The sequence below is a fragment of the Sinobacterium caligoides genome, from assembly GCF_003752585.1.
GTDB lineage: Bacteria > Pseudomonadota > Gammaproteobacteria > Pseudomonadales > Sinobacteriaceae > Sinobacterium > Sinobacterium caligoides.
Window position 1 is genome coordinate 403,699 of the sequence record NZ_RKHR01000003.1, and the last position, 922,746, is coordinate 1,326,444.

Annotated in this window: 779 protein-coding genes, 10 tRNA genes, 1 other RNA gene, 2 pseudogenes and 4 riboswitches (2 of these 796 cut by a window edge); of the genes and pseudogenes, 267 read left to right on the forward strand and 525 right to left on the reverse strand. The window is 49.2% G+C overall.

Features of this window, described 5'->3' with window-relative positions:
- The 17 genes from cobJ to pepD all read right to left on the reverse strand — a co-directional run.
- On the reverse strand, nt 1-758 hold the 5' portion of the coding sequence (gene cobJ / locus EDC56_RS01975) for a precorrin-3B C(17)-methyltransferase (protein ID WP_123710851.1). Its footprint begins 19 nt before the window's first position; only the first 758 of its 777 coding nucleotides appear in the window; its start codon is at nt 756-758; its stop codon lies beyond the left edge, outside the window.
- A gap of 8 nt (nt 759-766) precedes the next feature.
- Entirely contained in the window at nt 767-1,588 is an 822-nt protein-coding gene (locus EDC56_RS01980; RefSeq protein ID WP_123710852.1) for a cobalt-precorrin 5A hydrolase, read from the reverse strand.
- Nucleotides 1,585-2,301, reverse strand: a complete 717-nt coding sequence (gene cobI / locus EDC56_RS01985) for a precorrin-2 C(20)-methyltransferase (protein ID WP_123710853.1) — start codon at nt 2,299-2,301, stop codon at nt 1,585-1,587. The genes EDC56_RS01980 and cobI overlap by 4 nt, the downstream gene beginning before the upstream one ends.
- Entirely contained in the window at nt 2,294-3,592 is a 1,299-nt protein-coding gene (gene cbiE / locus EDC56_RS01990; protein WP_211333527.1) for a precorrin-6y C5,15-methyltransferase (decarboxylating) subunit CbiE, read from the reverse strand. The genes cobI and cbiE overlap by 8 nt, the downstream gene beginning before the upstream one ends.
- Before the next feature lies 1 nt (nt 3,593).
- Nucleotides 3,594-4,232: a precorrin-8X methylmutase gene (locus tag EDC56_RS01995; protein ID WP_123711731.1), complete on the reverse strand. Its 639-nt coding sequence runs from the start codon at nt 4,230-4,232 to the stop codon at nt 3,594-3,596.
- 63 nt (nt 4,233-4,295) lie between these two features.
- A complete protein-coding gene (locus EDC56_RS02000) occupies nt 4,296-5,294 on the reverse strand; it encodes a sirohydrochlorin chelatase (protein ID WP_123710855.1) in 999 nt (332 codons plus the stop codon).
- A gap of 66 nt (nt 5,295-5,360) precedes the next feature.
- A complete protein-coding gene (locus tag EDC56_RS02005; RefSeq protein ID WP_123710856.1) occupies nt 5,361-6,104 on the reverse strand; it encodes a precorrin-6A/cobalt-precorrin-6A reductase in 744 nt (247 codons plus the stop codon).
- Nucleotides 6,101-7,198 carry a cobalt-precorrin-5B (C(1))-methyltransferase gene (locus tag EDC56_RS02010; protein WP_123710857.1) on the reverse strand — a complete coding sequence of 366 codons (1,098 nt, stop codon included), beginning with the start codon at nt 7,196-7,198 and terminating at the stop codon, nt 6,101-6,103. The genes EDC56_RS02005 and EDC56_RS02010 overlap by 4 nt, the downstream gene beginning before the upstream one ends.
- A 4-nt stretch (nt 7,199-7,202) precedes the next feature.
- Complete coding sequence (locus EDC56_RS02015) at nt 7,203-7,880, reverse strand: HoxN/HupN/NixA family nickel/cobalt transporter (protein ID WP_123710858.1); 678 nt, start codon at nt 7,878-7,880, stop codon at nt 7,203-7,205.
- Nucleotides 7,867-9,267 (reverse strand): cobyrinic acid a,c-diamide synthase CobB, encoded by a 1,401-nt coding sequence (locus tag EDC56_RS02020; RefSeq protein WP_211333528.1) that lies wholly within the window; start codon nt 9,265-9,267, stop codon nt 7,867-7,869. The genes EDC56_RS02015 and EDC56_RS02020 overlap by 14 nt, the downstream gene beginning before the upstream one ends.
- On the reverse strand, nt 9,264-9,857 hold the full coding sequence (gene cobO / locus EDC56_RS02025; protein WP_123710859.1) for a cob(I)yrinic acid a,c-diamide adenosyltransferase: 594 nt from the start codon (nt 9,855-9,857) through the stop codon (nt 9,264-9,266). The genes EDC56_RS02020 and cobO overlap by 4 nt, the downstream gene beginning before the upstream one ends.
- A complete protein-coding gene (locus EDC56_RS02030) occupies nt 9,854-11,653 on the reverse strand; it encodes an ATP-binding protein (RefSeq protein WP_211333529.1) in 1,800 nt (599 codons plus the stop codon). The genes cobO and EDC56_RS02030 overlap by 4 nt, the downstream gene beginning before the upstream one ends.
- On the reverse strand, nt 11,616-12,386 hold the full coding sequence (locus EDC56_RS02035; protein ID WP_123710861.1) for a CbtA family protein: 771 nt from the start codon (nt 12,384-12,386) through the stop codon (nt 11,616-11,618). The genes EDC56_RS02030 and EDC56_RS02035 overlap by 38 nt, the downstream gene beginning before the upstream one ends.
- Before the next feature lie 123 nt (nt 12,387-12,509).
- The gene (locus EDC56_RS02040; protein ID WP_123711733.1) at nt 12,510-12,692 is read right to left on the reverse strand and encodes a CbtB domain-containing protein; all 183 of its coding nucleotides are present in this window, start codon (nt 12,690-12,692) and stop codon (nt 12,510-12,512) included.
- A 32-nt stretch (nt 12,693-12,724) separates the two neighbouring features.
- Nucleotides 12,725-12,918: riboswitch (cobalamin riboswitch) on the reverse strand.
- A gap of 568 nt (nt 12,919-13,486) precedes the next feature.
- Complete coding sequence (locus EDC56_RS02050) at nt 13,487-14,074, reverse strand: TetR/AcrR family transcriptional regulator (protein ID WP_123710863.1); 588 nt, start codon at nt 14,072-14,074, stop codon at nt 13,487-13,489.
- A 607-nt stretch (nt 14,075-14,681) separates the two neighbouring features.
- Nucleotides 14,682-15,290, reverse strand: coding sequence for a Yip1 family protein (locus EDC56_RS02055; RefSeq protein ID WP_123710864.1), 609 nt, complete (start codon nt 15,288-15,290; stop codon nt 14,682-14,684).
- A gap of 298 nt (nt 15,291-15,588) precedes the next feature.
- Nucleotides 15,589-17,046, reverse strand: a complete 1,458-nt coding sequence (gene pepD / locus EDC56_RS02060; RefSeq protein ID WP_123710865.1) for a beta-Ala-His dipeptidase — start codon at nt 17,044-17,046, stop codon at nt 15,589-15,591.
- Nucleotides 17,047-17,290: 244 nt separating this feature from the next.
- Between pepD and EDC56_RS19365 the strand changes: the two genes are divergently transcribed.
- Together EDC56_RS19365 and EDC56_RS02065 are read left to right on the forward strand one after the other, a co-directional pair.
- Nucleotides 17,291-17,488 (forward strand): hypothetical protein, encoded by a 198-nt coding sequence (locus EDC56_RS19365; RefSeq protein WP_148059281.1) that lies wholly within the window; start codon nt 17,291-17,293, stop codon nt 17,486-17,488.
- A gap of 51 nt (nt 17,489-17,539) precedes the next feature.
- Nucleotides 17,540-19,360: an ABC transporter ATP-binding protein gene (locus EDC56_RS02065; protein WP_123710866.1), complete on the forward strand. Its 1,821-nt coding sequence runs from the start codon at nt 17,540-17,542 to the stop codon at nt 19,358-19,360.
- A gap of 138 nt (nt 19,361-19,498) precedes the next feature.
- On the opposite strand, the gene EDC56_RS02070 is transcribed toward EDC56_RS02065, so the two are convergent.
- Together EDC56_RS02070 and EDC56_RS19540 are read right to left on the reverse strand one after the other, a co-directional pair.
- Nucleotides 19,499-19,585: transfer RNA gene (locus EDC56_RS02070), tRNA-Leu, on the reverse strand.
- Nucleotides 19,586-19,602: 17 nt separating this feature from the next.
- The gene (locus tag EDC56_RS19540) at nt 19,603-19,758 is read right to left on the reverse strand and encodes a hypothetical protein (protein WP_162844051.1); all 156 of its coding nucleotides are present in this window, start codon (nt 19,756-19,758) and stop codon (nt 19,603-19,605) included.
- Nucleotides 19,759-20,278: 520 nt separating this feature from the next.
- On the opposite strand from EDC56_RS19540, the gene EDC56_RS02075 reads away from it, so the two are divergent.
- From EDC56_RS02075 to EDC56_RS02085, 3 genes are read left to right on the forward strand one after another with little or no spacing between them, the layout of a single operon-like run.
- On the forward strand, nt 20,279-21,415 hold the full coding sequence (locus tag EDC56_RS02075; RefSeq protein ID WP_123710867.1) for a Re/Si-specific NAD(P)(+) transhydrogenase subunit alpha: 1,137 nt from the start codon (nt 20,279-20,281) through the stop codon (nt 21,413-21,415).
- Nucleotides 21,415-21,693 (forward strand): NAD(P) transhydrogenase subunit alpha part 2, encoded by a 279-nt coding sequence (locus EDC56_RS02080; protein WP_123710868.1) that lies wholly within the window; start codon nt 21,415-21,417, stop codon nt 21,691-21,693. Before EDC56_RS02075 ends, EDC56_RS02080 begins: the two co-directional genes overlap by 1 nt.
- 10 nt (nt 21,694-21,703) lie before the next feature.
- Nucleotides 21,704-23,101, forward strand: a complete 1,398-nt coding sequence (locus EDC56_RS02085) for an NAD(P)(+) transhydrogenase (Re/Si-specific) subunit beta (protein ID WP_123710869.1) — start codon at nt 21,704-21,706, stop codon at nt 23,099-23,101.
- Between the two features lie 133 nt (nt 23,102-23,234).
- On the opposite strand, the gene EDC56_RS02090 is transcribed toward EDC56_RS02085, so the two are convergent.
- The 5 genes from EDC56_RS02090 to pflB form a co-directional block, all read right to left on the reverse strand.
- A complete protein-coding gene (locus EDC56_RS02090; RefSeq protein ID WP_123710870.1) occupies nt 23,235-24,200 on the reverse strand; it encodes a cytochrome-c peroxidase in 966 nt (321 codons plus the stop codon).
- A 341-nt stretch (nt 24,201-24,541) separates the two neighbouring features.
- Nucleotides 24,542-25,018, reverse strand: a complete 477-nt coding sequence (locus EDC56_RS02095) for a threonine/serine exporter family protein (protein ID WP_245980627.1) — start codon at nt 25,016-25,018, stop codon at nt 24,542-24,544.
- The gene (locus EDC56_RS02100; RefSeq protein ID WP_123710871.1) at nt 25,011-25,787 is read right to left on the reverse strand and encodes a threonine/serine exporter family protein; all 777 of its coding nucleotides are present in this window, start codon (nt 25,785-25,787) and stop codon (nt 25,011-25,013) included. Before EDC56_RS02100 ends, EDC56_RS02095 begins: the two co-directional genes overlap by 8 nt.
- A gap of 33 nt (nt 25,788-25,820) precedes the next feature.
- Nucleotides 25,821-26,558, reverse strand: coding sequence for a pyruvate formate-lyase-activating protein (pflA, locus tag EDC56_RS02105; RefSeq protein ID WP_123710872.1), 738 nt, complete (start codon nt 26,556-26,558; stop codon nt 25,821-25,823).
- Nucleotides 26,559-26,659: 101 nt separating this feature from the next.
- Complete coding sequence (pflB, locus tag EDC56_RS02110) at nt 26,660-28,930, reverse strand: formate C-acetyltransferase (protein WP_123710873.1); 2,271 nt, start codon at nt 28,928-28,930, stop codon at nt 26,660-26,662.
- Nucleotides 28,931-29,338: 408 nt separating this feature from the next.
- On the opposite strand from pflB, the gene EDC56_RS02115 reads away from it, so the two are divergent.
- On the forward strand, nt 29,339-30,046 hold the full coding sequence (locus tag EDC56_RS02115; protein ID WP_162844052.1) for a helix-turn-helix transcriptional regulator: 708 nt from the start codon (nt 29,339-29,341) through the stop codon (nt 30,044-30,046).
- An 88-nt stretch (nt 30,047-30,134) separates the two neighbouring features.
- Entirely contained in the window at nt 30,135-31,037 is a 903-nt protein-coding gene (focA, locus tag EDC56_RS02120) for a formate transporter FocA (RefSeq protein ID WP_123710875.1), read from the forward strand.
- Nucleotides 31,038-31,103: 66 nt separating this feature from the next.
- Here the strand turns inward: focA and EDC56_RS02125 are convergent, their stop codons facing one another.
- Nucleotides 31,104-33,647 carry a TonB-dependent receptor gene (locus tag EDC56_RS02125; protein WP_123710876.1) on the reverse strand — a complete coding sequence of 848 codons (2,544 nt, stop codon included), beginning with the start codon at nt 33,645-33,647 and terminating at the stop codon, nt 31,104-31,106.
- A gap of 465 nt (nt 33,648-34,112) precedes the next feature.
- On the opposite strand from EDC56_RS02125, the gene EDC56_RS02130 reads away from it, so the two are divergent.
- Both EDC56_RS02130 and EDC56_RS02135 read left to right on the forward strand, forming a co-directional pair.
- A complete protein-coding gene (locus EDC56_RS02130) occupies nt 34,113-34,961 on the forward strand; it encodes a hypothetical protein (RefSeq protein ID WP_148059282.1) in 849 nt (282 codons plus the stop codon).
- Nucleotides 34,954-35,574: a hypothetical protein gene (locus EDC56_RS02135; RefSeq protein WP_123710878.1), complete on the forward strand. Its 621-nt coding sequence runs from the start codon at nt 34,954-34,956 to the stop codon at nt 35,572-35,574. The genes EDC56_RS02130 and EDC56_RS02135 overlap by 8 nt, the downstream gene beginning before the upstream one ends.
- Before the next feature lie 240 nt (nt 35,575-35,814).
- On the opposite strand, the gene EDC56_RS02140 is transcribed toward EDC56_RS02135, so the two are convergent.
- Both EDC56_RS02140 and EDC56_RS02145 read right to left on the reverse strand, forming a co-directional pair.
- Nucleotides 35,815-36,432 (reverse strand): VPLPA-CTERM sorting domain-containing protein, encoded by a 618-nt coding sequence (locus EDC56_RS02140; RefSeq protein ID WP_123710879.1) that lies wholly within the window; start codon nt 36,430-36,432, stop codon nt 35,815-35,817.
- A 182-nt stretch (nt 36,433-36,614) separates the two neighbouring features.
- Nucleotides 36,615-37,637, reverse strand: coding sequence for an AraC family transcriptional regulator (locus EDC56_RS02145; protein ID WP_123710880.1), 1,023 nt, complete (start codon nt 37,635-37,637; stop codon nt 36,615-36,617).
- A 228-nt stretch (nt 37,638-37,865) separates the two neighbouring features.
- Between EDC56_RS02145 and EDC56_RS02150 the strand changes: the two genes are divergently transcribed.
- Nucleotides 37,866-38,942, forward strand: coding sequence for an AraC family transcriptional regulator (locus tag EDC56_RS02150; protein ID WP_123710881.1), 1,077 nt, complete (start codon nt 37,866-37,868; stop codon nt 38,940-38,942).
- Between the two features lie 9 nt (nt 38,943-38,951).
- Here EDC56_RS02150 and EDC56_RS02155 read toward each other — a convergent pair whose 3' ends face one another.
- Complete coding sequence (locus tag EDC56_RS02155; protein ID WP_123710882.1) at nt 38,952-40,625, reverse strand: amidohydrolase; 1,674 nt, start codon at nt 40,623-40,625, stop codon at nt 38,952-38,954.
- 322 nt (nt 40,626-40,947) lie between these two features.
- Here EDC56_RS02155 and dapE point away from each other — a divergent pair, with 322 nt between their 5' ends.
- Nucleotides 40,948-42,087 (forward strand): succinyl-diaminopimelate desuccinylase, encoded by a 1,140-nt coding sequence (dapE, locus tag EDC56_RS02160; protein ID WP_123710883.1) that lies wholly within the window; start codon nt 40,948-40,950, stop codon nt 42,085-42,087.
- 8 nt (nt 42,088-42,095) lie between these two features.
- On the opposite strand, the gene EDC56_RS02165 is transcribed toward dapE, so the two are convergent.
- From EDC56_RS02165 to EDC56_RS02190, 6 genes are all read right to left on the reverse strand, one after another.
- Complete coding sequence (locus EDC56_RS02165; protein ID WP_123710884.1) at nt 42,096-42,896, reverse strand: class I SAM-dependent methyltransferase; 801 nt, start codon at nt 42,894-42,896, stop codon at nt 42,096-42,098.
- A 168-nt stretch (nt 42,897-43,064) separates the two neighbouring features.
- The gene (locus tag EDC56_RS02170) at nt 43,065-43,712 is read right to left on the reverse strand and encodes a YiaD family glycine zipper/OmpA-like lipoprotein (protein WP_123710885.1); all 648 of its coding nucleotides are present in this window, start codon (nt 43,710-43,712) and stop codon (nt 43,065-43,067) included.
- 108 nt (nt 43,713-43,820) lie between these two features.
- Nucleotides 43,821-44,777, reverse strand: coding sequence for a hypothetical protein (locus EDC56_RS02175; protein WP_245980628.1), 957 nt, complete (start codon nt 44,775-44,777; stop codon nt 43,821-43,823).
- A gap of 36 nt (nt 44,778-44,813) precedes the next feature.
- Nucleotides 44,814-46,100 (reverse strand): hypothetical protein, encoded by a 1,287-nt coding sequence (locus tag EDC56_RS02180; protein WP_123710886.1) that lies wholly within the window; start codon nt 46,098-46,100, stop codon nt 44,814-44,816.
- A gap of 87 nt (nt 46,101-46,187) precedes the next feature.
- Complete coding sequence (gene ung / locus EDC56_RS02185) at nt 46,188-46,895, reverse strand: uracil-DNA glycosylase (protein ID WP_123710887.1); 708 nt, start codon at nt 46,893-46,895, stop codon at nt 46,188-46,190.
- A gap of 214 nt (nt 46,896-47,109) precedes the next feature.
- On the reverse strand, nt 47,110-47,403 hold the full coding sequence (locus tag EDC56_RS02190) for a hypothetical protein (protein ID WP_123710888.1): 294 nt from the start codon (nt 47,401-47,403) through the stop codon (nt 47,110-47,112).
- Between the two features lie 147 nt (nt 47,404-47,550).
- On the opposite strand from EDC56_RS02190, the gene EDC56_RS02195 reads away from it, so the two are divergent.
- Nucleotides 47,551-48,459: an alpha/beta fold hydrolase gene (locus tag EDC56_RS02195; RefSeq protein WP_162844053.1), complete on the forward strand. Its 909-nt coding sequence runs from the start codon at nt 47,551-47,553 to the stop codon at nt 48,457-48,459.
- A 182-nt stretch (nt 48,460-48,641) separates the two neighbouring features.
- Here the strand turns inward: EDC56_RS02195 and EDC56_RS02200 are convergent, their stop codons facing one another.
- Together EDC56_RS02200 and EDC56_RS02205 are read right to left on the reverse strand one after the other, a co-directional pair.
- Nucleotides 48,642-51,581, reverse strand: coding sequence for an HD domain-containing phosphohydrolase (locus EDC56_RS02200; protein WP_123710890.1), 2,940 nt, complete (start codon nt 51,579-51,581; stop codon nt 48,642-48,644).
- A 139-nt stretch (nt 51,582-51,720) separates the two neighbouring features.
- The gene (locus EDC56_RS02205; RefSeq protein ID WP_123710891.1) at nt 51,721-53,100 is read right to left on the reverse strand and encodes a DEAD/DEAH box helicase; all 1,380 of its coding nucleotides are present in this window, start codon (nt 53,098-53,100) and stop codon (nt 51,721-51,723) included.
- 311 nt (nt 53,101-53,411) lie between these two features.
- On the opposite strand from EDC56_RS02205, the gene EDC56_RS02210 reads away from it, so the two are divergent.
- Nucleotides 53,412-53,765: a hypothetical protein gene (locus EDC56_RS02210; RefSeq protein ID WP_123710892.1), complete on the forward strand. Its 354-nt coding sequence runs from the start codon at nt 53,412-53,414 to the stop codon at nt 53,763-53,765.
- 36 nt (nt 53,766-53,801) lie between these two features.
- Here the strand turns inward: EDC56_RS02210 and EDC56_RS02215 are convergent, their stop codons facing one another.
- From EDC56_RS02215 to djlA, 5 genes are all read right to left on the reverse strand, one after another.
- Nucleotides 53,802-54,125, reverse strand: a complete 324-nt coding sequence (locus EDC56_RS02215) for a DUF3301 domain-containing protein (RefSeq protein WP_245980629.1) — start codon at nt 54,123-54,125, stop codon at nt 53,802-53,804.
- Nucleotides 54,126-54,166: 41 nt separating this feature from the next.
- Nucleotides 54,167-54,448, reverse strand: a complete 282-nt coding sequence (locus tag EDC56_RS02220) for a peptidylprolyl isomerase (RefSeq protein WP_123710893.1) — start codon at nt 54,446-54,448, stop codon at nt 54,167-54,169.
- A 109-nt stretch (nt 54,449-54,557) separates the two neighbouring features.
- Nucleotides 54,558-55,157: a 5'-deoxynucleotidase gene (yfbR, locus tag EDC56_RS02225; protein ID WP_123710894.1), complete on the reverse strand. Its 600-nt coding sequence runs from the start codon at nt 55,155-55,157 to the stop codon at nt 54,558-54,560.
- Nucleotides 55,158-55,391: 234 nt separating this feature from the next.
- Nucleotides 55,392-56,201 (reverse strand): DUF3014 domain-containing protein, encoded by an 810-nt coding sequence (locus EDC56_RS02230; protein WP_123710895.1) that lies wholly within the window; start codon nt 56,199-56,201, stop codon nt 55,392-55,394.
- 122 nt (nt 56,202-56,323) lie between these two features.
- On the reverse strand, nt 56,324-57,139 hold the full coding sequence (djlA, locus tag EDC56_RS02235; RefSeq protein ID WP_123710896.1) for a co-chaperone DjlA: 816 nt from the start codon (nt 57,137-57,139) through the stop codon (nt 56,324-56,326).
- A 219-nt stretch (nt 57,140-57,358) separates the two neighbouring features.
- On the opposite strand from djlA, the gene EDC56_RS02240 reads away from it, so the two are divergent.
- Nucleotides 57,359-57,676 carry a hypothetical protein gene (locus tag EDC56_RS02240; RefSeq protein ID WP_123710897.1) on the forward strand — a complete coding sequence of 106 codons (318 nt, stop codon included), beginning with the start codon at nt 57,359-57,361 and terminating at the stop codon, nt 57,674-57,676.
- A gap of 27 nt (nt 57,677-57,703) precedes the next feature.
- Here the strand turns inward: EDC56_RS02240 and EDC56_RS02245 are convergent, their stop codons facing one another.
- Complete coding sequence (locus EDC56_RS02245; protein ID WP_123710898.1) at nt 57,704-58,246, reverse strand: glutathione peroxidase; 543 nt, start codon at nt 58,244-58,246, stop codon at nt 57,704-57,706.
- Nucleotides 58,247-58,347: 101 nt separating this feature from the next.
- Nucleotides 58,348-59,535 carry an acyl-CoA dehydrogenase family protein gene (locus tag EDC56_RS02250; RefSeq protein WP_123711737.1) on the reverse strand — a complete coding sequence of 396 codons (1,188 nt, stop codon included), beginning with the start codon at nt 59,533-59,535 and terminating at the stop codon, nt 58,348-58,350.
- Between the two features lie 278 nt (nt 59,536-59,813).
- Between EDC56_RS02250 and EDC56_RS02255 the strand changes: the two genes are divergently transcribed.
- A complete protein-coding gene (locus EDC56_RS02255) occupies nt 59,814-60,998 on the forward strand; it encodes a helix-turn-helix transcriptional regulator (RefSeq protein WP_123710899.1) in 1,185 nt (394 codons plus the stop codon).
- Between the two features lie 127 nt (nt 60,999-61,125).
- Here EDC56_RS02255 and EDC56_RS02260 read toward each other — a convergent pair whose 3' ends face one another.
- The gene (locus EDC56_RS02260) at nt 61,126-61,446 is read right to left on the reverse strand and encodes a protease inhibitor I42 family protein (RefSeq protein ID WP_123710900.1); all 321 of its coding nucleotides are present in this window, start codon (nt 61,444-61,446) and stop codon (nt 61,126-61,128) included.
- A 94-nt stretch (nt 61,447-61,540) separates the two neighbouring features.
- Nucleotides 61,541-62,029 (reverse strand): ubiquinone anaerobic biosynthesis accessory factor UbiT, encoded by a 489-nt coding sequence (gene ubiT, locus EDC56_RS02265; protein WP_245980630.1) that lies wholly within the window; start codon nt 62,027-62,029, stop codon nt 61,541-61,543.
- Between the two features lie 185 nt (nt 62,030-62,214).
- On the opposite strand from ubiT, the gene ubiU reads away from it, so the two are divergent.
- The 3 genes from ubiU (at nt 62,215) to EDC56_RS02280 (ending at nt 65,212) form a co-directional block, all read left to right on the forward strand.
- The gene (gene ubiU / locus EDC56_RS02270) at nt 62,215-63,210 is read left to right on the forward strand and encodes a ubiquinone anaerobic biosynthesis protein UbiU (protein ID WP_123710902.1); all 996 of its coding nucleotides are present in this window, start codon (nt 62,215-62,217) and stop codon (nt 63,208-63,210) included.
- A gap of 2 nt (nt 63,211-63,212) precedes the next feature.
- A complete protein-coding gene (locus EDC56_RS02275; protein WP_211333531.1) occupies nt 63,213-64,109 on the forward strand; it encodes a U32 family peptidase in 897 nt (298 codons plus the stop codon).
- A 170-nt stretch (nt 64,110-64,279) separates the two neighbouring features.
- A complete protein-coding gene (locus tag EDC56_RS02280) occupies nt 64,280-65,212 on the forward strand; it encodes a hypothetical protein (RefSeq protein ID WP_123710903.1) in 933 nt (310 codons plus the stop codon).
- Nucleotides 65,213-65,311: 99 nt separating this feature from the next.
- On the opposite strand, the gene EDC56_RS02285 is transcribed toward EDC56_RS02280, so the two are convergent.
- The 14 genes from EDC56_RS02285 to ffs all read right to left on the reverse strand — a co-directional run bounded on the left by EDC56_RS02285 (nt 65,312) and on the right by ffs (nt 78,878).
- Complete coding sequence (locus EDC56_RS02285) at nt 65,312-65,971, reverse strand: DsbA family protein (RefSeq protein ID WP_123710904.1); 660 nt, start codon at nt 65,969-65,971, stop codon at nt 65,312-65,314.
- 24 nt (nt 65,972-65,995) lie between these two features.
- Entirely contained in the window at nt 65,996-67,312 is a 1,317-nt protein-coding gene (locus EDC56_RS02290) for a Na+/H+ antiporter NhaC family protein (RefSeq protein ID WP_123710905.1), read from the reverse strand.
- 158 nt (nt 67,313-67,470) lie between these two features.
- Nucleotides 67,471-67,941, reverse strand: a complete 471-nt coding sequence (locus tag EDC56_RS02295) for a thioesterase family protein (protein ID WP_123710906.1) — start codon at nt 67,939-67,941, stop codon at nt 67,471-67,473.
- Nucleotides 67,942-68,506: 565 nt separating this feature from the next.
- Nucleotides 68,507-69,274: an enoyl-CoA hydratase/isomerase family protein gene (locus EDC56_RS02300; RefSeq protein WP_123710907.1), complete on the reverse strand. Its 768-nt coding sequence runs from the start codon at nt 69,272-69,274 to the stop codon at nt 68,507-68,509.
- 57 nt (nt 69,275-69,331) lie between these two features.
- The gene (locus EDC56_RS02305; protein ID WP_123710908.1) at nt 69,332-70,024 is read right to left on the reverse strand and encodes a nitroreductase; all 693 of its coding nucleotides are present in this window, start codon (nt 70,022-70,024) and stop codon (nt 69,332-69,334) included.
- Nucleotides 70,024-71,169, reverse strand: a complete 1,146-nt coding sequence (locus EDC56_RS02310) for a CaiB/BaiF CoA transferase family protein (RefSeq protein ID WP_123710909.1) — start codon at nt 71,167-71,169, stop codon at nt 70,024-70,026. Before EDC56_RS02310 ends, EDC56_RS02305 begins: the two co-directional genes overlap by 1 nt.
- Before the next feature lie 184 nt (nt 71,170-71,353).
- The gene (locus tag EDC56_RS02315) at nt 71,354-72,169 is read right to left on the reverse strand and encodes a crotonase/enoyl-CoA hydratase family protein (RefSeq protein ID WP_123710910.1); all 816 of its coding nucleotides are present in this window, start codon (nt 72,167-72,169) and stop codon (nt 71,354-71,356) included.
- A gap of 125 nt (nt 72,170-72,294) precedes the next feature.
- Complete coding sequence (locus EDC56_RS02320; protein WP_123710911.1) at nt 72,295-73,941, reverse strand: acyl-CoA synthetase; 1,647 nt, start codon at nt 73,939-73,941, stop codon at nt 72,295-72,297.
- A gap of 213 nt (nt 73,942-74,154) precedes the next feature.
- On the reverse strand, nt 74,155-75,339 hold the full coding sequence (locus EDC56_RS02325; protein ID WP_123710912.1) for a thiolase domain-containing protein: 1,185 nt from the start codon (nt 75,337-75,339) through the stop codon (nt 74,155-74,157).
- Nucleotides 75,339-76,397, reverse strand: a complete 1,059-nt coding sequence (locus EDC56_RS02330) for a thiolase domain-containing protein (RefSeq protein WP_123710913.1) — start codon at nt 76,395-76,397, stop codon at nt 75,339-75,341. The genes EDC56_RS02325 and EDC56_RS02330 overlap by 1 nt, the downstream gene beginning before the upstream one ends.
- Nucleotides 76,390-76,893: a Zn-ribbon domain-containing OB-fold protein gene (locus tag EDC56_RS19745; RefSeq protein WP_211333532.1), complete on the reverse strand. Its 504-nt coding sequence runs from the start codon at nt 76,891-76,893 to the stop codon at nt 76,390-76,392. The genes EDC56_RS02330 and EDC56_RS19745 overlap by 8 nt, the downstream gene beginning before the upstream one ends.
- Nucleotides 76,894-76,903: 10 nt before the next feature.
- Nucleotides 76,904-77,350: a Zn-ribbon domain-containing OB-fold protein gene (locus EDC56_RS19750; RefSeq protein ID WP_211333533.1), complete on the reverse strand. Its 447-nt coding sequence runs from the start codon at nt 77,348-77,350 to the stop codon at nt 76,904-76,906.
- A 379-nt stretch (nt 77,351-77,729) separates the two neighbouring features.
- Complete coding sequence (locus EDC56_RS02340) at nt 77,730-78,437, reverse strand: phytochelatin synthase family protein (RefSeq protein WP_123710914.1); 708 nt, start codon at nt 78,435-78,437, stop codon at nt 77,730-77,732.
- A 344-nt stretch (nt 78,438-78,781) separates the two neighbouring features.
- Nucleotides 78,782-78,878: signal recognition particle sRNA small type (gene ffs, locus EDC56_RS02345), an RNA gene on the reverse strand.
- A gap of 304 nt (nt 78,879-79,182) precedes the next feature.
- Here ffs and EDC56_RS02350 point away from each other — a divergent pair.
- A complete protein-coding gene (locus tag EDC56_RS02350) occupies nt 79,183-80,055 on the forward strand; it encodes an LLM class flavin-dependent oxidoreductase (RefSeq protein WP_123710915.1) in 873 nt (290 codons plus the stop codon).
- Nucleotides 80,056-80,107: 52 nt separating this feature from the next.
- On the opposite strand, the gene EDC56_RS02355 is transcribed toward EDC56_RS02350, so the two are convergent.
- Complete coding sequence (locus EDC56_RS02355) at nt 80,108-80,308, reverse strand: DUF2788 domain-containing protein (RefSeq protein WP_123710916.1); 201 nt, start codon at nt 80,306-80,308, stop codon at nt 80,108-80,110.
- Between the two features lie 367 nt (nt 80,309-80,675).
- Here EDC56_RS02355 and EDC56_RS02360 point away from each other — a divergent pair, with 367 nt between their 5' ends.
- The 7 genes from EDC56_RS02360 to EDC56_RS02385 all read left to right on the forward strand — a co-directional run bounded on the left by EDC56_RS02360 (nt 80,676) and on the right by EDC56_RS02385 (nt 85,877).
- Nucleotides 80,676-81,800, forward strand: coding sequence for a nitronate monooxygenase (locus EDC56_RS02360; protein WP_123710917.1), 1,125 nt, complete (start codon nt 80,676-80,678; stop codon nt 81,798-81,800).
- A gap of 10 nt (nt 81,801-81,810) precedes the next feature.
- Entirely contained in the window at nt 81,811-81,954 is a 144-nt protein-coding gene (locus EDC56_RS19545) for a hypothetical protein (protein WP_162844054.1), read from the forward strand.
- A 57-nt stretch (nt 81,955-82,011) separates the two neighbouring features.
- A complete protein-coding gene (locus EDC56_RS02365; protein WP_162844055.1) occupies nt 82,012-84,450 on the forward strand; it encodes an intermembrane phospholipid transport protein YdbH family protein in 2,439 nt (812 codons plus the stop codon).
- A 1-nt stretch (nt 84,451) separates the two neighbouring features.
- A complete protein-coding gene (locus EDC56_RS02370) occupies nt 84,452-84,634 on the forward strand; it encodes a YnbE family lipoprotein (RefSeq protein ID WP_123710919.1) in 183 nt (60 codons plus the stop codon).
- Between the two features lie 24 nt (nt 84,635-84,658).
- Nucleotides 84,659-84,982 carry a YdbL family probable chaperone protein gene (locus tag EDC56_RS02375; RefSeq protein WP_123710920.1) on the forward strand — a complete coding sequence of 108 codons (324 nt, stop codon included), beginning with the start codon at nt 84,659-84,661 and terminating at the stop codon, nt 84,980-84,982.
- A 200-nt stretch (nt 84,983-85,182) separates the two neighbouring features.
- Complete coding sequence (locus EDC56_RS02380) at nt 85,183-85,380, forward strand: hypothetical protein (RefSeq protein WP_123710921.1); 198 nt, start codon at nt 85,183-85,185, stop codon at nt 85,378-85,380.
- A 20-nt stretch (nt 85,381-85,400) separates the two neighbouring features.
- Nucleotides 85,401-85,877, forward strand: a complete 477-nt coding sequence (locus EDC56_RS02385; RefSeq protein WP_123710922.1) for a DUF2721 domain-containing protein — start codon at nt 85,401-85,403, stop codon at nt 85,875-85,877.
- 63 nt (nt 85,878-85,940) lie between these two features.
- On the opposite strand, the gene EDC56_RS02390 is transcribed toward EDC56_RS02385, so the two are convergent.
- The 3 genes from EDC56_RS02390 to EDC56_RS02400 form a co-directional block, all read right to left on the reverse strand.
- Complete coding sequence (locus EDC56_RS02390; protein WP_123710923.1) at nt 85,941-89,570, reverse strand: translocation/assembly module TamB domain-containing protein; 3,630 nt, start codon at nt 89,568-89,570, stop codon at nt 85,941-85,943.
- Nucleotides 89,567-91,330, reverse strand: a complete 1,764-nt coding sequence (locus EDC56_RS02395) for an autotransporter assembly complex protein TamA (RefSeq protein WP_123710924.1) — start codon at nt 91,328-91,330, stop codon at nt 89,567-89,569. The genes EDC56_RS02390 and EDC56_RS02395 overlap by 4 nt, the downstream gene beginning before the upstream one ends.
- Nucleotides 91,331-91,540: 210 nt before the next feature.
- On the reverse strand, nt 91,541-92,809 hold the full coding sequence (locus EDC56_RS02400) for a cytochrome P450 (RefSeq protein ID WP_123710925.1): 1,269 nt from the start codon (nt 92,807-92,809) through the stop codon (nt 91,541-91,543).
- A 619-nt stretch (nt 92,810-93,428) separates the two neighbouring features.
- Between EDC56_RS02400 and EDC56_RS02405 the strand changes: the two genes are divergently transcribed.
- The 4 genes from EDC56_RS02405 (at nt 93,429) to EDC56_RS02420 (ending at nt 98,059) form a co-directional block, all read left to right on the forward strand.
- The gene (locus tag EDC56_RS02405; protein WP_123710926.1) at nt 93,429-94,715 is read left to right on the forward strand and encodes an SLC5/6 family protein; all 1,287 of its coding nucleotides are present in this window, start codon (nt 93,429-93,431) and stop codon (nt 94,713-94,715) included.
- Nucleotides 94,716-94,839: 124 nt separating this feature from the next.
- Complete coding sequence (locus EDC56_RS02410; protein ID WP_123710927.1) at nt 94,840-96,240, forward strand: L-serine ammonia-lyase; 1,401 nt, start codon at nt 94,840-94,842, stop codon at nt 96,238-96,240.
- Between the two features lie 225 nt (nt 96,241-96,465).
- Nucleotides 96,466-96,900 (forward strand): hypothetical protein, encoded by a 435-nt coding sequence (locus tag EDC56_RS02415; RefSeq protein ID WP_123710928.1) that lies wholly within the window; start codon nt 96,466-96,468, stop codon nt 96,898-96,900.
- 4 nt (nt 96,901-96,904) lie between these two features.
- The gene (locus EDC56_RS02420) at nt 96,905-98,059 is read left to right on the forward strand and encodes a hypothetical protein (RefSeq protein ID WP_123710929.1); all 1,155 of its coding nucleotides are present in this window, start codon (nt 96,905-96,907) and stop codon (nt 98,057-98,059) included.
- 17 nt (nt 98,060-98,076) lie between these two features.
- On the opposite strand, the gene EDC56_RS02425 is transcribed toward EDC56_RS02420, so the two are convergent.
- The 5 genes from EDC56_RS02425 to EDC56_RS02445 all read right to left on the reverse strand — a co-directional run bounded on the left by EDC56_RS02425 (nt 98,077) and on the right by EDC56_RS02445 (nt 103,502).
- A complete protein-coding gene (locus tag EDC56_RS02425) occupies nt 98,077-99,963 on the reverse strand; it encodes a propionyl-CoA synthetase (RefSeq protein ID WP_123710930.1) in 1,887 nt (628 codons plus the stop codon).
- Nucleotides 99,964-100,157: 194 nt separating this feature from the next.
- Nucleotides 100,158-101,087 carry a M14 family metallopeptidase gene (locus EDC56_RS02430; RefSeq protein WP_123710931.1) on the reverse strand — a complete coding sequence of 310 codons (930 nt, stop codon included), beginning with the start codon at nt 101,085-101,087 and terminating at the stop codon, nt 100,158-100,160.
- 298 nt (nt 101,088-101,385) lie between these two features.
- On the reverse strand, nt 101,386-101,988 hold the full coding sequence (locus tag EDC56_RS02435; protein ID WP_123710932.1) for a class I SAM-dependent DNA methyltransferase: 603 nt from the start codon (nt 101,986-101,988) through the stop codon (nt 101,386-101,388).
- Nucleotides 101,989-102,083: 95 nt separating this feature from the next.
- On the reverse strand, nt 102,084-102,587 hold the full coding sequence (locus tag EDC56_RS02440) for a GNAT family N-acetyltransferase (RefSeq protein ID WP_123710933.1): 504 nt from the start codon (nt 102,585-102,587) through the stop codon (nt 102,084-102,086).
- 138 nt (nt 102,588-102,725) lie between these two features.
- Nucleotides 102,726-103,502 (reverse strand): GNAT family N-acetyltransferase, encoded by a 777-nt coding sequence (locus EDC56_RS02445; RefSeq protein ID WP_123710934.1) that lies wholly within the window; start codon nt 103,500-103,502, stop codon nt 102,726-102,728.
- A 544-nt stretch (nt 103,503-104,046) separates the two neighbouring features.
- On the opposite strand from EDC56_RS02445, the gene EDC56_RS02450 reads away from it, so the two are divergent.
- Nucleotides 104,047-105,372, forward strand: a complete 1,326-nt coding sequence (locus EDC56_RS02450; RefSeq protein ID WP_123710935.1) for a hypothetical protein — start codon at nt 104,047-104,049, stop codon at nt 105,370-105,372.
- Between the two features lie 45 nt (nt 105,373-105,417).
- Here EDC56_RS02450 and EDC56_RS02455 read toward each other — a convergent pair whose 3' ends face one another.
- From EDC56_RS02455 to rlmKL, 12 genes are all read right to left on the reverse strand, one after another.
- Nucleotides 105,418-106,869, reverse strand: coding sequence for a carbon starvation CstA family protein (locus EDC56_RS02455; protein ID WP_123710936.1), 1,452 nt, complete (start codon nt 106,867-106,869; stop codon nt 105,418-105,420).
- 172 nt (nt 106,870-107,041) lie between these two features.
- Nucleotides 107,042-107,752, reverse strand: coding sequence for a two-component system response regulator BtsR (gene btsR, locus EDC56_RS02460; protein WP_123710937.1), 711 nt, complete (start codon nt 107,750-107,752; stop codon nt 107,042-107,044).
- On the reverse strand, nt 107,749-109,449 hold the full coding sequence (locus EDC56_RS02465; RefSeq protein ID WP_123710938.1) for a sensor histidine kinase: 1,701 nt from the start codon (nt 109,447-109,449) through the stop codon (nt 107,749-107,751). The genes btsR and EDC56_RS02465 overlap by 4 nt, the downstream gene beginning before the upstream one ends.
- Before the next feature lie 136 nt (nt 109,450-109,585).
- A tRNA-Ala gene (locus tag EDC56_RS02470) sits at nt 109,586-109,661 on the reverse strand.
- Nucleotides 109,662-109,764: 103 nt separating this feature from the next.
- Nucleotides 109,765-110,070, reverse strand: coding sequence for an STAS domain-containing protein (locus EDC56_RS02475; RefSeq protein ID WP_123710939.1), 306 nt, complete (start codon nt 110,068-110,070; stop codon nt 109,765-109,767).
- A gap of 114 nt (nt 110,071-110,184) precedes the next feature.
- Nucleotides 110,185-110,619 carry a group III truncated hemoglobin gene (locus tag EDC56_RS02480; protein WP_123710940.1) on the reverse strand — a complete coding sequence of 145 codons (435 nt, stop codon included), beginning with the start codon at nt 110,617-110,619 and terminating at the stop codon, nt 110,185-110,187.
- Between the two features lie 78 nt (nt 110,620-110,697).
- Nucleotides 110,698-112,062, reverse strand: coding sequence for an HlyD family type I secretion periplasmic adaptor subunit (locus EDC56_RS02485; RefSeq protein ID WP_123710941.1), 1,365 nt, complete (start codon nt 112,060-112,062; stop codon nt 110,698-110,700).
- On the reverse strand, nt 112,025-114,316 hold the full coding sequence (locus EDC56_RS02490) for a type I secretion system permease/ATPase (protein WP_162844056.1): 2,292 nt from the start codon (nt 114,314-114,316) through the stop codon (nt 112,025-112,027). The genes EDC56_RS02485 and EDC56_RS02490 overlap by 38 nt, the downstream gene beginning before the upstream one ends.
- Before the next feature lie 232 nt (nt 114,317-114,548).
- Entirely contained in the window at nt 114,549-115,592 is a 1,044-nt protein-coding gene (locus EDC56_RS02495) for a GMP reductase (protein WP_123710943.1), read from the reverse strand.
- A 279-nt stretch (nt 115,593-115,871) separates the two neighbouring features.
- Nucleotides 115,872-116,618, reverse strand: a complete 747-nt coding sequence (locus tag EDC56_RS02505; protein ID WP_123710945.1) for a DUF481 domain-containing protein — start codon at nt 116,616-116,618, stop codon at nt 115,872-115,874.
- Nucleotides 116,619-116,744: 126 nt separating this feature from the next.
- Nucleotides 116,745-117,557, reverse strand: coding sequence for a mechanosensitive ion channel family protein (locus EDC56_RS02510; protein ID WP_123710946.1), 813 nt, complete (start codon nt 117,555-117,557; stop codon nt 116,745-116,747).
- A gap of 160 nt (nt 117,558-117,717) precedes the next feature.
- On the reverse strand, nt 117,718-119,925 hold the full coding sequence (gene rlmKL / locus EDC56_RS02515; RefSeq protein ID WP_123710947.1) for a bifunctional 23S rRNA (guanine(2069)-N(7))-methyltransferase RlmK/23S rRNA (guanine(2445)-N(2))-methyltransferase RlmL: 2,208 nt from the start codon (nt 119,923-119,925) through the stop codon (nt 117,718-117,720).
- Between the two features lie 378 nt (nt 119,926-120,303).
- On the opposite strand from rlmKL, the gene rmf reads away from it, so the two are divergent.
- Nucleotides 120,304-120,516, forward strand: coding sequence for a ribosome modulation factor (gene rmf / locus EDC56_RS02520; RefSeq protein ID WP_123710948.1), 213 nt, complete (start codon nt 120,304-120,306; stop codon nt 120,514-120,516).
- A gap of 33 nt (nt 120,517-120,549) precedes the next feature.
- On the opposite strand, the gene EDC56_RS02525 is transcribed toward rmf, so the two are convergent.
- Both EDC56_RS02525 and EDC56_RS02530 read right to left on the reverse strand, forming a co-directional pair.
- A complete protein-coding gene (locus tag EDC56_RS02525; RefSeq protein WP_123710949.1) occupies nt 120,550-121,566 on the reverse strand; it encodes a quinone-dependent dihydroorotate dehydrogenase in 1,017 nt (338 codons plus the stop codon).
- 309 nt (nt 121,567-121,875) lie between these two features.
- Entirely contained in the window at nt 121,876-126,729 is a 4,854-nt protein-coding gene (locus EDC56_RS02530; RefSeq protein WP_123710950.1) for an NAD-glutamate dehydrogenase, read from the reverse strand.
- A gap of 473 nt (nt 126,730-127,202) precedes the next feature.
- On the opposite strand from EDC56_RS02530, the gene EDC56_RS02535 reads away from it, so the two are divergent.
- The 7 genes from EDC56_RS02535 to hisC (EDC56_RS02565) all read left to right on the forward strand — a co-directional run bounded on the left by EDC56_RS02535 (nt 127,203) and on the right by hisC (EDC56_RS02565) (nt 135,632).
- Entirely contained in the window at nt 127,203-128,192 is a 990-nt protein-coding gene (locus tag EDC56_RS02535) for an AAA family ATPase (RefSeq protein WP_123711739.1), read from the forward strand.
- 3 nt (nt 128,193-128,195) lie between these two features.
- Nucleotides 128,196-129,155 (forward strand): DUF58 domain-containing protein, encoded by a 960-nt coding sequence (locus EDC56_RS02540; protein WP_123710951.1) that lies wholly within the window; start codon nt 128,196-128,198, stop codon nt 129,153-129,155.
- Nucleotides 129,152-129,661, forward strand: coding sequence for a DUF4381 domain-containing protein (locus EDC56_RS02545; protein ID WP_123710952.1), 510 nt, complete (start codon nt 129,152-129,154; stop codon nt 129,659-129,661). The genes EDC56_RS02540 and EDC56_RS02545 overlap by 4 nt, the downstream gene beginning before the upstream one ends.
- Entirely contained in the window at nt 129,654-130,670 is a 1,017-nt protein-coding gene (locus tag EDC56_RS02550; protein ID WP_123710953.1) for a vWA domain-containing protein, read from the forward strand. Before EDC56_RS02545 ends, EDC56_RS02550 begins: the two co-directional genes overlap by 8 nt.
- Nucleotides 130,663-132,759 carry a vWA domain-containing protein gene (locus EDC56_RS02555; protein WP_148059283.1) on the forward strand — a complete coding sequence of 699 codons (2,097 nt, stop codon included), beginning with the start codon at nt 130,663-130,665 and terminating at the stop codon, nt 132,757-132,759. Before EDC56_RS02550 ends, EDC56_RS02555 begins: the two co-directional genes overlap by 8 nt.
- Nucleotides 132,760-132,774: 15 nt before the next feature.
- On the forward strand, nt 132,775-134,493 hold the full coding sequence (locus EDC56_RS02560; RefSeq protein WP_123710955.1) for a BatD family protein: 1,719 nt from the start codon (nt 132,775-132,777) through the stop codon (nt 134,491-134,493).
- Nucleotides 134,494-134,573: 80 nt separating this feature from the next.
- Nucleotides 134,574-135,632: a histidinol-phosphate transaminase gene (gene hisC, locus EDC56_RS02565; RefSeq protein ID WP_123710956.1), complete on the forward strand. Its 1,059-nt coding sequence runs from the start codon at nt 134,574-134,576 to the stop codon at nt 135,630-135,632.
- 51 nt (nt 135,633-135,683) lie between these two features.
- On the opposite strand, the gene EDC56_RS02570 is transcribed toward hisC (EDC56_RS02565), so the two are convergent.
- Both EDC56_RS02570 and EDC56_RS02575 read right to left on the reverse strand, forming a co-directional pair.
- The gene (locus EDC56_RS02570; protein WP_123710957.1) at nt 135,684-135,968 is read right to left on the reverse strand and encodes a hypothetical protein; all 285 of its coding nucleotides are present in this window, start codon (nt 135,966-135,968) and stop codon (nt 135,684-135,686) included.
- 234 nt (nt 135,969-136,202) lie between these two features.
- Complete coding sequence (locus EDC56_RS02575; protein ID WP_123710958.1) at nt 136,203-136,508, reverse strand: hypothetical protein; 306 nt, start codon at nt 136,506-136,508, stop codon at nt 136,203-136,205.
- A 220-nt stretch (nt 136,509-136,728) separates the two neighbouring features.
- Here EDC56_RS02575 and EDC56_RS02580 point away from each other — a divergent pair, with 220 nt between their 5' ends.
- Nucleotides 136,729-136,938, forward strand: a complete 210-nt coding sequence (locus tag EDC56_RS02580) for a helix-turn-helix domain-containing protein (protein WP_162844057.1) — start codon at nt 136,729-136,731, stop codon at nt 136,936-136,938.
- A 246-nt stretch (nt 136,939-137,184) separates the two neighbouring features.
- On the forward strand, nt 137,185-138,213 hold the full coding sequence (locus EDC56_RS02585) for a hypothetical protein (RefSeq protein WP_123710960.1): 1,029 nt from the start codon (nt 137,185-137,187) through the stop codon (nt 138,211-138,213).
- A gap of 45 nt (nt 138,214-138,258) precedes the next feature.
- Here the strand turns inward: EDC56_RS02585 and EDC56_RS02590 are convergent, their stop codons facing one another.
- The 11 genes from EDC56_RS02590 to msrB all read right to left on the reverse strand — a co-directional run bounded on the left by EDC56_RS02590 (nt 138,259) and on the right by msrB (nt 148,658).
- Nucleotides 138,259-141,420: an efflux RND transporter permease subunit gene (locus tag EDC56_RS02590; RefSeq protein WP_123710961.1), complete on the reverse strand. Its 3,162-nt coding sequence runs from the start codon at nt 141,418-141,420 to the stop codon at nt 138,259-138,261.
- The gene (locus tag EDC56_RS02595) at nt 141,413-142,759 is read right to left on the reverse strand and encodes an efflux RND transporter periplasmic adaptor subunit (RefSeq protein WP_123710962.1); all 1,347 of its coding nucleotides are present in this window, start codon (nt 142,757-142,759) and stop codon (nt 141,413-141,415) included. The genes EDC56_RS02590 and EDC56_RS02595 overlap by 8 nt, the downstream gene beginning before the upstream one ends.
- Nucleotides 142,760-142,834: 75 nt before the next feature.
- A complete protein-coding gene (locus EDC56_RS02600; RefSeq protein ID WP_148059284.1) occupies nt 142,835-144,163 on the reverse strand; it encodes a TolC family protein in 1,329 nt (442 codons plus the stop codon).
- Nucleotides 144,164-144,315: 152 nt separating this feature from the next.
- The gene (locus tag EDC56_RS02605) at nt 144,316-144,630 is read right to left on the reverse strand and encodes a hypothetical protein (protein WP_123710964.1); all 315 of its coding nucleotides are present in this window, start codon (nt 144,628-144,630) and stop codon (nt 144,316-144,318) included.
- Between the two features lie 300 nt (nt 144,631-144,930).
- Nucleotides 144,931-145,018 (reverse strand) — tRNA-Ser (locus EDC56_RS02610).
- A 106-nt stretch (nt 145,019-145,124) separates the two neighbouring features.
- Nucleotides 145,125-145,955 (reverse strand): NADPH-dependent 7-cyano-7-deazaguanine reductase QueF, encoded by an 831-nt coding sequence (gene queF, locus EDC56_RS02615; RefSeq protein ID WP_123710965.1) that lies wholly within the window; start codon nt 145,953-145,955, stop codon nt 145,125-145,127.
- 79 nt (nt 145,956-146,034) lie between these two features.
- Complete coding sequence (locus EDC56_RS02620; protein ID WP_123710966.1) at nt 146,035-146,808, reverse strand: ABC transporter permease; 774 nt, start codon at nt 146,806-146,808, stop codon at nt 146,035-146,037.
- The gene (locus tag EDC56_RS02625; protein ID WP_123710967.1) at nt 146,808-147,740 is read right to left on the reverse strand and encodes an ABC transporter ATP-binding protein; all 933 of its coding nucleotides are present in this window, start codon (nt 147,738-147,740) and stop codon (nt 146,808-146,810) included. Before EDC56_RS02625 ends, EDC56_RS02620 begins: the two co-directional genes overlap by 1 nt.
- Nucleotides 147,741-147,888: 148 nt before the next feature.
- Nucleotides 147,889-147,964 (reverse strand) — tRNA-Gly (locus EDC56_RS02630).
- A 2-nt stretch (nt 147,965-147,966) separates the two neighbouring features.
- Nucleotides 147,967-148,042: transfer RNA gene (locus EDC56_RS02635), tRNA-Glu, on the reverse strand.
- 217 nt (nt 148,043-148,259) lie between these two features.
- Nucleotides 148,260-148,658 carry a peptide-methionine (R)-S-oxide reductase MsrB gene (gene msrB / locus EDC56_RS02640; protein ID WP_123710968.1) on the reverse strand — a complete coding sequence of 133 codons (399 nt, stop codon included), beginning with the start codon at nt 148,656-148,658 and terminating at the stop codon, nt 148,260-148,262.
- 179 nt (nt 148,659-148,837) lie between these two features.
- Between msrB and EDC56_RS02645 the strand changes: the two genes are divergently transcribed.
- A complete protein-coding gene (locus EDC56_RS02645) occupies nt 148,838-150,055 on the forward strand; it encodes a pyridoxal phosphate-dependent aminotransferase (protein ID WP_123710969.1) in 1,218 nt (405 codons plus the stop codon).
- Between the two features lie 62 nt (nt 150,056-150,117).
- Complete coding sequence (locus EDC56_RS02650) at nt 150,118-150,579, forward strand: hypothetical protein (RefSeq protein WP_123710970.1); 462 nt, start codon at nt 150,118-150,120, stop codon at nt 150,577-150,579.
- Nucleotides 150,580-150,581: 2 nt separating this feature from the next.
- On the opposite strand, the gene EDC56_RS02655 is transcribed toward EDC56_RS02650, so the two are convergent.
- The gene (locus tag EDC56_RS02655) at nt 150,582-151,535 is read right to left on the reverse strand and encodes a class I SAM-dependent methyltransferase (protein WP_245980631.1); all 954 of its coding nucleotides are present in this window, start codon (nt 151,533-151,535) and stop codon (nt 150,582-150,584) included.
- Nucleotides 151,536-151,667: 132 nt separating this feature from the next.
- Entirely contained in the window at nt 151,668-152,792 is a 1,125-nt protein-coding gene (locus tag EDC56_RS02660; RefSeq protein WP_123710971.1) for an ATP-NAD kinase family protein, read from the reverse strand.
- 186 nt (nt 152,793-152,978) lie between these two features.
- Here EDC56_RS02660 and EDC56_RS02665 point away from each other — a divergent pair, with 186 nt between their 5' ends.
- Entirely contained in the window at nt 152,979-153,308 is a 330-nt protein-coding gene (locus tag EDC56_RS02665) for a PA1571 family protein (RefSeq protein WP_123710972.1), read from the forward strand.
- Here EDC56_RS02665 and EDC56_RS02670 read toward each other — a convergent pair.
- The 3 genes from EDC56_RS02670 to EDC56_RS02680 form a co-directional block, all read right to left on the reverse strand.
- Complete coding sequence (locus tag EDC56_RS02670) at nt 153,302-154,483, reverse strand: 4-phosphoerythronate dehydrogenase (RefSeq protein ID WP_123710973.1); 1,182 nt, start codon at nt 154,481-154,483, stop codon at nt 153,302-153,304. The genes EDC56_RS02665 and EDC56_RS02670 overlap by 7 nt on opposite strands.
- A 45-nt stretch (nt 154,484-154,528) precedes the next feature.
- Complete coding sequence (locus EDC56_RS02675; RefSeq protein WP_123710974.1) at nt 154,529-155,149, reverse strand: elongation factor P hydroxylase; 621 nt, start codon at nt 155,147-155,149, stop codon at nt 154,529-154,531.
- 132 nt (nt 155,150-155,281) lie between these two features.
- A complete protein-coding gene (locus EDC56_RS02680) occupies nt 155,282-155,746 on the reverse strand; it encodes a gamma-glutamylcyclotransferase family protein (RefSeq protein WP_123710975.1) in 465 nt (154 codons plus the stop codon).
- 288 nt (nt 155,747-156,034) lie between these two features.
- Here EDC56_RS02680 and EDC56_RS02685 point away from each other — a divergent pair, with 288 nt between their 5' ends.
- Nucleotides 156,035-156,754 carry a hypothetical protein gene (locus EDC56_RS02685; protein ID WP_245980632.1) on the forward strand — a complete coding sequence of 240 codons (720 nt, stop codon included), beginning with the start codon at nt 156,035-156,037 and terminating at the stop codon, nt 156,752-156,754.
- 126 nt (nt 156,755-156,880) lie between these two features.
- On the forward strand, nt 156,881-157,627 hold the full coding sequence (locus EDC56_RS19550) for a J domain-containing protein (RefSeq protein ID WP_162844058.1): 747 nt from the start codon (nt 156,881-156,883) through the stop codon (nt 157,625-157,627).
- Nucleotides 157,628-157,691: 64 nt separating this feature from the next.
- On the opposite strand, the gene EDC56_RS02695 is transcribed toward EDC56_RS19550, so the two are convergent.
- Together EDC56_RS02695 and smrA are read right to left on the reverse strand one after the other, a co-directional pair.
- Nucleotides 157,692-158,555 carry a nuclear transport factor 2-like protein gene (locus EDC56_RS02695; RefSeq protein ID WP_123710977.1) on the reverse strand — a complete coding sequence of 288 codons (864 nt, stop codon included), beginning with the start codon at nt 158,553-158,555 and terminating at the stop codon, nt 157,692-157,694.
- A 22-nt stretch (nt 158,556-158,577) separates the two neighbouring features.
- On the reverse strand, nt 158,578-159,153 hold the full coding sequence (gene smrA, locus EDC56_RS02700) for a DNA endonuclease SmrA (protein ID WP_123710978.1): 576 nt from the start codon (nt 159,151-159,153) through the stop codon (nt 158,578-158,580).
- A 431-nt stretch (nt 159,154-159,584) separates the two neighbouring features.
- On the opposite strand from smrA, the gene EDC56_RS02705 reads away from it, so the two are divergent.
- Nucleotides 159,585-161,540: a VacB/RNase II family 3'-5' exoribonuclease gene (locus EDC56_RS02705; protein ID WP_123710979.1), complete on the forward strand. Its 1,956-nt coding sequence runs from the start codon at nt 159,585-159,587 to the stop codon at nt 161,538-161,540.
- A 47-nt stretch (nt 161,541-161,587) separates the two neighbouring features.
- On the opposite strand, the gene EDC56_RS02710 is transcribed toward EDC56_RS02705, so the two are convergent.
- The 8 genes from EDC56_RS02710 to EDC56_RS02745 all read right to left on the reverse strand — a co-directional run bounded on the left by EDC56_RS02710 (nt 161,588) and on the right by EDC56_RS02745 (nt 168,959).
- Nucleotides 161,588-162,241 (reverse strand): hypothetical protein, encoded by a 654-nt coding sequence (locus EDC56_RS02710; RefSeq protein WP_123710980.1) that lies wholly within the window; start codon nt 162,239-162,241, stop codon nt 161,588-161,590.
- Between the two features lie 367 nt (nt 162,242-162,608).
- The gene (locus EDC56_RS02715; protein ID WP_123710981.1) at nt 162,609-164,858 is read right to left on the reverse strand and encodes a patatin-like phospholipase family protein; all 2,250 of its coding nucleotides are present in this window, start codon (nt 164,856-164,858) and stop codon (nt 162,609-162,611) included.
- Nucleotides 164,859-164,956: 98 nt separating this feature from the next.
- Complete coding sequence (pqqC, locus tag EDC56_RS02720) at nt 164,957-165,709, reverse strand: pyrroloquinoline-quinone synthase PqqC (RefSeq protein ID WP_123710982.1); 753 nt, start codon at nt 165,707-165,709, stop codon at nt 164,957-164,959.
- Between the two features lie 18 nt (nt 165,710-165,727).
- Nucleotides 165,728-166,909 carry a pyrroloquinoline quinone biosynthesis protein PqqE gene (gene pqqE, locus EDC56_RS02725; protein WP_123710983.1) on the reverse strand — a complete coding sequence of 394 codons (1,182 nt, stop codon included), beginning with the start codon at nt 166,907-166,909 and terminating at the stop codon, nt 165,728-165,730.
- Nucleotides 166,887-167,141: a pyrroloquinoline quinone biosynthesis peptide chaperone PqqD gene (gene pqqD / locus EDC56_RS02730; protein WP_123710984.1), complete on the reverse strand. Its 255-nt coding sequence runs from the start codon at nt 167,139-167,141 to the stop codon at nt 166,887-166,889. Before pqqD ends, pqqE begins: the two co-directional genes overlap by 23 nt.
- A gap of 53 nt (nt 167,142-167,194) precedes the next feature.
- A complete protein-coding gene (gene pqqB, locus EDC56_RS02735; protein WP_123710985.1) occupies nt 167,195-168,109 on the reverse strand; it encodes a pyrroloquinoline quinone biosynthesis protein PqqB in 915 nt (304 codons plus the stop codon).
- 73 nt (nt 168,110-168,182) lie between these two features.
- Complete coding sequence (gene pqqA, locus EDC56_RS20050) at nt 168,183-168,254, reverse strand: pyrroloquinoline quinone precursor peptide PqqA (RefSeq protein WP_123711742.1); 72 nt, start codon at nt 168,252-168,254, stop codon at nt 168,183-168,185.
- 228 nt (nt 168,255-168,482) lie between these two features.
- Nucleotides 168,483-168,959, reverse strand: coding sequence for a DUF4124 domain-containing protein (locus EDC56_RS02745; RefSeq protein WP_123710986.1), 477 nt, complete (start codon nt 168,957-168,959; stop codon nt 168,483-168,485).
- 145 nt (nt 168,960-169,104) lie between these two features.
- On the opposite strand from EDC56_RS02745, the gene EDC56_RS02750 reads away from it, so the two are divergent.
- Nucleotides 169,105-169,359, forward strand: a complete 255-nt coding sequence (locus EDC56_RS02750) for an acyl carrier protein (protein WP_123710987.1) — start codon at nt 169,105-169,107, stop codon at nt 169,357-169,359.
- Between the two features lie 32 nt (nt 169,360-169,391).
- Here the strand turns inward: EDC56_RS02750 and EDC56_RS02755 are convergent, their stop codons facing one another.
- The gene (locus EDC56_RS02755; RefSeq protein WP_211333534.1) at nt 169,392-170,618 is read right to left on the reverse strand and encodes a pyridoxal-dependent decarboxylase, exosortase A system-associated; all 1,227 of its coding nucleotides are present in this window, start codon (nt 170,616-170,618) and stop codon (nt 169,392-169,394) included.
- Nucleotides 170,619-170,625: 7 nt separating this feature from the next.
- Nucleotides 170,626-172,206, reverse strand: coding sequence for an acyl-CoA ligase (AMP-forming), exosortase A system-associated (locus EDC56_RS02760; protein ID WP_123710989.1), 1,581 nt, complete (start codon nt 172,204-172,206; stop codon nt 170,626-170,628).
- Between the two features lie 219 nt (nt 172,207-172,425).
- Between EDC56_RS02760 and EDC56_RS02765 the strand changes: the two genes are divergently transcribed.
- The 3 genes from EDC56_RS02765 to yegD all read left to right on the forward strand — a co-directional run bounded on the left by EDC56_RS02765 (nt 172,426) and on the right by yegD (nt 176,405).
- Complete coding sequence (locus EDC56_RS02765; protein ID WP_123710990.1) at nt 172,426-173,859, forward strand: RIO1 family regulatory kinase/ATPase domain-containing protein; 1,434 nt, start codon at nt 172,426-172,428, stop codon at nt 173,857-173,859.
- Nucleotides 173,860-173,945: 86 nt separating this feature from the next.
- Nucleotides 173,946-174,893 (forward strand): ribosome biogenesis GTPase YlqF, encoded by a 948-nt coding sequence (gene ylqF / locus EDC56_RS02770; RefSeq protein WP_123710991.1) that lies wholly within the window; start codon nt 173,946-173,948, stop codon nt 174,891-174,893.
- A 132-nt stretch (nt 174,894-175,025) separates the two neighbouring features.
- Nucleotides 175,026-176,405, forward strand: coding sequence for a molecular chaperone (gene yegD / locus EDC56_RS02775; protein ID WP_123710992.1), 1,380 nt, complete (start codon nt 175,026-175,028; stop codon nt 176,403-176,405).
- A gap of 24 nt (nt 176,406-176,429) precedes the next feature.
- Here the strand turns inward: yegD and EDC56_RS02780 are convergent, their stop codons facing one another.
- From EDC56_RS02780 to EDC56_RS02825, 10 genes are all read right to left on the reverse strand, one after another.
- Complete coding sequence (locus EDC56_RS02780; protein ID WP_123710993.1) at nt 176,430-177,173, reverse strand: WecB/TagA/CpsF family glycosyltransferase; 744 nt, start codon at nt 177,171-177,173, stop codon at nt 176,430-176,432.
- Nucleotides 177,170-179,071, reverse strand: coding sequence for an alginate lyase family protein (locus EDC56_RS02785; RefSeq protein WP_148059285.1), 1,902 nt, complete (start codon nt 179,069-179,071; stop codon nt 177,170-177,172). The genes EDC56_RS02780 and EDC56_RS02785 overlap by 4 nt, the downstream gene beginning before the upstream one ends.
- A gap of 74 nt (nt 179,072-179,145) precedes the next feature.
- Complete coding sequence (locus tag EDC56_RS02790; protein ID WP_123710995.1) at nt 179,146-180,222, reverse strand: glycosyltransferase family 4 protein; 1,077 nt, start codon at nt 180,220-180,222, stop codon at nt 179,146-179,148.
- Nucleotides 180,223-180,258: 36 nt separating this feature from the next.
- On the reverse strand, nt 180,259-181,317 hold the full coding sequence (locus EDC56_RS02795; protein ID WP_123710996.1) for a family 10 glycosylhydrolase: 1,059 nt from the start codon (nt 181,315-181,317) through the stop codon (nt 180,259-180,261).
- Nucleotides 181,314-182,501 (reverse strand): hypothetical protein, encoded by a 1,188-nt coding sequence (locus EDC56_RS02800; RefSeq protein ID WP_123710997.1) that lies wholly within the window; start codon nt 182,499-182,501, stop codon nt 181,314-181,316. The genes EDC56_RS02795 and EDC56_RS02800 overlap by 4 nt, the downstream gene beginning before the upstream one ends.
- A gap of 3 nt (nt 182,502-182,504) precedes the next feature.
- Complete coding sequence (locus tag EDC56_RS02805) at nt 182,505-183,929, reverse strand: oligosaccharide flippase family protein (RefSeq protein WP_148059286.1); 1,425 nt, start codon at nt 183,927-183,929, stop codon at nt 182,505-182,507.
- 1 nt (nt 183,930) lies between these two features.
- Entirely contained in the window at nt 183,931-185,109 is a 1,179-nt protein-coding gene (locus tag EDC56_RS02810; RefSeq protein WP_123710999.1) for a glycosyltransferase, read from the reverse strand.
- Nucleotides 185,110-185,180: 71 nt separating this feature from the next.
- Nucleotides 185,181-186,383: a UDP-N-acetyl-D-mannosamine dehydrogenase gene (gene wecC / locus EDC56_RS02815; RefSeq protein ID WP_123711000.1), complete on the reverse strand. Its 1,203-nt coding sequence runs from the start codon at nt 186,381-186,383 to the stop codon at nt 185,181-185,183.
- A gap of 87 nt (nt 186,384-186,470) precedes the next feature.
- On the reverse strand, nt 186,471-187,607 hold the full coding sequence (wecB, locus tag EDC56_RS02820) for a non-hydrolyzing UDP-N-acetylglucosamine 2-epimerase (RefSeq protein ID WP_123711001.1): 1,137 nt from the start codon (nt 187,605-187,607) through the stop codon (nt 186,471-186,473).
- A 655-nt stretch (nt 187,608-188,262) separates the two neighbouring features.
- Nucleotides 188,263-188,982, reverse strand: coding sequence for a YebC/PmpR family DNA-binding transcriptional regulator (locus EDC56_RS02825; protein WP_123711002.1), 720 nt, complete (start codon nt 188,980-188,982; stop codon nt 188,263-188,265).
- A gap of 149 nt (nt 188,983-189,131) precedes the next feature.
- Here EDC56_RS02825 and EDC56_RS02830 point away from each other — a divergent pair, with 149 nt between their 5' ends.
- Nucleotides 189,132-189,461, forward strand: a complete 330-nt coding sequence (locus tag EDC56_RS02830) for a glutaredoxin family protein (RefSeq protein WP_123711003.1) — start codon at nt 189,132-189,134, stop codon at nt 189,459-189,461.
- Nucleotides 189,462-189,483: 22 nt separating this feature from the next.
- Here EDC56_RS02830 and EDC56_RS02835 read toward each other — a convergent pair whose 3' ends face one another.
- The 4 genes from EDC56_RS02835 to EDC56_RS02850 all read right to left on the reverse strand — a co-directional run bounded on the left by EDC56_RS02835 (nt 189,484) and on the right by EDC56_RS02850 (nt 192,247).
- Nucleotides 189,484-190,092: a YigZ family protein gene (locus tag EDC56_RS02835; protein ID WP_245980633.1), complete on the reverse strand. Its 609-nt coding sequence runs from the start codon at nt 190,090-190,092 to the stop codon at nt 189,484-189,486.
- A 45-nt stretch (nt 190,093-190,137) separates the two neighbouring features.
- Complete coding sequence (locus EDC56_RS02840) at nt 190,138-190,995, reverse strand: DMT family transporter (RefSeq protein ID WP_211333535.1); 858 nt, start codon at nt 190,993-190,995, stop codon at nt 190,138-190,140.
- Between the two features lie 14 nt (nt 190,996-191,009).
- A complete protein-coding gene (locus EDC56_RS02845; RefSeq protein WP_211333536.1) occupies nt 191,010-191,570 on the reverse strand; it encodes a nitroreductase family protein in 561 nt (186 codons plus the stop codon).
- Between the two features lie 200 nt (nt 191,571-191,770).
- On the reverse strand, nt 191,771-192,247 hold the full coding sequence (locus EDC56_RS02850; RefSeq protein WP_123711745.1) for a DUF2947 domain-containing protein: 477 nt from the start codon (nt 192,245-192,247) through the stop codon (nt 191,771-191,773).
- Between the two features lie 188 nt (nt 192,248-192,435).
- Between EDC56_RS02850 and EDC56_RS02855 the strand changes: the two genes are divergently transcribed.
- Nucleotides 192,436-194,028 carry an ABC-F family ATPase gene (locus EDC56_RS02855; RefSeq protein ID WP_123711746.1) on the forward strand — a complete coding sequence of 531 codons (1,593 nt, stop codon included), beginning with the start codon at nt 192,436-192,438 and terminating at the stop codon, nt 194,026-194,028.
- 90 nt (nt 194,029-194,118) lie between these two features.
- On the opposite strand, the gene EDC56_RS02860 is transcribed toward EDC56_RS02855, so the two are convergent.
- The 4 genes from EDC56_RS02860 to EDC56_RS02875 all read right to left on the reverse strand — a co-directional run bounded on the left by EDC56_RS02860 (nt 194,119) and on the right by EDC56_RS02875 (nt 198,318).
- Nucleotides 194,119-194,541: a VanZ family protein gene (locus EDC56_RS02860; RefSeq protein WP_123711005.1), complete on the reverse strand. Its 423-nt coding sequence runs from the start codon at nt 194,539-194,541 to the stop codon at nt 194,119-194,121.
- Nucleotides 194,542-194,575: 34 nt separating this feature from the next.
- Nucleotides 194,576-195,445 (reverse strand): SMP-30/gluconolactonase/LRE family protein, encoded by an 870-nt coding sequence (locus tag EDC56_RS02865; RefSeq protein WP_123711006.1) that lies wholly within the window; start codon nt 195,443-195,445, stop codon nt 194,576-194,578.
- Between the two features lie 24 nt (nt 195,446-195,469).
- Nucleotides 195,470-196,285: an FkbM family methyltransferase gene (locus tag EDC56_RS02870; protein WP_162844059.1), complete on the reverse strand. Its 816-nt coding sequence runs from the start codon at nt 196,283-196,285 to the stop codon at nt 195,470-195,472.
- Nucleotides 196,286-196,455: 170 nt separating this feature from the next.
- Nucleotides 196,456-198,318, reverse strand: coding sequence for a beta-ketoacyl synthase (locus EDC56_RS02875; RefSeq protein ID WP_123711747.1), 1,863 nt, complete (start codon nt 198,316-198,318; stop codon nt 196,456-196,458).
- Between the two features lie 203 nt (nt 198,319-198,521).
- Here EDC56_RS02875 and EDC56_RS02880 point away from each other — a divergent pair, with 203 nt between their 5' ends.
- The 4 genes from EDC56_RS02880 to EDC56_RS02895 all read left to right on the forward strand — a co-directional run bounded on the left by EDC56_RS02880 (nt 198,522) and on the right by EDC56_RS02895 (nt 206,078).
- Nucleotides 198,522-199,526 carry a GlxA family transcriptional regulator gene (locus EDC56_RS02880; protein ID WP_123711008.1) on the forward strand — a complete coding sequence of 335 codons (1,005 nt, stop codon included), beginning with the start codon at nt 198,522-198,524 and terminating at the stop codon, nt 199,524-199,526.
- 422 nt (nt 199,527-199,948) lie between these two features.
- Nucleotides 199,949-203,488 (forward strand): indolepyruvate ferredoxin oxidoreductase family protein, encoded by a 3,540-nt coding sequence (locus tag EDC56_RS02885; RefSeq protein ID WP_123711009.1) that lies wholly within the window; start codon nt 199,949-199,951, stop codon nt 203,486-203,488.
- A 117-nt stretch (nt 203,489-203,605) separates the two neighbouring features.
- Complete coding sequence (locus EDC56_RS02890; RefSeq protein WP_123711010.1) at nt 203,606-204,721, forward strand: Glu/Leu/Phe/Val family dehydrogenase; 1,116 nt, start codon at nt 203,606-203,608, stop codon at nt 204,719-204,721.
- A 181-nt stretch (nt 204,722-204,902) separates the two neighbouring features.
- The gene (locus EDC56_RS02895) at nt 204,903-206,078 is read left to right on the forward strand and encodes a thiolase family protein (protein ID WP_123711011.1); all 1,176 of its coding nucleotides are present in this window, start codon (nt 204,903-204,905) and stop codon (nt 206,076-206,078) included.
- A gap of 79 nt (nt 206,079-206,157) precedes the next feature.
- On the opposite strand, the gene EDC56_RS02900 is transcribed toward EDC56_RS02895, so the two are convergent.
- The 24 genes from EDC56_RS02900 to EDC56_RS03025 all read right to left on the reverse strand — a co-directional run bounded on the left by EDC56_RS02900 (nt 206,158) and on the right by EDC56_RS03025 (nt 253,112).
- Entirely contained in the window at nt 206,158-207,837 is a 1,680-nt protein-coding gene (locus EDC56_RS02900; protein WP_162844060.1) for a thiamine pyrophosphate-binding protein, read from the reverse strand.
- A 300-nt stretch (nt 207,838-208,137) separates the two neighbouring features.
- Nucleotides 208,138-212,607 carry a calcium-binding protein gene (locus EDC56_RS02905; protein ID WP_123711013.1) on the reverse strand — a complete coding sequence of 1,490 codons (4,470 nt, stop codon included), beginning with the start codon at nt 212,605-212,607 and terminating at the stop codon, nt 208,138-208,140.
- 398 nt (nt 212,608-213,005) lie between these two features.
- Complete coding sequence (locus EDC56_RS02910; protein WP_123711014.1) at nt 213,006-213,398, reverse strand: hypothetical protein; 393 nt, start codon at nt 213,396-213,398, stop codon at nt 213,006-213,008.
- Between the two features lie 178 nt (nt 213,399-213,576).
- On the reverse strand, nt 213,577-214,212 hold the full coding sequence (locus EDC56_RS02915) for a hypothetical protein (RefSeq protein WP_123711015.1): 636 nt from the start codon (nt 214,210-214,212) through the stop codon (nt 213,577-213,579).
- A gap of 275 nt (nt 214,213-214,487) precedes the next feature.
- The gene (locus EDC56_RS02920) at nt 214,488-215,912 is read right to left on the reverse strand and encodes a hypothetical protein (protein WP_148059287.1); all 1,425 of its coding nucleotides are present in this window, start codon (nt 215,910-215,912) and stop codon (nt 214,488-214,490) included.
- Between the two features lie 229 nt (nt 215,913-216,141).
- Entirely contained in the window at nt 216,142-219,132 is a 2,991-nt protein-coding gene (locus EDC56_RS19920) for a calcium-binding protein (RefSeq protein WP_123711017.1), read from the reverse strand.
- A gap of 341 nt (nt 219,133-219,473) precedes the next feature.
- On the reverse strand, nt 219,474-220,109 hold the full coding sequence (locus EDC56_RS02930; protein ID WP_123711018.1) for a hypothetical protein: 636 nt from the start codon (nt 220,107-220,109) through the stop codon (nt 219,474-219,476).
- A gap of 2 nt (nt 220,110-220,111) precedes the next feature.
- Complete coding sequence (locus tag EDC56_RS02935; protein WP_123711019.1) at nt 220,112-220,621, reverse strand: hypothetical protein; 510 nt, start codon at nt 220,619-220,621, stop codon at nt 220,112-220,114.
- Nucleotides 220,618-222,039 carry an HlyD family type I secretion periplasmic adaptor subunit gene (locus EDC56_RS02940; protein ID WP_123711020.1) on the reverse strand — a complete coding sequence of 474 codons (1,422 nt, stop codon included), beginning with the start codon at nt 222,037-222,039 and terminating at the stop codon, nt 220,618-220,620. The genes EDC56_RS02935 and EDC56_RS02940 overlap by 4 nt, the downstream gene beginning before the upstream one ends.
- The gene (locus tag EDC56_RS02945; protein WP_123711021.1) at nt 222,036-224,216 is read right to left on the reverse strand and encodes a type I secretion system permease/ATPase; all 2,181 of its coding nucleotides are present in this window, start codon (nt 224,214-224,216) and stop codon (nt 222,036-222,038) included. The genes EDC56_RS02940 and EDC56_RS02945 overlap by 4 nt, the downstream gene beginning before the upstream one ends.
- Nucleotides 224,217-224,535: 319 nt before the next feature.
- Entirely contained in the window at nt 224,536-225,765 is a 1,230-nt protein-coding gene (locus EDC56_RS02950; RefSeq protein ID WP_123711022.1) for a nucleoside recognition domain-containing protein, read from the reverse strand.
- Nucleotides 225,766-226,183: 418 nt separating this feature from the next.
- Nucleotides 226,184-226,579 carry a hypothetical protein gene (locus EDC56_RS02955; protein WP_123711023.1) on the reverse strand — a complete coding sequence of 132 codons (396 nt, stop codon included), beginning with the start codon at nt 226,577-226,579 and terminating at the stop codon, nt 226,184-226,186.
- 412 nt (nt 226,580-226,991) lie between these two features.
- The gene (locus tag EDC56_RS02960; protein WP_148059288.1) at nt 226,992-227,435 is read right to left on the reverse strand and encodes a hypothetical protein; all 444 of its coding nucleotides are present in this window, start codon (nt 227,433-227,435) and stop codon (nt 226,992-226,994) included.
- 184 nt (nt 227,436-227,619) lie between these two features.
- Complete coding sequence (locus tag EDC56_RS02965) at nt 227,620-228,612, reverse strand: transposase (protein ID WP_123711025.1); 993 nt, start codon at nt 228,610-228,612, stop codon at nt 227,620-227,622.
- Between the two features lie 1,359 nt (nt 228,613-229,971).
- The gene (locus EDC56_RS19925) at nt 229,972-230,163 is read right to left on the reverse strand and encodes an RHS domain-containing protein (RefSeq protein WP_123711026.1); all 192 of its coding nucleotides are present in this window, start codon (nt 230,161-230,163) and stop codon (nt 229,972-229,974) included.
- A gap of 392 nt (nt 230,164-230,555) precedes the next feature.
- Nucleotides 230,556-230,972 carry a hypothetical protein gene (locus EDC56_RS02975; RefSeq protein WP_123711027.1) on the reverse strand — a complete coding sequence of 139 codons (417 nt, stop codon included), beginning with the start codon at nt 230,970-230,972 and terminating at the stop codon, nt 230,556-230,558.
- Between the two features lie 21 nt (nt 230,973-230,993).
- Nucleotides 230,994-235,259 carry an RHS repeat-associated core domain-containing protein gene (locus EDC56_RS02980; RefSeq protein ID WP_123711028.1) on the reverse strand — a complete coding sequence of 1,422 codons (4,266 nt, stop codon included), beginning with the start codon at nt 235,257-235,259 and terminating at the stop codon, nt 230,994-230,996.
- A gap of 76 nt (nt 235,260-235,335) precedes the next feature.
- Nucleotides 235,336-236,307, reverse strand: coding sequence for a hypothetical protein (locus tag EDC56_RS02985; protein WP_123711029.1), 972 nt, complete (start codon nt 236,305-236,307; stop codon nt 235,336-235,338).
- Nucleotides 236,308-236,366: 59 nt separating this feature from the next.
- Nucleotides 236,367-237,311 carry a hypothetical protein gene (locus tag EDC56_RS02990; protein ID WP_148059289.1) on the reverse strand — a complete coding sequence of 315 codons (945 nt, stop codon included), beginning with the start codon at nt 237,309-237,311 and terminating at the stop codon, nt 236,367-236,369.
- Entirely contained in the window at nt 237,311-240,064 is a 2,754-nt protein-coding gene (locus EDC56_RS02995) for a putative Ig domain-containing protein (RefSeq protein ID WP_123711031.1), read from the reverse strand. Before EDC56_RS02995 ends, EDC56_RS02990 begins: the two co-directional genes overlap by 1 nt.
- Nucleotides 240,065-240,245: 181 nt before the next feature.
- Entirely contained in the window at nt 240,246-250,667 is a 10,422-nt protein-coding gene (locus EDC56_RS03000) for a fibronectin type III domain-containing protein (protein WP_162844062.1), read from the reverse strand.
- A 129-nt stretch (nt 250,668-250,796) separates the two neighbouring features.
- Nucleotides 250,797-251,720 carry a transglutaminase-like domain-containing protein gene (locus EDC56_RS03015; RefSeq protein WP_123711035.1) on the reverse strand — a complete coding sequence of 308 codons (924 nt, stop codon included), beginning with the start codon at nt 251,718-251,720 and terminating at the stop codon, nt 250,797-250,799.
- Nucleotides 251,708-252,457: a rhodanese-like domain-containing protein gene (locus EDC56_RS03020; RefSeq protein WP_148059292.1), complete on the reverse strand. Its 750-nt coding sequence runs from the start codon at nt 252,455-252,457 to the stop codon at nt 251,708-251,710. Before EDC56_RS03020 ends, EDC56_RS03015 begins: the two co-directional genes overlap by 13 nt.
- Before the next feature lie 445 nt (nt 252,458-252,902).
- Nucleotides 252,903-253,112 carry a cold-shock protein gene (locus EDC56_RS03025; protein WP_123711748.1) on the reverse strand — a complete coding sequence of 70 codons (210 nt, stop codon included), beginning with the start codon at nt 253,110-253,112 and terminating at the stop codon, nt 252,903-252,905.
- A gap of 385 nt (nt 253,113-253,497) precedes the next feature.
- Between EDC56_RS03025 and EDC56_RS03030 the strand changes: the two genes are divergently transcribed.
- Nucleotides 253,498-253,875 carry a hypothetical protein gene (locus EDC56_RS03030; protein ID WP_123711037.1) on the forward strand — a complete coding sequence of 126 codons (378 nt, stop codon included), beginning with the start codon at nt 253,498-253,500 and terminating at the stop codon, nt 253,873-253,875.
- A gap of 16 nt (nt 253,876-253,891) precedes the next feature.
- Here the strand turns inward: EDC56_RS03030 and EDC56_RS03035 are convergent, their stop codons facing one another.
- From EDC56_RS03035 to EDC56_RS03060, 6 genes are all read right to left on the reverse strand, one after another.
- On the reverse strand, nt 253,892-254,491 hold the full coding sequence (locus tag EDC56_RS03035; RefSeq protein WP_211333537.1) for a DUF502 domain-containing protein: 600 nt from the start codon (nt 254,489-254,491) through the stop codon (nt 253,892-253,894).
- Between the two features lie 92 nt (nt 254,492-254,583).
- Entirely contained in the window at nt 254,584-255,162 is a 579-nt protein-coding gene (locus tag EDC56_RS03040; RefSeq protein ID WP_123711038.1) for an NAD(P)H-dependent oxidoreductase, read from the reverse strand.
- A gap of 66 nt (nt 255,163-255,228) precedes the next feature.
- Nucleotides 255,229-255,570: a MerR family transcriptional regulator gene (locus EDC56_RS03045; RefSeq protein WP_123711039.1), complete on the reverse strand. Its 342-nt coding sequence runs from the start codon at nt 255,568-255,570 to the stop codon at nt 255,229-255,231.
- Nucleotides 255,571-255,908: 338 nt separating this feature from the next.
- Nucleotides 255,909-256,460 carry a hypothetical protein gene (locus tag EDC56_RS03050; RefSeq protein ID WP_123711040.1) on the reverse strand — a complete coding sequence of 184 codons (552 nt, stop codon included), beginning with the start codon at nt 256,458-256,460 and terminating at the stop codon, nt 255,909-255,911.
- A gap of 57 nt (nt 256,461-256,517) precedes the next feature.
- Nucleotides 256,518-258,245, reverse strand: coding sequence for a sodium:solute symporter family protein (locus EDC56_RS03055; protein ID WP_123711041.1), 1,728 nt, complete (start codon nt 258,243-258,245; stop codon nt 256,518-256,520).
- Nucleotides 258,246-258,254: 9 nt separating this feature from the next.
- Nucleotides 258,255-258,521 carry a DUF4212 domain-containing protein gene (locus EDC56_RS03060; protein ID WP_123711042.1) on the reverse strand — a complete coding sequence of 89 codons (267 nt, stop codon included), beginning with the start codon at nt 258,519-258,521 and terminating at the stop codon, nt 258,255-258,257.
- Between the two features lie 971 nt (nt 258,522-259,492).
- Between EDC56_RS03060 and EDC56_RS03065 the strand changes: the two genes are divergently transcribed.
- Nucleotides 259,493-260,332 carry a DUF3050 domain-containing protein gene (locus tag EDC56_RS03065; RefSeq protein WP_123711043.1) on the forward strand — a complete coding sequence of 280 codons (840 nt, stop codon included), beginning with the start codon at nt 259,493-259,495 and terminating at the stop codon, nt 260,330-260,332.
- Nucleotides 260,333-260,668: 336 nt separating this feature from the next.
- Nucleotides 260,669-261,712, forward strand: coding sequence for an NAD-dependent epimerase/dehydratase family protein (locus EDC56_RS03070; protein WP_211333538.1), 1,044 nt, complete (start codon nt 260,669-260,671; stop codon nt 261,710-261,712).
- Nucleotides 261,713-261,847: 135 nt separating this feature from the next.
- On the opposite strand, the gene EDC56_RS03075 is transcribed toward EDC56_RS03070, so the two are convergent.
- Complete coding sequence (locus tag EDC56_RS03075; RefSeq protein WP_123711045.1) at nt 261,848-262,096, reverse strand: GNAT family N-acetyltransferase; 249 nt, start codon at nt 262,094-262,096, stop codon at nt 261,848-261,850.
- 474 nt (nt 262,097-262,570) lie between these two features.
- A riboswitch (cobalamin riboswitch) is annotated at nt 262,571-262,739 on the forward strand.
- A gap of 140 nt (nt 262,740-262,879) precedes the next feature.
- Here EDC56_RS03075 and EDC56_RS03080 point away from each other — a divergent pair.
- The 5 genes from EDC56_RS03080 to EDC56_RS03100 are packed head-to-tail and all read left to right on the forward strand — an operon-like array spanning nt 262,880 to nt 268,271.
- A complete protein-coding gene (locus EDC56_RS03080) occupies nt 262,880-265,015 on the forward strand; it encodes a TonB-dependent receptor (protein ID WP_123711046.1) in 2,136 nt (711 codons plus the stop codon).
- Between the two features lie 11 nt (nt 265,016-265,026).
- Nucleotides 265,027-265,833 (forward strand): ABC transporter ATP-binding protein, encoded by an 807-nt coding sequence (locus EDC56_RS03085; protein ID WP_123711047.1) that lies wholly within the window; start codon nt 265,027-265,029, stop codon nt 265,831-265,833.
- Entirely contained in the window at nt 265,834-266,814 is a 981-nt protein-coding gene (locus EDC56_RS03090) for an ABC transporter substrate-binding protein (RefSeq protein WP_123711048.1), read from the forward strand. It abuts the gene before it with no gap.
- 3 nt (nt 266,815-266,817) lie between these two features.
- Nucleotides 266,818-267,855: a FecCD family ABC transporter permease gene (locus tag EDC56_RS03095; protein ID WP_211333539.1), complete on the forward strand. Its 1,038-nt coding sequence runs from the start codon at nt 266,818-266,820 to the stop codon at nt 267,853-267,855.
- 14 nt (nt 267,856-267,869) lie between these two features.
- Nucleotides 267,870-268,271 carry a hypothetical protein gene (locus EDC56_RS03100; RefSeq protein WP_148059293.1) on the forward strand — a complete coding sequence of 134 codons (402 nt, stop codon included), beginning with the start codon at nt 267,870-267,872 and terminating at the stop codon, nt 268,269-268,271.
- 68 nt (nt 268,272-268,339) lie between these two features.
- On the opposite strand, the gene EDC56_RS03105 is transcribed toward EDC56_RS03100, so the two are convergent.
- Entirely contained in the window at nt 268,340-269,551 is a 1,212-nt protein-coding gene (locus tag EDC56_RS03105) for an ankyrin repeat domain-containing protein (protein ID WP_123711050.1), read from the reverse strand.
- Nucleotides 269,552-269,891: 340 nt separating this feature from the next.
- Nucleotides 269,892-270,206: pseudogene (locus EDC56_RS19765) on the reverse strand (YunG family protein); the annotation flags it as partial.
- 129 nt (nt 270,207-270,335) lie between these two features.
- Here EDC56_RS19765 and EDC56_RS03115 point away from each other — a divergent pair.
- From EDC56_RS03115 to EDC56_RS03130, 4 genes are all read left to right on the forward strand, one after another.
- Nucleotides 270,336-271,394, forward strand: a complete 1,059-nt coding sequence (locus tag EDC56_RS03115) for an HlyD family secretion protein (protein WP_123711051.1) — start codon at nt 270,336-270,338, stop codon at nt 271,392-271,394.
- Between the two features lie 9 nt (nt 271,395-271,403).
- A complete protein-coding gene (locus tag EDC56_RS03120; protein WP_123711052.1) occupies nt 271,404-272,411 on the forward strand; it encodes a DUF2955 domain-containing protein in 1,008 nt (335 codons plus the stop codon).
- Nucleotides 272,392-272,838, forward strand: a complete 447-nt coding sequence (locus tag EDC56_RS03125; protein WP_211333541.1) for a MarR family winged helix-turn-helix transcriptional regulator — start codon at nt 272,392-272,394, stop codon at nt 272,836-272,838. The genes EDC56_RS03120 and EDC56_RS03125 overlap by 20 nt, the downstream gene beginning before the upstream one ends.
- 255 nt (nt 272,839-273,093) lie before the next feature.
- The gene (locus tag EDC56_RS03130) at nt 273,094-275,292 is read left to right on the forward strand and encodes a phosphocholine-specific phospholipase C (RefSeq protein ID WP_162844063.1); all 2,199 of its coding nucleotides are present in this window, start codon (nt 273,094-273,096) and stop codon (nt 275,290-275,292) included.
- 114 nt (nt 275,293-275,406) lie between these two features.
- Here the strand turns inward: EDC56_RS03130 and EDC56_RS03135 are convergent, their stop codons facing one another.
- The 3 genes from EDC56_RS03135 to EDC56_RS03150 form a co-directional block, all read right to left on the reverse strand.
- Nucleotides 275,407-277,017 (reverse strand): ABC transporter substrate-binding protein, encoded by a 1,611-nt coding sequence (locus EDC56_RS03135; RefSeq protein ID WP_123711054.1) that lies wholly within the window; start codon nt 277,015-277,017, stop codon nt 275,407-275,409.
- Nucleotides 277,018-277,460: 443 nt separating this feature from the next.
- Nucleotides 277,461-278,048, reverse strand: coding sequence for an LURP-one-related/scramblase family protein (locus tag EDC56_RS03140; RefSeq protein ID WP_123711055.1), 588 nt, complete (start codon nt 278,046-278,048; stop codon nt 277,461-277,463).
- 533 nt (nt 278,049-278,581) lie between these two features.
- The gene (locus EDC56_RS03150) at nt 278,582-279,421 is read right to left on the reverse strand and encodes a bifunctional allantoicase/(S)-ureidoglycine aminohydrolase (protein WP_123711056.1); all 840 of its coding nucleotides are present in this window, start codon (nt 279,419-279,421) and stop codon (nt 278,582-278,584) included.
- 279 nt (nt 279,422-279,700) lie between these two features.
- Between EDC56_RS03150 and EDC56_RS03155 the strand changes: the two genes are divergently transcribed.
- Complete coding sequence (locus EDC56_RS03155; RefSeq protein ID WP_162844064.1) at nt 279,701-280,186, forward strand: MarR family winged helix-turn-helix transcriptional regulator; 486 nt, start codon at nt 279,701-279,703, stop codon at nt 280,184-280,186.
- A gap of 85 nt (nt 280,187-280,271) precedes the next feature.
- Here the strand turns inward: EDC56_RS03155 and EDC56_RS03160 are convergent, their stop codons facing one another.
- From EDC56_RS03160 to EDC56_RS03175, 4 genes are all read right to left on the reverse strand, one after another.
- Nucleotides 280,272-280,679: a cytidine deaminase gene (locus tag EDC56_RS03160; RefSeq protein WP_123711058.1), complete on the reverse strand. Its 408-nt coding sequence runs from the start codon at nt 280,677-280,679 to the stop codon at nt 280,272-280,274.
- A 228-nt stretch (nt 280,680-280,907) separates the two neighbouring features.
- Nucleotides 280,908-281,129, reverse strand: coding sequence for a photosystem I iron-sulfur center protein PsaC (gene psaC / locus EDC56_RS20030; RefSeq protein ID WP_123711059.1), 222 nt, complete (start codon nt 281,127-281,129; stop codon nt 280,908-280,910).
- 15 nt (nt 281,130-281,144) lie between these two features.
- Nucleotides 281,145-282,236, reverse strand: coding sequence for a hypothetical protein (locus EDC56_RS03170; protein ID WP_148059295.1), 1,092 nt, complete (start codon nt 282,234-282,236; stop codon nt 281,145-281,147).
- Between the two features lie 305 nt (nt 282,237-282,541).
- Nucleotides 282,542-283,402 carry a LysR family transcriptional regulator gene (locus EDC56_RS03175; protein WP_123711061.1) on the reverse strand — a complete coding sequence of 287 codons (861 nt, stop codon included), beginning with the start codon at nt 283,400-283,402 and terminating at the stop codon, nt 282,542-282,544.
- Between the two features lie 123 nt (nt 283,403-283,525).
- On the opposite strand from EDC56_RS03175, the gene EDC56_RS03180 reads away from it, so the two are divergent.
- Both EDC56_RS03180 and EDC56_RS03185 read left to right on the forward strand, forming a co-directional pair.
- Nucleotides 283,526-283,888, forward strand: coding sequence for a hypothetical protein (locus tag EDC56_RS03180; protein WP_123711062.1), 363 nt, complete (start codon nt 283,526-283,528; stop codon nt 283,886-283,888).
- Between the two features lie 17 nt (nt 283,889-283,905).
- Nucleotides 283,906-284,400 carry a pyridoxamine 5'-phosphate oxidase family protein gene (locus EDC56_RS03185; protein WP_123711063.1) on the forward strand — a complete coding sequence of 165 codons (495 nt, stop codon included), beginning with the start codon at nt 283,906-283,908 and terminating at the stop codon, nt 284,398-284,400.
- A gap of 49 nt (nt 284,401-284,449) precedes the next feature.
- Here the strand turns inward: EDC56_RS03185 and EDC56_RS03190 are convergent.
- Both EDC56_RS03190 and uvrB read right to left on the reverse strand, forming a co-directional pair.
- Nucleotides 284,450-284,526, reverse strand: a tRNA-Val gene (locus EDC56_RS03190).
- A gap of 127 nt (nt 284,527-284,653) precedes the next feature.
- On the reverse strand, nt 284,654-286,708 hold the full coding sequence (gene uvrB / locus EDC56_RS03195; RefSeq protein WP_123711064.1) for an excinuclease ABC subunit UvrB: 2,055 nt from the start codon (nt 286,706-286,708) through the stop codon (nt 284,654-284,656).
- A gap of 219 nt (nt 286,709-286,927) precedes the next feature.
- Here uvrB and EDC56_RS03200 point away from each other — a divergent pair.
- Nucleotides 286,928-287,002, forward strand: a tRNA-Asn gene (locus EDC56_RS03200).
- A 67-nt stretch (nt 287,003-287,069) separates the two neighbouring features.
- On the opposite strand, the gene EDC56_RS03205 is transcribed toward EDC56_RS03200, so the two are convergent.
- Nucleotides 287,070-288,701, reverse strand: a complete 1,632-nt coding sequence (locus EDC56_RS03205; protein WP_123711065.1) for a long-chain fatty acid--CoA ligase — start codon at nt 288,699-288,701, stop codon at nt 287,070-287,072.
- Nucleotides 288,702-288,943: 242 nt separating this feature from the next.
- Between EDC56_RS03205 and EDC56_RS03210 the strand changes: the two genes are divergently transcribed.
- Both EDC56_RS03210 and EDC56_RS03215 read left to right on the forward strand, forming a co-directional pair.
- Nucleotides 288,944-289,018 (forward strand) — tRNA-Asn (locus EDC56_RS03210).
- Between the two features lie 146 nt (nt 289,019-289,164).
- Nucleotides 289,165-289,239, forward strand: a tRNA-Asn gene (locus EDC56_RS03215).
- 246 nt (nt 289,240-289,485) lie between these two features.
- Here EDC56_RS03215 and EDC56_RS03220 read toward each other — a convergent pair.
- The 15 genes from EDC56_RS03220 to gyrA form a co-directional block, all read right to left on the reverse strand.
- A complete protein-coding gene (locus EDC56_RS03220; protein WP_123711066.1) occupies nt 289,486-291,255 on the reverse strand; it encodes an SLC13 family permease in 1,770 nt (589 codons plus the stop codon).
- 55 nt (nt 291,256-291,310) lie between these two features.
- Nucleotides 291,311-292,270 carry a DHH family phosphoesterase gene (locus EDC56_RS03225; RefSeq protein ID WP_123711752.1) on the reverse strand — a complete coding sequence of 320 codons (960 nt, stop codon included), beginning with the start codon at nt 292,268-292,270 and terminating at the stop codon, nt 291,311-291,313.
- Between the two features lie 105 nt (nt 292,271-292,375).
- Nucleotides 292,376-292,669 carry a ComEA family DNA-binding protein gene (locus EDC56_RS03230; protein ID WP_123711067.1) on the reverse strand — a complete coding sequence of 98 codons (294 nt, stop codon included), beginning with the start codon at nt 292,667-292,669 and terminating at the stop codon, nt 292,376-292,378.
- A 121-nt stretch (nt 292,670-292,790) separates the two neighbouring features.
- A complete protein-coding gene (gene pyrF / locus EDC56_RS03235; RefSeq protein ID WP_123711068.1) occupies nt 292,791-293,492 on the reverse strand; it encodes an orotidine-5'-phosphate decarboxylase in 702 nt (233 codons plus the stop codon).
- Nucleotides 293,493-293,540: 48 nt separating this feature from the next.
- Nucleotides 293,541-294,743 (reverse strand): lipopolysaccharide assembly protein LapB, encoded by a 1,203-nt coding sequence (gene lapB, locus EDC56_RS03240; RefSeq protein ID WP_123711069.1) that lies wholly within the window; start codon nt 294,741-294,743, stop codon nt 293,541-293,543.
- Entirely contained in the window at nt 294,744-295,040 is a 297-nt protein-coding gene (locus tag EDC56_RS03245; protein ID WP_123711070.1) for a lipopolysaccharide assembly protein LapA domain-containing protein, read from the reverse strand.
- Between the two features lie 117 nt (nt 295,041-295,157).
- Entirely contained in the window at nt 295,158-295,454 is a 297-nt protein-coding gene (ihfB, locus tag EDC56_RS03250; protein WP_123711071.1) for an integration host factor subunit beta, read from the reverse strand.
- Between the two features lie 351 nt (nt 295,455-295,805).
- A complete protein-coding gene (gene rpsA, locus EDC56_RS03255; protein WP_123711072.1) occupies nt 295,806-297,491 on the reverse strand; it encodes a 30S ribosomal protein S1 in 1,686 nt (561 codons plus the stop codon).
- A 213-nt stretch (nt 297,492-297,704) separates the two neighbouring features.
- Nucleotides 297,705-298,427: a (d)CMP kinase gene (cmk, locus tag EDC56_RS03260; protein WP_123711073.1), complete on the reverse strand. Its 723-nt coding sequence runs from the start codon at nt 298,425-298,427 to the stop codon at nt 297,705-297,707.
- Nucleotides 298,417-299,760: a 3-phosphoshikimate 1-carboxyvinyltransferase gene (gene aroA, locus EDC56_RS03265; protein WP_123711074.1), complete on the reverse strand. Its 1,344-nt coding sequence runs from the start codon at nt 299,758-299,760 to the stop codon at nt 298,417-298,419. The genes cmk and aroA overlap by 11 nt, the downstream gene beginning before the upstream one ends.
- A gap of 92 nt (nt 299,761-299,852) precedes the next feature.
- Nucleotides 299,853-300,743 (reverse strand): prephenate dehydrogenase/arogenate dehydrogenase family protein, encoded by an 891-nt coding sequence (locus EDC56_RS03270; RefSeq protein WP_211333543.1) that lies wholly within the window; start codon nt 300,741-300,743, stop codon nt 299,853-299,855.
- Between the two features lie 2 nt (nt 300,744-300,745).
- On the reverse strand, nt 300,746-301,849 hold the full coding sequence (gene hisC / locus EDC56_RS03275; RefSeq protein ID WP_123711754.1) for a histidinol-phosphate transaminase: 1,104 nt from the start codon (nt 301,847-301,849) through the stop codon (nt 300,746-300,748).
- A gap of 75 nt (nt 301,850-301,924) precedes the next feature.
- Nucleotides 301,925-303,070 carry a prephenate dehydratase gene (gene pheA / locus EDC56_RS03280; protein WP_123711075.1) on the reverse strand — a complete coding sequence of 382 codons (1,146 nt, stop codon included), beginning with the start codon at nt 303,068-303,070 and terminating at the stop codon, nt 301,925-301,927.
- 108 nt (nt 303,071-303,178) lie between these two features.
- Nucleotides 303,179-304,258, reverse strand: a complete 1,080-nt coding sequence (gene serC / locus EDC56_RS03285; RefSeq protein WP_123711076.1) for a 3-phosphoserine/phosphohydroxythreonine transaminase — start codon at nt 304,256-304,258, stop codon at nt 303,179-303,181.
- A gap of 112 nt (nt 304,259-304,370) precedes the next feature.
- Entirely contained in the window at nt 304,371-306,995 is a 2,625-nt protein-coding gene (gene gyrA / locus EDC56_RS03290) for a DNA topoisomerase (ATP-hydrolyzing) subunit A (RefSeq protein WP_123711077.1), read from the reverse strand.
- Nucleotides 306,996-307,402: 407 nt separating this feature from the next.
- Between gyrA and EDC56_RS03295 the strand changes: the two genes are divergently transcribed.
- From EDC56_RS03295 to EDC56_RS03315, 5 genes are all read left to right on the forward strand, one after another.
- Complete coding sequence (locus EDC56_RS03295) at nt 307,403-308,737, forward strand: TRZ/ATZ family hydrolase (protein ID WP_123711078.1); 1,335 nt, start codon at nt 307,403-307,405, stop codon at nt 308,735-308,737.
- Complete coding sequence (ubiG, locus tag EDC56_RS03300) at nt 308,727-309,443, forward strand: bifunctional 2-polyprenyl-6-hydroxyphenol methylase/3-demethylubiquinol 3-O-methyltransferase UbiG (protein WP_123711079.1); 717 nt, start codon at nt 308,727-308,729, stop codon at nt 309,441-309,443. The genes EDC56_RS03295 and ubiG overlap by 11 nt, the downstream gene beginning before the upstream one ends.
- A 12-nt stretch (nt 309,444-309,455) precedes the next feature.
- Complete coding sequence (locus EDC56_RS03305) at nt 309,456-310,175, forward strand: HAD-IA family hydrolase (protein ID WP_123711080.1); 720 nt, start codon at nt 309,456-309,458, stop codon at nt 310,173-310,175.
- A gap of 29 nt (nt 310,176-310,204) precedes the next feature.
- Complete coding sequence (locus EDC56_RS03310) at nt 310,205-310,963, forward strand: YciK family oxidoreductase (protein WP_123711081.1); 759 nt, start codon at nt 310,205-310,207, stop codon at nt 310,961-310,963.
- Between the two features lie 267 nt (nt 310,964-311,230).
- Nucleotides 311,231-311,923: a VPLPA-CTERM sorting domain-containing protein gene (locus EDC56_RS03315; RefSeq protein ID WP_123711082.1), complete on the forward strand. Its 693-nt coding sequence runs from the start codon at nt 311,231-311,233 to the stop codon at nt 311,921-311,923.
- A gap of 114 nt (nt 311,924-312,037) precedes the next feature.
- Here the strand turns inward: EDC56_RS03315 and EDC56_RS03320 are convergent, their stop codons facing one another.
- The 9 genes from EDC56_RS03320 to EDC56_RS03360 all read right to left on the reverse strand — a co-directional run bounded on the left by EDC56_RS03320 (nt 312,038) and on the right by EDC56_RS03360 (nt 331,147).
- Nucleotides 312,038-313,441, reverse strand: a complete 1,404-nt coding sequence (locus EDC56_RS03320; protein ID WP_162844065.1) for a LamG-like jellyroll fold domain-containing protein — start codon at nt 313,439-313,441, stop codon at nt 312,038-312,040.
- A gap of 66 nt (nt 313,442-313,507) precedes the next feature.
- Complete coding sequence (locus EDC56_RS03325; protein ID WP_123711084.1) at nt 313,508-316,321, reverse strand: LamG-like jellyroll fold domain-containing protein; 2,814 nt, start codon at nt 316,319-316,321, stop codon at nt 313,508-313,510.
- Between the two features lie 134 nt (nt 316,322-316,455).
- On the reverse strand, nt 316,456-320,487 hold the full coding sequence (locus tag EDC56_RS03330) for a hypothetical protein (protein WP_123711085.1): 4,032 nt from the start codon (nt 320,485-320,487) through the stop codon (nt 316,456-316,458).
- On the reverse strand, nt 320,484-322,943 hold the full coding sequence (locus EDC56_RS03335) for a hypothetical protein (protein ID WP_123711086.1): 2,460 nt from the start codon (nt 322,941-322,943) through the stop codon (nt 320,484-320,486). The genes EDC56_RS03330 and EDC56_RS03335 overlap by 4 nt, the downstream gene beginning before the upstream one ends.
- Before the next feature lie 134 nt (nt 322,944-323,077).
- Entirely contained in the window at nt 323,078-325,981 is a 2,904-nt protein-coding gene (locus EDC56_RS03340) for a DUF6603 domain-containing protein (RefSeq protein ID WP_123711087.1), read from the reverse strand.
- Between the two features lie 107 nt (nt 325,982-326,088).
- Entirely contained in the window at nt 326,089-326,580 is a 492-nt protein-coding gene (locus EDC56_RS03345) for a hypothetical protein (protein ID WP_123711088.1), read from the reverse strand.
- Between the two features lie 425 nt (nt 326,581-327,005).
- Entirely contained in the window at nt 327,006-328,037 is a 1,032-nt protein-coding gene (locus EDC56_RS03350; RefSeq protein ID WP_211333544.1) for a potassium channel family protein, read from the reverse strand.
- A 199-nt stretch (nt 328,038-328,236) separates the two neighbouring features.
- Nucleotides 328,237-330,420 (reverse strand): PQQ-dependent dehydrogenase, methanol/ethanol family, encoded by a 2,184-nt coding sequence (locus EDC56_RS03355; RefSeq protein WP_123711089.1) that lies wholly within the window; start codon nt 330,418-330,420, stop codon nt 328,237-328,239.
- Between the two features lie 253 nt (nt 330,421-330,673).
- The gene (locus EDC56_RS03360; RefSeq protein ID WP_245980635.1) at nt 330,674-331,147 is read right to left on the reverse strand and encodes a lysophospholipid acyltransferase family protein; all 474 of its coding nucleotides are present in this window, start codon (nt 331,145-331,147) and stop codon (nt 330,674-330,676) included.
- A 310-nt stretch (nt 331,148-331,457) separates the two neighbouring features.
- Between EDC56_RS03360 and EDC56_RS03365 the strand changes: the two genes are divergently transcribed.
- From EDC56_RS03365 to EDC56_RS03380, 4 genes are all read left to right on the forward strand, one after another.
- A complete protein-coding gene (locus tag EDC56_RS03365; RefSeq protein ID WP_123711091.1) occupies nt 331,458-333,833 on the forward strand; it encodes a hybrid sensor histidine kinase/response regulator in 2,376 nt (791 codons plus the stop codon).
- Between the two features lie 470 nt (nt 333,834-334,303).
- Nucleotides 334,304-335,509 (forward strand): acyl-CoA dehydrogenase family protein, encoded by a 1,206-nt coding sequence (locus tag EDC56_RS03370; protein WP_123711092.1) that lies wholly within the window; start codon nt 334,304-334,306, stop codon nt 335,507-335,509.
- A gap of 10 nt (nt 335,510-335,519) precedes the next feature.
- A complete protein-coding gene (locus EDC56_RS03375; RefSeq protein WP_123711093.1) occupies nt 335,520-336,659 on the forward strand; it encodes an acyl-CoA dehydrogenase family protein in 1,140 nt (379 codons plus the stop codon).
- An 892-nt stretch (nt 336,660-337,551) separates the two neighbouring features.
- Nucleotides 337,552-338,955, forward strand: a complete 1,404-nt coding sequence (locus EDC56_RS03380) for a hypothetical protein (RefSeq protein ID WP_148059296.1) — start codon at nt 337,552-337,554, stop codon at nt 338,953-338,955.
- A 680-nt stretch (nt 338,956-339,635) separates the two neighbouring features.
- Here EDC56_RS03380 and EDC56_RS03385 read toward each other — a convergent pair.
- From EDC56_RS03385 to EDC56_RS03395, 3 genes are all read right to left on the reverse strand, one after another.
- Nucleotides 339,636-341,447 (reverse strand): hypothetical protein, encoded by a 1,812-nt coding sequence (locus tag EDC56_RS03385; RefSeq protein ID WP_148059297.1) that lies wholly within the window; start codon nt 341,445-341,447, stop codon nt 339,636-339,638.
- A gap of 228 nt (nt 341,448-341,675) precedes the next feature.
- Nucleotides 341,676-342,767, reverse strand: a complete 1,092-nt coding sequence (locus EDC56_RS03390; protein ID WP_148059298.1) for a DUF3089 domain-containing protein — start codon at nt 342,765-342,767, stop codon at nt 341,676-341,678.
- Between the two features lie 365 nt (nt 342,768-343,132).
- Nucleotides 343,133-343,855 carry an SDR family oxidoreductase gene (locus EDC56_RS03395; RefSeq protein ID WP_123711097.1) on the reverse strand — a complete coding sequence of 241 codons (723 nt, stop codon included), beginning with the start codon at nt 343,853-343,855 and terminating at the stop codon, nt 343,133-343,135.
- A gap of 141 nt (nt 343,856-343,996) precedes the next feature.
- Between EDC56_RS03395 and EDC56_RS03400 the strand changes: the two genes are divergently transcribed.
- Nucleotides 343,997-344,908: a LysR family transcriptional regulator gene (locus EDC56_RS03400; RefSeq protein WP_123711098.1), complete on the forward strand. Its 912-nt coding sequence runs from the start codon at nt 343,997-343,999 to the stop codon at nt 344,906-344,908.
- A 12-nt stretch (nt 344,909-344,920) separates the two neighbouring features.
- Here EDC56_RS03400 and EDC56_RS03405 read toward each other — a convergent pair whose 3' ends face one another.
- The 19 genes from EDC56_RS03405 to EDC56_RS03495 form a co-directional block, all read right to left on the reverse strand.
- Nucleotides 344,921-346,417: an aldehyde dehydrogenase family protein gene (locus EDC56_RS03405; RefSeq protein ID WP_123711099.1), complete on the reverse strand. Its 1,497-nt coding sequence runs from the start codon at nt 346,415-346,417 to the stop codon at nt 344,921-344,923.
- Nucleotides 346,418-346,587: 170 nt separating this feature from the next.
- Entirely contained in the window at nt 346,588-348,036 is a 1,449-nt protein-coding gene (der, locus tag EDC56_RS03410) for a ribosome biogenesis GTPase Der (RefSeq protein ID WP_123711100.1), read from the reverse strand.
- A gap of 115 nt (nt 348,037-348,151) precedes the next feature.
- A complete protein-coding gene (gene bamB, locus EDC56_RS03415) occupies nt 348,152-349,303 on the reverse strand; it encodes an outer membrane protein assembly factor BamB (RefSeq protein WP_123711101.1) in 1,152 nt (383 codons plus the stop codon).
- A gap of 3 nt (nt 349,304-349,306) precedes the next feature.
- Nucleotides 349,307-349,972, reverse strand: coding sequence for a YfgM family protein (locus EDC56_RS03420; RefSeq protein ID WP_123711102.1), 666 nt, complete (start codon nt 349,970-349,972; stop codon nt 349,307-349,309).
- 100 nt (nt 349,973-350,072) lie between these two features.
- A complete protein-coding gene (hisS, locus tag EDC56_RS03425; RefSeq protein WP_123711103.1) occupies nt 350,073-351,353 on the reverse strand; it encodes a histidine--tRNA ligase in 1,281 nt (426 codons plus the stop codon).
- A gap of 104 nt (nt 351,354-351,457) precedes the next feature.
- A complete protein-coding gene (gene ispG, locus EDC56_RS03430) occupies nt 351,458-352,570 on the reverse strand; it encodes a flavodoxin-dependent (E)-4-hydroxy-3-methylbut-2-enyl-diphosphate synthase (RefSeq protein ID WP_123711104.1) in 1,113 nt (370 codons plus the stop codon).
- Nucleotides 352,570-353,445 carry a RodZ domain-containing protein gene (locus EDC56_RS03435; RefSeq protein ID WP_123711105.1) on the reverse strand — a complete coding sequence of 292 codons (876 nt, stop codon included), beginning with the start codon at nt 353,443-353,445 and terminating at the stop codon, nt 352,570-352,572. Before EDC56_RS03435 ends, ispG begins: the two co-directional genes overlap by 1 nt.
- Nucleotides 353,426-354,211 carry a type IV pilus biogenesis/stability protein PilW gene (pilW, locus tag EDC56_RS03440; RefSeq protein WP_162844066.1) on the reverse strand — a complete coding sequence of 262 codons (786 nt, stop codon included), beginning with the start codon at nt 354,209-354,211 and terminating at the stop codon, nt 353,426-353,428. Before pilW ends, EDC56_RS03435 begins: the two co-directional genes overlap by 20 nt.
- 195 nt (nt 354,212-354,406) lie before the next feature.
- Nucleotides 354,407-355,585: a dual-specificity RNA methyltransferase RlmN gene (gene rlmN, locus EDC56_RS03445; RefSeq protein WP_245980636.1), complete on the reverse strand. Its 1,179-nt coding sequence runs from the start codon at nt 355,583-355,585 to the stop codon at nt 354,407-354,409.
- Between the two features lie 218 nt (nt 355,586-355,803).
- A complete protein-coding gene (gene ndk / locus EDC56_RS03450; protein ID WP_123711757.1) occupies nt 355,804-356,229 on the reverse strand; it encodes a nucleoside-diphosphate kinase in 426 nt (141 codons plus the stop codon).
- Nucleotides 356,230-356,504: 275 nt separating this feature from the next.
- Nucleotides 356,505-356,699, reverse strand: a complete 195-nt coding sequence (gene iscX, locus EDC56_RS03455; protein ID WP_123711107.1) for a Fe-S cluster assembly protein IscX — start codon at nt 356,697-356,699, stop codon at nt 356,505-356,507.
- A gap of 46 nt (nt 356,700-356,745) precedes the next feature.
- A complete protein-coding gene (gene fdx, locus EDC56_RS03460) occupies nt 356,746-357,084 on the reverse strand; it encodes an ISC system 2Fe-2S type ferredoxin (RefSeq protein ID WP_123711108.1) in 339 nt (112 codons plus the stop codon).
- A 6-nt stretch (nt 357,085-357,090) separates the two neighbouring features.
- Nucleotides 357,091-359,028 (reverse strand): Fe-S protein assembly chaperone HscA, encoded by a 1,938-nt coding sequence (gene hscA, locus EDC56_RS03465; protein ID WP_123711109.1) that lies wholly within the window; start codon nt 359,026-359,028, stop codon nt 357,091-357,093.
- 64 nt (nt 359,029-359,092) lie between these two features.
- Nucleotides 359,093-359,632, reverse strand: a complete 540-nt coding sequence (gene hscB / locus EDC56_RS03470; RefSeq protein ID WP_123711110.1) for a Fe-S protein assembly co-chaperone HscB — start codon at nt 359,630-359,632, stop codon at nt 359,093-359,095.
- Nucleotides 359,633-359,709: 77 nt separating this feature from the next.
- Nucleotides 359,710-360,033: an iron-sulfur cluster assembly protein IscA gene (gene iscA / locus EDC56_RS03475; protein ID WP_123711111.1), complete on the reverse strand. Its 324-nt coding sequence runs from the start codon at nt 360,031-360,033 to the stop codon at nt 359,710-359,712.
- A gap of 77 nt (nt 360,034-360,110) precedes the next feature.
- A complete protein-coding gene (gene iscU, locus EDC56_RS03480; protein ID WP_123711112.1) occupies nt 360,111-360,494 on the reverse strand; it encodes a Fe-S cluster assembly scaffold IscU in 384 nt (127 codons plus the stop codon).
- A 114-nt stretch (nt 360,495-360,608) separates the two neighbouring features.
- Nucleotides 360,609-361,823 (reverse strand): IscS subfamily cysteine desulfurase, encoded by a 1,215-nt coding sequence (locus EDC56_RS03485; RefSeq protein ID WP_123711113.1) that lies wholly within the window; start codon nt 361,821-361,823, stop codon nt 360,609-360,611.
- Between the two features lie 65 nt (nt 361,824-361,888).
- Nucleotides 361,889-362,386 carry a Fe-S cluster assembly transcriptional regulator IscR gene (gene iscR, locus EDC56_RS03490; RefSeq protein WP_123711114.1) on the reverse strand — a complete coding sequence of 166 codons (498 nt, stop codon included), beginning with the start codon at nt 362,384-362,386 and terminating at the stop codon, nt 361,889-361,891.
- A gap of 172 nt (nt 362,387-362,558) precedes the next feature.
- Nucleotides 362,559-363,326, reverse strand: coding sequence for an RNA methyltransferase (locus tag EDC56_RS03495; protein WP_123711115.1), 768 nt, complete (start codon nt 363,324-363,326; stop codon nt 362,559-362,561).
- 216 nt (nt 363,327-363,542) lie between these two features.
- Here EDC56_RS03495 and EDC56_RS03500 point away from each other — a divergent pair, with 216 nt between their 5' ends.
- Nucleotides 363,543-364,343, forward strand: coding sequence for an inositol monophosphatase family protein (locus tag EDC56_RS03500; protein WP_123711116.1), 801 nt, complete (start codon nt 363,543-363,545; stop codon nt 364,341-364,343).
- 228 nt (nt 364,344-364,571) lie between these two features.
- On the opposite strand, the gene secF is transcribed toward EDC56_RS03500, so the two are convergent.
- The 6 genes from secF to guaB all read right to left on the reverse strand — a co-directional run bounded on the left by secF (nt 364,572) and on the right by guaB (nt 375,482).
- Nucleotides 364,572-365,498: a protein translocase subunit SecF gene (gene secF / locus EDC56_RS03505; protein WP_123711117.1), complete on the reverse strand. Its 927-nt coding sequence runs from the start codon at nt 365,496-365,498 to the stop codon at nt 364,572-364,574.
- An 87-nt stretch (nt 365,499-365,585) separates the two neighbouring features.
- Nucleotides 365,586-367,442 (reverse strand): protein translocase subunit SecD, encoded by a 1,857-nt coding sequence (secD, locus tag EDC56_RS03510; protein WP_123711118.1) that lies wholly within the window; start codon nt 367,440-367,442, stop codon nt 365,586-365,588.
- Between the two features lie 243 nt (nt 367,443-367,685).
- Nucleotides 367,686-371,582 carry a phosphoribosylformylglycinamidine synthase gene (gene purL, locus EDC56_RS03515; protein ID WP_123711119.1) on the reverse strand — a complete coding sequence of 1,299 codons (3,897 nt, stop codon included), beginning with the start codon at nt 371,580-371,582 and terminating at the stop codon, nt 367,686-367,688.
- Nucleotides 371,583-371,705: 123 nt separating this feature from the next.
- The gene (tadA, locus tag EDC56_RS03520) at nt 371,706-372,242 is read right to left on the reverse strand and encodes a tRNA adenosine(34) deaminase TadA (protein WP_281273333.1); all 537 of its coding nucleotides are present in this window, start codon (nt 372,240-372,242) and stop codon (nt 371,706-371,708) included.
- Nucleotides 372,243-372,307: 65 nt separating this feature from the next.
- The gene (gene guaA, locus EDC56_RS03525) at nt 372,308-373,885 is read right to left on the reverse strand and encodes a glutamine-hydrolyzing GMP synthase (RefSeq protein WP_123711759.1); all 1,578 of its coding nucleotides are present in this window, start codon (nt 373,883-373,885) and stop codon (nt 372,308-372,310) included.
- 118 nt (nt 373,886-374,003) lie between these two features.
- The gene (guaB, locus tag EDC56_RS03530) at nt 374,004-375,482 is read right to left on the reverse strand and encodes an IMP dehydrogenase (protein ID WP_123711120.1); all 1,479 of its coding nucleotides are present in this window, start codon (nt 375,480-375,482) and stop codon (nt 374,004-374,006) included.
- Between the two features lie 83 nt (nt 375,483-375,565).
- On the opposite strand from guaB, the gene xseA reads away from it, so the two are divergent.
- The 7 genes from xseA (at nt 375,566) to EDC56_RS03565 (ending at nt 383,213) form a co-directional block, all read left to right on the forward strand.
- Nucleotides 375,566-376,951 carry an exodeoxyribonuclease VII large subunit gene (gene xseA, locus EDC56_RS03535; protein ID WP_123711121.1) on the forward strand — a complete coding sequence of 462 codons (1,386 nt, stop codon included), beginning with the start codon at nt 375,566-375,568 and terminating at the stop codon, nt 376,949-376,951.
- A 42-nt stretch (nt 376,952-376,993) separates the two neighbouring features.
- Nucleotides 376,994-377,374, forward strand: coding sequence for a SirB2 family protein (locus EDC56_RS03540; RefSeq protein WP_123711122.1), 381 nt, complete (start codon nt 376,994-376,996; stop codon nt 377,372-377,374).
- A 54-nt stretch (nt 377,375-377,428) separates the two neighbouring features.
- Entirely contained in the window at nt 377,429-378,328 is a 900-nt protein-coding gene (gene rdgC / locus EDC56_RS03545; protein WP_123711123.1) for a recombination-associated protein RdgC, read from the forward strand.
- 89 nt (nt 378,329-378,417) lie between these two features.
- Nucleotides 378,418-379,722 carry an ATP-binding protein gene (locus EDC56_RS03550; RefSeq protein ID WP_123711124.1) on the forward strand — a complete coding sequence of 435 codons (1,305 nt, stop codon included), beginning with the start codon at nt 378,418-378,420 and terminating at the stop codon, nt 379,720-379,722.
- Between the two features lie 4 nt (nt 379,723-379,726).
- Entirely contained in the window at nt 379,727-380,260 is a 534-nt protein-coding gene (locus EDC56_RS03555; RefSeq protein WP_123711125.1) for a response regulator transcription factor, read from the forward strand.
- Nucleotides 380,261-380,411: 151 nt separating this feature from the next.
- Nucleotides 380,412-381,830, forward strand: a complete 1,419-nt coding sequence (locus EDC56_RS03560) for a rhomboid family intramembrane serine protease (RefSeq protein WP_162844067.1) — start codon at nt 380,412-380,414, stop codon at nt 381,828-381,830.
- 30 nt (nt 381,831-381,860) lie between these two features.
- Nucleotides 381,861-383,213 (forward strand): hypothetical protein, encoded by a 1,353-nt coding sequence (locus tag EDC56_RS03565; protein WP_123711127.1) that lies wholly within the window; start codon nt 381,861-381,863, stop codon nt 383,211-383,213.
- A 53-nt stretch (nt 383,214-383,266) separates the two neighbouring features.
- Here EDC56_RS03565 and EDC56_RS03570 read toward each other — a convergent pair whose 3' ends face one another.
- Both EDC56_RS03570 and EDC56_RS03575 read right to left on the reverse strand, forming a co-directional pair.
- Nucleotides 383,267-384,622, reverse strand: coding sequence for a TrkH family potassium uptake protein (locus EDC56_RS03570; protein ID WP_123711128.1), 1,356 nt, complete (start codon nt 384,620-384,622; stop codon nt 383,267-383,269).
- Nucleotides 384,623-384,624: 2 nt separating this feature from the next.
- Nucleotides 384,625-385,278 carry a potassium channel family protein gene (locus tag EDC56_RS03575; RefSeq protein WP_123711129.1) on the reverse strand — a complete coding sequence of 218 codons (654 nt, stop codon included), beginning with the start codon at nt 385,276-385,278 and terminating at the stop codon, nt 384,625-384,627.
- A 269-nt stretch (nt 385,279-385,547) separates the two neighbouring features.
- On the opposite strand from EDC56_RS03575, the gene EDC56_RS03580 reads away from it, so the two are divergent.
- Nucleotides 385,548-385,715: a DUF3012 domain-containing protein gene (locus tag EDC56_RS03580; RefSeq protein ID WP_123711130.1), complete on the forward strand. Its 168-nt coding sequence runs from the start codon at nt 385,548-385,550 to the stop codon at nt 385,713-385,715.
- A 79-nt stretch (nt 385,716-385,794) separates the two neighbouring features.
- Here the strand turns inward: EDC56_RS03580 and EDC56_RS03585 are convergent, their stop codons facing one another.
- The 17 genes from EDC56_RS03585 to ffh form a co-directional block, all read right to left on the reverse strand.
- Nucleotides 385,795-385,962: a rubredoxin gene (locus tag EDC56_RS03585; RefSeq protein WP_123711131.1), complete on the reverse strand. Its 168-nt coding sequence runs from the start codon at nt 385,960-385,962 to the stop codon at nt 385,795-385,797.
- A gap of 151 nt (nt 385,963-386,113) precedes the next feature.
- Nucleotides 386,114-386,902 (reverse strand): type II secretion system protein N, encoded by a 789-nt coding sequence (gene gspN, locus EDC56_RS03590; protein ID WP_123711132.1) that lies wholly within the window; start codon nt 386,900-386,902, stop codon nt 386,114-386,116.
- An 89-nt stretch (nt 386,903-386,991) separates the two neighbouring features.
- On the reverse strand, nt 386,992-387,630 hold the full coding sequence (gene pdxH / locus EDC56_RS19725; protein WP_170162814.1) for a pyridoxamine 5'-phosphate oxidase: 639 nt from the start codon (nt 387,628-387,630) through the stop codon (nt 386,992-386,994).
- Complete coding sequence (locus EDC56_RS19730; RefSeq protein ID WP_170162815.1) at nt 387,631-388,482, reverse strand: alpha/beta fold hydrolase; 852 nt, start codon at nt 388,480-388,482, stop codon at nt 387,631-387,633.
- A gap of 33 nt (nt 388,483-388,515) precedes the next feature.
- Nucleotides 388,516-390,003 carry a lysine--tRNA ligase gene (gene lysS / locus EDC56_RS03600; protein WP_123711133.1) on the reverse strand — a complete coding sequence of 496 codons (1,488 nt, stop codon included), beginning with the start codon at nt 390,001-390,003 and terminating at the stop codon, nt 388,516-388,518.
- Between the two features lie 100 nt (nt 390,004-390,103).
- Nucleotides 390,104-391,202, reverse strand: a protein-coding gene (prfB, locus tag EDC56_RS03605) for a peptide chain release factor 2 (protein ID WP_123711134.1) whose coding sequence is annotated in 2 segments (ribosomal slippage) — nt 390,104-391,126 and nt 391,128-391,202 — 1,098 coding nt in all. Because the reading frame shifts where the segments join, the coding sequence is not laid out codon by codon here.
- 161 nt (nt 391,203-391,363) lie between these two features.
- Entirely contained in the window at nt 391,364-393,103 is a 1,740-nt protein-coding gene (gene recJ, locus EDC56_RS03610; RefSeq protein WP_123711760.1) for a single-stranded-DNA-specific exonuclease RecJ, read from the reverse strand.
- 63 nt (nt 393,104-393,166) lie between these two features.
- Entirely contained in the window at nt 393,167-393,766 is a 600-nt protein-coding gene (locus EDC56_RS03615; protein ID WP_123711135.1) for an SRPBCC family protein, read from the reverse strand.
- A 102-nt stretch (nt 393,767-393,868) separates the two neighbouring features.
- Nucleotides 393,869-395,263, reverse strand: coding sequence for a threonine synthase (thrC, locus tag EDC56_RS03620; RefSeq protein WP_123711136.1), 1,395 nt, complete (start codon nt 395,261-395,263; stop codon nt 393,869-393,871).
- Nucleotides 395,264-395,350: 87 nt separating this feature from the next.
- Nucleotides 395,351-396,658: a homoserine dehydrogenase gene (locus tag EDC56_RS03625; protein WP_123711137.1), complete on the reverse strand. Its 1,308-nt coding sequence runs from the start codon at nt 396,656-396,658 to the stop codon at nt 395,351-395,353.
- Between the two features lie 241 nt (nt 396,659-396,899).
- Nucleotides 396,900-397,685, reverse strand: a complete 786-nt coding sequence (locus tag EDC56_RS03630; protein ID WP_123711138.1) for a DsbC family protein — start codon at nt 397,683-397,685, stop codon at nt 396,900-396,902.
- Nucleotides 397,686-397,842: 157 nt separating this feature from the next.
- Nucleotides 397,843-398,748, reverse strand: coding sequence for a site-specific tyrosine recombinase XerD (gene xerD / locus EDC56_RS03635; RefSeq protein ID WP_245980637.1), 906 nt, complete (start codon nt 398,746-398,748; stop codon nt 397,843-397,845).
- A gap of 84 nt (nt 398,749-398,832) precedes the next feature.
- Complete coding sequence (rplS, locus tag EDC56_RS03640; RefSeq protein ID WP_123711140.1) at nt 398,833-399,195, reverse strand: 50S ribosomal protein L19; 363 nt, start codon at nt 399,193-399,195, stop codon at nt 398,833-398,835.
- A gap of 142 nt (nt 399,196-399,337) precedes the next feature.
- On the reverse strand, nt 399,338-400,105 hold the full coding sequence (trmD, locus tag EDC56_RS03645; RefSeq protein ID WP_123711141.1) for a tRNA (guanosine(37)-N1)-methyltransferase TrmD: 768 nt from the start codon (nt 400,103-400,105) through the stop codon (nt 399,338-399,340).
- A 3-nt stretch (nt 400,106-400,108) separates the two neighbouring features.
- Nucleotides 400,109-400,654, reverse strand: a complete 546-nt coding sequence (gene rimM, locus EDC56_RS03650; protein WP_123711142.1) for a ribosome maturation factor RimM — start codon at nt 400,652-400,654, stop codon at nt 400,109-400,111.
- A 21-nt stretch (nt 400,655-400,675) separates the two neighbouring features.
- Complete coding sequence (gene rpsP, locus EDC56_RS03655; RefSeq protein ID WP_123711143.1) at nt 400,676-400,930, reverse strand: 30S ribosomal protein S16; 255 nt, start codon at nt 400,928-400,930, stop codon at nt 400,676-400,678.
- Between the two features lie 257 nt (nt 400,931-401,187).
- Nucleotides 401,188-402,573, reverse strand: coding sequence for a signal recognition particle protein (gene ffh, locus EDC56_RS03660; protein ID WP_123711144.1), 1,386 nt, complete (start codon nt 402,571-402,573; stop codon nt 401,188-401,190).
- Nucleotides 402,574-402,914: 341 nt separating this feature from the next.
- Here ffh and EDC56_RS03665 point away from each other — a divergent pair, with 341 nt between their 5' ends.
- Together EDC56_RS03665 and EDC56_RS03670 are read left to right on the forward strand one after the other, a co-directional pair.
- Nucleotides 402,915-403,718: a cytochrome C assembly family protein gene (locus EDC56_RS03665; RefSeq protein ID WP_123711145.1), complete on the forward strand. Its 804-nt coding sequence runs from the start codon at nt 402,915-402,917 to the stop codon at nt 403,716-403,718.
- A 123-nt stretch (nt 403,719-403,841) separates the two neighbouring features.
- Nucleotides 403,842-405,116 (forward strand): HlyC/CorC family transporter, encoded by a 1,275-nt coding sequence (locus tag EDC56_RS03670; protein ID WP_123711146.1) that lies wholly within the window; start codon nt 403,842-403,844, stop codon nt 405,114-405,116.
- 47 nt (nt 405,117-405,163) lie between these two features.
- Here EDC56_RS03670 and EDC56_RS03675 read toward each other — a convergent pair whose 3' ends face one another.
- Both EDC56_RS03675 and EDC56_RS03680 read right to left on the reverse strand, forming a co-directional pair.
- Nucleotides 405,164-405,349 (reverse strand): DUF1289 domain-containing protein, encoded by a 186-nt coding sequence (locus EDC56_RS03675; protein WP_123711147.1) that lies wholly within the window; start codon nt 405,347-405,349, stop codon nt 405,164-405,166.
- A complete protein-coding gene (locus EDC56_RS03680; RefSeq protein WP_123711761.1) occupies nt 405,342-405,872 on the reverse strand; it encodes a gamma carbonic anhydrase family protein in 531 nt (176 codons plus the stop codon). Before EDC56_RS03680 ends, EDC56_RS03675 begins: the two co-directional genes overlap by 8 nt.
- A 409-nt stretch (nt 405,873-406,281) precedes the next feature.
- Between EDC56_RS03680 and EDC56_RS03685 the strand changes: the two genes are divergently transcribed.
- Nucleotides 406,282-406,623 carry a DUF3135 domain-containing protein gene (locus EDC56_RS03685; RefSeq protein ID WP_123711148.1) on the forward strand — a complete coding sequence of 114 codons (342 nt, stop codon included), beginning with the start codon at nt 406,282-406,284 and terminating at the stop codon, nt 406,621-406,623.
- Here the strand turns inward: EDC56_RS03685 and EDC56_RS03690 are convergent.
- From EDC56_RS03690 to queA, 3 genes are all read right to left on the reverse strand, one after another.
- Nucleotides 406,620-406,931: a YqfO family protein gene (locus EDC56_RS03690; RefSeq protein WP_123711149.1), complete on the reverse strand. Its 312-nt coding sequence runs from the start codon at nt 406,929-406,931 to the stop codon at nt 406,620-406,622. The two genes, EDC56_RS03685 and EDC56_RS03690, sit on opposite strands and share 4 nt — an antisense overlap.
- A gap of 72 nt (nt 406,932-407,003) precedes the next feature.
- Entirely contained in the window at nt 407,004-408,119 is a 1,116-nt protein-coding gene (tgt, locus tag EDC56_RS03695) for a tRNA guanosine(34) transglycosylase Tgt (RefSeq protein WP_123711762.1), read from the reverse strand.
- A gap of 151 nt (nt 408,120-408,270) precedes the next feature.
- Nucleotides 408,271-409,359 (reverse strand): tRNA preQ1(34) S-adenosylmethionine ribosyltransferase-isomerase QueA, encoded by a 1,089-nt coding sequence (gene queA, locus EDC56_RS03700; protein ID WP_123711150.1) that lies wholly within the window; start codon nt 409,357-409,359, stop codon nt 408,271-408,273.
- A gap of 234 nt (nt 409,360-409,593) precedes the next feature.
- On the opposite strand from queA, the gene EDC56_RS03705 reads away from it, so the two are divergent.
- Nucleotides 409,594-409,678: transfer RNA gene (locus EDC56_RS03705), tRNA-Leu, on the forward strand.
- Nucleotides 409,679-410,015: 337 nt separating this feature from the next.
- Here EDC56_RS03705 and EDC56_RS03710 read toward each other — a convergent pair.
- The 6 genes from EDC56_RS03710 to rhtB all read right to left on the reverse strand — a co-directional run bounded on the left by EDC56_RS03710 (nt 410,016) and on the right by rhtB (nt 417,479).
- Nucleotides 410,016-410,369 carry a hypothetical protein gene (locus EDC56_RS03710; protein ID WP_211333546.1) on the reverse strand — a complete coding sequence of 118 codons (354 nt, stop codon included), beginning with the start codon at nt 410,367-410,369 and terminating at the stop codon, nt 410,016-410,018.
- An 80-nt stretch (nt 410,370-410,449) separates the two neighbouring features.
- Entirely contained in the window at nt 410,450-411,037 is a 588-nt protein-coding gene (locus EDC56_RS03715; protein ID WP_123711151.1) for a DUF2589 domain-containing protein, read from the reverse strand.
- Nucleotides 411,038-411,065: 28 nt separating this feature from the next.
- Nucleotides 411,066-411,626, reverse strand: coding sequence for a DUF2589 domain-containing protein (locus EDC56_RS03720; RefSeq protein WP_123711152.1), 561 nt, complete (start codon nt 411,624-411,626; stop codon nt 411,066-411,068).
- Between the two features lie 511 nt (nt 411,627-412,137).
- Nucleotides 412,138-413,298 (reverse strand): ribonucleotide-diphosphate reductase subunit beta, encoded by a 1,161-nt coding sequence (locus EDC56_RS03725; RefSeq protein ID WP_123711153.1) that lies wholly within the window; start codon nt 413,296-413,298, stop codon nt 412,138-412,140.
- 93 nt (nt 413,299-413,391) lie between these two features.
- A complete protein-coding gene (locus EDC56_RS03730) occupies nt 413,392-416,211 on the reverse strand; it encodes a ribonucleoside-diphosphate reductase subunit alpha (RefSeq protein WP_123711763.1) in 2,820 nt (939 codons plus the stop codon).
- Between the two features lie 253 nt (nt 416,212-416,464).
- A riboswitch (cobalamin riboswitch) is annotated at nt 416,465-416,750 on the reverse strand.
- A 105-nt stretch (nt 416,751-416,855) separates the two neighbouring features.
- Nucleotides 416,856-417,479, reverse strand: coding sequence for a homoserine/homoserine lactone efflux protein (gene rhtB, locus EDC56_RS03735; protein ID WP_123711154.1), 624 nt, complete (start codon nt 417,477-417,479; stop codon nt 416,856-416,858).
- A gap of 163 nt (nt 417,480-417,642) precedes the next feature.
- Here rhtB and EDC56_RS03740 point away from each other — a divergent pair, with 163 nt between their 5' ends.
- Nucleotides 417,643-418,557 carry a LysR family transcriptional regulator gene (locus EDC56_RS03740; RefSeq protein ID WP_123711155.1) on the forward strand — a complete coding sequence of 305 codons (915 nt, stop codon included), beginning with the start codon at nt 417,643-417,645 and terminating at the stop codon, nt 418,555-418,557.
- 91 nt (nt 418,558-418,648) lie between these two features.
- Here EDC56_RS03740 and EDC56_RS03745 read toward each other — a convergent pair whose 3' ends face one another.
- Both EDC56_RS03745 and pdxR read right to left on the reverse strand, forming a co-directional pair.
- Complete coding sequence (locus tag EDC56_RS03745) at nt 418,649-419,035, reverse strand: hypothetical protein (protein WP_148059299.1); 387 nt, start codon at nt 419,033-419,035, stop codon at nt 418,649-418,651.
- Between the two features lie 210 nt (nt 419,036-419,245).
- Nucleotides 419,246-420,697: a MocR-like pyridoxine biosynthesis transcription factor PdxR gene (gene pdxR, locus EDC56_RS03750; protein WP_123711157.1), complete on the reverse strand. Its 1,452-nt coding sequence runs from the start codon at nt 420,695-420,697 to the stop codon at nt 419,246-419,248.
- A 96-nt stretch (nt 420,698-420,793) separates the two neighbouring features.
- Here pdxR and EDC56_RS03755 point away from each other — a divergent pair, with 96 nt between their 5' ends.
- Nucleotides 420,794-421,408 carry a pyridoxamine 5'-phosphate oxidase family protein gene (locus EDC56_RS03755; protein ID WP_245980638.1) on the forward strand — a complete coding sequence of 205 codons (615 nt, stop codon included), beginning with the start codon at nt 420,794-420,796 and terminating at the stop codon, nt 421,406-421,408.
- Nucleotides 421,409-421,476: 68 nt separating this feature from the next.
- Here the strand turns inward: EDC56_RS03755 and EDC56_RS03760 are convergent, their stop codons facing one another.
- The 5 genes from EDC56_RS03760 to EDC56_RS03780 all read right to left on the reverse strand — a co-directional run bounded on the left by EDC56_RS03760 (nt 421,477) and on the right by EDC56_RS03780 (nt 428,077).
- Nucleotides 421,477-422,340 (reverse strand): SdiA-regulated domain-containing protein, encoded by an 864-nt coding sequence (locus EDC56_RS03760; RefSeq protein WP_123711158.1) that lies wholly within the window; start codon nt 422,338-422,340, stop codon nt 421,477-421,479.
- 460 nt (nt 422,341-422,800) lie between these two features.
- Nucleotides 422,801-423,733, reverse strand: a complete 933-nt coding sequence (locus EDC56_RS03765) for an ABC transporter permease (protein WP_123711159.1) — start codon at nt 423,731-423,733, stop codon at nt 422,801-422,803.
- Nucleotides 423,730-424,710 carry an ABC transporter permease gene (locus tag EDC56_RS03770; protein WP_123711160.1) on the reverse strand — a complete coding sequence of 327 codons (981 nt, stop codon included), beginning with the start codon at nt 424,708-424,710 and terminating at the stop codon, nt 423,730-423,732. Before EDC56_RS03770 ends, EDC56_RS03765 begins: the two co-directional genes overlap by 4 nt.
- Before the next feature lie 64 nt (nt 424,711-424,774).
- A complete protein-coding gene (locus tag EDC56_RS03775; protein WP_123711161.1) occupies nt 424,775-426,328 on the reverse strand; it encodes an ABC transporter substrate-binding protein in 1,554 nt (517 codons plus the stop codon).
- Nucleotides 426,329-426,358: 30 nt separating this feature from the next.
- Complete coding sequence (locus tag EDC56_RS03780) at nt 426,359-428,077, reverse strand: ABC transporter ATP-binding protein (protein ID WP_123711162.1); 1,719 nt, start codon at nt 428,075-428,077, stop codon at nt 426,359-426,361.
- A 636-nt stretch (nt 428,078-428,713) separates the two neighbouring features.
- Between EDC56_RS03780 and EDC56_RS19770 the strand changes: the two genes are divergently transcribed.
- Nucleotides 428,714-428,977, forward strand: a complete 264-nt coding sequence (locus tag EDC56_RS19770) for a hypothetical protein (protein WP_211333548.1) — start codon at nt 428,714-428,716, stop codon at nt 428,975-428,977.
- A 171-nt stretch (nt 428,978-429,148) separates the two neighbouring features.
- Here EDC56_RS19770 and EDC56_RS03790 read toward each other — a convergent pair whose 3' ends face one another.
- From EDC56_RS03790 to EDC56_RS03800, 3 genes are all read right to left on the reverse strand, one after another.
- The gene (locus EDC56_RS03790; RefSeq protein ID WP_123711163.1) at nt 429,149-429,460 is read right to left on the reverse strand and encodes a BolA family protein; all 312 of its coding nucleotides are present in this window, start codon (nt 429,458-429,460) and stop codon (nt 429,149-429,151) included.
- A 233-nt stretch (nt 429,461-429,693) separates the two neighbouring features.
- Entirely contained in the window at nt 429,694-431,853 is a 2,160-nt protein-coding gene (locus EDC56_RS03795; RefSeq protein WP_211333549.1) for a 3-hydroxyacyl-CoA dehydrogenase NAD-binding domain-containing protein, read from the reverse strand.
- 124 nt (nt 431,854-431,977) lie between these two features.
- Complete coding sequence (locus EDC56_RS03800; protein ID WP_123711165.1) at nt 431,978-433,180, reverse strand: acetyl-CoA C-acetyltransferase; 1,203 nt, start codon at nt 433,178-433,180, stop codon at nt 431,978-431,980.
- A gap of 451 nt (nt 433,181-433,631) precedes the next feature.
- On the opposite strand from EDC56_RS03800, the gene EDC56_RS03805 reads away from it, so the two are divergent.
- Together EDC56_RS03805 and EDC56_RS03810 are read left to right on the forward strand one after the other, a co-directional pair.
- Nucleotides 433,632-434,072 carry a fluoride efflux transporter FluC gene (locus EDC56_RS03805; RefSeq protein ID WP_123711166.1) on the forward strand — a complete coding sequence of 147 codons (441 nt, stop codon included), beginning with the start codon at nt 433,632-433,634 and terminating at the stop codon, nt 434,070-434,072.
- Nucleotides 434,073-434,112: 40 nt separating this feature from the next.
- Complete coding sequence (locus EDC56_RS03810; protein ID WP_162844068.1) at nt 434,113-434,667, forward strand: fluoride efflux transporter FluC; 555 nt, start codon at nt 434,113-434,115, stop codon at nt 434,665-434,667.
- Nucleotides 434,668-434,865: 198 nt separating this feature from the next.
- Here EDC56_RS03810 and EDC56_RS03815 read toward each other — a convergent pair whose 3' ends face one another.
- Complete coding sequence (locus EDC56_RS03815) at nt 434,866-435,915, reverse strand: AraC family transcriptional regulator (protein WP_123711168.1); 1,050 nt, start codon at nt 435,913-435,915, stop codon at nt 434,866-434,868.
- Nucleotides 435,916-436,123: 208 nt separating this feature from the next.
- Between EDC56_RS03815 and EDC56_RS03820 the strand changes: the two genes are divergently transcribed.
- Complete coding sequence (locus tag EDC56_RS03820) at nt 436,124-436,858, forward strand: hypothetical protein (protein WP_123711169.1); 735 nt, start codon at nt 436,124-436,126, stop codon at nt 436,856-436,858.
- Here EDC56_RS03820 and EDC56_RS03825 read toward each other — a convergent pair.
- Nucleotides 436,841-438,310: a sensor histidine kinase gene (locus EDC56_RS03825; protein ID WP_123711170.1), complete on the reverse strand. Its 1,470-nt coding sequence runs from the start codon at nt 438,308-438,310 to the stop codon at nt 436,841-436,843. The genes EDC56_RS03820 and EDC56_RS03825 overlap by 18 nt on opposite strands.
- A complete protein-coding gene (locus EDC56_RS03830) occupies nt 438,297-438,974 on the reverse strand; it encodes a response regulator transcription factor (protein WP_123711171.1) in 678 nt (225 codons plus the stop codon). Before EDC56_RS03830 ends, EDC56_RS03825 begins: the two co-directional genes overlap by 14 nt.
- 375 nt (nt 438,975-439,349) lie before the next feature.
- Between EDC56_RS03830 and EDC56_RS03835 the strand changes: the two genes are divergently transcribed.
- On the forward strand, nt 439,350-439,964 hold the full coding sequence (locus tag EDC56_RS03835; protein ID WP_123711172.1) for a hypothetical protein: 615 nt from the start codon (nt 439,350-439,352) through the stop codon (nt 439,962-439,964).
- Nucleotides 439,965-440,039: 75 nt separating this feature from the next.
- Nucleotides 440,040-440,525, forward strand: a complete 486-nt coding sequence (locus EDC56_RS03840; protein WP_123711173.1) for an RDD family protein — start codon at nt 440,040-440,042, stop codon at nt 440,523-440,525.
- Here EDC56_RS03840 and lptG read toward each other — a convergent pair.
- Both lptG and lptF read right to left on the reverse strand, forming a co-directional pair.
- Nucleotides 440,522-441,583 (reverse strand): LPS export ABC transporter permease LptG, encoded by a 1,062-nt coding sequence (gene lptG / locus EDC56_RS03845; protein WP_123711174.1) that lies wholly within the window; start codon nt 441,581-441,583, stop codon nt 440,522-440,524. The genes EDC56_RS03840 and lptG overlap by 4 nt on opposite strands.
- On the reverse strand, nt 441,580-442,692 hold the full coding sequence (gene lptF, locus EDC56_RS03850) for an LPS export ABC transporter permease LptF (RefSeq protein ID WP_123711175.1): 1,113 nt from the start codon (nt 442,690-442,692) through the stop codon (nt 441,580-441,582). Before lptF ends, lptG begins: the two co-directional genes overlap by 4 nt.
- Nucleotides 442,693-442,982: 290 nt before the next feature.
- Here lptF and EDC56_RS03855 point away from each other — a divergent pair, with 290 nt between their 5' ends.
- From EDC56_RS03855 to EDC56_RS03880, 6 genes are all read left to right on the forward strand, one after another.
- Nucleotides 442,983-444,458, forward strand: coding sequence for a leucyl aminopeptidase (locus EDC56_RS03855; protein WP_123711176.1), 1,476 nt, complete (start codon nt 442,983-442,985; stop codon nt 444,456-444,458).
- Nucleotides 444,459-444,602: 144 nt separating this feature from the next.
- Nucleotides 444,603-445,028 carry a DNA polymerase III subunit chi gene (locus EDC56_RS03860; protein ID WP_123711177.1) on the forward strand — a complete coding sequence of 142 codons (426 nt, stop codon included), beginning with the start codon at nt 444,603-444,605 and terminating at the stop codon, nt 445,026-445,028.
- A gap of 63 nt (nt 445,029-445,091) precedes the next feature.
- On the forward strand, nt 445,092-445,661 hold the full coding sequence (locus EDC56_RS03865; protein WP_123711178.1) for a hypothetical protein: 570 nt from the start codon (nt 445,092-445,094) through the stop codon (nt 445,659-445,661).
- 204 nt (nt 445,662-445,865) lie between these two features.
- Entirely contained in the window at nt 445,866-448,721 is a 2,856-nt protein-coding gene (locus EDC56_RS03870; protein ID WP_123711179.1) for a valine--tRNA ligase, read from the forward strand.
- 99 nt (nt 448,722-448,820) lie between these two features.
- Nucleotides 448,821-449,039 carry a cold-shock protein gene (locus EDC56_RS03875; protein ID WP_123711180.1) on the forward strand — a complete coding sequence of 73 codons (219 nt, stop codon included), beginning with the start codon at nt 448,821-448,823 and terminating at the stop codon, nt 449,037-449,039.
- A gap of 732 nt (nt 449,040-449,771) precedes the next feature.
- Nucleotides 449,772-449,990, forward strand: a complete 219-nt coding sequence (locus EDC56_RS03880) for a cold-shock protein (protein WP_245980656.1) — start codon at nt 449,772-449,774, stop codon at nt 449,988-449,990.
- 62 nt (nt 449,991-450,052) lie between these two features.
- Here the strand turns inward: EDC56_RS03880 and EDC56_RS03885 are convergent, their stop codons facing one another.
- Genes EDC56_RS03885 through EDC56_RS03895 form a run of 3 tightly spaced genes read right to left on the reverse strand, consistent with a single transcriptional unit; the run spans nt 450,053 to nt 452,439 of the window.
- Nucleotides 450,053-450,301: a SlyX family protein gene (locus EDC56_RS03885; protein WP_148059300.1), complete on the reverse strand. Its 249-nt coding sequence runs from the start codon at nt 450,299-450,301 to the stop codon at nt 450,053-450,055.
- Nucleotides 450,302-450,330: 29 nt separating this feature from the next.
- Entirely contained in the window at nt 450,331-451,467 is a 1,137-nt protein-coding gene (locus EDC56_RS03890) for a serine hydrolase domain-containing protein (protein WP_162844069.1), read from the reverse strand.
- A gap of 9 nt (nt 451,468-451,476) precedes the next feature.
- A complete protein-coding gene (locus tag EDC56_RS03895) occupies nt 451,477-452,439 on the reverse strand; it encodes a D-2-hydroxyacid dehydrogenase (RefSeq protein WP_123711183.1) in 963 nt (320 codons plus the stop codon).
- A gap of 137 nt (nt 452,440-452,576) precedes the next feature.
- On the opposite strand from EDC56_RS03895, the gene EDC56_RS03900 reads away from it, so the two are divergent.
- The 11 genes from EDC56_RS03900 to EDC56_RS03950 all read left to right on the forward strand — a co-directional run bounded on the left by EDC56_RS03900 (nt 452,577) and on the right by EDC56_RS03950 (nt 462,481).
- Nucleotides 452,577-453,077: a 2-thiouracil desulfurase family protein gene (locus EDC56_RS03900; protein ID WP_123711184.1), complete on the forward strand. Its 501-nt coding sequence runs from the start codon at nt 452,577-452,579 to the stop codon at nt 453,075-453,077.
- 33 nt (nt 453,078-453,110) lie between these two features.
- Complete coding sequence (locus EDC56_RS03905; protein WP_123711185.1) at nt 453,111-453,461, forward strand: translation initiation factor Sui1; 351 nt, start codon at nt 453,111-453,113, stop codon at nt 453,459-453,461.
- A gap of 349 nt (nt 453,462-453,810) precedes the next feature.
- Nucleotides 453,811-455,229, forward strand: a complete 1,419-nt coding sequence (gene ccoN, locus EDC56_RS03910) for a cytochrome-c oxidase, cbb3-type subunit I (RefSeq protein WP_123711186.1) — start codon at nt 453,811-453,813, stop codon at nt 455,227-455,229.
- Nucleotides 455,230-455,241: 12 nt separating this feature from the next.
- Complete coding sequence (ccoO, locus tag EDC56_RS03915) at nt 455,242-455,850, forward strand: cytochrome-c oxidase, cbb3-type subunit II (protein WP_123711187.1); 609 nt, start codon at nt 455,242-455,244, stop codon at nt 455,848-455,850.
- A gap of 31 nt (nt 455,851-455,881) precedes the next feature.
- On the forward strand, nt 455,882-456,031 hold the full coding sequence (locus EDC56_RS03920; RefSeq protein ID WP_123711188.1) for a cbb3-type cytochrome oxidase subunit 3: 150 nt from the start codon (nt 455,882-455,884) through the stop codon (nt 456,029-456,031).
- A gap of 58 nt (nt 456,032-456,089) precedes the next feature.
- A complete protein-coding gene (gene ccoP, locus EDC56_RS03925) occupies nt 456,090-456,974 on the forward strand; it encodes a cytochrome-c oxidase, cbb3-type subunit III (protein ID WP_342770040.1) in 885 nt (294 codons plus the stop codon).
- 155 nt (nt 456,975-457,129) lie between these two features.
- Nucleotides 457,130-458,545 (forward strand): cytochrome c oxidase accessory protein CcoG, encoded by a 1,416-nt coding sequence (ccoG, locus tag EDC56_RS03930; protein WP_123711189.1) that lies wholly within the window; start codon nt 457,130-457,132, stop codon nt 458,543-458,545.
- Between the two features lie 8 nt (nt 458,546-458,553).
- The gene (locus tag EDC56_RS03935; protein WP_123711190.1) at nt 458,554-459,075 is read left to right on the forward strand and encodes a FixH family protein; all 522 of its coding nucleotides are present in this window, start codon (nt 458,554-458,556) and stop codon (nt 459,073-459,075) included.
- Between the two features lie 6 nt (nt 459,076-459,081).
- A complete protein-coding gene (locus EDC56_RS03940; RefSeq protein ID WP_123711191.1) occupies nt 459,082-461,487 on the forward strand; it encodes a heavy metal translocating P-type ATPase in 2,406 nt (801 codons plus the stop codon).
- Nucleotides 461,488-461,510: 23 nt separating this feature from the next.
- Nucleotides 461,511-461,672, forward strand: a complete 162-nt coding sequence (gene ccoS / locus EDC56_RS03945) for a cbb3-type cytochrome oxidase assembly protein CcoS (RefSeq protein ID WP_123711192.1) — start codon at nt 461,511-461,513, stop codon at nt 461,670-461,672.
- A gap of 32 nt (nt 461,673-461,704) precedes the next feature.
- Nucleotides 461,705-462,481 (forward strand): sulfite exporter TauE/SafE family protein, encoded by a 777-nt coding sequence (locus EDC56_RS03950; RefSeq protein WP_123711193.1) that lies wholly within the window; start codon nt 461,705-461,707, stop codon nt 462,479-462,481.
- Between the two features lie 276 nt (nt 462,482-462,757).
- On the opposite strand, the gene EDC56_RS03955 is transcribed toward EDC56_RS03950, so the two are convergent.
- A complete protein-coding gene (locus EDC56_RS03955; protein ID WP_123711767.1) occupies nt 462,758-463,429 on the reverse strand; it encodes an OmpW/AlkL family protein in 672 nt (223 codons plus the stop codon).
- Nucleotides 463,430-463,748: 319 nt separating this feature from the next.
- Between EDC56_RS03955 and hemN the strand changes: the two genes are divergently transcribed.
- From hemN to EDC56_RS03975, 4 genes are all read left to right on the forward strand, one after another.
- A complete protein-coding gene (hemN, locus tag EDC56_RS03960; protein WP_123711194.1) occupies nt 463,749-465,146 on the forward strand; it encodes an oxygen-independent coproporphyrinogen III oxidase in 1,398 nt (465 codons plus the stop codon).
- Nucleotides 465,147-465,267: 121 nt separating this feature from the next.
- Entirely contained in the window at nt 465,268-466,029 is a 762-nt protein-coding gene (gene fnr / locus EDC56_RS03965) for a fumarate/nitrate reduction transcriptional regulator Fnr (RefSeq protein ID WP_245980640.1), read from the forward strand.
- Between the two features lie 248 nt (nt 466,030-466,277).
- Complete coding sequence (locus EDC56_RS03970; protein ID WP_211333550.1) at nt 466,278-466,814, forward strand: hypothetical protein; 537 nt, start codon at nt 466,278-466,280, stop codon at nt 466,812-466,814.
- Between the two features lie 117 nt (nt 466,815-466,931).
- Nucleotides 466,932-467,309 carry a hypothetical protein gene (locus EDC56_RS03975; RefSeq protein ID WP_123711195.1) on the forward strand — a complete coding sequence of 126 codons (378 nt, stop codon included), beginning with the start codon at nt 466,932-466,934 and terminating at the stop codon, nt 467,307-467,309.
- A gap of 85 nt (nt 467,310-467,394) precedes the next feature.
- Here the strand turns inward: EDC56_RS03975 and EDC56_RS03980 are convergent, their stop codons facing one another.
- Nucleotides 467,395-468,228 carry an SDR family NAD(P)-dependent oxidoreductase gene (locus EDC56_RS03980; protein WP_123711196.1) on the reverse strand — a complete coding sequence of 278 codons (834 nt, stop codon included), beginning with the start codon at nt 468,226-468,228 and terminating at the stop codon, nt 467,395-467,397.
- A 603-nt stretch (nt 468,229-468,831) separates the two neighbouring features.
- Here EDC56_RS03980 and EDC56_RS03985 point away from each other — a divergent pair.
- Both EDC56_RS03985 and EDC56_RS03990 read left to right on the forward strand, forming a co-directional pair.
- Nucleotides 468,832-471,078, forward strand: a complete 2,247-nt coding sequence (locus EDC56_RS03985; protein WP_123711197.1) for a TonB-dependent receptor — start codon at nt 468,832-468,834, stop codon at nt 471,076-471,078.
- Nucleotides 471,079-471,398: 320 nt separating this feature from the next.
- Nucleotides 471,399-472,835, forward strand: coding sequence for an aspartate kinase (locus EDC56_RS03990; RefSeq protein WP_123711198.1), 1,437 nt, complete (start codon nt 471,399-471,401; stop codon nt 472,833-472,835).
- Nucleotides 472,836-472,908: 73 nt separating this feature from the next.
- On the opposite strand, the gene EDC56_RS03995 is transcribed toward EDC56_RS03990, so the two are convergent.
- Nucleotides 472,909-475,269, reverse strand: coding sequence for a hybrid sensor histidine kinase/response regulator (locus EDC56_RS03995; RefSeq protein WP_123711199.1), 2,361 nt, complete (start codon nt 475,267-475,269; stop codon nt 472,909-472,911).
- Between the two features lie 234 nt (nt 475,270-475,503).
- On the opposite strand from EDC56_RS03995, the gene EDC56_RS04000 reads away from it, so the two are divergent.
- From EDC56_RS04000 to EDC56_RS04010, 3 genes are all read left to right on the forward strand, one after another.
- Nucleotides 475,504-476,739: an aminotransferase class V-fold PLP-dependent enzyme gene (locus tag EDC56_RS04000; RefSeq protein ID WP_123711200.1), complete on the forward strand. Its 1,236-nt coding sequence runs from the start codon at nt 475,504-475,506 to the stop codon at nt 476,737-476,739.
- On the forward strand, nt 476,736-477,206 hold the full coding sequence (locus EDC56_RS04005) for a SufE family protein (RefSeq protein ID WP_123711201.1): 471 nt from the start codon (nt 476,736-476,738) through the stop codon (nt 477,204-477,206). Before EDC56_RS04000 ends, EDC56_RS04005 begins: the two co-directional genes overlap by 4 nt.
- A gap of 119 nt (nt 477,207-477,325) precedes the next feature.
- Complete coding sequence (locus tag EDC56_RS04010) at nt 477,326-478,210, forward strand: putative ATP-dependent zinc protease (protein WP_123711202.1); 885 nt, start codon at nt 477,326-477,328, stop codon at nt 478,208-478,210.
- Nucleotides 478,211-478,235: 25 nt separating this feature from the next.
- Here EDC56_RS04010 and tcdA read toward each other — a convergent pair whose 3' ends face one another.
- Together tcdA and EDC56_RS04020 are read right to left on the reverse strand one after the other, a co-directional pair.
- Entirely contained in the window at nt 478,236-479,066 is an 831-nt protein-coding gene (gene tcdA, locus EDC56_RS04015; protein WP_123711203.1) for a tRNA cyclic N6-threonylcarbamoyladenosine(37) synthase TcdA, read from the reverse strand.
- 88 nt (nt 479,067-479,154) lie between these two features.
- A complete protein-coding gene (locus EDC56_RS04020; RefSeq protein WP_123711204.1) occupies nt 479,155-479,766 on the reverse strand; it encodes a TetR/AcrR family transcriptional regulator in 612 nt (203 codons plus the stop codon).
- Between the two features lie 127 nt (nt 479,767-479,893).
- Between EDC56_RS04020 and EDC56_RS04025 the strand changes: the two genes are divergently transcribed.
- Nucleotides 479,894-481,930, forward strand: a complete 2,037-nt coding sequence (locus EDC56_RS04025) for an NADPH-dependent 2,4-dienoyl-CoA reductase (RefSeq protein ID WP_123711205.1) — start codon at nt 479,894-479,896, stop codon at nt 481,928-481,930.
- Nucleotides 481,931-482,076: 146 nt separating this feature from the next.
- Here EDC56_RS04025 and pyrI read toward each other — a convergent pair whose 3' ends face one another.
- The gene (gene pyrI, locus EDC56_RS04030; RefSeq protein ID WP_123711206.1) at nt 482,077-482,535 is read right to left on the reverse strand and encodes an aspartate carbamoyltransferase regulatory subunit; all 459 of its coding nucleotides are present in this window, start codon (nt 482,533-482,535) and stop codon (nt 482,077-482,079) included.
- Complete coding sequence (pyrB, locus tag EDC56_RS04035) at nt 482,525-483,460, reverse strand: aspartate carbamoyltransferase (RefSeq protein WP_123711207.1); 936 nt, start codon at nt 483,458-483,460, stop codon at nt 482,525-482,527. The genes pyrI and pyrB overlap by 11 nt, the downstream gene beginning before the upstream one ends.
- A gap of 257 nt (nt 483,461-483,717) precedes the next feature.
- Between pyrB and argF the strand changes: the two genes are divergently transcribed.
- Nucleotides 483,718-484,722 (forward strand): ornithine carbamoyltransferase, encoded by a 1,005-nt coding sequence (argF, locus tag EDC56_RS04040; protein ID WP_123711208.1) that lies wholly within the window; start codon nt 483,718-483,720, stop codon nt 484,720-484,722.
- 26 nt (nt 484,723-484,748) lie between these two features.
- On the opposite strand, the gene msrA is transcribed toward argF, so the two are convergent.
- The gene (msrA, locus tag EDC56_RS04045; RefSeq protein WP_123711209.1) at nt 484,749-485,375 is read right to left on the reverse strand and encodes a peptide-methionine (S)-S-oxide reductase MsrA; all 627 of its coding nucleotides are present in this window, start codon (nt 485,373-485,375) and stop codon (nt 484,749-484,751) included.
- Nucleotides 485,376-485,741: 366 nt separating this feature from the next.
- Here msrA and EDC56_RS19375 point away from each other — a divergent pair, with 366 nt between their 5' ends.
- Nucleotides 485,742-486,134 (forward strand): hypothetical protein, encoded by a 393-nt coding sequence (locus EDC56_RS19375; RefSeq protein ID WP_148059301.1) that lies wholly within the window; start codon nt 485,742-485,744, stop codon nt 486,132-486,134.
- 72 nt (nt 486,135-486,206) lie between these two features.
- Here EDC56_RS19375 and phaC read toward each other — a convergent pair whose 3' ends face one another.
- Both phaC and EDC56_RS04055 read right to left on the reverse strand, forming a co-directional pair.
- Entirely contained in the window at nt 486,207-488,105 is a 1,899-nt protein-coding gene (phaC, locus tag EDC56_RS04050; RefSeq protein WP_123711210.1) for a class I poly(R)-hydroxyalkanoic acid synthase, read from the reverse strand.
- Between the two features lie 97 nt (nt 488,106-488,202).
- The gene (locus tag EDC56_RS04055) at nt 488,203-488,610 is read right to left on the reverse strand and encodes a phasin family protein (protein WP_123711211.1); all 408 of its coding nucleotides are present in this window, start codon (nt 488,608-488,610) and stop codon (nt 488,203-488,205) included.
- A gap of 707 nt (nt 488,611-489,317) precedes the next feature.
- On the opposite strand from EDC56_RS04055, the gene EDC56_RS04060 reads away from it, so the two are divergent.
- Nucleotides 489,318-489,869 carry a hypothetical protein gene (locus EDC56_RS04060; protein WP_123711212.1) on the forward strand — a complete coding sequence of 184 codons (552 nt, stop codon included), beginning with the start codon at nt 489,318-489,320 and terminating at the stop codon, nt 489,867-489,869.
- Between the two features lie 68 nt (nt 489,870-489,937).
- Here the strand turns inward: EDC56_RS04060 and EDC56_RS04065 are convergent, their stop codons facing one another.
- Both EDC56_RS04065 and EDC56_RS04070 read right to left on the reverse strand, forming a co-directional pair.
- Entirely contained in the window at nt 489,938-491,068 is a 1,131-nt protein-coding gene (locus EDC56_RS04065; protein ID WP_148059302.1) for an acyl-CoA dehydrogenase family protein, read from the reverse strand.
- A gap of 8 nt (nt 491,069-491,076) precedes the next feature.
- A complete protein-coding gene (locus EDC56_RS04070; protein WP_123711214.1) occupies nt 491,077-492,264 on the reverse strand; it encodes an acyl-CoA dehydrogenase family protein in 1,188 nt (395 codons plus the stop codon).
- A 481-nt stretch (nt 492,265-492,745) separates the two neighbouring features.
- Here EDC56_RS04070 and EDC56_RS04075 point away from each other — a divergent pair, with 481 nt between their 5' ends.
- Together EDC56_RS04075 and EDC56_RS04080 are read left to right on the forward strand one after the other, a co-directional pair.
- Nucleotides 492,746-493,189, forward strand: a complete 444-nt coding sequence (locus EDC56_RS04075; protein ID WP_123711215.1) for a Zn-ribbon domain-containing OB-fold protein — start codon at nt 492,746-492,748, stop codon at nt 493,187-493,189.
- Nucleotides 493,190-493,279: 90 nt separating this feature from the next.
- Nucleotides 493,280-494,467, forward strand: a complete 1,188-nt coding sequence (locus tag EDC56_RS04080; protein ID WP_123711216.1) for a lipid-transfer protein — start codon at nt 493,280-493,282, stop codon at nt 494,465-494,467.
- 59 nt (nt 494,468-494,526) lie between these two features.
- On the opposite strand, the gene EDC56_RS04085 is transcribed toward EDC56_RS04080, so the two are convergent.
- Nucleotides 494,527-495,096: a VPLPA-CTERM sorting domain-containing protein gene (locus EDC56_RS04085; protein WP_123711217.1), complete on the reverse strand. Its 570-nt coding sequence runs from the start codon at nt 495,094-495,096 to the stop codon at nt 494,527-494,529.
- Nucleotides 495,097-495,557: 461 nt separating this feature from the next.
- Nucleotides 495,558-496,127 (reverse strand): hypothetical protein, encoded by a 570-nt coding sequence (locus EDC56_RS04090; protein ID WP_123711218.1) that lies wholly within the window; start codon nt 496,125-496,127, stop codon nt 495,558-495,560.
- A 320-nt stretch (nt 496,128-496,447) separates the two neighbouring features.
- Between EDC56_RS04090 and EDC56_RS04095 the strand changes: the two genes are divergently transcribed.
- Nucleotides 496,448-496,963, forward strand: a complete 516-nt coding sequence (locus EDC56_RS04095) for a DUF2489 domain-containing protein (RefSeq protein WP_123711219.1) — start codon at nt 496,448-496,450, stop codon at nt 496,961-496,963.
- Nucleotides 496,964-497,022: 59 nt separating this feature from the next.
- Here the strand turns inward: EDC56_RS04095 and EDC56_RS04100 are convergent, their stop codons facing one another.
- The 6 genes from EDC56_RS04100 to oxyR all read right to left on the reverse strand — a co-directional run bounded on the left by EDC56_RS04100 (nt 497,023) and on the right by oxyR (nt 507,961).
- Complete coding sequence (locus EDC56_RS04100) at nt 497,023-497,649, reverse strand: phosphoadenosine phosphosulfate reductase domain-containing protein (protein ID WP_123711220.1); 627 nt, start codon at nt 497,647-497,649, stop codon at nt 497,023-497,025.
- Between the two features lie 385 nt (nt 497,650-498,034).
- Nucleotides 498,035-501,166 (reverse strand): efflux RND transporter permease subunit, encoded by a 3,132-nt coding sequence (locus tag EDC56_RS04105; protein ID WP_123711221.1) that lies wholly within the window; start codon nt 501,164-501,166, stop codon nt 498,035-498,037.
- On the reverse strand, nt 501,159-502,442 hold the full coding sequence (locus EDC56_RS04110) for an efflux RND transporter periplasmic adaptor subunit (protein ID WP_123711222.1): 1,284 nt from the start codon (nt 502,440-502,442) through the stop codon (nt 501,159-501,161). The genes EDC56_RS04105 and EDC56_RS04110 overlap by 8 nt, the downstream gene beginning before the upstream one ends.
- Nucleotides 502,443-502,640: 198 nt before the next feature.
- On the reverse strand, nt 502,641-504,008 hold the full coding sequence (locus EDC56_RS04115; RefSeq protein WP_123711223.1) for a cytochrome P450: 1,368 nt from the start codon (nt 504,006-504,008) through the stop codon (nt 502,641-502,643).
- Between the two features lie 263 nt (nt 504,009-504,271).
- Nucleotides 504,272-506,896 carry a phosphoenolpyruvate carboxylase gene (gene ppc / locus EDC56_RS04120; protein ID WP_123711224.1) on the reverse strand — a complete coding sequence of 875 codons (2,625 nt, stop codon included), beginning with the start codon at nt 506,894-506,896 and terminating at the stop codon, nt 504,272-504,274.
- A gap of 165 nt (nt 506,897-507,061) precedes the next feature.
- A complete protein-coding gene (gene oxyR, locus EDC56_RS04125) occupies nt 507,062-507,961 on the reverse strand; it encodes a DNA-binding transcriptional regulator OxyR (RefSeq protein WP_123711225.1) in 900 nt (299 codons plus the stop codon).
- Between the two features lie 261 nt (nt 507,962-508,222).
- On the opposite strand from oxyR, the gene ahpC reads away from it, so the two are divergent.
- Together ahpC and EDC56_RS04135 are read left to right on the forward strand one after the other, a co-directional pair.
- Nucleotides 508,223-508,792, forward strand: coding sequence for an alkyl hydroperoxide reductase subunit C (gene ahpC / locus EDC56_RS04130; RefSeq protein ID WP_123711226.1), 570 nt, complete (start codon nt 508,223-508,225; stop codon nt 508,790-508,792).
- A gap of 421 nt (nt 508,793-509,213) precedes the next feature.
- Nucleotides 509,214-509,792, forward strand: coding sequence for a VPLPA-CTERM sorting domain-containing protein (locus EDC56_RS04135; protein WP_123711227.1), 579 nt, complete (start codon nt 509,214-509,216; stop codon nt 509,790-509,792).
- Between the two features lie 101 nt (nt 509,793-509,893).
- On the opposite strand, the gene EDC56_RS04140 is transcribed toward EDC56_RS04135, so the two are convergent.
- The 6 genes from EDC56_RS04140 to EDC56_RS04165 all read right to left on the reverse strand — a co-directional run bounded on the left by EDC56_RS04140 (nt 509,894) and on the right by EDC56_RS04165 (nt 520,342).
- Nucleotides 509,894-511,417 carry a hypothetical protein gene (locus EDC56_RS04140; protein WP_123711228.1) on the reverse strand — a complete coding sequence of 508 codons (1,524 nt, stop codon included), beginning with the start codon at nt 511,415-511,417 and terminating at the stop codon, nt 509,894-509,896.
- Entirely contained in the window at nt 511,414-513,528 is a 2,115-nt protein-coding gene (locus EDC56_RS04145) for a TonB-dependent receptor (protein WP_123711229.1), read from the reverse strand. Before EDC56_RS04145 ends, EDC56_RS04140 begins: the two co-directional genes overlap by 4 nt.
- Before the next feature lie 244 nt (nt 513,529-513,772).
- A complete protein-coding gene (locus tag EDC56_RS04150; protein WP_123711230.1) occupies nt 513,773-514,219 on the reverse strand; it encodes an excinuclease in 447 nt (148 codons plus the stop codon).
- 195 nt (nt 514,220-514,414) lie between these two features.
- On the reverse strand, nt 514,415-516,130 hold the full coding sequence (locus EDC56_RS04155) for a carboxylesterase family protein (RefSeq protein ID WP_123711231.1): 1,716 nt from the start codon (nt 516,128-516,130) through the stop codon (nt 514,415-514,417).
- 137 nt (nt 516,131-516,267) lie between these two features.
- A complete protein-coding gene (locus tag EDC56_RS04160; protein WP_123711232.1) occupies nt 516,268-517,542 on the reverse strand; it encodes an acyltransferase in 1,275 nt (424 codons plus the stop codon).
- Between the two features lie 328 nt (nt 517,543-517,870).
- On the reverse strand, nt 517,871-520,342 hold the full coding sequence (locus tag EDC56_RS04165) for a penicillin acylase family protein (RefSeq protein ID WP_162844071.1): 2,472 nt from the start codon (nt 520,340-520,342) through the stop codon (nt 517,871-517,873).
- Between the two features lie 126 nt (nt 520,343-520,468).
- Between EDC56_RS04165 and EDC56_RS04170 the strand changes: the two genes are divergently transcribed.
- Nucleotides 520,469-521,158, forward strand: coding sequence for a PadR family transcriptional regulator (locus tag EDC56_RS04170; RefSeq protein ID WP_123711234.1), 690 nt, complete (start codon nt 520,469-520,471; stop codon nt 521,156-521,158).
- On the opposite strand, the gene EDC56_RS04175 is transcribed toward EDC56_RS04170, so the two are convergent.
- On the reverse strand, nt 521,083-522,105 hold the full coding sequence (locus EDC56_RS04175; RefSeq protein ID WP_123711235.1) for a 5'-nucleotidase: 1,023 nt from the start codon (nt 522,103-522,105) through the stop codon (nt 521,083-521,085). The two genes, EDC56_RS04170 and EDC56_RS04175, sit on opposite strands and share 76 nt — an antisense overlap.
- A gap of 432 nt (nt 522,106-522,537) precedes the next feature.
- Between EDC56_RS04175 and EDC56_RS04180 the strand changes: the two genes are divergently transcribed.
- The 8 genes from EDC56_RS04180 to EDC56_RS04215 all read left to right on the forward strand — a co-directional run bounded on the left by EDC56_RS04180 (nt 522,538) and on the right by EDC56_RS04215 (nt 530,141).
- A complete protein-coding gene (locus EDC56_RS04180; RefSeq protein WP_162844072.1) occupies nt 522,538-524,502 on the forward strand; it encodes a transglycosylase SLT domain-containing protein in 1,965 nt (654 codons plus the stop codon).
- A 66-nt stretch (nt 524,503-524,568) separates the two neighbouring features.
- The gene (gene ppnN / locus EDC56_RS04185) at nt 524,569-525,927 is read left to right on the forward strand and encodes a nucleotide 5'-monophosphate nucleosidase PpnN (RefSeq protein ID WP_123711237.1); all 1,359 of its coding nucleotides are present in this window, start codon (nt 524,569-524,571) and stop codon (nt 525,925-525,927) included.
- A gap of 151 nt (nt 525,928-526,078) precedes the next feature.
- Nucleotides 526,079-526,561, forward strand: a complete 483-nt coding sequence (locus EDC56_RS04190) for a PaaI family thioesterase (protein WP_123711238.1) — start codon at nt 526,079-526,081, stop codon at nt 526,559-526,561.
- A 177-nt stretch (nt 526,562-526,738) separates the two neighbouring features.
- Nucleotides 526,739-527,017: a BufA1 family periplasmic bufferin-type metallophore gene (locus EDC56_RS04195; protein WP_123711239.1), complete on the forward strand. Its 279-nt coding sequence runs from the start codon at nt 526,739-526,741 to the stop codon at nt 527,015-527,017.
- Nucleotides 527,018-527,129: 112 nt separating this feature from the next.
- A complete protein-coding gene (gene bufB / locus EDC56_RS04200) occupies nt 527,130-528,068 on the forward strand; it encodes an MNIO family bufferin maturase (protein ID WP_123711240.1) in 939 nt (312 codons plus the stop codon).
- Nucleotides 528,055-528,942 carry an HvfC/BufC family peptide modification chaperone gene (locus tag EDC56_RS04205; RefSeq protein WP_123711241.1) on the forward strand — a complete coding sequence of 296 codons (888 nt, stop codon included), beginning with the start codon at nt 528,055-528,057 and terminating at the stop codon, nt 528,940-528,942. The genes bufB and EDC56_RS04205 overlap by 14 nt, the downstream gene beginning before the upstream one ends.
- 2 nt (nt 528,943-528,944) lie before the next feature.
- Nucleotides 528,945-529,424: an RNA polymerase sigma factor gene (locus tag EDC56_RS04210; protein ID WP_123711242.1), complete on the forward strand. Its 480-nt coding sequence runs from the start codon at nt 528,945-528,947 to the stop codon at nt 529,422-529,424.
- A gap of 93 nt (nt 529,425-529,517) precedes the next feature.
- Nucleotides 529,518-530,141, forward strand: a complete 624-nt coding sequence (locus EDC56_RS04215) for a hypothetical protein (RefSeq protein ID WP_123711243.1) — start codon at nt 529,518-529,520, stop codon at nt 530,139-530,141.
- 86 nt (nt 530,142-530,227) lie between these two features.
- Here the strand turns inward: EDC56_RS04215 and EDC56_RS04220 are convergent, their stop codons facing one another.
- Both EDC56_RS04220 and rarD (EDC56_RS04225) read right to left on the reverse strand, forming a co-directional pair.
- Nucleotides 530,228-531,157, reverse strand: a complete 930-nt coding sequence (locus tag EDC56_RS04220; RefSeq protein WP_123711244.1) for a pyridoxal-phosphate dependent enzyme — start codon at nt 531,155-531,157, stop codon at nt 530,228-530,230.
- Between the two features lie 69 nt (nt 531,158-531,226).
- On the reverse strand, nt 531,227-532,105 hold the full coding sequence (gene rarD / locus EDC56_RS04225; RefSeq protein WP_123711245.1) for an EamA family transporter RarD: 879 nt from the start codon (nt 532,103-532,105) through the stop codon (nt 531,227-531,229).
- An 88-nt stretch (nt 532,106-532,193) separates the two neighbouring features.
- Here rarD (EDC56_RS04225) and EDC56_RS04230 point away from each other — a divergent pair, with 88 nt between their 5' ends.
- Nucleotides 532,194-532,661: a DUF6164 family protein gene (locus EDC56_RS04230; protein WP_148059303.1), complete on the forward strand. Its 468-nt coding sequence runs from the start codon at nt 532,194-532,196 to the stop codon at nt 532,659-532,661.
- A 28-nt stretch (nt 532,662-532,689) separates the two neighbouring features.
- On the opposite strand, the gene EDC56_RS04235 is transcribed toward EDC56_RS04230, so the two are convergent.
- From EDC56_RS04235 to EDC56_RS04260, 6 genes are all read right to left on the reverse strand, one after another.
- Nucleotides 532,690-533,085: an MAPEG family protein gene (locus tag EDC56_RS04235; RefSeq protein ID WP_162844073.1), complete on the reverse strand. Its 396-nt coding sequence runs from the start codon at nt 533,083-533,085 to the stop codon at nt 532,690-532,692.
- Between the two features lie 220 nt (nt 533,086-533,305).
- Entirely contained in the window at nt 533,306-533,674 is a 369-nt protein-coding gene (locus tag EDC56_RS04240) for a YfeK family protein (RefSeq protein ID WP_162844074.1), read from the reverse strand.
- Nucleotides 533,671-534,498, reverse strand: a complete 828-nt coding sequence (locus EDC56_RS04245) for an endonuclease/exonuclease/phosphatase family protein (protein WP_123711248.1) — start codon at nt 534,496-534,498, stop codon at nt 533,671-533,673. Before EDC56_RS04245 ends, EDC56_RS04240 begins: the two co-directional genes overlap by 4 nt.
- 140 nt (nt 534,499-534,638) lie before the next feature.
- A complete protein-coding gene (locus EDC56_RS04250; protein ID WP_148059304.1) occupies nt 534,639-535,214 on the reverse strand; it encodes a hypothetical protein in 576 nt (191 codons plus the stop codon).
- Nucleotides 535,215-535,311: 97 nt separating this feature from the next.
- Nucleotides 535,312-535,584: a hypothetical protein gene (locus tag EDC56_RS04255; RefSeq protein ID WP_123711250.1), complete on the reverse strand. Its 273-nt coding sequence runs from the start codon at nt 535,582-535,584 to the stop codon at nt 535,312-535,314.
- A gap of 166 nt (nt 535,585-535,750) precedes the next feature.
- Nucleotides 535,751-536,548 carry an oxygen-binding di-iron domain-containing protein gene (locus tag EDC56_RS04260; RefSeq protein WP_123711251.1) on the reverse strand — a complete coding sequence of 266 codons (798 nt, stop codon included), beginning with the start codon at nt 536,546-536,548 and terminating at the stop codon, nt 535,751-535,753.
- 259 nt (nt 536,549-536,807) lie between these two features.
- On the opposite strand from EDC56_RS04260, the gene EDC56_RS04270 reads away from it, so the two are divergent.
- Complete coding sequence (locus EDC56_RS04270; RefSeq protein WP_211333551.1) at nt 536,808-537,281, forward strand: NYN domain-containing protein; 474 nt, start codon at nt 536,808-536,810, stop codon at nt 537,279-537,281.
- 41 nt (nt 537,282-537,322) lie between these two features.
- Here the strand turns inward: EDC56_RS04270 and phoU are convergent, their stop codons facing one another.
- The 12 genes from phoU to EDC56_RS04330 form a co-directional block, all read right to left on the reverse strand.
- Nucleotides 537,323-538,024 carry a phosphate signaling complex protein PhoU gene (phoU, locus tag EDC56_RS04275; RefSeq protein ID WP_123711254.1) on the reverse strand — a complete coding sequence of 234 codons (702 nt, stop codon included), beginning with the start codon at nt 538,022-538,024 and terminating at the stop codon, nt 537,323-537,325.
- A gap of 79 nt (nt 538,025-538,103) precedes the next feature.
- A complete protein-coding gene (pstB, locus tag EDC56_RS04280; RefSeq protein ID WP_123711255.1) occupies nt 538,104-538,988 on the reverse strand; it encodes a phosphate ABC transporter ATP-binding protein PstB in 885 nt (294 codons plus the stop codon).
- Between the two features lie 77 nt (nt 538,989-539,065).
- Nucleotides 539,066-540,349, reverse strand: a complete 1,284-nt coding sequence (pstA, locus tag EDC56_RS04285) for a phosphate ABC transporter permease PstA (protein WP_123711256.1) — start codon at nt 540,347-540,349, stop codon at nt 539,066-539,068.
- Nucleotides 540,342-541,574 carry a phosphate ABC transporter permease subunit PstC gene (pstC, locus tag EDC56_RS04290; protein WP_123711257.1) on the reverse strand — a complete coding sequence of 411 codons (1,233 nt, stop codon included), beginning with the start codon at nt 541,572-541,574 and terminating at the stop codon, nt 540,342-540,344. The genes pstA and pstC overlap by 8 nt, the downstream gene beginning before the upstream one ends.
- 81 nt (nt 541,575-541,655) lie before the next feature.
- Nucleotides 541,656-542,690 carry a substrate-binding domain-containing protein gene (locus tag EDC56_RS04295; RefSeq protein ID WP_123711258.1) on the reverse strand — a complete coding sequence of 345 codons (1,035 nt, stop codon included), beginning with the start codon at nt 542,688-542,690 and terminating at the stop codon, nt 541,656-541,658.
- Nucleotides 542,691-542,960: 270 nt separating this feature from the next.
- Nucleotides 542,961-544,346, reverse strand: coding sequence for a substrate-binding domain-containing protein (locus tag EDC56_RS04300; RefSeq protein WP_123711259.1), 1,386 nt, complete (start codon nt 544,344-544,346; stop codon nt 542,961-542,963).
- A 150-nt stretch (nt 544,347-544,496) separates the two neighbouring features.
- Nucleotides 544,497-545,111 (reverse strand): histidine phosphatase family protein, encoded by a 615-nt coding sequence (locus tag EDC56_RS04305; RefSeq protein ID WP_123711260.1) that lies wholly within the window; start codon nt 545,109-545,111, stop codon nt 544,497-544,499.
- A gap of 15 nt (nt 545,112-545,126) precedes the next feature.
- Nucleotides 545,127-546,173 (reverse strand): nicotinate-nucleotide--dimethylbenzimidazole phosphoribosyltransferase, encoded by a 1,047-nt coding sequence (gene cobT, locus EDC56_RS04310; RefSeq protein WP_123711261.1) that lies wholly within the window; start codon nt 546,171-546,173, stop codon nt 545,127-545,129.
- An 82-nt stretch (nt 546,174-546,255) separates the two neighbouring features.
- A complete protein-coding gene (gene cobU, locus EDC56_RS04315; RefSeq protein WP_123711262.1) occupies nt 546,256-546,777 on the reverse strand; it encodes a bifunctional adenosylcobinamide kinase/adenosylcobinamide-phosphate guanylyltransferase in 522 nt (173 codons plus the stop codon).
- Between the two features lie 35 nt (nt 546,778-546,812).
- A complete protein-coding gene (locus tag EDC56_RS04320) occupies nt 546,813-547,739 on the reverse strand; it encodes an ROK family protein (RefSeq protein WP_123711263.1) in 927 nt (308 codons plus the stop codon).
- Nucleotides 547,736-548,320, reverse strand: coding sequence for a 1,6-anhydro-N-acetylmuramyl-L-alanine amidase AmpD (gene ampD, locus EDC56_RS04325; protein WP_123711264.1), 585 nt, complete (start codon nt 548,318-548,320; stop codon nt 547,736-547,738). Before ampD ends, EDC56_RS04320 begins: the two co-directional genes overlap by 4 nt.
- A gap of 84 nt (nt 548,321-548,404) precedes the next feature.
- Nucleotides 548,405-550,759: a DUF1631 domain-containing protein gene (locus EDC56_RS04330; protein ID WP_123711265.1), complete on the reverse strand. Its 2,355-nt coding sequence runs from the start codon at nt 550,757-550,759 to the stop codon at nt 548,405-548,407.
- Nucleotides 550,760-551,119: 360 nt separating this feature from the next.
- Here EDC56_RS04330 and EDC56_RS04335 point away from each other — a divergent pair, with 360 nt between their 5' ends.
- The 3 genes from EDC56_RS04335 to EDC56_RS04345 all read left to right on the forward strand — a co-directional run bounded on the left by EDC56_RS04335 (nt 551,120) and on the right by EDC56_RS04345 (nt 553,548).
- Nucleotides 551,120-551,641 carry a retropepsin-like aspartic protease family protein gene (locus EDC56_RS04335; RefSeq protein WP_211333552.1) on the forward strand — a complete coding sequence of 174 codons (522 nt, stop codon included), beginning with the start codon at nt 551,120-551,122 and terminating at the stop codon, nt 551,639-551,641.
- Between the two features lie 80 nt (nt 551,642-551,721).
- Nucleotides 551,722-552,573: a carboxylating nicotinate-nucleotide diphosphorylase gene (nadC, locus tag EDC56_RS04340; RefSeq protein WP_123711266.1), complete on the forward strand. Its 852-nt coding sequence runs from the start codon at nt 551,722-551,724 to the stop codon at nt 552,571-552,573.
- 159 nt (nt 552,574-552,732) lie between these two features.
- Nucleotides 552,733-553,548: an MBL fold metallo-hydrolase gene (locus tag EDC56_RS04345; RefSeq protein ID WP_123711267.1), complete on the forward strand. Its 816-nt coding sequence runs from the start codon at nt 552,733-552,735 to the stop codon at nt 553,546-553,548.
- Between the two features lie 4 nt (nt 553,549-553,552).
- Here the strand turns inward: EDC56_RS04345 and EDC56_RS04350 are convergent, their stop codons facing one another.
- Nucleotides 553,553-554,794, reverse strand: a complete 1,242-nt coding sequence (locus tag EDC56_RS04350) for a uracil-xanthine permease family protein (RefSeq protein ID WP_123711268.1) — start codon at nt 554,792-554,794, stop codon at nt 553,553-553,555.
- Between the two features lie 301 nt (nt 554,795-555,095).
- Here EDC56_RS04350 and EDC56_RS04355 point away from each other — a divergent pair, with 301 nt between their 5' ends.
- From EDC56_RS04355 to EDC56_RS04400, 10 genes are all read left to right on the forward strand, one after another.
- Entirely contained in the window at nt 555,096-555,773 is a 678-nt protein-coding gene (locus EDC56_RS04355) for a YciC family protein (RefSeq protein ID WP_123711269.1), read from the forward strand.
- 126 nt (nt 555,774-555,899) lie between these two features.
- Complete coding sequence (locus EDC56_RS04360) at nt 555,900-556,253, forward strand: hypothetical protein (RefSeq protein WP_123711270.1); 354 nt, start codon at nt 555,900-555,902, stop codon at nt 556,251-556,253.
- 321 nt (nt 556,254-556,574) lie between these two features.
- A complete protein-coding gene (locus EDC56_RS04365; protein WP_211333553.1) occupies nt 556,575-557,402 on the forward strand; it encodes an ion transporter in 828 nt (275 codons plus the stop codon).
- Between the two features lie 115 nt (nt 557,403-557,517).
- Nucleotides 557,518-558,090, forward strand: a complete 573-nt coding sequence (locus EDC56_RS04370; protein ID WP_123711271.1) for a TetR/AcrR family transcriptional regulator — start codon at nt 557,518-557,520, stop codon at nt 558,088-558,090.
- Between the two features lie 75 nt (nt 558,091-558,165).
- A complete protein-coding gene (locus EDC56_RS04375; protein ID WP_123711272.1) occupies nt 558,166-559,272 on the forward strand; it encodes an NADH:flavin oxidoreductase in 1,107 nt (368 codons plus the stop codon).
- Between the two features lie 77 nt (nt 559,273-559,349).
- The gene (locus EDC56_RS04380) at nt 559,350-559,787 is read left to right on the forward strand and encodes an MAPEG family protein (protein WP_123711273.1); all 438 of its coding nucleotides are present in this window, start codon (nt 559,350-559,352) and stop codon (nt 559,785-559,787) included.
- 502 nt (nt 559,788-560,289) lie between these two features.
- Nucleotides 560,290-561,753 (forward strand): TolC family protein, encoded by a 1,464-nt coding sequence (locus tag EDC56_RS04385; RefSeq protein WP_211333554.1) that lies wholly within the window; start codon nt 560,290-560,292, stop codon nt 561,751-561,753.
- Between the two features lie 2 nt (nt 561,754-561,755).
- Complete coding sequence (locus EDC56_RS04390; protein ID WP_123711275.1) at nt 561,756-562,745, forward strand: HlyD family secretion protein; 990 nt, start codon at nt 561,756-561,758, stop codon at nt 562,743-562,745.
- Nucleotides 562,735-563,955 (forward strand): ABC transporter permease, encoded by a 1,221-nt coding sequence (locus EDC56_RS04395; protein ID WP_123711276.1) that lies wholly within the window; start codon nt 562,735-562,737, stop codon nt 563,953-563,955. Before EDC56_RS04390 ends, EDC56_RS04395 begins: the two co-directional genes overlap by 11 nt.
- Nucleotides 563,952-565,103 carry an ABC transporter permease gene (locus EDC56_RS04400; protein WP_123711277.1) on the forward strand — a complete coding sequence of 384 codons (1,152 nt, stop codon included), beginning with the start codon at nt 563,952-563,954 and terminating at the stop codon, nt 565,101-565,103. The genes EDC56_RS04395 and EDC56_RS04400 overlap by 4 nt, the downstream gene beginning before the upstream one ends.
- Here EDC56_RS04400 and EDC56_RS04405 read toward each other — a convergent pair.
- Nucleotides 565,041-566,138, reverse strand: a complete 1,098-nt coding sequence (locus tag EDC56_RS04405) for an AraC family transcriptional regulator (RefSeq protein WP_123711278.1) — start codon at nt 566,136-566,138, stop codon at nt 565,041-565,043. The two genes, EDC56_RS04400 and EDC56_RS04405, sit on opposite strands and share 63 nt — an antisense overlap.
- An 85-nt stretch (nt 566,139-566,223) precedes the next feature.
- Here EDC56_RS04405 and EDC56_RS04410 point away from each other — a divergent pair, with 85 nt between their 5' ends.
- From EDC56_RS04410 to EDC56_RS04420, 3 genes are read left to right on the forward strand one after another with little or no spacing between them, the layout of a single operon-like run.
- Nucleotides 566,224-567,945 carry an FAD-binding oxidoreductase gene (locus EDC56_RS04410; protein WP_123711279.1) on the forward strand — a complete coding sequence of 574 codons (1,722 nt, stop codon included), beginning with the start codon at nt 566,224-566,226 and terminating at the stop codon, nt 567,943-567,945.
- Nucleotides 567,942-569,510 carry a glycerol-3-phosphate dehydrogenase/oxidase gene (locus EDC56_RS04415; protein ID WP_123711280.1) on the forward strand — a complete coding sequence of 523 codons (1,569 nt, stop codon included), beginning with the start codon at nt 567,942-567,944 and terminating at the stop codon, nt 569,508-569,510. The genes EDC56_RS04410 and EDC56_RS04415 overlap by 4 nt, the downstream gene beginning before the upstream one ends.
- The gene (locus EDC56_RS04420; protein WP_123711281.1) at nt 569,503-571,083 is read left to right on the forward strand and encodes an FGGY-family carbohydrate kinase; all 1,581 of its coding nucleotides are present in this window, start codon (nt 569,503-569,505) and stop codon (nt 571,081-571,083) included. Before EDC56_RS04415 ends, EDC56_RS04420 begins: the two co-directional genes overlap by 8 nt.
- Before the next feature lie 88 nt (nt 571,084-571,171).
- Here the strand turns inward: EDC56_RS04420 and eat are convergent, their stop codons facing one another.
- The 3 genes from eat to EDC56_RS04435 all read right to left on the reverse strand — a co-directional run bounded on the left by eat (nt 571,172) and on the right by EDC56_RS04435 (nt 574,929).
- A complete protein-coding gene (gene eat, locus EDC56_RS04425; RefSeq protein WP_123711282.1) occupies nt 571,172-572,599 on the reverse strand; it encodes an ethanolamine permease in 1,428 nt (475 codons plus the stop codon).
- 105 nt (nt 572,600-572,704) lie between these two features.
- Complete coding sequence (gene eutC / locus EDC56_RS04430) at nt 572,705-573,523, reverse strand: ethanolamine ammonia-lyase subunit EutC (protein ID WP_245980641.1); 819 nt, start codon at nt 573,521-573,523, stop codon at nt 572,705-572,707.
- Complete coding sequence (locus tag EDC56_RS04435) at nt 573,520-574,929, reverse strand: ethanolamine ammonia-lyase subunit EutB (RefSeq protein WP_123711283.1); 1,410 nt, start codon at nt 574,927-574,929, stop codon at nt 573,520-573,522. Before EDC56_RS04435 ends, eutC begins: the two co-directional genes overlap by 4 nt.
- A gap of 199 nt (nt 574,930-575,128) precedes the next feature.
- Between EDC56_RS04435 and EDC56_RS04440 the strand changes: the two genes are divergently transcribed.
- The gene (locus EDC56_RS04440) at nt 575,129-576,145 is read left to right on the forward strand and encodes a helix-turn-helix domain-containing protein (protein ID WP_123711773.1); all 1,017 of its coding nucleotides are present in this window, start codon (nt 575,129-575,131) and stop codon (nt 576,143-576,145) included.
- A gap of 97 nt (nt 576,146-576,242) precedes the next feature.
- Nucleotides 576,243-577,382, forward strand: coding sequence for a cysteine desulfurase family protein (locus EDC56_RS04445; protein ID WP_123711284.1), 1,140 nt, complete (start codon nt 576,243-576,245; stop codon nt 577,380-577,382).
- A gap of 87 nt (nt 577,383-577,469) precedes the next feature.
- Here the strand turns inward: EDC56_RS04445 and EDC56_RS04450 are convergent, their stop codons facing one another.
- The 7 genes from EDC56_RS04450 to EDC56_RS04480 form a co-directional block, all read right to left on the reverse strand.
- Nucleotides 577,470-578,621 carry a histidine decarboxylase gene (locus EDC56_RS04450; RefSeq protein ID WP_211333555.1) on the reverse strand — a complete coding sequence of 384 codons (1,152 nt, stop codon included), beginning with the start codon at nt 578,619-578,621 and terminating at the stop codon, nt 577,470-577,472.
- Between the two features lie 80 nt (nt 578,622-578,701).
- On the reverse strand, nt 578,702-580,030 hold the full coding sequence (locus EDC56_RS04455; protein WP_148059305.1) for an amino acid permease: 1,329 nt from the start codon (nt 580,028-580,030) through the stop codon (nt 578,702-578,704).
- Between the two features lie 521 nt (nt 580,031-580,551).
- The gene (locus EDC56_RS04460; RefSeq protein WP_162844075.1) at nt 580,552-581,700 is read right to left on the reverse strand and encodes a histidine decarboxylase; all 1,149 of its coding nucleotides are present in this window, start codon (nt 581,698-581,700) and stop codon (nt 580,552-580,554) included.
- Between the two features lie 80 nt (nt 581,701-581,780).
- On the reverse strand, nt 581,781-583,109 hold the full coding sequence (locus EDC56_RS04465) for an amino acid permease (RefSeq protein ID WP_123711287.1): 1,329 nt from the start codon (nt 583,107-583,109) through the stop codon (nt 581,781-581,783).
- 490 nt (nt 583,110-583,599) lie between these two features.
- Nucleotides 583,600-584,139, reverse strand: coding sequence for an MAPEG family protein (locus tag EDC56_RS04470; RefSeq protein ID WP_211333556.1), 540 nt, complete (start codon nt 584,137-584,139; stop codon nt 583,600-583,602).
- A 242-nt stretch (nt 584,140-584,381) separates the two neighbouring features.
- On the reverse strand, nt 584,382-585,074 hold the full coding sequence (locus EDC56_RS04475; RefSeq protein WP_123711288.1) for an LrgB family protein: 693 nt from the start codon (nt 585,072-585,074) through the stop codon (nt 584,382-584,384).
- Nucleotides 585,074-585,472 (reverse strand): CidA/LrgA family protein, encoded by a 399-nt coding sequence (locus tag EDC56_RS04480; RefSeq protein WP_123711289.1) that lies wholly within the window; start codon nt 585,470-585,472, stop codon nt 585,074-585,076. Before EDC56_RS04480 ends, EDC56_RS04475 begins: the two co-directional genes overlap by 1 nt.
- 106 nt (nt 585,473-585,578) lie before the next feature.
- Between EDC56_RS04480 and EDC56_RS04485 the strand changes: the two genes are divergently transcribed.
- The 7 genes from EDC56_RS04485 to EDC56_RS04515 all read left to right on the forward strand — a co-directional run bounded on the left by EDC56_RS04485 (nt 585,579) and on the right by EDC56_RS04515 (nt 590,813).
- Nucleotides 585,579-586,463 carry a LysR substrate-binding domain-containing protein gene (locus tag EDC56_RS04485; protein WP_123711290.1) on the forward strand — a complete coding sequence of 295 codons (885 nt, stop codon included), beginning with the start codon at nt 585,579-585,581 and terminating at the stop codon, nt 586,461-586,463.
- A 145-nt stretch (nt 586,464-586,608) separates the two neighbouring features.
- Nucleotides 586,609-587,058 carry a hypothetical protein gene (locus tag EDC56_RS04490; RefSeq protein ID WP_148059306.1) on the forward strand — a complete coding sequence of 150 codons (450 nt, stop codon included), beginning with the start codon at nt 586,609-586,611 and terminating at the stop codon, nt 587,056-587,058.
- Nucleotides 587,055-587,273, forward strand: a complete 219-nt coding sequence (locus EDC56_RS04495) for a hypothetical protein (protein WP_123711292.1) — start codon at nt 587,055-587,057, stop codon at nt 587,271-587,273. The genes EDC56_RS04490 and EDC56_RS04495 overlap by 4 nt, the downstream gene beginning before the upstream one ends.
- A gap of 3 nt (nt 587,274-587,276) precedes the next feature.
- Nucleotides 587,277-587,777 carry a superoxide dismutase, Ni gene (gene sodN / locus EDC56_RS04500; protein ID WP_123711293.1) on the forward strand — a complete coding sequence of 167 codons (501 nt, stop codon included), beginning with the start codon at nt 587,277-587,279 and terminating at the stop codon, nt 587,775-587,777.
- Nucleotides 587,774-588,091 carry a nickel-type superoxide dismutase maturation protease gene (sodX, locus tag EDC56_RS04505; protein ID WP_162844076.1) on the forward strand — a complete coding sequence of 106 codons (318 nt, stop codon included), beginning with the start codon at nt 587,774-587,776 and terminating at the stop codon, nt 588,089-588,091. The genes sodN and sodX overlap by 4 nt, the downstream gene beginning before the upstream one ends.
- A gap of 485 nt (nt 588,092-588,576) precedes the next feature.
- Nucleotides 588,577-589,764 carry an endonuclease/exonuclease/phosphatase family protein gene (locus tag EDC56_RS04510; protein ID WP_123711295.1) on the forward strand — a complete coding sequence of 396 codons (1,188 nt, stop codon included), beginning with the start codon at nt 588,577-588,579 and terminating at the stop codon, nt 589,762-589,764.
- Nucleotides 589,761-590,813: an endonuclease/exonuclease/phosphatase family protein gene (locus tag EDC56_RS04515; RefSeq protein ID WP_123711296.1), complete on the forward strand. Its 1,053-nt coding sequence runs from the start codon at nt 589,761-589,763 to the stop codon at nt 590,811-590,813. The genes EDC56_RS04510 and EDC56_RS04515 overlap by 4 nt, the downstream gene beginning before the upstream one ends.
- Before the next feature lie 110 nt (nt 590,814-590,923).
- On the opposite strand, the gene EDC56_RS04520 is transcribed toward EDC56_RS04515, so the two are convergent.
- Nucleotides 590,924-593,428 (reverse strand): ABC transporter permease, encoded by a 2,505-nt coding sequence (locus tag EDC56_RS04520; RefSeq protein ID WP_123711297.1) that lies wholly within the window; start codon nt 593,426-593,428, stop codon nt 590,924-590,926.
- Nucleotides 593,421-594,113 (reverse strand): ABC transporter ATP-binding protein, encoded by a 693-nt coding sequence (locus EDC56_RS04525; protein WP_123711298.1) that lies wholly within the window; start codon nt 594,111-594,113, stop codon nt 593,421-593,423. Before EDC56_RS04525 ends, EDC56_RS04520 begins: the two co-directional genes overlap by 8 nt.
- Before the next feature lie 96 nt (nt 594,114-594,209).
- On the opposite strand from EDC56_RS04525, the gene EDC56_RS04530 reads away from it, so the two are divergent.
- The 7 genes from EDC56_RS04530 (at nt 594,210) to EDC56_RS04555 (ending at nt 599,178) form a co-directional block, all read left to right on the forward strand.
- Nucleotides 594,210-594,839 carry an arylesterase gene (locus EDC56_RS04530; protein ID WP_123711299.1) on the forward strand — a complete coding sequence of 210 codons (630 nt, stop codon included), beginning with the start codon at nt 594,210-594,212 and terminating at the stop codon, nt 594,837-594,839.
- A 286-nt stretch (nt 594,840-595,125) separates the two neighbouring features.
- Nucleotides 595,126-595,572, forward strand: a complete 447-nt coding sequence (locus EDC56_RS04535) for a GNAT family N-acetyltransferase (RefSeq protein WP_123711776.1) — start codon at nt 595,126-595,128, stop codon at nt 595,570-595,572.
- Nucleotides 595,573-595,848: 276 nt separating this feature from the next.
- Entirely contained in the window at nt 595,849-596,172 is a 324-nt protein-coding gene (locus tag EDC56_RS04540) for a hypothetical protein (RefSeq protein ID WP_123711300.1), read from the forward strand.
- Nucleotides 596,159-596,353 (forward strand): hypothetical protein, encoded by a 195-nt coding sequence (locus tag EDC56_RS19380; protein WP_148059307.1) that lies wholly within the window; start codon nt 596,159-596,161, stop codon nt 596,351-596,353. Before EDC56_RS04540 ends, EDC56_RS19380 begins: the two co-directional genes overlap by 14 nt.
- A 123-nt stretch (nt 596,354-596,476) precedes the next feature.
- Entirely contained in the window at nt 596,477-596,977 is a 501-nt protein-coding gene (locus EDC56_RS04545; RefSeq protein ID WP_123711301.1) for a nitroreductase family deazaflavin-dependent oxidoreductase, read from the forward strand.
- A gap of 394 nt (nt 596,978-597,371) precedes the next feature.
- Entirely contained in the window at nt 597,372-597,965 is a 594-nt protein-coding gene (locus EDC56_RS04550) for a LysE family translocator (protein WP_123711302.1), read from the forward strand.
- 385 nt (nt 597,966-598,350) lie between these two features.
- Complete coding sequence (locus tag EDC56_RS04555; RefSeq protein ID WP_148059308.1) at nt 598,351-599,178, forward strand: hypothetical protein; 828 nt, start codon at nt 598,351-598,353, stop codon at nt 599,176-599,178.
- A 124-nt stretch (nt 599,179-599,302) separates the two neighbouring features.
- On the opposite strand, the gene EDC56_RS04560 is transcribed toward EDC56_RS04555, so the two are convergent.
- The gene (locus tag EDC56_RS04560) at nt 599,303-600,229 is read right to left on the reverse strand and encodes a LysR family transcriptional regulator (RefSeq protein WP_123711304.1); all 927 of its coding nucleotides are present in this window, start codon (nt 600,227-600,229) and stop codon (nt 599,303-599,305) included.
- 101 nt (nt 600,230-600,330) lie between these two features.
- On the opposite strand from EDC56_RS04560, the gene EDC56_RS04565 reads away from it, so the two are divergent.
- Together EDC56_RS04565 and EDC56_RS04570 are read left to right on the forward strand one after the other, a co-directional pair.
- Nucleotides 600,331-601,236: a PhzF family phenazine biosynthesis protein gene (locus tag EDC56_RS04565; protein WP_123711305.1), complete on the forward strand. Its 906-nt coding sequence runs from the start codon at nt 600,331-600,333 to the stop codon at nt 601,234-601,236.
- 374 nt (nt 601,237-601,610) lie between these two features.
- On the forward strand, nt 601,611-602,198 hold the full coding sequence (locus tag EDC56_RS04570; protein ID WP_211333557.1) for a class I SAM-dependent methyltransferase: 588 nt from the start codon (nt 601,611-601,613) through the stop codon (nt 602,196-602,198).
- Nucleotides 602,199-602,228: 30 nt separating this feature from the next.
- Here the strand turns inward: EDC56_RS04570 and EDC56_RS04575 are convergent, their stop codons facing one another.
- The 4 genes from EDC56_RS04575 to EDC56_RS04590 all read right to left on the reverse strand — a co-directional run bounded on the left by EDC56_RS04575 (nt 602,229) and on the right by EDC56_RS04590 (nt 606,013).
- Nucleotides 602,229-602,771, reverse strand: a complete 543-nt coding sequence (locus EDC56_RS04575; RefSeq protein ID WP_123711307.1) for a chorismate mutase — start codon at nt 602,769-602,771, stop codon at nt 602,229-602,231.
- A gap of 122 nt (nt 602,772-602,893) precedes the next feature.
- A complete protein-coding gene (gene zigA / locus EDC56_RS04580) occupies nt 602,894-604,123 on the reverse strand; it encodes a zinc metallochaperone GTPase ZigA (protein WP_123711308.1) in 1,230 nt (409 codons plus the stop codon).
- 130 nt (nt 604,124-604,253) lie between these two features.
- Nucleotides 604,254-604,652, reverse strand: coding sequence for a hypothetical protein (locus EDC56_RS04585; RefSeq protein WP_123711309.1), 399 nt, complete (start codon nt 604,650-604,652; stop codon nt 604,254-604,256).
- Complete coding sequence (locus tag EDC56_RS04590) at nt 604,649-606,013, reverse strand: MFS transporter (RefSeq protein ID WP_123711310.1); 1,365 nt, start codon at nt 606,011-606,013, stop codon at nt 604,649-604,651. Before EDC56_RS04590 ends, EDC56_RS04585 begins: the two co-directional genes overlap by 4 nt.
- A 114-nt stretch (nt 606,014-606,127) precedes the next feature.
- Between EDC56_RS04590 and EDC56_RS04595 the strand changes: the two genes are divergently transcribed.
- From EDC56_RS04595 to EDC56_RS04605, 3 genes are all read left to right on the forward strand, one after another.
- Nucleotides 606,128-607,030, forward strand: coding sequence for a LysR family transcriptional regulator (locus EDC56_RS04595; RefSeq protein ID WP_123711311.1), 903 nt, complete (start codon nt 606,128-606,130; stop codon nt 607,028-607,030).
- 599 nt (nt 607,031-607,629) lie between these two features.
- On the forward strand, nt 607,630-615,474 hold the full coding sequence (locus EDC56_RS04600; protein ID WP_123711312.1) for a LamG domain-containing protein: 7,845 nt from the start codon (nt 607,630-607,632) through the stop codon (nt 615,472-615,474).
- A gap of 219 nt (nt 615,475-615,693) precedes the next feature.
- The gene (locus EDC56_RS04605) at nt 615,694-616,428 is read left to right on the forward strand and encodes a hypothetical protein (protein ID WP_123711313.1); all 735 of its coding nucleotides are present in this window, start codon (nt 615,694-615,696) and stop codon (nt 616,426-616,428) included.
- A 140-nt stretch (nt 616,429-616,568) separates the two neighbouring features.
- Here the strand turns inward: EDC56_RS04605 and EDC56_RS04610 are convergent, their stop codons facing one another.
- Nucleotides 616,569-617,552 (reverse strand): hypothetical protein, encoded by a 984-nt coding sequence (locus EDC56_RS04610; protein WP_148059309.1) that lies wholly within the window; start codon nt 617,550-617,552, stop codon nt 616,569-616,571.
- Between the two features lie 84 nt (nt 617,553-617,636).
- Nucleotides 617,637-618,956 carry a hypothetical protein gene (locus tag EDC56_RS04615; protein WP_148059310.1) on the reverse strand — a complete coding sequence of 440 codons (1,320 nt, stop codon included), beginning with the start codon at nt 618,954-618,956 and terminating at the stop codon, nt 617,637-617,639.
- Nucleotides 618,957-619,739: 783 nt separating this feature from the next.
- Here EDC56_RS04615 and norR point away from each other — a divergent pair.
- The 3 genes from norR to EDC56_RS04630 all read left to right on the forward strand — a co-directional run bounded on the left by norR (nt 619,740) and on the right by EDC56_RS04630 (nt 624,338).
- Nucleotides 619,740-621,269 carry a nitric oxide reductase transcriptional regulator NorR gene (gene norR / locus EDC56_RS04620; RefSeq protein WP_123711316.1) on the forward strand — a complete coding sequence of 510 codons (1,530 nt, stop codon included), beginning with the start codon at nt 619,740-619,742 and terminating at the stop codon, nt 621,267-621,269.
- A gap of 259 nt (nt 621,270-621,528) precedes the next feature.
- Entirely contained in the window at nt 621,529-623,193 is a 1,665-nt protein-coding gene (hcp, locus tag EDC56_RS04625; protein ID WP_123711777.1) for a hydroxylamine reductase, read from the forward strand.
- Between the two features lie 77 nt (nt 623,194-623,270).
- Entirely contained in the window at nt 623,271-624,338 is a 1,068-nt protein-coding gene (locus EDC56_RS04630) for an FAD-binding oxidoreductase (RefSeq protein WP_211333558.1), read from the forward strand.
- Between the two features lie 108 nt (nt 624,339-624,446).
- Here EDC56_RS04630 and EDC56_RS04635 read toward each other — a convergent pair whose 3' ends face one another.
- On the reverse strand, nt 624,447-625,388 hold the full coding sequence (locus EDC56_RS04635; protein WP_123711317.1) for a carbon-nitrogen hydrolase family protein: 942 nt from the start codon (nt 625,386-625,388) through the stop codon (nt 624,447-624,449).
- A 129-nt stretch (nt 625,389-625,517) separates the two neighbouring features.
- Complete coding sequence (locus EDC56_RS04640; protein WP_123711318.1) at nt 625,518-625,844, reverse strand: hypothetical protein; 327 nt, start codon at nt 625,842-625,844, stop codon at nt 625,518-625,520.
- A gap of 236 nt (nt 625,845-626,080) precedes the next feature.
- Between EDC56_RS04640 and EDC56_RS04645 the strand changes: the two genes are divergently transcribed.
- The 3 genes from EDC56_RS04645 to EDC56_RS04655 all read left to right on the forward strand — a co-directional run bounded on the left by EDC56_RS04645 (nt 626,081) and on the right by EDC56_RS04655 (nt 630,978).
- Nucleotides 626,081-626,506, forward strand: a complete 426-nt coding sequence (locus tag EDC56_RS04645; protein ID WP_123711319.1) for a nitroreductase/quinone reductase family protein — start codon at nt 626,081-626,083, stop codon at nt 626,504-626,506.
- A 147-nt stretch (nt 626,507-626,653) separates the two neighbouring features.
- The gene (locus tag EDC56_RS04650; RefSeq protein ID WP_123711320.1) at nt 626,654-627,838 is read left to right on the forward strand and encodes an efflux RND transporter periplasmic adaptor subunit; all 1,185 of its coding nucleotides are present in this window, start codon (nt 626,654-626,656) and stop codon (nt 627,836-627,838) included.
- A complete protein-coding gene (locus EDC56_RS04655) occupies nt 627,838-630,978 on the forward strand; it encodes an efflux RND transporter permease subunit (RefSeq protein WP_123711321.1) in 3,141 nt (1,046 codons plus the stop codon). Before EDC56_RS04650 ends, EDC56_RS04655 begins: the two co-directional genes overlap by 1 nt.
- 304 nt (nt 630,979-631,282) lie before the next feature.
- Here EDC56_RS04655 and EDC56_RS04665 read toward each other — a convergent pair whose 3' ends face one another.
- From EDC56_RS04665 to EDC56_RS04715, 11 genes are all read right to left on the reverse strand, one after another.
- The gene (locus tag EDC56_RS04665) at nt 631,283-631,966 is read right to left on the reverse strand and encodes a hypothetical protein (protein WP_123711323.1); all 684 of its coding nucleotides are present in this window, start codon (nt 631,964-631,966) and stop codon (nt 631,283-631,285) included.
- On the reverse strand, nt 631,966-632,424 hold the full coding sequence (locus EDC56_RS19775) for a hypothetical protein (protein WP_211333559.1): 459 nt from the start codon (nt 632,422-632,424) through the stop codon (nt 631,966-631,968). Before EDC56_RS19775 ends, EDC56_RS04665 begins: the two co-directional genes overlap by 1 nt.
- A 44-nt stretch (nt 632,425-632,468) precedes the next feature.
- A complete protein-coding gene (locus EDC56_RS04675) occupies nt 632,469-633,443 on the reverse strand; it encodes a transposase (RefSeq protein ID WP_123711324.1) in 975 nt (324 codons plus the stop codon).
- A gap of 617 nt (nt 633,444-634,060) precedes the next feature.
- Nucleotides 634,061-634,369, reverse strand: coding sequence for a hypothetical protein (locus EDC56_RS04680; RefSeq protein WP_123711325.1), 309 nt, complete (start codon nt 634,367-634,369; stop codon nt 634,061-634,063).
- 116 nt (nt 634,370-634,485) lie between these two features.
- Entirely contained in the window at nt 634,486-635,127 is a 642-nt protein-coding gene (locus EDC56_RS04685; protein ID WP_123711326.1) for a hypothetical protein, read from the reverse strand.
- A gap of 2 nt (nt 635,128-635,129) precedes the next feature.
- Nucleotides 635,130-645,194 carry a hemagglutinin repeat-containing protein gene (locus EDC56_RS04690; RefSeq protein WP_123711327.1) on the reverse strand — a complete coding sequence of 3,355 codons (10,065 nt, stop codon included), beginning with the start codon at nt 645,192-645,194 and terminating at the stop codon, nt 635,130-635,132.
- 98 nt (nt 645,195-645,292) lie between these two features.
- Nucleotides 645,293-647,038, reverse strand: a complete 1,746-nt coding sequence (locus EDC56_RS04695; RefSeq protein WP_211333560.1) for a ShlB/FhaC/HecB family hemolysin secretion/activation protein — start codon at nt 647,036-647,038, stop codon at nt 645,293-645,295.
- Nucleotides 647,039-647,393: 355 nt separating this feature from the next.
- Complete coding sequence (locus tag EDC56_RS04700) at nt 647,394-649,073, reverse strand: putative 2-aminoethylphosphonate ABC transporter permease subunit (protein WP_123711329.1); 1,680 nt, start codon at nt 649,071-649,073, stop codon at nt 647,394-647,396.
- 2 nt (nt 649,074-649,075) lie between these two features.
- Nucleotides 649,076-650,125, reverse strand: coding sequence for an ABC transporter ATP-binding protein (locus EDC56_RS04705; protein WP_123711330.1), 1,050 nt, complete (start codon nt 650,123-650,125; stop codon nt 649,076-649,078).
- A gap of 59 nt (nt 650,126-650,184) precedes the next feature.
- Nucleotides 650,185-651,198, reverse strand: coding sequence for a putative 2-aminoethylphosphonate ABC transporter substrate-binding protein (locus EDC56_RS04710; protein ID WP_123711331.1), 1,014 nt, complete (start codon nt 651,196-651,198; stop codon nt 650,185-650,187).
- A gap of 113 nt (nt 651,199-651,311) precedes the next feature.
- Nucleotides 651,312-652,022, reverse strand: a complete 711-nt coding sequence (locus tag EDC56_RS04715; RefSeq protein ID WP_123711332.1) for a UTRA domain-containing protein — start codon at nt 652,020-652,022, stop codon at nt 651,312-651,314.
- Nucleotides 652,023-652,207: 185 nt separating this feature from the next.
- Between EDC56_RS04715 and phnW the strand changes: the two genes are divergently transcribed.
- Genes phnW through phnX form a run of 3 tightly spaced genes read left to right on the forward strand, consistent with a single transcriptional unit; the run spans nt 652,208 to nt 655,558 of the window.
- The gene (gene phnW, locus EDC56_RS04720; protein WP_123711333.1) at nt 652,208-653,320 is read left to right on the forward strand and encodes a 2-aminoethylphosphonate--pyruvate transaminase; all 1,113 of its coding nucleotides are present in this window, start codon (nt 652,208-652,210) and stop codon (nt 653,318-653,320) included.
- Nucleotides 653,310-654,728, forward strand: a complete 1,419-nt coding sequence (locus EDC56_RS04725) for an aspartate aminotransferase family protein (RefSeq protein ID WP_123711334.1) — start codon at nt 653,310-653,312, stop codon at nt 654,726-654,728. Before phnW ends, EDC56_RS04725 begins: the two co-directional genes overlap by 11 nt.
- A 14-nt stretch (nt 654,729-654,742) precedes the next feature.
- Entirely contained in the window at nt 654,743-655,558 is an 816-nt protein-coding gene (gene phnX, locus EDC56_RS04730) for a phosphonoacetaldehyde hydrolase (RefSeq protein WP_123711335.1), read from the forward strand.
- Nucleotides 655,559-655,573: 15 nt separating this feature from the next.
- Here phnX and EDC56_RS04735 read toward each other — a convergent pair whose 3' ends face one another.
- The 6 genes from EDC56_RS04735 to EDC56_RS04760 all read right to left on the reverse strand — a co-directional run bounded on the left by EDC56_RS04735 (nt 655,574) and on the right by EDC56_RS04760 (nt 661,466).
- Complete coding sequence (locus tag EDC56_RS04735; RefSeq protein WP_123711336.1) at nt 655,574-656,776, reverse strand: FAD binding domain-containing protein; 1,203 nt, start codon at nt 656,774-656,776, stop codon at nt 655,574-655,576.
- A gap of 298 nt (nt 656,777-657,074) precedes the next feature.
- A complete protein-coding gene (locus EDC56_RS04740) occupies nt 657,075-657,968 on the reverse strand; it encodes a cation diffusion facilitator family transporter (protein ID WP_148059311.1) in 894 nt (297 codons plus the stop codon).
- A gap of 148 nt (nt 657,969-658,116) precedes the next feature.
- The gene (locus EDC56_RS04745; protein ID WP_123711338.1) at nt 658,117-658,458 is read right to left on the reverse strand and encodes a DUF805 domain-containing protein; all 342 of its coding nucleotides are present in this window, start codon (nt 658,456-658,458) and stop codon (nt 658,117-658,119) included.
- A 212-nt stretch (nt 658,459-658,670) separates the two neighbouring features.
- Nucleotides 658,671-659,420, reverse strand: a complete 750-nt coding sequence (locus EDC56_RS04750; RefSeq protein ID WP_162844077.1) for a TSUP family transporter — start codon at nt 659,418-659,420, stop codon at nt 658,671-658,673.
- A 116-nt stretch (nt 659,421-659,536) separates the two neighbouring features.
- Nucleotides 659,537-660,172, reverse strand: a complete 636-nt coding sequence (locus EDC56_RS04755) for a LysE family translocator (protein ID WP_123711340.1) — start codon at nt 660,170-660,172, stop codon at nt 659,537-659,539.
- Nucleotides 660,173-660,335: 163 nt separating this feature from the next.
- On the reverse strand, nt 660,336-661,466 hold the full coding sequence (locus EDC56_RS04760) for a hypothetical protein (RefSeq protein ID WP_123711341.1): 1,131 nt from the start codon (nt 661,464-661,466) through the stop codon (nt 660,336-660,338).
- Between the two features lie 244 nt (nt 661,467-661,710).
- On the opposite strand from EDC56_RS04760, the gene EDC56_RS04765 reads away from it, so the two are divergent.
- Nucleotides 661,711-661,935 carry a hypothetical protein gene (locus EDC56_RS04765; RefSeq protein ID WP_148059312.1) on the forward strand — a complete coding sequence of 75 codons (225 nt, stop codon included), beginning with the start codon at nt 661,711-661,713 and terminating at the stop codon, nt 661,933-661,935.
- Between the two features lie 182 nt (nt 661,936-662,117).
- Here EDC56_RS04765 and EDC56_RS04770 read toward each other — a convergent pair whose 3' ends face one another.
- The 6 genes from EDC56_RS04770 to EDC56_RS04795 form a co-directional block, all read right to left on the reverse strand.
- A complete protein-coding gene (locus tag EDC56_RS04770) occupies nt 662,118-662,474 on the reverse strand; it encodes a DOPA 4,5-dioxygenase family protein (protein ID WP_123711343.1) in 357 nt (118 codons plus the stop codon).
- Nucleotides 662,475-662,532: 58 nt separating this feature from the next.
- Nucleotides 662,533-662,955, reverse strand: a complete 423-nt coding sequence (locus EDC56_RS04775) for an ACT domain-containing protein (protein ID WP_123711344.1) — start codon at nt 662,953-662,955, stop codon at nt 662,533-662,535.
- A 118-nt stretch (nt 662,956-663,073) separates the two neighbouring features.
- Nucleotides 663,074-663,904, reverse strand: a complete 831-nt coding sequence (locus EDC56_RS04780; protein WP_123711345.1) for a CvfB family protein — start codon at nt 663,902-663,904, stop codon at nt 663,074-663,076.
- A gap of 148 nt (nt 663,905-664,052) precedes the next feature.
- On the reverse strand, nt 664,053-666,416 hold the full coding sequence (feoB, locus tag EDC56_RS04785; protein ID WP_123711346.1) for a Fe(2+) transporter permease subunit FeoB: 2,364 nt from the start codon (nt 666,414-666,416) through the stop codon (nt 664,053-664,055).
- A gap of 2 nt (nt 666,417-666,418) precedes the next feature.
- Complete coding sequence (locus EDC56_RS04790) at nt 666,419-666,688, reverse strand: FeoA family protein (protein WP_123711347.1); 270 nt, start codon at nt 666,686-666,688, stop codon at nt 666,419-666,421.
- A 106-nt stretch (nt 666,689-666,794) separates the two neighbouring features.
- Nucleotides 666,795-667,649 carry a phytanoyl-CoA dioxygenase family protein gene (locus tag EDC56_RS04795; protein WP_123711348.1) on the reverse strand — a complete coding sequence of 285 codons (855 nt, stop codon included), beginning with the start codon at nt 667,647-667,649 and terminating at the stop codon, nt 666,795-666,797.
- Nucleotides 667,650-667,953: 304 nt separating this feature from the next.
- Here EDC56_RS04795 and EDC56_RS20055 point away from each other — a divergent pair, with 304 nt between their 5' ends.
- The 3 genes from EDC56_RS20055 (at nt 667,954) to EDC56_RS04805 (ending at nt 669,259) form a co-directional block, all read left to right on the forward strand.
- The gene (locus tag EDC56_RS20055; RefSeq protein WP_425452452.1) at nt 667,954-668,109 is read left to right on the forward strand and encodes a DUF5993 family protein; all 156 of its coding nucleotides are present in this window, start codon (nt 667,954-667,956) and stop codon (nt 668,107-668,109) included.
- Nucleotides 668,110-668,122: 13 nt separating this feature from the next.
- On the forward strand, nt 668,123-668,674 hold the full coding sequence (locus EDC56_RS04800; protein WP_123711349.1) for a disulfide bond formation protein B: 552 nt from the start codon (nt 668,123-668,125) through the stop codon (nt 668,672-668,674).
- A gap of 105 nt (nt 668,675-668,779) precedes the next feature.
- Nucleotides 668,780-669,259 (forward strand): GNAT family N-acetyltransferase, encoded by a 480-nt coding sequence (locus tag EDC56_RS04805; RefSeq protein ID WP_123711350.1) that lies wholly within the window; start codon nt 668,780-668,782, stop codon nt 669,257-669,259.
- Nucleotides 669,260-669,269: 10 nt separating this feature from the next.
- Here EDC56_RS04805 and EDC56_RS04810 read toward each other — a convergent pair whose 3' ends face one another.
- Nucleotides 669,270-669,743, reverse strand: coding sequence for a YcxB family protein (locus EDC56_RS04810; protein WP_123711351.1), 474 nt, complete (start codon nt 669,741-669,743; stop codon nt 669,270-669,272).
- A 254-nt stretch (nt 669,744-669,997) separates the two neighbouring features.
- Here EDC56_RS04810 and EDC56_RS04815 point away from each other — a divergent pair, with 254 nt between their 5' ends.
- Nucleotides 669,998-671,230, forward strand: a complete 1,233-nt coding sequence (locus EDC56_RS04815) for a DUF711 family protein (RefSeq protein ID WP_123711780.1) — start codon at nt 669,998-670,000, stop codon at nt 671,228-671,230.
- A gap of 100 nt (nt 671,231-671,330) precedes the next feature.
- Here the strand turns inward: EDC56_RS04815 and EDC56_RS04820 are convergent, their stop codons facing one another.
- Nucleotides 671,331-671,774 carry an Lrp/AsnC family transcriptional regulator gene (locus EDC56_RS04820; RefSeq protein ID WP_123711352.1) on the reverse strand — a complete coding sequence of 148 codons (444 nt, stop codon included), beginning with the start codon at nt 671,772-671,774 and terminating at the stop codon, nt 671,331-671,333.
- Between the two features lie 109 nt (nt 671,775-671,883).
- On the opposite strand from EDC56_RS04820, the gene EDC56_RS04825 reads away from it, so the two are divergent.
- Nucleotides 671,884-672,480 (forward strand): LysE family translocator, encoded by a 597-nt coding sequence (locus EDC56_RS04825; RefSeq protein ID WP_123711353.1) that lies wholly within the window; start codon nt 671,884-671,886, stop codon nt 672,478-672,480.
- Between the two features lie 195 nt (nt 672,481-672,675).
- A complete protein-coding gene (locus EDC56_RS04830; RefSeq protein WP_123711354.1) occupies nt 672,676-673,458 on the forward strand; it encodes a VPLPA-CTERM sorting domain-containing protein in 783 nt (260 codons plus the stop codon).
- Between the two features lie 68 nt (nt 673,459-673,526).
- On the opposite strand, the gene aceF is transcribed toward EDC56_RS04830, so the two are convergent.
- From aceF to EDC56_RS04855, 5 genes are all read right to left on the reverse strand, one after another.
- The gene (gene aceF / locus EDC56_RS04835) at nt 673,527-675,455 is read right to left on the reverse strand and encodes a pyruvate dehydrogenase complex dihydrolipoyllysine-residue acetyltransferase (protein ID WP_123711355.1); all 1,929 of its coding nucleotides are present in this window, start codon (nt 675,453-675,455) and stop codon (nt 673,527-673,529) included.
- 89 nt (nt 675,456-675,544) lie between these two features.
- A complete protein-coding gene (gene aceE, locus EDC56_RS04840) occupies nt 675,545-678,184 on the reverse strand; it encodes a pyruvate dehydrogenase (acetyl-transferring), homodimeric type (RefSeq protein ID WP_123711356.1) in 2,640 nt (879 codons plus the stop codon).
- 724 nt (nt 678,185-678,908) lie between these two features.
- Nucleotides 678,909-681,794, reverse strand: a complete 2,886-nt coding sequence (locus EDC56_RS04845) for an insulinase family protein (protein ID WP_123711357.1) — start codon at nt 681,792-681,794, stop codon at nt 678,909-678,911.
- A gap of 21 nt (nt 681,795-681,815) precedes the next feature.
- On the reverse strand, nt 681,816-682,895 hold the full coding sequence (locus tag EDC56_RS04850) for an AI-2E family transporter (protein ID WP_123711358.1): 1,080 nt from the start codon (nt 682,893-682,895) through the stop codon (nt 681,816-681,818).
- Between the two features lie 76 nt (nt 682,896-682,971).
- Entirely contained in the window at nt 682,972-683,190 is a 219-nt protein-coding gene (locus EDC56_RS04855) for a sulfurtransferase TusA family protein (protein WP_123711781.1), read from the reverse strand.
- Between the two features lie 217 nt (nt 683,191-683,407).
- On the opposite strand from EDC56_RS04855, the gene EDC56_RS04860 reads away from it, so the two are divergent.
- Both EDC56_RS04860 and EDC56_RS04870 read left to right on the forward strand, forming a co-directional pair.
- Entirely contained in the window at nt 683,408-684,877 is a 1,470-nt protein-coding gene (locus EDC56_RS04860; protein ID WP_123711359.1) for a M48 family metalloprotease, read from the forward strand.
- A 328-nt stretch (nt 684,878-685,205) separates the two neighbouring features.
- Nucleotides 685,206-687,380 (forward strand): malate synthase G, encoded by a 2,175-nt coding sequence (locus EDC56_RS04870; protein ID WP_123711361.1) that lies wholly within the window; start codon nt 685,206-685,208, stop codon nt 687,378-687,380.
- 79 nt (nt 687,381-687,459) lie between these two features.
- Here the strand turns inward: EDC56_RS04870 and EDC56_RS04875 are convergent, their stop codons facing one another.
- From EDC56_RS04875 to EDC56_RS04890, 4 genes are all read right to left on the reverse strand, one after another.
- On the reverse strand, nt 687,460-689,151 hold the full coding sequence (locus tag EDC56_RS04875; RefSeq protein WP_123711362.1) for an NADPH oxidase family protein: 1,692 nt from the start codon (nt 689,149-689,151) through the stop codon (nt 687,460-687,462).
- A complete protein-coding gene (locus EDC56_RS04880) occupies nt 689,148-690,239 on the reverse strand; it encodes an ethylbenzene dehydrogenase-related protein (protein ID WP_162844078.1) in 1,092 nt (363 codons plus the stop codon). The genes EDC56_RS04875 and EDC56_RS04880 overlap by 4 nt, the downstream gene beginning before the upstream one ends.
- A gap of 203 nt (nt 690,240-690,442) precedes the next feature.
- Entirely contained in the window at nt 690,443-691,429 is a 987-nt protein-coding gene (locus EDC56_RS04885; RefSeq protein WP_162844079.1) for a porin, read from the reverse strand.
- A 1,103-nt stretch (nt 691,430-692,532) separates the two neighbouring features.
- Nucleotides 692,533-692,940, reverse strand: a complete 408-nt coding sequence (locus EDC56_RS04890) for a hypothetical protein (RefSeq protein ID WP_123711365.1) — start codon at nt 692,938-692,940, stop codon at nt 692,533-692,535.
- Nucleotides 692,941-693,362: 422 nt separating this feature from the next.
- On the opposite strand from EDC56_RS04890, the gene rarD (EDC56_RS04895) reads away from it, so the two are divergent.
- The 5 genes from rarD (EDC56_RS04895) to EDC56_RS04910 all read left to right on the forward strand — a co-directional run bounded on the left by rarD (EDC56_RS04895) (nt 693,363) and on the right by EDC56_RS04910 (nt 700,815).
- A complete protein-coding gene (gene rarD / locus EDC56_RS04895; RefSeq protein ID WP_123711366.1) occupies nt 693,363-694,259 on the forward strand; it encodes an EamA family transporter RarD in 897 nt (298 codons plus the stop codon).
- Nucleotides 694,260-694,427: 168 nt separating this feature from the next.
- Nucleotides 694,428-695,939, forward strand: a complete 1,512-nt coding sequence (putP, locus tag EDC56_RS04900; protein WP_123711367.1) for a sodium/proline symporter PutP — start codon at nt 694,428-694,430, stop codon at nt 695,937-695,939.
- A 95-nt stretch (nt 695,940-696,034) separates the two neighbouring features.
- Nucleotides 696,035-699,703, forward strand: a complete 3,669-nt coding sequence (putA, locus tag EDC56_RS04905) for a bifunctional proline dehydrogenase/L-glutamate gamma-semialdehyde dehydrogenase PutA (protein WP_123711368.1) — start codon at nt 696,035-696,037, stop codon at nt 699,701-699,703.
- Between the two features lie 314 nt (nt 699,704-700,017).
- Entirely contained in the window at nt 700,018-700,287 is a 270-nt protein-coding gene (locus EDC56_RS19385) for an FmdB family zinc ribbon protein (protein ID WP_148059313.1), read from the forward strand.
- A 156-nt stretch (nt 700,288-700,443) separates the two neighbouring features.
- Nucleotides 700,444-700,815 (forward strand): acyl-CoA thioesterase, encoded by a 372-nt coding sequence (locus EDC56_RS04910; RefSeq protein ID WP_123711782.1) that lies wholly within the window; start codon nt 700,444-700,446, stop codon nt 700,813-700,815.
- A 19-nt stretch (nt 700,816-700,834) separates the two neighbouring features.
- On the opposite strand, the gene EDC56_RS04915 is transcribed toward EDC56_RS04910, so the two are convergent.
- From EDC56_RS04915 to EDC56_RS04925, 3 genes are all read right to left on the reverse strand, one after another.
- A complete protein-coding gene (locus EDC56_RS04915; protein ID WP_123711369.1) occupies nt 700,835-701,314 on the reverse strand; it encodes an MEKHLA domain-containing protein in 480 nt (159 codons plus the stop codon).
- Between the two features lie 88 nt (nt 701,315-701,402).
- A complete protein-coding gene (locus EDC56_RS04920; RefSeq protein ID WP_123711370.1) occupies nt 701,403-701,633 on the reverse strand; it encodes a hypothetical protein in 231 nt (76 codons plus the stop codon).
- Nucleotides 701,634-701,648: 15 nt separating this feature from the next.
- Complete coding sequence (locus EDC56_RS04925) at nt 701,649-702,410, reverse strand: hypothetical protein (RefSeq protein ID WP_148059314.1); 762 nt, start codon at nt 702,408-702,410, stop codon at nt 701,649-701,651.
- 233 nt (nt 702,411-702,643) lie between these two features.
- On the opposite strand from EDC56_RS04925, the gene EDC56_RS04930 reads away from it, so the two are divergent.
- Nucleotides 702,644-703,489 (forward strand): sterol desaturase family protein, encoded by an 846-nt coding sequence (locus tag EDC56_RS04930; protein WP_123711372.1) that lies wholly within the window; start codon nt 702,644-702,646, stop codon nt 703,487-703,489.
- A gap of 69 nt (nt 703,490-703,558) precedes the next feature.
- Nucleotides 703,559-704,032 carry a BamJ family beta-barrel-assembly machinery protein gene (gene bamJ, locus EDC56_RS04935; RefSeq protein WP_162844109.1) on the forward strand — a complete coding sequence of 158 codons (474 nt, stop codon included), beginning with the start codon at nt 703,559-703,561 and terminating at the stop codon, nt 704,030-704,032.
- Between the two features lie 297 nt (nt 704,033-704,329).
- Here the strand turns inward: bamJ and EDC56_RS04940 are convergent, their stop codons facing one another.
- Both EDC56_RS04940 and EDC56_RS04945 read right to left on the reverse strand, forming a co-directional pair.
- On the reverse strand, nt 704,330-705,100 hold the full coding sequence (locus EDC56_RS04940; protein ID WP_123711374.1) for a glucose 1-dehydrogenase: 771 nt from the start codon (nt 705,098-705,100) through the stop codon (nt 704,330-704,332).
- Nucleotides 705,101-705,369: 269 nt separating this feature from the next.
- Nucleotides 705,370-706,143, reverse strand: coding sequence for a hypothetical protein (locus EDC56_RS04945; RefSeq protein WP_123711375.1), 774 nt, complete (start codon nt 706,141-706,143; stop codon nt 705,370-705,372).
- A 183-nt stretch (nt 706,144-706,326) separates the two neighbouring features.
- Between EDC56_RS04945 and EDC56_RS04950 the strand changes: the two genes are divergently transcribed.
- Complete coding sequence (locus EDC56_RS04950; RefSeq protein WP_123711376.1) at nt 706,327-706,644, forward strand: DUF2956 domain-containing protein; 318 nt, start codon at nt 706,327-706,329, stop codon at nt 706,642-706,644.
- A gap of 76 nt (nt 706,645-706,720) precedes the next feature.
- Here EDC56_RS04950 and EDC56_RS04955 read toward each other — a convergent pair whose 3' ends face one another.
- The 6 genes from EDC56_RS04955 to EDC56_RS04980 all read right to left on the reverse strand — a co-directional run bounded on the left by EDC56_RS04955 (nt 706,721) and on the right by EDC56_RS04980 (nt 715,703).
- Nucleotides 706,721-707,971: a cytochrome P450 gene (locus EDC56_RS04955; protein ID WP_123711377.1), complete on the reverse strand. Its 1,251-nt coding sequence runs from the start codon at nt 707,969-707,971 to the stop codon at nt 706,721-706,723.
- A 235-nt stretch (nt 707,972-708,206) separates the two neighbouring features.
- Nucleotides 708,207-709,685: a carbon starvation CstA family protein gene (locus tag EDC56_RS04960; protein WP_123711378.1), complete on the reverse strand. Its 1,479-nt coding sequence runs from the start codon at nt 709,683-709,685 to the stop codon at nt 708,207-708,209.
- Between the two features lie 254 nt (nt 709,686-709,939).
- Nucleotides 709,940-711,934: an Ig-like domain-containing protein gene (locus EDC56_RS04965; protein WP_123711379.1), complete on the reverse strand. Its 1,995-nt coding sequence runs from the start codon at nt 711,932-711,934 to the stop codon at nt 709,940-709,942.
- Nucleotides 711,934-713,025, reverse strand: a complete 1,092-nt coding sequence (locus EDC56_RS04970; protein ID WP_123711380.1) for an OmpA family protein — start codon at nt 713,023-713,025, stop codon at nt 711,934-711,936. The genes EDC56_RS04965 and EDC56_RS04970 overlap by 1 nt, the downstream gene beginning before the upstream one ends.
- Nucleotides 713,026-713,175: 150 nt before the next feature.
- Nucleotides 713,176-714,684 carry an MDR family MFS transporter gene (locus EDC56_RS04975; RefSeq protein WP_123711381.1) on the reverse strand — a complete coding sequence of 503 codons (1,509 nt, stop codon included), beginning with the start codon at nt 714,682-714,684 and terminating at the stop codon, nt 713,176-713,178.
- The gene (locus EDC56_RS04980) at nt 714,684-715,703 is read right to left on the reverse strand and encodes an HlyD family secretion protein (RefSeq protein WP_123711382.1); all 1,020 of its coding nucleotides are present in this window, start codon (nt 715,701-715,703) and stop codon (nt 714,684-714,686) included. The genes EDC56_RS04975 and EDC56_RS04980 overlap by 1 nt, the downstream gene beginning before the upstream one ends.
- A gap of 479 nt (nt 715,704-716,182) precedes the next feature.
- Here EDC56_RS04980 and EDC56_RS04985 point away from each other — a divergent pair, with 479 nt between their 5' ends.
- Together EDC56_RS04985 and EDC56_RS04990 are read left to right on the forward strand one after the other, a co-directional pair.
- Nucleotides 716,183-716,698, forward strand: a complete 516-nt coding sequence (locus EDC56_RS04985; RefSeq protein WP_123711383.1) for a hemerythrin domain-containing protein — start codon at nt 716,183-716,185, stop codon at nt 716,696-716,698.
- Between the two features lie 226 nt (nt 716,699-716,924).
- Nucleotides 716,925-718,211: an NnrS family protein gene (locus tag EDC56_RS04990; protein WP_123711384.1), complete on the forward strand. Its 1,287-nt coding sequence runs from the start codon at nt 716,925-716,927 to the stop codon at nt 718,209-718,211.
- A gap of 50 nt (nt 718,212-718,261) precedes the next feature.
- Here EDC56_RS04990 and EDC56_RS04995 read toward each other — a convergent pair whose 3' ends face one another.
- Nucleotides 718,262-719,620: an MFS transporter gene (locus EDC56_RS04995; RefSeq protein ID WP_123711385.1), complete on the reverse strand. Its 1,359-nt coding sequence runs from the start codon at nt 719,618-719,620 to the stop codon at nt 718,262-718,264.
- A 221-nt stretch (nt 719,621-719,841) separates the two neighbouring features.
- Here EDC56_RS04995 and soxR point away from each other — a divergent pair, with 221 nt between their 5' ends.
- The gene (soxR, locus tag EDC56_RS05000; protein WP_123711386.1) at nt 719,842-720,297 is read left to right on the forward strand and encodes a redox-sensitive transcriptional activator SoxR; all 456 of its coding nucleotides are present in this window, start codon (nt 719,842-719,844) and stop codon (nt 720,295-720,297) included.
- Nucleotides 720,298-720,332: 35 nt separating this feature from the next.
- Here soxR and EDC56_RS05005 read toward each other — a convergent pair whose 3' ends face one another.
- The gene (locus EDC56_RS05005; protein ID WP_123711387.1) at nt 720,333-720,617 is read right to left on the reverse strand and encodes a hypothetical protein; all 285 of its coding nucleotides are present in this window, start codon (nt 720,615-720,617) and stop codon (nt 720,333-720,335) included.
- Between the two features lie 198 nt (nt 720,618-720,815).
- Between EDC56_RS05005 and EDC56_RS05010 the strand changes: the two genes are divergently transcribed.
- Nucleotides 720,816-721,967 (forward strand): GNAT family N-acetyltransferase, encoded by a 1,152-nt coding sequence (locus EDC56_RS05010; RefSeq protein ID WP_123711783.1) that lies wholly within the window; start codon nt 720,816-720,818, stop codon nt 721,965-721,967.
- Here the strand turns inward: EDC56_RS05010 and EDC56_RS05015 are convergent.
- Both EDC56_RS05015 and folX read right to left on the reverse strand, forming a co-directional pair.
- Nucleotides 721,964-724,354 carry a hybrid sensor histidine kinase/response regulator gene (locus tag EDC56_RS05015; protein WP_162844080.1) on the reverse strand — a complete coding sequence of 797 codons (2,391 nt, stop codon included), beginning with the start codon at nt 724,352-724,354 and terminating at the stop codon, nt 721,964-721,966. The genes EDC56_RS05010 and EDC56_RS05015 overlap by 4 nt on opposite strands.
- 128 nt (nt 724,355-724,482) lie before the next feature.
- Nucleotides 724,483-724,845: a dihydroneopterin triphosphate 2'-epimerase gene (gene folX / locus EDC56_RS05020; protein WP_211333561.1), complete on the reverse strand. Its 363-nt coding sequence runs from the start codon at nt 724,843-724,845 to the stop codon at nt 724,483-724,485.
- A gap of 228 nt (nt 724,846-725,073) precedes the next feature.
- On the opposite strand from folX, the gene EDC56_RS05025 reads away from it, so the two are divergent.
- Complete coding sequence (locus EDC56_RS05025) at nt 725,074-725,469, forward strand: cystatin domain-containing protein (protein WP_123711389.1); 396 nt, start codon at nt 725,074-725,076, stop codon at nt 725,467-725,469.
- Nucleotides 725,470-725,568: 99 nt separating this feature from the next.
- Here EDC56_RS05025 and EDC56_RS05030 read toward each other — a convergent pair whose 3' ends face one another.
- The 3 genes from EDC56_RS05030 to EDC56_RS19390 all read right to left on the reverse strand — a co-directional run bounded on the left by EDC56_RS05030 (nt 725,569) and on the right by EDC56_RS19390 (nt 726,944).
- Complete coding sequence (locus tag EDC56_RS05030; RefSeq protein WP_123711390.1) at nt 725,569-725,967, reverse strand: limonene-1,2-epoxide hydrolase family protein; 399 nt, start codon at nt 725,965-725,967, stop codon at nt 725,569-725,571.
- Nucleotides 725,968-726,009: 42 nt separating this feature from the next.
- Complete coding sequence (locus EDC56_RS20035; protein WP_123711391.1) at nt 726,010-726,555, reverse strand: VF530 family protein; 546 nt, start codon at nt 726,553-726,555, stop codon at nt 726,010-726,012.
- A gap of 206 nt (nt 726,556-726,761) precedes the next feature.
- Nucleotides 726,762-726,944 (reverse strand): hypothetical protein, encoded by a 183-nt coding sequence (locus EDC56_RS19390; RefSeq protein ID WP_148059316.1) that lies wholly within the window; start codon nt 726,942-726,944, stop codon nt 726,762-726,764.
- Between the two features lie 76 nt (nt 726,945-727,020).
- On the opposite strand from EDC56_RS19390, the gene EDC56_RS05040 reads away from it, so the two are divergent.
- Entirely contained in the window at nt 727,021-727,377 is a 357-nt protein-coding gene (locus EDC56_RS05040) for a carbon storage regulator (RefSeq protein ID WP_123711392.1), read from the forward strand.
- A 119-nt stretch (nt 727,378-727,496) separates the two neighbouring features.
- Nucleotides 727,497-727,835: an FKBP-type peptidyl-prolyl cis-trans isomerase gene (locus tag EDC56_RS05045; protein WP_123711393.1), complete on the forward strand. Its 339-nt coding sequence runs from the start codon at nt 727,497-727,499 to the stop codon at nt 727,833-727,835.
- A gap of 34 nt (nt 727,836-727,869) precedes the next feature.
- On the opposite strand, the gene EDC56_RS05050 is transcribed toward EDC56_RS05045, so the two are convergent.
- Both EDC56_RS05050 and EDC56_RS05055 read right to left on the reverse strand, forming a co-directional pair.
- Nucleotides 727,870-729,222 carry a cytochrome P450 gene (locus EDC56_RS05050; RefSeq protein WP_162844081.1) on the reverse strand — a complete coding sequence of 451 codons (1,353 nt, stop codon included), beginning with the start codon at nt 729,220-729,222 and terminating at the stop codon, nt 727,870-727,872.
- A 310-nt stretch (nt 729,223-729,532) separates the two neighbouring features.
- Entirely contained in the window at nt 729,533-730,030 is a 498-nt protein-coding gene (locus EDC56_RS05055) for a GNAT family N-acetyltransferase (RefSeq protein ID WP_123711395.1), read from the reverse strand.
- A gap of 643 nt (nt 730,031-730,673) precedes the next feature.
- On the opposite strand from EDC56_RS05055, the gene EDC56_RS05060 reads away from it, so the two are divergent.
- The 6 genes from EDC56_RS05060 (at nt 730,674) to EDC56_RS05085 (ending at nt 737,732) form a co-directional block, all read left to right on the forward strand.
- On the forward strand, nt 730,674-731,462 hold the full coding sequence (locus tag EDC56_RS05060; protein WP_123711396.1) for a TauD/TfdA family dioxygenase: 789 nt from the start codon (nt 730,674-730,676) through the stop codon (nt 731,460-731,462).
- A 2-nt stretch (nt 731,463-731,464) separates the two neighbouring features.
- Entirely contained in the window at nt 731,465-732,223 is a 759-nt protein-coding gene (locus tag EDC56_RS05065) for a sulfite exporter TauE/SafE family protein (RefSeq protein ID WP_123711397.1), read from the forward strand.
- Nucleotides 732,224-732,499: 276 nt separating this feature from the next.
- Nucleotides 732,500-733,321, forward strand: a complete 822-nt coding sequence (locus EDC56_RS05070; RefSeq protein ID WP_123711785.1) for a lectin OAA family protein — start codon at nt 732,500-732,502, stop codon at nt 733,319-733,321.
- Nucleotides 733,322-733,551: 230 nt separating this feature from the next.
- Nucleotides 733,552-735,108, forward strand: a complete 1,557-nt coding sequence (locus tag EDC56_RS05075; protein ID WP_123711398.1) for an ethylbenzene dehydrogenase-related protein — start codon at nt 733,552-733,554, stop codon at nt 735,106-735,108.
- A complete protein-coding gene (locus tag EDC56_RS05080) occupies nt 735,105-735,731 on the forward strand; it encodes an Lcl C-terminal domain-containing protein (protein ID WP_123711399.1) in 627 nt (208 codons plus the stop codon). The genes EDC56_RS05075 and EDC56_RS05080 overlap by 4 nt, the downstream gene beginning before the upstream one ends.
- Nucleotides 735,732-735,860: 129 nt before the next feature.
- On the forward strand, nt 735,861-737,732 hold the full coding sequence (locus tag EDC56_RS05085) for a DNRLRE domain-containing protein (protein WP_123711400.1): 1,872 nt from the start codon (nt 735,861-735,863) through the stop codon (nt 737,730-737,732).
- A 200-nt stretch (nt 737,733-737,932) separates the two neighbouring features.
- On the opposite strand, the gene EDC56_RS05090 is transcribed toward EDC56_RS05085, so the two are convergent.
- The 28 genes from EDC56_RS05090 to EDC56_RS05220 form a co-directional block, all read right to left on the reverse strand.
- Nucleotides 737,933-738,811, reverse strand: coding sequence for a class I SAM-dependent methyltransferase (locus EDC56_RS05090; RefSeq protein WP_123711401.1), 879 nt, complete (start codon nt 738,809-738,811; stop codon nt 737,933-737,935).
- A 128-nt stretch (nt 738,812-738,939) separates the two neighbouring features.
- Nucleotides 738,940-739,536, reverse strand: a complete 597-nt coding sequence (locus tag EDC56_RS05095; RefSeq protein ID WP_123711402.1) for a DJ-1/PfpI family protein — start codon at nt 739,534-739,536, stop codon at nt 738,940-738,942.
- 410 nt (nt 739,537-739,946) lie between these two features.
- Entirely contained in the window at nt 739,947-740,180 is a 234-nt protein-coding gene (locus EDC56_RS19395; RefSeq protein WP_148059317.1) for a hypothetical protein, read from the reverse strand.
- A gap of 368 nt (nt 740,181-740,548) precedes the next feature.
- Entirely contained in the window at nt 740,549-741,049 is a 501-nt protein-coding gene (locus EDC56_RS05100) for a GNAT family N-acetyltransferase (RefSeq protein ID WP_123711403.1), read from the reverse strand.
- A 67-nt stretch (nt 741,050-741,116) separates the two neighbouring features.
- Nucleotides 741,117-744,173, reverse strand: a complete 3,057-nt coding sequence (locus tag EDC56_RS05105) for an efflux RND transporter permease subunit (protein WP_123711404.1) — start codon at nt 744,171-744,173, stop codon at nt 741,117-741,119.
- A 161-nt stretch (nt 744,174-744,334) separates the two neighbouring features.
- The gene (locus EDC56_RS05110; protein WP_123711405.1) at nt 744,335-745,033 is read right to left on the reverse strand and encodes a hypothetical protein; all 699 of its coding nucleotides are present in this window, start codon (nt 745,031-745,033) and stop codon (nt 744,335-744,337) included.
- Nucleotides 745,034-745,108: 75 nt separating this feature from the next.
- Nucleotides 745,109-746,272, reverse strand: coding sequence for an ATP-grasp domain-containing protein (locus EDC56_RS05115; RefSeq protein WP_123711406.1), 1,164 nt, complete (start codon nt 746,270-746,272; stop codon nt 745,109-745,111).
- Complete coding sequence (locus EDC56_RS05120; RefSeq protein ID WP_123711407.1) at nt 746,269-747,471, reverse strand: MFS transporter; 1,203 nt, start codon at nt 747,469-747,471, stop codon at nt 746,269-746,271. Before EDC56_RS05120 ends, EDC56_RS05115 begins: the two co-directional genes overlap by 4 nt.
- 8 nt (nt 747,472-747,479) lie before the next feature.
- On the reverse strand, nt 747,480-748,685 hold the full coding sequence (locus tag EDC56_RS05125) for an ATP-grasp domain-containing protein (protein WP_123711408.1): 1,206 nt from the start codon (nt 748,683-748,685) through the stop codon (nt 747,480-747,482).
- 44 nt (nt 748,686-748,729) lie between these two features.
- Complete coding sequence (locus EDC56_RS05130; RefSeq protein ID WP_123711409.1) at nt 748,730-749,953, reverse strand: ATP-grasp domain-containing protein; 1,224 nt, start codon at nt 749,951-749,953, stop codon at nt 748,730-748,732.
- A gap of 5 nt (nt 749,954-749,958) precedes the next feature.
- Nucleotides 749,959-751,197, reverse strand: coding sequence for an NAD(P)/FAD-dependent oxidoreductase (locus EDC56_RS05135; RefSeq protein WP_123711410.1), 1,239 nt, complete (start codon nt 751,195-751,197; stop codon nt 749,959-749,961).
- Complete coding sequence (locus EDC56_RS05140) at nt 751,188-752,543, reverse strand: M20/M25/M40 family metallo-hydrolase (protein ID WP_123711411.1); 1,356 nt, start codon at nt 752,541-752,543, stop codon at nt 751,188-751,190. Before EDC56_RS05140 ends, EDC56_RS05135 begins: the two co-directional genes overlap by 10 nt.
- A gap of 12 nt (nt 752,544-752,555) precedes the next feature.
- Complete coding sequence (locus tag EDC56_RS05145; RefSeq protein WP_162844082.1) at nt 752,556-753,995, reverse strand: FAD-dependent oxidoreductase; 1,440 nt, start codon at nt 753,993-753,995, stop codon at nt 752,556-752,558.
- A 2-nt stretch (nt 753,996-753,997) separates the two neighbouring features.
- Nucleotides 753,998-754,540 carry a GNAT family N-acetyltransferase gene (locus tag EDC56_RS05150; RefSeq protein WP_123711413.1) on the reverse strand — a complete coding sequence of 181 codons (543 nt, stop codon included), beginning with the start codon at nt 754,538-754,540 and terminating at the stop codon, nt 753,998-754,000.
- Between the two features lie 23 nt (nt 754,541-754,563).
- Nucleotides 754,564-755,517, reverse strand: a complete 954-nt coding sequence (locus tag EDC56_RS05155) for a PLP-dependent cysteine synthase family protein (RefSeq protein ID WP_123711414.1) — start codon at nt 755,515-755,517, stop codon at nt 754,564-754,566.
- A 1,494-nt stretch (nt 755,518-757,011) separates the two neighbouring features.
- Nucleotides 757,012-757,173, reverse strand: coding sequence for a GFA family protein (locus EDC56_RS20060; RefSeq protein ID WP_123711416.1), 162 nt, complete (start codon nt 757,171-757,173; stop codon nt 757,012-757,014).
- 117 nt (nt 757,174-757,290) lie between these two features.
- Entirely contained in the window at nt 757,291-757,515 is a 225-nt protein-coding gene (locus tag EDC56_RS19405; RefSeq protein WP_148059319.1) for a hypothetical protein, read from the reverse strand.
- 378 nt (nt 757,516-757,893) lie between these two features.
- Entirely contained in the window at nt 757,894-758,283 is a 390-nt protein-coding gene (locus EDC56_RS05170) for a VOC family protein (protein ID WP_123711417.1), read from the reverse strand.
- A 91-nt stretch (nt 758,284-758,374) separates the two neighbouring features.
- A complete protein-coding gene (locus EDC56_RS05175) occupies nt 758,375-758,854 on the reverse strand; it encodes a DUF6714 family protein (protein ID WP_123711418.1) in 480 nt (159 codons plus the stop codon).
- Nucleotides 758,855-759,425: 571 nt separating this feature from the next.
- A complete protein-coding gene (gene ilvN, locus EDC56_RS05180) occupies nt 759,426-759,923 on the reverse strand; it encodes an acetolactate synthase small subunit (protein ID WP_123711419.1) in 498 nt (165 codons plus the stop codon).
- A complete protein-coding gene (gene ilvB / locus EDC56_RS05185; RefSeq protein ID WP_123711420.1) occupies nt 759,920-761,653 on the reverse strand; it encodes a biosynthetic-type acetolactate synthase large subunit in 1,734 nt (577 codons plus the stop codon). Before ilvB (EDC56_RS05185) ends, ilvN (EDC56_RS05180) begins: the two co-directional genes overlap by 4 nt.
- A gap of 497 nt (nt 761,654-762,150) precedes the next feature.
- The gene (locus EDC56_RS05190) at nt 762,151-763,785 is read right to left on the reverse strand and encodes an AMP-binding protein (RefSeq protein WP_123711421.1); all 1,635 of its coding nucleotides are present in this window, start codon (nt 763,783-763,785) and stop codon (nt 762,151-762,153) included.
- The gene (locus tag EDC56_RS05195; protein ID WP_162844083.1) at nt 763,782-764,594 is read right to left on the reverse strand and encodes an HAD family hydrolase; all 813 of its coding nucleotides are present in this window, start codon (nt 764,592-764,594) and stop codon (nt 763,782-763,784) included. Before EDC56_RS05195 ends, EDC56_RS05190 begins: the two co-directional genes overlap by 4 nt.
- Nucleotides 764,591-765,322, reverse strand: coding sequence for an SDR family oxidoreductase (locus EDC56_RS05200; protein WP_123711423.1), 732 nt, complete (start codon nt 765,320-765,322; stop codon nt 764,591-764,593). Before EDC56_RS05200 ends, EDC56_RS05195 begins: the two co-directional genes overlap by 4 nt.
- A 16-nt stretch (nt 765,323-765,338) precedes the next feature.
- Entirely contained in the window at nt 765,339-766,355 is a 1,017-nt protein-coding gene (locus EDC56_RS05205; protein WP_162844084.1) for a phosphotransferase, read from the reverse strand.
- Between the two features lie 13 nt (nt 766,356-766,368).
- Nucleotides 766,369-767,292 carry a diiron oxygenase gene (locus tag EDC56_RS05210; protein ID WP_123711425.1) on the reverse strand — a complete coding sequence of 308 codons (924 nt, stop codon included), beginning with the start codon at nt 767,290-767,292 and terminating at the stop codon, nt 766,369-766,371.
- A gap of 15 nt (nt 767,293-767,307) precedes the next feature.
- A complete protein-coding gene (locus EDC56_RS05215) occupies nt 767,308-768,636 on the reverse strand; it encodes an aminotransferase class III-fold pyridoxal phosphate-dependent enzyme (RefSeq protein ID WP_211333562.1) in 1,329 nt (442 codons plus the stop codon).
- 69 nt (nt 768,637-768,705) lie between these two features.
- Nucleotides 768,706-769,710 (reverse strand): hypothetical protein, encoded by a 1,005-nt coding sequence (locus EDC56_RS05220; RefSeq protein ID WP_211333563.1) that lies wholly within the window; start codon nt 769,708-769,710, stop codon nt 768,706-768,708.
- Between the two features lie 1,469 nt (nt 769,711-771,179).
- Between EDC56_RS05220 and ilvB (EDC56_RS05225) the strand changes: the two genes are divergently transcribed.
- Both ilvB (EDC56_RS05225) and ilvN (EDC56_RS05230) read left to right on the forward strand, forming a co-directional pair.
- Entirely contained in the window at nt 771,180-772,850 is a 1,671-nt protein-coding gene (gene ilvB, locus EDC56_RS05225) for a biosynthetic-type acetolactate synthase large subunit (RefSeq protein WP_123711426.1), read from the forward strand.
- A gap of 57 nt (nt 772,851-772,907) precedes the next feature.
- Entirely contained in the window at nt 772,908-773,189 is a 282-nt protein-coding gene (ilvN, locus tag EDC56_RS05230; protein ID WP_123711427.1) for an acetolactate synthase small subunit, read from the forward strand.
- A gap of 207 nt (nt 773,190-773,396) precedes the next feature.
- Here ilvN (EDC56_RS05230) and EDC56_RS05235 read toward each other — a convergent pair whose 3' ends face one another.
- The 20 genes from EDC56_RS05235 to EDC56_RS05320 form a co-directional block, all read right to left on the reverse strand.
- Nucleotides 773,397-774,017, reverse strand: coding sequence for an HAD family hydrolase (locus tag EDC56_RS05235; protein WP_123711428.1), 621 nt, complete (start codon nt 774,015-774,017; stop codon nt 773,397-773,399).
- A 135-nt stretch (nt 774,018-774,152) separates the two neighbouring features.
- Entirely contained in the window at nt 774,153-774,713 is a 561-nt protein-coding gene (locus EDC56_RS05240) for an HD domain-containing protein (RefSeq protein WP_123711429.1), read from the reverse strand.
- A gap of 144 nt (nt 774,714-774,857) precedes the next feature.
- Nucleotides 774,858-775,229, reverse strand: coding sequence for an SDR family NAD(P)-dependent oxidoreductase (locus tag EDC56_RS05245; protein WP_123711430.1), 372 nt, complete (start codon nt 775,227-775,229; stop codon nt 774,858-774,860).
- 24 nt (nt 775,230-775,253) lie between these two features.
- Entirely contained in the window at nt 775,254-775,565 is a 312-nt protein-coding gene (locus EDC56_RS19415; RefSeq protein WP_148059322.1) for a Rossmann-fold NAD(P)-binding domain-containing protein, read from the reverse strand.
- A gap of 101 nt (nt 775,566-775,666) precedes the next feature.
- Nucleotides 775,667-776,293, reverse strand: coding sequence for an HAD-IA family hydrolase (locus tag EDC56_RS05250; RefSeq protein ID WP_123711431.1), 627 nt, complete (start codon nt 776,291-776,293; stop codon nt 775,667-775,669).
- A 91-nt stretch (nt 776,294-776,384) separates the two neighbouring features.
- A complete protein-coding gene (locus EDC56_RS05255) occupies nt 776,385-776,822 on the reverse strand; it encodes a GNAT family N-acetyltransferase (protein WP_123711432.1) in 438 nt (145 codons plus the stop codon).
- A 70-nt stretch (nt 776,823-776,892) separates the two neighbouring features.
- Nucleotides 776,893-777,282 (reverse strand): VOC family protein, encoded by a 390-nt coding sequence (locus EDC56_RS05260; RefSeq protein ID WP_123711433.1) that lies wholly within the window; start codon nt 777,280-777,282, stop codon nt 776,893-776,895.
- 92 nt (nt 777,283-777,374) lie between these two features.
- Nucleotides 777,375-777,854, reverse strand: a complete 480-nt coding sequence (locus EDC56_RS05265) for a DUF6714 family protein (protein ID WP_162844086.1) — start codon at nt 777,852-777,854, stop codon at nt 777,375-777,377.
- Entirely contained in the window at nt 777,838-777,969 is a 132-nt protein-coding gene (locus EDC56_RS19930) for a hypothetical protein (RefSeq protein ID WP_281273334.1), read from the reverse strand. The genes EDC56_RS05265 and EDC56_RS19930 overlap by 17 nt, the downstream gene beginning before the upstream one ends.
- A gap of 271 nt (nt 777,970-778,240) precedes the next feature.
- Nucleotides 778,241-778,567 carry a hypothetical protein gene (locus tag EDC56_RS05270; protein ID WP_123711435.1) on the reverse strand — a complete coding sequence of 109 codons (327 nt, stop codon included), beginning with the start codon at nt 778,565-778,567 and terminating at the stop codon, nt 778,241-778,243.
- 49 nt (nt 778,568-778,616) lie between these two features.
- Nucleotides 778,617-778,997, reverse strand: a complete 381-nt coding sequence (locus EDC56_RS05275; RefSeq protein WP_123711436.1) for a hypothetical protein — start codon at nt 778,995-778,997, stop codon at nt 778,617-778,619.
- 403 nt (nt 778,998-779,400) lie between these two features.
- Nucleotides 779,401-779,745 carry a hypothetical protein gene (locus EDC56_RS05280; RefSeq protein ID WP_148059323.1) on the reverse strand — a complete coding sequence of 115 codons (345 nt, stop codon included), beginning with the start codon at nt 779,743-779,745 and terminating at the stop codon, nt 779,401-779,403.
- 64 nt (nt 779,746-779,809) lie between these two features.
- Entirely contained in the window at nt 779,810-780,079 is a 270-nt protein-coding gene (locus EDC56_RS19420) for a hypothetical protein (RefSeq protein ID WP_148059324.1), read from the reverse strand.
- A gap of 111 nt (nt 780,080-780,190) precedes the next feature.
- Nucleotides 780,191-780,595 (reverse strand): hypothetical protein, encoded by a 405-nt coding sequence (locus tag EDC56_RS05285; protein WP_123711438.1) that lies wholly within the window; start codon nt 780,593-780,595, stop codon nt 780,191-780,193.
- Between the two features lie 325 nt (nt 780,596-780,920).
- The gene (locus tag EDC56_RS05290) at nt 780,921-781,325 is read right to left on the reverse strand and encodes a hypothetical protein (RefSeq protein WP_123711439.1); all 405 of its coding nucleotides are present in this window, start codon (nt 781,323-781,325) and stop codon (nt 780,921-780,923) included.
- Nucleotides 781,326-781,919: 594 nt separating this feature from the next.
- Nucleotides 781,920-782,129, reverse strand: a complete 210-nt coding sequence (locus tag EDC56_RS05295) for a DUF3565 domain-containing protein (protein ID WP_123711440.1) — start codon at nt 782,127-782,129, stop codon at nt 781,920-781,922.
- 88 nt (nt 782,130-782,217) lie between these two features.
- Nucleotides 782,218-783,513 carry a condensation domain-containing protein gene (locus tag EDC56_RS05300; protein ID WP_123711441.1) on the reverse strand — a complete coding sequence of 432 codons (1,296 nt, stop codon included), beginning with the start codon at nt 783,511-783,513 and terminating at the stop codon, nt 782,218-782,220.
- 12 nt (nt 783,514-783,525) lie between these two features.
- A complete protein-coding gene (locus EDC56_RS05305; RefSeq protein WP_123711442.1) occupies nt 783,526-784,830 on the reverse strand; it encodes a condensation domain-containing protein in 1,305 nt (434 codons plus the stop codon).
- 338 nt (nt 784,831-785,168) lie between these two features.
- On the reverse strand, nt 785,169-787,310 hold the full coding sequence (locus tag EDC56_RS05315) for a TonB-dependent receptor (protein WP_123711788.1): 2,142 nt from the start codon (nt 787,308-787,310) through the stop codon (nt 785,169-785,171).
- A gap of 44 nt (nt 787,311-787,354) precedes the next feature.
- Nucleotides 787,355-787,443, reverse strand: a riboswitch (TPP riboswitch).
- A 159-nt stretch (nt 787,444-787,602) separates the two neighbouring features.
- Entirely contained in the window at nt 787,603-788,970 is a 1,368-nt protein-coding gene (locus EDC56_RS05320; RefSeq protein WP_123711789.1) for a class II fumarate hydratase, read from the reverse strand.
- A 580-nt stretch (nt 788,971-789,550) separates the two neighbouring features.
- Here EDC56_RS05320 and EDC56_RS05325 point away from each other — a divergent pair.
- The gene (locus EDC56_RS05325) at nt 789,551-790,204 is read left to right on the forward strand and encodes a hypothetical protein (RefSeq protein ID WP_148059325.1); all 654 of its coding nucleotides are present in this window, start codon (nt 789,551-789,553) and stop codon (nt 790,202-790,204) included.
- A 61-nt stretch (nt 790,205-790,265) separates the two neighbouring features.
- Here EDC56_RS05325 and egtD read toward each other — a convergent pair whose 3' ends face one another.
- From egtD to EDC56_RS05355, 6 genes are all read right to left on the reverse strand, one after another.
- Nucleotides 790,266-791,306 (reverse strand): L-histidine N(alpha)-methyltransferase, encoded by a 1,041-nt coding sequence (egtD, locus tag EDC56_RS05330; RefSeq protein ID WP_123711445.1) that lies wholly within the window; start codon nt 791,304-791,306, stop codon nt 790,266-790,268.
- Nucleotides 791,307-791,329: 23 nt separating this feature from the next.
- The gene (gene egtB, locus EDC56_RS05335; protein ID WP_123711446.1) at nt 791,330-792,643 is read right to left on the reverse strand and encodes an ergothioneine biosynthesis protein EgtB; all 1,314 of its coding nucleotides are present in this window, start codon (nt 792,641-792,643) and stop codon (nt 791,330-791,332) included.
- Nucleotides 792,640-793,425: a PhzF family phenazine biosynthesis protein gene (locus EDC56_RS05340; RefSeq protein WP_123711447.1), complete on the reverse strand. Its 786-nt coding sequence runs from the start codon at nt 793,423-793,425 to the stop codon at nt 792,640-792,642. The genes egtB and EDC56_RS05340 overlap by 4 nt, the downstream gene beginning before the upstream one ends.
- A gap of 365 nt (nt 793,426-793,790) precedes the next feature.
- A complete protein-coding gene (locus EDC56_RS05345; protein ID WP_123711448.1) occupies nt 793,791-794,999 on the reverse strand; it encodes an EAL domain-containing protein in 1,209 nt (402 codons plus the stop codon).
- Nucleotides 795,000-795,336: 337 nt separating this feature from the next.
- A complete protein-coding gene (locus EDC56_RS05350) occupies nt 795,337-795,819 on the reverse strand; it encodes a cupin domain-containing protein (protein WP_123711449.1) in 483 nt (160 codons plus the stop codon).
- A gap of 157 nt (nt 795,820-795,976) precedes the next feature.
- Nucleotides 795,977-797,056, reverse strand: coding sequence for a phage tail sheath family protein (locus EDC56_RS05355; RefSeq protein WP_123711450.1), 1,080 nt, complete (start codon nt 797,054-797,056; stop codon nt 795,977-795,979).
- A gap of 694 nt (nt 797,057-797,750) precedes the next feature.
- On the opposite strand from EDC56_RS05355, the gene EDC56_RS05360 reads away from it, so the two are divergent.
- Entirely contained in the window at nt 797,751-798,983 is a 1,233-nt protein-coding gene (locus EDC56_RS05360) for a chitinase (RefSeq protein ID WP_123711451.1), read from the forward strand.
- Nucleotides 798,984-799,145: 162 nt separating this feature from the next.
- Here EDC56_RS05360 and EDC56_RS05365 read toward each other — a convergent pair whose 3' ends face one another.
- From EDC56_RS05365 to EDC56_RS05380, 4 genes are all read right to left on the reverse strand, one after another.
- Nucleotides 799,146-800,504: an 8-oxoguanine deaminase gene (locus tag EDC56_RS05365; protein WP_123711452.1), complete on the reverse strand. Its 1,359-nt coding sequence runs from the start codon at nt 800,502-800,504 to the stop codon at nt 799,146-799,148.
- A 233-nt stretch (nt 800,505-800,737) separates the two neighbouring features.
- Complete coding sequence (locus EDC56_RS05370; RefSeq protein WP_123711790.1) at nt 800,738-802,144, reverse strand: uracil-xanthine permease family protein; 1,407 nt, start codon at nt 802,142-802,144, stop codon at nt 800,738-800,740.
- Nucleotides 802,145-802,557: 413 nt separating this feature from the next.
- Complete coding sequence (locus EDC56_RS05375; protein WP_123711453.1) at nt 802,558-803,253, reverse strand: aspartate/glutamate racemase family protein; 696 nt, start codon at nt 803,251-803,253, stop codon at nt 802,558-802,560.
- A gap of 96 nt (nt 803,254-803,349) precedes the next feature.
- Nucleotides 803,350-803,652, reverse strand: a complete 303-nt coding sequence (locus EDC56_RS05380; protein WP_211333564.1) for a c-type cytochrome — start codon at nt 803,650-803,652, stop codon at nt 803,350-803,352.
- 334 nt (nt 803,653-803,986) lie between these two features.
- On the opposite strand from EDC56_RS05380, the gene EDC56_RS05385 reads away from it, so the two are divergent.
- Entirely contained in the window at nt 803,987-805,879 is a 1,893-nt protein-coding gene (locus EDC56_RS05385; RefSeq protein ID WP_162844087.1) for a BspA family leucine-rich repeat surface protein, read from the forward strand.
- 577 nt (nt 805,880-806,456) lie between these two features.
- A complete protein-coding gene (locus EDC56_RS05390) occupies nt 806,457-808,310 on the forward strand; it encodes a BspA family leucine-rich repeat surface protein (RefSeq protein ID WP_211333565.1) in 1,854 nt (617 codons plus the stop codon).
- Between the two features lie 227 nt (nt 808,311-808,537).
- On the opposite strand, the gene EDC56_RS05395 is transcribed toward EDC56_RS05390, so the two are convergent.
- Nucleotides 808,538-808,933, reverse strand: a complete 396-nt coding sequence (locus EDC56_RS05395; protein ID WP_148059326.1) for a hypothetical protein — start codon at nt 808,931-808,933, stop codon at nt 808,538-808,540.
- A 735-nt stretch (nt 808,934-809,668) separates the two neighbouring features.
- Between EDC56_RS05395 and nhaC the strand changes: the two genes are divergently transcribed.
- Nucleotides 809,669-811,141 (forward strand): Na+/H+ antiporter NhaC, encoded by a 1,473-nt coding sequence (nhaC, locus tag EDC56_RS05400; RefSeq protein ID WP_123711458.1) that lies wholly within the window; start codon nt 809,669-809,671, stop codon nt 811,139-811,141.
- Nucleotides 811,142-811,151: 10 nt separating this feature from the next.
- The gene (gene iadA, locus EDC56_RS05405; RefSeq protein WP_123711459.1) at nt 811,152-812,306 is read left to right on the forward strand and encodes a beta-aspartyl-peptidase; all 1,155 of its coding nucleotides are present in this window, start codon (nt 811,152-811,154) and stop codon (nt 812,304-812,306) included.
- Between the two features lie 93 nt (nt 812,307-812,399).
- Here iadA and EDC56_RS05410 read toward each other — a convergent pair whose 3' ends face one another.
- The 6 genes from EDC56_RS05410 to EDC56_RS05435 all read right to left on the reverse strand — a co-directional run bounded on the left by EDC56_RS05410 (nt 812,400) and on the right by EDC56_RS05435 (nt 819,644).
- Entirely contained in the window at nt 812,400-812,780 is a 381-nt protein-coding gene (locus tag EDC56_RS05410; RefSeq protein WP_162844088.1) for a hypothetical protein, read from the reverse strand.
- Between the two features lie 697 nt (nt 812,781-813,477).
- Nucleotides 813,478-814,113: a LysE family translocator gene (locus EDC56_RS05415; protein ID WP_123711461.1), complete on the reverse strand. Its 636-nt coding sequence runs from the start codon at nt 814,111-814,113 to the stop codon at nt 813,478-813,480.
- A gap of 66 nt (nt 814,114-814,179) precedes the next feature.
- On the reverse strand, nt 814,180-814,548 hold the full coding sequence (locus EDC56_RS05420) for a putative signal transducing protein (protein ID WP_123711462.1): 369 nt from the start codon (nt 814,546-814,548) through the stop codon (nt 814,180-814,182).
- Nucleotides 814,549-814,866: 318 nt separating this feature from the next.
- On the reverse strand, nt 814,867-815,892 hold the full coding sequence (locus EDC56_RS05425; RefSeq protein WP_123711463.1) for an acyltransferase: 1,026 nt from the start codon (nt 815,890-815,892) through the stop codon (nt 814,867-814,869).
- A 429-nt stretch (nt 815,893-816,321) separates the two neighbouring features.
- Entirely contained in the window at nt 816,322-818,436 is a 2,115-nt protein-coding gene (locus tag EDC56_RS05430) for a PDC sensor domain-containing protein (RefSeq protein WP_123711464.1), read from the reverse strand.
- Complete coding sequence (locus EDC56_RS05435) at nt 818,433-819,644, reverse strand: ABC transporter substrate-binding protein (RefSeq protein WP_123711465.1); 1,212 nt, start codon at nt 819,642-819,644, stop codon at nt 818,433-818,435. Before EDC56_RS05435 ends, EDC56_RS05430 begins: the two co-directional genes overlap by 4 nt.
- Before the next feature lie 327 nt (nt 819,645-819,971).
- On the opposite strand from EDC56_RS05435, the gene EDC56_RS05440 reads away from it, so the two are divergent.
- Nucleotides 819,972-820,889 carry a hypothetical protein gene (locus EDC56_RS05440; RefSeq protein ID WP_123711466.1) on the forward strand — a complete coding sequence of 306 codons (918 nt, stop codon included), beginning with the start codon at nt 819,972-819,974 and terminating at the stop codon, nt 820,887-820,889.
- An 86-nt stretch (nt 820,890-820,975) separates the two neighbouring features.
- Here the strand turns inward: EDC56_RS05440 and EDC56_RS05445 are convergent, their stop codons facing one another.
- From EDC56_RS05445 to EDC56_RS05455, 3 genes are read right to left on the reverse strand one after another with little or no spacing between them, the layout of a single operon-like run.
- Nucleotides 820,976-821,296, reverse strand: a complete 321-nt coding sequence (locus EDC56_RS05445; protein WP_123711467.1) for a hypothetical protein — start codon at nt 821,294-821,296, stop codon at nt 820,976-820,978.
- Complete coding sequence (locus EDC56_RS05450; RefSeq protein ID WP_123711468.1) at nt 821,293-821,871, reverse strand: alkaline phosphatase family protein; 579 nt, start codon at nt 821,869-821,871, stop codon at nt 821,293-821,295. The genes EDC56_RS05445 and EDC56_RS05450 overlap by 4 nt, the downstream gene beginning before the upstream one ends.
- Nucleotides 821,872-821,919: 48 nt before the next feature.
- Nucleotides 821,920-822,384, reverse strand: coding sequence for a hypothetical protein (locus EDC56_RS05455; RefSeq protein WP_123711469.1), 465 nt, complete (start codon nt 822,382-822,384; stop codon nt 821,920-821,922).
- A gap of 1,505 nt (nt 822,385-823,889) precedes the next feature.
- Between EDC56_RS05455 and EDC56_RS05460 the strand changes: the two genes are divergently transcribed.
- Nucleotides 823,890-827,999 (forward strand): glycoside hydrolase family 9 protein, encoded by a 4,110-nt coding sequence (locus EDC56_RS05460; RefSeq protein WP_162844089.1) that lies wholly within the window; start codon nt 823,890-823,892, stop codon nt 827,997-827,999.
- Nucleotides 828,000-828,107: 108 nt separating this feature from the next.
- Here EDC56_RS05460 and EDC56_RS05465 read toward each other — a convergent pair whose 3' ends face one another.
- Both EDC56_RS05465 and EDC56_RS05470 read right to left on the reverse strand, forming a co-directional pair.
- Nucleotides 828,108-828,734: a hypothetical protein gene (locus EDC56_RS05465; RefSeq protein WP_123711471.1), complete on the reverse strand. Its 627-nt coding sequence runs from the start codon at nt 828,732-828,734 to the stop codon at nt 828,108-828,110.
- 171 nt (nt 828,735-828,905) lie between these two features.
- Complete coding sequence (locus tag EDC56_RS05470; RefSeq protein ID WP_123711472.1) at nt 828,906-829,484, reverse strand: hypothetical protein; 579 nt, start codon at nt 829,482-829,484, stop codon at nt 828,906-828,908.
- A 338-nt stretch (nt 829,485-829,822) separates the two neighbouring features.
- On the opposite strand from EDC56_RS05470, the gene EDC56_RS05475 reads away from it, so the two are divergent.
- The gene (locus EDC56_RS05475) at nt 829,823-830,800 is read left to right on the forward strand and encodes a hypothetical protein (RefSeq protein ID WP_123711473.1); all 978 of its coding nucleotides are present in this window, start codon (nt 829,823-829,825) and stop codon (nt 830,798-830,800) included.
- 322 nt (nt 830,801-831,122) lie between these two features.
- Here EDC56_RS05475 and EDC56_RS20065 read toward each other — a convergent pair whose 3' ends face one another.
- The 7 genes from EDC56_RS20065 to EDC56_RS05505 all read right to left on the reverse strand — a co-directional run bounded on the left by EDC56_RS20065 (nt 831,123) and on the right by EDC56_RS05505 (nt 836,297).
- Nucleotides 831,123-831,242 (reverse strand): hypothetical protein, encoded by a 120-nt coding sequence (locus tag EDC56_RS20065; protein WP_425452457.1) that lies wholly within the window; start codon nt 831,240-831,242, stop codon nt 831,123-831,125.
- A 178-nt stretch (nt 831,243-831,420) separates the two neighbouring features.
- Complete coding sequence (locus tag EDC56_RS05480) at nt 831,421-831,816, reverse strand: VOC family protein (protein ID WP_123711474.1); 396 nt, start codon at nt 831,814-831,816, stop codon at nt 831,421-831,423.
- Nucleotides 831,817-832,555: 739 nt separating this feature from the next.
- On the reverse strand, nt 832,556-833,116 hold the full coding sequence (locus EDC56_RS05485; protein WP_123711475.1) for a VPLPA-CTERM sorting domain-containing protein: 561 nt from the start codon (nt 833,114-833,116) through the stop codon (nt 832,556-832,558).
- Between the two features lie 462 nt (nt 833,117-833,578).
- Nucleotides 833,579-834,001 carry a styrene oxide isomerase gene (locus EDC56_RS19425; RefSeq protein WP_148059327.1) on the reverse strand — a complete coding sequence of 141 codons (423 nt, stop codon included), beginning with the start codon at nt 833,999-834,001 and terminating at the stop codon, nt 833,579-833,581.
- Between the two features lie 215 nt (nt 834,002-834,216).
- Nucleotides 834,217-834,624 carry a GFA family protein gene (locus EDC56_RS05495; protein WP_211333566.1) on the reverse strand — a complete coding sequence of 136 codons (408 nt, stop codon included), beginning with the start codon at nt 834,622-834,624 and terminating at the stop codon, nt 834,217-834,219.
- Nucleotides 834,625-834,711: 87 nt separating this feature from the next.
- On the reverse strand, nt 834,712-835,206 hold the full coding sequence (locus EDC56_RS05500; RefSeq protein WP_211333567.1) for a DUF6037 family protein: 495 nt from the start codon (nt 835,204-835,206) through the stop codon (nt 834,712-834,714).
- Between the two features lie 335 nt (nt 835,207-835,541).
- Entirely contained in the window at nt 835,542-836,297 is a 756-nt protein-coding gene (locus EDC56_RS05505; RefSeq protein ID WP_123711792.1) for an arsenic resistance protein, read from the reverse strand.
- Between the two features lie 538 nt (nt 836,298-836,835).
- Between EDC56_RS05505 and EDC56_RS05510 the strand changes: the two genes are divergently transcribed.
- Both EDC56_RS05510 and trxA read left to right on the forward strand, forming a co-directional pair.
- Nucleotides 836,836-837,393, forward strand: a complete 558-nt coding sequence (locus EDC56_RS05510; RefSeq protein WP_123711477.1) for a hypothetical protein — start codon at nt 836,836-836,838, stop codon at nt 837,391-837,393.
- Nucleotides 837,394-837,946: 553 nt separating this feature from the next.
- Nucleotides 837,947-838,270: a thioredoxin gene (trxA, locus tag EDC56_RS05515; RefSeq protein ID WP_123711478.1), complete on the forward strand. Its 324-nt coding sequence runs from the start codon at nt 837,947-837,949 to the stop codon at nt 838,268-838,270.
- A 240-nt stretch (nt 838,271-838,510) separates the two neighbouring features.
- Here trxA and EDC56_RS05520 read toward each other — a convergent pair whose 3' ends face one another.
- The 3 genes from EDC56_RS05520 to EDC56_RS05530 form a co-directional block, all read right to left on the reverse strand.
- Nucleotides 838,511-839,212 carry a hypothetical protein gene (locus EDC56_RS05520; RefSeq protein ID WP_123711479.1) on the reverse strand — a complete coding sequence of 234 codons (702 nt, stop codon included), beginning with the start codon at nt 839,210-839,212 and terminating at the stop codon, nt 838,511-838,513.
- A gap of 547 nt (nt 839,213-839,759) precedes the next feature.
- A complete protein-coding gene (locus tag EDC56_RS05525; protein ID WP_123711480.1) occupies nt 839,760-840,239 on the reverse strand; it encodes a hypothetical protein in 480 nt (159 codons plus the stop codon).
- Nucleotides 840,240-840,719: 480 nt separating this feature from the next.
- Complete coding sequence (locus EDC56_RS05530) at nt 840,720-841,307, reverse strand: hypothetical protein (protein ID WP_148059328.1); 588 nt, start codon at nt 841,305-841,307, stop codon at nt 840,720-840,722.
- A gap of 539 nt (nt 841,308-841,846) precedes the next feature.
- Between EDC56_RS05530 and EDC56_RS05535 the strand changes: the two genes are divergently transcribed.
- Nucleotides 841,847-842,548, forward strand: a complete 702-nt coding sequence (locus EDC56_RS05535) for an ABC transporter substrate-binding protein (protein WP_123711482.1) — start codon at nt 841,847-841,849, stop codon at nt 842,546-842,548.
- Between the two features lie 142 nt (nt 842,549-842,690).
- On the opposite strand, the gene EDC56_RS05540 is transcribed toward EDC56_RS05535, so the two are convergent.
- From EDC56_RS05540 to EDC56_RS05565, 5 genes are all read right to left on the reverse strand, one after another.
- Complete coding sequence (locus tag EDC56_RS05540) at nt 842,691-843,161, reverse strand: MaoC/PaaZ C-terminal domain-containing protein (RefSeq protein ID WP_123711483.1); 471 nt, start codon at nt 843,159-843,161, stop codon at nt 842,691-842,693.
- A 430-nt stretch (nt 843,162-843,591) separates the two neighbouring features.
- Nucleotides 843,592-843,954, reverse strand: a complete 363-nt coding sequence (locus EDC56_RS05550) for a GNAT family N-acetyltransferase (RefSeq protein ID WP_211333568.1) — start codon at nt 843,952-843,954, stop codon at nt 843,592-843,594.
- A 701-nt stretch (nt 843,955-844,655) separates the two neighbouring features.
- Nucleotides 844,656-845,225, reverse strand: a complete 570-nt coding sequence (locus EDC56_RS05560; RefSeq protein ID WP_123711487.1) for a hypothetical protein — start codon at nt 845,223-845,225, stop codon at nt 844,656-844,658.
- 14 nt (nt 845,226-845,239) lie between these two features.
- Nucleotides 845,240-845,365: a hypothetical protein gene (locus tag EDC56_RS19935; protein WP_281273335.1), complete on the reverse strand. Its 126-nt coding sequence runs from the start codon at nt 845,363-845,365 to the stop codon at nt 845,240-845,242.
- A gap of 237 nt (nt 845,366-845,602) precedes the next feature.
- Entirely contained in the window at nt 845,603-846,190 is a 588-nt protein-coding gene (locus EDC56_RS05565) for a GNAT family N-acetyltransferase (protein ID WP_123711488.1), read from the reverse strand.
- Between the two features lie 452 nt (nt 846,191-846,642).
- Between EDC56_RS05565 and EDC56_RS20070 the strand changes: the two are divergent.
- Nucleotides 846,643-846,996: pseudogene (locus EDC56_RS20070) on the forward strand (ABC transporter substrate-binding protein); the annotation flags it as partial.
- Between the two features lie 405 nt (nt 846,997-847,401).
- Here EDC56_RS20070 and EDC56_RS05575 read toward each other — a convergent pair.
- Nucleotides 847,402-847,968 (reverse strand): VPLPA-CTERM sorting domain-containing protein, encoded by a 567-nt coding sequence (locus EDC56_RS05575; protein ID WP_123711489.1) that lies wholly within the window; start codon nt 847,966-847,968, stop codon nt 847,402-847,404.
- A gap of 520 nt (nt 847,969-848,488) precedes the next feature.
- Here EDC56_RS05575 and EDC56_RS05580 point away from each other — a divergent pair.
- Nucleotides 848,489-849,130, forward strand: coding sequence for a transposase (locus tag EDC56_RS05580; protein ID WP_123711490.1), 642 nt, complete (start codon nt 848,489-848,491; stop codon nt 849,128-849,130).
- Nucleotides 849,131-849,300: 170 nt separating this feature from the next.
- Here the strand turns inward: EDC56_RS05580 and EDC56_RS05585 are convergent, their stop codons facing one another.
- From EDC56_RS05585 to EDC56_RS05605, 5 genes are all read right to left on the reverse strand, one after another.
- Nucleotides 849,301-849,783, reverse strand: a complete 483-nt coding sequence (locus tag EDC56_RS05585; RefSeq protein WP_211333569.1) for an RICIN domain-containing protein — start codon at nt 849,781-849,783, stop codon at nt 849,301-849,303.
- A gap of 190 nt (nt 849,784-849,973) precedes the next feature.
- Entirely contained in the window at nt 849,974-850,441 is a 468-nt protein-coding gene (locus EDC56_RS05590) for a zinc-ribbon domain containing protein (protein ID WP_162844090.1), read from the reverse strand.
- Between the two features lie 824 nt (nt 850,442-851,265).
- On the reverse strand, nt 851,266-851,583 hold the full coding sequence (locus tag EDC56_RS05595) for a DUF4288 domain-containing protein (protein ID WP_162844091.1): 318 nt from the start codon (nt 851,581-851,583) through the stop codon (nt 851,266-851,268).
- A gap of 487 nt (nt 851,584-852,070) precedes the next feature.
- Nucleotides 852,071-853,387, reverse strand: coding sequence for a hypothetical protein (locus EDC56_RS05600; protein WP_123711493.1), 1,317 nt, complete (start codon nt 853,385-853,387; stop codon nt 852,071-852,073).
- A gap of 530 nt (nt 853,388-853,917) precedes the next feature.
- Complete coding sequence (locus tag EDC56_RS05605; RefSeq protein WP_123711494.1) at nt 853,918-854,328, reverse strand: hypothetical protein; 411 nt, start codon at nt 854,326-854,328, stop codon at nt 853,918-853,920.
- Between the two features lie 181 nt (nt 854,329-854,509).
- Here EDC56_RS05605 and EDC56_RS05610 point away from each other — a divergent pair, with 181 nt between their 5' ends.
- Entirely contained in the window at nt 854,510-855,484 is a 975-nt protein-coding gene (locus EDC56_RS05610) for a transposase (RefSeq protein ID WP_123711495.1), read from the forward strand.
- Nucleotides 855,485-855,733: 249 nt separating this feature from the next.
- Here the strand turns inward: EDC56_RS05610 and EDC56_RS05615 are convergent, their stop codons facing one another.
- The 24 genes from EDC56_RS05615 to EDC56_RS05730 form a co-directional block, all read right to left on the reverse strand.
- Nucleotides 855,734-856,771, reverse strand: a complete 1,038-nt coding sequence (locus EDC56_RS05615) for an arginase family protein (protein WP_123711496.1) — start codon at nt 856,769-856,771, stop codon at nt 855,734-855,736.
- Nucleotides 856,772-857,665: 894 nt separating this feature from the next.
- Complete coding sequence (locus EDC56_RS05625; RefSeq protein ID WP_123711498.1) at nt 857,666-858,277, reverse strand: hypothetical protein; 612 nt, start codon at nt 858,275-858,277, stop codon at nt 857,666-857,668.
- A 90-nt stretch (nt 858,278-858,367) separates the two neighbouring features.
- Nucleotides 858,368-858,736 (reverse strand): hypothetical protein, encoded by a 369-nt coding sequence (locus EDC56_RS05630; protein ID WP_123711499.1) that lies wholly within the window; start codon nt 858,734-858,736, stop codon nt 858,368-858,370.
- A 513-nt stretch (nt 858,737-859,249) separates the two neighbouring features.
- Complete coding sequence (locus EDC56_RS05635) at nt 859,250-860,356, reverse strand: HNH endonuclease (RefSeq protein ID WP_123711500.1); 1,107 nt, start codon at nt 860,354-860,356, stop codon at nt 859,250-859,252.
- A complete protein-coding gene (locus tag EDC56_RS19565; RefSeq protein WP_162844092.1) occupies nt 860,349-860,489 on the reverse strand; it encodes a hypothetical protein in 141 nt (46 codons plus the stop codon). The genes EDC56_RS05635 and EDC56_RS19565 overlap by 8 nt, the downstream gene beginning before the upstream one ends.
- Before the next feature lie 440 nt (nt 860,490-860,929).
- On the reverse strand, nt 860,930-861,217 hold the full coding sequence (locus EDC56_RS05640; protein WP_123711501.1) for a DUF6953 family protein: 288 nt from the start codon (nt 861,215-861,217) through the stop codon (nt 860,930-860,932).
- Nucleotides 861,218-861,265: 48 nt separating this feature from the next.
- The gene (locus EDC56_RS05645) at nt 861,266-862,882 is read right to left on the reverse strand and encodes an RNA-directed DNA polymerase (protein ID WP_123711502.1); all 1,617 of its coding nucleotides are present in this window, start codon (nt 862,880-862,882) and stop codon (nt 861,266-861,268) included.
- 334 nt (nt 862,883-863,216) lie between these two features.
- Nucleotides 863,217-864,218 (reverse strand): hypothetical protein, encoded by a 1,002-nt coding sequence (locus EDC56_RS05650; protein WP_123711794.1) that lies wholly within the window; start codon nt 864,216-864,218, stop codon nt 863,217-863,219.
- 423 nt (nt 864,219-864,641) lie between these two features.
- On the reverse strand, nt 864,642-865,844 hold the full coding sequence (locus EDC56_RS05655; protein ID WP_123711503.1) for a thiolase family protein: 1,203 nt from the start codon (nt 865,842-865,844) through the stop codon (nt 864,642-864,644).
- 206 nt (nt 865,845-866,050) lie between these two features.
- A complete protein-coding gene (locus EDC56_RS05660; RefSeq protein ID WP_123711504.1) occupies nt 866,051-866,845 on the reverse strand; it encodes an SDR family oxidoreductase in 795 nt (264 codons plus the stop codon).
- A 416-nt stretch (nt 866,846-867,261) separates the two neighbouring features.
- A complete protein-coding gene (locus EDC56_RS05665) occupies nt 867,262-868,464 on the reverse strand; it encodes an acyl-CoA dehydrogenase family protein (RefSeq protein ID WP_123711505.1) in 1,203 nt (400 codons plus the stop codon).
- Between the two features lie 13 nt (nt 868,465-868,477).
- Nucleotides 868,478-869,614: an acyl-CoA dehydrogenase family protein gene (locus EDC56_RS05670; protein ID WP_123711506.1), complete on the reverse strand. Its 1,137-nt coding sequence runs from the start codon at nt 869,612-869,614 to the stop codon at nt 868,478-868,480.
- 59 nt (nt 869,615-869,673) lie between these two features.
- Entirely contained in the window at nt 869,674-870,561 is an 888-nt protein-coding gene (locus EDC56_RS05675) for an SDR family oxidoreductase (RefSeq protein WP_123711507.1), read from the reverse strand.
- A gap of 234 nt (nt 870,562-870,795) precedes the next feature.
- Complete coding sequence (locus tag EDC56_RS05680) at nt 870,796-871,998, reverse strand: acetyl-CoA C-acetyltransferase (protein ID WP_123711508.1); 1,203 nt, start codon at nt 871,996-871,998, stop codon at nt 870,796-870,798.
- A 96-nt stretch (nt 871,999-872,094) separates the two neighbouring features.
- Nucleotides 872,095-873,150 (reverse strand): acyl-CoA dehydrogenase family protein, encoded by a 1,056-nt coding sequence (locus EDC56_RS05685; protein WP_123711509.1) that lies wholly within the window; start codon nt 873,148-873,150, stop codon nt 872,095-872,097.
- Between the two features lie 12 nt (nt 873,151-873,162).
- The gene (locus tag EDC56_RS05690) at nt 873,163-874,338 is read right to left on the reverse strand and encodes an acyl-CoA dehydrogenase family protein (protein WP_245980644.1); all 1,176 of its coding nucleotides are present in this window, start codon (nt 874,336-874,338) and stop codon (nt 873,163-873,165) included.
- A gap of 106 nt (nt 874,339-874,444) precedes the next feature.
- Nucleotides 874,445-875,209 carry an enoyl-CoA hydratase family protein gene (locus EDC56_RS05695; protein WP_123711510.1) on the reverse strand — a complete coding sequence of 255 codons (765 nt, stop codon included), beginning with the start codon at nt 875,207-875,209 and terminating at the stop codon, nt 874,445-874,447.
- Nucleotides 875,210-875,223: 14 nt separating this feature from the next.
- Nucleotides 875,224-876,333, reverse strand: coding sequence for an NAD(P)H-dependent flavin oxidoreductase (locus EDC56_RS05700; protein WP_123711511.1), 1,110 nt, complete (start codon nt 876,331-876,333; stop codon nt 875,224-875,226).
- 212 nt (nt 876,334-876,545) lie between these two features.
- Nucleotides 876,546-877,346, reverse strand: a complete 801-nt coding sequence (locus EDC56_RS05705; RefSeq protein ID WP_123711512.1) for a CoA-transferase subunit beta — start codon at nt 877,344-877,346, stop codon at nt 876,546-876,548.
- Nucleotides 877,347-877,392: 46 nt separating this feature from the next.
- The gene (locus tag EDC56_RS05710; protein WP_123711513.1) at nt 877,393-878,268 is read right to left on the reverse strand and encodes a CoA transferase subunit A; all 876 of its coding nucleotides are present in this window, start codon (nt 878,266-878,268) and stop codon (nt 877,393-877,395) included.
- Between the two features lie 272 nt (nt 878,269-878,540).
- Nucleotides 878,541-879,008: an Lrp/AsnC family transcriptional regulator gene (locus EDC56_RS05715; RefSeq protein WP_123711514.1), complete on the reverse strand. Its 468-nt coding sequence runs from the start codon at nt 879,006-879,008 to the stop codon at nt 878,541-878,543.
- Between the two features lie 36 nt (nt 879,009-879,044).
- Nucleotides 879,045-879,545 (reverse strand): Lrp/AsnC family transcriptional regulator, encoded by a 501-nt coding sequence (locus EDC56_RS05720; protein WP_123711515.1) that lies wholly within the window; start codon nt 879,543-879,545, stop codon nt 879,045-879,047.
- Between the two features lie 27 nt (nt 879,546-879,572).
- Nucleotides 879,573-881,279, reverse strand: coding sequence for a FadD3 family acyl-CoA ligase (locus EDC56_RS05725; RefSeq protein WP_245980646.1), 1,707 nt, complete (start codon nt 881,277-881,279; stop codon nt 879,573-879,575).
- Between the two features lie 117 nt (nt 881,280-881,396).
- Nucleotides 881,397-882,245 carry an MBL fold metallo-hydrolase gene (locus EDC56_RS05730; RefSeq protein WP_123711517.1) on the reverse strand — a complete coding sequence of 283 codons (849 nt, stop codon included), beginning with the start codon at nt 882,243-882,245 and terminating at the stop codon, nt 881,397-881,399.
- A 201-nt stretch (nt 882,246-882,446) separates the two neighbouring features.
- Here EDC56_RS05730 and EDC56_RS05735 point away from each other — a divergent pair, with 201 nt between their 5' ends.
- The gene (locus tag EDC56_RS05735) at nt 882,447-884,315 is read left to right on the forward strand and encodes a choice-of-anchor I family protein (protein WP_123711518.1); all 1,869 of its coding nucleotides are present in this window, start codon (nt 882,447-882,449) and stop codon (nt 884,313-884,315) included.
- Between the two features lie 77 nt (nt 884,316-884,392).
- On the opposite strand, the gene fabV is transcribed toward EDC56_RS05735, so the two are convergent.
- The gene (gene fabV, locus EDC56_RS05740) at nt 884,393-885,583 is read right to left on the reverse strand and encodes an enoyl-ACP reductase FabV (protein ID WP_123711519.1); all 1,191 of its coding nucleotides are present in this window, start codon (nt 885,581-885,583) and stop codon (nt 884,393-884,395) included.
- Nucleotides 885,584-885,884: 301 nt separating this feature from the next.
- Nucleotides 885,885-886,190 (reverse strand): hypothetical protein, encoded by a 306-nt coding sequence (locus EDC56_RS05745; RefSeq protein WP_148059329.1) that lies wholly within the window; start codon nt 886,188-886,190, stop codon nt 885,885-885,887.
- A 98-nt stretch (nt 886,191-886,288) separates the two neighbouring features.
- Between EDC56_RS05745 and EDC56_RS05750 the strand changes: the two genes are divergently transcribed.
- The 6 genes from EDC56_RS05750 (at nt 886,289) to EDC56_RS05780 (ending at nt 890,839) form a co-directional block, all read left to right on the forward strand.
- Nucleotides 886,289-886,525 carry a hypothetical protein gene (locus tag EDC56_RS05750; RefSeq protein ID WP_123711521.1) on the forward strand — a complete coding sequence of 79 codons (237 nt, stop codon included), beginning with the start codon at nt 886,289-886,291 and terminating at the stop codon, nt 886,523-886,525.
- 22 nt (nt 886,526-886,547) lie between these two features.
- Complete coding sequence (locus tag EDC56_RS05755; protein ID WP_123711522.1) at nt 886,548-886,823, forward strand: cysteine-rich CWC family protein; 276 nt, start codon at nt 886,548-886,550, stop codon at nt 886,821-886,823.
- On the forward strand, nt 886,820-887,680 hold the full coding sequence (gene cysZ, locus EDC56_RS05760; protein ID WP_123711523.1) for a sulfate transporter CysZ: 861 nt from the start codon (nt 886,820-886,822) through the stop codon (nt 887,678-887,680). The genes EDC56_RS05755 and cysZ overlap by 4 nt, the downstream gene beginning before the upstream one ends.
- Before the next feature lie 191 nt (nt 887,681-887,871).
- Nucleotides 887,872-888,516, forward strand: coding sequence for a thioredoxin family protein (locus EDC56_RS05770; protein WP_162844093.1), 645 nt, complete (start codon nt 887,872-887,874; stop codon nt 888,514-888,516).
- A 17-nt stretch (nt 888,517-888,533) separates the two neighbouring features.
- Complete coding sequence (locus tag EDC56_RS05775; RefSeq protein WP_123711525.1) at nt 888,534-889,133, forward strand: gluconate 2-dehydrogenase subunit 3 family protein; 600 nt, start codon at nt 888,534-888,536, stop codon at nt 889,131-889,133.
- Nucleotides 889,133-890,839: a GMC family oxidoreductase gene (locus tag EDC56_RS05780; RefSeq protein ID WP_123711526.1), complete on the forward strand. Its 1,707-nt coding sequence runs from the start codon at nt 889,133-889,135 to the stop codon at nt 890,837-890,839. Before EDC56_RS05775 ends, EDC56_RS05780 begins: the two co-directional genes overlap by 1 nt.
- Nucleotides 890,840-890,858: 19 nt before the next feature.
- On the opposite strand, the gene EDC56_RS05785 is transcribed toward EDC56_RS05780, so the two are convergent.
- The 3 genes from EDC56_RS05785 to EDC56_RS05795 form a co-directional block, all read right to left on the reverse strand.
- Nucleotides 890,859-891,512: a TetR/AcrR family transcriptional regulator gene (locus EDC56_RS05785; RefSeq protein ID WP_245980647.1), complete on the reverse strand. Its 654-nt coding sequence runs from the start codon at nt 891,510-891,512 to the stop codon at nt 890,859-890,861.
- Between the two features lie 162 nt (nt 891,513-891,674).
- On the reverse strand, nt 891,675-892,562 hold the full coding sequence (locus EDC56_RS05790; RefSeq protein ID WP_245980648.1) for an outer membrane protein OmpK: 888 nt from the start codon (nt 892,560-892,562) through the stop codon (nt 891,675-891,677).
- 428 nt (nt 892,563-892,990) lie between these two features.
- Nucleotides 892,991-894,169, reverse strand: a complete 1,179-nt coding sequence (locus EDC56_RS05795; RefSeq protein WP_123711528.1) for a pyridoxal-phosphate-dependent aminotransferase family protein — start codon at nt 894,167-894,169, stop codon at nt 892,991-892,993.
- Nucleotides 894,170-894,640: 471 nt separating this feature from the next.
- Between EDC56_RS05795 and xdhA the strand changes: the two genes are divergently transcribed.
- The 9 genes from xdhA to EDC56_RS05840 all read left to right on the forward strand — a co-directional run bounded on the left by xdhA (nt 894,641) and on the right by EDC56_RS05840 (nt 905,041).
- Nucleotides 894,641-896,122, forward strand: coding sequence for a xanthine dehydrogenase small subunit (gene xdhA, locus EDC56_RS05800; protein WP_123711529.1), 1,482 nt, complete (start codon nt 894,641-894,643; stop codon nt 896,120-896,122).
- Entirely contained in the window at nt 896,115-898,460 is a 2,346-nt protein-coding gene (gene xdhB, locus EDC56_RS05805; protein ID WP_123711530.1) for a xanthine dehydrogenase molybdopterin binding subunit, read from the forward strand. Before xdhA ends, xdhB begins: the two co-directional genes overlap by 8 nt.
- A gap of 3 nt (nt 898,461-898,463) precedes the next feature.
- The gene (gene xdhC / locus EDC56_RS05810) at nt 898,464-899,417 is read left to right on the forward strand and encodes a xanthine dehydrogenase accessory protein XdhC (RefSeq protein WP_123711531.1); all 954 of its coding nucleotides are present in this window, start codon (nt 898,464-898,466) and stop codon (nt 899,415-899,417) included.
- Entirely contained in the window at nt 899,414-900,790 is a 1,377-nt protein-coding gene (allB, locus tag EDC56_RS05815; RefSeq protein WP_123711532.1) for an allantoinase AllB, read from the forward strand. Before xdhC ends, allB begins: the two co-directional genes overlap by 4 nt.
- Nucleotides 900,791-901,015: 225 nt before the next feature.
- Nucleotides 901,016-901,516, forward strand: a complete 501-nt coding sequence (gene uraD / locus EDC56_RS05820) for a 2-oxo-4-hydroxy-4-carboxy-5-ureidoimidazoline decarboxylase (RefSeq protein WP_123711533.1) — start codon at nt 901,016-901,018, stop codon at nt 901,514-901,516.
- Nucleotides 901,513-901,857, forward strand: coding sequence for a hydroxyisourate hydrolase (uraH, locus tag EDC56_RS05825; protein ID WP_123711534.1), 345 nt, complete (start codon nt 901,513-901,515; stop codon nt 901,855-901,857). Before uraD ends, uraH begins: the two co-directional genes overlap by 4 nt.
- 2 nt (nt 901,858-901,859) lie before the next feature.
- Nucleotides 901,860-902,396: an ureidoglycolate lyase gene (locus EDC56_RS05830; protein WP_123711535.1), complete on the forward strand. Its 537-nt coding sequence runs from the start codon at nt 901,860-901,862 to the stop codon at nt 902,394-902,396.
- Nucleotides 902,393-903,739 carry a guanine deaminase gene (gene guaD / locus EDC56_RS05835; RefSeq protein WP_123711536.1) on the forward strand — a complete coding sequence of 449 codons (1,347 nt, stop codon included), beginning with the start codon at nt 902,393-902,395 and terminating at the stop codon, nt 903,737-903,739. Before EDC56_RS05830 ends, guaD begins: the two co-directional genes overlap by 4 nt.
- Nucleotides 903,740-903,850: 111 nt before the next feature.
- Nucleotides 903,851-905,041, forward strand: coding sequence for a urate hydroxylase PuuD (locus EDC56_RS05840; RefSeq protein ID WP_123711537.1), 1,191 nt, complete (start codon nt 903,851-903,853; stop codon nt 905,039-905,041).
- A 514-nt stretch (nt 905,042-905,555) separates the two neighbouring features.
- Here the strand turns inward: EDC56_RS05840 and EDC56_RS05845 are convergent.
- On the reverse strand, nt 905,556-906,515 hold the full coding sequence (locus EDC56_RS05845; RefSeq protein ID WP_123711538.1) for an HlyD family secretion protein: 960 nt from the start codon (nt 906,513-906,515) through the stop codon (nt 905,556-905,558).
- Nucleotides 906,515-906,874, reverse strand: a complete 360-nt coding sequence (locus EDC56_RS05850; RefSeq protein WP_123711539.1) for a DUF3302 domain-containing protein — start codon at nt 906,872-906,874, stop codon at nt 906,515-906,517. The genes EDC56_RS05845 and EDC56_RS05850 overlap by 1 nt, the downstream gene beginning before the upstream one ends.
- Nucleotides 906,875-906,973: 99 nt before the next feature.
- On the opposite strand from EDC56_RS05850, the gene EDC56_RS05855 reads away from it, so the two are divergent.
- The 6 genes from EDC56_RS05855 (at nt 906,974) to EDC56_RS05885 (ending at nt 917,897) form a co-directional block, all read left to right on the forward strand.
- Nucleotides 906,974-909,556: a response regulator gene (locus tag EDC56_RS05855; RefSeq protein WP_148059330.1), complete on the forward strand. Its 2,583-nt coding sequence runs from the start codon at nt 906,974-906,976 to the stop codon at nt 909,554-909,556.
- Between the two features lie 122 nt (nt 909,557-909,678).
- The gene (locus EDC56_RS05860) at nt 909,679-909,990 is read left to right on the forward strand and encodes an MGMT family protein (protein WP_123711541.1); all 312 of its coding nucleotides are present in this window, start codon (nt 909,679-909,681) and stop codon (nt 909,988-909,990) included.
- Nucleotides 909,991-910,506: 516 nt separating this feature from the next.
- Nucleotides 910,507-911,244 (forward strand): VPLPA-CTERM sorting domain-containing protein, encoded by a 738-nt coding sequence (locus EDC56_RS05865; protein WP_123711542.1) that lies wholly within the window; start codon nt 910,507-910,509, stop codon nt 911,242-911,244.
- Nucleotides 911,245-912,122: 878 nt separating this feature from the next.
- Nucleotides 912,123-912,509 carry a hypothetical protein gene (locus EDC56_RS05875; protein ID WP_123711544.1) on the forward strand — a complete coding sequence of 129 codons (387 nt, stop codon included), beginning with the start codon at nt 912,123-912,125 and terminating at the stop codon, nt 912,507-912,509.
- A 558-nt stretch (nt 912,510-913,067) separates the two neighbouring features.
- Nucleotides 913,068-915,659, forward strand: a complete 2,592-nt coding sequence (locus EDC56_RS05880) for a TonB-dependent receptor (RefSeq protein ID WP_123711545.1) — start codon at nt 913,068-913,070, stop codon at nt 915,657-915,659.
- Between the two features lie 99 nt (nt 915,660-915,758).
- The gene (locus tag EDC56_RS05885; RefSeq protein ID WP_123711546.1) at nt 915,759-917,897 is read left to right on the forward strand and encodes a hypothetical protein; all 2,139 of its coding nucleotides are present in this window, start codon (nt 915,759-915,761) and stop codon (nt 917,895-917,897) included.
- Nucleotides 917,898-918,042: 145 nt separating this feature from the next.
- On the opposite strand, the gene EDC56_RS05890 is transcribed toward EDC56_RS05885, so the two are convergent.
- The 6 genes from EDC56_RS05890 to tdh all read right to left on the reverse strand — a co-directional run.
- Nucleotides 918,043-919,056, reverse strand: coding sequence for a hypothetical protein (locus EDC56_RS05890; protein WP_123711547.1), 1,014 nt, complete (start codon nt 919,054-919,056; stop codon nt 918,043-918,045).
- Between the two features lie 260 nt (nt 919,057-919,316).
- Entirely contained in the window at nt 919,317-919,613 is a 297-nt protein-coding gene (locus EDC56_RS05895; protein ID WP_123711548.1) for a hypothetical protein, read from the reverse strand.
- Nucleotides 919,614-919,715: 102 nt separating this feature from the next.
- Nucleotides 919,716-920,345: a LysE family translocator gene (locus EDC56_RS05900; protein ID WP_123711549.1), complete on the reverse strand. Its 630-nt coding sequence runs from the start codon at nt 920,343-920,345 to the stop codon at nt 919,716-919,718.
- Nucleotides 920,346-920,542: 197 nt separating this feature from the next.
- Nucleotides 920,543-920,713 carry a hypothetical protein gene (locus EDC56_RS19570; RefSeq protein ID WP_162844094.1) on the reverse strand — a complete coding sequence of 57 codons (171 nt, stop codon included), beginning with the start codon at nt 920,711-920,713 and terminating at the stop codon, nt 920,543-920,545.
- A 241-nt stretch (nt 920,714-920,954) separates the two neighbouring features.
- Nucleotides 920,955-922,346, reverse strand: a complete 1,392-nt coding sequence (locus tag EDC56_RS05905; RefSeq protein WP_123711550.1) for an MATE family efflux transporter — start codon at nt 922,344-922,346, stop codon at nt 920,955-920,957.
- A gap of 104 nt (nt 922,347-922,450) precedes the next feature.
- Nucleotides 922,451-922,746: the final stretch of an L-threonine 3-dehydrogenase gene (gene tdh / locus EDC56_RS05910; protein ID WP_123711798.1), read on the reverse strand. It continues 730 nt past the right edge of the window; the window shows 296 of its 1,026 coding nt (coding positions 731-1,026); its start codon lies off the right edge, out of view; its stop codon occupies nt 922,451-922,453.

Below are 922,746 nucleotides of genomic sequence, written 5' to 3' on the forward strand. Positions count from 1 at the left end.
CCACGTGGGGTATAAAGCCATTGTTCAGTACCATTAATAATATGCCGAGACTCACTATTACCAACACTCACCATGGTAAACATATCAACATCTTTGGCATCTAATTCTGCCAGCGTTGTAATGGTAATTGTCTCGTCTGGACGACTGAGCTGACGGCCAATCAACACCGGGGTCGAGGCTGGTCGATACTGCAGCAACACATCACGAGCTGCGTTTAATTGCCAATCTCGCTTTTTTGAAACCGGGTTATAGAACGAAATAACAAAATCACCACTACCTGCAGCATGAACTCGCTTCTCAATGGTCTCCCACGGCGTCAGCAGATCAGACAGCGATACGGTACAGAAATCATGCCCTAATAAGGCACCGACACGACTTGCTCCCGCCTGCATCGCCGACACACCTGGAACCACCTCAATTTCCACATCAAGCCATTCTGGGTGCCTCTCTTCGCCCTGTATCTGCCGATCTAGTAACTCAAAAACCAGTGTTGCCATCGCATAAATGCCAATATCACCGCTGGAAATAAGCGCCGTCGCCTTTCCTGCAGCAGCAAGATCGAGGGCTAATCGCGCCCTGCCTATCTCTTCACCCAGAGGTAGGTCGTGATGTTTCTTGCCATCACAGACTTCGCCTAGAATGTCGAGATAAAGGCCATAGGCTACGAGGTCAGTACTCGCTTTTATCGCTTTCAGCGCCGCTGGAGCCACTAAGTCTGCATGGCCTGGGCCCGTACCGACTACAAATAATTTCGTCATAATATTTCTCAGTTACCGCTTTCGTTATTCTTAGAAGCAGACTTAAGCCACTCAGGTTCTTGCCCCGATTGCTGCAGTGGGAAACTACGTGCTATTGCACAAGTTGCCTTACTCGTTTTCTGTTTAGTTAGAATTAACTCCGCACTATCACCCGTTAGCAAACCAGCGCCATAAAGAGCAGCGGACTCCGCAACGCCATAAACACCCACAGTCTTAAACACGTACTCAGAACGACTATTCAGCAGATGATCAACCGTCGTTAGTAAGCGTTTATTCCAAGTACGAAAAGGTATGTCGAGACTCTTTGCTAAAGCAATCAAACCGACTTCATCAGCCTTAATATCAATACTGGTTATTTCCGTCACTTGAGATAAACCAATACCGGCCAGGTCAAGACAGCGGTCGAGGTGTGCGCGCAGGTGATCTTGTGTGCATCCACGTTCACACCCCATCCCCACACTATACACAGGCGCCAAATAAGGCTTGGCAGTGGTCACGACTAACTGAGCCTTTAATAACGTTGCGACTTCACATGCCCATTGGTTGGCGCCGCCCTCGTGTCCACTCAACAAAGGAATAACAAAATGACCAGATTCGTCCAACACCAACACGGCAGGGTCGACTAATTTATTATCAATAACAGGTGCCAACGTTCGCACCGCAATGCCAGTCGCCATGATCAACAACAGACGATCACCTTCAGTGAAGGCTTCTCTTAACCGATCTGTAAAAGGCTTTGGCCGATACCATAGTGTGCTCCCATCAATATGATCAACTAAGTACTCCGCCAGCCTAAGCCCAGTCTCCGTTAGCGCGACGATACGAATCATAATTCTTCTCGCTCGCGGGTAATGATGAATAACGAAAAGTACGGCCCCGCCTCATCCGTTAGCTCCTCAACCGACGAGCACAGCCACTGATTATCACGACCAATATACTCACCGTACCGAGCCTCATGCTTGCGCCCGGTCTTAGTTAGCAACGACAGAAGACGACGACGTGAGCGCCCCGCCTTCATAATAACAACGCTATCATGCTCTCGAAGTGCCTGTTCTATACGTGCATCGCTATGGCGACCACTAACGATAGCCAACGACTCCTGCTGTTCAATCAAAGGATGAGTAAAAGCAGCAGCCGAGGCATTTACGGAACTAATCCCCGGTACCACGCGACAGTTGAAGTCAATTTGTAAACGCTCGAGAAGATAGGCGAAGGAGCCAAAAAAGAGCGGGTCTCCCTCGCAGAGAAAGACAACAGTTTTTCCTCTCGACAAATAACCCGTAATCTCTTCCGCCGCCCGGTCATAGGCCTCATTAGCCGCTTGTCGGTCGTTGCTCATCGGCATCACAACGGCTAACTCTGGTACTTCCGCGGTAAGCTGCTTAATCGCTAAGCAGGCAATTTGCTTCGCCTGCGATTGGCCCTGCGTATTGCTCAAGTAAGCAATAACATCTGCTGCTAGTATTTCCCGTACTGCTTTCAACGTCAGAAGCTCTGGGTCTCCTGGGCCTACGCCGACACCAATAAAACAGCCTTTATTCATCAAGAGCCTCTACTTTGACTAATTTAAATAGTGTTACGGGTAGACTGGGTCGATACAACAGCTGACCAGCAAGCTCGCCTCCTTTACTGACAGCGAGTTGCAGCGTCTCACAACGTGCATCCACCATAGAGATAAACCTCAGCAATTGCTGTTTCGTCGTCTCAGTCACTGCACTCGCGACCAATACGCCACCTCTAGGCAGTCGCTGCCACTGGCGCTCAAGCAACGCAGGCAGCTCACCATCACTGCCCCCAATAAAGAGCTTGTTAACAGCTTCGAGGGACGGAAAAACATCTTCGTCAAGACAATCAGGAGCACGCCCAGCAATAATTTCTAGGTTATCGACGACGCCAAAACGCTGTCTGTTGGCCTCTAGACAAAGTAATCTCTCGCGATGGTGCTCAACGGCAATCACTTTACTATCGATGGCCCAGCGCGCGAGCTCAATCGAGACACCACCGCAACCGGCACCAATATCAAGAACAACATCACAGGGGGCTGGTGACAGCAAAGACAATATTGTTAGCCTCACCTCACGCTTACTGAGCAAGCCTCGCCCACTCTCTGCATCTGTAATAAAGTGCTCGTCAGCGATTCCTGGGAAACTCGGTAAAAACCCTGCATTAACACCGGTCTCAATCACACTGACATGCAGCAGGTTAAACGATAATTTTTCAGTAGGCGTGGTCAATAGCTGATCGATAGTAAAGCGGCGAACCCGCTCCTGCTCATAGCCAAGCTGTTCGCAGACGGTGATATTTGCTTGTTCAAAGCCTAGCTCACGACACTCGTGCGCTAAAGCGACAGGGTTAGACTTGGTATCAGTAAGAATGATTAACGTCTGCTGCGCCACCAGGTGTCGCCGAAGCAGCGCTAAAGGACGCCCGTGTAAGCTGACAACTTTTGCATCTTGTAGCGACAAAGCTAAGCGATGACAACTTGCTTGAATACTGGATATCGCCGGATGGAAGCAAAGACTAACATCATCACCTTTCTCGAGTGAGAACTGTCGCCCTAGCCAGCGACCGATGCCGTAGTAGAGTGGGTCTCCTGAGGCCAGTATCGCTATACGATCAATCCCGCGCTCCCTGTAAGCGTCAATACAAGAGCGCAGTACCATCAAAGGAGGTAGCTCAACTGCCGAGTCGTGCCTTATAAAGTCAACAACGGTTTCCAATTGTCTACTCGAACCTAAGACATAACTTGCAGACGACAGCGCGTCTCGGGCAGCACCATCTAACACAGCATGTGCGGAGACCCCCAAACCTACTACGTCGATTCTTAGCGTCATCTCAGTACCACTCACCATGATTACAACGTAGCAAGGCATTACAGCTTGCAGCTGAGACAGCACTCCCTCCCTGGCGCCCCAGCAGTGTAATACACTCAACGCCGAGCTGACGGTGCACATCCCACAGAGCCTGCTTCGACTCGGCCGCTCCGACAAAGCCAACCGGCATACCAATAATCAGTGCCGGCTTATCCGCTCCCTGAGCAATCATTTCTAACAAACGAAACAATGCTGTGGGTGCATTGCCAATCACCACGACACTCTCTGACAAGTGCTCACGCCACAACTCTAGCGCTGCCATTGAGCGAGTCTCAGCGTGTTGCTTCGCTAAACGTGCCACTACTGGATCGTTGAGAAAGCACAGCGGGGGGAGCTCGATCATTCGTTTAGTGATGCCTTGCTTGACCATCTCAACATCACAAAGAATAGGTTTTCCCGCAGCCAACGCCTTCATACCGCTATTACAGGCATCTTCGCTAAAGCGTACCTCACTCGCCACCTCAGGTATGCCTACACTGTGTACGATACGCATAACCACCTGCTGCTGAGCGGGACTAAGATCACCGAGATCCGTTAACAAGCGGATCTGCCGAAAACTCTCCTTCTCAATCTTCTGTGGATCAACCTGATAATCGAACATCACCATGACCTCATGATTTCGTGAAACACTTAAACTCAGCTACGACTTTTTTTACCGTCATAACTAACTTTCGCTCGTCTCAGCGACGTCATGGTGATGATGATGCCCATGATGATGGTGGTGACCGTGATCAGCATCTGTACCGATACCCTGTACATGATGATGGTGGCTTTCTTGTACCGCCCCCACTTTGTGCTCGGCCCCCACTATCTGCACGCGATATTGGCACAGTTGGCAATTCATATTTGGATTACCAACCTCTATCTCTTCGAGTTTATCGACAAAGGTATCGATAACCTTCTCGTGATCATTCAGGTATGACGCATTAACGACTGTGACATCAGGATGGGCTGTGGCGTAATCATCGGCCCACGCATAAATTTTCTTCACCAAACGGCCAGTGAAAAGAAAATAAGGAAAAATAATCACCTGTTTAAAACCGAGACCGTGGGCACGCTCTAAACAGTCAGGCACCAGTGGCGTAGTAACGCCGCTATAGCAGGTTGTCGCCCAGCCAAACCCCATACCCTCTTCAAGAAAGCGTGTAATCTTACAGATATTCGAATTGGCATCAGCGTCCGAGGCACCCCGCCCAACGACCACTAGCAATGTCTCTTTTCTCGAGTAGTCACCATCAATTTTGGCGGCCAACTCAAGCTCCGACTCTACTATTCGCGCCTCAGCCGCCTGCAACATCTTCGCATCCACGCCCAACTCTGCACCGTATTCAATCTTTACATCGTACTGCGCCGCCAAGGCATTGAGCTCACTTGGAATATCATTTTTCGCGTGGCCACCGGCCATTAACATGCCTGGAATAGCCAAGATATGCTTAGCACCTTGTTCAATCAGCTTTTCCAAGCCTGTCGCAATAATAGGCTTAACAAACTCTAGAAAACCGGTCTCAACCAAACGGTCAGGAAAACGTGCACGAAAGTGGTCAGCCAACTGATAAAACTCATTGACCGCATCCACGTCGCGCGAACCATGCCCCACAAATAAGATCGCTGGCTTTTCCTCACTGGTGACACAAGTTATTACTGACTCTGCTTCGACTGACATTATTTTACCTATTGCTTTTTTATGAATACATAAAGACGCTTATCTCACGCCTTAAATTTTTTAATTTTATGACGCCATTCTTTCTAAAAACTCAACACAACCATCAACCTCACCAAAGGTTTTACCGACAACAATCGGTGAAGGCCTTGCTAACATATACACTGGAATATTCAGGCTGCGCGCCGCGACTAGCTTAGCCCGTGTAAACTCGCCGCCGCTATTTTTGCTGACAACAAGACTGATTCTCTCTTGCCTTAACAGCTGCATCTCGTCACTAAGCGTGAACGGCCCTATGGCTTTTACCCAACGTAAAGACTTTGCTAGTCGATGTTGGGGCAAGACCGCAGTACGCAGCAGCTGTGACTGCCCGGCTTTATTATTTTCAATAGCCTCGCGCATTATGTTAGGCAGTTGCCCGCTACTAAAAAACACCCGGGCATCAACAGGTATCTGATCTTGTAGCGACGACCAATCTGGAAATTCATACCAAAGATCTCCCTCACCCGGGTGCCAAGGTGCTCTTAGAAATTGCACGTAAGGTATTTTCAACGCATCACAACTCTGGCTGGCAGCCTGCGTTATGTTGTTTGCATAAGGGTGTGTTGCATCCAGCACAACATCGATCGCCTGCAGCTTTAAATAACTTGATAAGCCACCCCGGCAACTAAAACCACCGCTGATCACCTGACACGGCAACGATGGCTGCCGCACAAGACCGGCCACACTGTAAATCACTGTTACATTGGACGACGTCAAGCGCATCGCCATCCTGCGTGCCTCTGTAGTCCCCCCTAATAACAGTAACCTCATGCTGCCCCCTCACTACAACCAATGATGTCGCCACGACGATTAATCGCAAACACCTCTACCAGCACTCTCAATGGCACAATTTTCTGTGCAACCTGCTGCGCCTGTCGACACACCGGGCGAACGATATCAACCTCCTCCTTATCGCAAAGCGCCAACACCTCAACGGTTGTATTAGCGCTAACAATTTTCTCCTGCAAGTAAGCAGAGGCCCCTTCAGCAGCCGCAATGACACGAAGCTGTTCAAAATCGATCGAAGAGGCACGGCTGTTCAAATCCAGCTTCCCATTGGCCAACTTGGTTAACTTACCAAAACCACCACAGAGAGTTAGGCGTGGGATAGGTACCCTCTTCATATGTTTCAAAACCGCACCAACAAAATCCCCCATTTCAATTAAGGCCATGTCACCCAAGCCGTAGAAACCGCGTATAGCAGCCTCACTACTACTGCCTGTCGTTGCTGCAACATGAGAAATACCATTGGCGTTTGCGACATCGATGCCCTGCATAATTGAGGCAATGTAAGCAGAGCATGAAAAAGGCCTAACCACACCTGTGGTCCCAAGAATCGATAGCCCTCCAACAATGCCAAGCCGTGGGTTCATTGTCTTCAACGCCAGCTGATCACCTCCCACCACACCAACAGCAACGACAAACCCGCCGCTGTAGCCATGACGTGCTGCAATCACCTGCAGATGCTCTCTCATCATCTGCCTTGGCACCGGGTTAATAGCAGGCTCTCCCACGGCAAGTAGCAAGCCTTCTCTCGTCACCGTACCAACCCCTTCTGCGGCGGTGAAAGCCACCCCTTTTTCACTGCGCAAACTCAGCGAAACAAAAACTTCTGCGCCATGAGTAACGTCTGGATCATCGCCCGCATCCTTGATTGTCGTCGTTGTTACCCGGCCTAAGTGTTGCTGCAATGTTGTTATATTTAACTCAACATCACGCCCACGCGGTAAGGTCACAGTCACCGTCGATTGCCGCTGTTCAGCAAGCAAAGCATTCGCCGCCGCGACACAGCAAGCTGTCGCACAACAACCGGTTGTCAGCCCGCTGCGAAGCGGACGTGGTTGCTCTGTACTCTCCGGCCACATGGAATTAAAGGGCCTGCGTCAGCCAATAGCCGCCAAATAACACCGAGAAGCTCGCAATTAAATAACGATTAACATTAAACAGACGAACATAATTTTTCTGCAGACGACGCTGAAGAAAGCCAAGGCCTGCACCAAAAAAACACATCGACAACATCACACCTAAAGAAAATACTAATAAATAGGCAGCCGCCAATACAAGATCACCTTGCGCGACTGCCGGTATTAGCGCCAACGCCGGCGCACTACCCGCCAGACCATGCAACACACCGACCATCAATGGCGCATGAGCCTTCTCTGTATCTTTTTCTGTGGTGTGATTTTCCTCATGCCAATGCGTGTGAACAACATCGCCGTGCTGGTGCTGGTGCAATTGAAGATTCTGTCGACGAAAGCGCCATAGTGATAATAGACCAATGAAAATCAGCACAAACCCCACAGAAGCCTCAGCAAATTTAATCAACACTTCTGGTAACGCAACACCAAAGGCAAATAACCCCATACCTGCCATGAGCAATACGCCGCCATGCCCTAGCGCCCAATTCATACTAAAGCGCAGTGTACGCCACAAGCTGGGCTTCTCATTACTCAACGCTGTCACGGCCATGACATGATCTGCATCTAAAGCATGTACCAATCCAAGGGTAAATCCTGCGCCTATCATCGCCGCACTAGTCGTTAACATTGATTACTCCGTTGCGCGCTATGGCGCTATCATTAGTTATTGTGATTTTACTGCTGAACAGTGCCGCAATGGCCTGCGGATTAGAAGCGAAAAATAAATGTAAATAACTCGCCGTTAGCCCCTTGCTACGATAAACCGCCTCGCCTGGAGCCGGGTGACGTTGGCGACGCCCATAACTCATCGGCGCCGGTGTATTTTCACTACGCGAGCGATGATGCGCATGGGCACGTACCTCGCCTTCAGGCAGTACCGCCGATTGCATCCCCTGGCAGCCACTACGCCCACGCATAGCGCCTACCCCCGACAACAAGCCCAGCATATTGAACTGATTCTGCTCTAAGTCGATTAATGTTTCGAGGCAATATAACAGCCCACCACACTCCGCCAATATCGGTTTAGACTCGTGATAAAACGCTTGTATCTGTGCTGTTAAATCATTGTTCGCCTGCAGCTTGTCTGCATGCAGTTCCGGATAACCACCAGGCAACCACAGCGCATCAGCGACAGGCAAAACGCTATCTCGTAGGGGAGAGAAAAAACTATATGTCGCGCCAAGGGCCGCCAACACTCTCAAGTTGGCCTCATAAATAAAGCTAAATGCTTCATCACGAGCGATGGCAATATGCTGCCCTGCCAACAGAGGCGGTACACTTGCCAGCGGCGCACTCACAAAGTCAACCGGGCGCGGCAGCTGCAACAAAGACTGCGTGTCACCTGATGCCTGTAAAGAGCTTGTTAGCCAGTCCGCTGCCGCCTCAAAACGTTGCTCAAGCTCATCTGCAACCTCCTCTGCTTGCACCAAGCCGAGGTGTCGCTCCGGTAAAGCAATCGATGGGTCACGTTTAAGTGTTGCTAACAGCGGTAGTGTTTCAGGTAGCGCGTCACGAATCAGCTGAGCATGACGCTCACTACCACAATTATTTGCGATTAAGCCCGCAATAACGCAATCATCGCGAAAGCTAGCAAGACCTGTCGCGACGGCAGCGGCTGTTTGTGCCATACCTTTGACATCCATAACGATGGCGATTGGGATGCCAAAACAAGCTGCTAAATCCGCGCTTGAGGGCTCACCGTCGAACATCCCCATAGCACCTTCAACTAGGATCAAGTCGGCAACCTCTGCCGCCTCAAATAGCTTTTGCCGACAGTAGGCCTCACCGGCCATCCATAGATCTAGCTGCTCTACCGGCTGCCTAGATGCCTGCGCCAAAATTTGCGGATCAAGATAATCAGGCCCTGTTTTGAACACCCTGACGAGCAAACCCTGGCGCGTAAAGTATCGCGCTAAACCCGCTGTAACCGTTGTTTTACCTTGGCCTGAAGCTGGTGCAGCAAGAAACAAGGCCGGACAACTTTGTATCTGATGCGCTCCCGTTAACTGGCTCAAAACTCTATCCCTGCTTGCGCTTTAACCCCTAAGCGAAAAGCATGGCGCTCATCTTGGATAACACTGATGGTGTCAGCAATATCTTGCAGCGGTAGCGCCATCGTCCTGCCCGTAATAATCACACTCTGGTCTCTGCTACGCAACTTTAAAGCTGCTACTACCGGCTCTACATCGAGGTAGTCATATTTAAACATGTAGCTCATTTCATCCAGCACAATGAGGTCGTAACTCTCATCTCTCAATAACTCTTCGGCCTTCGCCCAAGCCTGCTTCGCCGCTTCGATATCTCTTGTCTTATCTTGCGTCTCCCAGGTAAAGCCATGCCCCATCACGAACCAGTCAATCAGCGGGTGATCACGAAATAGCTTGTACTCGCCCGTCTCCATGCGGCCCTTACTAAACTGCACCACTGCGCACTTCTTGCCGTGCCCTACGCTTCTCGCCATAGTGCCGAAAGCCGAGCTACTTTTACCCTTGCCGCTCCCTTTCAACAAGATTAAAACGCCGCGCTGCTCTGTTGCCTGAGCAATTTTAGCATCAATAATCTTCTTGCGGCTTGCGGCTTTACGCTGGTGTTTATCGTCAATCATCTCTTTGCTCCAGTGATGTTTGCCAGACTCATGTAATCAGCCGCCAGCGCCTGCGCCAGAGACTCTGCTCGCCCTCGCTTCACGGGCGACTGCTCAATATCAACCACAACGCAATGAGCAGGGAGTGCCAAAGAAGAAAAGTCCTGCTGACTTCGCCCATCGGTAAATAAATAGCTCTGGCAGATTAGGCCCGGCTCTTTTTTTAACCATAGCGTTAATTGCGCAGCAGCCTGCTGCAACATCTTGCGCAACGGCGTACCGCCACCTGCTTCAATATTATCGATAAAATCACGGCATTTTTTTCGAGCTTTAGCGCGCCCGAGCAATGTCTCGACGCTCTCATTACCGAAACCAATTAAAGCAATCTGTTCTCGGCGTAGATAAGCCTTATCCATCACCGCTAGCGCAGCTTCTTTCGCAACAGCCAAACCCTGGCCTAATAATACGGAGGCAGAAGTATCAATTAATAAAAGGTGCAACTTAGACTGACCGCTACGCTGTGGTTTACATCGTAGTTTTGGTGGCCACCGCCCTGCACTCTTTCGTAAAGATCCTGGCCAGTCCACCCGTTTGCTTATAGCACGCCCCAATCTCTGACCACCAATAGAGGCGCCCTTTCCTCGCCCAACATAGTCAGCCACAGCAGCCGAGCTACGAGTGAAAGTATCATCGTTAATCCTAACTGGTACGCCTAGACTCACTTGTCGCTGCAAAGACATACTCCCCCACTCCCCACTTGCATCATCGCTCTCACCTTGTAGGTCACTACCATCAGGCTGACTCCCCGTAGACAGGCCTTGCTGTGGTGACTGTTGTAGAGATTGCTGTTGGGACTGCTGTTGGAGCCGCTCCTGAGGTCGCTCTTTCGGTTTGGAAAATGGAGGAGGGCTAGGGGGGCTGGGGGGCGTTATCACTTGACGACGATGACAAAGTACCAATTCCTCAACGGCCTCGATATCAACCAGCTCAACTAGACTTGATTTGCGCCATGCAGCATGTGCCATCGCCGCTCTACACCAAACAATATCAGCGCGTAGCCCATCGACCCCCGCTGCGATCGCTCGCTCGGCAATTTGTAAACGTAGAGCATCCGCACATTGCACATTGATAACCCGACTGCGAGCCTCGCTCAGACGCTCAGCCAACGAATACTGTTGATCGGCATAATGCGCAAGAAACTGCTGAGGATCACCATCAAAGCGCTCACGTAAACGGACAATTTCCACTCGTTGAGCCGGATCGTAGTCATTAGTTAATTCCACACATAAACCAAAACGGTCTTGTAATTGTGCTCGTAGTTCCCCCTCATCAGGGTTCATCGTACCAAGCAACATGAATTTTGCGGCATGCGAATGACTAATAGCGTCACGCTCGACCACATTGACGCCTGAGGCCGCAACATCCAGCAATAAATCAACCAATGGGTCCGCCAACAGGTTAACCTCGTCGACATAGAGCACCCCACCGTGCGCTTTAGCCAATAACCCCGGAGCAAACTTCACCTTTTTGTTATCTAGAACCTGCTGTAGATCGAGACTACCGACCAACATTTCCTCGCTAGCGCCCAGCGGCAGCGTCACAAAAGACGGTACTCGCTCATTCTGAGACGGCAAAATATCAGCGACAGCACGCGACAATGTTGACTTAGCCAGACCTCGTGGCCCACTAATTAAAACCCCACCAATAGCCGGCTCAATTGCAGCCAAAAGTAGGGCCAATTTAAATGGGGACTGCCCTACAACGGCTGAAAACGGGTAATCAGGCACGAGCTTCCAGTGCCACACTGGCTGATGCACTGACAATTCGCTTTACGGCCCAGGCCGCAGCTACACCAAGCACAAGCCAAAACACTAGGTTTGCCGCGCCACTAGCCCACAAGAATTCTTCATGCAAACTGTTGAGTGCAGCTAACGCAACAGGATCTGGGTGCGAGAACATCGGTGCATCAGCGTGCGGGGCTCCCAAGATAAAAGGCAGCGCCAGCAATAATGGCGCAATAAATTTACTAACAAACGGACCATAAAACAAAACAAGCAAAGCCATTGCACTGCACACAGTTGCCAACAGCCACCACGTTTGACGATTTTCTATCGCTGCCGCTTCTGCGCCTGGTATTTCTGGCGGAAGCCCCAAACCCGGGATAACAAACAAAGCAAGAAAGCCGCCCACCCCCCAAATCGCACCTTTGAGTAAATTAAGTTGAGCGACACCCTGTGCGCTTAACTGTGTCATCACGGCCATAAGGACGGCGGAAAAACCAACTCCAGCCAATACATTAGAGAGCAAGCTATAAAGAGTACGCTCGGTGCCATCTTCTGGCGCCCAAGCCTCTTCGTCATGATGATGACCTATAACAGCCTCACCGTGCTCATGCTCATGCTCATGTACAACAGCCGGCTCATCAGCCACCTCATAAGCTTCTGCAGCAAAAATAATAGGGGCAACACTGAGCTGCTGGACAATAGTTAAAACGAGACCCGCCAACAAACCTACCAAAATGGCATTAAAAATAATTCCACGAAATATCATGATATTTTTCCACTAGCAATCGCTCGCAAAACGCGAGACAAGAAATATTTAAAATTTTAAGCTCTCAACTAACAACGGCAAAAACCACCCGAAAAGGTGGTGAGCGCTATTGCAGAAAGTGACTTAATGGCAAGGAAAGGCCAAAGAGTGGCGCGTGTCATGCGCCGCATTATGGGCTGCATCCATGGGTGCAAAACCAACGGCAAACAATACTAGAATACCGAAAATAGCTGCACCGAAAGCTTGCGCTAGTGAAGAAGATTTTACTGAAGCAGCCGATTGCTGCTCAACAACATGTGAAGACATAGATATAGCCTCTGCACCCACCGTGCAATGATAAAGGAAAGAATTAACAGGCCGGTCTTCGGGCTCAAAAAGGTTATATAACGTCGCCTGTGCCTTCCCAGATTTTTTCCAGTGGCAGATACAGACTACTCTTTTTTACCGATGCGGGGGCAGCGTTGGGATTGTCTTACGACCACCAAACTTCCCGATTATCCCATCACTGGGCACCTATTATTGTATGATCCGGGAATTCTACTTAGGGTAGTAAGTATAATCAAGCACTAACATTGGGAGTGAGCGTCAGAGCCTATGCAGATAATAAATATTTTTATCCACCTTATTGCTCGAGTGTAAAATACCGACAGCCACCCCTTGCTTCGCCAAACGCTGGTTAAGCTCACTCGAATAAAGTACAGACCTAAAGTGCCGATAGCTTAACTCCTCCGTTGAAAAAAGCTGTCGATATAGAGCAGGCAAAGTGAATGATATGCCCTCTTCTCGCTGGTCAAAACCCTCTAAACGGCCACTTAAACCTGATTCAACCAGCCCCTCAAAAAATCGATAAATCCGTGCCTGCATAAAAAGCTCGAGTAAATTGGCAAGCGGGCATTGTATGTACTTCGGGAGCAAAAATACAACCACCAACTCAGAGCTTTCAGGGTCTCAGCCGCATAAAACAGTCGCCATACAAAAATTCTTTTTATACATCAAGACTCTATTTTTTGACTTTAAAGGCCTTACTTGTTGTTTCTCACCACATAGTGAAATAGCAAAACAAAACAAGCCCCCTAGTAAGAACCTCTATAAAAATAAACTCAACGCAATAACATTTTTAGCATCTGACGACAGCTTTCCTTTCTAATTTCTACCGACTGTACTTCAACGACAACAAAACCAAAGGCAGCAGTCATGATTCGCTTCAATAGCTGTGGCGCACTACACTCTGCCGTTAGCTCAAGGCTTTTTTGCGCCTCAGCTATATTCTCACACAAGAACACACAAACCTCGTTGTCATCCCAGCCCGTTTTAGCCGGGTGACGAAGCATGAAACCAAAGACCTCTCTCCTTAAGCGCTCAGGCGTTTGCTCAAGCAATTCGAAAACGGCATCGAGCATACGATAGACAAACTCAATACCTGTAGCATCGCCCGCATGCCTACGCATCAGGGTTAATGCTCGCCGCTGAATCTGCCACTCCAACTCACGAAGAAAATCCTCTTTAGTCGCAAAATTGGCATAGATTGTCGGCCTCGTCACACCAGCTTTTTTTGCCACTGTATCAATACGCAACTGCGACAAGCCAACCTCTGCAATCTCTTCCAGTGCCGCAGAGAATATCGCCTTCCTGGTCTGCAAGCGCTGCTGCTCGCGCTTAGAGAGTGCAGACACATCTCGATCCACCATGACTTCACCTCGAGAACATCATCAAATTCAAACGATGGCAAACATGATTTCACCACCCTCCCATCAATCACCTTGCAGCGACAGTGTTGACAGTTTACACATGTAAAGACCACATCCCAAACATCATCAACAAAAAATCGGCATATTTCGATAAATCAACCAATCAGCGCACAATGTAAAGGTCATCAACGCCGAACATCCTGAGCCACTATACCTGTAGCCTTCATAGCCTTCTGTTTACCTATAATAGATAGAGTACGACATTGCCATGCATAACGTCCGCATACACTGCGTGCCGAGTTAAGGGTACCGCTTCTGCTTCTATTCAATATTAGCTTCATCTTCATCTCCAGCGTCATAGTGGCGATCAGCCTTCAGCTTCAAACCAATCTTATTAGATCGTCTTAAAGCTACTCGACAAAGCACATCACTGAAAATTTTATTTCAAGATAACTCCATCACTTAAAAAAATAACCTTTTATTTCAACAACAAAGATATGATCAACCTCCAGCAAGAATAAAAGACACAACTAATCTCTCTGCTTTCACCTCAGTAGAGCAAAAAAAAGTGGCCAACAGGCCACCCAAAGGGGATCCCTATACAAGCTCAGCCCGACACATATTGCGGCCCAACACCCACCGACCAAAGAATGACGGTGCCGACACGCATCGTCACCAATAAAACCAAAGCGACCGTCACTACAGATGACGAGTACATAAAGGCGCGTTCCTTCTCAATCGCCATCAAGATTGGCATACCGCGATAAATCAAAAAGATAGAATAAGCACCTGCGACCATCATCATCGCTGCATTAAACCAAATTGATGGGTACACACCTGCAGCCCCCGCCAACATTATCGGCGTAGTACTATAGACAGAAAGCGCCATACCATGGTGACTATTAACCTCACCATCGGAGTAGGTTCCCGCCATCCAATTAATAAACATACCAAAGATCCAAATCCCCACAAGCGCCGCCACATAACTTAGACCACAGAGCACCAATGCGCTGCGCTCAGATAGCTGCACAACATCACCACCCGCTATCGACCACCCCACCTCTGTCACGCCATAATAAAAACACAGCGTAGGCACGATAACTAACAGCGGCACATGTGTCATGTATTCGGCCAGCATCGATCTATTTTGCTTACGGATAGAGTCCCATTCTTTAATGGGGTGAGTAAAAATACCAACGGTATGATCTAATATCATGGGCGCTCTCCAGTCTTATGGTGAGCTGTAGCTCCACACAATCCCCTTGTGCGACAACGTAGCGACAGCGAATACAAACTCTCACTTATTTAAGAAAAACGACAACAAACAGAAATCTACAATTACAGGAATGAAAGATTTATCAGGGTCGCATTTCAACCACCAGACCAATAAATCATCGTGCTATACAGTTTAGACCAAACCGTAGGGTTTGCGTATGAAGTGAGCTGCACACTGTAGTGCAGCCCTTAGCCATTCAGCTCCGTGAACGACTAAGGATTAAGACGTAGCTAGCGGGTTAGTTAAGCGATGCTAAAGTAGCGACTAATAGACGCCACATCGTATCAACTGTCGACACCTCTACTCGCTCTTGCGGAGAGTGTGCACCGGTAATATTCGGACCAAAAGAAATCATCTGCCAGTTTGGGTACTTAGCACCCAACAAACCACACTCTAAGCCAGCATGAATCATCTCTATCTTCGCCGGCTCACCCAGCTCAGCCAGGTGTATCGCTTCCATCTGCTTCAATAGCGCACTCTGCAGATCGGGCTTCCAACCCGGGTATTCATTTTCGCACACCACCGCGGCCACAGGACTTAAGTGAGCTGCGATCATCTCACACGTTTTATCTCGCGAACCGTCATCAAAGCTGCGCACTAAGATATTGATATCAATCTGATCCTGCTGCGTCTTAATCACCCCCATATTAGATGAGGTTTCGACACGCTCTGGCGCACCTTGACACATTTCAAGCGGGCCGTTAGGCAGAGCAACCAAAGTACGGAGCAGCTGCTTTTTCTGTTCCGAACTGAGTACCGCTTCAGGTACCTCACAGCCCTCTAACTGCAATGAAAACGACTCACCAGGGTGATTAAAGCGAGCGCAACACTCGTCACGAAAGCCTGCTACTAAAGCCTTAAGCACCGTTATGTCTGCCTCGGCCACAGTAAGAACTGCCTTGGCACGACGAGGTATGGCATTACGTACGGAACCTGAATCAACGGACGCCAACTCACACGAGGCCGGCAGCTTAGCCAATAAAGCGGTCAACAGTAACGCTGCATTACCTCGTTGATCGTTGATGTCGAGCCCCGAGTGACCGCCACGCAACCCATCGAGAGACAATGAATAAGCCACCTGCCCTGCTTTAGCAGGCTGAAGCTGCAGGCTAACAACGGCATTGACATCCTTGCCCCCGGCACAGCCCACATAGAGCTCACCCTCCTCTTCTGTATCGAGGTTCAACAAGTAATCGCCATTCAACGCACCAGGCTGCAAGCCATGTGCCCCTTCCATACCCGACTCTTCATTGATAGTGAACAACGCCTCCAATGGGCCATGCACCATATCATCACTCATCAAGACCGCTAGCGCTGCCGCAACGCCAATACCGTTATCCGCACCCAGCGTCGTACCATCAGCCATCACCCAACCATCTTGCTGCAGCAACGAGATAGGGTCACGCTGAAAGTCGTGAGAGGAGTCCGGACACTTCTGCGGCACCATATCTATGTGCCCCTGCAAGATAACCCCGGGGCGGCCTTCCATCCCCTCAGTAGCAGGCTTGCACGCCAGCACATTACCGACATCGTCCCGCCACACACGCAAGCCTTTACCTTCCAGCAAGTTAACAATCGTTTGTGCCAGTGCCTCTTCGTGATATGAGGGGTGGGGAATTGAGCAAATTAACTGAAAGTACTCCCAAACCTTATGGCTTGGACAGCTAGAGGCAAGCAGCGCGGGGTTTAACGACATAATAATCTCTCAAATTCTAAACAGTTTGATTCATCTTTCACTAGCCTGGCAAGTTGTGCCATGTGCAATATCAGAAATATTGTAATCATTAATAATTAGCAGCTAGGTTAAATAGCTTCCATATAAACACGCACCAAACAAGCACTACCTCAATCGCTATATTTCCCCATAACCTTAGTGCTATCATTAGCCTATAAGTCGCGCCGCTCTGCAGTCGCGCCACCATTCACATAGGGCTGTAGATATGACCGAATTGAGTAAAAAGTGGCACACGCCAGAACAAATGAAACCCAACAAGTTTCTCGATATCGTTCTTGTCATCGCAGACAACTTCGACCACAAACATCTTGGCACCTATAATGGGAAAGACTTTGAGGCCTGTATCGACGGCCAATGGCAAGTCGTAGAGAACGTCAGCCACTGGCACAAGCTAAAAAAATAACCCTCTCTCCAGCGCATCACCGACACAACTCAACAAATAACGAATCAAACCATGTTTGCATTTTTTGAACGTCTGGTTAACCCCTTCCCACCAGAACACCCCAGCGAACCCCCGAAAGGGCTCTACGCCTTCTGCCGACACTACAGCCGCGGCATGGAACCTCTGCTCATTATCATGGCAATACTCACGGCCTTCACCGCCATTGGCGAGGCTATGCTATACGCCATCTTAGGCCAATTGGTCGACTGGTTTAGCAGCCAAGATAAGCACAACTTCCTACAACAAAACTGGCCACTACTTGCCAGCATGGCCGTCTTTGTGCTCGTGCTCATGCCTTTGTCTGTTGTCGGTAAATCACTGATCGTGCACCAATCCCTGCTCGGCAACTACCCAATGCGCGTGCGCTGGCAAGCACATCGCTATTTACTCAATCAAAGCTACAACTTTTTCCAGCACGAATTTTCTGGGCGTATTGCCACCAAGGTCATGCAAACATCGCTAGCCGTTCGAGAAACGGTGATGAAACTTCTCGACGTGATGCTCTTTGCTACCATCTACCTGGCCACGATGATCATACTTGTCGCCAGCGCAGATTGGCGACTAGGCCTACCGCTGATCGTTTGGCTGTGCTGCTACATCAGTATCCTCCGTTATTTTCTACCGCGACTGAAACGTATCGCGACGACGCAGGCTGATGCACGATCACTGATGACAGGACGCATTACCGATAGCTATACCAACATTCTTACCCTCAAATTATTCTCGCACCATCAGCGTGAAGCCGAATACGTTCGTGAAGGCATGTCGAGCTTTCTCGACACCGTACATCCGCAAATGCGCCTTGTTACCCTGCTTAATGCCAGCGTATGGTGCATTAATATGCTGCTAATCTGCAGCACCGCAACACTAGGTATCTACTTCTGGCTCGGCAGCGGCATCACCGCCGGAGGCATTGCTGTTGCACTGAGTTTATCATTGCGACTGATGGGCATGAGCAACTGGATCATGTGGGAGGTCAGCAACTTATTCGAACAAATCGGCACAGTACAAGATGGCATTAACACCCTTGCTCAGAGTAACGCCGTGCACGACCAAAGAGACGCTTGCCCCCTAATCGTTAAGCAGGCCAGTATCGACTTCCAACAGGTGGGCTTTTCCTACAACGAACGTAATACCGTTTTCGAGCAGCTTAATCTGAGCATTCGCAGTGGCGAGAAAATCGGTATCGTTGGGCGCTCAGGCGCAGGCAAGTCCAGCCTGGTCAACCTGCTGCTACGCTTCTATGACGTCGATAGCGGCAATATCCTCATTGACGGTCAAAATATTCGCAACGTGCAACAAGAAAGCCTGCGCAGCCATATCGCCATGGTCACGCAAGATACTTCTTTGCTTCACCGCTCTGTACGTGAAAATATCTTATTTGGCCGTCCCAACGCCAGTGAGGAGGAGATGCTTGAGGCCGCCAAGCAAGCCGAGGCACATGAGTTCATCCTCTCGCTTGCCGACGATCAAGGGCGCACAGGCTATGACGCACACGTCGGTGAACGTGGCGTGACACTGTCAGGCGGTCAACGCCAACGCATTGCTATCGCGCGAGTACTACTCAAGGATGCACCGATTTTAATCTTAGATGAAGCCACCTCAGCACTCGACTCTGAAGTAGAAGCCAGCATCCAACAAAACCTCGACCAGCTAATGCGCGGCAAAACCGTAATTGCGATTGCTCACCGTCTATCAACGATTGCCGCCATGGACCGACTCGTGATTTTCGACAACGGCAAAGTCATTGAGCAGGGCAGTCATCAGCAGCTGATTGAAAAAGGTGGCATTTACGCGCAACTATGGAGCAAGCAATCTGGAGGTTTCGTTTAAGACAAAACAAAGGAAGATAGACCAAGGATGGTAGAACAAATATTGAGAGTTAGGCGCGAGTGCTTTGTCTTATCGACAGGGAGATTATAACGATTAGAGCGGGGAGCCCTACAATAGCAACTATATACCAAAATAAATTGGTGCCCAGAAGAGGACTTGAACCTCCACGGCCCGAAGGCCACCAGCACCTGAAGCTGGCGTGTCTACCAATTCCACCACCTGGGCAAGCGATGGTGGGGAATTTATAGGCTTTTTAACTCAGGGTCAATCTTTTCCTTACGATAATTACCACACTCCCCGCCTCTACCAAAGTAATCTAAACTCAGCCCTTCAATAGCGGAAGAGCAAGAAAACAACAAATCAACCTCATCGCCGGCCCCTCCTCTATCACGCCCCATCTCTTTGACATTTTATGCTCTTGGCAAGCCGACCATTAAGGAGAATAGTAATAGTTATCAATATCGATCAAGCTTTCTTTACTATACCCTGAACACAGTGGTGACATCTGTTGATTAATAGCTGCATTCGCTCAAAATACCTTAGCGAGCGATGATTTGGACTCAAACCGACATGGATTAGCCATGTATCGAAATTACAGAAAAAATAATTACCTTCTCTCCACAATCCCTAATGACTCCCCCTCCCCCCTGCTTGCTGCTAAAGAAACTCTATTACGGGGCTTATCGACTACCATTGTTAGAAATTTACAGGAGGTGATTTGGTAGTTTTTTTACAAGCACTTTCTAGCAAAAATAGCCTTAGGCATCTTCGCTGATGTTGGGTAGTCTATTTGAGTCTGTACGTTGTAGAACTCTAGTTTCTACCCCCCTACCAGACTCGAACGATGCTTAGCTGAGCCAACACTGATGCTCCAAACGCACTAAGCAACGCTACGACACATTACAACAGGAAGCAGCGATGATTATCGGTATCCCCAAAGAAACGCTGAGCGATGAAACACGCACCTCGCTCATTCCCAGCTCGGTAAAACGTTTAACCGACCAGGGTGCAGAGGTCGTATTCGAGGCCGGACTTGGCCTCCGTCTTGGTATAGAAGACAGCGAATACATTGACGCTGGTGCCAAAGTCAGCACTGATCGCGATCAACTACTTGCTTCGGCAGACATGGTGCTGCGCCTGCGCAAGCCTGCACTCGATGAGATCGCCAAACTTAAGAAGGGCTCTATTCACATCTCCTTTCTTGATCCCTTCAATGAGCACGAGCTCGTCGATGCTTTTGCTGCCCACCAGATCACCGCCATCAGCATGGAGATGATCCCACGCACCACCCGTGCACAAAAAATGGATGCACTCAGCTCTCAGGCCTCACTCGCAGGCTACGCCATGGTTATCTTGGCCGCCGAGCGCCTCGACAAGATCCTACCAATGATGATGACGCCCGCAGGTACTATCTCCCCCTCACGCGTCTTCATCATTGGCGCTGGTGTCGCCGGCCTACAGGCTGTTGCTACCGCCAAGCGCCTAGGTGCCCGCGTTGACGCCTTTGACACCCGCCCGGTCGTTAAAGAGCAGGTCGAGTCTTTGGGAGGAAAGTTCGTCGAAATTGACCTCGGCGACACAGGCCAGACCGAAGGCGGCTACGCAAAGGCGCTCACTCCAGAGCAAATCGAGCTGCAGCGACTCGGTCAGAAAAAAGTCATGGCGCAAGCCGATATCGTCATCACCACCGCGCAGCTGTTTGGCCGCAAAGCCCCTATTGTTGTCACCACCGACATGGTCGAGGCGATGAAGCCTGGCTCTGTGATTGTCGACCTCGCCGTTGAGTCCGGCGGCAATGTGGAAGGCTCCGTTGCCGGCGAGGAAGTCATTCACAACGGCGTCAAGATTATCGGGCTAACCAATATGCCTGGCCACGTTGCAATGAATGCCAGCCAAATGTATTCCGCTAACTTACACAATCTCGTACTAGAATACTGGGACAAGGAGCAAGCAAGCTTCGACCTCAAGCTAGACGACGACATCCTCAAGGGCTGCATCATCACCCACGATGGCGAGCTTGTGAATGACATGATTAAAAATTCGAGGGCCAAATAATGGACGCCATCTATCTCACCTTCATCTTTGCCCTGTCTGTGTTCCTCGGCTTTGAGCTTATTGCTAAGGTTCCCGCAACACTACATACGCCGCTTATGTCAGGCTCCAATGCGATCTCCGGCATCACCGTTGTAGGCGCCATCGTCGCCGCCAACCATGGCAGCGACAGCACCGCCATTTGGCTCGGCACTTTCGCCGTCTTCCTCGCCACCATCAATGTGGTTGGCGGATATATGGTTACCGATCGCATGCTCGGCATGTTTAAGAAGAAACAATAAGGACTAGACGATGAATCTTCCGTTATTAATTAATCTCGCCTATGTCGCTTCAGCCATACTGTTTATTCTCGGCCTGAAGAAACTAAGCTCTCCCGCTACCGCGCGTAACGGCAACCTACTCTCTGCTCTCGGCATGCTGATTGCGATTATCGCCACGCTTGCCTCAGAACTAAAACTTCCTTGGGGCAACATTGTAGGAGCTCTCATCTTGGGCTCGCTAGTCGGCGCCGTTGCTGCTAAGCGCGTGCAAATGACCGGCATGCCAGAACTTGTCGCACTCTTTAACGGCCTCGGTGGTGCCGCATCATTGCTTGTCGGCTGGTCTGCGCTCTATCCCGCCGTTGGCGTTGATGGCCTAGCACTAGCCCAAGGCATCTCCACATTTACCAGCATCACCATTGTCTTATCCATCTTAATCGGCGGTATCACACTGACCGGCTCTATGGTTGCCTATGGCAAGCTGTCAGAAAAGCTAAGCAGTGGCGCCATCCAATTTCCACGCCAACAAATAGTCAACGCCGCCATCGTCGTCGCCATTCTATTCTCTGCTTTCATGCTATGCCTAACCCCTAGCCACGACAGCTTCTGGCTATGCGCGATACTGATACTTTCTCTCGTCTTCGGCGTGATGATTGTTATCCCTATCGGCGGCGCCGATATGCCCGTCGTCATCGCCCTGCTTAACTCTTACTCAGGCCTTGCTGCCTGCGCCGCCGGCTTTGTACTGAACAACAATCTGCTCATCGTCGCCGGTTCTCTAGTCGGCACCTCCGGCATCATCCTGACCAATATTATGTGTAAGGCGATGAACCGCTCACTCAGTAACGTTCTCTTCTCCGGCTTTGCTGCCGCGAAAGAGTCGACCATGGTAATAGAGGGCGAGGTTAAACCGATTGTTGCAGAGGATGCCTACCTCATCTTAGAAGCTGCTCAACGCGTCGTTATCGTCCCTGGCTACGGCATGGCTGTCGCCCAAGCGCAGCACGTCGTCAAAGAGCTGATGACCCACCTTGAAAGTAACGGCTGTGACGTTCAATTTGCCATCCACCCTGTTGCGGGTCGTATGCCTGGTCACATGAACGTGCTCCTTGCCGAAGCCAACGTCCCCTACGAACAGCTCGTCGAAATGGACGATATCAACCCACAGATGAGCAATATGGATGTCGCGATCGTCATCGGTGCCAACGACGTTGTCAACCCTGCTGCCAACGAAGACGAGGGCAGCCCCCTCTACGGCATGCCAGTCATCAATGTCACCGAAGCACGTACCGTGTTTGTCTTAAAGCGCTCCATGGGTGCAGGCTTCTCCGGCGTTGAGAACCCGCTCTTCTTCGCCGAGAACACCCGCATGCTCTTTGGTGATGCCAAAGAGTCACTCGGTACCGTGGTTAGCGAGTTCAGCGAGTAACTGCCGCAGAGAGCGATAGTAACCCCTATCAATCTCAGCAACCAAAAGGCCGCAACGATGCTATTCGTTGCGGCCTTTTTTATCAACACAACTGCACTATGCCCTCCTTAACTCACAAGGAATGCCAGCGACATCATAGCTTGTCACTCAGACTGCCGAGAAAAGCCGTGATATCAGCAACCTCACCATCACTAAGCACCACACCCAACTGCAGCTCACCCATCTGACGCACCGCTTCTGGTAACGTGGCGACACTACCGTCATGGAAATAAGGCGCAGTCTCTGCAATATTACGCAACATTGGTGTCTTAAAGAGCATATCATCCTCGGCTTTACCGGTTAAATCCTTACGACCACGATCACTCTGATTCTTATAAGCTTTTGCTAAACCCATCTTCTGGTAAGCTTTGCCGCCTAACAGCGGCCCGTTGTGACATGCTGTACAGCCTTTCTCCGTAAACACCTTCAACCCACGCAACTCTTGCTCACTCAGCGCACTATCATCTCCCTTAAGGAAGTCATCAAAACGGTCTCGGGTGATTAGCGTTCGCTCAAATGCTGCGATCGCCTGGGCAATATTGTCATAAGTGAGCGAACTCGGGCCGAAGGCTTTTTCAAACAACAAAGGATAATCGCTTGTTGCCTGCAGCTTTTTCTCTACGGCCTCCTCACTGGGCATAGCCATCTCTATCGGATTCAAAATAGGCCCTTTCGCCTGCGCCTTTAGATTCGCGGCACGACCATCCCAAAACTGACTCACTTGGAAGCCTGCATTCAACACTGTAGGCGAATTACGCCCCCCTCTTTCTCCTTTAACACCCAGTGACGTGGGCTGATGATCAGCCCCGCCAGCCCCCTTTTCCAGACTATGGCAACTATTGCATGACTGACTATTATCAAGCGATAAACGTGTATCCATATAAAGCTTTTCACCAAGAGCCACCTGCTCGGGACTATCATTTTCTGCACTAGGCATCGCTGCTGGTAACACACCAAACACGGCATTGGACTGCTGGCGCAACACATCATCAGCCAAGCTATTCGCACTAATCGTTGCTGCAGCCAGGACTAGGCACGCACTATAATTACGTAATTTCATAATAGATCCATCTAATCAAAAATTATTGTTATCGTTCGGAGGCGTTGTTTTACAGCAAACAAACACCGCTTACTAGCACATCTATGTGATATCTGAGACGAAAAAAATAAAACAGTCAAAAAACAAAACAGGTTCAAAGTTTCAAAAAAACAAAAAAATTAAAAGCGTGACTTAAAAACACTATTACGCTATTAAAAGAAGGCTTATATTCATCCGCTTATGATTTTTTTATGACAAGATGAGTAATATAACAAGGGGACGCAGCGAAATGAGAATGACTATCAACTAGGTTTACAGGGAGGCCTCCCTCCCACATAAAATAATATTAAGCCAACAGCGAACTAGACTATCGCACGCTTTCTATACAGCAGTAACCCCGGCATCGCGAGACCGATAGCCAATGCAAAGACAACGAAAATCGCTGTCAAACCATTATCAACAAGCGCACTGAACAGCGCCTCAGAGTACCCTTGACGGTTAATCTCTACCATCGTAACCATCGCCTTAAAGACATAGACGCCAGGCACCATCGGAATCATTGAAGCAACGGTGAAGACTTTTGGTGGCACGCCGAGATTACGAGCCCAATGCACACCAATAAAACCAACAACCAAAGCCCCCACAAAGCTCGCCCAATCAATAGGCCAGCCCAGTTGCATCATCACAAACCGCATACCATGGCCGATAGCACCACCAACAGCGCAATACTTCAGCGCTTTAGGAGGCACGTTGAAGACAAGCGCAAAACCAACAGCTGGAATCATCGCAAAGAACATATCGTTAACGAGGCCCAGCAAAAAAACCATCCAACTAGACATGCATCGAACCTCCCCACAAACCGACGGCGGCGATAATACCAATACTGGTTGCCAATGTAAGCATGGTAGCAAACACCCAGCGCGCAACTCCCATGTCGATATACCCCTTCACCATATCGGACACCGCATTAATCAACGGAACCCCTGGCACCAGCAGTAGCACCGACGAAGCCATTGCAATATGCGGATCATTACCAATAGCGTAGCGAACCCCTAACAAACTGACAGAGGTTGCAACAAGAGCTGTCACGAAGAAGTTAACCAATGGATTAAAATGCAACAAGCCTAATCTTTGACGAACCGCCATCGCAACACTTGAGGCAACAAAGGTGAGCGAAAACACAGCCCAATCACCACCTGCAAGACGCGCAAAACACGCGCACGACAACCCAATCATGACCGCCACAAGGTGGCGATTATATTTAAAGCTAGACAGATTCTCGATCGCCTGCTCAAAGCCATCAATATCGAGCTTTCCACTTTCCGCCTGCAAGCAAAGCTGCTGAAGCTCGGTAATAACCGTCATGTTAATACCGGCATCGGGGCAACGCCGAGTCGTCGTCATGCACTCATCGCCGATGATCACAGTCGCAACCATAGAGTTTGAATTAAGTGATAATTCAACTGCGTCAGCCCCCAGGGCACGACCAACACGCTGCGCAAGATCAACCACAAGCTTGCTCTCAGCCCCATGTTGCAGCAAGCGCTGCCCCGTTCTAATCGCCAACTTAGACAAACGCCTGAGCTGCTGCTCATCATAACCCATCATGTACAACCTAATTTCTACAACCTATTTCTACAATTAATACTGAACGACAAAACCTCGTTCGCGCGCCATATTTGCCAATATTTCCATCTCTGAAGCCAGTGGTGGCTCCGTAGCGATTAACTCATAGGGCTGATTGACTGCTTCCCACTTGTGCACACCAAGCTGGTGATAAGGCAGCAACTCTATCTTCTCGAGACAGTGCTTCTGCTGGTCAATAATATCCAGCAAACGCGAAAAGTGCTCTGGATCCGTTGTCCACTCAGGAACAACAACGTGACGCAGCCAGTGCGGCTGATTACGCTCCGCCAAAAGCCTTGCAAACTCAAGTACCGGGGCATTTGACACCTTGGTTAACGCCAGGTGACGCTCTGGGTCGACCTGCTTCATATCAAACAACACTAGGTCTGTCGCATCCAACACGCGCGTGAGCGCCTTCGGTTCGACAACCTTCATAAAGCCATTGGTATCGAGACAGGTGTGTATACCTTCACGCTGACAACTCTCAAAGAGCTCTGCGATAAAATCTGCCTGCAATAAAGGCTCACCACCAGAAACAGTGATACCGCCCTTCTTAAGAAAAGGCTTCACCGAACGCAGCTTCTTCATTATCTGCTCAACAGTATAATCTGTCCCCCCTTTCGCACTCCAAGTATCGGGGTTATGGCAATACAGGCAGCGCATCTCACAGTGCTGCGTGAACACAACAAAGCGCAGGCCGGGACCGTCAACTGTGCCAAAAGAGTCAATCGAGTGGAGATGTCCAATAGTCATATCTATTTTCCTTAAATTCTCACGCCGTAAACAGTAAAAAGGCCCAGCCTTTGTTAGCTTTCGCTAACAAGAACCAGGCCGTTACCCGCTAGGGCTTGCTACTAGATTTTCGACGTAAAGGTACGAGAGATCACTTCTAACTGCTGCTCACGAGTTAGCGAGTTAAAACGAACCGCATAGCCTGATACTCGAATAGTCAGCGATGGATACTCTTCTGGGTGATCCATAGCGTGTACTAACGTATCACGATCCAATACGTTAACGTTCAAGTGCTGACCACCTTCCTTCTCAGCAGTGTGATGGAAGTAACCGTCCATCAAGCTCACCAAGTTATCGGTACGCATTGCCTTATCTTTACCGAGAGACTCAGGGATAATGCTGAAGGTATAGCTAATGCCATCTTTCGCTGAGCTGAACGGTAGCTGAGAAACTGAAGTCAACGAAGAAACAGCACCTTCAACATCACGACCGTGCATTGGGTTTGCACCCGGTGCAAACGGTTCACCAGCACGACGACCATCAGGTGTGTTACCAGTCTTCTTACCATAAACCACGTTAGAGGTAATGGTTAGGATAGACTGAGTAGGCTCAGCATTATTATAAATATGATTGCTACGAATCTTATTCATAAAGCGTGTCACGAGGTCACAAGCGATGTCATCAACACGAGAATCGTTATTACCAAACTTAGGGTATTCGCCAGACACTTCGAAGTCGACAGCAATGCCATTCTCGTCGCGAATCGCCTTCACCTTGCCATACTTCATCGCAGACAATGCATCGGCTGCAATAGACAGACCAGCAATGCCGCAAGCCATAGTGCGATGGATATCACGATCATGCAGCGCCATTAGGACAGCTTCATAGGCATACTTATCGTGGCTGTAGTGGATGCAGTTTAGCGCGCTGACATAAGTCTTCGCCAACCAATCCATCATGCTATCCATGCTAGCCATGACTTCGTCATAGTCTAGGTATTCACTGGTGATAGGAGCAGATTTTGGTGCAACCTGCTTCTTCTTCATCTCATCAACACCACCGTTGATGCTGTACAACATAGTCTTAGCAAGGTTGGCACGAGCACCGAAGTACTGCATCTGCTTACCGACAACCATTGGCGACACACAACAAGCAATTGCATAGTCATCGCTGTTGAAGTCTTCACGCATTAGATCATCGTTCTCGTACTGGATAGAGCTTGAGTCGATAGAAACTTTCGCACAGAACTTCTTGAAGCCTTCAGGAAGACCCTCAGCCCATAGCACGGTCATGTTAGGCTCTGGCGATGGCCCCATGTTGTATAAGCTATGCAGGAAGCGGAATGAAGTCTTGGTAACCAGAGTACGTCCATCCAAGCCCATACCAGCAAGAGACTCAGTCGCCCAAATTGGGTCGCCAGAGAACAGATCATCGTACTCAGGGGTACGTAGGAAACGCACCATACGCAGCTTCATGATGAAGTGATCAACAAACTCTTGCGCCTGTTCTTCAGTGATAAGACCGGCCTTAAGGTCACGATCAATATAGATATCAAGGAAGGTAGAGGTACGACCAAGAGACATTGCAGCGCCGTTATTTGACTTAATAGCCGCCAAATAACCCATGTAAGTCCACTGAATAGCTTCTTGAGCAGTATTCGCTGGGCGAGAAATATCACAACCGTAAGTCAGAGACATTTCAGCAAGGTCAGCCAATGAACGGATTTGCTCATTAAGCTGCTCACGGATAGTCATCACGTCTTGCGTCATTTCTGCATTGTCGCTTTCAGCCAGCTCACGCTTCTTATCGGCAATCAGACGATCGGTACCGTACAGAGCGACACGACGGTAGTCACCAATGATACGACCACGACCATAGGCATCGGGCAGGCCAGTCAGCACACCAGAAGAGCGACAAGCGCGGATGTCAGGTGTATACATGTCGAACACACCTTGGTTGTGTGTCTTGCGGTACTTGCTGAACGTCTCGACAACAGCTGGATCGATAGTGCGACCATAAGCCGCCGCTGAAGTTTCGATCATGCGGACGCCGCCGTAAGGCATGATGGCACGCTTAAGTGGCGCTTCAGTCTGCAGACCGACGATTGTCTCTAGGTCTTTATCAATATAACCCGCAGCATGTGAGGTGATTGTCGCAGGGTTCGAAGTATCGAAATCAACCGGTGCATGAGTTTCATTCTCAATGCGAATACCGTTTTGAACGGCCTCCCAAAGCACGTTGGTTGCATGGGTAGCCGGAGCCAAGAACTGATCGTCACCTAAGTAAGGTGTATAGTTATGCTGAATAAAGTCACGTACATCAACCGCTGAACACCACTCCCCCGCATTGAAAGTCTTCCAAGCACTCTGCATAATTTCTATTGCTGCATTCATAATGTCACCTCTTAGGTTATTTTGAATCGTTCATTCCCGATCACCAATCGATACATCGCTTAGTGATCGAATCATTAAGTAGCTTTGATGAACTGATTGTCTGCCTCTCGAAGCCATCTCACCTTGACGCAAATCAACCACAACACCTTCTCTCAACAGTTTTAACTAAACAGGTGTTTAGCAAGTAAAATAGTGGGTTGGCTACCGCTAGGTAATACTACCTAAGCAGTACTACCTAATAAAAATAGACCATGAAATCAGCGACTTATATAGCACAAAGTCACTTCATGTCGCATTTGATATTTATATCAACAGATGTTTATTTATTGATTTAGATCACGTTAATTATACCGGACAAGCTTTAGAATGCCTCCTGAAATCAACACGCAATGTAACAGGAATCAACAGATGAAATATGACGACCTAAAGTTCAACCGAGCTGAGAAGTTCACCGCGGCCGAACATGCCATCTTAGAATCCTTCTTCCCTGTTGTTGACGCTATCGGAAATTTATTGGGCGATACTTGTGAAGTTGTACTGCACTCTCTCGAAGATACCGAGAAGTCAGTCGTAAAATTTGTTAACGGCCACATCAGTGGACGCCAAATAGGCGCACCTATTACCGACCTATCTCTACACATGCTGCACAAAATGCATGAGAACGGCGCCCACTTTTCGGACAGCTACTTTACTCGTGCCAAAAATGGCAAGTTGATGAAGTGCACCACTATTGCCATTCGTAACCTCAAGGGCGAGGTGATCGCTCTACTTTGTGTCAACTTAAACCTCGACTCCCCACTCAGCGATTTTATCGCCGCTTTAACACCGAGCAGTCTCAACAAAATTACTGGCGAGCAATCAATTACCTTTAATGAAGAAAAATCACTCGACGCTCAACTTGAGCGAATTTCAGACCAAGTGATAAAAAATCACAACATCGCCGCCAAGGAAAAGGTACGTCAAATCATCTATCAGCTGTACCGTGAAGATCTATTTGAACTCAAAGGTGCTGTTAATACTGTATCGAAATACCTCGATATCTCACGCCACACTGTTTACCTCTACATTCGTGAGTACCGTAAGAAGCACACGACTCTCGATTTAACCCAACAGTAGAGCTGAACCTTCGTCAATCACTAAGCACTCCGTTAAGCGAGTGCTTTTACTTTTCTAACACCTTTATTTTTAGCGCAGGTTTTCAACTATGTCGCACTCTTCTAACGAACCACTCAGCCCTGCCGCCACGGCAAAGAAGGCCGAAGACTATGGAACCGTTAAGGCAACCCGCCCCAACGGCACCGCCTTCGCCCTTGCTATCAGTGCTGGCGCCTTCATTGCTATTGCATTTATTTTCTACGTTACGGTAACAACAGGTAATGCAGGAATGGGTTGGGGGATGCAACACCTCATTGGCGGCCTCTGCTTCAGCATGGGCATCACCATGGTGATCATACTCGGCGGAGAGCTGTTCACCAGTACAGTGCTTAGTTTGGTACCAAGAGCCAGCGGCCGTATTAACAGTAGCCGAATGCTAACTAACTGGGCTGTTGTTTATGCGGGTAACTTTGTCGGCTCAATCATCTTAGTCGCACTCATGATGTTCGCTAAACAATACATGGCTGACCATGCTCAATGGGGCATCACCGCAATGAACGTCGCCAACCATAAGCTACAGCATAGCTTCGGCCAGGCCGTGGTACTTGGCATGCTCTGTAATATTATGGTTTGTTTAGCGGTCTGGATGGCCTACTCTGCTCGAACTCTGATTGAGAAGGCCTTTATTGTCATGCTTCCTGTCGCCATGTTTGTTGCCGGCGGGTTCGAGCACTGCGTTGCTAACATGTTCATGATCCCAATGGGCGTTGCTATTCAGCACTTCGCGCCAGCTGAGTTTTGGGCAGCAGCGGGCGCTAGCCCCAGCGATTATGCCTCACTGACATTCAGCAACTTTATTACACTGAATCTAATCCCTGTCACTATTGGCAACATTTTAGGCGGTGGCGTCTTAGTTGGCATGAGCTACTGGGCTATTTTCCGTCGCCCAGAGCTAAAAGCAGAGAAAAACGATGCACAACAGGCCGCAGGCAAGCTAAAAGAGGCCGCCTAAGCTTAGATGCACAGCCTCTCGTACAGACGAGGGGCTGCTCTTACGCGAATAGTCGTATAACTTCTACTAATGGAAGTTGTACTGCATCTGCAAGGCTAACGTCCTACCCTGATCAAAAAAGCCATAGTAGGTTGGTGCAGCAAACTGCGATGCAGCTAGCGGCACATTATTAGCAAAGCCAATCGTGGTCTCATCGGTAATGTTTCGCCCCAATAGTGCAACATTCCAACGATCATCGGCATCCGCCAAACTTATTCTCGCATTGAACTTACCGTAAGCCGGCTGCTTCATATTAGGGTCAAGACTCTCATTAGCAAAATATTCATCAGTAAAGCTGTAGTCAACGTTACCACTAAAAACCATTGAGTCAAAAACGTCATAACGATAATGCAGCGAAATCAGGCCTGCGTAATCAGCCACGTAAATATTAGTCTCACCCTTCATGTCGGAAACATAGGATCTTGCATCGCTATTGTAAGTACAGTTACGCTGCAACGGCACATCCAGCTGATTTTTAAGAATCAACTCATCGCCTGCAATACAGGTTCCCTGGTCAAACTCCGTGAATTCGAAGTCTAACGTCGCCAACGAGGCGTTAAGCATCCAGTTTTCACTCAGTGCCGCACGAAACTCCAGTTCTATCCCTTGAGTCTTTGCTTCGCCCGCATTGGAAACATTGAAACCAACGCTACCATCAAAAGTACTGACTTGTAGCTTCTCTAGTTCGGTGTAGAAGTAGGCAGCATTTAGCTCAATCGCTTCTGTAATACGGTATTTGGCACCGAGCTCAAATGCCTCAATCTCCTCATCCTCAAACTCAAAGGTACCAGGACGTATTAGCCCAATACCCGCATCACTAGGTTGATTGCTTGCGCTTGTGGGTGCATTTGAGCGAACATCAAACCCCCCCGCTTTAAAGCCGTTAGTCATCGAGCCATACAGCATCAAGTCATCATGCAGATCCCACTCTGCAATCAGGTTGTAAGAAGTTTTATAACGTTCCCGCTCTCCTTCCTCTGTGTGCCGGTATGCATTAAAAACCAGACCAAACACCTGATCAATCGCGTCACGCTGAGAGTCAGCCGTACCTGACGAGGAGCCACTAGCCCCACTCAACGGGGTACCATCATCATTAGTAAAGTTCATGACACGCTCTGCCGACTTCTTATAATGAGAACGTCGCAGACCTGCAATAAGGCGAACACTATCGGTGACATTCCAAGTGGCCTGACCAAAAATAGCCTGCTGACTATTCTCTTGGTCAAAAACTCTAGGAACAGCAACACTCGCAACATCTGGCGCAAAGCCTGCAACAGTACCAACGCCTGCTGTTAACGTTTGTAAGGACGACCCGTCAGGCGGTATATTCAAAGAGTCAGCATAGTGAAGCTTATCGTTCTGTAGGTATAGCCCTCCAATGAAATCAAAACGCTCACCTCCTGGAGATGTCAGCCGAAATTCTAGGCTATTTTGACTGTAATCTTCCGCGGTATCGTAATCAAATAACAGCTGCCCACTGAAGTCACAGTCACAGTTTTCGTCGTACTCATAATCGAGATAACCCATCTTCAACATCGCCATATAGCCGCTATCAAAGTCCTTGTTAAAGCTCAGCGTAACATTATTCGTCGTATTTTCACTGCTATCGCCGTTGCTATAGCGAAAGCTGCCATCCGCACTGTAAAGAAGCGAATTACCATCTTCAGCTACGTTCTCAAGGTTAGGAAACTGGCTTCGATCATTATAGACATCAGCAAGCGTCATATTATCAGTCTTACCGCCCTGGGCGTAGCTTGAATTAGACGTACTACTGCCCTCACCAAAGGTGTTTTTTAAGCCTCCATAAACAGCAATCTGCCGCCCAGTGACATTAAATGTCGATCGCTCTACCTTTAGCTGACTTGTTAAGCTATCACTAAGGTTAAACTCAAACCCTACGCGCAACGTATCAAAATCACGTTGTGGGCCATCTTCTTGTAGTGTTCTATTCTCTACATAACCATCAAAATCAAACTTTCTATAAGCAACTCTTGCTCGAATATTATCCGTCAAAGGTGCGTTAGCGATGACAATATACTCTTGCTCATTATACTCAGGCTCATACATCAGCGAGATACTCGCTTCATACTCATCAGTCGGTGTCGCCGTATTAAATGACAACGCCCCACCAATGCTATTGTTACCAAACAATGTCACCTGTGGCCCACGTAAAACCTCGACACGATTCATATCAAAATAAGGAGAACGCGTTAACTGCGCACGCCCGTAATAAATTCCATCGACATAAGTACCGACAGACTGCTCAAAACCCTGATTGACTCCAGATCCAATACCACGAATAAACAACTGCGTACCAATACCCGTTTCTGACATAGTCAAGTTTGGCACATAACTAGACAGCTCTTCGACACGACTAATGCCTAATTCTCGCATTTGCTCGCCAGATACAACCGACACAGAGACCGACACATCCTGCAGCCCCTCCTCTCTCTGCTGTGCTGTAACAATGACCTCCTCTAACTGTTGTGCAGAAGCATTACTGACAGCCGCTCCCTGGGAAATCAAAGTGATTGCCATAGCCAATGGCACAGGCTTTATTATTTTCTTCATAGTTCAACCATGCTAGTTTTTATTTTAATTTATCAAGCCATCAACAATAAAAATAATCCCAAGCAAAATAAAAATATCGCGAACAAACCAATAAAACAAGGCAGGCAGTCATCTCGCGTCACTGGCATGACATATAGCCACGACATGCCTGTACCTTGCCGGGCTGCTCCATTAATGTAAAAACTAGCCAACAACAAATAAAAACCCAACAACAAAAAACTAAAAAATGCGCAGCTAGTCCCTACGCTTTATAACAAAAAAGGAAGTCGAGACATGGTCAGGGAACCATCAAAATCTAATGAGAGAAAAAAAATACTACTCTCATATTTAAAAATAATTACCATCATAAGCTTTAGCAGCCTCATCATTGGCTGCGGGGGTGGCGGGTCAAGCGACAGTGTTAGCATCAACGAGGAAGCCTCACCTCCTGCAACAGTACTTACAGGCACATTTATAGACAGCGAAGTGAGCAATATCGCATACAGCACAGAGACACGGAATGGGTTTACCAATGAGAAGGGCGAGTTTGAATACTTAAACAACGAAACCATTACGTTTTCTATTGGCGCAATACAATTACCAAGTAGCAGAGCTAAAGCTGTTATCACCCCGCTCGATATCGTAGGCACTCAACTCATAAACAACACAACAGTATTAAACATTGTTAGGCTATTAATCAGTCTAGACCAGGACGACAACCCTGAAAATGGCATACAAATTGATGATCAAGCACATGAAAATGCGCAGGGTGAAAGCGTTGACTTTAGCAGCTCTGATTTCGCTAACAGCGTTATCAATATCGTCGCTAACAGCGGCTCATCAACGACCGAGTTAAAGAGTGCCGAGGCCGCACTTCGGCATATAACCAGCACATTTAACACCCGCCCAGTGGCGGATGCAGGCCACAACCAGGTATTACAAGCAGGCGTAAACAGTCTAGACGCAACTCTCGATGGCGGCGACAGCTACGACCAAGATGAGCATCCATTAGAGTACCACTGGGAACTGCTTAGCCAGCCAGATTGCACGCTAGACAGCTGCCCAAGAGCTGTACTAATAAACCCTAGCAGTAAAACACCAACCCTCAGTAATATGTCCGAGACAGGCTATTATGTCGTTAGCCTCGTCGTCAACGACGGTTTTCACAATAGTGTCAATAAAGCAGAGGTTACCCTGACCCTCAACAAATCATTTCCTCAGGCCGCCAGTCTATTTGGTAGCGCCGTAGTCTTCAGCGCACTAGCAATCGGTCTCAAGCGTCGACGCCAGAAGTTGATCCAACTTATCTCCCTTAAGGAGCATAACCATGTTTAAATTTATTACCAAAGCAACTTGCCTAATCACTATGGCAATAGGCCTTACCTGCCAGGCCGAGAGCATAGAGTTATTCAACGGCAGCATTACCGACGCCAACGGCGCCTTGGCAAGCCTTACCCCCGTAGACACAACATTCAGCGGCTCATTTGATTATACTGAAGAGACTGAAGTCGCCACCTACGCCAATGTCATTCTAGCGGGGTTTTGTTTTAACACTACTGCCAATGGCGCACCACCCGCCACATCAGACTGCCCGGGTGACAAGTCAGCAGTCCCCTTTCTTGCTGACGGGCAAAACGATTACGACCCAGAGCCACTTGCTATCGGAACAAACTTCTTACAAGTTGACTCTGATATTGATCTCACCTACGGCGGTCTTGTTAAGTTGCTAGCCTACTCCCCCTCTTTTAACGTTAATATACTCATTGATATCGAACTTTTCGAAAACGGTAACGCCACCTTAACAGCCGATGCTGGCTTTCTTGGTTCAACTTCAGGCGTATTTACCTGGACGCCAAAGCCTCCTCCTGTCATTGTTCCAGTACCGGCTAGCATATGGTTGTTTATAACAGCGCTTGCAGGCCTATTTTCCCTACGAAAAATGAAGTAGATTTGATTTAAGAGCCTCAGTTTTAGGGCTCTATTTTTTCAAACAGCTGCTGTCTGATACATAATTCCGCCACCTCCTCCCACCTTTCACCCCCCTCCACCTGTCACACCCCTCCACCTGTCACACCTGTCACACCTGTCACACCTTTCACACCTTTCACAGGTTTTATTGCTCATTAGTTAAATACCAGACACAAAAAAGCCCCTGACTCGGGGCTTAAAGTTAGCAGTCTGCTATCGATTAGCGAGAAACTTGACGACGCCTTACCGCAGCTAGACCAGCAATAGCTGAACCAAATAGCCAGGCCGCCGCAGGTACAGGCACCTCTGGCGCATCGCTCTGCCAGTTCAGCGCGCCTTCGGCTGTTCCAAGAAAACCAGCATCCGCAACCAGGCTTCCGCTACCGTCTGCATTTAGCATTACATCAATCAAAATATTCACCCCAAACGACGGCGAAAAAGCGAGTAATTTCAGGGCGCCATCAACACCATCAAACGTCGTTCCAGCCTGCTGATATGTCGCATCCGGAGCTGCTACATCGCCGGTATAGGCTGAAGAGCCTGTGGTCAAAAATGGCACAACACTCTTGCTTGAAGGACAATCAGGGGTTGCTGGTGGCGCGCCACTTGCTGTCGAGTTAAAGCAGAACCCAGCCAAAATCACATTACCATAGCTTACATCACCAGCATCAAAGTCAAAGTCTCCTCCAAAATCGGTGCCACTAGGCGCCAAGGATGCTAGCGCTCCCGTAGAGGAATCGATAACCCCGTCTACAATTATCGTTGCTGCCTGCGCTAATACTGCGGCGGAAGATAACGTCAAAACAGCCGCAACCTGCGTAAACTTTCTTAACAACATAACACTCACCTTACTTATTATAATGGAGGAATTATTATCACCGAAAAAGGCTACAACAAAGAGGTTTAATAAAACCTCATAAAGGCAAGATGAACAGTTAAGACCGACAACAACAGAAGTACTGACACCATCAAATATGGTGCAACTAACAACAGACAAAACAAGTACCAAAAACTTAAAAACTACTCAATCAATAAGTATTTATTCTTCCTATAATCCGTAGGGGTCATTCCTGTCCAGCGGATAAAAGCACGCCTGAAATTTGACAAATCACTGTAGCCAACACTCTCTGCAATTTTTTCTAGACTACAAGCTGTTGATGATAACAGCTTGCAAGCATGCGAGCGTTTCTGTTCTTCTAGTATCTTCTGAAAGCCAGTTCCCTCAGAGCTTAAGTAGCGTCCCAAAGTTCTTGGAGAGAGATTTAAACGACTAGCAACTGCCTCGAGTGATAGCAGGCCAAGATCATTACTTTCAGCGAAGCAAGCCTTAACTTTTTCAGCGTAATCCATGCGACTACGATACTCATGCAGAGCACTCTCGCATGTCTTTAACGAGCGCTTATAAGCAACCGGGTTAGCAGATATTACAGCCTTAGAAAACAATTTCTCAGAAAAAACCACGCTGATCTCTTTACAGCCAAACTCAACTGGACACCCGAAATACTCACTATATCTTTCCGCATTACTAGGCTCAGCATAATCAAGGTAAATGCAGTCACATTGCACATTGGTCGCGGTGAGTGAATCTGCTCCATTTTTCCAACATGCCAAAAGCGCCTCAACGAAGAAAACTCTCACACTATTAGTGAGCCCTTCGTACTCTATATCGACATTCAAGCGCATTTGCCCGTTAACACTCGAAGCCTTATAGCGCATTGCCAAGCCTGTAATTGCATAATAGCGACCAATGACTGCAAAGACATCTCCTAATGTCGGCGCTGAAATCATCGCCAGGCCGACAGATCCTGCACAACTTGGGTGAAGGTTCTCGCCATAACAAAATGCCAGCGCCATAGAATCATCCGCGATACCCTTAACACATTGATTCAATAACAAAACAAAATCACATGGACTCTTACTGCTGCGCCACCTTTCAATAACCTTATTGAAGGCGTCATCTTCCCTATCCAAACCCAGCAGCTCGGCACTGTGAAGCAATAACTCACCATACATGGGATGAAGTAATGGCATTTTCTTATTCATAAATCCTCATTAAAAGAGCACTTCATATAAGTCACCATACCGAGACTTTTCACCACAAACAACTATGGCGATATATGACCCGTATATGTCGTGCTTCGACCTGTTGCTTCTCTGCTTTAAAGGTAAATTAAATCATATATCGGAGGTGGATGAGTAGTATGACTTTTAATCCCGCATCCGAAGCTGTACGAAAGTACCAATAAAAAAAATAATCAAGGAGGATTAACCATGAACAGCTACATTACTTCACGGTTTTCAATTGATGATGATGTGCTCAGCATCATCTATCTCGCAGTATTTAACACCTTGCTAGAAAAACATCAAAAGCCACTGATCGGCTACCACCTTTCACTAGCGAAACTGCAAAACCCAAGAGCTAGAATTAGCCCTAAACTATATTATACAATCCTTGAGAAATCCTTAAGCAACAGAACAGCTAAGTCGCTCGGATTCGAATATGGAAAAATGCTTAACATGGCCGCAGCTGGAACGGTCGGGCAACTGCTCATGTCCTGCAAAGATATAAGCGAAGTATTCCAGCAATTCATCAGATTTTACCCACTGCTCTCACTCTCTGTTAAAATCAATATGAGCAGTAAGAACAAAAGACACACTGTGAGTGTTGAGCGCTTATATCAAAAACATCTACCAATCGAGGTTCAGCAGTTTCTGTGTGAAACATTATTCTCATGCTGGCTCACACAAGCCCGCTGGTTAACCGGCAAACAAATCAACTTCAGCCGTGTTTACATTGCCTACCCCGCACCAGAGCATGCACAGCTATATCGACGATTTTTTAACTGCGAAGTAATCTTCGATAGCGAGCAACATGCTATAGAGGTAGATAATAATTTTGCCGAAACCCCTGTCATAACCGCAAACGAACCGGTTATGGCTATAAAACAACGTCATTGTCTGGAAGTTCTACGGAGCTGGGAGTGCAAGTTCTCAATAAGGGAGCAAATCTATACTCTATTACAGAGACAGCAGCCTGATCTTCCTAATATGGACGAGGCCGCAAGCATGCTGCACTTATCCCGTAGTAGCCTCTACCGCAAACTTCGTGACAGCGATACAAACTATCAACGTATTGTCGACGATTTTCGTCGTATAGAGGCCATTAACTACCTTAGAAAAAGTGATATTTCACTCAGCGACATCGCCTATAAGCTGGGTTTCAGCGATGCATCAAACTTCCGCCGAGCCTTTAAAAAATGGACTGGCGCTAACCCACTAAACGTCAGAAACGACCACCAACTCAACCTATCACAGCTAACCTCTACTCATCCATCACAAGCAATTTAACAACGATATCTAACCACGAGGGGGCTGACGCTTATAGACTACCTCCCCCTCTTTAATCGTCTCGACAACTTCTATAGTACGCAGACGATTTATGTTAACTCGCAATGGGTTAGCGGCCAAAATAACAAAGTCAGCCAACATTCCTTCTTTGATCATCCCTTTGCGGCGCTCCTCATGTAATTGATAAGCAGGACCTGAGGTTAAGCCCTGCAGTGCAGTATAAGCATCAATTCTCTCACCTCGCCCCAATACGACCCCACTCTTCGTTTCGCGCACCATTGCTGTCCACATCATAAAGAAGGGGTCTAGCGGCGTGCGACTAAAGTCACTGTAGTTTGAGTAAATCATACCTATATCGACAGCCGATCTAATGGGGTTTACTGTACTGGCCTCCCTCCTACCAAAGCGAGCTATATAATCATTACCTTGAAAGTAGTTTTGGTTAGATAGAAAGGCTGGCGACACCCCCATGCCGGCAAATTGCCTAAGCTGCCTGGCCCATATCGGCTGCGCTAGTAAAAGAACCGGGCGATTATCGTCACCTGCTTTAAATCCAGCCTCTGCTAACCCCTGGGCCACTTCATCGACTGCCGCGACATCCGCAATATGGATAAACAACTGCATACCGCTACCGGCAAATTGTTTTAAAGAAGCGTTAATTGTTAATTTTTCCAGACCAAACTCACGCCCTTCTCCTGTTTGTACCTCACTGCGCCTCTTCGCAGGGGTTCTCACAGCAGTATTTTCGGTAGCTAAGGCAAAAATCTTAACACCTTGCAATTTCAAGTGATTACGATATTCTCCAAAGTAGTAACCAGCACTAACGATATCATCTAGATCTTCCCTCCGCGTTAGCAGCGCGACATCAATCATTAAATATTTCTGTTGCGACGCCCTTGTTAAAAAGACAATATCACTAAAGGAAGCGAAGCCTTCCTGCGTATGTGTATAACCATGCCTAACGTACCGATTTTGCGCCTCCAGGAGCGCCATCATCCGCTCATGCTCAAGGCGACGAAACAACATAACGGAGATTTTCTGATAAGCTGCATCGCTCACCCTACCCTCAACGTCCTCAACCAAGAGCCCTTCATTTATTCTCACCCAAGCAAGGGACTGACTATTCAGTATTGCTCCACCTCCTGATTGTTCGATCAACACCACAGGGTTGTTTGGGAAGGCTTGATCCAACTCTTGACGAGTGATATCACGCCGCTCTGCAAGTCCTGCAGAATCATAGCCCCAACCAATAATGAAAGCGCCTTCAGTCAAGCTTTTATCAGCCTTAAACTGCCTCAACACAACTAATATGCTGGCTATATCAGTAGCAGGTCCCACTGGCGGGCTCGCTATATTCACCTGACCGGCCATCTGTACCGCTAACATAAAGTGGCTATGCGCATCGATAAACCCAGGCAACATAGTTTTCCCAGCCAGATCATATATCGGTGAGCGCACAAAACGATCATTGGCTTCTCGCTCGTTACCCACAAAGATAATTCGACCATTCTTTACAGCAACCACTTCGGCATAAGTCGGGACATTACCATTCATAGTGATAATTTCACCATTCTTATAGAGAATATCGACTCGTTCTCCGCCGAAAAAGCCCCTTTCATCAACACAGCTAGACAGACTGATAGTGATCAGCGTCAGCACGAGAAAAAGATAGTTAAACTTCATCTTCACCTCTGTCGTTACAAGCTATCGCACTAAATTAATTCACGATATTGTAAGCCGGCTGCCCCTCCTTTAACCCCCAGCAGCTCGATGACTCACTCTATAAAGCCCCTTATAAAGGACTATTAAGCCTAGCAGATACAGCTCTCATTACCGCCATCGCTGGTGAAACAATACATTGCCATCTCTCTCATCAGCTTTCTGCCTGTCAACCACTAAAGTTTTGTGATTTAGCACGCTTCATGCTGGGATTAGACACCCAATTCGGTATACTCGCTCCTTCATTAATCTTATTTCCTCACTTTGCTCGGTATCTACTTTCGCTATGACTTCGATCTCAAACACCATCGACCTCGCCTGTCAGCTTATCGCTATCGACTCCATCACCCCTGAGGACAAGGGTTGTCAGGAGCTCATGATAAAACGTCTCGAGGCAATCGGTTTCAATATCGAGCGTCTACGTTTCGGCGATGTTGACAATTTTTGGGCAGTGCACGGCGAAAGCGGTCCACTACTTGCCTTTGCTGGGCATACAGATGTCGTACCAACCGGCCCCCACAGCGACTGGCAATACAATCCGTTTAGCCCAACAATTGTCGATGGCATGCTATACGGCCGTGGTGCCGCAGACATGAAAGGCAGCCTCGCTGCGATGGTCACGGCCTGCGAGGCCTTCGTTGGCGAGCACCCCACTCACCCGGGTCGCATTGGCTTCCTAATCACTAGCGATGAAGAAGGACCCGCCGTGAACGGCACCGTCAAGGTCGTCGAACACCTGCAACAGCAAGGGGAATTTATCGACTGGTGCCTCGTTGGCGAGCCCTCTAGCACTAAACAGGTTGGTGACGTCATTAAAAATGGTCGCCGGGGCTCTCTAGGCTGCGTCTTAACCATACTCGGCACACAGGGCCATGTCGCCTACCCTCAACTGGCCGACAACCCAATTCACAAAGCAGTTCCAGCCCTTACCGACCTAAGCCAAGAGCATTGGGATGAAGGTAACGACTACTTCCCTGCCACCAGCCTACAGATATCCAACATCAACGGCGGCACTGGAGCCACCAACGTTATCCCCGGCAGCTTAGAGGTGGTCTTTAACCTACGTTTTTCTACCGAGCTGACACCAGAAGTCATCAAACAGCGCGTTGTTTCCATTCTCAAGAAGCATGACTTAGAATACAAAATTGACTGGAATCTCAGTGGCTTACCATTCTTAACTGAGAAAGGGCGCTTAGTCGATGCAATCAGCCAGGCAATCCAAAGCAGTACCGGCCGAAGCACCGAACTATCAACCTCTGGGGGGACATCAGACGGACGCTTCATCGCCCCCACTGGCACCCAAGTCGTCGAAGTAGGTCCTGTCAACGCGACCATCCACAAGGTCGATGAGTGCGTATCCGCCGAAGATCTTGACACTCTCCACGACATCTACCTGAAAACATTAGAAAATATGTTTTGTTCTTAGGTATTTAGTCAAGATTTAAATGCCTTGATTGGGTAAATGTCAAACCGCGACGATTTACCCATCAATTGATAGCCGGGCTCCACCCCCGGCAATGTCTCTCCCTTTCTCGGACGCTTTACAACCACGCGATACTCCGCTGCATTGAGACCCGCCAATAAAAGCGCCTCACCGTCCAAGTCCTTCCCCACTATTTGCTGAAAGGCTTGCATCTCTTTCTTCACAGCTGCCGACTTCTTGCTCGCAGGGTACATTGGATCCAAGTAGACCACGTCAGCTAACGGTGTTGTCGCTTGGGTCATTGCTTCTATCGCATCACCTCGCTGTAACGACATACGTCGCACGATCTCCTGCAACTCACCATCACCTTCGCTCAATGCTCGCGCTATACCATCAGCCAGTAACTCAGCGACAACCACTGAGCGCTCAAAGAGCTTCATCTTGCAACCCAACGTTGCCAACACAAAAGCATCTTTACCTAGACCCGCCGTAGCATCGAGAACACTGGGAACAGCGCCTTTGGAGAAACCAACCGCCTTCGCAATCATTTGTCCCTTACCTCCACCAAAATGTCGGCGGTGCGCCACTGCCCCTGAGGCGAAGTCGACCCTCACGCCTCCTCCCTTACCCCCAGCCGGCAACAATGTCAGCCCCTCGCTCGAAACCGACAACACATATTGTGCACGGTCTAAACACGATAAATCTTCAATCAAGTCCAGTTGCAGGTCAGAGGCAAGTTGTCGAGCACGTAACAAGCTTGCTTCATCAGCGACATAGATGGGAGGTAATAAACGACTAGCAGAAGAGGTCATAACATAATATCGAGTGTGATAGAGATAGCGCCAGTATAATCAAGGCAGCACTTAGATGACAGAAAGACTGCCACCAACAGCCAGTTAACAGCATCGCCTACTTAATCTATGCCAAAAAAAACCAGGCTAAGCCTGGCTTTCGAACAATTAATGATTAACTATCAAGCGCTAAATTGGCAACAATTGAAGCTCAACACGTCGATTCTGCGCACGCCCCTCAACAGTGGTATTCGAGGCAATAGGATAACGAGGACCATAGCCTTTGGTTTGTACTCGGCCCGCTTTCACATGCTCACGGATAAGGAAGTTACCAACACTATCAGCTCGCTGCTCGCTAAGCTTTTGATTCAGGCTTGCACTACCTGTTGAGTCCGTATGGCCACCAATGCGCAGCACGGTATCAGGGAACTCTTGCACAACAATAACAATAGACTCGAGCACCGACTCAAAGCTTGGGCGAATACTGTAGCTAGAGCTGCCAAAGGTAATGTTACCCGGCATAACTAGGCGAATATTATCACCCTCACGCTGAACTTGGACCCCAGACCCCTGCAACTTATCTCGTAATACTGCCTCCTGCTTGTCCATGCTAAAACCGACGCCACCACCAATGCCACCACCAACTGCTGCACCGATCGCAGCACCTTTACCACGATCTTTATCACTGGACAACGCTGCCCCTAGTAAGGCGCCACTAACAGCGCCAATACCTGCCCCCTTAGCTGTATTACTGACTTTCTGCTGCCCTGTAAATGGGTCTGTACTCATACAGGCAGTCAACATTAAGGCGCATAAGATGATCGTAAAACTTTTCATACAACTTCCGTTAAATAAAAGATAATTTTGTAATAACTTCACCAGAATCAACAGTGAAGCTCCCCCGTTAAAAATAATAAATTTGATCAGATCTATGTCTGATGAACATCAACAAATAGATGTGGCCAGTAATTCTATATCACCCTGCGCCAGCAAGCCCTCGAGGTGCTCACAATTATGTAATAATGCTTTCATATAAAGGTTTTCTCCACTGAAGTGGCACTCAGCATAACGATAGACACCGTCAAAAAAACCCTCTAGCCGTGTTTCAATTGCAGTGTGAACAAATTCAGGCGTTTTTGCCAGCAGGTCAACTGGCGAACTGTAAACTACGGTAATGTTACCGTCACTAGTATCACGAGCAATCCCTCCTTTCTCAAATTCATCATAAAGATAATCACGGCATTTATTTAAATAGTTAGCATCAGCCATTTGCGCGAGCAGGTCTGCAGTTCCAATAAGGTAACCAAGATTACGCTGAGTCGGATCACGAATCGCAATATCATCTGGGTTTATCTCATAACCGGTAAATTGCACCAGTCTTTTCCCAAGAACAATATCCTCTTGATAGCCCACCTCTGTAAGATACTCACCCAGGAAACGAGCACTTCGAGAAACATGTGTACGCGTATATTCCGCACCATCAAGATGACGTCTATCCCCTTTACGGCGTATATAGCCCGAATCATGGAATAGTGCCACTAGAATACCCAGTTCCACTTGTCGGCTCGTCAGACACAACGCTCCTGTTTGATGAGATTGTTGGTAACCATCTACTAAACGCGCCATCGCCAAAGTAACATCTAGCACGTGCAGCAAGTCATGATAGAGCGTTTCACAGCCATAATATCCATGCCGTCGACCACTATACAGCGCCTCAAGATCAAAGAACGCAGTACTAATTAAGCTGCAATCTAGATCATCGAAATGCGCAGACAATAGCCGAACAACCTCTGCGCACACTACCTTAGTATCACCGACTGCAATTTTATCAGTAACATCAAAGCCACTGCGATGGCGGTGTTGCAAGCGCGGTAAAGCTATGGCGCTATGTTGTTGTGTCATATCTGAGTTCCCTAACCAACTAGCCTCAAGCTTCGTTTAGGTGACTTTATCCAAACGAGCAACCCGAGACTGTTTCCGTTCACCGACTAGCCGCCGACGCTCACTTTCTAAACCCGCTTGACGACGCTCTTCAATGTTTCGACGCCGATCCTTCCAGCGCCGCTGCATCCCTAAGATAATGGCCTGGCCATTACGGGTATGGATATTGATACGTACATTATATGTTTTTCTACTTAAACCATGCTTGTCTGTTATCGTGAAGGTCTTCACAGTTTCACCACCCGAAGCACCCGTTTCGCCCGTGAGATAGCAATGTACCTTCTCAATGTTCTCACCAGACAGTGATAGCTGTTTTAACAGGGGTAATTGCTTACGTATTCGCTCAATAAAACGAGGGGTGTCAACATCAATAAGGTAAGCTCCCTCTCTCATCGAGGTCGGCACGGTCGTCGTGAAGTCACCCATGACAATTTGCCCTCGATGAGCACCATCCAACATGCGCGATAACTCAATCGTCACATCCCCAACGATATAACTAAACATCGTCGGGTTAAGCCCTTCCGCTTGATAAAACTCATAGTGACTGCCCATATGAAAGCCAGTACGAATAGCCGGGACAGTATTCCCTCTAGCCTTTCGCTGAGCAATAGCGTTATCCATCACGACTAACAACATAAATAAGTACAGATTAAGGCTTGCCTCCGCGCTATTGTCACGATTCCAAATATAAAAGCCATCACCAGTGGTAGTACGCGTAAAGTTCACCTCAATACCATGCTTTAGCAACTTATGATAAGAGGAATTAATCGAGTAAGAGAGGCTGTTCAATTGGCTCGTCTGCTCAAATGGCGTAAACAATGAAAAGTCAACGATATCAAAGAGAATCACGGCACGCTTATCAACATAGCTAATACTGTACCGATGCAATAGCTCTTCGGTCATGCGCTCTGCTGTACTATCACCTAAGACGGGAATAGGTAACTCTATGGCTATAGGCTCAAGCTGCAAACGCTTAGCCGCCCCCTGAAAGGCACGCGCAGACATCTGTCGGCGTCCGGAGATCAGCTTCTTAATAAAAAGACCGTTTAATGCCTCTAGTCGGCTTGCTACAGCGTCTTGGTTTAGTGCCGCGGAAAACTGCGCTAAGAAGTAGTGCGGAGCCAACAATAGCTCCACCCCCTGTTCACTTGCATGCCAGCAAAGAACTATATTTTGACCAAGGCACCAGTGTTCACGGATCTGACTCTCTAAGAATTTGAGGTTTCCACGCTGCACAATATTCAACGATGCTGCTCGTGTTATTTGCTTATCTTCACTGTCCATAACACATTTAACCTCTATGACACCCTTCGATACTTTGTCCAAGGATAGTTATTATTGTTAAACCACTTGTCGACACTTCAACTTACCTCAGTCTCGAATATTCCAATCTACCGCCTTTTTATCATTGCCAGCTAAATAATCGTTTGCCATCGAAAAGTGCTTACAACCAAAGAACCCTCGATACGAAGATAATGGTGACGGATGAGGTGCTTGTAAAACACAGTGGCGACTGTCGTCCACATTCTTCGCTTTCTGTTGTGCCGGCCCTCCCCACAATATAAACACCACCCCTTCACATTGACTATTAATAGTGTCAATAACCCTATCGGTAAACTGCTCCCACCCCAGTTTTCGGTGTGAGCCCGCCTGCCCTTTTTCTACCGTCAGCACATTATTCAATAACAGAACCCCCTGATCAACCCAGCTATCAAGGCAACCATGTGGTGGCAGTTCAATACCAAGATCGTCATGTAATTCACGAAAGATATTACGCAATGATGGCGGAACCTTAACGCCACATTCGACGGAGAAAGACAGCCCATGTGCCTGTCCTTCACCATGATAAGGGTCCTGACCAAGGATAACGACCTTTATCGACTTCAGCGGCAAAGCATCGAAGGCATGGAAAACCTTATCAGCAGGCGGATAAATCGTCGCCCCCTGCTTCGCTCGCGCCGATAGCTCCTTTGTCAGCTTACTCATGTAGGGCTGCTGCATCTGTGTCGTTAACAACTCCTGCCAACAACTTGGCAATCTTTTGATTGTCGATGAAAAATCGTAGCTAACGTCCGTCACACACCGCACCTTAAAATCAGTTATTACAGCAATACTAACAAACCTTCAAACACACCGGCTATCACATTTATCGCAACAATAGCGCGAACTATACATAAATAATGCGCTGTCCAAGGTCTCTACCAGTGAGGGAGTCGAGAATGTGCTCAAGCAACCGATATCTGTCCTCACCAATGTCGTACGCAACACTTCGAGCAGGAAGGGCTGCGCCTACTCAAAGCATGCCATCGTATTCTTTGCCGATAGACTTGAGGTGTGTTTTAACCAAAGACTCAAAAGGTTCCTGAGACATCAGCACCCACTGCCCCTCTGGCTTCGCCATCCACCATGCGGGGTTTATTCGCAAATAATGAAAAGAGCGGTCTTCTGGCAGCTCTATCACCACAAAAATCCCCTCCTCAAATTTCTCCATCAACGAGATAGCCGCAGCAATCAAGCTATCCGTCACTTCCAAGCCACCTGTATATCGCTCATCAGCATAAAGTGCACGTGCCTGTTCTAGATCCAATAGATTACCCTCTCAGCATTATTCATCGATATGCACAAATTATACCCTGCGCACCGTCAATCACCAGCCTCAGCCACTAGAATCAGTTGTTATGAACAAACTATTTGCTATAGTCGCCCATAGCCCTCAGTGATGAAACAAATAACAATGACCTTAAAACATCCACCCAAAAGCATTAACATAACCAAGCAAGACAGCAATCAATTACATGTGCTTGATTGGCGCCAACACTGTACCGACCATGAGGCTCCATACTGCCTCTTACTGCATGGCTTCATGAACAATGCGCACATCTGGCAACCTCTCGCTGAGCTGCTAGCTGGCCGCTACCGGCTAATCGGGCTCGACTTCCGTGGCCACGGAGACTCCAGCTGGGACGAAAGACACCATTACGGCCATCACCATTTGATTGAAGACATTATTACAGTAATACAACAGCTCAATATCTCTCAGTTACACATTGTCGGACACAGTTTAGGCGCACGTGTCGGGCTGCTGTACACCACGCAGGCCACAGCAACCATACACAGTCTAACGATTATTGACACCGGGCCAACAGCCAATAACAATGGCGTCGCCAAAGTACGACAGGATGCCGAAGCCATGCAGCAATCTTTCGCCGATCACAACACCTATCGTCGCTATCTACAGCGCTGTTATTTCTTCGCACAAGACAGCGCCATCGAAGCAATGACCCAACACGACTTAAATGTTGATGAGAACGGCCACTACAGAGTAAAAACAGATCCTGCCTTTACTCAAGCCTTATGGAAACAGGGCGACAATGGCGAGCATCGTCTTGCCGCCCCACTCAGTGAACAACTCTGGCAAGCACTGGCAGCACAGGAGCGACAGCAGCGGCCTTGCCACATTATTCGCGGTGCTATATCCGCCATATTGAAGAAACCTATTGCCGAAAAAATGGTGCAGCAGGTCATGCCTCAAGCTGGACAGCTGACAACGATTAAGCATGCTGGCCATGCCGTCATCTGCGATCAACCTGAAGCCTGCTGTCTCGCTATCGCACAGTTTCTTGATGAGCATAAACATCGATGAATTAATGCACACTATGAAAAAAGCCGCTTCTTACGAGGCGGCTTTCGTTCTTCCAACGATCCCTGTCACTGCTCAAGTCCCTGAGAGCACGTATCTTCCTGATACACCGTTTATTATCCCTAGCCTCATTATAAACAACAGGGGGGGTTATCGATTGTCAGCGTAGGAGATATCGCAAATCACTACTCGTCCGAGGTGTAGCGATAACTAAACTCATCAATATCAATTTGTTCTACGGTGAGAAAGCTTTCTGCATAACGCAGATATAACTTCTCAGCGACAAACAGCTCAAATACCTCACCGTCTATATGCTGACGATCAGCCATACCCGCCATAATCATTAGCGCCTGTGACAGTGTTTTTGCCACCTTATAAGGGCGATCACAGGCCGTTAGCGCCTCAAATATATCTGCGACAGCCATCATTCGAGCACTCACCGGCATTTGTTGCTTCGTTAGCCCCATCGGATACCCTGTTCCTAGCATGGTCTCATGATGCCCTCCGGCAATTTCCGGCACCTCTGCTAAATGCCTAGGAAATGGCAACTTCTTCAACATCGTAATTGTCTGTACCATATGCTCTTGAATCACATAGCGCTCTTCTGCTGTTAGAGTGCCGCTCCGCACCGATAGATTATAGAGCTCACCACGGTTGTAGTGCAGCGCTGGAACGAGCATATTAAACTCCTCACCTAAAGCCTGCCCCGAGACCCGCGAGACCCGGTGCCTTACTTTATCCTCTAATAACGACTCCCAGGCAGGTAGTGACGACGTCTCTCCCTCCGCTCGCCGCAACTCTTCCCAAGACAAGCCGATATTATCTGGCAGGGTACGCAACCAACGACGGCTTGCAATATTATGTAGCTGTTCGATGGCTTCTTCATCCATACGCTCCACCCCGAGATTACACTGGGCAACGAAGGCAAACTCCTTATCTAAGCGACACCATTGCTCAGCAAGGGCGGCAGAAAACTCAAGCGAATCAAGCTGCCCTTTACGTAACAGTTCGATTTCTGCATCTCGCTTTAATACCTCAAAACGCATTCTAATCTCATGCAAACGATCATAGATTGTCTCCAGTTTTGTCGCCTTATCAACAACAAATTCAGGCGTCGTTACCTTGCCACAATCATGCAACCACGCACCGATATGCACTGCTTCCCACTGCTCCTCCGTCAGTTGAAAATCAGCAAACACCCCCTCCTGACGCTCGCAAGCTGCGCGAGCAATCATCTTCGTCAACTCAGGTACTCGCTGACAATGCCCACCGGTATAAGGTGACTTCGCATCAATCGCCCCTGCAATGAGCTGAATAAAAGATTCTAATAGCGCCTTTTGCATCTGCAACATCTGCCCGGACTCTATTGAGACTGAGGAGAAACCCGATAAGCGCTGCAAAAAACTCACCTTCGACGCATTATTTCCCTGCGCTTGATCTACCGCCACAAATAACACACCGATACTATGGCCAAAACGATCCTTCAGCGGCATCACCACTAGCTCACCATCACCGACCAACCCCTCATCCAACAAGCGCCTCAGCAGTGGCCGTTCTTCCTGCACAGCACCAAGAGGGTAAACCACAACCTCACCACGATTAAAGGATTGAACCAGGGAGTGTTCTTTATCAGCCAATGACAAGTGACTTAACTCTTTGGAAGCTCTGATACGTTTCGACACTGGCGCATAATCCGCCCCCAACATCGACGCGAGCTCGAGCTCTTCTTGCTCCTCTTGATAGAGGTAAATAGCACTCAAACGTCCCTCAGTAGCTCGCATCGTCGCACGCATGACTTTCTCAAGCAAAGCATCGTAATTGTGTTCCGTCGCCAGAGACTCTGTCAGCTCGAGAAAGTGATTAACAGTACTCTTCACCTTATCAATCATACCGCCGAGCTCATTAATTTCAGTCACTGATGAGTTTCGTGGCGGTGAGGCCGTAAAGTCAAACGCCTCTAGGCGTTGGGTATCCCGCACCAGCTGACGAATCGAATAAGAGAGCTTCGCCGCCATCAACCAGCTCAACGGTATAATTAACACCAGTAAAAACAACAGCAGGAATAAGCCACGGTTACGCATTGTAATTAGCGGTAATAACAACTCTCGCTCAGGTGAGAGTATGGCGAAGTAGAGGTTAAATGAATCTCCTTGGTAAAATGAAAATACACTACCAAGCCACGCTTGTTCATTAAATTCAAACTGCAAAAGCTGCTCACCTGCCCTTAAATCAGCAGCAATACTATTGAGCAGCGAGCTATCAAGGTCTTCTAGGTAAGATATGCTGAATTTATCAAGCTTAGAGGGTGTATGCTCAGCACCTTTCACGTATGCCAACACCCTGCCCTCATCATCAAAAGCCAATAACTCACTATTCTCAGTTAACCGCTGTGTCGAAATACTATCCGTTACAGACGTCAGTGTAATATCCGCAGCGACGACAGCATCGCCCTGCACTGACTTTTTGGCCACCGTCAAACCAATCTGCCTAGAGAAGTAATACAGGTAGGGGGGCGAGACGATAACACCATCATGCTGACGAGCCTGCTGATACCATGACCTGCTGACAACATGATAATCAGTCGACTGAAGTGTTGGCTCGCCAATTAATGCGAGTGACTCGTCAAAGAAGTAACGTCGTAGACGTTGCGCGCCTTCTACAATACGGATGCTCTCTGCTAAGTAGCTTGCCGTCGAAGGCGCATCGAAAACAGCGAGAGAGTCTTTATGATGAAGATCCCTAACAACAAAAATCTCATCACGACCATACCCCACCTGTACCGAAGCAAGCGATACACTCTGCCTTAGCACCGCTGTAAACAGCGGCAAAAAAGCCAGGCGCTGCCGATCAGATTCCGCTAAGCCTATGCTACTCTCGGCAAGCAGCTCGACCCCCATCACGACAGGCTTATAGTCATTGGCGAACGTTAAGCCTGCCTCTTTTGCCACATTACTGGCAAATTGCTGGCTGCCACTAACAATCAACTCGCTGCCGCGCAGATAACTGTAACTACCTAAAGGCAATACGATAAGTAGAATCAAACCGATGGTCAGTGCAGTGATATGTCGGTGCAGTGGTTGTTGCCAACCCCTGCCCCTATCAACCCGCCTAGTATTGTTATTCATTGCTAAAATCTAGCATTTCACCCTACTACCGTCTATTGCCGGTAAACTATAGCGTTAATTGCTCGCAAATTCTTTGTCTCCCTTTCCGTGGGACTTCCACATAAGTTGAAAGCAATCTCATTACATGCTGAAAGTATACCTATAACTTCTTCGGCGGCGCGTCGCCAGACAAAACAGCACGTTTTCTCTTTACTGGAGGGCTATCACCACTCACTTTGTCTCGACGCACTGCCGAAGTCGCTTTGCCCTTCACCTTCTTCGCCGCAGTCTTTTTACTGGCAGCTTTTTTCGTCGCGACCTTTTTACCCCCTGTACTCTTGCCTGCAGGCTTACGCTTTTTGTTACTTGCGGCTTTGCCTGAAGCCTTGAGTTTTTTAGGTCCTTTGTACTCGACCTCAAAGCCATCAAGCTTGCGACGCTCAAAGCTCAAGTTGAGATAACGCTCAACAGAGCTCATCAAGTTATATTCATTAATCATTACAAACGAAACCGCTGTACCTGATTGACCTGCGCGCCCAGTACGACCAATACGATGCACATAATCATCACCACCACGTGGAAAATCAAAGTTAACCACTAGACCAACATTTTTAATATCCAGGCCTCGTGCAGCTACATCGGTAGCAACCAGCAACTGTGTTCGGCTATTGCGGAATTTATGGGTAACTTGCTTGCGCAGATCTTGTGTCATATCGCCATGCAACACCAAAGTATCAATTTTATGATAACGCATCAGGCCGCCCAGCTGATCGGCTTGCGTCTTGGTGTTGGTAAATACAACGGTCTTCGTAGGTTGCTCCTGTTGAATCAAGGCTGCCAACATTTTTGCTTTCTGTTTACTATCGTCAGCAAAGATAATTGATTGCTTAATCGCGCTATGATTATCCCGTACCGTATCAACACTAATGATCTTAGGTTCAGACAACACCTGCTCTGACATCGTCTTAATGCCACGATGATTTAGCGTCGCAGACAGCAACAACGTTTGGCGTTGCTCAGGACAGAATTTTACTATCTCCATCACCTCTTCTGCGAAGCCCATATCAAGCATACGGTCAGCTTCATCAAGAACGAGTGTCTCAATCTCTGTTAACTTAAGACTCCCCTTATGAATATGCTCAATTAAACGACCAGGTGTTGCCACCAATACCTCGGGGTTCTTCCTTAGCATAGAGGCCTGTTGACGAAAGCTCTCACCGCCAATCACCAACCCTGGCGTAACGCGGGTGTAACGGCCCAAGCTCTCGCAGTTTTTATAGACTTGGTTAGCCAACTCTCGCGTGGGAACCAGGACCAAAGCACGTGGGTTCAACGATGCCTTGGGCTGAGTAATACAACGATTGAGAATAGGAAGCAGAAAGGCGGCGGTCTTACCGCTGCCCGTCTCAGCACTGATCATCAGGTCATCACCCGCCATAATCGCCGGCAGCGACGCGGCTTGTACCTCAGTAGGACGCTCTATCTTCAATATCGATAGCGCCTTTAATAACGATGGGTGTAGCGACAACTCACTAAACAAGTGCTGGACTCCTCATGCAGAGATAAAATAATTAACTTAAAAGACAATAATGGGCGTTATTATAGCCGTATTGTGCGCAACTAGCTGCCGCTTTTTAACACCTAGCAAAGATGCCAATTATACTAAATCGGCACCGCCAGCCCCTCTTCATCGCCACAAGGCGTCAACACTCTCTACAGAGGCATCCCTAATCGCCCCCTCACTCTGACTAAAGCTGCTGCCCCCGGTTCGTAATAGGGTTAAATCACTACAATAAAATGGTAGAGTCTTACACTGACAAAAGCCTACCCTTAACGAAATAGGACCACATCATGATTACCTACCTCTATTGGGGCTGCGCACTCTTCGTCGCCGGCGCCGTTCTCTATTACATGTTCAAGGCAGGCTATAAGAACAAAAGCTCGTTCATTGTCACCGGTCTTATCCTACTGACGGCCTGGGCCAGCTATACCTTTTATCTACAACAGATCTTCGTCAAACGCTGGGGAGGCGTCATGAGTATCACAGTACCCAGCGGCCAGCAGTACATGGGCATGACGTGGAAAGAGGACAATCTTTGGCTTGAAACCTACGACCCGAAAAAGAATCAATGCCGCTTTGCCGAATACTCTCGCGGTGACTTATTGCAAGGACGGGTTATCATTAAAAATTGTAATCCTCGATAAGCCTCAACCTATTCATCGCCAATCAGCAGCCCTAGTTTAATGTATCCGATAGGGCTGCAACTCGAACAACTCAATTTCCTTCCCCAACGTAATTACACGGCCTAGATAACGCTCATCACCTGTTGAGCTAAATTCAAACTGATAAGCACGCCAAACTCTAATATTGCCCTGGCTGTCACGTTTAAACCACAATCGATGCAGCGCTACACAATCGTCTAATAGCTGCACACCTTCCGCCTCACAGTAACGCTTTGACTCACCAAAGACCCACTCACGCATCTTTCTGGCACTGGCCCAATACCAATAGCCAAATGCTGCAAGCAATAAGAGAAATAGATCCATCAGTTCAATATGAAACACGTTTGTTATCCTTATAATAATCGAGCAACGGCAGTAACAAGCTACCTATCACGGTATATCGTTTCGATAAGGTGGTAGCCAAATCGGGTCTTTACAGGCCCATGTACCGTCAATAGCGGCTTCTTAAACACCACATCATCGAAGGGCTTAGCCATTTGTCCACGTCTGAACTCGCCTAAGTCTCCACCACGCTTACGGCTGTTACACAGTGAGTGGCGTTTGGCCAGCTGTGCAAAATCGGCCCCTTTGGCTAGCTGTTGCTTTAGCTTTTCGGCCTCTGCGGCAGTTTTCACTAAAATATGTCGCGCACACGCAGTGGCCATAGCTTTACTCACTTCATTAATTGTCGGGGTGATTATAAACCAGCCTTCGCACACTGCTCACCACTCCCCCAGAGGCGAAGGTACATTTAGCAACGCTCTTTATGCCTTGTTATGGCCGCCTCTGCGGCTTCAACAGCTCATCGAGTGTTAATTGGTAGCTAGGCACAAAGGTGGCGAGAAAGTAGTCAACTTCAGGCATCGCAACCTCGCGTAAACGAAGGGCAATCTCCTCTGCTGCGATCGAGAACTCAGCATTGCCACTATTGATTTCTGCCTGACACTTGATATAAGCAGAGATCGTATCCGCAGCCTTGATCAGCCTCTTAACATCTTTATCCAGCTCCTCTTCTAGAAGAACCGAAGCATAATCATCGCGTAACTCTTCCGGCAGCAACCTTAACAGCTCTTGCTCCGCACTGCGTTCTATCGCCTTGTAAGCATCGGTAATAGCATGACTGTGGTATTTAATCGGCGTCGGCATATCACCGGTAATCACTTCGGTGCAGTCATGATACAGAGCCGCAGTCACAACAGCATGTGCATCGACACTACCACCGAAACGTCGATTATGCAGCAGCGCCAAGCAATGGCTTATGGTTGCCACCTCCCAGCTATGCTCCATCACGTTTTCATTGACCGTGTTACGCTTAAGCCCCCAGCGCTGTATCCAGCGAATTTTACTAATATAAGCAAAGAAATGGCTCGTCATAATACTCTCTTCTAGTATCTGATATCAGGCAAAGCTGATTTTATAATGTGCTCTTGTCATCGGTCACTCTAATTAAAGACCCTAGCACTCATTAAGGTTATAGACGGCCACAACAGCTTCCACCCAAACTTCAGCTATTACCTGTCGTCTCAAAATATCGTTCAATACAACTCGTGTACTCAGAGACAAAAAAACGCGGCATGAGCCGCGTTGTTCTATAGGCTACAGGCTCCCTTACTGGGAGGCGTTAGCGGCTCTAAACTCAACGAGGAAGGCCTGAATCTTTTCACGATTAAAGTCACCGAGACGCCATAGCCATTTAGCCACATCATTGCTTTGCTCCAGCGCTTCATCTTCATAGGCATAAAACACATTGGGCTGCGCAAGTTTTGCATTACTAGGGAGAGGTTGGACTGCCAACAGGTGATCGATCGCTTTTTGCAGTGTTGCATCAAAGCTACCTGGTTTACCCAGCTCACGATACGCCTCTTCAAGAGTTGGTTGCCAAGCACGATAATAGACCGCCACCGCTTTAGGGTCCATGGCAGTAACAGCGTTGATTAGACGATTCGCCCGCTGATAGTTATTCTGATTAGGGTGGAAATCAGTCTCATCACCCGTCACTTCAAACTTATCCATGTGGTAACTGAGCGGGCTATATTTCCCCGGTAGAGTATCACTCGCAAGATTATCGACCGCCAACACCCATTTCCGCAATTGTTCCTGCGAAATCAACCACTTCCCCAGCGACGGAGAAAGATCAGCTACTGCTTCCAACACCACGGCATCACTGTTATCAAGCTGGGCGGGGGGCAGGACTATATCGAGCTCAGGTTGCTGGACGACTACAGGCTCAAGTTCGGTTTGCTGCTCAGGGTCACTAGCCTCTGCGACCTGCGGGGGAATCTTAACTTCCTTTGCAGGTACGACGGCCGCGCTCACCGGCGCTTCAATAAGCGTGTTGTCTGCGGGCTTCATCCCCCACCAAACCGCAGCACCAACAACGCCTATTGCAACAATAGGTGTCACTATTTTCCAATTCATATTTCCCCCTCAACAAAAGATATCTGGAAATCATCAGCTATCAAAAACGAACCATTTTAGACCACCCAATTTAGCACCGTAAGGGCAGCCCAGTGAAATTAAAACCATTAAACTTCGCTTAACTAAGCCGTGGCCGCTCGGTGCTTTTTAATCAATTCATACGCCGTAGTAATTTCCTGCGAGCGCTCTGTAGCCATGCGTAACATATCATCAGGGACGCCCTGACCTCGCAGCTTATCAGGGTGGTTTTCACTCATCAATTTGCGATAAGCTTTTTTAATGCTCTTATCATCATCAGTACTAGCCACCCCCAACGCCGTATAAGCCAGCGCCAGCTCGTCCACAGAGGGCGCCTGACTGAAACCACCGGAGTATTGACCACCGTGCTGTTGAGAGAAGTTTGCTTGAGCCCTAATCATGGCCAGCAGCTGCCTAAACGCAAAGTCAGAGATACCCAGGCCACGAGAGATCTCACTCAGAATCTGTTGCTCAACATCGTCGAGGTGGCCATCCGCTAATGCCACACCAATGAGGTAGGCCAGCAGCATACGCTTCAAGTTAGCATAGGGCCCACACGCTGAATTGAACTCCATCATCACATCGGCGACACTGTGCTGCCCAGCAACACCTTGCTTAAATAAGGTAATAGCTTGTTGACGATTCTCTGCACTGAGCCCCATCTGACTCATCACCTGCTCAGTCTGCGACACCTCAGCCTCGCTGACACGGCCATCAGCCTTGGCCAACACCCCCATTAATTTGAACACACTCTCAAAGAATACCTGTTGCGCTCTCGCCTGCTGCTCAGGCCCCATACCTGCGTTGCCAAGGCCTGCGATCGAGCGGTCGAAATAACGACCAATAAAGTAACCGATAAAGGCGCCAATAAAACCAAATACCGAGAAACCCAAGACTAAGCCAATCAAGCGTCCAAACATCGTTATAACCTTTCTATCAAACCAAAGCGACTTACATACAAGCCGTAATATATCTATCTATACCGCCTCGCACACCGTAACTCAATAGCATGGGGTCGAAGTAGCGCAGTTGCAATAGCTACACCCCTAAACGATCAAGGAAATGCGTAGTTTGGCCGCACAGTGATAGAGAAAAGTGGTATTATGCATCGGTAAAATTCATTTAGGTGTATTGAATTTGTGAAAAAGCTACCCTCCAAAGCCGATATACGTGCCGATCTCGACGCGCAGATTAACGCCTATTTAGACGGCGGGGGTCAGGTAAACCATGTCCAGCGAGGCCTGAGCGGTAGAATCGACACCTCTAAACCACTCAGTGCCAACAGCATCGGCTTTGAAAAACCCAAAGATACTCGCACCTCACTCGGCAATGTTGTCTCAGAGATTGAGGCCCGCCGCAGTCCAGCAAAAGAGCCAGCTAGCATAAAGAAAAGAGTCCGCAAGAAAATCATCTACGATGACTTTGGCGAGCCTCTGCGTTGGGTCTGGGAGGAGTAAAGGCTAACAAGACTCTTCATCGCCTAATTATTGGTCTTGTGATAACGCCCGCTTTATTGCCTGTTCCAAAGCTCCACCCAACGGCTCAGAACGAGAATTAAACGCCTCGACATGCTTACCGTCCCTAGCCACCAAAAATTTATAGAAATTCCATTTTACCGACGTATCGCTTCGCTCAGAGAGCTGGCGAAACAACGGGTTAGCATCTCTCCCATGAACATTGCTAGATGCAAACATCGGGAAGGTCACGCCATAGTTAACATAACAGACTTCCGCGGTCTCCTCACTGCTATCATACTCTTGAAAAAAATTATCGGAAGGAAAGCCCAACACCACAAGCCCCTCCGCTCGATACCGCTGATACAGAGCCTCCAGCTGCTCAAACTGTGGCGTGAAACCACATTTACTGGCCGTGTTCACGATCAACAGAACCTTGCCACTATAACGCTCGCATAAGTCGATTTTCTCGTTCGAACGCAGCTGTTGATGACTATAATCCAACAAGTTATCACAAGCCGAAAATACAGACGACGACACAAACAACAGTGATATCAAAAAAAATCTAATCATTCTTCTCCCTCCCAGTAAAACCTATTATTCCGGTGAGACAAAAAAGCCCGCGACCATGATAGTAACGGGCTTTTAACAATAGCGAGACTAGCTATCTATTGCTAGATAAAGAAGTCTGTATTTGGCGCGCCCAACTCAACACCACCCAAGTTACGACCATAGTTACTTGGGTTATTTGCCACATGACCACGACCCGTGTTGATATCAAGGAAGGCTTGGTTCAATACATGGTTTTTAAACACTGCACTGCCGCCCGCGCACCCCATCAACTTTGTCATACCCTCAACACAGCGAGGCGAAACGAGCGATGAATTCCAACGCATCTTAACGCGCTCCTCAACAGTCAACGGCGGCACCTCGCCACGCGCTGCCGCCATCGAGTGCTCAAAGTCCCGCTTTAGAACCAGCTCCAACTCATCGACAATCTGCGTCACCTCAGCGATAACATACTGAGCTGTTGGGTTTTCTTTCGTTTTCTTACCGTCGTTCACACCAACACGCACCTTTGTGCTATCAACATAGCTAGCTAGAGCTCCACGTAATGCACCGATCGATGAGCCCGATACTGCACGCGGGAAAATTTGACCGAAGGGAATCTTGTATAGAGGCGCGTCATTCACTGCGTTGCCTGGGCTATTCAACCCAAAAGCATCGACACCGCGGTGCGTTCTGTAATCCGGCACAAAGGCACCTTCAACCACGATATCATGGCTACCTGTGGCCTGAAGCCCCATAACATCCCAATTTTCAACGATTTTATAATCGGACTTAGGCAACAAGAACGTGCGCATATCAGGCGCCTCGCCTGGCCCGCTTGGCGGGATCATGCCTCCTAAAAAGACCCAATCACAATGCTTTGAGCCGGACGAGAAGCCCCAGCGACCGCTAAATTTGAAGCCACCCTCTACCACCTCTATTTTAGCGACCGGCATATAAGAAGAGGAGATCAGCGTGGTCGGATCATCACCCCAAACGTCCTGCGCAGCGCGGTCATCAAACAAGGCCAACTGCCAGTTATGGATGGCAATAACACCCAGCACCCAGGCGCTCGACATACAGCCTTCTGCAACGGCCATCTGAACGTCAAAAAACGCCTGCGGGTCGAGCTCATAGCCGCCCCACTTAGCTGGCTGCACAATCTTGAAAAATCCTGCTTCCTGAAAGTCTGCAATTGTTTGATCCGGAAGGCGACCCAGTTTCGTGGCTTCTGCTGCCCTCTCTTTCAGTACGGGGATAAGCTCCCGTGCGGTGGCAACAAGCTGTGCATGTAGCTGTGCTTTATCGGTCATTTTCATCTCCTAAACTCACAGGGTCATGAGTTTCTTTTGCCACCCCGTTCGCGCGGGCAGAATCATTATTATTTATAAGGATTTTATTGTACCGATAGCATAAACAGTTTCATCACTTAAATGAGTTACAAATTATCAAGCATTTCCCCTCAGCTAGACTCAGTCAGCAGGCTAACTAGGCAGCCTAACCGTATTGTCATTGCCTTAATGATTCGTGTTTCATCAAAATCATTGTACAATGGGCTTTTAACACTTAAATCTAAGTAATAATTACCCAAATGAGTGTAGACAACAGCAATAACTTTGAACATTTATCCAGCTATGACCGGTTGCTAGACACCATCTATCAAGGTGCGCTAGACACCACGCCATGGCAGCATTTCCTCACCGCAATCTGCCTACAGCTTAAGGCTGATGGAGTCTCGCTGATTCTGCGCCCCCCTTCACAGGATATTAATGGGTTGATTCTCAACTACCGACACAGTCCTTCAGGAGGCAACCAGGTCAACAACGCCTCCAAGCCGAAAGATTGGGCCATTACAGCTTACCAGCAACACTTCTTTGCTCTAGACCCATTCACCGACATCCCCTGCGGCAAAGTCATCACACTGACCGAACTAATGCCTGACGAAGAGCTCACTGCCAGCGAGTTCTACAAACAGTATCTTGAGCCTGCCGGTGTTTTCCATATCCTCGGTGCCGATACGCGCACTTGTGATGGCTACTCGGCCCGTTTTCGCGCCACAAGAGGTAAGCAGGAGAGTGCATTTGCCGATATAGAGCGTCAACTGCTACAGCGCATTATGCCGCACCTCTGTCGTGCTGTTGAGATCCATAGCAAACTACAACGCACTAAGTCAGAGCGCGATCTCTACGCCGGTGCCGTATCGCAAATGTCCATGGGCACCATCCTGCTAAATGAACAAGGTGAAGTACTAAAATCCAACCACGTTGCCAAGCAACTACTTGAACAACAAGACGGTATTAGGGTTGTGCAAAAACAACTTGTTCTCGACGATAAAGAGGATGACGAAGCCTTTAAGAAGCGTCTCAATAAGGTCATCAATGCAGCCACTCATCATTCCATACAAATGGTTGAGGCAAGCCGGGTACAACGTCCCAGCGGTAAATCTGACTTAGGCATTGTCGTCCGCCCAGTCCCTCAATCACAATCTACCGATAGTCACAGTGGGCCCTCAGTAGCCGTCTTCATTAGTGACCCACAATCAGAGGCCACCACCACGAGAGACACTATCCAGCAGCTGTTCGGTTTCACCAAAGCCGAGGCCGCACTCACCTTGCAGCTCGTTCACGGCCTCACCTTGGCCGAAGCATCCACAGCTCTCGGTGTCAGCCAACATACTGCTCGAGCGCAGCTAAAGTCCGTATTCTCTAAAAGCGGTGTCAGCCGGCAAGCTGAACTTATACGTTTGGTGTTCAAATCTGTGGCTACACTCGCGTAACAGGGCTATTTACAACCACGAATTATAACAACGCCCCCCTCCCCCTTTCATTGAAGGGGGAGGTGTTGTCAGCACATCAATTCTACTGAATGCAAAGCTTTAACAAGTAACAGAAACTAGCGTTTAATTATTCGGCAACCACAAACCGTTGTTCTGAGGCAGAACGCTCAACAATAGTCAGCTCTGGGTGCGTAAACTTTATACGGTTAAAGTTTAACGCTCCTCCACCGGCCTTCACTGCAACAAATGTGAAGCGCCGGCGGCCAAACACCCCCACCCTTCTATCGCCATCAGGCTGCACCGGTTCATCGGCAACAAGGGCCAGGCACTCAGGCATCTCCATCAAGCAGACAGTGAAGCCTGTCGACAGGTTCTCATCGAGTTCAATAACAAATGGATGACCAACCTCTACCGCCAACGGCAATACCACACCCTCTCGATTGTCCATTTCTCCCCCCCCCCCAAACTCTTCATCAACTTAACAACGTAATGCTACCTAGAGCAGAATATTAGACTCGACAGTACTTTTTGCAAGCGACCGCCTAAGCGTACTGCTGCACCGCTGTACCCGCCTTATCGACCAACTTATTAAACATTGCCGGTAGCTCATCCCGATCAATGCTATCAACCAGGTTCTTCACCGCGAGACCTAATTCCGTGTCTCCCTCAATAGAAAGGCGACGATTGAAGAACAACGTGTCGGGGTCTTCTTTGCGACTCGCCATCAGAATCAAGTCGTTGGCTGCACCACTAAACGTCGCATCAGCCTCGCCCTCGTTAGGCTGCACGACGAGACGCGTTCCGTTAAAGCCTACATCCCAGCTCAGCGCCATATCTAACACCTGAATGCGTAGCCAGCGACCTTCTAAAAAGTCGAAAGCCTCATCCTCTATCGCTTCAGCAAATACTTTGTTTAACGCCAACTCAACGGGACGACACTGCACTGCTGCAGGCAGTAACGACAAAGGCTTGGCGAGGAGTCTCGGCCCCCTTCTAACAGCAAGACGCATAGCAGTAGACAGTAATGACATGATATTACCCGTAGAAATTAAACAATATAAAACTGATAGCTCAATAACCAAGAAAAACGCTCTGCCTTTGTCCTATCAGCGACCGTGCTAATTTACCCGAACAACCCCAAACTTCGCTGCGTTATATCAAACGGCCGCGCTTAGTTCGGCCGTAATATAGCCGCATATTACTAGGGAGTCCTTAAATGGAACTGCTATGCCCTGCCGGTAGCCTACCTGCACTAAAAACCGCCATTGACTGCGGTGCCGATGCAGTTTATATCGGCTTTAAAGACGAAACCAATGCACGCAACTTCGCCGGCCTTAATTTTTCTGACAAGGCCCTCGCTAAAGGCGTCGATTACTGTCACGCACACGGCAAAAAACTGCATATCGCCATCAACACCTTTGCCCACCCCGGCAAGTTCTCTTGGTGGAAGAGCGCCGTTGATAAAGCCGCTGAGCTCGGCGTCGACGCCCTGATTATTGCCGATATGGCCGTACTTGAGTACGCGCACCGTCAGTACCCGCATATCGAATTACACCTATCGGTTCAGGCTTCTATCACCAATCTATCGGCCATAGAGTTGTATCACCGACTCTATGATATAAAGCGGGTAGTTTTACCTAGGGTATTGTCACTCGCCCATGTTGAGAAGCTCGCGGCAGCAAGTCCAGTGCCCGTTGAAGTTTTTGCCTTTGGTAGCCTGTGCATAATGGCCGAAGGACGCTGCTACTTATCCTCCTATCTCACCGGCGAGTCGCCTAATACCGTTGGCGCCTGCTCACCCGCAAAGTATGTCGAGTGGAAGGAAACCGAGCAAGGTCGCGAAACTCGTCTCAGCGGTGTCTTAATAGATCGCTTTAAAGATAACGAGCGTGCTGGCTACCCGACTTTATGTAAGGGCCGTTTCGAGGTTGAGGGTGATATTTATCACGCACTAGAGGAGCCTACCAGCCTCAGTACGATCAATATGCTACCCGAGCTGATCCAGGCAGGCGTCGTTTCTGTGAAGATTGAAGGGCGTCAACGCAGCCCGGCCTACGTCGAACAAATCACCACCGTTTGGCGCCAAGCTATCGATAGCGCAGTACAAACTCCTGACACTTACCGGGCTCAAACCGAGTGGCACGACACACTCGCCAACCTTTCTGAAGGCAGCCAGACCACTCTGGGTGCTTACCACCGTTCTTGGAAGTAACCATGATGAAAGTTTCATTAGGCCCCGTACTTTATCACTGGGGAAGACAGTCCATGGTCGAGTTCTACGAGGCCGCCATCGACAGCCAGACCGATGTCATTTACTTGGGCGAAACCGTCTGCAGCAAACGCACAGAGCTAACACCTAACGAGTGGTTAGAACTTGCCGAAGGTCTTCAGGACCGCGGCAAACAAATTGTATTATCAACTCAGACGCTTCTCGAAACCCCCGCAGACCATAAACTGTTACAGCGCTACTGCGATAACGACAAGCTGCTGTTCGAGGCTAATGACATGGGGGCCGTCGGCATACTCAGTAACAAGCGCCTCCCCTTCGTTGTCGGTGCTGCGATTAATTGCTACAACGCTCATACCCTGCAGCAACTCCGCCAGCTTGGCATGCAACGCTGGGTCATGCCTGTCGAGCTATCACGACAATGGCTGCTCGATGTCATCTCCGAGGCAAAGCAACTAGGCTGTGACATGGGTTTCGAGCGCGAGGTGTTTGCTTACGGTTATTTACCACTCGCCTATTCTGCTCGCTGCTTTACCAGCCGTCATGAGAATCGTCCCAAGAGCGACTGCCAACAGTGCTGTATCCAATACCCACAGGGCTTAACCGTCAATAGCCAAGAGGGGCAAGCGTTATTCACAATTAACGGCATACAGACACAATCCGGCTACTGCTACAACCTCATCAACGACATTCCCAGCATGCAAGGCTTAGTCGATATTGTTCGCATCAGCCCGCTCAGCCTCAATAGCTTAGAAACCGCCGAACAGTTTAAACGTACAGCAGAGCTCGGCCTCACAGACAACATCGCGACTGGAGGCGAGTGCAATGGTTACTGGCACAACCTCACTGGCATGACAATGCTGAATACTGAGCAACAAGTTTAACAAGTCGCTCGCAAAGGGCTGAGCAAACACGCTACTATCATCGCACGCTCACATTTCTGGTATCGACTACTGGCCATTGCATAACAAACCATACGGCCAGTAGTGTTTTCAATAACAAACATCGATACCGGGATTACTACTCCGTTGACCTTAGGGAAAAGTCGCCTATCATGAGACAGCTCTGTCTTGTTGCAACATTAATAATCTGCGCTTTCGCGCCCTGGAGCCAAGCTGCTCAAGCTCAGAACGAGCTTCATGATATTTCCTATAGCCAGTTAGTCAGCAATCTCAATGGCTACAGCTTAGAACAACGTGCAGACTTCATTCATATTGCACTTAACCACCTCGCTGACAGTTTCCATCGTCAAGCACAACGCGCCAGAATGGCCGCTAAGGATAACAGTCCAAAAAGTAAGCGCGCTCGCCGCTGGGCCGCCTCTGTCGATCGCTACGCCAACAATCTAACAGCCCAAGCCAACACGCTCGACAGAGAAAAAGTAATTCAAATAAGCATTAATCGAGACAATAACGCTCAGATCCGCGTAGGTGAGCATGCCATCCTAATCACCAGTCCCAACCCCAAGGACCAAGGGCGGCTCGAACGCGCCATAGCAGAACAGTTCTGTAAACTACATAATTGCGATGTCGGCGTGATCTACGACCCTCTTACCCAGCTTGATAGGCAAACGAAAACCCGTTGGAGCTTTCAAGAATACGGCCCCGCCTGCCGAAGTGATGAAGGCATTTTACTGCAATTCAGCACCCTCAAGCAGTTAGGGCAAAAACGCAAAGTGTGTCAACAAGTAAGCAGTGAGTTATTGAATGTTGCTCATACTCTCAAACAGTTACAAAACCAAGGTTCCACAATAATCCCTGAATTACTCAGCATCCGTAACCGTACCTTGGAGGGAGAGGTGACTATCATCATTAATCAACAGGGCCAAAGTATTCAACTGTTACTACCCAGCTTATCATTGACGCCCACTCTCTTTATGCTCGCCAAGCCCTGGTTACGTGCGCGGCTGCAAAACAGAGAGGCCTCACTACTGATAGAAGACGCTGAGAAACTCACTCAACACCTCGTCGACCGAGTTGACCAGTAAGACCTCATTAAAAAACATTTTTTAGCCAAAAAAAACGGCAGGTACATTACTGTACCCACCGTTTTTGTTCCCCGCCCCGATCAGGTGCAAGAATATCAACTACTGAGCGGGATATTCTGCCGCCACTTCGTCTGCAATCAACTCCGCCAGCTGATCGTAACCAAACTGCGTTAAAGGCTTACTATTAACAAAGAAGCTGGGGGTTTTGTCCACGCCTAAACTCTGTGCATCCTGGCTCTCTTGCGCAATAATTTTGGCAATCTCGGGGTTCTTCATATCTTTTTTCAACCGCTCGATATCAATATCAACCTCTGCCAATAGAGGCAACAACTTATCAACATGGGCAGTATGATTAATCGCCCAGTCAGCCTGATACTTCAACGCGACATGTAACGCCTGCCAATACTTATCTTGCTGCTTAGCAGCTTCAAGCGCTGCAATAACCTGGTCGGAGTCCCGATGAAATGGTAGCAAGCGCATAACCAATTTCACCTGGCCATCATACTGTGCCAACTGCTGCTTAACAAAAGGATAAAAGGCGCGACAAGCTTCGCAGGCAGGGTCCATAAATTCAACGATGGTCACCTTAGCATTATCGGCCCCCAGGACAGGAGAAAAGTCACGGTACAAATGAGGCTCTACCATTGCAGCTGATGGTGCGGGGCGGTTCTTTGCTGTTTGCTCAAAGCTAAAAACGGCAAAAATGACTAGCAACAGCACGACGACTGCAGCAAAAATAATTACGGGTGGTTTCTTCATAGTATATACCTAATCAGTAAGACGCTACTTGCGTCGTTTTAACACAATAGAGCTTAACGCCACCAATGCTAGAAGCATGGGGTAGAAGCTGAATTCAACAACAGCTAATGGGGAGAGTGTAAAGATAGACCCCAGTAATAATGCTTGTGCGCCCCAGGGGATGAGCCCCTGCACAATACAACTAAAAATATCCAATAGGCTCGCGGCGCGCTTAGGGCTCACCTGTGCATTCGCCGCCATATCCTTAGCGACATTGCCCGTCACAATAATCGCTACTGTATTGTTAGCCGTGCACAAGTTGGTTAACGATACGCTGCTGGCAATACCTAGCTCAGCCGTGCGCTGATCATCTTTTCCACCACCGCTAAGACGGGCAATAATTGACGTCACGCTAGCTTCGATAAATGCCAAGCCACCTTGCTTTTCCATCAACGCGCCTAAGCCACCAATTAACAGCGACAGCAAGAAAATCTCTTGCATGCTGGTAAAGCCTGCGTAAATATCGCTGACGAAGCTAGCCAAACTATAATCATCGATTGTCGACATACCGACACCACCGGCCAGCAGTAGGCCTAACGCTAATACAATAAAGACATTCACACCGTAAACGGCAAGCGCCAGAATTGTCAGGTAAGGTAAAACGCTCAGCCAGGCAAAATCAGCTTGCTCCGGGGCAACGGTCTCACCACTCAAAACAAAGAACAAAAGAGCGGCAACCAGCGCTGCCGGAATTGCCAAGGAGACGTTCTCCCTGAACTTATCTTTCATCTCACAACCCTGAGTACGAGTCGCGGCAATCGTGGTGTCAGAGATAATTGACAAGTTGTCACCAAAAGTAGCCCCTGAAAGCACTGCACCAGCCATTAATGGCAACGGGATTCCTGCGCTTTCGGCCACCCCCAAAGCTATTGGCGCCACCGCTCCGATGGTCCCCATTGACGTCCCCATAGCAGTGGCAATAAAACCCGAAATAATAAAGATACCCGGCAACAAGAACCAAGCAGGAATAATCGACAAGCCAAGCGCAACGGTAGCATCAACGCCACCGGTCGCCTTAGCCACAGACGAGAACGCGCCAGCTAGCAGGTAGATGAGGCACATAGCAATAATGCTTTTGTCACCCACACCCCCGATAAAAGACTCAATCGTCTCGTTGAGTTTATCTCGGCTTAATAAGACTGCCAGTACAATCGCCGGCAGAATAGCAATAGGGGCTGGCAATTGGTAAAAGGCGAAATCAACGCCCTGCATACTCAAATAAGTACCGGTACCGACAAATAGAGCGACGAACAATAGAAATGGCAATAGAGCGATAGCACGCCCCTGACTCGATGTCTTCATCAAATGTCCCAAAAGTTGAATGCATAATTAGGCGCAGACTATGCCTTAAGTATAGTCACTCAGACCACATCTAAATCAACTTTTACCCGTTTTGAGTCCTAAGCCAGCATATATTTGACGCCACATCAGCAGCTTCCGTAACAAGGCTGCCAATCAGCTTAACGTAAGCCCAGTGGTCGACCGACAGTCACAGGCTTCTTTGCATCACGATGTAGCTCCAACAATGCCGCAATACGTTGCTGGGCGGCCGAGTCAAAGGCAGCCGCTCGCGTCACTTGCGGGTCTATACACATGACAACTTGCTCTGATGTCGCCCGCACTACGCTATCACCATCAACAAACATATATAACAAGAAATGCATCCGCCGAGAATCCCAATCGAGCAATTGCGCCCTGATACTCAATGTCGACCCCGCATGCACCTCTCGAAGATAACGTGTGCGCACGTCGAGCGTGAAGATGGTGCGCTGCATTTCATCTCGCCACTGAGCACCGAGCCCCAGCGCCTCAAATAAGCCTTCTCCCGCTAAGCTAAAGATCAAAGCATAGTAGCCGTCATTGAGGTGCGCGTTGTAGTCAACCCATTGCGGGTCGATCTCACAGCGATATACTTCTGTTAAGCTCTGCATGATGCTCTCTCTACACGGTAATTCGACGTCAACTTAAGCCGTTATTTTAACGTTCCAGGTCTCGTGCGTCATCACTTCTTACACAACTTATTATTCCTATTAATAGTAATGATATAGAACAAGCGGACATGGAAAAGTTTCCTTGGCCGTCGCCACTTAGTTATCAGTTAGAACATCTGTAAAAACAAACAAATAACCGACTAGCGCTATTTTCCACGCAGGTATTTCCCGAAGCTTACAACGCATATTAATAAGTATAAAAACGAGGTTATTCTTACCCACAATAAGCATATTGTCGGGGCATTAATTTTTACGAGACGGTTTGCCATGAAAAGGGTGATCAAACATTTGCTGAGCATTGCGCTTCCCATTGCCCTGGGAGTAGCAGTTATTTTCACCATCGGCTGCTTCCATCAACCTAGGGACACCGCAAGCGCTAACTACCATAGCGCAAACATTCAGCAGCCGTAAAAACAAAGCAGCCCTAACGAACAAGAAAAGCCGGCAAAAAACCGGCTCATGTCACAATCACTTTTCTCATGTAGAAAAAATTAATAGCTCTCTATTAACGAAACTGAGAGAAATCCGGGCTGCGCTTTTCTAAAATAGCCATGACCGCTTCAATATTTTCAGGCGACCCACCCAAACGCACCATCTCTTTTGCCTCTGCTTTCAATGCCGCTTCGAGCCCTGCCCGATGATCCGCCTTCAGTAACCGCTTAGTCGCGACAAGTGAGTTAATCGGCCACTGCGCCAGCTCCTTGGCCTTATCTAGAGCACAATCCAGCAACTTATCGTCACTGAAAGTTGCCGTAGCGAGGTCTAGGTCCATCGCACGCTCAGCCCCCATCCACTCCGCGAGTAACATGATTTCACCAGCTTTACGTGTACCGACAATCTGCGACAGTAAGTAACTGCTGCCAAACTCTGGCACCAAACCTAGATTGGTGAACGGGAACCGCATACGCAAGCTCTCACCAACATAAACAATATCAGCATGTAGCATTAGTGTCGCACCACCACCAATGCAAATACCCTTAGCCGCACAGACCAAAGGCTTATCAAAATTCATCACAGCTTCAGCGCAAGCTTCAAAGGGATGAGGAGCATCACCCTGCTCTTCTGTAAAATCATTAAGATCGGTCCCCGAAGAAAAATCATTTCCCGCCCCTGTAACCAATACTGCAGCAACAGCACTATTGTTATTCGCTTCTGTCATCGCATCAGCAAATGCTTGCCACTGCTCACGGCTAAACGCATTTTTTTTCTTTGGTCGGTTCAGCGTCAGTATTAACACGCCGTCCTGCAATTCTTTAAGTACGGTATCACTCATCTGATCGCTTCCTTTATGCCATTTGCATGATTTTTATCTTTACTAATGCCTTCTAACTTAACTGTAAAAAGTCGTCGTCTCAAAGAGCGGCGCTCTTTTACGTGACGACTCATTTATCGCGGAGCCCTGCTGCTCATAACCAAAAGAAATCGCTAGCATGAGCCGCTGACTATCGTCAGTCCCCAGCTGGTTAGCAATCAATTTCGAATATGCACAAAGCTCAGCTTGTACGACACAACCAATACCGTTAGCTTCCATCGCCAACATCAAGCTCTGTGCATAAATACCAATATCAAGCCCAACCAGGTCATCAAAACCAGGCTCAACAAAGATAAACACGCAGTGAGGCGCTCCGTAGAGCTGAAAGTTCTCCTCCGCCAGCTGATGACGGCAGTACTTGTTCGAGCCCTTGAAGCCAAAAGCGGCGTACAACCGAGCTAACAGCTGTTGCCTTCGCTCGGCATAAATAGAGCTTAAACGCTGCTGACGGAGCTTCTCCGGTGGGTACTGCTGAGTATCACGTACAGCCTGTAACAACTTGCTACGCACCTCCTGGCAACGCTCACCTGAGACGACATAGCTGCGCCACGGCTGCATATTACCCGCAGAAGGTGACCACTGAGCCAACTTAAACAATTTCTCAATAAGCGCCTGATCAATACACTGTGGTTGAAAGTGTCGCACCGATCGACGGCACCTAATCACCTCCTCTACAGAGCTCGACACTGCTGCAGCCGTTATTACTGTCATTAGCTTACGATACCAGCAGCACGTAACTTACCGATCTGTTCTGCATCCAAGCCCAACCCCTGTAATAACTCATCAGTATTTTCCCCCGCTGCAACAGCGGGCCCTTGCACCTCACTAACCGTTCGACTGAATCTAGGAGCTGGTGCAGACTGTTTAATGCCTTCGATATCAATATGGCTTTGACGAGAAACATTATGCGGGTGACTACTCGCCTCGCTCTGATTAAGTACTGGCGCGAAACAGACATCGGTTCCTTCCATGACCTCGCACCACTGTGCTTGCGTTTTAGTTTTAAACTTATCCGCTATGCGCTGTTTATACTTCGGCCAACTCGCCTTATCAAATTGCGTCTCAAACCCAGGTTCGCCGAGGTCAACTTCAAGCAACTTGGCTAGCAAAGCGTAGAATTGCGGCTCAATCGACCCCACCGAAACCCATCGACCATCACTACACTCATAGGTATCGTAATAGTGAGCACCACCATCGAGTATATTGTTCTCGCGCTCATTATCCCAGATCCCCATCGCCTGAAAGCCTGCCATCGTAGACATCAAGGAGATAACACCATCGGTAATCGCAGCGTCTACAACCTGACCTTTGCCACTTCGACTTGCCTCAAGTAGGGCCGCCAGCATCCCGGTGACCAGATACATAGAGCCGCCACCAAAATCTCCCACTAAGTTCAGCGGCGCAACAGGCCCGGACTCTGCGGTGCCAATCGCATCTAAAGCGCCGGTGATCGCAATATAGTTGATATCATGCCCCGCCGCCTTTGATAGCGGCCCAGTCTGTCCCCAGCCGGTCATACGACCGTAAACAATCTTCTCATTACGTGCAGCACAAACGTCAGGTCCTAGCCCGAGCTTTTCCATAACCCCCGGTCGAAAGCCCTCAAAGATTGCGTCGGCCGTCTCCACTAACCGTAAGACAGTCTCAATGCCTTCGGGGTCCTTAAGGTTAACCGCAATTGACTGCCGCCCACGCGCACAAATATCGGCAGGGTTGGCCCCCATTGACATCATGTTGGCACTGGTGCGATCAATGCGAATCACCTCCGCCCCCATATCCGATAACAACATACCGGCAAACGGGCCAGGACCGATGCCCGCCATCTCGATGATACGAAAACCTGAAAGTGGACCCATAGAATCTACTACCTATATCAATAGCGTCACATCTCTGCAGACGCTCGCTATTGTTAAAATTAAAGGTGGGGATATCAAATGGCCAATACCTTTGTATAAAAAACTCTTAGCAGTAATTTATACACAAGCATATTGACTAATAGCTGCTTGAATCAACGAGCAGCTGTCGCACAAAAGCAACGAATTACTTACCCTTAAAAACTGCAGGGCGCTTTTCTTTAAAAGCCTTCATTCCTTCTTTTGCATCCTCAGTAGCAAAAACTGGCCAGGCGATCTCATCGGATTTTGCCAAAGCTTCTGCCATCGGCATCGATTCATCGTGGTTCCGCAGCGACTGCATCACCGCTTTCACAGCTAGCGGACCATTAGCACAGATCTTCTCAGCAATTTCCATTGTCTTCGCCAAAGCTTGTCCCTTAGCAACGACATGATTGATCAAACCCCATTCAGCGCATTTCTGTGCCGACACATGCTCGCCGGTTAATAACACTTCCGCCGCCAGCGCATAGGGAATCTGTCGACGCAAACGAATCGTAGATGCCGACATTGGGTACAAGCCACGCGCCACTTCGGTGACACCGAAAACAGCATCTTCTGCCGCAACTCGAATATCAGTACCCTGTAAAATCTCAGTACCACCGGCAAGGGCGAAACCTTCAACGGCGATCAAAATCGGCTTATTTGGCACGTCTTCTCGCAGCAATGCCTGCCAATGTAGGTTGGGGACGGACTGCATCATTGCCTGAATTTCTTCCGCATCCTCACCGCCTTCGGTGCCCGCGCCAAGATCCATACCGGCACAAAAAGTGTCGCCATTAGCGGTCAAAACGGCGCAGCGAAGGTCGTCACTCTCATCCAACAAACGCCAAGCCTTGTATAAACCGACTAACATAGCCGGGCTAAAAGCATTTTTTTTCTCAGGTCGATTGAGGGTAACAACGAGTACATTCCCTTTTTTCTCGACAATGCAATTGTCAGTACTGATCGCAAGCTCTGTCATTATTATTCTCCTGCAACGCTATAACATTAAGAGCGAGGGCAACAGCGCCGCCCTTCGCTTTTTTGATTGTTTCTGAGCAAGCCACGCCTGTCTTACCCGTTACAGCTTCGTAAAGCCGTCTTTATTTAGCTGACGAGAAAATTTCCGCTCAGTGCGATCTCTTTCGCCTTAGGGTAGGCCGGCTTACCACTCGGCGCACGAGGAATCTCAGCCACAACATGCAGCTCTCGAGGTAGTTTATAACCAGCGATAAGCTTGCGCGCCTCTTCCTGAACACCTTTCAACGTCACATCAAAGCCTTCACGAATAGAGACAACGGCAGTCACCTTAGAGCCAAAACGAGGATCTGGTGTATCTACGACTAAAGCATCAAAAATTCCCGGATGAGCCTTTAACGCCTGCTCAACCTCTTCCGGAAATATTTTCTCTCCACCTGAGTTAATACAGTTAGAGCCGCGACCAAAAATAGTGATGGTATCGTCGTCCTCTAACGTCGCAGCATCACCTGTCAGCAACCAAATTTTACCCTTACCCTCAACGTCGATAAATGTCTTCGCCGTTTTCACTGGGTCGCCGTAGTAACCAGCAGGGATATAACCAGAGCGAGCAAAAATACCCTGTTCACCCGGCTTCGCGTGACGACACTCTTCCGGTGAATCACCCTCGATAATGACATCCATAAACTCCGAACGCTGAACATTGCCTAAACTGGAGTCACCCTCTTTCTTGTTGCCGTTATCCATGCCCATATTCCCCGACTCAGAGGAACCGAACGCATTCGTGATAAAGACATTGGGGAAGGCTGCTTTAAATTCGTCCTGCTTGGCCGGCGAGAACACTGCACCACCAGAGCCAATATTAAAAACAGGAGAAAGGTCCCAGCGATCTTCATTGCCCTTTAGAGCGTCGAGTAACGGAATTGCCATCGCGTCACCGACAATCTGAATAGAGTTAACCTTCTCTTCTGCCGCTACAGCCCAAATTCCCTCACCATCGAATGAGCGCAGCGGGTTCAAGACAAGCTTATTACCACAGAGAATCTGAATACAGGCATACCACCAGGATGCGCCATGCATCAGCGGCGCTAATGGCATACCGATGATCTGATTTTCACCGATACGGCTAGGGATTTCTTCTGGCTTCTCGATCGGGCCCAGCGGACTAAAGAAACCACCCCCGCCCATAGCTGCATAGAAAACGTTTTTGTGCGGCCACATCACACCTTTCGGCATACCCGTGGTGCCTCCGGTATACAGCACAAACATATCGTTATCAGAGCGCTCACCGAAATCGCGCGCCGTAGACTGACCTTGAAGCGCCGACTCATACTCAACCGCACCGATAATATCGAAGTCAGCATCACTGCCATCTTCGACAGAAATCAATGTCTTGAGCTTCGATAACTGACCACCGACCTCTGCGATCGCCGAGGAAAATTCACGGTGATGGATACAGGCCACCATGTCGGAGTTATCGAAAATATAAAGTAACTCCTCATTAACATAGCGGTAGTTAACGTTGACAGGTACAGCCCGTAGCTTAAAACAGGCCAACATACCTTCGATATACTCGTTACAGTTGTACATATAAAGGCCGACATGATCGCCTACCTTTACGCCCTTCTCTTTCATACTGTGGGCCAACTGATTAGCACGCTGATCAAGCTCCGCAAAGGTCGCACGGGCATCGCCACACACCAGGGCTTCACGCTCAGGAACACTATCTACGACCATTTCGAACATATCGCCGATATTAAAATGCTTGTCAGCCATCGTCTGTATCCACCTTTTTATTATGTCTGTTAAATACGCTGTATTTATTGTTTTTGCCACCCAGCTTACATGCCAAATGGAGAAATTCGTATAAGTCTCGAGACGAGTGTAGCAAACTCGCCCCAAGCGCGATTACCTTTAAAGGGTTAAAAAAGCACTCTCAATGGTTACCATCCCTATAGGCTTATCGTATTAGACTCAATACGCCAGCAGTTACTCTGGCTTCTCTGAGCTTACAATCCACATCGCATAGAACTGAGCACCACCACCATAGGCGTGTCCCATAGCCGTTTTGGCATTAGGCACCTGGTGATCACCACACTCGCCACGAACCTGCTGCGCTGCCTCTGCGAAGCGAATCATGCCAGAAGCACCGATCGGGTTTGATGACAAGACGCCACCGGATGGGTTCCATGGTGTATCGCCTCCCTCATGTAATGATGTTACACCTTCCATCGTTAACTTCCAGCCCTCACCTTCCTCAGCGAAACCGAGGTTTTCAAGCCACATAGGCTCATACCATGAGAACGGCACATAGATTTCAGCGCAGTCGATCTGCTCACGAGGGTTGGTGATACCAGCCTGTTTGTAAACGTCAGCCGCGCAATCACGTCCGGCTTGAGGGTTAACCTCTTCACGACCAGCGTACATAGTCGGCTCTGAGCGCATGGCAGTACCGCGAATCCACGCAGGCTGTTTAGTCGCCTTATCGGCCAGTTCCTCATTAACGATAACCATTGCACAGGCACCATCAGAGGAGGGGCAAGCCTCGAGAAAGCGCAATGGATCCCACAACATGGGCGACTCGGCAACCTGTTCTTCAGTAATATCAGGTAGCTGTAAGTGTGCTAACGGGTTCTTCGAGCCATGAATCCGATCCTTTGTCGCAACGCGAATACCGACATCCAATGGCGCACCAGAGCGGCGAATATATTCACGAATAATCGGCGCGAAGTAACCGCCTGCACCAGCGTTTAGGTGTGGGGAGAATGGCTGCGGGTTGGATAGCGCCCACATTGCATTCGACTCTGATTGTTTTTCAAAAGATACGGTTAACACACGGTCGTAGACACCGCTCTCAACATGAGTTGCCGCTACGATAGCCGTCGAACCGCCCACTGAACCTGCGGTATGCACACGCATCATCGGCTTACCGTTACAGCCAAGAGCGTCCGCCAGATAGAGCTCGGGCATCACGATGCCCTCAAACATATCCGGCGCCTTGCCAATCACTACGGCATCGATGTCATCCCACGTTAGCTCCGCGTCCGCCAAGGCATTAACCGCCGCCTCACGCACCATGCCTGCAATAGAGACATCACCACGTTTAGTTTGATATTTTGTCTGCCCCACACCGACGACGGCAGCGAGGACGCCCGCTTTATTATTATCTGACATTAGCTCGCCTCCAGTACGGTGACCATATTGTGTTGCAGGCAAGGCCCGCTCGTTGCGTGTGCGACACCGCGCTTAGCCTCACCCTTAATTATGCGCATTGCCACTTCACCAATACGGTCAAGTCCCGCACACATCATTAGGTTACCCGCTAACGGGCCGCCGGATAGATTCACCTTAGTCGTATCATCAAGACCTAGGGCCTTTTTAACGATCAGCTCTTGATGACTAAACGGCGCATGAATCTCGGCGATATCAATCGGTCCCTGGCTCACGCCAGCCTTCTCGGCAGCAAGAACTACAGACTCAGAAACAGCAAGATCACGCGCACCAAAGTTATGCGATTCTATACGATGCTCAATACCGCTAATCACTGCGTAAGGTAACCCCCACTCCTTTGCCTTCTCAACGGTGCAAATCACCATCGCCGAAGCACCATCTGAAACCGGTGGGCAGTCATGCTTGCGTAGCGGTGCAATATATTCCGGCTCTGCCAGCAGCTGCTCGACACTATAATCGCCCTTAAGCTGAGTGTTTTCATTATTCTTCGCGTTGCTACGGGAGGCCTGCACCACCTCGGCCATCTGCTCGGCGGTAAACTCCCCGCTATCAATGCCTGCTCTCGCCTGCATCGCCGCCAAACTCACACTATCCGCCCATAAGGGCGCATAGTAATAGGGGTCCAACTGCTGTGACAGTACAAAAGGTAGATCGCCCGGGCTGGATTTAGCAAAACCATAGATCAACGCAGAATCAGCCTGACCCGCTTTAATTTTCAAATATGACTCATACAGCGCCCAGGCTGCATCCATCTCGACATGAGACTCTTTGATCGGAGGAACCGCACCTAATGCATCGACACCGGCAACAAAGGCAAAGGATGCGCCCTGCAAATAATCGCAGCTACCGGAACAAGTGAAGTCAACCCCTTGAACATCTTCTAAACCCGCCGCATTCAATGCAGCGCTCACCACAGGCATGATGAGCTCAACTTCGTTCTGTGCACCCGCATCCCGTAGGATCGGTGACTGTGCGAAGGAAACGATGGCAATATCACGCATTTTTAAGTCTCCCTATCTCATCAATCGGCATATCTGGCTCGTCAAGTGGACGGAAATATTGAATATTCTCCATTGCATGGGTCCACTCCTCCTCAGCTTTCCATATAGCCTCAACACGCATACCAATACGTACATCCGCATTATCAACATCGGAGATCAGGTGCAGAAACGATTGATGGGCGCCATCTGCCATCAAATTGGCGATAACATACGGAGGTTTAATCGGGTTGTTAGGGATCGGTATATAAACGATAGTGAATGACTGCACTGTTGCCTTATTGGTCAACTCAACCTCGCGTACCGTCGGCACACCACAGGCAGCACAGGAGCCTCGTGGCGGGATATACACGTGCTGACACTTAGGACACTCCTGCCCCACCAATTTGCCATTGCGCAACTCAGCCAAAAAGCGTGTCGTTGCACCACCAGCGGTAAAGTTATATGTCAGATACATCGGCGCTTCCATGCCGGTAATCATCTCTTTTTCTTCACTCATCATAATCCCCCTAGGCTGGTTCAAAGCAATTGATATCAGTGACATGGCCACGCGTGGTTTCAGCCCAGCGCACCTTGACCTTCATACCTGTCTTCATCTTGTCGATACTACCGGCATCAACCATATGCAACATGGGAACATCACTGCCATCAAGTTGTACCAAGGCAAAGGCAAAGGGCTGCTGCAGCAAATGCTTCGATTGCGGCTCGGCAATCCAGCTCCACGTTTTCACCACGCCGGTCTCGGCAACCTCAACAAACTCAGTGATTTCCTCTGCCGTTCTAGGGTCAAATTCCATCGGGGGTACATAGACCGTTCCATCGCTCGCTTTATTGCCGACAACCTTGCGGTCACGCAATTCCGTTAAAAAACGGCCGACGACTGGACCGGTAGAGCGTGTGTAGGTAAAACCTAGCTCAAAGGCCTGGCTTAACACCTCAGACTCGGTACTAGACATACGTCGTTCTCCTAATTGTTATTATTAACCACTCACGCAATATTTATTGATTGCGCCAGGGGGGATTATCAATCGAATTTGTCAGTAAATAACTCTGCGAACAAAGCCTATAACGGGCAAACCCCGTCGCGGCAAAATAGGCTTATAAGCGCCGTAGGCAGTGTTTCTACCGTTATTTAGTATTTAATACCTAAGACAATGAGACAATGGCATTTCAACTCAATATCGCTGTCAAATATGATCAGGACTGCACATACTGTGCGCAAGGGAAACCAACATTAAGCGTTGCCACTAACGTAGACTTACACAGCCATTTACCAACTATAACTGGCGCCTTATAACGGCTGTTACATCAAGGTAAAGGTAAGTTGATGGCCGACTACAGCGACACCTCGACATAGCCACGCATCTGTCCGACACTCGCATCTACCGTCCTCATCGATTGGAACAGTAAACCCAGCGGCACCCAAGTCGCGGGGTATTTATGTGCCGCCGTATCCATGATTAATACGCTATCGGTCCTGCGATCATACGCCGCTAACGGTGAAATATGCCCTGAGCGTTTCTGCCCCAATACTTGCCGCTGATAATTTACCAGCAAGTAATCTCCCTTGGTTGATAAGTTTCTCTCAACAACGCGACGAAATTCTTGTTCATCAATATCGTCAGCATGCTTCACGACTACCTCGACATCATGCGCCGTGAGCAGTGCCGCTAAGCCCTCCAGCGACATCCCCGCAAAAGCAACCTGCTTAATCGAGCGCACATCATGGGTTTTTGTTGTAAAGAAACTAAACTGACTAACCTCTGTGCCCAATGCCTTGAGTACAGCCACACTGCTTGCAACACCACAAAAACTAAGCAGCATTTGCGGCTGATAGGTGGCCGATAAAGCGGGGTAATCAGCCGAGTCAGTCGCCCTTGATAAGCGCTTCTCACCTTCTTTGCTATCAACACTAATCAATGGCTTGACTAATGGCTGCGGGTTTTCATAGGGGTATAATTTCCATACAACGTAACCGCCGGCAGTGAGCAATAATGTGATAATGAAAAAACCACAAGCTATTAACGTCTTTTTCATTGTCATCCGACTTTCCTTTGTTTTATTTTTAGTTAAAGCTCTCTAGAAATAGTGCGGCAGATCATAGTACTCACCATCAAACTGCTCACCATCAAACTTCAGCAGCATCAAACTTCAGCAGCATCAGTGTACTCAAACCATGATTACTCGGCACCGACCTAAAGCCAAGTCTTTCGTATTTTTTGACCGCGATATCAGAAAACAAAAACACCGCTAAAGAACCACGCTACACAGGAAATCGACAACATGATGGAAAGGTAAGGAAAGTAAATCGTAAAGACAGTAGAAGCCAAGTGTTCATTGTCTAATGATAAAGAGGAAAGTAATGCAAGGGGGGGGGGAGTTGGGTGGGGTACCAGCCACATCCCGGCACATGAGTCGATAACTACCGTTGCTCCCTTCCAGGCCTGGCGGAGTTCGCTATCTATCATTGCGAGAGGACCGATACCCCATAACAAATGGCCCAAGCCTGTCGGCTCAAAGCGGGGACGATTATGCTCAAACCTCCCCTCCAATGCAAGGGTTGCTAGCAAGAAAAGAGCAATTTTTCGCTCCTAGACAAATAACAACTCAACACCGGTGCAATCGTTCACCATTACGTTGACCATTAAGTGGCTTATCAATCACGCTAATGGGGTTGTCGAACACCGCAAAATAGAGTGCAATGAACTGAAATGCTCTCGACATGCCTGCGCTGCAGCCAAGAGTGACAAGGATACAACAACAATAACTAACACAGAGTACTATCCCAATGCGTTTTGCCTACAATCCCTGCATGCCCGACCCACAACTCTATATACCGTTGGCTAAAACTGTTGAAGAAAACGGTTTCGACGCGATCAGCTTACCGGATAGCGTCTGCTACCCGAAAATAGCCGACACCAAGTACCCTTATAATGGTGACGGCTCTCGTAACTTCTTAGAAAACATGCCCTTCTTAGACCCGTTTACGGCCATCGCGGCAATGAGTGCAGTTACCGAAAACTTACACTTCACGACTAGCGTACTGAAAACCCCGATACGCAACCCCGTCTTGCTCGCCAAACAGATTAGCTCTCTGGCTGTTCTCTGTAACGAAAGAATATCACTAGGCCTCGGTCTAAGCCCTTGGATCGAGGATTTTGAAATCTGCAACGAACCATGGCCAAAGCGTGGCAAGCGCATGGATGAGATGCTCACCATCATTCGCCGCCTAATGACAGGCGAATACTACGGCCACGACAGCGAATTTTACCAAATCCCCGAGTGTAAAATCTGTCCCGTCCCCAATAATCAAGTTCCCTTGTTGATCGGCGGACACGCCGAGGCAGCACTAAAGCGAGCCGCTAGAGTCGGGGATGGCTGGATCCATGCGGGCGGCGATATTGCCACGCTAACACCGTTGATCAGCCGCCTGAAAGAGTTCCGCGAAGAATACGGCGTCGCAGATAAGCCTTTCCAGATACACGCCATAACTGCCGACGCGTTTAGCGTTGACGGCGTGAAAAAACTAGAAGAGCTCGGTGTCACGGAGTGCATCGTTGGCTTCCGCAACGCGTATAACGGCCAACCAGACACGGCAAGTCTTGAGCAGAAAGAAACTGAGATTAAATGGTTTGCCGACACCATTATCAGCAAGCTATAAGCACTAGGCTATAAGAAAGTCCGCGCTATAGCCTTAGTAAAAGGTTATAGCGTTAGAAATTGAGCGCATGAATTAAAACTTCTTTTATAACAAAACCCAACACCCCTAGCCCAAGCGCACCAAAGATAATAAAACCACCAAACTTACCCGCATTAGACTCCTTTGCCAGTTTATACATAATGTAAAACATATATAGAATCAAACCACCCACGAGGATAGTGACAGAATACGAGGCAAAAGCTTCCTCAGTCATAGCGCACCTTATATTGAGACTGCAAAGAGCGGCAATAATAACAGTATTTATCCCCCCAACCCAATAACAAGCCACTCTCCTCAGTCTTATACCACGGCAAGAGCAACCTACAGCGGCTTTCAACGTAAACGGACACCACAGAAACTAGCTGGCAGCCCCCTGCTCACAGCGCCCTATTGATCAGATATGACACTAACATAAGCTATTTTGAACATTGTCCTCTGCCCCCACTCTGTCGATACTTAAATCACAGTAATCATCCATGCCAACGGTGATGAGATCGGTCCCGGTCCTCAGCAATAAAGTTGGCTTGCTAAAAATCATAACCACGATGATCGACACACATTAAAGATTGATAGGGAATACTATGCGCACTGAACTCTGTAAAAAGCTCGGCCTTGAAAGCCCAATTTTTGCCTTCACCCATTGCCGCGATGTTGTCGTTGCGGTCAGTAAAGCCGGCGGCATAGGCGTACTGGGGGCGGTAGGTTTCTCTCCTGATAAGCTCCGCGAAGAGCTCGACTGGATCGACGCTCATATCGGCGACAAGCCCTACGGTGTCGATGTCGTCATCCCACAGAAATACGAGGGGATGGGAGAAATGGATCCCGCCAAGCTCGAGGAGATGGTCGCGAGCATGGTTCCACAGGAGCATCATGACTTCGCAGCCAAGCTCTTGAATGATCACGGCGTGCCCGAATGGCCCGATGAAGATGACAAGATGGGCCTTCTCGGCTGGAACGAAGCGATCGCGACTCAGCTAATCGACGTTGCGCTAGAGCGCCCAAATTGTCGTCTAATCGCCAACGCTCTCGGTACACCTCCTGCTGATATTATCAAACGTATTCAAGACTCTGGACGCCTTGTTGGTGCGCTCTGTGGTCGTGTTAAGCAGGCAGTCCAGCATCGTGAGGCTGGGCTCGACTTCATCATTGCCCAGGGCGGAGAAGGCGGCGGCCACAGCGGTGACGTCGGCTCCATTGTACTTTGGCCCCAGATTATCGAAGCTGTAGGCGACACCCCTGTTCTCGCCGCTGGCGGTATCGGTAACGGCAAGCAAATGGCCGCCGCTATGTGCTTAGGCGCTGCCGGGGTTTGGACTGGCTCTCTATGGCTCGCCGTCGAAGAAGCTGAGGCTGAGCCCGCACAGAAGCAGTCATACTTCAACGCCACCAGCGAAGATACAATCCGCTCACGCTCTTGGACCGGCAAGCCTTGCCGCATGCTCAAGAACGAGTGGACCGAAGCATGGTCTACCGAAGGCAATCCAGAACCACTCGGCATGCCAATGCAAGGCATGGTGACGGGAGATGCGATTCGCCGCACCCATCACTATGCCGCCAAAGGTGACTGCCAGAAGGTTGCCTTTAACCCGGTCGGTCAGGTTGTTGGCCAAATTAACAGCGTTGAATCCACACGCGGCGTCATCGAACGTCTACTGAATGAATACGCCGACAGCATAGAGCGCGTTAACGACCTACTGGAAGCATAAACACTTCCTGATGACGAAAGCCTTACAGCCAACAGCTGCAGGGCTTTTTCTCTTTCTAGCCCCCCCTCCTTACTTTTACCGCCCTGATCAAGGTCTTACCGGTATTCACTTCCCTCTTCTGCACCAATACGTCACACTGACGGTATCACTGTAACTCTGAAAAATGATACAGGCGCCTATCCATTAGCCAATGATGAGCTCCCTCTACACGATGAAGAAGCGACCCCCTCTATTAATCATCATAGCGCTCATAGTGCTACTAGCCCTGAGCCTGTCGTGGTGGTCTCGAGACCGTCTAGCAGCAAGCCTTGCCAATACCCTGCTGCAAAAGCAAGAAATCGTTATCGATCATTTGCGATGGGGTTACAGCTACCCCGCAACGCTTGTGATAAACACCGTGCAGCTTGAGCACCCCCAGGCCACCATCAACATGGCCAAGCTCAGCTATGACATGACAAGTAACGAGCTGGTCGTTGATAATATCGACATCCAGCACCACCCAGTCGAAAGCAGTGTTGACAATAAAACAACAAGTGGGAGCTGGTCGCTTCCTCAGTGGCTACCACAGCTCAGTGTTCATCAGCTTGCTATCTCATCGCCCTGGCTTAAAAAGCCCTTCAAAGCACGCCTATCACAACAGCGGAGCAATGAGCTCATTATCGATGCTGGCTGGCAGGCTAGAATCAGCCTTAAACAACATCAACTACACGGCGCAATACGCTGGCAGCTCTCCGACCTCGCACTCATGTTTGAACAGCCAATGCCGCTCAACGCCTTACTGGAAACCACCTTTGATTTCGATGGCCAATACTTTCAGAGCCAACATCATATCGAGTTGGCGGACACCGTTGAAGAATGGCCTTGCAGCCCTTTAGTTGAAGCCTCAGGGAACTTTGACTTTAACTACAACATCGCCAATAACCAAGGGCTCGCGCTACTTAACAAACTGCCGATCACTGTTACCCCAACCCCTCACTGCGCACTGCTCGATTCGGTTCCTGTCTCTTTAAGACCAACCAAAGCCACACTAAACATCGACACCCCTATCAGTATCGACGATCAGACAGTCTACCTTACACATGCCTCACTCCAACTGCAGGGCAGCGAGTGTCATTACCTGCTCGAACTTAAAAAGCTCGTCATGACAGAGATGAGGACTATAGAAAGTCATTATCAGCTGAGCATGAACGGCCCTCATACTACTCATCTTCAGTCAGAGGGCGAATTAAGCGCCAGCACCGACAACAGCAACAGCAACAGCAACACTCATTGGCAGATAAACAGCCCCAAAAACCATTTCGATACAGCACACCTTCACTTAAATGACATCAAGGCCGACAAGCTAAGCTCAACCTTTCATTTCTCCGCCGACGACAGTAAGGGCCTCAGTATCGGCGGCCAGTACAGCGCCGCCAGCTTGCAGCAGGGCAAAACACTTAAGCTTAGCGGCATCAGCGGCAACTTCGACCTCTCGGGAAGCCTTGCGGGGGAGCTCAAGGGCCTCGTTAATAATCGTATTGCCGATCTCACCGATTATTCTCAAGCCGAAACGACATCACTTCAAGCGGTCAACAGCAAGCTTAACCTAAACCTCAAAGCCAATGGCAGTGCCCGCTTCGATGGCAAGACGGCAATCCGCAGTGGCAAAATAATGGGCTACAAGCTTGGTTCACTGCGCATAACACACGCAGGCAGCTGGTCCGACAATCAGCTCGCCAGCAATCACCAGTTCACTACGCCAGCAGGACTTGAGCTAACACTGCAACAACACGAGCAAAAGCTACTAATCCAGCTACCGCGCCAAGGCATACTCGGCATCGAGCCATTTCTGAGCCAAATCGATAGCCAGTTCGACCTCAGCAGTGGCTGGATGGCCGCAAAAGCCAACGTCGACCTAGCCAGCATGCAGATAGATTCCTCTCTCAAGCTGGTTAACATCAATGGCCACTATCAAGACTACGAAATTGAAAACTTCAACTTTAGGCCAAAGTTCCAATTAAAAAATAACAAGTTGGATGTTTCACCATCCCCGTTATCACTCACTCGCCTCTCCGTTGGCGTCGATATCACCCAGCTGCACACAATCATTGGCAGCCGTGACGGCAATATCGAAGCGCGAAATATTATTGGCCAGGTTTTCGACGGTCACTTTCAAGTCCCACTGCTCACTATCGATAGCCACCCGCAACAGGCGATCATTGAGGCCTACCAAATTGACGCAAGCAAACTGATCAGTTTAGAACAGCAGTCCGGTATTACTGTCAGCGGCCGCCTACGTGGCCAGCTGCCTCTACATATCAGCCCCGCTGGTGTAGAGATCAAAGATGGCTACCTCGTCAACCAGGGACAAGGCAGCCTACGGATAGAGAATAATGCCGCTTTTGATGGCGTCAAAGCCCAGCAACAGGAATTAGGGCACATTTTATCACTATTAGAGCATCTAGATTTTACTGCAATCGATAGTCAGGTTAATCTAAGCACTGAGGGTTGGTTATCGTTGAAGATGCAAATACAGGGGTACAATGCCCCGCAAGCTCAACAAGTCAACTTTAACTACCACCACGAAGAGAATATCTTCACCCTGATGAAAGCCATGCGCATGGGCGACATCATCGAAGACCAAGTCATACAAGGCTTTGAGGATAAATAATATGAAGCACACTCTGGGTGTCACCGTCCTGCTGCTACCGCTAATGGCGTGTACACCAACGGTCCAGATCGCCGCAAAGGATCCTATTACCATCAACCTGAACGTCAAGGTTGACCATGAAATCCGTGTCAAAGTCGATAAAGAACTTGACGATATCTTTAGTGATGACAGCGGCCTCTTCTAAGCCTCCAACACAGGAGTTTACCTTATGAAAAACATAGCAATACTCAGCTTTCTCCTCACCAGCTGCCTCTATTTCTCCTCTGCCATGGCACTCGATATAGGCGAAGCCAAGACTCGTGGCCTCGTCGGTGAAAAGCCAGATGGTTATGCTGCGACCATTAAATCTGACCCCGAAGCCAAGGCGCTTGTCGATGAGATCAACGCCAAACGCAAGGCCAACTACCAAGCGCTAGCAAAAAAGAACAAGCTCTCACTCTCGCAGGTAGAAAGTCTAGCCGGCGATAAATCGCTAAAGAAAACCGCCAAGGGCCACTACATCTATCAAAATGGCCGCTGGGTGAAAAAGTAAGACCTCCACCGAGCAACTCCGTGGGCGAGACGGCATCATCGTCTCGCCCACATGATCCACCTCATCTTTTCTCCTAATTCCTCGACGATGTATGCCTCTGTGCCGCAAGGCATGTTATTAGTAAGGACTTGCACGAATAGTAATCAATCTCTTGTGCCCTATAATTTGCTTCCATACTAATGAGATAGCAGGGGTTACCAATGACTCGCTCTGTTTCCGAGCACACTATCCGGGCACTGACCGACGACCTAGAGCTCATAGAAAAGCACATCTATAACGGTCACTTAGAGCTTGCTCTTCGCCAGCTCAACCAGACCCGCCAAGTCGCCGAACAGAACATTCATCGACTGGCTGTAGACGAGCGATTAACGTCACTATTCAATAAGCACTCTAATTAGCCTCCCAAAGGAGTTACGCCTTGCTTGAGATCAGTACCATTGGACAAATCGTTCGACTTGCCGTTGCCCCCGTTTTCCTACTCTCAGGAATAGCCGCCCTCCTTGGCGTGCTTACCTCCCGCTTCGGTCGTATCACCGACATGGCTAGGGCTGTTGAACGCCAATACAACCTGATCAAAGACCACGAGGATGATGAGGTAATGCGTCACTCCCTGCACAATATGTGGAAACGCGCCAGGCTAATCAACCGTGCTGTCGGCCAATGTGTCACTGCTGCCTTACTCATTAGTTTTGTCGTTATATTGTTGTTTCTCGGACACTTGGTGCCGATGGATCTTTCGACCCCGATCGAAATGTTATTTGTTCTCGCCATGACCCTACTCAGCGTCGGCCTAATGAACTTTTTCCGTGAGATTCACATGGCAACAGACAGCTTAAAGATGGAACTGACCATCGCTGACGACAACCTTGCTCACATCGATCGATACAGCCAATAGATAGTAACAAAGACTCTATGAGCGGAGGCTGCACTAAAGGGCGCTCCGCGATAGCAAGCTAACTCATTCCGTCTCGAACGAATAAATCAAATCAAGCGCACTGGTCACACCGGATATTGCCTCTAAATACAGCTGTGGCCGTAACTTATAACGCAGCGTCAGCGTATTCACATCCTCAAAGACACTCATGCCATATTGAACAAAGAGATCAGGCCGCAGATAACCGCTAATCTGCACCTCGGTCCCTGAATCACCACTGCCTGTCGATAGTTGGAAATCACTGATACCCAATTTATCCGCCAAGCCGCCGACTCTCCCTTCACTACTCGCCAACGCCATCGCCAATGCAGCACTGCTCAACGCATTGCCCGAGCCCTTCTCGTCTGGACCGTGCCCCGTTAACAAGTACAGCAAGGCAGTATTCTCATCCATACTCGGCTCGGAGAACACTTTAACCTTCGGTCTTTCTGGTCGCCCCGTGACTCGCAGCCCGACAGTAATGTTCTCTCCGGAAATCTCCCGTATCGCCTCCAAGCTAATATCAGGGCTTGAGATAGGACCGTTAAACGCAAAACTCCCTTTACGCACTCGCAAGTCTTGCCCATAGGCCTGGTAGCTGCCCTCCGCGATACGTATTTCGCCAACGCCTCGTAAGTCGCCACTGCGACCGACACTGGCTTTTAAACCACCATCAAAGCGCAACTCAGCGCCGAAGCCTTTAAAGCGCACCTTATCGCCTAGGTGTACACCAACATGAATATCGTACTTCCATTTCGATGCCTCTGAACTCTCTTCATCGATATAGACCACATCACTACTCTCGCTGATCGCACTTTGCGGTAGATCCTTCATCTTAATATAGGCGCGCGGAACGTCCACCTTGCCCCTCAGCTCTAGATAGTGATCGCGAACGACAAGATGGAGCTCTGGTGACACACTCATATCCACCTCAGGCGGCAGCTGTAAGCGAAGCTCTTCACCCTCGACATTGAACTCAAACTGCCACTGATTATTCGGCCAAGTTAGCTTGCCATCGTAATGGGTCTTGCCCCCTCTCGTCGCTTCCAAAAAGCTGCCATCAAGGCTGGCTTTATTCGCGTCGAATGCAGCCACCAGCTTTAACTCCTTAATTGATACCGGCAACTTACGTCCACTGACGCGACCATCCGCCACCGATAGCTGACCTTTTAACAACGGCTTATCTAAACTACCCGAGAGGTCAATGCCGGCATTGATGTCCGCCTCAAACTCCTCAACCACAGGCGCCAGCCACATCAAGGGGGATAAGTTCAGGTGGGCTATCTCTAACCGCCCTTCTAACGACCGCTTATCGGCGAGGTCACGGACTTCGGCATTCGCCGTCAAGCGACCGTATTGCTTGCTCTGAAGGTTGAGATTCAAAGTGGCATTATTCTCTTTCACCAACAGCTGCCCCCCAAGGCGGTCTGCGACGAAATCAAGCTCGCCATCGGGCCTTTGCCACTTCGCCTCGGCGCCATCCATAACCAACTTAGCATCGATACCAAGCCCGCTTTTTACGCTCCTCTCAAGCTTGGCCTTAAAGCTGACCTTGCCGGATAAGTTCACCGTCTCATCCACCAAGTCATTGGCTCGAGCTAAATCGACACCTTCGACCACGACCTCGACAGGCTTTAATTCACCTCGATTAAAATCAACAGCCGTACTACATACGGATGTCGCCACCTCACCACTACGCTCTAGGCATAGTGGCGAAACAGTCACCACATCATGCGTCGAGGTCACACCAATCTTCACCGGAGCACGTAATCGCCATTGCTGCCTCTGCGACGTATAGCCATGGCTCAAATCCAGCTGCCGACATGCCCCCTGCCAAGCCAACGACTGAGTTAAGCTGCCATTACAAGCCAATCGTAAGTCAAGCAGAACGCTCGGCGGCTTATTCCCTTCATCACGCACCACATAATGCTGGTCCTGTGTTTTAGCCATCGAGCTCTTAACAGATAGATTATGTTGCGACCAGTTACCCGTTAAAATAACCTCACTGCCTTGAATAAGCTTCTCACCACTGTGAATGTTCTCAGCACTGATGCGTAGCTTGTTATTTCCCTGCTTCGCCAAACGCTGCAAGTGGCCTTCGAGTTTAAGCTTATCGACCATCAACTCATCGTAAAGTAAATTACTCACATTAATATCTGTAACGATATTTGGCTCCGCAAACGCCCCCGACAACTGCAGCGTCCCGTCAGCCTGCCCAGCCAACCCTGGCCACAGCTGATCCAACGCCGCCAGATTCAACTCCAACGCTAAATCTGTCACCGCCTGCTTAGGCTTGAAGTAATTCACCTTCCCCTTAAGGCCTGCTTGGTTATCACCCAATTTCACATTGAGTTTCGGCAACGTCAACAAACCATTATCGACCTGCTTCGCCTCAACGGCCAACGCAAAGGGCAGCTGATTAAACAGGCTGTCTTGCGCATTAGCCGTCAGGTCAAAGCTAAGCTGATCACCTTTAGGCAGAGAGCGATAACGCCCCTTACTTTGCAGTGTTAAATTAACTAACCCTGTATAAGGCTTACTATAACGATCCGTTACAACATCGTCAGCGTCACCCTCGAGCTGCCAGGAAAAACCTTTGGCAAAGCCCAACTGCCCCTTGAGTGCGACATTACCCTCTTCCGACTCCAACACAAGCTGCTCGACCTCCAACTGTTGCGTGCCGCCAAGCCAATGTAGGCGTGTCTGCAGAGAGGCTGGCACCCAATACTCACTCTCAAAATGACTGATTTGCAGCTGCATATCAATCTTCTCAAGACTTCCCGCGGCCTTTAACTTCGCATCACGCAACGACATGCTTGGAAGTGCTACTTTCAGATTTTGTTTCACCTCATCCGTCGCCAAGCTAGCTATACTAACCCCGACCTTAAAAGGTAGATGCTCTGCTAACGGCTCAATATCTCCGTTAAGATCAAGTTTGTAACGACCTGAAGAGCTCCCCTTCAACGCCAGCTTGCTCAGACTGCCCTTAGCATTCAACACCACCGCTGTCGCAAATGGGTTTTTCTCATCCAAGTCGAGCTGCAACGCCAATGGGTAGTCATCGTCCAAATTAATCTTACCCGATAGCGATAAGGGATAACCCCAGCCCTCTAGATCTAGGTGCTCAATATCAATACCGCTACCGAACCAGCTCGCTGCCAGCGTAATGTTGTTAATAGCAATGTTGGTCTCACCACGACGATAAACAAACTCATCCACCGCAAGTGAACGCAGTGTAATCGCTAACGGTGTGACGACAGCAGGTAAACCGCCATCTTGCTCAGACGCGGCTGTTTGCAATGGCTCGTTGGTCGCCGGTGTCAACGCCACAACAATACGCTCAGCCGCCAGTGACTTAATGTCCAACGCACCACGCAAAGCACCAAAAAGTCCCCAAGTGAGCTCGACCTTTTCGAGCAACACATTCACGCCATCGCTCTGCCACTGAATGTGATCAATAAAGGCACTGGTGCCGAGGCGCCCATGTACTCCAGTAATCGTCAGCTCATCCAGGCTGCTATCTGCGGCACTAAGGAGCGCAAGACTACCCGTTTCAGTTCGCAGCATCCAAACCACCAGCATCATAAGAACGATAACCAGTAATGCCAACCCTAAGGTTAATCTCCTCATCAAACGTGCAAACCACAAACTGTGGAAAACCACCTTCGCCATCATAGTGGCGGCCCCATGGCGATATGCAGCATCACTTGTGTATCAGGGTCATCAAGGGGGTGGGCAAGATCCACCCGAATCTGACCGATGGGCGACAACCACCTCACACCAAAACCCACCCCGGTACTAAACGGTTCATCGTTATTGGTATAGGCGCGGCCGGTATCGGCAAACGTGGCAATACGCCAGTTTTTCAGCACTCGATAGGATAGCTCAGCACTAAAAGTGTTCAGATAACTACCACCAACAATCACTCCCTTACTATCCCGCTCGGAAACGGACTCATAGGCATAGCCTCGAATGCTATTATCACCGCCGGCAAAGAAGCGCCTGGAGACAGGGACTTTAAGAATGTTATCGGTCTCGATAGCACCGAGCTCGCCCCTCAACAACAGCAACGTCTTGTGATTAATCAAAGGCATCAGCTGACGGTAGCTCACATACCCCTTCAGGAAAGCCACCTCGGCCCCTAAAGCACGAGAGCTGCCACGAAAATAGCTATCAAAGCGATGGCCACGAGCAGGATCTCTATTCTCCGGTATTTCACTATGCCCAAGGTTGAAGCCCGGCAACATATAGGCCGCATGATTGACATCTTCATCACCCTGGCGGTAATTTTCTAAATCAAACTCCCACGAATAACCGAACACCCAACCACTGTCGTGCTTATCGTAAAACGATATTGCCGAGGTCAACAACTCTGTCTCGCTGTCTTCAACATCCTTGACCTGATAACCGGTCGAAAGCTTAATATACTTATTCAACGGATGATGCCACGGGATATTGTAACTGGCCTCCAGCTCTTTCTTTGGCTTCGACCACTCAGAGTTAAAGCTGACACTGTGCCCCTTATTATTCACCAAACTCTTATCCCAACCGAAGCGCAGCCGGGTGCCATAATCAGTACTATAACCAACACCCACCTCATAACGGCTCTTGTTCGAGTCCTGTAATAAAACCCCCAGGTTTAAAGTGTGTGTCCCTCTAACAAGATCTCGCTCAATGTTCACTTCCTCGAAGTAATTCGTATCGAGAAGGTTTCGATTCACTTCCAGCAGTACGTCACGACTCACCAAGTCGCCACGTTTGAAAGGTATCAGTTGTTCCAACAGCTCATCGTCAAGCATGCTGCCAGCATAATTCACCTCACCAAAACGGTAACGCTGCCCAGACTCAAAAATTAAAACAGGCTGCCCGGTACCCGCTTCCCTATCGACCCGAAACTCACTCTTAGTGAACTTAGCATCGAAAAAGCCGTAATCATCGGCCAAAGATAACAGGTGCTGTTTATAGGCATCGTATTGCCGATGACTCAGTGGCTTCCCCGCCTTTAACTTACTGCGCTTTTGCGCCTTAGTAAAAGCCTGTATTTTCGCCGCATCGCCGTGAATCTCTAAGATAGGGTCAACAAACACCGCTCTTGGGCCGGGCCACACCGTCAGCATTAGCTTATGTTTGTGTTTATCGATGCGGTAATTGAATTGACTATGATAATAACCAATCGCACGAGCCGCACTGACGACTGCCTTCTCCAGCTGTTGTTGCAATAATTGGGGTTGCTCCAGCTGCTCCTCATTAAGCTTGCCAATATGAGCCAGTATATTGTCTCCGAGGGTATCACTCGTCCCCTCTATCGAGACTTTAACTTTATGTGTCTTTGCCTCACTCACTGGCGAAAAAGTCACCAACAGAGAAAGCAACAGAATAACCGGCCCAGATACCCACAGCTTCGCCAAGCTACAAGTCATTCGCGAGATGAGCATAGAACATAATTGGCGAGAACCCTTCAGCAAATAACCTACCCCTAATACATTTATCTAGCTCCATTATATGCCGGAAGTTGGCTCGCTTAATAGCGCTTCTCTACTATGGTAAGGTATTGATTAATTGCCTCATATCAACGTGGAGAATGTTTCCCTTGTCAAGCAGATAATTAGCCGCCAAAACCAGCTAAATGGAATCAACGAAAGAGACTAACAAGGCGTAAAACCTAGCTTGAAGTGATCTGGAAAAAAACCACCCTCAGTCTCAATCGGCGCCATCGCCCGCAGGTCCGGCAGTAGTAGTAGGTGCCGCACCATCACCGGCACCATCAAATCCGCAACCCTCTCCCCTACGCAACGATGCTGACCATACCCCATATGTAAATAGTGTTCGGCTGGGCGGTCAACACGAAAGTCACGTGGGCGATCCAACGCACGCCCATCATGCATCGCGGACTGCACAGCAATCAAAACCTTACTGCCACGATTAATGGTACGCCCTTGCGCAAGATGAATATCACTCGCACAGAAGCGAGTCACTACCGGCGACAAAGGCTGAAAACGCAGTGCCTCCCAGCAATACTTCAACAACAAGCTGTCATCCCCCGCCACCGCTACTCGCTTAGCCGCTGCGAAAGTCTTCGGCCGCAATAGCAGCTGATTAATAATGTGCACAACCGCCTTAGAGGATGTCTCCACGGTACCAATCAACATCCCCGCCATATTGCTAACGATACATTCGCGGTTGAAACCATTATCAAACTTCATCCGCAACAATCGGCTCAAGACATCTTCTGCCTGCCCCCCTGCATCAATCAACAGCTGCCGCTGAGGTATTAACTCACGCAGGTAAGCACGCAACTCCCTCCCTGCAACAACACTGCGCCGGTGTATTTCAGGGTCATTTCTATGATTAAAAAAAATGTCACGCTGAGTGTCTCGCGCCCAGCGAAACATCGATCGCTCAAGCTCCGCTGGTGGATATCTGGTCGTCGCAAAGCCAAAGTAACTCGCCGCCATCAACACCGGCACTCGACGTGAATAGCTAGGGACTAAATCTATTTCGCCTCGCTGCCGACACTCATCGATTATCTTGCGACACCGGTCCTCCACCAGCAGCCTGATTGTCACCGCGTCGTCACAGCGCATCACCTGCTGCATGATGGCCTTATCTCGATGATTCTCGACACAGTCATCACGACCAAGCATAAACGCCCCCACTGAGCGCTCTATTTTCTCCGCCGTTACCACGCGTAGCGATGAGGGCTGGCTTAACGCCTGCAGGACATCTTCATAACGCGTCACAACAACTAGGTTACTCCGCTTTAAATACAACAGTGGACAAACCGAACGCAACACTGCAAAAAAAGCGTTCGTTTTTTTCAGCAACAAGAACATAAACACTTTGTTCAGAATAGAAGCACGGTTTTGCTTCTTTACCTCGATACCGGAGGTAATATTTGTTTGCTCAACACTCATTTTATTGTTTTCTCAGTAAACCTGTTCCAATCGACCGAGCACCGTGCGCCAACAGCAGTATTAACCCAACTTACTCTTTTCGCCTGCCACAGGCCGACTCCATAGCGCTGATAATGCATACCTTTCCTCTTTATGGCTAGCACCACCGGGGGAGTAATACATTGCTTTTTAAAGACGGAAACCCAGTACTAATAACTGACGCCACTCACCTCAACAGTTGTCTAACCCCCTCTCAACAGACAAGCAACAAGCTTACTTACCAGTATACAAGAGAATAAAGAGGTACCGCGAAAAGACAATAAAGAGTGACTTTACAAGGCGCTAGCATAAACCAAAGTTTTATCAACCAAAGTGTTTACCAACTGACCAAAGGTTGAGCCACCTAGAGTTAACGCTTTTTCTATATCTCGAGTAGGTACAAGTACTTAGATGGCTAAACAGGTGTTTAGCGGCGACCAATAAACTATAGCTTTCTCAGCTAACGTTGAGGAAGATCAAGCTCAAACTTAATCAGGAGAGTATATTCACCGCCATTCCACGAGCCGCTTAACATTCTGTAAATGTTTACGGTAGCGAGATAGAAATTTTTAAACTAACTCGAAAGTATAGGAGCAGGTCTATGACGACTTCTGCTACAGCCTCCCCCGCCACTACGGCAGCAACATCAACCAAACTGGCTAAATGGAACAAGCGCGATTCCTCTTGGTTGCTCAGTCTATTTGGTACGGCAGTCGGTGCCGGTGTTTTATTTCTACCTATTAATGCGGGTCTTGGCGGAATCTGGCCGCTCATCTTCGTTACGATCTTAGTCGGCCCCATGACGTATTATGCTCACCGCGGCCTCTCTCGTGTTGTTCTTTCCGCTAGTAACCCCAACGGCACGATCATTGATGCCGTCGTTGAGTTTTTCGGGCCAAAAGCTGGCGCCATTATTACAATAGGGTACTTCTTAGCGATCTACCCTATCGTCATGATCTACGGCATCAGTATCACGAACACCGTATCAAGCCTCATGGTGCATCAGCTACATATGGCTGAACCATCACGCGCCATACTGAGCTTTGTCCTGGTCTTCGGCCTAACCTCTGTTTTAGTCGCCGGCGAGAAGCTAGTCCTCAAGGTCAACTCAATGATTGTCTACCCTCTCATTGTGGTCTTGTTCGGTATTTCTGTGTACCTCATCCCGCAGTGGACCAGCGCACAGTTTGATGTCACGCCTACCGCTAGCAGCTTCATCACTACTGTCTTCATCACTATTCCAATTTTGGTTTTCGCTTTCAACCACTCGCCTATCGTCTCTTCATTCTCTAGCGCCTACCGTAAAGAGCTCGGTGACGATGCTGAGGCCTATGCTTCTCGTGTACTAAAGCGTAACGCTGGTATCCTACTGATCTTCGTTATGTTCTTCGTCTTCTCTTGTGTTTTCACACTGAGCCCTAGCGACCTACAAGCGGCGAAGTCAGCAAACATTCCGGTCTTATCAGTCTTCGCTCAGAGCGCTGACAACCAACTCTTTGCTTGGTTAGCACAAATCATCGCAATCATTGCCATCACCAGCTCATTTTTTGGCCACTTCATGGGTACCGCAGAAGGTCTGAAAGGCTTCATGGTTGAACGCATCAAGGCGAAGAATCCTGAGGCACCAATCAATCACAAGAAACTCGATCGCATCGGTATTGCCTTCATTACATTGACTGTCTGGGCTGTAGCCTATGCCAACCTCAGCGTCATCGACATGATCAGCAACATCGTTGCACCGATTCTAGCGCTGATCCTGTTCATCATGCCGGTTATCGCGACACGCAAAGTACCAGCAATGGCCAAGTACAAAAGCGCCGCGGACATTTTTACCTTTATCATGGGCGGACTTGCTATCGCTGGCCTCGTAGTAACCACCTTCTTCTAAACCTAGAAACTGGTTATATACACGCAAGATAAAGTACTTAAGGCCTCGGTTAATACTCATTTTAATCGAGGCTTTTTTAGTAAACAATATGTAAAAACTTCTTCGTAAGTTACGGGTGAGTACAATGACTTTAAGCGTCTTCGATATTTTCAAAACCGGCATCGGTCCTTCCAGCTCTCACACAGTAGGTCCTATGTGGGCGGGCCACCGCTTCGTTAACGAGCTGCGTGACAAGGGGATTATCAATAGTGTCTCCTCTGTACGCGTTGGCCTCTACGGTTCATTAGCCCTCACAGGTATCGGACACGGCACAGATAAAGCGACTATTCTTGGCTTAGCCGGTTATCAGCCCGACCTTATCGACCCTGATGAGGCCGATCGTGTCTTTGAGGAGGTGAAAAATAGCGGCAAGCTATTGTTCGGCGGCGAAAAGGAGATGGCTTTTAACTACGACAGCCAGATGGTCTTCCATATGGGCGAAACACTGCCTGAGCACCCCAATGCTATGCGCATCTATGCCAGCGATCAAAACGGCATCGTCGTATACTACAAGACCTACTTCTCGATTGGCGGTGGTTTCATTGTCTGTGCCGACGGCCTTAACCCGAACCATGAAAGTCAACAGGACCAAGGGCCGAGCGTTCCCTATAGCTTCGCCAACGCAGAGGAACTCGTGCAACTCTGCAAAGATAACGAACTGACTATCGCAGAGCTAATGTATGCCAATGAACTGGCACTGCACGACTGCTCGCGTGAAGATATCGACACACGCCTCGACAACATCTGGTCGGTCATGGATGCCTGTGTCGAGCGCGGGCTAACACAGCGCGGCACCATGCCTGTCAGTGGCATGAAGCGCCGCGCCGCCGACATCCATGAGAAACTCGTCGCCCACCCGGAAGCCATGCTTAGCGACCACTTCGCCATCATGGACTGGGTGACTCTGTTTGCCATGTCTGTTAACGAAGAGAATGCCTGCGGCGGCCGCGTCGTCACCGCGCCAACCAACGGGGCAGCAGGTGTTATCCCGGCAGTTATCTCCTACTATAAGCGCTTCCTTAAGGGCGCCAACCAGCAGGGCATCCGTGATTTCCTGTTAACCTCCGCTGCAATTGGCACACTCTACAAGATGAACGCTTCGATCTCAGGCGCCGAAGTAGGCTGCCAGGGTGAGGTAGGTGTCGCCTGCTCGATGGCCTCTGCAGGCCTTGCTGCCGTCAAGGGCGGCACTATCGACCAGATAGAAAATGCCGCCGAGATCGGTATGGAGCATCACCTCGGTATGACCTGCGATCCGATCAACGGCCTTGTACAGGTGCCTTGTATCGAGCGTAACAGTATGGGGGCGATCAAATCAATCACTGCCAGCCGTATCGCGCTTCGCGGCGATGGTGAGCACGAAGTATCACTCGATAGCGTCATCGAAACGATGTACCGCACCGGCATGGATATCCAGGCAAAATATCGAGAGACCTCTCAGGGTGGCCTAGCCCTTTACGCCCACAAGCATAAGGTTGCCTGCTAAACCTGCACCGCAGGAGCTTGCTCCCCCACGACGCACGTAAGTGCTAGAAACCAGCCGTACTTTGTACCGCTGGTTTTTTTATGCCCATCGTTTTAGCACTCGACGAATTTGACTGCCATCACTGGCGAACGACCTGTTTTGCACCTAGCCTTAATCACATTGACAGCTGCAAAATAAATACACTATGCACTGCATCACTCAACATCGCCTCTGGCCGATCTCGCCATGAAAGCCTGCTTAACAATATGCATTGGCTTCACCCTTGCTTTTACGCTGGCCAGCAGCAGCCAGGCCGACGAATACGCCATCATCACACTGAACCAAAGCATTCCAAAAATCAGTCGTGCCAAAGCCAAAATGATCTACACAGGCAAGATTCGCGCAATCAAATCAGTCGGTCGTGTACAGCTGATGGACTGGCAGTACAACACTACAGAACGCGCCGCTTTCTACCGTAAGCTGACCAACAAATCGATGGCACAAATAAACAGTTTATGGGCTAGCGCTGCCTTTTCTGGTAGAGCGACGCCACCTATCCCATTGCAAGATACCAGCCCAAAGGCGATCGAGGCATGGCTCCTAAAACATCACAACGGCATCGCTTATGTCCCACGCAAAGACATCCCGACTAACAGTAAAGTTCTTCTAATTGTTGAGTGATCTTATGACTAGACAACATCTCATCACAACAACCAGCTTTATATTCGGGCTCCTGCTAGCCCCCTCTAGCGTCGCCATTGAATTTGCCGACGAACAATTGAGACTTTCAGGCTTTGCCACCTTCAGCCTCAGCACCAGCGACAACAAAACCCCCTATTACCCCAACCGCGCTATCGACGATGAGCGTTGCTACGACTGCGATGCCACGGTAGGACTACAACTTGACTTTCAAGCCCATAAAAACATTCAGCTCTCTGCGCAAGTCGTTAAACGCCCCGAGGACGATTACTCACACCCTGCGATAGAGTGGCTCTACGCCGACTGGCAAGCCACCGACCTATTCAGCCTCCGTTTGGGCAGGCTACGCACGCCCACTTATATGACCTCTGAATATTATTATGTTGGCAACGCCTACCCCTGGGTGCGCCCTACCTCCGAAGTCTATAGCCGCCAACTGGGTGTCACCTCATACGATGGCATTGAGTTACGTTACCTCTGGCAACCCAATGATCAAATCAATATCTCCTTTCGCCCTTTTTTCAGCCCACATAACAGTACTGACATCGACCTTATCAAACAGCGCTGGAATGTTCGCTACGACGACCTCATCGGCGGCGTCATAGAACTTGAAGCTGAAAACTTAACGCTTCGCTATCACCACTCAGAAACCACCGTTGGCATTGATGTTGAGTTCACGGCCTCCAATACATTCGTACAGTACCCTGACTTTTCATACAAAAACGACACCGTAGGCGCCATCTACACACTGGACAATATCGACTTCTGGGCCGAGTACCAGCGCGATAGAGACTATGACAGCTTTTATATTGCTACAGTCTGGCACCTGAACGACTTTAGTCCCTATATTAACTACGCGGAAGGCCGTGACACCGCACTGCACCAGAAAGCTTCTCGCAGTCTAACCCTCGGCTTACGCTACGAGCTTCCCTACAAGATTTCACTAAACCTTGAAGGCACGCGCAGCGAGAACCTCATCACGCCACAGGGCATTATGAGTGCGCCACGCGGTCAATTCGTCTACAGCAACTGGGCGTTTGTCAACTCACCCAGTACAGACGATCCCGCTGCCGGCGACTGGGTTGAAAACACTTCATCAACCGTCAACATACTGACTCTAGCGTTGAACTGGAACTTTTAATCAAGGCGATTCTATTATTAGGCGGTAGAAAATACCGACTTAATCTCGTCTAATATCACCGGATCGTCGATCGTCGCAGGAACAACATAATCACTACCATCGGCAATATGGCGCATCGTTGCACGTAATATCTTCCCTGATCGTGTTTTCGGAAAACGCTCAACGACCTTGAGGCTACGGAAACTCGCAACCGGACCAATCTTATCCCGCACCAGCTGAACAACCTCACTCTCTAGCTCTGCATCAGCAATTATCTCGCCAGCCTTAAGTACCGCAAGACCTATCGGCTGCTGCCCCTTGATGGCACATTGCACTCCAATGACGGCACACTCGGCCACACTATCATGACTGGCGATAACCTCTTCCATCGCTCCGGTCGACAATCGGTGGCCAGCAACATTCATCACATCATCAAGGCGCCCCATCACGTAAACATAGCCATCCTCGTCGATAAACCCCGCATCGCCTGTCGCATAGTAACCCGGAAACTCGCTCAGATAACCATCAACAAAGCGCTGATCATCTTGCCAAAGCGTCGTCAAACAGCCTGGAGGAAGAGGGAGCTTAATGGCCAGCGCACCACTCTCCCCTGCGGCAACGGGCAAACCATCGTGACCTAACACCTCTATATTGAAGCCCGGTACCGCTTTCGCAGAGCTGCCGTGTTTGATCTTTAACAACCCCAAGCCAAGACAATTAGCCACTTGTGGCCAGCTTGTCTCAGTCTGCCACCAATGATCAATTACCGGCACCTGCAGTATCCTTTCCGCCCATTGCAGCGTATCTGGGTCAGCACGCTCACCGGCGAGAAATAAGGCCCTCAGGCTTGAGGTGTCATAGCTCTGCAACCGCTCTGCACGAGGGTCTTCCTTTTTAATCACCCGAAAGGCTGTCGGTGCGGTGAAAAGCGTCTTAACTTGATGCTGCTCGATAACCCGCCAAAACGCACCGGCATCTGGGGTCCCCGTAGGCTTACCTTCGTACATGACCGTTGTATTACCATTGAGTAGCGGCCCATAAACAATGTAAGAGTGCCCCACCACCCAGCCCACATCAGAGGCCGCCCAATAGACCTCACCGGGCTCAGCACCATAAACGTTTTTCATCGACCAGTGCAGCGCCACCATATGGCCACCGTTATCACGAACAACCCCCTTCGGCGTGCCCGTGGTGCCAGAGGTATATAATATATAAAGCGGGTCTGTTGCCGCTACCGGCAAACAGTCACGCTCATCTGCCTCTGCCTGTAACGTTTCCCAACAATTATCACGCCCTTCGAACAACTCCGCTTTCGAATCCTCTCGTTGATAGATAACACAGTGCTCTGGAGGATGTTCGACTAACCCTATTGCCGTATCGAGTAGCGGCTTATAATGTACTGTCCTGGTCGGTTCAATGCCGTGCGAGGCTGATAATATGACCTTCGGTCTCGCATCATCGATACGTTTAGCCAGCTCCTCTGCAGCAAAACCACCAAACACCACAGAGTGAATCGCCCCAATACGGGCACAGGCCAGCATGCCTATCGCAGTCTGGGGAATCATCGGCATATAAATAACCACGCGATCCCCCTTCGTCACACCTAAAGCAGCCAACACACCAGCAAACCGTGAAACCTGCTCCTGTAGCTCTCGATAGGTCAAGGTTTGCACACGGCAGGTCACTGGGCTGTCATAGATGATCGCCGTCTGATCACCGCGGCCATTATTGACGTGGCGATCGACACAGTTATAACAAGTATTAGTCTCAGCACCGGTAAACCAGCGATTAAAAGGGGATTCACTAACATCAAGTACTTGATCCCAGCTTTTATACCAATGTAGATCTGATGCCGCCTCTGCCCAGAATTGCTCTGGCTGTTGCTGCCATCGATGATAAACCGACGAATAATCGCTATCTAGCATGTGAAAGTCCTTTTCATTTTCTATTTTCAAGCACGCCACATTCTACGCAGCCGATTTTACTGCCGCCAGTGTTTTCTCCCACACCCCCAGAACATCAACGGGCTATCATCACGGCACAGACGAAGCCTTCCTGTGCCGCCGCCTCTAAGCTATATATAGCGGACTCTACAATAGAAGACCCGCTACAAATCCCGTTATTTAGCCAATTGACTAATCAGGTAGTCTAAGCCGCCAGTGATGGCTGCGACCTGCGCCACAATACAGTTCTCATCATCAACACGAGGGCTATCCGGATACACCTCTGTCGTCGTGGTATAGGGCGCATCGGCTAGCCCTGTACACAACCCCAACGACTTCACGGCGTATTCAATCACACCCGCCTGGGAAATAGGTACATCAAGAATCATCCCCGCCTCATCAGCTGGCGCGATATGCGTTACCTTGCTCACCGAATCAATAATCGCCTTTTGGAACTCCGGCGTCGGCTGAGCACTGTTATCGACAAGATAAAAACCATCCGGTATGCCACCGTAAGTTACGCCCACCTTACCATCGCGGGCATCAACCGCGGGCCTAAACTCAGTATCATCCGTATCAGTAGTTTCATGCAAATCAATATGCGCAGTAATCTTGCTCTTGAGTGAGGCGACAAAGTCCATCAGTGCCGCCGACTCAGCCGCCGGGCTACCCTCGTAAAAAGAACGATTCGGATCGATCGCGTTAGGTGTCCAACGATTGATCGTTTCATACCCCCAAGGGCTCAGACAGGGTGCCACAACAATATTAAAGTGCTGACTGTAGGATTGAGCCTTCGTTGCCAAGAAACGCAGGGCACCCTGCACGCCACTAGTCTCATAACCGTGAACACCACCGGTCACTAATACGGTTTCCCTATCGGATTGCCACTGACGGCTTTTGAGCGCAAATAACGGATAGTCTTCATCGCTGTACGACAGCAGACCATACTGTTCGACATCGAACTCCTCTCTGAGCTGCTCAATCTTTTCAACCACTTCGGCCCGGTAGGAGCGCTTAACGGTTTGCTGAGTTAGCCAAGCCTGTCGCTCTGTCGCGCCCCATTTTTGACCTGGCACACCAACTGGATAGGTTTTTATGTCGTTCATTGTATTGCCCCTCAAGGGATAGAGAGTGATCGAGTCGCTTTGAGTCTGCTCCCAACAGCGCCCTCATAAACGCATCATACTACTCTCCTACTTCGACCTTTAGAACAGCTGAAACATGAGCAAATGATAATGACTTAGCGATCTAAAATCCCCACAAGCATCAACCCTGAGGCACAATCAAGGTGCAATATTGACGACAATCAAAGGAACAAAAAACAATAAAAACGTCATATCGAGCGACTCGCCGTTAACCTTAACCTTAAAAGAACACAACCATTCATCATCAGTGTTAGAATCATCACTTCCTCGCGGTTAATAAAAACACTGGATAATCGCCCTGCGGTTTTTTCACAACACTCACCTGCCTGCACGCAACCAGCTTAAAGCCCGCGCACTTTGCTAATTTACGAAATTTCTCTGGGTCGAATCCCGCATGAAATACCCCTGTATCTTCAGCATGAAAGCTACCATCTTCCGTCACTAAGTCAGCAATGGCGATAAAACCTCCCTCCTCCAACATCGAATAAAACTTCACGAGTACTGCTTCAACATCCTCAATATGGTGCATCGTCATAGAAGAAATAATGCCATCAAATTTCTGCGGACAATTAGATTGCGTTAAATCCAGCGTGACAATATCCAGTTCACAATCAATACGGCTTCGCTTGGCATCGAGCTGCTGATTCATTGCCACTGAGATATCCAGGGCTGTAATTTTTTTTACACTCGGAGCTACGCGTTCTAACAACAACCCAGTACCTGAGCCAAAGTCTAGTAGCTCCATATCACCCGACAGCTCTGTTGACGCCAGTATTGCCGCCGCAATATTGCGTACATTGTTGACACGATGACTCACCGTTTCATAGCTACCCGCTTTATTCTTAAAATAATCCCCCATCATTACTCCTCCATGATAATCGCCATCAATCCGTTAGACTTACCCTTCTTTCAAGTACAACACGCAATATCGTAGAGTGAAATAGATAAGTCAATAATTCAAGTTTCTGCCGCAACGGACTGATAACGAATAAAGTGCATCGGCAGGTCAACATCGACCTCTGTCTGATGCTGAAAATCACCGTCAGTGAGTTCAGCTATTACTTTCAGCCAAAAACCTAGCGCCGACTTATTCTCATGCAAAACGCGAGTCAGCCATGGCCCGGGATATAGAGCAACAGACTGTTTAAACGCTTCCCGACCAACCCCTTTGCCCTCAAACTTTCTCAAAACAAAAAACTGCCCGATATCATAGTTGGATTCTTCGTCTGGATAGCGTCTAAGCAGGGAAAAACCCGCGATTTCACCCTGATATTGAATCAGGTAAGGATGGTTATCAGGCTCACTCCAGTATTCATCTAACAAGGATAAATTAACGTCATACTCACCGTTTTTATTAACCCTCCAACCCATAAAAACAGCCATATCATAAAGGTAATAACGAAATAGGTTTTCAACGATCCCGCGCCCACTAACTTGAGCTGATATTAGCTTTACAGTCATCACACCCTCTTATTTTCAAGCCTCACAACAAGGCGACACCTTGTCTACTGTGTCGCCATCAAGGAAGTTTAAAAAGCACCCTTGAAACGCAGTTTTATTAATATGCCATTATAAAATGCCTAAACATTCTCTCGTCAATTAGTTCGCTTTCTCCCAAACGGTTCGAATAGTCTCCGTCAAAAAACCAACCGCCTTACAGTTGCTAGCACTCACTGTCTTCGGCATGACATCCGTTAATAGGTATCCCACACCTAGCTTTTCAGCATCCTGTATCCGCGCATGCAACAAGGCCGTTTGACACCCTCTCCCTCTATACTTCTCTTGAGTATAAGCATTGGCTAAGGTTGCTGTTTTTTCGTCAATAAATGAGGTTGCCCAAGCACAAGGAATATCACCGACAAACGCCACAAAGCAGCGAAACACCTCAGTACAATAGAGGTGTCGCTTTGCCTGCCAGGTCTCATCACTGCAACTCAAACCTGACGTTTTAAGCAACGCTAAAAACTCATCAGCCCTTTCAACTGACAACATTTCCACTCTAACGCCATCCTTAAAACCTACAGGGCTATATGTCCCTATATCCATAACCAAAAACTCATGCGAGTAAGATGGCCTATATTCACAACCTATCAGTACCTTAGAAAGGTTATAAGCAACAGCATCAGGCTCAACAGAGATTTCCGGCGGGGTATCTTCATGATAACATTCTAAAATATCTTCAATCTGCGCCGCGGCGCTTGAGCGATGTATGATCAACTGGTTATCATAGCGACGTGTCGGGTCAATATAAGAGGTTAACTCTGGAAGATCTGCTATTTTAAGCTCGCTAGGCAGATTCGTCGACAGTGTGCGAGCATTATTAAAACGAAAGTATGATGTATAAGCATTCCTTAATAAATCAGGGCTTTTTATCATTCATTATCCTTGTATCAATTAATTTAAATATCATTCATTTTTAGTATATCAAGCCTCCTTAGCGTACCGCACATCCCTTTAATAATCTTTCGTTTCCTACTAAATTCAAGGTTATGCACATATAAACAAGGTTTGGCTTAGTTACACAGTAGTACAGCGTTTCACTGTTTTTCTAAAGTAAATTTCTTTTTATTAAATCAATACACTTCAATCATCGTACTACTTAACAACACCACGAATTGCCTGCCCACCCCCTCAGCTTTTTCATGAAATAAACTATTCACCCAAGGAAAGGCCTAACTATACAGCGGCGAGTTTTCCCTGCGAGACTCATTACCTCCCATAAGAAAATTAAAAGCTCCCATAACACCATGAAAACTGAATAGCTGCCGCTAAAAGATGACACAAAGCCAACAACACCTACACCTGACGTACGTTTATAAACAATTATTGAGTGGGAACTTTTTCTGTTTCTCGACTATCTATTGCTCTATTATCAGCAGCAGAATATTACCCCTGTCAGGCGTAACAAGTACGAATGACAATGACGACGAGTAAGCAAACAATGCGTAACCCTATACAGACGACACTATTCCTTAGTGGCTTATGTAGCACGCTTTGGGGCTGTGGCAGCCTAACAGAGCAACAACAGCCAAACGAGGCCGGCAAAAACATCGCCGATACAACTACCTACAACATTACTCTATCAGCAGACAATCCTTATGCCGCCAGAGTAACCGCTGACACCTCAACACTAACGAGCTTCGAGCTACAACCTCCACGAAGCAACCAGCGCGTTGAGAATAAGCTCCACCCTACCTTCTATTGTGATGATAAACCTATTGCATTAGGCACACAGCCCCGCACCGTCAGCTGTAAACAGCTTCGCTGGTCGATCTTCTTTAAACCACGCCCAGAGCTCGGGGTTAACCCCGCAGCCCAACAAAATATTGTCTCGGCGACGTCTTCCCCGTGGTGGCTAATTACCGAGTGGGATAGCCTGCCTCGAATAGCCAACGTCAAAGGCACACAGGTATGCGCAACATTCGGCAAAGAGCAGCATTGTAAGCCCTTCCCTACAACTGACCAGCCCCCTCTCTTTATGAGTGTCGGCAATCAGCTCAAAGAGTACTCTCTCGGCACACTTGACGTCACACTTTACTCCGAGCTAGAGAAAGAAAAGGCAGACGAACTCATGCATAAGTTTGTCGAAATTAGCCAATACTTATATGAGGTGTTCCCTAGCAACGACTCGCCAAGCGACAACGATAACAGCTGGGAGCTAACTTGGCTAACTAAGGAGAAAAGCTCAGGTCATTACGGCGGTGCAGCCGGCTATCACAGCTTCATGGCCAACTATTTACAGGAAAACGGTCAGCCAACGGCAGAGAGTGATGCCATATTACTGCGCATATCCGCTCACGAGTCTGTCCATGTGATTTCTCGCTTGAAGTTACCGGGCTGGGCCGAAGAAAGTCTACCGCAATACTATGCCTTCAAAGCGCTCAATAAGTTGTCGGTTGATGATATGACCGCACTACAGTTTTGGCAGCAGACAAAGGAGAAAACACCACACTCGCAGGACTCTCTTTATCAAGCCGAACAGCAGATCGAAGAAAATCACGACATGTCATACTTCCCACTTGTCTACGGTAAGGGAGCCGCCTTCTGGAACGAAGTCGATAACGCATTACAGCGCAATGGAGAAGACTTAGATAGCTATATCAGTCAGCTAGATCAACAGGAGTTCAGAGAGGGTAAATTGCCTACTGCTTTTGAGACCAGCCTGCAGAATGGCATCGGCGTAAAAGCCTGGAAAAAAATAAAGAGCGACTACTTACTTGCTAACAGTGAGCCTGTCGCTAGCTAGCAGTCACTCACCGCCTAGGCTGTATTAAGGCCTAGGCGGCCTGCCTTAACTTGTCGCGTTAAGGCCATCATCAGAAGCGTCATCGACTAGCTTCCCCTTAGTACTATTCATCACCCAAGCCGTGACAACAATAGTACCAAGCACGCCTGCAATTGTTGAAATACCCATCGCCAGTCCTGCACCGAGTGTTTGCGAACTCAATAAGAAGCTAATCACCACGCACGTCATGAACATCGCCGGTACCGTACAGATCCAGTGAAGCTTATTGTGACGCAATAAGTAAGCGGAGGCTGTCCACAACATCATCATTGCAGTGATCTGATTGGCGACACCGAAATAGCGCCAGATAATGCCGAAGTCGACCTGGGTCAATATCGCGCCCAACACAAACAAAGGCGCTGCTAACATTAGGCGCTTAGGTAGTTTACGTTGAGAAACTTCAAAAAACTCTGCAAGAATTAACCGCGCCGAGCGAAAGGCTGTATCACCTGAAGTAATTGGCAGAATGATTACGCCAAGAATCGCCATAAAGCCACCGACAGTACCAAGCAGACCAGTCGACGCCTCATAAACAACGTTCGCAGGGTTCCCTGCCATGCCTGTATTAAGGTTTTCAACACCACCGAAGAATGACAGGGCGATAGCACACCAGATCAAGGCGATAATACCTTCTCCAATCATCGCCCCAAAGAACACAAAGCGACCATTAGATTCGTTTTCAACACAACGGGCCATCAACGGCGACTGTGTCGCATGGAACCCCGAGACCGCACCACAGGCAATCGTAATGAATAATGCAGGCCAAAGTGGCATATCATTGGGGTTCAGATTTGTCAGGAAGTCTTTAGCCTCAAAACCAGGCAGTAAGGTGTACTCACTAGAAACAACAATGGCAAGCGTTAGACCGACAGACATGAATAACAACAACGCGCCGAAAAACGGGTAAAATCTACCAATAATCTTATCAATGGGCACAATCGTCGCAATCAGATAATAAGCGAAGATAATACCGAGGAAGATAGAGACATCCCAACCCGTTAACTTGCCCAGTAGCCCGGCAGGGGCCGAAATAAAGACCACACCCACGAGTAACAACAGGATAATGGCAAAGATATTCATGAAGTGCTTTGCTCCCTTACCAAGGTATTTACCTGCAAGATTAGGCACTGATTGACCGTTGTTACGTACCGACAACATGCCTGAGAAATAATCGTGAACTGCGCCGGCAAATATACACCCAAAAACAATCCACAACATAGCCGCAGGGCCATAAAGCGCACCGAGAATAGGACCAAAAATTGGGCCAACACCAGCAATATTGAGTAGCTGTATCAGATAGGCCTTGCCTTGCGACATCGGCACAAAGTCAACACCGTCAGTCTTGGCCAAAGCTGGCGTCTGACGCTTTTCATTGATACCAAAAACCTTCTCAACAAAAGTACCGTAGATAAAGTAGCCGCCGATCAACAGGCCAACACAGATTAAAAACCACACCATAGTCTTTCTCTCATTTTAATTTTGCCCTAGCCTAAACAGATTAGTGGCGGAGAGAACTACAAATAAACTAAGCGGTCATTATCAATAAGTCAGCGGTGCTATATCCTACTAAGCGGTTACGTTTTATTAAGCTGACAAGCACTAACCATCACCGAAAGCCAATCACCCACAATCACTGAAAGCCAAACAGCTGCTTAAGCGGCTTCAGGTAACGCCTAGACACCGGTGCCTTGGCGCCTGAGGCGGTAGTCACTTCTGCTCCACGGTGTTGGGTGTCGATTTCTGAGATGGCATCTGGGTTAATCAGATACTGTCGATGGCAACGAACTAGCGGCGTTTTCTCTTCAAGCAGCTTCAGCGTCAAGTGAGTGTGCACATGCTCACTGGCTGTCACAACATGAATACCGGCATGATCACTGAAGACGAACTCCACCTCTTGCACCGAGACCACCTTTAACTTGCTGCCAATATAGCAAGGTAGTCGTGTTAAATCCTTAGGAGCTAAAACATCTAACGATTTAGGCGGCAGGTCTTTCCTCAAACGACATAGCGTCTTCTCCAACCGTGACTCATCAATGGGCTTTAATAAATAATCGAAAGCATGATTATCGAAGGCTTTGATGGCAAACTCATCGTAGGCTGTGACAAAAACCACACGCGGCATGGACTCCGGGTCCAACATGCCAATCAACTCCATGCCTGATATTCTCGGCATTTGTATATCGAGAAATATCAACTGTGGCTTCAGCTGGGCGATCTGCTGCAAGGCCTCAATAGCATTACTGCATTGCCCGATAACATTGATATCCTCACTGCCCTCCAACAGGTCAGCCAGCTCATCTCGAGCAAGAGGCTCATCATCTATAATCAGTGCGCTAATCACTCGATACCCTCCTTGTAGGGCAGCTGAATACTCACCCGCGTACACTCTCCCGGTTGACAGTCAACATCGAGACCAAACTCGGTACCGAACTGATTTTGAATACGCTTATGCACCAAGTTCATCCCCAAGCCCTCCTCGTGCCTCTCCTCATTGCCAACCTTACGGCCCTCAGGCTGATACAGCCCCGCATTATCGCAGACCTCCAGCAATAGTGTGTCACCACTTAATTTGCCAGTGAGCGTGATTTCCCCCGCAGAAAACATTTGCGAGGTGCCATGTTTAACCGCGTTCTCTATGATCGGCTGCAGCGTAAACGCTGGAAGCTTAAAGTTAAGGTAGGCCTCTGGAATGGCGATATTGACGTTCATATTGTCACCGAAACGAGCCTTCTCTATCGTGAGGTAGGAGTGGATATGCTCTAACTCATCCGCCAAGGTCACCAAGCCGGTCGTGCGTTTGAGGTTAATCCGTAAGAATTGTGACAACTCTTGGATGAGCTTTCTCGCCTTTAACGGGTCTCTTTTGATAATCGCCGCAATCGTGTTCAATGCATTGAAAAGAAAGTGCGGATTAATTTGCGCCTGCAGCAACTTTAACTCCGCCTGGGTGAGTAAGCTTTGCTGCTGTTCAAAACGACCAAAAAGTATTTGGTTAGAAAGCAGCCTCGCGATACCCTCGCCGAGCGTTCTATTAATATTGAGAAAAATTTTGTTTTTGAGCTCATACATCTTAATCGTGCCGATCACCTCGCTATCACAACGCAGGGGGATCACGAGACAAGAACCTAGGCCGCACTGCGCAGAAATTGAGCAACCATAGGACATATCCACCCCATCGGCGAACATAACGCAATTATTCTCGATCGCATCTTGTGTTAATTTAGACGAGATCAGTGTTCCCGGGACATGGTGTTCTGCTCCCGAACCAATAAAAGCGAGTAGCTTTTCCCTGTCTGTTATCGCGACGGCAGCAACGTTTGTTTCCTCGATAATAATCTGCGCCACTTGGGTACTACTGTGTTGGTCAAACCCCTTCGCCAGCATTCCCACACTGCGTTCAGCAATTTTTAACGCCTTCGTTGAGAAGGTCGAAGATAGCTTATCAAACATAGCTTTCTGATCTAGCACCATACTCATAAATAAAGCCGCGCCAATCGAGTTAATCAACAGCATCGGCACTGCGATCTGCTCAACAAGCTGCCAAGCCTCATCGAATGGCTGGGCCACCAGCAGGATGATGCTCATCTGCAACAGCTCCGCCACAAAGGTCACTAGGAAGACTAATCTAGGCGTATAAATTAACTCTCCCCGCCCAGATTTTTTCAGGTAGTAGCTGACGATTCCAGCCCCCAAACCCTCGACAATCGTCGATATGGCACAGGCCAGATCCGTAAAACCTCCCATGCTGTAGCGATGCAGACCGCCAGTCAGACCAACTAGGAAGCCTGTAATAGGCCCCCCCAACAAGCCCCCAAGCACTGCCCCCATAGCACGCGTGTTAGCTATAGCATCACTTGTCTGCTCACCAAAATAGGTTGCCATGATACAAAAGGAAGAGAATATCAGGTAGATAAATACTTTATGTGGCAGTCTCGTCGCCGTTTCAGCAAACACCTTAAATAGTGGTGTCTTACTGACAAGATAGACAATAACGAGGTAGAGACACATCTGTTGGGTAAGCAGTAAAATCAGAGACATGAGCAAACTTCTAAACGGATCATTAAAGAATGATGCAAGAACTTGGCTTCAATAGCAAAGGCTGCTGATTAAAGCGTACATAACCGACAGACGAAAAAAAACCAGAACCTATAATTAGGATCTGGCCTTTAGTATTTGGTGGAGCCTAGCGGGATCGAACCGCTGACCTCAACACTGCCAGTGTTGCGCTCTCCCAGCTGAGCTAAGGCCCCACATACGAACGAGTCACCTCGTTTGCGTGGCGAATTTTAGGGGTTTTCAGCGCAGAGTCAACTACTTTTTACTATTTCACGGTCAAATATCCGCACAATCGCCTTAAAGCCTGGCTTCGCCCTCGCGACCACTGCCGTGCAGCAAGCGCATGATCGGCTTAGAGCAATGCACCACACGCAAATACCCACCATCACACTGAATTTGCCGCTTCAACAACATCAATCCACCAATAGCCGCACTATCGATTCTCAGGGTATCGGAAAAATCGACAACGCAGCCATCCACACTCAACTGTCTACAGCGCATCAACTCTGGTAGCGAGTGATAATCGAAACACTCATCCGCGGTCAGGTAAAGCACTGACTCTGAAACCCCGTCGCGCGTACTTGATAAGATCGATTTGAACATCAGCTTCCTTCCCAGCCTAGAATTTTCTATCACTATAAAGAGCTTAGCCTACGACCTACGAATATCAAAAGTGCGTCACCTCTGACGCTTACAGCACAGCGTAACAGCGGTAACTCAGCCCCCCTGCTTCGGGGCGTCACCCTCTTCTAAGCCCCGATGCATATTATCAGCAATTGTACTCGCCAGACGCACTGCCCTATCCGCATTGGGGCCCTCGAACTCGAGCTGCACGGTAGTGACAAACAACTCCAGCCAACGCTCAAAGTGCTCTTTTGATAAGCGCTGCTGGTTATCTAGTGCCCGATGAATATTCATCGTATGTCGTTGATAGTCTTTAGTACCTAGCAACAGTTTCGACCAATAAGCTTTGATATGTGGGAGGTGTACAGACAGATCAATTTGAGCCGTATCGACAAAGATCGGCCTCAATACTGGATCCGACAGCACCTTCAGATAAAACAGCTCGACCATTTTCGAAACCTGCTCCGTACTATCGACATCTCCCCTGCATTGACCGTGTGTTTTAAGGCCGCTGCGTACTTCAGACATGATACCTCCTTCGTGTCACGCATTCCCCGCCATTATACGCTGACAAACACATCATGACTCATTAACAGTATCGCACCGCTATCGCTCCGTCAGGGCTGACATCTGCGCACGCTTGATTGGCTTGAGTAAGTAGTCAATCACACTCTTCTCACCGGTAATAATATCAACCATCGCCGTCATGCCAGGCATGATAGCCAATGACTCCCCACCTTTTGATAGGTCCACCTTGTCCGTTCTAACTCGAATCAAGTAAAAACTCTCTCCCCTCTCGTTAACAATCGTATCAGCGCTAATATGCTCCAGCCTCCCTTCTAAACTGCCATAGACCGCAAAGTCATAAGCCGTTAGTCTCACAACGGCCTTTTGATTAGGGTATAGGAAGGCGATATCGGCAGGTCTTACCATCGCCTCAATCAACAGCGTGTCATCGCTGGGCACTATCTCGATGATCTCTTTACCCGGCTGGATAACACCACCCACCGTATTGATATGCAACTTCTTTACCGTGCCATTGACGGGAGAGAGCACCTCTGTACGTAGCAGTCGATCATAGAGGGCAATATTTGCTTCCACCACCTGCTCATACTCTTCCTTAGTCGTTGTCAGCTCATCGCGCGCCTCAGTGCGAAAGTTCACCTCATGCTCTGTTACTTTATGCTGCAATTCTTGCTGCGCACTGATCCTTGTTTTTATGTCAGACGCTAATTGCCTCGCAATATTATCCTTCTCAAAGGCATCCCGCTCCAAACGAAGGATTTCGATTTTCGATAATGAGCCGCTAGCAACTAAGGGCCGACTTAAATTCAATTCATTTCTCGCATATTTGTATATTTTTTTTGCTCTTTCATACTCAGTCTTTGCTACAGATATCTCTTGCTCCGCTTGCTCAAGCTGCTTTCCGAACACATCGTTATTCGCAGCTAAAGATTTTATTCTCGACTGATAAAGCTTTTTTTCCGCTCGGTAGTTCTTCTCAACCTGATCATTTGGCAGCCCATCTGGGATCACAAACAGCTCACCTTCCGCCTCCGCCTCCAAACGTGCAACCTTCGCCTGCATGCCCTGCTGATTACGCAAACCCTCACGATACATTGAGTTAAAACGGGTGTCATCGAGGCGCAGTATCACCTGCCCCTCCGTTACCTTATCCCCTTCGCGAACCAGCATTTCCTTGACGATCCCACCCTCTAAATTCTGTATGACCTGCACCTGACGAGCAGGAATAACCTTACCATCAGCTCGCGTCACCTCTTCCAACTTGGCAAAATTGGCCCAGACGATAGCCGATACAATAAAGGCAACCGTTGCCAGTAACAGCACGTGATAGCGCATCGGTAAGGTGAAATAAGTCTGCGCATAAGGATCATTTAAATAGTTTTCACTCGCATGATGCTTATCCTGCACTTTAATGCTCCCTGCCGGCATCGATCGCACTCTGTCCATTTCCTACCGCCGCGAGAAAGGCCTCTTTGGCGCTGTCAGTAACAATCCTCCCCTGCTCCATCAATAGTACGCGATCAACCAGTGTCAAAAGACTCGCTTTATGGGTAATGAGAATTAACGTCTTACCCTGCTTTTTTACCAGTTCACTAATAACACGCGTAAAATACTTTTCAGTGCTGCTATCCATACTATGCGTTGGCTCATCCATCAACAGTATCGGCGGGTCCAGCAGCAATGCTCGCGCAATGGCGATCATTTGTCGCTGACCGCCAGAGAGGTTACGCCCTCCCTCTCCCACCTGCGCATTGAAGCCATGAGGGTGCTCCTCAATAAACGGCTGCAAACCCGCAAGGACCGCCGCACGATACATTTCTTCATCTTCTGCCAGTGGCGCGCCAATAATAATGTTATCTCGAACAGTGCCACTGACTAGGCTAATTTCCTGAGGGATATAGCCAATATGCTTGCGCAGCGTCGCCGGATGCAGCTTAGCAATATCAATACCGTCTATCGTGACACGCCCCTGCTCCGCTAAATAGAAGCGCATAATCAACTTTTCCAAGGTGCTCTTACCTGAGCCCACACGACCAAGGATCGCGAGTCTTTCGCCCGCCTTGATCTCCAAGCTCACCTTATCAAGCGCCTTAAGCGGCGCATCAGGGTAGCTAAAGTCCACCTCACCGAAGGCGATATTTCCCTCTATCGTGCTCTTGTTAAAATAGGGCGTATCAACATCATCCTCACACGGGCGAGCCATAATATCGTCTAACATCAACAGCGAGCGCTTGAACTGCGTCATTCGACCCATCATCCCCGAAAGCTGTCCAACCGGCATCAAAGACCTAGAGCTTAATAGCGAACAAGCAATCAAGCCTCCCATCGTCAGCTCGCCAGCACCAATCAAGTAGACACCACCAACCACCACAGCAACGGTCGACAGCTGCTGGGCAGTGGAGCAGAGTGTCGTGCTCAAATTAGCCAGCATCCTGACCCGATAACTCTTCTGGCTAATCGCACGAATGATACGCTCCCAACCCTGCTGAAACATCCCCTCAGCACGGTACGACTTAATCGTTTCTGCGCACAATAATGTCTCGATCAGCTTGGCTTGTTTCTGGCTCGTCACCTGCTGCAGATCGTCTATCGGTCCTTGTGCAGCTCGTTTTATAAAATACATGCACAATACCACCACACAAAAAACTGTAGCTGGCACCCATACCAAAGGGCCGCCAACTTGACCAATGATCAACAAGAAAATCAGTGTAAAAGGTAGGTCAACGATAAGTGTCATCGCATTCGAGGTGATAAATTCACGCAACGAGTCAAACTCATGCAAATGATTCGCCATTGCCCCCGCCTGTTTTGGGCGAGACTTCGTCTCCACCGACAGAACCCGTTGATAAATATGCGCAGAGAGAATGTTATCCGCGCGTTTGGCGCTTGAGTCGAGAAAGTAGCTGCGTATCGAGCGCAAAAAGAGATCAAAAGTAATAACAACAGCCATTCCTGTCGCTAACACCCAGAGCGAGTCCAGCGAGTTATTCGGTACGATACGGTCATAGACATTCATTACGAACAATGGCGAGGCCAATGCAAATAAGTTGATCATCAACGAAGCCAGCAACACCTCACTAAAAATAAAACGGTCTCGACGAAGGCAAGACCAAAACCAGTGCCCCGTCGTTTCGGGTATAAAGTTTTTTCGCTCAGCATCGTAGCGATAGCTCGGCTTTAGTAATAAACAGCGACCAAGATAGAGAGACTCCAGTTCGGCCAGCGGTATTTTAGTCACACCTTGCTTCAACTCTGCAAGTACCACATGGGCAATTTCACCCTGTACATCCATCAACACACAGGCGTGATTCTCACGCAACAACAACACGACAGGGAAGAGGTGCTTATTTAGCTTTAACAGAGGCTTGCGCAATAACTGGGACGAGAACTCATGCTGCTCGGCAGCACGAATAAACAAAGACGGCGTCAACTTGTTATCAACAACTGGCAGCCCCGCTGTCAGATCTTCCTCTGTAAGTGCAACACCGTAATAACGGCACATAAAATCAAGGCAATTTAACAACGGGTCAACATCAATTAACTGACTATCATAGAGACGCTTTAACTCACCGCTAATACGATCACTGGCTCGGCGACGATATACCGCTGGTTCACTCAAGCCAGTCTCTTCCGCGGGCAAGCCGGAGTTACCCATCTTTACGCTGCTTACTGCTGCATTGCCATCACTCCCTTCCCGCACCTGCGCCCTCCTACAAAAGACACGGGACTTACGTCTCGACACTCTACAGATATGCCCGCTACGCCGCAGAGAGGTGCAATCACCACCTAACATTGCCCCCTATTAAGCGTAGCAAAGCGGTGCTATATAGACAGTAAGCAGGCCACCCGAACGAGCCTTAGGATAGTCCTCTACTTTATATCGGCCAAAAAAAAGCGAGGCCAGAGGCCTCGCTTTTGCTTCAAATCAGCAACTATGCCTGACCGAAGACTCGGTTTTCCTGCTCTAGCACACGGATAAAGGTCGTTCGCTTAGAGAGCTCTTTCAGTCGTGCCGCGCCCACATAGGTACAAGTCGAGCGCAAGCCACCTAAAATATCGCTGACGGTTTCTTCAACCACACCACGGTAGGGAACCTCGACTGTTTTACCCTCAGAGGCCCGGTAACCTGCCACACCACCAGAGTGTTTATTCATCGCCGTCTCAGATGACATGCCGTAAAACTGTTTGTATTGCTTGCCATCACGTTCGACCAAAGCGCCACCAGACTCATCGTGGCCGGCCAACATACCACCCAGCATAACGAAGTCAGCACCACCGCCAAAGGCCTTGGCAACATCACCAGGGATCGCACAGCCTCCGTCGGAAACGACTAAGCCGCCGACACCATGCGCAGCGTCGGCACACTCAATCACTGCTGAAAGCTGCGGGTAACCTACACCGGTCTTAACGCGAGTCGTACAGACTGAGCCAGGACCAATACCTACCTTAACAATGTCAGCACCAGAGAGAATCAACTCTTCAGTCATTTCACCGGTTACAACATTACCCGCCATGATGGTCATGCTAGGGTATTGGCTACGCATACGACGTAGGAAGGTGACAAAATGCTCTGAATAGCCGTTAGCGACGTCAATACAGATAAAGCGCAGTTCAGGGTGACGACTAATGATCTCTTGGGTCTTATTGAAATCGGCTTCACCGGTACCTGTCGATATCATAATACGCTGATAAATATCAGCATCTTGGGCGTTCAGAAAGGCCGTCCAGTCATCGACAGTATAGTGCTTATGCACAGCAGTTAGCATCTTATGCTTCGCCAATGCCGCAGCCATTTCAAACGTGCCAACGGTATCCATATTCGCTGCAATGATGGGCACGCCGGTCCACTCTTGACCGCTGTTAACCATAGTGAAAGTTCGCTCAACACTCACCTGCGAGCGGCTTTTTAGTGTCGAACGCTTAGGGCGAATAAGGACATCCTTAAAACCCAGCTTAATCTCTGTTTCAACGTGCATAGTAAATCTCTGATTGTTTGCCGAATAAATAATAGTCGGTACAAGCAGCTTTGGTCCAAAAAGGCAGGTGACGCTGTGGGCTTATACAGGGGAAGTATCCTCGTTTATCAACGAATTCTCAAGCTCCGCAGCAAAAAAACGCATCAATTTTGTGCGGCAGGTAAGAGCCAAGGATAGGAAGCGCGAGCAGACAATCAGCAAAACACTGATAAAAAAGGAGTTTGCAAAGTTAGCAGAAGCTCAGATCAGCCTACAAGCTGACCTGAGAGTTAACTTTTATTAAAACTTATAACCAACGCTAACCACGGTCTTACGATCGTACTGATTAACGGTCGGCAATACTTCGCGGGTAAACTTAATCTCGTAACTCAGCTTCACCGCAAGAACATCTGTTAGATCCATTGTCAAAGAGGTAACCGAGCGATTGATCACATTCTCGTGCCCTGCTTCGGTGCTCGCCTCTTGGCGAAAGTGCGCTGTATCGGAAATATCCCAATTAAAGTCGGCTGCAGCACGTACCAATGCTTCACTTTGCGTTTCGCCGAGACTAGGGTCCCAAACCAAGTTGCCGTCATCATCCATGTAGTCTTGATCGTAAACGGAGTAACGATAACCAGGACCAGCTTCCAGGTCCAACGTCATATCATCGTTAAACAATAAGCGATGACTATAACCGGCAGTACCCGTTACCTGATAATCCCAGCCGTTGAAGCGATCGTCTTCGTACTCGATACGACCAAACATCGACTGCACTTCATTAAACTTGTAGTTCGACTGCCAGTTCGCATTATAACTTTCGGCACTACGAACATCGTCGTCTGAATTATTATAACCACTTAAATTTAACGCATGACGCCACTTCTCTCGATCTGTTTCTAACGAGAACTTGCTGGTCATCGTCGTGCTTGTGGTGTTACCCGAGGTATTGATATAGCCTAATTCGAGACTACCGTTCCATTGTGGATTCTCTTCAGCCATCGCAGAAGCGCTAACCAAGACCGCAGCAGCCAATATTGAAACTTTCACGCAAAAAACTCCTTATTTTATCGGCTCTTTTTATTGTCGGCCGAAATGAAAAAACACCGTCGAAGATGACGGTGCTTTCGTTTTGCCACACTTAATGTGGCGAGCATAAAACTATCTAAGACTAAATTAAGCCGCCTTCTCGATATGTAGATCCATTTGTGGGAATGGGATTGAGATACCAGCTGCATCGAGAGAAACCTTGACGTTCTCGGTCATGCTAAAGAAGGTTGGCCAGTAATCATCACTCTTCACCCAAGAGCGCATCACAAGATTAACAGAAGAATCTGCAAGCTCTTTGACCGCAATAGTAACATCGTGATCCTTCAGTACACGCTCATCGGCAGCAACAACATCGGCTAGAATCTTCTTTACTTCCGCAAGATCTGCATCGTAAGAAACGCCTACAAGAAGATCGACACGACGCTCAGATTTGGCCGAATAGTTGGTGATTGCGCCTGACATAACACTCGCATTAGGAATCGTAATGATTTTATTGTCAGGTGTGACCAACTGAGTAGAGAACATAGTGATCGCCTCGACCGAACCTGATGCACCACCGCAATCAACGTAATCGCCTACACGCATAGGACGGAACATAACCAGCAATACACCTGAGGCGAAGTTTGATAGCGACCCCTGCAGAGCAAGACCAACAGCTAAACCCGCGGCACCCATCATGGCTACCAGTGATGCGGTCTGTACGCCGACCTCACTCAACATCACCACAATAACCAGCGCCAAGAGAATGGCATGGACGATGTTCGAAACGAACTTGCTAACTGTTTCCTCTACCTCACGCTTCTCCATCGCTCGACGAACGACACCGGTAATCATCTTTGCAATCCATGAACCGACGATAAAGATGACGGCAGCCAGGACGAGCTGAATACCAAATTGAATAGCCTGCGACTGCAAGGCAACTGTATCGATGTTTTCCATATATTTATCCAAGTCTATTATTAACCGTAGATTACAAAAATCTCACAGAGGAGATTGATGAACCTTGATATTCATCAACGAGTCTTTCATTCTAAATAGATTCGATGCAAACACAAGAGGCATGCATGACATGCCTCTATAATAAGCGCCTCAATCGATTTTAAGCTTTTGCTTGCAGATGGAAGCACTGATGGATTTTTTTATTCCTAGCGAAGTCAGGGTCGAGACTTTGGCGACTAACATCCTTGACGCGATATTTCTCCTGCAATGACTCGTCGAGCTTAAAGCCTCGGTAATTATTCGAGAAAATCAACAGCCCCCCGGGCTTCAATATACGCATCGCATCTTCCACCAAGGCAACATGATCACGCTGGATATCGAGCGTGCCTGCCATACGCTTTGAATTAGAGAAGGTAGGCGGATCCAAAAGAATCAGATCAAAATCCTCTTGGCAATGTTTTAACCAAGCAATACAGTCCTGCTTAATCATCCGGTGCTCTGCCGACGGAGCATCACCGGCCTTGAAGCCATTGAGCGCCAAATTACGCTTGCCCCAATCAAGGTAGGTCGAGGACATATCGACGCTGGTCGTGCTCACCGCCCCGCCCTTAGCTGCGTGCACGGAGGCCGTCGCCGTATAACAGAATAGGTTAAGAAAACGCTTGCCCTTCGCTTGCTCCGCAATAAACTGCCGCACAGGACGATGATCAAGGAAGAGCCCCGTATCAAGGTAATCGGTTAAGTTGACCTCAAGCTCGACCTGCCCTTCCCGAACAGCAAAGAAAACCCCCTTACTATCCTGACGCTCATACTGCTGCTTGCCTTTCTGGATAGCGCGCTGCTTTACATTAATGGTCGATTGCTGCACCCCTAGGACGCTGGCAACGGCATCAATAGTATCTAATAAGCGTCGCTGGGCATCTTGTGCATCAATCGTTTGTGGCGGCTTGTACTCACTTATCTGTATTCGCTCGCCGTAAATATCAACGGCCACAGCGTACTCAGGCATATCGGCATCATAGAGGCGATAGCACTCAACGCCCTCACGCTTGAGCCACGAAGCAAGCTTCTTCTGATTCTTTTTAAGACGATTAGCCAGCATCTGAGCACCACTCGACAATACTGCCGACGAAGGCGCTTGTTGCCCCGGTGCTTTTTTCTGCTCAGCCACAGGCGCATTGCGATCATAAATAAAGTTATCACGCTCTAAGTCGAAGCAGAGAATCTTCGCCTCTAAAGGACCATTAAAGACCTTATACTTCTTCCGTGCTTTAACCCCCATACGCTTGCCAAGCTCAGGGTTCGAGGTAATCAATACCGCCTTCCAGCCCTCAAACTCCGCCTTAAAACGATCACCCAACTCACGATATAACGGTATCAGCTCGGTCACCTCGCCAATACGTTCGCCATAGGGAGGGTTGCAAGCAATCAAACCATGCTCTAGGTGAGTATGAGTCGGCTTAGTCAGCTTAGCTACCGGCTTCGCCGTCACTCGCACGGTGTCAGCGAGCCCCGCTGCGACAATATTTTGCTCTGCACGCTGGATGACATTTATCGCAGTATCGTAGCCACGAATTTCCGGCGGTATCCGCTCACGCCCCACTCTTGCCCGCTCAACCGCTTCCTGATAAACCTCGTGCCAAACGTCTTGTTTGTGGCCTCGCCACTGCTCAAAACCAAAATCTTCACGCTGCAGGCCCGGCGCAATATCTGCAGCCATCTGCGCCCCCTCGATCAACAACGTGCCAGAACCACACATAGGGTCGATTAGCGCCCCACCTTGTTGGGCGATAGCAGGCCAACCACCACGAATCAGAATCGCAGCCGCCAAATTTTCCTTCATGGGCGCCACACCAGTCTTCACACGATACCCTCGACGATGCAAGGGCCCCCCGGAGAGGTCTAAGGCGATGCTCACAAAGCCCTTTGCCAAACGTGCCTGGATGCGAATATCAGGCTCCCTTTTATCGACATTAGGGCGTACGCCATAGCTATCGCGAAAGTAATCAACGATGGCATCCTTGATCTTCAACGCACCAAACTGGCTATTATTAATCGAGCGGTTAGTCCCCGAGAAATCAACAGCAAAGCTCTGGTTGGCATTAAAGTGCTGCCCCCAAGCAATGTTGCGCGCGGCATTATATAGGTCATCGACTTCGTCGAGATAAATACGCTCTAGGGGTAGCAAGACACGGCTCGCCAAGCGAGACCAGAGCCAAACTCGATACATCTGCGCCAGATCACCTGTCGCCTTTACCCCGGCACCGCTCGTTGCCGCATGGCTTGCCCCCAAAGACAGCACCTCATCGCGTAGCAGCTCTTCAAGCCCCCGTGGACAACTCACAAAATATTCGATCGATTCACTCATGCCTATCTCAAAGATAAATCGAATCACTGCGGACTAAGTTAAGCCTCAGGCGCGGCGATCGATGAGAAAAAAGTAATAGATAGCAGGTAACCTATTTAGTCTAGGTTATAAAGCCATCTGAAACATAAAAAAATACGCTTTAATAACAACAAATTAAAAGATTATTGCCCAGCGAAATATAAAGTCACACATCTATAAGTATTTGTTCGTCGCCTATTAGGCGATGCCTGTGATGTACTTCAGCGGGTAGGATTTTACACACTCTACCGATGTAGTGCGAACCGTGACCCAATTTACCAGCATCACGGTAGCGAACGATTATCAGTTGATCTGTGTAAGCCATATCACACCGCTCTACTCGCTGCTTCGAGGTATTCGATGAGAAGACAAAAACGCGATATGAATGAACGAGCAAATCAACGGGGGTACCAAGCAGGCAGCTCTGGTCGCCCCAAAGATGGCTGCCCACACGCCGACGGTATTCTCCGCCAGCACTGGATGACAGGGTGGCGTGAAGGCCGCTGTGACAACTGGGACGCCCTAACAGGCGTCTCGGGTCTGCAGAACGCCTTCCACCGCGCAACACGCTAACTTATCAAAAGTGCAAACCTCGCCCCCTCACAATTAACGACGACGCAGAGCTTCCACACTGTTACGAACAAGGTCTGGGCCCTCGTAAATAAAGCCGCTGTAAACCTGTACAAGGTTAGCACCTGCATCTGCCTTATCGACGGCATCCTGTGCCGTCAATATGCCTCCAACACCTATAATAGGCATTTCATTGCCGACGGCCGCTCGCAACTCTCGAATGACCTCAGTAGAACGCTGTGTCACAGGGCCACCGCTCAAGCCTCCCGCCTCAGTATGCAGCGGATTATCCGCCACCGAACTCTTATCAATCGTCGTGTTAGTCGCTACCACACCATCCATCTTTGCATCAACCAGCGCCTTTGCAACTTGCTGCAGGTCTTCATGGCTCATATCTGGCGCGATTTTCACCGCCACTGGTATGTACTTGCCGTGCTGCTCTGCCAGTGCGGCTTGCTCTTCTTTCAGCCCTCGCAATAAGCGCTCCAGAGGCTCACCAAACTGTAGATCACGTAGCCCCGGCGTATTTGGCGAGGATAAATTCACCACAATATAGTGGGCATGCTGATATACCTTGCGCATACAAATGAGATAGTCATCCAGCGCGCTCTCATTCGGTGTCACCTTGTTTTTGCCGATATTGATGCCAATGACGCCCTTAAAAGAAGTGTTCTTCACCTGTTCAACAAGGTGGTCGACCCCCTTATTATTAAAGCCCATACGATTGATGATCGCGTTATGTTCTGGCAGGCGAAATAGTCGTGGCTGTGGATTACCCGGCTGAGGCAACGGCGTCACAGTCCCCAACTCAACAAAGCCAAACCCCATCGCCCCCATCGCTTCGATATAGTCACCGTTTTTATCCAGCCCCGCTGCAAGACCTACAGGGTTAGGAAACTCCACCCCCATTACCGTAAGCGGCTGTGGCTCGATTGATTTGGCCACTAAACGTAACGCACCCAGGCTGTTACCCAGCTTCATCGATTTAAGCGAGATGTCATGTGACATCTCCGGTGGCATTAAAAACAGCGCACTGCGCAACAATTTATACATAGACATGGCATTTTCCTAGCGAGATACGACGGTCAAAACAAGGGTGACTGGGGTTGTTTTGCGCTATATTTTCCACGCCCCACGGTAGAACCCAATAAATCGGGCCGGCAAATTATACTCGATAATAAATCAGCTCGCGACGCGTTCTTACGGATAACGACAGAAAGCGCATCAAAAACAGCTTCTCGACGCTATTTATTACAAAATTATAGATGACAACAAACAACATACCCTAGAAGCAAAACACCCCACGCTACAGCAGTAGCGTGGGGTGTCGGCAGAAGTTTCTATTGTGCGCGATCGCCTGCGCTAACAGTCCTTACTATGGCTTGCCGACTGTGCCAAATCGAGCAATTCACGAATCGCAACGGAGTACATCGCAAACTCTTGGTTCACCGTAGCATGCAACTCTGTCATCGTCGCGTGCCAACGCTCAACCTGGGCCGACTGCGTCTCCATCCATCCCTTAACCGCCTCATCGGCATTGGCGCATCGCTCCCCGCAGTGGTTAATAATACCCACCGTGATGGTACGCATCTGCCATTCCACGTCATCAAGCAACGCTTCCCGCGCTAACGCCTGCCAATGGTTATCACTACTCAGCGCTAACAAGCGCTGCGTAAACCAAGGGAGCTCAAGCTGCTCACCGGCCGCAAAGTACGTTTTTGCAACAGTTTCCAACGACATTTCGGTGCGCCCTGCAGCCTCAATTATCCCCAAGCAAGAATAAAGCATCGGCGTCGCCGCTACGTAATTTGCGAGCTCGACAGGTACTCCTTTATCAATAAAGTACTGCGTTGAAATCCCCCAGACATCTTCGAGACTCCCCTGTAGGTACTTGTGTATATCGACCGACAAAGCCCGCACCCCTTCAGCAAAGATGCCTATTTCTTGCTCCGGCTTGATCAGGCTGCGGCGATTACGCACAAACCAACGGCACGCCCTGCGCATCATGCCCATCATCATATCAAGCATCTGCATTTGCACGTCTGCATCAACCTGATGATCCAGCGCTTCGATTTGCTCCCTCACCTCATCAAGGCGGAAAATCGCCTTCGCCGTCATATAAGCGCGGGCAACATCACACGAGTCCGCCGCTGTCGACTGCACCAGCTTATGCACGAAGGTAATACCCATGGTATTAACCACATCGTTAGCCACCTGCGTCGCAATGATCTCTTTGCGCAAGCTGTGGTTATACATATTATCTCGATACTGCTCCAGCAAGCGGGCCGGAAAGGCCGACTCGATACTACCTGCGAGATAAGGGTCATCAGGAATGTTAGAGGTCGCCAACTCAGCCTTAAGAATCGACTTACTGTAGGAGATTAACACCGACAATTCAGGACGTGTTAAACCTTTACCCTGAGCCAAACGCTCCATCTGTAGCTCATCATCAGGTAGGAACTCGAGCTGACGATCAACCTGTCCCTCTGCCTCAAGCTGGTTGATGTAGCGGCTGTACTCAGCTGAACGCTGCAACACTTGTCGTTCCGCTAAACTCAGCGCCTGCACTTGCCGATAGTTATTTTGTAAAACTGATTCGGCAATACTTTCGGTCATCTCTTCCAATAATTGAACACGCTGTTTCTCGGTCATATCGCCGTTGGCAACGATAGAGTTCAGCAATATTTTAATATTGACTTCGTGATCCGAGCAATCAACACCGCCGGCATTATCGATAAAGTCGGTATTAGAGCGCCCACCTTTGAGACCATACTCAACACGTGCTAACTGGGTAAAACCGAGATTCCCCCCCTCGCCAATGACCTTACAACGCAAGTCTCTGCCGTCGACACGCAACACATCGTTCGCCTTGTCGCCAACATCGGCATGGGATTCGGTACTCGCCTTAGCATAAGTGCCAATGCCACCATTCCATATTAGATCGACCTCGGCCTTGAGTAGGATGGTCAACAGCTCGTTAGGGGTAAGCCTATCCTGATGAATGCCAAAGACCGCCTTGATCTGTTCACTAATACGGACGAACTTCGCCTGACGAGAGAAAACACCGCCACCCTCAGAAATCAACGACTCATCATAGTCAGCCCAGCTCGATCTCGGCATATCAAACAAGCGCTTGCGTTCCGCAAAGCTCGTTGCAGCCACTGGATTGGGGTCGATAAAAATATGCTGATGGTTAAACGCCGCCTTAAGCAATATATGTTCTGACAACAGCATGCCGTTACCAAAGACATCACCTGCCATATCGCCGATACCAATAGCGGTGAATTCGGTGCTCTGCACATCGATGCCCATCTCGCGGAAATGACGCTGTACTGATACCCATGCACCGCGGGCCGTGATGCCCATTTTTTTATGGTCATAGCCGATGCTACCACCAGACGCGAAGGCATCTCCCAACCAGAAGTTATAGCTCTTGGCGATATCGTTAGCAATATCAGAGAACGTTGCCGTGCCTTTATCGGCAGCCACAACCAGATAGACATCATCCTCGTCTTTACGAATCGTTTTCTTTGGCGGTACGACACTACCATCGACAATATTGTCGGTGATATCCAGCAGCCCCTGAATAAAGATTCGATAACAAGCAATGCCCTCGGCCTGCATGTCTTCACGCGAACCATTGAGTGGAAGGTTCTTCGCAACAAAACCACCCTTCGCCCCCACGGGAACAATCACCGCATTCTTGACCTGCTGCGCCTTCACTAGGCCCAGCACCTCGGTGCGGAAATCCTCGTAACGATCAGACCAACGCAAGCCGCCACGCGCTACTTTGCCGCCACGCAAGTGCACACCCTCGACTCTTGGCGAATAGACAAATATCTCAAACTCCGGACGCGGTTCAGGAACCTCGGGAATCGCCTGGGTATTAAACTTAAACGAGAAGTATGACTTCAGTGACTCATTAGCATCCAACTGAAAATAGTTGGTACGTAATGTCGCCTGAATTAAATCGAGATAGTGACGAATAACGCGGTCTTCACTGAGGCTATGCACGTCGTCTAGGGCCGCAATAATCCGACGAGTAACAATATCCTGCTTGGTCGCTCGCTGCTCACTACTCAGACGCAGACCAGGATCAAACGAGACCTTAAATAGACGAACAATGTCACGGGTTATATCGAGGTGACTGCACAGGGTATCGGCAATATAGCTTTCACTGAAGCTGAAGGCGACCTGTTTCATATAGCGAGCATAGGCGCGCAACAGAGCAATATCTCGCCAGCTTAGCATCGTCCCGAGCAACAGTTTATTAAACGAATCACTCTCGGCGCGGTTCTGCCAAATGCTGAAAAATGCCTCTTGAAACTTCTCTTTAACCGAATCCACATCCAGCGAATCAGAGAGGCTGTAAATTAAACTAAAGTCATGGATCCACACTTTCTCGCCATCACGGCGGGTAATGCCATAGGGACGCTCGGAAACCACACGCAACCCCAAGTTTTCCATGATCGGCAACATATCCGACAATGCCAACGGCTCGTGGAAATTGACCAAACGGAAGCGCAACATATTGTCGCGCTCTTCCATTACACGATAAAAGCTCATCTCGATATCGCCGATCTTCTTCAGCGACTGGACTTTACGGATATCGGCAATAGCCGTACGTACACTAAAGTCTTCTTGATAACCGAGGGGGAAGGCATTGGCATATTCACCGGCAATCGCCGTACCTCGCTCTTCACCAAATTCGTCGATCAGCACTTCGCGCAGCTGCTCGGTCCACTCCTTGGTTACCCGCATCAAGTCATGCTCAAGCTTCTTCACGTCAAAATCAAGCGCATCGGTACCCACCCGAAAAACAATATGTGTACGCGCAAGAATAGACTCAGAGAAATACGTGGTGAATTCCGACTCCTGCGCATTCAGTGCATCACAGATAGTCTTCTCAATACGTTCACGGAGGTTGGTATTGTAGATATCACGTGGGGTGTAGACCATCGCAGTAACGAACTTGCCAAACTTATCTCGACGCATGAACAAGCGCACAATGCGCCGCTCTTGTATGTGATTAATCTGGATCGCCGTATGATAAAGCTCTTCAGTGCGGCTCTGGAACAGCTCGTCGCGCGGATAAGTTTCCAATACCCTTAACAGCTCTCTGCCATCATGACTCTTAACATCAAGTCCAGAACGCGCAAGGACAGCCGCAGTCTTACGGCGAATAACTGGGATTTGGCGAGGGCTGATGGTGTAGACATTAGAGGTGTAAAGGCCGAGGAAACGGTATTCACCGATCACTCTGCCCTCTTCATCAAACCGCTTGAGGCCAACATAATCCGGATACACAAGACGATGCACCCGTGAACGAACGGACGACTTAGAGAAGGTTAAGATACCCTCTAAACAGGATGGCGAAACCGCACTGCTGGTCAGCTCATTATAAAGCTCATAGCTGCCCATTGAACCGCGCAATTTGGTCAGACCCAGCGCCGAATCTTTCACCTGTTCAACCAGCACTTTGCCGCCTTCGTAATTGACGGCGAGTTCCTCGTAACCAAGAAAGGTAAAGTGATTGGAGGCCATCCACTTAAGAAATAGCTGAACCTCTTTCTGATCGCTACTGCTGGCACCGGCAATCTGGCTATCTAACTGCTCAGCGACTGCTTCAATATGCGTTGTCATCGTCGGCCAATCATCGACAACACACTCGACTTCGCCGAGGATTTCCTTAATCGTTTCAACGAGAGCTGCAATTTCAATAACATCGCTGTGCTTAGCTATCTCGAGGTATAACAACGCCTCTTTACGTCCCTTTTCCTCACTATCCGGCGACACTAACCCCAATAACTGCTCGTCATCGTCACGGTGGGCGTTAATAACAAAGCTATGGATGGTATGAATAACAATGTTTCGACGATTGAGCTCTAAACGAACCGAGTCAAGCAGGAAGGGCATATCACGGCTGATAATAGACACAATCGTACGCTTCGATTGCCAACCGTCTTTTTCAAATTCAGGGTTAAAAACAGAGATCGTCGGGGTGTTCAAGGAGACCTGCTGAATGCTCCTCCACCAGGAATAGATTGTGCCGTAACTGTCGTTAATTTCACGGCTTTCTAGTTCTTCGACAGGGAAGTTGGCAAGGAAGTGGCGAGCAAAGTCGGCGACCTTCTCACTCTCTTCCGCAGTCACCCTGCGCTTAATTTCTTCTTCCAATACCGCGACGAATTTACGTTTGTCGTCCGTTAGAACCATTACAGTTCACCCTCTTTGATCATCAGATTGCTGGCTAGTGGCGTTGCCTGTTGTTATCAGAGCGAAATGTAGCGTTGTCAGTCGTTCTAATTGTAGTTCATATCGACGGGGAACTTAGCGGTTCCAACGTAGTCCAAACTTCAACAAACAGCCGTGGACTATCAACCTAGAAGTCGCTTCGAACAATGATATCAATCAACATCTGTCCCACATAAGGCAGTAATGCCCAAGCGTGAGTATTTTATCCAGAAACTGCAGCATTGTTTTTTAATTTCACACCCTTATATTAACAAAAAGATATCTTCATTGATTTTAGGCATCACAGCCATACATATAACAATGGCACAGCGATCCAGTATCTTAGAGGGCAGCTCAGCGGTACTTCACTGACATCAGTAAGCCTGCCGAGCTGCTAAAAAAACACATGATTGATGCCTGTTATGAGCACCAATCCGAAGAATTTGGCCGTAACCATGCAAACAACACCGACAACTTCCGTGACACCCTCTCCTCAGGATGCCCTCAAGCAATTAACCCAGCAACTCAGTCGAGAAGTCATCGGGCAACCGAAATTGGTGCAACGACTCATTATGGCCCTCCTCGCCGACGGCCACTTACTGGTTGAAGGCGCCCCGGGGCTTGCCAAGACTCGCGCCATCAAATCGCTTTCAGATTGCTTAGAAGGCAGCTTTCAGCGCGTGCAATTTACTCCCGACCTACTCCCCGGTGACGTTACTGGCACCGATATCTTCAGGCCGCAAGACGGTAGCTTTAACTTCCAACCTGGCCCAATTTTCCACAACCTCGTGCTCGCCGATGAAATAAACCGAGCACCGGCCAAGGTACAATCGGCCCTACTCGAGGCGATGGCTGAGAGACAGGTCAGTGTCGGCAGTCAGACTTACCCCTTACCCGAACTATTCCTCGTCATGGCGACACAAAACCCGATCGAACAAGAGGGCACCTATCCACTGCCTGAAGCTCAGCTCGATCGCTTTCTCATGCATGTCGTCGTCGGCTACCCGAGTCGCGAGGATGAAAAACTCATTCTTCGCCTGGTCCGTGGCGAAGCCAGCGGCGAAGAGAAAGAGCAACTACCGCATATCACCGAGCAAAACATTCTCGATGCACGCAAATCTGCACTAACAACGCACATGAGTGAGACCGTCGAAGACTATATCGTCGCGCTAATTGATGCCACTCGTCGGCCAGCTGCCTACGACGAAACACTCGCCAGCTATCTTGAGTTTGGCGGCAGCCCGCGAGCCACAATCGCCCTCGATCGCTGCGCTCGCGTGGCAGCTTGGCTCGACGGCCGCGACTTTGTCACCCCCGATGACGTTCGATCCATCGCTCACGACTGCTTGCGTCACCGCCTCATCCTCAGCTTCGATGCAGAAGCAGCAGGGATCAGCGCCGACCAAGTGATCGACCGATTGCTCGATCAGGTCGCGGCTGGCTAGACGATGACCAAAAACGCCGATACCAGCACACTACTGGGGAGCACAGTGGCTTGGTCACAACTCGCACAGCTGCGTTTTGCTGCCCGACAGCTAAAGCTGACCCCTAATCGTAAGCACCTCAGTCAACTCACCGGCCCTTATCGCACCCGTATTCGCGGTCGCGGTATCGACTTCTCTGAGGTGCGTAGCTACCAACCCGGCGACGACGTCCGTCACATCGACTGGCGAGTGACCGCACGCAGCAATCAGCCCCACACGAAACTCTTTAGCGAAGAGCGCGAACGTAACGTCGTCATCTTTACCGACCAGCGCAGCAATATGGCCTTTGGCTCTAAACGCTGTTTCAAGTCTGTGCTGGCCTGCGCCGCGCACAGCCTAATCGCCTGGTCGGCATTACACAGCAATGACAGAGTGGGCAGCATGATTGCCAGTCAGCAGCTGCATAGCCTCAAGGCCAAGCGCAATCAAAAAACGTTATTGCGCAGCCTGCAACAACTCGCCGACAGTAACCAACAACTTGGCCACGATAATTTTGACACTATCACTCCGCTCTCTCAGTGCCTCGTTGAGCTACAACAGATCTGCAAGCCTGGCAGCACCGTCTTCATCATCAGTGATTTTCATGACTTCGATGAGCAATGCTTTCAACAGCTTTATCGCATCAGCCGCCACTGTGAACTGCACGCGATTCAGATATACGACCCCTTAGAAGAACAGCTGCCATCCGCGGGAAACTATCGCATCAGTGACGGCAAACAACACACGACCATCAACACAGCCAACCCAAGGCTTCGTGAGCAATATCGTGAAGACTATCTAGACCGCCGACAACAGCTCAGCGAACGTCTTGCCAGCTTACACATTCCGTTGATGCCACTATCCACCGAACAATCTCCGCTAGCAACACTGCAATACTACTTCACTCCACAGTTGCTCACCCACCGTCATGGGAGGCGCTCATGAAAGAAGCCTTAAACTCGGCACCAAGCCTTCCACTTGCCGACCTACACAGGCCAGACGCTATCTCGGCATGGTGGCCTCTCGCACCGGGCTGGTGGTTACTGCTATTTCTCGGAGTCACGCTAGCTGCCATTGCTGTTGTATTGTTTCTACAACATCGCCGACGCAACAAATACCGAAAGCTTGCAACAAAAACGCTTAACACGCTCAAAGATCAGCAGCTCGACGATAGCCAATTAGCACAACAGTGCAGTCAAATATTAAAACGTACCGTACTAACAGCCTACGGCAAGTCAGCAGCCAATATTAGCGGCAGTCACTGGCAGCAATTTCTCACCGACAGCGCAGGCCTCAGCCAGCAAGATCAGAACTGCCTACAGCGGTTAGAGGAACAACGCTTTCGTGCCGACTGCCAACTCAACCAAGCCGAGTTAATTGCTACTTGCGAACGTTATATCCGACAACATAAGCGCCGCTATAAGCCCGTTTTTGGAGGCTGCAATGATTAACCTAGAATGGCCTTGGCTACTATTGCTACTACCGTTGCCATATCTAATTTTTCGCCTCTGCCCCGCCGCCAAACCGCAGAGCAGTGCTATTCGTATCCCTCATTACCAGCAGTGGGCAAGCTTGGGCGGACACCATCATGACGCACCTGGTCGTACCAATCGCCTACGCGCCGCATTGTTTAGCATTGCCTGGGGCCTCCTCGTGATCGCCTGCGCTAGACCAATCTGGCAAGGTGAACCTATCGAGCTGCCCAGTAAGGGCCGAGAAATCATGCTCGCAGTCGACCTCTCTGGCTCGATGGCCGAAACTGATCTACAACTTAATGGGCAAGCAGCCACTCGTCTCTCAGTGGTCAAAGCCGTACTCAATGACTTCATCAAGCGTCGTAAGGGTGACAAAATAGGTTTAGTCCTCTTCGGCAGTCAGGCATATCTACAGGCGCCACTCACTTTCGATCGCGCCACCGTCGCCACCCTGCTAAACGAAAGCCAACTTGGCTTCGCCGGTAAGCAAACGGCAATAGGCGATGCTATTGGTCTCTCGATAAAACGCTTACAACATCGCCCCGCCGAGAGCCGCGTCGTTATACTCCTCACCGATGGCGCCAACAACGCCGGGGAAGTAGAACCTATCGCCGCAGCAGAGCGTGCCAAAAAAGCCGGCCTAACGATTTATACCGTAGGCGTTGGTTCCAGCGAAATGACTCAAAGCAGCCCCTTTGGCGGGCTCTTTGGCAGCCGAACAGTTAACCCCTCTGCCGATCTTGATCGCAGCGAGGCAACACTGCAAAAAGTCGCCGAACTCACGGGCGGCCAATACTTCCGAGCTCGCAGCGCTGCCGACCTTGAAGCAATCTATGCCCAGCTCGACAAGCTGCAGCCAATCGAACAGCAAAGCCTCAGTTACCGCCCGCAGAAATCACTATTTTTCTGGCCTCTGGGTGCCGCCCTTTCCATTCTCTTAATGCTCTCTTTGAGCCAGCTATTCAGCGGAGGCCGTCGTGGCTGACTTTCACTTCCTAAGACCCCTCTGGCTATTGCTCATCCCCGTAATCCTTTTCCTCGGCTGGCAACTAAAACAACGCCATCAACGCGGCGACTGGAGCAGCGTCATCGACAAACCGTTGCTCGACGCCATGCTCGAGCAACAAACATTAGCGAAACGTCCACCCTGGGCTATTTTGTTCAGCCTCGCCGGTATTATCGCCTGCTTCGCGATGGCAGGACCCAGCTGGCAAAAACTCCCTCAACCGGTTGAGCGAAAGCAGGATGCCGTCGTCATCGCCCTCGACCTCAGCTTGTCGATGTATGCCGAGGACGTACAGCCGAACCGCCTAGCACGTGCTCGCTATGAGATACTCGATCTACTAAAACTACGGCACGAAGGGGTTACCGCTTTAGTGGCATATTCCGGAGACGCCCACGTCGTCGCCCCACTGACCGACGACACGGCCACGCTGCGCTCTATGGTCCCCTCCCTTGCACCTAATATTATGCCCAAATTTGGCAACAACCCCGCTGCCGCACTCGATGCTAGCAGCAAATTACTACGAGGAGCAGGCTTCACCAGTGGCACCGTCATCCTTGTCACTGACGGCATTTATCGGTCCGACCTAGCCGCCCTCAACGAGCAAGCTAAAAAGCAACATTTACGCATTTCTGTGCTAGCCATCGGCAGTGAGCAAGGGGCCCCAATCCCTCTGCCAGACGGTGGTTTTCTCCGCGACCAACAAGGCGCTGTCGCCGTGGCTAAACTTGGCTCAAAAAGCCTCAAGACACTCGCTTCACAAAGCGGTGGCATCTTCCTCAATAGCCAGGTTAACGAACACGACAGTCAAAAACTGATCGCCTCCATCGATCAAGATGATGCACAAACGATCACCAGCTCCCGACAGTTTGATCAGTTCCAAGATAATGGCTACTGGTTAGCACTGCTGCTCATCCCTTTCGCACTATTAGGGTTTCGGCGCGGCTGGCTATTACAGTGGCTAATATTGCCCATAGCCCTGAGTACTGGGCTCGGTATTTCACCGCAGGCTTCCGCCGATACCTGGGACAACCTATGGCAGACTCCCGATCAACGAGGAGCTGAGCTACTCAAAGAAGGCGAAGCCAAAAAGGCCGCCGAACAGTTTGAGTCCGACGCTTGGCAGGGGCAGGCCCACTATCAAAGCAAAGATTATGAGGCCGCAGCCAACGCCTTTGCACAGGGCAAAGACAGTGATAGCCACTATAATCTTGGCAATGCACTTGCTCAGCAGCAAAAGTACGACGAGGCTATCGAGGCCTATCAGCAAGCGCTAACACTCGACCCCAACAACAAAGACGCCGCGAAGAACAAGGCCATTGTTGAGCAAGCAAAAAAACAACAAGAGCAGCAGAAGCAGAACCAACAGAACAGCAGCGAACAACAAAACGAGCAAGACTCCGACAAGGATCAGCAGCAGGGTCAGCAGGGTCAGCAGGGTCAGCAGGGTCAGCAGGGTCAGCAGGGTCAGCAGGGTCAGCAGGGTCAGCAGGGTCAGCAGGGTCAGCAGGGTCAGCAGGGTCAGCAGGGTCAGCAGGGTCAGCAGGGTCAGCAGGGTCAGCAGGGTCAGCAGGGTCAGCAGGGTCAGCAGGGTCAGCAGGGTCAGCAGGGTCAAGATGAACAGCAGACCAATAATACACAAGCGCAAAATACACCCAAAGAACAGAGCAGCGCAAAACAGGCGGAACACAATCAAAGCCTAGAAGGCGATAACAGTCACCTGCAGAACCTCGACGCAACGAAAGAGCAATCCCCCGAAGATAAAATGCCGACTCAACAAGGGCAGGCAAAGACTGAAGACAAAGCTGAACGAGAAAACAGCGAGCATCAAAGCTCTGCCGCCAGCCAGACAACGACGGCACAACAGCAGGACGGCCAAAAAGCGCCCCATAGCGCTGACAATACAAAGCAACCACTCAGCCCTGATGATAAAGCCACGCAACAATGGCTGCGTCAAATACCCGATGACCCTAGCGGACTATTACGCCGCAAGTTTGACTATCAATATCAACTGCGCCGCCAGCAGCAGCGTCTCGACAAGCACAATAGCCAGGACGAACTCCGCTGGTAACTGCGAGGAATTTTTATGCGTATTTTTCATTTACTGACAGCCCGTCACGGGGCCACCCTACTAAAAGCCACCCTACTTTGGCTATTCTGTTTCAGCTCGGCCTGGGCCGCAACCACGGCCAGTGTCGATAGAAACCCTGTCGCCATCGATGAGACCTTCCTACTCACCATTAGCAGTGACGAGGCCGGTTTTTTTGATAGCTCACCCGACTTCAGTGCGCTGAACCATCAATTCAATATTCTCAGCACCAGTCAGCAGACTTCAAGTGTGAATGGCGACACCACTCGCAGCTGGAGCCTAACACTTAGCCCAAAGACTCAAGGGAAAGTCAGCATCCCTGCGATTGAAGTCGCCGATCAGAAAACACAACCTATTGTGATGAATATTCTCAGCGTCAAACAGGCCCCTCGTGGTGGCAGTAGCAATAGCAACAACCAGCTCTATGTTGAGGCCAGCGCAGACCAGAACACCGTTTATAAAGGCGCAGAGTTTATCTACACCGTGCGCGTCTATGCTTCTATTCAACTTGCTAGGGGGTCAGAACTGAACCAACCTGATTTCGCCGACGCCACCGTCAAAGAGCTCGATAACAATCAATTCCAAAAACGCATTAACGGCGTTGCCTATACGATTTTGGAACGTCGCTATGCTGTATTCCCGCAAAGCACTGGCGAGCTAGAAATCGCGCCTGCGGTGCTAAAAGCCAGAGTGCCCTACGGGCGCTCCTCTGTCTTCGGCCAAAGCCAAGTGCGCACCGTCACCCGCCGTAGTGAAATGACGACTGTTAATGTTATTGATCCACCCGAAAGCTTCCAGGGAGCTAACTGGTTACCAGCCAGCCAATTAACACTTCAGCAGCAATGGAGCAAAGACCCTAAGCAGCTCATGGTTGGCGACTCCATTACTCGTACTATTCAACAGCAAGCCTCGGGCCTCATCGCCATCCAACTCGCTCCCATACAGGAGCCCAAGATCGATGGACTTAAGTTCTATGCCGATAAGCCTAAACTCGAAGATAGCGCCACAGCCACAGGCAGCGTTGCCACGCGCAGTGACAGCTACGCCATCATTGCCACCCGGGCAGGTAGCTTTACGCTACCCGCCATCGATATTAGCTGGTGGAATACCAGCAGCAACCGCCTGGAGCACGCGACACTTCCCGCCACAACCGTCGTCGTGGCTGCCAACCCCGATCAAGCGATAACCACCATTGCGCCCACCGCCCCCAACAATAATCTCCAAGCCCCAGCGCCAACGAGCATACGGGGCGACACGCCGCCACCGGCCCAGCAAACGGGCACAACGCTTTGGCAGATATCGACGGGACTGTTCGCCCTACTCTGGCTAGCCACTCTCGCCTACTGTTTCAAACTGCGTCGCCCCCCCAGCAGTATGGCGACAACACCGCCGAGCAATAAGGCTGACGCTAACGAAAAAGACGCCTATGCCGAGCTAAAGAGCGCCTGTGATAACAACGACGCCCGCCAAGCCGAATCAACCCTCCTAAGCTGGGGAAAAACATTCTATCCTGGTGCCAGCATCAGCTCGGTCAGCGACATATTACTTGCCAGCCAAAGCGAGCCACTCAAGCACGCATGGCAACAACTGCAAAACAATATCTATCGAGATGACTCCACGACATGGCAAGGCGACAGCTTGCTCAGCGCCATTGACAACTGCCGTAATGCCACCAGTAAAAATGAAGAGGAGCTCGCCTCGCTTTATCCTCGTTAACCGAAAGGTAAACACACAAACCATGCTTAACCTATCTTTGTATTTAGCATACAATATGGGTTTTGCGTGGAAGAATAACAATGAGCCGTTTCTGGAGTCCGATTGTTCACAAGCTAACACCCTATGTCGCAGGCGAGCAGCCTAAACTGTCTAATCTTATCAAGCTAAACACCAACGAGAATCCGTACCCGCCTTCACCTAAGGTACTCTCTTCGATTAGCAGTACAGCAAAATTAGAGCTCTATCCAGACCCCAACTCCGACCAACTCAAAGACGCTATTGCCGATTATTATCAGCTAGAACGCAGCACCGTCTTTGTCGGAAACGGCTCTGATGAGGTGCTCGCGCACATCTTCCAAGCGCTACTCAACCACGATGACCCGCTGCTATTCCCCGACGTTAGCTACAGCTTCTACCCTGCTTACTGTTCGCTGTATGATATTCGCACCCAACCAATCCCCCTCGACGACCAACTCAGCATCGATCCAGACGATTATCGTATTGCCAATGGCGGCATCATCTTCCCTAACCCAAATGCACCTACTGGTAAGGTTTTAGCCCTCGAATCAGTACGTGAGATTTTAAATGCCAACCCAGACAGTGTCGTCGTTATCGATGAAGCCTATATCGACTTCGGTGGCGAAACTGCCATTAGCTTAGTGCAAGACTACGATAACCTCGTCGTTGTTCAAACCCTCTCTAAGTCACGATCTCTGGCCGGCTTGCGGGTTGGTTTCGCCATAGCACAAGCCCACCTTATCGAAGCCTTGGAGCGAGTTAAAAACTCCTTCAACTCCTATCCTATTGACCGTGTTGCCGAAGCAGCAGCATGCGCATCATTTAAAGATGTGGAGTACTTTGAGTTAACACGAAATAAAATAATTGCCAGTCGCGAGCAGTTGAGCGAGCAGCTCACCACACTGGGCTTCACAGTGATCCCTTCAAAAGCTAATTTTGTTTTTATTCGTCACAATGACTTCGATGCTGAGCAGCTCGCACAAAGCTTACGAACAGAATCAATCATTGTTCGTCACTTCAAAAAGCCACGTATCGAGCAGTTCCTACGTATTACTATCGGTACAGCAGAGCAGTGTCAAAAGCTTATAGCGGCACTAACGGTTATCTGCCAAAAGGAATGACAAAACTAGTAGTACTAGGTAAAGGCTGTTATAAAAATAATAACGCCTTTACTAATAGGTTATTTGTATCTGCTGACTGGATGCTTTCTTCTTAGCAAAGATTCTCATCAATAAACGCTTAGCTCTTGCCACCGGGTTACGATGGAAGTTTTGCTCTGCCATAATTTGATAAATAGGATCATCACTATGATCTACCCACGCGTTAACCTCTTCACCATTCTCTCGTTGAATTCCCCAAACGGCACGCTGTACATGCTCAGCAATAAAGCGTGAGCGCATGGGGCTGAGTTTATTAAGCCCTGTCACCGGGAACACATCAGACATATCCCAATCCATCTCTCTACCACCTATCCTAAGAGGAGTTTTTTTTGTTATCTAGGATAGTAAACGAGGGCAACCCTCTACGGCCACCCTCAACGAAAGTTTGTTTGCGCCAGATTAAATTTCATTACCATTCTAAACAAACTGTAACTATAGCAATGTAGTTCGCGGCATAGAGAAATACATTTATTAACAATATTTTAAGTTAAAAAGCAGAATAGAATAGCGAGAATTAGATACTAAAGATGATTAATGAAAAGCCCCATGTTGCTCAGCTTCTGCCAATAGCTGGCGCTGCCTTAAAAAATCGGTGAACTGCTCGTCTTTAGCCTTTGCTTTCGCGGCTAGGTAGAGCATTTTCCAATCATCGATTAAACCGCTTTCAGACACAGAGCTTGAAGCTACTGGTGTATGTTCATAAAAATAATAAACGCTACAAATATCTTTGAAGCTGAACATCACTCGTGTCTCGTCGTCACTGCAAATTAATCGATCCCCATCAACGTTGACGGTTAAACCTTCTGTTTGCAAATATTCTTTAATTTCTCGATACATGTCCGGATTCCTTGCCTATCATGATTTAACAGCAATGATAAAAAAGAACGCTGTATTGATAAATTCGCAGATACCACTAATGGACTAAGTTTTTGCACCAATAGTATAAATGCCTAAAAAAGATTCTGACCACGTGATCGTCATTAATTTTACTTCTGTCGTATTTCTGTCACAAACAATTGCTAACCTCTCCCTAGTGAATAATAAAGAGGATCATTTAATGCAAGAAGTCGAAAAAATAACTAAACCCGCTTTTCTCGAAGGCTGGCTCAGTAGCAATGAAGTCGCCCACGAGCTCGGCACGACACCCACGGTCATCCATCGCTGGGCGGAAGATGGCCGTTTACCTCCTCCAGAAAGGCTACATCAATGGCGATTCTGGCGTCAGCAAGACATTGAGTATATCAAGTCGGTAACCTATTGCCGCTAAACAGTGACAAGCACTGTAAGATTTACCGACACGGTCGGTGATATCTGCCCCCCCTCCCTACTCGCCCCCTTTCTTTCGCTCAAAAAACGACCAGTTAAGAACTGTAACTGTAAAGCTTTACGTCATCAGTTCACATTTTGGCTATATTTTCTTATTATTTTCTCAACTAGAGCAATTACAGAGGCTGATACCTTCTTCTATCTGCCGCTGCCTAGACCACTAAAATAAAAACATTAGGCCAATATTATGCGCATTCAAACTTTACTCCCTCTTTGTCTTGCTGCCATTGTTGCAACTGGTTGTGGTGGTGGCGGCGGTGGCGGTGGCGGTGGCGACCCAACGGATGCACCAACACCAACACCAACACCAACACCAACACCAGAGCAGCCTAGTATCCCAGCACCTTCAGATGAGGTTCTCACACTAGACTTAGACAACACCCCCTACCCACCAGTACAAGAAACTGCCGAGAATGACATCTCTGGACAGTGGCTATTTCTGGAGAAGTCTTCGGGAGGCGATACGTCAAAGATTGTTCGACAAATCGTTACCATTACCAGTGCAGCGACTCCCGGTGAGTTCAATGTACGCTATTGTAAGCCGGAAGTAGAACCTACTGAACAACAAATAGCTGCACTAGCTGACCCTACAGACCCCGATCAAATTGCAGCATTAAAAGACTCTCTCAATGTCGATATTGAAAAGGTCACACTGACCAACGACACCTTAACAGGTATCAACGTCGGTCCCTTGTCCTTTAACGGATACGGCACCGCCATCCACGGTGAGCTTTCACTAGCAGCAAGCGATAGTAACCCCGAAGTACATAACACCTTTGACGCCGTCAAACTGAAGAATGACTCCTCAATGTTAAACATTCAGGGCTTGACGTTATCCTCTATGTCCGGTGTCGATTCTTCAATTCAGCTAAATAGCGCCTGCTATCAATATCTATGGCTAACACAACCGGCCAATGACGACGGTAGCGAGGTTTTCAGAGCGGACGAGTTATATACCAATCTCGGCAATGGTGAACTCTCTTACAATCGTGAAATAACCACTCGTAAGAGTGATAACAAAGTTCTACACAATGAGGAAGACCTAAGCATACAGATCGAAGACATCACGATAAACTTAGTAGAAAATGACAGCGATGAAAGCGACACCATTGAGAATGATGGCTCTTTTGTCGGTCAAAAGTATCAAGGCACTATTACCGGACATAAATACGATAATGGCCAGAGCGTCACTCTCGAGATCGATTTAGCACTATAACACCCACTCCCTGCCTCCCGCGAGGCAGGGTTCCCTCTCTACATACTAACGCTCTTCTAAGTCATTCTTCACGACACTCTCACCTGCACTCTCTTCATTCGGCAGCCCACTGCGTCGCCAGCAAAAATAGAGACAGGGCAACACCACGAGCGTCAGTAGCAACGAAGTCACCATGCCACCGACCATCGGTGCTGCGATACGCTGCATCACCTCACTCCCCGTGCCCTCGCCCATCATCACAGGTACCAGACCAACAATCACTGTAATCGCCGTCATCACAATGGGACGTACACGCAAAGCCGCCGTATCACCCACCAGCTGCGCTAGCCCCTGTTGATCCGGCTCGCCAAATTGTGCTCGATACTCTTGCAAAGCTTGGTTCAGGTACACCAACATCAACACACCGATCTCCACACTTACACCTGCCAAGGCTATAAACCCCACACCGACTGCAACCGACAACTGGTAGCCTGCCAGGTAGAGGTAGAGAATACCGCCGACCATGGCGAAAGGCAGGCTGATCATGATTATCAACACCTCTGTCACACTACGGAAGTTAACAATCAGCAGCGCCATGATCAGCAGCAGCGTCACTGGCACCACCACAGTCAGCTTTGCCTTAGCTCGCTCCATATATTCGTATTGACCTGACCAATGAATAGAGTAACCTGCGGGAAGTTGTAACTGCTGAAGAACCCTTGCTTTAGCCTCCGCCACATAGCTACCCAGATCTCGGCCTTCTATATCAATTAACACCCAACCATTGAGCCGCGCGTTTTCGCTCTTGATTGCCGGTGGTCCTTCACTAACTCGAACCGCCGCCACATCGCTCAACGCAATACTACCCCCCGACTTTGTAACGATAGGCAACCAGCGTAGCTGCTCGGCAGAATCCCGATAGCGCTGTGGGTAACGAACATTCACCGGGAATCGCTCTTGCCCCTCCGTCGTCTCAGTGACATTAACGCCACCGATCGCCGTCGATACCACCTGCTGTATATCGGCAATGTTAAGACCGTAACGTGACGCCCGCTGGCGATCGATATCGACGGTGATATAGCGCCCACCCACGACACGCTCGGCATACACCGATGCAGTGCCCTCAACAGCAGGCAATATTGCCTCGAGCTGTTTAGCAATTGACTCAATCACGCTCAGATCAGCGCCGGCTATTTTTATGCCTACGGGCGTTTTAATCCCCGTCGCCAACATGTCGATACGCGTCTTAATCGGCATCACCCAAGCATTGCTGAGACCTGGAATATCGACCAAACGATTGAGCTCTTCCTTAATATCTTGCTTGCTCACGCCTGGGCGCCACTGTTCCTTCGGCTTAAATTGAATAACCGTCTCGATCATCGTCAACGGCGCGGGGTCCGTGGCCGACTCCGCACGTCCGACTTTTCCAAACACCGTCTTCACTTCTGGCACTGTCTTGATCAGCTTGTCTGTCTGCTGCAAAATCTGCCGCGCCTTACCAATAGAGACGGCGGCATAGGTTGTCGGCATATACATCAAGTCCCCTTCATCGAGCTCTGGCATAAACTCACTGCCCAGCTGCGTCATTGGCCACAAACCCGCTACCGTCAAGATCATTGCGACAAGTAGGGTCTTCACCGGGCGCCGTAAAAACCACGTTAACAGTGGTCGATAGGCTGCCATTAACAGGCGATTGACCGGGTTTTTCGCCTCACTGTGTACTTTCCCCCGAATGAGATAACCCATCAACACCGGAATCAAAGTGATAGCCAGTCCCGCCGACGCCGCCATGGCAAAAGTCTTGGTGTAGGCCAGTGGCGCAAACATCTTGCCCTCCTGAGCCTCCAGGGCAAACACGGGCAAAAAGCTCACCGTAATAATGAGTAGCGAATAAAACAACGGTGGCCCTACCTCTATAGAGGACTCCAAGACCAACTGCCAACGCTGTTTATCGCTCAAGTCATCACAGGCGGCCAACTTCTTGTGTACGTTTTCGATCATCACGATGGCACCATCTACCATTGCCCCAATAGCGATAGCGATGCCTCCAAGCGACATAATATTGGCGTTAATCCCCTGCCAATACATGACTGAAACCGCGACCAAAATACCGATAGGCAAGCTAATAATCACAATCAGTGCCGAGCGAAAATGAAACAGGAACAACGCACAAACCAACGCCACCACAATAAATTCTTCAAGCAACTTGCTGCGCAAGTTATCTAACGCCGACTGCACCAGAGTAGCCCTGTTATAAACCTCGACGACTTCAACGCCTTGCGGCAAGCCCTTGGCTAAACTCGCAAGGCGCTGTTTCACCGCTGCGATAGTCTGCTGAGCATTCTCACCCGAGCGCATCACGACGACGCCCCCCACAACCTCACCCTCACCGTTGAGCTCGGCAATGCCACGACGCATCTGCGGCCCCTCCACCACTCGGGCCACTTGCTTCAATAGGATCGGCGTACCTTCTTCACTGGCCCCCAAAGGCACGTTCTCAATATCCGTTACCGACTGCAAATAACCCGTCACCCTAACCATGTATTCCGCTTCCGCCATCTCAATAACAGAGGCCCCAGACTCATGGTTCGCCTGCTGGATCGCCGTTGTAATTAACGATAACGGTAAACCATAGGCACGCAATTTATTCGGGTCGACGACCACTTGATATTGCTTTACCATGCCGCCAATCGTACTGACTTCTGAGACACCGGAGACGGCTTGTAGCTCAAATTTTAAAAACCAATCCTGTAAACTTCTAAGCTGAGCCAGATCGTGACGACCACTACGATCAACTAACGCGTACTCATAGACCCAGCCAACACCAGTGGCATCAGGCCCCAGCTCGGCCTTCGCCTGCGCCGGCAACTTAGCACTGATCTGACTTAAGTACTCCAAGACGCGAGAGCGCGCCCAGTACATATCAGTACCCTCCTCAAAAATTACATAGACGTAAGAGTCCCCATAAAACGAAAAACCTCGAACCGTCTTCGCTTTTGGCACCGATAGCATGGCCGTCGTCAACGGGTAGGTTACTTGATCCTGTACCACTTGCGGCGCCTGCCCGGGGTAGCTCGTCTTAACAATTACCTGCACATCGGATAGATCAGGAAGCGCGTCGACCGGAGTATGCTTCAGCGCATACCCACCGACGACAATCAGGCAGGCCGTTGCCAATAACACCATGAAACGGTTAACCACAGACCAACGAATAATAGCCTCAATCATGATTAACCCCCTCGCGACTCATATCCATATCACCGCCACAACGCATCTCTGACTGCTTGCCTGCAGCACGCTTGCTGGCATCGGGCTTCATCTGAGGGCTGCCATCAACCTTCATCGCCCCGCCTGTCATTTCATGCTGTTCAGCGCCATTAATACGAGCAATTTCAGCGTCAATATTTGACTCCGAGTCAATGAGGAACTGTGCCGATGTCACGACCTTGTCGCCAACATCCAGCCCAGTCAATATTTCAACATAAGCACCAGCCTCGATACCGGTAGAAACAATTTCACTGCGATATTCACCTGCCTTAACCTGCTTAACCACCCGGTTAAATTGCGCACCACGAATAACGGCCTCTCGGGGCAGCAGCAATCGCTGCTGATGGTCCCCCGCCTTAATAATTAAGTCGGCAAACATATTAGGTTTCAGCGCGAAATCACTATTATCAAAACGTATCCGTACCTGCACCGTTCGTGTCTTTTTCTTTAACACTGGGTAGATAGTCTCGACCGCACCAATCCAACGTCGACCGTTGTCACTTATCGTCGTCATTTCAACAGCCTGCCCCGCTTTGAGCCAAGCCGCCTGTCGCTCAAACACCTCGGCGATTACCCACACTGAAGCCAAGTCACCTATCGCCATAATTTCACTGTCCGGCTTTACGTACATGCCCTCGCGGACCGCCAACTTCGTGATAAATCCATCATGATGCGCGTAGAAACTAATCTGCTGCTGCGCCTTACGCTGCAGCCTTAGCGAGGTAATGTCTTGTTCCGATATGCCCAGCGCCAACAACCGCTCCTTCGAGGCACTGAGCAACTTGTGGTTACCACTATTGAGCGCCACGAGATACTCCTCCTGTGCCGCCACCAGCGTAGGCGAATAGAGTTTAAATAACAGCTCGCCCGCTTTAACCCGGTCACCTACCGCCGTCGCCTTCAGCTGTTGGATCCAACCCTCTGCACGCACGTGCGCATGATAAATTTTATCTTCATCAAGCTGTACAATCCCCACCGTCTGAATAGGTATCGGAAGTATCCGACGCTCTACCACACCCAACCTAACAGCAAGATTTTGCTCTACTGCTGCAGAGATTAGCACTGTCTGCGGATCACTCACCTGCTCATACACCGGCACCAAGTCCATGCCCATCGGTGACTTACCCGGGCGGTCTCGGCGGTAATTAGCATCCATAGGTGCCACCCAATAGAGCGGCTTTGCTTTATCCTCCTTCGCGAGCTGACCTGCATCCCCGATAATTGTCCAGCGATTCTGCAGGGTAATACCAACTAACATACCAACAATGGCGAAAGCGCTATATATAAATAAAGATTTCATTTGTTCACTCCAGAGCTGCTATTTGTCAGCCCTATTGAATAATTCAAACCAGCTATACTTAGTTTTTCACGCGACTTATCGTCGGTAAGAAGCATCTATCTCAGGAGAAAGTGGTCGATAAAAATATTCGGACTGGCTCAAGCTAACAGCCAGATCGGTGCGTAAACGCGCATAGTCAAGTTGCACCTGCTGGTAAAATAAACGGCTTTTTAACACCTCTTGAAACCCACCTTGACCGCTCTGATAGGCATTTAAGTCGGTCGTCGCACTCTGTTTAGCCGTCGGTAATAGGCTCATTTTATACAGCGCAATACGCTGTTCTAATCGATCTATTTTCACCTTGGCAGCCGCCGACTGTGCACGCAATTCGCGTAGTAGCTGCCCACGCTGATCCAGTAACGCCGATAATTGATGCTGACTTGCAAGGTATAACGGGTCCTGTTTACTACGCGTAAACAGCGGTATATCAACACTCAGCGAGGCACTGAGCATATCAGGGAGTTGTTGACCTACTTGATCCTCCGCCAAGCGCTTGCCATATTCGACATTGACTGACCATGCAGGTTTATAAGCTTCCTTCGCCAAAGCCACTTGCTGGCGAGCAGCATCAAGCTGTCTATCGATGGCAATCACACTCGGGTGTTGTAGCAGTAAAGACGCGTTTTTTGCGACATAAACCGGTAACTCCAACACTTCTGTTAGAGGCCGGCGACTGTCAGGTTCGCCGATATACTGCGAAAGCGCCGCACGATTCACGGCTATCTCGGTATACGATTGCTGTAGTTGATCTCGTTGACGATCAATCTCCAGCTGAGCTTTTAGCACATCTGCTTGGCTACGCTTCCCCACGCGATATAGGGCCTGCGCCACCTGCAGTAAATCGTTAAATAGGCGCTGATCATGCTGGTAAATTGCATTGGCGCGCTCGGCGTACCAAGACTCTAACCAACTGATACTGCTTGCCACCCTAACCTTGAGTAAACGCTCCATCGCTAGCGCTTGCTGCACCTGCGCTTGATAATCGAAACCCTTGGCGATTATCGTATGGCTATCGCCACGAGGAATCGCTTGTGTTAAACCCAGTTTTAACTGAGTCATCGCCTCCTGATCAAGGTCGAAGCTGTCCGTCGGCAAATTACTGACACCAAGTTTCACCTTAGGGTCTTCCCAACTGTTACCCGCTATTGCTCGACTTGCCATCGCACGCGCATCGTTAAGCCTTGCCAGTGCACCGGGTTCATCCCGCAAGGCAAGTTCTATGGCCGCCGACAACGTCAATGGGTTGAGTTTTTGCTGCTTAGCTGCTTCAACAAACCCTAGACGCTGATCAGCCATCACATTGGCAACTGCCAGAACGCTGCAGCTCATCAGCAGCGAGAAAATATATATTCGTCGTATTACCACGATATCCTCCACGGAATATTCGCAAAATCCAATCGTGATGAGCGACTGTGTCAGCCGGACACAGACTGACGCTCATCACGTACCATCAATGGTGAACAGACACACAGAGTGACAAGACAGAGTCTCGCACCCTATTTGTCTTCAATGATTGGCTAGTGACGAAATACGCAGTTCAGGAGGTAAACAGGAGGGGGATAAAAACGGCGCTGATGGCGCACCGGATAGCTTATTTTTTTTGCTACACAAAAGATAGAAAGTAGCGCAACAGCCACATAAAGTGCTGCAATGAAACTATGCTCAAACAGCTGCACCAACAGTTCAGCAGTATCATCACAGACAGTGCTGAGAACATTAGCACAACAATCATGCTCTGACGTGGCCGTCATCGTCATCTGCTGGGCGGGCTCCATAATCATCAGTTTTACAGCAGGCTGTACGACCGACGACTCGCCAGCATCCATCGACATGGATCCCCCCACGCACAACCCAAGCACCCAGCTCACCACCAGCAAAAGCACTAGACTAGAAGCCCAATGTAAGCGGTTGCGCTGTAGTAAATGACGAAGGTTGAGAAGCAAAAGAGGTATCCTGTCTAAGTTGCAATAGGGTTATTTTCTGTCGAATAGACTACGACTCTAGCATATTTATCCCAATACACGCCGAAGAATACCAATTAAAGGTGGGCGTAGTAAATGGATAGTATTCTAAAAGTTGGCTGAGTAGCTAGAAACAAAAAAGCCCAGCACGGTGGCTGGGCTTTGAAATAATGGCGGACAGGGAGGGATTCGAACCCTCGAACGGTTTCCCGTTACACACTTTCCAGGCGTGCGCCTTCGGCCACTCGGCCACCTGTCCGCAATGCCACAAGGTCTCCCTCGCAAGCGGGCGCTACTTTAACCAAACTGCTCGATAATGGCAAGCTTTATAAGCTCCAACGACCATACGACGGAACAGAAAAGAGTTACTGGCGGCTGAGACGCTGAAAGCGCGGTGCCTCACGCACATTGCTGCGCCAAGGGTTGATATCAAGGCCACCTCGACGTAAGAAGCGAGCAAACACTGTTAACTCCTGCGGGGCACACTGTTCGCTTATATCTCTAAAGATACGCTCGGCACACTGCTCGTGAAACTCCGCCTGATCCCTGAAGGAGACCAGATAACGCAGCAGAGAGGCATGATCAATCTGGTTGCCACTGTAGCTAATAGCGATTGTCGCCCAATCAGGTTGACCAGTAACCGGGCAATTAGAGCGAAACAGATCGCTATAAACATCTTCACGTACCTGCTGCTCGGAGACTTGCAATAGGCTAGCCTCAGGAAGGTACGCCTCTAGCGTAATATCGTGAGCATCGATACAGGTCCCCTTCGGTGACTCAATACCGGCACGTAACATCTGTTGCGGTGTTAACAAAGTCACTTGCACTGGTGCGCCGGCAGCAGCGCTGATGTCCTTAGTCATCAGCTCTTCAACCACCCCCCAACCTTCAAACTTACTGAGATTGAAAGAGTTGAGATACATCTTAAACGATTTGGATTCGATAATATTTGGCGACATAGCAGGTATGCGGAACTCGGCAATAGCAATTTCAGGCTTACCTGACTCCGCAAGCCAAGAGATCTCGTAGCCGGTCCAAATATCACTGCCATTAAAGGGTAGCGTCTCCGCCTCAAAACCTAATTCTTTGCGCGCCATAGCACGCGGGATAGGGCACAGCAAAGACGGTGTATAGGTATAAATATTTTCTGTCGTCTTACCTAGTTGAGTATGCTCGGACAAATATTCATCAGACATGTTTGCACCTTTGCTTCAAGAGATCTATTTCATTTTAAATAATTAAACGCCCCGTAAAAAAGGGCGCCACCACGTTACTTTATTGGCGCAAGCGCTTGCCTGAAGATAGCAGGTGCAAGCAGAAAAACCATAACGCAACATTAAAAATACCCACTATAACGAAGGCGTAAACGATATTGATATCGCTGTAGCCCAGCACGCCATAGCGGAAGGCATTGACCATATATAGAATCGGATTCAACTGTGATAGCGACGCCCAAAAGTCGGGCAGCAAATCGATCGAGTAAAATACCCCGCCCAAGTAAATCAGTGGTGTTAGCACGAAGGTGGGAATAATCGATATATCATCAAAGCTATTCGCGTAAACAGCATTAACAAAACCCATCAACGAGAACAACATCGAGGTCAGCAATACAATCGATACCGTCACCCAGACATTGTGAATGGAGACATCGGCGAAAAATAACGTCAACACTGTCACAATCAACCCAACCAACAAGCCACGAGTGACTCCCCCTAAGATATAACCGGCCAAGATGACATGATTAGAGACGGGGGAGACCAACAACTCCTCAATCGAATGGTGAAATTTAGCGCTAAAAAAGGACGAAACAACGTTCGAATAGGAGTTGGTAATTACCCCCATCATAATCAGCCCGGGCACGACAAACTGCATATAGCTATAGCCGCCCATCTGACCAATTCGTGAGCCGATTAAGTGCCCGAAAATAACAAAGTACAACATCACTGTAATCGCGGGAGGTACCAGCGTCTGTATCCAGATGCGGGTAAAGCGACGAATTTCCTTACCTAGGATAGTTTGCAGTGCGATTAAGTTACCGTGAAAATCCATTATTTACCCTCCACTGCTGCGTGCTCGCCGGTCATCGAAATAAACAGCTCTTCAAGTCGGTTGCTCTTATTGCGCAAACTACTCACCTCGATACCTGCCACCGCCAACTCCCGGAACAGAGCATTAAGGTTTTCCCCCTTATGGATATCAACCTCTAAACTGTGATCGTCGAGGCGACGACATTGAATACCTGACAACTCAACCTGCTGAGGCAGTACCGCGATACTATCGAGCACCAACGTCTCTTTATCTAGGGTCTGCAGCAGCGCCTTAACACTGGTGTTTTTCACTATCTTACCGCCATCGATAATGGCAATGTTGCGACACAGCTGCTCCGCCTCCTCTAAATAATGCGTGGTCAGTATGATCGTGGTACCTTCGGCGTTAATTTGCTGTAAAAACTCCCACATCGAGCGGCGGATTTCTATATCGACACCCGCGGTCGGCTCATCGAGAATTAATAACTTGGGCTGATGAATTAACGCGCGAGCAATCATTAGTCGACGCTTCATACCACCGGAAAGTTCTCTCGCCTGGTTGAAACGCTTATCCCACAAACTGAGTTGCTTAAGGTATTTTTCCGCTCTCGGCAAAGCCACACTGCGCGCAATACCAAAGTAACCCGCCTGATTTAATACGATATCGATAACACGCTCGAAGACATGAAAATTAAACTCCTGCGGCACGACACCAATGTGCTTCTTTGCTTCGGCAAAATTCTCATCGATGTCGACACCAAAGATAGAAACTTGGCCAGCAGTCTTATTCACCAAAGAACAGACGATGCCAATCGTCGTCGACTTTCCAGCACCGTTAGGCCCAAGCAGAGCAAAAAAATCACCCGCCTCGACAGTCAGGTCAACACCCTTGAGCGCCTCAAAACCATTGCCGTATTGCTTCTTCAAACCTGAAATAGAAAGTGCATGCGTCATAGTGACCTCTTACATCGCTCTGCGCAGGAACAATTCATGCGAAAGCCAAGCGATAACATTGTGATTATATAAGAATTTTCAAGCTATTGAGGATAAAAGCAAAAGTTTCAGACGAGAAAAAGCCGGCTATAGAGCCGGCTTTTAAATTTGGAGCGGGAAACGAGACTCGAACTCGCGACCCCAACCTTGGCAAGGTTGTGCTCTACCAACTGAGCTATTCCCGCAATGGCATCCCGTAGGGGACTCGAACCCCTGTTACCGCCGTGAAAGGGCGGTGTCCTAGGCCTCTAGACGAACGGGACGCGATGCCTTGCTTGACGACCCTAAGATCATCTTGCTTCGAGGAGGCCAACTCCTCAAGACGGGGCGCATTGTATTTATATGCCGCCATAGCGTCAAGGACTTTATCGTAGAAACTGATAAGTAATTTTTCAGAGTCCCTACGACAGGCTTTATAAGCGGGTTCTACGCCCATCGCCAGCGTTATGCCACCGATTACTACCTGTAGCTCATTGTGTTCTAATCTGATGAGTCATCTTTAGCGAGAAAATCGAGAGATAATGAGTTCACACAGTAGCGCAGCCCTGTCGGATCCGGTCCATCGTTAAAGACGTGACCAAGATGACTATCGCAGCTGGCGCAAGTAATCTCTAAGCGCACCATGCCCATACTAGTATCTTCAGTAATATTAATATTCTCCATGGCCTGCTGGTAAAAGCTCGGCCAGCCACAACCGGCATCAAACTTCGCCGTCGAATGAAACAACAACTCGCCGCAACAGATGCAATGATAATCGCCCTCTGCCGTATGTGCATTAAACTTACCCGAGAATGGCTTCTCAGTACCCTTCTCTCGACAAACATAAAAGGTTTCTGGATCTAATATCTCTCGCCATTCTTGTGGCGTTTTCTTCGTCATCGTATTGACCTGCCTTATTTAAACTCAGTCATCATCATTATTTTATACAAGCTAAGCAGTAGTTGTCGCTTAGCTTCCGCTCACGAGCACGGAGGCATGTGTTCGGGGGGCCCCTTTTCGGCGCACCCATGATACACTTCCTGTCTTATCAAATAACTAGCAGCGATGAAGTATACCCCATGACGACGATCTCTAAATCTCACAAGCTCAACGCCGTCTGTTACGATATCCGCGGGCCTGTGCTGGCTGAGGCGAATCGTATGGAAGAAGATGGCCAACGTATCCTCAAGCTGAATATCGGTAACCCCGCCCCTTTCGGCTTTAATGCCCCGGATGAGATCGTACAAGATATCATTCACAACCTGCCTAACGCCGAGGGCTATTGCGAATCAAAAGGCTTGTTCAGTGCCCGCAAAGCCGTCATGCAGCACTGTCAACAGCTGGGCATCGACAACGTTGAGATGAACGATATTTACATGGGTAACGGCGTCAGCGAGCTAATCGTACTGACCATGCAGGCCCTGCTCAATAATGGCGACGAGTTGCTGATCCCCTCGCCTGACTACCCGCTGTGGACCGCCGCCGTCAAACTGGCCGGAGGCAACGCCGTCCACTATCGCTGTGATGAAGAAAATGGCTGGTTCCCCGATATCGAAGACATGGCGGCGAAGATCACGCCGCGCACCCGCGGTATCCTGCTGATCAACCCCAATAACCCAACCGGTGCCGTCTACTCGAAGGAGCTACTGGAGCAAGTCATCGAGCTCGCCCGTCAGCACGACCTGATTCTCTACTCCGACGAAATCTACGATAAGATTCTCTACGACGAGGCACGTCACATACCGACCGCCTCACTCGCTGACGACATCTTCATTGTCACTTTTAACGGCCTCTCTAAATCATACCGTCTCGCGGGTATTCGCTCTGGTTGGATGATCCTATCCGGTGCCAAGCATAAGGCAACCAACTACATTGAAGGCATCGACATGCTCGCCTCAATGCGGCTATGCGCCAATGTCCCGGCACAACACGGGGTGCAAACCGCCCTCGGTGGCTTCCAGAGTATCAACAACCTAATCGTCGATGGCGGTCGTCTGTATGATCAGCGGGAACTAGCCTGGCAAAAATTGCAAGCTATACCAGGCGTTAGCTGCGTTAAGCCACAGGGAGCGATCTATCTGTTTCCTCGTCTCGACCCCGAAATCTACCCCATCGAAGACGATGAGGCCTTTGTTCTAGAACTACTGCAGCAGGAAAAAATTCTACTCGTTCAGGGCAGCGCTTTTAACCTCAGCGACACCCAGCACGTACGCATCGTATTCCTTCCGCACCAAGAAGTCCTCGGCGATGCTGTCGATCGCTTTGCCGCTTTCCTCGAGCGCTACCGCAACCGCTAGCTCCGCTGGCCTAGGCTGAGCCCTAGGCCACGACCTCACCCACTTATTCGATAAGAGCGACCATGGCCGACCTACACATCCATGACTTCTATAAAGATTGCGGACTTATTTTAATTGCCCTCTACAACCACTTCCCTCGACCGATCACCCTCTACGTCGAAGATATCTCCGGGCCAGATAACATCGATCAATACGGCCTGCACAGTGAACGCCATCTCAGCTGCCTCGGGGCGATTTTATGGCTCGCGGAAGAGGGCTATATCCGTTACCAGCAACAGGTCAAACAAGAGGCTTTTGATGGCTGCGGCATAACCCACAAGACACTGCGTCTGCTGACCGAACCACAGAGAAGCTTACCCAGCAAAGACCAGCACTCAACCGAGAGCTCTCTCCCTCCTTCACAGCGTCAAGAGAGAAACAGCCGCATCAATCGCCTAAGAAGCGCCATCGAGGCGCGTGACTCAACGGCCACTGCTGCTATCGCTCGCGACCTATTGTTTCACGGTAGCGAGCACCATGATTAACTTTAAGCGGTCACCACTGCCTCGTTAATGTAATGCAGAAGTTTCAGGCCTCGGTCTCGCTCTGCCTCAGGATAGTCAGGGTGCTCCGGCAAACGCTGCACGAAACGTACCCCTGGCCACAGTTCATCGGTCAGTGAGGTGATAAAAGCAGGGCTCATCTCTGGTGCGTTTAAACACAGCAACACCTCAGCCGATGGCGCCAACATCGGCAACATCCTGCTCAATAACTTACGGTAGTGTTGCTCCGCGACAAAACTGCCCTTTTGAAAAGATGGCGGATCGCAGATGATAATATCGTAGGGGCCCAATTTATCGAGCTTGCCGAAGGACTTCATAATATCGTGGGCAAGGAACTGTACACCATGCTGCTTAGCCGGCAAATCATTCAACAAGTGATTCTGACGTCCGACAGAGAGCGCCGCCTTGCTCATATCCATATTGATCACTTCGGTAGCGCCAGTTCGCGTTGCCAGCACAGATAAGGCGCAGGTATAAGAGAAGAGGTTTAACACTTTCTTACCCGATACCCGCTGCTGTAACCAATCACGCCCCGGCGCCATATCCAAGAAAAAACCGATATTCTGCTTGCTCATATATTGCAAAGCAAAGACCGAGTCACCGATACGTGCAATCGCCGGCTCCGGCAAGACGCCACAAAACAGCTCAGAGGGGGTTCCCTCGAGAAAGCGGCGCTGAATGATCATCGCCGTCTGAGGCTGATTTGAACCATCAATACACCCCTGTAGCTCTGCCAGCAGCTCATCTAGCATCTCAAGCGGTGCAAATAAGGTCAGCATTACCGCTCCGGGGTGATAATCTATCGTGACTTGCTCCAGCCCCTCATAACAACGTCCGCGACCGTGTAGCAGGCGCCGACTTTGCAACAGTGACGACTCCACAACCGAGAGTATTGCCGAGAGATTAGAGCTAACAGATAACAGGGGAGGACTGAGCATGAAAATACGCCAATAGAAGTAGAGACAATTGACGCATTATACGGATTACAGCAACCAGGCAACAGTCACAGCGCAAACGAGCCGCCCCCACCTTCCCTCCTCTCATCATGGGTTTCTAGGCCGAAGAAGGCGTCAGTCGCCCGACAACTGATACATAATGTAGTCTCGATAACCGCAGATCACGCGATAGTATCCGCTATAGCGACGATCTATTTGCAGGTCTGAAGAGTCTATTCTTAGAGGACGCCCTTCCAGCTCTAACACTTTCGTTTTCGTTGCAATAATCATCAACGCCGAGCGATCAAGCTGAGCCAAAACCTGGGCACTCAGCTGCTGATTACCGCGACCGATCAAATGCCCTTGACCACCGGTTGCCGTGATAACCACCTTGATATCCCCGGCATGGGCTTCGACCGCCTGCAGCAGCTGTCGCTCACTCACATCACTCGCCAATAGTGCCTCATCGCAAACCAGATCAAACCCTAGAAGCGTGTTCGCTAACCCCAGCTGAGCCATCACCTCCGCAGGTGTAGTCCCTGGGCCAACAATATACAGCGTATCATCAGTCATCGACTCAATAACCTCTGCGGCAATGTCGGCAACCACTAACTCCTCAACTTCTCGTCCAGACACCTTTGTCGCCTGGATGAAACGTCCTGCCTCTGGCACTAGCAATTCGCCGTAATATTTTGACTGCACCCTGCCGCTGCGCAGCTGTTGCTCATCGATATCTCTTACTTCTCGCATCCCCAGCGTAACGAGCTTGCCCTCGAGCAGCATCTTCACCACCTCGGCACAGGCCTGAGGCGAGACAGCAAACACACCGGAGTGCATCTTCACTCCGCAGGGCAAGCCTAGTATAGGCTGCTCCTCACTAACCGCATCAAAGACATTACGTGCCGTTCCATCACCACCGACAAATATCAATAGATCAATGCCATATCGCTCCAGCGCCTTCGCCGCCACAACCGTATCGCTAGCTGTCGTCACCTCTGCTAAAGGCTCGCCAATAATTGTGCAATGCCAACCCTGCGATGCGAGATAGTCTCCCGCCAATACACCGCCGAACCCCACAAACTCGATGCGGTCACGATACTGCTCCAATCCCGCAAGCATAATCTGCAGCCTCGCTCCAATTTTTGAGACGGCCCCCAAGGCCAAAGCCTCTGCACGAACTTCCGCACCGTCACTCCCCTTCAGCCCCACGCTTCCTCCGAGGCCCGCATAAGGGTTAATCACCAAACCGATTTTAAACATTTCAAGATCCACGGTAGCTAGCAAGATTTAAACAACAAATTTGCCACTCACAAGCGCCAAATAAAGAAGTAAAACAGGTAAATTATCACACTGACACTAAACTGAAATAAGCCACCTCTATTCTATAGCCCTAAAGACTATTCTCACCACAGTAGAATAAACAGATTAACGGTATGGAGTAAGCCCATGGGAACTGATAACAAAACGAATATCTCCTCAAGCTCCCAACGTCATAGTCGTCGTGATGACAATGTTAATGACAAGCGTAATAACGAACACGACCAAAGTAGACAGCAGAAGACGAGCTTTGCAAAGAAGGAATACCCCTTACTCGACGAAAAATACCTGCACCATGCCGCGATCATCGACGAACAAGGCAACGAAGTTGAAATTACTGCACAGATGATCGACACTGCTTGCAATCAATTAATTGCCTCCGTCCCGCCCAAAAAACTTAGCTCTCGTCTACGCAGGCTATTGCAAGGTTACCTCAACCGCCGTCGTATCGCTCACTGAGAAACACCTGTCGCCTCTCCGGCCAGCGAGACACCTAAGGCGGCAAAGACGTGCCGCTCTGCCGCCGTCAAGGCCTCTGGCGTCTCAACAGCTAAGCCTCGCCATTGTCGTCGCTCGGGATAGTTCTTACGCAAGCCGTCAAATGCCACCGCCACCTCACCTCGTCGCTCAGCGGCCAGCAATGCCTCACGACAACGTCGATCATCCTCCAGCACCGGGTACACCCCCTGTGTTAAGGCATAGATAGCCGCATACAACCCTTCCGAGCAAGCAAGTACTGACTGTGCCTGATGACTCAGTGACGCCGCCCCGATCAACCCCTCCGCCCCTTTCCCTTCATCACAACTAAAATGCCGACAAGCTGCCTCAAAAATCATACTCGTCCCGGTCACCTTGCCGTCAAAACTGTAACCGGCAATATGCGGTGTGGCGACCTCCAGATAAGGGAATAGTCTTAAATCGATCGACGGTTCGCCTTCAAACACATCTAAAATAACGTGCAAATCTCGCTGGTGCTGTAGGTGAGCTAATAGCGCCTTATTATCGATCACACCGCCCCGCCCCGCATTGAGTAACACCGCCCCCTTGTTCAGTAACTTCAGTTCACTTTCGCCAATCATATGATAACTAGGATAATCACCCGTCGTCGTGAGAGGCGTATGCAGACAGACAATATCGCAGGCCAGTACCTCGGTCAGACTGCCCATATTATCAAAGCGATCTTGAGGAATCAGAGGGTCATAACCCACACAATCCACCCCCATCGCTTGTAGGCGACGGTATAGGCTGCCACCAACCATCCCCAGGCCAATAATACCGATACGCCTGCTTAAAAATTCAATGCCATGGCGCTGCCATAATTGTGCAAAACAAGACAGCACGTATTCGACGACAGACGTGGCATTACAGCCAGGCGCATTACTGAAACCAATACCCTGTTGACGCAGGTATTCAAGATCGACATGGTCCGTACCTATGGTACAGGTACCAACAAACTTCACCTGACTACCCTCCAGCAACGCCTGATTCACCGGCGTAACTGAGCGCACAATCAGCATGTCGGCATCAGCAACCTGAGCCGCTGTGACATCACGCCCGGCTACCTTAATCACCTCACCAAAAGAGGAAAAAAGCTCAGCGGCAAGAGGGATGTTTTCATCGGCAACGATTTTCATGGTTCTCTCTAATTAATAAGTTTATAGACTATGTAAAGCGTAACTTTAGCTCAGCTGGTCGAGCTGAAAGCGCTCAGCGGCCATGGGCTCTTTGACACCAAAGTGAGTAGAAAAGGCGTTGATTAGACACTGTGTTCGCTCATTGACTCCCGCTTGCAAATAACCTTGCAGATACTGGTAGACCAACGCTTTAAATCCCTGGCTATCACCCGCCTCGCCAGTCAAGTTATCAACTGAAACACAAAAGCGATAGTCACAGGCACTCGCCAATAACCACTCTATTGCCTGGGTACGTCCCTCGACACGCTCAAAAGCCTGTTGTTGTGCCGCTGTGCGACCGTCGGGTATATACCAATAGCCAAAATCTACTAGACAACGCCGCTCCTGCCCCGCGACACACCAATGCGCTAACTCATGCAACGCACTAGCAAAGAAGCCATGGGCAAAGATGATGCGATGATAATCGTGACCACTGTCTTCCTCAGGCATGCCAGCTGGATAATAAATTGGCTCACCCTGCCCACAGATGAGTCGCGTATTGCTGCCATCACGATAATCTCTCTCAGCAAAACAAGCATTAAACAACTCAATGAGCTTCGGGTAGTTATGTCGCCCTGTCACATCGGCCTGCGGCAACCCCGTAGGCTTATCTAGATCAACAGTCATGGAAGCCAAAGGCACCTCGAAAAAACATCAACAAATAGGGGAGTAAATATTATATCCCCGCGCACTTCACCCTGGCCAGTGACCTAGCGCACAGGTATAACTTGCCGCTCCTGACCTTGATGACGACAACGATTACACGACCTCATCAATGCAACGTGTTTTCGTTAGCTTGGCAAAATAGCTCGGGGTCAGGTAACTCTCCCCACACAGTAGGTGCTCCAGGTACCAACGCCTCGGCCGCAAACCAGCTTGTCGATGGCCTGGATTGGCGACATACACCCAAGCCGCAATCATCGTTCCACCCACTGTTTCGACAGGGTAGCATTCTCGGCTATAACGAATGGGGGTTCCCTCGAAATGATCGAGTAAGGCTATATTCGATACATCCACTAACTCGTGCAACACCCCCTCCACGATTCCACCTTGGCGATAGCCTATGTTGGCATAACTTGCACCAGGGTCGTTATGAGCCGCCTTATCGAATAACAACTCACAATCAGATATCTTACCCAGCTGGCTAGACACTACCGTCAATCCACGCTCACGCATACGCTCAACATTCATGTTCGAGCCATAAGCAAAGTAATAACACGTCATCAGTCACCCTATCATCATATTCGTCGTGGAGATCGACTCCCCCGCCATCAGTTATCAACACAGCATAACAATAAGCTAACAATGCAGTCATCTTCACATTCACCTCCCGCCACCGATGCAGTAACAGCCCCGAAACAAACACCCCAAACGAAATAGCGGCGAGAGATGAATGTTCTATACTGTAAATACAGAGGTAAGGTTAACTTTAACGCCACAATTGCATACAAAGAGAAGGGCTGCAACCAGTCAACTCATCCAAGGCCGTAGCACCGCCAGCAGGTTAGTATCATGCAGATGGACTCCCACAAAACAAAGAACTCCAATATTATTAGTATCTTTAGCGGGCGCCCTGTCCGCGAAGAGCAAGAGTCCCGAATCATTCGTATCGCGCCTGAGTGCGATGGCCTCAGCATGCTGTATACCAATAATGGCTGCAGCAATAAACTCTTCCGTATGAGCATTCTCTGTTGGGCGCTACGCGATAACGGTGAAATTGACGCCCTAGTTCCCTGGTTAGAGGAACTTCGCCCCTGCCAGCTCCTAAACGACCCCCTCGACGGGCGCTGGGAGGGCTTCTTTGAACCCTCTAATGAATACATCTTCGACGAAGCCCCTTTGCACCAAGTTAACAGCTTGCATCAATCAGCCGAATACTTTGCCACAGAAGCCGACTGCGACGATGTGATATTGCAGGAGTTTGCAGATACCATTGGCACACACGCACTACTCTGTGAAGAAAAGTCTCACTCAATCACTCTAACAGAGGTGCTTAGCTGGCGACTGTTGGCCGATGGCCGCATACAAGCAATGCTGATCGATGAGGAGAAAATCACCAGTACTCCGGTCCTACCTGGAGATCCCTGTTTATATCCATCAACTGAAAACCCGTCGTTTAGGTACTTTTTCCAACACCATATCGCCAACCAGATCAAAGACCAAGATCCCGATACCTTATCGGCAATCTCGATACTATTGACGCGTGCGGCGACGGATACACCACCACACTAAAGGACGAGTACAGCACTGCCCTTGCGTACATCGATAACAATAAACACCCTGTTGTTGTATATTACCTTCAAGCCTAACCTTAATATCGCTAGAGTATGCGTAAATCGTCCGCCTGGAGCTCCTCTCTTGTCTCGCTTGATTCTATTATTGGCCTTGGTTCTTGCCGTCTATATCGTCTACACCCTCTATCAGCAAGCATCACCTGCTGAAAGACGAAAATTACTCTGGCGCTACGGCCTTGGGGCAGTACTAATCATCACAATATTTGCAGCAGCCACTGGCAAAGCTTCCTGGCTCGTTGCTATCGCCACCGGCATTGTCGCTAGTGGCCGCCGCTGGCTACCTCTACTCATTCGTTACCTACCTACCCTGGGCAAACTTATCGGCAATAGCGGTATAAGCGCGGCAAAAATCAGCAGCGCCATTATTGAGCTCAGCATAGAGCCCAGCAACGGCACTGTCGACGGCGTGGTATTACAAGGAGAGTTTACGGGGAAAAAACTCAGCGAGCTTAACGAACAACAGCTCGACTTGGTCGCCAAAGACTGTGCCGCCGACGCCAAGGCACGCCGCCTGTTGGCAGCCTATCGACTTCGACGTAATGGCGGTGCAAAATATCATCATCATCAACAACAACAACAACAACAACAACAACAACAACAACAACAACAACAACAACAACAACAACAACCCAGAGCAACAGCCATGGATAGACGAGAAGCATTGGCGATATTGGGACTGCAAGAAGGTAGCGATAAAGAAACGATCATCAAGGCGCATAAGCGCTTAATTCAAAAAATGCACCCTGATCGTGGCGGCAGTGATTTCATCGCCGCACAGATCAATCAGGCGAAAGACACACTCATCGGTTAGAGCAGTCTTTTCCACCTTGGCTAATCAGCCAAACAAATAACTAAAGGACTATTTGATACCTCAACTACTCGGCATTATCGACATAAAATCGTGCCGCCGTTATTTTACCTGTATGCCGGCAGCACTCCGCAATCATGACACCAGGAAGACTCCGCTCGCCATCATGGTACTCAAAGCTCGCGCTACAGCTGTAACCAGAGCATAAGACCTTATCAACACTAAATCGGCCTGGATGCTTCAAAACAAAATGGCTGCTACTCATTGCCACGCCATCGGCACCGATGAAACATGGCCCCGACTGCTCGCTATCAACTAATAACTGTAGGTGGTTCGCATTTTGACTATTGAGAGCTGAAAACAACTCATCCACCAATACCTTGCCATTGTGACCAATACCACGAACCCCTGACATAAAGCCACACATACCTGAAAAGCCCATGTTTCTCAGCAGCCTGATGCCCATTTTTGTCATGGTCGAAAGACTGTCCAGACCGAAACTGCAGGCCTGAATAACCATCGGGAGAATCTCCCAATGTGCCGCCAAACGACTAATTTTCAGCTCTCCACCTTGCTCACAGAGTTGATAACTGAGATGCATAGGCACACTGACAACAACCCGTTTTGACATTGTAATTTCAATATTCAAGTCTCTGATCACAGTATCGCCGTTAACAATGTCACGCCGAACATCAAAGCGAATCGTATTAGGGGCGATAAATGAGTCGTAAAAACGTCCCAAAGGCCCCTTGCCCCGCCGCCCATCACGACGGTCAAAAACGCCGCTGATATGAGGTCTTGAGCCAACGGGATCCTCAACAATATTATAATCCGCAAATAGGGCCAACCAGGCACGCCTATCATGCTCTGCAACCGCTTTGGGCGAGGCCTGTACCACGGCTAACTTCTGCTCTGTCGTATAGTGTTGCACCGCTATATCCTTATGTTAAACATTATAAACCCTCAAACTCTTCTCGAGTCTTGTCTTTTCCCGCACGGCTCTTCTTCAACATGACGTAGACAGAACCTACGCCACCATGGCGAGGCTCTGCACTGTGATAGGCGATAACCTCATCGATTTGCTTCAACCATAACGCCGTACAGCTTTTGATAATCCCAGGGTTGTCCAAATTACGGTCACCCTTACCGTGAGTAATTAACACAGTACGCAACTCATAAGTTAAACACTGACGAATAAAGTCGAACACCTCTACTCTGGCCTGCTCAACCGTCATATTATGCAAGTCAACCGTCGCCTCTATCTCATAACGGCCACGACGTAACTTCTTAAAAACACCATGTTGCACGCCCTCACGCTGAAACTCAAGGACATCAAAAGGACCGACCTCCGGCACATGGCTACTGGTTAAAAAGTTATCATCTGCCTGCTCACAGCTCACCGCAGCCATACGTCGGCGTTCAGTCCCTGGTGTAGCCTTCGCCACCCTTTTCAAGTCTGCTCGCTGCTGCCCCTTGTACGGCTCGACATCTCCCATCTGTTGCAGGAAATCATTGAAATCATCGCTCATCTATTGTGCCTCTCACTCCCACGTAGCCAGTCTGTCGCTCTATTGCTGCACTACCCATTCATGGCATAACGTACCCAAAGATGACTGCCGAGCAGTATAAGACTATTCTCCCTACAGGAAAATACATAGTCCGACTAATTTGACCGCCTACTGTTGTTGTCGCAATAGCCGCAATGATAAAATGCGGCAAATTATTCACTATCGACTAAGAGAGACAAACTTGCCTGTATTTACTACGATATCCTTGTTGAATCCGGAAGCGCTTCCGGCAACAGAGCACTTACAGGTAGACGAACGTTTTATTACTCCCAACACAGATAACAACATCAGCAGCAGGCTCGATACACCCAAAACATGAGACTGGAACTTTAAAGACGCCGCGCGGCAACCTTCATTCGCGCTACATCGCTCACAATTTTATCGGTATTCACATGCTCGACAACAACATCATGTCTCAATTGGGACAGCTCAAGGCTGAACTAAAAGCTAATAAAGCCACATTTACAGCTACGGTCAAGGGCACGAGGCAGCGCTTCGGCTTCGCCATACTTGAGGATGGTCGTGAAATTTTCCTCCCCCCCGATGAAATGGACAAGGTTTTTGCTGGCGACAGCATAAAAGTCAGCCTCAATAAGGACAAACAAGATAAGGAATTTGCCGAAGTCGACGAGTTGATCCACTCTGAGCTCAACACTTTTCATGGCTCAATCGTCAAACGCGGCAAAACACTGTTCGTTAACCCTGATATCAACGGGTTCTCAAGGCTTATCTACATTCCCCCTTCAGAGCACAAAAAGGTACAGGCCGGTAGCTACGTCGTCGCCAAAATTAATCGCCACCCCATCAAGTCGGGTAAGGCACAAGCCAGTGTTGTTGAGCTTATTGGTCATGCCGACGACCGAGGTATCGAGCACGCCTACATCACCGCCAAATATCGCCTAACACCCGCAATCAGCGAAGACGTACGCGCTGAGGTCAACGCAATCGACCAAAGCACTATCGATGACCTCGCGTTACAACGGCAGGATCTACGTGACACTCCTTTCGTCACTATCGACGCCACCATGACAGAAGATATGGACGATGCTGTTTTTGCTCAGCCATCCGAGCAAGGCTGGAAGCTACAAGTCGCTATCGCCGACCCCAGCGCATTCGTCACCCCAGGCTCGGCACTCGACACTCTAGCCCAAAAAACAATGATATCGAGCTACCTACCCGGTGGGCTCGCACCGATGCTACCCAGTGAGCTCACCAACAACCTCTGCTCATTACGCCCTGACGAAGATCGGCTAGCACTGGTTCTAACCCTTGATGTCAGCCTCAGTGGTGAGGTTGTCGGGCAAGACTTTACGCTGGCCGTGGTACGCTCCCACGCCAAATTAAGCTACCAAAATGTCGGTCATTATCTCGAACAGGCTCACCATACACTAACGGAGCAACAGCAAGAGCTCATCGACAACCTAAGGAACGCTACACAAGCTATCCATCATTGGCGACAACAGCAGTGTCTCATCATGCCTGAGCGCAGTGACTTCCGCTTTCAGCTAAATGACGACGGCAGAATAGAAAGCATCTACGAAGTGAAGCGAAATGACGCCCACCGCCTCATCGAGGAATGCATGTTAGCCGCCAACCTCGCAACCGCCCGCTACCTCGATCTCCATCAGATCGAAAGCTTACATATCAATCACCTAGGTTTTAAGGAAGAAAAGCTTGGCGACGTAGAGAAACTCCTTAGCGAAGAGCTTGGCTACGAAGTAAAAGAGCTACACGAGCTTGATAATTACAAGAATATCATCCGTAAACTAGATGACCTCGAGCACGAGCTCCCCCTACGCCCTATCCTCAACCGTAGCTTGCAGCGATCAGAGGTCAGTCGCCAACCTGGGGCACACTTCGGCCTTGGTTTCGACCACTACGCAACGTTTACTTCGCCGATTCGAAAATATACCGACCTAATTAACCACCGCGCGATCAAGGCACACCTTAGCGGCAAGGTAGCAGCCTCTATCAGCAATGAGCTTCTTGAGCAGCTCAGCGTAGCCCTCAAAGGCAGCCGCCAGGCCAGTAACGAAATTGAACGTTGGTTATGTTGCCAATACATGCAAGCACATCAGGGTAAAGAGTTTACCGGTGTCATCAGCCATACTACCAGCAGCGGATTCAATGTACGGCTCGATGAGAATGGCATCGTTGGTTTTGTCAGCCTACGCAGTAAAGAAAAAGCTAAGCGTATGAGCCTAGACCAAACACGCTGGATATTAAGTAATGCCGAAAATCGCTTTCTACTCGAGCAAGCAGTTACGATCAAGGTATCCAACGTCGATACTGAGACCAGAAACATCGAGTTTGAGCTTGTTCCAACTAAAGCCGCTCCGTCTACTTAAAAGGCGTAGTCGACAAGAGGCGCGAATAGCGCCTCTTTAAAAGGACATCAATTAACAGTTAAGTTCGCTCGCAAACGCTGACGTTTTTCCAGCCGTAACAAGTGTCGACGAAGGTCCATATTACAGTGCTCACAACTCATAATACCGTGGGCCTGAAGATGGTTACAGCGGGGGCATTCAATCTTTTCAGCACTTGTAACCTCCGCTATATCGACACGCTCCACTTTGGCAGACGACGGCACAACCTCAGTAATACTATCTGATTCAACCGCTGACTCCTCGGCGACTAGCTTCTCCGTCAAAAATCTCGCCACCACCAAGCCATCTTCGGCCTTAGGGTTTTTATCCTTAAGTGCCTCAGTTCTGGAGTCTTCAATTGGAGCAGCGTCACTTTTAGAGGTTTCGTTCTTAAATTTTATCGCCGCCTCAGCCTCAACAGCCTTGTTAGTTGTCGGTACCTCTTCCTCAACAACCTCGTTCAATAAGGCCTTTGCGCCTAAGTCAGCAAAAATATCGATATAACGCTGAGCATCTATTTCAGACAAGTTTTTCTTAATTGTAATTAAACGTCCTGAAAATAGTATCGTAATACGCTTTTCGTCTAGCTTGAGCAGCTTAGTCAGCTCGTTTTTAACAACGTCCACATCAAAATCGGGAAGCGTCTGGCCTCTAAATAGAATGTTAAAACTACGTTGTGTCATGGTGGAACCTATATTTCTTATTGTTTTTGTCGTTTTAGAAGGCAAAGCACACCTTAAGTAACTCTAAGGCATAAGCCAGCAATACTCCACCCAATATATTCTATGCGCACTTTAATAAGTCGCCGACTGGTGATAAAGAATATTATAGCCTTACTGCAGACTCAAGCCCAGCAAGAGTCGAATAACACCATCAAGGATAGTCATAAGATAAGTTTTAGCTAGCAAAATACAGATATATATTAGCAACAGAACACCCCATTGGTACCGGGGCGCCCTATCACGGCAATCAACATAGCAACAGTATCGTCAGTGGCAAACCTAACTAGACAGCTATCTACTAACAGTTGATCTCAGCTAGCCAGTGAGGCTAGTAACTCTCACCAATACTCAGATAGAAGGCGCTTTGGCTGCCTTCAGCCCTACCATAAGCAAAATACATAGCTCCGATGGGGCTATCCAGCGCTAGATAGATGCTACCGGCGTGAATCAAATCATCGGTAGACATCATCGAACGCTGGTCCCAGACATTACCTGCTTCAAAGGTCGCGCCAAAATAGGCCGGAAAGTCGACGGGCAACATCGAACGATCTGTGAGGCGATAACGGTACTGTATTCGTCCCATCGCACTGTAAGCCCCAGCCAAAGCATCACTGGAATAACCTGACAAGCGGCGAAAGCCACCTAGAGTCGCCATATATTGCGGCTCCAAATCAGCGCTACGGTATTGTTCAGTACCGAGCTCAGCCGACAGGGTATGGTCACCTAAACTATAAGCACCACCTAGGCGAGCGATGATATGCTTGAACTCATCATCACTACCCATACTCTCTTTATTATCCTCTCCGACAAAGTTAAACCAGAAGCCTTTGCTAGGGAAGCTAACATTATCCATACTGTCGTAGCTCGTCTGTACACGATACCCCCCTTCATTGAAATGATAGGTATCCTCTGAAAAAACATCGCCATCAGGCTTAAACCCACCGGAGGCAGTAAACACACCGACACGCATATCAATCGAGTTAAGTAAGGTGCTGCCTAGGTCGAAGCCAAACGTTCCTCGCTTCACCCACCAATCCTGCTCCTTCCCATCGTCTGTCGCAAAGCCATCTACAGATCTGCCCCCCTCAAGGTTAAGCACATCAAACTCTCTGATAATATGCTTTCCTCGATACTTAAAATAGGGCTCAACATAGAAGTTTGAGCTGTAATCTAAAGGCTGATAAAAATTAGTTTCAAAGGCCATCTTGTTACCGATTTGACCAAAGACATATGCCTCTGCCCCCAACTTATTAATCCCCTTCAAACGATAGCTAATACCAAGATTATATTCACTCTTACCGTTAACATCGTCAGCGAAGTTCCCCCCTATACGAATATAGTTTGCCCCCCACTTTCGTTCTTTCGTAATTATCTTCAAACCTGTTTGATCACCTTTTTTAACCAGCTGGTAATCGATTAGCCGGAAGTAATCCAAGCTATAAATATTGGCGATATTCTCCATTAACAAATCTCGATCGAACGCCTCTCCAACATTCTGATCTAAGCGAGCACGTATCAATTTATCGCTAATTGCCGAGTTGTTATCTACCTCAATAAAATCTATTCTTGGTGCATCCTGAGTAATCACAAATCCGTGATCGATCGCCTCAGGCTCTGCCCACTGAGACAACTGTGGTTGCAGCGCCATCGTCGCCTCATAGCCCCTTTTAAAGGCCAACTCAATCTGATCGAAGGAAAACGTACTCACTTCCTCGAGCTTAGGTTGAATTAAAATATCCCCCTTACCCATACTAGCTATTGAGGCGGCAGTATTCTTTTGCGTCAAAATTGTCAGTACTTGATCCGATACAGCAAAAAAACTATCAATTTCATCTTTTTTCTTCAGCGGGGTTGATATGTCGACCACAATTAAGCGATCAACATTCATTGCCTGTGCCACTTCGACAGGTAAATTCGAGGCAATACCACCATCAACAAGCACGTGGCCGTCAAATTCAACGGGAGAGTAAACGCCTGGGATCGCCATACTGGCACGTGTCGCCGTCGACAAACTACCATGATTAAACACATAGCGATCGCCAGTGACGATATCTGAAGCGACGGCACGATACGGAATCGGTAACTGATCGAAATCTTCAATATTTTCTACATGCTGAAACAGTTCTTTCAGCATTAGATTTAAGTGCTGCCCCTGCACAGCGCCTCGAGGTAGCTTCACCTCACCATCTTTGACGCTGATGTGGTAATCTAACAACAACTTATAGTCTTCTTGCTTACGTCGCATCGGCATTTCCGAACGATCAGAAGAGTCAGTAAAGCCGCCTTTCCAGTCGATATGCTCAACAGTATCAGCCAACTCATCCGCCGTCATACCCGAAGCATAGAGCGCGCCAATAATTGAGCCAGCACTGGTGCCGACTACAGCATCAACCTTAATACCCATTTCTTCTAGGGCCTTGATCACACCAACATGAGCGATGCCGCGAGCACCTCCACCACTGAGGACCAAGCCTGTGGTAAGGCGCTTATTACTCTTTGTATTTTGCGTCGACTCACTCGGTGCCGCGTAAAGCGAAAAACTGCACAACATTATCAAGGTGCCAATAAAACAACGCATCAAGAGCTCCTAGGCTATCACAACAAACTTATCGAGTAGCTAACGCGAACAACACGCCACAACTCTCTACCAATCGGACAGCTTATCTTAACATTCTGTTAACAACTGTGATAGGGAGCTCGCTCATACTCATAAGCCATTGTCATCGCATCCAGCAGTGACCATAAAATATCTAGCTTAAACTTAACGATAGTCATAGCTCGCTGTTGTCGCTCAGCAGTATCAAAATACGCCAAAGTCACTGCCAGGCCATGCTCAACATCCCGCCTCGCCTCTGATAAGCGCTTCTGAAAATAACCGTAACCCTGCGCATCAATCCAAGGGTAGACTACAGGCCAGCTATCTAGGCGTTTCTGATGAATCGTCGGAGCAAACAACTCTGTCAGCGATGAACACACCGCCTCCTGCCAACAACTATTTCGTGCAAAGTTAACGTAGGCATCAACAGCAAAACGAACTCCCGGCAGCACGTGCTGCTCGCTAACAACCTCTTCTCGAGTCAACCCTACCGCTTCACCAAGGGTGATCCAAGCCTCAATCCCTCCCTCCGCGCCCGGCCGACCATCGTGATCAAGAAGGCGCTGCAGCCATTGCTGGCGAACAGCTATATCCGGCGTGTTAGCAATAACATTGGCGTCTTTCAGCGGGATATTGATCTGATAGTAATAACGGTTGGCTACCCAGCCTTGCACCTCTTGCCGGCTACAGCCTCCGCTATTCATCCTGACATGAAAAGGGTGGTGAATATGATACAACCCCTCCAATGAACGAAGCTGACACTCAAACTCCTCCCGCGACCAGCCTTCAGATGGTGGCGTCGGCAAATGATTTAACGCGATAAGATCAGACATAAGTTCCTCAAATAATGACTACTGTTCTGTACTGCGAACAATAACCGAAGAAGCTAAGCCTCGGCTATTTTGCGGATTCCTCTTCTCTATTACCGGAGCATCAACGCGCCCTATCAAAGCTGCCGCCCGCTCTATCTGCTGATCAACTAGATGACGATGAGGAGACTTCGAGCAGACCGGGTCAGTGTTTGCTGCCTCTCCTGTCAACAAATAAGCCTGACAACGACAGCCCGCAAAATCTTCTTCTTTTTGTTCGCAGCCTGCACAAGGCTGCTTCATCCACTGGTTACCACGAAAGCGATTAAACAGCTCGGTCCTCTGCCAAATATCAGCCAAGCTCTGCTGCCGGACATCGGGAAACTCCGTCTCCGGTAACACTACAGCACCATGACAAGGCAGTACCATGCCGTTTGGCGTCACGCTAATAAATGTCGTCCCCCAGCCGTTGCTGCACGGCTTAGGTGTATCGTTATAATAATCTGGGACAACAAAAAACAGCTCCATCGGTCGAGTTAAACGCTGGCGAAACTCGGCCGTGAGGCGCTCAGCCTCCTGTAACTGTTGCCGACTAGGTAATAAAGCGTCACGATTCTGCCAGGCCCAACCATAGTACTGGCAATTAGCAATCTCAACAAAATCTGCTGCCAAGCTGTCAGCAAGCAGCAACATCTCAGGCAACTGATCAATATTTCCACGGTGCAGCACAAAGTTAAGCACCATTGGCAGGCCGCTCTCCTTGATAGCTCTTGCCATCGCCACTTTATGCTCAAAGCACTCTGTACCAGCAAAATAATCATTAGTCGCTGCATTCGCCCCCTGAAAGCTCACTTGAATATGATCAACCCCTGCCTCACGGAGCCGCGTAACACGCTGCAGGTCCATACCAACCGTGGAGGTAATTAAATTCGTGTAATAGCCCAACCGTCTTGCCTCGGCAATAAGCTCTTCCAAGTCGGGGCGAAGTAGCGGCTCGCCACCGGAGAGCCCTAGTTGCAACGCTCCCAGCGCCCTTCCCTGGGTAAATACGTCGACCCACTCAGCAGTATTTAGCTCACCTTTCTTATAACGAGGATAGTCCACCGGGTTAGAGCAATAACCACACTGCAATGGACAAGCATAAGTCAGCTCCGCCAATAGCCAAAGAGGGATTGAAGACGTTTGCTTCGTCGCTACTTTGTTAGACCAGCCACTGCTTTTCACGAGCTATCCCCACAAATTCTCTCACATCATCTGCCAGCGCCTCAGCCTCAGGGAAACGCTCCTGTAGCAGAGCAATCAAATCAACGAGACTCTTAGGTTCCTGTAGGGCAAGAAGGATGGTTGAGGCCGTCTCATTCAGCTGTACCATACCTTCGGGGAAGAGTAGAACATGACAGTCTTGCGCTTGCTCAAACTGCAAACGGTATTGCGGGTTCAGTTGTAAAGGCTTCATCAGTAGTTACCTCAAAAAAGCAAAATATAGCTACGCTCAAAACAAAGCAATCGCTAGAGCTCGATCATCATGCCATCAAAGCTAACCTCTATCTCCTCTTCTGCTAGCAGCATCCGCTCAGGCGAATCCTCCAACAATATCGGATTGGTATTATTAATATGAATCAGTATCTTGCGTGCTTGTTTGTAATCACGCAAGACCTCTATCATGCCACCGTTACCCGATTGCGGTAAGTGCCCCATATCCAAGGCGTGCTTGGTGCCAACGCCCATATAACTCATTTCATCACCTCGCCAGAAAGTGCCATCAATCATTAGGCAGTCTGCCTGCGTGAAAGCAGCGGCTACCGAGGCACTAATTTCTGCTAACCCAGGCGCATAAAATAATCGCTTACCAGTGCGGCTATCTTCGATCATCATGCCAACATTGTCGCCTGGATGGGGGTTGTGGCGGTGCGGGGAGTAAGGAGGCGCTTTGCCATCGACTGCGATCGTTGAAAAGCGAAGGTGATCAATACCCTTAATCGTAAAACTCTCACCATCAATAGGCAGACTATGACGATGATTACCGCCATTCCAAGACTTCAACATTTCAAAGACAGGAAAGCCCGTAGAGAGGTCTTCAAACACGCAGTCGGTACAATAAACCGGCAATGGACACCCTTCACGTAGCATCAGCAACCCCGTACTGTGGTCGATCTGACTATCCATCAGCACAATAGCTTCAATGCCTGTATCACGGATGGATCTGGCCGGCTGTATTTGCGGAAAACGGGCCAGCTGAGTGAGAATATCTGGCGAGGTATTAAAAAGCACCCAGCGCTCACCATCGCCACTCACCGCAATTGAGGATTGTGTGCGCGCCTGCGCATTAATGGTGCCCTTTCGTAGCCCATCACAATTGGCGCAGTTACAGTTCCACTGAGGAAAGCCGCCGCCAGCAGCCGAACCGAGTACTCGAATATACATGGTAATACAACTTATAAAAGGCGGCTGCTAGGCAGCTTAGAGCACCCAGTCAGCCCAGATAAAGAAGCGGGGACTATCGCGTATAACGATACAAGGTTATCTCGAAACCTAAACGAATCTCTTTAAACTCTGGCTTGGTCCACATAGCACTCTCCTACGACATATTATTAATGTTAGTTTTATTGTTCGGCGTATCAAGTCGTCAAAATCATAGCATGAAGACGGCGTCCGCAGTCAACAGATCGTCGCCCCTCACGCATTACTCGGTCTTTTTTCCACCGTTAAGGTGATGTCGATACAGGCAACGAAAACAGGCAATGTATATTGGTAACAACACCGCTTTGCCTCCTTTCAGCCTTCCAATCAAATGATCTTACTTCGACTGAGCTTTACGTGCCTCTTTTAAGGCTTTCTTCGCCTCTTCCACTTTGTTTTCTAATTTACCGACACGGTCAAAATAGCCCTGACTCGGCTTACTACCATTTTTTGTATTGGTGCGATCGCCCTCACCAAAAATAGAGCCTTCACCTAACGCCTTCTTCGCTTTCTCCAGCTCTTTCTTCGCCTTCTTTATCGCATCATGCTGGCTCTGCTGATCCTTAGCCTGCTCCTCTCTCTCCGACTGATAATCATCAATCTGCTGCTTCGAGAGATCATCTAAAGGCTGTATATTCACCACTTCAGGCATTGGAATAGCCTCTGTTTTACCACCTTTGGGCTCCACATCGCTATAACTGACACTACCATCAGCATTTACCGTACGATAAATTTTCGCTGCGTAGCTGTTAGGAACCTGCAAAGTTACTGCTACAATGACCGCTACAAGAGGGGGCACGAACCGTTCAAACATAATTTCCTTCCTTATTCGCTCACAAATATGATGAAAGTCAGCATCTTTAGCCTCTTGCGTCACACAGACTAAACCCGTAAAGTGCGACGCGTCGCCGTCTCAGGCGTCTTTACTATCTTATATCCAAAACAGATGAGGGGCGACGATGTCCAGTGCCAAAACCATCCAAGCAGAGCAGCTAAAGAGCTTACTAGCCGACGTGCTACAAATCGACACGACAGGTTTTGATGCTGATACTGAACTCCTCGGCGCCATAGCGGAGTTCGACTCAATGGCCGTTATCTCTCTCATCACCGCTTTAGAACAACAACTTAACATTAATATCGCCGACGATGAAATAGACGGCGAAGCATTTGCCAACTTCGGTTGCCTATTATCGTTTATCGCCGAAAGACAATGAAACAACGCCTCCTTGATGGTAGCTCGGCGCTACTAAATTAATAGCTCCTCTACTTCCGGGTGACCTAAAAAGCGCTGCGGACTTGCCGTTGCACCGTAGGCACCCGACTGTAACACCGCAATTGTATCTCCGACATTCAGCTGAGGCAGCATAACCTTAGCACCGACAATATCTAGTGGCGTGCACAAAGGCCCAACAACCTCAACCGCCTCCAGCTGATCACTTTCTAAGCAATTTGTCGCGACCACCGGATAGTTCTTACGTATCACCTGGCCAAAATTCCCCGAATTCGATAGGTGGTGGTGCAAACCGCCATCTGTCATCGCAAAAGACTGCCCCCTCGACACCTTTATATCCGTCACCGTACACAAATATACCCCGGCCTCACCAACTAAGTAACGCCCCAACTCCATAATGAACTCGCAGCCTTGCAGCGAAGAAGGCAAATTCGCCAACAAGCGCCGCAAATTATCCATAACCGGTGCTATATCTAACGCCTGCTCCCCCGGAAAGTAAGGAATACCAAAGCCACCACCAATATTGATGTGTGTCGGCGCGCAGGGGCTGAAAGCCGCCAAGCGAGCCGCTAATTCGAAGGTATTATCATGCGCCTCAATGAGTGCCTCAGGCTTCAAGTTTTGCGAGCCACAAAATATATGAAAACCGCGAAACTCGAGCTCTATAGGCCAATCGCTTAACATTGCTTCTAACTGTTCTACATCGATACCAAACGGCTTGGCCCCCCCCCCCATCTTCATACCAGCAGACTTTAGCTCAAAATCAGGATTTACACGCAGCGCCACCTGAGGCCTGCGGCCGGTCTGCTGGGCAATATCGACTAACCGGGCCAACTCTAACGCTGACTCGACATTAATCACCACGCCACTCACCACAGCCGCCGTCAACTCGCCAACCTGCTTAGCGGGGCCAGCAAAGCTGATATCAGAAGCTTTGATACTACTCGCCAGAGCGACCTTAAGTTCGCCATGTGACGCTACATCCAGGCCATCCACTAGGCCTGCCATATGCTGTACCAACGCTGGCATCGGGTTTGCTTTAATAGCGTAGTGCAGCTTAATCGCCTCCGGCAGTTGTTTTCGCAGTGTTTCCACCCGCTCAGTCAGCGCCGCTTTATCGTAGATATAGCATGGGCTCTGGCCTGCTATAGCAATCAGCTCAGCGGCATTAAAGCCAGCGATAACCAGTCGATTATTAACACCTATAAGTCGACCCAAACGATCATGATTACTTCTTTTCATACGACTTTCATCCATTGCGATCTACATCTTGTACGCTGTGATAGTAGCTACGAATACCGCTGCGATCTAGCTTCCCATTGGCATTACGTGGTAGCGTCTGCATGAGTAACCATGCTGCCGGCTGCATGTAGGCAGGCAGCTGTCTGCGGCAATAATCTTGCAATACCTTCTCTTCATGACTCGTTGCCACAGCAACGACAATCTTCTGCCCCAGCAGTTCGTCCGCCACGCCAAAGGCCACGGCCTCACTCAGCAAATCGGATGCCTGCAGCGTTTCTTCCAGCTCACTAGGACTAACACGATAGCCAGATGTTTTAATCATCTCATCATCACGGCCGACAAAGTAAAACAGGCCATCATCGTCACGATAAACCTTATCGCCAGACCAAACCGCCAACTCTCCTTCATTCGCCTGCACGCCCTGTATACCGCACAACGGCCGGAAACGTTCTGCGCTGCGTTCAGCATCTGCCCAGTAGCCTTGCGCAACCAACTCGCCCGCATGCACCAACTCCCCCACCTCACCAGGTAAGCACTCTCTACCTTCCTCATTCACCACCCACAGCTTAGCCCCGGGGATCGGCAGCCCCATTGAACCAGGCTTTTCATCCAGCATTACAGGCGGCAAATACGTTGAGCGAAAGGCCTCAGTGAGCCCATACATCAAGTACGGTGTGGTCTTCGGCATCTGCTCCCGCAGTTTATTCAATACAGTCGTCGAGAGATGACCTCCGGAGTTGGTAAAATAGCGCAACTGCTGAGGCGGCCAGACCATCTCTGCTAACTGAGCCCATAACGGCGGTACCAACGCGAGGCCGGTGATGGCGTACTTCTCTACGGCCTTCAACACATCCCGAGGCAGCAAATACTCCAACAACACCACCTCCGCCCCTACCAAGAAGGCAGTCGTCAGCTGGCTAAAACCATAGTCAAAGCTAAGGGGTAATACTGCCAATAAGCGGTCCTCGGTACTATTTTGTAGATAAGTTGCCACACTCTCTGCGCCAAGTAACATATTCCGATGCGTCAACATCACCCCTTTTGGCCGCCCTGTACTACCCGATGTATAAAGAATCGCTGCCAGCTGCTCGTTGTCGGAAGGCTCCGCCCTCAAGGGCAAAGAGTTATAACGCCCTCGCAACAGCCCCATGTAATCATGCAGCTCTACCCCTTCCACATTGAGGCCATCACTGCCATCGATCACGACAATATGTTTTAAACTCGGCAGACTCGGTAAGACAGCTTGTAATGCCTTCAACCTCGCTCTCTGTGTCACCAGCCACTCAGCACCGCAGTCGGTAACAATATGCGCCAACTGCTCCGCCTTCAACACTGGGTTGATCGGTACCATAATCGCGTCAGCGGCGCTAACGGCAAAACTACAGGCCACCGTCTGCGGAAGTTTCGGTAAATAAATTGCGCAGCGACTACCTGCCTTCATACCAATATCGCACCAGGCAGCAGCTAATTGTTCAATTTCACTCGCCAATACGGCATAGGACCAAGCAGTATCACGATGCCGCAGGGCGATCGACTCAGCACGGTCAGCAAGTTGTGCGGTAATGAGGTGGTGCAATTTTGTGGGCATGAAGCAACTCTATTACAGGGCAATCGCAGAGCATTGTAACTGTCTGGGCTGTGCTGACTAGCGTTATCTATCTCTGACAAATAACTTTCTCTATTTCGTCAAACAAATAACACGCCGATGTCAATTTACTCAACAACTCGGTTATTAATCGACAGTTTATGCTTTACTCCCTGCCCCGGCAGGATAAAATCACTGCACTGTTTAGTATAGAATCACATCATGCCTGCCGCCTCACCACTACCCAGCATCGCCGCCTCCCGGCTCAAGTCAGCTAACCATGACTTAACGCCCCCGTTTCTACTCGAGCTCGATGAGTCACTCGAGCCCTGGCGCTGTACCGCCATATTACGTACCCTGCCCGAGCGACGCATAGTCCTGCTGGTTAACAAGGACGGAAAGAATGCTATCGCAAAGCTATTTTTCCGCGATAAAGATTATCATCGTGAACTAGAAGGCTACCAGCTCCTTCAGACTCAGCAGCAACCTTGCGCCGAGATACTCGCTCATGACGACACCAGTAGCTTTCAATATATTCTCTTTGAATATATCGACGCGCCTTCACTCGCGGCACTCTGGCAACAAGGGCGTGATCGCGACCAGCGCATTAACACACTCTGCCAAGCAATTCCCCGTATTGCCGAGCTGCATCGTGTCGGGCTGCGTCAGATGGATATTCATCTCGATAACTTCCTCTGTATCGAGGACCAGCTGGTATTGATCGATTATGCCAGCATTCAGCGCGACAGCGCGCCACTGAGTAGTCAGCTCGCCTGCCACAACTTCGCTCACCTGATCGCACAGTTGGCAGGTGATTACAGCGCCTACTACCCACAGCTGCTTAGCCTCTACCAGCAGCATGTAGCGATCAGCTTTAGCCTGCAAGACCTGACCACACAGGTCGAACAATTACGTGCAAAACGCTGGCGTCATTACGAGCGGAAAATTGCCCGCGACTGCAGCGAGTTTATCGCCGAGCAACAATTCAATAGCCGGTTAGTGCTTCGCCGGCAAAGTGACTCCTACGCGATGCGAAAGTTACTGCAAGCCCCTGACGCAGCCATGATGCAAGGCGTCACACTCAAGCAAGGCAATACCGCCACCGTCAGCCGTGTTTGCATCGATCAACAGTCACTCGTGATCAAGCGCTATAACATTAAAAGCAGTCTCCATGCGATCAATCGTGCACTGCGGCCCACCCGCGCTTGGGCCTCTTGGCGCAACGCTTACAAACTACGCTTCGAAGGATTATTGACCCCGCTGCCCATCGCCCTCTCTGAGCACCGTTTCGGCCCCCTGCGCAGCAAAGCCTATCTTCTCTGCGAACATATCGAGGGCAAAGACCTATGGCAGGTTTTCAACGATGGCGAAGACAGCCCACTACCGCTTGTAATGCTAGAAAAACAAGTCGTCGATATGTTCGAAGGGCTACTCGCTGGCAAGTTAAGCCACGGCGACCTTAAGGGCACCAACTTAATCGCTACCACTGAAGGCTTGCAAATCATCGACCTAGACGCGATGAAGAGCCATTCTAACGAGAAGAAGCTGAAAAACGCCTTACAACGAGACTTACAGCGCTTCCTAAGAAACTTTAACGAGCAGCAGCGCCAACGCTTCGAAGAATTACTGAGCACTTTTAGCGCGAAGCTTAAATAACACAACACGTACAACAGTTGGCCGCACCCTGCTGAAAGGCTAGAATAGCCGGCCTGATAGCGGTTACTCCAGCAAGTGAGATCACGATGGCGATAAATTGGTACCCCGGCCACATGCACAAGGCCCAAAAGCAGATTCGCGAGATTCTGCCCCTCGTCGATATCATTATCGAAGTCGTCGATGCCCGGCTGCCCTATAGCAGCGAAAACCCGCTAATCACCGAGATTCGTGGTGATAAGCCGGTCATCAAGGTGCTGAATAAAGCCGACCTTGCAGACCCCGAGGCCACCGAGCAATGGCTCAGCTACTTTGCCAAGCAGCGTACTATGCGCACCCTCGCCATCACCACAAAAGATCTCAGCGCCTGCAAGCAAATTCCAGCGATCATCCGTGAAATGATCCCCAACAAGGGCCACACCGTCACCAAGCCAATTAACGCGATGATTGCCGGTATCCCCAATGTGGGTAAGTCAACACTGATCAACATCCTAGCCGAACGGCAAATCGCCAAAACCGGTAACGAACCCGCTGTTACCAAGGCACAACAACGTATCAACCTCAAAGACGGCATCGTGCTTTACGATACACCAGGTATCCTGTGGCCAAAGATCGAGAACCCGAACAGCGGTTATCGTCTCGCCATGACTGGGGCCATTAAGGATACCGCGATGGAATATGAGGATGTCGCCCTCTACACCTGTGAGTACCTCCTCAAAGAATACCCAGAAGCCATCTGTAAGCGCTATCAGCTTGAAGAGATCCCTAAGACAGACTTTGAGTTGCTAGAGGCTATCGGCGCCAAGCGCGGTGCCAAACAGGCGGGCGGGCGAATCAACCTACACAAGGCCTCCGAGGTCGTTCTGCACGAGTTGCGCAGCGCTACGCTTGGACGAATTACCGTTGAAAAACCACAATACATCGCCAGCGAGGAAGCAGCGGTTGCCGCAGAAATACAGCGCAAGGCAGACGCCAAACAGGCACGTCTCGACAAAGCCAATCGCGGGCGACGCAACGCCAAGTCGCAAAAGAAATAACCACAGTCAACACCAAAAGCATCACGAGGGTGGTTTCGCGCCAAGCCGCCCCTGCTATGACCTAGCGACTTTATTCTGCAGGAGAGATGTGGTATTTTTCGCGACCTTTTCTAGCGATGTAATAGCATTATCATGATATCAGGATTCGATTACGGCACCTCGAACTGTGCCATTGGCGTATTAAACAACAAGGATAATCAGCACAGCGCTGTCGAACTATTACCGCTCGAGCGCGGCCACGCCTTCATACCCTCGGCGCTCTACGCCATCGAACGTGAACTGATTTGCGAGAATGTTGCCCGCCTAATCGGCAATAAAACGCTACAACCTGATTATCTCAACCTACGCAGCAACCAACTCAACCTCGCAAGAGCAGTGCGTAGCCGTGAGGGGATCAGCGCCGATGAACAGAGCCTTTTCATCGGCCTCGACGCCTTTGATGAGTATCAGGCGATGACCGGCGAGGGCTACTTCGTCAAGTCGCCAAAGTCCTTCCTCGGCGCAAGTGGGTTACGATCAGAGTTTCTCGCTTTTTTTGAGGACATCGTCACCGCGATGATGCAGGGTATAAAGCAGCGCGCCGAGAAACATCTTGGCGACAGCATCACGCATACTGTCATTGGCCGCCCCGTCAACTTTCAGGGCCGCGACGCCGAGGCCTCTAACCGCCAGGCAATCGACATTCTCACTATTGCCGCCAAGCGAGCAGGCTTCCAATCGATTGAGTTTTTATTCGAGCCCCTTGCCGCCGGTCTCGATTTCGAGGCAAAGCTCACAGAAGACAAAACCGTACTCGTCGTCGACGTTGGCGGCGGCACCACCGACTGCGCAATGGTTCGTATGGGCCCGAGCTTCCGTGATAACGAACTCCGTGAAAATGACTTTCTTGGACACAGTGGGGAACGTATTGGCGGTAACGACTTAGACATCCAGCTTGCCGGTCGCAGCCTAATGCCAGTATTTGGCATGGAGTCATTATTAAAAAATGGCCTGCCCATGCCCACCCAAACATTCTGGGATGCTGTCAGCACCAACGATGTAGCCGCTCAGACTGTATTCAATAGCATGCAGACTGAACAACGCATTCAACAGTGGCTACTCGATAGTACTGAGCCAGAACTCATCCAGCGTCTCATTAAGTTTCGCGCAGAAAAACAGAACTATCAGTTGGTGCGCAGTGCCGAGCAGTGCAAGATCAGTCTCTCGGATAACATGCTATGCGCTGTCGAGCTCTCATATATAGAAGAACAGCTGCGCTGCGATGTTAGTCGAGAACAATTTGCCAGCGCCATTGAGCGCCCACTCGCTAAAATGACCGAGCTAATGGATGAGGCAATACTACAGGCAGGACAACAACCTGACCTTATCTACATCACCGGCGGCTCAGCCAAATCCCCGGTCATACGCCAGGCCATACAACAACAGCTCGGAGATATTGAGGTCGTCGACGGCGACCACTTCGGTAGTGTCGCAGCAGGATTAACCGTCTGGGCAAACAAAGTCTTTAGGTAATTTCCGCCCAACAGTAATTAAGACCTAGGTTTTAACCAAGCCAATACGCGAGCGAATAACCAACCAAACATAAGCCGGTAAACGACTTTGTCGTAGAAAGCGCTGAGGCTGTGACAACAAGCGATATAGCCACTCCATATGAAAGCGCCGCCATAGAGCAGGCGCTCTTTTTACATTACCAGCCAGCACATCAAAGGTCCCCCCGACCCCTTGCTGAATGATCACATTAAGCTGCTCCTGGTGCCTGCTCATCCAGTATTCTTGCTTCGGGCTACCGAGCGCCACGAATAACAGCTGGGCACCAGAGCTGTTAATCTTCTCGATTAGCGCCGGCGTCTGCGCCTCAGATACATAGCCATTCTGCCGACCGACTACCTGCAAGCCCGGGTATGCCTCAACCAACTTATCGGCGGCATTTTTATTGACCTCTTCTTTGGCACCAAAAAGAAAAACACCGTAGCCATTCTTCGCCGCCATCTGACACAGCTTCGGCATTAACTCTGAGCCTGGTACACGCTCTCTAAATGCTACGCCGTGAATTCTTGACGCTAAGATAATGCCAATGCCATCTGCTATCAGTAAACCTGCTGAGTTCAGACACTCGTATAGCTCTGGATCCTCTCTTGCTGCGATCGCCTTCTCTGGGTTCATCGCAAATATCGTACACTTTTCCCTTTGCTGAATCATTGTTTCAGCATGACGCACAACGCCCTGCATATCGATATTATCGACCGGTGAACCGGCGACTAAAATTCGTGAATCACTCATCCCGTCAACAACCTCAGCTTTATTATTATTTGTTCAACAACCTGCTCTTGTTCAGGGTTCATTTGCCTTAAATCTGAACCAATATGGCTCAAAAACTCATGTGTTGTATTCCCACTATGACAAACTTCTATTGTCGTTATAGGTCTCTTTACTCCGTACTGAGGTGCATCCCAGCCGAGCCCCTGCTCCTCATTGGCAACATGAGTGACCAGCTTACCACCGGAAAACCTAAGCTGAAGCTGAGTACCAAGACGCCCCAAGAGCGAGAATTGGTTATCACCAGCATTAGCGCTAACCTCTCCTGACACGTGCCACCATAACGATAACTCTCGCTTATCATTGTTGAGTGGATCATGAAGCAACCTATCCCAGACTGATAAAACCCCGGCCTCACTGTAAATCAACGCCCTATAATGCACCACGCCTAAAGCCTGATAACCACTATGACACGCCAAGAGCACAGTGTAACCGGCAAAAGCTTCAGACACCTCAATCTTTCTAGCCTCGAAAGGCTCTGACCACATAAAGGCACTCTGCTGCATGGCCTGATCTAGTCTATTCACGGAAACCGTATTATGGGCTGTCGCGCCACGAAAATATCGCCGCCAGCGCTCATCGCCCGTATAAGTAAACGTTCCTGGGTCAATTAATAGCATCTCACCTTGTTCACGCCAAGTGACCGACAAACAGTCAGAGTGCCCGTGACCATAAGAAGGTGGCATACCCAGACAGCCATGATCGAAGATGATCGAGCGACTGGCAACATCTTTATCACGAAGTAGCGAGTAGCCACTTTCAGTAAAGGTCTTTACCCTTAAAAATTTATCGGCTCGACGATGAGATATTCGCAAATATGGACTTAGAGCATAACCATCATCACTATCGCCAATACTTGGCAGCAGCCACTCTTCACTAAAAAATTCTGCTAAGAAATCACACGCCGAATCAACAATGCCCTCTAAACGTGGTGATGATAAATCATGAGCAGCTAACAGTCGTGCCGATAAATTACACAGATCGGTGATAAACAAGTGATAGCCAAAAGCCTGCTCAACCCCACCGCCGTCCTCAAGAAATTGCCTCTGCGCCTCCTGCTCGAGCAACTCTTTACCCGTTTTCAACCAGCGGGCTGCACCAGCGAGCTCAGGAAAGAGTACACCGGCATAAATCAACCCCGCACACTCGGCGATAGTGTGGTTGCCCGCCGAGGAGTGCAGTGACAGACGATGAACGATCAGAGATGCATGAGAGTCCACTAGAGACACAACGCCTTGCCATATAGCCACGGGCTGCCTAAGGTAAGGTCTCATTAGATCAACGGCATGGCAAACCGATATAAGACGAAGGGCGCATTCCATTGCTGATATATAATGAATACCGCGGTAAGGAGGGTTGGCCTCCAACCAAGATAACAATAAGCGCTCGAATAAGATGACCGCACGCTCACGATAATTCTTATCGCCTGCGAGTAAACCCAATGCCACTAACTGCTGCAAGCGTGAAGGCTCCCAGGCGACACGAACATCACCAAAAGGGTTTCCTGCTCGATAGGAAATGTCGCCAAAAAAGTCTTTCGGCCAATATTTTTCCGTATCTGGGGCAAGGTGCCAATCACCCTGCTCCCGCCAACACCACTGATAACCTAAAGCCGGCCAACTTGCCGACAAGATAGCTTCCTTCCACTCTTCATTACTAGGTAACTCAAATAAAAGGTCTGAGAGTTTTGGCTCCACGCGTCGACAAAAAGCATAGTCAGTCACGTCATAGCGCAGCACCCCCTTGTCTCGCCCACCTTGTTCCAGACGTAGAAGCAACAATTTTATTTGCTCAAACAAACGATGGGCAACCTCTCGAAAGCCCATTACCTTGACTCTATTAAGATACCAGGCAAAGTTCACTATAAACCACCACTCTTACAACGAACGAATATCATTAATCACAACATATCATCTATCAGCTTTAAGCCTTCATTTTATGACAATATGCTTTCGTAGATACCATCTAAACAAGGAAATACAGAAGCAGGAGAGAAGTTATGCGTAAACTTATTTTTAGCTGCTTTAGCATAAGCATTACTCAACGTTGAGTCTGCTATCAAAGAACTTAAGCACTCAGCTAAAGCAAGCCTGTCTCCAGCCTCAATCAACAACCCCTCCTCACCATCTGTTATTGCATCAGGTATCCCACCAGCAGTTGAAGCGACTACAGGAATACCCGCAGACATAGCCTCTAAAACACCCATAGGGAAGCCTTCGTGATAGCTCGGAAGCGTGTATACACCTGCCCGCTGTAGCCAGGCTAATTTCTCTTCACCTGTTACCCAGCCTAAAAAAACAACATTTCTTTCCAGGCCCTTTGCTTTAACCTGTTTTCGGTAATAATCAACATCACCATTCCCACCCAGTATTAGCCTTGCCTCTGGGAATCTCTCTAAGACTAAAGAGAAAGCTTCGATAAGATCTCCCACCCCTTTGCTCTCACTTAACTTACCGAGAAATAGGATAACGTTGCGGTCAGCATCTTTCCTGGAAAGGTGCAAATCAGGCACAGCATTGTACACTACCTCAACTTTATCTTGCTGTAGTACAATCCCTCGAACCCAAGAAAGCCATTGACTGGAAAGGACAATTACTCTATCTGATAGATTGAAAATATCACGTATTTTCTCTTGTTGTCTTTCGCTACACTCATTCTCATAAAACTCACTAAAACCACCTGAATGCAGGTGCAGAATAACTCTCCCACCCAGAAACTTCACCAACCTAATAACAATAGCTTTCCGCAAAAAACTCCACTTTAAAGAAGCGTGGACATGAACCAAGCCAACATCAAAAAACAAATGATAGTAAATTATCATCAATAGACTTCTTGCAAAGGCGAAAACTCTCAGCAAACCAAAGAAGCGCCTATTATCAATGTGCGTACTGAGCAAAACAACATTCCATCTATCGAAAAAATCTCCATCTTTCAAAACATTTAGAACAGTTGCGATACCACCATTAGCCTTCAGGTCAGTGCCTACAGTGATATTGATAGACTTTCTTTTCATAGTAGCGACCACCTAACCAAACAGTAAACTCCAAGCTCACTTTAACGGCAAATTAACTCGAGAGAAATCATTGATCTGCCCTGGCGTAACAAACCTATATTCATACATTCCAACTGAGCCATTTGGCGATAGCTCTAGAGCCTCTCTGTATAACTTTGCAACAAGCTCATCCGACCTAGCAACGGAAGTCTCACCTTCGAACTTGAAATTACCCATAAGAACTATCATTCTCCATGGTTCTTCAAGCTGTTGATACGCCTTTTTGATGAAAGGTTTATTTAGAGTTTTGGTATAATCCATATGATAAGCAATATCGACCAAACCTTCATTAAGCCATGTTACTGCATCAGCACCAAACTCCCCCCAAAGGACATCATTAACGAGTGTATCCACGCTAATGATTAAGTCCGGATTATAGCTGCGAACCGAGCCAGATATTAATCTAACGGCATCTATCACAGCTTGTTTTTGCCAGCGCTCAATATTACGACGAGCCGCTGGGTTAACAGACTTCGTTAAAATATCTGCATGGAGACTTCTTGAGTACCTCTTTTCATAGTCATCTGCACAAGCAGCACTATCACAGACCTTCTTAGATCGAATATAATCTAGGTTTACACCATCAATATCGTAATTTCTTACAACATCCATAATGACTTGGTTTATTATCTGATGAAACTCCCTGTCATGGATATTAAACATTGCACCTATAGAAGGGTCTGTAAACTTTGGATAAATATCTGCCTGCCTTAAGAAAACCGTGAACCAAGGGTGAACTTCTATATCATTTTTATGTGCGATGCTTATAAGATACGACAAAGCATCATGGCGTTTTAAATCCACCTCTTTCAGCTTTGCATCCTTGCCTATAATACTAGAATCCCAGGAGGCCCCTCGGCCATGCCACACACAGGGGACAATAATATTAAACCCGGACGCTTTTGCCGTCTCAACCAACTTATCAGCCCCCTCCTTAGTAACCCAAAAAAAGTCCTCATCAAATAACACTCGAGGACCAAGAGGGACCTCATCAGATATTGCAGAAAGCGTAAAGAAAATCAATACAGTTAAAATAACACCCCTTAAGATCATCATGCTGCCTCACTAATTAACGTTTTTTTATAAGCCATTGCTTCCTTTCCACGCACAACGCTCAACAGCTGAATCCTTGCCTCCCCAAGCCCCAGCACACAAAAGAGCATATACGGCATAACACCGTGCATAACACCATTCATAAGACCATTGACGAACATAAACAACATGTAATAACTAGATACAACTAGATACTTATCGTTATAAAAAAATTTGGACACCCTATTAAAGTGACTATAAAAAACCATAAAAAACAATACATAACCAACAGCACCGCCAAACTCAAGCCACTCCAAATGAAAGTTATGAACTGTAGAACTGTTTTTAGCGCTAGAGAAGCCATTACCAAAAACTGGCTTATCAACAAACTTTTCAACCGAAGGTTCAAAGGTTTTTAAACGACCGTAAACGCCGTTTTTCCAGTAATCTATATTGGTGAGTCGCTCAAGAGAGTTTTCAAGCTTAGGATCCCAACCGGATGGCTTAAAAAAAGACGAATTAAATACAAAAAAGACACTAAAAAATAAAGTAACAATCATGAAAAGTGTATAAACACGGCAAACAGAGCGACCACTTACAAACCTATTAAACACTGGGCTAACGGCAACAGTAACCATATACGCTCGGCTCAGCGTCCCCATTAAAGACAACGAGTTTAATAGTATAAGAAACCATTTCACCCAGCCTTTGAATAAATTAGTATATAGAGAGAATACAATCACAAACACTGAGAAAGCGCCTACTGAAATTGCATCCCTATCAAAGACATCAATCCTCACACCAAACCCTGTCCTATATATTTCCAAAACATAAAAAACTGAAAAAACACTAAAACCAAAAACAAGTGCCCTCACCGAGCTAACATACCCTTTCTCCGTAACAACCATACCTTTCAACAAAAAATATGTTGCCATAGGTATAATCACACCATGAATAGCCTTATATGCTGAGGCAGAAACATCATCAACAAAGAAAAGATGTATCAGATAGAGAAAACAAATGGACAGAAGATAAAAGTCAACAGAGGTATTCATCCGGGTAACTCTTGACAAGTAAGAGATCATTGCGGTAGGCAGCAGAAAGGCAACACCAAGGATAAACAAGGTCCAGGTACCACCAACCAACTCAAAAGTCAGAACATCAACAGAGAAAGGTAACCAAAACAATGTCAAATATAAAAAAAACATAATTCACCTATAACTTATTAACCTTACGGCACGACGACCTTCTTTTAAAAACGGAACACAAACACTAAACACCAAAAAACAAGCAACAAGCACAGCATAAGAAAGCAAATCCCACTGCTGCCAATTTAAATATAAAACAAACAACAATGGCACATTCACAACAAGAGCCTTAAAAAATGGCAAAACAACAAGCGCCTGTTTAAGAACAAACCTATAGAGATAAAAAACCGCAAATAAATAAACAAAAATATTAACCAACGTAACGCCAACCACCACATATATCGCAGGACTATCGAAAAACACAACCAGACAAACAACCAGGAGCTTTGCCAAAACAAGAAAAACATCAAAGATAAAACGAACCCTTTGCCTACCATAAAGTTCAAACAATCCAGAAAACACCCTGTGGATAAGCATGAAATATGTGCCAGATATTAACACCGAGGCATACCACCCAGAAGAGCGCCAAAGCTCACCAAAAACAATAGAAAAAAGCAACTCACCAAAGCACAACAAAACCAAAGAGACCGGCACAAAAAGATATAAAAGAAGCACTGACACATCCAAAATAAGATTTGCAATCCCCTTTATATTACTGCGATTGTCTGATGAGTACTTTATAAAAGAGTTCGCCAGGCCATCCCCAAGTAGAACTATAGGCATATTCACCAACTGCATAGCCAAAAGAAAAAAGGCAGCATCCTCAGGCGTGTAGAAAAAGGCAAAGACAAGCACCGGCACATAACGCCCAAAAGAATCTAACAACAACGACGGTGTCGAATACAGTAAGTATGAGCGATATTTAGATAAAAGCGTTATCGCCCTTGAATAGGATAATAAAGTAAACGTTAAGGAAGCATTCACCTTTAGATAGATAATACTAACTAGAAATGAGGCCGTCGCACCAACAATCCTTGCCAACACCAAAAAGACAGCACTTACTCCCCCCGCAATAACTAGCGCCAAAACAATAGCTAGAAGCCTATCACTTATATTATCAACAATACGCGCATAGGCCATACCCTTAAACTTATTTATATAAATAAGCCTAGACTGGCTAGTCAAGCAAAAACCCATCACTAACAGGACGACAGGGACATAAAGATATTCAGGCTCTCCTAAGCCGAGAAAAAAATAACATATACAGGTTACTACCTGAAGAGCTACTACTGTTATCAGTACCGCAAGCCAAGACAAACAAAAAAGGCCTTGTGCATCACTATCATTATCACTAATAGTTATTGCTGCATTCAACCTCCAGGCAACGACAGGATAAATAATTAATACAATTGCAATAAATGTAGCGTAGACACCGTAATCCTCGGGCGAGTACAAATGAGTGATCACCGGCATCAAGGCGAACGATACTGCCTGCGATAATGCACTGGCCACTACCAACATCGCGCTATTCTGTAAAAAAGAAGCCACTTTAAAGCAGTTCCATAAGCTTCTTTTCGACCTGTGCCGCTATATGCTCATATGTTCTGCTTTTCATTATATAGTTCCTTCCTCTCTCCCCCATTTCCCTCAATTCTTCCTTATTAGCCAACATGCAGACCATAGCATTAGCAAAGTCTTCATGGTTATAGTTCACGCATACACCTGCTCCACTCTCCTCAATCAGTAGACGTTGATCTGGTATATTATTTACAACAACAGGCTTACCCAACGCCATATATTCCACCACCTTTGTTGGGCTTGAACACTCATACAACGGAATTTCAGGAACTGCTGCTACACATAAATCACAGCCCGCTACCACGGACCAAGCTTCCTTCTGATCTAACGCCCCTGTCATCTCTACTTTATCTGACAAGCCAAGTTCGGCAATAATCGACTCTATATACTCAAAGTCCCCGGATACTTCCTCCCCTCCTACAAGACACAATTTGGCCTCAATCCCGTAGTTCACAGCAGCAGAAAAGGCATGCACGATAAACTCAACCTTCCTAAGCCGGCTAATCACCCCTAAGTAAGCTATTTTGGTTACATCGTGTTGAGTAGGAATAACATTTTCTACACGCATACGATCAAAACCCATAGGGACAGCAGTAAACTTATCCTTATTCACCTCATTACAAAGTAAGTCTTTCATTCCTTCACTCTGTACAAACAAGTGCTTTGAATAAGGTATAATAATGTGATTCAACGTAGCTTCAGTGACTATCGACCTAAGCCTTGTAATAAGTTTGCCTTTATCTTTTGCTGCGAGATCATACTCTAAATGATATGGGTATGAGAGCCAATAAACAAAATCAACACCCTTTAATTTGCAAGCAAGCATAACAAAAGGCGCCGAAAAGAACTGATCTTTGTACACAACAAAATCATAACTTCTCTCACCAAAAAACAAAAAACGAAAATCCTTAACGAAGCTTTTTGACAAGTTCTTCAAGCGAGACAAAGCACCAGAACTATTCCTCGTCACCCATGCTCGACCACTGTAAAAGTCGGTTGAATAGCTTTTTTCTACAGGCTCTCTTGCCATCAAGAACCAATCAACCTTATGACCAAGCTCCTGGAACTCCTGACCAAAAAGAACTCTAACATCAGGCCTTAACGGTGGAAACCTATCTCTACTTAAATACGCCAACGATAAACTTTTCATCCCAACCCTACATCACTTGATAACACCAACAAAAACAGAAAGTACAATTCAACAGCAAATTAGAAGCTGCCTCACTTTATTATTCCACGTGTATCAATCACTACTTTCTCACCCAGTTCAGCCGCTTTAAAGTTTTTAAATTTTTTATGGTCGACCAAAAGCAAAACAATATCTGCATGCCTTATCGCTTCATCAACGGAGCACAATTCAAACTCACTTGACTCCTTTAAGTTAGGCTCGCATATCAACAAATTACCAACATCGTCGGCCTGTAAGCGCTTAACAATATCAAAGGCTGGAGACTCCCGAAGGTCATCTACATCTGCTTTAAATGCTAACCCTAAGCAGGCAATCACTGGATCCTTGAATTTATCTGCACACCTCTTTACACGCTCAATCACCCACTCAGGCTTAGCATCATTAACTTCTCGGGCAGTGCGAATCAGGTGTGAATGCTCCGGTGAGCGATCAACAATAAACCAAGGATCAACTGCGATACAGTGTCCACCTACGCCAGGGCCTGGCTTCAAAATATTCACACGCGGGTGGCGGTTTGCCAGCTCAATCACCTCCCACGTATTGATAGTTTCTGACTCGCAAATCATCGACAACTCATTAGCAAAGGCAATTTGCACGTCACGAGATGAGTTTTCTGTTAGTTTGACCATCTCCGCCGTTTTAGCCGTTGTCGATAGCACCTCTCCCCTAACAAAGTCCTCATAAAAATCGACAGCTTGCTGCGTTGACTCCTCATTAATACCACCTACGACCCGGTCATTCTCAACCAACTCAATGAGAATACGCCCGGGCAGCACTCGCTCAGGGCAGTGGGCAACAAACACATCATCGCGATGCCCGTCTTCCTTTAATATTTTCGCCACCACCTCATCAGTAGTACCCACTGGACTCGTTGACTCTAGAATTACCAAATCACCAGGCTTTACATATGACGATATTTTCTTCGTAGCTTCAGCTACATAAGTAAGATCAGGTTTCTTCCCTTCTTTAAATGGCGTCGGTACTGCAATAATAAATACGTCGGCAACACAAGGCTCTATATCTGCTTTCAAGTGACCACTCTGCACCGCCGACTTAACCATGATATCGAGATCAGGCTCTACAATATGAATCCGCCCATCATTAATCGTATCCACTACATCCTGCGAGATATCGACACCATGGACATCGTAGCCTTTAGTGCCTAATAATGACGCTGTCGGCAAGCCAATGTAACCTAGCCCCATGACACAGATTTTCTTTAGTCGAGCTGACATTCATTACTCCTTATTCGTTGCAGCTAGCAAACATTCACTGTTAACGCTTAATATCTTTTCAAACAACAATTCATCAACAAACAATTTTTAGCTCTGAGCCAACACTTCTATTATTCTCTGTGTTGCACGACCATCACCATAAGGATTGCTAGCCGATGACATCTTATTAAGTACCTTCTCATCTAATAACACCTGCTCAACGCCTTCGACTATTTTTTGTGTGTTAGTACCCACAAGCCTGACGGTACCGGCTTCAACAGCCTCCGGGCGCTCTGTTACATCTCGCATGACTAGAACAGGCTTTCCTAACGATGGCCCTTCCTCTTGAATGCCGCCAGAGTCTGTCAAGATCACATCACTCTGATTCATCAGCCAGACAAAAGGCAAATACTGCTGGGGCTCAATAAGACTTACATTTGCTAGCCCTGATAGGATGTCGTTAACCGGTTTTTGCACATTGGGATTCAAATGCACTGGGTAGAGCAATAGCCAATCAGGATGCTTTAATGCCAGATTTTTTATGGCAGTACATAAATCGACGAAGCCCTGACCAAAATTCTCCCGACGATGACCCGTTATTAAAATCATCTTACGTTTTTCATCAACGATCGAGCTGTAAAGTGCCTTACCAAATGTATTTTTCCAAAAACTCTTCGGCATTTTCTGCGCTTTATCTCGCACCATTAGCAACGCGTCAATAACTGTATTTCCTGTCACGTATATCGTCGATGGATCTACGTTTTCAGCTAGCAGGTTGTTCTTTGCGGTTTCTGTTGGAGCGAAGTGATAGCTAGCGAGGCGCCCCACTAGCGATCTGTTTGCCTCCTCTGGGAAGGGTGCCATCATATTGCCAGTACGCAAACCTGCCTCTACATGCCCTACTTTAATCCCTTCATAAAAAGCTGCTAGAGCTGCTGCAAAGCAGGTTGTTGTATCACCATGTACCAAGACAACATCCGGCTTTGATTGCCGTAAGACTTCACGCATACCGGTTAAAACTCTCGCCGTAATATCATATAAATCTTGCCCTGGTCGCATCAGGTTCAAGTCATAATTGGCTTTGATTGTGAAGATATCCATTACTTGATCTAGCATCTCACGGTGTTGGGCCGTGACACACACTTCACCATCCAATATCTCCGCTTCAGTAACACCCAATACAACCGGTGCCATTTTTATCGCCTCAGGGCGAGTACCGAAGACTGTCAGGATTCTTTTATTCATAGATCACCTAGCGACCAGGGAGCATGCAAAAAACACATATCAACACTCATCACAACACTCATCACCGATCCTTTTGCAGCCACAACCCCATGGCCTTAATTATTATTATTCAGGGTCGCCCACCCCCTTCCCCATAACCTTTTCAATCATCGTCAAGACAACAAGCTGATCAAATAACGATCAAAATAGCTAATCACGACAATATAGTTTTACACAGCTCCATTTGAAAAATATGACGAACAATCACAGCACAAAGAGTTTTTTATTTTCATTTAAATGTGGCAACAACGCACTGAATTATCAGTCACTTATCTATTCTTATAATTGTTTGTCGAGCATGACCATAAATCGATTACAACACATCCTGAGGACAAATAACACTTCCACTCACGATATGACTTAGCAATAGCCATGATTTTCTATAAGACTATGATATAGAAGGGTAATAATAGTGTAAACATCTTCGACAGATGCTTTCGACGAGCAACGCAGAAGCGTTAGCGTCCTGGGGCTTACTACTAAACTGTAGCAACACAAAGATGCTGACGATGAAACAATGGTAAAAGCAAGGCAAAAAAATACCCAGCACTTTCGAACTGGGTACTTACTGCAAACTACTTAAGCTTCGAACTAAGTCGTCGGCTTAACCTGCAAACTACTCAAACTCAGCGTTGTGGTAGACGCGCTGAACATCATCCAGATCATTCAACATATCGATAAAGCGATCAAACATCGCCACATCATCACCGCTTATTGGTGCAGGGTTCTGCGGTACAAACTGGATTTCATCGACATCAAAATCTATCTCTCCGAAGGCCTCCGCTAAAGCCGTTTTAGCCTTAAAGTAGTCGGTGTGCGGCGCGAAAATGGTCATTTTTCCGTCTTCCACTTCGATATCAGTTACATCAACATCGGCCATCATCAACGTCTCAAGCGCTGTCTCTTCATCTTCACCAGAGAAAACAAAAATAGCGCTGTGATCGAACATGTGACTAACAGCACCCTGTGTGCCGATCTTACACTTGGTCTTGGTAAAGCACTGGCGCACATCACCAAACGTACGGTTCGGGTTATCGGTCAAACAATCGACAATAACCATACAGTTACCGGGACCAAAACCTTCGTAACGAGCCGGAGAGAAGTCCTCACCACCACCACCCTTGGCCTTATCAATCGCTTTGTCGATGACATGAGTTGGCACCTGATCTTTCTTAGCACGCTCAATCAGGCTGCGTAGGGCTAGGTTTCCCGATGGGTCTAAGCCACCCGACTTGGCGCAAACATAGATTTCACGTCCATATTTGCTGTAGACCTTGGCCTTGGCATCTGACGTCTTTGCCATGGATTCTTTGCGGTTTTGGTAGGCTCTGCCCATTGCGCTATCCCATTTAACAGTATTGAAATCGTGAATGTTACAACTAAACGCTAAGCGATGGTAGGACTATGCTACTGCTTACACAGATGCTATTAAATTAACCATAAGTTTAAGGTAAGCTCTATCTATCTGGTTGAGGCTACGCTGCAATGAAAAAAATCATTCTCTTCGCACTGGTTGTATTGACGATCGAGATGCGTCATGACATCGCAGACCTCTTCGACCCGCCACCACCTTTCGACGCAAGTAAAACCAAAGTCGTGTTATATAGCGCCAGCTGGTGTCGTTATTGCGCTAAAGTTCGTGCCCTTTTTGATCAGTATGACGTCCAATATACGGAATACGACGTAGAGAAATCTGTGCGCGGAAAGCAAGGATACGATGCTCTAGGAGGCGGAGGCATCCCCATCACCGTCATCAATGATGGCGTGGTTAGAGGCTATGATCGAGACAAAATTAAACAGCTTCTCGGCCATTAGCCGTCTACGAGTAGAGCGACAGCTATTCAGCTTGCTGCAAAGATATCCCTTTACGCCCGGCCAAAAAATGCTGTAAATCAGCTTCAGCACTCAGCGGAAGGCTGACGACCAATCTCAGTTCTAGCCCATAGTCCGCCGAATCGATTGCTCCCCCCTGAGCATCAATAAAGCGTCTCAGCTCGGGCTCTGCGGCATAGTCGCTATGTAAGACAAAAACCGCCTTCGGCACTAGCGTCACTGTACTTAGACGCTCAATCGCCTGTTGTGTCGAACTGGAATAGGCCCTAACCAAGCCCCCCGCTCCCAGCTTAATACCACCGAAATAACGAATGATCACGACCATGATATCGCCGATGCCGCGATGATTGAGTACGTTGAGAATCGGTTTACCCGCCGTCCCCGAAGGCTCACCATCATCACTGAACGCAGCGCTGCTCGGCTGACGGGGGTCACCTAACAGGTAAGCCCAACAATGGTGTCTCGCATCAGGATAATCATGTTGCGCCAACGCCAACGCAGCCATCGCCGCGGCACGATCTTCGGCATGATAGACACGCGCAATAAACTTGCTTTTCTTCACCTCGTAACAGTGCTCTAGCATCGCTGCGGGTATTAGGTAGGGCTGCTTCAAAGCAAGGTTAACCTCGATATAGCTAGCTGGAATAAATACCGGGGATTAAGCAATACGCTTAGTCTCGGCACGAATATTATAAACGTTACCCAGCAACATCAAACCAGCACCAAACAATAAAAAGAGATCAATACTCTCCTGGTAGAACCAATAGCCCACAAGCGCGATCAACGGTAAACGTAGGAAGTCCATCGGGATAACCACCCCCAAGTCGGCATGGCTGAGAGCCGTTGCCATGGACCAATGCGCTAACAATGCAGAGAGCGCCACCACCACCAACCAGAACCAAGCAAGCGGGCTAGGTTGCTGCCATTGTATTGCCGCTGGGATAGAGGACAGTATAGCCTGTACCAACACCATGAAAAAAACGATAGCTATAGCGCTATTGTCAGCCGTCAGCTTACGCGTGGTCGTATGAGTAATACCAAAGAACACCGCACTGCCCAACACCACCCAGGCCGGCCCTGCAATCTGCTCAAAACCAGGTCGAAGAATAATCAACATACCCAGTAAGCCCAATACGATTGAGCTTAACCGCGGCAGCGTCATACGCTCCCCAAGACAGAGTACCGCCAAAATACCGGTCCACACCGGCACTGTAAATTCGATCGCAAAGACCTCTGCCAACGGGATCATTGCCAGACCATAGAACCAGCCGAACTGCGCAATGAAGTGACAGCTATTACGCAGGCCGTGCCAACCGAGCTGACCTCGATGTACGCTTGACCAACTGCCTCGCCAGTGCAATATCCCCACTATGATCACCAGCCCGATAAGGCTGCGTACAAATAAGATCTGCGAAATCGCGAGACTCGCAGTTAACTCTCTTCCCGCTACGGCCATCAACATGAACTGGCTGAGTGCCAGCAACATCCACAGCGCTGCTTTAGCAGTCGGCTTCATGGCTACCACCGACATTAAGACCAATCACTAACGAAGTCATTCACCGCCAGCTCTGGCAGCGCTTTTGGCTCGCCCAAGCGAGAACCCACATAAACAAAGCCGATCACTTGCTCATTGTCCGCCAAACCTAGGCCACGAGACACCTGTTCGTTCGTTGCCATGGGCCCTGTCCGCCAGATACCGGCAAAACCCAGCGCCTCTGCTGCCAACAATATCCCATGCACACCACAGCCAGCGCTCAGCACCTGCTCCTGCATCGGCACACCATCATGCTCGGTCAACTGAGCGATAGCGACAATGATTAGCGGTGCTCGCAGAGGCTGATTGCGCAGGCGCGTGAGCTTCTCCTCCGTCGCATCGGGGTTGGTAGCAAGCTCGGCTTTGGCATACAAGTCGCCTAACTTGCTTCTGGCCTCGCCGCTCACCTGCAGATAGCGCCAGGGCCGAAGTCGCGAATGATCCGGCGCACGTAAGGCGGCACGAAACATTAGCTCACAGTCGGCCGCTGTTGGACCCGGCTCCTGTAATCGAGGTGAAGAGTTGCGGTTGAGTAAAGCATCCATAATGACAGACATAGAGGGGACCCATTTATTATCGTGACCACGGCCATTGCTTCAACGACCCTCCTCTTTATTATATAGAGGCTGTTTGATCGGTAAATTTCACAGTAAACCAGTGAGCCATCAAGATAGCTCGCAGCAACCTTGGCGAGAATGATTATCAGCGGCGGATATTATAAAGATTCGACCCTACTGTCGAGGGCCGAGATAACGCTTTAGTCTTGGCGCTCACCGACTTTGACGTTACCGTTTTGCAGGAACTGCGCTACTTGGCGGCGCTTGCGGCCTAGCAGCAGTGGGCCGTCATCATAAAAGAGAAAATTCTTCCAGTTTCGGCGATACACTTCCCAGGTCGTCTCGATAATATGGTCAGACTCATAGCAAAAATACACTACGGTATTGCCCTCCCAGTCGAGATGTTCCGCTAGGACTTCCGGCAACGCCATATCGTCGCTGTCCCAGGCCTCTTGCCAGCGCTCTAGCTGCTGCCAAGTTTTCTTGTTGCCCGCCCAGTCACCGTTGGTAAAATGATCGGGTTCCGTGCTCATCTCACTAACTAAATGGCGCCAAACCTCGTCGCTGCGAGAGGCAGTCATCGGCTTGATCTGCGCAAGATCTTCTTCAGTCACAGGTAGGTCGCGGTGACGAAAGATCCACGCCTTCTTGTACTCATTCATGGGGATGTAGTTCATTGTGCTACTCAATGCAATTGACGCCGCCATTGTAACAGAGTGCCACTAGCCTCCACAGCAGCTATTTTCCCGCCATCAACCACCGCCCTAAGGTCGATCGACATTCTGCTAACTTTGCTTATCGCTGCACAACCCCTTATAATTCGCCCTCCATTTTTTCTATCGCCCATTCAGCGCAGGATTTGCTCTTGATTTCAACAGCTAATGTCACCATGCAATTCGGCAGTAAGCCGCTTTTCGAAAATATTTCCGTCAAGTTCGGTGAAGGTAACCGTTACGGCCTAATTGGTGCCAATGGCTGCGGAAAATCAACCTTCATGAAGATCCTCGATGGTTCGTTAGAGGCGACTGCAGGTAACGTCTCGATCACGCCCAACGAACGCCTCGGCAAGTTGAGCCAGGATCAGTTCGCCTTCGAAGAATTTAGCGTCATCGATACCGTGATGATGGGTAACCGCGAACTATGGGCGATCAAAGAAGAGCGTGATGCCATTTACGCCAAGCCAGAGATGAGCGAAGAGGACGGCATGCGCGCCGGTGACCTCGAAGCTGAGTTTGCCGAGATGGATGGCTACACCGCAGAGAGTCGTGCCGGTGAGCTATTATTGGGCGCCGGTATTCCACTGGACCTACACTGGGGCCTGATGAGCAACGTTGCTCCAGGTTTAAAGGTTCGCGTACTTCTCGCCCAGGCGCTGTTTTCCAACCCCGACATCCTGCTGCTTGATGAGCCGACCAACAACTTGGATATCAACACCATCCGTTGGCTGGAAGAGGTGTTAAATAGCTACACCTGTACCATGATCATCATCTCGCACGATCGTCATTTCCTAAACTCTATCTGCACCCACATGGCCGATATCGACTACGGCACCATCAAGGTTTACCCCGGTAACTACGATGATTTCATGACCGCCTCTACCCAGGCACGTGAACGCATGCAGAACGAGAACAACAAGAAGAAGGCCGAGATCGCCGAGCTGAAACAGTTCGTCAGCCGCTTTAGCGCCAACGCCTCCAAGGCAAAGCAAGCTACCTCTCGCGCCAAGCGTCTGGATAAGATCGAACTTGCTGACATCAAGCCTTCAACGCGTATTAACCCTTATATCATCTTCAAGCAAGAGAAGAAGTTACACCGTCTCGCCCTCGAGGTGAAAGGCTTAGGTCACCGCTACGAAGGCGGCGAGCAACTCTTCCAGAACTCCGATCTACTGGTCGAAGCTGGCGAGCGCATTGCCATTATCGGTGCCAACGGTGTGGGGAAAACCACCTTCCTAAAGTGCTTGATGAACGAGGTCGAACCTACCGAAGGTAGCTTCAAATGGGCTGAAAATGCTCAGGTTGGCTACTATGCTCAGGACCACGCCCGCGACTTCCCCAAGTCAGAGAGCCTATTCGAGTGGCTGAGCAACTGGCGCCAGGAGCACCACGAGGACCAAATCGTCCGCGCCACCCTCGGCCGCTTACTCTTCTCTGCTGACACGCAGAAGAAAGACGTGAAAGTCTGTTCCGGTGGTGAGCAGGGGCGCATGCTATTCGGCAAGCTGATGATGCAAGATAACAACGTCTTGCTGATGGATGAGCCGACCAACCACATGGATATGGAGTGTATCGAATCACTCAACCTAGCGTTGGAAAACTACCCCGGCACACTGATGTTTGTCAGCCACGACCGTGAGTTCGTCTCCTCACTGGCGACGCGAATTATCGAGATCAAAGACAACAGCATCGTCGACTTCCACGGTAACTATGAAGATTACCTGAAGTCACAAGGCATCTAAACGGCCACGATTTCGTCGCCAATAGCGCCAAAAAAGGGAGGTAAGCTTTACAGCTACCTCCCTTTTTTTATCTGCATGATACGGGGCTTATCACCACGGTTTGCGTCGCTGCAAGCCACTTAGCCGCTGCTGCCACGGCAACGGCACCCAACGCTCCAACAGCACGATAGCAAGCACAGCCAACAGGCAGCCTAGCCCATTGGCCAACATATCGAGCAACGAGAAAAAACGTCCAGGCACCCACAGCTGTCCACACTCTACGAGGACGGCATAGGCAAATACCGCCAGAATGACTTTCAACCCCCTAGAGTGGTAACCATAAGCCAGGTAAGCCGCGACCGAGACGCCAAACCAAGCAGTGAAATGTAAAGCTTTATCCCAGCTATTCTCAAAGACCTGCGCCGGCTGCGGCACCAGAGACTGTTGGCTGACAAAGAGCAAAATAAGCCAAAAGCACAGACGATAGAAATTCAAAACATAACGCTGTTGCACATTAAAAACCTTCATCATCATAAACACCGCTCAACAGCGGCCGACAGTAAACCGCCTATTTTAACACCAATTTTTCCGACAGGCTGCGAAGATCGAAGCGCTCTATACGCCCACTGCGCGCCAGCTGACAAGCCTCAGGTTCTAGCTCAGCACTGGTACAGATATAGAGAAAGTCACCCGCTGCATCGAGCACACAGGCAAAGCTCTTTTGCGATAAAGCGATACGATGGCTGATCTGCCCACCTTCCAACACGCGCAACACATAACAATCAACAGTCGCCACCCAAATGCCACCACAGCCATCGGAAGCAATACCGTCAGGCATCACTTCACCTAAGTCAGCCCAGAGGCGGCGTCCACTCAGCAGCCCGTCATCGCCGACATCAAAAGCCGTTAGACAGTGGCCAAGCGTCTCCGCCACCACCAGTACCTTGCCGCCATCCAGCAAGACACTGCCATTAGGGAAGGTCATCTCCTCGGCAACCACTTCAAAAGCACCATTATGTTCAAGCTTGACTAGCTTTGAGGCCTGTATCGGCTCACCAATTTCAAAGCCAAAACTCCCTACATAAGCCTGCCCCTGCGTTGTAACGACCATGTCGTTGAGTGGCCCCATCATCACGTCACTGACATCGGCAAATTCATTGAGCTGCTCACCATCGAAACGCAGTACCCGCTGATCGCACATCGACACCACCAACATATCGCCATTGGGTAGCCAGCCTAGACCCGATGGCCTGCCCGCAACCTCCACCACCAAATTCAACTGTTCGCCCTTCAGACAATAGACACTATGGCTGTAGAAATCGGAAAAATACAGCGCGCCATCATGCCAACGCGGCGCCTCAGGAAAGGTTAAACCCTCCGCTACAATGGTTGTCGGGTGGTCGACTACTACCGTGTCTGTACTCTCTTCTTTTATCATTATGAGCCTCCTGCTACTGGCCTGTTATATGCTGTTTTCGAGTAACAAGTTGAGAAATCCCTCATTGCTTGCATCATTATTTAAGTCGTCGATCCAAGGCCTTAAATCGGCTTCTGTTGCGGGGATTAGCCGGTTGTCGATCTGGTCGATGATAAAAATCGACAACTCTAAAGCCAGCAGCCAATCCAGCAGTTGGTGTGCGTTACCGCCGGCATTAATCAGTCCACGCGGCCAAAACTCAATGACGAGGCTCAACCCCTGACGCGAGCGCTCAACCAGCTTAGCCAACCCCGTCAGCACCTCGATCTCGGCTCCCTGAGTGTCGACCTTGATCACCCTTGCCTTAAGCTCCGGATCAATAGCGTCGAAATAACTATCGCCATGCAGCAGCTCGATCGCCGTCTTATTGCGCCCACGTCCATCATCGTAAATCTGGTGATCGCCTCGATTGGCCTCATTCAAATACAGATACCCCTGCCCTGGTTGAGAGGCCAGCGCGGCATTCACCGCCGTCACATTATCCCCGTAGTCTGCACCGCTGAGAGCCGCATTCTGGGCAAATAAAGCATAGTTAAGTGGCTCCGGCTCAAAGCCAAAGACATGACCGCTACGGTCAACACACTGTGCTGCCAGCGCCGAGTAATAACCAATATTGGCACCGACATCGATAAAAACATCACCGGCCTGCAGGCGCTCGACAATCAGCTGGGTTTCATATTCTTCCCACACACCGTCACTGGCAATAAAACGTGAGACATGGGTGTCGTCGGCATGCTCGTGCACCAGCATCGACACCGGCACTTGCAAGCCGGCAACTTTTAAGGGGTAACTCTTAGCCATACTTCTCATCTCCCGACACGGTCAGCACCGCTAGGTATTACTGTTTTTTATTCACTATAACGTAAGAGCGTCAGGGTATTACACAAAAAGGGAGGAGGACGAACAATTCTTCACAATAGATCGAGCAAGATAGGAGGGCGTCCACTGCCCTCCCAAAATTTTAACCGCCCTTAATCACACATTTCCGCGTAGGGATTGGTCATCTCAAGGCTGATCGAGGCGTCGTAGCCCTCGATACGAATCTCGGTATCGCTCAGACTGATATGCTCATCACCACGCACTTGGTGGTCGAACCAGTACTGCGGGCTAGTTTGCCCTTGCAGCGTCGCCTCATCATAGGCCGCCGCCTTAGCAGCGACGGCGATATTCTTCGCACGATAGGCCGTCATTGCTTCAGCACCATACTTCTTGCTGAGCATTTTCTCGACCACGTGCGGTGCCAGCAGATAACCTGTCGCGTTGTTCCCACCAAAGCCCTTGGCGTTAACAAAAGCCACATCCATTGCCTGACAGCCGACCGACTTGTGCTCTGGGCTGATATTGAGATGATCCTGGTGCACATCATCGGCCACACTCTCGATGGTCGCGATACCCGGAATGATACCGTGCTGCCAAACGCCCAGTGCACTGGCGATTTGGTCTCCGGCAGCACAACCGATGCTATGACCGAGATAGCACTTCACCGCTGCGACCGGCCAACGGTCAATAGCGAAGGCCTTTGCCGTCTCGTTGAGAATATGTGATTCGGTGGTCCGGTTTTTCGGTGTGCTCGTGCCATGCGCATGTACATAGCTGCGCTGACTGATGCTCTCGGCACCCACAACACTCTTGGCTGAAGCCACCGCCTTGGCGACGGTAATATAATTGCCGACACCGGGTGCTGAGATCGATTTTTTATTACCATCGGCATTGATAAACACATCACCGGCGGCAGCAAAGATTGTCGCCCCAGTCTCCATCACCAGCGCATCATCCATCAAAATAATAAACTGGGCAGATTCTGCAATGGTAAAGCCACAATTTTCAGCGAAGGGGCGACAGGCACGACGATAATCCGGGTCGGCTAACGCCTTAGCGGCATCGAGAGCCAGCAGCGCCTCATCGGTCGCCAGCGCGCCCATCGCGGAATACCCTTCCATGATGTCGGCATTGATCGGCGCCTCGCTGTTGCCAATTACCGCGATTCGGGTGCGACCACTGCGAATATCATCGATACCGTGACGCAGGTTGTAGAGGAAAGAGGCACAGGCACCCATGGAGGTCCCGGTCGTGCCCATGCTGCCGAGCACATAGGCATTAACGAAGTCGGCTGGCATCTCCGCAAAGCCCAATGCACACTGCTTCGAAGTCACCCGCTTACCGAGCGCCCGAGAATTCAATAGGCCGCCGTAGCCATTGCCATCCAGCTGCCCCATGGCGCTGCCGGCGTAGACGCTGATCTGATCGGCCGGCACCTGCTGTTGCAGCTCCGACCAATCAATACCCAGTGAACCCAGCGCATCGCTAGCAGCAAAGACCGTCATCTGCAGCCCGCGAGGATGATTACGCGATTGGTAGAGTTTACCGGGCTCAAAGCCCATCGGCAGCTGCCCTGCCGCCTGTACCGGCACCTTGCGATAATCGCGCACCAACATCTCAACGGCTGCGGTCACAGTCACCAACACCGTCTTCTTGTCGATAGGCTCTACACGCCAGCCCGGCGGTAATACCGCCGGCATGTTACGCACAGAGACAGTAAATTGTAGATCCCCTTGAGGCGTCAGAGGCAGCTTCTTATTCCAAGAGACTGCATCGACGGGAAAGTGCTGATGCTCGATGCGACGCACAAGCGTGTGCGCCAAGATCTGCTCATCGCTCATGGTCGTATCATCCTCTTCACCCGGCACCATCAACTGTCTGAGACTAGCCAATGTACGGCGTTGTTCGGACTCATCAAGGGCACTAAAAACCGTACGACAATAGCCGTGGTGAGCAGAGCTACGACCCGATGAGTTGATACCACCAAAACCGACGATAATAGGAAGAGCTGACATAACAAGCCTCTCAAAGAGCAACGCAAATTGGCGCTGAATGGGGTGAGCAGGAGCTGGCTCTTCGACAAAAATTAGCGTCGCGCCAGAAAAAACGGCGGCCACTCCTAAGTGATGCGCAAAGTGTAATGCATGTACCAAGCATTAATCATGGTAATATGGCCAAGGCTATGGCCAATTAAGCCAAAATTGATTAGGCTCACCGAATGAAACAGATCAACGTTGCCCTGCTCCTCTACGAACATGCCCTCGCCAGCAGTCTCAGCCTGCCTGCTGAGATGTTATCGGCCGCCGATAACTTCAACCGCAGCCGTAAGGGGCCTAGCACTCAGCTGACGATTACCCTCGCCGGCCAGAGCAAAGAGGCCGTTTCCCATAGCGGTGGGATCTTGATTCAACCGCACTGTCGTTACCAGCAACTCGACAACATCGACCTGCTGATCCTGCCGGCACTATGGCGCAACCCCATTCCCGTGGTCAGGCGCAATGACGAGGTCAGTCAACTGCTCCGCCTCAGCTACCAACGTAAGACACAGATTTGCTCCGTCGGCACCGCCAGCTGCTTCCTTGCCGAAGCCGGCCTACTGGACAACAAACCCGCCACCACACACTGGTATTTTATGGATGCCTTCGCGCACCGCTATCCAGAGGTGAAACTGCAACGCGCACACCTGATCACCCAGGCCGATAACCTCTACTGTGTCGGCAGCGTCAACTCGGTGGCTGACCTAATGATTCACTTCATTGAACAGTTTTACGATCGCGCCACTGCCCGAGAAGTTGAGAGTCACTTCTCACCAGAAATCCGGCGCACCTATAAGGAACACAGCTTTGTCGAGGGAGAGGTCAGTAGTCACGGGGATGAGTCCGTTATTCAAGCGCAGCAGTGGCTACTCGAGCACTACCAGCAGCACCTCGATAGCACGCAACTCGCCGCACACTGTGGGCTGAGTGTACGCAGTTTCAATCGACGATTTCGCGCCGCCGCGGGGATGACACCGGGGGAGTATCTCGCCAAGGTGAGGGTCGATATCGCTCAGGGGCTACTCAAAGACAGCAACCTCTCCATTGCGGAGGTTGCTTTTGCTGTCGGCTACCAAGATAGCAGCCACTTCTCACGGTTATTCAAACAACTACTGGGGCAGCCGCCAAGCAGCTACCGGAAATCAGTACGTGGCAAGCTGTTCAGCTTACCCGAACAGACGCCTTAAAGCAGGGTAAAGCTCGCTAACACCAATAAGATTAATAAGTTGCCACGGTGTGTCGCCTGCACATGGTCTTCTAAAATGGCGCTAAATCGGTTTGTTAATCGTGTCATCTCTTTTCTTCCTAGTCGCGCGCTGTCGCTACCTGCTATAGGTATTTCTGGGCGGGTGTTTCTGAGCGGGTATTTCTGGAGGGATTTTATGGCGAGCATTCTAACCAGTATGGGAGGAAAAAAACATAGGTAAAGGCCGACAAATGTAGAGAAATATCGTTATTTCTTATGCAAAAGCGCCGATCTGTCGAAACCCTCGTCCACGCCTCTTTCGTCATAATAGCGCTTCTCTCTGCACGAGCTAATTCCTACCGGCTATACTCACAGCTATACGGCACCTCATCCAGTCCGCATCACCTGCAAGGAAATACTGGCATGACGAATAAAATCCGGTCCATCTCCGCGTCGCCCACCGAATCTACCCTGAGCGACAAATTTCAACAGCACGGCACAGTGCTGCTCAGCGGCATCGAAGCCCTCGCCCGCCTCGCTCTGCTGCAAGCCGAGCTCGATCAACAGCACGGCATCGACAGCGCCGGCTTCATCTCGGGTTACCGCGGCTCGCCGATCGGCGGTCTCGACCAGGTACTGTGGAAACAGCAGACATTACTCGAACAACACCGCATCTACTTTCAGCCCGGTCTCAACGAAGATCTCGCCGCCACCGCGGTCTGGGGCAGTCAACAGGCCGGCATTATCGGTGAGGCAAAATATCAAGGTGTGTTCGCTCTCTGGTACGGCAAGGGACCCGGTGTCGACCGCAGCATGGACGCCATCAAGCACGCCAACGCGGCGGGTACCGCCGCCTACGGAGGTGTTCTCGCCCTGGCCGGCGACGACCACGGCGCCCGCTCCTCCACGCTACCGCATCAGAGCGAACATCTATTCATCGCCGCCGGCATCCCAGTACTCAACCCCGCTGGTATCGAAGAGCTCATCGACTTCGGGCTCTATGGCTGGGCGATGTCACGCTACAGCGGCTGCTGGGTAGCGCTTAAGGCGATCACCGAGAACATGGACAGCCGCGCCAATATCGACATCGATCTATCCCGCATCAACATCGTCAACCCCGACCTCGAGCTGCCTGCCGACGGCCTCCACCTGCGCTGGCCTGACACCCCCGTCGAACAGGAATTTCGCCTACAGCGCCACAAGATCTATGCCGCTCGTGCCTTCTGCCTCGCCAACCAGCTTGATCGTATTGTCGTCGACCCGCCCAACGCCCGGCTGGGCATCATCACTACCGGCAAAGCCTATCACGACGTACGCCAGGCGCTGCTCGACCTGGGCATCGATGGTGACCAGCAGGAGCACTCTATTCGCTTGCTGAAAATCGGCATGAGCTGGCCGCTGGAACCCAATATTGTGCACCGCTTTGCCAAGGGGCTCAGGGAGATCCTAGTCGTCGAGGAGAAGCGCTCGATCATCGAAGACCAGCTCACCGGCCAACTCTATAACTGGCCGGTCGATGAGCGCCCCACCGTTGTCGGTGAATTCGACGAACAGCAACAACTATTGCTCGGTAACACCGGCGAGCTCGACCCCGCCATCGTCGCCACGGTCATCGCCGCTCGTCTGGCCCCCTTCTACCAGTCGGCCGCCATCGAACAGCGTGTGCAATTCTTGCAGCAACAATACCAAGCCTTACAACAGGCCCACTTTTCGCTCATCCGTAAACCACACTATTGCTCTGGCTGCCCACACAACAGCTCCACCGTCGTGCCCGAAGGCAGCCATGCCATGGCCGGCATCGGCTGCCACTACATGGCCACCTGGATGGGGCGCGACACCCTCACTTTCACACAGATGGGTGGCGAGGGCGTCACCTGGATTGGCCAGGCCCGTTTCACTCAGTGTGATCATGTCTTTCAAAACCTCGGTGACGGCACCTATCTGCACTCCGGCAGCCTCGCCATCCGCGCCGCCCTCGCCGCCAAGGTCAATATCACCTACAAGATCCTCTTCAACGATGCCGTCGCCATGACTGGCGGCCAACCCTTGGATGGCAGCCTGAACGTGCCGCAACTCAGTCAGCAACTCTACAGTGAAGGCGTTAAGGTCATTGCCCTCGTCACCGATGCTCCGCACCAGTACGATAAGTCAGCGGATTTCGCCCCGGTCGTCGAGATTTTTCATCGACGCGAACTCGACAATCTACAGCGACGACTGCGTCAGACCAAGGGGGTGAGCTGCCTGATCTTCGACCAAACCTGTGCCGCCGAAAAACGTCGCCGACGCAAGCGCGGGGCCTACCCCGATGTCGCCAAGCGGCTGTTTATCAACCGTGAACTCTGCGAGGGCTGTGGCGACTGCTCGACTGCCTCCAACTGCCTCAGCATCGTCCCCGTCGAAACCACCCTCGGCCGCAAACGCGAAATTGACCAGGAAGGCTGCAACAAAGATTACAGCTGCCTCGAGGGCTTCTGTCCCAGCTTCGTCTCTCTCGAGGGCGCTCGCTTGAAGCGGCAGGTACGTGACCTTAGCGGCTTCCCTCCCCCTGATGAAGTCGGCGCTATCGACTGCCGTGAAGGCTACAATATCGTGCTGACCGGCATCGGCGGCACCGGCATTGTCACCGCCTCGGCGTTACTGTCCATGGCCGCCCACCTAGAAGGCAAAATCACCAAGAGTATCGACATCACCGGCTTGGCACAGAAGTTCGGTGCCGTCACGAGCCACGTGCGTATCGCCGAACGTCCTCACCAGCTTTTCACCGCGCGCATTCCTGCGGGCTGCAGCCATCTGCTGCTAGGCTTCGATCTCGCTGTCTCCAGCATGGATGAGAGCCTAGCGCTACTCGATAAGCACAGCAGCTTCGGCATCATCAATGAGCACCAAAGCATCACCGCTGACTTTATTCACGATGTACAACACCCCTTCCCGAAACCGCCGCTGCTAAATAACTTATACCGCTTGCTCGGTGACAAGATCAGCTGCTTCAATCCTTATCGGCTCTCCCAAGAGTGGCTGGGTAGTCCTCGCTACTGCAACACCGTCCTGCTCGGTCACGCCTACCAGCTCGGCAAGCTGCCAGTCAGTGCCAGCAGTTTGCAGCAGGCTATCCGCCTCAACCAGACCGACCAAGAGGAAAACCTGCTGGCCTTCACCCTCGGCCGACTCAGCGTCACCGTTAGCGAACACCTGAGGCAAAAAATCGCCACCCACGCGGCGCCGCCAGACACCCTCGCCGAGTGCCTCGAAAGCTATTGCCAACGTCTCACCAACTACCATAATGCACGCTATGCTCGTCGCTTCCAGCAACGTATCGAGCGACTCTCCGCCATCGAGCTGGCAACTCACAGCCACGACTATCTTGCCATCGCAGCGGCACACAGCTACTACAAACTGCTCGCCTGTAAGGACGAGTTCGAAGTCGCCCGCCAACTGACCAGCTCGGCGTTCACAGAGCAGTTGGACAAAACCTTTAGTGGCGATTTCAGTATTCACTACCACCTCGCCGCCCCCTATCTGCGTCACCACCACAAGCGTCATCACAGCGGCAACAACAGTACTGATAACAACACTGATCACAACACTGATAACAACACGACGGGGGTGAAACGTCATTTCGGGGGATACTTCCGGCTGCCACTGCGTCTGCTGGCAAAACTGCGCTGGCTGCGCTTTACGCCGCTCAACCCTTTCCGCCTACAGGCTGATCGACGCCTCGAACAGCAGACCTTGACCGACTTTGAAGCAGACTGTCAGCTCATCGAGCAGCACCTGCAGGCGCGTAATGTAGACATCGCACTTGAGCTACTACAGCTGCCTCTCGAGTATCGTGGCTATGGCCACATCAAACACGCCAACATCACCCGGCTCAGCGCTCAACGCGAGCAGTTAAGAGGGCAGTTATCGACTATTATTCAAACGGATAAGGAAAGCTCAAGGCAGTCGAGCCGGCCGCTAAAATAACGCTCGACTATAAGCCGTAAACTAATTCGTCTTTGCCTCGTCATGTTGATAACCCTACACTGCTAGCGGTATCCCAGTCCGGCAACGACACCCTCATCGAGCAATGGCAGGCGTGTGATGAAAATATTTGATAACCCACACGATAATCAGCACGAATATCTCGCCTTCTGCAATGATCGCGACAGCGGTCTGCGCGCCATCATCGCCATTCATAACACCACGCTCGGCCCCGCCGTCGGCGGCTGCCGCATGTTCAACTACGCCACAGAGCAAGACGCCATCGACGATGCCCTGCAGCTCTCTGAAGCCATGACCTATAAGGCCGCCATGGCCAACCTGCCCTACGGTGGTGGTAAAAGCATCATAATCGGCGACCCTAGCTGCGACAAAAGCACCGCGAAATTCCATGCCATGGGTGACTTTATCGAGCGCCTACAAGGGGCTTATATCAGTGCCGAAGATGCTGGCACCAATGGCCACGACCTGACCCTGATCCGGCAGCGCACAGGCTACGTGTTCGGCGTGCGCCCCGACCCCCTCGGCTTTGGCGGTTACCGCAAGGCTAACCCCTCACCCGCAACCGCCTACGGCGTCTACCTTGGCATCAAACAGGCGCTACAAGAGCAACGGGGCAGTGATAGCCTGAGTGGTATTCGTGTCGCCATTCAAGGGGTCGGCAATGTTGGCTATGCGCTCTGTAAACTGCTACACACTGACGGGGCTCGTCTCTGGGCCAGCGACACGAACCCCAAGCAACTGCAGCGCGCCAGCTTAGGCTTTGGCGCGATGGCCGTCGACAACGAGGAGATCCACCGCCTCGATGTGGATGTCTTCGCCCCCTGTGCCATGGGGCAGAGCCTAAACCATCACACCGCCCCGCAGTTACTCGCGCGTATTGTCGCCGGTTCAGCGAACAATCAGTGCAGCCATATTGAGATCGCCGAGCGTCTTCATCAGCGCGGGGTATTGCTCTGCCCTGACTTTGTCATCAACGCCGGCGGGCTCATCGACCTGGCACATGATTTCGATGGCCGCAGACACGACTTCAGCCTAAGCCTACAACGCATTCCCGACAATCTTGCGGAAATTTTCACCGCCGCCAAACAACAGAATCTCAGCCCTGTTATCATCGCACAAAACCTCGCCCTGCAGCGCCTACAATCGATCCCCAGCAGCCACTTCACCCACCACCTCAACAGCCTGCGTGGCAGCGCGATGAGCTACCTACCTTAACCATCATCAGTGTGGCTAATAAGCACTATAATGCGCCGATCGCCCCCGATCTTGCGGCATACCCACCGACGCCCTTGTATCGCCTGCCCCGCTATGGCTAAATGGCCATCGAATACGTTCAATTAGGGCCGTCTGTGCGCCATTTCGCCAACGGCACCGTATAAAAACAAGGATTCCCGCTATGTCTGATGATGTTGTAATTGTCTCTGGTGCCCGTACCCCTATGGGCGGCCTACTCGGTGAGCTCAGTGCGCTGACCGCCGTCGAGCTCGGCACCACCGCCATCGAAGCCAGCATCGAGCGCGCTGGCATTGACGCCAGCGAGATCGAAGAAGTTTACATGGGCTGCGTCTTGGCCGCGGGCCTCAAGCAAGCTCCCGCCCGCCAAGCTGCCATCGCCGCCGGCATTCCCAATCACGCCGGTGCTGTCACACTGAACAAGCTCTGCGGCTCCGGCATGCAGGCCGTTGTCTTCGCCCACGACGCGATCAAAGCTAATACCTGTAAGGTTGCCATTGCTGGCGGTATGGAGAGCATGTCGAACGCTCCCCACATCATCAACGGCGCCCGCGGTGGTGTCGGCACTGGCGCTCGCTCGCTGGAAGACCACATGTTCTTCGACGGCTTACAAGATGCCAGCACCGGCCGCCTAATGGGCAGCTTTGCTCAGCAGACTGCCGATGACAACAACATCAGCCGTGAAGAGATGGACGCTTTCGCCATCCAATCACTGCAACGTGCCACCCAGGCGATCGAAGACGGTGTGCTGCTCGAAGAGACCGTGCCCGTCGTCATCAAGAGCCGTCGCGGTGAAACCACCATCACCAACGACGAGCAGCCACCTAAGGCTAAGCTCGACAAGATTCCACAACTGCGTCCTGCCTTCGCCAAAGACGGTACCATCACCGCCGCTAACGCCTCTTCGATCTCTGACGGTGCCTCGGCACTGTTGATGATGAGTGAGTCTGAAGCCAAGGCACGCGGTTTAACACCGCTGGCTCGTATCAAGGCGCACGCCCGCAACTCGCACGAGCCATCGCTGTTTACCACTGCACCGATCGGCTCGATGCAGAAAGTCTTGGATAAGGCTGGCTGGAGCACAGACGACGTCGACCTGTGGGAAATTAACGAAGCTTTCGCCATGGTCACCATGTTAGCGATCAAAGAGCTGGCACTAGATCCTGCCAAGGTCAACATCTATGGCGGTGCCTGCGCTCAGGGCCACCCAGTTGGCTCTACCGGCTCACGCATCATCCTCACCCTAATCCACGCCCTCAAGCGTGCAGGCAAGAGCAAAGGCGTCGCCTCACTCTGCATCGGTGGCGGTGAAGCGTTGGCGGTTGCCCTCGAGGTCTAACCAGCCTTTTAGCTATTTGGTTAAGCAAAAAAAACCAGCCTCGGCTGGTTTTTTTAGGCAAACACTTTCTTCAGTGTCGCTATTGCTCTTCCCACATACCGCTCATATCACCGAAAACCGCATCTATGATTACCGACTGCGTCCCCTCTAGAGATTGCAACAAAGCCTCTGAGAACTCGTGTTCATTGTTAACGGTGAAGCCCTTCATGTTGTAACTCTTCGCCATTTCGGCGTAGGCAGGGTTCTCATGCTCAGAAACCGTAGTCGAATTAAAATCCCTCAAATTACCGTCTCGAATAGCACCACTACTGCCATCGTTCGCAATAATAATAATGATCTTGCTCTGTATATTAAGTAACAATGCAAGCTCGTTGCTTGTCATATTGAAGCTACCGTCACCGATAAAGCTAACGACTGGCCCCTGATGCTCTAGTGCTGCGCCCATACTGGCTGGCAGACTATAACCCATCGGGCTGTTGCGCTGCGCATGAAAGAAACGCTGAGTCAGCGATGTCTTCAGCTGTGTAATGACCAGTGAACCTATATTTCCTGTGTCACAAAGGATACAGGCATCATCGGGTAGAACATCTTGAGCCACTTTAATTAAATTTTTAGGGTGCAGCCCGCCGTTATCCTCATATACCTTCCTCACAAAGCTTAAGGCAGCATCACACTCGCGAGCAAACTCATCATGCTTTGGGTGACGAGAGTTAAGTGTAAGAAAACTCTGTGCCGCAGTAAAAAAGCCACTAGCGCTAGTACGCATCGAATACTCTGCGGAAAACACCCTGCCAATTTCATCTTCATCCGGGTCGATGTGAGCGATCACAGCATTGGGCAACACCGTCTTTTTATCCGACATCCAGTCCCATTCCCACTGTTCAAATCGATTACCCAAACTTAAAACAAAGTCCGCAGCCTTCAGACATTGATAGAGATAGCGATTACCACCTGTAACGCGGAGCGCACCTAAGCACAATAGATCTATTTCGTCGACATAGTCTTTCGCCAGAGGAGAAACAGCAAAAGGGATCCCCGTTTGATCAATAAAATCACGGATCTGCTGCCGAATATTGCCTCCCTCGAAAGCGCCTTCCCCAATCACAATCACAGGCTTCTGAGCGGCGTACAAGCGCGACATGATATGCTCGGTCTGCACCAAATCTGCCGCGAGAGGAGATATGCATTTATAGGTCTCCGCCGCGAGACTTTGATAATCGACCTTATGCTGCCAGTAATCCCCAGGCACATCCACATAGACTGGTCCAGGGCGGCCAGATTTTGCTACACGAAATGCTTCACGAAAAATAGTCGGGATCTCACCCGGTGTCATAGCGAGCATCGCAGACTTTGTACAAGCCTGAAAAATTTGCAGCTGATCAACCGCCCTACCGCGACCGCTGGAATCTTGTAGAGCATTCTTACCCGCAGAATATGAGGGCACCATAGAGCCAATAATTACCATCGGAATTGAGTCTAAATGCGCCGACGCTATCCCTGCCACCATATTTTGTACGCCTGGCCCTGTAGTACCTAGAACAACCCCCACTTTACCGGATTGCTGATAATGCCCCATCGCCATATAAACGGCATTACCCTCTTGCTTATTAAAAACGACATTAACTTGCTCATCCCGATCGATAGAATCCCAAAGAAATCGTATTTGCGCCCCAGTATGTCCAAAGGCATACTCAACGCCTTCGTTTTTCATAATATCTACGATAATTTCACGAACTTCTTTGCCGCTCTCTTCACTCATCTCATCGATATCCATATCAGAAATTGTTTTTATTAATTATATGCACCAACCGCTACGCTATGCTAGTCAGCATAAGCTATCCGCACAACACTGCAACGGCTTAACCATTTCAAGCCTCACCTTAAATGGGCAGTTCTATATAACGCGAAGAGTGCTCCATTTAGGCTTTACGACCACAATAATCAAACCCCCACAATCTAGCTGCGCCATTCCGCTAAATAAATATAAGTTTACTTCAACACAAAAAACGGAGCCATTAGCTCCGCCTCTACTCAAACGATACTAAGCAACTAACAAAGGTTAAGCCACCTGCCAAGTCTCGGCTAGCGCCACCTGTAACTCATCTTTCACTTCCTGCGGCACAATGTCACCGACGCCATCAGGTGCATCGAAGGCTGCCATCGCATTCACTAACAGGTCGACCTGGTTATTCAGCAACACGGCACCATCGACTTCAATCTGATCCAGTTCGAAATTTTCATTTTCAAACCAACTGATCACCTGCACACTGTCATCCGTTCCCACGCGATTAATCATCAGATCGTCACCGGTGCGGCTAAACCATAAATCCTCGTAAGAAGCCTGCTCAAATACAGCAATGTCGATAGTACTCGGTGAATTATTGTCCGCAGGGTTAAACAACCAATCTCGGCCATCACCTGCAGCAAAACGATAGGTATCACTGCCACCGTCAGCATCGGATGTTATGCTGTCGCCAATCAATAAATCTGAGCCTCGGCCACCGATGAGCACGTCGTCACCTCCCTCACCATAGATTGCATCCATGCCATCTTGGCCAACAAGTGTTTCACCCCACTTGCCACCGATCATCTCAAAATCACCCCCGTCGGTACCGTACTGAGGCAGACTAAACAGCTGGTCGCCGCTGAGGGTCGAGCCATCAGCAAATTGAATCTGTTCGATCGGAGAACGCTCATTGCTATAGGCATGCTCAATACGAATTTGATCACCTGTTAACTGCCCTGACTCGTGCAGACGGATAATCATATGATCGCCGTCACGGTAGAGACTCAGGTCGTCGAGGCCAATACCGGCACCAAACTCGATGACGTCGAACTCCTCATCAGATCTGGATTCAGCAATAGTATCTTGGCCGTCACCACGATTAAAACGGTAGGTGTCATGAGCACCAAACCCAAAAAACAGGTCATTACCCTTGCCGCCGATGAGCACATTTTGCGCCAGCTCGCCGTTGCTACTACCCAGTGAGAGGATTTGGTCATCACCAGCACCAGCATCGATATGGTTATTGCCGCCCTCCACCCATATTTCATCGTTGCCATCACCGGCATAGATAGCATCGTCACTGTTTCCGGCTCGGAAAACGTCATCCCCGCCGGTGCCGTACTGGGGCAAACTAAACAGCTGGCCACCGATCAAGCGGCTACCATCAGCGAAGCTAAACTCTTCAATGCCGACTCTATCTAAGTCGTTGTGAGTGTAAGCCGACACGATCCGAATCTCATCACCCGTTGGCTGACCGTCTTGATAAATCATCACCAACAGGTCGTCATCTCCCCATTCGGCGTTGCTCTCACGGCGTATTCTTAAATCATCTTTACTAATACCTGCACCAAAATGAATGCGGTCGTAGCCGGGAATATCAAAACTACCGTCCCGATCGCTAATCACATCTTTCCCATCGCCACGACTAAATAGGTAGAGGTCGTTACTACCATAACTCTCTATCGTGTCATTGCCGGCACCGCCCACGATGGTGTTTGACGATGGCCGTGTAGGCTGCACAGGGTTCGGGTCGAATGGGTCCGGCTGTACACTATCAGGAGAAGCTTCTACTCGAATAATGTCATCGCCCTGTCCACCAAACAGCTGGTTATTGCCACCACGATCGACAATATCATCATTGCCCTCACCACCATAAATCTCGTCATCAACGAGGCTGCCTTCTATACTATCGTCACCCCAGCTTCCGTATTGCGGCAGTGCGAACAACTCATCACCAACCAGGCGAGAGCCATCGGCAAAGACAACCTCTTCGATGGTCGATGCTCCGTGCTCATCATAAGCATGCATGATAGTGATTTGATCATCGAAGAACTCACCATTCTGGTTAGCAATCATCAACACAAGGTCATCGCCCTCACGCCGGATACTCAAGTCCTCCCGGGCAATACCTGAGCCAAACTCGATGCGATCATAACCGTCCTTATCCTCACCACCTTCGCCACCAAAGTTAATGTCGACAATCGTGTCCTGACCATCACCTCGGTCAAAACGGTAAATATCGTTGCTGCCGCCACTACTGAACATCTCATCGTTGCCACGCCCGCCGACAAAAGTATTAAACGCAGTCGTGCTGGTCGAGTTCTCCACCGACAAGAAATCATTGCCTTCGCCACCGTTAAGCAGGTTACCGCTTCCCCGCAGCGAAATTTGATCGTCGCCACGCTCTCCGTAGACCGTCATTCCACCCGGATCACCGAAGGGGTTATCAAAGAAGGGGTTATGTTCATTAATAGAGTCGTTGTCGTCGGTACCAAATAAAGGCAAGTCAAACAGCGCATCGCCCTGCAGGCTCGTGCCATCGGCAAAGAACAGCCCCTCAATCTGATACTCCCGACCGAAGTTAGCATTGCGAATAGTAATTTCATCACCGGTGACAAAACCAAACTCATCACGGATCACGATGACTACATCATCACCTTGCAGGCGCAAGCTCAAATCTGTACGGCTAATATCGGCGCCAAACTGAATGCGATCGACACCCTGTTGGTCGCTGCCCTGAGCCGGATCAAAGTCGTCAATAGTATCTCGCCCGTCACCGCGCTGGAACCAATAGGTATCGCTACTGCCGCTCTGGCTGCTGAGATAATCATCGCCGCCATTACCGACAAACGTATTGGCCGACGCGGCAGGGTCAGCCTCGAGGTGATCGCTATCCCAACTACCCCGCTGAACACCCGCCCAGCCCTCTGTGATGTTTGCCGCCTCAACGACAACGCCCTCTTCAAAGGCTAGGTCGTGTAGTTGTGTACCACTGATTGTAAAGCCATCGGCAAAAAATAGCGTTTCGATCTGACGCCCTTGCTCGAGATAAAAGCCGGCAACGGTTATTTGATCGCTATGGTCGAGTGTCAACACAAGGTCGTTGCCCTGACGCCAGAAGCGCAGTTCATCACCGCGGATATCCGTAAACAAAACGCTGTCGACAGCCAGCAAGCCCTCGCCTTCTGGCGACGCATAATCTTCGATAATATCGTGGCCATCGCCTCGCTGGAACAGGTAGGTATCACTGCTGCCACCACGGCTAATCATATAATCGTCACCACGCCCACCAGAAAGAATATTCTGCTCGCCGGGCTGGCCGTCAGCATCAATCTCTATGGTATCGGCACCCTCACCGCCGTAGAGACGGTTATTACCCCCACGATCCAGCACCGTGTCATTGCCTGCACCGGCATCAATGACATCGTCACCAACATCCCCATGGACAAAGTCATCCCACTCACTCACCCCACCGGCTAACGGCTGTTGTGGCAGATCGAACAGCGCATCGCCCGATATATTCTGCACAGGGTTCTGCGGCTGGTCTGGGTTGAACGGGTCGTAGCCCTCGTTTTCAGCAGGCGCCGGTGGTGTAAACACAACCTCCTCAATCGTCATACCACCCTCGAGATAGGCACCCTCGAGTGTAATTTGATCACGCTCATCGGGGTAATCGTAGTCTGCCTCTCTATCGGCAATAATGATGATAAGGTCATCACCTTCGCGTCGAATAGTTAGATCGTCAACCGTGATACCAGGGCCGAAGACAATACGATCGTAACCACTCATTAACCCATTAGACCCGGTGCCATCAGAGGGGTAATAACCATAGTCTACTTGATCTACGATCACATCCTGGCCGTCACCTCGGTTAAACAGATAGCGATCATTACTGTTACCGTAGCTTTCGATCCGGTCGTTGCCCTCACCCCCCGAAAACGTATTAACCGATTCAGAGCTGCTGTCAGGATATGTATCAGCCAATATATGGTCATCCCCCCCACCCGCAAACACGGTATGATTACCTTCCTCCACGTGGATAAAGTCATTACCGTCGCCAGCATGTACTTCACTGTTAGCAAATTGCTCATGATGATTATGGACGTCATCGGCAGCATCACTAGCAAACTGCGGCAGGCTAAACAACTCTGCTTGCGTCAATCTTGAACCGTCAGCGAAGCTCACTTCCTCTATGCTATTCGCCGCATTTTCTCTGGCCTGCAAAATAACAATACGATCACCGGTCGGCTGCCCATTCTCATTGATGACAATAATCAGGTCCTGACCATAGTCGCTATACTCAAGGGTCAAGTCATCTCGGCTGATACCTGGGCCAAACTGCAGCCTGTCATAGCCCTGCATCGGCGTGCCCGCAAAACGATCATAATCATCAATCGTATCTTCGCCGTCGCCACGATTAAAGAGGTAGACATCGTGCCCACCGTCGTTATCGTAAATGTGATCGTTTCCTTCCCCCCCGACAAAGACGTTCGAGGAAGCCTGCTCATCATTCTGTGTTAGCAGATCATCATCACCGGCACCCGCATCGACAAAATTATTACCTGCACCAACGGTGATTCGATCACGCCCTTCACCACCATAAACAACATCATCGCCAGCACCTGTTTGGATCTCATCATCCCCCGCTAGGCCATCGATAATATTATTTTGATCATCTCCCACAAGCACGTCGCCTTCAGAGGTGCCGGTAATGATTGTTTGATTGCTTAACTCCGCGCTCATAGTCAGTCCTTTCACTTTTATTATTTCTATCAGGCCTACTAACACAATGTGCAAACCTGCTTATTTTATTGTTAGCACACATAAAGATTCATATGGTGACAAATACTAACAGGGTGACTAAGCATTAGCTTGTCGAATAGTGTTAAAATTTCCGACAGCAAGCCGATTTCATAAAAACTTAATAGTGCAGAAAACGTAATACAGGCTTTAACTTAGGCAATTTAAATCGATCACAACCTAGATTACTGCACCAAAAGACGGGGAAAAATAATACCCCCGCTCTATCGCGCTCATCCTAGGGTTATCGGGTTGTTAATATTTTATGATCGGCAAAATAAAAAAAGGGCCGCTGATGCGACCCTTTTGAATCCATGGCGCCCAAGGCGCGTTCTATCGAGCTAGCCTAGCATCTCGTTCGCCAATGCCTTACCAAGGCCGCTAAAGATCGGCTCCAATGTCTCTGACGACAACGCAGGCTCTACAGCGACGAGGCGATGACGGTATTCCGCCGCAACCAAGGAGAAGAAAAACTCCTCCTCTTCTAAGCTCTCGAACCCCATGCCGTACAACTCATCACTTTGAAAGGCATCAGTCAGCTGCTTCGCTAACTGCGCCGCGACCACCTGACTATCGCTCTTGTCAGCAATCACCTGCGCCGCCTGGCCGAAGTCTGCAAGATCGATCATCGCATCGATATAGTCTTCCAGCTGCTGGTCAGTATGATCGAGGTACATCGTAGAATCAGGGTGTTGCATGGTATCGGCCTTTGAATCACGTGGGTCGAGTGTCATTGCTCACAGCGACCATAAAGGCCGATTATTACCGATAACACTCGACAAAAATAGAGTGTTACAGCATAGCAGATTAACGCCTCAGCCGCCTTTGATATCACCATCGGTGGCTGCACGTCACTTAAATCGCAAGCTCACACAGATTATCAATCATACGGTGATGACAGTAAATCCAAGCTCACTGCCCCTCAATCTGCAACAACGCCTTCTTTACACCCGCCACTTCGACCGTCCATTCATCACTGTTTTGGTCGTAACGGTAGAGCCAGGTTTTGCCATCGGCTCTATCAATATTTAACGCCTTGATATCGCCGTTATTATAATATTCGCTACCATGCAACTGCTCGCCCTGCGCTAAGTCCACCTCGATTAAGGCGTCTCCGTTGCTATTGTTATAATATTTTTTGCTATAATCCTCACCCCAGATAACATAAGCCTCTCTTAAATTAAAGTGCCTAATAACCTCAATATCTTTGTGTTCGAAATTGTAAACTAGATTTCTCTCGGTATCCCATTGAGAGTAGTAATCAAGGATATTAAAACAATATTCACCGCCTGTATTATCAACAATCACGTTATACTGCCTATCCGTCAACTTATAATCCCCACCATCAATAGTAATATAACGATAGGGGTATTTCCTTTTTACTGTATTCACAACCATCTCTGCATGATCGACGCACCTAGGCAGCAACTCCCGATCAGCAGAATTAGAAACCCTCAACGGATCAAAAATATCTGATTCAGCAACCAGCCAAAAAACCGCTCCCATAAATAGAGTATTACCCGCAAACTTCCAACTCAGTGATTTCATCGGTTCCGCAATCTCTCATTCCATGCCAAAAAAACGACACCAAGTAAAATTCAATAATGCGTCGCTGGCCTATTTTGACCTCGGCGGTCACCGCCATGCCGGGGACCCATTTAACGTAGTTGCAAAAATATAGCCTGTAATAGCACTACAGAGTCCACCTGTGCAAGTGACGAATGGGTATCGACAACTTTAATCATTGCTTATAAAATCCCTGCCGTCGCGTGGCGTCGGGCAGGGATCAGTCTATTTGAAAGCGAAGAATCCACTATTAATGCTTACATAAACGGGTTCGCTTCCTTATAAAAGTGAATTGTTTTCTTCTGAGGTACTGCATCTTTGTTAGCACCCAGCGTGTAGAAATGATAACGATAATGACCAGCAGGGAAATAAGACGGGATTGTCAACTTCGCACCAAACTCAGGTTGCGTTTCATTAGCCAGCACCTTTTTACCACCAGCGCCTCCATGAGGGTATAGCTGCCCCGTTGGCCACTCGATCACGGCCCAACGGCGAAGCTTCTGAGTTTTGTCGCTATAATTATGATAAAATCGGTCGACGTATAGCTTACCGCCACTCGCAGGAATCAAAGCTAGCTCACCAAAACCCGGGTTGTGGATCGTCCCGTAGTCCGAAAAAGCCTTGATATCTGCGACTAGATTACAGTTACTACCCAACATGGTAACGCTCTGAATATCCGCTTCTACGAAACTATCCGCAATAACAATTAACTTTCCTAGGTCACCATCGGCGAACCGTAATGGCGATATCGCTTCAATACCTCTCAACTCTGGGCCAAGATCGACGCTGGGGCGCAAAAGAAGCTCTACACGCCCCTGTAACGTATTCGCATCGTTAATAACATCGGCAAAAATCCACTGTTGATAGCCCGTGGCATCGACCATCAAACGGTAGGGGGTTTGCTGATCATTACTGGTAACCGAGGTATAGTTTTGACCGGCAAACTGCACATTAAAATGACTACCAATGCTATTATCGTAAAGACGCTCGCCCCAGCTGTCATCGTCCCGATAAAAAGAGCGCGGTGATAAGGTTATCTGCGCCGTCATCGTCTGCGCCGGCTGCTCTGCCGTCGCTGCCGTCAACGCCACGACCTCATAAGCTGTTTGACGCAGACAGCCTAATATCGGCTGCTGATAAATATTGGCCACTTGAAAAGAAGACTCTTGCCTCTCAAACCCTCCATCATCAGGCTGCTGCATAAACGATATCGTCGTCCCTTCGGTCGAAAAATCACTAAGCTGGTCAGGTATAGCAGCAGTATCAACAAACGCCTCAAGCCTAACGCCATCAATCGCTTCTCCGGTCTCTGCACTCGTCAGATGAGCGAGTAAATTAACATCAAGCCTATGTTGCTCTTGAGTGTTGCCCTCCCCCACCATGATATCAAGAAGTACCATCGATTCATCACTGCGATACTCCACTCCACCTACATACAACTTAGCCGACACGCTACCTTCTAACGACTGATAATAGTTACCGAAGTCATCGTGACTAAAGGCTTGGGAGTCATAAGAGAGGTATAAAGCCACTCGCTGCTCCTGCTGGCTACTACTATCGACAATAGTACCGCTAAAAATCGCATCAACCTCCGCCGCCACACTGGACAGCGGCGAGACAATGCCAAGCGCTAATATCGCCTTGGAAAACATGGTTTTTAACGTTGTTATTTTATCAGTCATTGCTATTCCTTTTTTTGACTTTTTATCTAAAGATATTTAATTACATCTTAATATTATCTACTAATGCCACCTTGCACCGTCAGCAGAGGCTCTAGGGTTCAGCTGACAACCCCTAAGCTTATGCCGCTGTCACTGCAAGCGCGCTGGTTTGCAAGTAGCAGAATAATTTACCAGCTCTGCTACCGACTTACCTCAGCACGCTGACGGCAAGATTTAATCGTGGCTTTACTTAACTCACCTGCCAGGCCTCTGCCAATGCCACCTGAAGTTCGTCTTTCACTTCCTGCGGCACAACATCACCAACCCCGTCCGGGGCTTCGAAAGCGGCCATCGCATTGACTAACAGGTCCACTTGGTTATTGAGTAGTACGGCGCCATCGACTTCGATCTGATCGAGTTCGAAGCTCTCATCCTCAAACCAGCGACTCACCTCAACGCTATCGTCCGACCCCACACGGTTAATCTGCAAGTTATCGTCCGCCCGACTAAACCACAAGTCATGCAGCGATGCCTCTTCAAAGACCGCGGTATCGATACTGTCGACCGAGTCATCATGGTTAAAGATAACATCAGCACCATCGCCTTCAGCAAACAGATAGGTGTCGCTCCCCCCCTCAACCGTCTCGGTCATGCTATCGCCAATCAACAGATCGGCACCAGCGTCGCCTGTGAGAGTGTCGTTGCCGGCACCGCCTTCGAGGCGGTCGTTGCCAGCCTGGCCGAAAAGTAGATCATGGCCTTGACCACCGTGTACCACATCATCACCGATGGTGCCCATCAGACGATCATCCAGATCACTTGCTGCTGCATTATTGATGGCGAGTACTTGTATTTCACTCTCATTGAGATCTGATGCTCCGGTCGCATCCGAGAGGAATATCACTTCCTCAATACGATTAGCCACGTTGCTGCTATAGGCACCTTTCAGCGTGATCGAGCCATTATTTGCAGCATTATCAGGATCGATAATCTGCATGACGATATCACCAGCCATGGTATGACTAAAAGTCACCATCTCCGCTGTGATATCAGCCGCTAATACCAGCGTATCCGCACGATGATAAGAGCTTGACTGATTACTGCCGTAGCCGGTATCGGTAATCACATCGTGGCCATCACCGAGGGCATAGTGATAAGTATCCGCGCTATAGCCACCCGTTAGCGTGTCATTACCTTTACCGCCACGGTAGCTATTCTGATAGGCCCTAGAACTCGATGTGATTTGAGACGTCGTCAGGGTGTCATTACCAGCTCCGCCATCCAAGGTATTATTACCGAAAGCATAAGCCGTTAAGATATCGTTACCCGCACCGCCGAACAACTCACCAAGTCCCGTTAAAGCATCACTTCCCTCCCCTCCAAACAACCTATTTCTACCGCTATTATCTATGATATGGTCGTCACCTTCTCCACCATATAAGACGTCATTACCACCTTCACCATCTAAGGTGTCACTTCCACTATTGCCATAAATAATGTCGTCACCCGCACCTCCATTAAGGCTATCAGCGCCATCTAGACCGACAATAATATTATTGCCGCTGTCCGCGACAATCACGTCATCTACATCACTCCCTACAGTAGGCGACGACAGACTGGGAATTAGATTAATCAACTCACTTTCAAAAATGGGTAATAATGCCTCGAAATCCTCAATTTCTGATATCGCATATATAAAAAGGTCTTCCGTATCAAATAATGATGTTTCCATGACAGCCATCGCTGCGACCAATAGCGTATCGATTGACGCCTTATCACCATTCGCCTCGCCCATGAAACCAACTATCTGCTCGTAATATTCGTAATATATCGCCGCAACATAGTCATTAGCACTGAACGTCGGTTCAGCAGCCTCAACATCAATCAAAAAACCTATTAATTCGCTATCAATAAGTTGAGTGGCGCCTGACTCAAAATCATAAACTGCATCAGGTAGAATGTCTGACAACAGCCCATTAGCTACTACAATATTCACTAATGTGTTTCGCGCTAAAGTAGCATAGGCATTTCGATAAGCTTCACCAGTCGACTTAACGACGCCATCCTCCCTCCATTGACCATCCCCTATATTGAGGATATCTAATCCACTAAAACTCTTTAACACACCGAGCTGCTCGACAGACAAAGCCACCCCTGCTCTGCTAAACGTCACATTTCCCTGCTCGTCTGCAGCTAAGCCAGAATCAGGATCAATAGCACTGAGTTGTATATTTTCTACACCAGCCCAAGCCACTAAAATCTGATCGATATTATTCGCTATCGATGCAATGCTCCCGCCATTAATTAAGCTAATCATTTCTGATTGAGTAGCATTATCAAGCGACATAGCAATATGTAAGTCAGCAACAACGCCTAAACCCTTAATATTAGCGACAACCTCCACCGCAGTATCATGAGTCACTTCGCCTACATAAGTCGATAACGTCGGATCTGAGGTAAATAATACATCGGCCGCAATCCCTGTCGCGCCTCCAGCGACACCTGCCTCACCATTTTCCCATTCAAAAGTGCCCTGACGAGCCAACTGTGCGTCACCTTGGCCACCCTCAACAGCAACGTGCGCCAGACTAACGCTAGCAATACCAACCTCAGATAAGCTACGCAGTTCATCTGCCTGGCTTACGCCATCACCATTGCTATCCTGCCAAACTTGTAACTCAGCAAAGCGCTCATCAGATTCATCGATAATACCATCTTTATTACTATCTAGATCAGCCAGCTCCTCATATCCAGTACGCTCAGGGCTGCCAAACAACTCCGAAATATCATTGATCACGCCGTCCCGGTTTTTATCCATTACCAAGAAACCATCATCGGCGTTTAGCCACGAGTTATTGGTGGCAAAACCATTGCCATTTAAATCAAACTGCGCATTACTTTCTTCGAGAGACGTAAAGTGAATTCCATCGCCATTGAGATCTAAAACAAGGGGGTCTTTCGGCAATGAACGATCAGAGTTATTATTACCGCCAAATAATTGTTCATCCATATCCTCAAGCATTTTTTTACGATCAACTTTTAGATCAACGATCTTTTTTGCCCCATCTATAACCCCACCTTGAAGCTCAGGCGCAGTATTAACTGGAATAACGCCGATCGTATCTAGTAGTGCTTTAGCCGTTTCTCCACTCAGCCCATCACCAGAGTTATCATCAGCTATCGCTTTCGCTGCTTTAGCGACTGTAATAGCTTTGTTAGCAATATCAATTTCTTTTTTCATTTTCTTTCCATTATATCATTATTGTTTATATATCGAACAGTCGACAACACCCTTGTTTAAAAATTAGAAACACTGCACTATTCTTTTGTAAAGTTAATCGCACCAATCAGTTTACCAGGGTCTTTCAACATACATCCCCGCACCACGAAGCGCACCCACATCTGCTTATTGACCTGCCAGCTGCTACCGCAGCCAATATTGCGCTACTCAAGTTCCTCTTGCTGGTGAAAGATAACCAATGGCCAAGCTCATGCATTTCTCTAACGTCATCCTTTACGCTCCATGCTCATAAAATATTATTTTTCAACCAATACCGAACCAAATAGACTTAAATCGATGACCTATCGACTAATCGCATTTTTATTATTCAAAATTCTATTGAATATATACATATATGAAAAAAACTCGCCCTCTATTCTATAAACCTCCCCGATCAATTTCAGTTGCTGACGACACATGCTCCGCCCATGAAATGACGAGAAATATTTATCCCTATAGCTCTCATCCATGGCCAACCGAAGTAAATCATAAGACCCTTCGCCCGCTACCAATAGCTTTATATCAATATGAACAGCATCAGAATATATATCCCGACCATTTTCATTATCATATTTCTGGATAATTTCATCCGCCATTATCACTTTCGACTCATCCTTACTCGACGCAAGAAATCTCGCCATATATAAAGATTCGGTTGTGCAGACCCCACCATCGTCTAAACAGGTGGAGCGATCACTATAGAGCTTAAATATTTCTGCATCACGATCACCAGACAAAAGGTTAACAAGCCTATCCTCCCCCGTATTAATCTCAACAGAACGAGAGGATTTTATGCAATCGGCATTCCAGCTAACGACCCATGCCATATCATCCCTCAGGCCATCCAGCTCTTTATCGATCCAATAAAAAAGCACATTGAGCAATACAAAAACAACAACAATAAATATAAGAATACCGATAAGCAGTTTCTTAAACATATTCAAACCTTCTTCCGAGCAACAATCAGACTAATAAAAACATACATAACAAGCGTAAATACAAAAATTTCCAACCAAGTAAGATAAGGACCAAAATCCAAATACGCCTCACCAAAACCCTCAATATCATCAACATCATTGCTATCGAATGATACTGACACGGCGTATTGCAAGAAACTAAGGAAAGGAGGGCGAATATATTTCACGCACACATTATCTCCCAGGTGAGGAAGCAATTTAGGCTTAAAATAATACTCATTAGTCCAGATCGGAAAGATCTGCACATCAACCCTACCCGGCGGTTTAACATCAAAATGCACCCTCCCAGCACCTCGCCTCCCACTAGTCTGCCCTATGTTCTCGAACACACCGCAAACCTCTAACACCTGATCGAAATCACTCTCTGACCTCAAGGAATAATCCAAACAATAAACGGATAAACCGGCAATCCAAACAAGAAAAAACAATGTATCAAAGCGCAAATAGAAGCGGCGACTCTTTAGAAATTTCATCGCTCCCGCAACCCCTCTTGCCCGTGCCTTAACAAAGGCGCCAAGAAGAATTCGATGATGCGTCGCTGGCCTATTTTGACCTCGGCGGTTACCGCCATGCCGGGGATCAGTTCGACGTCCTTACCGTCGACGCGAATGGTGTTCTTATCCATCAATAAGTGCATGCCATAAAGGAGGCCGCGCTGTTCGTCGATGGTGGCGTCGTCGGAGACGTTCTTCACTTCGCCGTCGATTAAGCCATATTTGGTAAAGGGGAAGGTGTGGATTTTAATTTCTGCCGCCATACCTTCGTGTACAAAACCGATGTCTTTATTCTCTAACATCACCTCTACCTCCAGCTGTTGATCGCTGGGCACGATGATCATCAGCACCTGCGCTTCGGTAACGACACCACCGACAGTGTTAACCACCAACTCTTTCACTTCGCCGCTAACAGGGGCGTAGAGTTTCTGCTTAGCATCGAGGTCGACGGCCTTGCTCAGCTGCTCGTTTAACGAGGCCAACTGTTGCTGTAGCTCGGTAATTTTTAACAACTCCTGCGCCGCTGCCTGCGCCGTTAAGGTGCTCAGCTGGTGTCCCACCTGCTGACGCTCGGCCTCGAGCTGCTTCAGTTGATAACGCTGGCTCACCAGGTCCTGACTCATCTGAATACGCTGCTGTTCTAGCTGCAAATATTCCTCTTCGGAGGCGTACTGTTTCTCGTGCAGCCCCTTCATCGAACTTGCTCGCTTCTCAACGATCGGCAGAATACGCTGCAGCTTATCGATCTCCGCCTCGGCGGCGTGCTGTGCCGATTCGTTTTGCAACAGGCCGCTCTGCAGCCGCTGCTGTTCACCGTGGTATTGCTGCCAACGCTGCCACAGTAGCCGTTTAAATAAACTGCGGTCGGCCGCCAATACCGTCTCATCGACTTGCAGCAAGAGGTTATCGGGTGTTAACGGTACGGTATCTTCGCCCTCTGCTTTCTGCTGTGTCAGTAGCGCCAACAACGAGCGACTCACCGCCGCTTGCAGGTTAAGCTGGTAATACTCACCCTGTAAGCGCTGCTTCTCCGCCGTTGTCTGTGCACTATCGAGCTCGATCAGCAGCTGGCCCGCCTCAACATGTTCGCCCTCGTGGACGAGTATCTGTTCGACCACGCCCTTTTCCAACGGCTGAATCTGCTTCACCCGCGAGCTGGGAATAATCTTGCCTTCGGCACTGGCGACAATATTCACCTCGCCAATACAGGCCCACAGCAAGCCAATCGCAAACAGCGCCAACAAGATATAACCGGTCCAACGCGGTATCGGGTTCGGTGGCGAGTCTTGAATCTCCAACGCCGCCGGCTGAAAGGCGACAATTTCCCGCGTCTTAGCGCCATCGCCAAGCTCTGCCCGGTTACGCCAGGCCTCTACCAGTGCATGCCAAGCCTTCATGCTTTCACCCCCGCAGCGTCATTGCGCGTTGTCGGCTGCGCCGGTGACTCTTGCTGATAGCTGTTTAGGCGCGCGTAGTGCCCCCCTTTCGCCACCAACTGTGTATGGCTGCCCTGCTCAACAATCACTCCCTTCTCCATCACCACAATACGATCGCACTGGCGCACGGTGGTTAGGCGGTGGGCAATAATAAAGACTGTACGGCCACGGCTGATCGCCGCCATATTGTCTTGAATGATGCGTTCTGATTCATAATCCAAGGCACTGGTCGCCTCATCAAAGATGAGGATTTTCGGGTTGGTAATTAACGCCCGAGCAATCGCCAAGCGCTGGCGCTGACCACCGGAGAGGTTGCTGCCCTGCTCGCTAATCATGGTGTCGTAGCCCTGCGGTAGATCGGCGATAAATTCGTGGGCACCGGACATTTTCGCCGCTGCGACTACACGCTCCATCGGTACCGCCGGATCTGATAGGGCGATGTTCTCGCGCACACTGCGGTTAAACAGAAAGTTTTCTTGCAGCACCACACCAATCTGCTTGCGCAGCCAAACCGTATCCATCATCGACAGATCGACACCGTCAACCAACACACGCCCAGCTTCCGGTGCATAGAGGCGCTGCAGTAACTTGGTAATGGTCGACTTACCAGAGCCGGAGCGACCCACAAGACCGATCACCTCGCCCGGTTTTACCTGTAGATGGACGTCGTCCAAGATCAACGGGCCATCAGCCTGATAGCGAAAACGCACATGATCAAAACTCACCGCCCCCTGCAAGCTGGGCAAGCGCGAGCGGTTAGGGTTAAAGCCCGGCTCCCGCGGTGTGTTCAAAATATCACCCAAGCGCTTCACCGAGATACCGGCCTGCTGGAAATCTTGCCACAGCTGCACCAGCTTCAAAATCGGGCCGCTCACCCTTCCTGCCAGCATATTGAAGGCGATCAGCTGCCCCACCGTCAACTCTCCCGCCATCACCAGGTGGGCGCCCCACCAAACGATACCGAGCGTCATCAGTTTGTTAATTAGGCCGGCTATCTGATTAGCAACGTTATTCAAATTCTGACTGCGGAAAGAGGCGTGCACATAGTCGGACATATGATCTTCCAACTTGCGGCGCATCTGTGGCTCTACCGCCATCGCCTTCACGGTACCAATACCGGTAATCGACTCGGTGAGGAAGGCGGTATTGGCGGCACCGTGCTTAAACTTGTCGTCCAAGCGGTGGCGAAGCATCGGCGTGATAATAATTGATAGCAACACATAACAAGGGATCGTCGCCAGCACCACCCAGGTCAGCAGCGAGCTGTAATACCACATCACGGCGATGAAGATAAACACAAAAAACAGGTCGACGACCAACGTTAACGCGGTACCGGTAATGAAGTTGCGAATGGTGTCCAGCTCGCGCACCCGCGCCACATTCTGCCCCACCTGACGCGACTCAAAGTAGGCCAAGGGCAAGCTCATCAGGTGGTGGTACAACCTTGAACCCAACTCGACATCGACCCGGTTAGTGGTATGGCTAAAGATATAATTACGCACCCCGCCGATAATGGCCTCAAAGACCACCACCACAAAGAAACCGACGGCTAACACATCCAACGTGGTAAAGCCGCGGTGAACTAACACCTTATCCATCACCACCTGAAAGAACAGCGGCGTCATCAAAGCAAATAGTTGCAGGAAAAAGGAGGCAATAATTACCTCGGCAAACAGCCGGCGGTATTTCACCAGCGAGGGAATAAACCAGGTGATATCGAACTTCTGCTGCAAGCTCTCACCAAAGCCTTGCCGACGCACTAATGCGATCAACTCACCCGACCACAGCGCCGTCAGCTGGGCCGTATCGACCGAACGCGGCGCCTGCTCAGCTAAGTCGTGCATCAAAAAGCTACGGTTACCCTCGCTATCTTTGGCGGTACGCGCCAAGATCACGTAACGATCATCCACCGTCTTGATAATCGCCGGTAAGAACTTATCGTCCAGGCGTTCAATAGAGAGGCTGAGTTTTTTTGCCTTCAGTGTGACCGACTTTGCCGCCAGCAAGATGTCATCGTCAGAGAAGACTTGCCCCGGCTTGGCAAATTGGTGCGCCAACTGATCTGGCTCGACAGGCAGCTGATGGAAGCGAGCAATCGCCACCAAACATAGCAGCCCGCTATCCTTGTTGTTATCCATAAGTACGCTACATATTATTTTCTAACAGTTATAACATGCCTGTCGGTCGCATAACCACAAAATAAATACAGCGTACTTCTAAAGTCGAACGTAGCAAACAAAACAATAGAAAAACCAGCACTCAACCTAGAGCACGCAACGCAGTCACTAATTAACACTAGCTAATTATAGGGAATATAGTTCTGATGAATACAGTCAAATATTCCAATCAAGATTATGGTGTGAATTTACCGCAAACACTTATGACAAGCAGCAGCTGAAACTGCCACGCAGCAATACAGACATAGCGTCGATCGACTAACAGCCCAGTCCCGAGCCGTTAGCCACCATAAAAGTAATAACAGACAGAAATTGCCGCGATGATGCCGGCAAGGTCAGCCGTTAAACCACACACCAACGCATGCCGACCGTTCTTAATACCCACGGCACCAAAATAGACCGCCAAGACATAAAACGTAGTTTCTGTACTGCCCTGGAAGATGGCCGCCAAACGCCCCGCAAAAGAATCGACACCATGATGCGCCATGGCCTCTAACATCATCGCCCTCGCCCCAGAGCCACTGAACGGTTTCATGATCGCCGTGGGCAAGGCATCGACAAAGCGTGTGTCGCCATCGAGCATCAGTACAAGCGAAGCAATTAAATGTAAAAGATAATCGAGCGCCCCCGAGGCACGCAATAACGCGATCGCTAGCAACATCGCCAGCAGATAGGGAATTAGCTGGATCGACTGTGCAAACCCCTCTTTTGCGCCCTCGATAAACTCATCGTAGACAGCCACTTTGCGCAAGCCAGCAACCAGCACAAAACTGAACACGAGCAACAGCAAAACACCATTGCCCATCGCGGTCGATAAGCTACCAATCGCCGTCGTGGTTAAGGTACCCATGTAAAACACTAGCGCCATGATCGAACCAAAAATCAACGCCCCATAGCCGAGCACCACACTATTAAGCAGTGAGATACGCTGAAATAACGACACAATCGCGACACCCGCTAACGTCGAAGCGGTGGTCGCCAGTAGTATGGGAAGAAAAATATCAGCAGGGGCAGCCGCGCCTTGCTGGGCACGGTAGAGGAATACAGTAACAGGCACCAGTGTCACCGAGGAGGTATTCAGCACTAAAAAGAGGATTTGTGCATTGGTAGCAACTGACTTATTGGGGTTAAGCGTCTGCAGGTCTTGCATCGCCTTTAAGCCAAGCGGCGTCGCAGCATTATCAAGACCTAGCACATTGGCGGTGAGGTTCATCGTGACACTACCGTAGGCCGGATGACCACGAGGCACCTCCGGCATGAGGCGTGATAGCAGTGGCTCAAATAGCTTGGCAAAGAAACCAACGACACCGGCTTTTTCACCGACCCGCATCAACCCCATCCACAAAGACAACACGCCAATCAAGCCCAGCGCGATTTCAGCCGCAAGCTTCGAGCTATCAAACAACGCCTTCACCGACGTGGACAACACCTCAACATGGCCATTGAAAAGCTGAATAGCAATCGCCAGCGTCGCTGTCGCAAAGAAGAATAACCACACTCGATTTAGCACATCATACCTATAGACTCGTTAATTTGCTGCCGTACACGACAAGGGGGTGAGCGATGACATACGCCGTATTTCTATCGCATCAACTCATACACTATAGAGCCATGCTATGTGATACGCACAAAAAATGACATGCGGCTCGACAATAGTTTGCGCTCTAATACCCAATTCAACAATAACGATTAGCTAAGCGAACAACAATGGGCTAAGCCGCCCAGATTTACAGCTACGCCGAATAAGTAACCACTTACACCCTATGCGGTGTACAGTGAAAGTTAATAACTACTATCAACAGCAAATTATTGATAGCGATGCTTTCAACCCTGCTATAACGCCGGGGCTACCACCCAACGTTTAGTTATTCTACAACGTAAAAAGCATCGCTATCGTGGCTTTAATCCGCCTTTAAAACTAACTCCGCTTACAATTTCGGTACACCACTGTTCGATTGGTAATTATCGACATCAGCCGTACAGTTACCTGAGGATATTTCAGACATCATGTGTTTGTGCCCCTCTGATTGACTGACAAGAAGCGTGTAATTACACATAGGAGGGGACGATGCAGAGGTACGAAATCTTTTGTTAAATGCTTCTTTGCCATCACCAGTCGTCGCAATTACCGTGACAAAATCTGTCCGCGGTGTAAAATTAACTGAGCTCATCGGGTCATTACCATGAAATAAAGTCATATTGTTATCATCGATGACGACGACGTTTAATCGATCAGCATTATTAAAACTAAAGCCATCAGCCAATACGAAATTCGAAAAGGTCAAGGCAGCCCCAAATATTAAAACACCCGCTTTCTTATACATACAATCTTCCTTAATTAATAATCAAACAACCTTTCGCCTATCAACATTTAGACGAAACGCATAAATATTAACGATTACTAATGGGGCATGCTAGTTTTAATGAAAAACTTATGCGTTTTTATTGCCACCTCTTTATGCCAAAATTAGACCGCAGCAACTCGAACTTTAAGCTGTTATTGTCTGCTATAGAATATGAGCAGCAGGTACAAACCAAGGATGTTTATTGGCACCTGCAAGACTATCGAACACTGATCTAGCAAACCGACCACTGCCTTCAAGCTAATAACCATCGAGGTGATAGAGAGCAAGGCCGCGGCGATCTTACAGCGTTTAAACATACCCTATAAAAACTGGCTAATCATCGAGCGAAACTTTGGCAAGCTCTTTAGTGGCCCGTCGCCCCCATGCCCCACTAACCTACTTTTTCAATTTCAATATGCAATGCAGAATATGCATTTAAAAAATAGGAGGTAGTTAAAAGAAAAGCTGAGATAAAGATAGTTTTCAAGTCAAGCATGTTTAAGAAATACGCAACAAACAATATAACAAGCAACAAAAGCGCAATCGCGATATTGCAATAAAAAACTTTAAGCCGTCTATCAGTTTTACCTTTAATTAACCTTAAGAATATATAGTGTGGATAGATCAATGAAAAATCTATCATTGCATTACCGATAAGCATACCTAACAAGTAAGCTGAGTCTTGTTGGCTGTCAGCTAACGAGACTATTCCCAACAGGACAAATATTATTAAAAAGAATAAGCAAATAATACTCAAGACCTTAGCAAATGCAGGGTTATATTTCTTTTTATCATCCGCAATATAGGATGAGGTTGAGTTGAAGTCTGGGCTCATTATAGAAGTCCTTTGTTGTATATTATTATACGACCACTCATTATAGCTATTCACTATCACTGTGATTACCTTTAAGCTAGGAAGCGATCCTTTCCTGACGAAACATAACATATTATTTTTCATTTTGTTCACAAACTACAACCGTCGATAACCAGTCACTCCGTAATTTCTATCGGTAGCTTAGTTAACCGTTAGCCTTAATCAGTCGAGAAGCAAACTCACTGCCATCACAAGGACGGCAAAAGCCCTCACCTGCTGCTCGCAGCTTCTGCAACATCGTTGCTATACGTGTGTATCGACGCTCAAAATGTTGTGTGTTGGCCAACCAGTCGTCAGGCGCTATCGCTAACCGTGACAATATCGGCGACAGCTCCTCCGCGATGGCACCCCGTTTATTGTGCCGGATGCACCGCCCTGTAACATCGACAAGCTGCAGATAATCACTCAGTCGACAGGGAATACCGACCGGCATTGGTTCGCGGGGGTTGCCTGCAAAGCGCAGCAAGCCTTTTACTTGCTGCCGTGGATGATTAATCGACTGCTTCGGCGACACCTGTTTCGCGCGCAAAGCACGCTTTCTCACGGAGGTGAATGCCGAGCTCTCTGGGGTTTTGGCCATCTTCGCACGCACAGGATTAAGATCGACATAGGCCATACAAGCCAGTAACGCCTTCTCATCCAGTAATGCCTGTGATTTAAAGCGCCCCTCCCAAAAACGGCCGGTACACTGATCCTCCTGATTCGCCTGCCGTGCGATACCTTCATTAATAATGCGCATGAACCAGCTGATATCCGTCAAGCGCTTGCGCCATAGTGCGACGATAGTATCCAGTGCCTCGCGCTCGGCTGGCACCAACGGCTCCCCGGCACAATAGCGCTGGCTGAGCGCATGGCCCTTAAACAACTGGTGCCAACGTGCTATCACCGCCTCAGTATCTAAGGCGGCGGCCTCTGCGCTATTAATATGTAATACCACATGATAGTGGTTAGACATCACCGCATAGGCGGCGATATCCAAGCAGAACACCTCGGCCAAACGGAACAACCGAGACTCCACCCAACCTCGACGATGCTCATATTCATCGCCACATAGAAACGCTCGCCGCACACAGCGCGACACACAGTGATAGTACGGGGTAGCATCGAGGCTAATCTGCCGGGAACGGGGCGAAGTCATGGGTGTCATCCTTGATCAACATAGACTCAGTATTGCCCAACGTCGCCACAAAGCAAAATAACCAAAGGAAGGATTAAACCCAGCCTATACAGCACCGGGTTCTGAGGGTGGGTGTCCCGTTAGGGGTTCTTGATCAACATACACTCAGTATTGCCCAGCTTCGCCACAAAGCAAAATAACCAAAGGAAGGATCAAACCCAGCCTATACAGCACCGGGTTCTGAGGGTGGGTGTCCCGTTAGGGGTTGGCCAAACGGAACAACCGAGATTCCACCCAACCTCGACGATGTTCATATTCATCACCACATAGAAACGCTCGCCGCACACAGCGCGACACACAGTGATAATACGGGGTAGCATCGAGACTAATCTGCCGGGAACGGGGCGAAGTCATGGGTGTCATCCTTAATCAACATAGACTCAGTATTGTCCAACGTCGCCACAAAGCAAAATAACCAAAGGAAGGATCAAACCCAGCCTATACAGCACCGGGTTCTGAGGGTGGGTGTCCCGTTAGGGGTTGTCCCGTTAGGGGTTGCAGCACCGGGTTCTGAGGGTGGGTGTCCCGTTAGCCTTAAAGGAAGGATCAAACCCAGCCTATACAGCACCGGGTTCTGAGGGTGGGTGTCCCGTTAGCCTCCTGTTGGGTTCCTTTCCGAGGGTGGGTGTCCCGTTGGGTTCCGCAGCACCGGGTTCTGAGGGTGGGTGTCCCGTTGGGTTCTTTTTAGAGCCTCCTCTAAGGCTTGTAGATTAAAGCTTAGAAGAGGATGCTGGGTTGGCAAATAATTGTGGGTGTCTTGGGTTTTTCCAAAAGAACCAAAGGAAGGATCAAACCCAGCCTATACAGCACCGGGTTCTGAGGGTGGGTGTCCCGTTAGCCTACAAAGCAAAATAACCAAAGGAAGGATCAAACCCAGCCTATACAGCACCGGGTTCTGAGGGTGGGTGTCCCGTTAGGGGTTCTGAGGGTGGGTGTCCCTTTAGTCAGTCATGAAAGAACCAAAGGAAGGATCAAACCCAGCCTATACAGCACCGGGTTCTGAGGGTGGGTGTCCCGTTAGTCCCCGTTAGTCCCGCTAAGGCTTGTAGATTAAAGCTTAGAAGAGGATGCTGGGTTGGCAAATAATTGTGGGTGTCTTGGGTTTTTTTGGGTTCCCTGCCCTAAACCCAGCCTATACAGCACCGGGTTCTGAGGGTGGGTGTCCCGTTGGGTTCCCCGTTAGCCTGCACCGGGTTCTGAGGGTGGGTGTCCCGTTAGCCTCCGTTGGGTTCCCCTGAGGGTGGGTGTCCCTTTAGTCTTCCGTTAGCCTCAAGCCTCCGGGTTCGACTTCACCACAAAGCAAAAGAACCAAAGGAAGGATCAAACCCAGCCTATACAGCACCGGGTTCTGAGGGTGGGTGTCCCGTTAGCCCCCGTCAGTGTTGCCTCGCCGAAGGCCGAGTAGACCGCCGACCACACCACGGCGCCACTCTTGGCCAACAGCTGCTGCGGTGTGCCAAGGTGGTCGTTGTGGTAGTAGGGTTCTGAGGGTGGGTGTCCCGTTAGCCTCAGTCTTGTTAGTCCCTATGAGGGTGGGTGTCCCTTTAGTCTCACCTTGCTTTCAGAACCACCTCTTTCCGTAATACTTTCATTAACATCCTTAAGACGCTCTGCAGTGGATTTGTTACAGTCTGCCCCTCCTTCTTCTTCACAATCACCAACTTTTCCGAGGGTGGGTGTCCCGTTAGTCCTTGTATTGCCCAACGTCGCCACAAAGCAAAATAACCAAAGGAAGGATTAAACCCAGCCTATACAGCACCGGGTTCTGAGGGTGGGTGTCCCGTTAGTCACCTCCCGTTAGTCCACCGTTAGTCTTTGGTGTCCCGTTAGTCCCCAAGCAAAATAACCAAAGGAAGGATTAAACCCAGCCTATACAGCACCGGGTTCTGAGGGTGGGTGTCCCGTTAGCCTCCCTTTTTACCAAACTCATCTTTCACACTAGAAAGGAATGTTAGAGCTAATATACAACCATCGATTAACATCAATACTGTATGAATTACTTTATCTACTCCTAATAGAACCATCGCACCAGATAACGGAGAGAGTATTACATCCGCAAGAAGAAGAGAAACAAAAACTAACCTGGCCCAATTTTTCCTAAAAAGAAGCCCCAGTGAGCTTACAACATAAAAAAACAGCACCAAGTAATCCAAATAATAATCAACAGGAAGAACTCCGCCAGTCCCATTTAAAAACATAAGATCCAACTGAGAGCTCGAATAATAATTAACTCCTATATATGGCCAAAAAAACCAAAAAACATATATACAAAGCGAAAAACCAACTAGCACATTATATGAGCATTTCTTTTCAAAAAACATATCAAACCTTATTCTCTATAATTAATATCTTGAGTAATCAGGACGTCTTTCAATAAAGCAGTTACATACTTCTTTTCCTGGCTCACTCATTTCCTGATCTGAAGGGGCTACCTCAGGCTTTGGACATACTTGTATCGCATCTTTATATTGAGGAATAATAAAGCAATGACATACCTCCACTTCATTCCACGGTAAAGAACAACCAAATATCAAACCGCAAGCCCCCCCTCCTCCAGACTCCTTGAACTTTTCCCTTATAAAGCCCGTATTATCAGGTAATGCCTCTAAAGCATCTTTATTGGCACGCCCAGGGTTACCCCAACGATTTAAGTTGTAACGTCTATATCGAATCTTGTTTTGAGTCGATGTATAACCAGGATTTTTCTGCTGAAACCTATTCCAACGACTCATAAATCTTAACCCTAATGAATCGATATCATTCAATGGGGTATTTTTAACATACCCATAAACATTCCCCCCCCCCTCAAGCCCAATAGGGTCCTCCTGCACATACCTACCCGTACTCGGATCATAATCCCGGAACATATTATAATGCAAGCCACTCTCCGCATCATAATACTGCCCCGGGAAGCGCAGGTTATTGCTCACGGTCGCCGTCGTCAGCGTTGCCTCGCCGAAGGCCGAGTAAACCGCCGACCACACCACGGCGCCGCTCTTGGCCAGCAGCTGCTGCGGTGTGCCAAGGTGATCGTTGTGGTAGTAGTAGACCTGATTAGTCGCCGCATCCCGCTGTAGCAGCGGTTCTGTCATCCAGGGGCTATAGGGCTTAAAATGGTATTCCTTCACCAGCGCACCGGTGGCGTCGTACTCGCCGATCATGCCCTCGTCGCTGTAAAAGAACCAGGTGGTCGTGCCGCCTACGGTCTTGCGGATGCGCTGGCCGTAGGGGTTATAGCCGTAAGTGGCCTTAGAGACACCGTCGACTTTGACCTCGACCAGGCGCTCTTGGCTGTTATAGACGTATTCGGTGACCACGCCGCCAGTGATTTTACGGGTGGTGTGGCCGTTGTCATCGTAGCTGTAGCTTGTCTGCGGCGTTGCCAACAACTGGTTGAGGCCGTTGTAACCCCAGGTCGCTAAACTGGCCTGATCGGTGCCGGCGGCGATGCGGTTGCCGACGCCGTCGTAGTCGAAGAACTGGTTCGGCGCTAGCGACGTTGCTGGGGCATCGCTGATGGCGCTATTACTCTCTTCGATCAAGCGGTAGAGGTTATCGTAGTCGTAGACTTTATTCGTCGTCTCGGTGTCGATGCGCTTGATATTGCTCTCGGCATCGAAGCCGTAGAGGGCAGTTGCCAACGGTTGGCCGCTGGCATCGTAGACGGAACGCTGACGCTCACGCTGCAGGCCATCGTAGCCGTAAGCGATATAGCTGCCGCCGGGCAAGGTTTGGCGCTGCGGCCGCTGCCAGTGAAAATCGGACCAACTGATCTGGCCCTGGCCGGGAATGGTGACGGCGGTCAGCTGACTGTTGCGGTTGTACTGGTAGCCGTACTGTTGCTGCTCCGGGCCGGTATAGCTTTTTTTCAAACCGTTGGCGTAGTAATCGTAGCGGTAGGTTTTTTCAATATTGCCCGGGTAGGTGACGGTTACCGTCTGGCGCTGGCCAAGGGCGTTGTAGGTGATCAGCTCGCTGCTGGTGCCGTCGCTGTAGCCTTGGTATTGGCCCTTGTCGTTGTAGTGCAGCTGAATGGTCTCGGCGGCGCTGGCCACCGGCGGTAGCGTCGGCCAGACCCCACCGCTATCTTCCGCGGCAGCCTCGGCGACCACGCCGGTCATGACGGTGCGCAGGCGGCTAGCATCATCGTAGATGTAGTGGCTGCGCTCGCCCTTGGCGTTGATGGTATCGCTGAGGTTGCCCGCATGATCGTAAAAATACTGTCGCGCCGGTGGCGCGCTGGCCGGTAGGCTATCGTTGCCACCCCACTGCTTGGACTCGCTGCTCAACTCGTCGCGCAGGGTGTAGGTGTAACGGGTGATGCGCCCTTCCGGGTCGGTGACCGTCAGCAGGTTATCGCGATCGTCGTAGCTGAATTCGGTGGTGCCAGCCTCGGCGTCGGTCGAGGCGATCATGCGGTCGAGACCGTCATAGACGTAACCGGTGACGTTGTCGTTGGCATCGGTGTATTTTTCTAGCTGCTGGCCCTGTTTGTAGCCAAACTGGCGTTGCAGGCTACCGCCTTCAAACTGCTGTGTCACCGCTTTACGGCGCAGGCGCTTGTCGTATTGGTAGCTCTCCTTGACCCCCTTGCCCTCGCTATAACCGGGGTAGCTGACACTGTCGAGCTGGCCATCCTTGTAATGATTCTCCGCACTATTACCCATGCCGTCGATCTGCTGCTTAAGGCGGCCGAGGGCGTCGTAGCGTAAGGCATTGCCATGCTGTTCGGCATCCTCTTGGCCAAGCAGTTGGCCGCGCTTGTTATAGCTGAGGGTGGTAACCTTATTGTTGGCATCGGTGAGTGTCAGTGGCATGCCGCTGGCGTTCGTCGCCACCGTCGTCGTCACGCCGGCGGCATCGGTGATGGTGGCGATATAACCGCTTTTATCGTAGGTCAGGCGCGTGCCTTGGCCGTAGGGGTTTAGATCGGTAAGTAGATTGCCGGCGTTATCGAAGCTTCTAGCCCACTGCTTGCCACGGGCGTCTATTAATACGCGTGCGTTGCCGAGGGCGTCGAAGTCTTGGTATTGGGTCTGTTGTTCTAACGCATCGGTATAGCTTTTGATATTGCCGTAGTCGTCGTAGTCAAACTGCTCCACCGCCTGCTCGGTGTTGGCGTCACCGTGGTAGGTGGTAACCTTGAGCTGACCAAACTCATCGTAGCTGTAACTGGTCACCCGCTCTTCGTCCCGCCCCTGGGCCTCGGTGAGTGTTTTTAAGCGACTGTTGGGCCAATAGGTGTAGGCGGTGATCACGCCGCGCTCATCGGTGCGTTTGGTCACCTGGCTGCGGTTGTTATAATCAGTCTGCACGGTGCTACCGTCGGCCAGGGTTTTCTTTTTGACCTTGCCGAACTGGTCGTATTCGTAGGTGGTGCGGTTGCCGCGGGGGTCAGTGACGATACGCTGTTTGACGTAGGGATCATCGGCAATGCTCGACTGGCTGCTGCTGCCCAGGCTCAGGCCACCACCGGGACGGTTAATGCGGTAGCGCTTACTGAGACCACCGGTATTGCTGCTGCCATCGGACATCACCAGGCTGGCGCTGAACTGCTGCTCACCGTTGATCGCCTTGCGCATGGCTTGGCCCAAGGTGTTGTACCAGGTCTCGGTCAGGGTGCCTTCACCGTCGGTGACGGCGAGGTAGTAACGCTGGGTTTTCTCATCGAAGCTGGTGTCGACACGGATGCCGACGCCGTCGGCGTTAAAGCGCTCGCTCAAGCGGCCTTCTTTGTCGAGCACGAGTGTGGTCTTGTTCTGCTTCGGGTCGCTGTAGCCTACCAACAACTCGCCCTTGTAGTGGTAAGTCCACGTCTCACCGCGCACGTCGGTGACCGTTTGCAGTTGATTGCTTGCGTTATAGTTGTAGACCACTTCGCGGCCCTGATAATCGGTCACCCGCTTTAAACGTCCCTGGGCATCGTAACCGTAGCTGATCACGGTCTTACCGTGGTGATCTTCAATGAATTCGATGCGGCCTTCGGCATCGTAAATCAGCGTGACCTGTACGCCATACGGGTCGGCATAGCCGGTCATGCGGCCATGGTTGTCGTAGCTGATACGGTTGCCTAGACGGTCGCTCCAGCTAAAGCCCTCTGCACCGCCTTGGTGGGCGGTGATGGTGCGCTGAGGCAGGTTGGCGAACAGCGGATCCTCGCCGGAGGATTTACGCAGGTAGTTCTGGCCGTTGCGCAACAGGCTCTGCAGCAGCGCCTTGACCTCATCCGGGGTGATGGTCTTGTCGCCGTGGTCGATCTCGGATTGTTGGAAGATGTCGCGGATTAACACCTTGCCGTCGACGGCCTCGGCCTCGGTCGGTATGTGGTCGATGCGCTCACCGTAACTGGTGAACAGTTGCAGCGGCGTCCAACGACGGTTCCACTCCCAGTGGTCGCCCATCCAGCGCCGCGTCATACGCACCTCGCCCCCTAACACCTTCACTCGTAGATCGGTAAAGGTGTCTTCATAGGCGGCGGTAGCATAGTGCGGGGTGCTCGTTTGCACCTCGATACCGGTCGCTGCACTGGCCAGTGCCGGCGTTAACACGCCGAGCACCGACGCACTCAACCCGGCCAGGAAAGATCGTATCCGCTGGTTCTTCCACATAACTTGTTACTTCGCTGTTATTGTTTGCTGTTTATTGTTCGTTGTTCGTTGTTCGCTAAAAGATAGTGACTGTTTACTAGCGATTGCTGACCGTACGCCCCTGCACAAAGACGGGGGTCACGCCCTCGATGCGGTTTCCGTCGAGGTCAAAGTAGTAGCTCTCGGCGGTATCAATGATCACTTCTGAGTCGACATCGATGCCGGTGAGGTAGGTCATCGCCAAGGAAAGATTTTCGATATCGCTAGCCAACACGGAGACCCCAAGCTGCTCCGCTGTCGAATCATCCAAGCCGGTAATAAAGCCGTAGCGGTTTAACATGATCGCCTTGACGTGATAGCTGTTATCAACCATGTTATAGCTAATCGTTAACTGGCTATTGGGATCTGGAACGTATTTAGTCAGCAATAACGGATTGTCATTGGTTTGCGCCGCTCCGCCTGCCGGGGTATAGCTGAACTGCAGCTGCATACCGCCAAAGCGCTCCTCGCCGGCCAAAGCACTCGGCTGTACAATCATGCTGGCATCATCAAAACCCAACACCTCAAGATGAGCCCTGACGAACTCAGGCAGTTTCGAGGCCGTTCCCTCAAGAATCTCGATCGGTAGTGCAGCGGGATCCAACCTGTAAGTATTATCGTTATCAAAGGGGGTTAATTTTTCAGACGCGATAGAAATCGTCGCGGGGCCGGGGGCTAACACTAACGGCTTATCAGTCTCGGGATCTTTCAACTCGACGATCGCTACCCACTCACCATCGTGACTCGCCACCGTTGTTCCCAACATCCCTAAGAGGTTATTTATCGATGCCGGCTCATCAAAAATACGCTTAGTCATTCTGACCTTCACCGGCAGCGGCGCTGTGCTACCGTTAGGTGTGATGGTCACTGTTAAATCATCATGATTAATGTACTCACCGTTGGTGTCTTTTTTCATACTGGCAAACGGAATAGTCAGTACATCGCCGGTTTTTGCGTAGCGTTGCAACGGCGCACTAATACAGCCTGACACCAGTAATACCAGGGCGATAACACCGATATTTTTTATCATTCTTATCATCTTCATTGTTTTTTCAACTCATCTATTGAAAGCATTTTGTCAGTACTGACTTACTTCACCCGTTGCAAAACCGGCACCACACCGGCTATCGGCTCACCGTTAAGATCGAAGTAGTAGCTACTGTCGCTATCGATAATAATCAGGTTTTGCCAATCGCTCTGTTCACTGCTGTACTGAAAACTTAATGCAATATTGCTCAGGTCGCTGACACTCGCCGGCGCTTGTAGGGCTTGCCGGCTGCTGACATCCAAGCCGGCAACAAAACCGCTCGCGTTCATCACCATCGCCTTCACGAGGGTAACGTCGTTATCGACACTGTAATCGGCAATCAGCTGCACATTAGGGTCCGGAATCAGCGGGCTGAGTAGCGCGGTATCGACGTCGACGGTGCTGTAGCGCAACACCAGATTAAGCCCGCCGACTCGCGCTGGAGTAAGCGCACTGCTCGGGCGAATTTCAAGGGCGTAGTTAGCGTCATCGACATAGCCTAACTGCGCCGCTAACGCTGCCGGTAAGGCGGTGGCGGTACCAGCCAAGATCTCAATCGGCAGCGCGCTAAGATCTGCTCTATTGGCGCCATTAGCAACGGCCAATTTAGCCGAGCTGATCGCCAGTGTCGTCGCCCCCGGTGTCAGTACCAGCGGCTGATCGGTTTGTGGGTCAACCAACTGCAATACCGCCAACCACTGACCGTCATAGGCGGCCAAGTTGCTATCGGTTTGCGCCGCCAAATCCATGGCATGACCACTCTGGCCAAACACCCGCTTTGTCGCCAGCACTTTCACCGGCAATGCAGCACCGGCCTCATCGATGGTGACGGTTAAGTCTTCGGCTGCAATATATTCACCGTTGGTGTCTTTTTTAATACTGGCAAAAGGCACTGTTAAGACATCACCAGTCTTTGCATAACGCTGTAAAGGTGCACTGACACACCCCACCAGAGTGACTAACAATACTACTGAGGCGATAGTTTTAAGCTGATTTAACATTGACATTATTGGCCTCCCAGCACGTGTCGTTGTAAGAGTAATAAATCTGATGCATCGATCTTGCCGTCGGGGGCATTGACTGGATAAAGGTCGCCACGATAAAGCTGCTCTGGCGTCGGTGTGTTCAGTCCCATCGCAAAACCCTGCTGCAACAGCAGGTCTTTGGCGTCAATAGAACCATTGTTATCGATATCGCCGTTGGCGCTAAACACGGTCAGCGTATAGCTTTGATCGATCGACGGTAGGCCGTCTACCGTCGCCCGGAGAATAATCTCTGCCTCGCCATTCTCACCACCACTGGGTTGCCATTGGACAATATTACCCACTAAGGTCATGGCCATCGGCGCCTGTACAATCTCGAAACTGGCACCGGCATGGTTACTGCTCAAGGTGTATTGGTAAAGCTGGCCAACCGCAACTTCGGTAACCGGTATCGAGGTTAATCGCACCGGGTAAGAGCCGGCCGCCGTGGGGTCGGTACCCTGTGCCACCTCTTCGCGATCGTCAAAACCATCGCCATCGCTATCTGCCACACCCGGGTGGGTCTGATAGTAGTATTCCTGTGCGTTGCTCAGGCCATCGCCATCACTGTCGAGGGTCGCATCGGCGACCAGCGGGTCACTGCCAATGAATTGCGACTCCCAGCTATCGGGAATCATGTCCCCGTCGGTATCGAGTGACACCGGCATATTCAACAGCACTCGCTGCGTAATCAACAACACATCGGCCGCCGTCAATTGACTGTCCGCCGGCGCTGAATAAAGATCACCCCGCTCCCGGCTGGCGACATCGACACTGGCAAGCGCCAGCACATGACGCTGCGCTAACAACACATCCTGCGCGGTAAACAGACCGTCGCCATTGACATCACCGGTGGCCTCTAGGCAGGGCATGTCCTGGCCATCGCTGTCCTGATCGATGCCATCGCCACAAATTTCAATCGCTCCCGGATTCACCGCCGGGTCGCCGTCGTCACTATCTCCCTCAGCAAGGCTGTAGCCATCGTTGTCCGCATCGGCATAGTAGTCGGCGCTGTGCTCGCCATCGGTGACGATGATGGTGGTGGTCTTGGTATCTTTCAACACACCATCGCTGGCGGTAAAAGTAACATCGTAGCGGCCGGCTTGACCGACGGCTGCGATCCAGCGAAACAAGCCTTTGCCACCGCCCTCATCGACAAAGCTCGCCCCAGCCGGTAGCCCTTTCGCACTCAGCGATGGCACCGTGCCATTGGCATCGGTGGCGCTGATAAAGAGGTTTTTTTGCTCACCTTCTTTAATCACATGGTCGAGTATCGCCTCCAGTCGCGGCGGCACTGGCCCGAGTACGACGCCTTTAAAGGTTATGTTGTACTGACTGCTTGGGTCTTTATCAAACACGTTAAGGTGATAGCTCAGCTCCTTCCAGCTGTCGGGGTTGATACGCTTCTTCGAGAACCAGACGTTCTCCGGCGCGATCAGGCGCCCGTCTCCACGCCGCACACTGAGTACCGCTTTGTTGTCACTGAAGTCTTTATCGATCGCCAGTTCGTAGTGCTGATAGCCCGTGCCCGGGTTGCTGATCATCACCGGCTGAACCGCACCGTTCGGGCTGCCAAGGCTGGCCGCTGTGGCAGAGAAACCTACCGGGCTACAGTGGTCACAGACACCGGCAATATTGCTATCAATCGCCTCCGAGGCAAACACCACCCGCTGGTCAAGTGCCCCACCGGTGGTCGCCAGATAGTCCAGCACCTGATCGCCTTCTGTCATCACATCTTTCACTAGCCAGTAAGTCTTAATGCCCTCTTCGTCGATCAGCGAGGTCAGCGCACCGCCGAGTTCGTCGGCGTGGGTATAGCTGGCATTAAATTCGACGTACTCCCCCGTCAACGAGGTCTCAGCAATCCAGCGCCCCATGCGCACATCACCCGGCCCCATGTCACCAAAATTGAGCAGCAGGCTATTGCTCACTGACTGGTTACCCACATAGCTGCCAAGCAACGAGAAATCGATCAACAGACCTTTGTCGTTATTCACAATCACCGGTTGTGCCGACTCCAGCTTCATATTGCCCGCTAGACCTAAACCGTTATTACTGAGACGTACCCCGAGGGTATAGGGCTCTACTAACTCCTCGGTATCAGTCTCTGGATTATCACCGAAGACGTCGCGGGGCAAAAAGTACTGAATAGACAATTCCGGCAACGGCTTTACGACGATCGAATCCGGCGCGACAACGACGGTCTCCTCGATATTGTCATAGCTGTATTTTAGCGTCGCACCGACGAGGAACAGTTTACGTGGGTCGGTCTCACCCGGTTCAACGTTATCCTCATTGACGGCATTAACCGTCGGTACAATCAGCCAGCGTAACTCGCCGACACTGGCACCGGGAATCCGCCCCCCGCTAACCGCACCATTTTCACCGTCCACCGGTGCCTGCAGGAAGCCTTCACTGCTCTCGTGGCGAATAAAAAACGCCGGCGCATTACTCGCCGTGCTATCAATCGCCGCACTGCTGGAGGTGACCACGACCGGCCGATTATTGGCATCGGCAAAATTCACCGTCACCTCGATATCGTTTAATTCGATACCCGTGAGCGGGTTGTTAATGCGCATCACCGCCTCGAAACCCTGCCGTTCCAGTGTCAGCTGCTGGCTGATTTCAATCTTGACCTCCGCGCACAGCGCATCCGCCTGAGCCCATACCTTGGTCGGTAGGAGCAGCAGGGTTAGCAGCGCCAGCCAGCCGCCCCGTCTCGATTTCCGTTCTAACACATTAACTACCTTTTAATTGTTATAAAGTTATTTTTATCATCGGCCCGCGCTCGCGGGCCTTGTTTACTTTATATTGCCTGTCTGCCGACGCATTCCCGTCTCACAGTCATCCCGTATTACAATCATAGAGATGACAGTCCGCGGGGTCGGCAAACTCACCTACCCCGCCATGGCCATCGCGTTATTTTGCCGAGTTGTTCTCACCCTTTTCTTTGTTACAACTTTCGCAGGCCGGTGGTGGGGCGCAGGTCTGACCGCCGCTGATTGGCGTTCTACCGCCGCCGATATCATCACCGGATCCGGTACCGCCACCGCTCCAGCCACCGCTCCAGCCACCACCACCGCCACCGCCGCCACCGCCGCAACTGCTGCCGCCCCAGTTGGCATTGAACCGCGCACTAGAACGTCCTGGCGCCTTGCCGCTCGGGCACGATGAACTGTAGTTGACATTCATATTACCGCTGAAGCTGCCACAACCGGCGCCGGTGCCACCGCCATCTTCATCGGGATTAAAGTCTTGCACTGCCCGTACACGGTAAGGCAGGAAGAAGACCTCATTGGCACCCAGTGACGACGGCACATCACCGAGGAACTCGTAGCGCACGTACTGATTATCAGCCGGTAGACTCAACCGCATCTCTTCTGCGGTGATTAGACCAAGGTTGGTAATACGGAACTCCCCTTGGTAGATACCGCCCTTACGCATCACGGGTAAGTTCACCATCATCGGCTCAATCGCCACCACTGCCGCCGGTACCTTGGTGGCGTAACTCGCCTCCAACTTAATCTCGTAGCGGTCTTCTAGCACAACCTCGTTCACCGACCAGTCGACACTGATGAGCTGGTTGACCAGGAAGATCTGCTCGGAGAGGTAGTCGCCACTGTCCTCACTGGCACGGATCCACAGGCGTCCCGTCTCAGACACATGCCCGGTTTTGCTGGCGCGATAAATGTAAGGCCCTGGCGCAATATTGGCACAGATCGAACTACCCGCAACCGACGGCGTACAGGTGTAGCTGTCAAAGGTGCGCTCGTTCTGCAGCACAATCTTGGCACCGTCGACACCGCCAAAGACGCTACCTTCACCACCGCTAGGATCGGGGCGACCGGTATAGATATCGACGACATTAAAGATCACGCCACCGCTGCCGGCCTGGTAGACATTGACTTTGATTCGACGCTCGATGTCCGGGTAATTAGCCGCCGTCATACGCAACGTAAAGTAATAGCTACCGTCGGCAACCGGGGTGCTAAAGGCATCATCTTCTGAGGCTGGGCTAATGGCCAACTGCAGATCAAGACTGTCGCCAACATCGAGCTGGTTAGGCAACGCTTGATTGGCAATATTCAGCCAATCTACCGGCTGATCATCGGCAATTAACTGAAACTCTGGCTGCTGCAACGGCGCGTAGCCTTGGTTGCTATAGGCGATCGATTCAGTCAACTGCTCTCCCTGTGCCAAGCCGGTGACAATACTGCCTCTGGAGACCTTAATCAGCGGCACCGCCTCTGTCAGCTTGTAGTCCAGCCTAATGCGACCGATCTCCTCACGTTGGTCACTGCGCACCACATAATCCAAGCTACCTTCCGCTGGCGCAAACTGATTACCGCTCACCGTAAGGTTGAGGTAACGGCTGGTGCCAGCGGCGAGATCGACACGGTTCGCACTGGTCGCATCCAACTGCACCGTGAGGCCTTCCGGCAGTACCGCCTCGCCATCGACAAACTCTGGCAACAGCTCGGCATAGACGCCGGTGAGATCGGTCTGCAGACCGGCAGTCACTTTGATCGCCGCCTTACTCACGTAGGTTCTCGGCATCGCCAATGTGAATAGCGATGGGGACACTGTCGCACCCTGCACCGTAAAACTCACCTGCCCAGGGCGTGAGATGACATCCGGATGAATCATCGACACGGTATAAAGACCACTACCGCCACGCTGTGGCTGGTACTGATAACTAAAGTCACCGTTAGCATCGCTATAGACCACCGCTGAGCGTTCGAAGCCACTGCGTTCGATCACCAGCTTAACCGGTACGTTAGCAAGGCGTTCGCCTGTTGAACTGTCGACAACGCTACCACTGAGCTGCAGTGTCTCGTCGTCGAAGATAACGGCCGGTGTCGCCATGGCCGAATCTGCTAACAGCGCGTAAGGCGTATCTGCGAGAGAAACGGTCTGACTCGCCGCCAGCCCATCGATCGCCACATGACGCTCGCGGGCAACGGCATAATGCAACTTATCGACCAGCAGTTTCAGCTCGACCCTGTCCGGCGCCGAGGCCGGCACACCAATTTCCATCGGCGCCGAGGTGAAGCTATCGCCAGCGGCGATTTCCGCCACCAAGCGCTTACCCGCAGGTTGCGTATTCGCATCGCTCTGCTGCACCGCTTGCACGGCCAGGATATTGCCCTCTTCATCTTCTAGCATCAGGCGCACTTCATTCGACACCGCGCTGCCATTGTTCTCAGCGAGCACGACCTGCACCGGCACCTCGCCGTGATTGTCAATGGTAAAGCGGGCACGGCTAAGCTGGCCGCGGGTAAAGGTCTCCGGCTCAATCGTCACCCGTAGCGTATCGTCGCCGACGGGCAGGGTCTGCTGTTGATGCACCATGGCCTCCATACCGGCGGCTGGCTGCCAGCGCAACGTCGAGTACAAGATCTCTTCGTCGTTCAACGCAGCATCACCTCCGACCACAACCTCGGCAAGATGACTCTCACCCGGTGCGATATCGAAAGGCGCCGACTTCAGCACCGCCCCTTGTTCACCGACGGTAAGCTCAAGCACCACGGCTTTCGCCGTCCAGTCACCCCGGTTATCGACACGGTATTGCAGCTTGTTGATCATGCCACGCTTCAGTTCATTGCCCTCGTTGAGCTCGGCACTCAGTGCCGCAAACTCGAGTGTCCGTGCAGGACTGAGGTTATCCGCCGCCGTCTTATCAATGGCGCGGATACTGTAGCGTCGCGCCTGCTTAGCACCGTCAGTGGCCATGCCACCGTTGTAACCAACATCGCTGTATTGCAACGCACTGCTACGAGTCAACTCAACACCCGGCGCGCCGTCGACAGGCTCACCTTCGTAGACGATAAAGGTCTCGGCTTGATCACCCGGGTAGTGCCACTGCAACAGCGGTAATCCCTGCGTATCCAGTGTCACACTTAAGCGCTGCACCGGAGCCAAGTTCATCGCTTGATAGACCGCGGCACTCGGCACGGAACGGTTGCCGGCGGCATCGACGGCCAACACCACATAGCTGTGATTACCCAGTGGACGCGTATCTAACGCTTCGCCGCGTGGGATATTATCAACCAGCAAGCTGGCACCATCGGCGATTAAGTCGACAGATTGGCTGCTGTAATCACCGTCTAAACGGTAGAACTGATAGTGAATACCCTCCACCGCACTGTCGTGTTGCCACTGCACGTAGTTACCCGCGCCATTAATCTCCACCTGCAAGCCAGTCGGCGCAGTTGGGCGTGTCGCATCCACCGATACTGAACTGGCGTCACTTGGTGCACTCTCGCGGGTCTCATCAGCAACCTTACGGATGCTGCTGACGCGATAGCTATAGCGGCCATCCGGCCCCGGACGATCGATATAATGTAATGGCGAGACGCCGGAGAGCTGCTGATAGTTTGCTATCTGCGAGCACGCGCCCGGTGTGTCTTCGAAACAACGGTAGAGACGATAATCGTAGGCGCCTTCCACCGGCAGCCAGCTCACATCGACCTCGCCATCAGGCAGTGCCTGTAGCAGTGGTTTAGATGGAGATGCCAACGGCGGTAACGCCCCTTGGTAAACCTGGTAGCGCCCGATGGTGTCATCCACGGCCGTGTTAGCCAGATCATCAACGGCCTGATACTGGAAGCGCAGTATCGATGCCGCATTGCCCTCGGCATCGGCCATCACATCTAACACATTGGCAGGCAGTGTGAACTCACCCTGCCAACGCAAGCCGTCAGCCTGCAGCTGTGTTAGCTCGATCGTCTCAGTATAGGGGTCGCTGCCCGTAAGCACGATATCAAAGCCAAACTGCGGCGTTTCCACTGGCGCTTCATCAAGTTGTAAAGTCACCGTCAGCGCTGTGCCGGTGTCAGTAATCTCAATGGGTGCTGCTTGCGACAACTGGATATCGACCACTTGCGGACCGCTGCTATCAATCAACAGTGGGTACTCGTCGAGTGTTCTAGTCAGCTGATTACTGGCACGATCGAAGGCGGATAACTGCACCTTGGCGAGACCCGAGCCCGTTGTCGGCTCAATAGTAAACTGACCACGGTAAGCATTTTCGCGCTCATAATCTTCCTGTAACGCAACGGCAATCGCACCGCCACCGGCCATCGGCACAATCGACAAGAAAGGCTTGGCCAGCAGGCGTTCATCAAAGGCGATTGAAAGCTCAACTACGCCCTGGCCATAACGCTGGGTCGTCGCATCGTACTTACCGAGGGCGGTGAACTGCAGATCGATCACCTGCGGAGCGGTGCCATCGACACTGACCACGGCTGGCGCCGACAAAGCGCTCGGCGTGTTCAGGTCGTTGACACTCTGCACGCGATAATAATAGTCACCATCCTCTTCTGGTATCTCCGCCCACGATGCCGATGTTATCAGTTGCCCACCGTTCATCGGCGTCGCCACCGCAGTGTCCTCAAAGCTCTCGGTGTGACGATAGAGGCGATAACCGCTGATCGGCGATCGGCCAACGACCATGGTCACAGGGTTCCAACTAATGAACACCTGACGTTTCTCACCACGCCGCACACTGAGACCGCTTGGGGCATCCGGTAACGTCGTCTCAAGGGTCACACTTACCGCATTACTGTCGTCACTCTCCTCCTGCGTACGACCGTTAGCGGTATAAACCGTGCGAGCAAAAAGGCGATTCACATTACTGCTATGCTCGGAGTCTTCCTCGACCAGTGCCACACTGCCGGCAAAGTGACCGGCACCATCAACCGTCAACGCCTGCAACAACGTCTCGGTAGTAAAGCCGCGATAGATATTCACCTTCGTGCCCAGCGGCGCCGTCCCTCGCAGTGTCAACTGAGGCTGGTTGGTGATTAGGCCATTCGCCGGCGTCGTGATCTGAGGCGCAGCAGGTTTGCTCAGCTGTACATCAATATCGTAACTGGCCAGCTGCTCATTCTCGGTCGCCGCATTATCGTAGACCGCCACTTGTACGGTATGTAAACCGTCCTCTACCGAATCTAACGACCACGGAATGGTATAGACAGGACCCGCAACACTACTGCCAATCTCCTGGCCATCGATAGAGACACTGACGCGAGCAATACCGGAGATATCACTGGCCTCGATCTGCCAAGCAGCCGTATCGGTCAATACATGGCTACTACCTTCCTGCAGCTGTTGCGCACCATAACGCACCGCCTCGATCGTCGGCTTGATGCTATCGGCGGTCGGCTGCACGGTCACTGCGCTAACCATTGAGCTCTCGCCGCCGGATAGGTTAACCGCCGTTACAGCAACATGGTAGGTTGTTTCATTGGTCAAACCGGAGACCGTGGCTTCGCTAACACCTGCCGTCAGTAGACGCTTCGGTGTCTTTCCGGTCACATCACTAAAGGTTTCCGTCTCCACATACACAGCGTAATGCTTCAACAACGACTCATCCGCCACCGGCGTCCAAGCTAGCTTGATACTGCTATCAAGGGCTTCGGGTGCCGCGATAACAGGGTTGGCAAGCAAGGTAACCGCCACCTCATTAAGGCCGTTACTGAGGTTCTCCGCCGTATCGATCGTTTGCAGTGTGAGTGGGTAACCCGTCGCCGCGGTCAATCCCGTCACGGTTTGCTCAAGCGGCACCGTATCGGCATCAATCGTATAGTCGGTGCCATTAATGTGCAGGCGATACTGCGCTAAATCACCGGCGCTATCGACAACAGGTAGCCAACGCACAGTAAGCTGATCGGCCTGTGAAACAACACTGACAGCCGCTACTTCGGCAACGTTCTCAGTGTCCTTCGGGGTCACTGACTGCGCGACAAAAGGAGAGCTCTGTCCTGCCCGATCAACGGCAACCACGGCGATAAAGTTCTCACCACGGTTCAAGCCATTTAGAGTTAACACGCTGACGTCGGCTACAACCGTTTGCTTACTTACCCCTTCTAACACGCTAAAGCTGTTAGGTGATGAGTACACCTCGTAGCTGAGGATGTCATTGCCAGCTTGATAAGCCGACCAATCGATAGTGACGGTCATACCGTCACCTTCCAGCATCGTCGGGGTAAAGGTAACGGCATCGGGAATGGTGTCATCGTAAAATACATTTTCAACAACCGGATCACTCTTATTGCCCGCTTTATCCTCAGCCCAGACAGTAATGACGTTTTCACCTTGCACAAGATTCGCCTGGCATCCGACACCTACGCCCGTATCACTGAACGCTGAATGACAAGACTGCTCCCCTGAACTGACATGGAACTGAATGCCCGGCTCTGATGTCGCATTAATTTGTAGCGGTGTCTCGGTTGTCACTGCCGGTAAGGCTTGCACGCTAATATGCGGCTTTTTTGTATCAACGGTAAAAGTCCAGTTTTGCCCCAGCGCCTCTCTGCCGGCATTATCCACAAGGTTTGCCGTCACCGTATAAGTGCCATCTTCTAGCGGTGCAACAGGTGTGAATACGATCCCGGCCGCTTCGTCAATAAAGGTGACCTCACCACTGATCAACACACTGCCACGACGTAACAGCAAGGCACTTCGTTTACTATCCAGGCCACTGCCACCGGCTTCGCTGTATTCTTTCGTGCTCACACGGAGCTCAGCTACAGGCGCCGATAAATACTCAGCTGAATTGGGTGTTCGGCTCGATATCACTGGTTTATTGGCATCCCAGAATGTCAATAATTGCAGCGCTGCCGACACCCGTCCGGCACGGTCTTCTGCGACGATGCGCAGGCGATACTCGCCTGCCTCGGCTGGCAGATTGAAACTGCCCGACCACGACGTTTCAGCAAAACTGGCCAGCTCTTTTGTTTCTGTAATAGCCGGGTTGCGGGTAGATGTCGCGGTCACCATGATGCGGGTATCTGCGTCACGTGTACCACTAAGCGAGAGGCCTCTATGATCCAGCCAACGCGGCACCGCTGTCGTCAACTGCGGTGTCGAAGGGTCTTCAGTATCGACAGTAAACGTCGACTGATAGCCTTGTTCCATGGCCTGGCCACCGTTCAGCGCAGTGATGTCGGTTGTTATTCGTACCGTATAATCATCATCGGCCAGCACTTGCGCAAAGGTAATAATATACTGCCCAAGTACGCCTTCGACAGGTTCAACAGAAGTGATCGGGATGGCAACTCCGCTGCCATTCTCCACCACCACATCGGCGCTATCAAAGCCCTCGACCTCGCCATAGAAACTAATGGTCATCGTCGTTACATCAACGTCGGTAACATAACCTTCACGGTCGATAGAACGCACTGCGGGCGGCAGGTGAAGCTCGACGCCATCAGACGCTTGTTGACCGCTGGCATCGCTGGCCCACAAACACAATTGATGACTAGCGGCCTCATCGATCAATGAACGTATTTCAGTGACTGAACTTGGCAGTGCCGCGAGGTCGATTGCCCCCCCATTTAGAAAGCCCTGCTCTGGTGCAATGGCTGCGCAATCTTCTGCGAAAGCCCACTGAAGATCATGCGATTCGCCAAATCCTTGATCCACGTCTGTCAGGCTCGCGGACGTCAACATCGAAGCCAACGTCTGGGCACTAGATACCATAATCGGCCCGTCCGGTAGCGCCACGACAGGCGCCGTATTCTGGTAGCTGACCAGTGTGCTGTTCTGATGCGTCAGCCCGTCACTATCGGTAACCATCAACCTTAACGGGACGGCATCAACCAAGCTGAGGCCTTGCGAGATCGCCTCGGCAAAGCTAAGACTGTATTCAGCCCCGTCAAAAATGAGCGCTTCTGCGCCCTCACCAAGGGTCCAGCGATAACTAACAATTCCGTTATCGGCCGCCAACGTATCCGGGTCTACACTCTCACGACCATCCAGCATGATCGTCGAAAGCGTGGCGTCGAAAGCGTAGGGGCCACCTGTGTTAGCGTTCGGTGGCAACAATACATTGGTTGAAAAACCACCATAGCTTACATCGGGTTGACTCCAATTATAAAAACCTACCCGGCCAGGTTTTAAGCCTATAGCATCTTTCAACGTTGTATTAAATACTTCGTAACCAACATCACCTATAGATTTATTGGTATCGATAACACGAATATTAATCACCACTTGACCGTCTGCTTTTTGACGATAACTCAACGTGAAACGATAACGCACTCCTTTTACCCAACCTGGGCTATTAGCACAATCAGTGTCAGGCTGTGACGGAGAGCAAAACAGGCGTGCTGGGCCGTATTCTCCAGGATAAAGTATATTATCACTGGTCAGGTTAGCAGGCATCCTAACAATGTTAATTCCCTGCTGGGCATTTTGAGAGCCATTCCCCCAAGAAAACAGATAATGTTCCGACTGAAAGCCAGAAAAACTAAATACGAAACCTATATAATCATCATCCCATCCATTCGTTAAAAAGGTGCCTTCGAAACGATCACTATAAAGCTGGAAATCGCTGACAAAATAACTAAGTAAATGTGTATTTTTCGACTGATGGACACTACTGCCCTCAGGGTTTTGCACATCCCACTCCCCTTCCTGCTTACCAGCTGATATGTCGTAGGCCTGCCATTTGTGCAAATCCACCTCGCGATCCACAAGGTCGACCACAACATCCTGCTCGAGGGCGGTATCATAGCTGTAATACTTCGGCAGCTGCACATGGTATTTCTCATCACTTTGCTGCCACCAAATAAGCGCTTCCACATTAAGGCCTTGACTGCTCTCCTCACTAATCACGGTTATTGCTGCCGATGCATCACCGCTTTGTTTTAATGTTTTAACCTCTTCTGCGCTCAAGTTGAAAACGTGCTGAGCGTCATCATAAGGGTTGGCGAGGTGTATCACCTTCGACAGTTCACCCCCTTCGGCCAGGGTTTTAAGATCATCGGTATCCCAAACTGTTCCATTGTCGAATTGCACCGCATCGAGCTCATACGCAGGTGCGGCCCAAAAGAAGTAACTGACGGTTATCACTTCCGCCAAATCATCTGGCCCCCGAACAGTGATTAGAAGGTCATTACGATTATTACTCAGAGAACGCGTAACGCCCACATCACTTGGTGCAATGCCTGCAAGAAACTGCAATACATCACCGTCATCGACAGAAGAGTCATGGTTATTGATCGTGGTATGGCCATCGCCACGGGCGAACTCATAGGTATCGTTACCCTGATCCCCTTGTAGAAAATCCCCGACACCGGTACCACCACGCAGGACGTCATCACCTTTCCCACCATACAGATTGTCCTTGCCCGCACCGCCATTTAAGTGGTCGATCCCCCCCTCACCTTTGAGAGTATCCTCGCCCTCACCACCATTAATCACGTCATCAGAAGCATACCCTAAAATATTATCTGCAACTGCAGTGCCTTCTAGGGCGAGTAATTTCAACTTCGCCGTATCCCAGACAGTCTCATCCTCAAACTCCACCGCATCGAGCTCATATGCAGGTGCGGCGAAGAAGAAATTACTGACGGTAATCACTTCGACTAAATTATCAGGTCCCCGAACAGTGATTAGAAGGTCTCTACGTAAGCTGCTCAGAGAACGCGTAACGCCCACATCACTTGGTGCAATGCCTGCAAGAAACTGCAATACATCACCGTCATCGACAGAAGAGTCATTGTTATTGATCGTGGTATGGCCATCGCCACGGGCGAACTCATAGGTATCGTTACCCTGATCCCCTTGTAGAAAATCCCCAACACCGGTACCACCACGCAGGACGTCATCACCTGGCCCACCATACAGATTGTCCTTGCCCGCACCGCCATTTAAGTGGTCGATCCCCCCCTTACCTTTGAGAGTATCCTCGCCCTCACCACCATTAATCACGTCATCAGAAGCATACCCTAAAATATTATCTGCAACTGCAGTGCCTTCTAGGGCGAGTAATTTCAACTTCGCCGTATCCCAGACAGTCTCATCCTCAAACTCCACCGCATCGAGCTCATATGCAGGTGCGGCGAAGAAGAAATTACTGACGGTAATCACTTCGACTAAATTATCAGGTCCCCGAACAGTGATTAGAAGGTCTCTACGTAAGCTGCTCAGAGAACGCGTAACGCCCACATCACTTGGTGCAATGCCTGCAAGAAACTGCAATACATCACCGTCATCGACAGAAGAGTCATTGTTATTGATCGTGGTATGGCCATCGCCACGGGCGAACTCATAGGTATCGTTACCCTGATCCCCTTGTAGAAAATCCCCGACACCACCGCCACCACGCAGGGTGTCGTCACCAGAGTCGCCATACAATTCATCCCTGCCCAAACCACCATCCAAGGTGTCTCCGCCAGCCCCACCACGCAGGGTGTCATCACCATCGCCCCCCTTAAGATCATCCGCCTCATTGGTACCCGTCACCAACTCTGCTGATACAAGCATCGGTAATTGCAACAAGGTGATCAACATTAGCGCTGATACAATATGCTTGCCTAGACTTTTTATCATCACAACATAACTTCTCAGTTTAAGGCCCGTATAATCCTAAGGGCGATATTATTTTTGTATTATGGCCAACACGTGTTGGCAGTCATTCTCTTGGTCAAGTGCTAGCTTGTCGGCGATCATTACGCGGTATTATTTCATTCTAACGCTGAGCCGTTGATCAATGGCCAAAAAACGCTGACTAAAGCCTTTAGAAATATCGTTAGATTCTGAAAGATATTGAAAGGCGATATAGTCTGTGTCGTTTTTATTGAGCACACCACCCTGCGGGTCGGCGATATGCCAACGTCCGTCTTGGTAGTATTCCAGCCAATTATGAAAATCACCTGCGCGCAAAATACTCACATCGCCTGGCGCGACAAAACCGCCAACAGGCCGGGCCGGTATATTATTTAGGCGCAACAGCGCCGTCATCAAATAAACATATTCGGTACAGTCACCCGAAGCGTGTTTTAATGCGTAAGACGCACCTCGATTACGCTTCACATAACCACTGTCCACCATGTGCTCGCGCACCCAGCGATAAATCGTCGCCACTTTTTCACTTTCAGCAAGACCCGCAAAAGACTTCGCCCGCGCCTGTAATGCTGGGTCTTCCAGTTCAATATAGCGCTCTGCTTGCAAATATTTTTCGTCAGGCGCCTGTTCAGCACGCCCGGCAGAGCGGTGTAATTTAACGGCGACATCAATACGCTGCATGCCCGTGACGGGAAAATCATGCAATGAAAAACTTAACAACTGATTACCCAGCTCATCGCCGCTTAACAGATAAGGAGAGGATGCCTGTATAGCATTAATACGCTGAGCATCAGCATTAGCGACCGGCGCAAATACGGTAAATTCGCCCTGTTCGATCAACTGCGCAGACCGATTCTTAATCATAAAACTATAATGCAACAACTTATCAACAGCCTTCACCTGTTGCGGCAGTAACTTTGCGCCAACATCTTGCGGGCTTTTAACCACAGAGCGATCGACACCACCCTGCAAGAGCCAAAACGCCAGCCCGGCGACAACTACAACAGATGAGACTACCGCAACAATCATCCTTGGCATGACTGCTTCACCATTTTTGCCCCGCGATGATCCGCTGCCACTTTCGCTATGCGACGATAGCTATCTATAACCTCAACGGAATCCTTCGCGATCAAAACATTTTCTGCAGCGCTCGACGCCCAAGAAAGCTGCTGACGCCGCGTGAAACCTTGCTCTTTCACCACGACAACGATCTTATCGAGGTGCTTGCGCCCAAGTGCTTTAACTTTCTCTGACCACACATTAGGTGCCGCCGTTAACGCCTGCACCTCAACCTCAGAAAACATCATCCGTAACTTGTTGGCCGACGCATCACTGTCAGTGACAAAGAGTAGGTTCTCGTCCGCGTGATGCTGATAAATCTCTTCTGACGACAGTAGATAAGGCTCAGTGATCGATGACGACAATTTGTGGTAGGGCTTACCCGCCGCTAACCATGCTGCCGTGCCACCGCGCAGATATTTAACCGTTAGTCCTTTGCTGCGTAAACTCATACAAAGCGACTCCGCTTGCTGCTGCTGCAACGCCTGCCCAACAATCAGCAACGGCTTTGTGGCTGATAGAGATAAAGACTTACTAATATCGGCATCAATAGCCCCTGGAATCTCGCCCTGTGCGCCCCCCCTATCCTGACGAATATCAATCAACTGATAACCAGAAGGGTTGCCAAGCTCAGTAATAGAAAGCGCGCAAGTCGATAAGAATATCGACTGATTTGCCTGTTTAACAGCACAAGACTCAACAGCATGATCAGCCACAGTCACCTCCGCAATCCTCTGTAAAGAAGAAGCATATGAACTAGTAACCCCAAAAAAGGCACCGACGCACAGGCACAACCGAAGTTTCATAGCAAACCTTTATAATGAACCGTTAAGACGTATTGATAAAAACTCAATCTAACGGAAGTAGTCCATTAAGTATTTTTTATTTTAATTAAGGCGGATTGTATTCGCTTTGTCACTACAAAGTCCACATAGAAGTAAGCAAAACGATAATTATTTACCAACACCAAGTATTCCGAAAGAAATAAATAAATGCGCACGACTAATTGTGGAAAGAAAATCGACACAAACGTACTCGTTATTTCAAAAATTAAAAATATATCGAGTTAATTATTTGCTCAAAAGTTGATAATTAATAAAGGCTATATTTATTAATTTAAAAAGCTCGTCAGTTAGCCCCCCCAATAGGGCTCGTACCAAGCTAAAAACAAATCAAGTCTTCAGCACGCAGCCCCGTTGGTTGCCCTACCTGGGTAAACTCGACAAGCTGCCCCTCGTGCACCCTCTCACTGGGGTTGTAGCGTAGTGCTTCATCAGTAAACATTGCATCGGGGCCGAGCTCCTGCTCGATGATGCCAAAGCCTTCGGTCTCGTTAAACCAAATAATCGTCCCTGTCACGCGATTAGGCATAATCATTCCCTTTAGTTCGTTGGTCAGCCTTTGATTACACCGTATGACTAACACGCATTGATCGCCGCCGGTACTTGATGATTACCAGTCTCAATGCCGAACACTACCCGCCATGAGGCCTTGTAGTACCGGCGATGGATTGTAGCAGCACAGTATTACCGTTTTAAGGCGCTCTGAGCATAATCACAAAACACTACCGAACAGTTCACAGAAAGAAAATATAGGAAAAATAGCCCGCTATGACTTGCTCGTACGGCGAATAAATAAGACCATCAAGGATTAGCTACTTGGTCATATCGTAGATTGAACGTCATCAGCTGCAATATCGCCGTCACCCGGCCAGCAGAATGCCCGCTCGACCACCATCAGCACAAGAGGAAACCCCATGAAGTACTCTCTTCTCTTTGCCCTACTGCTTAGCTGCAGCGTCGACGCCGCGCAGTTTTTCCCCACCCCCCTCGTGGACGAAGGCTTACAGGGCGATACCCTGCACGCCTTGGAATGTTCGCTGCTCTATCAGATGGAGCACGACGACCAACCCAGTGGCAGTGCCGCACACCAGAGTCTATTACTGCTCAAGCGCGACGGCTTGTTCGATGAACAAAAGATCGCCTCACTGTTGCAGTTTGAGATGGGTAAGTTAAACGCACTCATCGAGGCAACGATCGCCAACCACTTTCCCGAGAAACGCGGCGATGAGGCCACCAGCCTCGCGATTAAAAGCCAAATGAGCCGAATGGCCTGCACTTACTCTGAGCAATAATGGCCGCCCCGTCGGGTTACTGTGCCGCCACCTCCGTTGTCGAGGTGATTCCAGCCGTTAAGCTATAGCGCATCGCCTCTTCGAAAGACCAGTCCACCACGGTTAGATCCTCACGCTTGACTAGGCTTGTCACCCCGGCAATCTGATAACTTAACTGAAACAACACCGGCACCCAATCCCCCTCTGGCAACGCCGCAAGCAGGGGTTCCGGGGCATTATCAGCCATGATAAAGCCCACCACATAACTGCCGTTGGATTGCTTAACCAATACCGTCTGCTGACCTTTATTCTCTTCGTTTTGGCTCATCAATGAGGCGATATCGTTAATACTGCCATAGACCGTCTTAAACAGCGGGAAACGCATCAGCTGCTGCACGATCACATCGTACAGCCAAACAATCGGGCTCACCGAAAACAACAGGCCGGCCGCGAAGACGAGCAGCAAAACCAACAGAAAGCCCTCGCCGGTAAATAGCGTTGGCAGACCAACCAGGCGTAGCAGAAAATCACCCAACTCATCCAAAGAGGCAAAGAGCGACCAGAAGATCCACAGGCTAACGACCATAGGAAGCAGGTTTAACACCCCCTTCAGCAAGGTGTTCGTCATATTTTTCATAGTTTCCACCGTTCGATGACACAATAAGCACAGAGTGGGCGCCATATTATCATAACCACGCCGAGCACAAACCCTCCTGACACATGCAAAGCTTAGCTGGCAGCAAGACCGAGCTTTGCCACCGCCTTGAGCCACCGCTCACGCTTCTCTGCACTAGAATGGATCACCGGGCCAACCAGCTTGCTCCGCACCGAGGCAAAACCAACAAACTTCAACGTCGTAACCTTCAACTGATAAATAGCCGGCGCACCCTGCACCAAGTAATAATACCAAGGTGGCGTATCCATCGTCATCACCAGCCTAGCCGTTCGTCCGCGCAATAACGGCCTGGGGAACGATTTGCCAGCCTCATACTGGAAGGCAAAGCCAGGCAGCAATACACGATCGATCAAGCCCTTTAACTTCGCCGGCAGCGCCCCCCACCAGATCGGCGTAAAAATCACTAAGTGATCGCACCACTGGAGCGCCTGCTGAAAATCGACAAGCGGCGCCTCGAGCGCTTTATCGACCTCATAACCACCCGATAAATTGCTATCGAATACCATGGTCGACAAATCAAACTGCCGCACCTCATGTCCCCGGCTCGCCATCTGCGCATACACCGCCGCCAACTGAGCGGTAAAACTTCCTTGCTTAGGGTTCGCCGATAAGACCACTACACGCCTTGCCATCACTCTCTCCACAATAATAGGTAGGCGCCCAGTTTACCGCCTCCCCTTAAGGGTAGAGTCAAGCCATCAGCTGGGTTTTATCTGCTCATAGCAAATATCCAGACTGGCGATCTTCTGCTGTACATCTTCAATCTGCTGAGTCAGCTGCTGCCTAATGCCATGTAAAAACACTTTTATCGTAGACCAGTCTATCTGCCCTTCATTATACTGAATAACGCCCTGCAGCTGCGATAGACCAACCCCTAAGGCCTTTGCCTCTTTGATCAACAGCAGCACCTCGATGTCCGCCTCTTTATACAGGCGGTAGCGCCCAACGCGCTCAAGCTGGCGAATCAAACCGATCTCTTCATAGAAGCGAATCGCCTTGATAGATAACCCCGTCCTTTTTGCTGCCTCTCCAATATACATACACCACCAACTACAATAGCTTAATTCAATTTAATTACAGCAATCATTATGCCAAATACAAAACTGGTTTCTCGGGAAAAACACTCAATCACTCTATCATTACTATTTTAAAATAGTGATATCGACCTTAAAAAACGATAACAAGCAAAAACAACAATTATATTACAAGACAAATAACATCTTTAAATCATCCAAACTAATTACACGGAGAAAAAAATTTAAACGAATAATTCATGTAAGCGCTCAATAACATGCCATGCACTAAAAAATCACAAAAGGTCTTTCTGTGTCAGCATGGTAAGCAGCAACACGAGCACGACTAGAAAACAGCAAAATAGTTAGCCCTTATTGTTATCCGGGGAACGAAAGTCTCGCCGAAAACTGGTTTCGTAACGTAAAAAAGGCATCGCGGTCTCAGCGTAATAAAACACCCCTTCGCGTCTCACAACCAAGCGTAAAATCCGCGGGGGCGGTGCAGGCAGTAAAGCAAGCCACCACGAACCGTCGTCCAGTAATCGCATCGATTGCGGTGACGAAGCGACTGACGCCGTGACGACCTCAACAGCTGTGCCATCATCAACTACTGCAAGACCATGGTCAGCCACGATCGCCAACTGCGCACTATCGATGGAAATATTGGCTCGCAGCTCTAGACTCATACGCCCTGTAGCATCTTCGCGCCCCTTAATGACGAGAGTTAAATCGCCATTTTTCAGCGTGCACTGCCCGCTAGCGTGGCGACAATTCGGCAATGCTAGCAGACGGTAAGACTGGCCACTCTCCGCTGCCCGCGCACGCTCGGCTAGATAATAATCAGTGGCAAAGTAGCCGATCAACGCTAACAACGGCGCAATAATCAACGCGCTTACAAAGTGTTTATTGGCTAACATCGGCCTTAACCTCGACAACAGAAAAAAACGCCCTCGCTCGACGAGGGCGGGAACCCTTTAATGCTGCTGCGCAGCCTCAGCACCCACAGGGATGCGCACATACTCCACTAAGTCCTGCACCTCCTGCGGCGGCGGCTTGGTGGCGTAGGAGACCGCGAAGGCAACAACAAAGTTACACAAGGCACCGACAGCACCAAAAGCATTGGGCTCAATACCAAGGAACCAGTTCTGCGGCAAGTCACCGAGGAAGCTGGTACTCGCGACGAACATCACGCCCTTGTGCTGGAAAACATACAGCAACGTTAGCGTCAAGCCGGTTAACATACCAGCAACCGCGCCCTCCTTATTAATCCGCTTATTGAACACCCCCATCATCAACACCGGGAAGATCGATGATGCAGCAAGCCCGAAGGCTAGCGCCACCGTACCAGCAGCAAAATCCGGTGGATTGAACCCAAGGTAGCCCGCGACACCAATCGCCCCAGCCATAGCTAAGCGACTTGCCCGCAGCTCATTCCGCTCAGAGATAGCCGGCATTAACACCCCCTTCAATAAGTCATGCGAGATTGCCGATGATATCGCCAACAACAACCCCGCTGCGGTCGAGAGTGCTGCCGCCAAACCACCCGCAGCCACGAGCGCAATCACCCAATTCGGTAACTGTGCAATCTCCGGGTTGGCGAGCACCATGATATCTTGATCAACCTTAACCATCTCGTTGGCCTGGTTATCCGCCGAGTAATGAATACGTCCATCGCCATTCTTATCCTCATATTGCAGCAGACCTGTCTTTTCCCAGTTTTTAAACCAGCTCGGCCGATCGGCGTAGGCAATCCCTGCACGACTCGTGTCAGGCTGAATGGTATTAATTAAATTTAACCGCGCCATCGCCGCCACTGCTGGCGCTGTTGTATAGAGAATGGCAATAAACACCAGCGCCCAGCCCGCCGAGCTGCGCGCAGCCTGCACTGTCGGTACAGTAAAGAAGCGGATAATCACATGCGGCAACCCCGCAGTGCCAATCATCAAGGTCAGCGTATAGACAAACATATTCAAGGTACTGAGCCTCGCCGTCGTGGTGTATTCCGCAAAACCGAGATCCATCACCACCTGGTCGAGTCGATCGAGCAGAAAGGTTTCCCCCATCGTCGAACCAAGCCCCAGCTGTGGGATAGGGTTACCCGTGAGATTCAGAGAGATAAAGATTGCCGGAATCGTGTAGGCAAATATTAAGACACAGTATTGTGCGATCTGTGTATAGGTAATGCCCTTCATACCGCCAAGCACCGAATAGAAGAAGACGATGACCATGCCGATCATCAAACCACTATCATAATCAACTTCTAGGAAGCGTGAGAAGGCAACACCAATACCCTTCATCTGACCGATAACGTAGGTCACTGAGGCAACAATAAGACAAACAACTGCGACGATACGAGCCGCACGAGAATAAAAGCGATCACCAATAAATTCAGGCACAGTAAACTTGCCGTATTTACGCAGATAGGGGGCCAATAACATAGCCAGCAAGACGAACCCGCCCGTCCAGCCCATCAGAAAAACAGAACCACCATACCCCAGGAACGCAATCAACCCTGCCATACTAATAAACGACGCCGCCGACATCCAATCCGCCGCCGTCGCCATGCCGTTTGCAATCGGGTGAATACCACCACCGGCAACGTAAAATTCTTTTGTTGAGTCCGCCCTCGCCCAGATAGCAATGGCGATATATACAGCAAAAGTTAAACCCACCACGAGATAGGTTAAAGTCTGAAGTTCCATCATCATCCCCTATTCTTCGTGAACGCCATATTTGCGATCGAGCCGAGCCATTTGCCATGAGTAGACAAAGATCAGCACTACAAAACTATAAATTGAGCCCTGTTGCGCAAACCAGAAGCCTAGCTTATAACCGCCAAGCCGGAATTGATTAAGCTCTTCAACGAATAAAATGCCGCAACCGAATGATACGACGAACCACACCACGAGTAACTTGACCATCAATACAAGGTTCTCACGCCAATACGCCTTTGCATCCTGATCGCTATTAAAAGCCATTGCTGCCCTTCCTCTGCACCTTACAACGGTACATTATTATTGTGACAATACGGCTGTCTGAATACCCCATAGACCTAGCCGCTCCTCTTCCTGAGAGCTACATTATGCATGAGCTTGCCATGGCGGAACAACCGCATTTTCAAGCAATAATAGCTTTAATTAAACCATCGATTAAAGCAGTAAACAGAAACTAGCAATCAATAGCGGTATATAGCTCTAGCTAACATGCAACCTTCCTTTAAAGCAAAGTTAAGGGAGGTGAGCACCCACCAACAAGCCGATCAGTATAGCCAGCAAACAGGACACCGCTTCAAACAGCGGCCAACATAGACTGCAGCCCCAAACATGAACTTTATGTTACAAAAAAATAAGTTTTAAAAAAACAAGTGAAAGCTCAGCAAGATGTCTATACTTAAGTTACTTAAAATTTAAATAATTTTTCTTTCCTGATAAGACCAATTATATATACTATAAAAATAACAATGAAACCTAACCATTATAAATCCAACACAGCATGAGCGAGCAACCTGCAATGGTTATTTATACATACTTCTTGTGCGACTTCAGCAATACAAAAAGGGTAGCCACTTTACAGCCCTATACACTTAATGGCTTCTAGAATATGCTTCACTAGCTGGCTAATTAAGTGGCACAGAGGTGCCATATTGAAACCTATTTATTATTTCGTTATCGCCAATGGAGGGTGAAAACAACTGTTTAAAGCACCAAGGTCAGCAAGAACCAAGGAATAAACGCCATTCCGTGAGACTTATTGACCTCGCCTTATAAAACAGAGTTGTTAAAAATGAGATATGTAGCGATAAACGTCAGGGATCTAAAGATCAAACAACATACTACACTGCCAGCAAAAAAAAGCGCCAAGCTGATAGCGTTCAAATACTGACAACAAGAAGAAAGGAAGCAATACGCCACACAACAACGTTACAACTACATTAACTTTAAGGATTAATATGAATATTGAGAATAATATAGCTGAAACGAGAAAACATCTTACCGCCCACAAAATCTACGAAAGCATTTCTTCAGTTGACGATCTAAGAATATTTATGTCTGCCCACGTATTTGCCGTTTGGGACTTTATGAGCCTTGCTAAAAGGCTGCAAACCTCGATGACATGCACGGTACTACCTTGGCAAACACCTTCAGACCCCTTTGCTGCCCGCCTGATCAATGAGATTATTTTCTATGAAGAAACGGACATAGATCACAACGGTCAGCCAGGCAGTCATCTCGACATGTATCTATCAGCCATGCGTGAAATCGGTGCGGATACCAGCCTCTTTGACAGTTTCACCCATGCACTCACGCACGGTAAAGATGTACCAGAAGCTTTAGCTTGTGCCAATGTTCCGCACTACATCGCGCACTTTGTCACCAATAACATCCACTGTGCAATCGAGGGACAGTTAGAAGAAGTAGCCAGCAGCTTCTTATTTGGCCGTGAAGACGCTATCCCTGACATGTTCACTCTGTTTTTGGAGAAGTGGAAAGTTGATCGCAAAGAAATCCCCGCCCTCGTCTATTATCTAGAGCGCCACATCGACCTGGATGGCGACGAGCATGGACCTGCCGCCCATAAAATCCTCAACAACTTAATCGGTGATGACAAAGCCAAAGAAGAGCGCGCCTCACAATCGGCCATCAACGCGATCAGTGATAGAGTGGGCCTCTGGGACGGCATCCTGTTAGACATCGAAAAGTCGAGAGAAAAAGCAGAAGCGAGTAAAAAAGATAAGATATCACTGGACTATATAAAACAACCTGATAGTGCCATCTCCGAACGAGTATAAGACTACCCGTTAGCGCCCCCCTTAGGGTATACACCATGAACACTATTAAAACGGAGCTTGCCTCCGTTTTTTTCTGCCTGCCACTCTTGCTAGGCGCACTCGGCAACCATCATGAAAAAACAACAACCAGCAGAAAAATACCGGCACCACCAAGCTACCACACGACCTTAGACGTCCCCTTACCCCCTATTAAGGTGGCTTATCGAAACATAGCACCTCAAAAGCTAAAAAATGCCGAAACAACATACCCAAAAAGCAATATTGCCTCATCACAAGGCCCATAATACATAAACAATGTTATGACCCAAACCAACAACAGAACAGGACGCTCTTACTGTGAACGACTTAACCAAGAACCCCGTTATGGTGACGGGAGCAACAGGCTACGTTGCCGGATGGCTAATTAAACAACTGCTCGAGATGGGCTGCACCGTACACGCTTGCGTACGTAACCCTGATGACGAGAGAAAGCTTGCGCCGTTAAAAAGCCTAACTAACGAACCTCAACGCCTGCGTTTTTTTAAGACGGACCTACTTGATGAGGGCTCATACCAGCAAGCGATGAAGGGCTGTTCAGTCGTATTCCATACCGCCTCCCCTTTTACCATCATTGTAGACGACCCACAGCGTGACCTAGTCGACCCTGCAGTCAAGGGCACTATCAATGTATTGAATACCGTCAATGACACCCCCAGCGTAGAACGTGTTGTGTTAACCAGTTCTGTTGCGGCGATTTACAGCGATAACATCGATGCACTGACACTGCCCAAGCAAACCTTTACTGAAGAGCATTGGAATGAGCACAGCTCATTACAACACAACCCCTATGCCTATTCGAAGACGGTGGCCGAGAAGTCTGCCTGGCAGCAGGTAAAGAAGCAGAGACGGTGGGACTTAGTCGTCATAAACCCCTCCTTCGTTGTCGGCCCGGCGCTCGGTGCAGCAGTCACTTCAGACAGTTTTGACGTGGTCAAGAAATTGGGTGATGGTACACTCAAGTTCGGCGCACCTCATACCGGCATAGGCCTTGTCGATGTACAAGACGTCGCTAACGCCCACATCCAAGCAGCCATTCGACCCGAAGCTGCTGGCCGCTACATCGTCTCAGCACTGAATAGCCACCTGTTAGAGATGGCTGACTTCCTACGCCCCAACTACGGCACCAGCTACCCGCTACCTAAATCCAAAACACCAAAATTCCTCGCCTGGCTGCTGGGACCCATGGTAGGCACCACCCGCAAGTCCATCTCACGTAATCTAGGCTATTCCTGGAAGGCAGATAATAGCAAAAGCAAGCAAGAACTTGGCATTGAGTATCGTAGCATCTCTGAGGCAATCAATGCCATGTTTGCCCAGCTTGAGAGTAACAACCAACTGTAAGCAGAGCGCGCAATGATCATTCATGGCTTCGGTCATTGCGACCTCATGCCTCTTTACAACATTAAGACTCTACAGCTGTTTTTTACGCGACTCCGGTAACGCTATTAATAGCCTAGAAATAAGTGCTTACGTTGGCTATCGCACAAACTCATCAAGCTCAGCATTACCTAACTTATAAAGCATATGCACCTTATCGAGCCCGTGCCCATAGCCATCTTTCTCTATCTTTATAACTGTAAAGTTATGCTTTTTATAAAAATCAACCGTGTGCTGCGACGTATCGATCAGCACATCGACCTGCTGAAAGTTTCTCCCTATGTTGGCCAGCCTATACTTCAAAAGAAAAGTTCCGATGGATTGACCATGGCAGTCATTATCAACCATCCCTCAGCAAAGCCCAACGATTTCTCCAAGACTCTCATAGCCGCCACATGCTACAGCTTCACCCTTTCTTAAAATTACAAAATATGAAGCATTAGATGACATAGAATCTAAGTACAACTGGAAATCTACAAGCTCCTCGGATGAGAAAAACTTTCCACTATTACTTTTGAATATCCTTAAACAATCACTTCTATATTTTTCATTATAATTTACGACTTCCACCTATCCCCCTCAGTACACCTTACACATTCAACAGCGAGCGTAACGAAGTCATAGCCATATTACTAGCGACTTTGAATACTGTAGTTATAGCAAGCCTAGATATAGTAAGTCTTGTTATTCTACCGATGACCATTAATTAAGCCCACGATAACTGGGGCAACAATATATGAAAATTAATTTTATCTAAAAACTCAACACAACCACCGAATGATGCACATCAATAAATTTTGCGTACACAAAACGACTGTGTTAGGATTTCGCGCATCTTGAGGTGCCTATTGTCAATTTTTAACGATTGATTGGATAGGTTAAATGGGAAGATGGTGCGTTTCGATATCTTTATCTAAACAATGCCAACGCTGCCCCCGCAACGGTAATCACTCTGTGAAAGCCCGACACCTGCCTCGCGATACGATGAATATGAAGCGGAGGGCTTCATAGAGCTGCTATGCACTGAATACGTCGAGTGAACGACCTTTTCATTCTGCATGCTATGTACATTATCTCTATTTCCCCTCCCTCATTCGCGCTTTTATGCTATTTGACGATTGAGGTTGCACAGTGATCAATAAGAATAAATTTATTAACAATAGCCTTGGGTTATTGCTGCCAATATCCGCCAGTGCCTTTGCTGAAACTATACCGCTAGAAGAAGTTGAGGTGGAGGGTAAAAGATACCTGAATACCTTACACCTGAAAGATACCAATAGCGCTTCTAATCGCCTCGGCCTAAAGAGCATGGATATACCGGGCAGTGTAGACATCATCAGCAAACAAGACATTGCCCTCAAAGCAGATTATTCCCCCCTGTCTGCCGTAACACGCTCTGCAGGCTTTGCCGCTACAGCCAGCCCAGGCAACGGCGGCACCTCCATGGCAGTCCGTGGTTTTAACGGTCATAGCTCTGTCGTACAGACCTATGACGGTACCCGCTTATACGTTGGCGCTGGTACCGTCACCTTTCCAGCAGACACCTGGACACTTGAGAGAGTCGAAGTATTACGAGGGCCAGGCTCTGTTATCAACGGTGTTGGAGCGATAGGGGCGACCATCAACTATGTGCCTAAATCTCCCCAGTTTGGCAGCGTACGTAACGAACTGGATGTTACCGCAGGCAGCTTTGGTCTACTCCGCCTCGCTATAGGCTCAGGCGGCGGCATCAGCGATGACCTTGCCTACCGAGTTGACGCTGTCAGCCACAAGAGTGATGGCGATGTTGACGATGCAGATGAGCAGCGCTCTGTATTTGCAGGCTCACTACACTGGCAAGCCACAGATAACCTCGATATAAAGCTCAGTGTTGACTATGCCGACATTGATGCCTCAACCTATTGGGGTACCCCTTTAATCGATGGCAAAGTTGATCAACGTATTCGAAAAAATAATTACAATATCAAAGACGGTATCGTTAACTATGAAGATTTATGGCCACGCTTAAATGCTCAATGGCAGATCAATGATAACGCAACCCTCAGAAGTGATAGCTATTACCTAATGGCAAATCGACACTGGCGTAATGTTGAAAGCTATAGCTTTAACCCGGATAGCGGGCAGGTAGATAGGGCGTACTACCTAGAGATTCTCCACGATCAAACACAGCTAGGTAATCGATCTGATATGTTATTCGAGTTCGATACTGCAGGCATGGCAAATCGCCTCAGTGTCGGCGCAGAAGTTAATCGTATCGACTTTACCCACAAGAATAACCGTAGTTACGGTGGCACAACATCGGTAGACTTACTTAACCCGTTAGCAGGAAAGTGGGCAGACGGCGTCGAATACCGTACCAGCAAAGACTTCAGTTCTGAAACAATGCACTATGCGATTTTTATTGATGAACACATTCAGATCAACGATCAGTTCAGCCTGGTAGGCGGCCTGCGCCACGACAGTATCGACTTTGATCGCAATGACGTTGCCCGCAGCAATGGCCCAGAACACGCCGAACCCTATGCCGTTATTAACGACGACTTATCAGGCACCAGCTGGCGCTTTGGCGCGGTATATCAGCCACAAGAGAATATCAGCCTCTATGCACAAGCCAGTAAAGCGGTGGACTCCGTGCAATCTATTCTCACCGCTAGCACACCCAACATGAAACTTGCAGAAGGCAAACAACTAGAGGTTGGCCTGAAACAAATATTAATGAATGACAACCTGCAATACACCGTCGCTTTGTTTGATATCCGCAAAGACAATCTACTCGCTAACGATGCTTTTGGTCAGTCGAGTCAAATCGGCGAACAACGCTCAAAGGGCATCGAACTTGAAGTGTTTATGCGCCTTAGTGACACCCTGAACATTAGTATGAACAGCGCATTCACCGATGCTGAATACGAGCACTACAAAAAATCCAGCGGCGACGCTATCAGGGACTACAGCGGCAATACACCTAAGGATGTGCCAGAACAAACCGCTAACCTTTGGCTTGATTGGCGGTTTATACAAGATTGGGCATTCAGCGGCGGCGCACGTTACGTAGGCACTCGCTTTGTCGGTGACGATAATAGCGCTAAATTGCCTTCTTACACCGTCTACGATGCCAGTTTGCAATGGCATATTGATGAAGATTTACAGCTGACCTTGCGCGGCAAGAACCTTAGCGACGAAACCGATTATGTACTCGCGCCCTATGGTGACCAATGGATACTCGCTGAGGGTCGCAGCGCTGAGTTAGGCCTGCATTATAACTTCTAAAGGAGATCACAATGGCTCAGCACGCTGGGCCATTCTCACACATGACGTACCCCTTTCATCTACGAACACATGCCCTTAATTGGAGCAATAAAAGCCGCTCAGGCTTTGCCCTTGAGCAGATTAACTTTAATGCTCGTCAATCACGTTTTATCGGCCTATTAGGCCCTAATGGTAGCGGCAAAACCACCCTGCTACGCTGCCTCTATCGTGGCCTAACAGTTCCTCCCAACTCGGTGATGCTCGACGACCAAGACCTCACACGCTTTAGTCGCCAGGCATTGGCAAAGAAAATAGCCGTGGTGTTTCAGCAACAACCTGAGGAAATTTCACTCAGCGTTGATGAGGTGCTCAAAATAGGGCGATTACCACAACAACCTTTCTTAGCACCGGACAAAAAACACTACAGCAAAGAAGAGTTAATTCACCTAAAGGCGCTGGATATTGAGCATCTATGCAGCCGGCCATACCAGCAGCTATCAGGGGGTGAGAAGCAACGCGTGATGATTGCTAGGGCGCTAATACAACAAGCTGATATTTTATTGTTAGATGAGCCGACTAATCACCTCGACATAGCCCATCAAATAGCTATATTGCAGTACATTAGCCAGCTCGATATTACCGTTATTTGTAGTCTTCACGACCTTAACTTGGCCGCTCAATTTTGTGATGAGTTGGCCATCCTAAAAGATGGCAAACTCATACAGCAAGGAGCAACAGAAGACGTTTTAACGCCGTCATTAATTAAAAGCGTATTTTCAGTCAATACAGTCATCGATAAACACCCTATCAACGGTTCGCTACGCCTGAGTTTTTATTAAATGAAAAAATACCTAATACTGTCCCTTTTATTGCTACACACCCACACCGTTTTAGCAGTAACAGCTGAAAAACCGGTCACGGTAACCTCCTGCAATCGGCAGCTAGCGTTTGATAAACCGCCGCAAAGGGCTGTCTCTAACGACATCAACCTAACCGAAATGATGTTTGCACTCGGCTTACAAAAGAATATGGCCGGTTACTCAGGCGTCAGAGGCTGGCAAAACATCGACAGCGAATTCAGAGCCAAGGCCGGTAACCTACCAGAGATTTCAGAGCAATCACCTTCATTGGAGTCCCTTCTCGCCATAGAGGCCGATTTTTTATTTGCTGGCTGGAACTACGGATTAAGCGTTGGCGGCTCATTAACACCCAGCAGTCTAGAACCCTTTGGTATAAAGACTTATGAGCTAACAGAGTCCTGCATCCACATCATGAAAAAGAAACCATCAAGCTTTAATGACGTGTATAACGACTTATCAAACCTAGGAAAGATATTTTCTGTCGATGAACGCGCCAGTAGCTTAATACAGCACTACAAGAAAATAATTACCCATATCAAAGGGTCGACGAAAACAGATAGCAAAGTCTCCGTTTTCGTCTACGACAGTGGCAAAGGTGCTCCCTTTACAGCCGGTCGTTATGCCATGCCTAGCACCATGATTGACACTGCAGGCGGTAAAAACGTTATGGACGATATACAAAGTAGCTGGGTTAAGACTAGCTGGGAAGCCGTGGTCGACAGAAACCCCGAGTTTATTGTGATTGTCGATTACGGCAAAGAAACAGCTGAAGACAAAATTAACTACCTTAAACAACATCCCGCGCTAACCTCCATCAACGCCATCATTAATGATAATTTTGTTGTCCTCAGCTACGCCGAAGCCACCCCTGGTATACGCAATTTTATCGCAACCCAGCGCTTGGCGGAGGCTTTTCAACCACAGTTCTTTGCCACTAAAACCTCTGTGGAAAGGCGGTAAGTCATGTTATTCCCCAGCAAACAGCAGCGCTATTATAAGCTGACGCTCACGATATCGATGGCATTAACACTGCTATCTATCCCCGCAGCGATTATATGCGGCACCATCGATATTAGCGTTAGCGATATTTACCAAGTGATTGTCACTGCAGTCAACCCAGACAATATCGCCAGCACAGAGATATCATCCGCGATACACAATATTATCTGGCAACTGCGCATCCCTCGCGCCTTAATGGCCTGTATCACCGGTGCGGGCTTGGCTATTGCGGGTTTAACCTTGCAGTCCGTCACTCGTAACAGCCTTGCTGACCCGCACTTATTAGGCATTTCATCCGGCGCCGTACTTGGCGCGGTGATAGTGACACTGCACACCGGTGATATCTTCGGGCCGCTAACACTGCCTTTTTCTGCTTTTTGCGGCTCGCTACTCGCGATCATCGTCATCACCTTAATTATGCATAGCCACAAAATGTACAGCGCCAGCCAATTGTTGATGTGTGGCGTCGCGTTATCATTTGTACTGATGTCTGCCGCTAACCTAGCCCTCTATATGGGCGATAATCGGGCCAGCCATCAAGTCATCTTCTGGATGCTGGGCGGACTCGGACTCGCTCGCTGGTCTCATTTGCTACTGCCATTTATCATCTGCCTTGGCGGATATGCTTTTTTACGCCTACATGCGCGCTATCTTAATGCTATGTTGATCGGCGATGAAACGGCTTTAAGCTTAGGCATTTCATTCAAGCGCCTGCGCTTAAAGCTATTTCTTATCAGTGCCTTGATAACCTCTATATTAGTCGCCAATACTGGCGCCATTGGTTTTATTGGCCTGATGATCCCTCATATCGCACGCTTTATTGTCGGTGGTGACCTTCGACGACTACTCCCCATATCCGCCATCTTTGGTGCACTCTTTTTATTATGGGTAGATGTGCTATCACGCACATTGCTAGCCCCTATGGAGCTCCCCATCGGCATCATCACAGGCTTTATTGGCGGACTATTTTTTATTGGTTTATTAATCAGGTCTAACCATTAAGTGAGTGCTTAACAGTGACTAAAAGTAACAGAAATCAGTCTTGCCCACAGTGTGGCCAATCTGCCTCTAAAGTTAGAGAGGTGACGATGCGGCACCACCTGCTCTTTCCACGTTCAAACGAGCACCTAGAAGACAGCTTTTTTTACTGCCGTAACGCACAGTGCAAAACCGCTTATTTTTCAGCAAATATACACTACTCAGTCGAGCAACTACAAAGCCAACAGCAGATTAAAGACGGCATGATTTGTTTCTGTTTTGGTATTAGCGAAGCCGTCTTTTATAGCTACCAGAAAGCAGGTAACATCAAGCTCTTTTTTCAACAGCTTGATCATCTCGCCTATCAGTCGGAATGCCACTGCAAAATCAAAAATCCTGCGGGCACTGGCTGCCTAAAAATATTTAAGGCTTTGTGTTAATATGAAAAAATTAAAGCGAAAAACGTTTAGCGCTAACCCCCTCTGTCAACTGCCGCTTTAGCACTCCGTTACAGTGGCTTGCTAAATGAGTTTCTCTCCAGCTCTTTAGCCAAGAAATTCTCATTACCTTGTTTAAGGCTATCTTTTGCATAATCAATTGCGCTAGCCCCTTTAACATCTTTAGCATGCAAGTCTGCACCGGCCTCCAACAATAACTTAATCATTTCAATGTCAGAGTGTTGAGCAGCATGCATCAATGGGGTCCTCCCCCACCTCTCAATCCCCGTACAATCCCATCCGCTCTCTCTCCCCAGTTGGTATGTATGGTTTACATTGGCACCACTATTTAACAGTACTTTTGCAGAGTCATATTGACCAAATTGGATGGCGTAATATAACGCGGTTTTACCAAATTCATTTTGACCATCTGGAGAGAAACCCGCGGCTAAAAGCATCTGAATATTGCTAGGGCTATATACGGCATTAGAAAGTATAGATTCAGACCTCTTCCTTGAGTTGGGCTCTTGTACAGGGACGATTAACCCTTCAATGATCTCTCGACTAGCATTATGAACTAACAACCTACGAAGACTATTGTATTTTTGAGTGTCTGAAGCATCATCTATTGAACGTATAAAGTTTGCGTAAACACCCTTCGTAGCCTGATCAGTGAACGGAACCAGTTCCTCTGACTTCCAGCTGTAAGAATAGCTAGCGAACCCATAATTAGAGATTACTTTTAAAGCATTTTCTGCATATTTCTTAGCAACTTTACGACTTATGGAGTGCGTCTCAATATACCACCCGACTAAAAGAGGCCTTACTTTCTCTAGCTCAGCTATATACGCTTTGTAAACACTCCGATTGTATAAGCTGTGGTAACTCCATTCTTTAAAATACTCCATGCCTTTTGTCTTTCCTCTTTTCCTTGAGGAGAAACCTTGCGGATAATACCCAAGTTTTGCGAGATCGAAATGGTAGTAACGCCATTGAGCATGAACAATAGAGCCCGTGCAGTGACCTGCTAGCCTTGAGGGACTTCGTATACTACTTGCTTGTCCAATCAACCTGTCAAGAAAGCTCAATTGGTTCAAGCTTTTAGGGCAGCGATAATCAACAGTATTTGGCGAACTATGGCCTGAACCAAGATCCCCTAATTTAAACACAGTCTCAGGATACTTTTCCATTTCCTCACAGGTGACTTTGCGATCAGATAACGGACTTTCGTCAGCGCTTGAAACACCTGATAATAGGATTAGAAAGATAAATATGCATCTCATACAATAGTATCCACTAACGTCACCAACTACCGCTAATTGTAGCGAGATCTAAGTAGCTGTGCTGACGATACCTTTAGTCTTGCTATAGCCAGGCGCGGTACACCGAAACTTATTATGAAATAAGCCCGCACTTACTGCCGCTAAGCCGTGTTGTTCATTATTATGGGAGATACACTACCGTACTAGCATCATAATGAGAAGCGAGAAGTGACTGATACTTCGATAATTAATAATGATTAGTGCTGGCCTGGCTAATCACTATAATATTTTTATACAAGAGTTCAAAACAAACGCCAGTCTATTTTTAGCCCAAGCAGCAAACAATCTTAAGTCGACTATTTTAGATAGCGCCTTTGGCCTCCACTAAGTAGCTTTCCAATTTACAACGCACGAGCTCTGACAGCTGAGCATAACGATCCGCCCCGTTCTTTGGCGATTTACTGGGTCTTGTAAATACTGAGGGCTCTCTAAGCTCTTCACGCTCAAAGAACTGATCGCCGGTAGCATAAAACGGTGTACCATCGGGCAGTTCATTTGAATAGTGAACACCCATTTGTTCATCACCTATAAACACCTTCCAGACAACCAGACGACCACCAAAGTAGTCATTGATAATCAGGGAGGATATTCCACATTGCCCACGACTAGGGTTTGATGGCCCCCAGTTTTCTGGCTAGCGAGATGCCCTAGCTTTTAATGCAACGTTAAAAAACCTACACAATAGTTGCACATACAACATAATGAGCATAGGATGGGGCCACTTAATTGTTGCATAGGTAACAAAATGAAAGATCACCTATACCGCTACGCTATCTACACCGTCCTCTTGCTTGCGTCAGGATTTTCACTCTTCCTCATTAGCTCCGACAATATTGCGCCATTCACCACGCAGGCTACCTTTCATCGGGGCATTGTTAATATTGCGCCCGAGGTCTCCGGCGTGATTACCGAGGTTAGTGCCCATAACGGCCAAATCGTTAACGCCGGCGATACGCTATTTAGTATTGATAAACACCAATACAAAATCAGAGTCAGTGAGGCTAAAGCCGCTCTCGATCAAGTATTAGAAGCAAATGCAGCACTGAGCCAGGAATTACTCACCGCACAGCAAACACTTAACCAGTGCCAACTCAGCGCTAAAAGCCGCCACCTCAAGCAACAACGCATCGCCAGCCTGTACCATAAACACCTTATTTCACAGCAACATTATGATGACGCTAATATCGCGGCTGAAGAGGCCTCTAGCGCCGTCGCCAGCGCTCGTGCAAATATTGCTCGCATCACCGCAAAGCTACCTCACGATAGTAGCGACCATACCAATGCAGCAATGGCCATCGCTATGGGGAGGCTCAATAACGCGTTGCTCGACTTGCAACACACAGACATCACGGCAACCTCTAATGGCGTCGTCAGCAATCTGCAACTGCAAGCGGGGAGCTATGCCAGGGCTGGCGAGCGCTCACTGTTTCTTGTTAACAATAAACACTGCTGGCTTGCCGCCGATTTTAATGAAAAAGGCATCAACCAACTAACGGTTGGCAAACGCGTACACGTAGCATTTGATGCCCTGCCCGGCGATGTTATCGAAGGCAGCATTAAAAGTATTGATCGTGCCGTTAATGACCCTTCAAGTCCTAACAATCAGCTAGCCTTCGTTACCAATGACAACCGCTGGATCCGCGAACAACAAAAAGTTCGCGTGCGTATTGAGCTCGACAACGTCCCTTCAAATCTTATTTCCGGTGCGCGCGCCAGCGTCATCGTTAACACGAACAACCCACTCATGAGCATAGTTTCTGATAGCTGGATTCAACTTGTTTCCACGTTACGTTACGTCTATTAAGGCGGCATTATGCCTTCGAATGAACACAAAAAAGCACTAAGAATTGCCCTAACAATCGCTACTTGCATGCTCTCAGCAAAGCTGCTGAACTTCAACTCACCAGTCTACTTAGCACTATACCCAACCATTACACTGACTCGTGGTGTTAGCTTTAGCTGGCGAGCACTGATTAGTACCTTTACCCCCGTGCTGCTGGCAAGTTTTTGTGCGGTTATTGTTGCGGAGTCTTTCCGCCAACACCCTTTCGTCATTTGGACCATCAGCCTTTTTTATATCGATTTCTTATGCCGCCGCGCCGATACGCCGATCAAACGAGCCAAACTACTGCTGCCCTGTTTCAGCTGGATCCTTGTCGTCATTTACGCCAGCCATAGCGATAAGCCACTGTTTGGGCTGTTACGAGAAACAGCCTTATCCATGGTGATTACGTGTATCGTCATTCGTGGCTATCTATGGATTTTTAACGAGGCCGTGCAATCCGCTGCCCCTCGTATAATTCCAGCGCAACCTGTCTCAGCCGCCAGTCGTGGTACCGCCCTCCTGCTAATCGGTAGTGGCCTCGCCATACTCATGATCATCGACTTGCTGTCCGCCATGTTCTGCATGGTACCTATTATCGCTGCAGCAACCCAGGTCAACCGGGAGCAATTCGTCACAACAGTCAGACTACGCTTTATGACTCAGGTCGGCGGCTGCGCCCTGGCAGTCATATTCAGCCTACTATTTGCCCACCAGCAAACAACAATTTTAGCCTACGCTGTCGCCTTAGTCGGCCTAATCTACGCCCTCGCTAGACTATTCACCCAAGCGGAGGGCTTAAAGCGCGATATTCACGCCGATGGTTTATTAGCGACCCTACTACCCATTCAGCTCTATCTCGCCCATAATAACCTTGCCCTAGAGCGCACCTTCCTGCGTGCTTGGGAACTGACCATCACCCTATTCGTTTTATTTGTACTTCACCAACTCAGCAGCACTAGACAGAAAGAGCCTTGTCATGCCCAACCTCCTCGTTGATGTCCCAGAGCTTAACCTCAGCGCCAGCTTCATGATGGGCTTAGCCCACAAACGCTTTCGCGTAACGGCTAACCAAGCCCTCTGTGACGAAGTTGATATTACACTAGAGATGTTTGGCGCACTGGCCACGCTCGATCATCACCCGGGTATTACACAGCAGCAACTCAGTGATATTTTGCAGCGCGAGCGTTCTGCAACGAAGCGCCTGGTCGACAACTGCATCAAGCGCGAACTCATCACTGCCTGCAAAGGTGAAAGCGAGAATAAAAAAGCCCGCTACCTGTCTCTCACCCCATTAGGCAGCTCCACTAAAGAACGGAGCAGCCAGTTAATGGCAGAAGTACGCAAGCAGTTTTTCTCGGCATTAAGCCCAGAGGAAGAGGCGACGCTTTATCGCCTCTGTCGTCAGCTGGTCACGGAGCAGTGAGCAGCGAGCAGCGAGCAGCGAGCAGCGAGCAGCGAGCAGCGAGCAGCGAGCAGCGAGCAGCGAGCAGCGAGCAGCGAGCAGCGATACAGACTAACATGACGACTTGTCCTTGACGCATCCATAAATCAAAATAGATCAACCTATTCTCACTGCCTAGCGAAATATCACAAAAGCTTTTTCATTCTGTAACATACGATCCGAATAATGCTGACTGCCACCGACACTTTGTCTCTTTTTTCAAAATGGAGCAGTATTATGGTTGATCAGAGCAAACGATCTTTTGTCATCAACTCAAGCATTGGTTTAACGGCAGCCGCCACTAGCCCAAACCTGTTAGCCAGCATCGAAAAAGCTGTTGCAATTCCTGGTAGACATCATCACGGCAGCATTAAAGATGTCGAGCACATTGTTATTTTAATGCAAGAAAACCGCGCCTTCGACCATTACTTCGGCACCTTACCAGGCGTCCGTAACTTCGGTGATCGCTTTGCCATCAAACTACCTAATGGCGATCACGTGTGGAAACAGCCTAGTGGCGACGATGCTGTGCCCCCGTGGTACTGGAACACTAATGAAAAGGTAGGCTATCACCGCATGTCCAGCACCAACCACTCGTTTCAAAGTGCACAGAAGTCCTGGAACTACGGCATCATGGATCAATGGGTACCCAATAGAACAGCCCTGACTATGGGGTATTATAGAAAAGAAGACCTTGAATTTCAGTTTTCTCTGGCAGAGAACTTCACCTTTTGCGACGCCTACCACTGTAGCTTTGCTGGCTGCACAATCCCAAACCGCGTCTTCCTTTGGAGTGGCTCCATCAACCCTTCCGGCGACCTCATGGGCCCCGTACATGGTAATAGCCATGAAGGCTGGGGTGAAATTGAGGATATTGATAAAGGTTACGCCTGGACAACCTATCCTGAACGCTTAGAGGAAGCGGGAATTTCTTGGAGGGTCTACCACGAAGCTGGCAACTGCTATGACGACAACCCTTTGCTCGGTTTTAAAACCTTTCGCTACCTGCATATAAACGACCGCGAGCACCCTGTATATCAGCGCGGCACCGCTGGACAAGGGAGCGATTATTTAAGCGCATTACTCGATGACGTTCAGGGCAACACTTTACCGCAAGTATCCTGGCTGGTGGCAAGCGCAGACTACTCCGAACACCCGAGTCGATCATGCCCGCTACAAGGCGCAGCCTATACATCCCAAGTTTTAGATATTTTGACATCAAACCCCGATGTCTGGAGCAAAACCGTATTCTTGGTCATGTTCGATGAGAACGACGGGCTATTCGACCATATGCCTCCACCCGCCGTGCCGTCGAGAATTACCCCTAATGACGGCGGCGACGTCAAAACCTATGGTAAATCGAACATCAGCACTGCTGGCGAATACATCGTCAAACCCGACCTTAACGAAACTAATGAGCAGATGATTGGCCGCCCCTACCCTCTTGGGCCTAGAGTGCCAATGTACGTTATCTCTCCCTGGAGTGTCGGCCGCAAGGTTAACTCACAAGTGTTTGATCATACCTCTGTGATTCGCTTTATTGAAGAACGCTTTGGCGTCAAAGAACCGAACATCAGTGAGTGGCGACGTGAGGTCTGTGGGGATTTAACGTCCTGCTTTGATTTCTCTAAACAAGGTTCGACACCCTATATCAAGCCGGAAAAAAAGACACACGCTGATAAAGTTAGAAAGAGAGCCGACATTTACAACGAACAGCATATGCCTAGATTCGATGAAGCGAGTGATGTTGGCCTACCAGCCGTGCTACCACAACAGGTCCCTTCATCCCCATTACCGTACCAACTAGAGGTACAAGCGGATAAAAAATGCCGCCATGGTGAAAGCAGCATCCATTTAAGCTTTATCAATAGCGGTAGGCAGGCCGCAGTATTTCAACTATACGATGGTAAGGCAAAAGATAACGGTGAGCCATTATTCCCTTACCGTTATACGGTAAAGAATAACGGCGATAAGGATCGCGAGCTAAGCGATAAGTGGCTGTTTGACGACGACTATCATCTGATGGTCTACGGGCCTAACGGCTTTATTCGTTTCTTTAAGGGAAACCACAACCCCAGCATTAAAGAGCCAGCGATTAAATATCGCTACCTTAACAGCGGTCGAATTTGTAAGTTCAGTATCTCTGCATTCAATCCCAACAAACACCAAACATTGAATATCGTTATTACTCCAAACGAATACACCAACAAGCAGTACACGATGACGCTAAAACCTCATGAGGAAATAGAGTATCACCTGCCGCTAGAGAAACACTGCTGGTACGATTTCACGGTTAAAGCTATTGAAGTCACCGGCTTTGAACGCCGAGTGGCTGGCCGTATTGATCGCGCTAAGCCACACAAATACCCTTGCTGGAGCGATCCTGCAATGGGACGTCTTTCAAACGACAAAGAATTGGACGCCATGAACGAGTAAAGTCACCCTCCCTTTATTACGCAATAAAATAGCAGCGCGTCGTTTCACTGCTATTTTATCTCTAACGGCACGAGCCATTAGGCCTGAAAAAAGCTCAATGACGCTATTGTCTATTTATTGATCGAGCCAAACCTGATCCAGGGACTGGTTAACGTAGTGGCTTGAAGAGGTTTTCCAACCTTTAACATAGGAGCGATACGGGTTAATTTTATACCACCACAACGTCATATTGGTCGAGGCGTTATCAAACACCTCCTTCTCGAACTCTCGCATGACAGCGCGTTGCTCGTCTAGCGTAGACGCCTTCAGTAACCGGTCATAGGTTTCATCTAAGGTTGAGCTTTCACAGCCCGCATAATTATTCTCAGCACTACAGAGAAACTTAGAGACATCGGCAATCGGATTGACTATTGACTGACAGTTACTATCGATCGACACATCGAAATCATGTTTCTCAGTCAAAGTAGCAAAGAACTGTGGCGACGGCTGTACTCGATGAACCGGCTTTAAGCCAATTCTACGCCACTGATCCACTAACCAGGTACCCACTACTTTATAGGGTTGATCCACCCCACGGTTGTTGAAGTCAAACTCAAGTTTATCTGCACCGGCCTCCTTCAGTAGCGCCCTAGCTTTTGCACGGTTAGCCTTGATGTCGTGAGAGAAGCCGATCAAGTTCTCAAGCTCTTCCGGCCTTGCAGCCAATGGGTGCCCGGGAAAGACGATGCCACCAACCGTCTTCACAATAGCAATATTAGACAGATACTTCGATGCCTCGTAGCGGTCGACCGCTAACGTAAGCGCTTGACGCACGCGAGGATCATCAAAAGGCTTATTTCGATTATTCGTTGTAAAGGTCAAGGCACAATTCCAATCACTTTCCTGTACAGTGATTTTATCTCCTAAGGCATTGACTAGATCATCTCGTGCTTTTGGTGGGAAGCCACGGAAATCAATCGCTGCTCTATCGGCACGAATAGCGTTTAAGCGAACAGACATTTTAGGCGCTGATATCGCCTTAAAGCCATCTAGAAAGGGCTTGCCTTCGTGATGGTAGTTCGAGTACCTCTCACCCGCCACATGAGACCCGGGGACATGCTCAACAAAAACAAAGGCTCCGGTGCCATTGATATTTTTCTTGTGCCACTCATACCCGTGAGCATCAAGGTCAGCCTTGCTATAAATAAAATTAAACGGCATCGCTAATGCTGGGATAAACGCTCCCGAGGGGTACTTTAATGAGAACACAACCGTAACGTCATCCTTGGCGACAATTGAGTCAACCATTTTAAACATCGCTTTACGGTTACTTTTTACCCCTTCAGGCGGGAAGATAATCTTATCGAACGTAGCCTTAACATCTAACGCGGTGAGTCGTGCCCCATTATGAAAGGCGATGCCCTTACGTAGCTTAAAGGTGTATTCTGTCCCTCCCTTCTCTCCCCTCGGCACCTCACCTTCACAGACATCACAAACAAAGTCGGTCGGGTCGTTGGGGTTATCTGGGTTGGCCCTAATTAGCAGGCTATAAAATGGTCGTATCGGGTGAATCATGCCGAAGGTCGATTCAATATGCCCATCGTAGGAAGGGATTTTACTTCCTACCACAAAATTAAGAATCCCTCCTTGCTTTGGCGTCGACGCCGTCACACTAGTAGCAACGAAAGAGAACAAAAACAGGCTACTCAACGCGATTAAAATAGCTTTAAATTTACTTGATTTCATGTCCAGACATCCTTCTTGTCATTCATCAGTATTATCATAATAATGTATAGCCATACATTTCATAACGGCAGTTTTATGATAAAACAGCAGCTATTCCATGCTGACTTATACAGGCGCAATCTTATTCACGACGTGCAAACCTGATCATCCATCAGTATGCCGTCATTGATTACCCTAATATACTTTCATGACTAGAAGAAATTTTCTACAACGCTATCGCCAACTATTAAATAAACGACAAAAAAATCACCCCAACAACCCAATAAAATAAAAATCACTTTTTGGCGAAGAGTTGTATTTACATTTATTTTACTAAAGCCGTATTTATCGAGCACTGGATCATTATTTTTGACAGCGCCATTAGCATCATAAATGCGTCAAAATAATGAATACCGAAAAGCGCTGAATTCTGAGCGACAGCCTTACTAAGAGGCGCTATCAGATCACTCTTTTAACACCATATCGATACACATGACTGCCGCCAAAATCAGTTTTCTAACACTATCATCTTTAGGCACATGATCGGCTATTTGCAAAACATAGTTGTCAGCACTAGTGAGCATCTCTTTACCCAAGCCTGCCCACTTTTTTGAGACGTTGGCCACTTCTTCTCCGTTCCTGGTAAAACTAAAGTCCCACCCCGTCCACTTGCCCTGTAACTGACAAATCGGCTGCCCGTCTTCATTTAGTACGTCAAACGCCCCCCCTATCGAGAAAAACTTCTGTGCAAAACCCCCGATTGTCTTGTTGTTGTGATCACTCACGGTAATTTTAGAGAGTAGAATGGAAATGCCGCGCTGAATACGTACGACTCGTTGACCGTCAGGCGTTCGGATCTGAATATCGAAGGGGGTCATTCGCTTATAATCGGTAAAACGCAACATCTTGGTTAAAAAACCCAAGGAAGGCTCCCGGCACTCCATGATCACTTCCCCTGTTGAAGGGTCGTAAATATCGAAGTTATTAGCCGCTTTGAACATACCAACATGCTCTTTCACCAAAAACACATTGTGATTAATCACATCACTCATTTAACACCCTCTCTGTTAGGCAATAACCACTACAACACCTCAACCGCTTGTAGTCTCAACGTTAATGACAGCTTAACCAAATCGCTATCGAGCTACACCGTAACGCATCAACAGAAAAGAAAAAAGGCGCCGTTACCGAGACGCGCATGCAAGAGTACAAACAGACACGGTTATAGCTCTACAGTGGCCTAGGACGATATTGGGATTGGGATTGGGATTGGGATTGGGATTGGGATTGGGATTGGGATTGGGATTGGGATTGGGATTGGGATTGGGATTGGGATTGGGATTGGGATTGGGATTGGGATTGGGATTGGGATTGGGATTGGGATTGGGATTGGGATTGGGATTGGGATTGGGATTGGGATTGGGATTGGGATTGGGATTGGGATTGGGATTGAGTACAGCAGCTTGAGGATAAGCCTCAAATGGAAGCTATGAATGAATTCAAACGAAAGATTTTATTACGCAGAAATTGACTAAAGTATTGCCCCTCCATCAAAGAGGGGCAACAAGTACTGCTGAGAGGTTAATTACGCCGGTGGCGCAAAGTAACCGTTGAGCTTAGCGTGGCGGTTTACATCTTTGTACAGCAAGTAGCGGAAGCGCTTGGGACCACCGGCATAACACGCTTGTGGGCAGAATGCTCTCAACCACATGAAGTCACCTGCTTCGACCTCTACCCAGTCTTTGTTCAATAAGTAGACAGCCTTACCTTCTAACACATACAGGCCATGCTCCATGACGTGTGTTTCTTCAAAAGGTATTACTCCACCGGGCTCAAAGCTAACGATGTTCACGTGCATGTCATGACGCATATCGTCTTGACTCACAAAGCGTGTTGTTTTCCAGCCGCCATCCGTACCAGGCATTTCGATCGGCTCAACATCTTTCTCGTTAATGACGAACGCTTCTGGCTTATCGATACCCTTTACTGCCTGATAACGCTTTCTGATCCAATGGAAGTTAGCATTAACGGTGCCGTGATTGTGCAGCTGCCAGTTACAGCCTGCAGGTAGGTATGCATAGCCACCAGGCTCAAGATCGTGCTGCTCACCATCAATGGTCAATCTCACGCCGCCCTCAACCACAAACAATACAGACTCAGCGCCTTCGTCATCTTCAGGAGATTCGCTACCACCATTAGGCTGAACCTCTAAGATGTATTGAGAGAATGTCTCAGCGAAACCAGAGAGTGGTCTTGCGATTACCCAACCACGAGTGAGCTCCCAGTGCGGGAAGTAGCTAATGACGATGTCTCGCATTACGCCCTTGGGAATGACCGCGTAGGCTTCTGTAAAAACAGCCCTTCCCGTATGCAACACTTCTTGTCCAGGATGCCCGCCTTTGGGGGCATAATAGCTATTACTCATTTAATTATTCCTTCTATTTTAAATACTTAGCATAAAGACGCTGAACGTCGACAACTTGCAAAAACAAGAGCCCTCGCTAAGCAATAGCACTCTCTATTTACCTGTCAACTTTGCCCTTATAGCAACATAACTTAAGGTAATTCTCATTGACTTCGCTGCAAGTTGTGTAATAAATTGTATTACAAGTTATATAAAGCATAATGTAAGGCATCACAGTAGGTGGTGTCAAACGGTTTGAACTGCTTTATTATGGCTCTCTTTGGTTACTATGGGGCTTTCATGTCAGATTGGATTTCACAAATGGAAGGGCTAGCACTGGGCTCGCGCTTGCGACGATTCAGCGACCACCTGTCTTCGGAGATCAATGCCGTCTATAAAGCAAAGAAGGTAGATTTCAACCCGCGCCATTTTCCGGTGATTTCATTGATCTGCCTAAACCCAAACGACCAACTCTCCATTCGGGATATCGCTGAGGAGACCGCGCTCACTCACTCGTCGATCAGTCAGACAGTGACCAAACTTGAAGAAATAGGCCTGTGCAAGCGAGAGACCAGCACAACAGATGAAAGAAGAATTATCGTACGGCCAACTGACAAAGCGTTAGAGCTTGTCGAGGTGCAGCTGAAACCGATCTGGGAGGCGATTCAAACAGTGACCAATGAAAACCTACCCAGCGATGCCACCGGTTTTTGGCCAGCACTCAGCCAGGCAGAGGACATTATGTACGGCGAACCGCTGTCTAGAAAGATTCTCAAATTACTATAATAATGGCGCACAGCGCGTAACCAGGACAACCGCCAAAGGCCAAGCTTAATACCGCTCAGCAATGAGTCCATAGCCGATAGCGCTACTAGAGCAGCGAACCATTGACCGCAGACCAATGATAAGGCTGCAACTCCCGCAACGACTTAAAGATAAGTCTGTTGCCTTCATTAGTCACTGCAGCCATGACATCTCCGCCCCAATGCACTAGACGCTCTTGACAAACGCCACACGGAGTTAAGATTAATATTTCCGAGTCTTCATCCTCTCTTGTAAGACAGAGAGAGTGGGTCACCTTTTCATTGATCTTATGAGCTTCAAGGTAGGCGCCAACTTCCATACACAGGGATAGCGCATCGTTCAGAACATCGGGAGCCACACTGGTGATAATCCTACCACTCTCAGTTCTAATGGCTGCGGCACCGCCCCACCCCGTCGGATAGCGCTTCTCTATTAAGCCCTTAGCCGCCAAATATAATTGATCCTCAACCTTCATCACGTAATGCCCTTACACAAATACCCCGGACAGTCGTCACTCGACCGCGCTGAAACCAGCACTTTGATCTTTGCACACGCTACATTACCATGAACAACTCAAAGATAAACTTTATGATGGCTCTTCAATATTATCATCACCAAGAACACCTGTTAGGTTATAAATAGCGCTCTCAGTGAGATAATAAAGCCATCTAGAAAAAATTATTAACAGCACTTGCTACGCCAATTAGGTTTCATCCCCCAAATAAACTCTTATCGACAGAAAGTCTGTTGGGCAAGCCGTTTCACAGCGTTTGCAGCCTACACAATCTTCAGTGCGTGGAGAGGCAGCGATTTGCCCTGACTTACATCCATCCCATGGCACCATTTCTAACACATCCAATGGGCAGGCTCTAACACATTGAGTACAACCAATACAGGTATCGTAAATCTTAACAGCATGACTCATTATTATTTTACCTTATTAAATACTATCAACGTTCCATGTTACTGCACGGCTATCACCGCTTAAGTCTTGACTCATGCCACAAGCAACACCGTTATCACTGATTGAATAAACGCATTGCAGCCTTCCACCAAGCCCTTGCAGATCAACACTTCGGTTATCTTTCCAGGCAAACAGCTTAAACTCACGGTCTTTGCTCATGTAGCTACCAACAGCGACGCCCGCCTCACTCACCGACAGTACTTTTGATCGATTGTCACCGATGCCATTAATAAGATTAACTTCATCCCCCCTCCAACAGGCCGCCTTAAACACCCCACTCTTATCCTGAACAGAGCCAAAAATAGTCCCATCAGAGGCAATGCCTGTCGCAGATGCAGAGATAACGGAGGAAGGGGTTGCTAGCTTCTGCGGCAAGCTATCTTTATCAAACCAAACAACGGGGTGGGCTATAGCTGAGTTTATAGCTGTGATATAGCCTACGACAAAGCCCTCGTCATTCACCCCCGACGCCACTCCCCTAAAGCCCTCTGGAATAGGGAGTAATTGTGGGGACAAACTAATAGTCGAATCCCAATACACAGGGACATCAGCACGTCCTTTAACGGCATTACCGACAACAATCTTTTGCGCGTTTACGCCAGACGCTCTACACCTTGCATCTTGCCTTAAACCTTCGAGTTGGGTCCACACTTCATTTTCCCAAGTGAATGCTTGCAACACCCCATTATTATTTTGAAATAAACCACAAGAAACACCAGTGGAGCTAACAGACTGAATTTGCGACATCTGGCCATGTATTGGCGTACTGAGCCGCTTGTGGGAGCCATCGGGCAACCATATGACAGCTTCATCTTTACCGCCTAAGACCTCCCCCTCCCAGTCGGCTACACGAGCTTTTTCATTTCGCATTAAACCAATAATACTACCTTCCCTTGAGGTAGAGATAGCAGCACAATAGTGCCCCTGAAAACCAGGCAACTCTGATGCTTCAATAGCGCCAAAACTCGCCTTAGCACGGCTACTGTAGGTCAGTGAAAGCGGAACAGATGACATACAAACAAAGGCTGAAACACCTTTTACAAAATCCCTTCTTTTCAAGCTACTCATAAACTACGCCTTAAAATCCATCCTAGAATCAAGAAAATAATAGTAGCAGACAAACACTATTTTAAAAAAGAATAATAGCGTCAAAAAAACCAACAAGGTCGACCAGCTAACATTAATATCCAGCCAAACTCTCCAGGAAAACAACTGTTAAAGGGAGCTTAATAAAGAACAACACAGACAACTAAGAATTTCATCGAAAAAAATATTTCTTCAGATTTCCCACACCAATTAATCCCCAACCAAAAACATTGGATTAAAAGGACACAAAACACGAGACAGAGATCAATTTTTTAAATCAGCAACCTTCAAATTATCTGCCGACGCAACTCATCAGTAATAAAATTCACAAAGGCTTTCACTTTATCAACATGACGAAGATCTCTATGCACCAAAACCCAGATACCTAATTCAAGGCACGCAGGCTTAATAGGCAGTACGCACAGCTCTTCTACCTCACCTACCATGGCTACCGGCAAATAAGCAGCACCGATACCTGCTTTAACGAGCGCCAGCGCTGCTGGCTCAGAGTTTGTTGTAGCCGCGACACGAAGCTGCGTTGACTGCGCCCTCAGCCAGCGATCAAACTCAGCACTGCCATCGGTACCAGACCAGCTAACCCAGGGGTATCGCTCCATCGCCCCCGCTCCCAGTTTCGCCAGTAAATCACGGTGAACATAGGGGCGGTATTTCACTTTGCCTAATTCTCGACCGACTAGCAACTCGTCTGGCGTATTGGTCAGGCGAATGGCAACATCAGACTGCAGCTGAGTTAAATTCACAGAATCACTACCAAACTGTATATCCAACTGCAACGTTGGGTAACGACTAGAGAATGTCGCACAGCTTGCGGCAAGATCAAATAAATCATTATCTGGGGCCGCGATACGCAATAAACCGCTAAAGGGCCTTTCTTCACACAGCGCTATTTTTTGTAACTCGACGATTTCAGCCTCGAGCCCCCTTGCCCGCTCCGCAATAAGCTGACCATCTGCGGTAAGTTGATAGCCGCTGGCCAAGCGATTAAACAGCTTCATCGACAACTCCTCTTCAAACTGAGTTATGCGTCGTATAACGGTACTGTGGTTCACCCCCAGTGCCGCTGCAGCAGCCGATATAGACTCTCGCTCAATCACTGCGAGAAAAAAACGTATGTTATCCCAGTTCATAATGCATCATTTATCGTTATTCATTATTGCAAATGCCTTTTGCAGAAATTGACAATCGACCCACTTACAGGCTGACGTAGAATAACGTTTTTAACATGCACTGACGATATTTAAGGATAAATTATGCCGTTTAGCATTCATTACGTAGCAATCTTCGCCTGTTATTTTTGTCTTTTTGCTGGGCTAGCAGGCTTAATCAAACCCAACCTCGTCGCCAAGCGGGTTGGTCTAAAGGCAATAAACAGCATGGGCATCATGGAGATTCGCTGTATGTTCGGCGGCCTCTTTATAGGCCTGTCTATCACCTGCTTAATCAGTGGCGCTACCTTTGCCTACCTCGCCTTCTCCTCCGTTTGGCTGGGCGGCGCAGCGGCCAAATACATCGCACTCTATATCGATAAGCCGCCGTTTAAGGCTGCATTCACTAGCGCCAGTTTTGACGCTTTCATAGGGCTAGCATTATTAAGCGGCTACTACATACAATAATCAGCGAGAAAGTAAAAATGCCATCAACGACAAAAATTAACAGTGTTTGGTCAGAGATTGAGCGACAAATCTTTTCTACCGTAGGCTTTGTCACACCAGATCAACACGCCAGGACATCGGGTGTCGTTCACACGCTTGATGATAACAAAGTTTACTTTAGCGTAGAAAATCAATCATGGAAGGCACGGCACATTGCAAAAAACCCTTACGTTTCACTCACCGTCATTGCTCCGAGGCGGATCCCCCTGTTGCCCTGGGTAAAGCTGCCACCCGCCACCATCAGCTTCTCTGGCAAAGCTGTGATAACCAATTTTTCCGAACGCTCCCCGGCAATCAAGCAGGCACTCTTTCGCGGCACCGCTAACAAAAAGGCCGTGGCGAAGGCTTTGTTGGTCGAGGTGGTGCCTCAAGGGTATTTTTTGACCTACGGTATTGGCATGCCATTCTGGAAGATGGTCAACCCAAGCAAGGCCCAACAGCGGGTAAAGATAGCGCCGCGCACAACATGCTAGGCAAAAACGAAAAAGCCCCGCAAAACTGATGCTTTGCGAGGCTTTAAATTGGTACGACCGAGTGGATTCGAACCACCGACCCCCACCATGTCAAGGTGGTGCTCTAACCAACTGAGCTACGGTCGTAAAACTTGTTAGCGTTTCCGCTTAAGTTGGCGTGCATTATATAGAGCGAGCTTCGGGTGTCAACAACCAAATCCAGCTATTTTGACAAATATTGCTATCTCGGTCGCCAACACAGTGATTCAACAACTTAGCCGTGTTTAAACACCTGGTCACGCAATACTTTCAGCTCATCACGTACCGATGCAGCCTCCTCAAACTCTAAGTCACGCGCGTGCTGCAGCATGGCATCTTCCAACTTCTTTATCGCCTTCTCCAGCTGTAACGGTGTCATGGCCGCGGGATCCAGGCTCTGCTGACTGCCGCCACGCTTTGTCTCTTTGGCCCTTCTCCCCTTACCCTTGGCGCCCGGTGCCCGCCCCGCCTCGAGAATATCAGTCACCGACTTCTGCAGCCCCTTGGGGGTAATACCATTAGCCTCGTTGAACGCCTGCTGCGTCTTCCGGCGTCGCTCGGTCTCCTTGATCGCCCGCTCCATCGAGCCAGTAATACGATCCCCATAGAGGATCGCACGACCGTTAAGGTTACGCGCAGCACGACCGATCGTCTGGATCAACGCCCGTTCGGAACGCAAGAAGCCCTCTTTATCGGCGTCGAGAATTGCCACCAACGAAACCTCGGGCATATCCAAACCTTCACGCAACAGATTGATGCCGACCAGTACATCGAACTCACCCAGGCGTAGGTCACGAATAATTTCGACGCGCTCTACAGTGTCGATGCCGGAGTGCATATAGCGCACCCTCACCCCGAGGTCATCATAGTAGTCGGTCAGGTCTTCCGACATGCGCTTGGTCAACGTCGTCACCAACACTCGCTCACCGACAGCAACACGCTTCTTAATTTCGGATAGCAAGTCATCTACCTGGGTCGTCGCCGGTCGCACCTCGATTGTCGGGTCGAGCAAACCGGTGGGACGCACCACTTGCTCAACCACGGCGTCGGCATGCTCTTCCTCGTAAACTGCCGGTGTTGCCGAGACGTAGATCGCCTGCGGCACCTTGCTCTCCCATTCGTCGAACTTCATCGGTCGATTATCGAGCGCCGACGGCAGGCGGAAGCCGTACTCTACTAATGTCTCTTTGCGCGAACGGTCACCGCGGTACATGGCGCCAATCTGAGGAATCGAAACATGCGACTCATCAATCACCACTAACGCCTTTTCTGGCAGATAGTCGTATAGGGTCGGAGGAGCATCACCGCCCTCACGCCCAGATAGGTAGCGCGAGTAGTTCTCGATGCCGTTGCAGTAACCCAGCTCACGAATCATTTCTAAATCGTATTTAGTCCGCTGTTCAAGACGTTGCGCCTCAACCAACTTGTTGTTTTCGCGCAGCTGCTGTAAACGCTCGCGCAGCTCATCCTCAATGCGGTCACTCGCCTTCAGCAGCGTATCTCTGGGGGTCACGTAGTGGCTTTTCGGGAAAATGGTCACTCGAGGCAGGCGCTGCAGTATCTCGCCGGTCAACGGGTCAAATAACGATAGGTTGTCGATCTCCTCATCAAACAGCTCAATGCGCACCGCCTCCAGCTCCGAATCCGCGGGATAGACATCAATTACATCACCGCGTACCCGGTAGGTCGCACGGCGAAAATCGAGGTCGTTACGGGTGTATTGCAACTCAGCCAGACGACGAAGGATCTCACGCTGATCGACGATATCACCGCGATCGAGGTGCATCACCATGCCGAGGAAAGACTTCGGGTCGCCGAGACCGTAGATCGCCGAAACCGTCGCCACCACGATAACATCACTGCGCTCTAACAGCGCCTTTGTGGCCGACAGACGCATCTGCTCGATGTGCTCGTTAACCGCTGCATCCTTCTCAATAAAGGTGTCGGACGAGGGCACATACGCTTCTGGCTGATAATAATCGTAGTAGGAGACAAAGTACTCGACGGCGTTGTTAGGGAAAAACTCTTTAAACTCACCATACAGCTGTGCCGCCAGCGTCTTGTTATGTGCCATCACGATAGTTGGCCGCTGCACTTGCTCGATGACGTTGGCGACAGTAAAAGTCTTGCCCGAGCCCGTCACTCCCAACAAGGTCTGCCCCAACAAGCCGCTTTGCAAGCCATCGACCAATTCCGCGATAGCCTTGGGCTGATCACCCGCCGGCTGATACTTGGACTGTAATTGGAAGGGACGCCCCTTGACCTTATGCTCTACCGCAGATTTAGACACCCCACCCCCTTAAACACCCAAGATATATCTCGCCGACAAACGCAACGCGCACGCTGATCCAACGCCTCCCCTATGATAAGCCAGCACCGACATCGACTCCAGCGCTACCCTGTTACAACAGCAAGATTGCGACAGCACAAACTATTTGTCAGAAAGGGGTTGACCGCTATCAGCGTAGTGCATAATATACGCCCCGCAGACCGCAACGCGGTACGCCGTTCCGACTTAGCTCAGCGGTAGAGCAGTAGACTGTTAATCTATTGGTCGCTGGTTCGATCCCAGCAGTCGGAGCCATATCTTAAAGGGGCTAATCGCAAGATTAGCCCCTTTTTCGTTCTAGCCTGGCTAAAAACGGCGGCAATCACGCCTCATCAGTAATATCCTCACTCAGCAGATAATCACGATAACGCGTGCGTAAATCCCGCTTCAACAGCTTTCCCGTCGCCGTATGAGGCAGCGATTCCACGGCAACAATATCGTCGGGCAACCACCACTTCGCCAGCTTATCTGCCATCAAGGCCGTTATCGCCGCCTTATCCAGCTTGCCACCCTCCTTTAAGACCACCAATAATAATGGCCGCTCATCCCACTTCAAGTGGCGAGCCCCAATGACACAAGCCTCTAGTACTTGCGGATGATCCAGCGCCGCATTCTCTAAGTCGATGGAAGAGATCCATTCACCACCCGACTTGATCACATCTTTCTTGCGATCGACGATGCGCAAATACCCCGCCGCATCCAGCGTCGCAACGTCGCCCGTATCAAACCAACCATCAATCAGCGCCGAACCCGGCTGACGAAAGTAGTTCGACAACACCCAGTGCCCCTTGACGCGAAGATTGCCCCGCGTCTTACCGTCCCGGGGTAGCGGCCGGTCATCATCGCCAAACAGACCAAGACGCACACCAAATCCCCCTCGCCCCGCTGTCGCTTGCAGCGTCTGACGCTCTTCAGCTGGCATCGCCTGCAGCACCTTTGTGGATGAACCATAACTGACCAGCGGACTGGTCTCAGTCATTCCCCAGATCGGCATCAAATAGATACCATGACGCTCCAACGCCTTAATTAGCATCGGCGGTGCCGCTGCGCCACCCACACCGATAGTCTCGACACTGTCAATGGTCGCACCACTGCCCTCCAGGTATTGTAATAGCCCCAACCATACCGTCGGCACCCCCAGCAGGAGCGTCGCCTGTGTATGCTCGATCAGCTCGTAAAGTGCCTCCCCCGCCATACCGCTGCCAGGCAATGCCAGAGTCGCTCCCGCCAATAACGCTGAGTAGGGTACCCCCCAGGCACAGACGTGATACATCGGCACGACCGGCATCACGACGCTGTCCGCAGAAATATTGAGGGCATTTGGCGCTACGCTGGCCATGGCATGGAGCACTGTCGAACGATGACTATAAAGCACCCCCTTTGGGTCGCCGGTGGTACCGGAGGTGTAGCACAGACAGGCGGCACTGTTCTCGTCGAAGGAAGGCCAGGGAATCAACGGCTCACTCGATGCCAACAGCTGTTCATAGGCCACGTAACGTGAGTCAGCAGCTTGCTCCGCCGCCAAATTCGGCGCCAATACCACAATATGACGCAACCAAGGCAACTCCGCCTCAATTTCCTGCAGCAACGGCAAGAAGTCCGGCTCGATGAACAGCCATTCCGCCTCACCATGGTTGAAGATATAACGTACCTGGTCCCGATACAGCCGAGGGTTTATCGTATGCATCACCGCACCCACCCCTGAAACGGCATAATAGAGCTCAAGGTGACGATGATTATTCCACGCCAGGCTCGCAACACGCTCGCCCGCTACCACACCAGAGCTCTGCAGATAAGCTGCCAAACAACGGCTGCGCTGATCTAGCTGCTCATAGCTATGCTCGACGATGCCGCCATCAACACGGCTATATACTTTCGCTTGCGGATAGTTCTCCTGCGCCTGCTCGAGGATCGCCGAGATCAACAGCGGTTCCTCCATCATATTACCCAACATTTCCCTTCCCTCGGTTGTGTATTTTTCAATGCTATTATTTTCGCGGCGACATTATTCAGCAATATGCCATCACTGCGTCGGCCAGCTCTGCCGCAGCTATCGAGACTACCACAAAGCCACAGCGGTCACTGCCCGCCAATCTACCCCGACATCATTCCCCTTTAAAATTGATAAAAAAACGGTTGACCAAGACTGCACTTCCCCCTAATATGCGCCCCGCAGACCGCAACGCGGTTCGCCGTTCCGACTTAGCTCAGCGGTAGAGCAGTAGACTGTTAATCTATTGGTCGCTGGTTCGATCCCAGCAGTCGGAGCCACATACTAAAAGACCAGCCTCGTGCTGGTCTTTTTTTTGCCTAAAATCCGCTTTTTCCAGGGTTTTATACTTTTATAAGATAAAGGCTTGACGACTTATAGCCTTGAAAGTAATATCCACCCCGCAAACCGCAACGTGGTTCGCCGTTCCGACTTAGCTCAGCGGTAGAGCAGTAGACTGTTAATCTATTGGTCGCTGGTTCGATCCCAGCAGTCGGAGCCATATACTAAAAGACCAGCCTCGCGCTGGTCTTTTTTTGCCTGGAATTTCTCACCTTTTAACTGCGCTTTAGCTGCCTCCTTTATAAGCACTTCTTTTCGTCACGCCTTTTAAGCTTCCTTGCAACGGCTAAACCTTCTTACGACCGCCCCTAGCTATAACGAGTAACCGCAAGCCTTAACGGTAAACCTTAACTACAGACCTTAACTACAGACCTTAACTACAGGCACAAAATAGCCCGCCCTCCCGCTAAAAGGGCCATACCAATGGCGCAATCAACACCGTCAAGACGCCAACCAGAAAGGTTAGCGGGCCACCCATGCGCAGGAAGTCGACAAATTTATAACCACCCGGCCCATAGACCATCAGATTAGTCTGGTAACCAATCGGCGTCGCGAAACAGGTCGAGGCGGCAACCATTAAGGTGATTACAAAAGGCGTTACACTCACCCCAAGCGTCTCGCTCAACGCCACCGCGACAGGGAACAGCAACACCGCCGCCGCCACATTGGAGATCAGCGCCGAGAAACCAGCAGTCAGCAAGAAGATCGCCGCCAAGCTCAGGTAGGCCGACCCCGACACCACCGAAAATAACGAGCTAGCGACATGAGTCGCCAAACCACTCTGCTGCACTCCTGCACCGAGTGCGATAGAAGCCGCGATCACCATCAATACCTGAAAGTCGATACTCGATCTCGCCTCAAAGGTCGATAGACAGCCGGTCATCACCATCGCAAATGAGGCTAGCACAGCCGCCCCCAACATACTGACCCCAAAGCCACTGACAGCCACAACCATAGCCAGCAGGATAGAAATGGCCCACCAGCGCTTACCGTGGCGCAGCGGCTCCGAATTAGCGACTCGACTAACCAATAGGAAGTCCTTGGCATAGGCGTACTGCTCGACAAAATCATCCGCCGCTTCTAGCAACAGGTTGTCGCCCGCACGTAGCTCAACATCACCGAGCCGTCCCTTGACCTTCTCCCCCTCACGCGTGATTGCAATAATGGCTGCGGTATAACGTGTGCGAAATCGGCCATCGCGCACCGACTCGCCAACAAGCGGGTTATTCGCCGAGATAACAACCTCAATTAAGCAGCGACCGTCTTGCACATCATCTAACTTAAATACCTGCTCTTCACCACTGCGCAGACCATGAATTCGCTTCAGATCGACAACAGCCTCAACATCACCGGCAAACACCAAACGATCTCCGGCATACAATACCTCTGAAGACGCCACCGCCGGCATCACACGATTATTACGTACAATTTCAACGAGGAATAAGCCTGGAAGATGACGCAAGCCAGCCTTTTCGATAGACAAACCCGCCAGCGGACTAAAAGGCTCAACCACCATTTCCACGACATATTCACGCCCCCCCTCCAGCTTGGCAGTGAAACCACTCTTGTTCGGCAATAATCGACGACTAAAGATGACCACATAAGCAGCCATCACCAATACACAAGGCACACCAACCCAAGCAATCTCAAACAGCGACAACCGTACATCAGCCTGGTAGCGGTTAAACATGTCATTGAGCACGAGATTAGTACTTGTACCAACCAAGGTACAGAGTCCGCCTGTGATGGCGGCAAAGCTTAGCGGCATCATCAATTGCGAGACAGAGAGCTTATTTCGACGCGCCCAATCACTTACCGCTGGTACCATCATCGCGACTACCGGCGTGTTATTAAGTACTGAGCTTACGGCTGCAACGGGCAACATCAAGCGCAATTGCGCCGTCATCGTCGAGCGCGGACGACCCAGCACCCCCTGTGACATCCATGCCACCGCCCCACTCTGAGAGAGCCCGCGAGCTACGATATACAACACCCCCACTGTCGCCACACCCTCATTAGAAAGCCCCTGCAGCGCCGTGGGAATATCAATCACACCAAAGGCAACCAAACAGGCTACAGCACTAACCAGTATTCCATCCGCTGTAATACTCGACAGTGCCAACAATATGAATGTAACCGCCACAATCAGCAACGTTAACCAAGCATCAAACGCCATAATTCACTCTCAATACCTTACAAGCCATAGCAAACCATCATTACCAGCAACTTCACTAACGATAAAAATTTGTCAACACATCGATAAAGCGCGCTAAGTCTGTTGCCGGCAGCTCATTAATACCCGCTGCCGCCTTGCGCCCGCCACCCGTCTCAAACTGACGAACAACTTCGTCTGCCCCTGTTTTGTTGTTTAGCGGCGCCCTCACACTCACAAGATAGCTCCCATTAGTCTTCTCTGTCAGTACCGCATGTGCTCTATCGGGATGCGCATTAGCCAAGTCATTGCTGTACACACCACCAACCCGGCGTGCCCACTTCTCATTAGGCAGGGTAAATACTGCCGCCACATCGCTCTCTATCGTTGCAGAAAGCGCTGCCGCTGTAGCCATGTCTTGCTGATAACCCGCCTCCAAGCAGTCAAACGTCGCCACATCGTCAGCAATAAAGTCTAACGGCGAAGCGTAATGACGCAGCCTGTCAAACAGCGCAGCAGGAGTAAAGTGTAGATCTTCGAGTGTCGCACCGTAACCATTATAATTCAGATAGACACCAAGGCTTGCCAACTGCTGTAACTGTGCTGAAGTCAGCTCAGTGGTCTTTGCTAGCGCCTCTGCGCCACGATTGAGGTTATCACCAAAAGCCCCCGTGATCGCCCACTCACAGTAGCGACCCGAGAGGTAACTGTTTATCAAAAGCGATGTACAGACATCTGAGGCAGTGTTAATAATCGCCTGCAAATTATCGTGCTGCGGAATGCCACCCGCAAAATGGTGATCGACATAAAGTATCCTCGCCCCTTTATCAAGAGCATCAACGACACCAACGCGGTTCTTATCAAATGAAATATCTAAAACAACGACATCATCGCCTGCGGCAATTGACGCCTGCTCAACAAGCGCGATATCGCGCTTTACCCCTGTCACCAAGCGACTATCACAAGGCTCTGCCTGCCGCAGCTGCAGCAACGAACAGATGCCATCAGCATCACCATTAAAAATATCAACCTTCGCCATTATCGCTCTCTTGCAGCACACATTAATAATGGCGAGATTGTAACACAGCCATTGAGACACTCCCGCCTTAATGACGAGCATGCCCAATGACATCGAAAAAATTCACTAATTTAGGCGTATCCTTGTTGAGTTTTGCGCCACCATTCTCTCACTAACGCCTTTCACCTCCGCCAGCTCTTCGGCTGACTTGAAGTCACCATGCAACTGCCGATAGGCAATGATTGCCTTCGCCCTGGTCAAGCCCACACCAGACAGCATCTCCGCCAACATATCTGCATCAGCACTATTTATATCGACACGCTCAACGATTAACGAGCCATCTTCGGCCGCAATTACAGTAGCCATAGGAGACAACACGATCGCCGCTGAAAGCAGTACTGACTTTACTATAGTTTTCATAACACATTCCTTTGTACGTTATTGAAAAAGTAGAGCCCCACTAACGGCGTTAGCGGGGCTCTAGAAATATAGGTCAGTACAGCCATTCAACCACCCTTAAACTTGGGGGTATAGCGCGCCTTTAATCGCCCGCCTTAATATCCGCCAAGATCGACTGCAAAGCATCGAGCGGCTTAGGCTTGGAAGTGATCGGTCGACCTATGACAAGATAATCACTACCATCGCGCAGCGCCTGCGCCGGCGTTACAATGCGGCGCTGATCGCCCGCAGCATCCCCAAGAGGGCGTATCCCCGGCGTCACCAACTTAAAGTCTCCCCCCACCACCGAGCGCAACATCGGCGCCTCCTGTGCCGAGCAAACCACACCGTCTAAGCCACAACTTTCCGTCAATAGCGCTAGCCGCTTTACCTGCTCCTGCGGTGCCACAGCAATACCAACCTCAGCCAAATCCTCAGCCTCCATGCTGGTCAATACCGTAACGGCAATCAAAAGCGGCTGGTGAGCCGACTTGTCAATTGCCTCTCGTGCCGCCTCCATCATGCGGCGCCCGCCACTTGCATGCACATTGACCATCCAGACACCCAACTCTGCGGCAGAGCGCACAGCACCCGCACAGGTATTGGGAATATCATGAAACTTCAGGTCGAGAAAAACATCAAAGCCTCGCTTAACTAGCGACTCCACTAACTGAGGACCTGCCGCAGTAAACAACTCCTTCCCCACCTTCAGGCGGCAGCTATCTGCTGATAGCTGATCAGCCATCGCAATGGCGCCATCGGCAGTGGGAAAATCTAACGCGACTAGAATCTTAGGATCAGACACAGATACTCTCCAAAACAAAAACAAAATATAAAAATTAACAAACCTAGGCTACTGCCCCTCGACACCTACGATCGGGGCAACCACTCCCCACCCCTTACACGAAGGGCACAACCAGTGTAGCTGCTGCCCAGCAAAGCCACATTCACGACAACGGTATTGGGGCTTATGCGCCAACAACCCCTCCAACAGGTCTCGCAACATTTGCAGATTTTCCGCAGCGCTGCCGATCGCCGAGAGCTGATGAAAATCGACCAAGCTAATCAACCCTTGTATCGTTGGCCTATCGCGCATCAACTGCGACAGGCGCTCCGCCGCTGCTTTCTCACCCTGCTGCGACTTAAGCCCCCAAATCAGCTCCATCAACACCGCCGTCATTGGTTGCTGCCGCAACACCTTCTCTGCAAAAACGATAAAGCCCTGCACATCGTTCAGCTGTTGATAACAGCGAGCAATCATACCTATCGCTTCACTCATGTAGAGTAAATCCTGCTCCTGAACCTGCCCCAGCACTTTAATCGCCTGGTGATAGCGCTGGGCACTCATTTCTACACGCCCGAGAATCAAGCTGGCGCGCACACAGCTACGATCGAAATCGAGCGCCTGCTTCAACAACAAGCGCACTCTGCGCCAATCATCGCGCACGATCTCCTGCTCAGCTAATTCACAACAATAGTGCGCCATTGCGATGCCGAGCGTCGACACCTGCGCCTGCTTTGAGCGCAGCAACCTGCGAGGTACCAGACGCATGCCTGTATCGATGGCCAACTGCCAATCTCGCTGCTCCTGATAGATATCAACCAACTGACTCAGCGCCTTCGTCGACAACTCACTCTGCTCGCTAACCAACTGCTTAAAAAGTGACTCAGCACGATCAAGCAGGCCTGCTTGCGCATAATCCCTAGCGAGCGCGAAGTGCGCCATATGACGCTCTTTCACCGACAGCGAAGGACGAGCCAGCAAGTTCTGATGCACCTTAATGGCACCCTCAACATCACCGCGCTCACGCAGCAGATCCCCCATGGAGATATGCGTTGGTAGAGTGACCGAGGAAACCTCAAAAGACTCCATAAAACTGTCGACAGCCTCATCACCATCCTCCTTGCTCATTAACAAGTTGAGGCTGCGATAATAACTCATGGGAATAACTGGAGAGTCCGGTAGACGACGGCGTTTGGGTCGCCGATAGCGTCCTAGCAGCCAACCTATGGCCACCGCCACAAAGATGACAAAGAGGAGGGATAAATCTGGCATCTAGCTGCTCATCGGGTTTTGCTTAAGTCTCGCGAGCGCTTTCTCTGACTTCACCAACTTCCTCTTCAACTGCGCCTGACGCCCATACATCTTTATGAACACAGCTGCAGCGGAACCCAGCCCCGCTACCGCCCCTGTAATAAACGACAACACCACCCAACTGCCCGAGGTAACCGTCATATCAAAGAGGAAAAGATCGACCGTCACCGAAGTATTGTTTTCCACCAGAAATAGCAGTGCCATGACAATGACAGCAATAATCAACAGCGCCATAAGCAGCAGTTTTACAATACGCATAGGGGCTCAGAATCTAGACAAATGGTATGGAAAGATAACGTGTTAAGTCAATTTGTGCAATAAAAAAGGCCGCTGTAAGCGACCTCTTATCAATCATTACAACACCGACTGTAAAAATTAGCGGAACTTAGCAGCCGAAGCATCAACTCGCTCACGCAACTGCTTGCCGGGCTTGAAGTGAGGGACATGCTTACCCGTCAATTCTACAGACTCTCCAGTCTTAGGGTTGCGACCCTTGCGTGGAGCCCGGTAGTGTAGGCAGAAACTACCAAAACCACGAATCTCGATACGGTTACCAGTGGAAAGTGATTCTGACATCTGCTCTAACATCACCTTAACAGCCTGTTCAACGTCTCTTATTGGCAGTTGAGGCTGCTTCTCAGCAATACGTTCAATTAACTCTGATTTCGTCATATAAAATTCCTGAATATATACTCAACCATTCCCGAGCCGATCATTACACAACAAAGATCGAGCATTGGGCGGAAGCTATTTATCGACACGCATTATAAACACTAGCATGCAACATACATTTTGACGTAGTGTAACCTGCATTAAAAGCCTGTTCACTCATTATAGACTGAAAAAATTAGATTTTAATCATTAATTTACGCAACAACTCTCGATTGATACTAGCAACAAACTAGTGACTTCGCCAACCCGCCGTGGCGAGCAGATCTCGAGCAAACAAAAAAGTAAGCGACCAACAACGAAAAACGGGGCCGAAGCCCCGTTTTTACTCAATCAAGCTTATTCCTGCTGGAATTACTTGTCTTGGCTCTGCATCTGAGCCTTGATAAGGTCACCTAGTGTTGCAGGAGCAACAGCTGACTCATCAGACTTCATAGACTTAATAGCCTCTTTCTCTTCAGCGGCGTCTTTGCCCTTAATAGAGAGAGATAGAGCACGGTTCTTACGATCAACGCTGATGATAAGAACTTCAACAGTCTCACCTTCTTTCAGTGCGTTGCGTGCATCTTCTACCTTGTCACGGCTAATTTCAGAAGCGCGTAGCGTTCCTTCAACTTCGTCCGCTAGAACGATAACAGCAGCCTTAGCATCGACTTCTTTAACAGTACCGGTCACGATGCTGCCCTTGTCATTCTCTGCAACGAACTCAGCGAATGGATCGCTGTCTAGCTGCTTGATGCCAAGAGAGATACGCTCACGCTCTGGGTCGATAGAAAGGATAGTAGTTTCGATCTCTTCACCCTTCTTGTACTTACGAACGGCTTCTTCGCCGGTTTCGTTCCAAGAAAGATCAGAAAGATGTACTAGACCATCAATGTTACCCTCAAGACCGATGAAGATACCGAAGTCAGTGATAGACTTGATAACACCATTAACCTTGTCACCCTTGGCGAATTGACCAGCGAATGCATCCCATGGATTCTGAGTACACTGCTTAACACCTAGAGAAATACGACGACGCTCTTCGTCGATATCAAGAACCATCACTTCAACTTCGTCACCTACGTTGACGATCTTAGAAGGATGTACGTTCTTGTTGGTCCAGTCCATCTCAGAAACGTGAACAAGACCTTCAACGCCTTCTTCAAGCTCTGCGAAACAACCGTAGTCGGTAAGGTTAGTCACCTTAGCCTTGATCTTAGCGCCTTCAGGGTAACGCTTAGTGATCTCAACCCATGGATCTTCACCCAACTGCTTAAGACCTAGCGATACGCGGTTGCGCTCACGATCGAATTTAAGAACCTTAACGTCGATCTCATCGCCAACATTAACGATCTCGCTTGGGTGCTTAATACGCTTCCAAGCCATATCGGTGATGTGTAGTAGACCGTCAACGCCACCTAGGTCAACGAAAGCACCGTAGTCAGTAAGGTTCTTAACGATACCCTTAACAGACATACCTTCTTGTAGGTTAGACAGAAGAGCTTCACGCTCTGCACTGTTAGCTTCTTCAAGAACAGCACGACGAGAAACAACAACGTTGTTGCGCTTCTGATCTAGCTTGATAACTTTAAATTCTAGCTCTTTACCTTCTAGGTGAGCAGTGTCGCGAACTGGGCGAACGTCAACTAGAGAACCAGGTAGGAAGGCACGGATGCTTGCAACATCAACGGTGAAACCACCCTTGACCTTACCAGAGATAACACCTTTAACAACTTCTTCAGCTTCGAAGGCTTTCTCAAGCTCTTTCCAAGACTCAGCGCGCTTAGCTTTTTCACGCGAAAGCTTAGTTTCGCCCCAACCATCTTCGACAGCGTCAAGTGCAACTTGAACTTCGTCACCAACAGCTAGCACTAGCTCGCCGCTGTCGTTTAGGAATTCTTCACGTGGGATGATGCCTTCAGACTTCAGACCAGCGTGTACGGTGACCCAGTCGCTGTCGATATCAATAACGATACCGGTAACGATTGAACCTGGTTTCATGTCGATGGTTTCTAAACTTTCTTCAAAAAGTTCAGCAAAGCTCATGCTTTCGCTCATAGCAAATACCTGTAATTAGTCGGGCCCAATGCCCTCATCCGCAGCCGCCAGCTAACGCGGGTTAGTTTTTTTAACGGTACACAGAGCCTCTACTGGCTAGCTCTGCGCCACCGCTCTTATTCCACTCTACCGGGCATCGATTAAACCTCAGCGAGGCATCAACACCGTACAATAAAGCGATATAATTACATGGCCACATGGCCAGAACGCGCCTTAAATTAGTCCGCGTTCCTTGGCAAAAGCAACAACTGCCGCTTTCACCTCTTCGATAGACATTGCTGTACTATCAATAATTTGTGCATCTTTTGCGGGCCGTAAAGGTGCCACGGCACGGTTACTATCCCGCTCATCTCTCAAATTGATCTCTTCGAGAAGACGCGCGAGGGTAACATTTCGCCCCTCACCTTGCAACTCATCGTCGCTTAACTGCCCTTTATCCCGTAACTGCAGATAGCGCCGCTGCGCCCGCTCTTCAGCTCCGGCTGTCAGGTATATCTTCAGCGCCGCCTCAGGGAAAACTACCGTCCCCATGTCACGCCCATCAGCCACAAGACCGGGCACCTGAGCAAAGTCACGCTGACGCTGCAGCAAGGCATCACGCACCGGAGTCAACGCCGCAACTTTAGAGGCCAAGCCGCCAGTCTGCTCCGTGCGCAACTCATTACCCACAACTTCGCCCTGCAGCCAGGTCGTCACCCCCTGCCCCTGCTCACCCGCATCAAAACGTACATCGAGGTTCGCCGCAACTTGCGCCAATGCCGCCTCATCATCAAAATCAACACCTTGGCGCTGAGCTGCCAGTGCTGTCAAACGATACAGAGCGCCGCTATCAAGCAGAGCAAAACCGAACTCCGCTGCCAACAACTGGCAGAGGGTGCCCTTACCGGCACCACCAGGACCATCAACTGCAACAACTATTGCTTGCCTAGTTTGCATCGTTATCTACTACCTCAATTTTAAAACCAATACTGTTACACAATTCTGCAAAGCCTGGGAACGATGTCGCTACGGCTCCGCAGCCTAAAATAGTAATCGTTTCTGTAGCGCGTAAACTCGCCACAGCGAAAGACATCGCAATGCGGTGATCACCATGCGTGGCGATCGTCGCCGCCCCAAAAGGTCGCACACCTTCACCGACACCATTTATCACCATGCCATCCTCTGTCGGCGTGGCATCGATGCCGCAGTCAACCAAGCCGTCGGCCATCACCTGGATACGATCGCTCTCTTTGACCCGCAACTCTTCTGCTCCCGATAAGACGGTCTGCCCCTCGGCACAGGCCGCAGCAACAAACAGTACCGGGAACTCATCAATCGCCAACGGCACCTGATCTTCTGGTATGTGAATTCCCTTAAGACCGCGGTAACGCACACGTATATCCGCCACCGGCTCACCACCTACCTCACGCTCATCGAACAACTCAATATCCGCATTCATCAAGCGCAAAATATTAATAATGCCCACTCGGGTCGGATTAATACCGACATGACGCAGGGTGATATCGGCTCCCGGCGTAATGCTCGCCGCCACCATAAAGAAGGCCGCAGAGGAAATATCGGCAGGCACATCGATATGACAGCCACTGAGCGTACCACCACCGAGTAACTTTGCCGTAGAGCCTTCGGTAATAACCTCATAACCAAAGCCACGCAACATACGCTCTGTATGGTCCCGCGTCGGCGCTGGCTCCGTCACGGAGGTCTCCCCATCCGCATATAAGCCAGCCAACAGCACACAGGACTTCACCTGCGCACTCGCCATCGGCATGTCATAATGCATCGCTGTTAGCGCTTCACCACCACCGACGATCATCGGCGGGCGGCCCGCTTCGGCCGTCTCAACCTTCGCCCCCATCTCGCGCAGCGGATTGGCAACGCGCGCCATTGGACGCTTACTCAAAGAGGCGTCACCAATCAGCGTCGAACTGAACGATTGTGCCGCCAAGATACCACTGAGCAGACGCATCGAAGTCCCAGAGTTACCCATATCAAGCGCAGCAGCGGGTTGCTGTAAGCCATTCAAGCCCACGCCATTAATTGTCACCCGACCTGCATCCGGCCCCTCAATTGCCACCCCCATATCACGGAAGGCATTTAGCGTCGCCAGAGCATCTTCTCCTTCAAGAAAGCCCTCAACCGTCGTCACACCTTCTGCTAGAGAGCCCAACATGATAGAGCGGTGTGAAATTGACTTGTCTCCAGGCACACGAAACTCACCAGATAACGATTCGCCTGGGCGCGCTAAGAACTGAATATTATTGTCCGACATAATCTATTACTCTCAAAATCATTACTGCTAAGTACTATCGCCAGAATTTATGACGGCTATGCAGCATAAAGCCTTGCCATAGCCGTGGCGGATTATAATTTCTTTTGTTGACGCTTCTGCAAGATCGAGGAGAAGTGTCGTCGCGCCTCACGTGCACGCTGGAAGCTCGCCATAATCTCGTCGCCATTATCACTGGCAATATTCTCGCGCAGCAGCTTCAGCTGATCGGTAAAGTCATCCATCATAGACAATACCGCAGCCTTGTTCGCCAGCACGATATCGTGCCACATCTGCGGATCACTGGCGGCGATACGAGTAAAGTCACGAAAGCCACCGGCAGCATTATCGAAAATTTCATAGCTGCAGTCTTGCTGCGCCAAGCTATCGACCAACGAGTACGCAAGAACGTGCGGCAGATGTGACGTCGCTGCCAAGACTCGATCGTGGCGCTCCACATCCATACTGACCACTTCCGCACCACAGCCCTGCCACAACTCACGCACTACAGCCTCTGCCTCTGATGAGGTCTCAGCTGTTGGCGTCAAGATCACACGGTGATTCACATAGAGCTCGGCATTTGCCGCCTCGACACCGGACTCCTCGGAGCCCGCAATGGGATGACCCAACACCAACGTCGACGGTACCTGCCCATAAATACGTTGAGCCGCGCGATAAAGGTTTCCTTTCACGCTAGCGCCGTCGGTGATGATACTACGGCTATCGGCCACAACTGCCAAACGCTCTAACATGCTCTCAGCAACAAGCGTCGGGGTAGCTATAAAAATAACATCGGCGTCTTTCACCGCTTCCGCCAAATCCAGCTCATAGCGATCGATGACACCAAAGTCGATAGCTTTCTGCAGATTAGCCTCCTTGCGCCCCCAACCAACAACCTCGGCCGCAAGACCACGCTGTCGACAGGCTTTGGCAAGAGAGCCACCGATGAGACCGGCGCCTAGCACCACCAATTTATTAATAATCATCCTCAGCTACCCAGCACTTTTGTCAGCGCCTGCAGTAAAAAGCGGTTTTCTGTTTCTAGACCAATCGACAGACGAAGATGCTGTGGCATCTGATAAACACCCACTGGACGTACGATAACACCTTCTCTCAACAGCCCATCATAAATCGCCAGAGCATCTCCCTCAAACTGAGCGGCAATGAAGTTACCAGCGGAGGGAATGTAATCGATACCGAGGCGGGCCAGCCCCTCTTGCAGCTGCTGCTTTCCTGTCGCATTAACCGCACAGCCTCGCTGTAAATAGTCATCGTCAGTCAACACTGTACGCGCAGCAACCAAGCCAAAACTATTGACATTAAAGGGGGCCCGCACCCGATTCAGCGCATCCGTAATCTGCTCATTTGCGATGGCATAACCAACACGCAAGGCCGCCAACCCCCAAGCCTTAGAAAAGGTACGCGTGACGATCAGATTATCGTATTGCGCCAACAAATTCACACCGTCAAGCAGGTCTTCACCACTGTTATATTCGATGTAGGCCTCATCTAACACAACCACCACATCACTCGGCACCTTAGCCATAAACGCAGTAAAAGCGGCAGCAGAAAAACAAGTGCCTGTCGGGTTGTTCGGGTTAGCAACAAACACCAGACGAGTGTCCGGTTCAATCGCCGACGCCATCGCATCCAGATCATGTCCCCAGTCTTTCGCCGGCGTTACAATGGCACGAGCACCACAGGCCTGCACCGCAATAGGGTAGACAATAAACGCATGCTGAGAGAAAACCGCCGACTTGCCAGGCTCGAGGTAAGCGCGAGCAATCAAATCCAAAACATCGTTAGAGCCATTACCCAGCGTCAGCTGTGATGACAACACTGACAGACGCTCGCTGAGCGCTGCCTTCAACTCGAAACCATTAGCGTCCGGATAACGACAGATGTCAGCTGAGGCCGCTTGCAGTGCAGCCACGACTTTGCTGCTTGGCCCTAGCGGATTCTCATTACTCGCCAGTTTAATCACATGATCAAGGCCGAGCTCACGCTGCAGCTCTTCGATCGGCTTGCCCGCCTGATAAGGGTGCAGGCCTTGGATGCCCGCATTGGCGAGAGCTAAAAAATCACAACTCATGGTCATACTCATCATTTAGCGGCGAAAACAGCACCGTCAACGACAGCACCCGCCTAGTTTAATCACAGTTTCTTGCTACAGGGCCGCTTTCGGGTAGGAGCCTAGATGCTTAATCACTACCGATTGCTCCCGAATCTGCTCCATAATCCCCTTCACATCACTATCATCGACATGCCCCTCGAACTCCATGAAGAAGACATAGGTCCACGTCTCCGTCCGTGAGGGACGCGTATCTATCCGCGTTAGCATCACACCGGCATCTTGAAAGGGTTGCAACAAGTTAAAAAGTGCACCTGGCTTATTACGCGTGGTGACTGCGATAGAGGTCTTATCTGCACCGCTGCTACCGACCGCCTCGCGACCAATAATCAAGAAACGAGTCGTGTTGTTTGAGAAGTCTTCGATGCCAGAGGAGAGACTGACTAAATTATATTCCTCCTGCGCCATAACACCGGCGACTGCCGCAACACTCGGGTCAGCAGCGGCCATCTTAGCCCCCTCGCCATTACTGCTGACAGCCACTCGCTCAACATGTGGCCAGTGTTTGTCGAGCCACAAGCGGGACTGCGCCAGCGCCTGCTGATGCGCCACAATCGTTTTTACCTGCTCAATTTTCACCCCTGACTGAGCCATCAAATTAAGCTCAATACGGAGCTCAACCTCACCACAGATTTTTAATGAGGAGTTAATAAAGCTATCGAGTGTATGCGTCACCATACCTTCAGTCGAGTTTTCGACCGGCACCACGCCATAATTACATTCACCGGACTCCACTTGACCAAACACACTCGCGATAGTTTGCTGAGGCTGAGGGATTACCGCGTGGCCAAAATGTTTGACCGCCGCGGCCTGAGTAAAAGTACCCTCGGGGCCAAGATAAGCAACCTGCATGGGCTTCTCTAACGCTAGGCAGGCCGACATGATTTCTCGAAAGATATGCGCCACAGCACGCCCTTCCAGCGGCCCGTCATTACGCTCCATCACCTTACGCAATACTTGCGCCTCGCGTTCCGGGCGATAAAACAACACCTCCTCTGGGTCGCGACCATCTGCTTTCGCTGCCTCAAATTCAATAAACTTGGCATCGGCAACGCGCTGCGCACAGACCGCTCGCTGATTAATCAACTGATGAATTTGACGATCGATACTATCGATACTGTCTCGCAACTCCGCCAGGCTCGGAACCTCGGCTGCGCAATCACTCTTTGAACTATCGACCATAACCACTCAACTCAGCTATCGCTTCCTCGCCGCAGCGCGCCGAGGAGTTACTCAATGAAGATCGTTGCGTCCAAGAAAAAGCGAACACACGACCACGATTTAAACAGACTAGGCGTTGCGCTGCTGGAAGTCAGCCATATAGGCAATCAGTGCGTCGACAGCCTCTTCCGGCACAGCATTATAAATACTCGCACGCATACCACCGACACTACGATGCCCCTTAAGGTTTAGCAAGCCTGACTCATCGGCGCCGAGCAAAAATGCCTTATCCAGCGCGCTATCAGCGAGCGTAAACGGCACATTCATCAATGAACGGCTCGCTCGCTCAACCGGGTTGGCATAAAAACCAGAGTTGTCGATAAAGTCATACAACTTGGCCGCTTTACGTGCATTCACCTGCTCCATCGCCGCCACACCACCCTGCTCCTTCAGCCACTCGAAAACAAGGCCGGACAAATACCAGCTATAGGTCGCCGGGGTATTGTACATCGAGTCATTCTCCGCCGCCGTCTTATAGCTAAACATCGCCGGGCAACTGGCCTGCGCACGATCAAGTAGATCTTTACGAACGATAACGAGCGTTAAGCCGGCAGGGCCGATGTTCTTCTGCGCTCCCGCATAGATTAAACCGAACTTATTCACATCAATCTGACGCGAGAGAATAGTGGAAGACATATCCGCAACCAGCGGCACGTCGGCCTGCGGCTCCCAAAAGAACTCCACCCCTCCGATTGTCTCGTTAGGCGTGTAGTGCAAATATGCTGCTTCTTTATTCAGCTGCCAGCTGTCGAAAGCCGGTATCGTGGAAAAGCTTGTGTTCTCTGAGCTAGCCACGACGTTGACGTCACAGAAACGACCAGCCTCCTTAATTGCCTTCTTCGACCACTGCCCGGTATTAACGTAATCAGCGGTACCTTTTTCGCCCAGTAAGTTTAAGGGTACAGAGGCAAACTGACTGCTGGCACCGCCCTGTAAAAACAGCACCGCATAATCATCACCGATAGACATCAACTCTCGAAAATCCGCCTCTGCCTTTTGCGCAACGGAGACAAACTCAGGAGAACGATGGCTCATCTCCATAATCGACAAACCGCGGTCATGCCAATCACTCATCTCAAGTTGGGCACGTTGTAGCACCGCCTCAGGTATCGCGGCGGGGCCGGCACAGAAGTTAAATTTACGTGTCATTGCTATCAGTCCTCGTTCTTAATAAAAGCAAAAGTGAGACGCCCTAAGGTCGCCTCACTTTTTATCCCTTTTCACACAGGTTGTTATCATTATCGGCTTGGGGGCCAACTTTTTACTCGTTAGCGTCGCCGTCATCAGTAGAAGGTGCTGCCGCCTCTACAGCTTCGCCACCCTCCAGCGCAGACTCTTCGCCCTCTAACAGTTCTTCTTCATCGGGTTCCTCGATACGCGCCGAGCTCACCAGCTTCTCACCGTCTCTGAGGCGAATTAAGCGTACGCCCTGAGTATTACGGCTCAACACAGAGATCTCGCTGGTACGCGTACGCACCATCGTGCCCTGGTCGCTGATTAGCATCAGCTCATCACCTTCAAACACCTGCACAGCACCGACCAGCGAGCCATTACGATCACTGCACTGCTGACCAATAACACCCATATTACCGCGACCTTTGGTCGGGAACTCAGCCATGTCACTCTGTTTGCCGTAGCCATTTTCGCTAACGCTCAACATTCGGCCGTTTTCGGCAGGGATCATCAAGGAGATAACGGAACTACCCTCATCCATCTTGATGCCGCGCACACCGCGGCTGCTACGACCCAGCGGACGCAATAACGACTCTTCGAAGCGAACCACCTTACCCGCATCTGAGACCAACATGATGTCATCGCCACCGTTGGTGATGGCCGTGCCAACAAGAGAGTCGCCGTCATCGAGCTTCACGGCAATCAGACCCGTGCTGCGCTGACGTGCAAAGTTAGTCAGCGCCGTCTTCTTGATCGTGCCATGTGCAGTCGCCATGACCACAAATTGATCTTCACGATACTCACTAACAGGCAGGATACTGGTGATACGCTCACCCTTTTCTAGCGGCAGCAAATTGACCACAGGGCGACCACGAGAGATGCGACTGGCAACTGGGATATGGAACACCTTCAACCAGTACACCTTACCGAAATCACTAAAACACAATATGGTGTCGTGGGTACTAGCGATCAACAAGTGCTCAACGAAGTCATCGTCCTTCACTGCCGTCGCCGACTTGCCTTTACCGCCACGGCGCTGCGCTTGATAATCTGACAGCGGCTGAGTCTTCGCATAACCACCATGGGAGATGGTCACAACTCGATCTTCCTCTGGGATCAAATCTTCAACTGTTAGGTCGTGAGTAGAAGCACAAATTTCGGTACGACGCTCATCGCTATACTCATCACGGATCAGCTCAAGCTCTTCGGTGATCACCTCAAGCAAACGATCGCTACTGGCCAAGATATGTAGGTACTCAATAATTTGCTCGAGACGCTCCTGATACTCGGAGATCAGTTTCTCATGCTCCATGCCCGTGAGCTTCTGGAGACGTAAATCCAAGATAGCCTGGACCTGAACTGGCGAGAGGTAATATTTACCGTCACGATAACCAAACTCTTCCGGTAGGTCCTCTGGACGACAAGCTGTCTCGCCCGCCTGCTCGAGCATCTGCGCGACATTACCCAGCTCCCAGCCGACACTAATCAGCGCCTCACGTGCCTCAGCAGTATTGGCAGAAGCCTTAATCGCAGCAATCACTGGGTCGATATTGGAAATAGCTATCGCCAGACCTTCCAAGATATGCCCACGCTCGCGTGCCTTACGTAACAGATAAACAGTACGACGTGTAACAACTTCACGGCGGTGCAATAAGAAATATTCGAGTAGCTGCTTAAGATTCAGGATCCTTGGCTGACCGTCAACCAATGCAACCGTGTTAATGCCGAACACCGCCTCTAGCTGGGTCTGCGCATAAAGGTTATTCAGGACGACATCGCCCATTTCACCACGCTTAATTTCCACCACGATACGCATGCCGTCTTTATCAGACTCGTCACGCAGCTCGCTAATACCCTCGATCTTCTTATCCTTGACCAACTCGGCGATCCTTTCGATCAAGCGCGCCTTGTTGAGCTGATAAGGGATCTCGGTAATGATAATCGATTCTCTACCCTTGGCATTCGTCTCGACTTCGGCGCGAGCACGAATCCTAATGCGGCCACGCCCTGTGCGGTAGGCTTGGATAATTCCCGCACGGCCGTTGATAATCGCCGCTGTAGGGAAGTCTGGGCCTGGGATGTGCTCCATCAGTTCGTCGATGGTAATATCGCTGTTGTTAATCAGCGCCAAACAACCGGAGATCACTTCACCGAGGTTATGCGGTGGAATATTCGTCGCCATACCAACCGCAATACCCGAGGCTCCATTCACCAAGAGGTTGGGGATTTTAGTGGGCATAACTGCAGGAATCAGCTCGGTGCCATCGTAGTTTTCTACGTAATCGACGGTTTCCTTATCCAGGTCAGCCATGATCTCATGGGTGATCTTGCGCATACGGATCTCCGTATAACGCATCGCCGCCGCACTATCACCATCAACAGAACCGAAGTTACCCTGACCATCAACCAACATATAACGTAGGGAGAAAGGCTGAGCCATACGTACGATGGCCTCATAAACCGCGGAGTCACCGTGCGGGTGATATTTACCGATGACGTCACCGACGACACGCGCCGACTTCTTGTAGGGCTTGTTGAAGTCATTATTAAGTACACTCATCGCAAACAAGACGCGACGATGCACTGGCTTCAGGCCATCTCTCACATCGGGAAGTGCACGACCGATGATGACGCTCATCGCGTAATCGAGATAAGATTGCTTCATCTCGTCTTCGATATTGACCGGTATAATGTCTCTTGCTATCTCACTCATGGAAGATGGCTGCCCCTACGGTTAAGTTATGTCGACGATTTAAATCTTAGATTTAAATACTCGCTGTTGCGCCCCTCGCCCCCGGTTACCCCCACCGCGACCAATAAACGGTCAACATTTAGGAGGCAGTCGCCCGAGAGATTGAGAGACGACAAAAATTCAAGCATCAGATCATAACATAACCACCCCCGCTGTCACGCTCTGAGAGCCCGTAGAAGCGATTTCTGCTACTTTAGCGAAAGCTAATATACAGGGGATTTACTCCTTAAACACATTTGAGGCCTCCACAACCGCTCTGTTAGCCCCAATAACCACCAATACAGGTTATACTAATCCCACTCTATCGACCCCAAAAACAACCTTCAGCACACAACCACAAATTTCAGCGAAGCGAGACCCGACTTTTTATGAGCCAAGAACAGAGCATAGATACCCTTATTAGCGCGGGCTGGGTTATTCCTGTAGACGATGCGCAGAGCTGCCATACAAATCACGCCCTCGCCATCGACAAGGGCATCATCATTGATTACGGCCCCCGCCAGCAATTACAGCAACGCTACCGGGGACGCATAGAAAAACATCTCGCCGATCACTTATTGATACCCGGCCTTATCAATTGCCACGGCCACGCCGCGATGACCTTGCTGCGGGGTTACGCCGACGACTACCCGCTGATGGAATGGTTACAGGAGCACATTTGGCCAGCCGAATCGCGCTGGGTCGATGGCGACTTTGTGCGTGACGGCACCGAACTCGCCATTGCCGAGATGCTCCTCGGCGGAACCACCTGCTTTAGCGATATGTATTTCTTCCCCGAGCAGGCTGCAGAGGCGATTGAGGCCAGCGGTATCCGCGCACAACTCTGCGCCACCGTGCTCGACTTCGCCAACAACTGGGCCAGCGGTGCCGATGACGCCCTCGCCAAAGCTGGTATTCTTGCACAGCAATATCACGACCACCCACGCATCACTGTCGCTCTCGGCCCGCACGCTCCCTACACCGTGAGCGACGAGAACTTTAACAAGGTCATCAACACCGCCAAGCAACATCAACTAAAGATTCAAATCCACTGCCACGAGACGCAGCAAGAGGTCGACGATTCACTTCGTGAACACGGCATGCGACCATTACAACGACTCGAACAATTAGGGTTGCTCACAGCCAACACCCAGCTCGTTCATATGACCGCTCTCAACGATGATGACATTGCACGCGTTCGTCGTAGTGGCGCCTCGATCGTGCACTGCCCAGAATCCAACCTCAAACTCGCCAGCGGCTTTTGCCCGGTAGACAAGCTGCATAAGCAAGGCATTAACATTGCCATCGGCACCGACGGTGCCGCCAGTAACAATGATCTCGACTTACTCGGCGAACTGCGGACTGGCGCACTGCTAGCCAAAGCCGTTGCCGGTGATGCCAGCGCCGTCAAAGCCCATCAAGCGTTGGAAATGGCCACGATCAATGGCGCGCGAGCCCTAGGTCTCGAGCAGCAGCTTGGCAGCCTCAGCATCGGTAAATTTGCCGATATCGTTGCGCTAGATATGACGACACTGACCGCCCAACCGGTATACAATCCACTGTCACAACTTATATATGGCAACAACACCCTCGCAATAAGCGATGTGTGGGTTGCAGGGCAACAATTACTCGACGAGCGTCAGCTGACCACGCTAGACACCGGCCACATTCACCAGCGCACCACCCAGTGGCGCAATAAGATACGAAACGACAATGACCGATAACACGCAACAACAGAACGTCGACCCCGCCGAAGTAGCCAAGTTTGAAGCGCTCGCCAGCCGCTGGTGGGATCTCAATAGTGAGTTCAAGCCGCTGCATGCGATCAACCCACTGCGCGTCAACTACATTGATGAGCGCTCCCCCGTCGCGGGCAAAAAAGTCATCGATGTCGGTTGCGGTGGCGGCATCCTTTCAGAGGGACTGGCCCAGCGCGGCGCTGACGTCACCGGAATTGACATGGGCAAGCAACCCCTCGAAGTCGCCCGTCTACACCTACATGAATCCAAACTCGAGATCGACTACCAGCAAAGCACCGCTGAGGAGATGGCCGACAGTCATACTGAGCAGTACGACGTCGTCGCCTGCCTCGAGATGATCGAGCACGTCCCTGACCCTGCCTCCGTCATCAAGGCCTGCGCAAAGCTCTGCAAGCCCGGTGGCGACCTTTATTTCTCGACCATCAACCGCAACCCCAAAGCCTACCTAATGGCTGTCGTCGGCGCAGAGTATCTACTGAAACTACTCCCCAAAGGGACCCACGACTTCGCTAAGTTTATCCGCCCCTCCGAGCTCAGCCAATTTGTTCGCGACGCAGAGTTAGAGCTTGTTGATATGATCGGCCTACACTACAACCCAATTACGAAGAGCTATAAGCTCGCCGACGGTGTTGACGTCAACTACATGATCCATGTGCACAAGCCTAAGTAAGAGCAAGTAAAGATGACCCGGAAAGAGACCGTGGTGCGCGAGCATCTCGACGCACTATTATTTGACCTCGATGGTACCGTACTCGATACCGCACGTGATTTCGAGCAAGTGCTCAACCTGCAGCTCAAGGCACACCACCTTCCACCCGTCGACTACCAAAAGCTCTGTGGCGTTGTCTCGAGTGGTGCCCGCGCCATGGTCGCACTTGGTTTTGGCATTGACGAAGACGACGAGAAATTCGAGGTGTTACGCCAGGAATTCCTCGACCTCTATGGACAACACCTGTGCAGTGCCAGCCAACTTTACCCTGGCATGCAGGAGGTGCTCAACTGGGCGCGCCGCGAGCAACTGCCACTGGCGATTGTCACCAACAAACCTTCGGCATTTACCCTGCCGTTACTCGAAAGACTTGGTCTCGGCCATTACTTTGGCAGTGTCGTTTGCCCCGACCATGTTAGTCACGCCAAACCAAGTCCAGAACCCATTTTACTCGCCGCCACACAGCTTGCTGTAAGGCCGCAACGCTGCCTCTATATCGGCGACCATCTGCGGGATGTTGAAGCGGGTAGAGCGGCTGGCATGATCACCGTCGGTTGCCGCTATGGCTACCTCGTCGCGGGTGAAAAAATTGAAGACTGGCAGGCCGACTATTTAATCAGCGAGGCACACGAGTTGATCCCTCTGTGTGAGAAACTCGCTACCGCCGAAGCCATCGAAGCACTCAACCAATAAAACTCAGAACCACCAAACTGGAAACCAGCATGCTCGATTACCAAGCCCGCCCCGACTTATTAAAGGGCAAGACCATTCTCGTGACTGGCGCCGGTGCCGGTATTGGCCGCGCCGCCGCCATTAGCTACGCCGCCCATGGTGCCACCGTTATCCTTGCCGGACGAACCGTTGAGAAACTAGAAGCCGTCTATGACGAGATAGAGCAGGCAGGCAACCCACAACCCGCCATCTACCCCATCGATTTCAAAACAGCCACAGATAGTGACTATCAACAAATGGCCAACCAAATCGCCGCCAGCTTTGAGCAGCTCGACGGCGTTTTACACAACGCATCACAGCTAGGGCAAATGGGACCTATAGAGAGCTCGCATACCGCCACTTTTATGCAGACGTTACAGGTCAACCTCAACGCCCCCTATATGCTGACCCGCTATTTAATCCCTCTATTACGAGAGGCCGAACACGCCTCAGTAATCTTTACTAGCTCTAGCGTCGGTCGTAAGGGACGCGCCTATTGGGGCAGTTATTGTGTTTCTAAATTTGCTACCGAAGGACTTATGCAGGTGCTAGCCGACGAACTAGAAAACGTCAGCAACATCCGCGTCAACACGCTAAACCCCGGCGCCACCAATACGGCAATGCGTCGCACAGCCTTTCCTGCCGAGCGCCCCACCACCAACCCCTTCCCCGAGCAACTCATGCCCGCCTACCTCTACCTAATGGGTGAGGACAGCCTTAATGTTAACGGGCAAGCGTTGAATGCCCAACCGATAAAAGCGACCTCCTAAAAGACAGGCTCGACACCTCTCTGCGAGGTGTCGGCACCAAAAAGCCCGCAAACAAAAAATAAAAACATAAAGACCTACTACAACAACAACAACTCTGTTAACCTCTGCGCCGTTCAAACATACCAAACCATACGTTATAGTTGTTTGATTTATAATTGAAAAAAAGCGATAAAGCAGGACGCATTATTATCGTATTCAAATAAAATAAAACCCACGCAATAGCTATGGTTATCGCCACACAACTAAAATTTATAAACGGAATTAATCATGTTTAAGAAAACAGCGCTAACACTGACCACTCTACTCTCTTGCACTCTCGCTAACGCCAACACTATTACAGAAGGCTTTACCTTTGCCATTGCATCAAACGGCATCGATCACACCCTTGGCGACCACTTTCACTCTGACACGGGCGGCGACTTCGGTAATCCTGCTGGTAAAGCTGAGGTAGGGAGCTTCGAAAACGAAACCGTTCGTGGCAGCTCCGAATATGACCTCTCCAACTTAGCCCTCACTAGCAGCGCCTTTGTCACCTTCGACGTCTTTACCTTGGGTGGACTGTTTGCCGGCAGCAATGACTTCTCCTTCGACGGCACCATCAACGTATTCGCCTATGAAGGCAACAACCTAGAGGACATTTCTGATTACCAGGCAACTGCAACCGCATCGGTAGGCAGCTTCTCTACCATTAGTTTAAATGTCGGCGACACACTAAGTTTTGATATTACTACGGTGTACAACGACTATGTCGCAGCTTCCGACCCGTCTCTCGGCATTCGGCTACAAATCTCTGACGATACTATCACCGGCGGTGGCGCAGTTACCTTTGATACCTTTCGCTTGACCGTCAATGACCAAACCTCCGTTGTGCCTGTGCCCGCCTCTGTTTGGCTATTTGGTTCAGCGCTTCTTGGTCTTGTCGGCGTAAGAAGAAAATCAAGCAAGCGTGTCGACGCTTAAGTAGAGGGTACGACAAGCAGTCATTTGCCAAACTAGTGACTGCTTGTTGCAGCGTGCGCTTTTCGAAAGAAAAAGTGCGACACAACGTCGATCCTAAGCAGAGAATAACAACAATTAAGCTATAGCTAAATTGATCTTTAAGTGCTCTGCGTTAATGTAGAAGTCAGCATAGACATCTTGTGCATTTAGCGCCGCGGGATAAAAGTTCTGCATTGCAAAAGATACTCCACCGCCTGTCGCCTGATAACTCAAGGTCTCATAATCCGTTATCGATTTATCATGCCAGCTAGAAAACTGCTCGTCAGTGATCAACTGCCAAGGGTAATTCGCCACGGCAACATCCTCCGGGGAAACACCTTCTGTCCACCATTTTGCACGATAAAGAGCCCCGTTCAACACAACAAGATCAGCCACATCATAACTAACCGAAGCTGACCATAGCGATGGCAACCTAATAGTGTCCGCTTGCTTACCATCGATATACAACGATACCTCTGTACGCCCACGAACTAAGCCTAAGTGATACCACACACCAACAGGCAGTACACCTACATGATCTAATGATCGCCAAAGTAGACTAAGACGACCACTTACATCACAACTAAAACCTGAACCCTCGAGAAAACTGAAACAAGCCCCCTCTTCATTACGCTTAACCCAAACGGTTGCACTAAAGCTATCTGTAGAAATGCCATTGCTGGCCGCAGTACCAAAATTCAGTGTCTTTGTTTTAGGCAAGCTAACACAATGTGTAAACCTTTCATCATCTACAACAGCCCCACCGCTAGCGCCACCTTCTCCGTTTAATGCATAGCTTCTAATCGCTCCGGTGAGATAGTCTTTAAATACCTCTTGTTGAGTTAACGCCTCAGCATAAAAATTCTGACGATAAAACAGCCCCTCGCCAGCCATGCATTGATAACCATAAGTATTAAAAACATCCCCCTCATCTCTCAACCATTTCATCATTGGTTCATCATCGATCTCACTCCATGGGTAGCTCTCCAACCTACCGGGGTTATTTGGTGACTGCCCTTGCGTTCCCCATGATGCACGATAGAAGGCATCACCGAATGAAACGACATCACCTACCGAGTAGCCGGCTTCGGCCGACCATTTAACCGGAAAATTTAAACTTTCAACTAATTCGCCGTTAACATATAGCTGCGCAAAGTCTTCGCATTTAACCAGGGTCAGATGACTCCAAACACCAACAGGCAAGGCGGCGACACTATCCAGTGATCGCCACATCAACTTAAGACCTCCCATCTTGTCACAACTAAACCCCGCCTCCTCGATAAAGCTAAAACTACTGTCATCCACCGCCCGCTTTACCCAAACCGTCGAAGTGAATTTTTTCTTATTAATTCCTCTCATCGACTCACTAGCGAAAGACAACAACCTTCCCGCCTTCAGAGAGGCACAATGAGAAAAACAAATATCTTCAACACTTACGATGGTTAGGTCATTATCACTACCATCTAAACAATAACTTTTATTAGGCTGTTTTATAATCATGTGACACATCCTCTAAATCTAATACAAGTAAAAAATAAAATAACAAATCGAATCAACTAACAAGATCTACTCAACCCTCTGTATAAATAGAAGCGAATAATATGCAGGCCTATTTTCATGCGACTGACCGCCCCCTGAATTATTAATACTAAATTCATGTGAGTGCGTTAAATGTATGCACTCATTCAATGTGGCAATGAAATTTTGCGCATTTCGGTCGTATATCGTGTTGTGATTGCCGTTATCAACATGCGTTGCATAAGTAGTGGGGTGCATTAGCTTCCAAGCCCACCCATCACCTTTATTTATATTCGTATCATGGACCACCCCTGTATGCTTATGCTCTGGCATTTGCTCTGGCGTTAGCGAAACACGGTTTTCCCCGGACATGCTACCTAGCTGATACTCATACTCCTCTCTATTTTCATCGAGCAGAGGTGTAGAAAACCGGTTGGGGGATACCTTATCAGCAGATGCTCCAGCAGCCACAATAAACTTCTCTCTGAGGTCTGGTGTATTATTAGATCCATCGCATACATTAAAGCCAGGAGGTATTAGATTCGAGTCACCTTCTTCATGATTAGATATTGGGCGAGGAGACCACATAATAATACCGCCAATAGGTACAGCTAAAAGCATGCCGTTCTCATCAGAGATACGCCCACTAGCGCACAACGTTTTGGTATCGATATTGTTACTAGAGCTAATATCGATTGCATCCAAAAAATCTGTATCAACGTTACAGGAAATAAGGTCATTAGTACTGACCCTAGAAGTAACAATAGCATTATTAACCTTCAAGTTATCGGAAGCTATATCACCAGCAACATCTAACTTAACATTATTGCATGGCTTATCCTTACCTATTGCGACATTCCCGCCACCCAGCAAACAAGATAGGTCTCTTTCAGTTTTTGTCACAACGCAAGAAAAACTATTATCACAATAATTAGGAATATTTGACAAATTAACGGTGATAAAGCTAGATCCTATATGTCTATTGGCAAAAAGATCTTTTATTTTAATCTCAATAAAACTATTTGCCGCTATATAGCTACCAACCCCAGCCTTAAAGGCAAAGGCAACACGCTTTGGTGAGCTAGTATCCTTAGTAAGCTCACCTGTGACTGACGAACCCTTTCCTGCATTAACATATTCAAAAGAACCTGCAGAATCACCCGCCCCGCTAGCAACTAGGCTTTCCACATCGTCACCGAGAGGAATAGCTATTTCAATAACACTGTGTAAATTTTCGACAGCCAACTCCAGCTTAAAGTCGGAACGATTGAAAATAAAAATTGATATATCACTAAAATCATCACATACGACACTCTGTGGAGCGCCAAGAGAAACAGCCAATGGATAAAGTCGCTCAAGAGCATCAAATTTACTCTCGTACATCGTCGCTCTAAGATCTACCTCGTTATCCAAGTTAATGCCGTGCTGAACAAGCAAGTTAATCGCTTCAACAAAATCTGTAAGCTTGCCAGAATTAGAGGCAGCATCAGCAACATAACCAATTTTTTCCTCTTTAGAATCAGCAAGCATATAGCTCTTTAGTTTATCAACCTGATTCTTTAACTCAAATTCAACACCATCAACAAAACTATTAGTTTTAGCCACTTTTTCACTGACTTGCCTTACATACGCGTTATTATCAGCAAGGTTCAATATATCAACCTGCTTGAAACGATCACCATGCACATTACCACCGGCCACGAACTGTGCATTTTGATAGTAGAGTGCGATATGCGTGCTTCTCGCACCCAACGTGCCACAGGCAGACTTATATCCAAGCACAAATGACAACGTAGCATTAGAAGCAATGGTCATATCAGACAAGCATAGAAAGTAAACTGACCAACTACCATCAATCGGATCCTGTATGGCACTGGAGATATCCCATGATGCGGCTCCAGCATCTAACGCACTAACAATAACCTCGGCGTCTTTACGAAAAGTTTTATTTCGGAAGCGAATAGAAAAGTGATAATTATAGGCGCTTACAGCACCTGAACGAGCTAAAACCACGATATCATCATGATTTATATTCGTAATATTTAATACGCTATTAGTGTTTTCATCAGGATCAATAAAAAGACAGTTCTCTGCCTCAACAGCACCACTGGCAAAAATATTTATGTCAAAAGGATAGATATCACTGCAACTTTCCACAACGGGTGGCAAAGCAGAAAAAAAGTCATCGTATATTTCATTGGCCTGTAATGCAAAGGGATAGAAGTTCTGCGAAGAAAGGTGAAGCTCACCATCTAAACAGGAATAGTCACATTTATCAAAGTAATCATCTCTATCAGACTCCCATTGATTGATAGCGCTATCGTTATTTTCCTCCCACACATAACTTTCTATACCTGCTGGATTATCCGGTGAGTCACCCTTGCTCCACCATTGGCAGCTGTATATTTTATCATTTAGTAAAACAATATCACCTTTGTTATAAATAACTGCAGAGTTCCACTGACTAGGTACTTTCAATGAGGTCGCCAGCTTACCATTAACATACAACGATACTTGATCAGAACTTTTCACTAGAGAAAGGTGATACCACACACCATATGAAAGGGTATGTGAATCGCCTATTGTCTGCCAAAGAAGCGTCAGCCTACCTTGACTATTGCAACCAAATCCGGAGGGACCTAAATAATCAAAGATACTACCTTTCGATGAAAGTTTAAGCCAAATCGTCGAGGTAAATTCAGTCACAGAAAATCCAATATCCGTGGGCTTACCAAACGAAAGTGAGTCGCCTTGCGTCAAAGTGACACAGCGTCCAAATCGACTATCGTCAACAGTACTAGTATCAAGGGCAACATCTTCGCCATTCAAAGTATATTTCTTAGGCTGTTTATTTGAATTCATAACTTATTCACTTAATATAGGTAAATTATTATCAACAAAAGTAACGAAACGTTGAACTGTAAGGTGTGCTAGCGCCTTAGAGGCGCCTAATGATGAGCGAGGACGATGCCATTCAGGCACGTCCAGGTAAACAGCTATACATCATGAGTTACTTCCATCAACGGGGTTAGCCAACCCTCAACGACTTGAACCTTATTACCTAGCGCTGGAAGTATTTCTGGGTCGACCACACCTTGAGTTGTCACTGATAATAATCGAGGCTTTATTTTCAACCATTCATCCTTAAATGGCTCCTCCATACTCTCTTCGATATCATAATAATAAGCATGCCCTGACCAATCAGGGACTGTTAGCAACACACCTTTATCCAGCAATGTCGCCCACTCACCCTCAGCCGTAGCGGTTACATGGTTAACAAATTCCTCATTATCCTCATCGACGTTCCTTTGCTGAACTGCCAACAATGCGAGCCGTATGCTTTCCTGGATGTATAAAGAGCGATCTGCCACCTTGACCGTTGCAAATCGATCCATTCCCCCCGTGTCATTTGGCTGACTCCATTGCCATGTTTTTTGCTTAGGCAATGATAGGGACATCCTATTTACAGGTGTCAGTATAGGCGCAGCAAAATAATCTGACTGTATCGACTCCAGCGCTTCTTGGTAAATTTGAGGTTCTAAAAATAGCGTTTTCTTAGGAACAACCCCAGTCGTAACATGGGTTCGAGCCTCCGGATCAATAAGCATCAATAGCTGCAACGGATCGTCTGCAAAAGATAAACTCAGGTTCTTAACACCTTCATCATTGAATTTATCAACATAATCATGATCTTCAACATTAAAGTTTGCCGCATCAATATAGACATCACCATCCCCTTCAACCCCCGATGGATTATCTACAGCGTCATCCATATCAGATTGAGGAAAATATCCGCGCTGTGACAGAGAACCTTCAGGCATTACTTGCCAATAACCTACCAGACCATCGTCAAGATTATTAAATTCACCAATTTTCATCGGGAATTTCACCTGATCAAATTCCCGACAGGTTCGTCCATTATTGTCAAGATCATAACTTAACGCCGACCAGCTCTTATTAGTTTCAGGCTCTCCCATCAACTGCAAATCAATTGCTGCCCTAACAATCGCTAAAGGTTTCAACACGCCACCCTCAGCAATTTGATGATTAAATTCAGGCTCAATATAGTTCTGTGCAGACAATATAGCTGTTTTTAACTTCGGAAAGAAATTATTACCTGATGACGCAGCAAGCAACTCACCTTGTTCAACCGTTGAGACCTCTCCTTGTTTAAAGGGCTGTAAATACGCTTTTTTATGGTCACCATAAGAGTGTAAAACGCCGTTTTTTATTAGCTTGTCCCAGAGTTTATTATCTAGTTTCTCTTTAACGATACGATTCCTACTATGAAAACTAAGAATTTTTAGTACAAAGGATTTCAAGGAATTACTAGATATCGAAGAAAGATCCTCGAAATTTCCATCCTTATTTAGCCACTCGCCATCCGAGTTCATCGATCCCAGTGCTTTACCATCAGCATCATAAATCACCAGCGTTTCATCAAAACGGTTATAACAAAGCCAGCCACTAACAGGGGTCTTCAAATCACAACCACTGACATCAATATCATCTTGCCAACGTACCGATATTCTCATCGGCTGTAAAACACGTGGTGTAACAAAACCATCATCACCACCGGTCTCACCCTGAGATATAAGCACATTGTCGCATTTGACTTCATGAAAACGCCCGAACGAATCAATTACACGTAGCCTTGTTAGCTGATACGTACCACTTTTTATCGGTATAAAATCATGACCAAGCTTTGGCAACTTAAAACTCGTGTTATTTAATTTTTTGGCAATACGAGTGGTTAAGTTATCGGGGAAATTATTTGGTGAAGAAAATGATAATGGGTCGAATATTTTTAACTCCGTTGCATTGCTGTACATCAGTAGGTCATCATGCAGCCCATCGAGACTCTGCACTGTCAACGTGCTTTTATTGAAGAAATCTTTCGACTTATCAATATTTTGATCAACTTCACTTTCACCATGCTCTTCAAAATTTTCTAATTTTTTTCCAATTGACTCTTTATTTGAGAAGGCAAATAATGAGCGCCCACTTACGATTGTCGGAGTCTCTCCTATTTCAACATCGTTGCGTCTACGTGTTAGATCAACGGCTGCACTTGGTAATGAATATTGATCATCATTCAATGCTACTCGATAGCTATCTGTAATATGACTATGCGAATAGTTTTCCTGATTTGCAGTAATACTCTTCGAAAAGCTCCGCTCCGATTTTAAGGCAACCTGCCACTCCATAAACAATGGAGACCAAGGCTGCTTAGACCAATGATTCACCGAGAGTGGTGATGCCTTCCAATCCAAGCTATCAACACCTTCGCCTATCACCCAGCTCTCCAGTGTGCTTGTCGTATCGATTACCTGGCACTTCAAAGATGCATCTGCACCATGACGATCACTGTGCTGAACAATATCACCAGAGATCAATAAAGAAGGCGGCACCGCCTTCCAATAACGAGGACCAGGAACTTTCAGCAGAACCTGCTCCACTAGGATCTCAGTAATTCCAGCACTTTTCATGAAGTCAACAAAATTACTGTTTATAATGCACTTCAGTTGCTCTTTATTCTCAACCTGATCACCCACAGCCTCAATCTGGCTTGCTAGATGAACAATCTCTGCTTCACATTCCTCTAGCTTCGGTAAGGTATCTCGCTCGATCATATAACGTACTTTCTCGGGATCAGGGTAAGCACTACTATCAGCATCCTTAGGGTGCAAGCAAAGCATGTACTTACTCCAGTCGTTATACAACTGGCGACGATAAGACTGCCTGCTATTGATACAGCCATTCATTTGCTGCTGAAGAGAGTTGATCTTTTTTAGTAGCGGGGCATTTTCTTTTTTAAATACATGAAAAAGTGCTTTAGCGCTTTCTCGAAGCTCATCATCGACATTAATGCTATTAAACAAGCTACCTTCGTCTATGTATTCCCACAACATACCTGAGTCAACTGGTTTAAACTCCTCCTTATGGCGCGCTTTTTTCAATCGATCGATAAAGTCAACATTTGTCCCAGTAATATCATCGGTATAGAGCAACGCCTGTAATTGATTCTCGATCTGTGTCTCTAGCTTGGTGCTACCTTCAGCCAATGTTTTCGATAGATAAGATGAAACGGCCTCATAAGGGCTTTTTGCCAAACAGACTTCTGTCTCGGAGAAACGAGCTGAATCATTGAGCAACATATCTTCTGGTGCCGTCTCTACATCAAATTCGACCATACCAAAACAAACCATACGCTCTGTTTTGCTGTCTGCTGTAGAGCCACTAATAACGTCCCAGTCTGCAATATCTTTCGCTTTACTAACAACATCATCTAGGTCGAAGTTTAACTTATTATGTACGAAATCATTCTCAGCTTTGCTAAACCAACCATAAACCTTGTAGTCATAGTTAAGTACTTCTTTATTTCCAACAATATCGGGATCGTAAGCACCAAATACACTATATGAGTCTGTGTATAACGCGGAGAAATAAGGCGTTCCCCAGCCTAGCGCAGTCAACTCTTCAAGATAATAGTTCTTAGACTTGTCTTCTTCTAACCAAGCTCCCAACTCTACTTGACGACCGATGTAACAAAACGGGGTGTTTTTTACATTCTCTTTTCGGTCTTCAATATTGAGCTTATTGGGTATACAAATAGCTCGCTTCGGCTTATCGCCCTCTGGATGGATATAGTCACTCTCAACAACCCACGTTTTTTTATCCTCTGTATTTGTTTTATGCTGCCGAACAACCAACCAACGGTTAGGCACTGTAGGCATATCAATAGAAGGCTTATTATTGCCATCTTTACCATAATGATCATTGATCTCACCTTTCGTGAGAGCATCTGGCATACTCCAGTGTAAATGCACGCCCGCCGGATGGCTCGCATGGTTATTAAAGGCGTCGCGTGCAATAGAGGAAGCAATATTTGCGACACCTGCTGAGATATCTTGCTTCTCTGCATTTTGATATGGCAACAAACTAAAGTCGTCTTGGGTCGCCACCGCTGAAACAAGATTGTCGCATACAAGGGCATCTACCTTAATTGGAACACATAAAAAACTCATTGGTCATCTCCAGATTTCATCTCATCACCTACGGTAAACTCGACCTGCGCCTCACCCTCAAGCATAAAACGGCTCATTCTTGCCGAGTTAAACCCTTGGCTATCTAAGCTTTTCTTGAATTCGGAATTTACATCCGTATTTCTACATGCCTTCAACTCTGTAACAATATCACTAGCAAGCTCTGTCATATCGATGACTGCTAATGATTTATCCCTCATCGGTACTGCTAAGTTATCAATCACAGTCTTACCCGAAAGCTTGATTGACTTGGTGAAAACTGGTGCAGTAGCACTATTATTAAAATTTGCACCGTAATGCAAACTCTCTGGAGGAAGTGACAGCGAGACATAGTCAAACCCTTCCTTGGTCAAATACAAAAATGACTCTCTATCAAGCCTCTGCTTATACATGATCTTTTTTTCTTTGAAGCTTTCGATAAAGTCGGCATACCCTTCCTTTTCTTTCGCTTTAAACCCCTCTAAATTAATTTCAGCAGTTACTTCCGCATCGCTAAGGTTACGAAACTTAGCCTGTAACTCCGGATAAGCCCAAACAATATCTGAGCGCAAGATCGCACCATATTGTGGAATCTGCTCTTGCATAGATGTGTCGTTATAGAGTTCTTTAAATAACTCTGCAGTAATTTTTGGTCGTCCATTAAGTGACAGGGCACCTAACCATAAACTCTGCACCCATTTTGGATCTACGTTAAAGGTTCGCAAAGCCCTCTCTGGTAGAAGATCAGGCTCAGCAATAAGATTCCAACGTGGTATTGACTCAAAACTGACCAATTTGACCAGCCAAGATTTAATCATTTTCAACTGTGCATCTGCTGCCTCTGGAATCAACTTTGCGTACGGTAGATTTTCAATATAAATACCCGTTTCGCCAACAGCCTTTCGCCTTTCATCGTCGGTCAACTTCAGTTCGATATAACGTGCTTTAGCGCGTTTATATTGCGACAGAGCCTTGCAATACTTATTATTTTTAAATGACAACATCCGCCCTAACTCATAGGCAGATGAGTAGCTAATATCAAACATGCCGTCGGCATCAAAATAACACAGCAGCCTATCCGCATCCGTAGCTATCTGCTCATTTTTCTCTAGCGCTAATTCGTTATCGTTGAGTGCTATCTGATTTATCGGCACAACCTCATTCGGCACCAATGGTCCTCGATACCATGAAATCGATTGATCTCCTTGACGAAAGCGATGTGGCAATGCGACATAGCCTGCATTTAATCGGTCAATAAAACACTCGTTTGACGTTCCCATGAGAGGCGATATTTTATTTTTTGGCATGCGTAGTGAATCCACATCCAAGGCCTTTGAGCGCTGCTCAAAATTTACCTTTTCTTCCGTGCAGTTAAACCACCAAGACGTCAATACGACTATTCGCATCATATCGCCATCATTAAGGCTATCAATTTCCTCTCTGTTTTCTTCCTTTAGGTATCCCTCCAGTGAAACAACATAACAATTGTTTCGTGTTCCTTCAGGAAAAATAGTGCTATCTGACTGAGCAAAACGGTTTGACATCAAGACAGACAGTTCCCGCTTCAAACTCGATACTTTTAACCTGTTTTTCCCGTCATCGCCGTCGATCAAGTCCAATAGGAGATCACCCTTCTCAGGGTCATTAACCAGCCAACTACTCTTTCTAGCTAGCTGATCAATTTTCACAGCACTATCAGGGAGGTGCAGATTCTCCCTCAAATAATCTGTTAATTCGACCCTACTGTCCTCCCCTTTCTTCGGTGCTTCAGCCGAACCATTACCTGGGTAGAACTGTTTATCCAATTCATTTAAAGCTGCGGCATCAAAATATTCATTCGCATCGTTTGTTGCTTGCCAGCGACGCCTGACGTGAGATAGGTAATTGTTTTGAGATTTATCTTGCCAAAGCAACGTATTAAAAAAGGATTTCTTAATAGTAATTGTCTGTACAACTCTATCCGCAACTTCAGAGTCACCTTCTTTCAAGGAGATATCCGCCATTAGCGAATCGTACTGGCCCTTAGGGAAATACGCATCGCCAGACCTTAGATCCTTAATCGCACACGGCACAACCGCTGTCGCTAACCCCTGCTGCACATCACCATCATGCACATTCATCAGATATATCCAGGGCTCGTAATTTTCCTTGGTGCTACTTGCTTGTTCGTGATCATAAGCAGAACGAATCCAAGGTAGGGTGCCTTGGTTAAATGAGATGTGAGGCAGCGTATCAGAAAAATCACCTGTTTCACCCGATGGCGGATAGCGGGCAAATATCGCTTCGTCTCCGACACTAACGCGCGTCCCTGCCACGAGTAGGTTAACCTCCGTGCTCTCTTTCAACTTTTGATCACTCTTCGGCCCGCCAAAATCATGATCAACAGTAAAAGTATATTTACCCGCCTCGAGTTTAGGCTTTCTATAATCGATAAATTGTAATTGGTCATCAGTCATCATAAGGTTCCATCAATAGATATGGGCAGATCAGCTAATGCGATCTGCGCAAGTCAAACATTGCTAGTTTTAAACTCAATGCAGCGCCGGTATATAAGAAAAACTTAAAGAAAAGCAATACCGAAGTGCACTATTAATTATGCTGCTATTAGTATTTGCGGACTTCCTATAAAGGTTGCCTCGAGTTCATCTCTAATTTTTTCTGTCCCTATTGGAGTAGCAACATCAAAAAAGTTAGCAATGTCTTGTCGCCGAGCAATAACAATTTCGTCATTCAAGCTATTCTTGATATCTTTATATATTGTCGCATCCGTTTCTTTTAGCTCTCCTTCAACTCCCCCTCCCCATTGCCAGTATGGGTCGTTCTCAGTAAGGTCTTCGAACTTAAACTCATCAGCATCAATCGCCTCAGTAAAACCTGGAGGCTTTCCTGGTGCACTGACAATTTTGCTGCCTGATAGTAAGCGTAACATCGTTTCTTTCTGATCAATTTTCGCAACAAACTGATCGCCGTAAACTGCCTTAGGGAAAGCTTTTTCAACCTTAGTTGCCACAAAGTCACTGCCCGCATCAGAATGACAAGCAATCGACATTGTCCATCCAGAGACGCTTGGCATGCTATCTTGTGGCCCCATTGGAGCAAGGTGGAAGTCTTCACCTCTGAGCGTATAAGTGCTAGAGCCTTCGTTACTTAGCGTCACGGTATTAACAGGAATAGAACCGCCTATATTCAGCTCAACCTCATCAGGGTCGACAATGTGCCACAGCTTATCTTCACTTTCTACGCTGCCGAGATCACCTTTAGTAATGCTTATTTCTGCAAAACTATTGTCTGAATCAGCCTCTGGTAGCGCAATATAAGATTCTTTGAATTCAGACCACTCAATCGCTTTAGGCACGTTAGCACTGCTGCCCCCGAAACGAACTGTAAAGCCAAATACCCACCAATTTATCACAGCTTTACCAGTAAAGTCTGGCCCCCAAACATGCAAGTCTGCACCTAGCTCTGCTGTTACTGTCCACGAACCAAACCAGCCAAAGTCTATCTCAACTGATGCTCCAACCAGAACGTAGAATCGAGCATCATAATAGAACGGTTTCCAAGAGAGAAGAAAATCCATGCCCGCTTTAAAGTAGGCCTGTAACGAACCAGAAGCATAAACAGCCTCTATGTTACCGCCTGTCATGATCGCCACAGGGGTGAGTGCTGCATACATCCCCCCCTTCATTAACAGGTTATGACAAACCTGCCAGCGGAAGCCTAATCGTGGTACATCCGGGTAGTGATCAGGTTTATTGAACCTAGGATGATAGCCCCCCATCGAAACAACAAAATCACCTTCATGAGGGCCATCAAACCAAGAATGAAATGAGAAGCCGCCCGTCAATTTACAGTCTTTTGACAGCACATAACTATTGTCAGTCAATACCGCATCAACCGTCAGTACCCCCTCACTAGGTACAAACGCCACCTTATAGTTCATATCAATATTAACGACAGCGCAGTTAGCAGAGCCAAGTGCAGGAGGCAGCGTCATCACTGAGTTACCGGCAAGATACACCCCAAGGTGCTCACCAAACTCAACCATCAATACGGCCACAGAGGTGATCAGCTCAAAGGTTGAGAACTTTACCCCTGCTGCAATAAGGTATTGTCCTTCTGTCGCAGGTAGATAAGCACTTAAGTTTTTCGCCTGCTGTTTAAGGTTTTCTAAAGCTTCGACACCTTTCGTGCTGTTGTTTGTCGGGTCTTTTAATGCTTTAACTAACGGAAAATGGTGAATCTCATTGATATGAGGTAGCTTTATTCCCCGGTTGTAACCGAAGCCTAACGCTAAACCTTTAACAAAAAATGCTGGGATACCGCCAATGGGGTAGTTAATTGCAAGATAGGCAAATAATGATGTTTTTCCACTTGGCAGCTTAGAGTAAGCCCCCAGCGCAGTTAACGAGATTGTTTTCGCCTTTATCGATACTTGCCCAAGGTACTCATCACAGATGACACCATTCACCTCGTTCTCATTACGTAAAAGCCCACCGGCAAGTTCAAAACCGCCAGCCTTCATATCAATAAATAGCCCAGATAAATCGAAGCCAATGCTGCTACCTAAACTTGAAATACCTCCGCTCATCAGCTGCGCAAAGTCAAGAGACAGCTGCATATCCATCAAATACATTTGGAAATTAGCAAGGTTTAGCGCGCCGTCTAGAGCGAGAACAATATCACCATCTTTGTATGATAGGCCAAGACCACTGATCGCAATTGGACCAAAATTACGTCCCACTTTCGCTGATGTTGTCTTCGGTAGCTGCGCTTTTGTTGCAGCCTCTTGACTACCACCCTTGGCATCGCCAAGCGGAATCGTTAGTGGTATGACCTGCTTATCCAGCGTCACATTGACTGACGCCGAAACACCTGCTGATATTTTTCTCTCTTTGATCGCCGAAGCTTTCTTTTGCTCATCAGTTAAGCACCCTTCGATCAGCGTAACAAGCTCTTGCTTTTCAAAATCTTTCGTGGCGTAGACTATTGAGGCACCCAACGCCATAGGAGGCAGCTCATCCGCCTCAACTAACGGCATTATTCCAGCTAAATCGACAGAGCTTTTGCAAGTCACTGACAGCACTGTCTCTCGATTATTATTTTTCGTTGTCGATAGAAGTTGTACATCAAGGTGCTCAGTTCCCACATTGAGCCAGCCTGCACTTAACCCCGTATGCCAACTGAATTCACAGTCTTCAATAGTAATATCAAGCAGTGTCGATAGAGGATCTTGCAATTCTAAGCCGAAATTAGTGACTAAATCCTTTAGATTAATCCCACCTCCCTCTAAGCTTAATTCTTTGGCTGTGCTATCACTGACATAATCTTTAAACTCGTCTGCTGTCAACGAGCCATTGTATAATTTGAATTTATTATCTTCTGTGTCTGTAATCTTAATCTTAGGAACAACTATGGTGTCGCCAACGCTAAGGCAGAGAGCAATTGATGTCTCCAGACCGTCGGATGAAGTCGATTTTTTTTCTTTTGGTAGAGACATTCATATTCTCCTGAAAAATAAAGTAAAGCGTGGCACTAAAAAAATAGCGGCAGAAGCACTTAGACTCCCGCAACTATTTTAAGCATTGATATCAGAGCACTGCTTGATTAAGCAGGCATATTAGAAACTCGAAGGAAGAGACCTTTAAGCTTGATATTACCAAACAAATCACCTGTGCCTTCACCCCACGTCATTGAAACACCGACATCATAGTCTGGCGTTCTCGGCTCTGCGATAGGAGTTGCCGTTTCACTTTTCACACCATTAGTAATTACGTACTCTTCAGTGGGCGGAATAAACAGATGGAATCGCTCCACAGCCAAAACACCGTCACCAAGCAACGTAAGACCACCGCTTAGAATGGGGATATCCCCCACTGCTTCCTTTAATTCAGCATAGGTATAGTCAGCTTTTAACGCATGAGTAACATCGTCAAATATGTCTTTCACTGCACCCAACTCGACCCGCCCTGGTAGGCTACAATCTAAACCTTTTGTCTTAACCTCAGTAATCGCAGTTGCTGGATTAAGCGCGACCTCTTTGCCACCAAATTCAAAAGCGACACCACAATATACATTAGCCTTTCTTTCCGTAGTCATAACAACTCTCACTTATTAATAAATTTTTGTTTTACGACAAACACAAAGTTCGCCGTACGAAACAAATATTAATTAGAAAGAGGTGATCTCACTCGGCTTAAAACAGGGTCGTTGCGGACTAACATCTTTAGGTGGGTTAACTATAATTAACAGCTATACCATTCAGCACAAAAACAAGGCAAAACACTGATAAAACAGGACAATGTGTGGCGAACACATTAATGAATGTTTATTTATAACGGAGCTTAGCTCTGAATTTTTATTAAACTTTCTTATCGCTAGATGGCTTTCTGACCCTTTATCTATAATAACAGCAAATATATATTTTTTATTAAAGGGGGGAATGAGTAATCAATAAACTTTCAAGGCTAACATTGCACTGACTTCTTATCAGTGCAATACAGGACTTATAATACTCACATCATTTACCAGCTGAAATCTAATAACCGCTCATCGGCAATATAGAACAGCGTTGTACCAGGCTCAACAATAGTCTCCAGGGCTGGATTTAGTTGCAAACGCTCCTGCCCCTGATATTTTATGCCGATGATCGTCGCCTCATAATCTCGTTTGAAGGGTATAAACAAGCTCTCAACTGTCACTGCCGGTGCGTTTTTCGGGTAAATGACGGAATACTGGGTCATACCGTCATCAACATTGAGTAATTCGTGATGCAACATGCTCGACCCCGGATCCACTGCCGCCTTTGCCAGCATTTCAGTCGCGACCGATGGCGCACACTCTATCTTCGGGCAGTGCTGTTTCAGCAAGCGATAGAGGTCATCATCTTCAAAATAAACAATAGTATGAATGTTAGAGTTTCGACTATTACAATATAAAGCCGAGGCCATGGTGGTGTGATCATCAGGTGTATCGATGATAATACAAGAGGCAGTCATCATGGCTGTGCGATCCATATCGTCATCATCGCTATAGGAATCGACACGGACAAAATCAATTTCCCCCGGCATCGGGTTCTCTATATCGTTGCGGGCACAGAGCACCACTCTCCGCCCTTCACCATAGCGTTCTTCACGTAGCAACAACCGCAACAAGTTCAGCGTATGCTGTTCGTTCCAACCGATGACTAAAATATGCCTACTCAGTGCCAATGTTTTCATCCCCATAATACCTCTGCGCCATTGCTGTGTGACAAAGGCGATAATACGCCCCACTGCCAAACCAAAAATACCCAAACCGACAGGCACGATCCACAGCGCCGTCACCCATTTTCCCATCGGCGTCGTCGGCGAATAATCGCCATAGCCCACCGTCGATCCTGTCACCACCAACCAGTAGAAGAATGTCTCCGGCTGGATGATTTCATGCTCACCTGACATCGATAACAGCAACCAACAGATCACCATATACAACACGACACCTAGCACCACACTCTGCCAATGTAAGCGCTGTAGATAACGCAGTAGGTTTTTTCTCAGATGAAAAAGCCATTTCATGATCATTACTCTATTTAAAATTCTAATGACGACGGTGTGAAAAGCTCAACATCTTATATTATTGAATACTCATTTAACCACCAACGGTAATATCGAACCATAAAAAAGCCGCCTTAGGCTAGGCCTAGGCGGCTCTTTTTATCTTAGCACCCTACTTGAGTAAGACCGCGAATCAAGCGAGCCTCTCCATAGGTACTATCTACGCAAAGCTCGACAACCATTCGATAATACTGACACCAATACCGTAGACCCAATGTTTAAACGAGCGCCACCACTGTGGTTGCTGGCGATACTCTAAATCATCATTGGCCTCCTCGATAATATAAGCATGGATCGAGGCCACCTGTGGCTTATCCAAAACATCGCTAAAGCCAACCATGCCCAACCCCTTCAACGCACCATCATAGACGATCTGCTCGAACATATCGTGAAAGTTACTGTTGAGGTAACGTAAATCGGGGATCATGCCTCCCGATACTGCATTGGTGCCATGGCAACCATAGCAGTAGAGGTGATAGAGCTGTTTACCCTCTGCTAGTGTCTGCTCGTCAGCACCGGTTCGCGCCGGTGGTATGGGGGGCTCGACTGCAGCTTTCAACGGTGGTAAAGCATCACTGCCGCCGAGTTTATAGACTAAGATGCGCCCCTTACTCGGCTCATCGTAGGGTTTCACGCCTAACGCAAGGGGAAGGATACCACCCCAGCTCGCTGCCACGGCGATGTATTGCTCACCATCGACACTGTAGCTGATCGGCGCTGCAATGATGCCAGTCTGCGCATCGACATCCCACAGCCGCTCACCCGTATCGGCGCGATAAGCCGCCATGCGTTGCGCGGCATTGCCCTGAAACACCAGGTTACCCGCCGTTGCCAACACACCACCATTCCAGGTCATCTTGTGCTCGACGCTCCAGGCCTCACTCTGGGTACGGGGGTCCCAAGCCACCAAGCGACCGCCAGTTAACCCTGTCGCCATCAGGCCGGCAAACTGCGTGTCGCCGGGCGGCACCTCGACCATCTCGATGCCGGAATTCCAGCGGCCAGGCTTGAACTTAAAGTTCTGTTCTTTGCGAAACGGCACCATGGCCTCGATGACCGGGATATACACATAACCGGTTTCAGGACTATAAGCCATGGGGTGCCAGTTATGCGCCCCCATATGGGCGGGGCGAACTAACTTCTCGCCACGGCGGTAGTCGGCAATGTCACGATTAATGTTCGGTCGCCCTGTGCTGAGGTCGTAACCACTGGCCCAGTTGACCGCAGTATAGGGCTCTGCCGACAACATCTCGCCAGTCTCTCTATCGATGACAAAGAAGAAGCCGTTCTTCGGCGCCTGCCAGATCACCTTTCTCGCTTCACCGGCAATCTCCATATCGGCCAACATAATCTGTTGGGTCGAGGTGTAATCCCACATGTCACCCGGTGTCTGTTGACGGTGCCAGATATACTCTCCACTGTCTGGGTTGAGCGCGACAATAGAAGCGACATAGAGATTATCCCCGCCCTCTGGCGAGCGAATATCCAAGTCAAAGGGGCCGCCGTTACCGACACCGATATATAGCTGATCAAGCTCCGGATCATAGACGATCGAATCCCACACCGTACCGCCCCCCCCGTACTTGTACCATTCGCCACTCCAGGTGTCCGCCGCATTGGCCATTGCCTCACTCTCGAAGCCCAGCTTAGGGTCGCCGGGAACGGTAAAGAAACGCCAGATCAACTCACCATTATCGACGTCGTAGGCTGACACATAACCACGCACACCATATTCGGCACCACCGTTACCAATATAGACCTTGCCCTTCGCCACTCGCGGTGCACCCGTAATGGTATAAGGGCGATTCTTATCGATGGTCAGCGTTTCCCACACCTGCTCGCCGGTCTTGGCGTCGATAGCGACTAAACGGCCATCCAGGGTGCCGACGATCACCTTACCTTGATAGACCGCAACACCACGATTAACCGCGTCGCAGCAGGCGAATTGCCCCCACTCTTTCGGTACCTTCGGGTCGTAGACCCAAAGCTCTTTACCTGTCTTCGCATCGAGGGCGTAAACAACACTCCAGACACCTGAAACATACATCACCCCATCGACAACAATCGGGGTCGCCTCTAGACCACGGTTAGAACGTGTATCGTAGTGCCAGGCAAGGCCTAAGTCGGCAACATTATCCGTGTTTATTTGCTTCAACGGGCTAAAGCGTTGCTCCTGATAGTCTCGGCCATGCGACAACCACTCTCCACCAGATGCCGCCTCGGCAATAATTTTCTCTGTCGTCACAGAGCCCGCCGCATACTCTTTGCCATGACTCCAAGCCGAGCTCAGCGTCATTGTCACCACAAGCATCAGTGAACTACACAGGGTATTCAATCTCATCATCGTCCTCACACCGGCGCCAGACGCCGAACACTCTTATTATTAGCAGGTTATCAACATCATTGTATGAGGATTATGGGCCTAGCCCAATGTCTATAGCGGCCGTTTAACACGCAGCCTGCGTACAAAATAGTCAGCCCCACCTCTAACGGTGAGCGCTATCACTGAGAATAGTATTAAGTAAGGTATCAGCACTGATAGAACAAGCCTCGTCACGCCAGTAGGTTGGGCGAGGGGCTAAGTCTACAAACAATGATTAATCAAAACCCTTCTTGTCCTTATAGAAGGCTTGAATTTCCACCATGTCTTTCTCAAAGTCTCCAGTCGGCGTATAGCTATGACCAAAGCCTGCAGTCTTTGTCGCCGTATCAATATAGCCCAGTATAATCGGTACACCGGCCTGATGAGCAATATGGTAGAAACCACTCTTCCACTTTGTCACTTTAGCGCGCGTGCCTTCCGGGGGAATCACAACCACTAACTCGTCACGCTGTTTAAACACTTCAACGGTCGCATCGACGGTGTTGTTCGAACGGCTGCGGTCGATAGCAATACCGCCAAACCAACGAGCGATAGTGCCAAGCGGAAACTGAAACAGGCTGCTCTTACCCATCCAATGAACATCCATGCGCAAAGTAAAAGCCGCGCCAATCATCAAGGGAAAGTCATAGTTACTGGTATGAGGTGCCGCTATCAGTACATATTTCTTTGCAGTAGGTGCTGAACCCACGACTTTCCAGCCTCGCAAGCGCATAAAAAAACGCGATACATAATGGCACAAAAAACTGACAACGGGCGTGCGAAAAATTGTTCTGTTCACTTGAAACAACACCTCAATAAGACAACAAGTTAACTAGGCTAAAACACAACCCATATTCCAAACTGATAATTATACCCAATAACGAGGCGACACGCCCGAGAACTATGCATTTTGTTGCATATCATTTGCTTACGGGAAGAAAACGACGCTAGTTTTTTCAGTACAACGTACGTAATATGGATCTCATCTATCCTTGTTCAGCAAAATAATCCCTATAATTATGTCTGTATATAGCTTGCTAAAAAGGTCTATTTTTCCACTACTGGCGGTGCTACTTTCGTACACTCTGACTGCCAGTGGCGCCAATGCTATTGGCTTTCAGAGCGACAGCCTCATTGACAGTAGCCATCAACTCACACTTGCCGACCTTCACCAAAACGACCGTTTTACTCCTTTAGGTAGCGATCGCTTGCATGCAGGCCTCAACAACGCCAGCTATTGGCTACGCATCTACCCAGAACACGGGCAGAGTTTTGCCGCTCACTTCCTCAACATCGATTATCCGCCCCTCGATCGCATCGAGATACTCCTCCCTGATCAACAGGGGAAATATCACTCCCACCTCTTCGACGATAATATTCCCATCACCCCACTCAGTAGCAACACCGCAACTCAATACACATTACAGCTAAATGAATTCGTTAGCCCTGAACTACCCGTTTATATCAAAGTGACAACAAGCAGTTCCGTCGATGTTCCGGTTACCATCCTCGACCAGCAGCAATTACTCCAACAACTAAGCTATAGCAGTCTCATTTATGGGGTTTACTTCGGCGTTCTCAGTGTTATGGCGTTATATAATTTATTTATTTATTGCTCTACGCGCGACGAAAGCTATCTATTATACGTACTATACATCGTTAGCTTTAGCTTAATGCAAACCTCCATTACGGGCCATGGCTATCGTTATCTGTGGCCTACTCACCCTGAGCTCAATGCAATAATAACTCCCTTTCTCATGAGTATAAGCTGCTTTTGCGCCGCACTGTTTAGTCGCAGTTTTTTGCAAACAAAACAGCACCTACCTAGTGCCGACAAATTATTAATAGCGACGGCCTTCATCGCCGCTTGCACCGCCGTCAGTAGCTTCTTTCTGCCGTATTCGCAGAGTACACAGCTTAGCATGGTCGTCGTATTAATATTCACTATACAGGCCATCGCCACGGGGGCTCTTTGTTATTATTTCAACGTTAGGATAGCCAAATACTTTTTGCTCGGTTGGTGCTGTATTTCGGCTGGTGCGTGCATCGTCGGTTTGACAGCTATCGGCCTATTACCCGCTAATTGGCTTACCCGTGGCGCAGGCCAAATAGGTTCGGCGATCGAAGTCATTGCTCTTTCGCTAGCCCTCGCCGACCGCCTGAATCAATTACAGCGAGAAAAGAGCAACATCAAAAAACAGGCCCATCTGCAGGCTCTTAAAGCTAATCAAGAGCTTTCTAACGCACTGTCGCAACTCGAACAGAGCAATCAAGTTAAAAATCGTTTCCTATCAACGCTTAGCCATGAGTTACGCACACCTATTACAGGCATTGCCGGCTCCCTCGCACTGATTGATCGTGACAACCTTCCTGTTCGTGTCAACCGTTACCTCAACTCGGCCAGTAAGAGCACACGGCAACTACAACAACAAATAGAAGCCTTGCTGCAGCTTAGCGATAGTCAATCAGAGCACTTCAAACCTCATCAGCACCGTTTCGACTTACATTTATGCCTACAAAAAATAAGCGATCACTACACTGCGCAATGTGAAAAACGACAGCTCGAATTTTCCTACTCTACCTCTGAAGACACACCACAATGGGTCTTTGGCGATCAATCTCGCCTCGAACTCATTCTGCAACAGTTATTCAACAACGCAGTTAAATTCACTGAGCAAGGCAGTATTCGTCTCAACGTCAGCGCCGCAGACGGGAAACATAACAAGATCGTTTTCTGTCTCACAGACACAGGCTGCGGCATCAGCGAATCAGAACAACAACGATTATTCAACGCTTTTGAGCAAGCCGATAACAGTGCCTCGCGGCGCCACGAAGGTCTTGGGATAGGCTTGGATCTCTGTCATCAACTCACGCAACACCTGAGCGGAGACCTCAGGCTTCACTCTGAACAAGGTGTTGGCAGCAGCTTTACCCTCTGCCTGCCACTGCCCGCCGCACCCGAGCACAGCTACCCGTCACAAGAAACACGCTCGCTATCAATACTGGTTGCTGAAGACAATGCCGTCAACCGTATGATATTAAAAGCGCAGCTAAAACAACTGGGGCATAACGTAGACTGTGTTTACAACGGCCAACACGCCTTCGAAGTGTGCCTCAAACAGCGCTTTGATATTATTTTTATGGACTGCCAAATGCCCATTGTCGACGGTTATGTTGCCACCCATCGCATTAAACAGAACGGCCTCAACCGGCAAACCCCCATCGTCGCAGTGACCGCCAACACGATGACTAACGACCTTGCCCGCTGCCATGCCACCGGCATGCAAAGCGTACTTGCCAAACCGACGACGATCGAGCAGTTACAGAGCAGCTTACAACGCTGGGTGGGCACTGATAGCCTTTACGCGCAGTCGCTACTAGGCACGCACGACTAAATATCACTCGCTAAACCGCTCTATTAGCAAAACCGCAGGCTGAGCCAACAAGAATCATCGCTACTCATTATAATGCACAACAACTCACCCATAAATTCAACGCCATGCTAGCAGCAATTTGGCGACTCAATGTTTACTAAGAGCCCATAGCCAAAGCATAAAGAGTAGCGCAGACTAAACCAAAAGCTGTGCCGAGAACCAAAAGAAGCCTGTGACGCGATTTGTTAGCGCCAAATGACAGGTTTTGCTATTGAGCCCAGCAGACGACTAGTTATGCTAATAAGCACTATAACAGCAGCTAGTAAGTGATGACCTTTGGGCTCGAAGCACATAAGCAGCCATGACATCTCACTTTCACTAGCACCATTAAAGTATATCGATGCGGCCACAACTCATGCCCAGCCTTCAGCAGCAACACTGCTGCATTAACATCGGCTGGCAGAGATGACCAAAGTAGAGGAGAGATCTCAATGGATGCGTTAGAAACCTTCCGCCAAGAAGTCAGGGAGTGGTTGCAAGCTAACTGCCCCGAAAGCCAGCGCCAACCGGCTGTTCGTGAGGAACAAGTATGGGCTGGTAAGAATAAGACCTTTCCTACCGATGATAGTAAGCTTTGGTTTGAGCGCTGCCGTGACAAAGGCTATACCGTACCCGAATGGCCCGTTGAGTATGGCGGCGCCGGTCTCAACGAAGCAGAATGTAAGGTGCTCAAGGATGAGATGAAAGCCATCCGAGCGCGTACTCCACTCCTCGATATCGGTATCTGGATGCTCGGCCCAGCCGTCTTTGAGTACGGCACCGAAGAGCAAAAGCGTGAACACCTACCCAAGATCACCGCGGGCGACATTCGCTGGTGCCAAGGCTACTCAGAGCCCGGTGCCGGCTCCGATCTCGCCTCACTGCAAACTAAAGCCGAAGACATGGGTGACCACTACCTGGTCAACGGCACCAAGATCTGGACCACCAACGGCGACAAATCTGACTGGATCTTTTGTCTCGTCCGTACCGACCCAAATGCTCGTAAGCAAGAGGGCATCAGCTTTCTATTGATCGATATGGAGAGTGAAGGCGTCTCCGTCTCACCGATAGAGCTGATCAGTGGCGAGTCTGAGTTCTGCCAGACCTTCTTCGATAACGTTAAAGTCCCCAAGAAAAACCTTATCGGAGAAGTGAATACCGGTTGGTCCGTCGCCAAAGCTCTGCTCAAACACGAACGCAAGCTAATGAGCGAAATTGGTGGCGACACCCCTGGCCCCAAGTTTGGCCCCGTCCAGGCCGCACTCGAGTATGTTGGCAAGGGTGCCGACGGCAAGCTCAGTGATGCCGCCTTGCGCGACCAGCTGGTGCAGCATGAGATGAACTTCCGCGCCATCGGCCTCGCTCACTTCCGTACCTTCGAAGAGCGTATGACCGGCCAAACAACGCAATTGCCACTGATCATGAAATATGTCGGCACCGAAGAGCAAAAGCGTAAAGAAGAGCTACTAATGGCCCTACTTGGCAGCCAGGCACTCGGCTGGTATGACGACCAGTTCAGCGAAGACGAACTGTTAACCGCTCGTGGCTGGGCCTTCTCAAAAGCACTCTCCATCGCCGGTGGTTGCTCAGAAGTGCAGCTAGATATCATCGCCAAGCGCGCCCTCAACATGCCCGATCTGCCACGCGCTAAATCGTAAGGAACTTGCCATGTCTTTAGTATTTAATGAAGAACAACGTCAACTGCAGGATGCCGCCAAGGCTTTCTTCAACGAGAATGCGCCCATTGACGCGCTACGTAAACTCCGCGACGAAAAAGATGCCACGGGCTATGACACGCAGCTATGGGCGCAGATGAGCGAGCTTGGCTGGGCCATGATCACCATCCCCGAAGCCTATGACGGTCTCGACTTCGGCTATCTCGGCCTCGGCGCTATCGCTATCGAGAGCGGTCATACCTTAACTGCTTCGCCGCTTTTTGGCACCGTCGTACTCGGTGCCTCTGCCATTGAAATAGCCGGTAGTGAACAACAAAAGCAGGAGCTACTACCGCAGGTCGCTTGTGGCGAGTTAACCTTGGCGCTAGCACTAGAAGAAACCAACCATCACAACCCCGCAGGTGTATCGTTAACAGCCGCAAAAGGCGCCGACGGCTATGTACTCAATGGCAGAAAAAAACTCGTGCTAGATGGCCATAGCGCCGATAAGTTAGTGGTTGTCGCCCGTACTAGCGGTAACGCAGGCGAAGCTGGCGGACTATCACTCTTCTTAGTCGATGCCGACAGCGCGGGCATTAGCCGCCAGCGCACCACGCTGATCGATAGTCGTAACGCCGCCAATATCGATTTTGAAAATGTTGTCGTCAGTGCTGCCGCCCTGCTCGGCGAGGCTGACAACGCCTGGCCAATATTGGATCAGATCCTCGACCGTGGTCGCATCTATCTCGCTGCCGAAATGCTTGGCGGTGCCGACGAATGTCTCAGCCGTACCGTTGAATATCTTGGCGATCGCGAGCAGTTTGGCGTCAAGCTCGGTAGCTTTCAGGCGCTCAAGCATCGCTGTGCCGAGATGTATTGTGAGCTTGAGCTCGCACGTTCTGTCGTGATGGACGCACTCAGCGCCATCGACGACCAACGTGCCGACAGCGCTGCGATGGCCAGTCTCGCCAAAGCACGCTTAAACGACGTGTTCAAACTTGTCACCAATGAAGCGACGCAAATGCACGGCGGTATCGGCGTCACTGACGAGCTGGTCATTGGTTTCTTCCTTAAACGCGCTCGTGTTGCCATGCAAATATTTGGTGACGCCGGTTTCCACCGCGATCGCTATGCGACCCTGTGTGGTTACTAACGAATAGTGACCATGTATGATCGGTTGAATAAAATATACGCGCCAGTGGCGCGTATATTGCCAACACACAGAAGCCGCTAATACATTGTAAATTTTTTAATTAACAATAAAATCCAAGCGATTTAACAAAATACAACCGTACCGCGACAAACGACAAGCAGCTCTCAGGGCTTACTTAAAAAGTTAAAAAAGCCAAATCAAGCGACTTCCACCTACAAACGATATTCCGGCCCGATTTACTCCCCCTATATAGAAGTAAAATCACATAACAAAGTAATGTGACGAACAGTCATAAACTCAGGCAAAGATGCCCTTCAATGATACCTACCGAAAATCGAGACACTAGGCAGTTTGATAAAAAAGTAGGGTGAATGCATCAATTACTTTTTCTTTAAATCAACGACAAGACCACCATCGTTACTGTCTCCGTTCCTATACTCTACTAAGTCAAGGAGAGTGCAGAGTGACAAACCATGTAATAATATCGTCAGCCTGGCTCCCCCCCTACTATCACGACATTTCCCACTGCGTCAGGCGGGGTTTCCTATGCGGTACCGACAAACACAGCCAATAATGCACCCGTTGCTGCATATCGATGAAGAAACGGCCAAATAATGGCAGCAACTCTATTACTTCTTCTACCCCACCTAAATACATACAAATAAAAAAGATAACAACCTCTTCATTTCACCTTAAAGCTGCAAAATAGAAAACCCTCATTAAACTCTATTATTTTTTTTAGAAAATATTTAGTCGAATAAAGCTGTATCCTTACGCGTTTTGCCTGAGCGACCAGCTATTTTGACTTGTATTATCTGTCAGGAAATATCGTGCTATGGAAGTGCACAAAATACAGTTCTGGAGAATAAAAATGAAAAAAATGATGATATTGATGGCAATGATTAGCCTATTATCTGGCTGTGACCGCATTTTTGGCGGCGGGAGTTCAAGCACTAATTTTAAGCCGGAGGTAAAATCAGGAATCACTACAGATTCCGAAGCGGGAATAGATACTGCGGAGGGAGCGGATAGCGAGGCGGGAATAGATACTACGGGAGGAGCGGATAGCGAGGCGGGAATAGATACTACGGGGGGCGCGGATAGCGAGGCGGGAATAGATACTGCGGGGGGAACGGATAACGAAGAGGCTCCAGACACCGAAACATGTTCCGATGATGAAACAGCAGCAGATGCCACTGTAAACTCGACGACACAATCATGTGATGGCTCATCAGATGCAAACCTATTTACGCCCTATGAAGGAGGCTACTCTCTCGACCTTAATCAGGCGCGCTCTACAGAAGAGGGATTAGAAGGGCTATGGATATTAGCGACAGAGTACAAGCAAGAAAAGGTCTATCAGCAGGGTACCACTGACCGAATAAAGTCCTATAGCTTATCAACAGCAATGATTACTCGAACTAACAACGTAGATGAGTATAAGCTACAAATCTGTGGTTTGAACGAAGAGGGTGATCCTCCTTACGTTCTTGATGGTATTCACTACAAGGATCTTACTGCCATAGATTTCACACTTGATAGTGAAAATAGTTACCACGCACTAACAGAGCCCTCATATGATAACCAGTGGAGTAAAGACGTATTGGTGTCCCTCGAAGATAATCGCCTCACAATGGAGGTTGAGGTAGCCCTGACCCGAAGTGAAGGTGAAGGTGAAGGTGAAGGTGAAGGTGAAGGTGAAGGTCTTTACTCTAACGTTAAAAAGAATAAGATAAGCGGCATTAAAATCGCTGAAGACGCCAGAGCGACCAACTTAGGAAGTGTCAAGTCATGGCATGCCTATGATCAGTACGGGGCAATGATTATGCCGTTATCGGGTGATTTAAGCATTCGGTGTTTTGCCATTTATCAATCTATTGGTACGTCAACATCACATCACGGCGAAGAGTTGTCGAGTGACACCATGGATCTATTACAGGTTGTTGCAACGGGGGAGCAAGAAGAAACGCTTAGGCTAGATTTGGTGGTATTAGCAGACAATGATTTGGTGATGAATCAGTCTAGCAGTAGTAAGCATTTCTTCGTTGGCAGCGGTACTAATAGGCCTCTGGTTGTCTTTTCAGAGCAGACAGAAGAGCTTAATGAAGAAATAGGCGGGGGATTTTCTGAGTTTACGCATGGTATCAGATTTAGTGAGGATAACGTGAGATTTGATATTAATGTCGTTAGCCATCAAGGCCATGTCAGTGTAGAGCTATCGGTGGATCAACCGCTAGCCGCTATGATTACTCCGCAAATCAATAATAACTTAGCTACCCCAGCCACCAATAACTAAACAAACCACAACGTAATTCTGCAGGTTTCTTTGTTTAATCAATTGGTCATTCGGTTGATTAAACATAGAGACACCCATCGATATTCTACAGCCTGCAAACATTTTGTTTTCTTAGACATCTTTTCTAAAAATAGACAAATATAAATTATCAGATCGCGGCAACCGCCGGCCAAGAACAACCGCCAATGCAAGCAATTCTATTGGTGCTATCGCCATCATTTAGTAGGTTTTTATTGATGCTTTTGTGGTAAAGCTTACCTAGCCAAGCCGATCCTCTTAATATATTCCTGAAAGGTTTTGCCAACCCTGTTGATGTGTAACAGGCATCCATGCTTAACAACCTCCTGATATGGCAGCGCGATAATATCGCCTATTTCTATAGAGCTTATAATCAACGGACAATGATAGCGTGAACAATAAAACTGTATTAATTGTTGGTGGGATATCCGTCTTTAAATTATCGTTAGATAAATGCGGATGGATAAAAAGTGATTATGCCTCTAAAGCTCACTCCTAGGTTCTAATGAACCTAGGGCGTATTGAGCAATAAAAAACACCTAACAACAAATACCCCTACATAGCTCCTCCTATTGTGATTGAACCTCCCTTTTCATGATGACGAATCAAGCTGCTAAGCGACTTCGAACAATCCGTTATTTACCGCTATTTCTACAGGCTGGCTACAGTGGGAAGTCGAGACCGATTCCTAGCTCGATATAACTTTCATCATCACTGACTCCCGTTTCCGTGATATAACCTTCCACTAGGACCGAGGGAAACTCCGTTTTCAGCCACCCCCCCAACATCTCACCGATATCCAGTTCCAGTCGCGCCACGTTAAGCAGTTCGTTGATCGTCGGCTCCATCTTCGTCAGCAGGCCGGGCAGCGCCGTCGTTACAATCATCGCCAACACATCCGGCGGGAATTGGTAGACATCAACCAAGCTACCACCATTAACAACAACACCACTCAGTTGCAGCAGCTGTTCAAATTCCAACTGCAATCGACCATCACCTATGGCACCCAGCGAAGTATCAACCAGGACATCGGCGGTGATATCTAAAATCACCTCCTCACCATCGCCATTAGGCGTGGCTATCTGCAGACGCATCTCATTAATACCGGCCTGTATACCAAGAGCAAACGCTGACTCACTATCGACCAATAACTCTGGCGGGGCTGAGAAGCCTAAGCGAATAAGGACTGCGTCATCTGCCTGATAGCCAAACGAACCGACGAGAATCTTGCCGAAATCACCGAGTGACTCCATCGTCATCGGCAGTGCTAGTTTTTGCTCGAGCCCACTTTGATAGACTGCTGCGAGTACCTGATTGGCGAGATCAACCGCGACCACCGCACTAATATCTGTCGGTGCGCTTAATTCATTCGCCTGCTGTAAATAACTACCGATGCGCCGCGAGCCCAATAGCTCTCGGCCAGGATAAACCTCTGCCGCATGAATGCTGCCACCTAACACCGCCATGCCATCGCCGTTAGTCAGTACTGACAACTGCTGAGCGTGCATATTAATTGCAAACTCTGCATCATCGACCTCGTCACCATCGATATCGACCGGTAACGATAACGGAATCGCCGGAATCGGTAGTAGACCAAGGAACGGACCAATAGCATTGGCAGCATGACGATCTATGACTTCTACCACGGCTTCCTTCAGTATCGGCAGCAGGTAGGGAGCTAGCGCATTGGAGTCGACTCTCATCCTACCCACTGACAGGTTCAAATCACTCGACTCATTCAACACCAGCTTGATAGAGTGATCATCTGTCGCATAAACGCCAATCTGCAGCTGCAGCGTAATATCTTCCGTGCGAATCATGGTGTCACGATAACCCCGCCACAACGCCCGCTTCAGTTGCGTATGCAGCGTCGCCAGGGGAATAGCAACCGAGACATCGAGTGTTAGCTGTTGTTCCTCACTGTTATTAAATGACAGTGCCACATCAGGTGTGCCATGCAGCTGCAACGCTTTAAGGTACAGGTCACAACCTCGTAATAGGAAGGTATCTACAGCGCAGGCGCTTGGATCCAAAGACAGCACTGACATCAGGTCTAAGTCCGTTAACAAACGCCCCAGCACAGGCCCCAGTTCAGCACTCAGTTGGTGAGCGATCACCAACTCAATCGCCGAGTCTACCGAAGCATCGACAGCGCTGTAATCTATCTCACGATAGGCGCCGCCATCCCCGTAAAGCTTCAACTGATAGCTAGTAGACCGCGGTAAAGGCAGAGTAAAGTTCTCACCTTGATAACTTAACGGCGAGTAGCCGTTGATATCGACACGATTATATATCGTGCCATCGAGACGTCCCTGCACGAGCAAAGTATCACTCGCTTCATCCTCGCTCTCTACGGATGTAATCACCACTGCCGATAGTGGCGAGTCACTAGAGTAAGCTGTGACTGCAATTAACGAGGAACTCAAGGCTACGGCCAACAAAGCCATTGTTCGTTTTATATTTTTATAATTCATTATATTTCCCCTCATAATATTGAAGTTAGCCAAGCCCAATCTCTGACAGCACGAGCTGCAGAGCTGAGACTGGTACTAACGTCTTATACGTTATGCCGATATGAGGAAATAAACAGGTTAGAACAGGTCAAGCATTGGCACGCAAAGGCGAAAAGACTCCCTAGAAAGTACTAAGGCTTGTTGTCACACTAAACAAACTGCAGCCAGCATGGAAAATAAAAAACAACTCTACTGCACATTCGCCGAGAAGTAAGCCTTTACACGCTCTGCCACATTATGACGGATGTCCATATAGAAAAAATTATAGTCATAAGCGTGGTAACTTTCGCCTTGAAAGATATTACTGTCATAGCCCGGGCGCTGTGGCTTATTAACCCATAGCATGCCCCCTTCACAACGCGCTTCGACCAACCCGATATCGGGAGCTTCGATAGCCGTAATATCGGCAATGGGAATCGCACCTAAATGATGTTCCGCCATCACCTTCCGCTCATCCTCCCGCCACGATAGCGGGTTAACGCAGACAGGCTTGCCCTTGGCCAACCAGTAGCTCGGATCACCGCCTTCACGCATCGTATTCCAGCTGAGGTAACAGGCAGTCTGTAACGAAGATTGACAAACCACCAGCTCTTCTGGCAACTGCTCTGCCACTACCGTGTTACCAATAAGGTAGGCTGCGACCAATCGCTTCGATTGCTCAGGGTAATGTTGATAAAGATAATTCAGTAATGGCACACCATGTTTCGTACCTTGGCTATGAGAGGCAATAATAAAGGGGCGACCATGATTGTAGTGCGTTAAATAGTAATCGAAAGCTCGCTGTACATCTGTGTAAGCCAAAGCCAGTGCCTGTTGCAATTGATGTTGATGCCCCTCTTGCATTTGTGCCCCCATAGACACCTGTCGATAGTGCGGCGCATAGACCTTTGCGACACCGTTAAAAGCACTCGCCTGCATCGGCAATATGCCGATGTCGAGAATCAGACTAGCAAGCCAATCATTTGCAGGAGCGACCCAACGATTAAGAAAGTAAGACGTGGGATGAATGAAAAATACGTCAACCGCCGCATCGGCTTGCGCATCACTGGCAAAGCTCCCCTGCGGCACCACGTCAGCAGCATCTTGACGCAGAGGCAGAGCCGCCCAAGAGTCTTCTCGATGATAATTAGGCTCTTCCGGTGCGATCTCATGCTCAAACTGCCCTTGTGGTGTCGTTGCATACTGAAGCAACGCTGTACCCGCAAAGAACCACAACAAGCCTATTGTGCATAGCAAGGCCAAGAAACCTTTAATTATCATTTTTGCTTTATATCGTTTCACTGCTATTTTCCCTAAATATGAGTTACTACTATTCAAGTAACACCGCCTGATAACATTAAGTTTTATTTTGTTAGCAGAAAAATCATTTTATTATAGCCAGCATGCTTTTTTTTACAGCATGCAATTTGTTCTCTGCGAATCAATATATTTATTGTTCACCTGACCTACTACTTTCGGAGGAATCAAAAGAATTGATAAAGCTGTTGTACACAATTTTAATTTAACCCTATCTTACAAGACTTTTTCACCATGTAAGCTCTGCATATAAAAACAACGAACAAACAACGAACTTTGGTTAAAAATAACCTTAATCAAACCTGAAACAGATAAAAGCCCGGTCGAAACCGGGCTTTTTGTTGCCACCTTTAAGCTGCCTGTTTCGTCGCCGCCAGAACGATCTCACGAATACACACGCCCTGAGGCTGCTCATAGGCGAATGCCACAGTACGCGCCACATCATCGGGGGCTAACGCGCCGCCCATCACCTGCTTCCAAGCTTCGTAACCCTCCTTAATCGAACTCGATGTAGTATGCGATAACAGCTCCGTCTCCACCGCGCCTGGTGCAATAGTGATAACTCGCACATTGCTGGCCGACACCTCTTCTCGTACATTCTCTGTGATCGCATGTACCGCAAATTTACTACCACAGTAGGCCGCATGATCAGCAAAGGTTTTACGCCCGGCGATCGAGCTAATATTGATAATGGTGCCACTATTGCGTGCTTTCATCGGCGCCAATACCGCCTGCATACCGTTGAGCAAGGCGACCACATTGAGGTCAAACATCTGCTGCCACTCACTGGGTTGCTGATCTTCAATCTGCCCTAAGAGCATGACACCGGCATTATTAATCAAACCATCAACAGGACCATACAGGGCCTCTGCCTTCGCAATCGCTGCATCAAAAGCACTACGATCGGTGATATCCACCTGTTCACACACACAATGAGGCAACGCCAACGCCTGCAGCCGCTCCACTCGGCGCGCCACCAACAATAGAGGGTGCCCTTGCGCACTCAGGCGCTGGGCGATGGCTGCGCCAATGCCAGAGCTGGCACCGGTAATAACAATTAATGGCTTACTCATCTTGATACTCCTAGAACTCATCTTAATAACCCGCTGATGGGCTGTTGCGAGATATTATAGGCGCGATATCATTGGTGATATATATCGCACAACACAAATCACTGTTACAATTTAAACAACAAAGAAGATGATTTAGATGCCATGAACAACGCTCCCTCACTCCTCGATATCAGAGCCTTCGTCGCCATTGCAGAGCAGCAGAGCTTTACCAAGGCCGCCGAGCAGTTAAACATCTCCCGCGCTCACCTCTCTAGACAGCTATCGGCACTTGAGTCGACACTGGGTGTCCAACTCATCATTCGTACCACCCGCTCACAGCGCCTCACCGACAGTGGCGAACGCTTTTTTCTAGAGTGCCGTCAGGCGCTGTCGAGTGTCGATCGGGCAGTACTAGAAACCATCGAGGGAGAACACAGCCTCAGCGGCACCGTTAATATTAACTGTGTGGGTGGGCTCATTGGCGAAGAGATCGTCGGTGGATTACTGGGGGAGTTTATGACACTTTACCCAGATATAAAGCTTAACTTGGACTTCAGTAGCCCACGCGTTGACCTGATAGAAAATGCCTTCGACTTGGTCATTCGGATGGGACAACTCGACGACTCCAACTTGGTTGCTCGTCGACTCACTGAGCTACCCATCAGCATCGTCGCCAGCCCCGCTTACCTCGAACGTCAGGCTCCCATCAAACACCCGAAGTCACTTGCTGAACACAACTGCCTGACCGGCAGCATTCGCCGATGGCGCTTTATCAATGCTGCAGACGCTAATAAGACACCAACGGAGGTGAACGTCAGCGGCAATTTACAGGCTAAAAACGGCCGTGCATTATTACAGGCTGCACTCGCTGGCGGTGGTATCGTTCGACTGCCGACACTTTACTGCCAGCAGTACATAGAGCAAGGCCAATTACAGCCGCTGTTCGACCAATGGCACTGTGAGAGCGTGCCGCTCTACCTGCTCTACCACAAAAACCGTTACCAGCCCGAACGGCTAAGTAAACTCATCAGCTTCCTCAAGCAAGGCTTCCAAGCAAGACTCGACCATCGTTAACACACAAACCCGCTAAAAAAAGCCCAGCGGTTCTTTACTGTAAGAGACGAGGATATTCTTACTGTGACGATAATTATCCAAGGCGTTTTTGTGCGTCTCCTTACCGATGCCAGACTTCTTGTAGCCACCAAATGACGCGTGAGCTGGATAAAGATGGTAGCTATTCACCCAAACTCTTCCCGCTTGAATCGCACGAGCCGCGTTGTGACACTGGTGCATATCTCGCGACCAGATACCTGCCCCTAGGCCGTATGGCGTGTCGTTGGCGATAGCAATCGCCTCGGCATCCTCTTTAAAGGTCGTCACCCCGACCACTGGTCCAAAGATCTCCTCGCGAAATACGCGCATCTCATTGCTACCCTGCAGCACCGTTGGCTCGATATAATAACCCTCGCCAAGACCGTCCACTTGGCGAGCATCACCGCCGATTAACACCTTGGCGCCTTCAGCCCGACCGATATCTAGGTAACGATTAATCTTACTAAACTGCTCCTGAGAGGCCTGAGCCCCCAACATCGTCGATGGGTCCAGCGGATGCCCTTTATTGATCGCCGCGACACGCTCCAGTACACGTGCGATAAAGGCTTCATAAATGTCTTCGTGTACTAATGCCCTCGATGGGCAAGTGCACACTTCCCCCTGGTTGAGAGCAAACATCACGAAGCCTTCGATCGCCTTATCGAAGAAACCATCATCGAGATCCATCACGCTCTTGAAGAAAATATTGGGTGACTTACCACCGAGCTCTAACGTTACCGGAATCAGATTCTTCGCCGCGTGCGCCATGATTTTCTGGCCTGTGGACGTCTCACCTGTAAAGGCAATCTTGTTAATTCTTGTTGATGAGGCTAGCGCCTCACCCGCCTCCTCGCCAAAACCATTCACTACATTCAACACACCGGCAGGTAAGATGCCGTCGATCAACTCCATCAATACCATGATCGATGCTGGAGTCTGTTCGGCCGGCTTTAGTACCACACAATTCCCCGCTGCTAACGCCGGTGCCAGCTTCCAGGCCGCCATTAACAGTGGAAAGTTCCATGGAATGATCTGTCCCACCACACCCAGTGGCTCATGTACTTCCATCGACACCGTCGTTGCATCGAGGTCACTACTCTCGCCAGACTCGGCACGAATGACCCCGGCAAAATAGCGAAAGTGGTCGATCGCCAACGGCAGATCTGCCGCTAACGTCTCACGGATTGGCTTACCGTTGTCCCATGTCTCCACCTCAGCAAGACGCTGTAGGTTCTCTTCCATCACCGAGGCTATTTTCAGTAATAAGTTACTGCGCTCTGCCGCCGCAACCTGCGCCCATAGCGACTTCGCGCGATGCGCCGCATCCAAGGCCAAATCAATATCAGCTTGCTGAGAGCGCGCCACACGGGTAAAAACCTTGCCATCTACTGGCGAAGCATTATCAAAATATTGAGCATTTTCTGAGGCGACCCATTGGCCGTCAATGTAATTATCGTACTGTGATTGAAACTCGGGAGGGGTGAAGCTCATAACTGCGTCCTTGTCTGTTATTAGAATCCTGCGTCACAGAGTAACGTAGCCGCAGCACAGTCAATAGAACGAAAACGTCGCTGTTGTTTCTACTTTTCTGGCCAGTGGCTATTAGCCACACATCTTTAAAAAAAAAGGCCGCTTAAAGCGACCTTTTTTCCTGTCAGCGACTAGCCACTCTTTTTCGGGCCACGTGTTTGACGCTTGCGCTGTTGCTGGCGCTTGCCCTTTTCCTTCTTGGTCTGGGTCGTCAGGCGCTTTTGCTTTTTCTTTTCACCTTCTTCCACAGAGGCTTCTTTCGCCGTATAGGGGTTTTCGCTGCTCTTAAACTCCATGCGAATAGGCGTACCAACCAAGCCTAGCTCGCGACGGAAAACTTTCTCAAGATAACGTTTGTAAGAAGCGGGGACTTTACCGGTCTGATTGCCGTGCACGACAATAACCGGTGGGTTATGGCCACCGGCGTGAGCATAACGCAACTTAATTCGTCGACCGTTGATCATCGGTGGCTGATGGTCGAATACTGCCCCTTCTAAGACCTGAGTCAGTTCATTGGTGACCAAGCGACGTGTGGCACTGGTATAGGCTTTTTCAACCGACTCATACAGATGGCCGACACCGGTACCGTGCAACGCAGAGATAAAGTGAATTTCGGCAAAGTCGATGAAGGTCAGGCGACGATCAAGCTCTGAACGCACACTCTCACGTTCGTCGGCGGTCATGCCATCCCATTTATTCACTCCGATCACCAGCGCGCGGCCGCTATCGAGCACATAGCCCATGATATGAAGGTCTTGATCGACAATGCCTTCATGGGCATCCATCAACAACACCACGACATTAGCGTCATCGATAGCCTGCAGAGTCTTAACGATCGAAAACTTCTCCACCGTCTCTCGTACATTCTTTCGACGACGAACACCAGCCGTATCGATGATGGTGTAATCCTTACCGTCGCGCTGATAATCGATATAAATTGAGTCTCGTGTCGTCCCTGGCATGTCGTAGACGATTACTCGCTCCTCACCTAGCATACGGTTCACTAGGGTCGACTTGCCCACGTTGGGGCGGCCGACGATACCAATCTTGATCCCCCGTGCAGCGTCAAGCTCCTCATCCTCTTCCTCGACAGGCAGGCCAGACAACACCTCCTCCATCAATGAGCGCACACCGTGCCCCTGGCTGGCGGTGATTGGACAGACTTTTTCCAATCCGAGGGCATAGAAATCAGCGAGGGCGATATCGATATTAACGCCATCGACCTTATTCACTAACAAATAGGTCTTCTTGTTGCTCGTACGCAGATGGCGCGCCAGAACTTCATCGACACCAGTAAGACCTGCTCGCGCATCAACCAAGAAAAAGACGACGTCGGCTTCCTCAACAGCCGCCAGCGACTGCTTCGCCATCTCCTCGTCGATACCAACCTCTTCACCAGTAATGCCGCCGGTGTCGATAAGCAGAAGACGGCGACCATCATAGGTTGCCTCACCGTATTTACGGTCACGCGTCAGGCCCTCGAAGTTAGCTACTAGCGCATCTCGGCTTTTAGTCAAACGGTTAAACAGTGTCGATTTGCCAACATTCGGGCGTCCGACTAAAGCGATTACGGGTAACATCGATAGACCTCTTCACAAAATTCAAGCGACTCAAATAATAAGTATTGTCGCTTCTCTAAAAATAACAAAACGGCTTGCCGCTATGCGACAAACCGTTATTCACTGGCAGGCGAGCTTATTCGACGATTTTATAGGCGACAAGGTGCCCGTCGTTGCCAAAAACATAGATCAACCCGTCGTCGGTGAGAATGCGGCTACGGATACCATCACTGCCCAAGTCCTCACGTGCGACCATCGAGCCATCAACCTGTGACAGCACATGAATATAGCCCTCAAAGTCACCAACAATGACATAGTTATCGTAGGCTGTGGGGCTGCTCAATTGACGATTGGCGAGCTGTGTCTGCTCCCAGGTTACAGAACCATTTTCGCGATTCACCGCCACCACACTGCCATCAGCACTGCTAAAGTAAACATTCCCAAAGCCCTCAGCAAGTCCACCGTCACTGGAAGCCTTAAACTCCCATGCCGGACGACCGCTGCTGCGATCCATCTTCAATAAACGACCTTGATAGCTAACCGCATAAAGCTCACTGTTGATAATCAAGGGGCTATCATTAACATCAACAATACGCTCAATTTCTGACTCACCCTGCGGGATGGCGACTCTCGCCTCCCATTTCACTTGCCCACTTGAGAGGTCAAGCGCGACTTCTCGGCCATTGGCAAGACCTGCATAGACGGTGTCTTCGACAATCACCGGGGTAGCGCTGGCACGCAGTGTCAGTACAGGACGAGAGCTATCATAACGCCAGCTGCGTGAACCATCTGACGCGTCCAAGCCATAGATATTACCGTCAAAAGCCTGAACCACCACAATACCATAGCGACCAACTGGGGCGGAGAGTACTTCACTCTTCACATCTGAGCGCCACTGCTCCTCTCCGGTCAACTGATCGAAGGCGATCACCTCACCATTGGGCGTACCGACAAACAGCAGGCTATCGCCTAGGCCAACACCACCGCTCAGTGGCTCATCGACATCGATCTCCCAAACCTCTTCACCGTCGTCGCTGCGCAGAGCAACTATTTCACCGTCGGCACTGGCGGCATAGATAATACCGTCACGAATCACCGGTTGTAGGCGGTTAAACTTACCGCCCTGACCATCACCAACGCGTGTGCTCCACTCTTTATCCAGTTCTGCGCTGGCATCAAACTCAAGTAATTCAGCGGGTTTTAATGCTTCGTTCTCGGGTGTACTACTACAGCCCGAGAGCCATAACAATGGCAGGGCCAGACACAAGACTGAAAGGCGACGAATCATCGCTTACTCTCCCTTAGCTGCGGGTAGGTTCTGTAGCTTCAGCGCTAACAATGGCGAAGCCTGTACTTTGTTCTCTGCGGCGAGATCTTTTGCTTGCTGATAGGCTGTACGAGCACCGCTAGGGTCTCCCTTTGCCGCCAAGATATCACCCTTCAATTCTTCAAAGCCAACTTGCATGGCACCGTCACGCTGCTTAGCAATCAGTTGCTCCGCTTCATCCGTCTTACCTTGGGCATCCAGCACCCGAGCTAAGCGCAACTCAGTCACATCGGTCGTGCTCTGTTGCGAGCTATGCTCTAACACCCAGCGTAGCTCGGCCTCAGCTTTCACTAAGTCTTCACTATTAACGTACAGGCGCGCATTGATTAACGCTGCAAACTGCGCATAAGTCGAGCCTTCATAGTCTTCTTTTAGCTGGCTGGCCAAATGGTGGGCCGTCGCCAACTGAGCATCGTCTGGTTGTTGCGCCAGCTGATCATTGGCTTCCAGCAACTGCTGATAAATAGCCGAAGCCTGCTCCGCTGATGCCTGCTGATTTTGTCCGTAATACTGCCAACCGAAATAACCTGCCACAACAATTGCGATCGTCAGTAAAGTCGAGGTGCCGTTTTCCTTCCACCAATGCTTAATCGCTTCGACCTGCTCTTCTTCGGTACGATAAGTTTCCACCGTCTATCCACTCCTTCGGCCTGAGTCTCTGACCCGGCGTAGCGTATTCAATAAATTAGCCGCTCATCATACACAAGCGGCAATAGTAAAAGCTAGCCATCTAGGCCAGTAGGTCACCAAGATAAGCAGGAATATCAGCTACAGCGAGTAGATTTTGCTCAAAACTACCATCACGCAACGGCTTAACAGCCAGTTGCCCCTGTGCTGCAGCGTCATCATCTAGAATCAACGCCACCTTTGCGCCACTCTCGTCCGCCTTCTTCATCTGCTTCTTGAACTTGCCTCCGCCACAGTGTAGCTGCAGTTTCAGCGTCGGCATGGCGGTGCGCAGCTGCTCTGCCATCGCCAACGCCATTGGGTATGTCTCGTCGTTCGGTACAACAAAATAAGCGTCGACATCATTGTTAACCCCCTGAGGTACCACATCGAGCTCCTCAAGCAGCAACACTAAGCGCTCTAGCCCCATGGCAAAGCCAACACCTGGCGTGGGCTTGCCGCCTAGTTGCTCGACTAGACCATCGTAGCGGCCGCCGGCACAAATCGTTCCCTGAGCGCCGAGATCATTAGTGATCCACTCAAAGACTGTCTTGCTGTAATAATCTAACCCCCGTACCAGTCGTGGGTTGAGCTGGTACTCAATACCTGCGGCTTCCAACAGCTGCTTTAGGCGTTCAAAGTGGGCAGCAGACTCTTCATCAATATAATCACTGAATACTGGACCACCATCGAGAATGGCCTGAGTCTCAGCCGACTTGCTATCGAGGATACGTAACGGATTTGTACCCAAGCGACGTTGGCTATCCTCGTCTAACTGATCTTTAAACTCAGTCAAGTAAGACACCAAAGCTGCCTTAAACTCAGCGCGTGCCGCTGCAGAGCCGATACTGTTAAGCTCAAGCCTAACATTGTTATAAATGCCGAGTTTCTTCCATAAGCGCGCGGTCATCACTAGCAATTCAGCATCAATATCCGCCGACGCCATGCCGAAGGCCTCAACACCAATCTGGTGGAATTGACGCAGACGCCCCTTCTGCGGACGCTCGTGTCGGAACATAGGGCCACAGTACCAAAGACGTTGAACCTGGTTATAGAGTAAACCGTTCTGCTCTCCGGCGCGGACACAGCTTGCGGTACCTTCTGGACGTAGGCTAATGCTATCGCCGTTACGATCCTCAAAGGTGTACATCTCTTTTTCAACAATATCTGTAGCGTCACCAATAGAACGCTTGAACAGTGCCGACTGTTCCATAATAGGAAAGCGAATCTCTTGGTAAGAGTAACTTTGTAACAATTCGGCAAGCGTGGACTCAAGATACTGCCACACCGGTGTAGTCGTCGGCAGGTTATCACTCATACCGCGGATAGACTGTATTTTCTTCATGACGAATACTCCAAAAACATATTAAAAGCAAAGATATATTAAAAAAAATGGCTAATCACTACTGGCTTTCAAGCATGGATTTCAGCAACCTATAGCCGTGTGCCTTAACCTTTGGCGATAATGGCATCAAGCTCAGCTTGGCGCTTGGCTGCCTGCTCACGAATCATTTGCTCAAGGTTATCGACAAGGTTCTCTTGACCAATTTTGTGATCAGTCTTGCCATCGATATAAATCATATTACTGGGAGTGCCACCCGTCAGGCCAATATCCGCCACCTTAGCCTCACCCGGGCCGTTGACGATACAGCCAATAACAGCCACATCAAGCGGCGTCATAATATCTTCAACACGAGCTTCTAGTTCGTTCATCGTACTCACGACATCAAAGTTTTGACGAGAGCAGCTTGGGCAGGCAACAAAATTGATCCCTTTGCTGCGCAAGCGCAAACTCTTCAAGATATCGAAGCCTACTTTGACCTCTTGCACTGGGTCGGCCGCCAACGAGATACGCATCGTATCGCCAATACCATCCATCAGTAGCATGCCCAACCCTACCGATGATTTAACGGTGCCCGAACGTAGGCCACCCGCCTCAGTGATACCTAGGTGTAAAGGCTGCTCAATCTGACCGGCAATACGACGATAGGCGTCGACTGCCATAAACACATCAGAGGCTTTAAGGCTTAACTTAAAGTCCTGAAAATCCAGCTTATCGAGGATATCAATGTGATGCATCGCCGACTCAACCATTGCTTCGGCTGTTGGCTCTTTGTACTTTCGCAGTAATTCACGCTCTAACGAGCCGGCATTAACACCGATGCGAATAGGTATATTACGATCCCGGGCACACTCAACGACCTCACGTACTTTCGCGTCCCGACCGATATTGCCCGGGTTGATACGCAGACAGTCAACACCAAGCTCAGCAACACGCAAGGCAATTTTATGGTCGAAATGAATATCTGCCACCAAAGGCACTTTACTCTGTTGGCGAATTTTACCAAACGCTTCAGCAGCTTCCATGCTGGGCACGGAGATACGCACGATATCCGCACCAGCATCTTCGAGCTGCCGAACCTGCCGAACCGTCGCCTCGACATCACAGGTCTCAGTATTTGTCATACTTTGTATGGAGATTGGCGCATCCCCACCTACCGCAACATCACCCACCATAATCTGGCGAGACTTACGTCGTTTTATCGGCGATTCAAACTTCATTAACCTGCTACCCCTACAGTTAACTTCGCGGTTTTCTTTCCCGCGGTTGGCACAACCTCGACCGTTTCATCCATATAACGCACACTAACCGCGCTGGCGATACCGATGACTAATTTAAAGGGAGGCTGTCCCTCAAGTACGAGTTGCTGGCCACTCTTTTTAATACCAGAGTACAGGCGCTTACCATTGCCGTCTCTTACCTCCAGCCAACAATCCTGATTGAAATCGAGCTGCAATTGATTCATCGTCATGGCGGGCTTGACGCTGTCAGACTCATCCTTTAAGTCTGCAACCACATCCGTTGCAACTGTTTTTGCTAGACCGGACACTGCGGCAACGCCGGGCTCTAATGATGTATCGAGGATACTCGCCTCTGCGCCTGCCTTTGTCTCAACTAAGGACTCGACCACTGTCGACCCCGCCGCTGTTTCAACCTTCACACTATCAACACTACTTGCATGCCGTAAGTTCGAATCACCCCACAACACCCAAAAAGCGGCAATCACTGCTATGATGACCGCCAGCAACATCCACAGTGGATGGCCTCTATGTCGCGTGTGCATAGAAAGCTGTGGCTTTTGAATCTTACGCGAAGCCTCATCGGCATCATCATGAGTGTTTCGATAAGCCGCTACGATCGTATCTGCGTCCACCCCCAATAACTTTGCATAGTTTTTCAAGTAGCCTGTTACAAAGATAGTGCTACCAATCTCAGCAAAGTTCTCTGTCTCTATCGCCATCACATTACGCTGAGTAATACAAAGCTGTAATGCAACATCCTCTATACTCAGCCCTTTACTATTACGTGCTTGTTTCAGCAACTGTCCCGGCGCCAAAACGTCGCCATCATTAATGCTAGTAGTAGTTTTTTGCACGGCGTTGATACTCTCTATATTCGGGGCTTTCCGGGAACAGGCTCTTCAGTGCAAGTACACGACTGGCTGTAGCGTTCTCATCTTCGGACTCTACTGCGAGTTTAATACCCAACAATAGGCTCTTCGCCGTAGGGCCAGACGACTGTTCTCGATAGCGGGCATAGTATTTATTCGCCAGTTCATAATCACCACTATTATATGTCAAATCAGCCAGTTCGAGATAAGGCATCGCAACATTTTGATCAAGCGCTACCGAGCGTGTGAAGGCCGTTTTGGCCGCTTCAAAGTCTTTCTGTTTTTGACGGCAAACACCAAGATTATAATAGGCTGCTGCACGCTTCTGATACGATGGATCAAGAACAACTGTAGCAAGCTGAGCACAGGCCTCATCGACACGATTTTGCTGAAAAAGAAAAGCGGCATAGTTATTTCTGGCAGGGCTATAGCTAGGATCTATAGCCAACAAATCCTTATAGCTCTTTTCTGCCAATTCATATTCACCGGTCATATTGTAAGACAACGCTAAAGCGTTATGCGCAGAAATTGAGGTTTTATCGAGTTCAAGCGCTCTCGTTAAGTGTCGCTGAGCCTCACCAACCTGCTTGTTAGACAGATAGCTCATCGCCGCCTTAACATGCTCTTCGGCAGCCTTCTTCTCATTAATACTACGACCATTAACAGTCGTGCTCTCTACCGTCATACAACCATTGACGAGCACTACCGCAGCACAGACCAATAACAGACTCAGCCTTCTCAGCGATATCAAAAGACGCCTCCGATACGGCAAAAGCTGTAAATTAATTAACATGTAACGGCCCTCATTATTGTCTTTTCTACACCCTTTCGAAATGTGTATATACCTCAGTAGGTGGCTGCTCTTCATAACAGCCACTTTTCAATATACAACCACCGCACACTATAGAGATGTACATAAAAGAAATCGACCTTCGAGATCAGTTCCTTAGTGATCTATCACCTTAATGACTTGCTCGTTATTGCTCGCCCTTGCGGCACGGTGACGCGCCGAGCGCTTGGTACGATCTTTAACATCACCAACCAGTTGACCACAGGCAGCATCGATATCATCACCACGTGTGGTACGTACAGTGACGATATAGCCATCATTCTGCAAAATCTTACGAAAGCGGTCTAGGGCGTTATTAGATACCTTCTTGTAATCGCTCATAGAAAAGGGGTTAAATGGAATAAGGTTGATCTTGCACGGTGTCTTCTTCAACAGCTGTGCCAACTCATAGGCATGCTCGGCCTTATCATTAACGCCACTAATTAAGGTGTACTCAATCGTCACCACGCGCTTCTTATCTGGCAAAGCGTCCATATAACGGTGCACAGCATCGAGTAACATTTTGATCGGATAACGTTTATTGATAGGCACAAGCTCGCTGCGTAGCTCATCATTAGGCGCATGTAATGAGATCGCCAACGACACATCTGTTTTACCGATCAACTTCTCGAGTGCCGGAACCACCCCTGACGTACTCAACGTGACGCGACGCTTTGAAATACCGTAACCAAGATCATCCATCATCAACGTCATCGCGTCGAGGACATTATCAAAGTTCAGCAGTGGTTCACCCATCCCCATCATAACGACATTGGTCACAACACGACCATTACCCGCTTGAAAGCCATCAAAGGAGCGCAAAGCTAACCATACCTGCCCGATAATCTCAGCCGACGTCAGGTCACGCTGAAAGCCCTGTTTGCCGGTAGAGCAAAAGCTACAGTCCAAAGAACAGCCGACCTGCGATGATACGCAGAGTGTGCCACGACCGTCCTCAGGGATGAAAACCGTCTCGATCAAACCATCTTCATCTGTACGCATCACCCACTTACGCGTACCGTCGGCCGAGGTCTCTTCACTAACAATCTCAGGGGGACGAACTTCTGCACAAACCTTCAACTTAGCCCGCAAATTTTTGCTAATATTCGTCATCAAATCGAAGTCGGTGACACCTTCGTGATGAATCCACTTCAACAGCTGCTCCGCTCGAAACGGCTTTTCTCCCATCACTTTCAACAGGGCACGCAAGCGCCCCTGCGATAGTCCCAATAAATTAACTTTTGTTGTATCGACGGGGCCGGCATCAACAACTTGGGGGGACATTGGCTCACTCATGATTCACCTAAAACAATTGATCAACGCAAGGCCAGACCATTCAGAGGTACTGGCATATTTGCTTAAGATTAAAATATCGCGTGCAAAATCCCTTGTGCTACAACATCTTAATATTAAGGAAACATCATATGATGTCACATAAAAAACAAGGGAGGCAACGCCTCCCTGTTATAGAGTATTCACTCGCTGAGTAGCGGAAAAATACCCGTCACAGTGCTTTAACGCGCGCAGATCTCTTCTTCGGCGAAGAAGTAGGCGATTTCACGCGCCGCAGACTCAGGAGCATCAGAACCGTGTACGGCATTGGCATCGATAGAGCTAGCGAAATCAGCACGGATAGTACCCGCAGCGGCTTCCTTTGGGTTGGTCGCACCCATCAGCTCACGGTTCTTCAGGATTGCACCTTCACCTTCAAGCACTTGCACACAAACAGGGCCTGAAGTCATGAATTCTACTAGGGCGGGGAAGAACGGACGCTCTTTGTGTTCGGCGTAGAAGCCTTCGGCTTTCTCTTGACTAAGACGAACCATCTTAGAGGCAACAATCTTTAGACCATTCTTTTCAAAACGGCTGTAGATCTCACCAATAACGTTCTTAGCAACAGCATCAGGCTTTACGATAGAAAATGTACGTTCAATAGCCACGGATAAATCTCCCAATAGGCAAAAGGGCATGCGCCCTACTTCATGTCAATTAAATTTATTCCCCTGCGAATAACCGAAGGGGTGAAGCGGGCGATTATACCCACAGCGTCAAGAAAATAATACGGAAGCCAAAGCGAAAAGCCTGCTATTTGGCGAATGAATAGACAAAATACAGCCCTGCCGCCCGAGAAGACGCAAATAACGAGCCTTTAAAAAAACAAAACACCGCGTAAAGACGGTGTTTTGTTTCACAAGAACGCTAGCATACAAACGCCTTATGCCGCCTCATCAATCCACAACTGCTGTATCGCCTCAAGGATTTTCTCTCCACAACGCTCCGGATCCCCCTCAAAGCCCGGCAACGCCAACACCCAATCACGCAGATCAGTGAAGCGGACAGTCGCCGGATCAACGTCTGGATACGCCTCATAGAGCTCAATCGCGATATCTTGCACATCGGTCCACTGCATAGCAACTCCTTATTTAAATTGCCTTAATCTATAGATTCAAGAAATACTAATGGTTTTCAGAGACCTGGTTGATAGTGTACTTAGGAATCTCGACGACAAGATCCTCTTCTCCAACGACAGCCTGACAACTCAGCCTCGATTCTGGCTCCAGCCCCCACGCTTTATCGAGAAAGTCTTCTTCGAGCTCATCGGCCTCTTCCATCGAGTCGAAGCCCTCCCGCACTACGATATGGCAGGTGGTACAAGCACACGACATCTCACACGCGTGCTCAATTTCTATCTCATTTTCAAGTAACGTCTTACAGACGGTCTTCCCCTCTTCCGCCTCAATGACGGCACCTTCAGGGCACAATTCATGATGTGGCAACACAATTAACTGAGGCATAACTACTTAACCTTCCGACTGATCTTTTGATTGGGACTTTAACTTTTCTGCCTTTTCGACACAGCCTAAGGTCGCATCTTCTGCAGCCTCGAACTGATCGACATTCTGACCTGCTAACGCGCTCTTGATACTACTATCCATCCGGCGTTCAGCAAAGAAATCACTCTGCTGAGCCAGGCGCTGTACACCGGCCGCAATGGCAGCGGCGTCATCACCGTTACGCAGTAACACCAGAACCTCCATAGCCTTGGTCAAGTCATCGCGCTCCGCCTCACTAAGCAACTCATTGCCATCAGTGAGCATCGCCCCCATTAATGACTCGATAATTCTATCCGCCTCAACTTGCTGTTCACGTAACTCACGCGCTAGCAAGTCGGTTTTGGCGTGACTGAAAGAGTCACTGAGCATGCCACTAATCTCGCTATCACTGAGACCATAAGACGGCTTGACCTGAATCGTTGCCGTCACCCCGCTACTCTTCTCCATCGCACTAACGCTGAGCAAACCGTCGGCATCAATCTGGAAAGTAACTCTGATATGCGCCGCACCGGCAGCCATGGGCGGAATACCTTGCAACTCAAAACGAGCCAGCGAACGACAATCATCAATTAACTCTCGCTCACCTTGCAACACGTGAATAGCCATCGCTGTCTGGCCATCTTTGTAGGTAGTAAACTCTTGCGCGATAGCGACTGGGATCGTTGTATTGCGATGAATCACCTTCTCCATCAGCCCCCCCATCGTCTCGATACCCAGCGAAAGCGGAATCACATCAAGCAGTAGCAAATCATCACTACTCTTGTTGCCCACCAACACATCAGCCTGCAACGCTGCACCTATGGCAACGACTTTGTCGGGGTCAATATCAACCAGTGGCTCCCGAGCAAACATCTCGGCAGCACGCTCTCGCACACGTAGCGAGCGCGTTGAACCACCAACCATAACGACACTATCGATATCTTTTGTCTTCACCTTGGCGTCACGCAACGCCCGCTTACACGCCCGCATGGTTTGATCGATTAAAGGGTCAATTAACTGGGCCATCTGCTCTCGCGTCAGCGTACCCGACCATGACAACTCTTCGACATCAACGTCAACAGACTCCCTTTCTGACAGCGCCTCTTTCGCACTACGAGCGGCCTGCAATATTCTACGTGCAGCACCAGCATCAACGACCTCAGCACCCGACTCTGTAACAAACCAATCAGCAACGACACGATCGAAATCATCACCGCCGAGAGCGGAATCGCCTCCCGTCGCCATGACCTCAAAGACACCCTTGCTAAGACGTAAAATCGACACATCAAAGGTGCCACCGCCGAGATCATAGATCACCGTAATGCCTTCGTCGCCGCTATCGAGCCCGTAGGCTACCGCTGCTGCCGTCGGCTCGTTCAGCAAGCGCAAGACTTTCAAACCGGCCAACATCGCGGCATCTTTCGTTGCCTGTCGCTGCGCATCATCAAAATAAGCGGGCACTGTAATCACAACCCCATCAAGCTCGCCTGCCAAGGTTTCCTCAGCACGCTGGCGCAATGCTGCCAATATATCCGCTGAAACCTGCACCGGGCTCCGCTCGCCCGCCGCAGTAACGATCATCGGCATGCCACCGTGATCTTCTGCAAACAGGTACGGTAGCTCTCCGGCAAACGACTGCACATCACTCACACCACGACCCATTAGACGCTTGGCTGATGCCACGACGTTATGAGCATCAAAGCCCGCTGCCAACTGAGCCTCTCGCCCAACAACAACGTCGTCAGCGCTGTAACGCACGACTGAGGGCAATAAATGCTCACCATTCAAATCCGGTAAAGTCCCCGCAGCCCCCGAACGCACAGCCGCAACCAATGAGTTGGTCGTACCAAGATCGATACCCACAGCCAACTTACGCTGATGCGGTGCAGGAGCTTGACCAGGCTCTGATATTTGCAGTAAAGCCATTGTTACTACTCTCTAATTCTATAATTCTATAACTGATTAGTGTCGGCAAAGTTTTTACTGAATATTAATAATCGAGCAAGCGCTCCTCGACTCGCTCCACCTCAATCAGCAATTTAAACAAAAACTGCATACGCGCCACTAGGAGCGTAGCCCGGGTATAATCGCCCTTGCTATAGGCCGTAGAGAAGCCTTCAATCATCTGCTCATAGTTTTGTTCAACAGACTCTCGTAACTCCTCGATAGCCACCTCCGCATCAGGCGCCTCTGAAACCTCTTCAAGCTGTTCTCGCAACATAATCTGCTGCATCAAGAACTCACCATCATGATTAGTCGTATTCTCACCACTGGCGTCTTTACCAGCAAGCTTAAGCAGGTATTGAGCGCGTTTGAGAGGGGACTTAAGCGTGTCGTAAGCCTCATTAATAAAGGCACTCATCTGCAGCGCCACGCGCTGCTCACGGTCGCCTTCTGCAGCAAAACGATCTGGGTGAAACTCTTGTTGCAACAGACGGTAACGCCGATCGAGCTCAACGTAGTCGACGGCATATTCAGCATCAAAATCAAACAGTTCGAAGAAAGACTTTTCTAAACCAAGGACACCCATGACCAACCTTACCTACAAGAAGAACCCACAACAGAATACCGCCCCGCCCCAGTGAGAGACGAGACCGAGGTGATAACTTAGACGTGAAAACTCTCGCCACAACCACATTCACTAGCGGCATTAGGGTTATTGAATTTCAACCCCTCATTTAACCCCTCTTTGACAAAATCAAGCTCAGTACCCTCAAGATAAACCAAGCTCTTCGGGTCGATAATAACCTTGACGCCATGATCTTCAAAGACGCTATCATGTTCATCAATACTGTCAACAAACTCAAGAACATAAGCCATACCCGAGCAGCCGGAGGTACGCACACCGACACGAACACCTATGCCACTGCCCCTGTTAGCCAACTGACTTCCAACATGCTTCGCCGCGGCCTCTGTAATTGTAACGGCCATACTATCTCCAACTTACCCTAGCGGGCTCTTATACAGTGAAATCCACCAGCACCTATTATTGCACTAGCGCTGCGCTGCTATTCGCCACGCTTCGCTTTTACATCGGCAATAGCTGCTTTAATTGCGTCTTCAGCAAGCACAGAGCAGTGAATCTTAACTGGCGGCAGGGCTAGCTCTTCTGCGAGCTCTGTATTTTTAATCGCCCCCGCCTCGTCCAATGTCTTGCCCTTAACCCACTCTGTCAACAGCGAGCTTGAAGCAATAGCACTGCCACAACCATAGGTCTTGAAGCGGGCGTCTTCGATAACACCATCATCACTGACCTGAATTTGTAAGCGCATTACATCGCCACAAGCAGGTGCACCCACCATACCCGTTCCGACATTTTCCGCGCTGTCATCTAATTTTCCAACGTTGCGCGGGTTTTCGTAGTGATCTAACACTTGTTCACTATATGCCATGATGTCTCTCCTCGTTCACATAGCGACGCTTCTTTTCGTCGCATTAACTTTTACGGACAATTGTTTGCGAGGTCGGCCCCGTATTCGGAGAGCCGCCACGCTAGCTAGCTCATCTTAATGTGCTGACCACTCGATACTTTCGAGGTCCACACCGTCCTTATACATATCCCACAAAGGTGATAACTCACGCAGCTTAGTGACGGCCCCCTTCAGGCACTCAACAGCAAAATCAACCTCTTCTTCGGTGGTAAAGCGGCCGATTGTAAAGCGCAGCGAGCTATGCGCCAACTCATCGTTCATACCAAGCGCACGCAGTACGTATGAGGGCTCTAGGCTAGCCGAAGTACAGGCTGAACCACTAGAGACGGCCAGATCCTTTAGCGACATAATTAACGATTCACCCTCGACAAAATTGAAACTCATGTTAGCGTTACCCGCTAAACGCTGATTTTCATCGCCATTCAGATAAACCTCTTCCATAGCCTTAACACCACTCCAGAGTCGATTACGCAACTCTAGTAAGCGAATATTTTCGTGCTCCATCTCTTCCTTGGCAATACGAGCTGCCACACCCATGCCGACAATCTGATGCGTCGGTAACGTGCCTGAGCGCATGCCGCGCTCATGACCACCACCATGCATCTGCGCCTCCAGACGGACACGAGGCTTACGGCGCACATATAATGCTCCGATGCCTTTAGGGCCATACATCTTATGGGCTGACATCGATAACAGATCAACCTTCATCGCTTCCATGTCAAGCTCAACTTTGCCCGCAGTCTGCGCGGCATCAACATGAAACATGATTTTACGTGCACGTGTTAACTCACCAATCGCAGCGATATCATTGATGGTCCCTATCTCGTTGTTAGCATGCATAATAGAAACGATAATCGTATCATCACGCAGTGCCGCCTCTACCGACTCAGGTGTAATAATCCCCTGCTTGTTCGGCTCGAGATACGTAACCTCATAACCCTCACGCTCGAGCTGACGACAAGTATCCAACACCGCTTTGTGTTCGATTTTTGAGGTAATAATATGCTTACCATTTTTTGCGTAGAACTTAGCAACACCTTTAATGGCTAAGTTGTCTGACTCTGTCGCACCACTGGTCCACACGATCTCACGCGGATCAGCACCGATGAGGTCGGCAACATCGCGACGAGCATTTTCTACCGCCTCCTCTGCACGCCAGCCGTAGACATGCGAGCGCGAAGCCGGATTACCAAAATTGCCATCCAGCGTCAGGCACTGCATCATCGCATCCGCAACACGCGGATCGACAGGGGTCGTCGCTGAATAATCAAAATATACCGGCAATTGCATCTCTTTATACTCCCAAAATTATCTCATCAAGCTCGCCGCTCCACGCGGAACAAGCGATACTCGTACTACCCTAGGATCGATAGCGGCATAGTCGCTACCTTATTCTCTTTTGCTGAACCTTTAGCTTCTTTATCGTCTTGTCTCGCCGAGATAGAACGCACCTCTTGACGCTTTACTAAGCTATCGAGCGTTATACCGCTTAAGAAGCTATGTATTTGTTGACTCAAATCTGTCCACAAATGGTGAGTCAAGCAAAAACCATCTTCACGGCAATTACCATTACCACCACAGTTGGTAACATTCACTCGCTCATCTACTGCGTCGATGACCTCCACCACTGAGATAGCATCGAGAGCTCTACTCAATCGATAACCGCCTCCAGGGCCGCGAACACTTACCACTAGTTTTTGCCGCCTCAACTTGGCGAATAATTGCTCAAGATATGACAGCGATATCTCTTGCCTACCGGATATATCGGCTAGGCTTACTGGCCCCTGATCCGCGTGCAGCGCGAGATCAAGCATTGCCGTCACAGCGTAACGGCCTTTTGTCGTCAGACGCATCGACTTCTCCTCGTATATGTCGGCCAAAAACTACGGGGCCATGTCATACGCAGTATCCAATAACCAAGCAAAACAGTCAACTATATAACCTAGTATTTTACTTGGGTATAACGAAATTCCGACGGCGCATTATAAGCGATTAGCAAGACAGTTGATACGCCCAAGTAAAGCCTTACTCAGCAATACTTCCGCCATCTCGAGAAACCAGCGCCTTCTGCGTGCTCCGCAGTATGCCCCGAAGAATATTCACCTCCATTGCGTCCAACTGCTGACGAGTAAACAGCCTCCGCAAGCGAGTCATTACCTGATTAGTGCTACCTGATTCGAGAAAATCAACGTCGATCAGCACCTGCTCGAGATGCACCATCATACGCTCAACATCGGCGGCATTTGCCAGCGGATGGTCCCAGCGATCAAGCGTTTTTCCACTTAACGGATGCTCCCCCAGTAACGCCATGCGCATCTCGTAACATAAAACCTGTACAGCCGCCCCAAGATTGAGCGAGCTATAGGCCTCATTGGTCGGTATGTGCACATGAAAATGACACTTTTGTAACTCTTCATTCGTCAAGCCACGGTCTTCACGACCAAACATGATCGCAACTTTATTACCGGCCTGCAGCGACTGCTGAGCACGCTCCGCACTCTCGCGAGGATCGAACAGCGGCCAGGGTATTTTTCGCTCACGCGCACTAGTTCCCAGAACAAGCCCACAACCCTCAATAGCCTCTTCGACGCTGTTAACAATCACTGCATTTTCCAGCACATCTTTTGCCCCTGCCGCCCGCCAGTCTGCCTCATCAGCGGGGTATCGCTTAGGTGCTACAAGAACCAGCTCACTAACCCCCATATTTTTCATCGCGCGCGCTGTCGCACCGATATTTCCGGGGTGAGTGGTATTAATAAGAATGACCCTAACGTGATCCAACAACTGCAACATGACTAACCCAACCTAACTCAACAGTAACTTTTGGCGCTAGTATCCTCCAAAATCACGCTAATAGCACATTGTATACCGCTCGCAGAGCGGTTATTCACGCCAAAAAGATCAAGAAGATCATTTTTTTGCACTAAGCTAGTAATATCCTGCTACGTTTCAATGTATAATCTCGCCCCTTATTTCCGTCCCCCCGCTCTTTAGAGGCATACCTAATCCATGCAACCAATGACCAAAATCGCATTACGTGCCGCACGTAAAGCCGGTGAGATTATTGAACGCGCCAGAGAAAATCTGGAGTTCATCGACGTAGAGTCAAAAAGTGAGAACGACTTTGTCACCGAAGTGGACAAGTCTGCCGAGAGAGAGATTCTCTATCACTTGCAGAAAGCCTACCCTGACCACTGCTTTTATGGCGAAGAGTCCGGCATGATAGAGGGCGCAAACAAAGATTACGTCTGGGTAATCGACCCCATCGACGGCACCACTAACTTTGTTCGCGACATTCCACACTACGCTATCTCGATTGCCTGCAAAGTCAACGGCAAGGTCGAGCACGCCGTAGTCTACGATCCCATTCGCCGAGAGGAGTTCACCGCTAGTCGTGGTAATGGTGCTCAACTAAATGGCAGAAGGATTCGCGTCAGCAAAGCAACCAGTCTCGACGGCTGCATCCTTGGCACAGGCATTCCCTTTGCCGGCCACACAGCCGAACATCTTGAAACCTACATCGAGAGCCTAAAAACTCTTTCCAGCCAATCCGCCGGGATTCGCCGAGCTGGCGCCGCCTCGCTTGATCTTGCCTATGTCGCCGCTGGCCGCCTTGACGGCTTCTGGGAGATAGGTCTACAGGAATGGGATATCGCCGCGGGCTCCCTACTCGTCATTGAAGCTGGCGGTTTCATCAGCGACTTCCAAGGCGGCCATAAGTACTTAGAAACAGGCAACATTGTCTGTGGCCCACAAAAGGTCTTTAAGGCGATGTTACAAAACATCAGCCCATATCTCGGCCAACTATAAAGCCCTCTCTCGAGCTGCAGCAATGCAGCTCACAACTCTCCCTTGCACGCTCGCTCCGCCCTTTTCTATACCCCTGCGCAACAAACACACATCTAGCCTATATCCACACCCACACCCACACCCACAAAACCATCCTATCGATTCAACGCCCAAAAACGCAAAAGGCCCGTATCGATAACGATACGAGCCTAGACTAGCGACTAGATGACCTACTAGCAGTAAGGAGGACTAAGGACGCTCGTCCAGCTCCCTCTCATCTTTAATTACTGGTGGCATCAAATCCTCACGCGTGATCTTCATCCGCACGAGAATATTCGCCGCAATATAGATTGAAGAATATGTACCAACGGTGATTCCCACCAACAACGATGTAGCAAAGCCGTGGATCATATCTCCGCCCCAATAAAAGAGCGCAATCAGAACCAGTAAGGTCGTACCCGAGGTAACAATGGTCCGCCCCAGAACCTCACTCAGTGAAACGTTGATAACATAACAGGCATCGCCTTTGCGTATCTTGAGAAAGTTCTCCCGAATACGATCATAGACGACAATCGTGTCATTCAAAGAATAACCAATCAGCGCCAGCAATGCCGCCAATACCGTCAAATCAAAGTTCAAATAAAACACCGAGAATACGCCTAGTGCAATAATGACATCGTGTGCCAACGCCAGTACCGCACCGACGGCAAACTTAAACTGGAAACGTATCGCCACGTAAACCATGACAACTAATAGCGCCAACAGTAAAGCGAGACCACCCTGTTCACGCAGCTCCTCACCTACTTGCGGGCCAACAAACTCAACCCTGCGCAACTCAACACCAGTACCCGAATCCTGCGCCAACACCTCGATCATATGAGCGCCAGCCTTATCATCAAAGCCCTGCGCCAAACGAACCAACACATCACGATCAGAACCAAAGTTAACCACCGTCGCCCCGTGGTAACCCTTTGTCTCTAGGGTCTGGCGAATATCTCCGAGCGGCACCGCCTTCTCGTAATAAACCTCAATCTGCGTCCCGCCGGTAAAATCGAGACCAAAATTTAATCCCTTGGTTGCGAGCGAGAAAATTGAGCCAAGCACCAGGATTGTCGATAAAATCGTCGCTACCATACGGTAGGACATAAACGGAATAATTTTAATTTGTTTGGACATATCTATACTGATCTGACCTATCGTCTATTGAAACTATGCTGCCGCTTAGCGGCAGCTCGAACCACAACTCAAATTGAGTACGCGGTATTAAATCCACAGCTTTTTCAGCTCGCGCCTACCGTGCGTTATGCAAATCAACGCACGAGTACCCATAATCGCCGTAAACATCGACGTCATAATACCCAGCGCTAACGTTACCGCGAAGCCCTTTATCGGCCCCGTACCAACCGCATACAAAATCACCGCAACCAGCAAAGTGGTAATGTTTGCATCCATAATGGTCGTCACCGCGCGATCAAAACCGGCGTTAATCGCCAATGCAGGCTTTGCCCCGTTATTCAGCTCCTCTTTTATTCGAGAGAAGATCAGCACGTTAGCATCGACAGCCATACCCACCGTCAAGACGATACCGGCAATGCCCGGCAGGGTAAGCGTCGCACCAAGGATTGACATCAAGGCGATCAACAACACCACATTCGATGCCAGGGCAATATTAGCCAACAAACCAAACACTTTGTAATAAAGCAGCATAAAGATAACAACGAGACCTAGACCAATCTGTACAGATAGCAGCCCCATCTCAATGTTTTCAGCACCCAATGACGGGCCAATAGTCCGCTCTTCAACAAAGTCCAGCGGCGCCGCTAACGCACCCGCACGCAACAGCAAGGCAAGATCTGATGCTTCCTGAGAGCTATCCAGCCCCGTGATACGGAACTGCACACCGAGCGCCGACTGCACTGTTGCCAAGCTAATAATCTTTTTGTTGTCGTAGGCTTGCTTAATAGGGTGCTCAACACCCTTATCGTCTTTTTCATAGCCGATAGTGCGCGACTTACGCTCGACGAACAAGACACCTAAGCGCTCACCGATCGCCTTACGTGTCGCATGATTCATTAACGTACCGCCGTTGCCATCAAGCGTAATACTCACCTGCGGACGGCCATTCTCATCGAAGGCTGAACGCGCATCTTGAACGTTTTCACCGCTGATCACCATCTGCCTGTTTAACCACGCCTCACGCTGACCACGCTCCGGATTACGGAATTCGAACTTCTCTTTGGTCCCCATCAAGGCGTTAGGCTTAGCCTCTAGACGGAACTCAAGGGTTGCCGTCTTACCCAAAATATTCTTTGCTTGAGCCGTATCCTGTACGCCTGGCAGCTCGACAACGATACGATTGCGCCCCTGCTTCGCCACTAGCGGCTCTGACACACCCAACTCATTAACACGGTTACGCAAGGTCGTCAGATTCTGGCTTACCGCATGATCCTCAATCTGAGCAATTTCGGTGGCACTGATATTCACCAGCAACCAGAAGTGCTCACCACGCTCTTCGAGTCGACGCTCGAGATTGGGAAATGCCTTGCGGATTGCAGAAGAGGCCGTCGAACGCTTTTCCTCATCGCTGAAGCGTAAGCGGATTTCGTTGCCGTGTAGATTAGCAAGACCACGAATTTTCTCAGCACGCATTAAGCGCTTAATTTCGACAAGATTGGTCTCCTGACGCTTCTTGACCGCGGTCTGAGTATCAACCTCAAGCAAGAAGTGCACGCCACCACTCAAATCCAAACCCAGCTTCATCGGCTCGGCGCCAAGATCTCTCAGCCACTTCGGCGTCGTTTCCGCGAGGTTAATCGCCACGATATAGTCATCACCCAGCGCACGCTGAGCGATTGCCTTAGCACGCAGCTGCATTTCCCCACTGTGTACACGAATCAGTGCCGAGCGACCGTTAAGCACACTGCCGAAGTAATCGACACCACCCTCATCCAGCGCTTTGGTCACTCGCGTTAACTGCGCCTGCGTCATATCGCCACTGCTCTCGTGCGAGATCTGGATGGCGGGGTCAGGACGGTAGAGGTTGGGCGCACTATAGATGAAGCCCATCACCATGACGACAAGGAGAAAGAGGTATTTCCAAAGAGGGTACTTTTTTAACATGTTAATTCCAATTGTAAGCACAATAGCCGAACGTTGAATGCTTGAAAAACCACGTCGGCAGCCCTTAAGCGGCGCCTATTATGTTATAAATTTTCCCCTGCAACAACGACCTGTAACAGAAGCTTCACACTCTAACGAGTACTCCTAGCGTTTTTTCGCCCCGTATCGCCCATTGCAGCCACCTTTTAGGCAAAAAAAACGAGGCTAATGCCCCGTTTTCTTTACACTCAAGCGATCATAAGATCAATCTGCAAACACCCTAGCATTGCGGAACAGGCGCATCCAAGCCGAGTCTTCACCACTACCTTCAGGTGACCATGAGTTCTGCACCGTACGGAATACGCGCTCAGGATGCGGCATCATGATGGTGACACGACCGTCTGCACTCGTCACACCGGCAATACCTGCCGGTGAACCGTTAGGGTTAGCCGGGTAGCTTTCCGCTACCTTGAGGTTGTTGTCGAGGTAACGCAGCGCCACTTGACCACTCGCCTCGAGCGCGGCAAACGCCTCCTCATCGGCAAACTCAGCACGTCCTTCACCGTGAGCAATGGCCACCGGCATATGGGAACCAGACATGCCCGACAACAACTTTGACGCACCATCTTGCACCTGTAACAGCGAGAAACGCGCCTCAAACTGCTCACTCTGATTACGTACAAAGCGTGGCCAGTGCTCGGCACCTGGGATCAACGATTTCAAATTTGACATCATCTGACAACCGTTACAGACACCTAGTGCGAAGCTGTCGCCACGCTGGAAGAACTGCTCGAAGTTATCTCGTACCCGATCGTTAAACAGAATACTCTTCGCCCAGCCCTCTCCAGCACCGAGAACATCTCCATAAGAGAAACCGCCGCAAGCCGCTAGGCCCTTGAAGTTAGCAAGATCAACCTTACCCGCCAGAAGATCACTCATATGCACATCGACTGCAGCGAAGCCCGCCTTGTCGAAGGCTGCCGCCATCTCAATCTGACCGTTGACCCCCTGCTCCCTAAGCACTGCAATGCTGGGCTTAACAGCACGACTGATGTAAGGCGCCGCCACGTCCTCAGCACTATCAAAGCTCAGCTTCGTACTCAGGCCGGGGTTGCCGTCCGCAATGGTCGCAAACTCTTGCTTTGCACACTCTGGATTGTCACGCAACGATTGCACTTGGTAGCTTGTCGCCGCCCAAACCCGCTGCAATCCTGCACGCGTATCTTTAAACAGCTCGGTTGACCCCGAGCGAAGACTAAACGCCTCGTTAGTCGAAACAGCACCAATAACGCTCACCAAACTACCGATTCCAGCGACTTCAAACTGCTCCTGCACGGCAGCCAAATCACTATTAGCTACCTGCAGTACTGCACCAGGCTCTTCATTAAAGAGCACAGCAAGCTCTGAACTCGTCGCCAGCAGCTCAGCCAAATCGACATCGACACCACAGCGGCCAGCAAAACTCATTTCCGCCAAAGTCGTCAACAAGCCACCGTCAGAACGATCGTGATACGCCGCGACTAGCTCAGCCTCCAACAACTGCTGCATCACCACAAAGAAGGCCCTCAAGTTGACGCCGCTATCGAGGTCAGCCGCTTCGCTACCCACCTGCTTATAAACCTGAGCCAAACAGGAACCACCGAGGCGATTCTTACCGGCACCGAGATCGACCAACAACAACGAACTATCACCAACGTCGCTACGCAGCTGCGGCGTCACTGTTTTACGCACATCCAGCACCGGCGCAAAGGCCGTAATCACCAACGACATAGGGGCCGTCACCGACTTATCTTCACCCTCTTGCTGCCAAGCGGTACGCATTGACATCGAGTCTTTGCCGACAGGAATGGTAATACCCAGCTCAGGGCATAACTCCATGCCCACAGCCTTAACCGTGTCATAGAGCTTTTCATCCTCACCGGGGTGACCTGCTGCGCACATCCAGTTGGCCGAGAGCTTAATATCTTTGATATCACCAATGCGCGTAGAGGCAATATTGGTAATCGCCTCTGCAATCGCCATGCGACCGGAGGCCGGACCGTCGATTAGCGCCAGAGGGGTACGCTCACCCATCGACATTGCCTCACCGGCATAGGTGTCAAAAGCCGCCGTAGTCACAGCACAGTCGGCCACCGGTACCTGCCACGGCCCTACCATTTGGTCACGATGCACCATACCCGTGATACTACGATCACCGATTGTGATCAGAAAGCTCTTTGAGGCAACCGTCGGCAGTGACAGCACACGATGTACCGCATCCTTCAAGGCAACCCCAGTAAAGTCTAACTCCGGCATATCGTAAGACTGGCGAACGATATCACGACTCATCTTCGGCGCCTTGCCGAATAGAACCGACATCGGCAGATCGACCGGCTTGTTATCAAAATGGCTATCACCCAGAGTGAGGTGATGCTCTTCTGTCGCCTCACCGACAACCGCATAAGGGCAACGCTCACGCTGACACAGTGCCTCGAAACGGGCCAAATCCTGCGGTTTAACCGCCAACACATAACGCTCTTGCGACTCATTACACCAGATCGCCAAGGGGGACATACCAGGTTCATCATTGGGCACATTACGCAGATCAAAAGCACCGCCACGACCGCCATCCTTCACAAGCTCAGGGAAGGCATTGGAAAGACCACCCGCACCCACATCGTGAATAAAGGCAATCGGGTTGGTGTCACCATAGGCCCAGCAACGATCGATAACCTCCTGACAACGGCGTTCTATTTCAGGATTTTGGCGCTGCACAGAGGCAAAATCTAGATCCTCACTCGAGGAACCCGAGGTCATCGAAGAGGCGGCACCGCCACCCAGGCCAATCTGCATCGCAGGCCCACCCAACACAATCAACTTACAACCAGCATCAAACTCAGGCTTGTCGACGTGATCTGCACGTATATTACCGTACCCGCCGGCCAGCATAATCGGCTTGTGGTAACCCCTAACCTCAACGCCAGCAGCGCCCGCCGCCTGCTCCTCAAAGGTACGGAAATAGCCACAGATATTAGGGCGTCCAAACTCATTATTAAACGCCGCGCCTCCGAGAGGACCCTCGGTCATAATGTCGAGCGCAGTCACAATTCTGTCGGGCTTACCGTAATCAGTCTCCCATGGCTGGACATTCCCCGGAATACGTAAGTTAGAAACGGTGTAGCCTGACAAGCCGACTTTCGGCTTAGAGCCGCGACCAACAGCCCCCTCATCACGAATCTCGCCACCACTACCAGTACCCGCCCCCGGGAACGGAGCAATCGCTGTTGGGTGATTATGAGTTTCGACTTTCATCAGGATGTGAATCGGCTCTTGACTGTAGCCGTAACTATTGTCCTCTGGATCCGAATAAAAGCGTCCCGCCTCGCTACCTGCAACGACGGCGGCGTTATCCGAATAGGCACTGAGCACATTCTCACCGCCGAGCTCATTGGTGTTCTTGATCATCTTGAACAGCGAGTGACTCTGCTGCTCACCATCGATCGTCCAATCAGCGTTAAAAATCTTGTGGCGACAGTGCTCTGAGTTTGCCTGAGCAAACATCATTAGCTCAACATCACTAGGGTTACGCCCCAACTCAATAAAGCTTTCAACCAAGTAATCAATTTCATCATCAGCTAGAGCCAGGCCCAACTGACGATTAGCAAGAACTAGCGCCTCGCGGCCTCCAACCAACACATCAACAGAAGTCATCGGCGCAGGCTGTTCTGCGACAAATAATTGTTGCGCCTGCTCAAATTCACCCAGTACTACCTCAACCATACGGTCGAACAGTAGCGCCTGCACAACCTGGCGCTGCTCTTCTGTTAAAGGCTCCGCCACTTGTAAATAGAAGGCCACACCACGCTCTAAACGTTTGACCTTAGCCAAGTCACAGTTGTGAGCAATATCTGTCGCCTTACTCGACCAAGGAGAGATGGTGCCCGGACGAGGCACCACAAGAAACAGCTCCCCCTCCGACTCACCATGGTCATCGCGCGGGCCGTAGCTCAACAATCTTTCGAGCAAGCGATGTTCGTCAGCATCGAGATCCGATGCGAGATCGGCAAAATGAATATACTCCGCACTGATCGCAGTGACCGTAGCCACCTGCTGTTGCACACGAGATAGTAACTTCTGAATACGAAACTCGGATAAGGCAGAACTGCCTGGCAGTATTAACATGTTACTCAACAACCCCTATATAGGATTTTTGCAAAATTAAGCACAGGACCCCCCCCATGCCTATGAATAAATTTTTTGTCGAAGCACTCATTGAGCACTACCGACCATCACGTGCGAACCCCATCAACGCTGAGGGGTATCGCCACGCAACTTCAGCTTTAACGCTTTCTTTGCCTCTCGACGATGACGAAAGAAGCGGCTGACCAACTCAGCACTCTCCTTCGCCATTATACCGCCTCTAACCTCGAGGCGATGATTTATATATGAGCTTTGCAATAATTTAGCCTGACTGACGACTACGCCGGCCTTTGGCTCTAGGGCACCATAGACCAAACACGCAATTCGTGAGTGAATAATCGCACCACTGCACATAGTACAAGGCTCAATCGTCACATAGAGCGTCGCTCCCGGTAATCGGTAATTGCCGGTATTCGCTGCCGCCTGACGCAGAGCAACAACCTCGGCATGGGCTGTTGGGTCACAGCTACCGATCGGGCTATTACTTCCCTCACCAATAACGCGCCCCGACTGCACGACCACAGCACCAACCGGCACCTCACCACGCTCCGCAGCCTGCGCCGCTAGAGCCAAGGCATAAGTCATCCAGCGCTGATCTTCAGCTGCTTGCTGAGTCAACTCATCACCGATTTCTACCGTCACAATACCTCTCACTCTCGCTGGGCAAAATAAAGAAGCCCGAGATCAATCGATCCAGGGCGATAATTTTATTCCCACTCAATCGTAGCCGGCGGCTTACTCGAGACATCGTAGGCAACACGCGACACCTTGGCGATCTCGTTGATAATACGACCCGATACCGTCTCCAACAACTCATACGGCAGGTGCGCCCAACGAGCAGTCATGAAATCAATCGTCTCAACGGCACGCAATGTAATAACGTATTCATAACGTCGCGCATCGCCCACCACACCAACAGACTTAACAGGCAGGAAGACAGCAAAAGCCTGGCTCGTCTTGTGATACCAACCAGAAGCATGCAGCTCTTCCATAAAGATCGCATCCGCCTCACGAAGAATATCAGCGTACTCTTTCTTCACCTCACCAAGGATACGAACACCGAGGCCCGGCCCAGGGAAGGGATGTCGATAGACCATGTCATAAGGCAAGCCTAGCTCTAGACCAACCTTACGCACCTCGTCTTTAAACAATTCGCGCAGAGGCTCGACTAATGAGAAAGCCATATCATCAGGTAAGCCGCCAACATTGTGGTGCGACTTAATCACATGCGCCTTGCCGGTTTTTGCCGCAGCTGATTCGATTACATCCGGATAGATGGTGCCCTGAGCCAAAAACTCGACATCTTTAATCTTCAAAGCTTCTCTATCGAAGATCTCGATAAATTTGTTGCCGATAACCTTACGCTTCGCTTCCGGATCACTCACTCCCTTCAGTGGTTCTAGGAAGTCATCTTCGGCGTCGGCACGAATGACCTTAACCCCCATGTTATTGGCAAACATTTCCATCACCTGTTCGCCTTCATTCTTGCGCAACAGGCCGTTGTCGACAAAAACACAGGTTAACTGTGAACCGATCGCTTTATGCAGCATCGCGGCTACCACCGAGGAATCAACACCACCCGACAACCCTAGTAGCACCTTTTTATCGCCAACCTGTTCGCGCACGCGGGCAATCGCATCTTCGATAATATTAGCCGCCGTCCACAGTCGCTCGCAGCCACAGATCGAGAGCACGAAGTGTTCAAAAATACGGTTTCCCTGCAGTGTATGCGTCACTTCTGGATGGTACTGCACACCATAAAAGCGTTTTTCCTCGCAATACATCCCGGCAATAGGGCATGAGTCCGTTGAGTTCATTTTCTCAAAACCCACCGGCATCTGCACCACTTGATCACCGTGACTCATCCACACGTCAAGAGCCGAGCTACCGTCTTCGTTGAGGTGATCAGAAATGTCGGCCAACAAGCTTGCCTCACCTTCGACCTTAACTCTGGCATAACCAAACTCATGAACATCAGAGCCAGCAACCTTGCCACCGAGCTGCTCCGCCATTGTCTGCATGCCGTAGCAGATACCAAAAACAGGGACGCCCAAATTAAACACAAGCTCAGGCGCACGTGGCGAGCCTTCGGCCGCAACAGACTCTGGACTACCAGCCAAGATGATTCCCTTCGGTGCATAGGCTTGAATATCTTCGTCACTCATATCCCAAGCATGAATCTCAGAATAAACACCAATCTCACGTATCCGACGCGCGATAAGCTGAGTGTATTGAGAACCAAAATCAAGAATCAAAATTCGTTGCGCGTGTATATCTTGTGCCACTAGAGTCATCCTCGTTATCACCAAAACCCACTATAAATTAGGCTTTAGAGATCAATAAAACTAACATTAAAATATTTTAGAACTGTATAAAAAAACGGGGCTTTGCCCCGTTTATTTTTTACCCTCGCGAAGTCGTCGGATAATTTGGCGCTTCCTTGGTAATACTCACGTCGTGAACGTGGCTCTCACTCATACCGGCACTCGACACACGAACAAACTCAGGTTTGGTGCGCATCTCTTCCATCGTCTTCGAACCGGTATAACCCATTGCCGAACTCAAGCCACCCATTAACTGATGGATTACCGCCGACAGCGGCCCCTTACAGGGAACACGCCCTTCGATCCCTTCTGGCACTAACTTTTCAGCACCTTCAGAGGCATCCTGGAAATAGCGATCACTCGAACCCTGAGTCCTAGCCATCGCTCCCAAGCTACCCATGCCGCGATATGCTTTATAGGTACGTCCTTGATATAGTTCAACCTCACCAGGTGATTCCTCAGTACCTGCCAACATCGACCCCATCATGATACAAGAGGCACCGGCAACGACAGCCTTGGCCAGATCACCGGAGAAGCGAATGCCTCCGTCGGCAATCAACGGGATACCCGTACCCTCTAAAGCTTGTGCCACATCGGCCACGGCACTGATCTGCGGTACGCCGATCCCCGTAACAATACGTGTAGTACAAATAGAACCAGGGCCAATCCCGACTTTAACACCGTCGGCGCCGGCCTCTGCCAACGCTTTGGCGGCCTTGCCTGTCGCAATATTGCCGCCGATAACATCCACCTGTGGGTAGTGTTTCTTAATCGAGGCAACACGATCGATAACATTCTTTGAGTGGCCATGAGCAGTATCAACGACCAAAACATCAACACCAGCCTCAACTAGTGCAGCGACACGATCGTCGGTATCTGCACCAACACCGACAGAAGCCCCAACCAATAGCTGTGCTTGGCTATCTTTAGCTGCCTTAGGGTAAGTCTGTGCTTTGTGGATGTCTTTCGCGGTGATCATACCGCAAAGCTTATCGCTGCCATCGACAACCAATACTTTCTCGATACGATGCTTATGCAGTAATGCCTTCACTGCCTCGCGCTCAGTTCCCTCCTTAACAGTGACGAGGTTGTCACGCGTCGTCATGATTTCCTTCACCTTAACGTCAAGGTTATTAAGATAACGAACATCACGATTGGTAACGATACCAACGAGTTCCCCCTTGTCCAGTACAGGAACACCCGAGATGTTGTACTGCTCTTTAACTGCCAACAACTCACGCAACGAAGCATCTGCTGAGATGGTAACAGGGTCTTTAACCACACCGCTTTCATGTTTTTTGACAGCACGAACTTCACGCGCCTGCTGTTCAACACTCATGCTTTTGTGGATAATGCCGATACCGCCCTCTTGTGCCATCGCGATCGCTAGACGCGCTTCGGTCACGGTATCCATGGCGGCAGAAATGAGGGGGATGTTAAGAGAGATGTTGCGTGTCAGTTGAGTTTTCAAAGACACATCTTTGGCTACAACTTCAGAATAATCTGGTACTAGTAATACGTCGTCAAACGTTAATGCTTCTTCTTTAATGCGTAGCATGAAACGGCCCCACCCGATGAAATGAAGCAAGTAATTATAACCGATGTTACAAATAACCGTAAAGCATAATCAGCCACTAATTCATGATTAAAAAGACACTACTCGACAGACTTTCCGAACGCGACATCTATACGGTGACTGAACTGAACAGTCGCGCCAAAAAACTGCTGGAAAAACACTTTTCTACAGTATGGGTAGAGGGTGAGATCTCAAACCACTCCAACCCTAGTTCTGGCCACTGGTACTTCACCCTTAAAGATAGTGGCGCCCAAGTACGCTGTGCAATGTTCAAAAAAGATAACCAATCGGTCAAGTTTAAAGTAGCTCAGGGGACGCGTGTTGTTGCTCGCGCACGCATGAGTCTTTACGAGGCAAGAGGCGATTATCAGCTTATCGTCGAACACATGGAGCCGGCCGGCATCGGTGATTTACAGCAAGCCTTTGAAGCATTAAAGAAGCTGCTCGATGAAGAAGGGCTATTTGCCCCACCATTAAAAAAGACGGTACCGATAAACCCAGCGCATATAGGTATTATTACCTCCCCCACCGGAGCCGCTATCCGAGACATACTGGCCATTTTAAAAAGACGCCAGCCAGCCATGCGCATCACCCTCTATCCAGTCAGCGTACAAGGGGATAAAGCCGGCGACGAAATCGCACAGGCCATCGCCTTTGCCAACCGTATTGCCGAACGCTTTCAAACCCCTTTGCAGGCTCTCATCGTCGGCCGTGGCGGTGGTTCATTAGAGGACCTTTGGAGCTTCAACCAAGAGCAAGTAGCCCGCGCCATCGCCGCCAGCAAACTCCCTGTCATTTCTGCCGTCGGCCACGAGATCGACTTTACCATTAGCGACTTTGTCGCCGACCTTCGCGCCCCCACCCCCTCCGCTGCCGCAGAGCTGATCAGTACCGACCAACAGGAGCAGCGTCAACAACTCATCAGCTACCGGCAGTGGCTCGGCGATATGGCTTTACAACAGCTCCGCCAGCGCCAACAGCAACTAGCTCACCTAAAGAAAAGATTGCGTCATCCCGGCCACCAACTGCAGATCTATGCGCAACGACTAGACGATCTCGAACAGCGCATACTGCGTGCGATAACTCAGAGACTCCAGCAGCAGCGCAATCAGCTTGATGTTAAACGCCTAGAATTACAGCAACACAACCCACAACGACAGCTGAATGCGCACAAAGAACGCCTTCGGCAGCTTCGATCACAGCTCCCGAAGCTAATCAGCAGCAACATCACTTCTCGGCGGCAACTACTCGATACTCAGGCACTGCTACTCAACAACCTCAGCCCCCTCGCGGTGCTCGGGCGAGGCTACTCAATCAGCAAACAGCAAGGGCGAGTCATCACTGACAGCCAGCAACTCAAGCTGGGGGATACAGTGACCACCGAGTTAGCAAAAGGTCATTTTAAAAGTACCATCGTCGAGATCAACGCAGAAAAAGCCGACAAAGCATAGTATGCTCTCGGCTATTCATTCCTAGCCAAAGAGCCCGAAACTATGTACGCCATGCTCAAGCACCTGCACATGACACTCGCCCTCCTCTCAATCATCGGCTTTATTCTACGGGGGGTGCTACTCGCCACAGGCTCCGGCCTGATGCAGAAGAAGCTACTAAAGATCGCGCCACATATTATCGACACCATACTCCTAATCACCGCCATCGGGCTCATGGTCACGATCAATAGCTATCCGTTTTATAACGCCAGCTGGCTCAGTGCCAAGTTAATCGCGCTAATCGGCTACATCGGCTTCGGCATCATCGCTTTCAAAGCTGGACGACCAATCGCCACCCGTGTCGTCACGTTCTTTGCAGCATTAGGCTGTGTCGGTTATATTCTCGCGGTGGCCATCACCAAGAACCCGACACTCGGCCTATAGCAAGCACTATCAAGCCAACACTTATCCCTCATTTTTTATCAGGATCGTTCATTTATGTGGTTTAAAAACATTCTTGTCTACCGTCTAACGTCTCCCCTTGAAGGCCTTGAAAAGCTCGAAGAACTGCTAGAAAAAAACGCTTTCCAAGGCTGTGGCAGTCAAGATATGCAGGCGCAAGGCTGGACATCACCGCTTGGCCGACACGGTAAAATGCTGTCTCACACTGCTAACGGCTTCCACATGCTTTGTATGCAGAGACAGGAAAGAGTGCTCCCCGCCGCCGTCATCAACGAAGCCCTCGAAGAAAAGATAGCCGATCTAGAGGAGGCACAGGCGCGCAAGGTTTATCGAAAAGAACGCGTCGAAATGAAGGAAGAGGTGGTCATCGAGATGCTGCCACGCGCCTTTACTAAGTCTCAGAAGCTATTCGCTTATATTGACGAAGCTGAAGGACTCATCATCGTCAACTCAACGAGCGGCACCCGTGCAGAAGAGCTATTAGGCTTACTCCGAGAGTCTGTTGGCTCGCTACCATTAGTGCCTCTAATGGTTAACAGTCTACCTGCCGATGTCCTCACTCGCTGGCTACAAGCCGAAGACCTCCCCGAAGGCTTTCTGTTAGGTAACGAATGCGAGCTTCGCGACCCACAGAACCCAAGTAACGTTGTCCGCGCTAAAGAACAGGATTTATACGGCGAAGAGATCGCCAAACACCTTGAAGTAGGCAAGCGAGCGAGCAAGCTTGCCATGGTTTACAATGAGGCGATTGAGTTCACCATCACAGAAGATGTCTCTGTACAAAAGATCAAGTTCTCCGAGCTCGTGCAGGAGAAAACCGGCGACACCAGCGGTGAGGACGATCAGTTTGATAGCGACTTCGCTGTCATGACCTTAGAGTTACGCCTATTAATACAAGAGCTCATCAAGGCCCTTGGCGGCATAGCTGACAGCTAAATACAGCACAGGCTAAAAGGGCACCCGATTCATAAGGCGCCCTTGTTAGTCCGCGAATATACCACCCACATAAATTGAGCGTAACTCAGATGACCACGACAGCTCAAAGAAACCATAGAGACCCTATCGCCATCAATCTACGGCGATTATGTTATATTCGCTCACTACTCATTACGCTGACTCTCACCTTAATTACCCTAGGTTATTATCAGCAATGGCCACTCCCCTATGCATCATTGCAATGGATCATGATCGGACAGATGGCTATCACGGCCCTCACTTTCTGGCGTATCAGCGACTCCCCCAAACTTAGTCAACTTGAATACTTCCTTCATATCGTCTTTGATATCGTCGCACTCACACTCTTGCTTTACTTCACTGGCGGAGCTGGTAACCCGCTCATATCCTTTTTCCTGATACCGCTATCAATCTGCGCCGCCACGCTGAACAGCCGCTATTGCTGGATCGCTACATTACTCTCTATTGCCTGCTACACCTTGTTGTTCGATTTCTACCAACCGTTTGCTATCGCGGCTCCAGGCAACCAACATCATCACCCAGGCTCGATGATGGATACCGGCGTCATCAACCTGCACACTGTTGGCATGTGGCTCACTTTCGTCGTCAGCGCCCTGCTAATTAACACCTTTATCGTAAAGATGGCCACAGCGATTCGCCGCAGAGAAGACGACCTCAACCGTTGGCGTGAAGATGACTTACAGCAACAACAGGTTATGGCCGTCGCCAGCTTAGCTGCTGGCACCGCTCACGAGCTAGGCACCCCTCTCAATACCATGTTACTGCTCACCGAAGAGCTCACTGCCGCCGAAGGGCTGCCGGCAAACTGCAAAACCGATGTGACCGCCATCGAGCAACAAATTCAACACTGCCGAGCCACGCTAAAAAAACTAACCCACCAAGCAGAGCACTATCGTCGCGAGGAGCACAGTTTACAAGCCATTGACAGTTATATTAAAGGACTACTCAGCCACTGGCACATCATACGCCCCGAGGTCGATTTTCAACTTATTACAGACAACACAGAGCCACCCCTCATTCGCGTTGCTGCGACAATGGAGCAAGCGTTAATTAACCTACTCAATAACGCTGCCGACGCCTGCCCCGAGCAGATACTCCTCACCCTTGAATATGGCAACCGTAATTCCTCTATGATCACCCTACATATTGACGACCAAGGAGAGGGGATTGATCATCACATAGCTAGCCAACGCGGCGAGCGGATTTTCACCACTAAAGGAGGGGATGGTCTAGGGCTGGGCCTCTACCTATCTCGCTCAACACTGAATCGCTTCGGCGGTGAAGTGTACCTCCTTAATAGGCCAGAAGGTGGAACTCGCGCCACGATAACCCTACCCTACCAGAAGCCTGAGTAACGATATGAGTGACACTGATTTTTTATTAGTCGATGATGACAGCGCCTTCAGCCAAACAATGCTACGCGCGCTGACGCGTAAGGGCCATACAGCCAATTGCTGCCACAACGCCAAAGAGTGCTTAGCAATGCTGACAGAGAAACGATATCGCTACCTTCTGCTAGACCTCAAGCTTGGTGACGACTCGGGGCTACAGCTCATCGAACCTATACTGGAGATAAACCCTGATATTCTTATCGTGGTATTAACCGGATACTCTTCTATCGCAACTGCAGTACAAGCAATCAAGCTAGGCGCTCACAACTATCTTTGCAAACCAACCGGTAGCAACGACATCCTAAATGCCTTCCTCGGCACAGAACCCCAAACAACCCCGTTAGACCACAGCCACCCCACCTCTGTTGATCGATTACAATGGGAGCAGATCCAACGAGTACTGCAGGACAACGGCGGCAACATATCTGCAACAGCTCGCTTACTTGGCATGCACCGCCGTACGCTACAACGACGATTAGCCAAGCACCCTGTCAAACAATAACGACCGTTTACATGACGCTCTCGTAAAGGGCTAGCCGACAGCCAACTTGACTACTAGACTCCGCCAAAGGACAATTAAAAACTAACAACAATAACACCAGTCACGCTGTTAGCGATCCTATATCGTCTCTATTGTGACCAATAGGATGCCAATGCTCATAATCCCCGCTGAAAAACGTCTCGACTGGCAGCACCCACCTGTTGTCTTACTCATTATCATCGCCATTAATTTTATCGTTTTCTTTGGCCTCCAGAGTGATGACAACAAATATTATCAAGCTGCCTTTGATCTCTACCTAGAGCACGACCTACAAACCATAGAAAGCCCTATCTACGAACAATATTTGCGCCTAGAGCGCCCTGATCACTGGCAACAAATACAACCCTACCAACAAGTCGATAAAGAGCAGCTTGTTGCTGAGATGATTTTTGATCGACGTTTCTATGACTTTAGCATCAAACAAGGTGACCATATCTTTGCCAGGTCGGCACTACTTCAATGGCAGGAAGTACGCCCTGAGGTCAATGCATTAATAGACCAAGCCTTTAGCTCACGCTTCCACCTTGCACCAAGCGATATCAATATTGTCAGCCTAATTAGTCATCAATTTCTTCACGCGGACCTCTCTCATTTATTAGGCAACATGGTCTTACTGTTATTACTAGGCTTTGCCGTAGAAGCGAGCCTAGGTCACGGCCGATTCCTGTTGTTCTACCTACTTTCCGGCTTAGGTGGCGGCCTATTTTTTGCCTTCTTTGAACGCTGGAGCGGTAGCGATAATAATGGCCTTATTGGCGCTTCCGGCGCCATATCCGGCGTAATGGCTATCTATGTCTCTATGTACCGACTACAAAAGATAGAGTTTTTCTACTGGTTTTTTATCTTTGTCGGCTACTTCCGTGCTCCTGCACTTGTTATACTGCCACTCTATATCGGTAACGAAGTTTACTCGCTGCTGACTACCGATAACCACGTTGCCTATACCGCCCATATTGGCGGTTTCATTAGCGGGGCAGCGCTAATCTGGCTTACTTTTCTACGGCAGCCTGATGCACTAGACGAAGATTACTTACAAGCAGAGCAACCACAAGCCCCTTACGCCATCGCACTAGATAAACTCTACTGCTACATTGCCGATTTTCAGTTCAGCCGTGCCGAGAACTATGCCGCCGAGCTGCTAACGCAATATAATCATATTGAACTTAAACAGATTTACTACCAGCTACTGAAAACTGCCCCCAGTGAAAAGCGCCTGCCAATTGCACTGCAAATCATCTGTGAAAAAAACCAACACCATGCAGTCATTAAGCAACAGCTGCAAGTTTGGCTGCACGATAAAAGCGCCTTACAAGAGCACATTGATCAGCATAGCCTTATCCTCTTCGCTATACGCTTAGTTGATATAGAGGAGACGACTACCGCAGAAAAACTGCTCGCCGAACAGCTCAACACTGGCAACCAAGACCCTATGTTAGCAAAGCTCGCTAGAAAATTAAGCAATCACTATAGGCAGCTACAACACCCGAAAAAACAGCAGTATTTCGACAGCATCGCCACCTCACTCCTATAACGAAAGCAGCGAATAAGAGCAGCCTTAAATATGAATAAGCATTGTAAGTACCACCCGTTGGATCACGCCGCCTTCTACTGCCCACGCTGCGAGATCAATACTTGCAGCCAGTGCAGCAAAGAAAATCTACAATTAGCCGATGATAGCTGCCAGTGCTTCAACTGTAATGGCAGTCTCGATGTCATCTCTGACAGCAGCACAATTACGCCTTTCTGGCGTCAACTCGAACCCGCCTTTCTTTATCCGGCAAACAAACAGGCCGTTGCCGTCATGGTATTATCCGCACTTACGGCCCTAACACTTTTCTTTCTACCATTTTTAGCAATTTTCTCCATCATTCTAATCACCAAATACAGCTTCAGTTGCCTAGAATCCACTGCCAACGGAAAGATGACTGCTCCCAGTCTTAATGAAGCCTACCAAGGTGTACCGCTATTTCTCAAGTTACTTGCAATGTCTATTATTACTTGCATGGCCATTTATTTTACTGGTCAGTATATCGGTCTGAGAACAGCTATTTTTATTCTTTTCTTCAGCGTAGTAACTCTTCCTGCCAGTATAATTATTCTCGCGATAGAGAACGATATCCGTGAGGCTATTAACCCTCTACGACTATTGCAGGTAATGACAGCAATTGGCGCGCCGTATGGCCTACTACTTATCATTGCAGCCATATTAAGTAGCTCAATCGGCATCATAAACTTCCTCATTGGCGATAGCTTCACCGGCATTAACTTCTTTCTGCAGGTCCTTGTTTCCAATTATTACACCATCGTTTTCTTTCACCTACTTGGTTACGTCGTCTTTCAGTACCAAGAAGAACTCGGCCATCACACCGAAACAGGACACCATAAGCCCGCTAAACGCCCAGCAGCCATCCTCGACAAGATGCAGGCGGAGATACACCTGAAAGAGGGCCGTTATGAGCAAGCAATAGCCCTTTACCAAAAAAACATTACCAGCAATCCGCAAAATTATGAGCTGCATGATAATTACTTTAGGCTTTTAATAGCGTTAAAAGAACAGAAGAAAATCGAAAGCTTCGCCGATCGCTTCCTACAGCTACTGCTTGACCGCGGCCAGCGCTATCAGCTGGGCAGCACTCTCCAACAACTCAATGAGCACTGCTCGAATTACCGTCCACAAAGTGCCGAACTACGATTGACCGTTGCTCAACTACAATTCGATAAAGGCGACTTTAAAGGCGCCGTAAATATGCTCAACGGCTACCACAAGGACTTTCCAAAACACCCCAGCATCGCCAAGGCCTACACGTTGATGGCCAAAACCATGTTGCAACTACCAAATATGAAGACACAAGCAGGTCGCTATATTCAGTATGCCAACCGCATCATCACGACCAACAATACAATTAAGAGCTAAATTTGAGTATTAAATAACCATAACTGTGACTCTATCGGCTGGTGGGTAATTATTTAACCGGTATTAATCTCTTCGTCAGGATAACGAAGTTTCGTCGTCTTAGGTGCTGTCATTAAAAATACTAATGTTAGCGGCCCTAATCGCCCCACAATCATCACCACAATTAAGACAAATTTACCGGTATCTGACAGCGTGCTTGTAAGACCTGCACTCACCCCTGTTGTGGCAAAGGCTGATACAGTTTCAAACATCACGACTAAAAATGGGGCCTGCTCAGTAATTAATAAGATAAACATCGCCAATAGAAGAAACATAGCACTAATTGTCACTATCGCTAATGAGCGCCATAAAACTTGCTTAGGAAGCGTTCGCCCAAAGACCACCACATCTTTTCGTCGCCCCAGAAAAGCTTTCGTTGCCAGCGCAACGGTAACAAACGTTGTCACCTTGATTCCGCCCCCTGTCGATGTTGTACCTGCACCGATAAACATCAAGCACATCATCACCAACATCGAGGCATTACTTAACGCACTAATCTCAACCGTATTAAAACCAGCCGTTCTTGCCGTGGCCGATTGAAAAAAAGCTGCTAGCAGTTTATCGCTATGCTCCAGCCCCCCAAGGGTGTTTGGATTGTGTGACTCGAGGAAGAAGAATAGGAACATACCAATTAATAGCAAAAAAAACGTACCGACCAACATCAATTTTGAATGCAGCTTCAACGAGCTAAAATTCTTAACCTTAATAATATCGAGGACAACAACAAAACCTAAGCCGCCAATAATAAAGAGCGAAGCTGCCGTCAAGACAACAAGAGGATCCCCCACGTAGTGACTCAAACTGTCAGAAAAGAGTGAAAACCCAGCATTGTTGAACGCGGATACTGCGTGAAAAAAACTGATAAATAAACCGCGCTGCCAGCCAAACTCAGGCACCCAACGAATTGCAAATAGTAACGTTCCTATTAATTCAGCCAGAAGTGCGAAGAAAATTATTCGCTTCACCAGCGTTTGCATATTCATCGGTTTGGTCTGACCTAACTCCTCACGAACCAGTAAACTTTGACGCAACGTCACGCGTAAACGCAGCATATGCAACAATACTATTGAAATGGTCATTTGGCCTAGGCCACCGATCTGAATCAATACCAACAAGATACACTGGCCCAGTACCGTGAAATGCGTTCCAGTATCGACCACTCCCAGCCCAGTTACGCTGATTGCCGAGGTTGCCGTAAATAGAGCATCGATAAAAGATAGGCCCGTCACCGAATCAAGAGGATGCATCAACAATAACGAAGCCGGCAGCAAGATCGCCAGAAAACTCAATACGATGACCAGTGGCTCCGACAGCCTTTTACTGTTGTTTTTCTGTAGCGTATAGGTTCGCTTCTCGCCACTAGGCAACATAGTTAAAGCGCCTTCAACTGGAGGTCGAGCACGTGCTTGTTCGCAACAAGGATCAGCTCATCACCCGCCAACAACAACGTCTCTACGTCAGGCTGACTATGGACAAATTCATCACGTTTATGCGCCAACAGCTGCACCCCCTGCTCTACCATCAACTCAAGATCGGCAATGGTTTTACCTGCATTGACATCAGTAATCGAAAATTCCGCCAACGCCATATCTGCACCCAGCTCTAAGAACTCGTTGACCCTACTGTCAATCATCTTACGAGCAATCTTAACGCCCATATCACGCTCAGGTGAAACAATCTTATCAGCACCGATTTTTTCAAGAATTTTGGCATGGAAACGATTCTTTGCTTTGACCCAAACGTTCTCTATTCCTGCTTCTTTGAGCACTAGCGTTGTAAGAATACTAGCATTGATATCATCACCAATAGCCACGAACACAACATCAAAGCGCTCAAGCTCAAGCTCACTCACCGCCTCTTCATCAGAGGCATCTGACAAAACCACATGTGAAACCATATCGATTACCAATCGTAATCGATCTTCATCAACATCAATCGCCAGGACTTCAACGCCGTGAGCGTTCAGCTCCTCACAAAGTGCAACGCCAAAGCGGCCAAGACCAATTACAGCAAACTGAGTGTTCATAATATTTCACATCCAATAGCGGTAGTCGTAACAAGCCGCTCTTATCATTTAGATAGCATAGGGAAGCTTTTTAAGCTCTTTATGGAAAATAACAAGACTATCGGGCACTTCTGATGACTTGCATCAACCATAGAAACTCATAACGACGGCATATTAACAATTATCTTCGCAAAAGACTTTAACCAGTCGTAACAAAGTACACTTATACACAAGCTACACTACAACAACTTCTTAGAACTGCCAAAGATCAACAAAAGGATGAAGCAACAATGAAGAAACTACTATTATTACTCGCCACCCTATCATTCATTACCGCCTGTACGCCCGAAGTCGGTAGCGACAAATGGTGCAAAAGTGTCGAAGCTAAGAGCAAAGGAGAGGTCACCGCTAATGAGGCCAGTGATTATGCCAAACATTGCCTCGTCCGTAACGACTAAACAACGTAGAAGCTGATATTAACAGAGACAAAAAAGGCGCTATACGCGCCTTTTTAATACCAAATATAACGAGGAGTCATTACATCACATCGAAATCATACTTACTGATGCCGCAATCAGGACACTCCCAATCCTCGGGTACGTCTTCCCACTTTGTTCCCGCTTCGATGCCTTCGTCGGGCAGGCCGAGCTCTTCATCATAAATAAAGCCACAGATAACGCACTCGTACTTCTTAAAATCGCTCATTACTCTCTCCCAAGAAACCTGGATTCCCAACTTTGTGGTTTATCCTATTTGATCATGCGCCAATGCTAGCACGGGTCTTTTGTTAGGCGTAGCCAAACATGAAAAAAGTTACTGTGAAAATCACCTTTATTCTCTCCTCAAAACCACATGCTCAAAGCCTTCCACCCTGCTTGATCAAGTAACTGCCATCCCTCTGCTGCGGCGCTAAAAGCGACAACACCTCGATTGCAGAAGGGTCTAACCGGTTAGTCGGCCTTAGGTTCAAGTTAACCTGATAGCTGCCAGACTGCGCCAAAGAAACGGTGCCACTAACAGCCAAGTTAGCCTGCAAGTCTTTGATATCAGCTTTTATCCCTTCGTTGAGATTATGTACATCAGCATGATAATCCCCGAGAAGGACATAACTCCCTTGATCGACACTCAAGCCTCGCCACCATAGTTGCGCCTCAAGCGACAGCAAGTTATTCGTCGACAAGTCGACTTCCGCATGATCAACCTTTGCCTCCAAAGCGCCGCCTAATAACGGCAACATAGGAAACAGTCGCCCAAGTAGCGGTGCTGGAAGCTGAATATCTGCCCGTTTTAACACCAAACTTGCAGAACTTAACTGCGCCACGACATTAAGCTTCTGCGCCTTATAATGGCTCTGTGCAGCAATATCGATACGCCCTAAAAGCAAAGGTAGTGCTTCTAACTGCCAATCAACTTCACCCAACTGCCAATACTCTCCTCCCTCTATCGGCAGTGCCAACTGATCCGCATGGCCGCGCCACAAAGTCCCCCCTACACCTACTGCATACAGCGGCACACCAGCTAACTTGGCAGCACTAAAGACAAGCTTTGCTGGCGCTTTAATGATTAACAAAAGAAAAAATAAAGCCATCAGCAATACAGCTATAATGACTTTATGCTTACGTTTCAACAGCGGCAAATCTGACATCTCATACTACTTTTTTATATTCAAAGGGAATATCAAGACCGCTATGCGATATACATAGGTGCTTTCAATTATTATTCGGGAACTCTACTCTAGGGCTGTAAGCGCTCAACATTCCACGCCCCCTCATTGTCACGCAAATATTCAAAACGGTCATGTAATCGCTGGGCTCCACCCGCCCAGAATTCTACCCGTTCCGGCACAACACGAAAACCTCCCCAAAACTTTGGTAAACTAAGGTCCTGCTGAGCAAAACGTTGCTTAATCTCCGCAAACTTCCCCATCAGTAACTCTCGTGAGCCAATAGGGCTGCTCTGCTTAGAGACCCAGGCGGCCAACTGACTGTCACGCGGACGTGTCACAAAGTACGCCAGCGCCTCTTTAGTGCTCACTCGTTCTGCGCGACCTGATATCATCACTTGTCGCTCCATAGTCAACCAGGGAAAAATTAATGAGACACGATTATTATCGGCAATTTGCTTCGCCTTATTACTCTCTAAGTTGGTATAAAAGACAAAGCCTGAACTATCAAACTGCTTCAACAACACTGTACGCTGGCTCGGCTGACCAGTGGCATCGACCGTTGCCAGCATCATCGCAGTGGGGTCTTTAATCCCATGGTCTTTCGCCTCTTGCAGCCAGTGTTCAAACTGTTCGACTGGATCAGTAGCGAGTTGTTGACGACTAAGCCCTGAGCGCAAATACTCGCGGCGCTCATTTTTAATATCCATCTATGCACTCTCTTGCTGGCCACCAAGGTGAGCCAAAAGCTTCGTAGTAAAACGCTCTGGCATTTGTTCACCGACCATATGGCCAACTTTCTCAAATGCCTCGTAGTTGAACTCGGCACTAACACCATGATGACAATGCTTGGCCGCTTCAACGCTAAATAGTGGATCTTCTTCCCCCCACATGTACAGAGTCGGCACCTGTACTTTAGCTATCTCTTGACCTAACTCATCGAGCTGCAGTGTGTGCCAATGCAGAAAAGCTTGAATGGCCTCGGCACGACCATAACGCGTCAAATACATCTCCGCCGACACTTCGCTTACACCGCTGGCCTGATAATATTCTCGAAGTATTTGTGCATCATTCGCCAGCAGTCTAACTGAAGCATTATTACTGCAGAAATTCGCAATCTTAGCGAGCATATCGACCTGTGCGCTTGCCTCATCGTCTAGCGCTAGATTGAGCGCCACGGGATGAGGCGTAGACACTGCGGTAAACGAATGCAATACATCGGGTTGTGTCGCCGCCAAGTGCCAGCCAATAATAGAGCTCCATCCATGGGTAACTAGGTGAAATTTCTCCACCCCCTCATGCTCAGCTAAGGCGAGAATATCGCCAATCATCTCGTCATTACTATAAGCGAGCTGCTGCTCGGGGCGCGCCTGCGGCGACACCCCGCGCATATTTGGCGCTAATACCCTGAAGCCCGCTTGTGCGAGTGCCGGTATGTGCTCGCGCCACTGCTGGTTGGTGAGCAAAAAGTTATGCATCATGATTACCAGCGGCCGACCTTCGTCGCCCGCCACTAAACACTCAAACCCCATACTGCCGATCGTTATTATATTCTGTTGCAATATCACATCCTCTGTTAACTTAGCCCAAATAACTTAAGTCAAAGGGCGCATGTGAGGGAACAGCAGTACATCCCTAATTGATGGCGCATCGGTAAACAACATGACAAGACGATCGATACCAATACCTTCGCCTGCTGTCGGTGGTAAACCGTATTCTAGGGCAGTAACGTAGTCAGCATCAAAATGCATTGCCTCGTCATCCCCTGAATCTTTCTCTCGCACTTGATCCATAAAGCGCGCTGCCTGATCCTCTGCATCGTTCAACTCAGAGAAGCCATTGGCTATTTCACGGCCGCCGACAAAAAACTCAAAACGATCAGTTACCATCGGATCGTCATCGCTGCGACGCGCCAGTGGTGACACTTCTGTAGGGTACTTAGTAATAAAGGTCGGTTGATCAAGGCGTTCTTCAACAGTCTCTTCAAAAATCTCAATCTGTACCTTGCCGATACCCCAGCTATCTTTCAGTTGGATGCCTAGACCTTCAGCTATCTTACGAGCCCCTTCTGGTGTCGCTAGCTCTGCCGGATCAATATTCGGATTATAGTGCAGGATAGAATCGAAGACACTCATGCGAATAAACGGCTGACCGAAATCAAACTCACTACCTTGATAGGTGACTGTAGTTTTTCCCAGTACCTTCTCGGCAACAAAGCGTAGCATCCCCTCGGTAATATCCATCAGATCATTATAGTCAGCATAGGCCTGATAGAACTCGAGCATGGTAAACTCGGGGTTATGTCGTGTCGACAACCCCTCGTTGCGGAAATTACGGTTAATCTCAAAAACACGCTCGAAGCCACCAACCACAAGACGCTTTAAGTAAAGCTCTGGGGCAATTCGCAGGTACATGTCCATGTCGAGCGCATTGTGATGTGTCTCAAATGGCTTCGCGCTCGCGCCGCCTGGAATCGACTGCATCATCGGTGTTTCCACTTCAAGAAAGTCTCTCTCAGCGAGGTACTCACGTATCGCCGCAACAATCGCCGAACGTTTACGGAACGTATCCCGCGATTGTTCATTGACAATAAGGTCGATATAACGTTGACGGTAGCGGATCTCTTGATCCTGCAAACCATGATGCTTATCCGGTAATGGGCGTAATGATTTGGTCAGCATCACCATCGATTCAGCGTTAATGTAAAGATCGCCCTTACCTGACTTATGGATAAAACCACTGACGCCAATAATATCACCGATATCCCAACCCTTGGCAACCTTGACCATATCAGCACCGATAATGTTCTTATCAGTGAAGGCTTGGATACGGCCCGATACATCCTGCAGCACGAGGAAAGGACCACGTTTGGCCATGATACGACCGGCAATAGCCGCGCGGTTGCCCAACTCTTCAAGGTGGGCCTTCTCATGCTCGCCCCAAGCTGCCTGCAGGTCCGCGGCATAGCTATCACGGCGAAAATCGTTAGGGAAAGCCTGCCCCGCCTCACGCAACGCGCTCAGCTTGCTGCGACGCTCTGCAATTAACTTGTTTTCATCTTGTACTGGCTTATTGTCTGCCATGGTATCTTTCTCCGCGCCTATTGCGCTCACTGCAAAAGTAATAATGGCAGCTAGCGTAGTCGAAAACTCCGCAAGCTGCTTTCAATGGGTTAGTCGAGGCTTATAATCCGCTCTTCAGACTCGCCTCGATAAACTGGTCGATATCACCATCCAACACCGCACCACAGTTACTGGTTTGGACGTTAGTACGAAGATCTTTGATTCGCTGATCATCCAGTACGTAAGAGCGTATCTGACTGCCCCAGCCGATGTCGGCCTTACTGTCTTCCTGTGCCTGTTTATCCGCGTTACGCTTGAGCATCTCCTGCTCATACAATCTCGCTCGCAGCATCTTCCAAGCTTGGTCGCGGTTTTTATGTTGCGAACGCTGGCTCTGGCACTCCGCTACAATTCCCGTCGGCTCGTGGGTTAGGCGCACCGCAGAATCTGTCTTGTTGACGTGCTGGCCACCGGCACCAGAGGCACGATAGGTATCTGTTCGAACATCAGAGGGGTTGATATCAATCTCGATATTGTCGTCGATCTCCGGCGACACGAAAATTGAGCTAAACGAGGTGTGGCGACGGCTACCAGAGTCAAAAGGAGACTTCCTCACAAGACGATGCACGCCAGTCTCTGTACGCAGCCAACCGAAAGCGTAGTCACCCTCGAAGCAAATCGTTGCACTTTTAATGCCCGCAACATCGCCTGCCGAGCACTCCTCTAATGTGGTCTTAAAGCCCTTGGCCTCGCCCCAGCGTAGGTACATCCGCAACAGCATCTCAGCCCAATCTTGGGCCTCAGTGCCCCCTGAACCGGATTGGATTTCAAGGTAGGCATTAGAAGAGTCCATCTCTCCGGAAAACATCCGACGAAACTCAAGCTTTGCCAGCTGCTTCTGGAAGCCGGCCAACTCTTCAAGGCCACTCTGCAGTGCCTCATCGTCGTCATCTTCCCGCGCCATCTCTAGCATTACCTCGAGATCTTCCGACCCCGCCTCAAGGTCGTCGATAGTTTTCACCACCGCTTCTAGATCTGAGCGCTCTTTGCCGAGCTTTTGAGCGCGCTCTGGGTTATCCCAGACGCTGGGCTCGGCGAGTTCCGCCTCAACCTCTACCAGCTGCTCTTTCTTGTTTTCATAGTCAAAGGTACCCCCTAAGCACATCACTGCGCTGGCGGATATCTTTAATACCATTGGCTAGGCTGTTGACCTCTAACATCACTAAATCACTCGTTTAAGAAAAGAACGGAGGACTGTACGGTCACCACTGGTGACAAGCAGAGCGAGCGACCGAAACAGAATAACGCAAAGCCGTCGATATTAACTGATCGACGGCAAAACGGCCAGTGTAGAAATACCCACTAACCCTAAAACAAACGGCTAAGAAACCGCCTCGAGGTGCTCGACCAAAAGCTGAACACTCTGTTTGCCCCGAAACTCATTAACATCAAGCTTATAAGCTAGGCGTACTTTATTAAGCGCCAGATTAGGCCATAGTTTAACGTCGACATTAAACGCTATTGCATCAATCAGCAAACCATCGAAGCCATTGGGTGCCAACACCATTTTCAGATGACTACCTCCCAGAAGCCGCTGCTGCACAAGCGTGAACTCACCATCGAAGATCGGCTCGGGAAAATGCTGCCCCCAAGGACCCGCCTCACGTAACTGATGCGCCAATGACAAACTAAATTGATCTGCCGCCAACTCTCCGTCGCTGAGTATCACCGCCTGCAACTCGGTTTCTGTGAGACGACGACGCACCTCTGCATCGAACAACTGGCAAAAGCGTGGGTAATCCTCAGGAGCAATCGTCAGACCCGCCGCCATCGCGTGACCACCAAACTTTATAATCAGCCCTGGATGAGCGCTATCGACCGCCGCCAAGGCATCACGCATATGCAACCCCGCAATCGAACGTCCGGAGCCCTTCACCGCCCCATCATCACCCTGGGCAAAAATAATTACAGGCCGGTGCTGCTTATCTTTAATTCGTGAGGCGAGGATGCCAATAACCCCCTCGTGCCAGTCCTTATCGAAGAGACAAATCCCCCAGGGTAACTCTTGCTCATTAAGTTGCAGTTTCGCCAGCACATTGTCAGCCTCCGCCTGCATCGAGCTCTCAATACTTCTACGGTCTTTATTCAGGTCATCCAATTCTGCAGCGATCTCAGCTGCCCTGATTGCATCACTGGTCATCAAGCACTCCACGCCCAGCGACATATCGTCTAAGCGGCCTGCGGCATTCAACCGTGGGCCAATAGCAAACCCCATATCACTTGCCACCACGCGATGCGGGCTGCGCTTGGCAAGCTCGAGTATCTTTAAAATACCTGGACGTGCCTTACCTGCACGAATTCGCGCCAGCCCTTGATGCACAAGAATACGGTTGTTCTTATCAAGGGGCACTACATCGGCGACCGTTCCCAGCGCGACGATATCAAGAAAGTCTGCCATATTTGGCATCGCCTGCTCAGCACTAAACCAGCCGCGCTGACGCAACTCTGCACGCAACGCCACCATGACATAAAAAATCACCCCGACACCGGCAATACACTTGCTTGCAAAACCGCAACCCGGTTGCACCGGATTCACGATAGCGTCTGCCTGCGGCAACACCTCGCCGGGCAGGTGATGGTCTGTGACGATGACTTTAATACCGGCCTTATGCGCCGCCTCAACCCCTTCGATCGCCGCAATGCCGTTATCAACCGTCACTAACAGCTCAGCCCCCTGAGCCAATGCCTCATCAACCAATCTTGGCGTCAAACCATAGCCATGAGAGAAGCGATTCGGCACCAAATAGCTCGCCGTCATCAACCCCATCGCACGCAATGCTAAAATAGCGAGAGCGGAGCTGGTTGCCCCATCGGCATCGTAGTCACCGATCACCACCACATTGAGTTGACGCTGTACGGCATCGGCCAACATCGCCACCGCCTTATCCATATCTTTCAACCCACTGGGTGCCAGCATACCGGCCAATTCACGCTCTAACTCTCGTTGGCTGGTAACTCCGCGCGAAGCGTAGATTCTCGATAACAGACTGTCACTGCCCTCTGCCATCAAAGCATCGATATCGGCGTCGCGCACCTGGCGGCGTAAAATAGTCTTACTCATCGTCATCTTCTCTCATTAAAAGCAGCAGAGCAGCGTATAAACTATACGCTCGCACTCTCTCAGTTATTCTAACGCACTTATCACAACAAACGATCGATACTCTTCGCGCTGTTGATCTCCCGCCGGCGTACCTTGCTCATAAAACCATTTAAAACCCGCGGCAATATCCGGCTGCGTCGCCACAAGGTAGCGCTGTAACATGCTGCTATTCAACCACTCACCAAGCAACCCCCAGGGTAGTTGATAATACAGCGTCAGCGTCACCCGTGTCGCCCCTTCATCAGCCGCCTCAATAGCGTAGCGGTAAGCCGAATAAACAAAAGGTTTTAACGGTTGCCCGCGCTGCGAAAGGTCCAATAAAAAACCCTGCTCTGGCGTACTTTCAACAATACGCTCGACAATATAGCCTCCATCCGAATTGTAGACGTGACGCTCCGCCCCCACTCCTGATGCTATATTGCTAACCACCGTCGTCGAGACAATATTAGGTACATAGTTATGTGCCAAAGTGAAATCCTGCAACTGTGCCCACACCACAGACAGCGGCTTATCGACCAATACTGTTGTTGAAACGAGGTGGCGCCGTGATGAGTCCGTTGTCAGCAGCGACATCCCGACCAAACCAAGCACAATAAACAAGATAATAAACAGTAGCTTTTTCATTATTACGGTTCCTTCCTGGAAACAAAACACTGAGCACTAAAAAGGGCTGCGAACTATGGTTCAGCAGCCCCTATTCAAGACAGCAGGTAGCAAAATAGCTTTTTACTTCAGGCTATCTGCAACATACTGCTGGATCACCTTAATATCGTGTGGCTGCACACTATACCGCTCCTCTCGTGTCGGCAAGTCAGCCATGTGCTCGGGAAGCGCTGGCGCAGTTTTCTGGCCCGCCGCCTTCGCCGCATCAGCAAACTTTGCCGGATGAGCCGTTGCCAAGGTAATCATTGGGATCGAGGTATCGCGAACACATTCACGCGCAGCCTTGAAGCCGATGGCACTATGAGGATCCAAGAGATAACCACTCTCTGCAAACACCTCGCGGACCGTCTCCAACGTTGTTTCATCATCGACAGCACAACTATCGAACAACTCACGTGCCTTGGCAAAAGCCTCGTCACTGATAGAAGCCGAACCCGCCTCGAAATCCACCATAAACTGGTTCAGCTGCTCAGCGTCTTGGCCGCCAAGCTCGAATAATGCTCGCTCAAAATTTGAGGAGATCATGATATCCATGCTCGGCGAGAGCGTATGGCTTAGCTCGTGCTTCTCATACTTATTTTGCGACATGAAACGATGCAGTATGTCGTTCTTATTCGTCGCTATGACCAATTGAGCAATCGGTAGCCCCATCTGCTTAGCGAGGTAGCCAGCAAAGATATCACCAAAATTACCGGTAGGGACACTGAACGCTAGCTTCTTCTCTGGCGCACCGACGGCGAGCCCAGCCCAGAAGTAGTAGACAATCTGCGCCATAATGCGCGCCCAGTTAATCGAGTTAACCGCAGCTAGACGACGCCCCTCTGGCAGAAAAGACTGATCCGCAAAGCTCTGCTTGACCATGTTCTGACAGTCATCAAAATTACCCTCGACGGCAATATTAAAGACATTATCCTCTAACACGGAGGTCATCTGGCGACGCTGAATGTCGGAAACACGGTTGTGCGGGTGAAGAATAAAAATATCGATATTCTTACAACTGCGACACCCTTCAATGGCGGCAGAGCCTGTGTCACCAGAGGTCGCACCCATAATCGCTACACGCTCATTCCTACGCTTTAGCACGTAATCGAAAAGCCGTCCCAGCAGCTGTAGAGCGAAATCCTTAAATGCCAATGTCGGACCGTGAAAGAGCTCTAATACCCACTCGTTATGCCCCAGTTGTACCATCGGCGCCACCGCCTTATGGCGAAACGTCGCATAACTTTCATCAATCAGACGCTTAAAGTCGTCATCAGGAATCGCACCGTCGACAAACGGCTTCATGATGGTAAATGCAAGCTCTGGGTATTCCATCCCGGACATTGCCGCAATTTCTTGCTGACTGAAGCTCGGCATTGTTTCTGGCACATAGAGGCCGCCATCGGTGGCCAAACCGGTTAACAAGACATCTTCAAAGCCGAGCGCCGGCGCCTTGCCACGAGTACTGATATATCGCATGTTACACCTTTTCACTATTTTTCTATTTGAGCGCTGCGCCCAGTAACTTTCACCTACTCACACTGAGTAGGCAATTATAAATAATCGTTAGGCGTCTAGAGCGTCGACACGAATACGTACGATCTCGTCGGAGACACTATCGAGCTGCTTCAGCTTGATCAAGGCCGCCGTCATCCTCGCCTCCTGTGTTCTATTGGTCAAGATAATCATTGGCACACAACTCTCGCCGTGTAGTGGCTCTCGCTGAATCAGCGCCTCAACACTGATGCCCTCTTCACTGATGATCTGCGCAACAGCAGAAAGTACACCGGGCTTATCCTCAGCGGACATACGTAGATAGTAAGCACTTTCGAATTGCTCAGCATCAACAATGGGCAAGTCATTCAACTTATCGGCATGGAAACCAAGCGCCGCAACACGGTGCTCAGCATCACCGTCTAAACCACGCGCCAAGTCCACGAGGTCGGCAACCACTGCAGACGCAGTAGGCTCCGCGCCAGCACCCGCACCATAATACAACGTGGTACCGACAGCATCACCCTGGACCATCACCGCGTTCATCACACCGTGAACATTAGCAATCAAGCTCTTTTCAGGGATCAATGTTGGGTGCACTCGCAGCTCAACACCCGCTCCCTGACGACGCGCGATCCCAAGGTGTTTGATGCGATAGCCCAGCTCCTCTGCGAACTCAACATCTACCGTTGAAACCTCTGCGATACCCTCGGTGTAAGCCTTATCGAACTGCAACGGAATACCAAAGGCAATAGAGGCTAAAATAGCGAGCTTATGGGCCGCATCGATACCTTCCACATCAAAAGTCGGATCTGCCTCAGCGTAACCAAGCGCTTGCGCCTCTTTCAACACATCATCAAAGGCTCGGCCCTTGTCGCGCATCTCAGTTAAAATAAAGTTGCCTGTACCATTAATGATACCTGCCAACCACTCGACTCTGTTTGCAGCAAGCCCTTCTCGCACCGCTTTAATAATGGGGATGCCACCGGCAACAGCCGCCTCATAACAAACACTAACACCCTGCGCCTTGGCAGCAGCGAAGATCTCATTACCGTGTACCGCGATCAGCGCTTTGTTAGCCGTGACGACGTGCTTACCATTGGCAATAGCCTTTAGCACGAGGTCTTTAGCGACATCGTAACCGCCAATTAACTCGACCACGACATCTACATTAGGGTCGTCGACGACAGCAAAAATATCCCGGCTCACTTTGTAGCCAGTGGTATCACAGAGTGGGTTATCTCGGCGCGCACCAATATGTTCAATAATGACATCGCAGCCAGCGCGACCAGTAATTTCAGCGCAGTTGCGAGTGAGAATGTTAACCGTGCCGCTCGCGACAGTACCTAAACCACATATACCGATTCTTACTGGTTTCAAAATCTATCCCTCAAAAAATATCTAATTATCTCTCGGTTATTGCATCAAGCCGATTGAAAAAAATCGTTAATTCACTGTTAAACTTGGGTAGTTGCACGCCGCATCTAATCACAAACAAAACGGGGCCGTCATTATACCCTGTTTCATCGGCACACACGATGGTCGTACATATTTCATTGCTGCCATGCACACACACAAAAGCCGCAGCGCGAGGCTACGGCCATACTCTTTTACGAACTACCTAGTGAATACCCAACTTCTTAGCCAGTTGCTCGGCTGGCATATAGCCAGGCACGAGGCTACCATCTTCTAACACCAGCGCAGGCGTTCCGGTAACACCGACTTGTTGCCCCAACGCATACTGCGCAGCTACTGGGTTATCGCCACAAACATTCGTTGTAATCTGCTTACCCGCCTTCAGCTGTCCTAGTGCCGCGCGCGGGTCTTTCGCGCACCATGCACTGGCAATTTTCTTGTACGAGTTAGAGCCGATACCTGCACGCGGGTAGGCAAGGTACTGCACCGTAACCCCCATCTTGTTCAGGGCTGGCACCTCTTTGTGCAACTTACGGCAATAACCACAATCGACGTCTGTAAAGACACTAATAGTCGCCTTAGTCTTACCCTTGGCAGGGAAAATAATCATGTCCTCAGGTTTCACCTTGGCCATCATCTCTTTGCGCGTGCCGTTAAAAGCCTGCATCTGCGCCGCACGAGACTCCTCCGACAGATTAACAAACTCGCCCGATTCGATACGGAACAAATCCCCAGCAATGAAATGGCTGCCAGTCTTATCTACATAGAGCGTTGGCCCACCGTCGATAGACACCTGATAGATACCCTCAAGCGGGCTCTTTTCCAGCTTGCCATAGGGCAGGTCACCACGCCCTTCTTTTAGCTTGGCCATCACCTTCTCTTGAATTGCCGCCGGCACCGCTTCGCCCGCCTGCGCCATGACCGAAGACGATACTGCGCATACTATTGCCAATGCGCCCAATGTCGCACCGAACCTGCCAGATCTAAACATAATAAATACTCTCAGCTGTAAATTGCTGCGACTTCAACATCGCTTTTTATAAGTCTCTATAAACTCAACAGTTCCTCTTTAGAGGGCCATCGCTTCAATTCGTTCATTTGAACCCTCAATTCAACCACTCTAGCGCTCATCCTGCAACCGTAGACACTCAACCGCGCGGGTGATGCTGCTGATGTAATTGCTGCATCCTCGCTTTCGCGACATGGGTATAAATCTGCGTCGTCGATAGATCGCTATGCCCCAGCAACATCTGCAACACCCTAAGATCCGCACCGTGATTTAACAAGTGCGTCGCAAATGCATGACGTAGTGTATGCGGTGACAGCGCACTACTGATCCCCGCCAGCTGCGCATAGTGCTTAATTCGATGCCAAAAGGTCTGTCGCGTCATCTGCACCCCACGCAAACTGGGAAACAACACCTCTGCCGCCTTCCCCTTCAACAACTCCCCCCTGGACTCAGCACAATAACGCCGCAACCAATGCAGCGCCTCATCCCCCACAGGCAACAGGCGCTCCTTGCTCCCCTTACCCATGACTTTGATGGCTCCCATCGAGAAGTTCACCATCGACATCTGTAGCCCGACCAACTCGCTGACGCGGAGACCACTTGCGTAAAGCAATTCAAGCATCGCCCGATCCCTCAAGCCGATCGCCTCACCCAGCTCAGGCGCCTGCAGCAGTTTCACCACATCACGCTCGGAAAGCGTTGCAGGGATAGGCTTGGCTAGCTTCGGTGCCTCGGTAGTCGCCAACGGGTCCTCAGTAAGATTGCCGTCACGCAACTGCAGACGGTAAAAGCCCCGCAAACACGACAAACTTCGCGCCACACTGCGCGCCGAAAGCCCCTGCTCATTGCGCTGACGCAAGTAAGCCTCCACCAAAACCACATCCACCTCTAGTAACGAAACGTCTTTTAGAAATTCGGCAAAGCGCGTCATATCTCGACGATAGGCATCCAGGGTGTGCTGACTCGCCCCCCTTTCCAGCCATATAGTCTCGATATAACGCTCAATTAGATATTGGTTCTCTTCTAAAATAATAAGCCACTCCAAGTCAACCAGGTGCTAGCTTAACAGCTTTTTCAACACGAAAAAAAAGGTGGCCAAGGCCACCTTTTTTTTGCATCGAGAAATGGCTTATTTCTTAGCCAACTTCTCCTTGATGCGGGCCTTACGACCAGATAGCTCACGCAAGTAGTACAACTTGGCTTGACGGACATCACCGCGACGTTTAACGGTAATGCTCTCTACAAGCGGGCTATAAGTCTGGAAGGTACGCTCTACACCGATACCGTTCGAAGTCTTACGAACGATGAAGTTAGAGTTTAACGCACGATTCTTCTTGGTGAGTACAACACCTTCGAAAGCCTGCAGACGCTCACGATCACCCTCTTTTACTTTTACCTGAACGACAACAGTGTCGCCTGGGGCAAAAGCAGGGATCTCTTTTGACATTTGCTCTTTCTCGATAGCATTTACAAGTGGATGCTTGTTGCTCATTTTGTTCGCTCCTAGTTAACCCGTATATAGGGCACTAAAAAAATTTGACAGCTTGTGCTGCATAATAAGTAGAAGCACTGGTCAGATAGGATGAAGTCATCGCTATTACACCATGGTCTCGATTCCGAGGGTCTCACGACCATCAGCTGCTCGAGTCCTCATCGTCAGCCAGCTCGCGGAGTATCTCCGCTAACAATCTCTTCTCTTCGTTTGTCGATTCGCGCCCCGCCAATAGCTCAGGTCGTCGAAGCCAGGTCCGCGTCAGTGACTGCTTTAAGCGCCATTGACGAATCTTTTCATGGTTGCCGCTAAGCAACACATCGGGCACCTGAACGCCCTCTAATACCTCTGGTCGGGTGTAATGCGGACAATCTAGCAAACCATCGGAAAACGAATCCTGCTCAGCAGACAATTCATGCCCCAACACACCAGGTTGTAATCGGGCTACCGCATCAACCAAAGCCATCGCCGCCAATTCGCCACCGCTGAGAATAAAATCCCCTAACGACCACTCCTCATCGACCTCAGCCTCGATCACACGCTCATCGATGCCCTCATAACGCCCGCAAACTAATACCATGTTCGGCCTTGCAGCCAGCTCTTCAACACCACGCTGATCCAGCTTCCTCCCCTGCGGTGAGAGGTAGATAACACGGGGCTTAACACCCTCGCTAGCAACCTGCTCACGTGCTGCACCGATAGCGGCGCGCAGCGGCTCAACCTTCATCAACATACCGGGACCTCCGCCATAAGGACGGTCATCAACAGTACGGTGTCGATCGTGGGTGAAATCTCGCGGATTAACCGTTTGCACGCTTAATGCCGCCTGTCTACACCCTCGCCCAGTTACCCCGTAATCGGTGATAGCCTGGAACATCTCGGGAAAAAGAGTCACTACGCCAATTTTCATCGACTAAAACTCTGGATCCCAGTCTACGGTCATACGCCCCTGCTCTAGATCGACATCGAGAACATACTGCCCAGGAATATAAGGAATTAAACGCTCCTTATCATCCAGGCTATTCTCACAACGGCTGACAATCAGCACGTCGTTAGCGCCGGTCTCTAACATGTTGCGCACAGCGCCCAACAATACTTCACCACCTTCGGGTAAGCGACTGTAAACCTTAAGATCCGTCAGCTGATACCAGTAGAACTCATCGTCCTGCAGCTCAGGTAACTGATCAATAGGCACACTCAACTCACAACGAGTGTAGTGGCGAGCCACTTCGCGATCATCAACACCAACAATATGACCAACAATGGCCTTGCCGTGTTTGCGGCTCTGATCAAACTCAATCGTCGCATCGCGACCATTCAGCTTGGTAGTAAAACTTTTATAGCCAAGGATGTTATCCATCGGCTCGGTGAATGAGTGGATCTTAACCCAACCTTTCACACCATAAACACCGGAGATCTTACCCACCACGATGCGTTCTGATGCTGCTTTTTCACTCATTACCCGTACCACCCGTATCGATTAAGCAGCAGCGCTTGCAGCGTTTTGCTTAATTAGGTTAGCAACACGCTCACTAACCTGTGCACCCTTAGCGACCCATGCGTTGATAGCATCTTGGTCAAGGCGGATACGCTCTTCGTTACCACGTGCTACTGGGTTGAAGAAACCCACACGCTCGATGAACTTACCATCACGGGCATTACGGCTGTCGGTGACAACCAAGTGATAAAACGGGCGCTTCTTAGAACCGCCGCGAGATAGTCGAATAGTTACCATTGAAGGATTCCTATAAACGTCTTTAAAAGTATGTTTTTAACACCTAAATCAACCAAGCCAATAGCTGACAATAGGCGGTCGCAAATTATACAGACTTTTACGCAGAAAGGGAGGGATATTTCATCATCGCCACGAGCGGGCAAATAAAGTAGGAGAGAAATACTAGAGCAGGATGTTTTTATTGTTTTTTTTCAAAAAGATACAAGAGATTGACGCCTTCGACTTAAAGGCGCCAATTGAGCGTATTTAATGGGCGATTACTTGAACATGCCGCCGGGAGGCATGCCGCCGCCGCCACCCATCATGCCGCTCATTCCGCGCATCATGTTGGCCATCCCGCCCTTGCTCTTCATCTTCTTCATCATCTTCTGCATCTGCTTATGCTGCTTCAGCAAACGATTCAGATCCTGTATCTGCGTACCCGAGCCCATTACAATACGACGCTTACGGGAGCCGTTCAGTAAGTCAGGGTTGCGGCGCTCCTTAATCGTCATCGAGTTGATGATCGCCTCCATCTGCACGAACATCTTGCCATCAACCTGTGATGCAGCTGCCGCCTGTGCCGCACCATTCATACCGGGCATCTTTTCTAGCATACTGCCGATACCACCCATGTTCTTCATCTGCTGCAACTGATCACGGAAGTCTTCAAGGTCAAATTTCTTGCCCTTCTTAATCTTCTTAGCAAGCTTCTCTGCCTTCTTCTTATCGATCTTCTGCTCGGCTTCTTCGATCAGCGAGAGCACATCACCCATGCCGAGAATCCGAGAAGCAACACGATCAGGGTAGAAAGGTTCGAGCGCGTCGATTTTCTCGCCCACACCCATGAACTTAATCGGCTTGCCAGTAATATGACGCACAGACAGCGCCGCACCACCACGCGAATCCGCATCCGCCTTGGTCAATATCACACCGGTTAGCGGTAGCGTTTCGTGAAAGGCTTTTGCCGTTGTAGCCGCGTCCTGACCGGTCATGGCATCGACAACAAACAGTGTTTCAACAGGGTTTATTGCCGCATGCAGGGCACTAATCTCCGCCATCATCGCCTCATCGATGGCTAGACGACCTGCCGTATCAACGAGCAATACATCATAGAACTGCTGCTTCGCGTGGGCGATTGCGGCATTAGCAATCTCCACAGGCTTCTGCTCTACCGTTGAAGGAAAGAAACCAACGCCGACCTCTTCCGCCAGCGTCTCCAACTGCTTAATCGCTGCCGGCCGATAAACGTCGGCACTAACGACCAAGACCTTTTTCTTTTCACGGTCCTTCAAATAACGCGACAGTTTCGCAACCGAGGTAGTCTTACCCGCCCCCTGCAAACCCGCCATCAAGATCACCGCTGGTGGCTGCGCCGAGAGATTGAGACTCTCGTTGGCTTCCCCCATGATTGATTCGATTTCACTCTGAACAATCTTAACGAACTGCTGGCCAGGGTTCAGGCTAGAAGAGACTTCCTGCCCGACAGCGCGCTGCTTAACCGCTTCAACGAAGTCTTTGACTACGGGTAGCGCAACATCGGCCTCCAATAGCGCCAAACGCACTTCACGCAACGTCTCTTTAACATTATCTTCGGTTAAACGAGCCTGACCGGTAACCTTTTTTAAGGTACCGGAGAGGCGCTCCTGCAAGCTATCAAACATGGCAGTCTCTCTGCTATATCATATCGGTGTATGGAGATTGCCATCCGCTCCGCAGAGCGTAATCATGCGGCAACCTACCCTGTAAACTCTACTACAGTCACCGGCCGCCTAAGATAAGGCCTACCAACACCACAGCAGTAGATAATAAATTTGGCCAGCAAGTATACCCGACCCGTGACGACATACACAGCCCTTAAACCAAACCTGACCTTTAGCAAATTTTCGTAATGCGCGCGTAAATTATCGTCACACCGACTGATAATCAACGACATTAGCGACTATTCACCCGCCTTCATTTATGCCAAAATCCCTCTTTGTTTATAACAGTCGCAAAATCAACTATGTCGCTAACTATTATCAGCACCTGCGCCGTCACGCTCTACATAGCCTGTTCTTTATATCTGGGCGGCCAAGCGTGGCATGGCGTCAAGAGTCCGAAGCTCGGCTTAACGGCTATTATCTGCGGCTTCATTGCCCTTACTGGGCACGGCTACGTTCTGCTGCATACTGTCTACGGCAGCTGGGGCATCGACTTTAGCGTACTTAAAGTCGCTTCACTGACATTCTGGTTCTTGACCCTATCGACATTGATCAGCAGCCTGCGCATCCCCGTCACTAACATACTCGTCCCTCTGTATCTAATTGCCGGCTTCACCCTCGTTGCAGCCCAGCTGCTGCACACCGAGCCACAACCTATCCCCAATATTACTTTTGGTATCAGCCTACATATTCTACTATCCATTCTGGCTTACTGCGTCTTCACCATCGCCGCCATGCAGGCCGTTACAATCGGCATCCAAGACAAGTTACTCAAGAACCACAAGACACTCGGCTTAATTAACACCCTGCCACCTCTGCAGACGATGGAAACCTTGCTGTTTGACGTCCTCTGGGCGGGCCAACTGCTACTGACACTCGCACTTGCCGCTGGCCTCTACTCTAGCCAAAATGCCGCCGAGGTACTAACCACGCACAAAGTCGTCTTTGCGATCATTGCCTGGCTAGTATTCTCAATACTGCTCTGGGGGCGTCACCGTCTTGGCTGGCGCGGTAAAGTGGCCATCCGCTGGACCCTAGTCGGCTTTCTCTCACTCATGCTGTCCTATTTTGGCAGCAAGTTTGTCATCGAAGTCATCCTCAGCTGACCCGCAACAAGGTCAACGTGACATAAATTGCTAAAATATAACCGTCAGATTACTAAAAGCAGTTGAAGTCGCCGGTTTTATTTTGCAACATACGGAAATCCCCCTACAGAGGTTACACCCTTCTTGAACGAAGCCCCGCTAGAGGTGCTCTTTTGCATCTTAATCATCCTAATATTCTGCTCCGCCTTCTTCTCTAGCTCTGAGACGGCCATGATGTCGCTTAACCGCTATCGACTGAAACATATGGTCGGTAAACAGCATCGTGGAGCAAAACGCGCCCAGCAGTTACTTGAACGCCCGGATCGCCTGATCGGCCTCATCCTCATTGGCAACAACCTCGTCAATATTTTCGCCACCTCGCTAGCCACAATCATCGCCATGCGCCTCTATGGCGACGCCGGGGTTGCTATCGGCGGTCTGCTTCTGACACTGGTCATCCTACTTTTTGCCGAGGTAACACCAAAAACCCTTGCAGCGCTCTACCCCGAGCGAATTGCCTTCCCCGCCACCCTCATTCTCAAACCCCTACTGAAGTTTTTTTATCCACTCGTATGGTTTGTTAACGTACTCAGCAACGGCATGCTCAAGATGATCGGCGCCCACGCCGAAGGTGCCGACAGCCAACAGTTATCTCGAGAAGAGCTACGCACCATTGTCAACGAAGCTAGCCCACACATCACCAGTCGCCACCAAGGTATGCTGACCAACATCCTCGACCTTGAAAACGCCACCACAGAGGACATCATGGTGCCGCGTAACGAGGTGTTCGGCCTCGACCTCGATGACGATGACATTACACTCATCGAGAAGATCCGCAGCAGCGAATTTACCCGCCTGCCACTCTACCAAGGTGACATCAACAACATCAAAGGTATCGCACACCTACGCCATGCTAGCCTATTCTTCGACAAGCAGGGGCGCTTTGATCGCCAAGCTCTCATCGAAGCGAGTAGCAAGCCTTACTTCGTTCTTGAAAACACCCCTCTGCACACCCAGCTATTCAACTTCCAACAGCAGAAGAAACGCCTAGGCATTGTCATCGACGAGTACGGTGCCGTACAAGGCCTTGTCAGCCTCGACGATATACTCGAGGAAATAGTCGGTGAGTTCACCTCCAACATCGCCGATAACGTCGAGGAAATATTTCCGCAGAAAGATGGCAGCTACATTATCGATGGCACCATTAATATTCGCGATATAAATAAATCCCTCAACTGGGAACTCCCCACTGACGGTCCCAAGACCCTCAACGGTTTACTACTAGAGTACTTGGAAACGTTTCCAGACGCTGACGCTGGGCTGCGCATCCAAGACTACGGCTTCGAGATAATGGAGATCAGTGACAATATTATTCAGGCTGTTCGTGCCCGCGCACTACCCGCAATAGAAGAAAATTAGACAATAAAAAAGCCCCTTAAGGGCTTTTTTATTGCTAATAACGATCACTAGAGTATCGCACCGTCGTCAGCGCGTCGCTGACGACTCAGCGCCAGAACCTCTTTTTTCTCCACCTCGTTATAGCAACTCCACTGCGTTATTTCCTCCGCACTGCGATAACAACCCTCACAAACATCTTCGGGGTTCAACACACAGATCGACACACAAGGTGACACCACTTTCTTATCACTCATCAGCTGCAGCCTGAAAACCATTGTTATAACGCACTGCCTTCTGCACATAGTGCATGGCATTAAATTTAAGACCGTCGCGCTGCTCCTCACTGAGCTGACGCTTAATTTTACCCGGCGACCCTACCACCAAGGAGCCATCCGGCACCACCATCCCCTCTGGGATTAACGTGTTAGCACCAATAAGACAACCACGACCAATCTTCGCACCATTGAGCACAACCGCGTTGATACCAACCAGCGTGTCATCTCCCACCGTGCAACCATGTAACATGGCCTTATGGCCGATGGTCACTCCACGCCCAATCACCATGGGAAAGCCGGCATCGACGTGCAATACCGCACCGTCCTGCACGTTACTGCCCTCACCTATTTCAATTCGCTCATCATCGGCCCTGACCACACAGTTAAACCAGATACTCACACAACGCTGCAGCACGACATCGCCGATAAGCGCAGCGTTAGGCGCCACAAAGTGACCCGGCCCCAATAATGTCGGCGAAATATCTTCTAATCGGTACATCATGAACATTTCCTCATACCCGTACAGCCTCATCGATAATCAGTGCGACCTTTCCCGCCATCAATTATCACGACAGAAAGCGGTCATTAAAGCGACACACTAAAGACAAAGCTATTCATTTTATTATTACTTTATCACTAAACGATATGTCAGCTTTTTTAAAGCCACTATCGACTCAGCAATGAGACTTGTAACGACAACAAAAACGTTTATTGCTCAATAAAATACAATTCTAAGCCCGTTTTGTATACGAGATTCTTGCGTCGATACGAGCCTACCACTTTACGACCACCTGCTCTCTAGCGGCACACAGTCATCACCGCTCGAACTAAAGTTAGCAGTAAGCAGGACAGAAACTGCGATATAGCATCATCCAGTTCCCGCAGAAGACAGCCAGACAATAGGTGTGACCATGGCGCGTAACCTACCCAACTTGAGCGTATTACAACAGATGGCTCGTGACGACCCGGCAGCACTTGAGCGCCTGCGCAATGAAATGGTCGAGCAGCTAATCAATGATGCCCCAGAGAGGCAGCACCGCCGCCTGCGCGGCCTACAATTTCAAATTGATGCCATACGTCACAGCAAGCGCTCACCATTGAGACGCTGTCAGATCCTCTCTGAGATGATGCTCGAGTCATTTGCAAAACTGGACAGTGAACTTAACAGGCTCTCCAACAAACGCAGCAAAGCAGCTCATCGAGAGAACAACACAACCAGCACAAAGGTGCTACCGTTTCAACGCCGTCATTAAAAGTCTTCGCACAACAACACATCATAAGCGGGCTCCTCATAGGGGTGCGTCCGCCTGAACGCCGCAACAACATCACGAACAGATTCATCGGCACAGACCATCTCTACGCGATACTCCGCCACCTGCTCGAGACACCCACAATCACCGACAAAAGGTTTCGCAGCAGAGCCCGGCATGAACTGCCCCTGCCCCAACACCTGCCAACAACAGCGACTATAGTCACCTACCCTACCGGCACCAGCGGCAAACATCGCCTCTTTAACAGACTCTAAGTGTGATTCAGGCACATAAAAACAGATTTTATACATATCTCCCCCCTTATAAAAAACCCCCGAGAGCGTTACAGCTGTCGGGGGTTGCTAGCACGCTGCTCTCAGCTACTAGACATAGTCTGGCACGTCGATACCCTGGGCGGCATAGAACTCCGCACGATACTCTTCGAAGCGGTCATCATCGAGCGCCTGGCGAATATCCGCCATGACTTTCTGGTAGTAACGCAGATTATGAATCGTGTTCAGTGTCGAGCCCAATATCTCCTTGCACTTATCCAGGTGGTGTAGATAGCCGCGGGTATGATGCTTACAAGTATAGCAATCACACTCTGGATCCAACGGCTCCGTGGAGTGCTTATGCTTAGCATTGCGAATCTTCAATACTCCCTGGGAAGTAAAGATATGGCCATTACGGGCATTACGGGTCGGCATAACACAGTCAAACATATCCACCCCTTTACGCACGCCCTCAACGAGATCGGATGGGGTTCCAACCCCCATCAGGTAACGCGGCTTGTCGGCGGGCATCTTGTGGGCGAGGAAGTCCAGCACCTTAAACATCTCTTCCTTCGGCTCACCAACAGAGAGGCCACCGATCGCAAGACCATCGAAGCCGATCTCACAAAGCCCTTTGATCGATTGCAGACGAAGGTCCTCATACATGCCGCCCTGAATAATACCGAACAATGCCGAGGGCGAATCCCCGTGTGCAGTACGAGAACGCTTCGCCCAGCGCATCGACATCTCCATCGAGTCTTTGGCTTCTTTGTGCGTCGCCGGGTGCGGTGTACATTCATCAAAGATCATCACAACATCGGAGCCCAAGGCGCGCTGCACCTCCATTGAACGCTCAGGCGTCAACACCACCTTGTCGCCGTTCACCGGCGAGCGGAAAGTAACCCCCTCTTCGGTAATCTTACGCATCTTGCCTAAACTAAAGACCTGAAAGCCACCTGAGTCAGTCAAAATAGGCTTATTCCAGCCAGTAAAGTCATGCAGATCACCGTGTTCAGCGATAATTTCCGTGCCAGGGCGCAGCATCAGGTGGAATGTGTTACCCAAAATAATCTCGGCACCAATTTCCTCAATATCACGCGCCATCATGCCTTTTACTGTGCCATATGTCCCGACAGGCATAAAAGCAGGAGTCTCAACCGTTCCACGGGGGAATTTAAGCCGCCCTCGACGCGACAAGCCGCGCTGATGATCAACCTCAAACGACATGAAACACTCATCACGCCCTTCGGTGTGGAAACCCTCAAAACTGTCGCGGTGCTCAACACAGGTGCAGCTCTTTTCGTCATTCTGGCAAGACATCGTCTTACTCCTCACTTAACTCATTAATTCTGTAAATAATTACCTTCGAGACAGCGCGCTATTGCTGCTGATGCTCTCGGAAGCCCCTCGATGGCTGGATTGGCGTGACAAACATCGCATCGCCGTAACTAAAGAAGCGATAGCCCTCCTGCACAGCCACATCGTAGGCCTGCATCACCTGCTCCCTACCTGCGAGGGCACTGACCAGCATGATCAGCGTCGACTCGGGTAGGTGGAAATTCGTCAGCAACGCATCAACAACGGCAAACTCATAACCCGGATAGATAAAGATATCGGTGTCACCACTATAGGGCGCTATGATACCACCGTTCTTCGACGCCGCACTCTCCAGGCAGCGAACCGAGGTGGTCCCCACCGCAATGACACGCGAACCACGGGCATGCGTCGCCTTCACCTGCTCAGCAACCTCGGCGGAGACTTCGATGTATTCCGCGTGCATATGATGCTCAAGAATGTTGTCGACCTTGACCGGCTGAAACGTGCCTGCACCAACATGTAAGGTGACAAAAGCAAGCTGTACACCCTTTTGCTGAAGCGCTGCCAGCATCGCCTCATCGAAATGCAGGCCCGCAGTCGGCGCCGCTACCGCGCCCTCTTTATTACTGTCACTGTAAACCGTCTGATAACGCTCACCATCTGCCGTCTCGTCGGGTCGATCAATATAAGGTGGTAACGGCATATGCCCGAGCTGCTGTAACAATTTGAAAACACTACGGTCATCATCAAAGCGTAGCTCAAACAGAGCGTCGTGACGCGCGACTACCGTCGCCGTGACCGCGGCATCACGGTCGGTGCCCAACAAGATCTCAGCCCCCGGTTTTGGCGAACGCGAACTGCGCAGATGGCAGAGCACACTATGCTCGTCCAGCACACGCTCGACCAAAATTTCCAACTTACCGCCGCTGGCCTTCTGGCCATATAGTCGCGCTGGAATCACTCGCGTATCGTTGAATACTAGTAGATCACCGGCATCAACCTGCGCTAGCAAGTCAGTGAAGCCAAGGTGCTCCAATCGACCAGAGTCCTCGCCGTGCAAGCGCAATAAACGGCTGGCACTACGCTGTTCCGTGGGATAACGTGCGATTAACTCATCGGGGAGTTCGAAATGGAAGTCAGATAATTTCATGGCGTTTCTGCTACAGATTATAAGCGCTCGCAATGGCGCCGCGACGTTCAGTCAAGATGAATAATATAGAACCGAGCGGACTTTATAGGAAAATACTGACGGAGACCACCTCTAGACACAATCGCGCAGAAGTTTTCTTATTGAAAGGCTTGCACTTGCTTTGCCGATTGGTATACTGGCGCCCGTCTTCAGCGATGGCCTGCAAAGGTAGCATCAACATGCTGAAAAGACTGTGCCAGCATGGTGGAATCGGTAGACACGCCGCATTCAAAATGCGGTTCCGAAAGGAGTGACGGTTCAAGTCCGTCTGCTGGTACCATATTTCAAGAGCCCCCTAGCTTACTGAGTTAGGGGGCTTTTTTATTAGCTAAAATAATACAAAGTAATTCTAAAGCTGTGCCTACACACTGCTTCCGCCTGCCCTACGACATCCAGAACAACGTAAATAAGCAATGAAGCTACCCCTCAAGTACTAACAATGATTCCGTACTAGAGGGTAAAAAAATATAGGCTAATATCGCGTAGCAAACCTCAATGTCAACATGATCTCGGGATAGCCTTGCACGAAAACAGGGGGCTAAGTATGTAGAGAAGCCATGATACCGGAAGTATTCAACACCTTTTCGATACTTAGATGGCCAAAGCACTGCTGCTGACTATAGGTTAGCGATAACCTGGCTCACCTTTTCTTCATCCACACCATACTGAGGCTTTGCTTTCTCTTCCTCATCCATCCACAGCGGCTTCTTCTTAAAGCCAAGGTGATAGACCACCGCCTCGAGCACAACCTGGTGCTCTCCAATACGAATGACGGAAAAACTCCGCTCCATGCCGATAATTCGACCCTTAGGGAAATCGGTAAGGCAGCGATTTATCTGTGCCATCTTTTTCTTATTGTCCTCATCCGTCGGCATCTTATCCGGCGTGGTGGTACCAACGACAATACGCTCAATATGCCCAACTTCGGTAATGTCAAACGTATTCACCTCTGCAGAACTATTACCAAACATCATCTCTCCTTATTTTTATCAGAACAGGCCCCGACACGAACGTGCGAGGCCTATTTATCACCGTAGCCTAACAACGAGGTTTAAACTGTACCTTGCGCTGTAGCATCATCTGCCTTAATAGGAACGATACACTGCTGCAGGATGTCCAAGACACGAGACAAACCTTCAGGCGTACCTGATTGACGCGCCTTCACGCTGACATCGTATTTTGCCGAGTTATCAGACTGACGCTGCGTCTCCTTGCTAGAAGAAATAGAACCGTGCGCCTTTACACTGACACTAACAGGACCAAACTTGGCCTCGACCGCAGTATCAACGCTCGCATCTTTCTTTTCGCTAGTATTTTCACTGAATGAGGATTTCACCTCCATCATGAAATTAACGTCAACCTCAGTCACCTGCAGCGTTGGCACAGAGACAATGGAGATAAAAGGAATAGAGACTTTGTAGTCTGTATTCGTAATCTTACCACCGATATTCTCCGGCTTCGTGAAGCCAAAGTCGACCATGCGAACCTTGTCATTTTCGAAGCCAACGTTTGTAATAAAGTCAGAGGTCGCCGCGGCCAACGTCACTTGCGCATCACACGCCGCCTTAAGCGGTGACCCAATGAGTTGATCCATCGGCAATCCGCCGAACTGTTCTGCCATACTTACTAATTCACCCATGATTTATCTCCTATGATATATGGGGCTACTATATTAGCCTAAGAAGCTCATTCTGAAGTCTCAGATAACCTTCTGTCGGCTCACCACTCTCAAATTCAATCTCGATACTCGCCTGCTGTCTTCCTTGCTTGGAAAACAGGCTCGCACCTAAGACATCAGCTGAAAGAATCTTCCTTTTTCTTTTTATATCGCCGCTCCCCATGGGTGGCTTATCACCTCTATCGGCATATAGCCCTGAGCCCTCCTCAGACATAGTTGCCTGCGACTCACGAGTATCAACAGTCTCGATACCACTGAGATCTACCTGAAACTTCGAGATAAGTTTTTTAATCTTTATTGGGTTGTTTTGCATCAGAGTTAACAGAGGCATCTCCAACTCTCTATCGACAATTTCACCCTCTGCACGTTTAGCAATATCTTCGGGGTGGAGCGATGGGATCTTGAACTTAACCATCTTAGGGCGGCCGTCTTCATCAAACCACTCCTGTATATTATCCATGGTCTGACGCTCAATTTTATCTTGAGTATCAGTCACCGCATTCATAATTGACTCGACAAGATCATGCAAAGATATTTTTTTATTGGCCATTTAAAGACTCCAAATATAATTCCTTTCGCCGCCGCCGATAAAACAAAAAAGGCAGCTCTGCATTTGTGCTACCTACACTAATGAGAAGAGGAGCACATTACTGAGACAAAACGAGCAAGCTTCCCTGCAAAACATACGATAGGCCACAAAAAACAAATACCTTGCAAAAACATAAACAACAGAAAACGACCAATAAAAAAGACTAAAAACAAAAAACGAACTCGCCAAGAAACCAAAAAACAAAGAAAATAAAAAATAATTACCAATATTTCACGGCAATAGCACAGCAGAAGGCTATTTAAGCACTAAGATAAACAACGCAGGGGAAATCAGAAGGCACTACAACGATAAAAAGACAAATAACATAAGTTAGGCTGACGACAGTTCGTTACTAGTTACATCAGGCAACACCGTGTCACTAGCCACCAAAAGGTTATGGGGCTGTATATTAAACTCCACGCGGCTCTGGCGAGCCGCATGGTTTTACATGCATCCTATCTAGCCCTATCGGCTAGTCCCACTTCAGCGACACCCCACTCTGATACTCTGTCACACGAGTCTCAAAGAAGTTCTTTTCTTTGCGCATGCTAGCTTGTTCATCCAGCCAGCTCAGTGCATTAGTCGCGCCAGGAAAGGGCTCTTGCAAACGCAGCTGCTTTGCACGCCGGTTGGCGATAAAGCGAAACTGCTGCTTATGCTCCTCGGCTGAATAACCGAGGATGGGGTCCTTAAGAATATAGTCGGCATAGTTCTGCTCAGCAGCGTCGGCCTCCTCCCACATCGTACGAATCGCACGCGGGTCGAGCGTCACCTTTTCTTCTTTCATTATCTGCTTCACGACACGGATACCAAAGGCACAATGCATCACCTCGTCACGCATAATGTATTGCAACTGCTCACCAGTCCCCTTCATCAAGCCCCGTCTCTGCAGGGCAAATATAGGGCTAAAACCGTTATAAAACCAACAGCCCTCAAAAATACCGGCGAAGAAAATATACGCCATGACGAACTGCTCGAGATCGTCACGGTTACGGAGATCAATATCAGTCGTGAGCACCGACTCCAAACGCTCGTTTGCCAGCTTTATTTTTCCATAAATTGCGGGGACAACACGGTAGCGATTATAGATTTCACTCTGCTCGAGACCAATGGTCTCGATACAGTGCTGATAAGTCCAAGTATGCATTGCCTCCTCATAGACCTGCCGAGCCTGGTAAATCTGTAACTCAGGTGCCGTCATCTTTTCCATCACTGCCAGGCCGATATTACGCATAGCCATAATGTCAGAGGTCGTTAGATAAGAAAGTACATTCTCATAGACATGCTTTTCTTCCTGCGTCAGTTTGTGATGATAATCATGTACATCCTGCGACATATTAACATCGAGCGGTGTCCAGTGATTTTTATTGGCGTTAAGGAAAAACTCCCAGGCCCATGGGTATTTAAACGGGGCCAATTGATTAACATCCGTCATACCGTTAACGACACGCTTATCCTCTGCGTTGACCGGTGATAGACAGTCGTTACTGCTCGACATAACACCTGAGGCTATTGCAGAAAGTGACTCGCTTGAGCCAGTATGATCAGCGGCGGTATTCTTACGGTTTACCTTTTTGCTATTCGCCGACGGCATTGCAGCCGCCAATGGGTCATCCCAATTTAGAATCGTCATCTTTTCTATCTCACTCTCTAATACTGTTGAAAACACTATTCATTCGACAGCGCCCCCGCTCAACGGGGGCACCTCAACAACACACAAAACAAATTATTGGCAGGCCTCACATTCGGGATCGAGTATCGAGCAAAAAGCAGCCTCTTCCTGTCGCTCACCAAGGTCGAATTCTTTCTCTGCCGGCTCTATCAACGGCTCCTCCACCGGGTGGCTAGCCTCCGTATTTTTTTCCATGTGTGTCGCGCCCAACGAGCGAAGATAATAGGTAGTCTTCAGACCTCGTGTCCAAGCTAGCTTGTAGAGATTGTCGAGCATTTTTCCTGAGGGCTCGGCCATGTAAAGATTAAGGCTCTGCCCCTGGTCAATCCACTTCTGACGCCTCGAAGCCGCCTCAACCAACCAGCGGGAGTCTATTTCAAAGGCCGTCGCAAAACGCGCCTTCAACTCTTCCGGCACCCGCTCAATTTGACTCAACGAGCCGTCGTAATATTTGAGGTCATTCACCATCACCGAGTCCCATAGACCAAGTGCTTTCAACTCCTTGACCAACCACGGGTTGATCACTGTAAATTCACCGGATAGGTTCGATTTAACAAAGAGGTTTTGGTAGGTCGGCTCTATCGATTGAGACACACCGACAATATTCGAGATGGTCGCTGTTGGTGCGATAGCCATAACATTCGAGTTACGCATCCCGTGCTGCGCAATCAGCTCACGCAGCGGCTGCCAGTCGAGTTCACAGTTATCGTCTAATATGGCGTAACTCTCACCGCGCTGCTCGCGCAGAAGCTGTAGAGAGTCAATCGGCAATACACCCTGCTGCCACAGCGAGCCCTGATAGCTTTCATAACAACCACGTTCCTTGGCGAGCTGTGCCGATGCCTCGATAGCATGATAACTAATAAGCTCCATCGACAAATCGGCAAACTGCACGGCCTCAACACTGCCATAACAATAACCGAGTTGATAGAGCGCATCTTGAAACCCCATCACTCCCATACCAATGGGACGATGCTTAAGGTTAGAGTTTCTCGCCTCTTTGACCGCATAATAATTAATATCAATAACGTTATCGAGCAACCTTATTGCAGAATGAATGGTTTTTCGTAAACGTTCTCGATCCAGCTCGCCATTTACAATATGGTTCGACAAGTTAACCGAGCCGAGATTACAGACTGCAATCTCATCCGAGGCTGTATTCAACGTAATCTCGGTACAGAGGTTCGAGGAGTGCACCACCCCAACATGTTGCTGTGGCGATCGGATATTGCACGGGTCTTTAAAGGTGATCCATGGGTGCCCCGTCTCAAATAATGACGCTAGCATTTTTCGCCACAGCTGCTTGGCTGGTACCGTTTTACACAGCGTTATCTCACCACGCTCGGCCATCGCCTCATAGTGATGATAGCGCTCAACAAACGCCTGGCCGTATAGATCATGCAACTCAGGCACATCACTTGGCGAAAACAGCGTCCACGATTTATCCTCAAATACCCGCTGCATGAACAGATCCGGTATCCAATTAGCGCTATTCATATCGTGGGTACGCCGACGCTCATCACCGGTATTTTTACGCAGGTCTAAGAATTCTTCGATATCGAGATGCCAGCATTCAAGATAGGCGCAGACAGCGCCTTTACGCTTACCTCCTTGATTGACGGCAACAGCACTATCGTTAACGACCTTCAAAAAAGGCACCACTCCCTGAGACTGACCGTTAGTCCCTTTAATTACCGAACCCATTGCTCGCACAGGCGTCCAGTCGTTACCTAAACCCCCGGCCCACTTCGATAACAAAGCGTTATCTTTAATCGCATCATAAATCCCCCCTAAATCATCGGGCACAGTACTCAAATAACACGACGACAACTGCGGGCGCTTACTCCCTGCGTTAAATAATGTCGGTGTCGAACACATATAATCAAACGATGAGAGCAGCTCATAAAATTCAATCGCCCGCTGATCTCGATCCTGCTCATGTAACGCCAAGCCCATGGCGACACGCATAAAGAAGACCTGCGGCAACTCTAGGCGACTCTCACGCCAGTGCAAAAAATAGCGGTCATAAAGCGTCTGCAGGCCAAGATAGGTAAACTGCAGATCACGCTCCGGCTTAATGGCTTCGCCCAATCGCGCCAAATCGAAGCAGAGTAGCTCCGGCGACAACAACTCCAAGGTAATACCCCGCTCAATCGAGGCCAATAGTGTCTGCGGGTAATACATCGCCTCCAGGCCAACCGCGCCAGCAGAAACTTCATCAACAGCGAGAAAGCCTTGCACCTCCTCCCGCAGAGCCTCCAACAACAAGCGTGCGGTGACTTGTGAATAATTCGGCTCTTCATCGATCAAGGAGCGGGCCGCCATAATCAACGCTGTCGCCACATCTTGCTGCTTAATACCATGGTAGAGGTTCCCCTCGGCGTCGTTTAACAGCCGGGCCACATCAACATCGTCCAAGCCACTACAGGCCCAACCAATCACAGCGCTCAAACGCCCTCGATTCAACAACGACTCGGAACCATCGGCATGGGCAACCCGAATACCGATCTGAGCCTGCTCTTGTTCTTGTTCCGTACGACGATACGCATGCTCCTCCCTGTAGAGTACGTAAGCCCTCGCGACTTTGTGTAGCTCCTTGCGCATCAAACCCAGCTCAACCTGGTCTTGTATTTCTTCAATATTCACCGCCCCGCCGTCGGGGCGGTAGCGGCTAATACGTTGGCCGATCTCATCGACCAACTGGTCTACCGTCTGCTTAACTCGGCTAGAGCCTGAGGCGGCCTGCCCCTCTACCGCTAAAATCGCCTTAGTGATAGCCGTAGCGATTTTGCTAGCTTGATAAGGTGCCGGCTGGCCGTTGCGTTTAATAACTTGAATAGTCGGTTCGGAGTAGCTGTTAAGCTGCTGAGACATGATCATCACCTGTGTAATACCGCGTATCGTTAACTCCCTCCGCGATAACACGTCATAGACGCGGCGAAGAGAACAACACACTCACAGTAAACTCAGTATTACGCCCAACAGGCTGAGACCGAATCACACAGTACTGGCAAACGAACGACCATAGTCGAGGCGACTACGGCATCGTCAATGATGCGCAGGGTGTCTTCTCATCACCTGTTTCGCGAAGGCATGATATCCCCATTGGCAGACCGTTAGTTTGTCTGTCGCAATAGGCACTTTGACAGGTCTTCGGACTCAGGAGCGAGTTTATGAAAGCCGATAATCTCTATCGTCCCACACAATCACCTACAGCGACGGCTTCCCATTGATCGTTGATCAACAGTGCCTGAGTGTCAGCAGCCAATGCTTTGGCGATAACTTGCACTCGTGTCGCGTTCGTTCTCCCATACCGCTGCGCGTCAGTTCCGGATTCACACCGGATTCCCTCTTCGTCTTACGCTGTATACATGCCATGTCTCCTGGCGGAAACCACAACATGTGCGCAAAAATCAAAGCACCGACACAATATAGGCTATTCCATCTAATGTAAAGCCTGAAGTAACAGCTGTCTTCTAAGCTCTACAGAAGGCGCCGGGCTGTGACATAACAGCGGCTCAATGATGACTGGCGATGGCCAGTAGCGAGCCGGCAGCGATGAACAGGCTACCAAAAATACGGTTTTGCAAACGAATATGGCGCTCATTCTTAATCAATTTAACCAGCTTACTCGCCAGCCAAGCGTAGCCCATCATTACCGTCATATCGACTGCTATCATTGTTCCCCCCATAGTCATCACCTGCGGAAACTGAGGACGCCCTGGCAGTAAAAACTGGGGTAATAGCGCCACCCAAAAAACAATCGCCTTAGGGTTTGTCACATTAACGACGAACGACTGGGCAAGCAGCGATGACACTGAACTAGGCCGCCCCTGCCCCTCAGCCAAATCAAAACTTGTCGTCTCAGTAAACTTACGATACCCCAGGTAAATCAGGTAGCTCACCCCCATCCACTTAATAACCGTGAAAGCAAAGGCCGACTGCGCCAACAGCATACCCAGCCCCAACCCGACAACCAGTATATTAAAAGCATTGCCAAGCTGCAGACCAAGATTGGCAATAAAGCTCATCTTAAAGCCATAGTTCATGGTATTTGACATACTGTTCACCGCACCAGCACCCGGCGATAACGACAACACCATACAAGCAAGAAAAAAACTAACCCAGACATTAAAATCCATTATGCACCTCAGACTTACCCATCACTCCAACCCTCACCATGGCTCAAAGCAACGCCCTAGAAGGGCAAGCTGTATCTTCAAGCACAGGTGAAAAACTTGCGCGAAGTATACGTGCAAGGTAGATTGATGATAATACGTCACCAATAGAAAAGGCTTTTGCGCTGTGAGCACAAATAAAGCGATTCACTTACTACACGAAATGGCCGTCTTCGTCCGCGTTGTGAAAACGGGTAGCTTCTCCGAGGCGGCCCGTCAGCTAGGCAGCTCCCCCTCCTCGATAAGCCGAAGTATCAAAAAATTAGAAGAGGCTCTCGACGTTTGCCTGTTATTGCGCACGACGCGTAAGCTCCGTCTCAGCGATAGCGGTGAGGCCGTCTATCAACGCTGCTTAGAGATGGAGTCTGCCGCCGTCGCAGCCGTTGACTGCACCAAGCAATATACCGAACAGGCAAAAGGGCTACTGAGGATTTCTGCCCCAAAGGCTACCGGTCTCTATATCATTCATCCGCACATTGCAGAATTCCTACGTCTCTATCCTCAAGTTGACGTACAGCTCACCCTCGATGATATTGAGCTCGACATGATCGACAACGACATCGATATACAACTTCGCATGACCCAGACACCACCACCGGGACTAATGGGACGCAAGCTGCTCAACATCGACTTCGTCGTCTGTGCATCACCACGCTACCTTGCTGAACGGGGCACGCCGCAAAAACCGCAGGATCTTGAATCACACAGTTGCCTCTCCATTGGCCAGGAGCCCGGTGACTCAAAGTGGCGTTTCAAACGCGGCCAAGCAAGTCATGTCGTGCAGGTACAAGGACGTTACATCGCCAACCATACTGGTGCGAGACTCGATGCCGCACAGCAAGATATTGGCATCGCGATCCTGCCTCGCTTTGTCGCAGAAGCAGCCATTAGCTCCGGGAAAATTATTCAACTACTCCCGGACTGGAACCCACAGACGGCGTACAGCGGTGACCTCTGGCTACTCTACGCTGCCAGCCGCCATCAACCACCTCATCTACAGGCTTTCGTACGTTTTATCGCGGAAAAGATAGCCGCGAAGTAATTACAGCATAGCCAGTAACATCACCATTGATCATGACTTAAGGCTGAATAATTCGCTTTCTTTAAAGGATAACCTTTACTTACCCATGGATTTACAAACTGCTCAGACAGAGGTAGCAAATCACGGCATCAATTTCCTCTTCACTCATTCTATAAGGCTCAGCAACCTTCCTCGCAGACGGTTCACCGACGTTAGTCCTATGTACACCTCCAACCACCACATCCTCATAAATAAACCAACCTTCCAAAATCAAGAAATAATATCGGCACTTTTCTAAAATCATAGCAGCCAACGTTGTAAAATTAGCACGATCAACAACCGATGAGTGACTATCCGCGCCTTCAACTGGTGTACATCGCAGCCGGAAAAATAATTTATTTCCCTTCATTAACAAGCTCCATAATATTTTATAAGGCGAAACCACACCGCCACTAAATGCTTCCATGCATTGATTTGTGATGACATTTAGCAACACCACGATTAAACACCTATTAAAGTTTTTAAGATTCGTCTGTTTGAATGAGAGACAAAAAACAACTAAAAAACTCATAGCAGCCTATTACTGCATCGCAAGATAACAATAATATATTGCCAACAGATGACGATATCTCTGGAAAAAGCTTGTCCACTGATCAATTGAATAGTCAGCGATTTAGTTAAGTTAAACTATGTCAAAACAAGCAATCTATTATTTTAATCGTTCAATAAGTAACTCACGCAACCTCTCCACCGCATCAACGCGCTGAGCTTGTGTTGTGTAAGCAAAACCTAACACTAAGCCCGACCTCTTAACATCATCAAGATAGTACGAAGAAAGAGCGCTACAGCCATAACCCGACGCATGAAAAGCTACCGCCAACTCTTCGTCATCCACACCTGGCGTCTCTATCACCAAGTGCATCCCAGCACTTTCTGCCACCGGTATAGCGAGCCCACTCAATTCGCTTGTTAACAGCCCTGAAAAATGCTGCCACTTCTGTTGATAAAGTACTCTCATCCGCCTCAAGTGACGAACAAAGTGTCCCTCGACAATAAAGTCTGCGACGACGGCTTGATGCAGCAATGCCGTCTCACCCGACATAAAGCCCTTTACCTGGGCAAAACTCGCCACTAACGGCTTTGGAACCACCAAATAGCCCAATCGCAAAGCGGGAAAAAGCGTTTTACTGAAGCTGCCTAAATAAATCACCGGAGTTTGAACCGCCATGCCTTGCAGTGCCGCTATCGGCTTGCTCATATAGTGAAACTCACTATCGTAATCATCTTCAATCAACCAAACCTGCTCTCTTGCCGCCCAATTGAGCAGTTTTAAACGTTCAGCAGCAGGCATGATACCGCCCATGGGGTATTGATGTGTTGGCGTAAGGTACATAATCCGTGCCGATGCGGGCATATCCATCAATGCCTGCACGGTAACACCTCGATCACCGACAGGAACGCCCAATAACTTAGCTTGATGTGCTTGAAAAGCCTGTTCCGCTCCCCGATACCCCGGGTTCTCAACAAGTACGGAATCACCGGGGTTAAGCAATACTTGCGCACATAAAGACAGAGCCTGCTGACCACCTTGGGTGATCACTATCTGACTCGCATCACAGCGCAACCCCCTCGACAAAGATAAATACTGCGCTAAGGCCTCCCGCAACGGTGCATAGCCCTGATCACCATCAAACCCCATCAGCACCGTCCTATCCTGGTGTCGACGCAGTAGACGAGCCCATACCTTAGTCGGAAACGCTTTTAGGTCGGGGATGCCTGGCGTAAACGGCAGCGACGCCTCATGCCCCCGAAAGCTCAGCTGAGACAACGACTGTGCAAAAGCAGACAGCTCAGGCAAATTCAGCAGGCGATCACCCGCCGACAATGGCATAGCCGAGCGCTGGACAGGCAACGTTTTCTCAATATAAACACCTCGGCCACTATGACTCTCGACAAAGCCTTCTGCCTTTAGCTGTTCGATAACCAACAACACAGTATTACGACTCACCCCAAGCTGTAATGACAGGCGCCGCGATGCCGGCAACTTGGTCCCGGGAGGTAATCTACCGCTATAGATTCTTTGTACAATTTGCGCATGTAATTGCGCCTGTAGAGAGGCATTGGCATCAAAGGTTATATCATCGAGAGAAGGTAACTCCAAAGCGGCACCATAGTGTGATTAAAACTGGACCTTTCTATAGTACCGGTATGAATAAATAATGCCCATAACATTCATCACAAAGAAGAGGAAGTGACTGTGGCAGCCCCCAAAAACAGCCCCCAAACTATCGATCAACTAGCTCGAAGCCCACACAGCACCATCAAACGCGGCGTCGGTCGCGCCAGCTATGACAAAGCCCTTGTCCTTCAATTAGTCGACGATTTAAAGCTAGGGCACATGGGGTTTGTTCTCGACGGGCGCCCCGTTATCATCCCAATGACAATATGGCGAGTTGACGAAGCACTGTATTTTCACGTCGCCAACAAGAGTCGATTGCAAAAAATGTTAGAGCAAGGCGATGAATTTTGCCTCTCCATTGCCGAATGCAGCGAGTGGGTAATGGCAAAATCCGCCTACCATCACAGCGCTAACTTCCGCTCTGCCGTACTCTACTGCAGCGGTAAAAGAATCACCGACCCACAACAGTTCGACCGAGTATTTTCACTACTAATAAATGACTTAGAAGAAGGTCGCTGGGATCATGTTCGCCCACCGAGTGCGCAGGAGCGTAAAGGGACTGCTCTCATGCAGCTACAGATCAACGAAGGCAGCTATAAAAGCCGAACAGGTGGACCCAATGAGAATGCCGCCGACCTAACCTTACCGGTGTGGCATGGCGTAAAACCGACCTGTCCCTTTCATCAAGGATAACTGTCAACAAGTCGGTTTTAGGGCAGCTAGCCAATAGCGGCTGAGCTGCCCTGTTTTAACTAACGCGATTAGCCGCGATCAAAGCGATAGATTAGATTTGGCTCGCTGACAATATAGATATTACCTTCATCGTCCGTCGTGACGCCCTCAGGCTGCGGAAGGTCTTCAGCCAATCGGTGCTCACCCGACTCCAGCTTCATGTAGCCCAGTATATTAGCGTCACCATCAATTTCAGCTAACGCTCTCGACTCATCGCTAAGCACCATAAGATGGCCTGTGTACTGATCAAAGTGCAACCCAGAGAAATCATCCATCCCGAGTTTATTATCAATATCTTCAGTATATTTTTCTAGTTCAAGACTACCATCAGAAGATAGAAACCCTTTTATTTTAATTACCTGCATAGGGTCACGTTCGCGGGCGACAAATATATCGTTATTTTCCCGATTAATAGCCAAACCCTCCCAGCCCTTATTCTTGTTACCACCAACATTTAAGGTAAACTTTTTAGCATCCTTCCTGTCCACAGCCTTTGTATCAGCATCAATTCGTACTAGTACAACACTTTGTAAACGCTCATCAACGATTAAGAAACGCCCTTCGCCCGCATAAACCACCGCCTCAGTGTCACTAAAATTAACTAGCTTAACCTTACGCAAAACGTTCATTTTTTTATCGAGCTCTAACAGTTGCGTCGGTCCGTTCATCACAGCCCAGAGACGCTGGGTGTCATCGTTGAAGGTAATACCAGATAAGTTATTATCAACACCTTCCACAAGATGAGCCTCTACGGCAACATTATATCCTTTTAACCCATCACCCACTGGCACACTATAACTCGCATAAACAGCACGAATTAAAGCCAAAGAGATTATTACAGAAAGCACAGCAAAGACTGACTTATAACTCGTTTTTTTCATTTTCATTTTCATATAGGTCTTATTGTTATAACAATTGATCAATCATTAATGCTCACAGCATTCTACAGCATTCACTGTGACTAAATGATGACAAGTAGCGTGATCGCTCCTTAGGCCAAGCGCGAATTATCACCTTTATTTATCAACCAAGGTGTGCTCTATCCGACACATTCGCGCTAGAAAAACATGAAGCCTTAGTAATATTTTTATTAATGCAGCGACTACAACTAGAGACATCGATAAAAATTATAAGTTCAACCGCACCACTAACAGACAATATAAGGCTTATAAAAATTGGGAGGGAAGCTGGGGGGGGGGATTACTTTCGTAACAGCTTAACGCTTTCGCTATAAAAACGAGTTTTTCGATATATATTAAAGAGATATAAGGTTTCACAGCTGCTGCGCAGTTAAACTATAAATTCAAGTACACAGCAGATGCAAAGGTGACTAAGAATAGCCACAGAAAAACATTAATCTTTGTAGATCTTTGGATTCATCACATCACGTAACCAATCCCCAAGTAGGTTGATCACCAACACCAGAGTCACCAAGACGACTCCAGGTATAACTGTTATCCACCAAGAGCCACTAAAGATAAACTCAAAGCCACTACTGATCAACGCACCCAAGGAGGGCTCCGAGATAGGCATCCCTAAACCAAGGAAAGACAGCGCTGCTTCACTAATAATGGCGTTGGCGATCTGCACCGTAGAAATCACAAATATCGGTGACATACAATTCGGCAAGATATGACGAAACATGATCTTTATATTACCAAAGCCCATCACCTTTGCTGCCTGAACGTACTCTTTCTCCTTTTCCGCTAGGACAGAAGCCCTGATTGTACGAGCATATTGTGGCCATTCTGCGATACCAATAACAAAGATTAGGATCAACATGGCAAACTCGCCGTACAACTCGCTACCGAAGGAGGCTTTAAACACCGCTAATACTATAATGGCTACCATCATCGTCGAAAATGACAGCTGTATATCAGCCAAGCGCATCAACATACTGTCGACTCGACCACCGATATAACCAGCACTTAGTCCAATCACAATACCCAGCAGCGCCTGCAGTGCCACGGCTGACAAACCAATGGTCAGTGAGACACGAGTACCGTACAAGATTGTACTTAACATATCTCGGCCCTGAGCATCAGTCCCTAATAGGAAGCGTTCCTCACCATCCTCCTGCCAAGAAGGGGGCAACTCAGAATCCATAATATCTATCGAACTCATATCGTAAGGATTATAAGGTGCTATCGCCGGGGCAAAAATAGAGCCGAGGATAAAAACCAAAAATAATCCCGTACAAACCATCGCGACTTTGTCACGAGTAAAACAATAAAACAAATTGGACTGCTTAAAACGATCCAAGCGACTCAAACTTTGCTCGCTCATTTTTTGCCTCCAATAATATCGACTGTTGGATCTATCAAGCCATAAATTAAATCCACCAAAGTATTGGTCACCACAAAAATCAACCCTACAATGATTAAGTAAGCGACGATTAATGGAGTATCAACTCTGTTAACTGCCTCAAGAAACATGAAACCGGTGCCTGGCCACTGAAATACAGACTCGGTGAGAATAGTATAAGCGACCATGGTACCAATCTGTACACCGCCAACGGTAACCACTGGCAACATGGTGTTTTTAAGAGCGTGCAAGAACCAGACACGATACTTGTTTAAACCTTTTGCCCAAGCAAAACGTACATACTCAGTATGAAGCGACTCGACCATCTCTGCGCGAATCAAACGAATGAAAAGTGGCAGCATAATGCTCGCCAAAGAAATACAAGGCAAAATTAAGTGCAGCAAACCATCCTTTGTGAGAAAGCCTGTTTCCCAGGAGCCAAATACTGGCACTAAATCACCGCGACCATAAGAAGGTAGCCAGCCTAGGTGGATAGAAAAAGCATAAATCAACAGGATAGCCATGAGAAAAACTGGTACCGATATACCGATAACACTAAAGCCCATTATAAATTTTGTCAGCAAACTTCGTGGGTTGATTGCGCTATAGACCCCTGCTGGGATCGACACTAACAAGATAATAATAACCGCACCAAAAACCAGCTCGAGTGTCGCGGGAACCTTCTCTAAAATAACCTGTAAAGCAGGCTCTCTAAAAAAGTACGAGGTGCCAAGATCACCGTGTAAAGCCTTAACAACAAATCGACTGTACTGCGTTAGAAAGGGATCATTCAAGCCCATTTCGTCACGCATGACTTCGCGTTCCTGCTCTGAGACAGACTGACCTACCAGTTCACGTAACGGATCCCCCAAATTATCCTGAATTGAAAAGCTGATTAGGCTAATAAAAAACATAACCACCACAGCCTGAAACAAGCGCTTAAATAAAAATCGAACCATGATACAACCAAGTTTTATTCTTAAAAGCTGCCGACAATATATCGGCAGCACAGATTATAAATTTTTATTTTACAACCAAATCCCCTAAATATGGGAAATCCATTACGTTGACCACTTTAGCACCATCAACATTCTTGCTTTCTCCCCACGCTAGGTCCTGCCAATGCAGAGGAATAAAAGCTGCGTCTTCGTACATAATAGCCTCCATTTCCTTCAGCATTTGACTACGCTTAACCGGATCAGTCTCGCTTGATGCCGCGCTGATTATTGCATCAACCTTAGGGTTACAGTAGTTACCACTGTTATATTGTCCCATACCAGTTTTAGCATTAGGGCAAGCTGCTAAGAACTCAGCAAAGTTCGCAGAATCCTCTGTATCCGCATGCCAGCCGACCATCATAATATCTGCAGCTCTGGCATCGAAATCAGACCAATATTGCGCCTTAGGAATCGTTTTCAAATCGACCTTAATATTAATCTTAGAAAGCATGTTAGCGACGGCTTGAGCGATTTTAGCATCGTTAACATAACGATTGTTCGGTGCGGTCATTGTCACACTAAAGCCCTTATCGTAGCCTGCCTCCTTCATCAACTGCTTAGCTTTTTTCAAGTCATAGCGAGGAGTCAACTTATCGTTATGCCCCACATAACCTTCTGGACTCAACTGCCCTGCCGGTGTAGCGAAGCCTCGCATAATCTTTTTCGCAATCGCCTTGTTGTTAATCGCGTAGACGACAGCCTGACGAACTCGAACATCCTTAAATGCAGGTACTCGCTTCTGATTCATCTGCAAAGTAATAATACGCGTACCAGACATGGTGATCAGATTCGTTTTATCACTATTTTTAATACGCTTTTGATCTGTCGGAGGCACAGGGGAAATAAAGTCCACATCACCTGATAGCAATGCCGCTACGCGCGTAGGACCTTCCTTAATCGGTGTGAGTATAATCTCATCCACATTCCCTGGTGACTTCTTATCCCAGTAATCATCAAAGCGATCGAAGACCATTTTAACGCCTTGTTGACGCTCGACGACAGTGTAAGGCCCAGTCCCCGACTCATTACGTGAAGCAAAGGTATCCGCATGCTTCTTCAGTGCAGACTTTAACTCACCGTTTTCGTCTTTGCCGCTATAGAACTTACTATCCATTGGGAAAATATATGTAGCCGCATTCAACACCAATGGATATGGCTGTTTAGTGATGAGGTCTACCGTGTAGTCATCAACAACCACAATTTTCTCAAACGGCGAGAATATCGCCTTATAGTCCGGGCTAGACTGCAAGCGTTTAAATGTCCACTCAACATCTGCCGCCGTCATCGCGTTACCTGAGTGAAACTTTACATCATGACGCAGGTGAAAGCGCATAGTCTTATCGTTAACGCGCTCCCAGCTAGAGGCTAGGCGCGGTTCAATCGCGTGCTGTTGATCCCAGCGAACCAACGGGTCAAATACCATATGCGAATACTGCATAGTACCACCCGATAGCTGCTGGTGCGGATCCATACTAACAGGGTCAGCATCATAGGCAATTTTCAGTGTCTCAGCATAAGCACTCACTGCCATACTTGCAGCAAGGATAGCACTGGCAATGAGGGAATATTTTTTATTCATAGTTCAAACCTAGTTAAATGAGTGTGGGTGTTAAACAATTTCGAGTCCCTCTCTCGATAGACCCTCCATTTGCGGGATCAGCGACAGTAAGTTCTGAGTGTATTCGTGCTCGGGGTGCTTAAATAGCTTCTCTGTTTCTGCTATCTCAACCAAGCTACCTTGACGCATGACTCCGATACGGTCACACATCTGGCGAATCACTGGTAAGTCGTGACTAATAAACATCATAGTCAGCCCCAGTTCCTGCTGCAGATCTTTTAATAAATTGAGTATTTGCGCCTGCACCGACACATCAAGAGCAGAGGTGGGCTCATCACAAATCAAAAAACGAGGCCTTGTCGCTAGCGCTCGGGCAATAGAAATACGCTGACGTTGTCCGCCTGAGAATTCGTGGGGGAACTTTACCCCCGCCTTACGGCCAAGACCAACATGACACAGCAAGTCTTCTACGACCTGATCAACCTCTTTTGTGCTCTCACATAGGCCATGAAATATCATCGGCTCAGCAACAATATCACGAATAGACATGCGCGGATTCATTGATGAATAAGGATTCTGAAATACCATCTGCATCTGTCGCCTAAACGGCCTGCGCTGCCGCTCTGACATATGGCTAAGGTCTTTCCCATCAAAAACTATGCTTCCAGAGTCCTGACGATAAAGGCCGGCAACAATTCGCGCTATGGTTGATTTGCCACTGCCGCTTTCACCAACCAAGCCAAATGTTTCACCCTCTATAATATTAAAGCTGACATTATTCGAAGCATGAACATACTGTTTGTTTTTATCGAAAAAAGCTTGCTTCGTTAAAAACTTCAAATTGACATCGTTAACTTGGAGAATCTCTTTCCCCTCGTTTCTATAATCAACATCTTTACCAAGCCAATGCGTTGAAAGATCAATTTTTTCATCCTCCTCTTCAACAGACTCGATATAATCAACAAGCGGAAAACGCAAAAGCTTCACATCGGTTCGAGGCACAGCACTGATCAGACTCTTAGTATAAGGGTGTTCAGGCGCCCCTAGTATTTGCTCAGTAGTACCACTCTCAATCATTTTCCCCCGATACATGACGCACACTCGATCAGTCACATTCGAGATAACCCCCATATCATGGGTAACAAAAATACAACCCACTTGCTTCTCTTTGCAAAGTTTTCGAATCAGGGTAAGGATCTGATCTTGAATAGAAACATCAAGTGCCGTCGTCGGTTCGTCAGCAATTATAAGCTCTGGCTCGCTACATAAGGCAATCGCGATAACAACACGTTGACGCATCCCCCCCGAAAACTGGTGTGGGTATTGCTTTATACGCAGCTGTGGTTCAGGTATACCGACTTGCTCTAACATGTCGATAGCGCGAGTATAGGCTTCGTGCTTTGACACTGACAAATTAGTGGTAATTGTTTCGACAAGTTGCTGCTCTACAGTAAACAGCGGATTGAGCGACGTCATGGGGTCTTGAAAGATAAAGCCAATACGACTACCACGGACTTTGCGCATTTCATCTGCTTTTAACTGAGAGATTTTCTCTCCGTTGAGATGAATGTCTCCCCCAGCTACTCGGCCCGGCGCGCTAAGAAGGTCAATAATGCCATTACCAATTGTCGACTTTCCTGCACCACTTTCACCGACTAAACCAACAATCTCCCCCGCTTCGACATGGAAGCTAATGTCATCTACGGCAACAGCGATGCCATGACGTGATGGAAACTCAATACGCAAATCTTTTACATCTAATAACGTCATAATTTCCTAATATTAATAATATAATTATAGCTAGATGACTAAGGCACCGAGAACAACAAACTTTAGATTACCGAACATCAACTATGATGAATTTTACTTTTACTTTTACTTTTACTAGCGATGACAGATTATTATTCACGGAAAACAATCATCGTTCGGTAGCTCGTTCAACGGGCTTGACTTATTATTAATTCATAGTTACCTGCTCACCATATTGACATATGACAAGCACGTGAAAAAACGGAAATTAACTTATTGTTATAAACACGGTTTAACACCAGCGTCACTCTACTGCCCTTCAAAACCTTCTTGACTTCTTATTACCTTTTAAATTCAAACCTATAAAAACACATTTATTATAGAAAATAAAACAAAGAGTTATCAATAACGATCATTCAGATTACTAAACATACATATTCAAAAACTCAGCCATTAATAATGGCTTATTCTTTCAACTGTCAAGCACCATCACTCACAAAACGACAAATAAAAGCCTAGAGCAAGACACATACGGCCCGCTCGATCCCTCCCTCCGCACTCCCCCCACACTCGCCGGGCAGCAATCAGCAGCTGTCCCAACCTTTGCAATAGCATCACGCCCCGCCTACTGCGCGCCATCAAGCCCAGACGGTAAATTTGCTACGGATTTCGAGGGCGAAACAACAACAACAACAACAACAACAACAACAACAACAACAACAACAACAACAACAACAACAACAACAACAACAACAACAACAACAACAACAACAACAACAACAACAACAACAACAACAACAACAACAACAACAACAACAACAACAACAACAACAACAACAACAACAACAACAACAACAACAACAACAACAACACTTAACGTTAGATGAGGCTATCGCATCCTACTTATGCAGAACAGGATAATGCTGAAGCAACAAGCTTAGCCCATCAACGCGATATTTCACCATGGCAGACTGCACTAGTGCTTCATACTCCTCTTGCTACGTTGTTATTTTTAAAAACACACTATCGCGACAACGAGATCACCGCAAACCACGATATCACTGACCGCAGCCACTACTCATCATCGTAAGGCTACTTACCGCCACCGGCACAATCAGGCGACGCTGATACTTGCTGCTGCCTTTTCGTCCACTCCTGCTGCGTGAAGGTATGCAGCGACAGCGCATGCACCTCGCCGTCTAACTCTTCCTGCAACAAAGCATAAAGCATCTGATGACGCGCCACCGCACGCTTACCGTCAAACAAGGGGCTAACCGCAATCACTTTGAAGTGTGTCTCCGAGTCTGGTGGAACACTGTGCATATGCGACTCATTAACAACCTCTAGATGCGTGGGTGATAATGCAGTACTTAACTTATCGATAATGCTTTGACGAATCTTCATGGTCACTGCTACTCGCGAATAAATGGACGTAATGAATTATCCCCTAGCTTTCGTATTGATTCAAACATAGCTGACTAGGCGGCGATAAAACACTGATCACTCAACCAAACAGTCAACAGATTAGAATTACGCCTACCATTATCTGCAGGCTTTAACTAAGAGTTTTGACGACGCACTTTATTAAGGGCGAAAAAAAACCGGCCTAAGCCGGTTCCTTAGACCAATCAAGCTAACTACAAGAATAGCTCACCTTTTTCTGCCTTCTCCATCAACAGCGCCGGTACCGCAAACACCTCTCCATACTGTTTTTCGAGGTACTGCGCCCGCTCGACAAAGGCCTTCAAACCATAAGCGTTGATTGCCTGCAATACACCACCGGTCTGCGCCGGGAAGCCAATCCCCATGATAGAACCAATGTTGGCGTCTGCAATCGTATTGATCACCCCCTCTTCCATGGCACGAACAGCTTCTAAGCTCTGACAAAAAACCAGGCGATCTTTAATATCCTGGTAGGGAATTTCCTTGTAACCATTAGGCGCAAAAGCCTCCTTCAGACCTGGCCAGATGTGCTTCTTACCGCCCTCAGGATAGGCATAATAACCACCACCATGGATCTTACCCTTACGACCAAACTCATTCACCATGCGATCGACAACACGTGAAGCGGCGTTCTCTGCCATCGGCTTACCTTGGGCCTCGGCATCTGCCTTCAACTGCTGACCATTCTTGTAAGCCGTTTCTTGACTGATCTCATCAATGGCCGCCAAGGTGCCGACAGGGGAACCATTATCACGCGCTGCACTCTCTATCAGAACAGGGTTAATCCCCTCCTCCAGCATCGCGGCTCCCTGAGTCACCGTGGTCGCAATAGTCCGCGTAGTAAAGAAGCCAGGACCATCATTCACCACTATCGGCGTCTTACCAAGCTTCTGTGAAATATCGAAGGCAATTGCCAGCGCTCGATCAGAGGTTTTTTCACCGCGAATAATCTCTACCAGCGGCATCCTTTCAGCAGGGCTAAAGAAGTGCATACCGATAAAGTTATCGGCACGGCTCGATGCCTCAGCTAGCTCGGTAATCGGCAGCGCAGAGGTGTTAGAGGCAAAGATGCAGTCAGGACCAACGACAGCTTCCGTCTCCTTAGTCACCGCTGCTTTAACCTCACGGTTCTCAAAGACCGCTTCAATCACTAAGTCACACCCGGCAAGATCAGCATAATCTGCAGTTGCCTTAATACGCCCCAGATACTCCTCCGCTTGCTCCGCAGTCACGCGACGCTGCTTCTCGTAAGAGTTGGCAGCATAGGCCTTACCTTTGTCTGCGTTTTCCTGACTTATGTCTTTTAATACAACTTCAATGCCGACCTTAGCCGCCGAAACCGCAATACCCGCGCCCATCTGGCCGGCACCTAAAATACCCAGCTTTTTCACCGTGGTTTTCTCGATATCAGCAGGACGACTCGCCCCCTTATTCAGCGCCTCCATCTGCACAAAGAACGCCGTCATCATGTTGCGAGCCACTTGATCGGTCAACAACATCAAAAAGTAACGCCCCTCTATCTTCTGCGCCGTATCAAAATCAACGCGGGCAGAGTCGACGATGCAAGAAAATATCGCCTTTTGCGCAGGCATCAAACCCTTCGTTTGCGCCATCACATTTGACGGACCAAAGAACATCAAGCCTTGCACACCTTGATCCTTCGAGTTGGCGTCGCCGCCTGGCATTTGATAGTCCGGCTTATCCCAAACCTGCTTAGCCTCTGGGTTAGCTTTGATCCAAGCCTTTGCCTTAACCGCCAACTCATCTTCGTTCGCAGCCAACTCGTCGACTAAGCCCTTCTCTAATGCCTGCTCGGCTTTCAAGCGCTTACCTTGGCTGATTAAGCCAATAGCCTCCTGCATACCGACCAACCGCGTCATGCGCACAACACCGCCAGCGCCCGGCATCAAGCCAATCATCGCCTCCGGTAAACCGACCTGAATACCTTCGACTGCGACACGATAATGACAGGACAGGGCAATCTCAAAGCCACCGCCAAGCGCAGGGCCGTTCATACCAACAGCAACCGGCACACCAAGGGTTTCTAGCTCACGTAGCGGCGCCTTAACCGCCATCAATGCCTCATACATACGGGCCTTCTCTTCCGCAGGCATATCAAGATCCATCTCCAGCATCTCGGTAATATCACCGCCGGCAAAAAATTGCCCCTGCTTACCTGAGCGAACATAAACACCGGTGACGCCACCCTCAGCAACCATCACCTTAATGTCAACCAAAGCCTGCTTCATCGCGACTTCGTACTCGGCACCCATTGTATTTACTGTCTTACCTGGTTGATCAAAGATCAGCTCGACAATACCATCGCTATCTTTCTCTAAGCGGATATAACTCATTATATTCTCCTCTTAAGTATCTGATCGGTAACTCGGGCCTCAGCCCTGGGCTTTTATTCCACCCTGTTCACCCGCCAGCACACTCAACTCTCAATTCAAATCACTTGCGGCGCTGACGCCGCGATTAGACACGCTCGATAATGGTGGCAATACCGATACCACCACCGGCACACAAGGTCACTAGCCCACGCTTGAGATTACGGCGCTCTAACTCATCTAATACCGTACCCAGAATCATCGCTCCAGTAGCACCAATCGGGTGCCCCATCGCGATCGCCCCACCGTTGACATTGAGCTTCTCCATAGGAATATTTAGCTCATTTTTGAAGCGTAAAACGACAGAAGCAAAAGCTTCGTTCAGCTCAAACAAGTCAATATCGTCAACGGTCAAACCCGCTTTCGCTAATGCCTTGCGAGCCGCTGGAGCTGGACCCGACAACATAATAGTTGGTTCGCTGCCAACCAACGCAGTAGCAACAATGCGTGCACGCGGCGTCAAGTTTTGGTTCTTTCCTGCCTGCTCGCTACCGATCAGCACCAATGCTGCACCATCGACAATACCCGAGGAGTTACCCGGCGTGTGAACATTGACGATGTTCTCGACCTCTGGGTACTTCAGCTTGGCAACTTCACCGTGGCCAAAATCATTAAACATTGAGAAAGCAGGGTTTAGCTTTGCCAATCCTTCTAATGTCGTGTTAGCACGGATAAACTCGTCATGAGCCAGAATCTCGACACCATTAAAGTCATTTACTGGCACAATAGACTTGAAGTAACCATTTTGCTGTGCATTTGCTGCACGCTGCTGTGACTGTACAGCATAGGCATCGAGCTCTTCACGGCTAATACCGTCGAGCGTCGCCATCAAGTCGGCACCGAGCCCCTGATTAATGAAGTGAGTATTCATCGAGATCCACGGGTCACCCTGACAACCGCCTGAGGCGCCAATACCAAGGCGAGACATCGATTCAACACCACCGGCACAGACCATATCTTCAAAGCCTGAAGCAACCTTAGCCGCCGCAAGGTTAACAGCATCGAGGCCGCCGGCGCAGTAACGGTGTAGCTGAGCACCTGTCGTAATATCGTCCCAGCTCGAATGAATAAGAGCCACCTTAGTGATATTTTGCCCCTGCTCGTTCACCGGCTCACCGGTGGCCATAATGACATCTTCAACCTGAGTGGTATCGAGGTCGAGGCGCTCTTTCATGGCCTCAAGGACGTTGACAGCCAAATCGACTGGCTTCACTTCGTACAGGCTACCGCCCGCCTTGCCCTTACCCCTTGGGGTACGGATCGCATCATAGATAAACGCTTCGTTAGTCATTTGCTCTCACTCTTTTATTATACGACTGCATATCAAAACAGGGCTCTGCAGCATACACACCGAAGGCACGCCGCCAGCAATTTCTCTTAGTTAGCAGATTAAACGAGTAAGGGGGCAAAACAATAACAAAAGAGGTCAACTTGACTGGCAAAAACGACCACCAAACACCGGCCTCACCCAGCAGGGGGAAGGTTCAAACTAAGCACCCACTACCACCACCCACAAATATCTCACAACCACGATGCTCGACAGGCAACAACCTTCGCCCTAGTGCATCTGCTGAAATACCCAATTATCATTAAGCTGAGCAACAATAGAGATTTCTTGATAATACAGACTTAGCTGCACCGCATACACCCTGGACACAACGACTTACACGCCAATAAATTATATTAGTAACGCACCAAAAACATAAATAATAGCGCACAGTATCTAGTGCTATTATTTTATTATGATGATTTTATTTAAAGTCCTCTGTATTTTTTTTGGGGCATCAGTGGGGTCCGCTGCACGGTTTTGGACTGGCGAGTTCTTCCGAGTAAAAACAAAGCTACCTGGTTGGAATGCGATTCTTTGTGCAAACTTGGTGGGTAGCTTTATTATTGGATTAGGCAGTGCATGGTTATCCCATGAAATGTACATTGCAACCTTGCAGCACAGCCCTCCTGGCTCACTGGCTGTTGCTGAGATGAATTTTAATTTGACCTCTGTGTTATTGGTGACGGGATTTTGTGGAGGGATTACGACATTTAGCACATTTAGCTTAGACACCGTCATTTTATGCTATGAAAGAAAGTATCTTCAAGCTGTGTTAAATATGGGGCTGTCGATTATTTTGTGTACATTGGCAGTGGTACTAGGCATTTACCTCGGTGGCGGTAATACATTATGAACTATATGGTTTTATTTATAGCCATCACGAGGAATCGCTTTTGAATTTTATTACAACTTCCTTATACGTCGCTTTAGGTGGTGGCTTTGGCGCTGTTTTCCGTTATCTATGGGCCGAAGGGTTGAAGGCCTTTTTTCACACTCCTGGCTATGTAGCAATTATTATCGTTAATATCATTGGCTGCTTTTTAATTGGTTATTTATTTTTATTATTGGAAGCCACCTTTCGTAGAGACGGCAAAAGTCGTCTACAAGGGACGCACTTAGAGGGGGACCTAGAGCACCTGCACGGACCATTCAACGAAGACGCGACATTGCAGGCTGTTGATCACTTCCGCTCTGACCAGCGATTACGCTTTGTTTCTGGTTTCCTGATTACTGGTTTCTTAGGCGGCTTTACAACGTTCAGTAGTTTTTGCTTGTATAGCGTACATTTATTGCAATCAGGTAATTTAATAGCAGCTGTTGCGAATATATCTCTTTCTGCTTTTCTATCTATTTTCGCCGTAGTTTTTGGCATCTGGTGCGCCAGAAAAACGCTTATACTTTGGAGGGTGAAGGCCCCTAACAATCAAGACTCCTCACTACTAAAGTAGTAGAAGGCTAAGTGCTAGATAGACTCATATTCAACAGCTGAAAACCAGCACACCACACCCACAAACTAGATAACAGTCACGCTGGAGGGTAATTATTTTTTATAAAAAATAATTTGTTGCCCCCTGCTGACGATGACAAGCGATATCCTCAAGGCGCGGTTTAACAAACCGTTCAGACACGCCCGAGACATTTAAAGACTAAGCCTGATCATCGACAAACAGCTCACGACTGCGATACTCGCCAGGCGGCATCCCCGTCCACTTTTTAAATGAACGATGGAAAGCGCTCGGGTCAGTAAACCCCATTAACGCAGCGACGGCGTTGATTGATAGATCAGGACGACTCAAATAAGCGACGGCCGCATCGCAACGACACTCATCCTTAAGCTGCTGAAATGTTTTACCTTCTCGCTTCAAACGACGTCTCAGCGTCGGCGCTGACATATTTAACGCGCTGGTGATTTCTTCGAAGCTCGGAAAGCCCTGACTAAAGTCATGGCCAATTAACGCCCGTACCTGTGCGATCAACCCTGTATCACTGGCTTTTGAGGGCATCACTATTAATTGATAAGGCGCTGTGCGCAAGAATTCTCGCAGCGACTGCTCGGTATGTACCAATGACCAACTCAGGCAAGTTGCATCGAATATCAAAACATTCTGTCGACCATCAAAGTCGACTGGACAACCAAATAGCTCTTCATAACGCCGGTTATTCTCCGGCTCTCCCGCCTGAAACTGCACCCTCTGTAACTCCAGCGTCCGTCCAGTCAACCAGCCACAGAATCGATGCCACATTGAAAGCCCATAGGCATCCGTGGCCTGCACGGTCTTATCAGGCGCTTTGCCGGGCTCAATATAGCCTACTATAGCAAGATCATCCTCTAGCTCCAGTGTAAGCTCAGCCTGCGCATTAAAGAATATACGAAAGAAGTCACTCGCACGCCGCAATGCTTTACCGAGATTCTCGCTATGAATGATGGCATAACACATCATACGAAAAGCACCTGGCGTGAAGCCACGCCCCAGGCGAATACCGAAGCTCTCATCCTGTAGCAAGCTAAGAATTAGCTGATATAGTTTGCTATAGTCTAGCGCGCTAACCTCATCAACATAGCCTTGCGAGGATTGATCGCTCGGATCAAAATTGATCCCCGCTTCCTGCAAAATTGCATCGGTCGGATAGCCTTTCTCAATCAATAATTTCAATAGTGAACTGGCATATTTTGTCGGAACCATCTCCACACTCATACCGCTTACAACCTTTTTTATTGTTATTTCAGTACAGTCTCCCGATGATAGCACTATCAAAAACGATCAAAAACCTTTTTAGTGACAGTTTATGTCATCGGCCGCCTTACTCAACACTCCAACAAAGTTTGCTTTCAGCATAGATGACCATCTTCTCGAACGATGTTATTGTCTGGGCAGTGAAAATAACACCATACGGTACCCTAATATGAGTAACAGCCTGCGCTATAAACTCCTTTTTCGCGGCGAAACAAGCAATAACGATAGCCGCCAAGACAGCATCTCCAAACTAGCTAAGCTATTTAAGCTCCCCAGCGAAAAAGCAGCAACCCTCTTCGACGGCAAGACTCGAACACTCAAAAAGGGACTAGACAAACTCACCGCCGCTAAATATCAAGCCGCCTTCAAACAAGCTGGCCTTAAGGCTTATTTCAAAGAAGATGTACCGGCGAGCAACACAGCGACAACACCAGCCACACCAGAAGACAATACTGCCACTTCAGCCAAAACAATCATCAACTTACAGCTTAGCGCTGTCGGCGATGACTTACTGCGTGCAGAGGAAAAGCAGCGACCGACTAGAAGCGACATCGAAACCAATCACCTCTCAGCAGCCGAAGTAGGCTGTGCGTTAAGCGAGCCTCAAGCCAAAACTCCTACGCCGCCAATTGATTTTGGGCATTTGCAACTCGACACCGCAGGCACCGCACTTAGTAGCGCCAAACAGGAAGTAAGCAATAACATCGCCAGCATTGACGCATCACTCGCCGAACCTGGTAGCCGACTAAGCGAGGCAAGTCCCACCGTCTCACTAGAGATTAATAGTAACCACTTACACTTAGCACAGGCTGGTGCCGATCTACAGGATGCGAGAGACGACCTCCCCGTTAACGCCCCTGACACCTCACACCTTAGTATCGATGAGTCAGCTGTTCGCCGATGATCGACGATCGTATAAAGGAAGATTTAAGCGAACTCGTAGGCCAGGGGCGCTATCCTCCAGCGCAATACTACCGCGGTGCAGAGAGACAACGGCGGCTATAAGGCTCAACCCCAAACCATTGCCTGGCGCCAACCCCCGACTTGCTTCAACCCGATAAAAACGCTTAAAAGCCTTTTCACGCTCATCTTCCGGAATTCCCGGGCCATCATCCTCCACCAGGATCGTCGCGTAACGACAGGCCCTACCCGCTAACTCACCCTCGCCCTTGCGTATCGACACCTTAATGGCACCACCTTCAGGCGTGTATTTGATGGCATTATCAACCAGGTTCACCCAGGTTTGAAACAGCATGTCACGATCACCAAAGATAATCGGACGAAAATCCGCGTCAAAACTAATCGTCTGATGCTTTTCATCCGCCAAAGGCTCATAAAACTCCACGACATCTGCCAGGATCATCGCCGCATCAATCTGAGCAAAGCTCTCACGCTGCTTAGCTGACTCAATTCGCGTAATTCGCAACAACGCACTGAAGGTGTTTAATAGTGAATCAGCCTCACTAATTAACCCCTGCATCTCGCTCTCATGCTCAACACCAACTTTGTCACCAAAACTCTCCAACTTATTGCGCAAACGAGTGAGTGGAGTGCGCAGGTCGTGGGCAATATTATCCGAAACCCGGCGCACGCCCTCCATCGACTCCTGCAACTGATCGAGCATCTCGTTAAAATTAATGCTCAAACGCTGGATATCATTACTGCTACGGCCATCTATGGCGATTCGCTGATTCATATCACCCATCATGATATTCACCATACTGTCGTTGATCTGCTCCACACGCCGCAACCAGGCACGACTAATCAGCGCACCTGCAATCGTACCGAGAACAATCGTCACCAACATGCCTCGCACCAAAATACCAATCACTAATTCAATGGTATTAATAACATCAGAATAATGACGAGCGACTAATATATGGTAGCCGTTGGCCATCGTAAGAGAACGACCAACGAAATCTCGTCGATTACCAGCGCCCATCTGCGCGCCCACCTTAGGCTTCAGCAGATTTATCTCGTAGTCATCACCTTGCAAGATATCAAACTCAAAACTTAACCAGCCGCCACGGTAGCGCGTGTACTCAGGCCAAGCATCAAGATTACCGGCGAGCTTGTTATGATTTTCATCCGTGAGCATGTAAAAATACTGGGTAAAGTGGCCGCGCTGAAGCGTACTGTTAAAAAAACGCTCTACACCCGCAACCCCGCCCTCCTCGAAACTGAGCTGCACCCCCTCAAGCTCCTTGGAGATGGTACTGTGTACATCTTGCGAGTAGCTATAGGAGAAGAAGGCGTAAACAACTGCCAGCAATACAAAAACCGCGAAACTAAGCCCTGTAATATAAGCAAAGGTAAAGCGAAACGTATAGCTGGCAAAAACATTACCGCGGCTCATGCAGCATGTATCCCGCCCCGCGCACGGTGTTCAATAAAGCATATTCAAAGTCTTTATCAATTTTCTGACGTAAACGACTTATATGTACATCAATCACGTTAGTCTGCGGATCGAAATGATAATCCCAAACACTCTCAAGCAGCATAGTACGAGTGACAACCTGCCCCGCATGCTTCATCAGAAACTCCAATAGACGAAACTCACGCGGCTGCAGCATAATAGCCACTCCGGCACGACTCACCTTATGCGTCAACAAATCCATTTCTAGGTCGGCAACCTGCAAACTGGTCTCCGGCGCTTGGCCTTCCGTTCTGCGTGTCAGCGCCTCGATGCGAGCCTGTAATTCAGCGAATGCAAACGGCTTAACCAAATAGTCGTCACTGCCAGCTTTTAAGCCCTGCACTCTGTCATCGACCTCGCCCAGCGCACTAAGCACCAATGCCGGCGTCTTATCCCCCTCCTCCCTGATTGTCTTAATGATGGATAAGCCGTCGAGCTGAGGCAGCATCCTATCAATAACAAGAGCACTATAACCGCCTGCTCGAGCAAGTATTAAGCCTTCTTGGCCGTCAGCGGCGTGGTCGACGCTGTAGCCCACCTCAGTCAGTCCGTCAACAATAAATCCAGCGACGGTCTTGTCATCTTCTATAACCAAAATGCGCATTGTTGTTATCTCTCCTGCCGGTGGTAGCTCTAAAATCTTTAGAAATTAAATGATTGCACACATCAGTTGTGTTGACTAGTGGGAGCACCGTATACATGCTCCATGCGTAGTCGAAACAACTCCTATAAAGAGAGTTTATTGATACAACACAACATGCGGAACCACAATTAAGACGACTAATTACACCACGTTCTATTCGCAAAAAGCCGCAGCAAACATTTAATAAAGTTACATTAATTTCGCTTCATGAACTAATATTAATGGGGTGGTGGCCACTAGCATAGACAATATAGCTATTAGCTCTAACCCCCGCATGCCAATTTCAGCGTTATCTGCAACACTTATATTAAGCAAGCTTGTAGCGAGGCTTAACAAATGAAGAGAAGCAGAAAGCTCCCCGTCCATTACCACCATCAATCGAGTGCCCACGAGCTCTCATTTCTTGGTCGTTCCCTGCTGAGCATTTTTACTATAAGCCTTTTAGCCAGCAACCAATCATACGCTGAGCCCATTGTTAGCTTTGACTACCTCGACCTATCCATCAACCGCATCAGTATTGGACACGATTTCCGCAGCCATAAGAGCAGCACCAAACGTTACGATATAAACACGCTTAGCCATAACACGACGATTAGTCATCACATTAAAACGATGCAGTTTGGTCCCGAAATCAATGCTGCAATGATCCTAGAGTACGAGCAGTCCACCACCGACATGCTACTTCATCAAACGTGGATCAATCAGCACCACTATCAACAAAAAAGCCGTGAGGGCAGCAAAGCATTAAATTACTTGATGAAGAAAGCCGTTCTACGCTGGTGGATGAAGAGAGATAACTCTGACAGCATCGACCTTAAACTGCTAAAGGTCGATCGTGAAGGCAACATGGGCAACAACTACAGAACGGGGCTACGCTATAACGTCAGTCTAGGTACCGGCAGCAATCTCTCCTTCGATAAAGTCGATTTTAACATCGAATACGAGTTTTAACCTTCTCTTCTCCCTTGCTAGGCTACCAGCTAGTTGCATGTATAATGTGCACTTTCAATCACTCAGTAAACTACAATGACCACTCTGAACAGACCTATCGCACCATTGTGGCGACGCCTCGCCGCTATGTTCTACGACACCTTCTTACTAATCGGCGTTCTCTCTCTTGCCACGTTTCTTTATAACTGGCTCGCACTGGAGATTAGTGGTCAAACCCTCGAGCTCAGTCGACACAATGGCGACATTATTAACCAGCTCCCCTCTCCTACTGAAGGTCCGTTATACCAGCTCTACCTTTTCTGTCTTATAGGCGCATTTTATTGTTATTTCTGGTGCAAATTGGGACAGACACTCGGCATGCAAGCTTGGCGACTTCGAGTATGTCAGCTCGATGGCCAAAAGCTCAGCTTCAAGCAGAGCCTCATCCGTTATCTCAGTGCATGGCTTTCGATCAGCTGCTTCGGCCTTGGCTACTTATGGTCGCTATTCCATCGCGAGGGCAGCAGCTGGCACGACTTGCTCTCAAAGAGCAAAGTCGAAGTAATTGAAAAAAGGTCCTAAGCCCTCCGTAGCATTATCGTGCCAATAGCCGCACAAATGAGTATTGGCACCAACACAGAGTAGATGGGAAGGAAGTCAAAGACCAAACTTGCCGGCCCCAACAAGTCCTGGGTTGTCCTAAAAACAATCCCGACAATAACACCGGTAAATATACGGTAACCCATTGTCACTTCTCTGAGGGGTCCGAAAATAAAGGAGATCCCTATCAGCACCAAACTGATAGTACCTAGCGGTGATAACACCTTGCGCCAGAACTCAAGCATAAAGGAGCGCGCATCCAACCCTTGCTCGGTACGATAATCAGCCGCCCGCCACAAAGCTGTAATTGACAGCTGCTCAGGATCAATAGCGACCACCTCTAGCATCTTAGGCGTCAAAGGCGAATCCCAGTTATAGGTCGTATATTTCTTGCGCTCAATACGCTGCTCGCCTATTTTGTCGATACGCGCTTTCTCCAGCACCCACGTACCATCTTCCTGGTACGTTGCCCGCTGCGCCATAATCACACGCGACAAGCTACGATCATCATTAAAACGAAAAACTTTCACCCCATTGATGACACCACCCGACTGCACGACATTAAAATGCATGAACTCATTGCCATCGCGATTCCATAGACCACGCTCTAAATTGAACACCTCCTCGCCACTAGTCAGCAACGCCTTTCGCGTCTCTGCATACTGCTCTGCCGAGGGGGCCACATACTCAGTAACCAGCATGCTTACAAAAATTAACAACAACGTTGGCCGCATCACCAACCAAATAAGGCGGCTAGTCGTCACGCCGGCCGCTCGCATCACCACTAATTCACTATTATTCGCCATACTGCCCAAACCAGCCAAACAGCCCACTAACGCGGCGAATGGCAGGTACTCGGTCAATTTACGCGGCAACATCAAAAGGACGTAGTACAGGACCTCTGAAAAACCGAAGTCGCCTTCCATATCAGGGAGGTTATCGATAACAGCTGAGAGTGCATCCAACCCCATGATGACCAGTAGCACCATGACGATCGCACCAAGTACTGTTAGACCAACATAATTCTCTAACCGCTTCATGATACCTGCATCCGACTATTCCGATTATAACGCATACGCTGCCACGCCCCAGGTAGATAAAGCATTGCTAAACCTAACGCAAGAAAAGCAGCATGAATCACCCACAAGCCGTATACTGGGGAAAGCTTCCCGCCTTCAATAGCCCCTCTCCCGGCATTCAACAACAAAAGGTAGATCAGATAAATTAATATCGCCGGCAGCATTTTTACATAGCGCCCCTGGCGATGATTCGTCTTACTTAGGCTCAAGGCAATAATCGCAACAATAGGTATAATTAATGATAACGATATACGCCACTGTAATGTGGCACTGTGCGCAAGACTACTGCTAGCCAGTAGTGCCGAAGTCGGCAAAGCATCGAGCTCGCTACTATCCTCTAGCACAGATTCAGCCTCATCGAGCCGTGTGCCAAAACGCTCAAATCCCGTCGAGCTATAATCAAGTCTATTGCCTTTCATGACATAGCGGTAGCCATTCCCCAACTCTAAATAACGACTATCCTCTTTTTCGACAATTTTACCCGTCTTGGCAAAGATCAACGAAATTTCTTCAGCTTTGCCTTTGCTGCGCGGCACAACTTGCGCCATGAAGACGTTATCCATATCTTTCTTATGATTGTGCAAGCCCTCGACATAGCTAACACGACCACTACCAGCAACCTGAAACCTTCCCGGCACCAAAGTACCGAAACCGTTTTTATTCTTAGGGTCACTGAGAATTTGCTGGGCCTTATTCATTCCCATCGGGCTCAAGTAAAGACTAATGCCCGACATAACGAGGGCGATAAACAACGCTGGTATCAGTGTATAAACTAACAACCTGTTTGTGCTGAAGCCGCACGCAGTAAGTACCACCATCTCACTCTCAACATAAAGACGGCCGTAGGCAAGTAAGATAGCGATAAAGAAACCGAGCGGTAAAATCAACTCAAAAAAGCCCGGCAAACGATAGAACATGATCCACAACAACACGTCACCCGAAAGCTTACCGACAGCCGCCTCCGCCAGATAACGCACAAAGCGCGCACTCATGATGATAAGCAACACAGCGGAGGTGACCGCCACCATTGCCACCATAACCTCTCTCGCTAAATATCTAAATGCAATCACACTAAACCATTATATTCTGAAACGACTGAAGCCAAGAGAACAAGTCTAAAGGCAATAATTGTAACGATAGCGCAAACATTGTTGAGGTTAACGACAATCAATTCGTTAATACTAGGCAAGCCACTTTAGTCGTTTTACACTCAACACCATAACTAGCTGTTGTAATAAAAACACAATGGCTAGCCACTCTATCAAAGCAACAGGCGCCACAATCGCATACCGCTGACTATGGCGCAATAAGAAACACCTTATTATCACTCAATCTTACATGATTGTCTCTCGGAGTAAGCATGGAAACCAAAGCAAAAGTCATCGCCGATATCACATCACACAAAACCGGCTGCCTCATTATCAATGTTGCCAAGCAGGCAAAGCTAAGCGGTAACGCTGCAATCATCGACAAGGCTTGCGACGGTCTACTCACCAAACTCATCAAACTAGGCGATTTCAAGGCCGCTGTCGGTGACAGTCTATTATTACCTCAGCCGAACGGCATCGCTGCACAACGCTTGCTTATCATTGGTACTGGCCCCAGCAAAACTGCCGATAAAGCGAGCAACAAAAAGGCCATCACTAAAGCAGCCGAATTGACCGCGAGCCAAAATGGTAAAGACGCCACCCTCTGCTGGGAGAGCGATGTCGACAGCAGTGAGCAGGCCGCACTATTCAGTCAAGAGATGATCCGCGCACAATATCGTTACACCGAAAAGCTCAGCAACCCAAAGCCTGCCAGCGCGCTCACCAAAGTATTTATCGCCGCCGCCAAGGGTAAAGAAAGTACCGCCATTAACAAGGCCACTAGCCGAGCACAAGCCACTGCCAACGGCATCAACACCGCACGTTTGCTCGGTGACTTGCCCGGCAATATCTGCACCCCAACCTACCTTGCCAACCAAGCCAAAGCCTTAGCTAAGCAACACGCGAAGCTCAGCACAAAGGTGTTATCTGAAAAGCAGATGGCCGACCTTGGTATGGGCTCATTACTTTCCGTCAGCGCTGGCAGCGACGAGCCGGCACAGCTGATCGTTATGGAATACAAAGGCAGCACCAGCAAGAAGGCTCCGATCGCCCTCGTCGGCAAGGGCATCACCTTTGACTCAGGTGGTATCAGCCTCAAGCCTGGTGCCGGCATGGATGAGATGAAGTACGACATGGGCGGTGCCGCCAGTGTTTTCGGCACGATCACAGCTATCGCCGAAATGGAGCTCAACGCCAATGTCGTCGCCGTTGTTGCCGCAAGCGAGAACATGCCGAACGGCCAAGCGACCAAGCCAGGTGATGTTGTCACCAGCATGTCGGGAAAAACCATCGAGGTCCTCAACACTGATGCAGAGGGGCGTCTGGTGCTCTGTGACGCGCTAAGCTACGTTCAGCGCTTTAAACCTCGCTCCATCATCGACATTGCCACACTAACTGGCGCCTGCGTCATCGCCCTTGGTCGACATAATAGCGGACTGTTCAGTAACGATGATGAACTAGCCAACCAACTCCTTACCGCCGCCGACAGTACTGGCGACAAAGCCTGGCGCCTACCAATTAGCGATGACTACACTGAGATGCTTAAAAGCAACTTTGCCGACCTAGCTAACATCGGTGGCCGAGAGGCAGGGTCTATTACCGCCGCTTGCTTCCTGTCGCAGTTTGTCGAAGGGCAAAAGTGGGCGCATATCGATATCGCCGGTAGCGCTTGGTGCAGCGGCGCCAATAAAGGGGCAACTGGGCGTCCAGTTAGCCTATTAACGCAGTATATTATTGATCAAGCCTAATCCGCTCCACCTTAATACTCACGCCACTTCCGGCGTGAGTATTACCCTATTATGAACAACATCTAATTTTTTAATCTCAGCGGTGATCTAGGCTTAATGTTCGAGTACAATGGCCGCCCCCCGATCACAGAGACCTTCTGACCCATGCCCAAAGCACTCTTCTACTTAATGGCAAGCACCGATGATCTGCAACGCCTGAAGTATGCCTGCACACTGGCAGAAAAGTCCTACCGAAAAGATAAAAGCGTCTTCATTCATACCAGCACTGAAGCCGAGAGCCGTGAGATCGACAAGCTACTGTGGACAGTGCGAGACAACAGTTTCATCCCCCACCAACTTGATCCGGCAACAGCCGCAGAAGCTAATAGCCCAATTATCATCAGCCACCGGGAAATTAAAGGCTGCAACTGCCAAGTGCTCATTAATCTCAGCACGCCGCTCAATAGCCACGATAACATCGAGTGGATACTTGAGGTGGTTCATCAGCGCGATGATATAAAGCAGCTTAGCCGCTCTAATTGGCGACACTACCAGCAGCAAGGCATCGCACTCAGTAGCAAACATTGTTAAATCCTATGCTCGTAATTCATGACAGGCAGCAGCTGCTATATCAACACACGGTAGGAGGTCCGCATGAGCAATAATATCCAGGGCGACCTGCTTTCAGGGCTACTCCAACGAGGCCAGTCGAGCAAACCCGCCACCATAGACAACAGCACCTCCCTCCCTGCTGAGTCGCTCGACACCGTCTCAGCCAAGGGTCTGATTAACGCCGCGCAGCCAATCGAAGAGGGCAGCAACAAGCAAGAGATCGCCCATCAGCTCGATATTTTTATCCCGACGCCTGATCAGCAAATGTCGTCAGCCGTACAGCCCTCCGAGCCAGGTCATACTGCCAGTAGCTACAGCGCTAAACGGAGCTTCACCTCCCTCGTCAATTTATACGGTCCAGGGACAGAAGAAGATCAACCATCACTATTTGATACGCCGAGCCCACACACACAGATGACTTCTGCGAAGAGCCAAGCTGTCGAGCATGTCGCTACACACGCAACAACACATGACACCTCCTTCGACAGCCAGCGCATCGTCGAAGAGGTCATTGAGCAATTCATGCCACTCATTCGAGCCGAGCTTCGAGCACGACTACAGCAAGCTGAGCTCCCCCTACCCACAGAGCTGAACGATGAAGATGGGCAATAATAGCCCTTTTCTACTTGATTTCCGGTACTGGGTTACGACTCGCTTTTAAGCCGTGCTACAATCGTGAACTTTCAAAATTTATTTAACACACACACCCTTAATGTACCCTGCAATCACCGGGCGGTCGTAACAACGATCGAGCCCTGCCTGATCGCCATCACTCATTAAGGCCCGTGTCTCAGACGTCAGCGAAGCCTAAACATCATGGATAAAACCTACCAGCCCAACGCGATCGAACAACAGTGGTACCAGACCTGGGAAGAGAAAGGCTACTTTGCCCCCCAGGGCGGCGACGAAGCTTACTCCATCATGATTCCACCGCCAAACGTCACCGGCAGCCTGCACATGGGGCACGCGTTTCAACAAACAATTATGGACGCGCTGACTCGCTACCACCGTATGAGCGGCAAGAACACGCTATGGCAGGTTGGCAGCGACCACGCCGGCATCGCCACACAAATGCTCGTCGAGCGCAAGCTACAAGCAGAAGAAGGGAAAAGCCGTCACGACCTCGGCCGTGAAGCTTTCACTGACAAAATCTGGGAGTGGAAAGAAGCCTCCGGCGGCACCATCACTCGCCAAATGCGTCGCCTAGGTAACTCTGTTGACTGGGAAAGCGAAGCTTTCACCATGGACGAAGGCTTCTACAAAGCAGTACAAGAGGTGTTCGTTCGCCTCTACGATGACAAGCTGATCTATCGCGGTAAGCGTCTCGTCAACTGGGACCCTAAGCTACACACCGCCATCAGTGACTTAGAGGTAGAGAACACCGACGAGAAAGGCCACATGTGGCACTTCCGCTACCCTCTAGCTGACGGCGCACAAACCGCAGACGGCAAGAATTACTTAGTTGTGGCTACGACTCGCCCAGAAACCATGCTCGGCGATACCGCCGTTGCCATCAACGCCAAAGACGAGCGCTATAACGCCCTGATCGGCAAAGAAGTCATACTGCCGTTGGTCGACCGCCGGATCACCATCGTCGCCGATGATCATGCGGACATGGAGAAAGGTACGGGGTGCGTAAAAATCACGCCGGCCCACGATTTCAATGACTACCAAGTCGGTCAACGCGCCAAGCTACCCATGATCAACGTGCTCGATCATAACGCGGCAATCTTAGATGAGCCCGACTGCTACACCCACGAGGGCAAGCCCACCGATAGCTTCACCGCTTCCATCCCCAGCACGTACGCCGGACTAGACCGCTACGAGGCTCGCAAGGCTATCGTCGCTGACCTCGATAAGCTTGGTTTACTCGAAGACGTTAAAGACCACGAACTTACCGTGCCTCGTGGCGACCGCTCCGGCCTTGTCATCGAGCCGCTACTGACCGACCAATGGTTTGTCGATGCCAAATCAATGGCCAAGCCTGCTGTTGAAGCGGTTACCAATGGCGACATCCAATTCGTACCGCAACAGTACGAGAACATGTATTTTGCTTGGATGAACAACATCCAGGACTGGTGCATCTCTCGTCAACTATGGTGGGGACACCGTATTCCTGCCTGGTACGACGACGCCGGCAACATCTTCGTTGCGCGCAACGAAGAGGAGGCTCGCAGCAAGTACAACCTCGACGCTAACATCGAACTACACCAAGACAACGATGTATTAGACACTTGGTTTAGCTCCGCGCTATGGACCTTTGCCACCCAGGGCTGGCCAGAAAATACAGAGCGCCTCAAGCAGTTCCACCCCTCAGACGTCCTAGTCACCGGCTTCGACATCATCTTCTTCTGGGTCGCCCGAATGATCATGATGACCATGCACTTCATCAAAGATGAAGATGGCAAGCCGCAAGTGCCTTTCAAAACGGTCTACGTTACCGGGCTAATTCGTGACGATAATGGCGACAAGATGTCCAAGTCTAAGGGCAACGTCATCGACCCCCTCGACATGATCGACGGCATTGATCTAGCGCCGCTGCTGGCCAAGCGAACCGGTAACATGATGCAACCGCAACTGGCAGAAAAAATCGCCAACGCCACCAAGCAACAATTCCCCGAAGGAATTAGTGCCCACGGTACCGATGCACTACGCTACACCTTGGCTTCACTCGCTTCGACCGGCCGTGATATCAACTGGGACATGAAGCGCCTTGAAGGCAACCGCAACTTTGCCAACAAGATCTGGAACGCCACCCGCTACGTGCTAATGCACACCGAAGAAGCAAACTGCGGGGTTCATGGCGAGAGTGTAGAGCTAACGATGGCAGATCGCTGGATTAGCTCGAAGCTACAGAAATGTACCGCCGACGTTACCCGTCATTTTGAGCACTATCGCTTTGACCTAATGGCTCAAACCTTGTTTGAGTTTGTCAAAAACGAATATTGCGACTGGTATCTTGAGCTATCCAAGCCAGTGCTTTGGGACGACAACGCCAGCGAGGCACGCAAACGAGGCACCCGCCGCACACTCATCCTTGTACTCGAGAGCATTCTACGCCTGATGCACCCACTGATGCCCTTCCTCACCGAAGAAATCTGGCAAAAAATCGCCCCTCTCGCCAACCTTGCTGGCGACAGCATCATGCTCGCTCCTTTCCCTATTGCGGATGAAGAGCTTGTCGACGAACAAGCCGAAAGCGATATCGAGTGGGTCAAAGGCGTTATCGTCGGCGTCCGCAACATACGCGCCGAGATGAATATCGCGCCGAGCAAGCCACTCCCTATCCTATTTAAGAATGGCAGTGCCGAGGACAAGCTTCGCCTCGAGCAAAACGATCAATTCCTCACAGCCCTCGCCAAGCTCGAAAGCATCACATGGCTCGAAGACGAGCAGGAAGCCCCAATGTCTGCGACATCTCTAGTCGGCGACATGGAGCTGCTCGTGCCGATGAGCGATCTGATCGACAAGGAGGCTGAGGCCACCCGACTTAATCGCGAGATCGAGAAGCAGAGCAAGGACTTAAGTCGCATCGAAGGCAAGCTAAACAACCCGAAGTTTGTTGACAAAGCCCCTGAGGCCGTAGTAGAAAAAGAGCGTAAGAAACTTAACGAGATGCAATCCACAGTCCACAAGCTGCAGGAGCAACTCGCTAAAATCATGGCACTTTAAATATCCATCGATGCCGATACGGGGGAGGATTGAATCTCCCCCCAGCCCAATCAAACCGGCGGCATACGATAGAACAATAATAATAGAGAGGAAGTAGTTATGGCAGATCGCGTAACAGGCACTGTTAAGTGGTTTAATGATGCAAAGGGATTTGGCTTCATCGAACGCGACGGGAGCGAGCAGGATATCTTTGTTCACTTTCGCTCCATTCAGGGCGATGGCTACCGGTCACTCAATCAGGGTCAAGAGGTCGAATTTAAGCTGCAACAAGGGCCAAAAGGGCTACAGGCCGAAGAAGTCAGCAAAATAGCACCTTAACCCCTCTCTATAAAGCCGTAGCACCCTATAAAGCCGTAGCAGCCAAGCTGCGGTTTACCCACCTCAGCGCCGCAGCTATACAACCACGATCTCCTCAACCATTTCACAGCCCTTTCACCATCTGCAAATGAAAAAACGCTACCCTACTGCAACAAACCTTGACTAAGAGTGACTGTAAGCTTCCTTAGAGCTATAGCAAGTTGACTAAAATTACGGCAGAATACTGAATAGTTGGGAAATACACTATCTCCACTACAATAACTAAGACAGTTGGCTTGCATTATCGCCGACAACATAAACAACACCGCACCCTGGAATGCTTAATCTAAAACCAGTAATTTAATACCTGGCAATAGATTCAAAGACGAGAACATCGCTGATCGGCAATTAACACAACCGATCAATCAAAAGCAGTAATGTCGCCTACGATAAAGTGTCCCAGTTCGGTTTTCACACAATTGAAAGAGTACAACAATGGCTGTAATTTACCGCTTATTAATCAGTCTGGCTGTGGCAATCCCTGTATCTGGATTCTTCGCTGGCTACACAGATACCGCCCCAGGCAGTTTCACCCTTGACACCACCACCGCTCTAGCCTTCATTGTTGCCGCAGCACTCAGCGCCATACTTGCCGGCATGGTCAGCGACGGCAACAGCACAACAAGCTCACCATCGCGCAGTCATCGAACCCCCTCACAAGCAGGTGATGAGGACGACGATTTTGACGAGCCAATCACTGGCGAGCGACACAGCGGCAGCGTCAAATGGTTCAACAGCAACAAAGGCTTTGGCTTTATCACTAGTGATGACGGCACCGACGTCTTTGTTCACTACCGCGCCATCCGAGCTAAGGGCCGTAGACGCCTGCAGGAAGGGCAGCAAGTTGAGTTCAGTGTTGTCGATGGCGACAAGGGACCACAGGCCCGTGACGTCGTAATTCTCGACGAGTAAACATAAAAAAGCCTCTTAATAAGAGGCTTTTTTGTTTCTTCAGCTTCGCTGGCAATGTAACGCTAATAATGCGGCGGCAGATCAACAGCCACCTCACCGCCATCGGCGCTGTCCCCCCTCATCCCCTCCATGCTTGCCTTTAACAACTGACAATAACGCGTCAAATCATCCAGCTGACGCTGCTGCTTAGCAATCACATCATCCAGTGACTGCAACGAATCTTCCTGGAACAACACCCGCGTTTGCAGCTCGACCACCTGCTCCTCAAGCTCAATCACGCGCCCGTTCATCTCACTCTGTTCATCACTCAAAACATTCCCCTCCTACTCATCACATTTCATCACAGCGCACGATAAACACTATCGATCAACCTTCTCGCCCGCGGATCTGTTAAAGCACCGGCACCTAGGCGATTAGTGGCATAACCCACGCCCAGTCGGTAATCTACATCGGCAAAGGCACTACTCCCCCCTGAGCCCGGGTGACCAAAGCAACGCTGCCCGGCAGAAAATAGCTTGATCGGCTTCCGCTGTGCGGCCATAAAACCTAAGTTGAATGTCAGCGGCAACAACAAGACCTCATCGAAACAAGGCGTATTACCGGCATAGCACTGCGCCAACAACGACTCACTTAACAACTCACCCGAAGCGAGCGCAGCATACAGGATCGCAAGCGACCTAGCACTAGCATGACCGTTTGCCGCCGGAATTTCAGCACGACGCCAAGCCTGGCCATTGGTGCCACTCATCATCGACGCCGGCGTCGTAAACGCTCGAGCGGCTACTGAAGAGGGGCTTGACGATAGTAACGCCGACATACCTTCATGACGCCTCTCAACGGCCACGGCCAGCATTTGCACATCCGCCAAACGCGACAGATCTCCGCGTAAACCTACCGCCAAATCCAAGCCCAATGGCTGCGCTAGGCGCTGACGAATAAACTCCCCCACCGACATACCTGCAATTCGCCGAATCAATTCACCCAGCAACCAGCCATAACTAAAACAATGATATGCCTGTCGCTCAGCCCCCGGCCACATCGGCGCCTGAGCGGCAATCTGCTCACACATGAGCGACCAGTTAAAAATATCTTCATCGGCCACACTATCCGGTAAAACAGCTAAGCCAGCACGATGATTCAACAGTTGTCGCACGGTAATATTCTGTTTACCTGCCGCGATAAATTCCGACCAATAATCGGCTACCGGGGAATCAAGCTCAACCCTCCCCTCATCCACAAGCAGCAGCAACGAGGCGATCAGAACCCCTTTCGTCACCGAGAACACGTTGACCATCGTCTCCTCCTGCCAGTCGTGCAAACCTTCACGGTCACGGGTTCCCGCCCATAAGTTAACGACCAACTCCCCCTCCATCACTACGGAGAAGGCAGCTCCCTGCTCACCAAAACGAGTAAAATTCTTCGCAAATACTGCCTCTACGTCAGCAAAGAATGGGTCACAAAAGCCATTAATCTCCACGCCCACCTCCTACGCATTAACCTGCTGAACTATATTGCCAGCGACAAAGCCCTCCACCACTGCGCAAAGCTGGTCCACTAAACGCTGCCGACTTTCTATGCTACCCCATGCACTGTGCGGGGTCAGGATCAAGTTTGGCACATCAGCCGCCAACAAAGGGTGATTTGCAGGTGGCGGCTCCGTCGACAATACATCCAGCGCCGCCCCGGCAATTTCACCCTCGCGAAGCGCTTCTGCAAGCGCGCACTCATCAATGATGCCACCTCGCGCCGTATTGACAATAAAAGCCCCCGCCTTCATCAAAGCAAGCTCAGCCGAAGCGATCAGCCCTGCACTATGCTCTGTCAGAGGGCAGTGAATCGACACGACATCAGACTCACGCAACAACACCTCCAACGGCACCCGCCCATCGGGGCAATGCTCGCTACCCGGTCGCTGGGCCACCAAAACCTTCATACCAAAGGCCTCAGCTATTGCAGCAACAGCGCGACCGGAATCACCGAAACCAATAACTCCCAAGACCTTTCCTGACAACTCGACAGCACTATGATCCAACAAGCAGAATTGGCTGGCTTGCTGCCACGCACCCTCTCGTACCTGCTCCTGCATCAGCACCACCTTGCCGGCCAACGCCAAAATCAACATCCAGGTGTGCTGCATTAAGCTCGGCATCGAATAACTTTGCGCATTACACACGACAATACCTTGCTTCGATGCCGCTGCTAAATCGATGTTATTGGTGCCGGTTGCCATCACCGATATCAAGCGCAATTGCTCAGCTCTCGCTATTGCTTCAGCACCGATAACCACCTTATTGGTCAATACAATATGGGCCTGAGCAATTCGCTCATCGATCTCGCCAGGCAAGGTCGACTCATATACCTGCCAGTCAACACCCTCAACATTATAGAGCGCCGCCAAGTCCAACTGCTCGGGACGCAGGCTCGCAGCATCTAACATTACAGCTCTCATTCATTTCCCCAGGCTAGTAAAAATAACGGACAACACGGATAATGCACATTCGATACAATCCTATACCGTCGATGTCACTCTAAAACGTCAATGTATACACTTTAGCCAGCAATAGAAACGGGAGATCGCGATAGACCATGATCCGCATACTCGTCAGCGCCTGCCTACTCGGCGAACCCGTTCGCTACAATGGCACCGCCCTCAATCAAGATCATTTATTGCTCACCCAATGGCAGGCAGAAGGCCGACTGATCAGTAGCTGTCCGGAAGTACAGGGCGGACTTGACACCCCGCGCCCGCCTGCTGAAATCCAAGGCAACGATGGTAGCGCCGTATTGAGCGGCAACAGTCGCATCATCTCAAATCAAGGCGAAGATGTTACCGCGGCCTTTATCAGAGGCGCAAAAGACACGCTTCAACTTGCCCTCGACAACAATGTACGCTTAGCCATTCTTACAGAGCGGAGCCCCTCCTGCGGCAGCCATCAAATCTACAACGGCCAATTTCAGCGACAACTACACCGAGGCATGGGTGTAACCGCCGCCCTGCTCAGTCAGCACCACATTAAAGTCTTCAATCAACATCAGATCGACCGAGCCAACGCCTGGCTAAAAAATCTACAGTTAACTCAACAATAACTTTCAAACCTCCCATTTTTTAAAGGTACCCTCATGAGTAAAAACTCTCGTCTGGTCTTTTCAACGGATAGCGGACGGCACTGCCCGAAATGTGAACAGCGCCTTGAGAGCTGCAGCTGCAGCACTGACCAAGTAGCGCCCAGCGACGGCATCGTTCGTATCAGCCGAGACACTAAGGGCAGAAAGGGTAAAGGGGTATCAATCATCACCGGCATCCCGATGAATGACACCGACCTCAAGAAGCTGGCCAAGCAACTTAAACAACTCTGCGGCTGTGGCGGCTCCGTCAAAAACCAAGCCATCGAGATGCAAACAGACCAGCGAGAGAAGCTCAAAACAGCCCTAGAAAAAGCTGGATTTAAGGTAAAGTTGGCCGGCGGTTAACGGAATGAGCTAGGCTTAAAGTAAGTAGGCGCTATCATCATAAATAGCGTTCTACAGCGCCCTTTGGGGTAGTAATATCCCGATGAAATATAGGTGTTTTTTATTACAACCATTTGTTAGAATACGGCGCGCGAATAAGCCCCGGAGATCATTATCCGTAGTGTAGTTGTGGTTACTACGTACCGTTACTTTGCCAGCTTGACTAACATCAACGCGACAATCAGGCAGTACTCTCACAATATCACCAGCGACAATGCCCATCCCACAGAGGCGCGCGTTTAGGGGTCAGCTGTCATGATTACCATGCAGAATGATAAAAGACTGAGTCTCATGCTTTGGAAGACACAATATGAGCACAAGCACGATAGAAACACCTGACTACAACTATAAAGTTGTTCGTCAGTTCACCGTCATGACCGTGATATGGGGCATCGTCGGCATGCTAGTAGGTGTGGTTATTGCCTCACAGCTGGCATTCCCAGAATTAAACCTCAATCAATACATGCACTTCGGACGCTTACGCCCACTACACACTAACGCCGTAATCTTCGCGTTTGGTGGCAGTGCCCTATTCGCTACGTCATTTTATGTCGTACAAAGAACCTGTCAGACCCGCCTCTACTCTGAAGTGTTACCCGGCTTTGTTTTCTGGGGCTGGAATCTCGTCATCGTACTCGCCGCTATCACCCTACCACTGGGTATGACCACCTCAAAGGAATACGCTGAGCTTGAATGGCCCATCGATATCCTCATCACAATTGTCTGGGTCTGTTACGCCATCGTCTTCTTCGGCACTATTGCCAAGCGTAAGACCTCGCATATTTATGTTGCCAATTGGTTCTTCGGCGCCTTCATCATCACCGTTGCTGTTCTCCACATCATCAACAGCGCAGAAGTGCCCGTAAATCTATTCAAATCCTATTCAGTCTATGCCGGCGCCATGGATGCGATGGTACAGTGGTGGTACGGACACAACGCCGTAGGCTTCTTCCTCACCGCCGGTTTCTTGGGCATCATGTACTACTTCGTCCCCAAGCAAGCAGATCGCCCCGTATACTCCTATCGTCTATCCATTGTTCACTTCTGGTCGCTCATCGCCATCTATATCTGGGCCGGCCCACACCACCTACACTATACAGCGCTACCTGACTGGGCCCAGAGCCTCGGCATGGTGATGTCACTTATCCTGCTTGCACCTTCATGGGGCGGTATGATTAACGGCATCATGACCCTATCTGGTGCTTGGCACAAACTACGTACCGATCCGATTCTTCGCTTCCTCGTTGTCTCGCTATCCTTCTACGGCATGTCAACATTTGAAGGGCCAATGATGGCGATCAAGACTGTTAACGCACTTTCACACTACACCGACTGGACGATCGGCCATGTTCACTCTGGCGCACTTGGCTGGGTTGCGATGGTCTCTATTGGCGCGATTTACCACCTCATCCCGATTATGTTTGGCCGTAAAGAAATGTACAGCGTCAAGCTAATCAACATCCACTTCTGGATGGCCACTTTTGGCACCGTTCTCTACATTGCTGCAATGTGGGTTAACGGCATCATGCAGGGTCTCATGTGGCGCGCCTACAACGAAGATGGCTCGCTGACCTATAGCTTTGTCGAGTCGGTTACCGCCAGTCACCCTGGTTATGTCGTTCGCCTTATCGGTGGCGCCCTGTTCTTCTCAGGCATGCTTCTAATGGCGTACAACCTCTATAAAACTGCCCAGCAAGCCAAGCTGGAAAAATGTGAACTACCGGCTTAAGGAGCAGCGAAAATGAATCATGATTTCGTCGAAAAAAATCTACCCACGTTGATGATATTGACCGTTGTCGCTATCAGCTTTGGTTTTCTTGTCGAGGTGGTTCCCCACTTCTTCCTGAAGGAAACCACACAACCTATTAAGGGGCTAAAACCTTATACAGCGATGCAGCTAGAAGGGCGTGACATCTATATCCGTGAAGGCTGTAACGTCTGTCACTCACAGATGATTCGCCCATTCCGCGCGGAAACAGAGCGCTACGGGCACTACTCTGTCGCTGGCGAGTCAGTCTATGACCACCCCTTCCTTTGGGGCTCTAAGCGCACCGGACCCGACCTAGCCCGTGTCGGCGGCCGCTACAGCGACGAATGGCAACGCGCCCACCTCTACAACCCACGCGATGTCGTGCCTGAGTCGATCATGCCTGCCTTCCCTTGGCTGTTCGAACAAGAGCTCGATGGTCGCTATACCGCAGACAAAATGCGTGCTCTCCGCTCGGTTGGCGTCCCCTATACCGACGAAGATATTGAAGGCGCCAAAGAGGCTGTTCGCGGCCACAAAGAGATCGACGCACTCGTCGAATATCTTCAGAACTTAGGCTTGTTACTAAAACACAAACGTTAATTTTTAATTAACTCGGTTAGAGGTTCTCACAATGGATATAAATGATTGGCGCGGTGTCGCTACAGCGACGGCTCTTATCGCCTTCATAGGTGTTTGCCTGTGGGCCTATAGCGGCCGACAGAAAGAAAAATTCGACAACGCCGCACAATCACCCTTTGCCGACGAACCTAACGATAAATAATACGCGCAAAAAGGGCGGCTAACTTTAATCTAGCCGCCTACTAGCGAGGAAACAAACCATGGAAATGCCAAGCTTTTGGAGCGGATGGATCAGCATCCTCTCCCTATTTACCATCGCACTGGTCTCAGTCATCCTTTATTTCAGCAATAAGGACAACCCAGAGACCCTCGGGAAACCGACAGGTCATGACTACGATGGCATTCAGGAATATGATAACGCCCTACCAAAGTGGTGGGTTGTTATGTACGTCGCCTCTATTATCTTTGCCCTCGGCTATCTGGTCATGTACCCCGGCCTTGGTAACTGGAAAGGTGTCTTTGGCTGGACTCAAGTAGGTCAGTACGAAGAAGAAGTTGCCCAAGCCGAACACAAGTACGGCCCCATCTACGCCCGCTTCGGCAAGATGCCTATTGAAGAGGTCGCAAAAGACCCTAAGGCTATGCGCATTGCTCAACGCCTATTCATTGATAACTGTTCTCTCTGTCACGGCAGTGATGCACGTGGCAACCACGGCTTCCCTAACCTAACCGATAACGATTGGTTGTACGGCGGCAGCCCCGAAGAAATCAAAACAACGATTACTCATGGCCGCCAAGGCGCCATGCCAGCTTGGAACGCCAAGCTCAGCGACGAGTCTATCGACAACGTTACGCAGTATGTCATGAGCCTGGGTGGACGCGAAGCCGACAACAGCAAAACCGAAGCCGGCAGCAAAGTCTTCAAGGATAACTGCGCACTTTGCCACACCGCTGAAGGCACCGGCAACAAGATGTTTGGCGCACCAAACCTGACCGATAAAATCTGGCTCTATGGTGGCGCAGAGTCACAAATCAAGCAGACTATTCGCTACGGACGCAATGGCCATATGCCAGCACAGAAAGAGTCTCTGACCGCAGATAAAATCCATCTACTGTCAGGCTATGTTTACAGTCTCTCCATGTAATATTGTTATTACGCGGCAATGCTGGTAGAAAGAAAAACCCCGTTTTTACGGGGTTTTTTTTTGATTAACGCCATCGCATCTATGCTAGAATCCAGTACCCTAATGGCCGTCACCGCCCTTTCAGCAGTCCCTCTGCAGTTGTTGAGTACAAGCCAATGAATAAAGACGATCAAATCAATGCCGTCGAAGTTGATCCCTTCGAACACTTACACACCACCGGTAAAGTCTACCCTCGATCAATCGAAGGCTTCTATCAAAAGCTTCGCGTCTACACTGGCTGGCCGTTATTACTTGGCTTCTTCTTTCTACCCTGGCTGAATTGGGACGGCAGACAGATCGTCTTATTTGATCTACCCGCACGGCAGTTTCACATCCTTGGCATTACCTTTTGGCCGCAAGACTTCTACCTACTCGGCTGGCTGCTTATTATTGCTGCACTCTCGCTTTTCGCCGTCACCATGTATGCAGGCCGAGTTTGGTGTGGTTACACTTGTCCGCAGACAGTGTGGACTTCTATTTTTATGTGGGCCGAAGAGCTCGCAGAAGGTAGCCGCAATCAGCGCATCAAGCTCGACAAGCAGCCGATGAGCGTCAACAAGTTTACTCGCAAGCTCGCCAAGCATGCCATGTGGATTGGCTTCTCATTTATCACTGGCGCAACCTTCGTCGGCTACTTCACGCCGATTAAACAGCTCGTCCCCGACCTCTTTCTCGCCGACGCGGAGCTCTGGAGCTATGCCTGGGTTATGTTCTTCCTCCTAGCTACCTATATCAACGCTGGCTGGTTACGCGAAGCTGTTTGTATGCATATTTGCCCCTATGCTCGCTTTCAATCGGTCATGTTCGACAGTGACACCCTCGTCGTCAGTTATGACACCGCTCGCGGCGAACCACGCGGCGCAAGAAAACGCGAGAAAGACGAGCTGGACCCGCTCACCGGCGAAAAGAAAAAAGGCGACTGCATCGACTGCAAACTGTGTGTGCAAGTCTGCCCTACCGGCATCGATATTCGCAACGGCCTACAATACCAGTGCATAACCTGCGCACTCTGTATCGATGCCTGCGACTCTATCATGGACAAGATGAACTACCAGCGCGGCTTGATCCGCTACACCACAGAAAATGCCCTCGCCGGCAAAAAGACCCATTTACTGCGCCCGAGACTATTTATCTACGCCGGTGCAATTACACTGATAATCGCTCTATTCATCACCGCCATCGCAACTCGCATCCCCTTACAAATTGACATCGAGCGCGATCGCTCTCGCCTCTTCTTTCAAACCAACGAGGGTATGATCGAAAATAGCTATACGCTGAAGGTCATCAATATGAGTCAACATGCTGGGCACTATATTCTTGGCATTGAAGGCCTTAAAGGCGCTAAATATATCGGTGAGAAAGAAGTGTCCATAGAAAGCGGGGAAGTTGCACAAGTCCCCGTTCGACTTGAGCTTGACCCCAGCTTACTCGAAGATAAAAGTATGGACGTCACCTTCACCGTGCGCGACAGCCGCGACGAAGACATCAGCGCCGAACGCGAGAGTCGCTTCACTGGACCAAGTTGGAGATAACAAAGAATATGGCTACATTACGTAAACATGAAGACGATCAACCTTGGTTCAAACAGTTTTGGCCTTGGTTTATTATTGCGCTGCCGGCGACCGCCGTCGTCGCCAGCCTACACCTCGTTTACGTTGCCATGGAGCAAAAGCCTGACCTAGTACGCACCAACTACTACAAGGACGGCCTAGCCATTAACGAAGAGTTGTCGGCAGAAAGGCTAGCCGATCAGCTCGATATCAATGCCGACATGCGCTTTACTGACGAGATGATCACCATCGACCTCAAGGGGCGCATTCATACCAAACCCGTCAATATTGTTATCGCTTTTCAGCACCCTACTGACGCCACAAAAGACACTACGATTATCGCTACCCGCGGTGCCGACAATATCTACCGCTCAACGGAAGGCATCCCCGCGCAACGGTGGTATATCGGTCTAGAAGGCATGGATGAGGCCAGCATGAAGATGTGGAATATCAAAGGCGAGGTCGACCTTAGCCAACAAGAACACATCACCCTCACCGACCGCTCGCTCTAACCTCCCGTGACTGAGCCGCGCGACTGCTTCCACTGTGGCCTACCTGTGCCGAAAAACACGCGCTTTCAGCTGGTCTACGAAGGTCAACAGCAGGACTTTTGCTGCCCAGGCTGCCTCGCAGTTGCAGAGACCATCATCGGCGGCGGTTTAGAAGACTACTACCGACATAGAGATAACTTCTCCGAGCTAGCAGACACAGGAGAGCATAACTACACCCTCTTTGACCAAGCGGAGTTCCAAGAGGGCTTTGTTAGCCACCGCAAGGGCGGTCAAACCGCTCGCATCAGCCTCGGCGGCATCAGCTGTGCCGCCTGCGTTTGGCTGATAGAACAGCGCCTCAACAGTATTGATGGCGTCGAACAAGCTACCGTTAACCTCACTCAGCATCGGCTTCTTATCGACTACGATGAAGAGACTGTGCCGCTCAGCGCAATCTTCAACGCCATTACCAACATCGGCTATACACCCTCGCCATTCAGCAGTAGTGGTGAGGAAGACCTACTCAAAGCCGAGAACAACACCGCCCTACGTCGTCTTGGTATTGCCGGCATCGGCATGATGCAAGTCGGCATGTACGCTATCGCCCTACATGCGGGAAGCCTCCAGGGCATAGCCGACGAGCAGCGTGACTTTTTACGCATCGTCAGCGCTCTCGTCGCCACCGTGGTCATAATTGCCGCAGCCAAACCCTTCTTCATCAACGCCTGGCGCGCCATCACCACACGTAGCTTAACCATGGATGTTCCCGTTGCCCTCGCCATCGGCCTTGCCTATGTCGCTAGCTGTTGGGCAACCTGGCGCGGTACCGGCGACGTCTACTTCGATTCCGTATCGATGTTTACTTTCTTCTTACTGTTGGGCCGCTACCTCGAACTGCGAGCTCGGCACTTTAATCGCCGCAGCGTCGCCGACGTACAGTCCCACATGCCGCAAGCCGCGTGGCTACTCACTGACGACGGCAAGCTCGCACAAATTGCTGTCAAACAGCTCGAGGTCGGCCAGGTTATTGTCGTTAAAGCGGGCGAGCGCATCCCCGCTGACGGCACGATCATCGCAGGCGCCAGCGCCGTCGATGAGTCCAGTCTCAGCGGTGAATATCTACCTGTTGATAAAGTCCTTGGAGATGCCGTCGTCGCCGGCAGCATCAACACCGACAACACCCTACAGCTTCGTATTGATGCCATCGGCGACGACTCCCAGCTCGCAACAATCGACCGTCTACTCGATCGCGCCCAACAACAGAAACCTGCGATCGCTAAACTTGCCGACCGCCTCTCCAGTATGTTTGTCGCGCAGGTGTTGATCATCAGCGTTGGTGTCTATATTTTTTGGTATTTTCACGCCCCGGAGCAAGCACTCTGGGTCGCCCTCTCCGTACTCGTCGTAAGCTGCCCTTGTGCCCTATCCCTAGCCACTCCAACCACGCTAACCGCAGCTACCGCGAGCCTGCGCGAACGTGGTTTACTCATTAGCAGAGGCCACGTATTAGAGAGCCTCATCAAAAGCGACATCATTGTTTTTGATAAGACTGGCACCCTTACATCAGGCAGCCTTCAACGCGTTGCACAGCATCATTATGGCAACGGCTCGCACGATGAAAACATCGCCCTATATGTTGCCGCCGCCCTGGAAGAGCACTCCAACCATCCGGTTGCTAAGGCATTTGCCAATACGGGCGGGGAGCTTACTGCTCACGACATCGATATTGTCGCCAGCAAGGGTATCTCAGGTACTGTGAACGACACTCGTTACCGCATCGGCTGCCTCGCCTTTATTGAACAGTCGCTAGGTGAACTCGATCTTCCCTGTAACGACAGCAACTACCAGCGCATCTACCTTGCCGACGAACGGCAGCTCATCGCCCACTTTGACCTCGATGATTATATCCGCGCCGAAGCTTCCACAACGATCCAAGCCTTGCAAACAATGGGCAAGGAAGTGGTACTGCTCTCAGGCGACCCGTCTAACGCCGTGCAAATCGTCGCCAACGCCCTCGCCATTAGGGAGGCTCATGGCGCACAAAGCCCAGCTGACAAGCTGCGTTATATCGAACAGCGACAGCAACAAGGGCGCCACATCACTATGATCGGCGATGGTATCAACGATGTCCCCGTCCTCGCAGGTGCCGACGTCTCTATTGCCATGACCCAGGCCGCCGATCTCGCCCGCACTAGCGCTGACTGCATGCTGATGAACAACAATCTCAGCAACATCATCAAGCTCATCCGCACTGCCGAGCGAAGCAAGAAAATCATTCGTCAAAACTTTGCCTGGTCACTGGGGTATAATGTGCTCACTGTGCCGCTTGCTGCTGCAGGCCTAATCCCGCCGTATATCGCCGTCATCGGTATGTCGCTGAGCTCACTGATTGTTGTTGGCAATGCCCTACGATTACTAAAGCAAGAAGATTAACCCTATATATCAAGGCGCTATTTATGGAAAGCATGTACATTCTCATCCCCATTGCCCTCGCCTTCGCCGCACTGGGTATCAAGGCCTTTTTCTGGGCTGTAGATAGTGACCAATACGACGACTTAGACCGCGAAGGGCAGCGCATTTTATTCGACGACGACCAGCCCAAAGACAAGCAAAACTGATCCCCCTTGATTTAACCCCCACGAGTAATCCCATGTTAGAACCCATATCGACTGTCGCCGCTCTAGGTCTAGGGCTGTTTGGTAGTAGCCACTGCGTAGGCATGTGTGGCGGCATCAGCGCTGGCTTTGGCCTAGCTAATCCAGCTCAAGAAGCTAAACGAAGCTTTTTACTGGCGCTAAGCTTCAATAGCGGCCGCGTATTAAGCTACGCCATAATCGGCTTATTATTTGGCCTATTCGGCGCCTTAGCTCACGACCAGTTCAGCGCTGTTAGCAAAGTCATGCGCATTGCCGCAGCAGTTTTATTGATTCTGATGGGGCTGTATATTGCAGGCTTCGGCAGCCTCATCACCCATATCGAAGGTGTCGGCAAAATAGCGTGGAAAAAAATACAGCCTCTCACTCGTCGCTTCATCCCCGTAAAAACAGCCTCCAGCGCTTTCTGCCTTGGCGGACTCTGGGGCTGGCTTCCCTGCGGGCTCGTCTATAGCGCCCTTATATGGGCCGTCAGTAGCGGCTCCGCGCTACAGTCATCTTGGCTCATGTTCTGCTTCGGCCTTGGTACCCTGCCGGTCATGCTGACAACGACACTCTTTTCCCAAAGCGTCAAACACTGGATGCAGAAACGCTGGCTACGCATTATTGCCGGTCTATTAATTGTTGCCATGGGGCTGTTAACCCTATCATTCGTCTCGATGAATCACTCGATGACAAACATGAGCGGGAATGATGAACCATCAATGAAACGAGCGGGCGAGATGAAGTGCGGCGGCATGATGAAGTGCGGCGGTATGATGAAGTGCGGCTAACAGCCAAAAAGATAAAACCGCCGCTAGAGAAGACTAAGCGGCGGCATAGAGGAGACCGAGATGGTGTACCAAAAGAAGATAACTTATCGGTACAGACCTATTTATAGCGCTATCTACACGCTTTAGTAAACTTCCTGTTAGATCTAAAACATTCTAAAAGATCACCATTGTTTCTATAGCTTGTAACTACAAACTTGTAACAACCGTAATCAGCACTAAATCACCGCCCAAATAACTCCGCGGTGATTTAGCCTTAATACTTAAAGCTTAAGTATCTTAGAACTTATAACCAACATTCAAACGATAAACCCAAGGGTCCAAGTCGGCATCGACCTTAGCAACGTTACCATTATCAGCCGTGATGGTTGCCGAGGTATTAATGTCAGCATACATTGCCGACGCGTTGATCAACCATTTATCATTGATGTAGTAATCGACACCGACCTGCCCAGCCAAGCCCCACGAGTCATCTAACTCCATTTCCGCCGGAGCGCCCAATGCTGCTTCCAACTCAGGGTCAACACTCTCGCTGAAGAAAGTGGTGTAGTTAACACCTAGCCCCAAGTATGGCTGCCACTTACTCTGGCTGGCACCTAGCGGGTAGTACTGCACGCTCAACGTCGGCGGCAGGTGCTTGGTTGAACCGACCTTAACGCCCTCTTCTAAGGTAATGTCATGCTCAAACGGTGTCGCAGCTAACAGCTCGATACCCACGGTAGGTGCCAACATATAGGTGCCGGAAATACCAAATTGAGTATCATCACTCACTTCTACGCCCTTAAATGTAGGAGCGCCATTTAACGATACCGGACCACTATCGACATTAGGAGCAACCTTAACAGCACCAAAACGCACGATCATATCACCACCCTCTAAAGCCTGAGCGGCAGGGGCAACAACGGCGGCAACGGCGGCGCTCATCAGTAGCGCTTTGACGTTAAAACTCATGTTCTTCATCCTTATCAAATTTAATATGAAACAGTGGGTTAGAATTTTATAAAACGTATAGTAAGATAATACCCCTACATTTTGTAGGCGATCTTGTGCTGCATCAAAGTTAACAGCTGTTCGTCGAATTGAAGGAAACCTTAACACTTTATAAGTGTCTGTGGATCGTCCGTTTAGACGAATAAAACGGCAAAAATGACCAACTGTTAGCGTTTCGTTAAAGAAGTGCATTGTTGACGCAGCGCATACACACCGCCGACCTCAGCCCAGATAATAGGCCAAGAGTAGGTCCACCTTCAGTTTTACACGGGAATGAGTCATGTCTATTGAGAATCACGCCGCGATCCACTGGGATCACGCCCTCATCAAAAAGTACGACGTCTCTGGACCGCGCTACACCTCCTACCCTACCGCGAACCTCTTTCACGACGACTTTGCTCACGAACAATATATGCAGGTCGCTACCAACGAAAAGAGTAGCATCGCCCCCATCTCGCTTTATATTCACATCCCTTTCTGCGAGAACATCTGCTATTACTGCGCTTGTAATAAAGTAGTCACCCGCGATAAGTCGAAGGCACGTGAATACCTGGAACACCTGAAGAAAGAGATCGCCTTACGCGGCGAGATACACGCTAACCGTCCCGTCACCCAGCTTCATTTCGGTGGTGGCACCCCGACTTTTTTGTCGACCAGCGAACTGACCGAGCTCATGGTATCGCTCGGTCGCCACTTTAATCTGAGTACCGCCGACAGCCGAGAATACTCCATCGAGCTCGACCCGCGTACGGTCGACGACGAGTATATTTCACTGCTCAAAGGGCTCGGTTTCAATCGAGTTAGCCTTGGTATTCAAGACTTCCACCCACCGGTACAGAAGGCTATCAATCGCGAACAAAGCGTTGACATGGTTCAAGATCTTCTTAAGTCCATTCGTCAGTATCGCTTTGACTCTATAAGTTTTGATCTGATTTATGGTTTACCCCACCAATCAGTTGCATCATTCACACAGACCCTAGCAACGGTTATCGCACTTAACCCCGACAGATTGTCAGTTTACAACTATGCCCATCTGCCGGAGCGATTTAAGACCCAACGTTCCATTGATCGCCTCACTCTTCCTACTGGACAGGAAAAGCTAGCCATCATGGAGCACATCGGCAACACATTAACCGATGCTGGCTACGAATACATTGGGATGGACCACTTTGTAAAACCGGACGATGAACTCGCAAAAGCACGCTTTAACGGACGCTTACAGAGAAATTTCCAGGGATATTCGACCTGTCTGGCAACAGATTTAATAGGATTAGGGTCGTCTTCAATCACATCGTTTTCAGACACTTACTCGCAAAACAGTAAAGATCTGACAGAATACTATCGCCTTGTCAACAGCGGGAAATTACCTATTGTTAAAGGTTACCCTCTTACTGTAAAAAATACCCTGCATAGAGAGATCATCATGTCTCTCGCCTGCCGACTAGCATTGAACATACAAGATATTGAACTACTCTTCAGTATTAAATTTGATGAAGAGTTCAATTACTTAATGCCTCGCTTAAGCGAGTTCGAAGAAGATGGTTTGATCGAACTCAGCGACGCATTAATTACGGTAACTGACACCGGTCGATTAATGTTACGACAGATCTGCATGGTATTTGACGAGTACCTCAGCAAAAACAACGCTGGGGGGACAAAATTCTCCAAAGCCATGTAGAACAATTTTAGCGCTGCTGATGGCTCTGCCATCAGCAGCGCAATATTTGTCACTATTCTACAAAGATACTTCAGTACTATTTAGCCGTTTAAGGCAACTTAGATATGAAGAAGGAGAAAAAATGCAACAGATTATGGCTGAAAACCTCTCGGAAAAAAACAATCCTGTTTCTTGCCGAAGCGCATTCCAGACTAAGTGCGGTAACTGTCGCCTTAATAGCATTTGCCTACCTATTGCTCTTCAAGAGCCCGATCTTGATTCTCTTGATCGCGTCATTCATCGCAACAAGCCTTTACGTAAAGGCGAGCACGTATTTCGTGAGAATGATAATTTCACCGCTATCTATGCCATCCGCTCTGGCTTCGTTAAAGCCTATCGTCTAACAGATGACGGAAAAGAGCAGGTTACAGGCTTCTATTTCCCAGGCGAAATTATCGGCCTCGACGGGATCAGCCAAAACAAGCACAGCGTTTCAGCTAAAGCACTCGAAACTGCAGCCATTTGTGAGATCCCATTCGAGGACGCAGAAGCACTGAGCTCTCGCTTCCCAAGCATGCAGCGCCACCTCTTCTCACTCATGAGCCAAGAGATCATTCAAGATCAACAGCTGATCACTCTGCTTAGCAAAAACACTGCTGAAGAGCGTATTAGCGCCCTGATCTTATCGATCTCTGACCGCAACGCTGCACGCAAACTCTCCCCGACTTCATTCCGCCTGCCTATGTCACGCACCGATATCGGCAACTATCTGGGTCTAACGGTTGAAACTGTCAGTCGTGTATTTAGCCGCTTCCAGAAGAACGGAACACTAGAGGTAAACAACAAAGAGATCACCATTCTCGACATCGATCAACTGCGCGGCATCGTCACCTCAGAAGCCTAACCGCAACAGGTCAACCAAAGGCGTCGTCTATACTTTATAGTCGGCGCTTTTTTATGCCTACTGACAACCGAATTTCTTACAACACGCATTATAATTACACTCAGCAATACACCAGCATTAATTGACTCCAAATTATTTTGTAATTATTTCATCACCCCAGCTAGCGCCTTGTATTTTCGCTGACTATGCTATTTTTAAGCGGTAGGTTTGACCGACCCACACTAGGGACGTTAATGGCATCGTTTATTATGAGTCTATCAGCCGAAGAATTAGAGCACTACGTTATTCGCCCGACCCTCAGCGCCTTGGATGTCGAGTCTGAAGGAGCGGTAAAGTTACTATTGGGGACCGCGGCACTCGAGTCCCACTTTAGTCTTAGCCATAGCCACCACTCCATGCCAGATGGCCTAGGCCTTTTCCAAATTACCCCGCAAGCTCACCGGGAGGTATGGGATAACTATCTTGCATTCAGACCTAATCTCGCCAGTAAGGTGCGCGGCCTAGCCAGTCAGCACCACTTCCTAACATCCCCTGATATCGAACTTCGTACAAACCTTTCCTATAGTACCGCTATCGCTTGGATGATCTATCAGTACCACAATGAAACGAACAACCTGCCAATTGATGAAGACGTCAGTAGCATGGGTGAATTATGGGCCCAGCTATTCGAGCACGGTCCGTTACAAGATAAAACAACCTTTATCAACTGTTATCGCAGACTTGTCGGTGAAACTAGACGACCGATAAAACAGCCGATAAAGGCTTCTAGCGAACGGCGAAAATAGCACAGACACCTTTCTCTTTACATCCGGCAGACTGAAACACTATAGGGCGCATCATTAAACCAGCTGTAACGAGCCATCGCTTAACATATTAATCAACGCTATTGCAGGGAGTGCAGCATGGGGTCAATTATCACGATAAAAACACTATCGGCACTCAATCCAACGCGCTTATTGCTATTATTATTTCTACTCAACACGCCTACGCAATGCTTTGCCTCTATCGGTTCCCACAGCCTCCACTTTCGCCTCACACAACAAATCGAGCTCATACTAAACAACACCCTTGAATACGAAAAAAAAGAATACTACATCGTCAAACTAGACAAACACTCCAAAACATTGAACATCCCGGACTGCCGTGGTCAATGGCGTTTCACATTACCGGTAAAAATTGAAGGCAATATCACCATAAGACTGAACTGTGACGCCTTTAACTCTTGGGAAATGTACATACCGATCAGTATCCAGCACCGTATAGCTCCTATCGTTGCCTAGCAAAAGTGCTACTTAACAACCCGCACCATCAACTCTTCTCACCCAAGGAACAGTAGCATTCGACGCGAACAACACCTTACTTTAATCAGTGCTCATCATCTTGATGTCGATATATTCTATTCAACAATGTGTGGAAGGTTTCCGGGAATAACCGCCTGAGGTGATACCCTAAACGAGCCCTCCCTTCTGCAATGACTATATCCTTGCGCCCTTTTTTTAACTGCCCAATCATTTGTACAACAAACTTTTCAACAGCAATACCACCTTCTGTATCTCGGTCCTTGCGGTTGTAACATCGAGCGTCACCTGCTAACGCATTTTCAGCAATCGCCGTTCTTACCCAACCAGGACTAACGACGTGAATATTTATACCTGCCCCAGCCAGCTCAGGGCGAAGGCAGTCCATATAGCCAATAATCGCGTGTTTAGAGGCACAATAACCAGAGCGCATCGGTGCGCCAATTTTTCCCGATACACTGGCCAACGTAACCACCTCTCCCCTTGGGCGCCTTTCGAGCAATGCTGGGGGCTGCTGTAACCACTTATTTACCACCCACTTAGTGAGGCTCACTGTACCAAAGTAATTCACCTCCATGAGCCGGCGGTCGACCTCCTCGATACAATCCATCGCCTTTGAACGCTGACTTATACCTCCGCTATTAATTAATATATCAACCCCATCAATCTCCTCCCACAACACCTCAAAATCTCCACTTGATGGCGTCAAGCCTTCAAGATCAAAAGCAAATACAACTTGTTCACAGGGTGTCTGACAGCGCTGACGAACAACCTTCAGCTTCTCCTCATCACGTCCCGACAAGATCAACCGTTTGGCAAAACCACTCAGCTGTACGGCTAGCTCCGCCCCAATGCCGCTAGAGGCACCAGTTATCCAAATTGTTTTATTCGTAAAATCCATGTAACACCACCCATGTATAAAGACACTAGGACTAAGCAATCGACAAAGGATTTGCTATAACACTAGGACTCAGCCGACACATATTGTTTTTGCCGATAAAGGCTTTACAATTGTCGATAATAATAAACTTTTGATGTCATCATACGTGTACCTACTACAAAAAAACAAATGGCTAACATTCGTACTACTGAGCACCCTGCTCGGTGCCCAGCTATTTGCGGTACATCACCAGCACAATGCCGAAAGCCATCATAACCACCACGATTACACCCTCTGCCTGAGTGTTCATGGCGTACTAACAGCCGCCGTAAACAGCCTACCTGTTACTCAGCTTGCCTCACACTACCTCCACCCCCCTGTAACAAGCTTTATTAGCGCTAACGTTTCACGTTGCAGCAGCTCGTTTCATATCCGCGCCCCGCCCCAATAAGATCTTTTACCTTAAATAAAGCAAAAGACGTAAATAACTGCAGAAACTAGCTCGCCATAAGGCTGGCCAAGGCCTCCTTGCGCTTAAGAAATGTTTCTCGCTGTGCAATTATTAATACGCTACAAACTGCCGTCCCTTAACTGACAGCAGCACGTAGAGATAGGTATTCGTTAATGAATAATAAGATTTATACCGCTATAGCCGCCGCTACTCCCCTACTCTTACAAAGCCCTACCGGCTTTGCTGAGGTCGACGAGAGTAAGTCGTCACAAATAGAAGAGGTCATTGTTTCTGGCTCCATTCTGCGCAATAAGGCGCAAACGGCTCTTCCTGTTACGCTACTCAACGGCGAAGAACTTCATCGCAAAGCCACCAACACGCTAGGTGAGACGCTCGCCGCCACCCCCGGCATCGCCAATTCAAGCTTCGGCCCCGGCGTTGGGCAACCTATCATTCGCGGGCAGCAAGGCTCGCGAGTTCGCGTCTTGCAAAACAGCACTGGCAATGTCGACGCGGCGAGCTCCGGCCCTGATCACGCCGTCACTATCGAACCCGTACTCGCTGAGTCAATTGAAGTGCTACGCGGCCCCTCGACATTACTTTATGGCGGTGGCGCCATTGGTGGCGTCATCAATGTCATCGACAACCGTATTCCAAGCAAGGCTATCGACGGTTTTACCGGCACCCTTGAGCAACGCTATGACTCTGCCTCAGACGGTGCCACCAGCATTGTTAAGCTCGAAGGTGGCAACAAGAACTGGGCCTGGCATTTAGACGGTGTTTACCGCGATTGGGATGATCTCGATGTCCCTGTGGACCCGATCAAGGGTGATCATGATGATCACGGCAGCCATCACGAGCAAATTAACAACAGTAACGGTCGCAGCAAAAACGTAACCGCAGGCTTTTCACGTCTGTTTGATAAAGGCTATTTGGGCCTATCAATTAGCCAACTAGAAAGTAATTACGGCATCCCTGAAGGTGGTCACTTTCACGGTGGGCATGGCGACGAAGATGAGCACCACGACGGGCATGACGATGAACACGACCATCACGACGACCATGACGATGAACACGGCCATCATGACGACCATGACGATGAACACGGCCATCATGACGACCATGACGATGAACACGGCCATCATGACGACCATGACGATGAACATGAACACGGCCATCACGACGACCATGACGACCATGACGACCATGACGACCATGACGACGACATTACTATCGACATAAAACAAACTCGTTATGATATCGCCGCTGAATACCGTTTAGAGCAAGCTTGGGCAAATAAGCTTAAGTGGCATCTTACTCACACGGACTACGAGCACTTTGAGCTTGAAGGAAAGAGCAAAGCGGCGCACTACACGAGCAACAGCTGGGAGAATCGCTTAGAAGCCTCCCATAGCCTCGGCGACGGCTGGCAAGGTGCTATCGGCATGCAGAACCTTAAACGCAGCTTCGAGGCCAAGTCACACAGTGAGCATTTAGTCCCCGAAACAGCTAACCAATCCCATGGACTCTTCGTCATCGAAAGCTTAGAAGTGGGAGACTGGATCCATGAGCTCGGCGCTCGCGTCGACTTCGACAGTTTCGACAGCGATAGCGGCTTGGCGAAGGACCGAGACTTCACCAGTTACAGCGCATCCGCCTCCAGCGTTTGGCAGTTTAACCAACACTGGAGCACAGCTATTGCCCTCTCCCATTCAGAGCGAGCACCGAGCATTGACGAGCTCTACTCGAACGTTGAGGGGCACAACATCGTCCACGGTGCCACAGGTAATATTCAAATCGGCAACGATGAATTGAATACCGAAACGTCAAATAACATCGACCTATCATTACGCTGGAAATTAGCGCGTATAAGCGGTGATATTACGCTCTTCTACAACGATTTCAGTGACTATATCTACCTGCAGAAAGAGGCCGGCCACGACGATCATGATCACGAAGACATTTATCATTACGAACAACAAGATGCGACATTCACCGGCATAGAAGTTAGCAGCAACGTTATCTTGGCGGATAGCGATATAGTCGGTCTTTGGGATCTTGATATGTTTGCCGACGTGGTCAAGGGCGAAACAGCGGACGGCAACGACGTGCCTCGGCTCCCGCCCTTCCGTATTGGTGGCATTCTCAACTTCCACCACCAACAATGGGGTAGCTACCTTCGCCTGACTCACGCCAGCAAACAAGGCAAGCCTGGTCTTTATGAAGAGGAAACAGATGCCTATACTCGCGTCGATGCTGGCATCAACTATACGATCAACAGTGCCAAGCTAGAGACCCTATTATTCCTTCGGGCCAAGAATCTCAGTAATGAGGAGATTCGCAATGCAACCTCCTTCTTACGTGATGTTGCACCCGAGACTGGTCGTTCGCTAGAAGCAGGCGTTCGCCTCAGCTTCTAAACATATCCCCTTCCCAACCACCGCGACTCAACGTCGCGGTCCTGCTTTCGGGCGAGCCCAGAAACAAGCCTTTAGTGGAAATGCCTCGCCCTCCTCCCACTGACAAGCAAAAACACAAGAACTCTGATACCATCAGCGATCATAACAGCCTCATCAACCGTTGATGCAGGTAGAAAACAGTGCATGGTTAACCTGCAACAAGATACACATTCATCTTAAATCAGTAGCGATAAAGAGACGAATACCAGTGGGTCTTTGTTGTAAAAGTCTGAAAAACCATAGCGCAGCAGTGAAAACGTCTCTTAAAAGCGATCTAAAGCATGAATCAACATACAGTAGAAAAAATCGGCGGCACCTCCATGAGTCACTACGAGGCCATACGCGACAATATTATTCTGCAGCCCGTTGATGGCAATCTGTACCAGCGGGTTTTTGTCGTCTCAGCCTATGGCGGTATTACTGACGCGTTACTCGAACACAAAAAGTCCGGTCAGCCAGGGGTCTTTGGCCTTTTTCGCACCAGCCAAAGTAACGAAAGCTGGGAGACAGCTCTTGAGCAGCTTCGCGGCAAAATGCAACAGATCAACCTCGACTTATTTGGCGAGACTCAATTGCTCGCAGAAGCTAACCAGTTCCTCGGTGAACGCCTAGACGACGCTGAACGCTGCCTGCTCGACTTACAAAACCTCTGTGCACACGGTCACTTCGATCTCGAAGCGCACCTATTAACGGTCCGCGAGATGCTAGCAAGTATCGGCGAGGCACACAGCGCCTATAACACCGCCAAACTGCTACAGCGTGACGATGTTAACGCCGTCTTCGTCGACCTCAGTGGCTGGAACACGCCTCAGCATCTCCCTTTAGACGAGCGCATACTGCTTGCTTTTAAGGATATAGACCTACAAACCCAGCTACCTATTGTCACCGGTTACACCCATAGTGCCGAGGGGTTAATGGCAAGTTTCGATCGCGGCTACAGTGAGATGACCTTCAGTCGCATCGCTGTACTCACCGAAGCGAAGGAGGCCGTTATTCACAAAGAATACCACCTCAGTAGTGCCGATCCTCGCCTCGTCTCTGAGAGCAAGGCCGTCCCTATCGGCCGCACTAATTACGATGTCGCCGACCAACTGGCCAACCTCGGCATGGAGGCTATTCACCCCAAAGCCGCCAAGGGCATGCGTCAGCAATCTATTCCTCTACGCGTTAAAAACACCTTCGACCCACTGCACACTGGCACCCTGATCACCGACGATTATGTGAGCACAAAGCCCTGCGTAGAGATTATCGCCGGCTGTAAAGGTGTCTATGCGCTAGAGCTATTTGATCAAGAGATGATGGGGTCCCTCGATCAATATGATCGCGATATTCTCGCCACAATCAAGCAGTACAAGGGCGATATCGTCACCAAAGATATCAACGCCAACACCATCACGCACTACCTCTCAACCAACCTAAAAACGGTCAAACGCATTCAGGCAGCCCTCGAAAAGCTTTACCCCGACGCCGAGTATAATGTACGAAAAGTGGCTGTTGTCTCTGCAATTGGCAGCAATATGAAGGTTCCCGGCATACTGGCACAGGCTGTTCGTGCTATTGCCTCAACCAACATCTCGGTGCTTGCCATGCATCAATCCATGCGTCAGGTTGATATGCAGTTTATTCTCGAGGAGAGCGATTATGACCAGGCTGTACAAAGCTTGCACAGCGCGTTAGTTGAGGTACACAACCACGGCGTAGCCATCTGTGCCGCATAAATACACCTAAAGCTGTAATGACTTAAGGAACACAAGGTTTAGCTAACTAACGTAAGCTTTGTGATTCCCTCAGTTAATTGCGCTTAATACGCTCTATCACCTGCTGAATGATCGGCTCGCTAATCGGCTTAGCCATCACTTCATCCATTCCGCTGGCATAACAGCGCTGAGTGTGCTCCGGCAGTGCATGGGCGGTAAACGCTACAATAGGCTTTCTCGCCACACCTTGTTGACGCTCAAACCGGCGAATCTGCTCCGTTGCACAATAGCCATCAAGCACCGGCATCTCACAATCCATCAAGACTAACTGAAAGCTTTCATGCCTGCTTTTATACATTTCTACCGCTTTACGCCCATTTTCAACAATCGTTACCTGATGGTTATTCTTCTCTAACATTTTCTGTATAACCAATTGATTAACTTTATTATCCTCTGCAACCAACACGCTTAGCCGAGCCGCCCCCGGTCGTGCGAGTGCCCCCCTCTGCTCCATATCATCGACACTACTCATCAGACAGGTCGGCGTTAGCGGTAATACAAACCAGAAATTAGAACCGACACCTTGGGTACTACTAAAGGCGATCTCCCCACCCATCATCTGCACCAACTTATTACAGATATACAAACCCAGCCCCGTCCCACCAAGGCGATGATGCACATCTGCACCTCCCTGCTCGAACGGCGCAAATAACTTCTGCTGATCAGCCTTATCAATCCCCGTGCCGGTATCCTCGACATTGAATTTCACCCGCGCTCCTTGCATGCTCAACCTCAGCACGACGTGACCACCGGCAGTAAACTTAATCGCATTATTTAACAGGTTACTCGCGACCTGCCACACCCTCTGAGCGTCGCCAATAACATACTCCGGAACGTCATCCTCAACTCGGCAAACAATATCTACCCCCTTAGTTATTGCCTGAGCCTCAATAACAAACAGCACATCATGTGCGAGTTCATGTAAGTTAAAGGGATCATGATTTAACTCAGATTTATTCGCATCGATCTTTGCCGAGTCTAAGATCTCACTAATAACACCTAGTAGCGACTGCCCTGACTGGTAAATAACATCATTATAATGACGCTGCACAGGGTCGGTTAAGCGTTCACGCAACAATTCAGACATACCTAAGATACCGTTCATCGGTGTCCTTAGTTCATGGCTAACATGGGCGATAAATTCACTCTTCGCATTACTTTCAGCTCGCGCTTCCTCTTCTTTCAGGCTGATATGATTAATTCTCGCCGCCAACGCAAAGGCTAATAACACCATCTCAGTAATACTGCTGACACGCAGCCATACCCAGACATTATTCATTTCCACAATATCCATATCCAGTGCTGCCGACGATACCAGCGAAGCTAGAATGCATAACAGCAACCACGCCAAAGTAAAGTAGCGGGCATAAAAGCTACCGTTATACCAGCTGTAGGCGCCGACACATAATAGTGATGGAAAAGCGATCAACGCGACAATAGCACCGAAAGAGTGACTGAGATTCATCGGCAGGAATACGCTACTACAAGTACTAGCAAGACTTAATAACGCCAAAAAACACAGTAAATAAAAGCTCCCATTACGCTTGCGCTGCAAATCAAGAAAGAAAATAGTAAACAATACCGCCGTTAACACCGGCGCCCCAGTGAAAACACCGAGTGCATAGTGGTTAAACCACATGTTATCCGGCCATAAATATTCAAACGCCACACCCTCTGCCACGCCGATCAACATACCAACAGAAGTAATAAACAAGACATAAAAAAAGTAGGCCGACTGACCCGTCGACAGCCATAGAAATAGGTTAAATAACACCATAATCAATACGGTGCCGTAATACATACCTCGAACAAACCGCAGTTCAGAAATCGTATTAAGCAACTTACGCTCAGAACTAAAGACCAGCGGTAAATCTAAGAAACCTTGATGCTCAACGCGAAAGAGGAATGTATAGTGGCTATTTGGCTCTAGGTTAAAAGGGTAGTAAAGATCCGTATGACGAATCGGCCGCTTAGAGAAAGCCTCCAATAACCCTAGACTTAACTGACTAACGACCTCACCATCACGAATAATAGTGAGCTGAGCATGGTTAACATTGCCATTCCTGACCCCTAGCACCCAGGGCTCCGTTAACACATCCTTAGTAACCAAGCTCACCTCAAACCACTGCACATTATTAACCGAACCAAGCGCTACATTCTCATCGAGAGCAACCTGCCACGGTAGTGATTCCGAGCGTGCAAACACCTCCCTCGCTTGTAAAGTCTCGATTTCAGGGAAATAACGCACTTTATTACCAACAGCTAAGTAGCCGGTATCTTGTACGGCAGCATCAAAAACAAGGGGCTCAGGTTGTTGTTCCGCACTGGCTGTGACGATATAAAATAGAGAAATTAATACACCGAGTGCTCGAACTAAGGTACTGACTATAGGCACGATAACGGGTACTCCTCACCCAAAGCAATCACCAAAAGTTGGCTTATAATTATTATACAAGCTGGTTAAGCAGCTTAATTAAAGGAGATAAAAAATAGCCTCTTAGCAAATCTATCATACTCATGCCTTTATTCAAATCGACCATGCAAAATTGATAACTCGCCACTAATCTACATACCTATACCCATTTCTTGTTATCATTCATCTCCATACTTAAATCACACCGATCTGCCAATGCCTCATTCAACACCTAACCCATGGCGTCACCACTTCCCCCTTATCGACCAACCGTCCTGTGATGTTAACAGGTTAAGTTATCTAGATAGTGCCGCCACCAGTCAAAAGCCACAATGCGTTATTGACGCAATAGAGCAGTACTATCGGCACTATAACGCCAATGTACACCGTGCCGCCCACACCCTTTCTGCCCGGTCAACCAGTGCTTATGAGGACTGTCGTGACAAAGTCGCGGATTTTATTGGCGCCAATGAAAGCAATGAGGTCATTTTTACTAGCGGCACGACCGAAGGTTTTAACTTACTCGCCAACACCCTTCCCTATGTTGAGGGTCAACGCTGGCAGGAAGGCGACGAGGTAATCCTCTCAACGTTAGAGCACCACGCCAACATTGTCCCCTGGCAAATGCTGGCAGAGCGTCTAGGGCTAGTGATAAAAGTTATCCCCCTAGACTGCAATGGCGACCTCTCAATTCCCCATTACCAAGCGCTCCTCGGCCCACGCACACGCCTGGTCAGCCTCACTCACGTATCAAACACCCTTGGCACTATCAACCCTATCAAAGAGCTTACACGATTAGCACACGCCAACAGTAGCCTCGTCGCCATCGACGGTGCGCAGGCATGTGCCCACCTCGACATTGATGTACAAGAGATTGGCTGTGACTTTTACCTGTTTTCTGGTCATAAAATGTACGCACCAACGGGTAGTGGTATCTTGTGGGGAAAATATCCATTATTAAACCTTCTACCGCCTTGGCAAGGCGGCGGTGAAATGATCAAAACGGTTAGCTTTGAGAAGGTTCAATATAATCAGCTGCCCTATCGCCTGGAGGCCGGCACACCAAACATTAGCGCCATCATTGGGCTCGGCGCCGCCATTGATTACCTCAGTAGCATCGACCGACAGCAGGTCTTACGTTATGAGCAAAAACTATGCAGTAGCGCAAAAACTCAGCTTGCCGACATTGAGGGCATCAACATTATTGGTGAACCTAAAGTTCAGGGCAGTTTGTTTTCTTTCCTAATAGATGGCTGCGAGCCTAGTGACATAGCAACTCTGTTAGATGAGCAGGGTGTCGCCGTTCGTAGCGGCCACCACTGCACACAACCCTTGATGACCTCGCTCAACCTTACCGGCACCGTACGCGCATCCTTTGCCCTCTATAACAACGAGGACGACGTTAACGCTCTCGTTACTGCCGTCCATAAAGCTTGTGAGTTATTGTTATGACACACCTAATCACTCAACCATCAGCTTCGGGGCAGCTAGCGGCCCTGGCGCAGCAATCTCCACTCGGCCAAACAATCAACGACAGCCAACTGATCACGCAGATGAATAACTGCCCCGACTGGGAGTCTCGCTACCGCATCATCATGCAGCTCGGCAAACAACTCCCTCCACTACCCACCGAGCTTCGAACCCCTGAATCCGAGATTCATGGCTGCGAAAGTGATGTATGGCTGGTCGTGGCCCAATATAAAGAACACTACTATATACTCGCCGATAGCCGTGCCAGAATCGTCAAAGGACTAATCGCAGCAGTTATATGTGCGCTTCAAGGTAAAAGTACCGAGGCAATACTCAGCTTCGATCTACCGGATTACTTCCGTCAGCTGTCTTTAGAGAAGCATCTGACACCCTCACGCAGCAATGGCCTAGCCAGCATCATTGAAACGATCAAAAATAGCGTTCAATAACCCCCCCAGATCAAGAAGTGAAGCCGCTATAATCGTAAATACCTATAGCAATAGCATTTCGAATGAATAGACTTGGTGCTCTATAATTATCGAGCAACCCGCGTCACTACGGAGTGAATATGCCTCTGCCCCGCCTTATGATCCTTTTTTCTTTACTTTGCAGCCACTTTACCTATGCAGGCCCCGCTGAGCAGACAGTAAGCAAGCCCGTAATCGGCTCTACCGCCAACTTCCTCGTGGACGGCCATACAGTATTTCGAGCCCGTATTGATACTGGAGCCTCACGTACCTCGATAAATGCCAGCGACATCAAAGTCATTGATGGCGCAGCTAAAATGCGTGATAACGTCGGTAAAGAAGTTGAGTTTACGATTATCAACGCCAAGGGAAAAGAAAGCCGGCAGCGAGCCCGCATTCAAAAAGTCATCCTAATCAAGACGCCACAAGGTAGAGAATCACGCTACCTCGTACCCTTACAGCTGACCTGGAACGGTGTCACCAGCTCTGTCGACGCCAATTTGCGCGATCGCTCAAACATGAACTATAAGCTATTGATTGGTCGGGACTGGCTGGATAGCAATGCCGTTGTCGATGTCAACCCGAAGCGAACCATCGGCGAAATATCGAACTTCCTTATCGAAAACGACCTCGAATTCGAAGCTCGCATCGATACAGGGGCCGCCTCAACCTCGATTAACGCCCATAACATCCGCATCAGCAACGAGTCGCCGAGCATGCTCGATAACATCGGCAAGAAGATTAGCTTCGACCTGATCAACGCTGATGGGCACTCAATAACCGTGCACACCACTATCGCCAAAGTAGTCGACATCACCAACGCGCTCGGCACTGAATATCGCTACAAAGTTCCACTCAAGATCAAGTGGCAAGGTGAGACGGAGATTCTCAACATCAACCTCCGCGACCGCTCTAAGCTCACTTACATGTTACTCATTGGTCGCGACTGGATTGGCCGTAATGTCATCGTCGATGTTAACGACTAGAAGGCCATAAATAAGAGCAGAGCCGCTACTTTGCTGCGCTTTGCTCTTCCTTCTTTTTCAACGCCTCTTGCTTTCTCAAAGCGTCTTTCAGCATCAGCTTCTCCAAAATCTTAGCCACCGCCGCAAAGGCAAAACTCGCCGTGACTACCGTCGCCGCGCCGAAGCCTCCGGAACAATCTAAACGCACCCCGTCTTGCATGACCGCCTTGGTATCACAGGCCGAGCCATCGGGCTGCGGATAACGTAACTTCTCCGTTGAATAAACACAGGGGACAGAAAAGTTTCGCGTCTTGCTGAAGTTGTAGTGTCGGCGAAGTAATCCCTTTACCTTTTTGGCTAACGGGTCGTTGACGGTCTTGGTGAGGTCGACAACAGTAATCTGTGTTGGGTCGATCTGCCCACCTGCTGCCCCCGTTGTCACAATCCCCACTTTCTGGCGCTTACAGTGAGCGATTAAACGCGCTTTATTATTGGCACTATCGATAGCGTCTAGAACATAGTCATAACGCTTATCGATATACTCAAAGAGCGTATCCTCAGTGATAAAATCATCGATCACACGGACATCACACTCAGGGTTGATCTGCCTGATACGTGCCGCCATCACCTCAACCTTAGATTGACCAATCGTGTCGACAAGAGCATGTATCTGCCGATTAGTATTGGTGACGCATATATCATCCATATCGATCAAGGTAATCGTACCAATACCACTACGTGCTAATGCTTCCGCAGCCCAGGACCCCACGCCACCAATACCGACCACGCAGACGTGCGAGCGCAAGAACAAAGCTGCACTATCTTTGCCATAGAGGCGGCCGATGCCGCCGAACCGCTGCTGATAAGAGTCCACCATCACATCACACCATTTAGAGAAGAGTCACCGGAATGAGCGGCATTATACCCAGATAGCACAGCACCACCAATAAGGGCCAACGCTGTGGCTAATCCTTACCTAAATTCTGAATCAATATCTGCGTTGCCATATCAATCATTCCCTCACGTGCACCTCTATCCACATAGATGCCATCAATAAGCAGTCGGCTCAAACCATGTAAACAGGCCCAGACGACCTGGGAGTAACGCAACGCATCGGCAGTCATCGGTAGCACACCCTCTCGCTGCCACTGCTCAACCGTCTTAACAAAGCCTTTAAACGCTGCATATGACACCTCTTTCAAGGAGTCCGATGCTGCTGCCTGCTTCCAAATTTCTCGACCAAACATTAAGTCATAGTAGGCAGAATGCTCCATCGCAAAGTCAATATAGGCGGCGACATAGGCTCGCATACGCAGCTCATGGCAACCACTACTTAAGCGAGCGACCCGCCCGAGGATCTCGGTATAGTGAATAAACCCATCCTCTGCTACCGCACAGAGTAACGCCTGCTTACTATCAAAGTGATGATAAAGTGCTGTACGCGACACCCCCACTCGATCAGCAAGCTTACGCATACTAATGCCTTCGAAGCCAAGTTCATCGATCATCTCAACCGCCTCATCGAGGAGGCTGCGGCGTAGATCCCCATGATGGTATGTTTTCTTTATGGTTGTCATAGGCTCAATTTAGCAGCCAATCTTGACAGTGTCAAAATTGAAGTTTATGGTGATGACATTATGGCATAGAACGCTAATCGAAGCGTCGCCTAGTCAATCAACGACTATTAATGGAGAGAGACCCCCGATGACAACCGCCGACTCGCACTACCCACACCTGCTACAGCCACTAGATCTCGGTTTTACCACGCTCAAAAACCGTAGTTTAATGGGCTCGATGCATACCGGCCTCGAGGAGGCACCCGGTGGTCACGTGCGTATGGCCGCCTACTTTGCCGAGCGGGCGCGTGGCGGTGTAGGACTCATCGTCACCGGTGGCTTTGGCCCTAACGTCGAAGGCTCTACCCATGAGCACACCAAGCTAATCAACAGCGATGAAGACATCGCCAATCATCGAGTCATCACCGATGCCGTACATGCCGAGGACGGTAAGATCTGCATGCAGATCTTACACACTGGCCGCTACGCCATGAGCGAGAAACTCGTTGGTCCCTCTGCAATCAAAGCACCTATCAACTTCTTTACGCCACACCCGTTAACTGCCGAAGAAATAGAAAAGCAGACTCAGGACTTCATTTTCACCGCTAAGATGGCACAAGAAGCCGGTTACGACGGCGTTGAAATCATGGGCTCAGAGGGCTACTTCCTTAATCAATTTATCGCCCAGCGCACCAACCATCGTGATGATGCCTGGGGCGGCAGCTACCAAAACCGCATCCGCCTCCCCATCGACGTGGTGCGCCGTGTACGCGAAGCTGTCGGTGAGGCCTTCATCATCATCTACCGTCTATCAATGCTCGACCTTGTTGAAGGTGGCAGCAGCTTCGATGAGGTTGTCGAGCTGGGCAAGGAGATCGAAAAGGCAGGTGCCACACTGATCAACACCGGCATTGGCTGGCATGAGGCGCGCATCCCGACCATCGCCACCAAGGTGCCTCGCGCCGCCTTCACTTGGGTCACGGCCCGCTTCAAACAAGAGTTATCCATCCCACTGATTACCTCCAACCGTATTAATACACCCGATGTCGCCGAACAAGTGCTCGCCCGCGGTGACGCCGACATGGTTTCCATGGCTCGCCCATTCCTCGCCGACCCTGAATTCGTCAACAAAGCGGCGGCGGGACAGAGTGAACTGATTAACACCTGCATCGGCTGTAACCAGGCCTGCCTGGATCACGTTTTCAGCATGAAGATGACCAGCTGCTTAGTCAATCCACGCGCCTGCCACGAAACAGAACTCAACCTGATCCCTGTCACCAACGTCAAAAAGATCGCCGTTATCGGTGCTGGTCCGGCCGGGCTCTCATGCGCCACTGCGGCCGCAGAACGAGGCCACCAGGTAACGCTCTTTGATCGGGCGGCTAATATCGGCGGCCAGTTCAATGTCGCGAAGCAGGTGCCGGGAAAAGAAGAGTTCTACGAGACTATTCGCTACTTTGGTAACCGCATTAAGCAGACGCAGGTTGAACTTAAACTCAACACCAGCGTGACCGCCAGCGACCTCAATGAGGGCGACTTTGATGAGGTCGTCATCGCCACCGGCATCACCCCACGCACCCCGCCTATCGACGGCGTCGATCACCCCAAGGTACTCAATTACCTCGATGTATTGCGCGACAAAAAAGCGGTCGGCAAGCGCGTCGCTGTTATCGGCGCCGGCGGTATCGGCTTTGATGTCAGTGAATACTTAACCCACGACAGCAGCCACGTTGCCACCAGTCAAGACATTCCTGCCTTCATGGCACAGTGGGGCGTCGATATGACCTTCCAAGCCCGCGGTGGTGTCGAAGGCATGCAGCCACAGCTGCCAACGCCCGCCCGCGAGGTCTACCTGCTACAGCGCAAAGACTCCAAAGTCGGTGCTGGCCTCGGCAAGACCACCGGCTGGATTCATCGCACAGGCCTCAAGATGGCCGGTGTAAAGATGCTCAATAGCTGCGAGTACGTCAAGATAGACGATAATGGTTTACACCTGAATGTTGCCGGTGAAGCACAAGTCCTACCTGTGGATAACATTATCATCTGCGCAGGCCAAGACCCGCTACGCGAGCTAGTCGATGGCCTAGAGAAACCTCACCATCTCATTGGCGGAGCCGATGTGGCTGCAGAGCTCGACGCTAAGCGTGCAATCGACCAGGGAACGCGCCTCGCCGCAACACTGTAACTATAGCGACTAGGCCTCTCTCTTCTTGAGAGGCCTCCCTCTTTCGATAAGCTATTTTTGATGAGCCATGATAGAGCCATAAAAAAAGCGAGCCAGCTTAAAGCTAAACTCGCCCTACAACTAACTGTATCTAGGTTAAATCACCCTTAGAGCAACTCTTTAAATACGCGTGGCTGGTAACTCTTCTCACAGTAGTGGCAACTCAAGTTAACCACCTCCGCTCTCACCTTGACGTGGAATCGACTGCTCACCTGCTCCTCATGGGTAATACAGTTGCTATTGGGGCAACTCAATACCCCCACCACCGTCTCTGGCAGGTTTACTGTATACTTATCAACTACATTATAATTATCAATGACGTTGATCGTCGCCTCACCAGCAAACAGAGAAAGCTGATTGGCTTGCTCGCGGGTAAACTGGGTATTCTCAATCTTAATGATATCTTTACGGTCGCCGCTAGCCGTGCGGAGATTCAGACCTATCGTTATACAATCAGGTTTATCCGTTAACTGGAAAAACTTCAGTATTCTAATGCCCATTCCCTGCGGAATATGGTCGATCACAGTACCGACCTCAATTGCCCGAACCTGCATTTTATTTGGCATCACACACCTCCTCTTTGAGCACTAAGCTCAGTAGCGCTTGACGTGCATAGACGCCGTTTTGAGCCTGCTGAAAGTAATAAGCGTAGGGCGTCTTATCGACATCCGTGGTGATCTCATCGACCCGAGGCAACGGGTGCAAGACTTTAAGGTTGTCCTTCACCCCTGCCAACATAGTGGCGTTTAGCACATACTTCGACTTCATATGCTGATATTCCGTCGGATCAAAACGCTCCTTCTGCACCCGCGTTACATAGAGGATATCCAGCTCAGGTAGTAATTCGTCAAACTCATCAAGCTTAGTAAACTTTACTCCGCTATCAGTTAGTTGATCACACAAATAGTCAGGCATCTGCAATACGTCAGGCGCAACAAAGTAAAACTCACAATCGAACAGCGATAACGCCTGCGCGAGCGAATGTACTGTTCTCCCATACTTAAGGTCACCAACGAAGGCAACCTTCAAGCCATCAAGCGTCCCCTGGGTTTCATAAATACTGAACAGATCTAGTAACGTTTGCGTCGGATGCTGATTCGCTCCATCACCACCATTAATCACTGGTATATTAGAAAACTCTGACGCCAACCGAGCCGCCCCCTCCTTTGGATGACGCATGAAGAAGGCGTCAGCATAGGAGCTAATCACTTGCACCGAGTCCGCTAAGGTCTCGCCCTTCTTCGCCAACGAAGTGTTACCACCAGAGTCAAAGCCAATAAAACTAGCGCCCAGACGCTGCACCGCCGTCTCAAATGATAGCCTCGTGCGTGTCGAAGCCTCAAAAAAGCAACTGGCGATAATCTTGCCTGCCAGCAGGTTTGGCTGTGGTCGCTCCTTCAGTTGCTTGGCCGTGGAGACAATCAGTTCGAGCTCGTGCCGGGACAGCTCTGCAATAGAAATAATATCTTTGTTATACAGAGTGTTTTTCATTCAACACCTCACAGTGGTTAGAAGCAGATTCGACGCAGCCGATTATAGTCTCGACCGCCCTGTGCTGTCAGGTCTTTGTCGTTATAAATTATCGCTTAATCAGCAAGCAGTGACATTTTTTTTAACCGACTACCACACATCGTCTAAATATGAAAAGATAGAGGGCTTACTATCGTTGTGCGACTACTTAACTAACTACACAACAAGTAGTAGCTGATTTAGAGCTAAGCTCTAACAATAATTCGCTGGAGCGAGACATGGCCTTTAACTTACGCAATCGGAACTTTCTTAAACTATTGGATTTCTCCCCGAAGGAGATCAGTTACCTGATCGACCTCGCCGGAGACTTAAAGCGCGCCAAGTATGCCGGCTGTGAACAGCCACGATTGGCGGGGAAGAATATCGCACTGATCTTCGAAAAGGCCTCCACCCGAACTCGGTGCGCCTTCGAGGTTGCCGCTTTCGACCAAGGTGCGCGAGTCACTTATCTCGGACCCAGTGGCTCGCAGATAGGCCAGAAGGAATCAATGAAGGACACCGCCCGCGTCCTCGGTCGTATGTATGATGGTATCGAGTACCGTGGTTTTGGCCAAGCTATAGTCGAAGAACTCGGCGAATACGCCGGTGTTCCGGTCTGGAACGGCTTGACTGATGAATTTCACCCCACACAAATACTCGCTGACTTCCTCACGATGTTAGAGCATGGTAACGGCAAGCAACTCAATCAAATGAGTTTTGCCTATCTTGGCGACGCGCGCAACAACATGGGTAACTCGTTGATGGTCGGTGCCGCAAAGATGGGGATGGACATCCGTCTCGTTGCACCAAAAACGTACTGGCCCGAGACCGAACTCGTTGAGCAATGCAAAGCGATTGCCGAAACAACCGGTGCAAAAATCACCCTGACCGAAGACGTCGCCAGCGGCGTCAAGGGATGTGATTTTCTCTACACCGACGTCTGGGTCTCAATGGGTGAGCCTGCGGAGGCCTGGGACGAACGAATCGCCATCATGACCCCCTATCAAATTAACAGCGATATGCTCGTACTGACTGGCAACCCCGACATCAAATTCATGCACTGCCTGCCAGCGTTCCATGATGACGAGACTGTCGTTGGTAAACAGGTTGCAAACAAGTACGGTATGAATGGCCTCGAAGTGACTGATGAGGTGTTTGAGTCCCATCATTCAATCGTCTTTGATGAAGCCGAGAACCGCATGCACACCATCAAGGCAATCATGGTCGCGACCCTAGGCAGCTAACCCATCATTGCCCTTCGGCGGGTGAGCTATGAACAGCTCACCCCCGTCCCCTTCAGCCCACAATAGCCCGCCGGGTTCTTATCTAGATACTGTTGGTGATAGTCTTCCGCGTAATAGAAAGGCACCCCCATTCTGACCTCTGTCGTCACTGTACCAAAGCCACTCCCCGTTAATTTTTGCTGATATTGTTGATAGCTCTGCTCAATCACCGGCTGCTGACTCTCTTTACTAGTATAGATAGCTGAACGGTATTGGCTGCCCGTATCATTACCCTGCCGCAAACCCTGTGTCGGGTCGTGGCTCTCCCAAAAGATAGCCAGTAGCTGTTGTAACGTTGTTTTAAGGGGGTCGAAAACTACCAGCACAACTTCGGTATGCCCTGTCAAACCTGTACAGACTTGCTGGTAGCTCGGGTAGGCCGTTTCACCACCTGCATAACCTACCGCCGTGACCGCCACGCCTGGCTGCTGCCAAAGACGTCGTTCAGCCCCCCAAAAGCACCCCATACCCAATAGAACCACTTCGTACTCACTAGCAAAAGGGGGGAGCAGCGAAGCCCCCAAGACAGTATGCTCGCCCCCTGGCAGTAACTCTTTCCCACCTTGAGGCGCCTGCTCTCGATTAAACCTATAGATGTTATGTTCATTATTCATATCAGTTCTCACTCACTGAAGCTAAGGATAAATGCCTGACCGTAAGAATACCTTCAGCACACTATCGACAACAGTATTTATCTGCCAACGAAATTAAAAAGTCGCAACAAACAACAACTGATACCAATCTCCTAAAACTCTATCGTTTGAGAGTGTCTATCAATCATTCTCACAAAAAAGAAAACTATTTACGCTAATTCAAAAAAACATATCTAACGTCATAAAAAATTCACAGAATATTATAAGTCATTACTGGCGTAATCAGACTTTCTATACCAAACTGAAGCGATGTGCTTTTACAGCACAACAAAACTCGCCTATCGCAAGGATTGTCGATAAGCCTCTGTGAAAACTTAGGGAAGACTCATGCCACTAATCAATACAGCGCCTGAAGCAGGAAGCACATCAAGTAATTTCAACAGCCACAAAAGCAAACAACATCTCCCCAGCAGTATCTACGACCAAGATGGAAACACCCACCCTCCCTCAAAGCTTATTCGGCGATTATTAACCGACATCCAAGAAAATTATGATATTCAACAACCTGGTTGCTTTAGCGAAGTTTCTATACCAAAAATTGTTTCGTCTTCCGCCCCCGGCTATCACCACGGCAACCCTCGCAGTGATTTTAGCCGTTTCCCAAGAACAAATAACGCACAAGAGCACTGTGTAGACTGCTATGACAGCCCGCGTCGTATTAATCCTGGAAGTTATCAAACGATCGCGCAAATAAACCACCTTATTGAAAGTAACCTATAAAATATTCATGCATAAAAAAACCTCCTCTCTATGACACATAAAGAGGAGGTTTAACTTCCTAGTATCTTCTAATTATAAACTGCTTTCTTCGCTACGCTCCCTTTCATGATCGGCAACACTAACACACACATATCGACCAGGAGCTGATTCGATAATTGTTTTCTTATTTTCTCTCAATGGTTTTTTCATCTCACCATGCTGAGCTTTAAACCATTGCACCCAATCTGGCCACCACGAGCCCTTAATTTTTTCAATTGCTTTGACGTCAGGTAGCTCACTAAAACCAGAAAACCCTTGCTCTATAATACGATGATGATACTTCTCTTTGCATGGAGGGTTAATTACGCCAGCAATATGACCTGAACCCGCCAGAACAAATCTCGATTGGCCACCATGTATCGCCGTTCCGCTATAACATGATTGCCAGTGAGCAATATGATCCTTCTCCGTAGCCACAATATAGTTGGGGATATCTAGCGAAGACAAATCGATACTCACACCACACAAGTTAACACCCTCTTCGCTGGCAAGACGGTTATCCAGATGAAGGTCACGTAGAACGAAACTATGTAACTTATATGGCACATGGGTACTATCAGAGTTCCAATGCATAATGTCGAATGCCTCTGGGCGCTCACCTAACAAATAGTTCTGAATATAATAATTCCAATACAGGTCGTTTTCTCGCAACAAGCTAAAACCAAACGCCAACATCCTACCGTCAAGATATCCTTTCTGTTCCATCATCTTATCAATAGAATCAACGAACTGCTCGTTAATGAAAATAGCAATGTCGCCAGGATCAGTAAAATCGAAACTCGTCGCCAAATAACTTGCGCTGACAATACGCTGATCATTTCGTTTCTTCATTACCGCCAAGCTTAATGATAACAACAACCCACCGAGGCAGTAACCCGCCGCTGAGACACTATTAATACCTTGCGAAGATAAGAAATCGACTGCCGATAGCAAACCCTCTTCAATATAGTCTTCAACGGTTACATCGCGAAAACTTTCATCGGGATTAACCCAAGAAATCATATAAACATCAACACCCTGCTCTAGCAGCCATTTCACCAAGGAATTATCCGACGACAAATCCATAATATAATACTTATTCACCCATGAAGGCACTAACAACAGCGGAGTTGCAGTCACAGACTTACACAATGGCTTATAATGTATCAGCTGTAACAACCTATTTTCATAGACAACACTGCCTTCTGTGCAGGCTAGGTTTTGACCAACAGAAAAGGCTTCCGGATCCGTTTGACAGGCGTTAAGAAACTCGCCCCCAAAACTCTTATCCTCAAGCATCTGCATCATGCCTTTAATAAGATTTTCACCTTTGGTTTCGACTGTCTTTCTCAGCACCTCAGGGTTTGTTAGTGGGAAGTTTGTTGGCGACATAGCACTAATCATCTGCCGCATTACGTAGTGTAGTCTCGCCTTAGACTTTTCATCCACAGCCAAATCTTTCTGTATAGACTCCAGCACACTTTCACTGGTCATCAAATATGACTGCCGAATGAAATCAAAGAGAATATTATTTCGCCACTCTAGATCCTTAAAGCGGCCATCAGCCTTCGCCGCAGACGACTTCTCTTCAACCTGCTCATCAGCCACCCCACACATCTTCAAAACAGTCGATTGATAAAGGTCTAACTGCCGTTCAAGCAACCTAAATTGTCGCTCTACTATCGCTTCTGGGTGACTTGAGTCCGTACTGACTGCCCCCTTAAGAATTTCATTAAGAGATCCCATTAAGGTGCTATACGGTGTTGCTGCTGATGAAACCTGCCCGGTTAAAGTTTTCAACATAGTATTTTGCTGGTTGACGACAAAACCAGCTAAATCACCCAAGTTCTTCTCTATCGAACCGGCCTCTAATATATCCGATAAACCTTGTCGCCAAAAATCGCTGCCAAACATATCAGCACCGAGAAAATCATCACCTTTATCCTGACTCATCTCTACTCTCTTTCATTCAAAAAAATGTATTTTTACTGACACAAAAACAGAAAAGGCGGGAATCCCCGCCTTTCAACAAAGCAACAAATCAAGAATATTAAGCAGCGCTAGCTTTCTTAGCAGTTGACTTCGCAGGCTTACTGTCCGCAGCCTGTTCAGCACCTTTTTCTGAGAGACCACCTTTGACGATATCGATCACCTGTCCTCTAAGCTCAACGTTGGCTGCGATTATTTTTTTACTATCTTCAAGTATTTTATTATTCACTTGGGTCACAACACCAACACTGCTTGTTGCGTATTCTTTTGCAGCAGAAGCGTCACGAATCCCCGATACTGCACGCATTTGGTCAATACCAATTTCAGTATAGTACTTTGCCGACTCTAACTGTAAAGCAGCGACTTTTTCCACACTGTCGATTGCCAAACAGTTCAACTTCTCTAGCATTCCAACTAGACCCTTACCATTTCCAGCCAACGAACCAAATAACAAACTTGCATTTTCCATGAGGCAAAGAACTCCTTTCTTTTAATTTCCAGTTACTGCAGCAATATTTTGCACCGCTGTCAGGTGATGCAGTATAGCAAAAAAAATATTTCATATTATAGACAGTAAAAAAACAAAATTGCACCAAGACAAAGCAGAGCAAATAGAATCACGGTTTTGTAAGATATATCCCACGATAACGAAGGACATTTCAGCAACAAACAATGAAAACAGTGTGTTTTTACAGAATTATCGTGCCAAAAAAAATATTTAAAGAGGTCGTATATAGCAAATAAATATAAGGCCGTTATTTTATTGCCTCTCAAACGAGACATAATATAGACCAATAGCTCTTAGATAACGATGTAACACCAGATAACATAACAAATAGCCTCACGACTAGCAGAGTAAGAAACAGCCTTTGACGACCCACGAAACAAGCCAAACACCCTAAAGAACCCTCTATCTCCAAGCTCCACCGAGGCTCCTCCCCCTCACACACCCTAAGCTTTCTAACGCACCAGCGTTTATCTCGTGCTTATCTGGAGCAGTAAACTTCATTTTCTCAGGTAGAGTCCCTCTTAGCTTAATGCTGATAGAAGCAATCGTGGCATTATCAACACATAACGAAGAAGCCTCAAGCCACTCTTCACGACACTGCTGCTATTAAGGTAAACTTTGCCTTCAAACCCTTTTCATCTGCTCTACTGACAGGCTGACAACCCGCTATGACTACCGCTTTTATCATTGTCAATCAATACGGCCAATACCTCACCAAACAAGGCCTATGGCTTATGCCTGAAGACATGAAGACCCCTTTCGTGACCGCTCACCGTGATCAAGCACTTAACACCTTAGTAGAGAACAACAGTCATAACGTCGATTTAAGGCTAAAAATCACTGAGGTAGAGACCGATGAAAAAGGTAAGCCTATCTTCCCTGCGTACGATGACAGTTTTCTACCGCTCCCTACTACGGCCACAAAACCTGAGGCGAACAACAACAACAACAACAACAACAACAACAACAACAACACGAACATAGAGAAAAACCCCAGCGCACAACATATATGCGCAAGTTCAATAGATGATGACAATACTCAGCAGGCAGCAGCCCAGAAGATAGAAGCAAGCCAGGTAACCCTAACAATAAACGAGCGGGGAACAACTGATAATGAACAGAAGCTAACCGATAAAGAGCAGGAGCTAACCGATAAAGAGCAGGAGGAGATCATTGCCCGCATGTTAGCGGCACAGCAAGCGCTGTTAAAAGATAACTAATGAGTTAATTAGTAGGGCAAAAAAGCCGAGGCTGGTCTCCTCCTCGGCTCATTAAGAGTGACGCACACCTAGCTTACGTAAGCCTCACCTTTAGCTATTTTTTCACCTAATTTCGCCAGCGTTGACGCACTCGAGCCTAGGGTTAACTCTATGTGCCGAGCCCAGAGACAATAACGCCAAAGCGGATAATCTTTGTCGATACCGATACCACCATGTAGGTGCTGAGAGGCAAAGCTCACCCGATGCCCCACATCTCCCGCCCAAACTTTAGCAATCTCAACCTCAGTCGAAGCATCTACATCTGCCTCTAGTAACGAGGCTGCTTGATATGCAGTCAGCTTCAAGCACTCAACATCGATGAAACAGTTAGCGGCGCGATGCCCTACCGCTTGAAACGTCGCAATAGGGACACCAAACTGCTGTCGCTCTGCAGTATAAGAGGCCGTCATACGCATAGACTTATCACTCACACCCACCTGCATCGCCGCATAGGCAACAATCGTTCGTTGCGCCGCCCAGGTCATTAGCTCACCACCCTGCTCTGGCCCTGCCAGCACATCACAGGTGGCCACCAAGACGTTTTCCAGCCTCATTTCACTCTGGGGTTCGCCACTTGTTACCTTTAAAGGTACTAACGTCACTCCCTCTGCCCTAGGGTTGATCATCAGTGCCACCACACCATTATCGGTTTTCGCCGAAATCAATACACGCTCACTCAAATGTGCCAGTGGCACCGCCGTCTTAACACCATTAACCACATAACCAGCCCCCTGCGGCCGAGCCTGTGTTAATGGTGTAGCTGGATCCTCTCCCATCGGCTCCATAAAGGCCGTCGTAATCAAAGTTTTGCCACTAGCCAGAGGTTGTAACAGCCGTCGCTGCTGCTCAACACTGCCAAATTGCTGGATAGGCAAGGCTGCGCTTACCAACACCGGGATCACGGGGATCGGAGCTACAGTACGACCAGCCTCCTCAATAAAGAAGCAAAGCTCAGTGAAATTGAAGCCCATGCCACCGTTCTTTTCAGCAATACTAACCCCCAGCAAACCTGCCTCCGCAAGTTTTGCCCAAAGCGCTTTATCAAAGCGGTCTGGCTGCTGATCAACGACATCTTGTCGTTCGGCACTGACTTCTTCTGTCAAAATTTGACGGGCCAAATTTTGTACATCTTGCTGCTGTTCTGAAAATGAAAAGTCCATACTAACTCCTAGCGCGAGGCGCGCGGCATCCAAAGACCCGCCGCCGAAATAATGTCACGTTGAATTTCATTAGCTCCGCCACCGAAGGTAATAATCGACGCCGTGCGGTACATCATTTCAAGCCGTCCACGCAACTGCACCCCCTTCGAATCTAGGTGTTCGTTGGCAACTTGCCCCAAAACCTCGGCCAATAGACGATAAGCTTCGATAAAAAACTCTGTGCCATAAACTTTCGCCGCAGAAGCATCAGCCATCTCTAGTTTATCGTTAGTAATCGACCAGGCCTGTTTGTAACACATAAGTTTTAATGCCTCGATTCCTACTCTGACCTTAGCGAGGTTCATCTGCACCCAAGGCTCATCAAGTACTCGCTTGCCATTGGTATAATGATTCTTGTCTGCCCACTGCATCGTCTCATTTAACAGCTGCGATACTGGGCCGCAGTTCACAAGGCTAAGCCTTTCACGATTTAACTGACTAGTAATCAACTTCCAACCAGCATCTAGCTCTCCGACCAAATGATCAGCAGGTATGCGCACATTGTCATAGTAAGTCGCATTAGTCGTCACATCACCTAACGTATGGATCGGCGTTCGATCGTAACCCTCAGCCGTTGTCGGGACCAAAAATATGGAAATACCTTTGTGCTTTTTAACCGCCGGGTCTTGATTGGTCCGTGCGGCAATCCAAACATAATCAGCGTGCTGCGCTAATGAGGTGAATATTTTCTGCCCCTTGATCACCCATTCATCACCATCACGTATCGCGGTCGTTGTTAGCGATGCCAAGTCAGTCCCCGAACCAGGCTCTGAGTAAGCGATGGCCATAATCAACTTACCCTCGAGAATCTTCGGCACTAAAAGGTCACGCATACGTTCGGAGGCGTTGTCCGCCAAAATTGGGCCAACAGATTCAGTTGTCAAGAAGGGGAAAGGGAAGCCTGCACGCATCACTTCTTCGATGAAAATCATCTGCTCAAAGGCGGTCATACCACGTCCCCCCCTTTCTTTACTCCAGCCGACGCCAATCCAACCATCTTTGCCGAGTTTATCCATCGCCTGCCAAAATAGCTCGCCACCGCCCTCGCCCGGCGTCGCATCCACTTCAGCACGCAGCTCCGGCGTCATAAGCTCATCGAAATAGGCCCGCAGCTCTGTCCGCAGAGCTTCTTGTTCGGGAGTAAACTCAACTTTCATATCGGCTCCGTTATCGATCTAATCACTCACTTGTTAGTCCTGCTTCGGACAATAAAACAGCGTTAGTCGAGATTTAATAATTGTTATCGTAGCCTGCCACCATACGTTTCAGCGACATCGGCTTGAGCCGTATCGAAACACGACCTCCATACTCACAATGATTGATAAAAAGGTTGTTAACAACAAGGACATTAGCGGTCAACTTCGCTGACAAAAATAGACAGCAGGCAGCTACACTGCATACCTAATGCCCTTACCCTGTTTATATTAAAAAGACGCCATAATCTCCCCTCTGCTTCAGCCCTGTATTGATGTCGACGAGAACTAAGTAGTAACCTAGCGGAGACTATAAAAACTATTCATCGACATAGCGCCATACGACCAACTCCTCACCCTGAGAGCTCAGCCCTCATGAGGAGCCTCGCTCGGCACCACTATATTTGTGACACTATCGATAAGCCCCGTTTCACAAGGAGACGTTATGAGCCAGAAACCGCAAGTTGCCGCCATCGAAGGTTGGTATACCATGGATCAGAAAGCGCCACACCTGATCGGCACCTGCTGTAGCGAATGCGGCACTTACTATTTCCCAAAGCTGACAAGTTTCTGTAAAAACCCTAGTTGCGAAAGCGAGAGCTTCGACGAGGTGGAATTGAGCCGCACCGGTAAGATCTGGTCCTACACCAACGCCTGCTACAAGCCACCCGAACCCTTCGTCGCCGCCGACCCCTTCGTCCCTTATACCATCGCTGCCGTTGAGCTCGACAAAGAAAAGATGATCATCCTTGGACAAGCAATCGAGGGCGTCACTGTTGCAGATCTCAAGGTCGGCATGGAGGTTGAACTGTGCTTAGAGACTCTATATGAGGATGAGGAGAATGATAAAATCACATGGAAATGGAAGCCCGTTAGCAACCCAGCCTAATGACAGATTCATAGTGCCGCGACAAGAACAGCGCACTAAAGCCTAGTAATACAGCACTAGCGATACTGATAAATTTGACAGGACATAATAATGAGCGATGAAATTGCAATTCTCGGCGTAGGCATGCACCAATGGGGTAAATGGGGGCACAACTTTACCAAATACGGCGTCAAGGCCGCTCGCGATGCGATTAAAGATGCTGGCATAGAATGGAACGACGTGCAGTTTGTCTCCGGCGCTGCCACCATGCGCTGCGGCTACCCCGGCTATGTTGCAGGCGCCACCTTCGCCCAAGCGTTAGGCTGGCAAGGCGCCGAAGTAAACACCTCCTATGCCGCTTGCGCATCCGGCTCTCAAGCCCTCGCCGCCGCTCGTGCAAAAATCCTCTCAGGCCAAGCTGATGTCTGCCTCGTAGTAGGTGCCGACACGACACCGAAAGGCTTTCTCGCTCCCGCAAAGGGCTACCGGCCCGATGACCCCGACTGGTTACGCTTCTACCTTGGCATCACCAATCCGAGCTACTTCGCCCTCTACGCTCGACGCCGCATGGACATCTACGGCGATACCGAAGAGGACTTCAGCATGGTCAAGGTAAAGAACGCCGAGCACGGATTCACCAACCCCTATGCACGTTATCGCAAGAAGTTTAGCCTCGAAGATGTACGAGCATCGGCCATGGTCGCCGACCCTCTGCGCCTAATGAACATCTGCGCCACCAGCGACGGTGGTGCAGCGATGATCGTGTCTAGCGTCGAGTATGCAAAAAAGATCGGCAAAGGTGACGCGCCCCGTGTCGCAGCCATCTCAACCGTCACCCCAAGCTTTGCCAACTCAGTTGTTGAGATGCCCGATATCGCAACAGACTCTGCTGCAGCCGCCATGGTAGAAGGCCAGAGTTTCCGCGCCTCGCTGCCCATCAAGGCCTACGAGGAAGCCGGCATCAGCCCAAGCGACGTCGATATCGCCGAGGTTTACGATCTTTCATCAGCGCTTGAGCTCGACTGGATTGAAGACCTTCAACTCTGTGAGCGAGGCACTGCCGCGCAGCTGATCCGTAATGGCGACACCAAAATTGGCGGCCGCATCCCCGTCAACACCTCGGGCGGGCTTGCCTGCTTCGGTGAAGCAGTACCCGCACAAGCACTAGCTCAGATCTGCGAGCTAACATGGCAGTTGCGCGGAGAGGCAGGTGAGCGTCAAGTCGATGGCGCCAAAGTTGGCATCACCGCCAACCAGGGCCTATTCGGACACGGCTCTTCTGTTATTATTAAAAAATAGTGATATCAAGCCAATAAAAAAGCCGCTATTTAGCGGCTTTTTTATTACTTAGAAAATTTCTATTTTTTTACTTTGCGACGAGCCATGCCTGCCAAGCCCAATAGCGCCGAGCCAAACATCCATGCCGATGCAGGAAGAGGCACTGCCTCAACATCAACCGCCGAGACAAAACTACTCGTCCAGTTACCCACAGCAGATAAGGTAAACGATGTTATATTATCGGCACCCAACTCCCAATAGTTAGACCCCCCCTTAAGAATCGTTGTAAAACCAGAGCTATCCGTATAACGAAACTGATCCTTTCCGGTCCAATCGTTCCATGTCCCACTATCAAACGTCAGGCTGTTTAGCCTTACCGCACTAGTAAAGCTAAACGTCATTGTCTCTCGACCCCAGGACTGAAAGTGATTCACCCCCCCCTTAACACCTAGCCCACCCCGGTTCATAGTAATGTTGGCATCACGCCCCTTACGAGTACCACTCACCGCCATTGTGGTACCGTCGCCGATCACCTGATTAAAAGCCGGCGCATTACCAGCCCCACCGGTAAAATCAATCGTTGCGGCAGTGGTAGCAAAACTCGCCGCTAACGCCAATGACGCTACAGACAACTTAATTTGAAAACTCATACCAATAACTCCCGTTAACACTTTATATTTATCGTTCTTAGAATTAACAGCCACCCTTTTAAAAGCAGCAAACACTAAACACCTTCTGCTACAACAAGCCAGCCCACGACATAAATATACGTAGTGTCTTTAAGGTGTTAAAACTATGCCCTAACTATAGTAAGAGCAATTATTAGGCCAACAACGCAATTAATTGAAGCCGTGGCTTATCAATACGTTACGCGGACAAAAAAACCTTCTGCACGACTCTTGTAATTAATATCGACAGCGCTTAAATTCTATAACTATTTGAGTTTAAGATATTTACGTCACTTTCTAGATATAGAACGTAAGTTCTGTGAAGTGTACCCCTCACAAATATCAACGCCGTCACAGCTCAGTCGAGTTTCTATGCACCAAGCTTTTGTATATAGTTCCGACCACCCATGACGAATCGCTCACTGAGCCTGATAGCGAATTTATTAAACAGCAGAACTACGGGCTCGCGCTAGGCTAGCTCCTCCTAGGATCGCCGACAGGAATAACCAGGCAGCACTTGGTAGGGGCACCGGCTCCACATCAATATCCGCAATAAACGTGCTTGTCAGAAAGCCTTTCGCCTCTAAAGTAAAAGAAGTAATCCCTTCTGCCCCTAAGTCCCAGCGCCAATTACTCCCTTTCAATAGCACTGAAATGCCACGACTATCGCTATAACGGACCTTATCCTCACCCGACCAGTCATTCCAAGTCATTGAATCAAAAGTCAAATAACTTAAATTCACTGCCTCAGTAAAGCTAAACACCATCTTTTCTCGCCCCCAGGACTGAAAGTGACTCACCCCACCATTGACCCCCAACCCCCCTCGATTGCCAGTCACATCTGCATTGCGCCCCCGCCTCTTCGCAGTCACCGACAAAACGATACCCTCAAAATCACGCTCAAGGACCGAAACCTTGCCCGAACTACGTGTGAAATCTAACGAGGTTGCCGATGCCTCAAAGCCCGCAAACAATGCCAATACCACCACCGTCCACCTAAAGTGTACTTCCATGTTAGCGACTCCATGTCGATATCTATCTTATTAGAATTGAATACTGCTATATGTCGCTGCAGATATTAGCCAACTTCCCCCCAGCAATCATCACTGCATAGTACATCGACATCATATCCACTTAATATGCACCAATAAGACCTCAACACATAAAACTCACTAGCAAGCTCGCACAGGATTCATTTTTCGATAGCTATCGCAACACGCCCCTTAACGACAAACCTCACGTAATTGATTTTATAACAAATCTTCTTGACTCTTCTCGATAAACCCCTAGATATGCTATATTCGCCGCCACATTCTGTCATCGAGCGATTATCATGAGCGAAGCCAACGCCTACCTATTATTAAGCTTAGGGGTCATTATCGTTATTATTCTCAGCTACCTCGCCTACCGGTCAGTACAGGCTGTAAAGATTAAAGAAAATGACCAGAAAAAGATGGTTGAGCAAGTACTCGCCGACCAGCAACAGCGAAGAGACTACGCGCAAGAAAGTATACGTCTGCTTACCCTGGGAGCCATCGACCAACAAGTAGGGGCTATCGAAGCTAGTATCCGCATCAACGGCTTAATGGACTTTATGGGTTACAACGAAGAACAGAGAAGGCCCTATCAAATTTTTAACGACGTTGCGCTTGCAACCAACCACATACCTGTTCGTGATGATTGGAACGAATTGAGCAGAAAAGAGAAAAGTAAGCACGAAAGAACCATGAGTGCTCTAGAAAAAAAACACCAAGAAGCGATCTCCTGCGCCCTCAAGCAGCTAAAAGACGAGGGGTTTCTCGCCGACAAAAGTACTGCAAAACAAGCACCTATGTTTTACGCAGCCTAATATAGAGAAAAATTAGCAAAAAAGCCTCATATGAGGCTTTTATCAACGACCTAAACTTATCAACCGCCAGTATGCAAACCACATTCGCGCTTATCTTCAACCTTGGTCGGATCAAAATAACGCTTACAGCTAGGCAGCTTATTCTCTGCCATATAGCTATCGACCTGCTTATCATCCCAATAGAATATTGGCGCAACCTTCAAAATACCACGGCTATCCCAAGAGACGACATCCAACGTTTCGCGAAACGCCGTCTCATTATTGCGTATACCCGTTAACCATACTTCGGGCTTATGCTGCTCTAACGCTCTTTGAAAGGGCTCCAACTTCACTTGACGAGTAAACTCCTTGTGCAGAGCCTCATCGTCCAGCGTTGGTATCCCCATCATTGCATCACGGCGAGCCGTCGTCATTAACGGTGCATAGCTCTGCAGATTCAGCTGTAAATCTTCCGTCAATTGCTCCGCAACTAAATAGGTATCACGAGTATTATAACCTGAGTCAATCCACAACACCGGGACACGACGATCAACCTTAACCAACAGATGCAACATCACTGCAGCGTTTGGACTAAAGCTTGTTGTTTGAATAGTCTGCCGCTCTAACGACAAAGCCCACTTAATAATTTCTTCTGCTGACTTATCACGCAACTGAGCGTTTATTTCGGCCAGATCTAAATTCTGCATGTTATTATCCTCAACATCTACACCCACTCAATCGCACATCATCGTGTATTTAGTCGGGAAGCGAAACTATAAGCAAACAGAAATATATAATCAACGCCCTTCTTTATAACTTTTAACTATATGCTTATAGTACACGTAGTGGCAGTGAAAATAACACGATCAGTTCGAACCACCACTACTCGCGAAAGACCTGCAACCTATTGTTGAATATAGACAAAAAACACAACAATCATCCTCTCTAGTAACAGATAATACCTTTTCGCAGGCCAAACAGCAGTATTGTTTGAGTAACTTTGAGGGCCGTACCAGCTCCACCGCTTTAAACCCACAATCAGGACATTGAATAACTCTACGCATCAAACAACCGCCTTAAACAGCATAAACATTACCCTTCATCACATGATACTGGCAACGAAATGCTGAACAATGAGCGTAGATCTGCCAAGACCATATAGAGACAAGGGATAAGCAACAGCGTAATCACGGTCGCAAAAATAATGCCGAAGCCTAATGACACAGCCATTGGAATAACAAATTGCGCCTGTACACTGGTCTCCAACAACATGGGTAGAACGCCAAAAAACGTTGTTAAGGATGTCAATAGAATCGCCCTAAACCGGGCTCCGCCTGCTTCTAAAACCGCGTCCAATATCGTGCTTCCGCGCTCAATACTTCGATTTATAAAGTCGACCATAATCAAGCTATCGTTTACCACCACTCCTGCTAACGCGATAATGCCAAAAATTGACATCATGCTAACAGTCATACCCAACACCGCATGACCAAAAACAGCACCAATCAAGCCAAACGGAATAACGCACATGATAATAACCGGCTGGCTATATGAGCGTAATGGAACCGCTAACAGTGCATAGATACCCAGCAACGCCAAAAAGAAGCCTACAAAAAGCTCTTTCTCCATTGTTTTCGCCTCCTGCGAGCTGCCGTCAAGCTCGTAGCTCACCGCGGGGTATTTTTGCAATAACTGCGGCAAGTAATTCTCAATGATCTCATTGCTTACCTGTTGAGGCTCAATACGACTTTTATCAGCCTTAGCTGCGATCTGGGCAGCACGTTGCCCGTCTATACGATTTAGCTGCGCCTCAGCTAATGTGTTTTCTATCTCCACCACAGACAATAGCGGCAATTCATCACTGCCGTTACGTATTGTCATATTTTCAAGCGAAGCAAAAGATTCTCGTTGCTGCAACGGATAACGTACCATGACTCGCACCTCATCCGCCCCCCGCTGAATACGCTGAGCCTCGACACCGTAAAACGCCTGTCGAACTTGCAAGGCTATGTCCGACATCGACAACCCCAGCGCCTGTGCCGAAGGCTTTATAGACAAAGCAACCTCCGTCATCTGCCCACCGATACCATTGGTTATATCCGATAAACCGTCATAGCTCGCCAGCTTCTTCTCCAGCTCGTTTGCTGCCGCACGAAGCTGTATCGCGTCATCACTGACAAGATTAAAGGCAATGTCTCCTCCCGGGCGATCATCTACCGCCGAAAAAGACAGCTGTTTAGCGCCGACGATTTCACCTACTGCCTCACGCCATTGATCAACAATCTCTTGACTACCAATAATGCGCTCCTCCTGCTTACTCAATTCAAGCATAAAGGAGCCAATACGACCATCACTCGTATGATTGAAGGAATGGCGAATAAAACTCTGCTCCACGCCTTCCCGCTCAAGATATCGAACTTCGACCTCACTGATAGCCTGCTTAATCCGCTGCATAGCAGCCATAGTCTTCTGCTCACTGGTGCCCCGCACCATCTCTACCTTCGCTTCAACATAATCGTTAGGGGAGTCTGGCGTCATTACATAACGTATCCAGCCCCCCGCCATTAAGCCAATAGTAAGAATAAAAATTGCTACAAATACTGCCATCGTTGTGTAACGTTCACGGATACAAACTCGTAGGAATGGCAAATATTTTTGCTCAATAAATTTGCTCAAGAGCGCATTACAGCGTACTTGCAAGCGCTGTTGATGCTCACTCTTAATCCAGCGTGATAACCCACTATGACGATGCGCTAGATGCGCAGGCAATATCCATTTTGACTCTATCAATGAAAACAACAAACAAAATAACACGACAAAGCCACAGGCAGCAGGGAAGTTAGCCATACTGCCACTTATAAACAGTGTCGGCATAAAGGCACAAATTGTTGTCAACACGCCAAATGTTGCTGGAGTTGCCACACGTTGAGCACCGCTAATAACACTGCTTAGACTATCTCCCTGCTTCAATATACTACTATGTACGCTCTCTGCGATAATAATTGCATCATCAACAACAATACCTAGCACCAAAATAAAGCCAAACAGGCTTATCAGGTTAATGCTCACTCCCACTAAGGGCAGCATCGCCAGCGCCCCTAAAAAACATACCGGAATACCCAGCATTACCCAAAAAGCAATATTTAACTCGATAAATAACCCAAGAATAATAAACACTAGCAGAGCACCGATCGCGAGATTCTTTAGCATCATATCGAGCCGGCCCTGAAGGTAATAAGTCGTATCAGCCCAATAATCAAGCTCAACTCCTGGTGGAAGCTGCTGTTTCTTTTCCGCAACATATGCCTTAGCCTGGCTGGCTATTGTCACTAAGTCTTGTGGCCCAACGGCGAAAATAGCGAGCGCTATACTATAAGTATCATTAAACATAGCGACATCACGAGCCTCCTTAAAACCGTCTTTTACCGTCGCGATATCACCCAATAACAGACGCGTACCATCATCGAAAGCCAATAACTCGATTGCTTCGAAGTCGTGCTGGCGATAAGCCTGTGCATTAGCCCGAAGGCGTATTTCACCATTTTCAGTTTTTATGCTACCCGCAGAGATATCGACTGACGCCTGCTGCACGGCGTGTTTAACGGCAGCCAACGTTAAACCGTATCGACGCAACTCTTGCTCTGGCACCTCGATTGCGACCTCATAATCCTGTGTACCGTAAATCATTACACTGGCTATATCGGTATTAGCCAGTAACTCGCGTTTCATCTGGTCAGCCAACCACTTGCCATTATTCTCATTCAACCCCGGCCCGTAGAGCTGGAGCTGTATCGCCTGCCACTGTTGATCCATTTTAGCAACAACAGCACGCTCAGCGCCCTGTGGAAAACCTGTCACCGCATCAACCGCCGTTTTCACTTCAGCTAACGTTTCATCAAGGGTATAGCCATCAGCAACATCAATCTTCATACGCACTAAAGAATCGAGTGCCATCGAATCATAACTATCGATAGATTCAATATCTTTAATGGCCTCCTCGATTTTCAAAATAACCCCGCGCTCAACCTCTGCCGTATTCGCCCCGGGATAGGCCATGACAACGCTAACGGAACGCGAATTATATTCCGGTGCCAAGGTTTTTTTTATCGTCATAGCTGAATATATGCCGATAATAACCGTAAAGATCATTAACAAATTCGCTGCAACAGGGTTGTTCGCAAACCAAGCGATAATGCCCTTACGTGAATCATCAAGACTATTCATCAACGACCCCTAAAATTGTTGGTGTCGCGAGCAACGCATCTTCAGGCTCTACTTCTACCTCCATCCCCCTAGCCATACGCTCTACTTCATTATTGACTTTATTCGCGTTATTAATGACCACTTGTCGCCCAGGTAAAACAGCCCCTACGCTGGTCAAGCAAACCTTATCACCATCACGTAAGCCGCTCTGCACATAGCGTTCTTCATCACTGATAGGTAAAACAACAACTTCTCGTTGCTGTAGACGATCTTCCTCATCGACAACCCATAACACGTTACCTGGCCTCAAAACATGGGCTGGAACAGCAATTAAGCCCTCAATCATTCTGCCGTCAATCTCCGCCTCAACAAAACTACCAACTCGTAAAATTGGCTGCTGATTAGCATCGTGTAAGCCATAAGGGTCGTTAATACGTGCGACCACATGTAGCACTCGACTACGCTGATCTAAAACACCTTCAGTTCGCACTAACTGTGCCGACCACTGACGCTGCACGCCAGCTTCATTACTACGTAACGTTACAGGACTTTCGACATTCATTCGCCCAACACCTTCTGGTAACTGCATATAATCGAGCTGATATTCCGGAATAGGCAAACGAACCTCGGCATAATCAACCGCAAAGGCCACAGCCAAAGGCGCTCCAACAGCCACAAAGCTTCCTATATCTGCATGCTTTTCACGTAGCAAGCCATCAAATGGTGCTCTAATCACCGTATTAGACAAATCATCTTTTGCTTGCTGTAAGTTGGCGCGTGCTGACTCTAGATTCGCCAAAGCCTCTTGTAGCTGTGGCTTATTTAATGCCAGGTCTTTCGCCGCTTGATCCAGCTGCTTTCCTGTCCGCTGTCGCCACTGTTGCTCAGCAACATGCGCTTTACCTTGCGCCTGAGCCAGCATACTCTTCGCTCTTGCAACCTCAGCTTCACAGCGTTTTAATGCGACACGATAACGCCGATCATCAATCCTCAGCAGCTCATCACCTTTATTGAAGAAGCCGCCAGCCACGAAGTCATTACTGACAGCAACAATTTTTCCCGTCACCTCTGAAGCCAGCGTACTTTCAGTCCTTGGTAACACCTCACCGTAACTCTGAATATTGACCTTAAGTCCAGATTTATGAACTTCTAAAACATCTATCGGAAGCGGTTCTTGTATCACTTCCTGCCGCTTCACCTCAGGCCTCATTACAACCATCACCGCGGCAATAGCCACAGAGACCATGATAATAAGTAGCGGCTTCTTCGCTCTTCTCAACTGCATCACTGGGCTCATCTTTTTTATCGTTTTATTATTAACTTCTTGTTACTTCTCATGCTAACAACGCCTAAGGCACACAAATATTACCGTTAGTTAATATAGAAAAGCTAGTTCGCCGTTAATAATTACAACACGATACGAAAAATAGCGTGCGCCAAACAAAAAAACCACGCAACTGCGTGGTTTTTAAAAGAATTCACATTCTAAGTTATTTTAACTACGTGGTTTAAGCTGTACAGGCACCCCGTCATGAGGCTTCGGCAAGGGGAAGTAATCCATCTTTGGCTCACCCGATTTCGTCAATGAGTAATCGTAGTTGAGGGAAAACTGATGCATAAAGGCCTTAGATACCATCACCGCAAAGTGCATGCCGATACATTTGTGAGCACCACCGCCAAACGGCATATAGGCAAAGCTATGACTCTTATGCTCTTGACGCTCCGGTGCAAAACGCTCTGGATCAAACTGATCAGGATTGGTCCAATACTGAGTCATTCGATGATTATAAGTCGGCGCAATCCAAATAACCGTGTTCGCAGGTACATTATGACCACCAATAACACAATCACGAATGGTACGGCGAGATAATACCGGCACCGAGGGATTCATCCGTAACGACTCTTGAAAGACCAAATCAGTATCAACCCTTGTATCAAGATCATCATAATCAAGGAAAGGCTTTCCAAGCTGCTCAGCCTCTTCACGTATACGTTGCTGCCACTGCGGGTTCTTGCCTGTATAGTAAACCATGTGGCACAAGGCACTTGTCGTCGTATCATGGGCTGCAAATAACAGGAAAACGATCTGATCGATGATACTTTCTTCATCGAAGTAATTACCGTCATCATCTCGTTCATTACAAAGATACGTTAAGGTATCGGTACCGTTACCGCCGCGACGCTGCTTAATCAGCTTACGGAAAAAGTCTCGCTGATAGCGGATACCGTCACGACCACGCTTAAACTTACCTCCGGGAACCTCCTTACGCACAATAGCCAACAAGCCCTCAGAGCTATTAATAAACGACTGAGCGAGGCGGGAAGCTTCCTCACCATCTAGGTCATCAATACCCACAAAGACTTTCGCAGCAACATCAAGTAAGGTCTTCTTCACCGCTGGGAAGAAAACAAAATTCTTATTGTTAGCGAACTCCTTGATGTTTTTCTCTAACACAGGGTTCATCATATCGACGTAGGTACGCATCGCATCATTTTTGAATGCAGCCTGGAACATGCGACGCTGCGGACGGTGCTGCTCGAAATCGGAAGTAAGAATAGTGTCGGGGTACATCGTCGCCAGGGTCTGATCGTAGCCCATACGAGCAGAGAAATTTTTATCACGATCAAGAAAAATCTGCTTGTAATTATCACCACCAACGACTAACAAGCCGTTCTGCCCCCCTAGGCGGACACGAGAAACTTCTCCAAAGCGTTTATAATGGTCATCAACTACATCATGCAGACGGCTTAGCAATGGCAGTGTTTTACCGATAAATGGCAGGCCGTACTCGCCCGGTATATGATCTAGGTTCTTATTATCCTTCTCGTTCAAATAAGATTGATCGATGGTTGCGGTACTCATTATCGCTCTCCAAAATTAGCAGGTGTCTCTTTACGTATATTATTGTATTTATATTCTTATTTTTGTCGGCTAGACAACTGACTCAGTGTCGAACTTCTATACACCGCCAGCTTACTTTGTGATAAAACGCGTATACAGTGAAAAGATTTCCAACACTATAAAAAATCCCTAAGCGGCAAACAAGTGCCGGTATTTTATACACCTTGCAAAAAATAAAAAAAGCCCGCATCTGCGGGCTCATTAATAAGAGAGCGGGGTATTCGTTAACCCGTATTTCTTAAGCCTGCAGCAATACCTGCAATAGTGGCCATGATCGCTCGCTCGAGCTGTTGATCATTCGCGGTCCGGTTACGCTTTAATAATTCCGCCTGTAACAAGTTGAGTGGGTCAACATAGGTGTTGCGGAACTGCACTGAGTCACGCGCCATTGGGAGATCTTCCATCAGACTGCCATCATTGGTTATCGACAGTACCGTTTTCACGTTAGCCATCAATTGCTCTCGTAGCTTCTGCCCCAAATACTGCAGCGACTCGTCGACTAAGACCTTGTCATAATGTGCGGAGAGCTCAATATCTGCCTTGCTAAAGACCATCTCCAACATCGATACCCTCGTAGAAAAGAAAGGCCATTCACGACACATCTCTTCTAACAACGGGCCTTCGCCATCAGCGATCGCCGTCTGCAGAGCTTGTCCCGCCCCCAGCCAAGCTGGAAGCATCAACCTGTTCTGGCTCCAAGCAAAGATCCAAGGGATCGCTCGCAAGGTTTCAATGCCGCCTTTGCTGCTTCGGCGCGCAGGCCTTGAGCCGAGAGGTAGCTTACCCAGCTCCTGCTCCGGAGTCGCCTGCCGGAAGTATTCAACGAAGTTCTCGTCGTCACGTACAAAGCTGCGGTATGCCTCACAAGACAGACCAGCCAGACGGGAGATCAACCCTCGCCACTGCGGCTTCGGTGCGGGCGGCTCATCGAGGTTCGCCTGCAAGATGGCGCTGGTATAAAGCGCTAGACTCTTAATCGCTATCGGGCTGAGCCCCAACTTAGCACGAATCATCTCACCCTGTTCAGTGACCCGTAGACCACTGCGCAGAGAGCCCGGGGGTTGTGACAGTAACGCTGCATGCGTCGGTGCACCACCACGCCCGATTGTGCCGCCACGACCATGGAACAGCATCAACGACACCTTAGCGCTATCACAAACGTCTAATAACGCCTCCTGTGCTTGGTACTGCGCCCAACCTGCAGCCAACACGCCCGCATCTTTTGCCGAGTCAGAATAACCAATCATCACCATCTGGTAACCGTCGATGTAGCCTTTATACCAAGGCAACGCCATCAATTGACCAATAACATCTGCGGCATTATTTAAGTCATCAAGGGTCTCAAACAGCGGGGCTACTGGCATGGCGAAGCTACACCCTGCCTCTTTTAGCAGTAAATGTACCGCCAGCACATCGGAGGGCACACGAGCCATCGAGATGACATAGGCACCGAAACAGTCCATGGAGTTCTCGGCGACAACCCGGCAGGTATCGATAACCTCCTGCGCCTCGGAAGAAGGCTGCCAATTCGACGGCAACAGTGGTCGCTTGCCCTGTAATTCTTGCAGTAAGAAAGCCTGACGATCGGTCTCACTCCAGTCATTATAATCACCCATACCGAGATAACGTGTTAGCTCTGATAGGCAGTTACTGTGACGATCACTCTCTTGGCGGATATCCAAACGCACCAAGTTAATACCGAAACAACGTACACGGCGCAGTAAGTCCAACAACTTACCGTTAGCAATAATGCTCATCCCACAATCAAGCAGTGACTGATAGCAGCGCTGCAGCGGCTGCCAGAGCTGGTCGATATGCTCTAACGTTGGGCCGCCTAGATACTCGTTACCACGTAGCAACGTATCGGTTTTCAGTAGCGTATTATTCATCAGGCTACGTAGCTGCTTGAGAATATGCCGATAAGGTTCATGCTTATTGTCAGCAAGCTCTCGCAAGTCCGGATTACACGCCGACATCGATAGCTCATCGATCAAAGTCGTAATATCTTTTAAGTACAGGTCGGCCATCTTCCAGCGATTGATCAGCAAGACCTTGCGGGTAATCTCTGCCGTCACGTTGGGGTTACCATCGCGATCCCCCCCCATCCAGGAGACAAAAGATACCGGTGCCGCAGTAATCGGTAGACGTACACCGTAGGCCTCATCCAGGGTACTGTCGAGACGGCGCAGATACTCTGGCACCGCATCCCAGAGGGAGTTCTCCAGCACCGCCATGCCCCACTTTGCCTCGTCTAAGGGACTGGGCTTGTCACTACGGAACTCATCGGTATGCCATACCTGGGCGATCAATTCTTCCAGGCGCAGCTCTTCAGCTTGCTGTTCTCGCGCCGTACGCCCCTGCAACTCACGCTGTCCCAAAGACTTGTCAATTTCGGTATATTTATGAATCAGACTACGACGTGTAATCTCCGTGGGGTGTGCGGTCAGTACTAGCTCAATATTGAGCTGTTCTATCTGCTTTTCGATATCTTGACGGCTCACTCCCTTGGCCTTGAGCTCTGCAAATAACTCAGTCAACGTCTGTGTCGAAGACATCAGATCGGCCATCTCACGGGATATCGTATGATGCTGGTCCGATATATTCACCAAGTTGAGAAACTGGCTAAAGGCGCGCACAACAGGAAGTAATTCCTCGTTCTTCAGCCCCTGCAACACTTCCAGTAGCTCTGCTCGCTCAGAGTCGTTTTCAGCTCGTGCTGACTTTGCCAGCGTTCTAATGCGCTCAATCTTGTTCAGCAGCTCTTCACCATGACTCTGGCTGACGGCCTGCCCTAGCATACGCCCCAGAGTATCGACGTTAAAACTAAGACTATCGTTATGTTCTGCCATGAAAACCTCTTGCTATATCCATCTGGAGTTAATCGTTAGAGTGGCACCTCTGCAGTATGTTCGGCGCCACATGATACTATCACTGCCACATTAACAGCGGCGAAAATTTACCGATTGGTAATGAAATTGAAATTAAAACAAATAGATAGACCTTTTAAAGCCCAGTCAGGACGGCGCTAACACCCCTTTAATCGACTGCCTTACGGATGCCACAATCTCGCGTACACACTCCATGCGCGGATAGTTTGGTCTGATAACCAAAGCAATATTACGGCTTGGCTGTGGCTCACTAAATGGCCGATAGAGCAACATATTTGAGCTCTCACTAACCGCCAACTGCGGCAGCAAGGTTATACCGAGACCATTAGCGACCATAAACCGTAGCGTTTCCAAACTGGTGGCTCGAAAACGACTATCCTCCTCTGCCCCCGCAGAGAAACAATAGTCCATCGCCTGATCTCGCAGACAGTGACCATCCTCTAGCGTCAGCACCGGCTGCCCATCTAAGTCCGACAATTCAACGACCTCCTTAGCACCAAGGCTATGCCCCGGCGGCATCGCCAACACCAGGGGCTCACTAAAAAGATCGTAGCGCTCAAAGCCCTCCATCGTACTCAACCAAGGTAAAATCAACATATCAAGGCGGCCGGCATCTAACTCCTTTAATAGCACCTTGGTTTGATCTTCATGCAAGAAAAAATCGACGTTCGGTAAGCGCTCAGTCACGCCAGACATGATATGTGGTAATAAGTAGGGAGCCAGCGTCGGTATGAGACCAACATGCATATCGCCTGATAACGGATCTAACAAGGCCTTAGCCTTGGCCTCAAACTCCTCGGCCGCCTTTAATACCAGTTTGCCCTGTTTAACCAGCTGCTCTCCAGCAGGCGTTAGCATCACATTACGACGGTGACGCTCAATCAGAGTGAGCCCTAACTGCTCCTCTAACTTCATCAATTGTCCACTCAGCGTCGGCTGACTAACGAAGCACGCCTCGGCCGCCTTGCCGAAATGGCAATATTCCGCAATGGCGTCAAGATATTGTAGGTCCCGCAATTTAATCATTTTAACGCGCCTAAAGTTAACACAAAAGAACGCTCGCACTAACACGTGCAAGGAAGCGATACCGATAGCTTAATCGATCATCTACAGCACTGGGCTCGACGAGATCAACTATAGGTAATATCTATCATAACGATCACATAGTCCAATTATACCTATTCAACGCTTTTTCCTAAACTGGTCCCCAACAGCAACAAACGAGCGACAACATCCATCGCCGTTAGCTAGTAATAATTTATCCCTTTATGACTACGAGGAAATATCATGTACAAATCAATCATCAATTCAACTGTCCAGCCTTTCAACGCCACCGCTTTCCACAAGGGTGACTTCATTGACGTTTCCGACGCCGATATGAAAGGTAAGTGGTCTGTGGTCATGTTCTATCCTGCCGATTTCACCTTCGTTTGCCCGACCGAACTAGGTGACATGGCAGACCATTACGAGCAGCTACAAAGTATGGGTGTTGAGGTTTACTCTGTATCAACCGACACACACTTCACCCACAAAGCGTGGCACGACGCCTCCGATACCATCAACAAGATTAACTACCCAATGATCGGTGACCCTACTGGTCAAATATCTCGCAACTTTGGCGTGATGATTGAAGAAGAAGGCCTCGCTCTTCGCGGCACCTTCGTCATCAACCCAGAAGGCGAGATCAAAGTCGCCGAAATTCACGACCTTGGTATTGGCCGCTCTGCTGCAGAACTGGTTCGTAAAGTCCAAGCTGCACAATACGTTGCCGAGCATGACGGTGAAGTCTGTCCAGCGGCATGGCAGCCAGGGTCAGCCACGCTTGAGCCTTCACTAGACCTTGTTGGAAAAATCTAAACAACAAACGCTGGGCGAGAGCCCAGCCACTCGCCCTAGCCCGGCGTCCCCTGGCACTAGGGCGTGATGCCTACAGTTTTGTACAATTCTTTACAGTTTTTTACAACGTCCTCTCTCGCTCATCATCCCCACGCAAAATAAAAATTCATAAATAGACTCATCCTAACGCCGTAAAACAACAAAAATATACTGACTCGTGTCTTTCCAGCTTTTTTTATAGCTATTTGCAATGAATAATTTCATTTTTATAAAAAACCACCAAATTTGAAAAGACGATAATTTTTACAAAAAAATATGTGACGCAGTTCGCAGTTAGATAAATACACTCTAATGAGGCTTTTATTAAGATTGGCCCACTAAGTGCATAGCTACCAGCACTCACAGGACTTCGAGTGTCATAATAATAACGAGGATATTACATATGAAAATGCTTACCACCGTCGCTTCGGCCGCTTTCAGCCTAACGATGTTCGCCGCCACCCCAGCCTTCGCCGATTTTATCGACCTAACAGGGCACGGCAGCCTCAACAACTCGACCTCTAACCATACGCTATTTTCTAACGACGGCACCGCAATCAACATCAGCGCCGGCAGCTCAAACATTGGCACCTCAAACCTAGAGGGTTTCGGCGTAAAAACTTCTGGGGGGAATTTAAGCGGCATCCAAAACAATGAGACGCTTAGCTTTAGTTTCGGCAATAACGTCAATGTTACCGGTATTAGCTTTCGTCAGTGGGAGGGCCCCGATAAGGCAACGCTAAACAGCACCTTTGGCTCACTTACCCTCAACGACGACAGTTGTATGTTCTGCTCCGGCCAAGACTTCGACTTATCGCTTGACGGTATTTCCTCTTTCAATATTACTGGCGCAAGCAGCCTGTCTGTCTTCTATGTTTCTGGCATCAGTTTCGAGAACGCCGAATTACCCTTACCCGCCAGTGCCTGGCTATTTGGCTCAGCGCTTCTAGGTCTCGCCGCAGCTCGAAAAAAGAAATCCTAGACAAGTCCCTGCTCCCACAACAACAAGCAACGTACCATTACAATTGACCTTGTCGTCGCCCTCCTGACGACGACAAGGTTGCCCCCACTTTAAGCTCCTACCTATCCGATAACTTCTGAGCTTACCGTCACCGAAGAGCGACGCGCTCGACGCCTAGATAGCAGTAGACGCACCCCCAGTGCTGTCGACAACAAAAACAACAACAGCGTTATTACAATCGTAACATCGCGATAAAAACGCCCCGTCAGGGGTGCTAGGAAGTTCCATTTATGCAGTTGAGAAAATGACCAACGCTCATAGCGATCGATACGGCGACTCTGATCGACCAGGATCGCACTCGTCGCATCGATAAATAACCGGTCCCGCTGCCCTGCCCCCGTCAACGTTACCTGCCAAACAGGTAAACGTTTATTACGAAAATCATAGCCTTCACCGTAACGTACGATCTTCTGTACATCGAAAATCTGGCTCTCATCATAAGAACCAAACTGCATCGCTAATTCAGTCACCCGTCGCAAATCATTCTGCATCACCGGCTTACCGCTTTCAGCATCGATATAGCGCGCTTGCTCCTCAAGTGGCCTTCCACTAAATCTCTGATCACGCGTCACAGTCGTTCTTTTAGGCGCCAAACTTACCCGATATAACGGTTTTCCCAAACGATCCGCAGTCACTGTAAAACTGTTTAAAGACTGCCCCTCTAGTGATGCCAACCAAGTAAAGCGATCGTCGAGCCGATGACGAAAATTAATCGGTTTCGATAGCTTTAAATCACTGCTCTCGCCAATATAGGCCGCCTGTAAAAGATGGTAGAAACCACTTGCCGACCAGGCTAGCAATGGTAAAAAAAGTAAATAGCTAAAACGACGGTGCCAACGTCGTTTGCCATCAGTAATCTTGCGGCGCTTAAAATTAAGCAGTAACAACATTCCCGTTGTAGCGAACGCAAACAGCGTGATCATCAACAAACTGACCAAGAGCACGCGCCCAGCACCTGTTGCATCCAGCCAGCTAAAGGTATGGATCGTTCTAAACAGGGACTGCATCATCGCCTTACTACGATTACTAATCGATGCCAGTGCGAGGGTTTCTGTATGCACATAAAGCTGCAAGTCGGCCTGGGCATAACGTACCCGATAAACCGGTAGCAGACGATTGACAGCCGGGTAATCATCAGTGAAACGGTCGATACGATCGACTGCAACGACTTGCCCGTCCTCAACACCACTGTAATATGCCGCCAACCACCGTGCTTGCTGTACATCGAAGTTTGGTAATAATAAACCGCTGCGGAAGCTATAGTACTGCGGCACACTGAGTCGGTCATGATTCACCAACAACACCGGCCCCTGCCCCGACGGCACTACCTTCAATAAGCGCGCCCCAGAAAGCTCACCACCCTCAGCCGAAGGCGCCAATAAATCGGGTAAACGCTCGAGCTGAGCGGGCTGCAGCGATAACTTAGGCGGATAGAAGTTTGCCGTTTGCGGCCCCAGCCAACTCATCATCGGGTGCAGAAGGCCACTACCAGCCCAGAGTAATAAGACTGCGCCAGCAACCCAAGCCAGACTCAAATGCCAACGCCTACCGGCCTTCTTCATCCTTAACACCAGCTCAGCACTCATTGGAAGAACGCGTAGTTAAAGCCAACATACAATGTGCGTGGCAGGCCGGGCCGATAAGCAATTTCATCACTACCGACCTGGTTGGATGTGTAGGTCGAATAACGCTTATCGGCCAGGTTAAGTGCACGTAAATACACTGACAGGCTATCGCTCGCCTGGTAGTTCGCGCGCAGATTCAGTAAGTCGTGCCCTGCATAGCTGTGTGTATTTGTCTCGTCGGTAAAATACTCGCCGACATGCGCCCACTCAAGCTCGAGCTTTAGACTGTCCAATTGTTTTGGGCGGTAGGCCAGCCTGACATTGGCCAAGTCTTTTGGCGCCTTGCCAATATCGTTCCCGGAGAAGTTAAGATTTTCCTTTACATAGCAGTGACAAGTTGGCGAGAAGTGCCCGTAGATATAGCTGTAGTCTTTATACTTCTGCTTGGTATAGGTCAACGAGCTACCTAACTGCCATTGCGAGCTAATTTTCCAATCAACTCCTAACTCGATGCCTCGATGCTCAGTCTCTCCTGCGTTGGTCGTCTTACGCTCGCTACCATCGACATAACTAACAATATCGTTCTCGATCTGCATATCATAGATTGCTGCCTCGTAGCTTACGCTATCGTTAAATTGACCACGTAGACCGAGCTCATAACTAGTTGCCGTAACCGGCTCCAAGTCGGCACTATTCGTTGCCGAACCTGGTCGGAACAAGGCGCCGACCGTTGCCGCCCGAAAGGCCTGACGATAACTAAGGTAAAGGTTATGATTCTCTGTATATTGAAATACTGCACCGAGCTTAGGTGTCAGGTTAGTATGCGTCACACTCTGCGAGGGTGGGCGGAAGTGAGAACTATCACTATTTACACCAACCTTATTATCATAATCAACGTTGAAGTAGTCGTAACGTATACCGGCATTAAGACGCCATCGATCGCTTACCTGCCACTCTGTATGTATATATGGAGATAAGCTTAATTGGTCTGCAGAAAAATCATAATTAACCTTGCCATTCTCAACATAGCCACGATAGAAGCCCTCTTCCTTGTCGATATCAATATCGTTTTCAAGATAACTGGAGGGGGTGAAATCACTGTCTATACCGACGATAATACGCGCCTTGTCATCCCAGAGATCTTGGCGATATTTCAGCAGTAGGCCATAAGACTCAAAGGAATATTGGCGAATATTCGGGTCGTAAGTCACCATCCAAGACGGCATCATATTCATGTCGTTGTGACGATAAAAAGGGGTAATCGTCAACAACTGTTGCTCTGAGGGTTGGTAGGCAAACTCACTGGAGAGTCGCAACGCCTTAACCTCGCGATAGCCAATATCGCCTTGGAATGTATTCTTGGTGGGGTTGTGCTTGTAATCATCATAGTTCAGCGTAGATGAGCCACTCTGATCGATATCAGAGTATGACGCGACCACATTCATGCTCCAATCTTCACTCAACACGCTATCGAAGCGCAACCCTAGAGTCGTCCGCTGATAGCTTGAATCATCACGCCAACCATCATTGTCACTCACATTCAGATCGAAGCGTAAGCCACTTTCTTCGCCAATACTATTCCCTCCGCTCAATAACATACGCTCAGCACCGAACTCTCCAAGCTCAACACCAATACTTGCCTCGGCCTCACTTGGGCTTACCTTAGTAATGGTATTGATAACACCGCCAATCGCGTCACTGCCGTAGAGCGCTGACGAGGGGCCCTTGGTAACTTCTAGGCGACTACTCTGCGGCACATTAATCTCATAGAGACCGTTGTGGTTAAAAAAGCCTGTTGGCCGCGTAGGAATGCCATCTTCTAGGAACAAGTAAACGCCTGATGTGGTTATCGGCTGACGGATGGAGGTCATATGCCCCTCACCGCCCAGATTGTTTATATGCACGCCGGCAATACGATTAAGCGCCTCCGCAGGGTGTGAAGGCACCAGGAACTCCAACTCTTGCTCACTCAGGACACCCACTGACTCAGACAGGCTATCCTTACTTGTCGCCTCTCGCGTACTGGTAATAACCATGGTTTCCATTTCTGGGGTAAAACCATTCTCGTCTGCGCAGAGCATTGTTACCGGTGTCAGCACCAGCAGTAAACATGTCGATATTGTAAATTTCATTGGAGAAAATTCGCTGCAAAATAATTGCGGCGAAATCTAACCGAATGTTGAGTGATATGTAATGCGACAAATTGTCGCATCTGCGCATGTCAATACGCGGTTACCGCGGCGCCCGATGGCGAAGACCTATCTAGGGAGTCATCAGATCGATACTAGACAAGGGAGAGTGTCGCTACCGCAGTATAATATTGCAGTAGCCACTTCAATAACCTAGAGATATAACTCGTTCTTTGTATCGGGAAAGCTACAACTCGTCCTTTTCAACAGTCACAATGGTACCGGTGAGCGCCACACCGGCCATAATAGCACCTGCACCACACTGAAAAGTCTCCTTGCTCTCGACCAAGTTATGCTTATAGTTAGACTTAATGTTTATCACTGCATTACCGCCCTCTGCCACAGCCTTATCACGCAGAGCGATCATCGCCGACAAGAAGACCCATTGACAGGCCTTTTCATCTGATTTCATAAAAGCATTCGTCTTACGGCTGATACCGTACTCTACGAAACGCTTAACGACTGCAGGGTGCTCTTGGTCCGCGAAATAAAAGGCAACGCCATCACCCAGCTTTTCGACTGCGGCTTCCTGAGCAAGGGCATCCGCTATCGAAAATTCTGCAACATCATCCCTCGCATACGCGGTAGAAGACACCAGAGCCCCCAAAAACAACGATAAAATCACCTTCTTCATTTACTCACCTCACCCACAATTTATGTACACAAAAACAACACGAATACTGATAGTTTCAGTGGATAAACCATAGAGGTCAATCTATAAACAAAAACGGCAGTCACCAATGCGCCCAAGATTGACCGAGACCAATAGTTGCTAATCATAAAGGCAAACTAGCCCTCTAAACGATAAAAAACTGCTCACTCAGCTAGCTCACTCTAGCGCCTTCAGCTGTTCACAGATACCGTCATTGCTGGAACTATCCCAAGCATCCACCTGCCGAAAGGGGGTCTTTAAATTAATTGTCAGTATGTTGTCTTTTTCTCGATCGTAGGGAGGAAAGTTTCTCCTGTCGAACCACGCGGACATCAACATCTCTTTTAGCTGTCGGTCCTCCGCGCTGAACTCAACCGGACCTGAGACAATATTCAGTTCATGGCCAAAGATAAAAGGTAGCTCAGCACCGTGGCTCGATGTCTCCCCCTTGGGCGTCGATCGATAAAAAGCTTTATTAAAGTATTTTGGCCAAAGATTAAACGTCGGTTTATAGCTAAAATTATACAGTGACACATTACCACCCAGTCGCTTCGCCACCTCACGGTTAGCACACTTAAAGAACACATTGTTCAACAAGTTCCTTGCCATTCTCACCCTCGCAGCTTTACCGGCAAACATCGGCGTATTGCGCGGATTAAACGCGTCAATCTTCAACATTGCATCCCCTGCCGATCGACCAAACAACAAGCGCACCGTCTTGCGATAGCTCATTCTCGTTAATAACGTGAGCTCTAACGGCGCAATGAAAATATTGGATTCATCACTGTTAAAGCCCAGAATAACATCCACATTATCAAGCTTAGAGATCTTCGAAGGCTGCATCGGTAATAACGCACCATCGAGGTAGGGCGCGTAGGTAAGAAAACCGGAAGTCTTCGGCTCGGAGTGCATCAAACCACCCACCGTATTCATCAGACTCTTAGACCACTGCTGTAGCTTTATGATTTCCTCAACGGTTAATTCATTAAGCGGCTTCTTACTATGAGCTCTGATCTTATCCGCCAAAGCCTGTGCTGAGGCCTCATTCTTATAGCGGATTCCATAGGGGTTGCTCTCCATAATGGCGTGCTGGTAGAGGGTGCCGTTCTGCTTGTGATCTAATAAGTGTATGCCGACGGACATCGCCCCAGCACTTTCACCAAACACTGTCACATTGCTCGCATCGCCGCCAAAGCTTTTAATATTGCTCTGCACCCAGCGTAAAGCTAGGCGCTGGTCACCTAGCCCATAGTTTCCTGACAAAAGTATTGATTGTGACTTTTCTTCATCGCTTCCTCCTTGTTTAGCCGCAGGAACTTGGGGATGGAAACTGCCCAATAGTCCTAATCGATAATTCATGCTAACGACAATAAATGGGCGCAGACTCTGGGCATTCATCGCGACAATTTCATCACCACGAAAAGCCTCTGCACTGCCAGAACCGAACTCGAACGCGCCACCATGAATAAACACATAAACAGGCAACAAAGCGTCTTCTGCGCTGATACCGGCTGGACGCCATATATTCAGGCTTAAACAGTCCTCAGACTGGCGTTCTTTCTCTATTCCCTCTGCAGTAAGGTCAAAGGGCTTTTGCGGGCAGATAGCACCAAACTGGCGAACGTCATGGCGGCCAGGCGGGTATTGGAAGAGTTTGCTGTGCTCAAATCGCTCTCCCTGCGCATATCTAATACCCCTAAATACCTCAATACTGGTGTGATAGCTCGGCTTATTGAGCCGTTCGCCGCTAAAGGCAACGCCTTGATCAAGTTCAACCGTCGGCAGATCAGGCGATGGTAACGGGTATATTGGCTGAGCAAAAGCGGTGCTAAGCACGGTAATAGCCAGCAACAGAGAGCCCAGCAATAAGGAGAAGGTCTTGCAACTTCGCATAATATTACCCTGGAGCGGTATAGAGTGAGCACACCCTGTGACCGGGTGGGAAGGGCGACAACTATATTCACTCGCTAGAATTTACACAAGCCATTGTAGCCGAATACCACGAAGCTGAATAAGTAATACCGATAACGCTAAGACACCGCGGGCAACTTAAACTCAAACCTTTTTAACACTTTCTTTGGTAACCGCAAGTGGATATCAAAGAAACGACCATCGAGTGACTGATGAATCAGTAAGGACTGCGGCTGTTTTACTCTTGCTAAGTCATACCAAATCGGCTCACCGGCACCAAAGTCGAGGGGATAAGCAGCTAAGAGCTCACCACTATCAATTGTTACTCGCCCACTTGCTGTGGCTTCAGCACTCTTATCCGACAAAGCATCATGTGACTGCTTTTCTTCGCTATCAGCGACTAGCTTACTAGGATCATCGAAATCAATCGTTTCAATTGATCTCCTAATACGCTGCGCCGCTTGTAAAATAGACTCATTGTTAAACTCCTCTAATGGCGCATCAATGCGCCGATGCGCCGCTATATTGTCGATGAAGTGCACGCTGCTCGGCGCTCCCTCCACCGCTCTTAGATCAACACCATAACTCATCTGTGGGACTCTCCGCCCCCCCTGGGCAGCGTGCACGCTTCGCCACAATTGCGCGACAAGGATATCTTGGGTTGAAACCCACTGCTCCGAATCAGCCAGCTGATGCATTAGATTCGCGGCCAACACAGACAAAGATCGCTTTTCTATGCTGATCATTTGCTCCTTAACTGACATTAAGCACAACCGATTAACAAAAGTCTGCTGCCAACGTGACAAATGTTTAAATAGCTTGCTTCCACCGTTTGCGAAACTGGATGCTTCCCTCGCATCAAGCTGATACTGCTGCGAATCAGGCACTGAGAAAGCCTGCCCACGGCAGGCGTTACACCACGCCTCCAAAACATGGCTCATAGACACACGATCCGCTACCTGCTGGTGAATAGAGACTGCTAATATAGAGCCTCGATCAGAGAAGTGCGTGAGCTGAACCTCCATCAGAGGCTTATCCCTGTTAAATAGCTGCCAAGGCCTTCGTTTAGAAGTCAATTTTCTGACATAGTCTTTTGAGTGTTTTCTACTGCTGAAGCTCTCGCAAGATAACGGTGCAATTTGTGTCGTAAAATGTACACCTTGGTTGTGGAGAAAAATTTTCGCTCTCCCGGCTTGATTAACTAGCCTGCCAGATAGCAAAGGGAAATATCTCAACACTCGCTCAAGCCCATCAATCAGGTATTGCTCATCGATTGCTTTCTCATAGGCGAGCACAATTCGTGAAAACGTCGGGGCCGACATAATATCCTGAGCAACAAATTCAACAGGTTCTAATTGTAACTTTGAACGAATCAATTTTACCGATTTTCTCATTAACCTTCCTAGTTTAATACCGCCTTCATCCTTAAAAAAACTTCTATCGCAGTCTGACAAACAATTAAAACTGAGGCAGACAACATCCTGCAGAGTGAATGACAACGCCCTTCCTTTATAAAAACGCTGAGTAAGGAAATGTTAAACTCACCCCTTACACCATGCTTCATTAGCATCATCATAATAGGCCAGCACAAAAACAACTATCGGCCAAAAGTGCTAATAATAGTCCTTGCACGTTCACCGACGAAAAGCTCAAGCTAATCGCTGGCGATACCCTAGAAACAACTATAGAGATATCGCCATTTTATCGACCTAACAAGGCCAGTTATTTTTCAACGAAGCTCTTTAATTGATTTTTCTTAATTACCTCAAACTGACGTTCACACGCGCGCTCATCACGGGCAAAAAATTGCCAACCACCTCCTGCACACTGAGCCACCCCCTCAGTCAGGTGTCGCTGACTCAACGCCGCCTTTTTCACTTCCGCAACGGTATAGGGAATATCGATTAACTGCTTATTGGCAAACATCTTAGTCATGTCGTTATAGTGAAGCGAAGAGCTATCCGAAGACTCAGAGTAGGCGACAACACCCTGCACTTGAGTTCTCTCCGGCGCCAACTTCGTTGTCATCACCCAACTCGCTGACGACCCCGTTACCTCTGGGTACCCCTGTTTACCAATTGGGCCGTAGGCCATCTTATTAAAGACGCCCTCAAACTCCTCTCCACCGGGGAGCGCAACTCGCTCACCAGCACGCGTGGTAGACTGAATATCTGCAAGCCTAGCGTTTAGCGCGATACCACTACTTTCAACCCTCAATACCGCCTTCGCTAATGCTGGCAATACCGCCGGATTATTCGAGCGATCTAAGCCCCGCGGAGTATTCACAGGATCATTTTCATCGAATGGAATACGGTAGCTAAAAGCCTTTGGCAGCCAGCGAGTGAACTTGTCATCGTTAGCTGCACGAATGAACTCACGGAACAGATGCGCGCCACGGCTCTCAAGATTATCATGTAAATCCCAAGCGGCTAAGACCTCACAGGCCTCGCGTAAATCAACCTCTTGCCCCTGCACAACAGCTGTCGGCTGCGACCGACAAATTGCCACCACATCATCGCGCAATAACTGACCGGCATAGTTTTGATTGCTCAGCAAAGTCTGTGTCAGCGTCGTTTCGTTGACATCACCCTGCTCCGCCATCGCCGCCACCATCGCCAAACCTGAACGTGTGCGTAGGGTTCTCTCGCTATTGCGGCTGCCCTGCACCTGCTGAATACCCGCAATAGGTGCTTGAGCATTCGCTAGCCAATAACTATCATTGGAGTTCGTCACATAATCACTGCGAATGATCGAGGCCTGCCGACCTGCCCCAAGCAACCCTGGGGCGGCAGCGTCAGCGGCCGTATTCCAAGCGCACTCGGAGCGATTACCCTGATATAAGGGACCATCGTAGAGCTGACAAGATGACATTTGCCTATCGGTGAAATTGACCATCGGCCCCAAGTCGCCATAGAGCACATCGCCATGACTATCAACGGCAACCGTGTTAATTCCCGGTGTCGCTTGATAGTGGTTGATCGCCGCCTTCAGCTCCGTCACATTCTTAGCCCGTGCCATCGCCAATGCACCACCTTGAAAGCCTCGAGCGCCTTCGTTAGCGATACGCAGACTAACGGCCATGCTGCTATTCCAAGGAAACTTACCGCCGACTATGAAGGCGTCGCCCGCCTTGTAGAAGGTGTGACTCTGCGACCGCACCTGCCCGTTGTCATCGCGCACATCCACCGTTACCTCTACTGGCTCAATACTTCGCTGCTCTTCATCGTAGTGATAAGCTAGGGAGTTACCGGGCATGAGATCCAGCTTATAAAACATATAAGCCTTGGAGGTGGAAACAGTATTGGTCCATGCCACATCACCATTGGTGCCAAAACCAACATGAGCGCGCTGAGCTTGGTTCGCCCCAAGTAGATTACTCACCCCTGGAATAATCTGATGCATCGCGTACATGCGGAAGTCGAAATCCTGCCAATTTAGGTGTGGATTAGCGAACAGTAAGCCTGATTCATCGCCCGTGAGGTCTCGACCGATAGCCACACCATTACTCCCCTTATCGGTGGGGTTATAAAAACTGGCCGCATATTCCTTAAGTTGATTTCCCTTCCCCGGGTCTAACATAGCTAGCTGTTTCGCCTGCTCTATTGTTGATACCGACGAAGCACTATTTTGTGGGGGGTGGGCCGCCAGGATTAATGGCGCAAAGCTCGGCAAGAATGCCGGTGTCAGGTGGAAACGCCGAACATCTTGCGCCGTCATCGGTGTCACCCAAGCGGCACCGCCACAGACCGGGTCAGTCACATTATCAATACCAGTGTCGCGCAAATAACGGTTAAAGCCCGCAGCATAACCGGCAAATAACTGCTCAAACTCCTCATCAACCGACTCATCGTACACGCCTTCTTTAGCTAACAACTTAAAGAAATAGTCAGATGCTAAGTTACCATTTGCTGGACCAAAGTTAGCGGCTAACTGCCCTCGGAACTTTAATATATTACGCGACTGCTGGCAGAAGTGGTCTTGCGCCGCCGCATAGCCGGTGCCAAAACCCAAGCTGCCCCAGTCGGCGGCAATAATATGCGGTATTCCGCCCTCGGTACGATAAAGCTCGGCATCATAAGCTGCCTTAGTGTCTGTGAAACTAAGCCCTGTACAGCCTACAAGTATGGCGCTCAGCGAGGGCAGCAGGAAATATTTACGGCGAAGAATTGAAAACGCTTGATGAAAATTTGCCACGGCAGGTGACTCCTTGCGACGATTTACGTTATTGTTATAAGAATCTAATACTCCAGTTAGGAGTAAATTTACTCTGTATCGCTGCACGGTAAAAATACCAAATGGTAATAAACACAACGAGGCCTCATGGCAGCTAAAACACAGCTCAACACCACCGACTACGCCATTCTTGGCCTGTTAGAACGCCGACCTTGGTCAGCCTACGAGCTCACCCAGTTCATGCGTGGCAGTAATATCAAGGCAATATGGCCGCGAGCAGAAAGTCATCTGTACGAGAGCCCAAAGAAGCTTGCTCGCCTTGGTTACAGCACCGTCAGCAAAGAGCTGGTGGGGCGTAAGACTCGTGCCGTCTATAGCCTAACTACTCAAGGTTCTACAGCCCTACAGCAATGGCTCGCCGAACCAGGAAAAGCGCTTAACGTAGAGTACGAAGCCATGCTCAAGCTCATTTTTGGCGACATCGACAAGCAAGCACAACAGGCAAAGATGTTAGCGACAATCAAACAACAGGTCGCTGAAAGCAGCCGTCAGATAGAAGAAGCCTTCAGCCAGCTCAGTCAGTTCAGCGACCCCGAGGCCACTCCTGCCCGCCTCGCTCAACATTTGCTAGTCAACAGCTACATTAAAGAGGTCTGGCTCGCTCAACAGAAGTGGCTCACCTTCGCCGATGATTTTCAGCAACAATGGCTCAATAACCAGGGTACAGAAGAACAGCGGCGTGAGCTCATTCGACAGCACTATCAGCAGGCACTAGCACCCGGTTCGGAGTCGTTATCGTGTGTCTCTCCTTCGACTGACACACCTTCGGGCGACTGATTGAGGGCGGAACCGCTGCTATAAGGTACACGCCCCGATGGCACCAGTGCCGCCGCTCGCTCTAGGTGCAAGTCCTGGTCGTCAAAGAAGATATGGGGGCGAAAGGCTTTCAGCACCTGTGCCTTATCAATACCGCCAAGAAAAAACACCTCATCAACATAGACCCCCCAGTGCCTTAACGTCTTGATAACCCGCAACTCTGCTGGGGCGTTTCTCGCCGTCACGATGGCGATACGAACGGGAGAGTAATCAACACTGAACGGCAACCTATCCTGTAACCTTGATAGCTTCTTCAACAGCGTCGCATAGGGGCCCGCCGGCATCGGCACATCTTGCTTACGATCCTCGTTAGCCAGAAAACTATCGAGCCCCTCCGCCTTGTAGACCAGCTCACTACTCTCATCGAAGATCACCGCGTCGCCATCAAAGGCAATACGTAATTGCCCCTCAGGTAAGTGGTTAGAGTCATTGGGCGGCTGTTTAAGCACCGCAGCCGCACAATGATGACCGTCTATCACACGCTGCGCATCTTGCACATTGGTGGTTAAAAACAGGTCGACATCATAGGCCTTCAAATAATCCACCACCGATTCTCCGCCGGTAAAGGCGTGACGCGAAACGGCGAGTTGCCGTTGACGAATATTATTGAAGACCCGAATCCCCGTCTCCGGGCTATTACGAGACATCACCACCACCTCGACTAACGGCTCCCCTCCACCTGGCGAGCAGTATTGATTCAAATCGAGTAATGCCTTGACGAGAGGCATCGCCGTGCCATCGGCAAGCGGCGCGTCTTCGCTCTCGAGCATATGCTGGCGATAGCTCTCCAATGCATTCTTAGGATCGTTACGCTTAGCGTCTTGAAAGATCGCATCAGCCTCACGCAAATCAAATAGTGCCGTTGCCGAAATACCCACAACAAGGGTATCAGAGAGATCAAGAGCCATCGTTCCTCCCGGTGCCGACTTACCACATTTCTATGAAAGTAATAAGTCGCCCATCATCTGGATCTAAAGACCTATTGTGTACTAAAGACTAGGGGATTGCTTGATCAGCGCCATCAATTAGCGATGACTTTTCATTCCTCTCTCGCTTAGTAAAACAATAGATTAGCTATCAAGTCAGTATGCTTTCTCACGTTTCTAAATGAGGTAAAAGATAGCTCGTTACTGCTAAATCAAGCCACTAGAAGCGAATTATTTTAGAATACGCAAAACCTATCCATCTTGCTGATAATCAAGATACGTTACGGTAGTGTCACTATTCACTAGCCGCCTCATTCTGACATGCTGTATGCTCGTTTTTTGACCTATCAAACTATCTCCAGCAACTTGGAGGAGTTATTTTCAAACGCCTTATATTTAATTGTAGAGAGTACTATGTTTTCTGGCCGGAGCTATGTAAATACCTCAATTATCATCAGTCTATTTGCCCTCAGCGTGTCATCCTGGGCAGCGACTATTGAGCAGCAGCGTAGCGACTTTAAGCAGGCCGCAAAACTCTCCAGCGACAGCGCATCACCGCGTTATCAACAACTCAAACAACAACTCGTCGATTACCCACTTTATCCTTACCTCGACTACTATGAGGTTCGCAATAAGATAAAAACCATCGATACAAAACAGCTGCACAAATTCATCGACAAGCACGCAGATATGCCGATCGCCGGCACCCTAATCCACCGCCGATTAACTCACCTCGGTAAGACCCGGCAATGGCAGGAGTATCTCGATACCGCCAAACAAGTACCACACAACAAACGGCTTGCCTGCTATTACTACACAGCACAATTGCATAAGGGCGATCGCCAACAAGCCTACCATGGTGCTGAACAGCTCTGGCTCACCGGTAAGTCACAAGATGATGCCTGCGACCCCCTATTTAAGCAGTGGAATAAAGATGGCAAACTAACGGCTGAGCTCATCTGGCAACGCCAACAGTTGGCAGCCAAGGCTAACAACATCAGCTTGGTAAAATACCTCGACAGAAGAGCGCAAGGCAAATACAACAGCTATAGCAAAGACCTTATCCGCGCCTATCAAAGCCCCAGACACTTCAATCAACCCTCTAGTGTTAATGGCAAGCACGACATTGCCCCCACACTGATTACCACGGCGGCGAGACGCCTCGCTTATCTTGACCCTGAGCAGGCTCGTCGACTCTGGCTGCACTATCCCAACTCCGTCGTTAGTATTAGCGCATCAGAACGTGCGGCAATCAACCAGCATATCGCCACCCGACTACTGCGCAAGTCAGCCGACAACACGTGGGCGCGCGAACAAGCCTCCAAGTACTCGAAGCAGTACCCTCGCCTCGCAGAACAAGTGCTGCAACAGTATCTGGGCACTAGCTCTTGGCAACCGCTACAGCGATTTATCAATGGTTTACCAGATGATGTTCGACATCAGCAACGCTGGCAATACTGGCTGGCCCGCAGCCAAGAAAAACAGAAAATCAACCCAGAGCACGTCGCCGCCATCTACCGTGAACTCAGCCATCAACGCCATTATTACGGCTTCCTCGCCGCCGAGCGAATTAAGCGCCCTGTTCACTTCCAACATGTTCCCTACCGTGTTGCCAGCCTCGATACCGCTAGCGTTAAAGCCACGCCAGCCTTTCAGCGCATCGAGGAACTACTTGCCATCGGCTACAATAAAACCGCCAGCAAAGAGTGGCGTTATCTATTAGCTAACATCAGCGCCAAGCAGCAACCGGCACTGGGCCAGCTCGCTATTAAGCGTGGCTGGGGCAACTATGCCATCAGGCAGGCGGCACAACAGCAGCAACTCAACAACTTGGGCTTACGAGCACCACTCGCCTTCGAACAAACAATGAGACAGGCTGCCAAAAAACGCAAAATTGACCCGAGCTGGGCCTTCTCTATCGCTCGCCAAGAAAGCTTATTTAACAGTAGCGTACACTCATCTGCTGGCGCGATTGGCCTCATGCAGCTCATGCCCAGCACAGCCAAAGACGTTGCCAAAGACTACCGCATCCCGTTTCGCAATAGACGTGACCTCGAAAAACCTGAAGTCAATATCGCCTTAGGAACAAGCTATTTAGCTCAGCTACAGGAGCGCTTTAAAGGTAATAGGGTCTACGCCACAGCTGCCTATAACGCGGGACCAAACCGTGTCTCTCAGTGGCTAAAACAACGTCCTAACCTCGATGATGACGTCTGGACCGAAACTGTCCCCTTTACAGAGACACGTAACTATGTCAAAAATGTAGCTGCTTTTGCCAAGATTTACGACTACCAACTCAGTCACCATAAACAGTTTTCGGTCTATCAACTTCAACCAGAACTTGCCCTCAACAAGGATCGCACACCCACAGATCAATAGCATACTCACAGGGCAAGCATACATAGCTAGTGAGGTGTAGCGAAACTGCGGTAACGGAACTTCCACATGAATAATAAAGTGGTCAATTGTAAAATCTCACCCGTCGGCCACCTCGATGTACTATCGAGGACCGAGGTCGACATCCTACTAGAGCAGAGCCAGGGTAGTCTCTACCCGCTTTTTCGTAGCTGCGCGCTAGCTGTGCTCGCCTCCGGCAACTATTCCGATGATGGTATCGCACTGCTCGAGCGCTATAGTGACTTCGAGATCCAAGTGTTGGTGCAGGAGCGTGGTATCAAACTAGATATTCACAACGCCCCCGCTGCCGCTTTCGTCGAAGGTAAGATGATCACCGGTATCGCCGAGTTATTGTTCTCGGTGCTACGTGACATCATCTACAGCCATGACAAGCTAAAAACCCCCATCGACAGCTCCCCGAGCGCCACCAATGCTGTCTTTCATATATTACGCAACGCCAAGCTGCTGCACAGCAACACAGACCCCAACATCGTAGTCTGCTGGGGCGGACACTCCATCGCTCGAGGCGAGTACGAATACACCAAAAAAGTCGGCTACGAGCTCGGCTTGCGCGGCCTCGATATCTGTACCGGCTGTGGCCCTGGGGCGATGAAGGGGCCGATGAAAGGGGCCACTATCGCCCACGCCAAGCAGCGCCAACTCGGTGGACGTTATATTGGCCTAACCGAGCCCGGCATTATCGCTGCCGAGTCACCAAACCCGATCGTCAATGAGTTAGTCATACTGCCTGATATCGAGAAGCGCTTGGAAGCCTTTGTTCGCACCGGCCACGGCTTCATTGTCTTCCCTGGTGGCGCCGGTACCGCCGAAGAGATTCTCTATCTTCTCGGCATCTTGATGCACCCTGACAACCAGCATATCCCGTTCCCGCTGATCTTCACCGGCCCCGAGAGCGCCAGTGACTACTTCGAACAGGTCGACAACTTCATTAAGGCAACCCTCGGCAAGGAGGCCAGCCGCTACTACCAGATCATCATCGATGATCAAAAACAGGTCGCCAACGCCATGCAAGAAGGCATCGCAGAAGTCCGCGCCTTCCGCAAGCAACACGGTGATGCCTATTACTTCAACTGGCTACTGACCATCGACCACGCCTTCCAGCAACCCTTCGAGCCCGACCATCAGAACATGGCAGAGCTTGCCCTGCACGCTCACCTACCAAAGCACGAACTCGCCGCTAACCTGCGACGCGCCTTCTCCGGCATTGTCGCCGGTAACGTCAAGAGCCAGGGAGTTCGAGCCATTGCTAAACACGGGCCATTCTCCATTCACGGTGAGCACGCCATCATGGACCCGATGGATAAACTCCTGCAGTCCTTCGTGGAGCAACAGCGCATGAAGCTGCCCGGCAGCACCTATACTCCCTGCTATAAGCTGGTAAAATAGTCGTTTAACCTCTTTGGGGCAGTGTCGCGATGATGCTACCCCGCAATCCTTGCCTCACTTTTTCAGCCGCTTACACTGCCTGTTATACCTCTCCTCTTGATTGCCTAAAAGGGTCGTCAGTGATTCGATAATAATAACAGTGAGACGCAGCATGACTGAAGATAATAAAAACACCCCACAAGCGCCCCCAGGCTTCCAGCCCTTCCCTGAAGACGGTGGTTTTAACGACGCCCTTGCCCCGCTATTCATGCGCATTGACGATGACGGCATGACCCTCGCCTTACTCATTGACGATCAACACTGCAACCCAATCGGCATCTGTCACGGCGCTGTCTACATGTGCCTGATGGATATCGCGCTCAACGCCGCGGTCTGCCACGATCTCGGCAAGTACATTGGCGCCCCGACGATTACCATCACCCTCGACTATATGGCTTCCACCAAGAAGGGAGAGTGGTTATATACCTCCGCAAACTCCTTGAAAAGTACCCGTTCCATCGGTTTTGCCGAGGGTAAGGTCTATAACGACGACGGTATCAAAGTCCGCGCCAGCGGCAACTACAAACTCCCCGAGAATATCGAGCAAGCCGAGGGCGTGGCGGTCGCAGACGTCAAGGCGATGCTTAATAGCTAAAGCAATAAATACCAGCTCACACTGCCTCAAAAACCACAGAGGCAGCAGTTCTGCTCAAAAAATAAAAATATACGCAATAAACTCCGCCCCCCAGCCGTCCCTATGACGTTGACTGAGACAAAGACATCTCAAGCAACATAAACCGACGTAACCCACCAGGTAATAAATAGGGACATTATGAATAAAAAAGTGTTTATTAATAGCGCTATTGGCGCCGTACTCGCCAGCACTAGCCTCAATAGCCTCGCCGTACCCGACCAACCCGAACAATGGGAAAAGTGCGCCGGCATCGCCAAGGCTGGCGCCAACGACTGCGGTGCCCTCGACGGAAGTCATAATTGCGCGGGGCAAGCCAAGGGTGACAACCTCGATACTGACTGGATCTACCTCGCGGCAGGCAGCTGCGAAAAAGTGACCGGTGGAAATGTTGTCGCAGTAAAGCCAGCAAAAAAATAATTACCGACAGCTATTGCTTCAGCGCATCAGCCGCAGCACACAGTTCATACTCTGTGCTGCCCGCTTGTTTAATCGATCAACTACACGCCCCTGAAAATAACGCGAGACCGAGATGAGAGCACGCACCGGAGAAAATTATTCTAACCTATCGACAACGGTACCTAGCACGCCATTGCAAGGCGTCGGTATCGGGCTTCGACCCAGTCATGCTAGCGAAATACTCAGCACCTTTCCGGCCGTCGACTGGCTGGAACTACTGGTCGACAATCATCTCTGCAACAGCGGTTTTAACCGCGCCATTTTAATGCCGTTAGCGGAACACTACCCACTGAGTTTGCACTGCGTCAACATGGATCTCGGTGGCTCGCAACCGCTCAACCGAGACTATTTTAAGCGCCTCCGCAACCTTACTAACGAGTTGCAACCACGACTGATCTCCGACCATATCAGCTTCTGTCGTAGCCAAGACAGCTACCTACACAATCTATTGCCACTGCCCTTTACAGAGGAGGCACTAGAACATATCAGCGAGCGTATTAGGCAGGCTCAGGATTTACTCAATCGGCCCCTATTAGTCGAAAATGTCTCGCGCTATATCGACTATCAACACAGCACCCTGCGCGAAGGGGTGTTCATGACTGAACTCGCCAACCGGACTGGCTGTCAGCTACTGATCGATGTCAACAACGCCTTTGTCAACCAACACAACCATCAGCACAACGCCTATCAACTGCTCGATGACCTAGCCCTCACGGCCATCGGTGAAATACACCTAGCGGGGTTCGAGAAGCGCCAACACTTCCTCCTCGATAGCCACGCAAGCCCCGTTGCAGAGCCTGTCTGGCAACTCTACCAGGAGCTTTGCCAGCGCCTCTTCGCCGCCGGCCTCGATGCCCCAGCACTGATTGAGTGGGACAACCAATTACCGCCATTGCGCACCCTATTAGATGAGCGTCAATACGCCTGCAACATTCGCGAACAGCTTCTCGCCAGCAAACTTCCTTCCACCCACACAAGGAACATAAGCAGTGCAGCTAATGAATCAAAATGAGTGCGTCTCTAATAACAACATTAAACTTATCGATTTAATCACGTTGCTCGCCACGACCACCGTGCCTGGCGCCAAAACCACACCGCTAGACAACTTGCCCATTCGCTCCGGCAGCGTCGAAGTCTACCGCCAATGTAATCATCAGGCGCTCTACAGCTGCCTAACCGATAGCTACCCGCTCAGCTATCACTGGTTAGGTGAACAAGCCTTCTATCAACTGTGCAACGACTTCATACACACTCACAACAGCGACCATTGGGACCTCAATCAATACCCGTTAGGCTTCCGACAGTATTTAAAACGACAACAACCGACACTAGATCAGCGGAAGGGTCTCGACGCGCATCGGCAACTCACCTGTATAGCAGAGGTCGATGCCACTTTGCATGCTTATTATTATGGCTATCCGTTCCCACTCCCCCCCCATAACGGCGCCCCCTCACTCAACCTGGAGCGACTCGCAAAGCTCGGGGCTGAACAATTACAATCACTACGCTTCACTGCTCAGCCACAGATGCGGCTATTAATGATTGATGACGCTGTCAGTGACTTTATTCAACAACATAAAAGCATCGATCGATCACTACTAACACAAGCACAAGCTCGCCGCCTAGTCGTCAGCCGGCAAGGCCTGCACAACCAGCTCTGCTTTGTCGAAGACGATTTCTATTACTTTCTACAGCAACTCATCTCAGGCCAACCCCTAGTACACTGCCTCGACGACCTTGCACAAACCCCCTTTGCCAAGAGTCTCAAGCCCAACGCCCTGCTAATCGCACTTGAGCGTGGCTGGTTGATCGATTACGATTCTGACGAGGCGGAAAACAATAACAGCCCTCAGCTGCCTCACACGTTACCTCACAGGAAGAATTAACGGTGTTCACCTCAACAGAACTCAACCAACTCTATCAATACGCTCATATATTGACCAATGACCGTGACGATGCCTACGACCTGCTACAAAACTGCCTTGAGAAATTCCTTCGCCGCCGCCCCATCACACTATCGAAAATGGGCTACCTGAAGAAAATGATCAAACATCAGTTTATCGATCAGTACCGCCATCAACACCGCTACCCCAAAGAGGCTCTGTGCTCTGTCAACGAAACTCACGCCTTACCCCACTCTCTGGAAAAGACCATGATTGACCAACAGACACTCGAACGACTGTGGCTCAAACTACCCAGCGCAGATCGAGAGCTGCTGTACTTATGGGCCGTCGAGGGGCTGACTCATCGCCAGATCGGTCAACGTTTACAGCGCCCGATCGGCACGGTGTTATCACAAGTACATCGTCTTAAAAAGAAACTCAGTCGTGACAAAGTCCGCTACATAGCTGAAGTGGATGGACGCTGAAATGTGCATATTCACCAACCTTGACCACAAGACCCATTCAGTTTGCCCTGGCAGGAGCTGCCAGCACACCCGACCACCAGCCGAGCAGAATACATGAAACACTCTCGACAAGACTCTCTACGTGAGCAGGTTCGACAACAGATCGAGCAGGTAAAACTCGAGCCAGAACAGCTGCTGCAGTTACAACAAATGCAACAAAACACCAAACGACCAGCATCGCAATGGCTCTCGATCGCCGCCGTCATCACCGTTCTCATTATTATGCCGGCGCTTTACTTCAACAGCCCTAACGGTCTATCGCTGCAATCAGCGAGCGGTAGCGCTCAGGTAGCAATGATTGATAACATTGCCAATGAGGTCACCAAAAACCATTTAAAGATGAAACCGCTAGAGCTCAAGAGCGAATCCATTAAGCAACTACAAGAGTATTTTAGCGCCCTGTCTTTTAAGCCACTTGCCAGCACGCAGCTCACCGCACTACAGCCAACAAGGTTGACTTTGCTAGGTGCTAGGTATTGCTCCATTCAAGGGGCAACGGCCGCTCAACTTCGCTATAGCAGCCAACCTGATAATTGGACGCTCTACCAGGTTCCCTTTGATCAGTTTAACCAGCTAGGGCTACATGAAGGAGGGGATAGTATTGCCACCTATGCACGAGGCTTAAAAGTCACGCTATGGCAGGAAAGAGGCCTGCTGATGGTATTAGTGGCGCCCTAGTCATACTGAACGTAGAACGCAACCGATACGAGAAGGCTGTGTTGACGAGCAGTTACCCTGCTCGCCGATTAACCGCATTAACTGGATTAACCGTTATCGCTCAACTGCTCACCCCAAGCCTGTAACTGCTCGACACTCGCCCCGACGCCGCCACAGACAATGACGACAATATTTTGCTTGTCTTGTAGGGCGGCACACTCACCATAGACCGCCGCCAAGCTAGCACCACAGGCCGGCTCGACCAGAAGGCGATGATCGGCAAGAAAACGACGGCAGCTATTCACGGCCTCAAGGTCTGTCACTACATGATTGACCACGGGCTGCTCGCTCAACAACTCAAAAGCACGTTCTGCGACAATAGTAGCCCCCAGAGATGTTGCGACGGAGGTGATCGCATCGATCGCCACATGCTTGCCGGCAGTAGCCGAGGCGGCGAGCGAGGCGGCCCCCTCGGTCTCCACGGCGATAACCGGTACCTCTTGCCAGCCGTGGCGCTTTAGCCCCGCTATGACACCGCTCAGCAGCCCTCCACCACCGACAGACAACACGATAGCGTCGGGAGTCACGCCCTGCGCTGCGATTTCATCGACTATAGAGGCGTGACCATGCCACAGATACGGGTCATCAAAAGGGTGAATATAGGCCGCCTCGGCATTGGTCAACGTCATCGCATGGTCGTGTGCCTGCTGCCAAATATCACCATGCACAATCACCTGTGCGCCTTCCTGTTCAATAAGCTCGATGGCCCGTGGTTTTGTCGTCTTCGGTACGACGACCGTCACAGGCACCCCCAGGCATCGGCCGCTGTAAGCCACGGCCAACCCCGCATTACCACCCGAGGACGACACTAGGGCCTTGGCCCCCTCTTTGATGTATTGCTCACACGCATACCCCACTCCCCTCGCCTTAAAAGAGCCACAGGGCTGCAGTGCTTCCATTTTCAACCACACCTTCGCCGACAAGCCACGGCCGACAGAAAGTGATTCGATAAGCGGGGTATTAATATGCAAAGTCATTATCAAAGATCCTATTTTATAATTAACAATTAAGCCCTTGGGCCGAACGATAATAAATAGTGCGGGCGTTTAAACGCCCTTTGCCCTACGTCGATGTTGGCGCAGACTGTCGAGACTAAAAATAGCCAGGCCGAGCCAAATAAAGCCAAAGGTCCATAATTTAGTCACACTGAGTGGTTCAGCAAAAACAAAAATCGCGATAAAAAACACCATCGTCGGCGTCATGTATTGCAGAAAGCTGAGTGTTATAAAACTGAGCTGCTTGGCAGCTGCGCCAAATAAAAATAGTGGCAGCGCAGTGACAATACCGGAGAGTGGCAGTAACCAGGTGTAATGCAGTTCACGACTAAAGGCCAGCTGTCCCTGGCTTTGCAGATAGCAAAGATAGGCAATAGCCAGCGGTAGCATCACCAAGGTCTCTGCCGTTAGCGCTGCCAGCGCAGGCAGCTTTACCTTCTTTTTAATGAGCCCATAAATGCCCCAGCTAAAAGCCAGTGCGATAGAGATTAAAGGTAGCGAGCCCAATTGCCAGAGCTGTAAAACAATCCCCGTTGCGGCAAGCGCAATAGCAATCCACTGCGCTCGGCTAAGGCGTTCACCCAAAAACAACATGGCTAAAACGATATTGACCAGAGGATTAATAAAATACCCCAAGCTCGCCTCCAGCGCCTGATTGGTACTGATCGAGTAAATATAGGTTCCCCAGTTGATCGACAGCATCACCGCTGCCAGCGACAACCAGAGCAACAAGCCCTTGTTTTTGCATAACTGTTTGAGTTGCGACAACTGACCCAGTACCGCCATCACAGCAAGCAGTAACACCGAGGCCCACAACACCCTATGGGCAAGCACTTCGAGGGGGGCCACATCGGCTAACAGCACGAAGTACAATGGGAAGATTCCCCAGAGCAAATAAGCACCGAGGGCACGCAAGAGTGCGGTAGACATAGAGAGTATCCAAACGGCGGATTATACGGCTTGCGCCTGTTCGATAGATAGCCCCTAGATATGAATTATTCGTTAGCTTGGTCCTATCGTGAACACGACTATATTTCATCAGCACAATAGCTATCATTTGCCAAGTCGCTATAATCTCTGCACAACAACTCAGCAACTAATCCCACCTGCGATCAAGATTGTTATGGCCAAGCTACTGTTCAACCTACGCGATGCATGCGACGATGAAGTCGAAGAGGTCTTCGAGCTACTCGAGGAAAACCAAGTCGACTTCTACCAAACTCAAGGCGGTAGCTTCGGGCTCTCAATAGCGGGCATCTGGGTAAACGATGACGAAGAATTCCAGCGTGCTCGACAGTTACTGGATGAATACCAGCAGCAGCGCCAGCAGCAGGTACGAGCACATTACCGAGAACTGCGAGAGTCAGGACAGCAAGACCGACTGTGGGCACGCCTAAAACGCATCCCCAATCGCATGATCACCTTTCCCATTGCGATCGTCATTATCTTGCTGCTATCGATAATTCCCTTCCTCTACATGTATTGATCGCCCTCTATACGCCAGGTTTGCTCTATCAACCGAGGCTCTGTAATAACAGGGCATAACACAAGCCAAAACCGGCAACATAACTGCCCATACCGCCAATAAAACGCACAATATTGGGCTTAGCCATGGTCTTGAAGGCAATCATGCCAATCACAATCGAAAAGCGACAAAACGTCGCCGCAATAGTAAACCAGAGCACCCAGTCCGGCTGCTGTTGTAAGCTAAGCAGGTAAATCAACACGGCAAAAACTGGTACAAACTCACAACTGTTTGCATGCGCTCTAACCAACTTATAAAGGGTATTGCTGGGGTCCGAGTCGTAGCCGGCAAAAACATTATAAGCACCGCGGTACCAGGACACAGCAAACCCTGTCGACAGGCACAACACAATCATTAGTACGATACAAAGTAGTGGGATAGACATAATCAATTCCTTTTTTATTATCATCAGGAGCAGCCTATAACGGTCAACACCCATGTCGAGCGCTAACGGGCGCCCCCACTATAATAGTATGTTAGATCCAAGAGGCGCAACAGCTACCTTTTCGATTACCTTTACAGTCCGCTTTATAATCTTGCTGACAACTGTTGTTACGACCATCTTTACTGCGTCCGTTAGATGAGACTCACAATAGTTAGGGTGATCAGTCCGCCAGCGCAGCACCCCTAATGCTTTGCAGGCGTCTGTACAGCCAGTCAGCGGCTGGCTCTACTGGCTTGCCTGGGCACGCGACAGTATAAGCCTTACCGCTCCAGGAACTCTTGCTGGCTAAGCGATCGATAAAGGTCTCGGCTGAGCTGACGTATTTACCGCCACGTCGATACTTTAACCGTAGGTGCTCTGCCGCATCCTCGGCACTATGACGGCTGCCATTACGCTCGAACTCACAACCAGAGCCAGCTAACGAGGTAATTAACGCCTCAATTTCCACCTTCTCAGTCTCGACTTCATCGGCCTGCGCCGTGACAAGAAAGACAGTACTGAGCAACACCGCAATGATTATCGACTTCATTTCACTGACTCCTTTACCTTAAAGACCGCCATAATTGGGTTGTGATCCGAGTCTTCACTCAGGACTGTGCCGCTGACCAGCAAATCAAGACCACGCGTGTAAAGGTGGTCCAGATGACGTCCAAACACTTGTTTGCGTTGGTCATTCTCGTACTTCAACGGCACCAGGGATAATTGTTTCGCGAACTCATCAACCAGCGCCTGGCGCTCCTCACTCCAGGTATTAAAGTCACCGGCAAAGATGATCGGCCCGTGGTGTTGCGACACCCAGTCCACCGCTTGCTGCATCTGCTCTCTCAGCGCTTCTGTGCCAATACTGAAGTTGACGCCATGGATATTAATCACCAACAACTGCTGCTGCTTTCCTGCAATGGGGTACAGACTAAGTGCCGTCGCCTTCGGCGTGCGTAAGATAGGCTCCATACTCGATAAATTACAGCTACCCCGAGGCTTTACTCGTGAGGCAGTCAACACACCCGTGCTCTGTGTCGCGGTCTGATAGCCCGGTGCGAAATAGACATTATGACTGGCTTCGAGCTCGCTAATCATCCGCGGGTCCAGCGTTGCCTCCTGCAATAACACCAGGTCTTTATCATCGGCCAAGCCCTGCAGAGTCGGGAACAGATTAGGGTTTTCCCCCTTCTGTACATTCCAGATCAACACGCGAAACGTCTGTGGCATGCCCGGGGAAACAGGCTGTGAACTCCCCTGTGTTAACGCCTGACCACAGGCCTTATAGAGCCGCTCACGCTGCTCTAGGTTGTCACTACATGCCTGCAACAAGAGCAACACCAACGTCAGCCCTAACACTACTATCGCTCGCATGAACTCTCCAATAGCATCGACTAAAAAACAAAAAATACAGCGGTGTATTTTATACCTCTAACACCGCTAACCACTAGGCCATCACGATCAAATATTGCCCTAATCAAATATTGCCCTAATCAATATCTTGCCCTAATGACCTAAAGTATCGAGGAGGGGCTGGGAGGCGCTTGCCTAACCTCTAGCGCAATAGCCACCACTAATTCCTGCGTTTGCTGCTGGGGACAGTGGGCAATGTAGTCAACACGAATCAGTTGACCTGGTTCCGCCCGTTCAGCATCACCCAGAGCCATCGCTTGATATTCCTGCTGTGCCGACCAGTAAGTTATCTGCATCCCTGTGTGTTGATCTAACCATGCCTCCAGCACCACACCATAGCGGCGCTGCTTACTATCGAGGACCTCCCCAGGACTCAGCTCATCACCGCGATATTCTGCACCATGCTGACGTGCACTATCGAAAACAACCTCAAAGTCGATAATCGCCAACGCTGCAGGATCCGCTAATAGTTGTTCACAACGTTGCTGCCATTGCTGTCGCCGCTCCGCTTCTCGACGCGTAAACACCGGCGCCATAAAAAATAACGCAAGCAACATAAACGACAAACTGACAATAAACACCACTGCCGCCTGCGTGCCAAAAAAGTAGCCCAGTAGCAGGCTGGGCAGCGCTAATAACGCGACAACGGTGGCACAAAATAACAGATCCAAACGCAAAATGAACAACCCCACACTATTGAAGGCAAACCGCCGAGCAGGTCATACTGCTACGACGGCTTATCATAAACTTAGCGGAAAAGGATATCGAGGGATATTAGGGCTCTTCGATCAAGCCATTACGGACTAGCGCGGCATGAATCTTACGACTGGTCTTAGTGAGCTGGCGAAGATCATTAAAGCCGGGGCTTTCGCCATCGTCTAGCCGCGCCTCCCACTCTGACAGTTCCGTATCGAGATACTCTAATAACTTCTTTGCACAGCCTCGACAAGTCCCAGAACAGAGCTCTTGAATCGGGATAGAGAATGGCATCACGCTGCGCACTGTGGTGATCAGCTGGCGCATCGCAGTATTGGTAGCGGGTTTCACGACTCTGTGCCTCCTCATCGTTTAGTGGCAACAAAATAGTGTAACCCGACACAGCTGCAACGACAGTCGGAGATGTGCCTATATTCACGAATAAGCTATGTATACATTAGCTTACGCTATCACCCATACCAGTCTCGTGTGCGACGCGCGCAGTAGCGAATAGAAACTAATACTTCACCGAATAGCTTTCTTGAGTCAGCAGATCAACGCCGCAATCAAGGTCACTAATCCAATCGAGAAACTCATTAATCATTGCTTTGCCGACGAACGGACTGCCATGTTGCGGTACAATCATCTCTACATCCATGTCACGCACCATATTAGCCCAGAGCCGAGTCGCTCGCTTCGAACACATATAGCGCTGATGAAAGCCTTTCATGGTCGTAATATGACGCTGAAAATCGGCAACCGGCTGGCGAGCCTGTTGATCACTCACCATCGAAGCGCCCATATCGCCGGAAAAAAGAATCTTACTCACCGGGTCGTAGAGCTGAAAGTTACCCACAGAGTGCAAAAAATGCGCGGGAATACAATAAAGAGAGCTATTGCCGAAACGTAGTTTACTACTGCCGTCCGGCAAACCAATCAGCCTGCTGGTCAGGTCACGTTTAAGCTTGCTGGTCACGAAACTCGAGGCGAGATGCGGTAGGAAGCGACTCCACAGGTTGCTACAGACAATCTTAGCATTAGTATGCATTAACCAACGGGGTAAGGACGCGATAATATCCGGGTCTTGGTGTGAGGCGAAAACATAATCGAGCTCTTCGATCTTCACCTTACCGCTTAGCGCAATGGTTAGAGGGGTATAAGTTAAGTCGCCACCGGGATCAATCAAAGCAGCATGATGCCCGTTGATAATCAAAAATTGATTCGCTTGAACCCCCTCCCCCTCGACAAGGTTACTAAATACATGACACTGGTGTCCGTCCCGATCATAAAGCAGCGTTGATTTTTCATTGTTCATTACTAACTTACTTCTTATTGAGTCATCTTGGGGCGAAACCATACCGCAAAGCAGTAGAAGCGAATTGACTCAAATCAAGCCCTTACTATTAGCAGGGTTATAGACATAAAAAATCACCAATGTAAAAATTACCCCCTCTTTTAAAGCGAGGTTTTTTACATTTTTTTGTCGGGAAAAACGTATGACGCTAGAGCAATTGCCCATCACGAGGGGGAATGACGCTATACTCCCCTCTGTGTCATAACACCCAGGGATCACAGTGAATAGAATCGCCATCTTCGCCGATGTTCAAAATATTTATTACACCACACGCCAAGTCCACGGCAAGCAATTCAACTACCGCCAGTTGTGGCATCGAATTTCCCAACAAGGCATTATCGTCAACGCCACTGCCTATGCCATTCACCGGGGTGACGATCGGCAATTAAAGTTTCAAACGGCACTCAAGAAGATTGGCTTCAACGTCAGACTAAAGCCCTATATTCAGCGTGCCGATGGTTCGGCGAAAGGGGATTGGGATGTGGGTATCGCCATTGATGTCATGGAGCAGGCTGCCAATGTCGATACCGTCATCCTGCTTTCCGGCGATGGTGATTTTGACTTATTGCTCGAGAAAATCAAAGTTAAATACGGCGTTAACACGGTTGTCTACGGCGTAGGTCCTCTCACTGCTAACTCCCTCATCGACGCCTGCGATCGATTTATTGCCATCGAACAGGAGCTGTTGATGTAAGGCGCCAGCAGCAGCGCCTCCGCGTCCCTTGGTTCAGTAAACTAACATCCAATCTCAGCAGGCAAGTCGTCGACCGACACATGCCTAACATCTTTACCTAGTGCGTAATAAACAACTTGCTCGGCAATGTTTACTGCATGATCGCCCGCGCGTTCAATACTGCGCAGCGCCCAGACAATATCCATGGCACTATCAATACGCTCTGCCTCTGCCCGCATGATCTCGATGACATCCCGCAAGCCCTCACCATAAGCTTTGTCGATCTGTTTATCTGAGCGGATAACCTCTACCGCTAACCCGACGTCGACATGACTGAACGCCTGCATCGCCTGCTCAATCATCATCTGCACGTCATTGGCCAACTTCATTAGCCTGCCGTCGTTGAAAACCTCATTTCGAGCCGTTAATTTCTCGACTATTTTGGCAATTTTGTTCGCTTCATCGCCAGCGCGCTCTAGGTCTCCGGCAATACGAGATGTTGCTAATATGCGTCGCAAGTCTCGCGCCGCCGGTTGGCGCGCCACCAAAATATGCGCGCAACCTTCATCGATTTTTAACTCGAGGCTATCAATATTACGCTCATTCTCACGCACCTCTCTCGCCATAGCTTGATCATTCTGCGCCAGCGCCGCCACAGCGGTGACTAGCTGCCGACCAACGAGCTGTGCCATCTCAAAAAGATCGCCCTTTAACACCGTCAGCTCGGTGTCATACTGCGTGTAAATATGCTTGTTAAGTGTCATCTTAAATCCCTATTCTGTTCTCTTAGCGCTACAACATAAAGCGGTTAAATTGCGATGTGTTGACGCTTACAAACCCTCATCAACCAAAACGACCGGTGATGTAAGCTTCTGTCAATTCGTGTTGTGGGTTAGTAAATACGGTGTCCGTATCATTCACTTCAATCAACTTACCGAGGTGAAAATACGCCGTTCTATTAGAAACCCGTGCTGCCTGTTGCATCGAGTGTGTAACGATAGCGATACAATAGCTGTCACTTAACTCATGCATCAATTCTTCGATCGTCGCCGTCGCAATAGGATCTAGAGCCGAGCACGGCTCATCCATCAATATCACCTCAGGATTGACCGCGATCGCACGCGCGATACAGAGACGTTGCTGCTGCCCCCCCGACAAACCATTACCCGGTGCATGCAGACGATCTTTAACTTCTGTCCACAGACCTGCTTTGATCAGGCTGGTCTCGACAATATGCTCAAGCTCATCTTTACTGCCCGCAATACCGTGGATACGAGGACCATAAGCGACGTTATCGAAAATCGATTTCGGAAAGGGGTTAGGCTTCTGGAAGACCATACCAACCTTGGCACGCAGAGCCACCACATCCTGCTGTTTGCGATAAATATCCTCGCCGTCGAGCAAAATCTTTCCCGCGACCGAGCAGCCTGGCACGGTATCGTTCATACGATTCAAACTACGCAGAAAGGTCGATTTACCACAGCCGGACGGCCCGATCATCGCGATCACTTGGTTCTTACCGATGTCCAGGTTGACGTCGGAGATGGCAACCTTATCGCCATAGCTCACAGAAACGTCACGAATCGCTATCTTCGCATCATCAATAAAAGGCGAGCCTACGGTTTTGCTATCAAACTGGCTAATATCGAGGTGACTTTTTGTTTCTACCACAGCCTCTGGCTGTACGATATTGTGATTTTCACGCTTTACTACTGTACTTGTCATCATTTACTACTCTGCAATTTTTCGAGTCAGCGTACTGTGCACGCTACGTATGATCACCATAAATGGCGTTATCATCGGCGCTACCAGCGCCGCTCTAATTTCTTTCGTGCCCAAACACCGAAGGCGTTCATCAGGACTAAGAAGAACAACAGCACAATAATTGCCCCAGAAGTTCTCTCGGTAAAAGCACGCTCAGGGCTATCGGCCCAGAGAAAAATTTGTACCGGCAACACCGCTGCCGGATCTGTCAGTGTCGAGGGAATATCAACGATGAAGGCTACCATACCAATCATCAGTAGCGGCGCCGTCTCACCTAACGCTTGCGCCATGCCAAGAACTAAGCCAGTCAGCATGCCCGGCATTGCCAGAGGCAAAACATGGTGTAACACTACCTGCATCTTAGATGCCCCCATGCCCAGAGCCGCCTCACGAATCGACGGCGGCACTGCCTTAATCGCTGCTCGACTGGCAATAATGATCGTCGGCAGGGTCATCAGCGTTAACACCAAACCACCCACCAATGGTATCGAACGTGGCATGCCTAGGAAGGCAATAAATACCGCCGCCCCCAACAAACCGAAAACGATAGAGGGAACCGCTGCCAGGTTATTAATGTTGATTTCGAGGAGCGCCGTCCAACGATTCTTCGGGGCGAACTCTTCGAGATAAAGTGCCGCCGCGATGCCGATGGGGAAGGACAACAACAACGTCACCATCAAGGTTAATGCCGAGCCCATTAACGCACCGCGAATACCGGCGAGTTCAGGTTCACGTGAATCACCGTTAGTAAAGAAGCGTGTATTAAAACGCGTGGTCATGTCTCCGTTGTCAATCAACTGATTAAGCCACTGCTCACGCTTACCTTTAACACGCCCATACTGCTCGCCAGTGCCGTAATAATACTTGACGTATGTGTCGGTCTCGTCATCAGCCAGTAACCACAGTTTAACCGTCTTGCCTAACTGCTCAGGATGTTCCTTAAGGTAATCCCGCAACTCATACTCGGCACCGATACTCCACAAACCAGCAGCGGCACGCTTATCTTTACGCTTAGTGACGTCAAGGCGCTGATAGATCGCCGACTTCAACACCGCGGCATAATCAGCGCCGTGAATTGCCTCAGCATCAAGCTGTTGGCCAGCAGTGGGTTGCTGTACACCAAGCTCTTCGCTATCAAACGTCACCTCTAACTGTAAGTAGGTGGCGCGAAGGGCACCCGTGCCTTTACCCGTGATATCCGCCAGCAACACCAACAGACAAACACTGGCGAAAATCACCGAAAGTAGGCCGGCGGCAAAGAAAAACTTTTCTTTGCGATATCGTCGCTGCAAGTTAGCAGCGATTAATTCACTCTGATTAGTCATATTGTTCCCTATACTTATTAACAACCTGAAGGGCGATGACGTTGAGCATCAGCGTGATGACGAACAACACTAAGCCCAGAGCGAAAGCGGCCAATGTTTTCGCGCTATCAAACTCCTGATCACCGGTAAGTAGCGTCACTATCTGCACCGTGACCGTCGTCACCGACTCCAGTGGGTTAGCAGTCAAATTAGCTGCCATACCCGCCGCCATTACCACGATCATCGTTTCACCGATCGCCCGCGAGACCGCCAGTAACATGCCAGAGACAATGCCTGGTAAAGCCGCTGGCAAGACAACTTGACGAATCATCTCGCCACGCGTCGAGCCCAAGCCAAGCGCACCATCGCGCAAGGTCTGAGGAACGGCACGAATAACATCATCAGACAGCGACGAGACGAAGGGGATTATCATCACCCCCATGACCAAACCAGCGGCCAACGCACTCTCTGACGATACCGACCAGCCCATCGACTCACCGAACCGACGCACCCAAGGAGCCACAGCAAGCGCAGCAAAGAAGCCGTAGACAACGGTGGGAATACCGGCCAACAGCTCTAATACTGGCTTAAAAAATGCCCGTGCTTTCTCACTGGCATATTCCGATAAGTAAATGGCCGACATCAAGCCAATAGGGGCCGCGATCGACATAGCAATAGCGGTGATTAATAATGTACCCGCCAACAGCGGCAGTATTCCGAATAAACCAGTAGCACCGGCTTGATCGGCTCGCATAGCGATCTGTGGACTCCACTGGGTACCGAATAAAAAGTCTGTTAATGAGACTTTCTTAAAAAACAAAAGAGATTCAAACAGTACAGACAACACAATCGCTAACGTCGTTAGGACTGCAACAGCCGCACAACAAAACAGCACTCCGCGCAGACAACGTTCTACGACAACTCTTGCATTAAATGTTTGTTGAACCCTGCTACCCGCATAGCTGCCACCGATTGAGGCACCAACTAGAGAAGCTAAAATAGTGATTGGCATTGCTATTTCAAGCAATAAAAAATGATTGATTAAAAGGACAATTAGCACTGAAACCATGGCGCCAAAGAGCACACAGACGGCACTAAAACTAGCATGATAGACCGGCTTCGCCGCCATACGCTGATCGCTAGCTGCCACAGTATTGAATTGTAGGGATACCGCTTTTTGATACGATTTCATGACGAAGAACACCGCCAAGATCGCTATTAGTATGAGAAAAATTACACTAATCATAATATAAAACCTAGCAAGACTGCGACCGTACTCTCCTACGAACCGCAGTCCAAGTTCATTACTTCTACCCTATAAAGTCGCTTATAGAGTAACGCCCTTAGCTACATTATTTTTTACCTTGGCATAATACTCTTTGCTCAGCGGGATCATTCCCTTGTCGGCAAGGTAACCTTCTTGTCCCATCGCGCGCTTACTGGTGAATTCCGCCAAGTACTCTTCAATACCAGGAACTTGATCAATATGCTGCTTCTTCACATAAAAGTAGAGTGAACGAGAAACCGGGTAAGAACCATCAGAGATGTCCTCAAACTCAGGTGCCATACCGTTAATCTTAGAACCCTGAACAACATCTTCATTCTGCTCAAGATAAGAGAAACCGAAAATACCTAGCATAGTAGGGTTGTTCTGCAGTTTCTTAACAATCAAGTTATCGTTCTCACCCGCTTCAATATAAGCACCATCTTCACGTACACCGTGACAGACCGCCTTGTACTTGTTCTTATCGGTCTTCTTCATAGACTTGATCCAATCAAAAGACTTACAACCACCTTCCATCGCTAACTCAGCAAATGCGTCACGCGTACCTGAGGTAGGTGGCGGACCCATCACCTCGATCTTGTTGTTAGGTAGCTTAGGGTTAACCTGTTGCCAAGTTTTATAGGGGTTTTCAACCAGAGTATGAGAACCGTCTGGGTTTGGCACGTTACGCGCCAGTGCAAGGTAGATATCGCGAAGGCTAAGATCATACTGCTTTGCACTTTTAGCATTAGCCAAGACGATGCCGTCAAAACCAATCACTACTTCCATAATATCCTTCACGCCATTCTTGGCACACAGCTCAACTTCTGATGACTTAATCTTACGAGAAGCATTAGTAATATCAGGAGTGTTACCGCCTGCGCCCGCACAGAACAGCTTGAAGCCACCGCCTGAGCCTGTGGACTCAACCTTAGGTGTCTTGAACTTAGTCTCTTTACCGAAGCGCTCGGCAACAACCGTTGAGAATGGGTAAACAGTGGATGATCCAACGATGCTGATATAGTCACGATCAGCAGCCTGTACCGTTGTTGATAGTGCCATGCCTGCAATAGCTAGGGCAGTCAGTTTTTTTAACATATTGTCCTCCAAGGATCTTAATAATCAGTCACGATAATCTAACGAGATAAAAATCATTCAAACTCTAAGTGGTCGCTATACTAATCGAGATAATTGACAGTTCTGTGAAGGGAATATGAAGGTTATATTACACTGATTTTTCCCCTTTTGAGACAGCAAGTTACCATCCGGGGACTCGAAACAAAGGCATAAAAAAGCCGCACAGCCCCCCGGAGAGAGGGGCGCTATGCAGCTAAAAACAAGTAGTTATAAAAGGGGGCGCTAAACAAGCTAGTTCGAAGACGGTACTGACGACACCCAGACCTCGACACGCCCATTCTTCATCTTAGCGACCACATCACCATTATTAGCGATCGGCATAAACGCCCCTAAGCTCATCACCGGCTCAATGTTTTCGACTTTGCCGATCAACTTATTCTTCACCATCAACGCACGATGCTTAGCCAGCACCTTCTCCAAGCTTGATTTCGACCGAACATCGCTAAACCCGACTAACGAAACTCGCTGTTTGCCATCACTGCTGGCAAAATAACCCTCTAGACGCAGCAGGTCTCTCTGCCCCTTATTATCTAAGACGGCACTCGCGGGCGAGAAATAAAAATTGACACTTAAGCGCTTCGACTGCTGAGTAAGCTGTAAATATTCCGCTGGAGCACTGCTATCCGCTTGCTGCTCGACGGCGATAATATTCTGCGAAATAAAACCAATATTCTCTACAATCGACTGCCCCTTTTCACTCAACACAAAACTCAAAAAATCGTCAACATGCGGGTTATCGATATTAGACTTGCTATATAGGTACAGTCGACGGGCTAAGGGGTAATCCTCCGTCGCGACGTTGATCCGCTCCGGTTTCATTGCTCGAGTCTGACGATCAGATACAGCCAATAACTTACTACCGGCGACCGCTGCCAAAGGCACAAAACCAATACCCCCACGGTCCGCCTCAACTTGTGCAGATAGCTCTGCGTTTGACTCGTAACGCGATGCACCGCTCGCTAAGGCCGTCTTTTTACCCAACACCAAGCTTCTAAAAGTATCCCAGGTACCTGAGTTATCGTCACGGGCATAGAGCGTAATAGCACGGTCGTCACCCCCAAGCTGCCGCCAGTTATCTATTTCACCACTAAAAATACGCTTTAATATCGGCTTACTGAGTTCATTCAACGAATTATCTGGGTGAACAATAATAGCCAAACCATCAATGGCAATCACATGCTCATTATCAAAGCTGTTCATATCACCGAAACGCTCGAGCAACTTCACCTCACTCTGCTTGATCGCTCTCGACGACATCGCGATGTCCGCACGCCCAGCATTCAGCCATTTAAAGCCCGTACTCGAGCCATGCGCCGAAATATCTACGGCAATTGATTGACTCCCGTCGTTACCATACTGACTTCCAAGAATACGCACCTCATTCTCAATATGACTGGGAACGACATGCACATTTTGCGCACCAAGATCACGAAGATACTCCATCACCAATGCTGGCGCCAAGCGCCCGCCTACCGTATTGGAGCCCGCCAAACGAAACAACAACTCCGGTTTATCGGCAGCGGAGACTGCGGCCGCATTGAGCCGTACTGCGGTAAAAATGCTGAAACAAAGACAGCTTATTATAATTAAAAAATGGCGCTGAGATCGAAACCGCATAGATAAAACACTCCGATAAAATTCGTTTTTTAACGTTCAGTTGAATTTTACGCAGATTTTAAGTTCGTCAAATGACGGGGTGATGACAGTTATATGGCACTTTAATGACAGCGCCAAAACCTCACGGGATGATAGGGCAGCTACAGATTATTACAACTTTCTTAAAGAGCTATTATGAGAAACTAATTGCGCCCAATCCTTATGGCCTTCGCTATGATAAATTTTAACACGACTCAGGCAGGCATAGGGAACCTCTAACCTGACAATCGCGTCCACAGGCATCGCCAGCAAGCGGGTCAATAATACCCGTATCGCACCACCATGACTCACCAGTAAAATATGCTGACCTCGATGCGCCGACAACAGTAGATCCCAGGCACGATACTGCCTCGTCATAAAGCGTTCCATACTCTCACCATTTGGCGGTGTATTGGACGATGGCTTTTCCCAGAACTTCCTCAGCGCTTCGCCCTGCTCGGCCTGCACATCGGCAATCAAGCGCCCCTCCCAGTCACCGAAATCAATTTCCGCCAAATCTTCATAGCTGGCGACAGGTAAGTGGCTGCGCTCACCAAGCTGTGTCGCGAATCTAGCACAGCGCTGTAAGGGGGATGTCACGATTGCCTGCCAAGGTGGCGCCTCAGACTCGACTGCCGCTGACATCTGCTGCCAGCCCTGATCCGAGAGCGACACATCACTGCTGCCACGAAAAATCTCCCCCCCCTCGCAGGCTCCATGTCGTAATAGATCAATCGTCGTCAACATCGTTGTCACCCTCTGTTAAACCTCGTCCGCACCACTGACGCCAGCATCAGCAAAACTCGCCATGCCTCGATGTAACGCCAGAGCCGACTGCACAACACTATAGGCAACAGCAGCACCACTGCCCTCACCTAAACGCATATCTAATTGTAAGATAGCCTCTGCCTCAAGTGCAGCCAACACCTTTCGATGCCCTGGTTCAGCAGAACTATGGCCAAACAACAGCCACCCTCTAATCGACGGGTTAATCGCCACCGCCATCAAGGCTGCAACCGTGGCAATAAAACCATCCACTAATACTGGCAACCCTCTCTGCGCACAGCGAATATAAGCCCCTACCAAGCCGGCGATCTCAAGCCCCCCAAGACAGGCAAGTAGCGCCATCGGTTGTTCACGACGAACCCCATGCAACGCAATCGCCGCATCAATCACCTGCGCTTTATGCATCACCACATCACTGCTCACCCCTGTACCCGGCCCCACTAACGCCTCGGCCTGCTCTCCAAGCATCACCGCTGCCAGCGCCGATGCCGATGTTGTATTGGCAATGCCCATCTCTCCACCGATAAACAGGTCGGCATCGATCTCATCGATAAAATCAGCAGCCGCCTGCAAACAAGACATCAGCTCCTGATCAGACATCGCAGGTTGCTTGGAGAAGTCATCAGTACCAGGCTTAATATTCAACGAGCGCACCGAAGGGAGTGGCTCGACAGGGAACGCGGTCCCCATGTTTAACACGGTAAACGTCGCTCCCATCTGTTTTGCCATTACGGTAATGGCGGCACCACCGGCGGCAAAGTTGCGAATCATCTCCCCTGTTACTACCTGAGGAAAAGCCGATACGCCCTGCTTAGCAATGCCGTGATCGGCGGCAAATATCGCAATATACGGCAGGTTGAGGCTAGGCTGCTCACAGCCCTGCATCGCCGCCAACGCCACAGCAACGGCTTCCAGCCGACCTAACGACCCAGGAGGCTTGGTCAGTACAGACTGCCGCGTTAACGCCTCTTGCCTAGCCTCTTGGTCGAGCTGTTTTGCTGCTGCCAAATACCATGCACTCATTCTTTCTACCTTCTATATTAACGCGATTATCAGTTAAAAATAACTCTATTGGATAGGACCCCGTTGTGACCGCGCATCTCGCTCAGTCCAACGGTGGCCCCTTGAGTACCTGGGGCAACCCTGCGACGACCATCACCACACGATCACAGCGAGCAGCGAGCTCTTGATGTAACCAGCCTGCCTCATCGCTGAAACGTCGAGACAGCGAGCCCATGGGCACAATGCCGAGACCAACCTCATTACTAACGAAGATGACATCGGCACGCAGCGTCGAGAGCTGTTGCAATAGCTTCGCTTTTTCCGTCTGCCAACTGTCTTTCGTGTCGAGTAAGTTATTGGTCAACCAAAGTGTCAGGCAGTCAACCATAATACAGTAGCGCTCGTCATCGTAAGCCGATAGTGCCGCCGCCAGTGCTATTGGCTCTTCAACCGTTGGCCATTGATCCGGCCGATCCGCTCGATGTCGCGCGATGCGCCGAGTCATCTCGTCGTCACCCGCTGTCGCCGTCGCGACGTAAATCACCTGTTTGCCACTCTCTTGGCAGAGTCGCTCAGCAAGAGAGCTCTTCCCGGAGCGGACCCCCCCTAAAATAAGTTGTAACACAGTATTAGACCTTCCCTTCAGTGTTCAGCATGTCGTTAATTCCACAGCCAGGCGGCACCCCGTGCACCGCTGGCATCGCCGTACTGCGACAATACTAGCCGGGTATTCAATCGGTCGATAAAGACAAACTTCGGCAGACGCTGCTCAAGCTCGACAAGCAGGTTTGGCAGACGAGAAACGCCGCCTGCGAAAACAATAACATGGGGGTCTAATATGTTGATGACCTGAGCCAGACAAGCCGCCAACATATCAAAGTATTGCTCCATTGCCTGGCGACAGTTGGCATCATCAGAAGCAGCGATTTGCTTACCCTCTAAAACCAGCGAGGCATCGCCCGCGATACGTCGATAGCTCTCCGCCAAACCAACACCGCTGAGATGCGTTTCCAAGCAGTCTCGCTTGCCGCAATAGCAATCCCGCCCCATGGCATGGCCTGGCAACACCGGTACAGGGTTGTGCCCCCACTCACCGCAGATAGCGTTAGGACCTGATAAAAGCTGATTATGCACCGCCACGGCACCGCCAACACCGGTCCCCAAAATTACCCCGAAGGCTGACGCGGCACCGTGCGCCGCACCATCAACGACTTCCGATAACAGCATACAGTCGGCATCATTAGCCATCTTGATCGGTTGCTTTAATCGTCGTTCGAGATCCAACTGAAGCGCTCTACCATTGAGGCAAGTCGAGTTACAATTCTGCATTAAACCAGTAGCATCATTGTGTGAACCCGGTGTCGCCAAACCAATGGTAAACGCGACATCGGACCACTGTCTCGCCGCACTCACCAAGCCACAGAGAGTGTCGAGAGTATCCTGGTAGCGCCGCTCTGTACCTGCGATGTCTAAAGGTGTCGGCTCGCGATGACGCCACAGACACTCGCCCTCTAGACTGAACAGCTGCGCCTCGATCTTGGTTCCTCCAAGATCAATGCCTAAACGGCGCAAACCAACCACACTCATATCGAGCCGTGCTCACGCAGATGGGCGCGAATCAACCGTGTCGCCAGCAGGCGGCGAAACATTGACCAGTCGAACGCCTCACCGGGGTCAGTCTTACGGCCAGGGGCAATATCGTTATGGCCGGCAATACGATCCGGCGTGATGGCGGGATAAGTTAACACCAGCTGTGCGGCAATATCGGCCAATACATTGTACTGTTCCAGCTCATACGGCTGATCATCACAGCCTTCAAGCTCAATGCCAATACTGTAGTCATTACAGGCCTCAACACCACGAAAGGCTGAGTCACCGGCATGCCAGGCACGCTGATTAAAGTTGACGAATTGAGTGACCGTTCCATCTCGTTCGATCAACAGGTGAGCGGCGACCTCAAGCCCTTGCAACTCCTCGAAGCTTTCGTCTGCTGTACAGTCTAATTTGTTTTGAAATAAACGGTGTATATGACCCGTACCAAAGCAACCGGCGGGCAGGCTAATATTGTGAATAACCAACAGCGACACCTCAGTGCCTTCAGGGCGTTCATTATGATTATCACTTGGACAGGGCGTCGCAGAAGTCAGTACGCCATCAATAATTGTCATGTTCTAAATCCGCTATCATCGGCAGGCCTTATTGCCCACCAGGCATCTATGACACCGATAATAACCGACTAAGCCACCAATTGACTAACGCTGTCTACGATCCTGCATCTGACGCAGGTTACCAATCACCGACTCGAGAGCTCGATCAAACAACTGGCCACTCTCTAGCATCTTGACCTTTCCGGCGACTATTTCATTGGCCAACTCGTCTCGCACCCAATCAGCCACCTTGATACCGGCACGATTAACAAAGATATAGCGGTCTGTCGATTTGATAATAGCGGCCAAGCGTGCTCGCAATAATTGCTCTTGCTCGTTACACACCTCAACCCAGCTACCGGCGACCATCTTGTCTACTAGCGCAAGAGTCTCCTCATCGCTGCAGGTATCCAACATATCGTCACCAAGACCTTCGCCACCACCCCCTGCCAGCGCCTCATCGAGGCTCGTCGGTTTTATCTCCTCGGTAGATTCCGCCATTTTTTGCTGCTGTTGCTCGCTAGCAACATGCAACTCACCGCGGATATTGGCCTGGTGCAACTCTTCTAGCTGATCAAAGAGACGATTGGTATCAAAATCGCTATGACCTGTCTGCTCAAGGCCAGAACGCAGGCTCTTCAGTAGGCTAGGCATCACCTTCAATAAGCGTTGACGATCACTCTCGCGTTCCATCGGCGTCACCGACCAAAGCAGGTTATCGACCAGCGTCATCGCTCGCTGCCACTGCTCCCCCTCACAACCTTCACGCAGACAAATCAAAAATAATACGTCGCTCCAGGCCTCGCCTAAAAAGCGCACGACAACCGGCGGCAGCTCGTCACGCCCTTGTTGTGCCGCAACTATTTTATCAACCAATAGTGCATCCACTTGGCGACGTGCTCGCTCCGCCGTTGCCCGGCCCTGCTCTGCTGTAATCGTGCGCTGCTCAACCAATCTCGCCCTGCGCTCATCCGCCTCTGTAAAGGCGGCGAAGTCAGCAAGAATATCAGTGAACAGACTGAGGTCATCCTTAAATTCTTTAATCACTCGATCGATGACGGACTCAATTTTTTTATACAACGTATCGCGTCGTTTACCGACCACTTTGTCCCAACCAATGGCGCTTTTCGCCAGTGCGTTGAGTAACATTCTCGCCGGGTGTTGCGTCGAGTTGAACAACGCTTTATCGATCATCGCGACCTTGATCATAGGTATCTGCAAACGCGCAATAAGCGCCTTCATCACCGGCGCCAAATTATCGTCATCTAAGATATAGCTAAATAACATCTCGACAAGATTGATCGCATCTTCATCCAACTGGCCGATACGATGTCGCTGACCACCGCTGGCGGCAGACAACTGCTTCATCAACAGCTCACTCGCTTGCTTCAGATCTTGCTGAGTTGGCGTCTCAGTCAAGTAGCCACTCTCATCCGTCGGCGGTAACCGTGTTGGTTCATCGAGTTGTAATTGTGAAAAGGTATCAAACACCTGGGCACGTGAGACGACCTTCGCACGCGGCCCCAGCGAAACCCGCTCAGAGCCTGCGGATTGAAAACAGGACAACTGCGTCATCAACTGCTGTACTGTACGAAAGATATCCTCACCCACCTTGTCATCAGGGAGCTCTGTTACTGCTTGTCCATGCATAGAGTCTGTCGCTGTTTGCTGTGCCGATACTGACTCTTCGGCAGCCGACGACGTCGCCCCCCTCTTGGGTAGGTTGGCATAATCTTCCGGATACAAAGAACGATAGGCATCGGCTAACTGTAAGTGTGCTAGTACCCCGTCACTTGCCAGTTCTTTGTTGCATGCGGCATAAAACTTCGGTAGGGCGCTTAGTACTTGTTTATCAAATAATTTAAATAACATCAATCGCGAGCGTATGTCGATTTCCAGCGCTTCACACGAGGACACGAAAATTTTAGCTAAAACCTGTGGTGACACCGGATTTTCGGTACTGTTTAGTTCTCGGTGGGGAAGTAATGAACCCATGCGAACCGTCAATAAGCTCAATTGTTCGCGACAAGTCACATCCGCCTTAGCCACCATACTATCGAAGGCCACTATCTGTTCGAGTTCCTGGTGATCAACGAGGCTCAATGACTCACCGGACACCTTTTCTGGCTGCTTTTTCTCAACAGGTCCCGGCTTGCCCATCAGGGCTTTCAAGCCGCCTACCAGCGCTTGACTGAAGCTCAACTCGATACCACGGCGGCGAATTCTCACCTCGCGCATCGACTCAAAGTACATATTCTGATCCGTACTGTTATCCGCACGACCAGCCAATTCGAAAAGAGTGTCGTCTACGTTATTGAAGACTCCAGCCAGCAACTCGAGTAAATGGGTTTTGCTTTTTCTCTCTACCCCCTGTAGCGCGATAGGCAGCGCTGCTAGAGAAACCGAATTCGACGCTGTCGCCGCACGTAACGGGGTCATTTTCTCATCTTTTTGATTCATTATGATTTCTCTAGTCACTTACATCCGGTTGCCAGCAGTACACCCTACGAACCCAGCGAAGATTATTGTTAAAATAAGCCACCCTCGCGACAGACACAGCTAAAACAATACTCCCTACGCTACACTATTCCCATAAAATGATCTTATACAAATTAAGTATAAACAGCCGACATAGAGACAACAGCGAATAGCCATGCAAATGTGATCGACATCACATTAACCGTATTACATAAACTTCACCATTGAGGGACATCTATCAGCAATCGTTATCTACTTTTCCCTCGAGTTATAATACACTCGCTACAGGCGATATAACTCGGAAAAAGCCATCATTCACGAACTAACGGATCGTATAAAGCATTGGATAATCAGTCATCATCGTCAAGCACAAGCAGTATCGTTATCGGGCTGGCTTGGCTATCGCTTTTTGGCTTACTGACTTATGCCTTTAGTGATTATCTGACACAGCGTGAAAACCCCAATCAACAGCCGAGCAGCCAATATCGAGGCAACACGGTAGAGGTTCAACTACTAGCGAACCACCAACACCACTTCCTCACTGTTGGCAGCATCAACAACAGACACGTAAAGTTGCTACTTGATACTGGCGCCACCGATGTTGTTATCCCGCAAGCTCTTGCTGCAGAACTACACCTAACTGTTGGTCGCCCCTCCCAGGCGCATACCGCCAATGGTGTTATCACCGTTTACAACACCATCATCCCTCGTCTCGAAATTGGTGGCATCGTGCTACATGATGTTCGCGCCTCACTCAACCCAGCCATGCACAAAGAGGATGCCATTCTTCTTGGTATGTCCGCGCTAAAGCAGGTTAAGGTGGAGTTAAGCAACGACACGCTTACCCTCTCTCAATCGCGGTAGAGCAATAATAACGACCATCATTGGCAGCCGCTGTGCGGACAATGTTAGAATGACGCTTTTGATACCGACGAGACGATCCCATGAGCGTGCCTGCCAATTTTGCCAAAGATATTGAACCCTGTGTCCGTCAGGCACTACTCGAAGACGTTGGGAGTGGTGACATCACCGCTGAACTGATCGCCACTGAGACTCAAGCCACCGCTCGTATCATTACCCGTGAAGACTGCGTCATCAGTGGCCAAGCCTGGGTCGACGAAGTGTTTCGTCAAGTCGACAGCGAAGTCACTGTTCACTGGCAGTGTCGAGATGGTGATAGCGTCAGTGCCAATAGCACCCTCTTCACCCTCGAAGGCCGCGCGCGTAGCCTACTCACGGGGGAGCGAGCCGCCCTTAACTTCCTGCAGCTGTTGTCTGGTGTCGCAACTGAGGCCAAGTTCTACAGCGACCTTGTTGCCGGTACTCAAGTGCGCATTCTCGATACACGCAAGACCATACCCGGGCTACGTACAGCACAAAAGTACGCCGTCACCTGTGGTGGCTGCCACAACCACCGTATCGGCCTATTCGACGCCTTCCTAATCAAGGAGAACCATATAGCTGGTTGTGGTGGCATTGAGCAGGCCATTGCTACCGCCAAGTCAAACCACCCCGGTAAGCCCGTAGAAGTCGAGGTAGAGACCTTTGTAGAACTTAACCAGGCGTTAGAAGCGGGTGCCGACATCATCATGCTCGATAACTTTAGCAATGCACAGATGATCGAGGCCGTGGCACTGGTTGCGGGTCGTGCCAAGCTGGAAGCCTCAGGCAATATCACCAACGAAACCCTCCGTGGTGTCGCAGAAACCGGTGTCGACTATATCTCTATCGGTGCACTGACTAAACACTGTCGTGCCATCGATTTATCAATGCGCTTTACCGAAACCCCCGCCTGATCATAAACCACTCCTTCCCGCAGTATTGACGACTGCGGGATACTGCTCGCGCTGAGTAAATAGCTAAAACTTATTCAGCTCGAACTCACCCTATCGTAGCCCTCTCATTACTCCATCATGCGTTAAGCTAACAGGCTCGTAACGGTAGCTGGAAAGGACATGGGCATTATCCATAAGATTGACCACCCTCAGGTCGAAGGCATTCGCCTTGGCCGCCAAAATCGAGCGGGACAGTACAGAATCAACACCTCGTGCATTATCTATCGGCTCGGTGACACTATCGTCGATACCGGCCCCACCGCAGAGTGGAAGCTGGTAAAACGCTACTTAGAGGAACGCCCTGTCAGGCGCGCATTAATTACCCACTACCATGAAGACCACAGTGGCAACGGCGGCAATATCGAATGCTGTTTTAATGCCGCCGTTCACTGCCATCACAACAGCCATCAACGGTTACGCGAAGGTTTCAAGATGAACCTCAGCAGCCGTATGATCTTTGGCAAGATCAGTCTTGCTAACCCGACTCGGTGCCCTGAAGTTGTTGAGATCAGCCCAACTCGACGCCTGCAGGCGCTGCATATGCCCGGCCACACCGACGATCTCACCACCTTCCTCGAACCGAATGAAGGCTGGCTGTTTTCCGGCGATCTCTATGTTGCCAAACAAGTACGCTTCGCCCATCACGAAGAGAATATTCAACAACAGATTGAGAGCCTAAGAACAGCTGTGAGTCTCGATTTCGACACACTATTTTGCGCCCATCGTGGCCATATTGCCAACGGCAAGCAAGTGCTACAGCAAAAGCTCGACTTTCTAACCAGCTTTCGTGAAAAAGTGATTTTATTACACAGCAAAGGTTACTCCCGACGACAAATCACTCACCAACTGCTCGGCCGGGAGGGCAGCATGGCGCTACTCTCCGGCTTTGCCATGAGTAAAGGCAACCTGGTCGCCGCCTGCCTTAAAGACCTTTAAACCTTCAGGACGGCTCGCCCTGCGGCAACAGTTGGTTCAATAACACCGCAACAATGGCCGCCAAGCCAATCCCTTTGAGCACAAATTCACCACTACCCAGCTGCATGCCACCGATGCCGAACACCAGTGGAATCGCACAAATAGCTAGGTTACGAGGATGATGCAGGTCCAGCTGCGCCTTAGCCAAGGTGCTGATACCGATGGTGGCAATGGCGCCAAACAGTAGGATCATGATGCCGCCCATAATAGGCGTCGGGATGGTCGCCAACACCGCCCCTAGCTTGCCGCTAAATGACAATACGATGGCAAACACTGCCGCCCAGGTCATTAATACCGGGTTGAAAGCCTTGGTGAGCGCCACTGCTCCCGTCACTTCACCATAGGTCGTATTCGGCGGCCCCCCTAGCATTGACGCTGTCATCGTTGCCACACCATCCCCCAGTAACGTCTTGTGTAAACCTGGCTTATGTAAAAAGTCTTTTCCTGCAACCTGGCTAATCGCCATCATATCTCCCACGTGCTCCACTGCTGGCGCAATAGCCACCGGCAGCATAAACAGCACTGCCTGCCAGTGAAACTCGGGCGTTACAAACGGCGGTACAGCGAACCAGGGAGCCGCATCGACGGGACTAAAATCGACGACACCCATGATTATCGCGACAAAGTAAGCGACTAATACCCCAAGCAGAATCGGCACGAGCTTTAACAGCCCCCGACCCAACAGTGATGACATCACTGTCACCAGCAGCGCCAATAGCGAGAGGATAAGCGCCGTATCTTGCTCAAACAGCTGTGCAGAGCCATCACCGCTTTTCCCCAACGCCATGTTGACCGCAACAGGGGCTAAGGCCAAACCGATCACCATAATAACAGGGCCTACAACGACGGCAGGCAGTAAACGCTCGATGATATTACGTCCTCGCCAGGCAACGATGGCCGACAGTAAGACATAAACCAAGCCTGCCGCCATCAGCCCTCCCATGGTTGCCGCCACCCCCCAAGCTTGCACCCCATAGATAATAGGGCCAATAAAGGCGAAGCTTGAGGCCAAGAAAATTGGCACCGAGCGACGCGTGATCAGCTGAAAAATCAGCGTTCCCAAGCCGGCGGTGAACAGCGCTACGCTGGTATTCAAGCCGGTAAGCAGAGGCACCAATACCAAAGCGCCAAAGGCGACAAATAGCATCTGTGCGCCCAGCAACGGTTCAGTCAATCGACCGCTCAGTAGGTTCGTTGATTTATTCATTATGCTCCCTTATTACTCATGCTCATTACGACTACGTTGTCTGCAGCCTACAACTCTCGCTTGCCCTGCGGTAAAACACCACAGTGACTCACGAAGTAAATTAAATACAACGAGTTGTCACAGACCCGTCCTCGAGGGTAAGTCTAGCCATACCAACAATAAAAGATAGCCAAAAAATACACAGGTCAATAGTTTTATTGAACGAAACTGTTATATTACCATTAGTTCATTAAGTAACTCGGCAACAACTCCCTCAAAACCTTACAGTGACGCACGATGAGCGTGTGATAAAAGAAAAACTATGGACGACTTCATATTACCGTTAGCGGATTCTTGGCGATTTTTCAAACAACACTGGCTGGCTATCTGCTCACTATTGCTGCCCTTTGCTGTTCCTCTAGACATACTCAGTACCGCCGCATCACAGTTCGCCCTACACGATGAGGCATATCGTCACGCCCCGGCTATGGTCAACATCCTTGAAGCATTACTCTACCCTATCTTTCAAGGCGCACTGATCCTTTACGTCGCAGAAACTATTCGCGGACAGCATCACTCCAACGGCGAGTACTATCGGCGCGCATTGCAGTTTTGGCTACCCTTATTCCTTGTCTATATTGTCAGCGCCTTAGCGATGATTGTTGGCTTTATGCTGTTCATCATCCCGGGCTTTATCATCCTCAGCCGGCTGGCCTTTGCTGAGTTTTACTGTCTCTTCGATCGCACCACTTCCACCGTGGCGCTCAATACCAGCTGGCAGAAGACACGGCCGCAGCAGTGGCTGCTATTCAAGGGTATCGTTAGCATCTTTATACTGATTATGCTGCCATTATTAACAGTCGAATATCTACTCAACACATTGGGTTTATGGCAGCCGAGCTTCGCCGCAATCACTGCTATTATCGCCTCCATGCTATCAAGCCTATTTATTATTTTCGCCTTTAGGGTATTCACTGACGAACAGACGTTAACGTCGTAGAGGCTATTTCCTCTCATCGAAGTCATCTCCACGGCTAATCTATGCTATCTTTCTGGGCCCTATCACCGCCATCGACTTGGTTCCTACGATAGCAGTGTTGAAGATTTTAAGGACTCGTTGCACACTATGAATAAATCGACTAAATCCCTACTCTTTTCCATCCTATTATTTCCAGGTTCAGGCTATTTTGTAGTCGAACAAAAGCTGAAGGGGATTTTAGCCTGCAGCGGAGTTATTATTGCCATCACCATCTTGTTTCAACAAGTCATGGCGCTGGCCCTCCCTATTGCCGAGAAGGTTACCCTGGGAGAAGCCCCCCTCGACCCCGAACTTATTCGCAACATGCTACAACAGTCCATGCAAGACAACGGCACCGCCTTACTCAGCGCCGCCAGTTGGTTCATCTTCGCGGTATGGATAATCAGTAGTATTGATTGCTTTAGGCTGGGCAAAAAAATAGATCAGCTAAGTAACAACTAATAGCCACTAACCAAGCAAAAAATAATAGGCAAAAAAAAGCCGAAGTCTCGACCCGTTAGGGGAGTTACTTCGGCGACAAGACCTTGGATGTTGGAAGAACACAATCACTGTGTATGGGTGCTATTATGGCAAAAATAACTGAGTAGACCATTCGCAGTTGTACGCATGTTGCTGGTAATTCTACCTAATTCCGAGCATCTCTGTTCTGCTACTAAATAATTTCAGACTTATTTCGCGATGATTATCACTGGCGACAAATGTCTCTAGCCTTTAATCCGCGTATTGACTAACTTTCCTATCACCTACTTTAGGAGCACTACTTTGCTGATCAGTTTTTCTCGTCTTCAGAGCACCCTGAAACACATCGATGACAGCAAGCTATTTCAAGCCTTTGTGATCGGTGTGATCATCATTTCTGCGCTATCTATTGGCGCCCATACCTACCACTTAGCCGGCTGGTTAGAGCAGGGGCTGCACATACTCGATGTTGGCATCACCATATTCTTCACGATTGAGTTGACCATTCGTTATCTTGCCTGCAGTAGCAGTAAACGCTTCTTTAGTGATGGCTGGAATATTTTCGACACTATCATCGTCATCGGTAGCTTGATCCCCGCGGGAGGCTCAACCATCTTACTGGCACGGTTACTGCGCATCTTCCGCGTACTTCGCTTAGTGTCGATGATTCCCGAGCTACGCATGCTGGTTAACGCCCTGTTCAAAGCCATCCCGCGCATGGGCTATATCGCCCTACTGATGTTCGTCATCTTCTACATTTACGGCGCTATCGGCAGCATGCTCTTTGGCCATATCAACGACTTCTTATGGGGTGACGTCTCCATTTCCATGCTAACACTGTTTCGCATCTCCACCTTCGAGTCGTGGACGTCTATCATGTACGAGACAATCGCCGTCTACCCCTCCAGTTGGCTCTATTATGTTAGCTTTATCTTCCTTACCGCCTTCATTTTTCTGAATATGATGGTCGGCGCCATCCTCGATGTGATGACACAAGAAACCCAAAAAATGCGCGATGAACAATCTGCCCAGCAGCCACGCAGCGCTAACACTGAGGATATTGATGAGCTGAAGCAGCAAATCGACGAGCTCAAAGAGCTAATCAAGCAAAGTCAGCTTGAGCGACAATAACGATACTCTTTAACGACACTCTCTAACGACAGCCCCTAGCGACAAACTCGTCATATGCACAGAGGGAGTGTTTTACTGTTGCTATCTAACCTACTAGTAGGTTAGGATCTGTCGTATGCAAACTAGACCACACAATCGCAAACAACAGATCGTCGAGCTCGCCATCAGCCTACTGCAGACACGCGGCTTCGATAGCTTCAGCTATCAAGACTTATCGCGTGAATTGGGCATCACTAAGGCCAGTATTCATCATCACTTCCCCAAGAAATCTGACCTGGGTGTCGCCCTCTGCGAAGCAATTCTCGCCTGGCACGAGTGTGAGTTTAATAAGGCACGCCGCCACTCCGGTGGGGCCATGGCACAGCTTACCCTCTATCTCAACGGGCTGATGAGCTATGCCTGCGGTAAGGACAAAATTTGCCCGCTGAGCAGCCTACAGGGCAATATCACCATGCTACCGGAAGAGATGCGCCGTGCCATCAAACGATTGGACGAGCACGAAATAGACTTCATTACCGAGCTGCTGCAGTGTGGCCGAGATAACGGTGAGTTTACCTTCAGCGGTAACACGCGTAGCCAGGCAACGATTGTGGTACTGACCTGTAAGGGCGCACTGCAATACTCCCGCATTCACGGCAGCCAAGTGTTCGATGACACCATGAAGCAGATAAAGATACTACTTAACTAGCCGTAAAAAATTTACCCACACAACCAACCTACTAGTAGGTTGGAGATTACTATTGACAACGTTAGCGGAGCAAAGATGAACAATAACCCCCTATTTTCCCCCATCAAGTTGGGCAAGCTAGAGCTGGCTAATCGCATCGCCATGGCACCGATGACCCGTTCCTTTTCCACGGGTAACGTGCCCAATGACCTTGTTGTTGAGTATTATCGCCGCCGCGCCGCCGGTGGTGTCGGCTTAATCATTACCGAGGGTACCTGCGTCGGCCATAAGGCCGCATCAGGCTATCCCGATGTACCGATGATCGCAGGCGATAAGGCACTGACCGGCTGGAAAAAAGTCGTCGATGCAGTGCATGCCGAGGGTGGAAAAATCGCCCCGCAGTTATGGCACGTCGGCGCTATCCGACAGCCAGGCATCGAACCCGGCGGCGACACTCCAGGTTACGGTCCTTCGGGCATGGCGATGCCTGGTAAGGTCACCGGGCACACGATGACACAACAAGATATTGACGAGATCGTTGCCGCCTTTGCACAAGCGGCAAAAGATGCCAAGGCAATCGGCTTTGACGCGGTCGAAATTCATGGTGCCCACGGTTACTTGATCGATCAATTTTTTTGGCCTGAGACCAATCAACGCGACGACGCCTACGGCGGTGACCTCGCCGCTCGCTCACGTTTCGCTATCGAAGTCATCAAGGCAACCCGTGCAGCTGTGGGGGAGGACTTCCCAATTATCTTCCGCTGGTCGCAGTGGAAGCAGCAGGATTACACCGCTCGCCTGGTCGAGACCCCAGAGGAGCTGAAGGCATTCTTAACGCCCTTAGTTGATGCCGGTGTCGATATCTTCCACTGCTCTACTCGCCGCTTCTGGGAGCCAGAGTTCGCCGACAGCTCGCTCAACTTAGCAGGCTGGAGCAAGAAAGTGAGCGGCGTACCGACAATTACCGTTGGTAGCGTTGGTCTCGATGCCGACTTCCTTCCCATTGATGGCAGCCTACAATTCCGCAGCGCTGCGCCAGCCAGCCTCGACAATATTACCGAGCGACTGATCAATAACGAGTTCGACCTGGTTGCCGTCGGTCGCGCACTGATCGCGAACCCTGAGTGGGCCAACCAAGTTCAAGACGGCCTCACGGACAGCCTTCGCCCCTATAGCGAGGCGTGTTTAAAAGAGCTCGTTTAAAAGGCCTTGATGCGGGTGCTAGCACACTGAGGGCACCCGTTTTTAATCTTAACTCCCTCATCACATAGGACCACCGGATGGATCTCATAAACAGCTATTCCCTCGCCCTCTCCGGGCTCTTCGTCATCCTCAGCACGCTGGTATTACAAACGCTCATCGCCGCCTTCAGCAAGGCTTCACAGCCCGGTGCCGTGCCGGGAAAAATCGACCCTGAGCTTAGTCACGAGTCGTTTGTCTTTAGGGCAAATCGCACCCTTGCCAACTCGCTGGAGAACATACCGGCCATGCTCGGCAGCAGTATCTTAGCCATACTGGTGGGTGTCGATAGTCACTGGTGTGGCATATTAATTTGGATTTTTGCGCTCTCCCGATTGTTACATATGGTGCTCTACTACAGCATCGCCACGGAAAAAAACCCGAGCCCTCGTTCCTATTTCTACCTCTCTGGCCTCGTCGCCAACATTATTTTACTTATTCTTATCGGTAAAATTTTAACAAGTTATTTCCTACGCTAGGAAATAAGACTCTCAACGATTATTTTCAATCGATATGATTCCACCTGATAACGTATAAGAAAATAACTGAAACGAATAAAGCAAGCTGAAATAGCCTAATAAGCTAGTCAAATGCCTTACCGAGAGGTAATCGCCGTGAAGTGTATTTATAATTTTTGGCAAAAAAAAACCGAAGTCTCGACCCTTTCGGGGAGTTACTTCGGCGACAAGACCTTGGATGTTGGAAGAACACAATCATTGTGTACGTGAGCTATTATGAGGTTTTCAGCCGTCATTACCATCCGCACTTGTACGCACTCCGACTGTTGCCTCCCCCTAAACATAGCTCAGCTATAATTTACTGCACGCTCTCCACGAAAAAAACTCATGACTTGCATCAACAACACTGAGCGTTATATCACGCATAAAGAGAGGACTATGCTGTCAGCCTGTACCGGCATGCTATATTCTTTCCCGTTAGCCACGGCGTCGATGGCTTTTTTCTGCACTGTGAGGCTCAACATTGAATAATAAAGCTTGGCTTTATCTTGCCCTAATGACTCCCGCTGTTCTCTCAAGCCAAGCTTTCGCCGAGCCGATAAGCTTAAGTTCCGCCTGGCAGCAACTGCTCAACAGCAATGATAAACTGCACGCCAGCGAACAAAAGGTCGAACAAGCCAAGGGGAACGAAGAGGCAAGTCACGCGCTCAACTACCCCAGTCTCGATATCGGCGCCAACTACAGCTATATGCAAAAGCCGATAGAGCTCGACCTCCGCGACTTGAATCCCATCGCCGAGCTGGATATCGACCTCCCCTTTCCCATCCCCGATGAAATGTTCATCACCCCGTTCACTGAGCGCGATATCTTCACCACCAGTCTCAACGCTATGTGGCCAATCTATGCCGGTGGCAAGATCGATGCTGCCCAGAGCATTCGTGTTGCACAGGTACAAGAGGAGCAGCAACAGCTGATCCTGGATCGACGAGAAATGTTCGTCACCCTTGTCGAGCGTTACTACGGCGTCATCCTCACCCGCGAGCTCGTCGCGACTCAGGGACTACTCAAAGACAGCTTGCAGCAGCATCTGCACCACGCCGAACTCATGGAGCAGCAAGGGCAGATCGCCAAGGTCGAAAGGCTCAGCGCCAAGGTCAGTTATGACAAGGCCGTACTCGACTACAACAAGGCCAAGCGCCGCGCCGCCTTGAGCCAGGTAGCCCTCGATCATCTGCTCAAGTCACAGCAGGCGACGCCCAGTACCGCCATGTTTGTGCTGCCACAGGCACCGGCACTGGCTCAGCTACGCGAGAAAGTACAACTTGATCACCCTGCCCTGCTGTTGCTCGAAGCCAAGCGCAAACAGGCCAAGGGGCTAATCGAGGTCGAGCGCGCCGGTTACAAACCCACAGTCTTCTTATACGGCAACCACACCCTGTACAAAGACGACACCCTGCTCGAACAGATCACCCCCGACTGGGTTGTCGGCGTCGGCCTGAAGATCCCAATCGTTAGCCGCGATGGTCACAGTGGCAAGATTCGCGCCGCCGAGAGTGCCCTGCAGCAGGCCCGCTATATGACCAGCCAGACCGAGCAGGACCTGCAATTACTGCTCGATCAGTCCTACAGTGAAATGTTAACCGCCAGCGATGAGGTCAACAGCCTCAACTCCACGCTGGCACTGGCCACCGAGAACCGACGCCTGCGTGATATCGCCTTCAAGCAAGGACTGTCGACCTCCTTGGAACGTGTCGATGCCGAAACCAAGCTCAGTGGCGCGCGCATCAAACAACTACTGGCCAAGTACAACTATCTAGTCGCACTCGCCAAGCTAAGCGCTGTCAGTGGTGAGCTCGATACCTTCTTAGCCGATGCCGACATGAACAACACGCTGTCTCCTCCGGCACGTAATGCTGACACGCCAAACACTTCGACCGACACCTTCCAGCCCGGTGTCATCAGTCCCTTTAACGGAACAGGAAAATAGCCGTGAATCGTAGCCACCACGTCGCCGCCGCCGTTGCCGGCCTTATCATACTCAGCGTCCTTGTGATCGGACTCTTTAAGGCCTATCAACAGCCTCCGTTAATCCTCCAAGGGCAGATCGAGGCCACCGAGCGCAGCGTCTCTTCCAAGCTGACCGGTCGTATTGACAGCCTCGCCGTTCGCCGTGGTGATCGCGTCGAGATCGGCAGCCTGCTCTTCTCTATTCACAGCGCCGTCGTCGAAGCCAAGCGACGTCAGGCCCTCGGTGGTTTCGACGCCGCCAGCGCGCAACAACGACAAGCCGAAACCGGCGCCCGAGTACAGGAAATCAGTGCCGCCAAAGACCAGTGGCTGAAGGCGCAGGCCGCCAATAAGCTGCGCAAGTCGACCTATCAGCGCGTCGAAAACCTCTACCAGGAAGGCGTCGTCTCCGAACAGAAACGTGACGAGGCACGCACCCAATGGCAGGCCGCACAGTACACCGAGCAGGCTGCACTCGCCATGTACCAGATCGCCCAGGAAGGCGCCCGCGATGAAACTAAGGCCGCCGCCCTCGGTCAGCAAGAGATGGCTCAAGGCGCCCTCGATGAGGTCGACGCCTACCTTGCCGACAGCCAAATGACCGCCCCCATCAGCGGCGAAGTCACTGAGGTACTGCTACAACCAGGAGAGCTTGCACCGGCCGGCTTCCCCGTCGTCAGCATGGTCGATATGAACGACAGCTGGGCCGTCTTCCAACTGCGTGAAGACCTGCTGTCACGAGTCAAACAAGGTGACCGCGTGAACCTGCGCATTCCCGCTCTCGACGCCGAATTCCCCTACCGTGTCGCTCACATCTCCGCACTGGGTGATTTCGCCACTTGGCGCGCCACCGAAAGCGGCCACGATTTCGACATGCGCACCTTCGAGGTGGAACTACGCCCAATTAAACCTATTGCTGATCTTAAAGTCGGCATGAGCGTGCTGTTAGATCTCGAGCAGAATGACCTCTAACGCTATGCCTACGACGTCATCGACTGACAAAAGCCCGCGCCAACGGGGGATGCTCGCCCTCAGCCGCCGCCTCTTTCTCGATAGCATAGAGAGCCGTTGGCAGCTTTTCTTGCTCACCGGCGCACCGGTGTTATTGATGACGCTGCTCTACCTGATCTTTAATGTCGGTATCGTCCGAGACCTCGACATCGCCGTCGTCGATCTTGACCACAGTCACAGCAGTCGGCTACTGACACGCTATCTCGAGGCCAGCCCACGGCTGCGCGTCAGTAGTTTCAACAACGCCGAAGAGGCTCGGCGACAGGTACGTCTGGGGCGTTATAGCGCCTTAATTACTCTACCTTACGGTCTGCAGAGCAAACTCGCCAACAGCCGCCAACCGAGCATCGATATCCGTTACAACGGTCAATACCTGCTACTGGGCAAGCAGGCTAACAGCGCCATCAAGCTCGCCCTATCCGCCGGGTTGAAAAAGTTATCCACAAAAGTGTCGCTGCTCAAGGGGCTCAATCGGCAGCAGAGCCAATTCATGCTCTCGCCTATTCAACAGCAACTGACACCGCTCAATAACCCCAATAGCAACTACCTGGCCTTTCTATTGCCAGCCATCACCATCGCTCTCTGGCAGGTCATCAGCGTATTAAGCATCAGCAACAGCTGCTCGCGACTGCTTCTACAACCTGCGCTATTTCAACAGCACAGCACAGCTAAACTGTGGATCGCGCAACTACTGGCAGCGACACTGCCGCTGTGGCTACTGGGTGTCAGCGCTCTCGCGCTGCTGTATGGCATCATAGCGCTACCGTTAGCCGGCAGCCTCGCATTACTCGCCCTCGGGCTGGCGATGATGCTATTGGCACTGTTTTCGGTCATCGCCCTGATCGCTATTATCGTCAAAGACAATGTTCGCGCCATCAGTGTCTGCGCCGCGCTATTTGCCCCCGCCTTTGCTTTCATGGGTGTCACCTTTCCCAGCTCCGATATGCCTGTCGCCGCACAACTATGGCGAGAGGTCATGCCCAGCACCCACTTTATGCAACTACTGCTCGACCAACTCAGCCGTGCAGCCAATATGAGTGACTTATGGAACCTGCTGCACCTCAGCTTATTTAGCTTACTATTACTGCCGCTGGCACTGTTCAGCCGCCACTACCGCAGTAACAGTAGCCGTTATCAGCACACAGGCACTAACGGCGGAGCAACGCGATGAACTTCTGGCGACTGCTACGCTGTGAACTCAAGGCCATTCTCTCGGAGAGTGCGATCGTACTGACTGTCTTCGGCGGCTTGTTATTGTATTCGGTGCTCTATCCACTGCCCTATCTCAACCAGACCACCACGGAGCAACCAACGGTGCTGGTCGATCTTGACCAGAGTAATCTCAGCCGCCGTCTCGGCCGCTACCTCGACGCCACCCCTCAGATCAGCATTAATCATCGCGCCACCAGTCTGAATGAAGCGCAGGCCCTCATCGCCAGCGATCAGAGCCGCGGCGTCGTGGTTATCCCGAAGAACTTCAAACGCGACTTGCTACGCGCCAAGTCACCCACCGTCGCCATCGCCGCTAACGCGAATTATATGTTGGTGTATTCCGCCATCGCCGAAGGAGCGGTGAAAGCCAACTTGGCGATCAGCAAAGAGGTCAAGGGCGCTATCCTGCTCGCCAAAGGAGGCCAGAGCACCGCCGTCGGCATTGCCATCGACCCCATCGAACTGAGCAGCGTCCCCATCTTCAATCTCAACCTCGGCTACCTGGGCTACCTGGTTCCCGCCCTGTTTGTCTTGCTCCTACATCAGACACTCTTGATCGGCACCGGTATCTTGGGCGCCAGCCAGTGGCGCCAGGCGGGCTATTGGCGCGAAGTCAGTGCCTGGCAGTTGGTGCTCGCCCGCTGCTGTGCTTTCGGCCTCATCTACAGTGGCTTCTCGCTGTATTATTTTGGCTGGTGTTTTTACCTCTACGACGTCTCGCGCCTCGCCGGCATCGCCGAGTTACTGCTACTGGTGCTGCCCTGGCTGCTAGCCAGCACCGCCTTCGGCATCTGCCTGAGCAGTGCCTTCCAACGTCGTGACCGCCCCACCCAGTTTTACGTCATCGTTTCCATGCCGATACTCTTCGTCAGTGGCTTCGTCTGGCCCAGCGCGCTGATTCCCGATTGGCTCGTCACCGCCAGCTACGCCATACCGGCGATACCGGCAATACACGCCATGCTCCAGCTCAACCAGATGGGCGGCGCCTGGGTCGACTCCCTACCCTACTGGCTAGGACTGTGGCTGATGTTTGTCATCTATGGCCTAGCGGCCTGTTGGCTGGTCGGACGACGACAATCCATCGCGCCCCCTGAAACGGCGGCGTGAGGCTGACCGTGTCGCCCCCGGCGTCTGCCCTGCCCACTGTCGATAGGCACGAAAAAAGACCCGCCCATCGCTGAAGCCAAGCTGAAGGGCGACTTCTTCCATCGATAAACCACTGCAGGTCAGCCAGTAGTCCGCCATCTCACGGCGCACCTGGTCGAGCAGCTGCTGATAGCTTGCCCCCTCGCGAAGCAGACCTCGCTGTAAACTACGACCACCCAAGCCAAGTTGCTCCGCCACCTGTTCGCGCCGCAACTTACCCTGCGGCATCATCTGGCGCATCACCCTAGCAGCCTGCAACGACAGCTGATCCTCTTCGCCGATATGCTCCAGCCCCAGTCTCGCGCTGGCCTTCAACTGCGCGAGGCGCTGCTGATTGGCCGAGGGCAGTGGTCGAGTCAGATGCTCTCGAGCGATCACCAAGGCGTCTTCATTTTGCGCAAAGTGCACCGCGCAGCCAAACACCTCGCGATATTGCCGACACGCCGCACGACTCGGCTGCGGGCGTTGTAGTCGCACCTCCACCGGGCTCCCCTCGGTATCATCGAGCAATAGACGGGCAAAATTGAGCCAGGAAGCCAACACATTATCGATCAACTCGGGAACCACCAGAGGGTGACTGTACTGGCATCGCCACACCATCTTCAGGCCCTCGGGGTGCTCACGCAGCTCGGTGACCCCCATGTCGCCCACCAAACGCTCGAGCGGCAGCGCCTCTCGTAGAGCCTGACTCAAGTTGACAGCGTTAAGACCGATCTGACCGATGATATAAAAACGATCCGGTTGCACGAAACGCGCGCTGTAGAGCCCAAACAACGGCGCTTCCACCTGCTCGACCAGGTAGGCCAGTAACTGCTGAAAGCGTTCACCATCGAGCCGTGCATCTGCCTCATAGAGTGTGGGAAACGTAATATCAGCATTCTGCAGTGCCTCGCTAAGCACGATATTTCGGTGTCTGGCCGCCTGCAGAAACTGCCACACCGGCGGCATCGACGTCGTGCCGAGGGAAGGTAAAGAGGATAGCTTTTGCCTGTGCATAGATCGCCTTGTCCATATTTGTCACTGACAAACCATAGCGAGCTTGTAGGATAAAGCAATAACTAAACAGACAGGTCAACGGATTATGAGTGCATCACAGCAAGACAATCGGCCGTGGAACGGTTGGGGCGACAAAGACAAGAGTCTGGCACTATCCGCCGACGGCATCGCCTACATCAAGCGCCAAGTCGGCACTGCTCCCCCCTTAGCGAACGCCACGCTCGAGCAAGCCCTTGCTAGTGTCCCCGAATCAAAGCTGGCGCCGAATCCACTCTATAGCCTCGACCGCGAACTCCGCCTGCGCCACGCCCGTGGTCAAAGCCTGCCCGATTGGCTGGCAATGAAGAGCGGTCGCTTCGAGGTCTTCCCCGACGCTGTCGCCTTTCCCCGCAGCAGCGAGGAGATACGTCAACTGATGACGGCGGCCAAACAGCAGGGCTGGCAACTCATCCCCTACGGCGGTGGCACTTCCGTGGTCGGCCACATCACCCCCTGCGCCTCCGACAAGCCCATTGTCACCGTCTCGCTGAGCAAGATTAACCGCCTACTCGACCTCGATAGGGTCGATCAAATCGCCACTTTCGGTGCCGGTGTCAACGGCCCCTTCCTCGAGGCACAACTACAGGCACACGGCTATACTCTAGGCCACTTCCCACAGTCTTTTGAGCTTTCCACCCTGGGCGGCTGGGTCGTCACCCGCTCCAGCGGCCAACAGTCGCTGAAATACGGTCGCATCGAAAACCTGTTTGCCGGCGGTCAGATAGAAACCTTCAACGGCAGCGTCGACATCCCCACCCTGCCAGCATCCTCTGCCGGCCCCGATTGGCGGCAGCTGGTACTCGGCTCCGAGGGCCACCTCGGTATCCTGACGGAGGCCAAGGTCAAGATCAGCCGGCTACCAGAAGAGGAGTTCTTCGGCGTCGCCTTCATGCCCAACTGGCAACAGGGTATCGACTGCGCCCGCGAGATTATCCAACAGCGACTGCCGCTGTCGATGCTGCGTGTCAGCAACACCGTAGAGACCACCACGCAACTCTTCCTATCGGCCAGTGAAAGCCAGCGCCAGTGGTTGAGCCGGCTACTAAAACTACGCGGCGTCGGCGACGATAAGTGTATGCTGGTCTACGGCATCACCGGTGACAAACGTGCCAACCGAGCACACTACCGCCAGCTCAAGCGTTTGCTGCGCCAGTTCGGTGGCGTCAATACTGGCCAACACCTCGGCAAGAAGTGGGCGCAGAAGCGCTTCACCTTCCCCTACCTGCGCGAAACCCTCTGGCAAATGGGCTACGCCATCGACACCCTAGAGACCGCCACCAACTGGTCCAATGTCGCGCCATTGACCGAGAAAATAGAGTCTAGCCTGCGCAGCGGCCTCGAACCCTTCGGCAGCAAGGCCCACGTCTTCACCCACCTCTCCCATCTCTATGGCGACGGCGCCAGCATCTATACCACCTACCTATTCCCCGTTGCCGACAGCTACGACGAGACCTATCGCCGCTGGCAGCGCCTGAAACAGTCAACCTCTCGCCTCATCGTCGATAACAACGCCACCATCAGCCATCAGCACGGTGTCGGCGCCGATCACGCGCCCTATTTACCCCGTGAAAAAGGCGAGCATGTGATCACCTCGCTGCGCCACTGCTTTGACTACTTCGACCCGGAGCAACAACTCAACCCCGGCAAACTATTCAAGGCCCTCGACAACACTCCGCCGTCATCAACAAGCGAGGCCAATACGCACCAGAGCAGTAGCCCTGATGCCTCCGTTCAGCAAGAGCTGCAGCTGACGGAATCGTCGCAATGACCGGTGCCAGAACGCTCAGCCGCAGCGCTAGTGAAGTACGTCGCGCACTAAAACATGAGGCAACGAATCACTACGACTTAGTCGTCATCGGTGGTGGCATCACCGCCGCCGGTGTCTTCCACCTCGCTGCCGCGCAGGGCCTGAAAGTGCTATTACTCGAGCAGCAAGACTTTGCCTGGGGCACCTCCAGTCGCTCGTCAAAAATGGTGCACGGCGGCCTGCGTTACCTAGCCAGCGCTCAGTGGCGGCTGACCCGAGATAGCACTCGGCAGCGCGAACTGCTGCTTCGCGAGCTGCCCGGTCTCGTCGAGCTGATGCCCTTCATGATGATGCACAAGGCCGGAGAATTCCCCCCAGCCCCGCTGTTTCACGGCCTGTTATCGCTGTATGACAAGCTCGCCGGTTGCCGCTACCATCGCCCGCTGAGCTTAGACACCGCCAAGGACTGGCTCGACGGCTTTGCCTTTGATGACATCAACGCCGTCAGCCTGTTCGCCGACGGTGTCACCGACGATGCCAGACTCGTGCTCAGGCTACTGCAGGATGGCGTCTTGGCCGGGGGACAGGCGCTCAACTACGCCAAGGTCAGCTCACTGACCCAGACCGGCGACAATGTCTCCGGTGTTCGTCTACAGCTTGGCGAGCAGGCGTTCAATGTTTCCGCCCACTGTGTCATCAACGCCACCGGCAGCTGGGCGGCACAGTTACACCCTCTCTCCGGCGGACAGTTACGACCGCTGCGCGGTAGCCACCTAGTGTTTCCCTTCGAGCGTCTACCGATTCCGGCCTGCCTGTCCTTCTTCCACCCAAAAGACAAGCGCCCCGTCTTCGCCTACCCCTGGCAGGGCTCCACCGTCATCGGCACCACCGATCTCGATCACCGACAAGACCTTGCCGGCGAACCCGGCATTAGTCGAACAGAAATCGACTACCTGATGCAACTGACACGTGAGTTTTTCCCCGGTCATCAGTTGACGGAGAAAGACGTCATCAGCTGCTGGAGCGGCGTGCGCCCGATCTTCAGTGACGGTGCTCAGCAAAGTCCGTCCAAGGAGTCTCGCGAACACCACATCTGGTCCAAACCCGGTCTCATCTCGGTCACCGGCGGCAAACTCACCAGCTACCATCTGATGGCACAGGAGGTTCTGCAGCAGGTCGGCGAACAGCAACCACAACTGCGTATAAAAGCGGGCCACGCCGCCTTCAGCCGTCCAACACAGGGCTATGCCGAGAAAAGATTGACGGGGTATTTTGGCCACTTTGCCCCCGCCATCTCCGCCATGAGCGGGCAAGAAAAAATTGGTGTCAGTCACTACCAGTGGCGCGAACTGGCCTGGTCGGCCGAACACGAGAGCGTACACCACCTCGACGACTTACTACTGCGTCGCAGCCGTCTCGCACTGCTGTTAGGCAGAGACGTTTTACGCTATCGTCAACAGATACTCTCACTGTGTCGCCGGGCACTATCCTGGTCGGCAGAGCGCGCCGACAGTGAATGGCAGCGCTTCGAGGAGATTTTTGCCCGCCATTATCAACTACCCAGTAAAGAAAGCATTCATGGATAACAATAAATCAACGACAGCCTCAACAGGCGACTGGCTACTGAGCATCGATAACGGCACTCAGAGTGTTAGGGCCTTAGTGTTCGACCTAAAGGGGCAATTAGTGGCCGAGTCGTCAATCAAACTCGTGCCCTACGAATCGCCACAATCAGGCTGGTGCGAGCAGGACGGTGAATACTACTGGCAAAAACTCTGCGAGGCCTGCCAAGCACTCTGGCAGCAGGGCATCGATAAAAACAGAATCAAAGGGGTCGCCGTCACCACTCAACGCGGCACAATGGTACCGTTAGACGAACAAGGTAAGCCATTACACGCGGCGATTCTCTGGCTCGATCAGCGCCGCAGCGATACCAGTAGCCCTCTCGGCGGCCTCTGGGGGGGCCTGTTTACACTGCTCGGGCTCAACGAGACAATCGACACCTTCCGCGGACGAGCGCAACCCAACTGGTTCTATCAGCAAAAACCTGAATTGTGGCAGCAAACCTATAAATTCACCTTCCTGTCCGGTTTCTTCCATCACCGGCTGAGCGGCGAGTGGGTCGACTCGGCCGGTGCACAGGTCGGCTATCTGCCTTTCGATTATCGCCAACATCGCTGGGCTGCATCGTGGGATTGGAAGTGGCGCGCACTGAACATTCGCCCCGATCAACTACTCAAATTGGTCGACCCGGGTACCCTCATCGGGCCCATCACCGCGAGCGCCAGCGCGCAGACCGGTATCCCCGAAGGTCTACCGCTGATCGCCGCCGCCGCCGATAAAGCGTGTGAGGTGTTGGGCTCCGGCGGCCAGAACGACGAGATCGGCTGCCTCAGCTTCGGTACCACCGCGACCATCAACGTTACCATGAAAAAATACGTTGAAGCCGTGCGCTTCCTGCCCCCTTACCCCTCGGCAATCGCCGGTTCCTACTGCAGCGAAGTCATGCTCTACCGCGGTTTCTGGATGGTTAGTTGGTTCAAGGAGCAGTTTGCGCAAACCGAGCAGGTGCAAGCCGAGGCCGAAGGTATCGAGACGGAGAGTTTATTCGATGAGCTAGTCGACAGCGTCCCCCCCGGCTCGATGGGTTTAATGTTACAACCCTATTGGGGGCCAGGTGTAAAACAGCCGGGGCCCGAAGCCAAGGGCTCGGTGATCGGCTTTGGCGATGTACATACCCGTGCCCACCTCTACCGAGCCATCCTCGAAGGCTTAATGTTTGGCTTAAAAGAGGGCTTAGAATTGATCGAACGACGCAGTGGCTGCCGGGTAAAAGAGCTGCGAATCTCCGGCGGCGGTGCGCAGAGTGATGCCGCAATGCAGATCGCCGCCGACATCTTCGGTCTCACCGCCGTTCGCGCCCACACCATCGAGACCTCCGGCCTCGGTGCCGCCATCGATGCGGCTGTCGGCCTCGGCCTGCACCCCGACTTCGATACGGCCATCGCCGCGATGGTGCGTCAGGGGCAACGCTTTGAACCCGACAGCGAACACCAGCAGATGTACCAACGGCTGTACCGCGAAGTCTATCTCAACATCTATAAGAAGCTGCAACCACTCTACAGCAAGATCAGAGACATCACCGGTTACCCTGAGTAGCAGTACTAACACGGCAAGCTATCGACGCCGTGTTAGTCATCAAACTCGCGGCACCTCACCGCATCGCCTTAGCTCACATTTTTTCACATTAGTTCACCAGTGGAGCAGCGTGCTGATCACTCGTCTCGAGCTCTTCCGTCGCCTTCGCCAGCATGGCAAACTCTTCCGCCGCTGTCTTCACGACCAGGTGCTTTCGGGCATAGAGGAAGAAATAGGCCGCTCCCATAGCGTACAACAGCAGCGTGTAATAGAAAGCTCTTGGATCAAAGGCATAAACCCCTGTCAGTGCCACCAATGCCAACAGCAGGGCCACAGAAGAGGTGAAGATACCGCCAGGGGTACGATAGGGGCGTGGCAAGTCTGGCTGTTTCAAACGCAGTAAAATATGACTCAGCGCCATCAGCGCGTAGGACAGCGTGGCACCGACCACCGCCATCGCCAACATCAGATCTCCCTCACCGCTCAACGAGGCAATAAAGCCCAGTACGCCCGGCACAATCAACGCCCAAGTTGGTGCTTTTCGTGTACTGGTTAGCGACAGGAAGGTCGGTAAATAGCCGGCCCGAGAGAGGGCAAACACTAAACGACTATAACCGTAAATAATCGAGAAGAAGGACGCCACCAAGCCCGCCAACCCGAGGAGATTAACCGCCTTGGCCAGGGTATCATTGCCCGCTAACTTTAACGTATCGACTAGCGGAATCGCGCTCTGTGCGATCGCCTCAGCCCCCGCCGAACCAGCCAACAAAAACAGCACCAGCAACGCCGTGAACAACAAGAACAACATCGCGGCAATAATTCCCTTGGGCACATCTTTCGCTGGGTCTTTGGCCTCTTCCGCTGCCAACGGCACCCCTTCCACCGCTAAAAATAACCACATCGCAAACGGTAGCGCCGCCCAAACCCCGTACCAACCATACGGTAACAATGCCGAGCCGCCCTCCACCGCAGGCGCGATATCAAACAACCTGGTACTGTCAAAGTCCGCCAACAGAGCCATCGCAGTCGCTAAAATCGCAAACACCGCCAGCGCCGTAATCGCCATCATCAGTTTCAGCGCCTCCCCGGTGCCGGCCAAGTGCAGCAAAATAAACAAAGCATAAAACGTCGCATAGACGATCGGGCCATTCACCCCGATCAGCTCTTCGACCGCCGCGCCGATGAAGATGACAATCGCCGCCGGTGCCAACACATACTCAATCAAAACAGCGAGGCCGGTGAGAAAACCACCACTGGGGCCCATCACTTGTCGCGCGAAACTGTAACCGCCACCGGCGGCAGGAATCGCCGCCGACATCTCGGCCAGCGATAACACCAGACAAAAATACATCACCGCCATTAACATCGTGGCGATGGCAAAACCACCCCAGCCGGCCTCCGCGAGACCAAAATTCCAGCCGGCAAAATCACCGGAGATAACATAGGACACCCCCAAGCCCGCTAACAACAACCATCCCGCCGTGCCACCGCGCAGCTGTCGCTTCGCCAGATAGTCTCGATCAAATACTGCATTCATTTTCTCGCTCCCATAATTATCTTTTATTTTTTACTAAAAAGTTTCACTAAAAATTTTTCTAAATTATTTTTTCCAAACACTTTCGCCACGTGCCACAGCCAAAAATTATGGCAGTACGATCGACTCCGCCCGCTCTTTTAAATCCACACCTGACAGCTGCCGGCGACGAGACTCGTGCAACAGATAGAGCAACTTGCTCACCGCCTCCCCGTAGCTCAAACCCGCCGCTCTAACGTTAGAAATACAGTTGCGACGCGCGTCGTGCAGCCCAGGTTCTGGCGCCCAAGTCAGGTAGAGCCCCAGGCTATCGGGTGAGCTGAGACCCGGGCGCTCACCAATCAACACCAACACCGCACGCGCGTTCAACAGCGCACCCACCTCATCGCCAACCGCCACCCGTCCCTGCTCGACAATCGTTAGCGGCGCCAACTGCCAGTCTTGTTCATCGACCTGCAGCTGTTCGTATAACGCCTTAATTATCGGCTGCGCATGACGACTCACCGCCAGCGAGGACAGGCCATCTACCACCACCACGGCCAGGTCATGCATCGCTAGAGTATGCGCTTGCAACACCTGCAGTCGCTGCTGCGACTGCGTCGACAAACATCGGCCTAAATCCGGTCGCTGCAGGTACTGATCACGCCCCTCCGCCTGACTGTGCAAAATCATTGGCAATGTTGGTTCTTTGACACCGCAGAGTGTCGACAACTCTGTACCCAGCTTGGCGCAATCCAACGGCAGATGAACGGCATCTTGCGCCTTGGCGTGATCGAGCTGAAAAGCCAACAACGCCTCGGTCGGTACGCTGACACCGGCACGTCCCTGGGCGATACGTGCATCGGTAAATTGACGCAGAGAGCGCCATGAGTTTTTTGTTACTGCCGAAGTTTTCAGCTGCTGTGCCACCTGTTTTTTCTCACTCACGACTCATACCTCGCACTGAGGTCTAATAGGTTGGAAGCGAGCTGAGCCGGCAGCTCTTCCTTGAGCGCGTAACGACCGTCTGCCGAAAAGATCGTCATCTCGGCGAGCCAGCGTTCAAATTCTGGTGCAGGTTTGAGCCCCAACACGCTACGGATATAGAGCGCATCGTGAAACGACGTCGATTGATAGTTCAGCATGATGTCATCGGCACCCGGTATGCCCATGATGAAGCTGCAACCGGCGACGCCAAGTAGCGTCAGCAGGTTATCCATATCGTTCTGATCCGTGTGGGCATGATTGGTATAGCAGATATCGCAGCCCATCGGCAGCCCCAGCAACTTGCCGCAAAAATGATCCTCTAAGCCGGCGCGAATAATCTCTCGGCCGTCGTAAAGGTATTCCGGGCCGATAAAGCCGACCACAGAATTAACCAACAACGGCCTGTACTTTCTCGCCACAGCATAGGCTCTTACCTCACAGCTGAGCTGGTCGAGGCCGTGATGTGCGCCCGCCGAGAGCGCACTGCCTTGGCCGGTCTCAAAGTACATCACATTGTCTCCGATAGTACCTCGGTTCAGTGATAACGCCGCCTGCCGCGCCTCCTCAAGCATCGCTAAATCAACGCCAAAACTGCGGTTCGTCGCCTCGGTACCGCCAATCGATTGAAACACCAGGTCCACCGGTGCTCCCTGCTCGATCAGCTCGAGAGTATTACTGACATGAGTTAACACACAGGATTGCGTCGGTATCTGATAATGCTCGATCACATCGCTGATGAAGTGCAACAACTTACTCGCCTGAGCGACATTATCGGTCGCAGGGTTGATGCCGATAACGGCATCGCCACTGCCGTATAACAAACCATCCAGCAGGCTCGCTGCCACCCCTGCCATATCATCAGTCGGGTGGTTAGGCTGTAGCCGCGTCGACATCCGCCCCTCTAACCCAACCGTCGAACGAAAGGCGGAGACAACGCGGCATTTTTTCGCCACTAGGATGAGATCTTGATTGCGCATTAACTTACACACCGCCGCCACCATCTCCGGGGTCAGCCCCGCACTCACCGAGGCGAGCCGTTCACTGCTCGCCGCGTCGCTCAGTAACCAGTTGCGAAAATCGCCAACGGTGAGGTGGGCAATCGGCGCAAAGGCCTGAGCATCGTGCTCATCGATAATCAGCCTGGTCACTTCATCATCTTCATAGGGCACTAATGGCTCATTGAGAAAGGTCACTAAAGGCAGCTGAGCCAACACCATCTGTGCAACGACCCGCTGCTCTGCCGAGTCCGCAGCGACACCGGCGAGCCGATCACCTGAACGGGCCGGAGAAGCCTTCGCCATCACCTCTGCGAGATTATCGAAGCTATAACAGTTGTGGCCCACTGTATGGCGATACTGAGATGTCATGATCGTGTAGTCCTCTTCAATGAATAACCCGCTAGCAAAAGCGTTAGATCGGGCACGCCTCTTGCTAATCCCTAAGTTAACAAGATAGCAAATAAGCTGTTATCGAATTCCTGCAAAGGAGTGAAATTCGATAAAAAACAATCAGATATTATGAAGGCGAACATATATAACGCCTCCAATGCCTCACAACGGAGCCCAGATGATCACGCCCAACAGCCTCGACGCACCAACAGTGAGCACGGCAACGGCAGAGACAACCGCCAACTCCACTTCACTGCATCGCCGCGAGGCCTTCGATGCCGACCGACACGCCGCCAACCTCAGCAACTGGCAACAGCGCTACGACCAACTCAGCTGTGGCCATTTTTATGGCGACATCGTTGAACGCCCCCTCGACAACATTCAACTGTTCAGAGAGCACACCAGCCAATCCCTACGTCAACGCTGCCAGGTCTGGCCCGACTCAATCTGGCTGGGCATACCTGCCGAAGCTGCCCATGGCAGCCGCATCGATGGCTTAGTAACCGAGACGAACAGCATCCTCTGCCGCCCTGGTGACTGTGAGTTCGAACTGATAACCCCTGCCGCCTTCACTATTTATGGCATTGTCGTCAGCCGTCAACGCCTACTCCAATACGCCCAACAACACGCTGTCGAGATCGATTGGCAGCTGCTGTGTCGCCGCTCTCAACGCGTTATTCCCACCCGCACCCTCGACGCACTACGCTATTTGCTCCAGCGTTTACTCTCCTCCCAACCCCAACACGCTCCTGCCCTGCTCCGTCAGCAGAGTGATATCACCATGATGGCGTTACTCGAAGTACTGCAAATCAGACAGCAGCAGCCGACTGTTGCGCCAAGCTATCGTCGTCGCAGAGCCGTGGTCGACACCGTCTGCGAACTCGTACAACAACAGAGCAATGGCGAGCTCACCATGAGCGAGCTCTGTGCCGCCGCTAACGTCAGTCAGCGCACACTGCAATATAGCTTCAGCAGTATTCTCGGTATGAGCCCAATACAGTTTATTCGCCACAGCCGCCTTAACGGTGCACGACGCGACCTTAGTCGGCCAAATAACGCGACATCGGTAGCCGATGTCGCCGCACACTGGGGCTTTTGGCACCTCAGTCAGTTCTCTAAAGACTACCGACGGCTATTTGCCGAGCGGCCGTCAGAGACGCTCGCACGCTACACATATGCTCACCTCGACAGTTAACCGACGCAACGCCGCTATGATAAAATGTCTAAATAAGACTCCACAATAAATCGCCGCTCAGACAACATTGAGTCGCCAGTCACTAACAAGAGCTAAAATGACCGCAATATACTTCGATAACAACGCTTCAACACCGGTATGCCAGGCAGCGACACAAGCCATGCTCGACTACCTCAACGATCCTGCAGCCATCGGTAACCCCACACAGGCTCACTGGGCAGGCCAAGGCGCCAAACGGTATCTCGACACCGCCAGATCGCAGGTGGCGTCACTGATCAACGCCGCTACCGACGAGATCGTCTTTTCCAGCGGCGGCACCGAATCGAACAATCATGCCCTCTATGGCTGTGCTTTTAAGGCGCTACAAAGCGGTAGCAACAAACGTCATATTATCAGCTCGGTGATCGAACACCCCGCCACGCTCAAACCGCTGCAGGACTTGGTGGAGCTTCATGGTTTCGAGGTAAGCTATGTCGAGGTCGACGCCGAGGGTTTCTTCAACCTTGAAGACATTCAATCGCTCTACCGAGAAGACACCTTGCTGGTTAGTCTCATGCACGCCAACAATGAACTTGGCAGTATTCAACCCATCGCCGAGATCGGTGCGTGGTGCCGCCAGCAGGGGGTGTTATTCCACGTCGATGCCGTCTGCTCTGCCGGCAAGCTCGATATCGATGTCGAGACATTGCAGGCCGACCTACTGTCGTTGAGTGCACATAAGTTCTACGGTCCAAAAGGCGTCGGCGCACTGTATATTCGCGAGGCGATCAATGCAGAGGTCGCTCATTATATCCACGGAGCCGGCCAGCAGCGTCAACGCCGCTCTGGCACGGAGAACGTTATCTTAGCCGTCGGTATGGGGGTCGCTTGCCAGCAGCTACAAGAAAACAACCAGTCACTGCGAAGACAACAGCTCGCACAGCTGCGTGACAGCCTTTATACACAGTTACAACAAACACTGGGGGAGGGTTTACTGTTAAACGGAGCAACCGAGACACAGCGGCGTCTTTGTAACACCTTGAACGTCTCTTTTATCGGCCATAATGGCCAGGCTCTACTACAGGCCATAGGCTCACAGCTCGCCTTCACCGCCAGTAAGAACAGCTCGAAGGCGGTCCATTTACTCGGTAAAGGGCCCGAGGCCGCATTGGGAGCCGTACGCTTTAGTCTCGGCAGTACAAGCACGCAACAGGACGTTGATCGTGCCGTGCAGATACTCCTCTCGGCAATAAAATAAAATAAAATAAAATAAAATAAAATAAAATAAAAATATTAAGAAAGGGTACAAGCCTCGCGTCAATGAAAGCGCGAGGCTAGCTACGCACTATTCTTTGCTAACCACCGAACGGCGGAGCTCTGAGTTTAGTGTAATATCATAGTCAACCAGCAGCTCATAAATTAACAAGTCCAAGCTCGACATCGTATTATGTGCCGTCGTGATGATGTGAATACTGTCATCGAACGGCGCTAATTTATGTTTATGAATAAAGGCCTCACTCGGCCGTGGTGCCACCACGGTGATACTGTTCTTGCTGCGCCAAGCCTTAACGCCATTCTTGTTCAGCTCATCGACCACGTATTGGGCAAGGTCCAACTTATACTTCACCCGCTCTCTCATGCACTCCATACTCATCGCCTTGATAATGTACCAGGCAATTAATGGCGTAAAACCATTTCGGCTACCTGCTACAGTCAGGTCATGAGACTTAATGTAATCAATCTCACAGGAAATATTTTCTAGGTTTTTACGTTTTGCCAACGCGACTGCCGCCGGCATTGGGCTACCAAACCCCTTAGTGAGGCAGACGGTTAAGCTATCAAAGCCATCCTCGAAAGAATACGGTTGTGGGTCATCGACAAAGGGTAAGATAGCGCCCGACAGTGCCTGATCACCGTGAATATAATACTCTTTAACACCGGCCTTTTTCAGCGTGCTAATCACCTCGGACACATCATCCACCGCCCCCCTAGCGGTAGACCCTATCGTCGCGAAGATAATAGCTGGTTTAGAGGTATCTACTTTTTTGGCCAAGTCACTGTAAACCATGACTCCGTATTGATCGATATCGATCGCCTTCGAATCCATTCCCAACATGCGAATATTCTTCGCCGCACTGTAGTGGCTATCCTTCGATAAATACACAATACCTTCTGGGTATTTCTCACGCGCAATCCACATCCCCCATAAATTTCCCTCGGTACCACCGTGAGTCACATAACCATAAATATCTTTTGGCTCACCTTTAAACGCACGGATGAACCAGTCAACCGCCTCTTTTTCGAATTGGAAGGTGTTTAATACGTAGTTACAATAAGCCTCGTGGTCACCACAATTATTCAAGCTGTAATCCAAGAAGTCCTTTAACTCAGAGTAATCAAAGTCAAAGTCCTCCGGGTAACCGACATTGAAATACTTATTGGTCTCACAGAGATTTTTAAAAATAGCGAGCCTATTTTTGTCCGCATAATTCAGCATAATGTTTACTCCGTGCATCGCATTCAGTATCTAATTAAAACCATAAAATCTGTGAAAGGTGGATTAATCTCCTAGTAAAGTTAATCCGCCGATTCAGTAGGCAACGCTTCATCATCACGATTTTTTCTCCATAACACATAGGTATAGAGAGGAATTGTCAGCACAACAAACTCGAGACCGTAAGCGAGACCTTCCACTTCGATCGTCGTCATCACATAGATACAAAACACCAGTGCAATGATAGCGGAAGCTATATCCGCCTTTATTTCAGCGAGCTTACGTTTGTCCCTCAACTGAAAGACGATCAGCGATGATATGGCGAAGATGTAAGGCACGATACTAGTAAACACCGCTAACAGAATCAGTATTTCGAACTGCTTAGCTGCGGTAGGACTAATCGTCGCGAAGATGATAATAGTCATCAATATCGCCGTAATCGTTAAGTTAACCGCCGGTACCTGGTTCTTATTCACCTTACCCATTATCGCTGGCAATAAGCCTTTATCAGCCGCCACTTTCGCCGGCTGCGACTGTAAGACCAACCAACCATTCAAGCTAAAGAAGATAATGATAATTGAAGAAATAGCGACAAAGTTGCCGGCGGCAGTACCCATCACAAAGCGCACGGCATCAGCAAACGGTGCCGAGGAAGCAACCAGCTGATCATAGGGCAGTACCGCATAAATACCGTAGGTCGCGATAATACACAGCACCCAGGCAATGACAAAGCCCGCTATCGTCGCAATCGGTATCGTCCGATTTGGGTTGTCGACAAGGTCACTAGTGACACTGGCCCCCTCTAAGCCGAGGAAGCTCCAGAAGCACGCGGCAATACCAAGCGCAATGGCGTGAGCAGAAGTTTCACCCGACATGTTGTAGGTGGCGGCAAAGACACCGGGCTCATATCTCATCACTCCTAAGATACCCAGTAAAAACACAATACCGATTAATAGCACGGTCGTGACCGACTGCAGCTTACTGGTAAAGTCGGCGCCCACCAGCGCTAACAAGGTGAAAAACCACAACATCACCGCCGCGGCAAAGGCACGCCAGACGGGGTCATTAAGCTCGGGAAAGAAGTAAGCGAGATAGCCCACACCGGCAATAATCAAAGCAATATTACCCACCCAGCAGGTAATCCAATAAGAAATACTGAGCATAAACTCAACATAGGGGCCATAACATCGCCCACTCTGACCAATAATACCTGAAGAGTCAGGCTTTAGAATTGTCAGCCTAGTAAAGACAAAAGCCAAACACATGGTACCGATGCCCGTTAACACCCAACTCCAGATGCTAATACTGCCGATCTTTGCCAGGATTGTCGGCACAAGGAATATGCCGGAACCCAACATATTGGATACCGCCACGAGTGTTAAGGCCACAAGGCCTATCTTTTTTGCATTCATAGCCAAGATCTCCACATCTGCCCGTTCAACAACGCGCTATCAATAACCGACCATCGCTCTTGATACGATCAGTCAATTCTTTGTTGAGCCCGCGTGTCATCAATGACTTAACTCTGCGCAAGCTGTCTCGCAACATGACTCACGATTTCTGCCTCTTTTTAGCCACTCACGGCTATTCGGCTAACCATAGAGGCTAGATATAAGTGCAGTAAACTAGGCTAGATATAGCGATCAATCCTTTGATAAACAACGTGATAAAAAATAGACACACACAAAAACCAAGCCTTGCCATTTAGTATAGACAAATAATTTCGCTTGGTGACATCATTGAAAACTATGCATATAGACAAACTCATTGGCATCATTCACAGCCTTTTATAGCTGCTGAACAACAAAGAGTAAAACACTTACTTTTTCAATAATGATTAAATATAAAAAAACCCCGCTGGTAGAACCAGCGGGGTTTAATCCTATCACTCTATAGCGGTAGCCTTAGGCAGGCTAACCGCTGCAGCAGTCGCTTACTGGCCTGAGCCCGATAGACGATGCTGAGAGTTAGAAGTGATGTCGTAGTCGAGCAACAATTCATAGACCAAGCGATCCAAGCTCGCAATCGAGTTGTGCGCTGTGGTAATGATGTGAATGCTGTTATCGAATGGCGCCAACTTGTGCTTGTGGATGAACGCTTCACTTGGACGCGGTGCAACAACAGTGATGCTGTTCTTAGAGCGCCAAGCGTCAACACCGTTCTTCTTCAGCTCGTCAACCACATACTGAGCAAGGTCGAGCTTGTACTGCACACGCTCTTTCATGGCTTCCATGCTCATCGCCTTGGTGATGTACCAAGCAACCAGCGGTGTGAAGCCGTTACGGCTACCAGCAACAGTCAAGTCATTAGACTTGATGTAGTCAACTTCACAGGCAATGTTTTCAAGGTTCTCACGCTTAGCCAGTGCAATCGCTGCAGGCATTGGGCTACCAAAACCTTTAGTGATACAAACAGTCAAGCTGTCGAAACCATCTTCAAATGAGTATGGCTGTGGATCTTCGACGAAGGGAAGAATAGCACCCGATAGCGCTTGGTCACCGTGGATGTAGTGATCTTTAACACCACTTGTTTTCAGCACGTTAAGGATATCGGTTACGTTATCAACAGCACCACGGGCAGTCGAACCAATGGTCGCGAAGATAATCGCTGGCTTGCTGGTGTCTAGCTTAGCCGCTAGATCATCATAAACCATGACGCCACGGTCATCGATGTCAACAATCACAGAAGTCATACCTAGCATGCGAATATTCTTCGCCGCGCTGTAGTGGCTGTCTTTTGACATGTAGACCAAACCGTCAGGGTACTTCTCACGAGCGATCCAAAGACCCCACATGTTGCCCTCTGAACCACCGTGGGTCACATAACCGTAGATGTCCTTAGGGTCACCCTTAAACAAACGGATGAACCAATCAACAGCTTCTTTTTCAAACTGGAAGGTGTTGAGGATGTAGTTACAGTAGGCTTCGTGATCACCACAGTTGTTTAGGCTGTAATCGAGAAAGTCTTTAAGCTCTGAGTAATCAAAATCGAAATCTTCTGGGTAACCAACGTTGAAGTATTTGTTGGTTTCACATAGTGCTTTGAATATTTCGAGTCTGTTTTTGTCAGCATAATTAAGCATAATATTTACTCCATGCATAAAAATATAAAGGGTTTCGAATAAAAATAAGTAACTATATTGGGTGGTTTTGAGCTAGGCGATTAGCCTGCTTGCTGCTCAAGTTTTCCACCCTTATCTTTGTTCTTTCTCCACAACACATAGGTGTATAGAGGAATAGTCAGTACGACAAACTCAAGACCGTAGGCAAGACCTTCCACTTCGATCGTAGTCATGACATAGACACAGAAGATCAATGCAACGAGTGCTGAGAAGATATCCAGCTTCATATCGAGCAGCTTGATACCATCTTGTAGGCGGAAGACGATCAGCGACGAGACAGCAAAGATGTAAGGCACAATACTGGTGAATACAGCCAATAGGATCAGTACTTCGAACTGCTTCGCCGCCGTTGGGCTGATTGTTGCGAAGATGATCGCAGTCATCAGTACAGCAGTGATGATCAAGTTGATCGCAGGTACCTGGTTCTTGTTTACCTTACCCATGATAGGAGGTAGCAAGCCTTTATCAGCAGCAACCTTTGCAGGCTGTGACTGTAGTACTAACCAGCCGTTCAAGCTGAAGAAGATGATGACGATAGAAGCACCAGCAACGAAGTCACCCGCAGATGGACCCATGACATAACGTGCCGCATCAGCAAAAGGTGCAGAAGAAGAAACGAGTTGATCGTATGGTAGTGCAGCATAGATACCGTAGGTAGCAATAATACAAAGTACCCAAGCAATAACGAAACCGGCAATAGTCGCGATAGGGATAGTGCGCTCTGGGTTTTCAACAAGGTCACCAGTAACACTTGCGCCCTCGAGACCTAGGAAGCTCCAGAAACAAGCAGCAATACCGAGTGCAATCGCATGCATTGAGCTCTCACCAGACATGTTATAAGTCGCGCTGAAAGTACCAGGCTCATACTTATAAACACCCATCACACCAAGTGCAATAACGATACCGATAAGGAGAACTGTGGTGACAGATTGCAGCTTACTGGTAAAGTCGGCACCAACCAACGCTAGCAATGTGAAGAACCACAACATAATAGAGGCAGCGATAGCACGATAGACGGGGTCATTCAAAACAGGGAAGAAGTAAGCGAGATAACCCACACCGGTAATGATTAGTGCGATGTTACCGACCCAGCAGGTGACCCAGTAGGAGATGCTGAGCATGAACTCAACATAGGGGCCGTAGCATCGACCACTCTGGCCAATAATACCTGACGAGTCAGGTTTTAGAATGGTGAGTCTGGTAAAAACAAAAGCCAGACACATGGTGCCAACACCTGTAAAGATCCAGCTCCAAATACTAATACTACCAATCTTGGCCAGAATAGTTGGAACTAGGAAGATGCCGGAACCCAACATGTTGGATACCGCCACTAGCGTTAAGGCCACGAGGCCTATCTTTTTTGCATTCATATAACACGTTCTCCAGTGTATACCTGCGATTTAAGGTTAGAGACAAACTTCTCGGAACGATCCATACACCCTATACAGAATGAACAAACAACCATCGCTTTGTCGTGGCACGGATAGTAACGGTATCAACAACACAACGACATACTGGTATTTATACGGATATTCAAAATCGACTAGCTAAAAACACCTACACAGAAAAAACTAACACAACAAAAACAACAGCTAACAGAAGCACAAAAATGCATGGTTCTCTCAGGGAAACAATGATTTTCTAAACGAAGTAAAATAAATATTCAACATTATTCATTATTTTTTTAACCACTTAACAAACAGTAATAGAACTTACAACAGCCTTCATCACAAACAACACAAAGAGAAAAATAAACAACAAGAGAATAATGCCTGAGATCAATAACACCCACGCAACTATTATAGCTGCATCTAACGCTATCGAAATATTAACTGCTAAAGCATTATATCGGGGCAGACTTTATAAAAAACAAATATAGAATAAATATAAAGCGGCTGAAAGCAACATCAACAAAGATGGGTAAAAGGTCAGAGCAAAGCCGAGAGCACGCGCAGGCGCACCTTTTCGATAGCCTAGAAAGAACAGCAAACGCCCTACTGAGAAGGCGATTGCAGCCAACACCACAACCGACATACAGCGTGCCGGCATCACCACCGACCAAGCCAGATAAGCCGCAAATGCAAGGCAGAACTGTTCTAAGGTATTCTGTAATAAAGACTGCAACACCCTCGCCTGCTCCGTCCCTGGTGATAGGCCGCCACCGTCGATATCCAGTGGCTGAAAAAAACGCTGCTTCGCAAGGCGCCCCACCGATATCGCCAATAACAACGCCGGCAGTAACGCTGCAACAATGGCGAGTTTAAGACGCCCGAAGTCGTTCAGCGTTACATCGATAGCCAATGGGTTAAAAAATGCACCCAATAGAACTAACATCAACGACAGCGTGCCACCTAGCACGATCCCTCGCAGTACGCCGCTCTGCTTTTCTGTCAAGCTCATGACCACTCCTTTAACTACGGACGACACAACGAGGCAACGAGGCAACGAGGCAACGAGGCAACGAGGCAACGAGGCAACGAGGCAACGAGGCAACGAGGCAACGAGGCAACGAGGCAACGAGGCGATAGATTGCGGCCGCTGCTCAACGTTGTTAATAGCCTAAATGCCGCTATTTGTGTGTGATATTGTAGTCAGAAGCGACGCCAGCGCGCCAGCCAAATCAGACGAAAAAAACAACGGAGCTAGATCGCCATCAGCAACGCCAACCATGGCGAGAGCACCACCATACCGATGCCTGTAAAAATCATCGTCAGACTAGCGATCACCCCTTCCTTCTGCCCCAGCTGAGTCGCCTTGGCGGCACCGGCACCATGTGAAGCCGCTGCCAGAGCTGAGCCCTTAGCATGACTCGAGCGAATCTTCGCCCACTTAAACAACGGTTCGCCGATCATCATGCCGACGATCCCCGTTAACAGCACTAAGATAGCACTAATATCAGCAACGCCACCAAACGCTGCTGTCGCATCGAGCGCAAACGGGGTCGACACGGAATGCACCGCCATGCTGTGGGCGACATCACTCGGCAGGGTGAATATATGCACCACGAGCCAGGAAGATACCGCCCCTAGAGTCAAGCCGCAGATCACACCGCAGAGCAATGTCAGCGGATATTGCCCGATTAATTGGCGATGACGATAGATTGGTAGCGCGAAGGCAATCGTTGCAGGGCCCAGCATCGCCATAAGCCAATGGTTATAGGTGAAGTAGATCGGTAACGGGATTCTCGCCAAGACCACGATAGCGGTGATCACCACCGGGGCGAATACGATAGGCGCGAACACCAGCTTATTGGTTCTTTTGTGCAACAGCTTGCTCAGGACGTAACAACCCAGGGTAATGAATAGACTGATGATAGCCAATAAAGAAGCGTTCACTATTCCACCTCCACGTTGACCCGCCGGCTCTCTAGAACAAACACAGCGTCGACAATCCAGGCAGTTCCCAGCATCACCACGAGGCAGCTGGAAACAATGGCGCCGATAATACTCACGCCGTAGTGCTGCACAATTTCGGGATACTTAATCACCGAGACCACCGGGGGGATAAAGAACAACAATAACTCACCGGTCAGCCACGCCGCGCCAAGCTGCAACCAATGTTCAGGAATCACCCGCAGCGCCAATAACAACAACAGTAAAAATAGACCGCAAACACTGGCCGGTAACGGAATAGCCAGCACAGCGACTAACCAGCTCACGCCTGCCGCAAAGAGGCTCAACACCAACACCTGTACTGCCAACTGAGTTAACTTCCCTACGCGTCCAGCCCACATCGCCTTTCTCCCATCTTAAGACTCAACTGCGACAGAGTGTACCCGGCCTCACTAAGTGAATATAATGAATTATATTCTTCAATAGCATTCCAATCTGGACTTAAATATGGATCTCCGGACGATCAGCTACTTTCTTGCCGTCGTCGATGCCGAAGGCTTTGCCAAGGCATCGGCCAACACCTTCATCACCCAGTCCGCGCTATCCAAGTCGGTTCGCCAACTAGAGGCAGAGCTCGATGCACAGCTGCTCGAGCGCGGTAAGCGCGGCACAGCACTTCGCCTTACTCAGGCCGGCGAAATCGTCTACCGGCACGGTAAAGAGCTGCTGCAGGGTAAACGTGCGATGCTAAAAGAGCTGACCAACTTACAGCAGTTAGCCACCGGCGAACTCGCACTTGGCATTGCCCCCCTCGGTGTTGCCGAATTATTTGCCCCCATCATCGCCGACTATCGGCGCCAATACCCCGCTATCGACATGCAGCTAATGATACGTGGCGGCATTGAGCAGGCCGCCGCCCTAGATAAAGGCGAGATCGAACTCGCCACCGGCATCATCGGCGTGGACAACAAATATCAATCAGTACTGATTTATGATGATGAGATGGTCTTAGTCGTTGCCGAACAGCACCCCCTCAGTGGCTGCCAGCAGGTAAGCATGGCACAGCTGGTAAATACACCACAGATTCTCTTTGAGAAGGAGTACGCCCTACACGACCTCATCGAGACAGCCTGCCTGCAAGCCGGGTTCCCCCCCTGCCAAGTCACCCGAGTCAGTCATGTCGACCTGGGTATCGCCCTCGTCGCCGCAGGCACCGGCGTGATGGTGCTGCCGCGCTTTATCGCCACCACCCAACAACGCCCCGGCGTCGTCATCAAGACGCTAGCTGACTGCGACCTCAGTTGGCGACTCTCCCTGTTCTGGAAGCGTGGACACATGCTCTCGCCAGCGGCTCAAGCAATGCTCGACATGATCACGGCACAGTATCAGTAGCGTTTTACCTTACCCAGCTGTGCTCGCTAAGCAAAGCTCCACGTTCTTTTTGCACGAATGAGCCTAGACGGCAAAAACTTTTACACCCCCACTAGACAAATGAGAATGATTATCGTTATTATCAGGCTTCATACTGGGAGGAATAATGATGGAGCTATGGAAAAGCACCGTACTAGAAGGCAACAAAGCATTTGCAGAGGGACGCGATGCCGATGCCATGTATCATTACAAGGCGGCCTGCCAACGCTCGGAGCGCTTATTACCCGATTGGTTTGATACAGAAGCCGCCACTGTCGCCTTCATTGTGAGCTATCAGAACCTCGCCGAGCTTTATTTTCGTCAGGAAAAAAATCAACAGGGCCTTGACGCTTACCGCTACCTTGCTCAACAATTGAAAAAAATCGCCGCCATTAAAAATATTAACAGTACCCGGCAGGCGATCACCAACTGCGCTTGCCGACGCGTGGCGACAGAGCTTGCCTATACTGTCAAGAAGCTGAACATTGAGTCGCCGGAGGCGAGTGCGTTGGTTTACGAGATGTCAAAACATAACTTCACCACCGTCAGCCAACATAACAAGGATTATTTACAATGACTCGACTCAGCCTATCGAACGCCATTCTCCCCACTCTAGTACTGCTCTCGACCGAGGCCAATGCCCACGCTGGGCACGATCATAGCCACTGGTCCAGCCCCGCTATACACAGCTTACTTTTTGTTGCTATCGGCGCAGTGGCATTGACCGCCATTTGGAGCTTTCGACGCCGCCGCAATAAAACATCAAAGACAATAGAAACACAGGAGAAGTAAATTATGTTGCACCGCCTAATCAACTTATATGACAGAGTGATCGGTGTCGATAATGCCGCAGCCCACTGTGATATTCCCTGTAAAATATATGACCCTATCAGTGCACAGCTTGCCACCTTGAGCGTTATTCGCTTTATGGATTTAATTGCTGAGCTGACGAGTAAAGCCCCCCTCTCAGTCGATGCTCAAGCGCAGCTCAATCGCCTCATTGCCGAGAAAGAAACACACGCAGAGAAGGCCAAACACGAGGTTCGAGTGATATGGGGAGACTACTTCAAGCAACCACAGTTTGATCAATTCCCCGGGACTCACGACCTCGTTCACCGCATCATGCTGGCAGGGTCGGCCTGCAAGCAAAACAGTGATCGGGCACAGGGTGAAGCACTGCTCAATTTAATCAATGAATTTGCAGAGACCTTCTGGGCCACCAAGGCTACCCCAACCTACACCGCCAAATGCCCCTACCTGCCCGAAGAAAACGTGGTCTACCCGACACTACAATGAGCAAAATAAAACTCTACAAGGTCACCGGTGAGAGCATGCTGCCGACGTTCCGTTCGGGAGACTATGTTCTCGCCTTAAAGCGACGAAGAATTGCCTTGGACATCGGCGACGTCGTCGTCGTTCAGCACCCGCGCTTTGGCACCATTATCAAGCGGCTAACGGGTATTACCGACGGCTCAACATTACTTATTGCCGGCGACAACCGTCTAGCGAGTACCCCTCAACCCACCCTCGGCTCGATTACCCCCGAACAAGTGATCGGTAAAGTTATTTTTCACATTGCAGGCCAAAAAACCTCTGTAACTCATCACTAGAATAACGTTTGCACTCCATTGCATAACGACAACGGCAATTATCACAACAGCAGTCACGGCTGCAAACGTAGCAATACAACCGGCACCAGCATAAAAATCAACCACCACATTAGAATCATCGCGCCCCTCCCTTCGTTCATTATCCATTATTGTTTTATTTGACTTCCATCAAGTCTGTGTCAAGGCAAAAGACAGTTAAGCTATTACGCAATTATTACACCAATATTGCTGTTTATACCTTTTAAAACACTTAATGAAAAAACAACAAAAAGTGTATTATTCAAACTGTAAACGATAACGACAGCTTTAAAAAAATAACGGTATTTGTTAGAACGAAAAATCAATAATCTGTCCTATAGCGAAATATTGATCCAACCAAACATTATTCCTTTCGTCATATAACGTTAACCTAAAGGCAACATTTTTGTTATGCCTCGCCACTACGCTAGCCGCTCAAAATTTCCTGACTAGGATTGTGGTGAGTTATGCAAAAACCTCTTATTTATTTCGCTTTAGCGCTATCGTTAGCCTCCCTAGCTGGCTGCGATAAAGGCTCAGACTCGAGTAATTCCGATATTACCACCGAAGTGCCATTAACGGTGCTCGAGTGGAATACCTATGTTGGCGACAAGTTAGACGACTGGAAGCAACACCCAGAAGAACAGGCCAAGCTCGACCAAGAACACTTTCAACGCGTCGCCCACGACGTCACCGATTTTGCCCCCGATATTTTTGTGGCGGTTGAAACCTATGGCAAGCGTCACGCTATCCAAGAGGCAATGGCAAAAGCGCATCATATGAGCGCCGATGATATTCATTACCACACTGTTACCTGCCTCGATGAGAACGGTAAGACCACAACCCAGGGCCACTGTGCTGCCGACATCATCCGCCCCACCACGGATAACCTCACCATCTTTTCAAAGTATGAAATACTGGATTACAAAGAGGTGACTGCCGACGAAGAGGCCGATGGTGAAGGCAGCGACGTGAAATGGAACAACTGGTATTTTGGTGCGGTGTTAGTCAATGTCGACGACCCAAAGACCGGCAACAAGCAACCGGTTTGGGTTGTCGCTAGCTGGTTCGAATGGCGCGAAGATAGTGGTGCGCCCTTTAGCCAGCTCTATGAACATAACCGCAACAAGCTCTACGGCCAACAACAAGCCGATGACGATGAAGCGCTGATGAGTGCTGAAGATATAGCCGACCTTGATCGCCATGTTAGAGCCCGACAGGCGCAGAAAATCGTCACCACAATCAGCGACCTGATCAACAACGCCGACAATATTCCCGTCATTGTCGCCGGTGACCACAACGCCATGTCGCACCTCGACTTCACCGAACAGTGGGCTGATCAGCATTATGGGCTAAGCGTCGATTTCCCTGTTTCTAAGGTCTTCACCGATGCCGGTTTTATCGATTCCTATCGTAGGATTCACCCCAACCCAATTATCTATCCGGGCTCATCTTGGTCGCCGATGTGGAAAAATATTGCCGCCCCCGAGCGTATCGATTTCATCTACTATCAGGGCAATAAGCTCGAGCCTATCGCCTCAGCCATGGTCGATAGCCCCTCTGCCGGCTTTAGCGATCAGACGTCGGACCACGGCGCCATGCTGACCAACTTTAACCTGCTCATCCAACCGAACACAGAGGCTAACGGCACATGAAATTCTCCTCGATGATATCGACCGTCGCAGTGACGGTGCTCACCCTGACCACGTTAGCCGCACAAGCTGATAGTTTCAGCGTACTAGAGTGGAACAGCTGGGTCGGCCCTGACGACCCAATCGCCACCCAGGCACACACTGACCGAGTCGCCCACGACGTGGCAACCGTCGCCCCCGATGTATTCCTATCGATAGAGACTTACGGTAAAGGCGAAGCGATTCGCGCTGCCTTTGCCAAGGCCCACGGCATCACCCCTGATGAGGTCTATTATCGCACCCTCAGCTGTCGCGACAAAAACGGGGATGCGACAGATCAGCAGCACTGTGTCGTCGGCAAAGCAGGAGACAACCTCGCCGTCATGTCCGTCTTTCCGATTATTGACGAACGCTTAATCGATTACCCCATCGACTACCCTTTCGTTAACGATTGGAACTTTGGTGCGGTCAAACTCGATGTTCATGGTCAGGGAGTCTGGGTAGTCGACACCTGGTTTGATTCAGGCGAAAGCAACGAGTCTCGTCTCGACCAACTCTACGCCACCGCTCGAGGCGATCAGGACACTGAAACAATAGTGGAAGAGACCAGCCAACAGCAGCAGATCGACGCCATCATCCAGTTTGACCAGATCCGCACCGACCAGGCCAAGGAGATCGTCAACGACTGGATTGCCGACATAATCGCCGATGCCGACGACACCCCAGTAGTCCTCGCCGGTGATCACAATGCCAGCTCGCACCTCGATTGGTCAGAGCGCGATAAAGCCGCACACTACGGCATCGTCATTCCCTATACCGTCTCGAGGGTGTTCGCCGATGCCGGCTTCCGTGACTCTTTCCGCGAGGTGAACCCAAACGTGGTCGCCCACAGTGGCAAGACCTGGTCACCACGCGGCAACGATACCGCACCAAACCGGATCGACTACATCTACTACAAAGGCGATAAGTTACAGGCGATAGACTCGACGAACATGGCCGCTATCGGCGCCGGCGCCAAAGATGCGACTTCTGACCACGCCGCCGTCTACACTCGCTTTAAGCTCTATCAATAACACGGGGCTACCTGTGCCTTTGCTATAAACTCACTCGGCTCGTCAGACCAGAAGGTCTCACGCGTCGAGTGCTACTTTCTACCTGCGTCCAACATGCCACTAAAGTCGCTCTAACTCTCCCGCAACAACTGCATCGGTGCCACGCGTGTCACGCGTCTGGCGGCTACATAACCTGCTAAACCGACGATCGTCACGCCTAACAGTGGTGCTAAATACCAGAGCTCCGGGTGCAGCGTCAGCGGTAGTTTCATTACCCACTGCTGTAGCGCCAGTAACACCAACTCTGCACCGACAGTGGCCAACACGCCGGCCATCAGGCCGATGATGACAAATTCAGCAATCAGGCTGCCGATGATCAATCGCCGGCTGCCACCGAGGGCACGAATCACCGTGTTTTCTTTTTTACGACTATCGAGCGAGTGCTGAACGGTCGCCACCATCACCAAGACCGAACCCAGCACCACAAACAGTAGCACTAGCTGCAAGGCCAATGACACGTGATGAATAATGCTGCGGATCTGCTTAATCACCGTATCCACCTCGATCACCACCGCCGTCGGAATCGCTTTCAGCAGTTGAGCAACTTGCCGGTGTTGCTGATCCGGCAGGTAAAAGCTTGTCATCGACGTCTGCGGCAAACTTTCTAGGCTCGCCCTCGATAACAACATATAAAAGTTCGGCCGCATCCGATCCCACTCCACCTCACGAATATTATTCACCACCGCCTTAACCTCAACCGCGGCAATACGAAAGGTGAGGCGATCGCCCAGCTGGATATTGAGCTTCTCGGCCAACTGCGACTCGACCGATACCTTACCAACGCCGTCGACCAGTTGCTGATCATCGCTACTGAACCACTCGCCGGCGAGCACGGTATTATCCGCCGGCAGTGCTTCCGCCCAGGACAAGTTGAGCTCGCGGTCGGCACCGGAGCGCTTAAAGCTGTCCTTGCTCACCCGCTCGCGTACCGGTTGCGCATTAATCTCAACCAGGCGTCCTCGCACCATCGGATAAATCGCCTCCGTGCTCACCCCCATCTGTCCTAACCACTGGGCCACCGTTGCCACCTGCTGCGGCTGAATGTTAACCAGGAAGAAATTCGGTGTCTCCGCCGGCAGCTGCGACTGCCATTGCTTAAATAAGTTATCGCGCACGCCCAGTAGTACGATTAACAGCATCAAACTGATCGCAAATAACCCCAACTGCAACGCGTTAGCAAACAAGCGTCGGCGCAGATTCGCCAACGCCATCGACCAAACACTATTGGCCCTGGCCCCCACCGCCGGCAGCGATTTCAAGATCAACCGAGCCGGTACAGCAATCACCAGTAACACCAACAACAGCGCCAGCATCAACACCGCACTGAGCAACAGCTGCTCGGTATACAGCAGCAGCAACAACAACAGACCGGCGAAGCCAATGAATAAACTCAGGCGACTGAAACCAAGCATCGACTGACGCGACTGGCGAAAGATCGCCACCGCTGGAATCGCCTGCAACGTCGATAACGCCGGCAGAGTAAACGCTAACAAACTGATCAAGGCTGCCACCACACCAAGTACAAAAGGCATCGCAGCCACCGGTGGTATCGCCACCTCCAACTCCTGCGCCACCTGAGAGAGTAAGCCGTATTGCAGCCCATAGGCCAACAGACAACCAAGCAAGGATACGGTAATAAATAACAGCAATAACAACAGCGAATATAACTGGCGAATATACCCCGACGTCGCGCCGAGGGTTTTCAATACCGCAATATGCTTCACATGGCGCTGGCAATAACGATTACTGGTCATCGCGATAGCGATCACCGCCAGCACAATCACCATACTGCTAGCCAACAAGAAGAAGCTCTTCGCCCGCGTTAACGCCTGCGCGATCGATGGCTGGTTATCCTCCAAACTCAGCCAACGCTGGCTCTCACCCAGCTGCGGCCCCAGCCATCGCTCAAATGTATTGATCGCCGCAGCATCACCGGCAAACAACCAGGCGTAGCTGATACGGCTGCCCTCGCTGATCACCTGCGTCGCCGCCACATCCTGGTAGTGCATCAATACCCGCGGCCCCATGCTGATAAAGCCCGCGCCACGGTCAGGCTCAGACACCAAGACCTTGCTGATAATCAGCTGCGCATCGCCAATATAGACCGGACTACCAAGAGCGAGATCCAATTGTTGTAACAGCCGTCGCTCGACCCAAATCTCGCCCGGCGGCGGGCCACCGTCTACCGCATACTCGGCACTGTACAAGCCGTCTCGAATGTTCACCTTGCCGATCAGTGGATAGTGTCGTGATGCCGCCTTCACGCTGACCAGCATTGGCTCGTCGTCGGCGTACAGCATCGACTGGAAGTTAATCAGCTTAGCCTGCTGCAGCCCCAGCGCACTTGCCTTCTGCAACCACACCGGTGACACCTCGCGCGGCGACTGTAACTGTCGATCCGCCGCTAAAAATTGGCTGCTCTCCCCCGCTAGCATCAGCTCGAGGCGACCAACAAAGCCGGTGAGACCAGCAACGATGGTCACCGCCAATAACAGCGAGACAAACAACAACTGCAACTCACCACTGCGCCAATCGATGCGCAGAAAACGCCACGCCATCTTCAAGCTGTTAGACATCGGTAGCCCCCGGCGAAGTGACCGCCAACTCCGTGAGGTGACCGTTCTCGATCTGGCAGTGGCGCTGGCAGAAACTCGCCAAGCGAGGCTCGTGGGTTACCAGGATTAATGTGGTATTGAGCTGACGGTTCATCGCAAACAATAAGTCGATAATTGTTGCTCCCGTATTCTGATCGAGGTTACCGGTAGGCTCATCGGCAAACAGGTAGCGCGGCTTGGCGGCAAAAGCACGGGCGATCGCCACCCGCTGTTGTTCCCCACCAGACAACTGTGAAGGGTAATGCGTCAATCGATGTGACAGCCCCACCTGCTGTAAAAAATGCACAGCTTCGGCCTCAGAGGCCTCAGCACCTGCTAACTCGAGGGGCAGCAACACGTTCTCGAGCGCCGTTAAGCCATCAAGTAAATGAAACGACTGAAAAATGAAGCCGACATTATTGGCGCGGAACAACGCCCGCTGATCCTCATTCATCGAGGTCAGCACCGCTTCGTCGACAATAATCTCGCCGTTAGTGGGCGTTTCCAAACCCGCTAACATACCCAGTAAGGTTGTTTTACCCGAGCCGGAGCTGCCGGTAATCGCAAGCGACTGGCCGGCCTCAATGGTCAAATTAATATTGTGCAAAATGCTCAGGTGGTCGTCGGCGGTTTGGATATGATGACTGACATCGTTCAACTGTATCATGCAACACCTGCTGTTGATCTACGTGAAACTGGTTGTTATTGTTAAATAATATAGCGTTATAAATCCGTGTATATGGCAGCGAGTTAATCATAAATCATGAAAAAAATCTCCTTTTTGCGCCTGTTATTAGTCGTACTAGTGTTGTCACCAGGTATCAGTTTCGCCAACGAAAAAACCATCCTCGTGTTTGGTGACAGCCTCAGCGCAGCGTATGGCCTGCCCACAGAACAAGGCTGGCCCCACTTACTGCAGCAGAAGATCAGCCAGCAACAACTGCCCTGGCAGATCACTAACCTCAGCATCAGTGGCGAAACCACTAGCGGTGGTAGCCAGCGCATCGACGACGCCCTGCAACAGTATCGCCCCGACATCGTCATTTTAGAGCTGGGTGCCAACGACGGCATGCGCGGGCAATCGCTCAAAACGATGAAGGAAAACCTGCAGCAGATGATCAAGAAAGCCCAAGCCATTGATGCCCAAGTCATCCTCGCCGGCATGCACATCCCACCAAACTACGGTAAACGCTACACCCAAGCCTTCCACCAAAGCTATGTCACCCTCAGTGACGATTACAACACCGTTTTTATTCCCTTTATTCTCGACGGCATCGCCAATCAACCCCAACTAATGCTCTCCGACGGCCTGCACCCCAATGCCGACGGCCAAAAAATCATGCTTACCACGGTGTGGCAATACCTACAGCCGCTGGTGAATGGGGGGAATTAACGCTTGGCAGGTCTACCACAGCACTAAACAAGACTTTATATCGTCGAAATAAAGTAGCAAAAAAGACGTATCGGGAAAATTTTACATCGAGCTGAGATTATTTTTTTGACCCTTTTTTGACCCTTTTTTGACCCTTAGTCACAATCCGTTAGATAGATTAATTTTTTTTGGGGGGGGGTAGTCAGGTAAGGTCAATCGCACAGATAACAAGACATGCACAATGACGCTATCACAGCCGCCCATGCAGTGTTACTCTTGTGCAAAAAAACGCTCTAGGAGAATAGGCTTGAGTGATATAGTTATTCGAGAATATAAAAATAATGACTGGCTAGATGTTAGTAACATTCATGATAAAGCCAGACCCGTTGAGCTTGATGGTTCATGTGATGAAAAAGCGTTTGTTCCGCTAGCCACTGACAAAAAAGACTTAGAAAACTTCACCAGTTCTAAGAAATTTGTCGCCTGTGCGAACAATGAAATTATTGGCTTTGTCGGTCTAATAGAGCATGAAATCACATGGTTGTATGTCGAGCCCGGTGAGTCTAGAAAAGGCATAGGGCGTCTCTTGTTACAATACGCATTAAACATAATGGAGGCCAAGGCAACAACCTACGTTCTCGAGGGTAATAAAGCCGCCCGAAGCCTATACCATAGCGAAGGTTTTAATGTTGAGGGGACGTTTAATTCTACGAATAATGGCTACCCATGCGTAGTGCTGAAGTTAACTCAGTAATATATTAATTTACCCCCTTCACACTTCTGATACCTACCTGTATCCGTCAATGGATTCACGACTAGACTCTGTGATTATTAGCATGAACTTACTTCATGCTAATACGCCCTTAATTAGCACAAGCTATAACAAAACTAAGCACCATTGTCAGAAATACAAATAGGACTTCGCTACAACGGCAAGCAGTGCCATACAACTAACGAGTTAATACCTGTGTTCAAATATCAAGATATTTCTAGTATCTTAGTTAGACGGAGAGCAGGGAGCACTTATCAGATGACAGAATTTTGGGTTATTGATACCAAGGTAAAGGTGTCACCAGAAAGTAGCTACGAACAAGATGGCAGTGAGTGGTATTATGGTCGTTCGGTCGTCCCAGCAAGATCTGTTGAAGAGGCGATACAACTGCTTAGCCGTTCATTAAAAGCCAAACATGTTTATATTGAAAACATTCTTGCGGTTATTAACTATGACCACCAAAACTGGAACTCAGTAGATGATGAACAATATAAAACGACTGAGTCCTACGAGAAATCAAAAGAAAAAAACGACGTCGTAACAGCTGTTTTAGCATCGGGCCTTTACCTTGAAGCAGAATGAAGTGCTCGATATTGCTGTCACGCTAGTCTTGAATAGCGGCGCTATGCATCAGGCCAAAGAATTATTCCACCGCCCTCCTGCACAACCACCAGTCGTCGCAAATAATCAAATTTATCATATGCTTGCAGCTTCACATTACAGCCACATTACGTTACTGTATCCATTAAATAATCAACAATAAAGCTTGGCGACTTAGCATGGACTTGCTTAAGATCCACCCTCTACGATGCACTAAGCCCAACCATAACGGGCCAAGCTAGCTTTAAAATATACCTATTTCAACCAAGAAGCTTGAGCCACTGCTATGAAGACCTATGATTACGTAAAAACAAAACGCGAAGATGTGCAGGAGATCCCATCAAAATGGCTGGGGCTGGCTCGGCGCATGCTAAAAGCGTATTCACGTTTAAATATTTGGGTATATAAAATCAGTAAAGGCCGGCTTATGAACACCTTTCCAGCCAGTGACTGCCCGATTTGCATAGTGACAACAACAGGCGCTAAATCAGGTGTAAAGCGTGAAGTCCCCTTGTTGCATTTACCCTATAAAGATAAAGAGCTGATGATAGCCTCACAAGGCGGCATGGATATCGCGCCAGCTTGGTACTATAACGTCAAGGCACATCCGGAAATTGATTTTCTCGTTATGGGAATTAAGAAAACATACATTGCACGCCAAGTTAGCGATGAAGAAAAGGCGAGGCTATGGCCACATCTTTGCGGCCTCTACCCCGATGTTGATGCCTATCAGGCACGAACGGATAGAAACATCCCGGTTTTTATCTGTGAACTTAAAGGTAACTAAGCAGCACTAGGAAAGATAGAACCGGCAACCTTAACAACCAACTCAACCACCGTTGATTCGTTGCATACATTCTCTCACTGCCGACATAGATACCAAAACCAACACCTTAACGCTCAAGCCAGCTGTAAAGCCCCCCTCCGATGTGCTGGAATAAGGCGGCAACTCATTCGAAACAGCGCCTTTAGCAAGGATTGATCCCGAGCTATGATGTTGATTTGAGCTGGGTCATAAAGCGCCAACCCTAGGCGCGGTAGAATTTGAAGAATCCAAATCAGTTGTGGCCATACAAGGTCCGACTCAGCTTCATGCCCAGCCGACAAAGTAAGCGACCGCTTGCGACGCTAGGCACTCATCACACTCAGCCATCATTAAGTTGATAAAATCTAGGAGAAATATGTCTCTATTCTTCGCAATGTTTTCATTTGCACTGGCAATGTCTATCTCACCCGGCCCGGTCAATATGATCATTCTCTCTTCGGGGGCAAACTATGGCATTCGTAAGACCTTTAGTTTCGTTTCAGGCGCCACGATCGGCCTCACCCTACTACTACTATTCATTGGTCTAGGGTTCGACAAAGTCATTAATTTATACCCAGATTTTCTCAAATACCTAGAGGTTGCCGGCTCTTTATTCATTATTTATATGGGCTATTTAATCGCCTCATCAAAACCGGAACTTGATATACAAAAGCAAAAGCAGCCAACCTTCATCCAAGGTTTTCTATTGCAGTGGCTAAACCCTAAAGCATGGATTGCCTGTGTCGCTGGCGTATCATTGTTTTCAGAGCCCAATAACAACCAAGTATTTTTAACCTTCTCATCAATATATTTTATAGTGTGTTACCTATCTTTGTTTTCTTGGTCTATTTTAGGTGACAAAGTCACTCTGTTTCTCAGCAATGAATTCAGATTAAAGGCTTTCAATATTGCAATGGGTTGCCTGTTAATTATTACCGCTTGTTTTTTACTGTACACGCAGTTTAGTTAATTTATATCTCCCTCATAAACAAATCTAATAGCCACCTACAACGCTGCTGAGATAAGCATGGAAGACTTAACTGGGTAGCCTTGGCCGGACCATTATTACCTCAGCAATTATTAGTTGCTTAGAATGCTCAATGAGATTTTTCTAAGCGCTATTTCGCCCTATTGACTCTCATCATTAGTTCGAGGTAATGGCGATGACGTTGTCATGCATCAATGTAATGATCTGCCATACTGGCAGCTTAAATAGATTGAGCATACGGGCAAACTCGTTCCATTATTAGCCGCCACGTGCGTTTAGCTGACACCCTAAAATTATCTATCCATCATTAACGGTTCAGCGCTGAAATCATAAAAGCATGACACTGCGTAAGACCAAAGGAGTTGTAATGAAAGAACGCCCCATCTCTATAACCATCATTAGTTGGCTGTTCATCATAGGAGGCATAGGCGCTTTCGCAGGCATGGTGTTTATGTATAACCGACCAGCCACTGCAACGGCAAGCCTAAGCGAAGCGTTAACACCGATACAACTAGGACTAGCGCTAGTACTTTCTATAGTAAAGTTTGTCTGCGGCATCTTAATACTTAAGGCGAAACACATTGGTCGTATTGTCTATGCTGCATCTGCTCCTCTAGCATGGCTAATAGGCGCCATCCTCTCTGGCTTCTCAATGACCCTCATACCTTCATTAGTCTTAATTTCAGTTTATATTTTCTTCCTTTTCACACCGAAGGCAAATAAATACTTTTCCGGCGAAGGCGCCCAACAGCCCTCCCCTAAACGCACAGCGACTAGCAGAACCATTCTTAACATCATTGGTATCTGTTGTTTTATCGCCGCAGGGTTCTTTATTAATATGATGGGAATCCTCTCCTTCTTTGCGGCAACAGGCCCTGATGGCGACAAGGCTTCCTTTCTCGGTATTTTCTGCATACCACCACTCATATTCTATTTAGTGGGCCTGGCCTTTTACAGAGGCGCAAACTGGAAGATGACTACCGGCCTAATACTGCTCATCAGTGGCTCGCTCTGCCTGTTAACTGCCACCACCATACTCTTCAGCAAAAACTCAATGAAGGCAGTAGAAACTGTTAGTCATGGTTTCTCTGTTACTTTTGGTGACTACACGTCCGGGTTTACCGTTATCGCGCTATGTATCAGCGTGGGTGCATTACTTTGCCTACTGGGTCGCTCGCCTGATAAGTCGAGCTAATCAGTTAATTTAGCGAACATTAGCCCTGGTAATATAAGTTATTCACACAACACGACAAAGCGACCGCTGTTGTTTCAGGCTAGACATAACCAAAGGGGACAGCTATTGTCACGGTCATCGATCGCTACGTCCCCTGTATTTTTTCTCGTGTTATTTGCATCTCGCTGATAAGCCAATCACGCAGTCTCTCAAAACGCGCGGTTTCGGCAAAGCTTGCTGAACAGACCAGCCAATAACTCGACCGCATCCTGACCGAGCGAGCCACACAGCTAAGGTAGCCCGCCTCAATATCATCCTCGACAAGGAGTGTGCGACCAAGGCCGACCCCCATGCCTACCACGGCCCCCTGCAACATCAAGTCAGCACGATCAAATTGCTGGTCCGGGGAGATAACGCCGTTAACACCCGCTATTTTTGAACAATAATAATGCCAACTAAAATCTGTCTTATCAGTTTCACCGCGTTGATCGGCCAAAAAAGTCGTGTTCGGCTCTGATAGCAGCAAAGCATCCGTCGCTCGACCGGCAAGATAGGCGGGGCTGGCTACTGGCCATAGCCAGCAATATGAGAGGTGCGTGCAATGCAGGCCCGGGTATGGGCCTGGGCCAAAGCGAATAGCGGCATCCGCCTCCTTAACCATAAAGTCGACCGTTTCCTCGCTCACCGTCACCGAGATATCCAAGTCTTTCGCCTGCGCTTTCGGCAACGCCGGAATCAACCACTTCATCGCCAGCGACGATGGCAGCGACAAATGGACCGTATTGGTCGAGTGACTACGCGCCAGCTTATCCAGTGCAACACCCCATCGGCCAAGCGTATCGGTGGCGGCATGACACAGAATCTCACCAACTTCGGTCAGCCGCAGCTGGCGCGTGGTGCGATCGAACAGGGTAAGACCCAGCGCCTGCTCCAATGATCGAATGCGATGACTGACGGCCGACTGATCGACACCCAGGCGCTCAGCAGCCTTGGTAAAGCTCAGCTCCTGGCCGATAGCAGCCAGCAGTGGCGAGGCCTGGACAAGCCGATCTATTGTTTCTTTTTTATTCATAACATGAGTATATCTCATGCATATATGAGTTCCCAGCTTCGTAATATCAGAATAAATTAGTATAAAAATCACAACACAGTTTATCTACTCAGGAAGTTATCATGAATAAAACTCAAGCAATGAAAAAATCCATCAGCGCTCAGATCGTCAATGGCTTCGTCACCAACGGCATCGGTGGCAACCCCGCCGGCGTGGTCCTTGATGCCAACCACCTGAGCGACAAGGAGATGCTGAACATTGCGGCCAATATCGGCCTGTCTGAAACCGCGTTCGTATCCAGCTCAGCAACCGAAGGCTTTAAACTGGATTTTTTTACTCCTAACCGCCGTATCGCCCACTGCGGACACGCTACTATCGCGACCTTCTCCTACCTCTCAGAGCTCGGCCGGGTAGCGGAAGGCGACACATCAAAAGAGACCGTTGATGGGCCACGCAAAATAACAATCAGAGACGGCGCAGCCTACATGGAGCAATTAGCGCCTCAGTATCGGGGGCCTGATGATTGGCTAAATTACGGTGTCACGGTAGCCGACCTGCTCCAGTCAATAGGCATCAACGAGGGTAGCCTGGATCCTAGACTAAGCCCTACTCTCGCCAACACCGGCAATAGCTTTATCGTCATCGGCGTGAAAGACCAACAAAGCTTACGTGCACTAACACCAAACTTCGAGCTGATCTCAGCCATCAGCGAAAAACTGAACCTCATTGGCTACTATGTGTTTACCACCGAAACGGCGGATTATGACGCCACCACCCGCATGTTTGCCCCGCGCTACGCCATCGAGGAGGAATCCGCCACGGGCATGGCCGCAGGCCCTCTTGCCTGCGTTTTACATGATTATCTGCACTCACAGAAAACAACATTCTTGATTGAGCAAGGCCGACTGATGGAGCCTGCATCGCCGAGCCTTATCACCGTGGAGCTATCAATGAAAAACAATAGCATTCAAAAATTGATGGCGGGGGGACAGGGCAAGGTGTCGCAGACTCTCAGCATCGATTATTAGCTAGGTAGCGGCGACGGCGGGGAATCGCGCCGCGTCGTTAACTTGTCGCATACGCTCAATCAGCGAATCGACTCAACGTCACGAGTACGTCACGAGTACGTCACGAGTACGTCACGAGTACGTCACGAGTACGTCACGAGTACGTCACGAGTACGTCACGAGTAGCCACAACGGATGAGTCTGGGGCGCCATGCGTTGCATAAGAGCTTGGCGCTAACCGAAAGAAGGTAGCCAACCGATAGAAAAACTGTTTTATTCGTCAACGGAATATTAAACTCAGGCATCTACCGGCAACGGCGGATGAATAGGCCACTCACTTATAGAAAAGAGCTCAAACTATGTTATCTCTTGGTGCGTTATTATATGACAAAATCATGAAGCCGACTGAACAAGCTTGCCTTATTGAATGGAGGGCTGATCTTCTAAAAGGCGTTGATGGCAAAGTGTTAGAGATAGGTGCTGGCACGGGCGCGAGCCTTGCGCTCTACCCAAACAACTCCTCTCTCGAGCTGTATCTTGCTGAGCCTGACCACAACATGCGCTCGCAATTGGCCGAGAAAGTGAACGCTAGCAACTTAAGTAATGTAGCAATTTTAGCTTGCCCTAGCGAGGCAATCGAGAGTGAAGATAATTTTTATGATCATGTTTTCGTCTCATTAGTTTGCTGCTCAGTGAATGATGTCGAAGCTTCTTTACAAGAAATAAAGAGGGTCATGAAACCCGGCGGTCGCTTTATCTTTTTAGAGCATGTGGCAGCAGAAGAAGGCACAAAGCGCAGAAAGTGGCAGGGGCGAGTTAATTTCCTGTGGCGAAAATTAGCCGGCAACTGCCACTTAAACAGAGAGACTGAGAAGCACATTAAGCAAGCGGGCTTTATCATCACCGAGATCAAGCGTGAAAGCATGCGCAAATCGATGCCGCTAGTAAGACCAACAATCAGAGGTATTGCGAGATTAAGTTGAAAGGAATAAGTCGATCGCCATGGCTGCCGCTTACTCCCCCTCCCTTTGTAGCGACTTCACCTTGCGTAAGGATCGAAATAGCAGCTGCTTATCTGACGCCGTCACATACTGCACATTGATAGCGGTGTTAAACTCTTCAAAACTTGCCGACTCAAAAGAACCATGTACATCCAGATAGGCACGCATCTTATCCGTAATCTGATCCCCCAAGTGAATCAAGCATGGGCGGACATCTGTTATTAAGTCTCGAGGAAACTTGCTGCTTGGGTGAGTCAGCATGTCAGCCCTAGAACGGAACCGAATTGCTTTAGCAACATCTATTTGAGCTTTAAAAAAAGCTTCAATATACGCAGGATTAAGCTCATTTCTCTTCGCCGAACGCTTAGAGTTATCAACAGTAATCCTCTCTCTTTCGAGATCTTCAACCGGCCGATGCCTTTTCGACTTATAGATAGCGACATCCTCCATGTAGCTCAAACGTGCATTAATGAGGCTAAACAACTCAGATGAAACCTCATCTGAGTTGGCGGCAGCTGAAACAATAGAAAACAAGAAATATGCAATATATTTCATTTCTGACCAACCTCATTGCCCTTTATGATGCAGGGCTTTACTTAAACCGATACGAGCAGGTGCCCTGCACCGCTGTAGGACGCAAGGCAGCTGCAGCGCCTTCGTTAGCACGTTAGATGTTGCTAGTTAACCGGATCGGTCTCTGTGTAACTCCATACAGGGAACGGGTCATCCAACGTTCTCCAGTATTCCGCACCACGAAGCACCTCCTCTTCACTCAACAGGCAGTTGTCGAGAGCACGAGTCATCCTGTCGGCATCCAGCCCTTGGCCGATGAAAACAAGCTCCTGTCGCATGTCGCCGAACGGCTCAACCCACTGCTGCTCTATGGAGGCGAGATAATCCGGGTCGGTTGGCCAGCTCGATTTCGGCAGCGCTTTCCAAAACATGCCAGCAAAACCATAACGCGCAATACCACCTGCTTGGCTCCATTGTCCGGCAAATTTCGGTCGCGATGCCAACCAGAAATAACCTTTCGAGCGGATGAGTTTGCCATAGCCTTCTGTGTTGTGCAGAAATTGGTGAAACTTCTGCGGATGGAAAGGCCGACGCGCTAAATAGCTAAAGCTACTAATGCCATACTCCTCCGTTTCAGGTACGTGCTCACCGCGCATCTCCTTTAACCAGCCCGGCGCTTGCTCGGCACGTTCGAAATCAAACAAGCCGGTATTCAGAACCGCATCAACATCCACCTGCCCCTGGGTAATCGGCACGATCCTCGCGTGCGTATTCAGGGTTTTTAAGATGGCGGTTAACCGCCTAACCTCATCTCGTTCCGCTAGGTCTACCTTGCTGATCAGAATGACGTCAGCGAACTCCACCTGATCGACCAACAGGTCAGAGACACTCCGCTCGTCGTCTTCACCCAGCGACTCGCCCGTCTCCTGTAAGGCCTGCGCCGCGTCGTAATCACTGAGAAAATTAACCGCATCAACAACCGTCACCATCGTGTCCAGCCTGGCCACATCAGACAGAGAGATGCCCTTCTCATCGGTAAACGTGAAAGTCTCTGCGACGGGTAATGGCTCCGAGATACCGGTCGACTCAATCACTAGATAGTCAAAGCGACCATCTTGAGCGAGCTGAGTCACCTCCTCCAACAAGTCCTCTCTTAAAGTGCAGCAAATACAGCCATTACTCATCTCAACGAGCTTCTCCTCGCTGCGGTTCAGGCTGACTTCTTGCTGTACAATGGCAGAATCAATGTTTATCTCGCTCATATCGTTAACGATCACCGCCACTTTCTTTCCTTGCCTGTTATTCAGGATGTGGCTCAGTACGGTCGTCTTTCCCGCCCCTAAGAAACCTGAAAGAACGGTGACGGGGAGTGCTGCTGTCGCGCTTGCTTGCATAAAGGGGGCCTCATGGGTTATCTCAACTAAACGCGATGTTATAACATAACATAGTGTTTAGTGTATAAGCCTGATTACCTATGCCCCACAAAAACCCTCTGCTAGCGGCCACACATAGAGGCAACTAACCTCAAGCGCACGGTGTTTCATGCAGGTAGAGCCAACGTACTTGCTCTCCGGTGGTATCAATGATGGCTGTTGAGATTCGCTCCGCTGTGAGGGCGGCTTCACGGTGGATCTCACGATAGCGGATTGTCACGACGCCATTATGCTCAGAAAAGGGCACAACATCTTCGATAACGATCGCCAACTCTGGACGCCTACCCAGGCTGGTATTAAACAGCTGGCTGAGCTGAGGTAACTTAATCACAGCGCCTTGTTGGGTCACCATGGTGAACTGTGCATCAAAAGCGGCCAGCAATCGCGGTATAACCGCTCTCCCCTCTCCCGATGCATCGGTAAACACTTGATGAATCCAGTGGTGAAGCGTGTGTATATGCTCTGCCGCGAGCGCTTTTGAATCATTCATAACAGGACCTTTTGTCGTTTATTGATATACAAGAGTGGCAACATGCCAATCAGGACTGCGATTAAATAAGTCAGGTGGTAGGCATCAGCTTTAGGGAGATGCGCCATCACAGAGATAAGCTTGAACAGCATGGTAAAGAAAGCTGCGCCGAGACAGAATGAAACCTGCCTGTTGATATTCCAAATCACGCTGCCCTTGGACATCTGATGCTCATCAAAGTCCATCAAGGCCGTTGTCTGAGCGCAGTTGGCACCCAGCCCCCCACCAAGCCCCATCAACGTATACGCCAGCATGATGACCGTCAGTGGCGAGCCGGGGTGCACCCAGAGCAAAGTGGCAATGCCTGTACTGTGTAGCAGTAAACTAATAATGAATAACTTATGTGGCCCAACACGATTGTAATTTCTGCCGCAGGCGACAATGGCAACAAAAGCACCGACACCATACAGAATCATAAACATACCGGCCTGATCGGCGCTAAAGCCCAATACCTCTTGTAAGAAGAATATATTGAGCAGGTTAACCCCCGTGAACACACCAGGGATCGCGTAATAGATAATGATCGATAGCGTCAGCTTGTTATTCTTGAGCAAACTTAGATGAATAATCGGGTCTTTGTGGTTCTTACCGTGGTTGATATAAAGCAGGATCAACCCTAGCCCTGCGAGCACAGCACTGGTACCCACGACGCCCCCTAGCAGGCCATGCTGACTATTCGCATAGGTTGACATGCCGGCTAACAGAATCGTTAACGCTGCACTGACAATAAGCAAACCGCGAAGATCCGGGCGCTCTACTGCGGCCCGCCTATCATCACGAACCCAGCACCATGCCAGCAAACACACTAAGATCGAGCACGGCGCGCTACTGAAAAACACCCAGCGCCAAGAGCAATGCTCAACAATCAATCCGCCGACCATCGGCGATATTGCCGGGGCAATCAGAGCGACCATCATCACCAGCGTCGACACCTTGGCACGCTGATCGTGTTGAAACAGACTAAACGTTAATGACTGACCGATTGGGATCATCAGCCCACCACCCATTCCCTGAAGAAAGCGCCAGGCGATCAGCTCATGTAATGAGCTAGCGCCGCCGCATAGAATCACCGAGAGGCTAAACAAAGCCATCGAGACACTGAGAACAAGCCTTGAGCCATATTGGCTAGCCAGCCAAGTGCTGATCGGAATGATCAAGGTCATACCGAGGATATAGGCGTTGGCAACCCAGGCGACCGCGGCGGTATCCGTGTGAAATTCTCTGGCAATCGACGGCAGCGCGATTGCCGACATAAAAATATTAATACAATCGAGGAAGAAACCGAGTAAAAAGACCAAGGCTATTTTCTGGCGGTAAGTCACTGGTACGCTCATCTGGGTAAAGGGAGTGTGTCGACAAGACTAGATAGTTCGCAAAAGATGATCAATAATGTAAAAATCACAAGATTAGTGATTAACTATGCATAATGAGGCGGCATGGATCTTTTTAAGGCAATAACGACCTTCCAACAAGTGGTCAAGCATAAAAGCTTCTCTGCAGCAGCCAATGCCATGAACCTAGTCCCCTCTGCCGTCAGCCGACAAGTCAGCGAGCTAGAGAAGTGGCTGGGAGTTCGCTTACTACACCGTACGACGCGCAGCATAGGCTTAACCAGTGAGGGGCGAGCCTATTTGGCGAAAATGGCGTTAATTAGCCAAAACGTGGCAGAGCTAAAAGGTGAGATGTTAAGCACGACAGAACTAGCAGGTGAGTTGAGACTCACTGCGCCACTGATTCTAGGGAAGCACGTATTAACGCCTGTGTTATCGCAATTCTCTGAGCAATATCCAGAGATCGACCTGTCGCTATTTTTAACCAACAGAGTCGTCGATTTAGCAGAAGAGAGTTATGATTTAGCCCTACGAGTCGGTGACTTAGCGGATTCAAGCTTGGTGGCACGCACTTTGGGGGAGTACCAAGTTAAAACCCTTGCCACCCCAGGCTATATTGAGCGTTATGGTAAGCTTGAGACACCAGAACAACTAAAGCACCATCGATGCTTAATCAATAGCGCAAAACACACTCCCCGGCGCTGGCTTTACCAAATTGACGGTAAACCTGTACAAGCAAAAGTCAGGGGGGAGATTGAATCGAACGACCCCGAATGCTTGCTAGCATTTTGCTTACAGAGTCGGGGCATCGTCCAACTGCCCGACTTCCTGGCCAGCCCGCTAGTCAAAAAAGGAGAGCTAGTTGAGCTACTCGGCCAATATACCCCGCCACCACAACCCGTCACGCTACTATTTACCAGCACCAAGCTCATGGGGCCTGCTCATCGCGAGATGATAGATTTTCTAGTGAGTTATTTTCATCAAAGCCCAATTGGCAAGATCAGCTAACAGCACTTACCCCTCAATTATCGCCCTCAACGCTAGTGAATAAAACTCTCAGAATACCTCGGCATTATAATGCCTAAGACCATCTAGCTTTAATTCGAAGCCATAATGCGTTATGGCACGGCATGGTTAACGTTAATTAGCTAATACCGAATTGTTCACCTTACCTAGCCCATGTAAAGCAGAGTAACTCTCTTTAATAGGCAGATCTGAACATCTTTAGCGATCACAGCTTCCTGTGACGATGCCATCTATTCTTATAATTTGCCGTATATCTCCCTATAACCAACCGAGTCATCGCAGCACCTTTACCGCAATATTATGACAACTTTTTAATCTATCTGAGATGCACTGATGGTTATAAAGTTTTCGCCGAGCAAGTATTGAGCTAGCTAGCAGGCTAACAAGGCTGCGAAATCATCATATGAAGCTGGTCAGTGGTTATTAAGCGCCCACATGATGTGAACTCTTATTCGCAAATAAGCCAAGAACTAAAATGCCCAGCACCGGATAGGATCTTGCAATGAATAATTGCTGGCACGGCCCATTACTTGTTGTCAAATTTTATAACGGAATAAGTATAAAAATAAGGGATTTAAATTATGTCCAAGATAAAAACAACTCCTTTTATAGAAAAAAACCTTAAGAAAGAAACGACTGACAAGTATCTCTATACTGCCATGGTCTCTCATCAGGGAAAGCCGATAAGCTTTGCCATGAGAGAGGATGGAAGGATATTTTACAGTGTATTAAATTTATCAAACCTCCAGTCTAACAGCGAAGATATCGCCACTCTCGACAAAAACTATTGGTCGAAGTTAGATCGAGATAAGCATTGTCTGCAATTTCCAAACGAGATCACTCAGGTCGGTTATGCCATAGCTCCCAATCATATGATGGATGATTATGATAGCGAAGGGAAAAGGATCATACAAAGCTATGACTATGATAAAAAAGATAAAAAATGGCATGCAAAAGATAAGCACGGCACCAAGCTATCAGATAACGACCTCAATAAAAACCTCGTCGACCAATACCACTCTAGTACCGCAAGGCTCGGTGCCATAGCACCTTTTCAAGTGATTTCGGATGGCAAGTATGTCTATCTATTTCGTCAATCAATCACCGCAGGAGTCACCACCACTGGCGATACGATCGACACAGACTTACAGAAAAACGAAATTCCTGTGCTGAGGAGCTTTGCAAAGAAAAATAAATTTGGTTATGACGAGTTAATCACTAACATTGAAAAAGTTATTAACAGTAACGAAAAATCTACGACGATCAACAACGTTCTTCAGGCGCATAAACATACCACACTGTCTTATGATGAGTTCAACGATGCAGTATCTATCTATATAAAAAGAAAAACAGCCTCGTTAGTCCATTCGACGTTATTGGTCGATCGTTTTATCTTCAGTGGTTCCAGCCTAAGAAATAGTCGTGAAATCCGCTATCAGCGTAGCCGACATAAGACCACACCTCAATCAAAGAAAGACACACTATCGGCTGTCGATGTTGAGAACAAGCCCTTCTATGAGCCTACGCGCGAGCTAAGCTGTACGAACAATTTGTCCGATGGTAATTTTTCAGTACTGCTTTTACCGGGACAAAATGATGAGAAACGCTGGCAAATATTCAGTCACGACAGCGATAGCAATAAATTAAACAGCTTTAATATTCGCTTTGACAACAGCATTATCTTTGATACCAGCGACTCAAGCGCTACCGTTGATCGCTTCATCGAGAAATACACACTCTATGATCGAACTGTTGAAGATAGCTATTTAATATCTCATGTGCATCAGTACATCAACAACGGCACTACCGATAGTATTACGGCAGCAATATTACGCAATCAAAGCACAAAATATTTCGCCGCCAATGCTAGCGCCAAAGTCTCGGCGTTGAAAATAGGTTCGGATAGCTTGACGCTTTCTCCCGACAATAACTCGCTCAATGTTGCCTTCGGAGATTACTTGCTCATTGGCAACGAGATCGTTGCCGTTAAAGCAGTTAACGATGACGGCATCTTGACTGTCGAGCGGGCAGTAATGGGCAGTAATGCCGCAGTAGTCGATTATAACGCAGGTACTGAAGTTAAAAAGTTCATTCCTATCGATTTACTCACAGAGGTGGTCTACGCCATCATCACGGGGGTAAGTAAGGATGATGTATCACTAGTCTCAAGGTCAGCCTGGGAATTTGGCGCGTTTGATAACAATGCAGAAATAGCATCGGTAAAACAGCAATATACAATTCATAAGGGGATGTCGTCCTGCTACTACTACCTGCAGGACTTAATCGGAAAAGAGCAAGCGCCCTTCAAAACAACACCTGCCGTTATGTTAGCAATGAGTATAAAAGGCCAAGGTGGTGGTCAACATATAGGGATTTTGAATTTTACCGCGACAGCCGATGGCCACATTAGCCGCCTAACGAGCGACCATGCTGATCTACCCGACATTGGTTTTACCGCTATCGGCAGCAAAAATATACAAGATGAGAATCAGAAAAATCTGACACTAATCGATGTTGACTCAGAGGGTCTTTCCACGAGTGGCGGTATCATTAAGTTTTCCTACAGCCGGGTGCAAGACGCGAGCAATAATGTTGATGTCAATATGTATTCCGACGCCGTTGAAGCAACTGCGCCGCACTTGTTCGACGACTCTCTCGGTCGCGTTAACCTTTATTTTAAAGGCGCGAATGATAATTTCTTTGCTCTCTATTTTGATCCAACCGGCAAGCAATCACAGCAGCAGGAAGAAAACACAGAGATAGACCTACCTTCTGGCTGTACAAAACAACAATTAAAGAGCGATATTGCTACGCTAAAAGACAGCGGCGTAACAAAAAACAACGATATTCTCGATGGCTTACTCGCGCTAGATCACTATAACGAAATTAACGAGTATGCCGCCGAGAAAATAAAGCTTGAGGTCGCACTCGATATTATTAGTCCGGCCTTATCATTTGAACTTCGCTTAGAGCGAGATATTAATCTCAACATCGCTGTCACTACTAGCGATGAGCAGAAAAACGTCTGCACGATGACGATGAAAACAGGCAATGCGGTTACCGAGGTATGGGAAGACTTACCTAAATCCTATGAGAATATTGCTAATATTTTCAATGGCGATGGGCAATCCTCATTAGGTGTATTAGATCCTCTAGAGAGTACAGCAAGCGACAGAGTTGCTTATAAAACACTGTCAGAAGGTCGCTCGACAGTCATCGGCCGCTTACAAAAAGAGAGTACAACACTGACCGTTGCCAAAGTCGCAGACTTGGGGATTCAACAAGGTGACTATATTCGCATTGATAGCGAAATAGTGCGTATTGTGGCAATAAACGCTAATACGCTGACCCTGGATCGCGCACAATTTTCCACCTCTGCAGCCGACTATGGCCACGGCACGACCGTCTCCTACCAAGAGAAAAGTCAGCTTAAAGTCCGCACTAGTACCGATAATCAACTTATCTTCAATGAAGAGTCTGGCTTTGCCAGTGGCGCTGTTTCCACACCGACATTTAGTATTGCAACTTTAGCAGCGCTATCACCCTACTTGCACACACACAGGGATATCTACATTGGCGATAAGGCACTTCGCCTACTGGATAGCGCTGTGACGGTTCAATCCGATGTGCTCTATAAAGCTTACTTAATGGCCCTTGTTGAAGGGTCGGCTGATATTATTCAAGATGCTGATAAGCTTTGGGGATACCTTGAAGGGCTCAGCTTAATTAGCGAGCTTGCGGCACCGGCAGCAAGCCCGGCTGAAGCGGTCTATATTCGGGACGGCGGCCAATTTTCAAGTACTGACACCACGCTATCCGTTACCTCTGCTGAGCAACTCAAGGCATCAGAGGGCGACTATATAAACATCAACAGCGAGTTCCTGCGTATTGATGCTATTACCGGCAATGACCTTACCGTGTCTCGTGGTCAGCTATCATCACAGGCAGCAGAACATGCTGATGGTACCCGTGTCACACACAACAAGTGCCTCATTAATGGCTCGTTAGCCGCTGAAGACAGCCTGCTAACAGGCACCTCTATTGCCTCTCTGGGCATTGCCAAGGGCGACTCGATTCAGCTCGGTGAGGAGGTTATGCTGGTTAAGCATGTTGACACTAACAGCAACCAGCTCAACGTTGAACGTGGTCACGCCAACACCATCGCGACCAGCCATAGTAACGGCGCCGCAATAGCTGTTTATCAAAGATCAGATCATCGCATTGAAAAGGCCGAGTTATCAGCCACCCTACTCAGCGCCACCAGCGAGAACTTAAACGCGCTTATTACCACCAAAGCGATCGAAGATTTACTGTTGATGATAGACATCGATAGTGAAGCGGCGAGACTTGAGCGCTTAAAAGCCGATCTCATTGAGTTACTGTTAGCAATAGCTAAGATTCGTGTCGTTACTTTTAGTGTCCAGGATATTAACCCTGTCGCTATTAATCGCTTAAACGCCGGTTTAGCGGTCAATTGCTCATATAATTATGCAACATCGTTTACCTGTTACCCCGGCAAGCTCGCGGGTGTTTCTGCACCGGAGTGGCAGCAGTCACGAAGCTACTTAGTTGATGCTAACTACTCTGCTGCAATTAACACAGAGGCACAGGCGACAGAGGCATTCAATTATACCCTGTATAACCAGCGTAGCCTGGGCCAGTGGCGGAATTGGGAAGCAGGCCTTGCGGTAGAGTTTAACCCCACATCTACGGCCGATGGGGCATTATTATCAACGACCAAGAGCAGCCAACTACAAGCTTTGCAGCCCACCGAGAAAGGCTTGAGTGTAGAGGCTTGGGTAAAACCCTCTGCAGCGATGCCCAAGGCGAGCTCAGGCACTGTACTAAGCTATAAGAATAGCGAGCAACATTACTCACTCTCTATTGAGGAGGAGACTGTAGAAGGTATAGAGGGAGCGGAAGAGGTAAGCAAATACCGCTGTGTCGCCACAATGGGCAACAAGAAATATAAAACAGCGGCGCTGTATAACTTTTTAGGGCAAGACAGCAATCCTGCTTGGAGGCATCTAGCGTTTACTCATAAGAAAATGTGGGGCTACCGATTAGACAGCCATAATCAAATAGCCTGCGGTAGTGATGCCTCGTTGAGTTTAGACGGTGAATTTTCTATTGAAGTCATGGCTGAGATAGCAAAGCCTGGAACGCTGCTAAGAAAGCAAGGTGAATATAAACTCTGGGTGGATAGTAATAAGTCTATCTGTTTTAACTACAGAGGGACTAACTATCAATTCAGCCCTGATCAATTCACTAGCGATAATGCTGACTATATTGACAAATCAACTGACAGTAATATTGAAAACTTAAAACTAAATTTCAATGAGTTCTGTAAGTTAACTCTAATAAGGTCAACTAATCCGCCAACAACAACATCAATAGACAGCGCAAACCTATTTAATGCCGATGACGTCCCCTCTAGTGCTTCGATACTTCAGGACATTAACTTAGATGACAATAGCAACGATTCCGCTAATGCAGATAAGATTATTATTAATGCGGCAAAGAGCTCAAAGAACGCCAAGAGCTCTAAGAATAATCAACAAGACTGGCAGCAATACATGCCAAAAGGCACCGGCGATATAGATCAACTGACCGGCAGCTTTGATGTATCAAGCTACGCAGAAAAAGCTAACCAAAAATATTATTTCACGATGGTGGTTACTACAGCCGATGGCTATATTTTCACCACACCACGGCAAGAAGAGTACGCTGTAGGCAACACGGAGCCAATGCATCAAGACTTTACCCTCGGTGACGATAGCAATAGTGATTTTGACGTCGTATTTTGTGGTACTCGCATATGGGACAGGGCTTTGGGCTTACGTGAAGCAGGGTCGCTTAACAAGCTGAGTAATAAAGCGAGCCTGCTGGCTAATTGGCCGATGATTGAAGGACAGGGGAAGTATCTCTACGATCAATCAGGCAATAGTAATGGCGTATTACCCGGAGAGGGCTGGGTTGAAAGCCCTCAACCTAACCTGAAGGAGCGGCTGCTGTTTTTCATTGATGGTGCTTACGTTGCCCATACGGAGTCTGAGCACAGCTCAGTAGAGCAAGCTGAACAGTTTAGCCTAGGTGGCGTTACTGTACAGGAAGCGACGGCTGATCATTTCTACGGGAGCATAGAAGAGGTTAGGGTCTGGAATCAGCCACGTACCAATGAGCAAATTACTGACAATGCCTTTGGCCGGTTGAAAGGTGAGTGGGACCAACTGCTCGCTAACTATACCTTTGATAAGCCCATCGAAGAAACTGATGGGCTAGTGCAAGACCGCAGCATGACCAGCGCCAACTTAGCTATTGATCTCGGCAATTCCACCAGTCACTTTGTTGAAGTGTTATCTGATGCGCCTGTGTCAACAGAGATCCCACAAGTGCGCATGGCAACAAGCGGCGTGATTACAGCTTACCATGGCCATATTGGCTCTCAGCCTGCTGTTGTCGAGTACGGTGATGTACAAGAAGATACTGACGGTACGATGAGCGGTATTTTAAAACGCTGTTATTCGTTTATCGATGCCAATGGCGCTTGGCACCGTATGACCGGCTACAAAGTCGGCAACTTAGTCAGCCAATGGTTTGCTCAGGCACAATATGATCCGCAGGTGACAGGTTATTTAGAGGGCCCCCCACCCGTGCCAGGCGAAAATTTCACCGACAAAGACTATGGCTCCGCTAGGTTTAACAGCGTTACTTTCAAACAGGCTGAGAATGTCTCTTACAACTACAACACGAGTAAGAAAGCAGGTTGGGGTGTCTCGGTCGAGACAGAGTCGAAACATGAGTTTACAAAGCTGCTGATTAAGCAGGGGTACAATGCGACTCGAACAATTAAGGATTCGTCAGAACTTTCTCCAGGGGTCGTGGCAGCCCCCTTTGGCGCTGGATTAGCCATTAACCCTGCTGAGGTAGCATTGAAGTCCAGCGCAATAGCTCTGGAAAAAGTACTGAACGTTGCTGAAACGACACTATTGACAACCACCGGCAAGTCGACATGGGAAACCTCCGGTAACCGCGCACAAACCTACGCTCGCGGTATCAAAGTAAACACCGACAAGTCACTGACGGCAAGCCTGGCCACACACCCAAGCAGTACAGGCAATACACTTAAAAATAACCGCCTAGGCAATACTGGCTACGCTTTGGTTAAGTCAAAAACTGCTGATATCTATTTGCTACGTCTAGCGCACAATAATGCATTGGTAAGTATCAACTGGCAGCCTAACCCTGATATACCGGAAGACGTTAACATTGTTCCCTTCCCAATTAACCCGCTCTATACCAAGCAGGGGAGTTTAGATGGAAAGTTCGGTGATACTACCGATGACCACTACCCGCAAGCACAGTCTAGCTACGGTCAGTACAGCTATTTCAAACCCAGAGAAGCTTACAAACTGAAGAGGAAAATTGAGCGCGAGCAGCTTGAGTTAGAGAATTATTATCAAGATGTATTTAATGAAACCTCGACAGAAAGTGAGTTTCAGTCTGCTGCAGCTATTACCGGGGCGGCAAATACAGGGCTTGCTGCACTACCCTTCGCCAATACTGTATTTAACTCGACTGTTGGCCAAGCTGCCGTACAAGGCGCTTACCAGACCACTGATTTAAAGAAGCAGCTGGCCAAAGTTGGCTCACAAAGCAACTTGATCAATAACTATGTGTGGACTATGGAAGGAGGGTTTTACGCCGAATCCACCCAGTCTACCAATACCCAGCAAGAGGTATACGCTTCAGACACCAATTTAAAAATGAGTGGCTCCATTGGCCTAAGTTATAAACTATTTGGGATATCACAATCTCCACAGTTTAAAAACAACAGCTCATTGACGGTGACTAAATCGAAAACAAAAGGCTCGAGCGAAACCTTCAGCATTAACGTTGGCATTCGCTTACCCACTAAGCCACGCTATCAATACGATAACCGTTTATTACCAACGCGATCTACTGCTCTTAAGCCAGGAACAGTTGATGCTTATCGTTTCATGACGTTTTATCTCGAACCTAGGGAAGATAACTTTAACGATCTGTTTAATACGGTTATTGATCCTATCTGGTTAGCCGAAAACTCTGACCCGAATGCTCAGGCTCTTCGCCAGGCACAGGGCAATGCGGCAAAGGCGAAGCCCTGTTGGCGAATTATGCACCGGGTCACTTACGTCAGCCGTATTTTACCGGAGTTTACCCCTGAAGCGCCTCAGTCGTTAGAACAGGCAATGAGCGCGAAGGGCATTGAAAGTAATTATATGCTGATTAAGAAGTTTGAGCCTTATATTGCTGGGCTGGATCAGGCTGGCGACTTTTTTAATGCGGTTGATAAAGTCATTCTAGAGCAACTACCTGAATTCATTGGTTATCAGAAAGAAATCAAGCGCTACCTCGCTTCTTACTATGACATAGATGAGTCTTAACCAAGCAGTTAAAGCTAGCAGGTTAATAAAGGTAGATGAGTATCTACCTTACAACAATACTAACGTTAAAATGTAAGGAGGCATATTTGCTTAATACCGACTACTGAAAATAAAAAAATAAAAAGGAGGTGATATTCATGTCATTTATAAACGAGATTAAATTACCTCCCTTCAAAGAAGCAATAAAACCCAATATGCATAATATAAAAGGATTTAATCATGAGTGATTTTTATAATACAAACGAGAAAGAGTCAGGCAGTGTATTCACAGTAACAGATTGGAATGAGTTAGATTCTGCCGTTTCAGGTGGAAAGTCGTTGCAGTTAGCGAAAGATCCCGCTGAGCGGGTTGAGATAGGAAACCTGATAACGAATGAGGAAGCATCAGAAAAGCTAAAAGTTGGCGGTACGGTCACGGCCAAAGCCTTTAGCGGCGACGGCTCTGGATTAACGAACTTAGATCCGGCGAACATGAAGGATGCTGCTTTTAAGAAGTCATCGGTTGACGAAAGTAATCTGCATTTGAACGAGGATTTTAACCGTGTTGGGTTGGGCACTACAAACCCACAAGCAACACTACATGTTAATGGCGACGTAAAAGTTGAGAACAAAGTCACTGTGAGCAGCGACCTAGAAGTTGATGGGAAGCTAAATATTAACGGAGGCTTTACCAGTAATGGTCAGCTACCATTTATTTACACTTATTACTCTGTCGGTGATGATACCGCGGTAAAAACTGCGTTTAAAGCCAGTGATTTTGTTGTGACTATTGCAGGCTTCAATATCACCTCTAAAGAGTCAGGATCTATTGGTGGTACCGAAGTTTATACTTACATAAAGAATGGTTACTGGTACATCCACTCCGACCTGATCAATCGCACAGAGACAATGCAGATCATGCTGCTTGCCATCAGAAAGGAGTTTGTCCGTTTAGATAAAGTGATAAGCAGATAGAAAGCTGATATAGCCCTAGCGAGACTTACCATATGGCACCTATTTCGAAAGAGAGAGGTGCCATTTTATTTTCTATCGCTAAACGGCTTGTAATAGCTGCAGCCATTGGCTGCAGCTGAACACGATACCTCCCCTAACCACTACGGAAGGCTCAACTGCACCTCAATACTTGCTGTATCGCCACGCCCTGCTGTATCGGTGACGGTTATCGAGTATCCAGCTTCCTCGCTATCAATACTCGACGAGAAATCTGCTTGAAAATCATTGCTGGAGTAAAATAACTTATCTGTTTTAACGCCTCCCACAGACACATGGGCAGAATCGCCATCACCAGAGCTAGCCGTCACCGTGCCATCAAAAGAGATTTCGATAGGCGAGCCTCCTGCACTATTTTCAGCGACGACACCGAGCTCGATAGCATTCGCCTCAGCCACATTTTCACCATTGTCAGTGCCCTGCACGATATGGAAACAAGCTATGTCATACTCACTGTTTTCCGGTAATAGCGCTGTCCCAGCCTCCGTGATATAACGAATGGCTAGTTTCCCCAGTTCTAGTGAGTTAGCTGTCTCAGCAATCTTATAGCCCTCCTTTTCCTGTGAGAATGAAGGGCTGCCATCACTCTGTTTTTCATCCGTTAACCAGGAGAGCTTATTCTCTGCGAAAGACAACTCGTTCGTCGTGATCCAATTATAATCGTCCTTATCCGCAACCTTATATTGATTATTTTCTAAGGAAAAAGGGATCGATGTGTGTTTGTCGCCATAAAAATCACAGGTACTTAAGACATAACCAGAATCTTCCTTCTCAATAGTCGCTAACTGATAATAAAATAGTCGATTACTCTTATACTCGCCTTCACTGTTAAACTTTTTCTTCTCGCCTGCTAACAGCCATACACCGGTGATATCCTGTGAGCTATCGATGGCATCACGACTATCTAGACTATAACCACCTTCGAAGGGGGTATATACCTTACCAACAGCACCCTCTTCAGTTTTTGTTTGCTCGCTCCCGGCAGTACTAGCAGAACTCTCTGCCGCTACAGCGTCATTATCGCTCGAGCCTCCACCGCCACACGCAGACAGCATACTTACAACAAACAGTAATCCAATCTTTTTCATTTCAAATCCACCCTTACTCATATTTATTGTTTAAGAAATTATTATCATTAACAGACGAAACCCCTACAAAAAAGACGGACAAACTTAAAGGAGCTCGGCGTAATCTTCAGCATATTCTTCAACTTTTTCGTAGTAGGCAAAATTGGCAACTTTCTCTAGCTGCGGTTTATACTTCACCTTTCCTGACTTCCCAAGCGTTCTACATATCCAAGCATGGTAATCAATAGAAAGCTTACTGCGGTATGTCTTTCTTAAAGCGTCATTTAAATTGTCGCTCAAGGCGTCAAGTAAAGCCTCATTCTTACCATATTCCTTGTATATCTGCCTAACTGCCCTTCGCTGTAGATACACATCCTTAGACACCGTCATGTTGTATAATTGCTGCTGTTTCCAATCAAGGTTGATACCGCTCGGTAGACGGCGATGAATAAACGATGCATACAGCGCTCTTTCTTTCAGCGTATCGACGTTATCTTTAGCGCTTCGCCTAACACCTTCGTCATAGGCACTCTCAGCCACCGTTTCTAACAGCGCCTTAAAATCAACTAACCCTGAATAGGCTATTGTCTTAATCTGTTGCTTTAATTCTTTTTCTTCAGCGCTAGAAAGCTCCTTTAAGTAACGGTCCTCAACCTTCTGCTGCAGGTATTGGTAGATCTCCGAGCTATTAATCCACGCACGCTGCAACTGTTCATATGCCTCTAGACGCACTTTACTATCAGGCGACTTAATAGCGGCCAAGTATCCTGCAACCACATCACTGGGGATATAGCTTACTTGCTCAACACGTTTATTTTCCTGCAACCATCGGTCAATGGATTTAACATCGGGATCAACTTCTTTTGCTGTAAAATCACTGGCAAAACCTGGCGTTGATCTTATTAACCTTTCTGCTGCCGTCTTACCTATGACCATCGAATAAAGCACATCTTTTTCTGCATCGCCTGTAACATGCACACCTGTCAGACTTTGAATCAAACCAGAAAGACCGCCACCGATCAAAATACTCTCGTCACTGCTATAGATTCTCTTTAGCCCTCCTTGCTGAGCATACGCCGCAAGGAAAAAGGTCGGTGGGGCAACGCTATCCAATGGGAAAGGCGTCGCCTCTCCGGTAAATATACGGCGGTAGTCGATATAAACACTAATATCGACCACTCCCTCATCACCGTCTTCAGCGAGTAAGCCCGCATCCTTTAAGGTATTTTCGAATGATTCTCTAACTACTTTCTCTGTCTCAGCAGCGGGCAAATAACCGGCTACATTAAGTCGGTAGACGAGATCAAAGTTAAATTCTGCAATATTATATTTAACGCCTTCAACAAGGTTTGCTCGCTCGACAACAGGCGCCGAGCTACAACCTACCAATATTAAAAAAAACATCATCAAGGTACGTTTAACCATAAAAATCATCCATCTTTTACATATATTATTTTTAAAATTCATTTATATACTAAGAACAAGTTCGACAATATGGCGTCTAAATCTTGCTCTACCACCAAGCCAAACAATACCTGCACAGCAATCAAGTACATCAAAGTGAGCACAGGTATTATGAATAGGTCTTATCCAAGACAATCACTAAAGGTAGGTCGCTTTTCTCATAAAATATATAAAGATAGCCTTAAAATCAACAAGATATTGCATAACCCAGGTGTCATAAATATTTATCAACGTCAAAAATAAACAACAACAATTATTCAGCGCCACTTTGAGTCACCCTAAAGTGACTCCCAGGCTGCATTGCCAACGCCTTTCAGAATAATCCAGCTTTTATTCATCTTTATTTCAACGCAGAAAAAACAAGAAACAGCGGCTATTTAATTGAGTGATACGCGACATTTATTTCCTGGGAAATTATATTTATCGAGATTAGCATGATTGAGTTGTCTACAGCGATGCCCTCACTGCTTATCCAGTATTGATTCTACCGTGCATTATCTACTCCTAAAATTTTCTTCCAGGCCTCCCCTAACAACTTATATTTATGGCGATATGATCAAAAAATGGGGCACCCAACCAAACGTTAGTTGATTCTGTAACCGTTAATTTAGCTGGCGACACTAAGGGTAATAAGTTCAGCATACACTCTATGTGCGTTCATCACTTCGCTTGAGCGGCGTCAATTGACCGAACGATGTACAAAGAACATCATAGCGCCATCTCGTCTTTCCCTGCGACCACCTTATGCCCTCAAATCTCGATCAAGCATTTCTACAAATAGCCCTCGACCTAGGCGTTGATCTACCCTCCGGGCATCGCTATCAACGGCTTATCAGTAGCCTCAACGATGTATTACCCTGCGATGCGAGCGCCCTGTTTATCTTAACCGATGACAAACAACTGCGGCCCGTCGCCGTCGTCGGCCTCTCCGAGGAGGTATTGGGCAAGCGCTTTGACCCCGGCAACCACCCTCGCCTACAGGCCATTCTTGATGCGCGAGAGCCGGTGCGCTTCGCGGCAGATTCAACATTACCCGACCCCTTCGACGGTATTTTGAAGAACGACCCCAGCCTAGCGCTTAACGTTCATGACTGCATGGGCTGTAGCCTTTATGCCGAGCAGCAATTGATCGGCATACTAACTCTCGACGCCCTCCAACCCGGTGCCTTCGATGATATCGATGACGTCACTATCAAAACCTTCACCGCCCTCGCCGCTGCAACAATTCGTAACGCCTCGATGGTCGACGCGCTAAAATCTCGCCATCGCCGACAACAGAGCATCAATAAACTATTGATCGAAGAGGCGCGCAATCGAGGTGGCGAGCTAATCGGCACCACCCCGACGATTGAGCAATTACGCAACAACATACAACTCGTTGCCAACTCCAATTTCGCCGTGCTGATCAGTGGCGAGACTGGCACCGGTAAAGAGTTAGTCGCCCACGCCGTACATGCGCAATCTCCCCGCGCCAATCAACCGATGATCTACGTAAACTGTGCCGCCCTACCGGAATCGATTGCCGAGAGCGAGCTATTTGGTCACGTCAAAGGGGCCTTTACCGGTGCCAGTACTCAACGTACGGGCAAGTTCGAACTCGCTCACAGTGGCACCATTTTCCTCGATGAGGTCGGCGAATTGCCGCTACTATTGCAAGCAAAACTGTTGCGCGTAATCCAACAGGGAGAGGTTCAGCGCGTTGGTGCCGATAGAAACCTACAGGTCGATGTTAGAGTCATCGCCGCCACCAACCGTCAACTCGAAGTCGAAGTACGAGAGGGGCGCTTTCGCTCTGACCTCTACCATCGTCTCAACGTTTTTCCGATCAACGTTCCCCCACTCCGCGAACACAAGGGGGATCTTGCGATTCTCTCCGGCCACATTCTTGACCGCGTTCGACGCCAATTTAATGCACGCAGCCTCCACCTTCACCCACAGGCCTCGCGACACCTTGAACAGCACAGCTGGCCCGGCAATGTGCGTGAACTTGAGCACAGCCTGATGCGCGCCGCCCTTCGCGCTATCCAATCTAACGAGCAATTAATTACCCTCGAACACTTTAACGATGGTGCGGCGATCACACAGCAGCCTGAGCCTATATCGACAAGCGGCAACGATAACCCCGTTGCCCTTCGTCAAGCCGTCGAGGATTTTCAGCGACAACTAATAGACGAGGCCCTCGAACGCAATAATGGTGTCTGGGCACGAGCCGCCAAAGAGCTACAAGTTGATCGCGGCAACCTCTACAAAATTGGCAAACGATTAGGCCTATAAGGCGTCTAAGCACACGGTAGTGATGTGAATCTCACACTCATGGACGATGTTCATTCCACATCGCACCCATAGAATAAAAAAGTAAAGCACTGATAAATAACAACTAAAAAGTTGGCACGCTTTGAGCATAAGGCTGGTATCGGGAACTCTTTTGTCGAATCTACGGTGCGGGCCAATCTCGAACCGACAACGAATGACGACAGTCCCTCCCTACTTATTATCCATCCTTTGATTATTGCCCTACTTTTTGGAGCTCTACATGTTTTGTATTCAATGCGAACAAACAATACGCACCCCTGCTGGCGATGGCTGTGCATACAGCACCGGCATGTGCGGCAAAACCTCCGATGTATCCGACCTGCAAGACGTGCTCATCCTCAACTTACAAGCAATCTCTTACTGGGCAAACCTGGCACGGCAATACGCTATTGTCGACAGCGAAATAGACAACTGGGCACCGAAAGCCTTCTTCTCAACGCTGACCAATGTCAACTTCGATCCCGAACGGATTTATGCTTATACCCGTTTTGCCGAGGATTGCAAAAACTCACTGCGTGACCGCGCTATTGCTGCCGCTGCTGCTGCGGGCGACACATTACCTCCCCTCTCTGCTGCCGCGCAGTTCGAGCTACCCGATACCATCGAAGGGATTCTAGCCTCCGCCGATCAAGCCGCCGTTAACCGTGGCAAGAGCGACGTTCACGAAGATGTCATCGGCTTACGCTTGCTCTGCCTTTACGGTCTCAAAGGCGCAGCCGCCTATTTTGAGCACGCGCGCGTACTCGGGCAAACCGATCAAGGTGTCGCGACTGAGTACCACCGCATCATGGCTTGGTTAGGTTCCGACCCAAGCGATATCGACGCTTTGCTCAACACATCGATGCAAATAGGCCAGCTAAACTATCGCATCATGGAAATGCTCGACAAGGGCGAAACCGACTCTTTTGGCCACCCAGAGCCCACGCAAGTGAATGTAAAACCTATCGCAGGTAAATGCATCTTAGTCTCTGGCCACGACATGCACGATATCGAGAAAATTCTGCAGCAAACGGCTGGTACCGGCATCAACGTCTACACCCACGGAGAAATGCTTCCGTCACACGCCTACCCTGAGCTGAAGAAGCACAGCAATCTCGTTGGTAACTACGGCACAGCATGGCAAAATCAGCAACAAGAGTTTGCCGATTTCCCCGGCGCTGTCGTCATGACCTCTAACTGTATCATCGACCCTAACGTCGGTCAGTACGCTGACCGAATCTTCACTCGCAGTATCGTCGGTTGGCCTGGCGTCACCCATATCACAGACGACGATTTCAGCGCCGTCATTGACTGCGCCCTGCAGCAAGAAGGTTTCAGCTGTACCGAAATCGAGAAAATGATCACCGTTGGTTTCGGCCGCAACGCACTCATGGGAGCCGCCCCCGCCGTTATCGACCAGGTGAAACAAGGCAATATCAGCCACTTTTTCCTTATCGGCGGCTGTGACGGAGCTGCCGCTGAACGCAGCTACTTCACTGATTTCGCCGTCAATGCCCCTGAGGATTCACTGATTTTAACCTTAGGTTGCGGCAAGTTCCGCTTCAACAATAAGCACTTTGGCGACATCAACGGTATCCCTCGCCTCCTCGATGTAGGCCAGTGTAACGATGCCTATTCAGCTATTCAGCTTGCGCTGGCGCTGTCTGAAGCCTTCGACTGCGACCTTAATGAACTGCCGCTAACCTTGGTGCTATCTTGGTTCGAACAGAAAGCCATTGTTATTTTACTCACGCTATTTTCTCTTGGTGTTAAAGGCATCTACGCCGGCCCAACAACCCCAGCGTTCCTAACAGATAATCTGGTAAAAGTACTGCAAGATAAGTTCGATTACCGAACTATCGGCGATGTTGAGTCTGATATCAAAGACGCTATAGCGGCGGCATAAACTGCCCTCTACGCGCATCTAACGTTTAGTTAGGTGCGCCTCACTCCTATTTTATCTGTTTAACCAAAGGACAGAACATGTCAATTGCCGAAAGCGCAAATCGCTCTGGCGCAGAACAAGCTTACTGGAACCCAAGCAGCAGCCCTCTCATTCTTCAACAGCGCTTAAACCAAACCGCAGACACTGTCAGCTTTGTCTTTACCAACGCCGACAAGCTGCCATTTCAGTTTAAGCCTGGACAGTTTGCTACGCTCACTATCAATATTGACGGCAAGGCATATCACCGCGCCTATTCCATCAGCTCCGTACCTGAGCAACAGCAGCTACAACTGACTATCAAACGCGTCCCCGGTGGTCTCGTCTCGAACTGGCTGATCGACAATCTACTACCAGGCCAACAAATCAATACGACGAGCATTGCCGGCGAATTTAATAGCGTCGATTGTGCGCATGGAAACAAGCTACTGTTTATCAGCGCCGGCTGCGGCATCACCCCTGTCATGTCGATGGCTCGCACCCTATTGCAAGCGAGTAGCGACCACGATATTTGCTTCCTACACTGCGCTCGCGATATGAACAATATTATTTTCGCCAAGGAAATGAAGCAGCTCGCCACACAACACCCCACATTCAAACCTCGCTTATTATTAGAAGACGCGGCAAATAGCACAGAAGCAGAGGGGCTTATTTCACTACCGATGCTCGAGCAGCTATGCCCAGACTTCCGCCAACGCAGCCTCTTCCTTTGCGGACCTACCGGTTTCATGGAGGCCTGCAAAAGTATCGTAGAGAGTGCGGCTTATGATATGAGCCAGTTCTATCAAGAGAGCTTCACCCCTGCCGCTAACGACTCGCAACGCGGAAACAGCGATGCCGATACGCTGGTACAAATTAGTGTGCCGAAACTTAAGTTAAAGCTGGCTGCCAACGCTGGCAGCACATTACTAACTGCGTTAGAGGACAATGAAGTCCCCATCATTGCTGCCTGTCGCAGTGGCGTCTGCGGCTCCTGCAAATGCAAAATTACCGCTGGCGAGGTTGTCTCCACAAGCCAAGGCGCATTAAGCAACGAAGAGGTTGCACAAGGCTTCGTCCTCGCCTGCTCCTCAACCTTGATGAGCGATACCGAAATCGAACTTGCCTAATAGCGACAGAGCATATGCTCGTCGCATCACCTAGAAGCTGTAAAAAGACATCGTAACACCACTCTCAAGCCCTGCTTTAGCATGACTCAGTGAATATACCCGCCCTCTTTAGATGTCTTTGCAGGCTTCACTTTCAATAATAGTCACCGCAGGGCGCTCTTGTTCATTGACGATAAGCTTAAATACATCGGGGCGAGAATAATGCCCTGTAGGATCCATATCATATCGCGCTTTAATAATATCGTTAAGATCTATCTCCGCCGAGAGCAAGCCCTCGCTATTATAGAGTGGGCCAGCAAGCACCTCACCCATTGGCGAAACAATGACGCTGCCACCGCGAATTAATGGCTTATCCTTTGGCCAATCCACATCTTTAACGCTAGCGTCGCCAGGGGGTTGTTGATATTGGCAGGCACTCACTAAAAAATTTCTGCCCTCATAGGCAATATGCTTCATGCTGGACTGCCATATCTCACGGTCATCGACCGTCGGCGCGCACCATATCTCGAGCCCTTTGGCATACATTGCCGAGCGCAATAGAGGCATGTAGTTTTCCCAGCAGATAGCGGCACCAATCCGTCCCGCCGACGTTTCTATAACAGGCATTGTCGAGCCATCACCCTGGCCCCAGATTAGCCGCTCACTTGCCGTCGGCATCAGTTTACGATGCTTCGCCACCTCACCTTGCTCCGTGATGAAGAGAGCCGTGCAGTATAGCGTTGAGCCACCCCGCTCGATAATGCCAAGTACAATCGAGGTATTGCAATCCTTCGCCAACTCAACCAATGCGAGCACTTCGGGGCCGTCGATATCAACAGCTTGCTCCCAGTATTGCAAAAACTCTTCCCGCCCCTGCTCCGTTCGATAGCCCACACGCGTGCCAAAATCAGCACCCTTTGGGTAACCGCCTAACAGAGCCTCAGGCATGACTAATAAGTCACAGTTTGAGTCTTTTATGCGTTCTTTATAGCTTAATATTTTTCGAAGTGTATCAGCAGTCCCCTGTGCCGAGGAGCCGAGCTGTAGTGCTGCAATAATTTTCTTTTTCATATTAGACTCTAAATGTAGTAATTCAATACGCTATTTCGAGAAAAATCGCGTTTCATTGAGACAGAGACAACACACAGCTGCACCGATAAAAAAGTACAAGAACGAAGGTCAGCTGTGACTAAATCAGATTCATTGGCGCCTAAACCTTTGGTACAAATAAAGCGCACCAGAAATCGTCCCAAGTGGAAAGCTAAGCAGGGAAAGTACCGCTAGTGGCAACGCAAACTTGTGCACCCCCTCCCTCTGCTTTAAAAGATAAGCACCAACAATGACTTTCAATAGAGCAAACAAAGTGGTCAGGCCGATCAAGAATAATATCAGTACCTCCTCGGCCTCTAGATCAAAAGTTAAACCCACGAAAAAAACGACCATGCCAATAAACAACAGAATCGAGAGAGCCGTCAGCACACCGTCAATAATGAAAAGTACCGCTGGCACCTTGTACTTATTCTCCATCTCCCCCTCCAACAATAATCATACTAAGGCCTTCGCCAATGAAGTTAAATCATAGCTAACCTAAAGACTTAGGCGGCAATGCAGATCAAATTATGAGCAACTGAGATGGCCGCCACCCGCCATCAGCGCCCCCTTTTGGCTTCTTTTAATGCATTCCTAATACTTTTAGCTGACGTTTATAGGAGAAGGTCTTTGCTATGCTGTTGATCTCGTAGAGTCTTAACAGGTAATACCCTATGGCCAATTATCAGTGGTTCGGCAAGGTCCACACGTTTGTCTATCGCGCCAGCGGCGGCCTTATCGGCCACCATTTAGGCGAACACCCGACAGCACTATTGTATACCGTGGGTGCCAAAAGCGGCCGGTCTCGTATTACGCCCGTTCGCTACTACGCGCTCGATGACCACGGCATTGTTATCATTGCATCCAATAATGGCCAGACCAAGCCACCCGCCTGGTGGTTTAATATCAAGGCGCAGCCTAGTTTTGATATCCGTGTTGGCCGCCAGCGACAGAAGGTGCGAGCAGAGCTTATCAGTGGTGATCGTCGCGAAGTCTTATGGTCACAAATCACCGCCATTAACCCCCGAACGAAAAGCTACATGAAGACGGCTGGTCGCGAGATACCGGTTATCCTATTGAGAAGAATGGCCGACAAATAGTAGACAATGGCGCCCGTCAGCCGATGATTATGGCCAGTTTCATAAATTGGTCCTTAAGTTGATATCATTTGTCCTTTATAGAATAAGGTGCCTCTCATCTGAAATGATACTTTAGCTATCCTTTTAGACGAGAGAGAAGTTCAGTTAATGTATAAGAGAATGACTTTAGCGCTCATCCCGCTGATGCTGTTGGGGTGCGGCGGTGTGGACTCCGCCCCAAATAAACACCCACTAACGAATGTCGACACGCTGATCATCGAACCGTCGAGCCAAACCATCTCAGTAGAACTACCTGGACGCACAAAGGCATTCAAAGAGGCGGAAGTCAGACCTCAAGTTGATGGTATCGTCATCAAAAGGTTGTTTAAAGAAGGGGCCTTTGTCGAAGAAGGGCAGTCGCTCTACCAAATTGACCCCGCTATCTATCAAGCCAATGTGTTAATGGCTAAGTCTAAGTTAGAGGCCGCTCAAGCGACCGTTTATGCCGCGAAGACAAAACTCAATCGCACCAAAAAGCTTGTCGCTCGCGGCGCCGTCAGCGAACAGACACTTGACGATAACCTGGCCAGTTACAAGGTCGCTTTTGCATCTCTGCATGTCGCAGAAGCATCGCTGCATCAAGCGACAATAGACTTAGAATACACCAAAGTTAACGCGCCTATTTCCGGCATTATCAGCCAATCCTATATCTCCGAGGGGGCACTAGTGACCTCGGGGCAAAGCCAAATGTTAGCCAAGATTCAACAGTTAAACCCAATAAACGTCGACTTATCACGCTCGAGTAGTGAAGTGCTGCGCTTGAAACGTGCCTATCAACGTGGCGAACTGATTATGAATTCAACGCCAACAGTAATGCTATCGACAGATACTGGTGACAACGCGACGGAGTATCAAGCACAAGTCAAATTTACCGAAGTCAATGTCGATGCGAACACAGATTCCGTTACGTTGAGAGCAGAATTCCCTAACGACGATCGTCAGCTTCTTCCCGGCATGTATGTGCACACCCGCTTAAATATTGGTCAAGATCCGCACGCTATCTTGATTCCGCAAAAATCGGTATCTAGAAATAGCAAGGGTGAAGCGACGGTGATGCTAGTGAAAAACAATGGTATAGCTGAACAGCGCGTTATTAAAACAGCTGAAGCTTTCGGTAAGCAGTGGCGTGTCGTTTCTGGCCTGCAAGCCAATGATGAGATTATCATTAGCAACCTACAGAGAGTTCGCACAGGCGACAAGGTCAACGTCGTCAAGCCAAGCTCGAAAGAGATTAAAGCCCCCATAAATCGCTCTGCTGCACACGTGATACAACAGTCAGCGGAGGATGCGTAATGGCGAGGTACTTTATTGATAAACCAGTTTTTGCCTGGGTTATCGCTATTCTGATCATGCTTGCGGGTGCTCTGTCTATTGCTAAACTCCCCGTCTCTCAATACCCCAGCATAGCCCCACCCACGGTATTAATAACGACTCGTTATAATGGCGCCAGTGCGAAGACGGTTGAGGACAGCGTTACCCAAGTAATCGAACAGTCTTTGACGGGAATTGACAATCTACGCTATATCTCATCAACCAGCGATAGCACTGGCAATGTTGCGGTCACCGTCACGTTTAATACCGATGCAGACCCTGAAATAGCACAAGTTCAAGTACAGAATAAGCTGCAGTCTGCTCTTCCCATGCTGCCAATGGAGGTGCAACAACAGGGGGTAACGGTCAGTAAGTCGAGTTCAAGTATTCTGCTGATTGTCGGTTTATATTCTAAGGATGGCAAGCTTGATAAAAATGATATTTCCGACTTTGTCATTTCAAAAATCAAAGACCCGCTGAGCCGAGTGGCAGGGGTTGGAGACCTTGAAGTGTTTGGTGCACAGTACGCCATGAGAATTTGGCTTGACCCTCTCAAGCTGGAAAAATACAGCCTGACGAGCGCTGATGCTGCAGCAGCAATAAAGCAGCAAAATGCCCAGGTGTCGGCTGGCCAATTTGGCTCCGGGCCCATGCAACAAGAAACGCAATTAAACGCGACAATATCAGCCCAAAGTCGCCTTAAGACAGCGAAAGAGTTTGAGAATATCATCGTCAAATCGGGCAGCAACGGCGCTGAAGTTTTGCTGAAGGACGTCGCCCGTGTTGAGCTGGGTGCCGATGACTATATCATGACCAACTTTTACAACGGCTACCCCGTGGCCGCCTTGGGCGTTAAGTTAGCTACCGGTGCAAATGCATTAAAGACGGCAGAGGCGGTGAAAAACAAGGTTGAAGAGCTTCGGCCATTTTTCCCCGATGGCGTCGATGTTGTTTACCCCTATGATACCTCGCCTTTTGTGGGCAAATCCATCGAGGGGGTTGTCCACACCTTATTCGAAGCCGTTATACTCGTTTTTCTCATCATGTATCTGTTTTTGCAAAATTTTAGAGCGACGCTGATCCCAACGATTGCCGTTCCCGTTGTGTTATTGGGTACTTTTGCTGTTCTCTACGCCGTTGGCTTATCGATTAATACGCTGACCATGTTTGCGATGGTGCTCGCCATCGGGCTGTTAGTGGATGACGCCATTGTTGTCGTCGAGAATGTTGAACGAATAATGCACACTGAAGGGCTCAGTCCCAGGGAAGCCACCTACAAATCAATGGAGCAAATTTCGAGTGCTTTAGTCGGTATTGCGCTCACCTTATCTGCCGTTTTCGTTCCTATGGCATTCATGTCAGGGTCTACTGGCGTTATTTACAGGCAGTTCTCTATTACGATCATTACCGCAATGGGGCTCTCTGTTGTGGTGGCACTGGTGCTAACACCTGCATTATGCGCGAGCATGCTAAAACCAGTGGACAAGGCTGCCAAACCTAATCGTATGTTCTCTGGCTTTAATCGTATTTTTGATCGTTTTACGCAAAAATACCAAGGCAGTGTTGCCTTCATGTTGAAGCGCCCACTGCGTGTGATGCTCATCTTTGCGGCAATATCAGCAGTGTCTGCGTGGTATTTCACCGCTTTACCAACGGCATTTTTACCCGATGAGGACCAAGGTATTTTCTTCTCGCAAGTCGTTTTGCCTAGCAACTCTACTCAGGGGCAAACAGAAAAGGCGATGGAAAAAGTATCAAACTACTTTCTCGAGCAAGAGTCCGACGTTGTTGAAAATGTCTTTGTTGCTTCAGGCTTTAGCTTTGCGGGCACTGGTAATAACATGGGCATTGCTTTTATCGGCCTAAAAGATTGGCAATATAGACAGGACGCTGGTACTGATGTGAAGGCCGTGTCAGATAGAGCCATGGCGTACTTTTCAGGCATGAGAGAGGCGATAGCCGTTGCTATTGTTCCGCCAGCAGCGATTGAGTTGGGTACCGCCAATGGCTTTAGTTTTTACCTACAAGATCGTGGTTCGCATGGGCACGAGGCACTTACTGCAGCGCGCGATCAGTTAATACGCCTTGCACAATCAAACCCCAACTTAGTTGGAGTTAGGGCCAATGGACAAGAAGACGCGCCGGTTTATCAGCTAGATATAGATCATCGCAAAGTACTCTCCTATGGCCTATCAATGGACGATGTAAACTCCGTGATAAGCGCTGCTTTTGGCGGCCGCTACGTCAATGACTTTCTCGATCAGGGCAGAGTGAAGAAAGTCTATATTCAAGGCGATGACAGCTATCGCTTATCACCGGATAATATCGGCATGTGGTATGCCAGGAATGCTTCTGGGGAGATGATACCTTTGAGCTCCTTTGTCTCTGGCCACTGGGCAAAAGAATCACCTCGACTGGAACGCTTTAATGGCATCTCCTCTGTTAATATCCAAGGCGCGGTTGCCCAGGGTTACAGCACCGGCGAGGCCATGCGAGATATTGAACAGCTCGCAGAGCAACTACCGCAAGGCTTCGGCATTGCCTGGAATGGCTTGTCCTATGAGGAGAGGCAATCTGGCAGCCAAGCGCCGTCTCTGTACGCCTTGTCGGTGTTAATGGTTTTTCTCGTTCTCGCTGCGCTATACGAGAGCTGGACAGTACCGTTAGCCGTCATACTCGTTGTTCCCTTAGGTGTACTGGGAACCTTACTGGCGATAGGAAGCAGAGGCATGTCGAACGATGTCTTTTTCCAAGTCGGCTTACTGACCACCGTCGGCTTGGCGACTAAGAACGCAATCCTAATTATAGAGTTCGCGAAGGAACGTTACAGTAAAGGTGAGTCCGCTATTAATGCAACACTCGAGGCCGTTCGCTCACGAATACGCCCGATTATTATGACCTCGTTGGCGTTTGGACTTGGCGTTTTACCTCTGGCGATAAGTCATGGGGTAGGCTCTGGCGCCAAGAGTGCACTCGGTACTTCCGTGCTCGGTGGCATGATCAGCTCGACCTTCTTAGGTATCTTCTTTATACCGGTGTTCTTTATCGTTGTTGAGCGCTGCTTTAAACGCCGCCCCCGCAATATAAAGCATCAGCAAAAGAGTATTCCGCAACACACATAGTAATAGCTAAGAAAAAGCCCCGGTGTTAACGCCGGGGCTTGCGTTTAGCCTTTACGGTTGGATCAACTTCATCTCAAAGCCTGCCGTATCGTTTCGTCCCATTAAATCAGTTGTTTGGATTGGGGGTTGCCGGGGCGATCAGGTTGGCGTCAGTATCGAGGGGGATAACTTAGAGGAAGGTGCTTTTTCACTGCCTAGAAAGACAAAACCCCAACCGAATGGCTGGGGTTTTGGAGGGGGCTTTTAATAATACATAATGGTGGGTGTCTTGAGTTTCGTTACTTTTATAAATAATTGTGGGTGCCTAGGATTTTCTAGTTCCATTAAAAATTTCAGAATCCCATTCCTGCAAAACATCTGTTAACCCTTGTAGATTCCACTGCCTATTAAGATCGTCTTCAGGTCGCTGTATGAAATCAAAATAGCAATCTTTTAACGCAGGCAAATACTCTTTCCATCCCCTTGAATAAATCTTACTTTTAATAGCTCCAAGATCGATAACCAACTCTTTGGATAATGCAATGATTTTTATTAATGGAGACATTATTCTATTTCTAGCCTCTTCACTCAACTTACCCTCATAACAGTTAGACATAATGTAATCCCTCTCAGTATATCTAACATGGTATTGAAAAAGAGAATCAGCAAATCTTTCATAAGTCGTATCATAATCAGCATGTAATCTATGAGGATCTAAATTACCCAAACAATCAATACGACTGTCAATACAATACTCTAAATAGTCAATTGCTTTTTCTGAGCCCCATGCGGCTAATAGTTTTGCTGATTCAATAGGAACTAGAGAGCTTCTTAAATCTGTAATTGGCGTCAGTAATGCTTCTAACCTAGAAATACTATCTTTAGGGATTTCATCTTCATCACAATAGAAGACGTCTTCCATATCCTCAATCAATTCGCCATTTTTATCATAATGTGTATAAAGCAAATCATAAATCTCTTGCCCCATTAACTCTTGTAATGTTGGCATTACTGGCCTCCCTTAATATAGTTGCTCGGCACACACCCTTTAATTAAGCATTCATTATCTCTTATAGCATGATCAAGGTCACGCTTAGCATCTTGCAACTTATCCGAGTTTCTCTGTGACGGGGTTGCATCATAACGTGCCTGAGCCTTATCAATATTTTTTTGCAGCTCTGCTTGAACACGCTTAGGGGGAAGAATCTCAACGTCTTTTACTTTGCCCGTATCAATATCTTGCTGCAAACGCTTAGTGTCAATTTCTATAGTATTGCTACCGTAATCTTTTGGCCTAGTCTTAGAAACACAAAACATCAGGCACCCATAGTTATTTACACTCAATCTATCACAAAAATAACCTGGCAAACACCTAGATAATTGACTAAAAAATACAGCATAACGATAAATGACGCGCAAACAATGCATCAAAGAAGAATCTAACGTAAGAATCATTTTTTCAGGCAAGCGCTCTCTCAATACAGCGTCACGATCTATATTCTCGAGCTGTTTTAGCCAAACCACTGCTGGCAAAGACTAGCGCTATGCCGTCGCTTACGCTCAAGGTGACCACAATAACTGCCCAGTTCTTGCACCGTACCGACAGGGCCAGTAAATAATTTACCGAAGTCACACGTCATCGTTATCCAATGATCATTGGGAATATTCAGTCGGCTCAGAATATCAGCGGCACGGCCATCTATCGCACCGCGTTTATCGTCACGAATCACTCTGCCACTTTGATCAATCAGCTGTAAATAATCACGAAGATGGAAATGTAAACCATCGGGCTGATGTTCGTGTTCATTACCAACAAATGCTAACAACTCTGCTGGTTGGCGCTGATCATGGACGGCTGCAATACGGCGCTGAATGCTGGTATAGCTCGACTCTTCTGGGGTTTCCGCCATCTTAGCGCGCACTGGGTTAAGGTCGACGTAAGCCATACAGGTCAGTAGCGCAGCCTCATCTAGCAGCGCCTGCGACTTAAATCGCCCCTCCCAAAAACGACCACTACAGTGGTCTTCTTTATTGGCCATTCTGGCAATCGGCTCACTGAGCGAACGCATAAACCAACTGATATCACTCAGCCGCGAGCGGTATTCTGCAATCGTTTCATTCAGCGTATCTAGCTCATAAGACGGTATCAATAAACCCTTGGCAAAACGCTGAGTAAGCAAAGTGCCGTTAAAGAGACGATGCCAGCGCTCAGCAACCTCTAGCGAAGTCCAGCTTTCCGCTAAAACCTCATCAACACGCAACACCACATGCAGGTGGTTACTCATCACCGCATAGGCACAAAGATCGATCGCGTAAACCTCTGCCAGCAACAATAAACGGGACTCCACCCACTCACGACGATGCTCATAATCCTTGCCGTCATAGGGATCAACACCACAGAGAAAGGCACGGCGCACACAACGAGAAACACAGTGATAATACGGCGTATCACTGATACTGACTAAATTCTTACGGGCTGTCGGCATTTTTAGAGCCTCCTCTAAAGTTTGTCACTGTAAAGCTTAGAAGAGGCTCGTAAGTTGGCAAATAATTGTGGGTGTCTAGGGTTTTTCCGGATGGTTTTCTGGTAAGCCACTATTTCACCGCCTCACTGTGGGTTCAATCGCAAAACACGGCAGTAGTAAAATATAGGCCATCGATGGCAAAAAGCCCCCTAGGCAGCTTATACCTCTTGCTCATCGACTCCTACACGTCTTGCTTACAATCATTGAGACATGCCGCTTATGCTAACTCTCCCGATCATAGCGAACCCACAGATCGCCATGGCAATACAAATCAAAAACAAGACGATGGCCAGCCCACTTGAGCGCTACTAGCCCTGACCGCTCTCTTTACTGTAGTCGCCAGCGTACAGGCTACTAATGATGTTGAAGCGGCTTCGGTATCGTGAGGGGTAACCTAAAGGAAGGTGATTTTTGTGCTACTTAGAAAGACAAAACCCCAACCGAATGGCTGGGGTTTTGGGAGGGGGCTTTTAATAATACATAATGGTGGGTGTCTTGAGTTTCTGTTGAGTTTCTGGTGATGTAAATAACTAGCCCCGCAAGTGCGGGGCTAGTTAAAACGTTCGGTATTTTAGATATTAATCAGGAACATCTCCCTTTTTGCTCCAGCATTGAATATCCTCCATAGCTCTTTCTAAATCGTCCATATCATCATCACCTAGACTAGTATCAAACTTTTCTGAAATAAGAGATCTTATATCAGCTAGTTTATGAGTTATTTTCCATTCATCAATAAACCGACAAGTCTCCGATGCATAATCAGATTTAGGTTTATCCGTGTAAGCAGAGCCTATCCGATGCAAAGAAATCAACATTAACTCCACATCTTTCAAAATAGCAACAGCTTCCTCTCCAGATAAAACAATTTTTTCATTTTCTTCCATCATAAAACTATTTTCTTCTCGTTACAGCTGAATTATTAAGAGGAAAAATAATTGTGGGTGTCTAGTGTTTTGTAGGAGGTAACGTTGGCTCCGTACGAGAACCCCCTTCTTTATAACACCTAACTATTAATAATTTTCGCTACTTCAGATTCGTCGATCTCTTCAATGCCAGCTGCACTTAACTCACTTTTAATATTTTCGATTTGATTAACTTTTCCAATAAATTGCAATGCCGCATGCGTATCACCATCTTCATAAACTCTACAAAGTATGATACCTAAATCACCATCAAGAATAGAACTTACGTTTTCTGAAGTAATCCCACTTTCTGCCGTCTGAAAGTTATCTAAAAGGGATTTCTGAGATAAATTCTTGGAGCTAAATATTATCGATAGGTATCTATAGTGAGATAGGGAATCTAGCGGCAAGATTTCAATATGATCTGTCTCATTCTTTATTAAAGAAAATACGCCTGTAGACTCATTCTTTTTTAATAAGTCTCCATCACTGAAGCCTTCTGTTAACTGTTTTTTAAGTTTCAGCTCCTGAACTTTTGAACCAGAAAATGCGCTCCCCGTTGTAAACCACTTAAAAACATTTGGTAAGAAAGTAAGTAAAATAGGAAGAAAACTAAACCAAGTTTTACTTAGGCTATCAATATCACGCTGAATTACAGTGATAGTAGCAACGCTACTATCACCTGTTTTCTTTGATTGCTCCCAAAGATTTATACCTTCATCGTACACCAAAATTGGCTTCATGATTAATCCTGCTTTATATAGGTGTGGGAATCAGCATTTTTCTTCAGTGACTGTTTAATGCCTTGGGCGTTGCGTAGTTCACTATTGAAATGAGAACCATGATTTCCAAGCTCATGACCTAAAGTATGCTCCCGAATCGTAGCTGTACTTCCATCTGCATTCTTAAATTCGTATACACGTCCTTCAACATGACCTTGTTGATCACGTATTTTTTCGTGATACGTATTACTTGGTTGCTGGCTTTTAGGTATTCCTGCTTTTTCTTTGGCTTGTCTAAACGCTGCTTTTCTCGAAAGAGTGCTATCTGCACCCTTTGTAGCACCATCCCGTTCCTGCATCGTACCACTATCAGCACTCGAGTTCGAGCCAGCCTTCTTCCCTGTGCTGCGGCCCACCAAACTAACGCCCAGTATCACATCAACCATGAAGCGTGCGCCGTCAACTACGCTATCGCCTTCGCCATAGGTCATCTGCTGATAGGCGTCCTCCTCCGCAATACCGGCCTTATTCAGGTCGGGTGTGACACCGGCGCTACCGGCGATCGCGATGTCGTCCTTATACTCCTCTATCTGGTCGCCAATCAGCGTCGCCGCTAGCGCGCTGCCAGCAATACCTACAATCGCCTTAGCGGGCCCCATCGAGGCTTGAATCGCCAGCCCCATAATCGCCGCTTCTTCCGTCGGCAATGTACTCACATAATCACCGAGGCCATCGGCCTCTATCAGCAGAGACTCTCCCAGCGTATTACGGCGCCCCGCCACAAAGGTCGTCGATGTTTTATCACCGCTAATTTCACGGCCGTTATCGCTGATCTGCTGCCCCAGCCCCTGCTGCAATTTGTGTTCGCTATCAATCCCAAGCGACTCAGCTTGGGCATCAACCTCCGCATAGGCCTTTGCCGACTGATAAATCGACTGTATTCGTGCCGCGTTATCCGGATCGGCAATAAATTTCGCGGCCGCGTCAGGATCGACACCATTACGCACAAGGTTCTTGGTAATATTGAGCGCCAGCTCTGGCGACAGCGACGTTTCACGTATCGACACAGGCACATCATCCATATCGACTTGCATCGCTTGAATCTCACCCCAAGCGGCACCGGCAATGCGCGACGTGGTTTCGGCTATTTTGCTAAAGTCCTGCTTAATCACCTCGCGCCCTTCTTCCGTCAGCAAACGCGTATCCACCGTCATATCGATATCGCCCTGCTGGCGATCAATATCGACAATGTCTTTGGTGATCGTACTCACATCACGGTTAAGGCGATCTAGATCGTCAGAGTTTTCCTCGTCGCTGACGCTGATATCGCCCTCACCCAGCGTCGCCAAGCTGTTGCTCTTTTGGTAGCTGGAGCTGTTGGCGTACTGGCCGCTAGTGGTGTTGAGGCGGGTCTCATCGTTGTCGCTATTGGGGTTGGGGTTAGCCGGGGCGTTGAGGTTGGCGTCAACCTCCTGGCCCTGGTTACTGTTGCCATTGAGGCCAATACTGCTGCTACCACCGGCACTCTTCTCTTCGCTGTAACGGGTATTGCTGAGGTCGCTGTAGGTCAGCGTCTCGGTACTAAGACTCAGATTACCCAGATCGTTGCCGTCTTCATCAAGGGTGGCAATGATGCCGCCAATGATGGCGGTATTGCCACCGACGGTGATATCGGCAGTGCCACCAGAGGTCAGCGAGCTGACAACGGTCTCTTTTTCTTGATAGCGGCTGCTGTTGCTATAAACGCTGCCGTTAGCACTACTGGCATGGTCAATACCACCTTGTTGACCCTCATTGCTACCGAATGGATTACGAACGGCCGAAGAAGCAGAGCCGCCATCCTTAGCCAGGCTATCTGCGGATTTCTCACTGCTATCGCCAAAGCCAAAGCCGCCACTGATGCCAAAGCCTTTGCTATCGCCACTGGCACGGTTTTGCTGAGATTCGACGGTCAGATCACCGCCGACATTGGCCAGCAACAATTCATCAGCTTGTACATTACCGCCGGCAATGGTGGTATCGCCGGTGGTATCGATGACGACGGTATCGCCGGCGAGCTGGCTATTGGTGTACGTTGTCGATTTATCACCGCCCTTGCTGCGATCATAACTGCCACTAACCGTGGCGCCACCACTGGCACCAAATACCGTCACGCCGACCTGCAGGCTAGCGCTCTCTGTCTCGTGGCTGCTATTGGCTGTATCGCGACTAGCGGTCACATCAAGAGTGCCGGTATCGATGACCAGAGCCTCGTTGGCACGGACGTGACTGCCTGCGATATGGGTGGTGTTATCGCTGGCTTTACCGGTCTGGATCACGACGTTTTGACCACTGACAGTAGAGGCGACCGCCTGCGTCGAGCGCTGCTCGCTCTCGGTCTGGCTGGCACTGATGTCGAGCTGCAAACCGGCGTTAAAGCCAAACGCATAGCTACTGGTACTGGTCGCTGCCGCAGTCGCCTGTTGCGCCAATAACGTCGATGCCGAGGTAAGATCGACGGCTGCGGCTGCAATCCCCGCCTGGTACCAGGTTTCGTCGTCCTCAACCTCTTTCACTAACTCGCGCATCTCCAACAAATCACCCTGGCTGACACCGGGGACTTTATTGGCATAGTCCTGCTCTAATCCGACAAGACCTTCTTTCAGCTGATCCAGCTCCTTTTCATAGCGACGGTAATCTTGCTCGGCCTGCTTCAGCTGGTCTTTGGCCTCCTGCACCTGCTGCGCAGCTTTAACAACTTCTACCGCCTGATGCTGCACCACGAAGCTCGCCTCGGCACTGCCGTGGGTTTCCTTGCTGCTACTCTCCTGGGTATCGGTAACGTGCTTAATCGTGACATCATCAGCGGCCATAATGATGGCATTGCCGCTCCCCGTGCCGTCGTTATCGGCGATCAGATCAGAACCCTCGATCATCACATCGGCCGCACTATCAAGCACCACCGAGTTACCGGCACTAAGGTGACTGCCACGGTGTGACGTTGACGCCGACTCACTCTCGTAGGCATCGTAGGTGGCCTTGCCTATCGAGGCCTTAAATTGCCCATCCTCTACCGCCATCGTCTCGTGTGGCGCCGTTGACGCCGCAACCACATCACCCAACTGCACACTGACCTCACGGCTGTAACTGTCGGCCTGTTGGTTTTCTGCGACGGCGAGTATCTCGATATCACCGATGTCGGTCGTCACATCAATATCATGACCGGCACTAACATCGGAGCCGACCACACGGGCCGAACCGGCATCAATAATGACGTCGTTGCCGGCGCTGACGCTCGCCGCACGCGCACTCTGCTCGCCTTCACCGTTACGCTCAATGCTCTGCTGATAGAAGTCGCCGCCGGTAAAGAAGCCGCCCTCTTCCGACCAGCTCTCACTCTGGCTCTGCTCCATACCGGCAGCAATATTCACCTGCTCAAAGGCGGTCAAGCTGACATCGTTGGCGGCGCTGATATCGCTGCCAATAACGTTGATATCGTTACCCGCATCCAGAATCACATCACCGCCAGCACTGTTCAGTGAGGCCTCGGCCAGCGTCGCCGACTGCGACGCCTCGCCCTCACGGCTGCTACTGAAAGTACTTGAGCTCGACTTATCCACCAGACTGCTGTGATAGTCGACACCGGCAAGCACGTTGATATCTTTAGCCGCGGTCAGCGACACATCACCGTCGGCCGCCACTTGGCTGGCAATCAGATCAATCGTTTGACCACTGTCCACACTGGCATTACCGCCGGCAATGACGCTACTGCCTTGCTGAGTATCACTGCTACGGCTGATCGTCTCGCTGCTACTGCGACCGAAAGATTTTTCTTCCTCTTCATGGAAGAGATAGCTATCCCGATCAGTCACCGAGAGGATATTCACGTCCTTCGCGGCAGACAGCGTTGCATCACCTCCCGCTGCTACGTCACTGCCTTTTAATGTTAACGCAGCCCCTGCCGTAATCGTCACGTCACCGCCACCGGCAACCGTTGCAGCGACATGACGTGTCTTATCAACCACCTCATAGCCATCGCTGAAATAATTACTCTGGCGTTCCCGCGTCTCAAGCGCCTCGATATTAATATCTTGACCGGCCTCCAAGACAACATCGCCACCGGCTTGCGTCTCACTGCCCTGCAGCAGAATATCGTTACCAGCGTTTAGGCTGAGGTTGTCGCGGGCTGCAATCGATGAAGTTGCGCCTAATTTAGTACGGATGGTATCGAATTCGCCCAGTGTCTTGCTGCCCTGGCGAAGTACCTCTAAATCGGTAATGTTGCGAATATCACCTTCACGCGCACGTAAGCTGAGTTCGCCGCCACTGATCTGGCCACCGCGCTGATTAATCAGGTCTCGGCGGGTATCGATGGTCAGTCGATTGCCGTCAATCACACCGCCAAACTCATTGGTTAGGTTTGACTCAGTCATCAACGTCATCTGGTCGGCTCGCAACACCCCTGTATTGAGCAGGTCGCCGTCGGCAATCAGCGACTGCTGAATTTCAGCACTAATCTCACCACTGTTAGTCACACCGCCGTCTGTGCGTAGCGCGACATTCTCACCGGCAATCAACGCGCCGTTTTGACGAAGCTGAACACCGCTGGCGAGATATAATACCGGCACCAAGACTGTTTGCCCTGCAACCTGTTGCTCAACCAGCCAGACAATATCATTGCTTAACCCAGCAACTTGCTCGGCGGTGAGCGCCATACCAAGCCCGAGCCCCAGTGACGCACTCGCCACCAATGCGTTGTCCATTAGCTGTTTATACTGGTCGTAATCAGAGTTATAACTACTGTTTAAATAACGCTGGCCACTGCTATTAAACACACTGTCGCGCAATAGCCGGTTTTCATAGAACCCGTCACCCAGGCGCTTGGTCGTCGTGTTAGCATCAACCCCTAAACGCTCTAACATATAATCAGAGCTGATAAAGTTGGTGTATTCGGTAAACGCTGGGTTCGTTTCTACCAAATAGGGCTGATTGGCTTCAGGTACCACCACAAACAAGCCACCCCCGCTCGGCAAACTGAAGCCCCCGAGGTCGATAGGATTGACCGCATGACCCGCCTCCTCCAGCAGTGCATTATTATCCACCACCTGCGCCGGCAACTCTGCTGGCGAAAGATCACTGCGTTCACTACCGGCACCGATTGATGCTTGTTGAGTCGAATCTATTGGCGCTGCCTGCGAGTCTTGCTCGGTATTTTTATCCACCGTGGCAACTTGTTGCATGGTGCCGGTATTGGCACTGGTATTCGCTGCCTGCTTATCCAACGCATTGGTACTGGCATGGGCAACAATACTGGTGTTATTGATCTGGCCAGTAAAATCCCCGCTGATATTTCCCCGCGCCAAGATACTGCCATAAACTTGTGACGAGGCCGTCACCTGAGTATCTACGGTATGCCAAGAGCCGGCACCTGCCGGCAGGTTGGCCTCCAATGTTTCGATGCTGATTTCGCCACGATTAAACGGCGCAATATAATCACGGTAAAAACGCTTGTGGGTACCGTCAGTTATTTCACCGGTATAAAACTCATTCTCTTCCGTGCGCGTACCGACCGTTAACGATTCATTGCTCAGGCTGCCGCCCGTCATCGTCAAATTACCGTTACTGGCAATTAAGCTAAATTTGTTTTCTATTTTCCCCGCATCCAGACGCATATTGCCACCGGACAACAACATTGCCACCGCCGAATCGGCGGTGATACGCGTGCTATAGGTCTTGATGTAATCATAGTGAAAATAAACATGATCACCACCACAAGTACCACTGTCTTTACAATATGTACCAACATTCGAAACAGTGTCATCAACGCTATAGTTAAAAGTTTTTTTACGATTAACAATTTCATTGGCGAACAACTTAAGACTGCCACCCCAGGCCTCGATCGTGCCCGATAAATTGTTAATCCAGCCCGTTCGTTGCTGATTAGCATTGGCGGCGATCAGCAGATTATTAATCGCAAAGATATCGCCCTCATCATTGGTGACGCCACGCTGCGCATACACTGACAAGTCGTCACCGGCAAACACGGCCCCCTGGTTATTATTCAGCTTTCCGCTTAGCTCTAACGTTAAATCTTTGCCTGCTGCCAGTGCGCCGCGGTTTGTCACATCTTTTCCGCGCAGCAATAAATCATTCGCCGCAGTGAGTGCGCCTGTATTAGTTACCGTGCTGGTAAAAATATAATCACCGTCAGCACCGGCGCTGATCACCCCCTGTTGATTATTGGTCAATGAGCGCCCTTCTAAGCGTAAATCCGCTACAGATGAAAGCTCACCACTGTTGGTTACATTACCTGATGCATCGATCGTCAAGGCGCCGCTGGCCAGCAAACGCGCACCTGCAGCATTGCTAAAACTGCTACCACTGCGCAATCGCAGCAAATTACCCGCGTTTAACTGGCTACCTTTCACCAGCGCGATAATATCCAAGTCGATGAGTAAATTATGACTCGCCTGCATTAATCCGTTTGCATTGAGCAGCTGCTGCGCATTAAGCGTGATGTCGTTTCCGACAATAATGCCATTGGCATTATTGAGTTGTTTCTGCAGCTGCAAAACGAGCATGCCATGATTATGCTGCAGCTTTCCGGCACGGTTATCCAGCCCCTTCGCCGCGATTGTCAGGCTATCTTGCGATAAGATATCGCCACTACGGTTATCAACATCGCCGCCCGCCTCGATGTTCAGCGTGCTATCAGCAACAATTTCACCGCTACGATTAACCAAGCTCGCCGTCAGCAAGTCAAACCCCTGTTGACCGGCGTGCAGTAATCGCCCGCCCACATTGCTCAACTGCTGCGAGGCGCTCAACCATAACGAGGCGGCGCGGCTGTACAGCGTGCCTCCCTCATTATCGAAAGACGTTAATTCAAAACGACTGCTCTGCCCTCCCTTCGCTGAGACCATACCATCACGGTTACTTAACGCTGCGGTCACCACCTCTAAGGCCGCCGCTGCCTCGATGGTACCGCTATTGTTAATAACACTATCTGTCGCCGATAAGCTCAGCGCGTCACCGGCTGCAATGATGCCGCTGCTGTTATCCAGTTGCGTGCCAGTAGCAACACTCAACGCACCGACACTGCGAATATCACCGCCCGTATTATCGATAGCCGAGTCAGCCTGCAGCAGCGCACCGCCACCACCAACATGGTAGATTTTGGCATCGCGGTTATCGATATCCGCCGCTGTAATATTCAGCTGTTGCGCTCTACTCTCAATGCGTCCGCCGACATTCGACAACGCTTCTGATAGCGTTATCGTCGTTGTGCCGACACCAAGATCAAGAATGCTTGCTAGCTGATTATCCAAACTGCCAGCAACTATCTCGAGACCATTGGCCTGCAGACTGCCCTGACGATTGTTTATCGCACCATCAACCAGCACTCGCGTATCACTGCTACTGAGTATCGCGCCGGCGCGGTTATCGAGATTATCGGCACGCAATAACAAGCGACCATGACTGGCAATACTGCCACTCTGATTATCAATCTCCGCCTGTGATTGCAGTGCTAATTCACCCTCGCCTAACAACAGCAGCTCACCACCGTGATTATCGAAACGCGTGACATCCAAGCTCAGGCTCTGACCATGGCTCTGGATTCTACCGTGCTGATTATCCACAGCATCGGCGCTGATCAGCAGGGCTTCTGCGTCAGTCGCATAGCCAGCAATCAAACCGTCTGTGCCATTCGTTAACTGACCCGCAGCCACCAAGCTGAGTCGATCTGCCTCGATTCGCCCCCCAGCATTATCAATAGCTCCGTCGCTAAGCACAGAAACACTACCGGCATTGATATCCCCGCCATTGGTCAGCTGCTCAACCACACCTAACGTAACGGCTTGCTCTGCGACAATGACACCGTCGGCATTATCGAGATGACGACTCTGACTGCTTAGATTTTTCCCCTGCAGTAGCCCTGTCGTGTTATCTATACCTTGATCAATATCGAGTAGGAGGTCTGCCGCTGCTAACATTTCACCCGAGCGGTTATCCAACACGTCGCTCTCGATACGTAGCGTATCACCGCTGAGCACACGTCCACCTTCATTAATCACTGACGTAGCCGTGATACTCAGCTCAACCCCGCTATCGATGAGGCCAGAGCGGTTCGACAACGCCCCCGCATGCAAGTCTGTGCTACCTGCCGAGACTGTCTGCCCCTCATCATTGTTTAGCCAGCCGTTACTGCGCAATACCAAGGGCCTATCGTTGATCGATAAAATCAAGCCCCTCTGATTATCAATATAAAGCCCGGCCTCTAACAATAAACTGTCCGCCGCCGATTGAATGCTGCCCATGCCATTATCAATACCGCTACTGGCCATGAGTTGCGCCTGCCCGGCACGAACGAGGATTTCGCCGCTCTGATTAAGAATATTCTCAGCGTTGATGCTAAGGTCTCCGTTGCTATCAACAACACCCGCATCGTTATCAAAGTCGCCCTGTGTATTGATAGTCACGTTATTAGCAACAATGTCCCCCCCATTGCTCAACGAGGCTTGTGTCTCAATAGTTAGCCCATCAGCGGCGACAATCACCCCCTCCCGATTCACCACTGTCTCGGCCGATAAGTCGGCTTCTGCACCCTGTATGCGGCCCTGGCTATTATCGAGGCGAGCAATATCAAGCTTCAGCGTTTTCTCGCTGGCGATGTTGCCAGCACGATTCGCTAATGCTGCAGCACTAAGATCCAACGTCTTCGCCGCCAGAATTGCACCACTGTTGTTACTCAATGCTTCTACAACACTCACCGCTACCGCATCAGCAACAATAGTGCCACCATCGTTGTTCATCGTTGATGCCGCTAATTCGATATCATCACCGGCTCGAATACGGCCGCTGTTACGCAGCTGCTGCTCTGCCTGTAGCGTCAACCGCCCTGAGCGCGTGACCTCTCCCTGCGCATTGACCCCAGCGATCAGTTGGCCACTGTTATCGATATTATGCGCACCAACAGCAATCGCTTGCGCCGCCATCACCGTGGCATCACTCTGCAAGCCCACATCGCCCTTAGCATTAAGTGTTACGTGGTCCGCTTGCGCGGTGCCAGCCAATGTAACATCACCATCTGCACTCACCGTCAACCGATCCGCCTGTGCGGTGCCAGTCAATGTAACATCACCATCTGCATTCACCGTCAACCGATCCGCCTGTGCGATACCAGTCAATGTGACATCGCTGTCGCTGCTCACTGACAGCGCTTGTGCTGCGCTACTATTAGCCAGCTGAATATTACCCGCCGCTGTCAATTGTAAATCGCCCACACCGGCAACCATATCGCCCGCAAGGCGAACGCCAACACCGGCCTCGGTGCCAATTAAGTGAATACTGTTGGCGTACATGCCCCCCAGCAACGCACTGTCGACGGCAAACTGTGGCTTCTCGCTGCCATCATCGGCCTTCGCCGTCACCTTCAGATTACTGTGCTCAATACGGTTGCGACCGGTAATGATGTTGAGCTCTTTCGCCTGTAAATCACCGTTCACCTTGATCGCACGGCTCAATAAATTAAGACGCGCCACATTGCTAGCGTTAAGGCTATCGATGGCAATATCGCCGCGATTAACATCATAGACTAGACGGCCAGATTGATCGTACTGCGGCACACCCGTGGTCAGCGTCGCCTGCGGCGTATTGATAAAACCGCAACCGTTACAGCTGATACCATTAGGGTTTGCCACCACCACTTGCGCGGCACCACCGACCACCTCGGCGTAGCCGGCCAACACTGAGCGCTGCCGGCTAGTGACCTCATTAAGAATAATGCTCGCCTGGGAGCCCGCTAAGTTGGGGTTACCATCGATGTAACCGGCAAGCTGACTCGAGCGAAGATCGTTGGCGTTGTTGAGAATTAAGCCGCGCTGCTCAATGCTGAAACGCTCATACTGATTATGCGAAACCCCATTGGCACCAGGCTTAGCAATATTGACGATGGGTACACCGTTAGCCGCATGCAACGCCGTCGGCCGCTTACTCGCCGCGGCCCGACTATCGACCACGACACCACCTGCCTGAGCAGTGATTGGCTGAAAAATTAAGCTAAAAGTCAGCAAGCTGGCGACTGAGCGCATCCATTGTCTGTTCAACATCGTGTGGTTCCGTTACGTCTAAAATTCAACTTCATGTAAACTGGCTGCAGAGAGTGATTCGCTACAGGCCGATCTTGTTATATTTTTTTATTCAGCGTTTATAAAAACAGACTAACGCTAAATTCGAACTGCTCTCCGGTGTCGCGCATATAGCGCGGCGCCTTAATCGGCTGCGACCACTGCAACGTTGCCGCCCAATGTTGACCGTTAGCATTCACACCGGTAGCCCAGCCGCTTAATCGTGGGTACTTATCACCATCGATGAAAACGCTACGCACATAGCCCGTATCGAGACCAATAAATGGGCTTAGCCGCGTTAGCCAGGGGCCGCCAAAAGGTGTGGCTATATCGAGGCTGACATCGTTACGCCAATAGCCCCCACTATCACCCGATAAGCTATTCCCTTTATAACCACGCACGGTATATTGACCGCCGATACTGATTTGCTCGCTACCAAACAATTCATCTTCGCTATACTGCCCGACTAAGCGAGTGCGATACTGACCGCCAAGCTCACCGATCCTGAAGGGCTGTCGCCACTCTAGCGAGCCACCATAGCTATCAAACTGTGCCTTTGGCGCATATCGGTCACGGTTATCATCGTCATCAGGGCTATCAAAGGCATCGAGACCACGCTGATAGCTCAAAGCTGACAGCAACAACCCACCGCCAGAAAAGTATTGTTCATGATTAATGCCGAGAGAGGCTATCGCTAAGGTGCGGCTGCTATTTTGCAACAACACCCCCGCCATATAGTTTTTACTGTCTTTACGCTGCAAGCTGCCTTCGACACGCAATTTACTATCACCATCACGAGCCAGTATTCGCTGTACCGTTAGTTGCTGAGAGTTGCTAACACCGGTAGTCGTAAAGGCTCTCACATCGCTGTGCACCACAGAGGAATACTTGAACCGGCTGGCGTCAACTAACACATTCCAATAGCCCAATGGCACATCCCAGTGACCACTAACACTCTTACTCATTTTGCCGCTATTTTTATGCTTATTGTCCCCTTGATAAGACAGATAACCATAGTCATACAAGCCGAGTGGACTGTCCCAACCTAGCATCACCTGCTGTTGTATCTCGCCGGTGGAGGGTTGACCGCTGTTGTTGACCTGGCCTGTCAATTGCCATGGCTTATCTCTATCCTGCTCAATCATTACAACACTGCTGCCAGCCTCATCGCCAGGCAACAGTTGCATTGTCGCTCGATAGGAGCGAAGGCGATTGATTTGTTCCAAATTCTGCTCTAAGTCTCGTAGATTAAGCGGCTGATCGGCAACATGAAAAAACAACCCGGCAAAACCTTCTTCATCGACTTCACTGTCCACAGTATTGTCCGTCGCCCGTTTTACCGACTGCACCACCCCCTCGACAACCTCAATGGTTAGACTACCATCGGCAAGGTTTTGCTGTGGTAAGTAGGCACGACTGGTGACATATCCTTTATTAAAGTAATGCTGTGTTATAGCTTGCAGCAACTGATTCAGCTCTTTACTGCCAAGGCAACGTTGTCTGTAACTTTGCAATAATGATGAAAAGTCGCTAACTGGTAGCAGGCTCACCCCATTAAGGTCGATATCAGAAATATCAAAACAGACGTTGCTCGCCGAGTAGTCAGTCTTTGCTTGTTCTTTTTTCGGTGCCTGACGTGTACGTTCACGCTCAACATCTTGCTGCTGGCGGCGCTGCTCCAGCAAACGCTGCTGCTCCTGCTGCACTATGTGATCTGCCGGTGATGATAACGGCAACAACTCAGCCGCCTGCCCAACAATCGGTACAAGTAAAGCAAAAGCATTTACAGCAGGTAGGCGTATTTTTTTATATATTACCGACAACATAACTTCCGAGTTCATATAATTTTTATTATAAAATATAGAAAAAACGCGACTAGATCAACGACAAAGGAAAATTAGCCCTGCGTTAAAAATACTCAGCAGTGTCGATAAAAAACAACAAGATAGAATGCAAACGCTCAGACTCACCACTCAGTGACCTCAAACACCCATTGCCAACACCTTTTAAAAAAAGCCAGACATTTAAAACCTTTATTTATGACGGGTACAGGCAAAAAAAATACCTATTATTTTCCTGAGTGATAGAACAAAACTTTTTTATCAGAAGGCAAAAGTCGACGCATCAGCATCGACTAACGACAGAGAAATAGCCCAGAGATAACCAGAAAATAGACGACGCCTATGCTTGTAACTGACGTCGCTGTAGAACCCTGGCCAACCACATACCGAGTAGTTTCACAGTACACGCGGTCAGCAGGATAAAGACCGACATGGCCGCTGCCGAGGCCATATTGCCCGATTCATCGAGATGAAGAACCGCTATCGAAGCCGGTATATTACCGCTGTTATAAAGGAAGATAACCGCGCTAGTCGTGATCATTGCACTGACAAATAGATAGACAAATATATCGATTAAAACAGGCAGACTGATCGGCAGTATCACCCGCAGGATCAGCATTGGCCTCGAAATTTTCAACGATGCCGCCGCCCCTTCGAGCTCTACCGGCATGTTTTTGAAACTAGTCACACACATCAAGTGTGCGACGGAATACAGATGCACGATGGTACAGATCACCAGCAGCGCCATAGCACCGTACAAGCCATTGAATGGGTTGCTGGGCGAGGAGAAAAACATCACATAACCGATACCGAGGACCAGTCCCGGTACCGCCAGCGGCAACATCACCAACTGACCGATCAGGGCCTTCAAGAACTTAAAGCCCGCACTTCTCTCGCTCACATAGGCACCGATGAAGACAACAATGGTGCCGAAAAAAGCAGTGCAAAAGGCCAGCTGAATACTGTTAAAAAATGGCGAGAAGCCGTAGCTAGAGACCGCATCAAGATTGTAGTGGTTGAGGGTTAACGTGGTATTGAAGGGCCAAAAACTGACAAATGAGCCGTAGACCGGCATGGCAATAATCGCCAAAATGATAGCCAACACGAACCAGGTGACCACCCCCATAAAGCTGTGCACTAACGGTAACGATTGCGTCGGGGCATTGGTGGCCTGGCTATTGCCCATATTGGTCACCTTGCGCTTCAACCAGGCATCGACACTAAAGGTAATCAGTGCTGGTACTAACAGGGCGATCGCAGCGACGGCGCTCATACCAAAGTTGTGCATGCCGATGGCCAACTTATAGATGTCGGTCGCCAAGACGCTGGTTTTTCCGCCGATAATAATCGCCACACCAAAATCACAGATAGACAGCGTAAAGACGGTAATAAAGGCACTGATAATACCGAACTTTGCGCTCGGTAACGTCACCGTCATGAAGGTCTTAAACGCCGAAGTTCTCATCGCCCTCGCCGCTTCATAGAGACGGCCATCGATCTGTCGTAAGCCGGTCTGCGTCAGCAACAGCGCATGGGGGAAGCAGCAAACCACGAGGCCAATAATAATCCCCGTAGTGCCATAGATACTGGCATCGCCAATAAGTGGTTTGAGAATACCTTGATTGCCAAATAAATAGATGAGACCGATGGCCGGCAGCATCGACGGCGCTAAGATAGGCAGTAAACCAACCACCTTCATCAATCCCTTGCCGGGCAAGCAACTGCGCTGTATCACATAGGCGACGATAAAGGCGAGCGTAACAGTAATGGCGGCCACGCTGAAGCCGATCATCATCGTCGTCATAAATGAGTTAAGCAGCTCCGGTGATTGCGCATACTCGACAAAGTTATCGAGACCGATAAAATTATTACTGTTGTCGAATAAGCTGCGCGACAACAACGCGAGCAGCGGCGACATCAGCATAAATAGGCCGGCAGCGAATAACAGCAGCAGCACGGTTAATGAGAAAGATCGATCGCTGAATAGCTTCGACTTAGCTGTTATCGCAGTAGTGTTCATTATTAAAACGCCCTCAGCTTTTGTGCATCAACACGCAGATGACAGAGCTGACCAATACGCGGCAGCGACGCCAAAGCATCCGCGGCGGTATCGACGTGTAACGGTTGATTGTTATAGTTCAAGCGCAAACGAACTGTACTGCCCATAAACTCGAGGCCAACCAGCTCCGCACTCAAGTCCGCATTGGCAGCTAAGTCGAGCTGCAGGTGTTCAGGACGCAGCAGTAATTTCTTCAGACCTTCCGAATCGGCCTGTTTTATAGCCGACTCAACAACGATCTCGCGGTTGTTAAAATTAACCAGATTATTCTTTGTCGGGGCTGAAATAAAATTCGCCTCACCGATAAAATCAGCGACAAACTCATTATCTGGCTGACAGTATATTTGTTGCGGCGTACCGATCTGCTCAATAACACCGTGGTTCATCACCACGATTCTATCCGCCATCGTTAGCGCCTCTTGTTGGTCATGGGTTACCATGATGGTGGTGATTTTCAGCTCTCGCTGTAACTCTAAAATCTGCCCTCTAAGGCGATGTCGTACCTTGGCATCGAGGGCCGACAGGGGCTCGTCAAGCAACAGCATGCTCGGCGAAAGCGCTAACGCTCTGACTAAAGCTACACGCTGCTGCTGACCGCCGGACATGCTTGCCGGCAGCTTATTACTCACGTGAGACAGACCCACCTTCTCCAACCATTCCGCTGCTTGCTGCAGTGCCAACTTCTTTTTTAGGCCGCTATTGCGCAGGCCAAAGGCGACGTTCTCAATAGCCGTCAGGTTGGGGAATAAGGCATAGTTTTGAAAGACAATACCAAAGTCACGCTGCTCGGCAGGTAACTCTGTGACATCGACACCGTCTTGCAAGATAGAGCCAGTGGTTACCTCTTCGAGGCCAGCTAACATGCGTAGAAACGTTGATTTACCACAACCAGAAGGCCCTATCAGCGCAATAAATTCCCCTTCCTCGACCCTCAGGTCAAGGTTCTTTAGGGCGTTAATATTGCCGTAGTTTTTTCCGAGCTGACGGATATTTAAATATGGTTTCTTGCTCATGTTACTGACTCTACTTCTCGTGAATAAGGATAACGTCTACTAACGAACCAGTACTGGTACTACTGGCTGTAGCGGCTGCCCCACTTTTTGAGAATGCCATCTCGCTCAGACGCCATGACAGAGAAGTCATTATCGAGTTTCTTACCCGATACATCAGGGTAGTTATTAGTCGACGCCTTACCCTTTGTGTTAACGGTCTTGTTACCGACAATGGGGTAGTTCTCGTTATACATCTCGTTGGCCTTCTTGCTCAGCGACCACTCCAGCAAACGCTCACTTGCGGCCTTGTGCTTGCTACTGCTGGTGATGCCCACGGCCTCTAAGTCCCAACCGGCGTTATCAAGAACAATGACATCCAGCGGTGCCCCCTGTGTCTTCAAGATAGCGCCGCGAACAGCCAACGAAATTCCTACGACAACCTCACCGGTTGCTGCCTGTGCACAGGGCTTTGATCCCGAATGCTGATATTGCAAGACGTTCTTGTCCAGCGCATCCATGTAGGCCCAGCCTTTATCTTCACCCATGCTCTGCAACCAAGCCGATACCTGCATATAGCCGGTACCAGAAGAGGCAGGGTTAGGCATTGAAATTAAGCCCTTGTAGACCGGCTTAGTCAGGTCCTGCCAGCTGTGCGGCTCTGGAATGTTATTCTTCTTCGCCAGCGCCTTGTTGAAGCAGACAGCAGCAAACATACCATCATTACCGTACCAGGCAGGGTTCTTACTCTGGTCTTTGTAGGCATCGGTGATTTCATCGGCATTCGCCGGTGTGCTGGTCGCCATCAAACCACGATCTTTCAGCAGCTGTAGCGATGAGGCCGCTAGCCCCCAGACGACATCAGCAGGGCTATTCTTGCCCTCAGCCAGCAAACGTGAGGTGATAACACCGGTGGAGTCACGCACCCAGTGAATATCGATATCAGGATTGTCTTGCTCAAAAGCAGACTTATATTTACTCAGTAGGTCGGTTTCAAAAGCGGTGTAAACAGTTAGATCAGTTTTCGCTTGCGCTAGGCTTGGTAGCGACGTTGCCGCCATGAGTGCCGTCAACGCTAATAATTTAAAAGATTTCATACAGTCTCACTTTTTGGTCTATACCAGTTGAAGTGTGACCTATTATCCAGAGCCAGATGACAAGCAGATGACAGTAATATGAAGATTATGACTCGCCGACTAATGCCTCGAAATTACACCCCGCCCGAAAAGCAAACGGTGATCGCATCGTGACACCACCACTCAAGTTCATAGTCGATCACCTGGCCATCTAGGCCTTTATTGAGCCGCTTAATAAGTAGCGCCGACGCACCCTCCACGGTCAATAGCGCTTCGGCGATCTGCTGATTCAACGCCGTTGGGTAGAGCTGGATATCTATTTTTCCATAGGTTTTATTGAACTGCTGTTGATAGATTTCCGTCATCGAGCCATCGGTATTACAATCGAGTAAGCCGGGCACTTGATCGGCCCTGACATAACTTTCCGCACAGCACACCGCTCGATCATCAATGTAGCGCAAACGCCTTAAATAGAACACCAAGGTGTTTTCATCAACATCGAGCATAGCCGCGATAGTGGCCGTTGCGGGGACAATCCTCTTCTCTAACGTTTGCGTTTTAGGTCGACCACCGGCGGCACTCACCATCTGATGAAAGTTCGGCTCTATCGCCGGCTGATAACGTACCCGAGGTGGTGCGACAAACCAGCCGCGTCGATTAGCCCGGTAGATCAACCCCTGATCCGCGACACGCTGCAAACCATCACGCAGGGTTGCCCGGCTAACGTGGTAGCTCTCAGCCAGGAAGCGCTCACTGGGTAGTTTATCGCCCGGCTTTAACTCACCGCTTCGCAGCTGCTGTGTTAGGTCTAAAAAAATCCGCTGTCCCTGTCCAACTACAGACATCGCTGTTCTCACTGATTGCTTACTGGTTCAGTCCAGATTATATCGTCCTTGATTAAGCTGCAAGCAAAGCGTAATTAGGCGATCAAATTCTCAAGCAGTCACATATTTGACATATTCAGCGGTTATTCTTGTCGGTATTCCAATCTGGTATAGACCAGAATGACTCTAGACTGAGGTTTACGCTGATGAATAACCCCTATTTGCTCCTGACACCCGGCCCCCTGACCACCTCGAAAGCCGTGCGCGAATCGATGATGAAAGATTGGTGCACCTGGGACGATGACTATAACCACGACATCGTGCAACAGATTCGTCGCCAGCTGGTCAGGCTTGCCACCCCGCAGGCAGGTTATACCTCAGTACTCATGCAGGGCTCTGGCACCGCCTCGGTCGAAGCGGTTATCGGCTCGGCACTCAGCGATGAGCACTGCCTATTGATACTCGCCAACGGTACCTACGGCCAACGCATTGCCCAGATTGCCAACATCCTGCACATCCAACACCGACTCGTCGATGTCGGTGAGTGCAACGCCATTAGCCCCGAACACCTCACCAACGCTTTGAACGACTACCCTGAGAGCACCCACGTTGCCTTCGTCCACTGCGAAACCACCACCGGTATACTCAATCCATTAGAAGAGCTAGCCGCCATCAGCAAGCAGGCGGGCAAGACATTAATCGTCGACGCGATGAGCTCCTTCGGCGGTATTCCCCTCGACGTCGCCGCCCTCGATATCGACTTTTTAATCAGCTCGGCGAATAAGTGTATCCAGGGTGTACCCGGCTTTGGCTTTATCATCGCCAAGCAAAGCCAAATTGAAGCCTGTAAAGGCCGCGCCCGCTCACTGAGCCTCGACCTCTACGACCAATGGCAAGCAATGGAGTACGGTGGTGGCAAGTGGCGCTTCACCTCGCCTACTCACACCGTTAGAGCCTTTGCCACTGCGTTAGAAGAGCTTGCTAGCGAGGGCGGTGTCGCGCAGCGCCATCAGCGCTACCAACAAAATCAGCAGCGACTGGTTGCAGGCATGGCCGAGCTTGGCTTTCAAGCGCTAATCAATCGCGAGCAACAGTCGCCAATTATTACCGCCTTCCTATCGCCGACACATGCCGATTATGATTTTAAACTGTTCTATCAGGCACTAAAGAAACAGGGGTTCGTGATCTATCCCGGCAAGGTCTCCGACACCGACTGCTTCCGTATCGGCAACATTGGCGAGGTCTATGCTGACGATATCGAGCAGCTATTGGCAGCAATGAAGAGCGCCCTGTACTGGGAGGAAAACCATGTCGCTTAATCCAGGCTCTGCCCGCCCGCCTGCCGGATCAACGAATAGCAAACCCCTTGTCGCCGAGGGTGATATCAACAACACCGCCGCCCGCCAGCAATGGCGGGAGCAGATCAACGATGCCGGTAGCCAACAGCTGCTCGACGACGATGCCGGAGTCTTCCTGCATCAATCGATGTCCAGCCCCTGCATGAATAGCTTGAGCGGCGCGGACGGTATCTACCTCACCGACGGCGCCGGCAATCGCACCATGGATTTCCACGGCAACAACGTCCATCAGCTCGGTCACGGCCACCCCAACGTGATAAAGGCGATAGAACAACAGATGCAGGCCCTGCCCTTTAGCCCGCGTCGTTTTACCAATCAGACGGCCGTCGATTGCGCCAAGAAGATCATCGATATCTGCCCCGATGAGTTAACGCGGCTACTGTTCGCCCCCGGTGGTACCTCGGCCGTCGGCATGGCGCTAAAGTTAGCACGACTGGTCACCGGCAACGCCAAAGTCATATCACTGTGGGATGGCTTTCACGGCGCCAGCCTCGATGCCATCGCCGTCGGCGGTGAAGCGGGCTTTCGCCAGGGCCTCGGCCCCTTGATGGCCGGTGTCGAGCGCATCCCTCCCTCCTGCCGTTATCGTGGCCCCTTCGTACGTGAAGACGGTGACGACCTACACTACGCCGACTACCTCGAATACGTCATCGAGAAGGAAGGCGGCGTCGGTGCCTTTATCGCCGAAACCGTGCGCAATACCGATGTCCAGGTACCCAGCAAAGCCTACTGGCAGCGTATCCGCGAAATCTGTGACAAGCACGGCGTGATGCTAATCATTGACGAGATCCCCAACGGCATGGGTCGCTCCGGCCACTGGTTTACCTTCGAGGAATTCGGTATCTGCCCCGATATTCTCTGCATCGGTAAAGGCCTCGGTGGCGGCATCATGCCACTCGCGGCAATGATTACCCGTGAGCAGTACAACATTGCCGGCAACGTCTCGCTCGGTCACTACACCCATGAAAAATCACCGGTGAGCTGTGCCGCTGCGTTGGCGACCATTGAGACCATCGAGCAGCAACAACTGCTCAGCAAGGTCAAAGACGACGAGCAGTGGATGCGCCAGCGACTTGCCGAGATGCAGGAACGCTACCCCATCATCGGTGATGTCCGCGGCATCGGCCTACTCTGGGGCATCGAATTAGTGCTCGACCGTGACAGCAAAGAAAAGGCCAGTGCCGAGGCCGAGCGCGTGATGTATCAGTGCATGAAAAACGGCGTCAGCTTTAAAGTCTCCGCGGGCAATGTTCTGCAGCTCTCACCGCCGCTGATCATCGAACGCACACAACTGGCAGAGGCCATCGACATCGTCGAACAGGCGATTGCCTCCGTCTGCCCTCCTCAACAGCAAACTCTCACTCTCTAACTAACGGAAACACCATGAAGACAAATAAGATTGAATTACTCGTGCTCGACTGGGCCGGTACCGTCCTCGACTTTGGTTCGTTCGCCCCCACCACTATTTTTGTCGAAGCGTTTAAGACCGAATACGACTTCGACATCAGCTTAGCCGAGGCTCGCGTGCCGATGGGGCTGAGCAAGATCGACCACATTCGCAGCGTCGGTCAACTTCCCGAAGTAAAGCAACGCTGGATTGAGCGATTTGGCCAAGCGATGAACGAGGAGCAAGCACAGGCTATCTACCAAACCTTTATGCCACTACAGATCGCCAAGGTCGCCGACCACGCCGAACTGATTCCCGGCACCCTGGAAACCATCAAGTGGGCGAGAGACAACGGCATAAAAATCGGCAGCTGCTCTGGCTACCCTCAGGTTGTCATGGACAAACTGATTCCCGTGGCCGCTGCTAATGGCTATCAGCCCGACTGCATCGTCGCCAGCGACAACTTAGCGGCCGGTGCCAGGCCGGGGCCGTTTATGGCACTGGAAAACGTAATCAAGCTCGGCGTTAGCAACGTCAGCCACTGCGTTAAAATTGACGACTCAGCACCGGGTATTAGCGAGGGACTTAACGCCGGCATGTGGACCGTCGGCCTGACGCTATCGGGCAATGAAGCCGGTCTCACCCGCCAACAGTTTGAACAGGCCAGCAGCGAAGAACTTGCTGCCGCCCGAGAGCTGGCAAAAGGCAAGCTAGAACAGGCAGGCAGCCACTACCTGATCGATACCATTGCTGACTTACCTAGCGTGTTAGAAGATATCGATAGACGCTTGAGCAACGGCGAAAAGCCTTAACAAACCACTCAACGCTTAAGCAACCGACTCATATAGCCAGTTGATAATCTGCTCCTCGCTGAAACTGGCTATATCGGGGACGTCTTGCACAAAAGCCTGTCCCAGCTTTCTACTGAGCAAGTAGGATTGCTGGGCAGTGTCGGCCTGCTGCGACGACCACTCATCCAGTGCCGCCTCAATATCATCCGTCTGAGCAAGCATCTCCGCTAACGATAAGGCATTATCCACTCCTTTCATCACGCCACTGCCGGCATGCGGACGCGCCAGCGTCGCCGCATCCCCGATCAAACACACACGCTGCTGCCGATAATCAGGAAGGCAGACATCGTAGATCGGCTGCATGAAAGTATGCTCACTACTGTTAATAATACGCGCATAATAATCCGGTAGCTCTGCCGTCACCCTCTGTTTTAGCGCTTCCTCGGCCGCATTAGACATTAGCCCCGGAGGCAACGAGGCGACCTGATCATGGTCCGATTGATCACTCAGATAGTGTGACCATTGCTCCTTATCCACAGGCATATAGACCACCCAATTCACCCATCGCTCGCCAACACCGACACCCCCTTTAGGGCTAGGAACAAAGTAGAAGATACTCTGCCCCTCCCTGCGCCACACCAACGCTGTGCCCTTTTCCAGTGGCTCACTTGTCGTCAGATAACGCTCTTCGAGCACACCTCGCCAGGCAACATAGCCCGCGTAGTTTAACGGCTGCGAGGGAAACAATAGCTGACGAGCCATTGAGCGGTAGCCGTCGGCGAAGATCACCAAGTCAAACCGCTGCGAGCTATTGTCGCTAAAGACAACCTCAGAGTAATCGTCGTTATTACGAATTTCTATGCAACATTGACTATCAAAGTAGCTATTTTCAGGCACTCGGCTGCGTAGAGCCCGCCATAAATCAGACCAGTTGAACTGTTTAAAGCGAGTCTCAGGCTGCATCACATAGGGACTTCTACCGTACTCCGGCGAGGCTGAATCCTGCACATGGTACGACAACTGCTCCGTCTCAAAGCATGGGAAATCATCATCGATTAACTGTTTCTCCTTCAGCGAGTCGATCACTGTCGAGGGGATTGTGATGCCGACACCGCGGCTCTCGAGTCGCCCTGCTGATCGCTCAAAAACCTGCACATCATGCCCGGCTCGACCGAGAGCAACCGCGGCAGCACAGCCAGCGATCGAACCACCAATAATACCGATACTTAATTTTACCATGCAGAACCGCTACTCCATTGACCACCGTCTTAGCCGCCCTTCTGATATTCAATCCCAGCTACTCGAACTGAACCCCATGCTATAGGCGGCCAACGTTATTGTTTGATTATTGTGCGAGACACGATAGCGCATCAAAATAACAAAGAACAGCACACCTCCTCCTACTTATGTGTGTGCTCTCAGCGTCTCTACGGCTCCTCTCTAGAGCTGTCCCTCTCTAGAACTGCCCCTCTCTAGAACAGTAGAGCCCCACTCCCACTACAACCAAAGCTGTTTAAATCGAGTGCTCTGCTCACCACTACAGCCATAGTTTGCTATTGGTGAAGCTAACGTTGATCCAGTACCTTTTATTCATTTCTTTCACCGCTATCGCAATGAGAACCCGCATCTCATCCATTTCACTCACACTCAACGGCCGATCAACAGCCAGCAGAAAATTCACCTCAATAGTGAGCTCCCTGCCCACCGATATCATGCGTAACTTATACTCTGCGTCGTAATCATTAGCGATCGACTGGGCGATATTATCGATGGGCACCATGAACTCATCATCGACTTGGCAGAATATCATCTCTCTTGCCGCCTCAAAAAAACTGCGCAACGGGAACAGGATAAAGAAGCTCGAGGCGATCACCACCATTCCGGGGTCGGTATAGGGCACCAACCAGGCAAACTCACCGCCCGCAATCATGTAGGAAACCGTAAAGCCCAACAACACACCGAGACTTAACAAAGAGTCGCCTAACCACTGATTCTTCTCTGCCTCTAATAAGCCCGAGGCAACGCAACGACTCTTACGCTGAATGTAGCCCGTGACGACGAAGCAGCCTATCGTGGCAATCAACGCATAGATGATGGCTGGCCCCGCAGAGATTTCACGTCCACCTGCCAAGATATCGGCAACGGCAATGGTGGCTGAGAATAAACACATGCCGATTAAGGCTAACGATTTAAAGATAATCAGTAGCGGCTCAAAGTGAGCCTTGCCAAAGGGAAAGTTCAGGTCGTCCTTGTGGCACTCGATCTGCTTTTGTACCAACAGTGACAGGAAGCTTAGACCAACACAAATCAACGAATAGATACCATCGAAGATGATCATGCTCGACTCTGAAACAATGCCAAACACTACACCCAACAAGGCGAAGAACAGGGTCGCCCATATAGAGATTAACAAGACCTTTCTTTCTAACATAACGCGTTCCGTATAATCAAAGAGAGCCACCGACAGGGGATATCCGGCAGTATTGCTAGTAGTAACGATGAAAGGGGGACTAAGCCAGCTAACCGAAGGCCGCAACCCGGGCCTCCAGCAGTTTTACAACGACAATACTGCTAAAACACTACTCAGGTGAAGGTGAGGGGCCGTAATCATTGTCTTCCGCGCTCTCTTGAATGAAGAAGACAGTCAAAATAATAAAACCTATTAATGGAATAAGGGCGATCAGCTGCCACCAACCGGTCCGACCAGTATCATGCAACCGTCGCGCTGAGATACTGATATACGGCAAAAAAGTGACCAGCATATATATACCCGATAGCAGTACCGTCCCCATCAGCCAATCAATAACACAAGCCACTAAGTAGAAAATATAGTAGAACAGGATAAACATCCAAAACTCTTGACGCCGAGCCCTGCCGGTAAAGTCTGCGTACTTATTAAATGCCGCTGTGAAATACTCCACATATCCCCCTAAGTTGATTGAAATGTAATGCGATAAAAACAAACAAAAGCGCTTCTATCTATTGCCTGCTTGAGTCTTAACTAGACAGTAGTTCATTTGCACGCCAGTAGAAAGCTGCAAGCTACTGTTTATTTGTTGACATCAAGTTTATTTTAACCGACAGGGCAGATTTTCACATGAGAATAGTCAACGGCTTCCTAGGTAAGATACACTTACTTCAATAACAGGCTAACACTCATCGCAATACACACCGCCACCGTCATGTAGCGCACAAACGTTACACCTTTCTTCACAGCAAAGGCAGCACCTAGATGAGACCCAACTATTTGTCCTAGGGCCATCACCAAAGCAATCTTCCAAACGACCATGCCAGTCACAATAAACACCAACAAGGCGACTGTATTTGTCGTGAAGTTAAGTAATTTAGCATGCGCCGTGGCACGCAGTAGATCCATTGCACGTAGCTTACAATAGCTCAAGGTAAAAAAAGTGCCGGCGCCGGGACCAAAGAATCCATCATAGAAGCCCACGCCTGATACCAACAAGCCATTAAATGATTTTTCTGACAGCGTTGCCTTAGCCTTTACCTGGTCGAAGCTCTTGCTGAACAACAAATAGACTGCGATAAGAATCAGCCCATAAGGCAGGACGATCATTAGCAATTTTGCATCAAATAGCTGTAAGGCAAGCGCCCCCAAAGTAGCCCCAAGGGTAGCGGCAATAATGCCCCAAGTTTGCTGTTTGACTGATACCAAATCACGCTTAATAAAAAAACGAGTAGCGGCGAAGCCCCCGAAGCAGGCGGAGAATTTCGTCGTAGCAATAGCCTGTACTGGGCTAACGCCCGCAAACAATAGCGCAGGCAGTGTTAACAAGCCCCCACCACCCGCAATCGCATCAATAAACCCAGCAACAAAAGCAATAGCTGCCAGTATGGCAAGAATGTCCAACGTGATATCCATATAGTAACGCCTTAACAATAAAAAGTGGCGCATTATATCCGAATATAAGAAAACAATTCTCTTTTTATCTTAGGAATAAAATAGTAAAAGCACTCAATAGAAGGGAATAAAATAACCTAGCCTTCTCTTTTGATAAAGAGGATGCTTGCCCCCATCCCCACAAACAAGCCACCGCTGATACGGTGAAACCACTTTGCGTTATTGATATTTGACATCAGACCATTAGCTCGCTGTGCCAAATAACCGTAAGTTGACAGCGACAAGAATGAAAAAGTCATAAAGATAACAGTCATCAGCATAAATTGCGTAAGTACTGGGCTAGAGGTATCTAAAAACTGTGGGAAAAGAGCCGTAAAGAAAATAATTGGCTTTGGGTTTGTTGCCGCGACGAAAAAACCTTCCTTAAAGTAAGAGTCTAATGATCGATTAGCCTCCTCCGTAAGCTCAGTATTATTGAGCGTTGTTTTATTAACAGACCGAAGCTGGCGCACCCCTAAATAAATAAGATAGGCAGCACCGGTGAACTTCACCAGCGAAAATAAAGTGGACGAAGCCAAAAGAAGCGCACTGAGCCCGCCAGCAGATAATATGGACAGGAACATTAAGCCAATAATATTCCCTAAAGCAGACACCACAACGACCTTGCTGCCATTCACCGCACCATTATAAATGGCCAAGAAAACAGCAGGACCAGGGCTGATGACACAAAGAAAACAAACGAAAACATAAGCAAACAATACGTCCGCACTCATAAATACCTCGACAGGAAACTAAGCTTTCATTATTTTAATGCGCCACATCATACAGTAAAAACAAGCCAGCTAGGGAAAAAACTAAAAAAGCTTATTTTTGCTGTCAAAAGCAGAGATATTATCTATCGGCATATCAACAAGACCAACATGACTAACATCTAATCTATGCTCTGTTTTTTTTCCCTTTATTTTTACCCAGTAAATAACCAATATAGAAGGGTACAAAGAACAGAACTAAAATCAGCAACAGTAGTGCCGCCACCACGATGACAATGAGGCTTTTTAACTCTTCAATCGTGGTGCGAATCAGCCTGTCAGAGATAGCCTCGGCATCGGTTAAAATTTGCGCTCGCTCTTCGCTGACCATCACGCCCAAGGCCTGACGCTGCTCTGTAAGCAACTCTGCTAACGCCAACCGCTCCTCGGTCAGCTCGGCAGTAAACTCTGCCATAATTGGCGAGAATTCTTCGCCAAAAGTCTCTGCGATACGCTTTACGCGCTCAGGGTTGTCTTCCGTTAAGTCAGCCAACTGGGCAGCCGTTTTCTGAATACTCCCCAACAACTGCGAGAGCTGTCCATCCTTCAAACCAGAGCGCAAATTGAGCATCTCTAGCTTCCAAGCGATGCTCTTCGAGGCCTGGGCGGTGCTCAGATCAACTCGATCAGAGATGTCCGACATCACCTGTGGCAGCGTCCCGACATTGGAATTAGCATCAGCGAGCGACAGGCCCTGGTACTGATACCATTGCGCAATAATACTGCCGCGCTTGAAACTCATGTTTTCCGGCTCATCTTGGCTCAGCTGTTGATCGATAAAGCCCGACGCCTTGCTGTATTCCTTCTCGGTTAAAATCGCCTTCGAGAGCGCCTTAAACTGCGTCAACAGCTCCGTAACCGCCGGGGTAATGTCCTGCTCTGTCCCCTTGAAGAACTCATTGGCCGCGTCCGAGCTAAAGTACAGTTTCTGCTCGGCAATCAACAACCACATATCAATAATCACGATCATCGGATCCGACTGCAGGGCCGCAGAAACTGCCGCCTGATCACTCGACAGCTTCCAGTACAGAACTGACACCTTCACATCGATATCATCAGTGCCTTCGACGATCTCATCAGCCACCTGCTCAATTGTCTCTGAGTAGATTGGCAGGAAGTCTCGCGTCAGCTTGCGCATGTTCATCTGTTGATCGGTCAACGGCTCCGCTGGATTCTCAATCTTTACGTCCAGCAGCGAGCAGGCACTCAACGTCGTCAGCAGGGCAAAAACTAAGAGGGTTTGAGTCAGTGTACGCATGGGAGTCCCTGATATATTGTTGGTGATACAGCCTGTAACAGCCCGACAATATAAACCTTACGATAACGCCTGAATAGCCGCAATACAGAATAATCAGCCGCAATATAATCATCGTCAACTTTATTGTTGATTGACCACGCTTAAGGCTCGGCCAAAGAGCAAGCATAGCACTCGCTCACTCTAACCGGCAGCAACCTCCCCAACATTGCCGCCCGTGCAGCCCACACACTCAACTGACAGCTTTTTGCTGTTACTATATCTTTTCTCGAAGCACATCGATCAGCTTGCTTTCGGCGTAATCGCCAAAACCACTATCGACAACAGCCTGAAAACCTTCGACAGCCACCGGCCCAAGCTTCGCCTCCTGCCTATCGATAGCGCCTTATTGACCGTCAGACTATGCCTCGCCACTAGTGAATATGCAGTAAAAGATAGCTCTCTACCGGTGAATATCGACTCGTTACTGTGACGATAAAACGCTACTTTCTACTCGACATTGACATTATTTTTATCGAACAAAAAAACTCCGGAATAAGCAACATCCAGCTAATACGCACCGCCTTACATTAAGCGTTCAAAACGATTGCCACAAAAAACAACAATAACGGTAACGTGATAAAGGCCTTCCTGGCCTCTCGACACCGAGAACTTTTAACCGCGAGAAAATAACGCCAACTTAAGCGGTACTGGCTCGCCGAGCCACTGCGCATGCTCGGTGTGATCGGCAAGTTCATCCTGTGTCAGCGGATGCACAAGAATAGATAGACCCGCACGGTTGAGCTCAAGCCATGTAGTAAATTCCGCAAAATCCTGTCGCTGAAAAATGATTTGGCAGCTCCACTTAAGATGAGGGCCGACCAATTTCTCATGAAACCTGCCGACCTTCAGAGCGAAACGCCGCCCCACCTCCTCGCACAACGCCCTCGCACTTTCCCGCGTCGCTTGATCAAAGTAGATATGCGCATGATAGTGCTGATGCGTATTCATCAATCCCAGAATCTCACTCATCTTTTATCGCTCGCAGTGTTCTTTATTATTCGATAGCACACTTCACCAGCAACACCGACTATACGACGGGCTCAGCACTGGCATAGCGCGCCAAAGTCTCGAGACAGGCTAACGCCCTCTCGGCATCCTGCGCCGGCACGAAGATATGGTCGTGGTAGAAGGCCGCCACCACATTAGCACTAATATTTTCCTCAGCGAGACTAGTCGCCACTGCCGCCGTCAACCCTACGGCCTCAAGACTCGAGTGTACCGTTAGGCTAAGACACTTAAAGACACCGGTGTATTCGACATCATGCTGATCCGCCTTACGACGAGGAATCACCACTGTCAGCCCTTCTTGCTCCTGAAAGGTGGCAATGGGCTGCAAGCAGAGCACGACCTCCAGATCGGCATCGAACAACGAGCCAAAGACAAACTCCTCTTCGACCAGCTCTGGCGTCATCGTTGCGATAAGCTTATTAATATTCTTTTCACCCGACACACACACCCCCTGCTACATGAGCAATACTTCAATAGACTACGGCATCGCACCGACTAATAAATCACTTATGCGAGCAGCGCTGTCAATCGCCCATTAACGACAACAGCCCTGCTCAGCTCTATTTAACCAGGTGTATCCCATCTTTCTCGATGGTGATTATGCGCTGTTTGTACAGACCGCCGATTGCCTTCTTAAACGCCGCCTTACTCATACCAAACAAGGCGGATATTTCCTGTGGTGACGACTTATCGTGCACCGGCAAAAAACCATTGCGCTTCTCTAGCTCGCGCATAATAGTGCGGGCATACTTGTCACGTGTTTCCTGACCACCGGCAAGCGTCAAGTTAATACGACCGTCGGGACGGATCTCCTTGATAAAGGCGACTTTTCGGTCACCGAAGCTCAATCGTTCGAAAACATCACTACTGTGCAGGACACCCCAGATATGATTGTTGACGATCGCACGATGGCCAAGATCGGTGCTATTGGCGACGATGATATTGACCTTCTGCTTCGGCTTGTAGCGGTGTGACTGATCATCGACGATGTACTTCTCAATCTTCGACGAGGCACTAATACGGCCACTGTTATCAAGGTAGAGGTAGACTAAATAAGAACCGCCCACTTGCATCGGCTTGTGTTGTTCACCGAAGGGCACCAACACATCTTTATCCACCCCCCAATCAAGAAACGCCCCAACCTCGGTGCAATCGACCACTTTCAGATAGGCAAACTCACCCACCTGCGCTCTCGGCTTCTGCGTCGTCGCCACATAGCGATCCTGTGAGTCAAGGTAGATGAACACCTTCAACTCATCACCGACCTTAACGTTTTCACGCAGGTAACGGCGCGGCACGAGTACTTCGCCTAGGTCTTTAGCATCGACATAGGCGCCAAAATCGACCAGTTTGACGACTTCGAGCGTATAAGAACGGCCAACTTTAATCATGCAACAACCTCAGCGGTGGGGATCGGAAAACAGAGCGCGGGATTATACACCGCTGGCGAAGGCTTAGCGATAAGGCCTCACCACAGCATAGCCTGTTCTATCACAAGAAGGCGACAGACAGGCTATATTGCCGTGTGGTGGAACGCTATTAGAGCTGAACAGTCGGAATCAAATCACTATTACGACTGACCTTACGGGCATGGCGCAGCAGGGCGTAATAACCACCCGCCAAGGCAAGCAACATCGCCGCCACCCAGGCCAAAGACTCCTCTGGTCGACTGCCGACGCGTGCCAGCTGATAAAAAATAACCGCAATAGTATAGGCCGACAGCGTATTCCAGGCCGCACTGTAAGCCGCCCAATAACCGCCGGCCTCCTTATAAATCGCACCCAGTGTTGCCACGCAAGGCATGTACAGCAAGACAAACAATAGGTAAGCGAAGGCTGCGGCCTGGCCATCGAACATCTGGCGCATCAACACCAGCGTCGACAACTCGACTTCCTGCTCCTCTGCCGCCGCCGCCTGATCACTCACATCGCCGACACTGAGGCCCAGAGGGTCACCAAGGTTATCCATCACATCGACGAGATTGCTGCCAATACTTGCCACCGCTTCACCGAACTGAGCTGGGCCATCGAAGGGCTCCGCCTCAACCGCCGCACCACCGGCCTGCTGTCGTGCTACTTCGCCGTACAGTGTATCCAAAGTACCGACGACCACCTCTTTGGCAAAGACGCCGGTAAATACACCAACCGCCGCAGGCCAGTTATCCTCTTTCATGCCCATCGGTTCGAACAGCGGCACGATGGATTTACCGATCGCCGACAGCGCCGATTGCTCCGTATCTTGGTTGCCGAAGCTGCCATCAGTGCCGATCGAGTTGACGAAGTTGAGACAGACCACCACGATAACGATCGCCTTACCCGCCCGCATCACAAAACCCTTCAAGCGCTGCCAAGTCAGTATGCAAATCCCCTTCATGGTCGGCATATGGTAGGCCGGCAGCTCCATAATAAACGGCGCACGCTCACCGGACAGCAGGTGCTTGCGTAACAACAAGCCGCACACCACAGCCAGCGCCATACCAATAAAATAGAGGCCAAAGGCGATATTCTGGCCATTTTGGGGGAAAAAGGCCGCCGCAAACAACGCATAGACGGTCAGGCGAGCACCACAGGACATGAACGGTGCCATCAACGTCGTCAGTAGTCGATCACTGGCACTATCGAGCGTTCGTGCCGACATCACCGAGGGGACGTTGCAACCAAAACCAACGATCAACGGCACGAAGGCCTTTCCTGGCAAGCCCAAACGCTGCATCAGCCGGTCGACGATAAATGCCGCCCGCGCCATATAACCAAAGTCCTCGAGAAACGACAGGCAGAAAAACAGCATGGCGATAAGGGGAATAAACGAAGCCACGAGCTGCATACCGCCGCCGACGCCATCGGCTAAGATTGCAATCAACCAAGCCGGTAAACCGACCGCTGTCATCGCCATACGAGGGTATTCAACAAATAAGGCGTTGGCACTGATATCAAAGAAATCGATGAAGGCACTGCCGACGTTGATCGTCAGCGTGAACATCAGGTACATCACCCCGAGAAAGAGCGGGAAGGCCAGCCACTTATTCAACAATACATCATCGAATCGCTCGGAATAGGTCTTCTTCGGTGGCTCAAGCCGCACCGACTGCTCGGCGATAGTGGTAATCGTCGCGTAGCGCGCCTTGATCACCGCAAGGCTGATGTCTCCCTCCATCACTCGACGACAGTCAGCCAGTAATACTTGCCCTCGCTCGCCGGTTAGAGACAGATAACGCTGTTCCGCCTGGGCATCGCCCTCCATCATCGCGCCGATTAGCAACCGGTTACGACTGCGGCGCTGTACCTCTGTTTGTGGCTCACTGGCTGCATTGTCCTGTGCCGACTCAGTAAGGGGTGCCGCTAAGAGCGCCATCTGCTCTTCGACCAGTGCACCGAGATGAAAGCTCCCCTCCTCACCGCGCTCGAGGTAATGCTGCATCACATCTAACAGCCCATCTATACCGTCGTTACGACTAGCGATGACAGGCACCACGGGGCAGCCTAAGTTTTTACTGAGCGCAATAGGATCGATGTGCACGCCATGCTTATCGGCCACATCCATCATATTCAGTGCCACCACCACCGGGATGCCGCTGTTCATCAGCTGCGTCGTCATATACAGCCCACGCTCAATGCTCGAGGCGTCAACGATGTTCAGCAGTAGATCGGCCTCACCGGAGTGCACGTATTGCTGCGCGACTTGCTCATCGAGTGAATCGACATCGGCACCCGCATGCAGTGAGTATGTGCCGGGAAGGTCGACGAGGGTGAAGTCGGTACCGGCATGATTAAAACGTCCCTCTTTTTTCTCGACGGTGACACCGGGCCAATTACCCACACGTTGACGCGTACCGGTCAACGCATTAAACAGTGTCGTCTTACCGCTATTGGGGTTACCGACGAGGGCGATGGTAGCCTGCTGCATTCTTACTTCTCCACCGCTTCAATTCGCTCAACTTTCACCACTGCGGCCTCATCGCGACGCAAACTCAGGCTAAAGCCTCGTACCCGTATCTCAATAGGATCTCCAAGGGGCGCGCTGCGCACCACGCGAAACTCGCAACCGGGGGTGAGTCCCAAGCACATGAGTTTGCGACGATAAGACACTGCATCCTGGTCATAACCAACGATACGACCCAAGTTGCCCACCGCCAACTCAGCGAGTGGTATAGTTTGTAGTGATATAGCGGCATTCATAATCAATCTCCGACAGCAAACAGATATTGGCGATAATGGTAATGATTCTCATCCTCGTTATACAGCGCTACATCAAACATCCGTCTTCTTTACTAGAAATTAATTTTTAGAACAGGTTCGGATAATTTTGCCAGTAATTCTGGTAGCGGTCACTTTGCCAGTGGCGATAGACGTAATCCCAGTCAAGCGACTCAATACGCCAACCGTGGTGCGGCTCTAAGTTGGTAAAGAAAACAGGGGCACCATAATCACAAAAACGCGTATCGATACTAAGCCGCGCCGCGCTCTCCGCCGTGTTCGGTTCCGCCTTATGTACACAACAAGAATGAAAGATAATGACATCGCCTTGCTGCATATTCGATACATGCCAGGTGGTCTCATGATCATAAACTTCGCACTGTACACCACCCACACCCTGTGCTTCGAAAACCGGGCGCACGCCATCAAGGTGTGAATAGGGCAACATCTTCAACCGCCCCATCTCTTCCGTCATATCGTGTAACGCTACCCAGATCCCCGCCATCGTCGGACCAGCATGATGGGAATGGGCGTCTTGATGTGGTGGAGTCTCATACCCTTGCTTACGCGGTGTCGCCATCCGCGCCATCTTCATCGGGTAGACGAAAACCTCGCCACCACTGACCACCCGCATCAAATCAGTAATGTCATCCTCGTGGAAAAAGCTGTGGAAAGATTCCAGCGCTTGAATTTTAGGATAAACCTCATCCCAGACAGGGTCTGTTTCAAAGAAAGGCTCGCCCATTAACGCCGGTAACTTAGTTTTTTTATCGCACACAATATGCGGTGACAACACCTCTAGAAACTGCTCCATCAAACGCTGACACTTCTCATCGGCGACGTATTTTTTAAAATGCAAATACCCGTACTCTTGAAAGCGAGCACGCAATACCACCGGATCCTCGCCCCACAAAGAAACCACCAAAGGCTTGTTATTAGTCAATTTTCTCACCCTTTATCGAGACCAGAACACCATTAACGGTGCCCAACGTTTATTGTTCGCCGGCTAAAATACCGCTTCAAAGTCAAAAAAACCACCTCGCAGACAAACAATAATTTTAGATACCTAAAGATTTAAGATATTTAGGCACTTTAAAAACGCTCATTCCAGGAAAAAATTGACCATACGCAAAAACCACAACATCACCACGTAACATCCCTTGCTATACTTAATAAAATGTATACATTGCCCCTACCTTTCATCCTCCCTTCGCCCCATGGCGACTTACTTCACGAGGAAAGCTCTCATGATTTCACTGCTATTCACCCTGTTTTTTATTGCCCAAGTGCTGACACTTAAAGGCAAAGAAAAAGCCGCGTTATACACCTCCTTTTTCGCTCTCGTTATCAGCTTATTCTGGCTAATACATCATTCAACAGATCAACTCAGCATTCTGCTTTAAAGGAGTAAGTGCTATGCCAAATATTTACCGTCAGTTAAACGCTATCGGCCTACTCGCCGTCACTGCAATTCTCGGCTTCGCCTTCATCGCTCAATTTGTTGATCACGAACTTCCCTGCCCGCTTTGTCTATTACAACGTGTTGGTTTTGTCGGTGTTATGGCCGGCTTATTCATGAACGTCAGCCTGGGCAACAAACCTGTGCACTACAGCCTAGCAACTCTCGCCGCCATCTTTGGCGCTGTTGCCGCGCTGCGTCAAACCAGCCTACACGTCCTACCGGGCACACCTGCTTACGGCTCTGACTTCTTCAGCCTGCACTTTTACACTTGGGCATTCATCTGCTTCATGATTATCATCTTCGGCCTCGCGATCGTCAGTGCTTGCCGAGCGCAATACGATAATATCGAAGGCTTCATTCCCTTTAAGCAGCAGAGCACACTTGCCAAGATCGCACTGATCGCAGCCGTCGCTGTCGTACTGCTCAACGCTCTCGCCACCTTCGCAGAGTGTGGACCGCTACAGTGCCCAGATAACCCAATACAATATTGGTTGTTTAACCTGTAGACTAGCGCTTTAACGGCTTTAACGGCTTTAACGGTCGTACAACGCACTAAAAAGCCCTGCGGCAGTGATGCCCCAGGGCTTTCTTATAATAAGACAAGAGAAACTATGGGCCCGATCGTCACTCAACTTGCTCACCGAAAGCTCGCTATTGCCACACAGATTCAGCCATTAATGCGACGTGCCTATCTACATGAAGCCAAGATCATTGGCGTCGAAGACTTCCCGCCTCTGCACAGAACTGTCAGCGATATTCAGCAAGCCGACACACTCTTCTACGGCGCCTGGCAGCAACAACAATTAGCCGCCGTCATCGAGTTCGAAGAGACAGAGCAACAGCTCAATATTGACAGTCTAGTCGTCGAGCCAGATTGTTTCCGCCAAGGCCTCGCCAGCCAGTTACTGACACTGAGCCGACAGCTCGCCGGCGGTCGCCCCCTACATGTTGAGACCTCCGCCAACAATATACCGGCGATCGCACTCTATCAAAGGCATGGATTCACACGCTATCGACAGTGGTCTATGAGCCCGCAGATCGATTTAGTCGCACTCACTACCGAGCCAATAGCACAGCCAGCGCTAGCCTAAGTGGATACAACTAAGCGTCCGATGCGATCTGCTGTTGCATAAACGTCACCACCTCGGTCGTCAACGCCGCCTTTGAAAGATAGTGTTTAACGCCATCTTTCTGCTCGAGTAGCACCCCCCTGTTCGTCTCCAATACGCGCTGCAGCTCCGACCAAGCCACGCTCTGCTCAACGTGAGACGAATGTATATGTACCCCGTTATCATCAACGGTCAACGATACTGTACTCCCTGCAGATCGCCCGAGCATCTGCCGCGCCACCCACCAACCGCGCCGATAATACACACTGGCAGCCTCCAGAGCTGCTAACGACAATACAATAGCCACCACATACCCGTCGACACCGATCATCATCATCACCACTGCCACCAGCAGAAACAGCGCCGCTTTGAGGTAATTATTTTTTTGGCTAACGCCAGCATTTGACTCTTCAAAACATTCGGTAAAATGTGCCTTGTCGAGAACAAAGCTCGCTTGGTAATCCATGATTAATCGACAGCCTATTGTGTAGATGCAGTTAAATAGAAACAGGGGCGTAAATACAACGGCGCTATACCAGTATATTAACGCAGCTGAATATAGCAGTTATTCAAGGGAATCGCGCTATTATTGTCGCCGGCTAACGGCGCTATCGTCGTAATATTCTCATGCTTTGCGCCATCAGCGTATTCAGTCGCTCACTGCGAGGTTACTATACTGGCTTTAGTGACCTCTCAATCGTTAACACAGGAACTGCAGCCGTGGATTACCGTCATCAAGCTCTGTGCAAAATCAGAACCATTACCACCTTCATCAGCCTCGACAAGCACCGTGAGCAATGGCAGGAAGAGATTCGTAAGGCATCACAATTTTGTGCACAGCTCTCTCGCCAATTTGACCAACATGGCTACACCGTTCAATCCGTGAGAATCGTTACCAACCCCTTTGGCGATTACCTCGACACCCGCAACGTCGACAGTGCTCGCGCCGACCTACGCGAACTCAGCAACCTACTCAGCGCCAACGATGAGTCAGGGCTACGTATCCGCTTCGCCATCGGCGAGGCACGCAACGCCGCTGAGATCGCCTTACTGCCAACACTGATCGAGGAGTTTGGCGATCTCTGTAACGTCTGCGTCAACGTAGCTACCAATGATTTCGGCCTGCTCGATAATGAGCTCATCTTACGCTCTGCCGAGGCCGTCCGCGCTATCAGCCAAGTGACCCCACGCGGGGAGGGCAACTTTAACTTTACGGTCAACTTTAACTGCCAACCACTGATCCCCTACTTCCCTGCCAGCTACCACAAATCATCACTTGGTAATCGCTTTGTTATCGGTCTAGAAACGCCCGACCTACTGGTCAACGTACTCAAAACCTTCAACCAACAACACACAAGCGGCGAGCACAGCGCACTCACTCGGGGCCGCTTCCAGGTGATACAGCAGGCGCTGCAGCATCATATAACGCAGATTCACACACTGATCGACAAGGCCGAGCTCGGCAATGACTTCACCTTCTCCGGCTTTGACAGCTCTGCCGCGCCTTCTAAGGATTGCGCAAGCATGGCCGAGATCTATCAACTATTGGGTGTCGATCACTTTGGTGCCGCCGGTAGTGTTGAGGCCTCCGCGTTACTCACCCGCGTCTTCAAATCAATACAGGGTGTCGAGCTTGTCGGCTTCTCCGGCTTAATGCTAGCCTTAACGGAGGATCTCGGCCTCGCGCAGGGCAGCCTCGCTGATCACTTCGATATTCGCGCTCTACTCACCTACAGCGCAGTCTGTGGCATCGGCCTCGATACCGTACCCATTCCTGGTAACACTTCAGTAGAAAAGATTGCCGCCCTCATGCGTGACACCGGCACCCTCGCCTTCCGCCTTAACAAGCCACTCACCGTCCGCGTCTTCCCCGTCCCTGGTCTCGTTGCCGGCGACATCACCGCCTTCGAGAGTGACGACCTGTGCAACTGTGCCGTGCTAGCCGTGCCCTAGTTCGCAACCTAGCTGCGCCGTAGGCGATCAAAAACACCGCCTGCGACGCAATGATTGTTGTTTTTTACAGCATCGACGCAATATTCTACGACCGCCGTCACTAGGCGCGCTCATCCTTCGCTGACTCCATCACCATATAAGTCGAAATCGAACTGACCTGTGCTATCGAGCCGATCACGTCAGTATGCAGTTTCTTGTAGCTAATTAAGTCTTCGGTCTCGACACGCAACAGGTATTCAAACGCGCCCGTGACGTTGTGGCATTCACGGATCTCATCGACGTCCAACACCGCCTGCTCGAAGGCCTTCTGCGCTTGTTTCGTATGCTCAGATAAACCAATGGCAACATAAGCCGTACAGCCCACATTGACTTTAGCCGGATCAATCACGGCTCGATAACCGGTAATCACTCCGCTGCGCTCTAACTCTTGCACACGGCGCAAGCAGGCTGAAGCGGACAAGCCCACACGCTTTGCCAGCTCAACATTACTGATCCGGGCATCCGTTTTCATTAGGCGCAATATTCGTTCGTTTATTTTATCCATAGCGACACATAGTTGTGAAATAAGATTTTTATACACACTAATAGAACGATAATTCGAAGTAAAAGTACATATAATTTTAATCACAAACACAGAGAAAGATGAGACCACGATGACCGCTTCCGCCCTACTCCTGCTAACCGGCTACGCTTTTATCTCGATCGCCACACCGGGCCCCAACAACTTAATGCTAATGGCCTCCGGCGCTAACTTCGGCTGCCGACGCACGGTAGCGCACATGCTAGGCATCAGCATCGGCATGGTCAGCATGCTGCTATTAACAGGGTTTGGTATCAGCCAACTCTTCGCCGCAGTACCGGCCAGCTACGACATTTTAAGGGTACTCAGCGTCAGCTACATGCTCTACCTCGCCTACAAAATCCTCAACATTGGCTCCTTTGACGCCGACAACCGCAACAATCAGCCGATGAGCATTATTCAAGCCGCCGCCTTTCAGTGGGTCAACCCCAAAGCCTGGGCCATGGCTCTCACCGCTATCAGTGTCTACCTGCCGAATACCGAACTATCGTCGATAGTCATTGCCGCCATCGTGTTTGGCTTAGTCTGCCTGCCCTCCAATCTCGCCTGGACACTACTCGGCGAGAAAATAAAACAGCTACTGAGCAGTATTCACCGTCGCCGGTTATTCAATTACACCATGGCAGGGCTGTTACTACTCTCGCTATACCCGATATTGTTCAGCCAATAATCACAGCGAGGCTACAACCAATGGCTAACGAATTGGCTGTTTAGAGATGAAAGGTAGTCACGTTCAATACGCCTGCTTTGATAAAAGGCCACCTATAGCTCATAACAACAAAGTTTGTTGTAAAGTTTATCTGAATGACTTGCGCCTCTAGCGACAAAGGATGAGACTAAGCCAAACTCGAGAAGGAACTCTCCCATGTTAACAACCTATTATTCTACTAAAAGAATTGCCGCACTTACTGGGCTATTATTCATCATACCGACAAGCTTTGCCGCTACCGTTATGACAAACGAGCTCCCTGCGAGCTTCACCGGCAGCCTCACAAGCCCGCAAAGCAGCTACGAAGTCGATGGTAAAATGGCCGCCTACAACATTACCGACAGTAATGGTGACGCCGGCTTTTTAATTAACTATACCGTCTCTGACGATTCCAACAGCCTGTCGGGGGAGAGCATCAATGGCAACTTATGGGTACAACTATCCTCCCGCTATAATTTAACCGGCAACAATAGTCACGCTCATAAGCTCAGTTTCTTTTTTGATCACCTTAACACCCCCCCTGTCGGCAGCAGCTGGTACGGCGGCGAGCCTTCCCACAGCGTCTACCTCAGTGACCAAGCACTACTATCTAGCCAAGGTTGGGCGCAGGTTAACTGCTGCAGCACACCAGCTCCCGTTGAGAGCAACACTATGCAGGCTCATATTCAACCCTGCTTTGATGAAGGCTGTATCGCGGCTCTGATGGTCAACCTGCCTTTCATTAGCGCAATCATTGAAGACGATGAGGCACTCATCGCATTCAACAATCTGGAGCCATCGGATCAACGCATCTACCATGCCGATAATATTTATACAGATCCGCAAGAAGGGTATTTCCAGGTAGCCACGCTCTCAGTGAGCGAGGTCCCTTTGCCCACCACTGCATGGCTGCTAGGTACCGCACTGCTCGGGCTTTCCGGACTTAAACGAAAAAAATAATCACTTTATTTAAAACACAAAAAAGCCGCTCAAAGGAGCGGCTTTTTCAGTGGAGAGTAACCTATTCTTTACAGCATCAAGCGACGGATATCGCTCAGCAACTGATTGAAGTAAGTTAGGAAGCGTCCCGCATCACCACCATTAATGGCACGGTGATCATAAGACAGTGCCACAGGCAGCATCTTACGAGGTGCGAACTCACTGCCATTCCAAACCGGCTTAACCGTCATCTTAGAGACACCGAGAATACCCACCTCTGGCGCATTCACAATCGGTGTAAAGCCTGTACCACCCAAGCCACCGAGGCTCGAGATAGTAAAGCAGGCACCCTGCATCTCAGCGGGCTTAAGCTTACGGTTCTTGGCCTTGTCGGCTAGTTCGGCAAGTTCTGTCGAGATCTGATAGATGCTCTTCTGATCGACGTTACGCAGTACCGGCACCATCAGACCAGCCGGAGTATCGACAGCCATACCAATGTGTACATACTTCTTGTAGACGATGTGCTCGCCATCGGCATCGAGAGAGGCACAGAACTTCGGATTAGCCTTCAGCGCGTGAGCCAAAGCCTTCACCATAAACGGCAGCGGTGTCAGCTTGACGCCGCTCTTCTCAGCCTCAGCCTTCATGCCCTTACGGAAGTCTTCCAGATCGGTAATATCAATATCATCGAACTGCGTCACGTGGGGAACGTTGAGCCAGTTACGCTGCATATTGGCAGCAGTAACACGAGCAATCTTCGACAGTTTCTCTTTTTCAATGTCACCGAACTTAGAGAAGTCCTGCGCCGGAATAGCGGGAATACCACTACCCGAAGCAGCCGCTGCAGCAGGCTTCTTCGCCGCCTCAACGAGAGCGTTCTTCACATAGCTTTGTACATCTTCTTTGACGATACGCCCCTTAGGACCACTGCCGGCGACAAGGCCAAGATCGACACCAAACTCTCGTGCCAACATGCGCACTGCCGGTCCTGCGTAGACCTTACCGCTAGGACGCTCAGTAACACGCTGTGCTACAGGCTCATCCTTAGGGGCTGGCACAGCCGCAGGCTGCGGTTGACGCGCCTCGACTGCCGGGCTCGGCTGAGCAGCCGGAGCGGCGGCCTGACCTGCGGCCATCACCACACAAATAGCGTGACCTTCGCTGACTTGGTCGCCCTCTTTAACAGCAATAGATAGCACCTTACCGCCTTCACGGGCCGGTACTTCCATCGAAGCCTTATCGGTTTCTAAAACAATCAGCGAATCACCCTCGGCAACCTCGTCACCTACGGCGATACATACTTCGATGATTTCAGCCGCATCGGTACCTAAATCAGGAACCGCTAAAGTTTGCTCGCTGGCCGCAGCAACAGGTGCTGGAGCGGCAACAGGCGCGGGTGCAGCAGCAGGCGCAGGAGCCGCTTCAGCGGCAGGAGCCGCAGCAACAGGAGCCGCACCACTCGCGATGACACAAACTTCTGTACCCTCGCTGACACTATCACCTTCTTTGACACTGAAAGAGACGATGGTACCTGCGAAAGGCGCAGGCATCTCCATCGACGCCTTGTCAGATTCAAGCACGATAAGAGAGTCACCCTCTTCCACGCTATCCCCTACAGCGACACAAAACTCGATGACTTCTGCAGAATCAGAGCCGATATCGGGGGCATTGACGACCTGCTCCGACACACTGGCTGCAGGTGCAGCAGGCGCTGCTGCAGTCGGCGCGGCCGCGGCGACGGGAGCCGCCTCTACGACAGGCGCTGCCACTGGTTGTGCCGCTTCGCCTGCGACATCCACTTCGACAACCACGTCGCCTTCGTTGATATTATCGCCTTCTTTGACGACGATGGCAGTAATCACCCCGGCGACGTCACTCGGTACTTCCATCGAAGCCTTATCTGACTCGAGTACGACTAGCGAGTCTTCGACGGCGACGGTATCGCCCACGGCCACACAGATCTCAATAACTTCTGCTTCGCCGGCACCTTCCGGTACTTTAACCGTTGTAATGCTCATATATACCTTCTTTATTCAAAATTCGATCGATGATTTTTCATCGCAAGAGGCTTACTCAAGCCTCTTGCACAACTGCTATCAAGGCGTAATTAACAGCTTGTTGGATCGATTTTTTCAGGGTCAATACCGTACTTCTTAATCGCCTTAGTCACGACTGAACGCTTAATCGCGCCCTCATCAGCTAGGGCCTTAAGTGCCTTGATTACCACAAACTCACGATTCACTTCGAAGAAGTGGCGTAGCTTCTGGCGTGTGTCAGAGCGACCGAAGCCGTCGGTACCCAGCTGGGCGAAGCGACGTGGCATAAAGGGTAGCAGCTGGTTCAAATAGGACTTCATGTAATCGGTAGCACCGATAATTGGCCCCTCTGTTGCCGCTAGCTGCTCAGTAATGTAAGGCACGCGCTCATCACTTTCTGGGTGCAGCATGTTCCAACGCTCACAAGCTAGACCATCGCGGCGTAGCATATTAGCAGAGGTCACGCTCCAGACATCGGCGTCGACATCCCAATCTGCAGCGAGTAGTTCGGCAGCAGCTTCCACTTCACGCAAGATAGTGCCTGAGCCCATCAGCTGAACGCGTAGCTTGTTCTTGCCATCGCTTTCCTTCAGCTTGTAGATACCCTTGATAATGCCCTCTTCACTGCCCGCGATCATCTCTGGGTGAGTGTAGTTCTCGTTCATCACGGTCAAGTAGTAGAAGACGTTCTCCTTGTCCTGGTACATGCGCTTGAGACCGTCTTGCATAATGACTGCAAGCTCGTGTGCGTAAGTCGGATCATAGGAAATACAGTTCGGAATCATGTTCGCCATCAGATGGCTATGGCCATCCTGATGCTGTAGGCCTTCACCATTCAACGTGGTGCGACCTGCCGTAGCGCCGATAAGGAAACCGCGCGCCTGAGAGTCGCCCGCCGCCCAGATCAGATCCATGACACGCTGGAAGCCAAACATGGAGTAGAAAACATAGTAAGGCACCATCGGGTAGTTCGAGGTGCTGTAAGATGTCGCCGCCGCCAACCAAGCTGAGGTCGCGCCCGCTTCGTTGATACCTTCTTCTAGGATCTGACCCGTCTCATCTTCCTTGTAGAACATGATCTGATCGTGATCGTGTGGCGTGTACTTCTGGCCGACTGACGAGTAGATACCCAACTGACGGAACATGCCTTCCATACCGAAGGTACGCGCCTCATCAGGAACGATAGGCACAATACGCTGACCGATGTTCTTATCCTTGGTCAAAGTCGACAAGTTACGAACGAAGGACATGGTCGTAGAGATTTCACGCTTACCAGAACCCTTCAATTGTGCTTTGAATGCATCAAGGCTAGGTACCTTAAGTGCTTCGAAGTCTGGGTTACGCGCAGGAATCTGGCCGCCTAGCTCTTCACGACGCTTGCGCATGTAGACCATCTCTGGGCTATCTGGCGCAGGACGGTAGTAAGGGACGTTGACTAACTCATCATCACTTAGCGGAATATTAAAGCGCGTACGGAAGCCCTTCAACGACTCCATATCCAGCTTCTTCAGCGAGTGCGTCTCGTTCTGTGCTTCGCCTGATGGGCCAGTACCGTAGCCTTTGACCGTCTGCGCCAAGACAACGGTTGGCTGCCCCTTGTGCTCAGTGGCGTTAGCATAGGCCGCGTAAACTTTATAAGGATCGTGACCACCGCGATTCAAATACATGATATCGTCGTCGGTTAGGTCCTTCACTAGTTCGAGTAGCTCAGGGTACTTACCGAAGAAGTGCTGACGGGTATAAGCACCGCCGTTGGCCTTATAGTTCTGCAACTCACCGTCACACACTTCGTCCATGCGCTTCTGCAGCAGGCCGGTAGTATCTTTCTCTAGCAGTGCATCCCAGTGACGTCCCCAGACGACCTTGATGACATTCCATCCTGCACCGCGGAAGACACCCTCTAGTTCCTGCATGATCTTGCCGTTACCGCGCACAGGGCCGTCGAGGCGCTGTAGGTTACAGTTCACTACAAAAATCAGATTATCGAGTTTTTCACGGCCCGCAAGAGAGATAGCGCCAAGCGATTCTGGCTCGTCACACTCGCCGTCACCTAGGAAAGCCCAAACCTTACGATCTGTTTGGTCAACCAAGCCACGCTTATCTTGGTACTTCATAACGTGGGCTTGATAGATCGCCTGAATCGGACCCAAACCCATAGATACGGTTGGGAACTGCCAGTAATCAGGCATCAACCAAGGGTGTGGGTATGAAGAGAGACCCTCGCCATCAACTTCACGACGGAAGTTATCTAGCTGGTCCTCGCTGATGCGACCCTCTAAGTATGAGCGTGCATAAACACCAGGGGCAGTATGGCCCTGATAGAACACAAGGTCGGCCTTCTCGCCACCCTTGAAGAAATAGTTGAAGCCTACATCGTACAACGTCGCAGAAGAAGAGAAGCTAGAGATGTGTCCACCCAGCCCTTCATCGTTGTCGTTGGCACGCATTACCATGGCCAGAGCATTCCAGCGAATCATTGAGCGGATGCGTCGCTCGACGAACAAGTCTCCCGGCATGCGCTTCTCTGCAGTCGGCAAGATAGTATTACGGTAAGGCGTGGTGATCGCTGAAGGAAGCTGAACACCAACATCCGAAGCGCGCTCTGATAATTGATTCAGAAGAAATGACGTTCGCTCGTTGCCGGCGTTATCAATTACTGAGTCGAGAGCATCTAGCCACTCGCGCGTTTCGATAGGATCATGATCCTGCATGTAAAACCCCTAAAATATATTGGATGGTGATCGCAATGAGGGGTCGCCTCTGTCCCGATCACTAATGATAAGCCAGCCCCTGATAACGGGCCGCCTAAGAGCATTTAGATTCACCTAGTATTAAGCCGCCTATAAAACTGGTTTTCTCATTATAGGCGTGAACGCTAAATTCTGTTGAATCAGCGGCCCTCTAACCTTCCTTGAGGCGAGCTCAAACTTGCACACGACAGCCCCAGAAAAAAAACAGCTGATTCACGACAGTATTGTAAGAGACAAAACTCACAGAAGAATTTAGCAGACTGTAAAATTTTTACATATTCCCTCCCCATAATCAATATCTGAGAGCGTTTACTATGTCCTAAACCCCTTGTATCACCGTAACTTAAGGTCACTAAACAAACGTTTAAGAGTTGTTAGTGAGACTTTCGAGACGAAAGTTTTCGGCTAAAACATCGTGCGAGTAAACTTATTTTTCAAACGTTTAATCAGATAATGAAGGTTTGATGTAACCCCCTACGCCTTATCTGTAGTATTACTACAGCGCACGCAACAGCTGTTGAATCAGTAAACAGCTGTATGGATGGCCGAGTTGTAATTTAGCCCGATTGGTTTAATTGACCATGACCCGGGACAGGAAAAACGCTATTGCCACAAGCTTTACGGCAAAGAAGACGGAGAGAAATTATTTTATCGCGCGACACCGGACGATGTCGCGCACAACCACTTAACGGTAATGAAACTGACGCTGTTGCGACTTGAAGCGATCGATATCAACAATGGGCTTAGCCTGCAGTAACGGCGCCTGCTGTGACTTTGTCTGCAACCAGAGGCTGCGCTCAATGCTGCCACCAAAACGCTGACGATAGAATGCCAGCCAATCGTCAAGCTGCACGCCCTCGATTGCCTTAATCAACTGCTCTCGCGTATCGAATGCGCTATTACCTAGCTCTATCTGCTGCCAATAGATTTGTGCCTGCTCAGATAGATTTTCCGGCGCCTTAGCTACCGCGGATACTAGCGCCTGACGCTGTCGCTCGAAAGCTGACACACCCTCTGCAGCCACTCGATCAGCAAAGCCCTGAAGAAACTTCACCGTCTCCACTTCGATCTTGCTCGGGCTGACGGAGGGTGACTGCACCAACAGCAGTAAACCAGGGACTTTCACCGTCACCTTCGGCGCGCCATAAACAATATAGCCGAGCTGCTGCTCAGTACGCAGCGAACTGTAAAACGGTGATTTCAGCAACTGTGCCGTCACCCCCATTAACGCCCGCTCCTGATAGCTATCATTGCGCCCCTGTAGATACAGTAGGCCCGCTGCATCGTTGTGCTTCACCTCGACGTCACGGTACCAATTCTTCCCTTCAGGCAGTTCTGTAACCGCCAGTTCACCCCGCGCGCCCGGCTTGACCGCTAAGCGGTCGGCGATCATGTTGGCGTACCCTTCCGCCTGATCAGCGGTATAGTTGCCATAGGCAAAGACTTCCAGGTTCACCCTGGAGAGAAACTGCTGTCGATAGTGAATGACATCGGCGAGCTTAATTTGACCCAATGCTGCCAATAACTGCTGCTCACTCCAATTGGTTGCCAACAAGCTACGATTAAGCTCCGACACCAAACGTCGATACGGTGGCTGATGCGCCACATTCAACCAACCTCGGCGCAACTCATCCTTGACGTCGGCAAAGCGCTGCTCATCGTAAGAGTCGGCCGTCAGCCCATCTAGCACCTCGCCGAGTAACAATGACTGCTTATCGGTATAGCCGCTCACTGACAAATCTAGGCCACGATTACTCGCAGCAACGGAGAACTGCAGACCGGCCAATGCCGCAGGATAGCTATAGCTGTTCAACGACTCCTCAGTCATCGCCGCCAATAATAACAGCTTCACTACCGCTGCCGGTGACTGCTGCACCGACTCGCTCTTCATCGTCGCCCTGAGCACCCCTTTCGGAATACGGAACTCCTGATCGACACCGAACCAAAGCTGATAGCGCGGGTCATCTCCGATCAAGCGCGGTGGCTGCGCCGCTGCCTTAGCGTTGAGTAAGGTAAAGTCCTCAGCAATAAATTGGTTCTTAGCGGGTAACGTAATCGCTTGATTAGTGCCGGCCTGCTGCCAGCTCTGCAAGGTTGCAGCATCAATTTTCTGATAGCTGTAAGGGGTGTCATAGAGCACCGTCACCTTATCCGTTTTGGCCGACTTACTGGTCAACGTCAACAACGCCTTCTCCGGACGGAGATAGTCCAACAGCTCAGCGGTACGGCGCGGTTTAAACTCATCTAGCAGGTAACTACCCGCCAAGATATCCGACGGTGCGTACAGCTGCATCAGACCTGCCAAGCTACTCACTGTCGACATCGCCCCCCGCTTCTCCTGGAAACGAAAACGTATATCCATCAAACGCTGCTGCTCTTCAAAGGCTGCCTTGGTGACCTCTTCAGCGCGCATGCCGTTAATCGTCTGATAGACCGCCTTCGCCACCAACGGCCACTGCTGCTCGCCCTTGGCTGTGAGGCTAACATTGATGTTGAATAACGCGCCGCCGTTATAATCCATGCCACTGCCAGCACTCAAACCCTCGGCTAGCCCCTGCTGTTTCAAATACTGCAACAGGCTACCCTCACCCTCGTGTCCCAAAACATCGCCAATAAATAGCTCAGGCTTACTGTGATAATGATCACGTTGGCTCGGCATCGCGAAGGCAAAGCTCAAGCTGCGGACGTCTCGCAACGGCTCGATCTGTAACAAGCCGGGCAGTTTACCTTTGGCAAACAGTGGCTGCTCAATCTTATTGCTCGGCACCTTCCGGCTGGGGACTTCAGCAAAGCGCTGTCGCACCATCTGCTCCAACTGATCGAGATTCTCTCGCCCCAAAACAGCCAGTGTCATCACATTCGCAGAGTAGTGCTGAGCGTAAAACTTCAACAAATCATCACGAACCTTGTCTTCCCCACCATCGGCCGTCTTGCGATCGGCGAGAGTCTTTAGGTCGCCGACAGAGAATTTTGCCATCGGGTGCTCAGGGTTCAGCTCCTGCTTGAAAACGTCGTAGCCTCGGCGAAACTCATTTTTGAGCTTGGCCTTATACTCCGAATAGACCGCGTTTTTCTCACGCTCTACGTAGGCCTCAGTGAATAATGGTGCAACAAAGAAACGAGAGAAACGATCGAGGGCGCCCGGAAGGTAATCCGGTTCCACATCGAAAAAGTAATTGGTATTCTCAAACGCGGTAAAGGCATTATGACTGCCACCGTGGGCACTGATATAGGCTTGATAAGCTTCCGGTTTCGGGTACTTATCCGTTCCGAGAAACAGCATGTGCTCCAAAAAGTGCGCCAGCCCCTCTCGATCTTTCGGATCTTGTGCCGAGCCCACTTCCACATCGAGTGCAGCCGCCGATTTATCCGTTGTTGGGTCCGAAATCAGTAAGACTTTAAGCCCATTATCGAGCTGCAGGTAACGGTAGTCACGGCTATCGTTAGGGCTTTTTACAACCTCAACACTGCCGCCACCGAGGCCATTGGAGCCACAAGCTACTAATAAAAAAGTCGTCAGTATCAATGTTACCCACGTCGTCACCGCCGTGTTCAATCGCTTTACAGCCATAAACCATTCTCTTTCAGATAATTAAGATGATAAATTTGGACTCTCGCAAGGAGTCTTAGCGCGCGGCCAGGCATTAATCAACGCCTTCACCAAAGTCGCCAGCGGGATGGCAAAAAACACGCCCCACAGGCCCCAGAAGCTACCAAAGAACAGCACCGCGAGAATTATTGCCACGGGATGCAGGTTCACGGCCTCGGAAAATAGTAACGGAACCAAGATATTGCCATCGAGCGCCTGGATAATGGCATAGACAACAAACAACCAGATAAATTCACTGGTTGGGCCCCACTGTAGATAGGCAATAATGGTCACCGGCACTGTCACCACCGCCGCGCCAATATAGGGGATCAATACCGACAACCCCACCAACAGAGCCAACAAAGCAGCATAGTTCAGCCCCATAATGGAGAAGGCAATAAATGTCACTCCGCCCACGACCACAATTTCAATTACTTTACCGCGGATGTAATTGGCGACTTGCTCATCCATCTCTTCCCATATACGTCGCATCATCGGCCTGTTTTCAGGCAGAAAGCCCGCAAACCAGCCCAACAACATCCTCTTATCCTTGAGCATAAAGAATATCAAGATCGGCACCAGCACTGCGTATACTGATAGCGCCACTATATTCAGTAAGTTACTCAGTGAAAAAGAGAGCAACAACTGCCCAAGCCCGGTCAGTTCACTAGCGACACTAGAGACAACGCTGTGGAACTGCTCCTCGGTAATCAGCTCTGGGTAGCGCTGGTGCAACTCCGTCAACAGTAACTGCCCCTTGCCAACCATATGTGGCAGCTCCTGGAATAATGATACCGCCTGCTTCCAGACCATCGGCATGATGACTAGAGTAAGCGCTGCACAGGCCGCCAAAAACAAACTAAAGGCAATGACCAGAGCTGGCCCCGCAGGCACCCGCCACGCACGCAACTTTACGATCAAGCCATCCAGCAAATAAGCTAGCACGACACTGGTAATGACCGGCGCCAATATATGGCTCAAGCCCACAATCAACGCCAACGCACCAGCGATAATTAGAAGGAGTAGTATCGCCTCCTCATCGGCAAACAATGAATCAAGCCATTTGGTAAAAACACTAAACATGGTATTCGTCCCTAACATCCCGCATCAGCAGGTTTAATCTGGGCAACAGAGCTGTAACAACCTCGCGTCGCCTGCGCTACTTCTTTTCTATAACGTAGGTAAACTCACCGCCCTCATCGAAGGCGCTAATTAGACGATGACCGCTCTGCTCTGTAAACGCAGCAAAGTCACGCCATGAACCTGCATCGGTACTGCGAACTTTCACCCGCTCACCGCTGTCAATACTATTGAGCCCCTTCTTCGCCTTGAGTAAAGGCATTGGACAAGCCAACCCCCTAGCGTCTATTTCTAACATCGATAACTCCATGAACAAGATGCACTATCGCGAGGCACTCTAAATATAGATAAATAAAACAACCGCATGCTAGCATAGAAAAGCTGTGTCTCAGTCGTCACGGTCAACAATTTAGTCGTTTACAGGCTGCCATCCTTGATTTAACCGGTTACGGCAACCTATAGGGACTCTGCTAGAGTCACTTAAGTCTATCTGTCGAACAGTCAAAAGAAGCATTATGCATAGATTCTCATTGAAAAAAATCACAGCGGCAAGCACCTGCATCACACTACTCGCCTGCTTGAGCCTCGACGTGAGAGCACAACCTATCGACCTCAATCTACCGACACTGGGCGGGGCGAGCGGCACAATGCTCTCCGATGACTACAAGTACGAGCTGGGGCATGCCTGGTTAATGGCCTACCGTGCCCAAGTGCCAACGGTCGATGACCCTATCATCTTCGATTACCTGGAGCACCTCACCTACCGCTTAGCGCAGCACAGCCAGCTCAGTGATCGACGCATTCAACTAATCGTAGTCAGCAACCCTACACTCAACGCCTTCGCCCTGACTGGCGGCGTCGTTGGCGTACAAGACGGCATTTTCCTCAGCGCCAAGAATGAGGCGCAGCTGGCCTCGATCCTCAGTCACGAACTAGCTCACTTGAGCCAGCACCACTTCGAGCGCGGCATCGAGTCACAGAAAAACGCCACCATCCCAACCATGGCGGGACTACTAGCCGGGCTGGTGCTCGCCGCGACCACCGGCAGCGATGCAGGTATCGCGGCCATGGCCGCGACCCAGGCCGCGTCCATACAAAACCAACTGCGCTTCTCTCGCCAGAATGAGCAAGAGGCCGACCGTATTGGCATGAAGACCATGGTCGGCGCCGGTCTAGACCCCCGCCAATCATCGAGAATGTTTGAGGAGATGCAGCGCGCCAGCCGTTACTACGGCAGCCATATGCCCGAGTTCTTACTGACTCACCCACTGACCGAATCACGTATTGCCGACGCCAAAATGCGTGCCGACCGCTATCCAAAAGGAGGCGAAGTCAACTCTCTCGATTACGCCATCGTGCAAGCGAGGGTGAAAATTCGCTATGAGAAGAATCCACAGACAGCCATTAAAAACTTTCAGGCTGCGCTGGAGAGCAGCAAAGGAACCATGCAGCAAGCCAACCGTTACGGCCTCGCTATAGCGCAAACAGACGCGGGCCTTTACTCACAGGCAGAACAGACACTGCAGCCACTACTCGATCAACACCCCAACAACATCCCTTTTCAGCTCGCCAAAACTAAGTTACTCAGCGCTCGAGGGCAGACAGCAAAGGCAAAGAGCCTGCTAGAGGACCTGCTGAAAACAAACCCCGATAACTACCCGCTGATGCAAAGCTACGCCAAGCTATTGCAGAAGACGAAGGATATCAAAGGTGCGCGTGCAATTTGGCTGAAGCTATCCGAGTTACGTCCCAACCAGCCCAGCATTTGGTTTCAGCTTGCCGAGGTCGACGGCCTAGTCGGCGACATCAAATCGGTACACACTGCTCGCGCCGAATACTTCCTGCTATCGGGCAACCCTGAGGCCGCCGTCCGCCATCTGCACTATGCTTTAAAATTAGTCGAAGGCGATTACCTACAGACCGAGATCATCCAGCAGCGCCTGCGCGACATCGAAGCCTGGAAACAACGTCTGAAGCTTAAATAGTCATTATACAGCTGACGCCGCCGCCGATATGCCCCGCCAAACCTGGCGACACAAGCCAGGCTTGGTAATCAACAGTCAGTACCATCGCAAACAAAAACTGACCGTGTCGTTAGGTTTTTCTGGTCAGCCACTAACAGCTATGTATAATCACCTACAAAGGGCGAAGATACAGGCATTATTCATGCAGTCTATAGCGCGCATCAGAGGCATCACGCTTCTAAATGGTGAGCTGCAAGAATAAAATAATCGCTAACCTCGCCAATGATTAAACCGAGCTTACCGTTATCACTGCGCCGTAATCGCACTACATTTTTAAGAAGGTCAAACTATGTCGGAACGTATCCAAAAAGGCGGGCTACAAATAGCCCAAGAAATCTATCAGCTTGTTGCTGACGACATCGTTGCAGGTACCGGCATCGACGTCGATACCTTCTGGAGCGAGTTTGAATCTGTCCTCAATGATCTAGCCCCTAAGAATCGTGCACTACTTGCCAAGCGCGACCAGCTACAGCAGCAGATCGACCAGTGGCACCAGCAACAAGGGGTCAACAACATCGACCCCGCCAACTATAAGCGCTTCCTTACCGAAATCGGCTACTTGGTCGAAGAAGGGCCGGAGTTCACCATCAACACCAGCAGTGTCGAGCCCGAGATTGCCGTGCAGGCCGGACCACAGCTGGTGGTACCGATTATGAACGCCCGCTTCGCACTGAATGCCGCCAACGCGCGCTGGGGTAGCCTCTACGACGCGCTCTATGGTACCGACGTCCTCTCCGAGGCCGATGGCGCTGAAAAAACGAAAGCCTACAACCCGGTTCGCGGCGCCAAAGCCATCGCCTATGGCCGAGACTTACTCGACCAGAGCGCACCTCTTGCCAACGGTTCCCACGCCGACGTCACTGCCTACCGAGTGGCCGATGGTAAGCTCATCGTCGAGCTTGGTGACAAACAGAGTGAACTGGCAGATCCCCGCTTATTCGTTGGCTACCAAGGCGACGCCTCTACACCCAGTGCTATCCTCATCAAGCACCACAATTTGCATCTCGAGATCCAGATCAACGCTGCAACCCCCATCGGCCAGGCCGATAGAGCGGGTGTAAGCGACATCTTGGTCGAGTCAGCCATCACCACCATCATGGATTGTGAAGACTCTGTCGCCGCCGTCGATGCCGAAGACAAGGCACTTGCCTACCGTAACTGGCTCGGCCTAATGCAGGGCAACTTAACCGAAACGGTCAACAAGGGTGGAAAGTCTATTACCCGCAGCCTCAATGCCGATCGCCAATACACGGCTGCGGACGGCAGTGATCTCAGCCTCAAGGGGCGGAGCATGCTATTTATCCGTAACGTTGGTCACTTAATGACCAACCCCGCGATACTCGACAAAGACGGTCGCGAGGTACCTGAAGGCATCATGGATGCCATGATCACCTGCCTCATCGCGCTACACGACCTCAAAGGAACCGGCCCGCTGCGTAACTCCACCGCCGCCTCCATCAACATCGTCAAACCCAAAATGCACGGCCCGGAAGAGGTTGCCTTCGCCAACGAGCTCTTCGGGCGCGTCGAAGATGCACTTAAGCTACCCCGCTTCACCATCAAGATGGGCATCATGGATGAGGAGCGACGCACCTCGGTCAACCTTAAGGAGTGCATCCGTGCCGCCAAGGATCGCGTTGTCTTTATCAACACCGGCTTCCTCGACCGCACTGGCGACGAAATTCACACCTCGATGGAAGCAGGTCCGTTTGCCCCTAAAGGTCAGCTGAAGACCATGACCTGGATTGGCGCCTACGAAGATCAAAACGTCGATCTCGGGCTCGCCTGCGGCCTACAAGGTCGCGCACAGATAGGCAAAGGCATGTGGCCCGTTCCCGATAACATGGCCGACATGATGCAAGCCAAGATCGGCCACCCGCTTGCTGGCGCCAACACCGCTTGGGTCCCCTCGCCAACAGCCGCGACATTGCACGCACTGCACTACCATCAGGTAGATGTACCGAGTCGCCAGGAAGAACTCAAGCAACGCCAACGCGCCAGCGTCGATGATATCCTCACGATCCCGCTACTTGGCGACCAAGAGCTCTCGAGCAACAACATCATCACCGAGCTTGAAAACAACGCCCAGGGTATTCTCGGCTACGTCGTACGCTGGGTTAATCAGGGCGTCGGCTGCTCAAAGGTCCCGGACATCAACAACGTCGGACTGATGGAAGATCGCGCCACACTACGCATCTCTAGCCAGCATATTGCCAACTGGCTGCACCACGGCCTCTGCACCGAGGAGCAGGTGATGTCGGTTATGCGCCGGATGGCCGCCGTTGTCGATGGGCAAAATGCCAACGACGACGATTACATCAATATGGCGCCAGAGTACGACAAGAGCATTGCCTTTGCCGCAGCTGTCGAACTAGTGCTACAAGGCCGCGCGCAACCCAGCGGCTATACCGAGCCCGTGCTGCACAAAAAGCGCCAAGAGCTTAAAGCCAGCCTCGCGCAATAGCGCTTTATAAGCCGAAGATAAAAAACCCAGCGAGATGCTGGGTTTTTTATACCTGTGCCTAATGGGCTATTGCAAACAACTAAAACCGCTCGATACTCATCACCCAACCCCGCTTTCGACACTGTGCCGCGACTGCACGTGTCATCTCTTCCGGACCACAGACGAAACAATGAGGTCGTTCTAACTCTTCAGAGACATCGCTAAAGAGGCGCTCAAGATCCGGCCGGTGCTGATAAAACACCACCCTATCACCATGAACATCTTGCTGCTGCAACCAAGCCGGTAATGCATCAGCCCCTTCATCCTGAGTTAAAAACAGATGAATCCGGCCGCCAGCAATAAGCGGTGAGCTTAAGAAAGGCTCTAGCCACTCAAGCAACTTGCCATCACGTAGTACCCAGACCAAATGGAACGGCCGCCTCTTCACCGAGTCAAACAGCATCGTATACAACAAGCCCAAGAACGGTGTTATACCGATCCCCCCCGCCACCATCAGGATAGGCTCCCTGCGCCTCGTTGGACGCGCTGCCGGGCTCGCGAACGGCCCCCTGATATCGACATCCAGCTCTGCACGCCCATCATTGCCTAACTGGTCATAAAGCGCGTCGCTCCAATCACCCTGGGCCTTGATTTTCAGCACGATCACATCGTCACCTTCGCGACCGCCCGTCAACGAGAAGTCATGCCATTCATAGCGCCCTAGTTTCGGCACACGTAATTGCAAATAGTGACCAGGCTCGATAACAAAGCCATCTGGCCGCTGCATCTCAAGGCGCAGCATCCCCTCACTGACTCTCACCATACGAGCATGGCAGCCTCGATAAATGCGCACATAGTGTGATAAGAAGTATTCCAGCGCCAAAATAATAGCCGGCACCAACAACCAGTTGTACCGGGGGATATGTAGCAGCGCCAACACCACCATCAGATAGCCTAGTCGATGGATGTTTTGAAAGACATGATGTTGGCGCCGACGCATCACCGCTAACGAAGTGAACCACAGCGGTAGCAACATCAGCAGCATCAATAAGCCGCAGACGTTGATGCGGAATTGTCGCGAATAGATACCGCGCTGACTCAGCGCCACAACATCGTCAAAGTAACTGAGTGGCAATGAGGGAATAGCGTAGGTCATAGTCGAACTCGCACTGTGACACTTAGTACAATCCTCCTTCATAATTGGCCGAATTACATCGTGAAACATCTGCTCCGGCCGCCCTTGATCAATCCAATCAATCACATCATCAATGCTCTCATCCTCACTGACAAACTCGTACATAGTCGTTCGCATAGACCGTACGACGTCCGACTCAGTACCGAATAACACATCCATGAAGGGCGCATCCAGTGTGTTGAAATACAGCAAATAGCAAGCACCGTGCACCATGGCGCCCGCCATCATCAAATGCCCCAGCCAACGATGGACATTTTTTGCCTGCTCCAGCGGTAGCCATGACGCCCACCTTGAGCGCCATAGCGCCGCCAAACCATGCCGCATCACCGGCAGCCACAACAGGCACAATACTAATAGTAAGGTATATGAACAGCCGCGAGCCAACTGAAGGTAGATGTTAGTTGTGTCGTTCGAGTTATATCTATAGCCAAGATAGAACTGGCTCAACAACGCCACAGCCAATAGCAACAACCAGGGAAAGGCTAACCAAGGGCGGTATTTCTGCCCTAAATAAAACAATGTTAAACGGGTCTGCAAGCCCAGAGAAGAGAGACCGCCTCTCGGCGTCTTCTCTTGCAGCTCTAACGACTCTTTCACGAGCCTTGCTTAAACGTTAGTTTAATAGACTTCTTATGATAGAGGTGATTAATCTGACTGTTATCAAAGGCTGTTACACCAAAATAATAAGGCTTTGCCAAGTCATTAAACTGTATATCTTGACGAGCACTATTTTTATAATTGGTGATACGCTTACGCTTTACCTCCAGCTGCCAGTGATCATCTTTCCAGACGCCTTTAGCGTTGACGTCGGCGCGTGATGCAGTGTGTGGCGCGGTCACAACGCCGCCAATACGATCACCGGGCTGAAAGGTGTCGACAAAGGCCTGCTTAGCTGCCTCCATCACCCAGTAAGGTGCGGGCTCTTTCGTCTCACCGTTCACCCAAGCCGGGAACTCTGTGTCGTTGGTGTTGTTATAATAACCACCACCTGCACTATCATCTGGATGACGCCCCCACTTGCCATTAGTCTCATGCTCATTATCTACAAAGCCATCGTCCATCTGATAATTCGGGTTAGTACGAATACCCTTCCACTGCCATTCATCCAGCGTCTCAGTATCTTTTAGTGTGTAGTGACGACCTGCCGAGGTATCTTTTACCCCCTCCAGCAAGCCATCCTCCACCATATGACAGGATTTATCGCAGCCTTTCTTGATAAATCCACGTTGATTAATATCCCAATAAACTGAAAGCTTATCTTCATAATAAGTATTTTCATGCAACGTACTATCTTTATTTTCGAGGTGCTTCCAGCTGCCATCCGCAGCCTTTTCCCACGGAAAACGAGCCAAGCTCTCCGTCGGATCGTACCAGCGATAAAGAAAATAAATATACTCCTCATCATACAAACTTCGCACCTCAAGTTCGGTTTCCATCAAGCCCTTATAGCCATTGTTCGGCTCGTAAGGAAGCTCATTCAACACGACCTTTAAAGGTGTAGCCAGTGCCCACTGCTTATCCTCTACACCGTCTACCACGACAGGTGCTGGAGTAAGAACACTTTCCACCGCCATACCTGACGCCGCATTAGCCACTGAAAAAGCACAATTTAATCCCGTAATAAAAACAACACCACGCAACCACTGTCGTCCTAAAATAACATTATTCCCTTTTATTTTTTTCATAACAATCTCCCTATCCATCATTAGCACATAGAAACAACAACCAACCAAAAAAAACAAAAAACCAAACCAAACCAAACCAAACCAAACCAAACCAAACCAAATAAAATATACCTCACACTTTAAGCTCATACGATAAAGCTAAAAAAACACTAACTAATCGCCTACTTTATTAACGCAAAAAAAAGACGAAATGGGCTCTCAATTTAAAAGCTGTGCTTTAACCCGACGGCCAAGTAACGAGTCTCATACTCTCTTTCATCTGCTTTACGATCTGCATAATAAGTGTAAAGGACGGATCGTTCACCAAGCTGATGATCTAACGCAACAGAGAACTGGCTTGAGTCACTCATACGAGCCGAGCGATCACTGACAATATACTGCACCTTAACGCTGTTTTTCCTTAACGCATAAACAGCACTGCCACCATAGGCGTCGGCTTCATCTTTTCCGTCAATATAACGAAAATCGTCATCATGGCCTTTCGAATGTTGATAGAGCGCTCCGACACTAAATAAGCCCTCTCCCAGAGCCCCCCAGTGCCAAGTAGTCACTAGCCGCAACTGATCCTGCTGCTTGATATTATTATTAACAGCCAGTGCTAAATATAACTGTTCTCGCTTATACACAAGCGATGCTGAGGCAGCGTCCGCCGCATCATCCTCATCACCCTCTCCTTCACCGGGAATTACAGCCAGCTTAGCAACGAGACCAGTGAGTAACTCTGGACTGGCATATTGCAAGGTGTTGCTAAGACGGTTTTCACCGTCGATGATTTTGCCTAATTCACCTTGTAAGTCATTAAAGCGATCAAAATCACCTTTGGCCTGCTTAAATGGTATCGTCAAGCGTCCCGCTTTTAGCTGCCCCCAGCTTCCTTCAAGACCAAGAAAAATGTCGCGTTGAGAAAACGTGTCACCATCCTTTTCACCATCATCAACTTCGACCCCAAACTCGAGCTGATAGAGAATATTAAGTCCGCTATCAATAGCTGTTTCACCTTTAAAGCCAAGTCGAGAAGAATTATTTTCTAACTTCCAGACCCCATCACTATCTGCATTATCCTCATACTGGTAGGTTACATTCAAACGACCATATACCTTCCCATCTATCGGACCTAGCGCGTTTGCTGTAGCCGATAAAAATAGACAAGATAAAGTCGTAGCGGCAATCGCCCCTGATACACGCGGCATAGCACCCTCCATTGCACTCTAAACCAATAAGGCTCAACCGAGCCCCTTCCTTATTGGGACGGCATACTACATGCGAATGATAATGATAACAACTCTCGTTTAATCGATTTTATGTCGGACGACTCATTCCAGACCTCTCTCCGATATCATTTCTTCCGATGATTATAAAAAGCAGAGGCGACGCAAAAATACATTTAAAAAATATTACAAAAACGACAAATCAGTAACTAAAACCAATAAATACAACATAAAACAACACAATAAGATCAAAACAAAGGCGGAAAAAACACCTGTTTAAAAAAATCAAACACAACGCCGATATAGATATTATCCCCATCAAAAACAATACACCCACCAAAACTAAGATAGCGCCTATTTTCGACAACAACTTGTTATCAAAAATTATCAGAGCGGAATCTATACGGTTTCAATAACCCTGTTACCAACGATAGCTTAACCAGCGCAGTCGGCGATGACGGCGATGACGGCACTGAGTTCATCAATGACGCCAGCAACTTCCTAACAATTACCGCCGACTTTGATGCTAATAACCTGCTGCTAAACATAACCTCAAATTTTGATGGTGCCAACAGCACCGTTCGCTTTGACTACCTCTTCAACGACTCAACTATGGCAGTGATATTACAGGGCTTTCCATCATCAATAACGGCTGGGACGGCGACGTTGATTATAGCTTCACTGCCGATAGCATCGAGCTACACTTCTTAAGCGGTCAGTCACTCGCCGCTTTCGAAAGTAAGGACTTCCTACTTCAAGTTGAGACCTCTGAAGTACCGCTACCTGCTTCTGCTTGGATGTTTGGCTCTGCACTGCTTGCATTATCAAGCCTGAAAAAGCGCCGTAATGCCTAAGTATCACTTATAGCTGCGCTTAGAGGGGCGGGCCAATTCCGCTCGCTGATCCTTTTTACCGCCTACTTCAAAGCAACAATAGAGGTACGCGAAGGCAGTGAACGATCAATGACATCGTCAACGCGCATATAGGACACACTAGAACATGATCAGGTGAAAGAGGATAAACCGTCGATACGATAATTTTAGGTCACACCCAATCCATGGTACGACCCAAAATGGAAACGCTAATTACTCGCCTGCAGGCTTGAGGCTTTCCAGTTTCTTGCTCGCCTCATCAGATTTTTCAGCTGCAGATTCCTTTGCCTGCTCTAGCTTAGCAGCAGCCGAATCCTTAGCGTCTCCAGCAGCATCTTTCGTCGCATCAACGGCATTCTGAGTACTTTCAACAACAGAGTCTTTCGCATCACCTGCAGCTTCTTTGGCGCTGTCATAGGCATCGCCAGCGTGGTCTGCTGCCGTATCCGCAGCATCACCGACTTTATCAGCAGTAGCGCTTGCTGCATCACTGACTTCAGCAGCGGTCGTTTTAGCCGCCTCCTTCACGTCGTCAACAGCGTTATCATCGCTTGAACAGGCACTCAGCCCTAAAGCAGTACTAATAATAGCAACGGCGATTAGATTTTTTTTCAAGCTCATAACTTCTTACCTTAATTCTATCGATTATAAGGACTGAGGGTTTCCCCAGCGCTTGCCCAATTTATACCAATGAGTACATAAAGAGCGAGTCGTGGCATACACAACTGATTAACAAAAGTACATAAATGCAGCCTTAATTAATAGCTTATAAATCAAACGACAGCAACCAATAAAGGCAATATGTGCGAACACAGCAACAAATAGTAGACTGAGACGTTAATTATAGCCAACAGTGTTCTCTAATACTTAGGCAGATAGCGTCCCTTCCCTACACTTCAGGTACTTTTAAGAACCCGCCACCCCCTCGGATATCCGCTACAGACTGCATTCTAGAGCTCTGTTAATCTACCGAAAGGCACCACGAACTCCAGGCGCCGTCACTTCCTACGACACCTTTTTGACCACAACGCACTAGGCTTACGATGCAAACATCTCGCACTGGTAATTTTCTCGCCGCGCTTTCCTTTCTTGTTTGGGGGTTGCTGCCGCTGTATTACCATCAACTACCACAGGCCGATGTCAACGAACTACTCGCGCTGCGTATTATTTTTTCTATTCCTTGTATGCTGCTATTCATGGGACTGTTGCGCCGCCCGCTGCCCCCCATCGCAACCATCTTGGCCGATAAGCGCTCATTAATAATTTGCTGTCTCGCCAGCCTACTTATGTGTGTTTCTTGGTACTCCTTCATCTGGGCAACGACACATGGCGAAGTCTTGGCTGCCAGCCTTGGCTTCTTTATTAACCCATTGATATCTATTGCTCTAGGCGTTCTGTTTTTGAAAGAGCAACTTTCCTCGCTACAACGTTTAGCCGTCGCCCTTGCCATCGCTGGCATCGGCTACCAAGTCTATCATTACGGGCAATTTCCCTGGCTATCGCTCTGCATGGGCAGTTTCTTTGCGCTCTACAGCTTATGTAAGAAACACATTCGTTACGACGCCCTGACCTCCGTCACCATCGAGGCTGCGGTCTTACTTCCTTTCGCCTTAATTTTTATGGTTTGGCAGTACGTGAGTCAGCAAAGTGTCGCCTTGTCATCAGGACTCTCTACCTTTCTATTCTACGTCGGGGCCGCTCCCGCCACATTGGTACCGCTCATTATTTTTGCCCTCGCCATTAGCCGTACTAGCCTGAGCATGGTTGGCCTTATGCAATACATCGAGCCTAGTCTGCAGTTTATTCTCGCTGTCTACGTCTTTGGCGAGCTATTCGACAGTGTCAAAATGATCAGCTTTAGTCTCATCTGGATAGGGCTATTGCTCTGCTCACTCGAAGCAATAGCACGACCATTAAGACGTCGCCTGCGGCCTATATAGTTGACCTGCGAATACAAAAACCACTTATTACCTGACTTTACGGTCCATAAAGTTTTACTCTGGGCCGAGATATAGATCAAATTTTTAGAAATTAAACATTTTGTATATAAAGCTTCACTGCACATATCACCTATATTACCGCCGAGAAATGAATACACGATAACTAAAATGGAGCGTATACAATTGAGCGATCTATTAATTACCCTATTACCCTACATCTTATACATCGCCATTATCGCCACCCTAGCCTATTTCGCCTACCGGCGAACCAGTAGTCACGCAGATTATATGCTCGGTGGGCGCAGCCTTGGTGGTGCCGTCGGTGCTCTGACCGTCGGCGCCTCTGACATGAGTAGCTGGCTATTACTCGCTCTTCCTGGCGCCTTTTATATTAACGGTATCAATCAATTATGGCTCCCCTTAGGCCTTGCTATCGGCCAGTTCCTCAACTGGACCCTGATTGCCCCACGGCTGAGGGTCTTCACAGAGCAGTTCAAAGACTCACTCACTATTCCCTCCTATTTTCATAACCGCTTTAAAGATCAAAAAGGCTGGCTACGCATTGCCACCGCCGTCGTCATCTTAATCTTCTATGCCGTTTATACCGCCTCCGGTTTCGTCGCCATGGCCGTTGCCCTAGAGGCGGCCTTCAAACAATATGGCATAGACTATACCGATGGCCTAATAATGGGCGGCCTCATCGTTGTGCTTTATTCTGTTATTGGCGGCTTTCTCGCCGTCGCTTGGATCGACTTTTTCCAGGGCTGCCTGATGTTTGTTGCCATCCTCCTTGTCCCCTTTGCCGCCATCTCAAGTATGGGCGGCTACTCTGAGACTATGGCGCTCGCAGAGCAGTACAACCCAGACAGTCTCAATATTTTTGCTGGCATGACCGCTATGGGCGTCATCTCACTGATGGCCTGGGGATTAGGCTACTGTGGACAGCCCCACGTGATCATCCGTTTTATGGCACTAAAGTCAGTACGAGAGGTGCCTAAGGCACGCTTCATCTGTATGAGCTGGATGATCCTCGCCATGTACGGTGCGATGCTAACGGGCCTCGCCGCACTGGCCTATTTCCAGTCGCATGGGGCACCGCTTGAGCGAGCCTCAACGTCACTGCTAGCACTGAGTAATGCCCTGCTTCATCCCTTCGTCACCGGTGGCATCGTCGCTGCAGTACTCTCTGCGTCAATGAGCACCATCTCATCACAGCTTCTCGTCGCTGCCAGCTCGTTAGCCGAGGATGTTTACCACGGTCTATTGCGCCCTAACGCAACCTCTAAGGAACTGCTATGGGTCGGCCGCTTAGTACTTATCGCTGTCGCCGGTGTTGCCTTAATCATTGCCTTCGATCCAAAGAGCTCCATCTTAGCACTCGTTGCTAACGCTTGGGCTGGGTTGGGCGCCGCCTTCGGCAGTGTCATCATCGGCTCATTATTCTGGCGTAACATGACTCGCAACGGTGCCCTCGCCGGCATGATCAGTGGGGCTGCAACGGTAATTATCTGGACCAACCTCAGCAACCTAGGCGGTATCTTTGCTCTGTACTCCATCGTTCCCGGCTTTATTGTCAGTGGACTCTGCATCGTGATCTTCTCGAAATTCGGTAACGGTAACAGTCTCGACGAGCTCCACTTAGAGTACGACGCTGCCCTCAACGCCTGCCATAAAAAATAAACAATAATTGCCTTGACGACAGCCTGAGTGACGACTTAAATGTGCCGCCACTCAGGCCGTCTCCATCCGTTAATTCGCTATTCTAGGTACCCTGTATGCCTTCCTTCGATACCCAATTTGATAACAAGTTTTCCACACTAGAGCAGTACTTCCACATCGACGAGAATATCATTGTCGAACAGCTACTCAGTGTCGCCGACCACCAAACGATCAGCCTGAATCAGGTCGATCAGTGGACCGTTGAATTAGTAAAACATATTCGTAGCGAAGCCAAGGGCAAGATCGGCGTCGAGAATATGATGCACGAATATGCCCTAACAGAACCTGAGGGTGTGTTACTCATGTGTACTGCCGAGGCCTTGTTGCGAGTACCCGACAGCCATACCGCCGATGCCCTGATTGCCGATAAACTCGCCCGCGGTGAGTGGGAAGATTATGTCGGCAAGAGTGAGGCTTGGCTAATGAATGCCTCTGCCTGGGGGCTGTTAATGACCGGGCGTATTCTCAAGCTCGGACGCCGCGACGTAGAGAAAGCGAAGCTTGGGCTCGGTTCGGCAATTCGCCGCACCGGTGAGCCACTGATTCGCTCTGCCGTCAAGATCGCCATGCAAGTCATGGGCAAGCAGTTCGTCCTCGGGGAAACACTCGCCGAAGCATTGAAGAAATCTGCCAAATGGGAGAAGCAAGGCTACCAATACTCCTACGATATGCTTGGCGAGGGCGCTCGTACCCAGAGGGATGCCGATCATTACTATCAGCTCTACTACGATGCTATTGAGGCTGTTGGTAACAACAACGCCAACGGTAAACCGGAGCACACGGCCGGCGTCTCTATCAAGCTCTCGGCACTGCATCCACGCTACCAATTCAGTCAACGTGACCGCGTCTTTGGCGAATTGCAGCAGCGAGTTAACACCCTCGCGCAACTGGCCTGCAAGCACAACATCAACCTCACTATCGATGCTGAAGAGGCTGACAGGCTAGAGATTTCGCTGCAGATGCTCGAACTGTTGATGGCCGATCCCAGTCTCGCAGAGTGGCAGGGCTTAGGCCTCGCCGTGCAAGCCTATCAGCGCCGCGCTCCAATCGTCATCGGCTGGCTCGCCGAGCGTGCCGAGCACTATCAGCGTCGCCTCATGGTACGCCTAGTCAAAGGCGCCTACTGGGATACCGAGATTAAAATCAGCCAAACGGCCGGACACCACGACTTCCCCGTCTATACTCGCAAGCAGGCTACAGACCTCAGTTATCGTGTCTGTGCCGGCAAACTACTCGACGCTCGTCAGTGGCTCTACCCACAGTTCGCCACACACAATGCCTACACCGTCGCGACGATCCTCGCCCTTACTGAAGATCACAGTGGCTTTGAGTTTCAGCGTTTACATGGCATGGGCGAGAGCCTCTATGAGGGGCTGAAAGAACAAAATATTTACACTGGCCCCACCCGTATTTATGCCCCAGTCGGCGAACACGAGTCATTATTGGCCTACTTGGTGCGGCGACTACTCGAGAACGGCGCCAATACCTCTTTCGTCAACAAGATCATCGACCCACGCTTCGCGCCAGAAGACCTGCTACAAGACCCTGTCGAATTCATGCGTAACGTCGACAGCATTCCGCACCCGAAAATTCGTGCACCTATGTCGTTGTACTCAGATCGCCAGGTCTCTATGGGGCTCGATCTAGAAAGTCCTGCTGCCGAACAATTCTTCCTCGATGGTCTAGCCCAGGCTGAGCAACGCCTACCTGAGCTTGCCGCTAGCTTGCAGCACGGCGATCGCGACTACCCCGTACTATCGCCCTTTAACTTGAAGCCACTCAGCCAGGGCATCAAGCTATGGGACAAGCCTCAAGTGTTAACGGCCCTGGCAAGAGCAGAGGCTGCACAGCCAAGCTGGCAAGCCAAGGGTGTCGAGCAACGTGCCGTCATCGCTGAGCGCTTCGCTGAACTGTTGCAGCAACATAAAGCTGAGTTGATGGGCTTGTGCTGCCTAGAAGCCGGCAAAGGCGCCACGGATACCGATGCGGAGATTCGTGAAGCCATCGATTTCTGTCGCTACTACGCCCTGCACGCGAGACGGAGCATCGGCAACCAGCAAGCGCTTGGCACCCTATTCTGTGTCAGCCCTTGGAATTTCCCGCTGGCAATCTTTGTCGGCCAAGTGATCGCCGGCCTCGTCACTGGCAACACTGTGCTAGCTAAGCCCTCGGAGCAAACCATACTCATCGCCGCCCGCGCCGTCGAACTACTCCACCAGGCGGGCGTCGATCACGATGCCGTTATCCTACTACCGACTGATGGCCCTACCGCTGGCGACAGCTTACTCTCCGAGCCCGCTATCAAAGGGGTCATGTTCACCGGATCAACCAACACCGCCCAGCACATTTACCAGCAGTTGGCGACCCGTGGTGGCGAGCTACCGGTATTAATTGCAGAAACCGGCGGCCAGAATGCATTGATTGTCGACTCCACCGCCCTACCCGAACAGGTCGTTGATGACGTTATCAGCTCCGGCTTCCAAAGCGCAGGCCAACGCTGCTCAGCGCTACGTGTTCTCTTCGTGCAGGAAGATATCGCCGACAAGCTCAGCGAGATGATCGTCGGCGCCATGAAAGAGATGCGTATCGGCCTCCCCACCAACCCCAGCACCGACGTCGGCCCTGTTATCGACCACAAGGCATTAGAGCGCCTAGAGCAACACGCGGAATACATGCAGCAGGGACACGGTAAACTCATCTACCGCCACGAAGTCCCCAGTGAATGTGACGCAGGCTACTACTTCCCACCCAGCCTCTATGAGATCGACAACATCAACGCACTGCGTGAAGAGGTCTTTGGCCCTGTCGTACACTTAGTGCGTTTCAAGGCAGGCACGCTCGACCGTGTCGTTGCCGACATTAACAGTACCGGCTTCGGCCTCACTATGGGAATCCACTCCCGAGTACAACGTCACGTCGATCAAGTCGTCGCCGCCTCTAACGCTGGCAACATCTACGTCAACCGCAACATCATTGGTGCAGTCGTAGGTGTACAGCCCTTCGGGGGCTGTGGCCTCTCAGGCACAGGACCAAAGGCTGGTGGTCCCGACTACCTCAAACGCCTACTCTCCTACACCGCCATCGAACAAGCCGAAACAACGCCTTACCAAAGCGGTGTTAGCGCCGACTTCAACACCTTACGTCAGCGTCAACAAGCATGGCAATTAAGTGGCTTCGAGGAGCGTCTTAGCCTCATCCGTCACAACCTCGGTGAGCGCTTCGCTCGTGGTTGTGCCGAGTTTGCTGCACAGCTCTGTGGTCCACGCATGCTAGAGGGGCCGACCGGTGAAGATAACAGTCTCAATATCGAGCCACGGGGACTGGTCTGGTTTGACCCATCTATCGCCATGGATATGGAACAGCTCTCACAGCTCGTCGCCCTCGCTATCGTCAGCGGTAACGCCGTCGTTAGCACCAGCCAAATGATCGAGCAACTCCCCCACAGCGGGAGTTTGATTGCTGCCGGCGTGCTAGCGGTTCACGATATCAGTGATGCTACTTGCCACCAGCAGTTCATCTGCAGTAATAGTGTCGATGTACTCGTACTGCCAGCTGCTGCCGAGCAATTGCTCGTAGCCACAACGCAGCAACAGGGTCCACTACCGGTGATACTGAACCAGCAAGAAACACAGGCAGCCATGCTCCGCTTTGTTCACGAGAAGACACTAAGCAATAACATCTCTGCCGCAGGCGGTAACGCCAAGCTAATGGCCGAGATGGATTAACAGGCAAAGGCTGTACGTTATAAAGTGTCAGAAAAAAGGCCGCCCCGATAAGGTGCGGCCTTTTTTCATGGCTACTCGCTATCAACAGAATAAATCATCCATCAAAGACAAATTTTTAACATAAAAAAAGTGGTCAGGTAATAAACTCACGATAAAAAACCAACGGAGCAATAGACAAGATAGCGCTATACAAGCGCTTTATTATCGACTCGTCCCTGACTAAGCACAGCAGTAAAGCCACTGAAACAACAAAAACAAAAAGTAGCGCTATACTTAAATTAGCCTCCATTCGATAGAGTCTTTAAGGAGTCAGCATGCAGCAATGTCCCAGATGCGGTCATCACTTTGGCTATTGGAAAATGCTCACCACCTTACTCAAACTAACTTGCCCGCTATGCGGTAGTCTTTATCGCATAATACCTAAGCGACGAACACTGCACTGGATGATGATTTTAGCCACTATTAGCCTCATCATGCTATTACAGCAGCTGTTGCCCAGTAGCGTCGACTGGCTCTCTTATCTTACCTTACTCTGCTTATTGCTCGTCGCCCCCTTCAATCAACGTATTGATAGGGTCGGCTAAGTTAGCCAACTCAACGCGAATAGTCGTTGCGTCTTTAATCATTGAGGATAGAAAAGCGCTGAAAAACAGTGCTAAGATGGGCTTATCGGCTCGCGCCAGTAAAAGGTCGCGCCCAAGGCCTCGCGCCTAGGAACTAAACAGATGATTGAGAGCACTATGAGCGAACCCTTATTCCGAACCCGTAAGATTATCTCCTACCCTGACCTCAACGCTGCTGGCAAGCTTTTCGGTGGCACCGCGCTCGCTTGGATTGACGAGGAATCCGCTATATTTGCCTCCTGCGTACTCGGTAATTCACACCTAGTCACCGTGCATATGTCGGAAATTAACTTTAAGAGCCCCGGCGAACTCGGTGAAATCGTAGAGATCGGCACCAAACTGGTAAAAGTAGGTAAAACCTCCATTACAGTTTCTTGTCAGATCCGCCACAAAGCGACCAAACAAGACATCATCACTGTCGATAAGGTCGTCTTTGTCAGCATTGATGATAAAGGCAACCCGCTAGAACATGGTTATCAAGGCGAATAAATACGAACCATCAGCTACATTAAAGAAATTGCCAGTGCTCAAATGTCGCCGCCTGCCCTACGTAATTGCCGGCGGCATCCCTCACATTCCACACCACTGCCTGCTCAATTCTAAACCGCCGTCCACTACTCGCAATACGCACCCCCTGATAGTTTTCGATAAAGCCATTAGCGGTCACCTCCGCCAGTAATCTCGCTCGCTCGGCGCGATTAGGCTGCTCTGCAGAAAAACGTGACGGCAACTGCGTGATTGAGGGCCAATTCAGCTCAAATAGTGACATTGCCTGTTCATTAGCATAATTAAAGATCGGATCGTCACCGCCAGCATGGGAGAGAATCACTGCTTTCGAGCGGAACAGCTGCTCTGCACAGTCTTCGTCAGTCAACGCCACACCACAGAGTAAGCACCCGGTATAATGCTGGAAGCAACGCGCCAACATCAGTAAGTGATCACGATAAAAGGCATTATCGAGCGATGGGGGGTGAACAGTATTGAGCATAACAGACCTCCAATAGCAGCCATCAAGAGCTGTGATGATACTTCAGCTCGTCGACTTCTGCCCTATATAAAATATTCATGCCAGCGTATTAGTTTGAGAGATAAATTTTGCCGTCGTCTGCCACATCATGCTGGCTCAGCCACTCCTCGGCCTGCCACTCATAATCAAGCTTACACTCATCATCAGGTTCACTGCGTCGGTCGGTCTCCCTAGAACAAAAAAGCCAGATCTTCGCACCTTCTAACTGGGCACTAAAACACCAACAACGCTGCTCCACACAAAAGCTAAAATCGTCATTAAAGATCAACTGCTGGTTCATATCCTGAGCAACTCCCTAACAGGTTAAATTAACCGTATTAATAAGGCATTCATCATCCCATATCGCCAGTATTGCGTGCTCTGGCTCTTCACGCTCATGTTCATCAATGAGTTGCCGTAACCCCTCGCAAAAGTAATCATTGCAGATATCAGCACGGTATGACGACGGTAATACACAGCCCTCATCACTCTGGAAAATACAGCCATTCTGCACTGCCACCGCAGGAATCAAAGCGCTGTAAAACTCGACAATACCGTCGACACCTATTTCAGGTTCAAGCTCCAAGATCCGTGCGATCGTCGAGTGATCGATGAAGGCATGATACTCTCGGCCATTAAGGCAACAATGGCCGCGACACCCCGTACAAGCTGCCGTCAGTACCTCATCTAGGTGCTCAATACCGGTTGGTGGCTCATATTCAGAAACATGCTCCGCCTCCGTCTCACCCTCGTAGCTCTCCACTAATGCTTGTAGATGTGCTTGAAAAGCCTCTATCACCTCATAACCAAGAGCAGTAGTAGAGTGCGAATTATAAGGAACCTGTACGATATACAGTTCCTCCTCTGCTACTTCTAGCTCCGCCGCCGCCCTCACACGCAACTCAGCCTCCAACACATCACGTTGCAGCTCATTCTTTCTCGTTACTTGCGTCCCGATAGAATGGTTATATTGTTGACGGCAAGCTAACGACTCACAAAAGCCCTGAGCCTTCCACCTCGCCTCAGAAATCGCCAACTGGCAAAAACGGCATTGAAAATTTATGTTTAATGACGGCACGATAGTTCTCTTCAAGCAGCAATCAAAAGGTTGATAGTATTAACTGTAATAGCTTTCTCTATCGACAAGCTTGTTGTGCAAAGCACATAGAAGGTATAAGTTTACCAGTAACGTTTATATTACTGAATATTAACCAGCAATGTTCTAGCTAAGCTATAACAGCTGACATATTCTGAATGAGCTTACAGAAAGAATAATAATAAAATAACAAAGTATTGATAAGGAGGTCCGGCTTGAACCCGCCTGCCGTTGATATCGAAATCACCCTTGGTGTTACTGTGCTCACGACATTTGTTCTGATCTACAGCGCCGAACTGTTCTCTGGTCATATCCGCCGTGCACAACGACCGCTCCGGGATGCTGTGTTTTCACTGTTCGGTCTCATCGGGCAGCCGATGGTTTCCGGCGTAATCGTCGGCGGCATCGCTGGACACCTCGCCGCACAATGGTTCCCGAGCCATAGTAATAGCTTACAAGGTATTTCATTCTGGCTGCTCTGCCCGTTGCTCTTTGTCGGTATGGAGCTCGCCCATTACACCATACACCGCTACGCCCATGAATGGCGTTGGCTCTGGAAAATTCACCGCACTCACCACAGCGGGCTCGACATGAATAGCGGTTTACTTTATCGCTACAACCTCTTTTGGATTTTCCTCCTGCCACAACCATGGGTCGGTGCCTTCGCCAGCTACAGCGGCTGTTACGAATCCTTCGCCATCGCAGTATTTATCACTTACATCATCAATGTGTTGACTCATACCGCCTTCCGCTGGGACCTTTATCTCCGCACCAAGGCGCCGTGGAGTGAGCCGCTATGGTGGGTCCTTGAACGCACTATAACCCTGCCCGACACCCATCATGCGCACCACTCATACGGTCGCAATGCCCACCCTAATGGTAACTATGCTGTTAGCCTCTTCCTTTTTGATGTCGTTTTTGGCACCGCCAAGATCCCCAACACTCGCCAGAAGCTATTTGGCCTTCCTATCGCCCGCCGGCTGCATTGGGCCGAAGAAATATTTTGGCCTGTCGTACGTAAGCCTTTACTACCAAAAGCTGAGCCACCGCAGCAGAGTTGATCGATACTCGCCTAGACTGTCATGTTGACTTACAATGACAGTCTTCTCGATCATTATAGGCCGCTAACCTTGTCAAATATTCTCGCTGCTATCCTCGCGCTACTACTCATCGGCTGGGGCATCTACCGTGCCATCAACAACGCCAAAACAGCCGCTAATAACCTCGCTAAAGCACAGCAATTCCTGCGTGACAACGCAACACGCGAGGGGGTGTATAGCACTGACTCCGGGCTTCAATACCTCGTATTAACACGTGGCGACAGCCAACACCGCCCTATGGCTGATAGCCGAGTCACCGTACACTATCACGGCACATTGAGTGACGGCACTGTCTTCGACAGTTCGATTCAACGTGGTGAGCCGATCAGCTTTACCCTCAACCAAGTGATCAAAGGCTGGACTGAAGGTTTGCAACTGATGTCTCCCGGTGATAAGTACCGCTTATTTATCCCGCCCCAGCTCGCCTACGGTCGTCGTAGCATGGGAGCTATTGCCGCTAACTCAGCCCTCATCTTTGATGTTGAATTACTTTCCTACGAATAAAGCGACTTTTTTGCCTACCCCCCCAAAACTGGGGAAAGACAAAGGTACAGCATCCGGTAATAATTAGTCCCGTACTCACCGACAAGCAGGACGCTGGAATCGGTGTTTATTTGAGACGACGGCAAACCCAAAGCAAAGGATTGCAGGGCGTCGTTCTCGCTGATGCTGAATAGCCTCCCCTTCCTAACTTGGCTGCTTTATCAGATAAAAAACCCGCTAGTGGCACCTACTAGCGGGTTTTTCTGTATTTTCAGTTCCCTTAATCACCCCCTCAATCTGACAGCAACCTCAGCAAGCTTATAATTGAGGCAACGAATCGTTGACGGAACCAGCACTCCAGCCACCATCGGCGACAAACTCTGAGCCAGTACTATAAGTCGCCTCATCCGATGCCAAGAAAATAGTCACATTGGCGACCTCATGCGATAAACCCACCCGAGGTAGCGCCTGTTTTGTATAGAACTCACTGGCCTGCTCCTCACTGATAAAATCAGCCCCATGCATCGCGGTATAAATACCACCGGGATGTACGCTGTTAACACGAATTCCATGTTTACCCATCTCGATCGCCGCCGACTTCGTCATACCGCGCACCGCCCACTTTGTTGAACTATAGGCGCACAGACTATTCTGAGACTGTAAACCATCGATCGAAGAGACATTAATGATGGAGCCGCCACCATTGGCCTTCATTGCCTCGAAAACGGACTGCATGCCTAGAAACACACCCAGCTGATTAATACTTACAATTTTCAAGAAGTCTTCTTCTGTCGTCTCCATGATAGTCTTGTGAAACAAAATTGCCGCATTGTTAACTAAGACATTCAAGCGACCTAAACGCTCAGCTACCGCTACAGCCTCTTCCCAGTCCCCTTTATTGGTCACATCGGTCTTCACAAACACCGCTACATCAGCACCGAGTTCTGCCGCGAGGGCCTGCCCTTCTGCCTCCAACACGTCAGCAATAACGACCTTAGCCCCCTGCGCCACCAAACCGCGAACCGTCGCCTCACCCATACCGCGAGCACCACCTGTGACGATAGCTGTCTTACCTTCTAAACGACTCATGTTAATTACCCTTTTATGAAGACTGCGCGTCAAATTATTCACTTAACGCATACTGTTATAAATTATTTCAGCCTAACAAGTCACTTTAGTAAGCACTATTAAACATGGCTGTGACGATTATTTTAACACTTTTACTAAGGACGAAAATGGGCTTTTAGTAGCATCAGCATTAAAGCTTAGCCTAAAGAGATGAGGCGGCGACCGCTTTCAAAGTAACCCATTGAGGATATAAAATAGACAAAAAAGCAATAGCTTAAATTTAAAATAGCTCAACGATAAGAACAGAGTGCGGCAAAACGTTCGTCCAGCCCTGCTATTTGTTTTAGCGCCTGCTTATAGCTTCGCCGAAGATGTTTCTTCAAGTGACGCGTCGCCTCGGATGCCGGTATTTCTTTTAGTTGGCAGTATAAGGCCAGGGAGAAAACCACCTCATTCTCCGACAGCGTTGCCTGCCGATTAGCTGCGGCGTTATAGCAACTCCCGCAACCACCTCTGAATGTGTAGGCCGAATTGGCAAACATGACGCCAAATCCCATAAACACCGCTAACACCTCTGTCGCCTCAAGAAAATAATCCTTTCCCCCGGGTGGCAGCTGCCCCGACTGCGCCACCAAATGCTGAGCTAATAAGTGAGCATAGTTAGATGACATATCTTCAGCTTTCAAGGTTTGCTGAGGGTTATAACTGACATAGAGAGGGATATCGCTATGCAGAGCTGGCAACGCCGCTGACACAGAATCACGCTGCACCTGCAGCAGGTTCAGCGACTGCGCGGGGGTATTCTGAAATAGCTCGGGGGCCTGCAACTGCACGGGCCAATGCTGTAAGCCACTGTAGCGTAATGTATGCTGAAAAATATTTTCTGCCTTTTCATGCACACTACTTACCCTGCCAGCAAAGAACTCATTGGTCGGCTGAACCAACCGGCTGCGAGTAAAAAACTCCCTGCTATCAAAGTTCTTGAGTGCCCAATCGAATGTACTAAAAATCCACTCAGCACTCTGTTCCGCTAGCAACGGTTGCGTCTTTAAAAGTCCAAACATAGTTTCTTTGCCAATCACTCATCCTGTCAATATGCTACTAGCTTAACAAACTGACTCAACCGAGGGCTATCGACTTCTTGGCAAGTTTACTGGTCATCAGCTCCACGACACAACGTCGCTAAACACTAGAGGCGGGGCACTCATGTTACAATGCCGTTTTCTATTCGACAGTGAGCAACGAGCATGAAACAGCCCTCATCGACGGCGAGCCAAGAGGCCGCCGAAAAAATCACTCGCGCCACACAGCGCCCCGGTCAGACCAAGGCGCAGAGTAAACTCATCGCCCAGGGTATTGAAAAGGGTATTGCCGAATACAAAAAACAACAGAAGGCTAAAGCCAGAGAAAAAGATAGGCAACGTAAACAAGTATTAAAAGCGAAGGCGAGTCAGGGCAACGACGATGTGGTCGAAGAAGCACCGATAAGCCGCTCGTCCGCTCCACTCGCTTGGGGACTGCTTGCCTGTAGCTGGCTGGGCTTCGCCCTCGTCTACTTCCTCTAATTACCACGGCTGACAGTGCTATCCTCAGCCGTGGTGCAAGCACCAAACTTGCTAAGGTGTAGCTTACTTTCTTACACTAGACATTCGTTTTCAACATCAGTTTTTTCAGTGCGATACTGTTATGGTTACTGCTGTCGCGCTCTGGCTCCTCAGCTAACTCGATATTAGGGAAGCGCTCGAATAGCTTAGTGATGGTGAGAAACAATTGACGCTTGGCCATTGCTGCCCCGATGCAGTAACGAGGACCATAGCCAAATTGCACGTCAGGATCGAAGTTACGCTTAACATCCAATACTTCAGGGTTAGGATACTTAACAGGGTCCATTCTGCAGAGGTGCGGCATCAATAACACCAGCTGTCCTTTACGCACCCGCTGGCCCAGCACATCCATATCTTCTGGCGCATAGCGGGCAAAGCCCATCTTCGAGTTGAGACTCCAGCGCATTATTTCGCTAAAGGCGTTAGAAAAGGTTTCAGCTGACTCGAGAGCTGGTTGGCGCTGATCAGGATGCTTAGTCAGCGCATACACCGACCACTGCTGTGCCATCAACGTCGTATCGGCACCGGCACCAATCAACGCTAGTACAAGCGTGATAATATCCCACTCAGTAAACTTCTCATTCTTTGCCTCAATATCCAGCATGGTGCTCAAGAAGTCATCCTGCTGAGGCGACTGGCGACGCTCCTCGATCACCACCTTAATCATATCGATGCCACGATTACACTGCTGGCGAACCTCTTCTCGCCTCTCCTCGGAGATAGTCGGGTTCCAGGTCTCCGTAAAGTTCTCTAACAGCGGCTTAATCTCATCCCAGTACTTCTCCGGTACACCGATTAAACGCGTAATAGTGATAAAGGGAATATGTTCGGCCACCTCAGTAATATAATCAAAACTCTTCGGGCTGCCCATCGCATCAAATAGCTTATCAATATCAGGCTCAATACGACGCTGAATTTCATCGACAACATTACGCGAAAAAGCCGGAGAAACCACCTTACGAATCAGGCGATGATGGTCGTGGTCGCTAACAAGACTATGGCCGATCAGCGCCTTTTCGAAGTTACCCCAATCATCTTCATGAGGTCGCGGCGGTGCGAACTCCCAATCATAGAAATCTGAGGAGAGGTACTCTTTACGCCAACACTCCATGATGTCGCCAATATCCGTCATCACCCAGGCCTGCCACGGCTCATAAAAGACGAAAGGCCCCCTCTCCATCAGCGCCATACACTGTTTAATCGGGTTGTTACAGTATTCATCCGAAGAGGGGTCAAAAACCTCCTCTAGCTTGGGCAGTTGTTCTAGTACCGCGTCGTCCGTACTCATAGCCTATACCTTGTTATTTTTATAGGGGCCTAACCATCGTAGTTAAGTCTCCGTGGGCAGCATGCCGTTACTGTCAATATACGGAAAAAATCCCCTTTGACTAGCACCGTCGAGCATTTCTATTCCCCCGTTAAGGCGACCCCTCAGCAACGCCATGGCCGAACGTACAACTCACCAACCATGCTGAATCTTCGGTAACGACCAACCGTCAATGAGTTACCTGCGCTCTTTCGCTCTAACTAGCCCCCAACTCAGAGTCGTCACGGGATTTGTAACGACGGTCGACAAGCACCATAAACAGTAACGTCACCACGCCAATCAGCACACCCACCGGTTTTGTCCACTCGATCGGCATACCAAAGCCGATACTGGCGTTAAGAATATACGATAACGTGACACTGGTGCCAATGCAGGCCGGTATACTCACTATCCAATGGAACGTACCCCGGTCGAGTAAAAACTTCGTCGCCAGCCACAGCACACTGGTGGAAAGCAGCATATTGGAGAAGGCGAAGTAGCGCCAGATCAACGAGAAATCGATGAAGGTAATCAAGTAGGCGATAAAGAGTATCGGCACCGCAAGCATCAACCGATGCCCCATCGATTGCGAGATATTAAACGCATCGACAAGGGTCAAGCGCAGAGAGCGAAACGCCGTATCACCGGAGGTGATAGGAAACACTGCGACGGCGATAATAGCCATAATGCCACCAAAAACACCCAGGTAGCCCGTCGCCACATGATTGACCACGAGACCAGGCCCCCCCTGGTCGAGCAGAGCCTTGAGCTCGACATAACCGCCAGGGAAGGCGGCTATACCGGCCAGCGCCCAGACACAGGCGACAACCCCCTCGGACATCATCGCACCGTAATACACCGGGCGAACGTATTTTTCGTTAGTCAGGCAGCGCGCCATGATCGGCGCTTGCGTGGAGTGGAAACCACTAATTGCACCGCAGGTAATTGTCATAAAGAGCAGCGGCCAAACCGGTAAACCATCAGGGTTCGGCTCGAGCAAGACATGATGGCCGTGTTCAAAATAGGCGAACAGATCACCCCATACTGGCAGATGCGGTGCCTCCACTAATAACGCCACCGCGATTGAGGTCGTCATCACAATCATTAATAGACCGAACAGCGGGTAGAGCTTAGTAATAATTTTATCGATCGGTAACAGTGTCGCCAGAAAGTAATAAGCTAGGATTGCCAGTACCCAAAAGGTATTACTCGCAAGCGGAGTGCCCTCAAAATACTCTAAATTACTCAGCAAGCCCGCCGGACTCATGATGAACACCACACCGACAAAGAACAGTAGCATAGCGGTGAACAGCAGCATCACGCCCTTGAAGTAGACGTTAAAGTATTTATCAGCGATCTCCGGTAGGCTTTTGCCATCATCTTTGATACTCAGCACGCCGGAAAAATAATCGTGTACCGCGCCACCAAAAACATTACCAAAAATAATCCACACTAACGCCACCGGGCCGTAAAGGGCTCCTAAAATAGGGCCAAAGATAGGCCCCACACCGGCAATGTTAAGGAACTGAATCAGATACGCTTTCACCGGGTGTACCGCCACATAGTCGACCCCCTCCTCAAAACGAGCCTGCGGTGTCTGCACAGTAGGGTCAATCCCCGCCTGCTTTTCAATAAACGGGCTATAGAACTTATAACCGAGAAATAGGATGGCGAGACAGACGAAGAATATAATCATAATGGTTTTTTCTTGCGGCGGAATTGGGCTGTTACGATGCAGGAAAACAACGCAATCAATACCTACGCTATTCTCTCCTCTCCATTATTGTATAGACCGTTTTCGCACTGTTGTCGCCTTGCCGACGATAGCGGAAGGCGACCAAGCAAAAAAAACCACCGCTCAAAGCGGTGGCTTTTTCAGCTAAAACAAATAAAGTTCAGCACAGCTGTAGCGATAATACTGCTTCTGCATCATTTCAGCAGAGTCACATACTACTCAACCTTAACGGAGACATGTCCATTCTTGCCATCAAAGAGAATGTTCACATCGACGCTACCCGGAGCGATAGCGGTTGCCAGCCCCTCTTCACCGGGCTGATCGGAAAACCTCAATAGGCCTGCAGGGTTATCCATGAATTTCGCTACCGCCGTGCAGTCGTAAGTGCTGGTACCATTGGTCAAGTGCAGTAAACAAGAACACTGCGTGGTTTCACCGACAGCAACCGTAGATGGCGAGCAGCTCGGCGTCACATAGCTACCCGGAATATGGGTGACCGTCAGTTGAGTCGAATCATTCATCGGGCCATAGTCAGCGCTAATTGTCGCCTCACCGGAGGTTTTGCTATAAGCCTCACCTTCATGACCAGTGACATTACTGATAGTTGCCACGGTACCATCGGTATCGCTCCTGGCTGACCAAACGACGAGATCGGTGATATCGGCCTCAGTATTGTTATCGTAGTGGCCCGTAGCCTTGTAGTTAAAGGTAATCTGTACGGGTATATGAATGTCAACGGGGCTAATCGTCAACGACACTAAACTCGGTTGATCAACAATTAACTCTGCATCATCGCTCAGACCGAGAAAACTTGCCGTAATCGTCGACGAGCCGGCACTAATAGCATGCACCACACCATAGTCACGCGTATCGATAATTGCAGCATCCTCATCACCACTAGTCCATTGCACCACCTGGGTAATATCTTGGCTGGTGCCATCAGAGAAATGGCCGGTGGCAGTATATGCTTGTCGACGTTTTTCAGGTACTTCCGCCGTCTCTGGCAACACGGTAATACTCTCTAAGCTAGGTGCTCTCACCATCGATGTCACGGTATCACTCTGTCCATCGAGGGCCGCAGTAATTTGAGTCTCACCTGCATTCACCGCATAAGCCTGACCACCATTGGCACCGTTGGCCGTAATCGTTCCAACCTCTGGCTTAGATGATGACCAGATCACCTGGGTCGTGATGTCATCAGTGCTGCCATCATTATACTCCCCCATGGCGACGAAATGACCATAGGTACCGCGAACGACGTCGACATCATCCGGGCTCACGGTGATGTCTGTTAACTCCAGTGCGTTAACGGTTAGTGCAGCGGTGGCTGCAATACTCTGGTCGGCATACGCTAGTAGCGCCTTGACCTCTGTCTCCCCCGTATTCAAGGCACGTAAGCCTCCCTTAAAAGCGGCATCGTTACTGATCTCGGCTATGCTGTCCGACGCAACCGACCAAGTAACATCATTGGTAACATCAACCTTATGCACCGGCGTGGTGTCTAGTAAGATGCTAGCGTGATACCGCTGCTGAGTATGATTGACCATCTCGTTAGGGTTGGGAGCGATTTCCATCGACGTCACCGCGGCGTCGGAGACAACAATCTCGCCACTGCCAGACAGGCCGCTGAAGTCCGCTGTAATATCGACCGGCCCGCCCTCGGCAACGCCAGTAACCAGACCTGTCACAGCATCTACGTCAGCAAGGCTGCTATCCTCCGATTGCCAGCTGGCATCATTGGTGATGTCTTGATTGCTGCCATCAGAGAAGTTCAGCGTCGCGTGATACTGTCGAGTTAACCCCACCAACGTTATTGCCTCGGACGGAAGTACGGTAATCGAGACCATCGGCTTATCGACGACCTGCAACTGTACGCTGCTGCTTAAGCCGTCAAGCTCAGCCGTCACCTCGACAGCCCCCTCAGATACACCAGTGGCCACACCGTTACTGTCGATACTGGCTAGCTGCTTATCACTGCTACTCCAATCTACAGTATCCGTGACATCACTCTGGCGGCCATCTTTCTCCACCATAATTGCTTGATAACGCAGTGTCGTCTCTACGTTGATAGTCGCCTGCAGTGGCGTAACCATCAGTTGCTTACCCTCTATCGGGTCATCATTGATATACAGCGCATCGTCTTTCGAACAGCCGCCAAGCAGCAGCAACGCCACCACCACCAAGGCACTACTAATTAACCTTGTCTTCATTACTGACCTTCCTCTAGACGATAAAATTCAACGGCGATACGCCTATTCTTAAAGCGCCCCTGTGCCGAGTCGTTGCTCGCCAGAGGCTCGTCTTCACCACGCCCTAGCGCATCGATACGCTCAGCAGCGATACCTTTTTCAACAAGGAAGTCTCTCGCCTTCGCCGCACGCTGCTCAGAGAGACGTTGATTGAAGGCAGCCGAACCGACACTATCGGTATGACCGATAATGCGCACGTGGTAGTCAGGATGCTTGGTGAGAAAGGCGACGCTATCGAAGCTCGGGCCATCCATTAGCTGTGCTACCTCGAACTGGGCCGTCTGATAATGCAGCGCAATCTCAAAACGGTGCAGCGGACAGCCCGCCTCATTAACGGGCACCTTATCTTGAGTATCCGGGCAGCGATCAGCTGAACCAAAGACACCGTCGTGATCGAGATCTTGTTCAGGCTCTACCACCTCGACGGCTTTTGGCGCACTGCCAAAGCGATAGACCAAACCCGCCAACACACTGAGCGAGCCATTATCGTCAATAGAGGTAACACGATTGTTCTCGACGACATTGGTGCCGACATGGTAACCGTCATAACGTAGTGTCATATCGAAGGCTAGATTGTCAGTGAAGTAATAATCAAAACCAGTCTGCGCAGTAAAGGTCACACTCTCGGCCGTATCATCAATCTTCTCTATACCGGGGGCGGGAGATTCACGCCATTTCGCATAGTTATAGCCAACACCTAGAGAGTAAAAAGGCTCGAAATTTGAGTCTTCAAGTTCGAAGTCATGACGCAGGCCAATACCGGGAATGACAAAACGACGATCACCTTGCTGCAGCACAGCTATGTCGACATAGGGCTTGAAGAAGTTGCTGTATTCAGTGCGAAAAACGATCGATGCAGCCCCCCCAAAACCATTGTGTTCAATATCTTTGACTGCTGCCACACCGCCGTTGGTTTTGTCCTTATCAAAGACGGCATAGGAATACCCGCCTTTCAACGACACAGTATCTACTGCGTTTTGCGATGCGGTGTCGGCGAACAATAAGCCGGGCTGGAGTAACAATAAGGCGAAAACGGATCGAGAAAGAGTCATCTACCATGCATCCTTTATATAGACTTTATTAATAATCGTTAACGAAGTGCGGCGCAATATAGAGTATTTGCGGAATATTTCCATATCCTAAATCATTTAACGAGACACTCTATAAAAGCATTTTTCGTATTAACTGAGGGTTCTAGCGATTCATTTTTTAGGTAGCCGAAATAGTAGCAGTAATGGTACAGCGAGTAAAAAACCGATAAAGATCAGGCCAAAGACGTGCACAAAGGCCACCAGCTGTGACTGCTCTGCTAACTGCGCCTGTAACACCATCAATGCCTGTGGACTCTGGCTCCCCAGGCCACTTGCCTGTCCCCAGTGTTGCAAACTATCACTATACGGATTGATTCCTTGGCCCAGTTCGTTCCACGCCTGCTGTGCCTGCCTAAACTGGTACGTCGTCACAATCGAAATACCGATAGAGCTGCCAATGGTGCGAAACAGATTAAAGATGCTCGCCGCCGCCACCGCATCTTTCTTATCGACGGTGGTATAGGCGACGCTCGACAGTGACGCAAATACCAGCCCAAGGCCTGTTCCCTGAATGATCGACGGCATGATGATCCAATAGAAGTCGATATTCAGTGAGTAACTCATCATCAGATAAGTCCCCAAAGCACAACAACAGAGCCCCAGCGCTATTTTTAGTCGCGGCCCCAGAGGTGGGTCCAGTTTAATAATCACCAACAGCATCGTCGCCGCAGCGATGCCTCTCGGCGCCATCAACATTCCGGTGGTCGCCGCGGGGTAATGCAGCAGCCCCTCTAGCATCATCGGCTGCTGCGAGACCACACCAAATAACAACATAGTCACCATCGCCATCATCACCGAAGAGACCAGTAGGTTACGGTCCCTCGCCACCCACAACGGCGCCACATCGCTGCGCGTCTTGAAGCTGCGATAAACCCAACCAGCCATGCCCAAGACAGCAAGCGCGAGAGCGACTTGGATAACACGGGATTCCAGCCAATCTTTCTCGTTACCCATATCGAGAAAAAACTGCAGCGAGGCAACACCGAGTGCCATCATCGCCACCACCCCCCAATCGATAGAGGAACTATCATCTTCCTCTGCTAAATGAAGGTAACGATAAATCATTCCCAGACACAGTAAGCCTATCGGTAGATTAATATAAAAAATCCATCGCCAGTCTAAATGCTCTGTAATTACCCCGCCGAGAACAGGGCCGATGATGGGACCCAATAGGATGCCAATAGAGAAGATCGCCATCGCCTTGTCGCGCTGCTGCTCCGAATACACCCGCACTAACGTCGACTGCGCCAAGGGAATCATAAAGGCGCCAAAGGCCCCCTGAATGATACGAAAAAACACCATTTCTTCGATCGTTTGCGCCTGGCCACACAGCATGCTGGCCACGACAAAGCCAATAATAGAAATAAGAAAAAGCTTACGTGTACCCAGCTTAGCGACGAAGAAGCTGGTCATCGGAATGAAGATCGCCTCCGCCATACTGTAGGCGGTCAACACCCAAGTGATCTGATCCGAGGTTGCGCCCAGCGCGCCCATCATATGAGGCAGAGAGACATTGGCGATGGTCATATCGATCAATACCATCACCGCAGATATCATCACTGCCAGTGTAATCAGCCCACGGTTAATGGGCCTCGCTTCAGCCTCCGCTGCACTGATCATCACTTCTGCGTAGTATCAACAGTAACAATGGCGCTAGCACCAATACGCAACGGCGGCGCATCGTCGTTCGGCTCAAGACGAATTTTTACTGGAAAGCGCTGCTTAATTTTCACCCAATTACCGGTGGCGTTCTCCGGCGGCAGCAGTGAAAAAGCATTGCCACTGGCTGGGGAAATTTTATCAACCCGGCCTTGCCACTCGTAACCGGGGTACATGTCCACCTCTACCCGCGCAGGCTGTCCCTCTTGCAGCCGTGCCATATCAGTCTCTTTATAGTTCGCCTGTACCCAATAACTACCGTCTTTCACCAGTGGAAAGAGCTGCTGACCAACACCGACGACAGCATTCTGTTGCGTTGTTACCTCACCGAGAAAGCCATCGAAGGGAGCCGTTAATTCGGTATAACTCAGGTCGAGTTCAGCTTGCCCCAAGCGTGCCGCTGCCTGCTGAACAACCGCTGCATCGAGGCCATCGGCACCACGGCTACTGATCGCACTCTGTAGCGAGGCACGACTCTCGTCGAGCTTCGACTGCGCCTGTGCCAATTGATTCTTAAAGGTGTCACCGGTCTGAGCCGCCGCCAAATTGCGCCTTACCAACTCGATTTGTCGATCATATTCCAACTGCGCCTCGGTTAACTGCGCCCGCGCCGCCTCAACCGCCGCAACGGCAACGGCCACTTGTGAATCTTCCATCTGATGTTGCTGTAGCGCCAGCTGGTAGGCTGCCTGTGCCTGTTTCAACGCCAGTGTATAAGCCTGGGGATCGATACGTAATAGTAGGTCGCCTCGATTAACATGCTGGAAATCATCTACATGTACCGATAGCACCTGCCCTGCCACCTGCGGCGCCACCGATAGTACCTCGGCATGAATATAGGCATCATCAGTGCTCGGCCGCAAATCTGAATAATGCCAGTAGAGCAGTGTCGCCACCACCAACACGGCGATAACACAGGCCGCCAATAACACGGTCTTCCTCGATGATGCCTGGTGAGGGGCAGAGTCGTTAGCGCTCATAGTGCAGTTATCCCGTTTAGTCTATTCATGATAGACGAAGCCAACCATTGTTTCTCTTCGCCCCAAATCATCAGGCAAACAGCCCCAGCAAGCCGGGTATTTTAATGTACTAAGAGATTATATTCCATCAAAGAAAACCCGTATAAAAGACTACTCGTACCTTAATCCGCTGTACTATCAAGATCCTAAAATAAGACATATTGCAGAAAAAAGCGGCTAAAAACACGGAATTCCAAAACTAGCCCGTAAAGGTTAAATTACTGTTAGGTATGAGTATTTTTCGTAGATTTGTGGCAAAGATCATATATTTAATATATTTTTCCTACAGTGTTCTCTATAAACTGTGAGCCATGCATAAAAATAACGACCGCTCGTGCTAGCCATAGGTAAAAACACGATAACGCATTGCCCTATCGCAAACCGTGTCGTGCTCGACCTGCTAGCTCAACGCTCCTAACCCGACCCAGAGGTATCTCAACGTGTTTAGTTTTATCAGCGACTATTTTAAAAATAAGCGAGACAAACAGCCGCCACAAGAGACGACCTCACCTGCGCCGTCACAAAGTAAGAGCATCCAATACGACCCAAATCTAATCAACGAGTTAGAGAGGGATCATGCCGACCTTGTCACGCTATTTGGACGCATCTGGCAAGAGGGGTTCGAGCAAAAGGATTATCTCAAGACCGCTTCTCTAATAAGAGAATTTAAAAGTCAATTTCAAGCACACCTACTAACTGAAAACGTCAAATTTTATGTCTATCTAGAACAGTCGCTCAGTAACGACCCCTACAACCTCAAGATCGTTAAGGAGTTCCGTTACGACATGAATAATATCGCCACCGCGGCGGTCAAGTTCTGTAAAAAGTATCAAGGACATTTTAATGCCGATAGAATTGTTGAATTCGAAGGCGACTACGGCGCGGTCGGTGAGGTTTTGACCCGTCGCGTTTCGCTGGAAGAAAAATCACTCTACGTGCTCTATCAAGCTCGCTAAGACAGCAGCACTCACCAGCCGTCGCGCCTGAAGACCTTCAGCCGCGGCGCACGCTGAGCCCAACAAAAAGCAAATCATCCCCCGCGTAAACCGATCGATTAGTTAAACCTACCCACACCTGATAGCAAACGCCAAAAAAACTACAAGCCAACACCGTTTAGGCCCATAATATAGCTTCCGAACAATCGTGGCCGGCAACTCTCCAGCCGTCCGAGGAAGACAGCCCATGCCCTCACCTCTCACCATCAAAGAACCGGATGAACCTAAACGGACCAAGATGAAGCTCAATGCCGATGGCAGTCTACGCCCCGCCGAACCCGAGCCATTATCAAAGTCACGTCAATTATTACGCCAGCCACTGTTAGACCTCGCCTTTCGGCCCGGCTTCTTGCTCGCCTCCCTCGCGTCGATTTTCAGTTTAACCCTGTGGCTACTTTATCTACACGGGCTGCTTCCTCAGTTGCAGCACAACACCCTCAGCCCACTCGCCTGGCACATTCATGAGATGCTCTTCGCCTTCGCTGCCACCGTCGCCGTCGCCTTCCTACTCACTGCCGCACAAACCTGGACCAACCAACGGAGCCTCCACGGCGGCGGGCTGCTCATTTTTTGCCTACTATGGCTGAGCGTACAGCTGCTGCTACTCACGGGTAATAGCCCCACTGTAGTCATTGCAACCATCACCGCACAAACCCTCTGGTGGTCGATCGCCATCGGCTGTCTCGCCAGAATGGTATTCAAGGCACGCAGCCGTCGTAACTATCAATTTGTTGTCATTCTTTTTCTCATGATGGCACTCAACCTCGGCATCTTCGCCGCTGACATCGCCGGCAACTACGCCCTCACCATCCACCTAGCCATCAGTGCCATCCTTGTCTTCAGCCTCCTGGCCGGCATCATGGGTGGCCGAGTCATTCCCTTCTTCACGCGTCGCGGCGCTCCCGAGGCGGCCGTCACCGATACGCCGCGTCTCAACAGACTCTGTCCGCCCGTCGCCGTCGTCGCCATCGTCATCTACTTCGCCAGCTATTTTACCAGCTATTTCAGCACAGCAATAAGCGGCTCCCTGCTGATCGTCGCTGGTACTCTCTATCTACTTCAGTTAAGTCATTGGCACAGTTGGGCAACACGCAAGGTGCCATTATTATGGTCACTACACGCCAGCTATTTTGCCCTTGGCCTCGGGCTGATATTGGTCGGGGTCAGTACTTTTAAAAACTACTTCCCCCTTGCCGACGCCCTACACGTCATCACAATAGGGGCTATTGGCGCGATGATTTTAGCGATGATTGCTCGAGTCTCCCTCGGGCATACCGGCCGACCACTACAGCCGCACCCAGTGATGGCTATTGCTTTTGCCCTAACGTTCTTGGCCGCGCTACTGCGCTTTGTGCTACCCCAGCTCGGCCTACCAATCTTAGCCTGGGATATCAGTGCTAGCCTATGGGGTATCGCCTTCGGCTGCTTCCTCTGGCACTACACCCCAATCTTATTCAAACCTCGCCAGTCATAAGCTTACCGCCACGCGAAGCAAACAGTATCGCACTAACTGCGCCCTCCCTCTTATCCCTCGGCGGTGAGCATGCTCACCGCCCTGCGCTGTCCCTTCGGATACCGGCTCCAAGCTAATGGCAAGAGAAGAAAAGCCACTGACAGCGCAACCAACCAAACCAGGCTCACACTACCTGTCAGCGACCATTGCTGCTGCTGACCGATATTGTAAATCATTCCTGCCACTCCTGCGGCCAAACCTCCCGCCAAAGCATCTAAGACCCCCTTCGCACTTGCAGTACTCCCCTCCTGTCCGGGCTGGGTAAACTCCATCGCACAAGCACGGCCAGCCGCCTTCAATTGGCCGAGACAAGCCCCCATATACCCCCAAGCGAGATAGATCCACAGGTGCGACCAGCCCAGCCAAGCTTGTAGCAGCAACAAAAAGAGCCCGCCAATCATTGCTATCGAGCCCGCACTGACGCAGAAACGGTAAGAATATCGCTGAATCAACCAAGCCTGTAATGCCCCACCGATGGGCCAAGTAACGGCAGCCATAGTCAACGCAAAGCCAGCGCTTGTCGCTGATAACTGATACGCCTCCGTCAACAGCAGCGGAATAAAGATCTCTGATAGATAGAAAACAAAAGTCGTCAACGCCAAACCACACAAGCTAGCTGCCAAGCCATAATGAGCACTCAACGTGCCGGGGGGTAATAAACGCTGCAACGCCTTGAAGAGCAACATAAAGGCCAGCGGCAACAGCAGTAATAACGGCGATACCTCAGCTTGATTGAGCAGTAATAGAATCAACGCAGATGCAAATACCAGTTGCAGCGTCGGTGTCAGCGAAAAGTTTACCTGTGATGACGAGCTCGGCTTATATTGTCGAACCAATGGCAGGAAGAAATAGCCTATTACGAGCAAAATCGGCAACTGCAACCAAAAAATATAACGCCAGCCAATGCCCTCGACCAAAAAACCTCCAACACCTGGCGCTAATAGCGCCGGCACCATCCACGCTGTATTTAACAGTGCGATAATGCGCGGCCTTTGTTCGCGGTCATAGGCGGCATTAATCAACGCATTAGCCGCCGTTGTTAACACCCCGCCGCCCAACCCCTGTATGCCACGCGCAACGATAAAAACAAAGAAGTTTTCCGCCAGCGCCGCTACAATCAATCCTAAAGAGAAACACGCAAAGCCACGCAGTAGAGCATAGTGCGCCCCCCGACTATCAACACTCGAACCAGACCAAACAACCCCGACCAGACTAGCCAAAATAAAGACACCAAAGCCAATGCTATACCAAGCCTGGCCATCGAGATCATTCGCCACCGATGGCATCGCGATCGCCAACACCATCGTATCAAATGCATAAATAGCCTCTATTAAAATAAGGCCTATGAGTAATGGCTGTATTCGCTTCATCGTTTTTATACTTCCTATACAGATTTAAAGTAACAAAACAGCCTGTTTTAATTCTATTTCTTATAACAGTCAGCTCATATCTTTTCGACGACGAGGCAACTTCCATCAGAAAATTTAACACCACCAGGCTATTCGAAACGCAGCATACAAGTTAAAGTTAACTTTAAGTCAATAACTAATTAGGCTGCGAGTCGATCATCACCAGTGGGGAGAGAGAAACAATGGCCAAGAACGCGAAATTACTCACTGTCGGTGAGACTGCGGAACGCAGTGGTGTAGCGGCCTCTGCGCTGCGCTTTTACGAGAGTAAATCGCTGATAAAATCGCTGCGAACCACGGGTAACCAAAGACGCTATCACCCCGCCATGCTACGCCGCATCGCGCTCATTCAGGTCGCTCAGCTCGTCGGCTTTACTCTAGAGGAGATTGGCTATGAACTCGCTGAATTACCACTCGATCGTCCCCCCAGTCAGCAAGACTGGAACATCATCGCCCGAAAATGGGAACACGACCTTGAACAGCGCATGCTGTTAATAGAAAAGCTCAAAGACAACCTCAGCGGTTGTATTGGCTGCGGCTGTTTAAGCCTGAAGAAGTGTCAACTACTGAACCCAGAGGACACTGTCGGTCATCAAGGGCAAGGGCCTCGCCGTATTCTCAACACACATAAAGCTTAAACTGACAGCAAGCTTTTTGATGAGAGCCGTTAGCGCTAAGGCCGTTTATACCACTCGAATAAGCCCGTCTCATCATTACCCTGTTGAGTACCCAGAGCCTCTTGCTGTTGCTCGGCAATCGGCTGGTCAGAGGCGTCATCAACAGGCTGAGAATGTTCTACCTCTGCCACCTCCTCGTTCGATGCTTGTGCTGATTCATCGTTATTCGACTGATGTAACTGAGGCTCTGTACCCATCGCCTCCGGCACATGATCAAGCCCCGCATGCACCCCAAAGGGCAATACCACACTTAATAGGGTAATCAAGACCAGCGAATACATAACAAATCTCCTGTGAGTCGAACAATAGCCCAGTAATTTTAACTGATAGTCAATGTTCACGAGCGGCTTACATCAACTTTGATTAACTTTTGCCAACCTTCACTTACCAATACCCTCTGCAGCTGCGCTGTTATAGAATGAAGCAAAATAATCATAGGCGCGACAACGGCCTCAGTCAGCACCATCATGCGAAAAACCATGCTCAGCGTACAATTTATCGACTCGATGTCCGACATTAGCCGCCAGGACTGGAACGAGATTGCCGGCACCAACTTTCCATTCACTCGTCATGAGTTTCTGCAAGCCCTTGAAGACAGCGCCGCCGTGACGGCACGCACTGGCTGGCAGCCACATCACGCACTGATCTATGACGACCAAGCCCTAGTCGCCGCACTTCCTCTGTATCTGAAAAGTCACAGCTACGGTGAGTACGTCTTCGATTTTCAATGGGCCAATGCCTACCAGCAACAGCGCTTAGATTACTACCCAAAGTTAGTCTCCAGCATCCCCTTCACCCCTGTTACGGGCCCACGCCTCTGCCTCAAGGCTGGATACGACGAACAGCTGATCGTACAAAATTTACTAAAGGCCATTCAACAACTGGCCACAGAAAACAGCTTGTCGGGTTGGCACTTGCTATTCCCCAACGCAGCACTTTCTAGGCAACTACTCCGGCTCGGTGCACCACGCCGCCGCGCAGTACATTTTCGCTGGCAGAACAACAACTTTCACAGCTTCGATGATTTTCTCGCCACCTTCAGTTCACGCAAACGCAAAAACCTGCGCCGCGAACGCCAGAAAATTGTAGAGCAAGACATCAGCATCGAAACCCTCACCGGACACCAGATCACGCCAGCACATTGGCGACAATTCGCCCTCTTCTATCGGCAGACCTACGCCAAAAAAAGTGGCCATGCCGGCTATCTCGACCACGCCTTCTTCTTGCAAGTAGGCGAGACCATGAGTGAACATACCGTCTTAATGCTGGCCAAGTGCGGCGACCGTTATGTCGCTGGCGCACTAAGCTTCCAAGACGCTGAGCACCTCTACGGTCGCTACTGGGGCTGCAGCGAGGAGTTCGACAGCCTACATTTTGAGCTTTGTTACTATCAGGGGATTGATTACTGCATCACCCATGGCCTCAAGCAGTTCGATCCTGGTGTACAGGGTGAGCATAAGATACAGCGAGGCTTCCAGCCCTACTACAGCTACTCGAATCACTGGCTGAAGCACCCTGGTTTTCACGACGCGATCACACGCTTTATCGATCAAGAAGACGCTCACATTGATCGATACAAAGCTGAAGCCACAGCGCTGCTGCCCTTCAAATCAAACAGTCGCTCGCCTTAACACACCTCCAATACTGCGAACTTCTTCAGCACTCGCTCGAGCTCTACGAGTCGCACAGGCTTAGTAAGCACCTCATTCATACCCGCTTCATAGCAACGCAGAATATTATCGTCCATGACATTCGCAGTAATAGCTATAATCGGTATGGCGGGCAGGTCGTCACGCTGCTCAAGCTGTCGAATCTCCCGTGTTGCAGCGTAACCGTCCTTATGAGGCATTTCTAGATCCATGATTACCGCTTTCAAAACAGGCGATTGTCGCTGATATTGCTCCAGCGCCTGCTGTCCATCATCAACCATCGTCGGCACAACCCCTAACTTATTCAGCATAGCGATAATGACTTGTTGATTGACCGGGTTATCCTCGGCAACTAACAGCTTAATCTCCGCGCCTTCGCCCGCCTCAGTAGACAGAGAACTCTGTGTCGAGCCACGATAAAGCGCCTCCTGCCCTCGATAGGCAACGCGATCACTCACTAGCTGAAAGCTGGCTGTAAACCAGAATTCGGATCCTCTGCCCAGCTCGCTATTAACACCAATCTTACCCCCCATCATACGCACTAGGCGCTGACTAATAGAGAGCCCTAGCCCCGTTCCACCATAGGTTCTCGTCGTCGATCGGTCGGCCTGTACGAAGGCATCAAACAACTGTGACTGCATAGGCTTCGCAATACCGATACCCGTATCGAAGATGCTGAAAATGAGCATGACTCTATCCTCCTGACGGCTCAGCAACCCCATATAGACGTTAATTTTGCCCCGCTCGGTGAACTTGAAGGCATTACTAAGCAGGTTGTTCAGAACCTGCTGCAAGCGTATCGTATCGCCACACAAATCGACGGGGCAGTCGTCGGCAAGGTGCACGGTAAACTCAATCGACTTACTCAGTGACTGACTGGTAAAAATAGTTTCGGTGTAATCGGCCACAGCACGCAGGTTAAACGGCTCATGCTCCAGCTCCATCTTTCCCGCCTCGATCTTAGAAAAGTCGAGGATGTCACTAATCACTGCCAATAACATATTGCCTGAATTCAAAATTACGCGAGTAAAATGCGCCTGTTGCACCGACTGCTGGGTTGACTCCAGCATCTGCGCCATCCCCAATACCCCGTTGACCGGTGTGCGTATTTCATGGCTCATGGTAGCCAACAAATCACTTTTTTCTTGGCTTGCGGCCTTGGCGATGGCCACTTCCTGGGCAAGCTTTAACGCTCGCTCTTTCTCCACTGACGCCATCACCGCAATAGTCCAGCAGACGATGATCGATTGAATAATAATACCGAAGCCGACGCTATGACGAATCAACGGGCTGTAGGGTAGATAACCATATGAGGCAAAAATGGCATAGGAACAGCTACAGAAATAGATCACCATTGCAAATAGGAATCGCCCCGCATTCGGGTAACCCTGGTAGATCTTTAACACTGAGGTAAATATCAATAAAACATAGACACTAAAGATCATCACCACCATCAGGCGGATCATTGTCTCGTAGCCACCGAGCCAGTAGTAACAGCTGATCGTGATGAGAACAGTGGCCGACATTGACAGATAGCAGCCATGTAGCCATCGATTCAACTGATAGACTCTGAAAAAGAGGTTAACCATCGCCATCATGCTAATAAAATTTAACCCCAACAACACGATCATAAGAAACTTATGCCATTCGGGACTATCGTCCAGCAAATACTGAAAGACCCCCGAGAAACCCATGATCGTCAGTATCGATAACACCAGGTAGACAAGAAAACCATAGGCTTGCGCATTAGGCATGGCAATAGGCACGAATATCGCCATGAAAATACAGATGCCAAAGCCGACCCCCAGAAACAACAGGCTGATGATCAATGACTTCGAGGTATTAACAGCAAACTCCGTGGTCGAGCTAATCACCGGGTAGATAAGCGGCGTATTGGTTGTATAGATTTTAAAATACAGCTCAATGCTGTCACCAGCGGCAATCGTCAGCGGCATAGCCACAAATTGGTGCTGTATCGGCCACTGGGAAAACGCGTAGTTTAAGCCCGCCCGCTGCTGCACAAGTTCACCTTGGAGGAGATAATTTAGCTCCAACTCTTCGAACAAAACATCATTAAAGTTAATGATGTAGTCCTGCTGATTTTCCTCCGTATTCTGTAGCGATACGCGAAACCAGACCACCTCTTTAGTCGCCGGGGTAGCGAAATCCAACAGTGGACGGAAGTTCAGTAAAGTAGGGTCAGTATAGAGCTGCTGTGCCGTCACTGCGCCACTGCTATCGACACTGTATTCCAGCTCGGGTGAGAGCACGTAGCTCTGCCCATCCTCAAGCGCTATAACACCGGCGTGACTAAAAACGCCGAACAGCGACAGCAATAGGGTGATGATCGTATAAAACGTTTTGCACATAGCCCCTAACTTTATATTTTTATTCTTGCCTATTCCAAACAGCTTATTGAGCATGCCGCAATGACAGACCTTAAACAACACTCCTTGTCGCTGTTAACAAGCCAATGTTCTATAGATAACTCTATCGCCTAACGCTCCGACTCAAAGGTCAACGATACCGAATCAGCAAAGCGCAGTGCATGGGGCTTATCAACGGTCACCCGGGCAAAATTAACGCTGCTATGCTCCATACAGATCGCCAATAGATCGCCGACCAGCTTTTCCAACAATAAAAAACGTCCTTCCTCGACATGCTTAATAAGGCTCTTGGTTATCGTCTTATAGTTGAGTGCCGACTCGACGACATCGCTCTGTAGTGCATCACAGGTGGGGTAGTGAATTTCCACGTTGATGACAATATCCTGCTGTTTCTGTCGCTCCTCTTCGTTGAAACCAATAAAGGTTCGTAGTCGCAAATTGGTGATCTTAATAATGGCGTTACTAATCTGCATTGATCATTATCCTTAAGGCTTGCATGCCCATTTTATATACTATGTAAGCAATAATGTGGAGGCTTATCTTGCTGCTTTTGACATTATTCACCTCTCCTCACCACTGCTTTGACGCAACAAACAACAGTATCAATTGCCCCTTATCAAAGGCTCAATTTCAACAGCGTGTTATCGTGTCAGATCTGCTTATATTGACAAGCTGTCACATCCATTGCCACGAGGCTCATTATGTTACGTAATAAAATTGCTTTATCCACCTGCTGTCTGCTCGCCCTCGCCGCCTGTAGCAGCCAAAGCCCTGCAACGAGTCAGCCTACAAGCCCAGCGAAAGACCTCCCCAGCTGTGAAGCAATGAAGGGCATGATGGGTGGTTGGCGAGATAGCAAAGTCACACCCACCGCACAAGCCGCCCTCGACAGCGTCTTGAGCCAAATGAACACCACGCTCAAACTGAAAAAGATTACCAAGGTACGCTCTCAGGTCGTTGCAGGCATGAACTATGCTATCGAGTTTGAGTTCGACAATGGCGAAGTTTGGCACACGACGGTCTATCACTCGCTAGCCGACGAATTTACCATGACCCAGGCCGCGGCGCCCGGCCCATTACCCGCTATCTGCCGTTAAGCCTTCTCGGCACAAAGCCACTTAACAGCCTGTTGTTCGCCGGGCTGTTAAGCTCACCTCTGCCACTCCCTGCTCTAAACCAATACCTGCATGGTTGCACTAACTCAACTGCTGCATACACTGCTGTAAGTCGAAATAGTCTCGCCAGTGCATAATTCGGCCATCAACAATTTCAAATATGCCCATGACCTTAAAGCTGACCCACTGGCCACGCACTTGATAACGGTCGCTGCGCTCAGTAAAAACACAACCCCCTTCACCACTGCCAATATGATGCAACTGCCAATCAATCGCGCTCGCCAAGCTGTGAATGATGGATAGCTCCTGCCAAATTTCCTCTCGCCCTTGGCGCGGCTCCATCGGTATGTTGTGGTAGCAGGCTTGCTCGGCAAAAAAGGCCAGTATTTCGGCCTTCTCGTTGCGCATGATTGCCGCAATAAAGTCTTTAACCAAGGCAATATTTTCCACGCATTCGGGGGCTTTAACACGGTCAATCATACGGTTCCCTGTATCGCTGTAATGGACTGCACCCGCCAGAGATCACTCCCGCCACTTAGCCCACGGGTCGACTTTACTATTGGCGCTGCTAGTGTCTTTTTCTTTAGTGGAGCTGGAATCTTTCTCTCCAGTGGAGTCTTTCTCGCTCATAAAACCTTTATCGCTGCCTCGCGCTCGATCAACGGGCTTCTGCTCCTCGGCAAGATTATCCCGACGATACACCTTGGGAGCAACAGAAGGCTGTGATCGACGCTCCGACCGCCCCTCTACGCTAAATACCATCGGTTTTCCCGGGCGCTGATTGAGAGGAATAATTCGATCGCGCGGTGGAATGGTAAACTCCTCATCGCTCGGTCTCGGCAGGCGCTTAAACTTATAAAGGTAAAAGTTTTCGGTTTTCTCCCGCGCCCACGTCGTTTTACGAAGGAATTTCAGGCTCGACTTAATACTAGGGTTACTGCTGAAACAGTGCATCTTCAGCACCGATGCCAACACTTCCCAACCATAATGATCGACCAGCTCTGTTAACAACACCTCCAGTTTCAAACCGTGTAGAGGATTGTTTTTTTGTACTTCTATCTCGCTCATGAGGATATCTGACTCTCGATTAGCTACGACTCCACTGGCTAAAACTACCAGTAAGTGGCAACAGCGCAAAGATTACCTGCCTGCTACCAAGTCTCTCAGTATAACAGCTGGCAGACAGACATCGCGAATTAACTCCCCTGATCCCCTCTTTCACTCTCATCACCTCCGTCGCAAGCCACCCCGGTGCCTGTCTACCGCTTCTCACGCTACTGTTGCTTGGCTAGACAACAAGGAACCGGCGAGGCCAGAACGTTCAAGACCACAACGCTAACCAAGCCTATCGCCGAGATCACCATGATGGTTAACAATAACAAAGACAGGACGTCGAGATGAAGCCCACCCACCCCAGCCAAGCCAAGCCAAGCCAAGCCAAGCCAGTATCCGCCCATGCCAATCGATCGGCTTTAGCGCCAAACAGCGACAAGCTCCCACGTTATCCATCAACTATAAATACTGGGAGATGAGATGATGCCTTTATCATTACAGCGCAGTATCAACCAGTCCATCGTGATCAACGGCGACATCATCATCACCGTTCGGCAGTCACTGTTCGAAGGCAGTGTCGAGCTACAGGTTTCCGCCCCCAACAACATGCGTATCGATCGTGCCGAGATTCATAAGCGACGCGAGGCGGAAAAAGGCCGAAGCTGGCGACTACCTAGGCTTCACCGCAACCCGCCGATGAACGATCGCTACCTTGCGGCAGATAAACCTGCAGCGAACAAGGCTACGACGCTATTCAAAGGGACGACGATCAGCTTTAGGCGTCGGCGCAGCCAGGAATCATCAACAAGCCTTAGCGAAAACTGTAGTACGCCGTAACAAGCGCCACAGAGTTGCTGCGCAGAATTCGATATTTGAAACGATACCGCTATGCTAATATCGCCATAACAGTCAACGACTCAGATTGATCTTCTAGCAACTCCGTGCAGAGCAGAGAAATGAAAGAATTAGTGGTAACAGACACAGTAATAGGGCAAGGCAAAGAAGTCGTCAAAGGGGCACTCATCACCACAGAGTATCGCGGCTATCTCACCGATGGCAGCACCTTCGACTCTTCCTACGAACGCGGCAAGCCGTTGCAGTGTGTCATCGGAACCGGGCGCATGATTAAGGGCTGGGATCAAGGGCTCATGGGCATGAGGGTCGGCGGAAAACGACAGCTGTTTGTCCCCTCACACTTGGCCTACGGTGAAAGGAAGATGGGCGACGCCATCCCTGCCAACGCCGATCTAAATTTTGAAATCGAGTTACTGGAAGTACTCACCCGTGACGACTAACTTCTAGCCAATGTCAGTCATCACAGGGTAAAAGCTAGCGCCTGCTATAGCGAATACGGCAGGGGCTTTCCGGCCACTTAGTCTCCAGCCCCTTCTTTGGCTGTGGATCTTTATCGACCAGTGTAATATTGTAGTTTTGCAGTAACTTAACCATGATCAGCTTCATCTCTAAATTGGCAAAGTTCACCCCTGCACAGCGATGTACTCCGCCCCCGAAACCAATGAGACTGAATTTTTTCTTATCTTCTAGGCGATCGGGCGAGAACCTCAGCGGGTCATATTTATGCGGCTCACGAAACACCTCTGGTATATTATGTGCGGTCTCCGGGGCGACAAATACCATCGTGCCCTCTTTCACCTCATAGCCATCAAACTCCATATCATCTCGAACGCCACGCATAATCACATGCGCCACCGGGTGCATTCTTTCTGACTCCTTAATCGCCCAGTCAATACTCTTCAGCTGCTTCAACTCAGCAGACTGATAGCTCTGCCGATCACCCACGACCTCGTCGATATCGCGCCTCACACGAGCAAGATATTCCTCGTTCTGCAACAAGCCGATCAGCGTCCAGCTGGTATGCCCCACCGTCGTTTCATGGGCCGCCCAAGGAATAAACAGCAACATACTAATCAATAGCTTATCTGGCACTGGACGACCGCCGTAGTAAGTTGACTCAATCAACTCCTGGAACAAGTCCTTCGGCTCAAGGGGGTTCTTGCGTCGCTCCTGCATCAAGTTATAAATCATCTCCTCAACCTTTACCTTGGCCTGCTTGCTGCGTCTAAACTTTGGCAGCGGCAGCCAGGAAGGCAGGATGACATCGGCACCTTGGGAAAACTCGCGATACACCTGGAAATACTCCTCACCCAGCTGATAGCGGAAATTCTCACCGAAGAAGGCGTGTGCACCGATGTGCATAACCAGCGGGCCAAATGCCTCCACTAGATCGATCTCACCCTCATCACCCAAGGTATTGGCCATGAAGTCGTCGATCTCAGTGACCATCAGCTCGATAAAGCGATCATTATTCTTCAATAAAGGCAAAATCACCTTCATCTGCTCTTGCGATTCCGTCAAGTGGGCAAAGGTGAATAATCGTTTGTCGAACATTTTCAATAGCGTTTCATAGCCCTGACGCATGGAGAAAATGCCATCTGTCTCCTTGAAGAAGAATTGATGGTAATCAGGCCCCAACATCACGACGCCTTTTTTTAAGCCCAAGTCGAGGGAGAAGATCATACCGTGCTCCTCGTAACCACGGCGAATCACCTTATGAGGATCCCGCAAAAACTCCAGACCATGGCCTATTAACGGCAACCGCCCACTCACCATTGGTGGCGCACAGCGTGTCTCTTCGAGCTCGTTCAACAGCGGTTTGTTCATCTTCATATCCTTGTTATTATTTGTAGCAAGCCCGCCTGCTTAAACGAGAGAAACGCCGCAGCAGACACCTCTAAAGCCTCTTCGAGATAGCTCATGAGTCAACTGAAAGTGCTTATATTATTAACAAACTATGCTCGCAAAATTAAGAGGGAACCGCAATTGCAGCTCCCCCCTCTGGCTGCCTAATATACGAGAAGAGGGCAAAGTACCACGAGAAAAGGTGATGCCGATGTATTCAGCTAAAAGGCTAAAAATTGAATAACGCTTAAGACACCCTGATTACGACCAGCAAAAGAGTCGAGCAAGCCAATTAACTGCCCGAGACCTCCTCTCTGACCAATTGAAAACCTCTGGCGATATAGTTTTTCAAGGCCGCCTCATGATCCAGTGAACAGGTGTTGACCTCAATACGCGTTGTCCCCTCTATAGCCCACGCCTGTTTAATGGCCTGCGATAGTAAGTAACCACCATAACCTCGACCAATAAAAGCAGGGGCCAAACCGAAGTAGGCGATCTCAGTACACCCTTCACCATCAGATTTCAGCTCAAAGTAGCCTGCGATAGTCCCACGATAGTAGGCGACCCAGGTTTTTAATGCTGGCGACTCAACGTAGGCCTTCCAGGCATCGTCAGATTGATGCTGTTTATCTTGCCACTGCCACTGCTCGCCGACCAACTGGTAAAGGTATTTATTGAGCCGGTACTCGTCGATTTCAGCCTCTATCACCGAGAGCCCTTTTGCTTCAACTTTCTCAACCAGCTGATTTGGGCTGGTCATTGATAAATAATAAATTGAGACAGCGCTCACAGTTTAACCTCCAGAATGACTGCCCTTTAATGTCGCAAAATGGGCACCGTAAATGTGCGACGTCAACACCACGCCTTGCTAGCAATAAATAGTCAAAGTGATCCACCTAAACAAATAACAGCTGCAACAGCGCAATAATCGCAGCCATCTTAACAGCTAAAACTCTCCCCTCAAATGGTGTTTTTGTCCTACAAGCAAGATGACCGTTCAGCTTCGCTGAGGTTAACTCTCTCCGTAGCCCAAAATTCGCTGTAGTGATCTCACCGTAACACGGCGCCTATATAGAACGACGGACTCATCACCTCCGCGCATCGATTTCAGCCGCTCAAGCAACAACAACACGCACCATTTTATCGCAGAAAAAAACCAACAATAATTGAAAAATACGATACAAAAAAACCGAATTATAAAAACAAAACCACCATAGGTATTTTTGCTTATAGAAAGCTTTAAGGCCCTGTGAGACTAATAATAACAACACGGTAACAATGAAATTATTTCTTCTTATTGACGCTTAACAGAATCATTAATTAATAGTAATTTCAACGTACCAAAAAAGACATACAAGCCTGGTTAGATAAGCCGGTGCGTAGAAAAATAAAGCTCAATAAAACTTTTAACCGAATACAAGGAATTATTATTTATGTCGTCACTCCACCTCATGCCATACGCCACAACACTTCGTGTACCTCAGTATTGCCGCTTCGACATCGACTCGGCTGAGTCAATTGACTATGAGCCGTATAAGTATGCCTTGCTCAAAAAGGGCATCGCTATTATCAACCTGAACTTTGCCGACAATGCTGCCAAGATTATGAATGATATTGTCAACGAAATCGGCCTTGTCCATGAACACGACTCGATGGGAAGGACCGTCTGGGATGTCAAAGTAGGCGGCGAAACTGGCAAGGAGAGCCTCGCCATCTCCCATGGTGATCAAGAATTCAGCCTGCATAATGACGGCGCTTTTGAAAAGGAGATGCCAGGCTACTTTGGTCTCTATGTGGTCAGAGCAGACAAGTTTGGCGGCGGTATCAATGTACTCATCAATACTGACAAAATTATTGAGAGCCTATCTGAAGCCAGCTTTGACATTTTATCGACCCATAAATTTAAGCTCCGTGTACCAGAGGAGTTCCATAAGGATGAGGAGTTTATTCATGCTCCCCTGATCGATGAGAACCATGGTTTCCGATACCGTCATGACATTATCGAGCGAGACTGCTGCTCACAAGCCGAACTCGAAGCATTAGCCGAATTAGAGCTTCAGCTCTCACTGCCGCAAAATATGCTGAAGGTCTGCCTACAAGATCAGCAGATACTGTTACTGGATAACCGTCGCTTCTTGCACGCTAGAACACAGGTTAAGGACAAGAAAAGGCACTTGAAGCGTATTCGCTTTAATATGCCGCCGCTTTCTAAAGTGAGTTAAGCATGACAATCGAACTGCTCATCATTGGCCTGCTATTAATCTTAATAGCAGGGTCCGTTCACGGCGCACTGGGGTTTGGCTTCCCCATGCTATCAACTCCCGTGCTCGCCCTTGCTTACGATCTGAAGACGGCCGTAGTGTTGACGATTATCCCCTCTCTCGTGGTGATAATCGCCAGCCTGCTCAACTGTCGCGATCTAATAGCGACCATTCGGCGCTACAGCTTAATTATCTCTACCGTCGCCGCAGCAAGCTTGCTGGGCGCCTGGGTACTTACCTGGGCCAACCCCAACATACTCAAGCTGTTGCTCGCCCTGTCAATTTTTCTCTACCTATTTTCAAATAACATTAAACAGTACTCATCGCACCTTGCGGGTCATCCCGTGCTATTTGCACTCGTGATGGGCAGCCTTGCCGGCAGTATTGGCGGCGCAACTAATGCCGTCGCCCCCATTCTGATGATCTATTTACTGGAGGTCAGTAAGTCGACGAAAGAGATTATCATTGTCTCGAACACTTGCTTTTTACTCAGTAAATTAATGCAAATTGCAATACTTGCGACACACTTAACCACAGATGATATACAGCCCTCCGCGCTCGTGATGATTTCACTTGCCGCCTGTATCGGTTTAATGGTCGGTTTTAGCATCAAGAATAAAATTAATGCTGAGAGCTATAAAGTCATCATTCGCTATGTCTTATCACTGTTTATGTGTGTGCTGGGCTATCAAGGCATTAGTAATCTAGCGCTCTCGCTATAATCTCGGTTTCATCACATTAAGCCAGTCAAAACTATCAATCATGCCAAAACAAAAAGTCCGCTAAAAAAGTATAGTTTTCACCATAGAAAAACAAACAACTATTGCGATAAATTATAAAAAACAAACCAACAAATCATTTTATTAAATATTAATGAAAATCATCGTCACCAATACTCCATCCACACATTCCTGTGTATGATGTCATCGTTGCCTGGCTTAATCGCCACCGTGCAATGCTAATAAATTAAGGATGAACGAACATATAAGGAATATATGATGGCGTTATATCAAGTAGAAAATCAGTGGGGCGGCAACTCAGCCCCCTGGCATGAGGGCGGTAAATGGATTATAGGTTCGCGTGATAATCAAAATCCTATTGCCGTTGACCTGCAATCATTTGATGGTGGTAAGACACTCAAGGGCACGATGAGTTATGAAGGCGAGGGGGTTATCTCAGTCAGGGCAACACGCCATGGCTGCAACAACTATCGCGTCGAAAACCAGTGGGGCGGTAGTGATGCTCAGTGGCATGATGCAGGCCAATGGATACTCGGCTTTCGCGCTGATCAAAGTATTATTGCCTTAAGTGTCAAATCTACGGATGGTGGCAACACGCTTTCAGGTACGACCACCTATGAATCCGAAGGTGCTATTGGCTTTAACGCGAGCCGAGCACCCGGCGAAGCATTTACGGTCGTCAATCAGTGGGGCGGCAGCCAGGAGCCCTGGCGCGAAGGAGGCACCTGGGTGCTTGGTTCTCGCCTAGACCAAGCCGTCATTGCGATCGACGTTCAGTCCAACGACAACGGTAAGACACTGACCGGCACGATGACCTACGCGAACGAGGGGGCTATCGGCTTCAAGGCGAGCTTAATTGGCGCCAATAACTACAAAGTGCAAAATCAATGGGGCGGTAGTAGTGCTCCATGGCAGCCCGCAGGGATCTGGGTCATTGGTTATCGTAATAACCAACCAGTAACCGCGTTATCCCTGCTGACGGATGATCAAGGCGAGACCTTAAGCGGCGAAATGACCTACCTCAACGAGGGTAGCATTGCTATATCCGCATCGGTAGTCGGCGAAACCGAGCCCGCCTAAACTGAGTCGCCTTGCTGGTGACCATCACCGGCAAGGCTTGCCGCAAGCGTCCCCTTATCTTCTTACCTTCTATTCTCTTCCCTACCCTCTCCCACTCCCTGTCTCTTCAGCTTTACTATTCATCGGGATAATCATTAACACACCGTGTTGCGCCCTATTTTCATTACTGTAGCGTTATCGTCATAAAAAATTAGCATTCGCTTGTTATCGTTGTGCCATATTCAGGAGGTATGATGATCAATAATAATAAATCGCTTTGGGCCGTATTACACCTTGTTGCAATCACATGTATTTTGATCAGCTTGCTGACCGGCTTACGTATCGCAATTTTAGACCATGACTATCTATTAGCTATCAGCGATTGGCTGCCACAGGGGGAGATGCACAGCTGGCACTTTCTCTCAGGCCTAGTCTTTAGCTTGACCGCAGTAGTATACGCCTACTTACGCTATAGCAAGCGGCTGATCAGCCGCCCAAGCAATAGCTCAGCAACAACGTTAGAGAAGTACCACAAACTGATTAACCGTTTACTGTACATCATCTGCGTGCTCAGCATCATCAGTGGCAGCCTGCTGTATAGCGAAAACATCGCACTGGCCTCTATTGACCTGCTATTGATTCATTATCTATTAGCCTTAGCTTTTATCGGCTATATCTTCGCCCACGGCGTCGTGTATCTGCTCACCTTTGGCTGCTCCACGCTACAGCACATACTGTCACCCTTGATGCAGCTGAGAAAAAAACAAGTCATTATTTTGTCCGTGATGACACTCACCATCATCGCTGTCAGCTATACCTTGAAAGCAACATCGGCACACTCCTTAGTATTTAAACGCATTGCTGAGGATGTCGCAATCACCATCGATGGCAAGGCCGACGAGGCCATCTGGCAGCAGGCGAAAAGCTTAACCGTCTATAGCCATGGTAGTAGAGGCGCGAGCACAACTCCTATCACCGTGAAGGCCCTGCACAATGGCCAAGATGCCTTCTTTCTTATCCAATGGCCAGACACCACGGAGAGCCTACAACACCTCCCCCTGGAAAAGACAGCACAGGGCTGGCAGGTAAAAGAAAACGGCTTCCAACACTTCGATGAGCAGCAGTACTACGAAGATAAGCTGGCCATGATGATAGCCAACAACTGCGACTTTGCCGCCGCAGGCTCTGCGCATTTAGGGCCGAAGCCACTCGAAGACAAGCCACAAAATTGGTCGGGCAAAGGTTATCACTATGTCGAAAAAGGTCTTGTCGACCTGTGGCATTGGAAGGCGGTACGTAGTAACAATATGCGTTTGATGGACGACAACTATATCGGCCCCCCCGACATCCTACGCGCCGGACTCCGTCGCTACACCGCGGGCTATCATCCCGACGCCAGTGAGTCGGGGGTCTATCGGATGAATTGGCAATGGTATAGCCCAGAGGGAATCACCCCCAAACGGCTGCCTATCGCCACAGCAAATAGCGCGAGCGAGCAAGAAACCGTTATGCGTTGGTACGACAGTCGCCCCTATCAGGCAGAAAACGACCAATACCCCGTCGGCAGTATTTTGCCCTCTGTTTTATACACCTCCAACCAGATTGAAGGGGATCGCGCCAACGTTCGCGCCTTTGGCGTCTGGCAAGATGGTCAATGGTCTCTAGAGGTGTTCCGACCACTGAACACCGGCTCCTCTCACGACCTTGCAATTAACGATGGCGTTTGTCTCTGGCTCGCAGCCTTCGACCATGTGCAAATAGCCCATAGCCGACATAACCGCCCCATACGCGCGAGACTCGAGAAATGACCCCTTTGCTACGAACGTTTATATTATTGTTACTGATCACCATCGCTCTCTCTTGTGCTTATCAGCTAGAGCCACAAAGTCCTATCGACAGTCGCTACACCAAACTCGACACCCAGGGGCAAGCTATCGCAGCATGGCAAGGGCCGTGGTCTTGCATTGTCGATAGCCAAACTGGATTGGTGTGGGAAAACAAGACCGATGACGAGTCCGTTCACGATGCCCTATGGACATTCTCTTGGTATCAGCAGGGCCTCGGCGTCGAGAACGCAGGCGACTGTTACTTCGAAAAAGATCGCTGTGATACTGCCGACCTTATACGCCGAGTCAACGAACAACAGCTCTGTGGCTATAGTAGTTGGCGGCTACCAACCTCAGCTGAGTTGTTAAGCCTGGTGCAGCAGAGGCCGCAGACCGGAAAAGCAAAAATTGCCAATGATTTTTTTAGCTACACCAAGCGCGGCGATTACTGGACCGCCGATGCCAACATCCCCCTCCAAGGTGTTTATGCTCACTTACATCAAGGGGCGCGAAGCATCGACTTTATTGAAGGTAAGGTGCGCGACATCCCCTACCGAAATGCTGCCTTTGTCCGTCTCGTCACAGCGAAAGAGTCATTAAATTAAAATCGTCATAATTTCTTATTCGCTACGCCTTAATGATGTAACAAAGAACGATTACTTTAGCGCTTCAATAACACCAAACAACAAAACCAATAACTTTAAAATAATTTAAATATTGTCAAGGATGTTTCAATGAACAAAAAAGTCTTGTCGCTTGCTGTCGCAGGCTTAATCACCGCTTCAACATCTGTCTTGGCCGACAGCCAATGGGTACGCCTAGGCTGGGCAAACAATGCCAGCAACGAAGCAACTGTTAGCTTCACTGCCAAAGGGGAAAACAATAACCCCTACCTCAAATACGGCTATAGCACCAACGAGTCCGACTGGCTCACTGAAGCCGTCACCTTCAATACCACCATGGCTTCCATCACCAGCAAGCATGTTCGCCTAAGCAACTTGCAAGCTGATGCCTCTGTTTATTTCCGCGTCTGTGATGACAGTGGTTGTGGTGATCGTTTTTGGTTTAAGACCGCCGCCGACGATAACTCTCCCTTTGTCTTTGTCGCCGGTGGCGATACTCGCAGCGGCACCAGCGATCGTCAAGCCGGTAACCGACTCGTCGCCAAGGTTAGACCGCTATTTGTTATGCACGGTGGGGACTTCACCAACTCCAACAATAACTCACAATGGCAACAGTGGCTGACTGACTGGGAGCTAACCTACTCAAAAGACGTCATTAACAACATCGACTACAAGCGTATTTACCCGCTCGTCAGCACGCACGGCAACCATGAAGATGGCGATATCTCTACCATTTGTAAAATGTTAGGTGTCGACCCTAACCACAGCAATGACTGTTCCGCAAAAGACACCTATTACGCCACATCGATATCGCCATTACTGCGCGTTTATACCTTGAACTCACAGTTCATGAGCCAAAGTACTAGCCTAAAAAATGCACAAAATGACTGGCTTAAAAACGATCTAGCAGAAAATGGTAGTAGTGCATCATGGCGTTTTGCGCAATATCACAAGCCAATGTTCCCGCACTATACAGGTAAGAGTGATAATAAGACCCTATTTGACTGGTGGGCAAAAGTCTTCTTTGACTACGCCGTCAACGTGGTTGTTGAGTCAGACACACACTTAACCAAGATTACCGAGATACTTGAGCCCCAAGGCGATGGCTTTGCCGGTGTCGATGAAGGCGTCAGTGCCGGCACCATTTATGTCGGCGAAGGTAGCTGGGGAGCCCCTGCCCGCTCCGCCAACGATGCTAAATCCTGGACCATTGATCTCGCCAGCATCCAGCAGTTCAAAGTGATCAGCGTCAGCGAAGACACGGTATCGGTACGCACGGCACAATTTGATAGCTCAGCAAGTACACTAACCAAAGCAGAGAGGGATGCCGACGCCACAGCACTACCTGCTAATATCAACTGGTGGCAGCCCAACCAAGTCGGCGAAGTATTAGCACTCAAAAGAAACGCGCTACAGAAAACTGTCATGGCTAATGGCGACGGAGGCGATAATGGCGCAACCACAATAAGCTTACTGGCCACAGCAGATACCTTCATCTCGAGCAAGAAGTCGACCAGTAACTACGGCAGCTCCGATGAGCAGCTACTCAGCGACGGTTCCGATAGCAGCTACGGCATCATGGACACCTTGATTAAGTGGGACTTGAGCAGCGTACCCAGTTGTGCTGAAGTTATCAGTGCCAAGGTAGAGCTCAACGTCTTTAACTCATCGTCTGGCACCTACGGACTGTATGCCGGTGTCAATAGCTGGGAAGAGAGCTCCGCCACATGGTCTCTCGTCAACGGCGAAGCGCAACAAGGGGCAGGTATTGGCTCCTTTACCCCGTCATCTAAGGGCCACTATAGCGTTAACTTGAACAGTAATGGCGTAGGATTAGCCGAAGGCTGGATAGAGGGCGACAACAACGGCATCGTCATCTCATCCACAGGAACCACTAACGGCATCGACTTCAATGACCGTGAGAGCGGCAACGGGCCGAAGCTGACTATCAGCTATAACGCGGATCAATGCACCAGCGAGTAGTGCCATCGAGCTCGAGCAGTAGCCGCATCTGCTAGCTGACGCCCAGTCAGTTAGCGAAACATACAGACTGACATTCGATGACAGCCTGTATGCTTCACAACCTTTTACATTAGGCGCGATATGCCCGTTTTTTCTTGCTCGGTAAACGCTTGGCAGCGCTTAAGCGGAATGACAACGATAACGCTGAGCTATTAATATTTTCACCTCGCTATAACCTTCTTATTCTCCAGAAAGCTGACCACCCAACAGCTAACCATGTAGTCACCATGTTCAGCAAAATACAAAAGAGAATTTTTTAGCTCATCGAGCATGTCCTCATTATAATCTGGATGAAGAGTTGTGTGCCCCTGTTCATCACTAGACCAAAGTAGGTTAGACGCTGACTGGCCGTGAGAAAAAACGGCATCCATTAGGCTAGGCTCACTGTCAGGTGTATACACCTCGTGATCAGCAAACTGCTGAAAACTAAAACTACTATTACGCACCTCATAGCGTGTCATGGGCCTCACATAGCGCCCGATTGACTCCGACCAAACCGAGTCGATATCTTTCGTGCATTTTTCTAATAACCTGATGGGTTTAATACAGTTTTCATCGCCACCAAAGCGGAAGTTTGAGGCCTCCATATCTCTTGAAATAATGTATTGGCTATAGGTTGATGCGTCGCACAGGAACTGTGCCGTTTTTTCATCCGACAGATACATGATCGCTGCATGTCCATGAATGACATTGACCGAGGCGACACCGAAGTTGTCTTGTAACAACGATATCACCGTAGCCTTATCAAGCATGTTCACCTTAGCAATCGTTAGCAAGTTAGGGTAATCCCTGACTAATGGCGCCCAGTCATCTCCATATTGATCCTCGATATCCAAATCAACGCCAATAAACTTTGCTTTCGGGTAACGCTGCAGCCACTCGGTGAACAGGCTTCCGCAGGCGCAGCCGAACTCTAAGTGCGTGAACACACCATCAGGATAGAGTTCATCAATAATAGAAAACTGCTTTGCTAACTGCTTGCGATCCCTAGATTTCAAAATCGCATCAATATCAGACTTGTGGTAACTGACTGTACTCATATATTCACATCCTTGCGTATATTTAAAGTAAGGGGTCAAGTTAACATGAGCAATCAGCCCCTGTCGAGCTACCTATTCGCCGCCTTAATACACGAGCAACGGCGTGCATGACCGGGACAACAGGGCATTTAAATATAAGGAGACACGACCGCCAAACTGTGCTCGACTGTGGATTCTTTTTCTCCGACTGGAGCAACATAGTTAATCGCAGATTCAGCTGCCTCTTTACCGGCAAGCCTGGCAATTATCCAAGTTGCCAAATATTGCGATGACAGGCACCCGCCAGCTGTGGCTATATTACCTTGAGCAAAAAAGGCTTGATTCAGAACCTCAATACCTGACTCTACGACCCATGGCTTTGTTGTTAAGTCAGTACAGGCGGGGCGGCCAGCTAATAAACCCAGAACAGACAATAAAAGCGTTCCCGAACATTGGGAGCATATCAACTGCTTATTGGGCTGCAAGTTCAACCGGCCGAGTATATTACTGTCTTTGGCGATATCACGCGTATATATACCGCTACCGACAAGTACAACGTCAGCACTGTTGGCAAACTCCAAAGGTTGTTGAGCTGCGACTTTAACCCCGTTCATTGAGGTTACGTATTCAGAGGGGCATGTAATCTGGACATTCCAGCCCGCCTCCTTCATTCGATTCAATATCCCTAACGCTATAAACGAGTCAAGCTCATTAAACCCCTCGAAAGTTAAAATTGCAATATCCATTATCTCATCCTATTAATTATTATTCGTTTAAAGCTAACAACAGCCACTACCAGTGGTCGTCGCCCAGATTACTTGTAAATACCACTATGCCTTGCATAGCAACGCTAAATACAACTTCGATCGTTTTCAAGGAGTCTCATGATCACTACCGCTAACCCTAGTTGTTATTTATTTTAGGGGTAAAGTAGCCTAGCGGAAGTCAGATTCGAGATAAAAAGCAATTGATAGCTGTAAATTGACAGTCGATTATCGCCAATGCTTCGTGTAAGTCAACAAACTAACAAATGATTAACAATAGCTGGCGAACTAAACACCACAAGCAACTACTGTTGGGACGACACTGGTATTTTTGTGATTATTTTAGCGAACAAACATAAATGGATAGTAAGCTGTCAGATTGACTTATTTTGTTATCCATAACTTTCTACAAATGCAAATTTATGATCGATTCCCCACAACCAATCCGACGTTGAACGATACCCTCTTAACCAAAAAAAATCGCTATGATGACTTAAATAAAAACCATTGGGATAACGGTCATCGTTTCTTGTTTTGAGTGAGGCAATTGTTAAATATGAGCCTTCTTCTTGATTAAGGTACTGAATTCTAAATTGTGGTGCAAGTTCAAGAGGACATAGCTTCAAACTCAACCTCTCTGTAGCTGCAACAATATCCAGATATTACGCCCCCGTTTTAAAGCCCAAAGCCCCTACACTTGTTTCAACAACCTCTGCAGTCATATTCGTGGGAGATAGTCGAACTTATCATCCATGAATAATTGAGTGGCATAAGAATTCATACATATATTTTTTTCAGAAAGTAGTAAAAGTATCTCCTCTTTACAAAGCCCACCAAATTCAATTGTCCACTTATTCGTTATAACCATTTGAGACTCCGATGCTTTGCGTAACGCCAAAATAACTGGCAAAATTGCGCGCCAGCGAGATTAAACCCAGTGCGCACCGCGTGGCGGTGTTTGCGCACGAAACTGATTACTTTGTTAGCACTTGAATTATAAGTCGAGAGCATACTCATTTATCTTCTCTTCGACCCCGTTCGCTAATAAATGAGTGCTAGTAGCTATTGATCGAAAGTTTAATTTTTCTAAGACTAAGGAGCTTGCTTCATTCCATTCAGCAGATCCAGCCCATAATCTACTGCTATAGCCGGCTTGCTTGATTTGATCAATTAGGCTTACACATGCTTCTGTTGCTAAACCATTAGACCAACTCTCAGGATTCACCCAATATGCCAATGCATAATCAGACTCACGCAGGAAAAGTGATATCTGACCAATCACTATGCCTGTAGGTTTAAACTCCATGCTCCATACAAAGCCTGCACCCATATCCCAATCTTTGATACGATCATCAATCCAACTTCGCACTTTGCTCTCAGTGTTAAGTCTAGAAAGTGGTAGTCGTGCAGGGAACTCCTTCGAGTTAAATGCATCTAGCAATGCACTCCAATCCCTAACTTTAACTTTTCTAATAGTTAATCGTGAATTAGTTATTTTCTACTAACCAGTAGAATTGAATATACAACAGGTAATTTTCAATAATTATTTAGAGGTTGCTTCTCTATAACTTTTGCGAGGTACCGCTTTCTTCTCTATAGCACTCTGCCCAATATAGTAAAATTGGAACTAACAATAACCCCAACAAAAAAGAGACTAATAGGCCTGCTCCTAATGAAATACCCAAAGGCTGCATAATATTACCGTTACTACCCAAACCCATCGCAATGGGTACCATTCCAAGAACTGTCGATGTAGACGTCACAAACATGGCTCTTAGTCTTGATGTAGCAGCTCTAACAATTGCAACTTTCAACGAAATATCTTCACTTTCTAATATCAGTTTAAACTTATGCGTAATTAAAATGGCATTATTTATTGAAAGACCAGTAAGAATTAACAGCCCTATCAAAGAATTAACAGACAGTGTGGAGTTAAATACGTAAAGCGCGATTGTTGCACCAACAAATCCCATAGGAATTGTTGTTAAAGAAACAAGGGTATAGGTTATCGAATTATTTGAAATTAACAGTACGACTACGACTAAAGCTATAGCCGTCACCAACGCAATTACCAGAGAGCGAATACTCTGCCATATTTCACCCTGTGTATCTTGCACAATAAATTTAACACCATCAACTTTATGCTTTTTAAACTGCTGATCTAAAAATGACACGATTTCGTCGGCCCTTGACAGATTAAACCAGATCTCAATCAAAAATATATCTTGACCATTTCTGGAGTAATAGTCACTCCACTCCTGGGATTCTTCAATTTTCACCAAATTCCTGAGTGCATAGACTTGATTATTGATCGATATCGGGATGTTTTTTAATGAATTGATATCATGTTGCTCATCAAATAGAACAAATAGTGGTCGCTCACCATCCTCAAACTTCACATCAAATAACTTCTGAGGCTCAAGTGCATGATTAATGATACCTAAAGCCTCAGTTCTGAGTGATTCAGCCGGAATTGGCATACCTATCGTTTGAACCAGCGATTGATTTGGTAACACATGGAACTCAGATTTTAAGTTCGATTTAGGGCTAAATTTAACTCGTTTAACCTCACTCATATTTTTCAAATCAAATACCAGGCTTTTATGAACATCTCGCACATTTGACTCGTTTAAGCCATATACGAGTATTCTGTAGTCGGGTATTTTAGGGGCAGTTAATTTAGCACTAACCCAAGGTGTCACGTGAACGTTATAGTATTTAGTGTCTTTTAGAGACGCTTTGAGATCTTCCATTACCTGATTAGCTAGGCGATAATCTTTTAAGTGCAATGATATATACGCTACACCTGGTCGCATATCTGTAAATACATACCTTACTTGACTTTGAGTGAGATTGACAACTTGCTGACGAATAGGTAACAGCAAGCTTTCTCTGAACTCCTGATTATAGTGTTTACTAAAAAAACTTAATTCAACATCGATTATATTTGGATGAGGCTCAGCAACGATTTCTTTTCGAATATTGTTATTTAGCAGGCTAACCGAGTAACCACAAAGGATTACAAATATTCCTACCAATAAAAGCTGAAGTGATTTTGAACGTAGTATACTATTCAGTAATAAGCTATATACCCTATTCGATATGGATATTGAAGACTCCGACTTAGTCAGGAATATTTCCCAGCGCCCTGTAAAGTAAGCAAAAGATAAAACAATTGAAGGTAAAAAAAATAGAGAGAGGATAATAGAGAATATTATGACAGCCACAACAACAAGTGATAGCTCTCCAATTAGCGAGTAAACAACTGGGTGGGTAAATGCAAGAGGGAGAAATACGACTAAAGTAGTCATAGAAGCAGAGATTACAGCTTTACTGCTCTCCTTAACAGAAGAAAGCACACAGTTTACAAAGTCATTTTTGGTAAGTGGATTTAATTCTCTTGCCTTTTGACAAATGGAGTCAACAACAACAACTGCGTTATCAATAACCAGCCCACAGGAGACACTCATAGCCGCTAATGAAACTATATTTAGCCCAACATTAAAAATCTGTAGCAACAATACGGAAGCGAGCAGAGAACAAGGAATGATGCAACTTATCAACATCACCAAGCTCATTGAACGAAATGCTAACAGCACAGAAACAGCACAAAACAGCATACTCAACAACACGGCAAAAAAAACTTTCTTTAAACTTTCGTTAATGTATAAAAGTGGATCATTTAAAATGACAACATCGCCAATTCCACGCAACTCTTCTGCTATTATTGTTTGAAACTCTTTAGAAAACTCATAAAGGTTAGTATTTGGTCTAGGCCAAGCAGCTAAAGCCACTACGGCACGTTCATCTACATAATATGAGCGCCCATTCTCAGCAACAGCCAACTTAATATCTGCTACGTCCTGCAAACGAATCACATCATCATTATCCTTGCCAACGACTAATGATTTTAGTTGCTCTATAGACTTTACAGACTGAAGATAAAAGACTTCTTTATCAGGGCGAGTTTGATTGCCTCTTATAGTGCCCAAACTAACATTAAAGCGTGCATTGTTAAGGACTTCTAATAACTCGCTAAATTTTATGCCATGCCTGATTAACGCGTACGGATTTATTTCAACCCGTACTTCTTCTCTATTAACTTTTGATATAAAGCTTTTATGCAAGCCTTTAATATTTGATAGAACTGGCTTTAATTTAGACTCTACCAATACACTCAAGTCATTAGCGCTCATAACGTCAGATTTGATAGCAACATAATTTTCGATACCAGAGTCAATATAATCAACTTTTATTTTTGGCAAATAATCTGGAAGATGAGTTTGGAAAAAAGAAACTACCGCAGTAGTTTCATTTAAAGCCACATTTGCTGGCTTGTTCCAGGAAAACTTTAGAATATATTTAGCTACCCCAGAGCTATACATAGCATCAACTTGCTCTATATCCTCAATATTTAACAACGAGCTTTCTATTTTTCGCCCCAAATCATTTTTAAGCTCCAATACATCCATATCATGTGGAACCGTGACCCTTATTGTAGGCTTTGTACTTTTTGGAAAAAGTGAAATAGGAAGGTGTGAGACCTGGGAAAAACCGAAAAAGAACAACAGAACACACAATGCAATTATTGCTTTTCTATAATTAAAAATGAAATTCATCGTCTACATTGAAACCTTGATTTAAATTTATCTACTATATCGAGACAATAGCCAGTCGCAGGGAATTATTAATATTTAACCCTCCCTGCTAACTGCCATGCCACCATTAATCATAGCCGCATTAGTTAATCAAACTTAAGGCTATAAATAAGAATAATAGGTTAATTTAAGTTCGTTAATTTGTCCCGGGTAGTAATTCGTTTTTCTATATGTTTTGGTACAACGATTTTTGCGAAAGAACCAGACAAGTCATCACCTGGGCAACCCAAATCAGCACTACAGTCAATCCTCACTTCAAAATGGTGAAAAGTACTGTTAGCTGCTGGAGCTTCAGAATACACTAGTGATAACGAAACTTCCTTTTCCTCATCTGTACCGGGAAATAAATACCCTCTTAGCCTGCCTTCTTTAATATATTTTAGCTCATAGGGAGGAACGGAAAATGCGACAACAAAGTAAGGTTGAACTGTGACTTGCATTAGAACCTGCTGCGCTTTTACAAATGAGCCATTCTCTACGAACTTACGATACAAGCTCGCCTTTTCTAACCTAGTGAATATATTCACCTCAATGTAGGAAGGGTCGATTGGGCTGATTCGCATAATAGGCCTATCAGACTTGACCTCTGATATATTGCTAGAGAGCCCGGAAACAATACCACTAGAGGGGGCAACGATGTCATAAATACCTTTTGACTTTACAACCCCAAAGAAATGCAGCTGTTCCTTGTGTTTTTGAGACACCACTGACTCCACAACAACTTTAGAGTTTGTTGCATGTAATTGGGCCGAATAGGCTGCTAGAAAGAGCAATGCAAGCAATTGAGGCTTAAGCCTATTTTCAACTATATATAACACCATAACTTTAATAACTTTAATAACTTTAATTAAAAAATTGGGAGAAACATCCTATATTTACAAATAAGCTAAACGTGATTAGTTTGAGACATCAATCGTCAGTCGGTTATGCACTGACTTTATGATTTCTTCACATTGAGCTAAAGAATCTGAATAGGCAATAATATGACCTAAGCGATCATATGAAGATTTTGTATTAGTAATTTTACTGCCAACAGGCTTATATATTTTTACTTCCATGACTCCTGGCATTGTACGAACACTATCAACCCCACAAATCTTATCAATGCGCCCCTGCTCCGCAAAAATGAAGTCGATTACCGCACACCCCTTCATTGAGTCACCCGCTTGGACATCAGCTCTCCTACCGATCGGCCAACCAACCAATTCTCTGTATAAATTAAATCCACTCACCAATTCAAGTAAATTAGCAATGTCGTCACCAGCTACCCTGTTATGCGTTTCAATGAAATAAACTTGACCATCTTCCACTTTTAGCTCGGTATGCGATGGACCATTCTTTATACCAATCACAGTCAAAAACTGGCTGATTGCCTGTTCAATTTTCTGCTCTTGGTCAGCGGGTAAAGGCGCAGGAATTACATGGCGCTTTTCCACTAAGTTTTTCTCGTCGACCTGTTTTTCCGTGATCCCCAAAACTCTGTGCTCTCCGTTATAGCTAAATCCTTCAACAGAGTATTCTTTACCACCGATAAACCTTTCAACCAATAAAGGATAACCCTTTATAGCATCTAGTTTTCCAAGATTATCGCTAGTCAACTTGTACACATTTAGACTACCGACACCATCTTGAGGCTTAGCAATCACAGTACCGTGTTGATCTATAAACTTCTGTAACTCTCTTGGAGACTCTACCAACTCACAAGCAACGCTGTTCAATGGGCTTTGCTCTAGAACTTGGCGCATTTTCCATTTGTCTTTAATAAACTCAATATTTTCACAAGTGCGATAAGGCAAATCAAATTTCTCGGCGACCTTGGCAGCCAGGCTCAGTGCAGGCTCGGTAGATGTTAAACAAGCCACAATGTTTCTTTTATTACAAAGGGCTTCAATATAATCCCAAACCCCTTCGTCATTCTCGTAGTCTATTAACACAACTTGTTTTGCACTACCAGAAACGTAGATTCCCGGCTTTTGAATCAATGTGTAGGCGACATCGTAATATTCGCACCAATCGATGATCCATTGACCTGCACCGATCAAGAGTAGTTCTGATTTCATGATAAATCCCCTTGTATTTCAATATTTCTTTTTGAGGAATCTTTGTAGTTAAAGATTAAAAAGCTAAGAACATTAATAGTCGTGATGGCGATACAAGCTACAACAGCTATGGAAAAGCCCATTTCATGTAAAAATGAAACAACGATAGAGCAAACACCAATATAAATCGATGAAATTAAATTCCTTGCTCCTGCCAAAGAGCCTTTAAATTCAGCAGGAAAGTTTCGCTGTAACATGGTATTCCAAAATACCGTAGACAAACTCAATGACACACCAAATGCAAAAGTACAGATCAACAAAGAGTACTTGATGTTCGGAAACAAAAGGATGAAAAGACAACCCAGGAAAAAGACCTGAGTTCGTATCGAGTCAAAGATACTACTGCAGCGTAGTTTCTTTGCAACCAGCATACCACCTAATAAAGCAGCAATGGCAAAGGCACCATCAAGTATCGACAACCACTTGGGGTCATTGTCGAACAGGTTGGCTACAGTGGCCGCAAGCAACAGGTTAAACATAGCAACTACTGAAAAATCCAGATTACTAATTAGCAACAGCGGAGCAAATTTTCGACTGACTTTGAACTGCTCATTGATAGTGCCAAAGATACTTTCCCGTGGATTGACATCTATTGCTTGCTGAACTTTATGCTGCAATCCACACGTCGACAAGGTATAGCAGACCCAAGCAAACAAGAAGAATACGCTGCTCACTGCAAAAACTAACGATTGTGAGCCATGAGTCAACAAGAATGCCGCAAGGACCATTCCAAGTAGTTGACCACCTTGAAGTGCGGATGCCAACCAACCGTTGTTCTTTTCCAGATTTTTATCATCAGATAATTCAGGCGTCAATGAAAACACCGAGAGTTTCAAAACCAGCTTCACTATGCTCAATACCATTGAAGCTAACAACAAAACCACAACGGATATTTGGCTGTCAGTGACCATCAGTGCATAACTCAAGCAGATAAGAAGATTGGCAGCACTGGCAAAGCGTAAAATGTCCTTGACACCTTTAGTATCTATGACGCGCCCTGCCATCATTGGCACGAAAAGTGCCAGCACCATTTCAATGATAAATGCAAATGAAAACGCCCATAGCTGACCTGTTTCATCATAAAGAAATTTGGCAAACGCCAACAGCAAAATGGCATTACCTATATTGGTAAAAAACTCACCTAAAGCTAGATGTCTCATGTTGGCTCCTAATGACTAAAATCGATTAAACTTAACGCCTCGCTGGAAGTAGCTAAGGCCTCATCAGCACTACCCGCTACTGCAATGGCCAATCCTGCTCGATCAAAGCTGTGCTTCACCTGTGGTAGGGTATCACCGGCTTTATAGCGCATTTGCACTTTTTCTATCCCATTTAATTGCTCTGCTCGCTCGACACCATTTACTGCTGTGATTGGTGCCCCTACCGCATCTTGCAAGATAAACTGGATACTAGCGTGACGTGACTTTTCAGAAACTTGCTTAACGCGAGAGTCGAGCGGCTGACCAAGTAACTGCTGTGCAGTCAGCTTATAAAGGTCAATACCGGTCACCAACTCAACCAACAGAGGAATATAGTCCCCACCTACTCTCGTATGAGTTTCAATGAAAAATATTGTTTCATCATTAACGATAATTTCTGAGTGGGAAGGACCGCTTGTTACACCCAAAGCCGTCAGACAGTTTTTTACATACTGAATCACTTTCCGTTCGGTTTTATCTTTCAGTCTTGCAGGAACCAGATGACCACTCTCTATAAAGGTGGTTTCGTCTTTAAACTTTTCAGTTATGGCAATCGTATGATGCTCGCCATTTTCACTGAAGGACTCGACGCTGTATTCATTACCTTGCACGAAGGTTTCCATCAAGCTCGGATATTGTGGACGATTATTATCAATATCAGCAAGTTGCTCACAAGAGAAGCATGAAACGCCTAGACTACCGGTGCCATCGACAGGCTTGGCAATAAATTTTTGGGCTTTGCTGTTATTTTCCAGGAATGTGGCGACTTGGCTATCATCTGCAACAATGGCAGAGCTGGCAGGACATAATCCGGCTTCGGACAACACTTTTCGCATCAGGTACTTGTTAGTAGTGTACTCAAGAGTCTTCATTTGATAATCAAATGGCAAACCTAAAGCTTCGGCAATTGCAATTGCCTTAGGCTGAGCGGCATCATGAAAAGCGCCGATGTGATCAAAGGGCGTTACACTATGGATCCCTTTGGCTATTTCAGTAAGCAGCTCAATTGATGTATCCGACGAAAATGAAAGCATTTGCTGATAAGGCCTACTTTGATCTTCCGCCATCATGGTATCTTTTTGGACAAACCAAGTGATTTTTACGTTTTCCTGTAACAACTGATCTTGGGTTTCACGAATACCGCCAATAACCAAAATATGTTTGCATTGAGCCATTATAATTTTAACCTCTTTCTTATGTCTTTGTTCCTAACGCCACCTTACTCAATAACGATTTCGATTTGCGCCTCTATCATATTTTTCAGATCGGTAACCACCTGATGACTGTCGCCTTTAACCATAAAGTGTCCTATCCTGTCGGCAGAGCTGGTCGGTTGGTAAACCTCATCTCCTTCTCTGACATAAAGTTCCAGCTCAACGATACCCCGATGCTCTGCAAGGGCATTAGGGATATTGATCTTGCTGACTTTACCGCTTTCCCCTGACGTCATAAAGAAAACGGCAGCGACTTTATTGTCACATACCGGCTTTTTTGGTAGCTTTTCACCCAGCATTTTAAAATGTAATTCGTAAAGGTCGATGTTGTGACTCAAAGGAATCAAGTGCGATGCAATTTTGTCGCCTGCCGGACGAGGATTAACTTCTACAATACGAGGACCGCTACTTGTGTTGATCAGCTCAACATGAAACACACCGGTAGATAGCCCCAAAGCCACACAAGCAGCAATAGAAACTTCAATCAGACTTTCGCTTAACTTAGTGTCGATTACTGCTGGGCTTATATGCCCAAGCTCTACAAAGTAAGGTAACTCGGTTTTCAGTTTTTCTGTCACACTTTGATAGAAAGCATTACCTTCTTTAAGTGCCAGCTCAACACTGAACTCATCCCCTTGCAGCAACTCTTCAACCATAAACAGCTGACGGTTAGTAAAACCCATAAATGAAGTATCTACCTCCTTCAGTGCATCAAAGCGCTGTTGCAACTGTTCTGAACTGTCTATCATTTCAACCGCTTTACTGGAAGAAGAGGCTACAGGCTTCAGTACCATAGGAAATGGAACTTTCTCTGCGATATTGGCCATATCCGTTTGCTCATCAATCAAAGTAAATTTGGCCGAAGGTACATTGTTTTTCTGATATGCAGTCCGGGCAAAATCTTTGTTGACGCCGAGTGAGGCAGATTGCTCATTTAAGCCTGGTAATGAGAAACGCTCACCAATAATACCTGCGATCGATGTAGCCAACTGGCTGCCAGGTAACACGGCACTGACATTATGACGACTCAACAAGCAATCGACTTTATAAAATACTTTGTCTTGATCATTTAGGTCAACCACACAAATTTCTGCACAATGCTCTCTATAGCCGAAAGTATCCGAATTGCTTAGATCATTAGTTAAAACAATCAATTCGATATTCAATTTATTTGCAGCAGTGAAATATCCCATACCAAAAAAGGAGGGTTCTATTAATATAATCTTCATAATTTCTACCTAAATCGTGTTGTACTAAAAGGTGTCATATCTACTGTCGGACTGTTGCTTGTAATCAAGTCAGTAACCAACTGTCCAGTAACAGGGCCCAGTGTCATACCTATATGTTGGTGCCCTGTCGCCACCAGAATATTCTGGTGTTTTGGAATACTGCCAATCATCGGCAAGCCATCCGGTAAAGATGGGCGATTGCCGGTCCAGCATTCAATTTCTTCTACTTTACTCAAATCAATCAACCCCCCAAGAGCCTGACGCATATAACTGAATATTTCTTCGCTGGGTGAATTCTCTCGTGCATTTACCGGTGATTCCAGTTGCACTACGCCAGTTATTCTGAAGCCTTCATCTGTCGGTGAAATTGAAAGATGCCTATCTTTAATCAAGGTATGCTTATCGACTACCGGTGTTTGAGTCTTAAAGCTTATAGCGTAGCCAGTTTCTGAAACCAACGGAATCGTTAGCCCCAATGGCTTAATCAATTGATGATTGGCTACACCAGCACATAAAGCAACGTTATTGGCGCTTAAAACTCTATCGTCATCCAATACTACTTTGGCTTGCGAACCTTCGCTAGTGACGTTTTTTACTTTCTGGTAGATAAACTTCACGCCTAAACTATTTAGGCTTTGGTGAAATTTGTTCAGTAGTTTAACCGGTGACGGCACATAATAAATATCATCGATTTGGGCGACTTGATACAGTAGTTTTTGATGCTGTAAAAATGGGAAGTCTTTTCCATCGTGAAATCTAAAGTCAATATTCTGAAGACTTCTGTCTGCCCAAATTCCATTATCAGAGGCAAAGGACGCTTCACTTAAATAAGCATAATATCGCCCTTGCTTACGCAACAGCTTGGCATCCGCAACAAACTCATCGATATAAGACCATGCCGATTCCGCTCGCATCGCCAAGTCTGTCATGATTTTTTTTATTTCGCTACATTGTTTAGGCCCCATACAGTTATAGAGCTTCAATAACCATGGCATGGTATGTGGCATGTGCTTTGGTGGAACCCAAAGCGCCGGGTAATCACCGAACAACAACCGAGGTAAATGTTTCAACAGCGCTCGATTGATCATCGGGTGCAAATGATCAGTGGCAATGACGCCACCATTACCATACGAACAACCATAAGCCGGTGCAGGATCGACAACTGTAACATCCTCGCCTTGTCGAGCAAGGAAAAACGCCGCTGAAAGCCCTACAATTCCTCCGCCTACGATTATTACCGACATATATTTCTACCTTTCCTTGAAAAATTTCGCTTTAGCAAGAGACGACGATAAAACTCAGTCGCCGACGTCAAGCCTTCAGTCGACACCCTTTCATCTACCCCGTGAATCAGACCTACTTCGCCAAGGGATAGGTTAAATGGAATAAAGCGATATAGGTTCTCGGCAACATCTAGGTAATGAGCAGCATCAGAAGACGCAATCATAGTCCCGCTAGTGACTCGGGCCTCTGGAAACACTTCACTCATAGCCTCTTCCATATCGGTATAGGCACTACAATTGGTGTCGGATACACGTGAAGGCTCACTACAAGACATCACTTCTACATGCTCCTTTTCACCACTACAAAAACTTTCAAGCTCTTTTAAGATGCCATCAACGCTCTGACCGTCGACAATACGGAAATGAAAAACCGCCTCTGCCGAATTCGGTAGTACATTTTGCCTTACACCTCCGTCAAGTACAGTAACCGTCAATGTAGTTGCCGCTTGGGCGCAGAAAAACGGATGGTGACGAAACAAACTATCAACCAGTGATGTGCTCGCATCAGCAGTCATGTTTTGCGCCACCATAGCTTTAACATCATGGTAGATTTTAAGTTTTTCAATATCTGACTGGGCCACTTCACCATTGAAATGGATTTTAATTTTACCGACCAACTCACAAAGACGTTCAATACAATTTTGCATCGGCGGCATGGCGGCATGACCTTGCGTGCCGATAACTCGAATCCTGGCATTTAAAAAACCTTTTTCAGCCGTCGATATTAGACCAATCGACTGCGGGGCTTGTTCGGCCAACTCTCTTAGTATCGGCATGCCTTCATCGTATAAACATCTGAAATTAAGACTTTTCTCCTTAAAGTACATAGAAATATACGCTGCGCCTCTATGCCCACCCGTTTCTTCATCATGACCGATAGCAATAGTTAGTGGCTTTTCAAGCTCTAAGTTGTCCCGCAACAAATTTTCCAAGGCGGAAAAAAAGGCGATAAGCGGCCCTTTATTGTCCAAAGCCCCACGACCCCAGACATACCCACGTGCAATTTCACCGCTAAATGGCGGATATGTCCATTGAGCGATTGACGATTGCTCTACCGGAACCACATCTGAATGAAATACAAACAAGTCTGGATCTTCGCTGCTATCTTTGCCTTTTAGCGTTAAGACCTTCGAGTATTCATTAACAGTGATTATGTCACTTAAGCCAAATACTCTAGGGTAGCATTGTTCAAGAAACTCAAATAAAGCATTAAAAGTTTGGTGCGATTGTTCGTTAGATTGTCTGGTCGTAGTGTCCAGAGCCAGTACTGCGGACAACTGTTCCGCCAGCGTAAGTTCGGTAGTCAATCCTCTACTCCTTTAGAGTTTCTGCAATTGCTTACTAACCACTGTTGAATACAGTAAAGGTACTGCAACCTCAGTCGGGAAGTTATCGAAGATATACATAATTTTCCCATCAACTTTATTCCCATTAGCATAGGAAATGACTAGCTCATGAAGCATTTGTGCAATATAGGCTGCGATAGTGTTGGATGAATCCAACGGCAAAGAACCATATGCTCCGGCAACATCAATAACAGCGGCCTTGGCCACTGTATAAAGTTGCTCAAATGTCGCTGTCTTGATAGTTTCGTAACTACCTTTACGGTCAATCGGTGTAAATACATTTTCTTGACGTGGCGTTTTCCCCATGACTTCATCAACGATAATTTGTGCAATCAGTGGCGCCATTAGTATGCCAGTGCGACCTGTGCCGGTTGCCAAGAATAACCCTGGCTGATTAGTTTGACCGATAAAAGGCTTGCCATCCGCAGTAAATGGACGATAGGCCGCTAAGGTTCCAAGCAATGCACTGTTAGCAAACTGGTTATTGATTTGGTTGATAATACCGTCGAACAAGAAGTTGATCTCTCCGGCGGTTGCACCACCATTATTGGTAGGATCAAGACTTGGCCTGTTAGTCGCACCAACGTATAAACCATTCTTACGAGGCACAGCATGGGTGCCGCAAGCACCATGACGGTTAGGTGTACGAATTACAGTATTAATATCAAGAGTATTTTCCATCAACAAGGCAACACCTTTACCACCATACATCGGCGGTAGTGCCAATTCACTATATAGGCTTTCACCCAACAATTTCTCGGCTTGGGCACCAGCTGAAATTATCACAGAGTCAAACTCGTGAGTTTCTCCGTTTGTGGTAGTGACAGCCCAACACTCTCCTTTAGTTACCGGGGTGATATCGGTAACACTATCAGCAACAACATTAGCTTTTGGGTAGGCTTTAATCGCACCAAATAATGACTCATGTAAAGTCTCGGCATCAAATCCTGCTTCACTTGGAATGTAGATGGCTTTTTCGACTTCACAATGTGAGCTTGGCTTCATGAATGGAATATCGCTCGGCATCAGGTTTTCATATGTATCACCCTGCTCTTGGATTTTCTTGATCATCACATTTATGGCTTCTTTGTCGCCGATGCCGCCGATGCTGTTGGCAAAAACAATTGAGCCTTGATGCAAATATACTTCAATACCACTATCGTTTTCTATTTGCTTCAACCAGCTTCTGAACACCTTGTGTGAATCAAGGCAAAATTTTATTTGCTTGGAATCCTGATTATCTTCGGTTATTTCAGAATAACTGCCCTGCATACCACCAGCAACTCTTGAAGCAGAATGACTTGCTCCGCCTTGTGGATCAAACAAAGTACAGTTATAACCTTCTGTTAAAAATTGGTAGGTAATGGCTTTACCTACGGCTCCAGCGCCAACTACTGCTATACGTTTTGTCACAACTATTTTCCTGGCTCGATTGAAATTTTTCTTAAATAATCTGTGGTTTGATACATATAGGAACCACCAACATCTTCTCCGTTAACTTTGGCATATCCTGGCAAGACACCCCACTCGATGAACCCCATTCGCTTCCATAGAGCCTCTGCTGGGGTACCGATCCTGGCATCTAGCAACAAAATAGAACTACCTTTTTCCTCACATTTCTCACACACATAATGCAGTGCTTTTTGAATGATTTTTTTGCCACGAAATTCCGGGGCGACAATAGCTTTGGAGGCATAGGCCAAATGTTTATTGTTCGGATCGGCTTTGAAGCTGATGAGTACATGGAAGATAATCTTCCCCTCAAACCGAGCCACGAAGAATCCTTCGCTCGATTTACCAAGCAAACCTTTAATACCGTTGATGTAGGATTGTGCCTGCTCTTCGTTTAACGTGGAGGCGAAACCGACAGTCTTTTCTTTTTTCGCCACAGTATTGGCCATGTACACCAACTGCTTCTCATCTTCAGGATTTAAAAAATCAACCCATTGAAAATTCATTTTAATGTCCTATTATTTGAGGGTTATATTGCTATATTATTTTCAGTTAACCAAGTAGGGTTGTATATAGTACTGAGGTACTTGATCCCCCCATCAGCCAGCAACATGACAATGTTCTTAGGTGTATCGAATGAATTCCCTACTTCAATAGCAGCATGAATAAGCGCACCGGAAGAACTACCAAGCAACAAGCCGAAATCTTTGGCACAACGGTTTACCTGCATAAACGCATCCTGGTCGGAAACACGAATTTTGTGATCAATCAGACCATTATCAAAATTACCTGGAGTAAAACTCAATCCCGTGCCGTTTTGCAAAAATGGTTTATATTTACCACCGAATATAGTGGAGCCTAAAGGCTCTACTGCCACAATTTCGATATCAGGTTTTTGTGACTTTAGGTAGCTAGCCGTACCGCATAAACTACCACCTGTACTGACTGCACCCACTAAAATATCGATATTTCCATCCAGTTGACGGAAGATTTCTTTACCGGTAGTAGCCGCATGATATTCATTGGAAGATGGGTTTTCGTATTGATCTAAGTTCAATATATGTTCATTTTCTTCCGCCAACTCACGTGCCTTTTCGATTCTTGGTTTTTGATAACCGCCATGTTCATCTGTCTCAGTTACGATACAAACTTCTCCACCAAAAGCCCGTACCAGATCGATATTGGCCTTAGGTGTTTTCGGGTCCATGATGCATAGTAATTTGTAACCCATGTGGGCGCACAACATCGCCAAGGAGTGCCCCAGGTTGCCTGAGGAAGACTCTACCAAAGTCATACCTTTTTTCAGCCTACCACTTTCAACCGCCTTATAAATCAAGCCAATAGCAGTTCTGTCTTTGACACTACCCGACGGATTAAAAAACTCCAACTTACCAATAAAATTATGTTTATTATTACTTAAATACTCCATATTTATTATAGGCGTGTTACCAATTAGCTGGTCAATTCCACTACTAATCACCATATTTTTCACGAGTTTTTCCCCTTAGCTGAAGATAGCTATCTATAATTAAAAAACCTAGACTTAGAGTTTATTACCGTTAGTTCGCCACTCCATATCATTGGCTATATTCTATATACTCTTCGAATACCTGACCTTCAGCAAACACCTATATCTGCGTCACACCAAAAACATTCAAACCGAGAGTAATACCCTCACTGCTTGAAAAAATATCAGCCATTTTCGGGGCTAGACTTAGAGTAACACCCTCCATTTACCACTCGACACAACTCCACATACTGGGTAAATGGTGCTAAGCACCACTGTTATTAATCAGATTAACGCGTTAATAACGCGGAAAATGATGACACCGACTATTGCACCAAGAAATATAAAACCATGATGAGATAATTCTTCGAGGGTTAATCAATAGCATAATTCTTATAAAAACATCTAACGCATTAGCTAAGACACCTAAAACACGGATTTGATATTATGATAATCTCACTTCGCCCTTAGACATCCAATTGCCCACTCCACAATCATCAAGGGTTTTCACTTGATTGATTGGAGTTGCGCTTCCGAGGATCTGGCTGCCGTATTCTTATTCCGTGCAACTATAAAGAAGTTATTTTATATGTCAATATAGAATAATAAATAAATGCTAACGATTTTCTATTAGCGCAAAATAATTGATTAATAAATCAGCAGCGATATAAACAAGTGATATATATTGTTATTTCAGGCCAACAAACTTTTATCTTAAGATAGCTCAGAATGAACCGCTAACATGTAAGAATATTAACTAGTATAAAATCAGTTATTGTGATTAGTGGTTGGCGCCCCAGCTTAGTGTGGGGCGGTTGTTATCTTGAGCTTCCTTTTACTCGATCACGCAGTTTTTTGCTCTTGACAGAATCAGCGTATGACCCATAAGAAAGTCGGTTTACCGTAACAATTCAAGCTTAGCGAGATAGCGTCATCGCACTACAGCAGGTCGAACTCATAACATGTACGTTAATTAGATCATGATCAATCCTCACTTGCGCTAATTCGTTTGATTTCTCTTAGTACGGACTACCTTGTTAACCTAAACATTTCTTTGCAGAAAATAAGCCTAGCGCTCTCCTGGCGCCAACACAAAAACAGTTTCAAATTGCTTTGCTTTACATAGAGTAAATATTATTCTTGGACTGACTTAGCAAATACAAAGCTAAGCTAATTAAAATAATGCTAATAAGTTGAATAATATTTCCATGTCATTTCACATAACGCCAAAAGAAGCGGCAGTGAAATCGCCCCCTGATTGCATTGCCTGAAACAACACACCTCGTCAAACGTAAAGATATTAGCTTGCAGCTGCATATCGGGAAGCTTATTTAGCAAACCTGGAGATACAATTACTAACGATTGGATTTTGTTTATGGACGGAACTGATACCCAACACGTCTTGCAAAAGGATTTAGAGAACTCTCGCGAAGGGTGCTCGTAGTTAGTAAAGTTGTTTTTACCACTAAGTCAGTCGATGTTATCCGGACCTGTGAATATATTAGATGCGAAGGCAGATCCAGTAAGCTGCTGACATTGTTTACAGTGACATAGATAAAAAGCTTTAAATCTATCCGCTACGGAGAATTTTACTGTGCCACACAAGCATTTTCCAATTAAATAAACCTCCATGTGTCTTTGTACTCCTAATTTTTAACGGTTAGCACAACAGTCAGATGTAGCCGGCTGATCTTGCACGCTTTTCACACAAATCGTGACAATTTCCAGAGGTCGGCTTGCTGCTGCTTGTTATGCATACTCTTCTATAAATGCAACCTTACTTTTTTCTTCCCATAACCAATCTTCACTCGAAACATAGCCTCTAAGCCATGAAATATCATTGAACTTTTGTAAATAAAAACCTTGAGGGAAGTCTAAATGCGCGTCAATACGCGGTGAAGCTAATGTTAGGCAAGGTCCTTCCTCTTGATTTTCATAGCAGAGCCTTAGATAGGGAGGCAATTCCAAGGGCATAGTTGTAAGCCTAGCGTTCTAGCTGAATGAACGATATCTTGAAATACTGCATCACCTTGAAGACCTAAATCTTTAACACTTACATCTATTACTTTTGCTATTTTAATAGCATTAGACGTTTGTAATTTATTGCTCATGAATAGCATAGATGCATAAGTATTAATCCCAATCTTTCCCTTCGAGAGAGACATAAGGATTTGATCTTTAGAAGCACTACCAAAACGTACTTCCCATCGATTTATAAACACTAAACTTCACTCCCCCTTGCATAACGCCGGATTTAGCAGTCGCATAAGTGGAGCTTGATTTTGGCATAAAATGGTGCAAAACGACATGCCAAAAACAAGCGGAGCTTATAGGGTCTGATAGAATGCTTTGTTAGCCTTGGATTTGCTTTAAAAAAGCTTCTTCATCCCTAACTCCAACCCTATTACCATCTGGGTCGAAGAAATTCACAGTTTTACCCCATGGATTTATCAATAGATTGGATTCAATGCCATATTTCTTTAGATTGCCTACTACCAACTCGACATCTGAAACGTTGAACAGTAATTTACTAGGGCAAATTTCGATAGATTTACCCTCTAGGGAGGAAAACCCGTCTGTTTCTATCATTAAATACCCATCGCCAAATTTTAAGCATGTAAGCTTGAAATCGCCGTCTTCTTCAGAAAACAAAACTTTTAAATTAAAAACATTTTTGTAGAAATCTACACAATCATTAAAGTTCTCTACATTAAGAATTATACCAAACCTTTGAATATCCATAGAACTTTAACCTGGGTAAGGCTAACGCCCGCATTTTTTGGTGGTTTGGAGCGCAGCGGAAAACCATTCTGACAACATGCGCTTGTTATGTTTAGTTACTTTCATATTGCGACCAAATATTTTCATAGGCTAAGGACGCTTGATATGTATCTACATTATCATCTTCCTCAAGAACCATAAAGCTTAAAAGGTTCGCTATAACTCTCTTTCGTTTACTTGATAAAAACTCCCATTCTCGTTGATTTGCTAAACAATAGATAATTGAATCTATCGAAGAAGATGCATAAGAATCGAAGTACCTCACTGGGAATCTCATATAAACTGGTATACAAAAACGCAACCCTTCTTCATCCATAAATGATAAAACAGAGTAGTGTTGATCAATCACATCATCAGAAATGAGCTTACAATCTTCTCGAATATCTCTATTTCTCTGCTTGCATCGTTCTTCTTCTGATGCGTAATCATCAATTGTATTGGCTTCATATATGCCTACTCCATTGCAAAGAGTTACATTTCTAAATGCATCTTCTATCTGATTTACTAGCTGATCTCTATCCATAGTAGGCATAACGCCACTAACAGTGGCTGAGCGTAGCGAAGTCCAGCCAGCTTTGCTAGCGATACTGCTTGGCCTTGTTATAGCTGGGTTTGGTAGACAGGTGCTGATTGTGAAGTAAGCCCATGCTAACTGCCGCTAAGCCGTATTGTTAATTATTTGAAGGATACAGTACCGCACTAATCACAGTATGGAAAGTTACAAGTGGATAATAGCTACAAGGATTTACCGCTATTAAGAACAGCGGTGGTCGTGGAGAGAAAACCTAATGTGAGTATTTTAAGAGAAGCTTGTAAAAAACCCAACTTCATTGCTCTCTTAAGGCACACAAAGTGAATGCATACATCAAAATAACGATTGGTGTCTTAGTAATTTTTAGTAGCTTTATAGTAATTTAAATTCTCTAAAGGATTCCGCAAATGAAGTAGTGAGAAAACAGGTTAGCGGAAAGTAGAGCTATCATGAATTTCATAAGATTATAACACACAGTACATAGGCTGATAACTGATTGCGGCTTTTGCGGTAAAGTGGTGAAGCCACCACAAAAGCCGCAAACAGTTCACAGTTATCTTGAGCAATAGAACTATTCTTTTAAATGACGGATACTATTTTCTATGCCAATCACCCCTGAGCTAACCACTTCTAAAACATGTTCTTTACCTATATAATCGATACAGCTGGAGATTTCGGAGTTTGTAGAAGATAGTTGCAAGATAATATATCCTGTTTTTTCATTTGATTTCACGATACTTGCGTTAAAATTAGCTATTACTGAAGCGAGTTTAATACCACTAATATCTGCTGCTTTAAGCTTCACTAAAGATAGTTGTTTTTCTGTATGATCCAATGACGTAATATCAACAACATCAATTACGTTTAACAATTTTTCTAATTGCTTTTTTATTTGGCTTATAACACTTGGTGAACCAGAGGTTATTAGAGTTAGCCTCGATATTTCTATATTGTTCGTTTGAGAAACCGATAACGCATTTATGTTATAGCCCCTTTGCGAAAACAATCCAACCACCCTTGATAAAGCACCAAATTCATTTTCCATAAGAACAGACAATATTATTCTCATGATGCCAGCTCACCCTTGTTAATTTTCATGTCTCTCATTGAGCCATTGGGTAAAACTTGCATTGGATAGACGTGTTCGTCGTCAGCTACCAATATATCAATAAACACCACTTGTTCTTTTAAAGAAAATGCGTATTGAAGTTTACTTTCAAGATCTGATTGCTGGCTTATTCTTATACCAACATGCCCGTAGGACTCAGCAAGCTTCACAAAATCCGGAAGTGAATCCTCATAGGTTATCTCTGAGTATCTACTATCATAATTAATATCTTGCCACTGCTTAACCATGCCAAGATTACCATTATTTAGGCAAATAATTTTAATGGGGAGATTGTATTGAGTACATGTACTTAACTCTTGAATACACATCTGAATACTTCCTTCGCCTGTAATACAAACAACCGTTTCATCAGGATGTGCAATTTTAACTCCCATGGCTGCAGGTAACCCAAAGCCCATAGTTCCTAACCCACCCGAATTGATCCAACGTCGTGGTTTATTAAATATGTAGTGTTGAGCCGCAAACATTTGATGCTGCCCTACATCACTTGTGATAAATGCATCGCCTCGTGTTACTTCATAAACTGCTCGAACAGCGTGTTGAGGCTTGATTGTATAGAGGTCTTCGTGCGCAATAGAGTAGTCATTTGTGTTATAGGTTTCTTTCCACAAATTAATGGTTTTCCACCAAGGTGTTAAATCTTCTTTTTCTTGGTTGGAATGTATGATTTCTGTATTTAATTGTTGCAATACCGTTTTAACTGATCCGACAATAGGAATATCGGCTTGAATTATTTTGGAAATACTGGTGGGGTCAATGTCAACATGTATGATCTTCGCATTAGGGCAGAAGTTTGATATTTTATTTGTTACTCTGTCATCGAACCTAACGCCTAATGCAATAATTAGATCACTGTCATGCATTGCATAGTTAGCCACTACACTGCCATGCATTCCAAGCATTCCTAAAAATTGATGATCGTCGCCAGGAAAGCAGCCAAGCCCCATCAGAGTTAACGTGACTGGACATTTAGTACGGCTGGCAAACTCCTGTAATTCTTTGCTGGCATTTCCAAGGTTAACTCCGCCACCTGCATAAATAACAGGTTTGCATGATTTATAAATCAACTTAATCGCTTGATCAATGCTATTTTTATCACCTTCATTGTAAAGTTTATATGAACGAAGATTAATTGAGTCAGGACGATTATAACTATAAATCTCTTCTGGCCCAGTTATATTTTTCGGGAGATCAATAACAACAGGGCCAGGCCTGCCTGTATTCGCTATATGGAATGCTTTCTTTACTAAATCGGGTATATCTAACGGGTCTTTGACCAAATAGCTATGTTTAACTATTGGCCTTGATATTCCTATCATATCTGTTTCTTGAAAGGCATCTTCACCAATTTTATCAAGGTGAACTTGACCAGAAATAACGATCATTGGAATTGAATCCATAAATGCTGTTGCTATTCCTGTTATAGCATTGGTTGCGCCAGGACCAGATGTTACTATGACTACACCAGTTTTCCCCGTTGATCTTGAATAAGCATCAGCAGCATGTGTTGCTGCCTGCTCATGCCGTACCAATATATGTTGAATAGTTTTTTGTCTATAAATGGCATCATAAATATGAAGGGCTGATCCACCGGGATATCCAAAAATAGTATCAACATTTTCATCTTGTAATGCCGACATGAGAAGATCAGCACCTGTTTTATTATTCATTGCTTTACCCTATAATTATAATCTTAAATTTTTTATCATTGTTTTTCGTGAGAATAATGACCACCATGGCATAAAGTTTCTGAAGCCGCTTGAAACCAAAGCCTTGATACGAGGTTATCGAACCCTCCATGCTTGATAGTGTTTCTAGATATCATTCGCCACCCGATAATCCAATGGCCATTTTTAAGTATTTAGTTAGTAAGTCTCTAGCTACCCACCTACCTCTATAGCCTATAATTACAAAAGAACGTTTCTTGCTCAGGTGTACCCAGATAAATGTAAACTCACTAAAGCAACATCCATAGATAATTGATGAGCCAACTAATTCAACCACTAGCCCTATGACCAGTCGCGTATGGAAAAATCAATTTTCTAATGACTAATCGGTAGATCAACAGCCGAAAAAATATCGCCAAATATCCTACCAACTTTGACGATTTGTTTGCCGCGCAATAATTTTCCTCAGTAAAACCGGCTGATATGATACGGCTGTTAAATCAGAAACTTTCAAACACTTGAGACGCCATATACTCTTCGACATTTAACACCTTCAACCTATGCTTCTGTATTTTTCCTGTCGCTGTTTTTGGAAGTAATGTTTTTACAATAAGTGTCGGTACTTGATATTCACCTAAGTTACTTTTGCAAAACTCTCTTATTTCACTTTGATACGAGGTAGTGCTATCTGTTTCAACAAAGGCAACGAGTATATTTGAGCCTGATGACGGATCGACGAGGCCGACTACCGCTATATCATTAACGCAATCGCATTGCGAAATAACTCGTTCAACTTCAAGCGTCGATACATTGAGCCAGCCATCCGCAGTTTCAATAAAGAAAGTGTCTTTAATTCGATCTTTTAGTACGATCGATCCACTCTTATCCATGACAGCCAGATCCCCTGTTCTAAACCATCCCCCAAGATAAGATTTCGATGTTTCTTTTTCATTACCGTAATAGCCTTCTGATATCGTGTTTCCTCTTAACCATATTTCCCCAACACTTTCAGCGTCTCTTTCTACATCTTTTCCTTCATCATTGACCACTCTTAAGCCGTAACCTGCGTGTATTGCTGGTATACCTTGCTTTGATAAGGCATGGACTTTTTCATTCAGATCATAACTTTGCCAATTATCATCTTTTTCTGTCACAGTAAAAGTTGCGCAGGATTCATTGAGCCCATATTGTTGAATGAGTTCAATGCCATGATATTCCATGTTTTCAATGAGTTCTGACGTGGGGGCTGCTCCTCCTGTCATTACTGTCATGCCCTTTAGTTGATTTCCAGGGGTACCTTCAAATAGTTTAGAAAGAAGCCTTGGTGACCCTGCACAATGCGTAACGCTGTGCTTTATTAAATCATCGACAAGGGAAGATGAGCTGATTTTTGTAAATAATATTTGCTTAGCACCAACCGCTATATTTGCCCATATATGGAACCATCCATTTCCATGAAACAAGGGGAGCATACAATAATATATTGAGTGGCGATCGAGCTTCATCAATAGGCACTGCCCCATAGCCTGCAAATACGCTGCTCTATGAGTAAAAACTACTGCTTTTGGATTACCCGTTGTGCCGGAGGTAAAATTAATGCCGATAGGTGATAGCTCACTATTGATTAACCCATCAAGTGAGGCAATATTGCTTACCCAGTTGATCATTGTACTGTAATTAAATAGCTGTTCATTTTCCTCCTGATGATCATCGGAATCACTGTATATAACAAATGTTATATCGTTACCCTCCCGCAATTCATTCAATTCCTCTTGATAAAGCCTATAAAATTTATCAGTGGTAATAACGAACCTAGATTTAGAAAAAACGACTTGATAAAGTATTTCTGAGATTGAGAGAGTTGGGTTTATTGTTACTAATACCGCCTGCGACGCAGGAACAAAAAAATGCGATTCAATTACAGCAATATTATTGGTAGATATTAGTGAAATTTTTGTTCCATCCTCAACGCCTTTATCTATTAAAAACTGCGCCGCCGACTTACAGCGCGCCAACATCTTTTCGAAAGAGATAAGGTTCCCATTAAAATTAACAGCTGTCCGCTCTCCATAAAAACGACCACACCTTTCTAGAAAAGTAACAGGAGTTAACGGAGGTGGTAATTGCTCGGTCATACTATATGCCCCTCTTTATATAGGAGTTCAACCAGCTGATCTGTACTGTTAATAACGCCAGTTATCAATGGTGTAGTTATATAACTCTCTTCTACTTCTCGATTGATTAGTAACGAATGACACCCCACATTGATTGACGCATTAACATCTTTAACTACATTATCACCAATCATAATAGTTCTTTTAGGGGATGAATTTAATGAGCTCAATAACTTTAAATAAGGCTCTGGGCTTGGCTTTCCTTTACCAAAATCAGATGAAATTAATACTTGGTCGAAATACCTTCCTAATTTTGATGCTGATATCTTTTTACTTTGCAACTCACTTAACCCATTAGTCAGCAACCCTATTTTTATCTTCCCATGTAAAGTTGATAGAGTGCTAATAACTTCATCAAAAGCTATAATTTCTTTATTTCTCTGCGCCAAATAAACTCCAGACACATATTCAACCCGCTCATCCGAGAAATCATTGTATTTTTTTAATAATTCTCCCCATACGGAATATTTAAAACCACAAGCCCAAGAATAGAAATCAGTGTTATCATTCCAAGCATCATCAACCCACATTAGTTCCAATGCGCTAATCCCAATACCATCACAATATTCTCTGAACGGTGAACTTCGTAACATCTCATCAGCTATCAATTTCAATTCTTCACCGAGCTTATCAGCGTTAATAGCTAGACTAGCTTTAATGGCTAAGTGAGTAGAATGTATGGCCGCGTCTGTTGCTTTTGATTCAACAACAAGCGTTTCATCTAGATCGAATATCACAGTATCAATTGTTGAATGTGCGTCTTTATTCACGGGTATGCCTGCTTAGTCGGCCTAATAGTCATTTCACTAATGTTGATATGACTGGGAAGGCTGATAATAGTGCTTATCGTTTCTGCTAGCTCATCGGGAGAAATTAAAGGCCCAAAATCATTCTCGAAGGAATCAATTAAATTATCATCATAACCCGCATTTTCTTGGAAATTGGATTTAACAACGCCAGGAATAATCAAAGAAACCCTAATACCTTCGGGTGCCAACTCACGTCTTAACGCCTCAGCCGCCCAATGAATTGCAATTTTGCTGGTGCCATAAGCAGAGCTAAAAGGGGAAATATTAGATCCTGCTACCGAACCGATAACAACGATATCTTTTGAGTCACTATTTATATTCTTCAATACATTTGCTGACTTTTGAAGAAGCTTTATAGTGGACAAGTAATTAAGATCCATTACTTCTTCAAACTCCTGCATATTAACCGTCGATACTGAGCCTTTAATTCCTCTGCCCGCATTAGCTATAATTAGGTCTGGCTCGCAATTAAATACTTTTTTTGCGGTAAAAAATACATTATCAACACTGCCTTCTTCTACTAAATCTACGGCTAAATACTCAAACCTCTTACCAAGCTTGCTTTTTAGTTGCGCCAAAATGTCTTCATTCCGAGAAACCCCAAAAACACGATAACCTTGAGCGACAAAATTTACGGCTAGCGAACGACCTATTCCTGTAGAAACCCCTGTTATAATTGCTGTTCTCATAGTGTTAATAATCACCTTAGTTAGAAGTTTCGAAAACAAAAGAACCGGACAATAGAGTTTCTTTTGAAATATTCAGAAGCTCTTCTTTATCTTTATCAGACACATAATAGGTCCAATGATGAGCACTTGGGCCGAGAAATCTATAGATAATTTGAATAGCTAAATGGACGGCAATATCTTTTTCGTAAGACATCTGATTAACGTCCTTAAATATACTGGCATAGGTGCTTACAAACAGATCTATTTTTTCTTTAAGAGAATTTTTATTATGGACATAAAAAGATATAAAGATTTCGCTTAGGATATAAGCAACATCATAAGATGGCGACCCCAAATGCGATTGTTCAAAATCAATGACAGACACACCTTTTTTTCCAACTAGAATGTTCCTGGAGTTTATATCACCATGAAGCACACATTGTTGCGTTTTTTGATGCTTTTCTTTACATTTTAATACTACAGAAGCTTCTTTTTCTGTTAGCAACTCTGCAATGTCGTCATATTGCAGTGACAATTTAAAATCTCGAAACTCAACATTACTAAGCGATTCCTCATCGCTGTAAATGTTATAAGTAGTTTTATGAAAGTAAGCCAAAAAAGACGAAACTTTAGTTAATTGGACGTCGGATAAGCCCCCTTGCTCTAAAACCTCAATCAGCGGCTGCGATGTATTCGCCTCCTCCATGAGAAAAGCATTACTCTCATGGTCAACATAAACTATCTCTGGAACCGGGTTATGTGGTTCATTGTAGTTGCATTGACCAGAAATTAATTGCACCTTAATTGCTAGCTCTGCCCTTTCTGAGGCATCAATATCTGGAAGATTGTAAGTTAAGTTCTCTACATCATTTAGGTATTGTTTATAATAGAAAGTTTCCTTAAAAGTCTCTACTTTAAGTATTGAATTAAATAACCCTCCGTGCTGTACTGACACTTCTTTTATGTCATCTCTTTTAATACCAGGGATGCCTTTATCTAAAGCTGAATTAAATGAACCTAATGTAATGCCTTCTTTTTCTTCGATATTAATCATAATTATTTCCAAGCTAGAATATATCTTCAGTACTAATTCCGACATTTTCACAAAAACGTTTAATTCGTACGAAGCTTCGATTTAATGGGATTGTATTTGAAATAGAGCTGTCATTAATGACGTCTTTTATTATTTGCTCTGAATCTTTAACGCCTGAAATTCGAAGAACATCCTGCCATATAACCCAATCAACAGCGGAAAAGGCACTGAGACCGTAAGGCAAGCAAGCTTCAAAACAGGATTTCTGCTCTTCAGATAAATATTGGTAATTATCCTCCATCACCGCTTGTATTAGGCTGGCGTGTACAGCTTCATCTCTTTCATGCAAACCCACTAATGAACGACTCGCGGGTTGAACAGTTTCATCTTTTGAGACAAACGTTAAGAACTCATAAATACTAAGCTCCCCTATCACACACCAAACTAACAATGCTATGTCTTTTTGCCATTGCTCAGGGAGATCACTAGCGACTTCTTGATAGCGCCTATATAACAAAGCGGGTTTATCCAATTGCTCTACATCTTCTTGAGATAGAGAGCGATTTTCAATGGTTATACCCACCGCTATATCATGCATATGTGAATGAAAGTATTCATCGACAATAGCCTGACGAATCGCCATTTTAGGGATACCCTTCAACGTTATGTCGGTTTTGTTGGCAATTAGACAGGCTAGTGCAGGGCCTATAATAAGCTCCTCTGTATCAACAACGCGTTTATTCCATGCAATCCATGCAAATGATCCAATTCTAGATTTTATTCTGTCATCTAAAGCTTCATAGGCAGGATGACCTATAAAAGGAAGTAGATTATCTGGATAATCAGTTAAATTTTCATCGAACAATTCATCTGGTGATTCTTTAAACCGACCACTTCTCACTATCGATTTATTTTTCCAATCAGAAAAGTGAAGATTTACTTTTGATGCATTTTGCATTTATTTATACACCCATTATTTAGTGAAATCGATACCAAAAAGTACTTTATCTATAATATCTAAGCCTTTTAACAAGTCATGACGCTCTATTATTAGCGGCGGACATATAAACAAATAATTCCCTGACGTAAGTACTGACACCCCCTTCCTCATACATTCTTTTGTAAACTCACTGATAGGACAGCTGGCACTTTTCTTCAGCCCATAAGCAACGACAGGCTCTTTTGTTTCTCTATTTTTTACTAGCTCCAAAACCCAAAATAGGCCCAAACCCCTAATCTCACCGACACATTGATGATTGTTTTTTATGTCTTGTAATTTTGGATACACAACTTCTTCGCCATCTAACCTTACTTTAGAAAGTAAGTTATCACTTTCGAAAATGTTTATTGAAGCGACTGCTGTTGAACATGCTAAAGGGTGACCATAATAAGTTCCGCCACCGGGGAAATACTCATCATCAAAATGGCCAGCTATTTTTTCGGAAATAGCGACACCACCAAGTGGTACATAGCCAGAGTTAACCCCTTTTGCAAATGTGATAATATCAGGACATACATCCCAGAAATCCACGGCAAACCAATATCCAGTTCTGCCAAACCCAGACATAACTTCGTCGCATATCATTACAATCCCATGCTTATCACAAATATCACGAATTTTTTGTAAATAGCCAGAAGGGGGAACCAAAACACCGTTTGAACCAACAATAGACTCAATTAAAATGGCAGCAATATGCTTTGGATTTTCATATTTAATTATTTCTTCTAAGTGCTCTATTGCTCTTTCGCATTCTTCTTGTTCATTTTTTGAATGAAAAGCACTACGGTATAAATGAGGACCAAAAAATCTAACTACGCCTGGTATTCCTGGTTCAGAAAACCACCTTCTCTGATCGCCAGTTAAACTGAGTGATCCCGCCGTTGCACCATGGTAACTCTTATGCATAGTCAGCACTTTGCTTCGGCCCGTCGATATCTTTGCTATCCTGACAGCATGTTCTACCGCATCAGATCCTGCGTTGGTAAAAAAGACTTTATTTAAATCACCTGGCGTTCTATCTGCGATCAGCTTAGCTGCATTAGTTCTTGGCTCGGTTGAAAATATTTGAGCGCAAGTTGTCAGAGAATCTAATTGAGTCTTCATAGCCTCGATCATTTTTGGGTGTTGGTGCCCCAAGTTAAGGTTGATTCGTTGGCTTGAAAAATCTAGATATTTATTGCCTTTATCATCCCAAAAATACGCGCCATTACCACCAGCTATTATCATTGGGTTTGCTTTGTTTTGTTCTGTCCATGATCTGAAAACAAACTTTTTATCGTTAGTTAAAATTGAATCTGACATTATCATACTCATAATGATTATAGGGGGGGGTTAAGTGGCCTGCAGTTTTATTGCAGACCAGATACTCAACTACCCTTGAACCACGTAGTTACTTCCAGAAAGCATATTTTTACGGTGTGGTTCAATGGATGTGACATTTACTGTCTTCATTGTCCATCGATTCCACGCAAGATCTGGCTGAGTAAGATTGCCAACTTCTTTACCGTGCACAGAAAAATTGTTGGCAACCCCAATAAAATCACCATCAATCATTTGAACTCTTTTTTTCATTTCATGGAGTCGTGATTTCATTTTCTCAACGAGCTGATTAGATTTGTCATCCAGACCTACAGTACGATTTTCAAAGTAACGGATGTCATAACCATCACTAATGATTGGGTGATGATCAGCTTCACCAACATTATAGCTACCTGCTTTTGTCGTTAAATCGTCAAAAGGGGTATAAAAGTTAGGCTTTTCAAAACCTTCTATTTCTTCTTCGCTGAATGAAGAAAGTACGTCTATGTTTTTTACGAATGTAGTAAAAATCTCATTCTCGTTATTCGAACGCATCGAAATCATATTTACATAGTCTGGTCGAACGAAGTGATTGGCTAAATCTTTATGGAAATATATCGGACCTAATGCCTTTTGAGATTGCGTATCCTTGAGCTTTTGTTGTGGATAAATATCTTGAAATACATCACCACCATTGACATTGATGTAGCCAATGGGAACTTGGTTAAGTAAGTGACCAATCAAATATAGGCAACCTTCACCAACAAATGTTTTTTTCAGCTCGTACTTCGAAATCACTGGGTTTTCATTATCAAAAACAGGGACATTTTCATCAATTGGAAGATTTCGAACGAAAATAAACGGATCTTCTTTTTTATTTTTAAGAGAGCATTCTGTTAATGACTTTATAAGATTCTGAGGAATTTTATCATTTCGCAACAGCTCAATTATCTGATAACAAAATGATTCATACTGCCTATATGGATTTGCTAGCACCGTAGATAAAGCTTCTCTTAGCTGCAAATGTTCTTCTTTGGACAATATATAGTCTGGTGTCAATTCACATATGGGTGACATACCAATATCCTTATAATCGTAAATAATTGTTAAAAAATTTGTTAAAGATGTCCTGGCAAAATAATTGTTGATCCAGATACATCATAAGATAACTAACTGTAACTTAATACAGACAACCATCTATAACACTTCTAATTTATCTCATTAGCTTTTCAACTTTGTGACAGAAGAGTTTCCATCACCTCGGCCTACAGCAAAATCGATACATTGAAACCAAGGTACCTGCAACGATTGTTAAACAAACGACCATCGAGATGAATACAAAACCCACTCAATTAAACGGAGAGAAAACGCCCTTGTGGCTGTGATACTGTGTGGGTTAGCACAAGCATCTGTATTTACATCTTCGGTAATCATCCACGAATTGTTGCTGAATTTTACTATATTTTTACCTGCTGATTTTTTTTAGGTTCCTATCCATAAGATTGCTTCCTTCTCTGCAACCACCTTCGTTTGTTAGAGGTGTTACCGCTATCATTGCACTTATTATCAAAAGTCTCATCCAAGATATTTCCTCTTATATTATTATTTCATTAGTTGAAGTATGCGAGCACTATGCTCATTTCGATGTCGCATTTATCTTATCTTACAGCACCATTAAAAAGATCGAACCAAGGGATTAGCTTAGACATTGTTATTATTTTGCCGAATAAATTCGTTTTTCTGTACTGCGATAATGATGATAAATGCCGAAACCGAACGCATAAATAGCTCCCCTTGTCGGCCTAATTAATTTATCACTAAACTTTTACAGCGTTAGTTAACTATCCGTAACTCATGACGCATAACGTCTAATGATTCCTCGCATTTATACAAAACTAGCAACTTTTTTGTTTTTATTTATTTTTATTTCTTAGAAAGTACCTCAAGATGGCTTTTACTGGAGATGAATATAAGAGCGTTTATAGAATCTTATTGCTTCATCATCAGCAATAAATAAAATAACAATCAGTGTTAGTAATTCAGTGCTTGAACAATATTTACCATGGGGTGATTATTGAGATTCCAGCTCATATCAATCTCTTGACTATCCAACGAACGACTCAAGGATTGATAAGTATATTTTTAATACTATGGGAAATTTCGCCAATACGGCTACCTTTAACAAACATTGCAGACAGAACATGACAACTATTATCTAACATCTATACATTTAACTGCCTCGCTTAGCCCTAATCAAACAACCAAAGCAAGATATAACGCCCATTGAGTAGGATAAATTTAATCTTAGTTGTTGACCCATTGCTTATTGTTTGTTAATTTCTTGGCAATTAAAAAATTACTGAAACTCAAACATACAATGAAACTCGCTACTCAGGATTTAACCACTCAATTACTATACTTCGTCTCTGTCGTAGTCTTAGTCGTGGTTAACGTTTCGTCGTAGCGGGTTAACAGATAGCAACCCCCTTCGGCGAAAGCCAAAGGGGGTTTTTTTTGCTCCAAATAACCTATAAGGATAGTCAGTTATGAAAATCAGTGGTGCACAATTAATCATCAAGTTGTTAGAAAGGCAGGGAATAACACAAATAGCAGGCATGCCAGGCGGCGCCAATTTGCCTATGTATGACGCACTGCTGGACAGCGATATAAAACACGTATTAGTAAGACACGAGCAGTCGGCAGGTTTTATTGCTCAAGGAATTGCCAGAGCCACCGCCAAGGCTGCCGTTTGCTTTGCCAGCTCAGGGCCAGCCGCCACAAACCTGATCACCGCTATAGCCGATGCCAAGCTGGATTCTATTCCGGTAGTTGCTATTACCGGTCAAGTTTCCTCGGCGATGCTTGGCACTGATGCCTTTCAGGAAATTGACACTTTCGGCCTGATGCTGCCAGTCACTAAACACAACTACTTAGTGCGCTCTATCGAAGAGTTGTTAGAGGTAATTCCAGAGGCATTCAGAATCGCCTTGTCCGGGCGCCCAGGCCCAGTAGCAATCGATATCCCAAAAGATATACAAAACCAGATGATTGACATTGAGCAGTGGCCTGAACCGGGTGTTGCTGCACCTTTAGCACAACCCTCCACTACCGAGATGGAACAGATAAAACTAATGATCGAATCTGCACAACGGCCGATGTTGATGGTCGGTGCTGGGGTCATTAATGCCGCTGCCAGCGAGCAGTTAGTGCAGCTGGCCGAGCAAATAGATATTCCCGCTGTCACCACCTTTTTAGGCTTGAGCGTATTTCCCCATAGTCATCCGCTAAATCTAGGTATGTTAGGCATGCATGGCACTAAAGCCACCAGCATTGCCTTGGAAGAGTGTGATTTGTTAATCGGTGCCGGAGTTAGATTCGATGACCGTGCCACTGGTAAAATAAGTGAATTCTGCCCGAAGGCCAGCGTTATTCACATCGATATAGACAAAAGCGAAATTGGCAAACTTAAAACCCCTACCTTGGCTGTTAATGCTGATATTGGTGCAGCCCTGAGCAAACTACTGCAAACGATGCCCCCATGCAACCGCATAGAGTGGCATTCACGAATTCAAGACTTAAAAGCGAAACACGCCATCATCACCCCAGAGCACGGCCGGCTTTCTAATCCATATTGTCTATTGCAAAAAGTAGCAGAGTTAGTAGGAGAAAACACCAATGTGCATACCGATGTTGGTCAGCATCAAATGTGGACTGCACAAGTCTACCCTTTCAGCCGTCCGCGTCAGTGGAGCAGCTCGGGAGGCTTAGGCACTATGGGTTATGGCTTACCAGCAGCGATTGGTTCGGCACTAGCTGATCCAGGACGCATGGCTTTATTGTTTAGCGGCGATGGCAGCATTTTGATCAATATCCAGGAGCTGGACACAGCCGTCGAGCACAACCTGAATTTGAAAATTGTATTACTCAACAACCGCAGCCTCGGATTAGTACGCCAACAGCAAACCTTATTTTTCAAAGGAAATCTCAGCGCCGTCAATAATCTAAATGCCGTCGACTACGCGGCCGTAGCAAAAGCTATGGGTGCCAGCGGCTTCGATCTTGCCGACGCCACCGATCCACATGCCACCTTAAAGCAGGCCTTAAACACACCCGGTGTGGTGCTAATAAACGTACCTATTGATGCAAATGAAATGGTATTTCCTATGGTTCCCCCAGGGGCGGCCAACAAAGATTTAATTGATCAGAAATCTTGCTAAGCGCATGCAGACGTACAATCAAGTAAATCTAACAACTTAAAATAAAGGGACAACATTATGAGTAAACGTGCTGTTTTAGAGCTAAAGGTAAGGAACCACCCTGGTACTATGTCACATGTATGCGGCCTGTTTGCCCGCCGGGCCTACAATATGGAAGGTATTCTATGTATGCCAATGTCTGACAGTAAATTCAGTAAAATCTGGCTACTTGTCGACGAGGACAAACGTCTGGATCAAGTAATACTACAGACTAACAAACTGATAGATGTGCAGGAAATAACGCAGCATGCAGCTCCTCATGAAGTATTTGAGAAGCTCGAGTGTTTCTTTAATAGCTAGATGGAAAGTTACATGTGGCTGGTAGCAGTAAGAATTCACGACGATTACGGGGAGTGGTTTACGCTGGGAGAGAGGCTGGTGTAAATATAATTAGAGAGTGGAGCTTTTAACGCTATAACGCCCTGCTCATCGGTGAGTTAAACTGGCGCTTGTTTTGCAGCTTTATGCAAAACAAGTGACAAGTTGACGAGTCCGGCTAGTAACTTGTTAGCCACTTTTAATTGCACGATACACCTCATTAATAGACTCCTCACCTGTAAAGTGAACAGTTTTAAAACCATGATACTTAGCATTATCGATATTAATTTCATTATCATCTACGAAAAGGGACAATGCAGGATTTAGCTGATACTTGTTAATTATGGCTTCAAATGGCTCAGTGCTCTTTTTCGTAGCTGCTATTTCATAGGACCAAACGAGACCTTGAAAGTAATCAAAGAAATTATGCTTATTTCTTATGTATTCCACCCAAGTTTCACAGTGATCTGACAGAAGGAATAGATTACAAGATTTAGCCGTATTTTTGATCATTCTTTCAGTGTATGGATATGGGGAATCAAACATTTTTGTACATTCTTGATCGAAAACCGATGCAACCTCTCTAGACAAACCTATTTCACATAGAAATTCTGCTCGATACGACTCATAGGATAACTCTCCCTTGAGAAGCCTATCGAGATTATTATCTTTCTCGTAGTAAGGGTAACTGCCCATAGCCCTTGCGATCACATCCTCAGACTTACCCGTTCGAAGCCCTAGTTGTTCTTCGACTCCAATAATTCCTGGTAAAAGAACCTCTGATAAATCAAATACTACATTCTCAATCATTGCACCCTCCCCGCGGCTAACGCCGTTAGCTGCGGCGAAATGGTGTGGCAGCTGCTTTGCGGTTTTTGCAAAGCGGATGACGCACCATTTTTTCCTGCAGCTTAAAATTTTTTTAATGTTGAATCTTGGCGCACTCTACGCAAAGTGATTTTTAACCATGACTTTAGCTTTACCCCAAAGCCCGGTTGATCCTGATGATATTGTTGGCCCATAGCGATCATTCACCTGACTCTCAGTAACATTTGCCTCTGCCCAAGTGCCCCCATCAGTTTCTATGTTATGTATAAGAGGCTGCATTCGATCAAGGGATTTGGCAAATGCCGCATCGTTACTGACACCTTCCTCGAATTCTCGCCAAAGCTTAATTAAATCGCCGCCCTGGCTATCAGGTAAAATTCCAAATATACGATTTGCTGCTTCTATCTCCAAGGCTTCTTGATTTTCATTTTCTGTGGATTCATGTATTGGATGATCCCCAGCATCGATTTCTACAATATCATGAATGAGAAGCATTCGAATGACGCGATTAATATCTATTTCTTGATCCGAGGAATCAGATAGAATTAAAGCATACATAGCCAAATGCCATGAATGCTCCGCTGAATTTTCCTTTCGATAATTATCAATTAGAGGAGTCTTTCGTATCACATTCTTTAATTTATCTATCTCACGTAAAAACTCTAATTGCTCATCCATAGCCAAACCTTGAATAGTTGTGAGGACCAAAACATTTAATGCCGCACTAGGCGGACAAAAATTGTGGGTTATAATGTGTAGCGAAACGAAAAATAACTCACCGTTATTGTTATACTTAAGTGCCTTAATAGTAATCTGTTAGGGTTAAACTGAATAACGGGAAGTACTGACCATGCCTATGCTGATCTTTTGCATCAAGTCTAGTGCAACATGGTCAGGAGTAAGAAGACTACCGCTTTCTTTATATTCAATGAAGCGTTCTTTTGCAGGGAAATGAGCCTCATCGGAATCTCGTATTGCACCTTGCATCGATGTATCCATAACATTCGGATCATAGTTGACAGCCAAAAATGGAAACTCTTGGGACTCTTCTTCAACTGCGGCAGCATTAATAAAGTTTTCACTTGCGGCTTTTGAAGCACAATATAATGACCAACCAGCATATCCTTTCAATGCAGCGCAAGAAGAAATATTCACGATAGTTTTACGCCGCTCATAACACCTAAAACTTTCCATAAAAGCAGATAATAGTATGAACGGTTAAATTAGGTTTATGGATATGTTTCTTTCTATTTCAACTGGATTTAGGTTACTAATTGAAGATATTGGTTTCAAATCTCCGGCATTATTGATATATACAACTTCGTCCCACTCATTACCAGCCAATTTAAGAAATAACGAGTTACTAAGTGAGGTTATAGATTTCACGTCAGACAGATCACAATTAATATGACACTTAGACACTCCAGATCGTGATAACTCAACAACATGCCAGTCTTCAGTTAAAACATATTGCTCAACAAGCGCCTTACCTAGCCCTTTAGATCCACCAGTTATTATTGCTAATTTCATATAAACTTCTCTTCGAGTACTAACGCCGCAGGCACAGGCGAGGCCCGCAGTGCTGAGTCCAATGGAGCGCTGCAAGCGCGGAATGATTGTGGCCAGCCTTGTTAAGTGATTGCATCTTTTAGCTGCTCCATATGTTCTATTCTATGTGCGCCTTCAATTGTTTTATGAGTGCCAATGGGATCATATAACACTGGATACATGCCCGCCGATTGAGCGGCTGTGATACCTAAAGGGCTGTCTTCTACCACCGCACACTCATCGGGACGGAAACCCATATCACGAGCCGCATGGAGAAATATACCAGGGTCGGGCTTCCAAGACCCAACTATATAAGAACTGTAGATATTTCCAATGAAATGTTCGGTTAAACCCGTTAATGATAAAGCCTTATTGATTTTCTCTATTGGCCCACTTGAGGCAACGCATTTTGGTAGTGCTATCTCTTGCAGCATTTCACTTACGCCCTCACAGGGCTTTAGCTTCTGCTCGAATAAATTTTCTACTAATGATCTGTATAAAGGAACGAAATCTTCACCAAGCTTTATTTGATGATCATTTTCAAGCGTTTCTAGAATATTTGCTAACTTACCTCCTCGAAATCGCTGCATCATTTCATTAGCAGAAGACTCAACACCATATTCTTTCAGCTTAATCTCCAAAGCCAAATTACATAGATATTCACTATTTACCAATGTCCCGTCACAGTCGAATATGATGCACTTGATCATGGTTTCACCTAACGCCCGCAGATACGGACGTGTTTTAAGTTGATTTAGCGAAGCGAAAGCAGCTTAAAACCGCTCCAATTGCCTGCTTTTGTTAGCAATTTTTGTACTCATAGTAATTATCCCACTCTTCTTCGTGGGTTAGTTTGAAACCATGCTTTATATAGAACTCATTTGACCTACTTCCTTTTAGAGCGCCCAACCTTATTGGAAACCCAGCCTGCTTGGCTCTTAGCATAAGCTCAGTAAGTAATTTGCCACCAAGGCCTGTGCTTTGGTAGTTTGGATGTATGTATAAATGCCCAATCCAGATGTGGTCTATTTTTGGTTCATAGGTATAAAATCCAATTAGCTCTTGTTCGACTTTGACCGTCCACGTTGTAGCGGCGTCGAAACCAGATAAAAATCGTTCTCGTGCACGAACGGGATCGAACCGCCCAAGGGCTTCTAGGCTTTCCTGCATTGCAACTACGCGCAGTTCGGCCAATAACCTACATTCTTTTTCTGAAGATTGAGAAATAATGTATGACATAAGATTTAATGCTAACTCCGTATTTAGTAGCCGTATAAGTGGAACTTATAGGGTCTGATAGAATGCTTTGTTACCCTTGGATTTGCTTTAAAAAACCTTCTTCATCCCTAACTCCAACCCTATTACCATCTGGATCGAAGAAATTCACAGTTTTACCCCATGGATTTATCAATAGATTGGATTCAATGCCATATTTCTTTAGATTGCCTACGATCGACTCGATATCTGAAACGTTGAACCGTAATTTACTCGGGCAAATTTCGATAGATTTACCCTCTAGGGAGGCAAAACCGTCTGTTTCTATCATTAAATACCCATCACCAAACTCTAAGCATGTAAGCTTGAAATCGCCGTCTTCTTCAGAAAACAAAAGTTTTAAATTAAACACATTTTTGTAGAACTCTACACAATCATTAAAGTTCTCTACATTCAGAATTATACCAAATCTTTGAATATCCATAGAATTTTAAACCTGGGTAAGGCTAACGCCCGCATTTTTGGGTGGTTTGGAGCGCAGCGGAAAACCATTCCGACAACATGCGCTTGTTATGTTTAGTTTTTTTCATATTGCGACCAAATATTTTCATAGGCTAAGGACGCTTGATATGAATCTACATTATCATCTGCCTCAAGAACCATAAAGCTTAAAAATTTCGCTATAACTCTCTTTTGTTTACTTGATAAAAACTCCCATTCTCGTTGATTTGCTAAACAATAGATAATTGAATCTATCGAAGCAGATGCATAGGAATCGAAGTACCTCACTGAGAATCTCATATAAGCTGGTATACAAAAACGCAACCCTTCTTCATCCATAAATGATAAAACAGAGTAGTGTTGATCAATCACATCATCAGAAATGAGCTTCCAATCTTCTCGAATATCTCTATTTCTCTGCTTGCATCGTTCTTCTTCTGATGCGTAATCATCTATTGTATTAGCTTCATATATGCCTACTCCATTGCAAAGAGTTACATTTCTAAATGCATCTTCTATCTTATTTACTAGCTGATCTCTATTCATAGTAGGCATAACGCCGCCAACAGCGGCTGAGCGTAGCGAAGTCCAGACAGCTTTGCTGGCGATGCTGATTGGCCTTGTTATAGCTGGGCTTGGCACATTGTTGCTGATTGTGAAGTAAGTCCATGCTAACTACCGCTAAGCCGTGTTGTTAATTATTTGAGGGTTACAGTACCGTACTAATGGCTGTATGGAAAGTTACAAGTGGCTGATAGTTGAATGGGTTTACGACGATTAGGCAGGTTTGTAGGCGTGGAGCGAGTTCTGATAAGTAAGATTAGAGAGTGGGGCTTTTAGCGCTATAACGCCCGCAGCAAACGCCGGAGCTCGTTGGGTTGATTTTTGCGGGTAGTTGCAAAAAACGACCCAGCTTGCGGAGGTCGATTTGCCTGCGTTTGTTATGGACGCCCAACGGACAAAAGCGCATCTCTACCCTCGTCAATAGTTTCAAGTACCCTAGGGGGAGTTTCTCGGTTGCAAGCAGCATAGTCACAAGTTTGTGCCCTACCAATATTTCGATCTAGCAAGTACGAAATCTGTTGCTCCGCTTCTTCAAATTCCTTCTTCTTTAACAGCTGTATGATAGGTGTCAGTTCACGAATGTTATCCACGGCTGCGTACATAGAATCTTCAATACGAATTTTGTTCATCACATGCAAGGTCGCCAAGTAAGTACCTGAAATACATATCCAAGCGACAAGAGAAAAATATGCGACTGCTTTCATATAGCTCAATAACGCCTAGTGAATGGGCAACCATGTGGCGAAGCCACGCTTATGGTTGTCCAGCCCGAAGGGCGTTCATTACACGTTTAGTTAAATGCCGGCCTCGAAGCCAGTACCAAACTAAGTATATTCCTGGTGCCCAGACGGCAAGACCATATAGTGTGCCGATAGGAAATGCCAGAAGAAAGAAAATACCATAAACCGGCTGATACCATAAGTTGAAACTATAGCGAACCAACGTATTTAGCTCATACCCTTTGCATGCAACATAAGGAACAAGTGCATCAGTTTTGTAACAGCCATGTTTCAAGTGGCCGACTTCTTCAAAGCTGGGCAAGTCAGCAATAATGTAAAGAGAGAGTGATAGTAGGCATAGAAAAAAATACAATATGCTTATCCATTTGAGCCCTTCGATGATCATCCTTTTCATACGTATCCTCTAGGTATTTAACGCCGCCAACAGCGGCTGAGCGTAGCGAAGTCCAGCCAGCTTTGCTGGCGATGCTGATTGGCCTTGTTATAGCTGGGCTTGGTACATTCTTGATGATTGTGAAGTAAATCCATGCTAACTGCCGCTAAGCTGTGTTGTTAATTATTTGAGAGATACAGTACCGTACAATTGGCTGGATGGAAAGTTACAAGTGGCTGATAGCTGTAATGATTTACGACGATTACGGGGAGTAGTGGGCGTTGGCATAGAGGTTGGTGTGAGTATTATTAGAGAGTGAAGCTTTTGGCGCTATAACGCCCCGCTAAACGGCGAGCGAAGCAGCGCGTAGCGAGTCCAGTGGAGGCCGTGTCTTTTTTGGCCGGAACGATGTTTGAGCGGTTTGTTATGTACATTTACCTGTAGAACGTAGTTTAAAGTTAATTGTACCAAGGTAGGTGTAATTTTTAATAAGACAGACATCACTGCCAACCTTTATTGAGCCTACTGAATGTATATTTAAATAAGCTAAGCTGCCACTTTCTAATTTGACAGCTAATTTAGGTTGGTTGCCAGCAAGGTTGCTATCTAAGACGTGCGCTTCAGCCACGCCAGAAACATATCTCTGCGCTTTGCTGAGATTGGCAGCGCCATAAAACAAAGCCACTGCCAGAGAAACCACAAAGAAGCTAATAATTCCCTCTCTTTCACCGCACCAAAATTTTAATGATACCAAACTTTCTCTATTCATGGCTGGAGTACATAACGCCCACAGCAGCGGCGGCCGGTACGGCCGTCGCGACTGCCTGTGCTTGTTAAATGTTTAGTGGGAATTCTTTTTTGCATGACTTGCACCATAGTACTGGCACCTTTGCGTGTCTTAATTCATGACCTATTAAAGCAACCACAAGAGCAACTACAAGAAGAATTGCTTTATGTTCTGAAACGGGCCCATAGTACAATGCTGTCATACCTATTATGAGTGCTAAAAACTCTACAATTGATGAAGGTGAAAAGAATCCTCCGGGCTTCTTAATTTTCTTGGTTTTATTCTTAGCTTTAGAGCCACATTCAAGGCAATTCACTTTAATCTCCTTTACATTTAACGCCGCCAGTTGCGGGGAAATTGGGTGGCAGTTGCTTTGCGGCTCCAAGCAAAGCGGATGACGCACAATTTTATCCGTAACCTGGCCTTGTTAAGCATGGTCCCGCCGTGACATAAAATAGCTGATTTCTGAGTGATGCCATTCATAGAAAGCCGTCTGTGTTTTCCAGCAATATCCGAAAGTATCCGAACAAGCAGCCAAACACTCATTTAGAAGGTATGACATCTGGAATTTCTGCCCATCCCAATCAGAGTTCTCAGACATCACATAAACACGCCCACTCATACCTAGATTCTTATAGCAATTAGCCAAATTATCAGTCGTTCTTTCTGATGCATGAAACTCTGTGATATAGCTACTATCAAATATACTTGGACTATTGAAGGCTTCTATAACTTTATCCCGTTTTCCAGACTCAATAAATCCGGTTAGTCGAGACCTTTTACTCTTCTCAACGAAGAGGGATATTATTTTTAGTTCAATTTCTTTGTTCATCTGGAATACTTAACGCTGCCAACAGCGGCTGAGCGTAGCGAAGTCCAGCCAGCTTTGCTGGCAATGCTGATTGGCCTTGTTATAGCTGGGCTTGGTACATTCTTGATAATTGTGAAGTAAGTCCATGCTAACTGCCGCTAAGCTGTGTTGTTAATTATTTGAGAGATACAGTACCGTACTTATGGCTGTATGGAAAGTTACAAGTGGCTGATAGCCGTATGGATTTACGACGATTATGGTGGGGAGTGGGCGTTGGAGGAGAGACTGGTGTGAGTATGATTAATGAGTGGAGCTTTTGGCGCTATAACGCCAAAAGAACCCGCGCTTACGGCGTCGGGTTGCTTGTCTTGTTAAGGCGGGGCAGAACTACGGTGGGTGGTTCGCCTGCGAGTACACTTACGCACTCGTTTACCCCAATGATTAAGTATTCTTGTACATCAGAATGGTGCTGAGATACAAACCCATTTCTTCTGGACTCTAGATCGAACCAGCCACCAGATGCGATCTGGAAGAGCCAACCATTACTAAGATTAAACTTGTCCCAGAATTCTAGGAGGTTGCCTTCGTCAAGAACTCGATAACCGATTGACGAGTCGAAGGTAACAATGATCGGCTTTGCGTCGTATTCGGGCTCAATATGGATAACCAAATCATGAAGATCATACTCGACGCGGGTGATCTCGGGCTTAGTTTCCAGTGGTCCTTGTAATACTTCGAATTCTACGTCCATGCTTTCTCGATTTGTGAGCCCTAACAGCGTATTACACCGCAACCTGCGGTGTATCACAGTTGCGGTGTAATTCTGGGGTTAATTATTTTAGTTGCCCATAAACTACATGATTAACATAAGCTTATCTACTCTCAATAAAAAGCCTCTCAGAATTACACCGCAACTTGCGCGTATATTAGAACTACACCGCAACATTTATAATCGTTAATATCAGCGACTTACCAGCCGTCGGCTTATTTTTGGGCTAACTTCTAACGGATTGATGATGTAGGTGAGGGGTCATTTAGCGGCAATAGCGCCGAAATTAGCTTTGCTGGCTTGAACGGCCAGATTCGTTCGTTTTTTAATCACCTTTTGAAGTAATAGCTAGGGCCGCATATCATCAATCGCGATGCGGTGTTATTTTTTTTAACTCGTTGATCATTTTTTTAAGGTGAATATTTACAAAGTGTTAGCGATAGAGGCTGATCAGCAATATACGCGCAAGTGGCGCGTGTATCTTATTCAACGCGCCTGCTTTATTGGCAGCTGCCCATCTTTATAACGCTGGTGTTTCTCGCTGAATCAGCTACGCCTGTTTGTCGACACAGCCCCTTATGGCTGCTGATCCAAAGGGGCCCCTTGATCACATTTCACGCAGTTTAAGCTATAACCGATCATCGACTGACGCCCGGCCTCGGTTTGCGTCCATGGCCGGCTGGTCCATGGCGGGTTGTGGCGCACATGCTGAAAATGGCCGCAGGCGAGCTCGGCGACCCAGTGGGACTCTTCATCTAAATGGTAACCCGCTATCGGTTGCTGCATAGTCTGACGAACACTCTCTGCCTGATTATCATCGGTAGCGGCTATTCTAAATACGCCCGGCTGTTAGCGCCAGCAGCAGTGTCGCTGCCTAAGCCGATTGGCCAACGGCTTCTGTATCGCGGGCGTGGTCATCACGGTAATAGTCTGCGACTAACTGCTGCACTGATGCGCGAAACTGTTCAACAAAACGGCTGGCGGTGTGTTCATGGACCAGCGGCTGAGTGAAGTTAAAACTACAGATCAGCGCGTCATTGACCGTAACCACGCCACATAATAAAAAGTAATTGGCTGAGTGGATGGCACCGTTAAAGCGATAGTCTAACAACGATAACTCGCCCTGTTGATACAGTGTACTCAGCCGCCCTAGGTTAGAGATGATTAGGTGTTGGTCAAACACCGTACTAGCGTCATTGCCCAGCTGCGCCAAATCATCGGCTAGCTCGGCGTAGCTCAATGCCTCAGTACTGTTCGCCATGGTTTGATACTGGCGACGTAGCGCTTTTGATAGCTGCAGAAGATCATGGCTATCGCGCTTATCCGCATAGATATAGGCCGTTTCAAAGAAAGCCCCCAGTTCACGGTAATCGACACCGTTAGTCATCTCGGGCCGCATATTTTTTGGCACAATCGCCTTTAATACCGCTGGCGCACCGGCAAGCTGAAAGGTGGTACGAAACAGTAATGCACTGATGACTGCGTTTAGCGTCACACCCGCCGCCCGGGATAATGACACCAGCGCCGTCATCGCATCTTTTGTAAACACCGATTCTTTAATCAACGGTTGCCGCTGCGCTAATGGCGCCGCTGCTGCTACCGGCCACACCATGTCCTTGAAGTACTCACGCCGATCAACGCCGTCAGCTTGATGATCAAGCGGGCGGCAGCTGTCTTCTAAACAGGCCCGCTCCGGCAGCGACTCGACACCGCCCTGATCGTCGGCGGTGTTGTAGTAGTTTACGATATCGTTAATCAACACAAAGCAACCAGACCCATCACTCATGCTATGGTGGGTCGTCAGCACCAGGTAACTCTCATCCGAATCGGCAATGTCGACCAGGCGGGTTCGCCAAAGATACTGTGTTTGATCGAGGGGCCGCTGCACCTCATCAGCCATCTCCTGCTCGACCGAGCTGCACTGCTTACGCTGATAACGATGCTGCGAAGCATCAAACATCACATCGTAGATAAAGTGCCAGGTACGCTGCTGAAACTGAATACGGGCACGCAGTAACGGGTGCCGCTGATAGGCACAGTGTATGGCACGCAGTAATTTTTCTGCTGATACCACCCCCTTAATGGTCGCGACATTGCTGATCTGCATCAGGCCGTGATTGTCTTGGTGGGCGATGGCTTGCTTAGCCTCTCGCTGACCGAGTTGACGCATGTTCACTCCTTTTCAAGTTACGCTGTCCACAGCCGGTTTCACCCCGACAGGCTTAGCATTATTTTTAAAAGCAGCCACTAACTGCTTAACCTCATCACCAAACTGCTCTACAAATCGTATCGCCGTCTCTTCGCTAACAAGGGGCCGAGTAAAGTTAAAGTTACAAGTCAGCGAGTCATTAACTGTGGATGCCGCAAACATCAAAAAGAAGTTTGCTGGATATATTGATGCATTAAAGCGGTAGTCAATCAATGCCAAATCACCTTGCTGAAACGCTGCACTTAAGCGTCCGAGGTTTGAAATTATAATGTGCTGGCCGAAACAAGAGCCTGCCTCATTACCTAGCCGGGCAAGAAACGCCATAAGTTCATCATAGGAAATATCATCATTATACCCCACGCTACACTGATACTGAGCTTGCGAGTCTCTTGACATCAGCCACAAGTCATCCGTGTTATTTTTGTCCGCTAAAATAAATCCTGCATCAAAAAATGCACCGAGCTCCCTGCTATCTAATCCACCGACCATTTTTGATCGAACATTTATCGGCACTGAGCTCTTGATGAAGGTTGGTGCATTTTCGACATTGAAAGAAGCCCTAAAAATCAACGCGCTCAACAAGCCATTCAGCGTTACCTTTGAGGCTCGACACATTGATAGCAGCGCAGCAACATCTGCCCCAGAAAACACTAACTCCTTTATCAACGGCATTCGTTGCTGCAATAAAGCGGGTTCTGCTACTGGCCATATGGACGCCTCCCTGTTTTTTTCGACATCACTCATGTCACGCACATTCGCTGACTGCACATAGTAATCTTCTAGGCAGCCTCTTTCGGGAAACGACTCAATAACAACCTCTTTACCGGCAGCAATAGCGTTGTAATAACCTAATATATCGTTAATCAGCGAAAAGCAGGCTATACCATCTGTCATACTGTGATGCGTCGTTAAAATAAAGTAGCTTTGATCGGTTCCAGCAATATTAACCAAGCGTGTACGCCACAAGTACTTATCCTGCGCGATAATATTCTTCATCTCAGCAGCCATCTCTGTCTCTATAGAAGCACGCTTCTTACTTTCATAAGTATGCTGTACAGAATCAAAAGCAACGTCATAAAAAAATTGCCAACAACCCCCTTCAAATTCAATGCGCGCACGAAGAAACGGATGCTGTTGATAGGCACAGTGTACGGCACGCAGTAATTTTTCTGCTGACACCACCCCCTTAATGGTCGCGACATTGCTGATCTGCATGAGACCGTGATTATCTTGGTGGGCGATGGCTTGCTTAGCCTCGCGTTGACCGAGTTGACGCATTTTAAAATCCCTTTTAATTAACCACTTAGAACATTAGATACAATGAGCACAGATACCTCTTTCCCTATCCTTAGAGAATCTTCGGTATTAGCCTCTTACCGTGATATGTATCATTTCACATTAAACAGCCAAGCAATAAACCCACGACGTTGCCAATACGATAAACTAAACAATTCATCACCCCAAAGAGTATGAACACAGGATGTACACCGAGCGATATTCTCTCGCTTTTAACAATAGCGATGGGAAAACAGATTAAGCCGCACGATAACGGTACGGCCAAATTGATATTGAACAACAGGCGCTGCATTCACATGTCAGCGCCTATGCAGTGGCTATTAGAAGTTATAACGACCGTTAATACCAAAGGTACGGGGTTCACCCTGTTGATTGAACTGCTGAGGCATGTAGCCGTTGCGCGGGTCGTTACCGAAGTACAAACCGTGTACGGCGTATTCTTCATTGGTCAGGTTGCGCGCCCAGAGTGTCAGCTCCACAGGGCCCTGTTGATAACTAACGCTGGCGTTAAGCAGGTCGTAGGCATCCAAGGTGTTGTCGTGGTAATAGCCGTAGTACTGCTGATCCTTGCCCTCTAACTCAATACGGCCACTCAGGCGCTCAGTAAACTGTGCCTGGGCACCGACGCTGTATTGATAGCGCGGTGACTTCGCCTGCTCCCGATCGTTGACTTCAACAAAGGCCTCCTGATCGAGGTCGTAGACCGTCATGCCATCGACATTGGTGCGCAATAGACCAAGGCTGGCGAACAGTGACAGCTGTTCGGTCGCAACAAAGTCGAGTTCTAACTCGGCACCGTAGTTGCTCGCACGGCCGGCGTTATCGAGTAAGCCGACCCAGTGAAACTGATTGTTGTTATCGTACGCTGTCAACCAACTCTCCAGTTGAGCATTGTCACGCTGCATATAAAACACCGCGGCACGCAGCTGCAGGCGATCATCGATGAAGGTGCCCTTGAAGCCCAGCTCGGTATTCAGTAACGATTCGCTCTCAAAGCTCAGGCGGCTGTGGAGGAAGTCTTGATAACCGGGCTGCAACATCGGGTAGCTGGAGCTGGCCTCGGTATTCACGCCGCCCGGCTTCTCGCCGCGGGAGACGGTGGCGTAGACAAGATTATCGTTTGCAGTAAAGTACTGTAGGGTCAGCTCGCCGCTGTACAGGTTGTCGCGGTTATCACTGTTAAAGCGGCCGCCATAGACATTGAGATCGCTATAATCGTCGCTGAAGCGCTCGCCACGCAGACCGGCAATCAGGTGCAGACTATCGGTCAGCATGTAATCGATCTGGCCGTAGGCGGCGAGGCGCTGACTATCGTAATCGCTGTTGAACTCGTCATAGTAGTAACGCTCTAACGATTGCTCTCTGTGCTGGCCGTAGACACCAAAGACGGTCTGGTAATCACCCGCCACATCGAGTGCACCGGTGCTGAGCAGGCGCGCATCGAGATCGATCGTCTGGGTGTCACGCTGCAGGCTATCGGTATTCGAGAACCACTCACAGCTCGCAACGCCATCACAGATGTGCGGGTTCGACCAGTCTTCATCGTAGCTGTAATCGTTTTCCGATTGGCTCCAGCTGCTGATGATGTTGAGGTCGTAATCGTCACTGAGCGACCAGGTGCCGTTCATCGCCAAGGCATCGAAGTCGACGCGGTCGTGACCCGGCTGGTCCGACTGGGTATGGAAGTCGTTATCGAGGGAGTAAGCGTCATAGCCGTTATTACTGTGAAAACTCATCGCGGTGAAGTCGATCACCGCATCATCGCCGGCTAGCCAGCGCAGCTTGCCCCGCGCCGAGCTCTCATCGATGTTATTGGTATTGTCGCGGCCCAGGTAGTCGTTCTCCATATAGCCGTCGCTGCGCTGGTGCTGCACGGCGAGGCGGCCGAGCAGGTTATCGGTCAACGGCCCCGACACCGCAGCACCGAGCTCGGCACCACCGTAGTTGGCAACGCCGCCGGTGACAAAGCCTTCAAACTCTTCTGTTGGCGCGGCGGAGGTGATGTTGACCATGCCAGCCAGTGCGTTGGTACCAAAGCGTGTGCCCTGTGGGCCTCGCAACACCTCGACCTGTTCGGTATCCATTAGCATCGCCGCGTTGGCGTTGCCGTTAAGGCTGATACCGTCGACGGTGACGCCGACCGAGGGGAAGTGCTTCGGATCGACAAACTGCTCGAGCTCGCCAATGCCACGCATTTGCAAGAAACGCGCACGCGACGCCCCCGACGAGAAGTTAACATTCGGCGACAGATTTAACACATCCTGCAGGTGCTGCGCGCCACGCGATTCAATATCGGCCACATCAACAACGCTGACACTGGCTGGGCTGTCGAGCAGGCTCGCCTCGCGGAAGTTAGCGGTGACAATCACCTCCTCCAAGGCAAACTCTTCGGCGTGGAGGGGTTGATAGCTGCTGGCGGCCAATACGGCGAGATACAAGGCGTGTCGATTCAATCGTGTCATGGTGGTTCCGAATAGAGAGAGAACCAGATAGCACAGGCGCGCAGGAACGAGTGAACACCTCTTCCTACGCCAGCATTATCTGGATCAGGTACTAAGGGTGCTTCTCAGGCTCGCGCCGCCCCTAAGGATCGTCTTAATAGATAAGGCATATTGTAGCTAAAAACAGCGGCTTTTCCTTAATGCAGCTAAAATTTTATCACTAAGCAACTAACAGATAAGTCATGCGGCAGGCATTTCTGTCTCAGCTATGTCGCCTCCTCCGCTATTATCTGCTGCCGCTATGGCCATATTACTACTGGGTCAGCTTGGCCGGATCTAATAACCCCATTAACTGCTGTCGGCTCAGCTCTGTCTCTTCTTCCGCCACGTCGACGATGTCCCGCCCCTGCTGATAGGCTTTCTTAGCGATCTCCGCCGCCTTGCTATAGCCAATAACGGGGTTTAACGCGGTGACCAGAATAGGGTTTCGCGCCAGTGTCTTTTGCAGCTGCTGCTCATTCACAGTAAAGGTGGCAATCGCCTTGTCTGCGAGCAACTCACTGGCATTCGCCAACAGCCCGATACTCGATAGTAGATTATCGGCTATCATCGGTAACATCACATTGAGTTCGAAATTGCCCGCCTGACCGCCGACGGTGATGGCCGCATCATTGCCGATCACCTGTGCCGCCACCATCGCCGCCGCCTCCGGGATCACCGGGTTGACCTTGCCCGGCATAATCGACGAGCCTGGCTGCAATGCCTCCAGCTGAATCTCCGCAATCCCTGCTAAAGGCCCCGAGTTCATCCAACGCAAATCATTGGCGATCTTCATCATTGTCACCGCCGTCATCTTCAGCTGGCCCGATAGACTGACCGCCAGATCTTGGCTGCTAATGTGGCTAAAGAAGTTGTCGGCCGGTGAAAAGGCCAAACCGGTCATCAGACTAAGCTGATTGTTAAACTCGGCAGCAAACTGTTTATCCGCATTAATACCCGTACCGACGGCGGTGCCGCCCTGCGCCAGCGTCAACAGCTTCGGTACCACCAGCTGAATCATTTCGATATTCTGGCTGACCTGTGTCGCCCAGCTCAACAGGCTCTGGCTCAGGCGCACCGGCATCGCATCCATCAGATGCGTACGACCGGTTTTAATATGGTGATCGACGCTGGCTGCCTTGTGCTCAATCACCTCCTTCAGATGCTGTAGCGCAGGCAACAGTTTCGCCTGTAGCGCCACCACGGCACTGATGTGGATACAGGAGGGAATGATATCGTTGCTACTCTGGCCATAATTGACATGATCGTTGGCGTGCACACGCTGCAGGGCAATCTCCGAGGCCAGTGTCGCCAACACCTCGTTGGCATTCATATTGGTGCTAGTGCCGGAGCCGGTCTGAAAGATATCGACGGGGAAGTGGCGCATCAACTGTTCATCGGCAAGTAACTGTTCCGCCGCCTCGGCGATCGCCGCAGCAATATCCGCCGGCAGTAACTTAAGTGAGGCGTTGGCCTTGGCGGCCGCCGCCTTCGCCATCAACAGCGCACGTATGAAAGCCTCCGGCAGGGTTTTACCACTGATCGGAAAGTTATTCACCGCCCGCTGGGTCTGTGCGCCGTACAAGGCCTCGGCAGGAAGCTCGACCTCGCCCATGCTATCGCGATCTCTACGTGTTGCCATACTCGCCTCCATTGTTATCGATGCTAAACAGCTTATCACGATCCACTACGACCAAGCTTGATCAAGCGAGGCCAGAAAGCAACCTGATTGATCACCCCACTAGATTAAAGCATGGGCAAAAAATACGCAGACGCAAGCACTACGGATTATTTTCACTGAGACAGGCAACGACGACTGTCGTTAACGCCTAAAGTACTCGATTACTCCATTACTCAATTACTCCATTACTCAATTACTCAATTACTCCATTACTCCATTACTCCATTACTCCATTACTCCATTACTAAAAACGCCTCAGCATTGACCAACGCTGGTGGGCTTTATGAAAAAGCAGCATTCACAACATTAAAAAACAGAGCAAGCCACTACATAAAAAACAAAATAGAAGAAAAAATATGAATAAACACAACAAAGAAAAAACACAAATCAAACTTGCTACGAGACACGCAAAACAAAAATTAAAAACAAGATTAACTTGACGCACAAAGTCATCAGCAATAACATTCCCACAAGAAAAATAGCGCAGAGACAAAACTGTTTTTCTTTAAAGGGAAATTATAATAATCATATGGAGTATATTATGAAGAACAAAACCACGCTTTTACTTGGCGCCCTTGCCAGCTCATTCGCATTAACTTCACCACTCAGCTTGGCCTCTGATGAATTTTGTCAAAACAGCCCTGATGATATTTGCACCCTGGCCAAGAAGTACTGTAACCAAGAACGCGTAAAAGCTAACGGAAAAAAAACTAAAATAACCCTTACTGGCGAAGAAACTCTCAGCAATGGCTTACCCGCCAAATACACCGTCAAAGCCAACGGCTATATCGATCCCAAGAAAGTTGTCGTCGATAGTTACGGTGAAAAATACCGTTTTAACTGTAATGACGTTAACTCTGTAACTATCGCCGACACCATCAAACCAGAGCTGGTTGTTGTTAACGGTGGTGCCGGCTACACCTTCGCCCTACCCGGCAATCAGGCCTACAACGTGCTGCCCGGCAACCTCTACCTTCCCGCTCAAAACAGCGGCTATACCGTCACCTATCAGAAAAGCGATGAGCCGACTGACAACCTCAGCGGTCAAGGTATCTCCGCGCCGCGCCCTGGCGGCTATGCCTTCACCCTGCCCGCCAACCAGAAGATTGTCATCAACCCTGGCAACCTACAACTACCCGGTAACGCTGAAGGTTATTCAATCATCTATGCAAACTCATCCGATGACGGAAAATAATCAGTCATGAGACCTTCTCTCCGGCGAACGATGTTCGCCGGGGCACTGGCTCTGTAGCACACTATTGCTCGAGCTGTAAGTAGTGCACACTGAATAACTGATCACCATCCAACCAACTTTTTGTAATACGAAACCCCGCCCTAGCAACAAGCTCAGAAAAACTTTCTATGGTGTATTTATAGGAGTTTTCTGTATGAATACTCTCGCCCTGCGCAAAACTCAGCTGCTCATCCAACACACTGACATTATGGGCCTGCTGGCTGATCAAGTGCATCTCAATGCGGCGCAGCTGCTCATTATAAAACGCGTGATGCTTGAATTTATTCACATCGATATTAGCACCCGTCAATCGATTAACGTTGGCTAACACATTAAGATTAAACTCTGCCGTCACTCCCTGCTGATCATTGTAAGCCGCCGTCAAAATATCGTTTTCCTTGTGCAAATCAATGCCGATCAACACGCCGCCCGCCAGCTCATGCTCATGTACAGAATCGCTACACTCTCTCAAGCTCGGCAGCAACCAAGACCTTAATTTCGATAAGAATATCACCGCCTCGTCAGGTGTCATATTGCCCAAGGTCGAGCCGGGGTAAAAGATCACGCGTTTGCCGTGAGGTAGCGTTGCCGGTGGATTGGGGAGTTGGGAGAAGTCAGCGCAAATTGCCTGCACATCCAGCGCAGGAAATTCTCCCCCAAGCTTGATAGCCGCACGCTGCAGGAACTCGCCGGCAATATCCATCGGCACATAGGCTTTAGGCTGTAGCGCCGGTAGCAACAACCTAACTTTTTCACTACTGCCACTACCCGGCTCGATCAACACCACCTCGCGACCACAGTAATCAGCGATCTCATCAGCGTTGTCACGCAATATACTGCGCTCTGTGCGCGCGGGATAATACTCCGGTAGGGCCGTGATCAACTCAAACAGCTCTGAGCCATGCGTATCATAAAAAAACTTAGGGTTAATCGTTTTCTGCGCCTGCCGAAGCCCTTGCAGGATTTCTAGCTGGTCATCGTTACTGCTGGCGTGATGATCTTGAAAAGAGAGTTTAGCTTCGCCCGCTGTCTCAAAGCGTTTTTCCACAAGTGCTTCAGTCATTATTGTTCTCTAAGCTGGTATTGTTAAATTATTGTTTTTGCCAAACGAAGACCGCTAAACTGCCAGCGATCTTCTGGGTAGAAGAAGTTTCGATAGCTGGGTCGCAGATGCGCATTCGGGCTAACACAGGAGCCACCGCGCAACACCCACTGGTTGCACATAAACTTGCCATTGTATTCGCCGATAGCCCCTGCGCAGACTTTGAAGCCTGGGTAGGGCCGGTAAGCACTTGAGGTCCACTGCCAGCAGGCATCGTAAAGTTGCAGCAACGCCCCCTGCCCGCTTTTTCTCTGAGTAATGTTTTCTGCACCGGCCTCAGCACTGACCGCCTGCGGGTGGTAAAAACGCTCAGCGGCAGAGCTGAAACGCTGCTGTGTCGCCGCGTATTCCCACTCAAACTCGGTCGGCAAGCGCGCGCCAGCCCAACCAGCATAGGCCTCGGCCTCGTAGGCGCTTAAGTGACAAACCGGCTGATTGGCTTGCCTAGGACGCAAGCCATACAAGGTATATTCCTGCGCTACATCGCCGTCATCCTGCCAGTAGAGCGGCTTCGTGATCTCACCTTGCTGCACCTTCGACCAACCGTCTGCCAGCCACAGCTCCGCTCGCCGATAACCACCATCATCGATAAACGCCTGGTACTCTTCGTTAGTAACCAGACGATCGCTGAGCTGAAAAGGCGGTAGGTAGACCTGGTGCTGAGGCGACTCGTTATCAAAGGAGAACGCACCCTCATCACTCTCAGCAGCAGCCTCAGGCACACCAATATCCACCAGCCCGCCCTGGAAGCTCAACCAACTCTGAGGGTGGCGATAGGCTTGCTCTGTTATGGGCAGATCGAGGTAAACCGGGGAGAGTGGGTTTTGCGCAAAGGAATACTTTAAATCGGTGCAGAACAACTCTTGATGTTGCTTTTCGTGCTGGATACCCAGTCGACAACGGCCGATGATCGCCAACCTTTCGGGGTGATCAAACTGCAGTAAAAGTCGCTCCATCGCCTGATCGATATACGCACGATATGCCAACACTTCGTCGATCGTCGGCCTTGATAACAGTCCCCGCTTAGGGCGCGGAAACTGCTCGCCAACCGCATTGTAATAAGAATTAAATAACACCTCATAACGAGGGTGAAACACTTGGTACTGTTGCACAAAGACTTTTAAGATAAAGGTCTCGAAAAACCAACTGGTGTGTGCCAGGTGCCATTTTGGCGGGCTAGCGAAAGCAGCAGCCTGTAAGCTGAAATCTTCACTGTGTAGTGGCTCTACCATCTGCACCGATTGCAAACGCGTAGCCCTAAAGGCATTAATCAATACGCTATTATCTTCGAATCTCATGCTGCATCCACCGCTTCTGTCTGACAATAACCGCCCACCTCGACCCGATCACCGACTAAGCGCCCGAACAATAACCCCCGTTGCTGCGATAGCTGCACAGCCTGCAACTCCGGCTGCTGAAAGAAATCGACCAGTAAGCGCATCGCAGAACCGGTAGCGGCGTCTTCATTGACACCGTATTGCGGCGCAAAATAGCGATAGACGATCGACGATACGTGATGACTCACTCGCGCCGTACAGATTAAGGCGCGGCGAGTAAACAGGCCAAGCTGCTCCGCCGGTGCGGTTAACTCACCGATGTCTGTGCCATCGGGCCACTGTAATAATAGGTAGCCCTGCTCATCCCCATAGGTCACCGCTTTGATCGGCGACTGCTTCGGGTACAGCTGCGCAACCCACGGGGGCATGGTAATGGGGTGATGGTGCAAGCGGGTAAATTGCAGCCAAACTTTATGGCTGAGATCAGTGTCTGTATAGGCCTTAACCATGCTCTCGCTAGTGACCAACGACAGATGCGTCGATTGCGTCTCATGCAGCCAATAATGCGCCGCACTCAGTAAGCCATGCCCGCAACAGCGAATGGGGTACAAACCACTAAAACACTGCAGACTAACTTGCTCGCTATCGAGCCGATGAGTTTGACAATAGGTCGAGGCCAAATTGTGGGCTGCAGGGGCAGCAGCCTCTTGGGCACTCGAAAGCACGTCGACGTAACACGCATTGCCCGTCGCTTTTAGTGCATTCCGACCAATAAAAGCACTTATTTTTATTCTATTTGCCATCAGCAAACTTATATCCTTATCACGGTGTAGCCGGGGCAATCCATGCGCCAGCAGCTCTAATACTGCCCGAATGATATGACAGTTCTATCTCATCTATATTACAACATGCCATAACACTGGCAGCGATCAAACAGGGGGGAAAATCCCCGCCGTGTTATTCTATCGACTTTCGATAATAATTATTTGCCACCATATTGGCAACCAGCCAGTATGGACTCAGCGCAAATAAATCGACAGTGATAGCACCCGATCAATGGCACCAACGAAACAACCCTCAACGCACTAATAGCGCCTAACTAGAGCTTTTTGAAAAACCAAAAAGCCTCGCTTGCGGCAACTCTCTTCGACGATATTGCTCGCTGTGTTTACGCCGTCCCTGCCGCGAACAAAATCATATCTTCGACCAACACATCCATCAATAACATCATATTCTCTGAGACAAAACAGCCGAATGTTCGACACATTTTGCCAGAACAGCGATCTTTATAGGGCTCGGAGACCAGCACATTATCATCGGAGGCATGGCGCATGGCGACCAACAACGGAAAGAACGGACGATGACTCCAGTTTAAGGCAATAGGTTCGTCATCCGTGAAGACCCCGGCAGCACAGACGTCGTAGTTCGGTGATATTTGCGTCGCCTGAGCGTCGCACAAGTAGTAACGCAACAACCCCAACTCCCGCATGCTGGCAATATCGGGGGGGCTTGATAGCACCTGCTCAACGCCAGACTGGCGAATCAACGTCGAGATCGTCGACACATGCTGGGAGAACAATTGCTGATGCTGCTGTGATTGAAGGTAGCGGTCTGACTTGCGCGACAAATAACGCTGTTTTAGCTCCAGCGTACGCTTGACCGTTGTCGACGCATCGATAAAGCCCGCCAGTGCAGGTTCATATAGCCAACCTTGAATACAGTCAGCCCCGCACTCGATGGCAAAATGAAACTCCTCTTCTGTCTCGACACCCTCGCAAATAATCAAGCTATCGGCACGCTGCGCCAACGTAGTTAGACACAACGCAATATTGGCCTCGACCCCGCCCTTCACTGCCGCCTTAAGCAGATGCATATCCAATTTGATGACCTCCGGCTCTAATGCCAACACCCTGTCGAGCTGCGAGGCACCGGCACCAAAATCATCGACGGCAACCTTAACGCCGTGTGACTGGTACTCCTTAACTAGGCGCTTGAGCTTGGTAATATCCCCGGCTAACTCTGTAATTTCGATCACTACCTTTTGTGGGTCGATAGCCAGCTCATCCAGCATGCGCAGGGTCGGCACCAGATCATCCTGCATCAACCGATCGACCCAGGTCGGTGAGATATTCAACGTCATCAGCCCGGCAGCATTGTCGGTAGAATTGTCGGCCGCAAGTTGCTGCAAGGCCGTGCGCCGGATGTGTCGATCAATCTCTAGCACCTCACTGGTCGCGTATTGTTGGCCGTGAAAAATGTGCCCAGCAGAGATCACACGATCATTTTCCATCGTTCTCGCTAGGGCCTCGTAGGCCAGTATCTTGCCATCGGCAAGATTAATAATCGGCTGGAAATACGGAAAATAATGCTCTTTCATCAACTGCTGGCTCCTAGCCCACGCTTACTTGAGTGATCAATACTCATAGGGCCACATGCATACGTTTTACACGCCTCATGCTGTACACGCCTCATGATACCAGTAGAAAACGGATCCTCTAGCCGGCGTATCGGTTGACTCATATTTGCAAGCTATATACCAAGATAGCTCGACGCTATGTATCAGCGAGCGGCAGACAAAACGACTGCAATGAGCGGGGACTGCTCCCCCACAAGGCATTGCTCTAAGCGCATTGTTCTGTGCGCCATATTCATACTAGCGCCCCACAACGGTGCTATTGCGTAATTTGCCGGAAACACCGCTCGTCAAAAACGACTCACTTGATATAGGCGTTGAGCTGCGACTTTATCTCTGGGTAGGCCTGCTCTATAACCTCGTGTGTTGCCAACTGATTATCGGTGTATGAGAAACCTGGCGAGACGGCCTCACTAATCAACGAAAACTCCCCTGAACACAAGCTGGATGCCTTCCAGTACCCTCCAGGCACGAGCAACTGTAGTTGCTGACCATTTTCTATCTCCGGTCCCAGCACGACCTCCGAGAGATTACCGTCAGGCGACACCAGCGTATATTTAATCGCCTCCCCCTTGTGATAATAGTGCATGATATCCGATATATTCTTATGCAAAAAACCGATCGGGCTATCATCAGTCAACATATAATAAATAGAAGTTAGTAACTTCCTTGTGCCAACGATACAGCTGACATCCTGTTCCGACTCATAAGTCCGCCTAAAGTAGCCCCCCTCCAAAGGGTGTCGCTGCAACTTTAAATGATTAATGACAGCTTGTTTATCCACACACACTCCTTCTTCTCGATAATGCCAAAAACAATCACAACCGCAACTAAAGCAATTCCTATCAGGGCCAGTCATCATGACCAATAAAACCATGACGATGCAGATTCTAGCACTGATCAATATCAGCAGTATGATAAGTACGACGCCGTTTACTTAATTATTTTTTAAGATACGACGCCGTGTCCTGGCGAAACTGGATGACGATAAACTCAGCCGGACGCATAATCGCGACACCGATATCGATAATCATTTTACCGTTAACGATATCACTCTGACTCATGGTGATATTCTCGCCAACATTAATAAAGAAGGCCTCTTCAGCACTCGCCCCCATTAACGCGCCCTGTAACCATAGCTGAGTCAGATACTGCTCAACCGAGTCGCTGACGGCATCCCACGTCGGCTGAGTGTTAGGCTCAAATATCATCGCGCGCAACGCCTCTTTAATGTCTTTTTCGATGCTATTGCACAAACGGCGGACGGGGACATAACGCCACTCGAGTGAGTCCCTCTGAGTACGCGCGCCCCATATGGTTGGTGCACCGTTGTTGAATCGACGAATCATATTCAGTGCCGTCCCCCGAGTGTACTGCCCCTGCATTGCATCAGAGACTTGAAATTGTGGCTTCACACCCACTAAGGCCATATTGGCCGGGGCCTTCCATACGCCTCGCGTACTGTCATTGCGGCAATAGGCGCCGGCAATAACCGCGCTCGGCGGAATAGGCGCATCCGTCCAGTCGGCAATCAACCAAGGATAATATGCCGCAGAGAATGAACTGTTAGCTAACTTATCCCACGGTAACGTATCGCCCGATACCAGCTCACCTTTAGGACCGTCCACGATCGCAAAGAGATTATTATCATTCTCGAGTAACTCTACCGCGCCTGCGAGGCTCTCACCCGCGGCAACCAATAACGTAATATCATCATGTTTAACCACCTCTTCAACTAAGTTGTCGGTTTGAATCAAGTAACAGCTGGCGCCACCATTGTTAAAGTAAGCACGCAGACAACGATCCAGCATAGCGGTATGTGTGCCATCTAAGTCTGCAGTATACTTACTATACTCCAGGTAGTTTTCAATCCGCTTAGTCCCGCTGGCAAGCCCTAATCCTTGCGCTGCCTGCGCTGAAATAGCAAAAGCGGGGACAGCCGTAGCACAATGACATACCGAGAAACGTTGCCTTTTTTGCTGCTCTACATAATCCCCTGGAAAATCCGTTGTAATGGCCATAAAAATTCCCTTTCTAAAATAGTGTCCATGATAGCTATTGCTAAAAAACTCTAGAGGCAATCAGTCGCTGCTCACAACACCTGCGAGCCTTCCTGCTCATGCATGTAAGACAAAACTTTACTACAACACACTACGAGGGTGCAAAGCATTACATTAACGCCACAATCAAAAAACAATGTATTGGCATACCATCATAATAGCGTAATTAGGTCGCGCATCAGAAAAAAGGGATATAGATCACTTCCTCAGCAAGCCAACATCCCACGAACTTTACCGTGTGCAATCAGCACAGCTCTGCAACCATATTCGCACCAGACAAAAACAGCTAAAAGCCACCAAACAGCTTGAACATTAACTAAAAGACACTGAAACCCTATAGCAGAAATTTTCAGAATATTTTTTAAAAAATGGTTATAAACCAGCATAAAAACGCCAACCGCGTCTCACAACAACAAAACAAACAAGCAGCAAACAAACTATCCAATAATTAATCATAAAGCTGTTTTAAAAAATATTTTAGATTGCTTTAATCAGTGCAGACAAAATAAAAAGCAAACACCAAAAACTCATTAACAATTAAACACGAAGTTTAAGTAACAAAAAAATTAATGCCGCAGCGAAACCAAGGAAGAATAATTCTCTAAAAAATTATAACTCCACCAGCACGGCACACTGACAACAAAAGGATGTAACAATGAGCAATCTTACCAGCAATACCAAAACCAATTTCCAGCCATTCAAACTCTGCGCAATAGCGCTAGCCATTGCTAGCAGCACCGCTTTTGCTGACACCCCCTACGAGATGACGCAGGCTGAGCTGGAGGCAACAGAGGCACAGCTCATTGCAGAGCAACCCGAGATAATGGGTGATGTCAGAGACTCGATACGTACTTTAGATAACGACACTGTAGAGGCCATTACCGCCAACGCAAACAGCAACCCTGCAAATGTAAAACGCGTCGAAGACATCATCGATAGCGATATGTGGGATGATTTATTTTCCGAACGCGCCACAGAATACACCTACGATAATTTTCTAAAAGCGGTCGGCAAGTTCCCAGCCTTCTGCGGTGATTATGACGATGGCCGAGATGCAGAGGCTATTTGTCGCAAAAGCTTAGCGACAATGTTCGCACACTTTGCTCAAGAGACAGGCGGCCACGATGCCAACTCTGATTTACCAGAGTGGAAACAAGGGCTAGTTTATGTTCGTGAAATGGGACTAACTGAAGACTCAAGAGGTATGTATAACTCAGAATGCAACCCGGCGGTATGGCAGGGTGAAGCCTGGCCCTGTGGTACATTTGAAGACGGTAGCTTTAAATCATACTTTGGTCGTGGCGCCAAGCAGCTCAGTTACAACTATAATTATGGCCCCTTTTCACAGGCCATCTACGGTGATGTCAACACTCTACTCGACAACCCTGAAAAAGTGGCAGACACCTGGTTGAACCTCGCTAGCGCCGTCTTCTTCTACTTATATCCCCAGCCTCCTAAGGCCAGCATGCTACACGTCATCGACGGTACATGGGAGCCCAACGCTAGTGATATAGCGGCAGGACGTGAGGCTGGCTTTGGCGTCACGACGCTGATTATCAATGGCGGTGTCGAGTGCGGCGGCGCAACGGAACATCAACAATCACAAAACCGTATCGACTACTATAAAGGGCTAGCTGACTACCTAGGCGTCCCCATCCCAGACGATGAGGTGCTAGGTTGCGCCAACATGGAGTTCTTCGATGAGGCATCCTCAGCGGCATTAAATATTTACTGGGAGCAAGATTGGTCCTGGGTCGCCGGCAACCCACAGGATGGCGCCTCGTTTGCCTGCAAACTCGTCAACTACCAAACACCTTACACGGCGTTCCTGAAGGGTGACTACCAGCGCTGTGTTGAGGATAAATTTAACGTCGTGGTCAGCCAGTAACAAAAGAGCGACAACCCCAGGATGACGACAAATACGTTGTTATCATCCTGACGGGAAAGTTTGACCGGTTCAGCGAAAGCTGAGGCTTCAAGGAAGAGCCACTAGGCCCTACTGCATCCTCAATGCAATAGGGCCTTTTCTCGACGTTCTATTCAAGAATGACTACAGTGTCGCCATGGAGACCAGCTCTGTCGCTGCACTACGATGCTCGCTCATCAACTCGTCTGCATCCGTTTGCGACAGCTTTCCATCCCGTACTCGCCACTGTCCCGCTACCATCACACTGTCGGCCTGACTGGCACCGCACAAGATCAACGCCGCTAGCGGGTCGTGAGAACCAGAAAAGCGCAATTCATCTTGTTTAAATAGCGCAATATCGGCCTGCTTACCCACGGCCAGCTCACCAATATCATCACGACCCAGTATTTTCGCAGACCCCTTTGTCGCCCAATAAAGAACATCGAGATGACTCACTTCGTCAGCCTGATAGCGCAAACGGTTAATCAACAGGGCTTGACGCAGCTCTTGCATCATATTCGAACCGTCATTGGAGGCCGAGCCATCAACAGCTAGGCCGACATGAGCCCCCGCCGCGACCAACTCCTGGGTACGGCAGATACCCGAGGCGAGAAGCATGTTAGACGATGGGCAATGTGCGACACCTACCTGCGCCTTACCCAGGCGGCGTATTTCTTCATCGTTAAAATGAATGCCGTGGGCCAGCCATACATCACTGTTAAGCCAACCGACTGACTCTAGATAATCGACGGGACGAAGACCAAAGCGTGCGATGCAGAAATCATTTTCATCAAATGTTTCACCGAGGTGGGTATGTAATCGTACCTCATGATGACGCGCTAACTCAGCCGTCGCCTGCATCAACTCACTCGACACAGAGAACGGTGAACAAGGGGCCAGCGCCAGCTGCACCATCGCACCGGGACCTGGCTGATGATACTGGCGAATCACCCGCGCACAATCATCCAATATCACACCATCGTTTTGCACAGTGGACTGCGGTGGCAAGCCCCCCTGATCTTTACCCAAGCTCATCGAACCACGGGTCAAGCTCACACGACAGCCAATATCGGCGGCCGCCTGCGCCTGCACATCGACGGCCTCCGTTAACGAATCCGGAAAAATGTAGTGGTGATCCGCTACCGTCGTACAGCCCGAGAGCAGCAACTCCGCCAGCCCCAAGCGCGTCGCAGCATGTAGCATGTGCGGCTGAAGATTTGCCCAGACGGGATAAAGGGCCTCCAGCCAGGGGAATAGACGCTTATTCAAAGCTGCAGGCAAAGCACGGGTGAGCGTCTGATACAGATGATGATGGGTATTGATCAAGCCGGGCAGCAGCACCGCTGCCGATGCATCGTAAATCTGGTCATAAGCAACGTTGGGAGTCTTGCCTGTGGCGACAAGCTCGATAATGATGTCGTCTTTAATCACCACACCATTATCAGCATTTTGTTGATTCGCGGTATAACATGCCAGAGGCGATTTAAGCCATGTCGTTGTCATTTTTATCTCCTTGTAAGAGCCTGAAAGAACTCCACGAGATAATTGCATCGACAAATAGACATGGCCCAATAGGCAGGCTGAGCGCTATTAACACGAACATCAATTGTCTCGTTAGAGCAAACAATTGACAGTGACTTGCGTGTTAATCTGTCCGAAGCAGAGAATAATAAGCTATCTGCTGTGTTTGTAAATAGTCGTTTAATTTTTTTATTTTTAACGCAAGCAAAGCTACATTAGCTATCTGCCGCCAGCACAGCGTCTGGTGACGCAACACTCGCCGCACATTCTTCGTCCGAGTGCTTTTCCTCTGGTAGCACAAGCGTGAGTATTATCGCGGCAAAACCACCGGCGGTAACAGGAGACGATAGTATATTTCTCGCCAACTCAGGAAGCTGAGCAAACACGTTAGGAACAAGCGTCACACCGATACCAAAACCAAACGAAACAGCCATAATCAATAATTTACGGCGGCATAAATGCTCCGAGGCCAAGATCTTAACACCGGCCGCTGCCACCGTGCCAAACAGCACGATAGTTGCACCACCCAAGGCTGGCTTTGGAATCATCTGCAGGAAGGCCCCTATCGCCGGAAACAAACCAAGCAGCATCAACATGACACCCAAAACCATACCCACGTGACGGCTGGCAATGCCAGTGATTTGAATGACACCGTTATTCTGGCTAATCGTTGTATGGGGAAAGGCATTGAACGTCGAGGCGATCACAGAGACGACACCATCACCCAGGATACCCGACCTTAGACGCTTAAAATACGCCTTACCCTTGATCGGCTGCTGAGATATTTGACAGTTAGCGGTAATATCGCCCGCTGTTTCTAGCGTAGTAATAACGTAGACAATACACACGGGGACAAACGCCATCCAATCAAAACTGAAACCATATTTAAATGGGATGGGTATACTCACTAGCGCAACCCCATCAAAACTTCCCATCTCCGCGGTACCGAGAGCCAGTGAAAGTAGCCAGCCGACACCGATACCCACAAAGATCGCTGATAGGCGAACCAGCAGATTAGACGAGCAGTTCATCGCAATAATCACCACAACCGCCGTCGCCCCTACCAGTAGGTTTTTCGGATCGCCAAACGTCTCCGCACCATGGCCACCGGCCAAATCCGTCACCCCGACCTGAATCAACGACACACCGATGATGGTGATAACAATACCAGACACCAGCGGCGTAATGACCTGCTGCAGCTTTTCGATATAGAACGATAAAAAAATCTCGAAGAAGGCGCCAAAGAAACAGACACCAAAAATCAGCGACAGTATCTCATCCGGCCCCCCCCCATTGGACTTAGCAATAAAACCTGCGGCAATCACCGAACCTAAAAAAGCAAAACTCGTACCTTGCACACAGAGCATGCCGGCACCGATCGGGCCGACTCTGCGCGCCTGAATAAACGTGCCTACGCCGCTAACCATTAAGGCCATACTAATTAAGTAAGGTATTTGCTCATGCAAACCCAGCGTCGCGCCAATGATTAGCGCCGGGGTAATCAGGCCAACAAAACTGGCCAATATGTGTTGAATCGAGGCATAAACGGAGTGTGCTAGAGGCGGTTTATCCTCTAGCGAATAAATAAGCCCAGACGATTGACCTGCGACCTTATCAGTCATTTCACACCCCTTTATCGTGCTAATTGCGAGCAGAAAAGCATCACTCAGTAGCATTTTTGTTATATTTAGAAAGTTATCCTTACCGATAATAAAATTCGATACAACTAAACAAATGATCATCAAAATAAAAACAAACGCTGAACTAAACAGCTGTTGAGTGCGAGTAAAACGTCACATAATCGCCCCACGATCACGACGCTTTTGTACAATAAGAGCTTGTTCGAGGCATTCTAGCGCCCATCGATAGACGCACTATATTGAGGCACTTCAATCGAAAGAAACGGAGATTACCCCTTTATTCTGTAAGAAACCCCCGCAAATACCTGACCAAATTAACAGGTTTTAACGACAAATTCGTGACGCGAAGCAGATATTGCCCTCGACCGCTGCAGGAGGGCTTGACTGTTTATCGGTCAGCGATTAACAGCGCAGAGCAAGGCTTCCTCTGCATGGATCTTAGCGGTATCAAAAACGGGAAAATGACAATCTTCAGGCTTTATTAACAATGGGATTTCGGTACAACCTAGAATAACCCCTTCAGCACCTTGCTGTAGCAACTGCCCAATAATGCTAATGTATTCAGCTTTAGATTTTTGTAAAAAAACACCACGAACCAACTCATCGACAATGATGCGATGGATTATCTCTTGATCAGCAAGTGATGGAACTATCACTTTTAAACCATGACTCTCTAACCGCTGCCTATAGAAATTTTCGCTCATGGTAAACTTTGTACCCAATAGCGCAACCGTCTTTACTTTTTTATCAGCCACCTCTTTAGCGGTGGCATTGATCAAATCAATGAGAGGAAGCGAAGCAGAAAGTTGCACCTCATTAAATACTTTATGCATAGTATTTGTCGCAATAAGAGCAAAATCGGCACCAGCCACTTTGAGCTTATTCGCTGCGGCAACCAGGTCTTCGGTAATTAAGTCCCACCGCCCCTCACTACGCCAGTAATGGTATTTTTTTAGGTTAACACTATAGATCACAATCTCAGGGTAACCATAGTCCCCAAATTTTTCGACATAGGAGCGGGTAATATGAAGGTAGTAACTTACTGTTGATTCTGGACTTAAACCACCAATAATGCCTATTTTTTTATGCATACTTAAGACTCACTTTGAAAGGGGCAACTACGCTTTACGTGACCCCCATCCTAACAGCTTATAGCTAAAAAAAATAAGCGCAGAAATTAACGAGAACTAAGGTTTAAAGTTGGAGTAGTAAGCCGATAGGTTTTCAATATCGGCCTCTGACAGCGCCATTGCCATCGATGACATGACCGGATCTTTTCGCTCTCCCGACTTAAAGTCCCTGAGCTGTTTAGCCAAATAAAGCGCTTTCTGCCCCGCTAAGTTTGGATACATCGGTATGGCACTAATACCCGTCGCGCCATGACAGGCTCCACACATCGCAGACTGCCTTTTCCCAGCGGCGATATCTGCAGCGACAGCTGAGCCGCTAATAAGGGCTAAAACACCCATTGTTGCTAAAGACTTCATCATATTTAACTCCTTTTATGATTGAAAATTCTATGGCGCAGTTTAATGTCGTGACTACACACGCACATACTGCGGCTTTTATCATAGCCTGTAACGCACGCAACAGCAGGCTTTGCCTTAACACTAAGGGGCGACAAATCAGTGGATTAACAAAGAAAAACTATCAGTGATAATCTCTCACGATTTTCATCAGTTCTAGTTCCATGAATTTTAACCTGGACTAACTCCGCACGATTTAGTTGATCAAGCATTGACCTAGCAACAATCTTTTAATGACGAACTCTGTGCACTATAAGTAACAACTCAAATATCACGTAGAAAAATGGACCACTGTGTAATGGCAATGAGAATCGTTTTTATCACGCTACTTTTCGGCAGTATTTTATCCGGCTGCGAGCAAGCGCCTGATAGCAGCTCGCAAAAAAATAAAGCGGTAAGTAGCGCTAAAACAAGCACTGCGGTTACCTGTAACGACAGAGACGTCGGCACCAGGTTTACACATGACAACGCCACTTACCTGGTGGTTGACAACACAACCATCCAGGACAGCAAAAACCTTCAAGCACTTGAATCGGGTGAGCTTCGCTTCTGCACCAGCCACGTCACGACAATGAGTGGTTTATTTAAGGATGCCAATGCATTCGGTCAAGAGACTAGCGCTCAGGACAAGACCAAGAGTACCGCAGGGTTCAACCAACCTATCGGCGATTGGGACACCTCGCATGTAACAGCAATGGATTACCTCTTTAGTGGTGCCAAGACATTCAACCAGCCCATCGGCGATTGGGATACCTCGCACGTGACAACGATGGAGTTCATGTTTACTGACGCCAAAGCATTCGACCAAGCCATTGGCGACTGGGACACCTCAAGCGTCACCTCCATGTTCGCCATGTTCAGTGGCGCAGCAGCCTTCAATCAAGCCATTGGCCAATGGGATACCTCAAACACGACCAATATGGGCTCTATGTTTAGTGGAGCAACGGCCTTTAACCAGCCGATTGGCAAATGGGACGTCTCAAGTGTCAGCAATATGGGCGCAATGTTTAGAGCAGCGATAGTATTCGACCAAGCTATTGGCGACTGGAACACCTCTAACGTCACCACTATGTACGCTATGTTCAATGAAGCCGACGCATTTAATCAGCCCATTGCAGACTGGGACACCTCCAGGGTACGCTACATGAACGAAGTATTTGCTGGGGCGAAGTCATTCGATCAACCTATCGGCCGCTGGAATACCTCGAGTGTTACCTCGATGGACGCGATGTTTTCACAGGCAACGTCCTTCAATCAGCCCCTCTCAAGCTGGAACGTTGAGAATACCTGTACCCATCAGAATTTCGCCCTCTCCAGTCCCTTAAAAGAAAACAACAAGCCCTCATTTATTACTATTACCTGGACGCGAGATAAGCTCGCCGCCAAGGCACTCGATACACTCAAGTATCTAGATGACCCAGCCATGACTGTAACCATAGCTACAAAGGTCGTAGACAACCCCTTTGGTGATGAGCTCTATCGCTATGTTGCGCCCTTCCTTAGCCAGCCCGTTACTAACGATACAATTAACAGCTACAAACAAGTAAGATCTGCCGTCGATAGCATGACCGATGAGAAAAAGGCACGGTACTTTCAATCCACCCAATCAGTTAATGACTACTATCAACTTACACAACAGGTCAAACAAGTTGAGTATAATATGGTCGAGGAGATCTTCAGCGACAATAATACAAAGGCACTGGCCCAATTTATCCCCGGCCATGTTGCCAGTAAATGGCAAGGGAAAGAACTCAACAAAGCCGGCGTTTTAAAAGAGGTAGATGATTTTTACAATTTATACCTCTATGTAGGCTTTGTGACCGACGATCCAAGAGCCTCGAGAGAGCTCTCGCCACTCGCATCCAATTTACTCTATGATCGCGAGATTAGAGCCGTCAGAGATTACATCAAGAATGATTTCAGCGCATGGAAAAGTAAAGACAGCAATGCCGATAAGCAGCTGAAGCAATTCAATGAAGTTACCCACACACAAACTGTGATTGAAAGCATTAGGGCGTTGGGCGATTTCATTCAGCACAGCGATATTGCCAGTCAGTTCCCTAACTGCGATAGCGACAGCAAAGATAGTTACGAGTGCGGTACAAAATCGCTGCAGCTCTTTCGTTTTATGGCCGCAGGAAGCGTGTCAAAAAGAATTGCCGATCAGTTAGAAGAGGAAATGCACAGGTAGTGACCGCCTGCAATAAGGCGGCAGTGTTATAGCAAAGGAACTCAATTGAGAGCGATAACAAGGCAGGGCTAACCTTTCCAAATAGAAGCGGCACTGGCGCTAAATCATAAAGCCGAGAGCACAACAGTTTATAGCTAAAAATAAGCGCAGAAATTAACCGGCTTAAAGGTTCAATTCTGGAAAAGTAGGTCGACAGGTTTTCAATATCGGCCTCTGACAGTGCCATTGCCATCGATGACATGACCAGATATTTTCGCTCTCCCGATTTAAAATCCCTGAGTTGCTTAACCAAATCCAAACACGCACATACTGCGTCGTTTATCATAGCCTTTAATGCACGCAACAGCAGGGCTTGCCTTAACACTAAGGAACGAGAAATTACTGAATAAACAAAGAAAAACTATCAGTGATAATCTCTCACACTTTTCATCAGCTCTAGTTCCATGATTTTCAACCTGGACTAACTCCGCACGATTTAGTTGATCAAGCATTGACCTAGCAACAATCTTTTAATGGCGAACTCTGTGCACTATAAGTAACAACTCAAATATCACGTAGAAAAATGGACCACTGTGTAATGGCAATGAAAATCGTTTTGATCACGCTACTTCTCGGCAGTATTTTATCCGGCTGCGAGCAAGCGCCTGATAGCAGCTCGCAGAAAAATAAAGCGGTAAGTAGCACTAAAACAAGCACAGCGGTTACCTGTAACGACAGAGACGTCGGCACCAGGTTTACACATGACAACGCCACTTACCTGGTGGTTGACAACACAACCATCCAGGACAGCAAAAACCTTCAAGCACTTCAATCGGGTGAGCTTCGCTTCTGCACCAGCCACGTCACCTCTATGGAGCGCTTGTTTATGGATGCCAATGCATTCGAGGAAGCAGTTCAGGAGTCGGATGGCAGTAAAAGCGTAACATCATTCAACCAGCCTATCGGCGACTGGGACACCTCTCATGTAACGACGATGCGTCAGCTGTTTTCTGGCGCTAGCGCATTCAACCAACCTATTGGCGACTGGAACACCGCAAATGTAACAGACATGTTCGGCATGTTTAGCTTCGCCGAAGCATTTAACCAACCCATTAACAACTGGGACACCTCTAACGTCACCAACATGTCGAGGATGTTTTCTGCTGCGAGGGCCTTTAATCAACCTATTGGCCAATGGAACACCGAAAACGTCACTGAAATGGCGTCCATGTTTGCCGAGGCAAAATCCTTTAACCAACCTATCGGTAACTGGGACACCGAAAACGTCACGCTTATGGATACTATGTTTAATGGCGCAGAGGCATTCAACCAAGATATTGGCGATTGGGACACCTCAAACGTCAAATCAATGTTCGCCATGTTCTATAAGGCCTATGCATTCAACCAACCCATTGATGACTGGGACACCTCAAGCGTACGTTATATGATACTCATGTTTAACAAGGCAAAAATGTTTAATCAGCCTATCGGCAACTGGGACACCTCAAATGTTACCTCGATGGACTCAATGTTTTCACAGGCAACCTCCTTCAACCAGTCTCTCTCAAACTGGAATGTCGATAAAACCTGCTCTCATCGTGATTTTTCCCTTAATAGCTCTCTAGAGGAAGAAAATAAACCCTCTTTTATTACTATTAGCTGGACGTTCGATAAACTCATTGCCAAAGCGCTCGACACACTAACGGATATAGATAAACGGTACCAAAATTACTTAGCTACAACACCCGTCAAAAACCCCTATGGTGATGACCTGTATAATTATGTGCTCCCCCCTCTTAGCCAGCCAGTTACCAGAGATACGATTAATAGTTACAAGCAGGTAAAGTCTGCCGTCGACAAAATGTCTGAAAAGCAAAAAAGCCAGTACTTTGAAAAGGTGAGAGTAGCCAACGAGGAATATCAATTAATCGAACTTGTTAAACAGATAGAACACGACGCCATTGAAGAAGCGTTCAGCAACCCTCTTAATGGAAACGGCATTAGTAAGGCTAGCGCACTGAAGTATATGAATGAGTCTTACAATCTCTTCCTCTACACTAGTATTGCAGTTGACGACCCCAGAGCCTCCAGAGAGCTCTCAGAGATCGCGTCTGAAGTGCTCAATGCGCATGAAACAACAATCCTAAAAAGCTACATCGTAGATTTCCCCAAAGATTGGAAAGAAGGAGAAAGGATGACTGCTGACAGGGCTCATACTCTCGACAATGCCATGCAATCAACAAAAGTGATTATAAGTACTGTTAAGCTTGGTGACTTTATTCAACATAGCGATATTGCTAGCAAATACGACCAGTGTGATAGCGCCGACAAAGATGGCTACGACTGCGATATGCAAGTAGGTATGCAGGCTCTACGCTTCTTTCGCGTTAAGGCCTATAAATCCGTGTCACAGAGAGTTGCTGGTCTGCTAGAAGAGCAAAAACATATGTAAGCACCTTACTCAGAAGATCGTGCTCTTCTACAAAAACACTCAGCAACCCAAGAAAGATGGGCTGCAAGGACGAATGTTAAACGCCGGCGGACAAGCCGGCCTTAAAACCTGTTCTCGTGCGGATAAATCATCATGAGCACACAATAAAACGATTGAAAACGACTGCAAGTCAGGGCTAACCTGCCTATAACACCAGAGGAACATCAGCGACGATGCGGCAGTAAACACTAGTGATCACCATGATCGAACTGCCTAGCTTGGTATTTTTTTAGCATAAACTTGTTGCCATTAATCAGCACAAAGCCCTCTTCACCGTCAACCAGCTTAGCAGAATAGGCATTCTCACCAACCGCATTAATAGAGTCAGGGAACTGAAACGTCTTTGACACGCCATCATCGATGACCTCTAAATAGAAGTCACCGGCATTTAAGCTGCCATGCTGCACCAACGTCCTGTCACCGAGACGGTCGAGTACAAAGCACCGCGATAAGTCATCTAATCGGTGCGACAGGGGGCAGTAGCGGGTGTGCGAACCGCTAAAGTAAGACATCGAGGCCAGATAGATTATTCCCGATAGCAACAACGCTATTACTACCCACAGAAAATACTTAAGAAACTTCATTGTTCATCTCACACATAACAAGCCCACCGAAGCGACAGTATACCTGCTACCCCATGATTTCACCTTATCTTTCAATTTCATCGATTAAAGACATCACATAGCGCATGCCCCACTCCAGCCCGCCAAATGTTTTATATGAAAACATATTAAGGTCAAAACCTGACTCTTAAATGGATTTAAATCAATTAAAAAATCACACCCTCTTTCAAAAAATATTTCGCCAGCCTCTCACACAAGCATGAATAATTAACACTCACCGAGCCATATTCTGCTTGCTCTAACAATTCACAGGCAACACGACCTTTAATTATATTGATAATTATTCTCTTTCCTATTTTCAACATTGATAATTTTATTCTGACATTTTCTGCACAGGTAAAATTAACTACAAGTGGATTCTAGTAACACATAACCCACCTACAAACGACGAACCAGCGCGTTATTCAAGACTGCTAGCCAGCTCTTTTTTTGATGCTGTCGATAAAATTCTGGAATAGTCAGATAGTATTGGCAAATTGTAATAATTGGCTACAAGCCAGCTATGGCCTTGCATTGCGCGCAACCAACACAAGCATAAACAACCACGATAATCGCTAGAGCCCCGTCAGCACCTTCGGTAATGCCATTTGGGGTGCTAGGATATTTTTCTGCATGGAGGCCAGACATCGGATAACGAGCAAGAGAGCAGCTACCCTCTTCTTGTCGTTTCTTGTTAACCAATTATTAGAGAATTATATGACTAAGAAGTTGACCTTAGCTGAGGCCTTATTGCCTGTTGTTGCCATGCTACTCTTATTGGGCATAGGTTATGGATACTACCATTTTCGCTCTGAGCCATTGCTTATCATTGCCACGATTATTGCAGGCCTGATAGCCCTACGCGCCGGTGTTAGCTGGGATAGCATGCATAAGGGCATCGTTGAAAAAATCAACGACGGCATGCCCGCCACACTGATCTTGATCTCAGTCGGCATGATGATCGGCACCTGGATGTTCTCAGGCACTATCCCGATGGTCATTTATTACGGCCTACAGTATATCAATCCAAACTATATTTTGATTATCGCCTGCCTCGGCTCTGCCATGGTGTCTATTATGACCGGTACTAGCTGGGGCGCCGTTGGCACCGTAGGCGTTGCCTTTATTGGCATTGCCACTGGCCTAGGTGTATCACTACCGGCAGCCGCTGGTGCCATTATCTCTGGCGCCTTCTTTGGCGATAAGATCTCCCCTCTTTCCGATACCACCAACTTGGCACCAATAGCAGCCGGCTCAACATTGTATGAGCACATCGGACACATGCTTTACACCACGGTACCGGCATTGGTTTTATCGTTACTGGTATATTACTTTGTCGGCACAGGCGACTTTGTCACCAGCTCCACCACCATCGCAACACCAGAGAAAATGCGTATCATGCTGCAGAGCCTTGATACCATGTACCACTGGAACATTATCCTGATACTACCGCTAGTGATTGTCTTGGGCGGTGCCGTACTTAAGTGGCCAACTCTACCCGTGATGCTCGCCGCTTCATTCGTGGCCTTTCTATTAGGCTGCTGCATTCAAGGCTTCAGTGCTCAAGATGGCTTTAACTCAATGATTACTGGCTTTAACGTTTCAATGGTGCACCGTGAAGGCTTTGATAGTGGTGCGGTGATCTGGGATGTCACAAAACTGATTAACCGTGGCGGCATGATGTCGATGATGGCCACCACACTGATCGCCTTTTGCGCCTTCGCCTTCGCCGGCATCATGAGCAAGGCCGGTGCCCTCGAGGTCATTCTCGAGGCGCTAACGAGGCGTGTGAAGTCGACAGGCAGCCTCATTGCCACCACCGTCCTCTCATGTATTACCATGGCCGTTGTCACTGGCTCGTCCTACCTATCGATTATCGTACCTGGCGAGATGTACCGCGATGTCTATCGTAAGCGGGGCTTAGCGGCCAAGAACCTCTCTCGCACCCTCGAGGACTCAGGCACCGTCATCGTACCGTTAGTGCCTTGGTCAATGGCCGGTGTCTATATGGCCTCGACCCTCGGTGTCCCCGTACTCGACTACTTACCCTGGGCTGTGCTGTGCTACACCGGCTTTATCTTTGCCATTATCTACGCCTACACCGACTTCAAGATCGAGAAGATTGCTCCCGAACCAGCTGTTACTGCTAGCACTGACGCCGACGATAATACCGAACGCTCGCTAGCATAGAGAGAATACCATGTCCTACTTATTGAAAAATGCCCGCCTTTACACGCCTGACGATCAGGGTATCGTCGATATCTTAGTGATCGGCAACAAGATCCACGCCTATGCCGCCAAGCTGGCCCAACAGGTCTCGCTACCGGGACTGACGGCGATCGACCTTGAGGGACGCATTGTCACCCCCGGCCTGGTTGATCAACACGTCCACCTGATCGGTGGTGGCGGAGAAGGCGGCTTCGCCTCGCGAACGCCAGAAATACAGGTGTCAAACATCGTCAAGCACGGTGTAACTACGGTGTTAGGTCTGTTAGGCACCGACTCTGACACGCGGCACCCGGCGACACTCAATGCCAAGGCACGCGCCTTAACAGAGGAAGGCATTAGCGCCTGGATGCTCACCGGTGCCTACAACATCCCTAGCCCGACGGTGACCGGTAGCGTACGTAACGATATCCTCTATGTAGAGCGCTGTATTGGGCTCAAGCTAGCCCTCTCAGATCACCGAGCCCCCCATGTTAGCTTCGATGAGTTTGTTCGTCTTGCCAGTGACTGCCGCATTGCAGGCATACTATCCGGCAAGGCGGGCACACTGACACTGCACATGGGCGGAGCACCCAGCCGTTTAGATCTGCTGTTCAAGGCCCAGAAGGATGCCGCCATACCGCCACAACAGTTTATCCCCACCCACGTAAACCGCACCCAGGACCTCTATGCAGAGGCGTTGAGGTGGGCAAAGCTCGGCGGCCGTATCGATCTAACCGCCGGCTACAACACCGGGGATAACTGTGTACATACGATAACAGCGTTAGAGATGGCCAAGGAGGCCGGTATCGACCCGCGCAATATCACGCTTTCTACCGACGCCCAGGGATCAATGCCTATCTTCAATGATAGCGGCGAGATGACCGGTATTGGTGTCGCAGAACAAGATAACTTATTAGCGTTACTGCAACAGCAGGTTAAGGCAGGCTTTAGCATCAGCGAGGCGTTGATACCGATTACCGTTAACGTCGCCGAATGGCTGAAGCTGCCCGCCAAGGGGCGGCTAGAGGTCGGCTACGACGCCGACTTGATCATTCTAAATGACGACCTGAGCCTTGATCAAACCTGGGCCAAAGGCCAGTGTGTATTCAAAGATGGTCAGAGCTTAATTAAGAATATGTTCGAGTAGCTCCGCGACGATCAATAACCCTAATGGTAAAGGATTCCGTTAGGGTTAAAACCAAAGAGCAAGAATCAACGATTACGAAAATCTTACTGCATCTCACTGATTAAATGTAATCTTGGCATAGACATTCGATATCGCAGGCTTGCCATCAACCGCAACAATACGCATTTCCTCTTTACTCCTTGAGCTAATAATTACGCGCCCGCCCATCATGACCTCTTCAATCATGGTGCTTGATGCCTCGGCAGACTTACCATCTTTAGAGATGGTATAAGACTCATCCTCAACATCAAAAGTAAACTCAGCTGGTAATGACCAAGTCTGACTTAACTGCTCTCTATATTGCGTCACACCCATTTCCATCCTACCTCCCATGTTGGCAGGCAAGTCGATAACGATAACAGCATCACTCGTAAAGAATGATGTCAATTTAACAGAATCCCTATCACGGCCTGCAGACTTAATAGCATCCAACATCTCTTTCACCTCAGGCCCAGAAATGGTTCTGTCAGTCAAGGAGTAGTTAAAAAACAAAACAATAGCTACTAATATAAAGATTATTCTCAGCTTCATTACGCTTTCCTTAGGTAGAACTTATTTATTTTTATAACGACAGCACTATCAACTAAGCCGTAAAACCTAAGTAAAGGCACAGCTGATTCTGCATTGATACGATATAGCATTAGAGCTGCCTAAAATTTAGACAGAATATTCATTGTTATGATGAATTGTAGATTACCGCACTTATTACCCCGTGGGAAGCCACAGGCTGCTAATAAGAAACTCAGTAATATTGAAAAATCACATAAATAGCTAGAGACGCTAGCGCATCAAATTTATATCAACCGCCGTTATCTTTATGACTTACGCGAACACAGCCCCCAAGATAATGGGTCGTAGTTCTTATTCACAGTTTTTTCTTATCACCTTTATATACCGTGAACGTCACCGAAAGGCTGAAACTGCCCGCCAAGGGCCGGCTAGAGGTAGGCTACGACCCCGACTTGATCATTCTGAATGACGACCTGAGCCTTGATCAAACCTGGGCCAAAGGCCAGTGTGTATTTAAAGATGGTCAGAGTTTAGTTAAGAACATGTTCGAATAGCTCCGTGACGATCAAAAATCCTAACGACAAAGGATTCCGTTAGGGAAAACTCACTCGTAAAATCCCGCTTAACCGCCCGCTCTATTCGACCCAGACAGCATTACAGCGGCACCAATGAACACCCCTCCTGTCAGCTTATTAAACAGCCTCGCCCGACCCCTTGTTGAGAGCCAGTGCCTAGACCGAAGCCCTAAGTAGGCATAAGCGAGTAACCACAACGTCTCAAGAATAGCGAAAGTACTGACGAAAACGAGATATTGAAACAACAGCGGCTCTGATGTGTTAATAAACTGAGGGAATAAAGCAGTAAAGAAAACGATGGCCTTAGGGTTGCTTATGCCGACAATAAAGCCCGCTGAGAAATTAGAAAGATTATCAGAGCGAGTCGAATGAGCCGGTGTATCAATAGAAAAAGAGCTCTCTTTAGAGGCCAGAGCTCTTACCCCTAAGTAAATCAGGTAGGCCGCACCAAGCCACTTGATGATGCTAAATGCGAGCTCCGAGCTTGCAATAACAACTCCTAAGCCGGTAAACGATAAAGTCAGAATAACGACGATAGCTGTAAGACTGCCCATCGCCGTCAATACCGCAGCAGCAAACCCCTCTACGACCGATTTACTGACACACAGGAAAATACTCGGCCCTGGCATCGCTGTTAACACCAAGATGGCAACCACATAATAACCCCATATTTCTGTACTCATACGATCCCTCTATTAGTACGCTGACACATCGCTGCGCCACATCCACATTATACTCTATATGCTGACTTACTGTGTGAAAACACCCTGCTGGTATGCCCATGCGATAAAAATACCGACACATGACAACACAACAGCCAACATAATTCGGTCGTAGTTTTTATTGGCAGATTTTTTCTGCTCATCTTCTATATATTGATAATAACCACTGACATCGATAGCGGTTGTTACCTCATGAGCCTCATCTTTCAGCAATAGCACTGCATCCTCGTGTTGATGATCTAAACAGACCCAGACCGTGTACTTATTCGCATAGACAAAGCCGAGGGCTGGACCGGTGTCTTCACTACCGATGAAAACTGGGATACCCGCAAGCTCAAAACGAAGCTTGATGTTGGTGGCCTCCGTCTTTTCGGTGGTATGGAATAGTATTTTCATTCTGTCAGTCTCGCAGCATAATTGACTGCAGCTGAAAGCCTATTTCAGAGGCAGCATATTGTTATTTTATTATTTCAATTAGGCGAAAATAACAGAAATTTAGCGCCTTAGCCACCTTGATAGTAGCCTCGGCTAAAACGAAAGAACAGTTTCTATATGAGATTGCGTCAGACTTAAAAAAGCATCTATGAGGAGATAAAGTTTAATCCCTTTACACTCCCATTGTAAATTAAACAGCTGCCCAGTGTTGAGTGACGATGGCCATCGTTATGATTGACAGCCTTTGCAGCAATACAGAAAGCCCGTGCGGCCTCCCGGCTAAGGTAACAACCGATTGACCACGGGCACCTTGGCCAACAACCAGGTGAGCGCAAGCGCCACCATCAGCGTCACGACACTGATCGCACTGATAGCCAGCCAATCGGTGCCAAACCAGGCGTAGAAGCCGTTATCGAGTTGGCGTACTGGGATCAAAAGAATCGGGTGGATCAAGTAGATACCGAGGCTGTACTTACCGACAGTATTCACCGGTGCAGCAAAACGCTGCTCCAAACGAGGTGCAAAGTGCTGGCAGAGCACGAAGATCATACCGCCTATTAGCACCGTATTAATGGTTTTGTAGCCCATAAAGAAGCCGCTGTACTCATGGGTCTGCTGGGCAATCGCCCAGGTACCGATGATGTCGATGACAATCCAGCTCAGCCCGGCGATGACCCAGTATTTGAGCTCCTTGCTGTTATCCCGGTTATGTAAGAACCAGCCCAGAATCAAATAACCACTGTACAACACTATGTTCTGAGCAATGGCCGTCTCTATCTTCAGCATAAAGATCGAAGTTAGGAATAACCAGGCTGCGATCAACAACTTAACTTGCTCCCGCGTCATCACACGCAATACAGGAATCAGCAGCGGAATAACAAAATACAACGGGATGAAGTCGTAGAAAAACCACAGGTGGTACCAGACCGGGGTATTATTGGCGGCAATCAGCGTATCGGCTGCCACGGCACTGCTCCAACCATCGCCGCTGTAACCGGTGATCAGGCTGTAGATCACCGTCCAAGCGAGGAAGGGTATCAGTACCTTCATCAACCGACGCGACAGATAATACCGACAGTCGAAAGGGCGCTTATCCGACAGCAATAACGCACCACTGATCATCATAAACACCGGCACGGCCCAGCGAGTCGCGCTGTTATAGGTCACCGTCGCCAACCACTCACTGACAGGAATCTGACCATAGAGCTCTCGCATCGGGCCCAGTACATGGATGATGATGACGGCGATCGTCGCGACACAACGCAACAGGTTAAGATAGAAGTAGGACGGTTTTGCTTCTGACATATCGAATGCTTAATGCTTAAACGTGAATAAATAAGACCGCATAGTAGAACAAACAGTTCAAATCATTGCCAGCCGCTAGCCTGAGCTAAATCAAAGCCAGCACAACAGAATTATCAGTAATAACACGCACTCTATCAATGGCGGCAGCCTGCTTTTCTTCTCGAAAACAGGAAGAAAATAATGCAAACAGTTGATCAGAAGGGACTATCATCAGCTAACGATAATGAACGAGGAGAGCTTATACGAAAGGGAATTATACTGAGAGGACTTATACGTAGATGGATACTCCCTAGACACAAATATAGTGTTAGACCACTGAAACTCATCAAAAGGTAGCCGCCTTGCACAGCGGCTTAAATAGATACTTTTAAAGATCTATGGGGCAACGCCAAAGCCCCCCGACGCCTACCCTGCTAATGACGCTAGGGCTTAGTTAGAGTAGATGATTAAGGTTGTGAAGAAAAAGAAGCCGCATAGCACTGGCCAGTACAGTGTTTTGGGGATGAGGTTATCACGGTAATCAATGACCTTCACTTTGATAGGTAGCGAGAATAATATCGCATTCAACACAACCATAAGAATCATCACATAGCTGACAAGGAAGAAGTACTCGAGATAGATCATTCTACTGGTACCTACATGGTTTCGCAGCTGAACATGAGAGATCAGTGATACGAAAAACAGCGCCGAGCTCGAGGACAAGACAGAGGATGCACTAAAGCCAAGCCGCTCTGGCTTATCCGTATTAGCGGAAGTAGTCACCAACACACCAAACAGCATCAACAATACAACCAACACCGGGAATAGGTAGGAGATAAATGGGTCGATAAAATTTCTTCTCAATGAAATATTAAAATACAACTCAGGCCGCATATCTTTGCTGAGATGGGCCGGCATACCAAAGTTAGTATTATATTGATTAGTACGAAAGCCATAGAATGTTTTCTCTATAGACCAGCCGTTAATAACAAACTCTTTTTCTAGCCCCGGCAGCGCACTGGGGTTAATATTTTCATAGGAATCCAGCATAGGCGTCAACACAACATTCCTTTCAAAGTCGGTATGCCAAACTCTTATCCAAACAAGCTGTTGATCAAAAGGATAATGATCATAATTGAACTTCTCCCTGAAGACTCCCTCGAAGTGCCAGCCAACGATCAAGAATTTATCATCTTTATGCTCATAAGATTTTTTTATGCTAATTGTTTCAGCCTCAGGAAAGACAACGCCATGGTTTATATCATCCGGCGAGAGCGTTGTTTTGATCGGGTATTGTTGCCACACATAACCTGATATCTTTATATTATAGGCAGTTACAAACTCCATAGACTGGATAAATAAACTGGTAGGCACGAATATTGGCGGAGATTTATGATGACTCATTGTCTCGATATTGTAGTCAAGTTTTACACGTCGAATAGATGCCTTGTTATGAACCCTGTCTTGAATAAACGTGTCCTCAGTATAAGTACTATAGAATTGATTCCATATATAGAGTGTACCTGTGGTAAAGATCGCCGAAATAACGAAGCTTGAGCACCACAAATGGACCGGCTTCAGGTCATCATACTTCGATATAACAAAAACAATCCATAATATTGACGTGAGTACTAACAAGCTGGATAGGGGTAAGTATTGACTAATTTCCCCCCAGGCACTCTTTTCGTGTACATCGTCAACTAACTTTTTGTGGGTATCTTTATTGATAAAGGTCACCACATACCAGCCAGTATTAGCAAGCTTTCTACTATGAACCCAAGAGTCTTTACCATTAAAACGGACTTGTTTTGACCAGGTTTTAGACGCAGTTAACTCAATACTATTGAGTAGCTTTTTAATATTAACAATGCTTTTAGTATCCATGCTGTTGTAGAGGATATTTCTTTTAGCATCCATCAATATAAAGTAACTATCATTACCAAGATCATTTTTATTGATTTCGTTGATTATTTTTTTAATGCAATAGTTCGAATAACCAACACCTAACTGGTGACCACCGACAACGATGGGGACTTCATACTTTATGGCATCACACTTTGATATTTCGTCATAAACGGGTGGTAGCCATTGCGCAATATTATGATCAAATATATCACCACTACTTTCAAAGCTTTGCTTAATAGAATAGTCGTAATAATCATCAACATTGGCTTGTTTATAGCTATCATTCGCCCTGTATATATAAGGCGAGAATAGGCGTATTGACTCGCTCAGCGCATAGGGAAAAAAATTGATACCTATGCCAGAAATCCCTTCACTAATAACACTCAAATTGTTCAGTTTACCCCAAATCTCTTCTTTGTTGAGCGTTATGGTTTGCATCTCATAATTTAGCCGCAACGTTACATTTTGCGCTTTATCGAACATATCATCAATACGCTCTGATACCTTTTCGTTGACCGCCCTAGATGACTGCTCTATATGCTGATTAGCTTCATGGTAGAGAGCTATTAGCATATAGGTATAGAACAGCGTAAACAGCGTTGCGGTTATCGACAATGTTAAAACAATGGACTTTGTGCGCCTAGCAAATTTGATCTTCACAGGTTTTCTCCGGTATTCATGGGGGAGAAGCTTTTGTTATTGTCGTACTGCAAAAGCCATACTTTTTGACTGGCTTGATGATTCATCTCATTCAGCACCATTGAATCGCCTATCCCTATATCAAACTCGCCCATATTTTCTAATGTTGTCTTTAGCTTCTCGCTAGTAATTTTCCCTTTAATTTTTTTCAACGCTGAAACCAATATATTTGCAGCAATATAACCTTCTAGACTTGTGCTGTTTATCATATTATCATCACCAAATTTCGAAAGATGAGATTTGAACCTTGAAATAATTGGCAGATCAAATTCCATAGGTGGTACAACTTGGGTGATATAAATATTCTTCGAGCTAATATTTAAGTGGTTTTCTAACGCATGAGAACCTACAAAAGAAATATTAAAGTAGCTCAACATTGGGAACTGGCTAGAGCTATAATTGATGAAGTTGGCAGATGCGCCGTAAGCTGCAATAAGAATGATCGCTTTAGGTGTATGACTTAATCGAAGAAGGTCATTTAGCGCAGAATTAACATTGTTAGTGTTCCTTTTATAACGCAGGATATTTAATTTTTGATCATCAGCAAAACCTAGCTTTTTAAAGACAGATCTTGCAGCATTCAGCCCTGACAAGCCATAACTATCATCCTGAATAAAAAAGACAATATCCTTAACCTCAATACCTTTTTCAAAAATATGGTTAATAATTAGCGACAGCTCTTGTTCATAACTTGCTCGATAGTTAAACGTATAGGGCGACTTATTCACATCCCTTAATATGTCAGCACCTGTATATGGCGAAAAGAATATCACCCCCTCTTTGTTTGCATACGGCTCAGTAACTTTAGCTGTAGGCGTACCAACATTACCGATCATGGCTATGACATTGTGCTCTTCAACCAGCTTTCTTGCATTGATTATTGCTGCCTCAGGCTGATAACCATCATCTAGGACAGTCAGCCTTATTTGCTTATTATTTATCCCACCATTTTTATTCACATGCCTAATATAGGCGTTCACACCTGCCAGCACCGAATCACCAAGATCTCTTGAGGGCCCGCTGATTGATGTCGTCATCCCTAACTCGATGTAAGCCGCACCCTTGTCATTGCTTACTGCACTAACAGGACAACAAAAAACAAGAAAAATTAACGCTACAGTTAATTTGAACGATTTAAAAAGAAGTAAAAACTCATCCCTGATTATCATTATAATTCTTCACTATATAGCTTCATTTACTTCACGAGAACTCAGTATGATAAATTACTACCGCCATAAATCGGTGTAACACACTTTTTTTTGATCAATTAAAAGCAAAATACAACAACAAAACCTTCACTACCGCAACATGTCGGTCAAAAAATAGATTAGAACATAAATTTAATATAATAATACAAGTCTCTTCGCCTAACCTACCCCATTATCAACACATGGAAAAAGACCAACATTATGGAAAATGTTTTCTTTTTCTTATGAATTCATTCGACACTAGGCCTATGAATTAAATTATTTAATGGATATAAATAAGAGAACGATATGTCATCAAAAATTCTAATCGCTAACAATAGCGGCCAAAACCTCCACATCACCGTCACCCATGATATTAGACGAATAACGGAATCGTCAGATAGCAGCTCCAGCAAAACTTCTGGCAATGTTTCAGTCGCCGTCCCATCAGGCACCACCGTTGGTGGTGGCTTCTCACACGAAAGTAGCTCAAGTAGCTCTGCAAAGTATGACTGGAGTGCTTTCATTAACTCTGGCGAGGCATTTTGTAAAGATCAAAGCTTCGTTACATTTGACGTAACATTGGATAGCAGCAAACAATATTACCTCACCGTACGTAGTGACTCAGCAGACACCCCTATTGCCTATTTAATTAACGTGCCGATTGATGCCAATAAATTAGGTGTCGAGCTCGACCACAATGTTAGCACTAACTTCATCACTTCAAACCCATTCCCGCGTGGACATGTATTAGCTTCCGGCAACAGCATTCAACTTCGCCATATTAAAAGCAACAAGTTTATTGGCAACCCTAAGCGATCTCGTAGCTGGCCCTGCGCCAATATTAGTGACGCAGCCGGCGAGCATGAGATAATCGGCTCTGGTGCAATCAAAAATAACGCCTTAGTTCGCATTCGTTGCAAGAATGAAACCACGGCTGGCGCTGACTGTCGGGGGTACAATAATATGTACTCATCGTCGATCGGCTGGGCTTATTACGATAAAAATGATGGTGAGACGTCTGAATCAAAACAGCTCTGGCGTATAGAAAAAAAGTCGGTCGTTAGCAACAGTCGTGGCGACGATATTTATAGTGGTGATATTGTACAGTTTGCCAACACCTACTACCCGAACAGTAGCCTCTATCTTGATAAGGATAATTGGTTAGCTTGTGATTCTGGCGCTGATGCCGACAACGATGACTTTGAAGTTATTATTACTTCATAACAAGTGAAGCCGGTCATCATTCAATGACCGGCAAGCCTATTGCTTTATTCGACGGTAACCCGCCATCCTACTCATGGCTTCAATCGTTATTGATGATATTGGTCGTACCCTTCTGACCATACCACCTCATAACCCTGACGTTTAAAATACCCGGCAAATATATATAACGCCTTCTGCAACCATGACTGCAAATCAGCTATACCATCAATGACTTTTCCCTCGTTCTCATCAATAGCAGCCTGGTCCGTCATCTGCCAAAAGAAATAAGCCAATATCTCAGCCTCCTTCTTACTGCTCAAGTCCGAATTACCGCAAGCAATCTCTCTAGCAAGGTCACAGTTTAATATCTTGGCATAATGAAGAACCAGTATCTTAGAGGGTTGGTTATATTCATTAAAATTCATCATGCTTTAAAAGTCTCCAATGTAAGATCATCCATTATAGCCATTCGCTGCCCAAATGCCCTCAACTTTTCAATCAACTGAGTGACAGTCATTTCCTCAATTACGGCTAAAAAATAATGTGTATCGTTATCCTGATCTACTCTAAAAGCAAGCTTAGAAGGAATCATAGGACTATCTTCATCAATCCAGTAGGCCACCCTAGAGCGGGTATTTTTGGGCTGGAACTTAGCGAGAAATCTTAGCGTATCGATAGTGCTTTTGGTTGTAGAGTTGAATGATAGACCGTGACAATCACTAGCCAACACAATATTAGGGTCAGATGGAGAAAGAAGGTAGTCCCCATCCTTGAGCCCTCCGTGCTCTTTATTGGCGCCATAAATAACCACATTTCTACCCACTTTTTCACTGTGGTATGTTGTCGCACTATGCGGATCAAATAAAGACCTAAAAACAGCTGGCCTTAGCTCCGGGGACACCTTCTTTTTGGCCTCGTAATCTTCAACAATTGCATCAATCGCCTCCTCTATGGAGACCACCGTTTTTAGCTGCTTAGCAAATGGATCCTTTTTCTTACCCATAAAACATCCTTGTTTTTATCGATTTGAGAGTAACTAATTATTTTGAGATTACTTACGCTGACAACGAAGCCCCTTCTTACCGCAGTCAAAATCTATTGTGTATTTTTTATTATCTGTACCAACATGTTGACCAAGACCAATTACACTTATATCGCCATTCGCTTGACGCTGATAGACCACGGTAAAGTTACTTCGGGGTTGGGTCCTATGGTAGGCGGCCCGGTTATCCCAAATTGTCTCTAGACTTCCATCTTGACCGTAAAGCGCCGTTTGAATAAATGCGGCCTCACTTTTACTCAATGTCCGATTATTCAGCTCACCCTGAAGACAAGCCGTCATCTCTCTATCTGTCCCCCGATGCGACTCAACCCATCGCTGTTCGATAGCTTCCAGCTCTCGCTCTCTTGCACCATCATTAGTTATTGAAAAGACGCCCGTTGTTTTTGAGTTAGCACAGAGCGCACACATTATGCCGGCTAACGTAAAACTGCCACATACACCACAATTCGCCATATTAATACCTACTTTTGTTAATGAATTAAAAGCTAAATAACTATGATCAAATAGAGACTTCATCAGACACAATGGCTAGATGACACACGCCTCTTAGTCACTACCTTCTACGTCTTAGCTTTGCTGTAATGCCTATACCAAGGTAGGCACGTCATAAGCAATAGTGGTACGGTCTAGCAAGCCGTCTTGGCAAATACCAACAACACACCTACCTGTATAGGTGCCCACTGGCGGCCACGAAACAACCTCTTTCGACCTTGAACAAATGGTTTTATTCATCGACATATAAAGCTCCTTTTCATAATGTCTAACACCCAATCAGAATGGGCAGGCAATTATACCAAGCAAAAAAACATCAACTGAACTCGATAGAGACAGCCAAAACACAAAGCCAGCTTACCTCCTCACAAATAACCTAACAACTACTCTGCGATTATTCAACCGAGAAATAACCAGTCAAATACTTAGCCGTGTCGAGAACAACACACTCGCTTATCATTCGGTTTAAAATATTGCTTAAGGCCTGGCAGATCTTTTGTACAAATATTACAACACAGCTATCCAGCATCTACCGCTATTATTTTGTACTGTGACGACGAGATATTTTTCGCACCACATATCACTCAAAAGTGACACTCATTGCTAGAGAAAGCACTTAAAAACCCAGACACAACTAATACACAGCTTAATAAGTTTCCGAAATAGATCGACAACTTCCCACACCCACCTGCGACTAACATTGTTAGTGAATGCGACATTTACCAAAAAACAAAACATCTTATACTTTATATCTTATCACCACATATTTGAAAGCATGATTATCGACACCAAAAGAAAAACGCTATTACCTATAGCTAGCACCTGTGCCTACACAAGGAATTACCGCACCAGCACACCAGCACACCACTGGTATTTTTCTTTAGTAATCGTACGAGGAAATCAACAAGGGCAGAAAAAAATTTCTGGCATAACGCCGACGACTCATTTAAGCAAGCTTTCTTCGAGCCTACCTTCATCAATCACTACTTACACCAATTCAACAACATAAAACTAAAAACTAAAAGAAAGACGATTAACCAGAAATAATCGTGCGACTTATCCCACAAGAAAACACAACTTTTACCAATAGACGAAAGTGAACCGAAAGGCGATATATAGAGCAAATCATTACTGAGGCAAGGTTAGAAAAAACCAAATACCAGTACCCGATCACAAAATCAAGATAAAAATAAAATACCCTCACAGAACAATAAATATCTTCTTTAGCGTGTTATATTTCTAGCGGGAAGAAAAAACACATGACTACGGACAGCCATATAGCAACATTCCTTATAGCTAGGACTGATCAACAAACGACAAACGACAAACGACAAACATAGTTTTAATAAAAACCGCCTTAACAAACACTGCTTTAACAAAAGCCGCCCCATCGTGCTCGCGGGCCTAGCAGCTGATTTTGTTGGCAATTCAATTTACCTCCACAATGCTTATTATTAGGGAAAATGATGAAAAAACTTCTATTTAGCTTGGCAAGCATCGCAGTAATAACACAAGCTGCACACGCTGAAACTCACATCCGCTATAACTTAGCCGGTTATTTTCCCGACAGGGAAAAAGTCGCTATTGTGATGTCTGATAACGACTTACAGGGAAAGCAATGGACGATTAAAAAAGGGGGAGAGACAAGCTTAAACGGTACCTTTGGCAAAAGCATTATTGGTAAATCACGCTTTACAACATTCCCCTACCATTATGAGGTCGACTTTAGCTCTCTCCAAACATTAGGTGACTACCTTGTTCACGCCCCTGGCACAGAGGAAGTAAAAGTATCGATCAAGCATCAGCCCTATGGCGACATTGCCAACCAGATGCTACGCGCTCTGCGAGTCAGCCGAAGCGGTACTGGCGATACACTGGATCACGCTAGGTCGCACATGGGTGACGCCAAGGCGCTCTACTATCGCCCTTCTGGCGCCATAGAAAGCGGTCAATGGGCCGCCGACCCATCGGGAAAAACGGCCGATATGCTGGGTGGCTGGTATGACGCGGGCGACTACATCAAGTTCACCTTGACCATCGCGCAAACCACCAACGTGCTGATAGAGGCCTATCAAGCCAATCCTAGTCTTTTTACTCAGCAATACAGCACATCTGAGTATGTGGATATTCTTGACGAGATCAAGTTTGGCTTAGACTATCTGATGAAAACGATGCCGGAGGATGGCGAGTTTATCATTCAGCTATCCACCGGATTAGATCACGTTGGCATAGAACAATGGCGCCTACCCGAACATGATACGCGTGACGGTAAACGCGAGGCACTATCAGCCCTATCTCCCAGCCACATGGCGGCAACGGCTGCCGCCCTCGCTGGCGGTGCTAAAATCTTTGTCGAATTTGACCCCGTCCTCGCCGAACAATATCGCCGCCAAGCCGTCGCCATCTACAATCGTTCGTTAGCCGCCGATGTGCTAAAGCAAAACGCCTTTGAGCGCGATAGCAAAAATGATTTCTACCGCGACGAAGATGTGAATAACGAAAGAGCCCTCGCCGCAGCGCAGTTGTTTGCGCTCACCGACGATCCAAGTTATCAAAGTGACGCTCTTGCATACGCAAAGGAACACGGTCAATTCATTGTCGGCGGTAAAAAGACAAGCTCTGGCCTTGACTACTACTTTAGCCTCAGTGACTCCATCCTCATGGCCTATAAGGTATTGGCCAGAGAAGATAACACAGCCAAACATATGGGGAAGATTGAACTCGACAGCCACTTAACTTATGCCAACACAGAAGGCAATATCTGGGGGACAGCACAAATACCCAACTGGGGTAGCTTAAGTAATATGCTCTATATCGCCGGCACCGCTGCTGAGGATCTGGTGGATTTTGGTGACGCCTACTACACCAGCCTAGCCTACGATAATATTGACTACCTGTTGGGCCGCAACCCGTGGGGCATCAGCTTTGTCAATGCCACCAGCTTAAGCAAGGTTCCCTCAGGGTTCCACAGTCAAATTTATCACCTACAAGCAGATAAACAGCCCATCGGCGTCATCGCCAACGGCCCTTCGCAATACAGATACATACTCGCTGACAAAGATATTGAGATAGACCCAGATGCCTGGGAGAACAAATTCAACACCAGCTATATTATTGACGGCATCGACCAAGGCATTGTCTTTTTTGACTCCTGGAAGAACTACACCGGCACCGAGCCTACGATCTTCGGCCAGGCCACCGGCATTTACGCACTGGCAGCCATGACAAAACTTGAGGAGCAAGGGATAAAAGAGTCCCTAGAGGATGAGCGACGTCCCGCCATGAAGTCCCCTCCCAGCAACTTACCGGTCGACAAGGTACCGATGTTTGTCACCATTGGCTCAGATGATAACGAAAGCAGCGCCGGTGTTAAGTGGCTGTACGAAATGGTGAATAGCTACAGCAATCCGGCAGGAAGAAGCGGCCGCAACAACCTCCTGACCTTCGATGGCGATACGGCTCGCTTGACCTTTCTTAACACCGGCGTCAATGCGAGCAAAGCAGGGGCAGAATGGAAAAATGCCCATGCTGCAGGCAACGAGACAGGCAATCACACACAGACACACAACCCCAACCATCATGGCTCCGAGATGCAGGCGTCACAATGGTTAGATGAAATTCAGCAGGCACATAACAGTATCGTCAGCGTGGGTATTGCTGGCGATGAGATCTATGGCTTTCGCGCACCGCGACTGGAGTATAATGACGCCCTATTCAGCACTCTGCATGATCAACATTTTCTCTACGATAGCAGTATTGAAGACGGCTACGCTCGAGGGTTAGATGGCAGCAACTTTCACTGGCCCTACACCTTGGATGCAGGCTCACCCGGCGCTATTTTAAAAACAACGTGGGATCAAGCAGCAGGCACGCCGTTTATCATCGGCGCCTATCCGGGCCTATGGGAGCTACCCGTCTCACCCTGGATTGTCCCCGACGACCTCGCGGATGGCCTTCCCTACGACTTGCGCGCGAAAATAAAAACCGCCATGAGTTACTTTGACATGGAGGGGGGCAAGATTACCGCTTTCGATTACAACCTGCTGGTATCGGCAAAGCTCGACAATGCAGACGATATTTACGCCATTCTAAAACACACCCTGGATTTACGCTTAAAAGGTAACCGCGCGCCGATGGTGATCGGCGCACACAGCAAAAACTACAGTTCCCCTGACTCACCAATGGCGGTCGCACTTAAGCGATTTGTCGAGTATGCGCTCACTCATCAAGACGTACGAATCGTCTCACACAAGCAGGTCATTGACTGGATGAGCCACCCTCGCGCACTCGAAGACATACCGCATATCGTCAGTACGACAGTCAAGGCACACATAAAGCAAGATCAATGCACCGATGCGCTGTGGCAGGCCAGCACAGTCTATACCAAAGGTACCAAGGTAACATTCGAGGGCGCAACGTGGACAGCTGCGTGGTGGAATGAAAATGTTAAGCCCGGCGCTTCTGAGTGGGGCCCTTGGGGTAAGACCGGCGTCCCCTGCAATGGTGAGACAAAACACTATTATGGCACTATCTCCCCTCAAGGCTTAGTGGCTGTCGATGACAATAGCAGCCAGCGATTTGAGTTCCTACCCGAACCAGGGAAAAAGCTCGCAGAGGTGAAAATCGATGGCGTCATCATAGAGCCCGTCCCTGTCGACGGCTATACCATCGTCAATGTTAGAGAAGACCACACCATCACGGCAACTTTTAACGACAACGATGACATCGATGACCGCTTTACAATCACCTCGGTCGCAGGCCCTAACGGTGCTATCAACCCGCAGGGGGAAGTCAAAGTCAGCAGTGGTGACGAACAGCTCTATACCTTAACTGCCAGTGACGGCTTCGTGCTAGACACCCTGTTGCTCAATGGGCAGCCGGTGATAGTCGCAGACAATCAGTACCTCGTTAAAAATATCACGGTTAACACCCGCGTCGAAGCAAGCTTTCGCGCTCAGCAACAGCCTAACAGACCACCCACAGCCGTTATCACCGGCTCAAACAGGGTGAATAGCGGGGCCTCACTGACGCTGTCTGCAGAGAGCTCCAGCGATCCCGATGGCCACGCCCTCAGTTACCAGTGGCAACTACCAGAAAATTGGTCTGCAAACGCATTCGATACTGCAACCATCACGGTCACCGCCCCCAACGTCAGTGAAGGTAGCCGCAGTGACAATATCACCCTGACCGTCGCGGATAGCGAATTCAGCAACACGGTCACACATACCATAACCGTTACCGCTATCAGTCCCTGTGCACCGACAGACCCCAATGCCGATCAACACCCCGCATGGAGCCCAGACAGCATCTATACAGAAAATACTGTCGTAAGCCACAAAGACCTAGTATGGCAGGCAAAATACTGGACACAGGGAGACGAGCCGACGAGGGCTGCCGATCAATGGTTACTCATTAGCCAAGTCACCTTAGCCTGGGACGAAAGTACCGCCTATTCCCAGGGCGATACTGCCAACGACGAAGGCCAACGATGGCAAGCCAAGTGGTGGAGCAAAGGCGAGAAACCGGGGACCACAGATGCCTGGGTGAGCATCGGAGATAACAGCTGCCATCAGTAGCAGCTGAAACGTTCAGTATCACGCAACCAAAGCAGCGACATGATGTCGCTGCTTTTTCTTGCAGAAACCTATCTAGGTCGCTTAATCGTAACAATTTTACAAGCTTAATTAGGCATCATAACTGGCGTTAATGGCCGGCAATGCCGCCATCAACTCAAACCTCAACTCTGCAGTCGACCTAACCAACAAAGCGAAAGAGTCTTTATGATAATGGCCAAAAGTCATATAAATAAAACCGAAGCGATAATCAACAATTAACCTGCACTCAATATTTAACCCATCACCGCACGTATACTCTAGAAATTGCCCCCTATTTCTCACCACGCCCTTGTTCGACTGCTTGTTAGGCAGCCCACCAAATGCGCTGGCAACACCACCAATTGCAGGGGAAGCCGTATTACTGATAGCTACACCGCCATCATCCCTAAATGGCAAATAACCAAATTCATTCTGATGAATTGAACGATTCCCCCTCGCATAAAACGACAAATACGCCGATGAAGAAGCGCGCAATCCTTTCCTCAACGTCTTTAGCAAAGAATATGTCTCGCCACAATTATCAACAAAGCATTCGTCATTAAAAATCGGAACAACACGCAACCCACCTCTTACATCTCGAAAGCGAATCGAACCTTCGTACTCCTCATTACCGCAGCGATTATATAACACTCGTCTTGCTACCGGGAAGTTCCCTGGAAATTCGTCAACTTCCTCTAAAACAGGTTGAAACGGCATATCATCATCCTTAATTTAATAACAGACAATTATTGAAGAGAAAATACGCTATCTGTTAATTTATATTAAAATGCACTAATCAATAAATTAAAATATGGGTAAAAGTCGTGCCTCACACCTACATTTAATACCGCCCACTCTCTAAACGCCAACGATACCCAAACACACCTATCAACAACGCGCAGCGATAGCGAGCTTGTCTGGAGTACCTTCAGCAAGTGTTGCCGCATAGGTCCTATAATCTATAGCAGTAAGCGGCCTTGCAAGACTTGCCAGATTTAGACCGACAGAATGACAGGTATGACTATAGTTATTAACTAGGCAAGTATAATCAGAAAGAGTAACGCTTCCAGCACCATCGTACCTCATAAGCTCTTCCGTGAACTTTTCTTCCAACACAGAACTTCTTGCCGCCTCCGGCAACAGATACAATAACTTAGCCTTTTGCACGGGGTTGGCAGGGGCCCCACCTGTTGGAAAGGAACCGGGCAAATCTGTCGCATAAAAAGTAGGTAACCCAACATAGTTATAATGAATAACCTGTCCATTTATATGTGATATTTCGAAGTTATTAGCACTCATTGTTAGCGATGTTTTTGGCTCCTGCCCGTACGTCTCATGATAAATATTTATCGTCACGGTTCCCGCTAAAGTAGTTCGAACATACGCCCTCATTTCCTCTAAAACTCTTGCAAAACCCAGCTTTATATCCATTCTATTACTACTTTCTGTCACCACCCAATCAATCATTTAGCTATTACTCCTGTAAAGATTATCCTTAATACGCTCAATAGCACTCTACATAGTTTTTTAATTCATATCCCTAATTTTTTGTTAATTTATACCAATCGTCATTCAACAATTAGCCTCAGTCACTTATCTTCAAACCATTCCAATTCAGTTACAGACATCTAATATATACGCCTAGCATCGCGGTGAAAGAACCCTGATGCTCGTCAAGGCTCTCTAAACTATCTTCAAATGAAGAGGCAGTCTAATTGACAATGATTTGGCTACAATTTAGCCTAATACGCAAGATTTCCAGGCTTCACCCCTTCAAAAACTCAACCGCACTGCGTTAGGTATAAATGACAGAAGAAGAAAAGACGAAGACAGAAAGTAACGGGCTAGCTAAACCCCTCATCATTATCGCCGCACTATTTATTAGTTACATTGGCTATAGAGCCTATCAAGGCCACGTTCTACTGCCGATTACTGTAATCCCGTTAATTTTAGGCATTGCTTATGAAAACTGGCGCATATCGAGCAACTGGAAACAACTAGCGAGACAAATCAGCATCAGCCTAGCAGTCAGCTTGCTTTCATTCCTTTCTGGAGTAACCGAGCACAGTTACAACTTTGAGGACAAGATCAGAGAGTGGCCCTATGTTTTCTCTATAATCTTTGTCTTTCTATCCCTCTACGATAATGAAGATAGCATTAAGCAAGAGCTTACCGAAGGAATCACCCTACTGCAGTCCCTTGCCGTTATCTATTGGATTTCAGACATAGGAACTTCACAGCTAATATGGTCATATCAATTCTTTGCTGTATTTGTCGGAATAGTTTTCTGCATTTTTTCATTTTTACATGCTTTCACTTATCTAGAGCTAACAAAATTATCGAGATTGTTCTTAAGTATTTGGAGCGCAATAATCATGATAATCTTTGCCGCCGACAACGCCTATCAAACGTATCACTTCAGTAGTCACGAAAACTACCAAATATTCGAAGAGGCTTTGAACTTTTTACAATACTTTATACTAGGCACCACACTGATTTACACGGCTCAAAACATCATGCTGTTATTACCATACTTGCCAGGAAAAGGTTTTTTCAGCAGAGATAATTTCGATAATATAAAAGAATCAAACAAAAAATTTACGGAGAGATACTCACCACAACAAATAAAAATCTCTGACTCTATTATCGCCGTGATCTTTACCGCAGGGGTTTATTACTGCAACTACCACTTTAAGCTCGTACCAAGAAACACCATGATCTGGCTTGTTTTCTTAACATTTCCGACCATAATATGGCTTAAAAACAAGAGATTAACGAGCTAACACAGCAGTCTTTAAAGGTACCCAGAAGAAATATTCAGTGGTTTGATATCGACTAGTTTTTCGTTATTAAACCATTCCACGCCATCCCACAGAGTATATTTCGACAAAGAAACCTAGAGCATAATGCTTTTACCGTACAAGCAGACTTTAACCTTCGCCTAGCTATTGAAGCCCTTATTACTTCCTTAAATTTTATACAAAAGCGTCCCGCTTATTCCTTCATTATTACTACATCAACTATTACAACATTAACAGCGAGTTTAGAAAGCCTTTAATCTAAATTTATAGTGAACCATAACTTTTAACTATTATAGCCATCTACTTAGCAACCCAGAAGATACCAATCAATTTTCCTGCCCTTGTAATCATTGTCAGGGCTGTCGTTTTTGCTGGCAAAAAAAGCGTAAAATGACCAGCCAAAACCATCAAGCTTTTTGGCTATTTTACAATCAAAAAAATAATCATTTTACGCCTTTAATTCTGACCTAACAGACAACTCAACTTACAAATCTAAAAGCCATATAACGGTATATATTGCGATGAATTAAGATGAATACTGCTTTTTAACTCTTAGAGAAACAGCCACAGATTGATCAAACGACCGATATAGCCGGCGTAGCTTATGCCGCTTTATGAAATTCAATGACATTACTATCAGGGTCTCTCACAAAGATGAATGTCGCGCCGTCTGGCAGCGTAATGGGCCCGCCTGTAATGGGAATATTTTTACTTTCAAGTTGTGATTTAACAGAATCAATGTCGGTTATTTCTAGCGCCATATGAGTGTAGCCAGTGTGTTTTACTGGGGTATCCATCAGTACATTTTCTAAGTCTGCTTGGTTAGCGTTGAGAATGAAATTGATATTGATGCCTGATGGATGCTCCATTACAGCCACAGGCTCTGGACCGACAGGCCCAACGATAAATTCAAAGCCAATTTTCTCATAGAATTCCCTTGATGTTTCAAGGTCAGAGACTCTTATACCGATATGATTTATTCTGGTAATTTCTTTCACTTTGATCCCTAAAGTTTACGGTCTATCAAAAAGTTAACGCCACGAACAGCGACTGAGCGTAGCAAAGCTCAGCCAGCATTACTGGCGCACCGCTTAGTATTGCTACAACCGCGCCTGGTAAAGCGCCCCAAATTCGAGTGCAAGAGCACGCTCACACTGCAAAGCGTGCTGTTAATATCGGGGAAAAAGATTACCGCACTAGTGGCGCAAAGTGAAGTTACAAGCAGATGATATATAGATGAATCACCGACGATTATCAGCCGCGGTACCGGCATCATTACGCGCACGAAAGACGCCCCTTCTAGACTGAGGTGTGCGCTATCTCACGATACCACCCACATAGACCTAAAGCCCACTAAACCCCTGCAGGGGCAGCGTGAACTGGCATCAGGCTGCACACAGCCGCCGCACATAAAGGCCTACAGCTACATGAGTCGCTACCTTATTAGGAGCGAACGAAAACAGATGCCAAAGGGATTGCAGCACTTAAACCCAAAAGACTATATTGCACTCATCAACCAAACGGGACGGGTGATGCGCAAAAATAAGGCGCCACGGTATCAGCAAGGCCACAAGCAAAGACGAGAACACAGCGTATCACCCCCCCTTCACACTCCACTCTATTCCATCCAATCTGGGTATACTTTCAGATCGAAAACTAGTCAGTGTGCGATGCATTGACCGTGTAATTGAGGTTTAATCCTCTTTATATGACTCAGGTGTCTTTTGGTTAGATGCCTTAGCTATTTTTTCGGCGCTTCAGCGAAACCAACCCTAACAACGCAGAACCAAACAACCAAGCTGCACCGGGAACGGGGACTTCAGAGCCAGATACTTCCGCAAGCACCTGATAATCTAGGCCGCTAATTTCAACGAAAGCGAAGTCGTTAAAAACAGCGTAGTCAAAACTACTAAAAACCCAGTCAAACTCTAAAGCCTCTCCGGCTAGAGCATTAAATTCAAAGCCGAATATTTCCCCAGTGGTTCCATTCTCAAAATTACTGTTAACATAATTAGATGTATCCATTTCCGCATCCGAATTCAAATGCAGAGAGGGATCGAAAATCGAAAAAACATCTAGAATTGAGATCACGCCGGTATCACCTTCATTGCTGACCCCAATATTAACTATTCCACTGTAATCTTCTTCAAAGATATAAGAAAATGTATGCTGGTCAGTCGACTTAAGCACTAGATCCCCTTCCTCTGGAGGCCCAGGATTATCAAGATATACCGTCGCGCCTGCGTTGACAGCGGTTAGAGATGTAAGCAAGATTAGCAAGATTTTATTCATGGTCATTTTAATAGTCCGTTATTTAGCACTACAATTAAATATAGAAAGCAGAAGCATTATTAGCCTGTTAGGGCAAAGCAAAACACATGCCAACTCTACAGTTTTGCTAAACAGCCCCCCCTTTCCTAGCCTCTAGTATTCGTCGATGTAAAGTAAATCGACAGCACCTTAATATACCAATCAGAATAACTAGAAAAGCGGACAAACTTAGACCTGACTACTTGCAATCACTTCACCTAACGAGCCCCTAGTATCACTGCGCCTCTCACTGCGTGCGGCGTGACTTTCTCTGTAGCATCGACCCGCACAGCAGTGTGAGCAATGAGCACCGCCGGGCCTGGGTTGAGTCTCGCGCCTTTGAGCTTGCCAGTGCCTTTGCCATTGATATCCGCGCTTATGTCGTGATAAGTAATCACAAACGCGCCATTGCACGACAGGTCAGTCAGGCGGATGGCTCTACGTCATTTTTTAAGCAGACTTCTTCGCCGCCCCATACATCAGCAACCCTATCGCAAGGAATGCAGTGAAAATCGGCAGGCCGCCTAACAATGCAACCAATTGATTGGAAAACGGAGGGGCGAGGTCCATACCCGCATTACCGCTTAACCCTCTTGCCCAACCATAGAGGGCGTTGCTGTAGCCGGTAAATACAATACTGTAAAAGAGTAGGCTGGCTTGTCGGCTGCTCAAGCTTAGCAGCGAGGCACAAGAGGCAATGGCCAGCATTAATAGACCGTTGGTCAGACCTTCCATATGGCTTATTTTCCAATCAGATACCTGCGTAGCCATGCTGCCTAACAGACTCATTGCGAGCGGGATACCTGACAGCATCCCTAACATAATGACCATGCCAGAATGCAGTATTAATCTTTTTCTTAAGTGATCATTCACGGCCACGCCTCTATCAATGGTTAGTTTTTTATCGCAGAACTGATGCTGTTGCGGAAGGCTATCGGCAACAATGCGGGACGTCAAAAAGAATGATTAATTACGCTGAAAGTTATAGCCTAACCTCATGATTATGGGTGACTTTATGAAAGTATAGCTGCCAACAAACACCGCAGTGATAGTGACGATTGCATCTGCTACATGCCACGGTGATGCAATCATTCAGACTCTTCACGCTCTGGTAATTGCGAGTTAATACAATACCAATTAGCTTTTTGTGATGTCCATATATGCTCTTTCTCTGCCGACTCGATATCACTATCGAGAGAACCAAGCCTCAGAACAATATGAGAGGTATCGGCTCTTTTTGCATAAATTTGAGAGCCACAATTCAAACAAAAATATCGATATTTTCCTGTAGATGACTCATACGATGTCAAATTATCTTTACCAAACAAAATGAAATCACAATCTTGAACAGAAGCAACGCTCGAGAATGCACTTCCGTGGGCCTTTCTACACGTCTTACAACGGCAATGAACTATGCCTCCAACCGTGCCAGATATTTCATATTTCACTGAACCACATTGGCAACTTCCATTAATCATCACGCTCTCGATCTTCATTCGGTACATAACACCTCAATAACCGGCGCAGATTTGCTGCGCTCGGCCCCGTAGGCGCGTAGCTGATAGATTTGTTATGAGCATGACTCACGGCGGAGTTACTATTTTTGCCAGCTTTTTCTGATCTGTCCAACAACTACTAATGTTCTTTTGTCTGCACCGAGCATAAGCTTTTTCCCCAAGAAGCTTACTTGTTTTGTCGAGGTTAACACTTTGAACGTTTTCGCCGCGCTTTGTGTTGTCTCTCCATTTTAAGAAATACACTTTATCAGCCTCATCTACATCTGGTCGATAGATTACAACATCATGCGGGTCGGCTTTTTGAGATGAAGCTGCCTGGCCAGGGATGGACTTATTAAATTCTTTGAAGAAATCAAATGGCTTGAAAGGGTTCTCGGGATCATACTTTAACCCAAGAGCTGCACATAAATTCTTATAAGTAGCAGGATCTAGCTGTGGATCTATAGCAAAACCTTTTCCCACTTCGACCTCAAAACTGAAGTTAGCAGCTTTGACACCAAACAGCAGAACAAATGGCTTATCATCTATAAAGAAGAATACATCGATAGAATAATACGCCATGAACGCCCATCGCATCCTTTTTGGCTATGCGTCTTCTCCAAATTTCCGTAAATGCCAAATTCAGCACATCTTCGGCCTCTCTATCGCAAACTTCATTGATGAATGCGATATCAGCCCCTTTTGGATATATCAGATAAACTCATTTTCTGTTGCGCCGAAAATGTCATATACATAATTATCAGCATCGTCGATTATTTGCATGCTCTTCATAGGCTATAACGCCTTTAACAACGGAAAATTACGGAGCCGAAAGGGCAGTAAGCGTTCCTTACCTTCATTACTTGAGAAGCCGCTTTTTCGCTTTTGGGGCCACACTCGTTGGTCCCGGATAACCGTTAATAGGTTTCTAACGAATGCTGACGAGTAGCAACAGCGGCCTCGTAGCGCTGGCGATCGCGGTTGGCGAAGGCTACCAGCGATAGCATTACCGGTACTTCGACGAGTACGCCGACAACGGTGGCCAGAGCGGCACCGGAGTGGATGCCGAACAAGCTGATCGCCACCGCTACCGCCAGCTCGAAGAAGTTGGAGGCGCCAATCATACCGCCGGGGGCGGCAATGGTATGGGGCTGGCCGCGGCGCTGTAGCCAGCGGTAGGTGATGAAGAAGATCAGATAGGTCTGCAATAACAGCGGCACCGCGATCAGGGCAATGTCCACCGGGTTGGCCAGGATGGTCTCGGCCTGAAAGTCGAAAAGTAACACCACGGTGCCTATTAGCCCCAGGATAGAGAGTGGCTTGAGGCGGCGGCTGAGGCGGTCGATCTTGGTGCTTGAGCGAATGCCATCTGGGTTCTTGGTCAATAGTCGCTGGCGACTGAAGGCGCCGGCGCCGAGGGGGATGATGACAAACAGCGCCACGGAGAGCAACAGGGTATCCCACGGGACCGCGATGTCGGTGACGCCGAGCAATAGCGCGGCGATTGGCGCAAAAGCCACGATCATGATCAGATCGTTGACCGCCACCTGGGCGACGGTGTAGTTGGCATCGCCACGGGTCAGCTGACTCCAGACAAAGACCATCGCGGTGCAGGGAGCGACACCCAGCAAAATCATACCGGCGATCAACAACACTAATGTTCGGCCAACCATCACGCCATGGCTCGCTGCGTCTAAATGCCGCCCACCGACATGCAGTCTATACACTCCTTGCTCTGCTGCATCTAATCTAGCCCGGACTTACTATCAAAAAGACGGAGATCCAAACGCAGCAAGAGCCCTAATCCAGACCTGAAAACCCATTGCCGTTACCACTACACTATCTCCATCTTATTCTCGCCACTGACTCATATCTTCCTCGCCAAAACAATTACCAAGACAGCAAGATTTATTGACCACCGAATGCATCAAAATTAAATCTATATGACAAAATAACGATAAAAATCCTAGCCATTAAGTATTACAAAGTGAGCGGCCTGCCACCCCTACAACTTAATATTTACGGATTAAATCAGAAAAAATAGCTTAGTTATTTAAAATAATAATTTTCCACTTGAACATCTAAACATCATAAATCTAATTACTAAAAACTTGTAAAATCGTAAGATGAATGGCAATATTGCACGCAGCTCATGCTTGACCGAGCCTGGGTTGAAAACCTTATCGAATTTTAAACAAAAGGACTTTTGTTATGATAAAAAAAATGATACTTCTTACCGGTTGCGCTATGGCCATTTCTACTGCAAGCGCAGGAAACCTTCTTGCTCCTGGAGACACTATCAGTGTTGAATGTACAGGTATTAAATTTAGCCTAGAGAGAATTGGCGACACGTATAGGGCAAACTTACCCGGCAAAACCATTGAGTACTCAGAGCTTACAACGGACATTGACTCATTTGATTTTATATCGAGAGACAGCCATGGCAATACTTTGAATGCGCTGATGCTGAACTATGTAAATGATTACTTGATGATAGATAATAATTCTGGCACCTTCAAAGATGAGTCTGGCTCCTTAAATAGGATTAGGACCCAGGATATAGCTCGATCTTTAATTAATGCCGCCTCAAGAAGCGAGGTGATAGAGAACCTTAAGCATCAGGGTGTTAATACTTACCGATCAGCAACATTTAACACACCATTACAGATAACTATCACAGGCATAGAGCAAAGCCTAGATGGTATTTTCTTCTATGACGCAAAGGACTCTACGAAAAGTCGATCATATCAGAAGTGTTATTTCATGTAACACTGAATTGAACATAGGCTTTAAGCTGACCTACAGTCATTTCGATAGGAGTGACTGTAGCAGCTCACCACAACCGCCAAACCAATTTTTCCGCAAGAAATAATAAATATCTAAAATGCGTGGCTGAATTATTAATTAGTATTGAGCACAATAACACTCAATACAACTTAAACCTACACAGAGCCTCATAGGGACTGCGATGGCTAATCGTATTATTGAATCTAATCGTCAAGATAGATGGTTGCCGGGCCACAAGACATCCCCCCTACTTTCATTGACCTCTGAACGGATAAACATTTAATACATACAACAAAATAACGATGGATACCTTAGCCATATAAATCATTACTCTGCTGCATCTAATCTAACCCGAACTTATTGTCAAAAGAACTAGAGCCTGTAATTAACTGCCTATGTAAATGAGATTTAAGATTACAGCTTAATGATTTCTTTTTTTGTAATTTTTATTTCTTAAAACTTACAGCTCATTGACAGAGAGCAAGCCCTGCTATCTAATGTAATGAAACTTATAAAACAGGAGATTTAATATAATATGGCTAAATATATAGAGCTAACTAATGATAACTTTGACGCCACAACAAACAATGGTGTGTCATTGATCGACTTTTGGGCACCTTGGTGTGGCCCTTGTCGAATGATGGCACCAACAATCGAAGAGTTAGCTGAGGACTTTGATGGTCAAGCTAGCATTTGTAAAATAAACGCTGACACACAACAGGATTTACTTTCTAAATTTGGCATTAAGTCTGTTCCAACGATTATTTTAATGAAACACGGGGAACCTCTTGAAACAATACAAGGTGCCTGCTCTAAAAATAAATTAACAGATGCAATAAATGCATTGTTAATAGATTAAGAGCTTATCAAGACACCCACCTCACTCTCCTCTAAATACATCGAATTTGAACGTATACGACAGAGCAACGATGGTTGTCTTAATTATTTTCTACAGCTAACCCCCGATTACAGCGACACCGGCCAGCACAAGGGACTTAAGAGCAATTGCGATCGTACCCTCAGCTAGCCGCCACCACCCTACCGATAAGCATAAGCTTTACAGGGTAAATTAGAAGGGATGGCTTAGTTATTTTTTGAGCTAATAAGACACTAAATTCTTAGCAATAATCTGGATTGCATCATCTATCCGACTTGAGCCCCAATGAGCCGCATACCCTCGGGTAATCATCTCCTGATCATATATGTTTACAAGCTCAAAGCATTCATAGCCGTCCTCTACTATTATTGATATCACATGGGTTGCGGCAAGCTCCAATTGTGACCGGAAACGGTTGTTTACGGTACTATAAGGCATAAAAAAATTAAACAATTCTCTAGCGCAAGCCTCAGGTTTAACACCCTTTGTTCCAACCATTGTTTTGTACGTATCTCTTGCTCCATGAACATATGTCCTTGAAGGGACTGCACCAAGCGCACCGCCCGCACCACCACCGGCAGCAGCACCAACAACAGCACCGACAGGGCCGCCAGTTATCCCACCTAATCCCGCTCCAGCAATCCCTCCTGCAAAACCTGTAAGGCCTGCCCACAGCTGCTTCCTAACAACACCATCATCTGATTTATGCCTACGATTATAACTCTGCTTCTTAGTAAAAGCGTAATCAATAGCAGTGAAAATATCTGAAGGAACCTCATCACCAGACTTTCTAGGCATATACTGTAAAGACAGCTGACAACACCTTGCTATTTGAACATGAGTCGGCCGCGCCCCGAGCGGACCGATATCAGCAGTCAATATGTTTCTATCAGTTTCAAGGCTACTAAATATCCCTAATGGCATAATTCTTCCTTAATATTATTTTTATAAATTAAAGCAATACCAGCTTCTTTATTAGCCAAGCCCTAAAACACAAACTATTTTTGATACAACATGAAAATAATTCACCCCACAGCAAACAGCAGAGGTATATCATAGTTTTCGGACCTTAACCGTGCTTTATTTTACCTTAGCGATATTTTATTTCAATATATAGTAGCGATAGGCGCCGCCATAACCTCACCCTGTACGTGGAGAAAAGCACAGAAAACGCCTTACGGACGCATCAAGAGATGCAGCAATACAAAAGGGGTGTCATCCTAGCTGACAATATTCTTGCGAGGCGTTGCCATCGCTTAGACGGCCGATCATAGAGGTATGCTGTACCTTAGGTAGGACGAAACAGCCGTCAAATTAGAATGGGGGCTTGGTTATTCCTCATCTAGCCTAAACCGGATTTACTGCCAAAATACAGAGCACCTGTACTTTATTGGCCGCGTAAGTAAAATGTAACCTTTTCAGTTAACTATGGGCGACTTAGTTATTTCACAGTTTTGCAAGTCCGTTGTCGCTACTTGTTAAGACTGCATTTGGCAGCCCAACTACCAACTCCAAGCCATTGATCTTTTATAAAAGTTTCAACTAATTCTGTGCGGCCATATTCTAATGCCTTTGACTCAATTAGAGAGAGTAAAGCTTTAGCTTTCCTGGCTTTCTTATTATGCTCAGAATCATCACCACATTTTTTATGGATATTTATTTCAGAAACCTCATCAATAAACTTTAAGGTAAGAGCTGAAAGCTCATTATCATGCGCCTGCTCCTTGTATTTATTTTCGATCTCTTTTTCTTTTGCTTCTAATGCCTTCAGCCTGCTTTTATATTCTTCTTCTTTAACGCTAGCTTCAGCTATTAACTTTATCATCTCTTCTTGCTGCTTTATTGATTCGAGGCGCTGTTGATCTAGGTAATACCAGCCACCACCAAAAAGAATAGCAACTGCGATAAATGAGCCCAGAGAGTTGGTTACGTCTTCTTTAGTTACTGACAAACTATATTTCCTTAGCGATATTGATAGACCTTAATGCCTAAAGCACTCAACAAACACCTGAGCTTTTATTTTGTGCGAATGTTTTGCCGCACAAAATCGAAGCGAAAAGTATTTAGTCGCTGCAACTTATTTTGTTAGGAATTCCCCCCACTTGTCTCTTTAACATAGTAACAACAGCCAAATAACGATGAGCTTCTTACTTATTTTAAAATTATAATGGGTGGATTAATTATTTCTCCTGTAATAATTTTATCAAAAGGACAGACCTTACCCACTTTCTCCTTCATAAAGTGTTATGAAACCAGCACCCTTTACACAACAAAGCCGGCTGTAGCCGGCTTATCATCTCACACACTAAAAACCTAGCAGACAGACCCCACAACCTCTTTACGGAGAATCTCAGGCAGTGACAGCTTGGAAACTATCTACACTATTGGATTGAATATATGAGACAAAATAACGATAAATGCCACTCTATCTTTATTGCTTTGAGCAGTTAGAAACTGAGAATGTATGTTGACTATTGCTAAAACTGAAACCAGACAGGTGAAAACCTTTGATTAATGTATACATAGTTTTAATATCGTATTTCTTTGATGGGTCAAGCACTGTTATTGAATAATTGCCATCCACGCCTACATCTACTGTATAATTATCATCATTATAATCATCACAATCTAGTTCCACTTTATCCTCGGAGGAAATAACTCCTTCGCCGCCATCGTCAACCCCACCACACATTTCATGTTGCTCATGAACCCTCCGGTAAGAAATGCTGGCTTTTGGACCTGCGTGAGAATCATATTTAATTTCACCTCGATCATAATTAAACCTATCTTCACGGGCCATCCAAGCACTCTCAAACATAAGCCAGTTATTAGATGCCCTGGCAGTAATACTTGCAGTGTTATCACCAATTTTTTTAATTTTTACCGTTGTGGTACCACCATATGTATCACCAGACACACACTTAAATATTGCCTCATCATTATTGGGCGAATCACTTTTTGCCAGAACATTAAATGACACTGACATTACAACACATGATATAGCTAGCTTTTTAAACATACTCATTCCTTTGAGATATATAACTTTCATTTTTTGTAAAATATTCAATTTTACGATGAGGACTATACCTTAAACCCCACCCTACTTGATTGAATATAAGCGACAAGTAACGACTGCCGTCTTAGTTATTTTGTGTGCCTATGTTGTATTTCTATATATTCTGAAACTGTGCAATTATATTTCCCGCATTGTAATTAGCTTCAACCAACACCCCACATAATTAATTAAAGAATACTAAGTCTCACACCTAGCTAAGCACCGCAAGATTTTTATTACAACTAGCGACGAGCGTCTTAGTTATTTTTCACACCAAGCCAACAATTGATCAAACGGAAACGTATATATTTAATTTTATAGAAATGTTTTACAATCAAATAAAGCGCCACTCTCACACAAGCGGGGAATCGCCAGCCATATATGAAAAGGATTATTTATTGAATCAACCGGTGTCAAGCAAAGGCTGAGAGATCAAACTTAATCGATCAAAGCTTGCATAGCACTGATAGCAACAAATCAAATAAAAACAAAGAGGGATAACCATGTTTAAGCAGTTACTACTGGGCCTGGCGATATTTATTACCACGGGGACGTTGAGCGCAGCTGAGATAGATAAAACACAGCCATATATAATGATGAAACAGGTGTCTAAACAAACCTTCGAACGATTAAAATCAGACCAGGATATCATTCACAAAAGTCCTGACCATATAAAAGTTATCGTTGAACAAGAGCTAATGCCCTACTTCAACGAAAAATATGCAGCATTAAAACTACTAGGCCCCAATTTAAAAGGCGCTAAACGCGATGATGTCGCTAAGTTTATCGCCTCTTATCGTACCTATATCGTGAGCGCTTATGCGCAATTTTTAACTCAGTACACTAAGCAGGAGATTGAATTTATCCAAGAGCCGCTAGACGCGAGCGAGACGATTACGAGCATGAAAGTAGCTATGATTGATACATCAAAGCCCGATATCAATTTTGAGTTTAAACTGCGTAAAGATAAAAAAACGGGGGAATGGAAGGCTTTTGGTATTATCACTGAGGGAGCTGGCTTACTTTCCAGCAGGCAGTCAGAATGGAGCAACCAATTACGTCAATACGGCATCCTGGCTGTCGCTAAAGATCTTGAGGAGCTAGCTGCTAGACCTATTCGCTTCGAGAGTGAAGACACATTAACTCAGAACAATGACGATGAATATCTGATGGGCAAAACTCGCTTCTCTGTGAACATTACGTAGGGAAAGTGTGGATCGTGAGCTATATAGAGGCTCCGCAGGTGATCAAGCTTATCAAGACCACCGTCTTCATTAACTCTGAATGCACCGGGCTGAATATATACGACAGAATAACTATGGGTTTCTTAGTTATTTTTTGGCCTGGTTAAGCCTTTGAAAACACATCTAAGCCGCTACTTCTTTTTGCCAACAATAAAGGCTGCTTTAATTCCAAAACAGTTAAACCTGACTGATTGACAACTTTAAACTCGAAAGTTGAAATTCCTCGGTCTGACTTAGATGCTGACTCACGAGCAGCAATACACTCACCAACTAAGTGCAATACATCGTCTGGCCTAACTGGATTATTAAATTTCATACTTTCTACGCCAAGAGCCGCAATGACCGCCATTTTCCTCTCTTGTTTGTGTGCAAGCTTAACAAAAATTGAGTACACGTGTGCACCTGATGCTGTTAAGCCCTTGTAAGGTGATTCTTTTGCTGCGAACAAATCTATATGAAAAGGCATTGGGTCCCATGTTTTCGCGAATTCAATAATCTCGCTTTCAGTTACTTCGTGCAGGTGCCCCTCTGTGATATAACCAACTACAGCATCTTCAAAATAACAATTACTCATTCGTGATTCCTTTGAGGTTTAACGCCGCCAACAGCGGCTGAGCGTAGCGAAGTCCAGCCAGCTTTGCTGGCGAAGCTGCTTGGCCTTGTTATAGCTGGGCTTGGTGCATTGTTGCTGATTGTGAAGTAAGTCCATGCTAACTGCCGCTAAGCCGTGTTGTTGATTATTTGATGAATACAGTACCGTACTAATGGCTGCATGGAAAGTTACAACTAGCTGATAGCTGTAAGAATTTACGACGATTACAGGGAGTGGTGGGCGCCGGAAGAGAGACTGGTCTGAGTATGATTAGAGAGCAGAGCTTTTAGCGCTATAACGCCCTGTTAAAGCGTGAGCGACGCAATACCGAAGCTCCCGCATACCACCTTAACCGCTAAACGCAACGCATAGTACAAATGCCGCGCGTTGCGAATCACTTTTAAGCAGTTTGTTATGTGCGTGCCAAACGGTAGCGCATTACTGTACCCTCACTTTCATCTGTGTAGTTGCCCAGATACACACCGCCACAGTTTTCGATGACCTTTTGTGATGCTGAGTTGTCGATTGAACAGGTAACAATAGCTGAGTCAGGTACAACATAGTCACGAACCCAAGCGAGAAGAAATGAGGCGACTCCTTTACCACGAGCTGCTGGTCTAGTTTCATAGCCAATATGACCTATGACGTTTTCAATATACTCATTTGAACCATGGCGAACTCTAACTGAACCAAGAATTGCACCGGACTTCATACAAAAGTAAGTTGTTATTGGAGCCCAACCGTCAGGTAGTATAAGAGCTTTCCAGACACCCATCGTCATTGACCTCTGAATACACAAAATTGAATATATACGACAGAATAACAATGGGTGTCTTAGTTATTTTTTTGCGAAGCATCACCCAACACCAGCATTAGGCTGCGCATAGCCGCCGCACATAAAGGACAACAACCAAAGAGTTACTACCCTTCATTGGAAACGAGCGTCAACTCATCCCCAAGGGGATGTGCTTCAACCTAAATGACTATGTGGCGCTCGTCGATCAAACCGAGCGAGTACTACGCAAAAACAAACGCGGCTGCATCACCAACAACGCCGAATACATCCTAACACGGCTTAATATCTCTGCAGAAAACTGGCTACAGCTAACAAGCTCGTTCGAACACCTTTTTACCGGCCCCGTAGGTAGCACACAAAGCCTGGATGACTACCAGCAACACCACAAGCGAAGACGACGGCACGGCATAACAACTAGCCGCACCCTGTTTGGCTAAATAAACCTAAGATCAATATAACTTATGCCCGGCTAACCACCCTGCCGTGACTCGCTACGCCTGAACGCTGCTCATCTACCTGAAATTACTCACTTCATTGCCCTGCAGTACTTAATCTAGCCTAGGTTTTACTGCCAAATGACGGAGCATCCTCTCCTTATTACCTGTGTACGTGAGATTTGCCTTCTTATTTAACTATGGGTGTCTTAGTTATTTTTTTAGTTATTTTTATGTCTTATTTATTTACTCTACCCAGCTATCATGTACTTGCATCCCTTCAAGGGGTAATTTGGGTGGTTTTATCATTGCGAGCGTTCTTTCTTTCCTTGAGATTCGAGTATTAGGCGCTACTGCCCCACCAGTTTCGGTAATACTTTCTAGCGATAGATCAAAGGTGACCCCCCCATCTTTTGCGTTAAAAAAACGGTGGGCTTTATTAATATTTTCCACGATGTAGTTAATTCTTTTAACAGTTGTAGACTGCGGTGCGACCCCTGTGACGCATACAAACAGCGATTGATCGGAGTAATTATTACCAGACAGTTTTTTTACTAAGCTGGCAACACTGGCGGCCTCGCCATCGGTGGAAACATGAGCGAAAAAGAAGTTGCTCCTTTCCTTATCCCAAAAGAAGTACGCGAAACATGAGTTGATACTTCCAGTCATTACACGAGTTAATATGCGTCTCCCTTGGCTGGCCAAATAGAAGCCCCATGGCACCTCTACAGCGGCAGAGCTTGTTTCGGAGTCAGTTATTTTGCTTACTTCATGGCCTGAATACCGTGAGGATTCTTTTGCTGTAACAATCTTCATATTTAGCTACCTAATTAATTGGGGTTATCAAACTTTAACTTTGCAACGACACTCACTAAAGGTCCGAAACCAGAAGAGATATCAGCCTCCATAAAGCAGCCTTTAGCACCTATATCAAAAAAATCTTCAATGAGCTTCATAATTTTCCGAAAACATAACATTTTTATATGACGCCAGCATATATGACTTTATTGTTCACAGCTCCAAACGCCACATTAACCTATTGTCATTTGAACACTTATTTGCAGCCGAGCGTAAAAACCACCCTGCGACGAGGTGTGCTTACCCTATTATTTGTCTATTCAATAAATAAGGTATTATCAACCCACTATTTACGCTCACCTATCAATACGACAGAATAACGATGGGTGTCTTAGTTATTTCGTTGCCAATTTAAAAAGCAGGTTTTGTTTAACACCTGCCCACTCATGATTTGTAACACTGAACATTACTGAATCTCTGACTCTACCATCAGGCATAACCATGTGATTACGAAGAATACCTTCTTCTTTGGCCCCAAGACGAAGAATCGCACTGCGTGAGGTAGTATTCAGGTAATCAGTTAAAAGCTCAACTCGATTTAAACTCAATACTTCAAAAGCATGCGTAAACATTAATAATTTAGCTTCAGTATTCATCTTAGTTTTTTGATATGACTTAGCAATAAAAGTAAACCCTATCTCTACGCGCTTATTTTGCAGATTAGCCTTCATAAACCGAGTTGAGCCAATAACTCGACCGGATATTTTATCAATAGTTGCAAACGCTAATCCATCTCCACTCTCATGAGCTGAAATGGCACTCTCAATAAATTCATCAACATCTTCAATTCGAGGAACCAAAGTAACAAACAAATTCCATAGTTCACCGTCAGAAATTGCTTCTATTAGTTCCCCACGGTGAACCTTAGATAGAGGCTCTAGTCGAACATGATTACCTTCAAGTGTTACTTTCTCAAATACCATAAACAATCCTTATTTAAATTTAGGCTTAACGCCCGCCTCAACTATTTAACTATGGGTGCCTTAGTTATTTAATCGTTCCGTCTGTTCACTTCTTATCGATGACCTTACGGCCCTCCTCATCGGTAGACCTGACCTCTAGCCCCGCATCTAGCGCCTTCTGCCGAGCTTTTTTGCCCGCATTTATGCAATATCAGCAATCTCATCGATTGAGAAATCGCCGGGATCTCGTAAGTTAGCCATACTCCCTCCTTTTGTTTTCATGATACTACACCAATCTGCAGCGCAAGAAAAATAACTTACCAGCCTTATAGCCCTCTCTAACGACGACCACTAGAACACTCCAAAGAGCTTTCCAGACACCCATCTTTATTGAGCTCTGGACTCGTCAGAATTGAATATATACGACAGAATAACTATGGGTGTCTTAGTTATTTCAAAAATATGCAGCATTAAAGTTACTAAGCCCAAATTTAAAAGGCGCTAAACGCGACGATGTTGCTAAGTTTATTGCCACTTATCGTACCTATGTCGTGAGCGCTTATGCGCAACTTTTAATTCAGCACACTAATCAGGAGATTGAATTTTGCCAAGAGCCGCTAGACGCGAGCGAGACGATTACGAGCATGAAAGTAGCTATGATTGATACACCAAAGCCCGATATCAATTTTGAGTTTAAACTGCGTAAAGATAAAAAACGGGGGAATGGAAGGCTTTTGATATTATCACTGAGGGAGCTGGTTTACTTTCATCAGGCAGTCAGAATGGAGCAACCAAGTACGTCAAGACGGCATCTTGGCTGTCGCTAAAGATCTTGAGGAGCTAGCTGCTAAACCTATTCGCTTCGAGAGTGAAGACAAATGAACTCAGAACAGTGACGATGAATATCTGATGGGTAAAACTCGCTTCTCTGTGAACATTACGCAGGGAAAGTGAGGATCGTAACCTATATAGAGGCTCCGCAGGTGATCAAGTTTATCAAGACCACCGTCTTCATTAACTCTGAATGCGCCTGCGTTGAATATATACGACAAATCAGCGATGGATTCCTTGGTTATTCGGATGTCTTAGTCAGTTGGGATTTTTGGCCGGAATGATGCTTTAGCAATTGATTATAGGGTAACGCTCGGGTATGCATGAATGACGACTATATGGGAATTGTGAAGATAAAAAAGACCCCGATTTAGGAGCCTCTAGTCATTACTTATGAACAGTTACTTTCTGCGTTTAATGCCTGCCAAACCTACAAGTGCAGAGCCAAATAGCCATGCTGCTGCCGGAATAGGAACGGCAGAATATTCATTAACTGTAAGCTGACCAGTATAAACACCATCATTTCTAAGGGTGAAATCTGTGAGTAATTCAAGACCAGCAATACCGCTCTGAGTAATTTCGGTGTCTCTATATATTTCGTCAGGAAATGCATTAGCTTCAAAAATACCCCAATTAACCCCTGTAATTGGTGAGTTAGGACCACCGACATATACGTAAGGATAATTAAGGTCGTCAGGCACTCCCTGCGCAGCCTCATCTTCTTGAGTGAATGTTTGTCCAAAAACAGTCAATGAAATATCGATCTGTCCATATTGCACTCCAGCAGGGGAGTCGCCATCTGGTAAAAAGCCAATATCTACATCATCGTACTGGATTGTTCCAGTGCCTATGACTCCATCAAAGGTGCCACCTGAAACAACTACCTCAAAATCAGCATTAACAATTGCCGAACTTGCATTAAATGATAAAAACGAAAAAAACGAAAAAAACAGTGTTTTCTTGAGCATAATAGAGTCCTTTGGTTTATTAATCCGTTTATTCTTGAATTCATTAGTTATAATAGCCAGCAATAATCATACCGACAAAATAGACTAGTAAAACACGCTGTTATGTCGCTTCCGTGCTAAAAGAATCGTTAGTCCGTCAATTATTCCGACGTTTTCAACTTTGTTTAGTATTATCTGCCGTAGTTTATTGTGGGCAACACTTACCCTATAACATTTTTTATATAACGCCAACACACAGTTTATTGTCAACATCTCCAGGGACCACTTTAATCAACTGTTATTTCGATTATTATTTGCCATTACTTGCAAAGTTCACCCTGCAAAGAAGCATGCTTACCCTATTATTAATCGGCTCTGGAAATAAGAGCATATCAAGACTCCTTCTAACGACAGGAATAACTATGGGTGTCATAGTTATTGCCACGTAAACAGATCGTCAGCCTAGCCGACACCGCCTACTATCACTTCGACTTTAGAGCTTGCTAGTGTCTTTGCCATCGATATCTGTGCTTATGCCGTAATGAGCAACCACGTCCACCTGGAGCTACGCGTTAATGAGGCTGAAGCTCAGCAATGGACTGACCAACAAGTGGTTAAGCAGTGGCACCAACTATACCAAGGTAATTTGCTGACACAGCGCTTTGCCAGAGGCCAAGCTATTACATCTTACGAGCAGGGTACGCTGGACAGCATCATCACGGACTACCGTCGTCGCTTAGCCGACATCAGTTGGTTTATGCGCGCGTTAAACGAACCGATCGCACGACAAGCCAGTCAGGAAGACGGCTGCACCGGCCGCTTCTGGGAAGGACGCTTCAAGTCACAAGCACTACTCGACGAAGGGGGTCTACTCGCCTGCATGGCCTACGTAGATTTAAACCCCGTTAGAGCCAAGATGACGAAGACACCTGAGGCATCAGCTCACACCAGCATTAGACTGCGCATAGCCGTCACACATAAAGGCCAACAACCCAAAGAGTTACTCCCCTTCATTGGCAACGAGCGTCAACAGATGCCCAAGAGGGTGTGCTTCAACCTAAAAGACTATGTGTCGCTCGTCGATCAAACCGGGCGAGTGCTACGCAAAAATAAACGCGGCTGCATCAGCAACAACGCTGAGGACATCCTAACGCGGCTTATTACCTGTGTACGTGAGATTTAGCCTTCTTATTTAACTATGGGTGTCTTAGTTATTTTTTAGCTGCCTCCGGATACTGGCGCCTTTTGTGTGGCTCTTTGCACACAAGGCGCCAGTATCCGGAAGTCAGATTGCAGGCGCTTGTTATGCTCCAGCCCAAATGCTACACCTAATAATAATGCTATAACTCCAATCTATTTCTGAGGCCAAATCCCTTGAACTTGCCATCTTTGGCGACCACTTCCATCATCCTCACTCCACAAATCAACATTACTACCATCGCTAGTACAGCTAAGATACACCCTACCACCAGTCACTCCGGATGAAACCTGGATGTTATAGGTGTTGCAAGTGGGTGAATTTGTAACGGGAAAAAACATCCAACGCTGGCGGCCACTTCCATCGTCTTTATCCCATAAGTCAACATTACTACCATCGCTTGTAGTGCTGAGATACTTTTTATCACTGCTCACACCATTTTCCACAATAATGTTATAATGGTCGGTTCTGCCTTCGACCAATTTGACATTCCATTCTTGTCGGCCGCTACCGTCGTCCAAATTCCATAAGTCGACATTGTCACCATTACCAGTGCAGCTTAATATGGAGCGGTTGTTAGTTAACCCTCTTAGTACCTGTAAATTATGAGAACCTTCAATCTTTACGCTTTTCATCATTTTTCCTTATTGTGATATGTCGTTATTAATCATTTTAAGTCGCGCTCTAATCTAAATAGATTTCACTGCAACACTATAATAGTCATATTTAGGAAAAACACAGTATTACATGAGAAAATATTCTGCATAACGCCTAAAGAACCCGCAAAAATTCGAGCGCGCGAATGTTTTTGTCGGGTTGCTTTTTTTGTTAGGAATTTTTAGAAATGTGGTTATTTAACATGTTAATTATAGCTTGGTTAGCCTTTTTTCCGTATTTAGGGAACTGCTGAAGTGCATCGAGCCATTCTATTATGTATGGAGCTGTGTGCTTTGTTGACTCATTTTCTTTAGCCCACAATTCCTCAAACCCATTAACCATATTAACTAAGTTCTTTAATGAGTAATAACACTCTGGACATAATGTTCTATATTGGCAAATATAACTCTTTTTTACTTCGTAGGTATACTTCTGAGCTTTGGCTGAGAATACAGCTACCTGATGGCATTTTGTGCATCTGTATGCGGAATCTATATACGCATTCCTGACAGGTGACTCATATGCATAAGAGTTTTTACTTGAGTCCGACCAATTGACTTTATCCATTGGTTCGATATTTTTTCTAAGCTCAGCAGCTGCAGCCTTTTTTCGAAGCTTATTTTTCGACTTCTTGTCCATATCAGCGCCTACAGTCATCGTTGCCTAACGCCAAGGTAATGGGAAACCTTGCTGCGAAGCAGCGTTTAAGGTTTTACAGCCGCAGGCGATCATTGACCGTTTTGTTATGTGTTTTTGTCGCATTCGTAGACTGAATATTCATTGTTTATGTCTGCTGTATTAAGAAAGCCTGTTTCTTCAGCGTCTATGATGCTTTGAACTGGTATTTCATGCACTATTAATTCATTAGTTCCAGCCCCGCAAACAGTCATGACATCGAGCAAGTTGTCATAAGCAAGGGCTTATCAAGACACCCACCTATATTGACCTCTGAACGCGCCATAATTGAATATATGCGTCTGAATAACTACGGGTGTCTTAGTTATTTGTTCACAGCTAACAACCTCGTTCGAACAACTTTTTACCGGCCCCGTAGGTACCACACAAAGCCTGGATGATTACCGGCAACACCACAAGCGAAAACGAAGGCACGGCATAACAACTAGCCGAGCCCTGTTTGGCTGAATTAACCTAAGATCAACATAACTCATGCCCGGCTAACCACCCTGCCGTGACTCGTTACGCCTGAATGCAGCCCATTTACCTGAAATTACTCTCTTCATTACCCTGTAGCACTTAATCTAGCCCTGATTTACCGCCAAAAGACGGAGCATCTGTATTTTATTGCCTGTGTACGTGAGATTTAGTCTTCTTATTTAACTATGGGTGTCTTAGTTATTCTATTATTCTATAACACCCCAACAAGCTGCCCAGTGAGCGCCGCTACACTGTAGCGGCCTCGTGCCAACCCAGCGGCGCTTACTGGGTCAGGCTTCATTGGATTGTTACACATTTTCTGGGTCGTATTTGAACTTCTCATAACGTGTGGCGTAGAAGGCTTCTAAGGAAAGGTGCGCTTCAAATAGTTGAGACCAGACTTCGTAGCCATCTATGAGGTTTTCACCGTCTTGGCGATAACATTCTTGCATGTCGTGTACTGAGAAGTCGTTATCTTTTGCGTACTGCGCAGCTTCTGCCTCAGCCTTTGAGTGAACCTCATCGAACGATTCAGCTTGGAATACTACAACTCTCTCTTCGAATACATTCTTTCCGTCTGATTTCACACCAAAGTGAAAGACGTTTCTTACAGCGTACCATTCCATAGTCTCACCAATCATGGGTAACATTTGTATATGACGCTAGCTTATATAGCTTTATTGTTTACAGCCCCAGATACTACCTTAACCCACTGTTGTTTCAATTCTAATTTGCCGCTGACTGCCAAGATCACCCCGCGACGAAATGTGCTTGCCCTATTATTTATCGGTTCGGGAAATAAGAGCTTTCCAGACACCCATCTTTATTGAGTTCTTAATGTAGTAGATTGAATATATACGACGGAATAACTATGGTTGCCTTAATTATTCCCTTTAGCTAACTGGTATTTAGCTCATAACGCCATTCTCTGCAAAGGCCTCCCTGTGATGAAGTGTGTCCCTGCTATTATTCGATTCTGGAGGTAATTGGCAAAAGCACTTACAAACCTACCAAGACAAACCTACCAAGACACCCATCTTAATTTCCTTCTGAATACAGCAATATTATACATATACATAGTAATAACGATGGGTGCCTTAGTTATCAAGATAGCTAAGGCGTTGTGCCGTAATGGGCATGCAGTAGAGCCAGCTGTTTATTGGCTATATCCTTATACTTTTCAATATCAAAACCTGAATTTGTATTAAACTGGTTACCATCTTTGTTAACCCTTAATACATCTCCAGTAACAACACCACTCAACCCATCAGAAGAATTACTTCCTTCCGATATTCCGCTAATTGCTCCGTTCTCACTAACGGTAAACGTCAATACACCACTGTCCCATACTGGAAACCCAGTTTCAGCATAAAATCTTTGACGATATGATGATTTGTAAAGAAGCTCCGTGGTCATCCCTTCCAACCTGATATAACCAGTAACCTGGTCATAAATATCACTAAAGTGTGATAATTTAACTTCACCACGCGCCCCAATATAACCACTAAGGGAAACGCTATGCGCGCCGTCATCTATATTAATAAACAACTGAATAAAATCTTCCTTATATCGATCATCCCCCCCAAACTGACCGTTAAATGCCAAATCGGATAAGACATTGTTAAACGTTATTTGATAATCATTTTTCGCCGGATCAACCCCTAAAGATTCTCTTTGCAAAGCAAAAACTTCCTCAGGCATACCCACAATGGCCGCATTCATTACGCTATGATAGCGTTCCTCTTCCGTTGCCGAGACCCATTCATTAACATCTGTCAGATCGATAAGCTTAGTGGCTTGAATATCGATATCGCGCTCAGTAAGCCCAAACAAGTCTTCGATGGCCTTTTTTGCCTTTGATGCATTCTCGTCAGTCAGTTTGCCCGGCATTCCCTCCGCCATCGCAACCGCAAAGCTCGTTAATGTTGAGACATTTGCATTCACAAGATTATCTGATGCTAGCGCCGGTATATAGGACCGAAGCTCCATTCCAGTTACATCATACGAGAAAATACTATTTCCAAACAGCGTATCTATCTCTCCAAAGTCAACATCATTACACGAAGGGTAGAAATCGCACTTGTGATAGAACTTCAAACCAGTCTCTGTTTTTAACATGGCACTGAATGGTGGTGCTGTGTATATCGGTGAATGGAATGAGAAATTTCCTAACTTATCACTATCTGCGCTATATTCTGCTCTCTCAAGCGCAACACCGTCTTTGATCAGAAAAATCTGCACATCCGGGTCTTTCATAACCCCCTTAACAGCCCTACCTTCTATATTAACTCTTAATGAATCGCCATCAACCCCCCCACCAGAAGAGGCACCACCACCACCACCACCACCACCACCACCACCACAGGCAGCCAAGGCAGCAATAGATATCAGCAACAAGTTATATACAGCAATATTTTTAATACTTCTCATCCCTAACACTCTTATTATTTTTCAAGATTGGTAAATATATAGCCGACGACGATAGAAATCAATCGCATATAACTATCAAGGGAGAGGGGCTTCGTATCAACAACATTCAAAAGGCATTCAACACGGCTTAATATCTCAACAGAAAACTAGCTACGGCTAACAACCTCGTTCGAACAACTTTTTACCGGCCCCGTAGGTAGCACACAAAGCCTGGATGATTACCGGCAACACCACAAGCGAAAACGAAGGCACGGCATAACAACTAGCCGCACCCTGTTTGGCTGAATTAACCTAAGATCAACATAACTTATGCCCGGCTAACCACCCTGCCGTGACTCGCTACGCCTGGACGCTGCTCATCTACCTGCAATTACTCTCTTCGTTACCCTGCGGTACTTAATCTAGCTCTGATTTACTGCCAAAAGGCGGAGCATCTGTATTTTATTGCCTGTGTACGTCAGGTTTGGCCTTCTTATTTAACTATGGGTGTCTTAGTTATTTTTTTTTGCGTCAGAATAACTATGGGTGTCTTAGTTATTTAATGCGCTCACGCTCTTTGTGGTTAAAATGTTAGATTCTTTGAGCAACCCACGGTTTACAAAACCGTAAACCGAAACAGAAACCCCAAACAAAACACCAAGAAACAACCAATTGTTTACACCCAATGGAGTGCTTATATATTGTTCGATTTTACTGTCTAAGAAGAAAATTGCTAATAAGAATGCGTAAAATGAATATGAGCCACTGGCTTTTTGATCGAATGCGGTCTGGCCACTCATATCATCTTTGATATTGGCACCGCACTCGGGGCATAAAAAGCCCTCTTTTACTCCATTCTTGAAGTCATCCTTAATTTGGCTGCCTTCAAATTTGGAGCTACACACACAACATTGATATTTCATTTCTTCCTTGATGTAGAGATGCCGATACTTGAAGTTCATTGCGCATAACGCTTTGCTAAGCGGCAATAAAATAGCTGGCTAAAATTAGCGAGGAACGAGCAAAAGCCAGCTGTTTTTTGTCCGTTTAAGCAACTTGTTATGTAATCTTACCAAGACACCCACCGGCATTGCTATAGAAAGCACTCACTCCTAAACTCAAATAAGTCAGGGAGGACTGCCCATGCCAACACCACGTAAACAGATCGTCAGCCTAGCCGACACCCCCTACTATCACTGCGTCTCTCGTTGCGTTCGACGTGCCTTTCTCTGTGGCAACGACCCGTTCAGCGGTGAGAGCTATGAGCACCGCCGGGGCTGGGTGGAGTCCCGTGCTTTAGAGCTTGCTAGTGTCTTTGCCATTGATATCTGCGCTTATGCCGTAATGAGCAACCACGCCCACCTGGTGCTACGCGTTGATGAGGATGAAGCTCAGCAATGGACTGACCAACAAGTGGTTAATCAGTGGCACCAACTATACCAAGGTAATTTGCTGACACAGCGCTTTGCCAGAGGCCAAACTATTACATCATACGAGCAGGGTACGCTGGACAGCATCATCACGGAGTACCGTCGTCGCTTAGCCGACATCAGTTGGTTTATGCGCGCGTTAAACGAACCGATTGCACGACAAGCCAATCAGGAAGACGGCTGCACCGGCCGCTTTTGGGAAGGACGCTTCAAGTCACAAGCACTACTCGACGAAGGGGCTCTACTCGCGTGTATGGCCTATGTAGATTTAAACCCCGTTAGAGCCAAGATGGCGAAGACACCCGAAGCATCAGCCCACACCAGCATTAGGCTGCGTATAGCCGCCGCACATAAAGGCCAACAAGCCAAAGAGTTACTCCCCTTCATTGGCAACGAGCGTCAACACATACCCAAGGGGGTGTGTTTCAACTTAAAAGACTATGTGGCGCTCGTCGATCAAACCGGGCGGGTGCTACGCAAAAATAAACGCGGCTCTATCGACAGCAACGCTGAAGACATCCTAACGCGGCTTAATATCTCTGCAGAAAACTGGCTACAGCTAACAACCTCGTTCGAACACTTTTTTACAGGCCCCGTAGGTAGCACACAAAGCCTGGATGACTACCAGCAACACCACAAGCGAAAACGAAGGCACGGCATCACAACTAGCCGCGCCCTGTTTGGCTAAATAAATCTAAGATCAACATAACTTATGCACGGCTAACCACCCTGCCGTGGCTCGTTACGCCTGAACGCTGCCCATCTACCTGAAATTACTTACTTCATTGCCCTGCAGCACTTAATCTAGCTCTGATTTACTGCCAAAAGGCGGAGCATCCGCACCTTATTACCTGTGTACGTGAGATTTAGCCTTCTTATTTAACTATGGGTGTCTTGGTTATTCTTTACGCGAAGTGGGGCTTAATATCCCTTATACTCAGATATAACCTATCTGCTGTGCCTGCATTCTGCCTTGAATATACGCATAAATCAGCTCACAGATACTCTGGCCTGTTTCGCGATAACCGGCCGCTATGCTTGCAACATGGCAGCTAGGTGCGGCTTCCGCTAAATGCAGATAAGCACAAGGTGTATTTCTGGCTATCGTGCTCACATAATGTAAGGCGTCCAGTAGTGGTATCCCCGCAGCTGTCGAGGCACTACTGGGCATATTGATGATGGCATCGAGATCCAGTTCTAGGGCCACAGGTAGCTGGCAGTCGTTCAGGCGCGTGACTATCTCATCTAATGCCGACTTCAAGGTGATTTCTCGGCGTATCCAGATCGATTGCAAGGTATGCCAGTGGCCGCCGAAGGTGCTGAGTTGCTCCAGAGTCTCTTCACTGTTCTTGAGTTCATGCATGCCGAGTACATGGTAGTAACCCAATGCGCCGCTGGCCGCAGCGTGGGTGAAACTATTGCCACTAAGTCGGCCTTCAGGTGGGCGAAAATCGGAATGGGGATCTAAGTTTACCGCCGCGACTTTCCTGTTAAGGCAATGCTTGACCGACGTCAATAAGCCAAAGGCATTGTTATGGCTACCGCCGATAACGATAGGCTCGAGGCCCGCCGAAATTACCTGACTGACTATGGTGATCACTCGGTCAATATTGCTTCTCATTGCATCGGTATCACCCTCTTCTCCGAGCTGTAGATCATCTGTCTGCATCTGACCCAACACCATGCACTCGTTGCCACTCAAGAAGCGGTTAGATTGTAGGTTGAGAAATTGTGCCATGGCCGATTCGAAGGCATCGGTTGCGCCGCCGGGACCCACATTTGCGCGTGGGCCTATGTCTTCACCTATGCCTAGGATAGCGAAACGTACACCACTGTATCTAGCGCTATCGAGTGTCTCGCTGAGAGGTCTATTTCCATCGCTGCAGTGAACTGTTTGGGCAAGTTTAGTTTCGCCGTCACGAATTGAAGCGAGTTGCAGGCACATTTGTCTGGTAAAAGGAATGAGATATTTCATATCAATTTAGTTCTTGTTTTGATGCTAATAACCAGATTGTGACTTAATCAGGCTCTGATGAAAAGAGCTTTCCAGACACCCACCTATATTGACCTCTGAACGCGCCAATATTGAATATATACGTCAGAATAACTATGGGTGTCTTAGTTATTTTGCACGATATTTCAAAATACTCCCATTGTGCCCACAATGCTCGTGCTGTAAATACGGAGCAAAGAATTATAGTTAAGCATACGACAATGGACTGTAACTTATCTCTATAGTTTAAATAGATGGCTCTAGCCGCGTCGGTTATGGACCACAATAGAAATAGTGTGAATATTGTAACGGAGGCTATATATGGGTTAAAGCCATCTTGAGATGTGCCCAGCCAAAAATCCGATATCTTCGAGCATTGCATAACTACTACAAGGCTATAAATTTCTAGCCACTGAAATAGGAAAAAGAAAATAACAAGGCACGAAACAATAAGCAAATAGTCACTTGATCCTTTTTCTTCCCGAATAGCACAATCTCCTTGAGGCAATTAACGCTTAGGTAATGGGCTGCTTTGCTGCGAAGCAGCGCTTAAAGCTGTCCAGCCGCAGGCGTTCATTGACCGTTTTGTTATGTGTTTTGGCACAATACCACCTCTTATACAAAATATACGCGATAGATGATTATTGCCGGTACACCAATACCTACGATTATTGAGATTAACATATTTATAACTTCCATGAATTTTTCGCCGTCCTTCATTCGCTGAAAGCGAGCTTTATAATCCAGTCTAAATTGCGCGCTGAATACAAATCGCCAAAATCCGGTTAAGTAGAGTAGAAGCTCTTCCATAGTTAATTACACATAACGCCGAGCTCACAGGAAATTGGGAGCGTAGTGAGTTATTTTCCTGTGCAGCTACTTGTTAGGCCTTGGTATAGGCCGCCAATCAACATCAATGGGGTATGCTTTGAAATTATAGTCAATGCCATATGAATGCTGCCCACCAGCTAAACTACATTTACCAAAACATGAAAACTCGCCATTATATCTTTCGGGTGGTGACGATATTACTATCTTTCCTTGGCAATCAGGGTAGATGCAGTTATTGGTATGTGTAAATATTGTGTAGCCATTTTCAGTTCGGATAAACAGTCTGTCCGAATATAGCCACCTACACTCGTCATCCCTTGGTGGCTCTGATGACATAATTTTAAAGTTATCAAAGAAGCCAATTAAAACAACAAAAAAGATTGTGCCAAAAGCAACTAAATATACCCAAAAAGGAAAGTCTATTACGGGGTGCATTTGCATAAAATCTGCAATAAGACTTAATCCAGGAAGAAAACAGGCAATGACAAAACCTGTAATAAACTTTCCTTGATCAGCTTGAGATATTTCTTTATATATATGCAATGTATTTTCATCTGCCAGGTTTGTGTATTGCCTAGACTGATCAACATTTACAACACCTGACTCATTGTTTATTACGGTCTGGTTTTTACCAACATTTTTTTGTTTAATTTCCATCGCCTCCTCCTGGACGCCTAACGCCGCAATAACAGGCGCGAGGTACGAGCGTCTTGCGCCGAAGGCGCGTAGTTAATTGCCTTGTTATGTTTATGTTGACGGAACATCGATTGCATTTTCCGATAACCAATCATGATAATCTTCGTATCTTATTAGCGAATAGTCACTTTTCCAACCAACTTTACGAAGCCATCCTTTTAATACAACATCTACAGAATCAATAACATCTTTATCGTTCATTGACGTTATCGTGTAGTCCGGCGGGCTCATCCAACCTGTAGTCTCTGGGTTGGGATCATAGATAATTTCAAGACATATGTATAAGTTTCTGATTTGCTTTACGTCACGAACATCTGCAATGACACTGTTACCCTTCTTTTTCTTAGGGTTGTATACCCCGGAACTTGTAAACACGACCCGATTAGCATCACTAAAGAAAGATGACCTAAAGTCTGCCATTTGATTTACATCCCCTGAACATAACAGCGTATTACACCGCAAGCTGCGGTGTATCACAGTTGCGGTGTAATTCTGGGGTTAATTATTTTAGTTGCCCATAAACTACATGATTAACATAAGCTTATCTACTCTCAATAAAAAGCTTCTCAGAATTACACCGCAACTTGCGCGTATATTAGAACTACACCGCAATATTTATGGTTATTAATATCAGCCACTTACCCGCCGTCGGCTTATTTTGGGGCTAACTTCTAACGGATTGAGAAGGGCTTATCAAGACACCCACCTATATTGATCTCTGAACGCGCCAACATTGAATATATGCGTCAGAATAACTATGGGTGTCTTAGTTATTTCCGTCAGCCACTTACCCGCCGTCGGCTTATTTTGGGGCTAACTTCTAACGGATTGAGAAGGGCTTATCAAGACACCCACCTATATTGATCTCTGAACGCGCCAATATTGAATATATGCGTCAAAATAACTATGGGTGTCTTAGTTATTTGCCATTAGTTATTTCTGCAGCACAAACACTTTAACATTGCCAACCCACTCAGTTTCATCCCCCAACACCAGTTTCAACTTCATTAATAGTCGAGAATCAACCAAAACAACCGACGGAATGTTCACCGACACTATTTCTTTTATGAAACTAAGTGGAGGCGTAACGTTTTTATTGTCAGATGAAATCCTAGGAACAAGTGATAACCTTATCATCTCAAGCTTTATTACAGATTCTAACAGAAGAACATCATCTTTATACTTATGAAAGAGTTCACTAATAAATGAGCCTGCCGTTTTATCGAAAAAACACTCACCGTACAAGGTACCAGCAGAAGTTGCTATCGACTGAATAGCTGCTTCAACACCAGAAATCCGTGTGATACCACCACCAGATAAATCTAGGTCACCATCATCGCCTAACTTAATAGTAGCTCCAACACCGGAAGGCTTCTTAGCAATAACTTTATCTTCAATTTTGACTCTAAATAACTCAGAACCACCTGTGGAATAATCTATTTCGATAGGTGATTTAATTACTCTTGCATCGCCTTGTGACTCAACGGATATAAACCTTTGATTCACCTCTATAGAGCCAAAGCCATCTGAGTAATTTTTTAACTCATTGCTAGAATCTTCTAAGTAACTTTCAACTATGAACTCCCACTCATTACCTTTAACTGACGACCATGTACCATACAGCAACAAATCAAACCCAATCGCAATAAGTGTTCTTCTACTTTCAAAATTATAATTATCTTGTAATTTTAGATTTTTATAAGCTTGCTCTTCGGCTTGGATTTTCCACAATCTTAAAGTTTCAACCGAATATTCTTTATGATCTGTATCTATAAACCTTGCATGAGCCCTACACATCCAGATCCCATTATCAATGGACCGCCTGAATTCAGGTGTAGTATCATTGTCAAATCTAGGGCCATCTTTTGCGGCAGCAACGATATGAGCTGCCTCACCTAAATTTAAAGATTTCTTTTCTTCTCCCTGCCCCATTCTTGGGCCAATTGTTATTTTTCCACAACCAGGGAAACTGCATCGCCAAGCAACTCGCTCAGCCATGGCCCTTTTGGTTGCTTCAGTGAAATCGTCTCGTTTACTCATAGATACTCAGTGAAACATAACGCTGCCAACAGCGGCTGAACGTAGCGAAGTCCAGCCAGCTTTGCTGGCAATGCTGATTGGCCTTGTTATAGCTGGGCTTGGTACATTGTTGCTGATTGTGAAGTAAGTCCATGCTAACCGCCGCTAAGCCCTGTTGTTAATTATTTGAGGGATACAGTACCGTACTAACGGCTGGATGGAAAGTGACAAGTGTCTGATAGCTGTAAGGATTTACGACAATCATGGTGGGGGTGTGTGGTGTGGATAGATGGCTGATATAAGCAAGATTAGTGCTTATCCAGACACCTACCTTCATCGTCTTTAAGTGTAATAGAGTTGTATATATGCGACAAATAGTTATGGGTGTCTTAGTTATTTCTTAATATAGCTGTGTACTTATAGAGTACTATAAGTGATTGATGGCTAGTCATTTACTCAATCAGTTCGTCAGGATATTCAGTTGCCGGACTTATCAAGACACCCAACTATATTGATCCCTGAACACGCCAGTATTGGATAGATACGCCAAAATAACTATGGGTGTATTAGTTATTTTCGGCCCTTGTTAGATCGTTAGTCGACTTGTCTTCCAGTGTATTTTTCATTTTCTCTTAGTTTTCTCCAGGCTTTTTCACCTCGTTCCCAGACAACAGAATTTTCAGTAATTTTCTTGAAGCTTTTTAATACATCCTTCCCAATCGCCAAGTTTCCGCTGGCATTTAGGTATACAAAATCTTCGCCAAACTCCTTCTTTATTTTATAAACAACAACTTCTTGATATAACCACTTCTTCGCTTCAAGCTGCCCAAGCATCCACGCAGCCACATCGTCGGCTGTAACTTTCTCTACTTTATTTTCCATATTTATTTCTTATTCTATTTCTAGAGTGATTGTGATCTAACGCCCAGTTCAGCCGCCGAGGTACGAGGTAGGCTGCAGCGTATTGTTAGAAGGCTCTATGACGTACTTCAACTGCTCAGGAGTAATTTCCTTTAATGCCCAATATTTATCGGAAGGCGCATACGCTGCAATTGCTGTTGTGTCGTAGAAGTGAACATCCTTTGCTTTTAAGTACTTAAAACCATTATCGGTAGAGACGTAGTCGGCTCCTGAAGCAGAAGGTAACCAGCCCTTAACCAGTGCTTCATACGCCAAAAGCCAATTCGATGTTTTTAGCTCGGCAGCTGTCATTAGCGACTCCCATAAACTAAAAGTGTATGTGTTGGGGATTAGCCCCTGCTGCTGAGCATCTAAGGTAAGTAATGCGATAAATGAATTCTCAATTGATGCAAGAATATCAACTGCGCTAGCTGAGAAATTCAAACCAAAAAGAATCATCCCAAATGTAGCGTAAGACACTTCGCTAGTATGTCCCATAGGGGCATGCTCAGTTATATGGAACTCCAAGGTTTCCCGTAACTCATCTTTATTGATAGGAAAACCTTTGCTTTCATAGAATTTAATGAAGTCCAATGCTATCGGTAGAATTCCTAGCTCTGCGATAGACCATTGTAAGATTATGCTCTGGTATGCTGCCCAGTTCTCGGGATAAATAAGCCGTGAAGAAGACTTTAATATTGCATACTTAACGATGGAATCATTCGGGAATTTCTTTAGGCAATCCATTACCAGATCAAAATAGTGTAAGAAATCATTCCTTTGCTGTGTTTTTCCCGTCCTGAATTTATAGTTTTTAAGCTCGTGCAACCATATAGGATCAAGTGGTGATGGAGCTTCTATTATTCTTGTTTTTGAAGAGTTAAGGGTGAGCTCGAATACTTCTAACACTTCTTGTAATCGCGCAAGTGTGGTTTCTGCTTGTTGATACGAGCTGCACCCAAACTCAAAGTCATCAATATACCGATGATACTTATCCCCGACTAAAGGGATAAGCATCTCATCTATAGATGTCATTACTATTTCTGCTATTGCAAAAGATGCATCTGGACCTATTGGTACACCCTTCGTTTGCATTTCTTGGCAATTTCTAATGTGAGTATCTATCTGATTGCCAATATTGGCATGAAACCCAAAGCCACTTTTAGCAACAGACTTAGTATGAAGAGCCCAAGGTATGCTATGAGTGTAAATCGAAGGGTAAAAATTACTTATATCAGCCTGAAGAATGTACTTTGAGGCAGATCGAGTTTGAAGCTTTGCGTTCGAAAGCTTCGCGAACCCCTTTTCCCAACTTAACGCCCGAGATGTATCAGCTACAGGGCGGCTCAAAGATTGATCTGACTTTTTAAAGTGGGCTTCAATATCGGCCCAGTTATCTGAAATGGACTTTGCTGCATGGTAGTAATTAATAGGATTAGGTATAGATAGAACCCTGCGAAGCTTACCTCGCCTAGCTAAGTTGAATACGGCACATTTTGAATTATATTTCGGCCCTCTTTTGCCATATGTGTATGGAGAGCTGGTGGGTAAAGATGGATCGCAAATGGCCGCCGCATAATCACTGGTTGTGAAGGGTGCAGGTAATTCGCTCGGGAAATATCCTTTTTCAAGTAGCTCTTTTAGCATATGGTATTTCTAATCCTACGTGATGATCTCAAAAAAGCCTTCTAACATTTGTATATGATGCCAGCATATATTATTTTATTGTTTTTAGCCCGAGAAATTACCTTAACCCATTGTTATTTCGACCCTTATTTTCCATTGACTGTCAAGATTACCCCGCGACGAAGTATGCTTCGTCCTATTATTTGTCGACACGGGAAATAAGAACTTTCAAGACACCCACCTTCATTGACCTCTGAACGCGTCGTAATTAATTATATACAACAAGATAACGATGGGTATTTCTATAGCTGCTATCATCTGCAACAAATAAGATAGCTGGCTTAGATATACAGTTTTATGCACACTCTAACTCCCCCGATTCTATACGCTCAACCCGATCGAACCCCTTAGTTTTTTTGAACAACATATTATGCTTAAAGTTAGCCATGGAGTCTGATGGATCAATTGCCTCTAAATTAAGGCGCTCTATTCCTCTACGTGATAGTGCTGCTGATAAAATAGGGGCTTCCTCTAAATGGCCTGTCTTTGAATTAAGCAGCTCGTCTACAGCTGTTACAATAATCAGGTTGTCAGGTATAGCTGAAAATAGTTCATTGCCTACCCGCAATACACAGCTGCAGACATAGTCTTGATATATTTCATTGAATCTACCTTTTGGCATATTCTTAACTGATAACTTCCCGCTTTTTAATAAGCTCTTTGCTTCGTTTGGAACTATATCAGTACCATGAACATTTATTGTTGTCTCCAAAACACCATTATCGTAGACAGAGATTGACAAACTAGACCCAAGATTAGAAATCTCTGTGAATAGCTCAAGGCTCTCGATTACTTCTATTTTAGCTTCTGCCTTACCATCTAAAAGCGCTTTAGCTATTTCTGTATTTTCTTTCCACGCTTCTACTTCTTGCTCCCATTTTGAGACCCTAGATTTGTGACACTCCTTATCTTCCTTAATAGCCTCATCAATTTTCTGTGAAAGATTCGATCTTTTCTTTTTCTCCCTTCGGAATAGCCGAGATAAAAATCCAGGATTATATGTCTCTAACAATAGACGAGCTTCCGATTCATTATCGTTGCTATATTGAGGTTCTGTAGGCTGCTTAGATGAAGCAATTTTGTTCCAGTCTATTAGATCACTACATTCTTTGTGGATTGATTGAATGACATCAATATGATTTTCATAGACTTCCACTTCGTATTTCGCTTTCTCTAGCTCCTGCATTTTGTCATATTCTTTTTGCTGCCTTTCAAGTTCCCTCGCCCTCCTTTTCGCATCTCTCTCCGCAGCACGAACTGCCGCCCCCACTGATCGAACTGTTCCTTTCCATCCCATTTTTGATTCCTTCTTCTTGTCTTCAGCTAACGCCGCGAATGGCAACTGAATGTTGCGAACTCAAGCCAGCTTTTGCTGGCATGGGGCGTTTTGCCCTTGTTATAGCTGTGCTTGTTTATTGTTGATAATAATGAAGTAAGCCCATGGTAACCAAGGCTAAGGCATTCTATCAATTATTGAGAGATACACTACCGTACTGGTACTGTGATTGAAAGCTACGCCCCCATTACAGCTATAATAATTTACAAAAAAACAATTTCTGCCAAAAAACACAAAACAGCAAAGCCGTTGCGCGATGTTGCTCGTCGCGAATGTCTCTCTTTTTGAGCAGCGAGCAACATCGCGCAACGGCCCACAAGCAGAACAAAAAAACCGCCCAACGGCGGTTTTTTAAAAGCTTACAAAAAGTGTTTACAAAGAGGCTTAAGCCACCTCAAACAACCCGGCCGCACCCATGCCGCCACCGATACACATGCTGATCACCACATACTTCACACCGCGGCGCTTGCCCTCTAACAAGGCTGAACCCACCATGCGAGCACCAGACATGCCGAACGGGTGGCCGATCGAAATCGCGCCGCCGTTAACGTTGAGCTTATCAATATCGATACCCAACTGATCCTGGCAGTAAACAACCTGCGAGGCGAAAGCTTCGTTAATCTCCCACAGACCAATATCGTCAACTGTTAGATTATGCTTAGCCAGTAGCTTAGGAATCGCGAAGACCGGGCCAATACCCATCTCGTCGGCGGCACAACCGGCGACGGCAACACCGCGATAATAACCGAGGGGCTCTAGACCTTGCTGCTTAGCCGTCTCTGCCTCCATCAACAAACACGCCGCTGCACCATCGGACAACTGCGAGGCGTTACCGGCGGTGACCGAGGTGCCCTGCTTAATCCACTGGCCATCTTTCCAAACCGGCTCCAGCGAGGCCAAACTCTCGGCGGTGGTGTTAGGACGATTACACTCATCCTTATCCACAACTACATCTTTGTAAGTGACCTCTTTGGTCTCTTTGTTAAACACTGACATCGTCGCCGCCATCGGCACAATCTCGGAAGCGAAGGCGCCGTTCTCCTGCGCTGCTGCGGTACGCTGCTGTGACAACAACGCGTAAGCATCCTGCGCCTCACGGCTGACGTTATAACGCTGGGCAACAACCTCAGCAGTCTCGATCATTGGGATATAGGCTGTCTCATCGATTGCCTGTACCGTCTTCGAGACACTGCGATAGGTGTTCTTATGCTTATTCTGTGTCAGCGAAATCGACTCGACACCACCGGCGATGGCCACATCGTACTCATCACACATAATCGCCTTAGCGGCAGTGGCAATCGTCATTAGGCCAGAAGCACACTGACGCTCCATCGCCATACCCGGCGTGCTCTCTGGCAAACCACCGGCAATGGCAGAAAGACGGCCGAGGTTATACGCCTGCGTACCCTGCTGGGCAGCGGCACCGAAGATACAATCTTCAACGGTTGCAGGATCGATACCGGTCTTCTCGACCAACGCCTTCACCACATGACCGCCCATTGCCGGTGCTTCGGTATCGTTAAAGGAACCGCGGAATGACTTGGCCAAGCCCGTACGGGCCGTTGCTACAATGACTGCTTCTCTCATCGATCTGCTCTCTTGTTATCCACCCCCGGCAGCGGCCGACAGTAGTGATTAAGTAGTAATTCATTATCGTTATACAGCGGCGACGCAGCATGGCATCACCGTTAATACTGAGCTGAGCCCCAGTGTATCGCAGCAGTGCCCGAGCGCTATCGCTCAAACGAGCGATAAAAACGCAAACGGTTGACGGCGAACACCAGAGCCGGGCATTAACCCTTCTGGCTAGAACACGACAGAATCTCGCCTGTCATATAACTCGAGTAATCCGACGCTAGGAACATCATCACGTTAGCCACCTCCCACGCCTCTGCCGCACGGCCATAAGCCTCCTTCGACTTCAACTCATTCAGCAACTCCTCCGGTGCCGACTTCAACAACATCGGGTGGAAGACAATCGACGGCGCCACGGCATTAATGCGCACATTAAACTCCGCCGCCTCCACCGCGGCACAACGGGTCAACGCCATCACACCAGCCTTGGCCGCGGCATAATGCGCCTGCTCCTTCTGCGCACGCCAGCCCAGCACCGACGAGTTATTCACAATCACCCCACCCTGGCCGCGATCGCGCATCACCTTCATCATGTGACGGGTCATCCGCATGGTGCCGTTGAGGGTGACGTTGATAACCTTATCCCACTCCTCATCTTCCATATCGACCAATAACTTCGAGGTACCGAGGCCGGCGTTGTTGATCAGGATATCCACACCGTTCATCTTCTCTTCGGCGAAACCGATCAAGCCCTGCACATCCTCTTCCACCACTACATTACCGACCTTGCCATACACCTCGGCCAGACCTGTCTGCTCCTTCAACGCCGCGACCGCTTTCTCTAAACGGCCCTCGTGGATATCGCTGATGACAATAGCGCGTGCGCCCTCTTCCGCCGCCCTTACCGCCGCGGAAAAACCGATGCCGGCACCGGCTGCCGCCGTAATGAGTACTGACTTACCGGCGATCAAGTTGCGGCCTTCAACGTAGGCGGGAGCTTTCAGATCGATCATGTTATTACCTTTATTGTTTATCTTTATGTTCAGAATGTACTGTTTTGCTTCACTTATCTATCTACGTTTACATCTCGCCGCCCATCTCAAGTGGCGAGCAAGCCGCTGGCCCTATTGCGCAACCTAAGCCCCAGTAAGCCGCTAACCCTGCTGGCGGGGTGTGGACAGCAGGGATGCTGTCCCCAAGCCTACAGGGAAGTATCCACGGCGTCCCCGACAGCAGGGTTAGGGGCGCTAAATAAGCGCTTACCTACCGCTTACCCTGCAAGCCGCTAGCCCTGCTGGCGGGGTGTGGACAGCAAGGATGCTGTCCCCAAGCCGACAAGGATGTCTTCACGGCGTCCCCGGCAGCAGGGTTAGGGGCGCAACGAAGCTCCCTGTACCCGCAGTCGCAAGGACTGACCGCAAGTAAGCACCTACTGCGGCTTAATCGTTACCCGTGGCTCACGCGGCATACCCAAGCCTCGCTCGGCGATGATGTTGCGCTGAATCTCGTTAGTGCCGCCGTAAATCGTGTCCGAGCGGACAAACAAATACATCGACTGCAAGCGGCTCAACTCATAGGGGCCGCCGTCTAACATCTCTGCCTCGGGGCCCATCACATCCATCGCCAACTCACCCAAGTCCCGGTGCCAAGTCGCCCAGAACAACTTATACATCAACGCCTCTTTCTGCAGACTACCATCATCGGCCCCCGACAACGTGCGCATCGAGTTATAACGCATAATCTTCAAGCCGGCGTGGGCCTCGGCAATACGCTGACGAATCACCGGATCACTGGCAGCGCCATTCTCCTTCGCCAGCGTAATCACCTGATTGAGCTCGTTCTGAAACTGCATCTGCTGACCGAGGGTCGACACGCCACGCTCGAAGCCGAGCAAGCCCATCGCCACCGCCCAACCCTGGCCCGGCTCACCGACGATATCATCGGCGGCACACACCGCATCATCGAAAAACACCTCGTTAAACTCACTGGTGCCCGTCAACTGCTCAATACCGCGTACCTCGACACCGGGCTGATCCATCTTCACTAAGAAGAACCCCAAACCCTTGTGGGCCACCGAATCCGGGTCCGTACGGGCGATCACAAAACAATAGTCTGACTCATGGGCCAGCGACGTCCACACCTTCTGGCCGTTGATCACCCACTGCTGCTTCTGCTCGTCGAAATGCGCCTTGGTTTTGACGTTAGCCAAATCAGAACCGGCACCCGGCTCCGAGTAACCCTGGCACCATAACTCCTTACCGGCGACGATGCCCGGCAAATACTTCGCCTGCTGCGCCGCACTACCGAAGGCAATAATGGTGGGGCCGGCCAGACCCTCACCGATATGACCGACGTGGCCGGGGGCACCGGCACGGGCGTACTCCTCGTGGAAGATCACCTGCTGCTCGATCGAACAACCACGACCGCCGTGCTCCTTGGGCCAGCCAACACACGTCCAGCCACCCTCGGCCAACTTCTGCTCCCAGCGCTTGCGCTCCTCGGGAAACATATGCTCGTCACCGGGGCCGCCACGATAGCGTAACTGGGCAAACTCACCCACCAGGTTCTCTTCTAACCAGGTCGCCACTTCGATGCGAAACTGTTCATCTGCCGCGCTAAAACTTAATTTCATGGTGACTCCCCGATTAATCTAACAGCAGCGTCGCGAGACGCTCGCGGTGGTAGGCGGCGTTACCCAAGTAATGCTCACTGGCCTTGGCGCGCTTGAAGTAGAGATGCACATCGTACTCCCAGGTGAAACCGACGCCGCCGTGTAACTGCAGCGCATCACCGGCGTTTTTAAAATACGCCTCGGAGACAAACGACTTGGCGATGCTCGCCGCCTCGCGCAACTCACCGCCGAGGGGGCCATCGATCAACGCTTCCTGGGCGATACAAGCCGCGTAGTAAACCCCGGAGCGAGACGCCTCGGCACGGCTCATCATATCCGCCGCCTGATGCTTCACCGCCTGGAAACTCGCCACTGGGCGATTAAACTGCACCCGCTCCTTGGTGTACTCGACGGTCATATCCAACACCTGCTGACTGCCACCCATCTGCTCGGCGGCCAGACACACCGTCGCCAAGTCGACAATCTTAGCCAACGGCTCGGCGGCATCGTCGCTCATCAAGTTCTCCGCGCTCAGCACCACCCCGTTGCAGCGAATATCGGCCTGCTTGCGGGTCTGATCGAGGGTCGGACGCCAAGTGCGCTCGACCCCGGCGGTATCGGCGGGCAAGACAAACAGCGCCAGCTTATCACCGCCCTGCTCGCGGGCGGCAATCACCAAGCTGTCGCTGGTGTGGCCGTCGATAACATAACGGTAGTCACCGTCGACGATAAACTGCTCGCCGTCACGACGGTACTCGGCGGTGACGCCATCGGCGTGCCACTGACCGTTGCCGGTAAAGGCCAACGTCGCCGTGCCGCCGTCGAGAATCTTACCGAAATACGTTGCCTGCTGTGCCTCGTTAGCCGCCACCAACAGCGCGCTGCTGGCCAGACAAACAGTGGAAAAGTACGGCGCACAGACCACGTAGCGGCCCATCTGCTCCATCACCGCCACCAACTCGACATAACCGAGCCCCATGCCGCCAAATTCCTCTGGAATGGTCACGGCCTGAAAATACAGCTCGCTACAGATGCGCTGCCACAACGCCGTGCTGTAGCCCTGTTCCGTCGCCATCGCCTCGCGGATGGCTTCAGAGTTCGACACATCAGCTAAAAAACTCGCTGCGGTGTCGCGGATCATTACCTGTTCTTCGGTAAATGCGAATTCCATGGGAACCCCGTCGTTATCATTATTTGTCTATGGGTGATGCACAAAAAGCGTCGGCGAACTTACTTGCTGCCGTAGACCTTCTGCGCCGGCACTTCCTGCTCGAGCAACTGCTTCATCGCTGCACCAATCTCACTCGGTGCCCACTGGGCATTCTTCTCGATGCCCGCGGTTGAACGCCAGCCATCGGCAATAGAGATCTTGCCGCCCTCGGATTCAAATACCCGGCCGGTCACCTCGGCCGCCTCGCTGGAAGCCAACCACGCCAGCAGCGTTGAGACGTTTTCCGGCGCCCAGTAATCGAAGCTGTCGTCTTCCGGCTTGGCCATGCGTGTCGCCATCGCCTCGACGGCGGTGGTCATGCCGGTCCGTGCCGCCGGTGCCACGGCGTTGGCGGTGATGCCATAACGCCCCAGCTCAGCCGCCTGGTTAAGGGTCAACGCGGCGATGCCGGCCTTGGCAGCAGCGTAGTTCGACTGGCCAACAGAACCCTGTAAACCAGCACCCGAGGTGGTATTGATGATGCGGGCGTCGACGGCCTTACCGGCCTTCGACTGATCGCGCCAATACTGCACGGCGTGCGAGCTGATGCAGAAATGGCCCTTCAAGTGCACCGCCATGATGGTGTCCCACTCCACCTCGGTCATCGAGGCAAACATACGATCGCGGTTGACACCGGCGTTGTTGAGCACGATGTGCAGATCGCCGAAGGTATCGATCGCCTGCTTCACCGCGTTGCCGCTGTCTTCGTAGTTGGTGATGTCCGAGGTGTTAACCACGGCCTTGCCACCGCTGGCGACAATCTCATCGACCACGGCCTGCGCCGCCGCCTCATTGATATCGTTAACCACGACGCTGGCACCTTCACTGGCGAAGACCTTGGCGTGTGCGGCTCCTAGACCACCACCGGCGCCGGTGATGATGACAACACGATCCTGACAAATAGCCATGATGTTATTCCTGTTTTTAAAGTTGTTTTTTCAAATCTTTTTTTAATTCTGTTTTTTAAGACCTGCCTTAAGATCTGTTTTAAGGTTTTTTTCAGGCTCTATTTCAAAATCTTTTTTTATGTTTTTTAAAATTCCAATGCGAATTTACGCTTTAATTTTTATCACGCGTTATTGCTTATTGAAGCATGGAGCGATGGGCTATTAAACGCTTTCACACATCGCTAGCGGTCATCATTAAAAACGTGTTTTCGTCGCACTATAACGTCGGCTGTTAGACTGCAAATCACTGTCTAGACGCTCGATGATGGTAACGTTGGCCTGGCCACCGCCCTCACACATGGTCTGTAAACCGTAGCGACCGCCGGTGCGCTCCAGCTCGTGCAGCAGCGTCGTCATCAGCTTGGTGCCTGAAGCGCCTAACGGATGACCCAAGGCGATAGCACCGCCGTTGACGTTGGTCTTCTCGATCGGGTAGCCGGTCTCTTTCAACCAAGCCATCACCACGGAGGCGAAGGCCTCGTTGATCTCAACCAGGTCGATATCGTCCAGGGTCAGGCCGCACTTATCGAGGGCGTACTGGGTGGCCGGGATCGGCGCGGTCAACATCCAGATCGGGTCGGTGGCACGCACGCTCATGTGGTGGATACGGGCGCGGGGCTTCAGGTCGTACTTCTCCAGTGCCGCTGCCGAGACAATCAGCATCGCCGACGAGGCATCACAAGTCTGGCTCGACACCGCCGCGGTAACCTTGTCACAGCCGAACAGATAGTCCAGCTCGGCCATCTTCTCCAGCGTCGTATCGCGTGGCGTCTCATCGTCCTCGACACCGTTCAGCGGCACGATCTCACGCTTGAACTTGCCCTCTTGAATCGCACCGATGGCGCGCTCGTGCGACTGCAGCGAATAAGCCTCGAGCTCGGCACGGCTGATATCCCACTTGTCGGCAATCATCTGCGCCGAGTTAAACTGCGTCGGTGGCTGCTTACCGTAACGCTCTACCCAACCGGTAGAACCGGTGAACGGGTCGCTAAATCCAAGGGGCTCCGCCGCCGTCATCGCATAGGAAATCGGAATCTGCGTCATCGTCTGCACGCCACCGGCGACAACGACATCCATGCAGCCGGACATGATCGCCTGCGCGGCAAAGTGAACCGCCTGCTGCGACGAGCCACACTGGCGATCGATCGTCGTCCCCGGCACGCCATCGTCGAGACCGGCGGCCAACCAACAGGTGCGCGCGATATCGCCGGCTAACGGGCCAACAGTGTCACAACAGCCGAAGATGACATCGTCATAGTCGCCGTCGGGAATATTGTTGCGCTCGACGATCGCCTTCAATACGTGGGCACCCAAATCGGCGCCGTGCACGTCACTTAAGCCGCCTTTACGACGACCGGTAGGACTGCGCACTGCATCGACAATATAAGCTTCAGCCATGATCTTATCCTCGAAAATTTGTTATTTATAAAAACCGTTTTTATTGATAAAGCCGTTTTATTGTTATCAAAACGGCGCTATTAACGGATCATGATATTAACGAACAAAAGTATTACCGGCGCCGAGCAGTGCATCGTCGGCAAAAATCGCCTCGGCGACACGGCCCTTGTGGAAGGCCTGATCGCCCCAGGTCTTATCCAGTGCCCAGGCTCGCTTCATATAAATATGCAGGTTCACTTCCCAGGTATAACCCATCGCACCGTGCACCTGAATAGAGTTTTTTGCCCCCAATAGCGACGCCGCACAGGCCATCGACTTGGCGTGGGAGACATTCTTATCCACAGACGAGACGTTGTTAGCGATGGCGTAGGCGGCTTGGGCGACGGTGGCCTTGGCGTATTCCAGCGGCACGGCGACGTTGGCCATGCGGTGCTTCACCGCCTGGAAGGTGCCGATGGCCACACCGAACTGGGTGCGCTCCGAGGTGTACTGTACCGAGATATCGATCATCCGCTGCGTCAGTCCCAGCGCCTGTGCAGCACAGCCGAGGGCGCCACGGTTGAGCGCGCCGTTAACCAGTGCCTGCGCCTCGTCACCCTCGGCAACCACCATTGCCCTGCTCTCATCGAAGCTGACCTGATAGAGCTTGCGGCTGGGGTCGACGGACTGATTATATTCCAGCGTCACGTCGGCCTGTTCAACGGCGTAGAGGTTGCCGTTCTTTTCCATCAATAACAGATCGGCGATGTGGGCATCTTCCACCAGCAGATTCTGCTCGAGGCCGACGGCAATCGTCGCCGCACCCTCGGCCACCTGAGGCAACCACTTCGCCTTTAGGTCTTCGTTAGAAGAGTTAACTAGCGTCGGCACCGCTACCAATACCGTCTGTACCAGCGGCTCGGGCAGTGCCACGTAGCCACACTCCTGTGCTAGCAGGACGAAGTCGAGTTCGTTCATACCCATGCCGCCGAAGGCTTCGGGCACGGTGAGACCGGTCAGGCCAAGCTCGGTCAGCTGGCCCCACAGCGCCGGGCTGCGACCGCTATCGGTCTCCCACAACTCGCGAATTTTCTCCGGGGTCACTTCATTGGTCAGGAAGTCGCGCACGCCTTCCTGAAACAGCAACTGGTCTTCGTTAAAAGTAAAATCCATTATCGCGACCCCTTATTTACGTGGCATACCGAGCATCCGCTCGGCAATGATGTTACGTTGAATTTCGTTGGTGCCGGCGTAGATCGGCCCCGACTGTGCGAACAAGAAACCGTCTAACCAGCTGCCGACACCCTTGGCCTGTGGCGCAAACGGCTCCAGCTCAGCGCGGGCGGCGAGGATATCCATCGCCACCTCGTGCATGGTCTGGTCCAGCTCTGACCAGAAGATCTTATTGGTCGATGACTCGGCACCGATCTTACCGCCCTTGATCAAGCGACAGGCGGTCTCGAAGGTGGTCAGGCAGTAAGATTCCGCCGCCATATAGGCCTTCACCACGGCGTCGCGAATCGCCGGGTCACGATCGGCCGAGGCCTGGTTTTCCTTGTACAGCTCGACCAAACGCTTGGCCGTCTGTTGAAAACGCGCCGGTGAACGCAGCATCAAACCGCGCTCGAAACCGGCCGTCGCCATCGCCACTTCCCAGCCCTGCCCCTCGTCACCGAGGCGACGGTTGACCGGCACCTTGACGTTGTCGAAGAAGATTTCAGCGAAGCCTGGCAGGCCGTCCAGCTGCGGAATCGGGTTGACGGTGATGCCCTCGAGATCCAGCGGCACCAGGATAAAGGTCAGGCCCTTGTGACGCTTCGACTCCGGATCGGTACGGAACATGCCGAAACACTGGTCGGCCCACACCGCGCGGGTGGACCAGGTCTTCTGGCCGTTGACGATGTAGTAATCGCCGCAATCGCTGAGTTCGGCCTTGGCGCGTACCGCCGCCATGTCAGAGCCAGCACCGGGCTCAGACCACCCCTGCGCCCAGACCTCGGTACCGTCGGCCATCTTCGGCAGGATCTCCGCCTTCTGCTCGTCGGTGCCGTATTCCATCAGCGTCGGGCCGAGCAGGAAGATGCCGTTCTGGTTGACTCGGCTCGGTGCCTTGGCGCGGAAATACTCTTCCTCGAAAATTAACCACTGAATCAGATCGGCATCACGTCCACCGAGCTCGCTCGGCCAGGTCACCATGCCCCAACGCCCCTCGTTCATCTTGGCTTCCCACTCGCGGTGTTGTTGGAAGCCCTCGGCGGTGTCGTAGGTTTTTAGCGGCTCGGCAGGTACGTTCGCTGCCAGCCAGGCACGCACTTCCTGGCGGAAAGCGTCGTGTTCAGCGGTAAAATTTAAATCCATCATCAGCCTCTTCGGTTGAGTCGATTGGTCGCTCAATGCTGTTTATTTTTCTATTTATCGTTGCTGTCTGTTTTTCTATTAATTATTGCTGCGCTCTGTTGCAGCGGTATTAATTGGCTTCAGAAAACGCCGCCTCGCGCTTGTTGACGAAGGCATCGCGTGATTCCGCTGAATCCGGCGACTGATAGGCCTCGAGGGTGAAGCCCTGCTCGGAGCGGTACTTGTCTTCCAGGTTGCCGTCTTCGATGCCGGTCAGCGCCTCTTTCGCCAGCGCGATCATCCGCGGCGACTTCTCGGCGATGGCGTCGGCAATCTCTCGGGCCACGGGCAACAACTGCTCACGCGGCACCACGCGCTCGACGGCACCCAGACGATAGGCTTCGGCGGCGTCGATCGGCAGACCGGTAAAATACATGTAGCGCACTTTCTGCACCGGGAACATACGCTGCAGATGGGCACCGCCGCCCATCGCACCGCGATCGACCTCGGGCACAGCGAAGGTGGCACACTCGGAGGCGATGATGATGTCGGCAGCGCCGGAGATGCCGATACCGCCACCAAGTACGAAGCCGTGCACGGCGACGATCACCGGCTTATCGTTGAGATGAATGGCCTTGAAGGTGTCGTAGTTGCCCTTGTTGACCTTGACGATCAGTGAGTCATCGGCGTCGAGCTCTTTGATATCGACACCGGCACAGAAGCCACGACCCTCGGCGGCGATGATGATCACGCGGCAGGCATCGTTGTTGCCTAGCGCCTCGATCTCGGCGGCAATCTGCGCCCACTCGACAGAGGAGAAGGCGTTGACCGGTGGCTTGTCGAAGATCAGTTCGGCGACGCCGTTTTCGATAGTGAGCTTAAAAGGCTTTTGCATGGTAGTTTCTCTTGTTATTCGACGGCGGCGGCAACGGGGGCTGCGGCGCTAGAGGAAGTGAGGGTGGCGAGGTGGGCGAGACGCTGCTCGGCCTCACTGACGATACCGCTAATAATCTGTTCACAGCTGAGCAGGCTGTCGATGACACCGGCCACCTGACCCGAGGGCAGCACCCCCTCGTCGGGCAGGCCATCGACCATCGCCTTCTGAATAATCATCGGCGCGTTGGCCGACATGATGGCCTGGGCCGGGGTGATGTCGCCGGTCTTGGTCATCGCCAGCGCCGACTGCAGCAGGCTGAAGATGCTGGCACCGGTGAACTTGCGGAACTTCAGGCCGTTGCGCAGGGCGATCAGCAGGCGCTTGGCAGTACCGGCCTTCTCCAGCTCCTCGAGCATCTGGTTGACGATCATGCGCTGCGGCAGGCCATCCATCGCCGTGGAGACGATGATGCTCTGTGGTGTCTGGCAGTCGACGTAGCGCTGCTTGGTCTGCGCCGGTGTCGGCGACTCCTGACTCATCAGGAAGCGCGTGCCCATGGCGATACCATCGGCACCAAACGACAGCGCTGCGACGAGGCCACGGCCATCTTTGAAACCACCGGCGGCGACGACCGGCACGCGGCCGGCGACGGCGTCGACCACCTGCGGGATCAGTAGGCTGGTCGGCACCGAACCGGTGTGACCACCGCCCTCGCCCCCCTGCACGGTGACCGCATCGGCGCCCATCTCAATCGCCTTCAAGGCATGCTTCGGCAGGCCGATGGTCGGCATGCAGACGACGCCGTTATCCTTCAGCTTGGCGACCATTTCCTTGCCCGGCGAGCGCGAGTAGCTGACCGCCTTGATGCCATGCTTAATCACCAGATCGATGATCTCGCTGGCGTTGGGCTGGTACATGTGGAAGTTGATGCCAAAGCGCTGGTCGGTTAATTCCTTGGTGCGCAGGATGTCGCGCTCGACCTCTTCGGGGGGAATCGTGGCGCCGGCCAAAAAGCCGAAACCACCGGCGTTGGAGGTGCCGGCAACAAGATTGGGATCGGCGACCCAGCCCATGGCGGTCTGTACCACCGGGTAACGACAACCCAGTAGCTCGGTGAGCCTGGTGTTCAACTGATCGGACATTTACAGCACCTTTACCGTCTGACCTTCAGCCACCATCGGCCGGCTAAAGGCGTGTGTTATTTCGCAGATCTCGGTGTTTGTTATCGTTGGCGTCGCCGAGCGATCAATCGCCCAACAAACCCCGCGTTAGCACCGAGTCGTTATTCATTATGCTGAAAGGCACGACGCCGCGAAAACCCCATTTGGGTTAACGCGGCGCGCAAAAACAGCGCTTAAGAACGGTCCCCTTTCGGGTTGTCTTTGAGCTGCTTGGAACGGAAGTCGCGGGGATCGATGGCGCGGATGATCTCCAGCTGCTGCTCCGTTGGGGCCGCCGTAATGGCGACGTCGGCGGGGATCTCCAGCGGGAAGCCGGTGTTCTCGACCACCTGCTCAACGGTAATGCCGGGGTGTAGCGACACCAGGCGCACCGCCTTGTTGGCACCGCCGAAATCCAACACACAGAGATCGGTGATAATCAGCCCGATCTCGATATCGTCGAAGCTATAACCCTTGGGCAGACGCTCGGGGTTGTAGCCGATCGAGTTGACCACATCACACTCGCCGGCAACGAAGACGCGGCTGTTGTGGCTGGGCACGAAGAACGAGTTGCCGTGGCTGATCGAGTTACCGGGCAGGCCGCGCATGCCGAGCATCTGCACCTTGGGCTGCTCGTAGGTGCCGCCGATGCAAGAGATATTGGCCTGACCGAAGCGGTCGATCTGCGTCGGCCCGATCATCGCGTGACGCTTGCCGCTCCAGACGTTGTCGAAGATGCGGCTAAAGCCCATCCAGGTCTCGTTGCGCTGCACGTATTCACTGTCGCGGCTCAGCGGGTTCGGCTCGTGCAGTAAATATGCCTCCGAGTCGGTCATCATCAAGTCCGGATTAGTGGTCTTCATCGCCAGTGAAGCGGCGATGCGCGGGATGACGCCAATACCGGTGGCGAGGACTTCGCCCTCGTTGGCGAAGGATTGAGAAGCCGCGACAATCATCAATTCGGCTAGGGTGTAATCAGTAGCGGGTGTGCTCATAATAGTATTTTCCTTAGTGACTGTTAGACGCTCAATTGCGGGCCAATTAATACACCGGCTGCGGCAATTTCTGGATGGCGTCTAAGCCGCCGACTTTCTCTTGGTACTCTGCTTCACTGCTGTCTTTGATGTACTTGTCAAAATACGCGGCAAAACCACCGTCTTTGGCGCTGGCGTTATATTCCTTGAAGTGCGGGACATCGAAGCCGTAGCCGGGCTGACAGGAACTGGGGTGTGCGCCGCCGGGTACACAGGCAACGCCCTGGGTCATGGTGCGCTCCCAGAGCACGTAACGCGACTCGACAGGATCGTTGAAGTATTCGCTCTCGACGATCTCCTCACAGGTGACAAAGGTCTGGTCGGCGGCGCGGGCGAACCACTCATCCATGAAGAAGTCGGGGCCCTTGGACTGGCAGACACCGCGGCTGTCGGCACGGTCGGCGTGCAGGAAGGAGACGTCCAGCTTCAGCGCCGGCATCGCCACCCACTCTTTCTCATCGTAGGGGCTATCGATGGTCTTGATCTCGGGGTTGACCTTCAACACGTCGGTACCCAGACCAATCTTGGTCGGCATGAACGGCATGCCCCAGGCGGCGGCGCGCAGGCCTAGCAACATCATGCCCTCATCGATCTCCATGGTCTCGATGGCGCCCTTCTGGCGGGCCTGGCGGAAGTAGGGTTCCAGCGGGATAAAGTCGAGCGAGACGAAGGCAAAAACCACTTTCTTGACCTTGCCGGCCGCGCAGAGCATGCCGACATCGGCACCGCCGTAGGCGACGACGGTCAAGTCTTTCACATCTGAACGCAAGATCTCACGGATCACCGCCATCGGCTTGCGACGTGGTCCCCAGCCGCCGATACCGATCGTCATACCGTCGCGTAGCTCGCCAACCATGTCTTGAATGGTCATTCGCTTATCCATGGAGCTTCCTCATCATGTTGTCTAGTTGATTTTATTGTTTGTACTAGTGCTGAATCTGCGCCCCGCTACCGCTCGTTGACGCCGTCGCGGGTCACACCGAGGGGAGAGCTAGACCGGAGGACATCCCGGGCAATAAACGGAGCACAAATACGCATTCTTATATTATTAACAGCAAAAAGCTTATTATTCATTATTTTTACAGCTTTTTGCTACGCATACCAACGATAAAGGGTGGTTTTTTATTAAGTTTGCGTTAATGCGACACAAGCGGCCTAGCCGACAATACGACTGACCCGGTAGTCGTGCTTGACAAAGTTAACCCCTAGCGAGGTCTCGGTACGACGAATGCCTTTGATGGTGCTGATATTGGAGTGTAGGAAGTCAGTCAACTGCTCGGTGTCCTGCACCAGCGTGATGGCGAGGATGTCGAAGCGGCCGAGCATCTTGGCGACAAAACCCATCGCCGGAATCTCACTCAACTGCGCGGCGATCTGATCGACGTCGCTGCTGTAGTCGACATCGACCCAGATAAAGGCCAGACAGGGGTTCTTCAGCTTTTCGATGTTGGTGACGGCGGTGATGCGAATCAGCTTCTCATCCTGCATGCGCTTGATCCGCGAGCGCACGGTGCCCTCGGTAATGCCCAACTCGGCGGCAATCTTGCGGTTGCTGATGCGCGCATCCCGGGACAAGAACTTGAGGATCTGTTCGTCCACATCATCTAAACGGCGTTTACTCATAGTCTCACTCTCATCGCAACCATCGCGCCCGCGGCGCTATTCAAAGGGCACCCAGTTGGGCTGGTTCTTCAGCACATCGACGGCCATCGAGGGCATGATCTTGCGCACCCCCTTCACCTCGGCCAGCTGCCGCAGCATCGCGTCGACCGCCTGCTGATCCTGGGCGATGCTCAGCACCTCGATATCGTGACTGCCGACCACCTGACTGACCGAATAGACGCCCTCGACCTTGGCCAGGTCCGTCGACACGTCCAGCGCCGGACGGCCCTCGACCTGAACACCGACGGCCAGCAGCATGCCGAAGCCCGCCGCCTCGATATCGGTGACGGCGACCACACGCATGGTTTCCGACTCCTCGAGACGCTTGACCCGCGCTCGCACCGTCGCCTCGGTCAAGCCGAGTTCCTTGGCCAGGCTGCGATAAGGCATGCGGCCGTCGGTGCGCAACAGCGCGATGATCTGGTAGTCGACATCGTCGAGCGCCAAGTTATTGGCACTGGCGATGCGGCTACTCACCGCATCTCGGTAATCAGTCATGATGTTCCTCTACAACTTAACAACACACTAGGTTGCCGCCCTGGCGGCAACCCGCTTCTTCAATTCTGGCTTCACCACCTTGCCCGAGGCATTCAGCGGTAACGCCGCGATGAACTCGACAAAATACGGACACTTATAACGCGCCAGCTGTGCCGCGCAGGCCTGCTTGATCGCCTCTTCATCGACATCGCTGCCGGGCTGACGCACCACAAAGGCCATCCCCACCTCGCCCTGCGGCGGCTTGTCGACACCGATCACGGCGACCTGTGCCACCCCCTCGACGCCGTAGATCACCTTCTCGATCTCGGCCGGGTAGACATTCTCGCCGTTCATGATGTACATGTCTTTCAGGCGATCGGTGATGGTCAGGTAACCGCGCGCATCCATCACCCCGATGTCGCCGGTACGCATCCAACCGTCGCTGTCGATGGCCTCACGCGTCGCCTCCGGCATATCGAAGTAGCCCTGCATGACGTTGTAGCCACGCACCCAGATCTCGCCCTCGGCACCGCGCGCCACCTCGACACCGGTGGCCGGGTCGGCACACTTCACCTCGACACCATCGATGGCACGACCGGAGGTCTTGGAGATGGTCTCCGGATCATCGTCGGGGCGGCAGATAGTCACCACGCCACAGGATTCGGTCAAGCCGTAGGCGGTCACCACCACCTCGAAGCCGAGCTGTTCACGCATGTCTTTGACCAGCTGTACCGGCACCGCGGCCGCGCCGGTGACACCGAGGCGCAAACTGGAAATATCGTAGTCCTGGCGCTGTGGATGGGCGAGAATCATCTCGTATAGCGATGGCGCCCCCGGCAGCATCGTCACCTGGTCGGCGGCGATCTGTGCCAGCACTTTGTCTTTGTCGAAGGCCAGCACCGGCAGGATTTTAGCACCGGTCAACAGACAAGCCAACCAGCCCGCCTTGTAACCGAAGCTATGGAAGAATGGATTAATGATCAAATAGTTGTCATCGCTGCGCAAGCCGACGGTGGCCGCCCACTGCTCGAACACGCGGATATTCTGTCCGTGGTTACACAGCACGCCCTTCGGCTTGCCCGTGGTGCCCGAGGTGAACAACATATCCATCGGGTCTTCGGCGCTGATCGAGGCGGCGCGCGCGCTGGCACGCTCGGCAGTCACCGTCTCACCACTCTCGAGGAATTGCCCCCAGCTGGTGGCGCGTGCATCATCGCCCTGCAGTAACACGATCTGCTGTAACTGTGGCAACGATTGCTGCGCCAACAGATCCAGTACCGCGCCCTTCTCCAGCTGTGGATAAGTAAACAACAGCTTGGCCCCGGAACGGTCGATGATGTCCGCCGCCTCGCTACCCTGTAGACGTGTGTTCAGCGGCACGAGGATTGCGCCGGCCTGCTGTAGGCCGATCGCCGCGACGATCCATTCGACGACGTTGGGCGCCCAGATGGCGACGCGGTCGCCCTTGTCGACGCCGGCCGCCATCACCGCACGCGCGGCAAAATTCGCCTGTTCGGCGAGCTGGCGGAAGCTCCACTGGGTATTGCCATCTTGGATGGCGATGTTATCGGCATAGCGCGCTACGGCCGCTTCAATCACAGCAGGCAGCGTCATCGCTTGGGCAGCGTGCGTCACGGGGCTGTCCTCTCTAATAATTATGGGTGAGCCAGGTATATTGTTATTTGGCGGTTTTATATTGTTATTTGGCGATTTTATCTTGTTATTTGGCGATCTATAGTAGAAGCAAGCCTGCACAGGCGCAACCAGTATGCGTAGTAATTTGCTTACTTTTCTACGAATATCGAAGCAACACTCACACCTTGCTGCGACCCCCGGCGTATTAATTTCACCCGCGACAAAGACGGCGAGGTACTAGCCCGTCACCTTCGCCATCCACCAACAGTCGCCGCGCTGCTCGATACGTCGCTCCCGCTTGAGCTTCAATAGATGCGCCTCGAGCGAAAATATCGCCATTCCGTGCATCGCCTCCGGCACGTCGTCGTAGACCGCCGCCACCAGCTGCGCCATGCTCTGCTCGCCCGCACCGGCCAGCGCCTGCACCACCTTCTGCTCCCGCCCCATGCGGTGGGCGATGACGGCGTCGATCATCGCCCACGGCTCTGCCACCACCTCGCCGTGCGCCGGGCCAATCGCCGCAATGGGGTACTGCCGCAGCTTCTCTAACGAGGCAATGTAATCGTACATATCCCCCGACGGCGGCACGATCACCACCGTCGAACCATTCATCAGATGGTCGCCGGCCAGCAATAGGCCGCTATTTTTCTCCAGCAGGCAGTAGTGGTTGCTGACGTGGCCGGGGGTGAAGATCGCCTGCAGCTCAAACTCCTCGGTGCGCAGCTGCCAGCCGTCAAACAGCTCCTCATCGGCGACGAATAATTCGTCTTGGAACTGTTGGTCATCCGCCGCCTTGCCGATCTGGGGCGCACCGCTGAGCTCGGCGAGACGGCGACCGGCAGGCGAGTGGTCCGGGTGGGTATGGGTCATGATGATATGCGTAATCGTGCACCCCTGCGCCGTCAACAGCTGATAAATCAGCTCGGCGTGGCCCTGTTCGATGGGACCGGGATCGATCACCGCCACGTGTTGCCGGCCGATGATATAGGTATTGGTGCCCTCGCCGGTCAACGGCCCGGGGTTGGGCGCGGTGATGCGGCGCACCCACGGATTCAGGGTGACGAGTTCGCCGTGCGTAATCTTCATAGTACAACCTTATTATTATTCAAACTGCCTAACACACTTTATTGCGCGGCAACAATGATAGCAAATGCGTTATTATTTTTTTTATTATGACGACTGCAAACTTCCGCAAGCCGTCACAAATCCTTCATATTTTCGCCTCACATATGTCATAAAACACCGGTAAAACGTCCCTGAAAAATAATCATTATCAGAGAGACACCTATGTTGAGTGCTGCAAAAAAATTTAATGCTGCAAAAAAAAATGCCCCGCTGTTTTGTAAACGTAATTTCCTGCTCGCCAGCACGCTATTGATGATCAGCGGTTGCGGTTCCGACGGTTCTGATAACACGCCAGTGCCACCGCCGACGCCAACACCGGCACCCGAACCAGCACCAGCACCAGCACCAACCGACCCCAGCATGACGCTGATCGGGCGCTTCAACGACGGCCAGCAACTTGACCAGGGCATGGCCGAGATTGTCAGCTTTCACGCCGCCAGCCAGAGCATCTTAGTCATTAACGCCGCCGCCAGCCGCGTCGACATCCTCGACGCCAGCGAGCTCGACAGCGAGGCACTCAGCGAGCCTACATCGAACAGCAACCTCAGCCGCCGCAGCCAACTGGATGTCGGTGCCGATGTCGAACAGGCCGTCACCGGCTTCACCAGCGGCGGCATCAACAGCGTCGCCGTCAACGGTAATCTGATGGCCGTCGCGGTAGAAAACGATGCCCGTCAGGCCGACGGTTTCATCGCCTTCTACCAGCTCGATAACCTGGGTGCAGCCACCTTCATCAGCGCCGTCGAGGCCGGTGCGCTACCCGACAACGTCCAGATCTCCAGCGACGGCCGCTGGGTAGTGTCGGCCAACGAGGGCGAACCCTCCGGCGACTACAGCAACGACCCCGAAGGCAGTATCAGCGTCATCGCCGTCACCGACGGCAGCCCGGCCAGCGAGGCCAGCCAGCTACGCTTCAACGAGTTCAATAGCGATGGCAGCCGCGCCGCCGAGCTGCCCGCGGGCGTCCGCATCTCGCACCCCGGCGCTACCGTCGCCCAGGACCTCGAGCCGGAGTATGTCGCCTTCTCTGCCGATAACAGCACCGCCTATGTGTCGCTGCAGGAAAACAATGCCATCGCCGTCATCGATCTCGATAACCCCCATATCGAGCGCATCTTCGCCCTCGGCAGCATCGATCACGGCGCCGTCGACAACGGCCTCGACGCCAGCAATAAAGACGCCTGCGATGAGGACGACATCGCCGACGGCAAGTGCAGCACCGTCAACGACGGCATCAACATTCGCCGCTACCAACACCTCTACGGCCTGCCGATGCCCGACAGCATCGCCAGCTACAGCCTGAACGACACCCGCTACGTGGTCACCGCCAACGAGGGTGACTCGCGGGAGTACAGCTACAGCACCGACGAGGCCAGCTGCGAGGCCGCCGGCCACGACTACGATGACGGCAGCTGTTTCTCCTGGGTCGACGAAAAGCGCATCGGCAAGCTAGATCTTGATGCCAGCATCTTCGACAGCAGTCTGCAGGACAACGCACAGCTCGGTCGTCTGAAGGTGATGCGCGACCAGGGTCGCAACGCCAGCGGTGAATACGAGGCCCTCTATGCCTTCGGTGGTCGCTCCTTCAGCATCTTCAACGCCGATAGCGGCGAGCGGGTGTTCAACTCCGGCGATGACTTCGAGCAGATCACCGCGACGCAACTCGGCAGCCAAGGCTTCAACAACAATAACGACGAGAACGCCTTTGATAACCGCTCCGACGACAAGGGTCCCGAGCCCGAAGCCCTCGCCATCGGCCTGATCGACGAGCGCCACTACGCCTTCATCGGCCTCGAGCGCACCGGCGGCATCATGCTCTACGACATCACTGAGCCCAGCAGCCCCCGCTTCCTCGAGTACACCCTCAACCGCAACCTCGATAGCGACATCGAAAACGAACTGGCCAGCGCCGGCGACCTCGGCCCCGAGGGCATGAAGTTTGTCGAGGCGGCACACAGCCCCACCGGTCACCCGTTGTTGCTGGTCGGTAACGAGGTCAGTGGCACCACCTCGGTCTACGAGATCAAGTAAGCCGCAGCACTATCAGCAGAGCATAAAAAAGGCGCCCTAAGGGCGCCTTTTTTGTCCGTGCGATTATCGCTTGTCGATTACTCGACGCCGGCGATATCGACCTTGGTGTCGACGTCAGCGGTGTAGTCGACGTTCTCCATCTCGAAGCCGAACAGGCGCATGAACTCATGCTTGTAGTCGACGAAGTCAGTCATCTCAGGGATGTTCTCGGTGGTCACCTGATCCCACAGTGCCTCGACCTGCTGCTGAATCGCAGGCTCAAGCTCTTTACCGTCGGCGCGCAGGCGGCCATCTTCGTCGATAATCGGCTGATCGCCATAAAGGCTGTCGCGGAACAGGCCGTAGACCTGCTCGATGCAGCCTTCGTGAGTACCCGCTTCCTTCATCACCTTGAACAGCAGTGACAGGTAGAGCGGCATCACTGGGATCGCCGAGCTGGCCTGAGTAACAACGGCCTTGAGTACAGAGACGCGAGCATCGCCACCGTGGGCGGCCAGCTTGGCACGGATATCGATCACCTTCTTATCGAGGTCTTTCTTCGCCTCGCCGATGGTGCCGTTCCAGTAGATGTCCTGAGTGACCTTCTCACCGAGGTAGGTATAGGCGGTGGTCTTAGCACCGTCGGCCAACACACCGGCTTCGCCCAGCGCGTCCATCCACATCTGCCAGTCTTCGCCACCCATGACGTTGACGGTGTTGCTGATGTCGTCACCCTCGGCGGCAGGCAGCGTCACCTCTTGAATAACCTGCTTGTCAGTGTTGATGCCACGCAGGGTCACGTCGCTGCCGATTGGCTTCAGGCAAGAGTTGAACACCTCACCGGTCTTCGGGTGGGTGCGGCGTGGCGAGGCCAAGCTGTAGACCACCAGGTCGACCTGGCCCAGGTCGCGCTTGATCACCTCGATGGTCTGCTGCTTGATCTCATCGCTGAAGGCGTCGCCGTTGATGCTCTTGGCGTACAGGCCCTCTTGCTCGGCAAACTTGTGGAAGGCAGCAGAGTTGTACCAGCCCGCCGTGCCCGGCTTGGTCTCGGTGCCCGGCTTCTCGAAGAACAGGCCGAGGGTCGAGGCGCCGCCGCCGAAGGCCGCCGAGATGCGCGAGGCCAAACCGTAACCGGTTGAGGCACCGATGACTAGGACACGCTTAGGAGCGCCTGCAATCGCTCCCTGCGCCTTAACGTATTCGATCTGTTGTCTAACGTTCTCTTCACAACCCGCTGGATGCGAGGTGATACACATAAAACCACGAACACGAGGCTTAATAATCATTGCGGTACCTGTCATTGTCGCCGATTTCAAACACAATCGGCCGGTAAAAAGTTGAGCTCCAGATGCTGTTAACCGAGGCCAACAGCGTACTTAGGAGCGGTATTATAAACGTCTGCCGCTGAATCACTAGTAGTCACTGTCAACTATCCGCTGAGTCTTTGACGGCGGCCCTGGCAATCACTCGACACAGCAACATCATGATGGATATCAGCTGACTAAAGATGATCTTACTGTTCTATAGAGTGGGGGCATACGGTGAAAATGCAAACAGTCAATACGCGGCAGTCTGCCGACAAGCCGCCTAGCGGCCCTCATCCAAGATCATAAAGCTCAGAAACACCGTCAACAGCGCCAACCCCACGATCCAACTTAACTGGCCGACGATCAACATCACCCCGCCCATGATCAACCACAAGTTCTTCACCCAGTCGCGCCGTCGCCGGCTCGACGAGCCCGAGCGAAACCGCAGCAAATACTTGCGCTCGCTGAAGCGTCGCCACAGGCGCCAGAACAGTGCCAGCAACCAGCGCCACAGCGCCGCTATCGTCTCACTCAAAGCCCTCATCATCTCGCTCCGTACTGCCGCGATGTCACTAAGCATAGCCAATCTTCGGCGCTTTCATCATCGTCTGTCCATCCGCCCTTGGCTAATGACGGCGTCTGCGGTATAACTTGCCTCCAATCACGAGTGAGACACGAGACAGCATGAGTAACGATATCCACAAACAGCCCCTGCAGGCTTACTCTGTCGGTGATTCCAGCTGGCCGATGGAGCGCTGCCTGGTCGTCTTCGCCTTCAAAGGTGTCGACGCCAAGGTACTCGGTTCCGACCATATCGAGTGGGAAAATTGGCTGACCCTGCGCGCCGAGCGCCGCGCCGACCTCGACCACCACCTCAAGAGCGATGCCAGCGAAGCCTACATCGCCCCGGATCTAACCTAGGTGTCACGGCGAGGCCACAACCATGCACGATAAGGCTCACAGCTGCCCGCTGTGTGGCGGCGATAACCGCTGCGGTGCCGACAGCAACAGCCAGGCGACGCCCTGCTGGTGCATGCACAACAAGGTCGATCAGCAGCGCCTACAGCGTGCTCACCCGCAGCTCGCCGATCAGCAGTGCCTGTGCCAGCACTGCCTAGCCCCCTTCTTATTCAGCCAGCCGTCGACAGCCGCTGACGACGACTTGGGCACCGATATTATGGCCCCGCACAAGGCCTCCGACGACAAGGAAAAGCAATGATTAAAGGCAACCCAATCAAGGGGATGTACTACTTCACCCAGGGCTTCAAGCTCCTCAACACGCCCGGTCTGCGCGCCTATGTCGCCGTTCCCCTAGCGATCAATATCCTACTGTTCAGCAGCATGATCTACTGGGCTTATACGCAGATCGGCGAGATCAGCACCTGGCTGGTCGGCTACCTACCCGGCTGGCTAGCCTGGGTCACCTGGCTGATGATACCGCTGTTCTTCATCGGCATCTTCTTCATCATCATGTACACCTTTACCGCCATCGCCACCATCATCGCCAGCCCCTTCAACGGCCTGCTGTCGGAGAAGCTCGAACAACACCTCACCGGCCACGTTAGCGCCGATACCGGCTGGAAGCAGATGATGGCGACCGTGCCACGCACACTCAAGCGCGAAATGCAGAAGCTGGGCTACCAGATACCGCTGTTGATCGTGGTCGCCCTGCTCGCCTTCATCCCCTTCATCGGCATGCTGTCGTCGCCGCTGTGGTTACTGCTCGGCGCCTGGATGATGGCGATTCAGTACATCGACATCCCCTTCGACAACCATCTGCAGCCCTTCGACAGCGTTAAGTTCTCCTGTCGTCAACACCGCTTCACCAGCCTCGGCTTCGGCGCCACAGCGACCCTGCTCAGCTTGATACCGCTGGTCAACCTGATCGTGATGCCCGCCGCCGTCTGCGGCGCCACCCTGTTCTGGGTCGAGCAACTGAAGGCCGAGAACGGCATCGACCCTCGACCTCCCGGTCAGGGCAACGCCGGCGGCCAGCCCCAACCGCACCGACAGAGTACTCAACTCAACCAGCCCAGCAGTGCCAAACCGACTAACTATCCGAATCAACGCGACTAACACCTCGGCGCAACTTGACCCGGGGCTCGCCCCGCGCCGACGACCAACCGTCGTCGGCGGTTGATGACGACCGCCTTTTATCACCGCCCTTGATGACAGCTCGCCACCAGCTTTATCGCTCGCGGTTTGCTTCACCGCGAGCTTCTGTGGAACGATCTTCTATGGAGCTATCTTCTATGGAGCTATCTTCTATGGAACTATCTTCTACGGAACTATCTTCTATGACATCACTCAAAGAGCAGACAACACGACGTTATGGACAACCCCGCATGAAGACACGCCTACAGCCACTCGCCCCGCGACTACAAGCTCTACCCCGCTTCAAACTACTGCTGCAGTCGCTCGTCGTCTCGGTCCTATTCACCCTCGCCGTCGCTAGTGTTGCCGCCGCGCCGCCAGCGCGTGTACTGCCGGACTATAGCCAAAGTTACTCTGCCGAGCGCGACCCCTTCGTCGATGCCGTCGCCGCCATCAAGCTCGCCAGCGACAGTGGTCGCCAGGTCTTTATCGAGGTCGGCGGCAGCTGGTGTGGTTGGTGCCACAAGTTCGATCAGACCCTGGCACAGAATCGCGCGCTGGCCGACGCCTTCTACGCGCAGTTCGTGATACTGAAGGTCAGCGTCGACGATGACAATGACAACGCCGCCTTCATCGCCGGACTACCCACCTTCAGCGGCTACCCACACTTCTTCGTCGCCGACGCCGCCAGCATCTTTCACTCGCAGAGCCCGACCGACTTTGTCGTAGACGGCCAGTTTGCGCCCGAGCGGATCGAGGCCTTCATCGCCCAGATGCAGCAACACCGCCCCGCCAGCACGACGCAACCCCCACAATAACGATCGCGGAAGCCACCATGCCTAACCCTTTCTCAGATCCCTCGGCACCACCACGGGCCGCCGCCAAGGCCGGCCTGCTGCGACGCCGTGATTTTCTGCGTGGCAGTCTCGCCACCGGTTTACTGCTCTCCAGTGCCAGCCTGTTAGCGGCGGAGAAGGCATTAACTTCGCTGCGCCAGCGCGACCCCTGGCTCACACTCGACAGCGTGCAGCAGCAGCTATTGCCCAGCGACGGTAACGGCCCCGGTGCCCGTGAGCTGAACGCCCTGAGCTACCTCTACGCCGTCACCGAGCAACCGCAGCTCGACGCCGACAGCAAGCAGTTCATCTTCGATGGCGTCGGCTGGCTCAACGACCTTGCCAAGCAGCACCATCAGCGACCGTTCAGCCAGCTCAACGACCAACAGCAGCGTCAGCTGATCGACACCGTCAACCGCAGCCAAGCCGGACAAAACTGGCTGGCTAATCAACTCAACTACCTGTTTGAGGCGCTGCTCTCCTCGCCGGTCTATGGCGGCAATGTCGATCAGCAGGGCTGGCGCTGGCTGCAACACAGCGGCGGCTTCCCGCAGCCCGACCCAGCACACACCTGGTATCAACTGGAGCGACGACGCTAATGGCAACATCACAAGAATACGACGCCGTCATCATCGGCAGCGGCGCCGGTGCCGGCCCCGTTGCCCTCACTCTTAGCGAACAAGGCTATAAGGTGTTGGTGCTCGAAAAAGGCCCCTGGTACCGTGAACAGGATTACTACAAAGACGAGCTCGCCGCCGGCCGCCGCAACGTCTACACGCCACAGCTGAAAGATGAGTTCCATGTCTTGGAGGAGGAATATCAAGACGGCAGCTGGCGCAGCGAGAGTACCGCCGACTCTGGCTGGAGCTTCTGGAACGGTAACGTCGTCGGCGGCTCGTCCAACTTCATGAGCGGCTTCTTCTACCGGCTCAAGCCCAGCGACCTGAAGCTGAAGAGCACCTATGGCAACATCGACGGCGCCAACGTCGCCGATTGGCCGATCGATTACGCCGAGCTCGAACCCTACTACAGCCTCGCCGAACACCGCGTCGGCATCTCCGGCAAGGTGGTGAAACACGCCTTTCTGGAACCGCGCTCAGAGGCCAACTTCCCGCTCCCCCCCACCGCCGAGCACGCCATCAGCGGCTGGTTCGACAGCAGCAGCCGCGCCCTCGGTTTCACCCCGCTGCCGACCGCACGCGCCGTGCTGTCGGTGCCCCAAGCCGGGCGCCACAGCTGCGAGTACGCCGGCTACTGCGGCAGCTACGGCTGCGCCACTGGCGCCAAGGGTAGCGCCCGTGCCGCCCTGCTCGATCCTGCCGTCGCCACCGGCAACTGCGAGATCCGCCCCCACTCAAAGGTGTTCAAGATCGAATCCAACGCCCGCGGTGAGGCCAGTGCGATCCACTACTACGATCGCCACGGGGCGCGTCAAAGCGTCCGCGCCAAAGTCTATGTAGTGGCCTGCCAGGCCATCGAGAGTGCCCGCCTACTGCTCGCCTCGACCGGGCCGAAGCACCCCGATGGCCTCGGCAACCGGTATCAGCAGGTGGGCAAGAACCTGTTGTTTTCCGCCGGTGGCGTCGGCCACGGCGACTTTTACTACGACCAGCTCACCGAGGCACGGGCCGAGCAACTGAAGGTGGTCGGCCCCTTCGTCAATCGCGGCCTGCAGGACTGGTATCAGATCAACGATAAGCAATTCACCGGGCAGCGCGCCGCCAACGGCACCGCCAAGGGGGGCACCATCGACTTCCTGCTCGCCCACCCCAACGCCATCTCCCGCGCCAACCGCATGAAATGGGATGCGGACGACCGCCTGCTCTGGGGCGGCGCCCTAAAGACGCAGCTGCACCAGGGTTTCACCGGCTCGCGTACCTTCGACTTCGAGGTGTTCAACGACTGGCTGCCCACCGACAACTGCTTCGTCAGCCTCGACCCCGAACAACGCGATCGCTGGGGCGACCCGGTGGCCAAGATTCGCATCGGTTTTCACGACCACGATCTGCAGGTGGGGGAATATATGGCGAAGAAAGGGGAGCAGGTGTTACAGCACATGGGGGCAAAGAATATCCGCTCCAACATCAGCGGCTATCCGGCACAAAATTTACAGGCTGGGGGCTGTCGTTTCGGCGATGATCCACGCCATTCGGTACTCGATCGCGACTGCCGCATCCATGATTGCGCGAACGTCTTTGTCAGCGATGGCAGCTTCATGCCCACCGGTGGCAGCGTACCCTACACTTGGACGATCTACGCCAACGCCTTTCGTGTCGCCGATAAAATCGTCAAACAGCTGGGCTGACAGGCAGCCCAGCCAGCGACTAGGACAGCACGTGGCCGACCAAGCCCTGCGAGATACCACAGCCCTTGAGGATTACATGGACCAGGGTCTGGGCGGCGCGGTCGAAGTCCTCATGGGACATCTGCCCCCCCGCCATCACCCGATTCACCTGCGGCGCAAAGTCAGCGTAGTGCTGGGTTGATGCCCAGATGAGGAAGATCACATGCACCGGATCCACCGGGTCCATCTTGCCCTTGTCGATCCACGCCTGGAAGACCTCGGCACGGCCGGTAAACCACTCCTGGTAATCGATGCCGAAGTACTCACTGAGATGCTCGCCACCGCTGATCAACTCCAGCGCGAACAGTCGCGAGACCACCGCGTTATCACGGGAGAACATCACCTTGGTATAGATATAACTCGACAACACCTCGGCCGGGTCATCATCACCGGTCAGTTCGTTGAAGGTCGAGTCCCACATCTCGATCACCCCGCGCAGCACGGCGCCGTAGAGCGAGATCTTATTCTTGAAATAGTAGTGTAGATTGGCTTTAGGCAGGCCGGAACGCTCGGCGATGGCATTCATCGTCGTACCGCGGAAGCCGTTCAACACGAACTCCTGCGCCGCTGCCTCGAGGATGAGACGCTCGTTCTCCTCCCGAATCAGGCCCCTCTTATACTTCTTCTGTTCCACGCCATCCATCTTACGAAAACCTCCAATCACAGGATACGCAATCACGCTTATAGCTGGACGCCTTTATAACACATTTAATAAACCGCTTCAGCAACGGCGGCGCCAGAGACAAAAACAGCGGCCGCAGCCGCTGTTCTACCATCGTCTTACGCGAGCTCGCGCCTACAGGTGGTATTTCACGAGCAGCTGGATGTTGCTCTCTGTGGTATCGTTCTTGCCACCAGCCCAGTAGTCAGAATCTGAACCGTCTTCGACGCCAAACTTGTCGCTCCAGTATTCGTACTCAACACCGAGATAGAGCTTCTTCTCTTGATTCATCAGCAACTTACCGGCATCCCACTTCAGCTGGGTCTGTATATGTACATAGCCCTTCTGCTCAGCAACATCATCGACATCGGCATCGGTGGTGATGTCGGCGAAACCATCCCAGACGAAGCGGGCCGAGCCGATGTTGAACGAGGTGCCCCAGACTGGCGTCAGCTGGAAGTTATTCTTCACGTCACGACGCTCAAAAGAATAATCAGCGGGGTTAAATTCTCGATACGCGCTATCGCCGTTGAAGCGGTAGTAGGTATTCAACTGGAAGTAGTCGAAGCCCGGTACCTTGAAGTCGAAGCCGAGACCGAGCAGCTGGTTATTGACCTTACCGCCATTGCTGGCTGATCCCATTTCGAGCTGGCCGGCCAGCAGCACATCGGTAACAGGGCCGAAGGCCAGCTTGTCGCTCATCACCACGCCGGAAGAAATACGTGCACCCAGCTCAGAGTAGATCTCCGACTCTTCTGATCCATCTTTCGATTGGCTGCGGTCGGCGAAGAAGAAGACATCACCCCAGCTGTGTCCGGAGGCGTGCTCGAAGGTCAGCACGTAGCGGCTCTCGCTAGTGTCTGGCGCACCATTAACATCATCGCCACTCAAGGGTAATTTATAGTCATTTCCCATCAGATAGCTGGCGGAGTTATCACTCCAGAACATCTCCGCCTGCGCGGCCGCTGAGACGGTGGTTACAGCGGCAACGGCGGCGCTAATGGCCAGTTTCTTCATACTCATACTTCTTCCCCAACACTTAATTATTCGATTGACCGCCATAAAATAGATCCTCCGGCGGACTGATGCTTCTACGGGCCAAACAACGGCGCCGCTCATGTAAGTCTTTTTGCGTATAGTTTTTATGGCAAAAAGCTGACCATGTGGTCCGGAAACTATACTAGCAAACTTTTTAACCCCGTCGACAAGTTTTTGCCCGAAATGTTTCCCACTTTCGCCCTGAGCGCCGCCACAAACAACAGATAGTTCGGCCAACACACTGATTAAAGTGGAGATAGAAAGGGAAAAAAGAATTCCACTCGGCGGATTAAATAGCCGCAAAAAAATCGTTCAGCCGCTAATTTAAGCAAAAAAAAGCCGCCCGACGACGGTCGGGCGGCTGCTCAGCTGTACAATAAATCGCCAACATCGGCGATCTGGAACGCTAGGTATTAACCCGCATAGGCGGCGCGTGCCGCCCCCTGTGCGCTGCCGGCGACAATATCTGCGCCCTGCTCACGCAGCACCTGCTCTAGCGAGCCCAGACAGAACAGCACATTGGTCTTGTTACAGGCAAAGCCCATCAGGCCGATGCGCCAGACTTTACCGGCCAGAGGCCCGAGACCGGCACCGATCTCCAGGTTGTAATCGGCCAACAAGGTGGCACGCACGGCGGCCTCATCGACACCCGCCGGCACACTCACCACGTTCAACTGCGGCAGGCGGCAATCGGCATCGACCACCATGCTCAAGCCCATCGCCTCGAGGCCGGCCACAAGTGCCGTGTGGTGTTCACGGTGACGGGCCCAGGCATTCTCCAGCCCCTCTTCTTCGAGGATCAGTAACGCCTCGTGCAGGCTGTATAGGGTATTCACCGGTGCCGTGTGGTGGTAGGCGCGCTTGGTGTTCTCCCCCCAATAACCCATCACCAGTCCCATATCGAGGAACCAGCTTTGTACCTTGGTCGAGCGTGCGTTGATCGCCGCGACCGCCTTGTCGCTGAAGCTCACCGGCGAGATGCCCGGCACACAGCTCAGACACTTCTGTGTCCCCGAGTAAACCGCATCGGCGCCCCAGCGATCGATCGCCACCTCGGTGCCACCGACAGAGGTCACACAGTCGACAATAGTCAGGCAGTCGTGTGCCGCCGCTAGGCGACAGAGGGTCTCAGCATCGCTCTGCACCCCCGTTGAGGTCTCGGCGTGCACGAAGGCTACGACCTTAGCATCGGGGTTCGCCTGCAGCGCCGCCTCGAGCTTGTTGGGGTCGACGGGCTTACCCCAGTCGTCCTCGACCATGATCGCCGTCGCGCCGCAGCGCTCAACATTTTCTTTCATGCGCCCGCCAAAGACGCCGTTCTGACAGACAATGGCCTTATCACCGGCCTCCAGCAAGTTAACGAAACACGCCTCCATGCCTGCACTACCGGGGGCAGAGATCGGCAGCGTCAACGCATTCTTGGTCTGGAAGGCCGACTGCAGCATGCGCTTCACCTCGTCCATCATGCGCACGAATTCAGGGTCAAGATGGCCGATGGTAGGACGCGCCAGTGCCGACAGAATACGGGGATTAACATCAGCGGGGCCGGGTCCCATCAGGGTGCGAACGGGGGGATTAAATACTTGCGTCATAGCGTTTCCATTATTGTCTTTAAAAGTGGTCATTGAGAGTGATCATCGTGGCCAGTAATCGACGGTGTTACCGTCAGCTGCCATCGAGATTATCATCAAAACGGTCGTCGAGCGCCCCTGGGCGCACTCATTCTCCTCTAGAGCCCGTCAACACTGACTCAGGGAGAAAATTAATGTGATCAATGAATACTTACATACCAGACCTTGTGGCGTCTAGTCGTCAGCCGTTGAGATGCATCATTTCTAGTGCTCAAAGTAGGGTTTTTTCTACGGATTAGCAATAAAAAAGTTGACCACAGAGTCAGGTTTTCTTTTAATAGGGGCTAATACATACTGACGCCCTACAGATGATGTAGCAAAAACGCGACCGTCGACTAAAATTCTGGCCACAAACACTCAGTGCGCAAGCACCAAGACGTAAGTACTGTGGGGCGATGAAAAGTACGGTACATAAGAACTAGAGGAAAGACCGTGATACGCTTTTTACTGAATGATCAGCCACACGCGATAGACAACTGCGACCCCAACATGACGGTGCTCGAGTATCTACGCAACGAACTCAAAGAGAACTCCTCAAAGGAGGGCTGTGCCTCCGGTGACTGCGGTGCCTGCACCGTCGTGCTGGCGGAGCTGGTCGATGACGAGCTCAACTACCGCACCGCCAACAGCTGCATCACCTTTGTCGGCAACTTGCACGGCAAGCAGCTAATCACCGCCGCTCACCTAAAGGAGCAGGACAAACTGCACCCTGTGCAGCAGGCGATGGTCGACAAGCACGGTTCACAGTGCGGCTTCTGCACCCCTGGTATCGTCATGAGCCTGTTCGCTCTGCAAAAGCGCAGCGATCACTACGAGCGTGGCGAGACCCTCGAAGCACTCTCCGGCAACCTCTGTCGCTGTACTGGCTACCGCCCAATCATGGACGCGGCAGTACAGATGTACGAGCCCGCCGAGGACGATCAGTTCACCCGTAACGCCGAACACACCAAGAAGTCTCTCAACAAGATCAACGGCGATGCCGACGAGGTGGTCACCCTCAGCAACGGCGAGCACCACTACTACGCGCCCGCCACGCTACAGCAAGCTGTGGAGTTAATTGCCAGCCACCCGAAGGCACGTCTCGTGCGCGGCGGCACCGATCTCGCCCTCGAGGTCACCCAACACCTGCGCACCATCCCCGAGATGATCGATCTATCGCGGGTTAAGGAACTCAACAAGCTGACCGTGACGGACACTGAGATCGTCATCGGTGGCGCCCGCAGCCTCGACAGCAGTGTCGAGACACTGAAAAACTACTACCCAGAATTTGCCGACATGCTCGCTCGCTTCGCCGCGAAGCAGGTGCGTCAGCAAGGCAGTTTTGGCGGCAACATTGGTAATGCATCGCCGATCGGCGACACCCCCCCCGTATTATTAGCGTTGAACGCCAATCTAACCCTAAAGTCGGCAAGCCATTGCCGCGATGTGGCACTCGAAGATTTCTTCACCGACTACCGTCAGACACTGCTGAAAAGCGACGAGTTGATCGGCGATATCTTGATTCCGCTACCGGAAGAGAACGCCCACCTGAAGGTCTACAAGATCTCCAAGCGTCAAGACGACGACATCTCTGCCGTCTTGGCCGCCTTCAACCTGAGCGTTGTCGACGGCGTCATCAGCAAGGCCAGCCTCGGCTTCGGCGGCATGGCGGCAACGCCCAAGCGCGCCAAGGCCACCGAGGCCGCGCTGATCGGCCAGCCGTTCAACCAGGCCACCATCGACAATGCCAAGCAGCAGCTTGCCGTCGATTTTCAGCCACTCAGTGACATGCGTGCCAGCAGCGAATATCGCCTAGAGGTCAGCCGCAACTTACTGCAGAAGGCCTTCATCGAGATCGGTCTCGAATTACAACAAGAAAATGACTCGCCGCTTTTCGTCGATGCGACCCAGACCAGGATTTGTAGCCATGCGTAGTATGCCCAACAGCCAAACCACCGTGCAGCAGGCCAAAGGCCACGCCGGTAGCTCCACCAAACACGAGAGCGCGCACAAGCACGTCAGCGGCGAAGCCATCTACGTCGACGATATGCCTGAGCCCGCCGGCACCCTCTATGCCTATTGCGGCTTTAGCCCCAAGGCCCGCGGCAAGATCAATAAACTCGACCTCGGCCCCGTTCGCCAGGCCGAGGGCGTTGTCGCCGTACTGACCGCCGACGACGTGCCCGGTCACCTCGATATCGGCGCCGTCTTCCCCGGCGAGCCGCTACTGGCTCAGGGTGAGGTCGAGTTCCTCGGTCAGCCGATTTTCGTGGTTGCCGCCACCTCTTACAACGCCGCCCGCCGCGCCGCCCGCCTCGCCGAGATCAAGATCGATAGTGAGCGCGCCCTAATTACTGTTGCCGACGCTTTAGAAGCTGAAAGTTTCGTGCGTCCGCCGCACAGCCAACAGCGCGGCGACGCCGCCAAGGCGATCAAAGATGCACCGATCGTACTTGAGGGCGAGCAATTCATCGGCGGCCAGGAGCACTTCTACCTCGAGGGGCAGGTCTCCCTTGCGATCCCCGCCGAAGACCGCGGCATGATGGTCTACAGCTCCAGCCAACACCCGGCGGAAGTACAGAAGCTGGTTGCCGAGGTGCTCGACGTACCAATGAACCTGATCACCGTCGACATGCGTCGCATGGGTGGCGGCTTCGGCGGCAAGGAGACACAGGCTGCACAGTGGGCCTGCCTCGCCGCCCTCGTTGCCAGCAAGACCGGTCGCGCCTGTAAGATGCGCCTCGCCCGCAGCGACGACATGAGCTCTACCGGCAAGCGCCACCCGTTCTACAACCAGTTCACGGTCGGCGTCGATGAAGAGGGCTTGATCCAGGGGGCCGATATCACCGTCAACGGCCACTGCGGCTATGCCCCAGACCTCTCCGACGCCATCGTCGACCGCGCGATGTTTCACAGCGACAACGCCTACTATCTCGGCAACGCCAAGATTACCGGCAACCGCTGTAAGACCAATACCGTCTCCAACACCGCTTACCGCGGTTTCGGCGGCCCCAAGGGGGTGATCCTGGCCGAGCGCATGATGGACGATATCGCCCGTCGCGTCGGTAAAGACCCCCTCGACGTGCGTAAGCTCAACCTGTACACCGACGAGGGCGGCCGCAACGTCACCCACTATCACCAGACCGTCGAGCACAACATTCTCGAGGAGCTGATTGAACAGCTGGAAGAAAGCAGTAATTACCGCGCCCGCCGCGCCGCCATCACCGAGTTCAACCAGCACTCGCCGATCATGAAAAAAGGCCTAGCGCTGACACCGGTCAAGTTCGGCATCTCCTTCACCGTGCAGCACCTCAACCAGGCTGGCGCGCTGATCCATATCTATACCGATGGCTCGATTCAGGTCAACCACGGTGGCACCGAGATGGGCCAGGGGCTACACACCAAGGTGGCACAGATTGTCGCCGCCGAGTTTGGGGTCGACATCGACGATGTACTGGTAACCGCTACGCGGACTGACAAGGTGCCCAACACCTCACCTACCGCCGCCTCTTCCGGTACCGACCTGAACGGTAAGGCCGCACAGAATGCCGCCCTGACCATCAAGCAGCGTTTGATCGACTTCGCCAGCGAACACTTCGGTCTCGCCACTTCGGCGATCAAGTTCGCCGACGGAGAAGTGCAGCTAGGCGCACAGACCATGAGCTTCGCCGAGTTCTCTCAGCTGGCCTACATGAACCGCGTCTCGCTGTCTTCGACCGGCTACTACAAGACACCAAAGATTCACTACGATCGTGAAAAAGCCGCCGGCCGTCCCTTCTTCTACTTTGCCATGGGCGCGAGCTGTGCCGAAGTCTTGGTCGACACCCTCACCGGTGAATACCAGCTCAGCCAGGTCGACATCTTGCACGATGTTGGCACCTCGCTGAACCCGGCGATCGACATCGGTCAGATCGAGGGCGCCTTCGCCCAGGGTCTCGGCTGGGTCACCACGGAAGAGCTGGTATGGAACAACGAAGGTCGCCTGCTGACCAATAACGGCGCGACCTACAAGATTCCCGCCGTCAACGATCTGCCGGAGAAGTTTAACGTCGAGCTGTTCGAACGTGCCAACCCCGAGGACACCATCCTCAACTCGAAGGCCGTCGGTGAGCCGCCGTTCATGCACGGCATCGCCGTACTCTGCGCGATTCGCGACGCCGTCAGCTCGCTCGCCGACTACCGTGTCAGCCCCGAGCTGCACAGCCCCGCCACCCCTGAGAAGGTACTGTGGGCCGTCAACGCAACGCGTGCGCAAGCACAGGCGGAGGGTTAACGTATGAGCTGGTCCCAGGCCTGTAACGACTTACAACAACGTGGCGAAGCTTATGTGCTCGTCACGGTCATCGGTGTGCGTGGCTCGACGCCGCGCAACAGTGGCACCAAGATGGTCGTTAGCGAGGAAACCCTGTACGGCACCATCGGCGGCGGTCACCTCGAATACAAGGCTCTGATCAAGGCCCAGCAACTCCTTAAAGCCGGCAGCGCCGAACAACAGATCGAGCACTACCCCCTTGGCCCCACGCTGGGTCAGTGTTGTGGTGGCAGCGCGACGCTGATGTTCGAGTGTTTCACCCGCAGCGGCATCGATATCGCCGTCTTCGGTGCCGGCCACATTGGCAAGGTGCTGACCCCGATCCTCGCTGGCCTCAACGCCCGCGTACACTGGATCGATCAGCGCCCGGAGCAGTTTCCCGAGCAACTCGCCGACGGCGTCAACAAGATTGTCAGTGAGTTTCCCGCCGACGAGGTCGCCGACCTGCCGGCTAACTGCTACTACCTGATTCTCACCCACAATCATCAGCTCGACTTTGAGCTGACCAGCGCCGTGATCAGTCGCGGCGATGCACGCTATCTCGGCGTGATTGGCTCAGAGACGAAGGCCCTACGCTTCCAGCGTCGCCTGCAACAGCGAGGCTTCAGCGAGCAGCAGATTGCCGGCATGCGCTGCCCGATGGGCAACCTCGATGTACCCGGTAAGCTACCGATGGAGGTTGCCGTCTCCGTCAGCGCCGAGCTTATTGCCGAGTATCATCGCGATCTGCCCGAGCAGCCGACCCAGCAAGGCATGAACTGGCGCACCGTCAAAAGCCTATTACAAGCCACCGAAGCGGACACGACAGATGCCGCCGACGGCTCCGCTAAGCAACGTTCGTCAAGCGACGACACAGCGAGCCACACCGATCAACCCGAGCCTGCTTACAGCGGCCCTAATACGCGAGACTCACAGTGAGCGAATCGAACATAAAAGCACTACGCAGCCGCCGCGTCATCACTCCGAACGGCGAGATCGCCGCTACCATCATTGTCGCCGGTGAGCGCATCGAGTCTATCGAGAGCCACGATTACGACGGCAATCTACTCATTAACGCCGAGCTCGTCGATCTTGGCAATAACGTCTTAATGCCCGGCCTCGTGGACACCCACGTGCACATCAACGAGCCGGGGCGTACCGACTGGGAAGGCTTCGACACCGCGACTCACGCCGCCTGTGCCGGTGGTATCACCACCCTGGTCGACATGCCGCTGAACTGCAGCCCGGTGACCACCACCGTCGACGCGCTCAACATCAAACTGAACGAGATCACCGACGGTAAGAAGCTGTGGGTCGACTGCGGCTTCTGGGGCGGTATCACCAGCGACAACCTCGACGACCTTGAGGCACTGACCGAAGCCGGCATCCTCGGCGCCAAGTCGTTCACCTGTCACTCTGGCCTCGACGAGTTTCCCAGCGTCAATGAAGCACAGATGAAACAGGGCATGCGTATCATGGCCCGCGCCCAACTGCCCTACTTGGTGCACGCCGAGATGGACGGCAACCCCGACGCGATCATCGACCACTCCTACCAGAGCTTCCTCGACTCGCGCCCGAAGTCACTCGAGAACAACGCCATCGCCATGGTGGTGCGAGTGATGCGTGAGATTAAGGCCGAGGGCCTCGAGCCACTCGCCCACATCGTCCACCTGTCCAGCGCCGAGGCACTACCGCTGATTCGCGCCGCACAGCAGGAGGGCCTGCAGCTGACCGCTGAGACCTGCCCGCACTACCTGACGCTGAACAGTGAGGCGATCCCGGACGGCAAAACCGTGTTCAAGTGCTGCCCACCGATTCGTGAAGATCACAACCGCCAGCTACTCTGGGCGGCTATCGAGGACGGCACCATCAGCAAAGTGGTCTCCGATCACTCGCCCTGTACACCACAGCTCAAGCACATCGACAGCGGCGACTTAGAAGCAGCTTGGGGCGGCATCTCCGCCCTGCAGTTTGGTCTACCGCTGATCTGGAGCGAGGGCCGCACACGCGGCTTCAGCCTCGTCGATATCGCCCGCCTGATGTGCAGCAAACCCGCTGAGTTCGCCTCCATGGGCCACCTCAAGGGCAGCATCGAAGTCGGCAAATTGGCAGATTTCTGTGTCTTCGACGACACCGCCGCCTACGTCATCAGCACCGAGATGATCAAGCACAAGCACAAGATTTCTCCCTACGTCGGCACCGCCGTTAGAGGCAGTATCATCGAGACCTGGTTGCGTGGCGAGTGTATCTACCGCGACGATAACTACCTCGGTGAAGCCAGCGGTCAGCACCTGCTGAAAGGATCCTTTTAACGAGGCAGGCCCAACGGCACTGCCATTCACCGGTGCAAATCGCCACCTCGGCAACGCGGTGGCGAACAGCCCTTTACATCACCAGCCTCGCAGTCCACGACACGACGCTGTTCCCCCTAATTACGCAAGCGATGAGAATACGATGAGCACAATAAAACAAAAGAACCGTTTCGCAGCACGCTGTACCAAGCTACTCATTGACGTAGCGGCAAGAGAGGCATAAAAATGAATTTAGAGACGTTAAACCACTGTTCAGCACAAGAGGCCACCGAGGCCTTCATGCTCTGCTGTGTCAGTGAGCGCTGGTGTCAACGCATGGTCGAGGCTCGCCCCTACGCCGATTTCGCCGCGCTTTGTGACGCCGCTGACCAACACTGGCAGGGCCTTGGCGATAACGACTATCTGCAGGCCTTCGAGGGTCACCCGATGATCGGTGATGTGTCGACCCTGCGCGCCAAATATGCCAACACCGAGGCCCTCGCCAGCGGTGAGCAGTCCAGCGTCAACCAAGCCACAGAACAAGTCATCGAGACGCTGGCCCGTGACAACCAGCGTTACTATGAGCGTAACGGTTTCATCTTCATCGTCTGCGCCACCGGCAAGAGTGCCGAGCAGATGCTCGCCCTATTACAAGCGCGTCTACCCAATTCACGCGCCACAGAAATTACTAACGCCGCAGAAGAGCAGCGTAAAATTACCCGCATTAGACTGGAGAAGCTGCTATGAGCCAGATCACCACACACGTCCTCGACACCGCTACCGGCCTACCCGCGAGCAACCTGGCTATCACCCTGTTTGCACAGCAGCCTGACGGGCAGTTCATCGCCCTGAACAGCGGCATCACCAACTCCGACGGCCGCCTACCCGGCTTGCTGGCCGACGACGTCGTATTGGCAGAAGGCACTTATAAAGTGCTCTTCGAGACTCGCGCCTACCACGAAGCACAGCAACAAGATTGCTTCTATCCTTACGCCGAGGTGGTCTTCAGCATCCCCGGTGACGGCCAACACTACCACATTCCGCTACTGCTTAGCCCCTACGGCTACAGCACCTACCGAGGCAGCTAAGCATGAGCGACACCGTAACGACAAAGACACTGACACCACGACCACTCACCCCGGAAGCCTTCGCTCCCTACGGTGACGTGATCAGTATCGACACTGCCGAGAAAGTACTGAACATCAACTACGGTAATACCGAGCGCTACCACAACCTCGCGCAGGTCGATGTTGCCGCCGATGACGGGCAGCCGCTGATCAATATCTTTCGCTCGCGTCCCCTACCGACGCCGATCGATATCAAGATCATGGAGCGCCACCCGTTGTCGTCACAGGCCTTTATCGCGCTGAGCGGCGAGCCCTTCGTGGTCGTCGTCGGCAAGGCCGGTGAGTTCGATGAAAACGCCCTCGAGGCCTTCATCGCGCAGCCAGGCCAAGGCGTTAACTATCATAAGGGAACGTGGCATCACTACTGTCTGGCACTGAATAAGCAGTGCGACTTCCTCGTCGTCGACCGCGGTGGCGAAGGCAATAACTGTGACGAAGAAACCGTACAGCAATCCATTCAAGTCGCCATCACGGCAGACGCTCGAGGCAGCAACATATGAGCAAGAAAACGCTAACGGCAGTGCGCGGAAATATCCTGCACTTCCTCTCCGACCCCGCGCTGCACGGTGACGAAGCCTATCAGTATGTCGAAGATGGCATTCTGCTGTGCGAAAACGGCCACATCAAGAAGCTGGGCTCAGCCCACGAGCTGCTGGGCGAGATTCCCGAGGAAGTCGAGATCGAGCACTATCCCGGCCACCTGATCGTGCCCGGTTTCATCGACACCCACGTGCACTATCCGCAGATCGGCATGATCGCCGCCTACGGCGAGCAGCTGCTTGAGTGGCTCGAAACCTACACCTTCCCGACCGAGCGCCGCTTCAGCGATCAGGTCTACGCCGAGCAAGTCGCCGAGGTTTTCCTCAACGAGTTGGTCAGCTGTGGTACCACCACCGCCCTCGTCTTCGGCACCGTCCACCCCCAGTCGGTCGACGCCTTCTTCAACAAGGCCGAAGCACGTAACCTGCGCATGATCTGCGGCAAGGTATTGATGGACCGTAACTGTCCCGACTACCTCCGAGACAGCGCCGAGAGCGGTTATCGTGAGTCTCGTGATCTGATCAATCGCTGGCACGGCAAGGATCGTCTACAGTACGCCATCACGCCGCGTTTCGCGCCGACCTCGAGCCCCGAACAGCTCGGCCGTGCCGGTGACTTGCTGCGTGAGAACCCCGGTGTTTACATGCACACCCACCTGTCGGAGAACAAGAACGAAATTGCCTGGGTGCAAGAGCTCTACCCCGACAGCAAGCATTACCTCGATGTCTACGACCGCTATAACCTGTTGGGCAATCGCTCCGTCTTTGCCCACGGTGTTCACCTCTGTGACGACGCCTGTCAGCGCCTCGCGGACACGCAATCGGCCATCGCCCACTGTCCGTCGTCGAACCTCTTCCTCGGCTCGGGTCTATTCCCGCTGCAGAAGCTGCGCGACCTCGGCGTGAAGATGGGCTTTGGTACCGACGTCGGTGCCGGCACTAGCTTCTCGATGCTGCAGACCATGAGTGACGCTTACAAGATTCAGCAGCTGCAGGGCTCAACCCTACCAGCCATGCAGGCCTTCTACCGCGCTACACTAGGCAGCGCCGAGGCACTCGATCTACAGAGCACCATCGGCAACTTCGAATACGGTAAAGAGGCTGACTTCGTGGTACTCAACCCACGCGCCAGCACCCTACTCAACTTCCGTGTCGATCGCGCCCGCAACCTCGAGGAACAGCTGTTCGTCCTCGCCATGCTCGGCGACGACCGTACCGTCAGCGCCACCTATATCATGGGTGAGGCACAGTTCAAGCGAGAAGATCACTGTACCAAAGCGGGCTGCACACACACCCACTGCTAAACACACACTATTAGTTCGTGGCTCACTCCGGTGAGTCACTCAACGACCGGCATCAGCCGGCAATATTGAAGATGCCGAACGAGAGCGTCAACAATAAGAGAGGTTATACCTATGGATGCATACATCATCGATTGTTTAAATTTAATCGTGCGCTGGCTACACGTCATCACGGGAGTTGCCTGGATCGGTGCATCGTTCTATTTCGTCTGGCTGGATAACAATCTGGAAAAGCCACCCGAGTGGAAACAGAAAAAAGGCATCGGCGGTGACCTATGGGCCATCCACGGCGGTGGTTTCTACGAAGTTGCCAAGTACAAGCTAGCTCCGGAAAAAATGCCTGAGACCCTACACTGGTTCAAGTGGGAGGCTTATTCGACTTGGATTACCGGCATGCTGTTACTCAGCATCATGTTCTATCTCGGCGCCGACACCTACCTGATCGACCGCAGCAAGGCGGATATCGGCCAGGGTACCGCCATCCTGATCGGCCTCAGCAGCTTGATCGGTAGCTTCTTGCTGTACGAGATTCTCTGCCGCACCAAGCTGAAAGAATACGGCCTAGCCTTCGGTCTTATCTGCCTCGCTTACATCACTGCCATGGCCTATGGCCTAAGCCAGGTGTTCAGCGATCGCGGTGCTTACATGCACGTCGGCGCCCTCATCGGTACCGTCATGGCCGGCAACGTTTTCAACGGCATCATGCCTGCACAGCGCGCACTTGTTGATGCGGTCACCAAGGGCACCGCCCCGAATGCCAGCCACGGTCTCAACGCCAAGCTGCGCTCGACCCACAACAACTACGCGACACTACCGCTGTTGTTCATCATGATCAGCAACCACTACCCGATGACTTACGGCCACCAGTACGGCTGGGCAATACTCGCCGCCATCTGTGCGATCACCGCCTATGCTCGTCACTACTTTAACCTTAAGCACCAGGGCATCTCTAAGCCGAGCATTCTAGTGATCTCCGGCGCCCTGTTTATCGCGCTGCTGATTGCGATTGCTCCGCCTCGTCCTGCACCCGTCGCCAAAGACGCCAACCAGGTGAGCTTCAGCCAGGTGAATACCATCATCGCCGATCGCTGTACCGCCTGTCACTCTGACCATACCACCCTGTTCCCCACCGCTCAGGGCGGCGTCAAACTCGACACACCAGACCTGATCAAGAAGTGGGCACCGCGTATTCAGGCTCGCGCCATCAACAGCCATGACATGCCTCTCGGCAACATGACCAAGATGACCGATGAAGAACGCGCTACTGTCGGCCTGTGGATCCAGCAAGGTGCCAAGCTCGACTAATAACGGTTAGAAAACCTCGGCGTAGCCACCTGCTTCTGCGCTGAGTGTTACCCCATTAGGTCTCGTGGCCTTTCCCCTACACTTATGCAGGTGTAGCGTCCTCTGTTCTTCACGGCACACGACGCGTTTTTTGCGGGCTCTTCGGAGCCCGTTTTTTGTGTCTGAAATTAATGCCTAGTGCTGCGGCCGAGGCGATACTAATCACGATCGTTACCAGTCACTATTCTTGCTCGCCTCAATGCCGCCTTGCGTTCCTCACTCCTTTCTATTCCTCACGCCTCACGACCTTTCCTCGCATTAACCTACCGACCAGTGCGTCAGTGCGTCAGTGCGTCAGTGCGTCAGCGCGTCAGCGCGTCAGCGCGTCAGCGCGTCAGCGCGTCAGCGAAACAAGCCTAACGAGATAGCTGAGCCGCCGAAATAGGAAATAGAGAATAGGAAATAGAGAATAGGAAATAGAGAATAGAACAGGAAAAGAACTACCGAGGGATTCGCCCTCGGTAGTGATGACTAACTAGTGGAAGGGGAAGAAGTAATTCAACCAGCTGCTCATGCGTAGAATCACTCGACGAATGATCTGTACATGCTCAGCATGCTCACTATAGACGGCACTCTGTGCGTAGGCACCACCGATAATCAGTGGCCGATAATCTTCAAAACGCTCGTCGGTGATCTGAATCAGCACGGCTACCCGGCCCGGCGCTGGCGCCAAACCCGGATCGATCAACTCACCGGAAGGTTGCACCTGCCCTTGACGAATACCGGGTGGTACCGAGGCCACGACACCGCTGAAGACACGACCGGGGATCGAATCGAAAGCCACCTCAGCCTCGTTGCCCACCACTAAGCGCTGTAGGTTGTTCTGTCGATACCAGCCGATCAGATACATCTCCTCGACGGGCAGGAAGATCATCACCGGTCGCAATGGCATTGGTACCGCCATCACCCCTGGGCGAACCGCCACCTGCAGCACATAGCCGTCGCTCGGGGCGCGTACCTGAGTGCTTTGCAAGTCACGTTTAGCAGAGGCCAGTTTCGCCGCCAAGCTATTGGCTCGGCCACGCGCATTATCGGCGTCACGCTGGCTGCCCAGCTTACGCCTCAGTAATTCTTCGGCACGCTTCGCATCGGCATTGGCAACCTCGAACTGTGCCGCCAAGTCATCCACCGCCAGCTGAAACGGTTCTGGATCGATGGTGAACAAGACATCGTCTTTCTTCAATAGCACCCCGGGCTTTGCCTCGACACTCTGCACCTTGCCACGCACCTCTGGCAGGATCGGTGTGGTAACAAAGTACTCACGGGTAATCTCCGAATAGGGATGGTTGAAATTCATCACGAACACCATCGTCCCCACCAGCACCACGCCACCGAGCGCCGCGGTCGGTACCGTCCACTTGTTGAGAGGGATGCGGAAGGCCTTGAATACACCGACACAGATCGCGGTATAAGTCAGTATTATTAATGTTTCCATCAGCCACGCTCCTCGCTCGAAACTTGAGCAGCGTTACTACCCGACAAAATGACCAGCTCAGCCTGTAGCTTCTCTACGACTTGCTCCAACTCCGCCACTCTTTGTGGCAATGGTTGACCAGGGTGATGGCCGAAACCCCAACCTCGGTCCTCACGATACAACATTGCCCATATCCACAGAAACGGCCATAGTACGTGCAACGTAAACAGGCTGACCCAACCCGCCGCGTGAATAGCATCTTGATGTGGGTGATCACGGTGTTTAGCGATCTCATAGGGGATGTCATGCAGCACAATGATGCCATAGAAGAGCACCAGTGCCACAAGACATAACACCACAAGGGCAAAGTATTCGAGCATAGTTCTACTCCGTTCGTTTCAAAAAAAAAGCTTAATAATTAAATATCTAACACTATAGCCAAATGCAATAAGCCAGGCAATCTTTATAAAATCATATAGTTGTTGACTTTCTTAGCTAAGCAGCGGCCAGCACGCTCATGGAACCCGTCATTTGCCATCAGCCTGGCTGCTAAAATTAAGCTTAGCTTGTCTCTTGGGCCCACCGCCATCATGGAACAACCATTAATTAATTCTTTGTGGCTACTGTTCTGCAGCCTGCTCGTGATGCTGCAGCAGGCCGGCTTCCTCTGTTTGGAGTCGGGCCTAACGCGACACAAAAACGCCATCAACGTCGCGATCAAAAATATTGCCGACTTTTTTCTCGTCATCCTCGTCTACGCCTGCTTCGGCCACGCGTTCATCTATTCGGTGCAGAGTAATGGCTGGTTCGGCGCTGGCGAGTTATTTGGCCTGCCCCAGTTCACGACCTTGTTCGACAGCAGCTTCTTTATTTATCAGTCGCTATTTTGCGCCACCGCCGTCACCCTCATCTCCGGCGCGGTGGCAGAGAGAATGCACTTTCTTGCCTATCTCGTGTTATCTCTTATCGTCGCCATCATCGTCTATCCGCTGTATGCGCACTGGGCCTGGAACCCCCGTGGCTGGCTGGCCCAACTCGGCTTTTTCGACTTTGCCGGTGCCGCCGTCGTACACGCCCTCGGCGGTAGTTGCGCCCTCGCCGCCGCCCTCGTCATCGGCCCCCGGCGTGGCGTCTTCGATCGCCAACAAGGCTACCGGCCACCGTCGCCTTCCAACCTACCGCTGGCGACGCTCGGTGCGATGTTTCTGCTCATTGGCTGGATCGGTTTCAACGGTGGCAGCAGTGGCACCTTGGAGACCGTCAGCGGCCAAATCATTATCAACACCCTACTGGCCGCCAGCATCGGCATCACCACCCCCTTGCTGCTCGACCTAATACAGCGACGCCCCTGTAACACCCTATCGATGATTAACGGTTTAATCGCCAGCCTCGCCTCAGTCACCGCCTGCACCAACCTGATCGACGCCAACGCGGCGGTACTCTTCGCCTTGGCCGGCGTATTCACCATGTTCATCATCCACCGGCTATTGATTCAGCTGCGGATCGATGACCCTGTCAGTGCCATCAGTACTCACCTCGGTGGTGGCAGTGCCGGGATTCTAATGAGTGCCACCACCGCCGAGGTGGCGCTCGGTAGCCAAGTGATCGGCCTGCTCACCTGCCTGGGGTGGTCGTTTCTCAGCTGCTTTAGTTTACTCTCGCTCATCAACCGCTTCTTCCCCTTACGTGTCTCCGCCGAAGCTGAGCATCTCGGCCTCAACATCACCGAACACAACGCCAAGAGCGATCTCACTCTGCTACTGACCGCCGTCCACGAACAGAGCACCGGCGACACCCCTCTCGCCCCTCTCACCGTCGCTCCCAACAGCGATGTTGGCACTATCGCTCAGGCTTACAATCGCCTACTGGCACGACTACGCAACGAGCAACAAGCGCTGAAGACTCAACACGACAAGGTCATCGAGGTCACGCGCACCAAGGACACTTTCCTCACCCTGCTCAGCCACCAGGTTCAGGCCCCCATTCATTCGCTGGCCCGCGCCGTCGATAAACTCATCGCCGTCACTCCAGACGATGAGCAGTATCGCGAATACCAACAAGCCAAAACCAAGCTCATCAATCTCTCAGTACAATTGCTAGACGCTCGAGAAATTACCAACAAAAATTTTACCAGCAACCAGCAACTGTTCACCTGTAGTGCGCTGATGGCGGAGTGCAGCGAACAGTTTCAACAGCGTGCCGAAGCAAAGGGCCTCTCCTGGTACAGTGAGATCGCAGCGACAGCAGGCGGCTACTTTCTCGGTGACCGCGGCAACATCATGCGCGTCCTCGCCATCCTGCTCGATAATGCCATCCGCCACACCCATACCGGCTCGATCCACCTCTTAGCCTCACTCAGCTCCCCCGAAAACCGTGACCATTGCCAATTGACTTTCTATGTCACCGATACTGGTTGTGGCCTACCTGTCGAGCATCAAAATGCCATCTTCGACTGGGTCTACAACAACAGTCAAAGCACCCAAGGTGGGCTAAAAATGGGCTTGTTTGCCGCGAAGAGTCTCGTCGATGCTGCCGGTGGGCAGCTACACTTTACCCCCAACCCGACAATCCCTCACGATAGCGACGACGATCTATCACGGCATGATTGTGGCTGTCAGTTCCATTTCAACTATCCGATTAAACCCTGTAGTAAGCCTCGCGCTGCCAGACCACCGACGCCGACCGCACTATCGATGGCACACTGTCTCGTCGCCGATGACATGCCCGTCAATCAGCAACTCATCACCGACCTACTGCGCGAGCATCATATTCGCTATACCGTCTGCAGCAACGGACAGCAAGCGGTCGAGCTGATCAATCGTCACCACTTCGATCTGATCTTGATGGATAGCCAGATGCCTGTCGTTAACGGGCTGGAAGCCATCCGCACGATTCGATGCCACTACAGCAAGGAGCAACTACCAATCATCACCATCTGCAGCAACAGTAACCAACAGCAAACAGACGAGCACTGGCTGGCCGGCAGCAACCTCATCCTATCACGTCCACTAGAGGGTAGCTGCTTCATCAACACGATCAGGGGGATACTCCAACTCACTTAGTCTTTTTAATCGCCCTTCTAGCAGCCGCTTTTTACTCACTCCTGCTAATAACTCTCTCATCCATCAGGTAGAATAAACGCCCCGCCTTAACATGACCTGCCAGCCTTTACTTAACATCGCCTATGAATACGCAGTACCGCCAACAGATCCTCAGCACTGTCGCCGCCATTCCTCGCGGCTTCGTTAGCAGCTATGGTGATATCGCTAGGCTCGCAGGGTTGCCGAACCAAGCACGGCTCGTCGGCTATGTACTCAAGACCTTACCCGAAGAGAGCCGTATTCCCTGGCACAGAGTCATCAACGCACAAGGGAAAATCAGCTTCCCCTGCGACAGCCTGAGTTATCACCGTCAGCGCCTAGCCTTAGAAGAGGAAGGATTGATCGTCAAAAATAACAAGGTCCAATGGTTAAAAAAACGCTGGGCAGCGCAATAACCCCACCGAAAAAAATCGCATTTGTACAAAATAATGGCTCAAAACAGCCTCTCGTCGGTAAAACTTACAACCTTCTCTTTGCCTATTTTTGATTGCCATGTCACTAAGTGACTCCGCTCTACGGCGAGACTTTGCTGTCACCTAGAAAAAGGCCATTTTTACTTATCGGTCAAGTCTGACGCCTATTTGCCAAGCTCACAACGCTATAACGACGAAGGTTTTTACACCCTTTCACGTCGAAATATCAATAAAAATCACTTCTCATTCGAGTTAAAACCGAACAGAAAGATAACAAGCTGTTTTATAACAAAAATAAAAACATGGCATCATATTTGGATAGTGTTACGTACAGGCACAGTCCGGAAGCTTGAGCGTTTTGTAACATCGAATCGTCTCTATGCGAAAGGTGCAGTCTGAGACGGTATAAAAATAATAATCATTATATAAGGCTTGGACCGAGCATTGTTATTCAGCAAACGTCCATACCCAATCGAGATTACTCGAAGGATAATAAACATGAAAAAGTTATTACTAGCAGCAGCCATCGCCGCCATTTCTAGCCAAGCTAGCGCCTTAACAGCTGGCCTTACAGGTGAGATCATCAGTGTTGATGCATCACGAGGCGATCAGAGCGGTTTTGAGAACGGTTCTTTCACGGGTAGCATGACTATCGAAGACGATATGAGTGGCGACGTACTTGCCTTGACCGACTTCAGTTTCACCGTTGACAACGACTTCACCAGCACCAATACCACTAACTTCTTCGGTCTGCACGTCACTGACGTAACCTATGCCGGCGGTAGCACCTACAGCTTCGCAGATCAGACCGGCGTTGGCCTCTCTGTTCTTGGCCAAGATGCAGACGGTAATGCCGTACTGACTTACGAGTGGGGCAGCTCAGTAGATGACTCTAACGATGGCGCCACTTATGACGGCAGCGTTACCTGTAACGACTTTGACGACAGCCAGAACCCTTGTGATCTTCTCGGCGACCCTTCGATGGACGGCGCTAAGCTGACTATCGTTGCCTCTATCGACTTGAACAACCCTGACTTCATGTCTACTCTGGATATCCTGTCGATCACGCTAGAGGGTTACGAAGAAGGCACTGGTCTAGCTAACGGCCTCAGCACCACAACATACAGCTTTATGGAAGTAGAGACTGTTGAGACGCCAATTCCAGGCGCCGCTTGGTTGTTCGGTTCTGCTCTCGTTGGTCTAGGTGGCATCGCTCGCCGTCGCAAAGCCGCTTAATTCTTAGCACTTAAGCTAGGTTAAGCACCAAAACGCGCCTATTGGCGCGTTTTTTATTGCACTCAGCGTTCAAGATCTGCTCTCTTACTATATTCTCATTCACACGATTCCTCCCACCCTACTTAGTAACAACTCTCCATCGATTAGCTTATCGATATCATCCAGCGCCAAACACGTTAAATCACCCAACACTTATCAGCAAGTGACAGGGCTGCTTACAAACTTAGCCTCCCGTTTCTTTAATTCCTCTGTCTTCAACCCAATGATTCTCAATAAGTAGCACAGACCAAGGTGCGACACTTTACAATAGGGGGTTTTTCTAACCACGTGACACCATAAAAGCAGCAGTCGTCTAGGAGGAAGGCACTACCAAAAGATTAAAAAAACCAGCAACGACTTTATATACGCCATTGCAGAACACAAAGAAAACTCACATCACCAAACCTAAAACCCTAACACAACAAAATCCATCGCAAAAAACACCCACTCAAACCATAAAAACCATAAAAACCATAAAAACCATAAAAACAAGAAAACAAGAAAACAAGAAAACAAGAAAACAAGAAAACAAGAAAACAAGAAATAAAAGCACGCCTGGCATAACTATTACCAATATAGTTAAGCAAAAAAACGTCAAAGCGAACGCCCAGAAAAAATAAAACAAAAATACAATGAAAGGATTTTTACTAACGGCGACTCTCATCACCATATCTAGCCAAGCCAGCGGCCTAACATCTGGACTTGCGCTTTATATAGACAGCATCGAGGCTGTAAAAGGCGTTCAAACTGGTTTCGAGGACACCAGTTCACAGGTAGTCTAACCATCGAATACTATATGTATCTCGATGTACTAGCCCTGACCGACTTCAGCTTCACCGTTGACAACGACTTCACCACCAATACCGCTAACTTCTTCGGCCTGCACGTCACTGACCTATGCAGATGACAGCACCTACAGCTTCGCAGACCAGACCGGCGTTGGCCTCTCTGTTCTTAGCCAAGATGCAGACGGCAATGCTGTACTGACTTACGAGTGGGGCAGCTCAAGCAACGACTCTAACGATGGCGCCACTTATGATGGTAGCGTTACCTTTAACGACTTTGACAACAACCAGAATCCTTGTGGTTTTCTTGGCAACCCTTCGATAGACGGCGATAAGCTGACTATCGTTGCCTCTATCGACTTAAACACCCCTAACTTCATGTCTACTCTGGATATCTTGTCGATCACCCTAGAGGGCTACGAGGGGGGGGGGAGGGTCTAGGCCAATTCCAGGTGCTGCTTGGCTATTTGGCTCAGCCTTACTGAGTCTAGGCGGTGTCACCCGCCGTCGCAAGACAAACTAACGCTTAACCAATAGTTATTAGTTAAACTGAAAGAGTAGCGCGCGCCTCTTAAGCGCGCCTTACCTAAATCGAACAACTCAGGTCGAGATATAACGCGCTTACCGACAAAGACCTGTAAAAAAGATCGACAGCCGGCAGTCTTTCCCTGTCTTCAACTCCCCCCCCATTTGAGTGAAAAAGTTACCATCGGTGACAATATTTTCTATTTATCTAAAAAAACAGCCTATGCTTTTGATCGTTATGTGATTTGCTTTTATTTTCAGCTTAATCAAACGTGATATAGGCGAGTAAAGTGATGGAATATTCTCAGGCCGAATATTTCAATGTAAAGATTTTCGAACTTTCTAGCTATATACAACGATTATGATTTTAATAGAGGCGTCACCTACTGGGCGCGGCTCTCAACAATAATAATTTGCCCCAAAAGTAAAAAACTAATAAAACAGACAAAAGAATAATAATACCCGGAGAATACTATGACGCGGTCTATCTGCCAGCGGAAGTTGCCACCACACCTACGCCCAAGCACCCTCGCGATTTCAATTGCTCTAGCCTCTACACTGACGACCCCGGTTGCGTTCGCGGAGAAAGGAGAGGGCTTCGCATTAGAAGAAGTTGTTGTTACAGCGCGTAAGACCGAAGAGTCTATGCAAGAAGTACCGGTCACCGTATCAGCCTTCAGCGGCGAAGCACTGAAGTCTTTAGGTATTGATAGCGTCAAAGATCTCGAGGGTGTCGTGCCGGGCCTAAACATGGGTGGCGGCGGTAACGGCACCAAGGGTGAGAGCAACCCGTATATCCGCGGCATGGGTCAGCGTGAGACCAAAGTCACCGTCGACTCAGCTGTAGGCACATACATTGACGGCATTTACTCTTCCAGAGCGCCAGGCGCCCTTCTCGATGCCGCCGATATCGCCTCAATGCAGGTGCTACGTGGACCACAAGGCACCCTATTTGGCAAGAACACCACCGGTGGCGCTATCGTGATCACCACCAAGAAGCCACATGAAGAGTTCGGTGGCCACGTTGAAACGACCTTAGGTAATTTCGGTCGACAGAATGTCTCTGGTACCCTCAACGTACCACTGGTCGACGATAAGCTTCTCTCCCGTTTTACATTGGCCCAAACCAAAAATGACGGCTATATGGAGAACCTAGAAGATGGCACTCTACTAAACGATGATGATCGTCAGATGGCGATGGGTCAACTGCGCTGGGAGGTGTCTGACACCCTGCGTGCCGACCTACTACTCGCAGCAACAAAGACACGACAAAAATCACGCGGCCAGCGCTGTAGCTTCTATGGCGAGGAGTTAGCAGAGAAAGGCTACGGCATATCGGCAGTAGAACTTATCTACAACGCTAATAGCAGCACCAGCTCACAGGAGCACTGTGAGGAGGGTGGCGGCGACCTTGATACGGACCAGTTCCGCAGTGAGCTGAACAATGAGAGCGGTATATTCCGCCAGAGTATCTATGAAGTCGATACCAAAATGGTCGGCCTCACCTTCGATTGGGATCTCTCAGAATACTCGGACTACAATCTCGGTTTTAAATCGATCACCGGTTTCCGCCAGGTGGAGCAAAAAGCCGATGAGGATCTCGATGGTAGCGCAGCGGCACTGATTGGTCGCGTTCAGCCCATCGCCAACCAAACCAATCAATACACGCAGGAGTTTCAATTCAGCGGTAGCGCTATGGACGACCGCCTCAGGGGCACGCTCGGCCTATTCGCCTCGCTTGAGGAAACCGATGATGACTGGTTGCAAAGTTACGTTTCATATATCGATAACACCAACACTATTGATCCCACAAAGTTTGAAACCGTGCTCGCCCAGTCCGACCTCACCGAGCGAGAGACTAAAAACACCGCTTGGGCAGTTTTCTCTCAAGTCAGCTTTGACATGACCGAGCTCTCCGAAATCACCTTCGGACTTCGCTATACCGAAGAAGAGCGTGAGACCACCTATCACGAGGGTAATGTTTATCTTCCGAGCATTGGCAATGGTAGCTACTGTCCTAGCGGTGGCTGCAGCAACTATATCTCAATCCAAAATACTATCCACCCGTTTAGCGCTGCCGGCAATACGCCGATGACACAATGGCAGTACGGCTATGATGCCAACCGCAACGGCAACCTTGAAGATCGTGAGATCGGTCTTTTCGGCGAGAGTTCACAGAGCCGTACAGACAGCGCCTGGTCACCCAGCCTCAGCGTAAAAATGCGTGCCTCTGACAGCATTCTAGAAACACTTTACCTCGACGAGGGCATGATGTTCGCCACCGTTAGCAAGGGCTTCCGCTCAGGTGGTGTTGTGGTCGGTAACACCACGAATGACAGCACGGGCATGAAAGACATGGGGCAGTTTGAACCTGAAAACGTCATGAACTACGAGCTCGGTGTTAAGGCCGACGCCTTCGACGGTATGGTCCGCGCAAACATGGCGATGTACTATACCGATTACAGTGATATTCAAGTTACCACGGTGATACCCGATAACCTTGGCATCCCCCTACCTGCGGTAGAAAATGCCGGGCAGGCTATTATCCAAGGCGTAGAGGGCGAATTCACCATCATTCCCCACGAGTTAATGCGCTTAACCGCCAGTTTCGCCTACACCGACGCCGACTACAAAGAGTATCTCGTCGACTTTAAAGACCCCGTGCTAGGCACGGTTCAAATAGACCGCGCCGATGAACCGATGCCTCGGGTCGCGGAGTGGACCGGCTTCCTAGCCGCCGATTTCTTCATCTACACCGAGAGCTTCGGCACCATCATCCCCTCTTTGATCACTCGCTATACCTCGGAGATCTATCATGGCTTCGACCGTGAGAGCTTCATTGTGCAAGAGCATATCACCTCTGACGCTGCAACCTTTTTCGATGCTAGGCTCACTTGGCAGCTCCCCGACGAACGCACTACGATGACACTGTGGGGGCAAAATCTAACCAACGTCGATGATTACCTAGTCGGTGGCGTACCTCTGGTTGGTGTCTCTCGTACTAGCGGCTCCGTGTATGGCGAGCCACGCACCTTCGGCATCGACTTATCGTATAACTTTGAGTAAAAGTCGCCTCACGCGCCACCAACGTTACGTTAGTGGCGCCGAGCCAAAAAATATAAAAATAAACTTAGCAGCTCTCAATAAATATTTTGGAGAATAGCGATGAACAACAATAATCAAACTACGCCCTGCCAAGCTCGCAAGTTCAATCTTAAAAAAACACTAATCGCAGCGACCGTCAGCGCCGCCCTGCTCTCGGGCTGTGGTGGCGGTGGCGGCACCGATGATTATAGTCCTCCTGACTTGTCCAATAGCAATAGTGGCGCTCAGTCTTTACAGGGTTCTTCGGTAAAAGGGCCGATGATCAACGCAACCGTCAAGGTCTATGCCTTTGACACCAGCACCGGTAGAAAAACCGGAGAGGCGCTGGCCACCGGCACAACCGATGAACAGGCACGCTTCTCCAATGTCGTAATACCTGAAGGCAGCGGTGATGAAGAATTTTTCAACCAATATTTCCTCGTAGAGACCAGCGGCGGCACCGTTACAACCACTGAAGAAGCCCCCTCTATCGAGACCCTATCAACACTAATCACTGGCCGAGAATACAGCAAAGATAGCCCCGTCTACGCGACACCGCTCAGCTCACTGGCTGTTGCCTTAATACCAAACATTCTCGAAAACGACCCTGAGGCTAGCTTCGGTCAAGCTTACGTTAAAGCGACAGCGCTTACCGCTTCTGGTTTTGGCTTTGGTTTAGTCGATGCCAACAAGATCTTCGACGAGGCACCTCTAATTGTAGATAGTGGTAACAGCCAAAGCGCCCTCGAATACCGCACCGCTAGCGAGGCCTTTACTGCTATTCTCTTGCTACTCGAAGACAGCAGCGGTAGTACTCCCGACCAATTGCTCGAACTTATCGCCCGCGACCTCGCGGACGAGGCTGTTGATGGTCTGTCGTTCGGCTCCTCCCTAGAGGCCGAAGGCATGCCCTCCATCGAGCAACTCAAAAGCGCGATCAGCACACAACCGGAAAGGTTAAAAATCCCCAATACAGATCGCTACATCAGCGAACTCACCGATATTTTGGTTTCAGAAGCCGCCGAGCTGGCCCCCGGCATTTCGTTTGATAAAGATATTGCCACGCCTGACGCAACCCCGGCACTGGGTGGCCTAGAAGATAGTGATGGCGACTATGTCTCGGATGCCCTCGATACATTCCCCAACAACCCCAAGGAGTGGCTGGACAGCGATGGTGATTGTAACCTGCGCGATAACGACGCCATCGAGGGTAACTTCTGCGGTGATGAGAGCGATCACGCACCATACGATCCCAATGTGACCTACATATGCGACCCCGGTGCACTCGACGGGAACGGTGTTCCTATCATTGATAACCAGGAAGAATACAGCAAGCACTGCGCCGATGACGATTTTGATACTGTACCGAACTCTCGCGACCTCTTCCCGCTAAACCCAAGCGAATACAAAGATTCTGACGGCGACTGCCCCGCAGAACAGGTCGAGCCGAGTAATCAAAAGGCTAGCTCCGGCAACCTCTGCGGCGATAATGCTGACAGAAACATCTGTTACTCTATGCAAGCCGAAGGGCGCGTTATGGCTGAGGGACTAGATAACGTCGCCACGGCACATGGGCTGGGTTATGCGAGCTTCGACAGCTACAAACAAACACTAAATATAAGAGGCTTTCACCGCGCTTTTGTCTTTTTAGATCCATCCGCTCTAGTAACATATTACGGTGTTGATTGCAGCGATAGCAACGATCCAAACTGCGTGGATGTCGCCCCAGACGTAACAATAGCAGCGGCGGATGTGACCCTTGAGACCGAGTATTACGTCAACTTTGAAAATTTAGATCGTACAGCTGACTTGAGCGATGAAGATGATCGTACAAAAGGCCAGGCGATGAACTTCCGTAATTGCCAAGAATTGCGTGACATAAATGATCCTACACTTTTCCCAAATCCGGGTAATTCAGCTATTTGCATGCTAAAAGATGAACAAGGCATCGTGATCCCTAACTCCGGACAGTTGAAGCCAGGTGCTATAGAAGGGTATGGCGACGGTTTCTGGGCAGCTCCCGACATCTCTAACGACGATCGTGCAAGCGATGACTCATCCTTTAGCTTTAGGACACAACTGACTATTGTTGTACCGGTGACATTGGACTATAGGGCCACACGTATTGCTACCGCAGCGCCTGGTGAGTCTTGCCCTATGACTATCGATACCGCAATGCAAGAAGAGGTTATAGAGCTCGAACAAACAACGCCTTTCTAGGGCAAAGCTCTGGTCGAAATAAAACCGCCGAGAGGCGGTTTTTTTTTCTCTAACTACTGTTGCTCGAAAGCGAATTCCAGCGAAACACTAAGGACTTGAACCTTTTCTAAAACTGGCAGTTCTACACGATTTGAGTCTAGTTCCCCTACAAATAATTCTGTGAAGAGCGTGGTTCCCCTACTTTCAAGCCCTTTGCCCTCGCCGCCTCGGCACTCTTCACTCCCCTCAACAGCGTCGCCCGTGCGGCGATATAATCGGCATCTTTGGCGCGGCTCTCTGTTAATAACTGCTCAACCATCGACGAAGCGTTATTGGCTGAGGCGACAATTTTCTCACGTTCACAGATCGCACCGAGGTGAGTTTTGTAATCCTGGTAGGCACTCTGTAGATCACTGGAAAAGTAAAACATAAAAGAGAAGTGCGCCGTCTCGCCGGCAGGAATAACCGCCTCGTGATGGCGCAGGTGCATGGTGTCATCGCGATAGGCCAGCTCCTGGTCGAGCAGTGCTGCCGTCGGGCGCGTGCTCCAGGCCGTGTGGCCAACCTGTTGTTTGTGGTTGTCACAGATACCGTAGCTAGCGACTAGGCCACGCACGAGGCCGAGACTAAAGGCGAAGTTCTGTGAGGGCACAACATCGTTGAGTGTCCTGAATTCTGCCGCTGCAGAGGCGTCTTGATCAGGGTCCAAAGCGTGCATGAAATAGAAGTCTGTGATGTCTTTACCCGACTCATTACTGACCATGATATCGACCTTCATCATACGCCGATTCTTGTGCCAGCTCTCCTCCTTCATCACTCTCAAGTCGCCGGCGTTCCACACCGCCGTCGAGCCCACATCACCGAAGCCCGAGCCACCGGAGTGCGCGACCGCCGGCACCTGTATTCGCCACTGGTGATAGTCACTGTTACCAAGCTTCTGCACCGTGTCATTATAGGCCACACTGACCTGCTGCCATGGCGCGCCGGGGTAGGATACGGGCGTTCCATTATATTCCAATCCCCGCTTACTTGATGCGTTATTCCACAGCCCATGCGGACTATAATCAACCTCGACACCGATCGCGTTAAACCGTTCGGGGACTTGCTCTGCCTGCAATAAGGCGGGGAGTGCGATCAACACCGTTGCCACACCGACCAGCCGTTTTTTTATTTCTGTCATACTAAAACCCTCCTGGATTAGCGATAAAACGAGGCGTAATTTAACAGAAAATATCTGGTGACATAAGCATCTAGCACTATAGATAAAGCAAAATAAGCACCACGTATCACTTCAGACAGGGTCAACTTGTCGATAAAATCGGATGATAGAGTTTTATTGGAAGAATCGGCTGAGGGGATAAAAGATTTCTACAACACAATGCGAAAGAGCAAGATCAAGCGGTAGCCATAATAGCTATGACTATTAACAGGAGAGGAAGATCAGTCTTTGACCGTGCAGTGTGTGTAAATCTCCAGCCACTGCGAATAACTTAGCATCGGCGCAACGTCCGGCTGGCAGGCTTGCGGACAGGCTGCACACAGCTGTTCACGTCGCTCGGTCAGCTGTTCCGTCACACAGCTAGATACGATGTGATGATTTAACGCCACCGCTTCCAGGCGATTAATCTGCTCCGTTGTCAGCGCCTCAACCTGCCCCCCAGGGCAGCGCTGCGACTCTTGCGAGGCACAGCCTAATAGCAGATAAACAACGAAGATAATCAGCACTCTTTTACCCATCGACAGACACCCACAAAGCCATAGCGTTAACCGGTCCCCCTACTATAGCAGCACACCGTCGACCGACACAGGACTGCTATTGCAGGCCGCCGCAAGTGTGTATTACTTGCTCAGCGCCAGCTTAACACCAAAGAACAAAAACAAACTGCCGGTCAAACGAGTGAAGATCTTTGTCAGCTTTTTATTGTCTTTTAATCTACCGCCGATTGAAGAGGAAGACCAAGCCAGAAAATGACACCACAGCATCGCAATCATATTATAAATAAGCCCCAAAAAGATGAAGGCCAACATCTTATTGGGTGCCGCTGCCGGAATAAACTGCGGCACAAAGGCCAAGAAAAAAAGTGCCACCTTAGGGTTCAGAGTGTTGGTCAAGAAGCCTCGCGAATAGACCTTGAGTAGCGACGGATTGCTACTCACGACGGGCTTATTCTCAGCCCGATCACCCTTGGAAAAGATCATCGTGAGGCCAATGTATAAGAGGTAGGCACAACCAATCAGCTTCACCACGGTAAACGCCATCGCAGAGGCCGATAGCAGCGCCGATAAACCAAAGGCGGCAGCGAGAATGTGAATACAGGTGCCAGAGCCAATCCCGAACGAGGCCACCGATCCTGCACGAAACCCTAGGCTGGCACTGCGCCCTACGACGTAGAGCGAATCCGGTCCGGGTATCATGCTGAACGCAAGCCCTGAGACAATAAACAACCACAGATCGGTCACCCCAAACATCGAACCACTCCTTATCACAGCATAGCTACGCCGAACGATTAACTACCGCCCCATAATCGCAGCCAATTAAAACCGCCACCCTACACCCGCTAGGCATCATTTCATTAGCTATCATCAAGTTTTTGCCACTCTACAGACGGATAATCGTTAGCCCAACCAGCGCGCCATGAATAACTGTATCGCGAGGAGAGCAGCAGCTATGTTGGCTCGTCTTTTTTTATTGTCTTGGCAGTGAGCTTCTCTTTACTAGCGTCTTGCTCAGGCCCTACCAACTGGGGGTGCTCATGACGGAGATGAAAGCAGGCAATGGTGACCGTCGTGTCAGGATCTGCTTTCTTTCGAATTACTTTTGTTAGCTTAACTTTCATAATAAGCCCTTCTTCTGGCAGCGAGCAGACCGATCGCGGCCACCATGCTGGACATCTAAGACATTAATACCGTTCTCAGCGGGCTACGCATGCCGACACTGTGACGTCGACTCTATAAGCTGCCTATGAACTACGATGTAAAGCAGTGTATAAGGCAGCAGGTGGGGCCAACCACCCCTCAGAGAGGGGGGGGGGGTAATAAAAGACAGTAAAGGAGAGAAAAGCCGCTAGCGACTGCAGGCTATCTCATCACCTCGGCTTTATCGCTATAAAACAAACCCAGCGTATGCTCGCTGTGCCGCGAGCGAAAATAGAGCACACCAACAATCAACAATAATGACAGGGTTTCAGCCACAGGTGCTGCATACCATATCCCCAGAACACCAAACCATGACGACAAAATGATAGTAAGGGGCAGACTAAACAGATAAGGCTTTGCCAAACTCAACAGCATCGCCCTGCGAGTATCACCAATCGACTGAAAGAAAATCGACAACATCATGCTCGGCCCCAAAAGGAAGTACACCAACATCAACTTAGGCAGGATGTTAGCTACCTCGCGACTAATATCAACATTATCGACAAACCACAGCCCTAGACTCGCTTTGAGCATATAGATAATACCTTGAAAGCCTAGGCAATAGAGAAAGGTAACCAGTAGTGCCAACTTGATGCTGCTATTGATGCGCAGCCATTGCCTAGCGCCAAAGTTATGCCCAACGACAGTCTGCAATGCCAACCCCAAGCCTAGGAGTGGGAGGTAGATAAACGTCATGACTCGGGTGACGATACCGTAGGCACTCACTGTGGTGTTGTAGTCGTCTAGCTGCAGCTGTTTTAAGCAGTAAATAACCGTCATCGACACCAGGGCAATACCGACATAATTAAGGCTACTGGGCGCGCCCAGCCGTAAGCAAGACCACCAGTGATCACGCTGGGCGGAGAGCGCCAGCACTGAACGACACGGCAGGTAACGATGAGTGCTCTTGTAGCAGGCGATAATCATTAGCGAAGTCATTTGAGCAAGTACTGTACCCAAGGCGGATCCCGCCACCCCCCACCCCATCACGACAATCAAGAGGTAATTAAAAATAACATTTAAAGCCACCGAGGCGATCGAAAATACGGCAGCGGTAGACGACTTCCCTTCACAGCGTAACGCGGCGAAATTATTGCCAAGGATGAATTGCACCGGAGTAAATAAAAATGTGATACCAATATAGAGATAGCCCATTCTCGCCACCTGCTCGGAACCGTTAGCAACACTGCGGGCGAAGTCTGCACCGAATACAGCAAATATCGCCACGGATAAAAAACTCACGATAATAGACAAGGTATTCGACTGCGCAAAAACACACTTCGCCTCATGCAAGTTCCTTTGCCCAAGCAAGCGGGCATACATAATCGCAAAGCCACTCGACAGTAGTGTTGACAACGCCACAATCAGGATAAATGCCGGGAACATCAGCGTCACCGCCGTCAACGCCTCCTCGCCAACGTAGACCCCTACAAAATAGGCATCGAACAAGCTAAACGAGCCGCTGACCAACATCACTAGCACCAGTGGTGTCGCCGTCTTATAAAACACCTGCCAAATTGAGGCCGTTAGAAATATATTTTCTTTTATTGTCATACTGACTCGTTATCCATTGCTAACATCCTTGACGCTACATTTTTTTTATTGATAGGCAATAAAAAAGCCGCAGAAAGCTGCGGCCTTTTCTACATTGAGATAGTTTAGTTCCAGTCTAAGATCACCTTACCACTCTGCCCCGAGGCCATAACATCGAAGCCCTGCTGAAAATCATCAATATTGAAATGATGGGTAATGATCGGTGTTAGGTCAAGCCCCGACTGAATCATCGCCGCCATTTTATACCAGGTCTCATACATCTCACGGCCATAGATGCCTTTAATGATCAGTCCTTTGAAGATCACCATATTCCAGTCGATGACGGTATCGGCGGAAGGAATGCCGAGCAGCGATATTTTACCGCCGTGATTCATCGACGCTAACATCTGCTCGAAGGCGC

Excerpts from the sequence above, each read along its gene's own strand:
- EDC56_RS01980 (WP_123710852.1), bottom strand. The coding sequence starts at position 1,588 with ATGATTCGTATCGTCGCGCTAACGGAGACTGGGCTTAGGCTGGCGGAG.
- cobI (WP_123710853.1), bottom strand. The coding sequence starts at position 2,301 with ATGAATAAAGGCTGTTTTATTGGTGTCGGCGTAGGCCCAGGAGACCCA.
- cbiE (WP_211333527.1), bottom strand. The coding sequence starts at position 3,592 with ATGACGCTAAGAATCGACGTAGTAGGTTTGGGGGTCTCCGCACATGCT.
- EDC56_RS01995 (WP_123711731.1), bottom strand. The coding sequence starts at position 4,232 with ATGTTCGATTATCAGGTTGATCCACAGAAGATTGAGAAGGAGAGTTTT.
- EDC56_RS02000 (WP_123710855.1), bottom strand. The coding sequence starts at position 5,294 with ATGTCAGTCGAAGCAGAGTCAGTAATAACTTGTGTCACCAGTGAGGAA.
- EDC56_RS02005 (WP_123710856.1), bottom strand. The coding sequence starts at position 6,104 with ATGAGGTTACTGTTATTAGGGGGGACTACAGAGGCACGCAGGATGGCG.
- EDC56_RS02010 (WP_123710857.1), bottom strand. The coding sequence starts at position 7,198 with ATGTGGCCGGAGAGTACAGAGCAACCACGTCCGCTTCGCAGCGGGCTG.
- EDC56_RS02015 (WP_123710858.1), bottom strand. The coding sequence starts at position 7,880 with ATGTTAACGACTAGTGCGGCGATGATAGGCGCAGGATTTACCCTTGGA.
- cobO (WP_123710859.1), bottom strand. The coding sequence starts at position 9,857 with ATGATTGACGATAAACACCAGCGTAAAGCCGCAAGCCGCAAGAAGATT.
- EDC56_RS02035 (WP_123710861.1), bottom strand. The coding sequence starts at position 12,386 with ATGATATTTCGTGGAATTATTTTTAATGCCATTTTGGTAGGTTTGTTG.
- EDC56_RS02040 (WP_123711733.1), bottom strand. The coding sequence starts at position 12,692 with ATGTCTTCACATGTTGTTGAGCAGCAATCGGCTGCTTCAGTAAAATCT.
- EDC56_RS02050 (WP_123710863.1), bottom strand. The coding sequence starts at position 14,074 with ATGGTGGATCGAGATGTGTCTGCACTCTCTAAGCGCGAGCAGCAGCGC.
- EDC56_RS02055 (WP_123710864.1), bottom strand. The coding sequence starts at position 15,290 with ATGATATTAGATCATACCGTTGGTATTTTTACTCACCCCATTAAAGAA.
- pepD (WP_123710865.1), bottom strand. The coding sequence starts at position 17,046 with ATGTCGTTAAACCCCGCGCTGCTTGCCTCTAGCTGTCCAAGCCATAAG.
- EDC56_RS19365 (WP_148059281.1), top strand. The coding sequence starts at position 17,291 with ATGACCGAATTGAGTAAAAAGTGGCACACGCCAGAACAAATGAAACCC.
- EDC56_RS02065 (WP_123710866.1), top strand. The coding sequence starts at position 17,540 with ATGTTTGCATTTTTTGAACGTCTGGTTAACCCCTTCCCACCAGAACAC.
- EDC56_RS19540 (WP_162844051.1), bottom strand. The coding sequence starts at position 19,758 with ATGGGGCGTGATAGAGGAGGGGCCGGCGATGAGGTTGATTTGTTGTTT.
- EDC56_RS02075 (WP_123710867.1), top strand. The coding sequence starts at position 20,279 with ATGATTATCGGTATCCCCAAAGAAACGCTGAGCGATGAAACACGCACC.
- EDC56_RS02080 (WP_123710868.1), top strand. The coding sequence starts at position 21,415 with ATGGACGCCATCTATCTCACCTTCATCTTTGCCCTGTCTGTGTTCCTC.
- EDC56_RS02085 (WP_123710869.1), top strand. The coding sequence starts at position 21,704 with ATGAATCTTCCGTTATTAATTAATCTCGCCTATGTCGCTTCAGCCATA.
- EDC56_RS02090 (WP_123710870.1), bottom strand. The coding sequence starts at position 24,200 with ATGAAATTACGTAATTATAGTGCGTGCCTAGTCCTGGCTGCAGCAACG.
- EDC56_RS02095 (WP_245980627.1), bottom strand. The coding sequence starts at position 25,018 with ATGTCTAGTTGGATGGTTTTTTTGCTGGGCCTCGTTAACGATATGTTC.
- EDC56_RS02100 (WP_123710871.1), bottom strand. The coding sequence starts at position 25,787 with ATGATGGGTTATGATGAGCAGCAGCTCAGGCGTTTGTCTAAGTTGGCG.
- pflA (WP_123710872.1), bottom strand. The coding sequence starts at position 26,558 with ATGACTATTGGACATCTCCACTCGATTGACTCTTTTGGCACAGTTGAC.
- pflB (WP_123710873.1), bottom strand. The coding sequence starts at position 28,930 with ATGAATGCAGCAATAGAAATTATGCAGAGTGCTTGGAAGACTTTCAAT.
- EDC56_RS02115 (WP_162844052.1), top strand. The coding sequence starts at position 29,339 with ATGAAATATGACGACCTAAAGTTCAACCGAGCTGAGAAGTTCACCGCG.
- focA (WP_123710875.1), top strand. The coding sequence starts at position 30,135 with ATGTCGCACTCTTCTAACGAACCACTCAGCCCTGCCGCCACGGCAAAG.
- EDC56_RS02125 (WP_123710876.1), bottom strand. The coding sequence starts at position 33,647 with ATGAAGAAAATAATAAAGCCTGTGCCATTGGCTATGGCAATCACTTTG.
- EDC56_RS02135 (WP_123710878.1), top strand. The coding sequence starts at position 34,954 with ATGTTTAAATTTATTACCAAAGCAACTTGCCTAATCACTATGGCAATA.
- EDC56_RS02140 (WP_123710879.1), bottom strand. The coding sequence starts at position 36,432 with ATGTTGTTAAGAAAGTTTACGCAGGTTGCGGCTGTTTTGACGTTATCT.
- EDC56_RS02145 (WP_123710880.1), bottom strand. The coding sequence starts at position 37,637 with ATGAATAAGAAAATGCCATTACTTCATCCCATGTATGGTGAGTTATTG.
- EDC56_RS02150 (WP_123710881.1), top strand. The coding sequence starts at position 37,866 with ATGAACAGCTACATTACTTCACGGTTTTCAATTGATGATGATGTGCTC.
- EDC56_RS02155 (WP_123710882.1), bottom strand. The coding sequence starts at position 40,625 with ATGAAGTTTAACTATCTTTTTCTCGTGCTGACGCTGATCACTATCAGT.
- dapE (WP_123710883.1), top strand. The coding sequence starts at position 40,948 with ATGACTTCGATCTCAAACACCATCGACCTCGCCTGTCAGCTTATCGCT.
- EDC56_RS02165 (WP_123710884.1), bottom strand. The coding sequence starts at position 42,896 with ATGACCTCTTCTGCTAGTCGTTTATTACCTCCCATCTATGTCGCTGAT.
- EDC56_RS02170 (WP_123710885.1), bottom strand. The coding sequence starts at position 43,712 with ATGAAAAGTTTTACGATCATCTTATGCGCCTTAATGTTGACTGCCTGT.
- EDC56_RS02175 (WP_245980628.1), bottom strand. The coding sequence starts at position 44,777 with ATGACACAACAACATAGCGCCATAGCTTTACCGCGCTTGCAACACCGC.
- EDC56_RS02180 (WP_123710886.1), bottom strand. The coding sequence starts at position 46,100 with ATGGACAGTGAAGATAAGCAAATAACACGAGCAGCATCGTTGAATATT.
- EDC56_RS02195 (WP_162844053.1), top strand. The coding sequence starts at position 47,551 with ATGACCTTAAAACATCCACCCAAAAGCATTAACATAACCAAGCAAGAC.
- EDC56_RS02200 (WP_123710890.1), bottom strand. The coding sequence starts at position 51,581 with ATGAATAACAATACTAGGCGGGTTGATAGGGGCAGGGGTTGGCAACAA.
- EDC56_RS02210 (WP_123710892.1), top strand. The coding sequence starts at position 53,412 with ATGATTACCTACCTCTATTGGGGCTGCGCACTCTTCGTCGCCGGCGCC.
- EDC56_RS02220 (WP_123710893.1), bottom strand. The coding sequence starts at position 54,448 with ATGGCCACTGCGTGTGCGCGACATATTTTAGTGAAAACTGCCGCAGAG.
- yfbR (WP_123710894.1), bottom strand. The coding sequence starts at position 55,157 with ATGACGAGCCATTTCTTTGCTTATATTAGTAAAATTCGCTGGATACAG.
- EDC56_RS02230 (WP_123710895.1), bottom strand. The coding sequence starts at position 56,201 with ATGAATTGGAAAATAGTGACACCTATTGTTGCAATAGGCGTTGTTGGT.
- djlA (WP_123710896.1), bottom strand. The coding sequence starts at position 57,139 with ATGTTTGGACGCTTGATTGGCTTAGTCTTGGGTTTCTCGGTATTTGGT.
- EDC56_RS02245 (WP_123710898.1), bottom strand. The coding sequence starts at position 58,246 with ATGATTAGATTTTTTTTGATATCACTGTTGTTTGTGTCGTCGTCTGTA.
- EDC56_RS02250 (WP_123711737.1), bottom strand. The coding sequence starts at position 59,535 with ATGACCGATAAAGCACAGCTACATGCACAGCTTGTTGCCACCGCACGG.
- EDC56_RS02255 (WP_123710899.1), top strand. The coding sequence starts at position 59,814 with ATGAGTGTAGACAACAGCAATAACTTTGAACATTTATCCAGCTATGAC.
- EDC56_RS02260 (WP_123710900.1), bottom strand. The coding sequence starts at position 61,446 with ATGGACAATCGAGAGGGTGTGGTATTGCCGTTGGCGGTAGAGGTTGGT.
- ubiT (WP_245980630.1), bottom strand. The coding sequence starts at position 62,029 with ATGTCATTACTGTCTACTGCTATGCGTCTTGCTGTTAGAAGGGGGCCG.
- ubiU (WP_123710902.1), top strand. The coding sequence starts at position 62,215 with ATGGAACTGCTATGCCCTGCCGGTAGCCTACCTGCACTAAAAACCGCC.
- EDC56_RS02275 (WP_211333531.1), top strand. The coding sequence starts at position 63,213 with ATGATGAAAGTTTCATTAGGCCCCGTACTTTATCACTGGGGAAGACAG.
- EDC56_RS02280 (WP_123710903.1), top strand. The coding sequence starts at position 64,280 with ATGAGACAGCTCTGTCTTGTTGCAACATTAATAATCTGCGCTTTCGCG.
- EDC56_RS02285 (WP_123710904.1), bottom strand. The coding sequence starts at position 65,971 with ATGAAGAAACCACCCGTAATTATTTTTGCTGCAGTCGTCGTGCTGTTG.
- EDC56_RS02290 (WP_123710905.1), bottom strand. The coding sequence starts at position 67,312 with ATGAAGACATCGAGTCAGGGGCGTGCTATCGCTCTATTGCCATTTCTA.
- EDC56_RS02295 (WP_123710906.1), bottom strand. The coding sequence starts at position 67,941 with ATGCAGAGCTTAACAGAAGTATATCGCTGTGAGATCGACCCGCAATGG.
- EDC56_RS02300 (WP_123710907.1), bottom strand. The coding sequence starts at position 69,274 with ATGAGTGATACCGTACTTAAAGAATTGCAGGACGGCGTGTTAATACTG.
- EDC56_RS02305 (WP_123710908.1), bottom strand. The coding sequence starts at position 70,024 with ATGACAGTAATAACGGCTGCAGCAGTGTCGAGCTCTGTAGAGGAGGTG.
- EDC56_RS02310 (WP_123710909.1), bottom strand. The coding sequence starts at position 71,169 with ATGGGTCCACTTTCAGGTTTTCGTATCATCGAGATGGCGGGCATCGGT.
- EDC56_RS02315 (WP_123710910.1), bottom strand. The coding sequence starts at position 72,169 with ATGACAGAGCTTGCGATCAGTACTGACAATTGCATTGTCGAGAAAAAA.
- EDC56_RS02320 (WP_123710911.1), bottom strand. The coding sequence starts at position 73,941 with ATGGCTGACAAGCATTTTAATATCGGCGATATGTTCGAAATGGTCGTA.
- EDC56_RS02325 (WP_123710912.1), bottom strand. The coding sequence starts at position 75,339 with ATGTCAGATAATAATAAAGCGGGCGTCCTCGCTGCCGTCGTCGGTGTG.
- EDC56_RS02330 (WP_123710913.1), bottom strand. The coding sequence starts at position 76,397 with ATGCGTGATATTGCCATCGTTTCCTTCGCACAGTCACCGATCCTACGG.
- EDC56_RS19745 (WP_211333532.1), bottom strand. The coding sequence starts at position 76,893 with ATGAGTGAAGAAAAAGAGATGATTACCGGCATGGAAGCGCCGATGTAT.
- EDC56_RS19750 (WP_211333533.1), bottom strand. The coding sequence starts at position 77,350 with ATGTCTAGTACCGAGTCTGAGGTGTTAAGCCAGGCCTTTGAGCTAGGT.
- EDC56_RS02340 (WP_123710914.1), bottom strand. The coding sequence starts at position 78,437 with ATGACAATGAAAAAGACGTTAATAGCTTGTGGTTTTTTCATTATCACA.
- EDC56_RS02350 (WP_123710915.1), top strand. The coding sequence starts at position 79,183 with ATGCGTTTTGCCTACAATCCCTGCATGCCCGACCCACAACTCTATATA.
- EDC56_RS02355 (WP_123710916.1), bottom strand. The coding sequence starts at position 80,308 with ATGACTGAGGAAGCTTTTGCCTCGTATTCTGTCACTATCCTCGTGGGT.
- EDC56_RS02360 (WP_123710917.1), top strand. The coding sequence starts at position 80,676 with ATGCGCACTGAACTCTGTAAAAAGCTCGGCCTTGAAAGCCCAATTTTT.
- EDC56_RS19545 (WP_162844054.1), top strand. The coding sequence starts at position 81,811 with ATGACGAAAGCCTTACAGCCAACAGCTGCAGGGCTTTTTCTCTTTCTA.
- EDC56_RS02365 (WP_162844055.1), top strand. The coding sequence starts at position 82,012 with ATGAAGAAGCGACCCCCTCTATTAATCATCATAGCGCTCATAGTGCTA.
- EDC56_RS02370 (WP_123710919.1), top strand. The coding sequence starts at position 84,452 with ATGAAGCACACTCTGGGTGTCACCGTCCTGCTGCTACCGCTAATGGCG.
- EDC56_RS02375 (WP_123710920.1), top strand. The coding sequence starts at position 84,659 with ATGAAAAACATAGCAATACTCAGCTTTCTCCTCACCAGCTGCCTCTAT.
- EDC56_RS02380 (WP_123710921.1), top strand. The coding sequence starts at position 85,183 with ATGACTCGCTCTGTTTCCGAGCACACTATCCGGGCACTGACCGACGAC.
- EDC56_RS02390 (WP_123710923.1), bottom strand. The coding sequence starts at position 89,570 with ATGATGGCGAAGGTGGTTTTCCACAGTTTGTGGTTTGCACGTTTGATG.
- EDC56_RS02395 (WP_123710924.1), bottom strand. The coding sequence starts at position 91,330 with ATGCTCATCTCGCGAATGACTTGTAGCTTGGCGAAGCTGTGGGTATCT.
- EDC56_RS02400 (WP_123710925.1), bottom strand. The coding sequence starts at position 92,809 with ATGAGTGTTGAGCAAACAAATATTACCTCCGGTATCGAGGTAAAGAAG.
- EDC56_RS02405 (WP_123710926.1), top strand. The coding sequence starts at position 93,429 with ATGACGACTTCTGCTACAGCCTCCCCCGCCACTACGGCAGCAACATCA.
- EDC56_RS02410 (WP_123710927.1), top strand. The coding sequence starts at position 94,840 with ATGACTTTAAGCGTCTTCGATATTTTCAAAACCGGCATCGGTCCTTCC.
- EDC56_RS02415 (WP_123710928.1), top strand. The coding sequence starts at position 96,466 with ATGAAAGCCTGCTTAACAATATGCATTGGCTTCACCCTTGCTTTTACG.
- EDC56_RS02420 (WP_123710929.1), top strand. The coding sequence starts at position 96,905 with ATGACTAGACAACATCTCATCACAACAACCAGCTTTATATTCGGGCTC.
- EDC56_RS02425 (WP_123710930.1), bottom strand. The coding sequence starts at position 99,963 with ATGCTAGATAGCGATTATTCGTCGGTTTATCATCGATGGCAGCAACAG.
- EDC56_RS02430 (WP_123710931.1), bottom strand. The coding sequence starts at position 101,087 with ATGAACGACATAAAAACCTATCCAGTTGGTGTGCCAGGTCAAAAATGG.
- EDC56_RS02435 (WP_123710932.1), bottom strand. The coding sequence starts at position 101,988 with ATGATGGGGGATTATTTTAAGAATAAAGCGGGTAGCTATGAAACGGTG.
- EDC56_RS02440 (WP_123710933.1), bottom strand. The coding sequence starts at position 102,587 with ATGACTGTAAAGCTAATATCAGCTCAAGTTAGTGGGCGCGGGATCGTT.
- EDC56_RS02445 (WP_123710934.1), bottom strand. The coding sequence starts at position 103,502 with ATGATAAAAAGCCCTGATTTATTAAGGAATGCTTATACATCATACTTT.
- EDC56_RS02450 (WP_123710935.1), top strand. The coding sequence starts at position 104,047 with ATGACGACGAGTAAGCAAACAATGCGTAACCCTATACAGACGACACTA.
- EDC56_RS02455 (WP_123710936.1), bottom strand. The coding sequence starts at position 106,869 with ATGGTGTGGTTTTTAATCTGTGTTGGCCTGTTGATCGGCGGCTACTTT.
- EDC56_RS02465 (WP_123710938.1), bottom strand. The coding sequence starts at position 109,449 with ATGTCTCTGATTTTACTGCTTACCCAACAGATGTGTCTCTACCTCGTT.
- EDC56_RS02475 (WP_123710939.1), bottom strand. The coding sequence starts at position 110,070 with ATGTTCAAATCGATCTTATCAAGTACGCGCGACGGGGTTTCAGAGTCA.
- EDC56_RS02480 (WP_123710940.1), bottom strand. The coding sequence starts at position 110,619 with ATGTCTGAAGTACGCAGCGGCCTTAAAACACACGGTCAATGCAGGGGA.
- EDC56_RS02485 (WP_123710941.1), bottom strand. The coding sequence starts at position 112,062 with ATGGACAGAGTGCGATCGATGCCGGCAGGGAGCATTAAAGTGCAGGAT.
- EDC56_RS02495 (WP_123710943.1), bottom strand. The coding sequence starts at position 115,592 with ATGCACGTTGAAACAGAGATTAAGCTGGGTTTTAAGGATGTCCTTATT.
- EDC56_RS02510 (WP_123710946.1), bottom strand. The coding sequence starts at position 117,557 with ATGGAAAACATCGATACAGTTGCCTTGCAGTCGCAGGCTATTCAATTT.
- rlmKL (WP_123710947.1), bottom strand. The coding sequence starts at position 119,925 with ATGAGTGAATCGATCGAATATTTTGTGAGTTGTCCACGGGGGCTTGAA.
- rmf (WP_123710948.1), top strand. The coding sequence starts at position 120,304 with ATGAGAAGACAAAAACGCGATATGAATGAACGAGCAAATCAACGGGGG.
- EDC56_RS02525 (WP_123710949.1), bottom strand. The coding sequence starts at position 121,566 with ATGTATAAATTGTTGCGCAGTGCGCTGTTTTTAATGCCACCGGAGATG.
- EDC56_RS02530 (WP_123710950.1), bottom strand. The coding sequence starts at position 126,729 with ATGGTTCTAACGGACGACAAACGTAAATTCGTCGCGGTATTGGAAGAA.
- EDC56_RS02535 (WP_123711739.1), top strand. The coding sequence starts at position 127,203 with ATGCAAACAACACCGACAACTTCCGTGACACCCTCTCCTCAGGATGCC.
- EDC56_RS02540 (WP_123710951.1), top strand. The coding sequence starts at position 128,196 with ATGACCAAAAACGCCGATACCAGCACACTACTGGGGAGCACAGTGGCT.
- EDC56_RS02545 (WP_123710952.1), top strand. The coding sequence starts at position 129,152 with ATGAAAGAAGCCTTAAACTCGGCACCAAGCCTTCCACTTGCCGACCTA.
- EDC56_RS02550 (WP_123710953.1), top strand. The coding sequence starts at position 129,654 with ATGATTAACCTAGAATGGCCTTGGCTACTATTGCTACTACCGTTGCCA.
- EDC56_RS02560 (WP_123710955.1), top strand. The coding sequence starts at position 132,775 with ATGCGTATTTTTCATTTACTGACAGCCCGTCACGGGGCCACCCTACTA.
- hisC (WP_123710956.1), top strand. The coding sequence starts at position 134,574 with ATGAGCCGTTTCTGGAGTCCGATTGTTCACAAGCTAACACCCTATGTC.
- EDC56_RS02570 (WP_123710957.1), bottom strand. The coding sequence starts at position 135,968 with ATGGATTGGGATATGTCTGATGTGTTCCCGGTGACAGGGCTTAATAAA.
- EDC56_RS02575 (WP_123710958.1), bottom strand. The coding sequence starts at position 136,508 with ATGTATCGAGAAATTAAAGAATATTTGCAAACAGAAGGTTTAACCGTC.
- EDC56_RS02580 (WP_162844057.1), top strand. The coding sequence starts at position 136,729 with ATGCAAGAAGTCGAAAAAATAACTAAACCCGCTTTTCTCGAAGGCTGG.
- EDC56_RS02585 (WP_123710960.1), top strand. The coding sequence starts at position 137,185 with ATGCGCATTCAAACTTTACTCCCTCTTTGTCTTGCTGCCATTGTTGCA.
- EDC56_RS02590 (WP_123710961.1), bottom strand. The coding sequence starts at position 141,420 with ATGATTGAGGCTATTATTCGTTGGTCTGTGGTTAACCGTTTCATGGTG.
- EDC56_RS02595 (WP_123710962.1), bottom strand. The coding sequence starts at position 142,759 with ATGAAATCTTTATTTATATATAGCGCTTTCGCCATTGTTGGTATGTTA.
- EDC56_RS02605 (WP_123710964.1), bottom strand. The coding sequence starts at position 144,630 with ATGTCGATGGATGCTGGCGAGTCGTCGGTCGTACAGCCTGCTGTAAAA.
- queF (WP_123710965.1), bottom strand. The coding sequence starts at position 145,955 with ATGTCTGATGAATATTTGTCCGAGCATACTCAACTAGGTAAGACGACA.
- EDC56_RS02620 (WP_123710966.1), bottom strand. The coding sequence starts at position 146,808 with ATGGATTTTCACGGTAACTTAATCGCACTGCAAACTATCCTAGGTAAG.
- EDC56_RS02625 (WP_123710967.1), bottom strand. The coding sequence starts at position 147,740 with ATGACGCATGCACTTTCTATTTCAGGTTTGAAGAAGCAATACGGCAAT.
- msrB (WP_123710968.1), bottom strand. The coding sequence starts at position 148,658 with ATGACGAAGAAAACGCCACAAGAATGGCGAGAGATATTAGATCCAGAA.
- EDC56_RS02645 (WP_123710969.1), top strand. The coding sequence starts at position 148,838 with ATGACGACGATCTCTAAATCTCACAAGCTCAACGCCGTCTGTTACGAT.
- EDC56_RS02650 (WP_123710970.1), top strand. The coding sequence starts at position 150,118 with ATGGCCGACCTACACATCCATGACTTCTATAAAGATTGCGGACTTATT.
- EDC56_RS02655 (WP_245980631.1), bottom strand. The coding sequence starts at position 151,535 with ATGCTCAGTCCTCCCCTGTTATCTGTTAGCTCTAATCTCTCGGCAATA.
- EDC56_RS02660 (WP_123710971.1), bottom strand. The coding sequence starts at position 152,792 with ATGTTTAAAATCGGTTTGGTGATTAACCCTTATGCGGGCCTCGGAGGA.
- EDC56_RS02665 (WP_123710972.1), top strand. The coding sequence starts at position 152,979 with ATGGGAACTGATAACAAAACGAATATCTCCTCAAGCTCCCAACGTCAT.
- EDC56_RS02670 (WP_123710973.1), bottom strand. The coding sequence starts at position 154,483 with ATGAAAATCGTTGCCGATGAAAACATCCCTCTTGCCGCTGAGCTTTTT.
- EDC56_RS02675 (WP_123710974.1), bottom strand. The coding sequence starts at position 155,149 with ATGACTGTTGATCTAGATAAGCCTACGGGGTTGCCGCAGGCCGATGTG.
- EDC56_RS02680 (WP_123710975.1), bottom strand. The coding sequence starts at position 155,746 with ATGACGTGTTATTACTTTGCTTATGGCTCGAACATGAATGTTGAGCGT.
- EDC56_RS02685 (WP_245980632.1), top strand. The coding sequence starts at position 156,035 with ATGCAGATGGACTCCCACAAAACAAAGAACTCCAATATTATTAGTATC.
- smrA (WP_123710978.1), bottom strand. The coding sequence starts at position 159,153 with ATGAGCGATGATTTCAATGATTTCCTGCAACAGATGGGAGATGTCGAG.
- EDC56_RS02705 (WP_123710979.1), top strand. The coding sequence starts at position 159,585 with ATGCTCGACAACAACATCATGTCTCAATTGGGACAGCTCAAGGCTGAA.
- EDC56_RS02710 (WP_123710980.1), bottom strand. The coding sequence starts at position 162,241 with ATGACACAACGTAGTTTTAACATTCTATTTAGAGGCCAGACGCTTCCC.
- EDC56_RS02715 (WP_123710981.1), bottom strand. The coding sequence starts at position 164,858 with ATGCGTTGTTTTATTGGCACCTTGATAATGTTGTGCAGTTTTTCGCTT.
- pqqC (WP_123710982.1), bottom strand. The coding sequence starts at position 165,709 with ATGTCTGATCTTATCGCGTTAAATCATTTGCCGACGCCACCATCTGAA.
- pqqD (WP_123710984.1), bottom strand. The coding sequence starts at position 167,141 with ATGAAGCCTTTACAACTGAACCCGCAATACCGTTTGCAGTTTGAGCAA.
- pqqB (WP_123710985.1), bottom strand. The coding sequence starts at position 168,109 with ATGTATATTCGAGTACTCGGTTCGGCTGCTGGCGGCGGCTTTCCTCAG.
- EDC56_RS02745 (WP_123710986.1), bottom strand. The coding sequence starts at position 168,959 with ATGTTTGAACGGTTCGTGCCCCCTCTTGTAGCGGTCATTGTAGCAGTA.
- EDC56_RS02750 (WP_123710987.1), top strand. The coding sequence starts at position 169,105 with ATGTCCAGTGCCAAAACCATCCAAGCAGAGCAGCTAAAGAGCTTACTA.
- EDC56_RS02755 (WP_211333534.1), bottom strand. The coding sequence starts at position 170,618 with ATGAAAAGAAGTAATCATGATCGTTTGGGTCGACTTATAGGTGTTAAT.
- EDC56_RS02760 (WP_123710989.1), bottom strand. The coding sequence starts at position 172,206 with ATGCCCACAAAATTGCACCACCTCATTACCGCACAACTTGCTGACCGT.
- EDC56_RS02765 (WP_123710990.1), top strand. The coding sequence starts at position 172,426 with ATGCCTGCCGCCTCACCACTACCCAGCATCGCCGCCTCCCGGCTCAAG.
- ylqF (WP_123710991.1), top strand. The coding sequence starts at position 173,946 with ATGGCGATAAATTGGTACCCCGGCCACATGCACAAGGCCCAAAAGCAG.
- yegD (WP_123710992.1), top strand. The coding sequence starts at position 175,026 with ATGATATCAGGATTCGATTACGGCACCTCGAACTGTGCCATTGGCGTA.
- EDC56_RS02780 (WP_123710993.1), bottom strand. The coding sequence starts at position 177,173 with ATGAGTGATTCACGAATTTTAGTCGCCGGTTCACCGGTCGATAATATC.
- EDC56_RS02790 (WP_123710995.1), bottom strand. The coding sequence starts at position 180,222 with ATGAAAAGAAAGTCTATCAATATCACTGTAGGCACTGACCTGAAGGCT.
- EDC56_RS02795 (WP_123710996.1), bottom strand. The coding sequence starts at position 181,317 with ATGATGATCTTAAGGGGTGTTATTTTAACTGTATTGATTTTCTTTACG.
- EDC56_RS02800 (WP_123710997.1), bottom strand. The coding sequence starts at position 182,501 with ATGTTTTTTTTATATTTGACATTGTTTTGGTTACCTTTCTCTGTTGAT.
- EDC56_RS02810 (WP_123710999.1), bottom strand. The coding sequence starts at position 185,109 with ATGAAAAGTTTATCGTTGGCGTATTTAAGTAGAGATAGGTTTCCACCG.
- wecC (WP_123711000.1), bottom strand. The coding sequence starts at position 186,383 with ATGTCAGCTCGACTAAAGAAAATCTGTGTCATGGGGCTAGGTTACATT.
- wecB (WP_123711001.1), bottom strand. The coding sequence starts at position 187,607 with ATGAATAAAAGAATCCTGACAGTCTTCGGTACTCGCCCTGAGGCGATA.
- EDC56_RS02825 (WP_123711002.1), bottom strand. The coding sequence starts at position 188,982 with ATGGGCAGAGCCTACCAAAACCGCAAAGAATCCATGGCAAAGACGTCA.
- EDC56_RS02830 (WP_123711003.1), top strand. The coding sequence starts at position 189,132 with ATGAAAAAAATCATTCTCTTCGCACTGGTTGTATTGACGATCGAGATG.
- EDC56_RS02840 (WP_211333535.1), bottom strand. The coding sequence starts at position 190,995 with ATGAAGCCGACTGCTAAAGCAGCGCTGTGGATGTTGCTGGCACTCAGC.
- EDC56_RS02845 (WP_211333536.1), bottom strand. The coding sequence starts at position 191,570 with ATGTCTGTCATTATGGATGCTTTACTCAACCGCAACTCTTCACCTCGA.
- EDC56_RS02850 (WP_123711745.1), bottom strand. The coding sequence starts at position 192,247 with ATGAACTACATCCCCATGAATGAGTACAAGAAGGCGTGGATCTTTCGT.
- EDC56_RS02860 (WP_123711005.1), bottom strand. The coding sequence starts at position 194,541 with ATGATGATGAAGGTTTTTAATGTGCAACAGCGTTATGTTTTGAATTTC.
- EDC56_RS02865 (WP_123711006.1), bottom strand. The coding sequence starts at position 195,445 with ATGATAAAAGAAGAGAGTACAGACACGGTAGTAGTCGACCACCCGACA.
- EDC56_RS02870 (WP_162844059.1), bottom strand. The coding sequence starts at position 196,285 with ATGGCTAAGAGTTACCCCTTAAAAGTTGCCGGCTTGCAAGTGCCGGTG.
- EDC56_RS02875 (WP_123711747.1), bottom strand. The coding sequence starts at position 198,318 with ATGTCAGCTCTTCCTATTATCGTCGGTTTTGGTGGTATCAACTCATCG.
- EDC56_RS02880 (WP_123711008.1), top strand. The coding sequence starts at position 198,522 with ATGAAACAGATCAACGTTGCCCTGCTCCTCTACGAACATGCCCTCGCC.
- EDC56_RS02885 (WP_123711009.1), top strand. The coding sequence starts at position 199,949 with ATGACGAATAAAATCCGGTCCATCTCCGCGTCGCCCACCGAATCTACC.
- EDC56_RS02890 (WP_123711010.1), top strand. The coding sequence starts at position 203,606 with ATGAAAATATTTGATAACCCACACGATAATCAGCACGAATATCTCGCC.
- EDC56_RS02895 (WP_123711011.1), top strand. The coding sequence starts at position 204,903 with ATGTCTGATGATGTTGTAATTGTCTCTGGTGCCCGTACCCCTATGGGC.
- EDC56_RS02900 (WP_162844060.1), bottom strand. The coding sequence starts at position 207,837 with ATGAGTGAAGAGAGCGGCAAAGAAGTTCGTGAAATTATCGTAGATATT.
- EDC56_RS02905 (WP_123711013.1), bottom strand. The coding sequence starts at position 212,607 with ATGAGCGCGGAGTTAAGCAATCAAACAATCATTACCGGCACCTCTGAA.
- EDC56_RS02910 (WP_123711014.1), bottom strand. The coding sequence starts at position 213,398 with ATGACACTCGACCCACGTGATTCAAAGGCCGATACCATGCAACACCCT.
- EDC56_RS02915 (WP_123711015.1), bottom strand. The coding sequence starts at position 214,212 with ATGAAATCACTGAGTTGGAAGTTTGCGGGTAATACTCTATTTATGGGA.
- EDC56_RS02920 (WP_148059287.1), bottom strand. The coding sequence starts at position 215,912 with ATGACTGATAAAATAACAACGTTAAAAACCATGTTTTCCAAGGCGATA.
- EDC56_RS19920 (WP_123711017.1), bottom strand. The coding sequence starts at position 219,132 with ATGAAAAAAGAAATTGATATTGCTAACAAAGCTATTACAGTCGCTAAA.
- EDC56_RS02930 (WP_123711018.1), bottom strand. The coding sequence starts at position 220,109 with ATGTTTAAGAAACTGCTTATCGGTATTCTTATATTTATTGTTGTTGTT.
- EDC56_RS02935 (WP_123711019.1), bottom strand. The coding sequence starts at position 220,621 with ATGAAATTTCTAAAGAGTCGCCGCTTCTATTTGCGCTTTGATACATTG.
- EDC56_RS02940 (WP_123711020.1), bottom strand. The coding sequence starts at position 222,039 with ATGAAGGCTTGGCATGCACTGGTAGAGGCCTGGCGTAACCGGGCAGAG.
- EDC56_RS02945 (WP_123711021.1), bottom strand. The coding sequence starts at position 224,216 with ATGGATAACAACAAGGATAGCGGGCTGCTATGTTTGGTGGCGATTGCT.
- EDC56_RS02955 (WP_123711023.1), bottom strand. The coding sequence starts at position 226,579 with ATGTATAAGAAAGCGGGTGTTTTAATATTTGGGGCTGCCTTGACCTTT.
- EDC56_RS02960 (WP_148059288.1), bottom strand. The coding sequence starts at position 227,435 with ATGAGCCCAGACTTCAACTCAACCTCATCCTATATTGCGGATGATAAA.
- EDC56_RS02965 (WP_123711025.1), bottom strand. The coding sequence starts at position 228,612 with ATGACTTCGCCCCGTTCCCGGCAGATTAGCCTCGATGCTACCCCGTAC.
- EDC56_RS02975 (WP_123711027.1), bottom strand. The coding sequence starts at position 230,972 with ATGTTTTTTGAAAAGAAATGCTCATATAATGTGCTAGTTGGTTTTTCG.
- EDC56_RS02980 (WP_123711028.1), bottom strand. The coding sequence starts at position 235,259 with ATGTGGAAGAACCAGCGGATACGATCTTTCCTGGCCGGGTTGAGTGCG.
- EDC56_RS02985 (WP_123711029.1), bottom strand. The coding sequence starts at position 236,307 with ATGATAAAAAATATCGGTGTTATCGCCCTGGTATTACTGGTGTCAGGC.
- EDC56_RS02990 (WP_148059289.1), bottom strand. The coding sequence starts at position 237,311 with ATGTCAATGTTAAATCAGCTTAAAACTATCGCCTCAGTAGTATTGTTA.
- EDC56_RS03000 (WP_162844062.1), bottom strand. The coding sequence starts at position 250,667 with ATGATAAAAAGTCTAGGCAAGCATATTGTATCAGCGCTAATGTTGATC.
- EDC56_RS03015 (WP_123711035.1), bottom strand. The coding sequence starts at position 251,720 with ATGCCAAGGATGATTGTTGCGGTAGTCTCATCTGTTGTAGTTGTCGCC.
- EDC56_RS03025 (WP_123711748.1), bottom strand. The coding sequence starts at position 253,112 with ATGCCTAATCGCGTGACAGGGACGATTATTTGGTTTAACGAGACCGAA.
- EDC56_RS03030 (WP_123711037.1), top strand. The coding sequence starts at position 253,498 with ATGAAGTACTCTCTTCTCTTTGCCCTACTGCTTAGCTGCAGCGTCGAC.
- EDC56_RS03035 (WP_211333537.1), bottom strand. The coding sequence starts at position 254,491 with ATGAAAAATATGACGAACACCTTGCTGAAGGGGGTGTTAAACCTGCTT.
- EDC56_RS03040 (WP_123711038.1), bottom strand. The coding sequence starts at position 255,162 with ATGGCAAGGCGTGTAGTGGTCTTATCGGCGAACCCTAAGCAAGGAAGT.
- EDC56_RS03045 (WP_123711039.1), bottom strand. The coding sequence starts at position 255,570 with ATGTATATTGGAGAGGCAGCAAAAAGGACGGGGTTATCTATCAAGGCG.
- EDC56_RS03050 (WP_123711040.1), bottom strand. The coding sequence starts at position 256,460 with ATGTTAGCCAATAAACACTTTGTAAGCGCGTTGATTATTGCGCCGTTG.
- EDC56_RS03055 (WP_123711041.1), bottom strand. The coding sequence starts at position 258,245 with ATGGAACTTCAGACTTTAACCTATCTCGTGGTGGGTTTAACTTTTGCT.
- EDC56_RS03060 (WP_123711042.1), bottom strand. The coding sequence starts at position 258,521 with ATGGCTTTTAATAGCGATCAGGATGCAAAGGCGTATTGGCGTGAGAAC.
- EDC56_RS03065 (WP_123711043.1), top strand. The coding sequence starts at position 259,493 with ATGAATATTGAGAATAATATAGCTGAAACGAGAAAACATCTTACCGCC.
- EDC56_RS03075 (WP_123711045.1), bottom strand. The coding sequence starts at position 262,096 with ATGGTTGATAATGACTGCCATGGTCAATCCATCGGAACTTTTCTTTTG.
- EDC56_RS03085 (WP_123711047.1), top strand. The coding sequence starts at position 265,027 with ATGGCTCAGCACGCTGGGCCATTCTCACACATGACGTACCCCTTTCAT.
- EDC56_RS03090 (WP_123711048.1), top strand. The coding sequence starts at position 265,834 with ATGAAAAAATACCTAATACTGTCCCTTTTATTGCTACACACCCACACC.
- EDC56_RS03095 (WP_211333539.1), top strand. The coding sequence starts at position 266,818 with ATGTTATTCCCCAGCAAACAGCAGCGCTATTATAAGCTGACGCTCACG.
- EDC56_RS03105 (WP_123711050.1), bottom strand. The coding sequence starts at position 269,551 with ATGAGATGCATATTTATCTTTCTAATCCTATTATCAGGTGTTTCAAGC.
- EDC56_RS03115 (WP_123711051.1), top strand. The coding sequence starts at position 270,336 with ATGAAAGATCACCTATACCGCTACGCTATCTACACCGTCCTCTTGCTT.
- EDC56_RS03120 (WP_123711052.1), top strand. The coding sequence starts at position 271,404 with ATGCCTTCGAATGAACACAAAAAAGCACTAAGAATTGCCCTAACAATC.
- EDC56_RS03125 (WP_211333541.1), top strand. The coding sequence starts at position 272,392 with ATGCCCAACCTCCTCGTTGATGTCCCAGAGCTTAACCTCAGCGCCAGC.
- EDC56_RS03130 (WP_162844063.1), top strand. The coding sequence starts at position 273,094 with ATGGTTGATCAGAGCAAACGATCTTTTGTCATCAACTCAAGCATTGGT.
- EDC56_RS03135 (WP_123711054.1), bottom strand. The coding sequence starts at position 277,017 with ATGAAATCAAGTAAATTTAAAGCTATTTTAATCGCGTTGAGTAGCCTG.
- EDC56_RS03140 (WP_123711055.1), bottom strand. The coding sequence starts at position 278,048 with ATGAGTGATGTGATTAATCACAATGTGTTTTTGGTGAAAGAGCATGTT.
- EDC56_RS03150 (WP_123711056.1), bottom strand. The coding sequence starts at position 279,421 with ATGAGTAATAGCTATTATGCCCCCAAAGGCGGGCATCCTGGACAAGAA.
- EDC56_RS03155 (WP_162844064.1), top strand. The coding sequence starts at position 279,701 with ATGTCAGATTGGATTTCACAAATGGAAGGGCTAGCACTGGGCTCGCGC.
- EDC56_RS03160 (WP_123711058.1), bottom strand. The coding sequence starts at position 280,679 with ATGAAGGTTGAGGATCAATTATATTTGGCGGCTAAGGGCTTAATAGAG.
- psaC (WP_123711059.1), bottom strand. The coding sequence starts at position 281,129 with ATGAGTCATGCTGTTAAGATTTACGATACCTGTATTGGTTGTACTCAA.
- EDC56_RS03170 (WP_148059295.1), bottom strand. The coding sequence starts at position 282,236 with ATGAGTAGCTTGAAAAGAAGGGATTTTGTAAAAGGTGTTTCAGCCTTT.
- EDC56_RS03175 (WP_123711061.1), bottom strand. The coding sequence starts at position 283,402 with ATGAACTGGGATAACATACGTTTTTTTCTCGCAGTGATTGAGCGAGAG.
- EDC56_RS03180 (WP_123711062.1), top strand. The coding sequence starts at position 283,526 with ATGCCGTTTAGCATTCATTACGTAGCAATCTTCGCCTGTTATTTTTGT.
- EDC56_RS03185 (WP_123711063.1), top strand. The coding sequence starts at position 283,906 with ATGCCATCAACGACAAAAATTAACAGTGTTTGGTCAGAGATTGAGCGA.
- EDC56_RS03205 (WP_123711065.1), bottom strand. The coding sequence starts at position 288,701 with ATGTTGGGTAATATGATGGAGGAACCGCTGTTGATCTCGGCGATCCTC.
- EDC56_RS03220 (WP_123711066.1), bottom strand. The coding sequence starts at position 291,255 with ATGGCGTTTGATGCTTGGTTAACGTTGCTGATTGTGGCGGTTACATTC.
- EDC56_RS03225 (WP_123711752.1), bottom strand. The coding sequence starts at position 292,270 with ATGGCGAAGGTTGATATTTTTAATGGTGATGCTGATGGCATCTGTTCG.
- EDC56_RS03230 (WP_123711067.1), bottom strand. The coding sequence starts at position 292,669 with ATGAAAACTATAGTAAAGTCAGTACTGCTTTCAGCGGCGATCGTGTTG.
- lapB (WP_123711069.1), bottom strand. The coding sequence starts at position 294,743 with ATGCCAGATTTATCCCTCCTCTTTGTCATCTTTGTGGCGGTGGCCATA.
- EDC56_RS03245 (WP_123711070.1), bottom strand. The coding sequence starts at position 295,040 with ATGCGTATTGTAAAACTGCTGCTTATGGCGCTGTTGATTATTGCTGTC.
- ihfB (WP_123711071.1), bottom strand. The coding sequence starts at position 295,454 with ATGACGAAATCAGAGTTAATTGAACGTATTGCTGAGAAGCAGCCTCAA.
- rpsA (WP_123711072.1), bottom strand. The coding sequence starts at position 297,491 with ATGAGCGAAAGCATGAGCTTTGCTGAACTTTTTGAAGAAAGTTTAGAA.
- cmk (WP_123711073.1), bottom strand. The coding sequence starts at position 298,427 with ATGCAAACTAGGCAAGCAATAGTTGTTGCAGTTGATGGTCCTGGTGGT.
- aroA (WP_123711074.1), bottom strand. The coding sequence starts at position 299,760 with ATGTCGGACAATAATATTCAGTTCTTAGCGCGCCCAGGCGAATCGTTA.
- EDC56_RS03270 (WP_211333543.1), bottom strand. The coding sequence starts at position 300,743 with ATGATTATTAATAAATTGGTGGTGCTAGGCGCCGGTCTCATCGGTGGC.
- hisC (WP_123711754.1), bottom strand. The coding sequence starts at position 301,849 with ATGAGTTGTGATTTTTTAGCTCTCGCCAATGCGGGCATCCAAGGCCTG.
- pheA (WP_123711075.1), bottom strand. The coding sequence starts at position 303,070 with ATGGTCGATAGTTCAAAGAGTGATTGCGCAGCCGAGGTTCCGAGCCTG.
- serC (WP_123711076.1), bottom strand. The coding sequence starts at position 304,258 with ATGACACGTAAATTTAACTTCTGTGCCGGCCCCGCCGCGATACCTGAG.
- gyrA (WP_123711077.1), bottom strand. The coding sequence starts at position 306,995 with ATGAGTGAGATAGCAAGAGACATTATACCGGTCAATATCGAAGACGAG.
- EDC56_RS03295 (WP_123711078.1), top strand. The coding sequence starts at position 307,403 with ATGAGCCAAGAACAGAGCATAGATACCCTTATTAGCGCGGGCTGGGTT.
- ubiG (WP_123711079.1), top strand. The coding sequence starts at position 308,727 with ATGACCGATAACACGCAACAACAGAACGTCGACCCCGCCGAAGTAGCC.
- EDC56_RS03305 (WP_123711080.1), top strand. The coding sequence starts at position 309,456 with ATGACCCGGAAAGAGACCGTGGTGCGCGAGCATCTCGACGCACTATTA.
- EDC56_RS03310 (WP_123711081.1), top strand. The coding sequence starts at position 310,205 with ATGCTCGATTACCAAGCCCGCCCCGACTTATTAAAGGGCAAGACCATT.
- EDC56_RS03315 (WP_123711082.1), top strand. The coding sequence starts at position 311,231 with ATGTTTAAGAAAACAGCGCTAACACTGACCACTCTACTCTCTTGCACT.
- EDC56_RS03320 (WP_162844065.1), bottom strand. The coding sequence starts at position 313,441 with ATGATTATAAAACAGCCTAATAAAAGTTATTGTTTAGATGGTAGTGAT.
- EDC56_RS03325 (WP_123711084.1), bottom strand. The coding sequence starts at position 316,321 with ATGAATTCAAATAAACAGCCTAAGAAATATACTTTGAATGGCGAAGAT.
- EDC56_RS03330 (WP_123711085.1), bottom strand. The coding sequence starts at position 320,487 with ATGAGTTTTTTATGTGTTCCAATTAAGGTAGATGCCCTTGTATGCGAC.
- EDC56_RS03335 (WP_123711086.1), bottom strand. The coding sequence starts at position 322,943 with ATGATGACTGATGACCAATTACAATTTATCGATTATAGAAAGCCTAAA.
- EDC56_RS03340 (WP_123711087.1), bottom strand. The coding sequence starts at position 325,981 with ATGTCTCTACCAAAAGAAAAAAAATCGACTTCATCCGACGGTCTGGAG.
- EDC56_RS03345 (WP_123711088.1), bottom strand. The coding sequence starts at position 326,580 with ATGACTACGGAAAGAAAGGCTAATGTATATTGTGGTGTCGCTTTTGAA.
- EDC56_RS03350 (WP_211333544.1), bottom strand. The coding sequence starts at position 328,037 with ATGAAATGGCTTTTTCATCTGAGAAAAAACCTACTGCGTTATCTACAG.
- EDC56_RS03355 (WP_123711089.1), bottom strand. The coding sequence starts at position 330,420 with ATGATGAGATTGAATACCCTGTGTAGTTCACTGATGCTTGTGGTGACA.
- EDC56_RS03365 (WP_123711091.1), top strand. The coding sequence starts at position 331,458 with ATGTCTGTATATAGCTTGCTAAAAAGGTCTATTTTTCCACTACTGGCG.
- EDC56_RS03370 (WP_123711092.1), top strand. The coding sequence starts at position 334,304 with ATGGATGCGTTAGAAACCTTCCGCCAAGAAGTCAGGGAGTGGTTGCAA.
- EDC56_RS03375 (WP_123711093.1), top strand. The coding sequence starts at position 335,520 with ATGTCTTTAGTATTTAATGAAGAACAACGTCAACTGCAGGATGCCGCC.
- EDC56_RS03380 (WP_148059296.1), top strand. The coding sequence starts at position 337,552 with ATGGCAATGATTAGCCTATTATCTGGCTGTGACCGCATTTTTGGCGGC.
- EDC56_RS03385 (WP_148059297.1), bottom strand. The coding sequence starts at position 341,447 with ATGAATTATAAAAATATAAAACGAACAATGGCTTTGTTGGCCGTAGCC.
- EDC56_RS03395 (WP_123711097.1), bottom strand. The coding sequence starts at position 343,855 with ATGAGTAAGCCATTAATTGTTATTACCGGTGCCAGCTCTGGCATTGGC.
- EDC56_RS03400 (WP_123711098.1), top strand. The coding sequence starts at position 343,997 with ATGAACAACGCTCCCTCACTCCTCGATATCAGAGCCTTCGTCGCCATT.
- EDC56_RS03405 (WP_123711099.1), bottom strand. The coding sequence starts at position 346,417 with ATGAGCTTCACCCCTCCCGAGTTTCAATCACAGTACGATAATTACATT.
- der (WP_123711100.1), bottom strand. The coding sequence starts at position 348,036 with ATGTTACCCGTAATCGCTTTAGTCGGACGCCCGAATGTTGGCAAATCG.
- bamB (WP_123711101.1), bottom strand. The coding sequence starts at position 349,303 with ATGATTCGTCGCCTTTCAGTCTTGTGTCTGGCCCTGCCATTGTTATGG.
- hisS (WP_123711103.1), bottom strand. The coding sequence starts at position 351,353 with ATGAAGAAAATACAGTCTATCCGCGGTATGAGTGATAACCTGCCGACG.
- ispG (WP_123711104.1), bottom strand. The coding sequence starts at position 352,570 with ATGAAGTTTGAATCGCCGATAAAACGACGTAAGTCTCGCCAGATTATG.
- rlmN (WP_245980636.1), bottom strand. The coding sequence starts at position 355,585 with ATGAGTGAGCCAATGTCCCCCCAAGTTGTTGATGCCGGCCCCGTCGAT.
- iscX (WP_123711107.1), bottom strand. The coding sequence starts at position 356,699 with ATGCAGTGGACCGATGTGCAAGATATCGCGATTGAGCTCTATGAGGCG.
- fdx (WP_123711108.1), bottom strand. The coding sequence starts at position 357,084 with ATGCCTCAGTTAATTGTGTTGCCACATCATGAATTGTGCCCTGAAGGT.
- hscA (WP_123711109.1), bottom strand. The coding sequence starts at position 359,028 with ATGGCTTTACTGCAAATATCAGAGCCTGGTCAAGCTCCTGCACCGCAT.
- hscB (WP_123711110.1), bottom strand. The coding sequence starts at position 359,632 with ATGGGTGTCCTTGGTTTAGAAAAGTCTTTCTTCGAACTGTTTGATTTT.
- iscA (WP_123711111.1), bottom strand. The coding sequence starts at position 360,033 with ATGGCCGTTACAATTACAGAGGCCGCGGCGAAGCATGTTGGAAGTCAG.
- iscU (WP_123711112.1), bottom strand. The coding sequence starts at position 360,494 with ATGGCATATAGTGAACAAGTGTTAGATCACTACGAAAACCCGCGCAAC.
- EDC56_RS03485 (WP_123711113.1), bottom strand. The coding sequence starts at position 361,823 with ATGCAATTGCCGGTATATTTTGATTATTCAGCGACGACCCCTGTCGAT.
- iscR (WP_123711114.1), bottom strand. The coding sequence starts at position 362,386 with ATGCGTCTGACGACAAAAGGCCGTTACGCTGTGACGGCAATGCTTGAT.
- EDC56_RS03495 (WP_123711115.1), bottom strand. The coding sequence starts at position 363,326 with ATGTTGCAGTTGTTGGATCACGTTAGGGTCATTCTTATTAATACCACT.
- EDC56_RS03500 (WP_123711116.1), top strand. The coding sequence starts at position 363,543 with ATGCAACCAATGACCAAAATCGCATTACGTGCCGCACGTAAAGCCGGT.
- secF (WP_123711117.1), bottom strand. The coding sequence starts at position 365,498 with ATGTCCAAACAAATTAAAATTATTCCGTTTATGTCCTACCGTATGGTA.
- secD (WP_123711118.1), bottom strand. The coding sequence starts at position 367,442 with ATGTTAAAAAAGTACCCTCTTTGGAAATACCTCTTTCTCCTTGTCGTC.
- purL (WP_123711119.1), bottom strand. The coding sequence starts at position 371,582 with ATGTTAATACTGCCAGGCAGTTCTGCCTTATCCGAGTTTCGTATTCAG.
- guaB (WP_123711120.1), bottom strand. The coding sequence starts at position 375,482 with ATGCTACGCATTAAAGAAGAAGCATTAACGTTTGACGACGTATTACTA.
- xseA (WP_123711121.1), top strand. The coding sequence starts at position 375,566 with ATGATTAAAAAGACACTACTCGACAGACTTTCCGAACGCGACATCTAT.
- EDC56_RS03540 (WP_123711122.1), top strand. The coding sequence starts at position 376,994 with ATGTACGCCATGCTCAAGCACCTGCACATGACACTCGCCCTCCTCTCA.
- rdgC (WP_123711123.1), top strand. The coding sequence starts at position 377,429 with ATGTGGTTTAAAAACATTCTTGTCTACCGTCTAACGTCTCCCCTTGAA.
- EDC56_RS03550 (WP_123711124.1), top strand. The coding sequence starts at position 378,418 with ATGACCACGACAGCTCAAAGAAACCATAGAGACCCTATCGCCATCAAT.
- EDC56_RS03555 (WP_123711125.1), top strand. The coding sequence starts at position 379,727 with ATGAGTGACACTGATTTTTTATTAGTCGATGATGACAGCGCCTTCAGC.
- EDC56_RS03560 (WP_162844067.1), top strand. The coding sequence starts at position 380,412 with ATGCTCATAATCCCCGCTGAAAAACGTCTCGACTGGCAGCACCCACCT.
- EDC56_RS03565 (WP_123711127.1), top strand. The coding sequence starts at position 381,861 with ATGAATAAGCATTGTAAGTACCACCCGTTGGATCACGCCGCCTTCTAC.
- EDC56_RS03570 (WP_123711128.1), bottom strand. The coding sequence starts at position 384,622 with ATGTTGCCTAGTGGCGAGAAGCGAACCTATACGCTACAGAAAAACAAC.
- EDC56_RS03575 (WP_123711129.1), bottom strand. The coding sequence starts at position 385,278 with ATGAACACTCAGTTTGCTGTAATTGGTCTTGGCCGCTTTGGCGTTGCA.
- EDC56_RS03580 (WP_123711130.1), top strand. The coding sequence starts at position 385,548 with ATGAAGAAACTACTATTATTACTCGCCACCCTATCATTCATTACCGCC.
- EDC56_RS03585 (WP_123711131.1), bottom strand. The coding sequence starts at position 385,962 with ATGAGCGATTTTAAGAAGTACGAGTGCGTTATCTGTGGCTTTATTTAT.
- gspN (WP_123711132.1), bottom strand. The coding sequence starts at position 386,902 with ATGTCAGATTTGCCGCTGTTGAAACGTAAGCATAAAGTCATTATAGCT.
- pdxH (WP_170162814.1), bottom strand. The coding sequence starts at position 387,630 with ATGGATATTAAAAATGAGCGCCGCGAGTATTTGCGCTCAGGGCTTAGT.
- lysS (WP_123711133.1), bottom strand. The coding sequence starts at position 390,003 with ATGGCAGACAATAAGCCAGTACAAGATGAAAACAAGTTAATTGCAGAG.
- recJ (WP_123711760.1), bottom strand. The coding sequence starts at position 393,103 with ATGAGTAAGACTATTTTACGCCGCCAGGTGCGCGACGCCGATATCGAT.
- EDC56_RS03615 (WP_123711135.1), bottom strand. The coding sequence starts at position 393,766 with ATGAAAAAGCTACTGTTTATTATCTTGTTTATTGTGCTTGGTTTGGTC.
- thrC (WP_123711136.1), bottom strand. The coding sequence starts at position 395,263 with ATGCGATATATCAGTACTCGTGGCAAGGCGCCGGCGCTCGGCTTTGAA.
- EDC56_RS03630 (WP_123711138.1), bottom strand. The coding sequence starts at position 397,685 with ATGTTTAGATCTGGCAGGTTCGGTGCGACATTGGGCGCATTGGCAATA.
- rplS (WP_123711140.1), bottom strand. The coding sequence starts at position 399,195 with ATGAGCAACAAGCATCCACTTGTAAATGCTATCGAGAAAGAGCAAATG.
- trmD (WP_123711141.1), bottom strand. The coding sequence starts at position 400,105 with ATGAAAATTGGCGTAGTGACTCTTTTTCCCGAGATGTTCCAGGCTATC.
- rimM (WP_123711142.1), bottom strand. The coding sequence starts at position 400,654 with ATGAGTGAAAAAGCAGCATCAGAACGCATCGTGGTGGGTAAGATCTCC.
- rpsP (WP_123711143.1), bottom strand. The coding sequence starts at position 400,930 with ATGGTAACTATTCGACTATCTCGCGGCGGTTCTAAGAAGCGCCCGTTT.
- ffh (WP_123711144.1), bottom strand. The coding sequence starts at position 402,573 with ATGTTTGATAGCTTGCAGGAGCGCCTCTCCGGTACCTTAAAAAAGGTT.
- EDC56_RS03665 (WP_123711145.1), top strand. The coding sequence starts at position 402,915 with ATGTCGCTAACTATTATCAGCACCTGCGCCGTCACGCTCTACATAGCC.
- EDC56_RS03675 (WP_123711147.1), bottom strand. The coding sequence starts at position 405,349 with ATGAGTGATAAGAAAGTGGTGTCACCTTGTGTGTCGATCTGTGTGTTG.
- EDC56_RS03680 (WP_123711761.1), bottom strand. The coding sequence starts at position 405,872 with ATGATGTACCGATTAGAAGATATTTCGCCGACATTATTGGGGCCGGGT.
- EDC56_RS03685 (WP_123711148.1), top strand. The coding sequence starts at position 406,282 with ATGGCGCGTAACCTACCCAACTTGAGCGTATTACAACAGATGGCTCGT.
- EDC56_RS03690 (WP_123711149.1), bottom strand. The coding sequence starts at position 406,931 with ATGTATAAAATCTGTTTTTATGTGCCTGAATCACACTTAGAGTCTGTT.
- tgt (WP_123711762.1), bottom strand. The coding sequence starts at position 408,119 with ATGTCGTTTGAGGTTGATCATCAGCGCGGCTTGTCGCGTCGAGGGCGG.
- queA (WP_123711150.1), bottom strand. The coding sequence starts at position 409,359 with ATGAAATTATCTGACTTCCATTTCGAACTCCCCGATGAGTTAATCGCA.
- EDC56_RS03710 (WP_211333546.1), bottom strand. The coding sequence starts at position 410,369 with ATGTTTGGTAATAGTTCTGCAGAGGTGAATACGTTTGACATTACCGAA.
- EDC56_RS03715 (WP_123711151.1), bottom strand. The coding sequence starts at position 411,037 with ATGGGTGAATTAGTAAGTATGGCAGAACAGTTCGGCGGATTGCCGATG.
- EDC56_RS03720 (WP_123711152.1), bottom strand. The coding sequence starts at position 411,626 with ATGGCCAATAAAAAAATATCTTTGCATGATCTTGTCGAGTCAATTATG.
- EDC56_RS03725 (WP_123711153.1), bottom strand. The coding sequence starts at position 413,298 with ATGACGATTCTAAATTGGGATGACCCATTGGCGGCTGCAATGCCGTCG.
- EDC56_RS03730 (WP_123711763.1), bottom strand. The coding sequence starts at position 416,211 with ATGTCTCAGCAGCTTAACAGCTACTCCGAACCGACTATTCAAGTTATT.
- rhtB (WP_123711154.1), bottom strand. The coding sequence starts at position 417,479 with ATGGATTTTAATGTCTGGGTTAGTTTTTTTCTTGCTTGTATGGTGTTG.
- EDC56_RS03760 (WP_123711158.1), bottom strand. The coding sequence starts at position 422,340 with ATGAAAATGAAAATGAAAAAAACGAGTTATAAGTCAGTCTTTGCTGTG.
- EDC56_RS03765 (WP_123711159.1), bottom strand. The coding sequence starts at position 423,733 with ATGAGCGAGCAAAGTTTGAGTCGCTTGGATCGTTTTAAGCAGTCCAAT.
- EDC56_RS03770 (WP_123711160.1), bottom strand. The coding sequence starts at position 424,710 with ATGGTTCGATTTTTATTTAAGCGCTTGTTTCAGGCTGTGGTGGTTATG.
- EDC56_RS03775 (WP_123711161.1), bottom strand. The coding sequence starts at position 426,328 with ATGAATAAAAAATATTCCCTCATTGCCAGTGCTATCCTTGCTGCAAGT.
- EDC56_RS03780 (WP_123711162.1), bottom strand. The coding sequence starts at position 428,077 with ATGACGTTATTAGATGTAAAAGATTTGCGTATTGAGTTTCCATCACGT.
- EDC56_RS03790 (WP_123711163.1), bottom strand. The coding sequence starts at position 429,460 with ATGAAGATTCGTCAAAGCATTATCGATAAGTTAAGTACTGCATTATCA.
- EDC56_RS03795 (WP_211333549.1), bottom strand. The coding sequence starts at position 431,853 with ATGAGTTATATCCGCTTAGAGAAAGATAGCGATGGTATTGTCGAGCTG.
- EDC56_RS03800 (WP_123711165.1), bottom strand. The coding sequence starts at position 433,180 with ATGACTAACGAAGCGTTTATCTATGATGCGATCCGTACCCCAAGGGGT.
- EDC56_RS03805 (WP_123711166.1), top strand. The coding sequence starts at position 433,632 with ATGATGATTTTATTTAAAGTCCTCTGTATTTTTTTTGGGGCATCAGTG.
- EDC56_RS03815 (WP_123711168.1), bottom strand. The coding sequence starts at position 435,915 with ATGAGTGTGGAGATGGTTCCGACAAAATATGCCAGTTCACTATTGAAA.
- EDC56_RS03820 (WP_123711169.1), top strand. The coding sequence starts at position 436,124 with ATGAGTAACAGCCTGCGCTATAAACTCCTTTTTCGCGGCGAAACAAGC.
- EDC56_RS03825 (WP_123711170.1), bottom strand. The coding sequence starts at position 438,310 with ATGAGCCGCGGTAATGTTTTTGCCAGCTATACGTTTCGCTTTACCTTT.
- EDC56_RS03830 (WP_123711171.1), bottom strand. The coding sequence starts at position 438,974 with ATGCGCATTTTGGTTATAGAAGATGACAAGACCGTCGCTGGATTTATT.
- EDC56_RS03835 (WP_123711172.1), top strand. The coding sequence starts at position 439,350 with ATGAAGAGAAGCAGAAAGCTCCCCGTCCATTACCACCATCAATCGAGT.
- EDC56_RS03840 (WP_123711173.1), top strand. The coding sequence starts at position 440,040 with ATGACCACTCTGAACAGACCTATCGCACCATTGTGGCGACGCCTCGCC.
- lptG (WP_123711174.1), bottom strand. The coding sequence starts at position 441,583 with ATGAAGCGGTTAGAGAATTATGTTGGTCTAACAGTACTTGGTGCGATC.
- EDC56_RS03855 (WP_123711176.1), top strand. The coding sequence starts at position 442,983 with ATGGAAACCAAAGCAAAAGTCATCGCCGATATCACATCACACAAAACC.
- EDC56_RS03860 (WP_123711177.1), top strand. The coding sequence starts at position 444,603 with ATGCCCAAAGCACTCTTCTACTTAATGGCAAGCACCGATGATCTGCAA.
- EDC56_RS03865 (WP_123711178.1), top strand. The coding sequence starts at position 445,092 with ATGAGCAATAATATCCAGGGCGACCTGCTTTCAGGGCTACTCCAACGA.
- EDC56_RS03870 (WP_123711179.1), top strand. The coding sequence starts at position 445,866 with ATGGATAAAACCTACCAGCCCAACGCGATCGAACAACAGTGGTACCAG.
- EDC56_RS03875 (WP_123711180.1), top strand. The coding sequence starts at position 448,821 with ATGGCAGATCGCGTAACAGGCACTGTTAAGTGGTTTAATGATGCAAAG.
- EDC56_RS03895 (WP_123711183.1), bottom strand. The coding sequence starts at position 452,439 with ATGAGAGCTGTAATGTTAGATGCTGCGAGCCTGCGTCCCGAGCAGTTG.
- EDC56_RS03900 (WP_123711184.1), top strand. The coding sequence starts at position 452,577 with ATGATCCGCATACTCGTCAGCGCCTGCCTACTCGGCGAACCCGTTCGC.
- EDC56_RS03905 (WP_123711185.1), top strand. The coding sequence starts at position 453,111 with ATGAGTAAAAACTCTCGTCTGGTCTTTTCAACGGATAGCGGACGGCAC.
- ccoN (WP_123711186.1), top strand. The coding sequence starts at position 453,811 with ATGAGCACAAGCACGATAGAAACACCTGACTACAACTATAAAGTTGTT.
- ccoO (WP_123711187.1), top strand. The coding sequence starts at position 455,242 with ATGAATCATGATTTCGTCGAAAAAAATCTACCCACGTTGATGATATTG.
- EDC56_RS03920 (WP_123711188.1), top strand. The coding sequence starts at position 455,882 with ATGGATATAAATGATTGGCGCGGTGTCGCTACAGCGACGGCTCTTATC.
- ccoP (WP_342770040.1), top strand. The coding sequence starts at position 456,090 with ATGGAAATGCCAAGCTTTTGGAGCGGATGGATCAGCATCCTCTCCCTA.
- ccoG (WP_123711189.1), top strand. The coding sequence starts at position 457,130 with ATGAATAAAGACGATCAAATCAATGCCGTCGAAGTTGATCCCTTCGAA.
- EDC56_RS03935 (WP_123711190.1), top strand. The coding sequence starts at position 458,554 with ATGGCTACATTACGTAAACATGAAGACGATCAACCTTGGTTCAAACAG.
- ccoS (WP_123711192.1), top strand. The coding sequence starts at position 461,511 with ATGGAAAGCATGTACATTCTCATCCCCATTGCCCTCGCCTTCGCCGCA.
- EDC56_RS03950 (WP_123711193.1), top strand. The coding sequence starts at position 461,705 with ATGTTAGAACCCATATCGACTGTCGCCGCTCTAGGTCTAGGGCTGTTT.
- EDC56_RS03955 (WP_123711767.1), bottom strand. The coding sequence starts at position 463,429 with ATGAGTTTTAACGTCAAAGCGCTACTGATGAGCGCCGCCGTTGCCGCC.
- hemN (WP_123711194.1), top strand. The coding sequence starts at position 463,749 with ATGTCTATTGAGAATCACGCCGCGATCCACTGGGATCACGCCCTCATC.
- fnr (WP_245980640.1), top strand. The coding sequence starts at position 465,268 with ATGCAACAGATTATGGCTGAAAACCTCTCGGAAAAAAACAATCCTGTT.
- EDC56_RS03970 (WP_211333550.1), top strand. The coding sequence starts at position 466,278 with ATGAGTCTATCAGCCGAAGAATTAGAGCACTACGTTATTCGCCCGACC.
- EDC56_RS03975 (WP_123711195.1), top strand. The coding sequence starts at position 466,932 with ATGGGGTCAATTATCACGATAAAAACACTATCGGCACTCAATCCAACG.
- EDC56_RS03980 (WP_123711196.1), bottom strand. The coding sequence starts at position 468,228 with ATGGATTTTACGAATAAAACAATTTGGATAACTGGTGCCTCTAGCGGC.
- EDC56_RS03985 (WP_123711197.1), top strand. The coding sequence starts at position 468,832 with ATGAATAATAAGATTTATACCGCTATAGCCGCCGCTACTCCCCTACTC.
- EDC56_RS03990 (WP_123711198.1), top strand. The coding sequence starts at position 471,399 with ATGAATCAACATACAGTAGAAAAAATCGGCGGCACCTCCATGAGTCAC.
- EDC56_RS04000 (WP_123711200.1), top strand. The coding sequence starts at position 475,504 with ATGCCTCATTCAACACCTAACCCATGGCGTCACCACTTCCCCCTTATC.
- EDC56_RS04005 (WP_123711201.1), top strand. The coding sequence starts at position 476,736 with ATGACACACCTAATCACTCAACCATCAGCTTCGGGGCAGCTAGCGGCC.
- EDC56_RS04010 (WP_123711202.1), top strand. The coding sequence starts at position 477,326 with ATGCCTCTGCCCCGCCTTATGATCCTTTTTTCTTTACTTTGCAGCCAC.
- tcdA (WP_123711203.1), bottom strand. The coding sequence starts at position 479,066 with ATGGTGGACTCTTATCAGCAGCGGTTCGGCGGCATCGGCCGCCTCTAT.
- EDC56_RS04020 (WP_123711204.1), bottom strand. The coding sequence starts at position 479,766 with ATGACAACCATAAAGAAAACATACCATCATGGGGATCTACGCCGCAGC.
- EDC56_RS04025 (WP_123711205.1), top strand. The coding sequence starts at position 479,894 with ATGACAACCGCCGACTCGCACTACCCACACCTGCTACAGCCACTAGAT.
- pyrI (WP_123711206.1), bottom strand. The coding sequence starts at position 482,535 with ATGCCAAATAAAATGCAGGTTCGGGCAATTGAGGTCGGTACTGTGATC.
- pyrB (WP_123711207.1), bottom strand. The coding sequence starts at position 483,460 with ATGAAAAACACTCTGTATAACAAAGATATTATTTCTATTGCAGAGCTG.
- argF (WP_123711208.1), top strand. The coding sequence starts at position 483,718 with ATGGCCTTTAACTTACGCAATCGGAACTTTCTTAAACTATTGGATTTC.
- msrA (WP_123711209.1), bottom strand. The coding sequence starts at position 485,375 with ATGAATAATGAACATAACATCTATAGGTTTAATCGAGAGCAGGCGCCT.
- EDC56_RS19375 (WP_148059301.1), top strand. The coding sequence starts at position 485,742 with ATGCCACTAATCAATACAGCGCCTGAAGCAGGAAGCACATCAAGTAAT.
- phaC (WP_123711210.1), bottom strand. The coding sequence starts at position 488,105 with ATGAGTCAGGATAAAGGTGATGATTTTCTCGGTGCTGATATGTTTGGC.
- EDC56_RS04055 (WP_123711211.1), bottom strand. The coding sequence starts at position 488,610 with ATGGAAAATGCAAGTTTGTTATTTGGTTCGTTGGCTGGAAATGGTAAG.
- EDC56_RS04060 (WP_123711212.1), top strand. The coding sequence starts at position 489,318 with ATGACTACCGCTTTTATCATTGTCAATCAATACGGCCAATACCTCACC.
- EDC56_RS04065 (WP_148059302.1), bottom strand. The coding sequence starts at position 491,068 with ATGGACTTTTCATTTTCAGAACAGCAGCAAGATGTACAAAATTTGGCC.
- EDC56_RS04070 (WP_123711214.1), bottom strand. The coding sequence starts at position 492,264 with ATGAAAGTTGAGTTTACTCCCGAACAAGAAGCTCTGCGGACAGAGCTG.
- EDC56_RS04075 (WP_123711215.1), top strand. The coding sequence starts at position 492,746 with ATGAGCCAGAAACCGCAAGTTGCCGCCATCGAAGGTTGGTATACCATG.
- EDC56_RS04080 (WP_123711216.1), top strand. The coding sequence starts at position 493,280 with ATGAGCGATGAAATTGCAATTCTCGGCGTAGGCATGCACCAATGGGGT.
- EDC56_RS04085 (WP_123711217.1), bottom strand. The coding sequence starts at position 495,096 with ATGAGTTTTCAAATTAAGTTGTCTGTAGCGTCATTGGCGTTAGCGGCG.
- EDC56_RS04090 (WP_123711218.1), bottom strand. The coding sequence starts at position 496,127 with ATGGAAGTACACTTTAGGTGGACGGTGGTGGTATTGGCATTGTTTGCG.
- EDC56_RS04095 (WP_123711219.1), top strand. The coding sequence starts at position 496,448 with ATGAGCGAAGCCAACGCCTACCTATTATTAAGCTTAGGGGTCATTATC.
- EDC56_RS04100 (WP_123711220.1), bottom strand. The coding sequence starts at position 497,649 with ATGCAGAATTTAGATCTGGCCGAAATAAACGCTCAGTTGCGTGATAAG.
- EDC56_RS04105 (WP_123711221.1), bottom strand. The coding sequence starts at position 501,166 with ATGAATAGTCTTGATGATTCACGTAAGGGCATTATCGCTTGGTTTGCG.
- EDC56_RS04110 (WP_123711222.1), bottom strand. The coding sequence starts at position 502,442 with ATGAGCCCAGTGATGCAGTTGAGAAGAGCGAAGAAGCCGCTACTTATT.
- EDC56_RS04115 (WP_123711223.1), bottom strand. The coding sequence starts at position 504,008 with ATGAGTACCGCAACCATCGATCAATCTTATTTGAACGAGAAGGATAAT.
- ppc (WP_123711224.1), bottom strand. The coding sequence starts at position 506,896 with ATGGCAGAACATAACGATAGTCTTAGTTTTAACGTCGATACTCTGGGG.
- oxyR (WP_123711225.1), bottom strand. The coding sequence starts at position 507,961 with ATGATTAAATTGCGGGACCTACAATATCTTGACGCCATTGCGGAATAT.
- ahpC (WP_123711226.1), top strand. The coding sequence starts at position 508,223 with ATGTACAAATCAATCATCAATTCAACTGTCCAGCCTTTCAACGCCACC.
- EDC56_RS04135 (WP_123711227.1), top strand. The coding sequence starts at position 509,214 with ATGAAAATGCTTACCACCGTCGCTTCGGCCGCTTTCAGCCTAACGATG.
- EDC56_RS04140 (WP_123711228.1), bottom strand. The coding sequence starts at position 511,417 with ATGAGTGCTGAGCTGGTGTTAAGGATGAAGAAGGCCGGTAGGCGTTGG.
- EDC56_RS04145 (WP_123711229.1), bottom strand. The coding sequence starts at position 513,528 with ATGAAATTTACAATATCGACATGTTTACTGCTGGTGCTGACACCGGTA.
- EDC56_RS04150 (WP_123711230.1), bottom strand. The coding sequence starts at position 514,219 with ATGAAGAAGGTGATTTTATCGTTGTTTTTGGGGGCTCTGGTGTCTTCT.
- EDC56_RS04155 (WP_123711231.1), bottom strand. The coding sequence starts at position 516,130 with ATGCGAAGTTGCAAGACCTTCTCCTTATTGCTGGGCTCTCTGTTGCTG.
- EDC56_RS04160 (WP_123711232.1), bottom strand. The coding sequence starts at position 517,542 with ATGAGAAAATCGGTAAAATTGATTCGTTCAAAGTTACAATTAGAACCT.
- EDC56_RS04170 (WP_123711234.1), top strand. The coding sequence starts at position 520,469 with ATGGCAGCTAAAACACAGCTCAACACCACCGACTACGCCATTCTTGGC.
- EDC56_RS04175 (WP_123711235.1), bottom strand. The coding sequence starts at position 522,105 with ATGGCTCTTGATCTCTCTGATACCCTTGTTGTGGGTATTTCGGCAACG.
- EDC56_RS04180 (WP_162844072.1), top strand. The coding sequence starts at position 522,538 with ATGTTTTCTGGCCGGAGCTATGTAAATACCTCAATTATCATCAGTCTA.
- ppnN (WP_123711237.1), top strand. The coding sequence starts at position 524,569 with ATGAATAATAAAGTGGTCAATTGTAAAATCTCACCCGTCGGCCACCTC.
- EDC56_RS04190 (WP_123711238.1), top strand. The coding sequence starts at position 526,079 with ATGACTGAAGATAATAAAAACACCCCACAAGCGCCCCCAGGCTTCCAG.
- EDC56_RS04195 (WP_123711239.1), top strand. The coding sequence starts at position 526,739 with ATGAATAAAAAAGTGTTTATTAATAGCGCTATTGGCGCCGTACTCGCC.
- bufB (WP_123711240.1), top strand. The coding sequence starts at position 527,130 with ATGAGAGCACGCACCGGAGAAAATTATTCTAACCTATCGACAACGGTA.
- EDC56_RS04205 (WP_123711241.1), top strand. The coding sequence starts at position 528,055 with ATGAATCAAAATGAGTGCGTCTCTAATAACAACATTAAACTTATCGAT.
- EDC56_RS04215 (WP_123711243.1), top strand. The coding sequence starts at position 529,518 with ATGAAACACTCTCGACAAGACTCTCTACGTGAGCAGGTTCGACAACAG.
- EDC56_RS04220 (WP_123711244.1), bottom strand. The coding sequence starts at position 531,157 with ATGACTTTGCATATTAATACCCCGCTTATCGAATCACTTTCTGTCGGC.
- rarD (WP_123711245.1), bottom strand. The coding sequence starts at position 532,105 with ATGTCTACCGCACTCTTGCGTGCCCTCGGTGCTTATTTGCTCTGGGGA.
- EDC56_RS04235 (WP_162844073.1), bottom strand. The coding sequence starts at position 533,085 with ATGTCTATCCCACTACTTTGTATCGTACTAATGATTGTGTTGTGCCTG.
- EDC56_RS04240 (WP_162844074.1), bottom strand. The coding sequence starts at position 533,674 with ATGAAGTCGATAATCATTGCGGTGTTGCTCAGTACTGTCTTTCTTGTC.
- EDC56_RS04245 (WP_123711248.1), bottom strand. The coding sequence starts at position 534,498 with ATGCGAGCGATAGTAGTGTTAGGGCTGACGTTGGTGTTGCTCTTGTTG.
- EDC56_RS04260 (WP_123711251.1), bottom strand. The coding sequence starts at position 536,548 with ATGAACAATGAAAAATCAACGCTGCTTTATGATCGGGACGGACACCAG.
- phoU (WP_123711254.1), bottom strand. The coding sequence starts at position 538,024 with ATGACACTTAACAAGCATATTTACACGCAGTATGACACCGAGCTGACG.
- pstB (WP_123711255.1), bottom strand. The coding sequence starts at position 538,988 with ATGATGACAAGTACAGTAGTAAAGCGTGAAAATCACAATATCGTACAG.
- pstA (WP_123711256.1), bottom strand. The coding sequence starts at position 540,349 with ATGACTAATCAGAGTGAATTAATCGCTGCTAACTTGCAGCGACGATAT.
- pstC (WP_123711257.1), bottom strand. The coding sequence starts at position 541,574 with ATGATTAGTGTAATTTTTCTCATACTAATAGCGATCTTGGCGGTGTTC.
- EDC56_RS04295 (WP_123711258.1), bottom strand. The coding sequence starts at position 542,690 with ATGTTAAAAAAACTGACTGCCCTAGCTATTGCAGGCATGGCACTATCA.
- EDC56_RS04300 (WP_123711259.1), bottom strand. The coding sequence starts at position 544,346 with ATGCGGTTTCGATCTCAGCGCCATTTTTTAATTATAATAAGCTGTCTT.
- EDC56_RS04305 (WP_123711260.1), bottom strand. The coding sequence starts at position 545,111 with ATGTTGACGACGATTGATCTATTACGACATGGAGCCTGCGAGGGGGGG.
- cobT (WP_123711261.1), bottom strand. The coding sequence starts at position 546,173 with ATGAGTGCATGGTATTTGGCAGCAGCAAAACAGCTCGACCAAGAGGCT.
- EDC56_RS04320 (WP_123711263.1), bottom strand. The coding sequence starts at position 547,739 with ATGAGTGTGGTTGGTTTGCGCCGTTTAGGCATTGATCTTGGAGGAACC.
- ampD (WP_123711264.1), bottom strand. The coding sequence starts at position 548,320 with ATGACAATTATTGATGGCGTACTGACTTCTGCGACGCCCTGTCCAAGT.
- EDC56_RS04330 (WP_123711265.1), bottom strand. The coding sequence starts at position 550,759 with ATGAATCAAAAAGATGAGAAAATGACCCCGTTACGTGCGGCGACAGCG.
- nadC (WP_123711266.1), top strand. The coding sequence starts at position 551,722 with ATGAGCGTGCCTGCCAATTTTGCCAAAGATATTGAACCCTGTGTCCGT.
- EDC56_RS04345 (WP_123711267.1), top strand. The coding sequence starts at position 552,733 with ATGGGCATTATCCATAAGATTGACCACCCTCAGGTCGAAGGCATTCGC.
- EDC56_RS04350 (WP_123711268.1), bottom strand. The coding sequence starts at position 554,794 with ATGAATAAATCAACGAACCTACTGAGCGGTCGATTGACTGAACCGTTG.
- EDC56_RS04355 (WP_123711269.1), top strand. The coding sequence starts at position 555,096 with ATGGACGACTTCATATTACCGTTAGCGGATTCTTGGCGATTTTTCAAA.
- EDC56_RS04360 (WP_123711270.1), top strand. The coding sequence starts at position 555,900 with ATGAATAAATCGACTAAATCCCTACTCTTTTCCATCCTATTATTTCCA.
- EDC56_RS04370 (WP_123711271.1), top strand. The coding sequence starts at position 557,518 with ATGCAAACTAGACCACACAATCGCAAACAACAGATCGTCGAGCTCGCC.
- EDC56_RS04375 (WP_123711272.1), top strand. The coding sequence starts at position 558,166 with ATGAACAATAACCCCCTATTTTCCCCCATCAAGTTGGGCAAGCTAGAG.
- EDC56_RS04380 (WP_123711273.1), top strand. The coding sequence starts at position 559,350 with ATGGATCTCATAAACAGCTATTCCCTCGCCCTCTCCGGGCTCTTCGTC.
- EDC56_RS04395 (WP_123711276.1), top strand. The coding sequence starts at position 562,735 with ATGACCTCTAACGCTATGCCTACGACGTCATCGACTGACAAAAGCCCG.
- EDC56_RS04400 (WP_123711277.1), top strand. The coding sequence starts at position 563,952 with ATGAACTTCTGGCGACTGCTACGCTGTGAACTCAAGGCCATTCTCTCG.
- EDC56_RS04405 (WP_123711278.1), bottom strand. The coding sequence starts at position 566,138 with ATGCACAGGCAAAAGCTATCCTCTTTACCTTCCCTCGGCACGACGTCG.
- EDC56_RS04410 (WP_123711279.1), top strand. The coding sequence starts at position 566,224 with ATGAGTGCATCACAGCAAGACAATCGGCCGTGGAACGGTTGGGGCGAC.
- EDC56_RS04415 (WP_123711280.1), top strand. The coding sequence starts at position 567,942 with ATGACCGGTGCCAGAACGCTCAGCCGCAGCGCTAGTGAAGTACGTCGC.
- EDC56_RS04420 (WP_123711281.1), top strand. The coding sequence starts at position 569,503 with ATGGATAACAATAAATCAACGACAGCCTCAACAGGCGACTGGCTACTG.
- eat (WP_123711282.1), bottom strand. The coding sequence starts at position 572,599 with ATGAATGCAGTATTTGATCGAGACTATCTGGCGAAGCGACAGCTGCGC.
- EDC56_RS04435 (WP_123711283.1), bottom strand. The coding sequence starts at position 574,929 with ATGACATCTCAGTATCGCCATACAGTGGGCCACAACTGTTATAGCTTC.
- EDC56_RS04440 (WP_123711773.1), top strand. The coding sequence starts at position 575,129 with ATGATCACGCCCAACAGCCTCGACGCACCAACAGTGAGCACGGCAACG.
- EDC56_RS04445 (WP_123711284.1), top strand. The coding sequence starts at position 576,243 with ATGACCGCAATATACTTCGATAACAACGCTTCAACACCGGTATGCCAG.
- EDC56_RS04450 (WP_211333555.1), bottom strand. The coding sequence starts at position 578,621 with ATGCTGAATTATGCGGACAAAAATAGGCTCGCTATTTTTAAAAATCTC.
- EDC56_RS04455 (WP_148059305.1), bottom strand. The coding sequence starts at position 580,030 with ATGAATGCAAAAAAGATAGGCCTTGTGGCCTTAACACTCGTGGCGGTA.
- EDC56_RS04460 (WP_162844075.1), bottom strand. The coding sequence starts at position 581,700 with ATGCTTAATTATGCTGACAAAAACAGACTCGAAATATTCAAAGCACTA.
- EDC56_RS04465 (WP_123711287.1), bottom strand. The coding sequence starts at position 583,109 with ATGAATGCAAAAAAGATAGGCCTCGTGGCCTTAACGCTAGTGGCGGTA.
- EDC56_RS04470 (WP_211333556.1), bottom strand. The coding sequence starts at position 584,139 with ATGAGCTTGACAGAAAAGCAGAGCGGCGTACTGCGAGGGATCGTGCTA.
- EDC56_RS04480 (WP_123711289.1), bottom strand. The coding sequence starts at position 585,472 with ATGTGGGCTGGACGCGTAGGGAAGTTAACTCAGTTGGCAGTACAGGTG.
- EDC56_RS04485 (WP_123711290.1), top strand. The coding sequence starts at position 585,579 with ATGGATCTCCGGACGATCAGCTACTTTCTTGCCGTCGTCGATGCCGAA.
- EDC56_RS04490 (WP_148059306.1), top strand. The coding sequence starts at position 586,609 with ATGATGGAGCTATGGAAAAGCACCGTACTAGAAGGCAACAAAGCATTT.
- EDC56_RS04495 (WP_123711292.1), top strand. The coding sequence starts at position 587,055 with ATGACTCGACTCAGCCTATCGAACGCCATTCTCCCCACTCTAGTACTG.
- sodN (WP_123711293.1), top strand. The coding sequence starts at position 587,277 with ATGTTGCACCGCCTAATCAACTTATATGACAGAGTGATCGGTGTCGAT.
- sodX (WP_162844076.1), top strand. The coding sequence starts at position 587,774 with ATGAGCAAAATAAAACTCTACAAGGTCACCGGTGAGAGCATGCTGCCG.
- EDC56_RS04510 (WP_123711295.1), top strand. The coding sequence starts at position 588,577 with ATGCAAAAACCTCTTATTTATTTCGCTTTAGCGCTATCGTTAGCCTCC.
- EDC56_RS04515 (WP_123711296.1), top strand. The coding sequence starts at position 589,761 with ATGAAATTCTCCTCGATGATATCGACCGTCGCAGTGACGGTGCTCACC.
- EDC56_RS04520 (WP_123711297.1), bottom strand. The coding sequence starts at position 593,428 with ATGTCTAACAGCTTGAAGATGGCGTGGCGTTTTCTGCGCATCGATTGG.
- EDC56_RS04525 (WP_123711298.1), bottom strand. The coding sequence starts at position 594,113 with ATGATACAGTTGAACGATGTCAGTCATCATATCCAAACCGCCGACGAC.
- EDC56_RS04530 (WP_123711299.1), top strand. The coding sequence starts at position 594,210 with ATGAAAAAAATCTCCTTTTTGCGCCTGTTATTAGTCGTACTAGTGTTG.
- EDC56_RS04540 (WP_123711300.1), top strand. The coding sequence starts at position 595,849 with ATGACAGAATTTTGGGTTATTGATACCAAGGTAAAGGTGTCACCAGAA.
- EDC56_RS04545 (WP_123711301.1), top strand. The coding sequence starts at position 596,477 with ATGAAGACCTATGATTACGTAAAAACAAAACGCGAAGATGTGCAGGAG.
- EDC56_RS04550 (WP_123711302.1), top strand. The coding sequence starts at position 597,372 with ATGTCTCTATTCTTCGCAATGTTTTCATTTGCACTGGCAATGTCTATC.
- EDC56_RS04555 (WP_148059308.1), top strand. The coding sequence starts at position 598,351 with ATGAAAGAACGCCCCATCTCTATAACCATCATTAGTTGGCTGTTCATC.
- EDC56_RS04560 (WP_123711304.1), bottom strand. The coding sequence starts at position 600,229 with ATGAATAAAAAAGAAACAATAGATCGGCTTGTCCAGGCCTCGCCACTG.
- EDC56_RS04565 (WP_123711305.1), top strand. The coding sequence starts at position 600,331 with ATGAATAAAACTCAAGCAATGAAAAAATCCATCAGCGCTCAGATCGTC.
- EDC56_RS04570 (WP_211333557.1), top strand. The coding sequence starts at position 601,611 with ATGAAGCCGACTGAACAAGCTTGCCTTATTGAATGGAGGGCTGATCTT.
- EDC56_RS04575 (WP_123711307.1), bottom strand. The coding sequence starts at position 602,771 with ATGAAATATATTGCATATTTCTTGTTTTCTATTGTTTCAGCTGCCGCC.
- zigA (WP_123711308.1), bottom strand. The coding sequence starts at position 604,123 with ATGCAAGCAAGCGCGACAGCAGCACTCCCCGTCACCGTTCTTTCAGGT.
- EDC56_RS04585 (WP_123711309.1), bottom strand. The coding sequence starts at position 604,652 with ATGAATGATTCAAAAGCGCTCGCGGCAGAGCATATACACACGCTTCAC.
- EDC56_RS04595 (WP_123711311.1), top strand. The coding sequence starts at position 606,128 with ATGGATCTTTTTAAGGCAATAACGACCTTCCAACAAGTGGTCAAGCAT.
- EDC56_RS04600 (WP_123711312.1), top strand. The coding sequence starts at position 607,630 with ATGTCCAAGATAAAAACAACTCCTTTTATAGAAAAAAACCTTAAGAAA.
- EDC56_RS04605 (WP_123711313.1), top strand. The coding sequence starts at position 615,694 with ATGAGTGATTTTTATAATACAAACGAGAAAGAGTCAGGCAGTGTATTC.
- EDC56_RS04610 (WP_148059309.1), bottom strand. The coding sequence starts at position 617,552 with ATGAAAAAGATTGGATTACTGTTTGTTGTAAGTATGCTGTCTGCGTGT.
- EDC56_RS04615 (WP_148059310.1), bottom strand. The coding sequence starts at position 618,956 with ATGGTTAAACGTACCTTGATGATGTTTTTTTTAATATTGGTAGGTTGT.
- norR (WP_123711316.1), top strand. The coding sequence starts at position 619,740 with ATGCCCTCAAATCTCGATCAAGCATTTCTACAAATAGCCCTCGACCTA.
- hcp (WP_123711777.1), top strand. The coding sequence starts at position 621,529 with ATGTTTTGTATTCAATGCGAACAAACAATACGCACCCCTGCTGGCGAT.
- EDC56_RS04630 (WP_211333558.1), top strand. The coding sequence starts at position 623,271 with ATGTCAATTGCCGAAAGCGCAAATCGCTCTGGCGCAGAACAAGCTTAC.
- EDC56_RS04635 (WP_123711317.1), bottom strand. The coding sequence starts at position 625,388 with ATGAAAAAGAAAATTATTGCAGCACTACAGCTCGGCTCCTCGGCACAG.
- EDC56_RS04640 (WP_123711318.1), bottom strand. The coding sequence starts at position 625,844 with ATGGAGAATAAGTACAAGGTGCCAGCGGTACTTTTCATTATTGACGGT.
- EDC56_RS04645 (WP_123711319.1), top strand. The coding sequence starts at position 626,081 with ATGGCCAATTATCAGTGGTTCGGCAAGGTCCACACGTTTGTCTATCGC.
- EDC56_RS04650 (WP_123711320.1), top strand. The coding sequence starts at position 626,654 with ATGTATAAGAGAATGACTTTAGCGCTCATCCCGCTGATGCTGTTGGGG.
- EDC56_RS04655 (WP_123711321.1), top strand. The coding sequence starts at position 627,838 with ATGGCGAGGTACTTTATTGATAAACCAGTTTTTGCCTGGGTTATCGCT.
- EDC56_RS04665 (WP_123711323.1), bottom strand. The coding sequence starts at position 631,966 with ATGCCAACATTACAAGAGTTAATGGGGCAAGAGATTTATGATTTGCTT.
- EDC56_RS04675 (WP_123711324.1), bottom strand. The coding sequence starts at position 633,443 with ATGCCGACAGCCCGTAAGAATTTAGTCAGTATCAGTGATACGCCGTAT.
- EDC56_RS04680 (WP_123711325.1), bottom strand. The coding sequence starts at position 634,369 with ATGATGGAAGAAAATGAAAAAATTGTTTTATCTGGAGAGGAAGCTGTT.
- EDC56_RS04685 (WP_123711326.1), bottom strand. The coding sequence starts at position 635,127 with ATGAAGCCAATTTTGGTGTACGATGAAGGTATAAATCTTTGGGAGCAA.
- EDC56_RS04690 (WP_123711327.1), bottom strand. The coding sequence starts at position 645,194 with ATGTTGAACAGACAATGGATGCGCTCAGTCGCCAGCTTGCTGACTTTT.
- EDC56_RS04695 (WP_211333560.1), bottom strand. The coding sequence starts at position 647,038 with ATGTTGTCGGTAATATATAAAAAAATACGCCTACCTGCTGTAAATGCT.
- EDC56_RS04700 (WP_123711329.1), bottom strand. The coding sequence starts at position 649,073 with ATGAACACTACTGCGATAACAGCTAAGTCGAAGCTATTCAGCGATCGA.
- EDC56_RS04705 (WP_123711330.1), bottom strand. The coding sequence starts at position 650,125 with ATGAGCAAGAAACCATATTTAAATATCCGTCAGCTCGGAAAAAACTAC.
- EDC56_RS04710 (WP_123711331.1), bottom strand. The coding sequence starts at position 651,198 with ATGAAATCTTTTAAATTATTAGCGTTGACGGCACTCATGGCGGCAACG.
- EDC56_RS04715 (WP_123711332.1), bottom strand. The coding sequence starts at position 652,022 with ATGTCTGTAGTTGGACAGGGACAGCGGATTTTTTTAGACCTAACACAG.
- phnW (WP_123711333.1), top strand. The coding sequence starts at position 652,208 with ATGAATAACCCCTATTTGCTCCTGACACCCGGCCCCCTGACCACCTCG.
- EDC56_RS04725 (WP_123711334.1), top strand. The coding sequence starts at position 653,310 with ATGTCGCTTAATCCAGGCTCTGCCCGCCCGCCTGCCGGATCAACGAAT.
- phnX (WP_123711335.1), top strand. The coding sequence starts at position 654,743 with ATGAAGACAAATAAGATTGAATTACTCGTGCTCGACTGGGCCGGTACC.
- EDC56_RS04735 (WP_123711336.1), bottom strand. The coding sequence starts at position 656,776 with ATGGTAAAATTAAGTATCGGTATTATTGGTGGTTCGATCGCTGGCTGT.
- EDC56_RS04740 (WP_148059311.1), bottom strand. The coding sequence starts at position 657,968 with ATGTTAGAAAGAAAGGTCTTGTTAATCTCTATATGGGCGACCCTGTTC.
- EDC56_RS04750 (WP_162844077.1), bottom strand. The coding sequence starts at position 659,420 with ATGGATATCACGTTGGACATTCTTGCCATACTGGCAGCTATTGCTTTT.
- EDC56_RS04755 (WP_123711340.1), bottom strand. The coding sequence starts at position 660,172 with ATGAGTGCGGACGTATTGTTTGCTTATGTTTTCGTTTGTTTTCTTTGT.
- EDC56_RS04760 (WP_123711341.1), bottom strand. The coding sequence starts at position 661,466 with ATGCGTACACTGACTCAAACCCTCTTAGTTTTTGCCCTGCTGACGACG.
- EDC56_RS04770 (WP_123711343.1), bottom strand. The coding sequence starts at position 662,474 with ATGAGTGAGATTCTGGGATTGATGAATACGCATCAGCACTATCATGCG.
- EDC56_RS04780 (WP_123711345.1), bottom strand. The coding sequence starts at position 663,904 with ATGATTAAAGTTGGCCGTTCTTATACGCTCGAAGTCGTCAAACTGGTC.
- feoB (WP_123711346.1), bottom strand. The coding sequence starts at position 666,416 with ATGCAGCAGGCTACCATCGCCCTCGTCGGTAACCCCAATAGCGGTAAG.
- EDC56_RS04790 (WP_123711347.1), bottom strand. The coding sequence starts at position 666,688 with ATGAATGCCGCTATATCACTACAAACTATACCACTCGCTGAGTTGGCG.
- EDC56_RS20055 (WP_425452452.1), top strand. The coding sequence starts at position 667,954 with ATGATTTCACTGCTATTCACCCTGTTTTTTATTGCCCAAGTGCTGACA.
- EDC56_RS04800 (WP_123711349.1), top strand. The coding sequence starts at position 668,123 with ATGCCAAATATTTACCGTCAGTTAAACGCTATCGGCCTACTCGCCGTC.
- EDC56_RS04805 (WP_123711350.1), top strand. The coding sequence starts at position 668,780 with ATGGGCCCGATCGTCACTCAACTTGCTCACCGAAAGCTCGCTATTGCC.
- EDC56_RS04810 (WP_123711351.1), bottom strand. The coding sequence starts at position 669,743 with ATGGATTACCAAGCGAGCTTTGTTCTCGACAAGGCACATTTTACCGAA.
- EDC56_RS04820 (WP_123711352.1), bottom strand. The coding sequence starts at position 671,774 with ATGGATAAAATAAACGAACGAATATTGCGCCTAATGAAAACGGATGCC.
- EDC56_RS04825 (WP_123711353.1), top strand. The coding sequence starts at position 671,884 with ATGACCGCTTCCGCCCTACTCCTGCTAACCGGCTACGCTTTTATCTCG.
- EDC56_RS04830 (WP_123711354.1), top strand. The coding sequence starts at position 672,676 with ATGTTAACAACCTATTATTCTACTAAAAGAATTGCCGCACTTACTGGG.
- aceF (WP_123711355.1), bottom strand. The coding sequence starts at position 675,455 with ATGAGCATTACAACGGTTAAAGTACCGGAAGGTGCCGGCGAAGCAGAA.
- aceE (WP_123711356.1), bottom strand. The coding sequence starts at position 678,184 with ATGCAGGATCATGATCCTATCGAAACGCGCGAGTGGCTAGATGCTCTC.
- EDC56_RS04845 (WP_123711357.1), bottom strand. The coding sequence starts at position 681,794 with ATGGCTGTAAAGCGATTGAACACGGCGGTGACGACGTGGGTAACATTG.
- EDC56_RS04850 (WP_123711358.1), bottom strand. The coding sequence starts at position 682,895 with ATGTTTAGTGTTTTTACCAAATGGCTTGATTCATTGTTTGCCGATGAG.
- EDC56_RS04855 (WP_123711781.1), bottom strand. The coding sequence starts at position 683,190 with ATGTTAGAAATAGACGCTAGGGGGTTGGCTTGTCCAATGCCTTTACTC.
- EDC56_RS04860 (WP_123711359.1), top strand. The coding sequence starts at position 683,408 with ATGCATAGATTCTCATTGAAAAAAATCACAGCGGCAAGCACCTGCATC.
- EDC56_RS04870 (WP_123711361.1), top strand. The coding sequence starts at position 685,206 with ATGTCGGAACGTATCCAAAAAGGCGGGCTACAAATAGCCCAAGAAATC.
- EDC56_RS04880 (WP_162844078.1), bottom strand. The coding sequence starts at position 690,239 with ATGAAAAAAATAAAAGGGAATAATGTTATTTTAGGACGACAGTGGTTG.
- EDC56_RS04885 (WP_162844079.1), bottom strand. The coding sequence starts at position 691,429 with ATGCCGCGTGTATCAGGGGCGATTGCCGCTACGACTTTATCTTGTCTA.
- EDC56_RS04890 (WP_123711365.1), bottom strand. The coding sequence starts at position 692,940 with ATGAGCTTGAAAAAAAATCTAATCGCCGTTGCTATTATTAGTACTGCT.
- rarD (WP_123711366.1), top strand. The coding sequence starts at position 693,363 with ATGCAAACATCTCGCACTGGTAATTTTCTCGCCGCGCTTTCCTTTCTT.
- putP (WP_123711367.1), top strand. The coding sequence starts at position 694,428 with ATGGAGCGTATACAATTGAGCGATCTATTAATTACCCTATTACCCTAC.
- putA (WP_123711368.1), top strand. The coding sequence starts at position 696,035 with ATGCCTTCCTTCGATACCCAATTTGATAACAAGTTTTCCACACTAGAG.
- EDC56_RS19385 (WP_148059313.1), top strand. The coding sequence starts at position 700,018 with ATGCAGCAATGTCCCAGATGCGGTCATCACTTTGGCTATTGGAAAATG.
- EDC56_RS04910 (WP_123711782.1), top strand. The coding sequence starts at position 700,444 with ATGAGCGAACCCTTATTCCGAACCCGTAAGATTATCTCCTACCCTGAC.
- EDC56_RS04915 (WP_123711369.1), bottom strand. The coding sequence starts at position 701,314 with ATGCTCAATACTGTTCACCCCCCATCGCTCGATAATGCCTTTTATCGT.
- EDC56_RS04920 (WP_123711370.1), bottom strand. The coding sequence starts at position 701,633 with ATGAACCAGCAGTTGATCTTTAATGACGATTTTAGCTTTTGTGTGGAG.
- EDC56_RS04940 (WP_123711374.1), bottom strand. The coding sequence starts at position 705,100 with ATGAGTCGTTTAGAAGGTAAGACAGCTATCGTCACAGGTGGTGCTCGC.
- EDC56_RS04945 (WP_123711375.1), bottom strand. The coding sequence starts at position 706,143 with ATGTTTGGACTTTTAAAGACGCAACCGTTGCTAGCGGAACAGAGTGCT.
- EDC56_RS04950 (WP_123711376.1), top strand. The coding sequence starts at position 706,327 with ATGAAACAGCCCTCATCGACGGCGAGCCAAGAGGCCGCCGAAAAAATC.
- EDC56_RS04955 (WP_123711377.1), bottom strand. The coding sequence starts at position 707,971 with ATGAGTACGGACGACGCGGTACTAGAACAACTGCCCAAGCTAGAGGAG.
- EDC56_RS04960 (WP_123711378.1), bottom strand. The coding sequence starts at position 709,685 with ATGATTATATTCTTCGTCTGTCTCGCCATCCTATTTCTCGGTTATAAG.
- EDC56_RS04965 (WP_123711379.1), bottom strand. The coding sequence starts at position 711,934 with ATGAAGACAAGGTTAATTAGTAGTGCCTTGGTGGTGGTGGCGTTGCTG.
- EDC56_RS04970 (WP_123711380.1), bottom strand. The coding sequence starts at position 713,025 with ATGACTCTTTCTCGATCCGTTTTCGCCTTATTGTTACTCCAGCCCGGC.
- EDC56_RS04975 (WP_123711381.1), bottom strand. The coding sequence starts at position 714,684 with ATGATCAGTGCAGCGGAGGCTGAAGCGAGGCCCATTAACCGTGGGCTG.
- EDC56_RS04980 (WP_123711382.1), bottom strand. The coding sequence starts at position 715,703 with ATGAGCGCTAACGACTCTGCCCCTCACCAGGCATCATCGAGGAAGACC.
- EDC56_RS04990 (WP_123711384.1), top strand. The coding sequence starts at position 716,925 with ATGCCCTCACCTCTCACCATCAAAGAACCGGATGAACCTAAACGGACC.
- EDC56_RS04995 (WP_123711385.1), bottom strand. The coding sequence starts at position 719,620 with ATGAAGCGAATACAGCCATTACTCATAGGCCTTATTTTAATAGAGGCT.
- soxR (WP_123711386.1), top strand. The coding sequence starts at position 719,842 with ATGGCCAAGAACGCGAAATTACTCACTGTCGGTGAGACTGCGGAACGC.
- EDC56_RS05005 (WP_123711387.1), bottom strand. The coding sequence starts at position 720,617 with ATGTATTCGCTGGTCTTGATTACCCTATTAAGTGTGGTATTGCCCTTT.
- EDC56_RS05010 (WP_123711783.1), top strand. The coding sequence starts at position 720,816 with ATGCTCAGCGTACAATTTATCGACTCGATGTCCGACATTAGCCGCCAG.
- EDC56_RS05015 (WP_162844080.1), bottom strand. The coding sequence starts at position 724,354 with ATGTGCAAAACGTTTTATACGATCATCACCCTATTGCTGTCGCTGTTC.
- folX (WP_211333561.1), bottom strand. The coding sequence starts at position 724,845 with ATGCAGATTAGTAACGCCATTATTAAGATCACCAATTTGCGACTACGA.
- EDC56_RS05025 (WP_123711389.1), top strand. The coding sequence starts at position 725,074 with ATGTTACGTAATAAAATTGCTTTATCCACCTGCTGTCTGCTCGCCCTC.
- EDC56_RS05030 (WP_123711390.1), bottom strand. The coding sequence starts at position 725,967 with ATGATTGACCGTGTTAAAGCCCCCGAATGCGTGGAAAATATTGCCTTG.
- EDC56_RS20035 (WP_123711391.1), bottom strand. The coding sequence starts at position 726,555 with ATGAGCGAGATAGAAGTACAAAAAAACAATCCTCTACACGGTTTGAAA.
- EDC56_RS19390 (WP_148059316.1), bottom strand. The coding sequence starts at position 726,944 with ATGGGCGGATACTGGCTTGGCTTGGCTTGGCTTGGCTTGGCTGGGGTG.
- EDC56_RS05040 (WP_123711392.1), top strand. The coding sequence starts at position 727,021 with ATGATGCCTTTATCATTACAGCGCAGTATCAACCAGTCCATCGTGATC.
- EDC56_RS05045 (WP_123711393.1), top strand. The coding sequence starts at position 727,497 with ATGAAAGAATTAGTGGTAACAGACACAGTAATAGGGCAAGGCAAAGAA.
- EDC56_RS05050 (WP_162844081.1), bottom strand. The coding sequence starts at position 729,222 with ATGAACAAACCGCTGTTGAACGAGCTCGAAGAGACACGCTGTGCGCCA.
- EDC56_RS05060 (WP_123711396.1), top strand. The coding sequence starts at position 730,674 with ATGTCGTCACTCCACCTCATGCCATACGCCACAACACTTCGTGTACCT.
- EDC56_RS05065 (WP_123711397.1), top strand. The coding sequence starts at position 731,465 with ATGACAATCGAACTGCTCATCATTGGCCTGCTATTAATCTTAATAGCA.
- EDC56_RS05070 (WP_123711785.1), top strand. The coding sequence starts at position 732,500 with ATGGCGTTATATCAAGTAGAAAATCAGTGGGGCGGCAACTCAGCCCCC.
- EDC56_RS05075 (WP_123711398.1), top strand. The coding sequence starts at position 733,552 with ATGATGATCAATAATAATAAATCGCTTTGGGCCGTATTACACCTTGTT.
- EDC56_RS05080 (WP_123711399.1), top strand. The coding sequence starts at position 735,105 with ATGACCCCTTTGCTACGAACGTTTATATTATTGTTACTGATCACCATC.
- EDC56_RS05085 (WP_123711400.1), top strand. The coding sequence starts at position 735,861 with ATGAACAAAAAAGTCTTGTCGCTTGCTGTCGCAGGCTTAATCACCGCT.
- EDC56_RS05090 (WP_123711401.1), bottom strand. The coding sequence starts at position 738,811 with ATGAGTACAGTCAGTTACCACAAGTCTGATATTGATGCGATTTTGAAA.
- EDC56_RS05095 (WP_123711402.1), bottom strand. The coding sequence starts at position 739,536 with ATGGATATTGCAATTTTAACTTTCGAGGGGTTTAATGAGCTTGACTCG.
- EDC56_RS05105 (WP_123711404.1), bottom strand. The coding sequence starts at position 744,173 with ATGAATTTCATTTTTAATTATAGAAAAGCAATAATTGCATTGTGTGTT.
- EDC56_RS05110 (WP_123711405.1), bottom strand. The coding sequence starts at position 745,033 with ATGGTGTTATATATAGTTGAAAATAGGCTTAAGCCTCAATTGCTTGCA.
- EDC56_RS05115 (WP_123711406.1), bottom strand. The coding sequence starts at position 746,272 with ATGAAATCAGAACTACTCTTGATCGGTGCAGGTCAATGGATCATCGAT.
- EDC56_RS05120 (WP_123711407.1), bottom strand. The coding sequence starts at position 747,471 with ATGAGACATCTAGCTTTAGGTGAGTTTTTTACCAATATAGGTAATGCC.
- EDC56_RS05125 (WP_123711408.1), bottom strand. The coding sequence starts at position 748,685 with ATGGCTCAATGCAAACATATTTTGGTTATTGGCGGTATTCGTGAAACC.
- EDC56_RS05130 (WP_123711409.1), bottom strand. The coding sequence starts at position 749,953 with ATGAAGATTATATTAATAGAACCCTCCTTTTTTGGTATGGGATATTTC.
- EDC56_RS05135 (WP_123711410.1), bottom strand. The coding sequence starts at position 751,197 with ATGTCGGTAATAATCGTAGGCGGAGGAATTGTAGGGCTTTCAGCGGCG.
- EDC56_RS05150 (WP_123711413.1), bottom strand. The coding sequence starts at position 754,540 with ATGAATTTTCAATGGGTTGATTTTTTAAATCCTGAAGATGAGAAGCAG.
- EDC56_RS05155 (WP_123711414.1), bottom strand. The coding sequence starts at position 755,517 with ATGGTGATTAGTAGTGGAATTGACCAGCTAATTGGTAACACGCCTATA.
- EDC56_RS20060 (WP_123711416.1), bottom strand. The coding sequence starts at position 757,173 with ATGGAGGTTTATTTAATTGGAAAATGCTTGTGTGGCACAGTAAAATTC.
- EDC56_RS19405 (WP_148059319.1), bottom strand. The coding sequence starts at position 757,515 with ATGCCCTTGGAATTGCCTCCCTATCTAAGGCTCTGCTATGAAAATCAA.
- EDC56_RS05170 (WP_123711417.1), bottom strand. The coding sequence starts at position 758,283 with ATGGATATTCAAAGGTTTGGTATAATTCTTAATGTAGAGAACTTTAAT.
- EDC56_RS05175 (WP_123711418.1), bottom strand. The coding sequence starts at position 758,854 with ATGCCTACTATGGATAGAGATCAGCTAGTAAATCAGATAGAAGATGCA.
- ilvN (WP_123711419.1), bottom strand. The coding sequence starts at position 759,923 with ATGAGAATAATATTGTCTGTTCTTATGGAAAATGAATTTGGTGCTTTA.
- ilvB (WP_123711420.1), bottom strand. The coding sequence starts at position 761,653 with ATGAATAATAAAACAGGTGCTGATCTTCTCATGTCGGCATTACAAGAT.
- EDC56_RS05190 (WP_123711421.1), bottom strand. The coding sequence starts at position 763,785 with ATGACCGAGCAATTACCACCTCCGTTAACTCCTGTTACTTTTCTAGAA.
- EDC56_RS05200 (WP_123711423.1), bottom strand. The coding sequence starts at position 765,322 with ATGAGAACAGCAATTATAACAGGGGTTTCTACAGGAATAGGTCGTTCG.
- EDC56_RS05205 (WP_162844084.1), bottom strand. The coding sequence starts at position 766,355 with ATGATTAATATCGAAGAAAAAGAAGGCATTACATTAGGTTCATTTAAT.
- EDC56_RS05210 (WP_123711425.1), bottom strand. The coding sequence starts at position 767,292 with ATGCAAAATGCATCAAAAGTAAATCTTCACTTTTCTGATTGGAAAAAT.
- EDC56_RS05215 (WP_211333562.1), bottom strand. The coding sequence starts at position 768,636 with ATGTCAGATTCAATTTTAACTAACGATAAAAAGTTTGTTTTCAGATCA.
- EDC56_RS05220 (WP_211333563.1), bottom strand. The coding sequence starts at position 769,710 with ATGTCACCCATATGTGAATTGACACCAGACTATATATTGTCCAAAGAA.
- ilvB (WP_123711426.1), top strand. The coding sequence starts at position 771,180 with ATGAAAATCAGTGGTGCACAATTAATCATCAAGTTGTTAGAAAGGCAG.
- ilvN (WP_123711427.1), top strand. The coding sequence starts at position 772,908 with ATGAGTAAACGTGCTGTTTTAGAGCTAAAGGTAAGGAACCACCCTGGT.
- EDC56_RS05235 (WP_123711428.1), bottom strand. The coding sequence starts at position 774,017 with ATGATTGAGAATGTAGTATTTGATTTATCAGAGGTTCTTTTACCAGGA.
- EDC56_RS05240 (WP_123711429.1), bottom strand. The coding sequence starts at position 774,713 with ATGGATGAGCAATTAGAGTTTTTACGTGAGATAGATAAATTAAAGAAT.
- EDC56_RS05245 (WP_123711430.1), bottom strand. The coding sequence starts at position 775,229 with ATGGAAAGTTTTAGGTGTTATGAGCGGCGTAAAACTATCGTGAATATT.
- EDC56_RS19415 (WP_148059322.1), bottom strand. The coding sequence starts at position 775,565 with ATGAAATTAGCAATAATAACTGGTGGATCTAAAGGGCTAGGTAAGGCG.
- EDC56_RS05250 (WP_123711431.1), bottom strand. The coding sequence starts at position 776,293 with ATGATCAAGTGCATCATATTCGACTGTGACGGGACATTGGTAAATAGT.
- EDC56_RS05255 (WP_123711432.1), bottom strand. The coding sequence starts at position 776,822 with ATGTCATACATTATTTCTCAATCTTCAGAAAAAGAATGTAGGTTATTG.
- EDC56_RS05260 (WP_123711433.1), bottom strand. The coding sequence starts at position 777,282 with ATGGATATTCAAAGATTTGGTATAATTCTGAATGTAGAGAACTTTAAT.
- EDC56_RS05265 (WP_162844086.1), bottom strand. The coding sequence starts at position 777,854 with ATGCCTACTATGAATAGAGATCAGCTAGTAAATAAGATAGAAGATGCA.
- EDC56_RS19930 (WP_281273334.1), bottom strand. The coding sequence starts at position 777,969 with ATGGACTTACTTCACAATCAGCAACAATGTGCCAAGCCCAGCTATAAC.
- EDC56_RS05270 (WP_123711435.1), bottom strand. The coding sequence starts at position 778,567 with ATGAAAGCAGTCGCATATTTTTCTCTTGTCGCTTGGATATGTATTTCA.
- EDC56_RS05275 (WP_123711436.1), bottom strand. The coding sequence starts at position 778,997 with ATGAAAAGGATGATCATCGAAGGGCTCAAATGGATAAGCATATTGTAT.
- EDC56_RS05280 (WP_148059323.1), bottom strand. The coding sequence starts at position 779,745 with ATGAATAGAGAAAGTTTGGTATCATTAAAATTTTGGTGCGGTGAAAGA.
- EDC56_RS05285 (WP_123711438.1), bottom strand. The coding sequence starts at position 780,595 with ATGAACAAAGAAATTGAACTAAAAATAATATCCCTCTTCGTTGAGAAG.
- EDC56_RS05290 (WP_123711439.1), bottom strand. The coding sequence starts at position 781,325 with ATGGACGTAGAATTCGAAGTATTACAAGGACCACTGGAAACTAAGCCC.
- EDC56_RS05295 (WP_123711440.1), bottom strand. The coding sequence starts at position 782,129 with ATGCAGCAACCGATAGCGGGTTACCATTTAGATGAAGAGTCCCACTGG.
- EDC56_RS05300 (WP_123711441.1), bottom strand. The coding sequence starts at position 783,513 with ATGCGTCAACTCGGTCAGCGAGAGGCTAAGCAAGCCATCGCCCACCAA.
- EDC56_RS05305 (WP_123711442.1), bottom strand. The coding sequence starts at position 784,830 with ATGCGTCAACTCGGTCAACGCGAGGCTAAGCAAGCCATCGCCCACCAA.
- EDC56_RS05315 (WP_123711788.1), bottom strand. The coding sequence starts at position 787,310 with ATGACACGATTGAATCGACACGCCTTGTATCTCGCCGTATTGGCCGCC.
- EDC56_RS05320 (WP_123711789.1), bottom strand. The coding sequence starts at position 788,970 with ATGGCAACACGTAGAGATCGCGATAGCATGGGCGAGGTCGAGCTTCCT.
- EDC56_RS05325 (WP_148059325.1), top strand. The coding sequence starts at position 789,551 with ATGAAGAACAAAACCACGCTTTTACTTGGCGCCCTTGCCAGCTCATTC.
- egtD (WP_123711445.1), bottom strand. The coding sequence starts at position 791,306 with ATGACTGAAGCACTTGTGGAAAAACGCTTTGAGACAGCGGGCGAAGCT.
- egtB (WP_123711446.1), bottom strand. The coding sequence starts at position 792,643 with ATGAGATTCGAAGATAATAGCGTATTGATTAATGCCTTTAGGGCTACG.
- EDC56_RS05340 (WP_123711447.1), bottom strand. The coding sequence starts at position 793,425 with ATGGCAAATAGAATAAAAATAAGTGCTTTTATTGGTCGGAATGCACTA.
- EDC56_RS05345 (WP_123711448.1), bottom strand. The coding sequence starts at position 794,999 with ATGAAAGAGCATTATTTTCCGTATTTCCAGCCGATTATTAATCTTGCC.
- EDC56_RS05355 (WP_123711450.1), bottom strand. The coding sequence starts at position 797,056 with ATGGCCATTACAACGGATTTTCCAGGGGATTATGTAGAGCAGCAAAAA.
- EDC56_RS05360 (WP_123711451.1), top strand. The coding sequence starts at position 797,751 with ATGAGCAATCTTACCAGCAATACCAAAACCAATTTCCAGCCATTCAAA.
- EDC56_RS05365 (WP_123711452.1), bottom strand. The coding sequence starts at position 800,504 with ATGACAACGACATGGCTTAAATCGCCTCTGGCATGTTATACCGCGAAT.
- EDC56_RS05370 (WP_123711790.1), bottom strand. The coding sequence starts at position 802,144 with ATGACTGATAAGGTCGCAGGTCAATCGTCTGGGCTTATTTATTCGCTA.
- EDC56_RS05375 (WP_123711453.1), bottom strand. The coding sequence starts at position 803,253 with ATGCATAAAAAAATAGGCATTATTGGTGGTTTAAGTCCAGAATCAACA.
- EDC56_RS05380 (WP_211333564.1), bottom strand. The coding sequence starts at position 803,652 with ATGATGAAGTCTTTAGCAACAATGGGTGTTTTAGCCCTTATTAGCGGC.
- EDC56_RS05385 (WP_162844087.1), top strand. The coding sequence starts at position 803,987 with ATGGCAATGAGAATCGTTTTTATCACGCTACTTTTCGGCAGTATTTTA.
- EDC56_RS05390 (WP_211333565.1), top strand. The coding sequence starts at position 806,457 with ATGGCAATGAAAATCGTTTTGATCACGCTACTTCTCGGCAGTATTTTA.
- EDC56_RS05395 (WP_148059326.1), bottom strand. The coding sequence starts at position 808,933 with ATGAAGTTTCTTAAGTATTTTCTGTGGGTAGTAATAGCGTTGTTGCTA.
- nhaC (WP_123711458.1), top strand. The coding sequence starts at position 809,669 with ATGACTAAGAAGTTGACCTTAGCTGAGGCCTTATTGCCTGTTGTTGCC.
- iadA (WP_123711459.1), top strand. The coding sequence starts at position 811,152 with ATGTCCTACTTATTGAAAAATGCCCGCCTTTACACGCCTGACGATCAG.
- EDC56_RS05410 (WP_162844088.1), bottom strand. The coding sequence starts at position 812,780 with ATGTTGGATGCTATTAAGTCTGCAGGCCGTGATAGGGATTCTGTTAAA.
- EDC56_RS05415 (WP_123711461.1), bottom strand. The coding sequence starts at position 814,113 with ATGAGTACAGAAATATGGGGTTATTATGTGGTTGCCATCTTGGTGTTA.
- EDC56_RS05420 (WP_123711462.1), bottom strand. The coding sequence starts at position 814,548 with ATGAAAATACTATTCCATACCACCGAAAAGACGGAGGCCACCAACATC.
- EDC56_RS05425 (WP_123711463.1), bottom strand. The coding sequence starts at position 815,892 with ATGTCAGAAGCAAAACCGTCCTACTTCTATCTTAACCTGTTGCGTTGT.
- EDC56_RS05435 (WP_123711465.1), bottom strand. The coding sequence starts at position 819,644 with ATGATAATCAGGGATGAGTTTTTACTTCTTTTTAAATCGTTCAAATTA.
- EDC56_RS05440 (WP_123711466.1), top strand. The coding sequence starts at position 819,972 with ATGTCATCAAAAATTCTAATCGCTAACAATAGCGGCCAAAACCTCCAC.
- EDC56_RS05445 (WP_123711467.1), bottom strand. The coding sequence starts at position 821,296 with ATGATGAATTTTAATGAATATAACCAACCCTCTAAGATACTGGTTCTT.
- EDC56_RS05450 (WP_123711468.1), bottom strand. The coding sequence starts at position 821,871 with ATGGGTAAGAAAAAGGATCCATTTGCTAAGCAGCTAAAAACGGTGGTC.
- EDC56_RS05455 (WP_123711469.1), bottom strand. The coding sequence starts at position 822,384 with ATGGCGAATTGTGGTGTATGTGGCAGTTTTACGTTAGCCGGCATAATG.
- EDC56_RS05460 (WP_162844089.1), top strand. The coding sequence starts at position 823,890 with ATGAAAAAACTTCTATTTAGCTTGGCAAGCATCGCAGTAATAACACAA.
- EDC56_RS05465 (WP_123711471.1), bottom strand. The coding sequence starts at position 828,734 with ATGCCGTTTCAACCTGTTTTAGAGGAAGTTGACGAATTTCCAGGGAAC.
- EDC56_RS05470 (WP_123711472.1), bottom strand. The coding sequence starts at position 829,484 with ATGATTGATTGGGTGGTGACAGAAAGTAGTAATAGAATGGATATAAAG.
- EDC56_RS05475 (WP_123711473.1), top strand. The coding sequence starts at position 829,823 with ATGACAGAAGAAGAAAAGACGAAGACAGAAAGTAACGGGCTAGCTAAA.
- EDC56_RS05485 (WP_123711475.1), bottom strand. The coding sequence starts at position 833,116 with ATGACCATGAATAAAATCTTGCTAATCTTGCTTACATCTCTAACCGCT.
- EDC56_RS05495 (WP_211333566.1), bottom strand. The coding sequence starts at position 834,624 with ATGAAGATCGAGAGCGTGATGATTAATGGAAGTTGCCAATGTGGTTCA.
- EDC56_RS05500 (WP_211333567.1), bottom strand. The coding sequence starts at position 835,206 with ATGGCGTATTATTCTATCGATGTATTCTTCTTTATAGATGATAAGCCA.
- EDC56_RS05505 (WP_123711792.1), bottom strand. The coding sequence starts at position 836,297 with ATGGTTGGCCGAACATTAGTGTTGTTGATCGCCGGTATGATTTTGCTG.
- EDC56_RS05510 (WP_123711477.1), top strand. The coding sequence starts at position 836,836 with ATGATAAAAAAAATGATACTTCTTACCGGTTGCGCTATGGCCATTTCT.
- trxA (WP_123711478.1), top strand. The coding sequence starts at position 837,947 with ATGGCTAAATATATAGAGCTAACTAATGATAACTTTGACGCCACAACA.
- EDC56_RS05520 (WP_123711479.1), bottom strand. The coding sequence starts at position 839,212 with ATGCCATTAGGGATATTTAGTAGCCTTGAAACTGATAGAAACATATTG.
- EDC56_RS05530 (WP_148059328.1), bottom strand. The coding sequence starts at position 841,307 with ATGTTTAAAAAGCTAGCTATATCATGTGTTGTAATGTCAGTGTCATTT.
- EDC56_RS05535 (WP_123711482.1), top strand. The coding sequence starts at position 841,847 with ATGTTTAAGCAGTTACTACTGGGCCTGGCGATATTTATTACCACGGGG.
- EDC56_RS05540 (WP_123711483.1), bottom strand. The coding sequence starts at position 843,161 with ATGAGTAATTGTTATTTTGAAGATGCTGTAGTTGGTTATATCACAGAG.
- EDC56_RS05550 (WP_211333568.1), bottom strand. The coding sequence starts at position 843,954 with ATGGGTGTCTGGAAAGCTCTTATACTACCTGACGGTTGGGCTCCAATA.
- EDC56_RS05560 (WP_123711487.1), bottom strand. The coding sequence starts at position 845,225 with ATGAAGATTGTTACAGCAAAAGAATCCTCACGGTATTCAGGCCATGAA.
- EDC56_RS19935 (WP_281273335.1), bottom strand. The coding sequence starts at position 845,365 with ATGAAGCTCATTGAAGATTTTTTTGATATAGGTGCTAAAGGCTGCTTT.
- EDC56_RS05565 (WP_123711488.1), bottom strand. The coding sequence starts at position 846,190 with ATGGTATTTGAGAAAGTAACACTTGAAGGTAATCATGTTCGACTAGAG.
- EDC56_RS05575 (WP_123711489.1), bottom strand. The coding sequence starts at position 847,968 with ATGCTCAAGAAAACACTGTTTTTTTCGTTTTTTTCGTTTTTATCATTT.
- EDC56_RS05580 (WP_123711490.1), top strand. The coding sequence starts at position 848,489 with ATGAGCAACCACGTCCACCTGGAGCTACGCGTTAATGAGGCTGAAGCT.
- EDC56_RS05585 (WP_211333569.1), bottom strand. The coding sequence starts at position 849,783 with ATGATGAAAAGCGTAAAGATTGAAGGTTCTCATAATTTACAGGTACTA.
- EDC56_RS05590 (WP_162844090.1), bottom strand. The coding sequence starts at position 850,441 with ATGGACAAGAAGTCGAAAAATAAGCTTCGAAAAAAGGCTGCAGCTGCT.
- EDC56_RS05595 (WP_162844091.1), bottom strand. The coding sequence starts at position 851,583 with ATGGAATGGTACGCTGTAAGAAACGTCTTTCACTTTGGTGTGAAATCA.
- EDC56_RS05600 (WP_123711493.1), bottom strand. The coding sequence starts at position 853,387 with ATGAGAAGTATTAAAAATATTGCTGTATATAACTTGTTGCTGATATCT.
- EDC56_RS05605 (WP_123711494.1), bottom strand. The coding sequence starts at position 854,328 with ATGAACTTCAAGTATCGGCATCTCTACATCAAGGAAGAAATGAAATAT.
- EDC56_RS05610 (WP_123711495.1), top strand. The coding sequence starts at position 854,510 with ATGCCAACACCACGTAAACAGATCGTCAGCCTAGCCGACACCCCCTAC.
- EDC56_RS05615 (WP_123711496.1), bottom strand. The coding sequence starts at position 856,771 with ATGAAATATCTCATTCCTTTTACCAGACAAATGTGCCTGCAACTCGCT.
- EDC56_RS05625 (WP_123711498.1), bottom strand. The coding sequence starts at position 858,277 with ATGGAAATTAAACAAAAAAATGTTGGTAAAAACCAGACCGTAATAAAC.
- EDC56_RS05630 (WP_123711499.1), bottom strand. The coding sequence starts at position 858,736 with ATGGCAGACTTTAGGTCATCTTTCTTTAGTGATGCTAATCGGGTCGTG.
- EDC56_RS05635 (WP_123711500.1), bottom strand. The coding sequence starts at position 860,356 with ATGAGTAAACGAGACGATTTCACTGAAGCAACCAAAAGGGCCATGGCT.
- EDC56_RS19565 (WP_162844092.1), bottom strand. The coding sequence starts at position 860,489 with ATGGACTTACTTCACAATCAGCAACAATGTACCAAGCCCAGCTATAAC.
- EDC56_RS05640 (WP_123711501.1), bottom strand. The coding sequence starts at position 861,217 with ATGGAAAATAAAGTAGAGAAAGTTACAGCCGACGATGTGGCTGCGTGG.
- EDC56_RS05645 (WP_123711502.1), bottom strand. The coding sequence starts at position 862,882 with ATGCTAAAAGAGCTACTTGAAAAAGGATATTTCCCGAGCGAATTACCT.
- EDC56_RS05650 (WP_123711794.1), bottom strand. The coding sequence starts at position 864,218 with ATGGGATGGAAAGGAACAGTTCGATCAGTGGGGGCGGCAGTTCGTGCT.
- EDC56_RS05655 (WP_123711503.1), bottom strand. The coding sequence starts at position 865,844 with ATGAGAGAAGCAGTCATTGTAGCAACGGCCCGTACGGGCTTGGCCAAG.
- EDC56_RS05660 (WP_123711504.1), bottom strand. The coding sequence starts at position 866,845 with ATGATCGATCTGAAAGCTCCCGCCTACGTTGAAGGCCGCAACTTGATC.
- EDC56_RS05665 (WP_123711505.1), bottom strand. The coding sequence starts at position 868,464 with ATGAAATTAAGTTTTAGCGCGGCAGATGAACAGTTTCGCATCGAAGTG.
- EDC56_RS05670 (WP_123711506.1), bottom strand. The coding sequence starts at position 869,614 with ATGGAATTCGCATTTACCGAAGAACAGGTAATGATCCGCGACACCGCA.
- EDC56_RS05675 (WP_123711507.1), bottom strand. The coding sequence starts at position 870,561 with ATGGCTATTTGTCAGGATCGTGTTGTCATCATCACCGGCGCCGGTGGT.
- EDC56_RS05680 (WP_123711508.1), bottom strand. The coding sequence starts at position 871,998 with ATGGCTGAAGCTTATATTGTCGATGCAGTGCGCAGTCCTACCGGTCGT.
- EDC56_RS05685 (WP_123711509.1), bottom strand. The coding sequence starts at position 873,150 with ATGGATTTTACTTTTAACGAAGACCAGTTGCTGTTTCAGGAAGGCGTG.
- EDC56_RS05690 (WP_245980644.1), bottom strand. The coding sequence starts at position 874,338 with ATGATGGATTTAAATTTTACCGCTGAACACGACGCTTTCCGCCAGGAA.
- EDC56_RS05695 (WP_123711510.1), bottom strand. The coding sequence starts at position 875,209 with ATGCAAAAGCCTTTTAAGCTCACTATCGAAAACGGCGTCGCCGAACTG.
- EDC56_RS05700 (WP_123711511.1), bottom strand. The coding sequence starts at position 876,333 with ATGTCCGATCAGTTGAACACCAGGCTCACCGAGCTACTGGGTTGTCGT.
- EDC56_RS05705 (WP_123711512.1), bottom strand. The coding sequence starts at position 877,346 with ATGAGCACACCCGCTACTGATTACACCCTAGCCGAATTGATGATTGTC.
- EDC56_RS05710 (WP_123711513.1), bottom strand. The coding sequence starts at position 878,268 with ATGGATAAGCGAATGACCATTCAAGACATGGTTGGCGAGCTACGCGAC.
- EDC56_RS05715 (WP_123711514.1), bottom strand. The coding sequence starts at position 879,008 with ATGAGTAAACGCCGTTTAGATGATGTGGACGAACAGATCCTCAAGTTC.
- EDC56_RS05720 (WP_123711515.1), bottom strand. The coding sequence starts at position 879,545 with ATGACTGATTACCGAGATGCGGTGAGTAGCCGCATCGCCAGTGCCAAT.
- EDC56_RS05730 (WP_123711517.1), bottom strand. The coding sequence starts at position 882,245 with ATGAAGATTACGCACGGCGAACTCGTCACCCTGAATCCGTGGGTGCGC.
- EDC56_RS05735 (WP_123711518.1), top strand. The coding sequence starts at position 882,447 with ATGTTGAGTGCTGCAAAAAAATTTAATGCTGCAAAAAAAAATGCCCCG.
- fabV (WP_123711519.1), bottom strand. The coding sequence starts at position 885,583 with ATGATTATTAAGCCTCGTGTTCGTGGTTTTATGTGTATCACCTCGCAT.
- EDC56_RS05750 (WP_123711521.1), top strand. The coding sequence starts at position 886,289 with ATGAGTAACGATATCCACAAACAGCCCCTGCAGGCTTACTCTGTCGGT.
- EDC56_RS05755 (WP_123711522.1), top strand. The coding sequence starts at position 886,548 with ATGCACGATAAGGCTCACAGCTGCCCGCTGTGTGGCGGCGATAACCGC.
- cysZ (WP_123711523.1), top strand. The coding sequence starts at position 886,820 with ATGATTAAAGGCAACCCAATCAAGGGGATGTACTACTTCACCCAGGGC.
- EDC56_RS05770 (WP_162844093.1), top strand. The coding sequence starts at position 887,872 with ATGGAACTATCTTCTACGGAACTATCTTCTATGACATCACTCAAAGAG.
- EDC56_RS05775 (WP_123711525.1), top strand. The coding sequence starts at position 888,534 with ATGCCTAACCCTTTCTCAGATCCCTCGGCACCACCACGGGCCGCCGCC.
- EDC56_RS05780 (WP_123711526.1), top strand. The coding sequence starts at position 889,133 with ATGGCAACATCACAAGAATACGACGCCGTCATCATCGGCAGCGGCGCC.
- EDC56_RS05790 (WP_245980648.1), bottom strand. The coding sequence starts at position 892,562 with ATGAGTATGAAGAAACTGGCCATTAGCGCCGCCGTTGCCGCTGTAACC.
- EDC56_RS05795 (WP_123711528.1), bottom strand. The coding sequence starts at position 894,169 with ATGACGCAAGTATTTAATCCCCCCGTTCGCACCCTGATGGGACCCGGC.
- xdhB (WP_123711530.1), top strand. The coding sequence starts at position 896,115 with ATGCGTAGTATGCCCAACAGCCAAACCACCGTGCAGCAGGCCAAAGGC.
- xdhC (WP_123711531.1), top strand. The coding sequence starts at position 898,464 with ATGAGCTGGTCCCAGGCCTGTAACGACTTACAACAACGTGGCGAAGCT.
- uraD (WP_123711533.1), top strand. The coding sequence starts at position 901,016 with ATGAATTTAGAGACGTTAAACCACTGTTCAGCACAAGAGGCCACCGAG.
- uraH (WP_123711534.1), top strand. The coding sequence starts at position 901,513 with ATGAGCCAGATCACCACACACGTCCTCGACACCGCTACCGGCCTACCC.
- EDC56_RS05830 (WP_123711535.1), top strand. The coding sequence starts at position 901,860 with ATGAGCGACACCGTAACGACAAAGACACTGACACCACGACCACTCACC.
- guaD (WP_123711536.1), top strand. The coding sequence starts at position 902,393 with ATGAGCAAGAAAACGCTAACGGCAGTGCGCGGAAATATCCTGCACTTC.
- EDC56_RS05840 (WP_123711537.1), top strand. The coding sequence starts at position 903,851 with ATGGATGCATACATCATCGATTGTTTAAATTTAATCGTGCGCTGGCTA.
- EDC56_RS05845 (WP_123711538.1), bottom strand. The coding sequence starts at position 906,515 with ATGGAAACATTAATAATACTGACTTATACCGCGATCTGTGTCGGTGTA.
- EDC56_RS05850 (WP_123711539.1), bottom strand. The coding sequence starts at position 906,874 with ATGCTCGAATACTTTGCCCTTGTGGTGTTATGTCTTGTGGCACTGGTG.
- EDC56_RS05860 (WP_123711541.1), top strand. The coding sequence starts at position 909,679 with ATGAATACGCAGTACCGCCAACAGATCCTCAGCACTGTCGCCGCCATT.
- EDC56_RS05865 (WP_123711542.1), top strand. The coding sequence starts at position 910,507 with ATGAAAAAGTTATTACTAGCAGCAGCCATCGCCGCCATTTCTAGCCAA.
- EDC56_RS05880 (WP_123711545.1), top strand. The coding sequence starts at position 913,068 with ATGACGCGGTCTATCTGCCAGCGGAAGTTGCCACCACACCTACGCCCA.
- EDC56_RS05885 (WP_123711546.1), top strand. The coding sequence starts at position 915,759 with ATGAACAACAATAATCAAACTACGCCCTGCCAAGCTCGCAAGTTCAAT.
- EDC56_RS05890 (WP_123711547.1), bottom strand. The coding sequence starts at position 919,056 with ATGACAGAAATAAAAAAACGGCTGGTCGGTGTGGCAACGGTGTTGATC.
- EDC56_RS05895 (WP_123711548.1), bottom strand. The coding sequence starts at position 919,613 with ATGGGTAAAAGAGTGCTGATTATCTTCGTTGTTTATCTGCTATTAGGC.
- EDC56_RS05900 (WP_123711549.1), bottom strand. The coding sequence starts at position 920,345 with ATGTTTGGGGTGACCGATCTGTGGTTGTTTATTGTCTCAGGGCTTGCG.
- EDC56_RS19570 (WP_162844094.1), bottom strand. The coding sequence starts at position 920,713 with ATGAAAGTTAAGCTAACAAAAGTAATTCGAAAGAAAGCAGATCCTGAC.
- EDC56_RS05905 (WP_123711550.1), bottom strand. The coding sequence starts at position 922,346 with ATGACAATAAAAGAAAATATATTTCTAACGGCCTCAATTTGGCAGGTG.